At 64.8% G+C, this 907,407-nt stretch carries 823 protein-coding genes, 9 tRNA genes, 3 rRNA genes, 2 other RNA genes, 11 pseudogenes and 8 riboswitches (2 of these 856 running past the window's edge); of the genes and pseudogenes, 440 read left to right on the top strand and 408 right to left on the bottom strand.

Translation table 11 applies throughout. From position 1 onward, the window contains the following. Together meaB and scpA are read right to left on the bottom strand one after the other, a co-directional pair. Positions 1-981: the 5' portion of a methylmalonyl Co-A mutase-associated GTPase MeaB gene (gene meaB, locus B9N43_RS11230; protein WP_261379313.1), read on the bottom strand. It extends 12 nt beyond the left edge of the window; the window shows 981 of its 993 coding nt (coding positions 1-981); it begins with the start codon at positions 979-981; its stop codon lies off the left edge, out of view. Positions 982-1,006: 25 nt separating this feature from the next. After that, positions 1,007-3,163 (bottom strand): methylmalonyl-CoA mutase, encoded by a 2,157-nt coding sequence (gene scpA / locus B9N43_RS11225; protein ID WP_145842285.1) that lies wholly within the window; start codon positions 3,161-3,163, stop codon positions 1,007-1,009. Positions 3,164-3,304: 141 nt separating this feature from the next. Here scpA and B9N43_RS11220 point away from each other — a divergent pair, with 141 nt between their 5' ends. From B9N43_RS11220 to B9N43_RS11200, 5 genes are all read left to right on the top strand, one after another. Next, positions 3,305-3,994, top strand: coding sequence for a GntR family transcriptional regulator (locus B9N43_RS11220; RefSeq protein ID WP_145842284.1), 690 nt, complete (start codon positions 3,305-3,307; stop codon positions 3,992-3,994). Next, positions 3,991-4,773 (top strand): enoyl-CoA hydratase/isomerase family protein, encoded by a 783-nt coding sequence (locus B9N43_RS11215; protein ID WP_145842283.1) that lies wholly within the window; start codon positions 3,991-3,993, stop codon positions 4,771-4,773. The genes B9N43_RS11220 and B9N43_RS11215 overlap by 4 nt, the downstream gene beginning before the upstream one ends. Before the next feature lie 204 nt (positions 4,774-4,977). Then, complete coding sequence (locus B9N43_RS11210; RefSeq protein WP_145842282.1) at positions 4,978-5,733, top strand: SDR family NAD(P)-dependent oxidoreductase; 756 nt, start codon at positions 4,978-4,980, stop codon at positions 5,731-5,733. Between the two features lie 195 nt (positions 5,734-5,928). Continuing rightward, a complete protein-coding gene (locus B9N43_RS11205; RefSeq protein ID WP_145842281.1) occupies positions 5,929-7,314 on the top strand; it encodes a DHA2 family efflux MFS transporter permease subunit in 1,386 nt (461 codons plus the stop codon). A gap of 266 nt (positions 7,315-7,580) precedes the next feature. Beyond that, complete coding sequence (locus tag B9N43_RS11200) at positions 7,581-8,129, top strand: NADPH-dependent FMN reductase (protein ID WP_145842280.1); 549 nt, start codon at positions 7,581-7,583, stop codon at positions 8,127-8,129. A 65-nt stretch (positions 8,130-8,194) separates the two neighbouring features. Here the strand turns inward: B9N43_RS11200 and B9N43_RS11195 are convergent, their stop codons facing one another. The 3 genes from B9N43_RS11195 to B9N43_RS11185 form a co-directional block, all read right to left on the bottom strand. Continuing rightward, the gene (locus B9N43_RS11195) at positions 8,195-8,359 is read right to left on the bottom strand and encodes a rubredoxin (RefSeq protein WP_145842279.1); all 165 of its coding nucleotides are present in this window, start codon (positions 8,357-8,359) and stop codon (positions 8,195-8,197) included. Between the two features lie 19 nt (positions 8,360-8,378). Next, the gene (locus B9N43_RS11190) at positions 8,379-9,632 is read right to left on the bottom strand and encodes a cytochrome P450 (protein WP_222428714.1); all 1,254 of its coding nucleotides are present in this window, start codon (positions 9,630-9,632) and stop codon (positions 8,379-8,381) included. A gap of 140 nt (positions 9,633-9,772) precedes the next feature. Beyond that, the gene (locus B9N43_RS11185) at positions 9,773-10,429 is read right to left on the bottom strand and encodes a TetR/AcrR family transcriptional regulator (protein ID WP_145842278.1); all 657 of its coding nucleotides are present in this window, start codon (positions 10,427-10,429) and stop codon (positions 9,773-9,775) included. A gap of 201 nt (positions 10,430-10,630) precedes the next feature. On the opposite strand from B9N43_RS11185, the gene B9N43_RS17205 reads away from it, so the two are divergent. Continuing rightward, a complete protein-coding gene (locus B9N43_RS17205) occupies positions 10,631-10,786 on the top strand; it encodes a hypothetical protein (RefSeq protein WP_186454059.1) in 156 nt (51 codons plus the stop codon). 55 nt (positions 10,787-10,841) lie between these two features. After that, positions 10,842-10,933, top strand: a riboswitch (S-adenosyl-L-homocysteine riboswitch). Positions 10,934-11,111: 178 nt separating this feature from the next. Then, positions 11,112-14,738, top strand: coding sequence for a methionine synthase (gene metH, locus B9N43_RS11175; RefSeq protein WP_409994734.1), 3,627 nt, complete (start codon positions 11,112-11,114; stop codon positions 14,736-14,738). 35 nt (positions 14,739-14,773) lie between these two features. On the opposite strand, the gene B9N43_RS11170 is transcribed toward metH (B9N43_RS11175), so the two are convergent. The 11 genes from B9N43_RS11170 to B9N43_RS11120 all read right to left on the bottom strand — a co-directional run bounded on the left by B9N43_RS11170 (position 14,774) and on the right by B9N43_RS11120 (position 25,046). Next, on the bottom strand, positions 14,774-15,409 hold the full coding sequence (locus tag B9N43_RS11170) for a molecular chaperone TorD family protein (protein WP_186453792.1): 636 nt from the start codon (positions 15,407-15,409) through the stop codon (positions 14,774-14,776). Beyond that, the gene (locus B9N43_RS11165; protein WP_145842274.1) at positions 15,406-18,369 is read right to left on the bottom strand and encodes a molybdopterin-dependent oxidoreductase; all 2,964 of its coding nucleotides are present in this window, start codon (positions 18,367-18,369) and stop codon (positions 15,406-15,408) included. Before B9N43_RS11165 ends, B9N43_RS11170 begins: the two co-directional genes overlap by 4 nt. Then, entirely contained in the window at positions 18,366-19,397 is a 1,032-nt protein-coding gene (locus tag B9N43_RS11160; RefSeq protein ID WP_222428713.1) for a 4Fe-4S dicluster domain-containing protein, read from the bottom strand. Before B9N43_RS11160 ends, B9N43_RS11165 begins: the two co-directional genes overlap by 4 nt. Positions 19,398-19,417: 20 nt before the next feature. Beyond that, positions 19,418-20,068 carry an ethylbenzene dehydrogenase-related protein gene (locus tag B9N43_RS11155; protein ID WP_145842273.1) on the bottom strand — a complete coding sequence of 217 codons (651 nt, stop codon included), beginning with the start codon at positions 20,066-20,068 and terminating at the stop codon, positions 19,418-19,420. Positions 20,069-20,208: 140 nt separating this feature from the next. Then, on the bottom strand, positions 20,209-20,694 hold the full coding sequence (locus tag B9N43_RS11150) for a helix-turn-helix domain-containing protein (protein ID WP_145842272.1): 486 nt from the start codon (positions 20,692-20,694) through the stop codon (positions 20,209-20,211). Next, the gene (locus tag B9N43_RS11145; RefSeq protein WP_145842271.1) at positions 20,691-21,026 is read right to left on the bottom strand and encodes a glucosamine--fructose-6-phosphate aminotransferase; all 336 of its coding nucleotides are present in this window, start codon (positions 21,024-21,026) and stop codon (positions 20,691-20,693) included. The genes B9N43_RS11150 and B9N43_RS11145 overlap by 4 nt, the downstream gene beginning before the upstream one ends. 7 nt (positions 21,027-21,033) lie before the next feature. Further along, positions 21,034-21,984, bottom strand: coding sequence for a lipoyl synthase (gene lipA, locus B9N43_RS11140; RefSeq protein ID WP_145842270.1), 951 nt, complete (start codon positions 21,982-21,984; stop codon positions 21,034-21,036). Continuing rightward, positions 21,977-22,606 carry a lipoyl(octanoyl) transferase LipB gene (gene lipB / locus B9N43_RS11135; protein ID WP_145842269.1) on the bottom strand — a complete coding sequence of 210 codons (630 nt, stop codon included), beginning with the start codon at positions 22,604-22,606 and terminating at the stop codon, positions 21,977-21,979. Before lipB ends, lipA (B9N43_RS11140) begins: the two co-directional genes overlap by 8 nt. Next, entirely contained in the window at positions 22,585-22,848 is a 264-nt protein-coding gene (locus B9N43_RS11130; protein ID WP_145842268.1) for a YbeD family protein, read from the bottom strand. The genes lipB and B9N43_RS11130 overlap by 22 nt, the downstream gene beginning before the upstream one ends. Beyond that, entirely contained in the window at positions 22,838-23,692 is an 855-nt protein-coding gene (locus B9N43_RS11125; RefSeq protein ID WP_145843536.1) for a D-amino acid aminotransferase, read from the bottom strand. Before B9N43_RS11125 ends, B9N43_RS11130 begins: the two co-directional genes overlap by 11 nt. A gap of 217 nt (positions 23,693-23,909) precedes the next feature. Further along, positions 23,910-25,046 carry a D-alanyl-D-alanine carboxypeptidase family protein gene (locus B9N43_RS11120; RefSeq protein ID WP_145842267.1) on the bottom strand — a complete coding sequence of 379 codons (1,137 nt, stop codon included), beginning with the start codon at positions 25,044-25,046 and terminating at the stop codon, positions 23,910-23,912. A gap of 363 nt (positions 25,047-25,409) precedes the next feature. On the opposite strand from B9N43_RS11120, the gene B9N43_RS11115 reads away from it, so the two are divergent. After that, positions 25,410-25,598, top strand: coding sequence for a P-II family nitrogen regulator (locus B9N43_RS11115; RefSeq protein ID WP_145842266.1), 189 nt, complete (start codon positions 25,410-25,412; stop codon positions 25,596-25,598). Positions 25,599-25,638: 40 nt separating this feature from the next. Here the strand turns inward: B9N43_RS11115 and B9N43_RS11110 are convergent, their stop codons facing one another. Next, positions 25,639-26,637 carry a septal ring lytic transglycosylase RlpA family protein gene (locus tag B9N43_RS11110; protein WP_145842265.1) on the bottom strand — a complete coding sequence of 333 codons (999 nt, stop codon included), beginning with the start codon at positions 26,635-26,637 and terminating at the stop codon, positions 25,639-25,641. 19 nt (positions 26,638-26,656) lie between these two features. Then, a riboswitch (cobalamin riboswitch) is annotated at positions 26,657-26,862 on the top strand. A 107-nt stretch (positions 26,863-26,969) separates the two neighbouring features. Here B9N43_RS11110 and btuB point away from each other — a divergent pair. The 11 genes from btuB to B9N43_RS11055 all read left to right on the top strand — a co-directional run bounded on the left by btuB (position 26,970) and on the right by B9N43_RS11055 (position 42,687). Further along, positions 26,970-28,796, top strand: coding sequence for a TonB-dependent vitamin B12 receptor (btuB, locus tag B9N43_RS11105; protein WP_145842264.1), 1,827 nt, complete (start codon positions 26,970-26,972; stop codon positions 28,794-28,796). Positions 28,797-28,819: 23 nt separating this feature from the next. Next, the gene (locus B9N43_RS11100) at positions 28,820-29,404 is read left to right on the top strand and encodes a hypothetical protein (RefSeq protein WP_145842263.1); all 585 of its coding nucleotides are present in this window, start codon (positions 28,820-28,822) and stop codon (positions 29,402-29,404) included. Continuing rightward, entirely contained in the window at positions 29,404-30,006 is a 603-nt protein-coding gene (gene cobO, locus B9N43_RS11095; protein WP_145842262.1) for a cob(I)yrinic acid a,c-diamide adenosyltransferase, read from the top strand. Before B9N43_RS11100 ends, cobO (B9N43_RS11095) begins: the two co-directional genes overlap by 1 nt. Continuing rightward, on the top strand, positions 30,003-31,301 hold the full coding sequence (locus tag B9N43_RS11090; RefSeq protein ID WP_261379312.1) for a cobyrinate a,c-diamide synthase: 1,299 nt from the start codon (positions 30,003-30,005) through the stop codon (positions 31,299-31,301). Before cobO (B9N43_RS11095) ends, B9N43_RS11090 begins: the two co-directional genes overlap by 4 nt. A gap of 76 nt (positions 31,302-31,377) precedes the next feature. Continuing rightward, a complete protein-coding gene (cbiB, locus tag B9N43_RS11085) occupies positions 31,378-32,304 on the top strand; it encodes an adenosylcobinamide-phosphate synthase CbiB (RefSeq protein ID WP_145842261.1) in 927 nt (308 codons plus the stop codon). Next, on the top strand, positions 32,297-33,322 hold the full coding sequence (gene cobD / locus B9N43_RS11080) for a threonine-phosphate decarboxylase CobD (protein ID WP_145842260.1): 1,026 nt from the start codon (positions 32,297-32,299) through the stop codon (positions 33,320-33,322). The genes cbiB (B9N43_RS11085) and cobD (B9N43_RS11080) overlap by 8 nt, the downstream gene beginning before the upstream one ends. Before the next feature lie 129 nt (positions 33,323-33,451). Then, positions 33,452-34,558 (top strand): methyl-accepting chemotaxis protein, encoded by a 1,107-nt coding sequence (locus B9N43_RS11075; protein WP_145842259.1) that lies wholly within the window; start codon positions 33,452-33,454, stop codon positions 34,556-34,558. 206 nt (positions 34,559-34,764) lie between these two features. Further along, on the top strand, positions 34,765-35,655 hold the full coding sequence (locus B9N43_RS11070; RefSeq protein WP_145842258.1) for an alpha/beta fold hydrolase: 891 nt from the start codon (positions 34,765-34,767) through the stop codon (positions 35,653-35,655). A gap of 293 nt (positions 35,656-35,948) precedes the next feature. Then, on the top strand, positions 35,949-40,364 hold the full coding sequence (locus B9N43_RS11065; RefSeq protein ID WP_145842257.1) for an ATP-binding protein: 4,416 nt from the start codon (positions 35,949-35,951) through the stop codon (positions 40,362-40,364). Positions 40,365-40,370: 6 nt separating this feature from the next. Further along, positions 40,371-41,525: a two-component system response regulator gene (locus tag B9N43_RS11060; RefSeq protein WP_145842256.1), complete on the top strand. Its 1,155-nt coding sequence runs from the start codon at positions 40,371-40,373 to the stop codon at positions 41,523-41,525. A gap of 13 nt (positions 41,526-41,538) precedes the next feature. Then, a complete protein-coding gene (locus B9N43_RS11055) occupies positions 41,539-42,687 on the top strand; it encodes a PleD family two-component system response regulator (protein ID WP_145842255.1) in 1,149 nt (382 codons plus the stop codon). Positions 42,688-42,766: 79 nt separating this feature from the next. Here B9N43_RS11055 and rodA read toward each other — a convergent pair whose 3' ends face one another. The 5 genes from rodA to B9N43_RS11030 all read right to left on the bottom strand — a co-directional run bounded on the left by rodA (position 42,767) and on the right by B9N43_RS11030 (position 48,495). Continuing rightward, the gene (gene rodA / locus B9N43_RS11050) at positions 42,767-43,858 is read right to left on the bottom strand and encodes a rod shape-determining protein RodA (RefSeq protein ID WP_145842254.1); all 1,092 of its coding nucleotides are present in this window, start codon (positions 43,856-43,858) and stop codon (positions 42,767-42,769) included. Further along, positions 43,858-45,744 (bottom strand): penicillin-binding protein 2, encoded by a 1,887-nt coding sequence (gene mrdA, locus B9N43_RS11045; RefSeq protein WP_145842253.1) that lies wholly within the window; start codon positions 45,742-45,744, stop codon positions 43,858-43,860. The genes rodA and mrdA overlap by 1 nt, the downstream gene beginning before the upstream one ends. 190 nt (positions 45,745-45,934) lie before the next feature. Beyond that, on the bottom strand, positions 45,935-46,456 hold the full coding sequence (mreD, locus tag B9N43_RS11040; protein ID WP_145842252.1) for a rod shape-determining protein MreD: 522 nt from the start codon (positions 46,454-46,456) through the stop codon (positions 45,935-45,937). Positions 46,457-46,460: 4 nt separating this feature from the next. Then, positions 46,461-47,366 (bottom strand): rod shape-determining protein MreC, encoded by a 906-nt coding sequence (mreC, locus tag B9N43_RS11035; RefSeq protein ID WP_145842251.1) that lies wholly within the window; start codon positions 47,364-47,366, stop codon positions 46,461-46,463. Between the two features lie 85 nt (positions 47,367-47,451). Next, positions 47,452-48,495: a rod shape-determining protein gene (locus B9N43_RS11030; RefSeq protein WP_145842250.1), complete on the bottom strand. Its 1,044-nt coding sequence runs from the start codon at positions 48,493-48,495 to the stop codon at positions 47,452-47,454. Between the two features lie 104 nt (positions 48,496-48,599). Between B9N43_RS11030 and gatC the strand changes: the two genes are divergently transcribed. The 3 genes from gatC to gatB are packed head-to-tail and all read left to right on the top strand — an operon-like array spanning position 48,600 to position 51,813. Further along, positions 48,600-48,887 (top strand): Asp-tRNA(Asn)/Glu-tRNA(Gln) amidotransferase subunit GatC, encoded by a 288-nt coding sequence (gene gatC, locus B9N43_RS11025; protein WP_145842249.1) that lies wholly within the window; start codon positions 48,600-48,602, stop codon positions 48,885-48,887. A gap of 8 nt (positions 48,888-48,895) precedes the next feature. Continuing rightward, positions 48,896-50,350 carry an Asp-tRNA(Asn)/Glu-tRNA(Gln) amidotransferase subunit GatA gene (gatA, locus tag B9N43_RS11020; protein WP_145842248.1) on the top strand — a complete coding sequence of 485 codons (1,455 nt, stop codon included), beginning with the start codon at positions 48,896-48,898 and terminating at the stop codon, positions 50,348-50,350. A 2-nt stretch (positions 50,351-50,352) separates the two neighbouring features. Further along, positions 50,353-51,813, top strand: a complete 1,461-nt coding sequence (gatB, locus tag B9N43_RS11015; RefSeq protein WP_145842247.1) for an Asp-tRNA(Asn)/Glu-tRNA(Gln) amidotransferase subunit GatB — start codon at positions 50,353-50,355, stop codon at positions 51,811-51,813. A 72-nt stretch (positions 51,814-51,885) separates the two neighbouring features. Here the strand turns inward: gatB and B9N43_RS11010 are convergent, their stop codons facing one another. Together B9N43_RS11010 and pyrE are read right to left on the bottom strand one after the other, a co-directional pair. Beyond that, entirely contained in the window at positions 51,886-52,503 is a 618-nt protein-coding gene (locus B9N43_RS11010) for a hypothetical protein (RefSeq protein ID WP_145842246.1), read from the bottom strand. A 4-nt stretch (positions 52,504-52,507) separates the two neighbouring features. After that, on the bottom strand, positions 52,508-53,161 hold the full coding sequence (gene pyrE / locus B9N43_RS11005) for an orotate phosphoribosyltransferase (protein WP_145842245.1): 654 nt from the start codon (positions 53,159-53,161) through the stop codon (positions 52,508-52,510). A 170-nt stretch (positions 53,162-53,331) separates the two neighbouring features. On the opposite strand from pyrE, the gene B9N43_RS11000 reads away from it, so the two are divergent. Continuing rightward, on the top strand, positions 53,332-54,111 hold the full coding sequence (locus B9N43_RS11000) for an exodeoxyribonuclease III (protein WP_145842244.1): 780 nt from the start codon (positions 53,332-53,334) through the stop codon (positions 54,109-54,111). Between the two features lie 28 nt (positions 54,112-54,139). Here B9N43_RS11000 and B9N43_RS10995 read toward each other — a convergent pair whose 3' ends face one another. The 10 genes from B9N43_RS10995 to B9N43_RS10950 form a co-directional block, all read right to left on the bottom strand. After that, positions 54,140-55,489 (bottom strand): type II toxin-antitoxin system HipA family toxin, encoded by a 1,350-nt coding sequence (locus tag B9N43_RS10995; RefSeq protein ID WP_186453791.1) that lies wholly within the window; start codon positions 55,487-55,489, stop codon positions 54,140-54,142. Between the two features lie 2 nt (positions 55,490-55,491). Next, entirely contained in the window at positions 55,492-55,764 is a 273-nt protein-coding gene (locus tag B9N43_RS10990; protein ID WP_145842243.1) for a helix-turn-helix domain-containing protein, read from the bottom strand. A gap of 169 nt (positions 55,765-55,933) precedes the next feature. Further along, on the bottom strand, positions 55,934-56,590 hold the full coding sequence (locus tag B9N43_RS10985; protein WP_145842242.1) for a DUF47 domain-containing protein: 657 nt from the start codon (positions 56,588-56,590) through the stop codon (positions 55,934-55,936). Next, the gene (locus B9N43_RS10980) at positions 56,587-57,639 is read right to left on the bottom strand and encodes an inorganic phosphate transporter (protein ID WP_145842241.1); all 1,053 of its coding nucleotides are present in this window, start codon (positions 57,637-57,639) and stop codon (positions 56,587-56,589) included. Before B9N43_RS10980 ends, B9N43_RS10985 begins: the two co-directional genes overlap by 4 nt. 9 nt (positions 57,640-57,648) lie before the next feature. After that, positions 57,649-59,082 (bottom strand): D-alanyl-D-alanine carboxypeptidase/D-alanyl-D-alanine-endopeptidase, encoded by a 1,434-nt coding sequence (gene dacB / locus B9N43_RS10975; RefSeq protein WP_145842240.1) that lies wholly within the window; start codon positions 59,080-59,082, stop codon positions 57,649-57,651. 8 nt (positions 59,083-59,090) lie between these two features. Continuing rightward, the gene (locus B9N43_RS10970) at positions 59,091-62,153 is read right to left on the bottom strand and encodes a diguanylate cyclase (protein ID WP_145842239.1); all 3,063 of its coding nucleotides are present in this window, start codon (positions 62,151-62,153) and stop codon (positions 59,091-59,093) included. A 222-nt stretch (positions 62,154-62,375) separates the two neighbouring features. After that, the gene (locus tag B9N43_RS10965; protein ID WP_145842238.1) at positions 62,376-63,230 is read right to left on the bottom strand and encodes an SDR family NAD(P)-dependent oxidoreductase; all 855 of its coding nucleotides are present in this window, start codon (positions 63,228-63,230) and stop codon (positions 62,376-62,378) included. Between the two features lie 15 nt (positions 63,231-63,245). Continuing rightward, the gene (locus B9N43_RS10960; protein WP_186453790.1) at positions 63,246-64,655 is read right to left on the bottom strand and encodes a DUF1214 domain-containing protein; all 1,410 of its coding nucleotides are present in this window, start codon (positions 64,653-64,655) and stop codon (positions 63,246-63,248) included. Continuing rightward, complete coding sequence (locus B9N43_RS10955; RefSeq protein ID WP_145842236.1) at positions 64,648-65,820, bottom strand: sulfotransferase family protein; 1,173 nt, start codon at positions 65,818-65,820, stop codon at positions 64,648-64,650. Before B9N43_RS10955 ends, B9N43_RS10960 begins: the two co-directional genes overlap by 8 nt. Next, positions 65,817-66,494, bottom strand: a complete 678-nt coding sequence (locus tag B9N43_RS10950) for a TetR/AcrR family transcriptional regulator (protein WP_145842235.1) — start codon at positions 66,492-66,494, stop codon at positions 65,817-65,819. Before B9N43_RS10950 ends, B9N43_RS10955 begins: the two co-directional genes overlap by 4 nt. A gap of 293 nt (positions 66,495-66,787) precedes the next feature. Between B9N43_RS10950 and B9N43_RS10945 the strand changes: the two genes are divergently transcribed. From B9N43_RS10945 to B9N43_RS10935, 3 genes are read left to right on the top strand one after another with little or no spacing between them, the layout of a single operon-like run. Beyond that, the gene (locus B9N43_RS10945) at positions 66,788-67,948 is read left to right on the top strand and encodes a hypothetical protein (RefSeq protein WP_145842234.1); all 1,161 of its coding nucleotides are present in this window, start codon (positions 66,788-66,790) and stop codon (positions 67,946-67,948) included. Positions 67,949-67,977: 29 nt separating this feature from the next. Then, positions 67,978-69,054, top strand: a complete 1,077-nt coding sequence (locus B9N43_RS10940; RefSeq protein WP_145842233.1) for a phosphotransferase family protein — start codon at positions 67,978-67,980, stop codon at positions 69,052-69,054. Positions 69,055-69,094: 40 nt separating this feature from the next. After that, on the top strand, positions 69,095-69,883 hold the full coding sequence (locus B9N43_RS10935) for a tyrosine-protein phosphatase (protein ID WP_145842232.1): 789 nt from the start codon (positions 69,095-69,097) through the stop codon (positions 69,881-69,883). 180 nt (positions 69,884-70,063) lie between these two features. On the opposite strand, the gene B9N43_RS10930 is transcribed toward B9N43_RS10935, so the two are convergent. From B9N43_RS10930 to gpmA, 5 genes are all read right to left on the bottom strand, one after another. Continuing rightward, the gene (locus B9N43_RS10930) at positions 70,064-70,813 is read right to left on the bottom strand and encodes a HesA/MoeB/ThiF family protein (protein ID WP_145842231.1); all 750 of its coding nucleotides are present in this window, start codon (positions 70,811-70,813) and stop codon (positions 70,064-70,066) included. Between the two features lie 98 nt (positions 70,814-70,911). Further along, positions 70,912-71,394, bottom strand: a complete 483-nt coding sequence (locus B9N43_RS10925) for a hypothetical protein (protein ID WP_261379311.1) — start codon at positions 71,392-71,394, stop codon at positions 70,912-70,914. Positions 71,395-71,401: 7 nt separating this feature from the next. Next, positions 71,402-72,829 (bottom strand): S41 family peptidase, encoded by a 1,428-nt coding sequence (locus B9N43_RS10920; protein WP_145842230.1) that lies wholly within the window; start codon positions 72,827-72,829, stop codon positions 71,402-71,404. 48 nt (positions 72,830-72,877) lie between these two features. Beyond that, positions 72,878-74,092 (bottom strand): murein hydrolase activator EnvC family protein, encoded by a 1,215-nt coding sequence (locus B9N43_RS10915; RefSeq protein ID WP_145842229.1) that lies wholly within the window; start codon positions 74,090-74,092, stop codon positions 72,878-72,880. A gap of 221 nt (positions 74,093-74,313) precedes the next feature. Beyond that, a complete protein-coding gene (gpmA, locus tag B9N43_RS10910) occupies positions 74,314-75,060 on the bottom strand; it encodes a 2,3-diphosphoglycerate-dependent phosphoglycerate mutase (RefSeq protein WP_145842228.1) in 747 nt (248 codons plus the stop codon). A 118-nt stretch (positions 75,061-75,178) separates the two neighbouring features. Here gpmA and B9N43_RS10905 point away from each other — a divergent pair, with 118 nt between their 5' ends. The 6 genes from B9N43_RS10905 to B9N43_RS10880 all read left to right on the top strand — a co-directional run bounded on the left by B9N43_RS10905 (position 75,179) and on the right by B9N43_RS10880 (position 78,441). Continuing rightward, on the top strand, positions 75,179-75,517 hold the full coding sequence (locus B9N43_RS10905) for an ArsR/SmtB family transcription factor (protein WP_145842227.1): 339 nt from the start codon (positions 75,179-75,181) through the stop codon (positions 75,515-75,517). Between the two features lie 6 nt (positions 75,518-75,523). Then, entirely contained in the window at positions 75,524-75,937 is a 414-nt protein-coding gene (locus B9N43_RS10900) for a rhodanese-like domain-containing protein (RefSeq protein ID WP_315904543.1), read from the top strand. Between the two features lie 64 nt (positions 75,938-76,001). Beyond that, complete coding sequence (gene grxC / locus B9N43_RS10895; protein WP_186453789.1) at positions 76,002-76,262, top strand: glutaredoxin 3; 261 nt, start codon at positions 76,002-76,004, stop codon at positions 76,260-76,262. Between the two features lie 58 nt (positions 76,263-76,320). Continuing rightward, the gene (gene secB, locus B9N43_RS10890) at positions 76,321-76,785 is read left to right on the top strand and encodes a protein-export chaperone SecB (protein ID WP_145842226.1); all 465 of its coding nucleotides are present in this window, start codon (positions 76,321-76,323) and stop codon (positions 76,783-76,785) included. 4 nt (positions 76,786-76,789) lie between these two features. After that, entirely contained in the window at positions 76,790-77,239 is a 450-nt protein-coding gene (locus tag B9N43_RS10885; protein WP_145842225.1) for an SH3 domain-containing protein, read from the top strand. Positions 77,240-77,463: 224 nt separating this feature from the next. Beyond that, positions 77,464-78,441 carry an NAD(P)H-dependent glycerol-3-phosphate dehydrogenase gene (locus B9N43_RS10880; protein ID WP_145842224.1) on the top strand — a complete coding sequence of 326 codons (978 nt, stop codon included), beginning with the start codon at positions 77,464-77,466 and terminating at the stop codon, positions 78,439-78,441. A gap of 50 nt (positions 78,442-78,491) precedes the next feature. Here the strand turns inward: B9N43_RS10880 and B9N43_RS10875 are convergent, their stop codons facing one another. After that, positions 78,492-78,956 carry a tRNA (cytidine(34)-2'-O)-methyltransferase gene (locus tag B9N43_RS10875; protein ID WP_145842223.1) on the bottom strand — a complete coding sequence of 155 codons (465 nt, stop codon included), beginning with the start codon at positions 78,954-78,956 and terminating at the stop codon, positions 78,492-78,494. A gap of 66 nt (positions 78,957-79,022) precedes the next feature. On the opposite strand from B9N43_RS10875, the gene B9N43_RS10870 reads away from it, so the two are divergent. The 18 genes from B9N43_RS10870 (at position 79,023) to B9N43_RS10785 (ending at position 100,106) form a co-directional block, all read left to right on the top strand. Beyond that, positions 79,023-80,729, top strand: coding sequence for a GspE/PulE family protein (locus B9N43_RS10870; protein ID WP_145842222.1), 1,707 nt, complete (start codon positions 79,023-79,025; stop codon positions 80,727-80,729). Between the two features lies 1 nt (position 80,730). Next, positions 80,731-81,960, top strand: a complete 1,230-nt coding sequence (locus tag B9N43_RS10865; protein ID WP_145842221.1) for a type II secretion system F family protein — start codon at positions 80,731-80,733, stop codon at positions 81,958-81,960. Beyond that, complete coding sequence (locus B9N43_RS10860; RefSeq protein ID WP_145842220.1) at positions 81,957-82,415, top strand: hypothetical protein; 459 nt, start codon at positions 81,957-81,959, stop codon at positions 82,413-82,415. Before B9N43_RS10865 ends, B9N43_RS10860 begins: the two co-directional genes overlap by 4 nt. A 70-nt stretch (positions 82,416-82,485) precedes the next feature. Beyond that, positions 82,486-83,004, top strand: a complete 519-nt coding sequence (locus B9N43_RS17705; protein ID WP_186453788.1) for a type IV pilin protein — start codon at positions 82,486-82,488, stop codon at positions 83,002-83,004. Between the two features lie 40 nt (positions 83,005-83,044). Next, positions 83,045-83,479 carry a prepilin-type N-terminal cleavage/methylation domain-containing protein gene (locus B9N43_RS17700; protein ID WP_145842218.1) on the top strand — a complete coding sequence of 145 codons (435 nt, stop codon included), beginning with the start codon at positions 83,045-83,047 and terminating at the stop codon, positions 83,477-83,479. A gap of 29 nt (positions 83,480-83,508) precedes the next feature. Then, positions 83,509-85,575: a hypothetical protein gene (locus B9N43_RS10845; protein WP_145842217.1), complete on the top strand. Its 2,067-nt coding sequence runs from the start codon at positions 83,509-83,511 to the stop codon at positions 85,573-85,575. A 20-nt stretch (positions 85,576-85,595) separates the two neighbouring features. Further along, positions 85,596-86,168, top strand: coding sequence for a prepilin-type N-terminal cleavage/methylation domain-containing protein (locus B9N43_RS17785; protein WP_145842216.1), 573 nt, complete (start codon positions 85,596-85,598; stop codon positions 86,166-86,168). Continuing rightward, entirely contained in the window at positions 86,152-86,766 is a 615-nt protein-coding gene (locus tag B9N43_RS10835) for a prepilin-type N-terminal cleavage/methylation domain-containing protein (protein ID WP_145842215.1), read from the top strand. Before B9N43_RS17785 ends, B9N43_RS10835 begins: the two co-directional genes overlap by 17 nt. Beyond that, positions 86,763-87,638, top strand: coding sequence for a Tfp pilus assembly protein FimT/FimU (locus B9N43_RS10830; RefSeq protein WP_145842214.1), 876 nt, complete (start codon positions 86,763-86,765; stop codon positions 87,636-87,638). The genes B9N43_RS10835 and B9N43_RS10830 overlap by 4 nt, the downstream gene beginning before the upstream one ends. Continuing rightward, positions 87,635-88,108 carry a hypothetical protein gene (locus tag B9N43_RS10825; protein ID WP_145842213.1) on the top strand — a complete coding sequence of 158 codons (474 nt, stop codon included), beginning with the start codon at positions 87,635-87,637 and terminating at the stop codon, positions 88,106-88,108. Before B9N43_RS10830 ends, B9N43_RS10825 begins: the two co-directional genes overlap by 4 nt. A gap of 61 nt (positions 88,109-88,169) precedes the next feature. Continuing rightward, complete coding sequence (locus B9N43_RS10820; protein WP_145842212.1) at positions 88,170-93,470, top strand: DUF6701 domain-containing protein; 5,301 nt, start codon at positions 88,170-88,172, stop codon at positions 93,468-93,470. 114 nt (positions 93,471-93,584) lie between these two features. Beyond that, a complete protein-coding gene (pilM, locus tag B9N43_RS10815) occupies positions 93,585-94,529 on the top strand; it encodes a type IV pilus biogenesis protein PilM (RefSeq protein ID WP_145842211.1) in 945 nt (314 codons plus the stop codon). Further along, positions 94,526-95,257 (top strand): PilN domain-containing protein, encoded by a 732-nt coding sequence (locus tag B9N43_RS10810; RefSeq protein ID WP_145842210.1) that lies wholly within the window; start codon positions 94,526-94,528, stop codon positions 95,255-95,257. The genes pilM and B9N43_RS10810 overlap by 4 nt, the downstream gene beginning before the upstream one ends. Then, complete coding sequence (gspM, locus tag B9N43_RS10805; protein ID WP_145842209.1) at positions 95,254-95,991, top strand: type II secretion system protein GspM; 738 nt, start codon at positions 95,254-95,256, stop codon at positions 95,989-95,991. Before B9N43_RS10810 ends, gspM begins: the two co-directional genes overlap by 4 nt. After that, complete coding sequence (locus tag B9N43_RS10800; protein WP_186453786.1) at positions 95,991-96,407, top strand: hypothetical protein; 417 nt, start codon at positions 95,991-95,993, stop codon at positions 96,405-96,407. The genes gspM and B9N43_RS10800 overlap by 1 nt, the downstream gene beginning before the upstream one ends. Next, on the top strand, positions 96,404-98,170 hold the full coding sequence (locus tag B9N43_RS10795; RefSeq protein WP_261379310.1) for a secretin N-terminal domain-containing protein: 1,767 nt from the start codon (positions 96,404-96,406) through the stop codon (positions 98,168-98,170). Before B9N43_RS10800 ends, B9N43_RS10795 begins: the two co-directional genes overlap by 4 nt. 18 nt (positions 98,171-98,188) lie before the next feature. Continuing rightward, on the top strand, positions 98,189-99,028 hold the full coding sequence (locus B9N43_RS10790) for an ExeA family protein (protein WP_261379309.1): 840 nt from the start codon (positions 98,189-98,191) through the stop codon (positions 99,026-99,028). 4 nt (positions 99,029-99,032) lie between these two features. Then, entirely contained in the window at positions 99,033-100,106 is a 1,074-nt protein-coding gene (locus B9N43_RS10785; protein WP_145842207.1) for a tetratricopeptide repeat protein, read from the top strand. 127 nt (positions 100,107-100,233) lie between these two features. Here the strand turns inward: B9N43_RS10785 and B9N43_RS10780 are convergent, their stop codons facing one another. Next, complete coding sequence (locus tag B9N43_RS10780) at positions 100,234-100,986, bottom strand: ComF family protein (RefSeq protein WP_145842206.1); 753 nt, start codon at positions 100,984-100,986, stop codon at positions 100,234-100,236. 58 nt (positions 100,987-101,044) lie between these two features. Between B9N43_RS10780 and bioB the strand changes: the two genes are divergently transcribed. Further along, complete coding sequence (gene bioB, locus B9N43_RS10775) at positions 101,045-102,034, top strand: biotin synthase BioB (RefSeq protein WP_145842205.1); 990 nt, start codon at positions 101,045-101,047, stop codon at positions 102,032-102,034. A gap of 21 nt (positions 102,035-102,055) precedes the next feature. Continuing rightward, the gene (locus B9N43_RS10770) at positions 102,056-102,931 is read left to right on the top strand and encodes a methyltransferase domain-containing protein (RefSeq protein ID WP_261379308.1); all 876 of its coding nucleotides are present in this window, start codon (positions 102,056-102,058) and stop codon (positions 102,929-102,931) included. A 387-nt stretch (positions 102,932-103,318) separates the two neighbouring features. Here the strand turns inward: B9N43_RS10770 and B9N43_RS10765 are convergent, their stop codons facing one another. From B9N43_RS10765 to glp, 3 genes are all read right to left on the bottom strand, one after another. Beyond that, entirely contained in the window at positions 103,319-104,017 is a 699-nt protein-coding gene (locus B9N43_RS10765; RefSeq protein ID WP_145842204.1) for a sulfite oxidase heme-binding subunit YedZ, read from the bottom strand. Positions 104,018-104,019: 2 nt separating this feature from the next. After that, positions 104,020-104,952, bottom strand: coding sequence for a protein-methionine-sulfoxide reductase catalytic subunit MsrP (gene msrP / locus B9N43_RS10760; protein ID WP_145842203.1), 933 nt, complete (start codon positions 104,950-104,952; stop codon positions 104,020-104,022). Positions 104,953-105,082: 130 nt separating this feature from the next. After that, positions 105,083-106,276 carry a gephyrin-like molybdotransferase Glp gene (gene glp, locus B9N43_RS10755; RefSeq protein WP_186453785.1) on the bottom strand — a complete coding sequence of 398 codons (1,194 nt, stop codon included), beginning with the start codon at positions 106,274-106,276 and terminating at the stop codon, positions 105,083-105,085. 93 nt (positions 106,277-106,369) lie between these two features. Here glp and hemA point away from each other — a divergent pair, with 93 nt between their 5' ends. The 4 genes from hemA (at position 106,370) to grxD (ending at position 110,175) form a co-directional block, all read left to right on the top strand. After that, positions 106,370-107,620 (top strand): glutamyl-tRNA reductase, encoded by a 1,251-nt coding sequence (gene hemA / locus B9N43_RS10750; RefSeq protein WP_145842202.1) that lies wholly within the window; start codon positions 106,370-106,372, stop codon positions 107,618-107,620. Positions 107,621-107,671: 51 nt separating this feature from the next. Then, positions 107,672-108,754, top strand: coding sequence for a peptide chain release factor 1 (prfA, locus tag B9N43_RS10745; RefSeq protein ID WP_145842201.1), 1,083 nt, complete (start codon positions 107,672-107,674; stop codon positions 108,752-108,754). A gap of 173 nt (positions 108,755-108,927) precedes the next feature. Continuing rightward, positions 108,928-109,785: a peptide chain release factor N(5)-glutamine methyltransferase gene (gene prmC, locus B9N43_RS10740; RefSeq protein WP_222428711.1), complete on the top strand. Its 858-nt coding sequence runs from the start codon at positions 108,928-108,930 to the stop codon at positions 109,783-109,785. A gap of 66 nt (positions 109,786-109,851) precedes the next feature. Then, on the top strand, positions 109,852-110,175 hold the full coding sequence (gene grxD, locus B9N43_RS10735) for a Grx4 family monothiol glutaredoxin (protein WP_145842199.1): 324 nt from the start codon (positions 109,852-109,854) through the stop codon (positions 110,173-110,175). A gap of 326 nt (positions 110,176-110,501) precedes the next feature. On the opposite strand, the gene B9N43_RS10730 is transcribed toward grxD, so the two are convergent. From B9N43_RS10730 to rplU, 5 genes are all read right to left on the bottom strand, one after another. Continuing rightward, positions 110,502-111,725, bottom strand: a complete 1,224-nt coding sequence (locus B9N43_RS10730; RefSeq protein WP_145842198.1) for an alpha/beta hydrolase family protein — start codon at positions 111,723-111,725, stop codon at positions 110,502-110,504. A 162-nt stretch (positions 111,726-111,887) separates the two neighbouring features. Further along, a complete protein-coding gene (gene proB / locus B9N43_RS10725; protein WP_145842197.1) occupies positions 111,888-113,003 on the bottom strand; it encodes a glutamate 5-kinase in 1,116 nt (371 codons plus the stop codon). Next, the gene (gene cgtA, locus B9N43_RS10720) at positions 112,978-114,063 is read right to left on the bottom strand and encodes an Obg family GTPase CgtA (protein ID WP_145842196.1); all 1,086 of its coding nucleotides are present in this window, start codon (positions 114,061-114,063) and stop codon (positions 112,978-112,980) included. Before cgtA ends, proB begins: the two co-directional genes overlap by 26 nt. Before the next feature lie 76 nt (positions 114,064-114,139). Next, positions 114,140-114,409 carry a 50S ribosomal protein L27 gene (rpmA, locus tag B9N43_RS10715; protein WP_145842195.1) on the bottom strand — a complete coding sequence of 90 codons (270 nt, stop codon included), beginning with the start codon at positions 114,407-114,409 and terminating at the stop codon, positions 114,140-114,142. 24 nt (positions 114,410-114,433) lie between these two features. Next, positions 114,434-114,745 carry a 50S ribosomal protein L21 gene (gene rplU / locus B9N43_RS10710; protein WP_145842194.1) on the bottom strand — a complete coding sequence of 104 codons (312 nt, stop codon included), beginning with the start codon at positions 114,743-114,745 and terminating at the stop codon, positions 114,434-114,436. Positions 114,746-114,915: 170 nt separating this feature from the next. Between rplU and rpsF the strand changes: the two genes are divergently transcribed. From rpsF to rplI, 4 genes are read left to right on the top strand one after another with little or no spacing between them, the layout of a single operon-like run. Beyond that, positions 114,916-115,290 (top strand): 30S ribosomal protein S6, encoded by a 375-nt coding sequence (gene rpsF / locus B9N43_RS10705; RefSeq protein ID WP_145842193.1) that lies wholly within the window; start codon positions 114,916-114,918, stop codon positions 115,288-115,290. Between the two features lies 1 nt (position 115,291). Then, positions 115,292-115,636: a primosomal replication protein N gene (gene priB, locus B9N43_RS10700; RefSeq protein ID WP_145842192.1), complete on the top strand. Its 345-nt coding sequence runs from the start codon at positions 115,292-115,294 to the stop codon at positions 115,634-115,636. Continuing rightward, the gene (rpsR, locus tag B9N43_RS10695) at positions 115,614-115,898 is read left to right on the top strand and encodes a 30S ribosomal protein S18 (RefSeq protein ID WP_145842191.1); all 285 of its coding nucleotides are present in this window, start codon (positions 115,614-115,616) and stop codon (positions 115,896-115,898) included. Before priB ends, rpsR begins: the two co-directional genes overlap by 23 nt. Before the next feature lie 14 nt (positions 115,899-115,912). Next, the gene (gene rplI / locus B9N43_RS10690) at positions 115,913-116,362 is read left to right on the top strand and encodes a 50S ribosomal protein L9 (RefSeq protein WP_145842190.1); all 450 of its coding nucleotides are present in this window, start codon (positions 115,913-115,915) and stop codon (positions 116,360-116,362) included. Between the two features lie 93 nt (positions 116,363-116,455). Here rplI and B9N43_RS10685 read toward each other — a convergent pair whose 3' ends face one another. Continuing rightward, positions 116,456-116,806 (bottom strand): MarR family transcriptional regulator, encoded by a 351-nt coding sequence (locus tag B9N43_RS10685; protein ID WP_145842189.1) that lies wholly within the window; start codon positions 116,804-116,806, stop codon positions 116,456-116,458. Between the two features lie 3 nt (positions 116,807-116,809). After that, positions 116,810-117,088: a DUF6516 family protein gene (locus B9N43_RS10680; RefSeq protein ID WP_186453784.1), complete on the bottom strand. Its 279-nt coding sequence runs from the start codon at positions 117,086-117,088 to the stop codon at positions 116,810-116,812. Between the two features lie 150 nt (positions 117,089-117,238). On the opposite strand from B9N43_RS10680, the gene B9N43_RS10675 reads away from it, so the two are divergent. After that, a complete protein-coding gene (locus B9N43_RS10675; RefSeq protein WP_145842187.1) occupies positions 117,239-118,696 on the top strand; it encodes an NAD-dependent succinate-semialdehyde dehydrogenase in 1,458 nt (485 codons plus the stop codon). A gap of 8 nt (positions 118,697-118,704) precedes the next feature. Here B9N43_RS10675 and B9N43_RS10670 read toward each other — a convergent pair whose 3' ends face one another. The 6 genes from B9N43_RS10670 to B9N43_RS10645 are packed head-to-tail and all read right to left on the bottom strand — an operon-like array spanning position 118,705 to position 126,495. Next, positions 118,705-120,258: a DHA2 family efflux MFS transporter permease subunit gene (locus B9N43_RS10670; RefSeq protein WP_145842186.1), complete on the bottom strand. Its 1,554-nt coding sequence runs from the start codon at positions 120,256-120,258 to the stop codon at positions 118,705-118,707. 1 nt (position 120,259) lies between these two features. Continuing rightward, positions 120,260-121,813, bottom strand: a complete 1,554-nt coding sequence (locus B9N43_RS10665) for a DHA2 family efflux MFS transporter permease subunit (RefSeq protein ID WP_145842185.1) — start codon at positions 121,811-121,813, stop codon at positions 120,260-120,262. Between the two features lie 3 nt (positions 121,814-121,816). Next, entirely contained in the window at positions 121,817-123,364 is a 1,548-nt protein-coding gene (locus tag B9N43_RS10660) for a DHA2 family efflux MFS transporter permease subunit (protein ID WP_145842184.1), read from the bottom strand. A 21-nt stretch (positions 123,365-123,385) separates the two neighbouring features. Then, the gene (locus tag B9N43_RS10655; RefSeq protein ID WP_145842183.1) at positions 123,386-124,558 is read right to left on the bottom strand and encodes an efflux RND transporter periplasmic adaptor subunit; all 1,173 of its coding nucleotides are present in this window, start codon (positions 124,556-124,558) and stop codon (positions 123,386-123,388) included. Positions 124,559-124,580: 22 nt separating this feature from the next. After that, on the bottom strand, positions 124,581-126,002 hold the full coding sequence (locus tag B9N43_RS10650) for an efflux transporter outer membrane subunit (protein ID WP_186453783.1): 1,422 nt from the start codon (positions 126,000-126,002) through the stop codon (positions 124,581-124,583). Positions 126,003-126,027: 25 nt separating this feature from the next. Beyond that, the gene (locus tag B9N43_RS10645) at positions 126,028-126,495 is read right to left on the bottom strand and encodes a MarR family winged helix-turn-helix transcriptional regulator (RefSeq protein ID WP_186453782.1); all 468 of its coding nucleotides are present in this window, start codon (positions 126,493-126,495) and stop codon (positions 126,028-126,030) included. A gap of 211 nt (positions 126,496-126,706) precedes the next feature. Between B9N43_RS10645 and B9N43_RS10640 the strand changes: the two genes are divergently transcribed. Further along, entirely contained in the window at positions 126,707-128,179 is a 1,473-nt protein-coding gene (locus tag B9N43_RS10640) for an FAD-dependent oxidoreductase (RefSeq protein ID WP_145842180.1), read from the top strand. Between the two features lie 42 nt (positions 128,180-128,221). Beyond that, positions 128,222-128,935 carry an EthD domain-containing protein gene (locus B9N43_RS10635; protein ID WP_145842179.1) on the top strand — a complete coding sequence of 238 codons (714 nt, stop codon included), beginning with the start codon at positions 128,222-128,224 and terminating at the stop codon, positions 128,933-128,935. A 47-nt stretch (positions 128,936-128,982) separates the two neighbouring features. On the opposite strand, the gene B9N43_RS10630 is transcribed toward B9N43_RS10635, so the two are convergent. From B9N43_RS10630 to B9N43_RS10575, 12 genes are all read right to left on the bottom strand, one after another. Next, complete coding sequence (locus B9N43_RS10630; RefSeq protein ID WP_145842178.1) at positions 128,983-129,432, bottom strand: nuclear transport factor 2 family protein; 450 nt, start codon at positions 129,430-129,432, stop codon at positions 128,983-128,985. 23 nt (positions 129,433-129,455) lie between these two features. Beyond that, positions 129,456-131,597: an FAD-dependent oxidoreductase gene (locus tag B9N43_RS10625; RefSeq protein ID WP_145842177.1), complete on the bottom strand. Its 2,142-nt coding sequence runs from the start codon at positions 131,595-131,597 to the stop codon at positions 129,456-129,458. Positions 131,598-131,722: 125 nt separating this feature from the next. Beyond that, entirely contained in the window at positions 131,723-133,807 is a 2,085-nt protein-coding gene (locus B9N43_RS10620; protein WP_186453781.1) for a PQQ-dependent dehydrogenase, methanol/ethanol family, read from the bottom strand. A gap of 45 nt (positions 133,808-133,852) precedes the next feature. Continuing rightward, positions 133,853-134,818 carry a nuclear transport factor 2 family protein gene (locus B9N43_RS10615; protein WP_145842176.1) on the bottom strand — a complete coding sequence of 322 codons (966 nt, stop codon included), beginning with the start codon at positions 134,816-134,818 and terminating at the stop codon, positions 133,853-133,855. A gap of 32 nt (positions 134,819-134,850) precedes the next feature. Further along, the gene (locus B9N43_RS10610) at positions 134,851-135,639 is read right to left on the bottom strand and encodes an SDR family oxidoreductase (protein WP_145842175.1); all 789 of its coding nucleotides are present in this window, start codon (positions 135,637-135,639) and stop codon (positions 134,851-134,853) included. Positions 135,640-135,681: 42 nt separating this feature from the next. After that, complete coding sequence (locus B9N43_RS10605) at positions 135,682-136,206, bottom strand: VOC family protein (protein WP_145842174.1); 525 nt, start codon at positions 136,204-136,206, stop codon at positions 135,682-135,684. A 14-nt stretch (positions 136,207-136,220) separates the two neighbouring features. Further along, the gene (locus B9N43_RS10600) at positions 136,221-137,198 is read right to left on the bottom strand and encodes an LLM class flavin-dependent oxidoreductase (protein ID WP_145842173.1); all 978 of its coding nucleotides are present in this window, start codon (positions 137,196-137,198) and stop codon (positions 136,221-136,223) included. A gap of 175 nt (positions 137,199-137,373) precedes the next feature. Then, positions 137,374-138,129 (bottom strand): SDR family NAD(P)-dependent oxidoreductase, encoded by a 756-nt coding sequence (locus B9N43_RS10595; RefSeq protein WP_145842172.1) that lies wholly within the window; start codon positions 138,127-138,129, stop codon positions 137,374-137,376. Positions 138,130-138,305: 176 nt separating this feature from the next. After that, positions 138,306-139,331, bottom strand: coding sequence for a zinc-dependent alcohol dehydrogenase (locus B9N43_RS10590; RefSeq protein WP_145842171.1), 1,026 nt, complete (start codon positions 139,329-139,331; stop codon positions 138,306-138,308). 29 nt (positions 139,332-139,360) lie between these two features. After that, positions 139,361-140,530 carry a sulfotransferase family protein gene (locus tag B9N43_RS10585; protein ID WP_145842170.1) on the bottom strand — a complete coding sequence of 390 codons (1,170 nt, stop codon included), beginning with the start codon at positions 140,528-140,530 and terminating at the stop codon, positions 139,361-139,363. 10 nt (positions 140,531-140,540) lie between these two features. Then, on the bottom strand, positions 140,541-141,713 hold the full coding sequence (locus B9N43_RS10580) for a DUF1214 domain-containing protein (protein ID WP_145842169.1): 1,173 nt from the start codon (positions 141,711-141,713) through the stop codon (positions 140,541-140,543). A 149-nt stretch (positions 141,714-141,862) separates the two neighbouring features. Then, a complete protein-coding gene (locus B9N43_RS10575; protein WP_145842168.1) occupies positions 141,863-142,633 on the bottom strand; it encodes a helix-turn-helix domain-containing protein in 771 nt (256 codons plus the stop codon). A gap of 282 nt (positions 142,634-142,915) precedes the next feature. Here B9N43_RS10575 and B9N43_RS10570 point away from each other — a divergent pair, with 282 nt between their 5' ends. After that, positions 142,916-143,515 (top strand): methyltransferase, encoded by a 600-nt coding sequence (locus B9N43_RS10570; protein ID WP_186453780.1) that lies wholly within the window; start codon positions 142,916-142,918, stop codon positions 143,513-143,515. A 38-nt stretch (positions 143,516-143,553) separates the two neighbouring features. Here the strand turns inward: B9N43_RS10570 and B9N43_RS10565 are convergent, their stop codons facing one another. Beyond that, positions 143,554-144,150, bottom strand: coding sequence for a Tudor-knot domain-containing protein (locus B9N43_RS10565; protein ID WP_145842166.1), 597 nt, complete (start codon positions 144,148-144,150; stop codon positions 143,554-143,556). A gap of 358 nt (positions 144,151-144,508) precedes the next feature. Here B9N43_RS10565 and B9N43_RS10560 point away from each other — a divergent pair, with 358 nt between their 5' ends. From B9N43_RS10560 to B9N43_RS10550, 3 genes are read left to right on the top strand one after another with little or no spacing between them, the layout of a single operon-like run. Continuing rightward, positions 144,509-145,648 carry a two-component system response regulator gene (locus tag B9N43_RS10560; protein WP_145842165.1) on the top strand — a complete coding sequence of 380 codons (1,140 nt, stop codon included), beginning with the start codon at positions 144,509-144,511 and terminating at the stop codon, positions 145,646-145,648. A gap of 23 nt (positions 145,649-145,671) precedes the next feature. Next, the gene (locus tag B9N43_RS10555; RefSeq protein WP_186453779.1) at positions 145,672-146,427 is read left to right on the top strand and encodes a substrate-binding periplasmic protein; all 756 of its coding nucleotides are present in this window, start codon (positions 145,672-145,674) and stop codon (positions 146,425-146,427) included. Between the two features lie 10 nt (positions 146,428-146,437). Continuing rightward, the gene (locus tag B9N43_RS10550; RefSeq protein WP_186453778.1) at positions 146,438-150,670 is read left to right on the top strand and encodes a response regulator; all 4,233 of its coding nucleotides are present in this window, start codon (positions 146,438-146,440) and stop codon (positions 150,668-150,670) included. A 155-nt stretch (positions 150,671-150,825) separates the two neighbouring features. Here the strand turns inward: B9N43_RS10550 and B9N43_RS10545 are convergent, their stop codons facing one another. Further along, a complete protein-coding gene (locus B9N43_RS10545) occupies positions 150,826-151,923 on the bottom strand; it encodes a sensor histidine kinase (RefSeq protein WP_261379307.1) in 1,098 nt (365 codons plus the stop codon). Beyond that, positions 151,924-152,643: a response regulator transcription factor gene (locus B9N43_RS10540; protein ID WP_145842162.1), complete on the bottom strand. Its 720-nt coding sequence runs from the start codon at positions 152,641-152,643 to the stop codon at positions 151,924-151,926. Between the two features lie 180 nt (positions 152,644-152,823). Between B9N43_RS10540 and B9N43_RS10535 the strand changes: the two genes are divergently transcribed. The 3 genes from B9N43_RS10535 to B9N43_RS10525 all read left to right on the top strand — a co-directional run bounded on the left by B9N43_RS10535 (position 152,824) and on the right by B9N43_RS10525 (position 155,013). Then, positions 152,824-153,225: a response regulator transcription factor gene (locus B9N43_RS10535; protein WP_145842161.1), complete on the top strand. Its 402-nt coding sequence runs from the start codon at positions 152,824-152,826 to the stop codon at positions 153,223-153,225. Between the two features lie 703 nt (positions 153,226-153,928). After that, entirely contained in the window at positions 153,929-154,432 is a 504-nt protein-coding gene (locus B9N43_RS10530; protein ID WP_145842160.1) for a mobile mystery protein A, read from the top strand. Next, positions 154,429-155,013, top strand: coding sequence for a mobile mystery protein B (locus B9N43_RS10525; protein WP_145842159.1), 585 nt, complete (start codon positions 154,429-154,431; stop codon positions 155,011-155,013). Before B9N43_RS10530 ends, B9N43_RS10525 begins: the two co-directional genes overlap by 4 nt. Positions 155,014-155,329: 316 nt before the next feature. Here the strand turns inward: B9N43_RS10525 and B9N43_RS10520 are convergent, their stop codons facing one another. Beyond that, positions 155,330-155,938, bottom strand: coding sequence for a WYL domain-containing protein (locus tag B9N43_RS10520; protein WP_145842158.1), 609 nt, complete (start codon positions 155,936-155,938; stop codon positions 155,330-155,332). Between the two features lie 403 nt (positions 155,939-156,341). Here B9N43_RS10520 and B9N43_RS17200 point away from each other — a divergent pair, with 403 nt between their 5' ends. The 9 genes from B9N43_RS17200 (at position 156,342) to B9N43_RS10485 (ending at position 169,745) form a co-directional block, all read left to right on the top strand. Next, positions 156,342-156,632: a hypothetical protein gene (locus tag B9N43_RS17200; RefSeq protein ID WP_186453777.1), complete on the top strand. Its 291-nt coding sequence runs from the start codon at positions 156,342-156,344 to the stop codon at positions 156,630-156,632. Between the two features lies 1 nt (position 156,633). After that, positions 156,634-157,023 (top strand): E2/UBC family protein, encoded by a 390-nt coding sequence (locus B9N43_RS10515; RefSeq protein ID WP_186453776.1) that lies wholly within the window; start codon positions 156,634-156,636, stop codon positions 157,021-157,023. Next, positions 157,020-158,363: a HesA/MoeB/ThiF family protein gene (locus tag B9N43_RS10510; RefSeq protein ID WP_145842156.1), complete on the top strand. Its 1,344-nt coding sequence runs from the start codon at positions 157,020-157,022 to the stop codon at positions 158,361-158,363. Before B9N43_RS10515 ends, B9N43_RS10510 begins: the two co-directional genes overlap by 4 nt. Next, positions 158,350-158,892: a DUF6527 family protein gene (locus B9N43_RS17780; RefSeq protein WP_222428710.1), complete on the top strand. Its 543-nt coding sequence runs from the start codon at positions 158,350-158,352 to the stop codon at positions 158,890-158,892. The genes B9N43_RS10510 and B9N43_RS17780 overlap by 14 nt, the downstream gene beginning before the upstream one ends. A gap of 349 nt (positions 158,893-159,241) precedes the next feature. Then, on the top strand, positions 159,242-160,078 hold the full coding sequence (locus B9N43_RS10505) for a DNA adenine methylase (RefSeq protein ID WP_145842155.1): 837 nt from the start codon (positions 159,242-159,244) through the stop codon (positions 160,076-160,078). A 10-nt stretch (positions 160,079-160,088) separates the two neighbouring features. Beyond that, the gene (locus B9N43_RS10500) at positions 160,089-161,282 is read left to right on the top strand and encodes a metallophosphoesterase family protein (RefSeq protein WP_145842154.1); all 1,194 of its coding nucleotides are present in this window, start codon (positions 160,089-160,091) and stop codon (positions 161,280-161,282) included. Then, positions 161,279-163,165 (top strand): hypothetical protein, encoded by a 1,887-nt coding sequence (locus tag B9N43_RS10495; protein WP_145842153.1) that lies wholly within the window; start codon positions 161,279-161,281, stop codon positions 163,163-163,165. Before B9N43_RS10500 ends, B9N43_RS10495 begins: the two co-directional genes overlap by 4 nt. Then, a complete protein-coding gene (locus B9N43_RS10490; RefSeq protein WP_145842152.1) occupies positions 163,158-164,135 on the top strand; it encodes a hypothetical protein in 978 nt (325 codons plus the stop codon). Before B9N43_RS10495 ends, B9N43_RS10490 begins: the two co-directional genes overlap by 8 nt. Before the next feature lie 738 nt (positions 164,136-164,873). Further along, a complete protein-coding gene (locus tag B9N43_RS10485; RefSeq protein ID WP_145842151.1) occupies positions 164,874-169,745 on the top strand; it encodes a hypothetical protein in 4,872 nt (1,623 codons plus the stop codon). Between the two features lie 6 nt (positions 169,746-169,751). Here B9N43_RS10485 and B9N43_RS10480 read toward each other — a convergent pair whose 3' ends face one another. Next, positions 169,752-170,924, bottom strand: a complete 1,173-nt coding sequence (locus B9N43_RS10480; RefSeq protein ID WP_145842150.1) for a hypothetical protein — start codon at positions 170,922-170,924, stop codon at positions 169,752-169,754. 323 nt (positions 170,925-171,247) lie between these two features. Between B9N43_RS10480 and B9N43_RS10475 the strand changes: the two genes are divergently transcribed. Together B9N43_RS10475 and tnpA are read left to right on the top strand one after the other, a co-directional pair. Further along, the gene (locus B9N43_RS10475) at positions 171,248-171,688 is read left to right on the top strand and encodes a helix-turn-helix domain-containing protein (RefSeq protein ID WP_186453775.1); all 441 of its coding nucleotides are present in this window, start codon (positions 171,248-171,250) and stop codon (positions 171,686-171,688) included. A gap of 148 nt (positions 171,689-171,836) precedes the next feature. Continuing rightward, positions 171,837-172,300 (top strand): annotated as a pseudogene (gene tnpA, locus B9N43_RS10470) (IS200/IS605 family transposase). Positions 172,301-172,480: 180 nt separating this feature from the next. Here tnpA and lipA (B9N43_RS10465) read toward each other — a convergent pair. From lipA (B9N43_RS10465) to B9N43_RS10445, 5 genes are read right to left on the bottom strand one after another with little or no spacing between them, the layout of a single operon-like run. Then, a complete protein-coding gene (lipA, locus tag B9N43_RS10465; protein ID WP_145842148.1) occupies positions 172,481-173,443 on the bottom strand; it encodes a lipoyl synthase in 963 nt (320 codons plus the stop codon). A 35-nt stretch (positions 173,444-173,478) separates the two neighbouring features. Further along, positions 173,479-174,912, bottom strand: a complete 1,434-nt coding sequence (locus tag B9N43_RS10460; protein WP_186454051.1) for a cobyric acid synthase — start codon at positions 174,910-174,912, stop codon at positions 173,479-173,481. Positions 174,913-174,926: 14 nt separating this feature from the next. Further along, positions 174,927-175,700 (bottom strand): ABC transporter ATP-binding protein, encoded by a 774-nt coding sequence (locus tag B9N43_RS10455; protein ID WP_145842146.1) that lies wholly within the window; start codon positions 175,698-175,700, stop codon positions 174,927-174,929. Continuing rightward, positions 175,697-176,686: a FecCD family ABC transporter permease gene (locus B9N43_RS10450; RefSeq protein WP_145842145.1), complete on the bottom strand. Its 990-nt coding sequence runs from the start codon at positions 176,684-176,686 to the stop codon at positions 175,697-175,699. The genes B9N43_RS10455 and B9N43_RS10450 overlap by 4 nt, the downstream gene beginning before the upstream one ends. Positions 176,687-176,689: 3 nt before the next feature. After that, a complete protein-coding gene (locus B9N43_RS10445; protein WP_145842144.1) occupies positions 176,690-178,567 on the bottom strand; it encodes a TonB-dependent receptor domain-containing protein in 1,878 nt (625 codons plus the stop codon). 110 nt (positions 178,568-178,677) lie between these two features. Then, positions 178,678-178,872: riboswitch (cobalamin riboswitch) on the bottom strand. Positions 178,873-179,004: 132 nt separating this feature from the next. Further along, positions 179,005-179,201: riboswitch (cobalamin riboswitch) on the top strand. Positions 179,202-179,340: 139 nt separating this feature from the next. Here B9N43_RS10445 and B9N43_RS10440 point away from each other — a divergent pair. The 8 genes from B9N43_RS10440 to B9N43_RS10405 all read left to right on the top strand — a co-directional run bounded on the left by B9N43_RS10440 (position 179,341) and on the right by B9N43_RS10405 (position 190,689). After that, positions 179,341-180,702 (top strand): DUF1329 domain-containing protein, encoded by a 1,362-nt coding sequence (locus tag B9N43_RS10440; protein WP_222428709.1) that lies wholly within the window; start codon positions 179,341-179,343, stop codon positions 180,700-180,702. A 27-nt stretch (positions 180,703-180,729) separates the two neighbouring features. Continuing rightward, positions 180,730-182,529 (top strand): DUF1302 domain-containing protein, encoded by a 1,800-nt coding sequence (locus B9N43_RS10435; RefSeq protein WP_186453774.1) that lies wholly within the window; start codon positions 180,730-180,732, stop codon positions 182,527-182,529. 56 nt (positions 182,530-182,585) lie between these two features. After that, positions 182,586-184,958 (top strand): efflux RND transporter permease subunit, encoded by a 2,373-nt coding sequence (locus B9N43_RS10430; RefSeq protein ID WP_145842142.1) that lies wholly within the window; start codon positions 182,586-182,588, stop codon positions 184,956-184,958. Between the two features lie 3 nt (positions 184,959-184,961). Beyond that, on the top strand, positions 184,962-185,906 hold the full coding sequence (locus tag B9N43_RS10425; protein ID WP_145842141.1) for a WD40/YVTN/BNR-like repeat-containing protein: 945 nt from the start codon (positions 184,962-184,964) through the stop codon (positions 185,904-185,906). Positions 185,907-186,004: 98 nt separating this feature from the next. Continuing rightward, positions 186,005-186,198: riboswitch (cobalamin riboswitch) on the top strand. Positions 186,199-186,304: 106 nt separating this feature from the next. Beyond that, positions 186,305-188,113, top strand: a complete 1,809-nt coding sequence (locus tag B9N43_RS10420) for a TonB-dependent receptor domain-containing protein (protein WP_145842140.1) — start codon at positions 186,305-186,307, stop codon at positions 188,111-188,113. Between the two features lie 137 nt (positions 188,114-188,250). Continuing rightward, complete coding sequence (locus B9N43_RS10415) at positions 188,251-188,763, top strand: hypothetical protein (protein WP_145842139.1); 513 nt, start codon at positions 188,251-188,253, stop codon at positions 188,761-188,763. A gap of 10 nt (positions 188,764-188,773) precedes the next feature. Then, the gene (gene cobO, locus B9N43_RS10410) at positions 188,774-189,391 is read left to right on the top strand and encodes a cob(I)yrinic acid a,c-diamide adenosyltransferase (RefSeq protein ID WP_145842138.1); all 618 of its coding nucleotides are present in this window, start codon (positions 188,774-188,776) and stop codon (positions 189,389-189,391) included. Next, positions 189,391-190,689 carry a cobyrinate a,c-diamide synthase gene (locus B9N43_RS10405; protein ID WP_145842137.1) on the top strand — a complete coding sequence of 433 codons (1,299 nt, stop codon included), beginning with the start codon at positions 189,391-189,393 and terminating at the stop codon, positions 190,687-190,689. Before cobO (B9N43_RS10410) ends, B9N43_RS10405 begins: the two co-directional genes overlap by 1 nt. A gap of 337 nt (positions 190,690-191,026) precedes the next feature. On the opposite strand, the gene B9N43_RS10400 is transcribed toward B9N43_RS10405, so the two are convergent. After that, the gene (locus B9N43_RS10400) at positions 191,027-191,659 is read right to left on the bottom strand and encodes a TetR/AcrR family transcriptional regulator (RefSeq protein WP_186453773.1); all 633 of its coding nucleotides are present in this window, start codon (positions 191,657-191,659) and stop codon (positions 191,027-191,029) included. Between the two features lie 436 nt (positions 191,660-192,095). On the opposite strand from B9N43_RS10400, the gene metK (B9N43_RS10395) reads away from it, so the two are divergent. The 5 genes from metK (B9N43_RS10395) (at position 192,096) to cofH (ending at position 199,111) form a co-directional block, all read left to right on the top strand. Beyond that, complete coding sequence (gene metK / locus B9N43_RS10395; RefSeq protein WP_145842135.1) at positions 192,096-193,262, top strand: methionine adenosyltransferase; 1,167 nt, start codon at positions 192,096-192,098, stop codon at positions 193,260-193,262. A gap of 20 nt (positions 193,263-193,282) precedes the next feature. Further along, positions 193,283-193,372: riboswitch (S-adenosyl-L-homocysteine riboswitch) on the top strand. A gap of 21 nt (positions 193,373-193,393) precedes the next feature. Next, a complete protein-coding gene (gene ahcY, locus B9N43_RS10390; RefSeq protein ID WP_145842134.1) occupies positions 193,394-194,812 on the top strand; it encodes an adenosylhomocysteinase in 1,419 nt (472 codons plus the stop codon). Between the two features lie 22 nt (positions 194,813-194,834). Then, positions 194,835-195,665, top strand: a complete 831-nt coding sequence (gene metF / locus B9N43_RS10385; RefSeq protein ID WP_145842133.1) for a methylenetetrahydrofolate reductase [NAD(P)H] — start codon at positions 194,835-194,837, stop codon at positions 195,663-195,665. A 115-nt stretch (positions 195,666-195,780) separates the two neighbouring features. Next, positions 195,781-196,488 (top strand): TetR family transcriptional regulator, encoded by a 708-nt coding sequence (locus B9N43_RS17695; protein WP_145842132.1) that lies wholly within the window; start codon positions 195,781-195,783, stop codon positions 196,486-196,488. Between the two features lie 217 nt (positions 196,489-196,705). Further along, positions 196,706-199,111 (top strand): 5-amino-6-(D-ribitylamino)uracil--L-tyrosine 4-hydroxyphenyl transferase CofH, encoded by a 2,406-nt coding sequence (gene cofH / locus B9N43_RS10375; protein WP_222428708.1) that lies wholly within the window; start codon positions 196,706-196,708, stop codon positions 199,109-199,111. 118 nt (positions 199,112-199,229) lie between these two features. Here cofH and B9N43_RS10370 read toward each other — a convergent pair whose 3' ends face one another. From B9N43_RS10370 to B9N43_RS10290, 17 genes are all read right to left on the bottom strand, one after another. Further along, complete coding sequence (locus B9N43_RS10370; protein ID WP_145842130.1) at positions 199,230-200,204, bottom strand: aldo/keto reductase; 975 nt, start codon at positions 200,202-200,204, stop codon at positions 199,230-199,232. Positions 200,205-200,422: 218 nt separating this feature from the next. Continuing rightward, positions 200,423-200,680, bottom strand: a complete 258-nt coding sequence (locus B9N43_RS10365) for a YfhL family 4Fe-4S dicluster ferredoxin (protein ID WP_145842129.1) — start codon at positions 200,678-200,680, stop codon at positions 200,423-200,425. 47 nt (positions 200,681-200,727) lie between these two features. Beyond that, positions 200,728-203,319: a molybdopterin-dependent oxidoreductase gene (locus B9N43_RS10360; protein WP_145842128.1), complete on the bottom strand. Its 2,592-nt coding sequence runs from the start codon at positions 203,317-203,319 to the stop codon at positions 200,728-200,730. A gap of 24 nt (positions 203,320-203,343) precedes the next feature. Continuing rightward, positions 203,344-203,661 (bottom strand): hypothetical protein, encoded by a 318-nt coding sequence (locus B9N43_RS10355; protein WP_145842127.1) that lies wholly within the window; start codon positions 203,659-203,661, stop codon positions 203,344-203,346. Between the two features lie 19 nt (positions 203,662-203,680). Continuing rightward, positions 203,681-204,583 carry a dimethyl sulfoxide reductase anchor subunit gene (locus B9N43_RS10350; protein ID WP_145842126.1) on the bottom strand — a complete coding sequence of 301 codons (903 nt, stop codon included), beginning with the start codon at positions 204,581-204,583 and terminating at the stop codon, positions 203,681-203,683. Between the two features lie 41 nt (positions 204,584-204,624). Further along, positions 204,625-205,287, bottom strand: coding sequence for a 4Fe-4S dicluster domain-containing protein (locus tag B9N43_RS10345; RefSeq protein ID WP_222428707.1), 663 nt, complete (start codon positions 205,285-205,287; stop codon positions 204,625-204,627). Between the two features lie 50 nt (positions 205,288-205,337). Next, positions 205,338-207,578 carry a molybdopterin-dependent oxidoreductase gene (locus B9N43_RS10340; RefSeq protein ID WP_186453772.1) on the bottom strand — a complete coding sequence of 747 codons (2,241 nt, stop codon included), beginning with the start codon at positions 207,576-207,578 and terminating at the stop codon, positions 205,338-205,340. 175 nt (positions 207,579-207,753) lie between these two features. Further along, positions 207,754-208,854, bottom strand: a complete 1,101-nt coding sequence (locus B9N43_RS10335; RefSeq protein ID WP_222428706.1) for an AraC family transcriptional regulator — start codon at positions 208,852-208,854, stop codon at positions 207,754-207,756. Positions 208,855-208,992: 138 nt separating this feature from the next. Continuing rightward, positions 208,993-209,445, bottom strand: coding sequence for a hypothetical protein (locus B9N43_RS10330; protein WP_145842122.1), 453 nt, complete (start codon positions 209,443-209,445; stop codon positions 208,993-208,995). 7 nt (positions 209,446-209,452) lie between these two features. After that, entirely contained in the window at positions 209,453-210,391 is a 939-nt protein-coding gene (locus B9N43_RS10325) for a TIGR03619 family F420-dependent LLM class oxidoreductase (protein ID WP_186453771.1), read from the bottom strand. 98 nt (positions 210,392-210,489) lie between these two features. Next, positions 210,490-212,961 (bottom strand): TonB-dependent receptor, encoded by a 2,472-nt coding sequence (locus B9N43_RS10320; protein ID WP_145842120.1) that lies wholly within the window; start codon positions 212,959-212,961, stop codon positions 210,490-210,492. Positions 212,962-213,109: 148 nt separating this feature from the next. Next, positions 213,110-216,814, bottom strand: a complete 3,705-nt coding sequence (gene metH, locus B9N43_RS10315; RefSeq protein ID WP_145842119.1) for a methionine synthase — start codon at positions 216,812-216,814, stop codon at positions 213,110-213,112. A gap of 11 nt (positions 216,815-216,825) precedes the next feature. Next, positions 216,826-218,100 (bottom strand): serine hydroxymethyltransferase, encoded by a 1,275-nt coding sequence (gene glyA, locus B9N43_RS10310; RefSeq protein WP_145842118.1) that lies wholly within the window; start codon positions 218,098-218,100, stop codon positions 216,826-216,828. Positions 218,101-218,227: 127 nt separating this feature from the next. Further along, complete coding sequence (locus B9N43_RS10305; protein WP_145842117.1) at positions 218,228-219,574, bottom strand: monomethylamine:corrinoid methyltransferase; 1,347 nt, start codon at positions 219,572-219,574, stop codon at positions 218,228-218,230. Positions 219,575-219,610: 36 nt separating this feature from the next. Further along, entirely contained in the window at positions 219,611-220,321 is a 711-nt protein-coding gene (locus tag B9N43_RS10300) for a B12-binding domain-containing protein (protein WP_145842116.1), read from the bottom strand. Between the two features lie 62 nt (positions 220,322-220,383). Beyond that, a complete protein-coding gene (locus B9N43_RS10295; protein ID WP_145842115.1) occupies positions 220,384-220,692 on the bottom strand; it encodes a hypothetical protein in 309 nt (102 codons plus the stop codon). 30 nt (positions 220,693-220,722) lie between these two features. Further along, positions 220,723-221,595, bottom strand: a complete 873-nt coding sequence (locus tag B9N43_RS10290; protein ID WP_186453770.1) for a TIGR03619 family F420-dependent LLM class oxidoreductase — start codon at positions 221,593-221,595, stop codon at positions 220,723-220,725. 324 nt (positions 221,596-221,919) lie between these two features. Here B9N43_RS10290 and B9N43_RS10285 point away from each other — a divergent pair, with 324 nt between their 5' ends. The 5 genes from B9N43_RS10285 (at position 221,920) to B9N43_RS10265 (ending at position 226,338) form a co-directional block, all read left to right on the top strand. Next, positions 221,920-222,396, top strand: coding sequence for a TetR/AcrR family transcriptional regulator (locus B9N43_RS10285; protein ID WP_186453769.1), 477 nt, complete (start codon positions 221,920-221,922; stop codon positions 222,394-222,396). Next, positions 222,366-222,629 carry a TetR-like C-terminal domain-containing protein gene (locus B9N43_RS17775; protein WP_186453768.1) on the top strand — a complete coding sequence of 88 codons (264 nt, stop codon included), beginning with the start codon at positions 222,366-222,368 and terminating at the stop codon, positions 222,627-222,629. The genes B9N43_RS10285 and B9N43_RS17775 overlap by 31 nt, the downstream gene beginning before the upstream one ends. Beyond that, positions 222,617-223,552 (top strand): carbohydrate kinase family protein, encoded by a 936-nt coding sequence (locus B9N43_RS10275; RefSeq protein WP_145842112.1) that lies wholly within the window; start codon positions 222,617-222,619, stop codon positions 223,550-223,552. Before B9N43_RS17775 ends, B9N43_RS10275 begins: the two co-directional genes overlap by 13 nt. Positions 223,553-223,630: 78 nt before the next feature. After that, positions 223,631-225,628 carry an ASKHA domain-containing protein gene (locus B9N43_RS10270; RefSeq protein ID WP_145842111.1) on the top strand — a complete coding sequence of 666 codons (1,998 nt, stop codon included), beginning with the start codon at positions 223,631-223,633 and terminating at the stop codon, positions 225,626-225,628. Further along, positions 225,625-226,338, top strand: coding sequence for a hypothetical protein (locus B9N43_RS10265; protein ID WP_145842110.1), 714 nt, complete (start codon positions 225,625-225,627; stop codon positions 226,336-226,338). The genes B9N43_RS10270 and B9N43_RS10265 overlap by 4 nt, the downstream gene beginning before the upstream one ends. Position 226,339: 1 nt before the next feature. Here B9N43_RS10265 and cbiB (B9N43_RS10260) read toward each other — a convergent pair whose 3' ends face one another. Further along, a complete protein-coding gene (cbiB, locus tag B9N43_RS10260) occupies positions 226,340-227,275 on the bottom strand; it encodes an adenosylcobinamide-phosphate synthase CbiB (protein WP_145842109.1) in 936 nt (311 codons plus the stop codon). A gap of 84 nt (positions 227,276-227,359) precedes the next feature. Next, a riboswitch (cobalamin riboswitch) is annotated at positions 227,360-227,564 on the top strand. Positions 227,565-227,626: 62 nt separating this feature from the next. On the opposite strand from cbiB (B9N43_RS10260), the gene cobT reads away from it, so the two are divergent. From cobT to B9N43_RS10240, 4 genes are all read left to right on the top strand, one after another. Next, positions 227,627-228,682: a nicotinate-nucleotide--dimethylbenzimidazole phosphoribosyltransferase gene (gene cobT, locus B9N43_RS10255; protein ID WP_145842108.1), complete on the top strand. Its 1,056-nt coding sequence runs from the start codon at positions 227,627-227,629 to the stop codon at positions 228,680-228,682. 28 nt (positions 228,683-228,710) lie between these two features. After that, on the top strand, positions 228,711-229,766 hold the full coding sequence (gene cobD / locus B9N43_RS10250) for a threonine-phosphate decarboxylase CobD (protein WP_145842107.1): 1,056 nt from the start codon (positions 228,711-228,713) through the stop codon (positions 229,764-229,766). After that, positions 229,763-230,659, top strand: coding sequence for a cobalamin-binding protein (locus B9N43_RS10245; RefSeq protein WP_145842106.1), 897 nt, complete (start codon positions 229,763-229,765; stop codon positions 230,657-230,659). The genes cobD (B9N43_RS10250) and B9N43_RS10245 overlap by 4 nt, the downstream gene beginning before the upstream one ends. 214 nt (positions 230,660-230,873) lie before the next feature. After that, positions 230,874-231,308 carry an HU family DNA-binding protein gene (locus B9N43_RS10240; protein ID WP_145842105.1) on the top strand — a complete coding sequence of 145 codons (435 nt, stop codon included), beginning with the start codon at positions 230,874-230,876 and terminating at the stop codon, positions 231,306-231,308. A gap of 366 nt (positions 231,309-231,674) precedes the next feature. Here the strand turns inward: B9N43_RS10240 and B9N43_RS10235 are convergent, their stop codons facing one another. The 8 genes from B9N43_RS10235 to B9N43_RS10200 all read right to left on the bottom strand — a co-directional run bounded on the left by B9N43_RS10235 (position 231,675) and on the right by B9N43_RS10200 (position 238,321). Continuing rightward, positions 231,675-232,328 (bottom strand): hypothetical protein, encoded by a 654-nt coding sequence (locus tag B9N43_RS10235; RefSeq protein ID WP_145842104.1) that lies wholly within the window; start codon positions 232,326-232,328, stop codon positions 231,675-231,677. Next, on the bottom strand, positions 232,325-232,651 hold the full coding sequence (locus B9N43_RS10230; protein WP_145842103.1) for a hypothetical protein: 327 nt from the start codon (positions 232,649-232,651) through the stop codon (positions 232,325-232,327). Before B9N43_RS10230 ends, B9N43_RS10235 begins: the two co-directional genes overlap by 4 nt. Then, a complete protein-coding gene (locus B9N43_RS10225) occupies positions 232,648-232,911 on the bottom strand; it encodes a hypothetical protein (RefSeq protein ID WP_145842102.1) in 264 nt (87 codons plus the stop codon). The genes B9N43_RS10230 and B9N43_RS10225 overlap by 4 nt, the downstream gene beginning before the upstream one ends. Beyond that, positions 232,908-235,097 carry an ATP-binding protein gene (locus B9N43_RS10220; protein WP_145842101.1) on the bottom strand — a complete coding sequence of 730 codons (2,190 nt, stop codon included), beginning with the start codon at positions 235,095-235,097 and terminating at the stop codon, positions 232,908-232,910. Before B9N43_RS10220 ends, B9N43_RS10225 begins: the two co-directional genes overlap by 4 nt. Further along, positions 235,094-235,582: a hypothetical protein gene (locus B9N43_RS10215; RefSeq protein WP_145842100.1), complete on the bottom strand. Its 489-nt coding sequence runs from the start codon at positions 235,580-235,582 to the stop codon at positions 235,094-235,096. Before B9N43_RS10215 ends, B9N43_RS10220 begins: the two co-directional genes overlap by 4 nt. A gap of 307 nt (positions 235,583-235,889) precedes the next feature. Beyond that, positions 235,890-236,849 carry an HD domain-containing protein gene (locus tag B9N43_RS10210; RefSeq protein ID WP_186453767.1) on the bottom strand — a complete coding sequence of 320 codons (960 nt, stop codon included), beginning with the start codon at positions 236,847-236,849 and terminating at the stop codon, positions 235,890-235,892. After that, positions 236,836-238,092, bottom strand: a complete 1,257-nt coding sequence (locus B9N43_RS10205) for an Arm DNA-binding domain-containing protein (RefSeq protein ID WP_145842098.1) — start codon at positions 238,090-238,092, stop codon at positions 236,836-236,838. Before B9N43_RS10205 ends, B9N43_RS10210 begins: the two co-directional genes overlap by 14 nt. Then, positions 238,085-238,321: a hypothetical protein gene (locus B9N43_RS10200; protein ID WP_145842097.1), complete on the bottom strand. Its 237-nt coding sequence runs from the start codon at positions 238,319-238,321 to the stop codon at positions 238,085-238,087. The genes B9N43_RS10205 and B9N43_RS10200 overlap by 8 nt, the downstream gene beginning before the upstream one ends. 135 nt (positions 238,322-238,456) lie before the next feature. Here B9N43_RS10200 and B9N43_RS10195 point away from each other — a divergent pair, with 135 nt between their 5' ends. Then, a complete protein-coding gene (locus B9N43_RS10195) occupies positions 238,457-238,702 on the top strand; it encodes a helix-turn-helix domain-containing protein (RefSeq protein ID WP_145842096.1) in 246 nt (81 codons plus the stop codon). A 150-nt stretch (positions 238,703-238,852) separates the two neighbouring features. Here the strand turns inward: B9N43_RS10195 and B9N43_RS10190 are convergent. Further along, positions 238,853-238,929 (bottom strand) — tRNA-Met (locus tag B9N43_RS10190). Between the two features lie 88 nt (positions 238,930-239,017). On the opposite strand from B9N43_RS10190, the gene rfaQ reads away from it, so the two are divergent. From rfaQ to B9N43_RS17765, 14 genes and pseudogenes are all read left to right on the top strand, one after another. Continuing rightward, positions 239,018-240,094, top strand: coding sequence for a putative lipopolysaccharide heptosyltransferase III (rfaQ, locus tag B9N43_RS17195; RefSeq protein WP_186453766.1), 1,077 nt, complete (start codon positions 239,018-239,020; stop codon positions 240,092-240,094). Further along, a complete protein-coding gene (locus B9N43_RS17190) occupies positions 240,091-241,236 on the top strand; it encodes a glycosyltransferase family 4 protein (RefSeq protein WP_186453765.1) in 1,146 nt (381 codons plus the stop codon). The genes rfaQ and B9N43_RS17190 overlap by 4 nt, the downstream gene beginning before the upstream one ends. A gap of 53 nt (positions 241,237-241,289) precedes the next feature. Further along, a complete protein-coding gene (locus B9N43_RS10180) occupies positions 241,290-242,615 on the top strand; it encodes a nucleotide sugar dehydrogenase (protein ID WP_145842095.1) in 1,326 nt (441 codons plus the stop codon). A 192-nt stretch (positions 242,616-242,807) separates the two neighbouring features. After that, positions 242,808-244,562, top strand: a complete 1,755-nt coding sequence (gene msbA, locus B9N43_RS10175) for a lipid A export permease/ATP-binding protein MsbA (RefSeq protein ID WP_145842094.1) — start codon at positions 242,808-242,810, stop codon at positions 244,560-244,562. Further along, positions 244,559-245,707, top strand: a complete 1,149-nt coding sequence (locus tag B9N43_RS10170) for a glycosyltransferase family 4 protein (protein WP_222428705.1) — start codon at positions 244,559-244,561, stop codon at positions 245,705-245,707. Before msbA ends, B9N43_RS10170 begins: the two co-directional genes overlap by 4 nt. A 10-nt stretch (positions 245,708-245,717) precedes the next feature. Next, complete coding sequence (locus tag B9N43_RS10165; RefSeq protein ID WP_145842093.1) at positions 245,718-246,512, top strand: polysaccharide deacetylase family protein; 795 nt, start codon at positions 245,718-245,720, stop codon at positions 246,510-246,512. Positions 246,513-246,525: 13 nt separating this feature from the next. Then, on the top strand, positions 246,526-247,440 hold the full coding sequence (locus B9N43_RS10160) for a class I SAM-dependent methyltransferase (protein WP_145842092.1): 915 nt from the start codon (positions 246,526-246,528) through the stop codon (positions 247,438-247,440). Positions 247,441-247,445: 5 nt separating this feature from the next. Continuing rightward, on the top strand, positions 247,446-248,570 hold the full coding sequence (locus B9N43_RS10155; RefSeq protein ID WP_145842091.1) for a glycosyltransferase family 9 protein: 1,125 nt from the start codon (positions 247,446-247,448) through the stop codon (positions 248,568-248,570). Next, positions 248,567-249,778 carry a glycosyltransferase gene (locus B9N43_RS10150; protein ID WP_145842090.1) on the top strand — a complete coding sequence of 404 codons (1,212 nt, stop codon included), beginning with the start codon at positions 248,567-248,569 and terminating at the stop codon, positions 249,776-249,778. The genes B9N43_RS10155 and B9N43_RS10150 overlap by 4 nt, the downstream gene beginning before the upstream one ends. Continuing rightward, positions 249,775-250,941, top strand: coding sequence for a glycosyltransferase family 9 protein (locus B9N43_RS10145; protein ID WP_145842089.1), 1,167 nt, complete (start codon positions 249,775-249,777; stop codon positions 250,939-250,941). Before B9N43_RS10150 ends, B9N43_RS10145 begins: the two co-directional genes overlap by 4 nt. A 5-nt stretch (positions 250,942-250,946) precedes the next feature. Further along, entirely contained in the window at positions 250,947-252,314 is a 1,368-nt protein-coding gene (locus B9N43_RS10140) for an O-antigen ligase family protein (RefSeq protein ID WP_145842088.1), read from the top strand. 164 nt (positions 252,315-252,478) lie between these two features. After that, the gene (locus B9N43_RS10135) at positions 252,479-253,726 is read left to right on the top strand and encodes an HD-GYP domain-containing protein (protein WP_145842087.1); all 1,248 of its coding nucleotides are present in this window, start codon (positions 252,479-252,481) and stop codon (positions 253,724-253,726) included. Positions 253,727-254,183: 457 nt separating this feature from the next. After that, positions 254,184-254,507: pseudogene (locus B9N43_RS17770) on the top strand (methyl-accepting chemotaxis protein); the annotation flags it as partial. A gap of 21 nt (positions 254,508-254,528) precedes the next feature. Then, a complete protein-coding gene (locus B9N43_RS17765) occupies positions 254,529-254,885 on the top strand; it encodes a CZB domain-containing protein (RefSeq protein ID WP_261379443.1) in 357 nt (118 codons plus the stop codon). 44 nt (positions 254,886-254,929) lie between these two features. Here the strand turns inward: B9N43_RS17765 and polA are convergent, their stop codons facing one another. Continuing rightward, complete coding sequence (gene polA / locus B9N43_RS10125; RefSeq protein ID WP_145842085.1) at positions 254,930-257,677, bottom strand: DNA polymerase I; 2,748 nt, start codon at positions 257,675-257,677, stop codon at positions 254,930-254,932. An 87-nt stretch (positions 257,678-257,764) separates the two neighbouring features. On the opposite strand from polA, the gene B9N43_RS10120 reads away from it, so the two are divergent. From B9N43_RS10120 to rng, 9 genes are all read left to right on the top strand, one after another. Then, positions 257,765-258,493 (top strand): TIGR00730 family Rossman fold protein, encoded by a 729-nt coding sequence (locus tag B9N43_RS10120; protein ID WP_145842084.1) that lies wholly within the window; start codon positions 257,765-257,767, stop codon positions 258,491-258,493. Between the two features lie 47 nt (positions 258,494-258,540). Then, the gene (locus tag B9N43_RS10115) at positions 258,541-258,888 is read left to right on the top strand and encodes a DUF2782 domain-containing protein (protein WP_145842083.1); all 348 of its coding nucleotides are present in this window, start codon (positions 258,541-258,543) and stop codon (positions 258,886-258,888) included. 162 nt (positions 258,889-259,050) lie between these two features. Continuing rightward, complete coding sequence (locus tag B9N43_RS10110) at positions 259,051-259,800, top strand: BPSS1780 family membrane protein (protein WP_145842082.1); 750 nt, start codon at positions 259,051-259,053, stop codon at positions 259,798-259,800. A 15-nt stretch (positions 259,801-259,815) separates the two neighbouring features. Continuing rightward, positions 259,816-260,553: a BPSS1780 family membrane protein gene (locus B9N43_RS10105; protein ID WP_145842081.1), complete on the top strand. Its 738-nt coding sequence runs from the start codon at positions 259,816-259,818 to the stop codon at positions 260,551-260,553. Further along, entirely contained in the window at positions 260,546-261,211 is a 666-nt protein-coding gene (gene nadD, locus B9N43_RS10100; RefSeq protein WP_222428704.1) for a nicotinate-nucleotide adenylyltransferase, read from the top strand. Before B9N43_RS10105 ends, nadD begins: the two co-directional genes overlap by 8 nt. Then, positions 261,212-261,679, top strand: a complete 468-nt coding sequence (rsfS, locus tag B9N43_RS10095) for a ribosome silencing factor (RefSeq protein WP_145842079.1) — start codon at positions 261,212-261,214, stop codon at positions 261,677-261,679. It begins immediately after the preceding gene. Continuing rightward, positions 261,676-262,146, top strand: a complete 471-nt coding sequence (gene rlmH / locus B9N43_RS10090) for a 23S rRNA (pseudouridine(1915)-N(3))-methyltransferase RlmH (protein WP_145842078.1) — start codon at positions 261,676-261,678, stop codon at positions 262,144-262,146. The genes rsfS and rlmH overlap by 4 nt, the downstream gene beginning before the upstream one ends. Before the next feature lie 239 nt (positions 262,147-262,385). After that, a complete protein-coding gene (locus B9N43_RS10085; RefSeq protein WP_145842077.1) occupies positions 262,386-263,006 on the top strand; it encodes a Maf family protein in 621 nt (206 codons plus the stop codon). Between the two features lie 45 nt (positions 263,007-263,051). Next, a complete protein-coding gene (rng, locus tag B9N43_RS10080; RefSeq protein WP_145842076.1) occupies positions 263,052-264,509 on the top strand; it encodes a ribonuclease G in 1,458 nt (485 codons plus the stop codon). Between the two features lie 100 nt (positions 264,510-264,609). Here rng and B9N43_RS10075 read toward each other — a convergent pair whose 3' ends face one another. The 3 genes from B9N43_RS10075 to B9N43_RS10065 all read right to left on the bottom strand — a co-directional run bounded on the left by B9N43_RS10075 (position 264,610) and on the right by B9N43_RS10065 (position 270,026). Beyond that, on the bottom strand, positions 264,610-265,374 hold the full coding sequence (locus tag B9N43_RS10075) for a class II glutamine amidotransferase (protein ID WP_145842075.1): 765 nt from the start codon (positions 265,372-265,374) through the stop codon (positions 264,610-264,612). An 83-nt stretch (positions 265,375-265,457) separates the two neighbouring features. Further along, positions 265,458-266,057 carry a hypothetical protein gene (locus B9N43_RS10070; RefSeq protein WP_145842074.1) on the bottom strand — a complete coding sequence of 200 codons (600 nt, stop codon included), beginning with the start codon at positions 266,055-266,057 and terminating at the stop codon, positions 265,458-265,460. Between the two features lie 102 nt (positions 266,058-266,159). After that, complete coding sequence (locus B9N43_RS10065; protein ID WP_145842073.1) at positions 266,160-270,026, bottom strand: DUF3683 domain-containing protein; 3,867 nt, start codon at positions 270,024-270,026, stop codon at positions 266,160-266,162. 230 nt (positions 270,027-270,256) lie between these two features. Here B9N43_RS10065 and B9N43_RS10060 point away from each other — a divergent pair, with 230 nt between their 5' ends. The 7 genes from B9N43_RS10060 (at position 270,257) to B9N43_RS10030 (ending at position 276,620) form a co-directional block, all read left to right on the top strand. Further along, a complete protein-coding gene (locus tag B9N43_RS10060) occupies positions 270,257-270,526 on the top strand; it encodes an HPr family phosphocarrier protein (RefSeq protein WP_145843518.1) in 270 nt (89 codons plus the stop codon). A 21-nt stretch (positions 270,527-270,547) separates the two neighbouring features. Beyond that, the gene (gene ptsP, locus B9N43_RS10055; RefSeq protein ID WP_145842072.1) at positions 270,548-272,284 is read left to right on the top strand and encodes a phosphoenolpyruvate--protein phosphotransferase; all 1,737 of its coding nucleotides are present in this window, start codon (positions 270,548-270,550) and stop codon (positions 272,282-272,284) included. Between the two features lie 200 nt (positions 272,285-272,484). Next, complete coding sequence (locus B9N43_RS10050) at positions 272,485-273,615, top strand: homoserine O-acetyltransferase (protein WP_145842071.1); 1,131 nt, start codon at positions 272,485-272,487, stop codon at positions 273,613-273,615. Further along, the gene (gene metW, locus B9N43_RS10045; protein ID WP_145842070.1) at positions 273,612-274,211 is read left to right on the top strand and encodes a methionine biosynthesis protein MetW; all 600 of its coding nucleotides are present in this window, start codon (positions 273,612-273,614) and stop codon (positions 274,209-274,211) included. Before B9N43_RS10050 ends, metW begins: the two co-directional genes overlap by 4 nt. Beyond that, positions 274,208-275,467, top strand: a complete 1,260-nt coding sequence (locus B9N43_RS10040; RefSeq protein ID WP_145842069.1) for an AmpG family muropeptide MFS transporter — start codon at positions 274,208-274,210, stop codon at positions 275,465-275,467. The genes metW and B9N43_RS10040 overlap by 4 nt, the downstream gene beginning before the upstream one ends. 112 nt (positions 275,468-275,579) lie before the next feature. Beyond that, positions 275,580-275,780 (top strand): hypothetical protein, encoded by a 201-nt coding sequence (locus B9N43_RS10035; protein ID WP_145842068.1) that lies wholly within the window; start codon positions 275,580-275,582, stop codon positions 275,778-275,780. Positions 275,781-275,972: 192 nt separating this feature from the next. After that, positions 275,973-276,620, top strand: a complete 648-nt coding sequence (locus B9N43_RS10030; RefSeq protein WP_222428703.1) for a putative metalloprotease CJM1_0395 family protein — start codon at positions 275,973-275,975, stop codon at positions 276,618-276,620. A gap of 5 nt (positions 276,621-276,625) precedes the next feature. Here B9N43_RS10030 and B9N43_RS10025 read toward each other — a convergent pair whose 3' ends face one another. After that, positions 276,626-277,120, bottom strand: a complete 495-nt coding sequence (locus B9N43_RS10025; RefSeq protein WP_145842067.1) for a C40 family peptidase — start codon at positions 277,118-277,120, stop codon at positions 276,626-276,628. A gap of 219 nt (positions 277,121-277,339) precedes the next feature. On the opposite strand from B9N43_RS10025, the gene B9N43_RS10020 reads away from it, so the two are divergent. Continuing rightward, entirely contained in the window at positions 277,340-278,182 is an 843-nt protein-coding gene (locus tag B9N43_RS10020; RefSeq protein ID WP_145842066.1) for a cobalamin-binding protein, read from the top strand. An 8-nt stretch (positions 278,183-278,190) separates the two neighbouring features. On the opposite strand, the gene B9N43_RS10015 is transcribed toward B9N43_RS10020, so the two are convergent. From B9N43_RS10015 to B9N43_RS10000, 4 genes are all read right to left on the bottom strand, one after another. Continuing rightward, entirely contained in the window at positions 278,191-279,651 is a 1,461-nt protein-coding gene (locus tag B9N43_RS10015; protein ID WP_145842065.1) for a cobyric acid synthase, read from the bottom strand. 611 nt (positions 279,652-280,262) lie between these two features. Continuing rightward, positions 280,263-281,036: an ABC transporter ATP-binding protein gene (locus B9N43_RS10010; RefSeq protein ID WP_145842064.1), complete on the bottom strand. Its 774-nt coding sequence runs from the start codon at positions 281,034-281,036 to the stop codon at positions 280,263-280,265. Next, positions 281,033-282,022, bottom strand: a complete 990-nt coding sequence (locus tag B9N43_RS10005) for a FecCD family ABC transporter permease (RefSeq protein ID WP_145842063.1) — start codon at positions 282,020-282,022, stop codon at positions 281,033-281,035. The genes B9N43_RS10010 and B9N43_RS10005 overlap by 4 nt, the downstream gene beginning before the upstream one ends. A gap of 6 nt (positions 282,023-282,028) precedes the next feature. Continuing rightward, positions 282,029-284,029: a TonB-dependent receptor gene (locus tag B9N43_RS10000; protein WP_145842062.1), complete on the bottom strand. Its 2,001-nt coding sequence runs from the start codon at positions 284,027-284,029 to the stop codon at positions 282,029-282,031. Positions 284,030-284,139: 110 nt separating this feature from the next. Beyond that, positions 284,140-284,336: riboswitch (cobalamin riboswitch) on the bottom strand. 122 nt (positions 284,337-284,458) lie between these two features. On the opposite strand from B9N43_RS10000, the gene B9N43_RS09995 reads away from it, so the two are divergent. From B9N43_RS09995 to B9N43_RS09980, 4 genes are all read left to right on the top strand, one after another. Beyond that, positions 284,459-284,653 carry a hypothetical protein gene (locus B9N43_RS09995; protein ID WP_222428702.1) on the top strand — a complete coding sequence of 65 codons (195 nt, stop codon included), beginning with the start codon at positions 284,459-284,461 and terminating at the stop codon, positions 284,651-284,653. Continuing rightward, complete coding sequence (locus tag B9N43_RS09990) at positions 284,650-284,988, top strand: cell division protein ZapA (protein ID WP_145842060.1); 339 nt, start codon at positions 284,650-284,652, stop codon at positions 284,986-284,988. The genes B9N43_RS09995 and B9N43_RS09990 overlap by 4 nt, the downstream gene beginning before the upstream one ends. Positions 284,989-285,245: 257 nt before the next feature. Next, positions 285,246-285,710: an EVE domain-containing protein gene (locus B9N43_RS09985; RefSeq protein WP_145842059.1), complete on the top strand. Its 465-nt coding sequence runs from the start codon at positions 285,246-285,248 to the stop codon at positions 285,708-285,710. Next, positions 285,707-286,510 (top strand): sulfite exporter TauE/SafE family protein, encoded by an 804-nt coding sequence (locus B9N43_RS09980; protein ID WP_145842058.1) that lies wholly within the window; start codon positions 285,707-285,709, stop codon positions 286,508-286,510. The genes B9N43_RS09985 and B9N43_RS09980 overlap by 4 nt, the downstream gene beginning before the upstream one ends. A 22-nt stretch (positions 286,511-286,532) precedes the next feature. Here the strand turns inward: B9N43_RS09980 and B9N43_RS09975 are convergent, their stop codons facing one another. The 3 genes from B9N43_RS09975 to B9N43_RS09965 are packed head-to-tail and all read right to left on the bottom strand — an operon-like array spanning position 286,533 to position 288,933. Further along, complete coding sequence (locus B9N43_RS09975; RefSeq protein WP_145842057.1) at positions 286,533-288,029, bottom strand: YifB family Mg chelatase-like AAA ATPase; 1,497 nt, start codon at positions 288,027-288,029, stop codon at positions 286,533-286,535. A 48-nt stretch (positions 288,030-288,077) separates the two neighbouring features. Next, entirely contained in the window at positions 288,078-288,677 is a 600-nt protein-coding gene (locus B9N43_RS09970) for a YceI family protein (RefSeq protein ID WP_145842056.1), read from the bottom strand. A gap of 13 nt (positions 288,678-288,690) precedes the next feature. Continuing rightward, positions 288,691-288,933, bottom strand: coding sequence for an accessory factor UbiK family protein (locus B9N43_RS09965; protein ID WP_145842055.1), 243 nt, complete (start codon positions 288,931-288,933; stop codon positions 288,691-288,693). A gap of 216 nt (positions 288,934-289,149) precedes the next feature. Between B9N43_RS09965 and B9N43_RS09960 the strand changes: the two genes are divergently transcribed. The 3 genes from B9N43_RS09960 to B9N43_RS09950 are packed head-to-tail and all read left to right on the top strand — an operon-like array spanning position 289,150 to position 291,805. Further along, positions 289,150-289,953, top strand: a complete 804-nt coding sequence (locus B9N43_RS09960) for a TorF family putative porin (protein ID WP_145842054.1) — start codon at positions 289,150-289,152, stop codon at positions 289,951-289,953. Positions 289,954-289,980: 27 nt separating this feature from the next. After that, positions 289,981-290,319, top strand: a complete 339-nt coding sequence (glnK, locus tag B9N43_RS09955; RefSeq protein WP_145842053.1) for a P-II family nitrogen regulator — start codon at positions 289,981-289,983, stop codon at positions 290,317-290,319. A gap of 10 nt (positions 290,320-290,329) precedes the next feature. After that, on the top strand, positions 290,330-291,805 hold the full coding sequence (locus B9N43_RS09950) for an ammonium transporter (RefSeq protein WP_145842052.1): 1,476 nt from the start codon (positions 290,330-290,332) through the stop codon (positions 291,803-291,805). A 55-nt stretch (positions 291,806-291,860) separates the two neighbouring features. Here the strand turns inward: B9N43_RS09950 and B9N43_RS09945 are convergent, their stop codons facing one another. From B9N43_RS09945 to thiC, 7 genes are all read right to left on the bottom strand, one after another. Next, a complete protein-coding gene (locus B9N43_RS09945; protein ID WP_145842051.1) occupies positions 291,861-292,295 on the bottom strand; it encodes a hypothetical protein in 435 nt (144 codons plus the stop codon). Then, complete coding sequence (purU, locus tag B9N43_RS09940) at positions 292,292-293,152, bottom strand: formyltetrahydrofolate deformylase (protein WP_145842050.1); 861 nt, start codon at positions 293,150-293,152, stop codon at positions 292,292-292,294. The genes B9N43_RS09945 and purU overlap by 4 nt, the downstream gene beginning before the upstream one ends. Before the next feature lies 1 nt (position 293,153). Continuing rightward, positions 293,154-293,762, bottom strand: coding sequence for a bifunctional phosphoserine phosphatase/homoserine phosphotransferase ThrH (gene thrH, locus B9N43_RS09935; protein WP_145842049.1), 609 nt, complete (start codon positions 293,760-293,762; stop codon positions 293,154-293,156). 36 nt (positions 293,763-293,798) lie between these two features. Then, positions 293,799-294,059 carry a YkgJ family cysteine cluster protein gene (locus B9N43_RS09930; protein ID WP_145842048.1) on the bottom strand — a complete coding sequence of 87 codons (261 nt, stop codon included), beginning with the start codon at positions 294,057-294,059 and terminating at the stop codon, positions 293,799-293,801. Positions 294,060-294,065: 6 nt separating this feature from the next. After that, the gene (locus B9N43_RS09925; protein ID WP_261379306.1) at positions 294,066-294,572 is read right to left on the bottom strand and encodes a YbhB/YbcL family Raf kinase inhibitor-like protein; all 507 of its coding nucleotides are present in this window, start codon (positions 294,570-294,572) and stop codon (positions 294,066-294,068) included. A gap of 204 nt (positions 294,573-294,776) precedes the next feature. Continuing rightward, a complete protein-coding gene (locus tag B9N43_RS09920; protein ID WP_145842046.1) occupies positions 294,777-295,535 on the bottom strand; it encodes a crotonase/enoyl-CoA hydratase family protein in 759 nt (252 codons plus the stop codon). Positions 295,536-295,604: 69 nt separating this feature from the next. Next, on the bottom strand, positions 295,605-297,521 hold the full coding sequence (gene thiC, locus B9N43_RS09915) for a phosphomethylpyrimidine synthase ThiC (protein ID WP_145842045.1): 1,917 nt from the start codon (positions 297,519-297,521) through the stop codon (positions 295,605-295,607). 331 nt (positions 297,522-297,852) lie between these two features. Here thiC and B9N43_RS09910 point away from each other — a divergent pair, with 331 nt between their 5' ends. Both B9N43_RS09910 and B9N43_RS09905 read left to right on the top strand, forming a co-directional pair. After that, entirely contained in the window at positions 297,853-299,340 is a 1,488-nt protein-coding gene (locus B9N43_RS09910; protein ID WP_145842044.1) for a carbonic anhydrase, read from the top strand. Between the two features lie 416 nt (positions 299,341-299,756). Next, positions 299,757-301,025 (top strand): tyrosine-type recombinase/integrase, encoded by a 1,269-nt coding sequence (locus B9N43_RS09905; RefSeq protein ID WP_012584714.1) that lies wholly within the window; start codon positions 299,757-299,759, stop codon positions 301,023-301,025. A 16-nt stretch (positions 301,026-301,041) separates the two neighbouring features. Here B9N43_RS09905 and B9N43_RS09900 read toward each other — a convergent pair whose 3' ends face one another. Next, complete coding sequence (locus B9N43_RS09900) at positions 301,042-301,362, bottom strand: hypothetical protein (RefSeq protein ID WP_261379305.1); 321 nt, start codon at positions 301,360-301,362, stop codon at positions 301,042-301,044. Positions 301,363-301,803: 441 nt separating this feature from the next. Here B9N43_RS09900 and B9N43_RS09895 point away from each other — a divergent pair, with 441 nt between their 5' ends. Next, positions 301,804-302,952 carry a cytochrome P450 gene (locus B9N43_RS09895; protein ID WP_012584715.1) on the top strand — a complete coding sequence of 383 codons (1,149 nt, stop codon included), beginning with the start codon at positions 301,804-301,806 and terminating at the stop codon, positions 302,950-302,952. A gap of 97 nt (positions 302,953-303,049) precedes the next feature. Here B9N43_RS09895 and B9N43_RS09890 read toward each other — a convergent pair whose 3' ends face one another. After that, on the bottom strand, positions 303,050-303,676 hold the full coding sequence (locus B9N43_RS09890; RefSeq protein WP_012584716.1) for a LysR substrate-binding domain-containing protein: 627 nt from the start codon (positions 303,674-303,676) through the stop codon (positions 303,050-303,052). A 105-nt stretch (positions 303,677-303,781) separates the two neighbouring features. On the opposite strand from B9N43_RS09890, the gene B9N43_RS09885 reads away from it, so the two are divergent. Then, positions 303,782-304,081: a helix-turn-helix domain-containing protein gene (locus B9N43_RS09885; RefSeq protein ID WP_012584717.1), complete on the top strand. Its 300-nt coding sequence runs from the start codon at positions 303,782-303,784 to the stop codon at positions 304,079-304,081. A gap of 26 nt (positions 304,082-304,107) precedes the next feature. Here the strand turns inward: B9N43_RS09885 and mobH are convergent, their stop codons facing one another. The 3 genes from mobH to B9N43_RS09870 form a co-directional block, all read right to left on the bottom strand. After that, positions 304,108-305,958 carry a MobH family relaxase gene (mobH, locus tag B9N43_RS09880; RefSeq protein ID WP_145842043.1) on the bottom strand — a complete coding sequence of 617 codons (1,851 nt, stop codon included), beginning with the start codon at positions 305,956-305,958 and terminating at the stop codon, positions 304,108-304,110. Positions 305,959-306,162: 204 nt separating this feature from the next. Then, positions 306,163-307,017, bottom strand: coding sequence for a nucleotidyl transferase AbiEii/AbiGii toxin family protein (locus B9N43_RS09875; RefSeq protein WP_145842042.1), 855 nt, complete (start codon positions 307,015-307,017; stop codon positions 306,163-306,165). Next, positions 307,010-307,768, bottom strand: a complete 759-nt coding sequence (locus B9N43_RS09870; RefSeq protein ID WP_012584720.1) for a type IV toxin-antitoxin system AbiEi family antitoxin domain-containing protein — start codon at positions 307,766-307,768, stop codon at positions 307,010-307,012. The genes B9N43_RS09875 and B9N43_RS09870 overlap by 8 nt, the downstream gene beginning before the upstream one ends. Positions 307,769-307,993: 225 nt before the next feature. Between B9N43_RS09870 and B9N43_RS09865 the strand changes: the two genes are divergently transcribed. From B9N43_RS09865 to B9N43_RS09840, 6 genes are read left to right on the top strand one after another with little or no spacing between them, the layout of a single operon-like run. After that, a complete protein-coding gene (locus tag B9N43_RS09865; RefSeq protein ID WP_012584721.1) occupies positions 307,994-308,602 on the top strand; it encodes a poly-gamma-glutamate hydrolase family protein in 609 nt (202 codons plus the stop codon). Then, the gene (gene qatA / locus B9N43_RS09860) at positions 308,599-310,542 is read left to right on the top strand and encodes a Qat anti-phage system ATPase QatA (RefSeq protein WP_145842041.1); all 1,944 of its coding nucleotides are present in this window, start codon (positions 308,599-308,601) and stop codon (positions 310,540-310,542) included. The genes B9N43_RS09865 and qatA overlap by 4 nt, the downstream gene beginning before the upstream one ends. Beyond that, entirely contained in the window at positions 310,542-311,426 is an 885-nt protein-coding gene (qatB, locus tag B9N43_RS17685; RefSeq protein ID WP_012584723.1) for a Qat anti-phage system associated protein QatB, read from the top strand. Before qatA ends, qatB begins: the two co-directional genes overlap by 1 nt. Continuing rightward, positions 311,423-312,790, top strand: a complete 1,368-nt coding sequence (gene qatC / locus B9N43_RS09850) for a Qat anti-phage system QueC-like protein QatC (RefSeq protein ID WP_012584724.1) — start codon at positions 311,423-311,425, stop codon at positions 312,788-312,790. Before qatB ends, qatC begins: the two co-directional genes overlap by 4 nt. A 13-nt stretch (positions 312,791-312,803) precedes the next feature. Then, positions 312,804-313,553 carry a Qat anti-phage system TatD family nuclease QatD gene (gene qatD, locus B9N43_RS09845; protein WP_012584725.1) on the top strand — a complete coding sequence of 250 codons (750 nt, stop codon included), beginning with the start codon at positions 312,804-312,806 and terminating at the stop codon, positions 313,551-313,553. Between the two features lie 15 nt (positions 313,554-313,568). Further along, positions 313,569-313,943, top strand: a complete 375-nt coding sequence (locus tag B9N43_RS09840) for a DUF3742 family protein (protein WP_145842040.1) — start codon at positions 313,569-313,571, stop codon at positions 313,941-313,943. A gap of 11 nt (positions 313,944-313,954) precedes the next feature. Here the strand turns inward: B9N43_RS09840 and B9N43_RS09835 are convergent, their stop codons facing one another. The 16 genes from B9N43_RS09835 to B9N43_RS09760 form a co-directional block, all read right to left on the bottom strand. Continuing rightward, positions 313,955-315,475 carry a conjugal transfer protein TraG N-terminal domain-containing protein gene (locus B9N43_RS09835; protein WP_145842039.1) on the bottom strand — a complete coding sequence of 507 codons (1,521 nt, stop codon included), beginning with the start codon at positions 315,473-315,475 and terminating at the stop codon, positions 313,955-313,957. A 15-nt stretch (positions 315,476-315,490) separates the two neighbouring features. Then, positions 315,491-315,844, bottom strand: coding sequence for a hypothetical protein (locus tag B9N43_RS09830; RefSeq protein ID WP_145842038.1), 354 nt, complete (start codon positions 315,842-315,844; stop codon positions 315,491-315,493). Further along, positions 315,841-317,247: an integrating conjugative element protein gene (locus B9N43_RS09825; protein ID WP_145842037.1), complete on the bottom strand. Its 1,407-nt coding sequence runs from the start codon at positions 317,245-317,247 to the stop codon at positions 315,841-315,843. The genes B9N43_RS09830 and B9N43_RS09825 overlap by 4 nt, the downstream gene beginning before the upstream one ends. Before the next feature lie 10 nt (positions 317,248-317,257). Beyond that, positions 317,258-318,202: a TIGR03756 family integrating conjugative element protein gene (locus B9N43_RS09820; RefSeq protein WP_145842036.1), complete on the bottom strand. Its 945-nt coding sequence runs from the start codon at positions 318,200-318,202 to the stop codon at positions 317,258-317,260. Beyond that, positions 318,199-318,648 carry a TIGR03757 family integrating conjugative element protein gene (locus B9N43_RS09815; protein ID WP_145842035.1) on the bottom strand — a complete coding sequence of 150 codons (450 nt, stop codon included), beginning with the start codon at positions 318,646-318,648 and terminating at the stop codon, positions 318,199-318,201. Before B9N43_RS09815 ends, B9N43_RS09820 begins: the two co-directional genes overlap by 4 nt. A gap of 152 nt (positions 318,649-318,800) precedes the next feature. After that, positions 318,801-319,295, bottom strand: coding sequence for a RadC family protein (gene radC / locus B9N43_RS09810; protein WP_012584731.1), 495 nt, complete (start codon positions 319,293-319,295; stop codon positions 318,801-318,803). A 195-nt stretch (positions 319,296-319,490) separates the two neighbouring features. Then, positions 319,491-320,234 carry a thioredoxin domain-containing protein gene (locus B9N43_RS09805; RefSeq protein ID WP_004254897.1) on the bottom strand — a complete coding sequence of 248 codons (744 nt, stop codon included), beginning with the start codon at positions 320,232-320,234 and terminating at the stop codon, positions 319,491-319,493. A 13-nt stretch (positions 320,235-320,247) separates the two neighbouring features. After that, entirely contained in the window at positions 320,248-323,136 is a 2,889-nt protein-coding gene (locus tag B9N43_RS09800) for a conjugative transfer ATPase (protein ID WP_145842034.1), read from the bottom strand. Beyond that, entirely contained in the window at positions 323,136-323,570 is a 435-nt protein-coding gene (locus tag B9N43_RS09795; RefSeq protein WP_024537172.1) for a TIGR03751 family conjugal transfer lipoprotein, read from the bottom strand. Before B9N43_RS09795 ends, B9N43_RS09800 begins: the two co-directional genes overlap by 1 nt. Next, entirely contained in the window at positions 323,551-325,002 is a 1,452-nt protein-coding gene (locus B9N43_RS09790) for a TIGR03752 family integrating conjugative element protein (RefSeq protein WP_145842033.1), read from the bottom strand. Before B9N43_RS09790 ends, B9N43_RS09795 begins: the two co-directional genes overlap by 20 nt. Next, the gene (locus B9N43_RS09785) at positions 324,992-325,906 is read right to left on the bottom strand and encodes a TIGR03749 family integrating conjugative element protein (protein ID WP_145842032.1); all 915 of its coding nucleotides are present in this window, start codon (positions 325,904-325,906) and stop codon (positions 324,992-324,994) included. The genes B9N43_RS09790 and B9N43_RS09785 overlap by 11 nt, the downstream gene beginning before the upstream one ends. Further along, positions 325,903-326,595, bottom strand: coding sequence for a PFL_4703 family integrating conjugative element protein (locus B9N43_RS09780; RefSeq protein ID WP_023085008.1), 693 nt, complete (start codon positions 326,593-326,595; stop codon positions 325,903-325,905). Before B9N43_RS09780 ends, B9N43_RS09785 begins: the two co-directional genes overlap by 4 nt. Continuing rightward, positions 326,592-327,002, bottom strand: a complete 411-nt coding sequence (locus B9N43_RS09775; protein ID WP_145842031.1) for a TIGR03750 family conjugal transfer protein — start codon at positions 327,000-327,002, stop codon at positions 326,592-326,594. The genes B9N43_RS09780 and B9N43_RS09775 overlap by 4 nt, the downstream gene beginning before the upstream one ends. A 12-nt stretch (positions 327,003-327,014) precedes the next feature. Continuing rightward, positions 327,015-327,383, bottom strand: coding sequence for a TIGR03745 family integrating conjugative element membrane protein (locus B9N43_RS09770; protein WP_031754986.1), 369 nt, complete (start codon positions 327,381-327,383; stop codon positions 327,015-327,017). A gap of 22 nt (positions 327,384-327,405) precedes the next feature. Continuing rightward, complete coding sequence (locus B9N43_RS09765) at positions 327,406-327,645, bottom strand: TIGR03758 family integrating conjugative element protein (RefSeq protein ID WP_145842030.1); 240 nt, start codon at positions 327,643-327,645, stop codon at positions 327,406-327,408. Next, on the bottom strand, positions 327,642-328,007 hold the full coding sequence (locus B9N43_RS09760) for an RAQPRD family integrative conjugative element protein (protein ID WP_145842029.1): 366 nt from the start codon (positions 328,005-328,007) through the stop codon (positions 327,642-327,644). Before B9N43_RS09760 ends, B9N43_RS09765 begins: the two co-directional genes overlap by 4 nt. Positions 328,008-328,231: 224 nt before the next feature. Here B9N43_RS09760 and mads1 point away from each other — a divergent pair, with 224 nt between their 5' ends. The 12 genes from mads1 to drmC all read left to right on the top strand — a co-directional run bounded on the left by mads1 (position 328,232) and on the right by drmC (position 351,710). Next, positions 328,232-328,429 (top strand): methylation-associated defense system helix-turn-helix domain-containing protein MAD1, encoded by a 198-nt coding sequence (mads1, locus tag B9N43_RS09755; protein WP_023093119.1) that lies wholly within the window; start codon positions 328,232-328,234, stop codon positions 328,427-328,429. 162 nt (positions 328,430-328,591) lie between these two features. Then, positions 328,592-329,635, top strand: a complete 1,044-nt coding sequence (locus B9N43_RS09750) for a DNA cytosine methyltransferase (RefSeq protein ID WP_222428700.1) — start codon at positions 328,592-328,594, stop codon at positions 329,633-329,635. A 21-nt stretch (positions 329,636-329,656) separates the two neighbouring features. Further along, positions 329,657-330,115, top strand: coding sequence for a very short patch repair endonuclease (locus B9N43_RS09745; protein WP_145842027.1), 459 nt, complete (start codon positions 329,657-329,659; stop codon positions 330,113-330,115). Between the two features lie 21 nt (positions 330,116-330,136). After that, a complete protein-coding gene (gene drmD, locus B9N43_RS09740; RefSeq protein ID WP_145842026.1) occupies positions 330,137-333,268 on the top strand; it encodes a DISARM system SNF2-like helicase DrmD in 3,132 nt (1,043 codons plus the stop codon). Then, a complete protein-coding gene (locus B9N43_RS09735; protein WP_145842025.1) occupies positions 333,265-333,903 on the top strand; it encodes a restriction endonuclease in 639 nt (212 codons plus the stop codon). The genes drmD (B9N43_RS09740) and B9N43_RS09735 overlap by 4 nt, the downstream gene beginning before the upstream one ends. After that, complete coding sequence (locus B9N43_RS09730; RefSeq protein ID WP_145842024.1) at positions 333,897-338,291, top strand: Eco57I restriction-modification methylase domain-containing protein; 4,395 nt, start codon at positions 333,897-333,899, stop codon at positions 338,289-338,291. Before B9N43_RS09735 ends, B9N43_RS09730 begins: the two co-directional genes overlap by 7 nt. Beyond that, positions 338,288-340,165 carry an ATP-binding protein gene (locus tag B9N43_RS09725; protein WP_145842023.1) on the top strand — a complete coding sequence of 626 codons (1,878 nt, stop codon included), beginning with the start codon at positions 338,288-338,290 and terminating at the stop codon, positions 340,163-340,165. Before B9N43_RS09730 ends, B9N43_RS09725 begins: the two co-directional genes overlap by 4 nt. An 11-nt stretch (positions 340,166-340,176) precedes the next feature. After that, a complete protein-coding gene (drmD, locus tag B9N43_RS09720; protein WP_145842022.1) occupies positions 340,177-343,308 on the top strand; it encodes a DISARM system SNF2-like helicase DrmD in 3,132 nt (1,043 codons plus the stop codon). Then, on the top strand, positions 343,305-345,017 hold the full coding sequence (locus B9N43_RS09715; protein ID WP_145842021.1) for a hypothetical protein: 1,713 nt from the start codon (positions 343,305-343,307) through the stop codon (positions 345,015-345,017). The genes drmD (B9N43_RS09720) and B9N43_RS09715 overlap by 4 nt, the downstream gene beginning before the upstream one ends. 66 nt (positions 345,018-345,083) lie before the next feature. Further along, entirely contained in the window at positions 345,084-349,091 is a 4,008-nt protein-coding gene (gene drmA, locus B9N43_RS09710; RefSeq protein ID WP_145842020.1) for a DISARM system helicase DrmA, read from the top strand. Positions 349,092-349,093: 2 nt separating this feature from the next. After that, positions 349,094-350,947: a DUF1998 domain-containing protein gene (drmB, locus tag B9N43_RS09705; protein WP_145842019.1), complete on the top strand. Its 1,854-nt coding sequence runs from the start codon at positions 349,094-349,096 to the stop codon at positions 350,945-350,947. 1 nt (position 350,948) lies between these two features. Beyond that, positions 350,949-351,710 (top strand): DISARM system phospholipase D-like protein DrmC, encoded by a 762-nt coding sequence (gene drmC, locus B9N43_RS09700; protein ID WP_145842018.1) that lies wholly within the window; start codon positions 350,949-350,951, stop codon positions 351,708-351,710. A 126-nt stretch (positions 351,711-351,836) separates the two neighbouring features. Here drmC and B9N43_RS09695 read toward each other — a convergent pair whose 3' ends face one another. The 7 genes from B9N43_RS09695 to B9N43_RS09665 are packed head-to-tail and all read right to left on the bottom strand — an operon-like array spanning position 351,837 to position 357,828. Next, positions 351,837-352,586, bottom strand: a complete 750-nt coding sequence (locus B9N43_RS09695) for a TIGR03747 family integrating conjugative element membrane protein (RefSeq protein WP_145842017.1) — start codon at positions 352,584-352,586, stop codon at positions 351,837-351,839. Beyond that, positions 352,583-354,739 carry a type IV conjugative transfer system coupling protein TraD gene (traD, locus tag B9N43_RS09690; RefSeq protein WP_145842016.1) on the bottom strand — a complete coding sequence of 719 codons (2,157 nt, stop codon included), beginning with the start codon at positions 354,737-354,739 and terminating at the stop codon, positions 352,583-352,585. The genes B9N43_RS09695 and traD overlap by 4 nt, the downstream gene beginning before the upstream one ends. An 8-nt stretch (positions 354,740-354,747) precedes the next feature. Continuing rightward, on the bottom strand, positions 354,748-355,281 hold the full coding sequence (locus tag B9N43_RS09685) for an integrating conjugative element protein (protein WP_145842015.1): 534 nt from the start codon (positions 355,279-355,281) through the stop codon (positions 354,748-354,750). Further along, positions 355,278-355,898, bottom strand: a complete 621-nt coding sequence (locus B9N43_RS09680) for a lytic transglycosylase domain-containing protein (protein ID WP_145842014.1) — start codon at positions 355,896-355,898, stop codon at positions 355,278-355,280. The genes B9N43_RS09685 and B9N43_RS09680 overlap by 4 nt, the downstream gene beginning before the upstream one ends. Continuing rightward, positions 355,883-356,602: a TIGR03759 family integrating conjugative element protein gene (locus B9N43_RS09675; RefSeq protein WP_062798475.1), complete on the bottom strand. Its 720-nt coding sequence runs from the start codon at positions 356,600-356,602 to the stop codon at positions 355,883-355,885. The genes B9N43_RS09680 and B9N43_RS09675 overlap by 16 nt, the downstream gene beginning before the upstream one ends. Before the next feature lie 9 nt (positions 356,603-356,611). Next, positions 356,612-357,259 carry a hypothetical protein gene (locus B9N43_RS09670; RefSeq protein WP_062798477.1) on the bottom strand — a complete coding sequence of 216 codons (648 nt, stop codon included), beginning with the start codon at positions 357,257-357,259 and terminating at the stop codon, positions 356,612-356,614. Next, on the bottom strand, positions 357,256-357,828 hold the full coding sequence (locus B9N43_RS09665; protein WP_145842013.1) for a PilL N-terminal domain-containing protein: 573 nt from the start codon (positions 357,826-357,828) through the stop codon (positions 357,256-357,258). The genes B9N43_RS09670 and B9N43_RS09665 overlap by 4 nt, the downstream gene beginning before the upstream one ends. 219 nt (positions 357,829-358,047) lie before the next feature. Here B9N43_RS09665 and B9N43_RS09660 point away from each other — a divergent pair, with 219 nt between their 5' ends. Further along, complete coding sequence (locus B9N43_RS09660; RefSeq protein ID WP_012584753.1) at positions 358,048-358,863, top strand: type IV toxin-antitoxin system AbiEi family antitoxin; 816 nt, start codon at positions 358,048-358,050, stop codon at positions 358,861-358,863. Continuing rightward, positions 358,860-359,645, top strand: a complete 786-nt coding sequence (locus B9N43_RS09655) for a nucleotidyl transferase AbiEii/AbiGii toxin family protein (protein WP_145842012.1) — start codon at positions 358,860-358,862, stop codon at positions 359,643-359,645. Before B9N43_RS09660 ends, B9N43_RS09655 begins: the two co-directional genes overlap by 4 nt. Before the next feature lie 135 nt (positions 359,646-359,780). Here the strand turns inward: B9N43_RS09655 and istB are convergent, their stop codons facing one another. The 16 genes from istB to B9N43_RS09575 form a co-directional block, all read right to left on the bottom strand. Beyond that, positions 359,781-360,578: an IS21-like element helper ATPase IstB gene (gene istB, locus B9N43_RS09650; protein ID WP_145842011.1), complete on the bottom strand. Its 798-nt coding sequence runs from the start codon at positions 360,576-360,578 to the stop codon at positions 359,781-359,783. Continuing rightward, positions 360,571-362,061, bottom strand: coding sequence for an IS21 family transposase (istA, locus tag B9N43_RS09645; protein WP_145843515.1), 1,491 nt, complete (start codon positions 362,059-362,061; stop codon positions 360,571-360,573). Before istA ends, istB begins: the two co-directional genes overlap by 8 nt. A gap of 255 nt (positions 362,062-362,316) precedes the next feature. Then, entirely contained in the window at positions 362,317-364,587 is a 2,271-nt protein-coding gene (locus B9N43_RS09640) for a helicase-related protein (protein ID WP_186453764.1), read from the bottom strand. Between the two features lie 110 nt (positions 364,588-364,697). Continuing rightward, positions 364,698-365,003 (bottom strand): hypothetical protein, encoded by a 306-nt coding sequence (locus tag B9N43_RS09635; protein ID WP_012584757.1) that lies wholly within the window; start codon positions 365,001-365,003, stop codon positions 364,698-364,700. A 101-nt stretch (positions 365,004-365,104) separates the two neighbouring features. Then, positions 365,105-366,214: a DUF6094 domain-containing protein gene (locus tag B9N43_RS09630; protein ID WP_145842009.1), complete on the bottom strand. Its 1,110-nt coding sequence runs from the start codon at positions 366,212-366,214 to the stop codon at positions 365,105-365,107. Between the two features lie 65 nt (positions 366,215-366,279). Beyond that, a complete protein-coding gene (locus B9N43_RS09625; RefSeq protein ID WP_012584759.1) occupies positions 366,280-366,930 on the bottom strand; it encodes a hypothetical protein in 651 nt (216 codons plus the stop codon). 84 nt (positions 366,931-367,014) lie between these two features. Then, positions 367,015-367,380: a hypothetical protein gene (locus tag B9N43_RS09620; protein WP_012584760.1), complete on the bottom strand. Its 366-nt coding sequence runs from the start codon at positions 367,378-367,380 to the stop codon at positions 367,015-367,017. Positions 367,381-367,469: 89 nt separating this feature from the next. Next, on the bottom strand, positions 367,470-368,081 hold the full coding sequence (locus tag B9N43_RS09615) for a DUF3275 family protein (protein WP_012584761.1): 612 nt from the start codon (positions 368,079-368,081) through the stop codon (positions 367,470-367,472). A 54-nt stretch (positions 368,082-368,135) separates the two neighbouring features. Continuing rightward, entirely contained in the window at positions 368,136-368,690 is a 555-nt protein-coding gene (locus tag B9N43_RS09610; RefSeq protein WP_012584762.1) for an STY4534 family ICE replication protein, read from the bottom strand. Between the two features lie 342 nt (positions 368,691-369,032). Continuing rightward, entirely contained in the window at positions 369,033-369,398 is a 366-nt protein-coding gene (locus B9N43_RS09605; protein ID WP_145842008.1) for a DUF3085 domain-containing protein, read from the bottom strand. 65 nt (positions 369,399-369,463) lie between these two features. Continuing rightward, positions 369,464-370,261, bottom strand: a complete 798-nt coding sequence (locus B9N43_RS09600) for a hypothetical protein (protein WP_012584764.1) — start codon at positions 370,259-370,261, stop codon at positions 369,464-369,466. Positions 370,262-370,552: 291 nt separating this feature from the next. Continuing rightward, positions 370,553-371,818 (bottom strand): serine hydroxymethyltransferase, encoded by a 1,266-nt coding sequence (gene glyA / locus B9N43_RS09595; protein ID WP_012584765.1) that lies wholly within the window; start codon positions 371,816-371,818, stop codon positions 370,553-370,555. 65 nt (positions 371,819-371,883) lie between these two features. Beyond that, a complete protein-coding gene (locus B9N43_RS09590; protein WP_012584766.1) occupies positions 371,884-373,116 on the bottom strand; it encodes an aspartate aminotransferase family protein in 1,233 nt (410 codons plus the stop codon). An 85-nt stretch (positions 373,117-373,201) separates the two neighbouring features. Then, complete coding sequence (locus B9N43_RS09585; protein WP_012584767.1) at positions 373,202-373,921, bottom strand: glutamine amidotransferase; 720 nt, start codon at positions 373,919-373,921, stop codon at positions 373,202-373,204. Further along, on the bottom strand, positions 373,918-374,733 hold the full coding sequence (locus B9N43_RS09580) for a YggS family pyridoxal phosphate-dependent enzyme (protein ID WP_145842007.1): 816 nt from the start codon (positions 374,731-374,733) through the stop codon (positions 373,918-373,920). The genes B9N43_RS09585 and B9N43_RS09580 overlap by 4 nt, the downstream gene beginning before the upstream one ends. Then, positions 374,733-375,974 (bottom strand): benzoate/H(+) symporter BenE family transporter, encoded by a 1,242-nt coding sequence (locus B9N43_RS09575; protein ID WP_012584769.1) that lies wholly within the window; start codon positions 375,972-375,974, stop codon positions 374,733-374,735. Before B9N43_RS09575 ends, B9N43_RS09580 begins: the two co-directional genes overlap by 1 nt. A 111-nt stretch (positions 375,975-376,085) precedes the next feature. Between B9N43_RS09575 and B9N43_RS09570 the strand changes: the two genes are divergently transcribed. Then, a complete protein-coding gene (locus tag B9N43_RS09570) occupies positions 376,086-377,573 on the top strand; it encodes a PLP-dependent aminotransferase family protein (RefSeq protein WP_012584770.1) in 1,488 nt (495 codons plus the stop codon). Between the two features lie 90 nt (positions 377,574-377,663). Here the strand turns inward: B9N43_RS09570 and B9N43_RS09565 are convergent, their stop codons facing one another. The 16 genes from B9N43_RS09565 to B9N43_RS09485 all read right to left on the bottom strand — a co-directional run bounded on the left by B9N43_RS09565 (position 377,664) and on the right by B9N43_RS09485 (position 392,385). Further along, the gene (locus tag B9N43_RS09565) at positions 377,664-378,380 is read right to left on the bottom strand and encodes a hypothetical protein (protein WP_012584771.1); all 717 of its coding nucleotides are present in this window, start codon (positions 378,378-378,380) and stop codon (positions 377,664-377,666) included. 250 nt (positions 378,381-378,630) lie between these two features. Beyond that, positions 378,631-379,023: a hypothetical protein gene (locus B9N43_RS09560; RefSeq protein ID WP_011829941.1), complete on the bottom strand. Its 393-nt coding sequence runs from the start codon at positions 379,021-379,023 to the stop codon at positions 378,631-378,633. A 26-nt stretch (positions 379,024-379,049) separates the two neighbouring features. Further along, the gene (locus B9N43_RS09555) at positions 379,050-379,286 is read right to left on the bottom strand and encodes a hypothetical protein (RefSeq protein WP_135350802.1); all 237 of its coding nucleotides are present in this window, start codon (positions 379,284-379,286) and stop codon (positions 379,050-379,052) included. A 779-nt stretch (positions 379,287-380,065) separates the two neighbouring features. After that, positions 380,066-382,081 carry a DNA topoisomerase III gene (locus tag B9N43_RS09545; protein ID WP_145842006.1) on the bottom strand — a complete coding sequence of 672 codons (2,016 nt, stop codon included), beginning with the start codon at positions 382,079-382,081 and terminating at the stop codon, positions 380,066-380,068. 294 nt (positions 382,082-382,375) lie between these two features. Further along, positions 382,376-382,759, bottom strand: coding sequence for a single-stranded DNA-binding protein (locus B9N43_RS09540; RefSeq protein WP_062798511.1), 384 nt, complete (start codon positions 382,757-382,759; stop codon positions 382,376-382,378). Then, positions 382,756-383,304, bottom strand: coding sequence for a DUF3158 family protein (locus tag B9N43_RS09535; RefSeq protein WP_062798512.1), 549 nt, complete (start codon positions 383,302-383,304; stop codon positions 382,756-382,758). Before B9N43_RS09535 ends, B9N43_RS09540 begins: the two co-directional genes overlap by 4 nt. Next, a complete protein-coding gene (locus tag B9N43_RS09530) occupies positions 383,301-384,089 on the bottom strand; it encodes a PFL_4669 family integrating conjugative element protein (RefSeq protein WP_004362271.1) in 789 nt (262 codons plus the stop codon). Before B9N43_RS09530 ends, B9N43_RS09535 begins: the two co-directional genes overlap by 4 nt. Before the next feature lie 188 nt (positions 384,090-384,277). Further along, entirely contained in the window at positions 384,278-385,030 is a 753-nt protein-coding gene (locus tag B9N43_RS09525; RefSeq protein ID WP_023101518.1) for an OST-HTH/LOTUS domain-containing protein, read from the bottom strand. A gap of 238 nt (positions 385,031-385,268) precedes the next feature. After that, the gene (locus tag B9N43_RS09520) at positions 385,269-386,462 is read right to left on the bottom strand and encodes an STY4528 family pathogenicity island replication protein (protein WP_145842005.1); all 1,194 of its coding nucleotides are present in this window, start codon (positions 386,460-386,462) and stop codon (positions 385,269-385,271) included. A gap of 2 nt (positions 386,463-386,464) precedes the next feature. Then, positions 386,465-387,025 carry a DUF2857 domain-containing protein gene (locus B9N43_RS09515; RefSeq protein WP_004255086.1) on the bottom strand — a complete coding sequence of 187 codons (561 nt, stop codon included), beginning with the start codon at positions 387,023-387,025 and terminating at the stop codon, positions 386,465-386,467. Positions 387,026-387,042: 17 nt separating this feature from the next. Beyond that, positions 387,043-388,701: a ParB family protein gene (locus B9N43_RS09510; RefSeq protein WP_145842004.1), complete on the bottom strand. Its 1,659-nt coding sequence runs from the start codon at positions 388,699-388,701 to the stop codon at positions 387,043-387,045. Then, positions 388,694-388,930: a hypothetical protein gene (locus tag B9N43_RS09505; RefSeq protein ID WP_062798518.1), complete on the bottom strand. Its 237-nt coding sequence runs from the start codon at positions 388,928-388,930 to the stop codon at positions 388,694-388,696. Before B9N43_RS09505 ends, B9N43_RS09510 begins: the two co-directional genes overlap by 8 nt. Then, positions 388,914-389,780 carry a ParA family protein gene (locus B9N43_RS09500; protein WP_062798520.1) on the bottom strand — a complete coding sequence of 289 codons (867 nt, stop codon included), beginning with the start codon at positions 389,778-389,780 and terminating at the stop codon, positions 388,914-388,916. The genes B9N43_RS09505 and B9N43_RS09500 overlap by 17 nt, the downstream gene beginning before the upstream one ends. 40 nt (positions 389,781-389,820) lie before the next feature. Then, positions 389,821-390,039, bottom strand: coding sequence for an AlpA family transcriptional regulator (locus B9N43_RS09495; protein WP_004255100.1), 219 nt, complete (start codon positions 390,037-390,039; stop codon positions 389,821-389,823). Between the two features lie 124 nt (positions 390,040-390,163). Further along, complete coding sequence (locus tag B9N43_RS09490; protein WP_062798522.1) at positions 390,164-390,919, bottom strand: hypothetical protein; 756 nt, start codon at positions 390,917-390,919, stop codon at positions 390,164-390,166. Positions 390,920-391,473: 554 nt separating this feature from the next. Continuing rightward, entirely contained in the window at positions 391,474-392,385 is a 912-nt protein-coding gene (locus B9N43_RS09485; RefSeq protein WP_145842003.1) for a LysR family transcriptional regulator, read from the bottom strand. Between the two features lie 414 nt (positions 392,386-392,799). Between B9N43_RS09485 and B9N43_RS09480 the strand changes: the two are divergent. Continuing rightward, positions 392,800-393,322, top strand: a pseudogene (locus B9N43_RS09480) (LysR substrate-binding domain-containing protein); the annotation flags it as partial. Positions 393,323-393,398: 76 nt separating this feature from the next. Here B9N43_RS09480 and B9N43_RS09475 read toward each other — a convergent pair. The 15 genes and pseudogenes from B9N43_RS09475 to B9N43_RS09405 form a co-directional block, all read right to left on the bottom strand. Further along, entirely contained in the window at positions 393,399-393,872 is a 474-nt protein-coding gene (locus B9N43_RS09475) for a cytochrome c (RefSeq protein ID WP_062798526.1), read from the bottom strand. Between the two features lie 48 nt (positions 393,873-393,920). Beyond that, a complete protein-coding gene (locus B9N43_RS09470; RefSeq protein ID WP_043743378.1) occupies positions 393,921-395,117 on the bottom strand; it encodes a lipid A deacylase LpxR family protein in 1,197 nt (398 codons plus the stop codon). Further along, a pseudogene (locus tag B9N43_RS09465) lies at positions 395,114-395,548 on the bottom strand (LOG family protein); the annotation flags it as partial. The gene B9N43_RS09470 and the pseudogene B9N43_RS09465, both read right to left, overlap by 4 nt. A 5-nt stretch (positions 395,549-395,553) precedes the next feature. After that, positions 395,554-395,961 carry a hypothetical protein gene (locus tag B9N43_RS09460; protein WP_043743379.1) on the bottom strand — a complete coding sequence of 136 codons (408 nt, stop codon included), beginning with the start codon at positions 395,959-395,961 and terminating at the stop codon, positions 395,554-395,556. Then, entirely contained in the window at positions 395,958-396,377 is a 420-nt protein-coding gene (locus B9N43_RS09455; protein ID WP_004255135.1) for a hypothetical protein, read from the bottom strand. The genes B9N43_RS09460 and B9N43_RS09455 overlap by 4 nt, the downstream gene beginning before the upstream one ends. Positions 396,378-396,425: 48 nt before the next feature. Further along, positions 396,426-397,010: a hypothetical protein gene (locus tag B9N43_RS09450; protein ID WP_062798529.1), complete on the bottom strand. Its 585-nt coding sequence runs from the start codon at positions 397,008-397,010 to the stop codon at positions 396,426-396,428. A gap of 25 nt (positions 397,011-397,035) precedes the next feature. Beyond that, a pseudogene (locus tag B9N43_RS09445) lies at positions 397,036-397,398 on the bottom strand (ATP-binding cassette domain-containing protein); the annotation flags it as partial. Between the two features lie 160 nt (positions 397,399-397,558). Continuing rightward, a complete protein-coding gene (locus B9N43_RS09440) occupies positions 397,559-397,768 on the bottom strand; it encodes a DUF2892 domain-containing protein (protein WP_004255140.1) in 210 nt (69 codons plus the stop codon). Positions 397,769-397,788: 20 nt separating this feature from the next. Beyond that, positions 397,789-399,327, bottom strand: a complete 1,539-nt coding sequence (locus B9N43_RS09435) for an efflux transporter outer membrane subunit (RefSeq protein WP_004255142.1) — start codon at positions 399,325-399,327, stop codon at positions 397,789-397,791. Continuing rightward, positions 399,324-400,442, bottom strand: coding sequence for an ABC transporter permease (locus B9N43_RS09430; RefSeq protein ID WP_004255143.1), 1,119 nt, complete (start codon positions 400,440-400,442; stop codon positions 399,324-399,326). The genes B9N43_RS09435 and B9N43_RS09430 overlap by 4 nt, the downstream gene beginning before the upstream one ends. 4 nt (positions 400,443-400,446) lie before the next feature. Continuing rightward, positions 400,447-401,616: an ABC transporter permease gene (locus B9N43_RS09425; protein WP_004255145.1), complete on the bottom strand. Its 1,170-nt coding sequence runs from the start codon at positions 401,614-401,616 to the stop codon at positions 400,447-400,449. Beyond that, the gene (locus B9N43_RS09420; protein WP_004255148.1) at positions 401,613-403,385 is read right to left on the bottom strand and encodes an ATP-binding cassette domain-containing protein; all 1,773 of its coding nucleotides are present in this window, start codon (positions 403,383-403,385) and stop codon (positions 401,613-401,615) included. The genes B9N43_RS09425 and B9N43_RS09420 overlap by 4 nt, the downstream gene beginning before the upstream one ends. Position 403,386: 1 nt before the next feature. Continuing rightward, positions 403,387-404,424, bottom strand: a complete 1,038-nt coding sequence (hlyD, locus tag B9N43_RS09415) for a secretion protein HlyD (protein ID WP_012584794.1) — start codon at positions 404,422-404,424, stop codon at positions 403,387-403,389. Positions 404,425-404,451: 27 nt separating this feature from the next. Then, on the bottom strand, positions 404,452-404,877 hold the full coding sequence (locus B9N43_RS09410) for a hypothetical protein (protein WP_083768689.1): 426 nt from the start codon (positions 404,875-404,877) through the stop codon (positions 404,452-404,454). A 187-nt stretch (positions 404,878-405,064) separates the two neighbouring features. Beyond that, positions 405,065-405,673: a TetR/AcrR family transcriptional regulator gene (locus B9N43_RS09405; protein WP_004255154.1), complete on the bottom strand. Its 609-nt coding sequence runs from the start codon at positions 405,671-405,673 to the stop codon at positions 405,065-405,067. A 335-nt stretch (positions 405,674-406,008) separates the two neighbouring features. Between B9N43_RS09405 and B9N43_RS09400 the strand changes: the two genes are divergently transcribed. The 8 genes from B9N43_RS09400 (at position 406,009) to B9N43_RS09360 (ending at position 414,192) form a co-directional block, all read left to right on the top strand. Further along, positions 406,009-407,763: a PHA/PHB synthase family protein gene (locus B9N43_RS09400; RefSeq protein WP_145842001.1), complete on the top strand. Its 1,755-nt coding sequence runs from the start codon at positions 406,009-406,011 to the stop codon at positions 407,761-407,763. Positions 407,764-407,887: 124 nt separating this feature from the next. After that, entirely contained in the window at positions 407,888-408,331 is a 444-nt protein-coding gene (locus B9N43_RS09395) for a phasin family protein (RefSeq protein ID WP_004255160.1), read from the top strand. A gap of 10 nt (positions 408,332-408,341) precedes the next feature. Next, positions 408,342-409,088 (top strand): acetoacetyl-CoA reductase, encoded by a 747-nt coding sequence (gene phbB, locus B9N43_RS09390; protein ID WP_004255163.1) that lies wholly within the window; start codon positions 408,342-408,344, stop codon positions 409,086-409,088. Positions 409,089-409,352: 264 nt separating this feature from the next. Continuing rightward, entirely contained in the window at positions 409,353-410,306 is a 954-nt protein-coding gene (locus B9N43_RS09380; RefSeq protein ID WP_012584798.1) for a LysR family transcriptional regulator, read from the top strand. Between the two features lie 572 nt (positions 410,307-410,878). Beyond that, complete coding sequence (locus tag B9N43_RS09375) at positions 410,879-411,463, top strand: anthranilate synthase component II (protein ID WP_145842000.1); 585 nt, start codon at positions 410,879-410,881, stop codon at positions 411,461-411,463. Between the two features lie 10 nt (positions 411,464-411,473). Further along, on the top strand, positions 411,474-412,499 hold the full coding sequence (gene trpD, locus B9N43_RS09370; RefSeq protein ID WP_145841999.1) for an anthranilate phosphoribosyltransferase: 1,026 nt from the start codon (positions 411,474-411,476) through the stop codon (positions 412,497-412,499). After that, entirely contained in the window at positions 412,499-413,287 is a 789-nt protein-coding gene (trpC, locus tag B9N43_RS09365; protein WP_145841998.1) for an indole-3-glycerol phosphate synthase TrpC, read from the top strand. The genes trpD and trpC overlap by 1 nt, the downstream gene beginning before the upstream one ends. Positions 413,288-413,310: 23 nt before the next feature. After that, positions 413,311-414,192, top strand: a complete 882-nt coding sequence (locus B9N43_RS09360; RefSeq protein WP_145841997.1) for an alpha/beta fold hydrolase — start codon at positions 413,311-413,313, stop codon at positions 414,190-414,192. Between the two features lie 73 nt (positions 414,193-414,265). On the opposite strand, the gene secA is transcribed toward B9N43_RS09360, so the two are convergent. Continuing rightward, positions 414,266-416,989, bottom strand: coding sequence for a preprotein translocase subunit SecA (secA, locus tag B9N43_RS09355; protein ID WP_145841996.1), 2,724 nt, complete (start codon positions 416,987-416,989; stop codon positions 414,266-414,268). 69 nt (positions 416,990-417,058) lie between these two features. Next, positions 417,059-417,970 carry a M23 family metallopeptidase gene (locus B9N43_RS09350; RefSeq protein WP_145841995.1) on the bottom strand — a complete coding sequence of 304 codons (912 nt, stop codon included), beginning with the start codon at positions 417,968-417,970 and terminating at the stop codon, positions 417,059-417,061. On the opposite strand from B9N43_RS09350, the gene B9N43_RS09345 reads away from it, so the two are divergent. Next, on the top strand, positions 417,965-418,465 hold the full coding sequence (locus B9N43_RS09345) for a DciA family protein (protein ID WP_145841994.1): 501 nt from the start codon (positions 417,965-417,967) through the stop codon (positions 418,463-418,465). The genes B9N43_RS09350 and B9N43_RS09345 overlap by 6 nt on opposite strands. Before the next feature lie 8 nt (positions 418,466-418,473). On the opposite strand, the gene lpxC is transcribed toward B9N43_RS09345, so the two are convergent. The 17 genes from lpxC to mraZ form a co-directional block, all read right to left on the bottom strand. Continuing rightward, on the bottom strand, positions 418,474-419,388 hold the full coding sequence (lpxC, locus tag B9N43_RS09340) for a UDP-3-O-acyl-N-acetylglucosamine deacetylase (RefSeq protein ID WP_145841993.1): 915 nt from the start codon (positions 419,386-419,388) through the stop codon (positions 418,474-418,476). Between the two features lie 98 nt (positions 419,389-419,486). Further along, positions 419,487-420,668: a cell division protein FtsZ gene (gene ftsZ, locus B9N43_RS09335; RefSeq protein ID WP_145841992.1), complete on the bottom strand. Its 1,182-nt coding sequence runs from the start codon at positions 420,666-420,668 to the stop codon at positions 419,487-419,489. Between the two features lie 113 nt (positions 420,669-420,781). Beyond that, positions 420,782-422,011, bottom strand: coding sequence for a cell division protein FtsA (gene ftsA / locus B9N43_RS09330; protein ID WP_145841991.1), 1,230 nt, complete (start codon positions 422,009-422,011; stop codon positions 420,782-420,784). Further along, positions 422,008-422,808 (bottom strand): cell division protein FtsQ/DivIB, encoded by an 801-nt coding sequence (locus tag B9N43_RS09325; RefSeq protein WP_222428699.1) that lies wholly within the window; start codon positions 422,806-422,808, stop codon positions 422,008-422,010. The genes ftsA and B9N43_RS09325 overlap by 4 nt, the downstream gene beginning before the upstream one ends. Further along, positions 422,801-423,718, bottom strand: a complete 918-nt coding sequence (locus B9N43_RS09320) for a D-alanine--D-alanine ligase (RefSeq protein ID WP_145841990.1) — start codon at positions 423,716-423,718, stop codon at positions 422,801-422,803. Before B9N43_RS09320 ends, B9N43_RS09325 begins: the two co-directional genes overlap by 8 nt. After that, a complete protein-coding gene (murB, locus tag B9N43_RS09315) occupies positions 423,715-424,623 on the bottom strand; it encodes a UDP-N-acetylmuramate dehydrogenase (protein WP_145841989.1) in 909 nt (302 codons plus the stop codon). Before murB ends, B9N43_RS09320 begins: the two co-directional genes overlap by 4 nt. After that, positions 424,616-426,004, bottom strand: a complete 1,389-nt coding sequence (murC, locus tag B9N43_RS09310) for a UDP-N-acetylmuramate--L-alanine ligase (RefSeq protein ID WP_145841988.1) — start codon at positions 426,002-426,004, stop codon at positions 424,616-424,618. Before murC ends, murB begins: the two co-directional genes overlap by 8 nt. 115 nt (positions 426,005-426,119) lie before the next feature. Further along, entirely contained in the window at positions 426,120-427,199 is a 1,080-nt protein-coding gene (murG, locus tag B9N43_RS09305) for an undecaprenyldiphospho-muramoylpentapeptide beta-N-acetylglucosaminyltransferase (RefSeq protein ID WP_145841987.1), read from the bottom strand. Further along, entirely contained in the window at positions 427,196-428,374 is a 1,179-nt protein-coding gene (gene ftsW, locus B9N43_RS09300) for a putative lipid II flippase FtsW (protein WP_145841986.1), read from the bottom strand. The genes murG and ftsW overlap by 4 nt, the downstream gene beginning before the upstream one ends. Beyond that, a complete protein-coding gene (murD, locus tag B9N43_RS09295) occupies positions 428,371-429,876 on the bottom strand; it encodes a UDP-N-acetylmuramoyl-L-alanine--D-glutamate ligase (protein WP_145841985.1) in 1,506 nt (501 codons plus the stop codon). Before murD ends, ftsW begins: the two co-directional genes overlap by 4 nt. Positions 429,877-429,928: 52 nt before the next feature. Then, on the bottom strand, positions 429,929-431,098 hold the full coding sequence (mraY, locus tag B9N43_RS09290; protein ID WP_145841984.1) for a phospho-N-acetylmuramoyl-pentapeptide-transferase: 1,170 nt from the start codon (positions 431,096-431,098) through the stop codon (positions 429,929-429,931). 122 nt (positions 431,099-431,220) lie between these two features. Next, a complete protein-coding gene (gene murF / locus B9N43_RS09285; protein WP_145841983.1) occupies positions 431,221-432,615 on the bottom strand; it encodes a UDP-N-acetylmuramoyl-tripeptide--D-alanyl-D-alanine ligase in 1,395 nt (464 codons plus the stop codon). Continuing rightward, positions 432,612-434,075, bottom strand: a complete 1,464-nt coding sequence (locus B9N43_RS09280; protein WP_145841982.1) for a UDP-N-acetylmuramoyl-L-alanyl-D-glutamate--2,6-diaminopimelate ligase — start codon at positions 434,073-434,075, stop codon at positions 432,612-432,614. The genes murF and B9N43_RS09280 overlap by 4 nt, the downstream gene beginning before the upstream one ends. Then, positions 434,075-435,805, bottom strand: coding sequence for a peptidoglycan D,D-transpeptidase FtsI family protein (locus tag B9N43_RS09275; protein WP_222428698.1), 1,731 nt, complete (start codon positions 435,803-435,805; stop codon positions 434,075-434,077). Before B9N43_RS09275 ends, B9N43_RS09280 begins: the two co-directional genes overlap by 1 nt. Next, on the bottom strand, positions 435,802-436,071 hold the full coding sequence (ftsL, locus tag B9N43_RS09270) for a cell division protein FtsL (protein WP_145841981.1): 270 nt from the start codon (positions 436,069-436,071) through the stop codon (positions 435,802-435,804). The genes B9N43_RS09275 and ftsL overlap by 4 nt, the downstream gene beginning before the upstream one ends. Beyond that, entirely contained in the window at positions 436,071-437,015 is a 945-nt protein-coding gene (rsmH, locus tag B9N43_RS09265; protein ID WP_145841980.1) for a 16S rRNA (cytosine(1402)-N(4))-methyltransferase RsmH, read from the bottom strand. The genes ftsL and rsmH overlap by 1 nt, the downstream gene beginning before the upstream one ends. Next, positions 437,012-437,458: a division/cell wall cluster transcriptional repressor MraZ gene (gene mraZ, locus B9N43_RS09260; protein WP_145841979.1), complete on the bottom strand. Its 447-nt coding sequence runs from the start codon at positions 437,456-437,458 to the stop codon at positions 437,012-437,014. The genes rsmH and mraZ overlap by 4 nt, the downstream gene beginning before the upstream one ends. Positions 437,459-437,840: 382 nt before the next feature. Between mraZ and B9N43_RS09255 the strand changes: the two genes are divergently transcribed. Together B9N43_RS09255 and B9N43_RS09250 are read left to right on the top strand one after the other, a co-directional pair. Further along, positions 437,841-438,767 carry a phosphate/phosphite/phosphonate ABC transporter substrate-binding protein gene (locus tag B9N43_RS09255; protein ID WP_222428697.1) on the top strand — a complete coding sequence of 309 codons (927 nt, stop codon included), beginning with the start codon at positions 437,841-437,843 and terminating at the stop codon, positions 438,765-438,767. Further along, positions 438,764-441,640 carry an EAL domain-containing protein gene (locus B9N43_RS09250; protein WP_145841978.1) on the top strand — a complete coding sequence of 959 codons (2,877 nt, stop codon included), beginning with the start codon at positions 438,764-438,766 and terminating at the stop codon, positions 441,638-441,640. The genes B9N43_RS09255 and B9N43_RS09250 overlap by 4 nt, the downstream gene beginning before the upstream one ends. A 289-nt stretch (positions 441,641-441,929) precedes the next feature. Here B9N43_RS09250 and rnpB read toward each other — a convergent pair. From rnpB to rsmI, 5 genes are all read right to left on the bottom strand, one after another. Beyond that, an RNA gene (gene rnpB / locus B9N43_RS09245) (RNase P RNA component class A) lies at positions 441,930-442,300 on the bottom strand. A gap of 37 nt (positions 442,301-442,337) precedes the next feature. Continuing rightward, the gene (locus B9N43_RS09240; RefSeq protein ID WP_145841977.1) at positions 442,338-442,964 is read right to left on the bottom strand and encodes a PaaI family thioesterase; all 627 of its coding nucleotides are present in this window, start codon (positions 442,962-442,964) and stop codon (positions 442,338-442,340) included. 65 nt (positions 442,965-443,029) lie between these two features. After that, on the bottom strand, positions 443,030-443,458 hold the full coding sequence (locus B9N43_RS09235; RefSeq protein ID WP_145841976.1) for a hypothetical protein: 429 nt from the start codon (positions 443,456-443,458) through the stop codon (positions 443,030-443,032). Continuing rightward, entirely contained in the window at positions 443,455-444,498 is a 1,044-nt protein-coding gene (pyrC, locus tag B9N43_RS09230; RefSeq protein ID WP_145841975.1) for a dihydroorotase, read from the bottom strand. Before pyrC ends, B9N43_RS09235 begins: the two co-directional genes overlap by 4 nt. A gap of 9 nt (positions 444,499-444,507) precedes the next feature. Then, entirely contained in the window at positions 444,508-445,320 is an 813-nt protein-coding gene (rsmI, locus tag B9N43_RS09225) for a 16S rRNA (cytidine(1402)-2'-O)-methyltransferase (RefSeq protein ID WP_409994717.1), read from the bottom strand. A 40-nt stretch (positions 445,321-445,360) separates the two neighbouring features. Between rsmI and B9N43_RS09220 the strand changes: the two genes are divergently transcribed. From B9N43_RS09220 to B9N43_RS09195, 6 genes are all read left to right on the top strand, one after another. Next, entirely contained in the window at positions 445,361-445,744 is a 384-nt protein-coding gene (locus B9N43_RS09220) for a YraN family protein (protein ID WP_145841973.1), read from the top strand. Next, a complete protein-coding gene (locus B9N43_RS09215) occupies positions 445,725-446,096 on the top strand; it encodes an HIRAN domain-containing protein (RefSeq protein ID WP_145841972.1) in 372 nt (123 codons plus the stop codon). Before B9N43_RS09220 ends, B9N43_RS09215 begins: the two co-directional genes overlap by 20 nt. 69 nt (positions 446,097-446,165) lie before the next feature. Beyond that, positions 446,166-446,759, top strand: a complete 594-nt coding sequence (locus tag B9N43_RS09210; protein ID WP_145841971.1) for a phosphoheptose isomerase — start codon at positions 446,166-446,168, stop codon at positions 446,757-446,759. Continuing rightward, entirely contained in the window at positions 446,756-447,430 is a 675-nt protein-coding gene (locus tag B9N43_RS09205; RefSeq protein WP_145841970.1) for a BON domain-containing protein, read from the top strand. The genes B9N43_RS09210 and B9N43_RS09205 overlap by 4 nt, the downstream gene beginning before the upstream one ends. Before the next feature lie 19 nt (positions 447,431-447,449). Continuing rightward, complete coding sequence (gene rfaE2 / locus B9N43_RS09200; RefSeq protein WP_145841969.1) at positions 447,450-447,938, top strand: D-glycero-beta-D-manno-heptose 1-phosphate adenylyltransferase; 489 nt, start codon at positions 447,450-447,452, stop codon at positions 447,936-447,938. Between the two features lie 19 nt (positions 447,939-447,957). Next, positions 447,958-448,932 (top strand): flavin reductase, encoded by a 975-nt coding sequence (locus B9N43_RS09195; protein ID WP_145841968.1) that lies wholly within the window; start codon positions 447,958-447,960, stop codon positions 448,930-448,932. Between the two features lie 49 nt (positions 448,933-448,981). On the opposite strand, the gene B9N43_RS09190 is transcribed toward B9N43_RS09195, so the two are convergent. Both B9N43_RS09190 and B9N43_RS09185 read right to left on the bottom strand, forming a co-directional pair. Next, complete coding sequence (locus B9N43_RS09190; RefSeq protein WP_145841967.1) at positions 448,982-449,755, bottom strand: glucose 1-dehydrogenase; 774 nt, start codon at positions 449,753-449,755, stop codon at positions 448,982-448,984. A 36-nt stretch (positions 449,756-449,791) separates the two neighbouring features. Further along, positions 449,792-450,643, bottom strand: coding sequence for an SDR family NAD(P)-dependent oxidoreductase (locus B9N43_RS09185; protein WP_145841966.1), 852 nt, complete (start codon positions 450,641-450,643; stop codon positions 449,792-449,794). A gap of 149 nt (positions 450,644-450,792) precedes the next feature. On the opposite strand from B9N43_RS09185, the gene B9N43_RS09180 reads away from it, so the two are divergent. Further along, complete coding sequence (locus B9N43_RS09180) at positions 450,793-451,200, top strand: cupin domain-containing protein (protein ID WP_145841965.1); 408 nt, start codon at positions 450,793-450,795, stop codon at positions 451,198-451,200. 104 nt (positions 451,201-451,304) lie between these two features. Further along, on the top strand, positions 451,305-452,411 hold the full coding sequence (locus B9N43_RS09175; RefSeq protein ID WP_145841964.1) for a Zn-dependent alcohol dehydrogenase: 1,107 nt from the start codon (positions 451,305-451,307) through the stop codon (positions 452,409-452,411). Between the two features lie 106 nt (positions 452,412-452,517). On the opposite strand, the gene trpE is transcribed toward B9N43_RS09175, so the two are convergent. The 3 genes from trpE to rpe all read right to left on the bottom strand — a co-directional run bounded on the left by trpE (position 452,518) and on the right by rpe (position 455,562). Further along, positions 452,518-453,993 (bottom strand): anthranilate synthase component I, encoded by a 1,476-nt coding sequence (trpE, locus tag B9N43_RS09170; protein WP_145841963.1) that lies wholly within the window; start codon positions 453,991-453,993, stop codon positions 452,518-452,520. Between the two features lie 175 nt (positions 453,994-454,168). Next, complete coding sequence (locus tag B9N43_RS09165) at positions 454,169-454,843, bottom strand: phosphoglycolate phosphatase (RefSeq protein WP_145841962.1); 675 nt, start codon at positions 454,841-454,843, stop codon at positions 454,169-454,171. A 29-nt stretch (positions 454,844-454,872) separates the two neighbouring features. Further along, entirely contained in the window at positions 454,873-455,562 is a 690-nt protein-coding gene (rpe, locus tag B9N43_RS09160; protein ID WP_145841961.1) for a ribulose-phosphate 3-epimerase, read from the bottom strand. A gap of 84 nt (positions 455,563-455,646) precedes the next feature. Between rpe and apaG the strand changes: the two genes are divergently transcribed. After that, positions 455,647-456,030, top strand: coding sequence for a Co2+/Mg2+ efflux protein ApaG (gene apaG / locus B9N43_RS09155; protein WP_145841960.1), 384 nt, complete (start codon positions 455,647-455,649; stop codon positions 456,028-456,030). Positions 456,031-456,065: 35 nt separating this feature from the next. On the opposite strand, the gene B9N43_RS09150 is transcribed toward apaG, so the two are convergent. Next, positions 456,066-456,905: an SDR family NAD(P)-dependent oxidoreductase gene (locus B9N43_RS09150; RefSeq protein ID WP_145841959.1), complete on the bottom strand. Its 840-nt coding sequence runs from the start codon at positions 456,903-456,905 to the stop codon at positions 456,066-456,068. A gap of 357 nt (positions 456,906-457,262) precedes the next feature. Between B9N43_RS09150 and B9N43_RS09145 the strand changes: the two genes are divergently transcribed. Next, a complete protein-coding gene (locus tag B9N43_RS09145; RefSeq protein ID WP_222428880.1) occupies positions 457,263-458,837 on the top strand; it encodes a nitrite reductase in 1,575 nt (524 codons plus the stop codon). A 207-nt stretch (positions 458,838-459,044) separates the two neighbouring features. On the opposite strand, the gene argJ is transcribed toward B9N43_RS09145, so the two are convergent. Both argJ and glnE read right to left on the bottom strand, forming a co-directional pair. Then, the gene (gene argJ, locus B9N43_RS09140) at positions 459,045-460,283 is read right to left on the bottom strand and encodes a bifunctional glutamate N-acetyltransferase/amino-acid acetyltransferase ArgJ (protein ID WP_145841957.1); all 1,239 of its coding nucleotides are present in this window, start codon (positions 460,281-460,283) and stop codon (positions 459,045-459,047) included. A 137-nt stretch (positions 460,284-460,420) separates the two neighbouring features. Next, on the bottom strand, positions 460,421-463,084 hold the full coding sequence (gene glnE / locus B9N43_RS09135; RefSeq protein ID WP_145841956.1) for a bifunctional [glutamate--ammonia ligase]-adenylyl-L-tyrosine phosphorylase/[glutamate--ammonia-ligase] adenylyltransferase: 2,664 nt from the start codon (positions 463,082-463,084) through the stop codon (positions 460,421-460,423). A 136-nt stretch (positions 463,085-463,220) separates the two neighbouring features. Here glnE and B9N43_RS09130 point away from each other — a divergent pair, with 136 nt between their 5' ends. The 3 genes from B9N43_RS09130 (at position 463,221) to tldD (ending at position 469,408) form a co-directional block, all read left to right on the top strand. Then, positions 463,221-466,997: a YhdP family protein gene (locus tag B9N43_RS09130; RefSeq protein WP_186453763.1), complete on the top strand. Its 3,777-nt coding sequence runs from the start codon at positions 463,221-463,223 to the stop codon at positions 466,995-466,997. Positions 466,998-467,126: 129 nt separating this feature from the next. Next, complete coding sequence (locus B9N43_RS09125) at positions 467,127-467,960, top strand: carbon-nitrogen hydrolase family protein (protein ID WP_145841954.1); 834 nt, start codon at positions 467,127-467,129, stop codon at positions 467,958-467,960. Positions 467,961-467,968: 8 nt separating this feature from the next. Beyond that, positions 467,969-469,408: a metalloprotease TldD gene (gene tldD, locus B9N43_RS09120; protein WP_145841953.1), complete on the top strand. Its 1,440-nt coding sequence runs from the start codon at positions 467,969-467,971 to the stop codon at positions 469,406-469,408. A gap of 260 nt (positions 469,409-469,668) precedes the next feature. Here tldD and B9N43_RS09115 read toward each other — a convergent pair whose 3' ends face one another. The 3 genes from B9N43_RS09115 to B9N43_RS09105 all read right to left on the bottom strand — a co-directional run bounded on the left by B9N43_RS09115 (position 469,669) and on the right by B9N43_RS09105 (position 473,510). Continuing rightward, a complete protein-coding gene (locus B9N43_RS09115; protein WP_145841952.1) occupies positions 469,669-470,097 on the bottom strand; it encodes a ProQ/FINO family protein in 429 nt (142 codons plus the stop codon). 90 nt (positions 470,098-470,187) lie between these two features. Further along, positions 470,188-471,354: a methionine adenosyltransferase gene (gene metK / locus B9N43_RS09110; protein WP_145841951.1), complete on the bottom strand. Its 1,167-nt coding sequence runs from the start codon at positions 471,352-471,354 to the stop codon at positions 470,188-470,190. Between the two features lie 179 nt (positions 471,355-471,533). Further along, on the bottom strand, positions 471,534-473,510 hold the full coding sequence (locus B9N43_RS09105) for a flagellar assembly protein A (protein WP_145841950.1): 1,977 nt from the start codon (positions 473,508-473,510) through the stop codon (positions 471,534-471,536). 248 nt (positions 473,511-473,758) lie between these two features. Between B9N43_RS09105 and motA the strand changes: the two genes are divergently transcribed. From motA to motD, 19 genes and pseudogenes are all read left to right on the top strand, one after another. Further along, positions 473,759-474,619, top strand: a complete 861-nt coding sequence (gene motA / locus B9N43_RS09100) for a flagellar motor stator protein MotA (protein WP_145841949.1) — start codon at positions 473,759-473,761, stop codon at positions 474,617-474,619. A gap of 28 nt (positions 474,620-474,647) precedes the next feature. Further along, complete coding sequence (motB, locus tag B9N43_RS09095) at positions 474,648-475,586, top strand: flagellar motor protein MotB (protein ID WP_145841948.1); 939 nt, start codon at positions 474,648-474,650, stop codon at positions 475,584-475,586. Between the two features lie 57 nt (positions 475,587-475,643). Next, complete coding sequence (locus B9N43_RS09090; RefSeq protein ID WP_145841947.1) at positions 475,644-476,009, top strand: response regulator; 366 nt, start codon at positions 475,644-475,646, stop codon at positions 476,007-476,009. A gap of 35 nt (positions 476,010-476,044) precedes the next feature. After that, positions 476,045-476,290, top strand: a pseudogene (locus B9N43_RS17760) (Hpt domain-containing protein); the annotation flags it as partial. Between the two features lie 333 nt (positions 476,291-476,623). After that, positions 476,624-477,769, top strand: a complete 1,146-nt coding sequence (locus B9N43_RS09085) for a chemotaxis protein CheA (protein WP_315904565.1) — start codon at positions 476,624-476,626, stop codon at positions 477,767-477,769. Positions 477,770-477,782: 13 nt separating this feature from the next. Next, the gene (locus tag B9N43_RS09080) at positions 477,783-478,289 is read left to right on the top strand and encodes a chemotaxis protein CheW (protein ID WP_145841945.1); all 507 of its coding nucleotides are present in this window, start codon (positions 477,783-477,785) and stop codon (positions 478,287-478,289) included. Between the two features lie 14 nt (positions 478,290-478,303). Next, positions 478,304-479,224, top strand: coding sequence for a CheR family methyltransferase (locus B9N43_RS09075; RefSeq protein WP_145841944.1), 921 nt, complete (start codon positions 478,304-478,306; stop codon positions 479,222-479,224). Between the two features lie 464 nt (positions 479,225-479,688). Then, positions 479,689-480,654, top strand: coding sequence for a chemotaxis protein (locus B9N43_RS09070; protein WP_145841943.1), 966 nt, complete (start codon positions 479,689-479,691; stop codon positions 480,652-480,654). A gap of 11 nt (positions 480,655-480,665) precedes the next feature. Further along, positions 480,666-481,622, top strand: coding sequence for a chemotaxis protein (locus B9N43_RS09065; RefSeq protein ID WP_145841942.1), 957 nt, complete (start codon positions 480,666-480,668; stop codon positions 481,620-481,622). Between the two features lie 15 nt (positions 481,623-481,637). Then, positions 481,638-482,033, top strand: a complete 396-nt coding sequence (gene cheY / locus B9N43_RS09060; RefSeq protein WP_145841941.1) for a chemotaxis response regulator CheY — start codon at positions 481,638-481,640, stop codon at positions 482,031-482,033. A 1-nt stretch (position 482,034) separates the two neighbouring features. After that, on the top strand, positions 482,035-482,871 hold the full coding sequence (cheZ, locus tag B9N43_RS09055; protein WP_145841940.1) for a protein phosphatase CheZ: 837 nt from the start codon (positions 482,035-482,037) through the stop codon (positions 482,869-482,871). Between the two features lie 39 nt (positions 482,872-482,910). Continuing rightward, positions 482,911-484,815: a chemotaxis protein CheA gene (locus tag B9N43_RS09050; RefSeq protein ID WP_261379303.1), complete on the top strand. Its 1,905-nt coding sequence runs from the start codon at positions 482,911-482,913 to the stop codon at positions 484,813-484,815. Positions 484,816-484,913: 98 nt separating this feature from the next. Continuing rightward, entirely contained in the window at positions 484,914-486,065 is a 1,152-nt protein-coding gene (gene flhB, locus B9N43_RS09045; RefSeq protein WP_145841939.1) for a flagellar biosynthesis protein FlhB, read from the top strand. A gap of 14 nt (positions 486,066-486,079) precedes the next feature. Beyond that, the gene (gene flhA, locus B9N43_RS09040) at positions 486,080-488,161 is read left to right on the top strand and encodes a flagellar biosynthesis protein FlhA (protein WP_145843510.1); all 2,082 of its coding nucleotides are present in this window, start codon (positions 486,080-486,082) and stop codon (positions 488,159-488,161) included. Continuing rightward, positions 488,158-489,633 (top strand): flagellar biosynthesis protein FlhF, encoded by a 1,476-nt coding sequence (flhF, locus tag B9N43_RS09035; protein ID WP_145841938.1) that lies wholly within the window; start codon positions 488,158-488,160, stop codon positions 489,631-489,633. The genes flhA and flhF overlap by 4 nt, the downstream gene beginning before the upstream one ends. After that, positions 489,626-490,432 (top strand): MinD/ParA family protein, encoded by an 807-nt coding sequence (locus tag B9N43_RS09030; RefSeq protein ID WP_145841937.1) that lies wholly within the window; start codon positions 489,626-489,628, stop codon positions 490,430-490,432. The genes flhF and B9N43_RS09030 overlap by 8 nt, the downstream gene beginning before the upstream one ends. Positions 490,433-490,465: 33 nt before the next feature. Then, on the top strand, positions 490,466-491,233 hold the full coding sequence (locus B9N43_RS09025) for an RNA polymerase sigma factor FliA (RefSeq protein ID WP_145841936.1): 768 nt from the start codon (positions 490,466-490,468) through the stop codon (positions 491,231-491,233). Positions 491,234-491,260: 27 nt separating this feature from the next. Then, entirely contained in the window at positions 491,261-492,001 is a 741-nt protein-coding gene (locus B9N43_RS09020) for a flagellar motor protein (RefSeq protein WP_145841935.1), read from the top strand. A gap of 7 nt (positions 492,002-492,008) precedes the next feature. Beyond that, positions 492,009-492,791, top strand: a complete 783-nt coding sequence (gene motD, locus B9N43_RS09015; protein WP_145841934.1) for a flagellar motor protein MotD — start codon at positions 492,009-492,011, stop codon at positions 492,789-492,791. Between the two features lie 40 nt (positions 492,792-492,831). Here the strand turns inward: motD and B9N43_RS09010 are convergent, their stop codons facing one another. The 3 genes from B9N43_RS09010 to flgA form a co-directional block, all read right to left on the bottom strand. Further along, positions 492,832-493,314: a flagella synthesis protein FlgN gene (locus B9N43_RS09010; RefSeq protein ID WP_145841933.1), complete on the bottom strand. Its 483-nt coding sequence runs from the start codon at positions 493,312-493,314 to the stop codon at positions 492,832-492,834. Further along, positions 493,311-493,625 carry a flagellar biosynthesis anti-sigma factor FlgM gene (flgM, locus tag B9N43_RS09005; protein WP_145841932.1) on the bottom strand — a complete coding sequence of 105 codons (315 nt, stop codon included), beginning with the start codon at positions 493,623-493,625 and terminating at the stop codon, positions 493,311-493,313. The genes B9N43_RS09010 and flgM overlap by 4 nt, the downstream gene beginning before the upstream one ends. A gap of 156 nt (positions 493,626-493,781) precedes the next feature. Next, complete coding sequence (gene flgA / locus B9N43_RS09000) at positions 493,782-494,480, bottom strand: flagellar basal body P-ring formation chaperone FlgA (RefSeq protein WP_145841931.1); 699 nt, start codon at positions 494,478-494,480, stop codon at positions 493,782-493,784. A 234-nt stretch (positions 494,481-494,714) separates the two neighbouring features. On the opposite strand from flgA, the gene flgB reads away from it, so the two are divergent. The 12 genes from flgB (at position 494,715) to B9N43_RS08940 (ending at position 508,666) form a co-directional block, all read left to right on the top strand. Further along, a complete protein-coding gene (gene flgB, locus B9N43_RS08995; protein WP_145841930.1) occupies positions 494,715-495,122 on the top strand; it encodes a flagellar basal body rod protein FlgB in 408 nt (135 codons plus the stop codon). 11 nt (positions 495,123-495,133) lie between these two features. Next, the gene (gene flgC, locus B9N43_RS08990; RefSeq protein ID WP_145841929.1) at positions 495,134-495,526 is read left to right on the top strand and encodes a flagellar basal body rod protein FlgC; all 393 of its coding nucleotides are present in this window, start codon (positions 495,134-495,136) and stop codon (positions 495,524-495,526) included. Positions 495,527-495,537: 11 nt separating this feature from the next. Beyond that, complete coding sequence (gene flgD / locus B9N43_RS08985; protein WP_145841928.1) at positions 495,538-496,215, top strand: flagellar hook assembly protein FlgD; 678 nt, start codon at positions 495,538-495,540, stop codon at positions 496,213-496,215. Positions 496,216-496,241: 26 nt separating this feature from the next. Then, positions 496,242-498,173, top strand: coding sequence for a flagellar hook protein FlgE (locus tag B9N43_RS08980; RefSeq protein ID WP_145841927.1), 1,932 nt, complete (start codon positions 496,242-496,244; stop codon positions 498,171-498,173). A gap of 26 nt (positions 498,174-498,199) precedes the next feature. Then, positions 498,200-498,952 carry a flagellar basal-body rod protein FlgF gene (gene flgF, locus B9N43_RS08975; protein ID WP_145841926.1) on the top strand — a complete coding sequence of 251 codons (753 nt, stop codon included), beginning with the start codon at positions 498,200-498,202 and terminating at the stop codon, positions 498,950-498,952. An 18-nt stretch (positions 498,953-498,970) separates the two neighbouring features. Further along, complete coding sequence (gene flgG / locus B9N43_RS08970) at positions 498,971-499,753, top strand: flagellar basal-body rod protein FlgG (protein WP_145841925.1); 783 nt, start codon at positions 498,971-498,973, stop codon at positions 499,751-499,753. A gap of 17 nt (positions 499,754-499,770) precedes the next feature. After that, complete coding sequence (locus tag B9N43_RS08965; RefSeq protein WP_145841924.1) at positions 499,771-500,436, top strand: flagellar basal body L-ring protein FlgH; 666 nt, start codon at positions 499,771-499,773, stop codon at positions 500,434-500,436. A 183-nt stretch (positions 500,437-500,619) separates the two neighbouring features. After that, positions 500,620-501,732 carry a flagellar basal body P-ring protein FlgI gene (locus B9N43_RS08960; RefSeq protein ID WP_222428695.1) on the top strand — a complete coding sequence of 371 codons (1,113 nt, stop codon included), beginning with the start codon at positions 500,620-500,622 and terminating at the stop codon, positions 501,730-501,732. Positions 501,733-501,953: 221 nt separating this feature from the next. Then, the gene (gene flgJ, locus B9N43_RS08955; RefSeq protein WP_145841923.1) at positions 501,954-502,862 is read left to right on the top strand and encodes a flagellar assembly peptidoglycan hydrolase FlgJ; all 909 of its coding nucleotides are present in this window, start codon (positions 501,954-501,956) and stop codon (positions 502,860-502,862) included. Between the two features lie 289 nt (positions 502,863-503,151). Beyond that, positions 503,152-506,076, top strand: coding sequence for a flagellar hook-associated protein FlgK (gene flgK, locus B9N43_RS08950; RefSeq protein WP_145841922.1), 2,925 nt, complete (start codon positions 503,152-503,154; stop codon positions 506,074-506,076). A gap of 17 nt (positions 506,077-506,093) precedes the next feature. Beyond that, positions 506,094-508,202, top strand: coding sequence for a flagellar hook-associated protein FlgL (gene flgL, locus B9N43_RS08945; RefSeq protein WP_145841921.1), 2,109 nt, complete (start codon positions 506,094-506,096; stop codon positions 508,200-508,202). Positions 508,203-508,267: 65 nt separating this feature from the next. Continuing rightward, positions 508,268-508,666 (top strand): hypothetical protein, encoded by a 399-nt coding sequence (locus B9N43_RS08940; protein ID WP_145841920.1) that lies wholly within the window; start codon positions 508,268-508,270, stop codon positions 508,664-508,666. 199 nt (positions 508,667-508,865) lie between these two features. Here B9N43_RS08940 and fliR read toward each other — a convergent pair whose 3' ends face one another. The 13 genes from fliR to fliF form a co-directional block, all read right to left on the bottom strand. Continuing rightward, complete coding sequence (gene fliR / locus B9N43_RS08935; RefSeq protein WP_145841919.1) at positions 508,866-509,648, bottom strand: flagellar biosynthetic protein FliR; 783 nt, start codon at positions 509,646-509,648, stop codon at positions 508,866-508,868. A gap of 204 nt (positions 509,649-509,852) precedes the next feature. Next, on the bottom strand, positions 509,853-510,122 hold the full coding sequence (fliQ, locus tag B9N43_RS08930; protein WP_145841918.1) for a flagellar biosynthesis protein FliQ: 270 nt from the start codon (positions 510,120-510,122) through the stop codon (positions 509,853-509,855). A 32-nt stretch (positions 510,123-510,154) separates the two neighbouring features. Further along, positions 510,155-510,886: a flagellar type III secretion system pore protein FliP gene (gene fliP / locus B9N43_RS08925; RefSeq protein ID WP_145841917.1), complete on the bottom strand. Its 732-nt coding sequence runs from the start codon at positions 510,884-510,886 to the stop codon at positions 510,155-510,157. After that, positions 510,876-511,238, bottom strand: coding sequence for a flagellar biosynthetic protein FliO (gene fliO, locus B9N43_RS08920; protein ID WP_186453762.1), 363 nt, complete (start codon positions 511,236-511,238; stop codon positions 510,876-510,878). Before fliO ends, fliP begins: the two co-directional genes overlap by 11 nt. A gap of 140 nt (positions 511,239-511,378) precedes the next feature. Beyond that, positions 511,379-511,798: a flagellar motor switch protein FliN gene (fliN, locus tag B9N43_RS08915; RefSeq protein WP_145841915.1), complete on the bottom strand. Its 420-nt coding sequence runs from the start codon at positions 511,796-511,798 to the stop codon at positions 511,379-511,381. A 13-nt stretch (positions 511,799-511,811) separates the two neighbouring features. After that, positions 511,812-512,795 (bottom strand): flagellar motor switch protein FliM, encoded by a 984-nt coding sequence (gene fliM, locus B9N43_RS08910; protein ID WP_145841914.1) that lies wholly within the window; start codon positions 512,793-512,795, stop codon positions 511,812-511,814. Next, positions 512,792-513,352 (bottom strand): flagellar basal body-associated FliL family protein, encoded by a 561-nt coding sequence (locus B9N43_RS08905; RefSeq protein WP_145841913.1) that lies wholly within the window; start codon positions 513,350-513,352, stop codon positions 512,792-512,794. The genes fliM and B9N43_RS08905 overlap by 4 nt, the downstream gene beginning before the upstream one ends. Positions 513,353-513,385: 33 nt before the next feature. Further along, positions 513,386-514,447, bottom strand: a complete 1,062-nt coding sequence (locus B9N43_RS08900) for a flagellar hook-length control protein FliK (protein ID WP_186453761.1) — start codon at positions 514,445-514,447, stop codon at positions 513,386-513,388. 142 nt (positions 514,448-514,589) lie between these two features. Next, entirely contained in the window at positions 514,590-515,045 is a 456-nt protein-coding gene (fliJ, locus tag B9N43_RS08895) for a flagellar export protein FliJ (protein ID WP_145841911.1), read from the bottom strand. A 41-nt stretch (positions 515,046-515,086) separates the two neighbouring features. Next, complete coding sequence (fliI, locus tag B9N43_RS08890) at positions 515,087-516,475, bottom strand: flagellar protein export ATPase FliI (protein WP_145841910.1); 1,389 nt, start codon at positions 516,473-516,475, stop codon at positions 515,087-515,089. Next, positions 516,472-517,164: a flagellar assembly protein FliH gene (locus tag B9N43_RS08885; protein ID WP_145841909.1), complete on the bottom strand. Its 693-nt coding sequence runs from the start codon at positions 517,162-517,164 to the stop codon at positions 516,472-516,474. Before B9N43_RS08885 ends, fliI begins: the two co-directional genes overlap by 4 nt. 12 nt (positions 517,165-517,176) lie before the next feature. After that, on the bottom strand, positions 517,177-518,181 hold the full coding sequence (gene fliG, locus B9N43_RS08880; protein WP_145841908.1) for a flagellar motor switch protein FliG: 1,005 nt from the start codon (positions 518,179-518,181) through the stop codon (positions 517,177-517,179). Next, entirely contained in the window at positions 518,162-519,793 is a 1,632-nt protein-coding gene (gene fliF / locus B9N43_RS08875; protein ID WP_145841907.1) for a flagellar basal-body MS-ring/collar protein FliF, read from the bottom strand. The genes fliG and fliF overlap by 20 nt, the downstream gene beginning before the upstream one ends. Positions 519,794-519,954: 161 nt before the next feature. Here fliF and B9N43_RS08870 point away from each other — a divergent pair, with 161 nt between their 5' ends. From B9N43_RS08870 to B9N43_RS08855, 4 genes are all read left to right on the top strand, one after another. Then, positions 519,955-521,100, top strand: a complete 1,146-nt coding sequence (locus B9N43_RS08870) for a sensor histidine kinase (protein WP_145841906.1) — start codon at positions 519,955-519,957, stop codon at positions 521,098-521,100. 103 nt (positions 521,101-521,203) lie between these two features. Further along, the gene (locus B9N43_RS08865; protein ID WP_145841905.1) at positions 521,204-522,565 is read left to right on the top strand and encodes a sigma-54-dependent transcriptional regulator; all 1,362 of its coding nucleotides are present in this window, start codon (positions 521,204-521,206) and stop codon (positions 522,563-522,565) included. Between the two features lie 56 nt (positions 522,566-522,621). Then, complete coding sequence (fliE, locus tag B9N43_RS08860; RefSeq protein ID WP_222428694.1) at positions 522,622-522,948, top strand: flagellar hook-basal body complex protein FliE; 327 nt, start codon at positions 522,622-522,624, stop codon at positions 522,946-522,948. A gap of 108 nt (positions 522,949-523,056) precedes the next feature. Continuing rightward, entirely contained in the window at positions 523,057-524,349 is a 1,293-nt protein-coding gene (locus tag B9N43_RS08855) for a bacteriohemerythrin (RefSeq protein WP_145841904.1), read from the top strand. 279 nt (positions 524,350-524,628) lie between these two features. Here the strand turns inward: B9N43_RS08855 and B9N43_RS08850 are convergent, their stop codons facing one another. The 12 genes from B9N43_RS08850 to B9N43_RS17675 form a co-directional block, all read right to left on the bottom strand. Further along, complete coding sequence (locus B9N43_RS08850) at positions 524,629-525,669, bottom strand: virulence RhuM family protein (RefSeq protein WP_145841903.1); 1,041 nt, start codon at positions 525,667-525,669, stop codon at positions 524,629-524,631. A gap of 142 nt (positions 525,670-525,811) precedes the next feature. Continuing rightward, positions 525,812-528,142 (bottom strand): DNA topoisomerase IV subunit A, encoded by a 2,331-nt coding sequence (gene parC / locus B9N43_RS08845; RefSeq protein WP_145841902.1) that lies wholly within the window; start codon positions 528,140-528,142, stop codon positions 525,812-525,814. 71 nt (positions 528,143-528,213) lie between these two features. Further along, the gene (locus B9N43_RS08840; RefSeq protein WP_145841901.1) at positions 528,214-528,588 is read right to left on the bottom strand and encodes a type II toxin-antitoxin system VapC family toxin; all 375 of its coding nucleotides are present in this window, start codon (positions 528,586-528,588) and stop codon (positions 528,214-528,216) included. A 20-nt stretch (positions 528,589-528,608) separates the two neighbouring features. Next, on the bottom strand, positions 528,609-528,857 hold the full coding sequence (locus tag B9N43_RS08835; RefSeq protein ID WP_145841900.1) for a type II toxin-antitoxin system Phd/YefM family antitoxin: 249 nt from the start codon (positions 528,855-528,857) through the stop codon (positions 528,609-528,611). A 67-nt stretch (positions 528,858-528,924) separates the two neighbouring features. Further along, complete coding sequence (locus tag B9N43_RS08830) at positions 528,925-530,892, bottom strand: DNA topoisomerase IV subunit B (RefSeq protein ID WP_145841899.1); 1,968 nt, start codon at positions 530,890-530,892, stop codon at positions 528,925-528,927. Positions 530,893-530,988: 96 nt separating this feature from the next. Then, positions 530,989-531,774, bottom strand: a complete 786-nt coding sequence (locus B9N43_RS08825; RefSeq protein ID WP_145841898.1) for a flagellar brake protein — start codon at positions 531,772-531,774, stop codon at positions 530,989-530,991. 177 nt (positions 531,775-531,951) lie between these two features. Further along, on the bottom strand, positions 531,952-532,248 hold the full coding sequence (locus B9N43_RS08820) for an EscU/YscU/HrcU family type III secretion system export apparatus switch protein (protein ID WP_145841897.1): 297 nt from the start codon (positions 532,246-532,248) through the stop codon (positions 531,952-531,954). Then, positions 532,238-533,470, bottom strand: a complete 1,233-nt coding sequence (locus B9N43_RS08815; protein ID WP_145841896.1) for a flagellar hook-length control protein FliK — start codon at positions 533,468-533,470, stop codon at positions 532,238-532,240. The genes B9N43_RS08820 and B9N43_RS08815 overlap by 11 nt, the downstream gene beginning before the upstream one ends. A gap of 163 nt (positions 533,471-533,633) precedes the next feature. Then, complete coding sequence (locus tag B9N43_RS08810) at positions 533,634-533,972, bottom strand: flagellar protein FliT (protein WP_261379301.1); 339 nt, start codon at positions 533,970-533,972, stop codon at positions 533,634-533,636. Further along, a complete protein-coding gene (fliS, locus tag B9N43_RS08805; protein ID WP_186453760.1) occupies positions 533,969-534,385 on the bottom strand; it encodes a flagellar export chaperone FliS in 417 nt (138 codons plus the stop codon). Before fliS ends, B9N43_RS08810 begins: the two co-directional genes overlap by 4 nt. 30 nt (positions 534,386-534,415) lie before the next feature. After that, on the bottom strand, positions 534,416-536,428 hold the full coding sequence (gene fliD, locus B9N43_RS08800) for a flagellar filament capping protein FliD (protein WP_145841894.1): 2,013 nt from the start codon (positions 536,426-536,428) through the stop codon (positions 534,416-534,418). 175 nt (positions 536,429-536,603) lie between these two features. Next, positions 536,604-539,348: a flagellin gene (locus tag B9N43_RS17675; protein WP_145841893.1), complete on the bottom strand. Its 2,745-nt coding sequence runs from the start codon at positions 539,346-539,348 to the stop codon at positions 536,604-536,606. A gap of 473 nt (positions 539,349-539,821) precedes the next feature. On the opposite strand from B9N43_RS17675, the gene B9N43_RS17670 reads away from it, so the two are divergent. The 4 genes from B9N43_RS17670 to B9N43_RS08775 all read left to right on the top strand — a co-directional run bounded on the left by B9N43_RS17670 (position 539,822) and on the right by B9N43_RS08775 (position 543,998). Next, a complete protein-coding gene (locus B9N43_RS17670) occupies positions 539,822-542,491 on the top strand; it encodes a flagellin (protein WP_145841892.1) in 2,670 nt (889 codons plus the stop codon). Between the two features lie 80 nt (positions 542,492-542,571). Beyond that, on the top strand, positions 542,572-542,940 hold the full coding sequence (locus tag B9N43_RS08785; protein WP_145841891.1) for a flagellar protein FlaG: 369 nt from the start codon (positions 542,572-542,574) through the stop codon (positions 542,938-542,940). Between the two features lie 165 nt (positions 542,941-543,105). Beyond that, positions 543,106-543,522 carry a hypothetical protein gene (locus B9N43_RS08780; protein ID WP_145841890.1) on the top strand — a complete coding sequence of 139 codons (417 nt, stop codon included), beginning with the start codon at positions 543,106-543,108 and terminating at the stop codon, positions 543,520-543,522. A gap of 233 nt (positions 543,523-543,755) precedes the next feature. Beyond that, positions 543,756-543,998, top strand: coding sequence for a DUF1640 domain-containing protein (locus B9N43_RS08775; protein ID WP_145841889.1), 243 nt, complete (start codon positions 543,756-543,758; stop codon positions 543,996-543,998). A 326-nt stretch (positions 543,999-544,324) separates the two neighbouring features. Here B9N43_RS08775 and B9N43_RS08770 read toward each other — a convergent pair whose 3' ends face one another. From B9N43_RS08770 to prfB, 5 genes are all read right to left on the bottom strand, one after another. Continuing rightward, positions 544,325-544,813: a hypothetical protein gene (locus B9N43_RS08770; RefSeq protein ID WP_145841888.1), complete on the bottom strand. Its 489-nt coding sequence runs from the start codon at positions 544,811-544,813 to the stop codon at positions 544,325-544,327. Then, positions 544,813-545,040: a hypothetical protein gene (locus tag B9N43_RS08765; protein WP_145841887.1), complete on the bottom strand. Its 228-nt coding sequence runs from the start codon at positions 545,038-545,040 to the stop codon at positions 544,813-544,815. Before B9N43_RS08765 ends, B9N43_RS08770 begins: the two co-directional genes overlap by 1 nt. Before the next feature lie 13 nt (positions 545,041-545,053). Beyond that, entirely contained in the window at positions 545,054-545,245 is a 192-nt protein-coding gene (locus B9N43_RS08760; protein WP_145841886.1) for a YjfB family protein, read from the bottom strand. Between the two features lie 30 nt (positions 545,246-545,275). Beyond that, positions 545,276-545,524, bottom strand: a complete 249-nt coding sequence (locus B9N43_RS08755) for a DUF1640 domain-containing protein (RefSeq protein ID WP_145841885.1) — start codon at positions 545,522-545,524, stop codon at positions 545,276-545,278. 60 nt (positions 545,525-545,584) lie between these two features. Next, positions 545,585-546,689, bottom strand: a protein-coding gene (gene prfB / locus B9N43_RS08750; protein ID WP_145841884.1) for a peptide chain release factor 2 whose coding sequence is annotated in 2 segments (ribosomal slippage) — positions 545,585-546,607 and positions 546,609-546,689 — 1,104 coding nt in all. Because the reading frame shifts where the segments join, the coding sequence is not laid out codon by codon here. Between the two features lie 252 nt (positions 546,690-546,941). On the opposite strand from prfB, the gene B9N43_RS08745 reads away from it, so the two are divergent. The 5 genes from B9N43_RS08745 (at position 546,942) to B9N43_RS08725 (ending at position 549,695) form a co-directional block, all read left to right on the top strand. After that, positions 546,942-547,184, top strand: coding sequence for a type II toxin-antitoxin system Phd/YefM family antitoxin (locus tag B9N43_RS08745; RefSeq protein WP_145841883.1), 243 nt, complete (start codon positions 546,942-546,944; stop codon positions 547,182-547,184). Positions 547,185-547,189: 5 nt separating this feature from the next. After that, the gene (locus B9N43_RS08740) at positions 547,190-547,603 is read left to right on the top strand and encodes a type II toxin-antitoxin system VapC family toxin (protein WP_186453759.1); all 414 of its coding nucleotides are present in this window, start codon (positions 547,190-547,192) and stop codon (positions 547,601-547,603) included. A gap of 90 nt (positions 547,604-547,693) precedes the next feature. Next, the gene (locus B9N43_RS08735; protein WP_145841881.1) at positions 547,694-548,296 is read left to right on the top strand and encodes a LemA family protein; all 603 of its coding nucleotides are present in this window, start codon (positions 547,694-547,696) and stop codon (positions 548,294-548,296) included. Between the two features lie 6 nt (positions 548,297-548,302). Continuing rightward, the gene (locus B9N43_RS08730; protein WP_186453758.1) at positions 548,303-549,196 is read left to right on the top strand and encodes a TPM domain-containing protein; all 894 of its coding nucleotides are present in this window, start codon (positions 548,303-548,305) and stop codon (positions 549,194-549,196) included. A gap of 1 nt (position 549,197) precedes the next feature. After that, entirely contained in the window at positions 549,198-549,695 is a 498-nt protein-coding gene (locus B9N43_RS08725; RefSeq protein ID WP_145841880.1) for a TPM domain-containing protein, read from the top strand. A gap of 41 nt (positions 549,696-549,736) precedes the next feature. Here the strand turns inward: B9N43_RS08725 and B9N43_RS08720 are convergent, their stop codons facing one another. Together B9N43_RS08720 and lplT are read right to left on the bottom strand one after the other, a co-directional pair. Continuing rightward, positions 549,737-550,144 (bottom strand): bacteriohemerythrin, encoded by a 408-nt coding sequence (locus tag B9N43_RS08720; RefSeq protein ID WP_145841879.1) that lies wholly within the window; start codon positions 550,142-550,144, stop codon positions 549,737-549,739. A gap of 62 nt (positions 550,145-550,206) precedes the next feature. Further along, complete coding sequence (lplT, locus tag B9N43_RS08715) at positions 550,207-551,472, bottom strand: lysophospholipid transporter LplT (protein ID WP_145841878.1); 1,266 nt, start codon at positions 551,470-551,472, stop codon at positions 550,207-550,209. Between the two features lie 134 nt (positions 551,473-551,606). Between lplT and alr the strand changes: the two genes are divergently transcribed. From alr to B9N43_RS08690, 5 genes are all read left to right on the top strand, one after another. Next, a complete protein-coding gene (alr, locus tag B9N43_RS08710) occupies positions 551,607-552,740 on the top strand; it encodes an alanine racemase (RefSeq protein WP_145841877.1) in 1,134 nt (377 codons plus the stop codon). 1 nt (position 552,741) lies between these two features. Then, positions 552,742-554,109 (top strand): DNA repair protein RadA, encoded by a 1,368-nt coding sequence (gene radA, locus B9N43_RS08705; RefSeq protein ID WP_145841876.1) that lies wholly within the window; start codon positions 552,742-552,744, stop codon positions 554,107-554,109. A gap of 714 nt (positions 554,110-554,823) precedes the next feature. Then, positions 554,824-557,307, top strand: coding sequence for an ABC transporter permease (locus tag B9N43_RS08700; RefSeq protein ID WP_145843504.1), 2,484 nt, complete (start codon positions 554,824-554,826; stop codon positions 557,305-557,307). Positions 557,308-557,659: 352 nt separating this feature from the next. Further along, entirely contained in the window at positions 557,660-558,319 is a 660-nt protein-coding gene (locus tag B9N43_RS08695; protein WP_145841875.1) for a response regulator, read from the top strand. A 352-nt stretch (positions 558,320-558,671) separates the two neighbouring features. Further along, a complete protein-coding gene (locus tag B9N43_RS08690; protein WP_145841874.1) occupies positions 558,672-560,015 on the top strand; it encodes an ATP-binding protein in 1,344 nt (447 codons plus the stop codon). Positions 560,016-560,145: 130 nt separating this feature from the next. On the opposite strand, the gene B9N43_RS08685 is transcribed toward B9N43_RS08690, so the two are convergent. The 5 genes from B9N43_RS08685 to B9N43_RS08665 all read right to left on the bottom strand — a co-directional run bounded on the left by B9N43_RS08685 (position 560,146) and on the right by B9N43_RS08665 (position 565,602). Beyond that, on the bottom strand, positions 560,146-560,643 hold the full coding sequence (locus B9N43_RS08685; RefSeq protein WP_145841873.1) for a hypothetical protein: 498 nt from the start codon (positions 560,641-560,643) through the stop codon (positions 560,146-560,148). A 422-nt stretch (positions 560,644-561,065) separates the two neighbouring features. Beyond that, positions 561,066-561,641, bottom strand: coding sequence for a DUF2946 family protein (locus tag B9N43_RS08680; protein ID WP_145841872.1), 576 nt, complete (start codon positions 561,639-561,641; stop codon positions 561,066-561,068). Then, positions 561,634-562,959, bottom strand: a complete 1,326-nt coding sequence (gene yegQ, locus B9N43_RS08675) for a tRNA 5-hydroxyuridine modification protein YegQ (protein WP_145841871.1) — start codon at positions 562,957-562,959, stop codon at positions 561,634-561,636. The genes B9N43_RS08680 and yegQ overlap by 8 nt, the downstream gene beginning before the upstream one ends. An 18-nt stretch (positions 562,960-562,977) precedes the next feature. Further along, positions 562,978-564,348, bottom strand: coding sequence for a cytochrome P450 (locus B9N43_RS08670; protein ID WP_145841870.1), 1,371 nt, complete (start codon positions 564,346-564,348; stop codon positions 562,978-562,980). A gap of 78 nt (positions 564,349-564,426) precedes the next feature. Continuing rightward, positions 564,427-565,602: a radical SAM/SPASM domain-containing protein gene (locus B9N43_RS08665; protein ID WP_145841869.1), complete on the bottom strand. Its 1,176-nt coding sequence runs from the start codon at positions 565,600-565,602 to the stop codon at positions 564,427-564,429. 340 nt (positions 565,603-565,942) lie between these two features. On the opposite strand from B9N43_RS08665, the gene fusA reads away from it, so the two are divergent. The 3 genes from fusA (at position 565,943) to ssrA (ending at position 569,216) form a co-directional block, all read left to right on the top strand. Then, positions 565,943-567,994: an elongation factor G gene (gene fusA, locus B9N43_RS08660; protein ID WP_145841868.1), complete on the top strand. Its 2,052-nt coding sequence runs from the start codon at positions 565,943-565,945 to the stop codon at positions 567,992-567,994. Positions 567,995-568,091: 97 nt separating this feature from the next. Further along, positions 568,092-568,847: an MgtC/SapB family protein gene (locus tag B9N43_RS08655; RefSeq protein WP_145841867.1), complete on the top strand. Its 756-nt coding sequence runs from the start codon at positions 568,092-568,094 to the stop codon at positions 568,845-568,847. A gap of 36 nt (positions 568,848-568,883) precedes the next feature. Then, positions 568,884-569,216, top strand: a transfer-messenger RNA (tmRNA) gene (gene ssrA / locus B9N43_RS08650). Here ssrA and gph read toward each other — a convergent pair. From gph to B9N43_RS08630, 4 genes are all read right to left on the bottom strand, one after another. Next, a complete protein-coding gene (gene gph, locus B9N43_RS08645) occupies positions 569,214-569,885 on the bottom strand; it encodes a phosphoglycolate phosphatase (RefSeq protein ID WP_186453757.1) in 672 nt (223 codons plus the stop codon). The genes ssrA and gph overlap by 3 nt on opposite strands. Before the next feature lie 59 nt (positions 569,886-569,944). Then, positions 569,945-570,649: a bifunctional 2-polyprenyl-6-hydroxyphenol methylase/3-demethylubiquinol 3-O-methyltransferase UbiG gene (gene ubiG / locus B9N43_RS08640; protein WP_145841866.1), complete on the bottom strand. Its 705-nt coding sequence runs from the start codon at positions 570,647-570,649 to the stop codon at positions 569,945-569,947. Between the two features lie 60 nt (positions 570,650-570,709). Beyond that, on the bottom strand, positions 570,710-571,363 hold the full coding sequence (locus tag B9N43_RS08635) for an OmpA family protein (protein ID WP_145841865.1): 654 nt from the start codon (positions 571,361-571,363) through the stop codon (positions 570,710-570,712). A 102-nt stretch (positions 571,364-571,465) separates the two neighbouring features. After that, a complete protein-coding gene (locus B9N43_RS08630) occupies positions 571,466-572,785 on the bottom strand; it encodes an amidohydrolase family protein (RefSeq protein ID WP_145841864.1) in 1,320 nt (439 codons plus the stop codon). A 152-nt stretch (positions 572,786-572,937) separates the two neighbouring features. Between B9N43_RS08630 and gyrA the strand changes: the two genes are divergently transcribed. Genes gyrA through B9N43_RS08600 form a run of 6 tightly spaced genes read left to right on the top strand, consistent with a single transcriptional unit; the run spans position 572,938 to position 580,882 of the window. Then, the gene (gene gyrA / locus B9N43_RS08625) at positions 572,938-575,523 is read left to right on the top strand and encodes a DNA gyrase subunit A (protein ID WP_145841863.1); all 2,586 of its coding nucleotides are present in this window, start codon (positions 572,938-572,940) and stop codon (positions 575,521-575,523) included. 8 nt (positions 575,524-575,531) lie between these two features. Beyond that, positions 575,532-576,614 carry a 3-phosphoserine/phosphohydroxythreonine transaminase gene (gene serC, locus B9N43_RS08620; protein WP_145841862.1) on the top strand — a complete coding sequence of 361 codons (1,083 nt, stop codon included), beginning with the start codon at positions 575,532-575,534 and terminating at the stop codon, positions 576,612-576,614. A 4-nt stretch (positions 576,615-576,618) separates the two neighbouring features. Further along, positions 576,619-577,803: a phosphoglycerate dehydrogenase gene (locus B9N43_RS08615; RefSeq protein ID WP_145841861.1), complete on the top strand. Its 1,185-nt coding sequence runs from the start codon at positions 576,619-576,621 to the stop codon at positions 577,801-577,803. 3 nt (positions 577,804-577,806) lie between these two features. After that, positions 577,807-578,889: a prephenate dehydratase gene (gene pheA, locus B9N43_RS08610; RefSeq protein ID WP_145841860.1), complete on the top strand. Its 1,083-nt coding sequence runs from the start codon at positions 577,807-577,809 to the stop codon at positions 578,887-578,889. Between the two features lie 13 nt (positions 578,890-578,902). Further along, complete coding sequence (hisC, locus tag B9N43_RS08605; RefSeq protein ID WP_145841859.1) at positions 578,903-579,997, top strand: histidinol-phosphate transaminase; 1,095 nt, start codon at positions 578,903-578,905, stop codon at positions 579,995-579,997. A 12-nt stretch (positions 579,998-580,009) separates the two neighbouring features. After that, positions 580,010-580,882, top strand: a complete 873-nt coding sequence (locus tag B9N43_RS08600) for a prephenate dehydrogenase (protein WP_145841858.1) — start codon at positions 580,010-580,012, stop codon at positions 580,880-580,882. A 336-nt stretch (positions 580,883-581,218) separates the two neighbouring features. Here the strand turns inward: B9N43_RS08600 and B9N43_RS08595 are convergent, their stop codons facing one another. After that, entirely contained in the window at positions 581,219-582,505 is a 1,287-nt protein-coding gene (locus tag B9N43_RS08595; RefSeq protein WP_145841857.1) for a serine/threonine protein kinase, read from the bottom strand. A gap of 52 nt (positions 582,506-582,557) precedes the next feature. Then, positions 582,558-583,955: an argininosuccinate lyase gene (gene argH, locus B9N43_RS08590; protein WP_145841856.1), complete on the bottom strand. Its 1,398-nt coding sequence runs from the start codon at positions 583,953-583,955 to the stop codon at positions 582,558-582,560. Between the two features lie 44 nt (positions 583,956-583,999). Between argH and B9N43_RS08585 the strand changes: the two genes are divergently transcribed. The 6 genes from B9N43_RS08585 to B9N43_RS08560 all read left to right on the top strand — a co-directional run bounded on the left by B9N43_RS08585 (position 584,000) and on the right by B9N43_RS08560 (position 590,122). After that, positions 584,000-584,869, top strand: a complete 870-nt coding sequence (locus B9N43_RS08585) for a sensor histidine kinase (protein WP_222428693.1) — start codon at positions 584,000-584,002, stop codon at positions 584,867-584,869. Further along, positions 584,866-585,681 carry a LytTR family DNA-binding domain-containing protein gene (locus B9N43_RS08580; RefSeq protein WP_315904542.1) on the top strand — a complete coding sequence of 272 codons (816 nt, stop codon included), beginning with the start codon at positions 584,866-584,868 and terminating at the stop codon, positions 585,679-585,681. The genes B9N43_RS08585 and B9N43_RS08580 overlap by 4 nt, the downstream gene beginning before the upstream one ends. A gap of 301 nt (positions 585,682-585,982) precedes the next feature. After that, positions 585,983-586,963, top strand: coding sequence for a hydroxymethylbilane synthase (gene hemC, locus B9N43_RS08575; RefSeq protein WP_145841855.1), 981 nt, complete (start codon positions 585,983-585,985; stop codon positions 586,961-586,963). A gap of 3 nt (positions 586,964-586,966) precedes the next feature. Then, a complete protein-coding gene (locus B9N43_RS08570) occupies positions 586,967-587,764 on the top strand; it encodes a uroporphyrinogen-III synthase (RefSeq protein ID WP_145841854.1) in 798 nt (265 codons plus the stop codon). Next, complete coding sequence (locus B9N43_RS08565; protein WP_222428692.1) at positions 587,748-588,923, top strand: uroporphyrinogen-III C-methyltransferase; 1,176 nt, start codon at positions 587,748-587,750, stop codon at positions 588,921-588,923. Before B9N43_RS08570 ends, B9N43_RS08565 begins: the two co-directional genes overlap by 17 nt. Next, positions 588,923-590,122, top strand: a complete 1,200-nt coding sequence (locus B9N43_RS08560; RefSeq protein ID WP_145841852.1) for a heme biosynthesis HemY N-terminal domain-containing protein — start codon at positions 588,923-588,925, stop codon at positions 590,120-590,122. Before B9N43_RS08565 ends, B9N43_RS08560 begins: the two co-directional genes overlap by 1 nt. 132 nt (positions 590,123-590,254) lie before the next feature. On the opposite strand, the gene hemF is transcribed toward B9N43_RS08560, so the two are convergent. The 6 genes from hemF to dusB form a co-directional block, all read right to left on the bottom strand. Further along, positions 590,255-591,163, bottom strand: a complete 909-nt coding sequence (gene hemF / locus B9N43_RS08555; RefSeq protein WP_145841851.1) for an oxygen-dependent coproporphyrinogen oxidase — start codon at positions 591,161-591,163, stop codon at positions 590,255-590,257. Between the two features lie 7 nt (positions 591,164-591,170). Further along, entirely contained in the window at positions 591,171-592,760 is a 1,590-nt protein-coding gene (locus B9N43_RS08550) for a diguanylate cyclase domain-containing protein (RefSeq protein WP_222428691.1), read from the bottom strand. A gap of 47 nt (positions 592,761-592,807) precedes the next feature. After that, positions 592,808-594,079: a phosphoribosylamine--glycine ligase gene (gene purD, locus B9N43_RS08545; protein ID WP_145841849.1), complete on the bottom strand. Its 1,272-nt coding sequence runs from the start codon at positions 594,077-594,079 to the stop codon at positions 592,808-592,810. Positions 594,080-594,184: 105 nt separating this feature from the next. Next, complete coding sequence (gene purH / locus B9N43_RS08540) at positions 594,185-595,774, bottom strand: bifunctional phosphoribosylaminoimidazolecarboxamide formyltransferase/IMP cyclohydrolase (RefSeq protein WP_145841848.1); 1,590 nt, start codon at positions 595,772-595,774, stop codon at positions 594,185-594,187. A 93-nt stretch (positions 595,775-595,867) separates the two neighbouring features. Continuing rightward, positions 595,868-596,098, bottom strand: coding sequence for a Fis family transcriptional regulator (locus tag B9N43_RS08535; RefSeq protein WP_145841847.1), 231 nt, complete (start codon positions 596,096-596,098; stop codon positions 595,868-595,870). A gap of 231 nt (positions 596,099-596,329) precedes the next feature. Further along, the gene (gene dusB, locus B9N43_RS08530) at positions 596,330-597,340 is read right to left on the bottom strand and encodes a tRNA dihydrouridine synthase DusB (RefSeq protein WP_145841846.1); all 1,011 of its coding nucleotides are present in this window, start codon (positions 597,338-597,340) and stop codon (positions 596,330-596,332) included. Positions 597,341-597,518: 178 nt separating this feature from the next. Between dusB and B9N43_RS08525 the strand changes: the two genes are divergently transcribed. Together B9N43_RS08525 and B9N43_RS08520 are read left to right on the top strand one after the other, a co-directional pair. After that, positions 597,519-597,731, top strand: a complete 213-nt coding sequence (locus tag B9N43_RS08525; RefSeq protein ID WP_145841845.1) for a FitA-like ribbon-helix-helix domain-containing protein — start codon at positions 597,519-597,521, stop codon at positions 597,729-597,731. After that, positions 597,731-598,141 carry a type II toxin-antitoxin system VapC family toxin gene (locus tag B9N43_RS08520; protein ID WP_145841844.1) on the top strand — a complete coding sequence of 137 codons (411 nt, stop codon included), beginning with the start codon at positions 597,731-597,733 and terminating at the stop codon, positions 598,139-598,141. Before B9N43_RS08525 ends, B9N43_RS08520 begins: the two co-directional genes overlap by 1 nt. 49 nt (positions 598,142-598,190) lie before the next feature. On the opposite strand, the gene B9N43_RS08515 is transcribed toward B9N43_RS08520, so the two are convergent. From B9N43_RS08515 to B9N43_RS08490, 6 genes are all read right to left on the bottom strand, one after another. After that, a complete protein-coding gene (locus B9N43_RS08515) occupies positions 598,191-598,436 on the bottom strand; it encodes a DUF2442 domain-containing protein (protein WP_261379300.1) in 246 nt (81 codons plus the stop codon). Positions 598,437-598,471: 35 nt separating this feature from the next. Next, positions 598,472-598,732 (bottom strand): DUF4160 domain-containing protein, encoded by a 261-nt coding sequence (locus B9N43_RS08510; RefSeq protein ID WP_145841842.1) that lies wholly within the window; start codon positions 598,730-598,732, stop codon positions 598,472-598,474. A gap of 44 nt (positions 598,733-598,776) precedes the next feature. Further along, positions 598,777-599,931, bottom strand: a complete 1,155-nt coding sequence (locus B9N43_RS08505) for an FAD-dependent monooxygenase (RefSeq protein ID WP_145841841.1) — start codon at positions 599,929-599,931, stop codon at positions 598,777-598,779. Positions 599,932-599,933: 2 nt separating this feature from the next. Continuing rightward, on the bottom strand, positions 599,934-601,244 hold the full coding sequence (pepP, locus tag B9N43_RS08500) for a Xaa-Pro aminopeptidase (RefSeq protein WP_145841840.1): 1,311 nt from the start codon (positions 601,242-601,244) through the stop codon (positions 599,934-599,936). Between the two features lie 166 nt (positions 601,245-601,410). Continuing rightward, a complete protein-coding gene (gene murU, locus B9N43_RS08495) occupies positions 601,411-602,085 on the bottom strand; it encodes an N-acetylmuramate alpha-1-phosphate uridylyltransferase MurU (protein ID WP_315904564.1) in 675 nt (224 codons plus the stop codon). A gap of 48 nt (positions 602,086-602,133) precedes the next feature. Then, positions 602,134-603,192 (bottom strand): aminoglycoside phosphotransferase family protein, encoded by a 1,059-nt coding sequence (locus tag B9N43_RS08490; protein WP_145841838.1) that lies wholly within the window; start codon positions 603,190-603,192, stop codon positions 602,134-602,136. Between the two features lie 103 nt (positions 603,193-603,295). Here B9N43_RS08490 and B9N43_RS08485 point away from each other — a divergent pair, with 103 nt between their 5' ends. The 8 genes from B9N43_RS08485 to B9N43_RS08450 all read left to right on the top strand — a co-directional run bounded on the left by B9N43_RS08485 (position 603,296) and on the right by B9N43_RS08450 (position 613,355). After that, positions 603,296-605,731, top strand: coding sequence for an LPS-assembly protein LptD (locus tag B9N43_RS08485; protein WP_145841837.1), 2,436 nt, complete (start codon positions 603,296-603,298; stop codon positions 605,729-605,731). A 61-nt stretch (positions 605,732-605,792) separates the two neighbouring features. Beyond that, entirely contained in the window at positions 605,793-607,100 is a 1,308-nt protein-coding gene (locus B9N43_RS08480; RefSeq protein WP_145841836.1) for a peptidylprolyl isomerase, read from the top strand. Next, positions 607,097-608,050 (top strand): 4-hydroxythreonine-4-phosphate dehydrogenase PdxA, encoded by a 954-nt coding sequence (gene pdxA / locus B9N43_RS08475; protein ID WP_145841835.1) that lies wholly within the window; start codon positions 607,097-607,099, stop codon positions 608,048-608,050. The genes B9N43_RS08480 and pdxA overlap by 4 nt, the downstream gene beginning before the upstream one ends. Before the next feature lie 127 nt (positions 608,051-608,177). Continuing rightward, positions 608,178-608,963, top strand: a complete 786-nt coding sequence (rsmA, locus tag B9N43_RS08470; protein ID WP_145841834.1) for a 16S rRNA (adenine(1518)-N(6)/adenine(1519)-N(6))-dimethyltransferase RsmA — start codon at positions 608,178-608,180, stop codon at positions 608,961-608,963. A 34-nt stretch (positions 608,964-608,997) separates the two neighbouring features. Next, on the top strand, positions 608,998-609,780 hold the full coding sequence (locus B9N43_RS08465) for an enoyl-CoA hydratase/isomerase family protein (protein ID WP_145841833.1): 783 nt from the start codon (positions 608,998-609,000) through the stop codon (positions 609,778-609,780). Positions 609,781-609,859: 79 nt separating this feature from the next. After that, positions 609,860-610,927, top strand: coding sequence for a 3-deoxy-7-phosphoheptulonate synthase AroG (gene aroG / locus B9N43_RS08460; protein WP_145841832.1), 1,068 nt, complete (start codon positions 609,860-609,862; stop codon positions 610,925-610,927). A gap of 2 nt (positions 610,928-610,929) precedes the next feature. Next, positions 610,930-612,471: an ArnT family glycosyltransferase gene (locus B9N43_RS08455; protein ID WP_145841831.1), complete on the top strand. Its 1,542-nt coding sequence runs from the start codon at positions 610,930-610,932 to the stop codon at positions 612,469-612,471. Next, positions 612,459-613,355 (top strand): decaprenyl-phosphate phosphoribosyltransferase, encoded by an 897-nt coding sequence (locus B9N43_RS08450; protein WP_145841830.1) that lies wholly within the window; start codon positions 612,459-612,461, stop codon positions 613,353-613,355. The genes B9N43_RS08455 and B9N43_RS08450 overlap by 13 nt, the downstream gene beginning before the upstream one ends. A 206-nt stretch (positions 613,356-613,561) precedes the next feature. Here the strand turns inward: B9N43_RS08450 and B9N43_RS08445 are convergent, their stop codons facing one another. The 6 genes from B9N43_RS08445 to ahpC all read right to left on the bottom strand — a co-directional run bounded on the left by B9N43_RS08445 (position 613,562) and on the right by ahpC (position 619,733). Then, positions 613,562-614,113, bottom strand: a complete 552-nt coding sequence (locus tag B9N43_RS08445; RefSeq protein WP_145841829.1) for a cob(I)yrinic acid a,c-diamide adenosyltransferase — start codon at positions 614,111-614,113, stop codon at positions 613,562-613,564. A gap of 98 nt (positions 614,114-614,211) precedes the next feature. Next, a complete protein-coding gene (locus tag B9N43_RS08440; protein WP_145841828.1) occupies positions 614,212-614,706 on the bottom strand; it encodes a Dps family protein in 495 nt (164 codons plus the stop codon). A gap of 46 nt (positions 614,707-614,752) precedes the next feature. Further along, positions 614,753-615,697 (bottom strand): ZIP family metal transporter, encoded by a 945-nt coding sequence (locus B9N43_RS08435; RefSeq protein WP_145841827.1) that lies wholly within the window; start codon positions 615,695-615,697, stop codon positions 614,753-614,755. A gap of 160 nt (positions 615,698-615,857) precedes the next feature. Continuing rightward, complete coding sequence (locus B9N43_RS08430; RefSeq protein WP_145841826.1) at positions 615,858-617,303, bottom strand: catalase; 1,446 nt, start codon at positions 617,301-617,303, stop codon at positions 615,858-615,860. A 179-nt stretch (positions 617,304-617,482) separates the two neighbouring features. Continuing rightward, positions 617,483-619,093, bottom strand: coding sequence for an alkyl hydroperoxide reductase subunit F (gene ahpF / locus B9N43_RS08425; protein WP_145841825.1), 1,611 nt, complete (start codon positions 619,091-619,093; stop codon positions 617,483-617,485). Between the two features lie 70 nt (positions 619,094-619,163). Continuing rightward, positions 619,164-619,733 carry an alkyl hydroperoxide reductase subunit C gene (gene ahpC, locus B9N43_RS08420; protein WP_145841824.1) on the bottom strand — a complete coding sequence of 190 codons (570 nt, stop codon included), beginning with the start codon at positions 619,731-619,733 and terminating at the stop codon, positions 619,164-619,166. Between the two features lie 162 nt (positions 619,734-619,895). Here ahpC and B9N43_RS08415 point away from each other — a divergent pair, with 162 nt between their 5' ends. The 4 genes from B9N43_RS08415 to B9N43_RS08400 all read left to right on the top strand — a co-directional run bounded on the left by B9N43_RS08415 (position 619,896) and on the right by B9N43_RS08400 (position 622,366). After that, positions 619,896-620,324: a hypothetical protein gene (locus tag B9N43_RS08415; RefSeq protein WP_145841823.1), complete on the top strand. Its 429-nt coding sequence runs from the start codon at positions 619,896-619,898 to the stop codon at positions 620,322-620,324. Between the two features lie 107 nt (positions 620,325-620,431). Beyond that, positions 620,432-621,277: an HDOD domain-containing protein gene (locus tag B9N43_RS08410; protein ID WP_261379425.1), complete on the top strand. Its 846-nt coding sequence runs from the start codon at positions 620,432-620,434 to the stop codon at positions 621,275-621,277. A 35-nt stretch (positions 621,278-621,312) separates the two neighbouring features. Next, positions 621,313-621,567, top strand: coding sequence for a hypothetical protein (locus B9N43_RS08405; protein WP_145841821.1), 255 nt, complete (start codon positions 621,313-621,315; stop codon positions 621,565-621,567). A gap of 1 nt (position 621,568) precedes the next feature. Continuing rightward, positions 621,569-622,366: a PP2C family protein-serine/threonine phosphatase gene (locus B9N43_RS08400; protein ID WP_145841820.1), complete on the top strand. Its 798-nt coding sequence runs from the start codon at positions 621,569-621,571 to the stop codon at positions 622,364-622,366. Positions 622,367-622,388: 22 nt separating this feature from the next. On the opposite strand, the gene corA is transcribed toward B9N43_RS08400, so the two are convergent. Beyond that, a complete protein-coding gene (corA, locus tag B9N43_RS08395) occupies positions 622,389-623,453 on the bottom strand; it encodes a magnesium/cobalt transporter CorA (RefSeq protein ID WP_145841819.1) in 1,065 nt (354 codons plus the stop codon). Positions 623,454-623,595: 142 nt separating this feature from the next. Here corA and B9N43_RS08390 point away from each other — a divergent pair, with 142 nt between their 5' ends. The 3 genes from B9N43_RS08390 (at position 623,596) to B9N43_RS08380 (ending at position 628,569) form a co-directional block, all read left to right on the top strand. Beyond that, positions 623,596-625,191, top strand: coding sequence for a Re/Si-specific NAD(P)(+) transhydrogenase subunit alpha (locus B9N43_RS08390; protein ID WP_145841818.1), 1,596 nt, complete (start codon positions 623,596-623,598; stop codon positions 625,189-625,191). A gap of 15 nt (positions 625,192-625,206) precedes the next feature. Then, entirely contained in the window at positions 625,207-626,619 is a 1,413-nt protein-coding gene (pntB, locus tag B9N43_RS08385) for a Re/Si-specific NAD(P)(+) transhydrogenase subunit beta (protein WP_145841817.1), read from the top strand. A 282-nt stretch (positions 626,620-626,901) separates the two neighbouring features. Beyond that, on the top strand, positions 626,902-628,569 hold the full coding sequence (locus B9N43_RS08380) for a methyl-accepting chemotaxis protein (RefSeq protein ID WP_145841816.1): 1,668 nt from the start codon (positions 626,902-626,904) through the stop codon (positions 628,567-628,569). Between the two features lie 12 nt (positions 628,570-628,581). Here B9N43_RS08380 and B9N43_RS08375 read toward each other — a convergent pair whose 3' ends face one another. Both B9N43_RS08375 and B9N43_RS17185 read right to left on the bottom strand, forming a co-directional pair. Then, positions 628,582-629,997 (bottom strand): DEAD/DEAH box helicase, encoded by a 1,416-nt coding sequence (locus B9N43_RS08375; protein WP_145841815.1) that lies wholly within the window; start codon positions 629,995-629,997, stop codon positions 628,582-628,584. Positions 629,998-630,189: 192 nt separating this feature from the next. Beyond that, complete coding sequence (locus tag B9N43_RS17185) at positions 630,190-630,684, bottom strand: hypothetical protein (RefSeq protein WP_186454039.1); 495 nt, start codon at positions 630,682-630,684, stop codon at positions 630,190-630,192. A 155-nt stretch (positions 630,685-630,839) separates the two neighbouring features. Here B9N43_RS17185 and B9N43_RS08365 point away from each other — a divergent pair, with 155 nt between their 5' ends. The 4 genes from B9N43_RS08365 to B9N43_RS08350 all read left to right on the top strand — a co-directional run bounded on the left by B9N43_RS08365 (position 630,840) and on the right by B9N43_RS08350 (position 635,741). Further along, the gene (locus B9N43_RS08365; protein ID WP_186454038.1) at positions 630,840-632,081 is read left to right on the top strand and encodes an extracellular solute-binding protein; all 1,242 of its coding nucleotides are present in this window, start codon (positions 630,840-630,842) and stop codon (positions 632,079-632,081) included. Positions 632,082-632,191: 110 nt separating this feature from the next. Then, complete coding sequence (alaS, locus tag B9N43_RS08360; RefSeq protein ID WP_145841813.1) at positions 632,192-634,813, top strand: alanine--tRNA ligase; 2,622 nt, start codon at positions 632,192-632,194, stop codon at positions 634,811-634,813. Continuing rightward, positions 634,810-635,241, top strand: a complete 432-nt coding sequence (locus B9N43_RS08355; protein ID WP_222428842.1) for a hypothetical protein — start codon at positions 634,810-634,812, stop codon at positions 635,239-635,241. The genes alaS and B9N43_RS08355 overlap by 4 nt, the downstream gene beginning before the upstream one ends. Continuing rightward, positions 635,238-635,741 (top strand): NUDIX domain-containing protein, encoded by a 504-nt coding sequence (locus B9N43_RS08350; protein WP_145841812.1) that lies wholly within the window; start codon positions 635,238-635,240, stop codon positions 635,739-635,741. Before B9N43_RS08355 ends, B9N43_RS08350 begins: the two co-directional genes overlap by 4 nt. A gap of 180 nt (positions 635,742-635,921) precedes the next feature. Here the strand turns inward: B9N43_RS08350 and B9N43_RS08345 are convergent, their stop codons facing one another. From B9N43_RS08345 to B9N43_RS08320, 6 genes are all read right to left on the bottom strand, one after another. Further along, positions 635,922-637,172, bottom strand: coding sequence for an EAL and HDOD domain-containing protein (locus B9N43_RS08345; RefSeq protein WP_145841811.1), 1,251 nt, complete (start codon positions 637,170-637,172; stop codon positions 635,922-635,924). Beyond that, a complete protein-coding gene (locus tag B9N43_RS08340; protein ID WP_145841810.1) occupies positions 637,156-638,559 on the bottom strand; it encodes a phosphomannomutase/phosphoglucomutase in 1,404 nt (467 codons plus the stop codon). Before B9N43_RS08340 ends, B9N43_RS08345 begins: the two co-directional genes overlap by 17 nt. Positions 638,560-638,654: 95 nt before the next feature. Beyond that, on the bottom strand, positions 638,655-639,083 hold the full coding sequence (locus B9N43_RS08335) for a YybH family protein (protein WP_145841809.1): 429 nt from the start codon (positions 639,081-639,083) through the stop codon (positions 638,655-638,657). Then, positions 639,070-640,092 carry a lipopolysaccharide heptosyltransferase II gene (waaF, locus tag B9N43_RS08330; protein ID WP_145841808.1) on the bottom strand — a complete coding sequence of 341 codons (1,023 nt, stop codon included), beginning with the start codon at positions 640,090-640,092 and terminating at the stop codon, positions 639,070-639,072. Before waaF ends, B9N43_RS08335 begins: the two co-directional genes overlap by 14 nt. Before the next feature lie 4 nt (positions 640,093-640,096). After that, complete coding sequence (locus B9N43_RS08325) at positions 640,097-640,306, bottom strand: zinc-finger domain-containing protein (RefSeq protein WP_145841807.1); 210 nt, start codon at positions 640,304-640,306, stop codon at positions 640,097-640,099. A gap of 17 nt (positions 640,307-640,323) precedes the next feature. Beyond that, complete coding sequence (locus B9N43_RS08320) at positions 640,324-641,244, bottom strand: branched-chain amino acid transaminase (RefSeq protein ID WP_145841806.1); 921 nt, start codon at positions 641,242-641,244, stop codon at positions 640,324-640,326. 153 nt (positions 641,245-641,397) lie between these two features. On the opposite strand from B9N43_RS08320, the gene B9N43_RS17180 reads away from it, so the two are divergent. Together B9N43_RS17180 and B9N43_RS08315 are read left to right on the top strand one after the other, a co-directional pair. Continuing rightward, positions 641,398-641,541 (top strand): hypothetical protein, encoded by a 144-nt coding sequence (locus tag B9N43_RS17180; RefSeq protein ID WP_186454037.1) that lies wholly within the window; start codon positions 641,398-641,400, stop codon positions 641,539-641,541. Next, on the top strand, positions 641,538-642,560 hold the full coding sequence (locus B9N43_RS08315; protein WP_145841805.1) for an AraC family transcriptional regulator: 1,023 nt from the start codon (positions 641,538-641,540) through the stop codon (positions 642,558-642,560). The genes B9N43_RS17180 and B9N43_RS08315 overlap by 4 nt, the downstream gene beginning before the upstream one ends. 32 nt (positions 642,561-642,592) lie before the next feature. On the opposite strand, the gene B9N43_RS08310 is transcribed toward B9N43_RS08315, so the two are convergent. From B9N43_RS08310 to B9N43_RS08270, 9 genes are all read right to left on the bottom strand, one after another. Beyond that, positions 642,593-643,711: an acyl-CoA dehydrogenase family protein gene (locus B9N43_RS08310; RefSeq protein WP_145841804.1), complete on the bottom strand. Its 1,119-nt coding sequence runs from the start codon at positions 643,709-643,711 to the stop codon at positions 642,593-642,595. Between the two features lie 191 nt (positions 643,712-643,902). Further along, positions 643,903-645,072 (bottom strand): acyl-CoA dehydrogenase family protein, encoded by a 1,170-nt coding sequence (locus B9N43_RS08305; RefSeq protein ID WP_186454036.1) that lies wholly within the window; start codon positions 645,070-645,072, stop codon positions 643,903-643,905. A 2-nt stretch (positions 645,073-645,074) separates the two neighbouring features. Beyond that, positions 645,075-646,742 carry an AMP-binding protein gene (locus B9N43_RS08300; protein ID WP_145841802.1) on the bottom strand — a complete coding sequence of 556 codons (1,668 nt, stop codon included), beginning with the start codon at positions 646,740-646,742 and terminating at the stop codon, positions 645,075-645,077. A gap of 18 nt (positions 646,743-646,760) precedes the next feature. After that, positions 646,761-647,204 (bottom strand): MaoC/PaaZ C-terminal domain-containing protein, encoded by a 444-nt coding sequence (locus B9N43_RS08295; RefSeq protein WP_145841801.1) that lies wholly within the window; start codon positions 647,202-647,204, stop codon positions 646,761-646,763. A 197-nt stretch (positions 647,205-647,401) separates the two neighbouring features. Next, complete coding sequence (locus B9N43_RS08290) at positions 647,402-648,337, bottom strand: OB-fold domain-containing protein (protein ID WP_145841800.1); 936 nt, start codon at positions 648,335-648,337, stop codon at positions 647,402-647,404. Position 648,338: 1 nt separating this feature from the next. Beyond that, positions 648,339-649,532 (bottom strand): thiolase family protein, encoded by a 1,194-nt coding sequence (locus B9N43_RS08285; protein ID WP_145841799.1) that lies wholly within the window; start codon positions 649,530-649,532, stop codon positions 648,339-648,341. A 178-nt stretch (positions 649,533-649,710) separates the two neighbouring features. Beyond that, on the bottom strand, positions 649,711-650,604 hold the full coding sequence (locus B9N43_RS08280; protein WP_145841798.1) for a Bro-N domain-containing protein: 894 nt from the start codon (positions 650,602-650,604) through the stop codon (positions 649,711-649,713). Next, positions 650,601-650,855 (bottom strand): type IIL restriction-modification enzyme MmeI, encoded by a 255-nt coding sequence (locus tag B9N43_RS17360; protein ID WP_315904561.1) that lies wholly within the window; start codon positions 650,853-650,855, stop codon positions 650,601-650,603. Before B9N43_RS17360 ends, B9N43_RS08280 begins: the two co-directional genes overlap by 4 nt. After that, positions 650,774-653,461: a DNA methyltransferase gene (locus B9N43_RS08270; protein WP_145841796.1), complete on the bottom strand. Its 2,688-nt coding sequence runs from the start codon at positions 653,459-653,461 to the stop codon at positions 650,774-650,776. Before B9N43_RS08270 ends, B9N43_RS17360 begins: the two co-directional genes overlap by 82 nt. Positions 653,462-653,682: 221 nt before the next feature. Here B9N43_RS08270 and B9N43_RS08265 point away from each other — a divergent pair, with 221 nt between their 5' ends. Genes B9N43_RS08265 through mnmA form a run of 5 tightly spaced genes read left to right on the top strand, consistent with a single transcriptional unit; the run spans position 653,683 to position 657,739 of the window. Further along, positions 653,683-654,459 carry an SDR family NAD(P)-dependent oxidoreductase gene (locus tag B9N43_RS08265; protein ID WP_145841795.1) on the top strand — a complete coding sequence of 259 codons (777 nt, stop codon included), beginning with the start codon at positions 653,683-653,685 and terminating at the stop codon, positions 654,457-654,459. Between the two features lie 10 nt (positions 654,460-654,469). Next, positions 654,470-655,609, top strand: coding sequence for an epoxide hydrolase family protein (locus B9N43_RS08260; RefSeq protein ID WP_145841794.1), 1,140 nt, complete (start codon positions 654,470-654,472; stop codon positions 655,607-655,609). Between the two features lie 9 nt (positions 655,610-655,618). Next, positions 655,619-656,071, top strand: coding sequence for an NUDIX hydrolase (locus tag B9N43_RS08255; RefSeq protein WP_145841793.1), 453 nt, complete (start codon positions 655,619-655,621; stop codon positions 656,069-656,071). Next, positions 656,071-656,619, top strand: coding sequence for a hypothetical protein (locus B9N43_RS08250; protein ID WP_145841792.1), 549 nt, complete (start codon positions 656,071-656,073; stop codon positions 656,617-656,619). The genes B9N43_RS08255 and B9N43_RS08250 overlap by 1 nt, the downstream gene beginning before the upstream one ends. Further along, positions 656,612-657,739: a tRNA 2-thiouridine(34) synthase MnmA gene (gene mnmA, locus B9N43_RS08245; RefSeq protein ID WP_145841791.1), complete on the top strand. Its 1,128-nt coding sequence runs from the start codon at positions 656,612-656,614 to the stop codon at positions 657,737-657,739. The genes B9N43_RS08250 and mnmA overlap by 8 nt, the downstream gene beginning before the upstream one ends. A gap of 84 nt (positions 657,740-657,823) precedes the next feature. Here mnmA and B9N43_RS08240 read toward each other — a convergent pair whose 3' ends face one another. Then, complete coding sequence (locus tag B9N43_RS08240; RefSeq protein ID WP_145841790.1) at positions 657,824-658,435, bottom strand: glutathione S-transferase N-terminal domain-containing protein; 612 nt, start codon at positions 658,433-658,435, stop codon at positions 657,824-657,826. A 135-nt stretch (positions 658,436-658,570) separates the two neighbouring features. Between B9N43_RS08240 and purB the strand changes: the two genes are divergently transcribed. Both purB and B9N43_RS08230 read left to right on the top strand, forming a co-directional pair. Continuing rightward, positions 658,571-659,932: an adenylosuccinate lyase gene (gene purB / locus B9N43_RS08235; RefSeq protein WP_145843500.1), complete on the top strand. Its 1,362-nt coding sequence runs from the start codon at positions 658,571-658,573 to the stop codon at positions 659,930-659,932. Between the two features lie 2 nt (positions 659,933-659,934). Next, a complete protein-coding gene (locus B9N43_RS08230; protein WP_145841789.1) occupies positions 659,935-660,255 on the top strand; it encodes a DUF2322 family protein in 321 nt (106 codons plus the stop codon). 95 nt (positions 660,256-660,350) lie between these two features. On the opposite strand, the gene B9N43_RS08225 is transcribed toward B9N43_RS08230, so the two are convergent. Genes B9N43_RS08225 through B9N43_RS17175 form a run of 8 tightly spaced genes read right to left on the bottom strand, consistent with a single transcriptional unit; the run spans position 660,351 to position 668,591 of the window. Next, positions 660,351-662,282, bottom strand: coding sequence for a 2Fe-2S iron-sulfur cluster-binding protein (locus B9N43_RS08225; RefSeq protein ID WP_145841788.1), 1,932 nt, complete (start codon positions 662,280-662,282; stop codon positions 660,351-660,353). Between the two features lie 23 nt (positions 662,283-662,305). Then, positions 662,306-662,800: a hypothetical protein gene (locus B9N43_RS08220; protein ID WP_145841787.1), complete on the bottom strand. Its 495-nt coding sequence runs from the start codon at positions 662,798-662,800 to the stop codon at positions 662,306-662,308. Beyond that, positions 662,797-664,341, bottom strand: coding sequence for a cytochrome b N-terminal domain-containing protein (locus B9N43_RS08215; protein ID WP_145841786.1), 1,545 nt, complete (start codon positions 664,339-664,341; stop codon positions 662,797-662,799). Before B9N43_RS08215 ends, B9N43_RS08220 begins: the two co-directional genes overlap by 4 nt. Before the next feature lie 3 nt (positions 664,342-664,344). Beyond that, complete coding sequence (locus B9N43_RS08210; protein WP_222428841.1) at positions 664,345-665,163, bottom strand: SCO family protein; 819 nt, start codon at positions 665,161-665,163, stop codon at positions 664,345-664,347. Between the two features lie 44 nt (positions 665,164-665,207). Continuing rightward, positions 665,208-666,107, bottom strand: a complete 900-nt coding sequence (cyoE, locus tag B9N43_RS08205; protein WP_222428840.1) for a heme o synthase — start codon at positions 666,105-666,107, stop codon at positions 665,208-665,210. Positions 666,108-666,157: 50 nt separating this feature from the next. Further along, entirely contained in the window at positions 666,158-667,855 is a 1,698-nt protein-coding gene (locus tag B9N43_RS08200; protein WP_145841785.1) for a cbb3-type cytochrome c oxidase subunit I, read from the bottom strand. Positions 667,856-667,868: 13 nt separating this feature from the next. After that, positions 667,869-668,408, bottom strand: a complete 540-nt coding sequence (locus B9N43_RS08195; RefSeq protein ID WP_145841784.1) for a cytochrome C oxidase subunit II — start codon at positions 668,406-668,408, stop codon at positions 667,869-667,871. Positions 668,409-668,435: 27 nt separating this feature from the next. Continuing rightward, positions 668,436-668,591, bottom strand: a complete 156-nt coding sequence (locus B9N43_RS17175; protein ID WP_186454035.1) for a hypothetical protein — start codon at positions 668,589-668,591, stop codon at positions 668,436-668,438. 264 nt (positions 668,592-668,855) lie between these two features. On the opposite strand from B9N43_RS17175, the gene B9N43_RS08190 reads away from it, so the two are divergent. The 62 genes from B9N43_RS08190 (at position 668,856) to B9N43_RS07885 (ending at position 730,880) form a co-directional block, all read left to right on the top strand. Further along, positions 668,856-669,905: a COX15/CtaA family protein gene (locus B9N43_RS08190; RefSeq protein WP_145841783.1), complete on the top strand. Its 1,050-nt coding sequence runs from the start codon at positions 668,856-668,858 to the stop codon at positions 669,903-669,905. A gap of 184 nt (positions 669,906-670,089) precedes the next feature. Beyond that, positions 670,090-671,997 carry a threonine--tRNA ligase gene (thrS, locus tag B9N43_RS08185; protein WP_145841782.1) on the top strand — a complete coding sequence of 636 codons (1,908 nt, stop codon included), beginning with the start codon at positions 670,090-670,092 and terminating at the stop codon, positions 671,995-671,997. Positions 671,998-672,032: 35 nt separating this feature from the next. Next, positions 672,033-672,560, top strand: coding sequence for a translation initiation factor IF-3 (gene infC, locus B9N43_RS08180; RefSeq protein ID WP_145841781.1), 528 nt, complete (start codon positions 672,033-672,035; stop codon positions 672,558-672,560). A gap of 115 nt (positions 672,561-672,675) precedes the next feature. Beyond that, positions 672,676-672,873, top strand: coding sequence for a 50S ribosomal protein L35 (gene rpmI / locus B9N43_RS08175; protein WP_145841780.1), 198 nt, complete (start codon positions 672,676-672,678; stop codon positions 672,871-672,873). A 12-nt stretch (positions 672,874-672,885) separates the two neighbouring features. Then, positions 672,886-673,245, top strand: coding sequence for a 50S ribosomal protein L20 (gene rplT, locus B9N43_RS08170; protein ID WP_145841779.1), 360 nt, complete (start codon positions 672,886-672,888; stop codon positions 673,243-673,245). Between the two features lie 63 nt (positions 673,246-673,308). Then, positions 673,309-674,355 carry a phenylalanine--tRNA ligase subunit alpha gene (pheS, locus tag B9N43_RS08165; RefSeq protein ID WP_145841778.1) on the top strand — a complete coding sequence of 349 codons (1,047 nt, stop codon included), beginning with the start codon at positions 673,309-673,311 and terminating at the stop codon, positions 674,353-674,355. A 2-nt stretch (positions 674,356-674,357) separates the two neighbouring features. Then, complete coding sequence (gene pheT / locus B9N43_RS08160; protein WP_145841777.1) at positions 674,358-676,736, top strand: phenylalanine--tRNA ligase subunit beta; 2,379 nt, start codon at positions 674,358-674,360, stop codon at positions 676,734-676,736. Positions 676,737-676,757: 21 nt separating this feature from the next. Continuing rightward, positions 676,758-677,060, top strand: a complete 303-nt coding sequence (locus B9N43_RS08155) for an integration host factor subunit alpha (protein WP_145841776.1) — start codon at positions 676,758-676,760, stop codon at positions 677,058-677,060. Then, positions 677,044-677,400 (top strand): MerR family transcriptional regulator, encoded by a 357-nt coding sequence (locus B9N43_RS08150; protein WP_145841775.1) that lies wholly within the window; start codon positions 677,044-677,046, stop codon positions 677,398-677,400. Before B9N43_RS08155 ends, B9N43_RS08150 begins: the two co-directional genes overlap by 17 nt. 51 nt (positions 677,401-677,451) lie before the next feature. Next, positions 677,452-677,528, top strand: a tRNA-Pro gene (locus B9N43_RS08145). A 363-nt stretch (positions 677,529-677,891) separates the two neighbouring features. After that, positions 677,892-679,085: a CaiB/BaiF CoA transferase family protein gene (locus tag B9N43_RS08140; RefSeq protein WP_145840653.1), complete on the top strand. Its 1,194-nt coding sequence runs from the start codon at positions 677,892-677,894 to the stop codon at positions 679,083-679,085. A gap of 19 nt (positions 679,086-679,104) precedes the next feature. Next, positions 679,105-680,316, top strand: coding sequence for a CaiB/BaiF CoA transferase family protein (locus B9N43_RS08135; protein ID WP_145840652.1), 1,212 nt, complete (start codon positions 679,105-679,107; stop codon positions 680,314-680,316). A gap of 128 nt (positions 680,317-680,444) precedes the next feature. Then, positions 680,445-681,344 (top strand): enoyl-CoA hydratase-related protein, encoded by a 900-nt coding sequence (locus B9N43_RS08130; protein ID WP_145841774.1) that lies wholly within the window; start codon positions 680,445-680,447, stop codon positions 681,342-681,344. Between the two features lie 43 nt (positions 681,345-681,387). After that, on the top strand, positions 681,388-682,551 hold the full coding sequence (locus B9N43_RS08125; protein WP_145841773.1) for a thiolase C-terminal domain-containing protein: 1,164 nt from the start codon (positions 681,388-681,390) through the stop codon (positions 682,549-682,551). Positions 682,552-682,563: 12 nt separating this feature from the next. Next, complete coding sequence (locus B9N43_RS08120) at positions 682,564-682,977, top strand: Zn-ribbon domain-containing OB-fold protein (protein WP_186454034.1); 414 nt, start codon at positions 682,564-682,566, stop codon at positions 682,975-682,977. A gap of 33 nt (positions 682,978-683,010) precedes the next feature. Next, positions 683,011-683,790: an enoyl-CoA hydratase-related protein gene (locus tag B9N43_RS08115; protein WP_145841771.1), complete on the top strand. Its 780-nt coding sequence runs from the start codon at positions 683,011-683,013 to the stop codon at positions 683,788-683,790. A gap of 36 nt (positions 683,791-683,826) precedes the next feature. After that, entirely contained in the window at positions 683,827-684,510 is a 684-nt protein-coding gene (npdG, locus tag B9N43_RS08110; protein WP_145841770.1) for an NADPH-dependent F420 reductase, read from the top strand. Between the two features lie 104 nt (positions 684,511-684,614). Further along, positions 684,615-685,589: an amidohydrolase family protein gene (locus tag B9N43_RS08105; RefSeq protein ID WP_145841769.1), complete on the top strand. Its 975-nt coding sequence runs from the start codon at positions 684,615-684,617 to the stop codon at positions 685,587-685,589. 265 nt (positions 685,590-685,854) lie between these two features. Next, complete coding sequence (locus B9N43_RS08100; protein WP_145841768.1) at positions 685,855-687,087, top strand: CaiB/BaiF CoA transferase family protein; 1,233 nt, start codon at positions 685,855-685,857, stop codon at positions 687,085-687,087. Between the two features lie 204 nt (positions 687,088-687,291). After that, on the top strand, positions 687,292-688,473 hold the full coding sequence (locus B9N43_RS08095; RefSeq protein ID WP_145841767.1) for an acyl-CoA dehydrogenase family protein: 1,182 nt from the start codon (positions 687,292-687,294) through the stop codon (positions 688,471-688,473). Positions 688,474-688,486: 13 nt separating this feature from the next. After that, positions 688,487-689,647 (top strand): CaiB/BaiF CoA transferase family protein, encoded by a 1,161-nt coding sequence (locus B9N43_RS08090; RefSeq protein WP_145841766.1) that lies wholly within the window; start codon positions 688,487-688,489, stop codon positions 689,645-689,647. A 60-nt stretch (positions 689,648-689,707) separates the two neighbouring features. Further along, positions 689,708-690,229 (top strand): MaoC family dehydratase N-terminal domain-containing protein, encoded by a 522-nt coding sequence (locus B9N43_RS08085; protein WP_145841765.1) that lies wholly within the window; start codon positions 689,708-689,710, stop codon positions 690,227-690,229. Further along, complete coding sequence (locus B9N43_RS08080; RefSeq protein WP_145841764.1) at positions 690,226-690,711, top strand: MaoC/PaaZ C-terminal domain-containing protein; 486 nt, start codon at positions 690,226-690,228, stop codon at positions 690,709-690,711. Before B9N43_RS08085 ends, B9N43_RS08080 begins: the two co-directional genes overlap by 4 nt. 69 nt (positions 690,712-690,780) lie before the next feature. Continuing rightward, positions 690,781-691,944 carry an acyl-CoA dehydrogenase family protein gene (locus B9N43_RS08075; protein WP_145841763.1) on the top strand — a complete coding sequence of 388 codons (1,164 nt, stop codon included), beginning with the start codon at positions 690,781-690,783 and terminating at the stop codon, positions 691,942-691,944. Between the two features lie 94 nt (positions 691,945-692,038). Continuing rightward, the gene (locus B9N43_RS08070) at positions 692,039-694,060 is read left to right on the top strand and encodes a CoA transferase (protein ID WP_145841762.1); all 2,022 of its coding nucleotides are present in this window, start codon (positions 692,039-692,041) and stop codon (positions 694,058-694,060) included. A 31-nt stretch (positions 694,061-694,091) separates the two neighbouring features. Continuing rightward, positions 694,092-695,312, top strand: coding sequence for a CaiB/BaiF CoA transferase family protein (locus B9N43_RS08065; protein ID WP_186454033.1), 1,221 nt, complete (start codon positions 694,092-694,094; stop codon positions 695,310-695,312). Positions 695,313-695,390: 78 nt separating this feature from the next. After that, positions 695,391-696,311 carry a TIGR03619 family F420-dependent LLM class oxidoreductase gene (locus tag B9N43_RS08060; RefSeq protein WP_145841760.1) on the top strand — a complete coding sequence of 307 codons (921 nt, stop codon included), beginning with the start codon at positions 695,391-695,393 and terminating at the stop codon, positions 696,309-696,311. A gap of 105 nt (positions 696,312-696,416) precedes the next feature. Next, positions 696,417-697,247: an enoyl-CoA hydratase/isomerase family protein gene (locus B9N43_RS08055; RefSeq protein ID WP_145841759.1), complete on the top strand. Its 831-nt coding sequence runs from the start codon at positions 696,417-696,419 to the stop codon at positions 697,245-697,247. A gap of 244 nt (positions 697,248-697,491) precedes the next feature. Continuing rightward, positions 697,492-699,174 carry a cytochrome D1 domain-containing protein gene (locus B9N43_RS08050; RefSeq protein WP_186454032.1) on the top strand — a complete coding sequence of 561 codons (1,683 nt, stop codon included), beginning with the start codon at positions 697,492-697,494 and terminating at the stop codon, positions 699,172-699,174. 156 nt (positions 699,175-699,330) lie between these two features. Beyond that, the gene (locus B9N43_RS08045) at positions 699,331-699,924 is read left to right on the top strand and encodes a NapC/NirT family cytochrome c (protein ID WP_145841757.1); all 594 of its coding nucleotides are present in this window, start codon (positions 699,331-699,333) and stop codon (positions 699,922-699,924) included. A 91-nt stretch (positions 699,925-700,015) separates the two neighbouring features. Continuing rightward, complete coding sequence (locus B9N43_RS08040) at positions 700,016-700,882, top strand: ethylbenzene dehydrogenase-related protein (RefSeq protein WP_145841756.1); 867 nt, start codon at positions 700,016-700,018, stop codon at positions 700,880-700,882. A 146-nt stretch (positions 700,883-701,028) separates the two neighbouring features. Continuing rightward, positions 701,029-701,349, top strand: coding sequence for a c-type cytochrome (locus B9N43_RS08035; RefSeq protein WP_186454031.1), 321 nt, complete (start codon positions 701,029-701,031; stop codon positions 701,347-701,349). Positions 701,350-701,351: 2 nt separating this feature from the next. Then, complete coding sequence (locus B9N43_RS08030) at positions 701,352-702,524, top strand: cytochrome D1 domain-containing protein (RefSeq protein WP_222428839.1); 1,173 nt, start codon at positions 701,352-701,354, stop codon at positions 702,522-702,524. Position 702,525: 1 nt separating this feature from the next. Further along, positions 702,526-703,521 carry an Lrp/AsnC family transcriptional regulator gene (locus B9N43_RS08025; RefSeq protein ID WP_145841753.1) on the top strand — a complete coding sequence of 332 codons (996 nt, stop codon included), beginning with the start codon at positions 702,526-702,528 and terminating at the stop codon, positions 703,519-703,521. After that, positions 703,514-703,984: an Lrp/AsnC family transcriptional regulator gene (locus B9N43_RS08020; RefSeq protein ID WP_261379424.1), complete on the top strand. Its 471-nt coding sequence runs from the start codon at positions 703,514-703,516 to the stop codon at positions 703,982-703,984. The genes B9N43_RS08025 and B9N43_RS08020 overlap by 8 nt, the downstream gene beginning before the upstream one ends. Then, a complete protein-coding gene (locus B9N43_RS08015; protein WP_145841752.1) occupies positions 703,981-704,505 on the top strand; it encodes an Lrp/AsnC family transcriptional regulator in 525 nt (174 codons plus the stop codon). Before B9N43_RS08020 ends, B9N43_RS08015 begins: the two co-directional genes overlap by 4 nt. A gap of 23 nt (positions 704,506-704,528) precedes the next feature. Next, entirely contained in the window at positions 704,529-705,686 is a 1,158-nt protein-coding gene (gene nirJ, locus B9N43_RS08010) for a heme d1 biosynthesis radical SAM protein NirJ (protein ID WP_145841751.1), read from the top strand. Between the two features lie 7 nt (positions 705,687-705,693). After that, positions 705,694-707,253, top strand: coding sequence for a nitrite reductase (locus B9N43_RS08005; protein ID WP_145841750.1), 1,560 nt, complete (start codon positions 705,694-705,696; stop codon positions 707,251-707,253). Positions 707,254-707,690: 437 nt separating this feature from the next. Next, positions 707,691-709,230, top strand: a 16S ribosomal RNA gene (locus B9N43_RS08000). 59 nt (positions 709,231-709,289) lie between these two features. Beyond that, positions 709,290-709,366: transfer RNA gene (locus B9N43_RS07995), tRNA-Ile, on the top strand. Between the two features lie 11 nt (positions 709,367-709,377). Beyond that, positions 709,378-709,453 (top strand) — tRNA-Ala (locus B9N43_RS07990). Positions 709,454-709,729: 276 nt separating this feature from the next. Further along, a 23S ribosomal RNA gene (locus B9N43_RS07985) occupies positions 709,730-712,618 on the top strand. Between the two features lie 133 nt (positions 712,619-712,751). Further along, a 5S ribosomal RNA gene (rrf, locus tag B9N43_RS07980) occupies positions 712,752-712,864 on the top strand. Together the 16S, 23S and 5S rRNA genes with 2 tRNA genes alongside form the textbook arrangement of a ribosomal RNA operon. Before the next feature lie 102 nt (positions 712,865-712,966). Next, entirely contained in the window at positions 712,967-713,935 is a 969-nt protein-coding gene (locus B9N43_RS07975; protein WP_145841749.1) for an acetyl-CoA carboxylase carboxyltransferase subunit alpha, read from the top strand. 16 nt (positions 713,936-713,951) lie between these two features. Then, positions 713,952-715,226 (top strand): tRNA lysidine(34) synthetase TilS, encoded by a 1,275-nt coding sequence (gene tilS, locus B9N43_RS07970; protein WP_186454030.1) that lies wholly within the window; start codon positions 713,952-713,954, stop codon positions 715,224-715,226. A 39-nt stretch (positions 715,227-715,265) separates the two neighbouring features. Then, positions 715,266-715,691: a nucleoside-diphosphate kinase gene (gene ndk, locus B9N43_RS07965; protein ID WP_145841747.1), complete on the top strand. Its 426-nt coding sequence runs from the start codon at positions 715,266-715,268 to the stop codon at positions 715,689-715,691. Continuing rightward, a complete protein-coding gene (gene rlmN / locus B9N43_RS07960; RefSeq protein ID WP_145841746.1) occupies positions 715,691-716,791 on the top strand; it encodes a 23S rRNA (adenine(2503)-C(2))-methyltransferase RlmN in 1,101 nt (366 codons plus the stop codon). The genes ndk and rlmN overlap by 1 nt, the downstream gene beginning before the upstream one ends. A gap of 5 nt (positions 716,792-716,796) precedes the next feature. Then, positions 716,797-717,582 (top strand): type IV pilus biogenesis/stability protein PilW, encoded by a 786-nt coding sequence (gene pilW / locus B9N43_RS07955; protein ID WP_261379441.1) that lies wholly within the window; start codon positions 716,797-716,799, stop codon positions 717,580-717,582. Further along, positions 717,579-718,481 carry a RodZ domain-containing protein gene (locus B9N43_RS07950; RefSeq protein WP_145841744.1) on the top strand — a complete coding sequence of 301 codons (903 nt, stop codon included), beginning with the start codon at positions 717,579-717,581 and terminating at the stop codon, positions 718,479-718,481. Before pilW ends, B9N43_RS07950 begins: the two co-directional genes overlap by 4 nt. Before the next feature lie 5 nt (positions 718,482-718,486). After that, positions 718,487-719,728, top strand: a complete 1,242-nt coding sequence (gene ispG / locus B9N43_RS07945; protein ID WP_145841743.1) for a flavodoxin-dependent (E)-4-hydroxy-3-methylbut-2-enyl-diphosphate synthase — start codon at positions 718,487-718,489, stop codon at positions 719,726-719,728. A 20-nt stretch (positions 719,729-719,748) separates the two neighbouring features. Further along, complete coding sequence (gene hisS / locus B9N43_RS07940; RefSeq protein WP_145841742.1) at positions 719,749-721,029, top strand: histidine--tRNA ligase; 1,281 nt, start codon at positions 719,749-719,751, stop codon at positions 721,027-721,029. An 11-nt stretch (positions 721,030-721,040) separates the two neighbouring features. Then, positions 721,041-721,712, top strand: a complete 672-nt coding sequence (locus B9N43_RS07935; RefSeq protein ID WP_145841741.1) for a YfgM family protein — start codon at positions 721,041-721,043, stop codon at positions 721,710-721,712. Then, positions 721,709-722,860 carry an outer membrane protein assembly factor BamB gene (gene bamB, locus B9N43_RS07930; protein ID WP_145841740.1) on the top strand — a complete coding sequence of 384 codons (1,152 nt, stop codon included), beginning with the start codon at positions 721,709-721,711 and terminating at the stop codon, positions 722,858-722,860. The genes B9N43_RS07935 and bamB overlap by 4 nt, the downstream gene beginning before the upstream one ends. 5 nt (positions 722,861-722,865) lie before the next feature. Beyond that, entirely contained in the window at positions 722,866-724,188 is a 1,323-nt protein-coding gene (der, locus tag B9N43_RS07925; protein ID WP_145841739.1) for a ribosome biogenesis GTPase Der, read from the top strand. Positions 724,189-724,272: 84 nt separating this feature from the next. Further along, entirely contained in the window at positions 724,273-724,506 is a 234-nt protein-coding gene (gene hfq, locus B9N43_RS07920) for an RNA chaperone Hfq (RefSeq protein ID WP_145843495.1), read from the top strand. Positions 724,507-724,551: 45 nt separating this feature from the next. Continuing rightward, positions 724,552-725,691, top strand: coding sequence for a GTPase HflX (hflX, locus tag B9N43_RS07915; protein ID WP_145841738.1), 1,140 nt, complete (start codon positions 724,552-724,554; stop codon positions 725,689-725,691). A gap of 67 nt (positions 725,692-725,758) precedes the next feature. After that, entirely contained in the window at positions 725,759-727,039 is a 1,281-nt protein-coding gene (hflK, locus tag B9N43_RS07910; RefSeq protein WP_145841737.1) for an FtsH protease activity modulator HflK, read from the top strand. Continuing rightward, on the top strand, positions 727,039-727,917 hold the full coding sequence (hflC, locus tag B9N43_RS07905; protein WP_145841736.1) for a protease modulator HflC: 879 nt from the start codon (positions 727,039-727,041) through the stop codon (positions 727,915-727,917). The genes hflK and hflC overlap by 1 nt, the downstream gene beginning before the upstream one ends. A gap of 10 nt (positions 727,918-727,927) precedes the next feature. Then, positions 727,928-728,113: a DUF2065 domain-containing protein gene (locus tag B9N43_RS07900; RefSeq protein WP_145841735.1), complete on the top strand. Its 186-nt coding sequence runs from the start codon at positions 727,928-727,930 to the stop codon at positions 728,111-728,113. Then, positions 728,113-729,276, top strand: a complete 1,164-nt coding sequence (locus B9N43_RS07895) for an ATP phosphoribosyltransferase regulatory subunit (protein ID WP_145841734.1) — start codon at positions 728,113-728,115, stop codon at positions 729,274-729,276. The genes B9N43_RS07900 and B9N43_RS07895 overlap by 1 nt, the downstream gene beginning before the upstream one ends. 2 nt (positions 729,277-729,278) lie before the next feature. Continuing rightward, positions 729,279-730,589: an adenylosuccinate synthase gene (locus B9N43_RS07890; protein ID WP_145841733.1), complete on the top strand. Its 1,311-nt coding sequence runs from the start codon at positions 729,279-729,281 to the stop codon at positions 730,587-730,589. Positions 730,590-730,803: 214 nt separating this feature from the next. Continuing rightward, positions 730,804-730,880: transfer RNA gene (locus B9N43_RS07885), tRNA-Val, on the top strand. Positions 730,881-731,068: 188 nt separating this feature from the next. Here B9N43_RS07885 and B9N43_RS07880 read toward each other — a convergent pair. From B9N43_RS07880 to mshL, 10 genes are read right to left on the bottom strand one after another with little or no spacing between them, the layout of a single operon-like run. Then, the gene (locus B9N43_RS07880; protein WP_145841732.1) at positions 731,069-731,752 is read right to left on the bottom strand and encodes a prepilin-type N-terminal cleavage/methylation domain-containing protein; all 684 of its coding nucleotides are present in this window, start codon (positions 731,750-731,752) and stop codon (positions 731,069-731,071) included. Positions 731,753-731,789: 37 nt separating this feature from the next. Further along, positions 731,790-732,659, bottom strand: coding sequence for a type II secretion system protein (locus B9N43_RS07875; protein WP_145841731.1), 870 nt, complete (start codon positions 732,657-732,659; stop codon positions 731,790-731,792). Further along, the gene (locus B9N43_RS07870) at positions 732,656-734,884 is read right to left on the bottom strand and encodes a hypothetical protein (protein ID WP_145841730.1); all 2,229 of its coding nucleotides are present in this window, start codon (positions 734,882-734,884) and stop codon (positions 732,656-732,658) included. The genes B9N43_RS07875 and B9N43_RS07870 overlap by 4 nt, the downstream gene beginning before the upstream one ends. Continuing rightward, positions 734,881-735,318, bottom strand: a complete 438-nt coding sequence (locus tag B9N43_RS07865) for a hypothetical protein (RefSeq protein ID WP_145841729.1) — start codon at positions 735,316-735,318, stop codon at positions 734,881-734,883. The genes B9N43_RS07870 and B9N43_RS07865 overlap by 4 nt, the downstream gene beginning before the upstream one ends. Next, a complete protein-coding gene (locus tag B9N43_RS07860) occupies positions 735,315-735,935 on the bottom strand; it encodes a hypothetical protein (protein ID WP_145841728.1) in 621 nt (206 codons plus the stop codon). Before B9N43_RS07860 ends, B9N43_RS07865 begins: the two co-directional genes overlap by 4 nt. Then, positions 735,932-737,485: a hypothetical protein gene (locus tag B9N43_RS07855; protein WP_145841727.1), complete on the bottom strand. Its 1,554-nt coding sequence runs from the start codon at positions 737,483-737,485 to the stop codon at positions 735,932-735,934. Before B9N43_RS07855 ends, B9N43_RS07860 begins: the two co-directional genes overlap by 4 nt. After that, positions 737,485-738,687: a type II secretion system F family protein gene (locus B9N43_RS07850; protein ID WP_145841726.1), complete on the bottom strand. Its 1,203-nt coding sequence runs from the start codon at positions 738,685-738,687 to the stop codon at positions 737,485-737,487. The genes B9N43_RS07855 and B9N43_RS07850 overlap by 1 nt, the downstream gene beginning before the upstream one ends. Beyond that, positions 738,687-740,393, bottom strand: coding sequence for a GspE/PulE family protein (locus B9N43_RS07845; RefSeq protein ID WP_145841725.1), 1,707 nt, complete (start codon positions 740,391-740,393; stop codon positions 738,687-738,689). Before B9N43_RS07845 ends, B9N43_RS07850 begins: the two co-directional genes overlap by 1 nt. Positions 740,394-740,403: 10 nt before the next feature. Continuing rightward, the gene (locus tag B9N43_RS07840) at positions 740,404-741,168 is read right to left on the bottom strand and encodes a tetratricopeptide repeat protein (RefSeq protein WP_145841724.1); all 765 of its coding nucleotides are present in this window, start codon (positions 741,166-741,168) and stop codon (positions 740,404-740,406) included. Next, positions 741,153-742,892: a pilus (MSHA type) biogenesis protein MshL gene (mshL, locus tag B9N43_RS07835; protein WP_145841723.1), complete on the bottom strand. Its 1,740-nt coding sequence runs from the start codon at positions 742,890-742,892 to the stop codon at positions 741,153-741,155. The genes B9N43_RS07840 and mshL overlap by 16 nt, the downstream gene beginning before the upstream one ends. 348 nt (positions 742,893-743,240) lie before the next feature. Here mshL and B9N43_RS07830 point away from each other — a divergent pair, with 348 nt between their 5' ends. The 26 genes from B9N43_RS07830 (at position 743,241) to B9N43_RS07705 (ending at position 763,981) form a co-directional block, all read left to right on the top strand. Further along, positions 743,241-744,056, top strand: coding sequence for an ABC transporter ATP-binding protein (locus B9N43_RS07830; RefSeq protein WP_222428838.1), 816 nt, complete (start codon positions 743,241-743,243; stop codon positions 744,054-744,056). A gap of 25 nt (positions 744,057-744,081) precedes the next feature. Beyond that, on the top strand, positions 744,082-744,843 hold the full coding sequence (gene mlaE, locus B9N43_RS07825; RefSeq protein ID WP_409994733.1) for a lipid asymmetry maintenance ABC transporter permease subunit MlaE: 762 nt from the start codon (positions 744,082-744,084) through the stop codon (positions 744,841-744,843). Continuing rightward, complete coding sequence (gene mlaD, locus B9N43_RS07820; RefSeq protein ID WP_145841721.1) at positions 744,844-745,311, top strand: outer membrane lipid asymmetry maintenance protein MlaD; 468 nt, start codon at positions 744,844-744,846, stop codon at positions 745,309-745,311. It begins immediately after the preceding gene. A 20-nt stretch (positions 745,312-745,331) separates the two neighbouring features. Next, positions 745,332-746,039 (top strand): VacJ family lipoprotein, encoded by a 708-nt coding sequence (locus B9N43_RS07815; protein ID WP_261379423.1) that lies wholly within the window; start codon positions 745,332-745,334, stop codon positions 746,037-746,039. 17 nt (positions 746,040-746,056) lie between these two features. Continuing rightward, positions 746,057-746,674, top strand: coding sequence for a phospholipid-binding protein MlaC (locus B9N43_RS07810; protein ID WP_222428837.1), 618 nt, complete (start codon positions 746,057-746,059; stop codon positions 746,672-746,674). Beyond that, positions 746,671-746,952: a lipid asymmetry maintenance protein MlaB gene (locus tag B9N43_RS07805; protein WP_145841719.1), complete on the top strand. Its 282-nt coding sequence runs from the start codon at positions 746,671-746,673 to the stop codon at positions 746,950-746,952. The genes B9N43_RS07810 and B9N43_RS07805 overlap by 4 nt, the downstream gene beginning before the upstream one ends. A 40-nt stretch (positions 746,953-746,992) precedes the next feature. Next, positions 746,993-747,904, top strand: coding sequence for an ABC transporter ATP-binding protein (locus tag B9N43_RS07800; RefSeq protein WP_145841718.1), 912 nt, complete (start codon positions 746,993-746,995; stop codon positions 747,902-747,904). After that, the gene (locus B9N43_RS07795; RefSeq protein ID WP_145841717.1) at positions 747,901-748,656 is read left to right on the top strand and encodes an ABC transporter permease; all 756 of its coding nucleotides are present in this window, start codon (positions 747,901-747,903) and stop codon (positions 748,654-748,656) included. The genes B9N43_RS07800 and B9N43_RS07795 overlap by 4 nt, the downstream gene beginning before the upstream one ends. A gap of 3 nt (positions 748,657-748,659) precedes the next feature. Next, complete coding sequence (locus B9N43_RS07790) at positions 748,660-748,905, top strand: BolA family protein (RefSeq protein WP_145841716.1); 246 nt, start codon at positions 748,660-748,662, stop codon at positions 748,903-748,905. Beyond that, positions 748,898-750,148 (top strand): UDP-N-acetylglucosamine 1-carboxyvinyltransferase, encoded by a 1,251-nt coding sequence (gene murA, locus B9N43_RS07785; protein WP_145841715.1) that lies wholly within the window; start codon positions 748,898-748,900, stop codon positions 750,146-750,148. The genes B9N43_RS07790 and murA overlap by 8 nt, the downstream gene beginning before the upstream one ends. Before the next feature lie 105 nt (positions 750,149-750,253). After that, positions 750,254-750,898: an ATP phosphoribosyltransferase gene (hisG, locus tag B9N43_RS07780; protein ID WP_145841714.1), complete on the top strand. Its 645-nt coding sequence runs from the start codon at positions 750,254-750,256 to the stop codon at positions 750,896-750,898. Next, the gene (gene hisD / locus B9N43_RS07775; protein WP_145841713.1) at positions 750,895-752,205 is read left to right on the top strand and encodes a histidinol dehydrogenase; all 1,311 of its coding nucleotides are present in this window, start codon (positions 750,895-750,897) and stop codon (positions 752,203-752,205) included. Before hisG ends, hisD begins: the two co-directional genes overlap by 4 nt. 11 nt (positions 752,206-752,216) lie before the next feature. Next, positions 752,217-753,467, top strand: coding sequence for a sensor histidine kinase (locus B9N43_RS07770; protein WP_145841712.1), 1,251 nt, complete (start codon positions 752,217-752,219; stop codon positions 753,465-753,467). A gap of 9 nt (positions 753,468-753,476) precedes the next feature. Then, positions 753,477-754,118 (top strand): response regulator transcription factor, encoded by a 642-nt coding sequence (locus B9N43_RS07765; RefSeq protein ID WP_145841711.1) that lies wholly within the window; start codon positions 753,477-753,479, stop codon positions 754,116-754,118. A gap of 37 nt (positions 754,119-754,155) precedes the next feature. Further along, complete coding sequence (locus B9N43_RS07760; protein ID WP_145841710.1) at positions 754,156-755,946, top strand: GGDEF domain-containing protein; 1,791 nt, start codon at positions 754,156-754,158, stop codon at positions 755,944-755,946. Between the two features lie 30 nt (positions 755,947-755,976). Continuing rightward, on the top strand, positions 755,977-757,047 hold the full coding sequence (gene rfbB, locus B9N43_RS07755; RefSeq protein ID WP_145841709.1) for a dTDP-glucose 4,6-dehydratase: 1,071 nt from the start codon (positions 755,977-755,979) through the stop codon (positions 757,045-757,047). Next, the gene (rfbA, locus tag B9N43_RS07750) at positions 757,044-757,952 is read left to right on the top strand and encodes a glucose-1-phosphate thymidylyltransferase RfbA (RefSeq protein ID WP_261379422.1); all 909 of its coding nucleotides are present in this window, start codon (positions 757,044-757,046) and stop codon (positions 757,950-757,952) included. Before rfbB ends, rfbA begins: the two co-directional genes overlap by 4 nt. Beyond that, positions 757,952-758,494 carry a dTDP-4-dehydrorhamnose 3,5-epimerase gene (gene rfbC, locus B9N43_RS07745; protein WP_145841708.1) on the top strand — a complete coding sequence of 181 codons (543 nt, stop codon included), beginning with the start codon at positions 757,952-757,954 and terminating at the stop codon, positions 758,492-758,494. Before rfbA ends, rfbC begins: the two co-directional genes overlap by 1 nt. After that, the gene (rfbD, locus tag B9N43_RS07740; protein WP_261379421.1) at positions 758,491-759,372 is read left to right on the top strand and encodes a dTDP-4-dehydrorhamnose reductase; all 882 of its coding nucleotides are present in this window, start codon (positions 758,491-758,493) and stop codon (positions 759,370-759,372) included. Before rfbC ends, rfbD begins: the two co-directional genes overlap by 4 nt. A 12-nt stretch (positions 759,373-759,384) precedes the next feature. Beyond that, positions 759,385-759,460: transfer RNA gene (locus B9N43_RS07735), tRNA-Thr, on the top strand. An 87-nt stretch (positions 759,461-759,547) separates the two neighbouring features. Then, a complete protein-coding gene (locus B9N43_RS07730) occupies positions 759,548-760,720 on the top strand; it encodes an aspartate aminotransferase family protein (RefSeq protein WP_145843490.1) in 1,173 nt (390 codons plus the stop codon). 2 nt (positions 760,721-760,722) lie between these two features. Continuing rightward, positions 760,723-761,640, top strand: a complete 918-nt coding sequence (gene argF / locus B9N43_RS07725) for an ornithine carbamoyltransferase (protein ID WP_145841707.1) — start codon at positions 760,723-760,725, stop codon at positions 761,638-761,640. Positions 761,641-761,665: 25 nt separating this feature from the next. Next, positions 761,666-762,895, top strand: a complete 1,230-nt coding sequence (locus tag B9N43_RS07720) for an argininosuccinate synthase (RefSeq protein ID WP_145841706.1) — start codon at positions 761,666-761,668, stop codon at positions 762,893-762,895. Between the two features lie 41 nt (positions 762,896-762,936). Beyond that, positions 762,937-763,146 (top strand): DUF2788 domain-containing protein, encoded by a 210-nt coding sequence (locus B9N43_RS07715; RefSeq protein ID WP_145841705.1) that lies wholly within the window; start codon positions 762,937-762,939, stop codon positions 763,144-763,146. 1 nt (position 763,147) lies between these two features. Beyond that, positions 763,148-763,462 carry a pyrimidine/purine nucleoside phosphorylase gene (locus B9N43_RS07710; RefSeq protein WP_145841704.1) on the top strand — a complete coding sequence of 105 codons (315 nt, stop codon included), beginning with the start codon at positions 763,148-763,150 and terminating at the stop codon, positions 763,460-763,462. 24 nt (positions 763,463-763,486) lie between these two features. Further along, entirely contained in the window at positions 763,487-763,981 is a 495-nt protein-coding gene (locus B9N43_RS07705) for a YajQ family cyclic di-GMP-binding protein (RefSeq protein WP_145841703.1), read from the top strand. 13 nt (positions 763,982-763,994) lie between these two features. Here the strand turns inward: B9N43_RS07705 and B9N43_RS07700 are convergent, their stop codons facing one another. After that, entirely contained in the window at positions 763,995-764,699 is a 705-nt protein-coding gene (locus tag B9N43_RS07700) for a type 1 glutamine amidotransferase (protein WP_145841702.1), read from the bottom strand. 76 nt (positions 764,700-764,775) lie between these two features. Between B9N43_RS07700 and B9N43_RS07695 the strand changes: the two genes are divergently transcribed. The 3 genes from B9N43_RS07695 (at position 764,776) to B9N43_RS07685 (ending at position 767,581) form a co-directional block, all read left to right on the top strand. Further along, positions 764,776-765,375, top strand: a complete 600-nt coding sequence (locus B9N43_RS07695) for a CoA pyrophosphatase (protein ID WP_186454029.1) — start codon at positions 764,776-764,778, stop codon at positions 765,373-765,375. Further along, positions 765,372-766,304, top strand: coding sequence for a CobD/CbiB family protein (locus B9N43_RS07690; protein WP_261379420.1), 933 nt, complete (start codon positions 765,372-765,374; stop codon positions 766,302-766,304). Before B9N43_RS07695 ends, B9N43_RS07690 begins: the two co-directional genes overlap by 4 nt. A gap of 89 nt (positions 766,305-766,393) precedes the next feature. After that, positions 766,394-767,581: an acetyl-CoA C-acyltransferase family protein gene (locus tag B9N43_RS07685; RefSeq protein WP_145841701.1), complete on the top strand. Its 1,188-nt coding sequence runs from the start codon at positions 766,394-766,396 to the stop codon at positions 767,579-767,581. Positions 767,582-767,760: 179 nt separating this feature from the next. On the opposite strand, the gene rsgA is transcribed toward B9N43_RS07685, so the two are convergent. Then, positions 767,761-768,618 carry a ribosome small subunit-dependent GTPase A gene (gene rsgA, locus B9N43_RS07680; protein WP_145841700.1) on the bottom strand — a complete coding sequence of 286 codons (858 nt, stop codon included), beginning with the start codon at positions 768,616-768,618 and terminating at the stop codon, positions 767,761-767,763. Then, positions 768,619-769,869, bottom strand: coding sequence for a M48 family metallopeptidase (locus B9N43_RS07675; protein ID WP_145841699.1), 1,251 nt, complete (start codon positions 769,867-769,869; stop codon positions 768,619-768,621). It lies immediately after the preceding gene. A 44-nt stretch (positions 769,870-769,913) separates the two neighbouring features. Between B9N43_RS07675 and orn the strand changes: the two genes are divergently transcribed. Beyond that, complete coding sequence (orn, locus tag B9N43_RS07670) at positions 769,914-770,459, top strand: oligoribonuclease (protein ID WP_145841698.1); 546 nt, start codon at positions 769,914-769,916, stop codon at positions 770,457-770,459. 13 nt (positions 770,460-770,472) lie between these two features. Here the strand turns inward: orn and B9N43_RS07665 are convergent, their stop codons facing one another. The 4 genes from B9N43_RS07665 to trxA all read right to left on the bottom strand — a co-directional run bounded on the left by B9N43_RS07665 (position 770,473) and on the right by trxA (position 774,230). Continuing rightward, on the bottom strand, positions 770,473-772,062 hold the full coding sequence (locus B9N43_RS07665) for a hypothetical protein (protein WP_145841697.1): 1,590 nt from the start codon (positions 772,060-772,062) through the stop codon (positions 770,473-770,475). 94 nt (positions 772,063-772,156) lie between these two features. Further along, entirely contained in the window at positions 772,157-772,369 is a 213-nt protein-coding gene (gene rpmE / locus B9N43_RS07660; RefSeq protein ID WP_145841696.1) for a 50S ribosomal protein L31, read from the bottom strand. A gap of 106 nt (positions 772,370-772,475) precedes the next feature. Continuing rightward, on the bottom strand, positions 772,476-773,735 hold the full coding sequence (gene rho, locus B9N43_RS07655; RefSeq protein WP_145841695.1) for a transcription termination factor Rho: 1,260 nt from the start codon (positions 773,733-773,735) through the stop codon (positions 772,476-772,478). 168 nt (positions 773,736-773,903) lie between these two features. Further along, entirely contained in the window at positions 773,904-774,230 is a 327-nt protein-coding gene (gene trxA, locus B9N43_RS07650) for a thioredoxin TrxA (RefSeq protein ID WP_145841694.1), read from the bottom strand. Positions 774,231-774,437: 207 nt separating this feature from the next. On the opposite strand from trxA, the gene fdxA reads away from it, so the two are divergent. From fdxA to B9N43_RS07530, 24 genes are all read left to right on the top strand, one after another. Then, positions 774,438-774,761 carry a ferredoxin FdxA gene (gene fdxA / locus B9N43_RS07645; RefSeq protein WP_145841693.1) on the top strand — a complete coding sequence of 108 codons (324 nt, stop codon included), beginning with the start codon at positions 774,438-774,440 and terminating at the stop codon, positions 774,759-774,761. Positions 774,762-774,849: 88 nt separating this feature from the next. Then, positions 774,850-775,308 (top strand): CBS domain-containing protein, encoded by a 459-nt coding sequence (locus B9N43_RS07640; protein ID WP_145841692.1) that lies wholly within the window; start codon positions 774,850-774,852, stop codon positions 775,306-775,308. 14 nt (positions 775,309-775,322) lie between these two features. Next, a complete protein-coding gene (locus B9N43_RS07635) occupies positions 775,323-776,996 on the top strand; it encodes an AMP-binding protein (RefSeq protein WP_145841691.1) in 1,674 nt (557 codons plus the stop codon). Positions 776,997-777,083: 87 nt separating this feature from the next. Next, positions 777,084-778,181, top strand: coding sequence for a chorismate synthase (aroC, locus tag B9N43_RS07630; protein WP_145841690.1), 1,098 nt, complete (start codon positions 777,084-777,086; stop codon positions 778,179-778,181). Between the two features lie 22 nt (positions 778,182-778,203). After that, positions 778,204-778,452: a YdcH family protein gene (locus B9N43_RS07625; RefSeq protein WP_145841689.1), complete on the top strand. Its 249-nt coding sequence runs from the start codon at positions 778,204-778,206 to the stop codon at positions 778,450-778,452. Positions 778,453-778,546: 94 nt separating this feature from the next. Continuing rightward, positions 778,547-779,683: an MFS transporter gene (locus B9N43_RS07620; RefSeq protein ID WP_261379419.1), complete on the top strand. Its 1,137-nt coding sequence runs from the start codon at positions 778,547-778,549 to the stop codon at positions 779,681-779,683. Between the two features lie 65 nt (positions 779,684-779,748). Then, positions 779,749-781,155, top strand: a complete 1,407-nt coding sequence (gene leuC, locus B9N43_RS07615; RefSeq protein ID WP_145841687.1) for a 3-isopropylmalate dehydratase large subunit — start codon at positions 779,749-779,751, stop codon at positions 781,153-781,155. Between the two features lie 14 nt (positions 781,156-781,169). Then, positions 781,170-781,292 (top strand): entericidin A/B family lipoprotein, encoded by a 123-nt coding sequence (locus B9N43_RS07610; RefSeq protein ID WP_145841686.1) that lies wholly within the window; start codon positions 781,170-781,172, stop codon positions 781,290-781,292. Continuing rightward, positions 781,292-781,930 carry a 3-isopropylmalate dehydratase small subunit gene (gene leuD, locus B9N43_RS07605; protein ID WP_145841685.1) on the top strand — a complete coding sequence of 213 codons (639 nt, stop codon included), beginning with the start codon at positions 781,292-781,294 and terminating at the stop codon, positions 781,928-781,930. The genes B9N43_RS07610 and leuD overlap by 1 nt, the downstream gene beginning before the upstream one ends. Positions 781,931-782,029: 99 nt before the next feature. Further along, positions 782,030-783,094 carry a 3-isopropylmalate dehydrogenase gene (gene leuB, locus B9N43_RS07600; RefSeq protein ID WP_145841684.1) on the top strand — a complete coding sequence of 355 codons (1,065 nt, stop codon included), beginning with the start codon at positions 782,030-782,032 and terminating at the stop codon, positions 783,092-783,094. Positions 783,095-783,116: 22 nt separating this feature from the next. Next, positions 783,117-784,223, top strand: coding sequence for an aspartate-semialdehyde dehydrogenase (asd, locus tag B9N43_RS07595; protein ID WP_145841683.1), 1,107 nt, complete (start codon positions 783,117-783,119; stop codon positions 784,221-784,223). A gap of 106 nt (positions 784,224-784,329) precedes the next feature. Further along, a complete protein-coding gene (locus tag B9N43_RS07590) occupies positions 784,330-787,266 on the top strand; it encodes a FimV/HubP family polar landmark protein (protein WP_186454028.1) in 2,937 nt (978 codons plus the stop codon). Between the two features lie 52 nt (positions 787,267-787,318). After that, positions 787,319-787,918 (top strand): CbiQ family ECF transporter T component, encoded by a 600-nt coding sequence (locus B9N43_RS07585; RefSeq protein WP_145841681.1) that lies wholly within the window; start codon positions 787,319-787,321, stop codon positions 787,916-787,918. Beyond that, positions 787,915-788,709 (top strand): tRNA pseudouridine(38-40) synthase TruA, encoded by a 795-nt coding sequence (truA, locus tag B9N43_RS07580; protein WP_145841680.1) that lies wholly within the window; start codon positions 787,915-787,917, stop codon positions 788,707-788,709. The genes B9N43_RS07585 and truA overlap by 4 nt, the downstream gene beginning before the upstream one ends. A gap of 2 nt (positions 788,710-788,711) precedes the next feature. Then, on the top strand, positions 788,712-789,335 hold the full coding sequence (locus B9N43_RS07575; protein WP_145841679.1) for a phosphoribosylanthranilate isomerase: 624 nt from the start codon (positions 788,712-788,714) through the stop codon (positions 789,333-789,335). Beyond that, positions 789,328-790,533 carry a tryptophan synthase subunit beta gene (trpB, locus tag B9N43_RS07570; RefSeq protein WP_409994728.1) on the top strand — a complete coding sequence of 402 codons (1,206 nt, stop codon included), beginning with the start codon at positions 789,328-789,330 and terminating at the stop codon, positions 790,531-790,533. Before B9N43_RS07575 ends, trpB begins: the two co-directional genes overlap by 8 nt. Positions 790,534-790,615: 82 nt before the next feature. Next, complete coding sequence (trpA, locus tag B9N43_RS07565) at positions 790,616-791,428, top strand: tryptophan synthase subunit alpha (protein ID WP_145841677.1); 813 nt, start codon at positions 790,616-790,618, stop codon at positions 791,426-791,428. Continuing rightward, positions 791,425-792,291, top strand: coding sequence for an acetyl-CoA carboxylase, carboxyltransferase subunit beta (accD, locus tag B9N43_RS07560; protein WP_145841676.1), 867 nt, complete (start codon positions 791,425-791,427; stop codon positions 792,289-792,291). Before trpA ends, accD begins: the two co-directional genes overlap by 4 nt. Beyond that, positions 792,291-793,559, top strand: a complete 1,269-nt coding sequence (gene folC / locus B9N43_RS07555) for a bifunctional tetrahydrofolate synthase/dihydrofolate synthase (RefSeq protein WP_145841675.1) — start codon at positions 792,291-792,293, stop codon at positions 793,557-793,559. Before accD ends, folC begins: the two co-directional genes overlap by 1 nt. Before the next feature lie 3 nt (positions 793,560-793,562). Further along, positions 793,563-794,282, top strand: a complete 720-nt coding sequence (locus tag B9N43_RS07550) for an SPOR domain-containing protein (RefSeq protein WP_145841674.1) — start codon at positions 793,563-793,565, stop codon at positions 794,280-794,282. Further along, positions 794,282-794,770, top strand: a complete 489-nt coding sequence (locus tag B9N43_RS07545) for a CvpA family protein (protein ID WP_145841673.1) — start codon at positions 794,282-794,284, stop codon at positions 794,768-794,770. Before B9N43_RS07550 ends, B9N43_RS07545 begins: the two co-directional genes overlap by 1 nt. A gap of 14 nt (positions 794,771-794,784) precedes the next feature. After that, a complete protein-coding gene (purF, locus tag B9N43_RS07540) occupies positions 794,785-796,308 on the top strand; it encodes an amidophosphoribosyltransferase (protein WP_145841672.1) in 1,524 nt (507 codons plus the stop codon). A gap of 7 nt (positions 796,309-796,315) precedes the next feature. Beyond that, complete coding sequence (locus B9N43_RS07535) at positions 796,316-797,485, top strand: O-succinylhomoserine sulfhydrylase (protein ID WP_186454027.1); 1,170 nt, start codon at positions 796,316-796,318, stop codon at positions 797,483-797,485. 12 nt (positions 797,486-797,497) lie between these two features. Then, positions 797,498-798,475, top strand: coding sequence for a helix-turn-helix transcriptional regulator (locus B9N43_RS07530; RefSeq protein WP_145841670.1), 978 nt, complete (start codon positions 797,498-797,500; stop codon positions 798,473-798,475). Between the two features lie 72 nt (positions 798,476-798,547). On the opposite strand, the gene B9N43_RS07525 is transcribed toward B9N43_RS07530, so the two are convergent. From B9N43_RS07525 to fnr, 9 genes are all read right to left on the bottom strand, one after another. Then, a tRNA-Arg gene (locus tag B9N43_RS07525) sits at positions 798,548-798,624 on the bottom strand. Positions 798,625-798,655: 31 nt separating this feature from the next. Beyond that, positions 798,656-798,732: transfer RNA gene (locus B9N43_RS07520), tRNA-Pro, on the bottom strand. A 69-nt stretch (positions 798,733-798,801) separates the two neighbouring features. Beyond that, the gene (locus B9N43_RS07515) at positions 798,802-799,584 is read right to left on the bottom strand and encodes an SDR family oxidoreductase (RefSeq protein WP_145841669.1); all 783 of its coding nucleotides are present in this window, start codon (positions 799,582-799,584) and stop codon (positions 798,802-798,804) included. 64 nt (positions 799,585-799,648) lie between these two features. Then, positions 799,649-800,776, bottom strand: a complete 1,128-nt coding sequence (locus tag B9N43_RS07510) for a tetratricopeptide repeat protein (protein WP_145841668.1) — start codon at positions 800,774-800,776, stop codon at positions 799,649-799,651. Positions 800,777-801,069: 293 nt separating this feature from the next. Next, positions 801,070-801,489 carry an ExbD/TolR family protein gene (locus B9N43_RS07505; RefSeq protein WP_222428836.1) on the bottom strand — a complete coding sequence of 140 codons (420 nt, stop codon included), beginning with the start codon at positions 801,487-801,489 and terminating at the stop codon, positions 801,070-801,072. Positions 801,490-801,521: 32 nt separating this feature from the next. Next, the gene (locus B9N43_RS07500; RefSeq protein WP_261379418.1) at positions 801,522-801,947 is read right to left on the bottom strand and encodes an ExbD/TolR family protein; all 426 of its coding nucleotides are present in this window, start codon (positions 801,945-801,947) and stop codon (positions 801,522-801,524) included. A gap of 8 nt (positions 801,948-801,955) precedes the next feature. Next, the gene (locus B9N43_RS07495; RefSeq protein ID WP_145841665.1) at positions 801,956-802,810 is read right to left on the bottom strand and encodes a MotA/TolQ/ExbB proton channel family protein; all 855 of its coding nucleotides are present in this window, start codon (positions 802,808-802,810) and stop codon (positions 801,956-801,958) included. Positions 802,811-802,873: 63 nt separating this feature from the next. Then, on the bottom strand, positions 802,874-803,455 hold the full coding sequence (locus B9N43_RS07490; protein WP_222428835.1) for an energy transducer TonB: 582 nt from the start codon (positions 803,453-803,455) through the stop codon (positions 802,874-802,876). A 533-nt stretch (positions 803,456-803,988) separates the two neighbouring features. Then, the gene (gene fnr / locus B9N43_RS07485; protein ID WP_145841663.1) at positions 803,989-804,738 is read right to left on the bottom strand and encodes a fumarate/nitrate reduction transcriptional regulator Fnr; all 750 of its coding nucleotides are present in this window, start codon (positions 804,736-804,738) and stop codon (positions 803,989-803,991) included. 77 nt (positions 804,739-804,815) lie between these two features. Here fnr and hemN point away from each other — a divergent pair, with 77 nt between their 5' ends. From hemN to B9N43_RS07470, 3 genes are all read left to right on the top strand, one after another. Further along, complete coding sequence (gene hemN, locus B9N43_RS07480; protein ID WP_145841662.1) at positions 804,816-806,204, top strand: oxygen-independent coproporphyrinogen III oxidase; 1,389 nt, start codon at positions 804,816-804,818, stop codon at positions 806,202-806,204. A 72-nt stretch (positions 806,205-806,276) separates the two neighbouring features. Then, on the top strand, positions 806,277-806,981 hold the full coding sequence (locus B9N43_RS07475) for a sulfite exporter TauE/SafE family protein (protein WP_145843486.1): 705 nt from the start codon (positions 806,277-806,279) through the stop codon (positions 806,979-806,981). Next, positions 806,978-809,209 (top strand): heavy metal translocating P-type ATPase, encoded by a 2,232-nt coding sequence (locus B9N43_RS07470; protein WP_145841661.1) that lies wholly within the window; start codon positions 806,978-806,980, stop codon positions 809,207-809,209. The genes B9N43_RS07475 and B9N43_RS07470 overlap by 4 nt, the downstream gene beginning before the upstream one ends. Positions 809,210-809,219: 10 nt before the next feature. On the opposite strand, the gene B9N43_RS07465 is transcribed toward B9N43_RS07470, so the two are convergent. From B9N43_RS07465 to B9N43_RS07385, 17 genes are all read right to left on the bottom strand, one after another. Next, the gene (locus B9N43_RS07465; protein WP_145841660.1) at positions 809,220-809,594 is read right to left on the bottom strand and encodes a hypothetical protein; all 375 of its coding nucleotides are present in this window, start codon (positions 809,592-809,594) and stop codon (positions 809,220-809,222) included. 22 nt (positions 809,595-809,616) lie between these two features. Further along, a complete protein-coding gene (locus B9N43_RS07460; RefSeq protein ID WP_145841659.1) occupies positions 809,617-809,808 on the bottom strand; it encodes a hypothetical protein in 192 nt (63 codons plus the stop codon). Between the two features lie 147 nt (positions 809,809-809,955). After that, positions 809,956-810,645, bottom strand: a complete 690-nt coding sequence (locus B9N43_RS07455; RefSeq protein ID WP_145841658.1) for a response regulator — start codon at positions 810,643-810,645, stop codon at positions 809,956-809,958. Between the two features lie 11 nt (positions 810,646-810,656). Continuing rightward, a complete protein-coding gene (locus B9N43_RS07450) occupies positions 810,657-812,600 on the bottom strand; it encodes an ATP-binding protein (protein WP_186454026.1) in 1,944 nt (647 codons plus the stop codon). Positions 812,601-812,648: 48 nt separating this feature from the next. Beyond that, on the bottom strand, positions 812,649-813,338 hold the full coding sequence (gene narI / locus B9N43_RS07445; RefSeq protein WP_145841656.1) for a respiratory nitrate reductase subunit gamma: 690 nt from the start codon (positions 813,336-813,338) through the stop codon (positions 812,649-812,651). A 24-nt stretch (positions 813,339-813,362) separates the two neighbouring features. Beyond that, complete coding sequence (gene narJ, locus B9N43_RS07440) at positions 813,363-813,917, bottom strand: nitrate reductase molybdenum cofactor assembly chaperone (protein ID WP_145841655.1); 555 nt, start codon at positions 813,915-813,917, stop codon at positions 813,363-813,365. A 10-nt stretch (positions 813,918-813,927) separates the two neighbouring features. Further along, positions 813,928-815,478, bottom strand: coding sequence for a nitrate reductase subunit beta (narH, locus tag B9N43_RS07435; RefSeq protein ID WP_145841654.1), 1,551 nt, complete (start codon positions 815,476-815,478; stop codon positions 813,928-813,930). 32 nt (positions 815,479-815,510) lie between these two features. After that, the gene (locus B9N43_RS07430; RefSeq protein WP_145841653.1) at positions 815,511-819,266 is read right to left on the bottom strand and encodes a nitrate reductase subunit alpha; all 3,756 of its coding nucleotides are present in this window, start codon (positions 819,264-819,266) and stop codon (positions 815,511-815,513) included. A 55-nt stretch (positions 819,267-819,321) separates the two neighbouring features. Beyond that, positions 819,322-820,992: an MFS transporter gene (locus tag B9N43_RS07425; RefSeq protein ID WP_145841652.1), complete on the bottom strand. Its 1,671-nt coding sequence runs from the start codon at positions 820,990-820,992 to the stop codon at positions 819,322-819,324. A 29-nt stretch (positions 820,993-821,021) separates the two neighbouring features. Beyond that, positions 821,022-822,278, bottom strand: a complete 1,257-nt coding sequence (locus B9N43_RS07420; RefSeq protein ID WP_145841651.1) for an MFS transporter — start codon at positions 822,276-822,278, stop codon at positions 821,022-821,024. Positions 822,279-822,578: 300 nt separating this feature from the next. Then, a complete protein-coding gene (gene panD, locus B9N43_RS07415; protein WP_145841650.1) occupies positions 822,579-822,962 on the bottom strand; it encodes an aspartate 1-decarboxylase in 384 nt (127 codons plus the stop codon). Between the two features lie 120 nt (positions 822,963-823,082). Further along, on the bottom strand, positions 823,083-823,919 hold the full coding sequence (panC, locus tag B9N43_RS07410) for a pantoate--beta-alanine ligase (RefSeq protein ID WP_145841649.1): 837 nt from the start codon (positions 823,917-823,919) through the stop codon (positions 823,083-823,085). A gap of 11 nt (positions 823,920-823,930) precedes the next feature. After that, positions 823,931-824,746: a 3-methyl-2-oxobutanoate hydroxymethyltransferase gene (panB, locus tag B9N43_RS07405; RefSeq protein ID WP_145841648.1), complete on the bottom strand. Its 816-nt coding sequence runs from the start codon at positions 824,744-824,746 to the stop codon at positions 823,931-823,933. A gap of 18 nt (positions 824,747-824,764) precedes the next feature. Beyond that, positions 824,765-825,124, bottom strand: a complete 360-nt coding sequence (locus B9N43_RS07400) for a DMT family protein (protein ID WP_222428834.1) — start codon at positions 825,122-825,124, stop codon at positions 824,765-824,767. Then, entirely contained in the window at positions 825,121-825,642 is a 522-nt protein-coding gene (gene folK, locus B9N43_RS07395) for a 2-amino-4-hydroxy-6-hydroxymethyldihydropteridine diphosphokinase (RefSeq protein WP_261379416.1), read from the bottom strand. The genes B9N43_RS07400 and folK overlap by 4 nt, the downstream gene beginning before the upstream one ends. Further along, entirely contained in the window at positions 825,639-826,979 is a 1,341-nt protein-coding gene (pcnB, locus tag B9N43_RS07390) for a polynucleotide adenylyltransferase PcnB (protein WP_145841647.1), read from the bottom strand. Before pcnB ends, folK begins: the two co-directional genes overlap by 4 nt. Positions 826,980-827,182: 203 nt before the next feature. Then, positions 827,183-827,267: transfer RNA gene (locus B9N43_RS07385), tRNA-Leu, on the bottom strand. A 120-nt stretch (positions 827,268-827,387) separates the two neighbouring features. Between B9N43_RS07385 and rnr the strand changes: the two genes are divergently transcribed. Next, positions 827,388-829,577, top strand: coding sequence for a ribonuclease R (gene rnr, locus B9N43_RS07380; RefSeq protein ID WP_145843483.1), 2,190 nt, complete (start codon positions 827,388-827,390; stop codon positions 829,575-829,577). Positions 829,578-829,718: 141 nt separating this feature from the next. Here rnr and amrS read toward each other — a convergent pair whose 3' ends face one another. From amrS to B9N43_RS07360, 4 genes are all read right to left on the bottom strand, one after another. After that, on the bottom strand, positions 829,719-830,819 hold the full coding sequence (gene amrS / locus B9N43_RS07375; RefSeq protein ID WP_145841646.1) for an AmmeMemoRadiSam system radical SAM enzyme: 1,101 nt from the start codon (positions 830,817-830,819) through the stop codon (positions 829,719-829,721). Beyond that, entirely contained in the window at positions 830,795-831,355 is a 561-nt protein-coding gene (gene amrA, locus B9N43_RS07370; protein ID WP_145841645.1) for an AmmeMemoRadiSam system protein A, read from the bottom strand. The genes amrS and amrA overlap by 25 nt, the downstream gene beginning before the upstream one ends. A gap of 100 nt (positions 831,356-831,455) precedes the next feature. Continuing rightward, positions 831,456-832,286, bottom strand: coding sequence for an AmmeMemoRadiSam system protein B (amrB, locus tag B9N43_RS07365; RefSeq protein WP_145841644.1), 831 nt, complete (start codon positions 832,284-832,286; stop codon positions 831,456-831,458). A 21-nt stretch (positions 832,287-832,307) separates the two neighbouring features. Continuing rightward, a complete protein-coding gene (locus B9N43_RS07360) occupies positions 832,308-833,555 on the bottom strand; it encodes an MgtC/SapB family protein (protein ID WP_145841643.1) in 1,248 nt (415 codons plus the stop codon). Between the two features lie 52 nt (positions 833,556-833,607). On the opposite strand from B9N43_RS07360, the gene ispD reads away from it, so the two are divergent. Genes ispD through thpR form a run of 3 tightly spaced genes read left to right on the top strand, consistent with a single transcriptional unit; the run spans position 833,608 to position 835,364 of the window. Next, positions 833,608-834,315 (top strand): 2-C-methyl-D-erythritol 4-phosphate cytidylyltransferase, encoded by a 708-nt coding sequence (gene ispD / locus B9N43_RS07355; protein ID WP_145841642.1) that lies wholly within the window; start codon positions 833,608-833,610, stop codon positions 834,313-834,315. After that, positions 834,312-834,803, top strand: a complete 492-nt coding sequence (ispF, locus tag B9N43_RS07350) for a 2-C-methyl-D-erythritol 2,4-cyclodiphosphate synthase (RefSeq protein WP_145841641.1) — start codon at positions 834,312-834,314, stop codon at positions 834,801-834,803. Before ispD ends, ispF begins: the two co-directional genes overlap by 4 nt. A 9-nt stretch (positions 834,804-834,812) precedes the next feature. Further along, positions 834,813-835,364: an RNA 2',3'-cyclic phosphodiesterase gene (thpR, locus tag B9N43_RS07345; protein WP_145841640.1), complete on the top strand. Its 552-nt coding sequence runs from the start codon at positions 834,813-834,815 to the stop codon at positions 835,362-835,364. 172 nt (positions 835,365-835,536) lie between these two features. Here the strand turns inward: thpR and epsL are convergent, their stop codons facing one another. Next, positions 835,537-836,832, bottom strand: coding sequence for an XrtB/PEP-CTERM-associated polysaccharide biosynthesis outer membrane protein EpsL (gene epsL / locus B9N43_RS07340; protein ID WP_145841639.1), 1,296 nt, complete (start codon positions 836,830-836,832; stop codon positions 835,537-835,539). Positions 836,833-836,898: 66 nt separating this feature from the next. After that, positions 836,899-837,738 carry an XrtB/PEP-CTERM-associated transcriptional regulator EpsA gene (epsA, locus tag B9N43_RS07335; protein WP_145841638.1) on the bottom strand — a complete coding sequence of 280 codons (840 nt, stop codon included), beginning with the start codon at positions 837,736-837,738 and terminating at the stop codon, positions 836,899-836,901. A 336-nt stretch (positions 837,739-838,074) separates the two neighbouring features. Between epsA and epsE the strand changes: the two genes are divergently transcribed. The 8 genes and pseudogenes from epsE to B9N43_RS17565 form a co-directional block, all read left to right on the top strand. Beyond that, positions 838,075-838,872: a polysaccharide export protein EpsE gene (epsE, locus tag B9N43_RS07330; RefSeq protein ID WP_186454025.1), complete on the top strand. Its 798-nt coding sequence runs from the start codon at positions 838,075-838,077 to the stop codon at positions 838,870-838,872. 33 nt (positions 838,873-838,905) lie between these two features. Next, positions 838,906-840,231, top strand: a complete 1,326-nt coding sequence (locus B9N43_RS07325) for a GNVR domain-containing protein (protein ID WP_145841636.1) — start codon at positions 838,906-838,908, stop codon at positions 840,229-840,231. 17 nt (positions 840,232-840,248) lie between these two features. Then, positions 840,249-841,142, top strand: coding sequence for a polysaccharide biosynthesis tyrosine autokinase (locus B9N43_RS07320; RefSeq protein WP_145841635.1), 894 nt, complete (start codon positions 840,249-840,251; stop codon positions 841,140-841,142). Between the two features lie 57 nt (positions 841,143-841,199). Next, positions 841,200-842,636, top strand: a complete 1,437-nt coding sequence (locus B9N43_RS07315; RefSeq protein WP_186454024.1) for an O-antigen ligase family protein — start codon at positions 841,200-841,202, stop codon at positions 842,634-842,636. Next, positions 842,637-843,890 (top strand): glycosyltransferase family 4 protein, encoded by a 1,254-nt coding sequence (locus B9N43_RS07310; protein ID WP_145841633.1) that lies wholly within the window; start codon positions 842,637-842,639, stop codon positions 843,888-843,890. It begins immediately after the preceding gene. A 5-nt stretch (positions 843,891-843,895) separates the two neighbouring features. Beyond that, the gene (locus B9N43_RS07305; protein WP_186454023.1) at positions 843,896-845,329 is read left to right on the top strand and encodes a lipopolysaccharide biosynthesis protein; all 1,434 of its coding nucleotides are present in this window, start codon (positions 843,896-843,898) and stop codon (positions 845,327-845,329) included. A gap of 27 nt (positions 845,330-845,356) precedes the next feature. Further along, positions 845,357-846,499: a glycosyltransferase gene (locus B9N43_RS07300; protein WP_145841631.1), complete on the top strand. Its 1,143-nt coding sequence runs from the start codon at positions 845,357-845,359 to the stop codon at positions 846,497-846,499. Then, positions 846,496-846,708: pseudogene (locus tag B9N43_RS17565) on the top strand (NAD-dependent epimerase/dehydratase family protein); the annotation flags it as partial. The gene B9N43_RS07300 and the pseudogene B9N43_RS17565, both read left to right, overlap by 4 nt. 111 nt (positions 846,709-846,819) lie before the next feature. Here B9N43_RS17565 and B9N43_RS17560 read toward each other — a convergent pair. From B9N43_RS17560 to B9N43_RS07260, 8 genes and pseudogenes are all read right to left on the bottom strand, one after another. After that, positions 846,820-847,989 (bottom strand): annotated as a pseudogene (locus B9N43_RS17560) (mannose-1-phosphate guanylyltransferase/mannose-6-phosphate isomerase); the annotation flags it as partial. Between the two features lie 35 nt (positions 847,990-848,024). After that, a complete protein-coding gene (locus B9N43_RS07290) occupies positions 848,025-849,434 on the bottom strand; it encodes an undecaprenyl-phosphate glucose phosphotransferase (protein WP_261379415.1) in 1,410 nt (469 codons plus the stop codon). Positions 849,435-849,864: 430 nt separating this feature from the next. After that, positions 849,865-850,566: a sensor histidine kinase gene (locus B9N43_RS07285; RefSeq protein WP_145841630.1), complete on the bottom strand. Its 702-nt coding sequence runs from the start codon at positions 850,564-850,566 to the stop codon at positions 849,865-849,867. Further along, complete coding sequence (locus B9N43_RS07280; protein WP_261379414.1) at positions 850,544-852,862, bottom strand: EAL domain-containing protein; 2,319 nt, start codon at positions 852,860-852,862, stop codon at positions 850,544-850,546. Before B9N43_RS07280 ends, B9N43_RS07285 begins: the two co-directional genes overlap by 23 nt. Before the next feature lie 311 nt (positions 852,863-853,173). Further along, positions 853,174-853,824 (bottom strand): response regulator, encoded by a 651-nt coding sequence (locus B9N43_RS07275; RefSeq protein WP_145841628.1) that lies wholly within the window; start codon positions 853,822-853,824, stop codon positions 853,174-853,176. Between the two features lie 182 nt (positions 853,825-854,006). Continuing rightward, a complete protein-coding gene (locus tag B9N43_RS07270) occupies positions 854,007-854,636 on the bottom strand; it encodes a response regulator transcription factor (protein ID WP_145841627.1) in 630 nt (209 codons plus the stop codon). A 221-nt stretch (positions 854,637-854,857) separates the two neighbouring features. After that, the gene (locus B9N43_RS07265; protein ID WP_145841626.1) at positions 854,858-856,327 is read right to left on the bottom strand and encodes a PAS domain S-box protein; all 1,470 of its coding nucleotides are present in this window, start codon (positions 856,325-856,327) and stop codon (positions 854,858-854,860) included. 129 nt (positions 856,328-856,456) lie between these two features. Then, on the bottom strand, positions 856,457-856,900 hold the full coding sequence (locus B9N43_RS07260) for a universal stress protein (protein WP_145841625.1): 444 nt from the start codon (positions 856,898-856,900) through the stop codon (positions 856,457-856,459). A 120-nt stretch (positions 856,901-857,020) separates the two neighbouring features. Between B9N43_RS07260 and B9N43_RS07255 the strand changes: the two genes are divergently transcribed. From B9N43_RS07255 to B9N43_RS07235, 5 genes are all read left to right on the top strand, one after another. Beyond that, complete coding sequence (locus B9N43_RS07255) at positions 857,021-858,757, top strand: PHA/PHB synthase family protein (protein WP_145841624.1); 1,737 nt, start codon at positions 857,021-857,023, stop codon at positions 858,755-858,757. A gap of 140 nt (positions 858,758-858,897) precedes the next feature. Continuing rightward, positions 858,898-860,142: a nitronate monooxygenase gene (locus B9N43_RS07250; RefSeq protein WP_145841623.1), complete on the top strand. Its 1,245-nt coding sequence runs from the start codon at positions 858,898-858,900 to the stop codon at positions 860,140-860,142. A 109-nt stretch (positions 860,143-860,251) separates the two neighbouring features. Continuing rightward, positions 860,252-860,692, top strand: a complete 441-nt coding sequence (locus tag B9N43_RS07245) for a hemerythrin domain-containing protein (protein WP_145841622.1) — start codon at positions 860,252-860,254, stop codon at positions 860,690-860,692. A gap of 47 nt (positions 860,693-860,739) precedes the next feature. Continuing rightward, on the top strand, positions 860,740-860,958 hold the full coding sequence (locus tag B9N43_RS07240) for a DUF2249 domain-containing protein (protein ID WP_145841621.1): 219 nt from the start codon (positions 860,740-860,742) through the stop codon (positions 860,956-860,958). Continuing rightward, positions 860,958-862,265, top strand: coding sequence for a hypothetical protein (locus B9N43_RS07235; RefSeq protein ID WP_145841620.1), 1,308 nt, complete (start codon positions 860,958-860,960; stop codon positions 862,263-862,265). Before B9N43_RS07240 ends, B9N43_RS07235 begins: the two co-directional genes overlap by 1 nt. Here the strand turns inward: B9N43_RS07235 and B9N43_RS07230 are convergent. Continuing rightward, on the bottom strand, positions 862,222-862,911 hold the full coding sequence (locus B9N43_RS07230) for a Crp/Fnr family transcriptional regulator (RefSeq protein WP_186454022.1): 690 nt from the start codon (positions 862,909-862,911) through the stop codon (positions 862,222-862,224). The genes B9N43_RS07235 and B9N43_RS07230 overlap by 44 nt on opposite strands. A 171-nt stretch (positions 862,912-863,082) precedes the next feature. Next, positions 863,083-865,356, bottom strand: coding sequence for a nitric-oxide reductase large subunit (locus B9N43_RS07225; RefSeq protein ID WP_145841619.1), 2,274 nt, complete (start codon positions 865,354-865,356; stop codon positions 863,083-863,085). A gap of 159 nt (positions 865,357-865,515) precedes the next feature. Between B9N43_RS07225 and B9N43_RS07220 the strand changes: the two genes are divergently transcribed. Genes B9N43_RS07220 through B9N43_RS07210 form a run of 3 tightly spaced genes read left to right on the top strand, consistent with a single transcriptional unit; the run spans position 865,516 to position 866,949 of the window. Beyond that, positions 865,516-865,977 carry an RrF2 family transcriptional regulator gene (locus B9N43_RS07220; RefSeq protein WP_145841618.1) on the top strand — a complete coding sequence of 154 codons (462 nt, stop codon included), beginning with the start codon at positions 865,516-865,518 and terminating at the stop codon, positions 865,975-865,977. A 43-nt stretch (positions 865,978-866,020) separates the two neighbouring features. Then, positions 866,021-866,416 carry a SirB2 family protein gene (locus tag B9N43_RS07215; RefSeq protein ID WP_145841617.1) on the top strand — a complete coding sequence of 132 codons (396 nt, stop codon included), beginning with the start codon at positions 866,021-866,023 and terminating at the stop codon, positions 866,414-866,416. Then, positions 866,416-866,949, top strand: coding sequence for a hemerythrin domain-containing protein (locus B9N43_RS07210; protein ID WP_145841616.1), 534 nt, complete (start codon positions 866,416-866,418; stop codon positions 866,947-866,949). The genes B9N43_RS07215 and B9N43_RS07210 overlap by 1 nt, the downstream gene beginning before the upstream one ends. A gap of 594 nt (positions 866,950-867,543) precedes the next feature. On the opposite strand, the gene B9N43_RS07205 is transcribed toward B9N43_RS07210, so the two are convergent. The 4 genes and pseudogenes from B9N43_RS07205 to B9N43_RS07190 all read right to left on the bottom strand — a co-directional run. Beyond that, positions 867,544-867,795 (bottom strand): DUF2274 domain-containing protein, encoded by a 252-nt coding sequence (locus B9N43_RS07205; RefSeq protein WP_145841615.1) that lies wholly within the window; start codon positions 867,793-867,795, stop codon positions 867,544-867,546. After that, positions 867,792-869,081, bottom strand: a complete 1,290-nt coding sequence (locus B9N43_RS07200; RefSeq protein WP_145841614.1) for a TrbI/VirB10 family protein — start codon at positions 869,079-869,081, stop codon at positions 867,792-867,794. The genes B9N43_RS07205 and B9N43_RS07200 overlap by 4 nt, the downstream gene beginning before the upstream one ends. A 2-nt stretch (positions 869,082-869,083) precedes the next feature. Further along, complete coding sequence (gene trbG, locus B9N43_RS07195) at positions 869,084-870,100, bottom strand: P-type conjugative transfer protein TrbG (RefSeq protein ID WP_145841613.1); 1,017 nt, start codon at positions 870,098-870,100, stop codon at positions 869,084-869,086. Further along, positions 870,097-870,177, bottom strand: a pseudogene (locus B9N43_RS07190) (conjugal transfer protein TrbF); the annotation flags it as partial. The pseudogene B9N43_RS07190 and the gene trbG, both read right to left, overlap by 4 nt. A gap of 149 nt (positions 870,178-870,326) precedes the next feature. On the opposite strand from B9N43_RS07190, the gene B9N43_RS07185 reads away from it, so the two are divergent. From B9N43_RS07185 to B9N43_RS07165, 5 genes and pseudogenes are all read left to right on the top strand, one after another. Then, on the top strand, positions 870,327-871,577 hold the full coding sequence (locus B9N43_RS07185) for a tyrosine-type recombinase/integrase (RefSeq protein ID WP_145841612.1): 1,251 nt from the start codon (positions 870,327-870,329) through the stop codon (positions 871,575-871,577). Continuing rightward, positions 871,574-872,515, top strand: a complete 942-nt coding sequence (locus tag B9N43_RS07180; RefSeq protein ID WP_145841611.1) for a tyrosine-type recombinase/integrase — start codon at positions 871,574-871,576, stop codon at positions 872,513-872,515. The genes B9N43_RS07185 and B9N43_RS07180 overlap by 4 nt, the downstream gene beginning before the upstream one ends. Continuing rightward, positions 872,512-872,997: a site-specific integrase gene (locus tag B9N43_RS07175; protein WP_261379413.1), complete on the top strand. Its 486-nt coding sequence runs from the start codon at positions 872,512-872,514 to the stop codon at positions 872,995-872,997. The genes B9N43_RS07180 and B9N43_RS07175 overlap by 4 nt, the downstream gene beginning before the upstream one ends. Beyond that, positions 872,903-873,657, top strand: a pseudogene (locus B9N43_RS07170) (IS5 family transposase). The gene B9N43_RS07175 and the pseudogene B9N43_RS07170 overlap by 95 nt, the downstream one beginning before the upstream one ends. Further along, positions 873,614-874,330 carry a tyrosine-type recombinase/integrase gene (locus B9N43_RS07165; RefSeq protein WP_261379412.1) on the top strand — a complete coding sequence of 239 codons (717 nt, stop codon included), beginning with the start codon at positions 873,614-873,616 and terminating at the stop codon, positions 874,328-874,330. The pseudogene B9N43_RS07170 and the gene B9N43_RS07165 overlap by 44 nt, the downstream one beginning before the upstream one ends. A 3-nt stretch (positions 874,331-874,333) precedes the next feature. Here B9N43_RS07165 and B9N43_RS07160 read toward each other — a convergent pair whose 3' ends face one another. From B9N43_RS07160 to B9N43_RS07135, 4 genes and pseudogenes are all read right to left on the bottom strand, one after another. Further along, positions 874,334-874,729, bottom strand: a complete 396-nt coding sequence (locus tag B9N43_RS07160) for a hypothetical protein (RefSeq protein ID WP_145841610.1) — start codon at positions 874,727-874,729, stop codon at positions 874,334-874,336. Positions 874,730-874,898: 169 nt separating this feature from the next. Further along, positions 874,899-875,261: pseudogene (locus tag B9N43_RS07155) on the bottom strand (DUF932 domain-containing protein); the annotation flags it as partial. 789 nt (positions 875,262-876,050) lie between these two features. Then, positions 876,051-876,440 carry an ATPase gene (locus tag B9N43_RS07140; protein WP_145841608.1) on the bottom strand — a complete coding sequence of 130 codons (390 nt, stop codon included), beginning with the start codon at positions 876,438-876,440 and terminating at the stop codon, positions 876,051-876,053. Between the two features lie 276 nt (positions 876,441-876,716). Beyond that, the gene (locus B9N43_RS07135; RefSeq protein WP_145841607.1) at positions 876,717-877,223 is read right to left on the bottom strand and encodes a RadC family protein; all 507 of its coding nucleotides are present in this window, start codon (positions 877,221-877,223) and stop codon (positions 876,717-876,719) included. Positions 877,224-877,759: 536 nt separating this feature from the next. Between B9N43_RS07135 and B9N43_RS07130 the strand changes: the two genes are divergently transcribed. Genes B9N43_RS07130 through B9N43_RS07115 form a run of 4 tightly spaced genes read left to right on the top strand, consistent with a single transcriptional unit; the run spans position 877,760 to position 884,607 of the window. Further along, a complete protein-coding gene (locus B9N43_RS07130) occupies positions 877,760-878,983 on the top strand; it encodes an ABC-three component system protein (protein ID WP_145841606.1) in 1,224 nt (407 codons plus the stop codon). Further along, on the top strand, positions 878,980-879,468 hold the full coding sequence (locus B9N43_RS07125; protein WP_145841605.1) for a three component ABC system middle component: 489 nt from the start codon (positions 878,980-878,982) through the stop codon (positions 879,466-879,468). Before B9N43_RS07130 ends, B9N43_RS07125 begins: the two co-directional genes overlap by 4 nt. Beyond that, positions 879,465-881,426: a DUF3732 domain-containing protein gene (locus B9N43_RS07120; protein ID WP_145841604.1), complete on the top strand. Its 1,962-nt coding sequence runs from the start codon at positions 879,465-879,467 to the stop codon at positions 881,424-881,426. The genes B9N43_RS07125 and B9N43_RS07120 overlap by 4 nt, the downstream gene beginning before the upstream one ends. Positions 881,427-881,448: 22 nt before the next feature. Next, positions 881,449-884,607: a TrlF family AAA-like ATPase gene (locus B9N43_RS07115; RefSeq protein WP_222428833.1), complete on the top strand. Its 3,159-nt coding sequence runs from the start codon at positions 881,449-881,451 to the stop codon at positions 884,605-884,607. A gap of 97 nt (positions 884,608-884,704) precedes the next feature. Here the strand turns inward: B9N43_RS07115 and B9N43_RS07110 are convergent, their stop codons facing one another. The 7 genes from B9N43_RS07110 to B9N43_RS07080 all read right to left on the bottom strand — a co-directional run bounded on the left by B9N43_RS07110 (position 884,705) and on the right by B9N43_RS07080 (position 895,298). Further along, positions 884,705-885,892 (bottom strand): TIGR02679 family protein, encoded by a 1,188-nt coding sequence (locus B9N43_RS07110; RefSeq protein ID WP_145843478.1) that lies wholly within the window; start codon positions 885,890-885,892, stop codon positions 884,705-884,707. An 83-nt stretch (positions 885,893-885,975) separates the two neighbouring features. Beyond that, positions 885,976-890,145 (bottom strand): TIGR02680 family protein, encoded by a 4,170-nt coding sequence (locus B9N43_RS07105; protein WP_145841603.1) that lies wholly within the window; start codon positions 890,143-890,145, stop codon positions 885,976-885,978. Beyond that, complete coding sequence (locus B9N43_RS07100; RefSeq protein ID WP_222428832.1) at positions 890,142-891,413, bottom strand: TIGR02678 family protein; 1,272 nt, start codon at positions 891,411-891,413, stop codon at positions 890,142-890,144. Before B9N43_RS07100 ends, B9N43_RS07105 begins: the two co-directional genes overlap by 4 nt. Further along, positions 891,410-892,942, bottom strand: coding sequence for a TIGR02677 family protein (locus B9N43_RS07095; RefSeq protein WP_145841602.1), 1,533 nt, complete (start codon positions 892,940-892,942; stop codon positions 891,410-891,412). Before B9N43_RS07095 ends, B9N43_RS07100 begins: the two co-directional genes overlap by 4 nt. A 344-nt stretch (positions 892,943-893,286) precedes the next feature. Next, positions 893,287-893,589 (bottom strand): helix-turn-helix domain-containing protein, encoded by a 303-nt coding sequence (locus B9N43_RS07090; protein ID WP_145841601.1) that lies wholly within the window; start codon positions 893,587-893,589, stop codon positions 893,287-893,289. Next, complete coding sequence (locus B9N43_RS07085) at positions 893,573-893,956, bottom strand: type II toxin-antitoxin system RelE/ParE family toxin (RefSeq protein WP_145841600.1); 384 nt, start codon at positions 893,954-893,956, stop codon at positions 893,573-893,575. Before B9N43_RS07085 ends, B9N43_RS07090 begins: the two co-directional genes overlap by 17 nt. A gap of 139 nt (positions 893,957-894,095) precedes the next feature. Continuing rightward, positions 894,096-895,298 (bottom strand): tyrosine-type recombinase/integrase, encoded by a 1,203-nt coding sequence (locus B9N43_RS07080; RefSeq protein ID WP_145841599.1) that lies wholly within the window; start codon positions 895,296-895,298, stop codon positions 894,096-894,098. 398 nt (positions 895,299-895,696) lie between these two features. On the opposite strand from B9N43_RS07080, the gene B9N43_RS07075 reads away from it, so the two are divergent. After that, positions 895,697-896,107: a DUF1178 family protein gene (locus B9N43_RS07075; protein ID WP_145841598.1), complete on the top strand. Its 411-nt coding sequence runs from the start codon at positions 895,697-895,699 to the stop codon at positions 896,105-896,107. Between the two features lie 51 nt (positions 896,108-896,158). On the opposite strand, the gene B9N43_RS07070 is transcribed toward B9N43_RS07075, so the two are convergent. Together B9N43_RS07070 and B9N43_RS07065 are read right to left on the bottom strand one after the other, a co-directional pair. After that, complete coding sequence (locus B9N43_RS07070; protein WP_145841597.1) at positions 896,159-897,784, bottom strand: methyl-accepting chemotaxis protein; 1,626 nt, start codon at positions 897,782-897,784, stop codon at positions 896,159-896,161. 147 nt (positions 897,785-897,931) lie between these two features. Continuing rightward, entirely contained in the window at positions 897,932-898,786 is an 855-nt protein-coding gene (locus B9N43_RS07065; protein WP_145841596.1) for an NYN domain-containing protein, read from the bottom strand. 144 nt (positions 898,787-898,930) lie between these two features. Between B9N43_RS07065 and B9N43_RS07060 the strand changes: the two genes are divergently transcribed. Continuing rightward, positions 898,931-900,994: an ATP-dependent DNA helicase gene (locus B9N43_RS07060; RefSeq protein WP_261379411.1), complete on the top strand. Its 2,064-nt coding sequence runs from the start codon at positions 898,931-898,933 to the stop codon at positions 900,992-900,994. Between the two features lie 2 nt (positions 900,995-900,996). Here the strand turns inward: B9N43_RS07060 and B9N43_RS07055 are convergent, their stop codons facing one another. From B9N43_RS07055 to B9N43_RS07040, 4 genes are read right to left on the bottom strand one after another with little or no spacing between them, the layout of a single operon-like run. Then, positions 900,997-901,701, bottom strand: a complete 705-nt coding sequence (locus tag B9N43_RS07055; RefSeq protein ID WP_145841595.1) for an ABC transporter ATP-binding protein — start codon at positions 901,699-901,701, stop codon at positions 900,997-900,999. Position 901,702: 1 nt separating this feature from the next. Beyond that, positions 901,703-902,905 carry an ABC transporter permease gene (locus B9N43_RS07050; RefSeq protein WP_145841594.1) on the bottom strand — a complete coding sequence of 401 codons (1,203 nt, stop codon included), beginning with the start codon at positions 902,903-902,905 and terminating at the stop codon, positions 901,703-901,705. After that, positions 902,902-904,053: an efflux RND transporter periplasmic adaptor subunit gene (locus tag B9N43_RS07045; RefSeq protein ID WP_145841593.1), complete on the bottom strand. Its 1,152-nt coding sequence runs from the start codon at positions 904,051-904,053 to the stop codon at positions 902,902-902,904. The genes B9N43_RS07050 and B9N43_RS07045 overlap by 4 nt, the downstream gene beginning before the upstream one ends. Next, positions 904,050-904,658, bottom strand: coding sequence for a TetR/AcrR family transcriptional regulator (locus B9N43_RS07040; RefSeq protein ID WP_145841592.1), 609 nt, complete (start codon positions 904,656-904,658; stop codon positions 904,050-904,052). Before B9N43_RS07040 ends, B9N43_RS07045 begins: the two co-directional genes overlap by 4 nt. A gap of 144 nt (positions 904,659-904,802) precedes the next feature. Here B9N43_RS07040 and B9N43_RS07035 point away from each other — a divergent pair, with 144 nt between their 5' ends. From B9N43_RS07035 to moaE, 4 genes are read left to right on the top strand one after another with little or no spacing between them, the layout of a single operon-like run. Then, entirely contained in the window at positions 904,803-905,975 is a 1,173-nt protein-coding gene (locus B9N43_RS07035) for a hypothetical protein (RefSeq protein ID WP_145841591.1), read from the top strand. After that, positions 905,972-906,466 (top strand): molybdopterin-guanine dinucleotide biosynthesis protein B, encoded by a 495-nt coding sequence (mobB, locus tag B9N43_RS07030; protein WP_145841590.1) that lies wholly within the window; start codon positions 905,972-905,974, stop codon positions 906,464-906,466. Before B9N43_RS07035 ends, mobB begins: the two co-directional genes overlap by 4 nt. Beyond that, positions 906,463-906,714, top strand: coding sequence for a molybdopterin converting factor subunit 1 (moaD, locus tag B9N43_RS07025; protein ID WP_145841589.1), 252 nt, complete (start codon positions 906,463-906,465; stop codon positions 906,712-906,714). The genes mobB and moaD overlap by 4 nt, the downstream gene beginning before the upstream one ends. 15 nt (positions 906,715-906,729) lie before the next feature. Then, complete coding sequence (moaE, locus tag B9N43_RS07020; protein ID WP_145841588.1) at positions 906,730-907,212, top strand: molybdopterin synthase catalytic subunit MoaE; 483 nt, start codon at positions 906,730-906,732, stop codon at positions 907,210-907,212. 61 nt (positions 907,213-907,273) lie between these two features. On the opposite strand, the gene B9N43_RS07015 is transcribed toward moaE, so the two are convergent. Beyond that, positions 907,274-907,407, bottom strand: the 3' end of a protein-coding gene (locus B9N43_RS07015; RefSeq protein ID WP_145841587.1) for a phasin family protein. 370 nt of this gene lie beyond the right edge of the window; 134 of the gene's 504 nt are visible here — the last part of the coding sequence; its start codon lies off the right edge, out of view; the stop codon is at positions 907,274-907,276.

Here is a 907,407-nt window from a genome sequence, read left to right as displayed (position 1 = left end):
GTAGTCGAGCAGGGTGCGCGCCGCCGTTGCCGGCGTGGTCAGGCCTTCCTCGACGGAACGGATGAAGGCGGGCAGGTTTTCCTGCACGCGCGGATGATGGCGGAAATGCTGGCGCAGGCCGGAGTCGATCAGCTGCCACATCCAGGACAGCGACTGGTGCTGGCGCCTGGCCTGGAATTCGCCGGTGGGCCTCAGGGCGGCCTGGTACTTCTCCACCTGATCCCAGAAGTCGGCGATGCCTTCCTTGTGCAGCGCCGACAGCGCGATCACCGGCGGCGCCCAGTTGGGCGAGGCCGGCCGCAGCATGTGCAGCGCATTGCGCCACTGCGCGCGCGCCACGGCGGTGGCCCGGGGGTCGATGTCGGCCTTGTTGATCACCACCATGTCGGCGATCTCGACGATGCCCTTCTTGATCGCCTGCAGGTCGTCGCCGGCGTTGGGCAGCTGCAGCAGGCAGAACATGTCCACCATGCCGGCCACCGTCGTTTCCGATTGGCCGACGCCCACCGTCTCGATGATGATCACGTCGTAGCCGGCGGCTTCGCAGAGCAGCATCGCCTCCCGCGTCTTCTCGGCGACGCCGCCCAGGGAGCCGGCCGAGGGGCTGGGGCGGATGAAGGCCTCCTCGCGCTGGGAGAGCAGCTCCATGCGCGTCTTGTCGCCGAGGATGGAGCCGCCGGAAACCGAGGACGAGGGGTCCACCGCCAGTACCGCCAGTTTCTTGCCCTGCCCGATCAACCAGACGCCCAGCGCCTCGATGAAGGTCGATTTGCCCGCCCCCGGCACCCCGGAAATGCCCAGGCGCATCGCGTTGCCGGTGGCCGGCAACAGCGCGCTCAATACCTGCTGGGCGCGCTGCTGGTGGTCGGCGCGGGTGGACTCGATCAGCGTGATGGCCTTGGCCAGCGCCCGGCGCTGACCGGCCAGCACGCCGGCCACCAGCGCCTGGTCGGCTTCGGAGAGCGGGTTGGCATGAACCACTGCGGCGCTCCGGTCGCGGCTCGGATCAGGCGCGGGCCTTCTTGATTTCTTCCAGCACCTTGCGCGCGGAATCCTCGATCCGGGTGCCCGGTCCGAACACGGCCTTGGCGCCGGCGGCGAACAGCGCATCGTAGTCCTGGGCGGGAATCACGCCGCCGGCGAAGACGATGATGTCGTCGGCGCCCTGGGCCTTCAGGGCCTGGATCAGCTGGGGCACCAGGGTCTTGTGGCCGGCGGCGAGCGACGAGCAGCCCACGGCGTGCACGTCGTTCTCGATCGCCTGGCGCGCGGCTTCCTCCGGGGTCTGGAACAGCGGCCCCATGTCGATGTCGAAGCCCAGGTCGGCGTAGGCGGTGGCCACCACCTTGGCGCCGCGATCGTGGCCGTCCTGGCCCAGCTTGGCGATCATGATGCGGGGGCGGCGACCCTCCTCCTCGGCGAACCCGGCCACGGCGGCCTTGATCTGTTCCCAACTTTCCTGACCTTCCACGACGCCTCCGTAAACTCCCGAAATGGTCTGGTTGTTGGCGCGGAAGCGGCCGAAGACCTTTTCCAGCGCATCGGACACCTCGCCCACCGTGGCGCGCAGGCGGATGGCCTTGACGGTCAGGTCGAGCAGGTTGCCTTCGCCGCCTTCCGCGCACCGGGTCAGCGCGTCGAGGGCGGCCTGGACGGCGGCGCCATCGCGGCTGGCGCGGATGCTCTTCAGACGGGCGATCTGCGCCTCGCGCACCGCGTGGTTGTCGATGTCGAGGATCTCGATCGGATCTTCCTTGGCCAGCTTGTACTTGTTCACGCCGACGATCACGTCCTTGCCGGAGTCGATGCGCGCCTGCTTGTCGGCGGCGCAGGTTTCCACCTGCATCTTGGCCCAGCCGGATTCCACGGCCTTGGTCATGCCGCCCATGGCCTCGATCTCCTCGATGATGGCCCAGGCCTTGTCGGCCATCTCCTGCGTGAGCTTCTCCATCATGTAGGAGCCGGCCCAGGGATCGACGACGTTACAGATGTGAGTCTCTTCCTGGATGATCAGCTGGGTGTTGCGCGCGATGCGGGCGGAGAACTCGGTGGGCAGCGCGATCGCCTCGTCCAGTGCGTTGGTGTGCAGCGACTGGGTGCCGCCGAACACGGCCGCCATGGCTTCGATGGTGGTGCGCACCACGTTGTTGTACGGGTCCTGCTCGGTCAGCGACCAGCCCGAGGTCTGGCTGTGGGTGCGCAGCATCATCGACTTGGCGTTCTTGGCGCCGAAGCCCTGCATGATGCGCCACCAGAGCTGGCGCGCGGCGCGCATCTTGGCGATTTCGAGGTAGAAGTTCATCCCCACCGCCCAGAAGAAGGACAGGCGGCCGGCGAAGACATCCACGTCCATGCCCGCGGCCATGCCGGTGCGTACGTACTCCATGCCGTCGGCCAGGGTGAAGGCCAGCTCGATCGCCTGGTTGGCCCCGGCTTCCTGGATGTGATAACCGGAAATCGAGATGGAGTTGAACTTGGGCATGTTCTGCGCCGTGAACGCGAAGATGTCCGCGATGATCTTCATCGAGGGCTTGGGCGGATAGATGTAGGTGTTCCGCACCATGAACTCTTTGAGAATGTCGTTCTGGATCGTGCCGGCGAGCTGCTCCGGTTTCACGCCCTGCTCCTCGGCGGCGACGATGTAGCCGGCCAGGATCGGCAGCACGGCGCCGTTCATGGTCATCGAGACCGAGACCTTGTCCAGCGGGATGCCGTCGAACAGGATCTTCATGTCCTCGACGGAATCGATCGCCACGCCGGCCTTGCCCACATCGCCGACGACGCGGGGATTGTCCGAGTCGTAGCCGCGGTGGGTGGCCAGGTCGAAGGCCACCGAGACGCCCTGGCCGCCGGCCGCCAGCGCCTTGCGGTAGAAGGCGTTGGAGGCTTCCGCGGTGGAAAAGCCGGCGTACTGGCGGATGGTCCAGGGCTTCACCGCGTACATGGTGGCCTGGGGGCCGCGCTGGTAGGGGGCGAAGCCGGGCAGGGTGTCGGCGTAGGGCAGTTCCTTGACGTCCTCGGCCGTATACAGCGGCTTGACGGTGAGCCCTTCCGGGGTGACCCAGTTCAGGTTGTTGACGTCGCCGCCGGGGGCGGACTTGGCGGCGGACTTGGTCCAGGTTTCCAGGGAGGGAACGTTCGCCTCGGGATACTTGCTGCTCATCTAGCTTCTCCTGCGCGATGCCCCGGCGAGGGGGACGCGTCGACAGACTTGGACATGGGGGAGGGCGGAAGAATAAACCCTGAGGTCATCTTGGGTGGCCCTTGACACCGGATGGGGTTGCATAATACGTTATCCATAATTATGGATGCAATAGACAGCAAAGCCGCCGCGGCCCCCGGCCAGGTCATCGCCCGCACCGCCCTCTACCAGGAAGTGGCGGAGCGGCTGCGCGCCCGCATTTTCGCCCACGATCTGGCGCCCGGCAGCTGGGTGGACGAGCAGGTGCTGGCCGACGAGTTCGGCATCTCCCGCACGCCGATGCGGGAAGCGCTGAAGGTGCTGGCCGCCGAGGGCCTGGTGGTGCTGAAGCCGCGCCGCGGCTGTTACGTGGCCGAACTCTCGGAGCAGGATCTGGACGAAGTGTTCCCGGTGATGGCGCTGCTGGAGGGACGTGCCGCGCTGGAGGCCGCCGGTAAGGCCAGCGATGCCGACCTGGCCGAGCTGCGCGCGCTTCACGCGCAACTGGAGCGCCATGCCGCCGCCGGCGACGCCGATGCCTTCTTCGCCGTCAATGACGCCTTTCACGCCGCCTTGCAGCGGATCGCCGGCAACCGCTGGCTGCAGCACCTGATCGACGACACCCGCAAGATGATCAAGCTCACCCGCCGCCATTCGTTGCAGGTGGAGGGGCGCCTGGAGCAGTCGCTGCGGGAGCACGCCCGGATCATGGACGCCCTGGCGGCGCGCGACCCGGAACGGGCGGCGCGGGCCATGCACGACCATCTGCTGTCCGGCCGTGAGGCCCTGGCCAAGCTGGGCGGTGCCGGATGACGCCCGACGTCCTGTGGCAGCGGTCCGACGATATCGCCACCGTCACCCTGTTCAATCCCGACAAGCTGAATGCCGTCAATGCCGCCATGTGGCGGCGCCTGAAGGCGGTGATGGAAGAACTCCATGCCGACGAGACGCTGCGCTGCGTGGTGATCCGCGGCGAGGGCAAGGCTTTCGCCGCCGGCGGCGACCTGGAGGAATTCCTCACCCAGCGCGACACCTTCGAGCGCGCCCAGGTCTATCACGGCGAATGGGTGGCCGGGGCGCTTGCGGCCATCGTCGCCTGCCGCCATCCGGTGGTGGCCCTGATCGAGGGCGTCTGCATCGGCGGCGGGCTGGAGATCGCCAGTTGCTGCGATCTGCGCATCGCTGGCGAGGGCGCCCGCTTCGGCGCGCCGATCATGAAGCTGGGCTTCGCCATGGCCCATTCGGAACTGGTCGGCCTCGTGGCCCTGGCCGGTCCCGCCGTGGCGCTGGAGATTCTGCTGGAAGGCCGTATCCTGAGCGCCCGCGAAGCCTATGGGAAAGGGCTGCTGACCCGCGTGGTGGCCGACGCCGAGGTCGAGGCCGAGGCCCATGCCACGGCGCGCCGCATCGCCGCCGGCGCCCCCCTGGCGGCCCGGGCCCACAAGCAACTGGTGCGGCGGCTGATGGCCCAGGCCCGCGCCCTGGAGGCGGAGGAGGTCCGGGAGAACTTCGCCTTCCTGGAAAGCGAGGATTACCGCGAAGGGCTGGCCGCCTTCCTGGACAAGCGCCCGCCGGTCTTCCGCGGCCGGTGAAAAGATTCTTAAAACCTTGGTTGGCCACAGAGGGCACAGAGATCACAGAGAAAACCATGGATTGCCAACGCTTGATCGCTCATCCGCATGGCGATGTGGCGGACCTCGGCACATCCGCTCCAACTCTGTGTTCTCTGCGCCCTCTGTGGCTTGAAGTGCGTTTTTCAGGCAGATTCCAACAACGACATCGACAGGAGTGACACCATGGAACGTTTCGAAGGCAAGGCAGTACTGATCACCGGCGCCGCCTCCGGCATCGCGCTGGCCACCACCAAGCGCCTGGCAGGCGAAGGCGCGCGCGTCCTGGCCTGCGACATCAACGCCGAGCTGTTGCAGAAGGAAGTCCAGGCGCTGGCCGACCAGGGGCTGGACGTGACGGCGCGGGTGCTCAACGTCACCGACAGCGCCGACTGCAACGGCGCCGTGGCCGACGCGGTGGCCCGCTTCGGCAAGCTCGACGTGCTGTGCAACATCGCCGGCACCTTGATGTTCAAGCACTTCACCGACATCACCGACGCGGAGTGGGCCAAGGTCTTCGCCATCAACGTCAATGGCGTCTTCGCCATGTGCCGGGCGGCGATTCCCCATCTGCTGGAGACCCGCGGCAACATCGTCAACATCTCTTCGGCGGCGGGCATCGTCGGCACGCCCTACAACTCGCCCTACAGCGCCAGCAAGGGCGCGGTGCTGATGCTCTCCAAGGCCCTGGCGGTGGAATACGCCTCGCGCGGGCTGCGGGTGAATGCGGTCTGTCCGGGCCACGTGCATACGCCGATGACCAGCGGCGTGGTGCCCCCGGAAGGCGCCGACTTCGCCCTCTTCGGCCGCCTCGCGCCGCTGGTGCTGCCGGGCGCCGACCCGGCGGAAATCGCCGGCATCATCGCCTACCTGGCATCCGACGAGGCCCGCTTCGTCACCGGCTCCCACTTCGTCATCGACGGCGGCCAGACTGCTATCTGACGCAAATCGGCCAAACCGGAACCAACGAGGAGAGACTGCGATGAGGGACGGTGCCGGTTGGCCGGGGAAGCAGCAAAAAGACCCGCCCCCTCCCACCCTCCCCCTCTCCGGGGGAGGTGACGGTATCGGCTCGCTGCGCTCGACTGTTTGGCTTGCCGCTTTCACGCTGACGCCGGGTGTGCCGCCGCATCGACGATGAGCAACGTCCCTTCGCCTGCCGTCGAAAGCCCGGACCCGCGCCGCAGGTGGTGGGTGATGCTGGTCATGTCGCTGGGCGTGGTCGCCTCGATCCTGCCCAGCGGCAGCTTCAACGTGGCCATCCCGGCCCTGATGCGGGATTTCGGTCTGGGCCACGACAGCGTGCAGTTCGTGGTCACCACCTTCATGGTGGCCAGCACCGTCGGGATGCTGGCGGCGCCCTGGCTGATCCAGCGCTTCGGCCTGCGCCGCTGCTTCGAGGGCACGATGGCCGTGCTGCTGGTGAGCAGTTTCCTGGGCAGCCTGAGCCCCAGTTTCGGCCTGCTGCTGGCCGCCCGCCTGATCCAGGGCTGCACCGCGGCGATGATGGCGCCGATGGGGGCGATCGTGGTGATGCGCCTGTTTCCGCCGGACCGCCAGGGCCGCGCCTTCGGCGTGAATTCCCTGTCCGTCACGCTGGCGCTGGCGCTGGCGCCGGCGGTGGGCGGTGTGCTGGTGGATCTCTGGGGCTGGCGCGCCGTGTCGTTGCTGCCGGTGCCGGTGAGCCTCCTGGCCTGGTGGGGCGCCCGTCGTCTGCTGCGGCATGAGGCGCCGGGCGGCAATGCGCCCTTCGACTGGCTGGGGATGAGCCTGCTGACGCTTTTGACGTTGGCCTGGCTGGCCTCGTTCACCAGCCCGACGGGCAAGCCGAGCCTGAGCTGGACCGGCGCCTGCATGGGCGTGACGCTGGCGGCCCTGGGTTGTTTCATCGTCCATCTGCGCCGGGCGCCGGCGCCGATCCTGGGCACGGAGCTGTTCCGGCTGCGCCATCTGACGCTGGGTTCGGGCGTGAATTTCCTGATGGGCTTCGGCATGTACGGCTCCGCCTACCTGATGCCGGTATTCCTTCAAAACGTGCTCGGCTTTTCCGCCGCCCACGCCGGCGCGGCGCAGATGCCGGGTACCCTGGCCCTGTCGCTGACCTTCCCCCTGGCCGGGATACTGGCCGACCGCCTGATGCCGCGTCCCCTGATCGTCGCCGGCCTGGCGGTGTTCGCCATGTCCTTCGTCGCGCTGTGGCATTACGGTGCCGCCGTGACCTACCTGGGCTTCATCCTGGTCACCGTGGTCGGCCGAGTCGGCCAGAGCTTCGCTCTCACACCGATCAACAAGGCTTCCCTCTCCGACCTCCACGGCCGCGTGCTCAGCGAGGCCTCGATGCTGCTCAACTATCTGCGCCAGCTGGGCGGCGTGCTGGGCGTGGCCAGCGCCGCGGCCTACGTCGAGTGGCGCGCCGGCGTCCTGGGCGGCGATGCCCAGGCCCTGGCCACGGCGTTCAGCGAGGGCTATCTGCTGATCGCGGTGGCGTTGGGACTGGCGATCGTGGCGGCGAGCCGGAGGTAGAAAGGCTCGCCCCCCTTCGCCCCCCTCCGGGGGGTTCGATACGGCTCGCTGCGCTCGGGTGTTTGGGGGAACGTTGTGGGGGCACCGATGCGTTGCGGCTTCGCCGCGTGCCGTTTTTCCTTGCGGCGGCGCGGCGGAAAAGCTCGTTTTTCACGCTGCGCTATAAAGGGAATCTTCACCAAACCGTTTCCGCCGCGCCCGGAGTCCGAATTTTCCAGCCGTGGCGGCATTTCACGATGTTCGACTCCGGAAGGGAGGAACGCACCATGGCATCCAAGAAAATCGCGGTACTCGTCGGCAGCCTGCGCAAGCAGTCCTTCAATCGCAAGATGGCCAAGGCGTTGATCGCCTGCGCGCCCGCCGCGCTCGATCTGGAGATCGTCGAGATCGGCCAGCTGCCGCTCTACAACCAGGACGGCGACGACGAGGGCCTGCCGGCGCCGGAATGGACGGCATTCCGCGAACGGATGCGGCCGTTCGACGGCGTGCTGTTCGTCACGCCCGAGTACAACCGCTCGGTGCCGGCGGCGCTCAAGAACGCGCTCGACGTCGGCTCCCGTCCGTATGGCCAGAGCATCTGGAGCGGCAAGCCCGGCGCGGTGATTAGCGTGTCGCCGGGCGCGATCGGCGGTTTCGGCGCCAATCATCATCTGCGCCAGTCGCTGGTTTCCCTGGCTGTGCCGGTGATGGCGCAGCCGGAGGCCTATATCGGCGGCGCCGCGAGTCTGTTCGACGCGGCCGGCAACCTGGCCAACGACGGTACGCGCACCTTCATCCAGGAATTCATGAACAGTTTCGCCGCCTGGGTTGAGTGAGGCTCGCCCCCTTCGCCCTGAGCCCTTCGACGGGCTCAGGGCGAACGGACTTGATCCGCGTTTCCTTAGAACTCCTCCATCACGAAGTCGCTCTTGGGAGTGCCGCAGTCGGGGCAGATCCAGTCCGCCGGCACGTCTTCCCAGCGGGTACCGGGGGCAATGCCGTGATTGGGAAGGCCCAGGGCCTCGTCGTAGACGAAGCCGCAGGTCATGCACATCCAGCGTTTCATTTGTCGCTCCAGGGTGGGGTTAGTTGAATTCGTAGCGTACGGGCAGGCTGCGGAAGCCGCCAACCAGATTGGAGGCGATCATCTTGGGTTCGCCCGCCAGTTCGATGCGCTTCAACTGCGGGATCAGCCGGCTGAAAAAAGCGTCCAGTTCGAACAGCGCCAGCTGGCGGCCGACGCAGGCGTGCACGCCGTAGCCGAAGGCGACGTGGCCCGAGGTGTCGCGGTCGATACGGAACGCGTCGGCATTCTCGAACAGCGTCTCGTCGCGGTTGCCCGAGGGATAGAAGAGGACGACGGCGTCGCCGGCGCGGATGGTCGTGTCGCGCAGGACGAAGTCCTCGGTGGCGGTGCGGACGAAATGACGCACCGGCGAGACCCAGCGGCAGATCTCGTTGCTGGCGTTGCGCATCAGCTGCGGATCGGCGCGCAGCTTGTCCATCTCCTGCGGGTGGGTGATGAAGCCGTACATGCCGCCGGCGAGCGCGGCCGAGGTCGTGTCGTGGCCCGCGGTGATCGTCACCATCATGTAGGAGAGCGCCTCGATCATGCCGATGGGGTTGTCGTCGATCCGGGCGTTGGCGATCGCGCTGGTGAGGTCGTCGGTCGGGTTGGCCTGGCGGTCGGCCAGCAGCTTGCCCAGGTAGCCCATGAATTCACCGTAGGCGGCCATGCCGTAGTCGCCTTCCTTTTGCAGGTCGGGATCGCCGGCGGCGAGCAGGGCCTGGGTCATGCGCAGGATGTAGGGGCCGTCCTCGCTCGGCGCGCCGAGAATCGAGGTGATCGCTTCGAGGGGATACCAGACCGCGATGTCGCTGGCGAAATCGCAGCGGCCGTCCATCGACTTCATTTTCTCGATGAAGCTGTCGGCGATGGCCTCGATCCGCGGGGTGAGCTTGCGCAGCCCGCTGCCGATGAACCAGCGCGCCGAAACGTCGCGGTACTTGGCGTGGTCGGGCTCGTCCATGTCGAGGATGGTGCGCGACCCGCCGGTGCGGGAGCCGAACATCTGCAGGGTGGCTTCTTCGATGGCCTTGGGAATCAGGGTCAGGCGCGGCGCGCTGACGAAGATGTCGTGGTTCTTCTCGACCAGCTTGATGTCCTCGTTGCATACCACGGTCCAGAACGGTCGGTAGGGCTCCCGGTCCACCCAGGCGACGGGCATGTCGCGGCGCAGACGGGTGAAATCGGCATGGAGCCGGGCTTCATCGCCGTAGGCGGCGGGACTGAAAATGTCGATGCCGTCGGGCAGACGGGGGTTGGGGGTTGCTGTCACGGGTCGTCTCCTTGTTGGATGCGCGGGGGAACGCGCCTTGTTATGGAGTCGGCAAGCTAACAACTATTAGTCTGTAGTGTCAATGGGCACGGTGGGTGCGATGTGCCTCGATGGTCGTTGCCGGTTCGGCGGGGCGGCGTTCAGGCGGCGGAGGCGAACGGGGATTCGGGACGCGTCAGGGCGGAGTTCACCATTTCCAGCACCATCTCCAGATGGCGCTGCCGGGCTTCCGCCGAGAACGGGTCCTGGTTGATCAGGTTGCGGTACAGCGGCGCCATGGTGATGTAGGACACCAGCACGTTGTGGAAGGCCATGGTGGCCCAGGGCAGCAAGGGGGGCGACAAGGTGACGCCGCCGCCGGCGGACGGCGCGAACAGGGGGCGGAAGAACCGGGTCAGCATCTCCGTCGTACCCGGCGCCTCGGCCAGGGCGGCATGTTGCAGCAGACGGGCGAAGTTGGGATGGCGGAAGTGCAGTTCCACCATCTGGCGAGTCCAGGCCAGGACCGCGTTCTTGTCGTGCGGGGAGAAGGTCGCGGCCTCGGCGATCAGCGGTTGGAAGTGGCCCAGCAGTCGTTCCAGCACGGCTTTGTAGAGCGACTCCTTGTTGCGGAAATGGTTGTAGAGGCTGGGCGGGCGAATGCCCACCTGCTCGGCCAGCTCGATCAGCGACGCGGCCTTGTAGCCCTTGGCGGCGAACAGGTTTTCCGCGACGTCGAGGATGCGGTCGGCGGTCGATGAGGTCTCCGCGGGGCTTTCCATGAGGTGACAGGACGGGCAGGTCGGAAAGGTCATCATTCTATCGAGGGTATTCGCCAGCGGTGGCGTTTGCCGCTGGGGGCGCCATAAGGATGATGTAAGTCTTTGCCCTCGGCCTTGCGCTCCTGTCCTTCAAAGGCAAAGGAGGAAGTGCGATGGAACGGATCGATCGACTATCCAGGGTGGTCAGCCCGTCGTCATGGACTGGTGTGCGGCACGGCGCTTCTCGCCGTCGGTTTGATGGGAAGCTACGCCGGCACCGGGCGCCACACGCTGCCGTTCCTGATCCAGACCTACCGCCGCGATACCGGCGAGGTGATGCACGACATCTCGGCGCCGGTCTATGTCAAGGGACGCCACTGGGGCGGCGTCCGCATCGGCTATCGCACCGAATAGGGGGTGCCCGCGTCAGCGGCGACCCATGTCGCCTGCCCGACGCTATAATGCGCGCGTTTCCGAGGAGCGCTGCAAGGTAGCGGGCCGGACCGAAGATCGTCCAGCCCCGGCCCTAGGCTCGGAATTCTCCAACGGCGCTCACCGAACCTGGAATATTGACCGGGATACAGGTGAGCCGCATCGGCGCTCCGGTTCCGGTCATGGATTGGAGATTGCCGTGACCACCCCCCACACCCCCACTGTCCTCGACGCCGCCCCGCAGCCCGACCGCAGCGCCGAACTGCGCGCCCTGGCCGCGCGGCGCCTGCTGATCCTCGACGGCGCGATGGGCACCATGATCCAGCGCCACGGCCTGGCCGAGGCCGATTACCGCGGCGAGCGTTTCCGCGACCACGGCAAGGAACTGAAGGGCAACAACGACCTCCTGCTGCTGACCCGGCCCGAGGTGATCGCCGGCATCCACGAAGCCTACCTGGCGGCCGGCGCCGACATCCTGGAGACCAACACTTTCAATTCGACGCGCATCTCCCAGGCCGAGTACGGACTGGGAGACCTGGCCCACGAACTGAACCTGGCCGGCGCCCGCCTGGCGCGGCAGGCGGCGGACAAGTATTCGACGCCCGACAAGCCGCGCTTCGTCGCCGGCGTGATCGGCCCCACCAGCCGCACCGCCTCGCTCTCGCCCGACGTCAACGACACCAGCTTCCGCAGCGTCACCTTCGACGAACTGGTGGCCGACTACCTCGAAGCCGCGCGCGGCCTCACCGACGGCGGTGCCGACATCCTGCTGATCGAGACCGTGTTCGACACCTTGAACGCCAAGGCCGCGGTGTTCGCCGTCGAGCGTTTCTTCGACGAAGCGGGGCGGCGCTGGCCGGTGATGATCTCCGGCACCATCACCGACGCCGCCGGGCGCACGCTGTCGGGCCAGACCCCCGAGGCTTTCTGGAACTCCCTGCGCCACGCGCAGCCCCTGGCCTTCGGCTTCAACTGCGCGCTGGGGGCGAAGGAGTTGCGCCAGCACGTCGAGGAGATCTCGCGCCTGTGCGACTGCCTGGTCTCCGCCCACCCCAACGCCGGCCTGCCCAACGCCTTCGGCGGCTACGACGAGACGCCCGCGATGCTGGCCGAGGAGATCGGCGACTGGGCCCGCTCGGGGCTGGTGAACATCGTCGGCGGCTGCTGCGGCACCACGCCCGAGCACATCCGCGCCATCGCCGAGCGGGTCGCCGGACTCGCGCCGCGCGCCCCGGCCGCGCCCGAGCCGCGCCTGCGCCTGTCGGGCCTGGAGCCGTTCAACGTCGGCGCCGACTCGCTGTTCGTCAATGTCGGCGAACGCACCAACGTCACCGGCTCCAAGGCTTTCGCCCGCATGATCCTGGAGGGCCGCTTCGAGGACGCCCTGGTCGTGGCCCGCCAGCAGGTCGAGAACGGCGCCCAGGTGGTGGACGTGAACATGGACGAGGCGATGCTGGATTCGCGGGCGGCGATGGTGCAGTTCCTCAACCGCGTCGCCTGCGAGCCGGACATCGCCCGCGTGCCGCTGATGCTGGACTCCTCCAAGTGGGAAGTGATCGAGGCCGGCCTCAAGTGCGTGCAGGGCAAGGGCATCGTCAATTCCATCTCGATGAAGGAGGGCGAGGCGCAATTCCTCGAACAGGCGCGCCTGGCGAAGCGTTACGGCGCCGCCGTGATCGTGATGGCCTTCGACGAGCAGGGCCAGGCCGACACCTTCGCCCGCAAGACCGGGATCTGCAAGCGCGCCTATGATCTGCTGGTGGCCGACGGCTTCCCCGCCGAGGACATCATCTTCGACCCCAACGTCTTCGCCATCGCCACCGGCATCCCCGAGCACGACAACTACGCCGTGGACTTCATCGAGGCGGTGCGCTGGATCGGCGCCAATCTGCCCCACGCCAGGACCAGCGGCGGGGTCTCCAACGTCAGCTTCTCCTTCCGCGGCAACGAGCCGGTGCGCGAGGCGATCCACACCGTGTTCCTCTACCACGCGGTGCGGGCCGGGCTCACCATGGGCATCGTCAACGCCGGCCAGCTCGGCGTCTATGACGACCTGGACCCGGTGCTGCGGGAAAAGGCGGAGGACGTGGTGCTCAACCGCAAGCCGGGGGCCGGGGACGCCCTGGTGGAATTCGCCCAGACGGTGAAGGGCCAGGCGAAGGAACAGGTCCAGGACCTGGCCTGGCGCCAGTGGTCTGTGGAAAAGCGCCTGGAGCACGCGCTGGTGAAGGGCATCACCGAGTTCGTGGTGGCCGATGCCGAGGAGTGCCGCGCCGCCCTGGAAGCCGCGGGCAGGCCGCCGCTGGCGGTGATCGAAGGGCCCTTGATGGCCGGCATGAACGTGGTCGGCGACCTGTTCGGCGCCGGCAAGATGTTCCTGCCCCAGGTGGTGAAGTCGGCCCGCGTGATGAAGCAGGCCGTGGCCCACCTGGTGCCCTTCATCGAGGAGGAGAAGCGCAGGAGCGGCGCCGCCAGCAAGGGCCGGATCGTGGTCGCCACGGTCAAGGGCGACGTGCATGACATCGGCAAGAACATCGTCGGCGTGGTGCTGGGCTGCAACGGCTACGAAGTCGTGGACCTGGGCGTGATGGTGCCCTGCGAGAAGATCCTGCACGCCGCCAGGGAGCACGGTGCGCAGGTGATCGGCCTGTCGGGCCTGATCACGCCCTCGCTGGAGGAGATGAGCCACGTCGCCGCCGAGATGGAGCGCCAGGGCTTCGGCGCCGGCGACGCGGAGGGCGGGGCGATCCCGCTGCTGATCGGCGGCGCCACCACCAGCCGGGCGCACACGGCGGTGAAGATCGCCCCCGGCTATCGCGGTCCGGTGATCTACGTGCCCGACGCTTCGCGCGCCGTCGGCGTGGTGACCAGGCTGCTGTCGGCGGAGCAGTCCGCCGCCTACAAGGCGGAGATCGCCGCCGACTACGATCGGGTGCGCCAGCAGCACGCGCAGAAGAAGGGCGTGACCCTGCTGCCCCTGGCGGCGGCGCGGGCCAACGCGACGCGCCTGGACTACGCGCCGGTGAAGCCGCGCACGCCGGGCATCACCGTGCTGGCCGACATCGACCTGGCGACGCTGGCGCGCTACATCGACTGGGGCCCCTTCTTCCAGACCTGGGATCTGGCCGGCAGCTACCCCAAGATACTGGACGACGCCACCGTGGGCGAGGCGGCGCGCGGCGTGCTGAAGGATGGCCAGGCGATGCTGGCGCGCATCGTCGCCGAGAAGTGGCTGACCGCGCGCGCGGTGTTCGGCCTGTTCCCGGCCAACGCCCGCGGCGACGACATCGAGTTCTACGCCGACGAGGCGCGAGGCGCGCCGCTGATGACCTGGCACGGCCTGCGCCAGCAGCACCAGCGGCCCGAGGGCAAGGCCAACGAATGCCTGGCCGATTTCGTCGCCCCGCGTGCGGATGCCGGTGGAGTGGCCGACTATGCCGGCGCCTTCGCCTGCACCGCCGGCATCGGCATCGAGAAGAAGCTCGCCGAGTTCGAGGCGGACCACGACGACTATCACGCGATCATGCTCAAGTCGCTCGCCGACCGGCTCGCCGAAGCCTGCGCGGAATGGCTGCACGAGCGCGTGCGCAAGGAATACTGGGGCTACGCGGCGGACGAGGCGCTGGGCAACGACGCGCTGATCGCGGAAGCCTACCAGGGCATCCGCCCCGCGCCGGGTTATCCGGCCTGCCCCGACCATACCGCCAAGGGCGGACTGTTCCGGCTGCTCGACGTCGAGGCGCGGATCGGCATGAGGCTCACCGAGAGCTACGCGATGACCCCGGCGGCGGCGGTGTCGGGCTTCTACCTGGCCCATCCGCGGGCGCATTACTTCGCGGTCAGCAAGATCGGCCGCGACCAGGCCGAGGACTGGGCCGGCCGCAACGGCATGTCGGTGGGCGAGGCGGAACGCTGGCTGGCGCCGCTCCTGTAGCCAGGGCTGGCCAGGGATCGGAGCGCGGCAGGCGCTCAGGAGAGCGCCGGCGCTTCCGTTTCCAGACGGATGAAGCGCGCCAGCAGCTCCCCCAGGGTCCGGTAGAAGGGCAGCGCCTGGTGCTGCGCCAGACGCCGGGCGAGTTGCGGCAGCCAGGGGGCCAGGTGGCGTTCGAGGAAGTCGCGGCGCGCCCGGCGGCAGTCGTCGGCGTCGGTGTCGTGCGCCAGGCAGTCGCTCTCCAGCCGGCTCAGGTAGTGCAGGAATTCGAGCTGGGTCGCCAGATGGTCGGGCAGTTCCCGTGCCGGCGCGGCTTCGGTGGTCAGCCCGAAGTGGTTGTAGAAGCGCACCAGTTCCCGCAGCAGCTGCATCCGCGAATCGGGGCGGTAGCCGCCGCCGTGGAGCGGGCAAAGGGGGCCGCCGCTGCCGGCGACGTCGAACAGGCGGGTGTATTCCACCGCCAGGGCGTCCGCGCCGTCGCCCGCGTCGGCGAGGTCCGGCCAGGCGACGCACGCTTCCAGGGCGGGGTGGAGTGCGCCCAGCACCTGCCGGCACTGCCGCATCGCCCGGCCGTCGGCGACCAGGGGCGGGAAGGCGTCGTCCGGATAGTCGATGAGCGCCGCCAGCAGGCCGTAGGCGTGGCAGCGCAGGTGGCTGCGGGCTTGCGCGTTCATGCTTTCTCCACCTCGACCGGCGCGCCGCGCGGCGCGTGGCTGGGGCCGCCGTAGAACATCCGGTAGTGCAGGTGGCTGTAGCCGCCGGCCAGGTGCAGGGCCTTCCAGGGCGCTTCCACCGGCTCCTGCTGGCCTTGCCAGCCCTTGAACTGGTACGCCTCCCAGGCGTGGTAGATGATCACCTCGCCGGGCGCGGTGGCGGCGGCGACCTTCACCATGCATTCGAAACGCCCGTGGTCGTTGAACACCCGCACCATGTCGCCGTCGCCGATGCCGCGGGCGGCGGTGTCGGCCGGATTCATGAAGCACACCGGCTGCCCCCGCTCCAGCCGCAGCATCAGCGGCAGGTCGCGCCAGATGGCATGGATGCTCCAGCGGGTGTGGCCGCCGTTGATGCGCAGCGGATACTTGCTCCTGGCGTGGGGCGGGTCCTTGTGCACCGGCAGGGCCTCGCCGCCTTCGAGGAACCAGGGGTGGTCCAGATAGAACTGCTGGCGGCCGGTGAGGGTGGGCCAGGCGACCCGCTTTTCGACGAAGTCGCGGTGCGGCCAGTGGGTGTCGCCCTGGGCGAAGTCGCTGTAGTTCTGGTAGATGGGCGAGGGCCGGGCGTGGGCGGTGACCGGCACCGCGCCCAGGCGCAGCGCCTCGCGCCCGCTCTTGGCGGCGACGTTGGGGCTGTTGGCGAAGATCAGGTCCATCAGCTTGATCGGGTCTTCCGGATCGGTGGGATCGAACTTGCCGTCGGAGGTGTGCCGCGCGTAGGTCCGGCTCAGATCCAGCGGCTGGTCGCGGAAGCCGCGCACCGGGCCGATGCCGCGCGCCTTGGCCCGTTCGGCCACGTGCTTGCTGAGCAGGCCGAACACCTCCCAGTCGGACTTGGCCTCGCCCAGGGGCTCGGTGGCCTTGTCGGCGCAGATGATGTAGGGCACGTAGCTCTGCCCGTACTTGATGCCGTACTTCTCGTAGTAGCCGGCCACCGGCAGGATGTAGTCGGCGAACATGCCGCTGGTGCTCATGCGGAAATTCACCGACACCACCAGGTCGAGCTTGGGCCACAGCTTCTCGCGGGCGATCTGGGGCGAGGGCCAGCGTCGCAGCGGGTTGCAGCCGGTGAAGAGGTAGGCCCGCGGCGCGCGGTGCTCCGGGGGATGGACGCGCATCCAGCCGCGGTCCAGCGATTCGCGCAGGTATTGGCTGAGCGGGCGGGGCAGGGCCGGGTCCTGCAAATGGGCCTGGTCCCACATCTCCTTGTAGCCGCCGTGCACGTAGAGGAAAACCATCAGCGGAGTGATCGGCGACTTGTCGCTGATCTCGGTGAAGATCTGCTCGTAGTCGCGCGGCGTGAAGCCGCGCAGGGCCTTGGGGATCAGGCGCAGCTTGTCCATCAGCGACAGCGGCGCCTCGGTCATCGCGTCCAGCCCGTCCATGCCCCACCAGGAGGCGATGCGCATGCCGCCGCCGGGCTTGCCCTGGTTGCCGGTGAGGTTCATCAGCAGCAGCATCGCGCGCTGGAACAGGTCGCTGTGGTAATGCTTGCAGGCGCCCCAGGAGGCGAAGATCATCGCCGCGGGCGCCGCCGCCATTTCGCGGGCGAAGCGGCGGATCAGCCGTGGGTTGAGGCCGGTGACGGCGGCCGCCTGCTCGGGGCGGTATTCGCGGTCCAGCATCGCCCGCAGGCGGTCGAAGACGGTGCGCACCTCGACGCGGGCGCCGTCGGCCAGGGTCACGCTGAAGCTGCCGGAGAGGGCCGGGCGCAGGGCGCCCAGGCGCAGGCTGCGGCCGCCGCTGCCGTCGCCCTCGCAGCCGGGGGCCACCACCGGCTGCCCCGTGGCCTCGTCCCAGAGATACAGGGCGTTGTCGGCGCCGCCCCGGACCAGATCGCTCTGGCGCAGGAAGCGGCCGTCGTCCTGGCGCACCAGGAACGGCAGGTCGGTCTGTTCCAGCACGTAGTCGCGCTTGAACAGCCCCTCCTCGATCATCACCTGGGCGCAGGCCAGGCCCAGGGCGGCATCGGTCTCCGGCTTGATGTTGAGCCAGAGATCGGCATGCACGGTGCTCGGATTCAGGTCCGGCGCCACCACCACCAGCTTGGCGCCCCGATAGCGGGCCTCGTGCATGAAATGCACTTCGGGAATGCGCGTATAGACCGGGTTGCCGACCCAGATCACGATGTAGTCGGAGCGGAACCAGTCGTCGGAGGTGCCCTCGCAGTTGTAGAGACCCCAGGTTTGCAGCGCGCCCATCGGCATGTCGCTGACGCCGGCCCAGGAGTCGATGCGGGTGGCCTGGATCGCCTCGGCGAAGCGCATGTCGCCGGCGGACTCGGGACCGTAGCCGGCATTGGTGGTGCCGTCGTCGAAAACGATGGATTCGGTGCCTTCGGCGATCGCGGCATCGATCAGCTTGTCGGCGATCTCGTCCAGCGCCTGGGTCCAACTGATGCGCTTCCATTTGCCCTCGCCGCGCGCGCCGGCCCGCTTCAGGGGGTGGGTGATGCGGGAGTCGGCCGTCTGCAGGTGGGAATAGCAGGCGCCTTTCTGGCAGCCGCGCGGATTGAAGTCGGGCACGTCGGGCCGCGACGGTTCGTAGAGCGCGGCCTGCTCCTCGCGCCACGCGATGCCGTCCTTCACATAGACGTCCCAGGAACAGGCGGAGATGCAGTTGGCGCGGGTGTGGGTGCCTTTCACCACCTTGTCCCACTTCCACTTGTCGCGCCAGATGTCCGAGTAATCCTGGTAGCGGATCGTCTTGGGCGTCTGGCGCGGGTCGGGCGGCGGCGTGCCGCTCTCGGCCCGCGCCGGCAGCGGACGCAGGTTGCACAGGCCCAGCCCGGCGGCGGCCAGGCCCGACGTGGTGCCGAGGATGAAGCGGCGGCGCTCCGCCAGGTTCGGCAGGTTCGCCAGGTCAGGCGCGGAGCGTTCCTCCGCGCCTGGGGCGGGGACAGCGGCATGGGGTTTCATCGGGCGTCGCTCCAGTCGAGGGTCTGGGGGTTCTTGTCGAAGCCGCCGAACATTTCCTTCCAGCGGTAGCCGATCAGCAGGTCCATCAGTTCCGAGCGCTCGCCGCGGCGCGCCTTTTCCCGCTCGGCCTTCAGCACCGCCAGGGCGTCCAGCACGCGGGGGCCGAAGAGCGAGACCAGATAGGCGTCGGGGATGCGGGGCCGGCTCTCGTCGACGTCGCCCTCGGCATCGAAGCGCGCCGGGCCGGCCGGCGGCACGTAGAAGACGTTGGGCTCGGTGCCGAACTCCGGATGCAGCGGCAGCGCCACCCGCCACTTGTCCACCAGTTTCCAGATCGGCGCCGCCGGGTCGTCGCGGTAGCCGACGAAGCGCACCCGCCCCGGGCACTGGCGTGCGCAGGCCGGCGCCACGCCCTGCTCCAGGCGCGGATAGCAGAAGATGCACTTCTGGCTGACTTGGCTGACGTGGTTGAAATAGATCTTCTTGTAGGGGCAGGCTTCCATGCAGTGCCGATAGCCGCGGCAGCGGGTCTCGTCGATCACCACCACGCCGTCCTCGGGCCGCTTCACCACCGCCTGGCGCGGACAGGCCTCGACGCAGGCCGGATGGGTGCAGTGGTTGCAGATGCGCGGCAGGTAGAAGAAGAAGCTGTTGGGAAACTCGCCGCCGCCCTGGTCCTCGTCCCAGTTGGGCCCCCACGCGGGCTGCTCGCCCTGGACCTGGAGGTGGATCTTCTGTCCCTGGCCACCGTGGAAGACTTCGCCGTGGTTGAAGCGCCAGGCTTCGCCGAAGCCGGTGGTGGTGGGCATCGCCCCCAGCGTCGCCTCGCCGCCGGGGAAGCCGCCGCCCAGGGTTTCCCAGTCGCGCGGCGTGCCGGCCCCGGGCTGGGTGTTGACGCTGTTGAAGAGCATCGCCTCCATGCCCGGATCACTGGTCCACAGCGTCTTGCAGGCCACGGTGCAGGTCTGGCAGCCGATGCACTTGTTGAGGTCCATCACCATCGCCATTTGCCGCTCGATCTTGCTCATCGTCGTTCTCCCGCCGTCGCTCAGGCGCCGGCCAGCCGCAGGGGCCGCCAGTCGCCGGAAAAGGCTTTCAGGCCGCCGCGCTCGCCGTGGGAGCCTTCCCACACGGCGACGCCGAAGCGGAGTTCCTGGCCGGGGGCGAGGTCGATGGTGTCGGCCGTGCCGCCATTCCCCAGGCGTCGCGCGATCACCACCTGCCAGCGGCCATCCGCCCAGCCGGCGCCGACCCGCACCGCGCGATCGACGATGCGGGTGCTGCCGGGGCCCCGCGCCAGCACCTGGAAACCCTGTTCCCGGCTGTCGGCGCGCCAGTACCAGGCGGTCAGCGGGGCCTCGGGCGCACCCATGGTTTGCAGCGGCGCGTCGGCGTGCAGCGGCAGGGCGATCGCGGCGGCATCGGGAAAGCGGCTGTTGTCGCCATGGTCGAAGGTGGCGGCGGCATCCGCCCAGCGCAGATGGAAGGCCAGCGCATCGTCGGTGCACAGGGCGCGCACTTCGACGCTGGCGACGGCGCCGATGGTTTTTTTCTGCCAATGGTTGCGGACGGCGGCGGTGGGCTGCATGGCGGCCGGCGTGCCTTGCAGCGGCAGGCGGGTGGCATCGGCCTGTTGCCAGGCGGCGTCGGCGGGGTCGAGCAGGCGCGCCAGGGAAAGGGGGGTGCGGTTCGCTTTCACGAGGACTCCCGATGAAGGCGCCTGCGGCGGCCGGCGCCAGACCGTGATGCGCTTGGAATCCTAGGCCGGCCGTTGCGGATGCGGCGGGCCGAATCTCCCAAAATGGGAAGCGATGCTGCGACGCGGGGGATGCCTGGCCGTCAGTCCTCGTCGTGACGCGCGGCGGCGCCGGGCGCCAGCATCCGCGCCAGCGCCTGGGCGGCGGGAAGCAGGGATTCCAGCGTGTCGAACATGAAGCGTTCGAAACGCTCCGCCGATTTCTGGGTGACGAAGAGATGGCCTTTTTCGTCCTGCGCCACCCAGCCCCGTTCGATCAGCGCATTGACCTTGCGCCGCACCGTCTCCCGCGGAATGCCGGTGGCCTCGCTGACCGAGTTGGCGTTGCACGGCCGCAGCAGGCGGCGCTGCTCGGCCAGGTCGTTGAGCACGGTTTCCGGCAGCGGCCCGGCCGGCTGCTCGAAGAACTGCCCGACATTGCGCGTGGCGATCTCGCCCAGGACCAGGGTCAGGACCATGTCCCCTTCGAATTCCCGGTAGATGTTGCGCATGTAGGGCACCGTGAAGCGGGCGAAGAGATACGACGCCCGGTAGTAGTGCTGGGTGAATTCCCGATCGTCGATGCTCATGGCGCGGATTCCGGCAGGGTTTCGAAATGCGCCGCGCCGCCGGCCCGGTCGATGGTCACCCGGATTTCCCGGTAGGCGGCGGCGGTCTGCGGCTCGTCGCCGCAGGCGCAGCCGGCGAGGATTTCCTCGTAGAAGACGCCGACCTTGGCGACGATCGCGGCGGCGGTTGCCTCGGCCTCCAGGAGCGAGACCGTGACCGGATTGTCGGCGACCGTCAGGCCGCCGCCTCCGCCCAGCGGCAACTCATGCACGGGCAGCCGTTCCAGCGCCGCTTTCAGGGCGGCGGCGAAACCCTCTCCCGGCCACCGCCGAAGCGCATCGACGAGGTTCATCGCGGGGCTATGCGCCCACGACGCCCGCGTCATGCGCCTGCATGTCGGCGTGATACGAGCTGCGCACCAGCGGGCCGCAGGCGGCATTGACGAAGCCCATCCTGCCCGCCTCGGCCTCGTACATCCTGAAGACGTCGGGATGCACGTAGCGCAGCACCGGCAGGTGGTGGCCGGAGGGGGCCAGGTACTGGCCGATGGTCAGCATGTCCACGGCGTGGGCGCGCAGGTCGCGCATCACGGCGAGGATTTCCGCGTCCTCCTCGCCGATGCCCACCATCAGGCCCGACTTGGTGGTGACCTCGGGATGGCGGGCCTTGAAATCCTTCAGCAGTTGCAATGAGTGGGCGTAGTCGGCGCCGGGCCGGGCCTGCCTGTAGAGGCGCGGCACGGTCTCCAGGTTGTGGTTCATCACGTCGGGCAGCGCCTGGTCGAAGATTTCCAGCGCGATCTCCAGCCGGCCGCGGAAGTCGGGCACCAGCACTTCGATCCGGGTGCCGGGGGAGTGCCGGCGCACGGCCCGGATGCAGTCGACGAAATGCTGGGCGCCGCCGTCGCGCAGGTCGTCGCGGTCCACGCTGGTGATCACCACGTACTTGAGTTTCATCGCGGCGATGGTGCGCGCCAGTTTCTCCGGCTCCTCGGGGTCCGGCGCCAGGGGCTTGCCGTGACCCACGTCGCAGAAGGGGCAGCGGCGGGTGCAGATGTCGCCCAGGATCATGAAGGTGGCGGTGCCCTTGCCGAAGCATTCACCGATGTTGGGGCAGGTGGCCTCCTCGCACACCGTGTGCAGCGCGTGGTCGCGCAGCGCCTTCTTGACCTCGTCGAAGCGGCCGCTGCCGCTGCCGATCTTGACCCGGATCCAGTCGGGCTTCTTGAGCGGCTGCGCCGCCGGCACGACCTTGATCGGAATGCGGGCGGTCTTGGCTTCGCCCTTCTGTTTGACGCCGCGTTCAGCCATGGGAGGCCCCCAGTTGTGCTTGCAGGTGGGCGACCAGCTTGTCGCCCACGGTGGAAAGATCGTCGGTCACGCCCAGGTCCCTCAATTGGGTGACGGCCAGCCCGGCGTAGCCGCAGGGATTGATGGCGGCGAAGGGGGCCAGGTCCATGTCGATGTTCAGGGCCAGGCCGTGATAGCTGCAACCGTTCTTCACCCGCAGCCCCAGGGCCGAGACCTTGGCGGCGCCGACATACACGCCGGGGGCGCCGCTCCTGCGCTCGGCCGCGATGCCGTGGTCCGCCAGCAGATCGATGACCGCCTGTTCCATGCGTTGCACCATCTCCCTCACCTTGTAGGGCTTGCGCCGCAGGTCCACCAGCAGGTAGACCACGAGCTGGCCGGGGCCATGGTAGGTGATCTGGCCGCCGCGGTCGATGGGCACCACGGGAATGCCGATGTCACGCAGCAGGTGCTCGGCGCGGCCGGCCTGTCCCTGCGTGTAGACCGGCGGGTGTTCCAGCAGCCAGCACTCGTCGGGCGTGTCCTCCCGGCGCGACAGGGTGAAGTCCTGCATGGCGCGCCAGGTGGGCACGTAATCCAGGCGGCCCAGGCGGCGGACGATCAGAGCACCACTTTCACCCATGGATGGCCGGTCAGGTCCTGGTAGAGGGCGTCGAGCTGGGCCTTCGAGGTGGCGCGCACGGTGCAGGTCAGGGAGAGGTACTTGCCGCTGGAGGAGGGGCGCATCTCGATCGTGGCGCCGTCGAAGTCGGGGGCGTGGACCCGCACCACTTCCAGCACCGCCTGGGCGAAGCCGTTGCGGGTTTCCCCCATGATCTTGAGGGGAAAGTCGCAAGGAAATGCGAGCAGGGTTTCATCCGCCATTGCGCATCACCTTCTGCTTGAATTCCTGGTAGCTGCGGTACATCGCGGCATAGACCGGGCCGGGGCTGCCGGCGCCGATGGGCCGGTCGTCGAGGCGGACGATGGGCAGGATCTCCTTGGTGGAGGAGCTCAACCAGAGCTCGTCGGCGCCGCGCACCTCGGTTTCGAGGATGTCGCGCACCTCGTGCGGCAGGCCGGTCGCGGCCGCCAGTTCCAGCACCACGTCGTAGGTGATGCCCGGCAGCATCAGATGGTTTTTCTGGGGGGCCAGCAGCACGCCGTCCTTCACCGCGAAGATGTTGGCGGCGGCGCCCTCGGTGAGGATGCCGTCGCGGAACAGCACCGTCTCGGCGCAGCCGGCCTCCACGGCCTCCTGGCGCAATAGGCAGTTGGCCAGGAGCGAGATGGCCTTGATGTCGCAGCGGTGCCAGCGGTTGTCGGCGGCGGAGACGGCGGTGACGCCGGTCTGGCGCAGTTCGGCGGGGGGCACCGGCAGAGGCTCCGTCATCAGGAAGACCGTGGGCGTGGCCGCCTTGGGAAAGGCATGGTTGCGCACCGGCGCGGCGCCCCGGGTGACCTGGAGATAGACGGACTGGTCGTCCCATTCGGCGCTCTCCACCACTTCCCGCACCAGCGTCTCCCAGACTTCGGGGCCGTGGGGATTGGCGATGCGCACGGCGGCCAGGCTGCGGTCGAGCCGGCGCAGGTGCTCCGCCAGGCGGAAGGGGCGGCGCGAATAGACGGGGATCACCTCATACACGCCGTCGCCGAAGAGGAAGCCCCGGTCCATGACCGAGATCCGAGCTTCGCCGGGAGGCAGCCATTCGCCGTTGAGATAGACCATCATGCTGGATGCCTCTGTGGGTTGCGGAGAACGATCGGCAAACGCTCCGCGCCCCCCTGAAACAGCAGCTTTCCCGTCGTGCCGCCGCAAGGGAAAGCGGCCCGCGCCGGAGGCGCAGATGGTACACTACCGCCACGGAGTTCCCCGTGACTTCGAGCGCAGCGAGCTTGCAAGCTCCCCCGCCCTGGGGCGGGGGCCGGGGGGTGGGGGGGCATATCTATTCGAACCAGAGTTTCACGGTGCCCCAGGCGCGGCCGAGCAGGCCGGCGACCGGCACCGTCTCCAGGGCCTGCACCGGGTAATCGCCCCAGGGCGTGCCGTCGACCGAGACGCGCAAGGTGGCGACGGTGGCGCCGGCGGCGATCGGCGCGATCAACGGCTGGCGCGACAGCAGTTGCACCTTGATCCGGTCGGGCGGGGTGCCGCGCGGCAGCGACAGCACGAAGTCGCTGGCGAAGCCGGCCTTCACCGTGCCCTGCGCGCCCTTGAAGACCTTGAGCCGGGAGAGGGCCTGGTCCTTGGCGTAGAGCTGCACGCCATCGAAATACTGGAAGCCGAAGTTGAGCAGCTTGAGGGATTCCTGGGCGCGCGCCGAGTCGGAGTCGGTGCCCAGCACCACCGAGATCAGGCGCCGCGGCCCGCGCTGGGCCGAAGCGATCAGGCAGTAGCCGGCCGCCTCGGTGTGGCCGGTCTTGACCCCGTCGACCGTGGGATCGAGCCAGAGCAGGCGGTTGCGGTTGGGCTGGGTGATCTTGTTGTAGGTGTACTGCTTGGTGGAATAGATCGAGTAGTACTCGGGAAAGTCGCGGATCAGCGCCCGCACCAGCCGGCCCAGGTCGCGCGCGGTGGTGTAGTGCTGGGGATCGGGCAGGCCCGTGGCGTTGACGAAATGGGTGCCGGCGAGGCCCAGGCGCCGCGCCTCGCGGTTCATGCGTTCGGCGAAGGCCGCCTCGCTGCCGGCGATCGCCTCGGCCAGGGCGACGCAGGCGTCGTTGCCCGACTGCACGATCATGCCGCGGATCAGCTCGTCCACCGTGACCGGCAGGCGCGGCTCGATGAACATCCGCGAACCCGGCACCTGCCTGATGTTTTCCGAGACCGGCACCGTCTGTTCGGGCTTGAGCACGCCCTGCTTCAAGGCGGCGAAGCTCAGGTAGGCGGTCATCAGCTTGGTCAGGGAGGCCGGCTCGATCCGCTCGTCGGCCTTCGCCGACGCCAGTTCCTGGCCGGAGGCGTGGTCGAGCAGCAGCCAGGCGTTGGCGGCGAGCGGGGGGGCGGGGGGAATCGTTTGGGCCAGGGCGATGCCGGAGAACAGAGTCAACACCAGGCCGAGGAGTCGCAGTGAATGTTTCATGGCGGCGAAAAGTATACCCTTTACGATTCCCCCCCGCAGACGCGCTCCCCGGTCGTCGCCGCAGAAAAACCCCGGAACTTTTGCCGCTGCGCGCAGCCTCCCTCGCCCTCATGATCCGCCTGCCGCCCATCCTTCTCGCCGCCCTCTTTGCCAAACTGGCGCAGACAGCCCCTGTCCGGGCTGGAGATGTGCCGTTGCCGGCGGTCGCCTCGTCGTTCGAGGCCGTGCAACGTCTGAAATTGTATCGATAGGGGAAACAATCGCAGTCTCTGTAAAAATGACCGAGATCGACCTTCAGGTACCATGCGGATGTTTTCTTTGGGCTACAAGGCGCGCCCTTTGATTGTATATCCGTGGGAAACAATGAGGGAAATCAAGGCCGTCATCCGCCCCGGCAAGCTGGACGCGCTACGCCAGGTGCCGGGCTTTCCCGGCATGACCGTCAGCAAGGCCGAGGGCGTTTCCGCGCCCGAGCGCATGGGCGACGGCCTGGTCTGGGTGACCGACGTGGTCCGGGCGGCGTTCGTGCACAATCCGCCGTCCGCAGCGTAGGCGGCGCGGCACCACGCCGCGCGGGCGCGGATGGGAAAGGTCAGCGGACGATGATCGTCGGCCGCACGCCCAGGGCGTTGGCGATGCGCGAGACCGCGGCCTCGGCTTCGGCGCGGCTGGCGAAGGGGCCGATCTGCACCCGGTGCAGCTTGCCCGCCACTTCGGTGCGGAAACGGTCCGAGAGCCAGTCCAGTTCGCGGGTCATGTGGGTGCGGAAGCTGTCGGCGTTGTCGGGGTTGCCGAAGGCGCCCAACTGGATGAAGGTGCCGCGCGCCTCGGCCACGGCCGGTGCGGCGGGCGCCGGCTCGCTGGCCAGGCGGGCGATGGGATCGTCCTCCGGCGGCGGCGGGTTGCGCAACGCCAGGGTCGGCGACAGACCCGGCAAGGGGAGCGGGGTTTCGCCCGGACGCAGGCTTTCCACCTCCACCAGGCCGCTGCCGTTGCCGGTGAGTCCCAGCTTCCAGGCGGCGGTGTAGGAAAGATCGATGATGCGGTCGCCGTGGAATGGGCCGCGGTCGTTCACCCGCAGCACCACGGCGCGGCCGTTGGCCGGGTTGCTCACCCGCACGTAGGAGGGGATCGGCAGCGTGGTGTGGGCGGCGGTCATGCCATACATGTCGTAGGGCTCGCCGGAGGAGGTCTTCTGGCCGTGGAACTTGCGGCCGTACCAGCTGGCGATGCCGCGCACCTTGTAGGACGCGGCGTCCTTCATGGGCACGTAGTCCTTGCCCAGCACCGAGTAGGGATTGTTGGCGAAACGGTGCAACGGCTCCCATTGCGGCACGGCGTCGGGAATGGCCTCCATGTCCTCGGGCGGATTGTCGCCGGGGCCGTCGTCCTTGTAGAAACCGCCGCCCTTTTTCAAGACGTAGGCGGCCGCCTTGGGCGGCGCCTTCCTGGTGGTCGCGGGCGCGGGCGTCGCGGCCTCGCCCTGCTCGGCCGCGGGCCGCGGCGGCACGCTGCCGCAGGCGGCCAGGAGCAGGGGAACGACGAGGGGGAACAGGCGCGTCGCGCGCCGGCGGGACAAGGCGATTGACATGGCGCGAATCATACCTGCTAAGATGCGCCCCGCTTCAGGTGTCCCCATTCGGGGATGAAACGGGAAGCCGGTGCGCCCGCAAGGGCAATTCCGGCGCTGCCCCCGCAACGGTAAGCGAGTCAAGGAATCGGCCAGAGCCACTGTGCATCCGCATGGGAAGGCGCCGGTTCCCGGGAAACCTCCCGCTCGCCAGCCCGGAGACCGGCCTGGAGTCGAATGTCGGCGTTGCGGAGGGCGATGCACCGAGAAGGGTGCACGCCCTTCTTTCTGAATCTCCTCTGCAGGCCGTTTGGCCAACCTGGCGCGCGGGTGTGCGCAGATGAGGAGCTTTCATGAAGTCCCGCTTTCTTCCGGCAGCCTTGCTGCTCGGTTCCCCTTTTGTCCTTGCCGCCGAGTCGGCGGCGGTTGTCGATGCCGGCGCCGTGGTGGTGACGGCGACCCGCACGGCCCGGCCGGCCGAGACCGAGCTGCTGCCCGTCACCGTGATCGACCGGGCGGAGATCGAGCGCAGCCAGGCGGTTTCCGTACAGGATCTGCTGCGCTTTCAGCCCGGCATCGCCATCGCCAACGCCGGCGGCCAGGGCAAGGTGACCAGCCTGTTCCTGCGCGGCGCCAATGCCGACCATGTGCTGGTGTTGCTGGACGGCGTCAAGCTCGGCTCCGCCAGCACCGGCACCGCCGCCTTGCAGGACCTGCCGCTGGAAATGATCGAGCGGATCGAGATCGTGCGCGGCGCCCGCTCCAGCCTCTACGGTTCCGAGGCGCTGGGCGGGGTGATCCAGATCTTTACCCGCAAGGGCGGCCGGGACGCGCGGCCGGCGCTCTCTCTCGGCGCCGGGAGTCACGGAACTTGGCAAGGCGCCGCGTCCCTGGCCGGCAACTTCGGCGCCGCCGGTTGGTACAGCCTGGGCGCGGCGACTTTCGAGACCGCCGGCCTCAACGCCTGCAAGGGCAGCCGCAGCGCGGGCTGCTTCGTGGCGGAGCCGGATCGCGACGGCTATCGCAACCAATCGGGCCGCCTGCGCTTCGGCTGGCGCTTCGACAACGGCGCCGAAGCCGAGGTGAACTGGCTGCGCGCCGAGAGCCGCAACAAGTACGACGGCAGCAGCGTCAATGCCGCGCAGTCCGTGCAGCAGGCGCTGGGCGCCAGCCTGGGCGTCGCGCCGCTCGCCGGCTGGCGCGCCACGCTGCGCCTCGGCCAGAGCCGGGACGCCGCCGACAACTTCAAGGATGCGCTGTTCAAGAGCCGCTTCAATACCCGGCGCGACACGGTGAACTGGCAGAACGAAATCGCCCTGGCTCCGGGCCAGCAACTGGTGGCCGGGGTGGACTGGCAGCGCGACCGGCTGGAAAGCACCACCCGCTACGCCGTCGGCAGCCGCGACAATGCCGGCGTCTTCGCCCAATATCTGGCCGAGGCGGGCGGCCACGACTGGCAGCTCTCCGCGCGGCGCGACGACAGCGAGCAGTTCGGCGCCAAGACCACCGGCGCCCTGGCCTGGGGCCATGCCCTGACGCGGGACCTGCGCCTCACTGCCAGCCATGGCACGGCCTTCAAGGCGCCGACCTTCAATCAGCTCTACTACCCTGGTTTCGGCAATCCGCAGCTGCGGCCCGAGGAAGCGCGCAGTCTCGGCCTGGGCCTCGCCGGCACGCTGCCCGCCGGCCGCTGGTCGGTGAATGCCTTCGAGACGCGGATCGACCGGCTGATCGGTTTCGACAGCCGCTTCACGCCGGTCAACATCGATGCCGCGCGCTTGCGCGGCGGCGAGGCGACGGCATCGTGGCGCGGCCGTGACTGGGAACTGCGCGGCACCCTGAGCCTGCTCGACCCGGAAAACCTCGGCGCCGGCGCCAACCATGGCAAGACATTGCCGCGCCGGGCACGCCAATCGTTCCTGCTCAGCGCCGATCGCGAGGCCGGCGCCTGGCGCTGGGGCGCGGACCTGCGGGGCGAGGGCCATCGCTACGACGACCTCGCCAACACCGTGCGCCTGGGCGGCTACGCCACCGTCGACCTGCGCGCGGAATACCGCATCGACCCCGTCTGGCGCCTGCAAGCCAGGATCGAGAACCTTCTCGACCGCGGCTATGAAACCGCCTACCTCTACAACCAGCCCGGCCGCGGGCTGTATCTCACCCTGCGTTACCAACCCTGATCTTCCAACGAAAGGAGCATGACATGATGAACGCAACCACCCTGCGCAATCCTCGGGTACTGATCCTCGCCCTGACCCTGCTCATGGCGCTGACCCGCAGCCACCACTGGGCCGGCCTCCATACGCTGCCCGACGCCTCCTGGGCGGTGTTCTTCCTTGGCGGCGCCGTGCTCGGCTCGCTGCGCGCCTTCGCCGGCCTCTGTGCGCTGGCGGCGGCCATCGACTGGGCGGCGATCGTCCTCGGCGGCGTCTCCGGTTTCTGCGTGACGCCCGCCTACGCCATGCTGCTGCCGGCCTACGCCGCACTCTGGCTCGGCGGACGCTGGTATGCGCGTCAACGCCGGGGCGTCTCGGAGCCCTGGGCCGCGCTGGTCCTGGCCGTGCTCCTTTCCGCCCTGGTGGCGGAGCTGTGCTCCAGCGGCGGTTTCTATTTCTTCGGCGGACGTTACGCCGATCCCACGCTGGCCGGCTTCCTGCCGCGCCTGGTGCGCTACTTCCCGCCCATGCTGGGGACGATGGCCTGCTACGTGGGCCTGGCGGTCGCCGCCTGGGCCGCGCTGTCGGCCATGCTGCCGCGCCAGGCGGCCGCTCGCCGGGAGGATCGTTGATGAGTGCGGAACGCGACCAGCGCCATGCCGATCGCATGGCGCGGAAGAAGGCCGTGGTGGATGCCGCCATCGCCCGCGCCACGGTGTCCAAAGGACTGATCCTGGTGCTCACCGGCAACGGCAAGGGCAAGTCCAGCTCCGCCTTCGGCATGGTGGCCCGCGCCCTGGGCCACGGCATGCGGGTGGCGGTGTTCCAGTTCATCAAGGGCAGCGGCGCCACCGGCGAGCAGGCCTATTTGCAGCGGGACCCCCTGGTGCGCTGGGAGGAGTGCGGCGAAGGCTTCACCTGGGAGACCCAGAGCCGGGAGCGCGACATCGCCGCCGCCCGCGCCGGCTGGGAGAAGGCGCGCGCCGCCCTGGCCGACCCGGCCGTGGGTCTGGTGGTGCTGGACGAGATGACCTACCTGTTCAAGTTCGGCTACCTGGAACTGGAGGAGGTGCTGGCGGCGCTGGCCGCCCGGCCGCCCGCCCAGCACGTGGTGGTGACCGGGCGCGGCGCGCCGCCGGCGCTGGTGGCGGCGGCCGACACGGTGAGCGAGATCGCCGACGTGAAGCACGCCTTCCGCGCCGGCGTGGCGGCCCAGCCCGGGATCGACCAGTGAGCGCCTCGGCATCCCGTCGCTGTCCCGCGCTGTTGATTTCCGCGCCGGCCTCGGGCCAGGGCAAGACCCTCGTCACCGCCGCCCTGGCCCGGCGCCATCGGGCCCTGGGACGGCGGGTGCGGGTGTTCAAGACCGGCCCGGACTTTCTCGATCCCATGGTGCTGGAGCGGGCGTCCGGCGCGCCGGTGTATCAGCTCGACCTCCACATGGGCGGCGCGGCCCATTGCCGCCGGCTGCTGTTCGAGGCCGCCGCCGAGGCCGACCTGATTTTGATCGAAGGGGTGATGGGCCTCTATGACGGTGCGCCGTCCAGCGCCGATCTGGCGCTGCTGTTCGACGTGCCGGTGCTGGTGGTGATCGACGGCGCGGCGATGGCCCAGACTTTCGGCGCCGTCGCCCTGGGGCTCGCCCGCTACCGGCCGGGGCTGCGCGTCCACGGTGTGCTCGCCAACCGGGTGGGTGGTTCGCGTCACGCCGAGATGCTGCGTGAGAGCCTCGACCCCGCCCCCGCCTGGTTCGGCGCCCTGCCGTGCGAGCAGGACTGGGCCTTGCCGGAGCGCCATCTGGGGCTGTTCCAGGCCGCCGAAATCGCCGATCTCGATCTACGCCTCGAGCGGGCCGCCCAGGCCCTGGGGCCGGCGGCCGAGCGGCTGCCGCCGCCGGTCGATTTCGCGGCGCCGGCGCCAGGCGCGGCGCCGCCTCGACTGCTCGATGGCGTGCGCATCGCCGTGGCCCGCGACGCGGCCTTTGCCTTCATCTATCGCGCCAACGAGGATCTGCTGCAAGTCATGGGGGCGACGCTGCAATATTTCTCGCCCCTGGCCGACGCCGTCTTGCCCGCGTGCGACGCGCTGTGGTTGCCCGGCGGCTACCCGGAACTGCATCACCCGCCCCTGGCCGCCAACGGCACGATGGCCGCCTCGGTCCGCGCCCACCACGCGGCGGGCAAGCCGATCCTGGCCGAGTGCGGCGGCATGCTGGCGCTGTGCGAAACCCTGACCGACGCGGCCGGCGGCAGTTCGTCATTGTGGGGTCTGCTGCCGGGCCGGGCGGTGATGGGCGAGCGCCTCGCCGCCCTGGGTCTGCAAAGCCTGCGCCTACCCGAAGGCGAGTTGCGCGGCCACACCTTCCATTTCTCGCGCCTGGAAACCGCGCTGGTTCCCTGGGCGCGGGCCGTCGATCCGGATGGCCGGCCGGGCGAGGCCGCCTATCGCCTGGGCCGGCTGACCGCCTCCTACATGCATTGCTACTTTCCTTCCGCGCCCCGGCTCGCCGCCGGGCTGTTCCTGCCATGAACCAGGACCATCGCTACAGCGACGCCGAGATCGTCGGCCATGGGCGCAGGCGGCTCGCCGCCGGCCCCTTGAGGTGGTGGACTTATTGACGACGGCGGCCTTGGCCGCCGGTGCGGTATTGCTGGACGCCGGATTGGGCGAGCCGCGCCGACGCCATCCCCTGGTGGGCTTCGGCCGGCTGGCGCAATGGATCGAGGGCCGTGGCCACCGCCCTTCCCGCCGGACCGGCGCGTGCGCGCTGTTGCTGGCGGTGGCGCCCTGGGGACTGCTCGCCGCCTGGCTTGCGGCCCTGCCTGACCCGTGGGGCGCCGCTTTCTCCCTCTGGGCCCTGTATTTCGCCCTCGGCCTGCGCAGCCTCCACGACCATGTGCGGCCCATCGTCGCGGGGCTGGCGCATGGCGATGAGGGTGCGGCGCGGGCGGCCGTGGCGCGCATCGTCAGCCGCGACGCGGAGACCCTGGAGATCGCCGCCTCGGCCTGCGAAACCGTGCTGGAGAACGGCAACGACGGAGTCTTCGGCGCCTTGTTCTGGTTCTGCTGCGCCGGTGCGCCGGGCGTCATCGTCTATCGCCTGGTGAACACCCTCGATGCCATGTGGGGCTATCGCAACGACCGCTATCTGCATTTCGGCTGGGCGGCGGCGCGGCTGGACGACGTGCTCAACTGGCTGCCGGCGCGGCTCACGGCGCTGACCTACGCGCTGTCGGGCCGCACGCGCCAGGCCCTGGCGTGCTGGCGCAGCCAGGCGCCCGCCTGGGACAGCCCCAACGCCGGGCCGGTGATGGCGTCCGGCGCCGGCGCGCTGGGCATCCGCCTGGGCGGGCCGGCCCGTTACGGCGGCGCGTGGCACGAGCGGCCGCCGCTCGGCGCGGGGGCGCCGCCCACGGCCGCCGACATCGACCGCGCCCTGGGCCTGGTGCGCCACGGCGTGGCGCTGTGGCTGGCAGCGTTGCTCGTGTCGGGCATGGGGGCGCTCGTGTTCCAGCGCGGCTGGCATGCTTGAGCACGGCGGGCGCCTGCGCGCGGCGGCGCGGCAATACGGCATTGCGCTGTCGGACTGGCTCGACCTGTCCACGGGCATCAATCCCCTGGGCTGGCCGGTGCCCTCGATGCCCGCCGAATGCTGGCAGCGCCTGCCCGAGCCCGACGACGGCCTGGCGGAAGCGGCCTGCCGCTGCTACGAGGCGGATTCGGTTCTGCCCGTGGCCGGGAGCCAGGCGGCGATCCAGGCCCTGCCTGCGCTGCGGCCTCCCGGCCGGGTGGGGATGGCGCGGCCGGCCTACGCGGAGCATGCCCAGGCCTGGCGACGGGCCGGACACGCCGTGGTGCCGTGGTCGGCGGGCGATTCCCTGGACTCTCTGGACGGACTCGATGTGCTGTTGCTGGTGCATCCCAACAATCCCACCGGGACGCGCTACGACGTGGCGCGCCTGCTCCAGTGGCGGCAGCGGCTGGCCGCGCGGGGGGGCTGGCTGGTGGTGGACGAGGCTTTCATGGATGCGACGCCGGCGGCCAGCCTGGCGCGGTATTGCGCGCTGCCGGGACTGATCGTGCTGCGCAGCCTGGGGAAGTTCTTCGGCCTGGCGGGGGCGCGAGTGGGCTTCGTGCTGGCGCAGGATGCACTCGTGCGGCGATTGGACGCCGCGCTGGGACCCTGGACAGTGGCCGGGCCATCGCGCTGGTTGGCCCGGCATGCGCTGGCGGATACGGCCTGGCAGGCGCAGGCGCGCATCCGCCTCGCGGCGGCCAGTGCGCGCCTGGCCGCGCTGCTGGCTCGCCACGGACTGGCGCCCCGCGGCGGGACGGCCCTGTTTCAATGGGTGCGGACGCCGCAGGCGTCGGTGATCCAGCAGGCATTGGCGATGCGGGGCATCCTCATTCGCCGTTTCGCCGAGCCGGCCAGCCTGCGCTTCGGTCTGCCCGCTGGCGAAGCCGCCTGGGCGCGACTCGATGCCGGACTGGGGGCGGCATCGAAAGAAGCGACGGTGCGTTCGCGAGCGCGATTTCGGATTTCGCGTTGACCCGCGGTAGCGGCAACGCTTGGTGGATGTGGTCCATTGCCCGTCTGGCGCCGGGGGGATGCGTCAATTCATCATGTTATGATGTTTTTCGATGAGGAATGCATCGGCGGCGGAGAAAGGGAAAAGCGCATGTTTGGACGCAAGGCGAAACAGGAACTGACGGCGGCCTTGGCCGAGAACTCGCGGCTGCAATCGCGCAACGCGGCATTGCAAACGGAGCTGGCCGCCGCTCAGGCGCGTCTCGTCCAGCTTGAAGCGCGACAGCAGGAGCTCGTCACCCGGCAGACGCTGCTGGAAGGAGTGGCGGCCAACATTCCCCGCTTCGGCGAGTCGCTGTCCAGCATCCGCCAATCCTTTTCCGGCCTCTCGGGCCAACTGAACGAGGATTCGGCAAAGGCGGTCACCGCCGCCGCCGAGTCGGACAGCAACCGGGCCGCGTTCGAAAAGATCGCGGCCAGCCTGGGCACCATGGTCGAACGCATCTGCACGGCCGGCAGCAGTGTCGAAAGCCTGTCCCTGCGGGCCGGGGAGATCGGCGGCTTCGTGCAGTTGATCCAGGAGATCGCCGAACAGACCAATCTCCTGGCGCTCAACGCCGCCATCGAGGCGGCCCGGGCCGGCGAATCGGGCCGCGGCTTCGCGGTGGTGGCGGACGAGGTCAGGAAACTGGCGGAGCGGACCGCCAAGGCGACGACGGAAATCGGCGGCCTGGTCGCCGTGATCCAGGAGGAAACCGGCCAGGCCAAGGCGATCATCGACATCGGCGCCGGCAACGCCGCCAGCCACAGCGCCGAAAGCGAGGAGGCGATGCTCAGCATGCAGCGCCTGCTGGGGCTTTCGCGGCAGATGCAGGAGACCATTTCCTCCTCCTCGCGCCTGGCCAACGCCGAACTCGCCAACATCGAGGAGCTGACGCTGAAGCTCGAGGTCTACAAGGTGCTGCTCGGACTTTCCGACCTCGGCCCGGACGACCTGCCGGACGAAACCTCGTGCCGTCTCGGCCGCTGGTATTACGAAGGGGAAGGCAAGGCGGAATTCTCGCGGCTGCCCGGCTACCGCGAAATGGAGACGCCCCACAAGGCGGTCCATGACCATGCGCGGCGGGCGGTGGAGCGCTATCGCGCGCACGACTTCGCCGCCGCCCTGGATGCGCTGGCCCGGATGGAGGCGGCCAATCTGGCCGTGATGGAAGGCATGCAGCACATCCTGGCTTCCGGCGCGGTCCGCGCCGCCTGAGAGGAACCGGCGCCGGCGTGCAGGTGCTGGCGGTGTTGAGGGAACAGGCCCGCTCCCCAAGTCGCGCAACTGGCCCTGCCGGCATTGCGTATCGTTGGCCTGAGGCTGGCGATGCAGCGAGAGTCGTCTTCCCGCAAGTCCAGTTAAACTGCGGACGCCACGGCTCGTCGTGGCGCGTGCGTCCCAACTTTTCCTGTCGGTACCCCATGCTTCGTCGCTGGTCGCATCCCCTGCCGGACCTCGATCTGACCCTGCGCGGTTGGCTGACGCCGCCCACCGGCAAGCCGGTGATCCATTTCCTGCACGGCAACGGCTTCTGCGGCCGGACCTACGAGCCGATGCTCAGGCGCCTCGCCGAGGACTTCGACCTGTGGCTGTCGGACGTCCAGGGCCATGGCGACAGCGATTCCGGAGTCCGCTTCCTGGGCTGGAATCGCAACGCCGGGCTGGCGCTGGAAGCGTTTACCGCCCATCGGCAGGCGTTCGGCGAGGTGCCGATGTTCGCGGTCGGCCACAGTTTCGGCGGCGTCCTCACGGCGCTGCTGCTCGCGCGGCAGGGACAGCCGTTCCAACGCGCCGTGCTGCTCGACCCGGTGTTGTTCTCGCGCGGCATGGCGCTGTCCATGGTGCTGGTGAATCTGCTGAGAATCGGCGAATTCGTGCCGCTGGCGCGGGCGACGCTGCGCCGCCGCCGCCATTGGCCGGACCGCGCCGCGGCGTTCCAATCCCTGCGGGGGCGCGGTGCGTACCGGGGGTGGCGGGATGAGGCGTTGAGGGCCTTCGTCGATCATGCGCTGCGGGAAAGCGACGGCGGCGGCGTCGAACTCAAATGCCGTCCGGAGACCGAGGCCCGCATTTTCAGTTCGGGGCCACGCCGCCTCTGGCGCTCCCTCGGGCAGATTCGGATCCCGACCTTGATCGCCTTCGGAACCGACACCATGCCCTTCGTGAAACAGTCGGCGCTCAGGGCCGCCGCTGCGAATGCGCGGATACAGATCCGCCAGGTCGCCGGCGGGCATTGCTTCATGCAGGAAGACCCCGAATGCGCGGCCACGCTGATCAAGGATTTCCTGCTCGACCGGGGTGCGGCGGGCTGAGTGCACCAGTGCGCGGCCATGGGAAAAGACCACGAGTGTCGGAAGTGCAGATACCTGCGGACTACGAACATCCTGTTGGCATCCTGGTATATTCGGCGCATGGCCCGATGCCGACGATGGATGCGTCGGGGGCGTGACGCGCGGCAAGGAACGCGGCAGCTTAGCGGGCATGCGGAAAGATGATCACAAGGGGAAACCCGCCATGAATCGGTGGAATCTTTCGACAGCGTACGACGCACCGGCAACCGGCGGCTTGCGCGCCGGTATGGGCGTGGCTTGACCGGGAGCACGGCATGTCGCTGCCACCATCTCCCCCGCTGGATTATCGTGCGTTGCTGGAAGGGGCGCCCGACCTCTATCTGATCCTCAACCCGCAATTGGTCATTGTCGGCGTGAGCGACGCTTATGCGCGCGCCACCTTGACGCGTCGGGAGGAAATCGTCGGCAGAGGAATGTTCGACGTCTTTCCCGACAATCCCGACGATCCCGCCGCCGAGGGAGTCCACAACCTTCATGCTTCGTTGCAGCGCGTCCTGAACACGGGGAAGCCCGACGCGATGCCGGTGCAGAAGTACGACATCCGGAAACCGGAAGCCGAGGGCGGCGGGTTCGAGGCGCGTTTCTGGAGTCCGCTGAATACGCCGGTGGCCGGCAACGACGGGACGGTCGCCTACATCATCCACAAGGTCGAGGACGTTACCGAGTTCGTTCGCCTGAAGCAGCAGGGCGTGGAGCAGAGCAGACTCAACGACGTCCTGCGCCAACAGGCGGTGCGGATGGAGGCGGAGGTCTTCGCGCGATCGCGCGAAGTGGCCGCGGCAAGCGCCCAGCTGAAGGGCGCCAACGCGGAACTGGAAGCGCTTTACGCCAAGACGCTCGAACTCGAGAAACTGAAGAGCCAGTTCTTTGCCAACGTCAGCCATGAACTGCGCACCCCCCTGACCCTGATCATGGGTCCTCTGGAAAATCGTTTGCGGCGTGCGCAGGAGGATGGCCTGTCCACCGCGGAGCGCCGCGAAACGGAAACCATGCTGCGCAACGCGCGGCTGCTCTACCGGCATGTCACGGACCTGCTCGACGCCGCGAAGCTCGAATCCGGCCGCATGACTCTCGAATGGACGCGGGTGGACTTCGCCCGGACGGCCAGGCTGATTTCGGCGCACTTCGAATCCCTGGCCAGGGAAAACGGCGTCGAATTCACCGTCAGTGCGCCGCGGGTGCTGGTCGGCGAGGCCGACGAGGAGAAGCTGCAACGCATCCTGCTGAATCTGCTTTCCAACGCGTTCAAGTTCACGCCGCGGGGCGGCCATGTCCAGCTTCGCGTCCTAGCGCACGAATCGGTTGTTCAGATCGAGGTTGAAGACGACGGACCGGGCGTTCCCGTGGAACAGCGGGCGGCGATATTCCAGCGTTTCCGCCAGGTGGAGGGCGGCAGCCGGCGCCGTCACGGCGGTACCGGGCTGGGGCTTGCCATCGTCAAGGATTTTGTCGAACTCCATGGCGGCACGGTCGATGCTGGCGAGCCGCCGGCGGGCGGTGCCTTGTTCCGCGTCGTTCTGCCGCTCGCCGCGCCGGCCGGCACCGCGCTGGTGGAGAGCGCGAATCTGAGCGCGGTGCTCGAACGGCAGGCCGTCGAGGAACTGGCCGCGCATCGCCCCGCGGCGGCGCCGCCACTTGCGGAGGGCGGCGAGGCGCCGCTCGTGCTGGTGGTGGAGGACAACGCCGACATGAACGAGTACATTTCCGACCACCTGCGCCCGCGCTATCGGGTGGTCAGCGCCCGCGACGGACGGGAAGGGCTGGATCTTGCGCACAGCCTGCATCCGGATCTCATCCTCACCGACATCATGATGCCCAGCATGAGCGGAGACGACCTGGCCATCGCGCTGCGCCGTGAACCCGAGATGGCCGATGTTCCCATCCTGATGCTCACGGCCAAGGCCGACGAGGAACTCCGCGTCAAGCTGCTGCAGATTGGCGTGCAGGGCTACCTCAGCAAGCCATTCAACGTCGATGAACTACTGGCCAGGGTCGGCGGGCTGTTGAAGGAGCGCAAGCGGACCGGCGACCGGTTGCGGGCGAGCGAGCTGCGGTTCGAGGCGACGTTCGAGCAAGCGGCGGTGGGGATGGCCCAGTTGGCACTGGATGGTCGCTTCCTGCGCGTGAATCGGAAGCTGTGCGAGATGCTTTGCTACTCACCATCCGAGCTACTGGGCAAGTCCTTGGCGGACGTCACCCACGCCGACGACCGTGCCGGCGGCATCGGGGATCTCGCACGCCTGATGCATGGCGAGTCGGGCAGCGTCTCGGCGGAGCGGCGGTATCTGCGCCAGGATGGGGCGATCGTTTGGGGAGGCGTATCGGTTTCCGCCGTGTTCGGGGCGGGCGGAATCCCCGATTACATGATCGCGGTCCTGGACGACATCACTGCCCGCAAGCGGAGCGAGAGCCGCCTGCGTGAATTGTCGCAGGCCGTGGAACAGAGCCCGGAAAGCATCGTCATCACCGACATCGACGCCGTCATCCAATATGTGAATGATGCGTTCGTGAGCAACACGGGCTACCGCCGCGAGGAGGTGATCGGCAGCAACCCGCGCATTCTCCATTCGGGAAGGACGCCCGAGGAAACCTTCCGCTCGCTGTGGGCCGCCCTCACTGCGGGACGGAACTGGAAAGGCGAGCTTTACAACCGCCGCAAGGACGGCAGCGAGTATGTCGAGTCGGCCATCATCTCGCCCATCAAGGACGCGGAAGGCAAGGTGACGCGCTACGTCGCGGTCAAGGAGGACATCACCGAGAAGAAGCGCATGGCGGAGGAACTCGAACACCACCGCCAGCATCTGGAGGAGCTGGTGGCGCAGCGCACCGAGGAACTGCGCGAGGCCAAGGTGGCCGCCGAGTCGGCGACGCGCGCCAAGGGTGCGTTCCTCGCCAATATGAGCCATGAGATCCGGACGCCGATGAACGCCATCATCGGCATGGCCCATCTGCTGCGGCGAAGCGGCGTCACGCCGGGCCAGGGCGAACAGCTCGACCGGATAGACCGTGCGGCGCGGCACTTGCTGAACCTGATCAACGACATCCTCGATCTCTCCAAGATCGACGCCGGAAAGCTGGCGCTGGAGTCGATCGCCTTCGCGCCGGCAACCCTCCCGACCAACGTCGCGTCGATGGTCTCCGAGCAGCTCGAGGCCAAGGGGCTCGAGTTCCATCTGGAAACCGGTCCAATGCCCGATGCGCTACGCGGCGATCCGACGCGGCTGATGCAAATCCTGGTCAACCTCGTCGGCAATGCGATCAAGTTCACCGAGCGCGGCGCCATTACGCTCGGTACGCGCCAGATCGACGCGGACGATCGTGGCGTGCTGCTGCGCTTCGAGGTTCGGGACACCGGTATCGGCATTCCCGCCGAGAACCTGGACCGGCTCTTCGGCGCCTTCGAACAGGCGGACGCATCGACCACGCGCAAGCACGGCGGCACCGGACTGGGTCTGTCGATCACCAAGCGGCTCGCGGAAATGATGGGCGGCACCGTCGGTGTCGAGAGCCGGGTCGGCATCGGCAGCACATTCTGGTTTACGGCGCGTTTGGCCAGGATGGATGGCGCGGTGCCCGCCGCGATCGCAGACCCGTTGCCCACGGAAGGGGCCGAGGAGGCCCTGTCCTCCGGCTACCGGGGGACGCGGCTGTTGCTGGCCGAGGACGACCCGACCAATCAGGAGGTTTCCCTCGGCCTGCTGCGTTCGGTCGGACTCGAGGTCGATCTGGCCGAAACAGGCGCCCAGGCGGTCTCGAAGGTCGCGGCCGGCGAACGATACGCTTTGATCCTGATGGACATGCAGATGCCGGAACTGGACGGCGTGGACGCGATGCGCCAGATACGGGCGCTGCCCTCGGGGGGCCAGGTGCCGATTCTTGCCATGACGGCCAACGCGTTCGAGGAGGATCGCGAGCGGTGCCTCGCCGCGGGCATGAACGACTTCATTGCCAAGCCGGTCGACCCGGCAATCCTGTTCGCAACGTTGCTCAAGTGGCTGAAAGCCCGATCGCCCGGCGCGCTGCCGGTCCGCTCATCCGAGGCGCGGATTCCGGGTGCGGATTCCGATGGCCGGTACGAGCGCCTCCGCGCCATCGAAGGCTTCGACCTGGAGATGGGATTGCGCAGCATGCGCGGCAATCTCGACACCCTGTTGCGGTTGCTGGGCGAATTCTCGATTCGATGTCGCGACGACATGACGAAGGTGGCCGCGGCGCTGGCCGGCGGCGACCGGATGGGCGCGGTGCGCGTGGCTCACACCCTCAAGGGGTCGGCGGGCGTGCTGGGACTCACCCGCCTGCAGGCGGCGGCGGCCAAACTGGAGGCCGCGCTGCGCGATGGGCAGGACCGCGACGAGGCGAGGCCGCTGCTCGACTTGGTGGCCGCCGAGCAGGTCCGTGTCGATCGGCTGTTCAAGACGGAGTCGCCGGCGGCTGTTGGCGCGGCGGCGCGGGACGCCGAAGGAGCGAGGAGCGTCCTGGCCCGGTTGGACGGGCTCCTGGCGGCGGGGGATTTCATGGCGGGGCTGGTACTCCGCGAAAGCCTGCCGCTGCTGACGGCGAACCTGGAGCGGGAGATGCTTGCCCGCCTGAAGCGGGAGGTCGACGAGTTCGATTACGCCTCCGCGCTGGTGACGGTGCGCGCTGCGCTGGCGCAGCTTCGACGGGAGTAGCCGGCGATGGGCGCCGCGGCGAATGAGACGATCAGGGATGACGGCAATGAAGCGCCCGTCATTCTCATCGTCGACGACAGCCCGGACAATCTGAACGTCCTGGGTGACGTGCTGTGTCCGCATTACCGGGTGAGGGTGGCCGATTCCGGCGTGCGCGCGCTGGAGATGGCGGCGCGGAAACCGTTGCCCGACCTGATCCTGCTCGACGTGATGATGCCCGGGATGGATGGTTATGCCGTTCTCGGTCGGCTCAAGGCCGATCCGGCGACCCGCGACATTCCGGTCATCTTCCTGACCGCGATGGACTCCACCAAGGACGAGGAGCGGGGTCTCGAACTCGGCGCGATTGACTACGTCACCAAGCCGATCCGCCCGACCGTCGTCCTGGCGCGCGTGCGCATTCACCTGGAGCTGAAGCGCGCGCGCGACTGGCTGACCGATCAGAACGCCTACCTGGAGGCCGAGGTATCGCGGCGCATGGCGGAGAACCAACTGGTCCAGGATGTCAGCATCCATGCGCTCGCCCGTCTGGCAGAAATACGCGATCCGGAGACCGGCAACCATTTGCGCCGCACCCAGGCCTACGTGGAGACGCTGGCGCGGAAACTGAGGCATCACGAGCGCTTCGCCGCCTTCCTTTCGGAACGCACGATCCGGTTGCTGGTCAAGTCCGCACCGCTGCACGACATCGGCAAGGTCGGCATCCCGGACCACATTCTGCTCAAGCCGGGGAAACTCACCGCCGAGGAATGGGAGATCATGAAGACGCATTCGCGCCTGGGCGCCGACGCCATCGATCAGGCCGAGCGCGATGCCGCCAAACCCGTGGAGTTCCTGGCCATCGCCAAGGAGATCGCGCATTGGCACCACGAACGATGGGACGGCAGCGGCTATCCCGATGGTCTGCGGTGGAACGACATACCGATTTCGGCGCGCCTGATGGCGCTGGCGGACGTCTTCGATGCACTGATCTCGCGGCGGGTCTACAAACCGGGCATGTCGGCCGAGCAGGCACGCGTCATCATTGCCGACGGCCGAGGCAGTCAATTCGATCCGGACGTGGTTGACGCATTCGAGGCAAGCTTCGACGAATTTGCGCATATCGCGATACGCTATCGGGACGACGAGGATCAGCGCGCCGCGCCGGGCGCAACTGAATAGGGGAGACGGGAAGATGGCGACGACGGCAACGAGACCCCGCATATTGATCGCGGACGACGATTTCGTCGTCCGCGGCGCGCTGGCGGCGACGTTCGGCGGCGATTTCGAAATAGACGAAGCGGCGAGTGGCGAGGAATGCCTACGCCGCATCGAAGCACGCCCGCCGGCGCTGGTGGTCCTCGACATCGAGATGCCCGGCATGGACGGCTATGCGGCATGCCGCCAGATCAGGACGCGCCACAGCATGCCGGTGATCTTCCTCTCGGCCCACGATACGCTCGATGAACGCCTGGAGGCGTTCGCCAGCGGCGGCGACGATTTCGTCTCCAAGCCGTTCGATGGCGAAGAATTCAGGCACAAGGTTTCGCGTCTCATCGACAGACATCTGCAACTGGCCGAGATCCGCCGTGAGCAGGAGAGCCTGCAGGAATTCACCGCCCAGTTGCTGCAGGACATCGGACGCAAGGACGTGCTGTTCTCGTTCATGCGCCAGAACATGCATTGCACGGACTATGAGGTGCTTGCCGACAGCTTGCTGCGCGCAACGGATGAATACGCGATCAGATGCCACGTCCAGGTGCGTTACGGAGGAGGCGCGGTCACCCAGACGCCTTCCGGTCCGGCCTCGCCGCTGGAAACCTCGGTATTCGAGCAATGTGCGTCGCTCGGTCCGGAGTTTCGCTTCGGGCGCCGGATGATCCTCAATTGTGGCGACGTGTCCGTGATCGTTCTGCAACTGCCGGAGGACGCGTCAACGGCCGAGCGCCTGCAGGAACGGTTGTCGGTCCTCACCGAATCGGCTGCCGCGATCGCCGAAACGATCCACATCCGCAAGGAATCGGCAAGCCGCGCGGAAGCCTTGCAGGCTGCTTCCGCGTTCAGTTCGGCGGCGGTCGAGGAATTGCGTGACAAGTACCGCGCTCAGCAGGCGGACACGCACGTCTTCCTGCAAAGGCTCATTGACGATGTCGAGTCCCAATACGTGCATCTGGGCATGACGGAGCGACAGGAGGAAGTCATGAGCGCGACGGTCCGTCATCGCGCGGAGGAGATACTCAAGCTGTTCGAGGCCAATGAGGGCTTCGAGGCACAGTTCGCGGCGATCCTGACCTCGCTGCAGCCGCGATCGAGCGCGAGCGGTAATACCGTTTGGCTCTTTTAGCGCGATGATGGCAGCCATATGCGTGGCGCCGGCGCCATGACCGGAATGCCTTCAGGCACGCGTACCCAACCGGCGCTGCCTATTTCTGCACCAGCATCCGGTTCTTGTGGATGCTCATCAGGATGCCGACGCCCAGGAACAGCGTCACCAGGGCGGTGCCGCCGTAGCTGATGAAGGGCAGCGGCACGCCGACGACGGGCAGGATGCCGCTCACCATGCCCATGTTGACGAAGGCGTAGGTGAAGAAGATCAGGGTGATGGCGCCGGCCATCAGGCGGGTGAACAGGGTCGGCGCGTTGGCGGCGATCAGCAGGCCGCGGCCGACCAGCAGCGCGTAGATGACCAGCAGCACCAGGTTGCCGAGGAGGCCGAACTCCTCGGAGACGACGGCGAAGATGAAATCGGTGTGGCGCTCGGGAAGGAACTCCAGTTGAGCCTGGGTGCCCTGGCCCCAGCCCTTGCCGAAGAACCCGCCGGAGCCGATGGCGATGGTGGACTGGATGATGTGGAAGCCCTTGCCGAGCGGATCGGATTCCGGGTCGAACAGGGTCAGGATGCGGTGGCGCTGGTAGTCGTGGAGATGGGTCCAGGCGAAGGGTGCGGCGGCGGCGGCGACGGCGACCAGGCCGAGGATGATCTTGTAGGGCAGGCCGGCGAAGAAGATCACGTAAAAGCCGGCGGCCAACACCAGGATCGCGGTGCCGAGGTCGGGTTGCCGGGCGATCAGCACCACGGGCAGCAGCAGCAACAGCACCGCCACGACGTGGTCGCGCAGGCGGACCGTGATTTCGCGCTTCTGGAAATACCAGGCCAGCATCAGCGGCATGGCGATCTTCATCAGTTCCGAGGGCTGGATGCGCATCACGCCGAGATTCAGCCAGCGCCGGGCGCCCTTGGAGACATCGCCGACCAGGGCCACCGCCACCAGCAGCAGCAGGCCCAGGACGTAGATCGGCACCGCCAGGTGCATCAGGCGCTGGGGCTGCATCTGGGCGACCGTGCGCATCACCAGCAGCGCGACGAAAATGTTGAGGCACTGCGCCGCCAGGCGCTCCGGCGAGGCGCTGCCCAGCGCCAGCAGCGCCAGCGCCGCGAGCAGGCCGCAGATCGCCATCAGCGGCGGGTCCAGCGGTTCGATCAGGCGCTGCCAGAGCGTGCGCAGATAGTTCATCAGTCGCCTCCGTTCTCGCTCTCGTCGGCCGGTGCCGGTTCCTTGGGCAATTTCCCGAGCAGGTAGTAGTCGATCACCTGGCGCGCGATGGGGGCCGCCGCCTGGGCGCCGAAGCCGCCGTTCTCCACCAGGACCGCCAGGGCGATGGTGGGCTTGTCGGCGGGGGCGAAGGCGATGTACAGCGCATGGTCGCGCAGATTGGCCTGCATGTGCTCGGTCTTGTGCTCGACTCCCTTGTATGAAAACACCTGCGCGGTGCCGGTCTTGCCGGCCGCCACGTATTCGGCGCCGGCGAAGGCGCGGGCGCCGGTGCCTTCCTTGTTGACGCCCACCATGGCGTTCTTGATCACGGCGACGTGCTCCGGCTTGAGGGGGATGGTCTTGATGGGCTTCGGCTCGATCGGGGTCTGCTTGCCGCTCTTGGTGTCGGTGATGTATTTCACCAGGTGGGGCCGGAACATCACGCCGTCGTTGGCCAGGGTGGCCACGGCCTGGGCCAGCTGGATCGGCGTGTAGGCGTTGTAGCCCTGGCCGATACCGATGGAGATGGTCTCGCCCGCGTACCACTTCTGCTGTTCGGGCCGCTTGAAGCGCTTTTTCTTCCACTCCTGCGAGGGCAGCACGCCTTCCGATTCGCCTTCGACGTCCACGCCGCTCTTCTGGCCGAAGCCGAACTGGCGCATGAAGGCGGAGATGTTGTCGATGCCCAGGTCGTTGGCCAGCAGATAGTAGTAGGTGTCGCAGGACTGGACGATGGAAGCGTACATGTCCACGTAGCCGTGGCCACCCTTTTTGTCGTCGCGGAACTGGTGGCCGCCGAAGTTGAAGAAGCCCGGGTCGTGGATTGCGCTCTCGGGCCTGCGTTTGCCCAGTTCCAGGGCGGCCAGGGCCATGAAGGGCTTGAAGGTGGAACCGGGCGGATAGGCGCCGTTCAGTGCCCGGTTGACCATTGGCTTGTCCGGGGAGTTGTTGAGTGCTTCCCAGTTCTGATAGTCGATGCCGTCCACGAACAGGTTGGGGTCGTAGTTGGGTACCGAGACCAGGGCCAGGATGCCGCCGGTGGTGGGTTCGATCGCCACCAGCGCGCCGCGCCGCGCGCCGAAGGCCTTCTCCGCCACCTGCTGCAGCTTGGCATCCACCGTCAGGGTCAGATTGTTGCCGGCCACCGGCGCGGTGCGGGCCAGGGTACGCACCGCGTGGCCGCCGGCGTCGACTTCCATCTGTTCGAAGCCAGTGACGCCGTGCAGCTCGAATTCATAATGCTGCTCCAGACCGGTCTTGCCGAAGTGCTCGGTGCCGCGGTAGTTGTCTTCCTGGTTGCGGTCCTCGATCTTGCCCAGGTCGCGGTCATTGACCCGGCCGATGTAGCCCAGCAGGTGCGAGCCGAAATCCCCCAGCGGATACTGGCGGAACAGGCGGGCCTTGATGTCGACGCCGGGGAAGCGGTAGCGGTGGGCGATGAACTTCGCCACTTCGGTGTCGGTCAGGCGGTTGCGGATCGGCAGGGATTCGAAGTTCTTCGATTCCTCCAGCAGGCGCTTGAAGCGCTTGCGGTCGCGCGGCTGGATGTCGATGATGGTCGACAGCTCGTCGATCACCGTTTCCAGATGGGAGACGCGGGAGGGCGTGATCTCCAGGGTGTAGGCCGAATAGTTGCGCGCCAGCACGACGCCGTTGCGGTCCACGATCAGGCCCCGGTTGGGCACGATCGGCACCAGGGAAATCCGGTTCTCCTCGGCGCGGGTCTTGTAGTAGCTGTACTGCACCACCTGGAGCCAGACGAAGCGCATCAGCAGGAGGCTGAAGCAGAGCAGCACGAACCCGCCGGCGATGCCCAGCCGGCTGCGGAACAACTCCAGTTCGTCGCTCGGGTTCTTGAACTCCACCGCGTCCCCGCCTCAACAACCCCGCGCCGGTAGCACCGGCGCACTGATCAGTTGCCCCCGCCCTCGGGGCGGGGGTAGGGGGTGGGCAGTTCCTTCCCCAAGGGGTTGCGCTGGCGCAACTCCCACCCTCCTCGGGGCGGGGGACAGGGAGTGGGCAGTGTTCTGGGCAACAGGCCCATATGAGCTTCGCTCATATGGGCCTGTTGTCGTCCCGCTCCACCGGCTGATACTGGGGCAGCAGCAGCAGGTAGGTCAGCGGATACCAGAGCGCGGCGCCCACCACGCTGGCGAGGAACCAGGCCAGGCCGGGAAAGGCGCCGCCGGCCAACATGCGCGCCACCAGCATGATCAGTTGCGCGCCGAGCAGCATCGGCAGGATCTGCAGCGCCTGTTCCATCAGGGGGAACCAGAGGATGCGCCGGGACAGGCCGCCGGCCACGTAGGCGATCGGCACGTAGGCCAGGGCGTGCTGCCCCATCACGCTGCCATCGACCACGTCCATCGCGATGCCCAGCAGGAAGGCGGCGCCCATCCCGATCTTGAACGGCTGGTGGATGCACCAGAAGATCAGCACCAGGATCACCCAGTCGGGGATGCCCGGCAGCTGGCCGAAGGGAACCATGTTGAGGAACAGCGCGAGCGCCAGCGACAGCCAGATGAACCAGGGGCGGACCGGCAGCAGGATGCGGTTGGAGGTGTGGGAAGGCTGCATCGCGCTACCTTTTCCGGCCCTTGACGGGAATCTCGTGCTGCGCTGCCGGTTCTTCCGGGCGCGGCGGCAGGGCTTCGCGGTGGTCGAGCACCAGCACCAGGCCGTGGCGCTCCACGCCGGCCAGGGGGACGCAGAAGATGCGGGCGAAGGAGAAGGACTGGTCGCGGTCGATGCGGGTCACCCTGGCCACCGGCAGTCCGGGCAGATAGACGCCGTCCAGGCCCGAGGTGACCAGGATGTCGCCCACCTGCACGTCGTCGTTGGCGGCCAGGAAGCGCAGTTCCATGGCGCCGGCGCCGGCGCCGGTCAATACGGCGCGCAGGGCGTTGCGCTGCACCTGGATCGGGATCGCCTGTTCCTTGTCGGTGAGCAGCGTCACCTCGGCGGTGAGCGGAAACACTCGGGTCACCTGGCCGATCACGCCGATGTCGTCGATCACCGCCTGGCCGGCCTTGATGTCGGCCTGCAGGCCCTTGTCGATGATGACGCGGCGGGCGAAGGGGTCGCGCGCCGCGTAGAGGATGTCCGCCACCTGGCCGCCGACCGGCTGGCGGCCGCGCATGTCCAGCAGCGCGCGCAACTGCTTGTTCTCGTCTTCCAGATGGCGCTGGCGCAGCAGCAGATTGGCGGTGCTGAGCTGGCGGCTGTGCAGGTCCTGGTTTTCCGCCTGCAGCGCGGACATGCGCCGCAGGTGCTGGCCGATGTCGCCGCCCGCCTCCAGCGGCAGGTAGGCCAGGCGCTGCAGCGGCCAGGCCAGCGCGTTGAGACCGGTGCGCAGCCATTCCAGGGTGTGGAAGCGCAGGTCCGCCACCATCACCATGACGGCGAGGACGAGGTAGAAGGTCAGCCGGGCAAGGGGCGCCGGTCCGCGTTTGAAAAACGGAGGAGGCGAATGACCGACGACGTTCATCAAGGTTTGAATACTCCCGTCCGCGCGCTGGAAACGAAAAGGCGGCGCGTCGCTGGCGCCGCCTCACAAGCTAACGGGGAAAGGCTCACTCGTTGGCGAAAATACTGCCCAATTTGTCCATCTTTTCCAGGGCCATGCCGGAGCCGCGCACCACGCAGGTCAGGGGATCGTCCGCCACCAGCACCGGCAGGCCGGTCTCTTCCATCAGCAGCCGGTCGAGGTCGCGCAGCAGGGCGCCGCCGCCGGTGAGCACCATGCCCTTCTCGGCGATGTCCGCGCCCAGCTCGGGCGGGGTCTGCTCCAGGGCCACCTTCACCGCGCCGACGATCTGGTTCAGCGGATCGGTCAGGGCTTCGAGGATCTCGTTGGAGGAGATGGTGAAGGAACGGGGGATGCCCTCGGCCAGGTTGCGGCCCTTGACTTCGAGTTCCTTGACCTCGGAGCCGGGGAAGGCGGAGCCGATCTCCTTCTTGATCTGCTCGGCGGTGGTCTCGCCGATCAGCATGCCGTAGTTGCGGCGGATGTAGGCGATGATGGCCTCGTCGAACTTGTCGCCGCCGACCCGCACCGAGCCGGCATAGACCATGCCGCCCAGGGAGATCACGCCCACCTCGGTGGTGCCGCCGCCGATGTCCACCACCATCGAGCCGGTGGCGTCCGACACCGGCAGGCCGGCGCCGATGGCCGCGGCCATCGGCTCCTCGATCAGGTACACCTGGCTGGCGCCGGCGCCCAGCGCCGATTCGCGGATCGCCCGGCGCTCCACCTGGGTCGAGCCGCAGGGCACGCAGATGATGATGCGCGGGCTGGGGGAGAACAGGCGCGAGTCATGCACCTTCTTGATGAACTGCTTCAACATCTGCTCGGTGACGGTGAAGTCGGCGATCACCCCGTCCTTCATCGGACGGATGGCGGTGATGTTGCCCGGCGTCTTGCCCAGCATCTGTTTGGCGGAAGCGCCCACGGCCTGGATGGTCTTCTTGGCATTGGGGCCGCCCTCGGTGCGGATCGCCACCACGGAGGGCTCGTCCAGGACGATGCCGCTGCCGCGGACGTAGATCAGGGTGTTGGCGGTGCCCAGGTCGATGGCCAGGTCGTTGGAAAAATAGGAACGGAGGAATCCGAACATCGTGTTCTCTTGGGGAAGTTGATGCAGCGAACTGGGGGAAAGCTGCGACGGAAACGGCGCTTATGATACCCTAACGCGCTCGCAATCCACGCCCAATTTCCCGCATGTCCCTGACCCTTGATGAGGTCGGCCGGATCGCCCGGCTGGCCCGTATCGAACTGTCTCCGGCGCAGCTCGAGACCACCCGCGACCAGCTCAACGGCATTTTTTCCTTCATCGAACAGCTCCAGGCCGTCGACACGGCGGGCATCGAGCCCATGGCCCACGCGCTCGACGTGGTGCAGCGCCTGCGCCCCGACGTCGTGACCGAAACCGACCGCCGCGACGCCTTCCAGGCCGTGGCCCCGGAAACCGAGGCCGGCCTGTATCTCGTGCCCAAGGTCATCGAGTGAGCGCGGCCATGATCAACGCTTCCCTGAAACAACTCTCCGCCGCCCTGGCGGCGAAGCAGGTGTCCGCCGTCGAACTGGCGACCCTGTTCCTCGACCGCATCGAAAAACTCAACCCCGTCTACAACGCCTTCGTCACCGTGGACCGGGAGCGGACCCTGGTCCAGGCGGCGGCGGCGGACGCCCGCCGCGCCGCTGGTGAAGCGGGTCCGCTGCTGGGCATCCCCCTGGCCCACAAGGACATCTTCTGCACCGAAGGCTGGCTCTCCAGCTGCGGCTCGAAGATGCTGTCCAACTTCGTCAGCCCCTACGACGCCACCGTGGTCGCCAGGCTCAAGGCGGCCGGGATGGTGACCCTGGGCAAGGTGAACATGGACGAGTTCGCCATGGGCTCCTCCAACGAGACCTCCCACTACGGTCCGGTGAAGAACCCCTGGGACGTGAATCGCGTACCCGGCGGCTCCTCGGGTGGCTCCGCAGCCACCATTGCCGCCCGCCTTGCCCCCGTAGTGACCGGCACCGACACCGGCGGCTCGATCCGCCAGCCCGCCAGCCTGTGCGGCCTCACGGGCTTGAAGCCGACCTACGGCGTCTGTTCCCGCTACGGCATGATCGCCTTCGCATCGAGCCTGGACCAGGCCGGTCCCATGGCCAAGTCCGCCGAGGACTGCGCCTGGCTGCTCTCCGCCATGGCCGGCTTCGATGAGCGCGATTCCACCTCCCTGGAGCGCCCCGCCGAGGACTACGGCCGCGACCTGGAAAAGCCGCTTTCCGGCCTGCGCATCGGTCTGCCCAAGGAATTCTTCGGCCCCGGCATGGACGACGACGTGCGCGCCGCCGTCGAGGCGGCCCTCGACCAGTACCGCAAGCTGGGCGCCACCACCGTGGAGGTCAGCCTGCCCAACTCCGGCCTCTCGGTGCCCGCCTACTACGTGATCGCCCCGGCCGAGGCCAGCTCCAACCTCTCCCGCTTCGACGGCGTGCGCTACGGCCACCGCGCCGCCGAGTACGCCGACCTGGCGGACATGTACAGCAAGACCCGCGCCGAGGGCTTCGGCGCCGAGGTCCAGCGCCGCATCCTGATCGGCACCTACGTGCTGTCCCACGGCTACTACGACGCCTACTACCTGAAGGCGCAGAAGATCCGCCGCCTGATCGCCAACGATTTCACCGAAGCCTTCAAGGTCTGCGACGTGATCGCCAGCCCCGCTTCGCCCTCGGTGGCCTTCAGGTTCGGCGAGAAGAGCGCCGATCCGGTGCAGATGTACCTGTCCGACATCTACACCATTTCCACCAATCTCGCCGGCCTGCCCGGCATGTCCCTGCCCTGCGGCTTCGGCCAGGGCAACATGCCCGTCGGCCTGCAACTGATCGGCCCCTGGTTCGGCGAAGCGAAGATGTTGAACGCCGCCCACCAGTACCAACAGCACACCGACTGGCATCTGCGCATGCCTCAAGGAATCTGACCATGCAGTGGGAAGCTCAGTGGGAAGTAGTGATCGGGCTGGAAACCCATGCCCAGCTCCAGACCCAATCGAAAATCTTTTCCGGCGCCGCCACCGCCTTCGGCGCCGCGCCCAACGCCCAGGCCTGCGCGGTGGACATCGCCCTGCCCGGCGTGCTGCCGGTGCTGAACCGCGAAGCCGTGGTCTGCGCCATCAAGTTCGGTCTGGCCGTCGGTGCCGAGATCGCGCCCCGCTCCATCTTCGCCCGCAAGAACTACTTCTACCCCGACCTGCCCAAGGGCTACCAGATCAGCCAGTTCGAGATCCCCGTGGTCTCCGGCGGCGGCCTCGCCATCCGCGTCGGCCAGGGAGAAAACGCGACGGACAAATTCGTTCATCTGACCCGCGCCCACCTCGAGGAGGATGCCGGCAAGTCGCTGCATGAGGATTTTCACGGCAAGACCGGGATCGACCTCAACCGCGCCGGCACGCCGTTGCTGGAGATCGTCTCCGAGCCCGACATGCGCTCCGCCGCCGAGGCCGTGGCCTACGCCAAGGCGCTGCACGGCCTGGTCACCTGGATCGGCATCTGCGACGGCAACATGCAGGAAGGCAGCTTCCGCTGCGACGCCAACGTCTCCGTGCGCCGCCCCGGCGCGCCCCTGGGCACCCGGCGCGAGATCAAGAACCTCAACTCCTTCCGCTTCCTCGAACAGGCGATCAACTACGAGATCCAGTGGCAGATCAACGAGATCGAGGAAGGCCGCAGGATCCAGCAGGCCACCGTGCTGTTCGACCCCGACACGGGCGAGACCCGCGCCATGCGCAGCAAGGAGGACGCCCAGGACTACCGCTACTTCCCCGATCCCGACCTGCTGCCGCTGGAGATCAAGGCCGACTGGATCGCCGAGGTGAAGGCGGGCCTGCCCGAACTGCCCGGCGCCATGCAGCAGCGCTTCGAGGCCGACTACGGCCTCTCCGCCTACGATGCGGCGACGCTGACCGCGACGCGCGATACCGCCCGCTATTTCGAGGAGGCCGTCTCCGCCGCCGGCAAGGCCAATGCCAAGCTCTGCGCCAACTGGGTGATGGGCGAGATCGCCGCGCGCCTCAACAAGGTCGACCTGGAAATCGCCGCCGCCCCCGTCACTGCCGCCCAACTGGCCGGGGTGATCCTGCGCATCGCCGACAACACCGTCTCCAACAAGATCGCCCGGGAGGTCTTCGACGCCCTGTGGAACGGCGAAGGCCAGTCTGCCGATGCGGTGATCGAGGCCAAGGGCCTCAAGCAGATCACCGACAGCGGCGCCATCGAGGCCATCATCGACGAAGTGCTGGCCGCCAACCAGAAATCCGTCGAGGAGTTCCGCGCCGGCAAGGAGAAGGCCTTCAACGCCCTGGTGGGCCAGGCCATGAAGGCCACCAAGGGCAAGGCCAATCCCCAGCAGGTGAACGAACTGCTGCGCGCCAAGCTGGCCGGCTGATCCGGCGCGAACCCGGCGCAACGAAAAGGCCGCTCATCGGAGCGGCCTTTTCGTTCGGCAGGAAATCCGTGGCTAGTCCTGCTTCGGCGTGCGCAGTTCGCGCAGGCGCTTGCGGTCGGCCTCGAAGCGGGCGGCGACCTGCTCGATTTCCTTCTTCTTGTTCTCGATACTGTTCCGTTCCGCTTCCAGTGCCTGCTGGTTGCGGCGCTGGGCGACCTTGAGGTCCGCCGGCAGCGGCTTGTTCCTGTAGAACTCCGCATCCTTGGCCAGCTTGGTCTGTTCCTTGATGGCGTCGTCGAGCTTGCCCTTGGAGTCCTGGATGCCGCGTTCCAGTTCGGTGACCAGGCGGTCGCGGGCCTGGTCCAGTTCCTTCTCCGTGGCATAGGTGGCGAGCAGGGCGCTGTCGCGCCGCTTCTGCTCCAGGGCCTGCTGCTCGGCCTCGCGCTGCTTTTTCAGTTGAACGTCGCGCGCCGCCTGCTGGGCCGGGGTCAGCGGCGCCTCGACGTTGCGCACCTTGTTGCCTTGCTCGTTGAATTCCGTGTAGGACCGGCTGCGGCAGGCTTCCGGCAGGATGTCGCCGCAGGCGCGCGTGCCGTTGTCCAGGGTGCAGCAGAAGCTGCGCGCCGCCTGGGCCGGCGCCGCCAGGGCCAGCCCGAGAGCCAGCAACGACAGGGGGGTACGCGGCATCATGGGTTCAGGTCTCCTGGATTCCGTACTGTTTGCGATAGCGGACCACTGCGTCCAGATTGCGTTCCAGCTCGGGGTTGCCCTGCAGATAGGCGATCAGGTCCCGCAGGGCCGCCACGGCGACCACCGGCATCTGGTAGTTCTGCTCCACTTCCTGCACCGCGGAGAGACTGCCGCTGCCGCGCTCCTGGCGGTCCAGGGCGATCACCACGCCGGCCGGCAGGGCGCCGGCGGCGCGGATCAGCTCCACCGATTCCCGCACCGAGGTGCCGGCGGAGATTACGTCGTCGACGATCAGCACGCGGCCCGTCAGCGGCGCGCCGACCAGGGTGCCGCCTTCGCCGTGATCCTTGGCTTCCTTGCGGTTGTAGGCGTAGGGTACGTTGCGGCCCAGGCGCGAGAGGCTGATGGCGATGCCGGTGGCCAGGGGGATGCCCTTGTAGGCCGGGCCGAACAGGACGTCGAACTGGACGCCGGAAGCGACGATGGCGCGGGCGTAGAAGTCGCACAGGCGAGCCATGGAGTCGCCGTCGTTGAACAGGCCGGCGTTGAAGAAGTAGGGCGAGAGCCGCCCGGCCTTGGTGGTGAATTCGCCGAAACGCAGCACCCCCTTGGCGCAGGCGAAGGCGAGAAAGTCGTGGCTAAGATCCTGATTCGTCATGGGGCGCCATTCTACCCGCGCCGTCCGCCGCTGACGTTTGGGAATTTCGGCGGCAATATGTACGAATGCCCCGGACTCCGGCCTGCCGCCGAACCGGGTGGTGGAACCGGGGGGCCAAGTAGTGCTATAACGCCCGGCCCGGACAACACAGAGCAGGCCAGGGCCGACCCATGCGCATCGTCACCGCCAATTTGAACGGCATCCGTTCCGCCGCCACCAAGGGTTTCTTCGACTGGATGGCCGTCCACGGGGCCGACGTGATCTGCCTGCAGGAGCTCAAGGCCCAGGCCGCCGACCTGGATCAGCGGATGCGCGCGCCGGCCGGCTACCACGGCCATTTCCATTACGCCGAGAAGAAGGGCTACAGCGGCGTCGGCATCTACAGCCGGCGCGCGCCGGACCGGGTGATCGAGGGCATCGGCCACGCCGCCTTCGACGCCGAGGGGCGCTATCTGCGCGCCGACTGGGGCAATCTGTCGGTGATTTCGCTCTACGTGCCGTCCGGCTCCAGCTCGCCGGAGCGGCAGGAGGTCAAGTTCGAGTTCATGGACGAGTTCTTCCCGGTACTCGCCGGCCTCAGGGCCGAGGGCCGCGAGATCGTGATCTGCGGCGACTGGAACATCGCCCACCGGGAAATCGATCTCAAGAACTGGAAGGGCAACCTGAAGAACTCCGGCTTCCTGCCCGAGGAGCGCGCCTGGCTGTCGCGGGTGTTCGACGAGCAGGGCTGGGTCGATGTCTATCGGCGCCTCCATCCCGAGGCCACCGGCGAGGCTTACACTTGGTGGTCCAACCGCGGCCAGGCGCGGGCCAAGAACGTCGGCTGGCGCATCGACTACCAGATCGCCACGCCGGGCCTCGCCACCGCCGCGCAGGCCGCCGGGGTCTACAAGGAGCAACGCTTTTCCGACCACGCGCCGCTGACGGTCGATTACGACTTCCCCTGGTGAGATCCAGTAACGCCGTAATGCTTGGACGCTAGCCCTTGAGCGTGTCGGCAGCGTTTTGCAGGCCGTTCAGGATGCTGTCGGCGACCGACATCGGGAAGTTCGGCGGAAGTCGGGCGTGCACGGCGGCGACGACCCGTGGTGTTCGCTCGATCATTTCATCGATCAGAAAGTCGACCTGGCGCCCGTCTTCGGTCAAGACCCCATGGCGCTGCCCCACCACCCGCCAATGTCGACGCAGGATGTCCCGCATTTTCCAGTGCGCATTCCTTGAACGCACCGCCATGGCCATCCTGACCTTGAAGGGCGAAATTTTTCCAACCCCTTCACCCAGGATCGGGTAGGCCGACAGCACATCGTAAAGCGGCGTCAACTGGTAGCGCCCTCCTGGCCGAAGGAAGAGGCTGAAGTTTTTTGCATGGCCATCGGTTGCGCACAGCATCCAGAACAGCAATTGGGCCTGGAAGAAGGTGCGGCGGTCTTGCGCGCGCGTGATCGAGCCGTCCAGCACGCTCATGATGCGATCCATGCCCGGCCCGCCGTCCGCTTCGTACTTGAGGCTCGGCGACACCCCGATGGCTTGGCACATGTCTTCCTGAGGCAGGCGAATGAGCCGTTGGTCGCCAGCCGGACTCGTCCACCAGGCACGGTCGAAGCGTTCCACCACCAGGGCCTTCACGTCCTCGAACTGTCGCGGCTGACAGGCCGCCACGGGCAAACCGAACTCCCTGAGGATCAGTGCGCACAACCACTCGTTTTCGACCGAGTCGCGCATGTCGAGCTGCATGCCGCCAATCAGCCCCAATGGCAGCTTGAAAATATGCGTGGTGGGCGTGCCGCCTTGCGGCAGGCACCACTGGCCGTCTTGATGGAGCAGCGCCGTCTTCTCCTGCGCGCCCGCGATCGAGATGCGGAGGTCTTGATCGTGGTCCGGCAGGCCCAGCGTGTTGACGCTTGTCGTTTCTCGCAGCGCCTGTGCGACTTGGACCTCGTTCAGAGGCTCTGCCTGTACCGGCCCGAGCCCTGCGCTGATCTGATCCGGTGGCAGGATTTCCAGTGCGCCAACACAGTCCCGGCCAATTTCCGCCAACAGCGAGAACGCGTCGGTCGCGCCTGTCTTGTAGCGGCGGGCCAGGCGCTCGCGGATGTCCTTGCTGTCGGGCAGCAGATTCTCGAAGTAGGCGCGGACCTTGTCGCCGCGATGAGGCTCGTTGCCCGGCATGAAAGGCAGTGACAGGGACAGGGGCCGTCCTTGCTCCGACTGTGTCCAGGCAAGGTCGTACCGCAATGTGTCCGGACCGTGCGCGCCCAGGTTCCATGTGCCGACAAAGGCCCCGTTCATCCAGAGCCCGAGCGAACGAGCGTGCGAGCGGCGCCCCATGGTCACCAGGCCGGGGTGTGGGGAGATGTTTGAGTCGCTGGGGGCTTCCGGTCGGCGGCGGGTTTGCTCAATACGAGTTCCACCCCCAGGATGCCGAGCAACTTCAACAGCCGTGCCGCGCCGACCTTTTCGGCATTGCGCTCCAGTGCGGAATACGTCTGCTGCGTGACGCCCAGGCGCAATGCCGCTTCGCTTTGCGTGAGGCCGGCATCCTTGCGAAACGCCTGGAGCAGGGTCGGCAACTGTGCTGCCGTACGTACGGTGAACTGATTCATACAGATTCCACGCTGTAATTTCAGAATACGCATCATAGACTGTTATTTTGAAATACACAATATAAGCTGTATTTTAAGATAACAAATCAAAAACTGTTTTCTGGAACGCTGCAATCGATTTGAAACCGTTTGTCCCGAGCCCTTCAGTCCTTCGACAGGCCCGCCCGATTCACACCATCTTCACCACGATGTCGTGCAGGGTATTGGCGCAGTGGGCCATGCGCTCGGCGGCGTTGGTGAGGTGGCGGTAGATTTCGCGCCGCTTGAACATGTGGATGTAGTCGTCGCCCTGGAACAGCTGCGCCAGTGCCTTGCGGTAGAGCTTTTCCACCTTGCGTTCGGCGCGCCGCGCCAGGTCGGCGTCGGTGGCCGATTCGGCGGGGTTCTTGCCCAGTTTCTCGAAACCGGCGCGCAATGCCGCGGTGCCCTCCTGCAGATGCTGCGCCATCTGCAGGGTGAAGGCGTCCGGCTTGACGCCCAGGGCGTCCATTTCCGACACCGTGTCCTTGCAGTAATTGACGATCTCGTCGAGGTGCACGATCGCCCGGTACAGGTCTTCCCGGTCGATGGGCGTGGAGAAGGCTTCGTTCAGGGTGTGGATGTTGTGCACCTTCACCTTGTCGGCGGCGTGCTCGTCCTGGCGGATCTGCTGCCCCACCTCGGCGCAGTCGTCTCCGCTTTCCATGTAGCGCACCAGCAGATTGACGGTGTGCTCCACCTGCCGGCTCTGCTCGTGGAGCAGGACGAAGAAGTCCGGCATCCTGGGGAAGAAGCGTTCGAAGAGACGGGTCAGCAGGCTCTTCTCACCGGGGATCGGATCGTTCATTGGATGCTCCCGAAGGGCGCCATGGCGGCGCGCAGAATGGCGTGAAACAGGATTGCGGTGAGGGCCGCGCCGGGAACGGTGACGACCCAGGTGACGGCGATTTCGCCGGCTTTGGCCCAGCGCACCGCGCGCGGCCGCTCCGAGGCGCCGATGCCCATGATCGAGGTGGCCACCACGTGGGTGGTGGAGACCGGGGCGCCGATCATCGAAGCGGAGAGGATCACCGCGGTCGAGGCGAGCTGGGAATCCAGCGCGTGGAGCGGCCGCACCTTGTAGATGGCGAAGCCCAGGGTGCGGACGATGCGCCAGCCGCCGGAGAGGATGCCCAGGGTGAGCGAGGCGGCGCTGGCGACCATGACCCACGGCGGCACTTCGAAGCGATCGATGAAGCCGCCCAGCAGCAGCACCAGGGTGAGGATGCCCATGCTCTTCTGGGCGTCGTTGGCGCCGTGGGCAAAACCCAGCCCGGCGGCGGTGAGGAACTGGGCGTTGCGCAGGCCCTGGTTGAGCGAGGGCCGGGCCCGGCTCAAAAGCAGGCGCATCGCGCGGTGGATGCCGTAGCCGGCCCAGAAGCCGATCAGCGGCGAGAGCAGCAGGGCGAGGATCACCTTGGCCACGCCCGTGACATGGCCCCGGGCCAGTTCGGCGAAGCCCCAGACGACGTGGTCCATGCCCACCGCGACCGCCACCGTGCCGGCCAGGCCGCCGACCAGGGCGTGCGAGGACGAGGAGGGGAGGCCGCGCCACCAGGTGAACAGATTCCAGGCGGTGGCGCCGAACAGTCCGCACAGCAGGATCAGCAGCGAATCCAGGTGCGGCACGTCGGCGAGGTCGACGAAGGTGCCGATGGTGTTGGCCACCGCCGTGCCGCCCAGCAGGGGACCGAGGAATTCGCAGCAGCCGACCACCAGCACCGCCTGGACCGGCGTCATGGCGCGCGAGGCGATCACGCTGGCGATGATGTTGGCGGCGTCGTGGAAGCCGTTGGTGTAATCGAAGATCAGCACGGCGACGATCAGCACCACCGCCAGGACGAATACGGGGTCCATGACGCGGGATTACTCCGCGTCGCCCATGTAAACCCAGTGCAGCAGCGCGTCCTGCGCCGCCTGCGCGGCCTCGGCGCGCGGGTGGTTGACCAGGAACACCACGATGCGCTCCCGGCCGCGCCGGTCCTGCACGTAGCCGGCGATGGCCTTCACGTCGTCCAGGCTGCCGGTCTTGAGATGGGCGTGGCCGGCGATGTCGTGGCCGTTCATGCGTTTCTTCAGGGTGCCGTCGATCCCCACCAGCGGCAGGGAGGCGACGAATTCGGGCATCAGCGGGCTGGCGTGGGCCGCTTGCAGCAGACGCGCCAGATGGGCGGCGGAAATGCGTTCCCGGCGCGACAGGCCGGCGCCGTTCTCCAGCACCAGTTCCGGGAAGTCCAGGCCCTTCCGCGCCAGCCAGGCGCGTACGGCGAGGTCGGCATCGCCTGCCCGCAGCGGCCTGCCCGCGGCGCTGCCGGTGCCGTTTTCCGTGGCCAGACCGAGGAACAGCTGGCGCGCCATCACGTTGTTGCTGTACTTGTTGATGTCGCGCACCACTTCGGCCAGGCTCGGCGATTCCAGGCTCGCGGCGCGCCAGGCGTCGGCCGGCGCCGGCCCCGCCCTCAGGCCGCCGTCCAGGCGACCGCCCATTTCCGTCCACAACTGGCGGAACAGTCCCAGCAGGTAGCCGTCCGCCGGCAGCGGCGCCAACAGCCAGTCGCGCTCGCCGCAAGCGGCCGGATAGGCGCCGCTCAGGGTCAGGCGATAGCGGCCCCGGGCGGCGGCGAGTTCGCCGCGCAGACCTTCCTTCCAGTCGCCGCAGCCGTTGCGGCCCCGCCCCAGGGTCAGCGCGTTGACGATCTCCAGGCCATCGATGCCGGGCTCGGGCAGGACCGCCACGGTGCCCGCCGTAATGTCCGGTACCAGGGTCAGCTGCACGGCCTTGAAATTCACCAGCAGGGCATCGGGCGCCACGTTGTAGGGACGCAGCGGCTTGTCGTCGAGCGGGCCGGTGTCGTAGCCGGCGAGGTCGAACATGCCGCGGTCCACCACCAGATCGCCCTCGATGGCGCGCACGCCGCGCGCCTTCAATTGCCGCAGCAGGCGCCAGAACCGCTCCAGGGTCAGTTTCGGGTCGCCGCCCCCCTTCAGATAGAGATTGCCGATCGCGCCGTCCCGGGGCGGCGCGTCGGCGTACAGCTCGGTCTTCCAGACGTGGGCCGGCCCCAGCAGGTCGAGGGCGGCATAGGTGGTCACCAGCTTCATCGTCGAGGCCGGATTCATCGGCCGTTCGGCATTCACGCTCAGCCGCGCCTTGCCGTCGCCGACCTCCTCCACCTGGAGCGCGACCGCGGACGGAGGAATGCCGGCTTGCTGCAACGCCCGCGCCACCGGCGGCGGCAGCGACCCGGCGCGGACGGAGAGGGCGAGCAGCAGTCCGCCCAGCAGGAGCAGCGACCGCATGGCGTGGCTCAGGGCGCTTCTCCTTCGAATAGCACGATCCGGTCCCGCCCTCCCGCCTTCGCGGCGTACAACGCGGTGTCGGCGGCCCGCAGCAGCCCGGCGGCATCCTGGCCATGGCCGGGCGCTTCGACGAGGCCCGCCGAGACCGTGACGGCGGGCAGGGTCTGGCCATGGAATTCGATCGCCATGCCGCGGATCAGGTCGCATATGGTTTCCAGGCGCTTGTGGGCATCCGCGGCGCTGGAGTCGGGCATGAGCACGCAGAGTTCCTCGCCGCCGTAGCGGCAGGCGACGTCGCTGCGACGCAGGTTCTCCCGCAGCACGCGGCCGATCTCCCGCAGCACCTGATCGCCGGCCTCATGGCCGAAGGAGTCGTTGAATTTCTTGAAGTGGTCGATGTCCAGCATCGCCACCGCCAGGGTCTGCTGCCCGCGCAGGGCGCGGTGCAGTTCGCGGGGCAGGGTTTCGTCCAGGTAGCGGCGGTTGAAGAGGCCGGTCAGCGGATCGTGGGTGACCTGTTCGCGCATGGCCTCGCGCATCCGCAGATTGGACAGGGAGAGCTTGATGGTTTCGCCGGCCGAGCGCAGCAGCTCCCGCAGGTTGTCCCGCTCCTGCCGGGCCGCATGCGGCGGATACGCCAGATGCAGCAGTCCGATCATGTCGCCATGGACCATCAGCGGCAGGCACAGGTAGCCGTACGCGGGAACGGCCTCGAAATGCCGGCAGACCAGCTCGTTGGCCGGGTCGGTCACCTCGACCATCCTGCCCTGGCGCAGCGCCCAGCAGTCGTCGGTCTGGAACAGGGATGACAGCCGCCCGTCCTCTCCCCAACGGACGACGGGCTCCAGGCCGAGAGGCTGCGGCAGGACGAGCGCGCCGGCGACGCCGGGGAACAGTTCGCTCAGGGTGACGCGGATGATGGTGTACGCCTCGGCCTCGTCCCGGCAGCTCTGGATCAGGTCGTTCAGGCGGTGCAGCTGCGTGTTCTGCTGGTGGTGGGCTTCCAGTTCCGCCACCATCTGCGACATGCGTTCGAGAGTCCGCTGCTGGGCGGCTTCGGCGGACATGCGCTCGGTGAAGTCGCGGCCGAAGACGGTGACGCCGGTGATGCGGCCGTTGGCGCCGCGGATCGGGAAGAAGGCGAAATCCAGCCAGCGCTGCTGACCCGAGGAACTCTGCAACTGCGTCTCGATGACGAATCGGTCTCCGGCCAGCGCGCGCTCGTAATGCCCGCGCCAGTCGGCGCCGTTCCCGTCGACCGCGCTGTCGCCGGGCGCCAGCTCGTGACCGAAGAGGTCGATCGACAGGTCGGCGAAGGCGCTGTTGCGGATCACCAGGCGCAGATCGGTGTCCACCGACCAGACGATGCGGTCGGTATTCTCGATCAGGGCGGAAAGGTCGGCCTCGCTGCGGCGCAGGGTCTCCATCTCCTGGTGTTCGGTGATGTCCTGCACCGTGCCGATGACCAGTTCAGTCACGCCGTGCGGCGACGACAGGGTCTGTCCGCGCACCTGGATCTGGCGCGATTCGCCGCTGGGCAGGACGATCCGCAGCTGGAAGGTGCGAATCCCGGCCTGGCCGATCGCCTCCACTTGGGCGAGCAGCTCCTCCTGGTGCTCAGGAGCGACCAGGGGGAGCACGTTCGCCAGGTCCGGGTGGAACGTGGCGGGGTCCTGGCCGCAGATGCGGAACACTTCCTCGGACCATTCGAAGCGCTTGCTGATCGGGTCGAGCGCCCAGCTCCCGACCCCGGACATCTGCTGGGCTTCCTTCAGCAGCCGTTCGCTGGCCCGCAGCCTGGACTCCGAGCGCTTGCGCTGGACCAGTTTCCAGATGTCGACCGCGTGCAGCTGAAGCAGCCGCACGTCGTCGTCGTCGTAGGGCGCCTGCTTGTTGCCGACGCCGGCCATGGCCCGGATCAGCCCGCCCTCCAGCACCGGCACCCCGAGGTGGCGCTGGATCGGTACGTGGCCGTCGGGCAGTCCGTGCCGGCCCGTGGCGTGCGCATACTCGTTGTGCAGCACCGACTGCCGCAGGCGCACGCAGTCGGCCCAGATGCCGGCCTGCTCGATCGGGTAGTGGCTCGCTTCGACCGCCGCGCAGTTCGCCAGGGTGGAACGCGACCACGCCACCAGTTCGATGCCGCGCTGGTCCTCGTTGATGAAATGGAAATAGGCGATCTGGCTGTTGGTCAGATGCTGCGCTTCCTCGATGCCTTCCTGGATGATTTCGCGCTCGCTCAGTTCGTCGATGCGTTCGCTGAGGGCAAGGGTGGCGGCAATCCGCCGCTCGTTGCGCAACTGCGCGTCGTCGATGCGGTTCTGCCTGCGGCGGCGTTGCGTGTCGCGGCGCGACAGCGCGCCGATGGCGAAGACGCCCAGCAGCCAGATGCCGCCATGCGTCAGGAGAATGGACCGCATGTGCTCGTCCCGCTCGTGGCGGAACGGCGCCAGCGGAACCTGGATGCTGATGCCGCCGCGCACGCCGCCGACCGGGATGCCCAGATCCCCGTGGCAGCGCATGCAGCTCTTCTCCATATACACCGCGCGGATCAGGCGCAGGGTCTCGCCGCCGCCGACGACGGTCAGGTCGATGACCTTCTGGTCGCCCTGCTCGAAGCGCAGCAGCGCCCGACGTTCCCACTCGTCCGGGGCATTGCCCGGATTCTTCAGCTTGAGGCTGGTCAGGTGGCCCTTGAAACCGTACTGGGCGGCGAAATCCTCCATCAACTGACGCGTGGCGTAGGCCGGATTCATCAGGGTCAGGGCCTTGCCCGAGGTGGTCGTCACGTCCCGCTCGGGGAGCGTCAGATAGGGATTGGGCGGCGTGCGCTCGTCCGGCCGGACATAGACGCCGCCATGGCTGGAGAGCCAGCTTCGCACCGCCAAGTCCTTGTCCAGATAGGCGTTGGCGACCAGGGTCGCGTGCTCGACGCTCTTGTCGCGGAGGACATTGATGCTGAACAGCATGAAGGCGCCGGCCAGCGCCGTCCAGATCAGGAGGGCCACCCAGAGGATGGAACGGGGGGGAATGCCGGGGCTGGGGTCGGTAATCGGCTGGAGCGGAGGCATCGGGTTCCGGGCGCGGGCGCATGTGGGGCGATCCGGCTCAGTCTACTATCAAGCCCGGGTTCTGCCCTGAGTTCGCCATTGTCCATTTTGCCCGCGGGGCCTGCCGGATTTGATCCGTCGGCAAACGTTCGTTGCCGTTTCCCGCGAATGGAAAATGGGCGCCCCGAGCGGTTGAAGGACGTCTTTTGAGGCAGCTTCCAGGGGCGGCTCCAGGGTGGCTGTTCAAAAGGAATAATCGGGCAGCGTCCGGGCGCCATCCAGGGTCTTGACCGTATGGATGCCCAGTTCCCGCAGCAGGTCCAGGCTCAGCACGCAGCGGCCGGAGAGCTGCGACTGCGGGCGCGAGCAGAGTTGCAGCGCGGCTTCGGCCATGGCTTCCACCGGCTCCATGTGGGCGACGGCATCGATGGCGCCGGTGGCCAGGGCGCCTTCGCTGGCCACGGCTTCCACCGGCGCCAGGGTATTCACCGCGATCCGGTCCGCCGCCAGTTCCGCCGCCATGCCGGCGGACAGGCGCTCCAGCGCCGATTTGCTGGCGGCATAGAGGGTGGGGCCGACGTGCACGTGGAATTGCAGGTAGCGGTTCTGGGGATCGTAGGGGGCGGGGTCCGGGGCCCGCGAGGTGGCGCTGGAAATGTTGAGTATCCAGCCGCCACCCCGCTGCGCCATGCTCGGAATCGCCTGCTGGGAGAGTTCCAGCGGAGCGAAGAAGTTGATCTCGAAGCCCAGGTGCGTATGGCGCGGCTTCTGCTCGCGGGTGGGCCGGTAGTGGGCGGCGGCGGCGTTGTTCACCAGGATGTCCACGCCGCCGAAGCGTTCGATGGCGGCGGGCACGATGCGCGCGCGATCCTCGGGGTCGGCCAGATTCGCCTGGACGCAGAGGCATTCGCCGCCCAGTGCGCGGATGCGTGCGGCGGTCTCGTTCAGGGAGCCGGGCAGCTTGCCGTCGGCCTCCAGGGTGCGGGCGGTGATCACCACCTTGGCGCCCTCGGCGGCGAGGCGCAGGGCGATGCCGGCACCGATACCGCGGCTGGCGCCGGTGACGATGGCGACTTTATCCTTCAGGATATCGGGCATGGCGTTTCCTGTCGATCAATGATGACGGTAGCGGCGCTGCACGTGTTCCTGGCGCATGGCGATCACGGCGCGGCGTTCCTCCGGCGTGACGCGGCGGGTGTGGGCGGGCAGGTGGCGGTCCAGGTCGGCGAACTTCACCACCTGGGCCGTGGCCCAGGGCCAGTTGTCCTTGGGCCGCTCCGGATAGGCCCAGCGTACCGACATGTAGCCTTCGGGGTGGCCGGTGGTGTCGATCCAGTTGGCGATGCCGGGGTCCTGGTGGGCGATCACGTAACGCAGGGTGCCGTCCGGCTCGCGGTCGGCCTGGAAGGCGTTGAGGCTGCTCTGGGCGCCGCCGAATTCGAGGGATTCGCCCCACATGTTGCCCAGGTGGAAGCCGATGTAATAGGGCTCGATGGGCTGGCGCAGCTCCATGATCAGCGCCTCGTCGGGGGCCAGTTCGAAGATGCCGCCGCAGTAGATGTTGGTGCTCATGCCGCCGGCGGTGGCGAGCGACGCGGCGTTGGGCTTGTTGAAGGCGTTGCGGGGCATGAAGCATTCGCCGTCGCCGTTCATGTCGCCGTAGGCTTCGCAGGTGATGGCGTAGAACTCGTTCCAGAAATGCACCTGATTGCGCGTGATCCTGCCGATCTGGCGCATCTGCCCGGCCGCCTGGGCCGGCGTGTAGGCGGGGCCGGGCCGGCCGAGCCGGTCCACCCGGTGGATGAAGAGATCGAGCAGGTCTTCGTTGGCCCAGTCGTAGAACAGCTCCCGCAGCACCACCATCTGGGCCACGTACTCGCGGGTCTCGGTGGTGCCGTCCTTCTTGGTGCGGGTGCGGCTGGCGCGGGTGAGCATGAAGTTGCCGCTGTAACCCTCGGGCTTTTCCGGGGCGAGCAGAATCTCGAAGCTGCCGTCCGCGTTGACCTGGAGGTCGGTGCAGTCCAGCATCGAGCAGTTGATGCGGGAGCCGGCCTGCATTTCCTTGAGGCTGCCGCTGTCGCCGGAATAGCCGCTGGGGGCCTCGAAGATCACGTAGTGGGGCGCCTTGCGGCCGTTCTCGATGGGGGGCTCGCCGCGCCAGTGGCGCGTGTCGCCGGCGCGGCCGCGGATGACGTAGCTGTGGTTGCCGTCGATGGGGGCCGAGAGGTAGATGGCGTCGGCGTTGTCGATGGTGGAGCGGTTGAGCGGCTGGATCGCGCGCACGAAATAGGGATTCTCCGGCGTCGGCCCCAGGCCCCGGGCCAGGGAGCCGTAGAGGAAGCCGAGCACGTAGCGGTAGCCTTCGGCCAGGTTGCGGGGCGAGGCCGGGGGCGGCCAGAGGGCCGGGTCGTCGATGGCGTCGCGGGCGGAGGCCACCTGGGTGAGCAACTCGTCCCAGGCGGCGCGCAGTTCGTCGGCGTCGGCCTGGGTGGCGGCATCCTGGGGTTGGTTTTTGTCAGTCATGGTCGGACTCCTGGGCAGAGAGGGATGCCGTGTCCGCATCCCAGTGGAATTGTTCGAAGAGCGGCGCCAGGCGCTGGCGGATTTCCTGGTCGGAAAGGCCGAACTCGGCCAGGCTGTAGCGGTGCTCCGTCTCGTGGCGCTTGGCGCGGGCCTCCTCGGCGTCGAGGAAGGCGCGGTAGGCGGGCGTCATCTCCAGCCCGAGGTCGGCATACACCTGCTCGATCGTCGCCTTGGGCGCGGCGGTCAGCCGCCGGTAGTCGATGACGGCGCAAGGCACGTCGGGGTGGCGTTTCAAGGCTTCGATCGGGTAGAGATAGGTCTCGTAGGAGAGGTCGGTCATCACCCGGGTGGATTCCCGGATGCGCTCGGCCGACATGTTGCCCTGGAGCTTCCAGCTCACGTTGAGGAGCTTCAACAGGCTGGGGATGGTCTCGTAGGGATTGCGGTAGAGCACCACGAAGCGGGCGTCGGGGAACGCCTCGATCAGCGACTCCACGCGGCCGCACCAGGTGGGGTTCTTGCTCAGGTGGATGCGGTCGCCGCCGTTCAGGTAGAGCTGGCGGCGCACGCACTCCTTGTAGAAGCGCATCATGCGGCGGCGGCTGGCGGCGGGGCGCTGGTCGATGTGGAAGAAGTCCAGTTCGCCCATGTAGGGCAGCTTGGTCATCCAGAAGCCGGAGGCGCAGGAGGCCTGGTAGATCAGGTCGTCCTCCTCGGGGATGGTGAGCCCCATCTTGTGGATGTGCTGGGTGGGACCGAACTTGCGCTTTTCCCAGTCCTGCAGGCGCCGCTCGATGCGGCGGCCGAAAAGATGGCGGTCCAGCCAGGCCACCAGGCGCACCAGCTTTTTCTGCAGCAGCGAGGGCAGCAGCAGTTCGTAGTATTTGAAGGCGGAAAAACGCTCGTCGCCGCACAGCAGGCGGTGGGCCAGGGTGGTGCCGCTGCGGGCGTGGCCGATGACGAACACCGGCGCCTTGACCTTCACCCGCCACAGGCCGGGGAAGAGGATGCCGTCGAGGAAAAAGCACAGGGCGTGGACCGCGGCGCGCAGGGGCACGGCCCACAGCAGCAGCTTGAGCAGGCTGCGCCGGGCTCCGGAGTTGGGTTCCTGGGCCGCCAGGCGGACCAGCCTGAACCAGATGGCGAAGTCGAAGTAGTAGATCATTGCGGTGGTTGGCTTGGGGAAATCGAGGACAGGGGCGGCGGGTGCTTCAGGTAGCCCAGCACGAGGGCCAGCAGTTCCTCGCTGAATGCCGCGTTGAGGATCTGTTCCGGGTTGTGGTCCAGGGTGGCGTGGATGGTGCCTTCGATGGCGTTGACCACCATGGTCGCCGCTATGGAGAAGTCGCGGGGAGCCAGTTCCTCGCGATAGCGCCTGAGTACGATGTGCAGAAAGTCGGCGGTGGTCATCCGCTGGGGGAAATGCTCGAGCATGTAGGTTTCGAAATCGTAGCGCCAGTGGATTTCCAGATAGAAGTCCTTCAACTGCCGATACAGCTTGCGATGGCGGGCGACCTTCTCCTGGATGAAAAAAGCCAGGGTTTCGTCAAGGGACTTCTTGGCCATGAACAGGCTTTGTTCGGTGTAGCGGTCCAGTTCGCCCAGATCGGCCACCAGCAGGCTGTTGCAGATGTCGGCGGCGATCGCGTGCTTGTCGGCGTAGTACTGGTAGAGGCTGCCGATGCTGATGCCGGCGACCTCGGCGATGCGATTGGTGGTCAGGCGGTCCGGTCCCTCCTGTTCGAGAATCCTCAGGCACGCCTCCCGGATGGCCGCGAGCGTGGCTTCGGCGCGGGATTGAATCGGATTGCGGCGGCGGGGGGCTGGACTGGATTTCATCGTGGTCGGCGGAGTGGAGTGAACATTTAAGCGGAGCCCCCGTGCCTTTGGCTACTCGCTTTCGCCACCCTTTCCAGGGTGCCGGATTTCGCTGAAAATCAATATAAATCAATCTGGTGCGTTTTTATTTCGGAATGGCGGCGACTTCAATCCGAGCAGGCTCGGTTTTGTCGCACCCAAACCAGGCGCCCGGTGGGCCCGAGTTGTTTCTTGAAGCTTTACACCCGCGGAATCTGTAATTTACACTTGTAAATTGCACGGCAACCCTTTTCATTCTCACGGAGTCAATGCACATGGCCGGTGGAACCATTGGACCTCTTCTGGAGGCCGACGAATTCTTCAATCACCAGATCGTGGAGACCTTCGCCACGGTTTCCCAGACCGACCATGCCTGGACGGAAAAGGTCTGCCTGATGGCGGCGGCGCGGGATGGCTCGCTGCAGATCGACCTGGGCCTGGGCAAGTACACCAACCGCGACGTGGTGGACGCCTACGCCGGGGTCTCCCGGGGCGTCGAGCAGTGGAACGTCCGGGGGAGCCGCGAATTGAACGTCGATCCCAACACCTTGAACGTGGGGCCGATCCGCTACGAGATCCTCGAACCCCTGAAGAAGATCCGGGTGGTGCTGGAAAAGAACGACATCCAGCCCATCGCCTTCGATCTGGTGCTGGAAGGCACCGTGCCCTGCTTCACCGAGGAGCGCGAGGATCGCCGCACCATGCGCGGTTACCGCCGCACGGCGGACCAGATCCGCTACCACCAGACCGGGCGGGCCGAGGGCTGGGTCGAAGTCCAGGGCGTGCGGACCGAGGTGACGCGGGACACCTGGGTGATGACCCGCGATCATTCCTGGGGCATCCGGCCCAGCGTCGGCGCCCCGGTGATGGACGTCACGCCGGAGCCGATGGAGTCCGGCCTGATGCAGCAGGCCCTGGCGATCTGGAACCCGGTCTATTTCGAGCGTGCCGACGGCGGCAATTTCGCCTTCCATCAGTATTACCTCTACTACGGCGGTCCGGGTTTCCGCCACGAGAAGCTGCAAGGCCACTTCGAGTTCGCCGACGGCCGGCGCGAAGCCTTCATCGGCCTCACGCCGGCGATCAAATTCAACCCGGTCAACAAGCGCCTGCTCGGCGGCGAGTTCCGCATCACCATGGCCGACGGCCGCCAGCGGGTGCTGACGGCGCGGCCGGTCAGCGATACCGGCTTCCATCTGGGGGGCGGCCTGTATCATGGACTGGACGGCAAGTTCCACGGCCAGTGGCGGGGCCGGCAGCATCTGGAGGGCGAGTATTTCGCCGACTGCTCCCTGCCGGAAACGGTGGCGCGGCTCAACCAGTTCCGCGACTGCGTGATCGAGATGCGGGACAGTGAAACCGGCGCCGTCGGCTGGGGCAACTGCCAGACCTACGTTCATGGCGCCTGGCCCGAACTGGGCCTGCCCGAGGCCTGAGACCACGCCAACGCAAGAGGAGAAACGGGATGAAACAGGACGCGGCAACCGTCGCGGCGAAATTGACCCACTGGCTGGCCGGGGCGTTCCCGGATGCACGGGACATCGCCGTCAACAATCTGAAAATGCCCTCCAGCGGGTTTTCCAACGAGACCTGGCTGTTGGACCTGGACTGGCGGCGCAACGGCCAGCTCGAACGGCGGCCCCTGGTGGCGCGCCTGCAGCCCCGCGCCACGGCCGTATTCCCCGAGTACGACCTGAAGTTGCAGTATCGCTGCATGGATCTGTTGCAGGGCAGCGACGTGCCGGTGCCCGGACTGCTCGGCTTCTGCGACCAAGACAGCCCGTTCGGCGTGCCCTTCTATCTGATGGACCGGATCGAGGGCCTCGCGCCGCTGGAGAATCCGCCCTACCACGCCGCGGGCTGGCTGCACGACATGAGCCCGGCCGAGCAGGGCGAGGTCTGGCGCCAGTGCGTCGACACCATCGCCGCGATCAACCGGGTGGACTGGCGCGCCCGCGGCTTCGATTTCCTCGATCGTCCGCATCTGGGCAAGACGCCCCTGGCGCAGATGATCGCCTACTACCGCGGCTACCTGGCCTGGGTGGAAGGCCGCCGCCGTCCCTACCCGCTGTTGCGCCGGATGCTGGACTGGGTGGAAGCCAATCAGCCGCGCGACCCGGAGCCGGTGGCACTGTGCTGGGGCGACTCCAAGGTCGGCAACTGCCTCTACCGGGGCACGCAATGCGTGGCGGCGCTGGACTGGGAGATGCCGCACCTGGGCAATCCGGTATCCGACCTGTCCTGGGTGCTGATGCTGGACCGCGCGCTCTGCGACGGCATCGGCATTCCGCGTCTGCCGGGTTTCGCCGACCGCGCCGCGACGGCGGCGCGCTGGGCCGAGCAGTCCGGCCACGACGCCGGGCACCTGGCCTACTACGAAGTGTTCTCCGCGCTGAAGTTCTCCGCGATCATGGCGGCGATCACCACCGCCTACGTCACGCACGGCATGCTGCCCGAGGACACCGACATGGACCTGCGCAATCCGGGCTCCGCCGTGCTGGCGCTGTATGCGGCCGAATACGGGATCGATCTGGGGTCGTGATCCGCGCCCTTAAAATTTCCACTTCTACGGAATTTGTGTCATGAGTGAAATTTCCAGCGCGCCGCTGCTTGCGGCGGCGCCCACCTTCCGCGACCTGGGCGGCATCGCCGCCGTGGACGGCGGCCGGGTGCGTTCCGGCCTCATCTTTCGCGCCGGCATCCTGACCGACCCGTCGCCGGCGGCGGAAGCGGCGGTCCGCGCGCTGGACCTGCGCTGGGTGATGGACCTGCGCAGTTCCCGCGAGCGCAGCCACAGTCGCGGCACCTGGGCCGACTACAGCACGGCGCGAATTCTGAACTCCGACGTCAGCACCGACGTGCGGGCCGGCAACGCGGCGCTGATGCATCTGCTGGAGCACGATTGCAGCGTCACCGGCGCCCACCGCATGATGATGGCCACCTACGAGCACCTGCCGCAGGGGTTCCGCCAGCAGCTGCCGCGGCTTTTCGACCTGCTGCTGGACGAGGCCGGGCTGCCGCTGATGGTTCATTGCACCGCCGGCAAGGACCGCACCGGCTTCGCCTGCGCCCTGGTGCTGCATGCCCTGGGCGCGGCGGAAGAGCAGATCGTCGACGAATACCTGAAGTCCGGCGACCTGCTGGTCGGCTCGCCGGTGTCCGACTCCATGGGCAACCTGCTCGCGCAGGTGCTGGGCCGGTCGCTGGAGCCCGAGGCGCTGGCGGTGATCATGGGCGTGCGCCCGGAATTCATCGAGACCGCGCTGACCGCCGTGCGCATCGAATACGGCAGCCTGGACCGCTATCTGGAAGAAGTCGGCGGCCTCACCGGCGAGCGCCGCGAACGGCTACGCCAGCGTCTGCTGGCGTAGGGCCGCCGAGCGTAAAAAACGAGCTTTTCCGCCACGCCGCATTCCCCACGATGGCCACGATGGGGAAAAGCGGCACGCGGCGCCAGCCGCATCCTATCGGTGCCGCCACGAAGTCCCCCAAACAACCGAGTGCAGCGAGCAGTATCGAACCCCCCGGAGGGGGGCGAAGGGGGGCGAACCTCAGGTTCCGCCGCAGACCGTGCAGGCCGGGTCGCGCGGCACGCGGATTTCGCGCCATTCCATGGCGAGGCCGTCGAGCAGCAGCAGCCGGCCGGCCAGGCTCTCGCCGCAGCCGATCAGCAGCTTCAGTGCCTCGGCGGCCTGGACGGTGCCGACGATGCCGGTGAGCGGGGCGAAGACGCCCATCACCGCGCAGCGCACTTCCTCCACGTCCTCGGCCTCGGGAAACAGGCAGTGGTAGCAGGGGGCGTCGTCGCGGCGCCGGTCGAACACCGAGAGCTGGCCGTCGAAGCGGATCGCCGCGCCCGACACCAGGGGGCGGCCGTGGCGCACGCAGGCCCGGTTGATCGCGTGGCGGGTGGCGAAGTTGTCGGAGCAGTCGAGCACCACGTCCGCCTGCGCGACCTCTTCCTCCAGTTGTCCCGCTTCCAGGCGTCGGGCGAGGGGCACCACCCGGCATTCCGGATTGAGTTCGGTCAGGGTGCGCGCGCCGGACTCGGCCTTGGGCTGGCCCACGGCGGCCTCGCGGTGGAGGATCTGGCGTTGCAGGTTGGTGAGGTCCACCGTGTCGCCATCGGCCAGCACCAGGGTGCCGATGCCGGCGCTGGCCAGGTAGTAGGCGGCGGGCGAACCCAGGCCGCCGGCGCCGACGATCAGCACGCGTGCGTCGAGCAGGCGCTGCTGGCCCTCGATGCCGATCTCGGGCAGCAGGATGTGGCGGCTGTAGCGAAGCAGTTGCTGGTCGTTCAATTCGATGTGAAAGTCGCGTAGAGACTTCTGGAAGCTCCCCTCGCCCGCTTGCGGGAGAGGGGCTGGGGGGGGGGGGAGGGAACCGGCAGTAGTAACCGTTATTTCTCGTTGCGCAGGTCGGGCGGCGTCTCGTCGCGGTCGCCGTGCGGATGGCGCTCCCACGCCTTGGAATAGACCTCGTGGGATTTCTTCAGCAGGCGCTCGGGGTGGCTCAGGTTGCGCAACTGGGTCTCTTCGCAAAAGTAGATCACCGCCCGCGACAACTGGGCATACACCGAATGATCGAGGTGGAAGCCCTGGCGCACCAATGCCGTCTCCAGCCCTTGCAGGGTGAAGTCGACGATTTCATATTCCACCGTCAGCGAGTTGGGTCCCTGGCCTTCGCGCACCTGCAGCCGTTCCAGATCGAGCAGCAGCGCCATCGCCTCGGCCACCTGCCCGGGCCGGGCGCCGTCGAACCGTATCTCGCGCTGCTTGCGGCTACCGGGGTGCGGATCGTCCAGCGGCATGCGCGGTTGCCCGCGCTCCTCGTCGCGCAGGCGGCGCGCTTTCTCGACCGTCATCTTGCCGGTGTGGGACATGGCGGGCCTATGGTTTGCGGATGATCTGCCAGGCCTTGAGCAGATTCATGGCCTGCTTCAGTTGGTAATCGTTCCTGGAGGCGAACTCGAACGGTTTCACCGGCGCCGCCTCGTCGCCTTCCTCCTTGCCGCCCTTGCCGCCTTTGCCATTCGGCGCCGGCGCCTTGGATTTGTCGGCGGCCTTGGCCGGCGGCGCGCCCTTGTCCTTGTCGTTCTCCAGGTGGCGCTCCAGGTCGGCCTCCCGCATGTGCAGGGCCTGGGAGTCGCCGTTGGCGGATTCCTCCACCACCACGTCCGGGACGATGCCCTTGGCCTGGATCGAGCGGCCGCTGGGGGTGTAGTAGCGGGCGGTGGTCAGCTTGATCGCGGTGTTGTTGGACAGAGGCAGCACGGTCTGCACCGAACCCTTGCCGAAGGTCTGGGTGCCCATCACCACCGCCCGCTTGTGGTCCTGCAGCGCGCCGGCGACGATTTCAGAGGCCGAGGCCGAGCCGCCGTTCACCAGCACCACCAGGGGCACGCTGCGCACGCCGGCGGGCAGGTCCTTCAGCACGTCCTGCTTGTAGCCGCGCAGGTAGTCCTCGGGCGCCGCGATGTACTTGCGCTTGGCGTCCTCGGTGCGGCCGTCGGTGGAGGTCACCAGGGTCTTGGGCGGCAGGAAGGCGGCGGACACGCCGACCGCGGCGTGGAGCAGGCCGCCGGGATCGTTGCGCAGGTCCAGCACCAGGCCGCGCAGCTCCGCGCCCTTGTTTTCCTTGTCCTGGTAGAGCTTGTCCAGATGCTTCACCAGGTCGGCGATGGTTTCTTCCTGGAACTGGGTCACCCGCAGATAGCCGAACCCCGGCTCGATCAGCTTGGACTTGACGCTCTGGACCTTGATCTTGTCGCGCACGATGGTGATCACCAGCGGCTTGGACTCGCCCTTGCGGGCGATCGTCAGGGTGATCGGGGTCTTGGGCTTGCCCCGCATCCGCTTGACCGCGTCATTGAGGGTCATGCCGCGCACCGGGGTCTCGTCGAGCTTGACGATCAGGTCGCCGGCCTTGACGCCGGCGCGCCAGGCCGGCGTGTCCTCGATCGGCGCCACCACCTTGACGAAACCGTCTTCCATGCCCACTTCGATTCCCAGGCCGCCGAATTCGCCCTGGGTATTGACCTGGAGATCCTTGAAGGCGTCGGCGTCGAGATAGGCCGAGTGCGGGTCCAGGTTGGAGAGCATGCCGCTGATCGCATGGGTGATCAGCTTCTTGTCGTCGACGGGCTCGACGTAGCCTTGCTTGATGGCGTTATAGACATCGGCGAAGCTGCGCAACTCCTCCACGGGCAGTCCGCCCATGGCTTCCTTGCCGGCGTTGGCGGAAAAATTCAGGCTGGCGAGAATGCCGGCCACCATGCCGACACCGATGAAGCCGAGCTTTTGCAGCTTGCTACGCATTGGGTTTCCTTGGATTTCCTGGGAAGGGGCTTACGACATCGACGGGCATCAGCGCAAGCTGGACCATTTGAGCGGATCGAACGGCAGGCCCTGATGGCGGAGTTCAAAGTATAAACCCGATTCCACGCCGCCGCCGCTGGCGCCGGCGGTGGCGATGACGTCGCCGGTCTTCACCTCGCGGCCGCTTTCCCGCAGCAGCGACTGGTTGAAACCATAGACGGAAAGGAAACCGTCGCCGTGATCCAGGATCAGCAGGTTGCCGAAGCCCCGCAGCCAGTCGGCGAACACCACCCGGCCGGACGCCACGGCCCGCACCTCGCTGCCCTCGGCGGCGCGGATGAACAATCCCTTCCAGGTGCCGCCCTCCGGCCGCGCCGCGCCGAAGCGGCCGGCGATCTCGCCCTTCAGCGGCAGGCGCAGCTTGCCCCGCAGGCTGGCGAAGGCGCCGCCGGCCGCCGCGGGATCGGGCGCGTGCTCGTTCTTCAGCACCGGCTCCGCGGCGTTTCGCCGGGCCGGCGCTTTCACCGAGGGGGCCGGTTTCGCCGGCGCCGGCCGGGAGAGCCGCGCGATCAGTTGCGTCAGGCGCTGCTCGTTCTCCTTGAGCGTGCCGATCTCCCGGCGCTGGGCCTTGATCTGGCTGGAAATCCGCGCCAGCAGCGCCTGGCGCTCCTGCTGCCGAGAGAGCAGACTGGCGCGGCTCTCCTGCTGGCGCTTCTCGATTTCGGCCAGCTTCGTCCGCTGTTCCTCGACTTTGGCGGAAAGCCGCTGCTTCTGCCGCAGCGAATCGCGCAATTCCGCCAGCATCCGCGCCTCGGCGGCGGAGAGCAGGCGCAGGAAATGCCGATCCCGTGCCGCCTGGTTGGGGTCGGTGCCCATCAGCATCAGTTGCAGGGCGTCGGCTTCGCCATGCAGGTACTGGCGGTACAGCAGTTGGGAAAGCTGCTTTTGCTGGCGGCCGATGCTGCCCGACAACTGGCCCGACTGCTGTTTCAGTTGCGCCAGCGCCTCCTCCGTCTCGGCCCGCTCCTGGCCCAGTTCGCGCAGACGACGATTGGCCGTTGAAATGGCGGATTCGGTCGCCCGCAACTGGTCGCTGACGTTGTTGCGGGATGTCTCGCTCCTGGCCAGATCCTTTTGCAGCGCGCCGATCCGGCCGCGAATCTCCTTGAGTTCGGTCTGCTTGCTGGTTGCCGGCGCGGCCAGGGCGAGATCGGTTGAAGACAGCAGCAAGAGCATTGCCCAGGCGAGCAGGGGCGCGCGCAAGCACCACTTCCGGAATTCCCTCGCCGAGGCGGCGGGGCGGCTATTCAACGAGTGTGGCAGGGCGAATAGTCTCAATGGGAGTCGGAGAGGCAGGCTGTTCAACGCAAGGGCGTCCCGCCGCCGGGCCGCCCCAAGGCGGGGCCGCCATGACCCGGAGCGGGGGCAGCCCGCGAACCACCGTCACCCCCTTCCCAGGGAAGGGGGCTGGGGGGAAGGCCCATCTACTTCGCCTTACCTTGTGCTGCCACCGCCGCCATGGCCGCCTTGATCGCCTCCTGGTCGCCCAGATAGTAGCTCTTGATCGGTTTCAGGTCGGCGTCCAGCTCATACACCAGGGGCTGGGCGGTGGGGATGTTGAGACCGACGATGTCGTCATCGGAAACCTGGTCCAGATACTTGATCAGGGCCCGCAGGCTGTTGCCGTGGGCGGCGATGACCACCTGCTTGCCGCTCTTCACCATCGGCGCGATGGTCTCGTGCCAGTAGGGCAGGAAGCGCGCCACCGTGTCCTTCAGGCATTCGGTGCGCGGGAACTGGTCGGGCGTCAGGTTGGCATAGCGGGGATTGCCGATCTCCAGGCGCTCGTCGCCCTCTTCCAGGGGCGGCGGCGGGGTGTCGTAGGCGCGGCGCCAGACCAGCACCTGCTCGTCGCCGTACTTGGCCGCGGTCTCCGATTTGTTGAGGCCCTGCAAGGCGCCGTAATGGCGCTCGTTGAGGCGCCAGGAGTGGTGGATGGGAATCCACATCCGGTCCATTTCCTCCAGCACCGTCCACAGGGTCTTTACGGCGCGCTTCAGGACCGAGGTGTAGGCCACGTCGAAGGCGTAGCCTTCCTGCTTCAGCAACTGGCCGGCGGCGCGGGCTTCCGCCAGACCCTTTTCGGTCAGGCCGACGTCGGTCCAGCCAGTGAAACGGTTTTCCTGGTTCCAGACGGATTCGCCGTGGCGGAGGAGGACGATCTTGTACATGGTATTTTCTGCGAGTGAGGATGAAAAAGTCCGGATGCGGGAAATCCCTGATGGGGGCCCGGCCCGATGCATCGGTATTTTATAATATTCAGAGTACCCTCCCTCTTCGGGGCCCCGCATGTCCAACACCAGCATCGTTCAGGATCTCATCGTCAGGCAGGAACACATCGAGACGGCCGCTCGCGCGCTGAAGGCGATCGCGCATCCGTTGCGCCTGAAGATCATGTGCGTGGTGGGGGACCAGGAAGTCTGCGTGCAGGACATCGTCGACATGGTGGGAACCTCGCAGAGCAATATTTCCCAGCATCTGGCCATCCTGCGCGACAAGGAGGTGCTGCAGACCCGCAAGGACGCCAATCGAGTGTTCTACCGGGTGGCCGACCAGCGCACCCTGCAATTGATCGGCCTGATGCGGGAAGTTTTTTGCGGCGCACCGCCGCCCACGAAAAAAGGATAAGAAATTTTGCTTCTGGACTTCATTCAACAAAACGTCTTCCTGGTGCTGCTGGCACTGATCAGCGGCGGCATGCTGCTCTATCCCCTGCTGCGGGGCGGTCCGGGCGGCGGCGTGTCGGTCGCCGAGGCCACGCTCAAGATCAACCGCGAGGACGCCGTGGTGGTCGATGTGCGGGAGTCCGACGAGTGGGGCAAGGGCCACATCCCGGGCGCCCGCCACATCACCCTGGGGCAGTTGGAAAAGCGCCTGCACGAAATCGAGAAATTCAAGGCCCGCCCCCTGATCGTCTGCTGCGCCAGCGGCGGCCGCTCCACCAAGGCCTGCGAGGTGCTGAAGAAGGCCGGCTTTGCCCAGGTCTTCAACCTGAACGGCGGCATGGGCGCCTGGGCCGAGGCCAACCTGCCGATCACCACCAAGTAGCGCGCATGGGAACCTGTTTCCCACACCTGCGCGCAGCGGGGTATTTCATCGTAAGGAATCCGCCATGCCACGCATCCTGATGTACGCCACCGCCGTCTGTCCCTACTGCATCCGCGCCGAGCAACTGCTGCGCCGCAAGGGCGTGACCGAGATCGAAAAGGTCCGCGTCGATCTCGAACCCGAACGGCGCGAGGAAATGATGGCGCGCACCGACGGCCGTCGCACCGTGCCGCAGATATTCATCGACGACTTCCATGTCGGCGGCTGCGACGATCTCTACGAACTGGACCACCAGGGTCGGCTCGACGCCCTGCTCAAGCCCTAGCGCGTACAATGCCTTTCCTTTTTATGCAGTCCCACTTCAACCTGAGTCCGATTCCATCATGAGCGAACAGCAGCAGCCCACCTTCAGCATCGAGAAGATTTTCGTCAAGGACCTGTCCCTGGAAGTGCCCAACGCGCCCCAGATCTTCCTCGACAACCAGCCGCCCGAAATCCAGATCCAGTTGCAGACCCAGGCCGCCGACATCGGCGACGGCTATTACGAGACGGTGCTGACCGTCACCGTCACCGCCAAGCACGAGGAAAAGACCTATTTCCTGGTGGAAGCGGGCCAGGCCGGCATTTTCCAGATCCGCAACATCCCCGCCGAGGACATGGATCCGCTGCTCTCCATCGCCTGCCCCAACATCCTGTTCCCCTACGCCCGCGAGACCGTCTCCGATGCCGTGAGCCGCGCCGGTTTCCCGCCCGTGCTGCTGGCGCCGGTGAATTTCGAGGCGATGTACCAGCAGCGCCTGATGGCCCAGCAGCAGGAACAAGGCCCTCACGAAGTACCGATTCAGTAAGCCGATGAACCTGGCGCGCTGCTCGATGCTGGGACTGGGGCTGCTCTCCGCGCTGGCCGCCGTGCCGGTGCGGGCACTGGATTTCCGTTCCGTGGCGGAACCGGCGGTGCTGCAGGACGGGCCCGCCGCCAAGGGCAAGCCGCGCTATGTGATCGCCCGCGCCACTCCGGTGGAACTGGTGTTCGACGCCGAAGGCTGGAGCAAGGTGCGCGACAGCAGCGGCGACATGACCTGGATCGAAACCAGGTTCCTCTCGCCCAGGCGCACCGTGATGATCCGCGCCGAGCGGGCGCAGGTCCGGAGCCAGCCCGACGACAAGGCCGCCCTGGTGTTCGAGGCCGAGAAGGACGTGGTTCTCGACCTGCAGGAGGCCGCGTCCGCCGGCTGGGCCAAGGTCCGCCATCGCGGCGGCCAGTCGGGATATGTCCGGGCGCTCCAGGTCTGGGGATTGTGAACGCGGAAAAGCTCTGTCGGGACAGCGTTGGCCAATCACCATCCGTTCGGGCTGCGTCTGTCGAAGTCTGTCCTGAGTCCCGTCGAAGGGCACAGTACTGTAGGAGCGGGCCATGCCCGCGACAACTGTGCGACACCATGTACCGGTCGCGGGCATGGCCCGCTCCTACCAAGTCTCGTCATTCCGAAGTACAGAAGTATTACGGATTTTCACGTTAATCGATCATGAACATCGTCGTACTGGGCGCGGGCGCCTGGGGCACGGCCCTGGCGATCTCGTTGGCGGAGCGGCACCGGGTCACCCTCTGGTCGCGCGACGCCGCCCAGGTGGCGGCGATGGCCGCCGCCCGCGAAAACCGGCGCTATCTGCCCGGCTGCCCGTTGCCCGCCGATTTGCTGCTGAGCGCCGAGTTCGACGTGGCGCGTGCCGCCGACATGGCGCTGATCGTCACGCCGCTGGCCGGGCTGCGGGAAACCGTGGCGCGCCTGGCTCGCTGCGACCGTCCGCCGCCCGTGCTCTGGGCCTGCAAGGGCCTGGAGGCCGGCAGCGGCCTGCTGCCGCATCAGGTGGTGGCGGCCGAGGGGCCGGGGCTCCAGAGCGGCGTGCTGACCGGCCCCAGTTTCGCCGATGAAGTGGCGCGTGGCCTGCCCACCGCGCTCACCCTCGCCGCGGCCGACGAGTCCTTCGCGCGTGACATGGCCCACGTCCTCAACGGCCATCGGCTGCGGCTCTACGCCAACGGCGACCTGATCGGCGCGGAAGTGGGGGGCGCGGTCAAGAACGTGTTGGCCATCGCCTGCGGCATCAGCGACGGCCTCGGCCTCGGTCTCAACGCCCGCGCCGCCCTGATGACCCGGGGCCTGGTGGAGATCACCCGTTTCGGCGTCGTCCTGGGCGCGCGCCGCGAAACCTTCATGGGCCTGGCCGGGATGGGGGACCTGATCCTCACCTGTACCGGCGACCTCTCCCGCAATCGCCGGGTCGGCCTGGCGCTGGCCCGGGGGCAGGCGCTGGAGGCCATCACCCGGGAGCTGGGACATGTCGCCGAAGGCGTCTCGACGACCCGTGAAGTGATCCGCCGCGCCCGCGAACTGGGCGTGGACATGCCCATCACCGAGGCCGTCTACACCGTGCTGGATGGCCGATTGTCACCCGCCGCCGCGGTCGATGTCCTGATGGCGCGGGAACCCAGGGCCGAATAGCGTGGCCGGCCGCGCCGGCGCTTGCGCGGGGCGGCGTGTTCGGCGTTTTCTCAGCCGCCGCCGGTGAAGCCTTGCTGCCGCCAGGCTTCGAACACCAGGATGGCCACCGTGTTGGACAGGTTGATGCTGCGGTTGCCAGGCACCATCGGCAGGCGCAGGCGTCGTTCGGGCGGGATTTCGTCGAGCACGGCCTGGGGCAGGCCGCTGGTCTCCGGGCCGAAGAGGAAGGCATCGCCCGGCTGATAGCTCACCTGGTCGTAGCGTACCGTGCCGCGGGTGCTGAGCGCGAAGACGCGGCGCCGCGCGAGAGAGGCGCGGCATGCGGGCCAATTTTCATGCACCACCACTTCCGCCAGTTCCGCGTAGTCCATGCCGGCCCGCCGCACCGCAGCCTCCGAGATGCTGAAACCCAGCGGCTCGACCAGGTTCAGGCGGCTGCCGCTATTGGCGGCCAGACGCAGGATGTTGCCGGTATTGGGGGGGATTTCCGGCTGATATAGGACAATGTCGAACATTTTTCGAGAGTAGGCTGACACACGCTCCGGGACGGACCGGGGCGAATCTTAAACTGGAGTGGTGAAATGGCACGGCCGGAAAAAGTGCGTCTTGGCGACTTGCTGATTCAACAAGGGCTGCTGACCCAGGAGCAGCTGCAACTGTCGCTGGAGGAGCAAAAACGCTCCGGCCGCAAGCTGGGCCGCATTTTCGTCGATAGTGGCTACGTCACCGAAGCCAGCATCGCCAACGCCCTGGCCCGCCAGCTCAACGCGGAATTCATCGACCTGCGCAATTTCCAGATTCGGTCCGACTTGATCAAACTGCTGCCCGAGGCCCAGGCCCGGCGCTATCGCGCCCTGGTGCTCGACGAGCGTAACGGCGTATTGCGGGTGGGCCTGTCGGACCCCACCGATCTGGCCGTGTTCGACGAAATCACCCGTATCGTCCATCGTGAAATCGAACTGGCGGTGATCATCGAAAGCCAGTTGATGCCGCTCCTGGACCGGGTGTACAAACGTACCGAGGAAATCTCCGGCCTGGCCAAGGAACTGACCCAGGAGATGGGCGACGTGCCGCTGGGGTTCGGCGCGATGCTCGGCATCACGCCCGGCGCCGAGGACGCGCCGGTGGTCAAGCTGCTGCAGACGGTGTTCGAGGAGGCCCTGCGTTTCCGCGCTTCCGACATCCATATCGAGCCGCAGGAAAAGGCGGTGGTGATCCGCTTCCGCATCGACGGGGTGCTGCACGTGCAGACCGAGGCCGACAGCAAGATTTCCACCGCGCTGGTGCTGCGCCTGAAGCTGATGTCGGGCCTGGACATTTCGGAAAAGCGCCTGCCCCAGGACGGCCGCTTCAACATCAGCATCCGCGGCTTGAGCGTGGATGTGCGTATCTCAACCATGCCCACCCAGCACGGCGAGTCGGTGGTGATGCGTCTGCTGGTGCAGAACACCGGTCTCATGGAACTCGATCGGCTGTGCATGCCGCCGCGCGTGCTGGAGCGCTTCCGCCACGTGATCGGCCGCCCCTCGGGCATCGTCCTGGTCACCGGCCCCACGGGCTCGGGCAAGACGACGACCCTGTACGCGGCATTGAACGAACTCAATACGCCGGAAAAAAAGATCATCACCGTCGAGGATCCGGTGGAATACCGCCTGCCGGGCCTCAACCAGGTGCAGGTCCATGAAAAGATCGACCTCAGCTTTTCCCGCGTGTTGCGCTCCGCCCTGCGCCAGGACCCGGACATCATCCTGGTCGGCGAAATGCGCGACCAGGAAACCGCCGAGATCGGCATGCGCGCGGCGATGACCGGCCATCTCGTGCTCTCCACGCTGCACACCAACGACGCTCTGACCACGCCCATCCGCCTGCTCGACATGGGCGTGCCGCGCTACATGGTGGCGCTCTCGATCCAGATGGTGCTGGCGCAGCGGCTGGTGCGGGTGATCTGCGACAACTGCGCCGTCGACTACCGCCCCGAGCCGCACGAGCGCGAATGGCTGCGCTACGAACTGGGTGACCGGGTGGACAACTTCAAGTACCGCATCGGCACCGGCTGCGCGCATTGCGCCAGCACCGGCTTCCAGGGGCGGCAGGCGGTCTACGAGTTCATCGAAATGACCAACGCGCTGGTGGAGGCCGCCAACTACGGCGATCCCAGCGGATTCATGGCCGCGGGGCGCGAGCAGATGGGCGGCAACACCCTGCGCCGCGATGCCGTGCGTCTGGTGGTCAATGGCCGTACCACCGTCGACGAGGCGATGCGCATTTCGAACCAGCTGGAGGATTGACATGCCCGCGTTCGCCTACCGGGGACGCAATGCCGTCGGTGAAATGGTGCAGGGCGTGCTGAATGGCGCCACGGCGGCGGCGGTCGCCGACGTCTTGTTCAGCAGCGGGATCACGCCGCTGGAAATCAAGGATGCTCCCGCCAGCGCGCAGCAGAAGCAGGCATCGGTTGCCGCCAGCCTGTTCGGCGCCAAGATACGGCACGTTGACGTGCTGCTATTCACGCGCCAGATTTACACCCTGCTCAAGGCCGGGGTGCCGATCATGCGCGCGCTGACCGGTCTACAGGAATCGAGCCAGAACAAGGCCATGCAGGGCACGATCGGGCAGGTGCGGGAAAGCCTGGACAGTGGACGGGAACTCTCCGTTTCCCTGGCGCGGCATCCGCAGGTGTTCTCGTCTTTCTACCTGTCCATGGTCAGAGTGGGAGAAATGGCCGGACGCCTGGAGGAAATCTTCCTGCGCCTGTTCCACCACATGGAGTTCGAGCGCTTCATGCGCGAGCAGGTGAAGTCGGCCTTGCGCTATCCGTCGTTCGTGATCATGGCCATGGTCGTCGCCATGTTCGTGGTGAATATCTTCGTGATCCCCGCCTTCGCCAAGGTCTTCAAGGGGTTCGGCGCCGATCTGCCCCTGATGACGCGGATCCTGATCGGGCTTTCCGATTTCATGGTGGCCTGGTGGCATGTGCAGATCGCGGCCATCGCCCTGGCCGGCGCCGGCTTCAAGGCCTGGATCGGCACGCCTCGGGGGCGCTATCTGTGGGATCGGTTCAAGATGCGGATTCCCATCGCCGGCAAGATCGTGCGCAAGGCCACGCTCGCGCGCTTCGCCCGCAGCTTCGCCTTGGCCGCCCGCTCCGGGGTGCCCATCATCCAGGCGTTGACCACGGTGGCCATGACCGTGGACAACGATTTCATCGCCCGCAAGATCGAAAAGATGCGCGACAGCGTGGAGCGCGGCGAATCCGTGCTGCGGGCGGCCATGGCCTCCCAGGTGTTCACCCCCGTGGTGCTCCAGATGATCGCCGTGGGCGAGGAATCCGGCGCTCTCGACGAAATGATGGAAGAAGTGGCCAACATGTACCAGAGCGAAGTGGAATACGAGCTCAAGACCCTTTCCCAGCAGATCGAACCCATCCTGATCGTGCTGCTGGGGACCATGGTGCTGGTGTTGGCGCTGGGCATCTTCCTGCCCTTGTGGGACCTGGGGCGGGTCGCCATGAAAAAATGAGCCCGATGGCCGGCCGTCAGCGGGGCATCGGCAAATTCGAGTTTTCCGTGCTGGTGGCCATGCTGGGCATTCTCGCCCTGGCCTTGATCGTCCGCTTGCAAGGGGTGGAGGAAGAGGCCGAGCGGCTGGAGGTGGCGCTCACGGTTCGCAATATCGGGGTCGGTTTGCAGTGGGCGATCGGCGAACGCCTCATGCATGGAGAGGAGCATCGGCTGGCCGAATTGTTGGAGGCCAACCCCGTGGCGCTGTTGGGGCATGCGCCCCGGCGCTATGGCGAGGCGCCCGGAGGGGCGGGGTCCTGGTGGTTCGATCCGGAGACCCGGACTCTGGGCTACCGGCCGCGGCAGCCCCATGCCTTTGGCGGAAAAACGGTCTTGTACTGGCGCATTGGCGCACGCGGGATGCTGGGCGGGCGCGTCGTCGGCCTGAGATTGATGCCCGTGGAGGCCAATTGATGACAAAAATCCCTGTAAATGCTGGCATCGAGCTCAAGTTTCAATGGTAAGTTCCGTAATAGGAGCGGATATGATAGAAATTCCCCATCGCCCAGCCCTGGGTTTTACTTTGATCGAGCTTGTGATCGTCATCACCATCATCGGCATCCTCGCGGCCGTGGCGTTGCCGCGTTTGATCGACGCCCAGCGCGACGCTCGCATCGCCAAGGCGAATGCGATCTACGGCTCCATTCGCTCCGCCGCCGCCCTGGCCCGTTCCCGTTGCGAACTGGATATCGCGGCCGTGGCACCGAGCCTGACGGCGACCAACTGCGCTTCCAGTCCGCCCTTCGTCAATATGGACGGCAACATGGTCCGCATCGTCAATCGCTATCCGGCGGCCACGGCGGACGGCATCGAGTCGGCGGCGCAGATCAATCTGGCAGCGGATGGACTGACGGCTTCCAGTACGGGCACCGGTACGGCGACAAGGACTTTCGACGTGGCGGGCGGAACGGTGCCTGACTGCCGGATCAGCTACCAGGAGGCAACCCTGAGTGGGGCGGTGGTCGTGGCACCAGTGATGAGCGTTGCGACGAGTGGCTGCTAGTTCGATTATGATTAACCGTGGATTTTAAAGGAGTTGAAAAATGCGTAATCTCAGGAAACAGGAAGGCTTTACTTTGATCGAGTTGATCGTGGTGATCGTGATCCTTGGCATCTTGGCGGCGACAGCGCTGCCCAAATTTGTCGATTTGTCGTCTGACGCTCGCAAAGCGAAGCTTGATGCCTTGGAAGGAGCGGCGAAAGCGGCTGCTGTGATGGTTTACGGCAAAGCTGCTGCAGGAGGAGTGGATTTGACATCGACTAGTGGGGCTGCTGTGACGGTAAATGGATCTTCAGTCAGTCTGGCATATGGCTACCCGAAATCTACCGAATATGTGACGAAGCTTTTTCAGGATACGGCGGGAGCTGCGGCCTCTGGAAATGGGCTCAAAATTCAAACCGGTTGCTCAATCACCTTTAAAGACTCAACCGGTACCGGGGTAGCGCCTTCGTTTACCAAAGTGACCACTGGTTGCTGATCGCAGCTTAAAAATCGTCAGATATTCATATGCCGCCTTCCGGGAATCCGGAAGGCGGTTTGTTTTTGGGGGTCGCCAACATCGCTGACGGCAAGATTTTGGAGATGAGATTGGTGAGAAACTGCATCAAATCGAAATTTGCTAAAGCAATTGCCCGTGGGGTCTTTTCCGTGCAAGGAGGGGGGATTTTTGTACTTTTATTGTTAGTTGTAGGGATTTATCTGCCAGGGCTTACTGGTGGTTATGAGTTTGATGATTTTTCGTCGATTGTTTGGAACTCCGCTCTTGGCAAGGTAAGCGTACCAACGGTCGAAAAATGGCTCGCGATCGTACGTTCCGGCAACGCCAGTGAGTTGGGGCGCCCCTTGGCTATGTTGAGTTTCGGGCTCAATGTTTATTTTCAGGGGGCAAACCCTTACGGGTTCAAGCTTACGAATATTCTCATCCATGCGCTGAATTCGTTGCTGGTCTTTGGCACCGCAAGAGCTTTACTGACACTCGCGCCAGAATCCAAAGAAAACAAGGCCAGCCCAACCTTGTTGGCGTTTTGCATTGCGGGTTTATGGGCAATGCATCCGATACATGTCACGAGTGTTCTTTATGTCGTGCAGCGAATGACGAGTTTGGCTGCGACATTTGTTTTTGCCGCACTCTGGGCATATTTAGCACTTCGACGGGCAATGGTCCTGAAGGAAACAAAAAAAAGCTACCTGCTATCGATTGTGGTTGTACTACTAACCGTGGCCGGCACGTTGGTGAAGGAAATTGCGTTTTTGGTCCCGTTGTATCTCATTCTTGTAGAACTGATGCTGCATCCGGGACTGGGTGGTTCAGAGCGTGGGCAGCGGTTGGCATTGCGGGCACTGCAAGGAATAGGCCTGACCGCAGTTGTCTTCGTATTGTTTAAATGGTCATGGTTTGAAGGCGGCTACCAAATTCGTGGCTTTACGCTCTATGAGCGGGTACTGACTGAGTTCAGAGTGGTTTGGTATTACCTGTGGATGCTGTTTACCGCGGACATCCATGCGATGGGGTTGCATCACGATGACTTCGCAATTTCCCATAGGCTCCTGAATCCATCGACGACCCTTTTGTCCTTGGTGGGGGTCTTGGGATTGGTAGTGGGGGCTTGGTGGGGCAGGAAGAGAAGTCCATTAATAGCCGGTGGGATTCTTTTCTTTTGTGCCGCGCACTCTCTGGAATCATCGATCCTGGCACTGGATATTGCCTACGATCATCGCAACTATGTTCCAAGCCTTGGGTTGGCGCTGGCACTTGTGGTCGCACTGAGTAAGACCCCGCTTCGTTCCTCACCGATCATTGCCGGTACCGTTGCTATTGCAATAGGGACCGGTCTTTCTTTGTTGACATACGAAAGAGCCAGGGACTGGGGCGACCCGATGCGTTTGGCACAGGTAGAGGCGGGCAATCATCCCGACTCCATGCGGGCCAACCAGAATCTCGCCAGGATGTACTGGAGAATCATTGACCATCCCGATCTTGGTGCGGCTGCCTATACAAAGGCTGCCTATTACTTGGGAAAAGCGGCAAATGCTGATCCATGCAACTCCTTGCCGACAATCAGCCAGATTCTTATGGCCGGCCAAGCAAGGAAGCCAATGCCTTTGGCAGTGCTGGACAAGATAGCCTGGCAATTTGCCTCCTGCCCGGTTCGGCAAGATGCGTTGAGCACTTATTCTGCGTATGTGGGGTGTGTTGCGTTGGGGCAATGCGAGGGCGATGCAAGGAGAATGACGGTGCTATTCGATGCGCTGGCCAGTAATCCTCGGGTTATCGTGAGCCATAAGGCAGATATCGCGATGGCGATGGCCGATTTCATGCTGGTGAAACGCGATTTCAGTCAAGTGGAAAGCTATTTGCAGGCAGCTTCCCAGTGGGCGAAAGCGCAGCGCGAAGCGCAGTGTTTGATGTTGGTAGACTTCTGGGTTGGAATGGGCGCTCTTGATCAGGCAATGGAAGCAATAGGATATCTGCGGGGAAGGACCAAGGTTTGCCAGGTAAACGAGCAAGCCTTGAACATACGTTCTCACTGGGTGGAAGCTAAACTCCCCGCATCTTCGGACGGGATGCGCTGAACTTGCGCATCCCGCCATGAATGGCAAGACAAGCAGATAGTTATGGATCGGGTCAATGCATGCCTGGCAAGAAAACAGGATTTACGCTGATCGAAGCAGTGCTGACGATTGTTGTCCTCGGCATACTGACCTCTTTTGTCATGACCCGCTTCGATTTCTCGGGTTTTGACCAGCGGACTGTTCGAGACAAAGTCGTGGCTTCATTGCAGTTTGCCCGGAAATCCGCCGTGGCTCAGCGTCGATATGTGTGCGTTACCCTGAGTCCGGCAACTTCATGCACGAATGCCAATTTCCTGGAGTTTGGAATAGATACCCGTGCGCCAGAGACGGCCGGAGCCTCATTTTGTGACAGCTCATCCGCGCTTGACTTGCCTTCGCCAGATATTCGGGATTGTGGGGGGGGGGGAGGCAGTAATCGAATTTGCTGCCGGACGAGTGCGTCGATCACAAGTGCAAGTTCTGGGTTGTGTTTCGATCCTCAAGGCAGGGGGCTGAATGCGACTTGTGGAGCCCCGACTTCCACTGTCATTACGGTGACGGGACAGCCTGCCATCACTATCGAAGGGGAGTCCGGATATGTCCACTCCCCCTGAAGCCGGGCAGCGCGGATTGACGCTCATCGAGATGATTGTTTTCATCGTGATTGTCAGTGTTGGACTGGTCGGGATCATGTCCGTGCTGAATATCGCAGTTTTCCAAAGTGCCGATCCCATGATCCGTAAGCAGATGCTTTCTATTGCGGAGTCTTTATTGGAGGAAGTGGAGGCGATGCCCTTTACTTATTGCGACCCCGATGACCCGCTGGCTGCGACGGCTGCTTCTGGGGGGTGTACCGCCGGTTATTCCGAAGCGTCGGGACCTGAAACCATTGCCAGTGATACAGAGGCTCGGCCTACCGTCGCAGCTCCAAGCCCGCCGAAAACCTTCGACAATGTAAATGACTACCATGATCTGACGCTTAGTCCTGTCTCGTCTGCAGATGGGCAGACCACATTCCCGGGATATTCGGCGACAGTCATGGTTGCCAACGACGGGAATTTTGGTGCGACGGGGAGTTTGCTGCCGAGCGATGCGGTGCTGCGTGTTACTGTCACTGTGTGCCATAGTTCGACACAGCCCTGCCCCTTGGGGGCCGACAGCTTGACCCTTCATGGCTACCGAACACGCCATTCACCGAATGCCTTGCCATGAAGGCACAGCGCAAAAAACAAACCGGCTTCACGCTCATCGAGGCGATCGTGGTGATAGTGATTACCGGCATTGTCGCGTCGATGTTGGTGGTGTTTGTCAAAGGAGCGCTGGATAACTATTTCGATGCCGTACGTAGAGCAGAACTGACCGACGCGGCGGACATCAGTTTGCGGCGGTTCGCGCGGGAGATTCGTCTCGCGCTGCCCAACAGCCTGAGGGTGGATTGTGCGGCAGACTCGACCCGCTGTTTTATCGAATTCATCCCGACGATGGATGGGGGACGTTATCGAGATGCCGGGGACGGGTCTACGGGTGGCAACATTTTGGATTTTACTGACAGCACGGAAACCTCTTTTGATGCATTGGGCCCAGTCATTGCCGGGGCCGGAGATTTCATCGTGGTCTATAACCTGGGGCCGGGGTTTGCGCCGGCGGATGCTTACACCGGAGGTAATCGGGCGACTATTGCGCCGGGATATGCAGGTGGTAATCCGATACAACTGACCACAAACCCTTTCGCGGCCCAGTCTCCTCCGCTGTCATCTCCCAATAGTCGATTCCATGTGGTGCCGTCCACCGGTCCAGTTACTTATGTTTGTCAGCAACTAACACCTGGTCAGGTATTGCGCTTTTCCAACTATCGAACGACAACCCCATGGACGAGTCAGCCTATTTCTGTTGCCACTGGCGCAGTGCTACTAGGTGGAGTATCGACGGTGGTCGAGAACCAAGCGACTTGTACGGTGACTTATACGCCGGCAGTATTGCAGCGAAACGGCATCCTCTTCATTCAACTCAACATCTTCGATGGAACGAGTAGTGGAGAGCGTATTCAAGTATTCCAGCAGATCCATGTGGACAATTCTCCATGAGCTTGAGTAAACCCGTCCATCAAGCTGGGTTTACCTTGGTTTCCGCCATTTTCATTCTTGTGGTGCTGGCGGGCCTGGGGGCCGCGATTTTGATGGTTTCCTCCAATCAACAATTGGGCTCGGCCCTTGATGTTCAGGGTACTCGGGCCTATCAAGCGGCTCGGGCGGGAATCGAGTGGGGGGTCTATCAGGTCAATAGCGTTGCAGCCTATGATTTCGGGCATGCGTGCCCCGCGTCAGATACCTTCAGCATGTGTTCGAACCGACGCTCTTGTGAGAATGCCGCGGGTACATTCAAGCCATCGGCGCCATCGCTGGCGAGTTATACCGTTACCGTGACATGTACTACACCTACTCCATCAGGAGGGCTGAATGGTGGGCCGCAGGTCTTTGTGGTGGAATCGATTGCCAGTGTGGGAAACGTAGGAACCACAAGCTTTATCGAGCGGCGCCTTAGAGTGGTGTTTTGAGCCGTATTAATTACTATGGTTTCATAGGCAGATGACTTCAGATCGCCTACGGGATTGCGTTATGAATTCAGTTTTTTCAGCACATATTTCATTGAAATCTGATTCTGGTCGAGGGATTGGGTGGGTGGCATTGTGGGCCGCGCTGTTTTGTTTGGGCTTTGCAATTTCAAATGTTTGGGCGGCCATGCCGTCCTACGTGGGGGCGGGTACGGCGAGGAGCGGCACGGGGACGGCGACGCCCACCTGGCCGACCCATCAGGCCGGTGATGTCGCCCTGTTGTTCGTGGAGACCACCAGCGGCCAGGCGGCGACCCTGAGCAGCAATGCCGCCGGCTTCGTCGAGGTGGCGAATTCGCCCCAGATGACGACCGGGGGAGGCACGACGGGTACTCGCATCACCGTGTTCTGGGCCCGCGCCACCTCGTCTTCCATGGCGAGTCCCACGGTGGCCGATGCCGGCAACCACGTCAATGCGCAGATCCTGGTCTATCGTGGCGTCGTCAGCACCGGGAATCCCTGGGATGTGACGGGCGGGGGCAATAAATCCACGGCCAGCACGTCGGTGACGCTGGCCAGCGTGACGACCACGGTTCCCGATACCCGGATCGTGCAGGTGTGTGCGAAGGATCTGGATTCCTCCTCCGCCGGTTTCAGTGCCGAGACCAATGCCAACCTGAGCGGCATCGTCGAACGCACGGACATCGGGACAAGCAGCGGCAACGGCGGCGGCTTCGCCGCCTGGGATGGCGGCAAGGCCACGGCCGGGGCGATCGGCAACACCACCGCGACAGTGACCAATTCGGTCAATGCCTGTCTCACCATCGCCCTCAAGCCCAACGGCCCAGCGGTCTGCACCAGCACCAAGAGCGGCAACTGGAACGACAGCACGGTCTGGGATCACACGGGCGACGCCTGCAACGGGCCGAGCGGCATTCCCGTGGCCGGGGATACGGTGATCGTGGCCAGCGGCCATACCGTGACCCAGAATGTGGCGACGACCCCGGCAATCGGCAGCCTGACCGTATCCGGGACGTTGCAGGCAACGGCGGCGAACATCCTCACCCTGGGGGGCAATCTGGTCAACAACGGTTCGCTGGCCTTCGGCACCAGCGGCAGCATCACCTTGTCCGCCGCGTCCCAATGGAGCGGCACGGGTGCCACCTGGACCCTGAACAATCTGAGCCTCGGCAATCAGGCGCTGACCTTCAGCGGCAGCCCCGCCATCAGCATCAACGGCACGGTGACGGTGGGCTCCGGCACGATCAATGCCGGCGGCGGCAACACCACGGCGACGCTCGATTTTTCCCGCAGCGGCGCCCAGGCCGTGCCCACCACCGGCGCCACCTACCCGAACCTGACCTTGTCCGGCAGCGGCGCGAAGACGCTCTCGGGCGGCGGCACCCTGGACGTGCGCGGCGGCTTCACCCTGAACAGCGGCCCCACCTTCAACGGCGGGGCCTACAACGTCAGCCTCTATGGGGATTTCACCAACAACGGCGGGGCGAGCTTCAACAACGGCGCGACCGATACCGGAACCTGGAGCTTCGTCGGGTCTTCCATCCAGAATATCAACAGCACCGGCATCAACACGGTCTTTCCGAAACTGACACTGAACAACGGCAACGGCATCGCCCTGAATGCCAGCACGACCGTGAAGACTCTGCTGACGCTGACCAACGGTTATATCTCGACAGGCGGCAACATCCTGACGCTGTCGGCCTACTGCAATACGCCCAGCTGGGCGAGAACCAGCGGTTTCGTCAGCGGCAATCTGCGCCTCACCTTCAATACCGGCACGACGACATGCACCTATCCCATCGGCAGCGGCACGACCTATGCGCCGGTCGGGATCACCATGGTGGCTTCTTCGGCGGGCGGCACGCTGACCGCCAGAACCACGGGCAGCGAACATCCGCAGATAGCGACTTCGAGCATCGACGAGACCAATGATGCCAACCGCTATTGGACGCTTTATACCGCCGGCGACAGCACCGGGAATTTCAGCAGCTACGGGGCTACCTTCAATGCGGACAACGGGGATATCGACGCCGGCACGACGACGTCGAATTTCGTCATCGGCAAATACACCAACAGCGCCTGGAACCTGCCGACGCCGGTGAGCGGCGGGGCCTGGGCCAATGGCTGGGCGACCGGCGTCTCCAATATCTCGGTGTCCGGCGCGGGCTTCGGCGATTTCATTATTGGCCAGATTTTCAGCACGTGCTTTACCGATAACTTCAATCTGGCGAATGGAAGCCCCGGCTCGAACTGGAGTGTGGGGCGGCAAGGCGGTAGCTTCACACCTCAGATTTATGACAGCACGCCAGGGAATACCGCCACGGGAAGGTTGCGTCTGACCGATACAAGTGGGGGCGTTTCGGCCTGGGCAACGCTCGGAAGATATTTTCCCGGAGCGGGCAACAAAATCACCGTCGATTTCGATCATTATGCATACGGAGGTACCGGTGCCGATGGTATCGCAGTGATCCTGTCCGATGCTTCGATTGCTCCCGCTGCCGGAGCGTTCGGGGGATCCATGGGATATGCGCAGAAATCGAATCCCGGCTCCGATTGCACAACGCCGCCGGGTGGATGCCCGGGATTTACAGGCGGCTGGCTGGGGGTTGCGCTTGATGAATATGGCAACTTCTCCACGAATACCGAAGGGCGCGTCGGTGGCTATACCTCTCGGGTGGTCGAATCCGTTGCGGTTCGTGGTTCGGGTTCCGGAATGTCGGGCTACCGTTTCCTGACGGGTACTTCCTCCTTGTCCCCCAACGTGGATGGGAATGGTAGCGCCAATCCGCCCCATCACTACCGTATCACGGTAGACCATTCAGACAGCATCCATGCGTGGCTTGCCGTGGAACGGGCCACCAGTAAAGATGTCGGCGGCAACTATGTCTATACGACCTTGCTGGGCTGCCCTACGGGGGTGACGAGCGGATGTACGGCTTTCGATGTCAAGGATCCCGGAAACAGCCAGAACGCGGTACCCAGCAACTGGTTGTTGTCGTTTACCGGTTCGACGGGAGTATCGACCAATACCCATGAGGTCGACTCTTTGCGGGTCTGTACGGTGAGGGGTATTCAAACTCCCAGTCTGCACCACATTGAGATCGACCATACGGGCTCGGCCTGCACCGGTTCGTCGAGCCCCGCGGCGATTACCGTGAAGGCCTGCGCCAACGCAGCCTGCGATGCGCTATATCCCGGCGTGGTGACGGTAACCCTGGCCACCGCGGGCAATGGCATCTGGTCTACGAATCCCGTAACGATCAGCGGCGGCAAGGCGACCTTGACGCTGAGGGACAATACGGCGCAATCGGTGACTTTGGGGACCAGCAGCGTGAGTCCGACGGCGGCGAGTTCCGCGACCTGTTACAACGGGAGTTCCTATAGCTGCACGCTGACTTTTGCCGCCTGTGTTTTTGATGCCGTGGAACGCGGTGCCTCAGCCTTTACGCCTATTTATACAAAACTGGCAGGGACGGTCTTTCCCAACAATGGTCTGGATGTGGTTTCCTTGAGTGGAAGTAGCCAGACCGTGCGGGCGGTTGAAATTGTGGATGCGAGTTCTGGAAGCAGTTGTTCTGCGTATACCGCGCCTTCGGGGGGAGCGACGACCACGTCAGGCGGGCCGTGGACGATCGCAGCCAATGGCAGTGCCACTTTCGCCTTCAACTATGCAAATGCGTTGCGCAACGCCCGCATACGGATCCGGTATGGATCGAGCGCACCCTACCAGTATGCGTGCTCATCCGATAATTTCGCGATCCGTCCGCAGAGTTTCACGCTGGTGAGTTCGGCGAGCAATTCCGGCAATCCGCCCCTCGGTTCCGGCGACACCAATACACCGATTTTCAGGGCTGGCAGTGATACGTTTACCTTGAGTGCGACTGCGTTGTCCGGCTACGACGGAACACCGAAACTGAATCTGAACAACGCCTCGTGCGGAAGCTCTCTCAGTTCTGCCTGCATCACCTCGACGCTCGGCAGCATCGGAAATTTGGGAACGACCGTCTTTCCTCAAGCAACACTGGCAACGGGTGCGGCGACTGCCACGGGGTTCACCTATTCCGAAGTCGGTAATTTCAGCCTTGCGCAATATGCGGTCTACGACGATGGTTTTACGGCCGTCGATTCAGGAAAGGCGAACCCGGAATGTACTTCCGATTTCAGTAATACGGCCAGCAGCAGTACGGACTACAAGTATGGATGCATGTTCGGGTCGAATGCGGGGGGGGCTTATGGGCGCTTCATCCCGGATCACTTTACCGTTGTCGGCGCAGTGAGCAATGCGTGCGAGACCGGGGCCGTGCCCTTCAGCTACATGGGGCAGGCGTTCATCTTGTCGAAGTCGGGAAACCCCAGCCTTCCCCAAGTGGTCGAGGCGCGAAATGCCGCCGATAACGTGACGGCCAATTATTCCGGTGCCACCTGGGGACGCGGCGCGGTGGCCTTTGGGCTGGAGAATGCCGACGCGGGGACTAACCTGACTACGGCGACACCACTCGTCTTCTATAGCGATGGCGCCTATCGTTCCCTGGGCGGAAGTTGGGTGAACGGCGTCTATACGCTGGCGGATTCCCCGGCAGGGAATGAAACGCGGGTCGCCGTCAAGCGCCCGACAGGGAACCCCGGCGCGAGCTGGGGGGAATTCAATGCCCTTGATATCGGTGTATCGGTCACCGATGCCGATGTGAGCTCCAAAACGAGCGGCGCCATCATTGTTTCGGCAGACATGAATCCCGCGACAACAGGCGCGTGCGGTAGTACGGGCTGTCCTTATAAGATACTTCCTTATAGGACATCCTCCGGCGAAATCGGATCGATGAGCTTGCGCTACGGGCGTTTGCGACTGCTCAATGCCTATGGATCGGAGCTTCTGGATATCCGGGTTCCCGTACGGGCCGAGTATTACGACTCCGGTAGCTGGAAGATCAATACGGACGACTCGTGTACCGCGTTAACAAACCTCGGGAAGACCAATGGCTCCAATACCATCGGCTTGGCTGTCGGGGCGACTTTGCCGGGGTTCGGCGCTTCAAGCCTTAAAACGCAATCCCTCACGCTCGCAAGTGGATCTGGGATTTTGACGATGAGCACACCGGGCTCGCGTGGGAGCGTCGATATTGCCTTGAATCTTGCGGGTTCCGGTACCAGCGGAAAGGATGCGAGTTGTATTTCCTGGGGGACCCAGCCGGCATCAATCACGGTGAATTCGCCGACGAGCGGGGTGGCGGCAGAAGGTATGCCTTGGTTGCAGTATGCGTGGTGCTCTGGAAAGCTGGATCCCAATGCACGGGTCAATTTCGGGTCGGCTAAGGTTCCATTCATTTATCTACGCGAACGTTATTGAATCTTGAGCAACGTTATGCATAAATGGGGGGCGATTCCCCCATCAGTTATGTGGATTGATGAGGTGTCTGCCCCGACATAATCCCATTCGTAAAAAAGTAAAATGGATAGGATTATGGCTTTGGGCCGGCGGCGGCAGCGCGAAGTGGAAGGTTGGGAATCCGTGGTCTTCTTCCCCACGGAGGTGGAAGTGGCACGGGTGCGCCGCCGTCCCGGCGAGCGGCCGCAGTTGCTTTCCTGGGATAGCTACGGCACGGAAGGTACGGAGACCGAGACTCTCAACCGCCTGCAAAAAGCCAATCGGCTGGGGCAGGGGCGTTGCACGACCCTGCTTGCCCATGGCCAGTACCAGATGATCCAGACCGAGGCGCCCGCCGTACCCACCGAGGAGCGGCGCGATGCCTTGCGTTGGCGTATCAAGGAAATGGTGGATTTCCCGGTGGAGTCGGCGGGGATCGATGTCTTCGACATCCCGGCATCCTCCGGCGGCATCGGGGGGCGTGCGCCTCAGGTCTATGTGGTGGCGGCGCCCAATGCGGCCTTGGCGCAGCGGATACAAGCCTTCCAGGCGGCCAGGCTCCCTCTGTCGACCATCGATATCCCCGAGTTGGCGCAGCGTAATGTGGCGGCCCTGTTCGAGGAGGAAAACCGTGGCTTGGCCTTGCTGGCTTTCAGCCACCAGGGGGGATGTCTGACCTTCACCTATCAGGGGGAGTTGTTTGCCAGTCGTCATATCGACGTGACCCAGGCGGAAATGCTGGCGGCCGGCAACGGCGGCAATGCGGCGCTGTTCGAGCGTGTGCTGCTGGATGTGCAGCGCTCGATGGATAATTTCGATCGGACATACAGCTTCATCACGTTGAGCCGCTTGCTGGTCGCGCCTTTGCCGGGGGCGGAAGCGTTCATCGGTTTGCTGCGGGAAAGTCTGTTCCAACCGGTGGAAGTGCTGGATCTTTCGCTCGGACTCGACATCGCGGCGGTTCCGGTATTGGCGGAGCCTTTGCGGCAATCGGAGGCGCTATTGGCTATCGGGGCCGCCCTGAGGGACGAGTTGCCATGAGTCAGCAAATCAACCTCTACAACCCCGGGCTGCTGAAAAAACGGGAATGGTTGACGGCCGCCAATGTGGCGATGGGTGCGGCCTCGTTGCTCGTGCTGGTCGCGCTCTGGGGGGGCTGGGCGCGATTCCAGGCCGATCGGCTGGAAAGGGAGGCGGCGCCGGTGGATGCTCAGTTGAAGGCGATGCAACAGCAATTGACCGCGTTGAGCAAGGAAATGTCGGAGCGAAAGCCGAGCCCCAAGTTGGAGCAGGAGCTCAAAACCGCCCAAAACGCTTTGTTGGCCCGTCAAACGGTTGCGGGAATTCTCGAGCGGGGTTTGGGGAAGCAGGCGGTGGGTTTCGCCGAGTATCTGCGGGGGCTCGCGCGCCAGACGCCGACGGGCGTCTGGTTGACCGGATTCGTCGTGGCCGCGGATGGCTCGGGCATGGAAATTCGAGGACGAACCACGGACCCCGCGTTGTTGCCGGACTATATCCTGCGCTTGAATGACGAGAAGGTTTTTCGGGGTCGGGCTTTCGCGGCCTTGCAAATGCAGGAAGGCTCCCTGGCCGAGAAGTCGCAGAGTGCGTCGATACCCGCAGGGACCGCCGCGCCGCTCAAAGCGGCCGCGGGCTTTCACGAATTTGCGCTCGTTCCCAGTCAGCCTGGACCGGATGCGGCCGGGGGGGAGGGCGTCCCGAGCCGCTCCGCGATTGCGAGCGGTCACTCGGAGGCGCGGAAGTTATGAAGGCGCGATGGCAAGAGATTTCTGGTAAATTCGCAGCCCTGAGCCCGCGCGAAAAATGGATGGTCGTCGGCGCGGTTTTTTTCGTCGTCGGCTTCGGCGGATACACTCTGGGCGTGGAGCCTGCCTTGATCAAGTACCGGGCTCTCGAAAAACAACTGACCCAGCAACGCTCGGATTTGACGATTGCCACGACTCAATTGTCGGCCCTGAAAACCCGGTATCGGGATCCGGATGGCGTCAATCGGGCGGCCTTGGACGAAACGCTTGGCAAGCTGGCTCAGCTCGATCAGCAATTGCACCAGTATGACAGTGCATTGGTGCCGCCGGGCAGGGTGCCGCAATTGCTGAATACTTTGCTGGTCCGCCACAGGGGCCTGCAACTGGTGAGTCTGCGCACCCTTGACCCCGCGCCACTGCTGGCGCCCACGGCCAATGAGGCGGGAAAGACGACCGTGAAACGGGAGGAGACGGCGTCGCTCCCGTCACCTTCGTTGTCCGCTTCGTCGCCGCTGGCGGATCGGGAACGGGGAGCGAACAACCTGTTCAAACATGGCATCGAAATCAAGGTGGCGGGAAGTTATCCCGACTTGCTGGCCTATCTCGCGGAATTGGAGGGATCGGCCCAGAAGTTGTTGTGGGATCAAATGAAATTGTCGGTCGTCGCCTATCCCCGTAGCGAGTTGACCTTGAGGCTGTATACCTTGAGCCTGGAGTCGATATGGTTGGTGGTCTGATGCGCTTGCTGTTCTCCTCGGTGCTGGCGTGGGTCGCGGGTTCCGGAGCGGTCGCCCATGCCCAGGGGCTCGGGGATCCGACGCGCCCCGCGATCGGAGAAGGCGCGTCTGTTGCGGGGGAGACGGGAAAAACGAGGATCGATGCGCCCGCCGGCCTGCAATCGATCATCCGCCGCAAGGGCGCCCGCCCGGCTGCGATCGTGAACGGGCAGCTCGTCGAACTGGGCGGCAAGGTGGGGGAGTCGAAGCTTGTTCAGATCAACGACGGCGACATCGTGCTGCAGGGGCCTGCCGGACGGGAGGAAATGAAGCTCACACCGGCGGTCGAAAAGACGACTCCCGTATTGCCGCAAACCGAGCAAGCCGAAAAGGAATCGGGACATCAGTCCAGTCGGGGCAAGAAGACAAGAAAATGAGCCTGAAGAAAACCATTTATGCTTTGTCTGTGCTGGTCCTGCTGGCTGGGTGCGCTTCCCAGCTGCCGCCCAGGCCGGGCGTGGTGCGCGACCGGATCAGCGAGGAAATGCAGCAGGCCCTGGCGGAACGCCGCATCGTCGATTCCGCGGACAAGGCGTTGATGCCGCCCCTGGCGGTCCAGCTGCCCGGCAACGGCCAGGAGACGGGGGGGCGCTTCGATCTTTCGGTGGTCAATGCGCCGGCCACGCAGGTCTTCATGGCCATCGTCAATGGAACCCGTTACAACATGCTGGTGGGGCCCGAGGTCAGTGGGCAAATCACCGTCAACCTGAAGGACGTGACGGTGAAGGAGGCGCTGGAAGCCATCCGCGATCTTTACGGCTATGAGTTCCAGATCAAGGGCAATCGCATCAGCATTCAGCCCAACACCATCCAGACTCGCATGTTCCAGGTGAACTACCTGGCTTCCCGGCGGCAGGGCAATACGGACCTGCGGGTGACCTCATCGGCGATCGTCGGGACGGGGCCTGTCGGTGGGACCAATACGGGAATGCCAACACCGTCGACAAGCGGCACGACTACGCCGGTTCAGGGAAGCGGAAGCCCCACGTCGGCGACCGGCAATCTGACCAGCCGGGTTCAAACCAGTTCCGACAATGACTTCTGGCGCGACATCACGACGGCCATGAATACCCTGATCGGAGGCGGGGAGGGGCGCAGCGTCGTCATCAACCCGATCTCCGGCGTGATTCTGGTCAAGGCATTGCCGAGCGAATTGCGCGCCATCGAGGGCTACCTCAAGGCCACCCAAGTCGTCGTGGATAGACAGGTGATGCTGGAAGCCAAGATCATCGAGGTTTCCCTCAATCAGAATTACCAGGCGGGCATCAACTGGGCAGCTTTCGGCAATGCGTCCAACAATTCTGGAAGCGGGCGCAGCGCACTGGGGGTCTCGGCACCCGGAACGATTCTGAACACTTTGGCCGCGAACGGCAGCCCGACGGCCTTCGGCAACAGCGACGTTTCCGTACTGCCAGGCCGCTTCGGCGGTTTGTCCACGGCCTCCACCGGCGCGGGATTTTTTGGCCTGGCCCTGCAAACGGCCAGTTTTTCCGCCCTGCTGAATTTCCTGGAAGGCCAGGGGGATGTGCAGGTGCTTTCCAGTCCCCGCATCGCCACCATCAACAACCAGAAAGCCGTGTTGAAGGTCGGCACGGACGATCTGTTCGTGACCAACGTGACCACCAACACCACGAGCACGACCACGGGCAGCGTGAGCACGCCCAGCTTGACCCTGCAGTCGTACTTCTCCGGGATTTCCCTGGATGTGACGCCCCAGATCGACGAGGACAACAATGTGATCCTCCATGTCCATCCGGCGGTGACACAGGTGGTGGAAAAGGAAAAAGTCATCGATCTCGGCACCGTGCTGGGCACCTACAAATTGCCGCTTGCCTCCAGCAGCGTCAATGAGACCGACAGCATCGTCCGGGTGCAGGATGGCAACATCGTCGCGATAGGCGGCCTGATGAAGCAGAAACAGACCAGCAACAGCAGCGGCTTGCCCGGAACCACGGGTTCCGCCGCCGGGACGCTGCTTGGGCAGAGGGGCTCGTCCATGAGCAAGACGGAGCTGGTGATTCTGATCAAACCCACGATCATCGGCGACGACAAGGCGTGGGTCCAGGATCTGGAGCAGGTCAGCCAGCGCTTGCGGGGATTGGATGGCAAGGCGCCCGACCCCACCAAGATGGTGAAGTAGCCGGCGGAGATACATGACATGGTGTATCTGGCTCATTTTGGACTCGCCGAACCGCCTTTCAGCATCACGCCGGACACCGAATATCTTTACTCCGCCGCCGCCCATCGCGAGGCGATGAACACGCTGCTGCTGGCGCTGCAAAGCGGTGAGGGTTTCATCAAGATCACCGCCGAGGTCGGCATGGGCAAAACCTTGCTGTGCCGCCGGTTTCTGACCACGTTGGGCGAGGAATTCATCTGCGCCTACATCCCGAATCCGCAGATGGACGCCAAGGCGCTGCTGCAATTGGTGGCGGAGGAATTGGGGGTCGGCATCGGTCCGGGAGAGGCGGCCCATGTCATTCGTCGCATCAACCAGCGCCTGCTGGAACTGGCGGGGGAGGGGCGTTCGGTGGTGCTGTGCATCGACGAAGCCCAGACCATGCCGATGCTGACGCTGGAAAGTCTGCGCCTGCTGTCGAACCTGGAAACCGAGAAACGCAAGTTGATCCACATCGTGCTGTTCGGCCAGCCCGAATTGGACGAGATGCTGGCTCAGCCACGGGTGCGCCAATTGCGGCAACGCATCGCCTTTCATTACCGGATGAGCAATCTGGATCGCGAGGAGATGGATCTTTATCTGGCTCATCGCCTCAAGGTCGCCGGCCGGCAGGGCGACTCCCCCTTCACGCCGGCGGCGCGCCAGGCGCTGCACCGCAGTTCCGGCGGCGCCCCCCGGCTGGTGAACATCCTGGCCCACAAGGCTCTGCTGGCCGCCTTCGGCCAGGGCGCGCAGCGGGTCACCGTGGGGCACGTTCGTCTGGCGGTGGCCGATACCGACGGCGCCGGCAGCGTACCCTGGTGGCGACCGAACTGGTGAAGAGATGAGTCTGCTGAATCAAATGTTGCGGGACCTGGACCGCCGGGACGCGCCGGCGGTGGAGCGCGCCGGCTTGGCCGCCCACGTGCGGACGTTGCCGGCGCGCGCCCGGCCTTCCCGGCGCCGGGATGCGATGCTGCTGCTGGTGGGGGTCGTCGCTGGAGGCGTCGTCACCTGGGCGGTATCGCGGTATCCGGGGGACATCCACCAGGGGGCGGCCGCACCGGCTCCGGCCCCAGCCCCGACGCCGGCCCCCGCGCCGGAGCCGGCGGTGTCCATGATGCCGCCGGCTGCGTTGTCTTCTCCCCCCGCATCCCCGGCCTCCGTCCCGGCGCCACCATCTGCCCGCTCCTTGCCTTCGCTCAGAATGACTCCCGATCTGGGGGCGCGTCCGCCGCCCGGGATGAAGCCCGCGCTTCCTCCTCAAGCGGCGGCGCCGCAAAAGGCGCCGCCGCCCCCGGAAGCGAGAACGCCGGAGACGCCGCCCCAGATCGACAAGACGTCACGGACGCCCAAAGTGTCCGAGGTGGCCGATGCCGAATACCGCAAGGCCCTGAGCGCGGTGCGCCGGGGCAGCCTGGCCGAAGGCGTGGACGGCCTGCGCCACGCCCTGCAGTTGGACAGCCGCCACGCCCAGGCGCGGCAGGCGTTGCTGAGCGTGCTGGTGGACCAGAAGCAGTGGCGCGAAGCGCAGACGGTCGCCGTCGATGGCCTGGCCCTCGACCCGACGCAAAGCAGTTGGGCGATGATCGCGGCGCGCTTGCTGGTGGAGCAGGGCGAGGTGGCGCGGGCCGCCGAACTGCTGGCCGCCCACGGTGCGCCCGCGGAACGCAACGCCGACTACCAGGCGTTTCGCGGCCTGCTGCTGCACAAGCTGCAACGCTACGGCGAGTCCGCCCAGCGTTACCAGGCCGCGCTGAGCCTGCGCCCCGCCGAAGGCCGCTGGTGGTACGGCCTGGGCCTGTCTCTCGATGCCGACCACCGCGATGCCGAAGCCCAGGATGCCTATCGCAAGGCCCGTGACAGCGGCACCTTGCCTCCGGACCTGGCGGCCCAGGTGGCGCAGAAGCTGCGCTGATCCAGAGGCGCTGCGCAAAAAATCAGCTTTCCCGCAGGGCCGCCCCAAGGGAAAGCGGCACGCGCCGGAGGCGCAAACGGACGGTTCTTACCACGAGGCACCTCGTGATTCCGAGCGCAGCGCGCCTTTAAGAACCCCCCGGGAGGGGGGTGAAGGGGGGCGAATCCTTCAATGTTCGCGCCACCACCCAGTTGCCGACGCTGACGGCGCCGTGACGTTTGAGGGTGGCGGCGAATTCGTCCAGCGTGGCGCCGGTGGTCATCACGTCGTCCACCACCAGCACCCGGGCGCCGGCGAGATCGGTCAGGCATTCGAAGGCATGGTGCACGTTCTTCCGTCGCGCCCGCCAGGGCAGATGGGCCTGGGAGGTGGTGGCGCCGCGGCGCCGGCAGATCTCCGGCGCCAGTTCCAGGCCCAGTTGGCGGGCGATGGGCCGGGCGATTTCCAGCGCCTGGTTGAAGCCCCGCTGCCGTAGCCGGTCGGGCGCCAGCGGCACCGGCAGCAGCAGGTCGCCGCTCGGCCGCGGCCCCGCCAGCAACGCGGCGGCGAAGAAATCGGCGACGGCCAGCCGATGGCCATATTTGAGGGCCTGGATCAGGCGGTCTACGGGGAAGCCGTAGCGATAGGCCGCCGCCGTGGCGTCGAACCGGGGCGGCTGCTTCAGGCAGGCGCCGCAAGGGCCGTCCGGCGGCATGGGCAAGGCGCAGCGGGGGCAGCCGTCGCCGGGCAGGGCGGGCAGATCGGCGCGGCAGGCGGCGCACAGCAGGGCGTCGCTTTCCCGCGCGCCGCACAGCAGGCAGTCCGGGGCCGGCAGCAGCAGGGTACCGAGCACCGCGCCGAGGTTTTGCCCGATGCGCGGGATAAGTCCCTGGTTGGACATGGCTCCCTCCTTCCGCGATAATTCCGCCCCTTCCCCGACAGATTCAGCAGGTTTTCCCATGTCCATCGCTCCCGTCACTCTGGTCAAGCGCGCTGGCGCGCCGGCCGAGAATCCCAATCAGCGCTGGAGCACCGCCCAGGTGGAGGCGCTGTTCGAGCTGCCCTTCGCCGACCTGATGTTCCGTGCCCAGCAGGTGCATCGCGAGCATCATGATCCCAACGTCATTCAGTTGTCCACCCTGATGTCGATCAAGACCGGCGGCTGTTCCGAGGATTGCGGCTACTGCTCCCAGTCCGCGCGCCACGAGCAGGTCGAGCGCGAGCGCCTGCTCGATGTGGACAGCGTGGTGGCGGCCGCCAGCGCCGCCAAGGAAAGAGGCGCCAGCCGCTTCTGCATGGGCGCCGCCTGGCGCGGCCCGAAGGACACGGACCTGGACGTGGTGGTGGACATGGTCAAGGCCGTGAAACGCCTGGACATGGAGACCTGCGTCACCCTGGGCATGCTGAAGGACGGCCAGGCCGAGCGCCTGAAGGAAGCCGGCCTCAATTACTACAACCACAACATCGACACGGCGCCCGAGCACTACGGCAACGTGATCACCACCCACAGCCAGGCGGATCGTTTCGACACCCTGGAGAAGGCCCGCGCCGCCGGCCTCAAGCTGTGCTGCGGCGGCATCGTCGGCATGGGCGAGTCGCGCCGCGGCCGCGCCGCGATGATCGCCACGCTGGCCTGCATGGAGCCGCCGCCCGATTCCGTGCCGATCAACAACCTGGTGCGGATTCCCGGCACGCCGCTGGAAAACGTGCCGCCGATCGATCCCTTCGAATTCGCCCGCACCATCGCCGCCGCCCGCATCACCATGCCGGCCAGCATGGTGCGCCTGTCCGCCGGGCGCGAGGAGATGAGCGACGAATTGCAGGCCCTGTGCTTCATGGCCGGCGCCAATTCGATCTTCTACGGCGACAAGCTGCTCACCGCGGACAACGCCGAGGCCGCCCGGGACGAGGCGCTGTTCGCCCGCCTGGGGTTGACCGCGCTGGCTTGAGGCCGCTGAGAGCGGTGCGGCGTGCGCGCTGATTTCGCCCGGGCCGCCGCCAGCTACGACCAGGCCGCCGTGCTGGCGGCCGAAGTGGGGCGCCGCATGGACGCGCGCCTCGACGTCGTCCGCCTCCAGCCCGCGCGCCTGGCCGACATCGGCTGCGCCACCGGCGCCGGCGTGCGCGCCTTGCAGGCGCGCTACCCGGAGGCGCTGCCCGTCGCGCTGGATTACGCGCTGCCGATGCTGGCCCGAGTGACACAAATGGAGCGGACCCCGGCAGTCCGTGGCGCGTCCCTTCTTCAACGACTGGGAGAGCGGCTCCGGGGCGGCCCGGCGGCGCGCGGCGCGCGCCTGGTGAATGGCGACGTGAATTGCCTGCCGCTGGCCGACGGCAGCCTCGACCTGATCTGGTCCAACCTGATGCTGCACTGGCTGGACGATCCCCTGCCGGCCTTGCGCGAACTCCAGCGCGTGCTGGCGGTGGACGGCCTGCTGACGTTCTCCCTGCTCGGCCCCGACACCCTGAAGGAACTGCGCGCCGCCGCCCGCGCCTGCGGCATCGAGCCGCCGCTGCGCGCTTTTCACGACATGCACGACATCGGCGACATGCTGGTCGCCGCCGGCTTCGCCGACCCGGTGATGGACATGGAGCTGATCACCCTCACCTACCGCACGCCGCGCGGCCTGCTGCGCGACCAGCGCCATCTCGGGGTGCGCGACGGCCTCCTCGGGCATCTGCCCTGGCGCCAGTGGCGGCGCGTGCTGGCGGCCTGGGCGGAAAGCGGCGATCCGCTGCCGGCGACTTTCGAGGTGGTGTATGGCCACGCCTGGAAGGCGGCGCCACAGCCGCCCACCAGGACCGCCGACGGCCGCTCGGTGATCCAGTTCCAGAAACGGCCGTGAGGCCTGGTCAGCGGTCCAGATATTCTCTGGGCGAGATTACGGGTATCCGCCGGTAAGGATTGAGCGTCAGCAGATCCTCATCGCTGGAGATCACCACGTCAGCCGCGCAGGTCCCCGGCGGGTAATGGTAACGGGCTCCCGCGATTCTGAGCCGCGACCGAGGTGGCGGTACGCATTGTTTGCTCCCGCAACAATTGTTCATAGAATGATTGTATCTTTTATGGATACAATCAATGTGCTTTTCCAAAAGCCAAAAATAAAGACCCGGATTGTATCTGGGCCTACTTTTTGCCCTTACCAAATCACCGTTGGATTGTAGCGATTTTAACGACAATCCGTCGCTTGTCGATGCTCTCCGCCAGTGCGATGGAATGAACCCCTCACTCCTCATTCATGCAATCGCCCTGGCTTGACCATGATGGGAATGACCCGGCCGCGTCGGGGATGCAGGTATTTGCCGGCCAGCTGCGCCTGCCGCTCCTGGTTGCGCCAGTAGGCGCGCATGCCCAGCAGCAGCGCGACGAGGGCGAAATACAGCACGGGCAGGAACAAATCCTTTTTAACCAGCCAGCTGTAGTGCAGCACCGCCAGGATGGCGATGGCGTAGATGCTGCGATGCAGTTCCTGCCAGCGGCGGCCGCCCAGGCGGCGGATCGCCCAGGCGTTGGAGGTCAGCGCCAGGGCGGCGGTGAGCAGGAAGGCCGCCATGCCCACGGTGATGAAGGGGCGCTTGACGATGTCCTTGCCGATCGCGTGCCAGTCGAAGAACTGGTCCCACCACAGATAGCTCGTGAGGTGCAGGCAGGCGTAGAAGAAAACGAACAGCCCCAGCATCCGCCGCAGGCGCAGCAGCCAGTGCCAGCCGGAAAGCCGCCGCAGCGGTGTCACGGTGAGTGTGATCAGGAGAAAGTTCAGCGTCCAGGTGCCCAGGCCGCGGGTGACGAATTCGATCGGGTTGGCGCCCAGGTCGTCCTGCCAGGCGCCCCAGCCCAGGTGGGCCAGGGGCAGCAGGCAGACGAGGAACAGGCCGGCCTTGACGGCGGCGATGGTGGTGGCGCTGGGGTTTTTCACGCTGGCGGCTTTCATGGTCAGAAGTATTTTTTCAGGTCCATCCCGCTGTAGAGGCCGGCCACCTGCTCGCCGTAGCCGTTGAACGGCAGGGTCTCGCGCTTGAGGAATTCGCCCAGGCGGCGCTCCCGGGCCTGGCTCCAGCGCGGGTGGTCCACCGCCGGATTGACGTTGGAATAGAAACCGTATTCGTCGGGGTTGGCCTTGACCCAGCTGGTCGAGGGCTGTGTTTCCACGAGACGGATCGCGACGATCGATTTGGCGCTCTTGAAGCCGTACTTCCAGGGCACCACGATGCGCAGCGGGGCGCCGTTCTGTTTCGGCAACGCCTCGCCGTAGAGGCCGAAGACCAGGAGGGTCAGCGGATGCAGCGCCTCGTCCAGACGCAGCCCCTCGGTGTAGGGCCAGTCCAGCACGCGGCGGCGCAGCTCGGGCATGGCGTCGGGCTGGGTGGCGGAAACGAATTCCACGTACTTCGCGCTGCCCAGTGGTCCCACGGTCTTCAGCAGATGGGAGAGGGGATAGCCGATCCACGGGATCACCATGCTCCAGCCCTCGACGCAGCGCAGCCGGTAGATGCGATCCTCCAGCGGCGCGAGCTTCAGCAGTTCCTCGATGCCGAAGCTGCGCGGGCGCTGCGCCAGTCCTTCGACGCGCACCGTCCAGGGCCGGGTGCGCAGGCGCTGGGCCTCTCGTTCCGGATCGGTCTTGTCGGTGCCGAATTCATAGAAATTGTTGTAGCCGGTGACGGCCTTGTAGGGCGTCAGGGTTTCGCGCGTGGAATAGGGGCCGGGATTGGGGGCGAGATTCGGGGGGGATGTGGCCGGCAGTTTCTCCCCGGCCAGGGCCGGCGTCCCCAGTGCGCCGAACGACGCGGCGGCGGCGCGGAGGAACTCCCGACGCCGCTCGAAGATCTCGCGCGGCGTGATTTCGGAACTCGGAATGGGGTACATGGCACATATCCTACTGGAACACTAGGATATTGACAGAAAAACGCCGCGCCGGTTCGGCCTTCCTTGACAGCTCGCCGTGGCGCCGGGGGTCGTCATGGACGCCGCGCCGACGGCGCGGACGCATGGTCGTTCAGCCGGCGGGGCGGGCGATGAAGTCCACCTCGTCGCCCGGCCGTACCTCGGTCCCGGGCGGGATGACGGCGAGGCCATCGGCCCAGACGGCGGAGGACAGCACGCCCGAGCTCTGGTCCAGATAGCAGTCCAGCCCGCCTTGGGCGTTCTTGCGCACGCGCAGGAACTCCAGGCGGTTGCCTTTCACCTTCCAGGAGAAGTCGGCCCGCAGCCGCTGCGGGCTCGCGGTTTGCTCCGTCGCGCCCTGGCGGCGCGCCAGGAAGGGCTCGACCAGCAACAGCAGGCCCACCCACACCGCCACCGGGTTGCCGGGCAGGCCGATGAACGGGGTCTGCCCGACGCTGCCGAAGGCCAGGGGCTTGCCCGGCTTCATCGCGACCTTCCAGACGTCCAGCCGCCCCTCGGCGCGGACGGCGGCGGCGACGTGGTCTTCCTCGCCCTCGGACATGCCGCCGCTGGCGAGGATCACGTCGGCCGCGGCGGCGGCGCGCAGCAGCGCGTCGCGAGTGATCTGCCGATCGTCGGCGACGATGCCCAGGTCCACGACCTCCAGCCCCAGCGACTGGAGGAAGCCGCGCATCACGTAGCGGTTGGAGTTGTAGATCTGGCCCGGCCCCAGCGGCTGGCCAGGGTTGCGCAGCTCGTCGCCGGTGCTGAAGATCGCCACCCGCAGGCGCCGCCGCAGCGGCAGGCGCTCGACGCCCACCGAGGCGGCCAGGCCCAGGGCGGCGGCCGAGAGCCGCGTGCCGGCGGCGAGGATCGTCGTGCCGGCGCGGATGTCGGCGCCGGCCAGGCGCACGTGGTCGCCCGGCCTGGGCTGGTGCTGGATCGTCACCATGCCGTCGCCGGCCTCGCACAGCTCCTGCATCACCACCGTGTCGGCGCCGGCGGGCAGCGGGGCGCCGGTGAAGATGCGGGCGGCGCTGCCCGGTGCCAACGGTTCGCCGCTGGCGCCGGCGGTGATGCGCTGGCTCACCGGCAGGCGCGTGCCGGGCGCCGGCACGTCCGCCGCCCGCAGAGCGTAGCCGTCCATCGCCGAATTGTCGAAGGACGGCACGGTCAGGGGCGAGGTGAGGTCCGCGGCCAGGACGCGGCCGTAGGCTTCGGCCAGATCGGGCCATTCGATGTCGTCGATGGGGTGGGCCGAGGCCAGGAGTGCGGCGCGGGCGGCGTCGAAGGAGAGCAGGGTCATGGCGATGGGATCGGAAAATGAAGGAGCCGTCCGCCTGCGGCGCACGGCGAGGCGGTACTATAATTCATCTCCAATTCGTTTTCCGGCTTGCCCATGCAGGTCTTCGCCCTCGGTCTCAATCATCACACCGCCCCCCTCGCCGTGCGCGAACGGGTGGCTTTCGACCTGGCGCGCCTGCCACAGGCCCTGCACGATCTGCTGCGGGCCAAGCCGGTGCAGGAGGCGGCGATCCTGTCCACCTGCAACCGCACCGAGGTGTACTGCGCCACCGAGGACCCGGTGGCGGCGGCGGCGTGGCTGGCCGAGTATCACCAGTTGTCGCCCCAGCAGGTCTCGCCCTACCTGTACACCCATCCCCAGCGCGACGCGGTGCGCCACCTGTTCCGGGTCGCCAGCGGCCTGGATTCGATGGTGCTGGGCGAGCCCCAGATCCTGGGCCAGATGAAGCAGGCGGCGCGCACGGCGGAAGAGGCGGGCACCCTGGGCACCTTGCTCAACAAGCTGTTCCAGCGCACTTTCGCGGTGGCCAAGGAGGTGCGCTCCACCACCGCCATCGGCGCCAACATCGTGTCCATGGCCGCCGCCGCGGTGCACCTGTCGGGGCGGATTTTCGAGAGCCTGTCTGCCCAGCGGGTGCTGTTCATCGGCGCCGGCGAGATGGTCGAGCTCTGCGCCGCCCATTTCGCCGCCGAGAAGCCGCGCCGCCTGACGGTGGCCAACCGCACCCTGGACCGGGCCGGGGTCCTGGCCCAGCGTTTCGGCGGCGACGCCCTGCGCCTGGACGAGCTGGGCGAGCGGCTCGCCGATTATGACGTGGTGGTGTCCTGCACCGCCAGCCCGCTACCCATCGTCGGGCTGGGCATGGTGGAGCGGGCGCTGAAGGCGCGCCGCCATCGCCCGATGGTGATGGTGGATCTGGCGTTGCCGCGCGACATCGAGGCCGAGGTGGGCAAGCTCGACGACGTGTTCCTCTACACCCTGGACGACCTGGCGCAGATCGTCGAGCTGGGCCTGGAATCGCGTCAGGCGGCGGTGATCGAGGCCGAGGCCATCATCGATGGCCAGGTGACCAGTTTCCTCGACTGGGTGGACGCGCGCGAGGTGGTGCCGGTGATCCGCGCCCTGCGCGACGCGGCGGAGCGGGCGCGGCGCCACGAGATGGAGCATGCCCTGAAGCTGCTGGCGCGGGGCGACGATCCGCTGCGGGTGATCGAGGCGCTGTCCCGTGGCCTGACCAACAAGCTGATCCACGCGCCCACCCAGGCGCTCAACGAGGGCGGCGAGGAACGGGAGCAGGTGGCCCGGCTGATCTCCCGGATCTACCGCCTCCACCAGCACAATTAGCGCTCATTGCCGGAGCGCCGCCCGGCCGGGCGGCGATCGTCGTTTTTTGCCATGAAACCCAGCATCCTCGACAAGCTCGAAAACCTCACCCTCCGCAAGGAGGAGATCGACGCCCTGCTCGCCAGCGAGGAGGCGACGCGCAACATGGACGGCTTTCGCAAGCTGACCCGCGAACACGCCGAGATCGAGCCGGTGGTGGCCCTCTACGATGCCTGGCGCCGCGCCGAGGCCGATCTGGCCGGCGCTCGGGAGATGCTGGCCGATCCGGAGATGAAGGAACTGGCCGCCGCCGAGATCGAGTCGACCCAGGCCGAGCTGGCGCGGCTGGAGGACGAGCTGCAGGTGGCCCTGCTGCCCCGCGATCCCAACGACGACAAGAACCTGTTCCTGGAGATCCGCGCCGGCACCGGCGGCGACGAGTCGGCGCTGTTCGCCGGCGACCTGTTCCGCATGTATGCGCGCTATGCCGAACGCCAGCGCTGGCGGGTCGAGGTGGTGTCGAAGAACGAGTCCGACCTGGGCGGCTATCGCGAGATCATCTGCCGCATCGAGGGCCAGGGCGCCTATTCCCGGCTCAAGTTCGAATCCGGCGGCCACCGCGTCCAGCGCGTGCCGGAGACCGAGTCGCAGGGCCGCATCCACACCTCGGCCTGCACCGTGGCGGTGATGCCCGAGGCCGACGAACTGGCGGCGGTGGAGATCAACCCGGCCGACCTGCGCATCGACACCTTTCGCGCTTCCGGCGCCGGCGGCCAGCACATCAACAAGACCGACTCGGCGGTGCGCATCACCCACCTGCCCACCGGCATCGTCGTCGAATGCCAGGACGACCGCTCCCAGCACCGCAACAAGGCCCAGGCCATGAGCGTGCTCGCCGCCCGCATCCAGGCCGCGCGCGAGCAGGAGCAGCAGCGGAAGATCGCCTCCACCCGCAAGAGCCTGGTGGGCAGCGGCGACCGCTCCGAGCGCATCCGCACCTACAACTTTCCCCAGGGCCGGGTCACCGACCATCGCATCAACCTGACCCTCTACAAGATCGACGCGATCATGGACGGCGACCTGGACGAACTGGTGGCCGCGCTGACCGCCGAACACCAGGCCGAGTTGCTGGCGGCGCTGGCCGGGGAACAGTAGATGCGGTACCCCACCCCCCAGCCCCCGCCCTGGGGCGGGGGAGCCCGCTTGCTCGCTGCGCTCGGTTGTCACGGGGAACTCCGTAGAGGCGGCCGGCGGATGTTCGCTTCGCGAACGGGCCGTCTCGCCTTGGGGGCTGCCCGGCGGCGAGACTGCATGGGATGGTGGCTCCCATGATCCTCGCCGAAGCCCTGGCCTGGGCGAGGTCGCTGATTCCTGCCGCCGAGGCGCGTCTGCTGCTGGGCCACCTGCTCGGCCGCAACGGCGCCTGGCTCGAGGCCCATCGCGACGATCCGCTGCCGGCCGCTGTCGCCGCCAGTTTCGAGGCCCTGGTGGCGCGCCGTGGCGCCGGGGAGCCGGTGGCCTACCTGCTGGGGCAACGGGAGTTCTACGGGCGGGATTTCACGGTGACGCCGGACGTCCTCATTCCCCGGCCGGAAACCGAACTGCTGGTGGACCTGGCGCTGGCCAAGGTGCGTGAGGTGGGCCAGATAAGCGCGCCGCGCATCCTCGACCTGGGCACCGGCAGCGGCTGCATCGCCGTCACCCTGGCGCTGGAATGCGCCCGCGCCGCCGTCACCGCCGTGGACGCCTCTCCGGCGGCGCTGGCCGTGGCGCGCGACAACGGCGCCCGGCTCGGCGCCAAGCTGGAGTTTGTCGCCAGCAGCTGGTTCGTGGAGTTGGCCGGACGGCGTTTCGACCTGATCGTCTCCAACCCGCCCTACGTGGCGGCGGGGGATCGCCATCTGGGCGAGGGCGACCTGCGCTTCGAGCCGCTGTCCGCGCTGGCCAGCGGCGCCGACGGCCTGGACGATATCCGCCACATCGCCGCCGCCGCGCCGGCGCATCTGGCGCCGGGCGGCTGGCTGCTGCTGGAGCACGGCTACGATCAGGCCGAAGCCGTGGCGGCGATCCTGGCGCAGAGCGGCTTCGTGGAGATCGAACAGCATCGCGACCTGGCCGGCGTCATCCGGGTTTCCGGCGGCGCCGTCGGGGCGGCTGGAAACGAATTCAATACTTGTTCGGCTTGACCGGGCTTCCCGCGTACCGGTACAATTTCCCGAGTAATAAACTCAACTATTCATCAAGGAATTCCCATGGACGTCCAGCAGCAGATTCACGAAACCGTGACCAAGAACCCCGTCGTACTGTTCATGAAGGGCACGGCCCAGTTTCCCCAGTGCGGCTTTTCTTCCCGGGTGATCCAGATCCTCAAGGCCTGCGGCGTGACCGATCTGGTGACGGTGAATGTGCTGGCCGACGAGACCATCCGCCAGGGCGTCAAGGACTACGCCAACTGGCCGACCATTCCCCAGCTCTACGTCAACGGCGAATTCATCGGCGGCTGCGACATCGCCAGCGAGATGTACGCGTCGGGCGAACTGCAGAAGCTGCTGGAGCCGCTCCTCAAGTCCGAGTAAGCGGCCCCTGACGGAGCTTTTCCCGCCGGCCACCGCAAGGAAAACCACGGCGACACGGCGGGCACGGCGAAAACCCTCCGCGTCTCATAGGAGCGGGCCATGCCCGCGACCAGCGCATTGCCGCCCACCGGTTCGCGGGCATGGCCCGCTCCTACACGTACACGGTCAGAACTCCCGTGCTTCCTTGACAGAGCTTTTCCGCCGCGCCGCCAGGCGCAAATGGCAGGCTGCTGCTACGAAGCCCCCAAAACACCCGAGCGCAGCGAGCCATATCGACCCCCCCGGAGGGGGGCGAAGGGGGGCGAGCCAGGGGGCGAGCCGGAATTTTAGCGCCGCTCCAGCCGCCCCTTGTCGCCCAGCCAGCGGGGAGCGTCCTTTCGCAGCCATTCCTGCGCCGTGGCGTCCTGGCGCAGATAGGCATCGAGAAAGGCGGTGCTGACGCCCTGTACGGCGCTGGCTTCCAATGCCTGTCGGGTCAGGGAAATCCCGCCGCCCTGCGGCGGCATCCGTCCGCCGTCACCGCGCTCGCCGCCGCCCGCGGGCATGCCGCCGCCGTGTCGTCCGCCGCGTTGCCGGCCCTGGCCGCCTCCACCCCCGCCTTCGCCGCCGCGGCGGCCGGAGGTTTCGTGGCCTTCCCCATTCCTGCCATCCCTGTGCTCCGCGTTCGGCGGCGCTACCGTGCCGTTGCCGCCCAATCCCTGATGGGGCAGGCCGGAGAGAGTCAGCAGCAGCTTGTCGCCGGGCGGCATGTGTTCGAAGGGCGCGCGGCGCAGGTAGGGCGAGGTCACCAGTCCCAGGGCGTCGCCATCCTCCTCGCTGGTCACCGACAGCACGGGAACATGGACACCGTCGTAGCGGCTGGGAAAGGGCAGCCCGCCGAAATCGGCATAGGGGCTGATGGCGATGACGGCCTGGAAAGCCGGCAACGGCGGCCGGGGGTCGGCCAGTCCGCGCAGGTTCTCGCCCGCCGCCACCAGGCTGGTGTAGGCGCCCAGGTCGTAGCCGGCCAGGGCGAGACGGGAGGTATCGATGCGGTCGTAGGGCGCCTCGCCGGCGGCGGCGCGGCGCCGCACTTCCGCGATCACGTGGTCAAGGGTCGTCAATCGCTGCGTCATGACGGCGCCGGAATAGCTTTCCTTTGCCAGCGTGGTGAAGTCCCCCGCACGGGCGCGCGGAGAGGACCAGGCCTGGCTGTCCTGCGGGCGCAACTGGCAGGACAGCACCGCGAAGCCCGCCTGCGCCCAGGCGGTGCGCCAGGTGGCTCCCGCTGCTCGGCTCTCTCCCAATGCCGGTAGGTAGACGACCAGCGGTACCGGCCCTTTGCCGGTGGGGACGGCGAGGGCGACGTCCAGCGGCTGATCCTGGATCCGCCAGGTGGCGAAGGAGGTGCTGACGCCGAAGCGGTCGTCGCTCAGATAGCCGCGCCCGGCGAACTGCTTGACCAGGTCGTCGTCGATGCGCGGTACGGGCGGCGACGACGCGCAGCCCGAGAGCATGGCGAGGGCCAGGGTGGCGATGCTGAAGTGGCGCAGGCCGTTGCGGTTGTGCATGGTGTGCGGGCTCGGGAGGCAGCTGGCTGCGGGACGTCCGCCGCAAGAGGCGCGGACCCGCTGAAGTCTAGCGCCGTCGCGGCCGGCGGGGTGTTGCGGGAGGCGGGGCGAATGTAAGGCGATGTAAGGGCGCGCGGTACGCGGTTCGCCCTGGACCTTCGCTTACAGCAGCACCAGATTGTCGCGGTGGATCAGCTCTTCCTCGTCCACGTAGCCGAGCAGGGTTTCGATTTCCTGGCTGGCGTGGCGGGCGATGCGGCGCGCTTCGGAACTGGAGTAGTTGATCAGGCCGCGGGCGATTTCGCGTCCCGCGCCGTCGCGGCAGGCGACCGCGGCGCCCCGCTCGAACTCGCCCTCGACGGCGATGACGCCGATCGGCAGCAGGCTGCGGCCGGAACGCAAAGCCTGCTCGGCGCCGGCGTCCAGACTCAGGCTGCCGGCCAGTTGCAGATGGTCGGCCAGCCACTGCTTGCGCGCGGCCATCGGGCTGGATCCGGCATGCAGCAGCGTGCCCAGGGTTTCCCCCGCCAGCAGCCGCGGCAGCACGTTGTGTTCGCGGCCGCTGGCGATCAGGGTGTGCGCGCCGCTGCGCGCCGCCCGTTGCGCGGCGCGAATCTTGGTGATCATGCCGCCCTTGCTGATGGCGCTGCCGCTGCCGCCGGCCATCGCCTCGAAGCGGCGGTCGCTGGCCTCGCCTTCGTGGATCAGGCTGGCGCCCGGGTCCTTGCGCGGATCGGCGCTGTAGAGGCCCTGCTGGTCGGTGAGGATCACCAGCGCGTCGGCTTCCACCAGGTTGGCCACCAGCGCGCCCAGGGTGTCGTTGTCACCGAACTTGATTTCGTCGGTGACCACGGTGTCGTTCTCGTTGATGATCGGCACCACGCCCAGGCCCAGCAGGGTCACCAGGGTGGAGCGGGCGTTCAGGTAGCGGGTGCGGTCGGCCAGGTCGTCGTGGGTCAGCAGAATCTGGGCGGCCTTGAGGCCGTGGCCGGCGAAGCAGGTTTCGTAGGTCTGACACAGCCCCATCTGACCGACGGCCGCCGCCGCCTGCAATTCGTGGATTTCATGGGGGCGACGGGTCCAGCCCAGGCGCTGCATGCCGGCGGCGATGGCGCCGGAGGAGACCAGCACCACTTCCCGCCCCTGGGTGTGCAGGGCGGCGATCTGCCGGGCGCATTCGGCGATGAAGTCCTGCGACAGGCCGGCGCCGTCGTTGGTGACCAGGGCGCTGCCGACCTTGACGATCAGGCGCTTACTCTTCGCGATCCTCGCTCTCATCGGCATCCGTGTCCGTGTCGTCGTCCGCCGCGACCTCGCTGGTCGGGCGGGGATGTTGTTCCAGGTAGTCCATGACGGCGAAGGTCAGGGGCTTGCAGCCGTCGCCGGTGAGGCCGGAGATGACGAAGTGGCGATCCACCGCACCGTAGCCGTCGATCAGCGCGGCGATGCGGTCCGCCCTTTCATCCTCGGGCACCAGGTCGATCTTGTTGATCACCAGCCAGCGCGGCTTGGCGTGGAGGGCCTCGTCGTACTTGCGCAGTTCCTCGAGGATCGCCCGCGCGTCCCGCACCGGGTCGGCGTCGGGGTCGAAGGGGGCGATGTCGACCAGGTGCAGCAGGATGCCGGTGCGCTGCAAGTGCTTCAGGAACCGGTGGCCGAGCCCCGCGCCTTCCGCCGCGCCCTCGATCAGGCCGGGGATGTCGGCGATGACGAAACTGCGGTTCTCGTCCACCCGCACCACGCCCAGGTTGGGGTGCAGCGTGGTGAAGGGGTAGTCCGCCACCTTGGGACGGGCCGCCGAGACGGCGCGGATGAAGGTGGATTTGCCGGCGTTGGGCAGGCCCAGCAGGCCCACGTCGGCCAGCACTTTCAGTTCCAGCTTGAGCAGGCGCTGCTCGCCCGGCGTGCCCGGCGTGCATTTGCGCGGCGCCCGGTTGGTGCTGGATTTGAAATGCAGGTTGCCCAGGCCGCCGCGGCCGCCCTGGGCGATCAGTGCGCGCTTGCCGTCGCGGTCGAGGTCGGCGATCGGCTCGCCGGTCTCGAAATCGGCAATCACCGTGCCCACCGGCATGCGCAGTTCCATGTCCGCGCCGCCCTTGCCGTAGCAGTCCGAGCCCCGGCCGTTCTCGCCCTTCTGGGCGCGGAACATGCGCGTGTAGCGGTAGTCGATCAGGGTGTTGAGATTGCGGTCGGCCACCGCGTAGATGCTGCCGCCGCGACCGCCGTCGCCGCCGTCGGGGCCGCCGAAGGGGATGAACTTCTCGCGGCGGAACGAAGCGACGCCGTTCCCGCCGTCGCCGGCGACGACTTCGATTTTCGCTTCGTCGAAGAACTTCATGCGGGGAACTCCAAAAATACAAAAGCCCTATCGCAGGGATAGGGCTTTTGCCGGGCTACGGACCCTTGCTGCGTCGTCAGGCTTGCTCGGCAACGGGGACGATGTTGACCAGCTTGCGCTGCGCCGCGCCCTTGACGGTGAACTGCACCTTGCCGTCGATCTTGGCGAACAGGGTGTGGTCCTTGCCGATGCCGACGTTCAGGCCGGGGTGGAACTGGGTGCCGCGCTGACGCACGATGATGCTGCCGGCGGAAACCAGTTGGTCGCCGTAGCGCTTGACGCCCAGGCGTTTCGATTCCGAGTCGCGGCCGTTGCGGGAACTGCCGCCTGCTTTTTTGTGTGCCATGTGATGACTCCTTCGCTTACGTCATCAGGCGGCGATGCCGCTGATTTCCAGTTCGGTGTAGTTCTGGCGATGGCCCTGGTGCTTCTGGTAGTGCTTGCGCCGGCGCATCTTGAAAATCCGGATCTTGTCGTGACGACCGTGGGAGACGACCTTGGCCGTGACCTTGGCGCCGGAAACCAGGGGCGCGCCGATCTTCACCGACTCGCCCTCGCCGACCATGAGAACCTGGTCGAGAGTGATTTCAGCGCCCACGTCTGCCGGTATCTGTTCTACTTTGATCTTTTCGCCGGCAGCGACGCGATACTGCTTGCCGCCGGTTTTTATGACCGCATACATGATATGGACTCCATTGATGGATGGTACGAAAGGGGGCGGATTATACGCAGCTGTTGCCGCCAGGTCAAAGCAATGTTGAATTTGCGAGGGTTTTCCCCTACAATTCGCGGCCTTTCAACCTTGCCCCACCCGCACGCATCCGGGAGGGCTGTCAGCCATAAGGAGATTGCATGCGACACTACGAAATCGTTTTCATCGTTCATCCGGACCAGTCCGAGCAGGTTCCGGCCATGATCGAGCGCTACCAGACCCTGGTGACCGGCCGCAACGGCGCGATCCATCGCCTGGAAGACTGGGGCCGCCGTCAGATGGCCTATCCGATCCAGAAGGTGCACAAGGCCCACTACGTACTGATGAACATCGAGTGCGACGGCGAGACCCTGGCCGAGCTGGAAAACGCCTTCAAGTTCAACGACGCCGTGCTGCGCCACCTGACCATCAAGATGGACAAGGCCGTCACTGCGCCCTCGCCGATGATGAAGGAAGAGAAGTCCCGCTCCCTGACGCCCGCGGTCGAAGCCAAGGCGGAGGCGCCGGCTGCCTGACTTGACGTTCCCCGCCGCAGCCACCAATCTGATCCGGCTCTCCGGGCAGATCCTTGAGCGGGGGGCATTGCGCTACACGCCAGCCGGCGTTCCGGTCGTCGAATTCCGCTTGGTACACCAGTCCGAGCAGGAGGAGGCGGGAGCGATGCGGCGCGTGGAATGCGAAATGCCCTGTGTGGCCGTGGGGCCGACAGCGAATCTGCTGACCGGCGCACAAACGGGCGACGGGCTTCATCTCGGCGGCTTCATCGCCGCCCGGAGCCTGAAGAGCCGGACGCCGGTGCTGCATGTGAAGACAATCGAATTTTTGGAAGGAAATCCAGATGGCATTCAAACCAAAAGGTAAGGGCGCTAACAACAAGCGCAAGGACGACAAGGGCCGCAGCCTGTTCAAGCGTCGCAAGTTCTGCCGCTTCAGCGCGGAGAAGATCGAAGAGATCGACTACAAGGATGTTGAAATCCTCAAGGACTTCGTCACCGAGACCGGCAAGATCATGCCCGCCCGCATCACCGGCACCAAGACCGGCTATCAGCGTCAGCTGTCGACGGCCATCAAGCGCGCCCGCTTCCTGGCCCTGATGCCCTACACCGACCTGCACAACGCTTGAGCGAGGGACAGACCATGCAAATCATTCTGATGGAAAAAGTGGTTAACCTCGGCGGCCTCGGCGACGTGGTCAAGGTCAAGGACGGCTATGCCCGCAACTTCCTGATCCCGAAGGGCATGGCCAAGCGCGCCACGGCCGAGAACCTGAAAGTGTTCGAAGCCCGCCGCGCCGAGCTGGAAAAGGTCCAGGCCGAGAAGCTGGCCGCCGCCCAGGCGCTGGGCACCAAGCTCGACGGCATGATGGTGCAGATCACCCGCAAGGCCGGTGTCGATGGCCGCCTGTTCGGCTCCGTCGGCAATGCCGACGTCGCCGATGCGCTCAAGGCGCAGGGCATCGAGGTCGAGAAAGCCGCCGTGCGCATGCCCAACGGCCTGCTCAAGACCATCGGCGACACCCAGCTCGAAGTCGCGCCCCATCCCGACGTGGTGGTCACCATCACCGTCTCGGTGCTGGGCGAGCACTGATCGCCGGCAGCAACGCGTTTCAACAAAAAGCCGCCTTCGGGCGGCTTTTTGTTGGGTGCCGGTATGGAAGCGCTTATCTCGCGTAGTTCACGATCAGGCAGCCTTGGCCAGATCCATATGGATTTCGACGGCGTCGAATTTCACTTCCACGGTGTCCTCGTTGCGTTCCACCATGCCCAGTTCGATCAGGCGGGATATGTCGGCATGGACATTGGAGTAATTTCGGCCGGCAGCCTTTGCCAGGGCATAGATGCTCACAGGGCCCATGCCGTGCAATGTATTGATCAAATCCAGCCTGGCGGGCGTCAGTTCCGCAAACATGACCCTGGCCGATTCGAACGTCAGCCGATAGTCGGGTGCGTGGCCATCCTTTGAATCCGCCAACTGGGTGCGCACATTGCGAAAGATGGAACCCTTGGGACCGACCTCGATAATGGCTTTCATGGCTTACCTCCAGTTTGTGACATCGCGCTCGAAATCGTCCAGCAGCGCATTGATGGATGTGAATGCGTAGGCCGTTTCCTCATTGCCGAAGTGCCGATGGTCTCCCTTGCCGCGCTCATTGTCATAACGGACGTAGCATTCACCGGCACGACCAAAAAACAGACGGTATTTGTAACGGTGGGCGCAGGGTGGCAGCGGCGCATCGAGCTCCCAGGCCACGATCTCGACGATGGAACCGTCGTCCCGGATTTCTTTGGCTTGGACAATGCGGGCGGCTTTCATATATTGCATTCTAGCAATGTATTGTTCATGAGCAATATAACAATCGTTCGCCTGGTATGAACGTGTTTCACCAGATGCGCGGTGCGCTTGGGATTGTCGATGGAGGTGGGGGCCGTGCTACCTTGAAATATTCCACGACGGAGAGCGAACATGAATCTGGATGATCCCGGCCTGTTCCGTCAGCAGGCCCATGTCGATGGTCAATGGATCGATGGCGCGGGCGGCGGGTTCGATGTCCGCGATCCGGCCACGGGCGCGCTGCTGGGGACCGTGCCGGACCTGGGGCGGGCGCAGACGGAGGTGGCGATCCGCGCCGCGGCCGATGCCTGGCCGGACTGGCGGCGCCGCACCGCGCGCGAGCGGGGCGCCGTCCTGCGCCGCTGGTGCGAACTGATCCTGACCCACCAGGAAGATCTGGCCCGCCTGCTGACGGCGGAGCAGGGCAAGCCCCTGGCCGAGGCGCGGGGCGAGATCGCCTACGGCGCATCCTTCATCGAGTGGTTCGCCGAGGAGGGCAAGCGGGTCTATGGCGAAACCATCCCCGCCACCGCGCCCGACCGGCGCCTGCTGGTGCGGAAGACGCCGGTCGGCGTCTGCGCCGCGATCACGCCGTGGAACTTCCCCTCCGCAATGCTCACCCGCAAGGTCGGCGCGGCGCTCGCCGCCGGCTGCACGATGGTGGCCAAGCCGGCGGAACTGACGCCATTCTCGGCGCTGGCGCTGGCCGAACTGGGCGCGCGGGCCGGTCTGCCGCCGGGCGTGTTCAACGTGATCACCAGCGCCGATCCGCAGACCGTGGGGCAGGTGCTGTGCGCCAGCCCCACGGTGCGCAAGCTCAGCTTCACCGGCTCCACCGAGGTGGGCAAGCTGCTGCTGCGGCAGTGCGCCGACACGGTGAAGAAGGTCTCCCTGGAACTCGGCGGCAACGCGCCCTTCATCGTCTTCGACGACGCCGATCTCGACCTGGCGGTGCGCGGCGCGGTCGCCTCCAAGTACCGCAACGCCGGCCAGACCTGCGTCTGCGCCAACCGTCTGCTGATTCAGGACGGCATCTACGACGAGTTCGCGCGCCGCCTGGCCGTCGCGGTGGCGGAGCTGGCCGTCGGCGACGGGCGCGATCCGGCCAGCCGCATCGGTCCCCTGATCGAGGCGGCTGCCGTGAGCAAGGTGGAGGCCCACGTGCGGGACGCGCTGGACAAGGGCGCCCGCCTGCTGGCCGGCGGCGCCCGCCACGCGCTGGGCGGCAACTTCTTCCAGCCGACGATCCTGGCCGACGTGACGCCGGCGATGCGCATCGCCCGCGAGGAGACCTTCGGCCCGGTGGCGCCGCTGTTCCGCTTCCGCGACGAGGCCGAGGCGATCCGGCTCGCCAACGACACCGAATACGGCCTTGCCGCCTACTTCTACAGCCGCGACGTGGCGCGGGTGTTCCGCGTCGCCGAGGCGCTGGAGTACGGCATGGTCGGCATCAACGAAAGCGCGATCTCGACGGAGGTGGCGCCTTTCGGCGGCATGAAGGAATCGGGCCTGGGGCGGGAGGGTTCCCGCCACGGCATCGAGGATTACCTGGAGACCCAGTACTGGTGCCTGGGCGGCATCCACGCCTGAGCCGGCCCTCAGTGCTCCAGTACCGCCGGCGGCGTCCCCGGCGGCGCGGCGACGGGGCGCGCCAGCCAGATGAGTGCCGCGATGCCCAGAAACAGCAGTGAGGAAAGCCAGAAATAATCGTTGGCGGCGAGGGTCTGCGCCTGCGCCGTGAGCTGATGCTCGACCGCGATCAGCGCCCCCGTGAGATCCATGCCCAGCGCCGACGCGCTGTTCATGAACTGGCCGATGGCGTTGTCGTAAGGGGTGACGTGGGCCGCCAGTTCGCTGCGATGATGGTAGGTGCGGCTGTCCCAGATCGTGGCGGCGAACGACGTCCCCATGGCGGTCGCCATCAGGCGCACGAAGGATGAGAGTCCGGAGGCGCTGGCGATCTGCCACTGGCTCAGGCCGTTGAACAGCAGCAGGCTGCTGGCCAGGGAAAAGCAGGTCGAGCCGATGCCGTTGCAGATCTGCGCCGGGACGATGTGCTCCGGCGCCACGCCGCTGGTGAACCCCGCCCGCAGATAGGCGGCCAGGGCCAGCATGGCAAGGCCCACCGTGGCCAGGGAACGGATGCCGGACACGCCCAGCAGGCGATTGGCCACCGGCTGCATGATCACCGCGGCCAGGCCGCTGGGCGCCACCACCAGACCGGCCCAGGTGGCGGTGTAGCCCAGCGACTGCTGCAGCCAGAGCGGCAGCAGCAGGATGTTGCCCAGGTAGATGAAGCTCCAGAGGCTGTTGGTGGCCGTCCCCACCACGAAGTTGCGGTTGGCGAAGAGCCGCAATTCCACGATCGGATGGGCCTCGTACCATTCCCAGACCAGGAAGAAGCAGAACCCCATCAGCGCCGTGACGCCCAGGGCGAGGATTTCCCCCGACTCGAACCAGCCCAGTTCCCGCCCCTTGTCCAGCAGGATCTGCAACGCCCCGACCCAGATCGCCAGCAGGATCAGGCCCACCATATCCACCGGCTGGCGCACCCGGGGCGATTCCCGGTCCTTGAACAGCCGCCACGAGGCGATCGCCACCAGCACGCCGATCGGCACGTTGATGTAGAAGATCCAGGGCCAGGACAGATTCTCGGTGATCCAGCCGCCGATGATCGGCCCCACCACGGGCGAGAACATCATGGTGAACATCGAAATGGAGACCGCCAGCGCCGCCTGGCTCGGCGGATAGGCTTGCAGCAGCAAGGCGATCGCCACCGGCATCAGCGGCGCCACCACGGCGCCCTGCAGGCAGCGGGCGAGAATCAGCAGCGGCAGGCTGGTGGCCAGCGCGCAGAACAGGGAGGTCAGCGCGAACAGCAGCAAGGAGTAGACGAACAGCCGCACCTGGCCGACGCGGGCGGTGAGCCACCCGGAGAGGGGGGTGATGATGGCGCTGGTGACGGCGTAGGCGGTGATCACCCAGGTCGCCTGGGGCGGTGACACGCCCAGGTCGCCGGCGATGGCCGGCAGGGAGAGATTGGCCACCGCCATCTCCAGGGTGTACATGAAGCAGGCCAGGGAGACCGCCAGGGTGGCCAAGAGGCGCTTGCCGCCCTCGATGGGGGGCAATGGGGCGTGGGCCGCGTTCATCTCAGTGTTCCAGTATCGGCGCCGGCATCGCGGCGCCGGCCGGCCGGCCCGGCTTTACCAGGAGGATGAAGGCGATGCCGGCCAGCAGCAATCCGATCGCGAACACGTTGTAGTCATTCACGCCGAGGGTCTGGGCCTGCACCGTGATGAGCCGCTCCATCGTCGCCAGGGCACCCTCGTTGCCGAGGGACGCGCTCAGCCCGCCCAGCGCCTGTGTCGCGGCATCGTTGTAGGGGGTGATCTGGGCCGTCAACTGCGCGTGGTGATGGCTGGTGCGGTTGTCCCACAGGCTGGTGGCGACCGAGGTGCCGATGCCGATCGACAGCGTGCGGGTGAAGGCGTAGATGCCGTTGGCGCTGGCGATTTTTGCCGGCGGCATGTCGGAGATGTAGAGCAGCGCGATGGGCATGAAGACGGCGCCGGCGCCGATGCCCTGCAAGGCCATGGGTATGATGATGTCGACGCTGGTGAGGAGCGGGTTGAAGCCGGTGCGCAGATACACCGAGACGATCAGGATGCACAGCCCGACCACCGCCAGCCGGCGGCTGCCGAGCCGCGGCACCGCGCGGGCCACCAGGGGCTGGAAGAGGAACATGAACAGCCCGCTGAACATGGCGACCTGGCCGGCCTGGGTCGCCGAGTAGCCGAGCGAGCTTTGCAGCCAGAGCGGCGTCAGCACGATGTTGCCGAAGAAGGGCAGGCTGGTGAAGATGCCGATGGTGGCGCTGACGGAAAAGGTTGGAATCTTGAACAGCCGCAATTCCACCACCGGATGGGGCTCGTACCATTCCCAGACCAGGAAGAAGATCAGACCGGTGACGCAGGTGATGCCGAGGAAGATCACCCAGGCGGAGTCGAACCAGTTGTGTTCGCGGCCCTGCTCCATCATCACCTGGAATGCGCCGACCCAGATGGCCAGCAGGATCAGGCCCACGTAGTCCACCGGCTGCTTGACGCGTGGCGACTCGCGGTGGCGGAAGATGCGCCAGCTGACCCAGGTGGAGAACAGGCCGACGGGAATGTTGATGTAGAAGATCCAGGGCCAGGAGAAATTGTCCGTGATCCAGCCGCCCAGCACCGGTCCCAGCGCGGGCGACATCATCGCCGTCATCATCGAGGCGCCCATCGCGAACGCCGCCTTCTGCGGCGGATAGGCGGCCAACAGCAGGGCCATCGCCAGCGGATTCATCGGTCCGGCCACCGCGCCCTGCACACAGCGGAAGAACACCAGCATCTCCAGGCTGGTGGACAGGCCGCACAACGCCGAGGCCAGGGTGAACAACAGCGCGGAAGTGAGGAACAGCCGCACCTGGCCGAAGCGGGCGGTGAGCCAGCCGGTCAGCGGGATCACGATCGCGTTGGCGACGGCGTAGGAGGTGATCACCCAGGTGCCCTGGTTGAGCGAAACGCCGAGGTTGCCGGTGATGGCCGGGATCGAGACGTTGGCCACCGCCATGTCCAGGCCGTACATGAAGATGGCCAGGGACACCGCGATGGTCGCCAGCAGGCGTTCGCTGCCGGGCAGGGGCGGGTGGGGCGCGTGGGCGGCGGACATGGTTCAGTGGTCTCCGGCCGGGACCGGATGCGTGGCCGCGGCCTGGCGGCGCAGGGACCAGATCAGCACGATGCAGAGCGCGAACAGGACCAGCGCGAACACGTTGTAGTCGTTGATCGCCATGGTCTGGGCCTGGGAGGTGATCAGCCGATCGATGCTGCGCAATCCATCCTCGGCGCCGAACTGGCGGGTCAGGTCGCCGAGGGCGGCGGCCGCGTCCGCGTTGTAGGGATTGATCCGCTCGCTGAGGATCGCATGGTGATGGATGGTGCGCTGGTCCCAGAGCGAGGTCGCGATCGAGGTGCCGGTGCCGGTCGCCAGGATGCGGGCGAAGGCGTTCAGTCCGGAGGCGCTGGCCACCTTCGACTGCGGCACGCCGTTCAAGGACAGCAGCACGATGGGCATGAAAATGGCCGCCGTGCCCAGGCCCTGCAGGACTTGCGGCAGGATCAGATCGCCGGTGGTCAGATCGGGGGTGAAGCCGATGCGCAGATAGCAGGCGACGATCAGGATGACGAGCCCGAGGGTGGCGAATTCCCGGCTGCCGAGCCGGGGCACCAGCTTGCCGACGACGGGCTGGAAAAAGAACATCGCCAGGCCGCCGCCCATGACGACGAAGCCGGAGAGGGTGGCGGTGTAGCCCAGGGAACCCTGGAGCCAGAGCGGCGTCAGCACCACGTTGCCGAAATAGGGCACGTTGACGACGGCCAGGATGCAGATGCTGACGGCGAAACTGGGAATCTTGAACAGCCGCAGCTCGACCGCCGGATGGGCTTCGTACCATTCCCAGACCAGGAAAAACAGGAAGCCCGCCAGAGCCACCAGCCCCAGTGCCACCACCAGCGGCGACTCGAACCAGCTGCGTTCCCGTCCCAGGTCGAGCATGATCTGCAGGGCGCCGACCCAGGTCACCAGCAGGGCCAGCCCCACATAATCGACCGGCTGCCTGACGCGGGGCGTCTCGCGCCGGCGGAAGATGCGCCAGCTCACCGCCGCCGCGAACAGGCCCACCGGAATGTTGATGTAGAAGATCCAGGGCCAGGAAAGGTTGTCGGTGATCCAGCCGCCGAGGATGGGGCCCAGGGCGGGGGACATCATGCCGGTCATCATCGAGGCGGCCATCGCCACCGCAGCCTGCCGAGGCGGGTAGGCGGAAAGCAGCAGCGCCATGGAGAGCGGATTCATCGGTCCGGCGACGAAGCCTTGCACCCCGCGGAAGAACACCAGCATCTCCAGGCTGGTGGACAGGCCGCACAGCGCCGAGGCCAGGGTGAACAGCAACACCGAGGCGACGAACAGCCGCACCTGGCCGAAGCGGGTCGTCAGCCAGCCGGTCAGGGGAATCACGATCGCGTTGGCGACGGCGTAGGCGGTGATGACCCAGGTGCCCTGGCTCAGGGAGCCGCCCAGGTCGCCGGCGATGGCCGGGATCGAGACGTTGGCCACCGCCATGTCCAGGCCGTACATGAAGATGGCCAGCGAGACCGCCAGGGTGGCGATGAGGCGTTCCCCCGCCGGCAGGGGCGGGTGCGTGGCATCGGCGGCAGCCATGGCGGGGGAGGAGAGGGGGGGTCAGTACCTTGCCGGTTCGGCCAGGTTGGCGGCGATGATGGCTTTGAGGCGGGTCTCGGCTGTCTTCAGCGGGTCGCCATAGACTTCGCTGACCACCAGCGGCTTGTCGCGCTGGGCTTCGGTCACCGGCTTGCCGCCGCGGTCGTGCGTATCCACGTCGGCCAGCATCGAGAGGCCCACCCGCAGCGGATGTTCCGCCACCTGCTTGGGGTCGAGGGAGATGCGCACCGGCACCCGCTGCACCACCTTGATCCAGTTGCCGGTGGCGTTCTGCGCCGGCAGCAGGGCGAAGGCGGCGCCGGTGCCGGCGCCCAGGCCGACGATCCGGCCCCGGTATTCCACGCCGCCGCCGTAGAGGTCGGCATGGAGCGCGACCGGCTGGCCGATGCGCATGTGTTTGAGCTGCACTTCCTTGAAGTTGGCATCCACCCACAGCGCGTCCAGGGGCACCACCGCCATCAGCGGCGTGCCCGGCGCGATGCGCTGGCCGGCCTGCACGGCGCGCTTGGCGACGTGCCCGGTGACCGGCGCGAGGATGGTGGTGCGGGCCTGGGCCAGGAAGGCTTCCTTGAACCTGGCGGCGGCCCGCGCCACGTTGGGATGGCTTGCCACCGTGGTGCCGCTGGTCTGCGCGCGGTTGGCGGTGAACTGTTCACGGGCGGTGGTCAGCGCCGCCTCGGCCGCCTTGACGGCGGTGGCGGCGTGGTCGACTTCCTCCTTCGACACCGCGCCGCTGGCGGCCAGACCCTGGCGCCGGGCCAGGTCTTCCTTGCGGCGGGCGAGGTCGATTTCGCGCTGGACCGCCAGCGCGGCGAAACCGGCATCGTTGGCGAACAGGGCGCGCGCGTCGCGCACCGCGCGGGCCAGCTCGGCTTCCGCCTGTTCCAGGGCGAGCCGGGTGTCGGCCTGATCCAGCTTGACCAGCGGCGCGCCGGCCTGGACGAAATCGGTGTCCTCGACATAGATGGCGCTGACCGCGCCGGCGACCTGGGGCGTCACCTGCACCACGTTGCCGGCCACGTAGGCGTCATCGGTGGTTTCGTGGAAACGGCTGTGGAAGGCCCAGTAGGCGCCGTAGGCGATGCCGGCGCCGGCGAACAGCAGGGCCAGCAGTTTGAGGGCGCGGGCGCGGCGCTTGTCGTTGCCGTTCTCGATGGGGGTAGCTTCGCTCATGATGACTCCTGTGGAATTCGGTTCAGCGCCGCGCCAGGACGGTGGATTCGGCATAGCCGCCGCCCAGCGCGCGGGCGAGTTCGATGGCGGCGGCGAAACGCTGGGCGCGCAGGTCGGCGCTGCGCCGCTGTTCGGCGATGGCCTCGGTTTCGGCGCCGATCACCGCCAGCCGGTTGTCCACTCCGGCCTCGTGGCGGCGGCGGGCGGCGTCGAAGGCCCTGCCGCTTTCGTTGGTGGCGACGCGCTGGGCGGCTTCCCTTTCCTCCACCGCGCGCCAGGCGCCCACGGCGTCGGCGATTTCCCGCAGGGCGGTGGTCAGGGTGGCGTTGTACTGGGCCGCCGCGGCGTCGTATTCGGCGTAGCGGCCGGCGACCCGCGCCCGAGTGTTGCCGCCGGCGTAGATGGGCAGGCTGACCGCGGGACCGAGGCCGGCGATGCGGCTGCCCGACTTGAGCAGGGTATCGGTGCCGATGGACTGGAAGCCGAGGAAGGCGCTCAGATTGACGTTGGGATAGAAGTCGGCCTTGGTGGCCTCGGCGTAGTGCTCCGCCGCCTCGACCCGCAGCCGTTGCGCCACCACGTCGGGGCGGCGGCCCATCAACTCGGCGGGCAGCACCGAGGGCAAGGCCAGCGCGCCGGCGTTCTTCAGGTCGGGGCGGCCGATCGCCAGCCCGCGGTCGGGACCGGCGCCCAGCAGGGCGGCGAGTTGATGGCGCACGCGCAGGACCTGCTCGGCGATGGCGGCCTGTTCGTTTTCCAGGGCGGCGGCCTGGACGCGGGCCCGGTTGCGCGCCGGCTCGTTGTCGATGCCGGCGGCAAAGCGCTGGTCCACCAGGTGGGCGGCCTCCCGCGCGGCCTGGAGCTGGCGGTCCGACAGCGCCTGCAGGGACAGCAGCCGGTCCAGCTCCACGTAGCTGCGGGCGATGCCGGTGGCCAGCACCAGACGTGCCGTCTCCCGCTCCAGTTCCGCGGCGCGCGCCTCGGACTGGGCGCCTTTCATGGTCTCCCGGTGGCGTCCCCAGAAATCCAGCTCGTAGGAGAAGTCGAGCGCCAGCCGGCTCATCGTCACCGTCGAGCCGCCGAACGGCGGCGGGTAGAGGAAGTGCTCGCTCATGCGCTCCCGGTCGCCCTGGTAATTACCCATCACGCGCGGCCGCGTGGCCGAGTCGGCCACGCCCGCCTGGGCCAGGGCCTGGCGCAGGCGGGCGGCGGCCAGTTGCAGGCTGGGCGCGGATTGCAGGGCTTCGTCGATCAGGGCGTCGAGTTGCGGGTCGCCGAATTCGCGCCACCAGGCGGCGGCCGGCGCGCCCTGGGCGGCCGGCCCCGAGAGCGTTTGAGCGGTGGCCAGTCCCGCGCCGTCCACCGGGCGGATGGCGGGCGCCAGATCGCCGTGATTGGCGCACCCGGCGAGCAATAGTGCGAGAGGAAGCAGATAGGGTTTCACGGGGGATTCTCCGGGGCGGGGGCGGTCATTCCATATTGGCGATGACTTGGCGCAGGGCGTTCTTGAAAACGTCCAATTCTTCCTTGCTGAAACTGCGGACCGAGTGGTTGAGGGTCTTGACCGCGGCGGCGATGCCCTGGGCGCACAGCGCCCGGCCTTCGTCGGTGAGGTCGATGCGGACGACGCGGCGGTCTTCGCTGCTGCGCTCGCGGCGGATCAGCCCCTTCTCGTCCAGCTTGTCCAGCATCCGCGCCATCGAACCGGGGTCCATGTTGTAGCGGCGGCACAATTCGGCGGCGGTATCGTCGCTGCCGTCCTGCACCACCTTGAGGATGCCGAATTGGGCGGTGGTCAGGCCCAGTTCGGCCATGCGCGCGTCCACGGCGCTGAGGCAGCGGGCACGGGCGACGCTCATCAGGTAGAGGACGCTCTCCCCCATCTGGTAGCTGTCCGCAGTGTAGTGTTCGATGGAGGCGTCCGCTTCCCGGCTCATCGTTTTAAGTGATAGGCACATCAATAGTTGACTCGACAACATTAAAATTGACCAGGCAAGGGTTGTCAAGTCAATTTCTGTTAGCGTCCGTTTCAGCATTTAATGAAGATGTTTGCATTCGTCCGACGCCGACTCGGCCCCGTGGTACCCTCTACGATGAAAGCGGGCCATCGAGCCCGCGCTTTAATGTCACAAACTGGAGGAGGCAAGCGTGTCACAGACCTATTCCCCGTCCCGCCCCTTGCGTCTGAGCGAGGTCGAGCGCTGGGACATCGAAACCGACGTGGCCGTGATCGGTTTCGGCATTTCCGGCGCCTGCGCGGCGATCGAGGCGAAGAACGCCGGCGCGCAGGTGACGGTCTTCGAGGTGGCGGCGGCCTCCGGCGGCAGCGCCGCCCTGTCCGGCGGCGAGTTCTACCTGGGCGGCAACGGCGGCACGCCGGTGCAGAAGGCCGCCGGCTTCGAGGACAGCACCGAGGATTTCTTCAAGTACCTGATGATGGCCGGCGGACCCGGCGCCGACGAAGCCCGCGTGCGGCGCTACGCCGAGAATGCCGTGGCCCACTTCCACTGGCTGGAAGCCCAGGGGGTACCCTTCAAGGGCACCTATCTGCCGGGCAAATGGCTGGAACCCATGACCGACGATACCCTGGTCTGGTCGGGCAGCGAGGCCGCCTGGCCCTTCGCCCAGCAGGCCAAGCCCGCGCCCCGTGGCCATGCCGCCCAGATGGTGGGCATGGGGGCCGGCAGGACGATCATGGAGCGGCTGACGGCGAAGGTGGAGAGCCTGGGCATCGAGACCCATTACAGCAGCCGCGCCCTGGCCCTGGTGGCCGACGAGGAGAACCGGGTCCAGGGCGTCGTGGTGCGCATCGATGGCGAGCCCCGCCGCATCAGGGCACGGAAGGGCGTGCTGCTCTGCGCCGGCGGCTTCATCTGCAACGACGAGATGCTCAAGACCTACGCGCCGGCCGCCCGGGTGGGCGACTGGCCCGTGACCGGCGGCAATGACGACGGCTCCGGCATCCGCATGGGTATGTCGGTCGGCGGCGCCGCCATCCACATGGACCAGTTCTTCATCACGCGCCCCTTCTTTCCGCCGGAAAGCCTGGTCAAGGGCATATTCGTCAACGAACGGGGGCAGCGTTTCATCAACGAGGACGTCTATCACGGCCGCGCCACCCAGTACATCCTGCGGCAGCCCAACCAGCGTGCCTGGCTCATCGTGGACAACGCCATCTTCGACCGTCCCATGACCCGGCCCGACATCGAGGTCGCCGCAGTGGGCGAAACCTGGGAAGAACTGGAACAGGAACTGGGGCTGCCCACGGGCGAACTGGTGCACACCGTCGAGGCTTACAACCGCTATGCCGAAGCCGGCAGCGATCCGGTCTGCCACAAGGACGCCAAGTGGATGCAGCCCCTGGTGGAAGCGCCCTTCGCCGCCCTGAGCTACTGCACCACGGATTTCCCCGGCGCCGCCTTCACCCTCGGCGGCTTGTCCACGCTGCCCACGGGTCAGGTGCTGACGCCCGAAGGCGCGGTGATCCCCGGCCTCTATGCGGCCGGCCGCTGCGCCTGCGGCCTGCCCCGCTGGGGCGATGGCTACAGCTCGGGGATGTCGCTGGGCGACTCGAGCTTCTTCGGCCGGCAAGCCGGCCGACATGCCGCGATCGGCGAATAGCGCCGACGACGGAACGGAACGAACAGCGAGGAGGAGAAAACGATGGAAAAGGTGATTTACATGCTCTGGCGCGACCCCCGCGAGGAGGTCGAAACCTGGTGCAAGCGCATCCGCGGCGAAGTGGCCGATGCGCTGGCGAAACTGGGGGCCCGTTTCGTTCAGGCCAACGTGCAGGACGGCGTGGCCCTGCAAGGCGCCCAGTACATCCAGACCTCGCATCAGCCCGCGATCGAGGGCGTGCTCCAGCTCTGGCTGGACAGCGCCAACGACGAACAGCGCAAGCCCTTCGACGCGGTGATCGGCGCCGCCACCTGGCGCATGGCGGCCTATCTGGTGAGCGAATCGCAACTGCTGTTCAACGACCGCCATCCGCCCAAGGTCGGGCAGCGCACCGAGTGTTATGCCCAGATCGCCGCCTTCCAGTGCCCGCCACGCATCAGCAAGGCGCACTGGCTGGACACCTGGCGCAATTCCCACAGCCAGATCGCGATCGACACCCAGGACACCTTCCTCTACGTGCAGAACCTTGTAGTGCGCCCCCTCACCTTCGGCGCGCCGCCCTACGACGCCATCGTCGAGGAGGGCTTCCCCGAGGCCGCGCTGACCAGCGCCCACGCTTTCTACGACGCGGTGGGCGACGACGCGAAGCTGAAGCGCAACGTCGATGCGATGATGGAAAGCTGCGCCCGTTTCATCGATCTCGATAAGCTGGACGTGGTGGTCACCAGCCAGTATCTGGTCAAGCCGCTAGGCTAAGCGCCCACGTGAGCCGTCCCCGCGTGGCGGGGACGGTCGATGCCGTTTTACGGTTTCCGCTGCGGCCCCGCGCCGAGCACCGAGATGTCGCCCAGGACGGCGCGGCTGAGCTTGGCGCGGTGGCTCATGAACCAGCGGCCATCCACCTTGCGCCAGGTGTCGTGATAATCGCCCAGGGTGGAGAAGGTGAGGTGGGATTTCTCGCCCGCGCCCTTGTGCATGTCGCTCACATAGCAGCGGCTGGTTGCCGTGTCGCCCGCCACGTCGATCAGCACGTTGCCCAGCAGGTGCTGGGTCGGGCCGCAGTCGTCGAGGAAAGTGCGGATGAAGGCGACGATGGTGTCACGGCCGGCAAGCGGCCCCATGCCCAGGTTGGCCGTGGCGTCGGGCAGCAGGATGTCGTCCAGCGCCGGCCAGTCGCGCTCGTCCATGGCCCGCGCCATGCGCACGATGGCGCGCTGGATTTCCCGTTCGGCGAGCAGCGTCTCCAGATTCATGGTGCCGTCCTTGAGCGTGCGGGTCAGCGGTTGAGCGCGGCGACCGCATCGGCGCCGCCGCGGATGGCGCCCTCGATGTAGCTCACGCCGGTGCAGTCGCCGAAAGCATGGACGTTGAGGCCGGCTGCGCGCAGCTGGTCAGCGACCACCGGGTTGCCCGTGGCGCCCTTGGCGACGATCACGTGGTCGGCGGGGACCGACTGGGCGCCGCCCTCCTTGAGGGTGAAGCGCACGGCGTCCCGGTCGATGCGGATGTCCTGGGCGCCGGGGTGGAGCCCCACGCCGTGTTCCTTCAACTCCTCCAGGATGCGCATGCGGCGCACCAGCAGCAGGCCGGCGCCGAAGCGGGCGGTGTCATCCACCACCGTGACGGTGCGGCCGCGCTCCATCAGGAACTCGGCCAGCTCCAGGCCCACCAGTTCGCCGCCGATGATGACGATGCGCTTGCCCAGGGGCATCCACCAGTGGGTGGCGCGGCGCAGGAAGTCGAGGTTGGAGGTCATGCCGGTGGCGGCGGCGAGCCTGGTCGCCAGGCGCACCGGGGCGCCGACCTTCTTCGCCAGCTCCGGCGAGGACAGGCCCAGCACCAGGCGGCGCATGTCGTCGCCGCTGAACACGTGGTTCTGCTCGCTGCCGGGAATCGGCGGCATGCCGCGCAGCGCGCCGGTCGCCACCAGCACCGCGTCGGGTTTGAGGCTCGCCACCAGTTCCGGCGTGGCGCGAGTGTTCAGCCGCACATCCACCTTGGAGGACTCGATGCCCCGGCGCAGCCAGTTCAGCAGGCGCTGGTTGGGCTCGTAGGCGATGGAGGCGAATTGCAGGGTGCCGCCGAGGCGGTCGGTGCCTTCCAGCAGCGTTACCTGATGGCCCTGTTCATCCAGGCGGCGCGCCGCTTCCATGCCGCCGGGGCCGCCGCCGACCACCACATAGCGCTTGGATGCCGGCTTGCCGGTGGGGCGCTGGTACTCGAAGGCGCAGTCCGAATTGACGGCGCAGCGCACCGTGTCCTGCAGGTAGATGGCGCTGACGCAGGTGTAGCAGTAGATGCAGGGGCGGATGGTTTCGGGCTTGCCTTCGGCCAGCTTGCGCGGCAGATGAGGATCGGCCAGGAGCTTGCGGCCCATGGCGAGGAAGTCGAAGGCGCCGGCGGCGATCTTGGCTTCGCCCACCTCCGGCTCCACCCGGCCGGAGGCGATCACGGGGATGGAGACGGCCTGCTTGATGCGCTCCGCGGCGGGCAGGTTCCAACCCGGGATGTGCGGGATGTTGGACTGGGAATGGAGCTTGAGCTTGCCGGTGTCGTGGTAGGAGGTGACGGTGATCGCGTCGGCGCCGGCCTGCTCGGCCATCTGCGCGGTGCGCACCGCGTCCTCGATCTTGATGCCGGTCTCGACGCCGTATTCCTGGGCGTCCAGCTTGACGATGATGGCGAACTCGGGGCCGGTGCGCTCGCGCACCGCGCGGATGACTTCCAGCAGCAGGCGCACCCGGTTTTCCAGGGGGCCGCCGTATTCGTCGGTGCGCTTGTTGGACTTGGGCGAAATGAAGCCGGAGATCAGGTAGCCGTGGCCGCCGTGGATTTCCACGCCATCGGCGCCGGCGCGCTTGGCCCGGTCGGCGCCGTCGGCGAACTTGCCGACGACGGTCCGGATGTCCTCCAGGGTCATTTCATGGAATTCGGGTTTGGGCCGGGGCTTGGCATTGGCCATCATCTGCTGGAGCTCGGCGCTGGTGAAGGCATCGGTGACCTGTTGGGTGCCGGCGCCGGGGAAGGGGCCGGGAAGCGAGGGCACCCACACCGGCCGCCCGGCCGCCATGTCCTCGACGCTCACCACGCCGCCGTGGTGGATCTGGATGGTGAACTTGGCGCCGTGGGCGTGGACCGCGTCGGCGACGGCCTTCAGGCCGGGAATGAAGCGGTCGTCGGAAATGGCGATCTGCCCCGGCTGATTGCCGCCATGAGGCCAGGCCACGCCGGAGACGCCCATGTTCACCAGGCCCACGCCGCCCTTGGCCTGCTCCTCGTGGTAGGCCCGGAGGCGCTCGGTGCAGTGGCCGTCCTCCGCCAGGTTGACCCCCATGGCGGTCACGATCATGCGGTTGCGCAGCTCCATCTTGCCGATGCGGCCCGGGGCGAGCAGGTGGGAATAAGCGTTGGCGCTCATGTCGTCTCCTTTGATGAATTTCGGGTGCGGCGGTCTTCTGGCGAGAGCCTGTTGTGGACGCGGATTCTAGTGGTTATCCGACAGCTGTCTTGATCTGATGCGTAAAGGCGAACATTGCCCAAGCGTCACTCTTGCAGGTCGTGGCGCGCCCGCTGCCGCAGGTAATGGCGGATGGCGTCCAGGTCGTCGGCGCCGAGGTCGGCGAAGGGCGGCATGCCCCGCTGGGCCAGGGCGCCCTGGCGCACCACGCTGTCGAAGACCTCGACGGCAAGCGGAATCGGCGAGGCGCGCAGATCCGGCGCATAGCCGCCGGCGATGGCGTCCATGCCGTGGCAGGTCAGGCAATTCAGGGCGTACGCGATGAAGCCCCGTTTCGCCTTGGCGGCATCCACCACGAAGGCGGGATCGTCGATGGGCGTTGGATGGGTATGGTGCGGCGGCCGGGGCAACGCGCCCTTGCCGTCGAGGACGAAGGTCAGCAGGCGCCGCGGCTGCTCTCGTCCGACCCAGCCCATGGCCGCCGAGCGTTTGCCGTAGACGGTGCTTCCGCCCATCCAGCCGGCGAGGATGGACACGTATTGGCGGCCGCCGACCGTGTAGGTGATCGGGGGCGAGAGGGTGCCCACGCCGAGGTCGCCTGCCCAGAGCCGCGTGCCGCGCTCGGCGTCATAGGCGTTGAGCTTGCCGCCGGCGTCGGCCTGGAAGACAAGACCGCCGGCGGTGGTGAGCACGCCGCCCGAGTATTCGCCCGGAGTGGGGACGCGCCAGGCCTGTTGTTGCGTGAGCGGATTCCAGGCCAGGAGCGCCGAACTCGGTTCCATCAGGGGGCCGTCGGTGGGCGCGGCGCCGGGGGCCAGCCCCGTACTGAAAATCATGCCCGGCGGGTGCTTCCAGTGCTTGGTGTCCACGCCCTGATCGCTGTAGAAGTCCTCCGATTCCCGTACCGGAATGTAGGCCAGGCCGGTGCGCGGATTGAAGGCCATCGGATGCCAGCTGTGGGCGCCCTGGTTGGCGGGGGAGACGCGGGCGCCGCCGTTGGGGTAGCGGGCCGCGGGGTTCTCCACCGGCCGCCCGGTGGATAGGTCGATCCGCTCGGCCCAGGTGACCTTGACGATCTTCTCGGCCGAGATCGGCTTGCCGGTCGCACGGTCGATCACGTAGAAGAAGCCGTTCTTCGGCGCGTGCAGCAGCACCTTCCTCGGCTGGCCGTCGATGGGCAGCGTGGCCAGCACCATGTCCATCGCCGAGTTGTAGTCCCAGGTCTCGCCGGGATTGGTCTGGTAGTGCCAGGCGTATTCGCCGGTGTCGGCGTCGAGCGCCACGATGGAGCAGAGGAAGAGATTGTCGCCGCCGCCGGGGCTGCGGATCTTCTGGTTCCAGGGAGCGCCGTTGCCGGTGCCCAGGTAGATGCGGTTGAATTCCGGGTCGTAGGTCATGGCGTTCCAGACGGTGCCGCCGCCGCCGTGCTTCCACCACTCGCCGGTCCAGGTCTTGGCGGCCATTTCCATGGCCTTGTTCTCGAAGCCGTCGGCCGGGTTGCCGGGCACGGTGTGGAAGCGCCAGCGCTGCTTGCCGGTCTCGGCGTCGTAGGCGGTGACGTAGCCGCGCACCGGGCCGTAGTCGGCGCCGCCGTGGCCGATCACCACTAGGCCGTTGAAGACCTTGGGCGCGCCGGTGATGTAGCGGTTGTCGTCCTTGGCGATGGTCATCACGCTCCAGACGAGCTTGCCGGTCCTGGCATCGACGGCGATCAGGCGTCCGTCCTGGGTGCCGGCATAGACCCGGCCCTTCCAGAAGGCCAGGCCGCGGCTGCCCCAGGCCGTCTTCAGCTTCTGGCCGCCGACCTTGGTGACCTCGGGATCGTAGCGCCAGAGCAGCTTGCCGCTCCGCGCATCCACCGCATGGACGATGCTGTAGCCGGCGGCGAAATAGATGACGCCATCCACTTCCAGGGGCACGGTGGTGACGTTGGGCACGTCGTCCAACTCCAGGCTCCAGGCCAGGCCCAGGCGCTTGACGTTGCCGGCGTTGACTTGCCGCAGGGGGCTGAAACGCTGCTCGTCGAAGGTGCGGCCGTAGCCGGCCCAGTGGGCGCCGCTGGGTTCGCGGGTGAGCAGGGCGTTGTCGACGACGCTGGCGGCGAGGGCGCAGGTGCTGGCGAACGTCGCCAGCAGCCATGGCAGGATTCTGGAGGACTTGGAAGCGATCATTGCATCGGCTGTTTCGAGGAAGGGGAACGACAAAGGGGATTGCGTTCAGCGCAGGAAACGGAAAGCGGGGTCCGACGCGTCCCGGCGCGATTCGGCGGATTTCTGGGGGGCGGGCAGGGGAATCTCCGACTGGGTGTCGATGACGTGCTCCCGTTCGACGATGCGCCAGCGGCCGTCCTGTTTCGCCCAGCGGTCCAGGTAGCGGCCGCGACACTGGATCTCCGCGCCGCCCGACGGCCGCCGCTGCTGCAACACCACCGTGACGTAGGCTTCGCTGATGGCGCTGTCGCCATCCAGTTCGATCAGGACGTTGGTGATCTGGTGGGAGTGGGACTCCATGGCGCGGTGAGACTCCCAGACCCAGTCGATGAAGCCGTGCCCCGTGCCTTCGTAGATGCCGTAATATAGGGCGCTGGAATCGGCGGCGAAAACGTCGTAGGCCATCGCCTTGTCCATGCGGTCGAGGCTGTGGCAGTAGCGCGAGAGCGCGTCACGGATGGCGGACTTTTCCAGCAGCGCATCGATAGGCGGTCGGTTCATGGTGGGGCCTCCAGGGCCGGACGGTGCGCCGCTTCCCGTGGGAAGGGACTGGGGGATGGGTTCCATCTTGTTCCACAGAGGCCCGGCCAGCAGGCGGAACAGGGCCTCGTCCGCGTAGATGCGCTCGCCGGCCAGGGCGTTCTCGCCGAATACCAGCACGCCGAGGATGCGGTAGTCGCGCGCCTGGCCGTCGTCGCCTTCCAGCGTGACGGTGTATTCCTGATAGAGGCCGTCGGCGCCGACCGCCTCGCCGTGGAATTCGACATTGCGGATGCGCGGCTTGAAGTGGCTGACGAAGTGTTCGTAGAAACGCCGCGTATTGTCCATGCCTGTGAATTTGCGGCCCGCCGGATAGAAATGGTAGGCCGGCTCCGCCTCCAGCGTGGCCAGGGTGCCTTCCACGTCGGCGTCGCTCTCGGCCTGGGCGTGGCGATGGGCAAGGGCGATGAATTCTTCCTGGGTCAGGGGCATGACGGATTCCTCCGCGTGATGGAATGAAACGATTAGGCGCCGGCCGCCGCCGCGATCTCGGTCAGCCGGGGGTTGGTGCGCAGGGTCTGGCCGCCGCTGACCTGGATGTTCTGTCCGGTGACGAAGGCGGACTGGTCGCTCGCCAGCCAGACCGCGGCATTGACCACGTCCTCGGCGACTCCAGGGCGACCGAGGGGGATGTACTTGTTGTAGAGCGCTGCCACCGGCGGGAAGTGCAGTCCGCCGCCGGACATCGGCGTGTCGGCGATGCCGCCCGGCGACAGCGAGTTGGCGCGGATGCCCTGGTGGCCGAACTCGTGCGCGATGCAGCGGATCACGTGGTCGATGCCGGCCTTGGTGCCCATGTAGGCGGCATGATGGTCGAACATGATGGTGGCGGTGACCGAGGAAATCTGGATGATCGAGCCGCCCTGGGTCATCGCCTTGACCAGCGCCTGGAAGAAGCGGAAGGGGCCGATGAACTGGATCTGGGCCATCTGCTCCAGATCCTCCCGGCTGTGTTCGGTGAACGGCTTGAGCAGGCCCCAGCCGGTGGCGTTGAGCCCCACGTCGAGGCGACCGAAGCGCTCCAGCGCGGTGGCCACCAGGCGCTCCACCTCCGCGTCCTTGGTGATGTCGCAGGGCACGGCGAGGGCGCCGATCTCCGCCGCCACCTCGGCCAGCGGCTCCGCGCGGCGACCGCCCACAATGACGCGAGCGCCTTCGGCGACGAAGCGGCGGGCGATGGCGTGGCCCAGGTTATTCGGTGCGACGCCCAGCACCACGGCGACCTTGTCTGGTAATTGCATTGCGTTCGTCATGAATGTCGAGCCTCGGGGAGTGCGGTGGGCGGGCGGGTGAACTCAGCCCAGCAGCCGGTAGGGATTGCTGCCGTCCCAGACGGCGGCTTCCGCCGCGCAGCGCTCGTAGTCGGCGACGAAGGCGGGATCGGCCTGCATCAGCTCCACCACCAGGCCCGCGAGGGCGGGGGAGTCCAGGTAGTAGTAGCGGGAATAGGCATTGCTCAGCATGCCGCGTTCCGTCAGGCCGGCCGCCTTGCCTTGAGCCACGGCCGCGTCCAGGTCCGGCACCATGTAGGCCACCTGGTGCAGCATCTGGGCGTGGGGCGTGTCGTAGAAGGCGCGGTAGGGGGAGATGGCGTCGTTCTTCTGCTGGATCAGTTCGATCTGCACGCCGTTCTGATAGGACAGCGCCACGTCGATCACGATATCGGCGTCCACGCCCTCGAAACGGGACTTCAGGGGCACGTTGCGGTAGCCCCACCAGGGGCCGATGCCGAGTTGCTCGACCCAGCATTTCATCGCCGCGTCGATGTCGCGAACGACGAAGCCCCATTGTTTGACGGGGCCGAAGAGTTGCGTGTGCATGGACGATCCTCCTGTTATGAGTTCGATAGAGCCGGCAGCACCTGGGTCTCGAGCAGGCGCAGGGTCTCCCGGCCGATTTCGGGGTCGAGGCCCGCCAGCAGCGGGTGGATGTACATCTGGCCGGTGGGGCCCAGGCGTTGCGCCAGATCGATGCATTGCGCCGGCGTCAGCACCTGGTAGAGGCCGGAGGCGCGCAAGGCGTCGGCGCCGTCGAACGGGGTGTAGGGGCCGGGGATGTTGCCTTCCCGGTACCAACGGGCGTAGCAGTTGGTCTCGTGCAGCGCGTGGGGCGCGATGCGCCGCCAGGCGGCTTCCGGGTCCTCGCTGACGAAGATCGCCAGGGGGCCGAACACCGGCTCCGGCGCCACCGGCTTGCCCAGTTGCCGGCAGGCGGCCGCATAGATGTCGTAGAGTCCGGCGATGCCCGGCACGAAGCCGTCGCCCCGCTCGGCGGCGCGCCTGGCCGCCAGGGGCGTGGCGCCGCCCAGCAGCAGCGGCGGTCCGCCGGCCTGCCAGGGGCGCGGCGTGACCCGCACCGTTCGGCCTTGGTAGGCGAAAGGCTCGCCGCGCCAGGCCTGGCGCAGCACGGCAATGCCGTCCTCGAGCAGTTGGCCGCGCTCCGCGTGGGCACGCCCGAACATCGCGAACTCGCTGGGCAGGAAGCCGGCGACCAGCACCAGTTCCAGGCGGCCCTGGGCGATGTGGTCGAGCACCGCCGCGTCCTCGGCCAACCGCAGCGGATCGTGCAGCGGCAGGATGATGGCCGAGATGCGCAGCCGCAGCCGTTCGGTGCGCGCCGCCACGGCGCCCCCATAGACCAGGGGCGAGGGCAGATAGCCGTCCTCGGCGCCGTGGTGCTCCGACAGCATGCAATGGTCGAAGCCGAGCGCATCGGCCATGGCCGCCATCTCCAGGCCGGCGCGGTAGAGCGCCGGATTCTCGCCGGCGAAGGCCGGCGAACGCAGGTCCAGGCGCAAAATCCATTGAGCCATGATCGTCAGTGTGGAAACAGAGCTTTTCCGCCGGGGCGCCCCAAGGAAAAGCGGCACGCGGCGCTAGCCGCAAACGGAAGACTGCGGCTACGAAGTTTCCCCAAACATCCGAGCGGAGCGAGCAGATGAGAACCCCCCGCGAGGGGGGCGAAGGGGGGCGAGCATTGCTTCAGCATCAGGCAGCGACCGTGCCGCCGTCCACCGAGAGGACGGCGCCATTGACGAAGCGCGCCTCGTCCGAGGCGGCGAAGCAGATCATGTTGGCGATGTCCTCGGGCTGGGCCATGTCCGGCAGCAGTTGCATGTGGCCGATCAGGTCCATCTCGGCGCCCTCGGGGACGGCGAAGGTCTGCAGGAAGGGGGTCGCGGTGCCGCCGGGGCAGACGGCGTTGATGCGCAGGCCCTTGCGTCCGAACTCCACCGCCATGGACTTGGTGAGGCCGACGACGGCGTGCTTGGAAGCGGTATAGGCCGGCATGTAGGCCTGCCCCTGCAGGCCGGCGGTGGAGGCGACGTTGACGATGTTGCCGCGCCGCGCCAGCAGATGGGGCAGCGCCGCCTGGCTGAGATGGAAGGGGCCGTTGACGTTCACCGCGAAGGCCGCGTTCCAGCTCTCCACGGTTTCCTCGGTGAAGGCCCGGAGTCCGCCCCGGCCGGCAATGTTGCAGAGCACGTCGAGGCCGCCGAAGCGGGCCACCGCCTGATCGACCAGGGCGCGGCATTGGGCCGGATCGCCGATGTCGGCCGCCGCCGCCTGGGCCTGGCCGCCGGCGGCGCGGATGGCCGCGGCCGTGGCTTCGGCGCCTTCCGCGTTGATATCGGCGCAGAACACGCTGGCGCCCTCACGGCCCATGCGCAGCGCTGTGGCTCGGGCCATGCCGGAGGCCGCGCCGGTGATCAGGGCCACCTTGTTGTTGAAACGCTGGTTCATTTTGTTTTCTCCTCCACCGCTAACGTAAAAAAATCAGCTTTTCCGCCGGGCGGCCCCAAGGAAAAGCGGCCCGCGCCGGAGGCGCAAACGGTAAACCCGCGCTACGGAGTCCCCCGTAACATCGAGCGCAGCGAGCCATATCGAACCCCCCGGAGGGGGGCGAAGGGGGGGCATCATCAATAGTCCCAGGGGGCGACCATCACCTTGCAGTCCGGTGTGGCGCCGCGCAGGGTCTCGAATTTCTCCGGCAGGGCAGCGAGGCCCACGGTGCCGGTGATCATGGCCTTGGGACGGTGGTCGCCGCCGGCCATCACGTCCGCCGTGTATTGGAAGTCCTGCTTGTCGTAGCACATGGAGAACAGCAGCCGCAGTTCCTTGGTCAGCGCGGCCACCGGCACGAAACTGTCGGGCTCGCCGCAGAAGCCCAGGGACACCACGGTGCCCAGGGGCTTCACGTAGTCGATGGCCTGGGCGATGGCGCCGGGCAGGCCCACCGCTTCGAACACCACGTCGGGTGCGCCGCCCAGGGCTTCCTGGATCGCGGCGTTGGCGTCGGCCACTTCCTTCTGGGCGATGAAATGGCTGGCGCCCAGGGCCAGGGCGGTGTCGCGGCGGCGGCTGGATGCCGCCATCACCGCGACCTTGCCGGCGCCCAGGCGCTGGGCCCAGAAGGCGGTGGCGAGACCGATGGGGCCGGCGCCGGTGATCAGCACGCGGGCGCCGATCGGCAGCGTCGCCTTGCGCACGCCCTGCAGGCCGACCGCCAGGGGTTCGATCAGGGCGCCTTCCTCGTCGCTGACGCCGGCTGGCAGCACCACGCAGTCGCGGGCGCCGACGCGGGAATATTCGGAAAAGCCGTGCACGATGTCGAAGCGGGTCTGGGGGCAATGATGAGGGCGGCCGGCGAAGCAGGCCGGGCATTTTCCGCAGCCGACGTAGGGCATCGGGGCGACACGGTCGCCGAGCTTGATCTGGTCCACCCCGGCGCCCACCGCCACCACCTCGCCGCAGAACTCGTGGCCGATGATGCTGTCCAGGGGCAGTTGCAGGCCGTGGCCGGAAGTCAGGTGAATATCGCTGCCGCAGATGCCGGCGCGGCTCACCTTGATCAGCACTTCGCCGGCTTCCGGCAGCGGGTCGGGGCGGTTTTCGATGACCAGGGCCGGGCCGTTGCCGGCGCCCTTGAATACGGCTGCTTTCATAAGACTGTCCTCCTTCTAGGCGTTCCGGTTCAGCGCTCGAACAGATCGTGGCGCGCGATGTAATCGGCGAAGCGTGCGTGGATGCCGGCCTCGGAAAGACCGAACTGTTCCGCGTTGTATTCGTGGCGGCCGTGCTTGTGTTGGGGATTGCCGGCGATCCACTGGCGCATCCGCTGTGCGGCGTTCTCGCTCAAGGGCAGGCCGAAGTGCCGGTAGATGGCCTCGACCACGGCCATCGGATCGCGTCGGAAATCGGCGAAGCGCACGTCGAAAAAACGCTCGGGATGCGCCTGTCGCACCTTTTCCGCGCGTTCGGCGGACCAGGCCCAGAGCTCCAGTTCGCGTGGGCCGAGCAGCGTCGGGTCGGTCTGCCGCGCCTGGAAGAAGTTGCGCGCCGGCCAGATCAGGGCGCAGACGGAGGGGATGCACTTGGCCGGGTCGCGGTGGGTCTGGATGATGCATGCGTCGGGGAACACCGCCAGCAGCGCGTCGAGATGGGTGATGTGGCCCGGGTTCTTCAACAGCCAGCGCTGCTGCGGCGCATCGGCACCGATCAGACGCAGGTTGTCGGCGTAGCGTCGGTAGCTCGGCGTCTCATCCTGCCCGCGCCACCAGCGGTCGTAATGGGGCAGGCCCAGGCCGGTGGACGGATAGTGGCTGACGAAGCTCTGCGCCAGGAGGTTCAGGCATTCGTCCACCTCGTCGGCATTCACCTCGTGGGCGACGCGCAGGGCCGGCACCGCCTGCAGGAAAGCCTCCTGGTTGGCGACGGCGGTGCGGAACAGCGGATTGTCGTCCCAGGTCGCGCGCGGCGGGCGCGGCAGCGGCGTGCCGATCAGCCACTGCTCCAGGCCCTGGAACTGGGGGTCCATCGACAGCAGCTTGTGCAGCGCGGTGGTGCCGGTGCGGGGAATGCCGGTGACCACCAGGGGCGCGTGGATCGCCGTCTTCAGGCAGTCGGGCCTTTGCTTCCAGCCGGCCTCGGAATAGGCGCGGCTGATCAGCAGGCTGAGGATCTGCGACGACATCTGCTGGAGATTGCCGGCGTGGATCGGCACGTCGGCGCGGATCGCTTCCACCAGCGCGGTCAGGCCCGGTTCGAAGCCACTGCCGAAGTCCGCGGCAACGCCACTTGCGCGGCAGGCGGCCGCCGCCTGCGCCAGCAGTTGATCGACACTCGGGAAAACGGTTTGCGTCATGCCCGGCTCCTCACCAGCGGCGGCGCAACTGGGCGCCGATGCGGCGGGCGCGCAGCTGTTCCGCGCGCTCTTCCGTGTTCACTCGCGGCGTGTCCGCCGGCAGGTGCCGGCGCAGTTCGGCGAAGGGTACCGTCTTCAGGGTCGGGATCGGCAACGCGTCGGCCTGATACCAGCGGCCGATGATCATGCCCTGCAGGGTGCCCACCGGGTCCAGCCAGTTGGGCACGCCCGGATCTTCCAGACTGATCACGGCGCGGAACTTCCCGTCGCTGTCGAGCCGGGCCTGGTGACCGTTCAAACTGCTCTGGCGCTGCACGAATTCCACCGCGTTCCACAGTTCGTCGTTCAACTGCACGTTCCAGTAGCTGTGACGGGCCGGCAGCTCGGTTTCCAGGATCAGCGCCTCGTCCGGCGCGAAGCGGAAGATGCCCTGCCAGTAGGACTGGGCCGGCACCGCACCGCCGAAGTCGGCCAGCTCGATCTTGTTGATGACGCCCCGTTGCAGCACGGCGTTCTGGTAGTTGAGCCACATCTTCGACAGTCGCTGGGTGAAGCCCGAGAGCAGCTCCCGCATCTGGCGGTCGATGGTTTCCAGTGAGGGGCGCGGCTTCAGGGCCGGCGCACCGAGGCGCTCGATCGCCAGGCTCGCCTCCCGCTCCACGCCCCAGGCGTAGGAGCGCTGGCGCGACATGATGAATTCCGCATCCGGGTGCAGGGGCCACCAGTTGCCCTGGTGGCCGGCGGGGCGCTCGGCGCTGAGGATCACTTCCAGCTCGCCGTTGGGGCCGAGCGCCAGATCGTCGGCGTCGAAGTAGCCGAAGTTCCTGCCCGGCGCGTCGGCCATGCCCATCATGTTGGCACCGGTGGAGAAGGTCAGCAGCTTCACCGTGCCGCGGTTGCCGACGATGCGGTAAACGCCGTCGCCGCGCACCGGCGCCAGCTGGTAGGTGTCGTCGGGATTGGGCTGCAGCAGATAGACCGAGTTGAGGAAGGGCGCCCAGTCCGGATGGTCGGCATCGGCCTGGAAATACAGGAAATAGCCCTGGGAAAGATTCATCAGCAACTGCCGGTAGAGCTCCGCCCGCAGTTGCTGGTTGTGCGGTTCGAAAGTCAGGTCGATCAGCTTTTCCGCCGGTTTCAGCAGATCGACGTAGTCGGACCAGGGCAGCAGTGGTGAACTCATGACGGGCCGACGCTTCTCACGATGGATGACGACGGCCAGTCTAAGGGAGAAACATTCCGGCACGGGAAACGGCTCGGCGGTGATTGCGAAAGCACACATGGCGTTACCGGGCGGGTACAGCGGATGTATCCGCGAGGGTGCGCCCGGCGTTATTTGCTGCGCTGCGGCGCCAGGAAGGAGGGCTCGCGCACCTCGGAGAGATCCACCGGCTGATCGGCGAACAGCACACCATGCCACTGGCACTGGTCGGCGGGCAGCCGCCGGTCCTCCTGGGCCAGCGCATGGACGGTCCGGCTCCATTCCTCGAACAGGCCTTCCAGGCGGCTGCGTGATTTGGCGGACAACTTCACCAGGCGGTAGCGCCAGAGCACCTCGGGATCGGCGAAGTCCTTGGTGAAATGCTTTTTCAGGTGCAGGTTGAAGCTGCGCTTGAGCCGCGGATTGCGCGACCAGGGGATATGCCGGGCGCCACGCAGACGCACCCGGTTGTCGGGCAGCAGATCGATGAAGCCCAGGCGATCCAGGTAACCCAGCGTCGCCACCAGCACCGGCTCCGGGAGGCCGAACTCGGCCTGGATCTCCTGCGGCGCCCAGCCGGACTGGAGCAGATGCAGCAGCACCGCCAGGCTGAAGTGCTCGGCCAGCGCGCTTTCCTGGGCCTCGGAGAGATTCGCCTCGCGCGGCGCGGCGTGCTGGACGGCCAGTTCCGAGAGCTCGGTCAGGCTGATCCCGGCCAGCCGGCACAATTGTTCGAGTACGCCCAACCCCAGGCCTTTGCCGGACAGATAGCGCTTCACCGTCATCTGGCTGATGTCCAGGGCGGCGGCGATGTCGGCGTAGCGCAGGCCCTGGTTGCGGAAGACATCCTTCAGGGCGCTGAGCAGCAGGGGAATCTCGCTGTTGGACTGGGGCGTGGTCATGGACGAGGCGTCGGTGGTCGAAGCGTGAAAGGGGGATGCCGTCGCCGGAGGTTGCGCGGGCGCCGGCGACCGTCAATCCTAACGCCCATGGCGCCAGACTCCAACCTCCAACCATGGCCCCGGCTTCGGGCAGAATGGCGCAAAACCGAACCCAGGAATACCTCATGCTTTCCGACATCCAGGCAGGACGCCTGCCCAGCGCTGCTTTCCCCCGCCGCCGCCGATGGCCACCGGGAGCACATCCAGTCGCTGCAGCGGTCCGCCCGCTACCAGGTGTTCGATATGGAGATCCAGGTCGCGCCGGGGCTCTACCATCCGCATGAGGCATCCAGCAGCGCGTTCATCCTGCGCACGCTGCTGCGGGAAGGGCGGCCCCTGGGCGAATTGCTGGAGCTGGGCTGCGGCAGCGGCGTGCTCGGCCTGGCCCTGTTGAAGCAGGGGCTGGCCGAGTGCGCGACGATGCTGGACATCGACGCCGTCGCCGTCGCCGTCGCGGCGGGCAATGCCCTGGCCGCCGGGCTCGCGGACCGCGCCCGCATCCGCCGGTCGGACCTGTTCGCCGCGGCCGAGGGCGAGACCTTCGACAGCGTGCTGTTCAACCTGCCGCTGCAGCACAGGGCCCAGGCCGGCTCCAACCACCCCGCGCTGGACGACGCCGACGGCGATCTGGCGCGCCGCTTCTTCCAGGAGGTCGATCGGTATCTCAAGCCGGGCGGCGCCATCTATTTCTCGTATTCGAACCTCTCCGATCCCGCGCTGCTGGCGGATTTCGGCCGGCAGCGCAAGGTCGGGCTGGCCGCCGCCGAATGGGTGGCCGCTTCCGGTGTCTGGTTGCTGGTCTATCGCGCCGAGGCGGCTCCGCCCGCTGGCGCGGACAATTGAACTTTCGGAACGATCTCAGCCGTGCGCCGTGGTCGGCCTCATGTGCGCGGACACGTCATGGAGGACCTGGCATCGCCATTGAATACCAGGTCGATCTGGGGCTTGCCGCCGCTCTTGAGGGAAAACCGGCCGTGGGCGTTGGCCATCGGGCCGGTGAACCCCAGCGTTCCATTCCCGGACAGACTGTAGCTTCCCGACTTGCCGCCGACCGCATACCGATTTCCCGGTTCGATGACGATGTCGGTGTAGGCGTAATTCAACTGGCCGCTGTCGAAGGTATAGCAGGCGTATTTGCCTGGCGGCACTGTGTCGGTGGAGAAACCGGCTGACTCTGGCATGCTCTTGGCCGGTGCAGTCGCACTCTGGGTCGCCGGCCGCATCCGGTCCGCGCCGACCCATTCATCCCAGTTCGAACCGAAGCCATCGTAGGAGACCAGGCAGGTCCCCGTCTTGTCCGGTCCCCGGAGCACCTTCGCCGGATACCACGTCCCGGCATACCGCACGCTGACAGCCTTGCCCGGCTGGCAGCCGGCGGCCGAGGCGTCGCTCGCCCGCGGGAGTTTCGCCGCGTCCTGGGCCGTGGCCGTGAGCGATGAGGCCAGGCCCAGCGCGGCCATGAGAATGGTTTTTTTCATGACGTTACGGGTGGATGTTCGAATGTGTCCGTTACTCTACCTTTTATCGCCCACGAGTCGGTGATGCCGTACTGCGCACCACGGCTCACCGTTCCCCGTCTCGACGATTGAGGCGCGGCCGATTCGAGTGCCTGACGCGCGCAAGTGCTTCAAAAGCAGGCAACCACTTGACACGCCGGTCAGGCCGGGGACGACGCGGGATGCCCCCCGTTTTGCCCACAGTTTTTGTGGATAAAACACGGCCGTCGCGAGGCGGCAAATCATCTTCTCGGGTGACACGCCCAGTCTGTATTAAATTAAACTGCGCGGAATATTTTGCGGCCGATTCCAACGATGACAGGAGGCAGCGGTGGGGGCGTTGGACTTTACCGATAAGGCCACGATCCTCGTGGTCGACGACACGCCGGACAATCTTTCCCTGATGTCCGGCCTGCTCAAGGATTTGTACCGGGTCAAGCTCGCCAACAGCGGCGAGAAGGCGCTCCGCATCGTCCAGGCCGCGCCGCCGCCCGACCTGATCCTGCTCGACATCATGATGCCTGGCCTGTCCGGTCACGAGGTGATCCGCGAACTCAAGGCCAACGCCTCGACGCGCGACATTCCGGCCATCTTCCTCACGGCGATGAGCGAGGTCGAGGACGAGAGGAAGGGGCTGGAGCTCGGCGCCGTCGATTACATCACCAAGCCGATTTCGCCGCCCATCGTACTGGCGCGCGTCGCCAACCACCTGCAGATCAAGGCCGCCGCCGATTTCCTGCGCGACAAGAGCGACTTTCTGGAAGCCGAGGTGGCCAAGCGCACCAAGGAAATCTCCGCGATCCAGGACGTCACCATCCTCGCCATGGCCTCGCTGGCCGAAACGCGCGACAACGAAACCGGCAATCACATCCGCCGCACGCAGTTCTACGTCAAGGCGCTGGCCGAGAAGCTCAGGACGCATCCGCGCTTCGGCTACTTCCTGTCGGGCGACGCCATCGACACGCTGTTCAAGTCGGCGCCGTTGCACGACATCGGCAAGGTCGGCATCCCGGACCGCATCCTGCTGAAACCGGGCCGCTTCACGCCGGATGAATTCGAGATCATGAAGACCCACACCACGCTCGGGCGCGATGCCATCATTCACGCCGAAAAGCAGCTCGGCACGCAGGTCGACTTTCTCCGGATCGCCAAGGAGATCGCCTATTGCCATCAGGAGAAATGGGACGGCAGCGGCTACCCGGAGGGCATCGGCGGCGACGACATCCCGATATCCGCCCGTCTGATGGCCGTGGCCGACGTCTATGACGCGCTGATCAGCCGGCGCGTCTACAAGGATGGCGTGCCGCACGAACAGGCGGTGCGGATCATGACCGAAGGCAGGGGCAGCCATTTCGACCCGGACATCCTCGACGCCTTCCTCGACCTGCGGGACGAGTTCCAGGCCATTGCGGCGCGCTTCGCCGACAGCGACGCGGACATCGCGCAGGAGGCGGCCATGCTGCAGACCCGGACCGGATAACGAAATTCACGAAAGGCATGATCATGCGGACGACATTTTTCCGGACGCTGCTGCTCCTGTGCGGCATCGTGAGTGGCCAGGCTTTCTCGGCCGAACTGAAGATCGTGTTCAGCAAATACACCCCTCCCTACGTCTTCGAGGACGGCACCGGCATCGTCGTCGATATCGTCCGCACCGCCCTGGAGGCGGGCGGACACACGGTCAAGCCGGTTTACGTGCCGATCGACCGCGGCTTCAAGATGTTCGTCGAGCGGCAGGTCGATGGCACCACCATCATCCAGGAAAGCTCGGGCCTGAAGGCCGAGTACTCCGACGATTTCATGCAGTACCACAACCGGGCGTTCGCATTGAAGTCCCGCAACCTCGTCATTCGCGGCGTGGCCGATCTCGGCGACAAGTCCGTCGTCGCCTTCCAGAACGCCGACAAATATCTGGGCGGGGATTTCGCGCGCGCGGTCGAGAAGAACCGTCGATACAAGGAAATGGCGCAGCAGGAAGCGCAGGCGCAGATGCTGCTGCTGGGCAGGATCGAGGTCGCGGTCATGGACGAGAGCATCTTCCGCTACTACAGGCAGAAGCTCATCGCCGAGCGCAAGGTCGAGCCGGCGCAGGAGGTCGTCGACTACGACATCTTTCCACCGACGCCCTACAAGGCGGCGTTCATCGACAGGAAGGTGCGCGACGATTTCAACCAGGCGGTCGCGGCCATGCGCAAGGATGGAAGGTACGACGCCATCTACCGCAAGTACACCGAGCAATACTTCGCCGTCAGAAAATGAGGGAAAGTGCATGATCCAGTCATTGCGCGTCCGGCTGTCGCTGCTGCTCATCGTCGCGGCGTCCGCGACCCTGGCGGGTTTCGGTTTCTACGGCCATTCGCAGCTCGTCGACGAACTGAACGAGAGCTTCCGCGCGATGCAGGCGGGAGCCTTGAACCGGATCGCGCGGAGCGCGGCCACTCCATTGTGGGAGGTCAATGCCGAGGCGATGGCCAACATCCTGCGCGCGCAGTTGGAGATTCCCGACATCGCCGCGCTGGCCGTGCAGGACATGGACGATACGATGGTCGCCGCCTTCGTGCGCGATGCCTCGGGGAGCGTCGTGGCCGCCAAGGAAGTCGACTGGAAGAGTCCGCAGACGCTCGAAAAAGACATCTTCCGCCCCGACCAGCCCAATGAGCGCGTCGGACGCTTGATCATCCGTTTCACGCGTGACCAGCTCGACGCGACGATCCGGAGAAACGCCTACCAGCTGGTACTGCAAATTCTGGCCGTCGACATCGTCCTGATCCTGCTGCTGCTGGCCAGCCTGCGGATCGTCTTCCGGCCCCTGGCGGAATTGCGCGCGGCGCTGATGCAGCTCGCCGGCCAGGAAGTTGGTGCGCAGGCCACGATCACCGAGTTGCCGGAGGGCCGCGATCAGGAGATCGCGAGCGTCATCCGCGGTTTCAATCTCGCGCTGCGGCGGATTCGCGAAGCGGCGCAACGGCAGGAAACGGTCCTCGGCGGCAAGGCGAAGGCCGGGGAATTGTCGCAGCGATTGCAGAATGCCGACGATTACGCGGAATTCGGCGCGCAGTTGCTTGACTGCCTCGCGACCTGGCTGGGCGCCGAAATCGGTGCATTCTTCGTGCGCGACGAGGCCGGCGGCGTGTTTCGCTGCCATGCCGGTCATGGCGTCGACCACGCCGCCTGCAGGCCCTTCGGGCCGGGCGAAGGGCTGGCCGGCGAGGCCGCCGCCAGCGCCCGGATCGTGATGTGCCGCGATCTGCCGGACGACGCGCTGCGCATCCAGTCCGGCCTGGTGTCGATCAAGCCGCGCACGCTGGCCGTGGTGCCGGTCAGTGGCGCCGAAGGGGTCATCGCGGTCATCGAACTGGCCTATCTGCACGAACCCCGCTATCAGGAGGAGATCCTGGCCGACGCCATTCCGGTGATCGCCTTCAGCCTGGAACTGCTCATGAGCAAGCGGGCCACGCTCAAGGAGCTGCAGGAGCGTACCGCGCTCGAAGAGCGCACCCGCCTGATCCTCGAATCGGTCAACGACGGCATCGTGGGACTGGATACCGACGGCGTGGTGACCTTCGCCAACCCCGCCGCGCCGGCGATGCTCGGTTACGAATCGAACGAGTTCGTCGGCCAGCCGATGCATGCGCTGGTCCATCATCATTACCCCGATGGCCGTGATTTCCCGCACGAGGAATGCGCGATGTGCCTCACGGCGCTCGACGGCACGCCGCACACCGTGGACAGCGAGGTGCTCTGGCGCAAGGATGGAGGCTCGATTCCGGTCGAGTATTCGACCACGCCGGTGCATAAGGACGGCGCGCTGGTCGGCATGGTGATCGTCTATCGGGACATCACCGAGCGCAAACAGGCGGAACGGGCGCTGCGCCACATCAACTTCCTCAGCGACCAGGCGCTCGGGCTGACCAAGGCGGGTTATTGGCATGTGCCGCTGGACGGCTCGGGCTGGTACAACTCCTCAAAACGCGCGGTCGAAATCTTCGGCGACATCCCCAACGAGAATTATCGTTACCGGGTCAAGGAGGACTGGTTCGTCAACGTCGAGGCCGGCGATCCGGAATACGCCAAGGCCACCGGGCAGAATTTCCAGGACGCCATCGACGGCAAGATTCCGGCCTATGACTCGATCTATGCCTACAAGCGTCCCATCGACGGGAGCGTGGTCTGGATTCACGCTTTCGGAACCGTGACCAAGGACGCCGACGGGAAATCCGTGGACATGTATGGCGTGACCCAGGACATCACCGAGTACATGCATACCCAGCAGGAACTGGCTCAGGCCAAGGAGCAGGCCGAGGCGGCCACTCGGGCCAAGAGCGACTTCCTCGCCAACATGAGCCACGAGATCCGCACGCCGATGAACGCGATCATCGGCATGTCGCATCTGGCGCTGCAGACGCCGCTCGACAAGAAGCAGCGCAACTACATCGAGAAGGCCCACCGCGCCGCCGAGAATCTGCTCGGCATCATCAACGACATCCTCGACTTCTCGAAGATCGAGGCCGGCAAGATGTCGATGGAGAAGATCGACTTCCGGCTCGAGGATGTCTTCGACAACCTCGCCAACCTGGTCGGCCTGAAGACCGAGGACAAGGGCCTGGAACTGCTGTTCGACGCCGCGCAGGACGTGCCGACCGCGCTGGTCGGCGATCCGCTGCGGCTTGGCCAGGTGCTGATCAACCTCGGCAACAACGCGGTGAAGTTCACCGAGACGGGTGAGATCGTCGTCGGCGTCGAGAAGGCGGCGGAAGATGCGGGCGCGGTGGAACTGCACTTCTGGGTGCGCGACACCGGCATCGGCATGACGCCGGAGCAATGCGGCAAGGTGTTCCAGAGCTTCAGCCAGGCCGACAGTTCGACGACGCGGAAATACGGCGGTACCGGCCTCGGTCTGACGATCTCGAGGAATCTGGTCGAGATGATGGATGGCCGCATCTGGGTCGAGTCGGAATACGGCAAGGGAACCACCTTCCACTTCCAGGCGCGCTTCGGCTTGCAGGCCGAACCGATGCCGCGGCGCATGTTCCGCGCCGACGAACTGTTCGGTGTGCGTGTGCTGGTGGTGGACGACAATGCGGCGGCGCGCGAGATACTCGCCACCATGGTGAAGTCCTTTGGTCTCGAGGCCGATGTCGCCGGCGACGGCGGGCAGGCGCTCCACATGCTGGCCGCCGCCGAGCGCCAGGATCGGCCCTACGACGTGGTGCTGATGGACTGGAAGATGCCGATGATGGACGGCGTCGAAACGGTGCGGCGCCTGCAGGCCGATGCATCGCTGCGGACGCCGGCCGTGATCATGGTGACCGCCTATGGCCGGGAGGAGGCGATCGACGCCGCCGAGGCGAACAGCGTCGTACTCAAGTCGGTGCTGACCAAGCCGGTAACACCCTCGACGCTGCTCGAGGCCGTCGGCGAGGCGCTCGGCAAGGGCGTCGTCGCGGAGACCCGCGCCAGCGAAAAGGCGGACCACAATGCCGAGGCCATGGCGCGGCTGCGCGGTGCCCGCGTGTTGCTGGTGGAGGACAACGAGATGAACCAGGAGCTGGCGCTCGAACTGCTGCGCAACGCCGGCATGACGGTCGAGCTGGCGAGCAACGGTCGGGAGGCGCTCGATCTCCTGGCCCGCGACGCGGCCTTCGACGGTGTGCTGATGGACTGCCAGATGCCCGTGATGGATGGCTACGATGCGACCCGGGAAATCCGCAGGAACCCCATGTGGCGGCATATACCGGTGGTCGCGATGACCGCCAACGCGATGGCCAGCGACCGCGAGAAGGTGCTCGCCGCCGGCATGAACGACCACATCGCCAAGCCGGTCAACGTCAATGAAATGTTCGCCACCCTCGCCAGATGGGTCGTGCCGGAAAGCCCGGCGGAATCCGAAGCAAGCGCCAGCGCCGACGGGGCGGCGGCAATCCCCGAGCTGCCGGGCATCGACACGGCCGCCGGACTGGCGACGACGATGCAGAATCCGCGGCTCTACCTGAAGCTGCTGCAGAAATTCCGCGACAGCCAGGCGGATTTCGCCGAGCAGTTCGCCCAGACCCGCCGGGACGCCGACCCGCGGGCGGCAACGCGGGCGGCGCATACCTTGAAAGGCACGGCAGGCAACATCGGCGCCAAACGGTTGCAGGATGCGGCTGCGGAACTGGAGCTGGCCTGCAAGGGCGGCGCTCCGGCAGCGGAGATCGAGGCGCGGCTACAGGCCACCCTCGCGGCCCTTGCGCCGGTGATCGCGGGTTTGCGGAAAATCGGCATGAATCAGACGATAACGGCCGAAGTCCGCGCCACGGCCGATCCGGCGCGGGTGGCGGCACTGCTGGCGAAACTCGGTTCCCTGCTGGAGGACTGCGATTCGGAAGCCACCGACGTGCTGGAAACGCTCGTCCCGCTGGTGCACGGTACGCCGCTTGCTGAGCCCATCAAGAACGTCGCCCGTGCAATGGAGGCTTTCGACTTCGATGCGGCGCTGGCGGCCATGCCTGGATCGTCATGAGGACGGAACGATGGATTTCCCCTTCAAAACCGGTAGCGCGTGGCAGCGGCATCAACGGCTATCTCCCCACACCCGCCGACGACATGTCGGCGCGGGTCGCCTCATTCACTCGTGCTGTCGCAGAGCAGGCTTCATGACCGTGACGATCGGAGGCTCTATTTCGCGGCGGGCAGGTCGATGGTGACCAGCAAACCACCGTCGGGTCGGTTGGCGGCGGTAATCCTGCCGTGGTGTGTCAGTATGACGCGGCGTGCAATGGCCAGCCCGAGGCCGTAGCCAGAAGGCGTATGCGCACTGCCGCGGCAGAAGGGTTCAAACATGGCCTCGAGATCGCCCTCGGGCACGCCAGGGCCGCGATCCCCAACCGCAACAACCAGTCTTCCCCCGAGAGTGTGGGCGAAAACGTCGATATTGGAGCTGTGCGCCGTGTATTGCACGGCATTTCGCACGACGTTCTCCAGGGCGCGGTGAAGGAGTTCGCGGTTACCCCGAACAAAGAGCGGGTCGTCTGCATCCGTGGTGATGGAGCACGCTTTCGCGGCAGCTTCGAGACTGGCATCGTCAATGACGTCCGCCACGATTTCACCGAAATCGACCGATTCGTCAAGGCCATCGGTGGTGCCGGCATCCAGTCGTGCCAGCGTCAGCAACTCGCCGACCAGCGTATCAATGCGTCCGGTATCACGCTGTATCCTTTCGATGAATTCCTGAGCGCGTTCAGGTTGCTGCTGCAACAGATCGGCAGCGGCCTGCAAACGGGCCAGCGGCGATCGCAATTCGTGGGAGACATCATGCAGCAACCTGCGCTGGCTTTCGACCAGTTGTTGCAAGCGTTCTGCCATGCGGTCGAAGTCTTGCCCGAGGGCAACCAGCTCGTTCTGGCCACTTCCCATCCGCGTGCCGATCCGGGTATCCAGCTTGCCGTTGGCTTCGGCTTCAAAGGCTTCATGCAAGGTTCGGATCGGACGAGCGAAGTAGCCTGCCAGCCACCAGGCGAAGAGCAGGCTCACCACGCTGCCTACCGCAACCGGCATCAAGGGCGGAAGGATCGATCTTGGCGGCACCGGCGGCTGATGGGGAGGAGAGGCTTCCGGGCCACCAGGTGCCTCACGGAATTCATGGAGACGCGGCCGATCCTCATGGCGATGGGTCCAGATCAAGACGCCCACACCGAGCGCCGTGGCGAATTGCGCCAGCCACAGGATGATGAAGAACTTCCAGAACAAGCGGCTTGTTTTCATCATCATCATCATCTATCCCGAAAGCAGCTGGTAACCCTTGCGGATGATGGTCTGGATGCGCGACCGTCCGTCTTCCAGAGGCTGCATCTTGTTGCGGATGCTGTGGATGTGCACATCGATGCTGCGGTCGAACCGCGTCATCGGACGCCCCAGCGCCTGTAGGGAAAGTTCTTCTTTGCTGACGACCTTTCCGGCATTGCGGGCCAATACTTCCAGCACGCTGAATTCGGTACTGGTGAGTTCAAGTGGCCTGTCGTGGTCGGTCGCGAGCCGTTGCGCAGGGCAGATCGAGAAGCGGCCAAGGCTGATCGGCTGGTCTGCGTTGCTCTCGGTTTGAGAACGCATGCCGACCCGTTTCAGAATGGCGCGCAACCGGGCAGCCAGTTCGCGCGGGGAGCAGGGTTTCGGCACGTAGTCGTCGGCGCCGTGCTCAAGTCCGGCGACACGGTCGCCATCGTCGCCGCGAGCAGTCAGCATCAGGACGGGAATCGAACTGACCGCCCGAATCCTTGTCAGTGCCTGGAATCCATCGCATCCCGACATCATCACATCAAGAACAACAATGTCGTGCTTGCCCGACAAGGCCGCTTCCACACCTTGAATGCCATCGTATGCGCAGGTGACCGCAAACCCCTCACGATTGAGATAGTCGCGTATCAGGTCTACCAGCTCCCGATCATCATCGACCAGCAGGACATTCATCTGGGTGAATGGTGAGTCGTCGGGGTTCATGGTGACGGGATGTTATGGCACAAGACACCATGCCTGAGCCACTTTTACAGAGATTTACCCCAAGGGCTGGGAAAATCTGGCCGGTATGCAGGCCGTTCTCGGCGGCATTGCCACGTCTATCGAATCTGAAAGGAAATCTCTCATGGCAAGGTCCGGCGGATCAATGCCGTCCTGCGCCTGTTGCGCGAGCAAGGCTATACCGTTCCCGTCATATTCATCACCGGGTATGCCGAGGTCGGTACCGCTGTCGAGGCCATGAAGTCTGGAGCTTTCGATTACATTGAAAAGCCGTTCGCGCATCAAACCTTCCTGGACAAGGTGCTGCGGGCTATTGCTGAAAGCAAGTTGCTCTACGTGAAGGACATGCAGCGTCGCGCCACCGAGGCTCGCTTGGCTCTGCTGACAGCGACCGAACTGAAGATCTTGAAACTGGTCGCCCAGGGTAATTCAAGCCGTGAAATTGGAGAAAAGTTGGGGATATCTTCCCGCACCGTCGATAACCATCGTGGGCACATGATGGAAAAGCTGCATGTCAGCTCGGTGGTGGAGCTTGTACTTATCTATACAGGGGAAGGCAAGTAGTTACGAGGCGTGTCCATCAGTCGCCCGGCATTCATCCCTGTTTCCCTCCATGGGCGCGAGGAGGGGGCTTACAATCCCCATGTAGCCCTTTCCATTCCATGGAAGGAGTCCACCAAGGACGCATCCGCTGCGGCCGGGCGACTTTCCCGCCTGCACCCAAACGAAAACGGCCCTCCCGAGGGAGAGCCGTTTGAAGATTATGAATCCGAACAATAACTAGCACTACCGTAGTGCCAAAAGATGTTACTAATGCCTTAAAATTATCAATATCAGAGGTCTACGGCAACACCCAAGGCAATTTTGGCAGCCATTTGCCTAGCTGTTAGCGTCAATTTTGGTACCTCAAGTTCATTTGAGGATTACCTTTCTGCCCCGGCTTTTTTGACCTACGGTGTTCGTACCAGTCTCCTCAGTGCCCAGATCTGGCTCTCCCATCTGGAAGATCGGGCACCTTCTCACCGCACCTGACGGTGCTGAAGCTCAAGGCCGGATAGTTGTGAGCCGCGAAAAGAGTGCTTGGCAGTTACGGCGGCGGTCACCGAAGTTAATCATGTCACGGACAAAGTCTGTAACACCAGAAAGACCCTAACAGATCGAGTCGCTTGTGATTGTAATGATTGCTTCGTGACGCAATAAATAATTTGTATGTATTGCTCTATAATGCTATATACAAACTGTATAGTTTGCGTTATTGGGCAATGCTATGAAATTGAACTTCTCCGAACTCAAGCTTCGCCAGCTCGATGCTGCCTTGAACCGCTGGCGAGATGCCGATTTGTCGTCGCGTCCGCCGTCTGGCTGGATCAAGGCCATCCGCGAGAGCCTGGGCATGGCCGCCGCCCACCTGGCGGCAAGGCTCGGCGTCGCCACCTCCACGGTGACCCGGTTGGAAACATCCGAGGCAGATGACACCATCAGCCTGGGTACTCTGCGGCGCGTCGCCGAAGCCTTGGGCTGCGAACTGCACTACGCCCTGGTGCCGAAGCAGAGCCTCGCCGATACCCTGAAAAGCCGGGCCATGACTCTGGCGCGCCAGCAGATGGCCGCTGTCAGCCACACCATGGCACTGGAAGCACAATCGACCTCCCGGGAGGCGGTCGAGTTGCAGACTCGCGTCCTGGCCGAAGAGCTCCTCAAGGGATCGCGCCGCACCCTATGGCGAGGGGCGGGTAAAGAAGTGTCGGAAAGGGAGCGGCCGGCCAAATGACTGTCCAGCTTGCCTATCCACCTGGTGCCACCCCACTTGATGCAGACGAACTCGCCAGCCTGATCCCCAGTCACATCACCACCCAGGGCGATCTGAACGAATGGGAGCAGCTCAACATCGTCCAGGGTGAGCGCTGGGCGCGCAAGCAGCGCAAGGAAATCCTCAACGAGGGTTTCCTGCGTCAGCTGCACCAGCAGATGTTCGGCGAAACCTGGAAGTGGGCCGGCGATTTTCGCAAGTCCGACAAGAACATCGGTGTCGATTGGCTCTGCATTGGCGTTGATCTGAAAAAGTTGCTCGATGATGTGCGTTATCAGGTCGAGCACGGTATCTTCCCGGCCGACGAGATCGCCGTCCGCTTCCACCACCGGCTCGTCGCCATTCATCCGTTTCCCAACGGAAACGGACGTCATGCCCGGATGATGGCGGACCTGCTGGTTGAGCGCTTGGGCAAGCCTCGATTCAGTTGGGGCAGCAAGAGCTTGGTCGACGCCAACGACACTCGCAAGGACTACATCACCGCACTGCAAGCCGCCGACGCGCGCGACATTGCGCCTTTACTCGCCTTTGCCAGAAGCTGAAAACAGAATGAACAGGCGCACATCTGCGCCCGTTACGGACTTTCTCCGGAATATCAGTAATCGGCCTTGCTGACATTAGCCTACGGCTCGGAATCGGACAGCATGCTTCACTCGTAAGCTGCCGTAGTGCCTATTCACACAACTCGGCCAAGCCGTCGGCGGTGAGGTACGGTGACTACGTCAGCAATGAGCTAGATTGCTGCCTTTGGCAGCATCGAATTCCTGAAAGGCTGCTTTTCTCTGCAGCCCGGAACTTCCTAGACTTTCAGCGGCCTGACAATATCGAAAAATGCCCAACACCAAGTCCCTAGTCACGTCATGATCTAGCGCTAACCCGTTCCTCCCTGATCAGAACAATATGTTGTTGACCTGCCTGTTTATCTTCGTGAGCGGCTTCTGAGCTGGCGATGTTGGCAATGAGGCCAAGTCGTTTTTTCAGATACGATGACAGAGCCTCACGGACTATGAGCTTCGTCAGGCCTCCAACCATACCGTAGTCGAGTTCGATTACTCTGCGTGGCCCGCCAGCCAATGAAGGATTTGGCCCAATCGTTAGTTCGATCCAATTGTTCCAGGCCGAGTCTTCGCTGGGGTCAACTTCACTGTCCTTCGACTCCCCAATCGCCAATATTCTGCCGAAAACGAAGTCGATGAATTTATTGTTTTCGTAGCAGTAGGCTCTGATATGCCATCGAAAGCCATCGGACCCGATGGCGTGAGGCGATATCCAACGCCAAATGGGCTCCGGTCGGTTCATCGACTGGTACTCCATGTGCAGTGCCCGTCGCTCCCGAATGGCATGAAGCACGCGTTTGAGGGTTTGCGGATCCACTACCCGTTCGGGGAATGGCGCGATGTCAAAGCTTGGCGGAACGCTAACAAACGAACGATGAGAAAACGGGCTGTCTTGCTCGGCTTGGAGCATTTCAAGCTGCGCTAGGTAGTCTCTCGCGTTCGGTGTAGTAAGCACCGGTTTGAAACTACTTGTCGCAAAGTAAGCCTTCCGTCGACTGTCGTATTCGACATTGCCTGGTGCAAGTTCTAGGTAGCTTCTCAGGTCAAGGGACGATTGCGGAACCGATATGCCGAAATGGCTAATTAGGTCCGCTCGATTGATTCGCCCTTCCCAGTAAAGCCTGAACTCGATGAACTGGAGTCTAGCCTCGGCACTCCATGCCCGACTTTGTTTTTTCACAAGCCTCCGATACGTATATAAATTATGTTGACATAGAAATTATACCCATACTATCATGCGGCCAGCTGGCATGGTACGTATAGTATTTATATGTATTTTCTCGCCAGCAATATTTCTATATGGAGATGTAACGATGGAAACTGGAAAAGTTAAGGAAGGCACGCCGCACGAGAATCAGTTCTTCTTTTTCGTAGGTGAGAAGATCGACGTGACTCAGGCGGTCCTGACGGGGGCCCAAATCAAGGATGCAATTCGCGCGGCTGGAAAGACATTCGACCCCAACCATACCCTCGTGCTTGAGGGTAACGGCAACGAGGCCGATCGCACGATTGGCGACAACGACCCGATCGATGTTTCCCACGGACATGGCAATGGTGGACCGCTGCACTTCCATAGTCGTCCGAATGCCGATTTTGGAGTCTGAAATGGAACCCGGAAGTACGCTGGAACGGCATTTTTTTCGGCTGAAAGAACGTTTCTCCGATGTGGTGATTCGGCAAGACCAAGGACACCGGACCCACAGCATCTATATTCCGGCAGTAGATCTACCAGCTGGCTGGAATAAAGCTGCGACTGCAATCTGGTTCACGGTTCCGGATGGTTATCCGTCCGCTGCCCCCGACTGCTTTTGGTCGGAAGATCTGCGATTTGTCGCTGGCGGTGAGCCGAAGAACAGCCAGACTTCCAATCCACACCTTATGGCGCCGCCGGGATCCCGTTGGTTCTCCTGGCATGTGAACAATTGGAATCCTGCGACCTGCGACTTGTGTTCGTACATGAGCACGATCCGCGACCGATTGGAGCGCCTGGAATGATTGATTTGGTTTTTAAGGCTCCCGAACTTCAACGGCTAAAGCAAGCACTTCTTGATGACAAGTCGAGGGAGAGTGCCGCGATTCTATTGGCGACACCCGCCGCTCGGGCCGACGGATTCCGGCTACTAGTCAAAGAGATTCACCTGCCAGCAGAAGGTGACTACGATTGCCGGACGCCAACAAGGGTTCGTCTCTCCCCGGATTTTGCGATCCCGTTAGAACGTCGCGCCAAAGACCGAGGTTGGTCCCTGATTTACTGCCATAGCCATCCAATGCAGGATAGGCCGGAATTTTCTTCCATAGACGATGACGCCGAGCGTCAACTGGGCCCGTACATGGACTATCGCAGCCCCGGAGTTCCCCATGCATCGTTACTTGTTGGAAACACAGGTTTCGACGCGAGGATAATGACCAGCGGCGAACCAATTCGGGTGGTGGAGGTAGGAGCAGAACTGCATTTCGCCTGCAATACCGGAGAGGCTGTGCTTCTAGAGGACCAGCACAACCGCCAAATTCTCGCCTTTGGTGAGGAAGGGCAGCGGCGGTTGCACAGTCTGAGGGTAGCCATTGTCGGATTTGGCGGCACTGGTTCGGCCATTGTCTATCAGTTGTCCCGCCTCGGCATTGATCAGTACATCTTGGTGGACTGGGATGTTGTTGATAGGACCAATCTAAACCGCATCTACGGCGCCACTGAGGGAGATATTAATCGCCCGAAAATTGAAGTGGCTGAGCGCGTGATCCGAGAGGCGCGAGCCAGTCCGTCCATAGTTCCCATCCGCGCGGACGTGACAAAGAGAGGTGTTGGACGGAGACTGGTAGATGCCGACCTCATCTTCTGTTGCACGGACTCTCACGCAAGTCGCGATCAACTTAACCGGATTGCCTACAAGTACATGATTCCGGTTATCGATATGGGCGTGGTAATCCAAAAAAATGAAGGCGTCCCCCTTTTTTATGGCGCTCAGGCGACAATGTTGGCGCCGGGCCTGCCGTGTTTATGGTGTATGGATCGGCTTGACGCCAAGAGAATACGGCATGAACTCATGACCCCTGAGCAACGTCAGGCGGACCCTTATTTCTCGAATGCAAACGCCGTAAAGCAGCCGGCAGTGATATCTCTGACGTCCACTGCGGCGTCGCTCGCAGTAACGATGGCGCTATCCGCAGTTACAGGTATTCCCCACAGAGGGCGCTACGTGTACTACAACGGTGCCGATTCGCGTATGAATCCAACTCAATCGTCGTCCAAGCCGAATTGTCCTTTTTGCGGCGCCGAGGCTGTTGGAAATGGCGACTATGGTGACCCACTCCACGAGATAGACCATGAAAGTGAATAAGCTTCGGTTTTGCGGCGTTGTGCAACGCTATTCGAACGGTGTCGAATTGCTGAAGCATCCTGGCGATTGCGTGATTGTCGAACGAGGCGTTCCACGTTCCGTCTTGATTCGCTGTCCGGATGGCTGTGGTGACACGATTAGCGTCAATCTCGATGGCCGGAGCGGTCCAGCCTGGCGCAAGTACGAACGCAAGGGCAAGATCACGTTATATCCCTCTGTCTGGAAGCAGGATGGCTGTCGAGCACACTTTATTGTTTGGAACGACGAAATCCTATGGTGCGGCGCATATGGCGCTGCGCGCGTAGAACGGATATCGGAAGGTTGGATCGCTTCTGTACTCGCCTCGCTTCCTACCGAATCCACTGATCATCGGATCTTGGCCGAACGTCTGGATGCTGTACCTTGGGATGTTTATTGGGCCTGCGAGGAACTAGTTCGAAGGCACCAAGCCGCAAAGGGAAAGCAGGAGGGGCATTACTTGTGCATACTAGGGTCCAGTACTCAAGGTCGAATTAGCATAAGGGTTTAGTTGGGTTAATAATCGCCGTCGGTCTTAAATTCGGCCAGTGCTGCCGTTGCCGGATCAGTCCTTGTCGGGCGGCAGTCTGGCGGTAAGCCGCCCCTCATCAGCAATCGGGCTCGAAGGTCACGGGCACCAATACCCATTCAGACGAACGACATGTGGCGATCAGCGGCGGAAGCTCAGGACTACCATCGTCGCGATAATCGCAGCCACGACCATCAGGCTCATCCGGGCTTCTATCACAATCGATGCAGGCTGGTCATTCCCTCGGTATACTGACTGACTGGCCGCGCTGCGATATATGATCGTAGTTTTGGCTACGTCAATTATATTTTGGCGATGACCAGAAAGAGCAATGTTGGAGCCATCCGAAATCAATGTGCAGATTGCAGCAGCGCCCTTCCTGCGTTGGTCGGGAAGCAAGGCGCGGTTGGTGTCTATACTGGAAAGGTCTGCACCGAAGACTTTCCGTTCATATATCGAACCGTTTGCAGGATCGGCTTGCCTTTTCTTTCGTATGCGTCCGAATAGGGCGACGCTAGGTGACATAAATCCAGAGGTTATTGACGTCTATACGGCCGTCCGAGATAACCCATCTGAGGTTCATCGTTACCTGGCTTCGATACCAGTATCGTCCGATGCCTATTACATCTTGCGTGAGCTGGATCGCACGACACTGACGTTGGAGCAGCGCGCAGCGCAGCTCATCTACCTCATGAAGGGGTGTTTCAACGGGGTATATCGGACGAATAGGAAGGGCAGGTTCAACGTTCCGTTGGGGTCGAGAATATATGCAATCCCGACACTCCAGGAGTTGCGTGCGGCCTCGTCCCTTCTTCACGGGGCCACTCTTATCTCAGGGGATTTTCAGGCGGCGCTAGCTGATGTTCAGCCAGGTGACTTCGTGTACCTGGATCCGCCCTATCCCACGACTACGCGTTATCGAGGCGAATACGGCTACGCAGCTCGTTTTGATGATGAGGACAAGCGTCGTCTCGTTGCGGCAGCGAAACAACTGACGGAGCGAAACGTGAACGTGATGCTATCCTATGTTCATGACAAAGAGATAATAGAGGAGCTTGAAGGGTGGTCGCGTATGTACGAATCGGTCCGTCGAACGGTTGCCGGCGGAGTGAAGTTCCGGACCGACATAAATGAAATGATAATGACAAACTATCGTACGACAAGCTAGGATCAAAAATATGGCTGAGCTTAGCTTTGCGGTGATAAGCGACTTGCATGCTTTCGTAGATGCAAAGAATTCGAGCAATTCATCTTTGCAATTCGGCACGGCGGCGTTAGAGAGTAGAAACCCACTCGTCAATCTAATTGAGTATGTAAGGCGCGAGCGTGTTACCGCCGACATACTGGTCTGCGCCGGCGATATATGCAATCAAGCGGACCTGCAAGGCTTCAGTTCTGCGTGGTCAAGGCTCCAAGAACTGAACGCGGCTCTCGGCTCGCGGCAGTTGGTGTCGACCTGCGGCAATCACGATTTGAATTCGAGATATTTGAAGGACCGTAGCGAAGACGACGACCCCGATCCGAAGGGTGCTCTTTTGTGTCAAACGCCAGGGTTCCCTTTTGACGATCCAGCCATCAACAATCAGTACTGGGCACAGAACTTTGTCTTCGTCGATCTAGCTTCTGACTGCTGCACATTGGTGCTAAATACGAGCGCATACCATGGTGGCCGCGAAGAAGAAATCGAACACGGAAGAGTAAGTCAGCGTACGATTGATGCCATTCTATGCGAGTTGGCTAAGTGGAAGGACAAGCAGACATTCGTTCTTGTCTGTCACCACCATCTCATGCCTATGACGAGCCTCGCAGGCAAAACAGACTACCAGTATGTGCACAAAGGCGCGGAACTGTTGGAAAAGCTAGAACGCGCGACAAGAAAGTCCTGGCTGGTCATTCACGGGCATCGCCACCATCCACGTCTGGTGTACGGTCAAGCCTCGACGTCGTGTGCGCCCATTATTTTTGGTTCCAGTAGCCTTGGAGCAAGGCTAACCGGTATTCCGAATCAGTTTCACCTCATTGAGCTAAAGAAGTCGAATCAGTCTGATCATTCGTCGATTGTCGGCACTGTTAAGACTTGGTCGTGGACCGAGACAACCGAATGGAGCCAAGCAGGGCGTAGCAATTTGGGTATGCCAACCATTTGTGGCTTCGGATTTAAGGGTCAAGTGGGTTGCTTAGCCGATGAGCTTTCAAAGCTCGTCGGCACTGCGTACATTACATGGTCAGAAGCACTCGGGACGCTTCCCTCGCTTAACTACTTGACGCCAGAGCATTTGGAACAGTTGGAAGACGAGTTGGAATTGCGGGGAATTGCAGTCAACTACGATCGTACGGGGCTTCCCAGCCAAATTGCCCCGAGGGCAACATGATAAAGTCATCAAAGGTTTTCTTCTCGGCATTTAACGCGCGACACCTTGATGCGGAGAAAATCGCTTCGCATTTTGTTCCAAATCTAAATTTTCACCAGCTAGCGACCTTGCAGCATGCGCTGGTTGTGGGGCCGCGAGGGAGCGGTAAGACGCACCTATTAAAGATGCTTCAGCCGAAGGCGTTGGCGTGCTGGAATCATCCGAGTGCAGATCAGACCCGGGCATCAGTTGGATTCATTGGTGTCTTTATTCCGGCGGACGAGGCATGGAAGCAACAGATTACTTGTATTGCCGAAGCAATTGAGCAGCCGATAGCCCTCCGCTTTACAGATGCTATTTTCGTTACCCATTTCCAGAGGGCGCTGCTTGATACGTTTCTTCAGTTGACCCATGATCGACCGCAGCAGGATAACGGCTTCCTCCATTTTGACGTGTCGCGGGAACGAGAATCGGAGCTTTGTAGGGCTCTCGCCAACAGCTGGAACCTTTCTCCCTTGATCTATTCGCTGTTGGGTATCAAGCAATCGCTCGTCGACCGGATGGCAAGGCTTCACGAAGTCGCAACCAATAGTCCTGACCAGCTAGCGCACTTACTTTCATCTGCCCAGACTGCCCTTGTTCCATGTGCGAGCCAGGGTATTGAGGCCTTCAACGCTATGACCGGCCAATACCAAGGACGTTGGGGGCTACTTTTTGACGAACTTGAAATTGCTCCCGATAGTGTTCAGCGGATGCTCTTTTCGTGCCTTCGATCGACCGATCAACGGTTGGTATTCAAACTTGCGATTAGCCCATCTGCATCGGCAGCCGATGTCTTCCACAGCGTTCTCGGGCCATCAGCAGGCAACGACTTCGAAGAGATATCTCTGTACGCCGACCCGAAGGATGCGCAAGGCTTCTGCGAAGCGTTATGGGGTCGCCTAGCTTTGGCTGCCGATAAGACGAGCATCGTACAACCCACAGCTGTTTTGGGTCATTCAGTATTTCATGCGCCAGATGTACGAGGAACCTATCGGCGTACAGGGGCATGGCAGCGCGCATTTAGCGAACTCGCGAACAAGGATCCATCCTTTCAGGAAGTCCTTTCCAGGAAGGGTGTGAACGCAAATGATCTGGAGAAGGTACCTCCAGAATTGATGGACGCGGTAGTTCGTAAAGCAGCGCCTCTCGTTGGCTTTAGAAATCTTCTGATCGACCGAGGCCCTTCACGTAGGGGTGAAAAAAGCGTACTTAAGAAAGGTAAGAAGTCTACGGCCAAGATTTATAGCGGCTGGGAGGCCGTTTGCTTTATTTCAGAAGCGAACCCGAGATGGTTTACCGGTATTGCCAGACAACTGCTGATTGAACGGTCGCGGGGTAGTTCTGGCCGGGATATCAGCGTCGACAAGCAGTTTCGAGTTATTCAGGGAGCATCGCAAAAGTTCCAAGACTACATTACGACGATACCGAGTAAGGTGGCGGCGCCGGATAACAGTAGGAAGGGTGGCCTTCGTTACATCGTAGACGAACTCACAGGCTCCTTCCGCCGTAGCGTCCTGGAGGGTGTCTTCACAATGGATCCAGTGATGAGCTTCGAGGTTCCCGAAGATTGCGATGAGGCGGTGAGAGACGCAATTGCCGATGGACTTTACTCAGGAGCTTTTATCCCAATTGGAGGGTTAGAAGGGCGTTCCGTTTTTTCTCAGGTCGCGGGAGTTCGGCTCCGATTGACCCACCTCTTTGCTCCTCTGGCGCTACTTCCACTGCGTTCCGCGAGCAAGTCCAGATCCTTGGCGACGCTAGTAAAGAAGAGCCCTCGGATACTTGAAAGAGAGCGGCCCAAACCAACACAGTCATCAAACAAGTCCGAAGATGATCCGCAAAAGGGGTTATTTGATGAATGACTTACGGTTTGAAAGAATTGCCCTAGAGCAAGAGCGCGAAGTTGGTTACGACTTGGTTCTTGTTGCACTTGGTTATGAGTCAAGAGCTATCGCCGTTTCAACGGAACTACTTTCCTTTAAGGACCGTATCGTCGCTATCGGCTTTGACCACAACCGGGAAGCCGCGTACGCAGCTAATACGAGTTGGTATTCGTCCAATGGCATCCGACTTCTCAACGACATTTCGGATGGAGACTTTCCCCAGATTATCGCGAAAGAGCTTGAAGAGTTGGCATCACAGCGGGGCTCATCCTTGGAACCGTCTCGGGTCGCCTGCGATGTGTCTTGTTTGAATCGATTTCGTATCGCTTCAATACTGGCCGCTGCTATTCCACTAACACAGCAAGGAAAGATTACGCTCGACATCTGGTACGCGCTGGCGGAATTTCAACCTCCGGAAGGCGGCTTCGTTCAGAACGAGATCGTCGGTCCAGTACACAGTCGATTTGCCGGGTGGTTTAGGGATCCGGGAAGGCCAATTGCCCTCGTCGCGGGCCTGGGCTATGAACCGGGCAAGGTGATGGGGGCGACTGAGTATCTACAGGCATCCAAGGTTGTTGCGTTCATGCCAGTGTCGCTGATTAAGGATTATGAACCAGATCTACGCCAAGCCAACGAAAGCCTTCTGGCGGAATTGGGCGAGCGAGACGTGATTGAATACGCGGTCGAAGACCCTGTCGGTACTCTCGCGATCTTGGATTCAGCGATACGCGGCCTCGAAGAGGAGCACAACGTTGTGATTCTTCCGCTAGGACCGAAAATGTTTTCGGTCCTAGCGTTATTAGCCCAACTGTTTCACGCTGATTCGTCCGTATGGCGAGTTAGTAGCGGTCGCCATGGGTTGCCACGTGATGTCAGATCAAGCGGATATTTTTACGGCATTGGGGTCAGGCCGGAGACAATTGCGGTCGGCGTCGCAAAACAGCTCTAAACCGGCCGCTCGCCGTTTCTGACGCCAACGGCAACATGGCCGAGCACCGGACTATGACCTGAGCGATAACCCGTACCACCATAGTGAGAAAGCCGCCTCTAATATCATAGAATCATGCAGACTTAAAAGTTTACGGCAACACTCAAAACTATTCCGGCAGCTACCCGCCCATCTGTTAGCGTCAATTCCGGTACCTCAAGTTCATTTGAGGATTGTCTCCTTTCCCCGGTGTTTTTCACCTACGGTCTCGCGCGCTCGGTTGCCTGGGCAAGAAGCCACGGTGTATTGAAGGAACTCCTTCTCCTTAGCAATCTAGGGCTCGTCGCTCGCGATCGTAGAATCCTCGGTACCCTATTGGGACACCTTGCCGACGCTGATAAACACTCACTTCTCGAATCGTGGTCAATCCAGTGTGTTGCTGCGGAACCTTTGTGGGCACTCTCGAACGCACTTCACCAATATGGGCCGCCTCCTGGCATTGAGCACCTGCCTGACGACCAGCCTGCGAAGAAGGCCCTTCGAGGTGATCTGAAATCCACCTATATTGCGGCGGCACTAGCCACTTCGACCCCGCAAAAAACCCGCGCTGAATCCATCTGGTGGGCCAAGTTGTGCTGTTGGTTGCTGGTTCACGCGACCGATCGAGCGATTCACGGAATTATCCAGGACACCCATCTCCGAACCGTAGCCACCGCGATGTACCGGATCCATGAACCCGGCCGGTGGAGAACGTTTCTGATGGAGCTGGAAGTCCTCTCCGAGGATTTCCTGACAATCAACGGACACATCGAGAATACCGCTATCGCACTGCGAAGAGACTACGCACCGCTCAGTTCGACCGAAGACGGATTCTTTCGGGCAATCATCGCCGCAGCCGGATTCAGTCGCTTGGAGGATGCTGGCAGCGCAGTAACCGAACTGGTCCCCTCCCAACTCCTCACTTCACATGCACCAGACGAAACGGAGTCTGATGACGAAAAGTTTGTAGCCATCGAGTCGGTCGCCAATCTCATCGACGCCGATCCTCCCGATCGGCTGCTTAGCGGTGATGAGGACGGGGTTCTGGTACAGGACGTCCGCGAAGATCTGCCGATGAGTGAGAAGGTTCGTGTCGGACGCAGTGTTCTGCTCCTGACGGCGGAACAGCGGCAGTTTCTTCCGTGGTCCTGGACGACGCCCAATCGATGGGACCGATCGAGGATCGATGACTGGATCGCTGCGACAATAGAATCGCCCGACTCGAAGTCAGCCTTATTGGCAGCAATTACCTGGATCGCCATGACGGCTGGGCGGTCGATTAACCAAGTTTGTCGGATAGTGGTTGATGGGAGTCAAATATCCGATGACTGGACATTGAACGTCGGCAAAGGCCAATTGCAGCGACAGCCGCCGCGGCGCTACAGCTCCTGGGTACCCGACACCCCAGATCAGCGAGAATGGCTTCGTCCATTGGCAACGGCCCAAACGATCACCCTACCATCGGCAATTATCCACTGCCTTGCGCAACATATTCGCCAAAATGTCCGCACAATTGGCGATATTTGGCAGGCCATTGCTGTGGAAGAAGTCTGTGCCACAGCGTTCCGCCAAGCGATAGAGACCATCGCTCCACGGGTCACTGGTGGAATGTTGGCGCATGCCCTTACTCAATTCACCTTCGAAGCTTCCGACGACACTTCCTTTGCCCGGTTGCTGGGCTCGTCTCCCAATTCGGGACTTCCCGCCCCATGCGCCTATGCCCGCTGGACGTCGGATCAACTGCCTACCCCCTTCGGTATTAGCGAGGGCCAGAGTGCTGCCAATATCATTGCCATGGGAAGCCGGTTGGATCCGCTCGACGGGCTGCTGGCAGAAGCTTTTTCCCAGGCAAAGCAAACCCTGGATGGCCTGCGCAGTAGCAGCTCGATCCTGGAGTTTCACAACGCCTTCGTCTCCTATTGGGCGGTCGGGCTTTTGGCGGCGACAGGATGTCGCCCGGTCAGGGACATTTTCGAATCCCCTTGCCACTTTGACCTTGAAAACAGTTTTTTGTACGTCGATGACAAAGACAGCGACGAATTGCACCAGGGGCGCTTAATTCCCCTCCCCTCGGCCCTGGCCAGCGATTTCATGACCGAGTATGGTCGGCACCTCAAAATCCTGGCGGACACGCTGTATGAGGTGACACCAGATCTTTCTTTCGAAATCCGCGCTTTGATCGATCAACAGCCAACTGGGCGATTGCCGTTTCTATTCCTGTTGAGCCAAACAGGGAGCCGAATTCAGTGGGCTTCTGTTTCGGCGAAGATCATGACTGCAGACGATGGGCTATTCCACTGGCCGCTCCCGGCCAACCTGTTTCGGCATCGCCTTGCCCAACGACTTCGCGAGCTGGGGTTGAATGCGGAGATCATCGACGGCATGCTGGGGCACGCTGAAGAACACGCTGCAAGCTATGGTGACCGCTCATTCCGTTGTTGGGCGGACGATGCCAAACGGGCCCGCCCCATGCTGGCTCACGTATTTTCTGAACTCGGCTTTTCCTCGGCATCTACTTGGGCAGTCCCACCGCCCCGGCTTGTCGTAGAAGGTGCACCGGGGGAATTCCAGTCCCGGCCATTCGGCATCGACTCGCGAGCACGTGATCGACAGAAGAGACGTATCGCGGCATGGCGGCAAGCCCAGGCAGATATCACCCGATTCCTCAATTCACGTCCCTTAGACGAACTTAGCCCCGATGAAATTCTCAAACTATCGAAAAGTTTGCTCTTCGGTTGGTCGGCAAACCCGACGGACATCGGGAAGCTCAAATATGCGTACCTAATTCGCTTGCTCAGCCGGGAGGACAAAAAGTCCGTTGCTCCGATCCGACTCAACCGCCTTTTCCTCCAACATGCCCAGGAAGCGAGTCCGTTTGGATCCCTCGCCACTGAATCACTCAAGCGTTGCGAGCAGGCTCAGACTATCGCCAAAGACAGAAACGGCTTCGTGTCCTCCAAAAATACGCGTCGCCACAGTCAGGCCATGGCGGCTGCGCTCCTGCTCTGCATCGAGCATCGGTGGACTGACGTTAAGCTCCTCTGTGATGTCGCCACACTGACCAACATTCACCTTGTTATCGCCGGTGGTATCCCCTACCTGGAACACTTTGAGAGCGGACAGACGGCCGGCCCGACTACTCCAGTTCGAAGGATCCCGCTGTCGGAAAGAGCCGCTCACCTGTTGGCCAAGTGTGGCTCGACGCCCCTCAAACGGGAGATTCTCGACCTAAAGATCGATACCTTGATGCAACCGTTGGCACAAGCCATGATAGGTCAACCAGCAGACCAGACAACCAGTCGCCAACTCATCAAGAACCTGGCTGCGCTGAGGGAGCAAACCAACTTTATAGAACTCGAGGGGATCCGGGCGGGCTACTTGAGCGGTCGAGTTTTGTCCTATTCGCCCTCATGGGCTGACCTGTATTACGTCCATCACGGACAGCGGCCTCGGCTGCCCACGCAAGCAGATCAAGGCACCAACAATATCGTCGATGAGTCTTTTGGTATCGAGGGGCTGACTTCCCAATCAATCAAGGTTACCGAAAGCCATCCCGCTAGTCGTCAGACGGCAGCGCGATTACTGAAGGCCGTTCGGGACAAGCTCATCGAGACCCAGAAGCTGGGGGCCACTCCTGAAAAAAAGGTCAAGGGGACAGCTCGGCAACGCAAGGCTATCGCAATTGATCGCCTCATCAAGAATCACGAAAACGGCGCAAAATCAGCGGTCACACTGCTGGTCCGCTGGATTGCGGCGCTTCTGAGAGACGATCGTCGCAAAGTTAAGATAGAAAGTATTGATCGATATCGCAATTCCCTCTCATCTGCCTTCGAGAACCTTGGCTACCATATCGATCTGACCAATCTCGATGATGACGAACTGACGGATTTCTACGCGTCGGTTCTGGAGCATGGCAAGGCCCGCGATCGCGCCTATGTTGCTGCCCGCCTGTTTGATTTTCATCACTGGGTTCGGTCGGCGGGATATGGAATCGCTGAACCGAACTGGTCGGAGCTACCGGATGTGCGTGGTGGAATTGGCGTGCTTCCTGGCATGATCGGAGAGCGGGAATACCAAGACGCCCTTCTTCTCGTGTATTCGTCGATAAAATACCCAGAAGACGTCAGGGAAGCGGCATGCTGGCTGTTGATCTGCGCGCATCGGGCTGGCCTTAGACGAAAAGAGAGTTGGGGACTGCTTCGCCAAGACTGGATGGTGCATCCTGAATTGACGGTCGTCGTGGTCAAGGGAAACCGGCATCGGTCACTTAAGACCTTGGGTTCCCGCCGCCTGATGCCGCTCCTTTTTCAGCTGTCAGAGCTCGAGCAGAAGATCATAGACAAGTTACTTGAGCAAAACTTGGCCCTTCATGGCCGTGCGGATGCATCGCCAGTTCTTTCTGATGCCAGTAGGAATCTTCCATCACTCGAGGCGGCCTCGACGCTTTGTAACTTGGCCCTGCAACATGTGACGGGACAGGCCAAGATACGACTGCATCATCTAAGACACGCCTACGCGAACCGACTTTTCCTGGCTGCCATTCCCCAAACCCTACCCCAGGCCAAGCAACTTTATTGGGCCGGGGACAATCGGGAGGGAATACTGAGTACTCTGATGGCTAACCCTGCGTGCCGTAGGCGTACCTCCTGGGCGCTCGGCCGTGCGCTGGGACATATGGGTTCCCAAACGACGTTCCGGAGTTACATACATCTGCTCGGTGATTGGGTGGCGCTTGCTGGAAAACAACCGGCGAAGGCATTTTCGGCATCTGATGCGTTCCTTGATCTTGATAGCATTCCTGCATACAAGCCACCGGATTTAACAATCCTTGAATCGATTCGGCGCGATCCTGCCCCGATGACGGCCAAGGCTGCCCTGAAGGTCATGAGGCGCCTAGCTGATGGCAGGGAACCCGTGATGATCGCTCGGGCACTGAATCTATCAGAGGAAGCAACCATGATGTTGTGCCGGGCGGTTGATCAGATCGGTACTCGCCTCGTTGTCAGAACTCCTGCAAAAGCAGGCCAGGACTTTCCACAAAGTCGTACATTTTTGAGACACGTGACAGAAAGCGGATGGGCTCGTCTTTTTGGCATCCAACTGCCTGAACTGCTTGATGCCACGCCAGGAAAATCGACTCTCTTGTCATTCACTGAGATGATTGGCCGAACTAGGCAGTGGGTGATGTGGAAACCATCCCATGGCCAGCTTGCCAAAGGAATAATAAATTGCTTGAATCTGTCCAATGAACGGTTTGTGGTGCTTGCATCCTCCACCGCCACTGATGAAATGATTTCAGCATGTCGTGACGTAGGGTTTCAACCCATCAGTATCCGAGTTGCACGCACATTGGCTGCACCGCGTAGAGCGCAGGACCCCACCAAAATAAAGAAAGAGGCCAAACATCCTCCGCCATTGAGAACAGATAACAAGGTCCAAATTGATGCGATATACACGCCTGAAGGGTCCAGAGTTGAGAGGAAAGTAGCACTGAAGTTTAGCGAAGATGGCAGCGTGGAAATTCGGAATGCTGATGAGCTTCTTATTATGGGCATTGTTATTGCTGCCGCGATGGACTGTCAGCTAAGCTAAGCTAGACTAGCGATCATAGCCAAATAGGTCTGGATTTATACTAGAGCTGTCTTGAAAATCCTTGAGGGACAGTAAGGGATTTTTCCCATCCCCGTTAGCTTGTTCTGCGCACACGAACCTACTTGACATGGTTTCTCCCAGCCACACTCTAAGCTTCTTAAGGAATTTGTCTGGGTTGTAGTTCATTGATATAAGTGATTTGCTACCTTTGAGTCGTACATCAATCGACTGCTCGCTTGTCCGCATGTTCTCGATGAATCCGATGTGCTCAATACTGTCGCGCAGTGGTATAGGAGCTGGCTGCCTTTTTTGTGCATAACGTGGCCCACAGTTGATTACCTCACCTCCAATATGAGCCTTAAATGTCGTAGTGACATTCTCATCTCCTACTTGGTCTAGGATTTTGTATATAGCTTGATCCGCCAGGAGTCTGAGTGAATCGTCAAGATGCAGGCCATTTGCACTAACATCCTCATCTCCAACAAGCTTTCGTGGTGCAATTTGACTGCAAATATAATACAAGCCTTGGTGGATCTGAGATAAATCGGGCCCTCCGTTTTCATGTTCGACCGAGGCCATGCCCAGTACCTCAAGATGCGCTTTCCCGTCACCACTATCGACTAAATGGTATTGAATTGAAACCGCAGCTTTCCTTGCCAGGCGGAGGGCCTTTTGTATGTAACACAGCAAAGTATGCGATATGTAGTGGATGTCTTTGGTCTTTCTGCCGTTCAATCTTTCTTGTACAACATAGCGGCCTTTGGAAATCATATGGAATAATTCGGCTTCAGCCTGAACTAGCCGAAACACTACCTTCTGCCCTGGCGGACACCAGGAAAACTCTTCCTGGAAAGCTTGCGCACCCGCCACCCCTACTAGATAGGCAGAGCCATCAGATTTTTCGCTGCTGGTGTGAGGATGGACATTATTACTGGGCTCGGACATCTCGACCACACGGTGATCCACGAGATCATGTTGTGCCAGATCGGTAGTGGCTGGCCGCGGCTTATGACTTAATTGATCCTTCGATTCGAACTGGGTCTCTACATTGGAGGAGTGGAGATAGCTGCCCGTCTGGTGCGTTCGCTCATCTATCCAAAATTCATGATCTACAGCAGTTTTGCTAGTTTCAAACTTGACGCGACTTGGTGTTGCCGGAGGAGCTTCTTTTTTTGCCATGATTTCCTATCCATTTGGGTTACTGTCGTGCGGGGTATCCGCGAGACGATGGAGGAATTTTGGACAAGTTCTGAAAATAAAACGGCCAGAAAGCGCGGAAAATCGTAACATTCCGCCGGTAGTTATGATCTATTCAATTTTATTTTGGATATTTCATCAGCAGATGTCGGATTGCTAGAATCACGGCCTGAGTCATTTAGTCGAAACAGTATGAGTATTTTTCACGGCTCCTGTTGAGGATTTTCACGAACATTGCCATCATCCTCACTTGCTTTATGGACCGTTTCCGACAATCACCCTGTCGTCCTTTATCGAGTAGGTCCATGCCCAATATCGCCGCCCTCCTGAAGCAAGAAATCGTCCGTCAGGTTCGTAAAGAATTACGGGCCGAGACTCTCACTCTCAAGAAGTCTCTGGTTCAGCACCGAACCGAGATCAGGGATCTGAAACAACGGCTCGCGGTTTTGGAGCGTCAGCCCTCTAGGACCTCGGCTTCCCAGCCCCGGGCCACCCCGTTGCCCACGCAGGACGGGGCCTCACCGAAATTCCGTTTCCGTCCCGCGGGGCTCAAGAAGATGCGGGAACAGTTCGAACTGACGGCAGCGGTATTGGCGTCGATTCTCCAGGTCTCCACTCAGACGGTTTACAACTGGGAAGCTGGCAGTTCACGGCCCAGTCAGGAACAGCTCACAAAGTTCGCCATTCTTAAAAAGATGGGCAAGCGCAAGGTCCAGGCGACCCTGAAGCAACAGTCGGATCACTGAGACGGGGAGGTTCCGGAGTTTTATTGAAAGTTAAAAACCACGTCCTATGGGCGTGGTTATCGACTAACTGGCTTTGCCTGTTAGAGAGCCTGCTCGTGCAGGTACCTTTTTGAGAGTTGTCCCCACAACTTTCTGAAAGGAAACGAGCATGAGCAGGTTTGCAAGAGCATCGCATGTGATCTTCTGGCATTGTCAATATCACGTGGTCTGGGTGCCAAAATACCGTTACCGGTTGTTGCAAGGCCCGGTCGGGAATGAGGTGTACAAGTGCGTGATGGTGTTTTGTCAGCAACTTGGATGTGAGGTGGTGGAGTTGAACATTCAGGCGGACCACGTTCACTTGCTGGTGAAGGTACCGCCAAAGATGTCGATCTCTGGATTGATGGGGGTCCTGAAGGACGTACCGCGATTCGGCTCTTCACGGCCTTTCCATTCATGAGGAAGAAGCCGTATTGGGGTAATCATTTCTGGGCGAAAGGGTACTGTGTGGACACGGTCGGTTTGAACAGCGAGATGATTCAGAAGTACGTGAGGTTCCAGGAGCGAGAAGAGTTGCATCGAGAGCAACTTCAACTGGTCCCAGGCAGCGGGCCTTCTAGGAAGGGCCGCTAGGTATGCCCCCCTCTGGGGGGCTTTAGGCAAAACCACGTTCTACGAACGTGGTTGATTTACTTTCGGTTCTTCAGAGATTTCTGTGGGTCGGTAGTACGCTTTCGCGCACGGTCTGCAAGGAGGGCATATCTGAACACTCATCCAGAAAATATGTCGATACTTCAAAGGTCACTTTCGCACTTATATGGTCACAGAACGCCTTGCATTTAGGGTTCCAGCAACCTGTCGTTCTGCATCATAACTTGAGCGCACCAGGGGGGCGCAGGCGGCGTTGGTGAAGCCCATTTCCCCCGCTTCGGCCTCGTACATTCTGAAGATGTCCGGATGTACATAACGCAGCACCGGCAGGTGATGGCCCGAGGGGGCCAGGTACTGGCCGATGGTCAGCATATCCACGTCGTGGACCCGCAGGTCCCGCATCACGGCGAGGATTTCCTCGTCGGTCTCGCCGATGCCCACCATCAGGCCGGACTTGGTGGTGACCTCGGGGTGGCGGGTCTTGAAATTCTTCAGCAGTTGCAGGGAGTGGGCGTAGTCGGCGCCGGGCCGGGCCTGCTTGTAGAGGCGGGGCACGGTTTCCAGGTTGTGGTTCATCACGTCGGGCAGGGCCTGCTCGAAAATCTCCAGGGCGATCTCCAGGCGGCCGCGGAAGTCCGGTACCAGCACCTCGATCCGGGTGCTGGGGGAATGCTGACGCACGGCCCGGATGCAGTCCACGAAATGCTGGGCGCCGCCGTCCCGCAGGTCGTCCCGGTCCACGCTGGTGATCACCACGTACTTGAGCTTCATGGCGGCGATGGTCCGGGCCAGCTTTTCCGGCTCCTCGGCATCGGGGGGCAGGGGCTTGCCATGACCCACGTCGCAGAAGGGGCAGCGGCGGGTGCAGATGTCACCGAGGATCATGAAAGTGGCGGTGCCCTTGCCGAAGCATTCACCGATGTTGGGGCAGGTGGCTTCCTCGCAGACGGTGTGCAGGGCGTGGTCGCGCAAGGCCTGCTTGACCTCGTCGAAGCGTCCCGCGCTGCTGCCCACCTTGACCCGAATCCAGTCGGGCTTCTTCAGGGGCTGGGCAGCCGGCACGATCTTGATGGGGATGCGGGCCGTCTTGGCCTCGCCCTTCTGCTTGATGCCACGCTCACTCATGGAATAGCTCCAATAATCGGCATTAACCAATGCCACTAAAAGCTTGCAATCGTTGCCCAGTCAAGGGAGGCCTCCACTGCATCGGCCAACCGATCCAGATCCATCTCGCGGCGAGCAGCGAGATCCACGGGTGCGGCCTCATGCATACCGGCCCAGGCCATGATGGACGCCAAAGCATCAGCATGATCCAGAAGGCCATGGCAATAACTGCCCAGGATATTGCCCTCTGGTACCATGACACCTTCTTCGCGGCCATCATCGAGCCTGACCAGCGGATAGGCGAGTGCCGGGCCATGGGTGACACCCATGTGAATCTCGTAGCCAGCCATAGCCGCCGATAAATCCAATAGCAGCCGTCCCTTCACGTTGCGAAGTTGTTTCTCCTCCTCCAGGGTGGTTTCGCAATCCAGAAATCCCAGTCCAGGGCTGCTACCCGGCACGCCCTCCAGCCCCCTGGGGTCGTGGAGTTGCCGCCCCAGCATCTGGAAGCCACCGCAGATACCGATCACTTTTCCGCCGTAACGAAGGTGGCGTAGGAGGTAGTCCTCCCAGCCCTGATAGCGCAACCAGTCCAGATCGGCCCGCACGTTCTTGGAGCCGGGCAGGACCACCAGATCGGCGGGGGGCGGTGTCTGACCCGGCCCGACCCACTGGAAGTCCACCTCTGGATGCAGGCGCAAGGGGTCCAGATCGTTGTGATTGGAAATCCTCGGCAACACCGGGGCGATGACCCGCAGGCGCGGCGGCGCCTTGTCCATCTCCCCCTGGGCGATGGCGTCCTCGGCGTCCAGCATCAGGCCCTGAAGATAGGGCAGCACGCCCAGCACCGGCTTGCCGGTGCGCTGTTCCAGCCAGTCCAGACCCGGTTGCAGCAGGGCGATATCGCCCCGGAAACGGTTGATCACGAAACCCTTGATCCGCGCCTGCTCCGAGGGGGAGAGTAGGTCCAGGGTTCCCACCAGATGGGCGAAGACGCCGCCCCGGTCGATGTCCGCCACCAGGATCACCGGCACGTCGGCGGCCTCGGCGAAACCCATGTTGGCGATGTCCCGGTCCCGCAGATTGATCTCCGCCGGACTGCCGGCTCCTTCCACCAGTACACACTCGAATTCGCCGGTGAGGCGTTGCCAGGACGCCATCACTGCTGTCATCGCCACCCGCTTGTAGTCGTGATAGGCCTGGGCATCCAGATGGGTGACGGCCCGGCCATGGATGATCACCTGGGCCTGGCAGTCCGTGGTGGGCTTGAGCAGCACCGGATTGAAGTCGATCCGTGGCGGCAGGCCCGCCGCCTGGGCTTGCAGGGCCTGGGCGCGGCCGATCTCGCCGCCATCGATGGTGACCGCCGAATTCAGCGCCATGTTCTGGGGCTTGAAGGGCGCCACGCGCACCCCCCGACGCTTGAGGATGCGGCACAGGGCCGCCACCAGGGTGGTCTTGCCGGCGTCGGAGGTGCAGCCTTGCACCATCAGGGCGGAGAGCTTCATATAGGTACAAACCAGCGGTGCTGACCATCCCGCAGTTCCCTCAGGGGATGGCCGTAGAGCCGCGACAGATTCTCGGCGGTGATCACGTCGGCACTGGCGCCCTCCAGCCACTGGCCGTCGCCGAACAGCAGCAGGGTGCGGCTGCAATAGCGCAGGGCCAGGCCCGGCTCATGGAGCACCATCACCACGGTGGCGCCCCAGTCCCGGTCCGGGGTGGAGAAGAGGTCCAGCACGGCGATCTGGTGGTTCAGGTCGAGGTGGGCCAGGGGTTCGTCCAGCAGGAAAAGCTGGGGCTGCTGAGTGAGCAGCATGGCAATACCCAGGCGCTGGCGCTCGCCCCCCGAGAGGGTGTGGACTTCCCGTTGGGCGAATTCCGCCAGGCCCACGGCCGCCAGGGCGGTGGTGGCGAGTCGCTGATCCGTTTCGCCTTCCCATTCCCAGCGGCCCAGGTGGGGGTGGCGGCCGACCAGCACCGATTCCAGCACGGTGGAGGCGAAGGGATCGTGCTGCTGCTGGGGCAGGTAGCCCCGAATCCTGGCCAACGCGCGGGGATCGGCGTTCGCAGGAGCGAGGCCGCCGATCCGCAGCACTCCGGCCGATGCCGGGCGCAGTCCCGCCAGGGTGGCCAGCAGGGTGGATTTGCCTGCGCCATTGCGTCCCAGGATGGCCAGGGATTCCCCGCTGTTCAGTCGCAGGTCCAGGTCGTGGCAGAACAGATGCCCGGCGATCGACACATCCAGGCAGCTGGCGTCGAGTAATAGGGTACTCATGGCTTGGCCGCAGGCTGCCGCGCCAACAGGAACAAAAAAATCGGCACACCGATCAGGGCGGTCAGCACCCCCACCGGCAATTGCTGGGGTGCCACCACGGTGCGGGCCAGGGTGTCGGCCAGGACCAGCAGGGCACCGCCGGCCAGGGTGGCGGCGGGCAGCAGCAGGCGCTGGTCGTTGCCCAGGGCCAGACGCAGCAAATGGGGCACCACCAGACCGATGAAGCCGATGCTGCCGGCCGTGGTGACGGCGAAGGCGGTGAGCAGCGACGCCAGTAGATAGATCAGGCTCCGCAGTCGGGGCACCGCCACCCCCAGGGAACTGGCCAGGGTGGCGCCCCGGGCCAGCAGGTTCAGTTCCCGGGCAAAAGGCATGGCACAGGCCAGCCCCACCGCCAGGGCAGCCAGGGCTGGTTCCGGCCGGAGAATCTGCCCGGCATCCCCCATCAGCCAGAACAGCATGCCGTGCAGTTTCTGCTCCGGCGTGATGGACAGGATCAGGGCCACCACCGCGCCGCAGCCGGCGGCGATGATCACCCCGGTGAGCAGCAGCCGGGTCTGGGTCCAGCTACTGTCGCCATGGGCCAGGCCGAAGACCAGCAGCATCGCCCCCAGGGCGCCGCCGAAGGCCAGCAGGTTCAGCCCCATCAGGGAGAAACCCAGCAGCATGGCCGAAAGTGCGCCCACCGCTGCGCCTCCGGAAATGCCCAGTACGTAGGGATCGGCCAGAGGATTGCGCAGCAGCACCTGCATCAGGGCGCCGGCCAGAGCCAGCAGGCCGCCGCAGGCGAAGGCCCCCAGCACCCGGGGCAGGCGCAGGCTGCGCACCACCTCGGCCCCCATGCCGCCGCCTTCGCCGCCCACCAGGGACAGCAGATCGGCGGTGCTGACCGGCAAAGTCCCCGCCGCCAGACCCACCACCAGGCTGGCCGCTACCAGGAGCAGCAGCAACAACAGCACGGCGAGGGCGCGACGGCGGGTGGGCATGGCTTACTTTGTGAGATAGCGGAGGCCAATGAAAACCGTGCTCCCCAGACTAGAGAATGTGGCATTCGAACTACGGGCCAGCTCATAGTGTTTGTCGAACAGATTGTCCACCCGGGCGAAGGCAGACCACTCAGGGGAAAGTTGATAACTGCTATGGACATTGACCAAGCCATAACCGCCGAGGAGACGCGTATTAGCCAAATTATCGTAACGGTCGCCCGATGCCTGCAGTTCTACACCGATTAGCCATTGCTTTGTCTCATGTTCCAGGCCCAAGGTGCCAAATTTCTCGGCACGGCGCGCCAGGCGGTTACCTGTGGTGACATCGCGAGCATCCTGATCATTCCAGGTGGCCCTCAGTTTCCATCCGTCGATGATTGACCATTGATAACTCAGGCTCCAGCCATCAATCCGGACCTTGCCGACATTCGCCGGAGTGTAGAACCAGGACCCGGGGCTGGTTTCTTCCCAACTGATCAGGTTTTTAATGTCGTTGCGGAACACTGTCAGGCTGGCTTTATGGACCTCGGTCTCATAATGAACAGCCACATCCCGGTTGCGGGATGTTTCTGGCCTGAGATTGGGGTTGCCGCTGCCGACAAAAGGAATGTTAGGGTAATACAGGTCGTTGAATGATGGCGCCTTGAATGCTGTGCCAACATGGGTTGCCAGACGCCAAGCGTGGGTGAGCTGATACCCATATCCCAGGTTGTAGGTGTTCTTTGCGCCATATTGTGAATTGCGGTCCCGACGAACATTTGCCTGCCAGCGATGCTTCTCCATGCTTGCATCCCATCCCAGGGACAGGGAGTTGATATCACGTTCAGTCAGGCTGAAAGCACTCGATGTAACAATCTGTTCTTTCAGATGGTCCACCGCTATGAGCGCACGTCCGATGGGCAGGTTGATGTCGTTCTGCCAAGTGATCTGTTTTCGTTCGGTGCGAAAGTCGTCACGGAGCTCACCGATGGTTTGCGAGGGCACGGTGTCGCTTTCATCCACGCTGCGATCGAACCGTATCGAGGTAGTCCATTCCTTGGCTGGCTGAAAACGAGCATATGCACTGGACCCGCTGATCCTGCTGTATGTTTTCCAGTCGTAGCTCTTGCTCGGCCAGGAAGTATCGAACTTGTTCTGTCCCTGGCTGTAGAAATATTGGGCACCAATTTCTGCTTCAGACGAAAGCTTGTAGTCTATGCGCATAGCAGCACTGCGTTTCCAGAATCCGTCCTTATCAGGGTTGTAGGCGAAACTATCGCTATTGGTCACGTTGGACTTGCCATCTTCACCATTGGTACCGAAGCTGACCTGATAGTTCAGGTCACCGATATTGCTCTTTTTCGCGACATTGGCCGCATAGCTGCCGCGACTACCAAATCCCGCCTTGGCAGAGAAGCTGCTCTCTTTCGAACCACGAGTGAAAATATTGACCACCCCGCCAATAGCATCGCTGCCATAAAGTGCGGACTCCGGGCCACGAACCACTTCGATACGCTCCATCTGCTCAACTGGTAGAGCCGAAAGATTAGCCTGCCCCAGGGTGGCAGAACCTACGCGAATACCATCAATGAGAATTAGGGCGTGACCTGCGTTTGTGCCACGGATGAAAATATTTTCATTGGCGCCACGTCCCCCTTCTCGGGATAGCTCAATACCAGGTAGGCGTGAAAGCAGATCACCCAGCGTCGCACTCGGCCCCGCTTTATCGATATCACTACGGGTCAATACGCTGAAGTCGTTCAGCAAATCTCGCGCCGGAGTCGGCTGACGGGTGGCGGTGACGACGATGGTGCCGTGGTCCGCGAGGGGCTCGGCGGCCTGGACATTGAAAGCGGCAAGAATGGCAGCGGCGATGGCGCTGCGCGCAAGATGGCGTTGCATGAGGACTCCCTGTTCCCCGGTCGGCGTCCCCGCAGACCGGTCACGATTGATGAAGGCAACGCACAGGGAGTTCGATCGGACAAACGCCGGCCGCCACCACCCCGTGGCGTTTCCATGGTGATGTTCGTGGCCGGTCTCCGGGCTCGAAAGTCTTGAATCGTCGCCTTCCCAGACCGAAGCCCAGTGGCGTGTGTGACGATTCCGCACTTCCTTACCGTTGCGGGGGCAGCGCAGGATTTACACCAGCTTCCCGTTTCACCTGGCGTCCGGATGGACTGCCGGGTACCGCGAACAACTTTCTGCGATAAGTCTATGATCGTATAAATAACGAGTCAAGCTGTTTCGTTATTAAAACTTGACGACCTCGTACGTATTTCATACTGATCAAACCTCCAGCCTTGATTAGTATCGAATTGACAGCTGAACAGCAAATCATAAGAATCACGGCCGACTTCAGTATCCAGGAACACGGTGCAATTCCGTGGCGGGCCCGCCGCTGTAATCGGGGACGGATGCCGCAAGGCCGGAGGCAATGCATCCGGCCAGCCACTGCCGGGGCCTACCCTGGTGGGAAGGCGCGGCAAATCCGGGAGATCCGAGAGCCAGAAGACCTGCTGAACGTCGTGTTTGTGTATTTGTAGAAACCAATGGCAAGGGTTTCGTCAGCGCACTTGGCTGTGCGTTGGCGAAGCCCTTTTTTCATTGCTGCCGTGCTTTGGCGAACGGCTGGACGCCCTGGTTGCACAGGGTTGAAAAATAACCGGAGGATGGTGATGAGACGACTGGCTCAAGGGGTACTAATACTTGGCCTCAGCATGATGTGGACAACTTCGGAGGCAGCGGTCAGCACATCCGAAGCCAAACGGCTAGGCCGGGAACTGACACCAGTCGGCGCAGAACGGACTGGTAACCGGGATGGCAGCATCCCAGAATGGCAAGGAGGACTGCCCAAGGAAAAACGCAAACTCACAGATGCTCGTATTGATCCTTACGCTTCTGAAAAGCCCCTGTTTTCCATCGACGCCACAAACCTCGAAAAGTACAAAGACAAACTCTCGGCAGGGCAGATTGAATTATTAAAAACCCGCAAGGGTTATCGTATGGACGTGTATCCCAGTCATCGATCCTGCGGCTACCCCGAAACGATCACCGAGCGGACCAAACAGAATGCGACACTGGCAAAGCTTTCCAATGATGGGAGTGACAGCCTAGATAGCGCTCTGGGTGGAGCATTTCCGTTTCCGATTCCCCAGAACGGAGCAGAGGCCGTCTGGAATCATCGCCTTCGCTGGCAGGGATTAGGCCGTATCGAGGCTTACCAGACGAACTTCATCAATCCGGATGGAAGTTTCTATGGTCTGGGACAGGAGCAGCTCGCCTTAACCCCCTTTGCGTCCACCAAGGTCAATTCACCCAGGGAGGCCAACGGGGTACAGATGATGATCCTCGACATGATGACCTCCCCACCTTCACGCAACGGCGAAGTACTGCTGGTGCATTACTTCCTGGGCAACAAGGCCAACAATGGGTGGATGTATTTCCCAGGGCAACGTCGGGTACGGCGGCTTCCCGCATTGGAATATGACAACCCAGTACCGGGGTTTGAAAACCTGGAAACCGCCGATCAATATCCCATGTTCGCTGGCGCTCTAGATCGCTACGACTGGAAATTAGTGGGCAAGCAGGAAATGTACATCCCCTACAACAACTATAAATTCGTTGCCAAACGCAAGATGAGCGAGGTGTATCAGGGCCTCTACCCAAACCGAGATCTGATGCGCTATGAACTTCATCGTGTCTGGAAGATTGAGGCCACGGTAAAACCAGGCATGCGCCACATGTTTGCCCGGAGAACCTTCTATCTTGACGAGGATACCTGGATGTTGATGGAGGCAGATCAATACGACAGCCAAGGCAAGCTCTGGCGCGTCATGGAGGCCACCATCTACCCTGCCGTTGAATTGGGGGCCTGCGTCAGCCAGGAGTTCATGTCATGGGATCTCAATGCTAACCGCTACTTGGGTGAGTACGCCACACAGGAATCAAAGCCAACTGACTGGTTGGCGGGTGATGAGGGTCGTATCGATCCAAGACAATTCGAGCCCGAGGATTTGCGCCGAATTGGCGCCCGTTAACCCGGTCTAACGATGAAGAATACAAACATGAAAAACATAACACCGTATCTGATCCGCCAGATCCTAGTCCTTTGCACCCTTGGTATTGGTCTTTCAAAACCGGCTGCCGCCTTCAAGTTTGAACTTAATAATGGCTGGATTGGCAGTTTTGACTCAACACTGTCCATCGGCATGCAAAAGCGATTGGAGTCTCCGAGTACAAGCATTATTGGCAATGATTCCGGTGGCAATGTTTCCATTGCCGGCCCACTGGGGGAACTGGTCAATGGTCCAGGAATGGGATTCACCGCTCCACCCGATTTCATCTACAGCAATTCAGATGACGGTAACCTGAATTACAGGAAGGGACAGATTGTTTCTACCGTACTGAAAGGCACCCATGAGATTTTCCTCAAGTCTCCAACGGACTGGTCCGCCTTTAGCCGATTCACATGGTCCTCGGACTTCCGTGCCGACAAAACCCAACGTACTCCCTTGGAACGAGATGCAAAAAAAGCAATGCAGCAGGATGTCACGTTGCTGGACCTCTGGGTAGCAAAGGAGCTAACACTGAACGGCCAACCAGCCAAAATTAAACTCGGCAATCAGGTCATCAGTTGGGGAGAGGATATATTCATCATCGGCGGCGTGAATTCCATTAATGCCGTCGATTTGAGGAAGATTCACATCCCAGGAGCACAGTTGAAGGAGATATTCGTTCCCGCTCCCATGCTGTCGCTTTCTACCGCTCTGGGTAATGGTTTTTCCACCGAAGCCTACTATCAGTTCCGTTGGAACAAGTTCATCCTAGATCCGGCCGGCACCTACTGGTCCTATGGAGATTTCCTTGGCAAGGGGGGAAAGCGCGGCGCATTCATTCCAACCTCGATCATGGATCCCCTCTATGCAGGAGGTAAGCCTCTGGGGGTATTCGGCGACTTTGCTCCGAAATCCGGGAGAACCCTGGAATATCTAACCAACTCAGTGGCACCGGGACTAGGCACCATCGTTCCCGTTGACATCACCACTCCAAAAAACCGGGGGCAATATGGCATCAACCTCCGCTACAAACCGACAAATGGAGATACCGAGTACGCCGCTTATTACATCCGTTATCACGACAAGCTTCCCTTTGTTGGATTCAAATATGATCCCAACACGACCAACGTCATCAACGTCCGTGCAGTTGAACAATATGGCATGGACAAGGATCTGTTCGGCTTGTCCCTCAATACCACACTGGGGGACTGGGCAGTGGGCGCCGAAGTATCCTATCGTCCCAGGGATAGCGTAGCTATCGATCCAGTGGTTCCCCATGCGGGCCGCTACAGTTATTTCAATGGATTCGGCGGTGCCACTCCCTATGTAGTAAACGGGTACAAGGAAGAGCGCAAATGGCAGGCCCATCTCACCGGGTTCCTGGAGCTTCCCTCGTCACTGACACAGATGATCAATGCCGACGAGGGGTATTTCCTGTTCGAAACAGCAGTAACGCACTATCCGAACCTGACACTGGACGGAAGCATTCCCTACCTCCTGAATGACTACTCACTCCCAAGCCGGACCTCCTGGGGTTATGTAGCAGAACTGTCCCTTACCTACGCCAACATCCTGGGATCTGGCTGGACCCTGTCACCAATCGTCGATTACTACCACGACGTCAGGGGCGTCGCGCCCAATAGCCTTCCTTTTGTGCAAGGTCGCAAGGCGCTATCTGTGGGAATGAATTTCGACTACCACAACACCTGGAAAGCCACCATCGGCTACAGCAGATTCTGGGGCGGAGGAAATCTCAACATGCTGCGCGATCGCGATGTATTGAGCGCATCCATCTCTTACAGCTTCTAAATACAACAGTAACGGCGGGGGCTCCCCCGCCCCACTGCACCTAGGAGTGTGACCTGATGGTCGGCACCAATCGATTCGTCCTTGCTCTTGAAGGCTATTTATTCCGAAGGCGAGCAATCGTCCTGGCGGGACTTCTACTGTTTACGTCATTGATGGCCTTCAAGGCCATGGAATTACGCATATCGACCCACTTCGATAAACAAATCCCTATCGGGCATGAGTATTCACAGGTTTTCTTCAAATACCGGAACGAGTTGTTTGGCACCAACCGTCTCATGATTTCATTGCGCGCTCGCAACGGGGATATATGGAATCCCACCACGCTCGGGAAACTGCATCAGATCACCCAGTCAGTACTCTTTCTTCCCGGCGTAGACCGACGTTCCGTGCAATCCCTTTGGACACCCAACATCCTGCTCCATGAATTGACCGAAGAGGGATTCCATGCCGAGAACGTCATCGGTGGCAACATCACCCCCGACAACCTGGATGCCAACAAAATCGAGCAGATTCGCGACCGGGTAGTACGCGGAGGCTATCAGGGAAGCCTGGTGTCCAGAGATGGCACTGCAACGATGGTCATTGCCGATATTCTCGACGAGAACATCCATTTGGGCCAAAAATTGGACTATCTGAATCTCTCAGCCAGGCTAGAAACGGAAATACGCCAGAAATACGAAACACATGAACATTCAGTGGAGATTATCGGATTTGCCAAACAGATGGGCGCCATTGCCGATGGTGCCGGGAACGTATATCTATTCTTTGGTTTGGCCTTCCTGCTCACAGCCCTTGCAGTTTACGGGTACTGCCGCTCCATCAGGCTCACGCTACTGCCCTTGCTCTGCTCCTTGTGTTCCGTCCTGTGGCAATTTGGAACGTTGGTCATGCTCGGCCTTGGCCTTGATCCTCTTGCCATTCTGATCCCGTTTCTAATCTTTGCAATTGGCGTATCCCATGGTGTTCAACAGATCAACGCCATCTCGTCAGCAGTGGCACGGGGCAAGAATCCTTCAGAAGCAGCACGAGAAAGTTTTTCGAGTCTTTTGTTACCGGGTACGCTTGCATTGTTTTCAGCCTTGATCGGCTTCGTATCGCTCCTTCCCATACCCATTCCAATGATCCGGGAACTTGCAATCGCCGCCGCCATCGGTGTTGGCTTCAAGGTTGTAACAAATCTCGTGATGCTACCCCTAGCCGCCTCCTATCTGAGTTTTCCTCCCAGTCATGCTGTTACCCTGGCCAGAATCCAGGCACGACGCTCCAGCAAAATGCGACGAATAGCCTGGGTTGCAGATATTCGCAATGCACAATGGGTACTGGGTGCAGCCATCCTGCTGCTGATCTTTTCCGTATGGCAGAGTCTGGACAGACAGGTCGGGGCTCTCCAGGGCGGCGTACCGGAATTACGTGCCGAATCACGTTACAACCGAGATATGGAAAGTATTGCCAATCGCTTCGACATGGGCATGGATGTGCTGACTGTGGTATTCGAGACGCCAACTGACGGGTGTACCCGATTCGATGTCTTTGATTATCTGGACCAGTTCACCCAGCACCTATCCCAGGTACGCGGCATCATTTCGGTTACGTCGCTCTCGACCCTAACGAAAACCGCCAATGCTCTACTCAACGAGGGCAACCCGAAAATGCTGGCCTTGCCCAGGGACAGTCGTGCCTTGCAGGCCGCCCTGGGCTTCCTGCCCGAGTCTTCCGGTTTGCTTGACCGCACTTGTACCATGATGGCCACCAATCTCCATCTGACCGACCATCGAGCAGAAACCATCCAGACGGTGATTAATACAATCAAGTCATTTCGCAAGAACTATCCCCCTCCCGACTCCAGAATCCAGGTACTGCTTGCCTCCGGGAATGTCGGCATCATGGCTGCCATTAACGAGGAAATCGAGGCAAGGGAATTCCAGATGATGGTGCTGGTCTATACCGGCATTTCCCTTCTGGTGCTACTCGCCTATCGCGACTGGCGAGCCATTCTTGTCTGCTGCTTGCCGCTGACCCTGGCAACCTTCCTCGGCTACGTTTTCATGGAGGCATTGGGCATCGGCCTGACTGTAGCGACTCTGCCTGTCATGGTGCTCACCACCGGAATTGGCGTCGACTATGCTTTCTACCTCTACAACCGACTTCTCATCCACCTTTCGCAAAAACTACCCATGAAGCAGGCTGTGGAAGAATCCCTGAACGATGTGGGCATGGCCACGCTCTTCACTGCCATCACCCTTTCTCTCGGAGTGTCCACCTGGATTTTCTCTCCACTGAAATTCCAGGCCGACATGGGTGCCCTCCTCACTTTCATGTTCATGACAAACATGGTCTTGGTCATAACAGTGATGCCTGCCTTCGTCGCAATTCTGGAAAAAGTATCCAATCGCAACGATTTACCTTCGGCAACCTTTGCAGCCAGATAAATCATGCCTCACTTTGTTTTACTGATCCCCCTCCTCCTCGGCATCCATTTCCCCATAGCGTCCTATGCCGAACAGGTGCCTCCTCAGAGGGCTCCTCACCTCATCACTCCCGAACGTGCATCTGTAATTGCAGCCACCCTGGCGAAGGACCGGATAGTTGCCGTCGGTGATCATGGAATCATTCTGCTGTCAGATGATGGAAAGACATTTCGTCAGGCCAGATCCGTTCCCAGTCGTGCCACTCTGACCAGCGTTTATTTCATTGATGAAAAGTCAGGATGGGCAGCAGGTTACGATGACACGATTCTGATGACCACCGATGGTGGAGAATCCTGGCGCTTGCAGCGGCAAGCGCCAGGGCAGAATAAAGTGTGGCTCTCCCTCCGGTTCGACAGCCCCCGCCACGGCCTGGTAGTGGGACAGTTCGGCCTATTGCTTGAAACCCATGATGGTGGCGCTACATGGCAAGAAAGGCAGCTGGCCCAGAATGAATCAAACCCGCGTCACCTGATGCATATTTTCCCCGGAAAGGACCAACTATTCATCGCCTCTGAGGCTGGCGCCCTATACCGCTCTGAGGATGGAGGCAGAAATTGGCGTCAGATCCAGACCGAATGCCGGGGATCGTTCTGGACTGGACTGGCACTGGATGATGGTGGAATCATCGTGGCTGGCATGCGCGGCAATATTTATCGTAGCGATGACAGAGGCACAAGCTGGAAGAAGGTGCCGAGCGGCACCCAACAGTCTATTACGGCCATCACACAGCGATCGGATGGGATACTGCGACTGGTCGGTACCGGTGGGACCCATCTTTTCAGCACGGATCGGGGACGCAGTTTCTCATCTTCATCCCGCCAGGATCGTACCGACCTGACTACCTTGGTATCGACTCGGCATGGTGATGTTTTGTTCGACCACAAAGGGGTCGTCAAAAACGAACACTAGACTCGGCACCTAAACGAACACCATGAAGAAACACCGCCTATCAGGATAATTTCGAGACAGTGAGCGGTATCTCGCCTGATCATCATCTCATTATAAACTCCGCCCCCAGTGTTCGCGGTGCCTTAAGGCTATGTCTGCCAAGAGGTGAAACGGGAAACAGGTGCAAGACCTGTGCTGCCCCCGCAACGGTAAGGAAGTGAGGGACCGCCCCTCAGCCACTGGGTATTTGCCTGGGAAGGCTGCGGTTCAAGACTTCCGAGCCCGGAGACCGGCCACGGACATCACCATGGAATCGCTACGGGGAAGTAGCGTGTGGCTTATGCCTGTTTCCCCCGAGGATTCCGTTGTCCAATCCACGCCGGCTTGCGGGGACGCAGTCCGGGGAACAGGGAGTCTTCATGCATCGCAGTCATCTGCACGGCGCCCTTGCCGTCGCCATCTGGTCGGCAAGCCAGGGACATGCCGCCGATCTTTCCACCATCATCGTCACCGCCACTCGCCAGGCCCAACATGCGCCCGATGTTCTCGGCGACGTCAACATTCTTACTCGGGAATATCTGGATAAAGCGGGACAGTCCACCCTAAGCGAAGTTCTGGCACGCCAGCCTGGGCTACAAATGTCTGCCAACGGCGGCCCAGGTGCACAAACTGGCATATTCATTCGTGGCGCTGAGGCCCGGCATACGCTGGTACTGGTGGACGGCCTGCGGATCAATTCCGCCACCACCGGCCAGTCAGCACTGGAAAATATCCCCCTGGCAGATATCGAGCGGGTGGAAATCCTGAGAGGCCCCGCATCCTCCCTTTACGGAGCCGATGCATTGGGAGGCGTTATCCAGATATTCACCCGACGTGGTGAGGGCGCTCCCCGCTTCGACGCTTTTGCCGCCATAGGCAGTTTTAACACTCAACAAACCGAGGCCGGCCTGCGGGGCAGCCTCAATACCCTCTCCTACAGCCTACGGATCGGAACCTACGATACTGATGGCATTTCTTCCGCTAGCAGCGCCGTTAAGCTACCACTGAGTTACAACCGGGACCGGGATGGTTTTAGTCAGCGGCATTTCAGCGGCAGTCTCAACTACCGACTGGAAGGACACGATGAGATCGGTCTGTCTCTGCAACAAGCCGATGGTGTCACTCAGTATGACGCAGGCTCGGGCAACTTCAACGACCGGATCGACAAGACTACCGCCAGCTACCAACTGTCCCTGCGCAACCATCTCGGCAAGGATTGGACCAGCTTGATGCGGTTAGGCCGCAGTCTGGATGAAGGTAACACCATCAACGCAACCAACACTTCTCGGTTCCGCACTGTCCAGAAACATTTTCACTGGCAGAATGACGTAGTGCTGCCGCTTGGCATCGCACTCCTAGCCTACGAGCACAACGAGCAGAAGGTCAGTAGCACGACCATCTATCTGGTTAATGAGCGCAACATCGATTCCTACCTGCTGGGCTGGAGCGCCAACCTAGGAAGTCATCGCCTGCAACTCAATTCCCGCCACGACCGTAACTCCCAATTTGGCCGTCAGACTACGGGGCAGATCGGCTACGGCTATCAACTGAGCACAGCCTGGCGGATCAGGACCGCAGTGGGAACCGCTTTCAACGCCCCCACCTTCAATCAACTATATTGGCCCCAGGATCGCTTTGGTGGTGGCAACCCTCGACTGCAACCAGAAAAGGCGCGCAATGCTGAAGTGGGACTGGACTGGGAACAAGAGGGTCAGAAGCTGGGGTTGACCCTGTTTCGCAATCGGGTGCAGAACCTTATCTCAGGCTGGCCACCGGCCAATGTGAATCGAGCCAAACTGGATGGCGCCACCCTGGCTTACGCTGTCAGCTTCAATAGTTGGCAGTTGAATGCCAGCCTGGATCTGCTGGAGGCACGGGATGAGGTGACCCACAAGCGCCTGCCGCGACGCGCTGAGCAACAGCTGCAATTGAGCCTGGGCCGTGATGTCGGCCTGTGGCATCTGGGTGCTGAATGGAGCGATGTGGGGCGTCGTTATGATGACACGGTCAATCGCAGGCCGATGGCAGGCTACAGCGTGCTCAATGCCTATGCCCGTTACCGCCTTGACCCGGAGCTGAGCCTGGAGCTGCGAGCCAACAATATCACTGACCACAAGTATGAGACCGCCTATGGCTATGGCACACCTGGCGCTAATCTGTTCGTCGGCCTGCGCTATGCCATGCGCTGATCACACCACCGTCGGACGCCCGCTAATTTCAACGACTTAATCGAAAGAATCTGATGATGAATTCACTTTCCTGTACCCGTGATCATGGCATTTACCGCGCTAGGCAAGCGGCTATTGCCGCCGTACTGATCTCTCTGATGGTACTCATCCGTGGCCACCATTTCCCCCTTTTGCGCAACATCGTTCCCGGTGCTTCTTGGGCCGTGTTCTTCTTGGCAGGCATGTACCTGAATGCACCCCTGGCCCTGGCCGGCTTTCTCGGCTTGGCGGTCGGGCTGGACTACGCGGCGATCGAGTGGGGCGGTACCAGCGCTTTCTGCGTTTCCCCAGCCTACATCGCCCTACTGCCGGCCTATGCCAGCCTCTGGCTGGCAGGGCGCGGCTATCGGCTGGGGTGGGGCCTGGAACGCATTGCGCATTTCCCCCTGGCGTTTTGCGGCCTGCTCGGCACCCTGGTTTGCGACGTCATTTCCAGTGGTAGCTTCTATCTCTATTCCGGGCATTTTTCCAACCCCAACTGGAGTGAGTATCTGGCCCGCAGCACCCAGTATCTTCCCCGCTGTCTGGTGGCCATGGGCCTCTGGTTGAGCCTGGCGACCCTCATTCACAGCTTGTTGCTGGTACGCCGTCGCAACCCTGTCCATCACTGAGATTCAAGTCATGAACGAGAGTCATAACGAAGCACGCAATCAGCGTCACAGCGCCCGCATGCAGCGCAAAAAAGCGTTAGTGGATCAGCATATCGCCGAAGCCCAGACCGAGCGTGGCGTGCTGGTGGTTAACACCGGCAATGGCAAGGGCAAGTCCTCCTCCGCCTTTGGCGTGGTGGCCAGGGCACTGGGCCACGGCATGAAAGTCGCGGTGATTCAGTTCATCAAGGGCCGCTCCGACACGGGGGAGGAGGCCTTCTTCCGAGGTTTTCCCGATCTGGTGAGCTGGCATGTGATGGGAGATGGCTTCACCTGGGACACCCAAGACCGGGACAAGGACGAGGCTCGAGCCCAGGAAGCCTGGAACCTTGCCGCCCGCTATCTGGCGGATCCCGCCTATGGCCTGGTAGTGCTGGACGAATTCACCTATCCCCTCAAGTACGGCTGGCAACCTCTGGCGCCGGTGCTGGAGACACTTGCTGCACGCCCCCCCCTACAACATGTGATCATCACTGGCCGGGCGGCGCCGCCAGACTTGATCGCCGCAGCGGATACGGTAAGTGAAATCAATCAGGTGAAACATTCCTTCGCTGCTGGGGTTAAGGCCATGCCCGGACTGGAGTGGTAATGAAAACCCTGAGCCAATGCCCCGCCCTCCTCATCGCTGCCCCCTCTTCGGGTCAAGGCAAGACTTTGGTTACCGGCGCCCTGGCCCGCCATCATCGGCGGCTAGGTCGGCAAGTACGCGTCTTCAAATGCGGCCCCGACTTCCTTGATCCCCAAATACTGACTGTCGCCTGTGGTGCCCCGGTCTATAACCTGGATTTGGGCATGGGAGGCGAGGCGGATGTGGCATCGCACCTTGCCAGTGCGGCACAGGATGCTGACCTGATCCTGGTGGAAGGAGTAATGGGACTCTTCGATGGCAGGCCCTCAGCCGCTGATATTGCCTGTAGATTCAAGATTCCCGTGCTCGGCCTGATTGATGCCTCAGCCATGGCACAAACCTTTGGTGCCATGGCCCATGGACTGGCCAGCTACCGACCCGAGTTACCCTTTGCCGGTGTACTGGCAAACAGGGTCGGCAGCCCCCATCACGCCGAACTACTGCGCAATAGCTTGCCCCCCGGTATAGCGTGGTTCGGCGCACTGACAAGGGATGATGCCGTCGCCCTGCCCGAACGCCATTTGGGTTTGTGGCAGGCGGATGAGATCGACGACCTGGAAATACGTTTGGACCTACTGGCGGACCAGATCGCCAATACCACCAGCGCCGATCTACCACCCAAAGTTGAATTCCCGAGCATTCAGGGCGATGACATACCGCCTTTACTGGCCGGGCGCACCATTGCCATTGCACGGGATGCCGCCTTCAGCTTCATCTACCCGGCCAACCTGGATGCGTTACGCCGTTTGGGTGCAACCCTTTGTTTTTTTTCACCTCTAGCGGGTGATCCTTTGCCCTCTTGTGATGCCCTTTGGCTGCCCGGCGGTTATCCGGAACTTCATGCGCCGGCCTTAGCCCGTCGCCATGACCTCTGGCAGCAGCTCACCGCTCACCACGCGGAGGGGAAACCACTCCTGGCTGAATGCGGTGGCATGATGAGCTTATTTGAAAGCCTTGTAGATCAAGAAAATAACTGCCATCCACTTGCCGGATTGCTACCTGGAAGTTGTGTCATGGGTTCACGCTTAGCCGGACTGGGGCTACAACAAGTCAATCTGCCGGAGGGGACTTTGCGCGGACACACGTTCCACTACTCCCGCTGCGAAACGCCCTTGAAGCCCTATGTACAGGCACACGACCCCGATGGGAAAACAGGTGAAGCAATTTACCGACTCCGCCGCCTTACCGCATCGTATGTACACTTCTACTTCCCATCAAACCCAGTAACGACGGCGCTACTCTTCCTTCCACTTGCATAGCTGAGCATTCTCTTACGCCGCCAGGCTTTTGGGTTCCGTGACTTCCAGGTAGAGGGTGGTGCGGAGGCAGGGTAATCCCCCCATTTCTACTCTAATTGCCGGGGGGATTACCCATGTTCATGGCCTCACAGTTCAAATGCCCAAATCCTTCGAGGTTTTTATGCGCCGATGCGTCACGTACTGGGGAGCATCCCCTGTGTGACGTTTGTCTTCATCAACCAGCGTGCTACGCAGATCAAGGTCCTCAAATGGAGGGGGCAGCGGCTGGAGCAAGGACAATTCTTGTCTGACTGGTGCCAAGTGGTGACAATGGAAGTGCCATGCATACGGCAGGGGGTTACTTTCTTAGGCGATTGATTCCAAATAAGGCCGCCTCGATGAAGGGGCGAATGTGGTTCTCATCTAAATTGTTTCCCGTAAAGAAAATACGGTTAACAATAGGCCCCATAACAACATCGGCCGCTGCATCGAGATTTAAATCTGGTGGAAGTTCATTTCGGGCAACGGACCTTTCTAAGACATCCATCAATGGCTGTCTTCGTGCCTTAAAAACAGGTGCCATCCTTTTGGCAAGTGCAGCGTCATGTGCTCTCTCGCCACCGATGGCAGCGAGAACTAGAGCTAATGGAGTTGAATTCAAAGAGTGCACAAAGTCCTTGAGTAGTTCTTCAAGATCATCAATGAGGCTTCCAGTATCCGGGGATTTTAAGGTTGGCAGTTCTTCAAACGCATCCATAACCAACGGCAACTTGGAAGGCCACCGTCTGTAAATTGTGGCCTTACCAACACCGGCCTTTGTCGCAACTCCAGAGATGGTGAGCCGTTCGTAGCCGATATCTGCGAGTAACTCTAGAGTTGCACTAAGAATGGCGCGATGAGCGTCATCGCTTCTCGGACGCCCTGGGGCTGCGTGACTTTTTCGCGACTTAGCCTTATTTCGTGAATTTGATTGGAGTGTGGCCTTCAGCATGCGTTTGATCTCCATCGTGTAGATCGATTCAGTGGGCAACATAAATCCCTTTCGCTTTTATCACACATTAGGGTGACCAGATCGAGCCCACCCTTATACGATATCAACAGTATCGTAAATAGTAAATCCATGTAGAGCGCGATGCTGCTTTCATATGGTGAAAAGTGTTAAATATCATGACTGTGTTGCACATATTGTGCATGGTTGACAATCTCAATACCAGGCTTGTAGTATAACAATACGCAACGCCTCGTATTGTTTATTGTAACGCACATGATTTTCAGGTGAGCGGCCGCCGAGTTAATTGGACAACTTGCGAGGCGGATGGGCCGGGTTGTTGGCTCGAAATATCGCTAAAGCGTCGACTGCCTTTGTTCCCCGGAGACTGTCGCGCCAAACGCAAAACCCGGGGAAAACTAAACAGGAGCAGCTCGTTATGTCTCAAGAATACTTTTTCACTTCCGAATCGGTTTCCGAAGGCCACCCGGACAAGGTCGCCGACCAGATTTCGGATGCCATCCTCGACGCCATCCTGACCCAGGACCGCCATGCCCGGGTTGCGGCAGAAACCCTGACCAACACTGGTCTGGTAGTGCTGGCCGGGGAGATCACCACCCACGCCAACGTCGATTACATCCAGGTCGCCCGGGACACCATCAAGGAAATCGGCTACGACAACACCGAATCCGGCATCGACTACAAAGGCTGCGCCGTTTTGGTGGCCTACGACAAGCAGTCCCCCGACATCGCTCAGGGCGTGAATAAAGCCTACGACGACAACCTGGACCAAGGTGCCGGCGATCAGGGCCTGATGTTCGGCTATGCCTGTGACGAGACCGACACCCTGATGCCCCTCCCTATCCACCTGTCCCATCGCCTGGTGGAGCGCCAGTCCCAACTACGCAAGAACGGCCGGCTTTCCTGGCTGCGCCCGGACGCTAAATCCCAGGTTACGGTACGCTATAAGGATGGCAAGGCCGATGCCATCGACACCGTGGTGCTGTCCACCCAGCACTCTGCGGACATTAGCCTTGATGACATTCGGGAAGCGGTGATCGAGGACATCATCAAGCCAGTGCTGCCCAAGGAACTGATCAAGGGCGAGATCAAGTATCTGGTGAATCCCACCGGCCGTTTCGTGGTGGGCGGCCCCCAGGGGGATTGCGGCCTCACGGGACGCAAGATTATCGTGGACACTTACGGTGGCGCGGCCCCCCACGGCGGAGGTGCCTTCTCGGGCAAGGACCCCTCCAAGGTGGACCGTTCCGGCGCCTATGCCGGCCGTTATATCGCGAAGAACATCGTCGCCGCGGGCCTGGCCAGCCGGTGCCTGGTCCAGGTGTCCTACGCCATCGGTGTTTCCCAGCCCACCAGCGTCTGGGTCACTACCTACGGCACAGGCAAGATTTCCGACGAGAAGATCGCCGATCTGGTGAGAAGGCACTTCGACCTGCGTCCCAAAGGCATCGTCAACATGCTTGACCTGCTGCGCCCCATCTACAAGAAGACAGCGGCTTACGGCCACTTTGGTCGCGAAAATGCTGGACTACCTTGGGAACTGACAGATAAGGCTGCCGCGTTGAGGGCGGATGCGGGTTTGTAGCATTGCATTAAGAAGCTTGTTATTCCGAGAGGCGCTGCAGCAGCTATTCCTATCTGGGAAGAACTGTCAGGCTCGGAACGACAAGTTGTAAGAAACGGCGCCTGTTCAACTCAATTTGAACGGAGACCATTATGAGTGTAAGTGCTGTATTGAAATCTGCCCCTGACTACGCTATTGCCGACCTGGGCCTGGCCGACTGGGGCCACAAGGAAATCCGCATCGCGGAAACCGAGATGCCCGGCCTGATGGCCATCCGCGAGGAATTCGCCAAGAGCCAGCCCTTGAAGGGCGCTCGCATCACCGGGTCGCTGCACATGACCATTCAGACCGCGGTTCTGATCGAGACCCTGGTGGCCCTCGGCGCTCAGGTGCGCTGGGCTTCCTGCAACATTTTCTCGACCCAGGATCACGCCGCCGCAGCCATCGCCAAGGACGGCATCGCCGTCTTCGCCGTCAAGGGCGAGAGCCTCACCGACTACTGGGACTACACCCACCGCATCTTCGAGTGGTCCGATGGCGGCCATTCCAACATGATCCTCGACGACGGCGGCGACGCCACCCTGCTGCTGCACCTGGGTGCCCGGGCCGAGCAGGACATCGCGGTGCTGGCCAAGCCCGGCTCCGAAGAGGAGACCATTCTCTTCGCCAGCATCAAGGCCAAGCTGGCCAGCGACAAGGCCTGGTATTCCACCCGCCTGGCGAAGATCAAGGGCGTCACCGAGGAAACCACCACCGGCGTCCATCGCCTGTACCAGATGCATCAGCGGGGCGAGCTCAAGTTCCCCGCCATCAACGTCAACGACTCGGTGACCAAGTCCAAGTTCGACAACCTCTACGGCTGCCGCGAATCCCTGGTGGACGGCATCAAGCGCGCCACCGACGTGATGATCGCCGGCAAAATCGCCGTGGTCTGCGGCTACGGCGATGTGGGCAAGGGCTCGGCCCAGGCCCTGCGCGCCCTCTCCGCCCAGGTCTGGGTCACCGAGATCGACCCGATCTGCGCCCTCCAGGCCGCCATGGAAGGCTATCGCGTGGTCACCATGGAATACGCCGCCGACAAGGCCGACATTTTCGTCACCACCACCGGCAACTTCCACGTCATCACCCATGAGCACATGGTGAAGATGAAGAACAACGCCATCGTCTGCAACATCGGCCACTTCGACAACGAAATCGATGTCGCTTCCCTGGAAAAGTACCAGTGGGAAGAAATCAAACCCCAGGTGGACCACGTCATCTTCCCTGATGGCAAGCGCATCATCCTGCTGGCCAAGGGGCGACTGGTGAACCTCGGTTGCGGCACCGGCCATCCGTCCTATGTGATGTCCTCCAGCTTCGCCAACCAGACCATCGCCCAGATCGAGTTGTTCACCAAGACCGCCGCGTATCCGGTGGGCGTGTATACCCTGCCCAAGCATCTGGACGAAAAGGTGGCCCGCCTGCAGTTGAAGACGCTCAACGTGCAACTCACCGAGCTGACCGATCAGCAGGCAGCCTACATCGGGGTGCCCAAGGAAGGCCCCTACAAGGCCGACCACTACCGCTATTAATGCTTTTCATGAATGAATAGTCATGACTAAGCAAATTTCATTCGAGTTTTTCCCTCCACAAACTCTAGAAGGTATGGAGAAGTTGAGGAAGACGTGGGAGGCACTGGAAAGCCTGAATCCAACATATTTTTCAGTGACATTTGGTGCTGGTGGATCAACTCGTGACCGGACCCTGGAAACGGTATTGCAAATACAGCGCTCTGGATTAAGTGCGGCGCCGCATTTGTCATGCATTGGGGCAACGCGAGATAGTCTCGGAAATATGCTGGAGGACTACAGAAGTGCAGGAGTAAGTCGCATCGTTGCCTTACGAGGCGATTTGCCTTCTGGATTTGTTGCGCCAGGTGAGTTTCGCCATGCGTCAGAACTGATTCAGTTCATCCGGCATGAAACTGGTGACTTCTTCCATCTGGTAGTCGCCGGATATCCTGAGGTTCATCCAGAATCGAAGTCCAACCGAGACGATATTGAAAATTTTGTTCGAAAGGTAGAAGCTGGTGCCGACTCTGTAATAACGCAATATTTCTACAACGTAGATGCCTACATACAATTTGTTGACCAGGTTCGATCACGGGGTGTCCATATTCCTATTGTCCCCGGCATCATGCCCATATCTAACTTCGAAAAAATCGTCAGATTTTCTGATGCATGTGGCGCGGAGCTACCGCGCTGGATGCGCAAGCGCTTCGATGATTTTGAGAATGATGCAGAGTCAGTAAAAGCATATGGTTTAGACCTCGTGTCGGACTTATGTAGGCGTTTGTTGGAGAGTGGCGCTCCGGGCTTGCATTTTTACACCCTCAACCAGTCACCGTTGGTGGCAGAAATTTGCCGTCGTATTGGGGTGGCTTGATCTCCAGAAGGCGGCAACCCCGCCTTCTGGAAATTCCAAGAAAACGGCAATAGGTCATTTGTATATCTGAAATACATCTTTAGCCAGTTGTTATTGGCCATTGGAGCATATTGATATGGCACGTAGGCGGAAAGAAGAGGCAGACCAAACCCGCTCCCGAATTCTTGAGGCGGCTGAACGAGTATTTTTGGCGCGTGGCGTCAGCCTGGCAAGTATGGATGAGATAGCAAGAAACGCCGGTGTTACCCGGGGCGCGATTTACTGGCATTTCACTGGCAAGCGAGATATTTTGAATGTGCTCTGCATGGAGCTTCGCATATGGCTACTGCAGGTTAAAGATGACCTAGCCGTACAACTTGATCTGCACGAGCCGCTAAATGCTGTAGCGCTTGTATTGAAGAAGTCGGTCGCGGATCTTGAGAATCATCAGAAGATTCGGAAGGCGCTAAAAATTATCCTCACTTGCTCCGAGTATCAGGAAGATTGCGGGCCAATCTGGAATGAGCTTCAGAATACCCAAAACGAACTACACCGCATGACAGCACTTGCTTACCACCAAGCCGCTTTACAGAATGCTTTGAAAGCTGAACTAGTTCCAGAACGGGCAGCGCAAGACACCCGCATTTTTATAGAGGGGTTAGTGAGTTTGATGGTGATGACGTCATTTGTTGGAAATGCTTCACAATTGATTGACTACCACATCGATTTGAGAAGAAAGGTCCCGGCAAGTGTCTGCAATTCTGATAACACTGGGGCAACATCAAAAGAGCAGCAATCACTTCATTCCATTAGAGCCCTTGAGCATGTTGGCGAGTGGTTATAAAAATTGCGAAATTAGCTACAGCAGATGAATCTTAATTTCTGGGCAATCGTTTTAATGTCCCGTTTATTCTAATAAGACCGTTTTCATGTTTTCCGACGAAAACCACCAGGTAAAAAATACCCTTGCAGGCATAGGATTCCCGCAAGAGAGAGCCCTGTCGCAAGCAACTGCGAATGCTGCCGCTGAAGCATTAATCCGGCAAGGATTCCACCAAGTAGTGGAACATTTCACTGTCCAGAGCCTCCACCTGTCCAGCGACACCCGCAAACTGAACGCCATCATCGACACGGCCCGCCAGGGCCATCGCCTGAGCCGGGAGGAGGCCCTGGCCCTGGCCGACTGCCAGGACCTGCCCGCCCTTGCGACAGCGGCGGAAGCCCTGACCCTGGAAGGCTTCGGCCGCATCGTCACCTATTCGCGCAAGGTCTTCATTCCGCTGACCCAGTTGTGCCGGGATGTCTGCCACTACTGCACCTTCGCCCAGGCGCCCCGGGAACTGGCCAGCCCCTACCTCAGTCCCGAGGAAGTCCTGGCCATCGCCCGGGCCGGCGCCACCGCGGGCTGCAAGGAAGCCCTGTTCACCCTGGGCGACAAGCCCGAGCTGCGCTACGGTGCCGCCCGTCGTGCCCTGGACGAGATGGGCTACGCCAGCACCCTGGACTATCTGGAAGCCATGGCCCGCCTGGTATTCGAGGAGACGGGCCTCTTGCCCCACCTCAACCCGGGAATCATGAGCGCCGAGGAAATGGCCCGGCTGCGCAAGGTCTCCTTCTCCATGGGCATCATGCTGGAATCGGCCTCGCCCCGCCTGTGCGAAAAGGGCATGCCCCACCATGGCTCCCCCGACAAGGACCCGGCAGTGCGCCTGGCCTGCCTGCGCACCGCCGGGGAACTGGCGGTGCCCTTCACCAGCGGCATCCTGATCGGTATCGGCGAAACCCGGGCCGAGCGCATTGAATCCCTCTTGGCCCTGCGGGACCTGAACGACGAATTCGGCCACATCCAGGAAGTCATCATCCAGAACTTCCGGGCCAAGCCCGACACCAAGATGGCGGATGCCCCGGAGCCCTCCCTGGACGAACATCTATGGACCCTGGCCGTGGCCCGCCTGATCTTCGGTTCGGCCATGTCGCTCCAGGCGCCCCCCAACCTCCAGCGCGACGGCCTGGCAGCCCTGGTGGGTGCCGGGGTCAATGACTGGGGCGGCGTCTCCCCGGTAACTCCCGACCACGTGAATCCGGAGGCCCCCTGGCCCCACCTGGTGGAACTGGCCGCCGAGACCACGGCGGCGGGACGCCACCTGGCGGAACGCCTGGCCCTGGCGCCGGCCCACGCACTGCAGGCGGCGCGCTGGGTGGATGCCGCCCTGATGCCGGCCCTGCTGGCCCGCATCGACATTTTTGGTCGTGCCCGCACCGATAGTTGGCACGCTGGCGCCGGACACCCCATGCCGGTCCATGCCGCCGCCTGGGTGGATCCGGAGCGTCCCATTGCGCCCCATCCCGAGATCGCCGCCATCATCGACAAGGCACGGGCCGGGGCCGATCTCTCCGAGGCCGAGATCGTCGCCCTGTTCGACTCCGAAGGCGACGACTTCCGCGCCGTGCTGCGGGCCGCCGATCAGTTGCGAGCCGAAGTGGTGGGGGACGGCGTCTCCTTCGTGGTGAACCGCAATATCAACTACACCAACATCTGCTCCTACCGCTGCAATTTCTGCGCCTTCGCCAAGGGTCGGGCCACCCCGGAACTGCGGGGCCCGGCCTACCGACTGGACCCGGCCCAGGTGGCCGACATCGCCGAAGAAGCCTGGAACAAGGGCGCCACCGAGGTCTGCATGCAGGGCGGCATTCATCCCGAGTACACCGGCCACACCTACCGGGAGATCATCGAGGCGGTGAAGGCCCGGGTGCCGGACATGCATCTGCACGCCTTCTCGCCCCTGGAGATCCATCAGGGGGCCAGCACCCTGGGCATGGGCCTCCACGACTACCTGCGCATGCTGAAGGAGGCCGGCCTGTCCACCCTGCCCGGCACCGCTGCCGAGATCCTGGACGACGAGGTGCGGGCGATCATCTGCCACGACAAGCTCAGCACCCAGGAATGGCTGGAAGTGGTGCGGGCCGCCCACGAGGTGGGTATCAAGACCACCGCCACCATCATGTACGGCCATGTGGACCGGGCCGAGCACTGGGCCCGCCACCTGCTGCACATCCGCAACCTGCAGAAGGAGACCGGCGGCTTCACCGAATTCGTGCCCCTGGCCTTCGTGCATATGGAAGCGCCCATGGGCCGCCGAGGCAAGTCCCGGGCCGGCCCCACCCTCAAGGAATCCCTGCTGATGCACGCCGTGGCCCGGCTGGCCCTGCACCCGCTGATCCCCAACATCCAGACCTCCTGGGTCAAGATGGGGGGGCAGGGAGCAGCCCTGTGCCTCCAGGCCGGCGCCAACGACCTGGGCGGCGTGCTGATGTACGAATCCATCACCCGCTCCGCCGGCGGCACCCATGGTCAGGAGCTCTCGGCCCAGGCACTGGAGAAGCTGGCCCGCAGCATCGGCCGACGGCCCTGGCGAAGGACCACCCTCTACCAGAAATTCATGGAATCTATGAATCGGGTAGCATAGTCATCGGGTAAAACCCTGCCAGCCGTTTATTACGGCTGGCAGGGTTTTGTCGCGTAAGGCCTCAAATCAGCCAGTCGGCGATTTTCTCGTTCTCAGCATTACGCTTGACATCTCCATCTCAAGCCTCCCTCAATTGACGCAGCTCCTCGGCGTCGAGCCGGATTGCACAAGCCGCGATGCTTTCCCGCAGCTGGGCGAGAGAACTGCAACCGATGATGGGCACCGTCGCCAAGGGCTGGGAGGTCAGGTAGGCCAGCACGATATCATTGACCGAGGCACCGAGACGGATGGCGATGGCCTTCAGCGCGTCCACCTTGCGCAGATTGGCATCGTGGTAATAGAGGGCGGCCACATCCGGGGAAATGGCCTCCTTGGTCGTACTGGTCGCCAGCTTGCTGAAAATGCCCCGGCTCTGCCCGGAGTAGGGAACCATGGTCATGCCAGCCTGGTGAAGCACCTGGTAGCCGTCCTCGTAGTAGCCCCCTGGCGCGTAGGTCATCATGGCTGCACGGTTCGGTTCGGCCAGGCCCCACATGGGCTGGCAGGCGACAAAGCCCCCATGACCCAGGCTGGCCGCGTATTGCTGGGCCTCCAGGATGCGGTCCACGCTCCAGTTGGAGCAGCCGAAGTGGCGGATGCGGCCCGCCTGCTGGTGGCCGATCAGCGCATCGACGATGTCCTTCACCGGGCGGCTCTGGTCGTCCCGGTGCAGCCAGTAGAGATCGATGAAACCGACTCCCAGCAGTTCCAGGCTGCCCGCCAGGTCGGCCGCTAGATGATCCGGGGTCACCCGCGGCGCGTAGTCGCCCTTGCGGTAGTCGAACTCACAACCCTTGGTGGCCAGCACATAGCCGGCGCGGGGTTTTCCTTTCAGCAACTCGCCCAGGGTGCGCTCACTGGCGGCGTTGGGAATGCCGGGAATCCAGTCGCCGTAGGAATGAGCGGTGTCGATGAAATTGCCGCCGCCGGCAAGGAAGGTCTCCAGAATCTCGCCCGCCTTGTCTAGGAGCTGCGCGGTACCGAACATGTTGGTGCCCAGGCAGAGCTGGCTGACATTGAGGTCCGTATTGGCAAGAGATAGTTTCTTGAGCATGGCTGATCCTTTTGTCGGTAAAGCCTGAAAAAGCCCACAGGAATCCGAGGGCCGAAAAATATACAGCCGACCTGCTACCCGGAAACGGTCGACAAGATTCAGTCGTTACATAACAGGCGAGCCGGTTGTGTGGAAATTACTTTGCGCGTTGTTTGGTGATGAAGTCGTCGAGTGTCTTTTTCAAACACCGCCCGCGCGAATAATCGTGGTTGAGAAGCTCAGCAGGCGTTAAGCGCCACCAATTTTAAAAACTTGGACATCAATTCACTCTGCTGCTCTATGTGGACAGGATCTGGAAAGATGCAGTCGACTGGACAAACCTCTAAGCACTGCGGTTCGTCAAAGTGCCCTACACACTCTGTGCACTTGGCCGAATCAATAATGTAAATATCATTACCCTGGTAAATTGCATGATTAGGACATTCACTCTCGCAAACATCGCAGTTGATGCATTCATCATTAATCATCAAAGACATAGTAAAGCCTCGAAGTTTGGACTGGGATTGACTAATCCAACATCTCGTCACTGAGCCGGATAAATCTTTACTCGTGCGGCGCATTCCGCCTGGAGAGTAGATGGCCCCATATATTTCAGACCATGGCCTAGCAGACTGTTGAAATGGCCTGGTCCGTGCCCCTTGGCCACCGCGGCGTCGGTGATGTGGCCCCAGCAACCGATGGTACCCAGCACCTCGGGGTGGATGGTCTCGGTACATTTCAGAGTCCCCTCGATGCGGCCGTGGGGGGATTCGACGCAGACCCGCTGGCCGTCCTCCAGCTTCTTTTTCCGTGCTGTGGCGGAATTGATCAGGATGCGGGAAAAATACGGATCGCGTTCAGCAGCTTCCAACAACCAGACATTCGTGGCGGGTACAGTTCCCGCACCAACGCCTCCCATGGCAGTTCTCCAATTCATTACGTAAAGGTCGAATTCCGGCGGTTCACTCTCCAGAACGCTGGGAAACCAGAACGGTAAAGGCGCATATTCGAAAAATACCCGCTCAGGATCCAGGCCCGGCGCCTTGGCAAAGACGTCATTGCTCTCCATGTTGCGCCGCAGATCATCACCTACCTGCTTGAACCAGTTGGAATAGAGAGGAATGCGGTGGCCGCCGAAGCAGCTCGGTGCGTAGCGTTTGACCACCGGCTTAGTACGTAAATTGTGACCCTGCTGCCAGATCAGGGTTTCCTCCTTGGGTGCAACAACCCTCACAAAGGTCTCCACATATTCCTTGGCACTCCGATAGATATGTCCAATATCATTGACGTGCTCCTGTCCCTCTGGTGGTCCCCCAAGCGTTTGTAGCATGCTTAAAAACGAACTGAAGCCCAACGGGCCCGTCATGAAGCCCAGGCGACTGGCAAGTTCAATATAGATATCGGCACTATGTCGGACCCCATAGAGGGGTTCCACCACCGGTTGCTGAATCTGAACCCCTTCATCCTCCACGGACCACATGCCTTCCCAACCATAACGCTCCAAGTAGGTGACATCCGGTAAAACCAAGTCGGCAAATAACGCCGTCTCGTCCACATAGAGTGTGATGTCCACCACATAGGGTATGGCCTTCAAACCGGCTATCGCGGACTTAGGATTCTGACCGGTAAGAACAGGGTTTCCGGCCTCAAAGATCAACATTTCTATGGGGGTGCTACTGTAAAGTTCAGGATGTGCTTGAGTTTCATATGCTAAAAGTCCAGCATCGAACGCCATTGGGAAAAACTCCTGGATAGTCGTCAGCTTGGGAGGAAAGTTAAATGGTATCGGCTGAAATGGTGTAGCAATCAGGCCATCTGGTCCTGGTAGGGTAGTGGCTGGCATCTCATGCATCATGGTGCCGATCCAGGCCCGGGCGCCGCCCACGGCGCGGGTGGAGCCGATCAGTACGTTGATCAGCTCCATCGCCCAGGAGGTGTGGAGCGCGTTGGTGTGGGTGCTGAGACCACGGTAGCCGGACACCGAGGCCGGACGGTAGGGATAGGTCTTGCCGTCGATCTCGATGGTCTCGCCGATGTGCGCGGCCTGGCCCAGTTCGTTGGCCAGGCGGCGGATGGTGGCGGCTGCCACGCTGGTGATGGGCTCGGCCCACTCGGGCGTGTATTGCTTCAGGTGGTCATGGAGCAACTGGAAGCCGGGGCGGCCCTCCCCCACAAGTGTCTGGAAGACACCCAGCAGGGCCGCCTGATCCGCCTGATCACCGTTGACGGCGGGATCGTCGTATTCCAGGGCCTGGCCGGATGCCAGGTCCCAGACCAGAGGCTTGCTGCTGTCGGCATGGCGTAATGGATAGCCGTCGCCACCGATCAGATAGCCGGCATTGGTATGCACTCGCAGGTAGTGGGCGTCGTAAATCTTCGCCTCATGCAGCAACACGTGCATCATGGCCAGCAGCAGGGCGCCGTCCGTGGCCGGACGGATCGGCACCCATTCGTCGGCCATGGCGGCGGCGCGGCTCTGCTGGGGGTCCACCACCACCATCTTGAACTTCTCGCGGCCCTTGGCGTCGCCCATGATGCGACCGTAGGCCACCGCGCCCTGGTAGGCCTCGCCGATGGCGGCGCCGACGATCATCGCGTACTCGGCATATTCCAGGTCGGGGTGGGTGTTCATCGAGTTGTGGATCATCTCCCCCGCCGTGTGGGCGCCATTGCCGCACATGTGGCCCATGGCGCTGAACAGGATCTTGGATGAATTCACCGTGCCAAACGACATGCCAAAAGCGTTGTTCCAGTGCCAAGAGTGGGGGTTGAAGCCACCCATGGCTAGGAGGTTGGGATCCTTCTCGCGGATCGCCCGCAGCTTCTGCTCCAGGATGTCCACCGCCGCGTCCCAGGTGATCTCCTCCCAGCCGGGATCCACATCCAGCCCCTTCTCCGGATTGGTCCGGCGCAGCGGCACCTTCAGCCGCTTGGGATCGTAGAGCCGCATGGCCCCGGCATTGCCCTTGGGGCAGAGGCGGCCGCGGGTGGCCGGCGTGGTCGGGTTGCCCTCGATCTTGACCAGCACGCCATCCTTGACGTGGGCCAGAATCGGACAACCGTGGTAGCACATGCTGCAGTGGGAGGGTACCCATTGGTCAGCAGGTGTGGAAGTGGTGGCGTCGACGTGGGACATGAATAAAACCTCGATTGGTTTGGGTTAGCCGCTGGCGATGGCCTTCACCAGGATCAGCAGCACCCTGATCCGGCCTGTGGCATCCACATGGACGTCAAGGACCTCATCCGCGTCGTTGATGGTCTTGTCATTGACGAACAGGTGCACATTCTTCAAGCGGCAGTGCGCCTCCCGGGCCGGGCCCAGGGCCGGTTCCAGGGGGGCGCCGAAGCGTTCCAGCAGGGCCTTGAAAACTTCCCTGCCGGTCAGGATTTCGAGCGCCAGTTCCAGGTCGAGGGTCGGTTGGCCGCCGTCCAGTCCCAGATCGGGGAAGCCGTGGAGCGTGACACTAACGGTGGTCATTTCCTTTCCCCCGATTTCATCATAGACCGGAGCGATCCCGGGTCATTTGAGCTGAGAGGGAAAAGCTCTTCCGATAAAAGAATGCTGCCTGAGTAACAATGGTGTATTTCAACGACCACCCGACAGCCATGACAAGCAGACCAGCCGCAGCCGGCAGTCCATTCGGTGGGCCACCAAAGCCTAAGGTCGCAACCAACAACGCAGCCGGTATCCAATGGCCCGATACTTCGAAATCACCACTAAATCTATCCAGAACAGCAAGAGTTTCACGAGGGATTCCCGGCCCCCGCAAGCCTTGTCGATAGCTGCGCCAAGCGATGTAACGCATTACCAGAGTTATGAACAGCAGCCAGGCTAATACTGACGGAACACCCTCCAGAAAGAAGGCAGTACAGAAGGTCGCCAGGCCAGTCCCTTCCGCCAGACCGGTGGTCAGAATCAGGGGCACGATCCGGGGATCGGACCAGGCGGGAATGCCCTTGGACTCACCCAGGATGCGGGCCTGGCAATAGAGGAAGAACAGGGCGGACAGGGTGGCCACCACGGCCATGGCCCCCACCTCGGACTGGAACAGGGACAGGGCGCCGCAACCGAAAAGGGTGGGCATGGCAAAGCCCTCCCGGGTCATCCAGGAGGTCTGTACGTGGCGGAAGATGTTGAAGGCCCGGGTCGGCCGGCCCATCTTGGCCATGATGCACAGCAGCCCCAGGGCGACGATCACTAGTCCCAGGGCCGCCTGGACTCGGTAAGCCTGGATCGAGGGGGCCAGCCAGGTGGCCGACAGCAGGAGGCCAGCGCCGGTGCCTCCGCCGATGAAGTTGCCGACGGCGCGCCAATCCCATTTGGTTTGCAAATGGGCAGTGCTGGACCACTGGGTCGCCGTACCCTTGAGGAGTTCCGGTTGCGGTGTTGTAGGGGACATTTTTAAGTTCCGATACGGTGCGTCAGGAAGTCAGAACAAGCTCAGTCGCTCCCGGGGGTGGTATCCCCGGGAAGATAAAAAATGGAGGGCTTGGTACCCGCTTCCGGCAACAGGGGGAAGCCCTGACGCGCCTCGATCAACCGGCTGATCGGGCTGTTGGGGTCGTCCAGGTCGCCGAACTCCATGGCGTTGGAGGGACAGGTATTGACGCAGGCGGGTGTCACTTCCCGGTCCACACCCGGGGTCAGGCCGGTTTCCTTGGCCTTGTCCAGGCGATGCTGGCAGAAGGTGCACTTGACCACCGTGTCACGCTTGGAGTCCCAGTCGTGACCCGCCTCGCCGCCCTTGAGTTCGTGGGGGGTGAGGCCTTCGTCGAAGTGCTCCAGCTTGTCGCCGACAAAATGGCGATGCTCGTAAGGGCAGGAGGTCATGCAGTAGCCGCAGCCGATGCAGATATCCGCATCCACCAGCACCAGACCATCGGCCCGCTTGTAGGTGGCCTTGGTGGGGCAAACCGGCACGCAGGGCGGCTCGGCGCAGTGGTTGCACTGCACCGGGGCATGGATGCGCTTTGCCTTCGGATACTCGCCGACTTCCTCGAACATCATGCGTCGGAAATGAATCCCCGAGGGCGTGCTGTGTTCCTGCTTGCAGGCCATCACGCAGCCGTAACAGCCGGTGCAGCGCTGCAGGTCTATGGTCATGCCCCATCGCATGTTTGCCGTCTCCTCATAGATCTCGATGAAACCCTAACCTAGGCTCGGACGATGCGGCAGATATGTGCCCGCAAATGGTTGTCGCCGGCGAAGCTGGCAAAGTCCTTGTCGTCGGGGATGATGGAATTGATGTTCGATTCCCAGACTCCGGACAGGTTGGGTTCGTAGGCCTCCTGCTCCGGATACCACCACAGGCCATCCGCATGGACCACGCCGGGGTGCAGGGTGTCGTTGAGCTTGGCCCATTGCCGCACCCGGCCCATGGGCGTCTCCACCCATACTGCATCCCCGTCCTGGATACCCAGGCTGGCGGCCGTTTCCGGATGGATCGAGGCGAAAGCCTTGGGATGCTGGCGGCGCATCTTGTCCAGTTGTTTGTGTTGGGAACGGTAGTAGAAGGGCGATGAGGCACCCGCCGTCATCACCAGGGGAAACTCCTTGAACAACTCCGGCGTGCGGACAGGGCTCCAGCCCGGTTCCTCGCAGGGGAGGATGCCCGGGTAGCCCAGCTTCTGCATCAGGCTGGAGGAGAGCTCCACCTTGCCGGAGAAGGTGGCGAAGCCGGTCTTCTCGTAGCGCTTTTCCTGGGGCGGCTCGGGGAACAGCCAGGGCATGTCGCGGCTGGCCAGTTCCGCAAAGGTGATCTTCGACGGTTCCAACAGCTTGTCGAACCAACCCTCCAGGGTATCGGGCCATTGGCCCTGCTGGCCCAGCCGGTTGCCTAGTTCCCGCCACAGCTGGTAATCGTCACGACGCTCGAATTGCGGTTTCACCGTGGGCATGGCGGCCGAAGTGACGTTGCCGAAGCCCCACATGCCGCCCAGGTTGGCCCGTTCCAGACCGTCGGTGGCGGGCAATACGTAGTCCGCCAGTTGGGCCTGGGGCGTCATCCAGTGGTCCATCACCACGTGCAGTTCCAGGTTGGGGCTGGTCAGGGCCTGATAGACCCGGCGCGAATTGGCCAGGGCCACCATGGAGTTGGTGCCCTGGGTGATGACGGCCTTGATGGGGTAAGGGTCCTGGTCGATGATGGCGGACCAAACGGCGGAAGGCGCGGTGCACATCATGTAGAAGGCCGGACCCGGGCCCAGGGGATTCAGCTTGGACATGGCCTCGCGGAAAGTCTTCATGCCGCGCACGCCGGCCACTGGCCAGCGGTTGGCGCCGACATTGTCACGGGTGCGCAGGGGGTGGTTGAGCAGGGTGTCCCACTTCAACTCCTGCCGGTACTGAATGAATTCCGGCATGTCGTCCAGCAACTGTCCACCGATCAGGTCCAGGTTGCCGGTGATGGCGCGCAGGTAGGCCTTGCCGAAGACGGTGGCATTGGTGGCGTTGCCCAGTTCCACGGTACCCAGGCCGAAGGAGATGTTGCCCGGCTTGTTGTTGGCGTAATAGCGCGCCACTTCGACGATCTGCTCGGCGGGAATCCAGGTCAATTCAGCGACCCGCGGCGGGGTGTAATCCTTGACCGCTTCCTTCAGCTCATCGAAACCCAGGCACCACTTCTCGACGAATTCCTTGTCGTAGATGCCTTCGTTGATGATGACATTGAGGAAACCGTAGGCCAGGGCGCCGTCGGCGCCGGGCCGTATGCGCAGCCAGATGTCCGCCAGTTCGGCGGCTTCCGAACGGCGCGGATCGATCACGATGATCTTGGTGCCCGCCTTGCGCGCCGCCTTGATGGCCTTCTCCGCCGCAATGCCCCCTGGTACCGGGGGATTGCCTCCCCAGAAGATGGCGGTCTTGGTCACGCCAGCCACCGGATTGTAGCCAAGTACGCCGATGGTGCCATAGACGGACCACTCGGCCAAGAACTCGGCGGAACCGCAGTTCTTGCCCTGGTGCATCATGTTGGGGGTGCCGAACAGATTGCCCCAGCGCCAGCAGGCGGCGTCGCCCGGTCCCTTGAAGGATCCCCCTAGGGTCTGCACCGCCTCCGGCCCATGGTTGTCGCGAATCTGCCCGAGCTGGGCGGCGATCTCGTCCAGGGCCTGCTCCCAGCTGATCTGCTGCCACTTACCCTCGCCCCGCTTGCCAACCCGCTTCAACGGATGATTCAGGCGATCCGGATGATTGTGATAGGTCTTGGCCTGGCCGGCCCGGGGACAATCCGCCGGATGGGGTGAGCTGTGGTCGGCCTTGATCCGGATGGGGATGCCGTTCTCCACCTTGGCCTCGACGAAGCAGCCCATGCCACAGATGGGGCAGGTGCCCTTTTGGCTTCCCTCCTGGTGCTTGGTATTTTTCTCAAGAACTTCGGGAGTTTCGAAAAGCATGGCGGTTCCTTGTTTTGTAAAGTTAAAACCCATTATGGGGATAACGAACAGGCGCTGCTGGTTATGGAGTGAAGTTCCAAGAATTATCCGCAGGGCGCAAGAACTTTGCGATGGTCAAATCAATCAAGATGGGGACCGAATACTTCTTTCTTCACTTTCTTACCGGGGCACGCATTCAATGCCGACCAGAGGTTTGTGATTTTTTTTCCATGAAAGGTGGTCTTTGTAAATCGCTCAGATCGTTTTCAGCTGGCGCCTGAATGTGAGCTAATTTTTCTCGATACTCCCAGGGTGAAGAACCGGTCCACAAACGGAAGGCCCTTCGGAATGAGCGAACATCATTGAACGCAAGATGCGTTGCTACGTCAGAAATCCTGAGCCTGGATCCCGGGGCGAGGAGTTCCATCGCCAACTCGAATCGACAACGTTCCTTAATTTCACGCAAACTATGCTCATCTCCGAGACGACGGCGGAAGGTCGCGGTGCTGATTCTGAAAAATTTGGCAAATTGCTCCAGCGTCGGAATGCTTTCTCCTCGGGAAATTTGCGTCCTGATCAAATTTTCGACCACCTCTGCCAACTGCCCATCTTTGCCCGGATCCCGCATCAGATCAAACGGGAAAACGGCTAGCATCTCCATCATTCGCTGGTGGCTACGCACAACCGGCTTCTTTAGATACTTCACAGGAAAGCGGAAGTAATTTCCTGGTTGGCCATAGAAAATCGGATGACGAAACAAGCGCAACAGAACTCTTTCATTGCCTCGATTCTCATAAGTCACACCATAACCATCAACAGCAACAGTCTCACCAATCAGCCAACTAAACAGCCTGTGATAAAAGGACAGCCCCGTCAGATCCGCCAGAAGGCCGCTGCTGCTGTGTGGCAGACGCATGGTATTCATATGAAACACAACGTCATTACCGCATGCTTCCAGGGAAAGCTCAGCTGCCCGACCGCCAAGCATCGCGCAGAAACGGATGGCCCTTTGTATTACTTGATCTAGGGATTCACAGCTGATTACGCAATGACAGAGCATCTCCACCTCGTTCCGGCTCATCGGAGGCAGACCGCGTTCCCGATTGGCGTGGGCGGAAAGAGCATCCATGCATTCCCGGTAAATCAGGATGAACTGATTCTCCGATATCATTGGCAACCGACCATCCTTTAAATCATCGACAGAAAATGGTAGGCGCAACTGAGATAGGATGTGCGACGGATCCTCACCTGCGGCGGCAGCATCCTTTAGTAGAACCAGAGCGAGATCACTGGACACGACTAGGGGAAATCTTCTTGCCACAGGCTTTGCCGTAGTAGATTTCATATCTTGTCTATTCTCTCCGTGCCGACGTCACGTATAACTGCCCGGGCAGTTCCGCCAATAAGGCGAAGGCATTCAGACTGAATCCTTTCATCAGCCATACTTGGGAAACTCAAGATCAAATTTCTCTTCGGTATCGGCAATCGCCTGATGGCAGGCCTGTCTCAGCAATGGCATCAAGGACATCAGGGCGACCCAGCGATCGCTTCCGCTGATGATGCGAAATTTCCCTGCTGCAATCTGTCCTGCGGCCTCGCAGCTAGGGTCGCTCAGCATCCGGAATCCAAGCTCATAGCAGTCGTATTCCGCGACGGCTTCACCTTCACCGGCGATGAAATGAACCTCACCAGTCTCACTGATCCGGTAACTGAATCCTCCAGTGCCATCGGGTGCGTCCTCTACCCGCTCCGTGAAGCTGGCGCCAGCCAGTCCCGCATCCAGAAATGCCTGACGACAAGTTGCGCTGAGTATTTCACACCAGCGGCCATGCCAAAATCGATATGCGGCAACTGGCGTGGCCGCATGATGAAGGATTTTTCTAGCCACTTTTTGCTCAGTAATAGCTCGCAATCCTTTGCTGGAACTCCTTCAGCAAGGAGGGCATTTGCCCGGGATCGTCGATATATTGGGATGGCTTGATGGTGATCACATCCACCCCGGCCTCCAGCAGGGACGGCATGCTTTGCGCCAGGCTGCGCGGGATATCTGCAGGCTCATTGACACTTGGAAAACAGGGGAAGATCAAGCCGCTAGTCTTCAACTCCTCCGGCTTGCGGCCGGCGGCGACCATGCACCGACGCAGACGCTCCAGCCCTTCACGATCGGGCGTTCCCGCCAACGTATACCCTGCTCCGTAGCGAACAATCCGGTCCACCACTTTTTGCGACAAGCTGTCGCCGCCGATGATCATTTCGGGCCCTCCCGGCTGCGCCGGTTTGGGCATCACATACACATTTTCAAAACGATAGTGCTGACCGGAATAGCTAATGGGCGTCTTGCTCCAAGCCAGGCACATGATTTCCAACTGCTCATCGAGCCGCGATCCTCGTTCGGCAAAAGGAATACCCATCGCGTCGTATTCCTCGTCCTGCCAGCCACCAATCGGTGTAATGGTCAGGCGACCGCCCGACAGAAGGTCCAGGGTCGCCCACTGCTTGGCATTCAACAATGGATGCCGTAAGGGTGTCAGGGTAGCCGTCGCCATCAACCGGATGCGCGACGTCACCGCAGCAATGGCGGACATCATGACGATCTGGCTGGGCATGTGCTGGTTAGGTCGCTGATTGCCCACCCAGCGGAAGGCCCGGGGGTTGGCGGGCAGGCCGAATCTCGCGGCCCCTTTACCCATCACGATGTGATCAATGATATTGACGCCGTAGTAACCGGCATCTTCGGCCTGTCGGGCAAAGTGCAGAACAAGCCTTTCCTCGTCAGGACGGATCAGGGTATCCAGCTCACTTAAAATTACCGTCAGATCGGGTATTTTTTTCATTTCACCCTCCAATAATGGATTGGCGACCGTCAGAAAAAAAGCCGTCCTTGTGGGACGGCCAAGCAGATGCCGGGAAGGAGGAGGCAACCCCGGCAAAATCAGTAGCGATAGATCACGTCCACACCCACGGTGCGCGGCTCCCCCCAGACGGCAATCGCGTCCCCGTAGTAGTTCAAGGATTTGAATGTGGCATATCTCTTGTCCGCCAGGTTCTTGGCCCATAGCGCGATGGTCAGATCACCTTTGTCGCCAGGTCCCACCGGGATCCCGTTCCAGGCCAGCCGCATGTTCACCAGGTTGTACCCGGGCGTGGTCTGACGTTCCCGCAGAATATCCACCGGAATCGGCGTGGTGGTGCCGGTCGCCGTGGCATCCAGGGCGATCGGCGTCGAAATGCTGTCCCTGTGGCTGTAATTCAGGTTGAAGTCCAGCATTCCCGGAAGAGTGCCCAGCCTGGGGAAGCGGTAATCCAGGTTGATGGCATAGGAGTGAGTCGGCACGATCAGCTCACGCTTGTCATGCACGTCCAGGCCGCTCACCGGGTCGATCCACTTGGTGTACTCATGCTTCAGCCATGCGTAATTGAATCCTAGGCGTAGGCCCGTGGTGACTTGGGCGGTGATGTCCGCCTCCAACCCCTTGTAGGTGGACTCGCCCACATTGACGATGCGCCAGTCGGTGGGCCCCAGGGGACCGTTGACCGTCTTCTGCTCGTCCTTGAACTTGCTCTGGAACAGGGCCAGGTTGGTTCGCAAACGCCGCTCCAGGAACTCGCCCTTCATGCCCATCTCCAGGGATGTAATGGTTTCCGGCTTGTAACCCCCGGAAAAGTCCGCGGCGGAAACGGCATAGGGATCAAAGCCGCCGGTGGTGTAGCCCTTGGCCATCTTGGCATAGGCCATCTTGCCCGGCTCCCAGTGATAGTTGAGCGACAGGCTGGGGGTCGTCTTGGAGAAGGTGTTGTCACCTTGCGCGCCCGTGTAGGCCGTTGGATTTGGAATGGTGGCAAAGGCCAGGGCTGTCGCGGGTCCGGCGGGCACGACCACATGGGTGGCCCCATTGCTATAGCCCACTGCCTGGCGATGGTCGCGGCTGTAACGGATGCCGGGAACCACCTCAAGCTTGCGCTCCAACACATCAGGCCGCCAGGAAAGCTGGCCGTAAACCGCTGTGGCCGTGCTCTCGGCACTGCTGACGCCAAACTGGCTGGTGGTGACAATGTCCATCACTGTCGGGGGAAGCGTGGAAAAATCGGTCGCCAGCGCCGGCATGTAGGTGCCAATGGTGGGTCCCTGGTGCTGGTTGCCTTTTTCCTTGGAATAGTAGATCCCGGTGGTGTATTTCAAACTTTCATCGATCTGGCCGAGGAACTGAAATTCCTGGGACCAGGATTCGTTATCCAGGGTCCAGGGCATGCCACTGTTATTGAGAATCGAGGCACCGGTGAAGAAATTACTGATGGCATACGGGCCACTATCGGCACGGAACCCGCCTACCGAACCGTCCGTCGGACCATAGAGAATGTGATTGGCGGTATCCACCTTGCGATAGCCGGTGATGGACTTCAGGGTGAAGGTGGGCGATACCTCCCACTCGATGATTAGGGCATGGCCCTCGGCCAAATTACTGTTTTTCTGCAGCGCATAAGCATAGGGCAATTCCCGCTTGTAGTCATGACTGCAGCTGTCTCGATAGGCGGCTACGCGAGGATCTATGGAAGCAAAAAAATTTATGGCCGCACCGTAAATGGCATAGCTGCCGGGCAGAATGCACTGTCCCGGCGTATCGTAGGACTTGGTCAGAGATCGATCGTAGCCGTAGTCTACTGTCACCCTGTCGGTGGGCTTCCAGCGCAGATCGAGACGCCAGGCCTCCGAATCCCGCTCGCCGAACTTGATGCCGCCAGGCATGCTGTTGCGGATGCCGTCGTGGTCCTTGCTGCTGTTCAAATAGGAAATCTTGGCGGCAAGGCTTTCGCCGATGGGCATATTAACCGAGGTCTTCGACAGCACCTGCCCCCGCTGTGCCAGGGTGACCTGCTGTTTGAAGCCGAAGGCTCCCAATTCCGGTTTGACCGTCGAAAGGTTGAGCGCTCCACCGGTGGCATTGCGCCCAGCCAGCACACCTTGGGGTCCTTTCAGCACCTCTACCCGTTCCAGTTCCAGGGCCGCCACATTGAGGCCCGCCTGCTGGGATAGATAGATACCGTTGAGGTGGATCGCAATAGGCGCCGGATTGGTGACGGCGATGGTATTGGGTACGATGCCGCGAATCGCAGGCAGCATGGATTCGCTGCTGCCCGGATAGGGCGCCAGCCTCAGACCAGGAACGGACTCTTTGATATCCATCAGCGAAACCACGCTGGTCTTTTCCAGCATCTTCGCATCCAGTGCCTGGACGGAGATGGGTACCTCCTGAAGATTTTCTGCCCGTTTCTGGGCCGTGATGATGACCTCTTCCAGCGCACCTTCCGCTGCGAGCGCCGGGAGAACACTTCCTGAAAATGTCGTGGCAATCAGTACCGAGATGCTGCGTGTTACGAATTGCCTTTGTTGAGTGGTTCTATTCACTTTTTACCTCCTCGTAGAGCACAACACACAAACCAATATCCTCAAGAGCAGGCCCAACTGCTCCGGATGCCCTCCCTGACCTGGAATCGTGCAAAGCAGATGGGCGACATGATCCAGATCATTTTAAAAGCGCCTATTCGAATTCCATTTACATCACGGCGTCCAGCCAGCGCTCCGCCTCGGTGACGGCCATGCCGTTCCGTAGTGCCCAATCCTCCAGCTGATCGCGGCCGATCTTGCTGACGGCGAAATAGCGGGCCTGGGGATGGGCCAGGTAGAAACCGGAGACCGAGGCCGCCGGCGTCATCGCGTAGCTCTCGGTGAGACCCATGCCCGTATTGGCGGTGGCGTCCAGCAGGCGGAACAGGTCGCCCTTGGCGGTATGGTCCGGGCAGGCCGGGTAGCCGGGGGCCGGACGGATGCCCTGGTATTTCTCGGCGATCAGGTCCTCGTTGCTGAGGGACTCGCCGGCCCCGTAGCCCCAGTCATCCTGCCGCACCCGCTCGTGGAGCCACTCGGCGCAGGCCTCGGCGAGCCGGTCGGCCAGGGACTTGAGCATGATGGCCCGGTAGTCGTCGTGGGCCGCGGCGAACTCCGCCAGTTTTTCCTCGATGCCGATGCCGGCGGTGCATGCGAAGGCACCGGCGTAGTCGGCGGTGCCCGGCGGCGCGACGAAGTCGGACAGGCATTCGTTGGCCTTGCCCTCGGGGCGCTGGTGTTGCTGGCGCAGGCCGTGCCAGGTCATCAGCGGCGTGCCTCGCGCCTCGTCGCCGTAGAACTCGATGTCGTCGCCCCGGCGGTTGGCGGGGAACAGGCCGAACACCGCGTTGGCCCTGAGCCAGCCCTCGGCGATGATCCGGGCCAGCATTTCCTGGCCGTCGCGGAAGACGTTGCGGGCCGCTTCGCCCACGGTGGCGTCCTCCAGGATCTTCGGGTAGCTGCCCGCCAGGTCCCAGGTCTGGAAGAAGGGGCCCCAGTCGATGTAGCGGGCCAGGGTTCCCAGGTCGATGTCGCGCAATACGGTGACGCCCAGATGCTTCGGCCTCACCGGCGCGTAGTCCAGACGGGGGGCGTTGCTCCGGGCCTGCTCCAGGGTCACCATCGCCACGCCCTTCTTCTGGCCGTGCTGCTGGCGTACCCGGGCGTAATCGGCGGCGATCTCGGCCTTGTATTCCGCGGCCTGGTCGCGGGACAGCAGCTTGGTCACCACCCCCACGGCCCGGGAAGCGTCGGGCACGTAGATCACCGGCCCACTGTAGGCGGGGGCGATCTTCACCGCGGTGTGGGCCCGGCTGGTGGTGGCGCCGCCGATCAGCAGGGGAATCGCCTCCTGGCCTTGCGTGGCACCAAAACCCAGGCGCTCCATCTCCGCCGCCACATGGCTCATTTCCTCCAGGGAGGGGGTGATCAGGCCCGACAGGCCGATCACCTGGGCTTCCTGCTCCCGGGCTGCGGCGAGAATCTTGTCGCAGGACACCATCACCCCCAGGTCCACCACGTCATAGCCGTTGCAGCCCAGCACCACGCCGACGATGTTCTTGCCGATGTCGTGCACATCGCCCTTCACCGTGGCCATCACCACCCGGCCCTTGGAGGTGGCGCCGGTGCGGGCCTTCTCCTCCTCGATATAGGGCACCAGATGGGCCACGGCCTGCTTCATCACCCGGGCCGACTTGACCACCTGGGGCAGGAACATCTTGCCGGCGCCGAAGAGGTCTCCCACCACGTTCATGCCGTTCATCAGGGGACCTTCGATCACCGCCAGGGGCGGCTTGCCCGCCGCCGCCAGGGCGGCCCGGCATTCCTCGGTGTCGGCCACCACGTAGTCGGTGATGCCCTTCACCATGGCGTGCTCCAGGCGTTTTTCCACCGGCCACTGGCGCCAGGCCAGGTCCTGTACCTGTTCCTTGGCCTGGCCCTTCACCGTCTGGGCGAATTCCACCAGGGCATCCCCCGCCCCGGGCCTGCGGTTCAGCACCACGTCCTCCACCTTTTCCCGCAGTTCCGGGTCCAGGTCGTCATAGACGCCGAGCTGGCCGGCATTGACGATGCCCATCGTGAGGCCGGCCTGGACCGCGTGGTAGAGGAACACGGTGTGGATCGCCTCCCGCACCGGCTCGTTGCCCCGGAAGGAGAAACTGACATTGGAGACGCCGCCGCTGGTCTTGGCCAGGGGCAGATGTTCCTTGATCCAGGCCACGGACTGGATGAAATCCACCGCGTAGTTGTCGTGCTCGGGAATGCCGGTGGCGATGGCGAAGATGTTGGGATCGAAGATGATGTCCTCGGCCGGGAAGCCGTCCGCCACCAGCAGTTCGTAGGCCCGCTGGCAGATCTGGGTCTTGCGGGCGAAAGTATCGGCCTGGCCCTGCTCGTCGAAGGCCATGACGATCACCGCCGCGCCGTAGCGCCGGGCCAGCCGGGCCTGCTCCAGGAACTTGGCCTCCCCCTCCTTCATGGAAATGGAATTGACGATGCCCTTGCCCTGGACGCACTTCAAGCCCGCCTCGATCACCTCCCACTTGGAGGAGTCCAGCATCAGGGGCACCCGGGCGATGTCCGGCTCGCAGGCCACCCGGTTGAGGAACTGCACCATGGCGGCCTGGGAATCCAGCATGGCCTCGTCCATGTTCACGTCCACCACCTGGGCGCCGTTCTCCACCTGCTGGCGGCCCACGGCCAGGGCGTCCTCGAAGCGGCCCTCCAGGATCATGCGGGCGAAGGCTTTGGAGCCGGTGACGTTGGTGCGCTCCCCCACATTGACGAACAGGGACTCGGGGCCCACGTTGAAGGGCTCCAGGCCCGACAGGCGCAGCCGGGGTTCGATGACTGGCGGCACCCGGGGCGTGGCCGCCGCCACCTGCTGGGCGATGGCGCGGATGTGGTCCGGCGTGGTGCCGCAGCAACCGCCGACGATATTCACCAGGCCGCTACGGGCCCAGTCGGCGATCTCCGCCGCCAGCATCTCCGGGGTCTCGTCGTAGCCGCCGAAGGCGTTGGGCAGGCCGGCATTGGGATGGGCGGACACCAGACAATCGCAGATGCGGGAGAGCTCCTCCACATGCTGGCGCAGTTCCTTGGCCCCCAGGGCGCAGTTGAAACCGAAGGACAGGGGCCGGGCGTGGCGCAGGGAATTCCAGAAGGCTTCCGGGGTCTGGCCGGACAGGGTGCGGCCGGCGGCATCGGTGATGGTGCCGGAGATCATGATGGGCCAGCACCGCCCGGCCTCGTCGAAGAAGCGCTCCAGGGCGAACAGGGCGGCCTTGGCGTTCAGGCTGTCGAACACCGTCTCCACCAGCAGGATGTCGGCGCCCCCGTCGGTGAGGCCCCGGGCCGCCTCCACGTAGTTGTCCACCAGTTCGTCGAAGGTGACGCTGCGGAAGCTGGTGTCGTTCACGTCCGGGGACAGGGAGGCGGTGCGCCCGGTGGGGCCGATCACCCCGGCCACGAAGCGAGGCTTGTCCGCCGTCGAGTGCTTGTCCGCCGCCTGCCGCGCCAGCCGCGCCCCGGCCACATTCAGTTCGTAGGCCAGGGACTCCAGGCCGTACTCCCCCTGGGAAATGCGGGTGGCGTTGAAGGTGTTGGTCTCCAGGATGTCGGCCCCGGCCTCCAGGTAGGCCTCGTGGATGCCGGCGATCACTTCCGGCCGGGTCAGCAGCAACAGGTCGTTGTTGCCCTTCAGGTCCTTGTCGTGATCCCGGAAGCGCGCCCCCCGATAGTCCGCTTCGGTGAGGCCATGGCGCTGGATCATGGTGCCCATGGCGCCATCCAGGATCAGCAGGCGGCGGGCGGCCAGGGCGCGCAGCTCGGCGCTGCGGTCGGGCTGGGGGGCTGCGGGTTCAGGGACTGACATTCGATTCAGCATCATTTGGTGTCAGGTGTCACTACCCGATACACCGGATGGCGCCGGCACAGATCCAGAACATTTTCCCTGACTGCCACAGTCGTCGCATCATCTGCCGGGCGATCCAGGACATCGCAGATCCACTCCGAGAGGTCTTCCGCTTCACGGACACCGAACCCCCTCGTCGTCATCGCCGGCGTGCCAATACGTATGCCGCTAGTCACAAAGGGACTACGGGGATCATTCGGTACTGCATTCTTATTTACGGTGATACATGCACGGCCAAGGGCCGTCTCGGCATCCTTGCCGGTAATTTCCCTGCCGCTCAGATCCACCAGGAACATATGGTTGTCCGTGCCGCCTGAAACGATGCGATAGCCGCGGTTCGCCATCGTGCGCGCCATGGCCCGTGCGTTATCGATCACCTGACGCTGGTAGACCACAAAATCCGGGGCCAGGGCCTCCTTCAGAGCAACCGCCTTGGCCGCGATCACATGCATCAAGGGCCCACCCTGAATGCCAGGGAAGATGGCCGAATCTAGTTTCTTTTCTAGTTCCGCATTGGCCCGAGCCAGAATCATCCCGCCCCTGGGGCCGCGCAGGGTCTTGTGGGTTGTTGTGGTCACCACATCCGCCCAGGGAATGGGATTAGGGTATAGCCCGGTGGCCACCAGCCCCGCAACATGGGCCATATCCACCATCAGCCACGCTCCCACCTCATCCGCCACCACACGGAAGCGCTGCCAATCCACCACCCTGGAATAGGCGGAGAAACCGGCAATGATCATCCTGGGTCGATGCTCCAGCGCCAGTGCGCGCAATGACGCGTAGTCGATCACGCCCGATGCCGGGTCAAGCCCGTATTGAATGGCGTTATAAGTGCGTCCGGAGAAATTGGGTTTCGCCCCATGGGTCAAATGCCCCCCATGAGCCAGGCTCATCCCCAGGATGGTGTCCCCTGGGTTGAGCAGGGCCAGATAAACCGCGGCGTTAGCCTGGGAACCCGAGTGGGGCTGAACATTCACGTAGCCAGCCCCGAACAGTGACTTCGCTCGTTCTATGGCCAGCCGCTCAGCAATATCGACATGCTCACAGCCGCCATAGTAGCGACGCCCCGGATAGCCCTCCGCATACTTGTTGGTCAAGACGCTGCCCTGGGCCTCGAGAACCCGGGGACTTGCATAATTCTCGGAAGCGATCAGCTCGATATGATCTTCCTGGCGTTGCCGTTCCGACAAAACGGCCTGCCAAAGTTCTTCGTCGAATCCTGCAATAGTTTCACTGCCATTAAACACGTCAGAGCCCCTGCCAGTTGATGAGCAATACCGAGCATCCTGCCCCGAAGGACCACCGCGCAGGCCAGACCAGACCGACAAATCCACCAGAAATGTGTAATGGCCTCACCTACGCTGGGTGGCCGAATTAGCGATAGGGCATGCCCATACGCTGCAGTTCATCCCGCACCTTCAGCATGGAAGACTCGTATGCCGGACGGGGCTGAACGGTTTCGATGTCATAAGCTTCGACGAAGGGCAACTGCTTCGTTACCTGAGGCAGAAGCTCATCAACCTTGACCATAACCCGCTGGGCCAGTTCATTGGCTTCCTTTGCCGGCATGCCAGCGCAAACATCCATCATTTCTCCGATCAGTCGCGCCTCCAGGCCGGTATGTCCGGAAATCCAGGCATAGGACAATCCGCTGGCCACGGAGGTCAACACGACCGCCGCCGACTGCCACAGGGTCAAGGGAGTGCGCCAGGCATTGGTGATGCCCGAGATAGAGGTTCCCACAGCCAGTCCAAGGTGACGTTCAGAAGCACGGGCTGCGCCACTGAATGCCCAATGAGAAGGTCGCGTTGCCCATGTCCCATCCAGATGGCTGGGGAAGTAGCTCATGGAGCCGCCCTTGGCATAGCTGAGTTGCCCCAACGCGTTAGCCACCATTGTTACTGCGACCTCGGCGGCATCCCGACACAAACCGCCGATGCAGGACATCGAACTCATCCAGGGCTCGATCCCGGCGTTCTCGCAGTACTGGGAAAGCAGCAGCGGATTCCAGCTCATTTTCTGTTCGGGCATGATGTGAATGCCGATCTGGGTATTCAGATGGTCCCGATACCCACTGGCCATGACCGACATGGTGCCCGAGGGGGTGCTGGCGGTGCATAGCAGTCCCAGGTTCATGTTCAGACGGCCAGTGCGCTTCAGCGCCTCACGCAGGGCTTCCTGCTCCCAAAGGGCGATTTCCACTTCGGTCAGGGTACCGGCCTTCGGGTCAAGATCGCCAATGCGCGGTACGCCCGGACAAATCCCCAGGCCCTTTACATGACGCTCCTGGGCAAAGGACTGAACATAGGGAATGAACCACTCCGGTTCAGCGACTCCAGCAGGTCCACCGTAGTTTGTCGGGGCAAAGGTGTCTGTACTCTTGCGATGCCGCAGATACATCCGGTCCTCGCCTTTTCCAAAGGGAATGCAGGCTGGGTTCGCCTTGGACTCGGCCGCCAGTTGATAGAGTTCCTCCTTGGAGTACAGCATGATGCGCGAGGTCTGCTGATGAAACAGGCCGACCTCGGCCAGCAATTCGACGCCCGCATCAAAAATTGCATCTGCCGTGCGGTCATCCACCACAAGTTGGTTGGGGTCGTACTTGATGTTGTAGGTCTCCACCAGTTCCCTGACCTTGAAGGCCAGATCCAGGTCAAAGTCGTCGGTCTTGCCAACAGGTCCGGTGGTTGAGCGCCGCTGGAAATCAATGCTTGGAATCATTTCAGTTTGCCTCTTGAATGGGTGTGGGTTCGACCATCAGGTGCCATGGCGGCGGGAGTTGTACCACCAGCCGTGGTCGTAGGTTTGCGCGAGCTTGGCCTCCTCACCCACGTCCTTGCCCATCAGGCGCTTGCACAGTGGCACCGCTGAGATTGCATTGAGTGCCCAGCCATCGGCATCCATGGCGTCCGCCTTGTCGGCGGTACATTCCGTGCCGCCGATGATGACCTTGAAGCGATCCCGCAGCCCCATGTCCTTCAAATAACCCAAGACTTCTGGGCAATAGGGAATGGTCGTCACCAGGAAGGCGGACAGGCCGATGATGTCGGCGTTGTGCTCGACCGCTTTTTCGATGAAGTACTTGCTGTCCAGGTCGATGCCCAGCTTGATGACTTCGAATCCCGCCAACTCCAGTTGGGTTGTCACCAGCCCGTAGCCAATGGTGTGCAGATCGCCTTTGACTGCACCGATCACGACCGTTCCCATCTTCCCTTCCGAATTCGGCGGTAAGTGAGGCGTGATCAAGTCGATACAGGGCTCACCGACCTTGCCAGCCATCACCAGTTCTGCCAGAAAATACTCGCCGGCACCAAACTTGCGCCCGACCTCCTGCAAACCGGCAATGACCCCTTCCTTCAACATCGCAGTAGGATCAAGCCCTTCTGCAAGGCCTTCTTCCACCAGGGCAACGGCATCCTTTTTCTTCAGGCGCCAGACGGCCTCACGGATTGCCTCAATGCTGCTCATATGTCCACCTCATGTTGTTAAGTTATTGAAGGTTCGCGCTGAAAGACGCGGGTTTCTCTTTCTCACTCCTGAAGGAAGGGGACGCCGTGACGGATCGCCATCTCGGCCCGGCCCAGCTCATAGGCCAGATATGCCAAGTGATCCCGCCCCACTGCCCACCTCACCAGCATCTTGCGGATGCCCACAGAGTCACCCGTGAAGGCCACCCGCGGCAAGTCATCCACCATGACGGTAGCGCGAACACGCTTGTCCTTGATCATCGCCTCTATAACGAAGCAATATCCGGCGCCATCCTCTTCCCAGCTCTCGTCAGGACCGACCTCCTCAAATGTCAGATCCGGGAACTGCGTTTTTAATTCTTCGAGCTTCATTTTTCTCTCCATTAGGGTCGTTACGGAAATTCACCTGAATTTCGCAATGACTTCCTGGGAATAGCGCTCCAGATAGGCACGCTTTTCCTCCAAGGTCGTTCCTGGTTTGATTGTGAAAGCAAAGGGCAAGCTGACCATCCCTGTAGCCCCAGCGTCCTCCAGTCGCTTGATGTCGTCGATGCTGACATCCCCGTAGATAGGAACGATGTTGTTGAATTCCTTGTTCTGCGTTCCGTACTCGGTCCGCAACTTATTCAGGGTACTCAGGGTTTGCAGGGCCGCATCGACACTCTGTCCCGGCCCGATCCAACCATCGCCAATACGGGCAGCTCGACGCAAGGCGGGGCCGCTGATGCCGCCGATCAGGATGGGCACGGGTTTCTCTGGAACCGGCGTCATCATGATGCGTGGGAAATCGAAGAATTCGCCGTGGTGTTCGACGTACTGCCCCGTATAGAGCTTGCGCATCACCTCGATACACTCGTCATATCGCTTTCCGCGCGTGGCCCAATCCACGCCGAGCATCTCGAACTCTTCCTTCATCCAGCCGGCCCCGGCGCCCAGATGGATACGGCCATTGCTGAAATAGGCAACGCTTGACGTTGCCTTGGCCAGTTCAATCGGATTGCGTAAGGGAAGAATGAAAACGCATGTGCAGAAATGCAGATTCTTGGTCATAGCCGCCAACGTCGCAAATAGCGACCAACACTCAGGCCATACTGTGTCCTCCGTAAATGATGGAGGTTTTCCATCAGCCGAGTACAGGTAGGTGGAGTCCTGCTTCTCGGGGTGGATCAGATGATCGGGAAACAGCATCCCGTGGAAACCAAGACCATCGCATATCTTGGTCACATCAAGTATCTGGTCCCCTTCCGTCAGAAACAGTGATTGCCAGAACTGCATGAACATCTCCTTTGGTTGGCAGGCCCCATGGCTGACGCACGGTTTCCGCTTCTTGAATAGATACAGTACGATTCGTTTCGTAATTTAAAAAAATATACAGACCAGTGTCAACATTTTTTTAGCCTACAGCTAACGCATATCTCCAACATATTGATTACTAGTAGTATTATTTACATTCGATACGCCGTCGGGACATGACGAAATTGCAAGCTCATCTTACATTCGGTACTCGTGGTATCGTATTGAGAATGAGGAATGGATCTCTCACCCGGACAACAAGAACACAACCGAGCAACTGGGGATAACCCAAGACGGAGATATTCGATGAGCAAACAAAATGAAAGTGCTCACGGGGCGCAGCCGCCAGCAATAGTCGGCCGGCCTCGGTGCAGTGCTGCCGACAAGGCCATTCTGGATGCGACCTTAGCCTTGATAGGAGAGATCGGATATGACCGGCTCACCATCGCCTCAGTTGCCAGTCGCAGCCATGTCGGAAAGGCGACGATCTACCGACGGTGGTCATCAAAGCATTCCCTGGTGGCTGACGCCTTTGCGCACTTACCCCCCTTGGAACTGCCCGACACAGGGAATCTTCAGAAAGACATCGAAGGTCTGCTGCGTTCCTTTGTGACCCTCCTGACTGATTCCCCTCTGACTCTGGTATTGGCGGCACTAGGCAAGGAACGTCTTTTCGACGCTTCCCTCGGTGACCGCCTCGAACCAATATTCCAAGCCCGGCGCAACCTTTGCTTGAGCTACTGGAGCGTGCTGTGTCCAGGAAGGAGCTTTCCGATGGGATAGACATAGAGCATGCAGCCGACATCATCATCGGTCCCATCATCAATCGCTTGCTATTTACCAGACAGCCAATTCCCCACGTCGATATGGAACGCTATACCCAAGGGGCACTGCTTGGAATAAGCGGATTGAAACCGAACAAAACACAACAGGGCAAAGTATCAATCCAACCGGCTCACAGTGGGCCTAATGTTTCTACATCACATGAGAAAGGAAAAAATCAGTGCCAGCAATAATCTGCGGCTCGTTTGCCTACGACAACATCATGTCTTTCCATGATCGATTCAAGAGCCACATCCTGCCGGACAAGATTCACATGTTGAATGTGTCTTTCCTGGTTCCGGCGATGCGCCGGGAGTTTGGCGGATGCGCGGGAAACATCGCCTACAACCTCATGCTTCTCGGTGACCAGCCCCTGCCCGTGGGAACCGTCGGCAAGGACTTCGAGCCTTACCGCGAGTGGCTGCAAGACCTCGGCATCGACAGCCGCCATGTCATGACCCTGGACGACTGCTATACCGCCCAGGCCTTCATCACCACCGACATGGACGACAACCAGATCACCGCCTTTCACCCGGGTGCCATGAGCCATGCCCACCGGAACAATCTCAAGGACATCCAGCGTGGTCGCATCGGCATCGTCTCTCCCGACGGAAAGGAAGGCATGGTGGAACACGCCCGCCAATTCGCTGAACTGGGCACCCCTTTCATCTTCGACCCCGGCCAGGGCATGCCCATGTTCAATGGCGAGGAACTGCGTGACGTAATCGCCAAGTCCACCTGGGTCACGGTGAATGACTACGAATGGCAGTTGATGCAGGATCGAACCGGCTGGAAGGCTGTGGATGTTCTGCGCAACGCCGAGGCATTGATCGTGACCCTTGGCGGTCAGGGCTCCGTCATCCATACGCGGGACAAGACCTACGAGATACCGCCCGCGAAGGTCTCCGCCATCAATGACCCAACCGGATGCGGCGACGCCTACCGGGCCGGGCTGCTTCACGGTTTGCTCCATGGCATGGACTGGGAGATCACCGGTCGCATCGCCGGACTGATGGGGGCCATCAAGATCGAAAGCCCTGGTACCCAGAACCATCGCTTCACGGTTCCGGAGTTCAAGGCCCGCTTCAGGGAGACCTATCGGATTTCCAACGACTGACGCACGGCAACACGACAACCATTACCCCCAGGGAACGGCCCCACCGAGAGGGTCGTCCCTTCTACCCCAGGAGAAATCATGTCCAGTCCGAATCCCCAGGAAAATCAGGAAAAGGAATCCCACCGCGTCTGCTTCATGCCCATGGGCACCATGGCCGAAGTGGCCGCCGGCACAACCCTGAGAGATGCCGCCAAGGATCTTGGCGTCGCGATCGAGGCCGTATGCAACGGCCGGGGTTCCTGCTACAAGTGCCGAGTCCGCGTCCTTGAGGGCCACTTCGAGGATCACGATATCCGCTCCCACGGCGACAATCTTTCCAGCCATCGTCAGACGGAAAGCCGCCTGATTGAGAAAGGCAGAATGCGAGCCGACGAGCGCCTTTCCTGTCAGGCCCGAGTGCTTGGCGAACTGATGGTGTACATCCCGGACGAGTCCCGTCGTACCCATGCCGTGGTGAGGAAATCCCTGGGCCAACGGGAGATAAATGTGGATCCGATGGTGCGCAACTACCGGGTCGAACTGCCCCCCGCAACCCTGGCATCCCGGCTTGGCGACTGGGAGCGGCTGGCCGATATTCTGGAGGAACAGCAGGGCCTGGCCGCCATGAACATCGACCTCCATGCCCTGCGCACGCTGCCCCAGGCCCAACGTACCAACGGCGGCGTGCTGACCGTCACGGTCTGGAACGATTGCGAGGTGATCCGCATCGTCGGCGGCGAGCGCTTGGCCACCTATGGCATGGCGGTCGATCTGGGCACCACCACCATCGCCGCATATCTGTGCAGCCTGGAAACAGGCGAAGCCTTAGCCAGCGCTTCCGCCCTCAATCCCCAGGTGGGTCATGGCGATGACATCATGAACCGCATCGCCAGTTGCAATGGCTCCCTGAAACTGGCGGCCATGCAGAAAATGGTGGCCGATACCCTGAGCCAGCTGGCCCGGCAATTGGCTATGCAGGTATCCATCACTACCGATGACATCAGTGAGGTTGTGCTTGTTGCCAACACGGTGATGCACCACATCTTTCTAGGCATCGACCCCCATGCCCTTGGTGTGGTGCCATTCGCACCCACCGTCTGTCGCTCCGTGGACATCAAGGCTCGGGACCTGGGTATTTCCATCCTGCCCTCGGCAAACATCCATCTGATGCCGGTGGAAGCCGGTTTCGTCGGCAGCGACAATGTGGCCGTGGCCCTGGCCGAAGGCCCCCATACTGGGGAGGCCCTGCAACTGATCATTGACATAGGCACCAACGGCGAGTTGATCTTAGGAAACCAGGATCGCATGCTCTCGGCTTCCTGCCCCACGGGGCCGGCACTGGAAGGTGCCAACTTATCATTCGGTATGCGCGCCACACCAGGAGCTATCGAACGCGTGCGTATCGACCCCACCACGAGGGAGCTGCGTTTTCGCGTTATCGGCAACCCCTACTGGAGCAACAAGATCGCGGCCAATGAAATCGGCGCCCTGGGTATCTGCGGTTCTGCCGTGATCGACATTGTTGCCGAACTCCTCAACGCCGGGCTAATCGACCACAGTGGCCGTTTTGTCGAGGAAATAGGCAGCGAGCGCTTACGTCGAGATACTGACGGTAGACTGGAATTCGTCATCGCCTGGGCGACCCAGACTGGCATAGGCCGCGATATCTGCTTCACCCAAGCCGACATCCGAGCTGTGCAGTTGGCAAAAGGCGCTCTCTACGCTGGAGCTCAAGTTTTACTTCGTAAATTCGGCCGACAGCAGCCAGATAAAGTGCTTATCGCAGGCGCTTTCGGTAGTGTCATTGACTTGGGCCGCGCTTTGGCAATCGGCATGTTTCCGGACTCAGGCCTGGAAAACATCTTGTCCGTGGGTAATGCCGCAGGCGACGGCGCCCGCATCGCCCTGCTCGACGCCCGCCGCCGCGCCGAGGCTGACCAGATCGCCCGGTTGGTGGAATATATTGAGCTCACCGCTGACCCCCATTTCAACCAGGACTTCGTGGACGCAACTTTACTGCCCCATGCCGAAGACGACTTTCCATCCCTGAAGGGTAGCCTGGCAGGGCAACGGCCAAACCCGGCGGAGCATGCATGATGATCAATCGCCTGGCAGACCGAAAACTCATAGTAGACGGGAATGAACTTCATCATCTGATGGGCTATCCCCATGGTCAGCCGATAAGTCCTCCAATTCAGGAAGTCATCGATCAGCAGCTAGCCCAATTGAACGGGCTGGCACAACCTTGGGGAACTTGGTTGGAAATCCCCATCGAATGTATTGATGGGGAGCAGATTCGACTCACGGGTCAGGCCTGTCTGCGCAGCCAACGACTGAGCAAGATTTTGCGCAAATCCAGTGCTATCCGCCTCATTCTAGCTACCCTAGGGCCCCGCGTCAGCGAAAAGGTCCGGCAGTACACAGACGATGGCGACATGCTGGAGGCCTTGGCGTTAGACAGCGCGGCTACGACTGCGATCAGCTCTATGATGGAAGGGTTGCAAGCTGATTCCTACAGGGACGCTAGCAGCAGGAGTTTTGGCAGCACACTCCGCTATGGCCCAGGCTATACCGGATGGAAGATTGGCGACATCGAGGTACTTTTCGATTACCTGCCCAAGGGGCAGGTACCTGTAAGGCTCAATGATCAACACATGATGATCCCCGAGAAAAGCCTGCTCGCAATCGTTGGGCTGGTGCCTGGTGGCCGCTCCGAATCTCCTGAGGTTGATCCCTGCCGGATTTGTGATCTTAAGAACTGCGTCTTGCGCAAGCAACCCTATGGCGGATCCCGGAAGTTGGACTGAGTCATATCAGCTGACTCGCGAACCAGGCCATGATCCCCGTAGTTAGCCAAACAGTGAGGCCCTTACGGACCAATCCCAGCCCTCGATGTAGATCCCTGGCAATAGGATTCCTGCCAGCTCCTAAAAGCGGCCGTTGCTCACCAACGCCCTGATAGCTTGCAGTGCCACCGAGAATAAGCCCCAGACTTCCGGCACCTGACGCCATTACCGGTCCTGCATTAGGGCTATCCCAAGTGTGTGCCTGATGCCGCCAGCTGGTGATCGCCTGCGTGGTATTTCCCAGCAGGGCATAAGTCAAGGCCGTCAGCCGTGCGGGCAGCCAGTTCAGCGCATCGTCCAGTCGGGCTGCCGCCCAGCCAAAGTTGCGATAGCGCGGACTCTTGTAGCCCCACATGGCATCTAAGGTGTTGGCCAGGCGAAACAGCACCGCCCCCGGCCCTCCTAGCAAGGCAAACCAGAACAGGGCACCGAACACAGCGTCGTTTCCGTTCTCCAGCGTGGTTTCCAGTGCGGCCCGCGTCACTCCATCGGCATCCAGCACTGCCGTATCCCGAGAAACGATCCGCCCCAGCGAGACACGTGCGGTGGTAAGGTCGCCCGCCTCCAGCGGATGAATCACGGCGAGCACATGCTGTTCTAGGCTGCGGGCGCCCAGACTGAAATACAAGCACAGGCATGATGCCAGCCAACCCAGCCCCCACGGTAGACGGCACAAGGCTAGGGCTAGCAGGCTCAGGGGGACCACGGCGAGCAACCAAGCCGACAGGCCGAGAATCTGGCCATGGCGCGGGATGGCGTTTTCCACCCGCCAGCGCGCCTCGATCGCGCCTGCCAAGCGGCCAAACCCCACCAGGGGATGCCATTGTCGGGGTTCCCCCAGCCATCGATCTAACATCACTGCTCCGATGGCAGCCAGCAGCAACAATCCGCTATTCATAGATTTCTCCAACATCGGAGCAGATTGTATGCGCACTCATAATAGAAACTTATCGAGACACTCGTGGAACTTTGACATACCACATTTGTGGAATTGATAATCAGCGTGGTAACACACCTCGCTAGCTAAGGGAACACGGTGCGAAACCGTGGCGGGCCCGCCGCTGTGACCGGGGACGCTGCCTGCATGGTCCATGACCAACCACTGTGGTAATAATCATCCACGGGAAGGTGCGGGCAAGGCGAATGATCCGGGAGTCAGAAGACCTGCCGGCGAGTGATCCAATCAACGTCCTACTGGGCCATGGCTGGAAACCGTACCCATGTCTTGGACTGTCAACTGGAGAATCGGATGCATTCATTTAGCAAAATTGGCGCCGACTTGCGCCCGCTTCAGACTACCTTTGATGAAGCCTTGCAACGCAAAATTGATCTCAAAACCAAGCCAAAGGGAGCCTTGGGACGGTTAGAAGAACTGGCCCTACAACTCGGTCGCATCCAGAATACGCTGTCACCAGAAATTGTTGCCCCTCATCTGTTGGTTTTCGCAGGCGATCATGGCGCTGCTCAAGAAGGCATATCTGCCTATCCTCAAGAAGTCACCTGGCAAATGGTGGAAAACTTCCTGGCGGGTGGTGCTGCAATTAACGTATTCGCTCGCCAGTTGGGCTGGTCTTTGCAAGTGGTTGATGCAGGCGTCGCTCATGTCTTTGGAAAACGAACAGGCCTTATAGATGCCAAGATTGCTCCTGGAACTGCCAGTTACCTGGAAGGACCTGCCATGACCGACGCCCAATGCCATGCGGCGATCGAAATAGGAAGTGAGCTTGTTCGACAGTTGATCCAAAACGGATGCAATGTATTAGCTTGTGGAGAAATGGGAATTGGCAATACCGCTTCAGCTTCATTGATCACCCATTACCTAGCCCCTGCCCCATTGAATTCCTGTATCGGCCCCGGGACTGGACTCGACGATGTCGGCCTTATACGCAAGCAGGAATTACTCTCTGTAGCCGCATCCCGCTATCGTGGAAATTCCGATCCCTTGGCGATCCTAACCCACTTTGGCGGCTTCGAAATCGCGATGATGACAGGTGCACTACTCGCCGCTGGCGAAGCCGGTGTATTGATCATAGTAGACGGATTCATCGTCACTGCCTCCCTGCTTATAGCTGCTAGGCTTCAACCTCACCTGCTAGATTATTGTGTTTTTGCCCATGGATCAGAAGAACCCGGGCATAAGATTCAGATGGGTGCCCTAGGTAAAAGACCATTACTGAATCTTGGCATGCGTTTAGGCGAGGGGACTGGCGCAGCGTTGGCATTACCACTCATTCAAGCAGCAGCAAATTTCCTGGTGCAGATGGCCAGCTTCGAGTCTGCCGGTGTCTCCGAAACAACTATCTGACGGGTGATGATCCCTTAGTGCTTTCACCATGGCCAAATATCAGTCCCAACGCACTTTATCTTCCTTATCTTCGCTAACACCACTGCACCATGGCGGCCGATTAAGACAAGCATCCTTACAGTGGGATATACCCATCCACCAGTGGGTAGACTTATCCACTGGCATATCACCATTCTCTTATCCTGCCTCACCGCCGCCCAGCAATTGTTGGCAACGTTTACCTGAGGAAGACGATGAACTTCAGACTGTGGCACGCAAATATTACGAACTGACAGAGGATCAGTCTTTATTACCCGTGGCTGGATCTCAGGCAGCGATCCAGGCCTTACCTCGCTTGCGTACTCCTTGCCGTGTAGCCGTGCAAGCACCAAGTTACGCAGAGCATTTGAGAGCCTGGCACCGAGAAGCCCATCAAGTGCGGACTTTCTCTCCAGAATCATTAGATGATGTGGCGACGAATGCCGATGTGGTAGTTGTTATCAATCCGAATAACCCAACCGGTCATCGGCATTCCTCCGATAAGCTGTTAGCTGTCGCTCACAAGTTGAATCGACGTGGAGGCTGGCTTGTAATCGACGAAGCTTTTGCTGACGTTGATCCAACAGGAAGTTTAATATCCAATGTCGGTGCCAACTGTCCTAGCCTGATAGTGCTGCGTTCTCTCGGCAAGTTCTTTGGTTTGGCAGGGGCGAGAGTTGGTTTTGTCATCGGACCGGCGTCATTACTCACCATTCTGGGTGATCAATTGGGGCCTTGGTCCATAGCCCATCCATGCCGCCACGTTGCAGTGCAGGCACTTACCGACCAGCCCTGGCAATTCAACCAACGCCGCCGACTGGTTCAGGCCAGCCAGAGACTGGCGGCAATATTAGCCAGCTTTGGCCTCAAGGGAAACACGACCAGCAGCCTATTCCACTACATTCCAAGGAACGATGCTGCAAGGCTCCATCATGCCTTGGCGCGCCAGGGTATCCTTGCTCGTCTTTTTGATAGCCCACCAGCCCTACGTATAGGGTTGCCTGGTGATGAGGAACAATGGCAACGACTGAGTTTCGCACTTGACCATATCGACCACCATCCATGAAGACGCTTCTTGCCACGTTCCCGCTGCTAATCCTCATATTGTGCCAGACAGCTACCGGAGCCACGTCCCCTGTTACCCTAGTGGACGATGCAGGCTACACCCTAAAGTTGGACAGCCCGGCCAAGCGCATTGTTAGCTTGGCACCTCACGTAACAGAATTGGTCTATGCAGCTGGAGCCGGCAGCCGGCTTGTTGGAGCAGTACAGTACAGTACCTATCCGGAAGCGGCCAAAAAGCTGCCACTGGTTGGTGGCTATACCCGATTTGACGCAGAGACTATCCTAAGTCTGAAACCAGATCTTGTAATAGGCTGGGTCAGCGGCAATCCGAAGGAACAAGTCGAGCGTTTGCGCCAACTTGGTCTCAAGATATTCCTCACCCAGCCTGATCAAATTGACGATGTAGCGCGCAACATCGATCAAATCGGCATCTTGGCAGGCACTAGCGCTATCGCCCGAACCGAATCAGCGCGCTTCCGTAATCGTCATAAGACCATGGCTATCCGATATGCCACACAGCCACCTGTTCGGGTGTTCTATCAAGTATGGAAGAATCCATTGATGACCATTGGTGGTCAACAGATCATTAGCAATGTTCTTACACTTTGCGGCGGAAAAAATATATTCGCTCAGTTCGGCACCCTCGCCCCCATAGTCACCGAGGAAGCAGTACTGGCAGAAAATCCTGAAGTGATTATCGCATCGGGCATGGACGAATCCAGACCTGAATGGCTAGAAGATTGGCGGCGATGGGCAAGCATGACAGCCGTATCCCGGAACAATCTGTTTCATATTCCACCTGAATTGATTCAACGCCATACTCCACGACTACTAGATGGAGCAGAGAAGGTATGCCAGTATCTCGAGCAGGCGCGAAGTAACCACGGATTATAGTTTTTAGGTTAAATTTAGCCGGAGTCCACCTATGTCAAGTTAATTCAGATCTTTTATTTCGGTGACTCTCAATTCAAGCACTGGCACGCCTGCCATTCCCATGACAAATTGAACTATGCCGTCATCCAGCCCCATTTCCCCTCCATAGGCGTGAGGGGGGCTTCTTACAATCCCTTGGCAGTCTTTTCCATTCCATAGATTGAAGGAACCCACCATGGCCACCAAGAAACCCGCCGCAAAACCTGCAGCCAAGCCTGCCAAGAAACCGGCCGCCAAGGCCCCCGCCAAGAAGGTAGTCGCCAAGCCGGCCACCAAGGCCGCCCCCGCCGCGATCAAACCCATCAAGACCGCCTTCAACAAGACCACCTTGACCGCCTTCCTGGCGGAAACCTCGGGGGTCGAGGCCAAGGAGGTAAAGAAGGTCATGGCCGCCTTGGAGGCTGCCGCCCTGGCATCGGTCAGCAAGAAGGGGCTGGGCGAATTCCTGCTGCCGGGACTTCTCAAGGTCGTGGCCCAGAAGGTGCCCGCCAAGCCCAAGCGCAAGGGAATCAATCCCTTCACCAAGGAAGAGCAGTGGTTCGCCGCCAAGCCGGCCACCGTGAAGCTGCGGATTCGTCCCCTAAAGAAACTGAAGGACGCTGCCCTCTAAGCGTCTCCGCAGGGCCGCCCGATGGGCGGCCCTTTACTCTCAGCCTTTTCTTCAGCTGTTCTGGGCAAGACTCTTACGAGTCCTTCTCTTGCCGTTCTTCCCAGTGGTGAATTCCCACAATACCCAGGACGATCAGGCCCACGACTACCGCCAGGATGCCCAGTCCCATCAGGGTTTGTTGAAGATCCATTTGATTCTTCCTTTCTCAGATCCATAGATTCCTGCGTTTCACCGCCGACCAGCTTTCCCTGTATTGACGGCCGAAGAGTCCTTGAATGGGCTTCAGATCGGCTGTCCAGAGTCGCGATCTCCCCCGCCTCCGTTCCCGCTGGAATAGCGCTTCCTGGCCCGTCGCCCGGTCCGCCCTCAACTTCCCTCCAAATGATCCCAATTCGTCACATGATGGGCCGAGGGCGGATTGGCAATCCCCCAGACCCGCTGCAGGCCTGCCGTCACTAACTGGGGAACCTCCAGCATGGGCGCTTCCTGGACGATTTCCTCCCCAGTGACCCCATTGACTACCCGAACCTCAGCCAGCCCCGTCTCAAAATTCCGGCTGACCTCCACCTGGAACCGTTCCCGCTTGGGCAGTGCCCGGGGCCGTTTGAGCGGAAGTCCTGAAGCCCGGGACAGAATCTCCAGCATCAGCTTGTTGGCCAGCCCCGCAAAGGGCCGTCGCAGGAACTCACAGCCCGTCGCTTCAGCCACGTACAAGGCCACCGCTGCCGAACGAGAAATCCCCGCCCGGCAATGCACCTTGAGATCATGGGCTATGGGAGAGGCATGGAGCCGCTCGACGAACCCGATGACCTCCTGGCCCTGGGCATCGTCAAACAGGACCCAGTCGGCGTAGTCCTGGCTATCCACATCATGAAACGCCAGCCGCAGGATTTCCGGAAACACCGCCAGCGGGGCCATTCCGGATTCGGGTTCGTTAATGGAAATCACCGCCGTTGCCTCCTCCACCGTCAGGACTTCCGCCTTGCGCCGGGGAATAAAGTCCACACTCAGGATCGTCATGAGGGGTCTTCCTCCTTGTTTAGACCGGTATCCGGGTGTTTTGCTATGTGGTGGGGAAACGCCACTTGGAACATCACCCACCAGCCCCGAAGACATCCCACCGTCAGCCCCAAGGCCCCCAGCAGGATCAGGACTTCGCTCAGGCCCTGGGCCCAGGCCGGGCGATGGCCAGCATAGTCTGTCGTCCCCATCAGCAGGGCCACCCCCAGGGCCATGAGAACTGCCGCCCCCAGAAACGCCGGCAGCAAGACCCCACAGGCCGCCCGGAAGGGGCGCAAGCCGGTTTTAAGTCCTGATTGGAATTCATCCTTCAGTGTCATCACGGTTTCTCTCCTTGTTTGCCCTCGATGAATTGGCTGATAACCACCAGGCCCAGCCAGACCAGACCCATGAGGCCCGTGCCGATCCACACGCCCGTGCTTTCAGTGGCGCTGGCCAGGATCACCAGACACAGCATTACCGCGCCCCCGATGAGTCCCACCTGACCCACCAAGTTCGGAGCATGGGGTTGGGTGGTATGAGGGGCGGTAGGCTTGCCCGTGGGGGGAGCGGGCACCGTGGGGACATTACGCTGGGTCTTCATGCCGCCACCTCCCCAGCTCGATAGTCCTCACTCTGCCGCTGCTTGGCCAGGACCTCCAGTTCCAGCTGATCCAGCCATTCCTGGGGAGATAGGCTCTCACCCAACAGCAGGCACTGGCGCTTCACCGTCGCAAAATCCCCCGGGGTCAGGTTCTTCATGAGGATCAACCGCTCTTCGTAGTCCGCCTGCTGGGAGGGGCTCAGGGGCTTGTTCCTCAGGTCCGCCTCATTCAGGAACATTTCCCAGCGCTGCTCGAAATTCAGGGGCAGGAACTCCAGCTTGAAGGTAAAGCGTCGCAGGGCGGCAATGTCCAGATGGGAGTACAGATTGGTGGCACAGATGAAGATTCCCTCGAAGCACTCTATCTGCTGCAGGAGTTCATTGACGATGGAGACCTCCCACTGGTGCCGACTGCGAGTACGATCCGCCAGAAAGGAGTCCGCCTCGTCCAGCAACAGGATGGCTCCTTCCTCCTCGGCCTGATCGAAGGCCTCGCTCATCCGCTTCTCCGACTCCCCCACATACTTGTCGAAGAGCTCCGAGGCCCGCTTGGTCAGGAGGGGGTAGCCCAGTTCCTGGGCCAGGTGCTCGGCGAATTGGGTCTTGCCGGTCCCGGGCAGGCCGTACAGGCACAGACTTGCCTGGGGCCGTAGGCGCAGTGACTGGAGAATCTTGGCCGGACCGAACCTTCCCGCGGAGTTGAGATAGTCCAGGCTGTACTGGGTGACCGGCATCCGGGCTTCATCCTTGTTCTTCCGGGCCAGGGCCTTCTGGCTGCGCTGGGCTGCCAGAAGCAGATGGCGGGCGTAGGTACGCCGGGAGCGGCCAGCCGTGATCTTCGCCAGGGACTTGGCCGAGCTCACCTGCTGTTCCGAGAGGCCTTCCAGCTTGACCAGTTCCAGCTTGGTACGGGGGGCCACCGGCAGGGTCTCGATCAGGGACTCCACCATGACCTTCCGGTCTGCCCGGGTGCCCTTGAGGGCTTCGGCATGGAACAGGAAGCGACCCAGGGTCTCCGGGTGGAGACGGTTGGCCTCATGGCTCAGCCACAGGGTGGGGATGGGGTTCTCTCCCAGGAGGCGCTGATCCAGGGGCTGGGCATCCGCAGCTTCATCCAAAAAACCCATGAAACCGAAGACCTCCGGATAGACCCGGGTCAGCACGCTCTGGGCCTTCTCCACCACCAGGACCGTCCGTTCCGGACGCTGGGCCAGGAGGCGCTGGGCCATCATCACCGCAGTGGGCCGATCTCCATCGGGAATGTCGGGGTTGAGGGTATAGGGGATGGCGCCGGAGGCCAGGATCAGGCCCCGGGCCAGGCGATGCTTGTCCCGGGCGGTCTTGCCGTAGAGCAAGGCATTGATGCCCAGCAGGCCTACCTCCCGGGGAAGCAGCAGGGCTTCCAGGATTTCCCGGTCCTCAGGGGGCAGTCGGGAGGTTTCTCCCGAGGACCCCTGGGGTTCCAGGGGCTGGAGGATGCAGGTGGTGAGGGGGATGCCGGTGTTGATCAGCAGTTCTGCCCAGAACTCCGAGAGGGAGGGATGGGTCTGGGTGGTGTGGAACATCCGGGTCCCGGCCAGTCGCCCCCGGGACGAGAGGGCGGTACTGAGGGTTTTAGCGTCCATCTCCAGGGTGATCTGCCAGAACTGGTTCCGATCAACCCGCTGTTCGCAGAAAAGACGGGTGAAGAGTTGCAGGGGAGGATGGACGGTGCAGCACAGGGCGTAGCGCAGCACCTGGGTTTCCGCCGGGGAGAAGGCCATCAGGGCCGACAGGATTTCGAGTCGGCCAGTGGCGCTGTCTTCCCCGGCGTCGATTTCCTCGGCCAGGGCACGACGGTAGGCTTCCAGGAAGTTCTCGCAGGTCTGGGCGTATTTGGTGGGGTCCTGCTGAAAGCTGTCATGGAGTTCCAGGCCTTCCGCCAGACTGCGGGCCAGATCGGCGGACAGGGCCATGGGGACCTGACTGCGCAGGGTCTCGATGAGTTTCAGGACCTCGTCGTGCTGGGCATAGCGGGCATTGACGGCGCTGGTGATGCGCAAGATGGACTCGGGCCATTTCACGACCCGCTGCAGGGCCGCATAGTGGGCGGCGAACAGCAGGGGTTCCCGCTGGAGGTGGCTCAAGGTCTCGGGATCGGCGCCGATGCGCAGGGGAAAGCGGGCGACATCAGGGAGGAAGGTCATATCAGCGACTCCTGAGGATGTTGGGGGTACAGGGGACGGCGTTGGACCCGGACGACGCCGGCGGGTGGGTTCAGGCGTTGGGCGACCTTGACCTGGTAGTCGATGTAGTGCTGAAGTTCCCTGGCATCGGCCAGGATCCGGGGGGGCTGGCCGCCGTACTGGAGGACCAGATGGGGGTAGGTCTCATCCAGATATGGGTAGGACTGCCAGGACACATGGGCGCCGGTCTGGTAGTCCAGAAAACTGACATTCGGCAGCATGTGGAAGTGTGGCAGGTCGTTCATCTTTTGCAGGGCATCCCCAATGTCCTTCGAAGACAGGGGCGTTTCCAGAAACTCCAGCCAGAGGGGCATCTCGGGGGTCGCTTCGGGGAGCTGGGTGGGACGACGGTGGCGATACCAGGACAGGCCACGATTGAAGAGTGTCCGGGCGCTAAAACCCAGGGCCAGGAGACCGAGGGTGTGCAAAAGAGTCATGTCGTTCATTTTGGTATTCCTCAGGGAAGACGGTGTTCGGGGAGCGGGATGAGCACCTTGCGGGCACCCGGCGTGACTTTGCTTGTTGGGGGTGAGGACTGGGAATGCGTGGGTAATGGATTCATGGTGAGATTTCCTTTGGATCATGGGTTTTGAGACCTTGGCATCAGTGTGGTGGGGTCAGTGGCTCATGACATGCACCTGACCTGTCACATTGATTCCGCCAGAACAGCCTCTCACGGAAGCTCAGGAATGCAAGTAACTGTCGTGGCCGAAGGACGCCAAAACACTTGTTTGGCATTTTTAGAGACGTGTGTTAGAAGGCGCTCGCTCGCCAGCGGGTTTCGCGACCGATGCGTCCCCAGGATTGACCGGGAGACGACCGGGCAAAGGCCGCCTGGTCCTTGGCCTGTTCTGCCGAGAGGCGGTCTGCCAGACGGACAGCGTGGAGGAGGGCGCTCTGGGGCAAGGGGCCATGCCGGCTGTGTCCGGCGGTCCAAACATGACGGAGCAGCAATCCACCCTCGGGCCACACCATGTCCAACCAGGACAATCCCGGGGCACAGATTTCCAGGGTGAGATGGTCATGGCAGACCAGATTCCCCGCAGGAGTGCGGCGCAGGCTTCGGTCGAAGGTCCGGGTTTTACCAATGTCGTGGAACAGGGACGCGACCAGGGCGATCTCCCGCTGCGTGTCGTCTGGATAGGGCAGCCTCAGGGCAATCTCGGCGACTTCGACGCTGTGTTCCAGTAGACCGCCAAAATAGGCGTGGTGGTAAACCTGACTGGCGGGGACCACCAGAAGGTTCAGGGTGGTTTCATCCCGGGCCAGGACATGATCCACGAAGCCCCGCAAGGCAGGATTCTTAAGTCCCTGAACCAGGGAAACGAACCGGTCCAGAACCTCGGGCCGGGGACATAGGGGCCGGGGCAACAGGTCCAGCCCCTGTCTTGGTTCCATCTCGGGCAGTGGATCCAGACTACGCAGGTCGGCGACCTGTTTCTGGCCAAAGCGGCGAGTCAAGCATTCCACCTGGACTCGGGTATGACGTGGCCAGGGGTAGGCGATTTCCAGTTGTTCCGGCCAGGCATAGGTGACCAGTATCCCTGTGCGATCCGCCAGGGTGACTTCCCAGAAATTGGCGCCATCCGATCGTCTGCGCATCTGCATGCTGTGAATCCGATAGGTGCCCCGGATGCGTTCATCGGGTTCCAGGTGGGCCAGGTGGGAGTGGGCAACCTGAGGAACTGCAACGGCGGTGTTAGACCGTTCCATGGCGCACCTCCTGCGAACTGGCAATCTCCTGCCCGCCAAAGCTGCCGGCCAGGAGCCGCTCGAAGGCCGAGCCATCGCGGCGGGTCAGGTTAGGGACGTAGCGGGAGTAGACCTTGAACAGCATCTCAGTGGTCGCATGCCCCATTTGCCGAGCAATCCATTCAGGATTCTCGCCAGCAGCCAGCCATAGGGTGGCTGCGGTGTGGCGGGTCTGGTAGGGATTGCGTTGGGGAAGGTTCAAATAGCGCAACAGGGGATACCAGACCCGCTTGGTTACGTTGTTGGTATCCAGGGTCTTGCCATCCCGGTTGCAAAACACCATCTCACCAATGTTGCCGGTAGCCTCGTACTGATCCTTCAGGGCTTGCCATACCAGGGCGGACATCTGTATTTCTCGCTGAGACTGAAGGGTCTTGGTGTTGTCTTCCTGTTCTCCGGCAACGAAGGATTCCCGGATGAGGATCACGCGACGTTCGAAATCGACGTATTTCCATTTCAGCCCATCCACCTCGCCAGTGCGCATGCCGGTGAAGAATCGAACGGTGTAGTAGTTCTTGAAGTCGGCACGGACAGTGCTGATGATCCGTTTGACCTCATCCAGGCTGAAAGGCTGGACATCGGACTTCTTAACTTTGAGTGGCTTGATGCGGAGGGCTGGCGTGCTAAAGTCAAACCGGTCGGCAGCTTCGTTGAGCACCTGGCGGAGCACAAGCGTAATGGCGTTGATTCGACGGGCAGAGAGTTGAGAGTCTTCTTTCCGGCCACGGACTTTGGCGAGTTGGGACCGGAAGGAAAGAATATCTTCGCGACGAATGCTGCTGACCTCCCGTTCCCCAAAATGCGGAATCAGGTGCTTGTCCAGTATTTGCCGAACCGTTGTGACATAGGTCCGGCGCCAACCTACCGATTGCTCGTTGAACCAGGTTTGGCTGAATGACGAGAAAGTCGGAGTTTCCTTTCTTTGGGGTAGCGCTGCTGAAGAAAGATTCTTTGGGGCGGCTATTTCCTGTGGGGAATTAATACCGTCATCAAGCTTCGAGGCATTCCTGCTCCCAGGGAAAGCTTGCTGATAGTTGAACGTGCCGCTTTCAATTTCACCTTCGATTTTCTTGAGGACCTTAGCCATCTTTCGACGGTTCTCAGGTGTGTCCGGAAGCGTGCTTTGTTCACGGCAGCGTTGTCCCCTGTATCGAAAATCGAAGAAGAGTAGTCCGGTATCGGGCCGACAACGAATGCTACCCATGGCAGACCCCTCCGTTTGCCATAGGAATACTGATATCCCGTTGTGGAACGAGTTTCAGTAGATCCTGTTCAATCGTTTCCCAGATAAAGAGGAGCTTTCGCCGACCAAAGGGGCGGATGTAATGCACCCCTTCAAGCAGGACGCTATCCTTGAGTTGATTACGGATAGTACGAGCGTCGTAATGGATGAGTTGGGAGAGTTGCTCAGTGGTGAGAAATGTATTGCTCATTGCAAGCATCCTTTGTCTAGTTTAAGTTCTTGGTGACGCATTTACGCATCACCTGCGAGACAATATAACCTGCAACTGAAATATTGCAACTACATTTGATAAAATCCTGATTCCACTGTTGCTTTTAAGTTAACCATGCTCAGATTTCGCCTGAAGGAGCTAATTGCTGACAAAGAGTTCCGTGATGGGCGGGTTATCACCATGGTGGAAATCGCTGAGAGGACGGGCATTCACCGCCTTACACTTTCTAGATTGGCAAATAAGCGCGGCTACAATCCGACGGCCGATGTGTTGGATCGGCTCTGTAATTACTTTCATTGTCGAATTGAGCAATTGGTCGAGCACATTCCTGACCAAGATCTGCCTGAAGTGAAAATTTGACGGCGGATTACGGCCCACTCCGCTATAGGCCAAATTAATCTTTAGGTCAGATTTGTCGGGACTGGCCGATAACTTGGGCACAGGCTGGGCACAAGTTGGGCACGGTGCCCAAACGAAAACGGCTCTCCCGAAGGAGAGCCGCTTGAATACTGGTGGTGATGGGGGGACTTGAACCCTCGACCTACGGATTATGAATCCGTCGCTCTAACCAGCTGAGCTACATCACCACGCGAAGGGGCGTGATTATCTTGGGGCCGCCAATTCTTGTCAAGGCAGAGCGGAGGGCGGGCTCAGGCTCTGGCACAATGCTGCCCCATGTCCGATGTCGATTTCTCCAAACTGCGCCGCGCGCTGGTGATCAAGCTGCGCCACCACGGCGACGTGCTGCTGTCCTCGCCGGTGCTGTCGGTGCTCAAGGCGGCGGCGCCCGGCTGCGAGGTCGATGCGCTGGTCTATGCCGACACCGCCCCGATGCTGGCCGGGCATCCGGCCCTCTCCGCGCTGCACGTGATCGACCGGGCCTGGAAGCGTCTGGGGCCGTTGGCCCAGGCACGGGCCGAGCTGGGCCTGCTGCGCGCGCTGCGGGCGCGGAATTACGACCTGGTGATCCACCTGACCGAGCATCGGCGCGGCGCCTGGCTGGCGCGCCTGTTGGGGCCGTGCTGGAGCGTGGCGCCGCGGCAGAAGGGGCGCGGCCGTTTCTGGCGTGGCAGTTTCAGCCATTTTTATTCCCAGCCGGGCAACGCCCTGCGCCATACGGTGGAACGGAACCTCGACGCGCTGCGCGTGCTCGGCCTGCATCCCGAGCCGGCGGCGCGGCGGTTGACGATGGTGCCCGGTGCGGAGGCCGGGGCGCGGGTGGACGCGCTGCTGCGCGACGCCGGGCTGGCGGCGGGCGGCTTCATCCACTTGCATCCGGCGTCCCGCTGGCTGTTCAAGTGCTGGCCCGCCGAATCGATGGCGGCCCTGGCCGACGCCCTGCACCAGCGCGGCCATGCGCTGGTGCTGAGCGCCGCGCCCGATCCCAGGGAGCGCGAGCTGGTGGCGGCGATCCGCGCGCGCAGCCAAGCACCGCTGGTGGATTTTTCCGGCCAGCTGTCGCTGCGCGAACTGGCGGCGCTGACGGCGCGGGCGCGGCTGTTCGTCGGCGTGGATTCGGCGCCGATGCACATCGCGGCGGCCGTCGGCACGCCGGCCGTGGCCCTGTTCGGGCCTTCCGGCGACAAGGAGTGGGGCCCCTGGATGACGCCGCATCGGGTGGTGGCGAGTGCCCTGCATCCCTGCCGTCCCTGCGGCCTCGACGGCTGCGGCGGCGGCAAGGTCAGCGACTGTCTGGTGACGCTGCCGGTGGCGCGGGTGCTGGCGGCCTGCGAGGAGTTGCTGACGTCTTGAAGCTCGCCCTGGTCCGACAGAAATACAACCCCTACGGCGGCGCCGAGCGTTTCGTCGAGCGGGCGCTGGGCGCGCTGGAAGGGCAGGGCGTCGCGGTGACGCTGATTACCCGCAAGTGGAAGGATGGCGCGCAGGACCAGGCAAGCGGGCGCCAGGTGCGCGTCTGCAACCCTTTTCATCTCGGCCGCCTGTGGCGCGACGCCGGATTCGCCCGCTGCGTGCGGCGCATCGTCGCGCGCGGGGAGTTCGACCTGGTGCAGAGCCACGAGCGCATTCCTGGCTGCCACGTGTATCGGGCCGGCGACGGCGTCCATGCCACCTGGCTGGAACTGCGCGCCCGCGTGCAGTCGCCGCTGGCCCGCTGGTTCACCCGTCTGCATCCCTGGCACCGCTACACGCTGGCGGCGGAGGCGGCGATGTTCCGCGATTCCGGCCTCCGCGCGGTGATCTGCAATTCCGCGATGGTGCGCGACGACATCCTGCGCCGCTTTGGAGTGCCGGCGGAAAAGCTCCACGTGATCCACAACGGCGTCGACCTGGACTTCTTCCACCCCGGCCTGCGCGCCGAGCACCGGCTGGCGGTGCGGCGCCAATTGGGTATTCCGGACGATGCGCCGCTGCTGCTCTACGTCGGCTCCGGCTTCGAACGCAAGGGCATCCCGCAGCTGCTGGCGGCGCTGGCCAGCCTGCCCGCCGCGCTCCACCTGGTGGTGGTGGGCAAGGACAAGAAGGTGGCGGCGATGCGTACCCGCGCGGTGCGGCTGGGGCTCGGCGAGCGCGTCCATTTCCTCGGTGGTCAGGCCGACGTACGGCCCTGGTACGGCGCCGCCGACGTTTTCGTGCTGCCCACCCTCTACGACCCTTTCCCCAATGCCGCCCTGGAGGCCTTGGCCTGCGGCCTGCCGGTGCTGACCAGCCCCGGCAGCGGCGCCGCCGAACTGGTCACGCCCGAGTGCGGCGCGGTGGCGGACGCCCTCGACGCGGCGGCGCTGGGCCGGGCGGCCGAGGCGCTGCTGGCGCTGGACCCGGCCCGCGCGGCCGCCGCCGCCCGCGCGGCCGCCGCCCGCTGCGCCCTGCCCGACATGACGGCCCGCCTGCTGGCCTTGTATGCCGGTCTGGCGGGCGGGCGCCGGCCGGTATAATCCGCGCGTTATCGACCTGCAATCCGAGCCGCCGCGCGCGGCGGCCGTCCACCATGAGCCAAACGTCGCTCCCGACAATCTCGTCGCCAGACGCCAACACCGTCATCGCCGTCATCGGCCTGGGTTATGTGGGCCTGCCCCTCGCGGTGGAATTCGGCAAACACTTCCGCACCATCGGTTTCGACGTGTCCGAGGCCAAGGTGGCCTCGGTGCGCGGCCATGTCGACCCGCTCGGCGAGACCAGCGAGGCCGACCTGCGCGCCGCAGCCCGCTTGGAGCCCACCGCCGACGCGGCCCGCCTGGCCGAAGCCGACTTCATCATCGTCGCCGTGCCGACGCCGGTGAATGCGGCCCGCCAGCCCGACTTCGGGCCCCTGATCGGCGCGTCCGAGTTCGCCGGGCGCCACATGAAGCAGGGCGCGGTGGTGATCTACGAATCGACGGTGTATCCCGGCGCCACCGAGGAAATCTGCATTCCGGTGCTGGAGCGGCATTCGGGGATGCGCTGGCGGCGGGACTTCTTCGTCGGCTATTCGCCCGAGCGCATCAACCCCGGCGACCGCGAGCACACCCTGACGCGCATCCTCAAGGTGGTGTCGGGGGACGGCGCGGAGACCCTGGCGCGGGTGGCGGCGCTGTACGAGTCCATCGTCGAGCCCGGCGTCCATCGCGCATCGAGCATCGCCGTGGCGGAGGCGGCGAAGGTGATCGAGAACACCCAGCGCGACCTCAACATCGCGCTGATGAACGAGCTGTCCATCATCTTCGACCGCCTCGGCATCGACACCAGCGAAGTGCTGGAGGCGGCCGGCACCAAGTGGAACTTCCTCAAGTTCAAGCCCGGCCTGGTCGGCGGCCACTGCATCGGCGTCGATCCCTACTACCTGACCCACAAGGCCGAGATGGTCGGCTACCACCCCCAGGTGATCCTCGCCGGGCGCCGCATCAACGACGGCATGGCGGCCTTCGTCGCGCGGCAGACGGTGAAGCAGATGATCCACTGCGGCGGCAACATCAAGGGCGCCAGGATCGTGCTGCTGGGCCTCACCTTCAAGGAAAACTGCGCCGACCTGCGCAACTCCAAGGTGGCCGACCTGGTGGCCGAATTGCAGAGCTTCGGCACCGAGGTGAGCATCCACGACCCGCTCGCCGACGCCGCCGAGGCGCGTCATGAATACGGCCTGGAACTGACGCCCTGGGAGGCCCTGCCGCGGGACGCGGACGCCCTGGTGTTCGCCGTTTCCCACGCCGAGTACCTGCAACGCCCGACGGCCGAGCTGCTGACGCTGGTCAAGCCCGGCGGCGTGGTGATCGACGTCAAGGCCGCGCTCGATGCGGCGGCCGTCCAAGCCAGGGGCTGCGCCCTGTGGCGTCTGTGATGGCTCGCCCCCCTTCGCCCCCCTCCGGGGGGTTCGATACGGCTCGCTGCGCTCGGGTGTTTGGGGGAACTTCGTGGTGGCACCGAGGGGTTGCGGCTGGCGCCGCGTGCCGCTTTTCCTTGGGGCGGCCCGGCGGAAAAGCTATTTTTTGTCGATCGCGGCGTCCGCGATCCGCGCTGACCGACTGATTCGATGACTCATTATTCCAGCCGCGAGTTGTACCTGCGCCTGTTGGGCTATGTGAAGCCCTACTGGCGCATCTTCGTCTTTGCCCTGGTGACGATGTCGCTCTCGGCCGCCACCGAGCCGCTTTTCCCTGCGCTGATGAAGCCGCTGCTGGACGGCCACTTCGGCGGCGGCGACGCGGCGGACCTGTGGCGCATGCCGCTGCTGATCGTCGCCATCTTCGTCTTCCGCGGTCTGCTCGGTTTCGTCGCCGACTACTCCCTGGCCTGGGTTTCCAACAAGGTCGTGCTGGACCTGCGCAACGCCATGTTCGCGACCCTGGTGCGGCTGCCGGTGCGCTATGTGGACAACCAGTCCTCGGGCGTGCTGATGTCCAAGGTGGCCTATGACGTGACCGGCGTTACCGGCGCGGCGACCGGGGTGTTGACCACGCTGGTCAAGGACACCCTGGCGGTGGTGGGGCTGCTGGGCTGGCTGCTCTGGCTGGACTGGAAGCTGACGCTGGTGGCGCTGGCGATGATTCCGCTGATCGCCCTGGCGGTGGGCGGATTCAGCAAGCGCCTGCGCCGCACCAGCCGCGGGGTGCAGGAGGCGATGGGCCAGATCATGCGGGTGTTGCAGGAGACCATCGAGGCGCACAAGGTGGTCAAGGTCTTCGGCGGCCAGGACTACGAGAAGAACCGTTTCGCCCAGGCCAGCGGCGGCCAGCGCGCCCACGCCATGCGCCAGACCGTCGCCGCGGCGGCGCTGGGGCCGATCGTGCAGACCCTGGCGGCGGTCGCCCTGGCGGTGATCATCGCCTTCGCCCTGCGCGAATCGGCCCAGGACGGCGCCACCGTGGGCAGCTTCGTTTCCTTCATCACCGCGATGCTGATGCTGCTGGCACCGCTGAAGCGCCTCACCGACATCAACGCCCCCCTGCAGCGCGGCCTGGCCGCCGCCGAGAGCGTGTTCTCGCTGGTCGATGAAAAGCCGGAGGAGGACAACGGCACGGTGGATCTGGGGCGCGCACGCGGCGAAGTGGCGTTCGAGCGGCTGGTGTTCACCTATCCCGACGCGCCGCGCCGCGCGCTCGACGGTATCGACCTGGCGATCCAGCCAAGCGAGACCGTGGCCCTGGTGGGCGCCTCGGGCAGCGGCAAGACCACCCTGGCCAACCTCCTGCCGCGCTTCCACCCGGCCAGCGGCGGCCGGATCAGCGTCGACGGACACGACGTGGCGCAACTGACCCTGAAGAGCCTGCGCGCCAACATCGCCCTGGTCAGCCAGGACGTGGTTCTGTTCAACGACACGGTGGCCGCCAACATCGCCTACGGCGCCCTCGGCAGCGTCGATCGGGAAACGGTGCGCGCGGCGGCGCGGGCGGCCCATGCGCTGGAGTTCATCGAAGCCATGCCGCAGGGATTCGACACCCTGATCGGCGAGAACGGCGTCAAGCTTTCCGGCGGCCAGCGCCAGCGCCTGGCGATCGCCCGCGCCCTGCTCAAGGATGCGCCGATCCTGATCCTCGACGAGGCCACCTCGGCGCTCGACACGCAGTCCGAGCGGGCGGTCCAGGAGGCCCTCGAGGCGCTGATGGAGAACCGCACCACCCTGGTCATCGCGCACCGCCTGTCCACCATCGAGAACGCCGACCGGATCGTGGTGCTGCAGCAGGGTCGCATCGTCGAGTCCGGCCGCCACGACGAGCTGCTGGCGCGCGAAGGCGCCTACGCCGCCCTGTACCGGATGCAGCGCGCCGAACAGCAGGAGGCCGCATGATGTCCGCCTCGTCCACCTCCCCTCTCACCGTCCTGCACACGGAATCCTCCCTCGGCTGGGGCGGCCAGGAGAACCGCATTCTCAACGAGATGCTGGGGCTGCGCGACCTCGGCCACACCGCGCTGGTGGCCTGCCAGCCCGGCGCGCGCCTGGTCGGCCGGGCGCGCGAGGCCGGCTTCACCGCCTACGAAGTACCGATGCGCAACGCCCTGGACCTGCCCGGCATCCTGCGGCTGCGCCGCCTGATGCAGCAGCGCGGGGTCGATGTGGTCAACACCCACAGCGGCCGCGACACCCAGGTGGCGGGTTTCGCCGCGCGCAGTCTGAGTCTGGGCATGGTTGGCCTGGACCCGAACCGTCGTCCTCGGCCGCGCATCGTGCGCACGCGCCACCTGGCGCTGCCGATCACCTCGCGCCTGGGCTATGCGGTGCTGCCCGACCACGTGGTGGCGGTCAGCAACTTCGTCGGCGACTACCTGGTCAGCGCCGGCGTGCCGCGCCAGCAGGTGTCGGCGGTGCCGACCGGGATCGACCTCTCGCGCTACGTGGCCGATCCGGCCGTTCCCGGCCTGCGCGCGGAACTGGGGATTCCCGCCGACGCGCCGTTGGTCGGCACCGTCGCCATCCTGCGCCGCAAGAAAGGTCACGCGGAACTGCTGGAAGCGATCCCCGCGGTGCTGGCGTACTTTCCCCAGACCCATTTCGTCTTCGCCGGCGACGGCCCGCAAATGGAGAATCTCAAGGCCCGCATCGCCGAACTCGGCCTGGATGGACGGGTCCATCTGCTGGGCCTGCGCCGCGACGTGGTGAATGTGCTGCAAGCCCTCGACCTGTTCGTCCTGCCCACCCACCAGGAGGCCCTCGGCACGGCCTTCATGGAAGCCGGCGCGATGGGCCTGCCGACGGTGGCGACCCGCGTCGACGGCGTGCCGGAAGTGGTGGCCGACGGTGTCAGCGGCCTCCTGGTGCCGGTGAACGACAGCGCGGCGATCGCCGCCGCGATCAGCGAGCTGCTCGCCGACCCGGTACGCCGCCAGGCGATGGGTGCGGCGGCGCAAAGCCGCATCCGCGAACGCTATTCGCGGGAGGTGATGGTGGCCGGCATGGTCGAGTGCTACCGGCGCCTCCTGGACCGGGTGTCCTGAACGCATCGCCATGGCCACCGCCCGCGCCCTGCCGGTATTGATGTACCACCATGTCTCGCCGAATCCGGGGCTGGTGACGGTCTCGCCGCAGACCTTCCGCGACCAGATCGCGGGGTTGGCCGCGCGCGGTTACCGCAGCGTGGGCTGCGCCGACTTGGCGGCGTTTCTCGCTGGTCGGCCGCTGCCGGCGAAGAGCGTGGTGATCACCTTCGACGACGGCTATCTGGACAACTACCTCCACGCCCATCCGGTGCTGCGCGAATTTGGTTTCACGGCGGTGCTGTTCCTGATCACCGGTCGGCTCGGCGACGGCCCGGCGCGGACGGGAGGCGACGCACCCGATCACCGGACCTGCATGGAGCGCATCGGCGCGGGGCGGGCCGACGACGTGATGCTGCGCTGGAGCGAGGTGGAGGCGATGGCCGGCGCCGGCAGCTTCGAATTCCACTCCCACACTCACACGCATACCCGCTGGGACCGCCAGATCGCCGATCCGGCGGCGCGGCGGCTGCGGCTGGCCGAGGACCTGGCGCAGTCGCGGGACGCCCTGCGCCAGCGCCTGGGCGCCGTCTCCGGCCACCTGTGCTGGCCCCAGGGCTACTACGGCGACGACTACATCGCGGTCGCGCGCCAGGCCGGCTTCGACCATCTCTACACGGTGGAAAAGGGCACCTGCCTTGCGGGCACCGATCCGCTGCGGATTCCCCGCATCGTCACCAAGGACCGCGCCGGCCGCTGGCTGCCGTCGCGCCTGTGGCTCTACCGCCGGCCGTTGCTGGCAGCCGCTTACGCGGCGGTTTCCTGACGCACCGCCCATTATGCAGAACGAGACGTCCCAACCCGCCGCAGGTGAATGTCCGCGCGATTACCTGCGCCGCATCCTCACGTTCGAAACCCTCGATCACTGTCCGGTCTGCGGCAGCGACGCAACGGCCTTCGCCTTCTCCAAGCGCGACGATTTCCTCGAGATCGGCTTCGACATTCACCGCTGCGCGGACTGCACTGCCCATTTCGTCAATCCGCGGGTCGCCCGCAAGCACTTGCACGACCTCTACGCGGATTCCTATTACAAGGGCGAGAATTGGGACAGCGACACCAATTACCTTGCCAATTACGACAGCGCCGAGCGCCTGGCCGAACTGAAGCGCATGTACGTCAAGTACTACGAGCTGATGCGGGCGAGGATCGGCAAGCCCGCGCCGCGCATTCTGGATGCCGGCGCCGGTCTCGGCCTGTTTGCCCAGGCGGTGAGGGAGCATCACCCCGAAGCCGACATCGTCGCCCTCGACCCCTCGGCCTTCGCCGTGGAACATCTGCGTTCCCTGGGACTTCAGGCGGTGCACAGCGAGCTGGAGACCTACGAGGCCGACGCGCCGTTCGATGGCGTATTCATGCGCGAAGTGCTCGAACATCTCTACGATCCCAAACTTGCCGTGATGCAGATCGCGCGGCAACTGAAACCGGGCGGCCTGTTCTTCTATACCACCGGCAATACCGACGAGATCGCCGACCTTCACGGTTGGGGCTATGTCCGTCCGGTCGGCCACATCGTCTACTACAACCCGCGCTCCGCCGAGCGTCTGTTGCGCGACTGCGGTCTTGCGCCCTATCCCCGCGAACTGTTGCGGCTGGGCGCGCGCCGCAAGATCGGCGGGGCGTTCAAGTGGCTCGCCGGCCGCCTCGGTCTGCGCTCCCGCGAACTGCCGGTGGGGCTGCGACGCCCCGGGGCCTGACCAGCGTGCGACTCCGCCTGCGCGAATCCCTGCTCCGCGGCGTACTGCGGCTGGCCAAGCGACTGGACCGGCGCGATGCGTCGGCCGCGGCCTTCGATCCGGCCGGCGTGCGCTCGATCCTGCTGATCTCATCCACGGCCCTGGGCGACACGGTGATGTCCACGGCGGCGATGAATGCCGTGCGAGCACGCTATCCGGACGCCCGCATCGTCGCGCTGATCCATCGCGCCTACGTCAGACTGTTCGGCCACCACCCGGCGCTGGACGACGTGGTCGCCTACCAGGGCGGCTACCGGGGATTCCTTGCCACCGTGCGCAGCCTGCGCGGCTATCGCTGCGATCTGGCGCTGGTCCTCCATGGCAACGAACCCCAGGCGACGCCGCTGGCCTACCTGTCCGGCGCGCGTTTCGTCTTCAAGCTGCCGAACGCCAACGACTTCCGCTTCCTGCTCTCGAACGCCGAGCCCCTGGTCGGCCGCGACGCCTTTCGGCATGGCCTCGATCAGCGTCTCGCGGTGGCGCGTTTGGTGGGAGCGTCGTCCCCATCGTCCGCTGGTGTGCGGATGAGCCTGCCACGGCCGCCGGCGATGGAGCGGCGGGTCGCCGAATGGCTGGGGGAGGGGCGCGGTTCCGCGCCACGGATCGGCTTCCAGTCCGGCGCGTCGAGCCGGGCGCGGATGTGGCCGGAGGAACATTTCGTCGACCTCGCGCGGCGTCTACTTGTCCGCCATCCGAATGCGATGTTCGTACTCCTCGGTTCTCCCGACGAAGCGGAGCGCTGCCGCCGCATTGCCGATGCCATCGGCCCGGCGGCGCGGGTGGCCGCCGGCGCGCTGCCGATCGAGGCCCTGCCGTCGCTGGTGGCCGCCCTCGATCTGGTGGTGAGCGGCGATACCGGCACGCTGCACGTGGCGGTGGCGATGGGCGTGCCGACGGTGGGCCTGTTCGCCGTCTCGAATCCCGCGGTCTCGGGCGCCGCCCATGATCCTGAGTGCCATACCGTGATCCATCGGCCCTATGAGCGCGATGTCACTTCCAAGTCCCAGGACCAGGAGGGCATGCGCCGCATCGACGTGGACTCGGTGGAACAGGCGGTGCTGGCGCGGCTCGACGCGGGAAGCGGGGCATGAAAAACATCCTTCTCCTCGACAGCGGCAAGGAATGGGGCGGCGGCACCAACAGCATGCTGGAACTGCTGAAGCGGATCGACCGTGCGCGCTTCCGCATCACCGTGTGCTTCTACCGCGACTACCTGGGCGGCAGCGGCGAGACCATCGGCGCCCGGCTGGCGGCGCTCGGCATCCCCTTCGAGGTGATGTCGCCGCCGACGCAGCCGAAATGGGCCAAGCTGGTCAAGGAACTCGGGCGCCTGATCCTGACGCCCCTGCCGGGCTGGCGCCGCCGCTTCCTGCATCAAGTCGAAAGATGCTGGCGCATCCTGCCGCTGGCGCGGCGCATCGCCCGCCGGCTGGAGGAAGGCGGTTTCGACCTGCTGTATCTCAACAACCAGCCGTCCTCCAACCAGGAGGGCTATCTCGCCGGCGAGCTGGCGCGCGTGCCGGTGGTGCAGCACTGCCGGATCGAGGCCACCCTGCTGGCGGCGGAGGTCGCCACGGTGAATCGCATCGCCGCGCAGGTGATCTGCGTGTCGGCGGGCGTGCGCGACTCCCTGGTGCGCCAGGGGGTGCGGCCCGAGTTGTGCTCGGTGGTGCATAACGCCATCGACGGCCGCCAGCCGGCGCCGGTCCCGGTCGATCTGAGCCGTGAGGCCGGCCTGGTGCCGGGCGCGATCGTGATCGGCAGCGTCGGCTCCCTGGTGCGGCGCAAGGCCAACCACGATCTGTTGCAGGCCGCGGCCCTGGTGCGCGCGCGCGCGCGCGAGTGCGGTGCGCCGCGCTTCCATCTTCTGCTGGTGGGCGACGGCCCAGAGCGGGCGGCCCTGGAGGCGCAGGCGCGCGAGCTGAAGCTGGAGGACGCGATCACCTTCGCCGGCTTCCAGGCGGCGCCGCTCCCATGGGTGGCGGCGATGGACATCCTGGTGCTGGCCTCGGCCAAGGAGGGCCTGCCGCGCGTCATCCTCGAAGCGATGCTGCTGTCCAAGCCGGTCATCGCCAGCGACGTGGTCGGCTCGCGGGAGCTGGTGCAGGACGGGCGCACCGGCCTGCTCTACCCCTACGGCGACGTCCGTCAACTGGCGCAGCGGCTGGAGACGCTGCTGGGCGACGCCGCAGTGCGGCAGCGCATGGGCGAAGCGGGGCGGCAGGTGGTGCTGGCGGATTTCTCCATCGAGCACTACGTGGCCGGCGTCGAAGCCCACCTGGCTGGAGCCGTGGCGTGATCCAGTTGCTGCTGACCTGGCTGGCCTGGCCGCTGCTGGTGTTTCGGGCGCGGTTGTGGGCGCGGCTGCGACGTGGTCCCGTGCGTCGGGTGCTGGTGATCCAGCTGGCCAAGATCGGCGATGCGATCTGCTCGACGCCGGTGCTGCGGGCCATCGACGAGGGCCTGCGGACGGATGCGGACATTGATGGACGCGGCGTCGAAGTGCATGTGCTGGCCAGTCCGCTGACCGCGCCGCTGTTCCGCCTCAACCCGCATGTCGCCGCGGTGCGCGAGTTTCCGCCCGCCGCCTTGAAGGGCCTGGCGGGCAAGCGCCGCCTGGCGGCGACGATCGCCGCCGGCGACTACGACGCGGTGGTCTGCCTGAACGCCGGCCTGGCCTATCCGCTGGCCACCCTCTGGGCGGGGGTGCCGATCCGTCTGGCGGTGCGGCCGAATTTCATCGGCACCACCTATCGCCTCGCCTGCGGCCTGTGGACGGCCACGGCGGCGCATCGCGGCGACCGGCTGATCATGGAGACCTACCTCGACCTGGTGGCGCGGTTGGGCGTGAGCGGCGCCACCCTCGACAAGGAAGTGTTCGCCGCGTCGGACGCGCAGGCGCTGGTTGCCACGCTGGTCGCCGATCTGTCGCCGGCGGGCGGGCAGGTGCTGGGCATCGGCGTCAGCAGCGCCAACAAGCTCAAGGAGCTGGGCAGCCGCCGCATCGCCGCCGTCGCCGCGCAGTTGCTGGCGGCGCGGCCGGAGCTGGCGCTGGCGCTGATCGGCGCCACGTCCGACCACGCCCAGGGCGAGGAAATCCTGGCGCTGCTGGACGGCAGCCCGCGCGTGCGCAACCTGTGCGGTGCGCTCGCGCTGGAGCAGATGCCGGCCCTGTTGCAGCGGCTGGACGCCTATCTGGGCGTGGACTCCGGCATCACCTACATGGCCGACGCGGTGGGGACGCCGCTGGTTTCGGTCGCCGGGCCGTGCAACATGCAGGAGACCCGCCCCCTGCTGCCGGCCAGCGTCATCCTGCAAAAACCGCTGCCCTGCGCGCCCTGCGCCCACATCTTCCGCGCGCCCTACCGCTGCGCGACGGGGACGCATGACTGCATTCGGCTGATTACGGACGACGAGATCGTCGCCGCCGTCGAGCGGGTGCTGAGCCGGCCGCGTCGATGAGCCTCATGAACCCTCTGGAACGCTGGCGGTGCCGTGGCCGGGCCGCGCTGACCGCCATGCCCACCGGTGGCGGATGGCCGGAGCGGCTGGGGCGCGGTGCGCTCCAACTGCTGCTGTTCCTGCAGCCCTTCAACCAGTTGGGCGCGTTGCGCTGGCTGGCCCTGGTCGTCCTGCTGGGGGTGCTTGGCGCGCTGGCGCTGCGCGGAGTCCGGCGGCGCGCCGTCCGCCTCCCCGCCTCTCCGGCGGTCCGCATCGCCCTGCTGCTGCTGGGCTGGATGCTGCTGGTATCGGTCTGCGGCCCCTATCCGGCGGACAGCCTGGTGGCGATGCGTCAGGACTTGTTGATGCAGGGCGCGCTGTTCGTCGCGGCCCTGGTCCTGGTGCGTTCGGCGGCGGATGCCTGGCGCCTGGTGCTGGCGGCCTTGGCCGGCTTCGCGTTGCTGAGCGCGCTGTCGGTGGGCGATGCCGCGACCCTGATCTCGGCGCGCGGCCTGGGTGATCGGGAATATGCCCACGATAGCTGGTGGAGCGGCTACGGCAACAAGGGCGGCTACTATTTGCCGCTGTTGCTGGGCTGGCTGCTGACCCGCGCCCAGGGGCGCTGGTGGCGCGCCGGCGGCGCCGCGTTGCTGGTGGTCGGCATTGCGCTGGTGGCGCTATACGGCTCCCGCAGCCCGCTGCTGGCGAGTGCCGGCGGCGCCCTGGCGCTGCTGCTGTTCTGTCGCGGCCGTCGCCTCGCGCTGCGCGGCGGACTGGTCATCGGCGCGGTTTTCCTGGCGATCGTGCTCTCCCCGCTGGGAGATCGTTTCAACTACGACAGCCTGCTGTCGTCGCAGACCTATGTCACCAATGAGGGACTCAGCCTGCGCCTGAGCGTCTGGGACGGCGCCTGGCAGGTGATCCGGGAACGACCCTGGACCGGCTACGGCTACGGCTGGAAGAAGCTCGCCTGGGCCATCAATGATGGCGGTTTCGCCCAGCGCTGGCGCGCGGCCCCCGACCTGGCGGCGTACTACCTGCCGACGCAGGGCCTGGCGAGCTACGGGCGGGTCAATCCGCACAATTATTTCCTGCAGGTGCTGTTCGAGATCGGCGCCGTCGGCCTGCTGCTGGTGGCCGCGTTCTGGCTGGCCCTGATCCGGGAGGGCCTCCCGCTGCTGCGGCGTGCACGGACGCCGGGTTCGGATGCCGTCAGCGCCTTCGTGGCGACGGTCTTCGCCACCCTCTTGACCTATCTCGCAGCCAATTTCACCAACGGTTACTGGAGCGGTGGGCTGGCGAATCTGTCCCTGGCTCTAGCCGCCGCGCTGCTGAGTCTGGCCGCGACGGAACGCCGGGCGCACGCCGCCGCGTCGGGGCGGATTGAACCTTAAAACCTCGATTGGCCGCAGAGGGCACGGAGACCACAGAAGAAGAACGATCGATTGCGCAACTGGCGTCGACCTCGCTTCCGCCGGCCTTTGCTTCATTTATTCCTTTGGCATTTTGTGGTACATTGCCATACCCCGCCGGCAGGGCGATTCAGGAGACCACGAAAATGCCCAATCAGGCCACGAGGTATCGGGTAAAACTCTTCGACATGGTGCTGGGCCTGTCGCGCGCACTCGACCTGCTTCATCCCGCCATCGGCGACCATCACATGCGTGTCGCCTATATCGCCTGCTGCCTGGCCGAAGAACTGGGGCTCCCTGACGAGGACGTTCAGACCGTGCTCATTGCCGGGGCCTTGCACGATGTCGGCACGGTTTCGTCGTCGAGCCGGCTGCATCTGCTCGGCGAAGCCTTGCGGAACTATCACATCGACGAGGCCACGCTGCTTGAAAACATCCATGCGCACGGTTTCGTCGGTCGCGGCATGCTGAGGGAGTTCCTGCCTTTCGACGCGGCGGCGCGAGCGATCTGCTTCCATCATGTCGAATGGAATTTCGGACGCGGGCAGGAATTCACGGGGGAGGAAGTCCCCCTGCTGTCGGCAATTCTGCATCTGGCCGATCGCGTCGCCATCCTGCCCGACCCGGCCGGTTATGTCCTGGCGCAGGCGCGCGACATTCGGGAGCGGGTCGCCCTCGACAGCGGCAAGCGTTTCCATCCGGAAGTCGCCGCGGCCTTTCAGACGGTGTCCGGGAAGGAATCGTTCTGGCTCGACATCGTCAATAAACACAAGGAATTCACCATCCACCGCCGTTTCGGACACAGCGAGCTGGAACTCGACCTCGAAGCCCTGATCAAGCTGTCCGGCATTTTCGGCAAGATCGTCGACTTCTTCACGCCATTCACGGCGACGCACTCGCTGAGCGTGGCGCTGGTTTCCGAGGGGCTGGGGGCGCACCTCGGATTCTCGGTCGAGCAGGCCAAGCTCCTGCGCATCGCCGGCCACCTGCACGACATCGGCAAACTCGCGGTACCGCCGGCCATCCTGCACAAGCCCGACAAACTGACGCCGGAGGAATTGCTCGTCGTGAAGCAGCACCCCTACTACACGCATCAGATCCTTTCGACCGTGCCCGGCCTGGAAACGGTCAACACCTGGGCGGCCTTGCACCACGAGCGTCTCGACGGACGCGGCTACCCCTACCAGCACACGGACGTGCCGCTGGGTTCGCGCATCGTCGCCGTCGCCGATATTTTCGCCGCCATCACCGAAGAGCGGCCCTATCGCAAGGGGATGGAGCAGGCCCGCGCGATCGCCGTTCTCGACCAGATGGCCTGCGAAAATGCCATCGATGGCGATGTCGTGGCGATATTGCGCGGCAATTATGATGAAATACGGCACCTGGTGAGGTGAGAGCCGGCAGGGGAAGGCATGGAGTCACCCGTAACCACGATTCATCCAGAGGAAAACGATGTTCGACTGGAACCAGAAGAAAGAGCGTGAGCGCCTGCGGCGGGAAATCGAGCAATCGCGGGCGAGCGAGGACGCGCTGCGCGAGCGGCTTGCCCGCGAGGAACAGGAAAGCGCGGCGCTGCGCGTGGACCTGGAGCGATTGCGCGACGAGCGGCATTTCTTCACCGAAATGTTTTCCAGCCTCGACCTGTTCAACCATTCGTTGCAGGAGGTCGACGGCGGCATTTCCCGAATCGCCCACGATATGGTGCACCGGCGCGAGTCCGCAATGGAGGTGGCCAGGGAGTCCGGCGACAATCGCCAGGCCTTCGAAAAAATCGCCGGCGATCTGCGCTCGATGTTCCAGCGCATCAGCGACGCGTCGTCGAGCGTTGCCAGCCTGCACGCCCAGGCCAGCCAGATCGGCGGCATCGTTCAGCTCATCAAGGAAATCGCCGACCAGACCAATCTGCTGGCCCTGAACGCCGCCATCGAGGCGGCCCGCGCCGGTGAACACGGGCGCGGTTTCGCCGTGGTGGCCGACGAGGTGAGAAAGCTTGCCGAGCGCACCGCCAAGGCGACCACTGAAATTGCCGATCTCGTTGGCCAGATCCAGGAGGACACCAGCCAGACCAAGGGGCTGATGGAGCAGAGCGCGGAAGACGCACGGACCCTCAGCCACGACAGCGACGCCGCGACGCAAGGGATGCGGCGGCTGTTCGAATTGTCCGGCGATCTGGAGACATCCATTTCCACCGCCACGGTGATTTCACACGCCGAGCTGGCCAATCTCCAGGAGATCGGCCTGAAGTTTGCCGTCTACCAGGTGTTCATGGGCAAGGCCCAGCTCGATCCCGACGACCTGCTCGACCACACGACCTGCCGCCTCGGGCAGTGGTACTACGACGGCGACGGCAAGGAGCGTTTCTCCCGGCTGCCTGGTTACCGCGAAATGGAAGACCCCCACAAGGCGGTGCACCAGAATGCCGCCCAGGCGGTCAGGCTGTATCAGGCCGGCGACATGCCGGGCGCGCTGGCGGCGCTCGCCGCCATGGAGTCGGCCAACCTCACCGTGATGTCGCACATGAGGCGGATGCTGGAGGCGGACGGCGCGGGGTAGGCGGCGGGCCGCAGACGCAGGGGCGCTTCTCGTCCGGCGCGCCGTCAGTGCGCCGTGTCCCAGTTCGGGCCGGCACCCACTTCCACCAGCAGCGGCACCGAGAGGCGGGCGACGCCGCCCATCAGGCGCGGCAGGGCGGCCCGGACCTGGGCCAGTTCGTCGTCCGGCACCTCCAGCACCAGTTCGTCGTGGACCTGCAACACCAGCCTGGAACGCAGGCTTTCCGCGTCCAGCCAGTGCTGCACGGCGATCATCGCCCGCTTGATCAGGTCCGCCGCCGTGCCCTGCATCGGCGCGTTGATGGCGGCGCGCTCGGCGCCCTGGCGGCGGCCGACGTTGCTCGACTTGATCTCCGGCAGCCACAGGCGGCGGCCGAACACGGTCTCCACGTAGCCCCGGTCGCGGGCGGCCTGCCGCGTCTCCTCCATGTAGCGGGCGACGCCCGGATAGCGGGCGAAGTAGCGTTCCATGTAGGCGCTCGCGGCGGTCCGCTCGATGCCCAGTTCGCGCGCCAGGCCGAAGGCGCTCATGCCGTAGATCAGGCCGAAGTTGATCACCTTGGCGGCGCGGCGCTGGTCGGGGCCCACCCCCAGCGGGGTGACGCCGAAGATCTCCGCCGCCGTCGCGCGGTGCACGTCCTCGCCCTGGGCGAAGGCCTGCAACAGCCTTTCGTCGTTGGAGAGGTGGGCCATGATGCGCAGCTCGATCTGCGAGTAGTCGGCCGAGACGATCAGATGTCCGGGCGGGGCGACGAAGGCGGAGCGGATGCGCCGCCCTTCCTCGGTGCGGATCGGGATGTTCTGCAGGTTGGGGTCGGAGGAGGCGAGCCGGCCGGTGACCGCCACCGCCTGCGAGAAGCTGGTGTGCACCCGTCCGGTGGCGGGGTTGATCATCTTCGGCAGCTTGTCGGTGTAGGTGCCCTTCAGCTTGTTGAGACTGCGGTGCTCCAGCAGCAGCTTGGGCAGCGGGTAGTCCTCGGCCAGTTGGGTGAGCACTTCCTCGTCGGTGGACGGGCCGCCCGACGGCGTCTTTTTCACCACCGGCAGGCCCTGCTGATTGAACAGGATTTCCGCCAGCTGCTTGGGCGAGGCCAGGTTGAAGGGCTGGCCGGCCAGCGTGTGGGCGTCTTGCTCCAGTTGCAGCAGGCGCCGGCCCAGTTCGTCGCTCTGCCGCGCCAGGGCGCCGGCGTCGACCAGCACGCCGTTGCGTTCCATGCGGTAGAGCACTTCCGCGGTGGGCAGCTCGATCTCGCGGTAGAGGGCTGCCAGCCTGGGTTCCTCGGCCAGCAGCGGCGCGAAGTGGCGATGCACGCGCAGGGTGATGTCGGCGTCCTCGGCCGCGTATTCGGCGGCCGTGTCCACCGCCACCTGGGCGAAGGAGATGCGCGCGGCGCCCTTGCCGGTGATGTCGTCGTAGGCGATGGTGGCCAGGCCCAGGTGGCGCGAGGCCAGGGAACCCAGATCGTGGGGCTTGTCGCTTTCCAGCACGTAGGATTCGAGCAGGGTGTCCTCGGCGATGCCGGCAAGGGCGATGCCGTGGTTGGCGAAGACGTGGCGGTCGTACTTGAGGTGCTGGCCCAGCTTCTTGTGGCGCGGGGATTCCAGCCAGGGTTTGAGCCGCGCCAGCGCTTCGGCCAGCGCCAGTTGTTCCGGGGCGCCGGCGTAGGCGTGACCCAGGGGCAGGTAGGCGGCCTCGACGCGGCCCTGCTCCGTAACGGCGAAGGAGATGCCCACCAGCCGCGCCCGCATCGGATCGAGGTCGGTGGTCTCGGTGTCGAGAGAGGTGAGTTCGGCGGCCTCGATCTTCGCCAGCCAGCGCTCCAGGTCGGCCGTGGCGAGCAGGGTCTCGTAATGGTCCCGCGCGTGCTGCGCCAGTGCCGGCGCGGCAGCGGCCGATGCCCCGGCTCTGGATGCCCTGGCCGCGCCATTCGGCGGCGGCGCCATGCCGCCGTTTTGCACTTCATTGAGCCAGGTCTTGAATTCGAGGCGACCGAACAGCGCCGCCAGTTGCGCGTTGTCGTGGGCGCGGGGGAAGAGGTCGGCGGGTTTTTGCGGCAGGTCGAGGTCGCAGGCGACGGTCACCAGTTTCCTGCCCAGGGGCAGGAAATCGAGGTGGCGGCGCAGGTTGTCGCCCACGGCGCCCTTGATTTCGCCGGCATGGGCGATGATGGCGTCGAGCGAGCCGTACTGGGCGAGCCACTTGACCGCGGTCTTGGGCCCCACTTTTTCCACGCCGGGCACGTTGTCCACCGCGTCCCCCACCAGCGCCAGATAGTCGACGATGCGTCGCGGCTCCACGCCGAACTTGGCCGCCACGCCGGCTTCGTCCAGCACTTCGTTGGTCATGGTGTTCACCAGTTTGACGCGGGAATTCACCAGTTGCGCCAGGTCCTTGTCGCCGGTGGAGACGATGCACTCCATGCCTTCGGCGGCGGCCTGCCGGGTCAGCGTGCCGATCACGTCGTCGGCCTCCACGCCCTCGACCATCAGCAGCGGCCAACCCAGCGCCCGCACACAGGCGTGGAGCGGCTCGACCTGGGCCGCCAGGTCCTCCGGCATCGGCGGGCGGTGGGCCTTGTAGTCGGGGTACCAGTCGTCGCGGAAGGTCCTGCCCTTGGCGTCGAACACCACGGCCCGGTACTCCGCGCTATGATCGGCTTCGAGCCGGCGCAGCATGTTGATGACGCCGTAGATGGCGCCGGTGGGTTCCCCGGCGCGGTTGCGCAGGTCCGGCAGGGCGTGGAAAGCGCGATAGAGGTAGGAGGAACCGTCGACTAGGAGCAGCTTGGTCATGGAGAGCATTCACCGGAGGACAGGGGCGGCGCCGGGTGCGGTGCCCCGTATTCTCTTGCAGTTGTTAACCGGAAAAGGTTTTGTTTCATGAGCGCGAAAGACAAGTTGCCGTCCCCCTTCGAGCGACCTTCCGCAGCTCCGACATCCAACGCCCGCGAGGCCTGGCGCGTCTTTGGCATTATGGCAGAGTTCGTCGAGGCCACCGACCGGCTGGCGCAGGTGCGGCCGGCGGTCTCGATTTTCGGCAGCGCCCGGGTGGCGCCCGAGAGCGAGTATTACCAATTGACCGAAAAAATCGCCCGGCTGCTCTCCGACGCGGGATTCTCGGTGATCTCCGGCGGCGGCCCCGGCATCATGGAGGCCGCCAACAAAGGGGCCTTCGACGGCAAGAGCGTCAGCATCGGCCTCAACATCCAGTTGCCGATGGAGCAGAAGGAAAACCGCTACCAGGACATTTCCCAGACCTTCCGGCATTTTTTCGCCCGCAAGTACATGTTCGTCAAGCTCGCCTCGGCCTACGTGGTGATGCCCGGCGGTTTCGGCACCTTGGACGAATTGCTGGAGGCGCTGACCCTGATCCAGACCGGCAAGTCGCCCCGCATCCCGATGATCCTGGTGGGCAGCGGGTTCTGGGGCGGGCTGGTGGACTGGTTCCGCGACCGGCTGGTGGCGGAAGGCATGATCCATCCGGACGACATGAACCTGCTGCAGGTGATCGATGAACCCGAGGCGGTGGTGGAGGCGATTTTCAGCCACTACGAGCGGCGCGGCTTCGCTCATCTGCCGGCGGAGCACGAGCTTCTGCTCAATTTGTGAATCCGGTGCCTCTGCTAGAATCGGACGGCATTTCGAAAGGAAACCCCATGCGCCGCCTCACGCTTCTCATCCTGCTCGCCGCCGCGTTGCCCGCCTGGGCCGACACGGCCGCCAAGCGCCCGGACAATCTGGAACCGCTGCCCGAGGTGCCGCCGCCTCCGCCCGGCGTGGCGCTGGACCAGGAACTGGAGCCGCAGGTGACCATCACCAAGCGGGGCGAGGACAAGGTCGAGGAATACCGGATCAACGGCCGCCTCTACATGCTCAAGGTCACGCCCCGCCATGGCGTGCCCTACTATCTGGTGGATGAGGACGGCAAGGGCGCCTGGGCCCGCCGCGATGCGCTCGGCCCCAGCGTGCAGCCGCCGATGTGGGTGATCCGGACCTGGAATTGACCGCTCATGGACGCAGGATTCTCGCTCCGAAACATGAAATACGCGGAGGGCAGGCAGGCCTGTCCCCTCCCAGCCTCCCCCTCTCCGGGGGCGGTGACCGGTTTGCTCGCTGCGCTCGAATATTTGACCTACCGTTTCAATTGACTAGTTCACGCTAAGGCCATGAGCGACGAAACCACCTCCATCGTGCCAACCGCACAGTCCCCCCGTGAACCCAGGACGGTCGGCATCGAGCGCGGCACCCAGTGGCTGGCCGACGGCTGGCGCATGTTCCGGGCGGCGCCGGCGATCTGGATCGCCTTGACCGTGGTGCTGTTCGTCATTCAGGTGCTGCTGCATCTGGTGCCCTTTTTCGGCGGCATCGCCTCGGCCCTGCTGATGCCGGTCTTTCTCGGCGGCCTGATGGCGGGGTGCGCGGCGCAGGAGCGGGACGAGGACTTGCAGTTCGACACGCTGCTCGCCGGCTTTCGCGCCAACACCGGCAACCTGATCACCCTGGGCCTGCTCTCCGTGGCCGCGATGGTGGCGATCGCCCTGGCCGCCTTCCTGATCGGCGGCGGCGCCATGATGGGAGGGCTGTGGAGCGGGCAGGTGGCGCCCGTGGCCGGCGCCACCCTGGCCGTCGGCGGCATGTTGATGGCCTGGCTGCTGGTGATGGCGCTGTCGGTGCCGCTGACCATGGCGCTGTGGTTCGCCGTGCCGCTGGTGATGCTCGGCGATGCGGCGCCGCTGGCGGCCCTCAAGGGCAGCTTCTCCGCTTGCCTGAAGAACGTTCTGCCTTTCCTGGTGTATGGCGTGGTGGTTTTCGTCCTCGGCTTCATCGCCGCGATTCCCTTCGGCCTGGGACTGCTGGTCCTGGTGCCGGTGGTGGTCGGCTCCGTCTACGCTTCCTACCGCGACATTTTTCTGTGACTTCTTCATAGCTTCATGCAGGCCCACCGTCTTCCCGCCCGCCATGGCGTCCTCTGGCTCGTGGCGGGATTCCGCCTTTTCCGAGCCAATCCGCCCCTGATGACCGCCCTGACGCTGGGCTATTTCCTGGTCATCCTCCTGGTCAATCTGTTGCCCCTGATAGGACCGTTCCTGCTGACCCTGGCCCTGCCCACGATGACCCTGATCGTCGCCAACGGCTGCCGCGAGATCGACGCCTTCGGCGCACTGCGTCCGGGCACCCTGTTCCAGGGGCTGCGCGAACAGCGCAAGGCACTGTTGCAGCTGGGGGGGCTCAATCTGCTGGCGTCCCTGCTGCTGTTGCTGATGCTGACGCTGTCGGGCCTGGAAAGCGTGGATCTGGCGCAGCCCGACCCCGAACAGCTGCTGCGTCTGGCGCTGCTGATGCTGGTGCTGGCGATGCCGCTGATGCTGGCTTTCTGGTTCGCTCCCATGCTGACCGGCTGGGCGGGCGTCGCACCGGCCAAGGCGGTGTTCTTCAGCATCGTCGCCACGATACGCAATTGGCGCGCCTTTGCCGTCTACGGCCTGGTGATCGCCGCGATCGGCGTGGTGTTGCCGGGATTGCTGGTGGTGCTGGCCAGCCTGCTGTCGGGCGCCGTCGCCGGCGGCGTGGCGATGGTCCTGCGCATGCTCATGATGCTGGTGCTGGCGCCGGTGCTGATGGCGAGCGTGTACCTGAGCTATCGGGATGTCTTCGGCGCCGATGCGTGAGGAGGATCGCAAACCCATCGGCCTCCTGGGCGGGACTTTCGATCCGATCCACTACGGACACCTGCGCCTGGCCGAGGAGGCCCGCGTCCGCCTGGGGTTGCAGCGGGTCTGCCTGATCCCGGCGGGCCGGCCCGCCCATCGCTCGGCGCCGCAGGCACCCGCCGCCGATCGCCTGGCCATGGCGCGCCTGGCGGCGCAGGGCAACCCCGCGTTCGAGGTGATCGCCCTGGAGGCCGAGAGCCCGCAGCCGAGCTACACCGTACCCACCCTGGAGCGATTGCGCGAGCGCTTCGGCGCCGCGCGGCCGCTGGTGCTGCTGGTGGGCGCCGATGCGTTCCTCGGCCTGGCGTCCTGGCATCGCTGGCGCGAATTGTTCGACCTGGCCCATCTGGCGGTGGCGACGCGCCCCGGCCACGACCTCGACGCCGCGGCGCTGCCGGCGCTCCTGGCCGGGGAACTGGAGCGGCGCCAGGCTCGGGACGCCGGGGAACTGGCGGCCGTGCCGGCCGGTCGGATACTGCCCTTTTCGATCACGGCGCTCGACATTTCCGCGACCGCGATCCGCCGGATGCTGGCGCAGGGCGACAGCATCCGCTATTTGCTGCCGGACGCGGCGCTTGACTATATTGATCGCAACCATCTTTATCAGGCTTCTTGAATGGATATCCGCAAGCTACAGAAAATCGTCGTCGCCGCCCTGGAGGACATCAAGGGGGAGGACATCGAAGTCATCAACACCGCCAGGCTCACCTCGCTCTTCGAGCGCATCGTGATCGCCAGTGGCAACTCCAATCGCCAGGTCAAGGCCCTGGCCCGCAATGTCCATGACAAGGTGAAGGAAGCCGGCGGCGAGGTGATCGGGGTCGAGGGCGAGGCGGGTGGCGAATGGGTGCTGGTGGATCTGGGCGACATCGTGGTCCATGTCATGCAGCCGGCGGTCCGCAGTTTCTACAACCTGGAGGAACTGTGGCAGGCCGGCGCCCGCCGGTCGGGCGCCAGGCGCGCGGCGGCCGGCGCCGACGAGGAAGCCGGCGACGGGGATGGGGAAGCGCCCGTGCCCCGCGCCAAGCCCGCGTCCGTCCGGCGCAGCCGGAGCGGTGCCGCGAAGAGTCCGGATCAAGCGTGAAATTGCTGATCGCGGCGGTCGGCACGCGCATGCCCGACTGGGTGAGCGCCGGCTACGGCGAGTTTGCCAAGCGGATGCCGCGCGAGTTGCCTCTTGAATTGCTGGAAGTGAAGGCCGAACCGCGCGCCGAGGGCAAGCCGGTGGCGGCCATGATGGCGGCCGAAGCCGTGCGGCTGCGGTCGGCGCTGCCCGCGCGTTGCCGTCGCATCGTCCTGGACGAGCGGGGAACGGAGCTGACCACTCGCGGCTTGGCGGAACGGCTTCAGCGCTGGTTGAACGAAGGCGACGACGTGGCCTTCCTGATCGGCGGTCCCGACGGTCTGGACCCGGCGTTCAGGCAGGAAGCGGACGAGCGGGTGCGCATCTCCGGCCTGACCCTGCCCCATGCCCTGGTGCGCGTGATTCTGGCCGAGGCCCTGTATCGGGCCGTCAGCCTGATGCGCGGCCATCCCTACCACCGCGAGTGAGACGATTGCTCATGGAAACTAATTTTTCGTCCCGGAGCATGAAATACGCGGAGGGCAGGAAGGCCCTCCCTCTCCCAGCTGCCCACGGTCGGCTTTGCACAGCCGACCGGCTACGGCGGCGCAAAGCAGTGCTTCGCGAAACCCCGCCTTCGCCCCCCTCTCTGGGGGAGGTGGCAATGACGACTCGCTGCGCGCGAACATTTGACTTGCCGTTTCAATTGACTATTTCGCGGTAATCCATGAGCGCGCCCGTCGAATCCCGCATCTACCTGGCTTCCCGCAGTCCCCGGCGGCGCGAGCTGCTGACCCAGATCAACGTCCGTTTCGACCTGCTGCTGTTCCGCAGCGCAGAGCGCGCCGATCCGGAGGTTGATGAAACACCCCTGCCCGGCGAGTTGCCGGAGGATTACGTGCTGCGGGTGGCCAGCGCCAAGGCCGTTCATGGGCAGGAGCAGATCCGGAAACGGCATTTGCTGTCGCGTCCGGTGCTGGCGGCCGACACCGCCCTGGATCTGGACGGTCGCATCATCGGAAAGCCGCGCGACGAGACCGACGCCCACGCCATTCTGACGCGCCTGTCGGGCCGCAGTCACCGGGTGCTGACGGCGGTAGCGGTGGCGACGCCGGGCCGCATCGAGCATGCGTTGAGCGTCAGCGAGGTGAGTTTCCGGGAATTGGCGGCGGACGAGATCAAGCGTTACGTGGCGTGCGGCGAGCCGATGGACAAGGCGGGCGCCTACGGCCTGCAGGGGCGCGGCGCAATGTTCGTGGCGGAGATACGCGGCTCGCCGTCCGGCATCGTCGGCCTGCCCTTGTGCGAAACCGTGCTGCTGCTGCGGCGCTTCGGCTACCCGCTGTAGGCGGGTGGGTAGAATGCCGCAGCCAGCCTCTTCGTCGACGCCGCCATGAGCGAATCCTTTCTGATCAATTTCACCCCCCAGGAAACCCGCGTTGCATTGATGCAGCAGGGGGTGGTGCAGGAACTGCATATCGAGCGTACCGGCAGCCGCGGCATCGTCGGCAATGTCTATCGCGGCAAGGTGGTGCGGGTGCTGCCCGGGATGCAGTCGGCGTTCGTCGAGATCGGCCTGGAGCGCACGGCCTTCCTGCACGTGGCCGACATCTGGGAGCAGCGCAACGGCCATGGTGGCGAGGCGCGCCTGATCGAACGCATGGTGTATGAGGGGCAGCACCTGGTGGTGCAGGTGCTCAAGGACCCGATCGGCAGCAAGGGCGCCCGCCTCACCACGCAGATTTCCCTGGCCGGGCGGATGCTGGTGTACCTGCCCCAGGAAAGGCATATCGGCATCTCGCAGCGGATCGGCGACGACGCGGCGCGGGAGCTGCTCAAGCACAAGTTGCAGACCCTGGTTCCCGCCGACGAAACCGGCGGCTACATCGTCCGCACCATGGCCGAGAACGCCAGCGACGCCGAGCTGACCGCCGACATCGCCTACCTGCGCCGCCTGTGGGCCGAAATCCGCAACCGCGCCCAGTCCACCGCGCCGCCCTTCCTCCTGCACGAGGATCTGACGCTGGGCCAGCGCGTGCTGCGCGATCTGGTGACGCCGGAGACCACCCGGATCTTGATCGACTCGCGGGAGAACTTCCAGAAACTGACGCTCTTCGCCGAGGAGTACATGCCGCAGGTGCTGCCGCTGCTGGCGCACTATACGGGCGAGCGTCCGCTGTTCGACCTGTACGGCGTCGAGGACGAGATCCAGAAGGCGCTGGCGCGGCGGGTGGAACTCAAGTCCGGCGGCTACCTGATCATCGACCAGACCGAGGCGATGACCACCATCGACGTCAACACCGGCGGCTACGTGGGGCTGCGCAATTTCGACGACACCATCTTCAAGACCAATCTCGAGGCGGCGCAGACCATCGCCCGCCAGCTGCGCCTGCGCAATCTGGGCGGCATCATCGTGCTCGACTTCATCGACATGGAGTCCGGGGAGCACAAGATCGCGGTGCTGGACGAATTGAACAAGGCCCTGGCCCGCGACCACACCCGCATCACCGTCAACGGCTTCACCGCCCTGGGGCTGGTGGAAATGACCCGCAAGCGCACCCGCGAATCGCTGGCCCACATTCTCTGCGAACCCTGCTCGACCTGCGGCGGGCGGGGCGAGATCAAGACCGCCCAGACCATGTGCTACGAGATCCTGCGCGAACTGCTGCGCGAGGCGCGCCAGTTCAATGCCCGGGAATACCGGCTGCTGGCCGCGTCGGCGGTGGTCGATCTGTTCCTGGAGGAGGAGTCGCAGTCCCTGGCGATGCTGTCGGACTTCATCGGCAAGCCGATCTCGCTCCAGGCCGAGGCCAGCTACACCCAGGAGCAGTTCGACATCGTGCTGCTCTGAGGCAGCGTCCGGCGCGCCCGTTCAAGAAAACGAAGAGCCGCCCCGAGTTTTCTTGCCCCTTGAGGGGCAAGTTGAGCGCAGCGAGGCTTTCTGGGGGGACTCAGAGTACCGGCGCGCCGTCCAGGAACATCATCAGCGTGCCCGGCGCGATCGGCGTCCATTCCTCGTTGTCGGTCAACGGCGCGGTGGCGATCACGGCGACCCGGTCGGCGGGCGTGGTCACTTCGCTGAAGTCCACCGAAACGTCCTGATCCTTCAAATGGGCCATCGAAAAGGGGGCTTGGCGGACGATGTAGCAAAGATGCGTCGAGCAGTGGGCGAACAGCGCGTCGCCCTGCGACAGCAGGTAGTTGAACTCGCCGTGGGGCGCGATCTCCCGCGTCAGCTCCCGCAGCGTCTGGTGCAGCACGTCGCTGCGGGGCATCGCGGAGAAGTTCTCCGCCAGGTTCTGCAGCAGCCAGCAGAACGCCCGCTCGCTGTCGGTGTCGCCGACCGGGATGAAGCTGCCGTCCAGGGGCGGCGCGAACGCGTCGAGGTTGCCGTTGTGGGCGAAGATCCAATAATGGCCCCACAGCTCGCGCTGGAAGGGATGCGTGTTCTCCAGGCCGACCGGTCCCTGGGTGGCCTTGCGGATGTGGGCGATCACGTTCTTGGAACGGATCGGATACTGCCGCACCAGATCCGCGACCGGCGACTGGCTGGAGGGGCGCGGGTCGAGGAAGGTGCGGGCGCCGCGCCCCTCGAAGAAGGCGATGCCCCAGCCATCCGTATGAACATCGGTCAGCCCGCCCCGACTGCGGAATCCCTCGAAGGAGAAGCAGATGTCCGTCGGCGTGTTGCAGTTCATTCCAAGCAGTTGGCACATGGCGGTACGGGTGGAGTGAAGAACGCTTTGAGCATAGCGCGTCTCCGACGCGGAGGCGAGCCGGTCATCGGATCAGCCAGGGCTCAGCCGTCGCCGTCGGTCTTTTCGTTCAGCGCGCGCCGGAACTCGGCCAGGCGGTCCTGGTAGTCGGCGGCTTCACCGTAGGGCAGGAAGTGGGCATAGCGGCCATGGGCGCCCAGCACCTTGCGGGCGTGCTTGATCGGGCACCAGTACTGTTCTGTGCGGGCGGTGATCTCGGCGGCATAGGCGAGCAGGCCGTTGCCATAGCTGCAATAGGCGCAGTTGATCTTTTCGAACAGGTTGAGATAGGCCAGGTGGGAACGGTCGAAGACGAAGTAGTCCCGGCGCCGGACCCGCTTGATGCCGTAGAGGGGGAAGCAGGTCCATTGATAGAAGGTGATGCATAGATCGAACAGCACCAGCGGCAGGGCCATGCCGTAGATGATGGGGACGGAGACCAGGCTCTGGACGCGGCTCTCCAGCAGCCAGCGGACGAGCCCCATGCGCAGGCGGCGGTGGGCGGCGCGGATGTGCTCCTCGAAGTGCACGCGCCGGCCCTGGATCTTGTAGCGCAGGCGGCTTTCCTGTTCGTGCAGCGCGGTGCGCAGCTCCTCGTCGAGGGCGCTGATCTGGCTCAGTATCTGGCGGATGCGGTCGGGCATGGCGGCTCTCCGGAGTTCGTCGGGCGCAAGGCTGCTCCAGCGGCGCGCGATCGCCCGGCCGGACGCGCCCCTCCCTGTCCGGCCGGGACGGTCATTCGAACCTCAGAGCAGCACGCGCTCGATGCCGCCGCGGTTGGCCGCGGCGACGTAGTTCTGCATCCAGTCCTCGCCCAGCAGGTGGCGGGCCATCTCGATCACGATGTAGTCGGCCTCGATGCCGCCGGCGTCGTTCTCGTAGCGGGACAGCCCCTGCAGGCAGGACGGGCAGGCGGTGAGGATCTTCACGTCGCCGGTGAAGGGCGCCTGGTCGCCGCCCTGGCGCAGGCGCGCGACGCCCTGCTCGATCTCCTGCTGCTTGCGGAAGCGCACCTGGGTCGAGATGTCGGGGCGGGAGACGGCCAGGGAGCCGGACTCGCCGCAGCAGCGGTCGGAGAGTTCGACGCCGCCGCCGAGCAGGGTGTTCGCCACCTTGATCGGCGCGTGGGTCTTCATCGGCGTGTGGCAGGGGTCGTGATAGAGGTAGCGGGTGCCGCTCACGCCTTCCAGCTTGATGTTCTTTTCCAGCAGGTATTCGTGGATGTCGAGCAATCGGCAGCCGGGGAAAATCTTCTCGAATTCGTATTTCTGCAACTGGTCCATGCAGGTGCCGCAGGAGACGATCACCGTCTTGATGTCCAGGTAGTTGAGGGTGTTGGCCACACGATGGAACAGCACCCGGTTGTCGGTGGTGATCTTCTGGCCCTTGTCCTCTTCGCCGCTCGCGGTCTGCGGATAGCCGCAGCACAGATAGCCCGGCGGCAGCACCGTGATCGCGCCCAGGTCGTAGAGCATGGCCTGGGTGGCCAGGCCCACCTGGGAGAAGAGCCGCTCCGAGCCGCAGCCGGGGAAGTAGAACACGGCGTCCGATTCCTCGGTGGTCTTCTGCGGGTTGCGGATCACCGGGATCAGCGTGTCGTCCTCGATGTCGAGCAGGGCGCGGGAGGTGCGGGCCGGCACATGGCGCGGCAGCGGCTTGTTGATGAAGTGGATCACCTGCGTCTTGACGTCGGGGCGGCCCAGGGTGGCGGGCGGATGCGCGACCGCCTCCTGGGTCAGGCCCAGCGCCTTGCCGACGCGGTAGCCCAGGCGCTGCAGCTTGTAGCCGACGCCGGTGATGCCGGTCCGCATCAGCTTGATGGTGGCCGGATCGGTGGCGGTGAGGAAGGCCATGGTCAGCGCCGTGCCGGGGACGAACTTCTTCTTGCCCTGCTGACGCAGGAAATTGCGCATGGCGACGGAAACGTCGCCGAAGTCGATGTCCACCGGACAGGGATTGGCGCACTTGTGGCAGACGGTGCAGTGATCGGCCACGTCGCCGAATTCGTCGAAGTGCCGGAGCGAGATGCCGCGCCGGGTCTGCTCTTCGTAGAGGAAGGCTTCGATCAGCAGGCCGGTGCCGAGGATCTTGTTGCGCGGCGAATAGAGCAGGTTGGCCCGTGGCACGTGGGTGGAGCAGACTGGCTTGCACTTGCCGCAGCGCAGGCAGTCCTTGACCATGTTGGAAATGCGCCCGATGTCGGACTGTTCCATGATCAGCGATTCGACGCCGAGCAGGGCGAACGACGGCGTATAGGCGTTGGCGAGGTCGGCGCCGGGCATCAGCTTGCCCTTGTTGAAGCGGCCCTCCGGGTCCACCTTCTGCTTGTATTCGCGGAACGGGCGGATCTCCTCCTCGGCGAGGAATTCCAGCTTGGTGATGCCGATGCCGTGCTCGCCGGAGATCACGCCGCCCAGGCTCCTGGCCAGCGACATGATGCGCTCCACGGCCGCGTTCGCGGTCTGCAGCATGGCGTAGTGGTCGGAATTGACCGGAATGTTGGTGTGCACGTTGCCATCGCCGGCGTGCATGTGCAGGGCGACGAAAACCCTGCCGCGCAGCACTTCCTTTTGCAGCGCTTCCAGGCGCTCGACGATGGGGCGATCCGTGCTGCCGTTGAAGATGGCGTCCAGGGGTTTTTTAAGTTCCCGCTTCCAGGAGACCCGCACCGAGAAGTCCTGCAGGCGATGGAACAGCGTCGGACTGGCGGCACTGTTCACCAGCGGGCCGGCATTCACGCCGTATTCGGCGAAACGGGCTTCGGCCTCGGTCAGGGGCTGGTCCAGATGATCCAGCAGCCACTGCCAGCGGCGCCGCACCTCGGCCACCAGTTCCCGCGCCCGCTCGGGCCGGTCGCCCAGCAGCACCTCCTTGTCCAGGGCGGTATCGCCGGTCTGCACCGGCAGGTCGCCCTGCAGCAGGTCGATCAGGGCGTCGCACAGTTCGAGCTTGTTCTTGATCGACAGCTCGATGTTGATGCGCTCGATGCCGTCGCAGTAGTCCCCCATGCGTGGCAGGGGAATCACCACGTCCTCGTTGATCTTGAAGGCGTTGGTGTGCTTTGAGATGGCGGCGGTGCGTGCCCGGTCGAGCCAGAATTTCTTGCGCGTCTCGGGGCTGACGGCGATGAAGCCCTCACCACCCCGCGCATTGGCGATCTTCACCACTTCGGAGGCGGCGCTCATCACGGCCGCTTCGTCCTCGCCAACGATGTCGCCGATCAGCACCATCTTCGGCCGACCTTGGCCGCCTTTTCCACTTCGGGCCTTGGTGGTGTAGCCCACCGCCCGCACGTAACGCTCGTCCAGGTGTTCGAGGCCGGCCAGGATGGCGCCGCCGGGGCGGGTTTTCAGATATTCGGTGATCTCGACGATGGAGGGCACCGCCTCGCGTACCTGGCCGAAGTATTCGAGACAGACGGTGCGGGTCACCGGCGGCATCTTGTGCAGGATCCAGACCGCCGAGGTGATGATGCCGTCCGTACCCTCCTTCTGCACACCCGGTAGGCCGCCGAGGAATTTGTCGGTGACGTCCTTGCCCAGGCCGGTCTTGCGGAAACGGGCGCCGGGAACCGAGAGGAATTCCTCGCCCAGCAGCTTCTCGCCGCTTTCGTCGTAGCGCTTCAGGCGGAAGGTGGCGGTGTCCTGATCGTGGATCTTGGACAGGTTGTGGTTGATGCGCTCCACTTCCAGCCAGCGGCCGTCGGGGGTGACCATGCGCCAGGAGGCCAGGTTGTCCAGCGCCGTGCCCCACAGCACGGCCTTCTTGCCGCCGGCGTTCATCGCGATGTTGCCGCCGATGCAGGAGGCGTCGGCCGAGGTGGGGTCGCAGGCGAAGACCAGGCCGGCGTTTTCCGCCGCGTCCATCACGCGCCGGGTCACCAGGCCGGCGCCGGTGCGCACGGTGGCATAGGGACGGTCGACGCCGGGCAACTGCTGCTCTTCCACCGGTCCCAGGTCGGTCAGCTTCTCGGTATTGATCACCACCGACAGCGGCGTCAGCGGCACGGCGCCGCCGGTATAGCCGGTGCCGCCGCCGCGGGGGATGATGGTCAGGCCCAGTTCGATGGCGCCACGCACCAGGGGGCCGATCTCCTCTTCGGTGTCGGGCATCAGCACCACGAAGGGATACTCGACGCGCCAGTCGGTGGCGTCGGTGACGTGGGAAACGCGGCTCAAGCCGTCGAAGCGGATGTTGTCGCGGCGGGTGTGGCGCGCCAGCGTGCGCAGCACCCGCTTGCGCAGCCGGGCCGTGGTGGCGAACCAGTCCTCGAAGCGTGCCACCGCTTCCCGCGCCGCGCCCAGCAGGCCGGCCACCGCTTCGTTGCCGGCGCGCCGTTTCTCGATTTCATTGAGCCGATGGCGCAAGGCTTCCACCAGGGCCTCGCGCCGATGGCGGTTGGCCAGCAGATCGTCTTCCAGGTAGGGGGTGCGTTGCACCACCCAGATGTCGCCCAGCACCTCGTACAGCATCCGCGCCGAACGGCCGGTGACCCGCTGGCTGCGCAACTGGTCGAGTACCCGCCAGGACTCCGCGCCCAGCAGGCGGATCGCGATCTCCCGGTCGGAAAACGAGGTGTAGTTGTAGGGGATTTCTCTAAGGCGTGCGCTCATGGCGTTAGAACTGGGTCCAAAGGCTGAATTGTAGGTTATCGCGGTGCAACATGCAGACCCGCGATGCCCCTGATTCCCGCAAGGGATATGTTCGAGCCGCTGTCTTTTTTGCGGTGCACTAAACAAAATAGGACATGTACATGGCGCGCCGTCCCGGTTTGCTCCTACAATCGAGTCTCGAGACGCAGGCGGTAGCCACCGTCTGCGGTGGCTACGAGAAGGGAGGGGATGTGCCGAGAGCAGAAGCGGAAATCGTGAACAAGCTGGGGCTTCATGCCCGCGCTTCGGCCAAGCTCACGCAGCTGGCGGGCAGCTTCCCCTGCGAGGTATGGATGGAGCGCAATGGTCGTCGCATCAACGCCAAGAGCATCATGGGGGTGATGATGCTGGCGGCGGGCAAGGGTTCCACCGTGATGGTGGATTGCGAGGGGGAGCGCGCCGAGGAGGCGATGACGGCCATCCTGGCCCTGATCGCCGAGCGCTTCGGCGAATCCGAATAAACCGCGCAGCGGCAGTCTTTCATGAGTTTTTCGATTTTCGGCCTGGCGATATCGTCAGGCATCGCCATTGGCCGCGCCCATCTGGTGTCCCACGCGACCTTGGAAGTGGCCCAGTACCAGCTCCGGGAACGCGATGTGGAAGCCGAGGTGGCCCGCCTCGAGGCGGCGTTCGCCGCCGTCTCGGGAGAACTGGACGCCCTGCGCGAAGAGGCGGCCCAGCCTGGCACGCCCGCCGAGATCGAGGCCTTCGTCGATCTGCATGCGATGATCCTCGCCGACCCGATGCTGGCCGAGGAACCCAAGATCCTGATCCGCGAGCGGCGCTGCAATGCGGAGTGGGCGCTGGTGCAGCAGATGCGGCTGCTGGCGGCCCAGTTCGACGAGATCGACGACGCCTATCTGCGGGAACGCAAGCAGGACATCGTGCAGGTCGTGGAGCGGGTGGTGAAGGTGCTGATGGGCAAGCCGCGCAAGCTCGCCCGCCGCATTCGGGACGAGGACCTGATTATCGTCGCCCACGATCTCTCGCCCGCCGACACCATCCAGTTCAAGAATCTGCGCATCGGCGGGTTCATCACCGATCTGGGCGGCGCCACCTCCCATACCGCCATCGTCGCCCGCAGCCTGAAGATCCCGGCGGTGGTGGGAATGCATCATGCCCGCCCGCTGATCCAGGACGATGATCTGCTGATCGTCGACGGCAGCCGCGGCGTGCTGATCGTCGATCCGGACGAGCGGGTGCTGGCGGAATACCGGATCCGCAAGAGCGCGCTGGAGCTGGAGCGCAGCAAGCTGAAGCGCCTGACCACGGCGCGGGCCAATACCCTGGACGAGGTGGAGATTTCCCTCCAGGCCAATATCGAGCTGCCGCAGGACATTGACCAGGTGAAGACGGTGGGGGCCGACGGCGTCGGCCTGTTCCGCACCGAGTTCCTGTTCATGAACCGCGACGAACTGCCCGACGAGGACGAGCAGTTCGAGGCCTATCGCAGCGTGGCCAAGGCGCTGGCGGGCAAGCCGGTGACCATCCGCACCCTGGACATCGGCGCCGACAAGACGTCCCGCGCCCTGCGCGGCAGCGACCGGCCGACGCCCAATCCGGCCCTGGGCCTGCGCGCCATTCGCTACTGCCTGGCCGAACCGCAGACGTTCCTCGCCCAGTTGCGCGCGATCCTGCGCGCTTCCGCCTACGGCCGAGTGCGCCTGCTGATCCCGATGCTGGTTCACGTCAAGGAGATCGAGCAGACCCTGGCCCTCGTGGAATACGCCAAGGCCCAGTTGCGCCAGGCCCGGCTCAAGTTCGACGAGGGCATCGAGATCGGCGGCATGATCGAGGTGCCGGCCGCCGCCCTGTCCGTCGGCCTGTTTCTCAAGCGCCTGGATTTCCTGTCGATCGGCACCAATGACCTGATCCAGTACACCCTGGCCATCGATCGCGCCGACGAGACCGTCGCCCATCTTTATGATCCCTTGCATCCGGCGGTGTTGCGCCTGATCGCCCAGACCATTCAGGCGGGCGAGCGGGCGGGGCGGCCGGTCTCCGTGTGCGGGGAAATGGCGGGCGAGCCGGCCATGACCCGGCTGCTGCTGGGCATGGGGCTCCGCTTCTTCTCGATGCACCCCGCGCAGTTGCTGGAGGTGAAGCAGCAGGTGGTGATGGCCGACACCCAGCTCCTGGCCGTCAAGGTGAACCGGCTGCTGCGCGCCGACGATCCGGAGCGCATCCGGGAATTGCTGGCGCGCTTGAGCGAAATCTGAGGCCGGGAGGGCCTTGGCGCCGGGTTTCGGGCATCGCGCAAGGCTTCGCGATTGACAAGCGCGTCTCGTCTCGGTAGCCTTGATCCTCGTTGGCGCCGATTTGAACTCAGCTTGCGGGCGCGTAATAAATACGGCTAAAGCGAGGGCTGAGAACCCGGTCCACGCTTGAACGCCGACCGGGTTTTGCATTTCTGGCCTCCATGGAAAAACAAGGCAACAGCATCGGTGTCGTGGCGCCCCAGCGCGCCCATTTCGACGAACCCCTGACTCTGCGCAGCGGGGCCGTGCTGCCGGCCTGCGACCTGGTCTATGAGACCTATGGCACGCTGAACGCGGCCAAGAGCAACGCCATCCTGGTCTGCCACGCGCTGTCCGGCCATCACCACGTGGCGGGCCATTACGCGGACAACCCGCAGAACATCGGCTGGTGGGACAACATCATCGGCCCGGGCCGCCCGCTCGATACCGACAGGTTCTTCATCGTCGGGCTCAACAATCTGGGCGGTTGCCACGGCTCCACCGGTCCGTCGAGCCTGAATCCGGCCACCGGCAAGCCCTGGGGCGCGGATTTCCCCCTGCTGGCGGTGGTGGACTGGGTGCGTGCCCAGGCGCGGCTGGCGGACCGGCTGGGCATCGACAGCTGGGCGGCGGTGATCGGCGGCAGCCTGGGCGGGATGCAGGCGCTGCGCTGGACCATCACGTTCCCCGAGCGCGTGCGCCACGCGCTGGTGATCGCCGCGGCGCCCAAACTGACGGCGCAGAACATCGCCTTCAACGACGTGGCGCGGCAGGCGATCCTCACCGACCCGGACTTCCACGGCGGCCACTACTACGAGCACGGCGTCTATCCCAAGCGCGGCCTGCGCCTGGCCCGGATGCTGGGCCACATCACCTATCTGTCCGATGATCAGATGGATCAGAAGTTTGGCCGCGAACTGCGCAACGGCGCCTTCTCTTTCGGCTATGGCGTGGAATTCGAGGTGGAGTCCTACCTGCACTACCAGGGCGACCGTTTCGCTGGTTTCTTCGACGCCAACACCTACCTGCTGATGACACGGGCGCTGGACTACTTCGATCCGGCCCGTGAGGGCGGCGGCGATCTGGCGCGGGCGCTGGCGGTGGCGCGGGCCAGGTTCCTGGTGATCGCCTTTTCCACCGACTGGCGCTTCTCGCCGGCGCGTTCCAAGGAAATCGTCAATGCCCTGCTGAAGAACGGCCAGGACGTCTGTTACGCCGAACCGCGCTGCAATTACGGCCACGATTCCTTCCTCATGGACGACCCCCAGTACCATGCCGTGGTGCGGGCCTATCTGGAGAACGTGAAGATATGAGCGCCGCCCAGGATCGGCCCGATTTCGACGTCATCGCCGGCTGGGTGCAGTCCGGCGAGCGCGTGCTGGACCTCGGCTGCGGCGACGGTTCGCTGCTCCGGCGCCTGATCGAGACGCGCGGCGTGCGCGGCTGCGGAGTCGAGATCGACGACGAGAGCGTGCTGGCCTCGGTGCGCGCCGGCATCAACGTGATCCAGAGCAATCTGGAGGACGGCCTGGCCGGTTTCACCGACGCCGCCTTCGATCATGTCGTGCTTTCCCGCACGCTGCAGACGGTGCGCCATACCCAGGACATTCTGAACGAGATGCTGCGGGTGGGGCGGGAGGTCGTGGTGTCCTTCCCCAATTTCGCCTACTGGAAAAACCGGCTCGCGGTGCTGGACGGCCATATGCCGGTATCCGAGGACCTGCCCTACCAGTGGTATGACTCGCCCAATGTGCGTTTCTTTACCCTGGTGGATTTCGAGAACCTGTGTGAGGCAATGGGCATCGTCATTCGCGACCGCCAGGTGCTGGACGAGGCGGGCCGTCGGGTGACCGAGGAACACAACTTCCTCGGCAGCCTGGCGGTGTATCGCATCTCGCGCCGCAAATGACTCGCCCGGCCTGGGTTGGCGCGCTGCTCACCCGGCGCATGCTGATCTGCGTATTCACGGGCTTTTCCTCCGGCCTGCCGCTGTACCTGCTGCTCAATCTGCTGCCGGCCTGGCTGCGCAGCGAAGGCATCAGCCTCAAGGCCATCGGTCTGTTCGCCCTGATCCAGTTTCCCTACACCTGGAAATTCCTCTGGTCGCCGCTGCTGGACCGGTATGCCCTGCCGCTTCTGGGGCGGCGGCGGGGCTGGATGTTCGCCACCCAGCTCGGACTGCTGGCCTGCATCTGCCTGCTGGGGGTGTTCGACCCGCAGCGGGAGCTGATGGCCATCACCGTGCTGGCGGCGGTGCTGGCCTTCGTTTCCGCCACCCAGGACATCGTGCTCGATGCCTATCGGCGCGAGTTGCTGGACGACAGCGAGCTGGGACTGGGCAATTCCATCCACGTCAATGCCTACCGCATCGCCGGCCTGGTGCCGGGCTCGCTGTCCCTGATCCTGGCCGATCACCTGCCCTGGGCCGCGGTGTTCGCCGTCACCGGCCTGTTCATGCTGCCCGGCCTGGCCCTGTCCCTCCTGATCCGCGAGCCGGTGATCCGCAACGGCCGTCCGCGTACCCTGCGCGAGGCGGTGGCGGAGCCGTTCCACGAGTTCATCGGCCGGGCCGGGCTGCAGAATGCGCTGCGGGTGCTGGCCTTCATTTTTCTCTACAAGCTGGGCGACTCGATGTGCACCGCGCTCGCCACGCCCTTTTATCTCGACATGGGCTTCGCCAAGTCCGACATCGGCCTGGTGGCCAAGCACGCCGGACTCTGGCCGGCGATCGTCGGCGGCCTGGTGGGCGGTCTGTGGATGGTGCGCCTGGGCATCAACCGCGCGTTGTGGCTGTTCGGCGTGGTGCAACTGGTGTCCATCTTCGGCTTCGCCTGGCTGGCCTGGCTGGGCCGCAACGAGACCGTCGGCGCCCAGCAATTGGGCCAGCTGGCGCTGGTGATCGGCTTCGAAGCCCTCGGCGTCGGGCTCGGCACCGTGGCCTTCGTCGCCTTCATCGCCCGCGCCACCAACCCGCTCTACACCGCGACCCAGTACGCCCTGTTCTCCAGCCTGGCCGCCGTGCCGCGCACCTTCGCCAATGCCGCCACCGGCTGGCTGGTGGAAGGCATGGGCTGGTACGGCTTCTTCCTGCTCTGTGCGGCGCTGGCCGTGCCGGGCATGGCCTTGCTGCCCAGGGTCGCTCCCTGGCGCCGCGAGCCCGGCTGAGGCCGGACCGCGACATTCCGCACGAATTGAACCTTCCCCTTTCAACTTTTGCCGATCTGCGCCGTTACTCAAGCTAGATTGGTAGCAGATGGGTCGAACAAGGGGAAACGAAATGAACAAATCAGCGATCATCGAAAATGAATTCGGCTCATTCGCGGACGAGGTGCTGAATGCCGGCGGGTTGCCGCCCTGTCTGGAGCGGCCGGAAACGAGCGCTGCGAAAATGGCTGTTCGTCTACCGCAGCGCGGCATGTCTGCCGATGAGGTCGACATCGGCGCCTTCCTCAAGCTGGTGTACGCCAATCAGGAATGACAGGAGGGATTCCTCCTGGCAGACGAGAGGTCGCAGCCGGTCGTAGCAGCGCCGGATAGCGCGCCACTTGAGACGATCGCCCCTTCCCGAGAGGGGTTTTCCGCTATACACTTGAACGGCGATGGGGAAGGGGGGAACTCCACTTCCCCAAGGCGCCAGGCTCCAAGCATGCTAGCGGGACGATAGACGACCATGGCCGACCTCGGGGTTTCACTCAATTCTTCCTTGTATTCGCCGGGAATTTCCCAGGCGAAGGGCGCCGATTTGGCGATGACCCGCGATCAGTTGGCAAGTACCCTGCCCCAGGGCCAGGGGAGCGGCAAGCAGAGTCCAACCGCGAAGGAACTGAGCCCCGAACAGCAGCGTCAGGTGCGGGAGTTGCAGCAGATCGATCGCGCGGTGCGCGCTCATGAGCAGGCCCATATAACCGCCGGCCGCGGCGTGGTGACCAGCGGGGCGAATTTCAGCTATGCCTACGGTCCCGATGGCAAGCAGTATGCGGTGGGCGGCGAAGTGAGCATCGACACTTCGGCCGAGCGCAAGCCCGAGGCCAACATCGACAAGGGGCGGCGGATTCAGGTGGCGGCGCTGGCCCCGGCGGACCCCTCGCCCCAGGATCATCGTGTCGCCGCCATCGGTGCCGGTCTGGAAGAGCAGGGCTACCTGGATCTGGAGCGTCAGCGCCTTGTCGCAATGGATCAAGGCGACCCGCCGGCTCAGCCCCCATCCGCCGCAACCACCGCAGTTCAATCCGGCCAGGACGACCGGCAACGGCAGGTGGCCCGCGCATACGAAGCGGCGCCGACGGAAAGCGGCGGCGGTTTCAGCCGGTTCGCCTGAACGGTCTACTCGAAATAGCTGCGCGCTTCTTCGAAACGCCCGGCGAACCAGCCGCTACTCAATTTGTCGGTGCGTACCCTGCCATTGTTGTTGGGCGCATGGACGAAGCGGTCGCCGCCGATATAGATGCCGACATGGGAATAGGGTTGATTGCGGGTGTTGAAAAACACCAAATCTCCAGGGCGCAGACGGTCGGTCGCCACCGGGCGTCCCTTGCGGGCGATGTCGGCGGCTGAACCGGCGAGCCGCAGCCCGGCCGCCTTGTCGAACACATAGGTCACCATGCCGCTGCAATCGAGGCCCGAGTCGGGATTCTTGCCGCCGAAACGGTAGCCCGTTTCCAGCAAGCCCAGGGCGAACATCGTCACATCCACGCCCTGTGGGGACGGCGGCAGGGATGCCGCCGGCGCGGGGCGGGCGGCGACCGGGCGGCTGGGAACGGAGCCGCAGGCCGCCAGGACGAGGCAGGTGAAGAGCAGCAGAGCATATCGACACGGCATGATGCGTGATGTTACCGGTTGCCCGCCTTGCCCTGGCCGTGATCAAGGGGCGAAAGGCATGGCATTCGTCGCGGCCGCCGCCGACTAGAATGCTCCCTTCCCCTGTCGACGAATGCTTCCGTGCGGCCTGATCCTTCATTTGCCTGCGCTCTTCGCACCGCTTTGCGCGCTTTGGCGCGATGCCTATTCCTGCTCCCGCTCTGGCTTGGCCTGGCGGCCATGGCCCAGGCGGAAGTCGTCGTCACCGACGATGCCGGACAGGTGGTGCGGCTGCCGAGGAGTGCACGCCGTATCGTCAGCCTGGCGCCGCATGTGACAGAACTCGTCTATGCCGCCGGCGCCGGGGAACGGCTGGTGGGGACGGTGCAGTTCAGCAATTATCCGGAGGCGGCACGCCGCGTGCCGCAAGTGGGGAGCTATTCCCGCATCGACCTGGAGGCGCTCCTGGCCTTGCAGCCGGACTTGGTGATCGGCTGGCAGAGCGGCAATCAGGTTGAGCAACTGATGCGTTTGCGCAGTCTGGGCGTGCCCCTGTTGACCACCGAACCCGCTCGGATCGACGATGTGGCGCGCAATATCGAGCAGATCGGCATTCTGGCCGGTACCGCGGCGCATGCCCGGGAAGTCGTCGCCCGCTTTCGACAGCGGCATCGGAGTCTGGCGGCCCGTTACTCGGGGCGGCCGCCCGTACGGGTTTTCTACGAGGTCTGGAAAAATCCGCTGATGACCGTGGGGGGGCGCCAGATCATCAGCGACGTGCTGAAACTCTGCGGCGGCCGCAACGTCTTCGCCGACCTGACCGTCATGGCGCCCATCGTCGGCGAGGAAGCCGTGCTGGCGGCGGACCCGGAGGCCATCGTCGCTTCGGGCATGGACCAGTCGCGGCCGGAATGGCTGGACGACTGGCGGCGCTGGCCGCGGATGACCGCGGTGGTCCGGGACAACCTGTTCCATGTGCCGCCGGATCTGCTCCAGCGCCACACCCCGCGCCTGCTGGACGGGGCCGAGCAGGTCTGCGCGCAGTTGGAGCAGGCACGGGCTCGGCGCCTCGGCGCAAAGTAAGAGACTGGCTACGGTAGCCAGCCTTTCAGGCGGCGCCAGTCCAGGGCCGTTTCCACCGCGTCGGCAAGGCGGTCCAGGTCAGCCTCGCGCCGGGCGGCGAGGTCCACCGGCGCCGTTTCGGCCATGCCGGCCCAGGCCAGCAGCGCCGACAGGGCCTCGGGATGATCGAACAGGCCGTGACAGTAGGTGGCCAGGATCGCGTCGTCGGCGGAGATCGCGCCGTCGCGGCGGCCGTCGTCCAGGTGCACCAGGGGGCGCTCCAGTGCCGGGCCCCGGCTGACGCCCATGTGGATTTCGTAGCCGGTCAGCGGCGTGTCCTCGCCCAGCGCCAGGCGGCCGCCGACGTTGTGCAGTCGTTTTTCCCGCGCCAGCGTGGTTTCGCAGGCGAGCAGGCCCAGGCCGGGGCTGCTGCCCGCTTCGCCCTCCAGCCCCAGCGGATCGTGGACCATTTCGCCCAGCATCTGGAAGCCGCCGCAGATGCCGATCAGCTTTCCGCCGTAGCGTAGATGGCGGCGCAGATAGGCGTCCCAGCCCTGCTGCCGCAGCCAGTCCAGGTCGGCGCGCACGCTCTTGGAGCCCGGCAGGATCACCAGGTCGGCGGGAGGCGGCGTCTGGCCGGGACCGACCCAGCGGAAATCCACTTCCGGATGCAGGCGCAGCGGGTCCAGGTCGTTGTGGTTGGCGATCCGCGGCAGCACCGGTGCGATCGCCGTCAAGCGCGATGGCGCCTTGTCCAGCTCGCCGGCCGTGGCAATCGCGTCCTCCGCGTCCAGCAGCAGGCCGTGCAGGTAGGGCACCACGCCCAGCACCGGCTTGCCGGTGCGCTGCTCCAGCCAGTCCAGCCCCGGCTGCAGCAGGCCGATGTCGCCGCGGAAACGGTTGATCACGAAGCCCTTGATCCGCTCCCGCTCGGAAGCCGAGAGCAGTTCCAGGGTACCCACCAGATGGGCGAAGACGCCGCCCCGGTCGATGTCGGCCACCAGGATCACCGGCACGTCGGCGGCTTCGGCGAAGCCCATGTTGGCGATGTCGCGGTCGCGCAGGTTGATTTCGGCCGGGCTGCCGGCGCCTTCCACCAGCACGCACTCGAATTCCGCGGTCAGGCGGCGCCAGGAGTCCATCACCGCGGACAGCGCCACCCGCTTGTAGTCGTGGTAGGCCCGGGCGTCCAGGTCGGTCACCGCGCGGCCATGAACGATCACCTGGGCCTGCCGATCGGTGGTGGGCTTGAGCAGCACCGGGTTGAAGTCGATCCGCGGCGCCAGTCCCGCCGCCTGCGCCTGGAGCGCCTGGGCGCGGCCGATTTCGCCGCCGTCGACGGTGACCGCCGAATTCAGCGCCATGTTTTGCGGCTTGAAGGGCGCCACGGAGATTCCCCGGCGCTTCAGGATGCGGCACAGCGCCGCCACCAGGGTGCTTTTGCCGGCGTCGGAGGTGCAGCCTTGCACCATCAGCGTGGAAAGCGTCATGACAGGTCTCGAAGGTTGGGTGGGCAATGCTTGCAAGGGCAGCGGCCTTGTTGTGCGGATGCGATATCTTGTTAATGTGCGATGCGACAATGAGTTACTAATTTATTAACTGACCCATTGGAAAGTATTTGTAACATATTAATTTATTTGAATATAAATAGTTAATTAAGTTTTTATAGCATTTGCTGCACTGCATAAAAATAATTTGCGCAGTGCAACAATCAGTGATACAGTTCAAACCGTCGGATGAATGTCGAGTCCGGCAAACCTTGAAATTTCGGAGATGCCATCATGGAACTCGTTGCTACCAATATCACGCTGATCGTCGTCGGCCTCGTCGCGCATCTGTCTGTTGTGATCCGCAACATGGCAGTTGGTCGTTACCGCTGATCCGAGGTTTGCCAAGGCGCCGCCGGGCCGCGTCCGGCCCGTGCGCCTTTGGTTTCCGGATTGCCCGCCCTGAGTGGGCGTTCGATCGCCCGGACAGTCCGGGGGATCGACTGCATATCTCCCCTCCGCGAGGGGCCTTCGGAATGGCTTGATTCCGACTCCTCAAGAAAAGATGCCTGTCCCTGGTCGCAGTTTGCGGCGGGGATTTTGTCGCCATCGTCTCAGACGGGTACGAACCACCGTTGTCCGCCATCCTTCAGCTCCCGCAGCGCATGGCCGTAGAGGCGTGAAAGATTGTCGGCGTTGATGATCTCCGCGCTGGGGCCTTCCAGCCATTCGCCGTCGCCGAACAGCAGCAGCGCCCGGCTGCAATAGCGCAGGGCCAGTCCCGGCTCGTGCAGCACCATCGCCACGGCGGCGCCCCAGTCCCGGCCCGGCGTGGCGAACAGGTCGAGCACCGCGATCTGGTGGTTCAGATCGAGGTGCGCCAGGGGCTCGTCGAGCAGGAACAGGCGCGGCGCCTGGGTGAGCAGGGTGGCGATGCCCAGGCGCTGGCGCTCCCCGCCCGACAGGCTATGGACTTCGCGTTGTCCGTAGTCGGCCAGGCCGACGGCGGCCAGCGCGGTCTCGGCCAGGCGCCGGTCGGTCGCGCCTTCCCATTCCCAGCGCCCCAAATGGGGATGCCGTCCGACCAGCACCGTCTCCAGCACCGTCGAGGTGAAAGGATCGTGCTGCTGCTGCGGCAGATAGCCGCGCAACCGCGCCAGGGTGCGCGGATCGGCGAGACGGGGGTCGAGTCCGCCGATCTCGATGGCCCCCGTCGAGGCGGGCCGCAGCCCCGCCAAAGTGGCGAGCAAAGTCGATTTGCCGGCGCCGTTGCGGCCCAGGATGGCCAGGGACTCCCCGCCGTTCAGGCGCAACACCAGATCGCGGCAGAACACCCGGCCGCCGATCGCCACGTCCAGACCGCGCACTTCCAGCAGGGCCGCGCTCATGGCTGGTGCGCTGGCTGGCGGGCCAGGAGGATCAGGAAGATCGGCACGCCGATCAGGGCGGTGAGCACGCCCACCGGCAGTTGCTGGGGCGCCGCCACGGTGCGGGCCAGGGTGTCGGCCAGCACCAGCAGGGCGCCGCCGGCCAGGGTGGCGGCGGGCAGCAGCAGGCGCTGGTCGTTGCCCAGCACCAGCCGCACCAGATGCGGCACCACCAGACCGATGAAACCGATGCTGCCGGCGGTGGTCACCGCGAAGGCGGTGAGCAGCGAGGCCAGGAGGTAGACGATGCCGCGCAGGCGGGATACTCGAACGCCGAGAGAATTGGCCAGCACGGAACCCCGCGCCAGCAGGTTCAGTTCCCGCGCGTAAGGCATCGCGCAGGCCAGGCCCAGCGCCAGGGCGATCAGGGCCGGCGCCGGCCGCAGGATCTGCCCGGCGTCGCCCATCAGCCAGAACAACATGCCGTTGAGCTTCTGCTCCGGGGCGATGGAGAGGATCAGGGCCACCACGGCGCCGCAGCCGGCGGCGATGATCACGCCGGTCAGCAGCAGCCGGGTCTGGGTCCAGCTGCTGTCGCCGCGGGCCAGGCCGAACACCAGCAGCATCGCCGCCAGCGCGCCGACGAAGGCCAACAAGTTGAGTCCGGCCAGCGACAGCCCGAACAGCATCGCCGTCAGCGCGCCGACCGAGGCGCCGCCGGAAATGCCCAGCACGTAGGGATCGGCGAGCGGATTGCGCAGCAGTACCTGCATCAACGCGCCGGCCAGGGCCAGCAGCCCGCCGCAGGCGAAGGCGCCCGCGACTCGGGGCAGACGCAGGGTGCGCACCACTTCGGCGCCCATTCCGCCTTCCGCGCCGGTCATCGCCGCCAGCAGGTCGGTGGTGGAAATCGTCATGGTTCCCGCCGTCAGCCCGAGCGCCAGGCTCGCCGCCACCAGGAGCAGCAGCAGCAGGAGCACGGCGAGGGCGCGGCGGCGGGAGGGCATGGGCGGTTACTTGAAGTCGTAGCGGGCGCTGACGAACAGACTGCGGCCGTCGGCGGGGAAGTAATAGTAGTCGCTGCGGAAGGTGGAGTAGCCGGCATAGGGCGCGTAGCGCCGGTCGAAGACGTTGAGCAGCTTGGCGGTGATGGTCCACGTCTTCAGGTCCCAGCGGCCCTGCAGGTCCAGGGTGGTGTAGCCCGCCAGTCGCCCCAGGGTGTTGGCGAAGTCGCCGCTGTAGCGCCGGTCGCCGACGTGGCTGGCGACGGCGGAATAACTCGCGCCGCCGCCGGTCTGCCAGGTGAGCTGGAGCGCGGCCTTGTCCCGCGCCACCATCGGGATTTCCTTGTCGGCATAGACGCCTTCGCGGAACCGGGCATCGGTATGGCTGGCGGAAAAGCGCGCCAGCAGGCGCTCGCTCAGGCGCCAGTCGATCTGGGCCTCCACGCCGTCGCGGCGGGAGCGGGCGAAGTTGACGTTGGCGTAGGCCGCGCCGTCGTAGCCAATCTCGTCGGTCAGGTCCAGGCGGTAGACGCTGCCGCGCAGCTTGACCGCGCCCAGTTCGACGTCGCCGCCGAGTTCATGCACTCGACCGTGCTGGGGCTTGAGGTCGCCGGCGAACACCGGATTGCCGGTGAAGGGGTCGTAGCCGAACAGTTCGTCGGTGTTGGCGAAGCGGAAGACGGTACCGGTGCGGCCGTAGAGACGCCAGTCGGCGGCCTGGTAGTTGAGGCCCAGGTCGTAGGCGTTGCGCTCGCGCACCGCGCTGCCGTTCATGGCCGGCACGGGGAAGGGGCCGTAACCGTAATCGGCGTCGTAGGCCCGCTGCGCGGCGCGCTGCTCCATGCGCTGGCGGCGGGCGCCGGCGGTCAGCGACCAATGGCGGTCGAGGGCGGTGGTGTTCTGCACGTAGAAGGCGGAACTGGTCTGCTTGGCCGACTGAGGAATCACGCCGGTGGCGCTGGCCGAGGTGGCGCCGATCTTGCCGTCATAGTAATCCAGCCCCAGCACGGTTTCGCTGGCGCGGCCGGTCAGGCCGTGGTTCCAGCGCAGGCGCGGGGTGAAGGAGACGGTGTCGCGTTCGCGCCGGTAGGTGCTGGCGAAGGAGACGTTGTTGGCGTCGTATTTTTCGTGCTCGACGGCGAGTTCCCCTTCCACCGTCAGGTTGGGCGACACGGCCAGCTTCAGGCCCGGGCGCACCCGGTAGCCGTCCCGCTGCTGGGTGTCGTGGGGCGTGCGCGCCTGGCGCGGATCGCCGCGGTAGGCGGCGCTCAGGAGGCTGCTGGGCATGCCGGACTTGTCCGCGTAGAGGCCGTAATCGACGAAGGCTTCGCCGTTGGCCAGGTTCAGCGCACTCCGGCCGCTGACGGCCTGTTGTCGGGCCTGGCTGTTCTGGCGCCAGCCATCGGTTTCCGCGTAGTGGGCGAAGAGGTTGAAATAGCCGGCCGCGCCGCCGCCGGCGGCCTGGGCATCCACGCCGCGGTAGTCGTTGCTGCCGAGGGTGACGGCCGCATTGGCGCGGGGCTGGCCGGACTTGTCGGTGATGATGTTGATCACACCGCCGGTGGCCCGGTCGCCATAGAGCACGGTGCCGGCGCCGCGCAGGATCTCGATGCGCTGCACGCTTTCCAGCGGGATCGCCGACCAGCTCACGGCATCCATGCCGATGGAGTTGAGGCGCTGGCCGTCGAGCAGGGTCACGGTGTTGCTGCCGCCAGTGTCGCCGAAGCCGCGGATGTCGGCCACGGCATCGATGCCCATGTTGCCGTAGAGCGAGCGCACTTCGATGCCGGCCTGGGCCTTGAGGATTTCCGGCATGCCCAGGGCGGGCGACTGGCGAATGTCCTCGCTGCGGATCACGTCGACCTGCGCCGCGACGGGCAGGGCGCTGTCGGCGAAGCGGGTGGCGGTGACGATGATGGTGCCGTGGTCAGCCGGCGTTTCGGCGGCCTGGGTGGCGAAAGCGGAAAGCATGGCGGCGGCGAGGGCGCTGCGCACGAGATGGCGTTGCATGGGAACTCCCGGTTCTCCGGCCCGCGTCCCCGCAGGCCGGTCACGATTGAAACAGGCAACGCAGGGGAGTTCGAACGGAAAATCACCGGTCGCCACTTCCCCGTGGCGTCACCAAGGACGATGCTCGTGGCCGGTCTCCGGGCTCGGAAGTCTTGAATCGCCGCCTTCCCAGGTCCAGACCCAGTGGCTTTGCTGACGATTCCGCACTTCCTTACCGTTGCGGGGGCAGCGCAGGATTCACACCTGCTTCCCGTTTCACCCCTGTGGCCGGAAACGGCCGCGGGGCACCGCGAACAAGGGGCGCATTGTACAGACAATCGCCCCGAGGGGCCGGCAACCCGTCGCAGGGGCTGTCCGCGCCATTTGGCGGCCTTGCCGGCCCAATACAGCGCCTTGACCACGAGGGTTGTTTTGAAAGACACTTCGGCCATGCATAGCGACTTTGATTCTCTCGAACAAAAAATCGATCAGGTATTGGCCCTGTGCAGCAGGCTGAATGCGGAGAACGCCGCCCTGCGCGACCGGGTGGCCGGCCTGGAGAACGACAAGCGCGACCTGACCGAGCGCATCGGCTCGGCGCGGACGCGGCTTGAAACCCTGATGACGAAGCTTCCCGAAGAATGACCGCGCATTCCACTCTCGACATCCAGCTCCGGGGCAAGGACTATCGAGTCACCTGCACGCCCGACGAGCGCGAGGCGCTGTTGGCGGCGGTGGGCTTCCTGGACCGGAAAATGACCGATATCGCAGCCATCACGCACAGCAGCGGCGAGCGCCTGGCGGTGATGACGGCCCTCAACATCGCCCATGAACTGCTCGCGTTGCGTCAGTCCGGAGCCGTACCGTTCCAATCGGACTCCGTGGCGGCGGACGTTGACGACCCGGACTTGCGGCGTAGAATTCAGAACATCGAAGCGCGACTGGATGCGGCCCTGGCCGACCAGCAAGGTCTGTTCTAGCCGTCCCGTTAGCGGCTTCGCCGGTTTTCCCCTGCGGTGTTCGCCAAGGCCGTAAATTCCTTGAACCTATAAGTCCTTGCGACTTGGCCGCCGCCCATTGATGCCGCTGTTGCGATCGCCCCTTCGCGGGCGGACCTGATGCGGCCGGAACGCGGCCTCCCTGAACCCAGAGTTCAGGATGCCGGCCAAACGGCACTGGCGGGGGATCCATCATCAGAGCGCGGAGTGGTTCTCCGCGCTTTTTTCTTGGAGTGCCTATGCCACGCTACTGGCTGATGAAGAGCGAGCCATCCGAGGTCAGCATCGACGATGTCCTGGCCATGCCGAACCAGACCGTGGACTGGTGGGGGATCCGCAACTACCAGTCCCGCAATTTCATGCGGGACCAGATGGCGCCGGGCGACGGCGTGCTGTTCTACCACTCGTCCTGCGCCGAACCCGGCATCGCCGGCCTGGCCGAAGTGGTGAAGAAGGCTTATCCGGACCGCACCCAGTTCGATTCGGCGTCCAAGTATTTCGATCCCAAATCCACGCCGGAGAACCCGCGCTGGGTCAATGTCGATGTCCGTATCTTGAAAAAGATCCGGCTGGTGGGCATCGCCGAGTTGCGCCTGCACCCGGAGCTGGCCCACATGCGCGCCCTGCAGCGCGGCAACCGTCTGTCGATCACCCCGGTGGACCCGGCGGAGTGGAAATTCATCACGGAACGCCTGCTCAAGTGATCAGCGCCTGGCTGCTGGGCTATGTCGGACTGGGCCTGTTCGCCGGGTTCTTCGCCGGCCTCCTGGGCGTCGGCGGCGGCGGCATCATGGTGCCGGTGCTGACCATGCTGTTCACCGCGCAGGGCCTGCCCCACGAGCATGTGGTGCATCTGGCGCTGGGCACCTCGATGGCCACCATCGTCTTCGCCTCGGTTTCCAGCCTGCGCGCCCACCATCGCCACGGGGCGGTGCTGTGGCCCGTGGTCAAGGCCATCGCGCCCGGCATCGTGCTGGGAACCCTGCTCGGGGCGCAGCTCGCCGCCCTCCTGCCGACCAAGTCGCTGGCCATTTTCTTTTCCGTGTTCATGGCCTACGTCTCGCTGCAAATGATCGCCAACGTCAAGCCCAAGCCTTCCCGCACCCTTCCCGGCGCCGGCGGCATGTTCGCCGCGGGGGCGGGCATCGGCGGCATCTCGGCGCTGGTGGCGATCGGCGGCGGCTCTCTTTCGGTGCCCTTCCTGACCTGGTGCAACGTCAAGGTCCACCAGGCGATCGGCACATCCGCCGCGATCGGTTTTCCCATCGCCCTGGCCGGCACCGTGGGGTATCTGATCGGCGGCCACGGCAACGCCGGCATGCCGGCCGGCAGCATCGGCTTCATCCATCTGCCGGCGCTGCTCGGCACCGTGCTGCCCAGCGTGCTGATGGCGCCGGTGGGCGCCCGCCTGGCCCATCGCCTGCCAGTGGCCGTGCTGAAGAAGATCTTCGCCGGCGTGCTGATCTTTCTCTCCGCCAAGATGCTGCACAGCCTGTTCGGCTGAGCGGCCGGCAGACGTCCGAAACTCAGAAACCCGACAAATGGCGTCGGTAATGGATCGCCTCGGCGATGTGGGGTCGGGCGATGGCGTCGCTGGCGGCCAGGTCGGCGATGCTGCGCGCCACCCGCAGGATGCGGTGATAGGCCCGGGCCGAGAGCCCCAGGCGTGCTATGGCCTGTTTGAGCAGGGCCTGTCCGGCCGCGTCGGGCCGACACAGGGCTTCGGTGTCGGCCACGCCCAGCCGCGCATTGGGCTGTCCCTGGCGTTCCAGCTGTCGCTGCCGGGCCCGGACCACCCGGGCGGCGACCGGCGCCGAGGCCTCGCCGTCGGGTGCGTGCTGCAAGTCGGCTTGGGGAAGGGCGGGCACTTCGATCATCAGGTCGATGCGATCCAGCAAGGGACCGGAGAGCTTGTTCCGGTAGCGCGCCACCTGGTCCGGGGTGCAGCGGCAGCGGTTGGCGGGGTGGCCCAGGTAGCCGCAGGGGCAGGGGTTCATCGCCGCCACCAGTTGGAAGCGGGCGGGAAACTCGGCGCGGCGCGCGGCGCGGGAGACGCAGACATGGCCCGACTCCAGCGGTTCGCGCAGGGCTTCCAGCACCCGACGCTCGAACTCGGGTAGTTCGTCGAGAAACAGCACGCCTTCGTGGGCCAGGGAAATCTCTCCCGGCCGCGGCACGCTGCCGCCACCCACCAGGGCCGGCGCCGAGGCGGAATGGTGCGGCGCGCGGAACGGACGCTGCCCCCAACGCTCGACCCGAAAGCTGCCGTCGAGCGAGTGCACGGCGGCACTGGCCAGTGCCTCGGCATCGCTCATCGGCGGCAGGATGCCCGGCAGGCGGCTGGCCAGCATCGACTTGCCGGTGCCGGGCGGACCGCTCAGCAAGAGCGAATGCCCGCCCGCCGCGGCCACCTCCAGGGCGCGCCGGGCCTGGGCCTGGCCTTTCACCTCCGCCAGATCCGGATAGGCCGGTGCGTGCGGCGCCGGGCTGCCGCCGTAGGGTGCCAAGGTCTGCTGGTCGGCCAGATGGGCGCAAACCTCTCCCAGACTGCGTGCCGGCAGCACGGTGACGCTCTGCACCAGGGCCGCCTCGGCGGCGTTTTCGGCGGGAAGCACGCAGGTCCGGCCGGTGGTGCCTCCGGCGGCGCACATCGCCAATGCGCCGCGGATCGGCCGCAACTGCCCCGACAGGGAAAGCTCACCGGCGAATTCCAGCGCGTCGGTTCCTGTCGCCCGGATCTGTCCCGAGGCCAGCAGAATGCCCAATGCGATCGGCAGATCGAAGCGCCCGGACTCCTTGGGCAGGTCCGCCGGCGCCAGATTCACCGTGATGCGGCGCGCGGGAAACTCGAAGCCGCAGTTCTGGATTGCCGCGCGCACCCGGTCGCGGGCCTCCTTCACTTCGGTATCCGGCAGACCCACCAGGGTACAGGACGGCAGACCGTTGGCGATATGCACCTCCACCGTCACCGGTGGCGCGTCCATGCCACAGAGGGCCCGGCTGTGGAGGGTGGCGAGCGACATGTGAAATACCCTGGCATAAAAATGTCATTGTAATTCACTCGGCGCCTGTCATTCGCCGCGGGTCGCCTCGATCTGGATTTCGATCCTGACCTCGTCGCCCACCAGCGGCACCAGATGGGTCATGCCGAATTCGGAACGGCGCAGGATGGTGACGGCGTTGGCGCCGCAGGTCTGCTTGCGGGTGAGCGGATGCAGTCCGCAGTGGAAATGGTTGATCGCCAGGCCCAGCGGGCGGGTGACGCCGCGCAGGGTCAGTGCGCCGTCCACGCCGCTGGGAATCCCGTCGCGGAAGTAGAAGCGGTCGCCGCTGAAACGGATGGTCGGATATCGGTCTGCGTCGAGGAAGTTCGCCTCCCGCAGCACTTTCTCCAATGCCGGATCGCCCGTATTGATCGAGGCCGCGTCGATCGACACCTCGATGCGGCCCCGCCCCGCCGCGAGATCGAGGGCGATCGTGCCTTCGCTGCGGTCGAAGCGTCCGCGGTGATGGGAGAAGCCGAGATGGCTGACGGCGAAGCTCGGGAAGGTGTGGGTGGGGTCGATCCGGTAGCGGGTCTCTTCGCCCCGGCCCGGCAGGGGCGCCAGGAAGATCAGCGTGAGCAGGCCGGCCCGGAGCAAATGCCAGGGCCGGCGCGTCGGCCAGGCCATGACGGCGCCTCGGCTACTGGCCCGGCTTCGCCTGTTCCAGCTGCGCAACCCGCGCTTCCAGAGCGTCGATGCGCTCCCGGGCGTGCGCCAGCAACGCCCGTTGAATCTCGAATTCCTCACGGGTCACCAGATCCAGGCGGCTGAAAAGTCCGGTCATCAGGGCGCGGGCGTTCTTTTCCAGGTCGGCGGCCGGGCTGGTGGCCGCCAGTTGGGAAAGGCGATGGGCGACTTCATCGAACAGCTGGGTCGGGCTCATGGCGACATCTTTCGTGAGGGTGGATCGAGTCTAGCACGGCGGTTTTATGCATCGGCACTGTCTTGGTGCATCGGTCCGGGACGATGGGACAATTCGGTGCATTGCGGCGCGAGTCTGGGCGAAAAAGCCGCCATTGAGCGGTTTTCTTCGCTTGGCATGGTCTATGCGAAAGAGAACCTGTGTTGTTTTTTTATAGGTTCTTATAGGAGAAACGCCATGCAGAAATCCGTCATCGTCATCGCCCTCGCCGGACTGTTTTCGCTGCCTGTCCTGGCGGAAGAGGCCGGGCCAACCTCGCCCTTCAGTTTCAACGTCGGCGTGGTGTCCGACTACCTGTTCCGCGGCATCAGCCAGACGCATGGCGACGCGGCCCTGCAAGGCGGCGTCGACTACGCCCATCCCGGCGGCTTCTACCTGGGCGCGTGGGGCTCCACCATCTCCTGGGTGAAGGACTACACCGGCAAGGGCAACACCGAACTCGATCTCTACGGTGGCTACAAGAGCGCCTTCGCTGGCGGCGACTGGAGCTACGACGTCGGCGCGATCGCCTATATTTATTCCAACCACGGCCCCGCCAATGCCTTCGGCGCCAATCCGAACACCACCGAGATCTACGGCGCCATCGGCTACAAGACCTTCACCGTCAAGTATTCCCGCGCGATTTCCGACCACTTCATCGGTTGGTATTCCGCCAGCGGCGGCAGTACCCGCGGCAGCGGCTACCTGGAGGCCAACTACAGCCTGGATCTGGGCGACGGCTGGGGCCTGGCCGCCCACGTCGGCCACCAGAAGGTGCGTGACCTGGGGGTCGCCGACTACACCGACGTGAAACTGGGCGTGACCAAGGATGTGGGCTTCGGCGTGGTCGGCTTGTCGTATTCCGACACCAATGCCAAGGGCAAGCCGGGCGAGACCTATTCCTGGCCGAATTCGGGTTTCGTCGCCGGCGCCGGTTCCACCTCGGGTTTTTCCAACGTGGCCAAGGGCAAGGCGGTCCTGAGTTTCACCAAGACCTTCTGATGCAGACCATTTCGCGAGGACACCACCATGAAACTGATCACCGCCATCATCAAGCCGTTCAAGCTTGACGAAGTGCGCGAGGCCCTGGCCGCCGTCGGCGTGCAGGGCATCACCGTCACCGAGGTCAAGGGCTTCGGCCGGCAGAAGGGCCACACGGAGCTTTACCGCGGCGCCGAATATGTCGTCGATTTCCTGCCCAAGGTGAAGGTCGAGGCCGCCGTCAGCGACGGCATCCTCGACCTGGTCGTCGAAGCCATCGAGAAATCCGCCAGCACCGGCAAGATCGGCGACGGCAAGATCTTCGTCTTCGACCTCGAGCAAGTCATCCGCATCCGCACCGGCGAGACCGGTGAGGACGCCCTGTGAAGGAGCCATCATGAAAAAACTGCTCGCAATCCTGCTGAGCGTGGCGACGCTCGCCATCGGCAGCGGCGCCCGGGCCGACGACAAGCCGGCCGAGGCCGTGCCCGCGGTCGCCGCCATGGCGGCGCCGGCGGCTGCCACCGCCACTCCCGAGACACCGGCCGCCGTCCCCGCCCCCGTGCCCAACAAGGGCGACACGGCCTGGATGATGGTCGCCACGGCCTTCGTGATCCTGATGTCGATCCCCGGCCTGGCCTTGTTCTATGGTGGCCTGGTGCGCAGCAAGAACATGCTGTCGGTGCTGATGCAGGTGTTCGTGATCTTCTCGCTGATCAGCGTGCTGTGGGCGATCTACGGCTACAGCATCGCCTTCACCGAGGGCAACGCCTTCTTCGGCAGTCTCGACAAGCTGTTCCTGAAGGGCGTGACGGTGGACTCCCTGGCTGGCACTTTCAGCAAGGGCGTCGCGCTGCCCGAGTTGGCCTACATCCCCTTTCAGGGTGCCTTCGCGGCCATCACGGTGGGGCTGATCATCGGCGCCTTCGCCGAACGCATCCGGTTCAGCGCCGTACTGCTGTTCGCCGTGCTGTGGTTCACCTTCAGCTATCTGCCGATGGCCCACATGGTCTGGTACTGGGCCGGTCCCGACGGCTACGTCTCCGCCGAGGCGGCCGACAAGCTCAACGCCACCGCGGGCTGGCTGTTCCAGAAGGGCGCGCTCGACTTCGCCGGTGGCACCGTGGTGCACATCAACGCCGCCGTCGCCGGCCTGGTGGGCGCCTTCCTGGTCGGCAAGCGCGTGGGCTGGGGCAAGGATTCGATGGCTCCGCACTCCCTGACCATGACCATGATCGGCGCGTCGCTCCTGTGGTTCGGCTGGTTCGGCTTCAACGCCGGCTCGGCGCTCGAAGCCAACGGCGCCGCCGCCCTGGCCTTCGTCAACACCTGGCTCGCCACCGCCGTCGCGGCGCTGTCCTGGATGGGCGCGGAATGGCTGATCAAGGGCAAACCCTCGATGCTGGGCGCCGCCTCCGGCGCGGTCGCCGGCCTGGTGGCGATCACCCCCGCCTGCGGCTTCGTCGGCGTCGGCGGCGCCTTGGTGATCGGCCTTTTGGCCGGCGTGATCTGCCTGTGGGGCGTGAATGGCCTGAAGAAGATGCTGGGCATGGACGACTCGCTCGACGTGTTCGGCGTGCATGGCGTCGGCGGCATCCTCGGCGCCCTGCTCACCGGCGTCTTCGCGTCCCCCAGCCTGGGCGGCACCGGCATCTACGACTACGTGGCGGACAAGGTCGCCGACAACTACGCCATCGTCGATCAAGTGATCGTCCAGGCCACCGGCGTGGGCGTCACCATCCTCCTTTCCGGCGTGGTTTCGCTCGTGGCCTACAAGCTGGTGGATCTCGCGATCGGCCTGCGCGTGCCGGAGGAAGAGGAGCGCGAAGGACTCGACATCACCTCCCACGGCGAGTCGGCCTATCATTTCTGATCCTTAACCTTGCAAGAACAAAGGGCGCCTCCGGGCGCCCTTTGTTCTTGTCGTCTCAGCAGATCATGCGCATGTAGACGATGCCGGCGATGGCGGCGAGCAGCATGAAGAAGGCGGGGATCGCCACGGTCCGGTAGTTGGCGGGAAGGCTGCTGCGCTTGCGGTCCAGCAGGCGCATCATTTCGCCGATGGTGACGATCGCCAGCAGCATCATCACCAGGCTGTCGATGACCAGAGCCACCGCGTTGAAGTCGTCCAGCGGGCGGCAGATGCGTGGGCGCCAGGCGCCCAGGGCGCCGGTCAGGGAGTTGAGCCGGTCGAAGCCCAGGCCGGTGACGAACCACACCGCCACCATGAACATGACCGCGATCAGCAGGCACAGGGTCAGCCAGCCTTCCAGGTGGCGCAGGCCTTCGCGGATGTCGTGCAGGTCGGCGAGGTATTCCCGCGCTTCCCGCCGCAGTTGGCGACGCAGCTTTTGCCAGTTCATCGGAAAACGACGGTCTTGCTGCCGTGGACCAGCACCCGGTCTTCCAGGTGGTAGCGCAGGCCGCGCGCCAGCACGGTTTTTTCGATGTCCTTGCCGTAGCGCACCATGTCGGCCACCGAGTCGGAATGGTCGATGCGGATCACGTCCTGCTCGATGATCGGACCCTGGTCGAGTTCCTCGGTCACGTAGTGGCAGGTGGCGCCGATCAGCTTGACGCCGCGCTGGTAGGCCTGATGGTAGGGCTTGGCGCCGACGAAGCTGGGCAGGAAGCTGTGGTGGATGTTGAGGATCTGGCCCGGATAGCGGCGGCACAGTTCGGGCGAGAGGATCTGCATGTAGCGCGCCAGCACCATGGTGTCGCCGCGCACTTCCTCGAACAGGCGCATCACTTCGGCGTAGGCCTGGGCCTTGTCGTCGGCGCTCACCGGCACGTGGTGGAAGGGAATGCCGTGCCATTCGACGAAGCCGCGGAAGGTGTCGTGGTTGGAGATCACGCAGGGGATCTCGATGTCCAGTTCCTTGCTCTGCCAGCGCGCCAGCAGATCGTAGAGGCAGTGCTCCTGCCTGGAGACCAGCACCACGACGCGCTTTTTCACCGCCGAGTCGGTGATCTTCCAGTCCATCCGCAGGCTTTCCGCCAGGGGGCGGAAGCGTTCGCGGAATTCGGCGAGCAGGAAGGGCAGGGAATCGGCCCTGATCTCCAGGCGCATGAAGTAGCGCCCGTCGATGTCGTCGGCGTGGTAGCTGGACTCGAGGATCCAGCCGCCGTGCTCGGCGATGAAGCTGGCGACGCGGGCGATGATGCCGACCTGGTCCGGGCAGGAGGCCGAGAGGGTGAAAAAGCGGTTCCCGTGCATCTTAAATACGGGAAGAAGCCTTGAGTATCTCCGCCTTCAGTTCGCCGTAGCTCTTGGTGACGGGAAACTGGGGGAATTCGCGGATCACGTTCTCCGGCGGGTGGAACAGGATGCCGGCGTGGGCCTCGCCCAGCATCGCGGTGTCGTTGTAGGAGTCGCCGGCGGCGATCACCTTGAAGTTGAGTTCCTTGAAACGCTTGACCGACTCCCGCTTCTGGTCGGGCATGCGCAGGTGGTAGTTCACCAGGATGCCGGCGGCGTCGGCTTCCAGCTTGTGGCAGAACAGCGTGGGCATGCCCAGCTGCTTCATCAGGGGCATGGCGAATTCGTAGAAGGTGTCGGACAGGATGATCACCTGGAAGTCCTGGCGCAGCTCATCGAGGAAGTCCTTGGCGCCGGGCATGGGGCCCATGCTGGCGATCACCGCCTGGATGTCGGGCAGGCCCAGCTTCTTTTCCGCCAGGATGCCCAGGCGGTATTTCATCAGCTTGTCGTAGTCCGGCTCGTCGCGCGTGGTGCGGCGCAGTTCGGGGATGCCCGTGCGCTCGGCGAATTCAATCCAGATTTCGGGGACCAGCACACCTTCGAGGTCGAGGCAGACGAGTTGCACGGAATAACTCCCTGGAATTTGTTCAAACGGCGGATTTTACGCGAAGGGAGCGGTGCTTCGCTCCAGTTGTTGCAGCCAGGCCAGGGCCTGCTGTCGGTTCTCGCCGCACATCTCGGCCGATGGCCGCAGGCCGGCGCAGCAGGGCGGCCGCTCGGGACGGCCGAAAATCACGCAGCGCAGGTCGGCGGTGAGCTGGGGACTGGGCAGCCCGGCAGGCTTGCCCTGCGGCAGTCCCGGCAGGGGCGAACTGATCGAAGGCGCGATGCAGCAGGCGCCGCAGCCGGGACGACAGTCCATGCCGGCCTATTTGCGGCCGTACCTGGCGGTGAAGCTGGCCTTCGCCAGGGTGTTGAAATGCAGGTTGAAGCCGACCAGGGCCGGCGTGGCGTTCTCGGGCAGATCCAGGCGCTCCACGCCCAGCGCATGGATCGTGAACACATAACGGTGGGGCTCGTCGCCCTGGGGCGGGCAGGGACCGCCCCAGCCCGGTTCGCCGAAGTCGGTGGCAATCTCCCGGCTGCCCGCGGGGGCCAGGCCGCTGCCCGGATTGCCCGCACCCTGGGGCAGCGCCGTGGTGCCGGCGGGAATGTTAACCAGCACCCAGTGCCACCAGCCGCTGCCGGTCGGGGCGTCGGGATCATGCACGGTCAGCGCGAAACTCTTGGTGTCGGCGGGCGCCCCCCGCCATTCCAGGGCCGGAGAGACGTTCTCGCCCGTGTAGCCGAAGCCGTTGTAGACATGCTTGTTGGGAATCAGGGTATCGGCGGAAAGGTCGGGGCTGCGCAGAACGAAGGCAGAACTGGCGGTCATGGCGGGCTCCTGATCAGAGATAAAACGGCATTCTATGCCCAGCATGAAAATGAAGCTTTTCCGCTGCGCCGTCGCAAGGAAAAGCGGCACGCGGCGAAGCCGCAACCTATCGGTGCCGCTACAGCGTTCCCCGTAATATCGAGCGCAGCGAGCTGTATCGAACCCCCCGGAGGGGGGCGAAGGGGGCGAGCCTTTTCAGCCTTCTCATTTTTTGCGCTTTTGCATGAAGTCTTCCATCCGCCGCCGGGTTTCGGGGTCGCTCTGGATCAGGCCGATGGCGAGGGACTCGGCGAAAAGCCCGTCGGCGCTGGCCATGCTGTCGATGCGGGGCAGGGCGTTGGTGATGAACCAGTTGGCGGTGGTGGTGTTGGCGGCGATGGTGACGGCCAGTTCCCGCGCCTTGGCCAGGCCGGCGTCCGCCGCCACGCCATAGTGGGCGAGACCCAGGCCGACCGCTTCCCCGGCGTTGTAGATGCGGCGCGTCAACATCATTTCCGCCATGCGGTCCGGTCCCAGGATGCGTCCCAGGCGCACCGTGGAGCCGCAGCCCATGAACAGGCCGTGGGCCGCCTCGGGCAGCTGGAACCAGGCCGTGGCCTCGGCGACGCGGACATGGGCGGTCAGCGCCAGTTCCAGGCCGCCGCCGAGCACGGCGCCCTTCAGCACCGCCACCAGCGGGATGCCGCTGTATTGGATGCGGTCGAAAATGGCCTGCCGGCGCCGCGAGGTGTGCAGCACGTCGATGGGGTTCTTCTCCTGATGCTCGCCCAGATCGCCGCCGGCGCAGAAATGCTCTCCTGCCGCCGTCAGGATGGCGACCCGCACCGACGGCGGCGGCGCGGCGAAGTATTCGCCGAGGCGCTCGTACATCGCGAGGGTCAGCGCGTTGCGCTTGGCCGGGCGGTTCAGGGTGATGATGGCGATGCCATCCTGTTCTGCAATCCGGATCAGTTCGTCGGACATGGAATGCTCAAAAAAATGGCCCCGCCAAAGGGGCAGGGCCGAGAGTTGGATGGTTGGGAAAGCGCTGCGTCAGCCTTTCTTGTACAGCTCCGCGCCGCTCTTGACGAACTCCACGGCCTTGGTCTCCATGCCCTTCTGCAAGGCTTCCTGTTCCGAGACGCCCTGGCTGGCGGCGAAGTCGCGCACGTCCTGGGTGATCTTCATGGAGCAGAAATGGGGGCCGCACATGGAGCAGAAATGCGCCAGCTTGGCGCCCTGCGCGGGCAGGGTCTCGTCGTGGAATTCGCGCGCCTTGTCCGGGTCGAGGCCGAGGTTGAACTGGTCCTCCCAGCGGAACTCGAAGCGCGCCTTGGACAGCGCGTTGTCGCGGATCTGGGCGCCAGGGTGGCCCTTGGCCAAGTCCGCGGCATGGGCGGCGAGCTTGTAGGTGATGATGCCTTCCTTCACGTCCTGCTTGTTGGGCAGGCCCAGGTGCTCCTTGGGCGTGACGTAGCAGAGCATGGCCGTGCCGTACCAGCCGATCTGCGCCGCGCCGATGGCGCTGGTGATGTGGTCGTAGCCGGGGGCGATGTCAGTGGTGAGCGGCCCCAGGGTGTAGAACGGCGCCTCGTCGCACCAGTCGAGCTGGAGGTCCATGTTCTCCTTGATCAACTGCATCGGCACGTGGCCGGGGCCTTCGATCATCACCTGCACGTCGTGCTTCCAGGCCACCTGGGTGAGTTCGCCCAGGGTCTTCAGTTCGCCCAGCTGGGCGTCGTCGTTGGCGTCGTAGATGGAGCCGGGGCGCAGGCCGTCGCCGAGACTGAAGGCCACGTCGTAGGCCTTCATGATTTCGCAGATTTCCTCGAAGTGGGTGTAGAGGAAGTTCTCCTTGTGGTGGGCCAGGCACCACTTGGCCAGGATCGAGCCGCCGCGGCTGACGATGCCGGTCATGCGCTCGGCCGTCATCGGGATGTAGCGCAGCAGCACGCCGGCATGGATGGTGAAGTAGTCCACGCCCTGCTCGGCCTGTTCGATCAGGGTGTCGCGGACGATCTCCCAGGTCAGCTCCTCGGCCTTGCCGTCCACCTTCTCCAGCGCCTGGTAGATCGGCACGGTGCCGATCGGCACCGGGCTGTTGCGGATGATCCACTCGCGGGTCTCGTGGATGTTCTTGCCGGTGGACAGGTCCATCACCGTGTCGCCGCCCCAGCGGGTGGACCAGGTCATCTTGTCCACTTCCTCGCCGATGGAGGAGGTGACGGCGGAGTTGCCGATGTTGGCGTTGATCTTCACCAGGAAGTTGCGGCCGATGATCATCGGCTCGCTCTCGGGGTGGTTGATGTTGTTGGGAATGATGGCGCGGCCGCGGGCGATCTCGCTGCGGACGAATTCCGGCGTGATCTCTTCGGGAATCTGGGCGCCGAAGCGCTCGCCCCGGTGCTGGCGGCCCAGCAGGCGGGCCATTTTCTCGCCGGTGGGGCCGGCGCCGCGCAGGGATTCGAGGTACTCGCGGCGGCGCAGGTTCTCGCGGATGGCGACGAATTCCATCTCCGGGGTGACGATGCCGCGGCGGGCATAGTGCATCTGGCTGACGTTCATGCCGGCCTTGGCGCGGCGCGGCTGGCGGTGCAGGCCGGGAAAGCGCAGGGCGGCCAGTTCCGGGTCGGCCGCGCGTTCGCGGCCATAGGCCGAGGACAGGCCGGCGAGCAGCTCGCTGTCCTGGCGCTCCTCGATCCAGCCCTGGCGCAGCGCGGGCAGGCCGGAACGGATGTCGATCCGCGCCGCCGGATCGGTATACGGGCCGGAGCAGTCGTAAACGGAAATGGGCGGGTTCGGTTCCGCGCCATGGACGGCCGGGGTGTCGGCCTGGGCGATCTCGCGCATCGGTACGCGGATGTCCGGGCGGGAGCCGGTGACGTAGATCTTGCGGGAATTGGGTAGGGGCTGGATCGCCGCCGCATCCACCTGGGCGCTGGCGGCGATGAATTTATCGTTGGCGTTCATCGTGGTTTCCTGGAGGCCGGCGCGTCGGTCCGGCAGGGGGAGGCCCAAACTACCGGAAACCCCCTTGCAATGCAACACTGCGCCCGGTGCGGTTTTCGCCGGCTGCCGGCGGCGCGGACGGCCGCCCCCTTCGCCCCCCCCTCCGGGGGGTTCTCATTTGCTCGCTGCGCTCGGGTGTTTGGGGGAACGCTGTAGCGACACCGATAGGATGCGGCTGGCGCCGCGTGCCGCTTTTCCTTGGGGCGGCCCGGCGGAAAAGCTGCTTTTCACGTTAAAGAACGGACGTCCGCTGCCGTTATTCCGGGAACGTCTGAAAAGAAGGAAAAACCCCATGGGGATCAAAGGAGCCACGTTCGCTGCCGTCCTGGTGGGAATCGGGATGGCCGGGATGGTTGCTGCCGCTCAGGGGGCCGCCTGGGAAAAAGTGGTCCAGGGAAAGCGGGAGCGGGTGGACATCGATACCAGCCGCATCGCCCGTGGCGAAGACGGCCGCGTCCTGGCCTGGACCCGGCTGACCCTGTCCAAGTCCATGACGGACCCCGAGACCGGCACACCCTACAACACGGTTGAAGCCCTCAACAGCTACGACTGCGCCGGCAGCCGCTTCGCCATCGTCAAGCGGCTCTATTTGCGGGGCGAGACCCTGCTGCGCAGCGAACCGTTGCTGACGCCGCACGAGATGGCCGTCGGCGCGGGCGGCATCGATGCCGCGCTGCTGGCCGAGGCGTGCAAATCGCGGCCGCTCGCCGACGGCAAGAAAGCCGCCGGGACGGCTGCGCGCCCGGCGGCGGAAATCGCGGGCGCCAAACCGGCGCCGTCCTTTGGCGTGATGCACGCCGAAATGGTCACCGATGGCACCAACACGCTGAAAACGACCCGGGTTGCCGAGTCCGCCGCCAAGGCGGAAGGCAAGGGGGCCGAGGCGGCGGCCGACGCGGCGGCACCCAAGCGTTTCATCGAGTTGCCGAAGATCGACAAGTCGAAGCTGGAGCAGCCCACGGACGCGGCCAAGGAGTCGGCCAAGGCGGCCATCGAGGAACGCCATGTCCGCGAGCGCATGCTGGCGACTTCCGGCCCGCGCCGCCTCGTCCTTCCCCGCAAGACGAAGCCGGAGCCGGCCCCGGCGGTGGAGGTCCATCGCGACATCCAATGGAGCTATGGCGGGGAGGGCGGGCCGTCCAGCTGGGGCACGCTGCGTCCCCACTTCGCCACCTGCGCCAGCGGCAAGCGCCAGTCGCCGATCGACATCCGCGACGGCATCATCAAGGTGGATCAGGAGAAAATCCAGTTCGACTACAAGCCGACGCTGTTCCGCATCGTCGACACCGGCCGCACCATCGAGGTCGGGGTTTCCGAAGGCAACACCATCAAGGTGATGGGGCGCACTTACGAATTGCAGCAGTTCCATTTCCATCGTCCCGCGGAAGAGCGCATCGCCGGGCGCGCCTTCGACATGGTGGTGCATCTGGTGCATCAGGACTACGAGGGCCATCAGGCGGTGGTGGCGGTGCTGCTGGAAAAAGGCGGCGAACAGCCGCTGATCCAGACCCTGTGGAACAACATGCCGCTGGAAGTGGGCCAGGAACTGCTGCCGTCGACGGCTATCGACCTCAACAATCTGCTGCCCAGCGATCGCAGCTACTTCAGCTACATGGGCTCCATGACCACGCCGCCCTGCACGGAAGGCGTGCTCTGGCTGGTGTTCCGCCAGCCGTTGCAGGTGTCGCCGGAACAGATCGCCACCTTCTCCCGGCTCTATCGCAACAATGCCCGGCCGATCCAGCCCGCCAACGGGCGGCTGATCAAGGAGTCGCGTTAAACGGCGGCGGACGGCCCCGCCGCCGGCCGCTTCCCGGCCGGCGCAGTGCACGATCCGCCCGGGGTTGATAGAATCGGCCCCATGCAGCCTTTCATTTCCCCCTGCTGGCTCGTTCCCTTCCGCTGGCGGCGCTAGCCCGCCAGACGACGCCATTTCCCGCCCGCCGGCAGGACTCATGCCTGCGGCTCGCGCGATTCGAACAGCCTCTACACACTTGGGACGGACAATGACATGCTGCTGATGATCGACAACTACGATTGACGTCCATCAAGCTCCGCTGCATTCCGTGGAAGTCGCGCAAGACAATGATTTAAAGCGATTCTTATTCCTTGTTGGTCCAGTGACGGCTAGGCCAATCTGCCGCAAGTGTGTATATTTCCGTGTATATCGAACCTCCTGAGAGGTGATATACACAGATGGCCATGAACCTGCTCTCGGCCCGCAAGGTCGAGACCATCCTCCCTCAAGCAGAACCGTACTGGCTCAAGGATGGAGGCAGTCTCTTTCTGTACGTCACGCCCAACGGCAGCAAGCTGTGGCGCTATCGCTATCGGCTTGGCGGCAAGCCTGCGATCTACGCGATCGGCAAGTACCCCGCGGTGTCGCTGGAAGCCGCGCGCAACGAGCGGGATCGCGCGCGGGAACTCGTCAAGAAGGGCGTGCATCCCGTCGTGGAGAAGCGGATCAGCATCTCCACCCAGCTCGAAAAGGGCGACAATACCTATGAGGCCGTAGCGCGCAGGTGGATGGCAAGCAACGTGCAGTGGAGCGAGGGTTATGCCGCGCAGGTCAAGCGCACCATGGAGAAGGACGTCTTTCCCAAGGTGGGCAAGCTGCCGATCAGCTCGGTTCGCACCGCGCATTTGCGTCCGCTCATCCAGGGCGTTGCCGAGCGTGGTGCCGCCACTGTGGCGATCCTGATCAGGCAATGGTCTAGCCAGCTCTTTGCATACGCGGCAGGTGAGGAGCTTTGCGACAGTGATCCGACGGCGCTGCTGAAACGGTCGGTCAAGCGCCCGCGGGTTCGCCACCATCCACCGCTGGCGTGGCAGGACATTCCCAAGTTCCTGAGCCGTGTGGATGATGCGGGCTATCGCGTCACCGTCATCGCGCTGCGGTTGATGGCTCTCACCTACGTCCGTACGGCCGAACTCCGCAAGGCGCACTGGTCTGAGTTCGATCTGGACAATGCAATCTGGACAGTGCCGGCGGGTCGCATGAAGATGCGGCAACCGCATATCGTTCCGCTTTCGAGGCAGGCCACCGTGCTCTTGAAAGAGCTGCACACGCTGACAGGTGGAGGGGAGGTGCTGTTCCCCAGCTTCCGCAAGCCTGGAGAGGTGATGTCAGCCACGACGCTCAACAAGGTGCTGGAACGCATGGGCTACGGAGGCCAGTTTTCCTCGCATGGCTTCCGCGCGACAGCGACCACACTGCTTGGCTTGTTGAGCTATCCCGAGAATCGCGTCGACCTGCAACTGGCGCACTCGAAACGGAAGAAGGATTCCTCGCGCGCACCGTATGACCACACCAAGTACATCGCCTCGCGCACCATCATCATGCAGGATTGGGCGGACATCCTTGATGTGCTGGCCCGTAGCGACTCGATGAGCAAGATCATGGAAGCCTTCGGCCCGCTGTCGAAGCGGCGCAGGGCGCTGCTGAGAGTCATCGAACGAGAGTGATGCCTGCGAGATGCGTTCAGGATATTGAGCGAGCGCGCCGGACGAACCTTGCCCGCGAGCCTGCCAGGGGAACGTCAGGCCGCAGCAGATAAACCATGACGATCGTCGGCGCACCAGCCGGTGGTCGCAACGCGATGCCTCTGCGCGAGTAGCTGGTGAGTCTTGCGGTCGGCGCAATGGCGATCCCGTACCTTGCGGCAACAAGCGTCATCGCCACGTCGAAGGTCTCCACCGTTTTCTCTCGGCCCTGCAGCGCGTTCTCGAACACACGCTGAACTGTCATTCGCCGTGGCTCCCCGGCCGTGGACTGCGAGCAGATCAAGAGCTGCTTCAGCACTTCCTGGCCTGGACTGTGTGTAGGCCGGATCGCAGGCACCCGTAATGTATGACCGCTTTGTGGCCGCGCTGACGTGCGGTCGCTCCTGGCCGCTATGTGCGATCTCCATAACGGCCAAAAGCGGACGGGCGTCCTCACGCTGGTCGGCGGGCGTTAGAATGTGAGCACAAGCTATCGGCGACGTCGGCAGTCTCGGATTGTGTTATCGTCGGGAACCCGACGCTGAAGCGCGCTCCCATCAGCTGTCCAGCGCTGGTGCCGGGCCGACTCCGGTCCAAGACCGTCCGGTACCGCCACTCCAACGACGGGGCAGCGGCGCAGGTGCTGCTTGACGAATCGCCTCTTGGCGGAGCCGCTCGGGTGGCAGCGACGGCTATTTGTTCCTACGTAATGACCTGGGTATCGACCGCCGTCTGCCTGGGGCGCAAGGAGGGGGTAGGGATGACCGATCACATGCCCGACGACGTGTCTGCCGCCGGCAGGGACCTGAGGGCCTATACCGACGAGTTGCGTCCCCGGCACGGCGTGGTGCGCAACGTCCATGGCGAGTGGGTGCTGCTGAGGCACGAGCTGGTCGTGCAGGCTGCGCTGAGTGATGATCGGTTTTCCAGCGCGGTGTCGAGCCAACTCCACGTCCCGAATGGCATGGACTCAACCGAGCACACGGCATACCGGGAGGCCCTGGACCGCTTCCTTACCCCGGAGGCGCTCACCCCCTTCCGTGAGAGATTCCGTCGGGTGGCGGCCGACTTGGTCGCGTCGCTGCCCAGGGGTGTCGCCATCGACGCCGTGTCCCAAGTGGGCGTTCGGTTTGCCGTCCGGGCGCAAAGCGCGTGGCTGGGCTGGCCGGCTGATCTCGAAGATCGCCTCGTGGACTGGGTTGCCGAGAACCATGCCGCGACGCGCTCGGGCGACAGGTCCTGGACGCGGCAGGTGGCGGAGTCGTTCGACGATCTGATCCGGTCGGTGCTCGAGCCGCGCCGCGGGGCGCGCGAGGACGACACTGACGATGTCACCGTTCGGCTCATGCGGACCGAAGTGAACGGCCGGCCCCTGACCGACGCAGAGATCGTGTCGGTTCTGCGGAACTGGACGGGAGGGGACCTGGGCTCCATCGCGCAGTGTATCGGCGTGCTGGTTCATTACTTGGCGACGCACCCCGCTGTGCAGGATCAACTGCGCTCGGGCGTGCCTGACGCCGAGATCGATGCCATGATCGACGAGATCCTTCGGATCGATGATCCGTTCGTATCCAATCGGCGCGTGACGACGTGCCCCGTCACGATCGGCGGCGTTGAACTGCCGCAAGGGGCACGCGTGAAGCTGAACTGGACCTCCGCGAACCGAGACGAGACGGTCTTTGGCGACCCCGACGCCCTGGATGTGGAGCGCAACGCCGATCGAAACCTGGTGTACGGCATCGGAAGGCACGCGTGCCCCGGGCGCTCGCTGGCGACGCTGGAAATGCGCATCGCGGTACAAGAACTCCTCGCCGCAACGTCGTCGATTGCACTTGAGCCACAGCAACCGGCCGAACGGGCGGTATCTCCAGTCGGTGGGTGGGCCAAGGTGGCGGTTGTGTTGGCGTAGCCCCGGTTGCCTTGCATGGCAATCGTCGGACTGCCTGATCAGCAACAGTGGTATCCGCCGGGCACAACTTTGCCACGTAGCTGCGGCACTCGAGGCATCAGGACACGCTGCGAGCGCGTTGAATGAACCTGGCCACGGGTTCGGTCAGGCGCGCACGTGGATACAGGAGATAAGCCATCACGACGGTTGGTGCGCCAGCCAAGGGTCGCGCGGCGATGCCGCGGTTCGCGTAGCCGGCCAGCTTCACCGACGGCGCAATGGCGATCCCGTACCCGGCGGCAACCAGCGTCATCGCCACATCGAATGTCTCCACCGTTTGCTCCCGCTCCTGCAGCGCGTTCTCGAACACGCGCTGTGCGGTCATGCGCCATGGTTCATGAGCCGTGGATTGCGAGCAGATCAAGGGCTGCTTGAGCACTTCCTGGCACGGCACTTCACGGTAGGCCAGCAGGTGGGAGCGCTTGGCCACGGCGACCGCCAGCGTGTCATGCCACAGCGGTTCGCATACCCAGCCAGGCCACTGCCGGGCAACCGCAGACAAGGCGAAGTCGAAGCCGTCGCCCGGCAGCTCCGCGCCTCGACCGGGATCTGTCCACCCGGCCAGGACGGCATGGGTCTCCGGCTCTTCGGCACGCTGCAGGGCGAGCACGTCGGCGAGCTGGGGAGGCACCCATTCGCCGAGGACGGCCATGCGAATTTCGGCGGTGATGTCACTCGATTCCACGTCCAGCTCCCCCAGGCGGTGAACTCGTGGCAACTGATCTCGAAGCCGTTGGATGAGTTAAGTTTAACGTGGTTTAAATCGTGACCGTGTTCGACGCTCTTGGCAATGCCAAAGCGTTCGATCCAAAGGGGCCGCCCCACCGGCACCACTACCTACGAAGCGGAACCAGCCATCGCGTTTGGGGCTGCCGTGCGGGAAGAAAGAACCAGCCAGGGCATCGCTCAGGAAACGCTGGCCCACATGGCCGGCATCGAACGGTCGCACATGGGCAAGATCGAGCGCGGCGAGCATGTCCCCACGCTCCCTCTCATCCTCAAGATTGCCCGTGCGCTGAAATGCAGTTCCGCCCACTTGATGACGCTGACCGAAGCCAAGCTGGCGGAGTCGGCCCCATCCGCAGATTGAAGCCGGCCCGCACAGCGGTCGCATGCCTACGCCTGATCGTCGTCCTTGGTCCCAAGGGCTGAATCTTCGCGCTTTGCGGCCTCGTTGAGGAGCCGCAGGTATGGGTTGTCTGGCGGCGCTTCCCGGAACAGCGCCTCCGGGCTGGCGAGCAGGTAGCCGTGCAGCCGGCGCGACTTGCGCGGCCCCGTGACTTCGCAGGTCCAGATGTTCAGCCCGCTCGGCTGCTTGCGGTGCTGTCCCAACTTCTCGAAGCGCTTCTGCACCCACTGCCACCCCTCCAGCTTCTCCTGCTTGGCCAGCGCGGCGACTTGAAGGTACTCCTGCGCGTAGCGCTGGAACACGCCGGGGCTGACGAGGTAGGTCGTACCGGCGACGGTATGCACCAGGGCCTTGGCGTCGTTGATGATGAGCTTGCGCGTCTGGATGCTCTGACGCAGCCAGGCCATGAAGTGCGCCCCGGAGGGCTCCGCGCGATCCTGGGCAGGCGCGAGGCCCATCTGCGGCGGGGGCACGGTCGAAGGGGCCGGCTCGGGCTCGGCAACAGGGGAACTCGGGATCTCCGGTGCCGGGGGTGGAGCGGTGTCGCCCAGCAGGTCGAGCAGCGCGGCCACGCCGGTGTCCATGGCTGCGGATGCGATCGGCGTCGTGCTCGCGGATGCAGCTTCGATGCCTTCCGCGCGCGGCCCATCGGGCACCGCCGGCGCCTGCGGCGTCGGCTCCGCTTGTTCCTCTTCGACCTGCACACGGCCTGCGAACGGCGCCGGCCGGTCGGCGGCATCCCAGATTACCGCCGGCGAGAGTTTCAGGAAGGTGAAGGCGTGCGACCAGCCGGTGTCGCTGGTGACAGCAGCCTTCCAGATCGCCTTGCCATCCGGGGTCGGCTGCACGATGCCATGATCCTGCAGCACATTGAAGACCGCCGTATTGTTCGCCGGGATACCGTCGACGCCCTGCGACAGCAGATGCGCGCGCAGCTTGTCGGAGACGGTCTTGCTCACCAGCCACAGCGCGTCCTGGGTCAGCCAGCCGTCCGCCGGCCCCCCATGGTTCAACTTGAGCTCTTCCTTGAGCAGGTAGCGCAAGCCGTCGAGCAGTTTGCGTTGCAGCGCATGCCGGGGCGCCGTCAGCGCCTTGCTGGGATCGCCGCCGAGTTCCTGGGCGACCGATGCCTGGTCGGCCTGCACGACCAGTTCGCCGAGCGTGCCAGCGTGCTCGTACTGACCGGCCAGCACGTACAGCAGCGCGGCCCAGAGGTCGGGATAGCCGCTGAGCCAGTCGAAGATGTCCCGATCGAGGAGGTGTGCGTAGAGCAGCCCTGTGGCGGCGCTGTGCAGGCGGTACTCACGCTCCTTTCGGTAACGGAAGCGGTACGGCTTTCGCAACGGGCCGTGCCAGGGATGCCAGATGCTGCCGTCAGCGTGCTCGACGTGCAGATCGACTGCAATCTTGCCGATGTCGTGCAGCAGGGCCGCGTAGGCCGTGCCTGCGGTCCAGGCTTCGGCCTGGGCCGCCTGTGCCTCGGGCGTGACGCCGGCAGGCAGCAGGTACGACTGCCGCAATTTCAACGCATAGGCGACGATCTCCAGGCCATGATCCAGCATGCCGCCCGGATAGGCGTGGTGGTGGTTCTCGGAAGCCGGGAACTGCTGGACAAGCTCGGCGTAGCGCTCAAGTGGGGCGAGGTAGAGCGTGGCGAATTGTCGGCGCGAGAGCGATGTACGCTGCCAGATGTGTTCCAGCAGTTTCTGCCGACGCGGCGTGGCCAGCAGCGATGCGGCCGACTCCGGCCGCATCAACCCTTTCGGAGCTTCGATGGCGGATGTGGGCGGTGTGCCGGTGGTGGGTGGCACCCGTTTGCGCTGGAACAGCGAGAGCATCGCGAACCCCGGATGGAGGGCTGCTCGAGGGCGCCTTTTTGGCCTTTTCAGGATAGGGCCTTTCCCCTTGGGGCCCTTCCTTTGCCCCTTCCCAGCCCTTTGGCCTTTGTCGGAAGCCTTTGGGTATAGGGCCGCTGCTGCGCAGGCGCCACGATGAATGCGGCATGGGGCAATCCCGGCAAGTGGGGCGCTGCGGGACGCTCGTCAGCTCTGGCCCAAGCCGGTGTCGAGGGCGGCGGATTGCGCTGCGAAGTCGTCGGGACGGCGCTTGCGGAAGGTTTCGAGATTGGCGAGCTTCCAGCGCAGTGCCGGCAGTTGCGCGGCGTGCTGGCACTGCACCAGCGACCAGTCCGGTTCTGCGCGCGCCAGCCCGCTCAGAAACTGCTTGTGCGCAGTGCTCAGTCGCTGTGGCAACTCGCGCCGCAGCCTGGCGCGAGCATCGAGCAGCACCTCCAGGGAGCAGCCCACTTCGGTCATCCCGACAAAGGCCCGCTCGTACTCGCCGGCGATGTCCTTGTCGTTGCCGAACAGCACTTCGTGGGGCGGCCGGTTGTGGCCCGCCAGATAGATCACGAAGCACTCGACCATGCCGTCGCTGATGTCGCCCGACTCAAAGAGCTGCCACACGTCGAATAGGTCGCGCGGGTGCTGCCGATCCAGCGCGGCCACCAGCTTGCTGGCGCTCAGCGGCCGCCGCTCGACGGGCAGCACGCTGCCTCGGAACACGACGTTGACCTCGATCTTCACCTGGCTGGCGTCGTTCTCGACGATCAGCTTGGTGTCTCCCAGGTCCTTGGCGCGAACCAGGCGTGTCTGCACGCCCAGTGGTGCAACGCGCATGGCGATGGCGGCCAGCTCCTGGTTGATGGCTTGCAGCGCTTCGTCGCGCGGCGTCTGCCACGGGAGGTACACCACGTCGATGTCCACCGACAGGCGCGGCATGTCCCGCACGAAGAGGTTGATGGCCGTGCCACCCTTCATGGCGAAGATATCGTTGGCGAACACGTCGGGCGCGACGGCCAGCAGCAGGCGAACGGTGTCCGCGTAGGTCTTATCCATGGGGTTTCAGGCTCAGCAAGGTGCCGTCATCGAGCCGGCTCATCCAGCGCGCGTTGCTGCCGGTGCGAACCGGATACTGCTCGAGCAGGGCATCGACATCCACGAGGCGGGTTTCGCGCGCCCAGGTGAGGAACAGGCGCACGGCCTTCACGCTGACGCAGCAGGACAGCAGTTGCCCGAGCAAGTCCTTGCGGGGGGAGCGCAGTCCATCAAAGATGTTGCGGGCCTCTTCGAGGCTCTGCTTGACACCGGCCTCGTAAAGCAGCTCCAGAACGGCACGCTCGGAGGCTGCCACCCGCAGCTCGTCGGGGAGGCCAGGCGGCGTGGTCAGGGTCCTGCCGGCCAGCGTCGCGTCCGGCCAGTCGAACAGACGGGCGTGTACGTAGCGGGCCGGAAAGCGCGAGGTGAACCAGGCCGGCAACGCGAAACGACCGTCGCCCCACAGCACCAGCGTCTCCCGGCTACCCAGGTTGTGCCGCACGCCCTGCAGGGCCAGGGCGCTCTTGCCGCCGACGTGCAGGCCGGGCACGCGCTGCTGCAGGAACTTCAGCGCACCGTAGACCCCAAATTCATCGTTCGGGAAGGCATAGACGCCATGGGCCAGGCGCACGAGCCACCCGCCGTCGGCATAGTGGGCGGCGAGCTGGGGCGACACCCCGAACTGGCTCAGGGTGGCAAGGTCGAACGGCGCCCCGCGGGGGAGTCCCGCCTGCAGCCCCTTGATTACTTGGTGCCTAGAATTTCCATCCATGTTATAAAGATAGCACGGAATCCAATCAGCCCTAGAGTCATCGCTAGAACGCGCAGAGAAAGTAGCATAAGGTTTGATTTTCAATGAAAAATCTAATCGCCCTGCGACCCAAGCCAACCCGGCTCGGCCAGCCGTATCCTTCGAACGGTGGCCTGATGCCTGAGCCGCTGTGCCCAATCTTGCTGGCATCGCTCCAAGGACCGGCGCTCCCAGTCGAGGGGCGCGATGAGTAGCCTTGCCGATGGATATGGCGGCTATGCCGACTTAGCCAGCGCGCAAGCCGAAGGAACGGACTACAGGGTGCATGTACGCCCGTTCGCCGGATCATCCATCGCCGTCATCGCACCGCATGGCGGAGGTATTGAGCAGTTCACGTCGGACATCGCGCGAGCGGTCGCTGGCACGGACACCAATCTCTATCTGTTCGAAGGAATTCGTCAGGCTGGCAACTACGCTGCACTTCATCTGACCAGCCACAAATTTGATGAACCGCGCTGCCTGGCACTGCTATCCGCCTGCGACCACGTGGTCGCGATCCACGGCTGCGGCGGCAAGGCACAGCGCGTCCTGATGGGCGGCCTTGACGACTCATTGAAGATATCCATCGGACAAGCCATTGCTCGGCTTGGTGTGGAAGTCGATCTGAAGGGACACTCGTTCCCGGCAACGGATCCGAACAACATTTGCAATCGGGGACGGCGCGGTCTTGGTGTGCAAGTTGAATTGACCCTCGGTCTCAGGCTGCATGGGCCGCGTGATGCGGTGTCCGCAGCTATCCGCTCCGTACTCTTGAACTTGCCAAACGAACTGCCAGGGGGAGATCAACGCCGATGATTCTGACCGACAACGAAACCCGGGTCGACCTGCTGAACAACGAGGCCATCGCGACCACGATCATCGAGTTGCTTCGCGCCAGGCCCGACCATCCGGTGACGATCGGCGTGCATGGCGACTGGGGTGCGGGCAAGTCCAGCGTGCTCGAAATGATCGAGGCGGGGTTCGCCGACAAGGACGAAGTCCTGTGCCTCAAGTTCAACGGATGGCGCTTTCAAGGCTTCGAGGATGCCAAGATCGCCCTGATCGAGGGGATAGTCACGGGCTTGGTCGAGAAGCGTCCGGCCCTGAACAAGGCCGCGGCCGCGGTCAAGGATGTCTTCCGGCGCATCGACTGGCTAAAGGTGGCGAAGAGAGCCGGCGGCCTCGCCCTGACCGCGTTCACAGGCATTCCGACACCCGATCAAATCGGAGCTATCGTCGGCTCGCTCGAAGCGGTGATGGCGGATCCTGCCAAGCTCGCCACGAAAGAAAACCTCTCGACGGCGATCGACGAGGTGAAGGCCGTGCTGAAGCCGGGCGAGACAAAGAATGTGCCCGAGGAAGTGGAAGCGTTCCGCATGGCCTTCGACCAGCTCCTGAAGGACGCGGGGATCAAACAGCTCATCGTCCTGATCGATGACCTCGACCGCTGCTTGCCAGACACCGCCATCGAAACGCTCGAAGCGATCCGGTTGTTCGTGTTCACCGCCCGGACGGCGTTCGTCGTCGCGGCCGACGAGGCGATGATCGAGTATGCGGTGCGCAAGCACTTTCCCGATCTGCCGGACAGCACCGGACCGCGGGACTACGCACGCAACTACCTCGAAAAGCTCATCCAGGTCCCATTCCGTATCCCGGCGCTGGGCGAGACCGAGACACGGATTTACGTCACGCTGCTGCTGGCCGGCGCCGAAATCGGTGAAAACGACGCCGACTATGCGAACTTGATTGGCGTGGCGCGTGAGAAGCTGAAGCGTCCTTGGACCAGCGGCGGTTTGGATGCGGCGACCGTCAAGACGGCGCTCAGCAAGCAAGCCGAGAAGGCGAACAACGCACTTGCCCTCAGTGACCAGATTGGCCCCATCCTGGCGAGCGGTACGAAGGGCAACCCGCGTCAGATCAAACGCTTCCTCAACACGCTGCTGCTGCGTGAGCGTACTGCGGCCGCGCGCGGATTCGGGGACGATATCAAACTGCCCGTGCTCGCGAAGCTCATGCTCACTGAGCGCTTCATCCCGAGGCTGTTCGAGCAGATCGCGTTTGTCGCCGCGGTCCACCCGCAGGGGCTATGCGAGGACCTCGAAACACTTGAAAAGGGGCTGGCGACGGCCGACGGTAAGGAATCGCAGGGCGGCGAGCGGAAGGGACAGAGAGCCGGCGAGCCAGGGCCCGCGCTTGACAACGCCGTGTTGACTGAATGGCGGTCGTCAGAGACGGTGTGCGACTGGGCGCGCCTGTCACCCAAACTCTCGGGTCTCGATCTACGCCCCTACTTGTTCGTGACAAAGGACAAGAAGGACTACTTCGGCCCGGTGTCCGTGCTGGGTCACTTGGCCGGCGTGGTGGAGAAGCTGTTCAGCGGCAAGATGACCGTCCAGGGCTATGAGGCCGAGTTGAAGCAGCTCGTGCAGCCCGAAGCGGAGAAGGTGTTCGAGGCCGTGCGCACCAAGATCATGAGCACGGGCACCTTCGACACCAAGCCCGCGGGTGTTGATGGACTTGTCGTCCTCGTGAAGGCGCAACCTGGCTTGCAGGGCCGGTTGATGGACTTCTTGGAAGCATTGCCAAGTGGCAAGTGTGGCCCATGGGCTGTCAGCGGCTGGCAGGGTGTCATCAAAGATGCCGAATGCGCCGCTCGTCTGACAAAGCTGCTGGGCGAGTGGAGCAAGGTCGCCAATAACCCCGGCCTCAAAGCAAGCGCCGAAGCGGCCCTCAAGGACGTAAAGGGAGGACGCTGATGGGCACTTCGACAGCTTACGGTGGCCCTGGCGGCGGCACTCCGCTTGTTCCATCATGGCTCGGCGGCGCTGATGGCGGTGACGCTCCCGCTGCTCCTGCAGGCACGGGAGCTGGACCGGACGGCCAGCCACCGGCCGACGGCGGCGCGCCGCCTGTGCCGCCAAATCACCTGCCAATTCCAAGAACGGCAGACCCGCAGCGTTTCTCCGGCGCCCGCAATTGCTTCACGCGATTTGCCGGTTCCGGCGGCACTGACAGGGCCAACCTTGGCCGGGCCGTTTCAAGATACGTCTCCACATCCGCCGGCGGTGCCCGGCAGGCAGCCCAGCGAATGGGAGCCTCTCGCAGTGCCGGCGCGCGCCTTCTCGGCTTCCTGGTTGACGCGCAGGCGCGGGGGGTGCGCGAGGCCTTGCGCGCGCTCGACTTGGAGTCCCTGGCAGGTCGCCCGATCACCGAGATTTTCGTGGGCCTGGCCGACTACATCTGCCCAGGCGCAGGCACCGTCGATGAAGGCGTCGCCCGTGAGGCTTACATCGAAACCGTCGTTGAACTGGCCAGCGAAGGGTTGACTGACCTGACCACTTTCACGCCGGATCAGATGCAAACGGTCTTCGAGCTGTACGCCACGCATGCGATCGAAGCGCGGATCTGCAATGACATCGGCACCAAGGCCGTGACCATGCCGGTGGACGCCCAAGCGGCACACCGCGTCGAACAGCAGTTGCGTGACTTCATTCGGGGCGGGGTGAGCGACGCGCTGACCCGGGCCCGGGCGGAGTCACCGAATCTCACGCCCGAACGCATTCAAACCTTCGTCGACACCGTGTACGAGTCCGCGTTTGCGATCCTGCAGGCCCTGGGGGATGCGGAGGCCAACCAATGAAGCGACAACTCTTGGCGGGGCGCTTCGGCCCCGATGACCACGTTGACGTTCCGGTCGGTGTGGATGAACAGAGGACCTACTTGCAACTCGCCGCTGGCGAGAAGTCCCTGGACCATGGCATCGGTGGTGCGCTAACCAGCTTGAAGAAGATCGGCGTCTTTCCCTCGGAGATTGGCATCGACCTGCTAGTGCTGGCTGCTCACGTGCATGCCGCGGACACGCGCATCTCGCGAGCTGAGCAATCGCAAGACTCCTGGACGCGCGAGATTCGTCTGGTTGTTCCGGTCAGTGATCCGGTTCGTTGGGGAACTGCGACAGCGATGCTGAAGAAGTCGCTGGATTTCTTGACGGGAGATCGATGGACGATCGGGTTCAGGGCGCGTCCGGCTCGGTTCGCGACGATTGCTGAGGAGGCGCCCCCGAGTCTTATCTGTCCACCCTTCGACTCCCTGAGCCTCTTTTCGGGCGGGCTGGACAGCCTTATCGGCGCCATAGACCTCTTGGAGGACGGCGCGACCCCATTGCTGGTCAGTCACTTCGGTGAAGGCGCCACCAGCGACGCGCAGGGCAAGTTGCTTACGGGCTTGAAGAAGCACTACGACAGGTCATCCTTCGAGCGGCTACGCGTCGGAATGACCTTCGACGATGGCCTCGTGGAAGGAGTCGGCTCGGAGAACAGCACGCGGGGAAGATCGTTCCTGTTCCTCGCGCTCGGGGTGTTCGCTGGTACTGGACTAGGACGACGCTTCACGTTGCGGGTTCCCGAGAACGGGCTGATCGCTCTGAATGTGCCGCTGGACCCACTGCGGCTGGGCTCGAACAGTACCCGCACGACGCATCCGTACTACATGGCAAGGTGGAACGACCTGCTCGGCTCACTCGGCATAGACGGGGAGATCCTGAACCCCTATTGGGACAAAACGAAAGGGGAGATGGTCGCGGGCTGTCGCAACCCAGCACTCTTGAAGAAGTTGGCGACGGACTCTCTGTCGTGTTCCTCCCCCACCAAGGGTCGGTGGCAGGGACTCGGAATCGAGCACTGCGGGTATTGCTTGCCGTGCCTGATTCGCCGTGCGGCGCTGATGACGGCATGGGGCAACGGAAACGATGCGACTACGTACACCGTGCCGGACCTCCGCGCGCAGCCACTGGACACGCGCGAGTCGCCCGGAAAGCAGGTCAGGTCGTTTCAGTACGCAATCGAGCGCTTGAAAGGGCGACCGCAGCTTGCGAACCTCTTGATCCATAAACCCGGCTCGCTTGCTGACGAAGCCGCGCACCTCGATGAACTCGCCGATGTCTACCGGCGCGGCCTTGATGAAGTCGCCCGGCTCATCGATGGCGTCGAGGCGCGGCCGAGTTGACTAGGGCGCGCGCATGATCGCAACAACCGGTCTCGTGGACTTTCACTGCCACTTGGACCTTTATCCGGACCATGCCGTGGCTGTTCGGAACGCGGACGCGGCCGGGGTGTTCACGCTTGCGGTGACGACGACACCTCGCGCCTGGCCTCGCAATCACGAACTCGCACAGTGCACGAAGCATGTTCGAGCGGCGCTCGGGCTGCACCCCCAGTTGGTCGCAGAGCGCGAGAAAGAAATCGAGCTATGGGACCGGTATCTTTCAGAGACTCGCTATGTCGGCGAGGTCGGGTTGGACGCCGGTCCTCGGTTCTTCAAGTCGCTCGATGCCCAGAAGCGCGTGTTTCAGCACGTGTTGCAACGTTGCGCTGAGGCGGGTGGCAAGATCATCACGACCCACAGCATTAGATCGGCCAAGGCGGTGCTCGATCTTGTCGAGGCGCACCTGCCGCCGGAACGTGGCAAGATCGTTCTCCACTGGTTCACGGGAACGAAAAGCGAGGCGAAGCGAGCGTTGGAGCTGGGTTGCTACTTCTCGATCAATGCGGGAATGCTGGACAAAGAGAGGCACGTCGCGATGGTTCAGACCATCCCCTTGGATCGGATATTGACTGAGACAGATGGGCCCTTCACCCGCACCGGCAAGCGACCCTCGCAACCGGTCGATGTGGCAATCGTGGTGGAAGCTCTGAGCCGGTTGCGCGGTATACAAGCGGCCGAAATGGCGGACGTCATTCGCGGCAACCTTCGGACCCTTTTGGCATAACCCTTGGTAATCATCATGAAACCCGTTGTACATACAACTTTCGCGGAGCGCCTGGGCCGGATGTTGGGTCAGGCATGGCGAGGTTGCGTGCGTTTGGATCGGCGGGCGAATGGATGGCTGGTGGCTCAAGGATGGACGCCGAACGTTGCCAAGGTCGTTCTCGCGGTAATCAAGCTCACGGCGCTCGGGATACTGCTCTACGTCGCGTTCTGGCTGGCGTTGCTGATCGGGGGCATCTTGGCTGCGGCTTGGATCGCAAGGCAAGACAACACGGAAAGCGATTCCGATTTTCTCGGTCGCGAGGCAGAGGAGCGCGATCACCGCGAAGGTCTGTTCTATCACCCAACGATGCACAACGACGATCCAGACCCGCGGTTTGAAGACGACTGATGTACGGCAAGCTACTTTTTGGCAGCACTGATCAATAGATTCGATCCCTTGCCACCTGCTTGCCCTGCGTCCCTGGTCCCGTTTGCCAAACCTTGAAGCATGCCGCCAGCACGAACCCCTACCCAGCCCAGTGCGGTAACCCACAAGCTCGGCAGTACGAGGAACATCGTTGCCATGACGAAGTTCAGCAGCATGTCACCGAACGCATTGTTCAGGCCGATCAATGGGTCGAAGTTGGCGTGCGGCCTGTCCGCGCCAAACCCCCAGCCGTAGAGCGCGTCCAGGATCGTGCTGTCGATCCAGCGCGCGAGCTGGAACCAGAAGTCCACGAAGAACAGCGCGAACTGGACGCAGCTCACCGTCATCACCGTCTTCAGGTCGTAGGTGCCGATCAGCAGCACCAGCGGGATGCAGATGACGAGCGCCATCTTGAGCATCGTCAGCACCATCGGCAACGCCTGGCGCACCACGTCCATCGCGGGAAAGAAGGCCAGCGAGCCGACGGTCAGCCCCAGGTCGCCCGCGCCGCGCGTGACGATGTTCGGCAGCGTCTTGTCGATCTGGCCGCCGTAGTCGGTGTAGACGGCGCCCTGGTTCATCTTCTGCTGCCGCGGTGAGACCACGGCGCGGATCACCGAGTCATTGACCTCGCTCTGCGACAGGAAGCCCGCCCAGCGCCCGATGCGGGTCAGCAAGTCCGGGTCGACCTGTGCCAGCAGCCGGCTGTGCAGTCCCTGGCCGCCATCGGCCCACCACTGCCGGCAGGACGGATAGCCGCCGCCGCTGTCCACCTGTGCCAGCCCTGCATCGCGGGTCGCGTCGTAGGGCCAGGCCGTGCGTGGGGTCTTGGAGCGATAGGTGTCATAGAAGCCGGGCGTGTCGAGGAAGTAACTCGACCCGATCCAGGTGACGTCGTTCATCTGCTCGTCGGAGAGCGTCGGCCGGTTCATGAACAGCTTGGCGCGCGATGGCCCGTAGCAGTCGTGCGTGAAGTCGGCGACCTCCTGTGCCAGCACCGGATCATCGATGCGCGAGGCATCCACATCCATGCGAATCTGACGCAGGTCCGTGCCACAGGGAATCGCCGCCACGGCGGCGCCGGTGACCGCCTTCGAGATGGCGTGCATGAAGAACCACCACACCGGCACCAGCGCGCTCTGGTTGTCGAGCGTGGTGTAGACGTTGGCCCAGCCCGTGTCGTTGGGCAGCGGGACGCTGACCTGGCATTGCGCGGAGCGCGTGGTGTCGAACTTGATCGTGGCGAGATCCACCGGGATGAACGGGATGCCGGCGAACATGATGACCACGATCGCCACCCACACCCGGTTCTCGATGCGCATCGACGACAGCACGCCCTTGTTGCCTTCGTCCGCGCCTTCGCTGCGGGCCTTGAGCCATTCCTGGATCACGATGGCCACGAACGGCAGCGCGAACACGCCGCTGGCCACGAGGATGCTCCAGATGCCGTTGTTGACCACCCAAGCCACCAGGGTCAGGTAATACTCCAGGTAGTCCGTGGTGTAGAGCGTCATGCCTGCCTCCCGGTCTCAGCCGTGCCGCAACAGTTGGCTGGCTTCCAGCGCGACCACGGCGATCACGGCCGCGGTCTCCGTGCGCAGCAGGCGCTGACGCGTCTCGCGGGACGGCTCCCGCCGCAACAGGCGCCGACGCATCCACCACCAGCCGTAGGCCGTCGCTCCGTAGAGGCACAGCCGCCACACGAAGAAGTGGCCGGCGTGCGCCTGCAGCCAGTGCTGCCAGTCCTCGACGCCGCCGACCACGTGGATGCCCGCGATGTTCACCCCCGCCGCGGCGGCCACCACCAGCAAGGTCCACAGCAGCGCCACGCCGACGCGGCGGTTGAACAGCCATGGCAGTCGCAGCCAGGCCAGCCGGCTCATGGCGTACCGCTCCGCGGCTTCTGGACCTCCCGCAGACGGTCGCGCGTGGTGTCGCCCTCGAAGACGCCGCGCGAACCGGCAGCGCGGGTGCTGTGGCGCTGGATGATCGCCATCGCCGAGTTGCCGGCCAGCGTGCGCCGCAGCTCCAGCTCGGTCTTGAGGTTGTTGATCTCCTGCTCCAGCGCGCTGTTCTCCTGGTCGACCGCCCGCACGGCCAGCTCGTTGGCGGCGACGTTCGGCTCCTTCTTGCCGGTCAGCAACGTGCGTTGCAGGAGCAAGGCCTTCTCCAGCACGCTGGACAGCGCCGCCTCGGACGCCAGGCGCTTGCCCAGCACGTCCTGGTCGGGTTCGTCCCGCAGGGCCTCGATCACGCCGCGGGTGATCGGCAGCGAGCTGCTGCCGGCCGCGTCAAGATTGGTCGGCGTCGTCGGCCGGGCGCCCGTCACCAGCTCCTGCAGGACCTGCAGCCTGGTCTCGTACTCTTCCTGGATCACTGGCGTGAGCCCGACGCCAGGCGTGGTCTGGGTCTTCGTGCAGTTTTCGCAGGTGCGTTGCTCGCGTTCGCCCAGCACGCGGTTCGCAAAGGCCGCGGCCGCGCCAGGCGACGACCAGGTCTGGCAGGTCAGGCGGTTGCCGCAGGCGCTGCGCGCGATCGACGAGGTATCGGTGACGCTGCGCCCGTTGAGCAGGTTGTAGCCCGCTCGCGTCACGTCGCCGACCACCTTGATCGAACTCTGGCCAGAGCCGCCCGCGTTCCCGCCGCCGACCCAGGGCACGCCGTTGTTCCCTTTGTTGGACTCGGCCTGCTCGATGGCGGAGACGGCATCGGTGCTGCTGACCGCATCCCGCAGCGCCATCCCCTCGGCGAGCTGGTCCCAGCCGGCTTGGCCGCCGGCCATGTCCGCCATCCGATTGGCGATGGCCCGGCAGGTCATCTTCGAGCGGTCGAAGTCCAGGCGCGCCTGCAGGATGCCGTTGGTCAGCAGGTTGTAGAGCCCCGGGTCGGCGCGCTGGATGATCAGGGCCGGCAGCGAGGCCACGGCGCTGGTGGCATTCTGGATCACGTTGCTCATGATCGTCTGGAAGCCGTTGGTGATGCCGTTGAGCTGGTTCTGCAGCGTCGTGGTGATGCTCATGTCGCCGCAGATCAGGTTGCTGTTCCAGCCGACGCCGACGCCGATGCTCTGCATGTTGCCGGCACCCCCCATCGACACGGCTCTGCCGCCGCCGATGCTGTAGAGCACGTCGTCGCCGATCACGCTGCCGCTGACGTTCACGCCATTGGGGTCGATGCGGGTCTGCGCCCAGGCGACGCCGACGACCAGCGTGATGGCCGCCACGAGCAGCGTGGCCCGCAGGTGCGGCTTCGCGCGGCGCAGGAAGTCAGGGAGGGAGGCGTTCATCGTGGGTTCCTCACATGAAATCGACGCTGCCGAGGAAGACCTGACCACGGCGCCGGCAGCAGGAGTACGGCCGCCACAAGGCCCAGGCGTAGTCGCCTTGCTGGGCCTGCACGCGGGTGCGGCTGTGCGGGAAGACCACGCAACTGTTCGAGAGCGTGGGCGTCAGCTCCTGCCACTTGCCCGTCGAGGCGTCGGTCTCCATCAGCGCGCCGGCCGGCCAGTAGCCGTCGCGGGCGTTGGCCAGCAGAGGCTGGTACACGTGAATCTGGTTGCGGCGCGTCACGATGTCGCCCGCGCGCTGCGCGACCACGGCGCCGCTCTTGTGGTCGTCGGTCTGGTGTAGGAAGCCACCGCGGGGATACACGTTGCCCCAGAGGTTCAGGCCGGTGCGCGTACCGATTTCGCGCCGGCCGGGGATGAGCGCTTCGGGGTAGAGCGCTTCCGGGATGTTGTAGCGCCAGGCCAGCGTGTCGAGCGTGCTCAGCAGATACGGCATGAAGGCCGTGCCAGCGCCTTCGCAGGTGTAGCCGGAGGCGCTGGCGAACTGGCTGAACACCATCCCGGCCGGATGGCCGATGACATCGGCGTTCTTGAACTTGGCGAGGTTGTTCTCGTTGTCGTGGTTGGTCGTGCCGTCACCGCCAGCCTTGGCGCTCGGGTTGGGCATGCTCATCGCCCTGACTTCCAGCCACGGGTTTTCGCCGGTATTCGAGTAGCTCGACACCACCGCATCGGGGACGTAGTGGCGCACCTTGACGGAGGTGCGAACCGAGCAGCCGAAGGGCGTGCAGTACAGCCAGTAGCAGATTCCGACCACGCGGTATTCGAGGCAGTCGGGGGACAGCGCAGACGAGACGATGGTGACGGTGTCCAGGGCGAACGTCGACGTGGCCGCGCCCAGCAGCAGCGAGGCGACGGTGGCGCGCAGGCGCCGGGATGCCAGCAGGAGGCTCATGGTTGCGTGCTCCGGTAGGCGTTGATGCGCGCGACGGCGCCGGGCACGTCGGGCTCGCCGTAGACCACGTAGCGTCGATCGACCACCACGGCGGGAATCTTGGCGATGCCCAGCCCCCAGGCATCCGCGACGCCTTGGTAGGCATGGCCGATGCGGCGCTGCAGGGCCTCGCCGCCGTCATGCAACCGCTGCCGCACCAGGGCCGCGGCCTGTTGCGGGTCGGCCGGCAGGTGCGCGGCGAGTTCGACCTCGATGCGCGTGGCCTGGTCCAGCTTGATGACCCGCACGCCGGCCGGGGCCTGCACCGGATGACGGCTGTCGGTGACGACGAGCACATCGGCGGCCGCCGCGATGGGACCGAGCAGCGCGGCGCACAGTCCAGCGGCCAGCCGGGCGGCCAGGGGGCGCCGCGAGGCGGCAGGAAGGTTGAGGGAATGAGCCGGCATGGCGCGCCTCCGCGGAGTCGATGCAGGCTCGTAGTCGAGCGCAACGCAGATCGGGAAACGACAAAGAAACCGAAACCGGTCAGTCCCGATTTCCTGCGGACCGGCGAAAAGAAACGGGAGCCAAGGGCTCCCGTGGTGATGAAGCGAGTGCGCTACAACAAGCCGGCTTCGGCGAACGAGTACGGGCTGCCCTTGCCGACGATGAAGTGATCCAGCACCCGGACATCGACGGTGGCCAGGGCACTCTTCAGCCGCTCGGTGATCGCACGATCAGCGGCCGAGGGCTCGGTGTTCCCCGAGGGGTGCTGATGCGCCAGGATCAGGGCCGAAGCGTTGAGCGCCAGCGCACGCTGAACCACCACCCTCGGATACACCGAAGTCTGGTCGACCGTGCCCTGGAACAGCGGCTCAAAGGCGAGCACCTGGTGCTGGTTGTCGAGAAACACGACGGCGAAGATTTCGTTCGGCTCCGCGACCAGTTTCAGGCGCAGGTAGTCGCGCACGGCGGCGGGACTGCCCAGCGCCGGACCGGCCTTGAACACGCGGTTCTCCAGCAGGGTGATGGCCTGCTGGATGATCCAGTCTTCGTGCTGGGCGGCGATCAGGGTGAGCGACTCCGGGCGGGAGTCGGCGATGACGAGAGACATGGCGAACCTCCAATGGATGAGATCGGAGGGCGCCTGCCCCTGGAGGGCAAACCCTCCTGGGGACGATGGGGATGGAACAGGTGACGAGCGGGCATCCACCACCGCGGATGCGGTGGCCGTTCGCGTCAAGGGATGCGATGCGAACGGGTTTCGATCAACGCGGACAAGCCGCGCCGCAGCCTTGAAGATCGATGGCTACCTGGGCATGTCACCGGCAACGCCGGCGGGCATGTCTGGGGAATGGGCGGGTTCGGCTGCGGTCGTGCTGCCGGCAGCGAGCAGGTCGATGGCCGACAGCAAGGCATCGCCTTCGACGGGACCGTGCAGCAGGAGGGTCTTGCCGGACTCGCGGTCGCGCAGTTGCAGGGCCGGCGTGGCCGCGATGCCCTGCTGTGCGGCTTCCACCGCCTGGGCACGGATGACGGCATCGGGGCGCTCGCTGTCGAGACAACCCTGCATGGCTGGCGTGAGGTCGGGATAGCGCAGACCCTCCGGCAGGCCCTGGCCGTCGCCACGGGTGTTCGAGTAGAGCCACGCCACGGCCTGCCAGAACGTGGCATGTCCGCCAGTCTCGCCCGCGCACTCGGCCAGGCGTGCCTCGGCAGTCGCGGCCGGCTCGTGCATGGACAGCGGCAGGTGGTGCCACTGCCAGTTCACCTCGGGATGGGCGTCGATCCAGCGCTTGAGCGCGGGGAAGTAGGCCCGGCAGTACGGACACTCCAGGTCGGCGTACCCGACCACCGTGAAGCGCGCATCGGCACGGCCATACAGCCAGGGCGGGCCAGCCGGTTTCGACGCTTCGGACCCGGCGGCGGCCAGGGACATGGACTCGGTTGCCGGATGCGGCGCGCGCAGCAGCATCCACGAGGCGACCACAATCGTCACCACGATCAGCAGGCCGATCCAGGGATGACGGCGGGCGAATGAAGGCATGCGCATCGTGTTGCTCCCGTCAGGCGAACGTGCCCAGTGCCAGGGGTTCGATGCCCCGCGCACGGTCGATCTTCTCGGCCACGCGGAAGGCGGCATCCAATTCGCTGATGCCGTGCTGCTGCATCAACTGGAAGCGTTCGGCCTTCTCCTCGGGCTCGGTCATCGCCATCGCCAGGTAGAGGCTGGGCGGCACGGCGCGGAACAGCACCTCCATCGACTTGGACAGGATGACGCCCTCGCTGAACTTGCCGGCCTCCTTGCGCGCCGAGAGCATCAGCGCCTTCTGCGACGCGTTGAGTTCGCGGAAGCGCGCGATCTTCTCCACTTCATCGGGCGGCATCGACAGGCAGATCCACCACTCGATCATGTTGAGCATGGGCTCGGCCGCTTTCGGCAGGTCGTCCAGGTTCTGCGTGGCGAGCCAGAACCAGGCGCCGAGCTTGCGCCACATCTTGGTGATCTTGACCACGTAGGGCGCGAGCAGTGGGTTCTTCGTGATGATGTGGCCTTCGTCCGTCACGTTGATGATCGGGCGGCCCAGGAACTGATCGCGCTCGGCGATGTTGTTGACGGTGTTGATGAGCGAGATGTAGGCAATCGAGAGTTGGGCGTTGTAGCCCTCGCGCGCGAAGGTGGCCAGGTCCACGATGGTGATGTCCGCCTCGGGCCACGGCGTGCCGGACCGGTCGAACATCTCGCCGTCCACGCCCTGGCAGAACATATCCATGGCGTCGGCCATCTCGAGCAGCCGTGCGCGCCGCATCTCCGGCAGCGTGGCGTCGCGGGCGCGCTCGCGCAGCGCGTCGCGCACATCGCGCGTGAGCACCGTGCGTCTGTCCGCCACGCAATGCTGGGCCGCATCGAGAATGCACTGGCGGATCAGGCTGCGGTCGGCGCGCGTCATGCGCGCTTCTTCCTTGTCCTCGCCGCCGGTGATCATCAGTCGTGCAGTGATCTCCAGCTCGCCGAGCACGTCACGCTGCTCGTCGCCTTCCACGGCCATGCCGGCATCGGTCTGGTCTTCGTCGAGCGCATCGGCATCCAGCGTCTGTACCTGGCTCGGCGTATCGACCAGGCGCCAGGCGTCGGCGAACGGGGCCAGACTGACGCCCGCGCCCGGCGCGAGCTTCACCCGATGCACGGTGAGGCCCAGCCGTGCCGCGAAGTCGCCGAACAGGCCGAAGCTGTTGCCAGCCTCGACGATGAACAGGCGCGGCCGGTAGATCGCCGTCACCTGGTTCAGGATGTTGTTGAGCGTCGCGCTCTTGCCCGAACCCGTGGGGCCGAACAGGAATAGATGCGCGTTCATCTGCCGGTCGAGGCGGTTCAACGGATCGAAGGTGATCGGACCGCCGCCGCGGTTGAAGAACGTGATGCCCGGATGCCCCGTGCCCTGGCTGCGGCCCCAGACCGGCGCCAGGTTCGCCGCATGTTGCGCGAACATGAGCTGGGTGTACCACTGGCGCTTGTCGGCAGCCGGATCGAACATGCACGGCAGCCAGCGCAGATAGCTGTTCAGCGGCGCCACCTCGTCCTCTTCGCGTACCGGCTGCAGGCCGGCGTTGAGCATCACGTTGACGAGCTGAAGGCCGCGCGCATCGAGCTGGGCCAGGTCGCGGCCGCGCAGGTAGAACGCCAGCGCGCCGCGGTAGAGCTTGTGCGCGCTGCCGATCAGGCCGCGCGCCTGCTGCACGTCCTGCCGGGTCTGCTCCGAGGCCAGGGTCTCGCCGACGGCCTTCCTGGCGAGGTGGTTGAGGTGCGCCTCCAGCACGTCCTGGGGCGTGGCGACCAGCGTCAGGCACATCATCGTGTCCTCGGGCATCTGGTCGAACAGCGCGTTCATGGCATCGCCGCCTTTGCGCGTCTCGCCCGTCAGATGGCCCGTCACGGGTGGCGTGCGCAGGCGATCCATCACGATTACCCGATGCGGCATGCCGTCGAAGAACCACAGGCCGTTGGGCACGTCCGAACGGGGCTGGCCGAAGAACAGGCGCTGCGCGAAATCGGTGCCGCTGGCGAGTTCGATCTCGCCCTCCTCCCGCTCTTCCGGGTAGCGGGTCAGCGCGTAGAAGCGTTCGCGGTCTTCGGCAGTGGCGCCGAGCAGGGTCGGATTCGGGTTGAACCAGCGCAGCAGCCAGGCGTGGATGTCCGCCGCGCCGAGACGCCGAGCCTTCACGCCGGCATTCGCCAGCCCGCCGACCAAGCGGTCGCAGATCGTGGTCAGCGCCTGCTCGGGCGACTGGCCGCGCCGCGAGGTCGGGGCCGCGGACGTGCGGCGGTAGACCACCATGCGCACGCGCCGGACCTGGCCGCGCCACGGCAGGCGCGTCACCGTGGTGTCCTCGAACAGGCCACCCGGCTTGGCGATGGCCCGCAGGTGATGGGCGAAGAAGCGCAGGTAGAAGTCGCTGAACGCGCTGCCCAGCGCACGCGGCTGCAGATAGTTCGCCAGTGAACGCAGATAGTTGTCCCAGTCGGCCTCGTCCTGGGCGTAGAGCTGCACCACCCAGGGGTTGTCGTCCAACTCGTCGAAGGAGTCCTGCAGGGCGTTCTCCAGCGCATCGCGCGCCTGCCATAGCCAGGCCATCTCGCGGCCCTCGGTGCCGACCGGCGCCAGCTCGAAGAAGGCCGCCACCGACTGGCCATCTTCCAGCAACATGCACTTGGAGCCGGGCAGGTACTCGACCCAGGGCAGCAAGTCCGCGAACGACGGCGCGACGCCATAGAGCGCATCGTGGTCGGCCTGGGTGGCCGGCCTGCGCCTGCCCCGGTCGAGCGCGCTGCCCGGCCCGGCGACACCCTGTGCCGCCAGGGCCGTTAGGTGCCGCGCCCAGGCATCATCGGCCGCATCTACGGCGTCAGCAGGCGATGCGTCGGGCTTGCGTGACCACGGCAGCAACCAAGCCATCAGTAGTCCTCCACGCGCTCGCCCGGCATCGCGTACTGCACGCGCTGGTAGAGCGGGAACACCGTGCTGTAGCCGGGCACCGGCACCGGGTCGGTGCCCGCCAGGTGCGGGAACACGTACATCACCAGGTCGGGGTTCGGCAGGCGGTGGAACTGGCGGTAAATCTCGTTCTGCGCGGTACGGGTGTAGCGCGCCTGCACGCCGGGCGCCGCCTGCACATCGGCCTCGGCCAGCGGCCGGCGCAGGCCCTGGCGCGCATCGAGCAGTTGCCGCGCCGCCTGGCCGCCGCCCGCGCTGCCGCCGGTCTCCTGATGCCAGATGTCGAGCATGGTGCTGTCGCCGTGCGGCAGCAGCTTCTCCTTGCTGGTGGCGCAGCCGCCGAGCAGGGTGGCCGCCAGCAGCACGGCGGCTGCGTCAATCCAGATCCGAGGCATTGGCTTCTCCGGTGCGGTGGTGGACCCGACGCCCCTTGGCGTCGTAGTCGATGTCGAGCGGCTGCTCCAGATGCACGGCCACCTTGGCGCCGGGCTGCACGTAGACCGCCGCGAAGGCCTGTCCATAGAGCTTGTTGACCCAATCGGCCATGTCGCGCACGCCGCCCGCGAGGATGCGGCCCATCGCTTCGTTGCCGCTGATGCCGACGGTGCCCAGCGAGCCGTTGCTATTGGCGACCACGGCCACGCTGCCGTTGTCGGACTTGATGAGCGAGGCCGCGCCGGCGCCGGCCGCGGTGATGAGCGCCTGGCTGCCCAGGTACTGCTGGGCGTTGCTGCGCCGCTCGCCGCTGACGCAGGGAATGCCGTAGGGGTCGCTGATCCAGCCCAGGCCGCCTTGGATGCTGGCGCCGTTGTGACCCGAGTTGCCGCCGCTGCCGCCGCCCTTGCTACCGTCCTCCGGCACCGTGCGGATGGTGCCGTCCTGGAACACGAACGTGACCGAGCGGATTTGCCCGCGCACGCACGAGAGCGTCCAGTCGCCCGAGGCCGTGCCGCTGACCACGGCGCCGGCCACGTCGGGGATGTCGATGCCGTTGGCCGTGAGGTTGTCCGGGCCGATCAGCACCTTGAACGGGTACGGGTCGTTGACGGTTCCATCGATCGGCACGCGCCCGATCAGCGCCGTCATGGCAATCGACCCCATGAGCGTCGAGTTCGACGGCACGGTGTAGACAGCCTTCGTGGATGCGCCCACCGCGCGGCTGCCGACGTCGGCGACGGATTCCACTGCGGCCGACAGGCTTTTCTGGGCCGGCCCGAAGCTCAGGGGAAAGCTCGGCTCCTTGCTGCCGTTCTTGGCGTCGACCTTGGCATCGTCGGGCTCGACCCACTGCGTGCCACTGGTGCCGCGGTTGAAGCGCTTGCCGTCACCCTCTTCCAGCCCCAGCCCGACGGGCAGGTCGGACGGGCCACCCTTGCCGGAAAGGCCGTCCAATTGCCGCTGCAGATCCTGCAGCAGCCCCTGGGTCTGCTGCCTGTCGCTGGCCACCTGATTGCGCTCCTGCTCCAGGCGGTCGCGTTCGCCTTCCAGCGCGCTCTGGATGCGCTGGTCGATCGCGCTTTCCCGCGCGCGCAGGCGCTCGTTCTCGGCCTTGTGCTGCTTGTTGTCGCCGAGCGCGCTCTGCAGCTCGGTGCGCAACTGCTTCACCTGGGCCACCAGCGTGGCGACGGTATCGCGCGGCGTGTCGCCTGCGATGCCCAGGGCTTTCATCTCCTCGGGCGTGAGCGTACTGGCCGCGCCCTTGGGGGCGGGCTGGCCGCCGGGGCCGCCGGGGGCGCCGGGGGCGCCGGAGAACAGTTTGATGCCGACGAACACCAGCAGCAGCGCCATCGGGATCAGCAGCCACTTGAGCAGCGGATTACTTTTCATCGCGCGCTCCTCCGGCCGAGCCGGCCGCGGCGGCCGGCGGCAGGTTCACGGTGGCGTCGATCGGGCTCAGCGCCGGCAGCAGCGACTCGGCCAGGCCGTGGCCGCGCGTGACCAGGTAGAGCACCGTGGTGTCGGATGGGGTGCCGGCCGGCCCCAGGTTCGGATGCTGGAAGGTCGCCGCCACAAAGTTCCCCTGCAGGGCGCGCGGGTCGAGGTCGAGCCAACGCGCGGCGGTGTTGGTGAGTCGCACGGCCGTCACCCACTGGTCTTCCAGGCGCCACGCGGCCAGTGCCCGCGCGTGCACCGGCAGCGTCGGCAGCAAGGTGTCCAGCGCGAGGCCGCGGCGCAGGTTCACGCGCCCGATGCCGGCGACCGGCTCGACGGTGCGCAGCGGCGCGTACAGGTTCTGTGCGGCATAGCGCGTCAGCACGACCGGTACCGGCGTTTCGCGCCGGGGAACGGATTTGTCTGCGGGCGCATCGGCCTGCTCGTCCGCGCCGCCTGCTGTACCGCCGCCGTAGCGCTTCGCGGGGGCTTCCGCTTCCACGATGCGCACCGGCTCCAGCGGCGCCTGGCCGTCCTTCGCCGGCTCGGCGGCGATGTCGAGCAGGATCAGCGCGCCTGATTCCACGTCCTGCAGTTGCAGCCGCGTGGGCGGAATCGGCTCGTTCGCCCGCAGGTAGATCGCGCCGCCCGCACTCTGCACGCGCAGGTGGTCGCCGACGCCGGCCGGCACGCCGACGCGCACATTGCGGTCGATGAAGACCACGCGCTCCTGACCGACCACCAGCGGCACCGGCAGAGGCAGCCGCTCCCAGCGCAGGATTTCCACGGCCTGGCTGGCCGGCACGAAACCGAGGATCAGCAGGACGCCGGCCAGGGCCGACAAGGCAATGGGCTTCATGGGGAGTCTCCCTGCAGGTGGCCGGAGGCGTTGGCGGGCGCGCCGGCCTGGGTCGGCGTCGGCGGCGGTTCGATGCGCTGGGGCGCGCCGGCGTAGCAGTCCAGCGCCAGGCCGAAGGGGTTGCGCTCGGGGTCGATGTCCAGCCGGACGACCTTGATGGGGTAGCGCACCAGGGCGCGCTTGACCTGCTCGGAGCCGTAGTATTCGTCCGCGCTCACGTCGAGCGTGACGATCCAATCGCGGTCGGAAACCACCTTGACGCGCGTGGCCGGATCATCGCCGTAGCCGCGGCCGGGAATCTCGTAGATGCCGCGCACGCGCTGACGCAGCTCGCCACTGGCGCGCCGGTACTCGTAGTCCTGTTGCAGAAAGGCCCGGCAGCTCGGCGTCAGGTAGGCCGACAGCGCGCGCAGGTTGCGCGGGTAGTCTTCCTCGCCGTTCGTGGGCCAGCGCTGCACCTGCTGCCAGATGTAGAACGAGAAGGCATACACACTCTCGGGCGGCACGTCCCACCACTTGCGCGTGCTGCCCGAGCGCAGGTCCGGCGGCACATGGATGGTGAGACTCTTCGGCGCACTCCACCAACCGAAGCCGAGCAGCAGCGCCACCACGAACAACGCGCCGGCCCCCAGACGCAACGTCTTCACGTGCGCCTGCAGGTGCGCAACCTCGTTCTTGAAACGGCTCATGGCGCACCTCGATCGGTGTTGCGCCGGGTCGTCCAGTAGCCCGAGCGGGTGATGAGGCGCTGCCCGCTCAGGAGCGCTGCCAGCGCCGGATGCCGCAGGGCCAGCCGCCACTGGAGCTGCCGGTACAGCCAGGTGTCGGGCCGGCCACGTTTCTGTGCGCGCAGGAAGCCACCGCCGACGAAGACGCCCAGCGCGATGCCGGCGACGATCAGCGTGGGCACCATGGCGATGCTGTGCGTGAGCCACGCCAGCGGCAGGCCGAGCGCGAATCCGGCTGCGGCCGACAGGCCGGTGCAGATCCACAACTCGTCGGCGGTCAGCCCGCGCACGACCACCGGCTGGCGGTTCAGCCGGTGCGGCAGAAAGGTCACCAGCGTGTCGCGCGGGGTCTCCGAAGGGACGGCCATCGCTTGCCGCCCTTACAGCACGCCGGTGGCTTTGGTGAGCAGCCAGATACCGACCACCAGCAGGATCGCGCCCACGGCGACCGTCAGGCCGAACTGGCCCCAGGTGGCGCGGCCGGTGTGGATCTCCGAGTAGCGTGTGTAGGCGTGATAGCAAACACCGACGAACATCGAGGCGACCACGAGCAGCGCGATCAGCAGCACGATGTCGTAGCCGTAGTTCTGCAAGGTCTGCAGGATGCCGCTGCCCTGGCCGCGCGATGGGTCTTCCATGGTCGGCAGGCCCTGCGCGAAGGCCGACAGCGGCAGGCCCGCGAGCGCCAGCGGCAGCAGCGGTGCGGCGATGCGGGACGGAATGCGATGGGATGTCGGTGGCGTGTTCATGGCGTATGGCCTTTCGTGACGGTCAGGAGAGGAGGAAGAACGTCAGCACCAAGTACATCGCCACGAAGCGCACGACGACGGCGAGGAACTGACGTTCAGTGATGCGGTGCTCGGCCCAGCCGACGTAGGCGGTGCGCATGGCCCACACGCCCCACAGCAGCAACACGGCGAACACGAAAGCGAGCGCCACGGCAGAGACGGCCGAAGGCGCAAAGCCGCCGTTGGCCTGGAAGGCGGCGACCTGATCGGCAGAGGGCGTCATGGCGATGGCTCCTCGTCGTCGGCGCGGTCGCGGCGGACGTAATCGCCGGCCAGCGGGACGGGATCGCGCGGCTGGGCGCGCTGGGGCACGAAGTAGTCCTGCAGGCCGGCGCGAACGCGCTTCAGGTCTGCGCGCAGTCGGGCGTAGTCGAAGTGGTAGCGGGCGCGTTCCTGCGGCGCGGTATTGGCGGCGTGCTCGGCCAGGCGGTCGATCAGGTCGAGTTGGCGGGTGAGCGCGGCGAGCTGCTCACGCTCCATGGCGACGCCGTCGGCAGCGACGGCAGGCTGCAGCGCCGAGAACGACATAGCCAACACCACGGCAAGCGCAGGCCGTGCGGATGTGCGGCGGTTGGTCTGTCCCATCGTGCCATTCCCCGTTGATGCGGATGGCACGATGCTGTGGCGCGCTCTCGCTTTGCGCCGCAGGGAATGGGAACCACGGCATGACCGGATTTCCGGGGCGAGCTGGCGATCAACCGTGCAATGCTCCCGGGATTGCGGAGTTGGCCAGCACCTACCGCAGCTTGGTAGAATTGGCTAAACTTGGCAATCGTAATCTACGAAAGGCCAGATCGGATGGTTTCCGGATGACTGAAGTCGAGAGCGAGATCCTCACGCTTGAGGAGGTCGCGGCCTACCTCAAAGCCGGGAAACGGACGGTCTATCGCCTTGCCCAGAAAGGAGAGATTCCGGCGTTCAAGCTTGGAGGTACCTGGCGTTTTCGCCGCTCAGAGCTGGATCGCTGGATCGCGGAAAGCATCAACAAGAAGCCGGAGGCGAAGTGACCGAGTACCAAGTTCGTGCAACTGGTCATGGTCAAGGGGAGGAGCGCTGCCGATGACGCAACAGCTTCTGACGACGCATCAGAGCCTGTACTACGCATGGCTCCTGACCCTACGCCGCATGGATCGGCAAACGGAACATGCCCGCAAATGGGGAGGTTTGATGTGACAGAAATTTCTTGTGTTGATTTGTTCTGCGGTGCAGGCGGATTGACGCATGGCTTCGTTCTGGAGGGTGTGCCTGTCGTCGCCGGAATCGATATGGACCCCGCCTGCCGCTTCCCTTATGAGGCCAACAACCAGGCCCGATTCGTGGAGCGAGACATCAGTAAGGTCACCATCGCCGAGCTGAAAGCGTTGTTCGGTGACGCCGATCTGACGATTCTCGCGGGCTGCGCGCCATGCCAACCCTTCTCGACCTACGCGCAGCGCTACGAGCTGGACGGTAAAGATGGCAAGTGGGGCCTCTTGTATGAATTCGCTCGCCTCGCGAAGGGCTCCAGTCCCGATGTCATCACGATGGAAAACGTGCCGACCGTCGCCAAGCACGAGGTGTTCCACGACTTCGTGGATACGCTGAAACGGCTCGGCTACAAGGTTTGGTTCGATGTCGTCGATAGCTCTCGTTATGGCGTCCCGCAGATGCGGCGTCGGATGGTGCTGCTGGCGTCCAAGCACGGCAGCATCGAGATGATCCCGCCGACCCACGAGAAACCGAAAACCGTTCGGCAGGCCATTGCGCACTTGCGACCGCTCAGTGCCGGAGAGTCCGCGCCCAGAGACAAACTGCACGTCACCTCGACGCTGTCCGAAACGAACCTCAAGCGGATCAAGGTCTCCAAGCCCGGCGGCACGTGGCGCGACTGGCCCAAACACTTGATCGCCGAATGCCACCGCGCCGAGAGCGGGCGCACCTATCCGGGTGTCTATGGGCGCATGGAGTGGGACAAGCCTGCGCCGACCATGACGACCCAGTGCTACGGGTTCGGCAACGGTCGCTTCGGTCACCCTGAGCAGGATCGAGCCATCTCCCTGCGGGAAGCCGCGATCTTGCAGAGCTTCCCGCGCGACTATGCATTCATCCCGCCGGATGGCGAGGTGAGTTTCAAGGTGCTCGGGCGGCTCATCGGCAACGCGGTTCCCGTCGATCTCGGTCGCGCCATCGCCCGCAGCATCAACCAACACCTCGCGTCGGTCGCGGCCCGGTGATGGACTGACGGGGACCGCTCTATGCCGCAACTCCTGCCCTCGTCACCCGATACCAGTCGCCGGATGGCGAAGGTGAGGCAGAAAGGGACGGATGCGGAGGTGGCGTTGCGGAGGGAGATGTATCGAATCGGTCTGCGCTACAGGATCGATTACGAGGTTCTGAGGAGGCCCCGTCGCGTCGCGGATATCGCGTTTCCCGGGCGAAAGATCGCCATCTTCGTCGATGGCTGTTTCTGGCATGGCTGCCCCGAGCATGCCACTTGGCCGAAACGGAATGCGGAGTTCTGGCAGCAGAAGATCGAGGCGAACCGGAAGCGGGACGCGGACACGAATGAGCGGCTTCGCTCCGTCGGCTGGACGGTACTCCGATTCTGGTCGCACGAATCACCGACCGAGGCGGCAAGAGCTGTCGCGCGAGTGATCACCACGGTCGACGCACAGCGTCGCGTTTCGTCGTCCGGCGTGAATGCGAAAAACTGAAAAAGGGGAGATGGCAATCGCATGGGGGTCCAAACCGAGCAGCAAGCCCAGACGTATCGCGCGAGGCCTGAGCCAGGACAACTGGTCGAGGTGCGCCGTCGTCAGTGGGTGGTGGCCGACGTCGATGCCGCTCGGCTGGATACCGGCACTCCCCAACATTGTGTGACGCTATCGTCGATCGACGAGGATGGTCTCGGCGAGGAACTGGAAGTCGTCTGGGAAATCGAGCCGGGTGCCCAGGTCATCGAGCGCGCGGGCCTGCCCTCGGTCACGGGGCAGGACGATTCGGGCATGCTCGACGCCTTCCTCGACGCCGTGCGGTGGGGCGCCGCCACCAACGCCGACCGAGGGTTTCTCCAAGCGCCGTTCCGCAGCGGCGTCAGCATCGAGGACTTCCAACTTGACCCGCTGGTGCGAGCCATCGACATGGCTCGTGTCAATCTGCTCATTGCCGACGACGTCGGCCTCGGCAAGACCATCGAGGCCGGTCTGGTCATTCAGGAACTGCTGCTGCGGCACCGTGCCCGCACCATCCTGATCGTCTGCCCTGCGTCGCTTCAGGAGAAGTGGCGCGTCGAGATGCTGGAGAAGTTCGGCCTCGATTTCCGCGTGGTGGACACCGACTACATCAAACGGTTGCGGCGCAAGCGCGGCATCCACGCGAATCCGTGGACGTCGCATCCGCGCCTCATCACGTCGATGGATTGGGCCAAGGGCGGCGAGGGTTTGCGCGCCATGCGCGACGTGATCCCGCCGCACGTCGGCCATCCGCGCAAGTTCGACCTGCTGGTCGTGGACGAAGCACACAACGTCGCGCCCGCCGCAGGCGCGCACTACGCGCTGGAGAGCCAGCGCACACGCTTCGTCCGCGCCATCGGCCCGCACTTCCAGCATCGCCTGTTCCTGACCGCGACACCGCACAACGGCTACACCGAGTCGTTCACCTCGCTGCTGGAATTGCTCGACGACCAGCGTTTCGCGCGCAACATCCTCCCCGACGAAAAGCGCCTGAGTCAGGTGATGATCCGTCGCCTGAAAAGCGATCTGGTCGATGCGCACGGCAACCCCCTGTACGCCCGGCGCACCTTGCAGGCGCTTGAAGTCCCGTACACGGCGGAAGAGCGCGCGATTCATCACAAGCTGGACGACTACTGTGCCAGCCGCGAAAAGGACGCCGAGAAAGCGGGCAACGCTTTCGGTACGGTCTTCGTCAATCGCCTCCTCAAGAAGCGTCTGCTCTCGTCGCCAGCGGCGTTCGCGTCCACCCTGGAAAAGCACGTCGCATCGCTGTCCGAAGCACGGCCCGCGAAGTCGGACGCGATGGCGGAGCGCATCCTGCACAAGGCCATCCTAAAAGTCGACGAAGACTATGCCGACGATCAGGAGGTAGAGAACGCCCAAGCCGAAGCCATCGAGGAAGCCACGCGCCGCTCGATGCCGCTGACGCCGGAACAGCGGGCGACGCTGGACGACTTGAGGGTGTGGGCTCAGCGAGCCAGGAATCAGGCCGACTCCAAGGCCGAAGCCATCCTCGACTGGCTCACGGCCAACCTCAAGCCGGACGGTCAGTGGAACGATCGCCGGGTGATCCTGTTCACCGAATACCGCACCACACACCAGTGGATGCATCAAATCCTCGCCAGCCACGGCTTCGGCGGCGAGCGTCTCGGTCTGCTCCACGGCGGCCTCTCCCAAGAGGAACGGGAACCCATCAAGGCGGCATTCCAGGCATCGCCACAGGATTCACCCGTCCGCATCCTGCTCGCTACCGACGCGGCGTCCGAAGGCATCGACTTGCAGAACCACTGCAATCGGCTCATCCACTTGGAGATTCCCTACAACCCCAATGTGATGGAGCAGCGCAACGGGCGTATCGACCGCCACGGACAGCGCGAAAAGGAAGTGCTGATCTGGCACCCGGTCGATGGTGGCGACACGAGCGGCGCATCGGTCGGTGGCCACGGCGAGGACATCCTGCGCGCCTTGCGAAAACTGGACTCGATGCGCGCCGACATGGGCAGCGTCAATCCGGTCATCGCGCCGCAGATGTCCGGTCTGATCGAAGGCTCCTTGAAGGATTTGGACACTCGTCTCGCCGAGGCGCGGATCGCACGGGCCAAGAACTTCGTTCGTGCCGAACGTGAGTTGAAGGAGCGCGTCGCCAAACTGCACGAACGTCTCCTCACTACCAAGCAGGATTTCCACCTCACGCCCGACCACGTCCTGATGGCCGTGAAGACCGGCCTCGCGCTGGCGGGCCGTCCGCCGCTGGAACCTGTCGAACTTGCGGGCGCGCCTTCGGGCAGCGTCTTCCGGATGCCTGCGCTGTCCGGCTCGTGGGCGCGCTGTCTGGAAGGGCTGCGCCACCCGCACACCCAGAAGATTCGGCCCATCACCTTCGACCATGCCGTCGCCAGTGGCCGCGACGACGTCGTGCTCGTCCACCTGAACCATCGCTTGGTGCAGATGTGCCTGCGTCTGCTGCGCGCCGAGATCTGGGCGCAGGACGACGTGAAGAAGCTGCACCGCGTCACCGTCCGCACCGTGCCGGATGAGCTGGTCGAAGGCCCTGCCGTGATCGTCGTCTCGCGCCTGGTCGTCACGGGCGGCAACCATCATCGGCTGCACGAGGAACTGACGGTATCCGGCGGCTACCTGCGCGACCAATCCTTCCGCCGCGAAGAAGGCGTCACGCGCGTCCAGCAGTGGCTGGACGAGTCGAAGCCGATCACGGCGGCTGCCTCCCTGTTCGACGCGCTCCGCGTCCGCTTCGACCGTCAGCAGGAAGCCATCCTCAAGTCGGTCGATGCCCGCTCCAAGGAACGTCTTCGTTTCCTGACCAACACGCTCCAGACTCGCAAGCAGCAGGAAATCGACGACATCGGTACCGTGCTCGACGAACTGGAGAAGGCGATCCAGTCCGAGTTGAAGAAGGAGCAGCAACCTGAACAGCTATCGCTCTTCACCGAGGACGAGCGCACGCAGCTCCGGCGCGACATCGCCGCGCTGGAAGCGCGCCTCGCGCGCATCCCCGACGAGCGCCGGATGGAAACGCAGGCCATCGAATCCCGTTACGCCAAGCTCGACGACCGCACCTTCCCGGTCGCCGTGATCTTCGTCGTGCCCGAGTCCACGTCAGGGGTGGCGAAATGATGACCTGGCAGGAATATCAGGAGGCCGTCGCCGAGTTCTACGAGCAAATCGACGACTTCGGTAACGTCAGAAGAAACGTCATGGTTCCGGACAACATCACCGGCCAGCCACGGCAAATCGACGTGCTCATCGAAATCGAGGCGAAGGGGCATCCGCTGAAGATGATCGTCGATGCCAAGTTCCACGCCGTTCCCATCGATGTGCGAGAGGTCGAGTCAGTCCTCGCACTCGCTGATGCCGTTGGCGCAAACAAAGCGATCGTCGTCGTGGCGAATGGGTGGACGGAGCCAGCCAAGAAGAAGGCTGACCATGCTGGATGCGGCCTCGAACTTCTGTCGGTGGAAGATGCCCTTGATTTGATCGTTCCTGACAAATGGAAGATGTGCCCGTCCTGCAATGCCGACTGCATCGTGCTTGATCAAGAAGGTGCGGTCACTCTCGATGGTGGCGCATGGTTCTGGTGGTTGGCCGGTCAGTGCCGTGGATGCAAGTGCGCGCGTATCCACTGCCAAGACTGTGGGACGAAGGCATTCGTCGAACTCCATGGCTCCATCGTTTGCGGTTGCGGACATCGCTGGTCAAGCACCGATGACGGCGTCACCATCTCATTTTTCGAGGAAGAGCCTGAATGGTGACGCCGACCCAACACCAGGACTGGCTGTCGCTCGTCGAGATTTCTGGCCCTTTCCTCGCCGTTCCCGTCCTGAAGGAAGCCTTCCCGCAAGGGCTGGAAGAACTCGATGGCGGCAAGCGCAAGCGGCTGCGGCAAGCCTACGACGAATGGCGTGACGCGCTGGAAACGGACGATCCTCGCTTCGCCGATCTGCACGCGGCATGGATCGACGAAGTCTTGTCGCGCGGACTGGAACTCGACGAGGACAGTCGCGGCGACGTACTCAGACGCAAGGACTGGTGCGCCGCGCACCTGAACGTCACTCTGCCCGAGCACGCCATCAGCCTGTCGCCGGACTTCGCCGTCGTCGGTAACGGCGACACGCCGCTGATGCTCGTACACGCCTACGGGCCGGACGTTGATCTCGATGCCACCCAGAAGCTGGACGGCTGGGCCAGTACAGCGGCGGAACGCATAGTGACGCTCTGCCGTGCTATGGGCTGCCGTCTCGGGCTGGTGACCAACGGCGAACGCTGGATGCTGGTCGATGCGCCAGTCGGTGCGGTCACCACCTACGCCAGTTGGTATGCGCGCATCTGGAGTCAGGAACCCGTCACCCTTCAAGCCTTCGTCCACCTGCTGGGTATCCGGCGCTTCTTCGTCGACGAATCGGAACGGCTGCCCGCGCTCTTCGACCGCTCGCTGAAGTTCCAGGACGAAGTGACCGACGCCTTGGGCGAACAGGTGCGGCGTGCGGTCGAAGTGCTCATCCAGTCACTCGACAAGGCCGATCAAGACCGCGACCGCGAATTGCTGCGCGGTGTGAAGGAAATCGAACTCTACGAAGCCGCGCTGACGGTGATGATGCGGCTGGTCTTCCTGCTCTCCGCCGAAGAGCGTGGTCTGCTGCTCTTGGGCGACGAACGCTACGAGGCCAACTACGCGCTCTCGACCCTGCGGATGCAATTGCGCGCCGAATCCGACGAGATTCTGGAGCGGCGCTGGGATGCGTGGTCGCGCCTGCTGGCCGTTTTCCGCGCCGTGTACGGCGGCATCGAGCACGAGAACCTGCGCCTGCCTGCGCTGGGCGGCTCCCTATTCGATCCGGATCGCTTCCCCTTCCTCGAAGGTCGCGCCCGAGGCTCCGACTGGCGCACCGACGTCGCCAAGCCGCTGCCGATCGACAACCGCACCGTCCTGCTGTTGCTCGAAGCCATTCAGCAATTCCAGGGCCGCACGCTGTCCTATCGCGCGCTGGACGTCGAACAGATCGGCTACGTCTATGAGGGCCTGCTGGAGCGCACCGTCAAGCGTACCGCCGAGGTCACGCTGGAACTCGACGCCACCAAGAACGCACAGTCGCCTTGGGTCACGTTGGCCGAACTCGAATCCGCGCGGCTGGACGGTGCGGACCGCTTGGCCGAACTGCTCCAGCAGCGTTCCGGCAGTTCCGCCAGCCGGGTGCGCAACGATCTGGCTCGTGCAGTGGACGATGCGCTCGCCGATCGCGTGTTGACGGCCTGCCACGGTGACACGGCGCTGCGCGACCGCATCAAGCCTTTCGGCCATCTGGTGCGCACCGACCCTTGGGGCTACCCGCTGGTCTATCCCGCTGGCGCTTTCATCGTCACCACCGGCTCCGACCGCCGTGAGACCGGCACCCATTACACGCCGAAGTCGCTCACCGAGGCCATCGTCGCCGAGACGCTCACCCCCATCGCCTACGTCGGCCCGGCGCAGGGTACGCCCCGCGCGGACTGGGCGCTGAAATCTCCCGCCGAACTGCTCGATCTGAAGATCTGCGACCCGGCGATGGGTTCGGGCGCTTTCCTCGTGCAAGCCTGCCGGTGGCTGGCCGATCGGCTGGTTGAGGCATGGGCGCAGGCGGAGGCGCAGGGGCGCACGGTCGACATCGATGGGCGGGTGGCGGATGCCGAAACCAGCATCGAGCCGCTGCCCCGCGACACCGAGGCGCGCACCATCGTCGCCCGCCGCCTGATCGCCGAACGCTGCCTCTACGGCGTCGATCTGAACCCGCTGGCGGTCGAACTGGCCAAGCTCTCCATCTGGCTGGTGACGCTGGCCAAGGGGCGTCCCTTCGGCTTCCTCGACCACAACCTGCACTGTGGCGACAGCCTGCTCGGCATCCATCGGCTGGATCAGCTCACCCAGCTTTCGATGAATCCCACGGGCCAGGGCCAGCTACGCCTGTTCGGCCAGAACGTTGAGCAGGCCGTGCGTGAGGCCATCGAACTGCGCTCACGCTTGCGCGAGATGCCCATCCGTGACATCCGCGATGTGGAAGCCATGGCGCATCTGGACGCCGACGCGCGCCGTGGGCTCGAAGTGCCGGAATGCATCGCCGATGCCTTCATCGGGGAGGTGTTCGCATCGGTCGGCAGCACAGCGCTGGAGAACGCGCTGGCGTCACTGACCATCCAGGCCGGGCAGGCCATCGATGGCGACCGCGAAGTGCTCGCCTCGATGCGCCGGAGATCGGTTGTCGCGCTCTCGACCGATCTGTCTGCCGACAAGCCTGCGCGTCGGCCTTTCCATTGGCCGTTGGAGTTTCCGGAGGTGTTCGCGCGCGAACGCGGCGGCTTCGACGGCATCGTCGGTAATCCACCCTTCCTGGGAGGAAAGCGGATCACCGGCGTCGCCGGCACCGCCTTCCGCGATTGGCTGGTCGCGCACATCGCCGAGGGGCGTCGCGGTTCCGCGGACCTGGTCGCCTATTTCTTCCTGCGGGCTTGGAGCCTGCTGCGCGAAGGCGGCGGTTTCGGGCTGCTCGCGGTGAATACCATCGCGGAAGGCGACACGCGGCAGGTCGGACTCGAAGCGATGCTTGGCGCCGGCGCAACGATTCATGCGGCGTACCCGAACGAGCCTTGGCCTGGGAAGGCCAACGTCGTCACAAGTCGCGTTCACGTGCGCAAGGGCGATTGGAAGGGAGAACGAACCGTTCTTGGCCGGTCCGTCAAGTTCATCTCAGCGTATCTGTCCGACCGCGAGGAATGGAGTCCCAAGCGGTTGAAGGCGAGTGAGGACCGCTCCTTCATCGGCTCCATCGTGCTCGGCATGGGCTTCGTTCTCACTGACGAACAGGCCGAGCGCATGCTCAGCGACGACCAGAAGAATGCGGAAGTCGTTTTCCGTTACCTCGACGGGGATGACCTGAAATCCAGTCCCGAGCAGCGTCCGACCCGTTGGGTCATCAGCTTCTGGGATTGGCCCGAAGAAAAGGCCCAGAACTACAACGCCCCGTGGCAGTGGATTGAGGAGCGGGTGAAGCCCGAGCGGCAGCGGCGCGGGGATGATGGCCAGTACGTCTTGCGCAGACCATTGCCGGAACGATGGTGGCAGTATGCAGACAAGCGCCCGGCGCTCTACCACGCTATTGGGCGCGGGCATCACTTCGTGCATCACCCGGAAGGCTGGAGTTCGGCGTCGCGTCCGCGCAAGCAGGTTCTCGTTGCCGGCCGCGTCGGGAAGTACTTCAACCCGTCGGTCGTCGAGAACGACGTCATCTTCCACGAGAAGTGCGTCCTGTTCGCGGTGGATGAGGTCTACGCCTACGCGGCACTCTTCAACTCGTCTCTGGTCGACGCATGGGTGTGGAAGCACTCGTCACGGATGAAGCTTGATCTGAACTTCTCGCCATCCGACGCCGTCGAGACCTTTCCCTTCTTGGAGCCCACCGAGATAGCGCGCCTCGACAAGCTCGGCCGCGAGTACCTGCAAGCGCGCCACGACGTGATGACCGATCCGGCCAACCCGATCGGCCTCACGAAGCTCTACAACCGTTTCCACAACGCGGGCGACGGCGACCAGCGCATCGAACATCTGCGTGAGCTGCACCGCGAGATCGACGCGGCGGTCATGCGCGCCTACGGGTGGGATGACATCGACCTCGGGCACGGCCACCACGAGCAGCCAAATCTCGCGGAGAACGACTCCGTGCGGTTCACCATCTCCGATTCCGCGCGTGCCGAGGTTCTTCGTCGTTTCGCCGAACTAAATCGTCAACGTTACGCGGAAGAAGTCGCGCAAGGTCTGCACGACAGCAAAGCCACTGGCACGGCCACCCGCAAGTCACGCACTCAGCGCACCGAAACCACACCCGTACAGCAATCCTCATTCGGATTTGATGTAGCCCCAGCCAACGAAGGCCACTACCTCAAAGCCGCCGAACCCCGAGCCGACTACCGCGCCGGCCCTGCCCACGCCATCGTCGAATACCTGAAGGCCCGCCCCGGCTGGCACGCCAAATCCGACATCCTTGCCGCTACCCGCATCACGGACGGCCAGTGGAACGCCGCGACCGCCGACCTGATTTCGGGTGGCAAGGTGGAGCGCCAAGGTGAGCGGCGCGGCGCACGTTATCGGTTTCTTGTAGGGGAAGAAAAATGAAACAGTACCGACTGAACGTCGATCCGCGCATCCTGGAACTGCTAGGGCCAAACCTTTACACCAACATCTATTACGTCTTGGCGGAGCTGATCGCCAATGCGTATGACGCCGATGCGAAGAACGTCTACATCATCTCCAACAAGGACGACATCCGTGTCGAAGACGACGGACACGGCATGTCCTACGAGGCAGGCGACATTGCCAAGTATTTGAACGTCGCAGGTGTATCCCGAACGACTGAAACGGAATCGCTCACGAAATCCGGCACTCGCCGCAAGATGGGGCGCAAGGGTGTCGGCAAGCTGGCCGCACTCTCGGTTTCGGAGGATGTCGATGTCCTGACGATCGTCAAAGGGGAGAAATCGGGCTTCGTACTGACCCGTCATCCGGAGAATGGTCATGACCTGAAGGCCATTCCGGATGATCGGATCGTTTTCGAGCGCATCGCCGATCACGGCTCCGCCATCATCATGCGCAATCCGCAGTACCGGCTCCACAAGACCCTGGACGCAGTCAAGCGCAACCTCCTCAAGATATTCCCTCTGATAGATGCCAATTTCCGGATACACGTCATTCGTGGCAAGGAAGAGGTGACGATCGAAGACTTCGACCGCAGCATCATGGGCGAGCTATGCGCACTGGTCACGCTCGGCGACAAGTTCAAGCCGCTGTGCGATCTCGTGCCCGACAGTCATCCGGACCGGCGAGCCGATCTGGTCGCAGCGCAGGCTACGAAAGCAATACCCATCACCATGAAAGCCAACGATGGGAAAGAGTACGAATATTCGTTGGAAGTTCTAGGCTGGATCGGCGCGTACAAGAGCACACGGGGAAGAAAGGCAGAGCTGACCGATTTCCCGGACAACTTTGTCTCGCTGTTCGCCAATGAAAAGATGGGGGAGTTCAACATCCTTCCCGTCGTTGGCCAGAACAAGCTGAATGAGGTCTATGTCGTCGGGCAGTTGCACGTCGATCTGTTCGAGCTGACGGAACTGCCAGACATGGCCTTGAGCAACCGTCAAGGCTACAAGTCCGACGATCCACGCTATGAGGCCGCTCGGGAGTATGTTCGAGGTGAGTTGCTCGCCGATATTCTCAAGCGGCGCGAGACGTACACGGACATCGTCAACGCCGATAAAAAGAAGCAAAAAGAGGCAGCTCAAAGAAACGACGAGGCCAAGCTCAGGGCATCAGTAGATGCTTTCCGCAGAAAGGCCAGCGAGGAGGCGGCGAACGCACTGGCCAAATTGGGTGTGAATGTTTCTCGCGAGGCGATGGAAAAAGCTATTTCCGAGTCGATCAACGCCAATAGTCCTGACCTAGGACTGAAGGCGGCGGTGGACTCCCAGAAGAAGAAAATCCTCATCAGTCAGACTTATTCGGATAAGTCGTTCGCCGACATCATTTATCAGATGCTGGTTTTCAACAACGTTTCTCCTGACGACATCTTGTACACGAACTGCGACGACGAGGTGTGCCGTGTTCCGGAAGGGCGTGCCGTCTATGACTACCTTCGTGAGTTCTTCGTCGAAAGCTACTCGACTCAGAAGATTTTCGTACTCTTCGTGACTAGCGAAAACACGAAAGTCTCATGGGGTGCGATCACAGAGGTCGGAGCTTCGTGGATCACCAAGATCGACCACAAAATCTTCAACATCCACCCCTTCCGGCCAGAGCATCCTCTCAACGACGAAGTGCAGTGGCAGAGCACCAATCGGGATAAGCCGAACGGCGATCTCTGGATGATTCCGCTCAACGCGGACATTTTTTGCCAGAAGATCGAGGCGGTCTGTGATGCGCTGGATTACAAGAAAAAGACCCGAGCGCAAAACATGGCGCACTTGGGAACGCTCGCTTCCATCAGGAAAGCGTGAGGATTTCAGGTATGCCATGGAGTCCAGGACAGCTCGTCCGCCACATCGACGACCCAGCCAAGATCGGAACAGTCACCGATCAGACCCGGGCGCGCGCCTCTGGCCAGCAGTATCGCGTGAACTGGAACGGCCGGCTGGACTGGCACTACGAGGAGGAACTGGTTGCGGCCGATGCGGGCGGTGATGACCCCCTGGATCTGATCCGCGAAGGACGCTACGGGCGAGTGGACGACTTGCGGAGTTTGCTGACCCACGTCCACCTCGCGGGACGGCTGGCGAACGTCGTCTATGCCATGGGGCTAACCCAGACCGACTTCTACCCGCACCAGTACAAGCCGCTGCTGACCCTTCTGGATTCACCGGTCAACGGTCTGCTGATCGCGGACGAAGTGGGCCTGGGCAAGACGATCGAGGCGGGGCTGATCTGGACCGAGCTGCGCGCCCGCTACGACATGCGTCGGCTACTCGTGATTTGTCCGGCGATGCTTCGGGAAAAGTGGCGGACGGAGCTTTCGTCGCGATTCGGTCTCGACGCCTGCATCGTCGACGCGGCGGAGCTCCTGCAGGAGCTGGATTCGAACGAGAACCGGGAACGGGCATGGATCGTCAGCTACCAGGGCATCCGTGTACCGGGCGGCTGGGATCCCGCCGAGAGCGACACGCCCAGGCGCTCGGTCCGCGCCCGTCTCGCCGACCTCCTCCATCGCAATGCCGATCGGGAGCCTCTGCTCGATCTGGTGATCTTCGACGAAGCGCATTACATGCGCAACGAAGAGACTGGCGCGTGGCGAACGGGCAGCCTGTTGCGGGACGTCAGTACGCATCAATTGATGCTCTCGGCCACGCCGATCAACCTCGGCTCGGACGATCTGTTCAACGTGTTGCGTCTCCTTGACCCGGATCATTTCGAGTATCCGGAGGATTTCCGCAACGTCGTCCTGGCCAACCGTCCGGTAATCGCCGCGAGCGACGCGGTGCGTGATCCGACGAGCGATGCCGACCAAATCTTGGCGGCGATCCGCGAGATCAAGTCGTCGCGATGGTTCGAGAGATCAGAACGTGTCGATCGTCTGATTGAGGAGGTGGAGGCGGTCTCGGAATGGACGAACGAGAGGCGCATCGACATTGCAGCCAAGCTCGAACGACTCAACCTGCTCGCGCACATCGTCACTCGTACGCGCAAGCGCGAAGTGCAGGCCGAGCGGGTCGTGCGTGATGCGTCCGTGTTCGAGGCCGACATGTCACCGGTGGAGCGGGAACTCTATCGGGCGATCACCGAAGGCACCCGCGAATATGCGCTGGCCAACGGCATCGAGCACGGCTTCTTGCTCTCCACACCGCAACGGATGGTTGCGTCGAGCCCTGCGGCCTTGCTTCGAACCTGGCGTGACGACGGCCTTGATGCCGACGCGCTGGCGGTAGCAATGGACGAGACGGACGAAGACGAGGAAAGGCTGCGTGAAACGGAGTCTCGCCTCAAGGGCTGGCTGGCTCGTCGGGTGCTGCGGGACTTCGACCTCGGAGATCTGAGCCGAAACGATACGAAATTCGCCGAATTTTCCCAGGCGCTGAAGCGCTTTCTGAGCGAGGACCGTGAAGCGAAAGCCATCGTTTTCACCACATTCCGTCCTACAGCCCGCTACGTCGTCGATCGGCTGTCCGCCGAGAATGTGGAGGCCGGTCTGCTGATGGGCGGCGCGGAGTTCGACAAGGAGGCCGTGCTTACGGCTTTTCGAGAAGATCGTGATTGCCGCGTGTTGGTGTGCACCGACATCGTGGCGGAAGGCATGGATCTGCAGTTCTGCCGACTCGTCGTCAATTACGACCTGCCCTGGAATCCGATGCGCATCGAACAACGGATCGGGCGCATCGACCGCATCGGGCAACGATCCAAGCGCATCCTCGTATGGAATTTCGTTCACAAGGACACCATCGACGCGCTCATCCTCGCGAGGTTGGCGAAACGTATTGGGGTGTTCGAGAGCACCTTTGGGGAAACGGAAGAAATTCTCGGTCAGGTCAGACGACTCGAGGACATCCTGTTGTCTAGGCATTTGACCGCCGAGGAGGAGGCGCGCCTGATCGAGGAAGTGGCGCTCGCAATCGAGAACGCCAAGCGCAAGCAAGAGGAGCTGGAACGAGAGGCGATCCAACTGGTGGCTCACGGCCAGCAGTTACTGGCACAGATCGAGGCGGCTCGGGGCGATGGAAAGACCGTCACCCATCACGATCTGGTTCGATATGTCGACGGGTACCTCCGGAACGTTTCCGGTTGCCGGTTCGTCGCGGCGCGTGGCGAATCGGACACCTTCGACATCGGCTTGAGCCCCGCCGTGGCAGCAGAATTGGACGAATTCCTCCGGAGAGAGAATCTGGTCGGGAAAACCGGCCTGGGCACCGGTCAGACGAGGCGTTGTCGCTTCACCGACAGGATCACCGAAAAGTCCAAACCCGGAGAGGAGATCGTCCATCGGTTTCATCCGATCGTCCGCTTCCTGTCGCGTAAGGTCGAAGACGAGGAGGATCGCTTTCCGCTCTATGCGTCCAGAGTCGCCACCGGCGGCGTCGCGGCGGGCCGATACGCTCTGATGACCCGATTGGCGAGCTTCTCCGGCGTGAAGGATGAGGAACACCTCCTCGTCGCCGCCGCATCTCTCGATCGGGATTCGCCCCTCGACGATCGACAGGCGGAAACCCTACTCGACTTGGTCAGGAAATCGGGCGTCGACTGGCCGACGGCGGCGGTCGATGTCGCTCCGGAAGCCGGGGTGGCTGCCGCGGAGCGATGCGAGGAGCTTCTCAGGGATCGTTACAAGGCACTCAAGGACGAAAAATGGCGTGAGAACCGAGACCGCGCCGACGTGCTCTCGCATCTGTTGGACGACCACGTCCGCAAGAAGCGCGAAGGCTTCGAGAAGCGAATCGCCAGCCACGAGACCTTCGCTTCACAGTACGGGAGCAGCCCGGATGGCAAGCGACGCAAGGGTCTGGCGAACGCGGAGCGCAAGAAGCTGGAGGACTTCCTGGCGCGGATGGAAACGCGTCGGGCGACGTTGGCCAGGAAGAGCCAGTCCTTTTCGGCAGAAACGCGAGAGATCTGCGTTTTGCTCGTGGACGTGGTGCGGGGGGAGCGAAGGCCGTGAAGAGCTGGAAAGAACAACTGAAGGATGTCAAACGAGCATTGCGTGAGACAGACCTACAAGGCGAGATACGCGATGAAAAGCCGGCCAAGGTCGACTTCGAGCCACCGAAGTCCTGGTTGACCGACGACCGTTCGATATCGAAAAGGGATGGCGAATCGAAGGGGAACTCCCGCCCCGCTGCGATTCCCTCGACGGTGGCTGAGCGACAGACCGGTGTCCACCATCGGGTCGCTCCGACCGTCCGAAATCCCGTTCAGCAGCCCGCTACTCCAAGCGCCGTCAGTTCGTCTTCTGACAAGCCGTCGGCACCTTCAAACAGGGCAACGACGCCACCCGTGTTCCGACCACGCATCGATGGGGGGCACGCCCTGGTCATGCCCGAATGGAGCGAAGCCGGCAGGTCGTTGCAGCATCCCGACCACCAGGGCGGGAGAGCGGCACCCATGGTCGTCAGAATCGGGGTGGATTTCGGAACCGCATTCACGAAAGTGGCGATTCGGGCGGGTGTCGATCTGGTCCCCGTAGATTGGTTCGCGGTCACAGGTGACGAGTCGCCGACGGGGCGCTATGTGATGCCCGGTTTCGTCGTTCGTGCGCCGGATGGCGAATACTGTTGGCGGCGGCTCGCCGAATCCAATGTCCGGGGAAATCTCAAGCTCTCGGTCATCGAGATGGCCGGCTCGGACGAGTGCCCGGCGGCCACCCTGGCCTACCTCGCCTTGGTCATCCGTTACGCCAGGGCATTCCTGTACCGGCACCCGGAGGCCGGGCGAAAACTCGTGGCGCGTTCGCTTCGTTGGGAACTAAACGTCGGTTGCCCCACCGAGCCGCACGAGAAGCCGGAGGTCGTCCGGCTGTTCGGGCGCATCGCGCGGACTGCTTGGCGATTGGCAGCGGGGGGCAGTCTCCGGGAGACCGACATCGCTGCCGCGTGGGTGGCCGACGAAGCGGCCATCGGCCTGGAAACGGAACCGGGCGTCGTGCCGGAATTCGTGGCGCAGATCGCCGGTTACCTCGGTTCGCCCCAAGTGACCGGAGGATTGCACGCGCTGATCGACGTCGGCGCGGCCACGCTCGACGTGGCGACGTTCAACGTCGTCCTGGGAAACGATCTCGATTCCTCACCACGGATTCCGATCTTCTTCTCCGCCGTTCGTCCGTTCGGAACCTACTACCTGTATCAAAACCGCCATGACAAGCTCGACCTCGATCACGTGTGGGACGATGCCGCGCCGGTCGAACCGGCCGATGACTTCGCGAAACGACACGGCAAACGCCGGAGCGAGGTCGATGCCGTCGACTTGGAGTTCGTGAATCGAGTCGAGAGCTGCATCACCGGGGTGATCGACGGCACCCGTACCAACGCACGGGGAGATCCGCAAAGCTCGGCCTGGCGCGAAGGGCTACCTATATTCATCACTGGCGGTGGATCCGGTTGCGAGGTCTATCGCCGGGCCATCGAAGCGGTACAGATCGATCTGAAGCGACGACTGGATGCGTCGAGCCGCTTCCGGTTCGTCGAGTTGGATCCGCTCGGCGCGAAGTTCCCGCAGTTCGGTACCGATATCGGAGGCAGACTCTCGGTCGCGATCGGTCTGACGCAGGATGCCGAAAGCATTGCTCGCGTCGTCCCGCATCGCGATATCGAGCCGATTTCCCGGACCGCGAAGGAGCGTGTCGACCATAGCGAGATCTATGGCGACCGGTGAAACGACGCGAAGCAGCTTGAATGGACAGATATATCGACTCGGGCGAATGCCGATGAGGTGAGACTGATGAAAGAAAGAGACAAGAACGAATCGAATGTAGGGGCAGACAAGCAGCCTCATGCTTGGATCGCCGTCGATCATGGTCTCGGCACTGACCGTAGGCTTGCGCCCTACACCTTGGTCTTGAAGGGCGATCGCTCCGTGTATCAAGCCATCGCCGAGGACGATTGGGTGCTCGTGTTGACCCCCGCCGGGGACGTCGTCCGCGCCGGGCGCGTGCTTCGGGTTCGCTCCGACCTCGAAACCACCACGATCTTCTTCGACCGGGTATGCGCCGCCGAAGCGCCGATGCCGGTCGCCAGCGTCGCGCTGACCCCACCGTCTTCGGGGAACGTCGGTCGCATCCAGTGGGAAGAGTTCGTCGCAGCCTTGTCCACGGCGCTGAACCAGACCGTCGCTGGCGTGCAGGTAGTCGAAGATCGCGCCTACATTCGCGAACTGCTGCAACTAGCCGTGGTGGACGACCTGCTCGGCCCGGCGGGCGGCCCGCACGAGCGCATCGTGGACATGGGTGTGCGCGACCGCTATCTGGTTGGCAAGCTGGCACCACGCGAAGCGGCGCAGGGTGGCATCGAAGGGCTGGAAGGTCCATTGGCGGAGGACGAGGTCGAGGAACCCAGCGACCCGATCGTACCTGGCCAGCACGAACCGGGTGCCGAGTTCGGAACCGCGACCGGGAGGGTGGAACCCGAATCGGATGCATCGGACGAGATCGACGCCGCCAGCAATCAATCGTTGGTGCCCAGCAGTTTCGGCATGACCTTCTGCGTCGATGGCGACGCCGAGCGCATCGAGGTCGAGGCGCGCTGGGGCAGCTACGAGCGTGTGCCCAACGAGGAACACGAGCTGACGCGGCCCAATGGGCAGAAGGCCAAGGTCTGGCAGCGCATCCCCTGCGGCGGAAAGCTGGTGCTGCCGCTCACCGAAGGCGTGATTCCGCATCAGGCACCGGACGCGAACCGCCCGGCGGTGCGGATACAGGGTTCCGTCCGCGCCAAGAACGCCAACGGCGACCGCTTGGTGACGTTGTTCCTGATCAACGCGCAGGAAGAACCCGACACCAACCGCGACACGGCGTGGCTGTTCCAGCCGGAACTCATCGTGCGTGCGGAAGCGGAGGCATCGAACCGCGCTATTTTTCGCCGCCGTCCCGTGCTGGACGCCGACGGCATGGACACCGAGCGCGAATCGCTGGAGATGATCTACCGCAACCGCGTGGAGTTCGCGGTCGGGCATGGCGTCGCCATCCACGCCGAGACGGCGGACGACGTGACGCTGGCCACCGAGGTGTGCACCACCGTCCTGCCGCAATACGAAGTGCAGGTCACGGAGACGCCGGGCCTCGACCCCGCCGACCGTCCGGCGATGAAGGAAATGGTGGCGAGCGGCCTGCTCGACATGCAAAGACTCGCCACGCTGGGCGTCACCGAGTTGGTCGAAGCCCTGAACGTGCTGACGAAGGACTACGCGGCGTGGATCGCCGAGCAGCGCGAGCGCATCGGCGAGGACGTGGTCGGGTATGACGCGCAGGCCGCACAGGCGCTGGATCGGTGTCAGGAAATCCAGTCACGTTTGCAGCAGGGCATCGACACGCTGAAGAACGACGAGAAGGCGCTGGCTGCTTTCCGCTTCGCCAACCGGGCGATGGCGATCCAGCGCGTGCGAAGCCAGTACGCGCTCGAAGTGCGGCGTGGACGTGACGTGACGGTGGATCAATTCGACCAGCCGAAGAACCGGAGCTGGCGTCCGTTCCAGTTGGCGTTCCTGCTGCTGTCGATCCCGTCGCTGGCCGACCCCACGCATCCGGACCGCGTGCAACCGATGGAAGCCCATGCCGATCTGCTGTGGTTCCCCACCGGCGGCGGCAAGACCGAAGCCTATCTGGGCGTGGCGGCGTTCACGATGGCGATCCGCCGTCTGCAAGGCAAGCTCGGCGGCTACGACGGTTCGCGCGGTCTGGCCGTGATCATGCGCTACACCCTGCGCCTGCTGACCTTGCAGCAGTTCCAACGCGCCACCGCGCTGATCTGCGCGATGGAAAAGCTTCGGCGAGATGCTCTCGTGCAAGGTGATGAGTCGCTCGGCAAGGAGCCTTTCACCATCGGACTGTGGGTGGGCAACAAGGTGACGCCGGGCACGACCGAGGAAAGTCACTATGCCATTCAAGCTCTGCGCGATTCAGGAAAGAACAAAGCAGGACGTACTTCACCTCTTCAACTCACCAGTTGTCCTTGGTGTGGCTCTGCGATTGATCCTGGGAAAGATGTCGTTGTCGATAAGGATCGTGGCCGAACAGTGGTTTACTGCGGTGACAAGAAGAGCAGTTGCACATTCTCTCGTGGCAGGTCGAGCAATCTGCCGCATCCCGGCATCCCGGTTCTGACGGTGGACGAGGAGATCTACCACCGACCGCCGACGATGATGATCGCCACCGTGGACAAGTTCGCCATGATGGCGTGGCGCGGTCAGGTGCGCACGCTGTTCGGTCGCGTGAGTCATGAATGCGAGCGCCACGGCTTGCTGTGGCACGAAGCGGACTGCTGCACTGGCAATCACCAGGCTGGGAAAGGCATGCCCGCGGTCAAGGTCAAGAGCGTCGCGCCGATCCGACCGCCCGACCTGATCATCCAAGACGAATTCCACCTAATCAGCGGCCCCCTGGGCACGATGGTCGGCCTGTACGAATCCGCCGTCGACGAACTGTCCGGCTGGACGCTCGATGGCAAGACGGTTAAGCCCAAGATCGTCGCGTCCACGGCGACGGTGCGCAAAGCCAAGGAACAGGTGAACAACGTGTTCATGCGGCGCGTGTCGGTGTTCCCGCCGCACGGCTTGGACGTGGAGGACAACTACTTCTCGGTGCAGCGCCCGATCGAAGAGCGACCCGGACGGCGCTATCTCGGCGTGTGCTCGCCCGGTAGCTCGCGGCCCGCGATGCTGATCCGCGTCTATACCGCCTTCCTCACCGCCGCCCAAGCCCTGTTCGACCGTTTCGGCGAACCTGCCGACCCGTACATGACGATGGTCGGCTACTTCAATTCGCTGCGCGAACTGGGTGGGATGCGGCGCTTGGCCGAGGACGACGTGCAAACACGTTCCTACCGCGTGCAGATGAGCATGGTCGAGCGGCCCGCGCTCGCGCAGCGCAGCGTCAACAACATCCGCGAGCTGACCTCGCGCGTCTCCAGTCAGGACATCCCGAAGTACCTCGACGATCTGGAGGTCAAGTTCAAGGCCGCGCTCGATGCGGCCACCGGGAAGTACGTGACGAAATGGAACGAGGGCGACACCCGCGCCATCGACGTGGTGCTGGCGACCAACATGCTGTCGGTGGGCGTGGACGTGAATCGCTTGGGCCTGATGGCGGTCAACGGCCAGCCCAAGGGCACGGCGGAATACATCCAAGCCACCAGCCGCGTGGGCCGTTCCTTCCCCGGCTTGGTCTGCACGGTGCTCACGTGGGCGCGTCCGCGCGACCTCTCGCACTACGAGACCTTCGAGCATTACCACGCGACCTTCTACAAGCATGTGGAAGCGCAGTCGGTGACGCCGTTCTCGCCGCGCGCTATGGATCGCGGCCTCACCGGTGCGCTCCTCTCCCTGATGCGACTGGAGAACGATGCCTTCAGCCCGAACGTGGGCGCGAGCGAGCTGGACAAGTCCGACAAGGCCGAGATCACCGAAGCCATCGACGTGCTGGTGAGGCGGGCTTGGAACGTCAGCGAGACGACCACTATCAAGAATCTGGCCGAGCGTGAACTGAAGGAACGCGCGGACGAGTGGGCCAAAGAGGTGAGCGTTCCTGGTCGCACGTTGGCCTACGAAAAGCGCGGCGCACAGGCCGCGACGATGGTCGGGCTGGTCAAGTCGCCGGGCATCCATGCGTGGGACAACTGGACGGTTCCGATGTCGATGCGCGAGGTGGAGCCGGGCGTGCGCCTGATCATGAACACGGGACACATTTCGGACGACCACGGGTGGAAGCCCCGTCCGGTGCCGAAGGACGAGGACTGACCATGACCACCAATAAAACACCCGTCGGGGAAGTCCGCCCCAGTCAGCTGCTCTGGACATACGGGCCGGGCGCGCTGATCGATCTGCCGAGCCTCTCGGTGGTGACGCTGGGCATCGACCAGTGGGAAAAGGATCGCTGCCAGCCCATCGCCGAGCCGCGCCTGCTCGCCGCCGTCCGCAAGGTTCTCGGCTCGCAGGTGGAGAACCTGCGCGTGCCACCGTTCCAGAAGAGCGAACTCGTCGATCCGTGGTCGGCGGAGGCGAACATCGGCGTCCCCGTCCGTCCGTTCCCGCGCTGGATGCGCTGCGTGAAATGCGGCCTGCTGTCGCCCTTCGACGCGGGGCTGTTCGAGATCAAGGAAAACCGCTTCCGCCCGGAGCGAACCCGCTTCGTCCACAAGGGGTGCCGTGGCTCCAAGGGTGACCAGCCCGCGAAAGATGCCGATGCCGTTCCGGCGCGTTTCCTCTTGGCCTGCCGCGATGGCCACCTCGACGACTTCCCGTGGCACTACTTCGTCCACGGCGGCAACAGTTCGTGCAAGGGAACGCTGCGCTTCTTCGAGAGCGGAGCCTCATTGCAGACCGAGAACCTGTGGGTGAAGTGCGATGCCTGCGGCGCATCGCGCAGCATGGCGCACGCCTTCGGCAAAGCCGGGAAGGAAAATCTGCCGAGCTGCCGAGGCCGGCACCCCCATCTCGATCATTTCGACGACGAGTGCGACGAAGAGCCGCGGGCAGTCCTGCTGGGCTCGACGAACAGTTGGTTCCCGATCACCCTGTCGGCGCTCGCCATCCCGCGGGCCAAAGACCCGCTCGGTCAACTGATTCAGGACGGTTGGGAATTCTTCGAGGATCTGGATTCCGAAGCCTCGGTTGCCGTAACGGTGAAGGCGCTGAAGAAGACCGGAGCGTTGCCAGGCATCGACAAGTACCCGGCATCCGATATCTGGTCGGCCATCGAAACCCATCGCCAGGGTGGTGAGGAGGTCGTCGGCGAGGCCGACATCAAAGGGCCGGAGTGGGAAGTGCTGACGGCGGCCAACCCGCCTGCCGACTACCCGCACTTCATGAGCAAGAAGGTCGCCACGCCCACGGGCTTCGAAAAGCAGATCGGCAGAGTGCTGCTGCTGGAAAGGCTCCGCGAGGTCAATGCCTTGCTGGGCTTCACCCGCGTGGAAGCACCCGAGGAAACGAGCGATCCGAACGAGCGCCCGCAGATGGCGGGCCTCGCGCGCCGCAAGCCGGATTGGGTTCCAGCGAATCAGGTTCACGGCGAGGGCATCTTCATCCAGTTCGACGAAGAGGCGCTCCGGACGTGGGAGGCGCTCGACGGCGTCAAACACGTGGATCAGATGCTCGATGCTGGTCATCGAGGATGGCGCAATTCGCGCCACCTCGATCCCAACGAGGGCTATCCCGGCATCCGGTACGCCATGCTCCACACGCTCTCGCACCTGCTCATCCGAGAACTGGCACTCGAATGCGGCTACAACGCGGCGAGCATTCGTGAACGAATCTACGCCGACACGTCGAGCGCGAACCACCAAGCGGGCATCCTCATCTACACGGCGGCAGCCGATTCCGATGGGACGCTGGGCGGCCTCGTCGATCTGGGCAAACCGGACAACCTCGGTCGCCTGCTTCGGCAGGCGCTGAACCGTTCGAAGGTCTGCTCGTCCGATCCGCTCTGCTCGGAGCATGACCCTGGCAAAGACCGCTCGCTACACGCCGCCGCCTGCCATGCATGCAGTCTGGTCGCCGAGACTTCCTGCGAACGCGGCAATCGCTACCTGGATCGGTCATTGCTGGTTCCGACCCTGGAACGCATCGACGCGGCATTCTTCAAGAGCTTGTGACATGGAAAAGCTCTTGGACGCCGTCGCAGCCGTGGTCTGTCTGGTTTCTCAGGAAAAGGTTCAGGCCATTGCATCCCGAATTCGTCGAACCGACGCCGACAAGGCAGCCGCCGCCCTGTCTGGAGTAGTCGGCACGCCCGCGGCCGCTGGAGTCGTGGAACAACTCGTCGATGCTTGGCGGGCTGCGACCGTCAGCGCCAGTGAGCTGGCGTCGATGCTACTCGCAGCCAGCCACGTCTTCACGAAAGCTGCTTCCGAGCAATCTACCGAGCTCGTCTGGACGGGGCCGACGACGCCCTTCGTCTCGGCTCGTCGAACGGAACAGGCACTGCTGCAGGTCATCAATGCCGCTGATCAGACTCTGTTCATCACGAGTTTCGTGGCCTATGACGTTTCGACCATCGTGAAGGCCCTGAATGCGGCGAGCGACCGCGGGGTGACCATCTCTATGCTTCTTGAGTTGTCCCAGGACCACGGCGGCAGCATCAGCTTCGACGCGATAGGAAAAATGAAAGCACTGGTTCCTTCTGCTCGACTCTATGCTTGGCGCGATAAGGCCGATCCGTTCTCCGATGGACGCGTCCATGCCAAAGCCGCAGTGGCCGATGGTCATACCTGCTTCATCACTAGTGCCAACCTTACAGGCTTTGCCATGGAACGAAACATGGAAGCGGGGTTGCTCATCTCTGGGGGGCGAATCCCTCGGGCACTGGATGAGCATCTTCGAGCACTTGTCGCAATGAAAATCGTATCGCCGGTTTGACATCAAGCGAAACAGACCCGCTATAAGGTGCCATGGGGGAGAGATGACGACATTGCACGAGCTGGGGAAAGTCATTGGCTCTTGCGGAAAGCGAGTGGATGATTGTGGTTTGCGGGCCATAGAAAACTACAAGTACTTCTTGAACGTCGCCGCCGCGATGCACACGGCGACGCCGAGCAGCACGGCGCTGGGCAGCAGGATCAGCAGCGGGTTCCCGCTGACCGGCAGTGCCAGGTAAGTCACCCACGGCAGCACGGCCAACGGGATCAGGCTGGCCCTGGCGCGGTGATAGATGAACCCCGACTCGCGTCCCGCGCCAAATCGGCGGATGTCCCGGCGCACCAGCCCGTCCACGAGGCCGACGAAGGCGGCCATCAGGAACAGCGGCAGGGTCAGGCACAGCACCAGCAACCGCACGAGGAAGACCAGCGTCGTGTAGGCCGCCGCGATCAGGTAGCTCTCCACGTTCACGTAGACCAAGCCGATGTAGTAGCGGAAATCCTTGGTCGAGCGATGGCTGCCGGCGCTGGCCTGCGCCGAGGCATCGCGTATCCAGTCCAGCAAACCGCTCTTCACGAACAGCCAGTCGTAGCCCTGCTCGACCAGCCGGTGCGCGGTGCGCCCCGGCTCCTGCATCAGCGCGCTGCGCGTGAAATGCGTGGAGAGCTGATCCAGCTCGTAGTGCAGCATGCCCTGCGCGTGGCGCCAGCCCTGATCGGGCCAGAAGAAGTGCATGCCGACGCATTCGATCAGGATGCACAGCAGCAGCGCGCCGCACAGCACGCCGAAGAAGCGGAACGGCAGCGTGACCAGGCCGGCGATCAGCCCCTGCTGTCGTTGCTGCTGGCGCTGGGCCGCGACAGCCGGATCGCTCATGCTTCGGCCTCTTCAGCGGCGGCCATCTGCTTGAAGTCATCCAGCAGGTCGTCGGGCAGCGCCTTGTCCTGCAGGCCGGGGATGCCTTGGTTCTCCCACCAGTCTCCTGCCTCGACGTAGTGCTGCCGCATGTAGCCGGCCAGCTCCTGCAGATCCTTCGGCATGGCTTCGTCGGGATCTGGTGCCGGCAGCGGCATGCGGACTTTCCAGAGGTTGCCGCCCTCGATCAGCGCGAAGCATTGCCCCTTGGGCAGCGCCACGACATGCGCGGGCTCGATCAATGGCACGCTGGTCGTGCTGATACGGTCCTGGGTGCTGGACGTGAACGCGGTATTGCCGTGCGGGTCGGAGCTGTCGGTGGCGCCGCTCATCAGTGCCGTGGCGTACACCTCGACCTTGGGCAGTTGTCGCGTCAGCAGTTCGGCGGTGGCGGTCTCGCGCACGCGCAGCATGAACAGATTGTTGAAGTTGCCGACCACTTGGCCAGCCTTGGCCCTGTTGCCGATGCGCGCCTCGATGTCGCTCAAGGTCTGCGTGTAGGCCGTCACCTGCATGCCGGCACCGCCGCCCTTGTTGACCATCGGAATGAACTCGTCGCCCATGAGTTCATTGAATTCGTCGGCGTGGACGTTGATCGGAATCTTGGCGCCCGCCGCGGCGCCGGGTAGCCCGTCGTCGATGCCGAACTTGTAGATGTGGCCGGCAACCGAGACCAGATCGCTGAACATCGAGTTGCCCACCGCCGCCGCGACTTCGGCGTCGGACAGCGCATCCAGCCCCACGTAGACCACTGCGCGTTTGCGGATGACCTGCATCCAGTCGAAGATCGGCCGCGGGTCGGACAGGTCGGAATAGTTCGGTGCGAGCAGCTGCGCGATCTTGCCCGTGGTGAGCTTCTCCAGCAGCGGCAGCAGCGAGGCGACGATCTTGTCGAAGTACGTCCGGTCGTAGCGCACGGCGCTGCGCAGGCCGTCGAGCACCGGGTCATAGATGCGCACCTGCGACAGGTATTGTTCGAGGGCCACCACGCGCTTCTCGCGCCCGATCATGTTGCGCGGGATGTTCTTGTCGTTCAGCTTCGCTTCGAGCTGGACGATGACCTCCCAGGCCTTCGGCTCGTTCTTGGCGAAGTAGTGCTGGGCGTACTCGATGAACAGCGCGTCGATGTTGATGACGTGGCGCTGGATCAGCAGGTAGTCCGGGCGCTGCCCCAGCTCGACCAGGGCGCGGGCGATGATGTTGACGAAGCGCCAGGCGAATTCGCGGAAGGCGGCGCTGTTGCCTTCGCCCGAGAGCTGTCCGGCGATGCGCGTGGCCACCTCGGAGATCCGCCCGAACCGGCCCACGGCGTTGTAGCGCGCCGAGATGTCCGGCCAGCCCAGATGGAAGACGTAGAACTCGCCTTCGCGCCCGGCGCGCTTGGCCTCGACGTACATGCGCTTCAACAGGTCCGCATCGCCCTTGGGGTCGAAGACGATCACCACCTCGTGCTCGCCGCGGACCTTGCGGCGGATGTCCTGGGTGATGAACAACTCGGCCAGCCGCGTCTTGCCCACGCGCGTGGTGCCCAGCACCAGGGTGTGGCCGACGCGCTCGCCCAGCGGCAGGGTGACGTCGACCTCGTGCGGTTCGATGCCATGCAGACGCGGCAGTCCGCCGACCGGCGGCAGCGGCCGCGCCGGGTTGAGCGGGCTGTCCCAGGCCAGCGCGCGCGCCAGCGTCGAGACGGGAAACGGCGCGAACTCAAGCCGCTCCTCCAGCCGCCGGGCGGCCCGGTAGATGGTCGTCGCCTCGACATAGCGGCGGAACTCCGGCCGGTAGGTCTGCATCAGCCGGTGCGTGTGCCGCTGCTCCCAGCGAAAACCCCGGCCGACGAACAGCCGTTGCTGACTCACCGGCACGTCGCGGCTGGTCATCACGTAGCGCGGCAGGCGGCGGATGTTGCGGCGATAGCGCAGGATCGCCCAGGCATCGCGCAGGCGAATCGCACCGAAGGTCAGGAACGCCAGCGCCGAGCCCAGGCCGAGCAGCGGGTTCAGCGCGAGCGACCACGGTGCCACCAGGCACAGAATCGCGGCGCCGGTGCAGACCGCCACGGTGTAAAGCTCCACCGCTGGCCGCAGCAGCACCTCGACCGCATGCGGTTGGGCCATTTGCGCACCTACTGCTCGACACCGGTGGCCGTGATGAGCACCGGGTAGTGGCGCAGGCCCAGGCGCTGGGCCAGGTCGTCGCCGGAGGCCGGCGAGAGGGTCAGGCCGGGAGCCAGCCTGCGCAGCGCCGTCAGCGCGGCCATCGAGTCCACGTTGACCACCAGGCCCACGGCCTGCAGCTCTCGCAGCGCCGCCTGCCGCTGCCGCAGCCAGGCACGCGACCGCTCGTCATCGCCGATCAGGAACAGCGCCGTCAGGCCCGGCGCCCGGATGACGCGGCGCTGCACCTCGCCCGGCGACAGTTGCGTCGAGCGCACCGGCAGCATGGCGGCTTCGGCGTCGGCCGCGTTGCCCACGCGAGGGGCCGGCATCGGGGCCGGCGGTGTGGCCTGATCCGGCTGAGGATTCAGCGACTGGTAGTACGGCAGCGCGGAGTCGCCGCCACGGTCTTCGACGACGATCAGCGGCGCGGAGGCGGTCTGGGCGAAGACGGAAGTCGTGGACAGCAGCCCGATGGTGGCGATGAGAACGATGTGGTTCATGGCGTGGTGGCCTGGAGGGTTGGAACGGGAACGCCGGGGTCGAGCACGCGGGTCAGGTGCCGATGCACACTGCGCCGGTAGCGCGCCGCGGGTGCCCCGCCGGCGGGCCGGTGATAGCGGCCGATGGCAAGCAGCCAGTCCTCACCCGGCGTGTGCTGTTCGTGCAGGATTTCCGCTGCGATGGCGAGGTTGCGGTACGGGTCCAGCAGTTCGCAGGGCTGCGTGTAGCGATGCGTGTGGTAGCCGAGATTGACTTGGCCAAGGCCGGCGTCGATGCGATTGGCCGGCGTGTGGGCGAGCGCACGGTGCAGCCCCGCGCAGGCCTCGGCGCGGGTGGCATAGCGCTGTGGCGTGCCGGCGACGTTGAGCGTCCACGGCCAGGGGATCAGGCGCCCGCGCAGCATGGCGCCGCTCTCCTGCAAGGCCACCGCGTACAGCACCGCCGCCGGCACGTCTGCACGATGCGCCGCCAGTTGATAGGCCGGCGGCGGGACTTCCCGCGCCAGGGCGGCCAACGCCCAGCCGCCGGTGGCGAGCAGCAGCACGGCGCTGGCGCAGCGGATGGTGACGCGGGATGGCCGACGCTCCCGGCCCGGAGTACCTATTGCCGCTGCCATTGGCCGTTCACCTCGCGCACCACGGCCGGCAGCTCGCCGGGCAGGCCGAGCGACAGCCAGCGCCCCGCATCGTGGTTGAGCGTGATGGCGCGGGCGCGCACCCGGGCCGGGTCGATGCCCGCCTGGGTGGCCCACTGCCGGATGCGCGCGTCGTCCTGACGGCTGCCGACCATGTAGAGATCGAAGGCCGTACCGGCCGCCTGCAACTGCTGCACGCGCTGCGCGCACGGTGCGCAGTCGGCCTTGACGAAGACCGCCAGGCGCCCGGAGCCGGTGTTGCCGGCACCCTGCGCCTTGGCGCCGGGCAGGCTCACGCGCGGCTGGCCGGGAAACAGGCGCTGCCACGCCGCGTCGTAGGCGCGCTGGTAGGCCAGCGTCTTGCCGACGCGCCGGGCCTCGGCCTGCACCTGCAACTCTGCGTAGCGCCTGCGCTCCTCCTCGCTACGTGCCTCGATGCCCAGCGCCGTGAGCGGATCGAGCTGGGGCGAATAGACCCCGAGCGGCCCCTGCATCAGTTGCCGGTAACGCGCCCACTCCTCGGGCTGAAGCCCCCATTCCCGTGCCTGCCTCTCGTCGAGCGCGGCATCGGCGCCCGGCTGCACCTGGGCGAGCACCATGCGCGAGTTCGTCACCGGGGCCGGCTGGGCGGATGCGCCGAAAGCGGCGAACAGAACGACGGCAGCGAGCAACGGCCGCAGGTTCATGGCGACCTCCTACGGCACCGCAACGCGCTGCGTCTGGCCGTTCACCTGGAACACGCCCGCCTGCGCCTCGATGGACTGCAGTTGCCAGCCGCCCTCGGCATCGCCCTCGCGCAGCAGCCGGGCGCCCGCGAGCGAGGCCGCGGCGGTGGAGGTGATCGACAGAAAGCGCTCGCCTCCCCGCAGCTCCACGCCGAGCACACGGAACGGCGGCTCCGGCACCTTGGGCTTCGTCACAACCGGAGCGCGCGGGCGAGCGGCGGATGCCACCTGCCGGGTCTTCTCCAGGCGGGTCTCGATTCCGTTCACGCGCGCCTGCAGCGTCTGCAGGTCGACGGCCATGGCCCTCGCCTCGTCGGCCTCTTCGAGGCGCGTCATCCGTTCGTCCAGCGCCTGCCGCGCGTTGGCGAATTCGGCCTGACTGATCGGCGCCGGCCGGCGCTTGTCCGAATCGGCCCGTTGTTCGAGATCGGCCACGCGCAGGCCCAGCGCATTGAGCTGCGCATCCTGTGCGCTGCTCTGGGCTTGTTCGGCGAGCCGCGACAGGCCGACGCTGTTGATGAGTGCCACGGCACTGATGAGGACCAGCCAGAAGGCCGCGGCGACCTTGAGCCAGCGCGTGCGGGTATCGCGCTCGGATGGCGCTTGGGGAAAGGTCATGGCTGCGTCTCCTCGGGCCGGTCGGCGTCCGGCACGGGCGTGGCGGTGCCGGGCGGGTTGGCGGAAAGGAAGGTGGGAGCACCGTGCCGGCTGAAGCAGACCTGGCGGGTCAAGTCATCGACCGACAGCTCCCAGGCGGGGCCGGCAAGGGTCAGCAAGGCATCGCGCAGCATCAGCGGGCCCAGGCGCAGGTGTGCGGCAGGCAGCGGCAGCGCGTAGAGCGTGGTGGCTTCGGCCGCATCGCAAAGCCGGTAGCCGGAGCGCAGGAGCACATGGCGCATGGCATCGCCCACGCTGGCATCGAGCATGGGCGGAATCGAGACCTCCACCGCCTGCTGCAAGAGATCACGCTGCGCAGGTTCCGGCACCAGCTCGACCAGGGTGTAGCGTCCGTAGCGGGCCACGGGGATCAGCGTGGGTGCTATGGCATCGGGCGGTACCCTGACCGCCTCTTCCACGAGTGGCGGGCTCGGCGGCGCCGCGGTGGTGGCACATCCGGAGGCCAGGACGCAGACCGCCAGCAAGCCGGGCGCGACCGGGCGGCGAAGGAAACGGTTGGACAGTCGCATGTGACGGCTCCCTGGAACGTGGAACCGTCACCATCGCCGCGGCAGGTATTCGCATCAGCAAACAAAGGGAACCGCGATTCAACCGACTTCCTGGAGGGCGGATGGTCAGGTGCGGCCTCCCTGGGGATTCAGGGAAGCGGCTGGCGAAGCCGGGTGAGCAATTTGTTCGCGTTAAGTCACGAATAATGATATGTTGCGCGAAACGCTTGAGGAAACTCCATGGCCGCCCCCAGCCCCTTGTCTGCCGTACTCGACGCGGCCGAACGTTCCGGCAAGCTGAACCTGCGCACAGAGGACATTCGCGCAGAGCTGCCTGGCGTCAGCCCAGCAGCACTGCACCAGGCACTGCATCGGCAGCAGCGGCGTGGCCGGCTCGTCCGCCTGTCCCGCGGCTCGGATCACTGGCTCATCGTGCCCCTGCAGCACGCCGCCTCCGGTGCCCCACCCCCGGAAGCCTGGCTGGACCGCTACATGAGCAAGACGCTGGGTGTTCCCTATTACGTCACGCTGCTGAGTGCCGCCGAAACCTATGGAGCGTCGCCTTACGCGGTGATGGTGACGCAGGTGATGGTGCCCGAACGTCGGCGTCCCATCACGGTCGGTCGCCACGAGGTGGTGTTTCACACCCGCGCACGGATCGAAGACATGCCGACCCGCTGGCACGAGACGCCGGACGGGCGCTTCAAGGTCGGTACACCGGAACTGACTGCGCTGGAACTGGTAGAGCGCGTGGCCCTGGTCGGCGGCATGGCCCGAGTTCGAGAGGTACTGCGGGAGTTGTGGGTGTCCTGCACGCCGCAGGGGTTGATCGAGGCGCTGAATGCCCTGCAGGAAGTCCCGACCGCACAACGTCTCGGGGCCTTGCTTGCCCTGGAGGACCAGGGCGCCCTCGGGTCGCGGGTCGCCGAATGGTTGCGCGACAAGGCGCTGCGTCTCATCCCCCTGGAGCGAGGACAAGCGCCGGATACATCGTCTGAAGTCGATACCACTTTCAAGGTGCGACTGACCTTTGATGCCAGGAGCGCCAATACATGATCCAGCATGCCCACCTGACGGCCTGGCAGAGCCATGCGCCGTGGCCCAAGCGCAGTCAGATCGAGCAGGATCTGCGGCTATCCCGTGGTGTGGCGGCCATCTTCGCCGATCCTGTCCTGGGCGAACATTTGGCGATGCGCGGTGGCACGGTCCTACACAAGGCGCACCTGGCACCGGCCGCACGCTATTCGGAAGACATCGATCTGGTGCTCGTCAAGGCGATGGATACGGAAACGCTGGATCAACATCTGCGCCGCGTGCTGACGCCGGTGCTGGGACAGCCGGCCGACTCGCTGATCGCCGACGCCTGGCTGGCGATTCGCAACGTACTGCGGCCGTCGAAGATTCTGCGCACCGCCTATCGATTCGTACCAGTGGGCCTGCGGCGCGAGGAAACCATCAAGGTCGAGGTCAACCTCAACGAAAGCGCGTCGCTGTACCCGCTGGTTGGCGTCGAACTGGACACGCTGGACGAAGAAGGCGAGCGCATTCGTGCCGTCGTGCGCTCCTACGACATCAATGAAATGTTGGGCACCAAGACGCGGGCGTTGATGCAGCGCGAGCAGGGACGCGATCTCTTCGATCTTTTTCATGCCTGGCAACTCAGTGAGGCGGGTACCACCCCCTATCCGGTGGACGGCGCCATGGCGATGGAAGCCTTCGCCTGGTATCTGGACAAGGAAGGAACTCGAATGGACTGCGACGAAGCCAATGCACTGCTTGATGCCAGGCTGCGTAAGGCTGTCCGCGCGCGTCTAAAACTACCCAGCGGTGCGCGTTGAATTTTACCCAGGCACTTTAGCTGCTCGTCATGGAGCAGCCGATGTTCAGTGTAGTCGAGTTGCTGACCGCGAGTGTGCGCAGAGAAGCCCGCGAAGGGCGTAGCCCGAAGCGGGCTTCTCTGCGCGGGCGCCGGGTCAGAACGGTTCGTCCTCGGTGAGGGGGCCGCGCTTGGATTGCTCACGGTCCTTGATCCGCGACCGCGCGCTGGCCGAGCTCTGACGGAAACGATAGGACTCGTTGCCCGTCTCGACGATGTGGCAGTGATGGGTCAGCCGGTCGAGCAGTGCCGTCGTCATCTTCGCGTCGCCGAACACGCTCGCCCATTCGCCGAAGCTCAGGTTGGTCGTGATCATCACGCTGGTGTGCTCGTAAAGCTTCGAGAGCAGGTGAAACAGCAGCGCTCCGCCGCTCTGGCTGAACGGTAGGTAGCCCAGTTCATCGAGAATCACCAGGTCCATGCGCAGCAGCGAGAAGGCGAGCTTGCCGGCTTTGCCGGCCGCCTTCTCCTGCTCAAGCAGATTGACCAGATCAACGGTCGAGTAAAAGCGCACCCGCTTGCCGTGCTGGGTGATCCCGGAGACGCCCAGCGCCGTGGCCAGGTGCGACTTGCCGGTGCCGGTGCCACCGATGAAGACGACGTTGTGGGCCTGCGCAGTGAAGTCGAGCGTGGCGAGTTCCTGGATCAGTGCCCGCTCCACCTTCGACTGCTCGAAGTCGAACCCGGCCAAGTCCCGGTGCACCGGGAAGCGGGCTGCCTGCAGTTGATAGCGGATCGAGCGCAGGTGACGGTCGGTATGCTCGGCCTCGAGCAGGTGCTCGAGCAGCCAACCCGAACTCTGACACCCGAGCTCACTCGTGGACACCAGCTCCGCCCAGGCATCGGCCATCCCGTACAGGCGCAGGGCTTTCAGTTCGGCAAGCACATCACGCATGGCTCACCTCCGCACGCAGCCGGTCGTAACGCTGCGGGTCTGCCAACGGTGTTTCGCTCAGGGTCAGTACCGTGTCGACGGTCGGCGTGGCAGGAGCTGACTTCAGGCGGTTGAGCACGTTCTCGATGTGCTCGGGGCTGGGACGGCCCGCCTCGAGCGCCAACTCCACCGCCACGATCACCGCCCCCAGGCCATGCTGAGGCACGGCGGCGAGCACTTTCGCCATGACCCGATCTCCGCCTTCGCGCTTGAGCAGCAGTGCGCGCAGCGTCTGCAGTGGCGCGGGCATGTCGGCGAAGGGTGCGCCGTTCCTGAGCGCACCGGGTTTGCGCTCGATCAGCGGCAGATAGTGCTGCCAGTCGTAGCGCGCTTCGTTGCGCGTGAAGCTGCGCACGTGACGGGCCACGACGGTGTCGTGCGCGACGAGCTCGATCTGCTCGGGATACACCCGGATGCCGACCATCTGCCCCACCAACTCGCACGGCGCTGAATAGCGGCAGCGCTCGAACGTGACCAGGCAGGTGCTCGACACCTTGCCGAGGGTCTCCACGTAGCCGTCGAAGGGCGTGATCATCGGCATGAGACTTGGCTGCTCCTGCTCGAGCATCTCCGCCAGGCTGAGGTCGTACTCCGGATGCTTGAGCTGCTGCCACAGGCTGCGACACTTCGCCAGCAACCACAGGTTCAGCTCGGTGAAGGAACCAAAGCGCGTCTCGGCCGCCTCCTGCCAGATCCGCCGCCGGCTATCCTGCACGTTCTTCTCGACGACGCCTTTCTCCCAACCGCTGGCGACATTGCAGAAGTCCGGTTCGAACAGGTAGTGCGAGGCCATCGCCGCAAAGCGTGTATTGACCACCCGCGCCTTGCCTTTCTTCACCCGGTCGACGGCGGTCTTCATGTTGTCGTAGATCCCGCGCCGGGCCACGCCACCGAGCGCGGCAAACGCCCGCGCGTGCGCATCGAACAGCATCTCGTGGCTCTGCGTCGGATACGCCTGCACGACAAAGGCACGGCTGTAGCACAGCTTCAGGTGCGCCACGAGCACCTTGCGCCACACCCCACCGATGACCAGATGCTCCTCGCTCCAGTCGAACTGGTGCGCCTCTCCCGGCTCGAACTGCAGCGGAACAAAGGCCTTCGCGACCGATGCACCGCCTTCGGCCTTCCAGCGCCGAATGAACTCAGTGACGCGGCTGTAATCGCCGTCAAACCCCTCCGCCTGCAACTGCGCAAACAGCTTCAGCGCCGTGCGTCGGTCCCGTTGCGGTCGCCGTGCATCGGTCTCCAACATCTTGACCAGCTGCGCCGCGTACGGCGCGATCTTGGTGTCGCCGACCTTGCGTCGGTATTTCGGCTCAACACCTTCGGGCGCCTTCAGCCATTTGCGGATCGTCTTGCGCGTCAGCCCCGTGCGACGCTCGATCTCCGAAAGCGCGAGCCCTTCCCGGTAGTACAACCGTCTGACTTTCCCCAGCAGATTCATGGTGATCATCTCCTCTGTTCCCCGCTCCTCGACGGAAGCGGCGGAGGTTAATCACCTGGGTACTTTTCAGCGCGCAGACCCCGCGAAATCTGGGTAGTTTTCAGTGCGCGTCAACAGCCGAGCAAGAGACGCCCTCGTGGCATCAGCCTGAACGACCGCGGTGGGTCGATTGGAGTCCCTCATTCCCGGCTCCAATCGCAAGTTGAACGAGTAAAAAACAGCGGCCCCCGAAGGGGCCGCGAAAGCTCGTCGAACTCAGCGCACCAACTGCCGTGCCAACGCCACCTCCACCGAATCGCCATCCTGGTTCAAGACATCGAGCCCGGATTCAGGAACGTCGCCCGAGGTGGATTGCGACACCATGATCTTCCGGGCCATCAACCCCAGGCAGGTCATCTGCGAGGAGTTGGCGTAGCCGAGGTAGATCACGCGCACCGGCTGCTTCTGGCCGATGCGCCATGAGCGCCGGGCGGCCTGCTGCAACGAATACACGTTGTAGCCGGACTGGAGGAACACGATGGTCGGGAACTCCAGCAAGTCCAGGCCGGTTTTCACCAGCTCGGGATTGGTGATGAGCACGTCGATGCCACGGTCCAACTGCTCGGCGATCCAGTCCTCGCGGCGGGAGGCATCCACGCTCGCGCGCAGCACCGCCACCTTGAAGCCTTCCTGCTCCAGCAGCACCTTCAAACGCGACGTGGTGTCGCGGGTGCCGGTGTAGACCGAATAGACCAGGGTCTTGCGACCTTCTGCCTTCTCCTGCTTGCAGATCTCGATCAGCTCGCGTTCCTTGGGCATCACCTCCAGCCCGTTGAACTGAGCCGGAACGAACGCCAAGGTGTTGCGCGTGCGCGGATGCACCACCGTTTCCGACCGGAAGCAGCAGTCCGGCCAGGCCAGCAGCACGTTGAGGACTACACCGAGCAGCGTCGTGTCGCGCTTCGCCAGGGCCTGCTTCAGCTCCTGGGTCAGGCGACCCGCCAGATCGCGGTAGGCCGCGGCCTGCGCCGTGTCCATCGCGACTTCGCGGAACTCCTCGTCGTAGGGCGGCAGCACATTGCCGCCGATGTCCTTCAACTTGAGGAAGACCGTGAACGGCAGAACGCAACGCAGCACGCCCTTCGGACCGAAACCCGGCGCCTTGACCGTGCGCACCGATACCTTGGTGCCTTTGGCCGTCTTGTGCGCCGTGCCGGTGCTCTCGGAGTAGATGTCCTTCAAGACACCGTGATCGCGCATGAACGCCATCGCGGCCGAGGTCATGCTGCCGCTCTTCGTCGGCCGGTAGCCGTCTTCGATCATCCGCCCCGGCAGGGCGCGGAACAGCAGGTGGAACAGGTCGTCGCCGTAGCCGCCCATCAGTGTGCCGGTGAGCAGCAGCGTCTTGCGCGCCTTGGCCGCCAACACCCCCATGGCCTGGCCCTGGGCGGAGCCGCCGTTCTTGTACTCGTGCGCCTCGTCGGCGATGAGCAGGTCGAACGTACCTTGGGGAAGCTGCCTCTTGATGAACTCGGACGGCTGGTAGCCGCCCTCGCCGAAGCCGAACTCCATGTTGGCCATCGCGCGTTCCATCCGATGGGCTTGCCGGTCCGAGAAGACCAGCTCGCCGTTGCCATCCATCAGGTTGATGAACTCGTGGATGTTGTCCCCGAGCATCGACGCGAGGAAGGCGTCACCGAACTTCTGCATCAGCTTCTGCGCGGTGACTTCCCCGATGGTTGGAATACGCTTCAGTGCCTTGAGCACGCTCGAGGACTGGTCGCTGGCGGACAGACCTCTGGGACGGATCAGCGTCCACAGCGGTGAGGTGCAGTGGCTGCATTTGCGGCGAGACTCTTCCGCTTCCAGATCGATGGTGTTGACAGGCTCGCCGTCCAGGTCGGTGATGACATGCCCGCAAGCCGGGCAGGCCCCCACGTCGCCGTGAGGCGTGCGCCGCCGAACGAAGACAGGCTTCCAGTGGAACCCCATCCGCATCCGCACACGGCCCAGGACGAAGAACTCCTGGCCCTGCGCCGGCACGCCCAACTGCTCGCGCAGCTTCAACAGCTTGACCAGTGTGTCCGGGCCGTTGAGCACCCAGACCTTGGCGCCGGCCACCGTCTCCTGGATCTCGCGCCGCCACTTGTAGACCAGGTGGGGTGGCGAGAGCACCAGGGTGCGGCGGTAGCCTTCGGCGTTGAGCACGGCGGCGGTGGCAATACCCACCGTCGTCTTGCCGCAGCCCATCTCGCCGTTGACGATCGCGGCGCGTTCGCCGCGGTCGACCAGCAGCTCGGTGACGGCGTGGACCACATCGGCTTGCGCCGGGAACAGCTTGCGCTTGAGCGCGGCGAGGATCAGTTGCCGATGCACCCGCACCTGGCCGGTGTAGACCGGAGGATTGGCGCGGTTGAGCGAGTCGAGAAGCTCGTCGCCGAACTCCGATACGAAGTCCTGCAGGCTGAGCGTGAGGGGTGAAGCGGCCGTTTCGAGCAGGTCGCCCTGCACAGCGGTTTCGGGAACGGTTTCGAGATCGAGGGACATGGTGATGCTCCAAGGCAATGGGGCATGCACCTCCCCCACGGGGCGGTGACATGCCCCTGGGTGGGAAGAAAGAAGCGGCAAAGAAACGTGTAGGTGCCGCTGGATGCGGATCAGTATTCGCTGGGCAACAGCAGTGTGGTGACGCTGCGATCCCATTCGGTGATGATCCAGAGCTTCAGGTCGCGCGTGACCTGGTAGGACGAGAACAGACGATCCTCGCCGGATTGCAGCGCGGCGTCGTTCTGCCGCCGATCGCTGTCGCTCAGGTCGCCCCAGTCGCCATGAAGATGGCGGCTCAGGTACGGCGTGGGGTTGAGCCGGCCCTGTCGGACCAGCTCGTCGACGCCGGCGGTCATGACCAACTGCCCGGGCGAAAAGCGTGCTTGTGACGCGAGGTTGAGGACTGCGAGTGCCATGGTGGTATCTCCTTCTGGAAGAAGGGGCCACGGCACCCCATCGGGGCAACGTGACCCCGGTGGGTGGATGAAAGCGACGGCGAACCGTCAGGGAACAGCGATCAGCGGATGGTCAGCACTTCGCCCCACGTGGGCGAGCCCAGCGTCAAATCCCATGCGCGAATGACCGGCACGAACTTGTCGGTGAGGATGCGCGTCTCGGCCACGGAGCCGTCGTCGCGCTCGGTGTATTCCGTCTGGAGGGTCTTCTCCTTGTGGGTATCACCTTTGACGACCAGCACGCGCCCGCTCTTGGACGTCACCACGCCGGAGATCGCGCCTGCGGCCAAGGCCAGGGCGAGATGCCAGTGCGACAAGGCCCGCGCGGGCGGACGCAGCGATTGCTGCGCGGCGCCCAGGTGCGTATCGAGCGCCGGCCAGAGTCCTTGTAGCCGGCCGACTTCATCGGCGAACTGCTCGGGCTCCATCGTCACGCGATAGAAGTGCTCCGGCTCGGCCGGGCTGGCAGGTAGGGTGTACGGCAGGAACGGCCATTCGAGCGGCAGCTCCTCGGCTTCGGCGTCGCCCTGTCCGATCTGCAGCAGCAGTCCACGCAGGGCCTTGGCCGACTCCGACGCCTGGTCGCGCTGGCGAACCCGGCGGCCGAAGATCACTACCTGCTTGAACTGCGTTTCCACCGCACGGTAGATGCGCAGGTCGGCGAAGTGGCGCGTCAGCCATCCGACCAGCTCGGCGTCGAGCACGTAGGACGGCACGATGAAGATCAGCACGCCACCGTACTGCAGCAGCGGCAGCGCGCGCTGATAGAACAGCTTTTCCAGCCGCGCACGGCCCTGGCCCTGATAGCCGATGTTGCCGTTCACGTCCTTGCTCAGATCGCCATACGGCGGGTTCAGCCACAGCAGCCCGAAGGACTGGCGCGAGATCAGCGTGTCCATCAGGTCACCGTGGATGCAGCGATCGACCAGTTGCCGTGCGTGGCGGGCACGCTCGGCGTCGTACTCGACGGCGAAGGCCTGGACCTGCTCGCGCCCGAGGGCGTGGGCAGCTTCGGCGATCGCCACGCCTTCGCCGGCGCAGGGATCGAGGATGGACATGGAGCCGGGAGACGGCGCCAGTGCGGACAAGGCCCGCTCCAGCGTCGGCTCGTCGGTGGGGAAGTAGCCGTTACGGATGAAATTGCGCGCCAGGCGCGGAAACATGAGAGCCATGGATTTCTCCTGGTGATGGATGAGGGAAGGCGGGCACGCGCGGCGCGCATGCCCGTGGGGATGGCTCACGCCACACGCCGAAGCGGTGCGTTCGCGGCCAGTTCGTACTGCGTGGCGCCGAGGGTGCCGTTGCGGATCAGCTCGCCCAGCGCCTTCGTCAGCGCCGGGACATCGAGGGCCAGCCGATGGCCTTCCAGCGGCCCGAGGGCCAAGGGAAGACCGGTCAGCATCCGTCGTGTCTGCAACAGCTCCAGCACGGTGTCGCGCCAGTGGTCGAGCAGTGGCAGCGGGCAGGTGTCCTGCACCAGCGTCCACAGCCGGTCGAGCCGGTGAGCGGAATCCCTGGGCAGAAGCGCCAGCGCGCTGGCGTTGGCCTTGTCTGGCTTCACGCAGCGACGATCGAACAGCCACACATTCGTCAGCGAACCGAACAGCGTTCGCCGATAGGCGCGGGTGATGCGCCTTTCCAGGTTCTCGACGTTGCCGATGAAGACCGGGATGGATGCGCCCTGCTCGGTGATGACATGGAACTGGTCCAGCCCCTGTTCATCCCGGCCGAGGGTCAGGCGGGCGAGGAACTCCTGAACGGCGGTGTCGCGCGCCCAGATCGAGAGAAAGACGAGATTGCCCTGCTCGTCACCGACGCAACCGTCGGCCATGAGGTCGGGGCATTCGTCGATGCGGTACAGCGGTTTCGCGGAAGAAGGTGCAGGCATGGTGATGTCCTCTTGGAAATGAAGGAGCAACCACAGCCCACGGGGCCGTGCTCGCCCCGGTTGGGTGAAGGAAGATGCGTGCCGCTAGACAGCGCGTCCCGCGTGGAAGCGGTGAACCCGCTCGCGCCACTCGGGGCTTTGCACCGGCGCCATGTCGAGATAGCGCAGCGGGCACGAGTAGTAGTACGGATGCACGGACTCATCGAGGGACTTGTAGCCCCAATCGCCGCCCGAGCTTTCCAGCAGATGGCAGCCGATGTAGCAGATGGACTCACCGGCCGCGAAGCCCATGACGCCCGCCTGCCTGGCGGTGACGCGAACCACGGTCCACAGAACGTCGCCGTCCAGCGTGTGGTCGATGACTTCGCAGCAAGCGCGTTCGGACGCCTGCGGAGCGAGCAGCTCGCGGATCATCTGACCGCGCGTCTGACGAACGAAGGTCCAGCCCATGAGGGTCTCCTTGAAGAAAAGGCCGGAGCCCTCCCCGTCGGGGGAGAACCCCGGCGGGTGGCGGTATGCCGCGCAAGGCGGCGGATGGATCAGGCAGCTTTGAGGTGCCAGTCCTGGGACAGCGGAGCGAACTCGTAGCCCAGCTTGTCGAGGCGGTCGCGCTGCTGACGCAGCACACGACGATCCACGGTCGCATCGAGCTTCACGGTCTCGCCCAGGGGCCACAAGGAAGCGAACAGCGCCGCGTCGTCTGCCTCGGCCGAGGCCGCAGCGGACACGGGAGCCGGTTCGCTGCCGAACGGCGTGGTATCGACCAGGGGATCGCGCGGACTGCGCGGCTTCGCCTTCGGCTTGGCCGGGGGCGATGCCTGCACGGGCGCCTGCGCCTCCTCGTCGATCGGATCGACTTCCTGCGGACTCAGCCGGCGGGCTTCGTCGCGGCTCAGGGCGTCGATGTTGGACAGCGTCATCCCGCCCAGATGGGCGCGGATCTCGATGACCAGGCGGCCGTTGGCGTTGTACGTGGAGGGGCGAATCTCGACGATGACGAAATCACCGTCGTACTTGCCCTCGCGATACTGATCGAGTTCGGCGTTCTTCACGACGAACTCGCCGATCGAGGTCGCCAGGCGGCCGACGTTGAAGTCGCCGTTCCTGCCGTGGATGGTCTTGATGGCCAACTGGCCGGGGATGGTGATCATGAAAGTCTCCTGCTGACGAAGAGCGGACAAGGCCCCGGGAATGCACCTTGCGGATCAGAACGACTCGGCAACAGCCCATGCAGGGACGTCGGCAGCGTCGACGTCGGCAGTTTCGGTGACGGGCTCGGATGACGCCGGCGCCGGACCTTGCTGCGCGGCGGGTACGTCGGATGCCAGAGTGACCTCCGGATCCCGGTCGTCGGTCTCGGTCGGCTTGGGTTCGGCCTTGTAGACGAGCCTGCCGTCGACCTTGATCCAACTGACGAACAGCAGGCGGGCCTTGAGGCTCACACCCTGCTCGCCGGCACGCTTGCCCTTGGAGTAGGTGAAGGTGTCGGTCCACAGGTCGCCCAGGCGGAAGCCGATCATCACCTTCTTCTCGGCGTCGACCGCCTGAATGCAGCGGCGCACCAGGTGCTGCGCTTCCGAACCCGATACGCGCGTGTCGAAGCGCACATACGAGACGTCATCGCTGAGACCGTTCAGGGCCGCGATGTCGCAGGCCAGGAACGCATCGCCTTTCTTGGGCTTCACTTCGCGGATGCGATTGAGATACCCGAGGCCGGTGATGTGCAGATCGAAGTAGGATTTTTCGGTGGAAGTGGTCATGGTGAATCTCCTGGGAACAAAGAGGCGGAGACACACCCGACCCAGGCGGGGAAGGTGTGGAACCCCCGCGTGGGTTGATGAAACAGCTTGGAGGCATCGCCATCGAGAACCGATGGCCGTTCGCGCATGGATGCCGGTGCGAACTGGGGTGATCAACGCGGTCGGAACCGCGTCGCAGCCTTGAAGATCGTGGCTGCCTGGGCATGTCGCTGACGGACGTCAGCGGAACATGGCCGGAAGCGTGGCGCCGGGACGGCGCGCAGGCGAGCGGCAATCGGCACTCGCGGCTGTCCGCATTGCCGGGAAGAAAGAGCCCCCGGAGCGGGGGCCAGGGATGGGCGGTCAGTTACCGCTGGGCGTGGGAGGAACCGCCTGCAGCGACAGGTGTGTCGCGGTGGCGGACACGTCCAGGTCGTCCTCGCTCAGCAGGATGCGCGCAAACACGCCCTCCTGCGGATCGAAGAACTCGCCGAAGTCGTCGCCACCGAACTCGGCACACGCCAGTTCCCACCAGTCGTCGAAGGCATCGACATCCGGGTTGCAACCGGCGGCATAGGCGATGGTCTTCTGGCGACCATCGGGTCGGCGCTCGCCGCACTCGGCCAGGAAGTACACGCCCTGATCCTTGACCAGGATGACGCGGCATTGATTCGCCACCGCTTCGGCGAGCACGGGCCGCAGCTCCGTGCCTTTGAATCGAACAGTCATGGGTGTGATCTCCAGGGGGTAGGAAGAGAGGCTTCCCGCCGCGAGGGCGGGAAGCTGCTGAGAGGTCAGTGCCGGACAGCCTTGCGACTCGACAGGCACTGCACGCGGATGCGCCTCCAGCTCCCGTCGTCGATCAGCCGTTCCAGCGTCTCGCCGAGGGTGTCGAAGAACACCTCATCGACCCGTTCAATCAGCTCGCCGTCGCGGCGCAGCTCCACCGCGTAGAGGTCGAGGCCACGCTCATACAGCACGGTGACGCAACCCTGGAACTTCATCGTGGCGACGGTGAAGCCGATGGCCGGCGGCGTGCGGATGATGTCGGCGGGCAGCGGATCGACCCAGGTGATGTCCCGCGCACCGGCATCCACCAGCATGTGGGTGATGCGCCGGAAGCCGTCGGGAGCGGGCAACTGCTCCAGTTGGTCGATCAGTTCCTGCAGCTCGGGGCAGCGCGGCTCGGGGATCGGCAGCTTCGCCGGTGCGGAACCGAGCACGAACCGCTTCACCGTGTAGGGCTGGCCGTCGGCGGTGAACTCGGTCTGCTCCTCGGGCGTGTCCGCCCGCTGACCGTCGAAGCGGCGTCTGACATAGGGTTCGACCTGCACCTTGGCGCCCTCGTCGGGCACTTCGGTCACGAGGGTGCGATCGAGCACCGCGAACTCGGCCCGTGCCGTCTTGACGACGATGGCCTCGTCGGTGGTGGCGATGACCTTGCCCTCGAAAGGCTTCGGGTCGATGTGAAAGCCCAGCGTCGAAACCTTGGGCTGGCCGTCGAAGATGTTGAACTTGAATGTGCGGATGTTGGAAGGCACGTGGCCGCGAACGAGCGTCGGCATCTGTGCGCGGATGGCTTGGGTATCCATGGATGGACTCCTTGTGGAAACCAAGGGACGTCCGCCCTGCAAGGGAGGAAATCCCTTGAGGGTTGAGGAAGTGACGCGCCGAGGCGTCGAGCAGGACAACGACCAGCGCGACGGATCGCGCCGCAGCCTTGAAGATCTTGGCTGCCTGGGGTGCTGCCGACGTCAGTCGGCGGGGCAAGGCGTCAGCCTGCCACGGACGTGGATCGGGATTTCCGACCAATCGGGATCGGTAGCCGTCTCATTCTTTGGGGGCGCGGCTACCGCACGCGGCATTACGAAATCCAGCAGCGCCTACCGATAGACGGGATGGCGACGACACAAGGCCACCACCTGCTCCCGAATCCTCCCTGCCACCTGCTCGCTGCTGCCGGCCTCCAACGCATCAAGCACGTCGCACAGCCAGCCGGCCAGGTCCTCGCATTCCGCCGCACCGAATCCGCGCGTGGTCACGGCGGGTGTACCGATGCGCAGCCCCGAGGTCACGAAGGGCGAGCGCGGGTCGTTGGGCACCGAGTTCTTGTTGGCGGTGATGTACGCGGCGCTGAGTGCGGCGTCCGCTTCCTTGCCGGTATAGGGTTTGTTTGAGAGGTCGATCAGCATCAGATGGTTGTCGGTACCGCCGGACACGATGCGGTAGCCGCGGCGCTGGAGTACGGCGGCCATGGCGCGGGCATTGACCACCACCTGCCGCTGGTAGGACTTGAACGCCGGAGACAGGGCTTCCTTGAAGGCCACCGCCTTGGCGGCGATCACGTGCATCAGCGGGCCGCCCTGGATGCCGGGGAACACAGCGGTGTCGAGCTTCCTGTAAAAACCATCATCCTGGCCTTTGGCCAGGATGATGCCGCCGCGCGGGCCGCGCAGCGTCTTGTGGGTCGTGCTGGTCACCACGTGGGCATGCGGCAGCGGATTCGGGTATTCGCTGGCGGCGACCAGGCCGGCCACGTGCGCCATGTCCACCCAGAAGATGGCGCCCGCCTTGTCGGCGATTGAGCGCATGCGCGCCCAGTCCTTGTAACGGGAGTAGGCGGAGAAGCCGCCGATGAGCATCCTGGGCCGGGTGTCCAGCGCAATGCGCTCCATCTCGTCGTAGTCGATCAGTCCCGTTTCCGGATCGAGGCCATAGGGCACGATCTTGTAGTGCCGGCCGGAGAAGTTGGACGGATTGCCGTGGGTCAGGTGGCCACCCTGGGCCAGGTTCATACCCATCACGGTGTCGCCGGGATGGGTCAGCGCCAGGAAGACCGCGGCATTGGCCTGCGCGCCGGCATGAGGCTGGACGTTGGCGTAGTCGCAGTCGAACAGCGCCTTGGCCCGCTCGATGGCCAGGCGCTCGGCCACATCCACGTACTCGCAACCGCTGTAGTAGCGCTTGCCCGGATAGCCCTCGGCATACTTGTTGGTGAAAACGGTGTTCTGGATGGCCATCACCAGCGGACTGGCGTAGTTCTCGGAGGCGATCAGCTCCGCGTGGTCTTCCTGCCGGCGTTCCTCGCGCAGCACGGCTGCGGCCAACTCGGGATCGAACGTGGCGAGTGTCAGGGATGGTTCATACATGGGTGGGTCGTCCTGTGGTCTGGAATGCTCAGGTTCGATACGGGTGGGGGCGTCGATGCCCAGCTTCATGCCGCTGCTTCCTGCGGCGTCGTTTCGGAGGGCGCTGCAGGGCCGTCCGATGCGGTCGGCGACAGCAGGTGGGCGAGGCGCGCCACGATGTCGTCGATCTGCGCTTCGTCGCAGACCAGCGGGGGCAGCAGCCGGATGGTGTTGTCGCGGGTCACCGTGATGAGCAAGTGCTGTTCGGCCAGGGCGCGCCCAACCAGCTCATTGCAGTTCCTGTTCAGTTCGATCCCCGCCATCAAGCCCTGGCCACGGATGGCGACCACATCGGGGTGGCTGCCCAGTGCCCGCTGCAGGCCGTCGAGCAGGCGCGTACCGAGCAGGGCGGCCCGCTCGGGCAGGTTCTCGCGGGCCATGATGTCGAGCACCGAGCACGCGACCCGGCAAGCGAGCGGGTTGCCGCCAAAGGTCGAGCCGTGCTGCCCGGGTGAGAACAGGTCGGTGGCTTGCCCCCGCGCCAGGCAGGCGCCGATTGGAAAACCGTTGCCCAGCGCCTTCGCCAGCGTGACGACATCGGGCGTGATGCCCGCATGCTGGTGGCCGAACCAGGCGCCGGTCCGGCCCATGCCGGCCTGGATTTCGTCGACCATCAGCAGCCAGTCGTGTTGGTCGCACAGGGCACGCAGTCCGCGCAGGTAATCGGCTGCGGCAACCCGGATTCCCCCTTCGCCCTGCACCGGCTCGACGAGCACCGCCACGATGTCGGGCCACCGCGCGGCAGCCTGGCGCACCGCGTCGAGATCGCTGTAGGGCACGCGCACGAAGCCCGGCATCAGCGGCTCGAAGCCGCGTTGTTTCGCGGGGTTGCCGGTTGCCGAGAGCGTTGCGAGGGTGCGACCGTGAAAGCCGTTCTCCATCACGAGGATCTGGGGCTGCGCCACCTGCTTGCGATGTCCATGCAGGCGCGCCAGCTTGAGCGCCGCTTCGTTGGCTTCTGCCCCCGAGTTGCAGAAGAAAGCCTTCTGCATGCCGGTCAATGCACACAGCCGCGCGCCCAGCCGCTCCTGCCAGTCGATGCGAAAGACGTTGGAGGTGTGCAGCAGCAGCCCGGCCTGCTCGCTGATGGCGGCGGCGATCTCGGGGTGGGCGTGGCCCAGGCTGGTGACCGCGATGCCGGCAATGGCATCCAGGTACTCGACGCCTTGTGCATCCCACAGGCGTGCGCCGGAGCCGCGGACGAAGGAAACGGGTTGACGGGCATAGGCCCGCATCAGGTGCGACGCGTGGTATTGCATGATTGCTGCCTCAGGTAGCTGTCTTGGGAAACGTGGGATGGGCTGGAGCAAGTCGAACCGAAGTGGCACGGAGAGTGTTTCGCCGTCATGGCTGGCTGCAGGGCGGTTCCGATTCGACGCCGTCGAGCCAGCGGGAGAACGCCGCCCGCGCGGCCTGCGGTAGCCGTGTGTGCAGGGCGCATGCCTGGGTGCGCAGTGCACGCGGGTCGATTCCCGCCTGGGCCAGTTCGCAGGCATGTCCGACCAGCCAGCGTTCGATCTGGCGCGGGTCTGCCTCCAGGTGGCATTGCAGCCCGAGCACATGGCGCCCGACCGAAAAGGCCTGGTTGGGGCACACATCCGTCCCTGCCAGCCGCAGCGCGCCGGGTGGAATGTCGAACTGATCGCCATGCCAGTGCAGGACCGGCACGTTGCCCAGCGCCACCAGCGGCGAGGCTTGACCTTCCTGTGTCAGCGTCAGTGGCGCAAAGCCGATTTCCTTGACACCCATGGGGGCCACGCTGGCGCCGAGCGCGCGCGCGATGAGTTGCGCGCCCAGGCAGATCCCCAGCAGCGGGCGATGGCCGTCCAGCCGCCGACGCACCAAGGCCAACTCATCCACGATGAATGGATAGGCCTCGTCGTCAAAGGCGCCGATGGGGCCACCGAGCACCACCAGCAGGTCAGCAGTATCGACAGCGCGGGTGTTCAACGCATCTCGAGTCGCATCGACATACTCGATCGTGTAGCCGCGTGCTTGCAGCAGGGGTTCCAGCGTTCCCAGGTCTTCGAAATCCAGGTGGCGAATGGCGATGGCGGTCTTCACGATCGGGGCTCCTCTGTTTCGGGGTTTGCTGGCCAATAGTGGCTGTCGGGCAAGGGGCGGGCGCCGAAGAGGGCCTGGCCGACACGCACCACGGTGGCACCTTCCTCGATGGCGATCTCGAAGTCGTCGGACATGCCCATGGACAGTTCGTCCAGACCAATTCCTGTGGGTGCGCTCTGGCGCAGTCGGTCCCGCAGCGTGCGAAGCAGGATGAAGCACTGCCGTACCCGTTCGGCCTCACTGGAGAACAGCGCGAGCGTCATCAGGCCGCGCACGCGAAGGGCAGAGAAGGCCGGCAGGGCGCGCACGAAGCCTGGGACATCCTCGGGTGCCAGGCCATACTTGCTGGCCTCGCCCGAGGTGTTGACCTGCACGAACACGTCCAGTGAGCGTCCCTCGACCTGCAGGCGGCGTTCCAGTGCCTCGGCCACGCGCAGGCTGTCCAGCGCCTGGAACTCATCGGCGAAGCGCGCCACCATCCGCGCCTTGTTGGTCTGCAGGTGGCCGATGATCGACCAGCGCAGCCCGCCGAGATCCTGCGTGGCTTCCCATTTGCGATGGGCCTCCTGCACCTTGTTTTCGCCCAGCATCCGGCAACCGGCCGCGTAGGTCATGCGAACACTGGCCTCGGGCTTGGTCTTGCTCACCGGGAGCAGACGCACGTCCGCCGGATCGCGACCCGCGCGACGGCAGGCGGCGTCGATGCGTGCCCGCACGGCAGCCAGCTTGTTCCGGAAGTCCTCGACGGTGAGGGCCTCGGGATAGCGTCCATGCGGGTCGTGGTGAAGCACGGCACCGACAGAGGGGCGCATCAGCTCACCCCCTTGTTCGCGGGGGCGGGCGCCATCACCTGCCTTGGCGCTCGTTGGGGCAGGCGGCCGTTGAGCACCGCATGCGCCAGCAGCCCGATCACCAGGCCCCAGAACGCACCGCCGATGCCCACCAAGCTGATGTTGGCGGCTGCGGCCAGAAAGGTGATCAGCGAGGCCTCGCGCGCCTGTGCGTCGGCCATGGCGCCGGCCAGGCTGCCGCCGATGGCGCCCAGTAGCGCGAGGCCGGCCAGTGTGGTGATGAAGGTCGCCGGAAAGGCCATGAAGAGGGCGGCCAAGGTCACGCCGAACACCCCTACGAGGATGTAGAAGACCCCCGCCGCGATGCCGGCGATCCAGCGCCTGGACGGATCTTCGTGCGCTTCCCGGCCGGTGCAGATCGCGGCCGTGATGGCGGCGATGTTGAACGCATGGGAGCCGAACGGTGCCATGAGCAGCGAACCGAGCCCGGTGACGGTCACGATGGGGTTCGCACTGGTCTTGAAGCCGTCGTTGCGCAGCACCAGCATGCCCGGCATGTACTGGCCGGTCAGCGTGATCAGGAACAGCGGCAGTGCCACGCTCAAGGTGGCGTTGAGCGAGAACGCCGGCATGGTGAAAACCGGCGCGGCGAGTTGCAATGCCAGCCCGGACAGATCGACGCGATCCTCGATGAGCAGGAAGGCCAGCCCCAGCACCAGGATGCCCACCACGGCATAGCGTGGGGTGAGGCGCTTGAGCACCAGATACGCCATGATCAACAAGCCCGCCAGAACGGGGTCGATGCTCATGCCACCGAAGGCACCGATGCCGAACTGCAGCAGGATGCCGGCCAGCAATCCGGCGGCAATGCCCGGTGGGATCAGCCGGATGGCTTTCTCGAAGTACCCGGACAACCCCAATGCCACGAAGGCCGCCGCCGAGAGCAGGTAGGCACCGATCGCCTCGGCATAGGGCGTGGTCGCAAGTGCGGTGATGAGGAACGCGGCGGCCGGCGTGGACCACGCGGTAATGATCGGCTCGCGTGCCGTCCAGCTCAGGACTATCCCGGTGACGCCCACGCCGATCGAGATCGACCACACCCAGGAGGCTGTCAGCCCCGGGCTGAGGCCGGCCACTTTCGCGGCCTGGAAGACGAGGATGAAGGTGCCTCCGTAGTTGACGATGACCGAGACCAGCCCGGCCACCAGGGGATGGGCGAGATCGCTCGGACAGATGGGTGAAGGCGAGGTGGATGACGACATGGCGGGCTTGGGGCTCCAGGAGAGTGGGGGATCGATCTGCTCCGAAAGCAGCTTTTTAAGCCTAAAATGGCCCGTTGTTCCCCACCACTTTCGTTAAGCGCTACCGGCCAATTGTTCAAGCACGCTCAACTCGAATCGGTCAAAGCCTGGATTGGAGACCCCGCGCATGGCGCCTTGCCGCTGCATGCCCGCATTCAGCGCGCCCTCCGGCAACTGATCCTCGACGGCGCACTCGACGTCGGCAAACCGCTGCCGGCGTCGCGGGCATTGGCCCGGTCGCTCGGCGTCTCGCGCGATACGGTCGAGTCGGCATACAGCCAGTTGCATGCGGAAGGCTTCATCGAACGGCGTGTGGGGAGCGGCAGCTTCGTGTCCGAGCGGGCGCAGGCCTCGTCAAGGCGTGGCACCGCGCGGCGCCCCGGGCCCCAGCGCGAGTCGGTGCGTCTGAGTCAGCGTGGCGCGGCGATACTCCAGGGCGGCGGCGTGCGCGACTTTGTTGCGCCAAGGCCGTTCGCCCCCGGGGTGCCGGAGACGCGCAGCTTTCCGCTGCGAACCTGGGAGCGCCTGGAACGCCAGGTGTTGAAGGACTATGGCACCCAGGCCTTGCGACACAGCCCACCCCAAGGCGTGGAGCCGTTGCGCCGCGCCATCGCGGACTACGTCAATCTTGAGCGGGGGGCGCGCGCCACGCCCGAGCGTGTGCTGGTGCTGACCAGCTCGCAACAGGCGTTGGCCCTGTGCGCAACCGTATTGCTCGACGCGGGCGACCGGATCTTCATCGAAGACCCCGTCTACCACGGTGCCCGCAAGGCGTTCGATGCCGCCGGGCTAGCGTGTGTCCCCGTGCCGCTCGACGACCAAGGCATGCAGGTGGCGCGCCTGCACGATGCGGCGAGCCCGGCCAGGGCGGTCTTCCTGACGCCCTCGCATCAGTTCCCGACCGGCGCGACGCTGGCGCTGGATCGGCGGCTCGCGGTGATCGAATGGGCGCGGCAGAACCAGGCCTGGATCATCGAGGACGACTACGACAGCGAGTTCCACTACGCCGGCAAGCCCACGGCCTGCGTGCAGGGGCTCGACCCGTACGATCGCACGATCTACATCGGCACCTTCACCAAGTCGCTGTTCCCCGGCCTGCGCATCGGTTACGTGGTCTTGCCGCCCCAGCTCGTGGCGCCCATGACCGTGGCGCGGACCCTGCTGGACGGGCACAGCGCATCCATCCCGCAGCTGACGCTGGCACGCTTCATCGAAGGGGGGCATTTCGGCGCCTATGTGCGCGCGATGCGTGGAGTCTATGCCGACCGGCTCGACGTGCTGGCAGGGCTCGTGCGCGCGCATCTGGCCGACTTCGTCGAACCGAGGGTGCCGGCCGGCGGAATGCAGATGCCCTGTGTCTTGACCCGCGACATCTCCGAGCGCGCGGTCATCGATGCCGCGGCTCGGGCGGGAATCGATCTCCTGGGGCTGACGGCGCTGCATGCTTCAACCAGGCACAGGGCCGGTTTCCTGATGGGGTTCGCGGCTTACACGCCGGCTGAACAGGAGACGGCGGTCGAGCGGCTCGCCAGGGTGCTTCGGGAACTGGAACGCCGGTAGCAGCATGTGGGCGGACGCATACAAATCGTCGGATGGAAAGCCCGAATCGGCAAAAGTGGGACGAGCCCCGCGAGGGGGCTCAAGTGAGGGTCATTCGTCACCGTACACCGTCAATGCCTGCAGTATCGGCGCGTCGGCATCGAACACCAGCAGGCGAACGTCAGCGAGCGCAGCCAGGTGCAACACTTCCACAAGGGACTCCGGCACGCCCTTGGCCCGGTGCTCCTGCCGCAGCTCTTCGGCGGTGATGCCCTCGACATGCTGCAGGTTCGCATCCGTCCAGGGCGTGGCGATCAGCTTCACGCCGACCGCTGGGCTGTAGGGAATGCGGAAGGCAACGAACAGGAAACGGGTTGGCGTGGCGATGTCGGCCAGGTTGGCCAGATAGCGGCCGGCCTCCTCGGTGATGTGCGCCGAACTGATTTCCCAGGCACGGCTGTAGAACCCGGTCTCGAAGCGCAGGCGGCGTACCACCTCTCCCGCGGCTTCCTCGGAGTAGGTGTCGCCGACGTGCAGCGGCTTGCCGGCTTCTTCGGCCATGACGGCGTAGACGAGGTTTCGGGCGATGCCATGGCTGGGGCACTGCGCGTCCAGCTCGGGCGGCACGTTCTGGCCTTCCGTGATCAGCGCGAAGTCGTCGCAGAAGACGCAGGCATGGAGCTCGACCTGGCTGTCCGGCAGGTGCGACTGCGAGACGTGCAGCGGGAGGTAGCTCAGCGGGCAGTCGTCGTCGTAGGCAATCGCCAGCAGCCGTTGCACGGACAGGCTATCGTAGCCGCGGACGAAGGGATTGTTGGAATGGGACATGGGATTCCTCCAGCAGAGGATGGCCGAGGCAATCCCCTGCCGGGGATTGAACCCCAGCGAGTGGATGAAGTGGCAGCCGGTCAGCCGGCCGCGGCGTCGGACCGCCCTGGTGGCGGGCGGTGCGGGTCAGTGGAAGATGCTGATTCGGGACATGGCCGCTCCTGCGAAAAGAAGGAGGGACATGGCCCCGAACGGGGACGCATGTCCCTCGTGGGGTGGGATGAAAGGACGGTGGGTTGCCAGGCGCGGCTCACCAGCCGTTGTAGTGCAGCGTGAGGTCAGCGATGACCTGGCGCCGTTCCAGATCGAGGCCGCCGAAGTCGGACAGCCCCTCGAAGCCGCAACGCTTGAGCATCGCGCCACCCTCGCGGGCGTTGTAGAAGCTCACCATCGCGGACAGGAACATGCGTTGACCGCTGCTCAGCACGCCCAGGGCGTCGTTGAGCATCAGCATGTTGGGCCGCAGATCCCACTTGGTGGTGGCACGCTGCAGACCTTCGCGTGTGCCGTCGCCGAACCACTCGTGGCCGGCGATCTGCGCGCCGCGCTTCCAGGCCTCGAAGAAGGCCTGCGGTGCAGCGTCGAAGTGCGCCTGTTCCAGCGCCATCTGATCGAGCACGTCTTCGGGCAAAGACAGATTCATGAGAGGACTCCTTGAAGGGTGGGGAATCAGGGCTGAGCGCGCTGCGTCCAGGCATGGGTATCCAGGGCGCGCTGTGCTGCGAGGTGGGTGGGGAAATACTCGACGGACTCCCGCGATACCGGGCCTTCGTCGTCTTGCGTGCCGATGTATTGGCCGGCCGCGCTGCGCAGCACCTGTAGCGGCAGACGCTTGCCGGTCCAGGTCAGCGCCAGCGCACCACTGCGCACTGCGGTTGCAGAGGAAGATGCGGAAGGTTCAGACATGCCGTGCTCCTTGGTGGGTCGGGGAGCACGCATCCCACAGGGGATGGGGTTCCCCTCGGGTGGTTGAGAAAAGTGCATCGTCGCCAGGCCGGCGAGCGTCCGCGGTGGGCGATGCGAAGCGGACTGGATCGGTCAACGCGGCGAACCGCGTTGCAGTCTTGAAGACCGAGACTGCCAGGGCATGCCGCTGACGACTGTCAGCAACGCATGGGTGAGGATGGGCGCGAAGCATGGCTGCCGTCGCAGGGAAAACCGAATCGCGGACGGCCCGCTTTAGGGCAGGCCCGCGTCACGGGACAAGGCAAGGACCAGGGCGCCGAAGGCCACGCGGGCCTTCGGCTGGAGAGGAAGGAAAACCACCTGTGGGCTGCGTCAGCGCAGGCCGTCGTCAAAGCCGTTCGCTGCGTCAGCAATCGCACCCGGCCCGTTTCGTGGCTGGGGCCGGAAACCTCTGGCGTGCATCCACACACAAAGGGAGCCCGTTGTTCCGCCGGCGGGCACCGGCACGGAATACCCTCGGCCCAAGTGGCCTCCTCACGGCTCGCGCGGCGGCAAGGCGTCAGGAAGCCCCTCGTGGCCGAGGCAAGGCACACCGATCAAGGGAATGGCGGCGGGCGCGATTCGTGGAGCAATGACCTTCTCGCCCCGTCGCCCGATGCCGGGCAGACGGGGCGCGCACACCGTTGCAGAAGGAGACGCGCGCTTTGGAGTCCCGCGCGGTGCGGGACGTTTGCCTCGCCGCCAGTGAAGTGGCCGGCGCGGCAGGGGAAAAGCGAGGATCAGGACGCCTTGGAGGCAGCGCGCCGCTTGCGCGGTGCGCTGCGCCGGCCCGTCGGGGACTCGATCGGCAGCGTGCCCTTGCAGTCCGGGTAGCGCGAGCAGGACCAGAACGCGCCGCTCTTGCCCGTGCGCTGCTGCATCGGTGTGCCGCACTGCGGGCAGGCCGGCGCCGGCGGCAGCTTGAGCGAGAGCGTTGCGCCGCGGTACTGCTGCACGAGCTGGCCGACCCACACGGACTGCTTCTCGATGAAGGTGTCCAGCGCCATCTGGCCGGCCTCGATCATGTCGAGTGCCTGCTCCCACACCGCCGTGGTGCCGGGGTCGGCGATGGCCGAGGGCACCGCGTCGATGAGCGTGAATGCCGCGTCGGAAGCGCGGACGGCGCGGCCTTTCTTGACCAGGTAGCCGCGACCGATCAGACCGTTGATGATGTTGGCGCGTGTCGCCTCGGTGCCGATGCCGGTGGTATCTCGCAGCTTCTGTTTCAGCCGCGGGTCGGTCACGAACTTGGCGACGGTCTTCATGGCCTTGATCAGCTCGCCCTGCGTGTAGGGTTTGGGCGGCAGCGTCTTCAGCGCCTTGAGATCCACCTTTCCGACCGGGCAGGACAGGCCCGCATGCAGGGCGGGCAGCACCTGGCTGCGCTGCGCATCCTCGCCATCGGCATCGTCCGGCCCCGGCGTCGCCAGCACCTCGCGCCAGCCGGTGACGGCGATCTGCTTGCCCACGGCCGCCAGCGACTGACCGCCGCACGAGAACTGCGCCATCGTGCGGTCGAACTCATGGTGTGGGAGGAACTGCGCGAGGTAATGGGCGCGGATCAGCCGGTAGACGGCCAGCTCCTTCTCGCTCATGGCCGACAGGTTGGCGGGTTCCAGCGTCGGGATGATGCCGTGGTGAGCCGACACCTTGCCGTCGTTCCATGCACGCGAGCGCAGTTGGCGATCCAGGCGCTCGATCAGCGGCCGCAGGCTGGGGTCGGTCTTGACCAGGCTGTCGAGTACGGTCGGCACCTCAGCCAGCATGCTCTCGGGCAGGTAGCCCGAATCCGAGCGCGGATACGTTGTCGCCTTGTGCGTCTCGTACAGCGCCTGGGCAATGTCCAGCGTCTCCTGCACGTCGAGGCCCAACTGCTTGGAGCACACCTCCTGCAGCGTGCCCAGGTCGAACGGCAGCGGCGGCCCTTCGCGAACGCGCTCGGTTTCTACCGACAGCACCTGGGCGGAGCCGGCCGTGCGCAGGCGCTCGGCGGCCTGCTGCGCCACCGGCTGTTGCAGGCAGCGGCCCGCATCGTCGGTGCTGCCTTGCGGCGGCGTCCAGCTTGCGACGAAGGGCTGGCCTGCATGCGATAGCGCAACCTCGATGGCCCAGAACGGTACGCAGACGAAGCGCGCGATCTCGCGATCGCGGTCCACGACCAACTTCAGCGTCGGCGTCTGCACGCGCCCCACCGACAGCACGCCGCTATAGCCGGCCTGGCGCCCCAGCAGTGTGAACAAGCGGCTCAGGTTCATCCCGATCAGCCAGTCGGCGCGCGATCGGGCGAGTGCGGAGAAATACAGCGGCAGCGTCTCGGCGGACGGCTTGAGCGCACCCAGCGCCTTGCGGATCGACGCATCGTTGAGCGCCGACAGCCACAGGCGCTGAATCGGCCCGCGGTAGCCGCATAGGTCGATGATCTCGCGGGCGATCATCTCGCCCTCGCGGTCGGCGTCGGTCGCAATCACCAGCTTGCCCGCCTTGGCGACGAGCTGCTGCACGACTTTGAATTGCGCTGCGGTCGCCGCCTTGGGCTCGACACGCCAACGCTCAGGAAGAATGGGCAGTTGCTCGATGGCCCAGCGCTTGTATTGCTCGCCGTAGCCTTCGGGCGGAACCGCCTCCACCAGATGACCGATGCACCAGGTCACAACGACACCCGCGCCGCTGTAGCAGCCGTTGCCGCGTTGACCGGCACCCAGCACACGGGCGATGTCCTTGCCCTGGGACGGCTTCTCGCACAGGAACACGCGCATGAAGCCTCCTTGGAAATGTGCGGTTCATCGGATGGGCGTCAGCTTGGCGGGGCCAGGAGATGCCGGCAGCAAGGAAGTCGATTGATGCAGACACCGCTTTGTGATTGGCAGGCGGTTCGTTGCCGCAGCGGTGTGCATAGATCGTAGGAGCTGGCACAGCAAGAGCGTCGTTTCGGGAGGGCGGCTGGAACTCCGTGGACGACCTTGGAGCTATCCCCTGGGGATAGCTCGCTGGTGCATCGCGGGCGTATGACGGTTGCTACAGCCGCCCTCGGGGGAACGGCGATGGGCGAATTACTGTCCGCCGGCCGGCTTGGCGCTGAGCGCCACCGACTCGATGCGGTACGGCAGGATGCCCACGCGCCGCGCCTCGACCTTGAACGTCACGCGCTCGTTCTCGTCGGCGTCCTCCCATTCGTCGCGCACGGTGCGGCCCTCGACCAGCACCCGCATACCTTTCTGGTACAGCGTCTTCCAGTGCTCGGCCTCGCGATGCCACAGTTCCACCGGCGCCCAGAAGCCGCCGCGATCTTCGTACTCGCCGTCCTTCTTCGGGATCGGGTTGTCGAAGTAGACGTTCAGGCGAAGCAGCCGGCGCGGCTCGTCGTTGCCGTTCGGAAATTCGCGGTAGTCCGGCGCAGAACCGATGTTGCCCTCGCCGACGAAGTGCGTGCTCATGGTGACTCCTTGGTGGTGGGTGGAACGGACGCGGTATGCCCGTGGACGCGCCGCAGGTAAGCCGCTTCGGCCTGCGCGGCCTTGTTGGCGCATTCCAGGGCTTGGCGAGAGATGCTGTGGGTCAGACTGATCTGCATGTTCAGCACGATGCGCTGCAGTTCGATCGCGTACAGCTCGTCGATCAGCGAGGCCGGCGTCGCGGGGTTGGCCAGCAGGGCCTCCCACAACGCCACGCCCATGGAGGAACGGTCGAGGTTGCGCCAGCGCAGGAAGGTCGTCCCTGCGCCAGTGGCCTGCTGGGCCAGTTGCACGTCGAGCAGACTGAATGGATAGGCGCGCGCCTGGGGCAGCACGCGCCGCTGCGCCAGGCCAATCACGTCGTCGCGCAGCGCTGCGCACTGGCTGGCCCAGGTCTCCAGACTCCCCTTACCCTTAAAAGGCTGTAAAAGGCCTTTTAGGTAGCCTGCGTGTTCCAGCCGCTGGAAGTCCGCCTGTTCCAGCGCCACGAAGCGCGTGGAGTGGCTGATAGGGGGCGATGCTGTCATGCGCCAGCACCCTCATCGCCCGCCGCACCATCGGCTGCGCCACCCGTGGAAGCCTGCGCATCGGGCACGATGGCAGGCGCAGCAGGCGGCGTGCCGGGCTTGTTCGTCCGCCGCGCGATGGGTGGCGCGAAGCGCGAGCGGCGCGTGCCTTCCAGCACGTCCTGCGGCAACTCGCCGAACTTCTCCAGCGCCGCTCGCGCCGCCGCGTTCTTCGCCGCGAAGTCGTCGCGCGTCGTGCCCGAGTAGCGGTACTGCTGGGCCAGCGAGAACAGGCTGCGCAGCGCGTGCGCACCATCATTGAGCCAGCGCTCCAAGGTGCTGCGGTCGATCAGCGCCGTGTGGTGCGCCAGGATGAGTTTGCGTGCCAGGTCGTCGTAGTCGGCCAGCAGATACACCGCCATGAAGCCGAGCTGGGCGTTCACGAACAGCGGCAGCTTCACCGGCTGCACGTTCATGTTCTCGCCCAGCGACAGCGCCGATGGCACGTCGGCCAAGGCCTGATCCACCTGGTCGCGCAGGGTCTGCAGACGGGTCTTGGTGTCGGCGAGCTTGTCCTCGATCCGCAACATCCACCAGTCCGAGTACGGGTCGTCCTGCTCGGCGCCGCGCTTCATCTTGTTCATGGCGCCGATGAAGCCGTTGAGACCGATGATGCCTGGGCGCCCCTCGGTCGGCGCGCGGCCGTGCCAGATGCGCGAAGCGTGGTGCGTGTGCAGCGTCAGCGACATCGCGCTGCGCAGCGATCCGAGATTCAGTTGCAGGGGTTCTGTGCGTTCGTTGGCCATGGGAGCGACTCGCGGTGAATTGGCGAGTCGCCAGCATCGGCATCGGCCGGAAGGCTGTCAGTCAACAAACCGCAGCCCATGCGCGCCCGGTTTGTTCCGCGCGGAAGGCTGTGTGTGCCGGCTATCCCCTGGGGATAGCTCGGCGGATGTGTTCGCGGCTCGCGCGGAGGTGAGACCGCGTTGCGGGGCTATGCTTCGCGAGGTCTGTACCAGGCGGCCCGTTGCCCCTCCACCTCACGGTAGCGAAGCTCGAACAGGCGGCACTCATGCACCACCTGCCGCCAACTGCTGCAGCCGTACTTGGCTGGAAGCTGCTCGGGATGCCGGTCCGCGATCCAGCGGCCAGCGGCGGCGATGGGTGTCCAGCCCTCGACGGCCAACTGCGCGGCGGCCTCGCGCAGCGCGCGGACGATGCCGGCGGCCGGCCAGTCCACCGTGCCGTCCGGCGCGATGCCATTGACCACCAGGTCGTGGAACACATCCGACTGGACGAACTCCGCTGCCAGGCGCCGCGCCTGATCCATGTGCTCGGCCCAGCCGCGCAGCTGCTCGAAGTGTTGATCGATGCGCGTGTAGGCGGAACCGAGTTCGTCCTGTGCAACGCGGCACCCGTCCACGGTCCATAGATCGTGCTGATCGATGAAGTGGTGCACCAGAGTGTTGCGCAGCGATACCAGGTCTTTGAGGTCGGCCTGGGTGTTGGCGTAGTCCTGCGCAGACAGGCTCAGTTGCACGCGCGTGCGAAAGGAAATCACGTCGCCGGGAAGATCGTCGTCGCGTTCCTCGCCGCCATTTCCATCGGTGACGACATACGAACCAAACAGTTGTCCGACCAACGTGCCCAGGGTCTTGGTCGCGGCATCTTCAATCCGCGCTGCGCGAATGGCCTCCAGCGAATGCGCCGGGCCTGAAATCTCGTGGTGGGCCACGATGGCTTTCATGAGGCGCTCGTATTGTTGAAGGCGCAACAGGCATCTGCCCAGCAAGCGCTGAACGTCTTGCTGTAGTGGTTGCAGTGCGTTTGTGGCGGGGGAAGTCGTCATGTCCATCGTCGGCCGGGCTCGTGCGTGGCTGTCCTCGTCTGATTCACAGGCGACAGTTTCGCCTGTCATTCGGCGGGCGACAATCGAGCGCGGCGGAAAGATGTCTGTTCCAGCTATCCCCTGGGGATAGTCAACATCAGCGATCACGCAAGGCTTCTCGGAGCTGAGCCAGGTAGGCTCGTGCGACCTCGGGGTCAGCCGCACGGGATGCCGGCGGTGACGAGGGCGCAGGTGACGGGGGCGCTGGCGGTGCCGATGCACTTTCTCCGGCCCAGGCCTTGAACTCCCCGCGGATCGCCTTCTGGATGATGCCAAACAGGTAGCCGGCCGGGTTGCGTACCGCGCTGTTGTGGCAGCGTGCCGCCCACTCGTCGAGAACGGCCTGCCTCTGCGCCTCGTCCACCTGCTGCAGCGCCACCAGCGCGCCGGCCTGCTGCTCGTCCTTCAAGCGCAGGAAACGCTCGGGTAGCCGCAGGTTCTGCAAGGCCCTCGCGCGCGGTACTGTACGTACTTCATTTATACGATCATTACGTACTGTACGGTCCTCCTTCGGAATCCGAAGAGAGCCGTCCGGCGCGGGTTTCGGTCCTGCTTCGGATTCCGAAGACGGGCGCGCAGCATTCCGAAGAAGGGCTTCCTGGCCTTCTTCGGATTCGTGGTCCGCACCCTCCTGTGGATAACCTGGCGTCGTCCAGCCATGCAGCGCCATGCGCTGCGCCAGCACCTGCAAGCGGGTCGGCAATGTGCGGCCGCTGAGCAGCGGGTCTCCGGCAATCTCCTTGAGCGTGTTCATGCCCACGATCTGTACCGCCTTGGCGGCATGGGTCAGCGCCTGGCTGACCAGGCCGAGGTAGTCGGCATCGAGCTGCATCGCCTCGAAGGGCGACAGCGGTTCGTCGTGCAGCACGTAGAGGTTGCCTTGGATGCGGCCGGTCTTCGGGTCGCGCCGCCGCCGCGCCAGGCTGAGCCAGCGCGTCAGCCGCAGCAGCGTCAAGGCGCGCGCCACGGTCTCGTGCGAGGCTTGCGCCGCACAGGGCATGGACGCCAGATAGGGGCGGAGCTGGTCGTAGGTGGGAAAGGCGGTCACGCCGTCGTCGTTGAGCTGCAGGCGGAACACCTGCCAGGCGTTGCGCTCCAGCGGCGTCAGGCGCCGGTCGAGGAACAGCCTGCGCGGCACGCTCTCATGGCGGTTGCCGCTGTAGAGGAAACCGTCGGCGGCCGGCGCCGTGCCCTGCGCCGGTTCCTTCGGCTCAAGGTGCCGCAGCGCCTCGTCGAACAACGCCGACAGCGCAACCGGGCCATCGCGCCGTGATACGCTGCCCGTGGTCATGGCTACACCAGCCCCTGGTCGATCCAGTTCCGTATCGCCGACCAGATCACCGACATGGGCAGGGTCATGGCCTCGGCCAGGTCCATGGTCAGCGCCAGCATCGCCATGTCGTCGGTCAGGGCGATATGGCGCTCGGCGACGCCGGCCTTCCAGCGCTCCCACAAGGCCACGTCCTGCGCCTCATCAAGCACCGGATGCCGGCCCTTGCGCTTGGGCAGCCCGAGGATGTCACGGCGCAGCGCCACTTCCTGATGCGTGAGGCCGTAGAACTTGCTGACCATCTCCGTGCTCGCCCCCAGGCGCAGCATGCGGTCCACCGTGGCGATCTCCCGCTCCACGTCGTGCACCTGGCTCAGAAGCCGCTTCAATACCTCCCGGTTCACCGACACCGAACACCACGACACCGTGGCATTCACCAGCATGCTCACGAGCTCGGGGTGTTTCAGCGCATCCAGCTCCTCCTCGCCGAAGCCCATGGCCTTGCAGCGGCGCAACTGGCCGTTGCGCAGGTCATGCAGGGCCTGGGCGATCACGGCCTGGTTGAGCGGGTGCGGTGCCGACATACGGGAGCCTCCTGCGCTCAGGAATCCTGGCTCGCTACGCCGGCTTCCAGATCCAGCAGCCGGCGCGCCAGGCGCAGCAGACGGAACAGCTTCACCAGCGCAGCATCGCTCAGGCGTGTGGCCGAGCCGCCGTGGCCATGCAGCAGCGCCGCCAGCTCGTCGGCCAGCCGCGCGCGGTCCAATCCGTTCGCGGAGGGCGGAGCCGCACTCAGCACATGCAGCAGGGTCAGCACCGCCCGCGCGAACGCCGGCAGCGCCTTCGCCTGGCCCACAACCGGCGCCGCGCAGACGAAGCCGATGCCGCCGACGCTGGCCTCAATGTGGTCGGCGACCGCCGCTTCCTCGCCGATCTCGCGCGCGAACTGCGCGATGTGCACGCGCAGGCGATCCGGCACGTCCAGCCCCGGCTCGACGTACCAGACGTCCGAGATGGGATAGAGCCCGCCGACCTGCACGGGGATCGCACGCAACGCATCGGCCTCGAAGTCGGGCAGCTTGTCGCCGAGCTGGTCCGCGACCATCCGCTGGATGGACTGCAGGCGCTCGGTGGTCGGTGCCGGTGTCACGATGTGCCCCTGCAGGCGCTCTTCGCGTTCCCCGTGCTGGTCCTCCGGCGCTTCGGGCGATGCAGGCGGTGTCGCTGCTGGCGCCGAAGGCGCGACCGGCGTGGTGTCGCGCGGCACAGACGAGGCGGGTGGCTGCTGAGGCGCGGAGACCGGCGGGGGAGGATCAGCAGGCACGACAGGCGCTGCCGGTGGCGTCGGCGCCGCCGGTTCGCTGGTCAGCGCACGCTGGCGGCTTTCGCTGTCGTTGATCTCCAGCGCCAGCGTGTCGTAGTCCGCCTCCAGCAGCTCGGCCATCTGGCCGACCAGCTCGTCCTGCACCCGCTGCGGCGAGAAGTCGTCCGGCTGTGTGTCGAACTGCGTCAGCACGTCCTGAAACAAGGTGGCGAAGTCCACGGTCACGGTGCGGCCCAGCGCACGCCGCTCCCAGGTGCGCTCGCACGCCTTGCGCAGCACCGCGAGCCGGTCCACCTGATGCCGGCCCAATCCGCCGTACAACAGCGTCGGGATCGCCGGCAGCAGATAGCGCACCGCATCGTTCATGCGGCTGATGTGTGACTGCGGCACCGGATAGCCGTCGGCAGTCAGTCGCCGCGCGAGTTCGCTCTGCGACAGCGCCTGGCCGCTTTCCTGCTCGTAGAACTCGCGCGCCTTCTCGATGCCCAACGCCCGCTCGATGAAGGTCAGCCCGCCGCGCAGCTCGTTCTCGGCCAGATGCCCGGTCAGCGCCACGATTTCGCCGCGCGCCGGCCACGGGCGGAACACGCACGCAATGCGGAAGAAGCGCTCCTCCTTGGTCTCGCTCCACAACTCGCGCAAGATCGCCAGCCGCGTGTTGCCGCCGTTGCGAATGATGTAGTGCGCCTCGCCCGGCCTGCGCGTGATCGCGGGGGGAGCGTCCAGCCCGCGTTCGCGGATGGACGCCTTGATCTCCGCATAGGCCGGGTTGCGCGTCACGCGCGGGTCGTGGTCGTAGGGCCGCAACTGGTCCAGCGTCACCACCATCGGCGTGTCGGCGATGGGGTCGCTCAAGGTCGCGGCCGAAGGGCCGCTGCGCTCGAAGCCGGTGGCCAGCAGCTTGGCAGCCATGTCCTGCGGCGTCAGCTCAGCCACGGCCGTTCTCCTGCGCCGGCCGGTCGGCGCGGCGAAGTTGCGCGCGGGCATTACGGTCGGCACGGTGGTCGCTCGCCGTCGAGCTGGTGTAGATCGACGCGCAGCCTCGCTTCGTGAATTTCAGGTGCCCACCGGACGTGCGCACCACGCGCCAGCCTTCGCCCAGCGCGAACTCGATCAGCGCGCGCAGCCGTTCACGGCCGCGCGCCAGTTCATGCGCGCTCGCCATGGCCGGCCCCTCCCGCATCGGCCCGGCCGGAGACCAGCGCGAAGCGCTCCCGCCACGCGGGGAACAGCTCGCCGGCCAGCGTGCGCATGGTCTCCAGCGCCGCGGGTGCCGTGCGCCCCGCCGGCTGCCGGTATTCCACCCGATGCACCGGCAATCCTCGTGTCGCAGCGCGCGGATAGGCTTCGATGGCCGGCACGTCGGTGCCCAGCACCTGCACGCCGGCCTGTTCCTGGAACACCTGTCGCAGCGCCTGCTGGACCAGCCGCGCGTTCGACGACACCGGATGCACACGGTTGATGAGCAGACGCAGCGGCGGCGGCTCGATGCCCAGGTGCCGATACGGCGCGATGTCCTCGATCAGTTGCAGCGTGCCGCGCCGCAGCTCGCGCGCCGCGAGGATCTCCGGCGTCACCGGCGACAGCGCCAGGTCGGACGCCAGCACCGCCATCTCCAGCAGCACGCTGCGCGCGCCCTGGGTGTCGACCAGCAGCAAGTCATAGTGCGTGCGGAAGACGGGAAGCAAATGGCGCAGTCGCAGGCGCCCATCCGGTGCGTGCAGCAGCAGCGTGTTCAGTTCGCCGCGGTCGTCGTTGGAGAGCACCAGGTCCAGGCCCGCGATCGCGGTGCGCGACACCAGTTGCTCGATGCGCCGCTCGTTGAAGGCCAGCATCTCGTAGATGCCGCCGGGCGCGCGCACGTCCAGCGTGAAGTAGCTCGACAGCGTGGGCTGCACGTCCAGGTCCAGCAGCAGCACGCGCAGCCCGGCATCGGCGATGAAGCCGCCCAGGTTGGCGGCCGTCGTGGTCTTGCCCACGCCGCCTTTGGTCGAAATGATGGACACCACCTGCATGAGCTTCTCCTCGTCGAATGGCATGAACCGAGAAGAAGCGTCAGGCGCGTTCTTTGAGGCGATCGGCGATCCACTGTTCGATCTCCACCGAGTCCCAGCCCACCGCGCGCACGCCCAGGCGCAGCGCCTTGGGGAACTTGCCTTCCTTCATCAGGCTGTAGATGTGCGCGCGCTTGAAGCCGGTCTTGGCTTCGACCTCGGCGCGGCGCAGGATGCGGTGCTCGGGCGGCAAGGCCGGCGCGATGGTCTGCGAAGACATGAGAGGCACTCCTTGACGCTCGATGGCGTTGTTCAGAAAGTGCCTCGCATTCCATATGCTGCTGCTGCGAGATTCACTGCAACTGCATAACACGCAACTGCAATTGCAGTCTGCTGTTACAGGCTCAGCGCGATGCCTCCAGGTGGCGACGCGCCTGTGCCAGCTTGCTCCACAGCGTCCGCTCGCTGATGCCGGGCCGACCTTCATGGTGGGCCAGTAGTGCACTGATCACCGCATCCATGTTGCGGAAGGACGAGTAGGCAGAGCCCGCCGGGGACTTGCCCAACAGCAATGTCAGCAGGCCGCCAATGATGTTCAAGTAAGTCGATTCGCTGCGCAGGCCCGGTTCACTCGTATCGCCCTCACGAATGCTAATGGCATGCTCCTTCGCCAACGCTTCGTGCTGTGCCTTCAGCGCCGCATGTAGTTGTGCGAGTTCGGCAAGCTGCAGCTTGGCGGCCTCGCGATCGGCCAGCAACACGTTCAGCATGGCGACGCTCACCGCAGGATGCAGTTCGCGCTCGATGCCGTCGAACAGGAATGGAGGCCGCTCACCGGGGTAGTAATGCGACATCCACGCCTTCAGGGCGACGTGGCGCACGATCAACGCAGGATCGTCGAGTGCGGGGCGCTGAGATTCCTGCGCCATGCCTGCCTTGCCGTAAGAAAGTTCATCGTGTGCCAATGCGTCGAAGATGCGCTCGGAGAAAAGGCGCAGCAAGGGCCAGCGCGGAAAATCGTTCGGCTCAGGCATGGCACGTGGCCCGAGCGTTTCCAGAATCCGCGGCTCAAAGCGCAACAGTCCCGCCCAACGGACGGCCGCCTCGATCGGGCGGTAGTAGATCCTGGCGCCAAAGGCAAGGCAACTCGATTTCTCCATGTCGCGTGCGTCCCATCGTCGGATCGAACTCTGGCAGACGCGCACCGCCCAAGTGGGCGAGGCGATTGCCCAGAAATCCGGATGAAGCGCAGGGCCGGCCGGGATCGTGGAAGGAAGCGTTGCATCGGCGCTGACGGCCGGCCAAGGGCGAACTACATCTTGCTACGCTTGAAACTCCTCAACCATGATGCGGGCGCTTTGCCTTTGGACCGGCACGCGGCTTGGTGGTCGCGCTCCCCTGGAGTCAAGCATGGGTGCCGCGCTTTACCCGAAACCTGGTCAAAGTTTTCCGTAGGAATTCCAACGGCGTAAAGTGCCAATGCGTCAACGGGATGAGCCGGTTTGCAACCAGCAAAAGCTCATGCGTTCCGCGTCAGTGAAATGACCGCGGCGGCGAGCCCGCAGGCGAGTGCCGGAGTACGGAAGGGCGCAGCAATTGCGTCGAAACTGGAATCAGTACAGCGCATGAGCCATGCCGATCGGGTCAGTCGCAAGACCAAAGATGAATCGCGCAATCCGAGAAAACTAGCCGCGCACCTTCCGATAGATCCGCGTCAGATCGCGCGTGATGTGCTTGCGTCCTGATGACATATACGTTCGGCGCGTTCGATGAACCGCTGCAACGGCTCCGTCATGCCACCCTCGGTTCGTAACAGATAGGTGGTTATCGATGCGCTCTGACCGGCCAACGGGCGGACAACAACATCCGCCGGCTGGCAAGTTGCCAAGTGCGCGGCAGTGGAAAAACCTAGCCCGTACCCTGCGGCCACCAACGTCAGCATCAGCCCGTGAGAAGCGGCATACTCAGCCACAATCGGTTGGACATCGACAGAGCGGAACAGTCGTTCGCTCTGCCGACCGCAACCTTGGCATGCCCGTGGATCACAAAGTACCAGCGGATAGCTCACCACTTCCTGCAACGGCACTTCCTTGAAGGCTACAAGCGGGTGCCGTGCGGGCAGGATCACTACCAAGGGGTCGGCCCACAGCGGCTCAGCAATGATCCCGTCCTCCACTTCATTGACCATTGCAAAGCCGGCGTCGAACAGATCTGCGTTCAGCCCCTGCACGAGTTCGGTCAGCGGTACTTCGGAGAGCCGGATGTTTACCTGCGGCGACTCTTCGCGGCACAGCGCAAGCAGTGCTGATAGCCTCGCCCGTCCTATGTCTCTCGACAGCGCGATTCGCAAAATGCCCTGAGAACCGGAGGCAGCAGCCTTCGCGCTGGCCACTGCCTGCTCAACGCTCAACATGACGCGGCGGGCGTCGTCGAGGAAGACTCGCCCTGCCCAAGTCAGGGTTGCGCCCCGCGGCGTGCGACTGAGCAACGTCACGCCTAGAGTTGTCTCCAACTTGCGGATCGTGCGTGATAGGGGAGATTGTTCTATATGCAGCCGCCTAGCGGCTCGACCGAAGTGCAGTTCCTCGGCTACAGCAATGAAGCAGCGAAGATGACGTAAGTTCATGCGCAGTCCCTCGTGACGTGACCAGTCCTTATGATCGTAGGGAGCCGCATGCGTGCGGAGATGAGACCGGCATGTCTTGCAGCGGCTGCCGTCGCCGGCTCACAGCACGCGGGCAATGGTGTCCGGAGTTATTGCAACGCTGCTTGAACGCGGGCGGCGATCATGGCGGATGGCTAGCTAGAGCACTCGCGCCAGCGCGCCTCGGCTAGTCTTCTGTGGCCGCAGCGACCCGAGGAAGACAGTCGCGGCGTCTTACGTCACTCCCCGAGGGCGAGCGATTTGGTCTGTCGACACGGGCGGCGGCGCAGCGTCTGAAGTTCGCGCCAGCGGGCATCGCGCCGGATGAACTGTCGATGGGCATGTTCGGCGAATTCGAGATCGCCACCTGTAACCGCGCTGCTGAAGCACTGCGGCCGGAGCAGTCGCAGCAAGCGGCTGACGCGGGCGGACAAGCAATTCCTGCAACATGTGCCGCGCATCTTCACTGCCTTGCAGCAAGCCCGCGACAGCGTGAGGGGAGCGGCCAACGGCTTTCACGGTCAGCAACGCATTACGCTGTCCGATGGCATCACCCCGTCGCGCTTGCCGACCTTGCTGGCGCTATGCGGGCAGGAGGAGCCCGACGTCGAGTTGCGCCTGCTCGAGGTGTCACTGTCGCAGCAAATCAAGGGGCTGCATGGCGATCTGTATGACCTAGGGCCCAGTCTGGTGAAGTGGGTGACGACATCGTGGCCAAGGCGCTTTGGAGCGCCCCCCTCATGGTCGCGGCGCCGGCATGGCATCCGCTGCTCAAGCACAAACGTATCTCACTGGACGAGGTGCTGCGTTATCCGCTGGTGCTGGTGACCCACATGCATACGGGAGTCATGCACGTCAGATCCAACGAGTGCTGCCGCGGGTGAAGCAGGAACCCGTGATCGCTGCACGGGTGGCTTCCTGGGAACCTGAAACGCGTCGAGGTATATTGATTGGACAGAAGCTAGTCTTCCGTCAACAGGTGTAGCCATCCCTTGCTAGCGGCTTCCATAGAACTTTTCCACGAACGGGCGACGGTAACTCTGGTGGCAGGCTAGGCAGCTTTGCTGGGTTTTGGAGAAAGCCGCGATGACTGCTTGGCCGTCATTCCGCTGTGCAGCCTCGCCCATGGCGGTCGCGGCCTCATGCACCTGTCCATCCAGACCCCGAAACTTTCCAGCGTCTGCCCCAAGCCAGGCAAGGATGCGCATCTTTTCCGACATGGGCGGCTCGGCATGCTTGGCGATTCGTGGTGCTAGCTCGGCGACCAGTGGCCAGTCTTCTTTGGAGATCGCGCCCGTGACGGCTTGCATGTCGCGCCCGAGTCTTTCCATTATGGTACGAAGCGCCATTGGCTTTGCCGCCTCTACGGACTGCGCACCGAGTGCCGTGGCGAAGGTTGCCAAGAGCACGGACAGCGAGACGGTGAAGAACGATCTGGGTTTCAAGGGCTGGTTCACGAATTTCTCCATTGATGTTGTGACGAATGCTTTGGGTCTAACGAATGGTTGCAGGTGTCCTCAAAATTCCAGACTCAGCGCGATCGATCCGAATGCATGATGGCCCGCCTGCTGGTCGAACTCGCGGGTTCTCCAAACGCGCATCACGGCAAGCCGCACGCCACGTCCAGCAACGATCCATTGGCTGCTGATGCCGAGAGCTGCTTGCACGACCCAAGGCCGCCGGCTGACATGATGGCTATGCCGGAACATGTTTCCGTCGAGTGAGAAGTCCCAGGCGACGGCTCTACCCTCCAGGTTCAGGAAGACATGTGCCCCAGGTTTGGGCGCCAGGACCGATTGCGGCGTTGTCGTGCGCAGATCGGCAACACCAGAGGGCGGGCGGTTCTCCGCGCCAGGGCGAATCGGATAGCTGCCGAAGTCGTTCGGTATGTTCCAGCCCGCGCGAAACTCCACGCCGGTACTGGCGGCGGTTTCGATGTTTCCGACCCGCAGGGCATAGCTGCCGATCACGTCGCTGCCCCATCCAGGGCGGACCGCACCCTCCGTGTACGGCTTGAACTTGCGCTCCATGGCCATCTGAAACGCCGGCTCGTTGCGCAACTGGTTGTCCCAGCCGCGAAAGCGCTCAATGCCGCGTACCCGGTGCACAAGGTCCTGAGACTGTTCGGCCAGCGACCAGGGGCCGATCACGCCCAGGGTCAACTCACGCACGTCAAGCATTTCGTAACTGGCGGCTTGCGGATGGATGCGGCGATTCCAAGCCAAACCCAGGTAGAGCAAACCAGCGTACGGTCGGTCATCTGGAATCACATCGGTGCGCGTCTTGTTCTCGGGCGTGTACATGGCTTGGCCAAAGCGCACAACGAGGTTTTGCGATGACGAGTGGGCGCCGGCATCGTCCCAGAAGCCGGGATCGGCCCAGCCGATGAAGCGAGCGTACAAACCGATCGGCTGGGGCAGGCACTCCGGACGGAGCCCGCCTTGCAGATCGCGTGAGACTGCTGTTAGCGCGACACCGTTGGTGTAGTTGCGATCGGAGCCGGTGAACAAGTCGTTCTCCAGACGCAGGGTGCCGCCCCGCCAGCGCAGGGATTGCTCTGGCGAGCAGGAGGAAGTATTTGTAGAGAGCGAGACTTCGGAACCGAAAGCGGAAATCGGGCTGAACAATGCACCCGTAATCAACAAGGTGACGCACTGCATCGCCTGCACCTTGGTGTAGCGCAGGCTCCAGCGATACCCGTCGATGCCAATCATGTTGCCCCATCGCCTGCTGCGCTGGTGACGTAAAAGCGTTCGAGGGCACTGACGATTTCCTCTGCTTCGTCTACGCAGGTGAACAAGTCGAGATCGGATGGAGAGACATAGCCTTCGTCGAGCAGAAGGTCGAAATCAACTACGCGACGCCAAAATGCACGGCCGACCAGCACCACCGGAATACGCTGCATCTTTCCGGTCTGGATCAAGGCGAGCACCTCGAACAGCTCATCGAGCGTTCCATAGCCACCGGGGAAGGCCACCAAGCCCTTGGCGTGCAACAAGAAGTGCATCTTGCGCAGCGCAAAACAGTGGCATCGGAACGCCAAATCCGGGCACATGTAGGGGTTGGGTGCCTGTTCGTGGGGCAGCGTGATGTTGAGGCCAATCGAACGTGCGCCAACCTCGAAAGCACCGTGGTTGGCTGCTTGGCTCTTCACGGTTTTCCTACGGGGCCGTCGCCCATCCCGCGCCCTCCGCCCCTGGCCTGTATTGATGCCTGCGCGACCTCCTTGGCCTTTTCCTGCAGATCGTCGCTAGCCTTGGTGTTGAGGAGCCCGGCGCCGGAAAAATCCGGCTTGGGCGGCGATGCAGGCACACTCCGATCTCTAAGACGCTGATACAGCGCCCAGTGAGCCGCACCAGCCGACCCGCATTGCGATTCCGCGTCACTGATCGCCGGAGCCGCGGATACATTTCCATCCTCCTGTGCCTCCCCCGTGACGAAGCTCATGACGACACCGCCGTCATGATCTTGCGCTGGGGAAGGCGGCGCGGCCATGGCGCTGGCGACCAATGCCAAACCGAGCCACAGCACGGTGGCGAGATGCTTCTTCAGGTTCATTTCATATCTCTCGCCGATATGGCGGGTTGCCCGCGCGACAGGCCGTGCCAGGAAATGGCTGCGATCGCCACCCACACCAGCGTTCGGAAGCTCATCGCGATGACCGTGCGCATTTCATAGGCCCCGCCGGCATAGCCGTGCGCGCCGAATGCCGCAAGGGCAAATGCAGTCGCTGCGGCGATGACGACGGCCAGCCACACCGCCCAGCGATGCCGCAGCCACAGTCCAGCGCCAGCGATGACGTAGGCGAAGCCGGCCAGAAAGTTGAACCAGAGCACGAACGGCACGAAGTTCCCGGCAGAGGCTTGCGCCGCTTCTCCACCGAACAGGATCGCGCCGCCTTCCTTGATGGTCAGCAGACCGAACCCGACCGCGATCAGGGACATGGCCCGGATGAGAAATCCGCGCTGCTGCATGGGTCCTCGCATAGTCATTACTCCATGACTCGCTTTTGCCTTCAGCCCCTAAGAGACAGCCAGTCCCGCCCGGTATAGGGCGAAGGCCTCGACGGCCTCCCGCAAGAACCACCCCCTCCACTGCGGCGCGGTAGGGGTCCGGAGCACCAGTTCCTGGATGACACTGACAAGCGAAATTGCCTCAGCACTTGGTTGCACGTCGACCCTGACCAGGCCCTGCTGTTTGGCGCGGGCGATGATTCGGGCTAGGCGGGTGGCGTAGTTAGCGATGAGCATCCGGATGCGCCGCTGAAGGCTGGGGTCGCCATCCTGTGCCAACCACGACAACAGTCGCCGGGGAACGCCGGGGTGCCTGGCGATGAACGCGATCTGCTGCTGGAATACGCTCTCCAGTTCCCGCAGCGGGTCGTCTTTCCTCTCGCTCTTGACTGAGCGCAAGAGCCGGCCTCTCACTCTGGCAATAAACCTTTTTCGGCTACCGCGGCTGTCCGTCTGCGGAGGCGACCATCGATCCTCGGCCGCGGCGGCGGTTCCAAGCAGACTTTTCATATCCGCGAACAGGTAGTGGCGCGTGGTTTCCCACCACCGCTTGAGATGCTCCTGCTCGAAACGATTCATGCTGTCGTCCGTCATGGTGCCTCCTCCCTTATTTGCAAGGTCATTCAAACCCCCGCCCTTCACCGGCGTCTCCATGGGTCACGCCATCGCGGATGTGGTAGATGCGCTTGAATGTGGGGATGATCTTTTCGTCATGGGTGACGACGATGATGGCGGTCTCGAACTTCCGGGCCATGTCATTGAGGATGCGGATCACAGCAATGGCGCGCTCGCTGTCGAGAGGCGCGGTGCGCTCATCGGCCAGGATCACCGGCGGGCGATTGACCAATCCGCATGCGATGGCGACCCGTTGCTGCTCGCCACCGGAGAGTTGCGAGGGCATGGCGCGAGCCCGGTGTTGCACATCGAGCGCCGTAAGCAGTTCCAGCGCCTTCGCGCGCGACTCCCCATTCGCGACGGATGCCGGATCGAACTCGAATGGCTTGCGGTTACGCGTCGGTGCCTCTCGCCCGCCTTGCACCATGCCGCATTCCACCAGGAGGCGGGCGTTGGCAGCTTCCACCAGAAAACACGAGCCCGTGACTTCGCGTGCCGCACCCAGAAAACTCAGCTTCATGGGATGTTCACTCCGGCTTCTTCTCTTGCATCGGGCAGGTGCTCAGGCCGAACAGGCGGTAGCCTGGGCAGCGGCCAGCCAGCCCTGTGATGAGAGGCATGAATCCAATGAGTCCCAGCCAACGCCAGGATGAGTCCAGCCACAATGGGAGACTGAGGAGAACCAGTCCGATGACGACGCGCACAATGCGGTCGAGCCGTCCAACGTTGATTTGCATGACGGTCTCCTTGTGTTGAGTCAGCGGCTTGAAAACGCGACGGGGGCGGCAGCGCCCCGCAGCGGATGGGTTGCGGTCGATGCCGTCGTGGATACGTCCCAGCCACCGCCAAGGGCCTTGTACAGCGCCACCAATTGCACGGCGGCGTTGGTATGTGCCCGCGCGGCTGCGGTTTCGGCCTCATGCAGGCTGCGCTGGGCAGCCAGCAGTTCGACCAGCGCGATGTCGCCCGCCGCGTAGCGCGTCCTGGTGTGGCCGTAGGTTGTGCGCGCGGCATCCAGTGCCATGCCGCGGCGTTCCAGTGTGTCCAGCCCGCCGTGGTAGTCGCCCAGCGCGCGCTCGGCGTCGCCCAGCGCCGTCAGCACGGCCTGCTCATAGGCCAGCGCGGCCTGCCGCTCGGCCGCCTCGCGTGCCCGAATTTCGGCTCGCACACGGCCACCGTCGAACAGGCGCCAGGAAATCAGCGGCAGGATGGAAAAACGCGAGCTGGATGCATCGAACCAATCGCCCGTACTGAGCGCCTGAAACCCGCCGCCGACACCGATGGAGAGTTTGGGGAACAACTCGGCCGTGGCCACGCCGATGTCGGCAGAACTCGCTGCGAGGCGACGTTCCGCAGCCAGCACGTCAGGACGTCGGCGCAGCATATCTGCGCGCTCGCCCACCGGCAGTGCCCGCAGCGTGCTCGGCGTCAAGGGGCCATCAAGCAGTGCCAGCTCCCGCTCCGGCGGTGCGCCCAGCAGCACGCCCAGGCTGAGCACCGCGGTGCGCTGGCGCGCCTGGATATCCGGGATGAGCGCGTTGACTGCTGTCCATTGGGCGTACGCCGCCTCCACGTCGGCGGCCGACGCGTCGCCCAGCGCGTGCCGCAGGCGCACCAATTCAAAGGTCTGCTGCAGCGTATCCAGCGTGGCGCGTTGTGCGTGCAACTCGTAGCGGGCGCCGACGGCGGTGAACCAGGTGCGCGCGACCTCGGCCACGATACGCATGCGTACGCCCTGTGCCTCGGCTTCGGTCGCCTGCAGGCGGGCGCTGGCGCCTTCCAGGGCGCGCCGCTTGGCCCCGAACAAGTCGGCCTCCCAGGCCGCGTCGAAGCCCGCGTCGTAGATGGTCTGCGTGGCGTCAAGACCGGGGATGGAGCCTACGGGCAAGGGGCCGTTCTCGCTTTGACGGCGCCGGTTGACGCTCGCGCCTGCGGCGGCGGTGGGCAGTGCCTCGCCGGCCACACGTTCGCGCAGGGCGCGTGCCTCATCGATGCGTGCCGCAGCCTGGCGCAGATCCAGGTTCTGTGCCAGCGCTGTGGCCATCAGGCGATCGAGGACTGGATCGTCCAGTGCAGACCACCATTGGCTCAAGTCTGCGGACTGGGATTCACTTGCCAACGGCAAGGTCCAGCCGCTGCCGACGTCGACCGGCGGCGGCTCGCGGTAGTCGGGGCCCACGGTTGCGCAGGCAGTCAGCAGCACGCACGACAGGGCCAGCGCGACCGGACGCACGCGCCCAGGGGTCAGGCCGGTGACGGTTGCGCGAAGAAAGGGAGTGCGGGTCTTGGATTTCATTGCAGGCGTCCTCGGACGAATACGGTGGCCATCGTCAGCGTGGCGAGGGCGATGATCGCCAGCGGCCACAGGCTGGCGAGAATGTCACCGGGCGGCATGGCCTTGAGAAAGCTGCCTTCGACGATGATGAGGAAATGGGTCAGCGGAATGGCCTGAGCCAGCCATTGCAGAACGACGGGCATGTTTTCCACAGGCGTCGCAAAACCTGACATCAGCACCGCCGGCACGCCGACGGCGAACGCCCCCAGGATGGCCTGCTGCTGCGTCATGCTGACCGCGGAAATCATCAGACCGATGCCGACCACCGAGGCGATGAACAGCACCAGGCTGGCAAGCAGGAGTGCAAACGAGCCCGTAAATGGGATGCCGAACAGGAAGACGCCCGCGCTGATCATGAACAGGCCCAGCCCGGTGCCAATTGCGAGTGCCGGCAGCGACTTGGAGATGATGATCTCGGGCGTCGAGGTGGGCGACACCAGCAACTGGTCGAAGGTGCCCAGCTCGCGCTCGCGCGCGATCGACAACGAGGTGATCAAGAGCGAGCTGAACAGCGCCAGGATGCCCGTCAGCCCGGGCACGATGAACCAGCGGTAGACCAGATTCGGGTTGAACCAGTGGCGCACGACCACGGGCGTTGGTGCCTGAGCGTCGGGCACGACCTCGGCGCCGACATCGGCGGCGATGGTGGACAGATAGGCCACGGTGATCTGCCCGGAGTTGCTGCGCCGGCCATCGACCAGTACCTGCGCGCGGCCACTTTCGCCGGCCGCGATGGAGCGCGAGAAATCCACCGGGATGGCGAGCGCGGCGATCACCTCGCCACGGTCGATCAGCTCGTGGAGCTGCTGCTGGCTGTCGACATGCCGGACGTGGGTGATGAAGCGGGCGCTGTCCAGTCGCTGTACCAACTCGTGCGACCACCGCCCCGCATCCTGATCGTAGACGGCGATATCGACGTTGCGCACTTCCAGCGTCGCGGCAAAGGCGAACACTAGCAACTGCAGGATCGGCGGCACGAACACCACCATGCGGCTGCGCGGATCGCGCAGGACGCTGAGCACTTCCTTGATGAACTGGGCGCGCAGGCGGGTGAACGAGAATGCGGAAGTCAACATCGCGTCACTCCAAGTTCTTGCGCGTGGCGCGCTTGGCGATCACGAAGAACAGCACCCCGATCGCCGCCATGGCCGCCAGGTTGGGCAGGAACACGGCCCAGATGTCGCCGGCCAGGAACACCGTCTTCAGCGAATCGACGAAGTAGCGCGCCGGAACCACCAAGGTGATGGCGCGGATCGGTGCCGGCATGGCGTCGATCTCGTACAGAAAGCCCGACAACATGAAGGCCGGCAGGAAGCCCGTGAACAGCGCGATCTGCGCGGCCAGGAACTGGTTGCGTGCCAGCGACGAGATCAGCAGACCCTGACCCAGCGCCGGCACCATGAACACCGCCGACAAGAGCAACAGGGACAGCAAGGAGCCGCGCATCGGGACGCCGAACACGAACACCGCCAGCGCCGATGCGCCCAGCGTGGACAGCATGCCGAGCGCGAAGTACGGCAGCAGCTTGCCGATCAGGATTTCGGCCACCGAGGCCGGCGTGGACAGCACTGCCTCCATGGTGCCGCGCTCCCATTCACGCGCCACCACCAGTGCAGTCAGCATGGTGCCGATGATGGTCATGACGATGGCGATGGCGCCGGGAATCAGTGCGCGTCGGCTTTCCAGTTCGGGGTTGAACCAGTAGCGCGGCTCCAGCATGATGGACTGCGCCGGTGCTCCGACGTCCAGTCCGGCACGCCAGGACTGGACCACGCCACGGGCGTAGTTCTCGACGTAGTTGGCGGTATTGGGGTAGGAGCCATCGGTGACGATCTGCACCAGCGGCTCGCTGCCACGGAGGGCCAGACGCTGCTCGAAATCCTGCGGGATCACCACGTAGCCGCGCAGGTCGCCTGAGACCAGTTGGTCGGCTACTTCGCGCCGGTCATGGGCGAAGTGCGTATTCAGGAAGCGAGTGCCCGAAAACGCTGCGGCCAGCGACTGTGCCGATGCGCCGGGCGACTCCAGGACCACGCCGACACGGACATCCTTCGCATCCAGCGACACCGCATAGGCGAACAGCAGCAGCAACACCACCGGGAGCACGAACGCGATCAGCAGCGTCGAGGGGTCGCGCAGCGCCTGGTAGCTTTCCTTGGTCACCAGGGCGATCAAGCGCCGTAGATCAAAATGGCGCAAGTCGGTCTGCAGGGAGTCACTTCCGTCTTTGTGCATTGTGGCGCCGTTCATGTGGCGGCCTCCAGCTCGCGGTCTGACGACTCCACCAGGTGGATGAAGGCGTCCTCCATCGTCGGGTCGGGCCGTTCGGGGCTGACCGCCGAACGTTTGAGCGCGTCGGGCGTATCCAGCGCGATCAGTTGCGCACGCGAGAGCATGGCCACGCGGTCGCAGTATTCGGCCTCGTCCATGAAGTGGGTGGTGACCATGATGGTCACGCCCTTGCGGGCCAGTCCGTTGATGTGGGTCCAGAATTCGCGCCGGGTGATCGGGTCCACGCCCGAAGTGGGCTCATCCAGGAACAGCACGGGCGGCCGGTGCATCAGCGAACAAGCCAAGGCCAGGCGCTGCTTATGTCCCAGCGGCAGGGAATCGGGCGTGGCGGACAACCAGTCGCCCAGATCGAAGGTTTCGATCATCTCGGCAATGCGCTCGCGCCGGGTGTTGCCTTCCAGTCCGTAGACGCCGGCCGAGAATTCCAGGTTCTGCTGCACCGAGAGCAGGCCGTAGAGCGAAAACTTCTGCGCCATGTAGCCGAGCCGGCTCTTGGCTGCGCCGGTGGCGCGGCGCAGATCATGGCCCACCACATGCGCTTCGCCAGCAGTGGGTTTCAACAGGCCGCACAACATCTTGAAGGTGGTGGACTTGCCGGCGCCGTTGGGGCCGAGCAGGCCGAAGATTTCGCCCTTTTGCACCTCGAAGCTGACGTTGTCGGTGGCGGTGAACTCACCGAAGCGCTTGGTGAGGTTTCGGCACGACACGGCAATATCGGAACCCAGCTCAACCGGCGGCAGACGCTCGGCCAGCGTCGAAGTGCCGCCGGGGCCGCCACCGAGCAGATCGATGAAGGCGTCTTCGAAGCGCGCGGGCACCTGCGCCAGTCGCACCTGCGCCTGATCGGACAGGGCCTGGAGCTGCTCCGCTTGAGCGCCCTCGCGCAACACCACGCGCACGCCGGCGCCCTGGATCACGCCATCGCTCACGCTGGGCAGGTCGAGTGCCTGGGTCAGGACCGCTCGGCGCTCGGCACCGACGTCTTCCAGACGGAAACTGCGGCCTTCGAGCTGCGCGGTCAGCTCCTGCGGCGGGCCCTCGAACAGGAGCTGCCCTTGGTTCAGCAGCAGCACGCTCTCACAGCGCTCGGCTTCGTCGAGATAGGCGGTGGACCAGACCACGGCCATGCCTTCATCGGTCAGCGCCTGCACCATGCGCCACAAGTCCAGGCGGCTGACCGGGTCGACACCCACGCCCGGCTCGTCCAGCAGCAGCACCTTCGGCCGCGCCATGAGCGCACAGGCCAGGCCCAGCTTCTGCTTCATGCCGCCGGAGAGCTTGCCGGCCAGGCGTTTGGTGAAGGGTCCGAGCCGCGTGAAGTCCAACAGCTCGGCAAACAGATCGGCGTTGCGGTCCGCATCCATGCCGCGCAACTGCGCATACAGGCGCATGTTCTCCATCACCGACAGGTCTTCGTACAGTCCAAAGCGTTGCGGCATGTAGCCGCTGGCGACGTGAATGGCGTCGTTGTCCTTGACCACGTCATAGCCTGCCAAGGTGACGTGGCCGGCGTTCGGCACCAGGAGGCCGGTCAGAATCCGCATCAGCGTCGTCTTGCCGGCGCCGTCCGGGCCGACCAGACCGGTCAGCCGCCCATAGTGGATGCGCGCGCTCAAGCCCCGCAGAGCCTTTATGTCGCCGAAATGCTTGTCCACGCCCTCGATGACGACGGCAGCGTCTTCGCCCGCACCAGCAGGCACGGCGGCGATGGCACGGCTTGCCTGCATTTCACCGCTCCCCCGGGATACCGGTGCCGGCTTTCGCATCGACCTCGATCGTCACCGGCATGCCCTGGCGCAAGGCACTGTCGCTGTCGGCTTCGTCGATGACGATGCGCAGGCGGTACACCAGATCCGTGCGCAAATCCGTCGTCTCCACCGTCTTGGGGGTGAACTCGGCGCGCGGCGAGATGAAGCCGATCTGGCCGCGATAGACCTTCTCTGATGAATCGCTTTTGACGCGTACCACAGTACCGGGCGCGATGCGCCCCAAGTCCGACTCGCCCACGTAGGCGCGCACGTAAACCGGCTTGTCCAGGCTCAGGCTGTAGACCGCGCTCTGGCTTGCAACCATGCTGCCGGGCTCGCGCACCCGTGCGATGACGGTGCCACTACTGGGCGCCACCAATTCGGTGTCCGCCAAGGCTGTCGTGGCTTGCGCTGCGGCAGCCTGAGCGGCCGCAAGGCGAGCTTCTGCCGCGGCGATGTCTTCCTTGCGGAAGCCTTCGGATGCTTGCGACAGGGCCGCCTTCGCTGCTTCGACGCCAGCGGCTGCCTGGTCTCGCGCCGTGCGGGCGGCATCGACCGTACGCTGGCTGCTGGCACCCGATGTCAGCAGGCCACTCTGGCGCTTGAAATTCCGCTCGGTCTCGGTGGCGAGCGCCTGTGCCTGCCTGAGGGCCTCGCGCGCCTGGGTGATTTCCTGCGGTCGCAGGCCGCGGCGCAGCTTGGCCAGTTCCGCCTGCGCCACCTGCACCTGGGCCTGCGCTGCCGCAAGGGCTTCCCGATAGGGTTGCGCGTCAAGCGCCGCCAGGCGCGCGCCCACGCTGACGGCATCGCCCTCGTCGAAAGCCATTTGCATCACGCGCCCGGGCTGACGGAAGGCCAGTTGCACCTCGCGGATATCGACGTTGCCGTAGAGGCGCAATGCATCTTGTTGTCCATGGTCGCGCGACAGCCAGAACGCCAGTGCGCCGCCAAGAGCGAGCAAGACGACGGCGATCACGACCCAACGGGTTTTTCTGGAGAGGAGGTTTGGAGTTTTCATCGATGGGTTTCCGCTGGATAAAGGTGCTCAGTGCTCGCGTGCGACCGGCGCATTCGCCGCTGACCGGCGCCAGGCGATGGCCGCTATGCCAGCCCACACCAACGTGCGCAGCGTCATGGCGACCACCGTGCGTCGCTCCCAGGCGCCACCCAGAGCCACATGCACTCCGAAAGCGAGGAACACGAGTGCGGTCGCCACCGTGATGACAATCGCCAACCACGCGGCCCAGCGCCGGCGCATCCACAAGCCGACGCCGGCGACGATGTAGGCGAACCCGGCCAGAAAATTGAACCAGAGCACGAAAGGCACATAGTGGCCGGCGGCTTGGCGCGCCGCGCCGTCGACAAACAGAACGGCGCCGCCCTCCCGAAGAGTGAGCAGGCCGAAGCCGATCGCGAGCAGGGAGATCAGCCAGTTCCAGAGGCTGCGTTGTGGATGAGTGGTCATCTTCATGGCCTTTACTTGATCGCGGAAACTCCCAAGCCTTCGCCGTCGTCGCGGCGTGCGTGTGCGTTCCGCCGGGCGGTCGGGCTGAGTGTTGAATGACGCGGATTCGCGCTGGAGGCGCAACGCGATCGCATGACCGTGGTGTGCCTCTCGGCCGACCGGGCAACTGCGTGGCGGCAGGATGGAAGGCGTTTCATCGGGTGTGCGTGATGCCACGGAGATAGATGGCAAACACGGCTGGCGCATCACGACGAATGCGACTGACCTTGCCGGCCAACAGCGACTGCATGACCAGTCCCTGGATCGTGCCGATGAACAACACGGCGGCGGCATCCACGTCCAGATCCGCATCCAGGTCGCCTTGCGCCTTGCCTGCCTCCATCAGGCGGCGCAGGCGCTGTTCGTATTGACGGAGCAAGGTCTGCACCATCCGCTTGGCGAGCGTCTCGCCAGAGCGTTGCAGTTCTCCGAACAGCATGCGCGGCACGCCGGGATGCTTGGCCACGAAGTCGATGTGCGTCATGAACATGGCTTCGAGTGCTGCGGCAGGAGACGCGGCGCCCTCGGCCGCCTTGTCCACGCGCACCAGTAGACGCTCACCGACCCAGGTCATCGTTGCCTCCAGGATCGCGTCCTTGGTGGGGAAGTGGCGAAACAGCGCGCCCTGCGTCAAACCCATTCGATCGGCGATGGCCGTGGTCGTGATTTCGGCCGGGTTTTGCTCCGCGGCCAAGTCCACCACCGCTTGCACTGTGGCAGCACGCCGCTCTTCAGCGGACAGATGTTGAGGACGTTCGCTCACCGATCAGACTCCATAAAGTAAGTGACCTATTACTATCCTAACATGCAAAACATCCGCGTCGCAAGATCGGGAATACGGTTCATCGCACGGGAAAGGATGGTTCCTGCCCCATCCATGGATCGTGGCCAAGTGAGCTGACGAGACCCAGGAAGCGAACACACCCCTCAGGCGGATCATGAGTAATCGGTCGGCAAGTCGGCCACCTCAGTCAGAGCAAGAGAAGCGATTTCGTTCGAGCGAAGGCGGAAATCCCCCGGGCGTTCTTCAAGGCTTTGCATCTTTTCCCGTAGGCATTATGATAGTAATAAGTTACTTACAACATCGGAAGATCAGAGATGAACACCCTTGCCATACCTGACAAGCCCGCGCCGGCACCGTCCGTCTGTCACCCCGATGTCCTGGATACGCTTGCGAACGCGTGCCGGGCACGCGGCACTGGCGGGTTGTCGCCGGCGGCGGGTTTGCTGGCTTGGTACGACTGGGCGCTGCACCTGAGCCTTTCACCGGGCAAGCAGCGCAGCCTGATCGACAAGGGGTTGCACAAGCAGCGACGCTTGGCGCGTTACGTCGCGCACGCTGCAAGTGCCCACGGCTGCCCCACGTGCATTGAGCCGTTGGAACAGGATCGGCGCTTCGAGGCGCCGGCCTGGCAGCAATGGCCGTTCAACGTGATCCACCAGGGCTTCTTGCTGCAGCAGCAGTGGTGGCACAACGCCACGACCGGCGTGCGCGGCGTGTCGCGCCATCACGAGAACATGGTCACTTTCGCCGGGCGGCAGTGGTTGGACATGTGGTCGCCATCGAATTTCGTCTGGACCAACCCGGAAGTGCTGGAAGCCATCAAAACCAGCGGCGGCGTCAACCTGTGGCGCGGCGCGATGAACTTCCTCGACGATGCACAGCGTCTTGCGCTTGACGATGAACCGGCCGGGGTCGAAGGCTTCAAGGTCGGCCAGGACGTGGCGGTCACGCCAGGAAAGGTGGTGTTCCGAAACCACCTCATCGAACTGATCCAGTACACGCCGACGACGCCCGATGTGTATGCCGAGCCGGTGTTGATCGTGCCTTCCTGGATCATGAAGTACTACATCCTCGACCTGTCACCGCACAACTCGATGGTGAAGTACCTGGTCGACCAGGGGCATACGGTGTTCATCCTTTCATGGAAGAACCCGACCGCGGCCGATCGCGACCTCGGCCTGGAGGATTACCGGTGGCTGGGGGTCATGGATGCACTGGACGCGGTCACGGCCATCGTGCCCGAGCGCAAGGTGCAGGCGGTTGGCTATTGCCTGGGCGGCACCTTGCTGACGATCGCCGCAGCCGCGATGGCGCGCGATGGCGACGAACGGCTGCACAGTTTGACGCTGCTGGCGTCGGAGACCGACTTCCGCGAGTCGGGCGAAATTGCACTTTTCATCGACGACAGTCAACTCGCCTGGCTGGAAGCCGGGATGTGGGACAAGGGCTATCTCGACGGCAAGCAGATGGCCGCCTCTTTCCAGATGCTCAACTCGCGCGACCTGATCTGGTCGCGCCGCGTGCGCGAGTACCTGCTGGGCGAACGGCAGGAGTTCAATGACCTGATGGCCTGGAATGCCGACGTGACACGCATGCCGTATCGCATGCACAGCGAGTACCTGCGGCGTTTGTATCTGAACAACGATCTGGCCGAGGGACGCTACCAGGTCGGCGGACGGCCGGTGGCGATCGCCGACATCGAAGTGCCGATGCTCATCGTCGGCACGGTGCGCGACCACGTCGCCCCCTGGCCATCCGTGTACAAAATGCACCTGCTCAGTGATGCGGAACTGACCTTCGTACTGACCAGCGGCGGGCACAACGCCGGCGTGGTCAGCGAGCCGGGGCACCCCCGGCGCAGCTACCAGATTGCGACCCGCAGCGCCGGCGCTCGCTACATCGATCCGCAAACGTGGCGTGCCGAAACCCCGCTGAACAAGGGCTCCTGGTGGCCAGCCTGGCAGCAGTGGCTGGCGCGACGTTCGACGGAGCGGGTATCGCCACCTGCCATGGGAGGCACGCAGGCGCCGCTCGGTGATGCGCCTGGTACCTATGTGGCAATGCGGTGACAAGACGCACTGAAGCCAAGACGCACTGAAGCCGAGACAAGGCCAGACCATTTCAGCAGGGACATCACTAGGGATGGCCCACACCCGCCCCAAAGGGGGCCCACCATGACCGAAGGGCACTGCAATGAGCAACGAACTGCCAATCCATCTCTACAAAGCCAATGCCGAGCTGCAACTGCAGATCACGCGCTTGCTGCAGGAGAGCAGCCATCACTGGCTCGAAGCCATGCAACAGCTCAGCGCTGGCGGCGTGCTGGAGACCACCTCGCGCATCCAGGGCCTCCAACAGGCGGCCGACTGGCAGGCGCTCGCGACTTTGCCGTCAGAGGTGTTCTGGCGCCTGTGCCAAGGCCGCATGGGCGATGCCCAAGCGGTCGGGCAAGTAGCAGCCAAGAGCCAGGCGGCCTTTGCCAATGGTCTGCGTCAAGCACTTACGACTTGGCAGGAATCTGTCTCCGAGGCATTCGGCACCAGTGGCGACGCAGCCTCTTTCACGCAGCTTTGCCAGCGCTGGGCGCAGCCCTGGACCGCCCCAAGCGCCGTACCCCAAGGCAAGACCAAGAAATGAGGGGACGGCAATGTATACGACGCAACGGACGGCGCTGGTGACGGGAGGCAACCGGGGGTTGGGCGCTGCAATCGCCCGTACCCTGCACGACGTCGGCCACCGCGTGATCGTCACGCATACCCCCGGCAACATCACGATTGGCCAGTGGCAGCAAGCGCAAGCGACACAGGGCTACACATTTGCTGCCTACGGGGTGGATGTATCCGACTACGAATCAACGCAGGAACTGGCGCGGCGCATCCACGCCGACGGTCATCGGATCGATATCCTGGTGAACAACGCCGGCATCACCCGCGACGCAACGCTGCGCAAGCTCGACAAGGCCGGGTGGGATGCCGTACTGCGCACCAACCTAGACTCCATGTTCAACGTCACCAAGCCGTTCGTCGATCCGATGGTCGAGCGCGGCTGGGGTCGCATCGTCAACATCTCGTCGATCAACGGCAGCAAGGGCCAGTTCGGGCAGACCAATTATTCGGCGGCCAAGGCCGGGGTACATGGATTCACCAAGGCGCTCGCACAGGAGGTGGCGCACAAGGGCGTGACGGTCAACACCGTCTCGCCGGGCTATTTCGCCACCAAGATGGTGATGGCGGTGCGCGAGGATGTGCGCCAGAAGATCATCGATGCGATTCCGATTGGCCGTCTCGGTCAGCCGGCCGAGATTGCGGCACTTGTCGCCTTCATCGCCAGCGAAGCCGCCGCCTTTATGACCGGCAGCAACGTGGCGATGAACGGCGGCCAGCATATGTATTGAGTAGTCGAGGGGCCTGCGGCATGAAAGTCTGGACCATTCGCTTGGGCAGTTCACCGAAGAGCATCCTTTACACACTCGGGTGCTCGGATACGAAGCATGCGCATTGACACGAGGGTGTTTGCGTGCTGACGGATAGTGATCTGCAAGTCCTCCGGTTGACCGCACGTTTAGCAGGCGTCGTCACCCTGATCCTGATTGACATCCCCATCGCTTGGTGGCTGGCTCGTACCAAGACCTGGTGGAAAGGGCCGATGGGAGGCTGCCTTGGAGCCTAGATTGCTACGCTATTTCGTTGCAGTCGCGGAAGAGCTGCATCTCGCCCGCGCGGCCGAGCGTCTCGGGATCGAGCAATCTCCCGTATCGCGAGCAATGCGCGACCTGGAAAGCCAGCTTGGCGTGCAGTTGTTCGACCGCAGCACCCGCCTGACGCGGCTGACCTGGGCCGGCCAGGTGTTCCTAGGCGAATGCCGACGCGTGATGGCCACCGTGGAGCAGGCAGTCAAGAGTGCCAAGGCGGCGGCACAGGGCTACCAGGGCCATCTGCGCATCGCGATCTGCGACGGCCTGGCGCAGCCCCGCATCGCCACCTTGCTGGCACGCAGCCGCGAGGAGGAGCCCGAGATGGAGATTCGCGTCTTCGAGCTGCCGTTCGCGCAGCAGCTCAAGACGCTGCACGACGATCTGCTGGACATCGGCTTTGCGTTGTCAAACGCGGTACATGATGGCCTCGTCGCCGAGCCGGTGTGGACCGATCCGCTGTCGGTGATCGTGCCCGCACGCCACCCCTTGCTGGCACACGTGCAGGTGCCGCTGGCCGAAGCCCTGAAGTTCCCGCTGGTTCTGTGCCATCCCGAATCGGGATCGGGCTGCCGCCATCAGATTCAAGCGCTGCTGCAGGACGCAGGCACGCCGCTCAAGCTGGTCGATGAAGTGACCAGCCTGGGCGTGATGCTGACCCTGGTCGGTGCCGGCTACGGCATCGGCTTCGCCATCGCCTCGCAGGTGCAGACGCTACAGCGCCCGGACATCTCCATTCGTCCCTTGGCCGGCAGCCCACCGGTGCTCTCTACCTACCTGCTGCGCCGCCGGGGCGAACCCTCGGAGCCCATGAAGCGGTTCATCGAGCGGGCGAAAGGCGGGCGGGACCGCGCCGCCGGAGGAGTGACCACCCCCAGAGAAGGGTGCCAGCGTCGATGGGATGCGCGTAAGGTGGTGTGATGGTAGACGGCCGTCCAGGGATGCGTGGTAAAATCAACTCGTTATGAAGCTGCTGTAGGAAGCTTGGTTTCCGCACGCAACTTCCGGTTAGCTCAACTCGGTCTGCCCATGAACCGTACCGCTTCGATCACCGTTTCTCAGTGGTGGCGCTTCCACTAGGAAGCGGCACGTCGTCGCGGTTTCGTACCGCGCCTTGCCGCCGTATCGGTAGGCAAGGTCCAGCAGATGGCTCTCCGGCACGGCGGCTCCAAGATCTTAGGAGATTGCCCGATGCCGTCAAGACGCTCAGCCTTGCCTCACTCCCCGCCAAGTCGGTTGGCGGGTAGAGTTCCTTTCGCTTCTTCTCGTCCCCGTCACCCGCGTCGAGCCGCGGGTGTCATGGGTAGTCTGTGGGCGCTGCTGCCCCTGGGCCAGCCCGGTGTGGGCGAGGCGTCGAGCCGGCGTACCGGCCCCCATCAGGCCCTGATCGACGCATCTTCCACCGCAGTCGCCCGCCAGTGTGTATATATCTGTGTATATGAAAACGCAGTTGCGCCGCACGAGTCATTAATAATCAATATGTTGGAGCAGTCATGCTGCTGATGATCGACAACTACGACTCCTTCACCTACAACCTGGTCCAGTATTTCGGCGAACTGGGCGAGGAGGTGCGGGTGTTCCGCAACGACGCCATCGACCTGGCCGGCATCGCCGCCCAGAAACCGGACCGGCTGGTGATCTCCCCCGGTCCCTGCTCCCCGGCCGAGGCCGGGATTTCGGTGGCGGCGATCCAGGAGTTCGCCGGGCGTCTGCCCATCCTCGGCGTCTGCCTGGGCCACCAGAGCATCGGCGCGGCCTTCGGCGGCCGCATCGTCCATGCGCTGCGTCCCATGCACGGCAAGACCTCGCCGGTGACCCACGCCGACTGCGGGGTGTTCAAGGGCCTGCCCAACCCGCTGACGGTGACCCGCTACCATTCCCTGGCCATCGACCGCGCCACCCTGCCGGACTGTCTGGAGGTGACGGCCTGGACCGAGGACGGCGAAATCATGGGCGTGCGTCACCGCATTTATGCCGTGGAGGGGGTGCAGTTCCACCCCGAATCCATCCTGACCCAGGACGGCCATGCGCTGCTGCGCAACTTCCTGCATCAGACCATCCAGAACCAGGGCCGTTGAGGAACCAACGATGATCACGCCCCAGGAGGCGCTCCAGCGCACCATCGAACACCGGGAAATCTTCCACGACGAAATGCTGCATTTGATGCGGCTGATCATGCGGGGGGATATCTCGCCCCTGATGACGGCCGCGATCCTCACCGGCCTGCGGGTCAAGAAGGAGACCATCGGCGAGATCTCCGCCGCGGCGCGGGTGATGCGGGAACTGTGCACCCGGGTGGAGATTCCCCTCGACCCCCGTTTCGTGGACATCGTCGGCACCGGCGGCGACGGCGCCCATACCTTCAACATTTCCACCGCCTCGGCCTTCGTCGCCGCGGCGGCGGGGGCCATCGTGGCCAAGCACGGCAATCGCAGCGTCTCCTCCAAGTCCGGCTCCGCCGACGCACTGGAAGCATTGGGCGCGAAGATCGATCTGCAGGCGCCCCAGGTGGCCGAATGCCTGCTGGCCGTGGGCATGGGCTTCATGTTCGCGCCCAACCACCATCCGGCGATGAAGAACGTCGCCGCGGTGAGGAAGGAAATGGGGGTGCGGACGATTTTCAACATCCTCGGGCCGCTGACCAACCCCGCCGGCGCGCCCAACATCCTGATGGGCGTGTTCCATCCCGATCTGGTGGGTATCCAGGTACGGGTGATGCAGGAACTCGGCGCCAGCCATGCCCTGGTGGTGTGGAGCCGCGACGGCATGGACGAGATTTCCCTCGGCGCCGCCACCCTGGTGGGCGAACTGAAGGACGGTGCCGTCCTCGAATACGAAATCCATCCCGAGGACTTCGGCCTGCCGATGGCGTCCAGCCGCAACCTGCGGGTGCAGGATTCCGCCGAGTCCCGCGCCATGCTGCTGGGTGCGCTGGAGAACCAGCCCGGTCCGGCCCGCGACATCGTCATCCTGAACGCCGGCGCCGCGCTCTATGCGGCCAACGTCGCGCCCTCGATCGCCGAGGGGGTGGTGCTGGCGCGAGAAACCATCGCCAGCGGCGCCGCCCGTGCCAAGCTGGACGAGTTCGTCAATTTCACCCGGCGTTTCGACTGATGTCCGACATTCTCGACAAGATTCTGGCCGTCAAGGCCGAGGAAGTGGCCGCCGTCCGCGCCGTCCAGTCGTTGGCGGAGGTCCGTGCCGCCGCCGCGGCCCAGGCGCCGGCGCGGGATTTCGTCGGTGCCCTGCGCGCCAGGATAGCCGCCGGCCGGCCGGCGGTGATCGCCGAGATCAAGAAGGCCAGCCCCTCCAAGGGCGTGATCCGCGCGGACTTCCGTCCCGCCGAGATCGCCGCCAGCTATCAGCGCGGTGGTGCCGCCTGTCTCTCGGTGCTGACCGACAGCCAGTTCTTCCAGGGCGCCCCCGACTACCTGCGCCAGGCCCGCGCCGCCTGCGCACTGCCGGTGTTGCGCAAGGACTTCCTGGTCGATCCGTATCAGGTCTATGAAGCGCGGGCGATGGGCGCCGACGCCATCCTGCTGATCGTCGCCGCCCTGTCCCTGGCGCAGATGCGGGAAATGGAGGCCATCGCCTCCGATCTGGGCATGGCGGTGCTGGTGGAGTCCCACGACGGCGACGAACTGGACCGGGCGCTGCAATTGAAGACGCCGCTGATCGGCATCAACAACCGCAACCTGCGTACTTTCGAAGTTTCCCTGGAGGCGACGCTGGCCCAGCTGGCGCGGATTCCCGGCGACCGCATCGTGGTCACCGAATCCGGCATCCTCACGCCCGAGGACGTGGCCCTGATGCGCCGCCACGCCGTGCATGCCTTCCTGGTCGGCGAAGCCTTCATGCGGGCGCCGGAGCCCGGCGAGGAACTGGCGCGGCTCTTCGCGTAAGCAGCAATGGGTGGAGGGATATCATGACCCAACAAATCGTCGGCCCCACCTCCCACCATTTCTTCTCCCACCGCCTCAAGCTGCATTACGTCGATTGGGGCAACGAAGGCGCGCCGCCGCTGCTGATGATCCACGGCGGCTATGACCACTGCCGCAACTGGGACTGGATGGCCGAGGACCTGCGCCGGGACTACCACATCATCGCGCCGGACCTGCGCGGCCACGGCGATTCCGCATGGGGCGTCGGCGGCAGCTACATGCTGGCCGACTTCGTCTATGACATCGCCCAGCTGCTGCGGCATACCGGGCTGAGGCCGGTGCGCATCGTCGGTCATTCCTTCGGCGGTTTCCTCAGCCTGCTCTTCGCCGGCACCTTCCCGGAGATGGTGAGCCACCTGGTGGCGATCGATCCCTTCATCCATTCCCCGGAGCAGCTCCAGGCCCAGCGCGACAAGCCGGTGGCGCCCCAGCTGATCGGCTGGATGGACCGCCTGCACCAGCTGTCCGCCCGCCAGCCGCGCCGCTACCCGACGCTGGAGGACGCGCTGCAGCGGATGCGCGGCGAGAATCCCCACCTCTCGGTGGAGCAGGCGCGGCACCTGACGATTCATGGCGTGAACCAGAACGAGGACGGCAGCTACAGTTGGAAGTTCGACAACTACATGCGCGGCATGCAGCCCCAGTTGCTGACCGGTCCCGAGTGCATGGAGCTTTGGGCGCGCATCGCCTGTCCGGTCCTGTTCCTGCGCGGCGGCGAAAGCAAATTCTCCGATCCGGAGCATAACGGCGCGCTGGCGCACTTCCGCGATGCCCGCGCGGTGAATCTGCCCGGCGCCGGGCACTGGGTGCACCACGACAAGCTGGCGCCGGTGCTCGAACTGACCCGGACTTTTCTACGGTGTTGATGCCCTAGCAGTTATGGCCTAGAGACATCCCCGCCGCCGACGGCGGGGATGTCATATCGCCGGGGGCGGCGGTTCAGGACAGCTTGCCGTGGCAGTGCTTGTACTTCTTGCCGCTGCCGCAGGGGCAGGGGTCGTTGCGCCCCACCTTGGGCGTGGCCAGCACCGGCTGTTCTGGTTTCTCTTCGCCGGTACCGAGCGCCTCGTCGTAGTCGGCGTGGTGGTACTGGACGTTTTCCAGTTGCGGCTGATGCTGCTCGGCCTCCTCGATCTGCTCCTCGGAACGGATCTCCACCGTCGTCAGCAGCCGGGTCACGTCGGTCCGCACGGAGTCCAGCAGGCCCTCGAACAGCTCGAAGGCTTCGCGCTTGTATTCCTGCTTGGGGTTCTTCTGCGCATAGCCGCGCAGGTGGATGCCCTGGCGCAGATGGTCGAGCGCCGCCAGATGCTCGCGCCAATGGCTGTCCAGGCTTTGCAGCATGACGCTGCATTCGAAGCCGTGCCAGGCCGCCTTGTCCACCGGCGCGATCTTTTCGGCATAGGCCTCGTCGGCCTTGTCCAGAATCCGGTGCAGCAGATCGTCCTCGGAAAGCTGCGGTTCTTCGACGAGCCATTGCGCCACCGGCAGCTTCAGCATCAGCTCGGCGGCCAGGGCGGTTTCCAGGCCGCGGATGTCCCATTGTTCCTCGACGCTTTCGGCCGGCACGTAGGTGCGGAACAGGTCGTGCAGCAGGCCCTGGCGCATCGCGGTGATGGTTTCCGAAATGTTGTCGGACTCCAGCAGTTCGTTGCGCTGCTGGTAGATCACCTTGCGCTGGTCGTTGGCGACGTCGTCGTATTCCAGCAGTTGCTTGCGGATGTCGAAGTTGCGCTGCTCGACCTTGCGTTGGGCCGATTCCAGCGAACGGCTCACCAGCGGGTGCTCGATGGCTTCTCCTTCGGGCATCTTCAGCCGCACCATGATGGCGTTCAGCCGGTCGCCGGCGAAGATCTTCAGCAGCGGGTCCTCCAGCGACAGGTAGAAGCGGGAGGAACCCGGATCGCCCTGGCGGCCGGAGCGGCCGCGCAACTGGTTGTCGATGCGGCGCGACTCGTGGCGTTCGGAGCCAATGATGTGCAGGCCGCCGGCGGCCACCACCTGATCGTGCAGCTTCTGCCATTCGGCGCGCAGCGCCGCGATGCGCTGCTCCCGTGCCTCGGCGGAAAGGGTCTGGTCCTCGCGCACCAGATCGACCTGCTTCTCGACGTTGCCGCCCAGCACGATGTCGGTGCCGCGCCCCGCCATGTTGGTGGCGATGGTGATCACGCCGGGACTCCCCGCCTGGGCGACGATCTCGGCCTCGCGGGCGTGCTGTTTGGCGTTCAGCACCTGGTGGGCGAGCTTCTCCCGGGTCAGCAGATCGGAGAGCAGCTCGGAGTTCTCGATCGAGGTGGTGCCCACCAGTATCGGCTGGCCGCGCTCGGCGCAGGCGCGGATGTCGTCCAGGATCGCCTTGTATTTCTCCTTGGTGGTGCGGTAGATCTGGTCGTGGGCATCCTTGCGCTGCGGCGGCCTGTTGGTGGGGATCACCACCGTTTCCAGGCCGTAGATCTGGTGGAATTCGTAGGCCTCGGTGTCGGCGGTGCCGGTCATGCCGGCCAGCTTGCCGTACATGCGGAAGTAGTTCTGGAAAGTGATCGACGCCAGGGTCTGGTTTTCCGACTGGATCGACACGCCCTCCTTGGCCTCCACCGCCTGGTGCAAGCCGTCGGACCAGCGGCGGCCGGCCATCAGGCGCCCGGTGAATTCGTCGACGATCACCACTTCGCCGTTCTGCACCACGTACTGCTGGTCCTTGTGGAACAGGTTGTGGGCGCGCAGCGCCGCGTAGAGGTGGTGGATCAGCAGGATGTTGGCCGGCTCGTAGAGGCTGCTGCCTTCGGCCAGCAGGCCCAGTTGGGTCAGGACGCGCTCGGCCTTCTCGTGGCCGGCCTCGGTCAGCAGCACCTGGTGGGACTTGAGGTCCACCGTGTAGTCGCCGCTGTCCGACTCGCCTTCGCGCTGTCCGGCTTCGCCCTTCTCCAGCAGGGGCGGCACGGCGTTCATGCGCACGTAGAGGTCGGTGTGGTCCTCCGCCTGGCCCGAGATGATCAGCGGCGTGCGGGCCTCGTCGATCAGGATCGAGTCCACCTCGTCCACGATGGCGAAGGCCAGGCCGCGCTGCACCCGTTCGCCCGCCCGATAGACCATGTTGTCGCGCAGGTAGTCGAAGCCGAACTCGTTGTTGGTGCCGTAGGTGATGTCGGCGGCGTAGGCCTGCTGCTTCTCGTCATGCGGCATCTGGGACAGGTTGCAGCCCACGGTCAATCCCAGGAAGCGGTGCAGCCGCCCCATCCATTCCGCATCGCGGCTGGCCAGGTAGTCGTTGACCGTGATGACATGGACGCCCTTGCCGGTGATGGCGTTCAGATAGGCGGGCAGGGTCGCCACCAGGGTCTTGCCCTCGCCGGTGCGCATTTCGGCGATCTTGCCGTGGTGCAGCGCCATGCCGCCGATCAGCTGGACGTCGAAATGGCGCATTCCCAGCGACCGGCGCCCTGCCTCGCGCACCACGGCGAAGGCTTCCGGCAGCAGCTGGTCGAGGGTCTCGCCCTGGGCGTGGCGCTGGCGGAATTCCTCGGTCTTGGCGGTCAGTTGCGCGTCGCTGAGTGCCTGCAGGGCGGGCTCGAGCTCGTTGATGCGGACGACGGTGGCGCGATATTGACGCAGCAGGCGGTCGTTGCGACTGCCGAAAATTTTCTTGAGAAAGCCGGTGATCATGCGGTATCCGCCCGGTTTGGGAAAGAGGCGGATTTTACCATGGGGGGCGGAGGCCCTCCGGCGTCAGTGTTAGGGGCCGTTGTTGGCCAGCGCCTGCTGCAAAAACCGGTTGGGATTCTGGGCGCCGCCGCGATAGCGGACTTCGAAATGCAGGTGCGGACCGGTGGAGCGGCCGGTGGTCCCGACCAGGGCGATCTGCTGGCCCCGTTTGACCACGGCGCCTTGCGTCACCAGCAGCTTGGAGGCATGGGCATAGCGGGTGGAGAAATCGTTGCCGTGATCGATTTCGATCACGTTGCCATATTCGGGGTGGTATTCGGCCATCGCCACGACTCCGGCGGCCGCGGCCATGATCGGCGTGCCCACCTCGGCGGAAAAGTCCACGCCTTCGTGCATGGCGCGGGAACCGGTGAAGGGGTCGATGCGCCAGCCGAAGGTCGATGCGTTCCATTGCGCGTGGACCGGCAGCGAGGTGGGCAGGAATTTCTGCCGCATGCGCTGCTCGAAGACCCTGGCCTCGAGCTGAGACAGCGAGTCGGTCCGCAGTTCCACCTGCTGGGTCAGGGCTTCCAGATCCCGCTGCAAATCGACAGCCGAAAGCGGGGTTGCCTGGCGCAGCGGACCGCCGCGTCCGGCGGCGTCGGCCTTGTTCTCCGGCAGGCGCGCGCCGGTCAGGCGGGCCAGGCGTTCGCTGAGGAAATCCAGGCGGGTGATCTGGGCCTGCATCTCCCCCAGCTTGATGGCCATGGAGCGGAGATATTCGTAGCTGCGCTGGTTCTCCTCCACACTCACCGTGCGCAGCATGTCCTGCAGAATCGGCAGGCGCAGATTGGCCGCGTGGCGTACCGTCAGGTAGGAGAACAGCGAGGAAAGCGCCAGGATCAGGAGGGCGAACAACATGCCCGCCAGCAACAGCTTGCTCGGCGTGAGGGTTATAGTCTTGGCCGTGGCCAGACGATTTGAGACGAGAATGATATGCAACGCGATCCTCCTTCCCGACGTAGACATGCGCAGCAACTGACTCAGTACCTGGAGGCCGATCCCTCGTTGGCGCAGTTCTCGGCCCATGCGCAGAAATTGCTGAAACTGCAGTGCATCTTCGAACGCGCCATTCCCCCTGCGCTGGCGCGTTATGGCCGTGTGGCCAATCTTCGGTTGGGGAAGGTCGTTATCCACGCCGGAAGCGGTGCGGTGGCGGCCAAGATCAGGCAGTTGGGGCCTCGTCTGGCCGACGTTTTTCGTGAAGCGGGGGTGCAGGTTAACGAAATCCAGATCAAAGTGCAACCCGACCCGACCGCGCGCACCGATCAACGTCACCCCGTCGCCGCGGCCTTGGGAGAGCGCACCCGGGCGGGCCTGGGCGGGCTGCAGGCCCGCCTGCCCGCCGATTCTCCGCTCAGGAGCGCCTTGCAGCGATTCCTGGAACGGGCGCCGTTGTCCCGGCGGAGACTGCGGGAATCAATGGGATCGGAATAGGGAAGGCGTCAAGCCGGTCGGGGATAGAGGTGCGCGATCCGCGCCGGCGTCCTGGCGTCGTCCTCGAAGCTGACGAATTCCCAGGCCTCGGCGTCCGCCAGCAAGGCACGCAGCAGGCGGTTGTTCATCGCATGCCCCGACTTGTGGGCGGAGAAGGCCGCCAACAGCGGGTGGCCGGCCAGATAGAGGTCGCCCACCGCGTCCAGCACCTTGTGCTTGACGAACTCGTCGGCGTAGCGCAGGCCGTCGGTGTTGAGCACCCGGTATTCGTCCATCACGATGGCGTTGCCCAGGCTGCCGCCGAGCGCCAGCCCCTGTTCCCGCAAGGCCTCGACATCCTGGGTGAAGCCGAAGGTACGGGCGCGCGCCACTTCGCGGATATAGGAGTCCTCGGCGAAGTCGATGGTGACCGAGGTGCCGGTCTGATCCACCGCCGGATGGCTGAATACGATGGAAAATGAGAGGCGGAAGCCGTCGTAGGGTTCCAGGCGCGCCCACTTGTCGCCTTCCTTCACTTCCACCGTCCTTTTCACCCGCAGAAACTTCTTGGCGGCCGCCTGCTCCTCGATTCCCGCCGATTGCAGCAGGAAGACGAAAGGCGCCGCCGACCCGTCCATGATGGGAATCTCGGCGGCATCGACATCGACATAGACATTGTCGATACCCAGCCCGGCGAGCGCCGACATCAGGTGTTCCACCGTGCCCACCTTGGCGCCGTCCCGTTCCAGGCAGGAGGCCATGCGGGTGTCGCCGACGCCGAAGGGATCGGCGCGCAATTCCACCACCGGCTCCAGGTCCACGCGCCGGAACACGATGCCCGTGCCGGGCGCCGCGGGTCTCAGGGTCAACGCCACCTTGGCGCCGGAATGAAGGCCGACGCCGGTGGTCTTGATCAGGGATTTGAGGGTGCGCTGTTTGAGCATGATTGCCTCATTTTAACGCACACGCCGCCCCGGACGGAGGCGATCGTCCGGGGCGGCGTGGCGACACATGGCGTAGGCCATGCGCGGGCGGGGGCTGCTTAGTCGGCCTGGCGGCGCAGGAAGGCGGGAATGTCGTACTTGTCCATGCCGCTGGCTTCCATGTCCCGGACCGAGGTGTTGCGGGCCCGGCCGTGGAACACCTGGGGCATCGCCGAGCCCGCGTCGTCCATGACTTCGCCGGCCGCATCGTAGGTGCCGGTGCGCAGGCCCATCGCCAGGCTTTCCACGGGTTTCAGGATCGGCTGCTGGCGCTTGCCGGCCCCGGCCTTGACCCCGAGGCCGGTGGCGACCACCGTCACCCGCAGATTGTCTTCCATGGAATCGTCGAACACGGTACCGAAGATGACCTCGGCGTCCTCGGCGGCATAGGTGCGGATGGTGCTCATCACCTCCTTGACCTCCTTCATGCCCAGGGAGTGGTTGGCGGTGATGTTGACCAGCACCCCGCGCGCGCCGGAGAGTTCGATGCCTTCCAGCAGCGGGCTGGCCACGGCCTGTTCGGCGGCGATGCGGGCGCGGTCCACGCCGGCGGCGATGGCGGAACCCATCATCGCCTTGCCCATTTCGCCCATGACGGTCTTGACGTCCTCGAAGTCCACGTTGACCAGGCCGGGCACGTTGATGATTTCGGCGATGCCGCCGACCGCGTTCTTGAGCACGTTGTCGGCGGCCTTGAAGGCGTCCTTCATGCCCACGTCCTCGCCGAGCACTTCCATCAGCTTCTCGTTGAGCACCACGATCAGTGAATCGACGTTCTGCGCCAGTTCGGTCAGCCCTTCCTCGGCCAGGCGCAGGCGCTTGCCCTCGAAGTCGAAGGGCTTGGTCACCACGGCGACGGTCAGGATGCCCATTTCCCGCGCCACCTCGGCGACGATGGGCGCGGCGCCGGTGCCGGTGCCGCCGCCCATGCCGGCGGTGATGAAGGCCATGTGGGCGCCGTCGAGGGCGGCGGCGATCTGCGCCCGCTCGGCCTCGGCCAGCTCCTTCGCCTTGTCCGGCTTGCCGCCGGCGCCCAGACCCGGGCCCAGTTGCAACCGGGTGCCGGCGCTGGAGTGCTTCAGCGCCTGGGCGTCGGTATTGGCGCAGATGAATTCCACGCCCTGGACATTCTCGCGGATCATGTGCTCGACGGCGTTGCCGCCGGCGCCGCCGACCCCGATCACCTTGATCACGGTACGGTTCGGATCCAGCTCCGCCGTGATTTCTTGCAGTTCAAACATGCTCGCCTCCTTCAATAGCCACAAATCGATTTCAACACGCACAACTCAGGGCGCATCGGGGGAATAAAGAAGAATGTTGATTTCATTCCCCGAAATCGCCCTGGCCCCTGGACCTAAAAATTCTTCTCGAACCACGACCGCATCCGGCTCAGGACCTGGCGCAAGGAGCGGGTGTCGCGGGCTTTCAGGCCTCGCTTGCGCTGGGCCTGGCCTTCCAGCAGCAGCCCCATCGCTGTCGAGTAGCGGGGGTTACGCACCATGTCCTTCAGGTTGCCCTCGTAATGCGGCATGCCCAGCTTCACCGTGTTGTGGAAGATCTCCTCGCCCAGCGCGGTCATGCCCGGCATCTGCGACGAGCCGCCGGTGAGCACGATGCCGGCCCGCAGCAGACGCTCGTAGCCGCTGCGGATGACCTCTTCGTGCACTTTCTGGAAAATCTCCTCCACCCGCGGCTGGATGAAGCCGGCCAGGGTCTGCCGCGACAGGGTGGTGGACGGACGCTCGCCCACGCCCGGCACTTCCAGCATTTCCTCCGGATCGGCCAGCTGCTGCAGGGCCACGCCGTAGCTCAGCTTGATCTCCTCGGCGTCCTGGGTCGAGGTGCGCAGCGCGATGGCGATGTCCGAGGTGATCTGGTCGCCGGCGATCGGGATCACCGCCGTGTGGCGGATCGCCCCCTGGGTGAAGATGGCGACGTCGGTGGTGCCGCCGCCGATGTCCACCAGGCAGACCCCGACGTCCTTTTCGTCGTCGGTCAACACCGCGTAGCCTGAGGCCAACGGCTGCAGCACCAGGTCCACCACCTCCAGGCCGCAGCGATGCACGCATTTGACGATGTTCTGCACCGCCGTCACGGCGCCGGTCACCAGGTGCACCTTGACCTCGAGGCGCCGCGCGTCCATGCCGATGGGTTCCTTGACACCGTCCTGGCCGTCGACGATGAACTCCTGCACCAGGGTGTGCAGGATCTGGTCGTCGGCGGAGATCGGTGTGGCGTTGGCCGCCTCGATGGCGCGGGCCACGTCGTACTGGGCGACCTCCTTGTCCTTCACCACGGCCATGCCGTTGGAGTCCTTGCTCTTGATGTGGCTGCCGGCGATGCCGGTATAGACCTCCTTGATCTTGCAGCCGGTCATCAGTTCCACTTCCTGAATCGCGCGCGAGATGGAATTGACCGTGGCCTCGATGTTGACCACCATGCCCTTCTTCAGACCATCGGAATCCTGGCTGCCGGTGCCGAGCAGCCCGAGCCGGCCTTCGGCATCCAGCTCGGCGACGATGGCGACGATCTTGGAGGTGCCGATGTCGAGGCCGACGATCAAATCCTTGGTTTCCTTGCTCATGTCTGTGGTGCCTTGTCAGCGTGGCCGCTTCGCAGGGCGAAGCCATTGGGATAGCGCATGTCGATCATTCCGGGGGCGGAACGGGTGAGCTGCAGGGTCTCCCGATAATTGGCGGCGAAACGCTCCAGACGCTCCTTTACCGGGTGCTTGGCCTCTTCCCTGCCCAGTTCCAGCACCAGGCCGTCGTCCAGGCGCAACTGCCAGGCCTGGCGGGGGGAGAGGTGCACGGCCCGCGCCTGGTGGCCGATTTCCGTCAGCGCGGCGCTGAACTCCCGGTAGCGTTCCAGAATCTGCGCGGCGCTGCCCTCCGGGCCGGAGAAATCCGGCAGATCCTGCTCCGCCGCGGCGATGAAGACCTCGCCCAGGTGATTGACCAGCCGGTACTCGCCGTCGCTGCGGCGCCAGCGCGCCACCGCCTTCTGCTCCTCGATGGTCAGTTCCAGTGCGTCGGGCCAGACCCGGCGCACCTCGGCGCGGCGCACCCAGGGCAGCTTCTCGAAGGCGCCGCGCACGCTCTCCAGATTCACGGTGAAGAAATTGCCGCTCACCGAACCCTTCACCGCGTACTCCAACTGCATCCGGGTCACCTGCTGCAGTTCGCCCTGGATCACCACCTGGCGCAGCGGGAACAGGGGCAAACGCTGGAAGGCGTGGAGTCCCGCCCAGGCCAGGGAGGCGATGCCGGCCAGCAGCAGCAGGTCGGAAACGAGATTCATCAACGGCGGCTTGTCCCAGAAGCCGTCGGCCGCCGGCTTTTGCGGACGGGCGGGACGCGAGGGGCGGCTGGACTTAGCCAAGCGTCGCCTCCCGCAGCACCTGCAGCACCAGCTGCTCGAAGCCGATCCCGGCCGCCCGCGCCGCCATGGGCACCAGCGAATGGTCGGTCATGCCGGGCGAGGTGTTGACCTCCAGGGCATAGACGCGGCCGGCATCGTCCTGCATCAGGTCCACCCGGCCCCAGCCGCGGCCGCCCAGGATGGCGAACGCCCGCAGCGCGATCTGCTGCATCTCCTGTTCCCGTTCGGGCGGCAGGCCGCTGGGGATGCGGTACTCGGTGTCGTCGCGCAGATACTTGGCTTCGTAGTCGTAGAACTCGCCGCTGGGCACGATGCGGATCACCGGCAGCGCCCGGTCGCCCAGGATGCCGACGGTGAATTCGCCGCCGGCCAGGAAACGCTCGGCCAGCACGATCGGGTCGTGGCGGGCCGCCTCCTGGTAGGCCGCCTTCAGGCCGCCGGGCTGCTTGACCTTGCTGATGCCGATCGAGGAGCCTTCGTTGGCCGGCTTGACGAACAGCGGCAGGCCCAGGCGCCGTTCGACCGCGGCGAAGTCGCTGGCGGCGTCGAGCACGGCGTATTCCGGCACCGGAATCCCCGCCGCCTGCCACACCAGCTTGGTACGCCACTTGTCCATCGCCAGCGCCGAGGCCAGCACGCCGCTGCCGGTGTAGGGGATGCCCATCAGTTCCAGGGCGCCCTGCAGGCTGCCGTCCTCGCCGCCGCGGCCGTGCATGGCGATGAAGGCGCGCTGGAAGTGCTCCTCGCGCAGGGCGGAAAGGGGTTTCTCGCGCGGGTCGAACGCATGGGCGTCCACGCCCGCCGTGCGCAATGCCTTGAGCACGGCGGAGCCGCTTTTCAATGAAACCTCGCGCTCGGCGGAGTCGCCGCCGAACATCACCGCCACCTTGCCAAAATTGACGCCGCTCACTGCCGCTCTCCGCCTACGATCCGCACCTCGCGAATCAACTGAATCGCATACTTGCGCTGTACTTCGGCCTGGATCCGGCCAATTAACATTTCTATCTCGGAAGCTCGCGCCTTGCCGTCCGGATTAACAATGAAATTCGCGTGCTTTTCGGATACCCGCGCGCCGCCCACGCCATGGCCCTTGAGCCCGGCCGCTTCGATCAGCCTGGCCGCGTGGTCGCCCGGCGGATTGCGGAACACCGATCCGGCATTGGGCAGTTGCAGCGGCTGGCTGGCGATCCGCGCCTCCAGCAGCGCGCGGATGCGCGCGCGCGCCGCGGCGCCGTCGCCGGCGGGAAAGCGCAGCCAGGCGCCGGCGAAGATCTCGTCGGCGCTGGCCTTGAGACCGACGTGGCGATAGCCGACGGCGAAGTCCTCCGGACCGCGCTCGATCAGGCGCCCGCGCCGGTTCAGCATCAGCACGCGCTGCACGTGGTTCCAGGTCTCGCCGCCATGGCAGCCGGCGTTCATCGCCAGCGCGCCGCCCAGGGTGCCGGGAATGCCCGCCAGGAACTCGGCGCCGGCTAGGTTCCGGTTGGCGGCGAAGCGGGCCAGCTTGGGCGCGGCCACGCCGGCGCCGACATACAGCGAGCCGTCGGCTTCCTGGCGCAGCTCGTCGAGCGCGCCATGGGTGAAGATCGCCGTGCCTTCGAATCCGGCGTCCCGCACCAGCAGATTCGACCCCAGGCCGACCAGCAGCAGGGGTTCGTCGTGGCGCAGCCGGCGCAGGAAAACCGCCAGGTCGTCCAGGTCCGCCGGGAAATAGGCCTTGGCCACCGGCCCCCCGGAGCGCCAGGACACGTGGCGCGCCATGGGCTCGTCGCGACGGAACGTGCCGCGCAGCGGGGCGGACGACAATTCAGCCATGGCTCAATTTCCCCGGAACGGCGCCGATGGAGCCGGCGCCCATGGTCATCACCACGTCGCCGTCGCGCGCCGTCTCCAGGATCGCCTGGGGCAGCGCCGCGATGTCCTCGACGAATACCGGTTCCACCCGGCCGACGACGCGCACGGCCCGGGCCAGGGAGCGGCTGTCGGCGGCGATGATGGGGGGCTCGCCGGCGGCATAGACTTCGGTCAGCAGCAGGGCATCCGCCTCTGACAGGACTTTGACGAAGTCCTCGAAACAGTCGCGCGTGCGGGTGTAGCGGTGCGGCTGGAAGGCCAGCACGATGCGCCGGCCGGGGAAGGCGCCGCGGGCGGCGGCCAGCGTGGCCGCCATTTCGGCCGGATGGTGGCCGTAGTCGTCGATCAGGGTGAAGCTGCCTCCGGCCGCCAGGGGCACTTCGCCGTAGCGCTGGAAGCGCCGCCCCACGCCCTTGAACTCGGCCAGGGCGGCGACGATCACCGCGTCGGGCACGCCGACCTCGGTGGCGACGGCGATCACCGCCAGGGCGTTCTGCACGTTGTGGACGCCCGGCAGGTTCAGCACCACCGGGAAGCGCACCGTGCTGCCGTTCTCCCGCACGCAGTCGAAGCGCATCGTGCCGCCCTCGGCGACGATGTTCTCGGCGCGCACGTTGGCCTCCGGGGCCAGGCCGTAGGTGATGATCTGCTTCGACACCCGGGGCATGATCTCGCGCACGTGGGGATCGTCGATGCACAGCACCGCGACGCCGTAGAACGGCAGGCGGTGCAGGAAGTCGACGAAGGTCTGCTTGAGGCGGCCGAAATCGTGGCCGTAGGTCTCCATGTGGTCGGCGTCGATGTTGGTCACCACCGAGACCATCGGCGACAGGAAGAGGAACGAGGCGTCGGACTCGTCGGCTTCGGCCACCAGGAACTCGCCCTGACCCAGGCGGGCATTGGCGCCGGCCGAGTTGAGGCGGCCGCCGATGACGAAGGTGGGGTCCAGCGCGCCGGCCGCGAGGACGCTGGCGACCAGGCTGGTGGTGGTGGTCTTGCCGTGGGCGCCGGCGATCGCGATGCCCTGCTTGAAGCGCATCAGCTCGGCCAGCATCTGCGCCCGCGGCACCACCGGGATATGGCGTTCCCGCGCCGCCACGACCTCGGGGTTGTCCTCCTTGACGGCGGTGGACACCACCACGGCGTCGGCGTCGGTCACCCGCGCGGGGTCGTGGCCGATGCCGATGGCGACGCCGAGATCGGCCAGGCGGGCGGTGGCCGCGCTGGCCGCCAGGTCGGAGCCGCTCACCTGGAAGCCCTGGTTGGCCAGCACCTCGGCGATGCCGCTCATCCCGGAGCCGCCGATGCCGACGAAATGGATACGACGGACTTTATGTTTCATGATGTCTGGTCGCGCGACGGGTGACTGAAAGTGGCGGGCGGCATGGCGACATTCTGGATGCGGGCCGCCGATCCGATCGCCCGACGAGTACCCGAAACCTGGGCGTTTTCAGGTCTCATGCTTTGCTCCTCGCGGCGAACTTCTCCGCCTGTTCCATGCAGGCCCGCGCCACCGTGACGGTGGCTTCGGGTTTCGCCAGGTCGCGCGCGCGCGCCGCCATTTCCAGCAACTGGTCGCGCGAATAGTTGCGCAGCAGGGCGATGGTCTCGGGCCGCAACTGGTCCTGGGGCAACAGCACGGCCGCGCCAACCTGCGAGAGGAAGCGCGCATTGGCCGTCTGATGATCGTCCACGGCATGGGGAAAGGGCACCAGCACGCTGGCCACGCCCACCGTGGCCAGCTCGGCCACGGTCAGCGCGCCGGCGCGGCAGATCACCAGGTCGGCCCAGGCGTAGGCCTCGGCCATGTCGGCGATGAAAGGCGTCAGGCGGGCCTCGACGCCCGCCTGCGCATAACTGGCGCGCAGGGCCTCGATATGCCGCTCGCCGGACTGGTGCCAGACCTCCGGCCGCTCCTGGAGCGGAATCAGCGCCAGACCCGCGGGCAGGGTCTGGTTCAGCACCTGGGCGCCCAGGCTGCCGCCCAGCACCAGCAGGCGCAGCGGGCCGCCATGTTGCGGCAGGCGCTCCTGCGGCGGCGCCAGCCGGCTGATTTCGGGGCGGACCGGATTGCCGACCCACTCGCCGCGCGGCAACACGTCGGGAAAGCCGGTCAGCACCCGCGTCGCCAGCCGCGCCAGGACCCGGTTGGCCAGCCCGGCCAGCGAATTCTGCTCGTGCAGGATCAGGGGCCGGCCGCTCAATGCCGCCACCAGGCCGCCGGGAAAGGTGATGTAGCCGCCCAGGCCCAGCACCACGTCGGGCTGCACGCGGCGCATCTCACGCAAGGCCTGCCAGCAGGCGGCGATCAGGTTGAACGGCAGCAACAGCTTGCGCGCCAGCCCCTTGCCGCGCAGCGCGGAGAACTTCACCCAGGCGGTCTCGAAGCCCCGTTCCGGGATCAGCCGCCCCTCCATGCCCTCCGCATTGCCCATCCAGACCACGCGCCAGCCCAGGCTGCGCAGATGGTCCGCCACCGCCAGGCCGGGCATGATGTGGCCGCCGGTGCCGCCGGCCATGATCAGAATGGTCTTCATACCTTGACCCCCCGCATCAGTGAGCGATTCTCGTAATCCACCCGCAGCAGAATGGCCAGCGCCACGCAGTTGGCCATGATGCCGGAGCCGCCGAAGCTCATCAGCGGCAGGGTCAGGCCCTTGGTGGGCAGGAGGCCCATGTTGACCCCCATGTTGATGAGGGACTGCACCCCCAGCCAGATGCCGATGCCCTGCGCCACCAGGCCGCCGAACAGCCGATCCAGCGCCAGGGCCTGGCGGCCGATGGCGAAACAGCGCTGCACCACCAGGGCGAACAGCCCGACCACGACGACGACGCCGACGAAGCCCAGCTCCTCGGCGATCACCGCCAGCAGGAAGTCGGTGTGCGCCTCGGGCAGGTAGAACAGTTTCTCGACGCTGGCGCCCAACCCGACGCCGAACCATTCGCCGCGCCCGAACGCGATCAGGGCGTGGGAAAGCTGATAGCCCTTGCCGAACGCGTCCTGCCAGGGGTCCATGAAGCCGAACAGGCGCTCCCGCCGATAGGGCGAGGTCCAGATCAGCACCACGAAGGCGAACAGCAGCACCAGGAACAGGATGCCGAACAGGCGGGCGTTGATGCCGCCCAGGAACAGCACGCCCATCGCGATGCTGATGATCACCACGAAGGCGCCGAAATCGGGTTCGCGCAACAGCAGCGCCGCGACCAGGGTCATCACCATCGCCATCGGCACGAAGCCGCGGCGGAAGGAATCCATGTCGGCCAACTTGCGCGTGGTGTAGTCGGCGGCGTAGAGCACGGCGAACAGCTTCATCAGCTCCGAGGGCTGCAGATTCACCGGCCCCAGCGGAAGCCAGCGCTGGGCGCCGTTGACCGAGCGGCCCACGTGGGGAATCACCACCAGGGCCAGCAGCAGCACGCCGGCCAGGAACAGCAGCGGCGCCGCCTGTTGCCAGAAGCGCAGCGGGATCTGGAAGGCCACCGTGCCGGCCACCAGTCCGACCAGCAGGAAAATGCCGTGGCGGACCAGGAAGTATGTCGCGGAGTTGCCGGTGAACTTGCTGCCTTCCGCGGTGGCGATGGACGAGGAATAGACCATCACCAGGCCCAGCATCAGCAGCCCCAGCGCCGACCAGAACAGCCAGGGATCGAGTTCCGCCGGCGAGCGGTGGGCCGGCGGAGCGTAGCGGTGGGGAATGCCGGCCCGGCTCATGTCGCGCCCGCCAGGGTGCGCACCGCGGCGATGAAGACCTGGGCGCGGTGCTCGTAGTTGTGGAACATGTCGAAGCTGGCGCAGGCGGGAGAGAGCAGCACGACATCGCCGGGACGCGCGGCCGTGGCGGCCAGGCGCACGGCTTCATCCATGTCCGCCGCCTGACGGACGGGCACGCCGCCGCCGGCCAGCGCCGCGCCGATCTTCGGCCCGTCGCGGCCGATCAACAGCACCGCCCGGCAATGACGCGCGACCGCCGGGCTCAGCGGACGGAAGTCCTGTCCCTTGCCATCGCCCCCGGCAATCAACACGATCCTTGGATCGTGTTGATTGCCGGGCTGCGCCGGCGTGGAGGAGCCATTCCTCCCGGCCTCCCTTCCCGAGGAAGGGAGGTGACTGGTTTGGGCGGCCAACTGGCCGCCAAGGCCCGTGAGTGCGGCGACGGTGGCGCCGACGTTGGTGCCCTTGGAGTCGTCGTAGTAACCGACGCCGTCGATCTCGGCCACCCGTTCGACGCGATGGGGCAGGCCGCGGAAGTCGCGCAGCGCGGGCAGCAGTCTTCCCGCATCAAGGCCGATGCCGGCGCACAGCGCCAGCGCCGCCATCGCGTTGGCGGCGTTGTGCAGCCCGGCGATCGGCAGCTCGGAAACCGGCAGCAGGAAGCGGTCGCCCTGGACGATCCAGGGTTCGCCCCGGTTCCGGCGCAGGCCGAAATCCTGTTCGTTGCCCGGCGCATCGAGGCCGAAACTGATCAAGGGGCGGCCCGCCAGCGCCATGCGCTTCACCCGCGGGTCGTCGCGGTTCAGCACCTGCGCGCCGCGTCCGGCGAAAATCCGCGCCTTGGCGCTGGCGTACTCGTCCAGGTCGATGTAGCGGTCCAGATGGTCGTCGCTGACGTTCAGCACCGTCGCCGCGTCGGCGTCCAGACTGTTCAGGGTCTCCAGTTGGAAGCTGGACAGTTCCAGCACCCAGATATCCGGCAGCGTGCCCTGATCCAGGGCCGCCATCAGCGCGTGCAGCGCGGCCGGGGAAATGTTGCCGGCCACGCCCGTCGCCTTGCCCGTGCCGCGGCACAGATGGCCGGCCAGCGCGGTGGTGGTGGTCTTGCCGTTGGTGCCGGTGATCGCGATCACCCGGCTGTAGGGGCCGTGGTTGCCGCGCACGCCCAGCGCGCGCAGCGCCCAGGCGAACAATTCGATCTCGCCCACTACCGCGATGCCCTGGGCGCGGGCATGGATCACCGCCATCAGGCCGCCGGAAAGTCCGGGCGACAGCGCCAGCAGCTCGATCCCGTTCAGCAGCGACTTGTCGAAGCGCTCGTCGAGGGCGGCACAGCGGAACTCGGCCTCCGGCGCGCTGCGTCGCAGTTCGTCGAGAAAGGGCGGCGCGGCGCGGCTGTCCACCACCCGCACGCGGGCGCCCTGACGGGCGCACCACTGCGCCATCGCCAGTCCCGATTCGCCGAGGCCGAGAACGAGGACGTGCCTGCCGCCGAGATTCATGCGGCTTTCCCTTGGGAACAGCGGGTGCGGGAGATGGCGCCGAAGGTATCCATCACCGGATCTTCAGGGTGGACAGGCCGAACAGCACCAGCAGGATGGTGATGATCCAGAAACGCACCACGACCTGGGTCTCCTTCCAGCCGCTCTGCTCGAAATGGTGGTGCAGGGGCGCCATGCGCAGGATGCGGCGCCCCTCGCCGTAGCGCCGCTTGGTGTATTTGAACCAGGACACCTGCAACATCACCGACAAGGTCTCGGCGACGAAGACGCCGCCCATGATGAACAGCACGATTTCCTGGCGCACGATCACCGCCACCGTGCCCAGCGCGCCGCCCAGCGCCAGCGCGCCGACGTCGCCCATGAACACCTCCGCCGGGTAGGCGTTGAACCAGAGGAAGCCCAGGCCGGCACCGGCCAGGGCGGCGCAGAAGATCGCCAGCTCGCCGGCGCCGGGGATGTAGGGCAGCAGCAGGTACTTGGAATACACCGCGTTGCCCGCGACGTAGGCGAAGACGCCGAGCGCGGAGCCGACCATCACCGTGGGCATGATGGCCAGGCCGTCCAGGCCGTCGGTGAGGTTCACCGCATTGCTGGTGCCGACGATCACGAAATAGCTCAGCAGCATGAAGCCGATCACGCCCAGGGGATAGGACACGGACTTGAAGAAGGGCACGATCAGGTCGGCCTTGGCCGGCAGGTCCAGGGTGAAACCGCTCATCGCCCAGCGGAACAGCAGTGCGAAGCTGCGGTCGGCGTCGGGCGCGGAGATCGAGAAGGCGATGTAGATGGCGGCCAGGATGCCGATCAGCGACTGCCAGAAATACTTGGTGCTGGCCGACAGTCCCTTGGGGTTGCGGTAAACCACCTTGCGCCAGTCGTCCACCCAGCCCACCGCGCCGTAACCGAGCGTGACGATCAGCACGATCCAGATGAAGCGGTTGGCCAGATCCGCCCAGAGCAGGGTCGAGATGCCCAGCGAGATCAGGATCAGGCCGCCGCCCATGGTCGGGGTGCCGGCCTTGGTCAGATGGGTCTGCGGGCCGTCGTCGCGCACCGCCTGGCCGATCTTCTTCGCCGCCAGCCAGCGGATGAAGGCCGGTCCGGCGATGAAGGAGATGGTCAGCGCCGTCATCGTCGCCAGCACCGCACGCAGCGTGATGTAGTTGAAGACGTTGAAGGCGCGCACATCCTGCGCCAGCCAGCGGGCCAGTTCAAGCAGCATGATGGGCCTTTCCCCCGGGGGGGCGGGTGTCCGCGGGCTGTGCCCGCTCCGGGTTGTGGCTGGCCCCGTCTTGGGGCGGCGCGGCGGCGGGGTATCTTTCTGCAAAGAAGGGAAGATGCGGGTCATTTGTTTTTCCTTTCCTCGGGAAGGGGAGGGCTCGCCGCGAGGGCATCGGCCACCCGTTCCATGCGCATGAAGCGGGAGCCCTTGATCAGGACGGCGGTATCGGAGTTCAGTTCGGGCAACAGGGCGGCGATCAGGTCCTCGACGCGGCGGAAGTGCTGGCCGCCCGCGCCGAAGTTGGCGACGGCCGCGGCCGTCAGCTCACCCAGTGCGTAGAGACGGTCGATGCCCATGGTCTTGGCGTAGCCGCCGAGCTCGTCGTGGAACTGGCCGCCGGCCGCGCCGACTTCGCCCATGTCGCCGATGACCAGCAGCCGCCGCTGGGGCAGGGTTGCCAGTACGTCGATGGCGGCGCGCATGGAGTCCGGGTTGGCGTTGTAGCTGTCGTCGATCAGCAGCGCGCCGGCATGGCCGACCCGCCGTTGCAGTCGCCCCTTGACGCCTTGATAGCGGCCAAGCGCGGCGACGGCGGTCGTCAGCGGAACGCCGGCCGCCAGGGTGGCCGCGATCGCGGCCAGGGCGTTGCGGGCGTTGTGCAGGCCCGGCACGGGCAGGGTCAGTTCGGCCGTCCCGGCGGGCGTCGCCAGTTCCAGCCGGCAGGCGAAACCCTGCGGCCGGACGTGGGCCGTCACCTCGGCGGCATGGTCGAGGCCGAAGCCGAGCGTCGCGTGGCCGGCGCTGAGTTCCCGCCACAACGCGGCATGGGTGTCGTCGGCATTGATCACCGCCACGCCGCCGGCCCCCAGCCCCTCGAAAATCTCGCCCTTGGCCCGCGCCACTTCGGACAGGGAGCCCAGGCCCTCCAAGTGGGCGCGCTGGGCGTTGTTCACCAGGGCCACGGTGGGATGGGCGATCCGCGTCAGGTAGGCGATTTCGCCGCGATGGTTCATGCCCATTTCGATCACCGCCGCGCGATGCGTGGCGGTGAGCTTGAGCAGGGTCAGCGGCAGGCCGACGTCGTTGTTGAGATTGCCGGCGGTGGCCAGCACCGCCGCTTCCGCGCCGTAGTGGGCGCGCAGGATCGCGGCGCACATTTCCTTGACCGTGGTCTTGCCGTTGCTGCCGGTGATGCCGATCAGCGGAATCTCGAAACCGCCGCGCCAGGCGGCCGCCAGCCGCCCCAGGGCCAGCCGGGTGTCGTCGACCGCCACCAGCGGCAGTTGCGCGCGGCCATCGTCCGCCGCCACCCAGGTCCGGTCCACCAGGGCTGCGGCGGCGCCCCGGGCGAGCACCTCGGCGACGAAATCGTGGCCGTCGAAACGCTCGCCGCGCAGGGCCACGAACAGCTCGCCGGGCGCGATGCTGCGCGAATCGGTGGACACGGCGCCAAAGCGGACCTCGCCCCGGACGGTGCTGCCGGCGCAGGCCTGGGCCGCTTGTCGCAGGGTCATCATGTTCTTTGCTCCAGGGCGGCGCGCACCTGTTCCAGGTCGGAATAGGGGTGGCGCACGCCGCCGATTTCCTGATAAGGCTCGTGCCCCTTGCCGGCCACCAGGATCACGTCCCGGGTGTCGGCGCGGGCGACGGTGGAGTGGATTGCCCGGCCGCGATTCAGCTCCGTTTCCGGTTCGCCGGCCATCCCGGCGCGGATGGCGGCGACGATGGCGCCGGGCTCTTCGCCGCGGGGATTGTCGCTGGTGAGCACCACCCGGTCCGCCAGACGCTCCGCCACCGCTCCCATCAAGGGGCGCTTGCCGGGGTCCCGGTCGCCGCCGCAGCCGAACAGGCAGACCAGGCGGCCGCCGCGCTCCCGGGCGGTTTCCCTGAGGGTGGTCAGCGCCTGCTCCAGGGCATCCGGCGAATGCGCGTAATCCACCACCACCAGCGGCTGTCCGCTGCCGCCCTGGGCTTCCATGCGGCCCGCCGGGGGGCGCAGCCGGGGCAGCGTGGTCAGCGCCTGTTCCAGCGCGATGCCCGCCGCCTGCAGGGCGCCGAGCGCGGCCAGCAGGTTGGCGACGTTGAAGCGGCCGACCAGGGACGCGTGCGCCGGCTGGCCGTTGACCCGGAAGGCGAGGCCGGAACGCAGATCCAGATCGCTGGCGGCGAGGACTTCATCGGCGCCGCCGGCCGCGCCCAGGGTGTAGCCGATGGTCCGCATCCGTCCCCGCAGGCGCTGCGCCAGTTCCTGGCCGAACGGGTCGTCCAGGTTCAGCACCGCGGCCCCGAGACCGGGGGTTTCGAACAGCAGGCGCTTGGAGGCGGCATAGGCTTCCATGGTGCCGTGGTATTCCAGATGGTCCCGCGTCAGGTTGGTCAGCACCGCCACCGCGAAGCGGGCGCCGGCCACCCGGCCCTGCTCCAGCCCGATCGAGGACACTTCCATCGCGCAGGCCCGGGCGCCCTGGGCGAGATAGCGGGCCAGCGCGGCGTGGAGGGTGATCGCGTCCGGCGTGGTGTTGGGACTGGGGTCCAGGGCGTCGGGGAAGCCGTTGCCGAGGGTGCCGATCAGCGCGCAGGGGCGCACCAGGGCGGCCAGCGCCTGTGCGATGAAATGGGTGACCGATGTCTTGCCGTTGGTGCCGGTGACGCCGATCAGACACAGTTGCGCCGAGGGGCGCTGGTAGACGAGGTCGGCGATCTGCCCGAGCTGGCCGGCCAGTCCGGCGACCGGCAGCAGCGGCACCGCCGTGGCCGGCAGGGGCGGCGCCCCGGCGGCCTCGTAGAGCACGGCCGCGGCGCCCCGGGCCAGCGCTTCGCCGATGAAGCGGCGGCCGTCGGCCTGGGCGCCCGGCGCGGCGACGAAGACGTCGCCCGCCGTGACGCGGCGCGAATCGACGCACAGGCGCGACACCCCCACCCCCCGGCGGGCCAATTCCGCGAGCACGTCCGGCGCGAGCATGGCGGCGGCCGACATCACATCTCCTCCTTGGCGTCGGCCGCGGCGGCCAGCGTGGCGGAGGGCGGCGTCAGGGGCGCGTCCTGGGCGACGCCGAGGGTACGCAGGGCGCCGGCCATGACGCGGGAAAACACCGGCGCCGCGACGTCGCCGCCGTAATAGATGCCGTTGGAGGGTTCGTCGACCATCACCGCGATCACCAGCCGCGGATCGGAGGCCGGCGCGAAGCCGACGAAGGAAGCGACATATTTGTTGGCATAGACGCCGCCGTCCAGCTTGTGCGCGGTGCCGGTCTTGCCCGCCACCCGATAGCCGGGAACCTGGGCCTTGGTCGCGGTGCCGCCGGGCAGCACCACCATTTCCAGCATGTTGCGCACTTCCCGCGCGGTCTGGGCCGAGAAGATCGGCTTGCCCGGGGCGGGTGAATTGTCCATCCGGGTCAGGGATAGCGGCACCAGGTCGCCGTCGCGGGCGAAGGCCATGTAGGCACGGGCCAACTGGATCAGGGTCACCGAAATGCCGTGGCCGTAGGCCATGGTGGCCTGTTCGATGGGCTGCCATTTTTTCCAGGGCCGCAGGCGCCCGCCCACTTCGCCTGGGAAACCCAGCTTCAGGGGCGCGCCGAAGCCGAGGTTGTCGAACATGCTCCACATCGATTCGGCCGGCATCGACAGCGCCATCTTGGCCGAACCCACGTTGGAGGATTTCTGGATCACCTGGGCCACCGTCAGCACGCCGTGGGGGTGCGCGTCGTGGATGGTGGCGTTGCCGATCACCAGCCGTCCCGGGGCGGTCTGGATCGGCGTGTCGTAGCGGAATTTGCCTTGTTCCAGGGCCAGGGCGGCCGTGAACGGTTTCATCGTGGAGCCGGGCTCGAACGTGTCGGTGAAGGCCCGGTTGCGCAGTTGCGCCCCGACCAGCCGTTCCCGGTTGTTGGGGTTGTAGGCCGGCAGATTGGCCAGAGCCAGCACTTCGCCGGTCTTGGCGTCGAGCACCACGACGCCGCCGGCGCGGGCGCGGTACTGCTCGATGGCCTGCTTCAGATTGGAATAGGCCAGATACTGGATCTTGTCGTCCAGCGCCAGCAGGATGTCCTTGCCGTCCTGGGGCGGACGGATGGACTCCACGTCCTCGACGATGTTGCCGCGCCGGTCCTTGATCACCCGGCGGCTGCCGGGTTTGCCCGACAGCATGTCGTTGAACGCCAGTTCCACGCCCTCCTGGCCCGCGTCCTCGACGCCGGTGAAACCCAGCACATGGGCGGTGACCTCGGCGACCGGATAGTAGCGGCGGAACTCCTGCTGTTCGTGGATGCCCGGCAGTTTCATCGCCGCCACTTTTTCCGCGATCTCCGGCGAGACCTGGCGCTTGATGAAGACGAAGTCCTTTTCCGAGGCCAGGCGCCGGTTCAGCTCGCGCAGGTCCATCTCCAGCAGCTGGGCCAGAGTGCGGGCGTCGGCAGGCTGCAGGCGCGCGTCCTCGGGGATCGCCCAGATGGATTTGACCGGGGTGGAAATCGCCAGCACGTCGCCGTGGCGGTCCATGATCCGGCCGCGCGTGGCCGAGATGGACAGGGTCCGCTCGTAGCGGGCCTCACCCTTGCCCTGCAGGAATTCGTTGTGGATGCCTTGCAGATAGAGGGAGCGGCCGACCAGGGCGAGAAAGCCGGCCAGCAGCAGGCAGAGCATCAAGCGGGCGCGCCAGGGCGGCACGGCCTGGGAAAGTACCGGGCTGTAGGAAAATTTCACCGGCCCTTTCCTTCCAGCGTCAGCACCTGGTTCGGCACCGGCGTTTTCATCTGCAGCTTTTCCCGGGCGATGCGCTCGATGCGGGCGTGGTTGGCCCAGGTGCTCTGCTCCAGCTGCAATTGCCCCCACTCGACTTCCAGATCGCGCATCCGGGTCTGTTCATGCTCCAGTTCGATGAACAGTTTGCGCGCCCGGTGATTCGCATCCACGGCGAACAGGGCGCAGGCCACGACCACGAGCAGCAGGGCCAGGTTCAGACGCGCCATCAGCCACGCCCTTCGCCGGCGGCCGCCAGTTTCTCGCCGACCCGCATCACTGCGCTGCGGGCCCGGGGGTTGGCGGCGACCTCCTCGGCACCGGCATGGACCGGCTTGCCCACCAGGCGCAGGCGCGGCGGCGGCAGGTCGGCGGCCCGCACCGGCACGCCTTTGGGCGGCTGCGGCGGGCGTGCCTGGTCGCGCAGGAAGTTCTTCACGATGCGGTCTTCCAGGGAGTGGAAGCTGATCACCACCAGCCGGCCGCCGGGCTTCAGTCGAGCCAGGGCCTGGGGCAGGCTCAGCGACAGTTCCTCAAGCTCGCGATTGACGAGAATCCGTAGAGCCTGGAAGCTGCGCGTCGCCGGATGCTGGCCCGGTTCCCGCGTGCGCACGGCTTTTTCCACGAGCGCGGCAAGTTGTCCGGTGCTTGTAATACCGCATTCGCTCCGAGCAGCAACAAGCGCCTTTGCAATCGCATGAGCAAACCGTTCTTCGCCATAGTCTCTCAGCACCTCCTCTATTTCCCGTTGACTCGCCCGCGCCAGCCATTCCGCCGCGGTTTCTCCTCGGGTCGTATCCATCCGCATGTCCAGCGGCGCATCGAACCGGAAACTGAATCCCCGGCTGCCGTCATCCAGTTGTGGACTGGAAACGCCCAGATCCAGCAGCACGCCGTCCACCTGGGCGATGCCCAGTTCGTCCAGCACCTGGCCCAGGTCGCCAAACCAGGCATGAACCAGGTTCAGGCGCGGATCCTCGATTTTTTGTCCGGCGGCGATGGCCGCCGGGTCCCGATCCAGGGCGACCAGGCGGCCGGCCGGCCCCAGCCGGGCCAGGATTTCCCGGCTATGGCCGCCACGGCCGAAAGTGCCATCCAGGTAGATCCCGTCGGGTTCGATCGCCAGCGCCGCTACCGCCTCCGCCAGCAACACGCTGACGTGGCCGCCGTTCACAACGAAATACCCTCGAAGCCCGGCGGCGGCGCGCCATCCGCCAGGGCGGCGGCGGCCAGCTCGGGCAGACCCTGCCAGCCGGCGTCGCTCCAGATTTCGAAGTGGGTGCCCATGCCCACCAGCCAGATCTGCTTTTCCAGCGCCGCGTGAGCCCGCAACTCGGGGGCGATCAACAGGCGGCCGGCGCCGTCCAGTTGCTCGTCGCGGGCATTGCCCACCAAGACGCGCTTCAAGGCGGCGGAACGAGGATCGAAACTGGGCGCCGCCAGGATGCGGTCGCGAATCGGCGCCCAGGCGGGCTCCGGGTAGAGCAACAGGCAGCGATGGGGATGGGCGGTCAGCACCAGGCGACCACCCTCGGTGGCGAGGGCGTCGCGATGCCGCGCCGGGATCGCCATGCGTCCCTTTGCGTCAAGATTCAGCGCTATCGCCCCTTGAAACATCGCCACCCCTAGCCCGAGGGGAAATCATAGGATTTCCCACCTTTACCCACTTTTCACCACTTTAGGGGCAAGAATTGGCTCGGTCAAGAGGATTTATAGGTTTTTTTCTGGTGTAACAAGGACTTATGTGTGCTGGGATGTCAATGGGTGTTGGTTAAATTAATTAATTAAATCAATGGGTATTGCGCAGGTTCGAAAGTAAAGCTTGAGAAATTGGCCGGTGGGGGACGACGACTTCGCACTGATCGTGACGGAGTTGCGGCAAAATGCTGCCGGCTCATCGTGCCACCCTCGACAACGGGCGCCGCGACCAATGATAATTACCACTCTACTAAGGTGGGTAATGGAATGGGGCGATGAATAGAATGCGGAGCGAGACTCAGTGAAGGGCACTGTCGGGCGCCGCAGTTTACGCGCCGCCGTGGTTGCCTTGGCGATGGCGGTGCTGGCCGGTTGCGACCAGGCGCCACCGGTGGCGGGCCCCGTGTATGACCCACGGCCGGAACCCGGCCAGGGACCCAGCTACCGCCTGGCCGTGCACCCCTTGCACAACCCGTCGAAACTCTTCGCGGTCTATCAGCCGCTGGTCGAATATCTGAACCGGCAGATGCCCGAGGCCCACTTCCTGTTGGTGGCGTCCAGGGACTATCCCAGTTTCGAGAAAAAAATCCGCGAGCGCAGCGCCGAGTTCCTGTTGCCGAATCCCTGGCAGACCCTCGAGGCCATGAAAGCCGGGTTTCATGTTTTCGCCATGGCGGGGGATGCGGATGACTTCAAGGGCATCTTCGTCGTCCGCCGCGACAGCGGTATCCGCCGTCCCGCCGATCTGCGCGGCCGCGCGGTGAGCTATCCGGCGGCAACGGCGCTGGCGGCTTGCATCATGCCCCAGGCCTGGCTGCACAGCCAGGGCGTGGATGTGATGCGCGATATCGAGAACCGCTACGTCGGCTCCCAGGAGTCGTCGATCATGAATGCCTATCAGGGACGCACGGCCGCCGGCGTCACCTGGCCGCCACCCTGGCGCGCTTTCCAGAAGAACCACCCGCAGGAGGCGGCGGCACTGCAAGTGATCTGGGAGACTCCCCATTTGATCAACAATTCGGTGATGGCGCGGGACGATGTGCCCGTGGCGGTGCGGGAGCGGGTTGCACAACTGCTGCTGAAGCTTCATGAAACGCCCGAAGGACGAGGAATTCTGGCGGTCATGGAAACTGCCCGCATTCATGCGGCCGACGATTCCAGCTACGACGTGGTGCGGGAATATGTCGCCCGTTTCGAGCGTCAGGTCCGTCCCGTGGAGCCGAAATGAAACTGTCCGCTCCACTGCGATCCCTGCGCACATGTCTGCTCGGCTCCGTGCGCCGCAAGTTGATCCTGAGCGTGGCGCTGGTCCATGCCACGATGATGACCATCTTCGTCATCGATCTCACCCAGCGTCAGAGGGAGATGCTGTTGGCGCACCAGGTCGAAAACAGCACCACGCTGGTACGCAGCCTGGCCGTGAGCTCGGCTGACTGGCTGGGGGCCATGGATATCGCCGGTTTGCAAGATCTCATCGATGCCCAGCGGCGCTTCCCCGATCTGGCCTTCGCCATGGTTCTCGACCAGCAGGGCCGGGTGGTGGTCCATACCGATCTCGCCCGGATCGGCCAGTTCGTCCGTGATTTGCCCCGGCAGGGGACTGGCGTGAGGGTGCTGAGCCGGCGCCTGGAACTGGTGGATAGTTTTGCGCCGGTGATCCTGGCCGGCCGCACCATTGGTTGGGTGAGGGTGGGGATCGGCCAGCAGAGCACCCACGCCAAGCTCGAGGCGATCGCCAGGGAGGGCATGCTCTATGCCGTCGCGGCGATCGCCATCGGCGCCTTGCTGGCCTTGGCCCTGGGCAACGGCCTGACCCGCCGCCTGCGCGCCATGCAGACGGTGATGGATCGGGTGCGCATGGGCCAGACCGAACAGCGGGTGACCGTGCCGGGCGAGGACGAGGTCGCCAGACTGGCGACGGAGTTCAACCGCATGCTTGCCGCCCTGGATGAGCAGCGCCAGGCGCTCGCCGATTCCCAGACCGACCTGGCGCGGGGGCGCGGTTTCCTCAAGGCCCTGATTCAGAACATCCCCGACCTGGTCTGGCTGAAGGATCGCGACGGCGTCTATCTGCTCAGCAACCCTCGTTTCGAGAGCTTCTTCGGCAAGTCGGAAACGGAGATCGTCGGCAAGACCGATTACGATTTCGTCACACGAGAGTCAGCCGATTTCTTCCGCGAGCACGACGCGGCGGCTCTTGCCGCCGGCCGACCGCTGGCCAACGAGGAGGAGGTCACTTTCGCCACCGACGGCCATCGGGAGTGGCTGCTCACCACGAAGACGCCAATGGTGGACGCCGAGGGCCAGGTGATCGGCGTTCTCGGCATCGGCCGCGACATCACTGCCGCCAAGCGGGCGGACGAGCGCATCCGGGCCAGCCTCGACCGGCTCAACGAGGCGCAGCGCATCGCCATGCTGGGCAGTTGGACCCTGGATCTGCGCAGCAACCATCTCGAATGGTCGGACGAGATCTATCGCATTTTCGAGATCGATCCGGCGACCTTCTCAGCGTCCTATCAGGGATTCCTCGATGCCGTCCATCCGGAGGACCGGCAGAGGGTGGACGAGGTTTTCTCGGACTGCCTCAAGAACGGCAGCGCCTACGAAATCATTCATCGCTTGCTGCTGGCCGACGGCCGTGTGAAACACGTCCATGAGCGCGGCGAGATACGGTATGCCGCGGACGGCACGCCTTCGATGGTCCAGGGCACGGTGCAGGATGTCACCGAGCGCAAGCAGTCCGAGGAGCGGATCCATCGCCTGGCCTACTACGATGCCCTGACCGGCCTGCCCAATCGCAGCCTGTTGATGGACCGCATGACTCAGGTCATGGCCGCCGGTCGTCGCCAACACTGGCAGGAAACCCTGCTGCTGCTCGACATCGACCGTTTCAAGAACATCAATGACGCGCGTGGCATGAGCCTTGGCGACAGTCTGCTGCAGGCGCTGGCACGGCGGCTGCAAGGATTGATCCGCGACGGGGATACCCTGGCCCGCGTGGCGGCGGACGAATTCGCGTTGCTGCTGCAGGACATGGGCAGCCATCCGGCCCAGGGCTCGCGGCAGGCGCTGGCGGTGGCGGAAAAAATTCATGCCGCCCTGCGGGAACCGTTCGACATCGCCGGTGAAGCAGTGACCGTCACCGCCAGTTTCGGCGTCACCTTGTTCCCGGAGAGCGGCGAGGATACGCCGGAGGCCGTACTGCGGCGGGCGGACACCGCGCTGCACCGCGCCAAGGACGCCGGCGGCAATCAGAGCGCCTTCTTCGAGACCGCCATGGGCGAGTTCGCCCAGCAGCGATTCGCCATCGAGGCCGAACTGCGACGTGGCATTCCGGCCGGCGAACTGCGGCTCTATCTGCAACCCCAGGTCGATGCCCAGGGCCGCCTTGCCGGTGCAGAGGCTCTGGTGCGCTGGCAGCACCCGCAGCGGGGCCTGCTGCCGCCGAGTGTGTTCGTTCCCATCGCCGAGGAATCGGATCTGATCGTGGAACTGGGCGCCTGGGTGCTGAGGGAGGCCTGCCGCCTGATGGCTCGGCACGAGTCGGCCGGATTCACCCTGCGTCTTTCGGTCAATCTTTCTCCCCGCCATTTCCGTCAGGCCGGTTTCGTACCCTGGGTCAGGGAGTTGCTGACCGACACCGGCGCCGATCCCACGCGCCTGACTCTGGAAGTGACTGAGGGCCTGGTGATCGACAACGTGAGCGACGTGGTGACCAAGATGAGCGAACTGGCGGCCCTGGGCATTCATTTCTCGGTGGATGACTTCGGTACCGGCTACTCGTCGCTGGCCTATCTGAAGCGGCTGCCGATCCACGAATTGAAGATCGACAAGAGCTTCGTCCAGGACGCCCCGAACGATCCCGACGATGAGGCCCTGGTGGAAACCATTCTCGCGGTGGCCCGGCACATGCACCTCAAGGTGGTGGCCGAAGGGGTGGAGACCGAGGAGCAGGCCGCCTTCCTCAATGCCCGCGCCAGCGTGATCCATCAAGGATATTTGTACGGCAGGCCGCAGCCCGCCGAAGTCTGGGAGGCGCGCTGGCTCAACGAAGCCGCCGCTTCCGGCGACCGCGGCGGCCATCGGACGACCATCGGCTGAACCTTGAAACCTCGGCGTGCAGCGCGGTTCTTAGCGTGAAAATGGAGCTTTTCCGCCGGACGGCCCCAAGGGAAACCACGGCGGACACGGCGAAAATCCTCCTCGTTTCGGAGCAGGTCAGAACATCCGTGCTTCCTCGATGAAGCTTTTCCGCCGCGCCGCCGCAAGGAAAAGCGGCACGCGGCAAAGCCGCAATGCCATCGGTGCCGCTACGAAGCCCCCCAAACATCCGAGCGCAGCGAGCCGTATCGAACCCCCCGGAGGGGGGCGAAGGGGGGGGATTGAAAAATTGGGAAGTTCGCCGATAAGCCGGGTTCTGTCGTGGGCAGCCATTCCTCTGGGCCTGCCGTTACCGGCAGGCTCTAGCAGCCTACCCGGGAGCAGCGCGAGCCACGCTATCGCTCCCCTATTTGGCCTTGCCCCGGATGGAGGTTGCCGTGCCGTCCGTGTCGCCACGTCCGCGGTGGGCTCTTACCCCACCGGTTCGCCCTTGCCTGATCTCCTTGCGGAGCCATCGGCGGTATGTTTTCTGTTGCCCTGTTCGTCGCCTTGGGCCTCTTGCGAGGCTTGCTGCGCCCGGCCGTTAGCCGGCATCCTGCTCTATGGGGCCCGGACTTTCCTCCATGAGCTTGCGCTCACAGCGGCTGCCTAGCGAACTTCCCGGACGGATTGTACGTCAGCCCCGCCAGGGGAGGCGTCAAATCCTGAAATCCGGATCGTCGACCACGCCGGGCGCATGGATGAACAGCGCCCGCGCGGTCGTCAGCAGCTCGTCCCGTCCATTCCGGCACTCGCCCTGGATGTTGACCTTGCGTCCGGCCACTTCCTCGATCCAGCAGGCGAAGCGGACGGTCTCGTCGAGCAGCGTCGGCCGTTGAAAGTCGATGGTGAGGGAGGCCGTGAAGCCGCCGGTCTTGTTGAGCAGGTTGGCATTGGCGAACAACTGGTCATAGACCGCGGCCAGCACGCCGCCGTGGACCGTGCCCGGCGGCCCTTCGTGGATGCAGTCGAAGCGGACGTCGGCCAGGAGACGCCCCGGCTCGCGGAGGAAATGCAGGCGCGGCGCCACCGGATTGCAGGGGCCGCTGACCGGGCTGTAGGGCATCAGCCATTCGATGCCGCCGCTCAGGTCGCGCGGCTGATAGGCCGGCAGCATGGGCCGGTCGCCGCGCTGCCGCGCCATGTCCTGGTTCAGCCTGGCGATGGCGGCGGTCAGCGCCTGGACCGCCTCGGCGTCGGCATTCAGCCGGCGCAGATGCGTCAGGGTTTCGCAAAGGGACAGGGCGAGTTCGTGATAGGCCTGCTGGGCCGGGGTCAACTGCATGGAAAGCTCCGCGGAAAAACGGGGACGGACGCTGCGTGCGCACGCAGCGGATGCGGTTTGGGCGTTCAGGCCCCCGGCTTGTTCACGGCGGCCCTGAATTTCAGGCTGCCGTCCTTTTCGTCGAAAGTGCCGAGCGGCAGACCCGGCTCCGGCGGCGGCTCCTTGAATGCCTGGAACGCACACTTGCCGGTCTCCGTGACGTACCAGCGCTTGCCCTGGTGCAGGATGAAGCCGCCTTCGAGGGATTCATACAGCTCCAGCTTGAAGTTGCCGTCGGCCGGCGCATTCTTCAGGCGATGGCGGCGCATGCACTCGGGCAGCCGCGTCACCACCAGGGACACCTCCCAGTCGCTCCAGGGCCAGGGCTTGTCACGCAGCACGGACAGGGAATGGTCGCGATTGCCGTCGATCAGGTAGGAGGCCGAGTCGGCGTCGCAGCCGGTCAGGAGCAGCGCCAGCAGACAGGAGAAGACGAGGCGGGTCGGTGATTTCATTTTTCGTCCACCAGTTTCCAGGCCACGGTCTCCCCCGCCCGCAGCGGCACCAGGGGGTCATTCGTCAGCATCGGCTGGCTCGCCGCCACTGGCCAGGGTTCCGCGACGAGGGTGATGCGTTCGCGGTTGCGCGGCAGGCCGTAGAAGTCGGGGCCATGGAAGCTGGCGAAGGCTTCCAGCTTGTCCAGGGTGCCCGCCGCCTCGAAAGCCTCGGCATAGAGCTCGATGCCGGCATGGGCGGTGTAGCAGCCGGCGCAACCGCAGGATGTTTCCTTGGTGCTTCTGGCGTGGGGCGCCGAATCGGTGCCGAGGAAGAATTTCGGATTGCCCGAGGCCGCGGCCGCCACCAGCGCCTGGCGGTGGGCCTCCCGTTTCAGCACCGGCAGGCAGTAATGGTGGGGGCGGATGCCGCCGGCGAAGAGCGCATTGCGGTTGAGCAGCAGGTGGTGGGCGGTGATCGTCGCCGCCACGTTGCGCCCCGCCGCGGCGACGAACTGGACGCCTTCGCGGGTGGTGACGTGCTCCAGCACCACCTTGAGGGCGGGGAAGTCCCGCAGCAGCGGCGAGAGCACGGTGTCGATGAACACCGCCTCGCGGTCGAAGACGTCCACCGCCGGGTCGGTCGCCTCGCCATGCACCAGCAGCGGCATGCCCAGCGCTTCCATGCGGGCGAGGGCGGCGCGGCACCTGGCCAGGTCGGTCACGCCGGCGTCGGAGTTGGTGGTGGCCCCGGCCGGATAGAGCTTCACGGCATGGACGATGCCGCTGGCGCGGGCGGCATCGATCTCGGCTGGCGGCGTATTGTCGGTCAGATACAGCGTCATCAGCGGCTCGAAGACTAGGCCGGCGGGCAGCGCGGCCAGGATGCGCTCCCGGTAGGCGCCGGCCTGGGCCACGGTGGTCACCGGCGGCCTCAGGTTGGGCATGATGATGGCGCGGGCGAAGCGCCTGGCGGTGTCGGGCAGGACGGCCTGGAGGGCGTCGCCGTCGCGCAAGTGCAGATGCCAGTCGTCGGGGCGGGTGATCGTGAGGGTTTTCATGGTGTCCGATTATAGGTCTTTGAGTTCCAGCGCCCGCTGGTACAGCGCGTTCCTGCCCTGGCCGGTGATCGCCGCCGCCAGCTTGGCCGCCTGCTTCACCGGCAGTTCCGCCAGCAGCAGCTTCAGTACGCGCTCGGCTTCGTCGTCCAGTCCTGTGCGCGGCGGCGGGGCGGAAACGATCAGCACGAATTCGCCGCGGCGACGGTTGTCGTCGGCGGCGAACCAGGCCGGCGCCTCGGCCAGGGGCAGGCGTACGATCTGTTCGAAGAGCTTGGTCAGTTCCCGTGCCACCACCAGTTCCCGTCCCGGCTCCAGCAGCGCGACCAGGTCGGCGACGGTCTCCTCCACCCGGTGCGGCGCCTCGTAGAACACCAGGGCGGCGGGAACGGCGGCCAAGGCGGCGATCTGGGTGCGCCGCGGGCCGGGCTTGGGCGGCAGGAAGCCGACGAACAGGAAATGTTCATCGGCGAGGCCGGAGGCGGACAGGGCCGCGATGGCAGCGTTGGCGCCGGGCAGCGGGACGACTGGAAACCCCGCCGCCTGCACCGCCGCCACGACCCGGGCGCCGGGGTCGGAGACGGCCGGCGTGCCGGCGTCGGAAATCAGCGCCACACTCTGGCCCTGGCGCAGCCGGGCGACCAGTTTTTCGCCCGCCTCCCGTTCGTTGTGCTCATGCACGGCGAGGGTCGGCGTCCGGATGCCGTAGTGGTCGAGCAGGCGCCGGGCATGGCGCGTGTCCTCGCAGGCGATGAGGTCCGCCTGTTTCAGGATGTCCACGGCGCGCAGGGTGATGTCGCCCAGGTTTCCCAGGGGCGTCGCCACCACGTACAATGCTGTTGTCTTATTTGGCGCGGGGTTCGATATGTCGCTCATTGGCCGCATTTTCCGGCGCGAGGCCCTCACGCGCAAGCGCGGCGCGGCGGCGGAGGATCTGGCCGCCGCGTATTTGCGCGCCCGGGGCGTAGACATCCTGGCCCGCAACTACCGGATCAAGGGGGGCGAGATCGATCTGGTCGGGCAACTGGGCGAGATGCTGCTGTTCGTCGAGGTGAGACTGCGCAGCCGGGCCGACTTCGGCGGCGCCGCGGCCAGCGTCACGCGCGCCAAGCAGCGCCGCCTGCGGCTGGCGGCGAGTCATTATCTGCAGCGCCACGGCGAACGGCCCTGCCGTTTCGACTGCGTGCTGATGGACGGTCTCGATCCGGCGCGGATCGAGTGGTTGCGCGATGCGTTTTCTGCGGATTAGCGTCAGCGCCTGCTGCCTGTGGGCCCTGCCGGCGGTGGCCGACAGTATCCGCATGCTGGTGCAGAGTTCGCCCCTGGCGGGTTTCCAGTATTACGCCGGCAACGCCCGCTGGGACGAAATGCGCGAGGGCGACCGGCTGGACCTGGTGCGGGAGCCGGACAACCCCCACGATGCCTGGGCGGTGCGCGTGGAATGGCGCGGCGAGAAGCTGGGCTATCTGCCCCGGGCCGAGAACCGGGCGGTGGCGACGGAACTGGACCGCGGCGGCCGGGTCGAGGCGCGCATCGCGCGCCTGCGCCAGCATCGGAACCCCTGGCAGCGGGTGCTGGTCGAGGTATTTGTGGCGCTGTGAAAGGCTGATTCGGCTGTCCGGGGTGGGATCAGAGGCTAAAATGTACCGATTCCAATACAAGGCAGCCCCATGAGCATCGAGCAGCGCATTCGCGGCCAGTTCCAGGCCAGCATCGCCACCAAGCAGGCCGCCGAGGCTGCGATGGTCGGTCCCATCGCCCGTGCCGTCGATCTGATGGCGGCCTGCCTCCGCGCCGACGGCAAGATCATGGCCTGCGGCAACGGCGGCTCCGCCGGCGATTCCCAGCATTTCGCCGCCGAGCTGATCAACCGCTTCGAGCGCGAGCGGCCGCCGCTGTCCGCCATCGCGCTCAGCACCGACACTTCGACCCTGACATCGATCGCCAACGACTACCGCTACGAGGACGTCTTTTCCAAGCAGGTCCATGCGCTGGGGCGCAAGGGCGACGTGCTGCTGGCGATTTCCACCAGCGGGAACTCGCCCAACGTGATCGAGGCCATCAAGGTGGCGCACCATAAGGGCATCGCCGTGGTGGCGCTGACCGGCAAGCAGGGGGGGAGGATGGCCGCGTTGCTGGCGCCCGGCGACGTGCATCTGTGCGTCCCGGCCGACAAGACCGCCCGCATCCAGGAAGTGCATTTGCTGGCCCTGCACTGCCTGTGCGACGGCATCGACCAACTGCTTTTTGGAGACGCGCCATGAGACTCGACAAGACCCTTGCCACCTGGACCCTGGCCGCCGGCCTGACGGCGCCGCTGCTGGCCGGCTGTTTCGGCGCCGCCGCCGTGGGCGTCGGCGCCACCGCGCTGATACTCGCCGACCGGCGCCCTTCGGAGATCTATCTCGCCGACGAGGCCATCGAGCTGCGCGCGGTGTCGCGGATCAACGAGAAGTATGGCGACCAGGTCCATGTCAATGCCACCAGCTTCAACCATGCCCTGCTGTTGACCGGCGAGGCGCCGAGCGCCGGGGTCAAGGCCGACATCGACAGGATCGCCGCCGGCGTGCCGAACGTGAAGTCGATCGCCAACGAATTGCAGATCGCCGGGGTCAGTTCCCTGGGCTCCCGCAGCAACGACAGTTTCATCACCTCCAAGGTCAAGGGGCGTTTCGTCGATGCCGCCAAGTTCCCCGCCAACAACGTCAAGGTGGTGACCGAGGCCGGCGTGGTCTACCTGATGGGACTGGTGACGCGCCGGGAAGCCAATGACGCGGTGGATATCGCCCGCACCACGGGCGGCGTGCTGAAAGTGGTGCGCGTCATGGAGGTCATCTCCGACGAGGAGGCGCGTCGCCTGGACAACCAGGCGGCGCAAGGCAGCGGGGCGCCGGCCACCAGCGCCGGCGGCAGACAGCCGGCCCGCGCGCCCTGAGTCCTCCCCCGCCAAGCCGATGAATTACTCCGCTCCGGCCTTCGAGGCCAAATGCTGCGCGCCCGCCGATCTGGCCGCCCGCGTCGCCGCGCTGCCCCGTCCGCTGGTGTTCACCAACGGCTGTTTCGACATCCTGCATCGCGGCCACGTCACCTATCTGGCCCAGGCCCGCGCGCTCGGTGCGGCGATGGTGGTGGCGCTCAACACCGACGCCTCGGTGAAACGCCTGGGCAAGGGCGACGACCGGCCCATCAACCGCCTGGAGGATCGCATGGCGGTGATGGCCGCCCTGGAGTGCGTGTCCCTGGTCACCTGGTTCGACGAGGACACGCCGCTCCAGCGCATTCTCGATTGCCGTCCGGAGGTTCTGGTCAAGGGCGGCGACTGGCCCGTCGAGCGGATCGTCGGTTATGGCGAGGTGCGGGGCTGGGGCGGGGCGGTGCACTCGATTCCCTTCATTCATCAGCGCTCGACCACCGCGCTGGTAGACAAGATCCGTCGCCTCTGAGCGCGTTCCCGAAATCCCCATGTCCCGTCCGACCATCGACGCCCGCGACTTCCGTACCGCCCTGGGCAGCTTCGCCACCGGCGTCACCGTGATCACCACGCGTGCCGCCGACGGCACGCCGGTGGGGCTCACCGCGAACAGCTTCAATTCCGTCTCCCTGGAGCCGCCGATGGTGTTGTGGAGCCTGGCCCGGACGGCGAAGAGCATGCCGGTCTTCGAGCAGGCGCAGCATTTCGCCGTTCATGTGCTGGCCGCCGATCAGGCCGACCTCTCGGTCCGCTTCGCCCGTAGCGGCGGCGACAAGTTCGCCCACGTCGCGCTGGAGTCGGGCATCGCCGGCCTGCCGCTGCTGCCGGGCTGCGCGGCGCGCTTTCAGTGCAAGACTTCTTTCCGCCACGATGGCGGCGACCATCTGATTTTCGTCGGCGAGGTGCTGGAGTTCGATTGCAACCAGCGCGCCCCGCTGATCTACCATGCCGGCCAGTACGCGCTGTCGGCGCGCCGGGGAGAGATGGACGAGCCGCGCAGCGCGCGCATGGCGGGCAGTTTCGGCGAGGATCATCTGGGCTATCTATTGAGCCGGGCCAGCCACCATTTCTATCAGCCGGTGCGACGCCAGGTCCATGCCCTGGGTCTGTCCGACGACGCCTATTCCCTGCTCAGCCTGCTGACCCTGCGCCAGACCATGAGCCATCAGGATGCGATGGCCCTGCTGGGGCAGGGTGCCAATGCCACGGCCGCGCTGCTGGCCGACATCGGCGACATGGGGCTGGTGGCCCGCGACGAGGCTGGCGAGCCGCGCTATCGTCTCACCGACAAGGGGCGCGACGTCACCTTGCATCTGATGGCCGCTTCCAAGGCGCGGGAATCCGAAGTGTTGAGCGTGCTGGGCGAGGTGGATGCCTTCGCCCTCAAGACCCTGCTGTTGCGCCTGGTACGCGAGCACAGCGCCGATCAGCCCGATCTGTGGGCCGAGCCGGACACGGCGGAGTGAAGCAGGCGCCTCCAGGCCAAGCCCGTGAGGCGCCGATGCTGGATGCCGCTCAGTCGCCGCTGGAGAGGAAGGCGTTGTCCACCCGCAGTTCGGCGCCGTTGATGAACTGAGACTCGTCGGACGCCAGGAACAGCACCACGTTGGCGATGTTGATCGGGTCCGTCGAGCGGGGCATGTCGGGATTGCGGCTGGTCACCTGGGACAGCAGGTCCATGTGATTCACCATCGCGGCGACCATCGGCGTGTTGATGCCGTCGGGGTGGATGGTGTTGCTGCGGATGTTGTAGCCCTTGGTCTTGCAATAGGCCGCCACGCTGCGGCTCAGACCCACCACTGCGTGCTTGCTGGCACAGTAGGCGGAAAACATCGCCAGGCCCGACAAGCCCGCCAGGGAGGACATATTGACAATGGAGCCGCCGCCGGTCTGCTTCATCTCCCGAACCGCGTGCTTGCAACCGAGGAAGTAGCCTTCCACGTTGACCGTCTGGATCTTGCGCCAGAGCTCCAGCGTGGTGTCCTCCAGCGCGGAAGGCATCAGGATGCCGGCGTTATTCACCAGCACGTCCAGGCGGCCGAAGCGTTCCACCGTGGCGGCCATCACCCGCTGCCAGTCGTCCTCGCGGGTGATGTCGTGGCGCAGGAACAGGGCGTCGCCGCCGATCTCCCGGGCCAGGGCCTGGCCGGCGTCTTCGTTGACGTCGGTGATCACCACCCGGGCGCCTTCCCGGGCGAACAACAGCGCGTCCTCGCGCCCCACGCCGCTGGCGCCGCCGGTGATGATGGTTACTTTGCCGGCAACGCGGCCTTTCTTCTCCTGAGTCATTGATTCTCTCCTCCGTGAATTGTTTTGATTGACTGCCTATTCCACCACCGCCGCCGAGAACTCGGTCGGGTTGCCCAGGGCACGGCGGTAGGAAGGCGGCTGACGGCCTTCCAGATCGGTGACGCCGTAGCGCTTGCCCAGTTCCGCCGCCACCTGGATCGCGCCGGAGAGGGACTGCCGCTCCGGATCGTTGTGGAGCGCGGCGATCACGCGGCCGGGAAACTCGGGCGATTCGGCGACCTTGAAGGCGGCACCGTACTTTTCCGGCTCCGCGGCGCAGACGTTGTTGGTGCGCTCGGTCCTGACCAGGCCGAGCCAGAGGGAAATCGCCGTCACATCGAACGGTTTGAAGTCGTGGGCCATGTCGTGGGCCATCTTGTCGGTGCCGGCCTTGCCCGCGCCGTAGGCCGGGCCGTGCATGTAGCAGGTGCCGCCGAAGGATGAGGTGAACACCACGAGGCCCCTGCTCTCGACCAGCAGCGGCGCGGCATTCCAGGTGGTCACGTAGTTGGAGCGCAGGCCGACGTCGAGCAGCGACAATTCCTTCAGGGACTTCTGCCAGAAGGGCTTGACCAGGGTCAGTTCGTCGGGGAGGGCGATGGCGTTGTTGACCAGGATGTCCAGCCGTCCCGCTTCGCGCTTGACCCGTTCGAACAGGGCCGCGACGGACGCCTCGTCGCCATGGTCGCAATGGACGGCGACGCCCTTGCCGCCGCGCGCCGTGATCTCCGCTGCGGTGGCGTCCACCGTGCCGCCCAGCGGCGAGTCGGTCGGCTTGGCGCTGCGCCCCGTGACATAGACGGTTGCCCCCATGGCGCCCAGGGCCAGGGCGATGCCCTTGCCGACGCCGCGCGAGGCGCCGGTGACGACACAGACTTTTCCTTGCATGTAACTTCTCCTGATGACGGGTTCCGCGCCGCCCATGGGGATCCCCGCGTGGACGGCAAAGGGGCGGATCATCTCATGGCCGGGCCGGTGTTGACAGTCCCCTCCCATGCCGCCCATGCTGCCGACCGTGTTCGTATTTTGGTTTCGCCATGAATGACGCCATCGAGCATCGCGGCGCGCCGGCCGCCGCGGGCAATCTGTTGCAGGGACTTCCCGCCGCCGCTGGAGGACGGGAGGCTTTTGAGGAATTGCTGGCGCGGCCTGGTCTGCGTATCGAGCGCATCGTTTCCACCGGCCAGGCCAGCCCGCCCGGCTTCTGGTACGACCAGCCCGACGGCGAGTGGGTGCTGCTGCTGTCCGGCCGGGCCCGGCTGTGGCTGGAAGGGGAGGCGTCCCCGCGTTGTTTGGCGCCCGGCGACTGGATCGACCTGCCGCCCCATTGCCGCCATCGCGTCGACTGGACCGATCCCGATCAGCCGACGGTCTGGCTGGCGGTGCACTATGAGATGGGCATTGGCGCGGGCATGGACCCGGCGGGCGGCGCATGCGTCGGCTGAGCGCCCACCCAAATTGGGAACCCGCTACGGGCGGCGGTCGCCTTTGCTCCTAGAATTCCCCCGCCCTGTCGGGCGACCGACATCAACTTGCCTGGAGAAAATCGATGCGTGCAGCCGTGCTGGAACAACCGGGAGCGCCCCTGAGCGTCGTGGACGACGTGGAAATCATCGCCCCGCGGGTCGGCGAAGTGCGGGTGCGGGTGCGCTATTGCAGTCTCTGCCATTCCGATTACAGCGTGGTCAAGGGCACCTTCCCGGTGGCCGAGCCGATCATCGTCGGCCATGAGGCGGCGGGCGTGGTCGAATCGGTGGGACCGGGCGTCACCCATCTGCAGCCCGGTGACGCGGTGGTGCTGAACGCCATCTATCCCTGTGGTCAGTGCTATTTCTGCCAGCGTGGCGAGCACAGCATCTGCGCCCATGCCACCCAGGCGCTGATCACTCATGCCCTGCCCGACGGCGAGACCGGCTTGTCGCGACAGGGGCGCCGGGTGCTGCGCGGCGTCGGCGTCGGCGCCCTGGCTGAATTCGTGGTGGCGCCGGCCGCTTCGGCGGTGAAGATCGACGCCGACATCCCGCTCGACCTGGCCTGCGTGACGGGCTGCGCGGTGCGCACCGGCGTCGGCGCGGTGCTCAACACCGCCCGCGTGGTGGAGGGCGCCACGGTGCTGATCCTGGGCGCTGGCGGCGTCGGGCTGTCCACCGTGCAGGGCGCGCGCCTGGCGGCGGCATCCACCATCATCGTCTCCGACCCGGTGGCCGAGCGGCGCGAAGCCGCCCTGCGCCTGGGCGCCAGCCACGTGGTGGATCCCACGCGGGAAGATCCGCTGGCGATCGCCTATGGCCTCACCAACGGCATCGGCGTCGATTACGCGTTCGAGACGGCGGGCGCGGCGGCGCTGATCGAACTCGGCATCACGGCCACCCGGCCCGGCGGCACCACGATCTGCGTGGGAGCGCCGCCCTTCGACCAGTCGGTGACCATCCAGAATGCCGTGCTCTTCGCCTCCATGGAGAAGAAGCTGATGGGCAGCCTGCTCGGCGGCGCCCACGCCAGCTACGACATCCTGCGGCTGCTGGCCTTCTGGCGCGCCGGCCGGCTGGACCTGGCGAGCCTGATCACCCAGCGCCGGCCGCTGGCGGAGATCAACGAAGCCTTCGCCGACCTGGGCGCCGGCAAAGGCATCCGCACGGTGATCGAGATCGGGTAATGCCCATGGTCAGGATTTGACATCCTGAGGCGCAGTGTGCCCGCTGCGCTCGAAGTCAGCCGGCACCCCGGGTTTTTGCGTTAAACGGCTGCCGCTGCGGCCGGCTTCAGTCGAGGCGGGTATCCAGTCCCGCCTCGGCCACCTCGGCGGCGCGCAGCAGGGCGCGCGCCTTGTTGCGGGTCTCCTCCCATTCGGCGTCGGGGTTGGAGTCGTAGACGATGCCGGCGCCGGCCTGGACGTAGAGCGTCTGGTCCTTGACCACGGCGGTGCGGATGGCGATGGCCAGATCCATGTCGCCGTTGAAACCGACGTAGCCCACGGCGCCGGCGTAGATGCCGCGCTTGCTGGGCTCCAGTTCGTCGATGATTTCCATCGCCCGCACCTTGGGCGCGCCGGACACGGTGCCGGCGGGGAAAGTGGCTTTCAGCACCGACAGCGCGTTCTCGCCTTCGCGCAGCTCCCCTTCCACGTTGGAGACGATGTGCATCACGTGGGAGTAGCGTTCGATCACGAAACGCTCGGTGACCTTGACGGTGCCGGTCCGGGCCACCCGCCCGGCGTCGTTGCGGCCCAGGTCCAGCAGTTGCAGGTGTTCCGAGCGTTCCTTCTCGTCGGCCAGCAGGTCGGCGGCCAGGGCGGCGTCCTCCTCCGGCGTGGCGCCGCGCTTGCGGGTGCCGGCGATGGGGCGCACGGTGACCTTGCCGTCCTCCAGCCGCACCAGTATCTCCGGCGAGGCGCCGACCACGTGGAACGCGCCGAAGTTGAAATAGAACATGTAGGGCGACGGGTTCAGGGTGCGCAGCGACCGGTACAGGGCCAGCGGCGAGGCGACGAAGGGCTTGGTCATGCGCTGGGAGAGCACCACCTGCATCAGGTCGCCGTCTACGATGTACTGCTTGGCCTTCAGCACCGCCGCCTTGAAGGCCTCCTCGCCGAATTCGGAGACGGCGGGCACGCTCTCGGCCCGGGTGTCGGCGGGGATCGCCGCCGGTTCCCGCAAGCGCGCCACCAGGCCGCGCAGGCGCGCCTGCGCGCGGGCGTGGGCGCCGGATTCGCGGGGGTCGGCATAGACCACCAGGGTCAACTTGCCCGAGAGATTGTCCACCACCGCGATTTCCTCGGAGAGCAGCAGCAGGATGTCGGGGATGTCTTCGCCGTCGGGCTTGCGCCCCGGCGCCAGGCGCGGTTCGATGTAACGGATGGTGTCATAGCCGAAGGCACCCACCAGACCGCCGTAGAGACGGGGCAACTGGGGCAGGTCGGGCACCTGGTAGCGGGCCATGAACTCGCCGACGAAGTCCAGCGGATCGATGTCGGTGCGCAGCTCCGCCACGGACTCGTTCTCGATCACCGTCACCCGCCGGTCATGGACCTCGATGCGGGTACCGGCGGCCAGGCCGATGAAGGAATAGCGGCCGAAGCGCTCGCCGCCCTGCACCGATTCCAGCAGGTAGGTGTAGGGCGCGTCGGCCAGCTTCAGGTAGATGGAGAGCGGTGTGTCGAGGTCGGCGAAGGTCTCGGCGCTGACCGGGATGCGGTTGTAGCCGAGGGCGGCGAGCCGGTTGAATTCGGATTCGTTCATGATGACTCCACGGAAATTCTGCAAGGGGTGCGCGACGGGGAGCGGCGCGCGGAAAGCGAGGGGGGGATTCAGTGCCGGCGCTGGCGACGCCAGGGCCAGGCCTCCGCCCCCAGGGCATGTTTCCGAGTGATTTGCAGGTTCTGGTGGAGCACTTTGCGTGGGACTTTCTTCTTGTTCAGGCTGCGCTGATGAGTTCAGCCGCTTGGACCAGCGAGGCGACTATAGCATCGCACTCCAGCTGGCGCACATCCGCGCCCTCGGTGTAGCCGTAGGGCACCAGGAACACCGGGCAGCCGGCGGCACGCGCCGCCTGGAAGTCGTTCTGGGAGTCGCCGACGTGCAGATTCTGCGCCGGCGCCACGCCCAGGCGCTGGCAGGCGTGCTGCAGGGGCAGGGGATCGGGCTTCTTCTTCGGCAGGGTGTCGCCGGCGATGGTGAATTCCACGTAGGGCAGCAGCCCCGAGGCCGCCAACAGCGGCTCGGTGAAGGCGCCGGCCTTGTTGGTGATGATGGCCAGCTTCAGGCCCAGGGCGCGCAGCCGCTCCAGGCCCTCGACCACGCCTGGATAGGGGCGGCTCCTGCGGCCGTTGCAGACCGCGTAGTGGCGGCGGAACGCCGACTCCGCGCGGGCCAGGGCCTCGGCGTCCGGTTCCCGCTCGAAGGTGATGGAACGCTTCACCAGGTTGGGAATGCCCTTGCCGATGAAGTCGCGGATCTCGGTTTCGCTGCGCCGGGGCAGCCCCAGCTCGGCCAGCATCGCGTTGGCCGCCTCGGCCAGGTCCGGTGCGGTGTCGAGCAGGGTGCCGTCCAGGTCCAGGGTGACCGAACGAATGGGCAGGGGAAACTGCATCAGGCGTGACCGAATCGTGCTGCGGCGGTTCAGATGCTCGCCAGTTCGGCGCGCATGGCACCGATGACCGAGTCGTAGCGGTGGGGATCGCCATCCCGCGCGGCGCCGAACACGGCGGAGCCGGCGACGAAGGTGTCGGCCCCGGCGCGGGCGATCTCGGCGATGTTGTCGGCCTTCACCCCGCCGTCGATCTCCAGCAATATCTTGCGGCCGCTCTGCGCTGCGTAGGCGTCGATCCGGGCCCGGGCCTGGCGCAGCTTGTCCAGGGTGCCGGGGATGAACTTCTGGCCGCCGAAGCCGGGGTTCACGCTCATCAGCAGCACCAGGTCGAGCTTGTCCATCACGTGGTCCATGTAATGGAGCGGCGTCGCCGGGTTGAACACCAGGCCGGCCTGGCAGCCGGAATCGCGGATCAGACCAAGGGTGCGGTCGATGTGCTCGGAGGCTTCGGGATGGAAGGTGATGATGTTGGCGCCGGCCTTGGCGAAGTCCGGCACGATGCGATCCACCGGCTTCACCATCAGGTGCACGTCGATGGGCGCCTCGGTCAGCGGGCGGATGGCCTCGCACACCAACGGCCCGATGGTCAGGTTGGGGACGTAATGGTTGTCCATCACGTCGAAGTGGATCCAGTCGGCGCCGGCGGCGACGACGTTCTGCACCTCCTCGCCGAGCTTGGCGAAATTGGCGGAGAGGAGGCTGGGAGCGATGCGGTACATGGGCAGACCCTCGTTGGCGAAGCCGCGATTTTACCGGCTCGGCGCCATTGCGGCCGGCGCCGTTTTGGTGTGCAATTGCGAGCTATGGCCGAGTCCAAGAAATACGAGATCCAGGTGTCCGTCGCGACCCAGTACCTGCCGGAGCAGTCCGATCCGGAAAACGGACGTCACACCTTCGCCTACACCATCACCATCGCCAACGTCGGCAGCGTGGCGGCGCAGCTGATTTCCCGCCACTGGCTGATCGCCGATGCCACCGGCAAGGTGGAGGAAGTGCGCGGCCTGGGCGTGGTCGGTCATCAGCCGCTGCTGCAGCCGGGGCAGAGCTTCGAATACACCAGCGGCTGCGTGCTGGAGACCCCGGTGGGGACGATGCGCGGCAGCTATCAGCTGACCGCTGAGGACGGCACCCAGTTCGAGGCCCCGATCGCCGAATTCCTGCTGTCCATGCCGCGCAAGCTGCATTGAAGCCGGGCGCCGCCGGCGGCCATGTCTGCGCCGGGTCAGGCCCCCATCAGGGGCACGTTGGTATAGCCCCCGTCCACGTAGATGCTCTGACCGCTGATCCAGGCGCCCTGGTCGCTGCAGAGGAAGGCCACCATGTTCGCGATGTCCTCGCCGGTACCGGCCCGGCCGAGGGGAATGAAGCTCTTCACCAGGCCGTTCCAGGCATCGCCCCGGCCCACGTCGTCCAGCCGGCTGGTATCGATCAGGCCGGGGCAGACTCCATTCACCCGTATACCGTACTGGCCCAGTTCCCCGGAGAGGATGGTGGTCAGGCCGTTGATCGCCACCTTGGAACTGGCGTAGGCGGCGGTGCCGGCGGCCAGCAGCCGGGCGCCGAGGGTGGAGATGTTGATGATGGCGCCGCCCTGCTTGCCTTCGATCATGCGCCGGGCGAAGGCCTGGCACATGTAGAAGCTGCCATTGAGATTGGTGTCGATCACCCGCTGCCATTCGCTGACCGGCAGGGTCGCCACCGGCTGGCGGTCCTGGCCGCGGGTGGAACCGGCGTTGTTGACCACGAAATCGATCCGGCCCAGTTCCGCCACCACGCGCCGGGACAGGGCCTCCACCGCTTCGGGGTCGGCGACATCGGACACCAGCGGCAGGGCGCGGCGGCCCAGGGCGCGGATCTCGTCGGCCACCGACTCGATGTCGCGCCAGCCGGCCGCCTGCTCGTCGGCGGGGTAGAGGGACGGCGACTTGCCGGTGCCGGTCAATACCACGTCGCAACCGGCCCTGGCCAGGGTCAGGGCAATCGGCCGGCCGATGCTGCGCATGCGTCCTGCGCCGGTCACCAGGGCCACCTTGTTGTCGAATCCAGTCAATGTCAGGCTCAACTTGTGCTCCTCCAAAAAAACGAATCGATGTCTGTCATGAAAAATCGAGAGTAACGACTTTTCCTTGCCCCATGGTTCGCGTTGTTTCGTACATTTCCTCGGGGTTCGTTGATCTGGATCAAGCTGTGATATTTTGTTCTCTGCCCTTATAGCGCCTGTCGATGAATAAGTCGATTGATGGTGCATGACTAGAAAAACCAAATAGGAGGTTTACACATGAAGGTATTCGCAACTTTGGCGGCCTGTACCCTTTCGGCATTCGTTTTGCCGGCTTGGGCGCAGGACGAAGTCAAACCCGGCGTCACGGATATCGATCTCAAGTATCACGCGGGGGAGTCGCCGCTGGAAAAGGTGGAGATGCATCAGAACATCAATCCCAAGGCGCCGCCGATGACCAAGGCCGAGTTCGAGCAGGCCAAGCAGATCTACTTCGAGCGTTGTGCCGGATGCCATGGCGTGCTGCGCAAGGGGGCCACCGGCAAGCCGCTGACCACGGACAAGACACTCGCCAGCGGGACCGAATATCTCAAGGTCTTCATCAAATTCGGCTCGCCGGCGGGCATGCCCAACTGGGGCACGTCGGGCGAGTTGTCGGATGAAAAGGTGGACCTGATGGCGCGCTATGTCCAGCAGGAGCCGCCGGCACCGCCCGAATACGGCCTGAAGGAGATGAACGCATCCCACAAGGTGCTGGTCCCCGTCTCGCAGCGGCCGACCAAGAAGATGAACAACTTCGACCTGAACAACCTGTTCTCCGTCACCCTGCGGGATGCCGGCGAGATCGCCCTGATCGACGGAGCCTCGAAGAAGATCGTCAGCATCATCAAGACCGGCTATGCGGTGCATATCTCGCGCATGTCCAAGTCCGGCCGCTACCTCTACGTGATCGGGCGCGACGCCAAGATCAATCTGATCGACCTGTGGATGGCCCAGCCGGAGACGGTGGCGGAAATCAAGGTGGGCCTCGAAGCACGCTCCGTGGAGACTTCCAAGTTCAAGGGCTATGAGGACAAGTACGCCGTGGCCGGCACCTACTGGCCGCCCCAGTTCGCCATCATGGACGGCGACACCCTGAAGCCGCTCAAGGTCGAGTCCACCCGCGGCATGACGGTCGACACCCAGGAATACCACCCCGAGCCTCGCGTCGCCTCGATCGTCGGTTCCCACTATCACCCGGAGTTCATCATCAACGCCAAGGAAACGGGCAAGATCCTGGTGGTCAATTACAGTGACCTGAAAAACCTCAAGGTCACCAGCATCGACGCGGCCCGCTTCCTCCACGATGGCGGCTTCGATTCCAGCGGCCGCTACTTCCTGGTGGCCGCCAACGCCTCGAACAAGATTGCGGTGGTGGATACCAAGGAGGACAAGCTCGCCGCGCTGGTGGATGTCGGCAAGACCCCCCACCCGGGACGTGGCGCCAACTTCATCCATCCCAAGTTCGGTCCGGTATGGGCCACCAGCCACCTGGGCGACGAGTCGGTCAGCCTGATCGGCACCGACCCGGCCAAGCATTCCAAGGAGGCGTGGAAGGTGGTGGATACGCTGAAGGCCCAGGGCGGCGGCTCCCTGTTCATCAAGACCCATCCGAAGTCGCGCAATCTGTGGGTCGATACGCCGCTCAACCCGGAGAGCAACGTCAGCCAGTCGATCGCGGTGTTCGACATCAAGAACCTTGACAAGGGCTACGAGACGCTGCCGATCGGGGAGTGGGCCGGCCTGGGCGAAGGCGCCAAGCGCGTGGTGCAGCCCGAGTACAACCGGGCCGGCGACGAGGTCTGGTTCTCCGTCTGGAGCGCCAAGAACCAGCAGTCGGCGATCGTCGTGGTGGACGACAAGACGCGCAAGCTGAAGGCCGTGATCAAGGATCCGAGACTGATCACGCCCACCGGCAAGTTCAACGTCTACAACACCCAGCACGACGTCTACTGATCGGGGTGACGAAGGCCGGCCGCAGGGATCTTCCCTGCGGCCGGTTTTTTTTCGGCGCGAAAACGAGCTTTTCCGCCGAGCCGCCCCAAGGAAAAGCGGCACGCGGCGCCAGCCGCAATGCATCGGTGCTGCTCGAAGCTCCCCCCGACATTCGAGCGCAGCGAGCCATATCGAACCCCCGGAGGGGGGCGAAGGGGGCGAGCCTTTTCAGCTGCGGTAGTCGGCGTTGATCTTCACGTAGTCGTAGGACAGGTCGCAGGTCCACACCGTGGCGCGGGCGTCTCCGCGGCCCAGATGCACCCGCACCGTGATCTCGGCGGCGGCCATGATGCGGGCGCCGGTTTCCTCACCGTAGCCGGCGGCGCGGCCGCCGTGCTCGGAGACCAGCGCCTCCTCGCCGTTGGAGGCGAGCCAGATGCGGGTCCTGGCCACGTCCAGATCCTCGATGCCGGCGTAGCCGACGGCGGCCTGGATGCGGCCCAGGTTGGGATCGGAGGCGAAGAAGGCGGTCTTCACCAGCGGCGAGTGGCCGATCGCGTAGGCCACCTGGCGGCATTCCTCGACATCGCGGCCGCCTTCCACGGCAATGGTGATGAACTTGGTGGCGCCCTCGCCGTCGCGCACGATGGCCTGCGCCAGTTCCCGCGCCACGTCGATGATGGCGCCGCGCAGCACCGGCCAGCGGGCGTCGCCGGCATCGTTCACCGCCACGCCGGACTGGCCGCTGGCGATCAGGATGAAGGAGTCGTTGGTGGAGGTGTCGCCATCCACGGTGATCGCGTTGAAGGAGTGGTCGGCGGCTTCCTTCACCAGGGCGTTCAGCAGGTCTGGGGCGATGCCGGCGTCGGTGGCGACGAAACCGAGCATGGTGGCCATGTTGGGCCGGATCATGCCGGCGCCCTTGGAGATGCCGGTGATGGTGACGGTCTGGCCGCCCAGTTCGATACGGCGGGAGGCGGCCTTGGCCACGGTGTCGGTGGTCATGATGGCGTGGGCGGCATCGTGCCAGGCGTCGGCGCGAAGGTCGGCCTGGCAGGCGGACAGACCGGCGATCACGCGCTCGGCGGGCAGTAGTTCGAGGATCACGCCGGTGGAGAAGGGCAGCACTTGGCGGGCCTCGACGCCCAGGGCGGCGGCGACGGCATCACAGGTAGCGATGGCGGCGTCCATGCCCGGCTGGCCGGTGCCGGCGTTGGCGATGCCGGTGTTGATCACCAGTGCGCGGATGTCGCTGCCGACGGCCAGGTGCTGGCGGCACAGCGTCACCGGCGCGGCGCAGAAGCGGTTCTTCGTGAATACGCCGGCCACCTGGGCACCCGCGTCGAGGGCGATCAGGGTCAGGTCGCGGCGGTCCTTCTTGCGGATGCCGGCCTGGGTGACGCCGAGGCGGACACCGGCGACGGGAAACAGTTGGGAGGCGGCGGGCGTGGCGTAATTGACGGGCATGACGGGGGCCTAAAAACGTTTAAAACCTTTTAGCCACAGAGGAAACAGAGGGCACAGAGGGAAAAACAATACCGCTTGGCCTGGCCGGGTTTTCTCTGTGAACTCTGTGGCTGCTTTCCGGTTTTTCCTAAAGGAATTCAAGCGTCGAATACTACACGCCACAAGGCGCGCACCGCCTCGATCTCGGGCAGCACGCTGAGCCGTTCCACCTTGCTCTTCTGGTTGTTGAGGCGCAGCGCGTGTTGCAGGCGGCGGTATTCGCGGTAGGCATCGCGCACGGTCTCGGCCTGTTCTGCGGGAATCAGGCCGAGCTCGGCGGCGATCCGCAGCAGAGCGATGTTGCCGAGGTTGCCGCACAGTTCCGGATGGGCGTGGGCGTTGCCCAGCACCAGATACTGGACCAGGAACTCGACGTCGATCAGCCCGCCGGGGTCCTGCTTCAGGTTGAAGATTCGTTCCGCGGCCTCGCCCTTGGTGGCATGAGCGTCGTACATGCGCTGGCGCATCGCCAGCACATCCTCGCGCAGCTTGGCCGGATCGCGCTGCTGGCGCAGGATCTCGACGCGGACCTGCTCGAATTTCGCCCCCACCGCCGCATCGCCGGCGGAAAAGCGCGCCCGGGTCAGCGCCTGGTGCTCCCAGGTCCAGGCGTTTTCCAACTGGTACTGGCGGAAGGCATCGATACTCACCACGGGCAGACCGGCATCGCCGTTGGGCCGCAGCCGCAGGTCGGTCTCGAACAGTTGGCCGGCCGGGGTCTGCGCCGAGAGCCAGGTGGACAGGCGCGTCGACAGGCGCGAATAGATGCGCCCGGCATCGGCATCGTCGTCCTCGAACAGATACACCAGATCCAGGTCCGAGGCGTAGCCGAGTTCCTTGCCGCCGAGCTTGCCGTAGCTGATGACGGCGAATCCCGGTGCGTCGCGGTGGCGCGTGGCGAGCTTGTTCCAGGCGAAGCGCAAGGCCTGGTCCACGATGATGTCGGCCAGTTCGGAGAGATGGTCGGAGAGTTTTTCCAGCTGCAGCAGGCCGGAGATGTCCTGTGTCAGCAGGCGGAACACCTGGGCGTGATGGGCTTCCCGCAGCAGGTCCATCTGCCGTTCGGTGTCGGGTTCGACGTCCGCCAGGCGCTGCTCCAGTTCGGCGCGGAAACCGGCCCAGTCGTGCTTGGCTTCGAGCAGCCGGGCATCGAGCAATTCATCGAGCAGGATCGGATGGCGTTGCAGGTATTCGGCCGCCCAACTGGAACTGCTCATCACCTGCGCCACCTTGCCCAGGGCCTGCGGGTATTGCTGCAGCAGCGCCAGGTAGGCGGCCCGGCGCGAGATGGTCTCCAGCAGGTCGAGCAGCCGGGCCAGGGTCTGGTCCGGGTTGGGCCGTTCGGTGGCGGCGGCCAGGGCGCGCGGCACCAGGGCGTCGAAGCGTTCGCGGATGCCCTGCGCCATTTGCTGGTAGCGGCCGCTGCCGCGCAGCGCCGCGAGCCGCTCGGCCGCCGCCGCCGGTTCGCGGAAACCGAGGCGGCCGAGTTCTTCCGTCGCCTGCTCTTCGGCGCCGAGCCAGAGCTTGTCCAGATCGTGGCCGTCGCGGTTGGGGTCGGAAAACACCTGCTCGAAATGCTGGGAGACCGTCTCGCGATGCGCGTCCAGTTCCATCAGCAGGGCCTCGTAGCTGACGAAACCGAGGTTGCGGGCGATGGCGGCCTGGTCGGCGGGATTGTCGGGCAGGCGATGGGTCTGGGCGTCGTCCAGGTATTGCAGGCGATGCTCGAGCCGACGCAGGAAATCGTAGGCGGCGGCCAGGGCCAGGGCGTCGGCCAGGGTGAGAATGCCTCGTTCCGCCAGCAGCGGCAGGACCTGCAAGGTCGGCTTGAGCTGCAGCGACAGGTCGCGCCCGCCGCGGATCAACTGGAACACCTGGGCGATGAATTCGATCTCGCGAATGCCGCCCGGCCCCAGCTTGACGTGGGTGGCCATGTCCTTCTTCGCCACCTCGCGGCGAATCTGGGCGTGCAGGCCGCGCATGGCGTTGATGGCGCCGAAATCCAGGTATTTGCGGAACACGAAGGGACGGCGGATCGCTTCCAGCTCATCCCAGCGCCCGCCCGTCATCGGCCGGGCCTTGATCCAGGCGTAGCGCTCCCATTCCCGGCCCTGGGTGATGAAATAGTTTTCCAGCATGTCGAAGGAGCAGACCAGGGGGCCGGAATCGCCGTTGGGCCGCAAGCGCATGTCCACCCGGAACACCTGGCCGTCGGCGGTGGGCTCCGAAATGGCGGCGATCAGTTGCCGCCCGAGGCGGGTGAAGTATTCGAAATTGGAGATCGAGCGTTCGCCGTCGGTGTCGCCGTCGTCCGGATAGACGAAGATCAGGTCGATGTCGGAGGAGACGTTGAGTTCGCGTCCGCCCAGCTTGCCCATGCCGATCACGATCAGCTGCTGGCGCTCGCCGCGGGCGTTGCGCGGCGCGCCATAGCGCGCCTCGAGCGCGGCGCTCAGCACTTCCAGGGACTTGTCCACCGCCAGGTCGGCGATCAGGGTCATGGTCTCGGTCACTTCCGCCAGCGGCGCGAGTCCGGCCAGGTCGCGCAGCCCCACCCAGGCATAGGCCCATTGCTTGAAGCGGCGCAGAGCCGGCTTCAGCGTGTCCTCGTCGATGGGCGTTGCCGCCAACCGCGCCGTCAGGGCCGGCGCGTCGGGAGCGCGCTGCCAGCGTTGGCGCAGATCCTCGGCCAGCGTCGGTTGCGCTTCGAGCAGACGGGACAGATAACGGGAGCAGGACAGTGCATTGTCGAAGGCGGGCATGGCGGGTCGGTTAAAATCCGGAGGCTGTCAAACTTTCCCCATTCTACGGGCGCGTTGCCGCGCCCGGTGCCCAATGCCCATCGCCGCGCCGCGCGCCATGCTTGTTTCGCTGTGCCGTTCCCCCCGGTTGCGCCGCGTGGGCGGAGTCGTCCTGGGCCTGGCGGGCGCGGCCCTCCTGGTCTGCGCCCTGATTTACCTGCTGCTGCGCTTCCTGGTGCTGCCTCACATCGCCGACTACCGGGGCGAGGTGGAGCGCCGGCTGTCGGCCGTGCTCGGCCTGCCGGTCAGCATCGCCCGCCTGGAGGCCGGCTGGGAAGGGCTGCGTCCCCGCCTCGAGGTCGGCCAGTTGCGGATACTGGATCGGGCCGGGCGTCCGGCCCTGGGCCTGGATCACGTGGAGGCCGTGGTGGGCTGGACTTCCCTGCTGGCGCTGGAACCCCGTTTTCATCGCCTGGAGCTGGAGGCGCCCCGGCTCGACGTGCGGCGCGACGCGCAAGGCCAGTTTTTCGTCGCCGGCCTGGCGGTGTCGCCGAGCGGCGAGGACAGCCGGATCGGCGATTGGCTGCTGGCCCAGTACCGGATCGTGGTACGTCATGCCCAGCTCAACTGGGTGGATGAAAAGCGCCAGGCGCCGCTGCTGGCGCTCTCCAACGTGAATCTGGATCTGCGCCAGGCCTTCGGCCGCCATCGCTTCGGCCTGACCGCCGAAGCGCCGCGGGAGATGGCGTCGCGTCTGGACATCCGCGGCGACCTGCACGGACACCACCTGAACCGGCCGGTGGGGTGGCGCGGCCAGGTGTACGCCAATCTGGATTACACCGATTTGGCGATATGGCGGACCTGGCTCGACTACCCCCTGGAACTGCCCCGGGGCCGGGGGGCGCTGCGATTCTGGCTGGACCTGGAGGAGGGCCGGCCGCTCGGGCTCACCGCCGACATTTCCCTCGCCGACGTGAAGACGCGCTTGAAGCCGGAGCTGCCCATGCTGGAGTTGGAGCGGCTGCAAGGCCGGGTCGCGGCCCGCCGGCTGGCGGAGGGTTTCGAATTGCGCACCCAGGGGCTGACCCTGCATACCTCGGCCGGGATCGACCTGCCCGCCACGGACCTGCATTTGCGCTGGCAGGCGCGGGAGGGTGAGTTCGCCGTCAATGATTTGAGCCTGGGCGTTCTGGAACGGCTGGCGGACTATCTGCCCCTCCCGCCCCGGCTGCGCGCCTCCCTGGCGGCCTATTCGCCGCGGGGCCAGTTCCACGGGGTGCAGCTGGACTGGCACGGGCGCCATCAGGCGTTCGAGCATTTCCGCGTCAAGGGCCGCGTCGCTGGTCTTGCGCTCGGCGCCCAGGGAGAGATGCCGGGCCTGGAAGGCATCTCCGGCAGCATCGAGGGCGACGAGCAAGGCGGCCGCTTCGAACTGGCGAGCCGGGACGGTGCCGTGTTGCTGCCCGCGATCTTCGCCGAGGCGCGGATTCCGCTGGAGACGTTGGCGGCGCGCGGCGCCTGGCGGGCCGCTGGCGCGAACACGGAAATCCAGTTGCGGCAGGTGAGCCTGCGCAACCGCGACGCGGAAGGCGAGGTTTCCGGCAGCTATCTGTACCAGCCGGGGCAGTTGGGAAGCATCGATCTGGACGCCCGCTTTTCCCGCGCCGAGGGCACCGCCGTATGGCGCTACATGCCGCGGGTGGTCAGCGCCGACGTCGCGGCCTGGCTGAAGGAGGCGATCCGCGGCGGCCAGGCCAGCGACATGACCTTGAAGCTGAAAGGCGACCTGGCCCAGTTTCCCTTCCCCCGCGGCGAAGGGATTTTTCGCATCCAGGGCAATTTCCGCGGCGGCAGCCTGAAATACGCGCCGGACTGGCCGCAGATCGACGACATCGCCGGCAGGCTGCTGTTCGACGGCGTGCGGATGAGCGTCGAGGCCAGCCAGGGGCGCAGCGTGGGGGCGTTATTGGGGCCGGTGAAGGCCGAAATCGCCGACCTTTCGGCGCCGCAGGAACTGCTCACCATCGGCGGCAGGGCCGGGGGTCCCACGGCGGCGTTCTTCAAGTTCATCGAGTCCAGCCCCGTCGGCGAATGGATCGACCACGCCACGGACGGCATGACGGCGACGGGCAGCGGCGAATTGGATCTGAGCCTGCGACTGCCGTTGCGCGATCTGGCCAACAGCGAGGTGACGGGCGGCTACCGTTTCGACGCCAATCGCTTGCGACCCGATCCGGGACTGCCGGCCCTGGAGGAGGTGCGCGGCCGCGTCGAGTTCACCCAGCGCGGCGTCTCCGCCCGCGGGGTGCGCGCCCGCGTGCTGGGCGGCCCCGCGACCATCGACATCGCCACCGAAAGCGAGGGCCGGGTGGCGGTGGATGCGCGGGGCGAGATCAGCGCGGCGCAGTTGCGCCAGCAGTTCGCCGGCCAGCCCCTGTTCGACCATCTCTCCGGCGGCACCCGCTGGAACGGCACGGTGCGGGTCAAGGGGCGGGGCGCGGAACTGCGCCTGGCCTCGGACCTGAAGGGGCTGACCTCCAGTCTGCCGGACCCGTTCAACAAGCCGGCCACCGAGACCCGCCCCCTGGTCTTCGAGCGCAAGCAGCTTCCCGGCGCGCAAAACCGGGATTCGCTTGAGCTGAGCCTGGGCAAGGTCGCGTCGTTGCAGTTGCAGCGGCGCGTCGACAGCGGACGGACCACCGTGGAGCGAGGGTTGCTGCGGATCGGGGAGAGCGCCGCGCGCCTGCCCGAGCAGGGCACCTTGCTGGCCATCGGCCTGCCGCGCCTGGACCTGGATTTCTGGCGCGCCCTGGCCGCCACGAGCAAGCAGGAGCCCGCGGGCGGCGAGGGCGACCTCGCCGCGAGCCTGAACCTGGGCAGCGCGGATCTGCGGGTGGATGAGCTGGTGGCGTTCGATCGCGTGGTCCACGGCCTGCGCCTGACCGCCCAGCGCCGCGCCGGGCAATGGAACGCGGAGCTGAAAAGCGGCGAAATGCAGGGCCGCCTGGAATGGAGGGATGGCGGCGTCGGGCGGCTCTCCGGCCGCCTGACGCAGTTCAGCCTGCCTGCCGCCAGGGCTCGCGCGGAGACGGCCGATGCCGACAAGCTGAGCGACACGCTCAAGGAACTGCCGGATCTGGACCTGACCTTCGAGCGTTTCCTGCACCATGGGCGCGACCTCGGCGAAGTGCGGATCAATGCCGAGAACAAGGGCGGCGACTGGCATGCCAGCGTGGCCCTCTCCAGCGACGACGGCAGCCTCAACGGCCAGGGCCTGTGGCGCGCAAGTGCGGGCAGGCCGACGACCCGCTTCGATTTCAAGCTCAAGGCGAAGAGCGTCGAGAAGCTGCTCAACCGCATCGGCTATCCCGACGCGGTGCGCCGGGGCAGCGCCACCCTGGAGGGCAACTTGTCCTGGAACGGTCCTCCGGTGGTGATCGACTATTCCAGCCTCGCCGGCAGCCTCAAGGTGAATGCCAAGGACGGCCAGTTCAACAAGCTGGAGCCCGGCGCCGGCCGGCTGCTGGGCATTCTCAGCCTGCAATCCCTGCCGCGCCGGATCACCCTGGATTTCCGCGACGTCTTCAGCGAAGGTTTCGCCTTCGACGCGATCGAGGGTCAGGCCAGTGTCAGCCAGGGCGTGATGGAAACCAAGGATCTGGAAATCCGCGGACCGGCGGCGCGGGTCGCGATGCAGGGCCGGGTGGATCTGGCGAAGGAGACCCAGAATCTGCGGGTGCGGGTGCAACCGGCGCTGGGCGAAACCATCACCACCGGCGTGCTGCTGGCCAACCCCGCCACCGGCGCCGCCTACTGGCTGGCCAACAAGCTGTTCGGCGGTCCGCTGGACAAGGTCTTCGCCTTCGAATACGCGGTCACCGGCTCCTGGTCAGATCCCAAGGTGGACAAGGTGGGCGAGCCGAAGGCGGACTGACATGACTTTGATGAAGACACCCCGAAGCATGAAAGCCATGTCGGTTTTCCTCACCCTCCACCCCTCTCCCGGTGCGGGCGAGGGGAGCGTCGAGAAGTCGCGCTGCGACTTTCATGTCATGGAGGAACAATGAAGGCAGCGGCGATCCAGATGATTTCCGGCCCCGAGGTGGCGCCGAACCTGACGACGGCTCGCCGCCTGCTGGAGCGGGCGGCGGCGGAAGGGGCGCGGCTGGCGGTGCTGCCCGAATATTTTCCGCTGATCGGCGCCAGCGACGCCGAGCGTCTGGCGGCGCGGGAACAGCCGGGTGACGGGGCGATCCAGTCCTTCCTTGCCCGGACCGCGAGGGAACTGGGGCTGTGGCTGGTGGCCGGATCGATTCCGCTGCGGGCCGAGGATCCTTCCAAATTGCGCAACACCTGCCTGGTGTTCGACGACCAGGGGCGGCAACGGGCCCGTTACGACAAGATTCACCTGTTCGGCTTCAGGAAGGGCGACGAGCATTACGACGAAGCCGCCACCATCGAGGCCGGCGCGCAACCCGTGGCGGTGGACACGCCGGTCGGCCGCGTCGGATTGTCGATCTGCTACGACCTGAGGTTCCCCGAGCTGTACCGGACGCTGGGCGTGCTGGACCTGATCGTGGTGCCCGCCGCCTTCACCGAAACCACGGGCCGCGCCCACTGGGAACTGCTGCTGCGCGCCCGCGCCGTGGAAAACCAGTGCTATGTGCTGGCCGCGGCGCAGGGGGGGCGCCATCCCAACGGGCGTCTGACCCACGGCAACAGTATGATCGTGGACCCATGGGGCGAAGTGCTGATCCGGCTGGACAAGGGCGAAGGCGTGATCACGGCGGACCTGGATCCGGCCCGGATCGCCGAAGTGCGCACCAGCCTGCCGGCGCTGACCCATCGCAAACTCGACCAGGAACCCGCGCCGCGATTTCCGGTCGATCGACTTTGAAGACTGACATGAAAACTGACCTCTACCACACCGCCGAACGCTGCCTGCTGGCGCCCTACGACCTGACTCCCCGCAAGCTGGAACAGGTCTTCGGTCAACTCTTCGGCCACAAGATCGATTACGCCGATCTCTACTTCCAGTACGCCCGCTCCGAGGGCTGGAGCCTGGAGGAGGGCATCGTCAAGTCCGGCAGCTTCAACATCGACCAGGGCGTGGGCGTGCGCGCCGTGGCGGGGGAAAAGACCGCCTTCGCCTATTCCGACGAGATCAGCCTGCCGGCGCTCAGCGCCGCCGCCGGTGCCGCCCGCGCCATCGCCGCGGCGGGCGCGGAAAAACTGGCGCCACTGCTGAGCCGGCGGACGACGCCGGCGCTGTACCTGGCCGACGATCCGATCGCCTCGCTTTCCGACATCGACAAGGTCCGCCTGCTGGAGCGCCTGGAAGGCTTCGCCCGGGCCGAGGACCCCCGCATCAAGCAGGTGATGGCCCACCTGGCGGCGACCTGGGAGGTGATCCTGGTGGCCCGCTCCGACGGCCATCTGGCCGCCGACGTGCGGCCCCTGGTGCGGGTCTCCCTCAGCGTCATCATGGAGGACCAGGGCAAGCGCGAGCAGGGCTCCGCCGGCGGTGGCGGCCGCTTCGACTACGGCTATTTCAGCGACGAGGTACTGCGCGACTACGCCCGCCGCGCCGTGCATCAGGCCCGCATCAACCTGGAGGCCCGGCCCGCCCCGGCCGGTCCGATGACCGTGGTGCTGGGCAGCGGCTGGCCCGGCATCCTGCTCCACGAGGCCATCGGCCACGGCCTGGAGGGGGACTTCAACCGCAAGGGCAGCTCCGCTTTCGCCGGCCGGGTCGGCCAGCAGGTGGCGGCCAAGGGCGTCACCGTGGTGGATGACGGCACCCTGGCGGACCGGCGCGGCTCTCTCTCGGTGGACGACGAGGGCAACCCCACCCAGCGCACGGTGCTGATCGAGGACGGCATCCTCCGGGGCTATCTGCAGGACAGCCTGAACGCCCGCCTGATGGGCGTCGCGCCCACCGGCAACGGTCGCCGCGAATCCTTCGCCCATCTGCCCTTGCCGCGCATGACCAACACCATCATGCTGGCCGGCGACAAGACGCCGGAGGAAATCATCGCCTCGGTGAAGCACGGCCTGTACGCGGTCAATTTCGGCGGCGGGCAGGTGGACATCACCAGCGGCAAGTTCGTCTTCTCCACCGCCGAGGCCTACATGATCGAGGATGGCAAGATCAGCTATCCGGTGAAGGGGGCGACCCTGATCGGCAACGGCCCGGACGCGCTGACCCGGGTCTCGATGATCGGCAACGACCTGGCTCTCGACCCGGGCGTCGGCACCTGCGGCAAGGAGGGACAGAGCGTGCCGGTGGGGGTGGGGCAGCCCACGCTGCGCCTGGACGGGCTGACGGTGGGTGGCACGGGGTAGGGTGGCTTTGGGGCTCGCCCCCCTTCGCCCCCCTCCGGGGGGTTCTCATTTGCTTGCTGCGCTCGGGTGTTTGGGGGAACGCTGTAGCGACACCGATAGGTTGCGGCTGGTGCCACGTGCCGCTTTTCCTTGGGGCGGCCCGGCGGAAAAGCTCTGTCGGGTTCGCCCTTTTGGGTTTTCTGGGGGGGAATTCATTGCGGCGCCGAGGGGGCGTCTGATCCGTTCTCGGCCGGTGCGAGCCCTCGGGAAATCGGGGCGGTTTAGTTTCTGGTGTTGAATTTCTGCGCCAGTTGCTGGAGCTTCTCCTGGCGCAACTTTTCTTCGCGCGCGACCTGCTGTTCGATGCGGCGCTTCTCCGCACCGCGCTTGAAGCGCTCTTTCAGCATGGCGGCGGCCTGGTCGCGCTGTTCCTGGGTCACGGCACCCGATGGGTTGCCATCCAGGTCGAAGCGATCAGTCCCCTGCGCGAGGGCTTTCAGGTAGCGCGTCGAGCCTGTGTGCCGTTTGAGCGCAGCCACCAGCTGGCTGCGCTCGATCTCGGGGAGGCGCTGCCGAATCACGGTATGGATGCCTATGCTCAAGGGAACCGCCTTGCGGAACACCTCGAAACGAGTGCACAGGGACTCCAGAACCGTGCTCGGCCGTCCTTGCTGCGGGGCTGCGTCCCCGGTCGTCTGCGATTCGCTCATGGGGTGCGATTATGCCTCATGGGTTTGATAAGGACCCGCCCCGCAACCAGGGTGCGCCATCGGATCGCAGGCCGGCATCGCGATGGACGCCTACAACCCCGCCTCAGCCCGCAGCGCCGCCGCCTTGTCGGTGGCTTCCCAGGTGAATTCCGCATCCTCGCGACCGAAATGGCCGTAGGCGGCGGTTTTCTTGTAGATCGGCCGCAGCAGGTCGAGCATGTTGACGATGCCCTTGGGGCGCAGGTCGAAGTGCTTCTTCACCAGTTCGGCGATCTTCTCGTCGGAGATCTTGCCGGTGCCGTAGGTGGTGACCCAGACGCTGGTGGGATGGGCCACGCCGATGGCGTAGGAGACCTGGATCAGGCAGCGGCTGGCCAGCCCGGCGGCGACGATGTTCTTCGCCACGTAGCGGCCGGCGTAGGCGCCTGAGCGGTCCACCTTGGAGGGGTCCTTGCCGGAGAAGGCGCCGCCGCCATGGGGGGCCGAGCCGCCATAGGTGTCGACGATGATCTTGCGTCCGGTCAGGCCGCAGTCGCCCTGCGGGCCGCCGACCACGAAGCGGCCGGTCGGGTTCACCAGGTATTTGATCTCGCCCTTGAGCAGTTCCTTGGGCAGCACCGGCTTGATGATGTCCTCGATCACGGCCTCGCGGATGGCCTCCAGACCGATGTCCGGGGCGTGCTGGGTGGAGAGCACCACGGTGTCGATGGCGTCGGGCCTGCCATCCTTGTAGCGCACCGTCACCTGCGACTTGGCGTCCGGGCGCAACCAGGCCAGGCGGCCGTTCTTGCGCAGCTGGGACTGGCGCTCCACCAGACGGTGGGACAGGTGAATGGGCAGCGGCATCAGGGTGTCGGTTTCGTCGCAGGCATAGCCGAACATCAGGCCCTGGTCGCCGGCTCCCTGGTCCAGGTTGTCGTCGTAGGCCTTGTTGACGCCCTGGGCGATGTCCGGGGACTGCTTGTCGTAGGCCACCAGCACCGCGCAGCCCTTGTAGTCGATGCCGGCCTCGGTGTTGTCGTAACCGATCTCGCGGATGGTGTCGCGGGCGATCTGGATGTAATCGATGTTGGCGTGAGTGGTGATTTCGCCGGCGAGCACCACCAGGCCGGTGTTGGTCAGGGTTTCGGCGGCCACGCGGGCATGCCGGTCCTGGGCCAGGATGGCGTCGAGAATGGCGTCCGAGATCTGGTCGGCAACCTTGTCCGGGTGGCCTTCGGAAACCGATTCGGAAGTGAAGAAATGTTCCTGCGACATGATGATCTGCTCCTTGCATCCCCGAGTTCTGGCCGGTTCGACCGACTCCGGGGAGCGAGAGCAGCCGACGCTTTAGCGAGATTTGTTTTCCGGTACCGGGAAGGGGTACTTTCTCCGCCTCGCAAGTTGTCCAATTAACTCGGCGGATGGACGATTCTAGCGAGCCGTTGCCCCGCGGGTCAATCGTCCGGCAGGGGCGGCTGCTCGGGCCAGTGAAAGCTGCCCGCGCTCCCGGAAAACAAGGCCTGGTCGTCGTGCCGGTTCCCTCTCAGCTGGTTGCGAAGCAGCTTTTCATTCACCTGGCAGCCGGGGGGATCGGCATGGGTGGCGCGACGGCTGCGCACCCGCGTATCGCCGGCGATCTGGACGATGCTGCAGTGGGTCGATTGCTCGGCCTGCTGGCATTCCGTGGCGATTTGAGCCTGGCGGGTGTTGATTTCACCGATGCGCGAATCCAGTGCCTGCAATTCGTCCTGAACGGACTTCAGTTGTTTCAGCACCGGCCCCATGCGATTGATCATGGCCTGCCAGGCGGCTTGGCGGGGAGGATCCAGTTTCGCGGTGCCTGCGTTCATGGTGTCGCGCAGTTGCAGGAACCTGATCAATTGGGGATCCTGCTGCAAGGTTGCGCACTGATCGGCGGCGGCTTGGCGCCGCCGTGCCAGGGCACAGGCTTCGTCGGCCAGTTCATCGGCTTCCTTGCGCTTTGCCGACAGGTCGGGGAGCAGCAGCGTGACGATGGTCTCGGCATCGCGCCAACCGGCCGCCGACTCGAGCGCCAGGATCCGGCAGGCGATCGCGCTGCCCTTGGAGACGCCTATTTCCGCGGTATCGGCGAGAATGTTGCAGCCGACGGCCTGGGCGACAACGACGCGGGCGCCGATGATCAGACAGTTTTCCGCGGATTGCAGCCGGATGCTGCCTCCCGGCGCCGCGATCACCGCTTGGGTGGCCTGGCCCTCGATGGCGATTTCGCCGCCGGGATCGCGCACGGCCCCGCCCGCCAATCGAGCCTTGAGGAGGACGCGTCCGCCGTCGGAGCTGATCTGGCCAAAAACATCCGCGAGGAATGTCATGTGATGGCCTTTCACCTCGCGGCGTTCCTGGACCTCGCCGTGCTCCTCGAACTCGGCTCCGGATAGCGTGAGATCGCCCGTGGTGCGGAGGCTGACGCCATGCCGGTCGATGATCTTTTCCGCGACGGAGATCTGGTTCGACTTGGTGTCGATATTCAGGAAACCGGTCAGCGCGGCAGTGATGAATTCGCCCTTGCTGCTTCTTTCGACGCGGGTGCCGGCGCCGGCCAGGGAGTCCAGGTCGCAGTCCTTGGGGATCTCCGGTTCGAGCGGTTCGCCGCGGACATTCCAGCCGGTCTGACCAAGGACTCGGGGTTGCTTGCGCAGCAGGCGTGTCCCGGCGGTGACCTGGGGAAAGCGGTTATGGAAGGCGCGCAGGTCGATGCGGCCATCGGCCAGTCGCTTTGGCGTGTCGTCCCGGTACAGCGCATCGGTCTGTTCGACCAGCGTCGCGTTCTGGCCTTGCGAGGGCGGGTGCCAGCGCGCGATGTCGCGCCGGTCGGGCTTGTCCGCGGTGATGGCGGCGGCGATGGCCGGGATGTCCAGACCATAGCGCAGTCCCTTGAGCCACATGGCGGCGATGAATTCGTCGATCTGGAGCAATGCTTTTTCGGAATGACGCCTGTGCTCCTGCCTCGGAGGCGGGAGCTGTCCATCCTGGTCGGCGAGATCCTGAACCGTGATGGTTTCCTCCCGCTCGATCATCACGGGCTCGAAGATGTACTCGGCGCTGGAGCCGTCCGCCGCGATTTTGACGCTGCGATATATGTCCTGCCGGTCGGTGGGGAATGGCTTGATCCCGGCCGCCAGGCGGACCGTCGATGGGTTGGCGGTCGGCCTTGGGGGCTCGGCGCCGATGGTGCAAAGTTCTTGGAAGGCCGGATAATTCAGTTCGTCGAAGCGTAGCCCCGCATTGAAGACCTGATCGGCGAATTTGACGAAACGGTCTCCGGTACCCAGTGCCGCTGGAGTCACATGGAGGCCGTCCTCGCGCAATACGGCGAAATCGGGGAGCAGAATCTCGCCACTCTCCAGGTCTGCGATGGTTTTACGGCCGGGAACGAATTGTCGTGTGCTCATAAAAGCGGTGCCCCATGGTTCGTCGATTGTCCGTCAATTACACATGGATGCCCCACCTCAAATAGGCGATTGGCGGCGAATTCATATTGATTTTCGCCTTGCGCATGGTCCGGCAAGGCAACCCGGGCTGCGTAGCCCGGGTTGCCCGGCGCTTTCCATGGCCAGGGCGTGCCTAAGATTTCTTTTGTCGTTATCATTGCGACTTCCATTATGAGATAACCCGGTAGCACCCCGGGTCTACGTCCTATATGTTCGTAATCATCGGTTATGTTTGTGTGCTGGGGGGGGTGCTGGGGGGCTTCATCCTGGCCGGCGGGCATGTGCACTCCCTGATCCAGCCGACGGAGTTGCTGACCATTGGCGGTGCGGCCCTCGGCGCCTTCCTGGTGGCGAATCCGCCCAAGGTGGTGAAGGCGACCTTGAGTGCAATCCCCAAGGTGCTGAAGGGGTCGCATCTGAACAAGGCCCTCTACATGGATCTGTTGGCCATGTTGTATGAGATTCTGTCCAAGGTGCGCAAAGAGGGATTGATGTCGGTCGAGGGCGATATCGACAGTCCCGAGTCGAGTCCGATCTTCGCAAAATATCCGGTGCTTGTCGGCGATCACCATGTGATCGAGTTCCTGACCGATTATCTGCGCATGATGGTGGGGGGGAACCTCAATGCCTTCGAAATCGAGAACTTGATGGACAACGAGATCGAGACCCATCACCACGAAGGGGAGGTTCCGGTCCATGTCTTGTCCAAGGTGGCGGATGCCCTGCCCGCTTTCGGTATCGTGGCGGCGGTGATGGGGGTGGTTCATACCATGGAGTCGGTGGGGATTCCGCCCGCGGAATTGGGCAAGCTGATCGCGGCCGCCCTGGTCGGGACGTTCCTTGGCATTCTGCTTTCCTATGGTTTCGTCGCGCCCGTGGCCACCGCTCTTGAGCACAAGTTGCACGAGGAATCCAAGGTCTATCAGTGCATGAAGGTGGTGCTGCTGGCCAGCATGAGCGGCTACGCGCCGCAGGTGGCGGTCGAGTTCGGCCGCAAGGTGCTCTATTCTGCCGATCGTCCCAGTTTCATCGAGCTGGAGGACGATCTCAAGGCCCGCAAGGGAAAGTGATCCCGACTGACGCCCGCCGGTAAACACCGTGAACGACGAGTCCCAACAACCCATTGTCGTCAAGCGTATCAAGAAAGGCGGCGGCGGCCACCATGGCGGCGCCTGGAAGATCGCCTATGCGGATTTCGTGACGGCGATGATGGCGTTTTTCCTGCTGATGTGGCTGCTGGGGTCCACGACGCAGGGCGACTTGAAGGGGATCGCCGATTATTTCTCGACCCCCTTGAAAGTGGCAATGTCCGGCGGTTCGGGGGCGGGCGACGCCACCTCGGTGATTCAGGGCGGTGGCGAGGATCTGAGCCGTACCCATGGACAGGTGAAGCGGGGGGATCTCGATCCATCCAGCCGCCTCGCCAATCCCGAGAAACTCAGGGCCGAGTTCGAGCGCATGGAGCAGCAGCGCCTGGAGTCATTGAAGGTGGATCTTGAAAATCTGATCGAATCGACGCCGGCGTTGAAGCAGTTCAAGAATCAGATGCTGCTGGATCTCACCTCCGAAGGACTGCGCATTCAGATCGTGGACGAGAAGAACCGCCCCATGTTCGATTCCGCCAGTTCCGAGTTGAAGCCCTATACCCGTGAAATTCTGCGCGAGATGGGCAAGGCGCTGAACAAGGTCCAGAACCATGTTTCCCTCTCCGGCCATACCGATGCCACGCCCTACGCGGGGGGGGATAAGGGGTTCGGCAACTGGGAGTTGTCCACCAACCGGGCCAACGCTTCCCGCCGGGAGTTGGTGGCCGGAGGGATGGATGATCAAAAAATCATGCGGGTCGTCGGCCTGGCGTCCACAGTGCTCTACGACAAGGCAGACCCGTTCAATCCGATCAATCGGCGCATCAGCATCGTCGTGATGAACAAGCGCACCGAGGAGGCCATCTTGCGGGATGGGCAGGTCATGGAGGTCGGCGATAACCAGTCAGCCAGCCGTCTGGGGCAAGAGGGAGCGGGTGACAGCAAGCCATGAGCGGCTATGGCTGAGGGACCCGTCATTGGTGTTCTGCGTTGATTAGGAGGATATCCGATGGCCAAAACGATTCTCGCCGTTGACGATTCGGAATCCCTTCGCCAGATGGTTTCCTTCACTTTGGGAACATCGGGCTATGAAGTGGTTCAGGCCGTGGATGGTGTGGACGGCCTGGATAAGGCACAGGCGACCGCATTCGACCTGGTCCTCACCGATCAGAACATGCCGCGCATGGACGGACTGGTGCTCATCAAGAGTTTGCGCGCCTTGCCCCAGTACAGGAGAACCCCGATTCTGATGCTGACCACCGAGTCCTCGGACGCCATGAAGCAGCAGGGGCGATCTTCGGGGGCCACCGGATGGCTGGTGAAGCCTTTCGCCCCTCAGAAGCTGCTCGAAGTCGTGAAGATGGTAATCGGTTGATTGAGTGTCTGCACCGTCGATGAAGAGGGACTCTCGTGACCATCGACATTAAGCAATTCCATCGGGTCTTTTTCGACGAGGTCGCGGAGCATCTCGCGACGCTGGAGTCCCAACTGTTGGCAATGGGTGCGCGGGCTCCCGATTTCGGACAGCTCAATGCCGTTTTTCGCGAAGTCCATTCCATCAAGGGTTCCGCGGCCACGTTTGGTTTTGCCGACCTGGCGCAGCTTGCCCATCTGTTCGAAAACCTGCTGGATCAGGTGCGCAAGGGACGGTTGGCCTGGCACCACGATCTGCTCGACATCTTTCTCGGAGCCGGGGATGCCTTGAAGGGCATGCTCGCATTCCATCGGGGCGAGGGAGGTGCCGCCCCGGAGACGATGGCCGCCACCTGTCGGCAACTCGAACTGCTGTCGTCGAGCATCGAGGGGGCCGCCGTGCCGGGGTGCGTCCAGAATCAGGGCGATCCGGAGGGTGAGTATGGTTTTTTTGTCGAACCGGTACAGCCCGCCATCGCCGACTTGAACGATGCCGCCGCCGCGGCCGATTGCATGGGGCGCGATACCGCGAGGGCGGAAGCCACGATGCGTGTCGGCGTCGAGCGGGTGGATCAAATGATCGATCTGCTGGGGGAGTTGGTGATCACGCAGTCGTCGTTGCTGCAGGCGGCTGCGATATTGGATCCGATCCGGTACGAGCGCCTGCATAGTGCTCTTGCGCAGCTGGAGCGCAATACCAACGATCTGCAGGCGGCCATGCTCTCGCTGCGCATGGCGCCGGTCGCGTTGGCCTTTTCGCGTTTTCCACGCGTGGTGCGGGAATTGTCCAGGTCGCTCGGCAAGCAGGCGCAACTGAAAATCATCGGCGAGGGAACGGAGCTCGATAAACGATTGATCGAGCGTATCGTCGATCCTCTGACCCATCTTGTGCGGAACAGCCTGGACCACGGAATTGAGATGCCCGCGTCGCGCATTGCCCAGGGTAAGCCGGCGGTGGGGAGCATCACGCTCCATGCCTACCACCAGGGCGGAAATATCGTCATCGAGGTGGGCGACGATGGCGCCGGCCTGGATCGGCAACGGATTCTATCCAGGGCCGGGGAACTGGGCCTCGTGGTTCGGGAGCGGATGGATGACCAGGAGGTGTGGCAGCTGATTTTCGAGCCCGGATTTTCCACTGTGGACCATGTGACCGAAATTTCCGGGCGCGGGATCGGCATGGATGTGGCGAAGCGGAACATCGAGGAACTGGGCGGCCGGCTGGAAATCGAGACCATGGCGGGGGAGGGCACGCGGATAACGCTGCGCCTGCCCTTGACGCTGGCAATTCTCGATGGCATCTCGGTTGGCGTGGGGGATGAAACCTTCATCATTCCGATCCACGGTGTGGTGGAGTCCTTGCAGGCATCGCCAGGAATGGTCAGGCACCTGCCTGGAACGGGTCACCTGCTCCAGGTCCGCGGCGAGGATCTGCCCATCATTTCCTTGCATGAGGTTTTCGGTATTCCCTCGGCGGTTCAGGCGCTGGACCAGGGCATCGCGGTGATCGTGGATGCCGGGGGGAGTCAGGCCGCATTGTTCATCGACGCCCTGGGCGCTCAGCATCAAGTGGTGATCAAGAGCTTGACGACCAATTACCGCAGGGTACCGGGGGTCGCCGCCGCCACCATCATGGGGGATGGGCGGGTGGCGATGATTCTGGATGTGGCGGCGCTCGTGGCGATGGCGCGAGCAAGGTCGCCGCTGTCTGCCGCGGCGTGACGTGGAAAACGGTATGCGTGAAGGGACGGAGATTGCGTATGAGGACGAGGATCCGGGACCGTTGCGGGAGTTCCTGACGTTTACCCTGGGCGCCGAGGAGTATGCGGTCGATATTCTGAAGGTCAAGGAAATTCGCGCTTACGAGAAGTCGACCACGCTTGCCAATGCGCCCGCCTTCATCAAGGGGGTGATCAATCTGCGGGGCATGATCGTGCCGGTCGTGGATTTGCGCATCAGATTCAATGCGGCGGCGGACTACACGGACTTTACGGTCGTGATCGTTCTGAATATTCAAAACCGTGTCGTTGGCATGGTCGTCGATGGCGTGGTCGATGTCGTTGCATTTCATCCGCATCGGCTCCATCCGTGGGCCGGACCCGCGGCTGCCGTGGATGACCGCTATATCGACGGACTCGTCGTGTCGGGAGGGCGAACGTCGATCGTCCTCGACATCGAGCGCCTGATGCTGTCCAGCGAAATGGCGCTGCTGGACGAGCCGGCGCCTGAATTCGGCAGATAGTCATCGGGTTGCCAATGCCAGGACGAGCCGGGACATCGGAAGCGGGGGGAGGCCAGGCCCCGATCGAACAGGAGTTCTCCTTTACCGATCAGGATTTCAAGGCGATCTGCGTCCTGATCCATGACTATGCCGGTATTTCCCTGTCGTCGATCAAGCGGAACATGGTCTATAGCCGTCTCGCCCGTCGCTTGCGGACCCTGGGGCTGCGGACCTTTGCCGACTATCTGGCGTTCCTGGATGCGGGGCATGAGGACGAGCGGCAGATATTCGTGAATTCCCTGACCACCAATCTGACCTATTTTTTTCGCGAGCCGCATCATTTCGAGGTGCTGGCACGGCATTTGGCGGACCGTCGCCATCGTCAATATCGAATCTGGTGCGCCGCGGCTTCCACGGGCGAAGAAGCCTACTCGCTGGCCATCACCGCCTGCGAGGTATTTTCTTCTCTTGCGCCGCCGGTCTCGATCCTGGCCAGCGACATCGACACCCACGTGCTGGCGGTGGCGGCAAGGGGCGCATACCCCGTCCAGCGTGTCGAGCGACTCAGTGCCGAGCGCCTGCAACGCTATTTTTTCAAGGAGCCGGGGGGCGATTGCGATCAGGTGCGGGTGCGCCCCGAGCTGCAAAGACTTGTCAGTTATCGACAGATCAATTTACTGGATCGGCGTTTGCCCGTAGAGGGGAACTTCGATGCGATTTTCTGTAGGAACGTGATGATTTATTTCGATAAACCGACGCAATACACGCTATTGCAGAAATTGAAACCCTTGCTCCGGGAAGATGGGCTACTCTTTGCCGGCCACGCCGAGAGCTTCATGCATGCGGGAGATATCTTCCGTCCGCTCGGGCGCACTGTATATATGCGTGCCGACAGCCGGGCGGGTGGCGGTACCGAGTCCTTGGGGGGGCAGTCTTCGGGGTCGGTGTCGTCATGAGAATCCGGGCTTGGCTGCGCCCGGGACGCGTTACCGGATATACTTTGCCGGCCGTATTCGATCGGAATTGTGCTGCTGCGGCCGCTACGGATGGCGCGATGTCCGCTCTGCCCATGCGTGAGGTCGTGGGGGCGATGCGCGGGCGTGCACTATGGTTTCATTACATTTTTGATAATAAAAGATAAAATCGGCAACTCCAGCCGGCTTGCAGCTCATGTTCCGGCGTGCAAAAAGAGAAATGATTCGGGCGGATTGTGGAATATTTGCGACTATTCGCGAATATTGGCAGCGAAAATCCGTTTAAAGTGACGCGAAGGTGCTCTGGCGATGTATTTTCCTGGGCGAGCGCGGGAGAGACTAAGGGTAGGGGGCGGTGTTGCAAATGAACTTCCTGAACAGCAGCGTTGGACCGGACAACAGGCGTGGCGTTGCTGTCATCCGCCCCTGGTGGAAAGGTGAATACCATGTCTGATTTGTTAAAGAACATCGATGGGCGCACGCGCCTCGCCGGCACCAACAAGCTGGAAATACTGCTTTTTTCCCTGGGGACGGATCAACGTACCGGGCGGTGCGAGACCTTTGGCATCAACGTGTTCAAGGTGCGCGAAGTCATGCGTACCCCGCCGATTACCGCGGCGCCCGACATGCCGTCCTCGGTCAAGGGCATGGTGAGCCTGCGCGGCGCCCTGGTGCCCGTGGTCGATTTGGCCGAATACATCGGAATGCAGCCGACGAGTCCTCGCGACATCATGATCGTCACCGAGTACAACGGCCATACCCAGGGGTTCCTGGTCGAGGCGGTGGATACCATATTGCGTCTCGACTGGGCCCAGATGCGGGTTCCTCCCGAAATGCTGACCGCCAACCTCGGCGGCCTGGTGACCGCCGTCACGGAATTGCAGGATGGCCGGCTGGTGATGATGCTCGATGTGGAGCGGGTGCTGGCCGAAACAGCCAAGTATGACGACACTTTCCTGTTCCAGAACATCACCCCCTTGGGGCGCGACGATCTGACCGTATTGTTCGCGGACGATTCTTCGGTGGCTCGCAATCAGATCGAGCGTACCCTCACCGCCATGGGCATCCGGTTCATCGGGGCCGTCAACGGCCGCGCCGCCTGGGAGGAACTGCAAAAAGTCGCGACCCATGCACAAGCGCAGGGTAAGCAGGTACGGGATTTCGTCCAGTTGATATTGACCGATGTGGAGATGCCGGAGATGGATGGCTACATCCTGACCAAATCGATCAAATCGGATCCCCAATATGCCGGGATCCCCGTGATCATGCACTCGTCGCTGTCTTCCATGTCGAACCAGCAACTGGGGCGCTCGGTGGGGGTCGATGAATATGTTCCGAAGTTCGAGCCGCAGCGCTTGTCGGAGACCATTGGCCGACTGCTGCTGGGCCACAATCCTGAAGTCGTGGCCTAACGGAGAGCGGGATGAATCTGATCGCACAACATGGCAATAATTCATTGCTGGATTCCGTCGACGCCCGGACCAAGCTGGCCGGTTCGAACCGGATGGAAATCCTGCTGTTCGAATTGGGTACTCACGAAACCTTTGGCATCAACGTGTTCAAGGTGCGCGAGGTCAGCAAGACCCCCTCAATCACCAAGGCGCCCAATATGCCGAACGGCGTGGAAGGCTTGATCAGCCTGCGGGGCAATGTGATTCCGGTGGTGTCCTTGTCCAAGGTCATGGGCCTGACGGACGCGCCGTCGGAGCGGGGCGGCTCCATGATGGTGACCGAATACAGCAAGCGTACCCTGGGTTTCCTCGTCCATAGCGTCGATCGCATCATCCGTGTCGAGTGGGACAAGGTCCGGGCGCCGGAAGCGATTACCAGCGGCGCGCACGACTACATCACCGCCATCACGGAAGTGATGGGGCGGCTGGTGTCCATCGTCGATGTCGAGCAGATCATGGCCAATACCTTCGGCGATGCGCTGGTGGGGCAGATCGAGCCGATCAACGATGCCCACGAAATCAATGTCTTCTATGTCGACGACTCCGCCGTCGCCCGCCGGAAAATCGCCGAGGTGCTGGATAAGCTCGGCGTCAAGCACAAGCATGCGCAGAACGGCCTCGAGGCCTGGACGCGACTCTCGAGCATGGCGGGCGCGGCCCAGCAGGCGGGACGCAGTGTGCGCGACGAGTTGAGCCTGATCATGGTGGACGCCGAGATGCCGGAAATGGACGGCTATGTCCTGACCCGGAATATCAAGTCCGACAGCAGATTCGACGAAATTCCCGTCGTGATGCACTCATCCCTGTCTTCCGAGGCGAATCGGGCCATGGGCAAATCGGTCGGAGTGGATTCCTACGTCGCCAAGTTTGACGCCGACGCTTTGGCCGAGACCCTTCGCCCCCTGTTGCTGAAGTCCCTGCGGGACTGATTCTGGAGATTCTCAATGCCTGCCGATCCAAGCAAGATCAAGTTCCTCGTTGTCGATGACTTTTCGACAATGCGCCGCATCGTGCGCAACCTGCTCAAAGAACTCGGTTTTACCAATGTGGAAGAAGCCGAGGATGGCGCGGTTGCCCTGCAAAAACTGAAGGGTGGCGGATTCGATTTCGTCGTGTCCGACTGGAACATGCCGAACATGGACGGCCTGACCCTGTTGCAGATGGTCAGGGCCGATCCCCAGCTCAAACATTTGCCGCTGCTGATGATCACGGCCGAGGCCAAAAAAGAGAACATCATCGCGGCGGCCCAGGCCGGGGCCTCGGGCTATATCGTGAAGCCCTTCACCGCGGCGACGCTCAACGAAAAGCTGATCAAAATTTTCGAAAAAGCAGGGCTTTGAAATGGGCAATCCAGTCAAGTTCGACGAGTCCGGGGATTCAGAGGATCTGCAGGCATTGTTTGACAGCATTGCGGCCAGCACCGGGGTGAAGGCGCCGCCGCCCGCTCCCGAAATGTCGAGTTCAGGGGACTCGGACGAGTTGCAGGCTCTGTTCGATTCCGTGGTGGCCCATGTCGAAGCGCCTGCTGCTGGCGCACCATCCCGGGCAGCGGATGCCAGCCTTGCCGGCACGAAGGACGATATCGTCTTCAATCGGTTGGGGCACATGGCGCGCCAGCTCCACGATACGTTGCGCGAGCTCGGCTATGACAAACTGCTTGAGGACACGGCGCGCCAGGTGCCGGATGCCCGCCAGCGTCTCACCTATATCGCCCAGATGACCGAACAGGCGGCCAGCCGCGTGTTGAATGCCACCGATATCGCCAAGCCGTTGCAGGAGGGGGTTCAATCGGCGGCGACGACGCTGGGCATCCGGTGGGACAAGATGTTCGCCAACCAGTTGTCCGTGGAGGAGTTCAAGGCCCTGGCGGCGGATACCCGCGATTTTTTCTCCCAGACGCCGAACCAGATGAAGACCGTGGGGGATCAGCTCATGGAAATCATGATGGCGCAGGATTTCCAGGACCTGACCGGGCAGGTGATCAAGAAGGTGGTCGAGATGGCCCAGGGGTTGGAGACTCAGTTGCTGAGCGTCCTGGTCGAGGCCATGCCGGAAGAACGGAAAGCAACGGCACCCGACGGGTTTTTGAACGGCCCGGTGATCAGCGGGGCGAACCGGACCGACGTGGTTACCACGCAATCCCAAGTGGATGACCTTCTGGAAAGCCTGGGCTTCTAGGCGATCGCTTCGGGACTGTGGGCACAGAGAGGATAAGCGATGAGTGATTTTCAAGGCATGGAAGACCTGCTCCAGGATTTCCTGGTGGAGGCGAACGATCTGCTCTCGGGCGTGGATAACAAACTGGTCGATCTGGAGCAGAATCCTCAGGATCTGTGCTTGCTCAACGATATCTTTCGGGGCTTCCACACGATCAAGGGGGGGGCCGGATTCCTGAACGCCACGGAACTGGTGACCCTCTGCCACCTGACGGAGAATCTGTTCGACCGTCTGCGCAATGGCGAGTTGGATGTCACTGGCGAGATCATGGATGTCATTCTGGAGGCCACCGGGGCGGTGCGGGAAATGTTTCATGCCCTGGATGGCGGCGTTCAGCCGCAGTCTGCATCCCCGGCGTTGATCGCGAATCTCAGGGCCGCCATCGAAGGGCAATTGCATTCCGGCAGCGCGACTCCCGCGCCGGTTGCGGAACTGGCTCCGGCGGTGACTGGCTCGGCCAGCGCCGGCGCTCCTGACTGGAATCAGCTTTTCAGCGCCGTCACCGCGTCCTCGGCGCCGGAGCCGGCTGCCGAGGCCGTGCAACTCTCCTCTGTCCCCGCGCTGCATCACGATGTCAGCGGGGAGTCGCCGGAGCAGATCATCCAGGCAGCGATCGGGCGTCGTGCGGTGGACAAGCCGAGCCATCCCGGCGCCGTGGGGCGCCGCGAGACGGAGAAGAGTCGCGACAACTCCATCCGGGTCGATACCTCGCGCCTGGATCAGGTGCTCAATCTTTCGGGAGAAATCGGTCTCACCAAGAACCGGCTGACCTCGTTGCGTTCCGATATCCTCAACGGCCGGAGCGATACCGATACCCTGCACGCGCTCGATCAGGCGGTGAGCCAGCTCGACCTCCTGGTGTCGGACTTGCAGAATGCGGTGATGAAGACCCGGATGCAGCCGATCGGGCGGCTGTTCCAGAAGTATCCCCGGATTGCCCGGGACCTGGCCCGTTCGCTGGGCAAGGACGTCGAACTGGTGCTGGCCGGCGAAGAGACGGAGATCGACAAGACGATGATCGAGGACCTGTCCGATCCGATCATCCATTTGATCCGCAACGCCGTCGACCATGGCGTCGAATCGACCGAGGACCGGCTCGCACTGGGCAAGTCCGGAAAATCGCAAGTACGCCTGGAAGCGCGCCAGGAGGGCGATCACATCGTTCTTCTGGTGGCCGACGACGGTCGCGGCATGAATGCCGAGCGGTTGCGCGCCAAGGCGCTGGAGAGAGGCCTCATCACCGATGAGGAGGCCAATACGATGGACGAGCGGCAGAGCTTCAATCTCGTCTTCCTGCCGGGCTTCTCGACCAAGGACGTCGCTTCCGACGTTTCGGGGCGCGGCGTCGGCATGGATGTGGTCCGCACCAACATCCAGAAGCTCAATGGCTCGATCGAAATCAGGTCGCAACAGGGCAAGGGCACCACGTTCATCATCTCCCTGCCCTTGACGCTGGCCATCCTGCCCGTGCTTCTGGTGCAGCTCGGTACGCAGCCCTTCGCCGTCCCCCTGTCGATGGTGCGGGAGATCCTGCCCATCGACGTGAATCTGGTGCAGGAGGTCGGCGGCCGCGCCACCATGGTGGTACGCGGCGAGGTGATGCCGATTTATCCGCTTTCCTACATGCTGGGATGGGCGGCGGAAGAAGTGCCCGGTTACGGCGTACTGATGCAGTCCGCCGAACATACTTTCATCCTCGCCATCGACGGGTTCATGGGACGGGAGGACGCGGTCATCAAGTCCCTGGAGGATTTCCGGCCCAAGGGCGTGGCTGGCGTCACCACCCTGTCCAACGGGCAGATCGTGCTGATCCTCGATATGAAGGAACTGATCCAGGAGTTGGGTGAGGGCCGAGGCGTTCCCCGTTCCACTTTCTTCGAGATGCTCGCTGCGGTGGCGGCGTAAGCGCCGACGTAGATAGAAATAACCCTCCTAAGCCCGGCTATTCGCGGATTCCTGATTTCCCATGACGGCAATAATTGCCGTCATGGGAGTCTCCGCGCATGGCTGAGGAAAGCGACCTCGAACGAACGGAACCAGCGTCGAGTCGACGCATTGAGCAGGCTCGCGAGGAGGGGCAGGTCCCTCAGTCGCGGGAGCTCACGGCTTTCCTCGTCCTGCTGTCGGGAACCGCCGGGTTGTGGGCATTGTCCGGCTTCCTCTCCCATCATGCCGAGTCCTTGCTGCGCCATGGCTTGAGTTTCGACCGCGATGCCGTGTTTTCCGACGGTGCGATGCGGCTGCGGGCGGTCTCCCTCTCGCTGGAGGGTTTGTTGATCGTGGCGCCCATCTGTTTCCTGACGGTGGCCTCGGCACTGGCGGCACCCTTCCTGATCGGCGGCTGGGTCTTTTCCACCAAGGCCCTGACATTCAACTTCACCCGCCTGAACCCGGTTCAGGGGGCCAAGCGCATCATCTCCATGCACGGCCTGGGCGAGCTGGTCAAGGCGATTCTGAAGGCGCTGTTGATCGGCGGGACGGTATTCTGGGTGATCTGGCATGACGGCGAGGCGATGTTCTCGCTGGTGGGCGGCACCGTCGAGGTGGGCATCAACGGCTACTTCCGCCTGGTTTTTTCCGCTGCGCTGGCGCTGCTCACCGGCATGGCGGTGATCGTCCTGCTGGATGTGCCATTCCAGCTCTGGCAATACTATTCCCGGCTGCGCATGACTCGCGAGGAGCTGCGGCAGGAAATGAAGGAGATGGAAGGCGATCCCCACCTCAAGGCGCGCATCCGCTCCCAGCAGCGGGAGATGGCGCGCGGCCGCATGATGTCCGAGGTGCCCACGGCCGATGTGGTGGTCACCAACCCGACCCATTTCGCGGTCGCGTTGAAGTACGACACGGCAACCATGGACGCACCCCAGATCGTCGCCAAGGGCATCAATCACGTGGCCCAGCGCATCCGCGAACTGGCGGAGGAACACAGCGTTCCGATGCTGGAGGCTCCGCCCCTGGCGCGCGCGCTCTACAAGCACGCCGAAATCGGGGAGCAGATTCCGCAGGCCCTGTATACCGCGGTGGCCGAGGTGATGGCCTACGTCTATCAACTCAATCAGTTCATCGCCGACGGCGGCGCGACGCTGCTGCCGCCCGCGCCACCGGCCGCCCTTGCGGTGCCGGAAGGGATGGACCCGGGAGTGCCTGAGACGTGAGTGACGCCCTGGCCATGACGATGAATCAGTTGTTCGGCAAGGGCAACTTGCGCGCCCTTGCCGCGCCGATGCTGATCATCATGATTCTCGCGATGATGGTGCTGCCCCTGCCGCCTTTCGCGCTGGATCTGCTGTTTACCTTCAACATCGCGATGGCGGTGATGGTGCTGCTGGTCGCCATGTACACCATCAAGCCCCTCGACTTTTCTGTCTTCCCCACCGTTCTCCTCGTCACCACGCTGCTGCGCCTGTCGCTCAACGTCGCCTCGACACGGGTCGTGCTGATCCACGGCCATGCGGGACCGGACGCGGCCGGCAAGGTGATCGAGGCCTTCGGCCACTTCCTGGTCGGCGGCAACTACACGGTCGGCATCGTGGTGTTCGTGATCCTGACCGTGATCAACTTCGTGGTGATCACCAAGGGCGCCGGCCGCATCGCCGAGGTTTCGGCGCGCTTTACCCTGGATGCGATGCCCGGCAAGCAGATGGCGATCGACGCCGACCTCAATGCCGGCCTGATCGGCGAGGACGAGGCGCGCAAGCGCCGTTCGACCGTCGCGCAGGAGGCCGACTTCTACGGCTCCATGGACGGTGCGTCCAAGTTCGTGCGGGGCGACGCCGTCGCCGGGATTCTGATCCTGATCATCAATATCGTCGGCGGCCTGATCGTCGGCGTGTTGCAGCACGACATGGCGGCGGCGGACGCCGCGAAGGTGTATACCCTGCTGACCATCGGCGACGGCCTGGTCGCCCAGATTCCGGCGCTGATCATTTCCACCGCCGCCGGCCTGGTCGTGACCCGGGTGGGCGACGACGGGGTGGACATCGGCCAGCAATTCATCGGCCAGATTTTCGGCAATCCGTCGGCGCTGATCCTGACGGCCTCCATCCTCGGCATCATGGGGCTGATTCCGGGGATGCCGCATCTGGTGTTCCTGTTGATGGCCACCCTCATCGGCGGCCTTGCCTACTGGAAGCTCAAGCAACAGGCCAGTCCCGCGGCTGAGGCTCAGGAGGCCTCGGCCCCGGCGGCGTCGGGCGGGGAGTCGGACAACCTGGAGGCGAGCTGGAACGACGTGGCGCCGGTCGATGTACTGGGGCTGGAAGTCGGCTATCGGCTGATTCCGTTGGTGGATCAGGGACAGGAAGGCGACCTTCTCAAGCGCATCCGCGGCCTGCGCAAGAAATTTGCCCAGGAAGTGGGCTTTCTGGCCGCGCCGGTGCACATTCGCGACAATCTGGAGTTGAAACCGAATGCCTATCGCATCGCCTTGAAGGGGGTCGAGATCGGCATCGGCGAGGCGTACCCCGGCATGTATCTGGCCATCAACCCGGGGCGAGTGGGCGGTCCTCTGCCCGGTATGCAGACCCGCGACCCGGCCTTCGATCTGCCGGCGATCTGGGTCGAGGCCAATCTCCGCGACCAGGCCCACGCGCTCGGCTATACCGTGGTGGATGCCTCGACGGTGGTGGCGACCCACCTGAATCACGTCATCCTGTCCCACGCCGCCGAATTGCTGGGCCGGCAGGAAGCGCAGTCCTTGCTGGACCACATCGCGACCGACGCGCCGAAGCTGATCGAGGACCTGGTGCCGAAACAGCTGTCGCTCTCCACGGTGCAGCGGGTGTTGCAGAACCTCCTGGAAGAGGCCGTCAACATCCGCGACATGCGGACCATCATCGAGACCCTGGCGGAGTATGCGCCCCGCAGCCAGGATCCTCTGGAACTCACCAGCCAGGTGCGCATCGCCCTGGGGCGGGCCATCGTTCAGCAACTCTTCCCCGGCAACGGCGAAATGCAGGTGATGGCGATCGAGCCGGGCCTGGAGCGCGTCCTGGCGCAGGCACTGCTGAGCGGTGGCGAAGGCGCCCTGGAGCCGGGGCTGGCCGACACGCTGCTGCGGGAAACGGCCACCGCTGCGCAGCGCCAGGAGGATCTGGGTCTGCCGCCGGTACTGCTCGTGCCGGGGCAGTTGCGCTGGCTGCTGTCCCGATTCCTGCGGCGCGCCGTCCCTCAACTTAAAGTCATTGCCAACGCTGAAGTGCCCGATTCACGCACGATCAAGGTGACGGCGATCATTGGAGCCAACAAATGACGGTAAAACGCTTCTATGCCGAAACTGCCAGGGAATGCCTGCGCAGGGTCAAAGACGAACTGGGGCCGGATGCGATTGTCGTTTCCAACAAGGCGGTGGAGGGCGGCGTCGAAATCACCGCGATGTCCTCCGACAGCCTGGAGGCTCTGTCGCGTCAGGCCTCCGAAACGTCGGTACGCGCGGTCGGCAACGGCGGTCCGGTCGAATATGCCGGCACGACTGCCGCCATGCCGGCAGCGGCGGAAGACGACGATTACACCGTGAGTCTTTCTGCCCAGGTGCGCAAGCAGCCGGCCTTCCGGGCCTGGCAGGCGCCGGAGGAGCCCGCGCGTTCGCGGTTGCGGCCCCTGCCGCCGCGGGACTCGAAGGCGGAGACCGTGCCGAGCGAAGAGCAGGTGGTGGCGGCACTGACCAGCGCCGGCGCCACCACCGCGCCGTCTTCCCCGTCGCCCCGCGCCGCGCAGACGCGGCCGGCGCAACGCGAGGCGCGCCCGGAAACCGAGGGGACGGACCCGAAGGTCAGCATGCTGATGCAGGAGATGCGGGTCATCAAGGGAATGCTGGAGCAGCAATTGGCGGGCTTTGCCTGGGGCGAGCTGTCGAAGAGCGCGCCGGTGAGGGCCTTGTTGCTGTCGGAAATGCTGGAGGCCGGTTTCTCGGGGCAGCTGGCGCGTCGCCTGACCCAGGACCTGCCCGCGGACGTCAATATCGACGAAGGGCGCAAGCGCCTGATGGCGGGACTGAATCGGCGCCTGCGCACCCTGGGCAACGAAGGCGACCTGATCGACAAGGGCGGCGTCTACGCGCTGGTGGGCCCCACCGGCGTCGGCAAGACCACCTCCACGGCCAAGCTCGCCGCGCGCTGCGTGGTCCGCTACGGGGCCGACCGCGTCGCCCTCTTGACGACCGACGGCTATCGGATCGGCGCGCATGAGCAATTGCGCATCTACGGCCGCATTCTCGGAGTCCCCGTGCACATCGTGCGCGATGGCGACGACCTGCGCCACACCCTGTCCGATTTGCGCGACAAGCACATGATCCTGATCGATACGGTGGGCATGAGCCAGCGGGACCGCATGGTCGCCGACCAGGCCGCCATGTTGATGCGGGCCGGCGAAGTGAATCGCCTGCTGCTGCTCAACGCCACCTGCCGCGGCGACACGCTGGACGACGTGATCCGGGCCTACGCCGGCGAGGACCTGGCCGGCTGCCTGCTGACCAAAGTGGACGAGACCGCCTCCCTGGCGCCCGCCATCGATGCGCTGGTTCGCCATGGCTTGTTGCTGGCCTATGTCGCCAACGGACAGCGGGTCCCCGAGGACATGCACTTGCCGAATCGCAGCTATCTCCTGCATCGGGCATTCAAGCTGCCGCCGACGGAATCTCCCCACCGCTTGCAGGAGAATGAGGTGGGCATGGTGCTCAATCGCCAGGCTGGCGGCGGCTTGTCCGCGGAGCGCCGCTTTGCTTGACTGGGCACCGGGAGGACGGACCGATCAGGCGGCCGGCTTGCGGCGTCTGTTCGGCAGCCGCAGCGCGCAGGTGATCGCCTTCGCCTCGGCCGCCGGGACGCAGGGCCGTGGCGCCCTGCTGGCGCGGACGGCGATGACGCTCGCCAGCATGGGGCAGGGCGTGGCGGTGGTCGACGAAAACGGCGATGCCGATGGCCCGCTCGCCCGGCTGGGCGTCGAACCCCGCTGCGATTTGTTCCATGCGCTGGTCGGCGAATGCGCGTTCGGCCAAGCAGTCGTCGATGTGGCGCCCCTGCTGCGCGCCGTCTCGGCACGGCGGGCGGCCCATGCCATGGCTCGTGGCGAGCATGGCCTGCGCGAACGTTATGCGGCGTTTCTCGACGAGGCAAAGCGCGATGCGGCCTATGTGCTGATCGGCTGCGCCAAAAGCCGACGTGGCGCTTCGCTGTCGCCATTGGCGCTGAATGCCCGTCACATCGTGGTGGTCAGCACGGTGGATGCCGCGTCCATTACCGGCTCTTACGCCCTGATCAAGCGGATCGCCGTGGAGCGGGGCGGCAATGGACTCCACCTGGCCGTCACAGGGGCCCGGAACGAAAGTGACGCGCGGGCGGTATTCGCCAACATCCAGCAGGTGGCACAAGCCCATCTGGGTATCACCCTGGGTTATCTCGGTCATGGCCGGGAGCATTTCGCCCATGCCCTGAATGCCCGCCTCCCCCCGTCGCCAGAGCCGACGCCACCGGCCCATTTGCCGGCCACGAGGCGTGCCGCGGCAATCCAGAATTCGATGATATAGTTGGCCGCTACAACGGCTCATCCATGTTCATCGATGTACACCGCCCAAGGTGCCCTCGAACGAGAACAGCTCGTTCGCCAATATGCTCCATTGGTAAAGCGCCTCGCCTATCACCTGATGGCGAAGCTGCCGGCCAGTGTCCAGGTTGAGGACCTGGTCCAGAACGGAATGCTGGGGCTGCTGGACGCGCTTTCCCGCTTCGAGGATGGCCAGGGCGCCCAGTTCGAAACCTACGCCGTCCAGCGGATACGCGGTGCGATGCTCGACGGCCTGCGCGAAAACGACTGGCTGCCCAGGGGCGTCCGGCGCGAGATGCGCCGGGTGGAGGCGATGATCCATCAACTTGAACACCAATATGGGCGCCAGCCCTTGGAGGGGGAACTGGCCGGCGCCCTCGGCCTGTCCCTGGAGGATTACCAAACGCTCCTGTTGGAAGCGCGCGGCCACCAGCTGCTCTATCTGGAGGACATGAACGGCGATTCCGGAGAGGGCTATCTGGAACGCAATGCCATCGGCGACGGCGGCGACCCCTTGCAGATGCTCGAGGACGCCGACATGCGGTCCGCTCTGGTCCGTGCGATTGGCGCCTTGCCGGAGCGGGAACAACTGATGATGGCCCTGTATTACGAACAGGATCTCAATCTGCGGGAGATCGGCGAGGTGATGGGCGTTTCAGAATCCCGTGTCTGCCAGATACACACTCAGGCCGTGGCTCGACTGCGGGCCGCCGTAGTGGGGGGCGAACGCACGCCGGTGACCAAGGCAAAGCGCGGGCGCAGGCCCAAAGGCGTGACTGCCTGAGACATCGGATCGGGAGTAGGGGAGGTCATGGATACCATCAGCATCATCGGTTTGCTTGTCGGAGTGGGCGCCATCGTCGGTGGCCAGGTTCTCGAGGGCGGGCACGTGGGCTCCCTGCTGCAGCCGACCGCCTTCGTGATTGTGCTCGGCGGTACCCTGGGGGCCGTGTTGTTGCAAAGTCCGGTCCATATTTTCGTCACGGGCGTGAAAATGGGACGCTGGGTATTTTTTCCTCCCGTGGTGTCGCCGCGCCAGTTGATCGAGGATGTCATCCGCTGGGGGAACGTCGCCCGCAAGGAAGGATTGCTGTCCCTGGAAGGCCAGATCGCCACTCTGCAGGACCCGTTTACTGCCAAGGGTCTGCAACTGCTGGTCGACGGCGCGGAGCCGGAGCGGCTGCGCGAAGTCCTGGAGGTGGAAATAGACGCCTATGAAAAAGAAATGAAAACGGCGGCGAAAGTCTGGGAATCGGCCGGCGGTTATTCGCCCACCATCGGCATTCTCGGCGCGGTCATGGGATTGATCCACGTCATGGAGAATCTTTCCGACCCCTCCAAGCTGGGAGCTGGCATCGCCGTGGCCTTCGTGGCGACGATTTACGGCGTGGGCGTGGCCAACCTGATCTTTCTGCCGATTTCGAAGAAGCTCATGGTGAATATCGCGCGCCTGGTCAGCTATCGGGAAATGTACGTGGATGGCCTGGTCGGCATCGCCAATGGCGACAACCCCCGCCTGATCGAAAGCCGTCTGCAGGGCTACCTCTCCTGAGCCCGTCATGTCCCGTCGCCGCAGCAGCGAGGAAGAGCACGAGAACCACGAGCGGTGGCTGGTTTCCTATGCGGATTTCATCACGCTGCTGTTCGCCTTCTTCGTCGTCATGTATGCGATATCGTCGGTCAACGAAGGCAAATACCGTGTTCTGTCGGACGCCCTGACCTCGGCATTCAAGAATATTCCCGGCGACAACAGCGGCGCCGCCACGGTGATCAACCCCAACGCGCCTCTGCCGATCGCGATTCCGTTGAACAAGTCGCAACCGGGACTGAAAACCGACGAAGCCAGCCAGCAGAAGCGGGAGCAGATACGCACCATGGCGAGGGACATCAAGAGCGCGCTGGAGCCGCTGGTCCGCGACGGGCGGGTGCGGGTCACCGAAAGCGCGCGCGGGATCTCGGTGGAAATCAATGCCAGCGTCCTTTTCGCGTCAGGGGATGCAACCCTGGACCTGGTGGCGGTCAACGCCCTCCAGGCCGTTGGGAAGATATTGGCGGCGTCGGCGTTTCCCATCATCGTCGAAGGCCATACCGACAATGCGCCGATCAATACGCAGCAGTTCCCCTCGAATTGGGAGCTATCCGGAATGAGGGCTTCGGCCGTCGTGCGGCTGTTCGTGGAAAACGGCGTCGACCCGCGACGGCTCACTGCCACCGGCTACGCGGATCAACGCCCGGTGGCGGACAACGCCAGTGCCGACGGACGCCAGCGCAATCGCCGGGTGGCGATCATGATCGAGGCGCAAAACCCCGATAATCCGGTGGAGGTGCAGGTCGGCCAGTAGGATCGGCCAGTAGCGGCGGGGGCTTGAGCCGCCCGGACTCTCAGGCGCTGCCCAGCTTGCGCCCGCCGCCGCTGACGCGGGTCTGGCCATCGGGGCCATAGAGGGAGGCGCGATTGGTGGCCGTGGTCAGGATCGACAGGGCCTGCTGGTTGTGGCTGAGGCGCTCGGCGATCAGCTTGCCGTTGAGTTCGTTGAGGCGTCGGGCTTCCGCCGCCAAGGCCAGCAGCGATTCCCATGCCCCCCGGGATTCCGCGGCTGACGGCGGGTTGGGCGGGCCGGCCAGCCATGCTTCGACACCTTCCCGGCCGGCGGGGTATCCAGCGTTGCACAGGAGCCGATCGCGCGACGTGCTCAGCCCATTGAGGCGGTCCGCCGCTGCAAGCTTGGAGGCTGCCAGGGCCTCGAATCCCTCCAGCTCTCCGGCAACCAGCTTTCCTTGTTCTTCCTGGAGCAGGTCGATGAACTTGCCCAGCGTGGCAAGCTCATCGCCGATCAGACGCGAGACTTCCGCTGAATCGATCACGTCGTTCCGGCGGGGGCCCGGCCATTCAGCATCTGCCGGACGCTGTCCAGCAGGCCGTCGGCGATCTTTTCCGGGTCGATCTTGAAGCGTCCTTCGGCGATGGCCTGCTTGATTTCCGCGACCCGTTTGACGTCGACGACGGAGGCATCGGCGGCAACCGCCTCCGCGCCCTGCAGTTGGGCCGACAGGGCCGAAATCTGGACTTTCGCCCCCGTTGCCGGCTGTGACGAGGAAGGTGTCGGCGTCGAGTGCGCAGCCTTGGGGCCGGCCGGGGCCTGACCAAGCTGACTGATGGAATTGTCGACTTTCACGATGAAATCCTTTCCTCCACGGGAGCACTACCTCGGTTAACGGGCAGCGGCGAGAGAACTTGAGCCCAAAAACGATCGAATCGAGCGGTCGGAGCCAGGGGCGAATTCAGCGAATCCGATAGCCGCCGGGCAGCCGGTACTGCGCGCGGAATTGTATCAGTAAGCGACTTCAACCGTGCCATCCGCCCGGGCGACGCCATTGATCGTCTGTCCGCTCGCGGCCTTCACCCGTATCGGCTGTCCGGGGGCGGCGCCGTTCAGGGCCTGGCCCTCGCTGGACACCTGGAAACCCGATCCCCGGGAAACGATTTTGACCATCTGGCCCGCTTGAATCACCGGCGTCTGGCGCAGCAGGTCGCTGCGCAGCGGCCTGCCCGCCGCTGTCGGCATCAGCAACGTCCGTCCAAGCGCCAGCCGGGGGTCCGTGATGACGCTACCCGGCAAATCGGTCAGGTCGCCCTGTTGCGGGGCGAAGTCACTCTCGCCGAGGACGTGGCCGGCCGACAGCGCCCGTGCGGCCACCAGGTATTCGCCCTTGATCTGGACATGGGCCGACACGTATTGGCTCCAGTTGCTGTCGGCCGAGGGGCAGCGCAGCAGCACATGGGTCCGGCCCCAGGCCCGGCCGCCGGGAGGCAGCGAAACCTCGGGGATTTCGCAGGGCGGCAGACGGCTGCGCGCATCGATGGGGCCGACGACGATATTGACCCGCCCCGGCAAGTCCTTGGTTTGTCGATATAAAAAGTCCTCGACGGCCTTGCGGGCGGCGGCGGGGTCCTGTGCGGCCAGGGAAGGGGAAACGGATGCGGCGAGCGCCAGCAATGCCGCCGCCAGGGACAGGGAAAATGAATGCATGCGCCGATTGAATCATGGCCCGGGGGGCGGTGCAAGTCGGAACAGGTTTGCGGAACAGCGTCGCGGAAAGCGCCGCCGGCCGCTGCCGGCAAATGTTGCCGAGCCGCCCGCGGATTGCCGTCCAAGCCGGCGGCCGCTGGACGGCGCACCTGGCGAGGTCCGCGCCATGAGCGGTGTTTGGCTTCTGGCACGGTATCTGCATAACGGCAGGCGGAATACAAACTTGAGTCCATCATGATCGATCGTATTGATAGCGAGTTCCGGTTGCAGCAAGCGGCATTGAACCTGCGTTCCTACCGACAGGAACTGCTGGCCTCGAATATCGCCAATGCGGACACGCCTCACTACAAGGCCCGGGATTTCGACTTCAAATCGGCCCTGAGCCAGGCCCTGGGCGGGACAAGCCAGGGAGCGCTGGCGCTGGCCCGCACCGCCTCGGGGCACCTGGATTCCGCCACGGGCGGCCGGAACGGCGTCGATCTGCAATACCGTACCGAATTCCAGGGGGCGGTGGATGGCAACACGGTGGACATGGATGTCGAGCGGGCGGCGTTCATCGAGAACTCGGTGCAGGTCGAAGCGATGCTGACTTTCCTGAGCGGCAGGTTCAAAACCCTGCAAATGGCAATCCAGGGACAGTGAGGTAAAAGGCCATGTTCAACATTCTGTCCATTTCCAGTTCCGCCCTGACGGCCCAGTCGGCCCGCTTGAACGCGGTGTCGAGCAACCTGGCCAACGCCGATAGCGTGGTGGGCGCCGACGGCCAGCCCTACCGGGCCAAGCAGGTGGTGTTCAAGGCCACGCCGATGGGCGACGGCCAGGGCGTCCGGGTCAGCCAGGTGGTCGAAAGCGCGGCGCCGCTGCGCATGACCTACGACCCCGGCAGTCCGGCGGCCAATGCCGACGGGTACGTGGCCATGCCCAATGTCAATGTGGTGGAAGAAATGGTGAACATGATCTCCGCCTCCAGGGCTTATCAAACCAACACCGAAGTGATGACGACCGCCAAGTCGCTGATGCTGAAAACCCTGGCCATCGGCCAGTAAGGAGTATTGAAATGGCAACATCTTCCGTAACCGACAGTTCCAACGCCGACATCTATGCCGCCCTGAACGGCAAGAAGTCGACCGCCAGCACCTCGACCGTCAGCGATGCCCAGAATCGTTTCCTGAAGCTATTGACCACCCAGCTCAAGAACCAGGATCCGCTGAATCCGATGGACAACGCCCAGATGACCTCCCAGATGGCGCAGATCAGCACCGTGGATGGCATCGAGCGGTTGAATGCCACCTTGCAGAAACTCATCAACAACTCGACCGACAGCCAGACGATGCAGGCCGCGGCGCTGGTCGGCCATGGCGTTCTGGTCCCCGGCACCGGGATGAATCTTGCCTCTGGCAGCGCCTTCGCCGGTGTCGATCTGGCGACGGCCGCGGATCGGGTCACGGTCACGATCAAGGATGCCAATGGCCTGGTGGTGAGGACGCTGGACCTTGGGGAGGTGGAGGCCGGTTCCCACGTGTTCCAGTGGGATGGCAAGGCCAACAGCGGTGCCGATGCCGCAGATGGCGCCTATACCTTCAGCGTGGCCGCCGTCCAGGGGACGAACAAGGTCGATGTCACGGCGTTGGCCGTGGGACTGGTTTCCAGTGTGGAGCGTGCCGCGACCGGTCTGACCCTGAATGTGGGGCAGATGGGCAGCTTCACGATGTCGGACGTGCGACAAATTCTCTGACCATCTGGGTCTAACGGGAGACAGCAATGGGTTTTCAACAAGGTTTGAGCGGGCTCAACGTATCGGCCAAGGCGCTGGATGCGATCGGCAACAACGTTTCCAACGCGAATACGGTGGGTTTCAAGGCGGCGGCCGTGCGATTCGCCGATGTCTTCGCATCGTCATTGTCCGGTGTCGGCGGCGCACAGATCGGTATCGGATCGAATGTGGCGGGAATTGCCCAACAATTCACGCAAGGGAACATCACGTCCACCAACAATACCCTCGATCTGGCGATCAACGGTTCCGGCATGTACCGCATGTCCGGCGGTGGAACCATCACCTACACCCGCAGCGGGCAGTTCTCCGTCGACAAGGACGGCTACATCGTCGGTGCCGGCGGCCAGCGGCTGACCGGATATGCGGCTGACAACAACACGATCGTGCCGGGCAACTTCGTTGACCTGCGGCTGACCACCACCAACATCCCGCCGAAGGTAACCGAGAAAAGCCAGCTCCAGTTGAACCTGGATTCCCGGGCGACGGCCCCGACCCAGATGACGCAGGGGATGCTGGCCGCCGGCCAGGCATTCGGTGGCGGGACGGGCTCCGTGACGATCGCCGCAGCGACACCCAACAACCAACTGGATCTGTGGGTGGACGGCAAACCTGTTTCGGTGACCATTCCCGACGGCACGTACACCGCCACCGAAATGGCCACGACCTTGACCACGCTGATCAACACGGCGCTCGGCACGTCCGGCGCCACGGTGGAGGTGACCGCGACCAGCGGCGGTCTGTTGCAATTCACTTCGAATAGCCGCGGCACCGTCGGCAGCTTGGGGAATGGTTCGTCCATCAGCATCTCCGCTTCCAGTGCGACAGTCGACCTCGGCCTGACGACGCAAGTCGGCGGGCCGACAGTGGGAGTCGACGGTCCTCCCGCGACGGGAGGCCAATACGTCGGAATTGCGGCGATCACTTTTCCGCTGACGGTCACCAAGGGGCAGAACGACACTTTCAGCGTGGTCGTGGATGGTGCGCCGCATACGGTGACTTTGCCGCCAGGCATCTATAACGACCCTCCCACGGGAACCGGTACTCCGCCTGCTGACGACCTCGTGGGTCAGATCAACTTGCAATTGGGAACTGCGGGAACGGCCACCCTGACGGCTGGGGTGTTGGATATCGCTTCGGCGACCACGGGAGCAGGTTCCGCAGTGTTCGTCACCGGCGGCAACGCCGTCGCCGGTCTGTTCGGTGCCCACAACGGCGAGGACAAGTTCGATCCGGACAAGACGCTGAGCTATACCGCATCGACGGCTCAGACGGTGTACGACTCCCTGGGCAATCCGCACAACCTGACCCTGTATTTCGCCAAGACGTCGGAGGGCAACACCTGGCAGATGTATACGACGCTCGACAAGGGTGGGCTGATCGGACCGACCTTGCTCAAATTCAACGCCAGCGGCATTCTTGATGCCCAGACCCCGATGCCCTTGATGCAGCAATACACGCTCAACAACGGCGCGCTTCCCCTCAGTTTCGAGCTGGATCTGACTGGCACGACCCAATACGGCATCAGTTTCGGCGTCAATCAGCTTTTGCAGGACGGCTACAGCTCGGGCCAGCTTGCCGGTCTGTCGGTGGCCGCCGACGGTACCATCCAGGGAAATTATTCCAACGGGAAATCCCAGAAAATGGGACAGGTGATATTGGTGAGCTTCAATAATCCCAACGGCCTGCTTTCGCTGGGGGGCAACCAGTGGGCGGAGACCGCCGACTCCGGGCAGCCCATTCCAGGTACGCCGGGGCAAGGCCGGCTGGGGGCGATTCAATCCGCCGCCATTGAAGAGTCCAACGTCGACCTCACCAAGGAGCTGGTGGACATGATCACCCAGCAGCGGGTCTACCAGGCCAATGCCCAGACCATCAAGACCCAGGACAGCGTATTGCAAACCCTGGTGAATCTGCGCTGATGAACGAGACGAGCGAGTAGGGGGACATGGATAGGCTCATTTACACCGCCATGAGCGGGGCCAGTCAGACCATGAACCGCCAGGCGGCGGTGGCCCATAATCTGGCGAACGTGTCCTCCACCGGCTATCGGGCGGAGGAGCATCGGCTGCGCGCGGTGCAGGTGCAGACGCAGAACACGCCGGCCGCGCTGCCGACCCGCGCCTTCGCGGTGGATGCCAGCACCCATACCGACTATTCCTCCGGCGCCTTGCAATACACCGGCCGCAATCTGGACCTGGCGGTGCAGGGCAAGGGCTGGATCGCGCTGTCCATGCCCGACGGCAGCGAGGCCTACACCCGCAACGGCAATCTCGAACTGAGCGTCAATGGCGTGCTGCAAACCCGCAACGGCATTCCGGTGATGGGCGACGGCGGCCCGATCTCCATTCCGCCGGACTCGAGGATCGCCGTGGGCAAGGACGGCACCGTTTCCGTGGTGCCGGAGACTGGCGCGCAGAACACCGTCAATGCCATCGGCCGCATCAAGCTGGTGAATCCGCCGGAAGAAACCCTGGTGCGGGGCGGCGACGGCCTGTTCCGCCTGGCCGACAATGCGCCCGCGCCGCCCGATGAGCAGGTCAGCGTGGCCAATGGCTACCTGGAGAACAGCAACGTGAATCCGGTGGACCAGATGGTGAGCATGATCTCCCTGGCCCGCCAGTTCGAAATGCAGATGAAGATGTTGTCCACGGCCGATCAGAACGATCGCGCCGCCACCCAAGTGATTTCCGCCCGCTAGGGCCGATAGGACTGACCCATGATTCGTTCCCTGTGGATCGCCAAGACCGGACTGGACGCCCAGCAGACCCAGCTGGACGTCATTTCCAACAATCTGGCCAACGTCGGCACCAACGGTTTCAAGCGTTCCCGGGCCGTCTTCGAGGACTTGCTGTACCAGAACCTGCGCCAGCCCGGCGCCCAGTCGACGCAGCAGACCATGATTCCTTCGGGGCTGATGCTGGGGGTCGGCGTGCGGCCGATTTCCACCGAGCACATCTTCACCCAGGGCAGCCTGCAGAAGACCGAAAATGCGCTGGACATCGCCATCAACGGCCAGGGTTTCTTCCAGATCCAGATGCCCGACGGCACGCTGGCCTACACCCGCGACGGCGCCTTCCAGAAGGACAGCACCGGCCAGGTGGTGACCTCCAGCGGTTATCCGCTGTCGCCGGCGATCACCATTCCCTCCGATGCCGTTTCCGTGACCATCAGCCGTGACGGCGTGGTTTCCATCCTGCAGGCGGGAAATCCCGCGCCCACCCAGATCGGCTCGATCCAGCTCGCCACCTTCGTCAACGCCGGCGGCTTGCAGAGCGTGGGGGAAAACCTGTTCGTCGAGACGGCCTCCTCGGGCACGCCGACCCCCAATACGCCGGGCAACAACGGCGCCGGGGTGCTCAACCAGGGTTATGTGGAAACCTCCAACGTCAATGTGGCGGAGGAACTGGTGAACATGATCCAGACCCAGCGCGCCTACGAGATGAACTCCAAGGCCATCAGCACCTCGGACCAGATGCTGGCGCGGCTGACCCAGTTGTAATGCGCCGGAGAGCCATCATGTCCAGAATGATCCCGTTGCTCGCACTGGCCGCAATGCTCGCCGGCTGCGTGACCACCGTGCCGCCCACGGCGGTGCATCAGCCGATGACGGCCCGTCCCGAGCCGCGTTCCCTGGCCGCGCAGCCGACGGGCGCCATCTACAACGTCGCCTCCGCCAGGCCCCTGTTCGAGGACCGGCGCGCCCGCTTCGTCGGCGACATCATCACCATCAGCGTCGTGGAGAAGGTGCAGGCGTCGAAGAAATCGGGCACCACCGCGGAGCGCTCCCAGTCCCTCAGCGCTTCGGTGCCTTCACTGACGGGAACGCCCTTCAAGGGGCTGGGCGGGCTGGATGCCCAGGCATCGAGCAGCAACAAGTTCGGCGGCAAGGGCGAGAACAGCTCCACCGCGGACTTCACCTCCACCATCACCGTCACCGTGATCGAAGTGCTGCCCAACGGCAATCTGCTGGTGTCGGGCGAGAAGCAGATCGGGCTGAAGGAAGGCGAGGAGTTCGTCCGTTTCTCCGGCGTGGTCAATCCGACCACCATCACCACCGCCAATACGGTGCAGTCGACCCAGGTGGCCGATGCCCGCATCGAATACAAGGCCAACGGTTTCCTCGACGATGCGCAGGCCATGGGCTGGCTGAGCCGTTTCTTCCTCAGCTTCCTGCCGATTTGATTTTGTGAAGACTTCCGGAGAAATTGCGAGCCCAGCGAGCCAACCAGTCACCTCCCCCGGAGAGGGGGAGGCTGGGAGGGGGAGGGGCTTCTTGTCTTTTCTCGGCCAACCGGCTCCGCTCCTTAGCGAAGCCATTCCTGTTGGGTTCCAGTTTGGCCAGTTTAGGATGGAAAGGATTGCCGCATGAGTCTGACCCACAAGATATTGATCGCCCTGATGTGGCTCCTCGCCGGCCTGATGGTGGCCGACGCGGCGCGGGCCGAGCGCATCAAGGACATGGCCTCGGTGGCCGGCGTGCGCAACAACCAGCTGATCGGCTATGGGGTGGTGGTGGGCCTGGACGGCAGCGGCGACCAGACCACCCAGACGCCCTTCACCGTGCAGAGCATCGTGAACATGCTGTCCAACATGGGCGTCACCATGCCGCCCGGCACCAGCCTGCAATTGAAGAACGTGGCGGCGGTGATGGTGACGGCCAATCTGCCGCCCTTTTCGCGGACGGGGCAGCAGATCGACATTACGGTCTCCTCGATGGGCAACGCCAAGAGCCTCAAGGGCGGAACGCTGGTGCTGACGCCCCTGAAGGGCGCCGACGGCCAGATCTATGCGATGGCCCAGGGCAATGTGGTGGTGGCCGGCGCCGGCGCGGCCGCCGCCGGCTCCAAGGTCACGGTGAATCATTTGTCGGTCGGGCGCATCGCCGCCGGCGCCACGGTGGAGCGGGAAGTCCCGACCCCGATGGGCGAGGGCGAATTCGTTTACCTGGATCTCAACGGCGCCGATTTCGGCACCGCGCAGCGCATGGTGGAAGCCATCAACCGCCAGGTGCCCGGCGCCGCGACGGCGGTGGATGCCCGGCAGGTGCGGGTGCGCGCGCCGACCAGCCCGGATGCGCGGGTCGCCTTCCTGGGGGCGATCGAGAGCATCGAGTTGCAGCCGGCCCGCCTGCCGGCGAAGGTGATCATCAATGCGCGTTCCGGATCGGTGGTGATGAACCAGACCGTGACTCTGGAAACCTGCGCGGTCGCGCATGGCAATCTGACGGTTTCGGTCAGTGCCGCCAATACCGTGAGCCAGCCGCCGCCCCTGTCCGGCGGACAGACGGTCGGCGTGTCCAACGCCCAGATCGAGCTCAAGCAGGACAATGCCTCCCTGTTGAACGTCAAGGCCGGCGCCAACCTGGCCGAGGTGGTCAAGGCCCTGAATGCGATCGGCGCCAATCCTCAGGATCTGGTCGCGGTGCTCCAGGCGATGAAGGCCGCCGGCGCGTTGCGGGCCGAGCTGGAAATCATCTGAGCGCGCATGGAAGCGGATTTTCCGCCTCGGAGCATGAAATGCGCGAAGGACAAGAGGGCCTGCCCCCTCCCGCCTCCCCCTTGAGGGGGAAGTGACGAGTTTGCTTGCTGCGCCCGATACATGATCCGACTCCGTGTTGCGCAATTTCGTCGTAACAGGCAGATATTGCCGCTCTATTCCGCGGATTGCCGTCAACGGGACGATGCGATGCTCGCGACGCCATGAATTCCACCAGCGTCGAGCCGAACATCTTCGATGTCGGCCGCCTTTCCTCCCTCAAACAGCAGGTCAAGGGCAACGATCCCAAGGCCCTGAAAGAGGCCGCGCGCCAGTTCGAGGCGCTGTTCCTGCAGATGGTCCTCAAGTCGATGCGCGACGCCACGCCGCGCGAGGGCATGTTCGACAGCGAGCAGACGCGCATGTACGAATCCCTGCTGGACCAGCAACTGACCCAGGTGCTGGCCGGCAAGGGCAATACCGGCCTGGCGGCGATGATCGAGAAACAGCTGACGCGCTCGACGGCCGAGCCGCAGGTGGGCGAGGGCGGGCTGCCCCTGTCGCCGCGCTCGCCGGCGCTGCCGCTGGAGAAACTGCAACGCGCCCTCGCCCTGGAACCCCAGGCGTGGAATGAAAAAACGGCGGCCCCGAGCGGCGGCACGGCGAGCGCCGGCCAGTTCGTCGATCAAGTCTGGCCCCATGCCCAGGAGGCCGCGCGCAGCCTGGGTGTTCCGCCCCACTTCCTGGTGGCCCAGGCGGCCCTGGAAACCGGCTGGGGCAAGTCCGAACCGCGTCGCGCCGACGGCAGCCCCAGCTTCAACCTGTTCGGCATCAAGGCCGGCCGTTCCTGGAACGGCCCCGTGGCGGAGGCGGTCACCACCGAGTACGTGGATGGCGCGCCGCAACGCCAGCTGGAGCGGTTCCGCGCCTACGCGTCCTATGGCGAGGCCTTCGCCGACTACGCCCGGATGCTGGCCTCGAATCCGCGCTACGCGGCGGTTCCGGGCAGTCAGGATGGCGCGGCCTTCGCCAGCGGCCTGCAACGGGCCGGCTATGCCAGCGACCCCATGTACGCCGCCAAGCTCGAACGCATCATTTCCGGCACCACCCTGCGCCAGGCGCTGACCGGCTGAGTCGCGCATTTTCGAGGCGGGCCGCTGACAAATACGGAAATGATTGTATCTTCTATGGATACAATTCAAAGGGATTTTTCAGGGCTGAAAATGAAGACCCAGTCCCTGTCTGATTCTTGTTTTGGCTCTCTCCGAGCCTTGTTGGATTGTAGCGTTTTCAATAACAATCCATCGCTTACCGATACCCTGAACCCCCGATTTTCGACCGGCTGGCACGGGTGTTGCTGTTGCCCTGTCGTGAATCAACTTTCGGCAAGCTTTGCCGTAGTTAACGGGAAACGGAACCGTCATGGGCAACAGTCTCTTCAATATCAGCGTGTCAGGTCTGAATGCGGCTCAGATGGGCATTCTGACGACCAGCCACAACATCTCCAACGCATCGACCGCTGGTTTCAACCGTCAGCAGATTCTCCAGACGACCAATACGCCGATGCTGACCGGCTCGGGTTTTCTCGGGCAGGGGACCAGCGTCCTGACCGTGCAGCGGGTCTACAACAACCTTTTGACCACCCAGTTGCTGACCGCGCAAACCAACGCCGCCGCGCTGCAAACCTATTCGAACCAGATCGGCCAGATCGACAATCTGCTGGCCGACCCCAGTGCGGGCCTGAGCCCCGCGCTGCAAGGATTCTTCAAGGCGATCGACGAAGCGGCCGCCAATCCTGCGTCGGTCCCCGCGCGGCAGGCCATACTCTCCGCCGGGCAAGCCCTGGTGGCGCGCTTCCAGGGCCTCGACCAGCAGCTGGGGGAAATGCGCAACGGGATAAATTCCCAGATCAGCACCGAAGTCACGACCATCAATTCCTATGTCCTGCAGATCGCCGACATCAATCAGCGCATCCTCGTCGCCCAGGCGGGGGGAGGGCAGCCCGCCAACGATCTGTATGACCAGCGCGACCAGTTGGTCGCGGACCTGAATCAGGAGATCCGCGTCACCACTCACCAGGAAAGTGATGGCAGCTACAGCATTTTCTTCGGGACGGGCCAGCCTTTGGTCGTCGGCACCCAGACTTATCAATTGGCGGCAATGCCCGGACAGGAGGATCTGTCCAGCGTGCGCATCGGGCTCAAGGATCCTGCCGGCAATCTCCAGGCGATTCCCGAATCCCTGGTCAGTGGCGGCAATCTCGGCGGCCTGCTGGCTTTTCGGCGCGAGACGCTGGACCCGGCCCAGAATGCCATCGGCCGTATCGCTCTCTCGCTGGCGACCCAGTTCAACACCCAGCATGTCCTGGGTCAGGATCTGACGGGGAGTATGGGCGGAAATTTCTTCAACCCGATCCAGCTCTCGACTTTGGGCGCCCCCTCCAACGCAGGAACCGGCGTGCTCTCCGCCAACATCGTCGACAGCGATTACATGCTGCGTTACGACAAGACGCAGGGCGGGTACACCATCACCCGGCTGGCGGACGACAAGACCCTGGGCACGTTTTCCACTCTGCCCCAGGTCGTGGACGGGATTCGCTTCAGTCTGGCTTCGGGCGCGCCCCAGAATGGCGATACTTTCCTGATCCAGCCCGGCGCGGCGGCGGACAAGCGGGTGACCGCCTACGCCGGCAACGCGGGGACGGCGACGCTGGCTTCGACCGGGTCCAACATCCAGACCCTGACCGACAGCGATTACCGCCTGACCCTGGTCGGTCCCAACAGTTTCACCCTGGAACGCATCTCGGACAACCAGATATGGCGCGGTACCGGGATCGACCAGGCCTCCGCGTTGGCCGATCTGATGACCAATGCCGCGCCGCAGGGGTTCGACCTGCAATTGAGCGGAAAGATGGCCGTCGACGACAGTTTCCTGATCCGGCCCACACGCAATGCCGCGCGGGACATCTCGCTGGCGATTTCCGATCCGACGAACATCGCCCTGGCGGCTCCGATCCGGACTTCCGCAGCGCTGACGAATGCCGGTACGGCGACCATCAGCAGCGGTACGGTGGCGGATGCGTCGGTGCTGCTGCAGGCGCCGTTCTCGGTTCGCTACGAGGCATCGAGCGACAGCCTGGTCGGCTTTCCGGTCGGCGCGACGGTCAAGGTCGGCTCGACCACGTATCAGGTCACCAGCGAGAACGCCCGGATTCCCTACACCGCCGGCGCCATCATCAACGTCAATGGCGTGGGGGCGACGATCAGCGGTACGCCGGCGGATGGCGATGTGTTCACTTTCGCTGCCAACACCGCGCCACCCATCGCGCCGCCCAGCATCGGCAACACCGGATTTGCAACGCTCTTCGGCATCCCGACGAATACCGCTGCTGTTGCCGGTCCGCCGGCGGCGGCAGGGTTCGCCACCGCCGGACTGTCTTTGGCCGGCTCCACCACCATCACGACGGGAAGCAATGATCAGTTCCGCTTGTCGCTGGATGGCGGAGCGGCGGTGACGGTGAGCATTCCGCAGGGAACCTACACCCCGGCGACCCTGCGGGCGGCAGTGCAAACGGCTGTGGATACTGCATTTGGCTCCCCTCCTCTGCCCAGCCCCGCCTCGGTAACGCTGAACAGCAATAACCAGTTGGTGATTACGTCGGCCACCGTGGGCCCCGGATCGGCCGTCACACTTTCCAGTGTCGGCAACAGCGGCACAGGCATCATGACCAGTGCTCCGGTCACGGGCAACAACAGTCTGCCGACGGCGTCGATCACCTTGCGCTTCAACACCGCCCAGGCCGCCGCCGTGCCGCCGCTGCCGGACCGGCTGACCGGCTTCCCGGTGGGCAGCGTGGTCACGGTGACGCCGCCCGGCGGCCGCCCGACGTCCTATGTGATCGGCCAGACCACGGATTACGTGCCCTACATTTCGGGGGCGGAATTGAGCTTCAACGGCCTGAGCTTCTCGATCAACGGTTCGGCCGTCGACGGCGACACCTTTACCGTGGGTCCCAATCCGTCGGGAGTTTCCGACAATCGCAATGCCGGGTTGATGGCGGCCTTGCAGACGCTCAATGCCATGGCGGACGGCACATCCACCTTTCAGTCCGCTTATTCCCAAATCGTCAGCCAGATCGGCAACAAGGCGCGGGAAGTGGATGTGACCTTGACGACCCAGCAGAATCTGGTGAAGCAGGGCGAGACGGCGATCCAGTCGCAGTCCGGCGTCAACCTGGACGAAGAGGCCGCCAACCTGCTGCGTTACCAGCAGGCCTACCAGGCGGCGGCAAAGATCATCAATATCTCCAGCAAGCTCTTTGATGAGTTGCTGAATATAGGCAGATAAACGACAAGGAGTTCGTCATGCGCGTCAGCACCGGCATGATTTTCGACAGCGGCGTCAACAGCATCCAGCAACGCACCAGTTCCTTGTTGCGCACCCAGCAACAGGTGTCCAGCGGCCGGCGCATCCTGACACCCTCCGACGACCCGGTGGCGGCGGCGCGTGCGCTGGAAGTCACCCAGTCCAAGGAAATCAACGCCCAGTACGTCACAGCCCAGGGCAATGCCAAAAGCGCCCTGGGCCTCATGGACGGACAGTTGTCCTCAACCACCGATCTGCTGGTGCGGATTCGCGAACTGACCGTTCAGGCAGGGAACGCCACGCTTTCCGCCGCCGACCGCAAGAGCATCGCCACGGAATTGCGTTCCCGCTTCGATGAGCTGGTGGCGCTGGCCAACAGCACCGATGGCACCGGTCAATACGTGTTCTCCGGCTATCAGGGCAGCAACAAGCCTTTTGCCGGCAGCGTCGACAGCGGCGTGAACTATATCGGCGACGATGGACTGCGGACCTTGCGCGTGTCCGGCTCCAGGAATCTGCCGATCAGCCAGTCGGGCAATGATGTGTTCATGCGCATTTCGAACGGCAACGGCACTTTCGTCACCGGTCTGCCGACGGAGCGGCCATCGAACATCCACAGCGTCGGCATCGATGCGGGCACCATCACCAGCCCGACGGACTGGGCCACCGCGCCGAACAGCATCGAGGTGCGCTTCTGGGTGGATGCCGCGGGTTCCATCGGCGCGGCGGGGGCGACCTATTACGATCTGGTCGACGCCGGAACCGGCGACTCGTTGTTTACGGGCAGCCCGTCTGCTACCGGTGCGACTGGAAGCTACACCCATGCCTACACCAGCGGTGCGCCGATCGCGTTCTCCGGCTTGGCGGCCGCCTACAATCCGCCGAGCAACGACTTCGGCGCTTCGGTGACCGTCACCGGCAATCCCGCCGATGGCGATAAATTTTCCATCGACAATGTCAGCGGCGGCCTAAAGACATCGCCGCCCACGATCACCCATGCCAACGCGGTCATCGACCAAGGCGTGGTCACCGATCCGGTGAAATGGAGTACGGCCGGCAACAGCCAGAACCTGGAGGTGCGTTTCTGGGTGGATGCCGCGGGTTCCATCGGCGCGGCGGGGGCGACCTATTACGATCTGGTCGATACGACCACGAACAAGTCGCTATTTACCGGCGCCCCGTCCGCCACCGGTGCGACTGGAAGCTACACCCACGCCTACACCAGTGGTACGCCGATTTCCTTTTCTTCCGCTGCGCCACCAGCTTTCGATTTCGGCGCTTCGGTGACCGTCACCGGCAATCCCGCCAGCGGCGACGCCTTCACCATCAAGGCCGGCACCGACCCTCAAGGCAACGGCACCTTCGTCACCGCACCGAAGATGGTGGCGGCGGAGAACATGGGCAGCGGCATCATCGGCGCCGGGGAGGTGCTCGATGCGGCCAAATGGAACAGCCCCTACAACAGCAAACAGCTGGAGGTGCGGTTCTGGAAGGATCCGGCAGACCTCAGCCCCAATGCGCCGGTCTATTACGATCTGGTGGATACCCGGACCGAGCGCTCCCTGTTCACCGACACGGCATCGACCAGTGGCGGCAGCGGCAACACCTACACCCACGTGTTCAAGAGCGGCGATCCGGTGGCATTTTCCAATCTGGCCGCTCCCTACAAGGACTTCGGGGTTTCGGTGACGATCCAGGGCACGCCGGCCAGCGGCGATGCGTTCAGCCTGAAGAACAGCACGACGCAGAGCGTGTTCGACACGCTGGCGGATCTGATCAAGGCCATCGAGGGACCGGCGGCGCCGGCCGGCGGGACGGGCAACGCAAGTCTGCAGAACAAGCTGGGTTTTGTCCTGACCAACCTTTCCAAGATCGAGGACAACATTTCACGAGTGCGTGCCGGCATCGGTACGCAACTGGCGGAAGTCGAGGACCTGGGGAACGTGTCCGGAAGCCTCGATCTGCAATATGCAAGTACGCTGTCCAATCTGCAGGATCTGGATTACGCCAAGGCCATCACCGATCTGACGCGGATGCAGGTCGAACTGCAGGCCGCACAGCAGTCCTTCATGAAGATTTCCGGGATGTCCTTGTTCAATTACCTGTGATGAGCGGACTCATGAGAGAGAGGCGACAGGCCACGAGTTCGAGATTCGCAAGATCGTATCTGCTTGTGGCGATCCTGCTGCTGCCCGCTCTGGTCGGCTGCAAGAGCGTGATGGACAAGCAGATCGATGTCAGCTCCAAGCTGGCCTTGACCGGCGAGCAGATCGTCTACTGGGCCGGGGTGGCGGCGATCGCCTATTCGGTGGTCGATCCCGCGGCACCCAACTGGGAGATCCAGGAAGCCAAGTTCCCCGAGGACCGCTATCTCCTGTCGCTGAAAATGAAGCGCTATTACACGGGCGGCGCGGGAGAAGCCCGTGCCGTGTTCCAGCGCCGCGCCCGCGAACTGATGCAGACGGGCGGCTTTTCCGAGTTCCAGATCCTGGAGTACCGCGAGGGCCTGGACTCCAGCGCCATCGGCTCCCAACGCACCGCCGAAGGCGTGGTCGCGATGGTGAAGAAATAGTACCCCTGCAAAATTGCCCTCCCCGGAGGATCGCGAAGCAAGGGAATACCGAAAAAGCTTTTCCGCCGCGCCGCCGCAAGGAAAAGCGGCACGCGGCGAAGCCGCAATCTATCGGTACCCCCACGAAGCGCCCCCAAACACCCGAGCGCAGCGAGCCATATCGAACCCCCCGGAGGGGGGCGAAGGGGGGCGAGCCTAGCTACATGCCGGCTCGCATCACCTGACCGAGAGCGGAGAAGCTCTGGGCGTAAAGCCGCTCCAGGGCGGCGCCCATATAGGGCAGGGAAAGCGTCAGCACCGTGAAGCCGGCCATGATGGTGACCGGAAAGCCCACCGCGAACAGGTTCAACGTCGGGGCGACCCGGGAAAGCACGCCCAGGGCCAGGTTGGCGATCGTCAGTGCCGAGATCAAGGGCAGCGCCAGCAGCACGCCGGCGGCGAACAGGGTGGCCGCCCAGGTCAGCATCGCCCCCAGGCCCTTGACGGCGAAAAACTGGGTGGATACCGGAAACAGGTTGAAGCTTTCCGCCAGGGCCGAGAGCGTCAGCAAATGGCCATTCATGGCCAGGAAGATCAATGTCGCGAGCAGACTGATGAACTCGGTCACCACCGGCGTCTGGCCGGCGCTCATGGGATCGTAGAACATCGCGAAGGACAGGCCCATTTGCAGGCCGATCAGTTCGCCGGCCATGTCGATGGCGGCGAAAATCAGCCGCAGGGTAAAGCCCATGACGATGCCGATCAGGGTCTGCTGCGCGAGGACGGCCAGACCGATCCAGGAACCGACGGGAACCGCCGGCATCGGCGGCAGCGCCGAGACCAGCGCCAGGGCGATGGACAACCCCAGGATCAGCCGGATGCGCATGCTCAGCGCCCTGTTCTGGAAGACTGGCGCGGTGGCGACCAGGCCAAGGATGCGCGCCAGCGGGAACATGAACAGCGTCAGCCAGGCATCCAACTGGGTGCTGGTGACCTGGATCACGACGTTCCTGCCACGAAAAATCGGGCTTTCCCGCCACGCCCCTCCCACCCGGAGGGGGTGAAGAGGAAGAATCCGAAGAGGGGCGAACCTGGCAGAGCTTTTCCGCCGGGGCGCCTTTCCCACGAAGGGGAAAAGCGGCACGCGGCGCTAGCCGCAACGCATCGGTGCCGCCACGAAGTGCCCCCAAACATCCGAGCGTCCACCTCAGCCGATCAGCACCGGGATGGACTCGAACAGGCGCCGCATGTAGTCGGTGAGGACGGTGATCATCCAGGGGCCGGCGATCAGCAGGGTGAGGAAGATCACCAGCAGTTTGGGGACGAAGGACAGGGTCGATTCGTTGATCTGGGTGGCCGCCTGGAAAATGCTGACCAGCAGGCCGGTGGCCAGCGCGGCGATGAACAGCGGGGCGGCGATCAGCAAGGTGATCTCCATGGCCTGCCGGCCGATGGCTACGACGGTGGTGGGTGTCATGGGCGCTCCAGGGAGGTCTGCATGGAGGGAGGCTAGCCGAAGCTCTGCACCAGCGAGGCGATCAACAGGTTCCAGCCGTCCACCAGCACGAAGAGCATGATCTTGAAGGGCAGGGAGACGATGACGGGCGACATCATCATCATACCCATCGACATCAGGACCGAAGCCACGACCATGTCGATGATCAGAAAGGGAATGAAAATGATGAAGCCGATCTGGAAGGCGGTCTTCAACTCGGAGGTGACGAAGGCCGGGATCAGGACCCGCATCGGCACCTGCTCGGCGGTGGCCGGCTTGGGCTGCTTGGCGATCTTGGTGAACATCGCCAGATCGGCTTCCCGCACCTGTTTCAGCATGAAGCCGCGCAGCGGAACCGCGCCCCGGTCCAGGGCCTCGGAAAAACTGATCTTGTTTTCGGCCAGCGGCTGGTAGGCGTCCGTATAGATCTTTTCGGCGACGGGCGCCATGATGAAAAACGTGAGGAACAGCGCCAGGCCGACCAGCACCTGATTCGGCGGCGAGGTCTGGGTGCCCAGCGCGTGACGGAGCAGGGAAAAAACGATGATGATGCGGGTGAAGCTGGTCATCATCAGCAGCATGGCCGGCAGGAAGGTCAGGCCGGTCATCAACAGCAGCGTCTGGATCGACAGCGACCATTGGGTGCCGCCGCCCGGAGCCGGCGTGCTGGTGATGGCGGGCAGGGCCTGGGCAAGTCCCACGGCCGGCAGCAGCAGGAGCAGGGGTAGCAGTTTCTTAATGCGCATTGCCGCGATCGAGCAGGGATTTCAGTTTGGCGGCGAACTCCGGCAGATGCGGTTCGTTGGCCAGTTCGCGCCGGGGAAGCTCGTGCAGGACGGTGACGCGGCCGGGCGCCACGCCGAGGACCAGCCACTTTTCTTCGATTTCGACGATCACCACCCGTTCCCTCGGCCCGACGCCGATGGCGGAGACGACCTTGAGCAGCTGTCCCGCCACGCCGTGAGGCGTGGATATCCGTTTCAGCAGCCAGAGCGACCCGATCAGCAGCACCAGCACCAGTCCGAATCCGAGGGCCATTTGCAGCAACCCGCTACCCAGCTCGGGAGAGGCCGGGGCGCTCTGAGCCAGGGCGTTCATGGGAAGGACGGCAAGCAGCGGAACAGGAAGGGCGGCAAGAGAGCGCATGGGCGACAGCCTTGGGGTGACCGCGCAAGCATAGACCGCCGGCGCTCGCCCGGCAGTCCAATCAGCAGTGAAAAGGCGAGGCTTATTTCTCGTTAGCGATGCAGTTTCTTCATCCGCTCCGCCGGTGTGATCACGTCGGTCAGGCGAATGCCGAACTTGTCGTTGACGACCACGACTTCCCCCTGGGCGATCAGGGTGCCATTGACCAGCACGTCGAGGGGTTCCCCGGCCATGCCGTCGAGTTCGACGACGGAGCCGTGCGCCAGTTGCAGCAGGTTGCGGATCGGGATCTTGGTGCACCCCAGTTCCACGGTGAGCTGGACGGGAATGTCCAGAATCATGTCGAAGCCCTGCGCCACCGCGGCCTTGTCATCCCCGCCGGAGAACTGCTCGAAGGCCGCCGGCTGGACCGCGGCGGCGGCCTGCGACTCGACGGCGGACTGCTCACCCATGGCGGCGGCCCAGTCGTCATCCGACACCTGTTCCTCTTCGATCTGATCGGATTCGCTCATCATCAAACTCCTATTATTGCATTTCTGCTTCCGATCGAGCCTGGAATTCCTCGACCTTCAGCGCGTACTGTCCGTTCTGTACCCCGTAGCGGCCGGTCAGTACCGGAACGTCGTCCACCAGGGCCTGGACCCGCTCGGGGATATCGATCGGAATCACGTCACCGACCTTGAGCTTGAGTATCTCGCCCAGTGTGATCTGGGCCTTGCCGATACTCACCGTCAGTTTCACCTCCACCTGGCGCGCCTGGCGCGTGAGCATGGCGGTCCACCGCTGGTCCGAACCGGCCTGCTCGCTGTGCATGGTGCTGTAGAGCACGTCGCGGATCGGCTCGATCATCGAATAGGGCATGCAGATGTGCATTTCGGCGGAGTTCCCCGAGAACTCCAGGGTATAGGTGGTGGCGACGACGATTTCCGACGGGGTGGCGATATTGGCGAACTGGGTGTTCATCTCCGAGCGCACATACTCGAACTTGATCGGGAATACCGGTTGCCAGGCCTTGGCGTACTCGCTGAACACCACGTTCAGCAGCCCCTGGATGATGCGCTGCTCGGTGGCGGTGAAATCCCGGCCTTCCACCCGCGTGTGAAAACGGCCGTCACCGCCGAACATGTTGTCCACCACCAGGAACACCAGGTTCGGGTCGAAGATCATCAGGCCGGTTCCTCGCAACGGCTTGGCCTGGATCAGATTGAGGTTGGTCGGCACCACCAGGTTGCGGATGAATTCGCTGTATTTCTGCACCCGGATCGGGTTGACCGAAATCTCGATGCCGCGGTGCATGTAGTTGAACATGCCGATGCGCAGATTGCGGGCGAAGCGTTCGTTGATGAGTTCCAGCGTGGGCATGCGCCCGCGCACGATGCGCTCCTGGCGGCCCAGGTCATAGTTCTTGATGCCGCCTTGCGCCTCCTCGGCCGGCGCCTCGTCGACCTCGCCGGTGACGCCCTTGAGCAGGGCGTCGACTTCTTCCTGGGAAAGGAAGTCCTGGCTCATTGAATGATGAAACTGCTGAACAGGACAGCGCTCACCGGGCCTTGCGCAGCGCCACCCTTGCCTGTTTTTTTCGCGGAAGAACCGATGACGCCGTTGACGGTGGTGCGTATTTCCTCCGCCAGCGCGTCCTTGCCCTCGAGGCTGGCCAACTGCGAAGCCTTCTTGCTGGAGAGCAGGCGCAAAATGCCATTGCGTATTTCCGGCATGTACTGCTTGATGCTCTCGCCGTCGAGCGGATCGGCCACTTTCAGCTCGACCACCGTCTGCACGTATTGGCCGGATTGGTGGGTTGCCGGATCATCGCTGGCCAGGTTGGTGGTGAATGTTTCCAGCTTCACATAGGTGGGCGGCAGGTTATTGTCCGCCTTTTTCGAGCTGTGGCTGGTTTCGGCCGCCTCTTCCTCCCCGCCGTCCTCGGCCGGTTTCTTCTTCAGCACCAGAAACGCGCCCACGCCGCCAGCCAGCACCACGACCAGGGCACCGATGATGATGAACAGCAGGAGTTTCTTGCTCTTGGGGGCGGGCGCCGCGCCATCGGTATTTTTTTCTTCAGCCATCGTTGATCCTCTGCGACAAGTGCTCGTTGGACGTTAGGCGAAGGTGTTCACCAGGCCAACTCCACCCGTTTGCCAGCCGGACGCGGCGGATGCTGATGGGATCAGACCGGGCACGAAATCCCGCTCTTCCCGCCTCTGCTGGTGGCGCGGATTATCGCCTGATTCGCGGCCATCGGGTTGGTGGCCGGGGGAGTCCGACCCGACATGCGCCTGATCCAGCCTGACGCCGGCGTCGGCCAGGACTTCCCGGAGGCGCGGCAGCGCCCCTTCCAGGGCGTCCCGCACGGCCGGGTTGGCCGAGACGAAGACCGCATTGGCCTGATCGCCGTTCACCGTGATGGAGACTTCGATCCGCCCCATATGCGGCGGGTTGAGCACCAGTTCGGCGCGGCTTTCGTTTCGGTTGGACATCCAGACCAGTTTGTCTCCCAGTTCATCGTTCCAGGCGGTCGTGCCCACCGGGCTGTCGATGCGCGTCGGGGCGGCGGGCGATGGTGACGATGCCGCCTTGGTCATGCCCTGGGCGTGCTGCGCCGCGACCAGCAACTCCTGGAATTGACCGGAGCCGCTTCCCTCGGTGCCGGTTTTGCCGGCATTTCCATCCGTCTGCGCCTCGACCGCCTGAGCGTCGGCAACAATTGCCGTTGCCGCGGCGGATCGGCCATGTTCTGCCATCGTCAGCGTGCCCCGCGGCGCGGAGGCATTCGTTTGATCTCCGCGGTCCTGCAACTGGCCATCATGGGAGGGGCCGATTTGGACCGGAACCATCGCGGGTAGCGCCGTGGAGGCGGCCGACGGGTCGGCGAGCAAGGTCGTCCGGGGCTCTGTTTGGGCTTCCGTGGCCCCGTCGGTACCGGGTTTTGCTCCGCCATTCGATATGGCGTTCCCCTGTAAAAGCAGAAGACCGGCAATCATCGTGCCCGGATCGATCGGAGATTCCCGTCCGGTGGTGTCGGGCGCCGCTTTGTCGGCCAGCAAGGCCTGCAGCGTGTTCAGATCGGCTTGCGGACTGGTGGCCGACGTGGCGGAAGCCAGGCGCGCCTGGAGCAGGGCGGCGAAGGGCAGCTCCGGCGCGGCGTTGTCATTGCCGGCCATCGCGGCTGTGCCGCTATTGGGAGCGATCGTGCCGACGATGTTGGCGCTGGGCGTGGCGAGTAATTCAGGCATGGCGGGGGCCCTGAAAAGGCAAGATATCAGCGCCCTTGATGCAAGCGGCGTGCCATGTGACTCGGGAGGATCAGTTCTCGTGCGGGGATTCCGGGTTTTCCGGTCGCCGCGCCGCGTGCTCATCCTGGGCTTTCTGGTCTCGGCGCTGCTCGGCATGGCGCAGCCGATCCACATGGCGCTCGGCCAGGGTGTCGTAGGCCTTGACCTGTCCCCGCTTGTGGAGCCATTCCTTCTGTCCGGCGGCGGTTCGCTGGCGGGACAGGTCGACTCCCAGGCGGGCCTGGTCGATGGCGGCGTCGAGTCGGTCCAGGAAGGATTGATAATTGCGCCACTGGTCGCGCCCCAGCCCGTTTTGCGCCGCCGCCATGAAGCGGCTCTGATATTCCGCGCGATATTGGGCCAGTATTTCCAGGCGCTGGTTGGCTTCCTGTTCGCCGGCGATCAGTTCTCCCAACTGGCGCGTGGCATCGTCCAGCCGCATCTGGGAGAGATCCAACAGGGTTTGCAGGGGGAAGCGCGTGCTCATGGGATGTTTTTCTTGGCCGCTGGACAGCCAGCCCAGCCTGATCAGGAGAATAATCCTTGCAAGGCCGACAGGCTAGCGCGGTAATCCGCGCGCTCGCCGACCCCCTGCTGCAGGAAGGCCTCCAGCCGGGGGTAGAGCGCGATGGCCCGGTCCAGGAGCGGGTCGGAGCCGGCGGCATAGGCGCCCACCGCGAGGAGGTCGCGCGCGCGCTGGTAGCGGGAATAGAGCTGCTTGAACTGCCGCACCTGGCCCAGGTGGTTGTCGTCGATCAGGTTGGTCATGGCCCGGGAAATGGATTGCTCGATGTCGATCGCCGGATAGTGGCCCGCGTCCGCCAGGCTGCGGTTGAGCACGATGTGGCCGTCGAGGATGGCGCGCGCCGAGTCGGCGATGGGGTCCTGCTGGTCGTCCCCTTCCGCCAGCACGGTGTAGAACGCGGTCACCGAGCCGCCCCCTTCGGGGCCGTTGCCGGCCCGCTCCACCAGGGCCGGCAGGCGCGCGAAGACCGACGGCGGGTAGCCGCGGGTGACCGGCGGCTCGCCGATGGCCAGCGCGATCTCCCGCTGGGCCATGGCGTAGCGGGTGAGGGAATCCATGATCAGCAGCACCTGTCGTCCCTGGTCGCGGAAGTGCTCGGCGATGGTGGTGGCGTAGGCCGCGCCCTGCAGGCGCAGCAGGGGACTGACGTCGGCGGGGGCCGCCACCACCACGGAGCGGGCCAGGCCGTCCGCGCCCAGGTTCTGCTCGATGAATTCCTTGACCTCGCGGCCCCGCTCGCCGATCAGTCCAACCACGATCACCTCGGCCTCGGTGTAGCGGGCCATCATTCCCAGCAGCACGCTCTTGCCCACGCCGGAGCCGGCGAAGAGGCCCAGGCGCTGCCCGCGGCCGACGGTGAGCAGGGCGTTGATGGCGCGGATACCGACGTCCATGCTGTGGCGGATGGGCTCCCGTTGCAGCGGGTTCAGCGGCCGGCTGGCGAGCGACCGCGAGTCGCGGTTCTCCAGCGGGCCCAGGGCATCGAGCGGACGGCCCGCGGCATCCACCACCCGGCCCAGCAGCTTGTCGCCGACCGGAAGGTGCTTGGCACGATCGCGCATCCGGCGCTGGGGCGGCAGGGGATGCCCGATCCGGGGCGCGACGCAGGGCGGCTCCTCGGCCGTCACCAGCGCCCCCGGCGCCAGTCCGAAGACGTCCTCGGTCGGCATCATGAACAGCCGTTCGCCATTGAAGCCGACCACTTCGGCCTCCACCTTGCCCATGCCCGGCGCCTGGATGTGGCAGCTCGACCCCAGCGGCAGCCGGAGCCCGGCGGCTTCCATGACCAGTCCGTTGATCCGGGTCAGGCGACCGGCGGTGATGAAGGGCGTGCTCTGGGCCACGTGCTCCCGGCACTGGGCCAGGTACTCGCCCAGCACCTTCGGGTTCATGGTTGCTTCTCCACCCAGGGGACATCGTGTCCCAGGGTTTCGATCACCCGCCGCCAGCGGGTCGCCAGGGTGCCATCCACGTGGGCGCCGGCGGCCTCCAGGACGACGTCGCCACGCTGCAGCTTCGGGTCCTCGTGGATGCGGTGTCCGGCATGGCTGAGCTGTTCGCCCGCATAGGTACGCACCAGGGAGGCATCCTCCGGATGCAGGTAGATGTTGGCGTGTTGATGCGGCAGATGGCCCAGCGCCTCGCGCACCACCGCCACGATGGTTTCCGGGGTGATGGCGATCGTCTGGCGCAACACTTCCCGCGCGATCTCCAGCGCGAGGCCCGCCAGTTCTTCGCCGACGGCTTCGTCCAATCCCGCCAGGGCCTGGTCGAGTTTGGCCGCCACCGTCAGCAATTGCGCCGCCGCCTGGCGGCCGGCCGCCTCGCCCGCCTGTTGGCCCGCCTGCCGGCCAATCGCCATGCCCTCGGCCCGGCCCGCTTCCATGCCCTCCTTGTGTCCAGCCTGGAACGCCTCCTGGTGGATGCGTTCGATTTCCTCGGCGGTCGGCAGCTTGGGTTGCGGCGTCGCGGGCGGCGGTGGCGATACGGGCTTCGCTTTCGGGGGCGCGGAGCTGCCGCTCTCGTCGAAACTGGCGAGCTCCCAGCGTTCCCAGGCCGTCTGCGAGTTCTTGGTATTCATGACCGGTCAGCGTCAGACGAACTGATCTTCGCCGCCGCCGCTCAGGACCAACTGCCCTTCGTCCGCCAGGCGACGGGCGATCTTGAGGATTTCCTTCTGCTCGCCCTCGACCTCGGACAGGCGGACCGGCCCCTTGGACTCCAGATCCTCGCGCAGCATTTCGGCGGCCCGCTGGGACATGTTCTTGAAGATCTTTTCCCGCAATTCCGGCGATGCGCCCTTGAGGGCGATGATGAGCGAGTCGGACTGGACTTCGCGCAGCAGCAGCTGCACGCCCCGGTCGTCGAGGTCGAGCAGGTTTTCGAAGACGAACATCTCGTCGAGGATTTTCTGGGCCAGGTCCGGGTCGTACTCGCGCACATTATCGACAATGGCGGTTTCGGCCTGCTGCCCCACGAAGTTCAGGATCTCGGCGGCGTGGCGGACGCCGCCGATCGCGGCCTTTTTCACATTGGACGCCGCGCCGGCCATCAGTTTCGTCAGCGCCTCGTTGAGCTCGCGCAACGCGGCGGGCTGGACGCCGTCGAGGGTGGCGATCCTCAGCAGCACGTCGTTGCGCAGCCGTTCGGTGAAGAGCTTGAGGATCTCGCCGGCGTGGTCGAACTCCAGATGGACCAGGATGGTCGCGATGATCTGCGGGTGCTCGTTGCGGATCAGGTCGGCCACCGTCGGTGCATCCATCCATTTCAGGCTCTCGATGCCGGCGGTGTCGCCCCCCTGGAGAATGCGGGCAATCAGGTTGGCCGCCTTGTCGTCGCCCAGGGCCTTGGTCAGCATCGCGCGGATGGCGGCCTCGTCCACGGCGACCGGCGCGCCATCCAGGGTTTCGGCATGCAGATCGTCCAGCACCGCCTCGATGCGGTGCCGAGACACCTGCTTGAGCGCGGCCATGGCGTGGCCGATTTTCTGCACCTCCTTGGGTGCCAGATTCTTCAGGACGGATGCAGCCTCATCCTCGCCCAGGGACAGCAGCAGGATCGCACTTTTTTCAATCCCCTCATCGGGACTCGCCGCCACTGATCCACTCCTTGATTACGTTTGCGATAGCCTTGGGATTCTCCCGCGCCATGTTGCGCGCATGATCCATCTTGGCGTCGAATGACCGCGGCGGACCATGATGGACGCCGCCCTCGGAAGCCAGTTCCTCTTGCAGTTCCTCATAGGCTTTGGGCAGCGGAATTTCGGAAAGCTTCCTGAACAGCGGTTTCAGCAGTCTAGTCCATACCAGGTAGGCGATCACGGCGGCGGCGAGATAGCGCGCCAGATCCTTCAGCGTGGCGATGAATCCCGGATCTTTCCAAAGGGGCGTCTGGGGCAGTGCGTTGGCCTCCTCGGCGCTGAAGGGCGCATTGGCGACATTCAGCGTATCGCCCCGTTCCTTGTCGAAGCCCATGGCTTCCCGCACCAGGTCGTTGATCTGGCGCATTTCGGCGTCGCTCAGGGCGACCGCCTTCGGTTTGCCGGCTTCCTTCCTTTGATTCACCACCACGGCGACGGAGAGGCGGCGGATAACGCCCGGCACGCCCTTGACGTGGCGAATCGTCTTGTCGAGTTCGTAATTGATCGTGGCGTTGCGGGAGAAGTTGGCGTTCGCCTGGCCCTGGCTGCCAGGCGCGGCGCCACCCGGCGGCGCCGGCGTGGTGATCGGCGCGGTGGCGGGAACCGGCGGCTGATTGCTGAGGGCGCCGGGAACGCCGACCGCCGGCGGCTGGCCGGTGCCGGACTCGTTGGTTTGCTGGCTGCGGATGGCGGTTTCGGGCGTGGGGTTGGGTTTGTAGGTTTCCGCCACCTGGTCGGTGTGGGAAAAGTCGACGTCGGCCGTCACCTGGGCGCGGACGTTGCCGCTGCCGACGATGGGCGCCAGGATGGCCTCGATGCGCTTGATGTAGCCCGCCTCCACTTCCCGCACGTATTTCAGCTGGGTGGGATCGAGGCCGGAATTGCGCAGGGAATCCGGTTGCTGGGAAATCAGGTTCCCATCCTGGTCCACCACGCTGACGCTGGACGGGTTGAGGTCGGGCACGCTGGCCGACACCAGGTGCACGATGCCCGCGATCTGAATGCCGTCCAGGCTGCGCCCTGGATGCAGATTGACCAGCACCGAGGCGGTGGGGCGTTGCTCGTCGCGCAGGAAGGCCGACTGCTTGGGGATGGCCAGATGGACCCGGGCGCCCTTGACCGAGGAGATGGTGGAAATGGTGCGTGCCAGTTCGCCCTCCAGGGCGCGCTGGTAATTGATCTGCTCCAGGAACACGCTGGCGCCCAGCTTCTGGTTCTCCATGACCTCGAAGCCGACCAGCCCGCCCTTGGGAATCCCCTGCGCCGCCATGCGCAGCCGGATGTCATGAACCTGATTCGAAGGCACCAGGATGGCGCCGCCGCCCTCGGAGAACCGATAAGGCACGTTCTGCTGCTGCAGGGTGGTGACGATCTGGCCGCCATCCTGTTCGCTCAGGTTGGAAAACAGCACGGCATATTCGGGCTGGCGAGCCCAGAGCCAGGCGCCGACGACCAGGGTCACGGCGATCGCCACGCCCACCATGGCGGCAATCTTGAGGCGCGTCGGCAACCGGTTGAAGGCGGCCAGGGAGAGGGGGAATTCCGCCGAAGCGGGACTTTCGTTTGCCATTCGCTGCTTGTGGTGGTGTCCTGATGTGCGGGCATTTTTGCCCATGCCGATTGTGTCGCCGCAAAGCAAGCGGAGTTCCAGCAATTAACGGCAATTATTGCCGCCTATTTGGGGGCGCTTTCGATTGTGGCGGGAGGGTGAATCTGCCATCATCGCCGGCCATGAGCCATCCAGAGAATTTGGCCGATTTGGCGGGATCGGGAGAACTGCGCAGCGCCGAAGCCGAGCGCCTGGCGGAAGCCTTTCGCCTGTTCAATCAGGTGTCCAGCGAGCTGTCCGGCGCCTATTCGCAGCTGCAGGGCCAGGTGGCGCAGCTCACCGAGCGCATGGCGCTGCTGCAGGACGCTCTTCCGGCCGGCGTGATCGTGGTGGATGGGAATGGCCTCGCGGTCCAGGCAAACCCGGCGGCCGGACGCCTGTTGGCCGGCAATGTCGAAGGGCTGAACTGGTCCGCGGTCGAGGCGCAGCGGCTGCATGAAAGCGATCTGCCCGGCGAATACTGGGTCATGCCGGCGCGCGAGCGGCGTTTGGCGATGACCGTCAGCGCCCTGGATTCCGCCGGTGGACGGATCGTCCTGCTGCACGACATCACCGAGGCCCACCGTCTCAAGACCCAGGCCGAGCGCAATGAGCGGCTGGCCGCCATGGGGGAAATGGCCGCCCAGCTCGCCCACCAATTGCGCACGCCGCTGGCCGCGGCGCTGCTCTACGCCGGCAACCTGGAAAATCCGGATCTGCCCGAGGCGACCCGGATTCCGATCGCCCAGAAGACCGTGGCCCGCTTGCGGGCCCTGGAGCGCCTGATCCGCGACATGCTGCTGTTCGCGCGGGGCGAGATCCTGGGGCGGGAGCCCATGACGGTGGCGGAACTGGTCCAGGACACGGTGCACACCATCGAACCGTTGGCGCGGCAGAGGGGCGTGGAGTTCGTGGTCGCGGATGAGGCGGGGGGGCTGGAGTTCACCGGCAATCGCAAGGAGTTGGCCGGGGCTCTGGCCAATCTTCTGGAAAATGCGCTCCACGCGGTATGCGCCGGCGGACGGGTGGAATTGACGACGCAGGGCCACGTCGATCGCATCGATTTCATCATTCGCGATAACGGCAAGGGCATGGCGCCCGAGGTGGTGGCCCGCGTGTTCGAACCCTTCTTCACCACCCGGGCCGAGGGCACCGGACTGGGCCTGGCGATCGCACGGGGCGTGGCCCGTGTCCATGGGGGCGGCATCGAGGTCAGCTCCCAGGCCGGGCAGGGAACCGAATTCGTGTTCAGCGTGGCGCGTCAGCAAGGCATGGAGCCGCGGCCGTGATTCGGCATTCCGGCCTTCCCTTTGACGAGACAGGCGTTGAAGTTCATGCGATGGCGCTGGTCCGCCGCGCCATCCGGCACGGCCTTGTGGTTGAATCGTGCCCATGAACAAGCTCAAGATACTGGTCGTCGAGGACGACGACGCGCTGCGCGATGCGCTTTCCATCACGCTGGAGGCGGCGGGGCACGCCGTCACCGGCGCCGCCGGAGGGCAGCCGGCCCTGGCGCAGATCGAGAGCCGCGACTTCCATATGGTGGTGTCCGATCTGCGCATGGCGCCGATGGACGGCCTGCAACTGCTGGGCGAGATCCGGCGCCGCCGGCCGAACCTGCCGGTGCTGCTGATGACCGCGTTCGGCGATGTGGACAAGGCGGTGGCCGCCATGCGCGGCGGCGCCTGCGATTTCATGTTGAAGCCCTTCGAGCCGCGCGATCTGCTGGCCCAGATCGAACGCTATGCCATCGCCCCGGCCGCCGAGGGCGTGGTGGCCGAGGACCCGCTGACCCGCGAGGTCCTGCTGCTGGCGGCACGGGTTGCCCGGACCGACGCGACGGTGATGCTGACCGGCGAATCGGGCACCGGCAAGGAAGTGTTCGCCCGCTACATCCATGACCAGTCGGCCCGCGCGGCGGGGCCTTTCGTCGCCATCAACTGCGCGGCGATTCCGGACAATCTGCTGGAAGCCACCCTGTTCGGTCATGAGAAGGGCGCCTTCACCGGCGCCCAGGCCGCCCAGGCCGGCAAATTCGAACAGGCCGACGGCGGCACGCTGCTGTTGGACGAAATCTCCGAAATGCCGCTGGCGCTTCAGGCCAAGCTGCTGCGGGTGCTCCAGGAGCGGGAAGTGGAGCGGGTTGGCGGCCGCAAGCCGGTGCCGATCGACATCCGGGTGCTGGCCACGTCGAACCGGGATATGGCGGAGGAGGTGCGCCAGCACCGGTTCCGCGAGGATTTGTACTACCGGCTGAACGTCTTTCCCCTGCACATTCCATCCCTGCGCGAACGGTCCGGCGACATCCTGCCCCTGGCGCGCCATTTCCTCGGGATTTACGGCGCCCGCAATGGGCGGCATGTGGCTCTGAGCCCGGGAGCGGCGGCAAAACTTGCCGCCCATGGCTGGCCGGGCAATGTGCGCGAACTCGAAAATGTCGTTCAGCGCGCGCTGATCCTGGCGTCCGGCGATACGGTCGAGGCCGACCATCTGCTGTTGGCGCGGCACTCGACGCCCCCTCCGTCCGTCATCGTCCCCGCCCAGCCGGCGCCCTTGGCCGTGGTCGCCGAGGAACGGATGGAGAGCATTTCCTCCTCAAATATGAAGGACTTGGAGCGCCAGCACATTCTCGACACCCTGTCCAAGGTGGGCGGCTCGCGCAAGAAGGCGGTGGAACTGCTGGGCATCTCCGAACGGACTTTGCGCTACAAACTGGCGCAGTATCGTGACGAGGGGCACATCGAAAATGAATGACGGGCACGTCGTTTGCTCTTAGAATCGGGACAGTTAACCAGACGGCCATTTCCGACATGTCCATCGACACGCGCAATATCGACGCCATGCTCGCCGAACTCAGGGCGGCATCCGCCCTGGCACAGGGCAAGCCGGCGGGCACCGCCCAGGAGACCGGCGGGCCGGACTTTTCCCAGGTGCTGAAGGGCGCCCTGGAGCAGGTCAACCAGGCCCAGCAGAGCGCCAAGACGATGACCGAGGATTTCGCCAGCGGCCAGAGCAACGTGAACCTTCAGGATGTCATGGTCAATCTGCAAAAGGCCAATCTTTCCTTTCAGCAGATGGTCCAGGTGCGAAACAAACTGGTTTCCGCCTACAACGACATCATGAACATGCCGGTCTGAGCGGCCGCCCCCACCCCTTGAGCAGCCGGTGTGAGAATTTCCTGCGCCATCTGATTCCGCTCCCCGCCAAGCCCCGGTCTGCCGGGGCTTGGCATTTATACTGCGACCATGTCCGCTGATAATCCGATACCGGCCACCTCCCGGATGCCCGAGCACGAAGCCGCCTACGGCCGCTTCGTGCCCCAGCAATTCCTGCAGCTGCTCGGGCGCCCCAGCATCGTCGATGTGGAACTGGGGGACCACGTCGAAAAGGAAATGACCCTGCTGTTCTCGGACATCCGGGACTTCACCTTGCTGTCCGAATCCATCCTGCCGGCCGAGAATTTCCGTTTCATCAATTCCTATCTGTCCACCATGGAGCCCGTGGTGAGCCGCAATCGCGGCATCATCGACAAGTACATCGGCGATGGCATCATGGCCTTGTTTCCCGGTTCCGCCGACGACGGCGTGCGCGCCGGCATCGACATGCTGCGGCGCCTCGTGATCTACAACCAGGGGCGCGCCCGTGCCGGCTACACGCCGATCCGGATCGGCATCGGCATCAACACCGGCCTGGTCATGATGGGGACCGTGGGCGGCCCCAGCCGCATGGACAGCACCGTGATCGGCGACTCGGTGAACCTGGCCTCCCGCCTTGAAGGGCTGACCAAGAACTATGGCACGCCGCTGATCATCAGCGACCACACCCTGCATTCGCTGCAGGACCCGGGCGCCTATTCGATCCGCTTTCTCGATCGGCTCTCGGTGCGGGGGCGCTATCAGGCGCAGTCCGTCTATGAAGTCTTCGACGCCGATCCCGAACCCCTCTGGCTGGCCAAGCAGGAAACCAAGGCGATGTTCGAGGAGGCGGTCGCTTTTTCCCATATGGGCCGCGCGGATCGAGCCCGGCCGCTGCTGGAGGAGTGCCTGCGCAACGCGCCCGACGACAAGACCGCGCGCAGCTATCTGAACCGCTGCGCCGATGCCGGCCAGGGCTCGGTCAAGAGTCGGATGCCCGATACCGCCTGGCGCGACGAATACTCGGTGCTGATCGAGGAAGTCGATGCCCAGCACAAGGAACTGCTGGCACGGGTCGCCGCGCTCTCCGAGCATGTGGCGCGCGGAGATGGCCCCATTGCCGAGGCCCTGCAGGGATTCGCCGATTTCACCCTGGAGCATTTCAGCACCGAGGAGAACCTGATGCGGCGCTACGGCTATCCCTTCATCCACGAGCACCTGCGCCAGCATCACGCCTTCCTGGTGGCCTACGAGCAGTTGCGCGCGGAAATCCTCGCCGCCGAGCGGGACCGGCTCTACCTGCTGTTCCGCATCCAGCTCCTGCTGGTGGATTGGCAGATCAATCACACCACCAAGAACGACTTCCACCTGGGCAACTTCCTGCTTCGCGCCGGGGTTGGGTAGCTGGCTCACCCCCCTCCGGGGGGGGGCGATACGGCTCGCTGCGCTCGAAGTTACGGGGAGCGCTGTGGCGGCACCGATAGGATGCGGCTTCGCCGCGTGCCGCTTTCCCCCTCGTGGGAAAGGCGGCCCGGCGGAAAAGCGCTGTCGGGGCAGCGCGTAAATGGGGCTTCGACAAATAGTGTGTCTTGGGCTGACTTGTAACGATTCCTGCTAAACGCTCCGCGTGTGTTTTGTCTCGACCAACACTGTGGGCGTTCTCGCCCTAAATATCCAAGTAGCTCATTTGTTATTGCCCTCATTGTCGCTGCTGATTTGTAGAAGCCGGTCGAAGTCAGACACGTACTGTTGATCTTGAATCAAGCGGTATTTCTCGAATTCGCTCTCGGCATACGCCTTGGCAATTTCCATTGATACCTTGCCAGCGTCCTGCAATGTGGCTCGGTCGGTCGCTTCAATGAATCGATTCAGGCGGGTTTCCCAATCCTGCATGGTCATTGGGATTTGGCGGATTGCCATGTCCTCGGCCACGTCCAGATAGGCAGACACCAAGCGCTGCAATTGAGCCATCTCGCCTTCGGAGAGATAGTTCTTGGCAACAGTCACATCGAATTTCTGAATCTTGCCGGTGGGCGCATCCTTCCAGGTGCTCAGGCCCATATTGTCTTTGGCAGCATCGGCACGGCTGTAGATCACTTCTGCCGCCGTCTGGCCATGAATGGCCCAGTGCAGTTTGTTTTGCACCGTGGCGAAGAAACGCTGGGTGGCCTGAGCCTTGCCGTCGTAGTCAAGCGCCGTAGCGTAGATGTCTGTGATCTTCTGGTAGAACTTGCGCTCAGACAGCCGGATTTCCCGGATACGCTGCAACTGTTCTTCAAAATACTGCTTGGTGAGCACTGATCCGTCGTTCTTCAGGCGCTCATCGTCCATCGCGAAACCCTTGATGGTGAAAGACTCAAGGATGGTGGTCGCCCATTTCCGGAACTGCACGGCACGTTCGGAATTGACCTTGTAGCCAACCGCGATAATGGCTTTCAGGCTGTAATGCTTGGTGTCGTAGCTCTTGCGGTCTGCGGCAGTTATCCGAAAATTTTGGATAACTGAATTTGCGTCCAATTCACTGTCAGCAAACACCGTTTTCAGGTGGTAGTTGATGGTTCTCACATCCACGTCGTAGAGCAGGGCCATCATCTTCTGGGTGAGCCACACGTTTTCATTTGCGTAGATGGCTTCGACACTCCCTTGTCCTCTGGCGGCGACAAAGGTCAGGTACTCCGCTGCCGATGAACGGACAATGCTGTTCTGTACGGATTTCTTTGTCATGCTTGAGCATCCCTTGCGATCTCGCGCATTTAAATCACCACCCGTTCGGGCTGAGTCCGTCGAAGCCCTGCCGGCCAAGCCCTTCGACAAACTTGTTCTGAGTCTCGCCGAAGGGCTCGGGGCGAGCGCCTCGTTCAAGCCCTCAATTCAAGCCGCCGGGCCGGATCTTCACTGGCGCCAGATGGCCCTTGCGGGCGCGCTGGCCGCGGAACGGGTCCAGATTGCGGCCCTCGATCACCGCCGTGCCGGGCTTGCCGCCCCGGCCGACGCCCTCGATGGTCAGGCTGTTGCCGAAATTCACGCAGACCGCCACCAGTTCGTCGGCCGGCTCCAGGTCCATGATCTTGTTGCCGCGGCCCTTGCTCATCTCCGGCATGTCCGCCAGGGGGAACAGCAGCAGGCGGCCGACGGCCGAGATCGCGCAGAGCGTGGCGCCCTCGGTGCGGGCCGGCTTCAGGGGCTTCTCGTTCTTGTCCAGGGAGAGGAAGGCCTTGCCGGCCTTGTTGCGCCCCACCAGGTCGCCCAGGCGGGCGACGAAGCCGTAGCCGCCGCTGCCGGCGAAGAGATGTTTGCTGTCGGGATCGGCGCTGACGGCCTGAGCGACCTTGCCGCCGTCCTGCAGGTCCACCAGAGTGGCGATGGGCACGCCGTCGCCCCGGCCGCCCGGCAGATCGGAGACCTTCACGCTGTAGGCGCGGCCGTTGCCGTCGATCAGCACCAGCGGCCAGACGGTGCGGGATTCGGCGACCAGGAAGGGGAAGTCGCCGGCCTTGTAGGAAATCGACTCGGGATCGATGCCGTGACCCTGGCGGGAGCGCACCCAGCCGTTCCTGGAGAGGATCACCGTCACCGGCTCGTCGGGCACCGAAACCTCGGCGGGGCCGGTGTAGGCCACCGCCTCGATCAGGGTGCGGCGCTCGTCGCCGTATTGTTTGGCGTCGTCGCCGATTTCCTTCAGGATCAGCCGCGTCATTTCGCTGCGCGAATCGAGGAGCTTTTGCAGACCGCCCCGCTCGTCGCGTAGGTCGCCCAGCTCCTTCTCGATCTTGATGCCTTCCAGCCGCGCCAGCTGGCGCAGGCGGATTTCCAGGATGTCCTCGGCCTGCACCGCGGTCAGGCCGAAATGGGCCATCAGCTCGGCCTTCGGCTCGTCGGACTCGCGGATCACCCGGATCACTTCCTCGATGCGCAGGAAGACCGTCATCCGCCCTTCCAGGATGTGGATGCGGCGCTCCACCTCGGCCAGGCGATGACGGCTGCGCCGCTCCACCGTGACGAAGCGGAAATCGATCCACTCGTGCAGCACCTGCAGCAGGTTCTTCTGCTGCGGCCGGCCATTGCGGCCGATCATGGTGAAGTTCAGCGAGGTGCTGGCCTCCAGGCTGGTGTGTGCCAGCAGCACGGCCATGAACTCGTCCTGGCCGATGCGGGAGGAGCGGGGCTCCAGCACGATGCGCACCGGCGCCTTATCGCTGGATTCGTCGCGCACCGTGTCGAGCACGCCGAGCACCACCTGCTTGAGGTTCTTCTGTTCCTGGCTGACGTCCTTCTTGCCGGCGCGCGGCTGCGGATTGGTCAGCGCCTCGATCTCCGACAGCACCTGGGCGGTGGAGACGCCGTGCGGCAATTCGGTGACGATCACCCGCCACTGGCCCCGCGCCAGATCCTCCACCCGCCAGCGCGCCCGCAGACGCAGCGAGCCGCGACCGCTGGCGTAGGCGTCGCGGATGTCGGACGGCGCCGAGATCAACTGCCCGCCGCCGGGGAAGTCCGGTCCCGGCAACACCGCCAGCACTTCCTCCAGCACCGCCTCGGGCTTCCTGATCAGCAGCCGCGCGGCCTCCGCCACTTCCCGCAGATTGTGCGAGGGAATCTCGGTGGCCATGCCCACGGCGATGCCGGAAGCCCCGTTCAGCAGCACGAAGGGCAGCCGCGCCGGCAGCAGCGTGGGCTCCTCGAAGGCGCCGTCGTAGTTGGGCGCGAAGTCCACCGTGCCGCGATCGATCTCGGCCAGCAGCAGCTCGGCGATCGGCGTCAGGCGGCACTCGGTGTAGCGCATCGCCGCCGCGCCGTCGCCGTCGCGCGAGCCGAAGTTGCCCTGGCCGTCGACCAGCGGATAGCGCAGGCTGAAATCCTGCGCCACCCGCACCATCGCGTCATAGACGCTGGAGTCGCCGTGAGGGTGGTATTTGCCGATCACGTCGCCGACCACCCGCGCCGACTTCACGTGCTTGGCGGTGGGCGACAGGCGCATCTCGTTCATCGCGTGCAGGATGCGCCGCTGCACCGGCTTCATGCCGTCCTCCACCTGCGGCAGGGCGCGGCTCTTCACCACGCTCATGGCGTAGGCGAGATAGGCGCGCTCGGCATAGGCGTCCAGCGGCAACGCGGAGCCGTCGTCGAACACCGGCGGGGCGGGGGGGGGAGGCACGGGTGTGTCTGCCGTAAAGAGGTCGGGGGTGTTGTCGGTCATTGGGGGTGGAGTGAGGCGTGTTGGAGATGGGAGCGGTAAGGCATGGGCTTACCCCGCTGCACACTTGCTCCTCATTTTGCGACGACCCACGTATCCGGCAAATAGTCCGCGAACAAGGCATCCGTCGTGACGATTTTGCAACCCTCGGCTCTGGCTTGGGCAAGCAGCAGCCGATCGAAGGGATCGCGGTGGAGCAGGGGCAGGTCTTTGATGGCCTCGGCATGGGCTGGGGTGACATTCAGCCAGGACAGTTGGGCAGTGTCGACTTCCGCTACCAGGCTTTCCGTTTCCAGCCGCAGTTTGCCGATGCTGACCTTGATCCAGATTTCCCAGATCGACACCGGGCTGACGTAGGCGCCGTCGGTCTGGATTTGCTCGACCACCGGCTCGGGGATCGAATCGCCGGCGAGCCAGGGAATCAGGATATTGGTGTCGAGCAGCAGCATCGGAGTGTCGGAGGTGCAGCTTACAAACCGCGCAGGACCGACGCTTCAAACAGGGCAGCGACTTCGGCATTGGTTTCCGGACTGTCCCAGTCCGGCGAGAGATGGATGCGACCGCGCATGCTGCCAGGGGGAGCGACCCTGGCCATGCGCAAGGGCACGATCTTGGCTACGGGCTTGCCGTCACGGGCCAGGATGACCTCCTCGCCACGCTCGGCGGCGGCGACGAGACGCGATAGGTTGTTCTTGGCTTCCAGCATGTTGGCGAGCATGGTCGATCGGCTCCGGCGGTATTGATTGGCTAAGGTTAGCCAATGAGGGCGCCTTTGTCCATCCGTATTACACATCCGCCTCCACCAGATGCCCCTTGGCTTCCATCCAGGCGCGGCGGCCGGAGGCTTCGCCCTTGCCCATCAGCAGGTTGAAGAGCTTCAGGGTTTCGGCGCGGAATTCCGGGCGCTGCGCCACCGGCAGCACGCGGCGGGTGGCGGGGTCCATCGCGGTTTCGCGCAGTTGTTCGGGGTTCATTTCGCCCAGGCCCTTGAAGCGTCCGACCTCGATTTTGTCGGCGCCGATGCCTTCCTTCTCCAGGCGGTCGCGGATGGCGGTCAGCTCGCCCTCGTCCAGCGCGTAGAGCCGGCGCGCGGGGCGTTTCTTGCCGGAGGCCGGCACGTCGATGCGGTACAGCGGCGGCTGGGCGATATGCACGTGGCCGCCCTCGATCAGGGCCGGGAAGTGGCGGTAGAACAGGGTCAGCAGCAGGGTCTGGATATGGGCGCCGTCCACGTCGGCGTCGGACATGATCACCACCTTGCCGTAGCGCAGGTTGGAGAGGTCCGGCGTGTCCTCGGGGCCGTGGGGATCGACGCCCAGCGCCACCGCGATGTCGTGGATCTCGGCGTTGGCGAACAGGCGTCCGACCTCGATCTCCCAGGAGTTCAGCACCTTGCCGCGCAGCGGCAGGATGGCCTGGGTCTCCTTGTTGCGCGCCATCTTGGCCGAACCGCCGGCCGAATCGCCCTCCACCAGGAACAGTTCGTTCTCGGCGATGTCGGTGGATTCGCAATCCGAGAGCTTGCCCGGCAGCACCGCGACGCCGGACTGTTTCTTCTTTTCCACCTTCTGGGCGTTCTTCTGCCGCGCCAGGGCCTGCTTGATCGCCAGGTCGGCGATCGCCTTGCCGGCCTCGACGTGGATATTGAGCCAGACCTCGAAAGGATCGCGCACCTGGCTGGAGACCAGCTTCACCGCTTCCCGCGAATTGAGCTTTTCCTTCACCTGGCCCTGGAACTGCGGGTCCAGCAGACGGGCGGAGAGCACGAAGCCCATCCTGCCGCAGACATCGTCCTGTTGCAGCTTGACGCCGCGCGGCAGCAGCGCGTGATGCTCGACGAAGGTCTTCATCGCCTCGAACACTCCGGCGCGCAGCCCCGACTCGTGCATGCCGCCGGCGACGGTGGGAATCAGGTTCACATAGGACTCGGAGGACATGCCTTCAAGGAACCAGCCGATGGCCCAGGCCGCGCCCTCGCCCTCGGCGAAGTCGGCATCCTGGGCCGTGGCGTATTTCTCGCCGGCATAGACGGGGCAGACCGCCTCCTGGTCGCCGGCCAGCTCCTTCAGGTAACCGGCCAGGCCCTGCGGGTAGCTCCAGGTCTTGGTCAGGAAGCTGCCATCGGCCTGTTCGGTGTCCAGCGTGACCTTCACGCCGGACAGCAGCACCGCCTTGGAACGCAGCAGGCGCTCCAGTTCGTTCAAGGGCACGCGGGGTGAATCGAAATACTTCGGATCGGGCCAGACCCGCACCCGGGTGCCGGTCTGGCGCCCGCAACCGCCGAGTTCCTGCACCGAGCCGACCTTCTCGCCGCCCTCGGCGAACTCCACCCCCCAGACCTTGCCTTCGCGCCGCACCTCGACCGACACCTTGAGCGAAAGCGCGTTGGTGACCGAAACCCCGACCCCGTGCAGACCGCCGGAAAAGGCATAGGCCGATTTGCCGGAACGCTTGTCGAACTTGCCGCCGGCGTGGAGCCGGGTATAGGCCAGCACCACCACCGGAATGCCTTCCTCGGGGTGCAGGCCGACCGGAATGCCGCGGCCGTCGTCGGTGACGGAAATCGAGCCGTCCTGATGCAGCATCACGTGGATGTTCCTGGCGTGGCCGGCCAGGGCCTCGTCGGCGGCGTTGTCGATGACTTCCTGGATGATGTGGGCCGGCGAATCGGTGCGGGTGTACATGCCCGGCCGTTCGCGTACCGGCTCCAGTCCCTTCAGGACGCGGAAGGAGGATTCGTCGTAAGTGCTCATGGGAACCAAAGAGTGAAACGCCGGAAGGGGAAAGCGAAGGCGGAAAAGAAGGAGGATTCTCCTTCTGCGCCGGGGAATGGCTCGGTGCGGAAGGCCCTAGCCGAAGCCGGACTCCCGCGCCTTGCGCTCCCGTTCCGTCTTGATGATGTAGCGCTGGATCAATGTCTGCATCGGACCGGGCAGGTTGATGAACTGGCAGCCGGAGCGCCTGAGCCGGGCGCCGTTGCGCAGCGTGATTTCGAAAAGGGTGCGGATGTTCAGCGTCGCGGCGATCGTTCCGATCTCCGGCAGTTCGACGCTGCTGCCGGGAATCTCCATCCCCTCCTCCAGCGGCACATCGTCCGGCGGCGAGATCATCGCCAGACCGCCGCCGCTGATGTCCACCACGTCCACCTCCCGCGACCGGATGGAGCCGTCGGCCTGAGGGAGCGGTAGCAGGCACTTCAAGGGACGGGTGATCGGCATCGTCAGGCGGTAATACTCCCGCCGTTGCAGGCGCAGCAGGCTCTCCGGCAGTTCGGCGCGGAAAGCGGGGCGGCCCTGGTAGTCGATTTTGGTCATGCCGTGCAGGATGAACTGCACCTTGACCTTGTCCAGGTTGGTCACGCAGAACAGCTTTTTCGCCTCCTGCGCCTTGCGGTTCATCTCGCCGCTGGCGCCGAAATCCAGCACCATGCCTGTCTCATCGGCCTCGATCACCGAGGTCAGGATCAGGTTGTTTTCGCCGAAAAACACCGTCACCTGGCACACGCGCTCGATCAGCGATTTGAGCACGTACAGAATCTCGCTCCGGGAATGCAGCAGGTACTGCTCGTAGTCGTTGGACTCGACCAGGAGCGGCGCTTTATGCTCGGGAGAGGGTGGCGGAGGGTTTGCGTTCATGACAAATATGGGAGGCGGCCCCGGAGTTTAGCCGATCTGCCTGGCTCCTTGGGCGGGCGCCTCACCCCTCACGTTCTCCATCTGATACAGCCGCGTAGGTCGGGTTAGCGCAGCGTAACCCGACATCGGTGTCCGCAACGGCTGTCTGTCGGGTTACGCCCTGTGGGCTAACCCGACCTACGGGCTCTGCGCAGGGGGCTCCATTTGATTTTCCATCTGGTACAGCCAGGCCAGCAGTTCCGCCACGGCCACGTACAACTGCGGCGGAATCTTGCCGTCCAGGTCCACCTGCATCAGCAAGGTCACCAGCTCCGGGGACTCGTGGACGTAGATGCCATGTTCCCGTGCGCGCTGGATGATCTCGTCGGCGACCAGGCCCCGGCCCTTGGCCACCACCTTGGGGGCCGCGTCGCCGGGCGCATAGGCCAGGGCGACCGCCAGCGCCCGGCCGCTGGGGATGGTTTCATCCGCCATGGCGCACCTGGAAGGACACCATCGTCACCCCGGCCGCTTCGAGCGCGGCGTGCAGGGCCGCAGCGCCCTGGCGCAGATTTTCGGCAGCGGCGGTGTCCGCGGCGTCGATGGTGATCCGCAGCGTGTCCGCCGCCAGTTGCAGGCTGGCTTCCACGCGGCCCAGACGGGGCGTGGTCAGCGCCAGACGGGTGGACCAGGCGTCGATTTCCTGGGGTTCGCCGCCGCGCTCGGGGGCATCCCGCTGGATTTCCCATTCCATCGTCTGTTGCGGCCAGACCTCGCCGTGCCACAGCATCCGCTGGGTTGCCGCGGTGTCCAGTTGCTGCTGCACCAGAGGTTGCAAGGCGTCGGGAATCCGCTCCGCGACGAAGGGCTTTGCCGCCGCGGCGGCGGCCTCGGTCACCTTGCCGGAGGCGGCCTCCGTCTGGCCGGGAGAGGCCGTCAGGGCGAGCGACTGTTGGCCCTGCGGTTCCTTCAGCAAGGTCTCGGCAGACAGCTTGCCGGCCAGCCACTGGGATTGGTGGGCTTCGTAGAACAGGCCGCTCTCGCTCACGGCCTGGGCCAGCCTGGGCGCCAGTTCCGCCCCGCTGCCGGGCGGCGCCGACAGGATCGGCTGGCCGCCGTTGAGCGCCGCCGCCGCCGGCGTCTGGCCGTCGCCCAGCAGCAGCTTGCCGATCAACTGGGCGGCCGGACTCAGACTGGTGAAGGGATACTGTGTCGCGGCTCCCTTGGCGCCGGCCGGACCCAGCACGTGGGCTTCCACCAGACGGCTGGAGCGGTCGATCACCGTCAGTTCCAGGTGATCGCCGGCCTTCGCGGGCACGTCGAGCTTGAGCGAGACCGTCTTGTCTCCGACCAGCGCGCGGTAGGTGCTTTCCGGCAGCGCCTCCTGGATCAGCGCGGTGAATGCCACGCCCGGCTTCAGCTCCGGCGGCGTCGCCAATTGCGCGATCACCGCCTTGGGCGAGCGATCCACCACCACCAGCTCCAGGCTGTCGCCCGCCTTGGCGCTCTGGGGCAGCGACAGCGTGACCTCCTTGCCGGCCACCAGCGCGCGGTAGGTGTTGTCGGGCATCACCTGCTGAATCCGCGCCGAGAAAGTCTGCCCCTGTCGAAGATCGGGCAGATCGGGCTGGATCTCCCGCACCGGGGCCAGCGGCTGAAGCTGGGACTCGGTCTGCATCCGCATGCGGATGCCGACATCGGTGGGGATCAGTGCCATGCCAAGCCTCCCTGCTGAAGACAGGCGGCAAGTTCATCTCTCCCGCGTGCGGGAGAGATGCCAGGGGTGAGGGCAACGCTCATTCAAGAGCATCCATGCTGAATTTCCCCCCTCACCCCAGCCCTCTCCCCCGAAGGGACGAGGGATAAAGTGAGGACTTGCGCTAGCCGCCGGCGCCGTAGGCGCGCTCGACGTTCCTGCGCATCTTCTCCCCGCCGAGAAACTGGCGCACATGCTCCATCCAGGGTTCGGTATGGCGGCGGATTTCCGCGTCGTCGTCGAGAATGCGCTGGATCAGCGAACGCTTGCGCTCGACCTCGGTGCTCGACAGCGATGCGCTGTCGTCTTCCGCAAGCGTGCCGCGAAGGGTGGAGACGGACCGCTCCAGGCCGACCAGACGGTCCCAGTCCTGGCTGCGCGCCGCCTCCACCATCTGGGCGGAGAGCGCGCTCATGTCTTCGTAGATCTCGATCTGGGTTGGCATCGACAGCATGGTAGTCATCCCTTCATTTCCTTGCCGGCGGAAACAACGGCGGGATCTTTGGCTATTTCCACCCAAGCATCCTTCAATTCGCGCAACAGGCTGGAAACTTCCTCGATGATCGCCTTATCGGCCTTGATGTTGGCGAATTGCAGGCGTATGTTCATGTAGTCGTAAAGCGACGAGAGACGCCCGGCGAGCTCGCCGCCGACCTTCGTGTCGAGACTGTCGCGCAGCCCTTGGGAAATGATGTTGCTGGCGCGGACGATCTCCTCGCTCATCGCCTGCTTATCGTTGTTGTCAAGATGGGAAACCGCCAGCCCCAGGGCCAGTAATGCACCGTCGTAAAGCATGAGCACCAACTGGTGCGGATTGGCCATTTCGACCCCCATGTCGCGGCCGATCTTGGTGTAGGCCGCCGCGGGGTTGCTCATGGTCTGAAACATGGTGCGGTCTCCGTGAAATCAGTTGCTCTTGTTCATGCTGGAAAGGCTGGCGAGCTGCTGCGACAGATAGGCCGAGGTCTGCTGCATCGATGCCACCGCCTGGTCGAGGGCGTTGAACTGCGTGCGATAGCGCTTCTCGACCTGCTCGATGCGACGCTCGAGAACCTCGCGGCGGCTTTCGATATCCTTCACCGACCGATCGATGCCTGCGGTGCGGCTGCTGATCGCGCCGTCCTCGCCGAGCAGTTTGGTCAAGGTCTGGTCGATCTGCGCCGCCATGCCCGTCGAAAAACCGATGGTGCCGCGTGCGCCGATATTGCCGCCCTCCACCAGCAATTGCAAGCCGCTCATCGCGCCGTTGCCAGTGAGCACCTGGCCCTTTCCCGTGGCGAGCTGACCGCCTATCGTGCCGGCGACGTCCATACCATTCACGCTGCTGGCGGTGCCGAACAGCGCCGCCGCGGCGGAACCGCCGGTCACCTGCACCCTCGAAGTGGCGCCGTAAAGCGTCGAGGTCAGCTTCAGGACGCCGTTTTCCTGGCTGACCGAAACCGTGTGGCCGCCGGCCTTGAGGGTGGCGTCACTGTTGATTCTCGACTGTAGCTCGGCCACCAGTTGGGTGCGGCTGTAGCTGCCCTCGGTGAGCGTCACGCTGGTGGCAACGCCGTTCAGATTCAGCGTCAGCGTCTTGTTCGACGCGTCGATGGTGGTGCCGATGTCGTCGATATTCAGCGTGACGCCGGCGGTCGCCGTGCCGCGCGTGGCGACCTGGCTGATATCGATGCCATAGCGCCCTGGCTGCGTCGCGGCCGAGGCGCCCACGTAGCTGATCAGGCTGTCGCTGGGCACGCCCATGGTGGCGAAAAGGCTTGCCACATTCTTGGACGGATCGGCCAGCACCTTGTCGAGCCTCGCGCTGTCGAGCGACAGCGTGCCGTCACGCTGGAAACTCACGCCGATATCCGACAGCGCATTCAGCCCTCCGTCGGCGAATTCGAGCCGCTGCGACAACAGGTTGCGCATTTGCGACTGCACGCCACGCAGGGTGGCGTCACCCTGCAGGATTCCGCCCTTCTGGGTCTTGAAATCGTAGCCGCCCAGCCCCTGGACGGTGCCGGCCAGATCGTTGTAGGCCTTGACGAAACCCTCCACCGCGCTTTTCACGCCTGCCGTGTCGCGGGCGACGGTGAGCGTGGTCGGCTTGTTCGACTCGGTGGTCTTCAGCAGGTTCAGTGTCACGCCGGGCAGCGCGTCGCCGACGACATTCGTGCTCTTGCTGATGAAAATCCCGTCGATCTTGAATTCGGCGTTCTGTGCCGGCTGGCTCTGTTGCAGATTCTTGCCGGCGCCGCCGGCCGTGGGGTCGTAGGCCAGCCGCGAAAGCCCGTTCAGATCGGTATTGTTGCCGTCGCCGTCGCTCACCAGGATGCGCATCGAGTTTGCCTTCCCGGCATCGTCGCTCGACAGTGTCAGCCGATACCCCTCGCCATCGTTGATGAGGCTGGCGCTGACCCCGATCTTCGCCTGGTTGATGGCATCGCGGATGCCCGCCAGCGAATTGTTGCTGCTGTCGATGGTGATCGATTTCGAAGTCTTGTCGCCATTGACCGTGAATTCGTTCGCATCGCCGTCGTAGCTGCCGAAATCGATGGTCAGGGTGCCCGAACCGAGGGTCGCCGCCGGATCGGCGAAAGCCGCCGATGCCAGCTTGTGCTGCTGGGCCAGGAAGCTGACCTCGATCGAATGGGTGCCCGGCTTGGCGATGCTGTTCGTCGTGGCCGAAAGCACCGAGGTATCGGCCACCGTGGCCTTGGTGGTGTTGAAGCGCGTGGTCGAATTCAGCGTCTTCACCGCCGTCTGCAAGCTCGAGAACGCTCCCTTGAGCGTGCCATAGGCGGTGATCTTGGCCTGGTAGTCGGCCTCCTGCTTGTCCAGTTTGGCGAGCGGGAGACGCTCGACCTCCATCAGCCTGCTGACCAGGCTGTTGATGTCGAGCCCCGAGCCGACGCCGGGAGAAGAAAGTCCTGCCATGATTCGAGTCCTTTACTGATAGACCAACTAACGACCGCTGCCGTCAAAACTGTAGAGCAGGTTGCATTCCATGTTAAGCGTGAAACATCAAATTGTCCGCATCGGAGCACCATGGGCCCGACTTTCAAAAACAAACCCGCGCCGGAGCGCGGGTTCGTCTTGAGCGGGGAAGTGCTTACCGCTGCAGCAGCTGCAGCACCTGCTGCGGCAGCTGGTTGGCCTGCGCCAGCATCGCCACGCCCGCCTGCTGCAGAATCTGGGCACGGGTCAGCGCTGCGGTTTCCGCCGCGAAATCCGCATCCTGGATGCGCGAACGGGCGGCGGTAATGTTTTCCGCCGAAGTCGTCAGGTTGGAAATGGTCGAGCCGAACCGGTTCTGTACCGCGCCGAGGTCGGCGCGGATGCTGTTGATGCGCGCCAGCGCTCCGTCGGCGATGTCGATGGCGCGGGTCGCCCCGGCCACGGTGCCGATATCGATCGTCGCCACGGCATCCTTGGTGCTGGCCTGCAGTTGTTCGGCCGTGCCGGTAAACAGCCCGCCTTGTGCTTCGGAAAGCGAGCTTTTGACGCTGAAATAACCCCCGACCGACTTGAGATCGACCGCGCCGCCGATGACGGTGGAGTCGGTGGCGATACCGACGCCTTCCGAAAGTGTCACGTACTGGGATCCCTCCAGGCCCGCAACGCGGATCGAGGCCGTGGCGGTAGCCGAGTGGGTGAAGTTGAGAATCTTGATGTCCTCGCCACTGTCGTTGAGCAGGCTGACCTTGGTCTTGGTGATGTCGAGCGTGGCGACAATGCCGGTCTTGCCGGTCTGGCTATTGATGGCTTGGGCGAGTTCGGTCAGGTCGGTTGTCTTCACGTTGGCGGAGATGTCCTGGCCAACCGTCGTATTGGAACCGAACAGCGTCAAGGAAACGACACCATCGGCCGAAAGATCCGAAATTGTCGCGGTGGTGCGGGCCGTGGCCTGAACGCCGGTGGTGTCCGCAACCGCATTGACCAGCGCGGCGATCTGTTTGGCGGTGGCGCTCTCGGGGATATCGACGCTGCGTGAGACCGTGCCGTTGATCGTCAGCGCCTGCGCGGCGACATAGTTGCCGTTCGAAACGTCGGCCAACCCCGACCCCGGCGTCAGCCCGGCGTTGGTGCCGGCGGCGGCGTCGAGCATGCCGCCGGCACTATTGGCGATATCCGACTGGATGTTGTAGCTCGGGTCGAGCAGCACGGTGAGCGCGCCGGTCTGAACGGCTGAGTCGTTGGCGAGTTCGGTAACGGTTTTTCCCGCGAAACCCAGCGTTGCGCCGGTGTTGTTGGCATTCGGGGAAAGGGTCTGTGCTGCGCCACCCGATGTGATCGTGCCGCCGCCAGAGGATGCTGTGTCGGCTCCGGCTGTGAAGGTAACGGTTTCATCACCACCAGTGGCTGCGAAACCGTTGATAGCAAAGTTGGCGCCGCCGGATGTCGTGATAGTGAAGCCAACATCACCCGCGCTGGCACGTGCGACCGTTACGCCATAACTTTGGCCGGCATTGGTGTAGGTGAATGTAACGCTGCCAACGCCGGAAGCATCAAATGATCCGGTTGCCGTAACTCCTGTATTCAAATTATTGGTGGAAACGGCGGTATCGATTGCGTCGGCAATGGCAATTTGCGCGTTTGTATCTGTACCTCCTGCAATGGCTGCCGTTGTTATCGTTCCGCCACCACCGAACAGACTCACTCCCGCGCCGCCGAGTGGGCCGATCTGCATTCCAAATGTGGCCGTGTCAGTTCCGCCTGCGGCCAAGTTGGTGAAAGTTGCTCCGAATACGCCGGTTACGTTGTCATACACCTGAAAATCCTGGATGCCGATATTGACACCCGAGGTGCTGGTGATGGTCTTGGTGGTGGCGTCGTACTTCAGGTCATTGGCGAGCGGGCTGGTGCTTGCGTAGGTGCCATTGATCGTGGCGACCGCGTTCGCGACGGCGGTATTGAAATCGTTCAGGAAGGTGGTGCTATTGACCACGAAACTGACATTCGCCGTTGGACCGCCGTCGCCGGTGGCGAGGGTGAACGTGTAACGATCGCCGTTGGCCGCCGTGCCATCCGGCGCGCTGACGGCAAATGCCGCGCTGTTGGTCGCGGAGGCGGAAACCCCGACCAAGGCATTGAGCTTGGTCGCGATGTCGTAGGCGTCGCGTGTGGCATTCGCCCCCGTGGCGGCGATATCGAGGGTTTGTGTCGCGCCGGTCGATGAGTTGATGACGGTGAGCGTCTGGTCGGCGACCAGGGTGCCGATGGCGGTGGTCACATCGGTGTTGGCCGCCGAGGCCGCGCCGAGGGCGGAACCGTTCATGGCGACCGCCGCGCCGCTCGTGGCCACCTGGATGCCCTGGGTGGCGTTGTTGGCCGTCAGCTTGTTGATGCCGAGCGTCTGCGCGTCGGCACCGGACATCGAGACCGAGATCGTCTGGTTCGCCTCGGCGCCCACCTGGAAATTCTGTGCCACGAAGTTGCCGTCGAGCAGCTTGAGGCCGTTGAACGAGGTGGTGCTGGCGATACGGTCGAGTTCGGAGATCAGCTGATTGACTTCGGATTGCAGGGCCAGGCGGTCGGACGCGGAGTTGGTGGCGTTGGCGGACTGGATCGCCAGTTCGCGGATGCGTTGCAGGATGTTGTTGGTCTCGCTCAGCGCGCCCTCGGCCACCTGCGCCAGCGAGATGCCGTCGTTGGCATTGCGCGTCGCCTGGTTCAGGCCGCGCACCATCGAGGACATGCGGTCCGAAATCGCCATGCCGGCGGCGTCGTCCTTCGCGCTGTTGATGCGCAGGCCCGAGGACAGGCGCTGCAGCGAGGTCGCCAGCGCACCCTGGGAAGTATTCAGATTGCGCTGCGAATTCAGCGACGCCATATTGGTGTTGATGACTTGCGGCATGAGGCTCTCCTTGTCGTCCTGCTGCTGTGTATCGATCAATCCCGCGCACCGAAACGAAAGCGGGCTCAAGTTTTCTTCTCGAGTGTCGATTAGCAGCTACCGTGCCAGCGGGTCTTGGTGGGGAAAAGAAGGGGGAAATACCCGCTATTCCATTCCATTTGCCGCCGCTCCGGCAAGTATTCGCCGCGGATCGGCAAGGCTTGCCGGGGGCGAGCCGGCTCGCTGCGCTCGGATGTCGGGGGCGGCTTCGTGGCGCCGCCAAGGGCTTGCGGCCGGCGTCGCGCGCCGCTTTTCCCCGATCGTGGGAATCGTGGGACAGGCGACCCGGCGGAAAAGCTTGTCTTTCACACTAAAGTTTTCCCGTGCAGCTCCGATAAAGCATCTGAGCGCGGCAACCGCCGCAACCAAACCGGCGCCGGCGTCAGCATCTTGCGAAGCGTCCGACGGGGAAAACCCTCTCTAAGGAGAATGTCATGGCACAAGTCATCAATACCAACATCACTTCGCTGAATGCGCAACGCAACCTGACGACCTCGCAGTCCACGCTGTCGCAGTCGCTGCAGCGCCTGTCCTCGGGCCTGCGCATCAACAGCGCGAAGGACGACGCCGCCGGCATGGCCATCGCCGACCGCATGACCTCGCAGATCCGCGGCCTCAACCAGGCCGTGCGCAACGCCAACGACGGCATCTCGCTGGCGCAGACCGCCGAAGGCGCACTGCAGGAAACCGGCAACATCCTGCAACGGATGCGCGAACTGTCCATCCAGTCCGCCAACGCCACCAACTCCGCGTCCGACCGCCTGGCCCTGCAATCCGAAGTCAATCAGCTGGTTTCCGAGTTGGACCGCATCTCCAGCACCACCTCGTTCAACGGCCTCAAGCTGCTCGACGGCAGCTTCAGCGCCCAGACTTTCCAGGTTGGCGCCAACGCCCGTGAGACCATCAGCGCCTCCATCACCGGCGCGTCCAGCCAGACGCTTGGCGCGAACCAGATCACCACCGCCACTTCCGCCGCCAAGAGCGCCAAGACCACCACCCTGGACGGCAACAAGCTCGGTATTTCCGCGGCGGCTACCACAGATGCTGCGACGGCTCGCACCGCCAACGCCTCCACGGGCACTACCGCCCGCATCACCGATCCAACTGGCGCCACCAAGGATGTCACCATCGCCACTACCGCGACCGCGGCGGATATCGCCAGCGCGCTCAATGCCGAAGCGGGCATCGAGGCCAGCGGTTATAACGTGATGAAGCTCGACTTTAGCGACATTTTGAACCACGCCACGAAAAACACCGTGGATGCTGGCGATGTCGTCAGTTTTGATCTCTCAGTCGATGCCGATACCGCCGTTACTGTCAGTTACACAGTGGGTGCAGATGACGCCGCTACGCGTACCAACATCCAGACCGCCCTGGCAGAGAAAATTGCCTCCATCAATACCGCCAACGGCGACAGCGACCTGAGCCTGGAAGGTTTGGACAACTTTGCCAGCACCAATAAGCTGCAAATCGCCAGCGCCTCCGGCAAGGACATCAATATTGAAACCTTTGCGCTCGCCAACAACACGGTCAACTATGCGCTGAACGCAACCGCCGTTAATGCGGCAGATCAGGGTCAAACTGTTACCGCCACATTCACCGGAGCCGCTGCGGTCAGTTTCACATTCGGCGCTGATGCCGCAACGACCAATAACGCCATGTTTGCGGCGTTTTCAGCGGATGCTGGTCTGGCCGAGGCCGGTTACACCTTTACCCAAACGGGAGGTGACGGCTCGGCCATTCAAGTAAAACGAACTGCAGGTACAACAGACACGTCGGGTAACTCCACAGTGGCGATCAGTGCCATTGCTAATGCTGGCACGACAATCGGGGTCGCCACCAACAGCGGTGCCAGCACCGCGGTAGCGACCGCCACACTGACTAATGGCACTTTGTCATCGGCGGTGACTGCGGCGACCGGTGCCATTACTGCCACCAACATGGTTTCTGGTCTCGATGGGACGACTCAGAGTCTAGTTGAGGCGGGCAACGATTCCACATCCGTTCGCGGTCAGGTGAGGATGGCTGCCGACAGCGGCTACCAGCTTCAGTTCGTCACCAACGCCGCCGAATTCAAGTCGGGTGCGGCGAATGCCACCGATCTGATGCTGGATGTCGGCACCGCCTCCACCGGCATCTCGGAAGGTAATGGCGTGAATGCCCAGAAGATGACCCTCACCGGCAGCACCACGCAAACGCTCGATGTCGCCGCCAACGCGACCGCCAAGGATATCGCCGGCTTGGTGAATGCGGCTTCCGCCACCACCGGCATCACCGCCACGGCGCGCTCGGAGGCCAGTTTGGCCGGTCTTTCCACCGATGGCACGGTGTCCTTCAACCTTTATGGCAAGAATGGCGATGCCGTGGCGATCAACGCTTCGGTGACCACCACCAGCCTCGCCAGCCTGGCCACGGCGATCAATCAACGCACCAACAGCACCGGCATCTCCGCCGAAGTCACCGGCGCGGGCAGCCTGAAGCTGGTCAGCAGCGAAGGCTACGACATCAAGATCGAGGATTTCCGGCATTCCGCCGCGGTCACCGATCTGGGCGCCGGCTCGACGGCCAAGGTGCAGAGCATGACCGTCACCGGCATGAGCGGCTCGGCGATCACGCTGAGAGACGGCGGCACGGTGACCAAGAGCGCCCAGCTCGACTCCACCGTGGTGTCCGGCAAGGTGACGCTGGAAATGGGCTCCGGCGCCTTCGCGGTGAGCTCCAACATGTCCAGCAGCATCGGCGGCATTTTCAATGCTTCCGCCAACCAGGCGACCACCAGCAGCCTGACCAAGCTTTCCAGCGTGGATATCAGCACCGCTACGGGCGCGCAGGACGCGGTCAGCGTGATCGATTCGGCGCTGGCGCAGGTGAACACCATTCGTGCCGACCTGGGCGCCATCCAGAACCGCTTCGCCTCGACGGTGGCCAACCTGACGACCTCGGCCGAAAACATTTCCGCCGCCCGTTCGCGGATTCAGGATGCCGACTTCGCCCAGGAAACCGCCAACATGACCCGCGCCCAGATTCTGCAGCAGGCCGGCGTGGCGATGCTGGCCCAGGCCAACGCCCTGCCCAATCAGGTGCTGACGCTGCTGCGCGGTTGATGGTCGTAGCCAAAGGTAAGCGCAGGGCGACGGGTTCCGCAGCAGGGGGCCCGTCGCCCGTTCAGGCAAGGAGATAAGCCATGGCACTCAACACGATCAGCAGCCCCGGCGGCGCCAATGTCGCGTCGTTGCCGGCCGCCCCCGTTGCACCGGGCGGCGCGCCGGCCGCGGCCGTCAAGGCGCCGGCGGTCGTGTCCGAGTCTCAGCCGCAGCAGCAGTCCAAGCCCGAGCAGTTGCAAAAAGCCCTGGCGGCGATGAAGCAACTGGTCGAGGCCAAGGCGCCCAACAGCCTGTCGTTCTCGATCGACGATGAAAGCGGCAAGACCATCGTCAAGGTCTCGGACGCGCAGACCGGCGAGATGATCCGCCAGATTCCTTCCGAGGAAATGCTGGAACTCGCCCGTTCGCTCGACAAGCTGCAAGGCGCGCTGTTACGGCAAGAAGCCTAGGACACCGTACCTTCACGCAAGCGCCTGCCCACCCCTTCGCCGGGGCGGGTGGGCTTTTTGCGTTGGGGAAAAGGGGCGTCTGGTGTTATGGGGCAATGTCTCCCGTTTTTCCTCCTGGCACGATTATCGCAGGGCAGAGGCATCGACTCATGAATGGAGAAAAACATGCCCACCCTGCCCAGCGGACGTCGCATCGAATTTTCGCTCGATCGTTTCCATGGTTATCTCGATCGTCTCGATGTCCGTGTCGCGCGTGAGATCATCGCCGGCTTGAACGGGCCGGACGATCTGCTGTACGTGCTGGATGCGGTGCATTTCCGCCAGGACGACGGCAGCCCGTATTTCGCCGGTTATGTGGCGGCGGATTGGACAACCTATGCGGCCGACTGGAACACGGCCGACCGGCAGGTTTTGCAGGCCTGGCTGTTTTCGCCGGCGGTGCGGCAAATCCGCGCCGAGGTGATCGACTATGTCCGCACCTTGTTTCTGGGGGCGTCTGATGCTTCCCTGGTCTATCCCTATGTGGTCCGCGGCGACCTGACCGCCGGCAGCATCTTTCCTGCAACGCAGTTGCGGCAGTGAGCTGGGCCCCTTTTCCCTCGGTGGCGGCAGTGAAATAAATCCACAGACGGAACCCCCCCTTTCGCCGGTGTGGCGGGTTCGCCGGACGCCGACCCCGGACCATGCCCGGGGAGACGGTCCTTCGCTGGTGTGGCGGACTTGATGGCTGCCAGCGTGCAGAACCTGGCTATCGAACATAGCCAGTGGTTGTCGCGGTTTGCCTTTGCGTCGAGGTTCGGCTATGCTCGCAAGCCATGAGCGCCGTAACCTTCGACACCCTCAAGTTTGCCGAACGGCTTGAAAAAGCCGGGCTGACGCGTGAGCAGGCTGGCGCCATTGCCGAAGCGCAAAAAGACGCGCTGGCTGAAGCCTTGGATACGACGCTGGCGACGAAATCCGACATTGCCGAACTCAAGGCCGAACTTGCTGTTCTCAAGTGGATGATGGGGGTGCTCATCGCATTGGCTATCACCAACTTCGCCAAACAGTTTTTGTAGGCTGCGAGTCAATCACAACTTCCCCCGGTTCGTTGGGACTGTTAAGCGGGGGCAGCTATTGATCCGGCCCCAATATATATTGAGTTGTCACCCCGGACCTGATCCGGGGTCCAGTGGTTCAGTCCGCAACGACCCTGGATTCCGGGTTCAGGCCTAACTTCCCGCCCCGGAATAATGACGTGGTTTCTTTATTGGGCTGAATCAACAAGGCCCCTGTCCTCATTAAGGCTTCCGATATTTCGTCCATCGCTTGCTTGCCATGGCCGTCAGGCAAAGACATCGATGCCGTTGCCGAGGTGGGGCGGGTTGCCGGGGCTTGCTTGTGTCTATGACCGCCTGAGATGCTGGATCGCTTCTAGTGCCCGTTCCAAGACGATGCGGTCTGCCACATCCTTGTCCCGCATGGTTTGTTTTGTCCGCAGCAAACCTTCCAAATTGACGGTGCGGACTGGGAGACCGTCCAGGTCAATGGTTTCAGCGAACTGGCTCAGGGTCTCGTAGGTTTCTCCGCAGGCATTGAGCATGAGGTCGACCACAAAGGCATCTGCCACCCGGATATTTTCACCTTCCTCGAACCAGGTCGGATCGATATCTTTCGCCGCTTGGTCAGGAAGCACCATCAGCGCTTGCCGGATTTTTAGTCCTGCTGCCTGGGTTGGGGGTACCAGAATATCAATATCAGTGGTCGCCCTGTGATAGCCGTGGGCGAATAAAGCGTAGCCGCCAATCAGCAGATAATCCGCATGTTCCTGATTGAGTGATCGAACCAACGCCTTCAGGTCTTCCAGGGTGGCCGGCCGACTGTACTCTTCCATCAGGGGCGTTCTAGCGCTTTTGTTGCCATGCCCTTGGCCAGGCAATCTGCTTGGTGATGGTTGGCATCCTTGAGGGTCATGAATCGATAAACCCCCTTGGGAATGAAAGTCGTACCACCTGTGGGCAGCCGATGAATTTCATCATTGAAGCGCGCCCCTTCCAATAGCAGGCTCGCAGATGCCGAGAAAGTGATGGGCCGTTGTTTACGATGACCGACGATGCGCACGGGGGCCTGCCTTTCAGGCAAAGACGTCGACGCTGTTGCCCAGGTTGGGCGGGTTGTTGTAGCTCTGGGTCGCTGCGGTCAGCAACTGGATGGCACCCTGGCCCTGCATTTCCATGGCTTTCTTGAGCACCGCGATCTGCGCGGCCTGCTCGGTGCGGGTGGTCGCCATTTCGGTGGCGAGGGAAGCGATTGCCGATACGTCCATGATGGGTACCTCTCAGAGAGAAGGGCTGGTTTATGCAGGGAAAAATGTCTTCATGATCAGGGCAATGATTCCGCCCAAGACGATGCCGGTCATCCATTTGAGTACGACCAATTCCCGCTCGACACGGTAAATGTCGGTCTTGGTCGCCAACTGAGCCTCCATGGCTTCGGAGAAAGCGCCGGCCAGGGCTTTGGCTTTCGCCTTAGCCTGATTCTCCGTGGTACCGGCTGCTTTCAGTCGCTCCGCGTATTTGAGGGTGTCGAATGTAATGCTTGCCATGGACGAATCTCCTCTCGGCTCAGTCTATCAAGTAAACGCATCCCTTGTTTCCTGTGATTCTCAAACGCCCTGCTTCAGGCTGGCCTCGATGAAGGGGTCCAGGTCACCGTCCAGCACTTTCTGGGTGTTGGAGATTTCGACGTTGGTGCGCAGGTCCTTGATGCGGCTCTGGTCCAGCACGTAGCTTCTGATCTGGTGGCCCCAGCCCACGTCGGTCTTGCTGGCTTCCAGCTTGTCGGCCTCGGCCTGGCGCTTGCGCAGTTCCAGTTCGTACAGGCGCGACTTCAGCATGGCCATGGCCTCGGCCTTGTTGCGGTGCTGCGAGCGGTCGTTCTGGCACTGCACGACGATGCCGGTCGGGGCGTGGGTGATGCGGATCGCCGAGTCGGTCTTGTTGATGTGCTGGCCGCCGGCGCCGGAGGCGCGGAAAGTGTCGATACGCAGGTCGGCCGGGTTGATCTCCACCTCGATCGAGTCGTCGATCTCGGGGTACACGTAGAGGCTGGCGAAGCTGGTGTGGCGGCCGCCCGAGGAGTCGAAGGGGCTCTTCCTGACCAGGCGGTGGACGCCGGTCTCGGTGCGCAAGAGGCCGTAGGCGTATTCGCCTTCCACCTTCAGCGAGGCGCTGCGGATGCCGGCCACGTCGCCGTCGGTCTGTTCCAGCAGTTCGGCCTTGAAACCCTTCTTCTCGCAGTATTTCAGGTACTGGCGCAGCAGCATGCTGGCCCAGTCGCAGGCTTCGGTGCCGCCGGCGCCGGCCTGGATGTCGATGAAGCAGTTGTTGGGGTCCGCCGGGTTGTTGAACATGCGGCGGAATTCGAGGCCGGCGACTTCCTTCTCCACCGCGTCGAGATCGGCTTCCACGGCGGCGACGGTGTCCTCGTCGCCTTCCTCGCGCGCCATCGCGAACAGTTCGTCGCCGTCCTTCAGCCGCTGGGCCACGGATTCGAGCGCCAGCACCACGTTTTCCAGGGATTTCTTCTCCCGTCCGAGCGCCTGGGCCCGGTCGGCGTCGTTCCAGATCGCCGGGTCTTCCAGTTCCCGGTTCAGTTCGGCGAGTTTTTCGGCTTTGACGTCGAAGTCAAAGATACCTCCGAAGTTCATTGTCCCGCTGGCTGAGGTCGGCAATGCGGTTGGCGATCTGGTTCAGGCGTTCGGCTTCCATGGCGGTGTTTCCGGCTGTGGCTAAAAAGGAGCGCAATTATACGCGGGGCGGTTTCGGGTTCTCCCCCTTCGAGGGGTTCGATATGGCTCGCTATGCTCGGATGTTTGGGGATGCTTCGTTGCGGCACCGATAGGTTGCGGCTGGTGCCGCGTGCCGCTTTTTCCCATCGTGGCCATCGTGGGAAAGGCGGCCCGGCGGAGAAACTCGATTTTCACGCTAAACTTACGATACTGTTCAACAGGACTGTTCATTATGATCACGATCGGATTATTCGAAGCCAAAGCCAGTCTCGGCCAGTTGGCGCAGGCGGCGGCCGAAGGCGAGGTGGTGGTGCTGACCCGGCGTGGCAAGCCGCTGGCCGAGATTCGGCCTCCACAAGGCGATGCTGCCCGTGCCGATGTGCGGCAGGCGATCGACGCCTTGCGCGAATTTCGGCACGTCAATCGGGTGGAGAGTTTCGATATCGCCCAACTCGTTGCCGAGGGGCGGCGTTGATGGCCATGAGGAATATTTACGTGGTCGATTGCTCTGTCAGCATCGCCTGGTTGTTTGATGATCAGGCCGATGCCTACACGGAAGCGGCGCTGGATGCCCTGGTCGACAATTTTGCCGTGGTGCCCGGCTGGTGGCACGTCGAGATGCTCAACGTTCTGCTGTCACTGGAACGACACGGGCGGATCGCTTCCGACAAGACGGTCCAACTGCTCCGTCATTTGCAGCGCCTGCCGGTGCGGCGGCGGGAATCCCAGATGTCGGTTTTTGAATTGCACGCCCTGGCGTTGCGCTATCACCTGACCAGCTACGACGCGCTTTACCTCGACTCGGCATTGGCGACCGGTTTGCCGTTGGCCACTCGGGACAAGTCCTTGCAGCGTGCTGCCGCTGAGAGCGGCATCGGCGTATGGTCGGCGTGATTCGATGTCCAATAAGTGTCTATGCTTGTGTTACCGTGACCGCCCCCCCATATCGACGACATTCATAGACCCATTCCGGAGGACCCTTCCATGCGCTTTCGTCTCTTCGCCGTGATTGCCCTGGCTGCGGCCCTGTTGTCGGGCTGCGGCTACAACCAGATCCAGATCAACGACGAGGGGGTGAGTGCCGCCTGGTCGGAGGTGCTGAACCAGTACAAGCGCCGCGCCGATCTGATTCCCAACCTGGTGTCGGTGGTGCAGGGCTACGCCTCGCACGAGAAGGAAGTGCTGACCCGCGTCACCGAGGCTCGCGCCAATGTCGCCGGCCTCAAGGCGACGCCGGAACTGGTCAACGATCCCGCCGCCTTCGCCAAGTTCCAGCAGGCCCAGGGCGAGCTGGGCGGCGCCCTGGCGCGGCTGCTGGTGGTGGCGGAGAACTATCCCCAACTGAAGGCCGACGCCAATTTCCGCGACCTGCAGGCCCAGGTGGAGGGCACCGAGAATCGCATCACCGTGGCCCGCAACCGCTACATCGCGGCGGTCAAGACCTACAACATTTCGGTGCGGACCTTCCCCAACAACCTGACGGCGACGGTGATGGGCTGGAAGCCCAAGGCCAATTTCGCCGTGGAGGACGAAAAGGCGATTTCCGCGCCGCCCGCGATCAAGTTCGACGCCGCGCCGGCGAAGTAAGCGCCCATGCCGTTGCGCCTGCTCGCCCTGTGCTGGCTGTTGCTGGCGGTTCTTGGCTGGAACGTCGCGGCGGCCGAGAGCGGCGCCGAGGCCGGACTCCAGCCGCTGCCGCCGCTCCAGGCGCGGGTGACGGACCTGACCGGCACCCTGGCGGCCGAGCAGAAGGCCAGCCTCGAAGCGGCGCTGGCGGCGATCGAGCAGGCCAAGGGTGCCCAGGTGGGCATTCTGCTGTTGCCCAGCACCCGGCCCGAGGCCATCGAGCAGTTCGGCATCCGCCTGGCCGAGGCCTGGAAACTGGGACGCAAGGGCATCGACGACGGGGTGATCCTGATCGTCGCCAAGGACGACCGTCGCGTGCGCCTGGAGGTCGGCTACGGCCTGGAAGGCGCGCTCAACGACGCCACCGCCAAGCGCATCGTCAGCGAGACCATCGTGCCCCGTTTCAAGGCGGACGATTACTACGGCGGCCTCGCGGCCGGCGTGGCCGCGGTCGGCGCGGTGATCGACGGCGAGGCGCTGCCGCCGCCCGCGGGCGGCGCTGCGGGTGGCGATGGGGGCGGTGATATGGGTGGCCTTGGCGACATCGGCGAAGGCACGTTCTTGTTTCTGCTGGCCGCCGCCGCGCTCGGTGGCGCCCTGCTGCGGACGCTGCTCGGCAACCTGGTCGGTTCCTCGCTGGTGGCCGCCGGCGGTGGCGTGGTCGGCTGGCTGCTTTCCGCTTCCGTGATGGGCGCGCTGATCGGCGCCGGCGTCGGTCTCTTTCTGGCGCTGTTCGGCCTCAACATCGCCTTGGGCGCCCTGACCGGGGGCGGAGGCCGGGGCGGCATCGGCGGCGGGGGCGGTGGTTTCAGCGGCGGCGGTGGCGGCTTCGGCGGCGGCGGCGCCTCGGGGAGTTGGTGAGATGAAATTGCGACGCCTGCTGAAACATCTGCTGGTGCCCGCCTGGTGGGCGCGTCGGTCCTTCGACCGGGCCACGCTGGACGCCATCGAGGCCGCGATCGGCGCGGCGGAAACCGGCCATCGCGGCGAATTGCGTTTCGTCGTCGAGGGGCCCTTGCCGCTGGCCGTGCTCTGGCGCGGCGAATCGGTGCGGCAGCGGGCGGCCGAGCTGTTCTCCCGCTTGCGGGTGTGGGACACCGAGGAAAACAGCGGCATCCTGCTCTATGTGCAACTGGTGGACCGGCGGGTGGAAATCCTCGCCGACCGCGGCATCGACGCCCGGGTGTCGCAGGAGGCGTGGGACCTCATCTGCCGCGGCATGGAGCTGGCCTTCAGGGACGGCGATTTCCGGCGTGGCGCGCTGGAGGCCGTGGACCAGGCGGCGCAATTGCTGATCCGGCATTTCCCGGTGGCCGGGCCCGACCACAACGAGCTGCCGGATCGGCCCGTGGTGCTCTGAGGGCGCGCTCCGAGGCGCGGGCCGATCCTGGCCCGGCGCGGTCAGCGTGCGGCGACGAACTCGCCGAACCGCCGGTCTTCGGTCTGGATGTGCTTGACCATCCAGTGGTAGATGAGACGGTTCAGCTCCCCCGGCACATAGGGGTCGCCGGATTCGACCCGAAGCGCCATGTCGCGGGCCTGGGACAGCAGTTGCTCATGCAGTTGCCGATGCGCCGCCAGTTCGGGATAGCCCGCCGCCGCCATCAACGCCTCTTCGCTGGCGAAATGGGTGGCGGCGTAGTCGAGCAGTTCGACGATGGCGGCACGGGCGGCGGCGACGGCGTCGGCGCCGTTCGCGGCGAGGCTGTCATACACTTGGCCGGCGATTTCGATCAGCCGCTGATGCTCCTGGTCGACCTGTTCGATGCCCACCCGCAGGACCGGGAGGAATTGCGGCCGGTTTTCCATGGTGCATTCCCTTGCGCTTGTGAAGATGTGAACAATCTCGATTCCCGAGGCTCGTCCCTTGATCAGTGGCCTGCTTCGCGCTCCAGGAGCGCCAGGTCGTCGTGCTGGTGCTGGTGGGCGAGGTGGCGCTGGCGTACCAGCAGCATGGCGCCGCTGACGAACAGGCCGAACAGGGCGATGATCCAGTAGATCGACAGACCCGCCCCCAGCAGGGCCGAGTAGACGCCGGTCATGACCAGGATGGACAGGTTCTCGTTGAAATTCTGGATCGCGATGGAGTGGCCGGCGCCCATCAGCACGTGGCCGCGATGCTGGAGCAGGGCGTTCATCGGCACCACGAACAATCCGGAAAGGACGCCGATCAGCACCAGCAGGCCGATGGCCAGGTGGTAATCGCGGACGAAGATCATGCCCAGCACCACCGCGCCCATGGCGGCGCCCAGGGGAATCACCTGCACCGAGCGGCGCAGGGTGATCAGCTTGGCGGCGAGCACCGCGCCCAGGGCCACGCCGACGGCGACGACCCCCTGCAACATGCTGGCACGGGGAAGATCCATGTTCATCGCCGTCTTGGCCCATTCGATCACGATGAATTGCAGCGTGGCGCCGGCGCCCCAGAACAGGGTGGTCACCGCCAGCGAGATCTGTCCCAGCCGGTCGCGCCAGAGCAGGCGCAGGCAGTGGTTGAATTCGTGGAACAGGTAGACCGGGTTCTTCTTCAGCGGCTTGTGGTCCACCCCGGTGTCGGGGATGTAGAGATTGAACAGGGCCGCCAGCAGATAGAGGATGCCGATCACGGCCAGGTTCATTTCGCTCACCGTGTCGATGCCGGTGTCGATCAGCGGCAGGTCGAAGGCGAGCAGGGCCTGGGCGATGTCCGGCTTGATCAGGGCGCCGCCCAGCATGATTCCGAGGATGATGGCGATCACCGTCAGACCCTCGATCCAGCCGTTGGCCACCACCAGCAGGCGGTGCGGCAGGTATTCGGTGAGGATGCCGTACTTGGCCGGCGAATAGGCCGCCGCTCCCAGGCCCACCACGCTGTAGGCGAGCAAGGGGTGGACATCGAAGAACATCAGGCCGCAGCCGAGGACCTTGATGCCGTTGCTGATGAACATCACCCGCCACTTGGGCATCGAATCGGCGAAGGCGCCGACGAAGGCGGCCAGGACCACGTACGAAACAGTGAAGAAGGTTTTCAGCAGTGGTTCGTATTCCGCCGGGGCATGCATATCCCGCAGGATGGCGATGGCGGCGATCAACAGGGCGTTGTCGGCGAGCGCGGAAAGAAACTGCGCCGCCATGATGATGTAGAAGCCGGGAGTCATGGGCAAGCTCGAAGAGCCGCGTTTATAACATGAAAGCAGAGCCATCACCTTGACGCGGGCAGGGGAACCCTGGCCTGCCGCCGTATGTGAGAAACTGCGGGCTTGCCAATCGTTTCCCGCCTTCGCTTCCCAGCATGACCCGTCCCTTACGCGCCCGCATCGACCTGGCGGCCCTGCGCCACAATCATTCCGTCGCCCGGCGCCACGCCGGCGCCACCGCCCTCTGGTGCGTGGTCAAGGCCAACGGCTACGGCCATGGCCAAGTGCGGGTGGCGGAGGCGCTGGCCGGGGTCGCCGACGGCTTCGCGCTCCTGGAACTGGATGGCGCCGAGACGCTGCGGGCGGCCGGCATCCGCCAGCCCCTGCTGATGATGGAAGGCTTCTACAGCGAGGATGAGCTGCCGCAGTTTGCCCGCCTGCGGCTGATCCCTGTGCTGCACAGCCCGGCCCAGGTGCGCTGGCTGGTGGATTCGCCCCTGCTGGCGGATCTGAACGAGCCCCTGCCGGTCTATCTCAAGCTCAACACCGGCATGAACCGCCTGGGCTTCGACGCGGCCGACTTCCGCCAGGCCCTGACCCTGCTGCGGGCCTCGCCGCGGGTCGCCGGCATCACCCTGATGACCCACTTCGCCGACGCCGACGAGCCGGCCGGCATCGCCCGGCAGATGGCGCGCTTCGATGCGCTGCGGGGCGGCATCGCCGACATGGCTGACGGCTTGCCGCTCTGCCTGGCCAATTCCGCCGCGCTGCTGCGCTTCCCCGAGGCGCTGGGCGGCGCCGGCGACTGGGCCCGGCCGGGCATCATGCTCTACGGCTGTTCGCCCTGCCCCGAGCTGCACAGCGCCGCCGACCTGGGCCTGAAACCGGTGATGAACCTGGAGAGCGAGGTGCTCGCGGTGCGGCAACTGGCGACCGGCGACGCCGTCGGTTACGGCAGCGCCTTCGTCGCGCCGGGGCCGATGCGGATCGGCATCGCCGCCGGCGGCTACGGCGACGGCTATCCGCGCCACGCGCCCAGCGGCACGCCGGTGATGGTGGCCGGGCGGCGCAGCCGGCTGGTGGGGCGGGTGTCGATGGACAAGGTGTGCGTGGACCTCACCGACCTGCCCGATGCCGGCGTGGGCGCCCCGGTCACGCTCTGGGGCGACGGCGCCGCTGGCCATCTGCCGCTGGAGGAAGTGGCCGCCGCCGCCGGCACCATCAGCTACGAGCCGTTGTGCGCCCTGACCGCGCGGGTGCCGGTGGTGGTAGTGGAGCGCGCGAGCTGAGATGGCCAAGGCGAAAACCCTCTATTCCTGCACCGAGTGCGGCGCCACCAACCCCAAGTGGCAGGGCCAGTGCCCCGGCTGCGCACAGTGGAACACCCTGGTGGAGACCGTCGCCGAGCCGGTGGCGGGCGGCGCCAACCGCTTCGCCGCCATCGCCGGCAGCAGCCGGCTGCAGAAGCTGGCCGAGATCGATCCGAAGGAGGAGCCGCGCCAGCCCACCGGTATCGACGAGTTCGACCGGGTGCTGGGCGGCGGGCTGGTCCAGGGCGGCGTGGTGCTGATCGGCGGCGATCCGGGCATCGGCAAGAGCACGCTGCTGTTGCAGGCCCTCTCGCGGCTGTCCGAGGCGGGACGGCCGGTGCTCTACGTGTCCGGCGAGGAGTCGGGCGAGCAGGTGGCGCTGCGCGCGCGGCGCCTGCAACTGGGGGCGGGGCACCTGCAACTGCTGGCCGAGATCAGCCTGGAGAAGATCCTCGCCACCCTGCAACGGGAAAAACCCGAGGTGGCGGTGATCGACTCGATCCAGACCCTGTATTCCGAGGCCCTGCAATCGGCGCCCGGCTCGGTGGCCCAGGTGCGCGAATGCTCGGCCCAGCTCACGCGCCTGGCCAAGCAAAGCGGCACCTGCGTGATCCTGGTCGGGCACGTCACCAAGGACGGCGCCCTGGCCGGCCCCCGCGTGCTGGAGCACATCGTCGACACCGTGCTGTATTTCGAGGGCGACACCCATTCCAGCTTTCGCCTGGTGCGGGCCTTCAAGAACCGCTTCGGCGCGGTCAATGAACTGGGCGTGTTCGCCATGACCGACCGCGGCCTGCGCGGCGTCTCCAATCCCTCCGCGCTGTTCCTGTCGCAGCATGCCCAGGAGGTGGCCGGCTCCTGCGTGCTGGTGACGCAGGAAGGCACGCGCCCGCTGCTGGTGGAAATCCAGGCGCTGGTGGACACCGCCCACAGCCCCAACCCGCGGCGCCTGACCGTGGGCCTGGAGGCGCAGCGTCTGGCGATGCTGCTGGCGGTGCTGCACCGGCACGGCGGCATCGTCTGCTTCGACCAGGACGTGTTCGTCAACGCCGTCGGCGGCGTGCGCATCCAGGAGCCGGCGGCCGACCTGGCGGTGATGCTGGCGATCGTCTCCAGCCTGCGCAACAAACCGCTGCCGCCCAAGCTGGTGGCCTTCGGCGAAGTCGGCCTGGCCGGCGAGATTCGCCCCGCCCCGCGCGGCCAGGAGCGGCTCAAGGAAGCGGCCAAACTGGGCTTCACCCATGCCCTGATCCCGCGCGCCAACGCCCCGAAACAGGCCGTCCATGGCATCGAGGTGGTGGCGGTGGACCGGGTGGAACAGGCCGTGGATTATCTGCGGGCGTTGTAGCGTGAAAAACCAGCGCCTCCGCCGGGCCGCCTTTCCCACGAGGGCCACGATGGGAAAACGCGCCATGCGGCACCAGCCGCAAACCACGGCGACACGGCGGACACGGCGAAAACCCTCCTCGCCCTGTAGGAGCGGGCCATGCCCGCGATCAGCGCATTGCCGCCCACCAGTTCGCGGGCATGGCCCGCTCCTACAAGGTCAGAACGTCCGTGCCTCCTTGACAGAGCTTTTCCGCCGGAGGATTGCGAAGGGAGGAAATGCCGACAGAGCTTTCCCGCCGGGCCGCCCCAAGGGAAAGCGGCACGCGGCGCCAGCCGTAACCTATCGGTGTCGCTACAGCGCTCCCCGTGATATCGAGCGCAGCGAGCCGACGCGTCCCCCGCGGAGGATTGCGAAGGGAGGAAATGCCGACAGAGCTTTCCCGCCGGGCCGCCCCAAGGGAAAGCGGCACGCGGCGCCAGCCGTAACCTATCGGTGTCGCTACAGCGCTCCCCGTGATATCGAGCGCAGCGAGCCGACTCGAACCCCGCGGAGGATTGCGAAGGGAGGAAATGCCGACAGAGCTTTCCCGCCGGGCCGCCCCAAGGGAAAGCGGCACGCGGCGCCAGCCGCAACCTATCGGTGTCGCTACAGCGCTCCCCGTGATATCGAGCGCAGCGAGCCGACTCGAACCCCCCGGAGGGGGGCGAAGGGGGGAGAACCCAATTGTTGCTGATGCTGCGAATGCTGATCCGGGACGCCCGGGCCGGGGAGTTGAACGTGCTGGGCTTCGCCCTGGCGCTGGCGGTGGCGGCGCTCACCAGCGTCTCCTTCCTCACCGACCGGGTGGAGCAGGCGCTGGTGCTGCAATCCCACGAACTGCTGGGCGGCGACCTGTTGTTGTCGGCCGACCATCCCTGGCCGGCGGCGGTGGCGCGCGAAGCGCAGGCGCGGGGCCTGGCCGTCGCAGAGAGCGCCAGCTTTCCCAGCATGGTGATCGCCGGCGGGCACAGCCATCTGGCCGACATCAAGGCGGTCTCTCCCAACTATCCGCTGCGCGGCACGCTGCGCGTCGCGTCCGCGCCGGGGCGGGCGGACGCGCCCGTGGCCGGGGTGCCGGCGTCCGGCAGCGTCTGGGTGGATGAGCGTCTGCTCTCCGCCCTCGGCCTGGCCGTGGGCGACACGCTGCGGGTGGGAACGCGGGAGCTGCGCATCGCCGCGCTGTTGACCCTGGAGCCGGAGCGCGGCCTGAACCTGCTGGCCCTCGGTCCCCGCGTGCTGATGAATCAGGCGGACCTGTCCGCCACCGGCCTGGTCCAGCCGGGCAGCCGCATCGCCTGGCACCTGCATCTGGCGGCGGGCAAGGCGCCGACGGGAATGGCGGCGGTGGCGGCGTTCCACCAGTGGATGGAGCCGCGTCTGGAGCGCGGCGAGAAACTCGAAACCATGGACAACGCCCGTCCCGAAGTGCGCCAGGTGCTGGAGCGGGCACAGCGCTTCCTGCGCCTGGCGGCGCTGCTGGCCGTGGTGCTGGCCGCCGTCGCCGTGGGGCTGGCGGCGCGCCGCTACATGCGCCGCCACCTCGACGGCTGCGCGGTGCTGCGCTGCCTGGGGGCCAGCAGCCGGCAGGTGCTGCTGATCCATGGCGGCGCCTTCGTCGCCTTCGGTCTCGTCCTGGCGCTGGCCGGCACCGTCGCCGGCTATGGCGTGCAGGCCCTGCTGCAACGCCTACTGGCGGGTCTGGTGGCGGAGGCCCTGCCGCCGCCCTCCTGGACGCCGTGGGCGCAGGGCCTGGCGATCGGTCTGACCCTGGTCGTCGGTTTCGCCCTGCCGCCGCTGCTGCGATTGCGCCGGGTGTCCACCCTGCGCGTGCTGCGGCGGGAGACCGCCGGGCCGGAGCCGGTCTCGCTGGCGGTCTGGTTCCTGGGCGCCGCCGCCCTGGCCGGCCTGATGTTCTGGGTGGCGGGCGACGTGACGCTGGGCAGCATCGTGCTGGGCGGCTTCGCCGCCGCCTTCCTGCTCTACGGCGCGCTGGCCCGGCTGCTGCTGGCGCTGCTCGGGCCGCTGCGCCACGGCGGCGGCATCGGCTGGCGCTACGGCCTGGCCAGCCTGCGCCGGCGCCTGGCGGGCAGCCTGATCCAGGCCCTGGCGCTGGGGCTGGGATTGACCACGCTGCTCTTGATCACCGTCGCCCGCGACGACCTGTTGGCGGCGTGGAAAAGTCGGGTGCCGGCGGACGCGCCCAACCGCTTCGCGATCAACATCCAGCCCGAGCAGCGCGAGTCGCTGAACGCCCGCTTCCGCGCCGCCGGCCTGGCGCCGCCGTTCCTGGAGCCGATGGTGCGTGGCCGGCTGGTGGCCATCAACGGCCGGCCGACGGGGCCGGCGGATTACGCCGACGAACGGGCGCAGCGCCTGATGGATCGGGAATTCAACCTCTCCTGGGGCGACCGGCTGCCGGACGGCAACCGGCTCCAGGCCGGGCATTGGCACGGCGCCGGCGGCAGCCCGGCGTTCTCGGTGGAGCTGGGGCTGGCCGAGACCCTGGGCCTCAAGCTGGGCGACGTGCTGACCTACGACATCGCCGGCAACACCATCGCCGCGCCGATCACCTCCCTGCGCAAGCTCGACTGGGACTCGATGCGGGTGAATTTCTTCGTCATCGCCGCGCCGGGGATGCTGGAGGGTTTTCCGGTCAGCTACATCACCAGCTTCCATCTGCCGGCGCAACAGGGCGGCTTCGTCGACGCGCTGGTGCGGGCGCTGCCCAACCTGACGGTGATCGACGTGGCCAGCGTGGTGCGCCAGTTGCAGGACACCCTGGACCAGGTGGCCCGCGCCGTGCAGGCGGTGTTCGGTTTTTCGCTGCTGGCCGGGCTGGCGGTGCTGTATGCCGCGCTCCAGTCCAGTGCCGACGAGCGCGCGCAGGAACTGGCGGTGCTGCGCGCCCTGGGTGCGCGCGGGCCGCAACTGCGTCAGGCGCTCGCCGCCGAGTTCGCCGCGCTGGGCCTGACCGCCGGCCTCCTGGCGGGCATCGGCGCCAGCCTGATCAGCATGCTCCTGGCGCGGCTGGTGTTCCATCTGCCCTATGCGCCGGACGCCCGGCTGCTCTTCGCCGGCGTGCTGCTGGGCCTCGTCCTGGTGCTGGCCGCCGGCCTGCTGGGCAGCCGCAAGGCGCTGTCGGGCAGCCCGTTGCAAGTGTTGCGGGAGGCACTGTGAGTCTATTGCCAAGGAAACGCGGATCAAGTCCGTTCGCACTGAGCCCCTCGGCGAGACTCAGGACAGGCCCTTCGTCAAGCTCAGGACAGGCCCTTCGTCTTGGCTCAGGACAGGCTTCGACAGGCTCAGCCCGAGCGGGTAGTGATTCAATCCGCGTTTCATTGACAGAGCTTTTCCGCCGCGCCGTCGCAAGGAAAAGCGGCACGCGGCGCCAGCCGCAACCTATCGGTGCCGCGACAGCGCTCCCCGTGATATCGAGCATAGCGAGCCGACTCGAACCCCCCGGAGGGGGGCGAAGGGGGGTGAGCCAAATTCTTCCCCCCCCGGCGGGGGCGAAGGGGAGCGAGCCCAAATGCGGATTCTGATCGTCGAGGACGATTCTTTGTTGGGCGAAGGCATCGCGGCCGGCCTGCGCCAGGCCGGCTTCCAGGTCGAATGGGTGAAGGACGGCGTGGCCGGTCTGGCGGCCTTGCAGGCCGAACCGTTCTCGGCGCTGGTGCTGGACCTGGGGCTGCCGCGGCTGGGCGGCCTGGACCTGCTGCGCCGCCTGCGCGAGAGCGGTTCGGTATTGCCGGTGTTGATCCTGACCGCCCGCGACACCCCGGCGGACGTGATCGCCGGCCTCGACGGCGGCGCCGACGATTACATGATCAAGCCCTTCGATCTGGGCGAGCTGGCGGCCCGCCTGCGTGCCCTGGTGCGCCGCGCCGCCGGCGCCGCGGCGCCGTGTCTGGTGCATGGCGCCCTGGAGCTGGACCCGGCGGCGCGTTCCGTCACCTGGGAAGGCCGGCCGGTGGAACTCTCGCCGCGCGAGTTCTCCCTGCTGCACGAGCTGCTGCTCAACGCCGGCACGGTGCTGACCCGCGCCCAGTTGGAGGCCAAGCTCTATCCCTGGGGCGAGGAAGTGGGCTCCAACACCCTGGAGGTCCATGTCCATCATCTGCGCCGCAAGCTGGCGCCGGACCTGATCCGCACCGTGCGCGGGGTTGGGTATCTGGTGCCCAGGCCATGAGAAGGCTTGGGGTCTGGCTCGCCCCCCTTCGCCCCCCTCCGGGGGGTTCGAGTCGGCTCGCTACGCTCGATATCACGGGAAGCGCTGTCGCGGCTACCGATAGGTTGCGGCTGGCGCCGCGTGCCGCTTTTCCTTGCGACGGCGCGGCGGAAAAGCTCTGTCGGGGCAGCGCTGGACAATTACCACCCGTTCGGGCTGAGCTTGTCGAAGCCCTGCATGTAGGAGCGGGCCATGCCCGCGACCCGGTGGTCGACGATGCGCTGGTCGCGGGCATGGCCCGCTCCTACACGACGCGGAAGATTTCGCCGTGCCCGGCGTGTCGCCGTGGTTTGCTTTGACGGCCCGCTGAACCATGAAGAACACGCTGCGCTTGCGGCTTCTGCTCGGTACTCTGGCGATCGTGCTGGTGATCTGGGTCGCCCTGAGCGCATTGGCCTGGCGCAAGGCGATCCACGAGGCCGACGAGTTGTTCGACGCCCATCTGGCGCAGACGGCGGCCCTGCTCGCGGCCTTCGTCGGCGACGGCGGGGCGGCGGGGGTGGAGCATCTGCCCACCCATCACTATGCGCGCAAGGTGGCGTTCCAGGTCTGGGAGGATGGGCATTTGCGGGTCCACTCCAGGGCGGCGCCCGATGCGCCGCTGTCGCCGGTGGCCGAGGGGTTTTCCGACGCGCGGATCGGGGGCGCCGCGTGGCGGGTGTACAGCCTGCGCGGGGTGGCGCCGCGGCAACTGATCCAGGTGGGCGAGGCGCATGATGCGCGCCATGCGGTGGCCAGCGAACTGGCGCGCCAGTTGTTGAAGCCGCTGGCCCTGGCCCTGCCGCTCCTGGTCCTGGCGTTGACTCTGCTGATCCGCAGCAGCCTGGCGCCGCTGTCGCGGCTGGCGGATTCGATCGGCCAGCGTTCCCCCGACCGGCTCGACGCGATCCCCCTGGCCGGGACGCCGGGCGAGCTGCGGCCGATCCTGGAACGGCTCAACGGCCTGCTGGGACGCATCGCCCGCTCCATGGAGCAGGAGCGCCGCTTCACCGCCGATGCCGCCCACGAACTGCGCACGCCGCTGGCGGCGATGCGCACCCATGCCCAGGTGGCGCAGGCCAGCCGGGACGAGGACGAGCGGCGGCGGGCGCTGGCCAATGTGGTCGCCGCGACGGATCGGGCCACCCACCTGGTCGAGCAGTTGCTGACCCTGGCCCGGCTCGACAGCGGCAGCCGCGGCGCCGGCCTGATCGACTGCGAGCTGCGCGCCTGCGCGGCCGAGGCGGTGGCGCGCAGCGCGCCCCAGGCGCTGGCGAGGGGCATCGAGTTGGTCCTGGAGGAGGGGCCGCCGCTGCCGATCCTCGGGCAGCCGGTCCTGTTGTCCGTGCTGCTGCGCAATCTGCTCGACAACGCGGTGCGCTACAGCCCGCCGGGCAGTCAGGTGCGGGTCGTGCTGGAGCGCGGCGCCGATGGCGTCGCGGCGCTCGCCGTCGTCGATCAGGGGCCCGGCATCCCGGCCGAAGAGCGGGCGCAGGTGCTGGACCGTTTTTATCGCATCGCCGGCAGCGGCGAAAGCGGCTCCGGCCTGGGCCTGTCCATCGTCGCCCGCATCGCCGAACTGCACGGCGCACGGCTGGCGCTGGCCGACGGCCCCGCCGGGCGGGGGCTGGCGGTACGGGTGAGTTTCGCCGGCGCCGGTCAGGGTCGGGGGTCGTAATCCGGGAATTCGGCCGGCGCGAGTGAAAACCGTACTGCAAGCCACAGAGGACACAGAACGCAAGAAGCATGGTTCCACGCCCACAATGGAAAAGAGCCTCCGCGGTGCGGAGGCTCTTTGAGGTCACGGCCTATTCCTTGGATCGTTCTTTGAACAGTTTCAGTGCTCGCTCCAGAATGTGCCTGTCTGCCACATCCTTGTCGCGCATGGTTTGCTTTGTCCGCAAAAGCCCTTCAAGGCTTACCGTTCGAACGGGAGTGCCCTCCAGGTCTACGGTCACGGCATATTGCTTGAGCGTGTCGTACGTTTCGCCGCACGCATTCAGCATGACATCGACCAGGAAGGCATCGGCAATCCGAATGTTTTCACCTTCCGTGAACCACTCCGGCTCCAAGTCCTTTGCGGCCTGATCAGGTAACACCATCAACGCCGCCTTGACTCTGACCCCCGATTCCACTGTTGCCGGAACCAGTACGTCAATGTCCGTCGTGGCCCGATGGTAGCCATGCACAAACAAGGCATACCCACCAATGAGCAGGTAATCGACTTGCTGTCGATTCAATGACTCAATCAGCGCCTTCAGGTCTTCCAAGGACGCCGGACGACAATATTCATCCGTTTCGTCCATGTACTCGCTCCAATGCAACTTTTGCCATTCCCTTGGCCACACAGTCAAGCTGATGCCGGTAGGCGTCTTCGTGTGTCTTGAAGCGATACACGCCTTTGGGAATGAATGTCGTGTCGCCCGTAGGCAACCGATGCATCTCATCGTTGAATCGAGCGCCCTCGGCCAGGAGGGTGCCAGACGCAAGAAGGCTAATGGGGCGCTCTTTGCGCTGACCTACAGTTCTCATGTCATCCTCCTTTCCTGGGACGCTCAGAGGATACACCGACCTTGGAACCGTACAGGCATACGGCTCGCTGCACTCGATATCACGGCGAACGCTGTAGCGGCATTGATAGGTTGCGACTGGCGCCGCGTGCCGCTTTTCCTTGGGATTATTGCCCGGCGGAAAAGCTTGTTTCTCACGCTAGCTCCGAAGAGCCGTTTTAAGGTTCATGGCCGCTCAGCCGCTGAATCTCCGCCGTGCTGGCGAACGTCACCGGCAGCGGAGCGCCGAAGCCTTGCAGGCGCAGTTCGACGCCGGGTGGAATACTTCCTTGCGCCAGAATGCGTTCCAGCGTTTCGGTGTCCGCCGCGCTGCCGTCGGCGAGCGTCAGGCCCTCGATCAACGCCGCCAGGTCGCGGTCGCAGACCAGACCCATGCCGCCTGGTCCCAGGTCATTGCCGATGTCGATCAGCAGGTTGCCCTCTTCATCCAGCCAGGCGCGGCGCGGATGCTCCACGGGCAGGCCGGTATGGGTTTCGAGCCGGCCGGGCGCGGCGAGACGCAGAATCCAGGGCGTGTATTCCAGGGCGACGAAGACCCGTTGCGGACCGTTCTGAAAATACCAGCAACCGCGCGCGTCCACGTCGTAGTTGCGGCCGATGAACGCCGCCAGCGCCGCGTTGCTCACCACTTCGCCCTTGATGCGCCAGCGGCCGCGCCGGTCCAGCGACAGCCAGCCGTAGACATCGGGAACATTGGGCCAGCGGGCGAGCGCGGCCCGCACCGCGTCATCCACGGTCCGGTTCCAGGAAGCGGGCGACGAAGGCGCCCTCCAGCCCCGGCGGCAGCGCCAGGTGCACGCGATGGCCGCTGCCCGGCGCCACCTCGATGGCCGCGCCTTCCGCGTTGTGGAGCGCGGAGACCGTCACTTCCCGGTTGCCGGCGGGATGGATCAGTTCCAGCCGGTCGCCGCGGGCGAAGCGGTTCTTGACCTCGATCTCGGCCAGGCCGTCGGCACCGTAGCCCAGCAGGTCGCCGACGTACAGGCTGCGCCCGGATTCGGAATGGCCGCGCAGATAGTTCTGGTGCTCCCGGTCCGGATGCCGCTCGTAGAAGCCGCCGGTGTAGCCCCGGCTGGCCAGGCCGTCCAATTCCCCCAGCAGGCGCGGATCCAGGGGCCGGCCGGCGACGGCGGCGTCGATCGCCCGGCGGTAGGCTTGGCAGGTGCGTGCCACGTAGTAGGGCGATTTGGTGCGGCCCTCGATCTTCAGCGAATCGACGCCGATCTCCACCAGCCGCTGCACATGCTCGATCGCCCGCAGGTCCTTGGAATTGAGGATGTAGGTGCCGTGCTCGTCCTCCTCGATCGGCATCAGCTGGCCGGGGCGGGTACCCTCCTCCAGAAGCCAGACCTTGTCCTGGGGCGCGTTGCCCAGCGCAGTGCCGCCGCAGGACTGGACATCGCCGCTGTCTTCGACGCTGGCCGGGTTCAATTTGTAATCCCAGCGACAGGAATTGGTACAGGTTCCCTGGTTCGGATCGCGGTGGTTGAAGTAGCCGGAGAGCAGGCAGCGCCCCGAGTAGGCCACGCACAGGGCGCCGTGGACGAAGACTTCCAGTTCGGTGTCGGGGCATTCCTGGCGGATCTCGGCGATCTCGTCGAGGGACAGTTCACGCGACAGGATCACCCGCGAGACGCCGGCCTGGCGCCAGAAGCGCACCGCCGCGTGGTTGACGGTGTTGGCCTGGACCGAGAGATGGATCGGCATCTCGGGCCAGGCTTCGCGGATCATCAGCATCAGGCCGGGGTCGGCCATGATCAGCGCGTCGGGCTTGAGGGCGATCACCGGCGCCATGTCGGCCAGGTAGGTCTTGAGCTTGGCGTTGTGCGGATAGATGTTGCTGACGACGTAGAGCTTGCGGCCCAGGGCGTGGGTGCGTTCGATGCCTTGGGCCAGGGCGTCGAGCTTGCCGAAGTCGTTGTTGCGGGCGCGCAGGCTGTAGCGCGGCTGGCCGGCGTAGATCGCGCCGGCGCCGAAGGCCAGGGCGGTGTCTAGCATGGCCAGCGAGCCGGCGGGCGCCAGCAGTTCGGGGCCGGTAATGGAATCAGGCATTGTGTTTCTTGGTTGCTTTCAACTCAGGGGCGTCAGGCGCAGGGGCAGGTCGTCCTTCAGCTTGGAAAAGGGGAAGTGCATGATCGCCGGACTGGCCGGATAGCCCGCGGGCAGCGACCAGCGGTAGCGGCGCAGCATGTCGTGCAGCACGCACTTGAACAGGAGGTCGGCGAAGTGCATGCCGATGCACTTGTGGGCGCCGCCGCCGAAAGGCACCCAGAGATAGGGGTGGGCCTTGTGTTCCTGACGTTCGGGGCCGAAGCGGTCGGGATCGAACCGGTCCGCGTCGCGCCAGTATTCCGCCATCCGGTGGCTGAAGGCGGGAGAGATCGCCACCAGGGTGTCGGCCGGAATCTCGTAGCCGCCCAGTTCCGTGTCGCGCACCGTGCGCCGCATCAACTGGGGCACGGGGGGATGCAGGCGCAGGATTTCGTGGAAGGTCTGCTCGGTGAGCGGCAGGCCGCTCTTGATGGTCTCGTAGTCGGGCGCCGCGAGATTCGTACCGAGGGCTTCGGCGCGCAGCCGCTCCTGCCATTCCGGATGCCGCGCCAGGTAGTAGGCCGCCATGGTCAGGGCGCTGGTGGTGGTGTCGTGGGCCGCCAGCAGCAGGAACAGGATATGGTCGCGCACCACCTGGTCCGGGTAGGGCTGGCCGGTCTCGTCGAGCGCGCGGGCGAAGTGGCCCATCATGTCGTTGCCGTCGGAGACCCGCTTGGCCGGCATCAGTTCGAGGAAGAAACGCTCCAGTTCGCGGCGGCCGTTCATCGCGCGATGGTAGAGCAGGCCCGGCCAGTCGCGGCGGACGATGGAGAGCACGCCCTCCATCATGTCGAGGAAGGCCTGGTTCAGGCGCTGGGCCTCGCCGCCCATCTCCAGGCCGACGAAGACGCGGGCGCCGATGTCCAGCAGCAGGGCCTTGATCGCCGGGTAGAAATGGAAGTCCGGGCGGGTGCTCCAGTCCGGCAGGTCGTGGGCGACGCGCTCGTTGATCTGCAGCAGATGCTGTTTCAGCGAGTCGATCTTGAAGGCGGTCTGCATGATGCGGCGATGGAAGTGATGCTCGCCGAAATCCTTCATCAGCAGCCCGCCGGCGAAAAAGTCGCGCAGCATGCCGTCGTAGCCCATGCGGGCCGAGTAGATCTGCTCCGGGTCGACGGTGATGTCGCGGTTGTAGTCCGGCCCCAGCGCCCAGACTATTTTCTGGCCGGTGGCCTGGGTGCGGCAGACCGGCCCGTAGCGCTCGTAGTAGCGGCGGATCAGGGCCGAGGGGTTGTTGATGAGCGGGATCATGCAGCCCAGGAAGGGCAGCCCGTAGTCACCCGGAATATGGCGCAGGCGGGTGTTGTCGGGGCGGGCGAGATAGTCGTTGTCCGGTTGTGCGGTCTGCATGATCTGCTCCTGACTGGGGTTGGTGTGGAACAGCAAATTGAAACGGCAAGACAAACACGCGAGCGTGGCGAGCCAGGTTCAGGGCATGATCTCGCAGTACTCGTAGACTTCGGCGCCGGTGACCTGCTGGCGCACCGGCAGGCTGGCCTGGGCGAACCAGGCGGCCGGATCGTGGCGGTCGATCTCCCGGCCCATGAAACGGATCAGCTCGCAGATCGGCTCCACCACGTTGTTGCGGTAGCGCAGGTCGTTCTTCACATAGCCCAGATAGAGGTTCTTCATGCAGTTGCGGCGGCACCAGGAAAAGGCTTCGCAGTCCTCGCAGGGCATGTCCGGATGGGGTTGCAGGGGGCTGCGCCGGAGCCAGTTGCCGATCACGTCGCCCTGCTGCATCTCCGGCACGTACATCATGTCGGGGCAAGGGAAGATCTTGCCGTCGGGCATCACGTTGATGATGTGGGTGGAGACCCGGCACTGGGTCAGGCCGGCGTAGAGTTCCTTGGCACGGGAGGGGAACAGCTTGTTGCGCACCATGCCCATCAGCGGGATCAGCGGGTAGAGCTTGTCGGTGCGGCGGAAGAACTTGTCGATCAGCTGCACCAGCACCGCCTGGCGCTTGGCCACGGAATCGTCGAAGTAATGCTCGTCGGCGACGAACTGCCAGTACAGGTAGTCGAAGGATTCGGCCAGGTCGTCCAGTTCCTCGAACGTGGTGTCCGGCCGCCCCCAGGTGACGCGGGCGGTGATGGTGCCGCCGACCCGGTCGCGCACGTGGCCGACGTTCTTGATCACCTGGCGCCAGATGCCCCGGCCCCGGTAGCCGTCGGTGGTCTCCTCGCCGCCGTCGATGGAGACGAGGATGTTGGACAGCTTGTGCAGCACCCAGTCCGGCAGGTTGTCGAGCAGGGTGCCGTTGGTCTGGAGCTGGTAGCGGAACAGCGGGAAGCGCTGCATCACCTCCTGCATCATGTTGGTGTTGAGCAGCGGCTCGCCGCCGTAGAAGGTGACGTAGACCTCCTTTTCCTTGAGGTGCTTGTCCACGAAGGCGGCGAGATGGTCGATGTCGTAGGCCACCTGAGTCTGGGAGCCGAGCACGTCGCCGACACCCAGCGAGCAGTAGGTGCATTTGAGGTTGCACTTGAGGGTGGTCAGGAGTTGCAGTTCGACGCGGCCGCCGACGATGGCGTCGGCGTCGGAGGCCGGACAGGGGCGAGGCGCCCCGGATTTGAGAATTTCGATGGTGTGCTGATTCATGGGTTTCTCCGAACGGACGGGGACAAGGCCGCTCCGGGGACGAGCGCCGGCAGCGTGCCGGGCGGAGGATGGAGGCATGACGTCATGGCGTGATTATATGGCGGGCGGATCGCGGGAAGCATCCGCACCGCCGCACTGGATGCGGAACGAAGGCGGAACGAAGGCGGAACCATTGGCCGCGGCCGGCGTAGAATGAGCCGGGCTCGATAACGTGACCGGCGCATGCGCCGCGAAACTCCGCCTACGTCCCCCGCTCCGGGGGAGATGACGATATCGGCTCGCTGCGCTCGTATGTTTGACTTGCCGTTTCAATGGTGTATTTCACGTTAAGGGGAACGAGATGGCGCTGCAGTCAACCGAATCGATCCGCACCGTTGCCCTGGTGGGGCACGGCGGGGCGGGCAAGACCAGTCTGGCCGAGATGCTGCTCTACAGTGCCGGAGCCGTCACCGGTTGCGGCGCGGTGGCCAAGGGCAGCAGCGTCTGCGATTTCGACCCCGAGGAGAAGGAGGCCGGGCATTCCCTGCAGTCCGCCGTCGTCGGCTTCGATTGGGATTCGCGCCGAATCCATCTGATCGACACACCGGGGTATCCCGACTTCGCCGGTCAGGCGCTGCCGGCGTTGGCGGCGGTGGATACGGCGCTGGTGGTGATCAACGCCCAGACCGGCGTCGAACTGATGACCGAGCGCATGATGCGCTGGGCCGGCGAGCGCGGCCTGTGCCGCATGATCGTGATCAACAAGATCGATGCCGAGAACGTCGATCTGCCGGGCCTGGTGGCGGACGTCCGCAATCGTTTCGGCCGCGGGTGCCTGCTCCTGGACCTGCCGGCGCGGCACGCCAGCGGCGTGGTGGAGGTGCTGGAGCACGAGGCCGGGGACTCGGATTTCGAGTCGGTGGCCGCCGCCCATCGCGCCCTGATCGACCAGCTGGTGGAGGAGGACGAGGAACTGCTCGCCCGCTATCTGGAGGACGGCGCCGACCCCGCGCCGGCGGCGCTGCACGCGCCGTTCGAGAAGGCGCTGCGGACGGGGCATCTGATTCCGATCCTGTTCGTCTCCGCCAAGACCGGCGCCGGCGTCCGCGAACTGCTGCACGTGCTGGCGACGCTGGCGCCCAATCCGGCCGAGGGCAATCCGCCGCTGTTCTACAAGGGCGAGGCGGCATCGGCGCGGCAACCTTTCGTCGCGGCGCCCGATGCCGCACGGCACGTGCTGGCCCACGTGTTCAAGGTGGTGTCCGATCCCTACATGGGCAAGGTCGGCATCTTCCGCGTCCATCAGGGCACGGTGCGCAAGGACATGCAGCTCTTCGCCGGCTCCGGCAAGCGCGCCTTCAAGGTGGCGCATCTGTATCGGCTGCAGGGCAAGACCTACAACGAGGTGCCGGTCCTGGTCCCCGGCGACATCGGCGCCGTCGCCAAGGTGGATGAGCTGGAATTCGACTGCGTGCTGCACGATTCGCACGACGAGGACCACATCCACCTGGCTCCCCTCGAATTTCCCCGCCCGATGGCGGGGCTGGCGGTGGAGACGCGGCGCAAGGGCGACGAGCAGCGGCTGTTCGAGGTGCTGGGCAAGCTGGCGCTGGAGGATCCCACCTTCGTCATCGAGCGCCATCCGGCCAGCAATGAGACGGTGGTCCGCGGGCTGGGCGAGATGCACCTGAAGGCCAAGCTGGCCAAGATGGCCGGACAGTACAAGCTGGAGGTGGATACTTCGCCGCCCCGCATTCCCTACCGGGAAACCATCAGCAGCGGGGCCGAGGGCCACTACCGGCACAAGAAGCAATCCGGCGGCGCCGGCCAGTTCGGCGAGGTGTTCTTGCGCATCGAGCCGCGGGCGCGTGGCGCCGGATTCGAGTTCGTCGACGCGGTGAAGGGCGGCGCGATTCCCGGCGTGTTCATGCCGGCGGTGGAGAAGGGCGTGCGCCAGGCGCTGGCCGACGGCGTGGTGGCCGGCTATCCGGTGGAGGACGTGCGGGTGACGGTGTTCGACGGCAAGACCCATCCGGTGGACGGCAAGGAGGTGGCGTTCGTCACCGCCGGCCGCAAGGCGGCGGTGGCGGCGATCCGCGCCGCCAGCCCCACCGTGCTGGAGCCGATCGTCAGCATGGAGGTGATCGCCCCCGAATCCGCCATCGGCGATCTCACCGGCGACCTGTCCTCGCGCCGCGGCCACATCACCGGCACCGACCGGCGCGGCGGCGACATGGTCTCCATCACCGGCGAGGCGCCCCTGGCCGAGCTCGACGACTACCCGTCGCAACTCAAGTCCAGGACCGGCGGCCGCGGCAGCTACACCCTGGAGTTTTCCCGTTATGCGACCGTACCGCCTCAGCTGCAATCGCAGCTGGCCGCCCGCTTCCGATTGAAGGAGGAGGACGACTGATCGTTGTCGGCGCCGCGCTTGCTGCTTTTCGCGATTCCCCGCTGCGGCGGGCTTTGCCCGCCGTTCTATGTGCCGCATCCATTTTCTTCTGGTTTTCATGAGCCCAATTTCACTGGAATCCCTCGCCCGCTACTGGTCTCCCCAGGAAGTGGCCATCAATGTGATCATCCTGTTCAACCTGGCTGGCGCCCTGCTGCTGGGCCTTCTGGTGGGGTACGAGCGCTCCTACCATGGCCGTGCCGCCGGCATGCGCACCTACGGCCTGGTCTGCATGGCGTCCTGCGCAATTACCGTGGTGACCGGTTATCCCGAGTACTGGTATGCGGGGGCGGGAAACCTGTTCGGCCATTTGCCGCCGGACCCGACCCGGGTGATCCAGGGCATCGTCACCGGCATCGGCTTCCTCGGCGCCGGCGTCATCATGAAGGAAGGGCTGAACATCAGCGGCCTGACCACCGCCGCTTCGATCTGGGCCGCTTCGGCGATCGGGGTCCTGGTCGGATTGGGTTTCTATGCGGCGGCCATTCTGCTGGCGCTGCTTTCGGCGGCCCTGATGATGTGGGCCGCTCGCCTGGAACAATGGCTGCCTTCGCGGCCGGCGATCGCCATGATGCTGCGCTTTCGTCCCGGTTTCTCGCCCAACGAGGAGGTGCTGAAACGCGAGGCGCGGCTGCGGGGCTATGAAATCGCGCCCGGTTCCTTCCGCATCCAGTTCACCGATGGCCGCCAGGAGTGGCGTTACATCGCCATCGCCCTCGACAAGAACAACGTGACCTCCATCTCCCGGCTTTCCGAGGAATTGACGCATTTCGACGGGGTCGATGAATTCGAGCTGTCCCATGCCCGCAACTGACGGCCGGGACCGATTCCGGCCGCTGGATTGCGCACGAATTGCACGCGCTCTTGAAACTTGCGCCCGGTGCCCCCATAATCCGTCTCATGGTTGTAACTCCGGCGAACTGGAGGCGTTCTGGACAGGGGTTCGATTCCCCTCACCTCCACCTAAGCGCAGGGCTCGGGCAGTGCTCTTAGGTGGGGGTGCCATGGCTTCGACAGGGCGAGTGAAGGTAAGCAGGCAACCCGTCAGGCGATCGACGTTAATGAAGCAAATCTCCAAACGCCAACGATGAGCGTTTCGCACTGGCCGCTTAAGGCCTATGCCGAGGCTGCTTGAGCCTTGTTACCAAAGAAAAGCCGGCGGGGACTTCGGTCCCCGTCGTTATTTGCGGATCGCGATCCGTTCCAGCAATTCCGGCAGTTCCGCGGGATGCTGGATCACTCCGTCGCCGCCCCATTCCCCGTACGGGGGGCCATCTCCCAGATAGCCGTAGGCGGCCACCACCGCGAGCATGCCGGCGGCGTGGCCGGCCTGGATGTCGCGCAGATCGTCGCCCAGGTAGAGGCTGCGTTCGGGGGCCACCGCGGCCCGGGCACAGGCCAGCAGCAGCGGGTCGGGGTGGGGCTTGGCGCGGGCGGCGCTGTCGCCGGAGATCACGCAGGCGGCGCGCTCGGCGAGGCCCAGTCGGCGCACCAGGGGTTCGGTGAAGCGCCGTCCCTTGTTGGTGACGATGCCCCAGCGGGTGCCGCCGCGCTCCAGGGTTTCCAGGAGTTCAGGGATTCCGGGGAAGAGCCGGCTTGCGTCGCAGACGTGGCGCTCGTAGAAGCCCAGAAAGCGCTCGGCCAGCGCCGCATAGGCCGGCTCTGCCGGCGTCAGGCCGAAGCCCTGGCCGATCAGGGCCCGGGTGCCGCCGGAGACATGGCGGCGCAGGGCGGCGGCGGGCAGCGGCGCGCGGCCTTCCTCCGTCAGCAGGCGGTTGAGGGCGCCGATCAGGTCCGGCGCCGTATCCACCAGGGTGCCGTCGAGGTCGAAGAGAACGACCTCGATGCTCATGGCACCAACCTTGCCGCCATGCTCGACCGTTCAATTTGCCGTTTCAATTCGTTTTCACGCTAATCATTGCGCACCGTGCGCATCAGGTAATTGACGCTGGTGTCCCGGCCCAGCGTGTAGGTCCGGGTTAACGGGTTGTAGCTCATGCCGATGATTTCGCCGATGTTGAGGCCGGCTTCCCGGCAGAAGCCGGAAAGTTCGGCCGGCCGCAGGAATTTGGCATAGTCGTGGGTGCCCCGCGGCAACAGTTTCAGCAGGTATTCGGCGCCGAGCACGGCGAAGGCATAGGCCTTGGGGTTGCGGTTGATGGTGGAGAAGAACACCGGACCGCCGGGCTTGACCAGCTTTGCGCAGGCCCGCACCACGCTGGCCGGGTCGGGCACATGCTCCAGCATTTCCAGACAGGTGACGGCGTCGTAGCTGGCGGGCCGTTCCGCCGCCAGCGCTTCGACGGCGATCTTCCGGTAGTCGACCTGCAGGTTGCTCTCGAACAGGTGCAGGCGGGCCACGCCCAGCGCCTGGTCGGACAGGTCGATGCCCGTCACCTGGGCGCCGCGGGCCGCCATGCCCTCGGAAAGCAGGCCGCCGCCGCAGCCCACGTCCAGTACCTGCTTGCCCGCGAGGCCGGCGGCATGGTCGATCCAGTCCAGGCGCAGGGGGTTGATGTCGTGCAGGGGCTTGAATTCGGAGTTGGGGTCCCACCAGCGGTGGGCGAGTTCGCCGAACTTGGCGAGTTCCTGCGGGTCGGCGTTGATTGTGCTCATGGCGATGTTCCCTAAAAAAAAAGCCCTGCCAGGCAGGGCTTTTCCCGATCGGCGAAAGGATTACTTGGTGCCGATCACTTCGATGGCGACGCGGCGATCGGGTTGCAGGCACTCGATCAGCTTCTTGCTCTTGACGACGCTCTTGCCGCACTTGTCGCCGGTCACGGGCTGGGTCTCGCCCCGGCCTTCGGCGAAGACGCGGTTGTCCTCGATGCCCTTGCTGACCAGGTAGGACTTGACGGAGGCGGCGCGGCGCTCGGACAGTTTCTGGTTGTAGGCATCCTTGCCGATGCGGTCGGCGTGGCCGACGGCGGTGATCACTTCGAGCTTGATGTCCTTGATCTTGGTGGTCAGGTCGTCCAGCGCTTCCTTGCCGGCGGGACGCAGATCGGCCTTGTCGAAATCGAACAGGGTGTCGGCGGCCAGCGTGATCTTCTCGGCGGCGGGCTTGGGCGGCGGCACCACGGCGGGAGCGGCAACCTTGACCGGCTCGGGCTTCTTCACCAGGTCGGGATCGCATTCCTCGATCGCCATGGCCGGCGTCCAGTAGCCGGTGCGCCAGCACAGGCCGGTGCTGTTCTTGGCGACGTAGCCGCGCTGGTCGATGACATAGCCGACGGTGCCCTTCAGATCGACGCCCGGCGTCTGGGCAAAGGCGGAAGCGCTGAGGCCGAGCAGGACGGCCAATAGTGCGGATATCTGGGCATTCTTCATTTGGTTACCCCTTTGTTGGTATTGATGATGATCCTGTTCCCGGTCCTCTCTGTTGTCGACCGGCGGCCCGGCAACCTCATTCCCTGGGCCTCTACTTCTTTATTACATAGCTCTATTCTGCCATAAAGCGCAAATATCAAGCAATTCGCCGGCACGAATGTCATGAAGTTGACTGTGACATAATTTTTCAACGCCATCGATCCAGACGTGGCTGACCTGATCCCGGCTGGCGCCATGCAGCAAATGGGCGGCGGGGTCGGCGCAGGGCGACGGCAGCCAGTCATCCAGGCGCACGGCGCACAGATCGGCGCACTTGCCGGGGCGCAGCGAGCCGATGCGATCATCCAGACCGAGGGCGGCCGCGCCGTTCAGGGTGGCCATGCGCAGCATGGTGTGAACGTCGAAAGCCTCCGGGTCGCCGGTGGCGGCCCGCCCCAGCAGGGCGCCATGGCGCATTTCCCGGAACATGTCGTTGCGTCCGTTGGCGGGGGCCGCGTCGGTGCCCAGGCCTACCCGTACTCCCCTGGCCGAGGCATCGGCAATCGGCGCGATGCCGCTGGCGAGGTTCATGTTGGCGGTGGGGCAGTGGGCGATGCTGCAGCCGTGGTCGGCCAGCAGCGCGATGTCCTGGTCGTCGAGATGCACGGCATGGGCGGCGATCAGGCCGGGGCCCAGCAGTCCCAGGCGCCGCAGCCGTTCCAGCGGGCGCAGCCCGTGGCGGCGCTGGCTTTCGGCATCTTCATGGGCGGTCTCGTTGATGCGGACGTGGACCGGCAGGTCCAGTTGCGCCGCCAGGGTGGCGATGCGTTCCAGCGTCCGGTCGGAGACGGCGTAGGGCGCGTAGGGGGCGAGGCTGAACTGGAGCCGCTCGGTTCCGGCCAGCTGGTCGCGGGCGGCCAGGCCCTTGGCGAGGTAGTCGGCGGCATCGCTGGCGTAGGCGCAAGGGGATTCGAGGACCAGCAGTCCCAGGGTGGCGCGCATCCCCAGGCGCAGGACCGCCTGGGCCGCCGCTGCGGGAAACGCATGCACGTCGTTGAGGCAGGTGACGCCCCCCCGGAGCATCTCGGCGGCGCCCAGGAGGGTGCCATCGCGGACCAGGTCGGCATTGAGGGGGCGACTCCGCGTCGGCCAGACGCGGCCGCCGTCGCCATGGTTTCCCGGCAACAGTCGCGTGGCGCACTGGCTGTGCAGATTGACCAGGCCGGGAATCAGCACATGCTGGTCGAGAACCACCCGCTGCCGCGCCCGATAGGCGGTGTCGGCTTGCGCGCTGGGCAGCAGGTCGAGGATGCGGCCGTCGCAAATGGCGACGGAGTGGTTTTCGAGCAGGGCGCGAAAAGGTTCTACCGGGATGATCCACCGGGCATCGATCAACAGGTCGATGACATGGCCGGCGGGGTGTTGCGGCGTGGAAGCTGTCATCGTTCGATTTAACCAGAGTATTCAGTGGGATACAACATCGGGGCGACGCTGGCGGAAGGGGCCGGCCGGGGCCGTCGGGGCAGGCCCCCCATGCTAGAATCGCCGACTTCCCGCAAGGCCGACAGCGCGCTTCCGGCGCCCCATAGAACACGATGACCGCCACCTTCGCCAAAGAAACCCTTCCGATCAGTCTTGAGGAGGAAATGCGCCACTCCTACCTGGATTACGCGATGAGCGTGATCGTGGGGCGGGCGCTGCCCGATGCGCGGGACGGCCTGAAGCCGGTGCATCGGCGGGTGCTGTACGCGATGCACGAACTCTCCAACGACTGGAACAAGGCGTACAAGAAGTCGGCCCGCATCGTCGGCGACGTGATCGGCAAGTACCACCCCCACGGCGATTTGGCGGTCTACGACACCATCGTGCGCATGGCGCAGGACTTCTCCCTGCGCTACATGCTGGTCGATGGCCAGGGCAACTTCGGCTCGGTGGATGGCGACAACGCGGCGGCGATGCGTTACACTGAAATCCGCATGGCGCGCATCGGCCACGAGCTGCTGGCCGACATCGAGAAGGAGACCGTCGATTTCGGTCCCAACTACGACGGTTCCGAACGGGAGCCCCTGATCCTGCCCTCGCGGGTGCCCAATCTGCTGATCAACGGCAGTTCCGGCATCGCCGTGGGCATGGCGACCAACATTCCCCCGCACAACCTCTCCGAGGTGATCGACGCCTGCCAGGCCCTGCTGGCCAATCCCGAGGCGGACATCGAGGAACTGATCCAGATCGTCCAGTCCCCGGACTTCCCCACCGCCGGCCTGATCTACGGACTCTCCGGCGTCCACGAGGGCTACCGCACCGGCCGCGGCCGGGTGGTGATGCGGGCCCGCACCCATGTCGAGGACCTGCCGTCCGGCAAGCAGGCGATCATCGTCGACGAGCTGCCCTACCAGGTGAACAAGCGCACCCTGCTGGAGAAGATCGCCGAACTGGTCAACGAGAAGAAGATCGAGGGCATCTCCCATCTCCAGGACGAGTCGGACAAGTCCGGGATGCGGGTGGTGATCGAGCTGAAGCGCGGCGAAGTGCCCGAGGTGGTCTTGAACCACCTCTACAAGCAGACCCAGCTCCAGGACACCTTCGGCATGAACATGGTGGCGCTGGTGGACGGCCGGCCGCGCCTCCTGAACCTGAAGGAGATGCTCGATTGCTTCCTGTCGCATCGGCGCGAGGTGGTCACCCGGCGCACGGTGTTCGAGCTGCGCAAGGCTAGGGAACGTGGCCATATCCTGGAAGGCCTGGCGGTGGCGCTGTCCAACGTGGACGAGATCATCGCCCTGATCAAGGCGGCGCCGGCGCCGGCCGACGCCAAGCGCGAACTGATGGCGCGCCTGTGGCGCTCCCCGCTGGTGGAGGAGATGCTGGCCCGCGCCACCGATGCCGGCGCATCCCGTCCCGAGGGCGTCGGCGCGGAATTCGGGCTGTCGGTCCAGGGCTACCGGCTCACCGACACCCAGGCCCAGGCGATCCTGGAGTTGCGCCTGCAGCGCCTGACCGGCCTGGAACAGGACAAGATCGTCGCCGAATACCGCGAAGTGATGGCCCAGATCGCCGACCTGCTGGACATCCTGGCGCGGCCCGAGCGCATCACCGCGATCATCGGCGAGGAGCTGGCGGCGATCAAATTGCAGTTCGGCGACCATCGCCGTTCCGAGATCGTGGCCAGCACCGCCGACATCAACATCGAGGATCTGATCGCGCGCGAGGACATGGTGGTGACCCTGTCCCACGGCGGCTACTTCAAGCGCCAGCCGCTGGCCGACTACCGCGCGCAGAAGCGCGGCGGCCGCGGCAAGCAGGCGGCGGCGATGAAGGAGGACGATTTCGTCGACCGGCTGTTCATCGCCAACACCCACGACTACATCCTCTGCTTCTCCAACAAGGGGCGGGTGTATTGGCTCAAGGTCTATGAAGTGCCGGAAGGCACCCGCAACTCGCGCGGCAAGCCCATCGTCAATCTGTTCCCCCTGGTGGAGGGCGAGAAGATCACCGCCGTGCTGCCGGTGAAGGAATTCGACGAGCAGCACTACATCTTCATGGCGACGGCCCTGGGCACGGTGAAGAAGACCGCCCTCACGGCCTTCGCCAACCCGCGCAAGGCCGGCATCATTGCCGTCGGCCTGGACGAGGGCGACCATCTGATCGGCGTCGCCATCACCGACGGCCGCTGCGACGTGATGCTGTTCTCCGACGCCGGCAAGGCGGTGCGCTTCGACGAGGAGGACGTGCGGCCGATGGGCCGCGAGGCGCGCGGCGTGCGCGGCATGATGCTGGAGGAGGGACAGCGGGTGATCTCCATGCTGGTCGCCGACAGCGAGAACTACTCGGTGCTGACCGCCACCGAGAACGGCTACGGCAAGCGTACCCCGATCGCCGAATACACCCGCCACGGCCGCGGCACCAAGGGCATGATCGCGATCCAGACCTCCGAGCGCAACGGCAAGGTCGTCGCCGCGGTCCTGGTCCAGTCCGGCGAGACGCGCGAGGAGATCATGCTGATCTCCACCGGCGGCGTGCTGATCCGCACCCGCATCACCGACATCCGCGAACTGGGCCGGGCGACCCAGGGCGTGACCCTGATCAACCTCGACGACGGCACCTTCCTGGCAGGCGTCGAGAAGGTCATCGAGACCGACGAAGAATCCGACGAATCCACCCAAATCGACGAAGAGGAGTGATATCCACCATGGCACGCGTATTCAATTTCAGCGCCGGTCCCGCCACCCTGCCCGAGGCCGTGCTGCAGCAGGCCGCCGCGGAGATGCTGGACTGGAACGGTTCCGGTCAGTCGGTGATGGAGATGAGCCATCGTGGCAAGGAATACATGGCGATCCACGCCCAGGCCGAGGCCGACCTGCGCGAGCTGATGGGCATTCCCGCCAACTACAAGGTGCTGTTCCTGCAAGGCGGCGCCACCCTGCAGTTCTCGATGATCCCGATGAACCTGATGCGCGGCAAGACCGGCGCCGACTACGTGAACACCGGCGAGTGGGCGAAGAAGGCGATCAAGGAAGCCAAGGCCTTCGGCCAGGTGAATGTGGTGGCCACCGCCGAGGACGCCAACTTCAGCTACGCCCCGGCCCAGTCCGGCTGGAAGCTGGATCCGAACGCCGCCTACGTGCACTACACCGCCAACGAGACCATCGGCGGCGTCGAGTTCCACTGGATCCCCGAGACCGGCGCCGTGCCCTTGGTCTGCGACATGTCCTCCAACATCCTGTCCAAGCCCGTCGACGTCGCCAGGTACGGCCTGATCTACGCCGGCGCGCAGAAGAACATCGGCCCCGCCGGCCTCACCATCGTCATCGTGCGCGACGACCTGATCGGGCAGGCCCAGCCCAAGCCCATCACCATGCTGGACTACAAGACCCATGCCGACAACGACTCGATGTACAACACCCCGCCCACCTATTCGATCTACATCGCCGGGCTGGTGTTCCAGTGGCTGAAGAAGCAGGGCGGCCTGGCGGCCATGGAGCAAAAGAACATCGAGAAGGCCGCGCTGCTCTACGACTTCCTCGACAACAGCAAGTTCTTCAAGAACCCGGTGAAGAAGGAAGACCGTTCCCGCATGAACGTGCCCTTCACCCTCAAGGACGAGTCCTTCGACGAGGCCTTCCTCAAGGGCGCCAAGGAGCGCGGCATGATCCAGCTGAAGGGGCACCGTTCGGTCGGCGGCATGCGCGCCTCGATCTACAACGCGATGCCGGTCGAAGGCGTCAAGGCGCTGGTCGAATACATGAAAGAATTCGAAGCCAAGCACGGGTGATCTCATGGCCAACCAATTCCAGATCCTGATCCTGAACCAGATTTCCGCCCTCGGACTGAAGCGCCTGCCCGCCGAGCGTTACGCGACCGGCAAGGACATCGCGGCGCCCGACGCCGTGATGGTGCGCTCCGCCGACATGCACGCGATGGACATCGCGCACAGCGTGCGCGCCATCGGCCGCGCCGGCGCGGGCACCAACAACATCCCGGTGAAGGCGATGAGCCAGCGCGGCGTGCCGGTGTTCAACGCCCCCGGCGCCAACGCCAACGCGGTGAAGGAGCTGGTGATCGCCGGCATGCTGCTGGCGGCCCGCAACATCGCCGGCGCCCTGGACTTCGTCTCCCGGCTGGACGCGGCCGACCCCGAGATGGACAAGAAGGTGGAGGATGGCAAGAAGACCTTCGCCGGCTACGAACTGTCGGGCCAGACCCTGGGCATCATCGGCCTGGGCAAGATCGGCTGCCTGGTGGCCGACGCGGCGATCAAGCTGGGCATGAACGTCTACGGCTACGACCCCGAGATCACCGTGGATGCGGCCTGGAGCCTGCCTTCCCAGGTGAGGAAGGCCCACAGCGTGGCCGAGGTGCTGAAGCATTCCCAGTTCGTCAGCCTGCACGTGCCGCTGGTGGAGGCCACCCGCAACCTGATCAACGCCGACAACATCGGCGCGATGCGGCACGGCGCGGTGCTGCTCAACTTCTCCCGCGAGGGCGTGGTGAGCGAGGAGGCGGTGCTGGCCGCCCTGGCGGAAAAGAAGCTGGGGCGCTACGTCTGCGACTTCCCCAGCGCCGCGATCAACGGCAAGCCGGGCATCATCGCCCTGCCGCACCTGGGCGCTTCCACCCAGGAGGCGGAGGAGAACTGCGCCGTGATGGTCGCCGACCAACTGGTGGACTACCTGGAACACGGCAACATCCAGAACGCGGTGAACTTCCCCAACGTCTCGATGCCGCGCGAATCCGCCTACCGCCTGGCGATCGCCAACGCCAACGTGCCCAACATGGTGGGGCAGATCTCCACCGCCCTGGCCCAGGCCGGACTCAACATCCACAACATGGTGAACAAGTCCCGCGGCGAGATGGCCTATACCCTGGTGGATGTGGACAGCCAGGTCGGCCAGGCCGTGATCGACGGCATCGCCGGGATCGAGGGCGTGCTGGTCGTGCGCTACCTGCCACTGGACGCCTGAGCCGTGGCGGATGAGCAGGAGGAACTGGGACGCCTTCGGGACGGCATCGACCGCATCGATGCCGAGGTGCTCCGGCTGATCAGCGAACGGGCGCGGCTGGCGCACCGCATCGGCGAGATCAAGCAGGGCGTGATCTACCGGCCGGAACGCGAGGCCCAGATACTGCGCGGCATCGCCGAGCGCAATCCGGGCCCCTTGTCGGGCGCGACGGTCCAGTACCTGTTCCGCGAGATCATGTCCGCCTGCCTGGCGCTGGAGCAGCCGCTCGCCATCGCCTATCTGGGGCCGGCCGGCACCTACTCGGAGAGCGCGGCGAAGAAGCATTTCGGCGCCGCGCCCGGGTTCTCCCCCTGCGCCGCCATCGATGACGTCTTCCGCGCCGTGGAGGCGGGCAACGCCGATTACGGCGTGGTGCCGGTGGAAAACTCCAGCGAAGGCGCCGTGGGCCGCAGCCTGGACCTGCTGCTGCTGTCGCCGCTGCGGATCTGCGGCGAAGTGCTGCTGCCGATCCACCACAATCTGATGTCGCGAGCCACCGCCGTGGCCGCCGTCAAGACGATCTATTCCCATGCCCAGTCCCTGGGCCAGTGCCACGAGTGGCTGAACCGCAACCTGCCGCAGGTGCCGCGCGTGGCCGTGGCCAGCAATGCCGAAGCCGCCCGTCTGGCGGCCGCGGAGCCGGATTCCGCCGCCATCGCCGGCGAGGCCGCGGCCTCGCTCTACGATCTGCCGATACTGGCGGCCAACATCGAGGACGATCCCAACAACACCACCCGCTTCGTGGTGGTCGCCCATCATGACGCCGGGCCCTCCGGCCATGACCGCACCTCCCTGGTCTGCTCGGCGCAGAACCGCCCCGGCGCGGTCCATGAGCTGCTGGGCGCCTTTGCCCGGCACGGCGTGTCGATGAGCCGCTTCGAGTCGCGTCCCGCCCGGGGCCTGGGGGGAAGCCCCTGGGAGTACGTGTTCTACGTGGATCTGGAGGGGCATCGCCTCGATGCGCCGCTGGCCGCCGCGCTGGCGGAGTTGCGGGCCTGCGCCGGTTTCGTCAAGGAATTGGGGTCCTATCCCCGCGCCGCTTTCTGAGGTTCAACCGATCATGAGCATCGCCTCCCAGGCTCCCGACTACGTTCGCGCCATTTCCCCCTATGTGCCGGGCAAGCCGATCACCGAGCTGGCGCGGCAGATGGGGCTGCCGGTGGAGCGCATCGTCAAGCTCGCCTCCAACGAGAATCCGCTCGGCATGAGCCCGAAGGCGCGGGCCGCGGTGGCGCAGGCGATCGACGGCATCGAGCGCTATCCGGACCAGTTCGAATTGATCGCCCTGCTGGCCGGGCGCCTGGGGCTGGCGCCCGGCCAGGTGGTGCTGGGCAACGGCTCCAACGACGTGCTGGACCTGGTCGCCCGCGCCTTCCTGGCGCCGGGCCGCTCCGCCGTGTTCTCGCGCCACGCCTTCGCCGTCTACCCGCTGGCGACGCTGACCACGGGCGCCGAATGCATCGAGGTGCCGGCCCGCCAGTTCGGCCACGACCTGGAGGCGATGGCCGCCGCGATCCGACCCGACACCCGCGTGGTCTGGATCGCCAACCCCAACAATCCGACCGGCACCTTCCTGCCCTACCCCGAACTGCGCGCCTTCCTCGGCCGCGTGCCGGCCGAGGTGGTGGTGGTGCTGGACGAGGCCTACAATGAATACCTGCCGCCCGCCCTGCGCGAGGACGCCACGGCCTGGCTGGGCGAGTTCCCCAACCTGGTGGTGACCCGCACCTTTTCCAAGATCTACGGCCTGGCCGGCCTGCGCGTCGGCTTCGCCGCCGCATCCGCCGCCGTGGCCGATCTGCTGAACCGCGTGCGCCAGCCCTTCAACGTCAACAACCTGGCCCTGGCCGCCGCCCAGGCCGCGCTGGACGACCACCTGTTCCTGGCCGAGAGCTTCGAACTCAATCGCGTGGGCATGGAGCAGATCGTCGCCGGCCTGAAGCGCCTGGGCCTGGAGCACATTCCTTCCCACGGCAACTTCGTCACCTTCCGCGCCGGCGACGCCGCCGGCGTCAACCAGCGCCTGCTGCGGGAGGGCGTGATCGTGCGGCCGATCGCCGGCTACGGCATGCCCGAGCACTTGCGCGTCACCATCGGCCTGGAGCGGGAGAACGCCCGCTTCCTGGAGGCGCTGGGCGTTGCCCTGGCGGCTTGAGGCGGACGGCGCATGGCACGGCTTGGCAAAGTCCTGGTGGCCGGCGTCGGCCTGATCGGCGGCTCCTTCGCCCTGGCCCTCAAGGCGGCCGGCGTGGTGGATGAGGTCGTCGGTCTCGGGCGCCGGCGCGAAACCCTGGAAGCGGCCCAGGCGCTGGGCATCCTGGATCGCATCGCCGAGGACTGGAGCGACGGGCTTGAGCACGCCGATCTGGTGCTCCTGGGCATGCCCGTCGGACAGATGTCCGCGGCCTTCGCCGCCATGGCGCCCCACCTCGCCTCCGGTACGGTGGTGACCGACGGCGGCAGCACCAAGTCCGACGTGGTGGCCGCCGCCCGCGCCGCGCTGGGCGGCAGGATCGATCAGTTCGTGCCGGGGCATCCGATTGCCGGGGCGGAAAAAAGCGGGCCGGCCGCCGCCGTGGCGGAGTTGTATCGCGACAAGCGCGTGGTGCTGACGCCGCTGCCGGAGAACCCCGCGGCCGCCGTGGCGCGGGTGCGCGCCGCCTGGGAAGCCTGCGGCGCCCGCGTCAGCGAGCTGACGCCGGAAGGGCACGACCGCACCTTCGCCGCCGTCAGCCACCTCCCCCATCTGCTGGCCTACGCCCTGGTGCATGAGATCGCCGATCGGGAAAACGCCGAGCAGCTGTTCAGCTTCGCCGCCAGCGGCTTCCGCGATTTCACCCGGATCGCCAGCAGCCATCCGGAAATGTGGCGCGACATCAGCATCGCCAACCGCCACGCCCTGCTGCAGGAACTCGATGCCTACATGGCCCAGCTGCTGCGTCTGCGCGTCCTGCTCGCCAGCGCCGACGGTCCCGGACTGGAGGCCCTGTTCGACGCCGCGCGCCGGGCGCGCGAGGCTTGGCTGAATGGGGGTGGGTAGGCTCGCCCCCCTTCGCCCCCTCCGGGGGATTCGATATGGCTCGCTGCGCTCGGGTGTTTGGGGGCGCTTCGTGGCGGCACCGATAGGTTGCGGCTGACGCCGCGTTCCGCTTTTCCTTGCGGCGGCGCGGCGGAAAAGCGCTGTCAAGGAAGCACGGGCGTTCTGACCTTGTAGGAGCGGGCCATGCCCGCGAACCGGTGGGCGGCAATGCGCCGGTCGCGGGCATGGCCCGCTCCTACTCGACGAGGAAGATTTTCGCCGTGCCCGCCGTGTCACCGTGGTTTGAACCGAGGTTTTGGTTAAGCGCGGAGGGCGGCCAAAGGCCGCCAAGTTCGCTCAGAGCGCCGCGAGGCGGGCGTTGGCCATCGACAGGCGGCGGGCGAGAACCTCCAGGAAGCCCTGGTAGAAGTGCATGCGGCAGGTGTCGGAGGCGTGGCGCAGCGCCTCGGCGCGGATGGTGATGATGCGCGAATCGGTCTGCGCCGTCACGTCGGCGCCGCGCGCCCGGACGTTGCGCGCGACCACGGCCATTTCGCCGAAGCAGTCGCCGGGCGTCAGCAGGCCCAGCGTGCGGCCGCGCTTGGCGACCCGGGCTTCGCCGCCGACCACGAAGCAGAAGTAGTCGCCGGCCTCGCCGTCCCTCATCAGCAGCGTGCCGGCGCTGACGTCGCTCCAGGTGGCGAGCCGCATCACCTCCCACAGCTCGGCATCGGAAAACTCGCGGAAGAAGGGCAGTTCGCGCAGGGTCTCGAACTTCTCGCTGTCCGCCACGTTGTCGTGCCGGGTGGGCAGCTTCTGATTGCGGAATGACTGCGCCAGGTCGTGGGAAAACTCGTCCCAGTCGCGGTAGCGCGCCTCGGGGGATTTCTGCATCGCCCGGGTGACGATGGCGTCCAGCTCCGGCGGGATTTCGGCGCGGAAGGTCGACGGCGGGGGCGGTTCGGCATTGACGATCTGGTACACCATCCCGTAGTTGCTGCTGGCATGGAAGGGCAGGCGCCCGGAAAGCAGTTGGTACATCAACACGCCGAGGGAGTAGATGTCGGTCTGATGGCTGAGGGGCTGGTCCTGCACCTGTTCCGGCGACATGTAGGCCGGAGAGCCGACGCCCGTCACCAGGGTGCGGCTCTGATTGCTGTCGTTGAGCAGGGCCGCGCCGAAGTCCGAGATCTTGATGTCGCCGTCGCCCTGCGGCGCCAGCAGGATGTTGGCGGGCTTGATGTCGCGGTGGGTGATCCCCAGGCGATGGGCGTAGTCCAGCGCGCGGGTGCATTTGAAAACGATCTCGACCACCCGTTCCAGCGGCAGCAGGCGCTCCGGGGCGCAGAACGATTCCAGCGTGCCGCCCGGCACGTACTCCATCACGATGTAGCTGAGGTCGTCGCCGAGCACCGCGTCGTAGATCTGCGCGATGTGCGGGTGGTTCAGCTTGCCGGCCAGCGAGGCTTCGTTGATCAGCAGATGGCGGTAGAGCCGGCCCTTCTCGCGGTCCTGCAGGGCCTCCTGGGCGATCACCTTGACCGCCACTTCGCGCCGGGCGAAGTCGTCGTGGCCCAGATACACGGTGGACGTGGCGCCCTGGCCGAGCTGGCGCAGGATGGCGTATTTGCCGATGCGCTCCATGGCCGGTACGTACCCCGCCTAGTGCCGGGACGCGGGGCGGGGAGGTTGCAACTCAGAGCCCCTGGCGGATGCGCTGGATCGCGGCGCGCACCTGCTCGGGCGCGGTGCCGCCGACGTGGTTGCGGGCGGCGAGCGAGCCGGCCACGGTGAGCACGGCGAAGACGTCCTCGCCGATCAGGGGCGAGAACGCCTGCAACTCGGCCAGGCTGAAATCCGGCAGGTCGCAGCCCTTCTGCTCGGCGGCGCGCACCGCGCGGGCCACGGCTTCGTGGGCATCGCGGAAGGGCAGGCCCTTTTTCACCAGATAGTCGGCGAGATCCGTCGCCGTGGCGTAGCCCTGCTTCAGCGCGGCGGCCATGGCTTCCGGCTTGACGCTGATGCCGGGCACCATGTCGGCGAAGATGCGCAGGGTGTCGACCAACGTGTCGGCGGTGTCGAACAAGGGCTCCTTGTCCTCCTGGTTGTCCTTGTTGTAAGCCAGCGGCTGACCCTTCATCAGGGTCAGGAGGCCCATCAGATGGCCGAACACGCGCCCGCTCTTGCCCCGCGCCAGTTCCGGCACGTCCGGGTTCTTCTTCTGCGGCATGATGGAGGAGCCGGTGCAGAAGCGGTCGGCGATGTCGATGAAGCCCACGCGCGGGCTCATCCAGAGGATCAGCTCCTCGGAGAAGCGCGAGACATGGACCATCACCAGGGACGCGGCGGCGAGGAATTCGATGGCGAAATCCCGGTCCGACACGGCGTCCAGCGAATTCTCGCAGACGCCTTCGAAACCCAGTTCGCGGGCGACGAATTCGCGGTCGATGGGAAAGGTGGTGCCGGCCAGCGCGGCGCTGCCCAGCGGCAGGCGGTTGACGCGCTTGCGGGCGTCGATCATGCGTTCGCGGTCGCGGCGGGCCATCTCCACATAGGCCAGCAGATGGTGGCCGAAGGTGACCGGCTGCGCCACCTGCAAATGGGTGAATCCGGGCAGGGGCGTCGCCGCGTGCGCCTCGGCCAGCGCCAGCAGGGCGCGGATGTAGGCGGCCAGCAGGCCATCCACCGTATCGATGGTGTCGCGCAGCCAGAGGCGGATGTCGGTGGCCACCTGGTCGTTGCGCGAGCGGCCGGTATGCAGGCGCTTGCCGGCATCGCCGACCAGTGCGGTGAGGCGCTTCTCGATGTTGAGATGGACGTCCTCGTCGTCCAGGTTCCACTGGAAGCCGCCGGACTCGATCTCGCCTTGCACCTGGGCCATGCCGCGCTCGATGGCGGCCAGGTCCTCGGCGGAAATGATCCGTTGCCTGGCCAGCATCCTGGCGTGGGCCAGCGAGCCGCGGATGTCCTGCAACGCCATGCGCCGGTCGAAAAACACCGAGGCGGTGTAACGCTTCACCAGATCGGAAACCGGTTCGGAAAAACGTCCCGACCAGGCCTTGCCGGCGTCTGCCGCGCCGAGTTGTTCTGTCATAATCGAAATGCCGCCGAATCAATGAGAGTCAATGGGATTGGCCAATGGCCGAAGAGGACGAAAGTATACGGCAATTCCCCGATGCCGCCGCCATGTCCGCCGCGCCGTGCGGGGGCTGGCGCGAATGGCTGGAGCGGCCCCTGGCGCGGGGGCTGGCGGTGTTCGCCGCCAGCGAGGCGCTGGTCGGGTTGCTCGCGCTGATGCTGCGTTGGGGCGGGCTGGAGCCCGGCCTGGCGGCGGCCCTGGGGTGGGGCGGAGCGGGGGCCGCGCTGGCCCTGGCGCTGTCCCTGGCATTGGGCGCGCGCCGGCCGCCGAGCGAGGCGCTGACCGAGGCCCGCTTGATGGCCCTGACCGCCCGCATCCGCCCTCATTTCCTGTTCAACAGCCTGAACGCGGTGCTGGGCACGATCCGCGGCGATCCACGACGGGCGGAGGCGGCGCTGGAGGAACTGGCCGAGCTGTTCCGCGCCCAGATGCAGGACCCGCGGGAGCTGGTGTCGCTGTCGGAGGAGATCGCCCTCTGTCGCCAGTACCTCGACCTGGAGCGCCTGCGCCTGGGCGAGCGGCTGCAGGTGCAGTGGGACGTCGCCAACTGCCCGCCGGACGCCACCATGCCGCGCCTGATCCTCCAGCCCCTGCTGGAAAACGCGGTCTACCACGGCATCGAGCCGCTGCCGGCGCCGGGGCCGATCGCCATCCGCCTGGCCAGCGCCGGCCCGATGGTGCTGATCGAGTTGTCCAATCCATTCCGACCGGGGCATGTCCATGCCCAGGGCAACCGCATGGCGCTGGCCAACATCCGCGAGCGCCTGCAACTGTTCTACGGCCAGGCCGCCAGCCTCAACGTCGAGGTCAAGGGCGACCGCTACCAGTTGCGCATCGTGCTGCCCCATCGGCGGGAGACGGCGTTGTGAGCGCCTTGCCGCTGCGCCTGATGCTGGTCGATGACGAAGCACCGGCGCGGGCCCGGTTGCGGCAACTGCTGGAGGACGTCGCCGACGCGGTGCCGACCCAGGTACTGGCCGAGGCCGCGGACGGCGTCGAGGCGCTGGAGCGCGCCGAGCATCTGCTCCTCGACGCGGTGCTGGTGGATATCCGCATGCCGCGCATGGACGGTCTGCAACTGGCGCTCCATCTGGCGCGGCGGGCGCCGGCGCCGGCGCTGATCTTCGTCACCGCCTACGATCGGTACGCGGTCAAGGCTTTCGAGCTGTGCGCGCTGGATTACCTGCTGAAGCCGGTGCGCGCCCAGCGCCTGCAGGAGGCGCTGATCCGGGTCGGCCGCCAGGGCGGCGCGGCGCGAGGACTCGACGCCGCGGCGTTGCAGACGCTGGCGCCGGAAGGCCGCCGCCACTTGCGTTCGAGCGAGCGCGGGCGGGTGCGCCTGATCCCCGTCGAGGACGTGCTGTACCTGAAGGCGGACCAGCGCTATGTCACGGCCCGGACCGCGTCCGGCGAATATCTGCTGGAGGATTCCCTGGCCCAGCTGGAGGCCGAGTTCGGCGCCCGCTTCATCCGCGCGCATCGCAACTGCCTGGTGGCGCGCGCCGCCATCGCCGGCTACGAGCGCGGCGGGGAGGGCGAGGGGAGCGAAGGGGAGGCCGGCGGCGCCGAGGCCGCGAACGAGGCGGAACCGCGCTGGCAGTTGATCCTGCGCGGCATCCCCGACCGGGTGGCGGCCAGCCGCCGCCAGTGGCCGCAGTTGCGGGCGCTGTTGAAAGGCTGAGTGGGGCTCGCCCCCCTTCGCCCCCGGAGGGGGTTCTTTCTGGCTCGCTGCGCTCGGATGTTTGGGGGAGCTTCGTGGCGGCACCGATAGGACGCGGCTGGCGCCGCGTGCCGCTTTTCCTTGGGGCGGCCCGGCGGAAAAGCTTTTTCGGTATTCCATCCCTTCGCCATCCTCCGGGGTGGCGCGGCGGCAAAGCTCGTTTTTCACGCTGAAGCGCCGGCCGGCGGAGCCCGCACAGCGCCGGCGGCATCGGCGGACATGCTAGAATCCACGCGGTTTTCGACCGTTTTCAAGGCATGCCGTGAATTCCTCCGACACCATCGCCGCGCCGCAGCGCATCGTCATCGCCACCCGCGAATCCCGCCTTGCCCTGTGGCAGGCGGAACATGTGCGCGATTTGCTGCGCGTCCGCTATCCCGGTTGCAGCGTCGAGCTGCTGGGCATGACCACCCGGGGCGACCAGATTCTCGATCGTCCGCTGGCCAAGGTGGGCGGCAAGGGCCTGTTCGTCAAGGAACTGGAAACCGCGCTGCTCGACCGCCGCGCCGACATCGCCGTGCATTCGATGAAGGACGTGCCGATGGAAATGGGCGCGGATTTCACCCTGGCGGCGATCGGTCCGCGCGAAGTGCCGCTGGACGCCTTCGTCTCCAACAAGTACGCGACGCTGGACGACCTGCCGCCCGGCGCCGTGGTCGGCACCTCCAGCCTGCGCCGGGAATCCCAGCTCCACGCCCGCTATCCCTACCTGGCGGTGACCAGCCTGCGCGGCAACCTCGACACCCGGCTGCGCAAGCTCGATGCCGGCGAATACGACGCGATCATCCTGGCGGCGGCCGGCCTCACCCGCCTGGGGTTGAAGGATCGGATCCGCTCGGTGCTGCCGGCCGCGGCCTCGCTGCCCGCGGCCGGCCAGGGCGCCCTGGGCATCGAGGCCCTGGCCGGGCGGCCGGAGGTCGCCGGCTGGCTGGCCTTCCTCAACGATCCCGCCACCGCCGCCTGCGTGCGCGCCGAACGCGCGGTGTCGCGGGCGCTGGCCGGCAGTTGCGAAGTGCCCCTGGGCGCCTATGCCGAATTGCGCGGGCAGCGCCTGTGGCTGCGCGGCTTCGTCGCCCTGCCGGACGGCAGCCGCATCGCGCGCGCCGAACTGGAAGGCGACAGCGCCGAGCCGGAAACGCTCGGCCTGGCCCTGGCCGCCGAGCTGCGGGCGCAGGGGGCGGACCGGATTCTCGCCGCCCTGGGGGACGCCCCGCCGCAGGCGCCGGCGGCCGCCAAGTCATAAACGATGGCCGCGGTCTGCTGCCCGGACGACGTGCTGGCGGGACGCCGGATCGTGATCACGCGGCCGGCCGGACAGGCCGCGCATCTCGCCCAGGCCCTGGCGGAACGGGGCGCGCACCCGGTGCTGTTCCCGGTGCTGGCGATCGCGCCGATCGACGATGTGACGCCCTTGCTGGAAGTCGCGCGGCGCCTGGAGCAGTTCGATCTGGCGGTGTTCGTCAGCCCCAACGCCGTGCATCACGCCCTCTCGGTGATCCTCTCGCGCCGCGCCTGGCCGGCCGGCCTGCCGGCGGCGACGGTGGGCAAGAGCAGCGAGGCGGAACTGGCGCGCTACGGCATTGGGCGGGTGATCGCCCCCGCCGACCGCTTCGATTCCGAGGCGCTGCTGGAATTGCCTCCGCTGCGGGCCATGGCCGGCAGGCGGGTGATCATTTTCCGCGGCGACGGCGGCCGCGAGCTGCTGGGCGAGACCCTGGCCGCGCGCGGCGCCCAGGTCGAGTACCTGAGCTGCTACCGGCGCAGCCGGCCGGCGCTGGACCCGGCGCCGCTCTTGAAACTCTGGTCCGACGGCACGCTCGACGCGATGACGGTGACCAGCAGCGAGGGCCTGCGCAACCTCCATGCCATGGTCGGCAAGCTGGGCCAGGCCTGGCTGAAGAAGACCCCCACCTTCGCGCCCCACGCCCGCATCGCCGAGCAGGCGGCGGCACTGGGGCTGCAATCGGTGATTCTGACCGGCCCCGGCGACGCGGGCCTGCTCGATGGACTCATGCAATACTTCGCCCGTGAACAACACCAATAACTCCGTTCCTTCCGCCGACCCCGCGCCCGCGCTGACCAGCCGCGGCCCCGAGGGCGGCGCGGCTTCCCGCGCGCGGGCGCCGTTGCGCCGTCCCGCCGTGCTGATCGCCTTCGCCGCCCTGGGCCTGCTCGGCTGGCAGTGGCTGGAGACCCGCGTCCGGCTGTCCGATCTGCAAACCGAAGTGGCCAGGCGCCTGGCCGAGGGCGACAGCGTCGCCCGGGAGAGCCGCGTCCTGTCGCGGCAGAACCAGGAGGCGGTGGCGGCGCTCCAGGCCAAGCTCGGCGTGCTGGAAGCCCAGTTGGTCGAGTCGCAAAGCCAGCAACTGGCGCTGGACGCGATGTACCAGGAACTCTCGCGCGGCCGCGACGAGCGTCTGCTGGCCGAGATCGAACAGACCCTGACGATCGCCGCCCAGCAGTTGCAACTGGCCGGCAACGTCGAGGCGGCGCTGATCGCCCTGGAGGGCGCCGACGCCCGCCTGGCCCGCGCCAACCAGCCGCAGTGGCTGGCCCTGCGCAAGCTGATCAGCCGCGACATCGAGCGGCTCAAGGCGCAGCCCGGAGCCGACATCTCGGGCATGGCGATGAAGCTGGAAAGCCTGATCGCGGCGGTCGACGGCCTGCCCTTCGCCTTCGAGCAACGGCCGCAGCCGGCGGCGCGGGCCGCCAAGGGGAGCAAAGACAAAGGGGGAGGGGGGCTGCCCGCCACGGAGGCCGCCGCGCCCGCGTGGTGGCGCACCCTGTTCGGCGACCTGTGGGCCGAGGCGCGTCAGCTGGTGCGCATCGAACGGGTGGACCAGGTCGATCCGGGCCTGCTCGCGCCCAGCCAGACCTTCTTCCTGCGCGAGAACCTCAAGCTGCGCCTGGTCAATGCCCGGCTTTCCCTGTTGTCGCGCGATGCGCGTTCCTTCCGCGAGGACATGCGCCAGTCCGGCATCTGGCTCAATCACTATTTCGACGGCCGCGCCCGCCCGGTGCAGCACGCGCTGGACACGGTCAGGAGCCTGGGCGAGATGGATATCGCCAAGGACCTGCCGAGCCTGAACGAGACGCTCGACGCGGTGCGCAATTTCAAGTTGAGCCGCAGCCGCGAAGCGCTGCCGTCGGCCCCCCGCGCCACGGCGGCCAAGGGCGCCGCCGCGACGCAGGAAAGCCGCTGATGCGCGTCCTGCTCTGGTTGATCGCTTTGGCGGCCCTGGCGGTGGGCCTGTCGCTGGCGGCCCGCTACAACGCGGGCTATGTGCTGTTCGTGCTGCCGCCCTGGCGCGTCGAACTGTCCCTCAACCTGCTGGTGCTGCTGACGCTGGGCGGTTTCTTCCTGCTTCATCTGCTGCTGCGCGGCGCCGCCGCCGTGCTGGCGATGCCCGCCCAGGTGGCGGCCTTCCGCGCCGACCGGCTGCACGCCAAGAGTCAGATGGCGATCCAGGACGCCGGCCGCCTGCTGCTGGAGGGCCGTTTCGGCCACGCCCTGAAACGGGCCGAGATGGCCTATCGCGCCGGCCAGTCGTCGGCGATGGCCACGCTGATCGCCCAGGTCGCGGCCCACAACATGGGCGACAGGCAAAAGAGCGAACACTGGCGGGAACTGGGCGGCGACCGTGCCGACGATCCGCTGCGCATGGCCCGGCTGATGGTGGATGCCACCGTGGCCGCCGAATCCCGCGACTTCCTCCGCGCCCGCGCCGCGCTGCAGGCCCTGGAGCGCGAGAAGGGACGCCATATCGCGGCCCTGCGCCTGTCGCTCAAGGTCGAGCAGGGCCTGGGCAATTGGCGCGAGGTGCTGCATCTGCTGCGCCAGTTGGAAAAGCATCATGCGATGACGCCGACCCAGGCCGCCGCGCTGCGCCTGCGCGCGCATCGCGGCAACCTGCGCGCCCTGGGCGATGACCGGGACGGCCTGGGGCAATACCTGGCCCGGATGCCCGAGGAGGAACGCCGCGATCCGCGCCTGGCGCTGGACGCCGCCCGCCGCCTGATCGCCATCGGCGATTGCAGCGAAGCGGCGCGCCTGATCGAGGACGCCCTGGCCGAGCAATGGGACTCGGCGCTGGTCAGCGCCTATGGCGAATGCGAGGGCGGCGACGTGCTGCGGCGCATTTCCCACGCGGAGAAGTGGCTGCCCTCGCAGCCCCGCGATGCGCAGCTGCTGCTGACCCTGGGCCGGCTCTGCCGCCGCCAGCAACTCTGGGGCAAGGCGCAGAGCTATCTGGAAGCCTCGCTGTCGGTGCGGCCGTTGCTGGAGACCCATCTGGAGCTGGCGCAACTGCTGGACTACCTGGAGCGGCCCGAGGAAGCCAACTCGCACTACCGGGCGGCCGCCGCGCTCAAGGTCGCTGAAAATCAAATCGCCATTCAGTAGGGTTGATTGTTTCTTTTTGGGAAACAATCAAAGCCCTGGCTTCGAGGGTTGAATTTCTCTTCCGCTCCCTGCCTGGGCTTGGTCTTTCCCTTCTTTTTAGCGATGTTTCATTGTTGATCCGGAGGAATCAATTCAGACCCAGTCGCGTGGCGGCAGGAATTCCGTGTACAGCCGTTCCTCGGCGCTGCCCGGCTGCGGGTGCCAGTCGTAGCGCCACTTCACCAGCGGCGGCAGGGACATCAGGATGGACTCGGTGCGCCCGCCCGATTGCAGGCCGAACAGGGTGCCCCGGTCCCAGACCAGGTTGAATTCGACGTAGCGGCCGCGCCGGTAGGCCTGGAAGTCGCGCTCCCGCTCGCCGTAGGGCAGGTCGCGGCGCCGTTCCAGGATCGGCAGATAGGCGTCGAGGAAATTGTCGCCCACCGCCCGGGCCAGCGCGAAGCAGCGCTCGAACGGCGAGTTGGCGTCCGGGCCGCCGGGGCCGCCTTCGTTCAGGTCGTCGAAGAACACGCCGCCGATGCCGCGCGCCTCGTTGCGGTGCTTGAGGAAGAAATACTCGTCGCACCATTTCTTGTAGCGCGGATGGACGTCGGCGCCGAAGGGGGCGAGCGCGTCGCGGCAGGTGCGGTGGAAATGCACCGCGTCCTCCTCGAAACCGTAGTAGGGCGTCAGGTCCATGCCGCCGCCGAACCACCAGACCGGTTCCTGGCCCGCCGCGGTGGCGATGAAGCAGCGCACGTTGGCATGGCTGGTGGGGCAGTAGGGGTTGCGCGGATGCAGCACCAGGGAGAGGCCCATCGCCTCGAAGCGCCGTCCCGCCAGTTCCGGACGGTGGGCGGTGGCCGAGGCGGGCATCCGGTCGCCGGTGACGTGGGAGAAATTCACTCCGCCCCGCTCGAAGAAGTCGCCTTCCTCGATCAGGATCGACGTGCCGCGACCCCAGGCGTCGCGTGTGAACTTCCGGCCGTCGAAGGTTTCCAGGGCGCCGACGATGCGTTCCTGCAGGCCGGTGAAATAGTCTCTGAGGCGTTGGGTATCCATGGCGGTCCTACGTGTTTTCGGGCAAGGGAGCGAGGCGGCAGCTGTTGCGTCCGCTGCGCTTGGCGTCGTACATGGCGGCGTCGGCGCAGGCCAGCAGGCTGCTGGCGTTGTCGGCATGGTCGGGGTAGAGGGCGATGCCGATGCTGGCGCCGATCGTCAGTTGCAGCTTGTCCACGGCCACCGGCGGCGCCAGCGCGGCGAGGCACTTGTCCGCGATCCGCTCGGCGCTGGCGGCGTCGCCGATGTCGGTGAGCAGGATGACGAACTCGTCGCCGCCGAAGCGGGCGACCATGTCGGCCTTGCGCACGGTGCCGCGCAGGCGCTGGGCGACGGCGTGGAGCAGGCGGTCGCCGGCGTCGTGGCCGTGATCGTCGTTGACCGACTTGAAACCGTCCAGATCGAGGAACAGCAACGCCAGCCGGCTGTGCCGCCGTTGGGCCAGGGCGATGCTCTGGTTCAGGCGATCGAGGAGGGTGGAGCGGTTGGGCAGCGCCGTGAGCGGGTCGTGGTGGGCGATGCGGGCCAGGATGGCCTCGCGATCGCGCAGCTTGCCCAGGAGCAGGTTGAAGCCCGCGGCGAGGTCGCCCACCTCGTCGTTTCTGACCACCGGCAGCGCCCGCAGGCCGATCCGTCCCGCGGCCATCGCATTCACTTGTTGCGCGGCGTGGGTCAGGGGCCGGAACAGCCAGCTGAGGACGATCAGCGCGCTCAGGACGACGACGATGCCGATGAGCAGCGTATTGCGCAGCAGGACGCCGTACAGGCGGTCGATGGGCGCGAAGGCTTCCCGGGCCGGGGTGCTGGCGACCAGGAACCAGTTGGCGGCGGGAATGCTGGCGATGGCGGAGATTTCCCCTTTCCCCTGGGCATTGACGGTGAGGCCGCCGCCCCGGTAGCCGGCCATGGCGCGATCATGGAGCGGATTGGCGCCGGGCGCCGGCAAGGGGCGGAGCGTCAGCTCCGGGTTGGAGGCGGTGACGAAAATCCTGTCCTGGGGGGAGACGACCAGGAAGCCGCCGCTTTGGCCCACCTTGTGTTCCTGCACCAGGTCGAGGAAGCCCGGCGCCGCGAGGGCCGTGGTGCCGGCCAGGACGGCGAACAGGTTCCCGTACCCGTCCTTGATCGGCGCCGCCATGACGATGCTGGGCTGGCGGCTGATCCGACCCAGCAGGGGCGGGCTCATGACGCTCTTGCCGCTGTTGCGCACCGCCTTGAACCAGTCGCGGTCGGCATAGGAGGCGCCGCGCCGCCCTTCCAGCGGCGAGGCGTCGGCCAGCGCGATGCCGGCGAGGTCGATCACGGTCAGGCCGTTGGAAAACAGCGGATACAGATCCTGCCGTTCGACCAGCCAGGCTTGCAGGGCGTCGGGCCGCCGCAGCAGATCCACCGGCAGATGGTCGGCCAGCTGCCGCACCAGATCCTGGCGCGCCCGGATCTTGGCGTCGATGTCCTGCGCCACGTAGTCGGCCTGGGAAATCTGCTGCGCGGTGATCAACTGCTCGATTTCTTCGCGCAGGAAACCGCTCAGAAGCAGGATGCGGACGAGCAGACCGAGCAGGACCAGCGCCAGGGCGAAGGCGATCAGGCGCGTTTTCATCAACCGGAAAACGCGCCAGCGGGTCGCCATGGGAAGGGCTTTCGCGCTCAGCGCCGGATGGCGCGGTGACCGATGTCGTGACGCATCTGCATGGCGTCGAAGCGGATCTGTTCGGCCGTTTCGTAGGCCCGGTTCTGGGCCAGCTTCACGGTGTCGCCCAGCGCGGTGACGCAGAGCACCCGGCCGCCGGCGGTGACGACGTGGCCGTCGGCCAGGGCGGTGCCGGCATGGAACACGTGGGCGTCCTCGGCGGACCGCTCGGGCAGGCCGTGGATCACGTCGCCCTTCTTCGGGTTGTCCGGATAGCCGCCGGCCGCCAGCACCACGCCCAGCGCCACGCGGCGGTCCCATTCGGCCTCCACCTGGTCGAGCCGGCCATCGATGCCGGCGTCGATCAGGTCGACGAAATCGCTCTTCAACCGCATCATGATCGGCTGGGTTTCAGGGTCGCCGAAGCGGCAGTTGAATTCCAGCACCTTCAGCGAGCCGTCGGCCTTGATCATCAGGCCGGCGTAGAGGAAGCCGGTGTAGAGGATGCCGTCGCTCTCCATGCCGCGGATGGTGGGCATGATCACCTCGCGCATCACCCTGGCGTGGACGTCGGGCGTGACCACCGGCGCCGGCGAATAGGCGCCCATGCCGCCGGTGTTGGGACCGAGGTCGCCGTCCAGCAGGCGCTTGTGGTCCTGGCTGGTGGCCATCGCCAGGGCGTGCCGGCCGTCGGCCATGACGATGAAGCTGGCCTCCTCGCCATCGAGGAACTCCTCGATCACGACGCGGGCGCCGGCATCCCCGAGCTTGTTGCCGGAGAGCATGTCGTCGATGGCCTGGTGGGCCTCGTCCGCGCTCATCGCCACCACCACGCCCTTGCCGGCGGCGAGGCCGTCGGCCTTGACGACGATCGGCGCGCCCTCGGCGTCGACGTAGCGATGGGCGGCCTCGGCGTTGCCGAAGGTCTGGAAGCGGGCGGTGGGAATGCCGTGGCGGGCCATGAACTGCTTGGCGAAGTCCTTCGACGATTCCAGCTGGGCCGCCAGCCGGGTGGGGCCGAAGATGCGCAGGTCGACGGCGCGGAAGGCATCCACCACGCCGGCCGCCAGCGGCGCCTCGGGGCCCACCACGGTGGCGTGGATGTCCTCCCGGCGCGCGAATTCGACCAGCTCGGGAATCGCGGACAGCGGCAGGTTCTCGATTCCCGCCTCGCGCGCCGTGCCGGCGTTGCCGGGCGCCACGTAGACCTTCTGCACCTTGGGGGATTGGGCCAGGCGCCAGGCCAGGGCATGTTCGCGGCCACCGGAGCCGATGACGAGTAGTTTCATGAAAACCTCTTAGCCACAGAGATCACAGAGGACACAGAGTCGAAAACGGAAAAACCGATGCGACAGGAATCTCCGTGTGCTCCGCGCCCTCCGTGGCAAATGAGTTTAGTGACGGAAGTGCCGGAAGCCGGTGAACACCATGGCGACGCCCTGCTCGTCGGCGGCGGCGATCACTTCCGCGTCGCGCACCGAGCCGCCGGGCTGGATCACCGCGGTGGCGCCGGCCTGGGCCAGCACGTCGAGACCGTCGCGGAAGGGGAAGAAGGCGTCGGAAGCGACCACCGAGCCCTTCACCGTCAGCTTGGCGTTCTCGGCCTTGATCGCGGCGATGCGCGCCGAGTCCACCCGGCTCATCTGGCCGGCGCCGACGCCGACGGTCATGCCGTCCTTGCAATAGACGATGGCGTTGGACTTGACGTACTTGGCGACGCGCCAGGCGAACAGCAGGTCGCCCATCTCCCGCTCGTTCGGCGCGCGCTTGGTCACCACCTTGATGTCGTTGAGCGCCACCCGCGCCTCGTCGGCGCTTTGCACCAGCAGGCCGCCGCCGACGCGCTTGTAGTCGAAGGCGCCGCTGATCTGGCCATGGGGCACCAGCAGCACGCGCAGGTTCTGCTTGGCGGCGAAGACGGCGCGCGCCTCGGCGGTGATCTCGGGGGCGATGATCACTTCGGCGAACTGGCCGGCGACGGCTTCCGCCGCCGCCTTGTCGATGGCGTGGTTGAAGGCGATGATGCCGCCGAAGGCCGAGGTGGGGTCGGTGGAGAACGCCTTGCGATAGGCTTCCTCCGCCGTCGCGCCCAGGGCCACGCCGCAGGGGTTGGCGTGCTTGACGATGACGCAGGCGATGGCGGCGTGGGCGCCCAGACTATCGAACGCCTTGACGCATTCCCAGGCCGCGTCGGCGTCGGCGATGTTGTTGTAGGACAGCTCCTTGCCCTGGAGCTGGCGGTAGCTGGCGATGGTGCCGGGCACCGGGTCGGTCTCGCGGTAGAAGGCGGCCTGCTGGTGGGGGTTCTCGCCGTAGCGCAGCACTTCCACCCGGTCGAAGGCCAGTTGCAACTGCTCGGGGAAGACGCCGGGCTTGTCGTCGGCATCCAGGCTGGTGAGCCAGTTGGAAATGGCCGAATCGTAGCGGGCGGTATGGGTGAAGGCCTTCTTCGCCAGTTCGAAACGGGTCCGGTAGGTCAGCACCCGGTCGTTCTGCTCCAGCTCCTCGACGATCAGGCCATAGTCCTCCGGATCGGTGACGATGCCGACGCCGCCCGCTTCGTTGCCGTGGTTCTTGGCGGCGGCGCGGACCATGGCGGGGCCGCCGATGTCGATGTTCTCGATCGCGTCCTCCAGGGTGCAGCCGGGCTTGGCCACGGTCTCGCGGAAGGGATAGAGATTCACCACCACCAGGTCGATGGCGGGGATGTCGTGCTGCGCCATGGTCTGGCGGTGCTCGGCCAAGTCGCGCCGCCCCAGGATGCCGCCGTGGACCTTGGGATGCAGGGTCTTGACGCGGCCGTCGAGCATTTCCGGGAAACCGGTGTAGTCCGAGACGTCGGTGACCGGCAGGCCGGCCTCGCGCAGCAGCTTGGCGGTGCCGCCGGTGGACAACAGCTTGACGCCGAGTTGGTCGAGCGCGCGGGCGAAATCGACGACGCCGTGCTTGTCGGAAACGCTGATCAGGGCTTGAGTGACTTTCATGGTCGGATGGACTTAACGTGAAATCGCGAATTGAACCGGCAGGTCGGATGTGCGAGCAAAGCGAGCCGGCGCCATGTGGGCTTCAGAGGGGCTTCAGAGCAAATCGTGTTCGGTGAGCTTGCGGCGCAGGGTGTTGCGGTTGATGCCGAGAATCTCGGCGGCCGCGCTCTGGTTGCCGTTGGCCTGTTTCATCACCACTTCCAGCATCGGCCGCTCCACGGTGCGGATCACCATGTCGTAGATGGCGTGCGGCTCCTGACCGTCGAGGTCGCGGAAGTAGCGGTTGAGGGACCTGCGGACGCAGTCGGCTAGTTCGGCGCTCATGGACGACCTTCCCCCCAACCCCCTGCCCGAGGCAGGGAGTGACAAGTGTTCGGCCGCGCCTGGCGCGACCTCCGTGTTGTTGACTGGCGCCCGCTAGGGGCGGCCCGGCGCTGGGCACTCACTGGATTACCCTCCCCCCGACCCCCTCCTCAAGGGAGGGGGTGACGACGGTTCGCCGCACTGCGGCTCCGGTCTGTGTAATGCGCCCCTTCGGGCGGCCGTGCGGGGCGCTCATGCGGCGATCGCCTCCTCGTAGCAAAGTTGGTCGTTGGCGGCGGCCTGGGCGAGGAAGAATTCGTCCGTGGCCGCCAGTTGCCGTTCCACCGTGGCGAGCTGGTTCATCGCGTGGCGGAAGTGGGAGGAGCCCACCAGGCCCTTGGTGTACCAGCCGATGTGCTTGCGCGCGATGCGTACGCCGGTCTCCTCGCCGTAGAAGGCGTAGAGGTCGGCCAGGTGCGACTTGAGGATGCGATGGATCTCGGCCACCCGCGGCGGCGGCAGCAGCTCGCCGGTCCTCAGGTAATGCTCGATCTCGCGGAACAGCCAGGGCCGGCCCTGGGCGGCGCGGCCGATCATCAGGCCGTCGGCGCCGGTGGCCTCCAGCACGGCCTTGGCTTTCTGCGGCGTGGTGATGTCGCCGTTGGCGATCACCGGAATCCGCACCAGGGTCTTCACCAGGGCGATGGTGTCGTATTCGGCCGAACCGGTGTACTGGTCGGCGCGGGTGCGGCCGTGGATGGCGACGGCGCGCACCCCGGCGGACTCGGCGATGCGGGCGATGGTCGGGGCGTTCTTGTGCTCGCGGTTCCAGCCGGTGCGGAACTTCAGGGTCACCGGGGTGCTGCCGGCGGCGGCCACCACCGCGTCGAGGATGCGCCCCACCAGGGCCTCGTCCTGCATCAGCGCCGAGCCGGCCATCACGTTGCAGACCTTCTTGGCCGGGCAGCCCATGTTGATGTCGATGATCTGGGCGCCATTGTCCACGTTGTAGCGGGCGGCCTCTGCCATCATTTTCGGGTCGGCGCCGGCGATCTGCACCGAGATCGGCTCCACCTCGCCATCGTGGTTGGCGCGGCGCCGGGTCTTGGCGCTGCCGTAGAGCAGGGAGTTGGACGTCACCATCTCGGACACCGCCAGCCCCGCGCCCAACTGCTTGCACAACTGGCGGAACGGGCGATCCGTCACCCCGGCCATGGGCGCGACGAACAGATTGTTGCGCAGCGTGAAACCGAGAAAGTCCATGGCGACGTGAATGGGCAAATCCGGGGGAAGGGGGCGGATTCTACCCGCGTGATTAATTTTTGTGCAATGGCGGAGATGGGGGGGGGCGTGCCGCAGGAAGGGAAGACAACGTGGCGCCTCTGTCGTGAGTGCGAATTTTCTATAATGCAATCACTGCAATCATTCTGTGGAGCACGTCATGGCCACCAATCTAGTCGTTCGCAACATCGACCCCGCGGTGACGCAGGCATTGAAACGGGCGGCGGCTGCGCACGGACGCAGCGCCGAGGCGGAGCACCGGGAAATTCTGCGCGCGGCGCTTGTCCGCCCGTTGCGTCGCACCTTCAAGGAGGTACTGGCCGACATGCCTGATGTCGGCACCGACGAAGACTTCGATTCCCGTCGGGCCTGATGTACCTGCTGGATACCAACGTCGTCAGCGAGCTGCGCAAGGGGGATCGGGCCAATTCCGGCGTACGGCGGTTTTTCGCCGCGCTTGCGGCGGAAGAAATCTACCTGGCCGTGCAAACCGTCGGCGAAATTCGTCGTGGGCTGGAAAATGTGCGCGGCCGTGGCGACATGGCGCAGGCGAAGCGGCTTGAGGATTGGCTCGATGCCCTTGTCGCGGATTACGCCGACAGGATTCTCGGTTTCGATATCGACTGTGCGCAAGTGTGGGGCAGGCTCATGTCGCCGAATCCGCACCATCCCATCGACAAACAGATCGCCGCGATCGGGCTCATCTACGATCTGACCATCGTCACACGCAACACGGAAGACTTCAGGGGCGCGGGTGCTCGCGTCATCAACCCGTTTGACTGAACATCCCGGTCCGCCGGGACTCGGACGGGCCATTCCCCTTGCCACGCGGTTAAAAGGGGACGGACCACAGTTTCCTGTTGCGTGTTTCCTCATAGATCCAGGCAGGGTCCAGATCTGCGCCATTGGGCCAAGTGATCACGCCGAGTTCCAGGGTGGCCTGTTCAAAGAACTCCGGGTCGGCCAGGGCGGTATAGATGCCGGCATCTTTTGCCTCCAGAACCGAGGACAGGTCCAGGGTGCCGCTGCTGCCATCCTTGAATGTAACGGCGAGCCTGTGGCCGGGCAACACTGACACTGCGGCCACTCTCCACGGGGCGATGGGCGACGGGTTTATTCCAGCGGCGGAATCTTGCGGGGTATTTGCTTGGATTGGCATAGATTCCAGTCCTCCATCAATTCTGCGCGATGCTCAATGGCCCACTCGACAGTCAGACCGAGAGCCCTCTTGGGCAATTCCCCTGCAATGATTTCCAGGGTCCTGATATCGATCAGGGCCTCATGCTCGCCGTAGAGCGCATGAAAATGGGGCGGCGCATGTTCGCGCCAGAACATCTGGATCACGATTCCGAAAAAGCTGCTGATCGTCGGCATTGCGTGTCTCCGGACAGTCCGCGGATAGCATAGCAGATGCCCCCTCACCAGGCCCTTGCGCCCCAGATCATGCGCCGGGCGACGAAGTGGCGGAGCGGCGGCAGCAGGTCCAGCGCCAGCAGGCCGGCGCCGCGCAGGTGGTGCAGCAGCGGGTTGTCGTTGCTGAACAGCCGCACCAGCGAGTCGGTGAAGCCGATGGTGCCGCTGCGGTCGGCCTGGCGGCGGGCGGCGTAGGCGGCCAGCAGGGCGGCGTCTCCCGGATCGGCGGCGGGGCCCAGGCTGCGGGCCAGGTCGCGGATGTCGCGCAGGGCCAGGTTGAAGCCCTGGCCGGCCACCGGATGCAGGGTCTGGGCGGCATTGCCGAGCCAGACCTGGCGCGGGGCGACGACGGTCCTGCGATAGCGCAGGCCGAGCGGAAACACGTGGCGCGGCCCCAGCGCGGTGAAGTACAGCCGGTTGCCGAAATGCGCTTGAAGGCGGGTGAGGAAGGCGGTGTCGTCCAGCGCGGTGAATTGCCGCGCCTGTTCCGGATCGCAGGTATACACCACCGCCAGGTCGCGGCCGCCGTTGCCGGCGAGTGGCAGCAGGGCCAGCGGGCCGTCGGGCGTGAAGCGCTCCCAGGCCCGGCCGCCGTGGGGCTGGCTGGCGGTGGCGGTGAAGATCAGCGCGTGCTGGCCGTAGTCGCGGCGGCCGGCGTCCACTTCCTCGCCGATCGCGCCTTCCGCGTAGGCCAGCAGGGCGGCGCGGTGGCGCACGCCGGCGATGTTGAAGTCGACCGCGTCCGCAACGCTCGATGCCGCGCCGACGACGTCGACCTTGCTGTGCTCGCGATAGGGAATCCGCGCCCGCCGCAGGGCGCCGTCGAGGGCGGCGATCAGGCTGGCGGCGGTGAGCACGTAGCCCAGAGCCGGCACGCCGACTTCCTCGGCGCGGATCAGGGTGCGCCCCAGGCCGCCGCGCTGGGAGACGTGAATGGCGCGGATCGGCGTGGACTCGATCGCCTCCCAGGCATCCAGCCACTCCAGGGTCTGCCGGGAGCCGTGCGAGAGGGCCAGGATGCGCTGGTCGGCGCGGCCGGCGTCGCGGGCGCGGGCGTCGAAGATTTCGGCGGCCTGGCCGTGGCGATGCAGGGCCAGGGCCAATGCCATTCCAGCCGGTCCTCCGCCGATCACGGCGATATCGACGTTCTCATGCGCCACGCTCAATCCTTTCGCATCAGTGCTTCGATTTCGTCGATGGCGACCGGCACGCCGCGGGTGATCAGTTCGCAGCCGTCGGTGCCGACCAGGGCGTCGTCCTCGATGCGCACGCCGATGTTCCAGAAGGCCGCCGGCACGTCGTCGGCGGGACGGATGTAGCAGCCGGGCTCCACGGTCAGCACCATGCCGGGGGCGAGCACGCGCCAGTCGTCGCCCTCCTTGTATTCGCCCACGTCATGGACGTCGAGGCCCAGCCAGTGGCTGGTGCGGTGCATGTAGAAGCGCTTGTAGGTTTCCTTCGTCAGCACTTCGTCCAGTGTTCCGGCGAGCAGCCCGAGGTCGAGCAGTCCCTGCGCCAGGACCCCGACGGCCGCGTCGTGGGGGTGGTGGAAGCGGGCGCCGGGGCGGATGGCGGCGACGGCGGCGTCCTGGGCGGCCAGCACCAGTTGGTAGATGTCCCGCTGGGGGCCGGAGAAGCGGCCGTTGGCGGGAAAGGTGCGGGTGATGTCGGCGGCGTAGCCGTCGAGTTCGCAGCCGGCGTCGATCAGGATCAGGTCGCCGTCCTGGATCTGCCGGTCGTTGCTGACGTAGTGCAGCACGCAGGCATTGGCGCCGGCGGCGACGATGGAACCGTAGGCTGGCGCCTGGCTGCCGCGCCGGCGGAACTCGTGCAGCAGTTCGGCCTCGATCTCGTATTCGTGGCGGCCCGGCGCGGCGCAACGCATCGCGCGCCGATGGGCGTCGGCGCTGATGGCGGCGGCCTGCTTCATCAGGGCGGTCTCCTGGCCGTCCTTGATCAGGCGCATCTCGTCCAGGGGCACGCGCACGTCGTGGATCGCGGCCGGTGCGCGCTTGCCGGCGCGGGTCTGGGCGCGCACCGAATTCAGGGCGGCGGTGACGCGGGCGTCCCATTCGGCGTCGTGGCCCAGCGAGTACCAGAGGGTCGGCTGGTCGGCCAGCAGTTCGGGCAGTTTCTTCTCCAGTTCGGCGACGGAGAAGGTCTCGTCGAAGCCGAATTGCGTCCGCGCCGCCTCGGGGCCGTAGCGGAAGCCGTCCCATATTTCCTTGTCCACGTCCTTGTCGCGGCAGAACAGGATGCTGCGCGGCGCATTGCATTCCTGGCCGCCGATCAGCACCAGTACCGCTTCCGGTTCGGGAAAGCCGGAGAGGTAATGGAAGTAGCTGTCGGCGCGATAGGGGTAGTGGGCGTCCCGGTTGCGGATCTTTTCCGCGGCGGTCGGGATCACGGCGACGCCGGCGCCGATGCGGGCGAGCAGGCGGTCGCGGCGGTCTTTGAAGGGAGCGATGTCCATGGGGTCAGCTTAGCGTGAAACAGCGAATTGAAACGGCAGATCAAATTTTCGAGCGTAACGAGCCGGCACCGTCACCTCCCCCGGAGAGGGGGAGGCCGGGAGGGGGTGGGCCTTCCTGTCTTTCGCGTATTTCATGGACTGGAGCGGGAATTGGTTTCCATGAGCGTTACTTCAGTTCCCGGTCCAGGTCGGCCAGCCGCTGCGGCGTGCCGACGTCTTCCCAGCGGCCGTCGTGGCGTTCGCCCGAGACCCGGGCCTGGGCCATCGCCGCGCGCAGCAGCGGCGCCAGCTTCGCCGGGCGGTCGGGCGCCAGGCCGGCGAACAGCGCGGGGCGGTAAAGGCCGATGCCGGAAAAGGTGAGGCGCGGGCCTGGGGCCGCAGGCGCGTCGGCGACGCGGCCACCCTCGTCCAGCACGAAATCGCCGTCGGGATGCTGGGGCGGGTTGGGCACCAGCACCAGATGGGCGAGATCGCCGGGGGCGAGTTGCGGCAGCCGGGCGAAATCGTAGTCGCACCAGATGTCGCCATTCACCACCAGGAAACTCTCGCTCTCGCCGGCCAGAAGAGGCAGCGCACGGGCGATGCCGCCGGCCGTCTCGAGGGCGCCGGGCGGTTCCGGCGAATAGGCGATGGACAGGCCGAAGGCGCGGCCGTCGCCCAGGGCGTGCTCGATCTGCGCGCCCAGATGGGCATGGTTGATCACCACCTCGCGCAAACCCGCGGCGGCCAGACGTTCCAGATGCCAGACGATCAGCGGCTTGCCGCCGACGGCGAGCAGCGGCTTGGGGGTGGCGTCGGTCAATGGCCGCATGCGTTCGCCGCGGCCGGCGGCCAGGATCATGGCTTTCACGATCGGACTCCGGCGCGGGGTGTGGCGCGGACTGAGGATTCAGGCTTCACCCTGCGCCTGTTTGCGGTCCAGTGCCGCTTTGTCCATGGTGTGGCCGAGCACGGTGATCTTGTCTTCCAGTTGGTCGAGCAGGCGGCGCAGCGGGGTGAGCTCGTCGTAGCGCTCCACCGCGCGGCGCAGGTATTTGGCCACCAGGGGCATGTCCTTCAGGTAGCCGTCCTTGCCGTCGCGGTGATGGAGGCGGGCGAAGATGCCCAGCACCTTGAGGTGGCGCTGCATGCCCATCCATTCGTAGTCGCGGTGGAATTCGGCGAAGTCGGGGCGCACCGGCAGGCCGGCCTTCTTCGCCCGTTCCCAGTAGCGCGCCAGCCAGTCCAGGGCGATCTCCTCGTCCCAGTCCACGTAGGCGTCCTTCAGCAGGGAGACCAGGTCGTAGCTGATGGGGCCATGGACGGCGTCCTGGAAGTCGATGATGCCGGGATTGGCACCCTCGTTCTCGGCGACCAGCATCAGGTTGCGCGAGTGGTAGTCGCGATGGACGAAGACCCGGGGCTCGGCCAGATTCACGGCCAGGATCCGGTCGAACATGCGGGAGAGGGTCTGGCGCTGGGCGTCGTCCAGGGTCAGGTTCAATTGGCGGCCGATGTACCAGTCGGGGAACAGCTCCAGTTCGCGTAGCAGCAGCGCCCGGTCGTAGGGCGGCAGCACGTCCGGGCGGCTGGCGGCCTGGATCCTGATCAGGGCATCGAGCGCCGCCAGGTAGTCGCCGGGGATGTCCGCCACGCGCTCGGCGGTGAGCGCCGCCAGATAGGTGGTGCTGCCCAGGTCGGAGAGCAGCAGGAAGCCCTGCTCCAGGTCGGTGGCGAGGACTTCCGGCACATGCACGCCGGCGTCGTGGAACAGGCGCTGCACCTTCAGCCAGGGGCGCACGTCCTCGTGGCCGGGCGGGGCGTCCATGACGATCAGGCTCTCGCCGCCGCTCCGGCTGACGCGGAAATAGCGGCGGAAACTGGCGTCCGCCGAGGCCGGGGCGAGGGTGAAGGAAACGCCCGGCCAGAGGCCGGACAACCAGGTTTCGATGCGCTGAATCCGCTCCATGGGGATGCCGGGGGCTGGTGTTAGAATCGGCCGATTCTAACATTCGACCGTAATGGCCCCGCCTTGCAGAGCGCGGCGGCGCCTGCGGATTCACAGCGACGGCATGTCTCGTTTCCCGCGCCGAAAACTTGGTCTTTCCATCGCGCTTGCCTTGGCGGGCGGCGCTCATGGGGGCGAAAGCCTGCCCCCCCTGCGGATCGATCCCGCGCTGCTCGGCAGCGCGCCGGTCCGCGCGACGCCCCCGGTCCCCACGGTGCCGGCGCCCGCGTCATCGCCCGCGGCCACGGTGACGCCGGTCCAGCCGCCGCCGATGCCCACCAGGGTCATCGAATCCACCCGGCCGACCGCTCAGCCGGCCGCCGCTGCCCGGCCCGCGCCGCCGCCCGCCCCCGGCGTGGTCCATGTCGAGGCGGACCGCATCGAGGGCAAGAGCGAGGTGCAGACTGTGGCCGACGGCGCGGTGGTGCTGAGGAAGCAGAACAACACCCTGACGGCCGACCATCTGGTCTACCGGGAGGCGGAGGACGAGGTCGATGCGACCGGCAATGTCCGGCTGTTGCGCGACAAGGACGAAATGACCGGCCCCCATCTGAAGATGCAGGTGGACAAGAGCGTCGGCTATTTCGAGTCCCCCACCTATACGATCAATCGCCAGCCGCAGCACAAGCCGGGCGAACCGCCGCGCGAGGCGATCAACGGCCGTGGCAAGGCGTCCCGGCTCGATTTCGAGGGCGAGGACCGCTATCGCTTCAGCGACGTCACCTACAGCACCTGCCGCGCGGACCCGCTGGCCGATCAGCCGGACTGGTATGCCAAATCCAAGACCCTGGCGCTGGACTACCAGAAGGAGGAGGGCGAGGGCGACGAGATGTCGGTGGTGTTCAAGGGCGTGCCCATCCTGTACGCCCCCTCGCTGTCCTTCTCCCTCAACAACCAGCGCAAGTCCGGCTTCCTGGTGCCCACCATCGGCGGCACCAGCCAGAGCGGCATGGAGGCGACGGTACCCTACTACTGGAACATCGCCCCCGACATGGACGCCACCATCGCCCCGCGCCTGCTGACCAAGCGCGGCCTCCAGGCGACCGGGCAGTTCCGCTATCTGGGGCAGCGCTATCGCGGCGAGGTCTCCGGCGAATACCTGCCGACGGACAGGGTGTTCGGCGGCGACCGCAGCGCCTTCGCGATGCTGCATCAGCAGGATTTCGGCCGCGGCTTCGGCGGCAGCCTGAACCTGAACCGGGTCTCGGACGACACCTACTTCAGGGATCTGTCCACGCGCCTGACCAACATCGCCCAGACCAACCTGCTGCGCGAGGGGCGTCTGTTCTACAACGGCGGCTGGTGGTCGACCCAGTTGATGGCCCAGCGCTACCAGGTGCTGCAGGACCCCTCGCAGCCGCCGGTGGGGATACCCTACGACCGGCTGCCGCAACTGACGCTGAATGTGTCGCGTCCCGACCTGCCGGCGGGCGTGGCGCTGAACATGAACGGCGAGTTCGTCAAGTTCAGCCATCCCGACCTGGCCCAGCCCGAGGGGCGCCGCGTCACCCTCTATCCCCAGTTCTCGCTGCCCTTGCAGACCGCGGCGTTCTACATCACGCCCAAGATCGGGCTGCACGCGACCCGCTACGAGCTGGAGCGGCAGACGCCGGGGTTCGATACCTCCATTTCGCGCAACGTGCCGATCTTCAGCGTGGATAGCGGCGTCACCTTCGAGCGCGACGTGCGGCTGCTCGGCCGCGACCTGCTCAACACCCTGGAGCCCCGGCTCTACTACCTGCGGGTGCCGTATCGCGACCAGAGTCAGATCCCGCTGTTCGACACGGGCCTGTCGGACTTCAATTTCGCCCAGATCTTTTCCGAGAACGTCTATTCCGGCGGCGATCGCCTGGCGGACGCCAATCAGCTCACCGCCGCCGTCACCAGCCGGCTGATCGATCCGGCCTCGGGCAACGAACTGGTGCGGGTGGCGCTGGGGCAGCGCTACTACTTCTCCGATCAGAACGCGACCCTGCCCGGCCAGGCGCCGCGCACCAACCGCATGGCGGACTATCTGGCGGGCCTGACCGCCAATCTGGGCGAACATTACATGCTCGACAGCGCCTTGCAGTACAACCCCCGCGACAAGCAGGTCGAACGCTTCAACTTCTCCGGCCGCTATCAGCCCGAGATGACCAAGCTGATCAACGCCGGCTACCGCTATACCCGCGAGCTGCTGAGCCAGATCGATGTCTCCGGCCAATGGCCGGTGCGCGCCGGCTGGTCGGCGGTGGGCCGCTACAACTATTCGGTGAAGGAAAAGCGCGTCATCGAGAGCATCGCCGGGATGGAATACAACTCCGGCTGCTGGAGCACGCGTTTCATCGTGCATCGGCTGGCCACCGCGGTGGGCCGCGCCTCGACCGCCTTCTTCGTGCAACTGGAACTGAACGGTTTCTCCCGCCTCGGCTCCAACCCCCTGGACATGCTCAAGCGCAATGTCCCCGGTTACGGGCGCTGGGTGCAGCCGGCGGCCGACCCCGTGTTCGGCGCCGAGTGACGGCTGACGCCCTCTGCGCCATCTTTTTTGACCCTTGTTCCATTTTCAGCTGAGACGCCCCATGAAACGTGTGCTGCCGCTGTCGCTTCTGTTGATCGCCTTCGCCGCCCCGGCCCAGACCAAACCGCCCGTTCCGCCCCGCACGCTCGAAGTGGACCGCATGGTGGCGGTGGTCAACGACGAGGTCATCACCGCATCGGAATTGCGCGCCCGCCTGACGACGGTGGAGCGCCAGCTGAAGGCCCGCAATACGGAGATGCCGCCGGCGGAGGTGCTGGAGCGGCAACTGCTGGAGCGGATGATCGTCGATCGGGTGCAGATGCAGATGGCGCGCGAGGGCGGCATGGACGTTTCCGATCCGGAACTGGAGGCCACCCTGCGCCGCGTCGCCGAGGGCAACAAAATGACGGTGCCCGATTTCAAGGCCGCCCTGGAAAAGGACGGCGTCAGCTGGTCCGCCTTCCGCGAGGAAATCCGCCAGGAGATCATGCTCTCCCGGCTGCGCGATCGGGAGGTGGATAGCCGGGTCACCGTCTCCGACGGCGAGGTGGACAACTACCTGGCCAACGCGGCGAATGCCGGCGAGGCCGGGGTCGTGGTGGACCTGGCGCACATCGTGATCCGGGTGCCGGAACAGGCCAGCCCGGAACAGCTGCTGCGCCTGCGCACCAAGGCCGAGCAGGCGCGGATGCAGCTCAACCAGGGGGATGACTTCGCCAAGGTGGCGGCGGCCGTCTCCGACGCTCCCGACGCGCTGAGCGGCGGCCAGGTGGGGCAGCGCAGCCTGGACCGCCTGCCGGCCCTGTATGCCGAGGCCCTGCAGAAGATGCAGCCGGGGGAGATCAGCACCGTGCTGCGCAGTCCGGCGGGTTTCCACATCATCAAGCTGATCAACCGCCAGGGCGGATTGCAGTCCCTGCCGGCGATCCGGCAGACCCATGCGCGGCACATCCTGATCAAGGTGAATGAACTGGTGTCCGAGGCCGAGGCCAAGCGCAAGCTGGAGACGGTGAAGGAACGCCTCGACCACGGCGGCGATTTCGCCGAACTGGCTCGGCTCTACTCCAACGATCTGTCCGCCGCCAAGGGGGGCGACCTGGGCTGGCTCAACCAGGGCGACACCGTGCCCGAGTTCGAGCGGGCGATGGACGCCCTGCCCCTCAACCAGGTCAGCGACCTGGTGCAGTCGCCCTTCGGCTGGCATCTGATCCAGGTCCTCGAACGGCGCACCGACGAAGGCTCGGAGGAGCGCAAGCGCCTGCTGGCGCGTCAGGCGCTGCGCGAGCGCAAGGCCGAGGAAGCCTACCAGGACTGGGTGCGGCAACTGCGCGACCGCGCCTACGTCGAGTATCGCCTGGAGGACAAGTGAGCCACGCCGGCCGGCCGGTGATCGCCGTCACCAGCGGCGAGCCGGCGGGCATCGGCCCGGACGTCTGCCTGGCGCTGGCCGACGGCGCAGCGTCGCTGCCGGTGCGGGTGGTGGTGCTGGGCGACCGGAACCTGATCGAGGAACGGGCGCGGCAACTGGGGCGCTCCGCCGCCGGGCTGGAGATCGTCCACATCCCCCTGCGCGTGCCGGCGCGGGCCGGGCGCGTCGATCCGGCCAATGCGCCCTACGTGCTGGAACTGCTGGACCGCGCGCTGGCCGGCTGCCAGTCGGGCGAGTTCGCCGCGATGGTCACCGCGCCGGTGCATAAGGGCGTGATCAACGATGCCGGCATTCCCTTCACCGGCCATACCGAATACCTGGCGGAGAAGACCGGCACGCCCCGGGTGGTGATGATGCTCTCCGGCGGCGGCCTCAACGTGGCCCTGGCCACCACCCACCTGCCGCTGAAGGAGGTGCCCGCCGCGATCACCCGCGCGGAACTGACCGCCACCCTGCGCATCGTCGATGCCGACCTGCGCGGCAAGTTCGGCATTGCCCGGCCGCGCATCCTGGTCGCCGGGCTCAATCCCCATGCCGGCGAGGGCGGCCACATGGGGCGGGAGGAGATCGACGTCATCGCGCCGGTGATCGAGGCGCTGCGCGCCGAGGGCCTCGACCTGGCGGGGCCGCTGCCGGCCGACACGCTGTTCACCCGGCGCGTGCTGGCGGGCTCCCACGCCCAGGTCGCGATGTACCACGACCAGGGCCTGGCGGTGCTGAAATACGTGGCCTTCGAGGACGGCGTCAACATCACCCTGGGCCTGCCGGTGCTGCGCACCTCGGTGGACCACGGCACCGCCCTGGACCTGGCGGGCACCGGCCAGGCCGACGCCGGCAGCCTGTTCGCGGCGGTGACCATGGCCGCCGGAATCGTCGCGCGGCAACCCTAGGGATTGTTTCTCTTTTGGATACAATTGCCTCACTCTTCAGGGGCTTGAAAATGGACCTCCGCTTCCTGTCTGATACCGCATTTGTGGTGTTTCGTGTTTTCTTGAGATTGTAGATATACAGGAAACAATGAAGTCTCATATTCCCCGCAAGCGCTTCGGCCAGAATTTCCTCAATTCGCCCGGTGTGATCCGCAAGATCGTCGCTGCCATCGCGCCGCGCCCGCAGGACCGGATGGTGGAGATCGGCCCGGGCCTGGCGGCGCTGACCGAGCCCCTGCTGGAAGCCCTGGACCATCTGCACGTGGTGGAAATCGACCGCGACCTGATCGCCGGGCTGAAGCAGCGCTTTGCGCCGGAAAAGCTCACCATCCACGAGGGCGACGCGCTGGCCTTCGATTTCGGCACGCTGGTGCGCGAATCACAGGAAAAGCTGCGCGTGGTCGGCAACCTGCCCTACAACATCTCCACGCCCTTGCTGTTCCATCTGGCGGACTTCGCCGACCAGGTGCGGGACATGCACTTCATGCTGCAAAAGGAAGTGGTGGACCGCATGGTGGCCGCGCCCGGCGGCGCCGAGTACGGGCGGCTGTCGGTGATGCTGCAATACCGTTTCCACCTGGAGCGGCTGTTCATCGTGCCGCCCGGCGCGTTCACGCCGCCGCCCAAGGTCGATTCGGCGATCGTGCGCCTGGTTCCCAAGAGCGCCGCGGAGCTGGAGCCCTGCGATGGGGAACTGCTGGCCAAAGTGGTCACCGCCGCCTTTTCCCAGCGCCGCAAGATGCTGCGCAACACCCTGCGCGAACTGATCGACGAGGAGTCCCTGGCGGCGCTGGGCATCGCGCCCACCGCGCGCGCCGAAACCCTCTCCGGCAGCGACTACGTGCGCATCGTCCGGGCGCTGTCGGCCGGCTGAGGCGGCGCGACCGGATCCGACGAGGAGAAGAACCATGGTCCATGAGCAGATCATCGTCGAGCGGCGCGGCCGGGTCGGCGTCATCACGCTGAATCGCCCGGAGCGGCTCAATGCCCTCACCTTGCAACTGATCGACGAGCTGTACGCGGCCTTCGACGACTTCAATGCCGATCCCGGCATCGGGGCCATCGTCCTCACGGGCGCGGGCCGCGCTTTTTGCGCGGGCCTGGATGTCGCGGACTGGGAGAGCGCGCCAGCCGATGCCAAGGCGAAGGCGCCGGACGGCAGCAACCAGTTGCGCTGGATGCGCACCATGCAGACCTCCAAACCCGTCGTGGTGGCCGTCAACGGCCTGGCGGTCGGCGGCGGGCTGACCATGATCCTGTCCTGCGACATCCGCATCGCCTCCGACCAGGCGCAATTCCAGGAGCGCCACGTGCGCATGGGCCTGGCGCCGGATCTGGGCAGCAGCCGGCTGCTGGCGCAGATCGTCGGCCTGTCCCACGCCCTGCGCCTGCAACTGACCGCGCGCCGCATCGAGGCGCGGGAGGCCGAACGCATCGGCCTGGTCACCGAGGTGGTGCCCCATGCGCAGTTGCTGGATGCCGCCCTGGCGCTGGCCGGAGAGATCGCCGCGCATCCGCCCTCGGCGCTGCGGGCCTGCAAACAGTTGGTCTGGGACAATCTGTGCGAAACGGATGGCGCGGCCGTGGTCCGGCGCGAGTGCGAAGTGGAGGAACGACTGCTGCGCGGCCCCGATTTCCGCGAAGCCACCCAGGCCTTTCTCGAAAAACGCCCGCCGCGCTTCGATGCCTGACGGCGCGGTGGAGCGCCGCCGGGCCGGCGTCGGGTAGAATTGCACGCTTTGCAGCCGGCTTGTCTCACGTTAATTCGCCATGAAATACTCCATCGACGACGTCCGCATCAAGGAAATCAAGGAACTCTCTCCTCCCGCCCATGTGCTGCGGGAGTTTCCGGAAACCGAACAGGCCGCCGCCACCACCTATGCGGGGCGCCAGGCGATCCATCGGGCGCTCCACGGCGCCGACGACCGGCTGCTGGTGATCATCGGCCCCTGCTCGATCCACGATCCGCAGGCGGCGCTGGAATACGCCCGCCGCCTCAAGGTCGAGCGCGACCGGCTTTCCGCCGACCTGGAGGTGGTGATGCGGGTGTATTTCGAGAAGCCGCGCACCACTGTGGGCTGGAAGGGGCTGATCAACGATCCGTACCTGGACAACAGCTTCAAGATCAACGACGGCCTGCGCCTGGCCCGCAAGCTGCTGTGGGAAATCAACGAACTGGGCCTGCCGGCCGCCACCGAGTTCCTCGACGTGATCACGCCGCAATACACCGCGGACCTGATCGCCTGGGGCGCGATCGGCGCCCGCACCACCGAATCCCAGATCCACCGCGAACTGGCCTCCGGCCTTTCCTGCCCGGTGGGCTTCAAGAACGGCACCGACGGCAACCTGCGCATCGCGGTGGACGCGATCAAGGCCGCCGCCAGCCCCCACCATTTCCTCTCGGTGACCAAGGCCGGCCATTCGGCCATCGTCTCCACCGCCGGCAACGAGGACTGCCACGTGATCCTGCGCGGCGGCAAGAACGCCAACTACGACGCCGCCAGCGTCGAGGCCGCCTGCCAGGAACTGGGCAAGTCGGGGCTCGCCGCCAAGGTGATGATCGATTTTTCCCACGCCAACAGCAACAAGCAGTTCCAGCGCCAGATGGACGTGGCGCGCGACGTGGCCGGACAGATGGCCGCCGGCGATGATCGCATCTTCGGCGTGATGATCGAGTCCCACCTCAGGGAAGGCCGCCAGGACCTGATGCCCGGCAAGCCCCTGGAGCACGGTCAGAGCATCACCGACGCCTGCATCGGCTGGGAGGACAGCGTGGCCGCCCTGGACCTCCTCGCCGAGGCGGTGCGCAAGCGGCGCCTGGCGCTGGAAGACAAGTAGGCATGGCCCTGGGCGGCAGCCCTCTGCTGCGTAACGAAATCGACGGCGCGTGTTCCACGCGCCGTCTTTTCTTGTACCTGCTGGCGCCGCTGCTCGCGTTCCGGCTCTGGCTGGCCGGGGCCTTGCCCATCACCGGCGACGAAGCCTATTTCATCTGGTGGGGCAAGATTCCCGACTGGGGCTTCTACGACCACCCGCCGATGATCGGCTGGTGGCTGGCGGCCCAGTTGGCACTGGGTGACGGCGCGGCCTGGCTGCGCCTGACCTCGGTGGTACAGCCCATGCTGCTGGCCGGCGCCGTCGCCTGGTTCGTACCGCGCATCTGGTCCGGCGCCGAGGAATGGCGGCGCTGGAGCGCGGCGCTGCTGGTGCTGCTGGCGCCGACCAGCGTCTGGAACGTGCTGATCACCACCGACACGCCGCTGGCCTACGGTTCGGTGCTCTCGGGGCTGGCCTGGCTGCGGGCGCGGCGCGACGGCCATCTCGGCTGGTATCTGGCCAGCGGCCTGGCGCTGGCGCTGGCGGTGCTGTCCAAGTATTTCGTCGCCTTCCTGGGCTTCGCCTACCTGGTCGATGCGCTGCGCCGTCCGGATCGCAGAAGCCTCGCCGGCCTGGCCATCGTCTATGCCTGCTGCCTGCCGGCGCTGGGATTGATGGCCTGGTGGAACATGGGGCACTGCTGGCCCAACTACATGTTCAATTTCGTCAATCGGCACGGCAAGTCGGCGTTCTCCTGGCAGACGCCGCTGCTCTACGCGGTCACGCTGATCTATCTGTTGACGCCGCCCCTCGTCTGGCGACTTGGGAAACTGCGGCGCCGACCGGAGTTGACCAGCGTGGCGCTGCTGGCCGGCGTGCCCCTGCTGCTGTTCGGCCTGCTGTCGCTGAAAAAGACCGTCGGCCTGCACTGGATGCTGTCCTTCCTGCCGTTTGTTTTCGTGCTGGCCGCCCTTGCCCTGGATGAGCGGGCGCTGGCGCGGCTGCGCGCCTTCTTCCTGGGCTTCGCCGCGCTGCACGTCGTCCTGCTGGGCGCCGTCGGCCTGACCTCGCTGGAGCGCTGGCAGGGCACCAAGTGGTACGACAGCGTGGTGCTGGCGTTCGAGGCGCCGCAGATCGCCGCGCGGCTGAAGCCCTACGCGGCGGAGTACGCCTTCGCCAGCGACGGCTACGCCGACGCGGTGACCCTGGGCTACAACGCGCGGCGCTATTTCCTGGTGTTCGGCGAGGCATCCAGCCATGCGCGCCATGACGACATCCTGACCGACTTCAGCGCCCTGGACGGGCGCAACATCCTGATCCTGAGGAAGAGCGCGCCGCCGCCCGGCGCCTACGAGCCGTATTTCCGCGAACTGCGCACGGCGACCTTCACGCTGCACGGCGTCACCTTCCACCAGATCATGGGGCGCGGCTTCGACTACCCGCGCTACCGCGACACGGTGCTGGCCACGGTGCGCGACAAGTATTACCGTGTCCCGGCGTGGCTGCCGACCACCGCCTGCTATTTCTGCGACCGCTACTGGCCGGGGCAGCCATGTCCGCGCTGAGGTTTCCGCCGCTCGCCCCGCTGTTTGCGCTGCTGCGTCCGCATCAGTGGATCAAGAACGGCTTCGTGCTGGTCGGGCTGCTGTTCGGCCACGCCTGGCACGACGCCGCGCGCCTGCAGCAGGGTCTGTGGGCCTTCCTGGCCTTCTGCCTGCTGTCGTCCTCGGTCTATGTCTTCAACGACCTGCGCGACCGCGAACAGGACCGGCAGCACCCCAGGAAGCGGCGCCGCCCGCTGGCGGCCGGCACGGTCGGCGTTCCCGCCGCCGTGCTGCTGCTGATGGTGTGCCTCGCGGGCGGCCTGGCCCTGGCCTTCAGCGTGGCGGGGCGGGCACCCTGGGTGTTCGTCGCCTATCTGGTGCTGAACGTCGGCTACAGCCTGGGCCTGAAGCACGTGGTGGTGCTCGACGTGTTCCTGATCGCCGCCGGCTTCATGCTGCGCCTGCTGGCGGGCACCCTGGGCCTGGACATCGCGCCCTCCCTGTGGCTGCTGCTGTGCGGCCTGATGCTGACCCTGTTCCTCGGCTTCGCCAAGCGCCGCGCCGAACTGGCGGCGCTGGCCGCGGCCTCGGGCGGCCACCGGCGGGTGCTGGAGGATTATTCCGAAGCCCTGCTGGATCAGTTCATCACCATCGCCGCGGCGTGCACGGTGGTCACCTACAGTCTCTACACGGTCAGTGCCGAAACCGTCGCCCTGCACGGCAGCAGTCGCTTGATGCTGACCGTGCCCTTCGTGCTCTACGGCATGCTGCGCTACCTGTTCCTGCTGCATCGGCGCCAGGGCGGCGGCGACGTGGCCCGGGAAGTCCTGACCGACCCGCACCTGATCCTGGCGGTGCTGGCCTGGCTGGCGACGGTGCTGGCGGTGCTGACCGGGCGGCTGTAGCGTTCCGGAGATGAGATGCTGGGGAAGATGTTTGCCGTGAAATAGTCCATTGAAACGGCAAGTCCAATGTTCGAGCGCAGCGAGCCGACATTGTCACCTCCCCCAGAGGGGGGAGGCCGGGAGGGGGAGGGCCTTCTTGCGCTTTTCCGGCCCAGCGGTGTCGCCCTGCAGCGAAGTCTCCCCGGTTGGGTTCCGGCTTGGCCGGGTCAAGCGTTCTTGCCTTTCTGCCACAGCACGTCGCCGCCGCCGGCGCTCTTGTTGAGCCAGCGGGCGAGGACGAACAGCAGGTCGGAGAGCCGGTTCAGGTACTGGCGCGCGGTGTCGGACACCGTTTCCGCCGCCGCCAGGGTCACCAGGCTGCGCTCGGCGCGGCGGCAGACGGTGCGCGCCAGGTGCAGTTGGGCCGCGGCGCGGGTGCCGCCGGGCAGGATGAACTCCTTCAGCGGCGACAATTCGCCGTTGTAGCGATCCACCGCCTGCTCCAGCCGCCCCGGCTGGGTCGCGGCCACAAAGCTGGCGCCCGGCACGCAGAGCTCCCCGCCCAGGTCGAACAGGTCGTGCTGGATGCCGAGCAGCAGTTCCCGCACGTCGTCGGCCATGGCCTCGCACAGCGCGACGCCGATCAGGGAGTTGAGTTCGTCCACCTCGCCCATGGCCGTGATGCGCGCCGAGTCCTTGGCCGTGCGCGAACCGTCGCCGAGTCCGGTGGTGCCGGCATCGCCGGTGCGGGTGTAGATTTTCGAGAGTCGGTGTCCCATGGTGTTCCATCGTCCTGTGCGCCCTGCGGGATGGGCGCCGGTTGCAAAAAAATCCCCCGGCCGGACCGGGGGAGAATCGGATCGGAGGGGTGCCGGATTCAGTCTTCGAGCAGGCTGCGCAGCATCCAGGCGGTCTTTTCATGCACCTCCAGGCGCTGGGTCAGGAGGTCCGCGGTCGGCTGATCGTTGGCGCTGTCCACCAGCGGGAACAGCTTGCGCGCGGTGCGCGCGGTGGCCTCCTGGGCGGCGACCAGGTGGCGGATCATGTCGGTGGCCTTGGGCACGCCTTCCACTTCCTTGATCGAGGCCAGCTTGACGAACTCCTTGTAGGTGCCGGGCGCGGGATGGCCCAGCGCGCGGATGCGCTCGGCGATCAGGTCGAGCGCGTTCCATTGCTCGGTGTATTGGCCCATGAACATCAGGTGCAGGCTGTTGAATTGCGGGCCGGTGACGTTCCAGTGGAAATTGTGGGTCATCAGATACAGCGTGTAGCTGTCCGCGAGCAGCGCGGACAGGCCGCGCGCGATCTTCTCCCGATCGCCGCTGCTCATGCCGATGTCGATGGTCGGGGTCTTGGTCTTCTTGGTGCTCATGATCGATTGCTCCTTGTCGCGTTGTTGAAAAACCGGACCGATGGATTCAGCCCAGGGTGGTGTCCAGAACCATCATCAGGGCGAACCCGCCCATGAGGCCGAGCGTCGCCGGCGTCTGGTGGCCGTTGCGGTGGGTTTCAGGAATGACCTCGTGGGACACGACGAAAATCATCGCGCCCGCGGCCAGCCCGAGGCCGATTGGGTAGGCCAGGGCCAGGCCGCTGGAGAGGCCGACGCCGAGCAAGGCGCCCAGCGGTTCGAGCAGGCCGCTCAGGGCCGCCACCAGGACGGCGAAGGGCGCGGTGAAGCCGGCCCCGCGCATCGCCAGGGCCACTGCCAGGCCTTCGGGAATGTCCTGCAGGGCGATGGCCGTCGTCAGGGGCAGGCCCACCGTCATGTCGCTCCGGGAAAAGGCGACGCCGATGGCCATGCCTTCGGGCAGGTTGTGCAGGGCGATGGCGCAGACGAACAGCCATGCCCGGCTGCAACGCTCGTGGCCCGCTCCGCAAGGCCCGGTCTCGACATGCTCGTGGGGCGTGAATTCATCCAGGCCCAGCATCAGCAGCACGCCGAGGGCCATGCCCGCCACCACCACGGCGGCGCCCAGGGGCTTGCCGCCCAGCAGGGCGGCGCCCGCTTCCAGGCCCGGCAGCAGCAGGGAAAAGGCACTGGCGGCGAGCATCATGCCCGCGGCGAGGCCGAGCAGGCTGTCCTCCAGGCGTTGCGGCAGGCTGCGCAGCATCAGGGCGGGCAGGGCGCCAAGGGCCGTGGTGGCGAAACCCGCTCCGCCGCCCAGCAGCGCATAACGGGTTCCGGTCGTCACCTCCCCGGCCAGAATCTGAACCACGCTCTGGATCAGCAGCGCCAGAACGGCGACAAGACCGACACCCAATCCCAAAGTCGCCAGCCCGTGGCTGCGGGCATGCTCTTGAAATACCCGGGACCAGCCCGCGACGGGCAGACGGGACGCTTCGACGAGTTCGGAATTCATGGCGCCAAGCCTAGCAGGGAATGGTTGGGCAAGGAAGTCTTGGTTGCCGGAATTCCCGGCGGCGTCGGTACGATCCGTCCCCGCCGGGGATTGAGCGGATATTGATGGGACACCGCCGGGACGCGGCCTGGGGAGGCGCATCGTCCCGGCGGTGCGACGATCAGGACGCGGACATGCCCAGGGCCTTGGCGACCCCTTCGCCATAGGCCGGATCGCACTTCGTGCAGTTGGCGATGTGACGGCGCTTGATCTCTTCCGGCGCATCACCCATGCCCCGTGCCGTATTGTCGAACAGGGTCTGTTGCTGCGCCGGAGTCATCAGGCGGAACAGCGCGCGGGGCTGGGAATAGTAATCGTCGTCCGCGCGATGGTTCCAATGGTCGGCCGCGCCTTCCACGGACAGCGGCGGCTCGCGGTAGTCGGGCTGCTCGCGCCATTCGCCGTAGCTGTTGGGCTCGTAGCCGAGCGTGCCGCCGTGGTTGCCGTCGGTGCGCATCTGGCCGTCGCGGTGGTAGCTATGCACGGGGCAGCGCGGCGCGTTCACCGGAATCTGGTGATGGTTCACGCCGAGCCGGTAACGCTGGGCGTCGCCGTAGGAGAACAGCCGCGCCTGCAGCATCTTGTCGGGCGAGAAGCCGATGCCGGGCACCACGGCCGCCGGGTTGAAGGCCGATTGTTCCACTTCGGCGAAGAAGTTCTCCGGGTTGCGGTTCAACTCCATGACGCCGACGTCGATCAGCGGGTAGTCCTTGTGCGGCCAGACCTTGGTGAGATCGAAGGGATGGTAGGGCACCTTGGAGGCGTCCTTCTCCGGCATGATCTGCACCTTGAGCGTCCACTTCGGGAAGTCGCCGCGCTCGACGGCTTCATACAGGTCGCGCTGGTGGCTTTCACGGTCCTTGCCGACGATCGACTCGGCCTCGGCGTCGCTCAGGTTCTTGATGCCCTGCTGGCTCTTGAGGTGGAACTTGACCCAGAAGCGCTCGTTCTGCGCGTTGATGAAGCTGAAGGTGTGCGAGCCGAAACCGTGCATGGTGCGGTAGCTGGCCGGGATGCCGCGGTCGGACATGACGATGGTGATCTGGTGCAGGGCCTCGGGCAGCGAGGTCCAGAAGTCCCAGTTGTTGCGCGCGCTGCGCATGTTGGTGCGCGGGTCGCGCTTGACCGCGTGGTTGAGGTCCGGGAACTTGAGCGGGTCGCGCAGGAAGAATACCGGCGTGTTGTTGCCGACCAGATCCCAGTTGCCTTCCTCGGTGTAGAACTTGACCGCGAAGCCACGGATGTCGCGCTCGGCGTCGGCCGCGCCGCGCTCGCCGGCGACGGTGGTGAAGCGGGCGAACAGCTCGGTCTTCTTGCCGATCTGGGAGAAGATCTTGGCCCGCGTGTATTTCGTGATGTCATGGGTCACGGTGAAAGTGCCGTAGGCGCCCGAACCCTTGGCGTGCATGCGGCGCTCGGGAATCACTTCGCGGTCGAAGTGGGCGAGCTTCTCCAGCAGCCAGACGTCCTGCAGCAGTGCCGGGCCGCGCGGCCCGGCGGTCATGGTGTTCTGGTTGTCGACCACCGGGCAGCCGGCGGCGGTGGTGAGTTTCTGCTTGTCGCTCATGGTGAATCTCCTTTTCCTGGTTTAGCGTGAAACAGCAAATTGAAACAGCAGATCAAACATACGAGCGCAGCGAGCCGATACCGTCACCTCCCCCGGAGAGGGGGAGGTTGGGAGGGGGAGGGCCTTCCTGCCCTTTGCGTATTTCATGGACCGGCGCGGAAATCTCCTTTCCATGAGCGTTAAGCGGGTACTGCGCTATTGACGGCCGAGGCCGGCACTGAACTGCGAATCAGGTGGTCGAAGGCGCCGAGACTGGCCTTGGCGCCGTCGCCCATGGCGATGATGATCTGTTTGTAGGGCGAGGTCGTCGCGTCGCCGGCGGCGAAGACGCCGGGCACCGAAGTCTGGCCGCGGGCATCCACTTCGATCTCGCCGCGCGGCGAGAGCGCGAGCGTGCCTTGCAGCCAGTGGGTGTTGGGCAGCAAGCCGATCTGGACGAAGATGCCTTCGAGCTCGATACGGTGGCTGTCGCCGCCGCTGCGGTCTTTATAGACGATGCCGTTCACCTTTTCGCCGTCGCCGGTGACTTCGGTGGTCTGCGCGTTGGTGATGACGCTGACGTTGGGCAGGCTGGTGAGCTTGGCCTGCAACACGGCATCGGCGCGCAGCCGGGTGTCGAATTCGAGCAGCGTGACGTGGCTGACGACGCCGGCCAGGTCGATCGCCGCCTCGACGCCCGAGTTGCCGCCGCCGATCACCGCGACGCGCTTGCCGCGGAACAAGGGGCCGTCGCAGTGGGGGCAGAAGCACACGCCGCGGGCCTTGTATTGCTGTTCGCCGGGAACGTCCATTTCGCGCCAGCGCGCGCCGGTGGCGAGGACCACGCTTCTGGCCTGGAGCGTCGCGCCGCTGTCGAGGCGCACCCGGTGCAGGCCGTCGGCCTCGGCCGGAATCAGCGCCGCCGCGCGCTGCAGGTTCATGATGTCGACCTCGTATTCCTTGACGTGCTGTTCCAGCGCCGCCGCCAGTTTGGGACCCTCGGTATGGGGCACGGAAATCAGGTTCTCGATGGCCAGGGTATCCAGCACCTGGCCGCCGAAGCGTTCGGCCACGAGGCCGGTGCGGATGCCCTTGCGCGCCGCGTAAATCGCGGCCGCCGCGCCGGCGGGACCGCCGCCGACCACCAGCACGTCGAAGGCTTCCTTGGCGTCGATCCGTTCGGCGGCGCGCTCGGCGGCGCCGCTGTCGGTCATGGCGACCAGCTTGGCCACGATCTCCTCCAGCGTCATGCGGCCCTGGCCGAAGTCCTCGCCGTTCAACAGCACGGCGGGCACCGCCATGATCCGGCGCGTCTCCACTTCTTCCTGGAACAGCGCGCCGTCGATCATCACGTTTTCGATGCCGGGGTTGAGCACGGCCATCAGGTTCAGCGCCTGCACCACGTCCGGGCAGTTGTGGCAGGAGAGCGAGATGTAGGTCTCGAAGCGGTGGTTCCCCGGAATGGACTGGATCTGCTCGATGGTCGCGGCATCGACCTTGGGCGGATGGCCGCCGCTTTGCAGCAGCGCCAGCACCAGGGAGGTGAATTCGTGGCCCAGCGGCATGCCGGCGAAGCGGATGCGGGCGGGCTTGCCGCCGTTGTGCGCGGGACCGACGGAGAAGGAGGGACGGCGCGCGTCGGCGCCGTCCTCGCGGACGGTGATCAACGCCGACAGCTCGCCGATCTCGCGCAGCAGTTCCCGGACCTCGGCGGACTTGGGGCCGTCGTCGAGCGAGGCGACGAGTTCGATGGGTTGCTGCAGGCGTTCGAGGTAGGTCTTGAGCTGGGTCTTGAGTGCGGCGTCGAGCATGGTCTTCTCCTGCGGATGCTGTGGGTGCTTGGGGACCGGTCGCCGGCTTTTGCCGGCGACCGTGGAAGCGTCAGATCTTGCCGACCAGATCCAACGAGGGGGCAAGGGTGGCTTCGCCTTCCTTCCACTTGGCCGGGCAGACTTCACCGGGGTGGGCGGCGACGTACTGGGCGGCCTTGATCTTGCGCAGCAACTCTTCCGCGTTGCGGCCGACGCCACCGGCGTTGACCTCGATGATCTGGATCTTGCCGCTCGGATCGGCGACGAAGGTGCCGCGCTCGGCCAGGCCCGCGGCCTCGATCATCACGCCGAAGTTGCGGGTGAGGGTGCCGGTGGGGTCGCCGATCATCGGGAACTGGATCTTGCCGATGGTCTCGGAGGTGTCGTGCCACGCCTTGTGGGTGAAATGGGTGTCGGTGGATACGCCGTAAATCTCGACTCCCAGCTTCTGGAATTCGGCGTAGTTGTCGGCCAGGTCGCCCAGCTCCGTCGGGCAGACGAAGGTGAAGTCGGCGGGGTAGAAGAAGACCACCGACCACTTGCTCTTCAGGGTCGCCTCGGTGACTTCGACGAACTTGCCGTTGTGGTAGGCGGTGGCCTTGAAGGGAAGAATCTCGGTATTGATCAAAGAGGTGTTCATGGCGGGTTTCCTTCCTGGGTTGTTGAAATGAATACTACGAAGTGAATGTTAAGCGAGGTACCCTGATTAATCCAATTGAATTGATTTAGCAGTCCAATAGGTGTTGACTATTGATTTCGCGGCTCCCGGAAAGCGGACCGGATTTGGCTATCATGGGTAGCCATGAGTTCCCGTTCCCTGCCGCGCGACCGCGAGGCAAACCGCCTGCCTTGTGTGTTTCCCCTGGCCCTGCTCGGGCGGGTGGCCGTTTGTGAACTGGCGACCACCCCGCCGGCGGATGCTCCTCTCGCGTGTCCGTCCCCGCTGGCGCGGGCCGCCTGCGCCGGTCTGCATGGGTTGCTGCGCAACCAGGCGGCTTTTGCCCTCGGGTTGCGGCCGGGGCGCCCCTGCGCCTTGCCCAGGGCGACGGCGCTCAAGGTCCAATGTGGCGGCCTCCTGGGCCTGCAGGAGATGCTCGATCCGGAGGCGCTGGCGCCGGACGTGCATCGTCTCGCCCGCCTGGCGCAGCAACACGAGGGAGGTTTGGGCGCGCTGCCGACGCTTTCCTTGATCAGGAAAATCGCCGCCTGGCGGGATTCCCGCGTTGAGTGATAATTACGCCCTGGACGGGGCGTGTTCCGGGGGCAATCAGATGGCTAGATCGATTCGCCCCTTGAGTCGGTGGTCCCGGAAGGCAATGGGTCGGGAAGAGGATGGTTATGCTCAAAGAAGAAAAAACCCTGCAGGAATTGGTCGAGCGTGGAATAAAGCTTCCGCCCCAGCCTCGGGTGCTGGTCGAGCTCGAGACTCGATTGGGCAAGGGGGATCCGGATGTGCGCGAACTGGCCCGGATCATTTCCCAGGACCCCGGGCTCACCGCCATGCTGTTCAAGGCCGCCCGCTCCCCCCTGTTCAATCCGCGCGGCCGGGATCTGGACAAGCTGGACCAGGTGTTGATGGTGATCGGCATCAAGCAGTGCCTCAATCTGGTGCGGGCCATTGCCCTGTCGGCGTCGGTCCCCGAAAGCAATCGCCGCGCCTTCGAGTCCTTCTGGAGCCGATCCCGGGAAATCGCGCGCCTGGCGGCGTTGATCGCCGATGACCGGATCACCGTGTGCAATGTGTTTCCCGACCAGGCCTATCTGGCCGGCATTTTCTACGAATGTGGCGTGCCGGTGCTGATGCAGCGCTTTCCCGAGTATTGCAAGAGCATCCAGCTCGGAACGGTGAATTGCTGGCCCAGCCTGGCCGAGGAGGACACCCGCTTCAATGTGGACCACGGCAGCATCGGCTATCTGGTGGCGCGGCACTGGAAGCTGCCGGACTTCATCGCCGCGGCGATTCATTATCACCGGGAACTGCCGCCGGTCGAACAGGGGACGACGCGCAGCCTGGCGGCGATCCTGCAACTGGCGGTACACTTTTTCTTCCGGCTGAATCGCCTTTCCGATCCCCACTGGACCGATCTGGCCGACGAGGTGCTGGGGGAGTTGTGCATCGCCACCGACGACCTGTCGGATTTCTTCGATCAGATCAGCGAACGCTTCGTCTCGGGAGAGGGATGAGGATCGCGTCGAACGACCTTCCACCGGGAATGACCATGACTGAAGAGTCCAGCCAGGAGGGGCGCCGGGAGCGCCGGAGCGACCCGCAAGTGCGGCAGATTTTTGTCGATGCCTACGATCTCCTGGAGCCTTTTTTCGATCCGGCCAACAACTGGGCGGGCCACGGCCATGAGCATCTGGCGCTGCGCGCCATGCACGAACGCTTTCCTGCGCTTTCCCCGGACCAGGTGTTCACCATCGTGACCGCCGCCAAGCGGGTATTCGCGTCCGGCCAACGGCCGATCCCCTGACATGCCGCTGACCGTCGACGTCTGTTCCGCACAGCATATCGGCGATCGCGAGGAACAGCAGGATCGGGTCGCGATCCTCCCGCACCGGGAGTACAAGGGCTCGCTGCTGGCCGTGCTGGCCGACGGCATGGGCGGCCTCTCCGGCGGGGCGCTGGCGGCGGAGCAGGTGATCCACTCCGCGCGCAACAGCTACGAGCGTTTCGGCCCGGGCGGCGACCCGCGCGAGATGCTGGTCGCCGCCATCAACGACGCGCACCAGGGCATTCGCCTGACGGCCTTGACCAGCGAGCAGGAGCCCCACAGCACGGCCTGTGTGCTGGTGATGCAGCCGGGGCGGATGGATTGGGCCCATTGCGGCGACTCGCGGATCTACCATTTCCGCAACGGCGAACTGATCTCCCGTACTGTGGACCACTCGATGGTGATGCGCAAAATGGTGCTGCCGGGTTACCTGACCGAGGAGCAGGCGGAAAAGCACCCCAACAAGAACCTGCTGACGGCCTGCCTCGGCGACGAGGCGATGCCGGAGATCGATTTCGGCGAGGCGGCCCCCCTGACGAGCGGCGATTGTTTCCTGCTCTGTTCCGACGGCATCTGGGCCTGCTTCACGAGCGAGGAGCTGGGGCGGGTACTGCATACCCTGCCGCCGCGCCAGGCGGCCGAGGCGCTGATCGACGGGGCGCGGGAGCGCGCCGCCGGCCGTGGCGACAATTGCGCCCTGGCCATCGTGCGGGTCCGGGAGGCGGAGACGGAGCGCAAGGCGCCGCCGCGGGTGGGGCGGCAGCGCGCCGCGATGTAGATTCCCGGCGCGGCGCGCGCCGTCATTCCAGCCAGCGCCGCCGCCAGAACGCCACGCCCAGGACGGCGGCGATCATGACCATCATGCCCAGGGCGAGGAGAAAGCCCGCCGGATTGTCCAGCAGCGGCATGATGTGGAAGTTCATCCCGAAGATGCCCGAGATCAGCGTGGCCGGCATGAAGATGACGGCCACCACGGTGAGCGCCCGCACCTCCTGATTGAGCCGGTTGCTGACGCTCGACAGATAGAGGTCGAGCATCCCGGCGAGCAGGTCGCGGATCGCCTCCAGGGATTCGATCACATGCACCGTGTGGTCGTAGATGTCGCGCAGGTAGGGTTGGGTGGCGGGCTGGAAAAAGGGCTCGCCGGCCCGGATCAGCTGGTTCACCACTTCCCGCAGGGGCCACACCGTCCGGCGCAGGGTCAGGGTCTCCCGTTTCAGTTGATGCAGGGTCTGCAGCATATGGGCGCCGGGATGGTGCATCAACTGGTCTTCCAGGCTTTCGGTGCGGTCGGCGATCTGTTCCAGCACGGTGAAATACCGGTCCACCATGACGTCGAGCAGGGCGTAGGCCAGGTAATCGGCGCCCAGCTTGCGGATCTGGCTGCCGCTCTGCCGCAGGTGTTCGCGCACCGGGTCGAAGTTGCCGGTGGGCCGTTCCTGGAAACTGAGCACGAAGCCGCGGCCGATGATCAGGCTCACCTGTTCGGAGCCGACGCCGAGGCACTGGCTGTCATAGGTGAAGAAGCGGGCGACGAGGTAGAGATAGTCGCCATAGTCGTCGATCTTGGGGCGCTGCTCGGTGTTGAGGATGTCCTCCAGCACCAGGGGGTGCAGATTGAAGCGGCGCCCGATCTCGGCCAGCACCGCGGGTTCGTGCAGGCCGTAGACGTTGAGCCAGAGCACCGGCTGCGTCGGGGTATGGTCGCGCGATGCCGCCACCGAGTCGAAACGGATCTCGACCAGTTGCTCCGGCCCGTATTCGACCAGGGTGACGTAGGGCTGGTCGGTCTTGCGTTCGCCGACATGAATCAGTGCACCGGGCGGCAGGCCCGTTTTGGCGGACCGTGGTTTCCTCTTGGTCATGGGGTTTGCCTCGGTGGTGGGGTCGTATCGGAAAAGTCGGTAACTTTGGGTATGATTCCGGATTTGCTTGGCAAACGGGCGCTTTCCAGCGCAATTCAGCGCCAATTATGTCCTCAACACGTCATCGTTAAAAGTGAAAACAATGTCCCAGTCAATTGGTATCCCGAAAGAGATATTTCCGGGGGAGCGGCGCGTCGCGACCGTTCCCGAGGTGGTTGAAAAACTGATCAAGCTGGGGTTCTCGGTGCTTGTGGAGTCCGGTGCCGGCGCCGCCGCGAATTGCGACGACGACGCCTATCGGGCGGCCGGAGCCGAGGTCGTGCCGGGCGCCGCCGAGCTCTGGACCCGGTCCGACATCGTCTTCAAGGTGCGCGGACCGAGTCCCGATGAAGTTGGGCTGATGCGCGAGGGCGGCACGCTGGTGAGTTTCGTCTGGCCGGCCCAGAATCCCGAACTGATGCAGCAGTTGGCCGCGAAGAAGGCCACCGCGCTGGCCATCGACTCGCTGCCGCGCACGCTGAGTCGCGCGCAGAAGATGGATGCCCTGACCTCGCAGGCCGGCGTTGCCGGCTATCGCGCCGTGATCGAGGCCGCCAACGCCTTCGGCCGTTTCTTCAACGGCCAGATCACCGCCGCCGGCAAGGTGCCGCCGGCCAAGGTCTTCATCGCCGGCGCCGGCGTCGCCGGCCTGGCCGCGATCGGCACCGCCGCCGGCCTGGGCGCGATCGTGCGCGCCAACGACACCCGCGCCGAGGTGGCCGACCAGGTCGTGTCGCTGGGCGGCGAATTCGTCAAGGTCGATTACGAGGAGGAAGGCTCCGGCGGCGGCGGTTACGCCAAGGTGATGTCCGAGGGCTTCCAGCAGGCCCAGCGCGAGATGTACGCCAAGCAGGCCAGGGAAGTGGACATCATCATCACCACCGCGCTGATCCCCGGCAAGCCCGCGCCCCGGCTGATCACCGCCGAGATGGTGCAGAGCATGAAGCCCGGCAGCGTCATCGTCGACATGGCGGCCGAGCAGGGCGGCAACTGCGAACTGACCGAGCCCGGCCAGGCGGTGGTGAAGCACGGCGTGACCATCGTCGGCTACACCGATCTGCCCAGCCGTCTGTCGAAGCAGGCCAGCACGCTCTACGCCACCAACCTGTTCCGGCTGGCCGAGGAACTGTGCAAGACCAAAGACGGCGTCATCGACGTCAATATGGACGACGACGCCATCCGCGGCCTGACGGTGGTCAAGGAAGGCGGCATCACCTGGCCGCCTCTACCGCCCAAGCTTCCCGCCGCCCCCGCCGCGGCCAAGCCGGCGGCGGCAGTGGCGCCGGCGCCAGCCAAGAAGGGCCACGGCCATGGCGCCGGCGAGCTGATGGCGGGCTCCACCCTGGCCATCATGTTCGGCGTCGCGGCAGCCCTGTTCTGGCTGATCGGCGCCTACGCGCCGGCCACCTTCCTGTCCCACTTCACGGTCTTCGTGCTGGCCTGCTTCATCGGCTACATGGTGATCTGGAACGTCACGCCTTCCCTGCACACGCCGCTGATGAGCGTCACCAACGCGATCTCCAGCATCATCGCGATCGGTGCACTGGTTCAGGTGGCGCCGCCGCTCCTGGGCGGCGCGGAGGGCCGGCCCGACGACTGGATCCGCTGGCTGGCGGTGTTCGGCATCGCGCTCACCACCATCAACATGTTCGGCGGTTTCGCCGTGACCCGCCGCATGCTGGCGATGTTCCGCAAATAAGAGGAAAGACGAGCAATGTCCGAAAGCTTGACGACCGTCGCCTACATCGGCGCGACCATTCTTTTCATTCTCAGCCTGGGCGGGCTGTCCAATCCTGAAACCTCCCGCCGCGGCAACCTCTACGGCATCATCGGCATGACCATCGCGGTGCTCGCCACGGTCCTCGGCCCCCGCGTCAGCGCGGCCGGCATCCCCTGGATCGTCGGCGCCATGGTGGTGGGCGGCGGCATCGGCCTCTACGCCGCGCGCGTGGTGCAGATGACCCAGATGCCGGAACTGGTGGCCCTGATGCACAGCCTGGTGGGCCTGGCCGCCTGCCTGGTGGGCTTCGCCAGCTACATCGACACGTCGATCCAGTTCGTCGGCGCCGAGAAGGCGATCCACGAAGTCGAGATCTACATCGGCATCCTGATCGGCGCGGTGACTTTCTCCGGTTCGATCATCGCCTTCGGCAAGCTGTCCGGCAAGATCGGCGGCAAGCCCCTGCTGCTGCCGGCGCGCCACTGGCTTAACCTGACCGGCCTGCTGGTGGTGATCTGGTACGGGCGCGAGTTCCTCCATGCCGAATCGATCGACGCCGGCATGACGCCGCTGATCGTGATGACGGTGATCGCGCTCCTGTTCGGCATCCACATGGTGATGGCGATCGGCGGCGCCGACATGCCGGTGGTGGTGTCGATGCTGAACAGCTATTCGGGCTGGGCGGCCGCGGCCACCGGCTTCATGCTGTCGAACGACCTGCTGATCGTCACCGGCGCGCTGGTGGGCTCCTCCGGCGCGATCCTGTCCTACATCATGTGCCGCGCGATGAACCGCAATTTCATCAGCGTGATCGCCGGCGGCTTCGGTACCGGTGGCGGCGCCCCCGCGGCCAGCGGCGGCGGCGCGCAGCCGGCCGGCGAGGTGGTGGCGGTTTCCGCGACCGAGACCGCCGAGCTGTTGCGCGAGGCCAGGAACGTCATCATCGTTCCCGGCTACGGCATGGCGGTGGCGCAGGCGCAGCACACGGTCTTCGAGATCACTCGGCATCTGCGCGAAAAGGGCGTCAATGTGCGCTTCGGCATCCACCCGGTGGCCGGCCGCATGCCCGGCCACATGAACGTGCTGCTGGCCGAGGCCAAGGTGCCCTACGACATCGTGCTGGAGATGGACGAGATCAACGAGGACTTCCCCGAGACCGACGTGGCGATGGTGATCGGCGCCAACGACATCGTGAATCCGGCGGCCCAGGAAGACCCCAGCAGCCCCATCGCCGGCATGCCGGTGCTGGAAGTGTGGAAGGCCAAGACCTCGGTGGTGATGAAGCGCAGCATGGCCTCGGGCTATGCGGGCGTGGATAACCCGCTCTTCTACAAGGACAACAACCGCATGCTCTTCGGCGACGCCAAGAAGATGCTGGACGAGGTGCTGGTCGCCCTGTCCGTCTGAGCGGAAACCGCTTCGCAGCCGCGGCCTCGCCGCGGTCCGCCGCCGAGAACCGCCTCCCTGAGGCGGTTTTTTTCTGCCCGCTTGCGTAGCCGGATGCGGGTATTTTCCTCGATCTGCCAAATAGATCACCCGAAATGGCGGGCGTCATGATGGTGGAGCGCCCTTGCCGGCCCCCGACCCTATAATCGCCGCCGCGCGCTCCGCATCGGGTCGGACGCGTTCGCCGACAACGGCGGCCGGGAGCGATCCCTAACGACAACGAAAAATCGGGAACACAACACAATGAGCATCAAGATAAAGCTGATGGCCATGATCGCGGCGGCCATCGTCGGTCTCGTCCTGGTGGCGCTGGCCGGCATGTTTGCCGGCCGTGCGGGGGTGGCGGCGCTCACCGAGGTGGGCGGCAACCGGATGCCCTCCCTGCAGGGGCTTGGCATCCTGAACGAGGCGCGCACCGACATCTCGCGGCGGACCATGGAAGTGGGGATGTGGCACGACGAACTGGGCACCGCCAAGGGCCAGGAGGCCGTGACGTTGATTCTGATGCTGAAGCAGCAGGCGCTGGACCGCGCTGAAATGGGTGCCAAGACCTATGAGGCCGTGCCCAAGACGGCGAAGGAAATGGAGACCTGGAAGGCCTTCATGGACCAGTGGGAAACCTGGAAGAAAAGCGATGCCGATCTGACCGCGATGCTGGAGAAGATCGGTGCCAGTCAGGACCGCGGCCAGGCCAATGCCCTGTATGGCGAGTTCCGGCAGAAGTTCGATGCCCAGCTGCCGGCCTTCCGCGCGATGGAGGAGACCCTGGACAAGGTGGTCGAGCTCAACATCGCGCTCGGCGACAAGGCGATGAGGGAGGGACAGGGCAGCCTGACCCGCGCCAATATCGTCAATATCGGCGTCGGTCTGGCGGCGGTGTGCATCGTGGTGGTGCTCGGCTTGCTGGTCTCGCGCTCGGTGATCGGTCCCCTGGAGGCGATGCGCAAGGTGATCGTCGAGGTGGAGCGCAGCCACGACTTCACCCAGCGCGCCAAGGTCGGCAGCCGCGACGAAGTGGGGCAGGCGGTGGTGGCGTTCAATGGCCTGCTGGGCAAAATCCAGGAGTCGCTGCTGGACGTGCAGGATCGGATGGCGCGGATGCGCGACGAAATCGGCAGCATGGCGGTGGCCGCCGCCCAGATGGTCGAGGGCGCGGCCGGCCAGAGCTCTTCCGCCGCCCAGATGGCCGCCGCCGTGGAGCAGATCACCGCGTCCATCGCCCATGTCTCGGACAACGCCGACGGCGCCCAGGTCGTGACCCGTCGTTCCAGCGAGGTCTCCGAGGAGGGGCGCCAGGTGATCGCCGATACCGGCGAAGGCATGGGCGTCGTGGTGGATACGGTGACCCAGGCCGCGCAGGTGATCCAGGCCCTGGGCAACGAGACCGATCGCATTTCCGAGGTGGTCCAGGTGATCAAGGAAGTGGCCGACCAGACCAACCTGCTGGCCTTGAACGCGGCGATCGAGGCGGCGCGTGCCGGTGAGCAGGGCCGCGGCTTTGCCGTGGTCGCCGACGAGGTGCGGAAACTGGCGGAGCGCACCACCCAGTCCACGACCGACATCGCCACGATGATCGAACAGGTGCAACAGCAAAGCCAACAGGCGGTCTCGGAAATGCAGGCGGTGGTGGACAAGGTGCATCATGGCCGGCAGCTGGCCTTCGGCGCCGGCGAGCAGATGAGCACCATCCAGACCCTGGCGCAGCAGGTGTCGGCGGCCGTGGATGAGATTTCGACGGCGCTGCGGGAACAGTCCGCCGCCAGCCTGGAAATCGGCCGCAACGTGGAAGGCGTCGCCCAGGCGGCGGAACAGAACCATTGCGCCGCCGACCAGTTGGCCGATGGCGCGCGCCGCCTGGAGAGCCTGTCCGACGAAGTCGGCCAGGCAATGGCCCGCTACCGGGTGGTCTGACGCGCCGGGCGGCTACTGCGACTTCTTGCTGCCCATGCCGCCCAACAGGGCGGCCACCGGCCGCAGCGGCCGGCGCGGGGGGGCGGCCTCTTTCTCGGACTCGCCGTCCGCTCCCGCCGCCTTCGGCGTATAGGGCTTGCTGAAGTCGAAGCCGTCGGCGGCAACGGCCGGGAGGCGGGCGCTGGCCGACGGCAGGCGGGTCGAGGTGCGTGGGCCATGGACGCCGCGGCTGTCCCGCTCCCGCAAGTGGCCGTGGCGGCCGCGTTCCTCGTGGTCACGGACGGCGCCGAGATCGAAATCGGGCACCGCCACCTGATCGATCTTGAACTTGATCAGTTTCTCGATGTCCGCCAGGCGGGGTTTTTCCTCCGGCGCCACCAGCGAAGTGGCGTCGCCCTTCTTGCCCGCCCGGCCGGTGCGGCCGATGCGGTGCACATAATCCTCGGCGGTATGGGGCAGTTCGTAATTGATCACGTGGGGCAGGTCGTCGATGTCCAGGCCCCGCGCCGCCACGTCGGTGGCCACCAGCACCTGGGCGGTGCCGCTCTTGAAGGCCTCGAGGGCCTCGGTGCGCTGCTGCTGGCTCTTGTCGCCATGGATGGCCTCGGCCTTCACGCCCTGGCGTTCCAGCCAGCTGGCGAGACGGCTGGCGCCGAACTTGGTGCCGACGAAGACCAGCACCTGCGACAGGTTCGACGCCTGCAGCAGATGCAGCAGCAGATGGCGCTTGTGATCGCTGTTCACCAGGTGCACCCGATGGGTGATGGTTTCATTCACCGCGTTGCGCCGGGCGACCTCGATCAGCTGCGGATTCTTCAGCATCGCGTCGGCCAGCTTCTTGATCTCGTCGGAGAAGGTGGCCGAGAACAGCAGACTCTGGCGCGTCTTCGGCAGCAGCGCGAGGATGCGCTTGATGTCCGGAATGAAGCCCATGTCCAGCATCCGGTCGGCCTCGTCGAGCACCAGCACTTCGACCTGGGCGAAGCTGACGCTCTTCTGCTCGACGTGGTCGAGCAGCCGGCCCGGCGTGGCGACGATGATCTCCCGACCCTCGCGCAGTTCGGCGATCTGCGGCTTGATGTCCACGCCGCCGTAGATGCAGACCGAGCGCAGGGGCACGTACTTGCTGTAGGTCTTGACGCTGTCGTGCACCTGCATCGCCAGCTCCCGGGTCGGCGCCAGGATCAGCGCCCGCACTGGATGCCGGGCCGGCGAGGGCGAGGTGGTGGCATGGCGGGCCAGGCGTTGCAGCAGCGGCAGGGTGAAGCCCGCGGTCTTGCCGGTGCCGGTCTGGGCGCCGCCCATGACGTCCAGCCCCTGCAATACGATGGGAATGGCCTGGGCCTGAATCGGCGTGGGGGTGCTGTAGCCTGCCTCATGCACGGCACGCAGCAGTTCGGGCGACAGCCCGAGGTCTTCGAATTTCATCAATACTCCTGAACAGGCCTGCCCCTCGCGGGGTACCGGTTCAGGCAGCGACGGGATGTTGGAATGCGAGCGGAGATGCTCGCGCACGCTAACCGGCAAGGCGTGGAAAACGCCGCGATTCTACTGGAAAGCCTCGGCCTTCACACGGAATCACGGAATCGGGGAAACCGGGAGTGCCGGCGGGGCGGACTTTCAGGTGCGCGTGGGGCCCGTGGCCGCCGCGGCATTCTTGGCGGCGGGCTTGGGCGCCGGTTTTTCCGTGGGCCTGGCGCCGCCCCCGCTCCCGCCCTTTTCGTCTGCCTGGGCGCCGGCCGCGCCGGGTTTGGCTGCGCTGCCGGCATCCGCAGCGGCGGCGCCCGGCGTTTCCGCCGGCGCGGCCTCCGATGGCGTGTTGGCGCTTGCCGGAGCCGCGGCTTCCCCGCTGGGGACGACCACGGCGATGCCGTTTTCCCGCATGTAGGCGTCCATCTCGCGCCAGCCGGCATACACCGCCGCCTTGGAGGCGCGCCGATTCAGTTCGTAGCAGTCTTCCAGCGCGCGGCCGGCGTGGCGGCAGGCGCCGCCGACGGCCTTGCCGTCCGCCTCGACGCGGGCGTTGGCCTGGGCCGGGGTTTCGAGTCCCAACTGGTCGCATGCCGTCAGGGCGAGCGCAGTCAGCGGCAGAATGATGATGGCGCGGATCAGCATGATCCCCGGATTGTACGGCAGCCGGAGGGATTTCTTTAAGCCGTGGTCGTACGACATGACGGGCGGACTGGGCAGCAAGCGGTCCGGCAGGCTGCTAGACTGCGCGGCGGGAAATTGCAGTGGAGCAGGTGATGTTGCGGATTGTGTCAAAACGAATGTTCCTGGCCCTGGCCGCCGGCCTGGTGCTGATGGCGTCGGCCCAGGCTCAGGAAGTGGTGTTGCGCCACGCCCTGGAAGGCAAGGCGCTGGACGCCCTGACCGCCCTGACCCTGCGCTTCAACGACGCGCGGAAAGACAAGGCCCGGGTCGTCCTGCAGGGGCTGGCGGGTGTGGAGGACAAGCGGCATCTGCCGCAGATGGCGTTCCTGGACCCGGACGACAGCCTGGCTTTTTTCGATACCCGCCCCCGTTTTCGCCCGCTGTACGAGGTGATGAAGGAAGCCGGCGAGAAACTCGATACGCGGCGCTTCTATCCGCAGATCGCCGACGCCGAGGATGACCCGGCGGGCCGCCTCCAGTCCTTGCCGCTGGGGCTGTCGGTACCGGTGCTGTTCTGGAACAAGGCGGCATTCAGCAAGGCCGGCCTCAACCCCGAGACTCCGCCCCGGACCTGGTGGGAGGTGCAGAAGGCCGCCGGCGCCCTGTTCGACGCGGGGAGCGGCTGCCCACTGACGACTTCCAGTTTCGCCTGGGTGCATATGGAAAACCTCTTGTCCCAGCACAATGAGGCGATGCTGGTGAAACCCAACCGGATCGCCTTCAACAGCCTGATCAGCGTCAAGCACCTGGCGCTGCTCTCCAGCTGGTACAAGAGCCGCTACTTCAAGTACTACGGTCCGCGCCGGGAAGGCGACGCGCACTTCCTTTCCGGCGAATGCGGCATGCTGACCAGCCAGTCCAGCCTGTACGCCGACATCGCCCGGGAAGGCAATCTCCAGGTGGGGGTGGCGATGCTGCCCCATTACGACGATCAGTACGGCGTGCTGCCGCGCAACGTGCTGCCCGACGGTGCCGGGCTCTGGCTGCTGGCCGGCTTCAAGAAGCCGGAATACAAGGTGGCGGCGAGCTTCATCGCCTTTCTGATGCAGCCGGACAACCAGCGGACCTGGGTGCGCGCCACCGGCTATCTGCCGATGATGCCCGAGGCCATGAAGGCGCTGCGGGAGGCCGGCGTGCCGGCGGCCGTGACCGACCTGGCGGAGCGCCGCCTGTCGGCGCCCAAGATTCCTCGGGTGCGCAATGGCGGCGGCCTGGAGCGGCTGCGGGAGATCCTCGGCGAGGAAACGGAGTTCGTCTGGCGCAACGAGAAGCCCGCCAAGGAGGCGCTCGACACCGCGATGCGCCGGGCCGACGGCCTGGTGGCGGTGGAGTCCTGGTCGTCGCCGAAACGGCGCTGACGCCGCTTTTCCCCGTCGTCGCCAAGACCCGCCCGGTGCGGGTCTTTTTGCTTCTTCGGGACTATGGCTTCGCGTAAAATCGGCGTTTCACGAAATTCCCTTCCTTCGCCATGAAAAGCGCCGAGATCCGCCAGAAATTCCTCGACTTCTTCGCCTCCAAGGGCCACCAGATCGTCGCCTCCAGTTCCCTGGTTCCCCACGAGGATCCGACGCTGCTGTTCACCAACGCCGGGATGAACCAGTTCAAGGACGTCTTCCTCGGCTTCGACAAGCGCCCCTACAGCCGCGCCACCACCGCCCAGAAGTGCGTGCGCGCCGGCGGCAAGCACAACGACCTGGAGAACGTCGGCTACACGGCGCGCCACCACACCTTCTTCGAGATGCTGGGCAACTTCAGTTTCGGCGACTACTTCAAGCGCGACGCCATCGCCTACGCCTGGGAGCTCCTCACCGACGTCTTCAAGCTGCCCAAGGACCGGCTCTGGGTCACCGTCTATGCCGAGGACGACGAGGCCTACGAGCTCTGGACCCGGACGGTCGGCGTGCCGGCCGAGCGGGTGATCCGCATCGGCGACAACAAGGGCGCCCGCTACGCTTCCGACAACTTCTGGATGATGGGCGATACCGGCCCCTGCGGCCCTTGCACCGAGATCTTCTACGACCACGGCGAAGGCATTCCCGGCGGCCCCCCGGGCAGCCCGGACGAGGACGGCGACCGCTACATCGAAATCTGGAACAACGTCTTCATGCAGTTCAACCGCGACGAGGCGGGCGTCATGCACCCGCTGCCCAAGCCCTCGGTGGACACCGGCATGGGCCTGGAGCGCATCGCCGCCGTGCTGCAGCACGTGCATGCCAACTACGAGATCGACCTGTTCCAGCGCCTGATCGCCGCCGCCGCGCGGGAAACCTCGGGCGCCGACATGAACAGTCCGTCCCTCAAGGTGCTGGCCGACCATATCCGCGCCTGTTCCTTCCTGATCGCCGACGGCGTCATCCCTGGCAACGAAGGGCGCGGCTACGTCCTGCGCCGCATCATCCGCCGCGCCATCCGCCACGGCTGGAAGCTGGGCGCGCGCGCCGCCTTCTTTCATCGCATGGTGCCGGACCTGGTGGCCGAGATGGGGGCCGCCTATCCCGAACTGGCCGAGAACCAGGCGCGCGTGACGGACGTGCTGAAGCAGGAGGAGGACCGTTTCTTCGCCACCATCGAGCATGGCATGGCGATCCTGGAAGCCGAACTGGCCGACATGGAAAAGGCCGGCGCCAACCTGTTCGACGGCGAGACCGCCTTCAAGCTGCACGACACCTACGGTTTTCCGCTCGACCTGACCGCCGACATCTGCCGCGAGCGCGGCGTCAATGTCGACGGCGCCGCCTTCGACGCGGCGATGGCGCGGCAGAAGGAGCAGGCGCGGGCCGCCGGCAAGTTCAAGATGGCCGCCAACCTGGAGTACGCGGGACCGGCCACCGCCTTCCACGGCTACGAATCCCTGGAGACGCGGGGCAACGTGCTGGCCCTCTACAAGGACGGGGTGGCGGTCAATGAGCTGCGCGAGGGCGACCTGGGCGTGGTGGTGCTCGACGACACGCCCTTCTACGCCGAGTCCGGCGGCCAGGTGGGGGACCGCGGCGAGCTGCGCTCCGCGCACGGCATCTTCGCCGTCGAGGACACCCAGAAGATACAGGCCAGTGTCTTCGGCCATCACGGCGTGGTCACGACCGGCATGCTGACCGTGGGCAACGGCGTCAGCGCGCGGGTGGATGCGCAGGCGCGCGGCCGCACGATACGCAATCACTCCGCCACCCACCTGATGCACAAGGCGCTGCGCGAAGTGCTGGGCGGCCACGTGCAGCAGAAGGGCTCGCAGGTGGATCCCGACAAGACCCGCTTCGACTTCGCCCACAATGCGCCCCTCACCGACGCCGAGCTGCGCCGGGTGGAGACGCTGGTGAATGCCGAGATCCTGGCCAATGCCGCCACCCGCGCCGAGGTGATGGCGCTGGACGACGCCCAGAAGAGCGGCGCGATGATGCTGTTCGGCGAGAAGTACGGCGACGAGGTGCGGGTGCTGACCATCGGTTCCTCCAAGGAATTGTGCGGCGGCACCCACGTGGCCCGCACCGGCGACATCGGCCTGTTCAAGATCGTCGCCGAGGGCGGCGTGGCCGCCGGCGTGCGGCGGATCGAGGCGGTGACCGGCGAGGGCGCGCTGGCCCAGGTGCAGCAGCAGGCGGCGCAGTTGCAGGAGATCGTCGCCCAGGTCAAGGCCCAGCCCGGCGAGGCGGTGCAGCGCGTGGCGCAGATCCTGGAGCAGGTGAGGGGCCTGGAGAAGGAACTGGCCCGGCTCAAGTCCAAGCTGGCCGCCAGCCAGGGCGACGACCTCGCGGACCAGGCGGCGACGGTGAAGGGCGCCAGGGTGCTGGCGGCGCAGCTGGAGGGCGCCGACGTGGGCGCACTGCGCGAGACCATGGACAAGCTCAAGGACAAGCTGAAGAGCGCGGCGATCGTGCTCTCCTCGGTCGGCGACGGCAAGGTCACGCTGATCGCCGGCGTCACCGCCGACCTCACCGCCAAGGTGAAGGCCGGCGAACTGGTGAACATGGTGGCGCAGCAGGTGGGCGGCAAGGGCGGCGGCCGGCCCGACATGGCGCAGGCCGGCGGCACCCAGCCGGAGAACCTGGCGTCGGCCCTGGCTTCCGTCCAGGGCTGGGTCGAGGAACGGCTGTGACGCCACCCTGGGCGAAGCGCCTGGGCATCGCGCTGGCGGCATTGCTGCTGGCCGTGGCGGTCTATTTCGCCCTGGCCCTGAACTGGAGCTACTCCAGCGGCGAACGGGCGGGCTGGGTGCAGAAACTGTCACACAAGGGGTGGATCTGCAAGACCTGGGAAGGCGAGCTGGCGATGGTGTCGATGCCCGGCTCCGCGCCGGAGAAATTCCATTTCACCGTCCGCGCGGCGGAAGTCGTCGAGGCGATCAACCGGTCGATGGGCAAGCGGGTGGCGCTGCATTACGAGGAGAGGGTCGGTCTGCCGACTTCCTGCTTCGGCGATACCCGTCATTTCGTCATCGCCGTCACGCCGGTGGAGGAAATCCCCCTGGCGCCCGGCGTGGTGGTGCCTGCGGCGCAGCCGACCGTCCAGGAGCCGGTGCGATGAAATACTGTCCTCGCTGCGCCACGCCGTTGGCGGCGCGCGATCTGGGCGCGCGCGCGCGGCTGGCCTGTCCGGCGGCCGGATGCGGCTTCGTCCATTGGGACAACCCGCTGCCGGTGGTGGCGGCGATCATCGAATATCTGGATGGCACGGATGGCGATGGCCGCATCCTGCTCGCCCGCAACGCGGCCTGGACGATGGAGTTCTATGCCGTGATCACCGGTTTCCTGGAGCGCGACGAGTCGCCGGAAGAGGCGGTGGCGCGCGAAGTGAAGGAGGAGACCAACCTCGACACCGAGGCGGTGGCGCTGATCGGCCTCTATCCCTTCCCGCGCAAGAACGAACTGATCATCGCCTACCATGTGCGGGCCCGCGGCGAGATCGCGCTCAACGCGGAACTGGCCGCCTACAAGCTGGTGCCGCCGGCGGAACTGGTGCCCTGGGACGGCGGCACCGGCCTGGCGCTGCGCGACTGGATGAAGGGACGCGGGCTGCCCGTCTGAGCCTGCCGCCGGTCGAGCATAAAACCGGAATATCTGGCGACTTCGAGCGCAGCGAGCAAATTCAATCACCTCCCCCGGAGAGGGGGAGGCCGGGAGGGGGTGGGCCTTCCTGCTGCTTTTCCAGCCAGCCGGCACCGCTTCTCACCACGGCTTTCCCGGTCAGGTTCCGGTTTGGCCGGATTAATCCGACGGGTTTTCCTGGCCGATGCTGCTGGCCCAGGCCAGGGCCTCGGAGAGGCAGGCGTTGATGATGGCGTGGTCCAGCCCCGGCAGTTGCTCGGTCAGGTCGTGGCAGATACCGCCGTCGCCGGTTTCGAGCGCCTGCACCAGTTGCAGCATGGTGCCCAGCTCGCCCTCCTGGGTCTCCAGGGCGATCTGCACGTCGCCGGCGATGCTGATGCCTTTGAGGATGTCGGCCATGGGCACCCCCATCAACGTCGGCATCAGGGACATGATGCCGGTCATGAAGGCGCGATCCTCGAAGTCGTGTTTGCCCCGGTACATCCGGGTGGCCAGCAGCTCCATCAGCCGGCCCCGCGCCGCCGCCATTTGCAGCAACGGGCTGGCCACGTTGCCGCCGGCCGGATTGGTGTACAGCAGCAGTTGCAGCCAACGCTGCAGTTGGCGCCGGCCCAGCACGGTGATGGCGTGGCGCAGGGAGGTGACGCGGGTGATGACGCCGGTGGCCACCGAGTTGGTGAGACGCATCAGGTTCATGGTGAGGCCGGCTTCGCGCTTGAATACCGCTTCCAGGTCGCGGGTTTCGGCGTCGTCCATCACCAGCCCGAGCAGCTGCATCAGGGCCAGCTGCGACTGGCTGAGCTTCTTGCCGGCCAGGATCGCCGGTTTGGCGAAGTAATAGCCCTGGAACAGACTGTAGCCCAGTTGCTGGCACTGGTCGGCCAGTTCGCGGGAATCCACCTTCTCCGCCAGCAACGTCACGGGCCAGCGGCGCAGGGCCTGGGTGGTGGCGATGAGCGCGGCGGTGTCGAGGGGCATGATGTCCACCTTGACGATTTCCACCAGGTCCAGCAGGGGGCTCCACTTGTCCTCGAAATTGACGAAGTCGTCCAGGGCCAGGGTGAACCCGCGGGTCTTCAGTTCCCGACAGCGCTCGACGATCTCGGATGTGGGTTCGACCGTTTCCAGGACCTCCAGCACCATCTTCTCGGCGGGCAGGATTTCCAGCATGTCCGACAGCAGCAGCGACGCGTCGCAGTTGATGAAACCCTTGTAGGGTCCCAGGGCCCGCTCGATGCCCAGTTCGGCGAAGGCGTGGCTGATCACGCTGGCGCTGGCGGCCAGGTTGTCTGAGATGTTGGCGACGTTGGTCTTGCCGCTGCGGAACAGCAGCTCGTAGGCATAGAGCTGATGGTCGCGGTCGAGGATGGGCTGGCGCCCGATGAATATTTCTTCAGTGCTCGGATTCATCGAAATCCACCTTGAGCCCCGGCCAGACGGTGATCAGGGCAGTCTTGAATTCGGCCTGGATCCGCGCCAGGGCGGCGGCGCTGTCGGCTTCGAAACGCAGCACCACGACCGGCGTGGTGTTGGATGCACGGGCCAGCCCGAAGCCGTCCGGATATTCGGCGCGCACGCCGTCGATGGTGATCAGTTCCCGGGCGCCGGGGAAGCGGCCTTCCCGTTGCAGCTTGGCGATCAGCCGGTGGGGCTCGCCTTCCTGCATCTTCAGGTTCAGTTCCGGCGTGGAGATGGCGTTCGGCAGATGCTTCAGGGGCCAGTTGGCCCCGCCTTGCTCCGGTGTCCAGCGCGAGACGATCTCCAAGAGGCGGGCGCCGGCGTAGAGGCCGTCGTCGAAGCCGTACCAGCGTTCCTTGAAGAACACGTGGCCGCTCATCTCGCCGGCCAGCGGCGCCCCGGTTTCCTTGAGCTTGGCCTTGATCAGCGCGTGGCCGGTGTTCCACATCAGCGGCACGCCGCCCTGGTGGCGGATCGACTGCGCCACCCAGCGCGAGCACTTCACGTCGTAGATGATCTGGGCGCCCGGATTGCGCGCCAGCACGTCGGCGGCGAACAGCATCAGCTGGCGGTCGGGGTAGATGATCTCGCCGTCCTTGGTCACCACGCCGAGCCGATCGCCGTCGCCGTCGAAGGCCAGGCCCAGTTCGGCGTCGGTCTCCTTGAGGGCGCGGATCACGTCCTGGAGGTTCTCCGGCTTGGAGGGGTCCGGATGGTGATTGGGAAAGTTGCCGTCGACCTTGCAGAACAGCTCCACCACCTCGCAACCCATGCGGCGGAACAGTTCCGGGGCGAAATCGCCGGCCACGCCGTTGCCGCAATCGACCACGATCTTCATCGGCCGGGCGAGCTTCACGTCGCCGACGATGCGGTTCAGATAGGCTTCCCTGACGTCGGCGTGGCGCACGTGGCCCTGGCCTTCGGTCAGGTGGCCGTGTCCGATGCGCCGGCGCAGGTCCTGGATCAGTTCGCCGTAGAGCGTCTGGCCGCCCAGCACCATCTTGAGGCCGTTGTAATTGGGTGGGTTGTGGCTGCCGGTGACGGAAACACAACTCTCGGTGCCCAGCTCGAAGGCGGCGAAATAGGTGACCGGCGTCGGCACCCGGCCGATGTCGATCACGTCGACGCCGGCGTGGTTCAGGCCGTCGGCCAGGGCCGTGGACAGTTCGGGGCCGGAGAGCCGGCCGTCGCGGCCGATCACGACGGCGGCGACGCCGCGCGCCAGGGCTTCGCTGCCCAGCGCCTGGCCGATGGCGCGCACCGCCTCCGCCGTCAGGGTCTCGCCGACGATGCCGCGAACGTCATAGGCCTTGAAGATTTCCTGGGCGGGCAGTGTCATGATCGGTTCCGGAGTCGGGTCGCTGAGTCGGGGGAGCGGCCGGAATTATTGCATGAGATGCGCGGCCGCTGCCCACCGCACGGCGGTCGGGCCGGTCAGTGCAGGATCTTTGGAATGTCGCCTGCGATTTCCGGCGGCGCCGGCGAAGTGTGGCGCATCACCAGGCGCCAGCCCAGGGCGCCGCGGATGAAGATGTTGGTGGCGACGATCGGTGCGAAATGGGCGTTGTCGCCATCGATGGTCACGTGCTCGATCCGGCTGTGGATCGCGGTGAAGGGATTCACCACCTGGCTCAGGCTGGTGATCTGCAACCTGATCCGGTAGCCGCTTTCGAAAATCCGCCGCCACGCCTCGCGGACCATGCCGTAGCCAGCCAGGCGGGGGCCGCCGGGCAGCACGCAGACGACTTCCTCGTCCTCCGCCCAGATGGCCATCATGGCTTCCAGGTCGGCGCGCTCCAGCGCCTCGTAGAACGCGGCTTCGGCATCGTCGGGAGAGGCGAAGAAGGACTTACGGCTGGGCATGGGCAAGATCGCCGAGGGTGATGAGAACCTGCTCGGGCGCCAGGTCTTCCAGGCACTTCAGATGCCCCAGCGGACATTCCCGCTGGAAGCAGGGGCTGCAGGGCAGGTCCAGCGACAGGATGCGCGCCCGGGGCGACAGCGGGGGCGTGTAGGTCGGGCTGGACGAGCCGTAGAGGGCCACCAGCGGCCGGTCGAGGGCGGCGGTGACGTGCATCAGTCCGGAATCGTTGCTGACCACCTGGCGCGCGCAGGCGATCAGGTCGATCGCCTGCTCCAGGGTGGTCCGGCCGCACAGATTGCGCGCGGCGCCGCCCGACAGGGCGGCGATCTCGTCGCCGACGGTGGTGTCCTTTGCGGTACCCAGCAGCCAGATCGGGCCGCCGTCGGCCGCCAGGCGGCGCGCCAGCTCGGCGAAGTGCCGCGCTGGCCAGCGCTTGGCGGGGCCGTATTCGGCGCCGGGGCAGAAGATGGTGGGTTCGGCCGCCGGGTCCAGGCCGAGGGCGGCCTTGCTTGCCTGCTGCTGCGCCGGCGACGACAGCAGGCGGGGCCGCGGCAGGGATTGCGGCGGCAGCGCTCCCGGTGCGTCGGCGAGTTGGGCGTAGCGCTGCGCCAGCTGGGGCCGGGCGGCCTTGTCGAGGCGGTGGCGATTGTTGAGCAGGCCGATCCGGGCCTCGCCGGTGAAGCCGGTGCGTTTCGGGATGCGGGCGAAAAACGGCACCAGGGCCGACTTCCAGGAGTTGGGCAGCACCACGGCCTCGTCGTAGCCCGCGCCGGCCAGATCGCGGCCCAGCGCGCGGCGCGCGGCAAAGGCGAAGTCGCCATGGCGGAAGGGACTGGCGATGACCCGGCGCACTTCCGCCATGCGACCCAGCAACGGCGCGCACCAGTCCGGCGCCAGCACGTCGATCTCCGCCCCGCGGGCCGCCAGTCGGGTCAGCAGGGGTTGGGCCATCAGCATGTCGCCGATCCAGGACGGCGCGACGACCAGGATGCGCGCGGGGCGCCCCACGCTGTTAATGGTGGCCTTTCGGCCGTTCGCCGGTGAAGGTGTATTCGGTGCCGCAGTAGGGGCAGACCGCCTTGCCCTCGCGGTTCCTCAGCACGTCGAGGAACACCCGGGGATGGCGCGCCCAGAGCGGTGCGCCGGGGCGGGGGCAGTGGAGCGGCAGGTCGTGGGCGGTGACATCCACCTGGCGGGCGGTGTCGGCGGTGGCTTGGGACATGATGGTTCCTCTGATTCTCAGACAGCGGTGAGCCAGTCGGCGTGGGCCGGCACCTTGCCGTTGACCACGTCGAAGAACAGGGCCTGCAACCGGGCGGTCACGGGGCCGCGCTTGCCGGCGCCGATGGTGCGGTTGTCCAGTTCGCGGATCGGGGTGACCTCGGCGGCGGTGCCGGTGAAGAAGGCCTCGTCGGCGATGTAGATGTCGTCGCGGGTGAGGCGGCGGCTCTTCACTTCATAGCCGAGCTCGGCCGCCAGGGCGATGATCGAGGCGCGGGTGATGCCGGTCAGGGCCGAGGCGATCTCGGGCTCGTAGATCACGCCGTCCTTGATGACGAACAGGTTCTCGCCGGCGCCCTCGGCGACGAAGCCCTCGGTGTCCAGCAGCAGGGCCTCGTCGTAGCCGTCCTGGGTGGCTTCCAGGTTCGCCAGGATGGAGTTGGCGTAGGTGGCGGCCAGCTTGGCGCGGGGCATGATCGAATTCACATGGGCGCGGGCAAAGCTGGAGGTCTTGATGCGGATGCCCTGCTCCAGCGCCTCCTCGCCCAGATAGGCGCCCCAGGGCCAAGCGGCGACGGCCACGTGGACCGTGGCGCCGCGGGTGGAGATGCCCATCTTCTCCGAACCGTAGAAGGCGATCGGCCGCAGGTAGCAGGATTCGAGCTTGTTGGCGCGTACCACTTCCTTCTGCGCCTCCATGATCTGCTCCCGGCTGTAGGGGATCTTCATCATGTAGATGTGGGCCGAGTTGAACAGGCGGTCGGTGTGTTCCTTGAGGCGGAAGATCGCGGTGCCGGAGACGGTGTTGTAGGCGCGGACTCCTTCGAACACGGACAGACCGTAGTGCAGGGAGTGGGTCAGCACGTGGGTGGTGGCTTCGCGCCAGGGCACGAGTTTGCCGTCGTACCAGATGAAACCATCGCGGTCGGCCATGGACATGGGAATTCTCCAGCAGGGGTTGGCTAAAGAGGACAATTTTAGCCGATTTGATCCGCCCGACGGCGGGCCCGTATCGCCCGCCGTGGCCGCCAGTCATGGGCGGCGCTGCACACCGGACGCGGAAGGTCGTCGTCGGGGCAGGCTCCCGGTATCATGGCGTCTCCTCTTGTCTGCATGGAATACGGCCTGGACCGGATTCCGGCCGGTAAGGGGCGCATCGTTCCCGTCAATGGTCTCTTGCTGCGTCACCGATCTCTGAGCGATAAGCGTCGGCAGAACGTCCTCCAGGAGGAATGATCTTGGTTTCCATGAACTACGTGGCCTGGTTGGCCGATTTCATGCTCGCCCATGACGTCTCCCCCGCCCAGTTGTTGGCGGGGACGGGCATCGAGGAGCGGAACCTGGCGGAACCGGCCGCGGAAATCAGCGACGAGCAGCATGTCGCCTTGCTGCGCAATGCCAGGCGGCTGAGCCGGGACCCCGCCCTCGGCCTGGAACTCGGGATCCACCGGCATATCTCCACCCTGGACCGGTTCGGCTTCGCGATGATGTGCTGCGAGACTTTCCGCGAGGCCCTGCGGGTGGGGAACGAATATCAGCGGGTGATCGGCCGCTTTTCGGGGCGGCTGCTGTTCCTTTCCCTGCATGAGGAGGCGCGGAATGCGACCTTCCAGATCGAGGTGGCGCCGGAACTGGGAGACCTGGCCCAGTTCGCCGTGGAGGAGATTCTCGGCAGCATTCTCAGCAACACCCGCAGCGTCACCGGCCGCGATCTGCCCGTCAGGGAACTCTGCTGCGCCTATCCGCAGCCGGCCCATGCCGCCAGTTACCGCAAGTATTTCTCCTGCCCGATCCGTTTCGACGCTCCACGCAATCAGATCCGCTTCGACGCCGCCTTTCTCGACACGCGCCTGCCCCTGGCCAGCAGCCACGCGGCACTCATGTATCGGACCCATTGCGAGCGCCTGGTCGGCCGGGACAGCGGTGATCCGGAGGGTCTCGTCGCCGGAATCCGCGCCCGGCTGTTGGCCGGCGCGGATTGCGCCCTGCCGCTGGAGGCCTGCGCCGAGGCGCTGTCGATCAGCGCCCGCACCTTGCGCCGCAAGCTGCATGAAGGCGGGCATTCCTACCAGGACATCGTCGACGACGTCCGCGCCAGCCTGGCGCGCAGTTATCTGGAGTCCTCCCGGCTGACGGTGGAGGCCATCGCCGAACGGCTCGGCTTCAGCGAACCCACCAGTTTCTCGCGCGCCTTCAGGCGCTGGACCGGCATGTCGCCGCGCACGTTCCGCAACCGTCCTTCCGAGGAACACTGAACCGGAGGCGCCAGGCGCCTCCGGCAGATGGTTCAAAGGCTCGCCGCCAGTCGCCGCCGGTAGGGATAGATGCCGCCGCAGGCCATTTCGATTTCCTTGGCCTTGCGCGTCCACAGGTGCAGGTCGGTCTCCCACATGTAACCCATGCCGCCGAACACCTGATGGGCGCTGAAGCAGGTGCGGACGAAGGTTTCGTTGCTGGCGCACTTGGCGACCGCCACCTTGTCCGCCGCGCCCGGCAGGTCGGCCTCCAGATGGGTGATGGCTTCGTAGGCGGCGAGCCAGGCGGTCTCCACTTCGGACCAGGCGTTGGCCAGCAGATGCTGCACCGCCTGGAAGCTGCCGATGGGCTTGCCGAACTGCTGCCGTTCCTTGGCGTAGTCGAGCGCCATTTCCAGCACCCGGCGCGCGCCGCCGGCCGCGGCGGCGGACTGGAACGCCGCCGTGCGGTCCAGCGCCGCCGTCAGGCGTGCCGGCAGATCGGGGCCGCGGGCGAGCAACTGGTCCGGCGCGAGGGCGACATCGCGGAACCCGACCTCGTAGAGATTGGGATGGGCGAGGGAATGCAGGGCGATGAGTTCGACGCCTTCTGCGCGGGGCGCGACCATCACCAGGCATGGTTCGCCCGTGCCGTCCATCACCGCGCTGACCAGGAGGAAGTCGGCGTCGGCGGCGTTCTCGACGAAGCCTTTCCGGCCGGAAAGACGCAGCCCGCCGTCGCCTTTCCGTAGCGTCGTCGGCGGTTCGCCCGCGTCACGCAGGGCCTGTTCCTCATGGCTGGCCAGGCTCAGCATCAACTCGCCCTCGATCAGGGGCGGCAGCCAGCGCTGCTTCTGCGCTTCGCTGCCCAGATCCTGGAGCAGCCAGCCGCAGGTGAGGACGCAGTCGGCGAAGGGCGTGGGATCGCAGGCCCGGCCCAGTTCCTCGACCAGCGCCGCCAGGGTGACCCAGTCGCCGCCCGAGCCGCCGTAGCTTTCGTCGAAGGGCAGGCCCAGCCAGCCCAACTCGGCCATGCGCCGCCAGATGTCGCGGGGCAGGGCGATCCGCTCCTCGCGCATCCTGCGCACCAGGCTGGGCGGGCATTCCCGGGAAAGGAAGCGGCGCACCGCGTCCTTGATCTGTTGTTGTTCGGGGGTGAAGTCCAGTTCCATGGTCCTGTCATCCGTAACGTGAAATGGCAAATTCAAACGGCAAGTCAAACAGCCGAGCGTAGCGAGCCAATACCGTCAGCTTCCCCGGAGAGGGGGAGGCCGGGAGGGGGTGGGTCTTCCTGCCCTTGGCCGGCCAACCGGCACCGTTCCTCATCGCAGCTTTCCCTGTTGGGTTCCGGCTTGGCTGTTTTTCAGCCTCGCGGCAGGCCCAGGCCGCGCTGGGCGATGATGTCGCGCTGGATTTCATTGGTGCCGCCGCCGAATTTCATCATCGGCGCCAGCAGCCAGGATTGCGCCAGGTAGCCCTGCATCGGCACATGGGGGGAGCCATATTCGAGCAGGGCGCGTGGGCCGAGGATCCGCATGCCCTCGTCGGCCAGCCGCTGCTCCAGCTCGGAAGCCAGCACCTTCTGGGCCGAGGCCTCGGCGTTGGGCACCTTGCCCTGGTCGATCAGCCAGGCGGTCTTGGTGCATAGGAGGCGCAGGCGTTCGACATCGATATGCAGCCGTACCAACTGGTCCTGCACCACCGGGTCGTCGTAGAGGGACCTGCCATCGTCGCCGGGCTCCTTGCAGCAGCGCACCAGGGCCTCGAAATTGCGCCGGATCTTGGTGTACTTGCCGATGAACACCCGCTCGAAATCCAGGGCGACGGCGATGGTGTAGAAGCCGGTGTTGGGTGCGCCGATCATGGCGCTGGCGGGAATCCGCACCTGGTCGAGGAACACCTCGTTGGTGCGGATGCCTTCCATGGTGTAGATGGGGCGCACGGTGACGCCGGGCGTGTCGAGCGGGAAGATGAACACCGACAGCCCCTTGTGCCGCGGCGCCGTTGGATCGGTGCGGGCCAGCAGCCAGATGTGGCTGGCATAGTGGGCGCCGGTGGTGAACACCTTCTGCCCGGTGACGACGTACCCGTCGCCTTCCTTCACCGCGCGGGTGGCGACGCTGGCCAGGTCCGAACCGGCGCCGGGCTCGGTATAGCCCAGGCAGATCTCCAGCTCGCCCTTGAGGATGCGCGGCAGGTATTCCCGCTTCTGCGCCTCCGAGGCCAGCTTGATCAGGGTCATCGCCAGGGAGGTGATGGTGAGGTTGCCGTAGTGGATGTCCTGCAGATCCAGCTCGTGATAGAAGATCGACTGTTCGATCATCGAGCGGCCCTGGCCACCGTACTCCCTGGGCCAGCCGATGCCCAGCCAGCCCTTCTCGCCCAGCAGGCGCAGGAACGCCTTGCCCAGGGGGCCGGGGGAATGCCCCGAGACGGCGATCTCCTCGCGCAGGGCATCGGTCACGTTGTCCGCCAGGAACTGGCGTATCTCCTGCCGGAACTGTTCCTGCTCCGGCGAAAAGCAGAAGTCCATGGTCATTCTCCCTGCGGAAGCAAATGGCCGCGCCCCCGGCTCACGAAGAGGCGCTGCAATTCGTCGGTGTCGGCGCTGGTCAGCGGCTGGTAGGGGCCGCCGCGCAGCGGCCGCCACCAGACGGCATCGGCGCAGTTCCAGGCTTCCCGCTTGAGGTCACGCTTCAGCACCTTGTTGGTCTGGGTGGTGGGCAATCGCTCGCTGATCCGGACGAAGGCGGGCATCCACTTGCTGCCGAAGTCCTCCTGGCTTTCCAGGAAGACCTTGAACTCCGCCATGTCGAGCCGGCTACCGGGTTTGAGTTCCAGACCCGCCATCACCCGGTCGCCGACGAGCGGGTCGGGCACGCCATAGACCGCCGCCACGGCGATGCCGGGATGCCGCGCCAGCACCTGCTCGATCTGGATGGCGGACAGATTCTCGCCGTCCACGCGCAGCCATTCGCTGCTGCGGCCGGCGAAATAGAAAAAGCCGGCGGCGTCCCGGTAGGCCAGGTCGCCGCTCCAGTAGGCGCCGTCGCGGATGCGCTGCTCGCGGGCGGCCGGATTGTTCCAGTAGCCTTCGAAGATCGCCCCGCCGTCGAGATTGACCAGTTCGCCGATGGCCGCGTTGCCGTTCTGCAGCACCCCATGCGCGTCGAACACGGCACGCGGGCATTCCGCGCCGGTCTCCGGGTCCATCACCCGGATCTGCTCCGAGACGCCACGGCCGATGGAGCCCGGCGGCGTGCCCTCGCCGCGCAGGATGGTGATGCAACCTTCGGACGAGCCGTAGTTGTCGATCGCCGGGCAGCCGAAGCGGCGTTTGAAATTGGCGATATCGATGTCGGTGGCTTCACTGCCGAACACCACGCGCAGTGGATTGTCGCGGTCGTCGGGCTTCTCCTCGGTGGCGAGGATGTAGGCCAGGGGCTTGCCCACGTAGCAGAAACTGGTGGCGCCGAATTTGCGGACGTCGGGCAGGAATCCGGAGGCGGAGAACTTGCGGCGCAGGACCACCGCCCCGCCCGCCGCCAGCAACGCCAGCAGGCCCATGATCAACCCCGTGGAGTGGAACAGCGGCATCGGCACGTAGGATACGTCCCGGGCGGTCAGCTGTTGGCTCTGCACCAGCATCATGCAGTTGCGCATTACCCGGACATTGGAGTAGATCACTGCCTTGGGCGCGCCGCTGGTGCCCGAGGTGAAGATCAGGCAGGCGGTGTCGCGCGGCGAGACGCCGGCCTGCGGCGGGGGCAGGCCGCGGTGAGCGGCGAGGGTCGCCGCGTAGTCCGGTGCATCCACCACCAGGAGACCGTTGCCGAGACTGTTACCGAGTGCGGCGGCCGTATCGTCCGGCACCTGTTCCCGGTAGCGGGATTCGATCAGCACGAACTGGCATTCGGTATGGCCGATGTCCCGCGCCAGATCGGCGCCCTTGCGGGTCGAGTTGAGGGCGACGAAGGTCGCGCCGGCCAGGGCGCAGGCCCCGACCCAGAACGCGTACTCCGGGACGTTGTCCAACAGCAGCCCGACATGGAAGGGACCCGGTGCCCGATGGGCGAGCAGGTAATGGGCGCGGGCCGCGCATTCCGCCACCAGTTCGGCTCCGCTCCAACTGCGGTCTTCGAAATACAGGGCGGGCCGGCTGTCGTTGCGCCGGGCGAGGAAGATTTCCGCGACGGTTTCCATGGCCTCGCACCTCCCCGCTTATGCGTTGGTGCGGGAGGGCAGCAGCACCGTGGCACTGGCCGGCACCAGGAGGTCGCCGGCGGCGTTTTCCTCCCACAGTTCCAGATCCACGGCGGCGCGGTCGTCCACCTGGTACTTCCGCGTCACCTTGCCGCGCAGGGTGAGCGGTTGTCCGGGCAGCGCCATGCCGCGATTGGAATAGGAGAACTTCTTCAGGAACCCTCCCGACCCCATCCAGTCGGTGACGTAGGCGGACAATTGGGCGCCCTGGAGCGGACCCTGCACGAGGACCGTCGGCAGTCCCTCGCTGTGGGCGAATTTCTCGTCGTAGTGGATGCGGTGCGGATTGCGGGTGATGGCGCTGTAGAGAAACATCTGGGTGGTGGTGACGGTCTTGGTCACCGGCGGCAACTCCATGCCTTCCTGTACGTCTTCGTAGTAGCGGGTTTGCGGTGCATTCATTTTTCGTGCTCCCGTTGCGTGAAATGGCGAATTGAAACGGCAGGTCGAATATCCGAGCGTAGCGAGCGAACTTCGTCACCTCCCCCGGAGAGGGGGAGGAAGGGAGGGGGAGGGCCTTCCTGCTGCTTTTTCGGCCAAATGACAAAGGTCTCCATCGAAGCGTCTTCTCCCCGGTCCCGGCGTGGCCGGCTTGACTGCTAGCGGTTGATGATCGTGTTGATGTCGACGGCCACCTTCTCGCCGCGCTGGTTGGTATAGGTGGCTTCGATCACCACGAATACCGAACTGCCGCTGCCGCCGCTGCGCTCGTAGATGTCGAGGATCTTGCGCTGGCGCGTGAGCACGTCGCCCGGCCGGATCTCCTGGAAGTACTCCACTTGATAGCCGCCGAACAGCTTGCGCTTGGCCTTGAGCGGCGGGTAGGGCAGTCCGTCGTTCTGCTGCGGCGTGCCGTCGGCGGGCAGATCGCCCATCGGCACTTCCCAGTCGAAGGGGATGGACAGGAACATCGGCGGTGCGACGCTGCCGGCGGGATCGGAGCCGGCGTCCAGGAAGCGCGGATTCATGTCCTCCGTGGCGTAGCAGAAGCGCCGGATCTCCTCGGCGGAGACGGGATAGCCGCTGATCTTGTCGCTCTGCCGGCCGATGTAGGCCAGCACTTCCGGCGTCAGCGGGCTGCCGCCCGCTGGCTTGCTCTCCGCGGCCGGCGCCTGGGCGCCGCGCAGGGCGGCGTCGGCCGGCTGGAAGCGCAGCAAGGTGGCCCCTTGCTTCTCGTGGCGCTCGAAGACCGGCGCCAGTTCCATGCCGATCTTGATCTTGTCCTCGGGCACGTTGACCAGGGTGCTGGTGACGCGCGGGCCTTCCTCGAGTTCGACCACCGCCAGGTACTGAGGCACCTCGTCGGCGAACAGCGGATGGGTGGGGCGGCGCGAGATGGTGTAGGTGTAGAGCGTGCCCCGGCCGGAAGATTGCCTCCATTCGAGATCGGAGGACAGGCAGTGGGGGCAGGTGATGCGCGGATAGTGGAACAGGTGGTCGCACTGGCGGCAGTGCTTGAGCAGGATCTTCCGCTCGGCCAGACCGTTCCAGAAGGGACGGCTGTCGGGCGTCGGGATGGGGAGTGGTTTTTTCATGTCATGCGCCCTCCAGAATCAGCACGACCTGTTCGCTCATGATGCCGCCGTTGCCGGTGACGAAGGCCCGGTTGCAGTGCTTCACCTGATTGCCGCCGGCCCGGCCCATGATCTGGCGGGCGCCGTCGATGACATGGTGCATACCGCCCGCCATGCCGGTCTGGCCGAAGGAGAGCTGGCCGCCGTGGGGGTTGCAGGGGAAGTCGCCGCGGTAGCTGAGGTCGTGGGAGTGAATGAATTCCGCGGCCTTGCCCTTCGGGCAGAAGCCCGCGTCCTCCAGGGTCATCAGCACGGTGATGGTGTAGCAGTCGTAGATCGACGCCATGTCGATGTCGGCATGGGAGACGCCCGCCATGGCGAAGGCCTGAGCGGACGCGGCGGCGATCGGCGTGTGCAGGAGATCGGGGGCGTAGGTCGGCGTCTTGAAGGCGAGCCGCTCGCCGCAGCCGGTGATGCGGACCGGGCGATGCCTGGCGCGGGCCGCCCGCTCCTTGCTCGTCACCACCACCGCGGCGCCGCCGGCGACCGGCATGACGATCTCCAGCAGGTGGATCGGGTCGGCGATCATCGGGCTGTTCAGCACGTCGTCGATGCTGAGCGGTTGGCCGTAGAAAATCGCATCCGGGTTGGCGCAGGCGCTGGCGCGCTGGTCCGCGGCGATCTTGGCCAGGGCGCGCGGGTCGTAGCCGTAGCGCGCGGCGTAGAGGTTCGCGATCTGAGCGTAGCCGCAGTTCTGCGCCAGGTTGCCGTAGGGGATGTCGAACTGGGCCTGGGGCGAGCCGTACTCGTTGCTCGAGGCGCCGAAGGGGAAGGGGTGCGGCTTGAGCTCCGGCGGCATCGGCATGGGGCCGGCCGGGAAGGCGCAGACCACCACCTCGGCGATGCCCAATTCGATCGCCGCGGCGGCCCGCCAGATGGCACCGGCGGAACTGGCGCCGCCCAGATCCACGTGCTCGGCGAAATTGACTTCCAGCCCCAGGTATTCCGCCAGGGTCGCCGGCGCGAACATCGCGGACTCGGCGATCGCCGACGTCACCAGGCCGTCGACCTCGTGCTTCTCGATGCCCGCGTCCTGCAGCGCCAGTTGCGCCAGCCGCGCCCACTGCTCAATGCAGAACAGCGGCTCGCCCTGCGGCTTCTTTTCCGGTTTCAGTTCGACGTAGCCGGCGATCGCGGCGTCTCCTCGAAGTCCCATCGTGGTTGTCCTCCTCCTTGTTCCATCGGGGGCATGATGCGGTTTATGCGCCAGCGGGAACAGAACACGACAGGCCAATACCTGTCAGATCAGGCCAGACGCAAGGTACAACTCGGTGTGACGACGATGGTGGCGCGGGCGGATTTCCGCGATGGAGAATTCGCCGGTGAAACGCCCGCTACGACTTGAGGCGCTTGGTCGACGATTTTGTTTCGGGGCGGCCTGCCGCGCCTTCCAGGGACAGGTGGTTTGTCCGGCTCACCACCGATTTGCCGGTTTTTGCTTCCAGTTCCTTGCGCGCGTTGCCCGCCACGCTGCCGCCCTCCTTGGCCGCGTCGCGATTTTTGACAAACCCCTGGGCATCCTTGCGGCGGGCGATCTCCGTGGTGCTGGCTTCGCCGAGCATGGTAAAGATCAGTTCCAGATCGGTCATGTGGTCGCGCAGCTTGTTGCCAGTCTTCACTTTGTCCAGGCCCTTCAGCCGACTGTGGGCGCCGGGCGTTACACCGAAGGTGGCACGGGCGATCTCGGCTGTCAGGATCGCGTATTCCCTGCCTTCCTTTACACCGCGTGCCTTCCATTCGTCGGTCAGTTCGCCGCGCACGGCGATGGAACGCAGCCGCTTCTCGATCCAAGCCTGCGGGTAGCCCTTGGCCTGATACAGCTCGCGGGCGCGGGCGCTGGCGAGTTCAGGGTTTTCGATTTCCTTCACACGTTCGTAGCCCACCTGCGCCAGCCAGCGCTTGAAAGGTTCGGCTTTGGGCGAGGGGATGGACTGGATGATGCGGAACAGCCCCTCAGTATTGGCACAATCCGTCGCACGTTGCTTGCCGTCCGGTGCTTCGAGTTTCAACCCGTGACAAAATGTCACGACTTCACTGCCCTCGGCCGCCAACCGTTGCTTCAGCTTGCGCCAGTAAGCACCTGGGTCGGCACTTTCGGTCAGAACCGCACAAACATCAATGACAGAAAACCACCACTCTTCGTTGTGCCAGGTGCGCCGGATGCTGCGTTCCTGAAATACGATCAGATGGTTTTCGGGGCTATCCGGTGATGTGATCTTCTTGTTCATACTTTCTCCTTCGAAAGCCCGCGCCGGCGGGACGGCAGCTTTTCCATCGGCAACAGACTGGTGAGTTCCTGATAGAGACCGAACAGAAACGCCACGCGCGCCGCGTCGGTGGCGGCGCCCTTGTAGCCGTAGGCGGCATCGACGGCAGCGTCCAGCTTCTGGTGGGCCTTCACCAGATCGGGCGGCATGGAGAGCGGGTCGTAAAGATCGGCAAGACTCGCCCCCGGATGGGCGGCACGGGCGTCGAGCACGGTTTGTGCAGCGATTTCGATATTTTTATGGAACTTTTCATCCAGCGAGGCATCCGCTTGCTTGCTTGCTTGCTTGCTTGCTTGCTTGCTTGCTTGCTTGCTTGCTTGCTTGCTTGCTTGCTTGCTTGCTTGCTTGCTTGCTTGGTGAACTGCTGCGGCCAGGGAAAGTTGTTGTAGACGGAAGGGGTATAGCGGTAACGGCTTTCAAGACGCCCTGCTACCGTCCGCATCCAAGCGTTATGCATGGTGCTGGAGAGGATGCCGAGGTGAAACAAGTTCGCACCCTGGATGACCTGAACCGTGTTGGCGGGAACAATAGCCGGGAGGAAGAACGCTATCGGAATGAAATGACGGTTCTCCGACGAAACCTCCGATAAAGCAAGGAAAGGGGTTTCCGGTTGTCGATCCTGGGTGAAGAGCGTCGGCTTGTCGGCGAACTCCTGCACGCTCCTGGTCGGGCTCTTGCGGCGGGACTCGGCGACGGCGGCAACGCGCTTCATGACCAGCGGCATGGCGCGCAGCACGTTGGGCGAGATGCCTTTCAACCACAGGCACCAGCGCTGTCCACCGTTGATCAGCTCTTCGCCGCCGATGAATGGGCGCAACCATTCGGCGGCCTGCGGCTCGGCTGCGATCAGTTCAGCTTTCTCGGCTTCGGTAAGCAACAGGTGCCCGCCGTCCGTGGGCTGGCTACCCTTGATGAGCTGCGGTAATCCTTCGGGCGTCAATGTCCGTGAAGGCAGGATGACATCGGGCGCATCCACAAGATACGGGTTGATGTTCGCCGCCTTCACCGTATGGGCTGGGCCTTTGATGTCCTCGTATTCGAAGATGGTTCTTTCGGTCACGTCGCCGAAGCCGAAGCCGACGATCACGCAATGCACCGCGGCCTTGCCACGCGCCTCGTTGCTCCATGAGAACGTGCGGTGGGCGAAGTGAATCTTGATCCCCTGCGCCAGCATCCAGCCCCAAAGCGTGCCCACCTGCTCGCCCTGACAAATGCTGTTCGTGGACACCAAGGCCGCAGCGATGGCCGGATTCTGACGCATGTAATCGGCAGTTTTCCGATGCCAGCAGGTCACGTAATCGAGGCGGCCGAAACGGCCGTCGTCGCCCCACACCTGCGACATGTCGGCCATCTGTTCGGCATTGCGCCATTGATGGCCGACGAAGGGGGGATTCCCCAGCACATAGCTGCACCGTTCGGCGGGCAGTACTTCGTTCCAGTTCAGTCGCAGGGCGTTGCCGTGCACGATGGTGGGGCTGTGCGTCAACGGGATACGCACGAAGTAGGCACCGAATTCCTCGCTGACCTTGATGTTCATCTGGTGGTCGGTGAGCCACAGGGCCACCTGGGCGATCTGCGTCGGGAAGTCCTCGATCTCGATGCCGTAGAACTGGTCCACGTCCACGGCGATCAACTGATGCACGTCCAGGGCCATCTGGCCGTTGGAGTAGGCGGCGCGCAGCACTTCCAGTTCCAAGAGGCGCAATTCCCGGTAGGTGATGACCAGGAAATTGCCGCAGCCGCAGGCCGGATCGAAAAAGTGCAGGCCCCGCAGTTTCTTGTGGAATTCGAACAGCTTGTTGCGGTTCTTCCTGATCTTCTCGAACTCGGCCCACAGCCCGTCGAGGAACAGGGGCTTGATGAGCTTGAGGATGTTTTCCTCGCTGGTGTAGTGGGTGCCCAGGTTGCGCCGCGCCTTGTCGTCCATGATGCTTTGGAACAGGCTGCCGAAGATGGCCGGCGAGATCAGGCTCCAGTCCAGGCCGCAGAGGTCGAGCAGGCTTTCACGCATGGCGGTGTCGAAGCTGGCCGGCGGCAGCGCGGCCTCGAACAGCTTGCCGTTGATATAGGGAAAGGCGGCCAGCTGCTCGTCGAGGTTCTTCAGCCGCTTGTCCCTCGGCGTGTTGAGGAGGTGGAACAACGTGGCGAGGTGGTGGGCCAGGTCGGAACCGTCGGCGCTGATGCGCTGTTCGATGTAATCCTGAAACTGGCGTTTTTCGAAGATGCTGGTGTCTTCGGCAAAGAGGCAGAACAAGAGGCGTACCAGATACAGCGCCAGGGGCCGGTCCTCGTAGCCGATGGCTTTGAGCTGGTCATGCAGCCGCCCCATGCGCTCGGCGGCCTTGATGTTGATGGGGTCCTGGGGCTTGATGACCTGGGGCTGGTAGCCGGCGATGAAGCCGAACAGGCGCACGTTCTTGTGCAGTTCGGCCAGGGTGAATTCATGGGTGAGGTTTTCGCTCAGGTCGAACAGGCGGAAGAGGGCGAAATCGCAGACCAGCACGTAGCGGGGTAGGTCGCGCTCGGCGATGCCGGGGAAATAGTCCATAGCCTGGGTGTAGGCCCGGTCGAGATTCCTGCCCAGGGATTTCATTTCCACCAGCAGGATGCCGGGCCAGAAGAGGTCGACAAAACCCGCACTACCACCGTATTTCTTCACCGCGTGCTCGAAGTTGGCGATGCGCTTGTCGGTGATACCGAATATCTCGAAAAAGGCGATGAGAAAAGGCTTGGCTTCGGCGTCTTCGTTGCCGGCATCGGCCCAATGCTTGGAAAACGCCAGGGCGCGGGATTTGATTTCGTTCCAGGAGAGGGGCATAGGGGGCGGCTGCGCAGTCAATGGTCTGTCAATGTCCCGAGTTTTCCACAGGAACGCCTTTTTCAACAAGCCATTGTCGTATTTATTGAGGCTTGCCATGTTCTGGGTTTCCAGAATCGGAGGCCGGCGTGCCCAAGACGGCGCGGGCAGCGTGTGGCAATATCCGCCGCAGGAGGAGGCCGCGGCCGCCGTATTCAATGGAATAGCAACAGGAAGTGCCCATGGCAAAACAACGAGAGAACTTTCCCCAGGGGGTCGCCCTGGTGATCGGCGGCAGCGGCGGCATGGGGCGGGCGATCTGCGAGCGCCTGGCGGAGGCGGGGAGCGATGTGGCGCTCACCTACCAGAACAATGCCGCCCGGGCCGCCGAAGCTGCCGCCGCCGTCGAAGCCCTGGGGCGGAGCGCGCTGACGGTGCAGCTTTCCCTGGAGGACGAGGCCGGCATCCGGGCGGCAGTGGATGAATTGGCCGCCCATCGGCGCATCCACACCGTGGTGGTGGCGTCCGGCACCGACATCGCCCAGCCCAAGATCCGCGACATGACGACGGCGCAGTGGCGCCAGGTGATGGATGCCGATCTGAATGGCTTCTTCAATCTGATCCATGCCACCTTGCCGCATCTCAAGGCGGGCGGCGGCGGCTCTTACGTGCATATCAGTTCCGCCGGCCTGCACCGCTGGCCCGAGGGCGACGTGCTCTCGGTGGCGCCCAAGGCGGCGATCGAGTCGCTGATCCAGGGCATCGCCAGGGAAGAGGGGCGCTACGGCATCCGCGCCAACAGCGTGGCTCTGGGCGTGATCGAGTCCGGCATCTTCCTGCGCCGCCTGGCCGATGGCACCTTCACCGACAAGTGGCAAAAGGCCGCCATGTCCAAGCTGTGCCTGAAGCGCTGGGGGAGCGCCGACGAGGTGGCCGACGCGGTGGTGTTCCTGGCCTCCAACCGGGCGGCCTACACCACGGGGCAGATCCTCTCGGTGGATGGCGGTTACCGGGTCTGAGGTGGCGCGTATGGACATCCGGCCTTTCCGAATCGATGTTCCCCAACCCCGCCTGGATTATCTGCGCGGACGTCTCGCCGATGCCCGTTGGCCCGACGAGCCCCAGGCACCGCCCTGGGCCCTGGGCACTCTGCCCGTCGTGCTGCGGGATCTGGTCGCCTACTGGCTGCGCGACTACGATTGGCGCCGCGCCGAGGCGGACCTCAACCGCTGGCCCCAGTTCGTGGCGGAGGTCGATGGGCAGGCCATCCATTTCCTGCATGTGTGCGGCTCCGGTGCGAACCCCAAACCCGTGCTGCTGATCCACGGCTGGCCGGGCGGCTTCAACGAGTTCCTGCCGGTGATCGAACGGTTGACCCGGCCCGAACGCTTCGGCGGCGATGCCGAGGACGGTGTGACTCTGGTGATTCCCTCACTGCCCGGCTACGGTTTCTCTGGCAAGCCGTCCGCCCCCGTGAGCCCCAGGACCATCGCCCGCTGGTTCGATCGGCTGATGATCGAGGGCCTGGGCTATGCGGATTACCTCGCCCAGGGTGGCGACTGGGGCTCGATGGTGGCATTCTGGCTCGGCAGCGAAGGAAAAGGCTGCGCGGCGGTGCACACCAACTTCATTGCCGGCTGGGGCGCCCTCGGCGGTGCATCCTTGTCGTCGCTGTTGCAAAAGTCCATGGCGCAGTTCCAGCGTTTCGCGGCCAGCCACGGCGGCTACCAGTCGATCCAGTCCACCCGCCCGCTGACCCTCGCCTACGGCCTGCAGGACAGCCCCCTGGGAACGGCGGCCTGGATCCTGGAAAAATTCCATGCCTGGTCCGACCTCAAGGACGGCGATCTGTGGTTGGTCTATACCCGGGAACAACTCGTCACCCACCTGATGATCTATCTGGTCACCGACACCATCGGTACCTCCACCTGGATCTACACGACGCCCAGCCAGGACGGCGAGCCGGCGGGACCTCTGATCAAACCCGTCGCCGTCGCCCATTTTCCCCGGGAACTGGTGATGCTGAGCCGGCCCGACTACGAAGCCTGTTTCCCGATCCGGCGCTGGACCGACCATCCGGTGGGCGGACACTTCGCCGCCATGGAGCAGCCGGTGCTGTTCGCCGAGGATGTGCTCGCCTTTGTCCGGCAATTGCGTGGGGCGCAGTAAAATCCGTCCATGAGCACGATCTGGAAACCCAATGTCACGGTGGCCGCCCTGATCGAACGGGACGGCCGTTTTCTGTTGGTGGAAGAGGAAACCGAGCAGGGCCGGCGCTTCAATCAGCCCGCCGGACACCTGGAGCCGGGCGAGTCGCTGGCGGCCGCCTGCGCCCGCGAAGCCCTGGAGGAAACCGCCTGGACCTTTACGCCGACGGCCCTGGTGGGGGTCTATCAGTGGCCGCGGCCCCAGGGGGACGTTACCTACTTGCGTTTTGCTTTTTCAGGCTCGCTGGGCGAGCATGACCCGGCGCGCGCGCTCGACACCGGCATCCTGCGCGCCGTATGGATGACGCCGGCGGAGATCGAAGCCAGCCGGGAGCGGCACCGCAGCCCGCTGATCCTGCAATGCGTGCAGGACTACCTGGCGGGACGGCGCTTTCCCCTGGATCTGATCCGGCATTACGACTGATGCATCGCTGGCTGGGGCTGCTCCTGCTGGCGCTTTTGGGCGGCGCCCGCGCCGACGAGCAGGTGATGGTCTGCTACGGTTACGGCTGCGCCCATCAGGCGCCGGCGCTGTTCGCCGACAGCCAGTTGGACCCGCTGCTGGCGCGGCTCGGCACGGCCCATGACGGAGTGGATGAGCGGCGGCTGCTGGCCGAGGCGGTGGGGCAGCTCTACGGCTGGGCCGGGCAGCAGACGCCGATCCATGCCGACCGGGGCGGCAACTACGCCGACGAGGGCCGGCGCGGTTCCATGGACTGCATCGACCACTCGTTGACCACGACCCGCCTCCTGACGATGCTGGCGAATCGGGGCGGGCTGCATTTCCATCATGTGATCGCCCGGGTGCTGCGCACCCGTGGCATGATTTTCGAGCACTATTCGGCCGCCATCGCGGAGTCGGGCGAGGGTGCCCGGCGCTACGCGGTGGACAGCTGGTTCGTGGATAACGGCAAGCCGGCGGTGATCCTGCCGCTGGATGAATGGATGGACGGGGGAGGACCCGATGTCTGAAGCAAACAATGAACTGAACGCAGCGGCCGGCATCGAGCCGGGCGCGGGCAGGACGGTGGTCGTCGGCATGTCCGGCGGCGTCGATTCCTCGGTGGCGGCACTGCTGCTGAAGCGCGCCGGCTGGAAGGTGGTCGGCCTGTTCATGAAGAACTGGGAGGACGATGACGACGAGGAGTACTGCTCCTCGCGCCAGGATCTGATCGACGCGGTCGCCGCGGCCGACGTGATCGGCATCGACCTGGAGGTGGTGAATTTCTCCGCCGAGTACAAGGAGCGGGTGTTCGCCGAGTTCCTGCGCGAATACCAGGCCGGGCGCACGCCGAATCCGGACGTGCTGTGCAACGCCGAGATCAAGTTCAGGGCCTTCCTCGACCACGCTCTGCAACTGGGCGCGGAGAAGATCGCCACCGGCCACTATGCCGGGGTGCGCGAGTTCCTCGGCGAGTTCCAGCTGCTGAAAGCCGAGGACGGCACCAAGGACCAGAGCTATTTCCTGCACCGCCTGAACCAGGCGCAGCTGTCGAAGACCCTGTTCCCCCTGGCCCAGGTCTATAAGCGCGAGGTGCGCAAGATCGCCGCCGCGGCGGGGCTCGCCAACCACGCCAAGAAGGACTCCACCGGCATCTGTTTCATCGGCGAGCGCGACTTCCGCGAATTCCTGCAGCGCTATCTGCCGCGCCAGCCGGGCGAGATCCGCAATCTCGACAGTGGCCAGGTGATGGGCCGCCACGAGGGCCTGATGTACCACACCCTGGGGCAGCGCGACGGCCTGGGCATCGGCGGCGTCAAGGGCGCGCCGGAACTGCCCTGGTACGTCGCGGCCAAGGACATGGAGAAGAACGTGCTCTACGTGGTGCAGGGCCACGACCACCCGGCCCTGCTGCGCGACCGCCTCACCGCCGCCAACCTGAGCTGGGTGTCGGGCCGCGCGCCGCACACCCACTGGGTATATACCGCCAAGACCCGCTATCGCCAGCCCGACGCGCCGTGTGAGGTGGAGCGCGTGGATGCCGACAGTTGCGAGATCGACTTCGCCGCGCCGCAATGGGCGGTGACGCCGGGGCAGAGCGTGGTGCTCTACGAATCACGGGTCTGCCTCGGCGGCGGCATCATCCAGTAGCGCGGCCAGGAAATGAAAACGCCCGCGGCGAGGCGGGCGCGAGGTTGCGGTTGTGAGTACGCCGCGTCGAGGAAGCGCGGCGGCTCAGGTCGCCAGCGGCACGGTTTCCTGGAACGAGGGGCGCTGCATCAGCTTGTCGAACAGCTTGTGCAGGACGGGGTGGCTGGCGCGCCAGTCGATCTGCGGGAAGCGGAAGTCCAGGTAGCCCAGGGCGCAGCCGACGGCGACGTCGGCCATGCCGAAATGGGTGCCCATGCACCATGACTTGTCGCTCAGTTCCCGGGCGATGAAATCCAGGCTGCGCAGGATCACGGCCTCGTTGCGGGCGACGTTGGCCCGGTTCTGCAGGGACGGGTCGAGCAGCGAGGCGTGACGGTTTTCCACGGCGGCGTCGAGTACGCCGTCGGCAACGGCTTCCCAGCGTTTCACTTCCATCCGCTCGCGATTGGGCTGGGGCATCAGCTTGTTGTTGGGGGCGGAGTTGTCCAGGTATTCGACGATCACCGGCGAATCGAACACCGGCGTTTCGTCGTCCAGGATCAGCACCGGAATGCGGGCCAGGGGGTTGAAGTCGGCGACGGTACTGCTCGGGGAGCTCGGCGATTCGATCACGAAGTCGTATTCGATTTTCTTCTCGGCCAGGACGATGCGGGCCTTGCGGACGTAGGGGCTGGTCAGTGAACCGATGAGCTTCATGGGGCGTGCTGCGGGGAAAATATATGGATCGGAGTATAGCATCGGCCCCGAACCGCGCCCGGCCGGGCTTGGCGGGGCCGCATGATAAAATTGCGGCTGTTCGGAATCTCTCCTTTGCTTTCTTTTTCCCCTGCCATGCTGACCCTGACCGCCCTTTCCCCCCTCGACGGCCGTTATGCCGACAAGCTCGAACCCTTGCGTGCCCATTTTTCGGAATTCGGCCTGATCCGGAACCGGGTGCGGGTGGAGGTGGAGTGGCTCAAGGCCCTGGCCGCCGCGCCGGAACTGGCGGAAGTGCAGGCGTTCTCGGAGATCACCATCGCCGAGCTGGATCTGATCGTGTCCGGCTTTTCGGTCGGTGACGGCGAGGCGATCAAGGCGATCGAGAAGCGCACCAACCACGACGTGAAGGCCATGGAATACTGGCTCAAGGAGCGCCTGGCGAACAACGCGGAAGTGATGCGGGTCACCGAGTTCATCCACTTCGGCTGCACCTCGGAGGACATCAACAACCTGTCCCATGCCCTGATGCTGAAGGACGGCCGCGCGCAGAACCTGCTGCCCAGCCTGGACGCTCTCATCGTCCGCTTGCGCGGCCTGGCCCACGATCTGGCCGAGCTGCCGATGCTGTCCCGCACCCACGGCCAGCCCGCCAGCCCCACCACCCTGGGCAAGGAGATGGCCAACATCGCAGCGCGCCTGATCAAGGCCCGCGCCCGCATCGCCGAGGTCAGCCTGACCGCCAAGTTCAACGGCGCCGTCGGCAACTACAACGCCCACCTCTCGGCCTATCCCGACTTCGACTGGGAGGGCTTCAACCGCCGCTTCATCGAGTCCTTCGGCCTGGAGTTCAACCCCTACACCATCCAGATCGAGCCCCACGACGCGATGGCTGAACTCTACGACGCCATCGCCCGGGCCAACACCATTCTCATCGACGCCAACCGCGACATCTGGCAGTACATCTCCCTGGGCTACTTCAAGCAGAAGCTCAAGGCCGGCGAGATCGGCTCCTCCACCATGCCGCACAAGGTCAATCCGATCGATTTCGAGAATGCCGAGGGCAACCTGGGCCTGGCCAACGCCGTGTTGCGCCACCTGGCGGAGAAGCTGCCGATCTCCCGCCTGCAACGGGACCTGACCGACTCCACCGTGCTACGCAACATGGGAGTGGGTTTCGGCTATACGGTGCTGGCCTACGATTCCTGTCTGCGCGGCATCTCCAAGCTGGAAGCCAACCCCGAGCAACTGGCAGCCGATCTGGACGCCTGTTGGGAGGTGCTGGCCGAGCCGGTGCAGACCGTGATGCGGCGCTACGGCGTGGAGAATCCCTACGAGCAGCTGAAGGAACTGACCCGCGGCAAGGGCATCGACCGCGAGGGCCTGCACGCCTTCATCCGTACCCTGGCGATTCCGGAGGCCGAGAAGCTGCGCCTCCTGGCGATGACGCCGGCCAACTACATCGGCAAGGCCGTGGCGCTCGCCAAGGGGATATGAGCATGGCATTTGCAGAAAATCTCAAGCAGCTGCCCAAGGTTTCCCATCTGGCGGCCATTCGTCTGCTCGACGCGGATGGCAACGAAGTGGCGGTCATCGAGAACAAGCCCGGCCAGGCCGGCTCGCTCGCGGTGTACAACCACCTGGCCCAGACCTTCGGCGCGATCACGCCCGATGCGGCCCGGAAGGGCCTGGAAATCTATGCCGAGCACACCGTCGATGCCCAGGCCAACCCGGGCAAGCACCCCAATATCGACCGCCTCGCGGCACTGGTCGTCGAGGGCGGCACCCTGCGCGTAAAGCACATGTTCGCCGTCGACTGACCCGAATCCGGTGTCATGAAAAGGCCGTGTCCTTTCGGAACACGGCCTTTTTCGTTGGTGCGCCCGGCAGGGCGCGCTTTGGGGGGCTCGGCGCCTTACGGATCCTTGGGTTCCGCGGGCGGTTGCAGGGCCATGGAACTGGCGGCGAAGGTGAAGGCATCGGAGAAGCACATGCCATCCTCGGCGCCCTGGGACTTGAAGTGCGGGAATACCGCCTCGACCATCCGGACCGAACCGCAGGCATAGATCTCATGCCCCTGGAGACTGGGGAAGTCATGCAGGATCGCGGTATGGACCAGGCCGGTGCGCCCGCTCCAGGCGTCTTCAGGCTGCGGGTCGGAGAGCACCGGGATGAACTTGAAGTTGTCGTGTTCCCGCGCCCATTGTTCGGCAAGCTGTCCCATGTAGAGGTCCTGCGGACGACGCACGCCCCAGTAGAGGTGGATTGGGCGCTTCAAGCCGCGCGTGAAGGCATCCTCGACCATGCTCTTGACCGGGGCGAAGCCGGTGGCGCCGGCTACGAAAACGATCGGGCGCTCCGATTCGCGCAGCACGAAATCGCCCAGCGGGCCCTCGATCCGCAGTTCATCGCCGACCTTCATGCTCTCGAACACCCGTGGCGTGAAGCGGCCGCCCGGCACCAGACGGATGTGCAGTTCGATCAGGTCGGACTGGCCGGGCTGGCTGGCGAAGGAGAAGGAGCGCCGCTCGCCGTCCTCCAGCAGCATGTTGAGGTACTGGCCGGCCTTGAACGGGAGCGTCTCCCCTTCCGGCAGCGCGAGCTTGAGCTGCATCACGTCGGCAGCCAGCAACTGCATCTGGGCGACGCGGACCGTGAAGGTGCGCACCGGCGCGTTGCGTCTGGTGCTGGCGGCATACTCGATCTCCACGTCGCTCAGGGCGGTGGCGCAGCACATCAGGACCTTGCCCTGGGCCCGCTCTTCCGCGCTCAGTGCGTTGGGTTGATACAGGCCGGGGTCCACTTCGCCGTTCAGCACGGTGCATTTGCAGACGCCGCAACCGCCGTTGCGGCAATCGAACGGCAGGTCGATGTCCTGGCGCAAGCCGGCATCCAGCAATGTCTCGCCGAAGCGGGCGGTGACGCTCTTGTCGTCCGGATGCACGGTGACGGTCATCTCGGCCTGGCGGCTGCCGCGCCGCTTGGGGGGGAGCCAGGGGGTGAGGAACATGATGGCGGTGATGGCCCACAGCAGCAGCCAGACCTTGAGCGGTCCCCAGCTATAGATCAGGGCCAGTGCCGGCAACTGGAACCAGTCGTATTCCAGGTTGTTGGGCACGACGCCCAGATTGGCCTCGCCGCCCTGGCTGAATACGGGCTTGACCAGCGCCAGCACCAGGAACATCAAGGTGATGGCGAGCGCCACCGGGCGCGGCGGATTGATGTGGGCGCGCGGCACCCGCTGGACGTGGATCCACATGATGAAGCCGACGATCAGCGGCGCGCCGATATGGATGAAGGCGATCAGGGTGAACAGCCGGCTGTTGACCGCACCTTCATAGATGAAGTTGCGGATCAGCGTACCGTTGAAGATGGGCAGCGCATCGAACCATTCCGCGACGGCGACGACGACGAACTGGGCCAGTTTGTCCCAGACCAGCATGAAGCCGTTGATTCCGGAGATGTACACCAGCCAGATCAGCACCACGCCGGAGACCCAGGAGAACCAGCGGAAGCCGCGGTAGCGATCGTAGGCGAAATGGCGCGTCAGATGCAGCGCCATGGTGAGAAGCATGCCGTCGGTGGCGTAGCGGTGGATGCTGCGCAGGATGCCGCCGGCCCACCATTGATGGTGGGTGATGGCCTCGACCGAGTTGTAGGCGTCGTGGACGCCGGTTTCGGAGAAAATGTAAAGATAGAGGCCGCTCGCCACCAACAGCCAGAATTGCCAGAAGGTGATGGTGCCGAGGTGGTAGAAGGGGTTGAGTTTTTCGCCGAAGGCCAGATTGAACAGGTTTTCGGCGCGCATGAAGAACCAGCGCAATATGGATTGCAGTAGCTTGACCATGATAAGAATGTCCTGGCGATGGCTTATTGGAAGAACAACCCACCCCTGTCGGGATTGAAGTCGACGACCAGTATTTGCGCCGGTTTCAGGGTGACTTGCGCTTCCTTGCTGTAGGGGAACCCGCTTTGGCGCAGGTTGTCGTTCAGGCGCACGGCCAGGGTGTGCTCACCGGCGGGAACCTCGAAGCGACGATAGATGGTGGCGATGCCGTCCTTGGCGACGCCGGTGGGCTGCATCTGCCCTTTGAACAGGGACTGGCCGTCCATGTCCAGTTCCAGCGCGATGGGTGAGCGCTCCCGGGGGCAGTCCAGCGGAGCACGCATGTTCTGCGGCAGCTTGGCAAGTTCCTCGGGGGTGCGCTTGCGGCATTCCCGTCCGCCCAGATGGCTGATGGAAAGTTTGACCACGGCCTTGTCCGGCGGCAGGTGTTGATAACGGGGGGCGGTGGCGAAATAACCGATGAACGCCGCAAACGCGCCATAGAGAATGGTTTGCCCGATGATGGCGATGGGTTTCATTGCATAGCCTCGTTCCTGGATGGGGTGGGTGAAGGCCGGGAGCCGGCCGTGGCTGCCAAGTGCTGGCGGAAGTCCGCCACTGCGGTGGCGAGTTGTTGTTGTTGGGGAGGCTCTAGCCAGAGGATGCGCAATTGCGCTGTTTCCTGGGCGATGCGCAGATGGGGTTCCCGCTGCTGGGCCAGTCGCTCGGCGGTCCAGCGCGTACCCAGCCGGAATTCGCAGGAGCGGCAGCCACACACCACCACGCCCGTCGAGCGGCGCCGGAGCGCGTATTCGATCAGGGCCGGGGGCAGCATGCCGATGCAGGGCAGGGACACGATGGCCGTATCCGCGTCGGCCAGGCGCTGGGCATCGGCACTGTGTTCGCAGCCGAACACGATCAGGCTTTGTGGCGCGTGCAGCCGCGCCAGGGCCGCATCCACCTGGCCACGCAGATGGGCGATGGAAAGCCTGGGCAGTTCGATGCCGCTGACCAGTTCGGGCGTGCGGCGGAAAGGCGTGGAGGAGGGACAGGCGCCGACGCAGATTCCGCAACTGGCGCACAGGTCTGCGTCGACCTGGGCGAGCAGGTCGCGCCGCTTGCCGGAAATGGGCACCATCTGGATCGCCCCGTAGGGACAGTCGGCGTAACACAGACCGCAGCCGCTGCATTCCTTGGGAACCACCACCGCCGGCGCCGGGCGGCGGAAAGGCAACGCGGGGAAGAGGCCGAACAACAGGGTGAGGCCGAACAGCGTGGCCCAAACCGCCCAGGCGGAACTGAGTTCGGTGGCCGGGTGCAGCAGCAGGAAGAACCAGTCCAGTCCGATTTGTACCGGCTCCTGGGCCAGATTGGCCGGGGCGCCGCTGACCACGGGAAACAACAACGCGAGCAGGATGAGCGCGCCGCTCAATCCCAGGGCCAGGTGTCGCCTGGGCAGGTGCACCACGTTGCTGATGCGGTGGACGTGAGCCCAGATGGCCAGCAGCAACAACAGCGGGAGGCCGATGTGCATGAAAACCAGCAGGGAGAAGAAGCGATCGTTCATCATCTGCGGCGTAATGAAATTGCGGGCCATCGGGTCGGCGAAGATGGGCAGGACATCCAGCAGTTCAGCCGTGGCAACGGCCGAGTACTGGCCCCGCTGATCCCAGACCAGCCAGCCACCCACCAGGCCGGAGGCATAGGCCAACCACAGCAGCGGGATGCCGGTGAGCCAGGTGTACAGGCGATGACCGTGAAAGTGGCCCATGATCCATTCGCGCAGCAGATGCAGCATCATGATCACGACAAAGCCGTCGGACGCGTAGCGATGAAGGCTGCGAATCAGTCCGCCCCAATACCACTGCTGCCGGCTCATGATGTCGATGGATCGATGCACTCCGTCGATGCCGGTGTCAAGTACGATGTAGAGGTAGATACCCGTGCCGGCGACGATCCAGAACAGGAACAGGGCCAGGGCGCCCAGTTGTCGCAAGGGGTTGTCGGCAAGCGGAAAAACGGCGTCGAACAGGCATTCCACCCGCTGCCAGGCATGCCGGGTGAGGTTCGCGATCGCCATGGCTCAGAGCGCCGGCTTGCGCCGCCGTTCACGCCAGAACGCGTAACCCAGTCCGACCAGGAAGGTCAGGAACCCGCCGATTTCCATGAACAAAGTGTAGTCGATGCGGTATTGGCCGCTCTTGGGATCATATACGGAGCAGAGAATGCGCACCCGATCCACCAATTCGGCGACCGTGCTGCGCTCCGCCGGCAGGGCGTTGCCGATCACCAGTGACTTCAGGGGCTCCACCAGCATGTTGGTGGTGAAGTTTTCGCCGTAGATCTGACGGACGATGCGGCCTTCGCTGTCCAGCAGGGTGACCTGGTTCAGATGGTCGAAGCCGGCAGGGTTTTGCACATAGCTGAAACCGAAGGCGGCGGTGAGGGATTCGACATCCTTGGTTTCGGGGCTGAGGAACAGCCAGTTGGGCAAGCGCACGCCTTGCTGCAGGGCGTAGGAGTTCATGGCCTGCGGTGAGTCGAACGGCTGGTTGAAGCCGATGCTGACGATGGTGAAGCGATCCGCTCCCAGCGTATTCACCGTGCCCTCCACCGCTTTTTGCAGATTGCGGGTGATGGTGGGACAGACCTCGAAGCAGCCGGTGTAGATGAAATTGACCAGCAACGGCTTGCCGCGCAGGCTGGGCAGGTCGAGTGCCTGACCGGTACGGTCGCGCAGAACCACGGGGGGCAGCGAACGCCCCACGGCGGCCTGGGATTTTGCCAGGGCCGCCTCCCGGTCGAGGGTGGTCAGCGTGATGTTGGTGACGGAATTGATGGGTTGGGCGGTCGCCTTGGTTGCGTCAGCGACCGCGCCGATCGGGGACAGCGCGAGAGCCACCAAGACACCACACCATGCAGCCCACATTCCCATGCACCAACCGACTACAGCCAAGCTTCGATCATTGTGGCGGCCAGCAGCAGCGACAATTGAATCAGGGAAGCAAAAAAACACGACATGGCGGTCGTCCGGCTGGGGGCCTTGGCCAGTTTCCAGGCCTTATGGACAAACCAGCCTCCACCCAGCGCCGCAGCGGCCAAATACAGCATGCCGAGTCCCAGCAGGGCCGGCAGAAAGGATGCGGCGACCAGCATCAATGCGGCCTCGAACACCATGCGCGCGGCCCGCGATTCGCCGACCACGACAGGCAGCATGGGGATCTGGGCGGCGGCGTAATCATCCTTGCAGGCGATGGCCAGGCTCCAGAAATGGGGCGGGGTCCACAGGAACAGGATGAAGGCCAGGGCCAGGGGTACGGCACCCAGGTCGGGGTTGACCGCCGCCGCGCCGGCCAGCACCGCCCAACTGCCGGCCAGGCCGCCAATCACGATGTTGAGCCACGTCCGGCGCTTGAGCCAGACGGTGTAAACCACGGCGTAGAAGAACGCACCGAGAAATACGTAGAGAGCCACCCAGGCGTTCAGCATCCAGCCGGCTGCCGCCACGGAGAGGGCGAGCAGTCCGCCGATGGCCAGCAGCCATTTGGGGCCGCGCCGCATCGAGCCGCTGGCAAAGACGCGACTCTTGGTGCGCCGCATCAGCGGATCGATATCGTATTCGTAATATTGATTGAAAGCGCCGGCGCTGGCGGAGGAGAGCAGCACGGCCAAAAAAAGTACGACAGTTTGTCCAGCACTCAGGCTGGGGCCTGAACTGACAGCCATCCCGGCGAGAGCGGTGATAGCGATGACCAATCCGATACGTGGCTTGAAGACGCCAAGCACGCTACGCATCGTCTGGTAAGCGGTCGCGGATTGGGAAGTTGTAGTGTGCATTTCCGACATGGACTTTGAAAGCCTCGCGACCCGGGGGTCGGGTCGCGAGGACTCCATTATTAACCGAGTTGCCAGACCTCGGACAAGTACTTCCAGTTGACAAAGTAGTAGAGGACGAAGGCCGTCAGAAGCAGGCCGGCCAGAGCCATGGTACCGGGCACTGCCACATGATCGGCGTTGCCCGTGGAGGAGACGCTGCTGGCGACGGTATCGGGCGCAAAGGGCGTGCGCTTGGCGCTGACGGTGCCTTCCTCCAGCTTCTTGCCGAACAGCAGGGAGCCGACCACGATCAGGATCCACAGGGCGCCGCCGATGACGGTGATCAGGCCGAAGACGCCGGTCAGACCCATCATCAGGTAGGCGGAACCCGGCCACTCATACTGGAACGGCGCGCCGGAGAAGGCCATGTCCCAGTGCCGCCGGGAGACGCCCAGGGTGCCGGCACCCATCATGACCAGGGAGGTGGCCGCCATGCCGATACCGAACAGGTAGGGTTGAATCTTGGCGGCACCCGGCATGATGATTTCACGCTTGAACAACACGGGAACCAGGAGGTAGGTCAGGGCCATGAAGGCCAGGGTGGTACCGCCCGCCACGGTGGAGTGGAAGTGGCCCGGCACGTAGAAGGTGTTGTGCATCAGCATGTTGATCTGCTCGGTCCCCAGCACCACGCCGGAGATGCCGCCGATGAAGCCGAACACCACCAGGGAGATGAACATGCCGGAGAAGACCGGGTTGCCCCAGGGCGCCTTGCGCAGCCATTCGAACATGCCCTTGGTGAAGCCCTTCTTGCGCTGGGCGGCTTCGATGGCGCCCGGCACGGTGAAGCCGTGGATCATGGAAGCCATCACCGCGAAGTACATGAAGTAGGAGGTGTTCAGCACTTTCCATTCGCTGCCCAGGCCCGGATCGGACAGCAGGTGGTGGGCGGAGGCCAGTTGCAGGAACAGGATGTAGAGGAAGTAGGCGGAACGGCTCACCTTTTCCGACAGGGGCTTGGCGCCGAATACCACGGCCGCGATCAGGTACCAGATCGCCACGTGGGCGGAGACGTTGATCTGCTGCGAGCTGTGGCCCATGCCCCACCAGAGAATCCGATACATCTGGGGATCGATTTCCTTGATGTAGCCGACGGACCAGAGGAAGGTCGGGATCAGGATGATGGCGCCGGAAGCGATGGTGAAGATGGCGATGATGCAGGCGGTCAGGGCGCCGAAGGTGACCAGCGGAATCGAGCCGTCATAGGTCTTCTCGGCCTTGGCCACGACCAGGGTACCCAGGAAGATGAAGCAGCTGACCAGGGCGCCGACGGCGAACAGGATCAGACCCAGGTAGAAATGGGGCTTGGCCTGCATCGGTGCGTAGGAGGTCATCATCACGCTGGATTCGCCGCCGAAGATGGCGACGTTGGCGACGATCGCACCCACCACCATCAGCCAGAATGCGACCCAACCCAATGTTGGTGTCGCAAGTCGACAGCGTAGCAAGGTTGACGAGGCGAAGTAGAGCACCGCGACCTCGAAGAAAATGATCCAGACGATCAGCATGTCGACGCCGTGGGCGGTCAGGATCATGTAGAACTGATCCGCCGGCAGCAGTTTGACCGCAGGCCAGCGGGTGAGGATCACCAGCAATGCGGTGATGCCGCCGACCAGCAGCGCCAGAACGCCGGCCACGGCGTTCCAGCGCATGAGCTTCTCGGCCTTGGTGTCGAACTGCAACCCGGTGCGGGGGCAGATCCGGTAAGTGGTAGCCATATTTTCTCGCTCCCTATTTCACATAAATACGGCCAAGCATCGTGTGGTGCCCGATGCCGCAGTACTCGTTACAGACGATGGAATACACGCCCTCCTTGTTCGGAGTGATCTTCACTACGTGGTCATACCCCGGCAATACCTGGATGTTGATGTTCACCGGTTGCAGCGAGAAGCCGTGTTGATAGTCCATCGCGGAGAGATGCAGGCGATAAGTCTTGCCCTTTTCCAACTCGAGAATGGGCCACCATTGCCAGAGACGGGCGATCAGGTAGGCGTCACCACCTTCGGGAACCTTGACGACCGGGATGTTTTGCTCAGTCTCGGTGCGAATCTGATATTCGCTGACCATTTTCTCGGCCTTTGCGGCATACATCTCCCGTGTCGTCTTGTAGACCTCGGTGGAAAGGTTCTGTTTGCCGTTGATATGCCAGTACACCATCATCCCGAACATAAACAACGACCACGTCAGTGCAATCAGAATCCAGGTCCATTCGATCTTGTCGATTGGCTGTTTCCACCAGATCCGTTGCGCTGGGGGCAGAATTGCGCTCATTGTGGACTCCCTAGTTGTGTGCGCCCGTCATTTGACAACGGGTATGGTTGCGACTTCCATGACTCCCCACAGGATGTAGAGCACTGTGGGTACTGTGATGCCAAGGAACAGCAACAGGAATGGATTGTCGAGTATCTGTTGCATCACCGGGATGGGTTCTTCGTTGTTGTCGGTTTCAGCCATTTCGGCCCTCCGTCGGTTGAAGGTGGAAGTGCGTGCCATGTTTCAGGATGAAAACCTAGTCGACGTCAGGGTTTTCCTCGTCCGGCAATTAGGTGGTCATCATGTGGCAACATGACGCAGCGGAACCTGCGCCGGGGATGCTACGCGTTTGTGCTGGGGGAGTAACTTGATGTAGATTAAGTTTTCCTATCGTACTCGAGTATCCAAAAAGTTAGGAGTCTTGGGATCGTTATAATCGACCCGACATCCTTTAGCTACGCTCCCATGAGTCATACCGTCCGTCGTCAGATTGCTGTTTGGCTTTTTTTGTGCGCCGCAATGGTTTTTCTCACCGTGATTGTGGGCGGTGCAACACGACTGACCCATTCGGGTCTTTCCATCGTCGAATGGCAGCCGCTGGTGGGGACGCTACCTCCGCTTGATCAGGCGCAGTGGGAAGCGACGTTCGATAAATACAAGCAGACCCCGGAGTTCAAGCAGGTCAATCACCAGATGAACCTTGATGAGTTCAAGGGAATTTTCTGGTGGGAGTATTGGCATCGGGTGCTGGGGCGCACCATTGGCATGGTCTTTCTGTTTCCCTTTCTGTGGTTCTTGATGAAAGGGGGGATTGCCCGGCCTTTGGGCTGGAAACTGGCCGGCATTTTCGTTCTGGGGGGGCTCCAGGGGGCCATGGGCTGGTACATGGTCAAAAGCGGCCTGGTGGACGATCCCCGGGTCAGTCAGTATCGCCTCACGGCGCATCTCTCCCTGGCTTTCTTGATTTTTACCTCAATGGTCTGGGTGGCCCTCGACCTCATCCGGCCGCGCCAAGTTGCCCCGGGGAGCTCATCGCTGAACGGTTTGCGGCGTGCCGGTGCCTGGTTGCAGTTGCTGGTGTTCTATATGGTGGCGACCGGCGGTTTTGTGGCCGGGATCCACGCCGGCAAGGCCTACAACACCTTTCCCCTGATGGGGGAATATGTGGTGCCGCCCGATATGTGGTTGATTGATCCTTGGTATCTGAATTTCTTCAACAATATTGCGACGGTTCAGTTCGATCATCGCCTGGGGGCTTGGCTACTGGCCTTCCTTCTGCCTTGGTTCTGGTGGCGGTTGCAGCAGTCGGCCGCCTCATCCCGCGCCAAGCGGGTCGGCCACCTGCTTTTGGCCGTCCTGGCGGCGCAGATCACCTTGGGGATCACGACCTTGCTGCTGGCGGTGCCAGTCGCCTTGGGGACCGCTCATCAGGGCGGGGCGATGGTGGTCTTCGGTGTGCTGCTGTGGCTGAATCACGAAATCAGGACGCAGGAGTCGCTGCAAGCGACCGACTAGCGGCGAGTGTCGCTGCACGCCATCATGGCGCCTGGACGGTGGGTGGTTAGCCTGTGATAAAATTTTCCTCCCCCGACGGGTAGTCGGTCGCTGAGCAACGAGCGGTATCGGGTTGCTTGTTATTTGATTGGATTCCCTGCAACAGGGCGCATCGCGCCCTGTTGGTGTTTCTGGAGTGGCAAACATGCCGGTGATCACCCTTCCTGATGGTTCTCAGCGTAATTTTTCTGGTCCGGTGACCGTGGCTGCCGTGGCCGCCTCCATCGGAACGGGCCTTGCCAAGGCGGCTCTGGCTGGGCGGCTCGATGGGCGGTTGGTGGATACTTCCCGTTTGATCGAGGCCGATGCGCAGTTGGCCATTGTGACCGACAAGGATGCCGAAGGCCTGGAGGTGATCCGCCACTCCACCGCCCACCTGCTGGCTTATGCGGTGAAGGAACTCTTCCCTGACGCTCAGGTGACCATCGGGCCGGTGATCGAAAACGGCTTCTACTACGATTTCGCCTACAAGCGTCCATTTACGCCGGAGGATCTGGAGAGGATCGAGCGCCACATGGCGGAACTGGCCAAACGTGACATTCCGGTTTCGCGGGAAGTCATGCCTCGGGAAAAGGCGATCGAGTTTTTCCAGTCGCTGGGCGAGTATTACAAGGCGGAGTTGATCGAGGCGATCCCCGTCGGCGAGGAGGTGTCCCTGTACCGGGAGGGGGATTTCGTCGATCTCTGTCGTGGCCCCCATGTGCCGTCCACCGGCAAACTCAAGGCATTCAAGCTGATGAAGGTCGCGGGCGCCTACTGGCGTGGCGACTCGAAGAACGAACAGTTGCAGCGCATCTACGGCACGGCCTGGGCGTCAAAGCAGGAGCTCGACGCCTATCTCCACATGCTCGAAGAAGCCGAGAAGCGCGACCATCGCCGGCTCGGCAAGCAGCTCGATCTGTTCCACATGCAGGAAGAGGCGCCGGGATTGGTGTTCTGGCACCCCCACGGCTGGACGGTCTGGCAGGAGATCGAGCAGTACATGCGCGCGGTCTATCGCGACAATGGCTACCAGGAGGTGCGCTGCCCGCAGATCCTCGACCGTACCCTGTGGGAGAAGTCCGGTCACTGGGAGCATTACAAGGACAACATGTTTACGACGGCCTCGGAGAATCGCGACTATGCGGTGAAACCGATGAACTGTCCGGGCCACGTGCAGATATTCAATGCCGGTCTGCGCTCCTATCGCGACCTGCCGCTGCGCTACGGCGAATTCGGCTCCTGCCACCGCAACGAGCCTTCGGGCGCGCTTCATGGCGTGATGCGCGTGCGCGGCTTCACCCAGGATGACGGCCATGTCTTCTGCACCGAGGATCAGATCGAGGCCGAAGTGATCGCTTTCAACCGGCTCGTACTCAAGGTCTATCGCGACTTCGGTTTCACCGAGGTGGCGGTGAAGATCGCGCTGCGGCCGGAAAGCCGCGTCGGTTCCGACGAGGTCTGGGACAAGGCCGAGGAGGCGCTGCGCAGCGGCCTGCGCGCCTCGGGGCTGGAGTGGGTCGAATTGCCGGGCGAGGGGGCCTTCTATGGTCCGAAGATCGAGTTCCACATCAAGGATGCCATCGGCCGCTCCTGGCAATGCGGCACCATGCAGGTCGATTTCTCGATGCCGGGCCGCCTCGGTTCTGAATACGTCGGCGAAGACAACGCCCGTCACACGCCGGTCATGCTGCATCGGGCCATTCTCGGTTCGCTCGAACGCTTCATCGGCATCCTGATCGAAAACCATGCGGGAGCGCTGCCGTTCTGGCTGTCGCCCGTTCAGGCGGTGGTGATGAGCATCTCCGAAGGTCAGGCGGATTATGCGCGGAGTGTTGCGGAAAAGCTGCGCGAAGCAGGGCTGCGGGTCGAGTGCGATTTGCGCAGCGAGAAGATTAACTATAAAATCCGCGAGCACAGCATGTTGAAGCGGCCTTATCTCGTCGTCGTCGGCGACAAGGAGAAGGCTGCGGAGTTGGTCGCCGTCCGCGCCCGGGGCAACCAGGATCTCGGGCAAATGTCTCCCGAAGCTTTGGTGGAGCGCCTGCTGCAGGAAAAATGCAGCCGGGCGTAGCGGCTTGATTTTTAAAATTTTTGGAGATCTGAACCATCGCCCAGGATAAGACGCAACGCGTCAACGATGAAATCACTGCCCCCGAAGTGCGTCTGGTTGGGGATGGCGGTGAGCAGCTTGGTATCGTCCCTATTCGTCAGGCACTGGCAATGGCCGACGAGGCGGAGTTGGATCTGGTGGAGATTGCTCCCCTGGCCCAGCCACCGGTATGCCGGATCATGGATTTCGGGAAGTTCAAGTACCAGGAATCCAAGCGTGCCCATGAGGCCAAGCTGAAGCAGAAGCAGGTTCAGGTCAAGGAAGTGAAGTTTCGTCCAGGGACCGACGAGAACGACTACCAGATCAAGCTGCGCAACGTGACGAAATTTCTGCAGGAAGGCGACAAGGCGAAAATTACCTTGCGCTTCCGGGGGCGCGAAATGGCGCACCAGGAAATCGGCATGCGGATGCTGGAGCGGATCAAGGCCGATATCGATGCGATTGGGGTGGTTGAGCAGTTCCCCAAGATGGAAGGCCGTCAGCTGATCATGGTGCTGGCGCCCCACAAGAAGCAGGCCAAGTAGTCACAGGATTTCCCTGTCGCCCTTTGTTCGGGCGGTAGGGAGTACAAGCGGTTGCAGGTCATCAAGCGCCTCCGAGGTGGGGGACACCTGGTACCGTGTCAAAAGGAGATCTTCGATGCCGAAGATGAAAACCAAGAGCGGCGCAGCCAAGCGGTTCAAAATCCGCGCCAGCGGCAGCGTCAAGCGCTCGCAGGCGTTCAAGCGCCACATCCTGACCAAGAAAACCACCAAGGCCAAGCGCCAGCTGCGCGGAATGACGGAAGTTCACGCTTCCGACGTGAAGCTGGTCCGCGCCATGATGCCCTACGCCTAAGGAGAAATCGTCATGTCACGAGTCAAGCGTGGTGTAACGGCGCGCGCGCGCCACAAGAAGATCCTGGCCCAGGCCAAGGGGTATCGCGGTCGCCGCAGCACGGTTTACCGGATCGCCAAGGAAGCGGTGATGAAGGCGGGGCAGTATGCCTACCGCGACCGTCGTCAGCGCAAGCGTCAGTTCCGCGCCCTGTGGATCGTCCGGATCAACGCCGGCGCACGGGAACTGGGCCTGAAGTACAGTACCCTGATGAACGGACTGAGGAAGGCCAAGATCGAGGTGGACCGCAAGGTGCTCGCCGATCTGGCCGTGTTCGACAAGCCGGCGTTTGCCGCCCTGGCGAATCAGGCCAAGGCCCAACTCGGCGCATAAGCGTAATCGTTGCGAAGAAGAGGGAGGCCGAGTGCCTCCCTTCTTTTTTGATTGCGGGAACCCATGGACAATCTGGAACAACTGGTCGCCGCCGCGGTGGCCGATTTCTCCCAGGCGAACGAGCCGGCCCGGCTTGAGGAAGCCAAGGCGCGCTACCTGGGCAAGGATGGATCGTTGACGGCTCTGCTCAAGGGTCTGGGCAAACTGCCGGCCGAAGAGCGCAAGAGCGCGGGCGCCGCCATCAATGTCGCCAAGGATCGGGTGGAAGCCGCGCTGACGGCCCGTCGCGACGCCTTGCGCGAAGCCGCGCTGCAACTGCAGCTGGCTGCCGAGGCCCTGGATGTGACCCTGCCCGGCCGTGGTCAGGCGCCTGGTGGCCTGCATCCGGTGATCCGCACCCTGGAGCGGGTCGAGCATCTGTTCCGCTCGATCGGTTTCGACGTGGCCGAAGGGCCCGAGATCGAGAGCGACTGGCACAACTTCACCGCCCTCAATACCCCGGAGAAGCACCCCGCCCGCTCGATGCACGACACCTTCTACCTGCAGGACGGCGCCGGCCGGGTGGAGACCGATGTATTGCTGCGCACCCACACCAGTCCCGTGCAGATCCGTACCATGCTGGCGCATGTGGAAAAGTACAAGCACCTGGATACGATGCCCGAGATTCGGGTGATCTGCCCCGGGCGCGTCTATCGCGTCGATTCGGACGCCACCCATTCGCCGATGTTCCATCAAGTGGAAGGTCTCTGGGTGGGCGAGGATGTGAGCTTCGCCGATCTGAAGGGCGTGGTGGCCGATTTCCTGCGCCGCTTTTTCGAGAGCGACGACCTCAAGGTGCGCTTCCGTCCCTCCTTCTTTCCCTTCACCGAGCCCTCGGCCGAGATCGACGTCGCCTTCATGAGCGGCCCGCTGGAAGGGCGCTGGCTGGAGATCGCCGGCTGCGGCATGGTTCATCCCAATGTGCTGCGATTCGGCGGCATCGATCCGGAGCGCTATACCGGTTTTGCGTTCGGCATGGGGCCGGACCGGCTGACGATGCTGCGTTACGGCATCAATGATTTACGTTTGTTCTTCGAAGGCGATCTGCGCTTTCTCAACCAGTTCAACTGATCATGCAATTCTCGGAATCCTGGCTGCGCAGCCTCTGCAATCCCCCGCTCGACAGCGAGCAACTGGCGCACACCCTGACCATGGCCGGTCTCGAAGTCGAGGAAATGCACCCGGTGGCACCGGCTTTCGACCATGTGGTGGTGGCCCGCATCGTTTCCTGCGAGAAGCATCCGGATGCCGACCGGTTGCAGGTGTGCCAGGTGGATACGGGCGAGCACGGCGTGCTGCGCATCGTCTGCGGCGCGCCCAATGCGGCGCCTGGTCTGGTGGTGCCTTGCGCCCTGGTCGGCGCGCGCCTGCCCGGCATCGAGATCAGGAAAGCCAAGGTGCGCGGTATCGAAAGCAGCGGGATGCTCTGCTCGGCCAAGGAACTCGGAATCGCCGAAGATGCCTCCGGATTGCTGGTGCTGCCGCAGGATGCACCCGTCGGGACCAGCATCCGCAAGTACCTGACGTTGGATGATCAACTGATCACCTTGAAGCTGACCCCCAACCGGGCGGACTGTCTTTCCCTGTTGGGTATTGCCCGCGAGGTCGCCGCCCTCACCGGGGCGCCGCTGTACGCACCGGACGAAGTCACGGTCAGTCCCGCCATCGATGCCGTGCGCGAAGTGATCATCGAGGCACCTGCCGCCTGTCCGCGCTATTGCGGACGACTGGTGCGCGGCGTGAACGCCGCGGCTCCGACGCCGGACTGGATGCGGCAGCGCCTGGAGCGCTGCGGGATCCGCTCCATCTCGGCGGTCGTCGATGTCACCAATTACGTGATGCTGGAACTGGGGCAGCCCCTGCACGCTTTCGACGACGCCAAGCTGGAAGGGGCGATTCGCGTGCGCCTGCCGGCCGCGGGAGAGCAGCTGCAACTACTGAACGGCCAGACCATCACGCCGCCCGCCGATGCCGTGCTGATCGCCGACCAGGCTGCCGCGCTGGCGCTGGGCGGCATCATGGGCGGCGAACTTTCCGGCGTGACCGCAGCGACCCGAGACATCTTCCTCGAATCCGCCTTTTTCGCGCCTGATGCGATCGCCGGCAAGGCGCGGGCGCTGGGGTTTTCTTCCGACTCTTCCTTCCGCTTCGAGCGGGGCGTCGATTCCCAGTTGCAGCGCCGCGCACTGGAGCGGGCCTCGCAACTGATCATCGAGATCTGCTGCGGGCAAGCCGGACCCGTCGTCGAAGCCGTCGACGTCAGCCACTTGCCCGAGTGCCGGCCGGTGCGCCTGCGGGCCGCCCGTGCCAGCAAGGTGCTGGGCGTGCCGTTCAGCGCACCGCAGATCGCACAACTGCTCGGCGGGCTCGGGTTCGATTTCCAGCAGCAGGGTGACGAGTTTCTCGTTACGCCGCCTCCGCATCGTTTCGACATGACGATCGAGGAGGATCTGATCGAGGAGTTGGCCCGGCTGCATGGATACGACAACATTCCGGCGTATCCGCCCACCGGGTTGGTGACCATGATGCCGTTGCCGGAGGATCGCCGCACGCCGATGCAACTGCGTCGCCTGCTGGCCGCGCGCGGATATCAGGAAACGGTCAACTTCAGTTTCGTCGAAGCTGCCTGGGAGGCCGATTTCTGCGCCAATCAAGCGCCGATCGCCCTGGCCAATCCGATCGCCAGCCAGATGAGCGTGATGCGCAGCAGTCTGATCGGCAGCCTGATCAATGTGCTTGCCACCAACTTGAAGCGCCAGCAACCGCGAGTCAGGGTGTTCGAACTGGGGCGCTGTTTCATGCGCGACGCCGGCGGGGCGCCGGTCTCCGGTTTCCGCCAGCCGCTGCGGCTGGCGGCGCTGGCCTCCGGCTCGGCATTGGTGGAACAGTGGGGCGTGGCGGCACGGCCGGTCGATTTCTTCGACCTGAAGGCCGACGTGGAATCCCTGTATCCGGGCCGCGCCTTGCGCTTTGAAAGGATTCTCCATCCGGCATTGCATCCAGGACGAGCGGCAGCCGTCTGCCTCGAGGACCGTCAGGTCGGCATCCTGGGCGAGATCCATCCCAGCTGGGTGCAGAAATACGAATTGGGAACCGCACCGGTGGTGTTCGAACTGGAACTCGACGATCTGCTTGCGCAGCCGTTGCCGGCCTATGCCGAAGTGTCGCGTTATCCCGCCGTCGTTCGCGATCTGGCGCTGATCGTCGATCAGCATCAATCGTGGCAGGGGCTGCTCGAAGCTCTGCGGACGGAGGCGAATCCCCTGGTTCGGGACATCCAGCTATTCGATGTGTATCAAGGCAAGGGGGTCGCCGAAGACAGGAAAAGCCTTGCGTTCCGGATAGTTATGCAAGATACTCAACGGACGCTTGAAGATCTGGAAGTTGAAAAAATCGTCGCGGCCCTGGTGCTGACGGCGGAACGGCATTGTGGCGCCGAACTGCGGCGCTGATCGGAATCACAGGGGATGGGAATGACGTTAACGAAGGCGGAGTTGGCCGATCTGCTGTTCGAAAAAGTGGGCCTCAACAAGCGCGAGGCCAAGGATATGGTCGAGGCATTTTTTGAGGAAGTGCGGAATGCGCTGGAGGTCGGGGACGGCGTCAAGTTGTCCGGCTTCGGCAACTTCCAGCTGCGGGACAAACCGCAGCGCCCGGGGCGCAACCCCAAGACCGGCGAGGAGATTCCCATCACCGCACGCCGCGTCGTGACCTTCCATGCCAGCCAGAAGCTCAAGAGCGCGGTGGAGTCCGACAAGAATGGCAACGCCGCCTGAACGGGTGGAGCTTCCACCCATCCCTGCCAAACGTTACTTCACCATCGGTGAAGTGAGCGAGCTGTGCGGCGTCAAGCCCCATGTGCTGCGCTACTGGGAGCAGGAATTCACCCAGTTGAAACCGGTGAAGCGGCGCGGCAACCGGCGCTATTACCAGCACCACGAAGTTCTGCTGGTGCGCCGTATCCGGCAGTTGCTGTACGAAGAGGGATTCACCATCAGCGGTGCACGCAACCGCCTGGGCGAGGCGGAGGCATCGCGGGCCGAATCGAAGCCTGCCGTTGATGCGCTGTCCCTGCGCAATGAGCTGGAGCAGATCATCGAGTTGTTGCGCGTTTAGCTTCTGCAGCTGCGCTATTTTCCGGAAGCTCTGATATAATGCGCAGCCTGTCGGGGCGTAGCGCAGCCTGGTAGCGCACTTGCATGGGGTGCAAGGGGTCGCGAGTTCGAATCCCGCCGCCCCGACCAATTAGTTTCAAGCAAAAAGGCCACTCTTCGGAGTGGCCTTTTTGCTTTTGCGCTGCTTTCGTGTCGCACGAGGAGCACCCCCTCGGCAGCACGGGTTTCGGAGCAACTTGTCCTGCGCCGGTATGCTGAGCCAGGATGCAAACACGTCATGGTTGTTCGTCCCTAAAAGAGACCGAGGTGTCCGGAAATGCATCGTGTAGGGGAGTGTGGGTTGATTGTGATGGAGGGGAGGTGGGTTTATTCTTTGGAGCTGTTTTGGAGCATGAAACCGAGTCGACCGGAGAGGCCCCCCGAGTCGGCCCCTGAGTTGACCTGAGAGCAGAGGCTAGGGCATACGCGGCACCGCCTCTGAGAGGAGAGCCCATGAGCCGTGCGCTAGAAGACGTCATCGTCCTGGACCTGACCCGGCAATTCTGCAGCGCCCTGTCGTCCGCCTTCCTGGCGGATTTTGGCGCGCGGGTGATACGCCTGGACCTGTTGCCATTTGCTGCCCCGCCGCAAACCGAAACGCCGCCGGGCTGGAACCACGAAGCCGACCTGATCCACCGCAACAAGGAGAGCCTGGCGCTCGAGCCGAGGAGCGAGCGGGGCCAGGCCCTGCTGCGGGAACTGCTGGCCAAGGCCGACGTCATCGTCACCGACTGGCAGCGGGACGAACTGGCCGCCCTGGGACTGGACTACGCCAAAGTCGCCGCGCAGCGCGGCGACATCATCTACGGCCGGCTCTCCGGCTTCGGCCCCGTCGGGCCGGACGCCGACCTGCCGGCCATCGACGAGTTGGCGGCGGCGCGCACCGGCATGATGCCCATCCTGCAACAGCCCGGCCAGCCGCCCGTGTATACCGGCGCCGGCGCCATGCACGCCGCCGTCATGCTCGCCTTCGGCGTCGTCACCGCGCTCACCCACCGCCTCGACAGCGGCGAAGGCCAGGAAGTCGACGTCTCCCTGTTCGGCGCCAACATGTACGGCGCCGCCCTCGACCTCCAGGCCTTCCTCGCCATCGGCAAGGGCGAGCGCCTCCTGAACCCCATCTCGCGCCTGGACGTCTCCAACCCCATGTCCGGCGCCATGTACCCCAGCGCCGACGGCCGCTGGGTGACCCTGACCATGCCCGACACCGACCGCTGGTGGCCGGTGTTCTCCGCCATGATGGGCATCGCATCGGACGACCCGCGCTTCGACACCCACGACAAGCGCACCGAGATCAACCGCCTGGCCCTGATCCAGGAACTGGAGCGGGCCTTCCAGAAGCAAAGCGGCGCCTACTGGCGCCAGGCCTTCATGGACAACCAGATGTCGGCCGACGTCATCGAACAGTTCGACTACCCGGCCAACGACCCGCAGGTGAAAGCCAACCGCTACATCCTCGAACTGGAGCACCCCAGCCACGGCAAAATCAAAACCCTGGGCTTCCCCATCTTCATGAGCGCAAGCCCGGCGCGGCTGGAGAAACTGGCGCCGGCCCTCGGCCAGCACAGCGCCCAGGTGCTGAGCGAAGTCCTGGGCTACAGCGAAGACGCCATCTACCAACTGACGTCCGCCGGCGTCGTCGCCTGAGTCGGGAGGAACACAGCACATGGCAAAGAAAGCATTGGACGGCATCCGCGTCATCGACCTGACCGTCTGGTTCCAGGGCCCCGTCTCGGCCCAATACCTGGCCGACTTCGGCGCCGACGTGATCAAGGTCGAACGGCCCCAGGGCGGCGACCAGGGGCGCGGCGTGCGCAGCATCAAATCCCTGGAAGTGGGCGACTGGAACCAATACTTCCTGGTGATCAACCGTAACAAGAAAAGCATCGCCATCGACCTGAAGAAACCCGAAGGCCAGGAAATCCTCTACCGGCTGGTGGAGAAATCCGACGTCTTCCTCTCCAACCTGGCGCCGGAAATGCTGAACGGCTGGGGCCTGTCCTACGAGAAACTGTCGTCGATCAACCCCAGCCTGATCTACGCCACCAACACCGGCTACGGCCGCTTCGGCGGCGTCTCCAAGCCCTCCTTCGACATGACCGTGCAGGCCCTGACCGGCGCCATGGCGCGGCTGGGCGAACCGGGCCAGCCCCCCATCTACCTGGGCATGGGCTCGGGCGACGCCTACGGCGGCATCATGTCCGCCCTGGGCATCCTGCTGGCGCTGTACCAGCGGAAGCGCACCGGCCAGGGCCAGAGCCTGGACGCGTCGCTGTACGGCGCGCAACTGTACCTGGCGGCGCCCTACCTGCAATCCTTCCTCGCCGGCCACCCGGAGGCCGCCCTGCAGCACTCGCGCAAGGAAGTGGAGAACCCCCTGTGGAACCTCTACCCCACCGCCGGCAAATGGGTGTACCTGTGCGAGAAGAACGAAGACGTGCGCTTCGCCGCCCTGTGCCGGGCGCTGAAGGCGGACGACCTGGGCAAGGACAGCCGCTTCGCCACGGCGGAGGGCCGGCGCCGGCACAACGAGGCGCTGATCGAAGTGATCGAGGCCCACACCCTCAAATTCGACCATGGATCCCTGATGGCGGCCCTGCAGGCCGAAGACCTGATCGCCAGCCCGATCAACAACCTGGCCGACGTGATCAAGGACGAACAGGCGTGGCAGAACCGGTACTTCATGAAAGCCTACTGCGAGGAAGTGCAGCGCGAAGTGGAGGTGCGCGGCCTGCCGGTGACCCTGTCGAAGACGCCGGGCGAGATCAACAGCCTGGGGCCGCAACTGGGCCAGGACACCGAAATCCTGATGATGGAACTGCTGGGCTACGAATGGGAGGAAATCGAGGCCCTGAAGGCCAAGGGCGCCATCCCCTGAGTGTGTTCCTGAGCGCCGCGCCGCGGCGCACGAAGTTCCCCTTTCCCGCCCGCGGGAGAGGGGCTAGGGGTGAGGGTGATTGCATGCTTACCCAACCCGATTCAAAGAAAAACCGATAGAGGAAGAACATGAGCTGGACAGTGTGGAGCGGAGTGACGGGCGAGGGCCTGGACAACTTCAAGGAGATCATTTACGAGAAGAAGCACCACCAGGGCCTGGGCGGCGGGGTGGCGCGGATCAGCCTGAACAAGCCGGAGAAGATGAACACCCTGACCTTGTCCACGGTGGATGAGATGTTCCGGGCGTTCTACGACGCGAACCACGACCCCTCGATCGGGGTGATCGTGGTGGCGGCCAAGGGCAAGCACTTCGGCGCCGGCGGCGACGTGGACTGGGAGCGCTGGGGCCTGCGGGAAGCCTTCTACAACCGCTATCCGCACAACCGGCTGATGCGCATGTCGAGGAAGCCGATCATCGCCCAGGTGCAGGGCTACTGCATCGCCGGGCACAACCACATGGCGTACTGCTGCGACTTCACGATCGCGGCGGACAACGCGATCTTCGGCCAGGCGGGCCCGCGGGTGTCGTCGCCGGCGGACGGTTTCTTCGTGCCCTACCTGACCAAGGTGGTGGGGGCGAAGAAGGCGCGCGAGATGTGGATGCTGTGCCGCAAGTACAAGGCGCCGGAGGCGCTGGCGATGGGGCTGATCAACACCGTGGTGCCGCTGGAGCAGCTGGAGCAGGAAGTCGACCAGTGGTGCGAGGAGATGCTGTCGGTGAGCCCGGGCTGCCTGGAGGTGCTGAAGGCGGCGTTCGACCAGGAGATGGACGGCTACAAGGAATCGTGCGTGACGTCGGCGGCGCTGTATCCGGACTGGTTCGACATGCCCGAGGGCAAGGAAGGCGGCGCGGCCTTCGTCGAGAAGCGCAAGGCCGAGTTCTGGTCCATCCGCCAGAAGGAGGCCGACATGCGCCAGCAGTTGCTCGCCGAGTATGAGCAGTTGCAGGCCGAGCGCAAGAAGGACTGATGCGGAGATTACCGCAGGACGAGAACTGAATAACGGAGCGAGTATGTTGAAAGACAAGGCCTGTATCGTCGGCATCGGGGACACTCCGGTCTGCCGCAAACCCGGTTCCGGGCTTTCCGAGATGGGTATCCAGCTCAAGGCGGCGGTGGCCGCCCTGGCGGATGCCGGACTCAAGGCATCCCAGATCGACGGCATCATGCCCTTTCCCAACCTTGGCAAGGCCGAGGCCTTCGCCGCCAACCTGGGTTGCACCAATCTGCGCTTCGCCGCCACCCTGAACATGGGCGGCGCCGCCCCCACAGCCTCGATCCGCGCCGCGGCGATGGCGGTAGCGACCGGCGTGGCCGATTACGTGATGGTGCCGGCGGGTTGGAACGGCTTCTCCGGGGCGCGGGTGCGGGAGACCTCGGTCAACGATCCCGACGCCATTCCCGGCGCCCGGATCGCCCGCGATTACTACATGCCCTTCGGCCTCACCGCGCCGCCCCAGTGGTACGCCCTGATGGCGCGGCGCCACATGCATGAATACGGTACCACCCATGAGCAGTTGGGTGCGGTGGCGCTGGCGATGCGCAAGCACGCCCAGTTGAATCCGACCGCGCTGATGCATGGCAAGCCGTTGACCATGGCCGACTATCTGGCCTCGCCGATGATCGCCGACCCCTACCGGCTTCTCGACTGCTGCGTCGAGACGGACGGCGCGGCGGCCTTCATCGTCACCAGCGTCGAACGCGCGCGGGACCTGAAGCAGAAACCCATCTACATCATGGGCGCGGCCGCGGGCCAGCCCTATCCGGCGGACGAGATCACCAACCGTCCCGAATTCCATCGCACCGGCCTCACCAATGCGGCGCCCGAGGCGTTCCGCATGGCGGGCATCACCCCGGTCGACGCGGACTTCGCGCAGATCTACGACTGCTTCACCTTCGAGGTGATCCAGCAGCTGGAGGAAGCCGGTTTCTGCAAGCGCGGCGAGGGCGGCGCCTTCGTCGAGAACGGCGGCATCGAGCTGGGCGGGCGCCTGCCGGTGAACACCCACGGCGGCCTCCTGTCGCACGCCCATACCCTGGGCATCGGCCATGTGGTGGAAGCCGTGCGCCAGTTGCGCGGCGAGGCCGGCGAGCGGCAAGTGAAGGGCGCCGAGATCGGCGTCGTCACCGGTTGGGGCGACTTCGGCGATGGCAGCATCGCCATCCTGCGGCGCTGAGGAGGAATGGAAATGACAGAGATGAGCTACGACAAGCCCCTGCCGGCGATGGAAGGCCTGAGCAAGGAGTTCTACGACTGGTGCCGCCAGGGCGAACTGCGCTTCCAGCGCTGCAAGTGCTGCGGCACTTTCCGCCACGTGCCGCGGGAGATCTGCGCTCAATGCACCTCCTTCGACTGGGAGTGGGTGCGTTCCAGCGGCAAGGGCACGATCTTCACCTGGACCGTGGTGGCGCGCGCGCTGCATCCGGCCTTCGGCGATGCGGCGCCCTATGCGCCGGTGGTGGTGGAGATGGAAGAGGGTGTTCGCGTTTTGACCCAGATGGTCGATTGCCCGCCCGAGGAACTGAAAATCGGCATGCCGGTCCAGGTAAACTTCAAGGCCGTGACCGCAGACGTGACCCTGCCTTATTTCCGCCGGGCCTGATTCGAAGACAAACAACGAGAGAGGACGAAAGCCATGGCACTGACCCTGCCGCCCACCTTTACCTACGAGAAGCGGGGCCGTATCGCCCTGATGACCATCAACCGCCCCGAGGCGATGAACTCCTTCACCAAGGAGATGCTGATCGGCATGGATGCGGCGTTCGACGACTTCAACGCCGATCCCGATCTGTGGGTGGCGGTGATCACCGGCGCCGGCCAGAAGGCATTCTGCGCCGGCATGGACCTGAAGGACGCCCTGCCGGCCATCGCCGGGGGCGATTCGATGGGCTACGAGGATCCGGCCAAGCGCCCGTTCCAGAACATCTACAAGCCCATCATCGCCGCGGTCAATGGCGTCTGCATCGCCGGCGGCCTGGAGTTTCTGCAGGGCATGGACATCCGCATCGCCGCCGAGAACGCCATCTTCGGCCTGGGTGAAGTGCGCTGGGGCGTGGTGCCGGCGGGCGGCACCCACATCCGCCTGCCGCAGCAGATTCCCTGGGCGGTGGCGATGGAGCTGCTGCTGACGGGCAACAACATCGATGCCAAGCGCGCCTACGACATCGGCCTGATCAACAAGATCGTGCCCGCCGACAAGCTTTTGGACGAGGCCTTGGCCTGGGCCGAGAAGATCTGCCAGAACGGCCCCTTGGCGGTGCGCACCGCCAAGGAGATCGCGGTGCGTGCGCTCAACAACGAGCCCAAGTTCGTGCTGGAGAAGACCATGTCGGCGCGCGTCTTCCAGTCCGAGGACGCCAAGGAAGGGCCCCGCGCCTTCGCCGAGAAGCGCAAGCCCAACTACACCGGCCGCTGATTCCGCCGCCGTGTTCCAATCCATAAAGGAAATTCCATGAGTGAAGACAAGAAGCCCGTCATCGCGATTCTCGGCGGCACGGGCGATCTGGGCACCGGTCTGGCACGGCGCTGGGCCCAGGCCGGCTACGAGGTGATCATCGGCTCGCGCACCCAGGACAAGGCCGAAGCCGCCGCCGCCGACCTGAAGAAGACCATGGCCGAGCGCGGCGTTGCCGCCGTGCAGGTCAAGGCCATGGACAATCTGGCCGCTGCCCGGGCCGCCGACATCGTGGCGATGACGGTGCCTTTCAGTCACCAGACCGGCACGCTGGAGTCGGTGAAGGAAGCGCTGCAAGGCAAGATTCTGATCGACGTGACGGTGCCTCTGGTGCCGCCCAAGGTGGCCCGGGTGCAACTGCCGCTCCAGGGTTCCGCCGGCCAGATCGCCCAGGAACTGCTGGGCGACAATGTGCGCGTGGTGTCGGCCTTCCAGAACGTGGCGGCCCATCACTTGCAGGAAGGCCAGGGCCTCGAGTGCGACGTGCTGGTCTGCGGCGATTCCAAGGAGGCGCGGGCCGAGGTGATCAAGCTGGTGGAAGCGGCCGGCATGCGCGGATTTCATGCCGGAAGCATCGCCAACGCGGCCGCCGTCGAAGCCATGACCTCGGTGCTGATTTTCGTCAATAAGCAGTACAACTGCCACGCCGGCATCCGCGTGACGGGGCTGGAGGCGCATTGAGTGGCATGAGAAGGGGCCGCTGACCGGCCCCTGGAAATTGCAGCAACACCCCGACGGAAGCGGATTTGAAGCCGTGACCACAAACCAAGAAGAGAGGAGCAAAGATGAGTCGTCCCGATTATTTCATTGCAATGACCGAGTTCCACTTCATGAATCTTCAGACCATGAGCGAGATCGGTTACTACCCTGGCATGGCCCACTGGCACAGCAGCGTCAACGGTGTGCTGAAGGCGTGGGCCAACGTGGACCTGGACAGCGATTGGCCCGAGCCCCTGGCCGCTCCCTTGATGAAGTACATGGACATGTACGACGTGGACGTGGCCTTCTGCCTGCGCGAGCCGATGATGGACATCACCGGTGGCGTGGTCTCCATGTCCACCAACGGCTTCATGATGCAGCAGATCGAGCCCTATCCCGATCGGATGTACCTGGAAGCCAACGTGGGCCCGGTCATGCGTCGCGGCATCGAGCACGCCAACTGGGAACTGGAATACCTGGTGAAGGAACGGGGCGCCAAGCTGTGCAAGGTGTACGCGCCCGAGGACATCGGTCCCCTGAACGACCGCCGCATGTGGCCGTTCTATGAGAAGGCCTGCGAACTGGGCGTGCCCCTGACCATGCACACCGGCGCCGCCTACGTCTGTCCCCAGCCGGGCTCCCACTGCGAAGTGCGCCAGCTGGACGACATCATGCTGGCCTTCCCCGAATTGAAGGTGATCGCCTATCACGCCGGCTGGCCGAATTCGGAGGAACTGATCGGTCTGTGCGGCAAGCACAAGAACCTCTACATGAGCCTGTCGGGCGTGATCGGCTGGTACCAGCGGGCGCCGTACCGGGGCTACCACACCATTGGCACGGCCTTGCAGTGGATGGACTCCGAGAAGATCGTGCTGGGCTTCGACCTGCCGTTCGATCACCTGGGCCGGGTGGTGGATTACATCGCCGACCTGGAAATGCCCGAGGAACTGCAGAAGAACTGGGGCTACCAGCAACTGACGGAAAAGGACAAGGCCAACATCCTGGGCTTGAACCTGGCCCGCCTGACCGGCATCGAACCCGTCAAGCGTACCAAGAAGTAGGCCTGCGTCTGGGCTGCAATGACCGAGGGGAGCGCTTGCGCTCCCCTTGTTTTTGTCCGGTCCGGTGCGCCGCGAACAGCCGGGAGGCGCCCAAGGCTGACCTGATTTGACTCATAAACGTCCGATTCAGAAGTGGGGTCCACCTCGGACGGCTGGCTTACACTGACGGTTCCGGGAGACGCCGCATGGACCCTGCGGACGCCGTCCCGCAGCGGGGAAATGACGGACCGCCCGCCCCATCAACCCAACCACGAAGATCGCCGACATGAGTAATCAACGCCCACCGCTTGCTGGCCTGCGCATCATCGAAAGCTCCATCCTGGGGCCGGCCGCCATCACAACCGCCTTCGCCGATCTGGGGGCGGACATCATCAAGGTGGAGACGCCCTCCGGAGACTACATCCGCGAAATGACCTGGCCCATCATCGAGGGCGTGTCCTTGATGCACTACCACCTCAACCGGGGCAAGAAGAGCCTCACCCTCGACCTGAAGAAGCCCGAGGCCCAGCAGATCTACAAGGATCTGGTGAAGGACGCCGACGTGGTGATCGAGGCTTCCAAGCCGGGCGCCCTGGCCAAGTACGGGCTGGGCTACGAGGAACTGAAGAAGGTTAATCCCAAGCTCGTCTTCATCACCGTTTCCGGCTACGGCATGACCGGCCCCTACCGCGACATGCCCTCCCACGGCATCGCCTACGACACCTGGTCCGGCGCCGTGATGCCGGCCTATGACGAAGAGGGCTTCTGCTACATCCCCGAACACGTCGGGATCGGCATCAACGCCGCGCCCCTGTTCGGCGGCCTGGCGGTGCTGGCGGCGGTGATCCGCGCCCGCGAAAGCGGCGAGGGCTGCTTCATGGAACTGGCCCAATCCGATGCCGCTGCCGCCTTCGACTGGTACCGCAGCGAGAGCTACATGGCCTATGCCCGTCCCGAGGACGTGGTGACCGGCAACAAGGCCGACGGCTGGAAGCGCCGTCCCGTCGCCACCGCCGGCATGAAGGAAGGCGTGCGCTACCAGCTCTACGAATCCGCCGACGGTCACGTGCTGTTCATGGCCTCGGAGCAGGCCTTCTGGAAGAACTTCTGCGAGGGCGTCGGCCGCATGGACCTGTTCGAGAAGTGGCCCGGTTCCAAGTATGCCGACCACGCCCGCGGCAACCGGGAACTCCAGGCCGTGCTGCGGGACATCTTCAAGACCAGAACCACCAAGGAGTGGCTGGACTTCAGCGTCAAGATCAACACGCCGATCGCACCGGTGAACACGCCCAGGAACATCGTGGACGACCCTCAGTTCCAGGACCGTTTCAAGATCATGCATCACGAGGCGCACGGCGCCGACATGCTGGGCTTCCCGGTGAAGTTCGTCGGCGAGGAACTGCCCGAGCCGGCCAAGGCGCCGACCGTCGGGCAGCATAGCGATGAAGTGCTGAAGAAGACCCTCGGCTACGACGATGCCAAGATCGCCGAGGTGCGCCAGAAGGGCGTGCTGGGTTGATCGGGCGAGGGCCGGGGTGGTGTCCAATCTGGCCCTTTCAGATATTTAATAGGCCGATTCAGATGTCGCGGTTGTGCTTGTGGCCCGAAATCCCCTCGCTACAATCGAGACGAATCGGTCCGGCGCGGAAGCTTTCCGCGTTGCGGGCAGGGCGTCGATGCCGGCCTGGATTGTCATGCAACATTCACCAGATGGGGGCGAATCATGGATTTTGAATTCTCTGAAAAAGAAAAGCAGTTTCTGCGGGAAGTGGATGAATTCCTGAAGGCGAACTACGACCCGAATGTAATGGATGTCACGCGGGAGAACATGGCCCAGGTGTGCGACACCCCCGAGCGCCGCGCCTTCATGAAGAAGATCGCCGAGCGCGGCTGGCTGGGCATCACCTGGCCCAAGGAGTACGGCGGCCAGGACGGTGAAGGTTTCTACGAGTACCTGCTGAACGAGAAATTGTCCTCCGTGGGCGCCCCCCAGATCGGCAAGGGCGTGGGCATCATCGGCAAGACCCTGATCAAGGTGGGTTCCGAGAAGCTGAAAAAGGAATTCCTGCCCCAGATCCTGGACGCCAAGATCGAATTCGCCGTGGGCTATTCCGAGCCCAGCGCCGGCTCCGATTCCGCCGCGATGCGCCTGAAGGCCGAGAAAAAGGAAGGCGGCTGGTTGCTGAACGGTCAGAAGGTGTTCACCACCTCGGCCCACTTCGCCGACTGGTACTGGGTCGGCGCGCGCACCGACCCCGACGCGCCCAAGCACCACGGCATCTCCCTGTTCCTGATCCGCATGGACGACCCCGGCCTGACCATCCAGCCGATGTACACCATGGGTGGCGAGCGGACCAACGCGGTGTTCTTCGACAACGTCTTCGTCCCCGACGATTACGTGGTCGGCCAGCTCAACAAGGGCTTCCAGTACATCGCCGAGGCGCTGGACATCGAGCGCTTCACGCTGTTCACCTTCTCCCCGATCCGCGGCCGTACCGAACTGCTGTGCGATTTCGTCAAGAACGGCAAGAAGGACGGCAAGCCCTTGAAGGACGACAAGGTGATCCGGCAGAAGGTCGCCCAACTGGCTACCGAGTGCGAAGTGGCTCGCCTCCTGGGTGTGCGTTTCGTCGATACCGCGATCAACAGCGACAAGGCGCCGACGGTGGCGGCTTCCCACTACAAGCTCTACGCGACGGAACTGTCGCGCCGCGTCGCCGACGCAACCATGGATATCGTCGGCCCCGGTGCCCAGTTGGCGCTGCGCACCGAGGATGCGCCGTTGAAGGGCCGTCCCGAGAGCTGCTACACCTACTGCGTGATCGACACCGTCGGCGGCGGTTCTTCCGAAGTGCAGAAGAACATCATCGCCACCCGCGGCCTGGGCCTGCCCCGCAACTTCTGATCCGGTGACGGGCATGGCATTCCTTTCAGGCTTTACCGTTCTCGACCTCGCCAGCGTCGGCCCGGCGGCCCGGGCTTCGCGCATCCTGGCCGACTACGGCATGAACATCGTCAAGGTCGCGCCGGTTGCCGCCAAGAGCGGCAAGCAGGTCGATCCGGTGTTCCACGCCTACGGCGCGGGGCGTGGCTGCCAGAAGATCCGGGTGGATCTGAAGACCGACGAGGGGCGCGGCGTCATCCAGCGCCTGGCCAAGAGCGTCGATGTGGTCATCGAGAGCTACCGCCCCGGCGTGGCGGCGCGTCTGGGAGTCAGTTACGAGGATCTGAAGGCGATCAATCCCAAGCTGATCTACTGCTCCACCAGCGGCTACGGCCAGGATGGCCCCTACGCCCAGTGGGTGGGTCATGACATCAACTACCTGGCGGTGGGCGGCTTTCTTGGTTGCAGCGGCCGCGATGGGCAGGGGCGTCCCGCGATTCCCGGCGCCACGGCGGCGGACAGCGCCGGCGGCGGCATGCAGGCGGCGATGGGCATCATGGCTGCCCTGGTGAGTCGCACCAAGACCGGGACGGGCACCTACCTGGACGTTTCCATCACCGATGGCGTACTGAACCTGATGTCGCTGTATCTGGACCAGTATCTGGCCGTGGGGGAGGAAACCAAGCCCAACAACGGCGTGCTGACCGGCAAATATGCCTGGTACGGCGTCTATGCCACGGGCGACGGCAAGCACATTTCGGTCGGCGCCATCGAAGGCCATTTCTACAAGAACCTCTGCCGCCTGATGGGGTTGGAACAGTACAGCGACAGCCAGTACGACAGCGGCAAGCAGGACGAGATGAAGCAGGCGTTCCAGGATCGCTTCCTCACCAAGAGCCGCGACGAGTGGGTGGATATCCTGGCCGGCAGCGATACCTGCGTGGCGCCGGTGCTGAGCATTGCCGAAGTGACGGCCGATGCCCATCTGCGTTCCCGCCACTGCTTCATGCGGGCCAATCACCCCGAGCGGGGCGGCTTCGAGCAATTGGGGCCGGTGCTGGCCGGCGGCGAGCGCGATCAGCCGGTTCATCAGGTCAGCCCCGCGGGGGCCACCGATACCGACGAGGTGCTCTCCGCCGGTGGTTTTTCCGCCGAGGAAATCGCGGCGCTGCGTCAGTCGGGCAGTGTCGAGTGATCGATGGAGGCTTGTGGCGTTCCCCGGGAGCCCGCAAGCCGTCTTGATAAGGATCGATACATGGTAGAGATCAAGGAAATTCCGCCGGAGGTCTCGGCGCTGATCGGCAAAGTCCAGTACGAGGAAAAGACGACCTTCCCCATCGAGATGGGCTATGTCTACACTTCCTGCGCCTCGGTGCAGAACGGCAATCCCTTGTACTGGGAACCCGCGGTGGCCGAAGAGCTCACCGGTGGCCCCATCACTCCGCCGACCTTGCTGTCGGCCTGGTTCCGGCCCCATTACTGGCGGCCGGGCACCACGGGCGAGCAACTGGCGCTGCAGGCCCACTTCGACCTGAAGCGCCTGCTGGACCTGCCCGAGGCGATCATCGCGGGCAGCGAGAGCGTATTCGGCGAGCCGGTGCGTCCGGGCGATGTGCTCACCACCTACCAGGTGGTCCGTTCCATCAGCGAACCCAAGACCACCAAGGTCGGGCACGGGCGCTTCTGGGTCATCGACGTCACGGTCGTCAACCAGCGTGGCGAATGGGTGGGTACCGATACCTACGACTGCTTTGGTTACCGGAGGCCGCAACAATGAGCGTGAATACCGCAAGCCGCCTGGCCACCGAGGTCAATGAGGGCGACGCGCTGCCCGTGCTGGAGCACGACGTGACCGCGACCACCGTGGTGCTGGGCGCCCTGGCGACCCGCGACTGGCGCCCCATGCACCATGACCGCGACTTCGCCATCAAGCGCAACGGCGTCAGGGACATCTTCATCAACACCCCCAACAACTCCGCCTGGTTCGAGCGCTACATCACCGACTGGACGGGACCGAAAGGACGCCTGGGGCGGATGAAGTTCAAGATGCGCAGCTCCGTCTTCCCGGGCGATCACATGGTGATGTCGGGCAAGGTGACCAAGGTGTCCACGGATGATGCCGGCTGCCAATGGGTCGAGCTGGATCTGGCCGTATCCGTGGAAGGCAAGGTGTGTACGGAATGCAAGGCGCGGGTGGCGTTGCCCGGCGATGCCGGCGACAACCCGTGGAGCCGCAAGGGGGAGCGCTGGAAACCCTGAGCGTGAAGCCGGGGTGGAGAGCGATCCGAAGTTCCGAAAACGATTTCAAATATTTTAGAGACGAGTGCCATGGACCTGAAATTTTCCGAAGAGCAGAACATCCTGCGCGACATGACCCGCAACCTGTGCGCCGACTACAGCACGGTGGCCGTGGTGCGCAAGCTGGAGAACGATCCGATCGGCGTGCCCGATGATCTGTGGAAGCACATGGCCGAAACCGGCCTCCTCAGCATCCTGTTGCCCGAATCCCTGGGCGGCGCGGGCTTCAACATGCTCGACTGCGCCGTGATCTACGAGGAGCTGGGCCGCGCCATCGCCCCCGGACCCTACTTCGCCAGCTCCGTGATGAGCGTCCTGGCGCTGCGCAACGCCGGCAGCGAAGCTCAGCAGCAGGCGCTGCTGCCCGGCATCGGCAGCGGCGAGACCATCGTCTCCATCGCCTGGCTCGAACCCGACAACGGCTTCGGCCCCGAAGGCGTGCAGATGAAGGCCGAGAAGACCGCCGACGGCTACCGTCTGAACGGCGTCAAGCGCCATGTCTTCCACGCCAAGGCCTCCCGGAAGCTGATCGTCCTGGCCCGCACCGGGGACGCCACCGAGGCCGTCGATCTCTTCCTGGTGGACACCAACGCCGCCGGCGTCACCCTGCACCAGCACAAGACCATGGCCTCCGACACCCAGTACCGGGTCAGCTTCGACAACGTCGCCGTGAGCGAGGCCGACCGCATCGGCGCGGCCGGCAGCGGCTGGAAGACCTGGGAGGCCGCCATGTACGACGGCATCATCCTGCAGGCCGCCTGGGCGGCCGGCGGCGCCGAGCGCGCCCTGGAGATCACCGTGCAGTACTCCAAGGACCGCGAACAGTTCAACAAGCCCATCGGCGCCTTCCAGTCCCTGGCCCACTACATGGCCGACGCCAGCGCCGTGGTCGATGGCGCCAAGGTGCTGGTGTATGAAGCCGCCTGGGCGCGTGCCACGGGCAAGTCGACCCAGCGTCTGGCGCCCATGGCCAAGCTCTTCGCCTGCAAGGCATTCAAGGACGTGACCCACATGGCGCAGCAGGTGCATGGCGGCATCGGCTTCACCCTGGACTACGACATCCAGCTGTTCTACCGCCGCGCCAAGCAGCATCAGATGAACTGGTGGGATGCCCGCTATCTGGAGGATCTGATCGCCGCCGACATCCTCGACAGCGATGCGCCCCGCACCATCGACGATCCTTTCACCGTCTGATCGGGCTTTTGTGCAGCGACCGGGCGGCCATGGCCGCCCGTTGCGCTATTAGGGACCGGTTCGCCGCGCCGCCTTCGGAGACGCTGGATTCATCATGCCCAACCCCAATCCGCACTATGGCTCAGGCGTGTTCCGCCGCCGCCTGCGCCTCGACGCCGGCTCGGACCAGGTCCGGGTCGAGCTGGAGGATTGCAACCATGCCTTCCGCCTGACCCTGCGCCATGACGGCGAGCGGGTGACGGCGGTGGAACCGGAGGCGGTGCGCCATCCCTTCACCACCTGTCCCGAGGCGCTGGCGGTGATCGGCCGTGTCGTCGGCCATCGCTTGACCGACGGTGCCCAGAGTCTGCGTCAGCGTCTGGTGCCGGGCGACAACTGCACCCACCTGTTCGACATGACGGTGTTGGCCCTGGCGCACGTCGACGATGCCGGACTGACTCGGCTGTACGAGATCGCCGTCGATGACGAGCGGGACGGCGTGACTGCGGCCCGGATTGATTGCGATGGCCGGACGGTCCATGAATGGCGGGTGCGCGCCCACGTCATCGAGCAGCCCGAGGCGCTGGCCGGCCGCCCTTTCATGCGCGGGTTTTTCGCCTGGGCCTCGCAGACTTTCGCCGGCATGGCGCTGGAAGCCGCCACCGCCTTGCAGCGCGGCTATTTCGTCGCCCAGGCGCGGCGCTCCGTGAGCCTGCCGGTGGAACAGCATCCCGCCACGGCGGACGGCATGCCCGATGGCGTCTGTTACTCGTACAATTCCGGTATCGTTCAGCGGGCCCTGCGGATCACCGGCTCGGTTCGCGATTACAGCGCAGGCCCCGAGGGGCTGCTGGATTTCACCCCCGTTACCCAAAACAATTCCGTTTCCCGCGGGAAACCCGGAGGAGCAATGACCGACAAGACAGGCAGGCCCGGCGCCCTGGCCGGCATCAAGGTGGTGGATTTCGGCCAGATGGTGTCAGCGCCCTATTGCGCCAAGCTGTTTTCCGACTACGGCGCCGACGTGATCAAGGTGGAGCCGCCTGGCGGCGACATGGCGCGCCGCATGGGACCGTTCCCCGGCGACGTTCCCCACCCCGAGAAGAGCGGGCTGTATTTCTTCCATAACACCAACAAGCGCGGCATCACCTGCGACGTGGCGAGCGAGGAGGGGCGGACCCTGTTCCTGCGCCTGCTGCAATGGGCCGACGTGCTGATCGAGAACCACCTGCCGCGGCAGATGAAGGAATGGGGCCTCGACTACGAGCGCCTGGTCACGATCAATCCGAAGCTGGTGGTGATCTCCATCACGCCGTTCGGTCAGACCGGTCCCTACGCCGGCTGGAACGGCTACGACCTCAACGCCTACCACCTGACCGGCGCCAGTTCACGCTATTGCGGCCGGCCCGGGGGAATGCCCCTGGAGCACGGCACCTTCTCCGCCGACTACTTCGGCGCCATCAGCGCCGCCACCTGGGGTATGGCGGCGGTCTACGGCCGCGAGCTGGTGGGCGGCGGCCAGCAGGTGGATGTTTCCTGCGCCGAGGCCATCGCCGCCACCTTCGTCGGCGGCCAGAACATCGGCGGCCTGGCCCAGGACGGCATCTTCGACAAGCGTACCGGCGTCGGCATGCCCCAGGGCGCGCCCGCCACGATCATGCCCTGCAAGGACGGCCACGTCTGGATGCTGGCCCTGGAGCCGGGGCAGTGGAACGGCCTGCGCAAGGTGATGGGCGATCCGGAATGGGCCGACCTGGACATCTTCCAGAACATGAAGACGCGCGCCGAGAACGCCGATGTGATCTATTCCTTCCTCCAGGAATGGACCATGGAACACACCAAGATGGAAATCCAGGAAAAATGCCAGGCGGCCGGCTGCCCGATCACCGCGGTGTATACCGTGGCGGAGGCGGCCGAGGAGCCCCACCTCAAGGCGCGGGATTATTTCGTCGACATGGAGCACCCGGAATTGGGCAAGCTGAAGAACCTGGGCGCGCCCTTCAAGCTGCCGGCCTGTCCCGGCGGACCCGAGCGGCCGGCGCCGCTCCTGGGCCAGCACAACGACGAGGTCTACGGCGGCGTCCTGGGGCTGGGCGCGGACGAGATACGCGGCCTGCGGGCGCGGGCGGTCATTTGATTCCCGGTAGGTACGGACAAGGAGCATGCACATGGCTAAGAATCTGCCCCTCAAGGGTATCCGGGTGGTGAATTTCGGCTGGGTCTGGGCGGGCCCCGTGGTCGGCCAGACGCTGGCCTTCCTCGGCGCCGAGGTCTTCAAGATCGAATCCAAGGCGCGGGTGGACATGACCCGCAATCTGCCGCCCTTCGCCGAAGGCAAACCCGACCCCAACCGCAGCCTGTCCAACAACGCCTGCTGGGCCGGCAACGGCTCGGTTTCCCTGAACCTGAAGGAACCCGAGGCCCAGGCCCTGGCGATGGAACTGGTCGTCCAGTCCGACGTGGTGGTGGAGAACTTCGGTCCTGGCGTGATGGAGCGGCTGGGTTTCGGCTACGAGGATCTGCGCCGCGTGAAGGAGGACATCATCCTTTTCTCGATGCCCGGCGCCGGCCTTTATGGCCCGAAGAAGGATCTGCGCTCCTATGGTCTGAGCCTCACCTCGACCACCGGGCTGGACAGCCTGGTGGGCTACAAGGGCGGCGGCCCGATCCCGGTGGAGAACGCCTATTCCGACCCTTACGCCGGCATCTTCGGCGCCTTCGCCGTCCTCGCCGCCCTGAACCACCGGCGCAATACCGGACAGGGGCAGCACATCGACTTCTCCCAGCAGGAGGCGGTGATGCAGATGGTGGGGCCGGCCTACATGGACTACGTGCTCAACGGCCGCAACGGCGGCCCCAAGAGCAACGAGCACCCGGTCGGCGGCGCCGCGCCGCATGGCGTGTTTCCCTGCAAGGGCGACGACCGCTGGATCAGCATCGCCGTCGTCACCGACGCGGAATGGCAGGCGCTGATGCAGGCCCTGGGCCATCCCGAGTGGTTGAAGGTGAATGAGTTCGCCACCCTCGAGCACCGCCTGACCCACATCGACGCGCTGCATGCGCTGCTGGCCGAGTGGACCGTCAAGTACGACGACCGTGAACTGGCCGAGTTGCTGCAAAGCCACGGCGTGGCCGCGGCACCGGTGCTGAACATCGGCGATCTGCTGCAGGATCCCCATTACCGGGCGCGCAAAACCTACATCGAGGTGACTCATCCGCTGGGCTACAAGGAGACCATCTACGGCGCCTATGTGAAGACCAGCGAGACCGAGGTCGAGGTGCGCCCCGGTCCGGTGATCGGCCAGGACAACGAGCGGGTGTTCAAGGAAATCCTGGGGATGCCGGAGGCGCGCTACCAGGAGCTGGTGGAGCGGAAAATCATCTATTGAGAATGGCAGCCTGAGATAATGCAGCAACGGCCGGCTCCGCCGGCAAATCCATAAATATTCAAAACGCAGGAGACCAAAATGAAATTCGCATTGGCAGCATCCGGGATGGACAACTATCCGCCGGCAATGGCGCCTTGGGAACCGAAATCCGGCAGCGCCGAGATTTTGCGTTTTGCCCAGAAGGCCGACAGCCTGACCTGGGACTGGCTGACCATCCCCGAGCATGTGATGATGCCCAACGACATGGTGCAGCACATGGGCACCCGCTTCGTCGAGGGGATTTCGGCGGCGGCCGTGCTGATGGGTGCGACCCAGCGCATCCACATGATGACCTACATCCTGGCGCTGCCCTATCGCCATCCCCTGTTGCTGGCCAAGCAGATCGCTACCATGGAATTCATTGCCGGCGGCCGTTTCACCCTCGGCACCGCGGTGGGCCACCTGGAGAAGGAATTCGAGGCCCTCAACGTGCCCTTCGAGCAGCGCGGCAAGATCACCGACGAATACATCCAGGTGCTGAAGCAGGCCTGGACTTCGGATACGCCGTCCTTTGACGGCGAGTTCGTCAAGTTCAAGGATGTGGTGATCGAGCCCAAACCGGTGCAGAAGCCCCATCCCCCGATCTTCATCGGCGGCAATTCCAAGCCGGCGATGCGCCGTGCCGCGCAACTGGGCGACGGCTGGATTCCCTGGCTGGTGACGGCGGAGAACCTGCCCGACTGCATCGCCTACATGAAGAGCCTGCCCGAGTACCAGGAGAAGGCGGACCGCTTCGAGATCCTGGTGACCACCACGGCCTATGCCCAGGACGATCATCACGTCGCCTACGGCGAGACCAACATCTCTGCCGACCGCGACGGCGTGCTGCGTGAAATCGAGGGCCTGCAGAAGGCGGGCGCCACCTCGGTCCAGGTGCGCCCGCCCAAGGTGGAGACCTTCGAGCAGTGCCTGGAGTGGATCGAGTGGTACGACAAGGAGATCATTCCTCAATTCCGTTGACGAGGAAGGCGGCCGTACCCGGCGGCCGCTGTCGGAGACTGTGGCCGGCTCCGCGAAGTAGCGGGGCCGGTTGTTTCACCAGAGCGACAAAAGGAGAGAACGGCCATGGCCGAGGAATTCAAGTACATCCAGTTCCGCGTTGAAGACAACGTCGGCGTCATCACCCTGAACCGCCCCGACAAGCTGAACGCGATCAGCTGGGAACTGGCGGAGGAACTCTCCGGCCTGCTCCACAAGCTGCGCTTCCGCGACGAAGTGCGCACCATCCTGTTGCACGGCGCCGGCCGTTCCTTCTGCGCCGGCGGCGACGTGGACTTCATCTCCGGCGAGAGCGACCGGCCGATGCCCGGCACCTCGGATTCTTCCCGCCCGATTCCCCGTTCCCAGCGCAAGACGCCGGGCGGTCCGTTCTTCGAGGTGACCCGTCAGCTGGTGCTGGTGGACAAGCCCGTGATCGTCGCGATCCAGGGCCATGCGGTGGGTGCCGGCCTGGCCTATTCCATCGCTTGCGACCGTCGCTTCGGCGACACCACGACCAAGATGGCGGCCATTTTCACCAACATCGGCGTGGCCCCGGATTGCGGCGCTTCCTATTTCCTGCCCCGCATCGTCGGTTTCTCCAACGCCCTGATGATGGTCGAGACGGCCAAGGTGTTCAAGGCCGAGGAATGCAAGGCCCTGGGCCTGATCGACGAGCTGGTGCCCGAGGGCCAGGCCTATGCCGCCGCCTTCGAGTACGCCAGGATGCTGGCGCAGCGCGCCTCGGTGGCGGTGGATATGGCGCGGCGCATGATCCACATGTCCCAGGTCAGCACCCTGGAGGAAATTCTCGACTACGAGGGACTGGCCGGCGTGGCCGTGGCCTCCACCCTGGACGCCAAGGAAGGTACCATGTCCTTCCTGGAAAAACGCAAGCCGGTGTATCGCGGCGTCTGAACGGAGGCTGTCAGCCCCTGTTTTGCATTCCATTAGATTGCGCCGCCTGACGAGCAGGTGGCAAGTATGAGCGAGGATTTGCGTGTTAATTCCTGAGTGATTTCCTTGGGTTTGACCTTGATGAAAGTAATGTTGCTTCGAAAAGCATGATCATTATCAAGGTTTCTATCATGCGCTGCGGCATAAACTGTTCGCTGATGCAGGTTTCAGTTAGTTCTGTTCTCTCAACGCAAGGAGATCGATGATGTCGAAAAAGTTGTTCAAATACGCACTTCCCGCCCTACTGCCCCTGGCCATGGCCTCGGCATTCGCCCAGCAGACCGCCGAGGTGCCGGCCATGAGCGCGGACGAGAAGGCCCAGGCCAAGAAGATTTATTTCGAGCGTTGCGCAGGCTGCCATGGCGTGCTGCGCAAGGGGGCCACCGGCAAGAACCTGGAGCCCCACTGGACCAAGAAACTCAAGGACGGCACCACCCAGGAAGGTGGCACGCTCAGGCTGGGGCAGAACCGCCTTGAGAAGATCATCGGCTATGGCACCGAAGGCGGCATGGTGAACTTCGATGACATTCTGACCAAGGATGAAATCAGCCTGATGGCCAAGTACATCCAGAACACCCCGGATGTGCCGCCCGAGTACAGCTTCAAGGACACGATGGATTCCTGGAAGGTCATCGTGCCGGTCGACAAGCGTCCGACCAAGCAGATGAACAACTTCAATCTGAAGAACATGTTCTCTGTCACCCTCCGCGATACTGGCGAGGTGGCCCTGATCGATGGCGACACCAAGGATATCCGCAGCATCGTCAAGACCGGCTACGCCGTGCATATCTCGCGTCTGTCGAAGTCCGGTCGCTATGTTTATGTCATCGGCCGCGACGGCCGCCTGTCCCTGATCGACCTGTGGATGGAGAAGCCCGCCGTAGTCGCCGAGGTCAAGGTCGGCTTTGATGCCCGTTCCGTCGATACCTCCAAGTTCAAGGGCTACGACGACAAATACGCCATTGCGGGTTCCTACTGGCCGCCCCAGTACGTGATCATGGATGGCGACACCCTGAAGCCGCTCAAGGTCGTCAGCACGCGTGGCATGACGGTCGACGGCGAGTACCACCCCGAGCCGCGCGTGGCCTCGATCGTTTCTTCCGAGATCAAGCCGGAGTGGGTGGTCAACATCAAGGAAACCGGCCAGATCCTGCTGGTCGATTATTCCGACATCAAGAACCTGAAGACCACCACCATCGAATCCGCCAAGTTCCTGCATGACGGCGGTTGGGATGCGTCCAAGCGCTACTTCCTGGTCGCCGCCAACGCCTCCAACAAGATTGCCGCGGTGGATACCAAGACCGGCAAGCTGGCTGCCCTGATCGATACCGCCAAGATCCCCCATCCGGGGCGCGGCGCCAACTTCGTTCATCCGAAGTTCGGCCCGGTCTGGGCCACCGGCCATCTGGGTGCCGACGTGGTGACCCTGATCAGCACACCCTCGGACGACAAGAAGTTTGCCAAGTACAAGGAGTACAACTGGAAGGTCGTCCAGGAGATGAAGCACGTGCCGGGCAACCTTTTCGTCAAGACCCATCCCAAGTCCAGGCACTTCTGGGCTGATTCCCCGCAGAATCCGGAAAAGGAATTGGCGGAATCCGTGGCGGTCTGGGACATGGCGGACTTGTCCAAGCCGAAGAAGATCATCAACGTCGCCAAGGATTCCGGTCTGCCGGAAACCAAGGCCACCAAGCGTGCGGTCCATCCGGAATACAGCGCCGATGGCAAGGAAGTCTGGATCTCCTTGTGGGGTGGCAAGACCGACCAGTCCGCGATCGTGGTGTATGACGATGCGACGCTGAAGGTGAAGAAGGTGATCACCGATCCGAAGATGATCACTCCGACCGGCAAGTTCAACGTCTACAACACTCAGCACGACATTTATTGATCGACTGATGCACGGCGACCGGAAGGTGTGACCTTCCGGTCGTTTTAAAAGAATGAATGCGTTGCAGGGGAATGACGGCTGAGCAACACGGCCGTGATCGATAGGGATTCAAATGCAAAGGCTCTTGCAAGGAACTGATAGTCGAAGGGGACGTAGATGAGCAACAACTCCGAAGCACGCGGGCGTTTCTGGTCGGTACTGCGCAAGCCGTCCCGCTATTCACTGGGCGCCTTGCTGGCCATTGGCTTCACATTGGGCATCATTTTCTGGGGTGGCTTCAACACGGCGATGGAAGCCACCAACACACTCGATTTCTGTATTTCGTGCCATGAAATGCACGATACCGTCTATCAGGAATACAAGCAGACCATCCATTACTCGAATCGCACGGGGGTGCGGGCTACTTGTCCCGATTGTCACGTGCCCAAGGACTGGATGCACAAGATCGCCCGCAAGATTCAGGCCTCACAGGAAGTGTATGGCAAGATCATGGGAACGATCGACACCCCCGAGAAGTTCGAGGCCAAGCGCCTGACGCTGGCTGAACATGAGTGGAAGCGGATGAAGGCGTCCGATTCCCGGGAGTGCCGCAATTGCCATAGTTTCGATGGCATGAATGCCGACAGTCAGAAGCAGCGGGCGCGCAAGCAACATGAATTGGCGCAGCGCGACAAATCCACCTGTATCGACTGCCACAAGGGTATTGCGCATCACAAGCCCAAGGGCATGAAGGAAGAGGACGACGAATAAACACCTGGTTTCGGCACGATTCCCGGGTTTGTGGGCGAAGCACCAATGCGATTCGAATTTCATCGTTTTAAGTCAAGTTGAGGAGTATTTCATGCGGCAAATCATGATTGCATCCATCCTCTCGACGGGGATGCTCTTTGGTTCCGGTTCCGCCTTGGCGGCGGCGCCTGACTGGAGCAAGGTTCCGGCCAAGAAAATCACGTTGTTCTATCCCGGCGTGTCGCCGATGGAGTGGATTCTGAAGGGCACTGAGCACGGTGGCGCCAAGGCCTTCAAGAAGGGCGAAACCTGCGCCTCCTGCCACGACACTGAAACCGCCGACATGGGCAAGAAGATGGCCAGCGGCGAAAAGCTCGAGCCGAAACCGATCAAGGGCAAGGCGCCATCCATCCCGGTGGGCGTTCAGGCGGCCAACGACGGCACCAATCTTTACCTGCGCTTTACCTGGAAGCAGCCCCCGGGTGGTGGCCCCAAGATGGATGCCGCCAATCCGGTGAAACTGGCGTTCATGCTGGACGACAACAAGGTCGAGCGTTCCAGCCAGGCGGGCTGCTGGGAGACCTGTCACCAGGATATCCGCACCATGCCTGACGCCAAGGACGACAAGAAGACCAAGTACGTGGTCGGCGGCAACGCCAGCAGCAAGTTCTACGACCTGATCCAGTGGCGGAGCAAGGAAAAGGCTGTGGACGGCTACGTTGCCGACAAGCGGGTGATGGAAGGCGGCAAAGGGCTGGTGGAAGCCAAGGGTGAGAAGAAGGGTGACGAGTGGATCGTGACCTTCACCCGCAAGCTTGGCGGCGGAGGCGAGGGCGATGTGAATCTGGTGGCCGGCAAGGTCTACAGTTTCGGTTTCGCCATCCATGATGATTACGCCAATGGCCGTTTCCATCATGTTTCTCTGGGTTACACCCTGGGCATCGATGCCCAGGCGGACATCAACGCCACAAAACGTTGATGTTCGGCACCCATCGGACGGGTCGGCCGGATGCTGCGCCGCCGGTCCGATGGGAAGCGGGAGATGAGTCAAGTGCAGTATTCAGCGCAGTCGATGAGCGGGATCATCTCATGGCCTTCCTGAGGCGCCCCGATCGTCCGCGCCCGATGTCGACAATCTTGCTGTCCGCTTTCGGGGCGCTGTGCTTGACGGTTCCCGTCTTCGCCTGGGCGGTCGGTGGCGAGGAAGAACTGATCCGCCTGGTGCGGCAGGACTGCGGTTCATGCCATGGCATGACGCTCAAGGGAGGACTGGGTTCCCCATTGACTCCCACCGCGCTGCGGGACAAACCCGTGGACAGCCTGGCGGCCACCATCCTCCATGGCCGGCCGGGCACCGCCATGCCGGCCTGGAAATCCATTCTCAGCGAAAGCGACGCGCTGTGGATTGCACGTAAACTGGTGGAAGGTTTTCCGGAGGAAAGATAATGATGTCGTTGGTACGTCGCTGCGCCCCTTTCATCCTCTGCCTACTGACCGCCTGTGCCCAGAATCCTCTGCGGGGGACGGGCGATCTGGGATTGGTCATCGAGCGGGCCGATGGCCGTGTGGCCCTGGTGGACCAGACGCGGCGCGAGATATTGTCCAGGGTGGAGGGGTTGGGCGACCTGTCCCACGCCTCGACGGTGTTCTCCCCTGATGGCCGTTATGCCTATGTGTTTGGCCGCGATGGCGGCTTGTCCAAGGTGGATCTGCTGGCCGGCCGTCTGGCGCGTCGCGTGATCCAGGCCGGCAATAGCATCGGCGGCGCCATATCGCAGGATGGCCGGTTGGTGGTGGCGCAGAACTACGAGCCGGGCGGCATCAAGGCCTTCGATGCGGACACGTTGGAATTGCTGGCGGATGTGCCGGCGGTCTATGGCAGCGAGGGCAAACGCTCCAAAGTGGTTGGCCTGGCGGATCTGTCGGGCAACCGTTTCGGCTACGCGCTGTTCGAGGCGGGAGAAATCCGCATCACCGATTTTTCCGATCCCAGGAATCCACGCACCGAGCGTTACGCTGCTGGCCGCCAGCCTTACGACGGGCTGGTGACGCCGGACGGACGCTATTACATCGCCGGCCTGTTCGGCGAGGACGGGCTGGCGCTGCTCGACACCTGGCGTCCGGAGCAGGGCGTACGGCGCATTCTGGATGGTTACGGCAAGGGCGAGGCGCCGCTGCCGGTATTCAAGATGCCGCACTTGCGGGGCTGGGCGATCGCCGGGGGCTACGCCTACCTGCCGGCGATCGGCCGCCACGAGGTGCTTGTGGTGGATACCCGGGACTGGCGCGAGGTAGGACGGATTCCGCTCAAGGGGCAGCCGGTGTTCGTCATGGCCCGGCCGGACGGCCGCCAGATATGGGTGAATTTTGCATTCCCCGACAATGGTTATGTGCAGGTGATCGACACCCTGGAACGGCGGGTGGTGGATACTCTGCAACCGGGCAAGGCGGTCTTGCACATGGAGTTCATGCCCCGTGGCGGCGCGGTCTGGGTTTCGGCTCGGGACGACAATCGGGTGGTGATCTACGATACCGCGACCCGCAAGATATTGAAGACACTTCCCCTCCAAAGTCCGAGCGGCATTTTCTTCACCGCGCGGGCCGCCCGCACGGGGTTCTGATATGAACGCCTCCGCCGACCCGGCCTTTCGCCTGCTCAACGACTACCAGCGGAATTTCCCTCTGTTGCCGCGACCTTTCCGCGCCATCGGCGAGCAGGTGGGCCTGGCGGAGGCGGCGGTGATCGACAGCTATCGCGATTTCCTGGCCCGCGGCGTGGTGAGCCGCATCGGCGCCGTACTGCCGCCGCAGCGGGTGGGCGTATCCACTCTGGCGGCCCTGGCCGTGCCGGCCGACGCTCTGGAACGGGTGGCGGCGCTGGTTACAGCGCGCGCTCAGGTCAATCACAACTACCAGCGCGAACATCGCTTCAATCTCTGGTTCGTCCTCGCCGCACGCGATGAGGCGGCCCTGGAGGCTCAGTTGCGGGCGATCGCCGAGGAGAGCGGCTGTCCCTTGATTTCGCTGCCGCTGCGGGAATCTTTCCACATCGATCTGGGGTTCGACCTCGCGGGCGGCTGCAAGCATGTCCAGCCTGATGCGGCTGTTCCGGGCGAGCGCGCTTGCGCCTTGCCTGAGCTTGAGCGCGGCCTGTTGGCGGCATTGGAGCCCGGTCTGCCGGTGGAGCCTCGGCCCTTCAAGGTGCTGGGCGAGCGCGCCGGACTCAGCGAGGCATTCACCCTGGAGTTGTTGGAGCGGTGGCTCGACGAGGGACTGGTCAAGCGTCTGGGCGTGGTGGTACGGCACCATGAGCTGGGGTACATCGCCAACGCGATGTGTGTCTGGGATGTGCCGGATGCCGTCGTCTCGGAGTTGGGCCGCAGGCTGGCCGGCGCGCCCGGCATCACGCTGTGCTACCGACGCCAGCGCGCGCTGCCCGACTGGCCCTACAACCTGTTCTGCATGATCCACGGCAAGGCGCGCGAGGAGGTGCTCGCGCTGCGCGACGACCTGGCACGGCGCCATGAGCTGGATCAATATCCCCATGCGGTCTTGTTCTCGACGCGGCGTTTCAAGCAGCAAGGTGCCCGCTACCTCACGGGAGAATGTTGTGCTTGAGCGGCCCCAGCCGGCTGTTCTGGATGAGGGCGATCGGGCGTTGATCAATGCCTTGCAAGGTGAGTTCCCCATCAGCGAGCGTCCCTATGCCGAAGCCGCGGCCGCGCTGGGCATGAGCGAGGACGAGGTCTTGGCTCGTTTGCAGCACCTGCGGGCATCGGGGGTGCTGACCCGCTTCGGCCCCATGTTCCAGATCGAGCGCATGGGCGGGGCTTTCTGTCTGGCGGCGCTGGCGGTGCCGGAGGATGACTTCGAGCGCATCGCCGAACGGGTCAATGCGTTGCCCCAGGTGGCCCACAACTACCGGCGCGAGCATGTGCTCAACATGTGGTTCGTCCTCGCCACCGAAACACGGGAAGGGATCGGCCAGGCCATCGCGGCCATTGAGATCGCGACCGGTTTGGCTGTGCACGCCTTTCCCAAGGAGCGGGAGTATTTCGTCGAAATGAGGCTCCGGGCATGAATCGTCCCGCGGATACTCCGTCGCTCGACGCCGCGATCGACGACATCGAGCGTCGCCTGGTGCTGGCGACCCAGTCTGGCCTGCCGCTGGTGGCGCGTCCCTACCATCTGCTGGCGGAGCAACTGGGGGTCAGCGCCGAGGAAGTCATGGCGCGGCTGCAGGCGATGTTGGCGCGCGGCGCCATCCGGCGCATCGGCGCCGTACCCAACCACTATGCCTTGGGCTACACCGCCAATGGCATGAGTGTCTGGAACATCGTCGATGAGCAAGCCGACGCCGTGGGCGAGCGCCTGGGCGCCCTGGCGGCCATTACCCATTGCTATCGCCGTCCGCGGCGTTTGCCGCATTGGTCCTACAATATTTTCGCCATGGTCCATGGCAAGAGCCGGGAGGCGGTGCTGGCACAGGTGTCGGAGATTGCCGCCCTGATCGCCGCAGAGTTTCCCGACGCCTGTGTGGGGCGGGATGTTTTATTCTCCAGCCGCATCCTCAAGAAGACCGGCCTGCGCCTGGTCGCCTGAGTTCGGCCAACGCGGAGTCGCCCATGTTTCGGATCGCCCAGTTCATCAGCGAGATCTTTGAGTCCACCCCGGTGCTGCCGCGCCGCCCGGCACCGGGCCCGGTAGTGATCTGGAACCTGGTGCGCCGCTGCAATCTCACCTGCAAGCACTGCTACTCGATTTCCGCCGACAAGGATTTTCCCGGCGAGTTGAGCACCGACGAGGTGTTCGCTGTAATGGACGATCTGCGGGCTTTTCGCGTGCCGGCCCTGATTCTCTCCGGCGGAGAACCGCTGCTGCGACCGGACATTTTCGACATCTCGCGGCGGGCCAAGTCGCTGGGCTTCCACGTCAGCCTGTCCTCGAACGGCACGCTGATCGATGCCGCCAACATCGACGCCATTGCGGCTGTCGGCTACGACTATGTGGGGGTCAGTCTGGATGGCCTGGGGGCGACCCATGATCGCTTCCGCCGCAAGGAGGGGGCCTTCGATGCCTCCTTGGCCGGCATCCGCCTTTGTCTGGCGCGCGGCCTCAAGGTCGGACTGCGCTACACCATGACCGAGGACAACGCCCATGACCTGCCGGGGTTGCTGGCCTTGATGGATGAGGAAGGCATCGACAAGTTCTATTTTTCCCACCTCAACTACGCCGGCCGGGGCAACAAGAACCGCAAGGATGACGCGCGTCATCGAACCACCCGCGAGGCGATGGACCTGCTGTTCGAGACTGCCCTGGAGTGCCATCAGCGAGGCCTGCGGCGGGAATTCAATACGGGCAACAACGATGCCGACGGCGTGTATTTCCTGCACTGGGTGGAGCGGCGCTTTCCTCATCGCGCTGAACACATCCGCGCCAAGCTGGCGCAGTGGGGGGGCAATGCCTCCGGGGTGAATGTCGCCAATATCGACAATCTGGGAAATGTGCATCCGGACACCATGTGGTGGCACCACAACCTGGGCAATGTGAAGACGCGGCCCTTTTCGGCGATCTGGCAGGACATCTCCGATCCCGTGATGGCTGGCCTCAAGCGCCACCCGCGTCCGGTCGGCGGCCGCTGCGCCGATTGCGGATATCTGGATATCTGCAACGGCAACACCCGGGTGCGTGCGCTGAAACTCACCAATGACCCCTGGTCGGAAGATCCGGGTTGCTATCTGGACGACGTCGAAATCGGCCTGGTCGCTTCCGCAACTGCCTGACATCATCATGCTGCGCAAAACTCTCATGTTCGTGGCGGCCCTCGTCGCCAACCTGGCTCTGGCCGAGGAGCCCGCACATCTCTATCAACAGCATTGCGCCAGTTGCCATGGCGCCGACCGACTGGGCGGCATGGGGCCGGCCCTGCTGCCGGAAAGCCTGGAGCGCTTGAAAAAACCGGAGGCGCTGCGGGTCGTTCGCGAGGGACGCGCCGCTACTCAGATGCAGCCCTTTGCCGATCGCATCGGTAGCGCGGAGATCGGCGCCCTGGTGGATTGGCTCTACACGCCCGGTCTCATCAAGCCGAGTTGGAGCGAACAGGACATTCGCGCTTCCCGCATCGTCCAGCATGCGCCGGGTAGCCTGCCCGACCGTCCCGCCACCATTTTCAAGGGCGTGGACATGATGAACCTGTTCATCGTGGTGGAAGGCGGCGACCATCATGTTTCGGTGGTGGATGGGGACCGGCTGGAAGTGCTGCATCGTTTTCCCAGCCGCTATGCGCTGCATGGCGGCCCCAAATTCACCTCCGACGGGCGCTATGTGTTCTTTGCCTCCCGCGACGGTTGGATCAGCAAGTTCGACTTGTGGAATCTTCAGGTGGTGGCGGAGATTCGCGCTGGCATCAATACCCGCAATGTCGCGGTTTCCGACGATGGCCGCTATGTCGCCGTCGCCAACTATCTGCCCAACACGCTGGTACTGTTGGATGGCGATCTCAATCTGTTGCGCATCCACGAGGTCAAGGACAAGGAGGGCAAGCGGTCCTCCCGCGTCTCCGCCGTCTACGATGCCGCTCCCCGCAAGAGTTTCGTCGCAGCCTTGAAGGATGTGCCCGAGGTCTGGGAACTCAGCTACGACCCCAAGGCCGAGGACATCCCCGTCGGCGTCATCCACGACTTTCAGTACAAGGAGGGCGCCTTCATTCAGGGTTTCCTCAATCCGCGCCGTACTTTCCTTTCAGAGATCCTCGACGACTTTTTCTTCACCCAGGATTACAGTGAATTGATGGGAGCCAGTCGCGAGGCGGGGCGGGGCCAAGTGGTCAATCTGGACGTGCGCCAAAAAGTCGGCGACCTTAGCCTTCCCGGCATGCCGCATCTGGGCTCGGGCATCACCTGGCAGTTCCAGGGCCATGCCGTGATGGCCACGCCCAACCTGAAGGAAGGAGTCATCAGCGTCATCGACATGAAGGATTGGCGTGTCCTGAAGCAGATTCCCACACCCGGTCCCGGTTTTTTCATGCGTGGCCACGAGAGCTCGCGTTATGTCTGGACCGATTCGATGATGAGCAAGGCCAAGGACACCATGACCGTCATCGATCGGGAAACCCTGGAGAAGGTCGCCGAGGTGCGCACCGACCCAGGCAAGACCTTGGCGCATACGGAGTTCACCCGGGACGGTCGGTACGTCCTGACCAGCCTGTGGGAGCGCAAGGCCGATGGCGGCGCCATCATCGTCTTTGACGCCAAGAGCTTCAAGGAAGTGAAGCGCCTACCTATGGACAAGCCCGTGGGCAAATACAACGTCTGGAACAAGGTCACCCGTTCGGCGGGAACTTCCCACTGAGCCTTGCGTCGAACTCCGCGTGTCCGGTGCGGATTTCCGTCGATTCGAAATTTTTTGTGAAGGGAGTTGACGGGGAGGAGGTGGTCCGTATAATGCGCACCTCTTCGACGCGCAACGCAGCGAGAAGGCGGCAAAAAGTTGGTTAATTTGCAGAGCTGGAGCGGCGTTGCGGGGTAGGCGAAGTTTGCTGAAGTTTGAGCGTGTTCTTTAAAAAGTTGGACAATCGATAGGTGTAGGTGCTTGCGAGGCTGAGGAGTCTTGGCGGGTGGATATCCGAGATCGAAGGGTATTCATGCGGTGCAGAGGGAGACCGAGGTACTGCGGCGGAAGCCACGCTGGATTTCAAGCGAATGAAAAAAGTAGCAAGCACTTACACGAAGAAGAAAGGTTTAACGAAAGTTGAGCCTGTGAATTTCGTTGAGTGAGTTAAAGAGATTGAACTGAAGAGTTTGATCCTGGCTCAGATTGAACGCTGGCGGAATGCTTTACACATGCAAGTCGAACGGCAGCACGGGTGCTTGCACCTGGTGGCGAGTGGCGAACGGGTGAGTAATACATCGGAACGTGCCCAGTAGAGGGGGATAACCGTCCGAAAGGATGGCTAATACCGCATACGCCCTGAGGGGGAAAGCGGGGGACCGCAAGGCCTCGCGTTATTGGAGCGGCCGATGTCGGATTAGCTAGTTGGTGGGGTAAAGGCCTACCAAGGCGACGATCCGTAGCTGGTCTGAGAGGATGATCAGCCACACTGGGACTGAGACACGGCCCAGACTCCTACGGGAGGCAGCAGTGGGGAATTTTGGACAATGGGGGCAACCCTGATCCAGCCATTCCGCGTGAGTGAAGAAGGCCTTCGGGTTGTAAAGCTCTTTCGGCAGGAACGAAAAGGTGGTCACTAATACTGGCTACTGATGACGGTACCTGAAGAAGAAGCACCGGCTAACTACGTGCCAGCAGCCGCGGTAATACGTAGGGTGCGAGCGTTAATCGGAATTACTGGGCGTAAAGCGTGCGCAGGCGGTTTTGTAAGACAGCTGTGAAATCCCCGGGCTTAACCTGGGAACTGCGGTTGTGACTGCAAGACTGGAGTGTGGCAGAGGGGGGTGGAATTCCACGTGTAGCAGTGAAATGCGTAGAGATGTGGAGGAACACCGATGGCGAAGGCAGCCCCCTGGGTTAACACTGACGCTCATGCACGAAAGCGTGGGGAGCAAACAGGATTAGATACCCTGGTAGTCCACGCCCTAAACGATGCCAACTAGGTGTTGGGGAAGGAGACTTCCTTAGTACCGTAGCTAACGCGTGAAGTTGGCCGCCTGGGGAGTACGGTCGCAAGATTAAAACTCAAAGGAATTGACGGGGACCCGCACAAGCGGTGGATGATGTGGATTAATTCGATGCAACGCGAAAAACCTTACCTACCCTTGACATGCCAGGAACTTTCCAGAGATGGATTGGTGCCCGAAAGGGAGCCTGGACACAGGTGCTGCATGGCTGTCGTCAGCTCGTGTCGTGAGATGTTGGGTTAAGTCCCGCAACGAGCGCAACCCTTGTCATTAGTTGCCATCATTTAGTTGGGCACTCTAATGAGACTGCCGGTGACAAACCGGAGGAAGGTGGGGATGACGTCAAGTCCTCATGGCCCTTATGGGTAGGGCTTCACACGTCATACAATGGTCGGTACAGAGGGTTGCCAAGCCGCGAGGTGGAGCCAATCCCAGAAAGCCGATCGTAGTCCGGATTGGAGTCTGCAACTCGACTCCATGAAGTCGGAATCGCTAGTAATCGCGGATCAGCATGTCGCGGTGAATACGTTCCCGGGTCTTGTACACACCGCCCGTCACACCATGGGAGTGGGTTTCACCAGAAGTAGGTAGTCTAACCGCAAGGAGGGCGCTTACCACGGTGGGGTTCATGACTGGGGTGAAGTCGTAACAAGGTAGCCGTATCGGAAGGTGCGGCTGGATCACCTCCTTTCTAGAGCAAAGGCTTGGCGAGCACCTACAGCCTATCGGTTGTTCAGCGGTACAGACAGTGGGTCTGTAGCTCAGCTGGTTAGAGCACCGTCTTGATAAGGCGGGGGTCGTTGGTTCGAACCCAACCAGACCCACCACCGGAAATAGAGGGGGCATAGCTCAGCTGGGAGAGCACCTGCTTTGCAAGCAGGGGGTCGTCGGTTCGATCCCGTCTGCCTCCACCATGAATTGAAGGGCTATCTGAGCGCGGCATGTGGGTCGTGGCGTGTTGAGATAGCGACTCAAAGAGTGGCGGGCCGATAGTAGAAGTGAATCGGTTGTCTGATCTTTAACAAAATGGAGAAGTAAAGTCATACGAAGATCCAGGAATGGATCGGCGTATGGGTTGTGTGATTGCATTCTCTCCATACCTGGCTTTGAACCAGCCCGGGTGTGGAAAAAACAAGCGCGAGTTGCGCCATATGATGAGGGGTCCGGGGAACCGGAGCTCAGCGTTATAGGGTCAAGCGACTAAGTGCATGTGGTGGATGCCTTGGCGATCACAGGCGATGAAGGACGTTGTAGTCTGCGAAAAGCTTCGGGGAGCTGACAAACAAGCATTGATCCGGAGATGTCCGAATGGGGAAACCCACCGCGCAAGCGGTATCCCTGACTGAATACATAGGTCAGTGGAGGCGAACCGAGCGAACTGAAACATCTAAGTAGCTCGAGGAAAAGAAATCAACCGAGATTCCCCAAGTAGTGGCGAGCGAACGGGGAGTAGCCTGTACGATTTAGCAGTTGCGTTAGTAGAACAGTCTGGAAAGGCTGGCCAGAGCGGGTGATAGCCCCGTATATGAAAACCCGATTGTGGAACTGAGCGTACGAAAAGTAGGGCGGGACACGTGAAATCCTGTCTGAAGATGGGGGGACCATCCTCCAAGGCTAAATACTCGTGATCGACCGATAGTGAACTAGTACCGTGAGGGAAAGGCGAAAAGAACCCCGGGAGGGGAGTGAAATAGATCCTGAAACCGCATGCATACAAACAGTGGGAGCCTCGAAAGGGGTGACTGCGTACCTTTTGTATAATGGGTCAGCGACTTACGTTCAGTAGCGAGCTTAACCGAATAGGGGAGGCGTAGGGAAACCGAGTCTGAATAGGGCGATTGAGTTGCTGGGCGTAGACCCGAAACCAGATGATCTATCCATGGCCAGGATGAAGGTGCCGTAACAGGTACTGGAGGTCCGAACCCACTAGTGTTGAAAAACTAGGGGATGAGCTGTGGATAGGGGTGAAAGGCTAAACAAATCTGGAAATAGCTGGTTCTCCCCGAAAACTATTTAGGTAGTGCCTCGTGTGGACACTTCCGGGGGTAGAGCACTGTAATCGTTGGGGGGGTCATTGCGATCTACCCCGCGATAGCAAACTCCGAATACCGGAAAGTGATGCACGGGAGACAGACGGTGGGTGCTAACGTCCATCGTCAAGAGGGAAACAACCCAGACCGCCAGCTAAGGTCCCCAATGATTGGCTAAGTGGAAAACGAGGTGGGAAGGCATAGACAGTCAGGAGGTTGGCTTAGAAGCAGCCACCCTTTAAAGAAAGCGTAATAGCTCACTGATCGAGTCGTCCTGCGCGGAAGATGTAACGGGGCTCAAGCCAATAACCGAAGCTGCGGATGCGTACTTTGTACGCGTGGTAGGGGAGCGTTCTGTAGGCCTGCGAAGGTGTCTCGAGAGGGATGCTGGAGGTATCAGAAGTGCGAATGCTGACATGAGTAGCGATAAAGCGTGTGAAAAGCACGCTCGCCGAAAGCCCAAGGTTTCCTGCGCAACGTTCATCGGCGCAGGGTGAGTCGGCCCCTAAGGCGAGGCCGAAAGGCGTAGTCGATGGGAAACGGGTCAATATTCCCGTACCGATCACAGATGCGATGGGGGGACGGAGAAGGTTAGCTCAGCCGGGTGTTGGATGTCCTGGTTTAAGCGTGTAGGCGTGCTGCATAGGCAAATCCGTGCGGCTTAGCCAAGGCGTGATGACGAGGTCTCATTGAGACCGAAGTGAGTGATACCCTGCTTCCAGGAAAAGCCTCTAAGCTTCAGTCTGTGATTGACCGTACCGCAAACCGACACAGGTGGGCAGGATGAAAATTCTAAGGCGCTTGAGAGAACTCAGGAGAAGGAACTCGGCAAATTGATACCGTAACTTCGGGAGAAGGTATGCCCCGGTAGCGTGTAGTGGCTTGCCCACGAAGCGCGATGGGGCCGCAGAGAATCGGTGGCTGCAACTGTTTAATAAAAACACAGCACTCTGCCAAGTCGAAAGACGACGTATAGGGTGTGACGCCTGCCCGGTGCCGGAAGGTTAAGTGATGGGGTGCAAGCTCTTGATCGAAGCCCCGGTAAACGGCGGCCGTAACTATAACGGTCCTAAGGTAGCGAAATTCCTTGTCGGGTAAGTTCCGACCTGCACGAATGGCGTAATGATGGCCACACTGTCTCCTCCTGAGACTCAGCGAAGTTGAAGTGTTTGTGAAGATGCAATCTCCCCGCGGCTAGACGGAAAGACCCCATGAACCTTTACTGTAGCTTTGCATTGGACTTTGACGGGACTTGTGTAGGATAGGTGGGAGGCTGTGAGACGTGGTCGCCAGATCACGAGGAGCCACCCTTGAAATACCACCCTGGTGTCGTTGAGGTTCTAACCTTGAACCGTGAATCCGGTTCGGGGACCGTGCATGGTAGGCAGTTTGACTGGGGCGGTCTCCTCCTAAAGGGTAACGGAGGAGTACGAAGGTCTTCTAGGTACGGTCGGACATCGTACTGATAGTGCAATGGCAAAAGAAGGCTTGACTGCGAGTCCAACAAGACGAGCAGGTGCGAAAGCAGGTCATAGTGATCCGGTGGTTCTGTATGGAAGGGCCATCGCTCAACGGATAAAAGGTACTCTGGGGATAACAGGCTGATTCCGCCCAAGAGTTCATATCGACGGCGGAGTTTGGCACCTCGATGTCGGCTCATCACATCCTGGGGCTGTAGCCGGTCCCAAGGGTATGGCTGTTCGCCATTTAAAGTGGTACGTGAGCTGGGTTTAAAACGTCGTGAGACAGTTTGGTCCCTATCTGCCGTGGGCGCTGGAAGTTTGAGAGAGCCTGCTCCTAGTACGAGAGGACCGGAGTGGACGGATCTCTGGTGTACCGGTTGTGACGCCAGTCGCATCGCCGGGTAGCTAAATCCGGAAGAGATAACCGCTGAAAGCATCTAAGCGGGAAACTCGTCTCAAGATAAGACTTCCCGGGGCCTCGAGCCCCCTGAAGGGTCGTTGAAGACCACAACGTTGATAGGCTGGGTGTGGAAGCGCAGTAATGCGTTAAGCTAACCAGTACTAATTGCCCGTGCGGCTTGACCCTATAACCCTGAGCTCATCTCTCATCGGCTGCGCTCGCCCTTGTCACAAGCAATCACCAACCCCCACCCTTTACTTCTCCTCCTCTGTGCCCGTTAAGCAAACCACCCCCGCTTAACCCCGCACAGCCAGTTTCGTCTGGTGCCCATAGCGTCTTGGAACCACCCCTTCCCTTCCCGAACAGGACCGTGAAACAGGACCGCGCCAATGATAGTGGGCCTCCGCCCGCGAAAGTAGGTCAGCGCCAGACTCCTCACCCCCCAAAAACCCCAGCCTAAAAAATAGACTGGGGTTTTTGTTTTTCAGGCATCTGAACATCGAATCGCCATGGGTGAAGGTAAAATGCGCCCCTATGAAAACGACTTTTCTTGAATTCGAGCAGCCGATTGCTGAACTTGAAGCGAAGATTGAACAACTGCGCTTCGTTCAGGACGATTCCGCCGTTGATATTTCCGAGGAAATCAGTCGCCTCGAGGCAAAGAGCCAATCCTTGACGCGGGATATCTATACCAAGCTCACGCCATGGCAGATCGCCCAAGTGGCCCGCCATCCGCAGCGTCCCTACACGCTGGATTACATCGAGCATATCTTCACCAATTTCGAAGAGCTTCATGGTGATCGCAGCTTTGCCGACGACTCTGCGATTGTCGGCGGCCTGGCCCGATTCAACGGTCAACCCTGCATGGTGATCGGTCACCAGAAGGGGCGCGATACCAAGGAGAAGATTTCCAGAAATTTCGGCATGCCGCGTCCGGAGGGGTATCGTAAGGCGCTGCGCCTGATGAAACTTGCCGAGCGCTTTGAGTTGCCGATTTTCACTTTCGTCGATACGCCGGGTGCGTATCCAGGGATCGATGCGGAAGAGCGTGGCCAGTCGGAGGCGATCGGGCACAACCTTTATGCGATGGCCGAGCTTCGTGTGCCCCTGATCACGACGGTCATCGGCGAAGGTGGCTCCGGTGGTGCGCTGGCGATTGCAATGGGCGATGTCGTGCTGATGCTCCAATATTCCACCTATGCCGTCATTTCTCCCGAGGGTTGCGCGTCGATTCTCTGGAAAAGCTCCGAAATGGCACCCGTGGCGGCGGAAACCATGGGTATCACCGCGACTCGGCTGAAATCCCTGGGGTTGGTGGATCGGATTGTGAATGAGCCTTGCGGTGGCGCCCATCGGGATCACGTCGCCATGGCCGGCGCCCTGAAGAAGATCCTGCAGGACTCGCTCAAGCAGTTATCCGGGATGCAAGCCACGGAGCTCGTCGCACGTCGTTTCGAACGGCTGATGAGCTATGGCAAGTTCAAGGAACAAGCACTCCATTGATGCCCTTCCCCAGGTGGTGAGCCAATGCCTGGCTCGTCACCTGAATCCCGGCCAACATTTGGTCGTGGCGCTGTCGGGCGGATTGGATTCCGTCGTTCTGACCCATCTGCTCGACATGTCGCGTCGGACGCCGCATGCGTTGCGTCTGTCCGCGGTGTATATCAATCATGGCCTCAGTCCCGATGCGGATGCTTGGCGTCGTCATTGCGAACAATGTTGCGCCGACTGGGATATTCCGTTTCAGTCCATTCCGGTGCAGGTGGTGCGAGATGGCGGCGATGGCCTGGAGGGGGCAGCACGACGAGCCCGCTATGAGGCGCTAAGCCGGATCGCCGCCGACTGGGTGGCTCTGGCGCATCATCGTGACGATCAGGCTGAAACCCTGCTGCTCAATCTGTTGCGAGGCACTGGTCCGGTTGGCGCGGGGGCGATGGTCGAGTGTACGGGGAAGTTTTTGCGGCCTCTGCTTTCGGTGCCGCGCGAGCAACTGCGGCAGTATGCCGAGCACCATGGCTTGCGCTGGGTGGAGGACGGCAGCAATCGAGACAATGCGCTGCGCCGGAATTACCTGCGCAACGAGATTCTTCCACGGCTCGATCGCCATTTCTCCGCCGCATCGGAGAACCTGGCTCGGGCCGCCACAAGATTTCGCGTCTCGGCGACGCTGTTGGCGGAGTTGGCAGAGCAGGACCTCGGTGATGAAAAACGTCTGCCAGTTGCTACCTTGCGCCGATTGAGTTCCGATCGGGCCGCGAACCTGTTGTTCTGGTATCTGCGCTGGCATGGGGTCCGGGTGCGCAAAAGCGAAGAGTTGTCGCAGTTTCTGCGACAACTCTCAGTTGCCGCACCGGATGCCGAACCTTGCATGATGATCGGAGATGTTCAGGTCAGACGCTATCGGGACGCTGTCTGGGTGGTTCCTCCGCTGTCGGCGGCAGACAGTGTCCTGCTGTGGCAAGGCGAAGGTCGACTGCCCTGGATGGGAGGGGAAATTTCCATCCGCCAAGGCGCCGGCGGCCTGGTCAGCGGGGAACTCATCGGTCGTGGTCAGGTCAGTTTCCGATTGCGTCGCGGGGGAGAGCGGTTTCAGCCGTGGGCGGGGCGGCCGAGCCGCCCGCTCAAGGACTGGCTCCGGGAACGGGGAATCCCTCCCTGGATCAGGAGCCGCCTGCCGCTGATGTACTGCGATGAAGAACTGATCTGGGTGCCCGGCGTCGGGGTGGCTGCCAAGTATCGCAATATCGCTGGCGACAGTGGGATTGAATTAGAGTTCAGCGGGCTAACTTGGTAGAATGCTCTGTTTTAAAACGGAAAGCCGAAGGAGAAGCAGATGGCGATCGAACGCACCCTGTCCATTATCAAACCCGATGCCGTGGCCAAGAATGTCATCGGTAAAATCTACAGCCGTTTCGAAATGGCTGGCCTGAAGATCGCTGCCGCCAAGCTGGTTCAGCTGTCCCGTGCCGAGGCCGAAGGTTTCTATGCCGTCCACCGCGAGCGCCCCTTCTTCAAGGATCTGGTGGACTTCATGATTTCCGGTCCGGTCATGGTGCAAGTGCTGGAAGGCGAGAACGCAATCGCCAAGAACCGCGAACTGATGGGCGCGACCGACCCGAAGAAGGCCGATCCGGGCACGATCCGCGCGGATTTCGCCGAATCCATCGATGCCAACGCCGTCCATGGTTCCGACGCTCCCGAAACCGCTGCGGTGGAAATTGCATACTTCTTCCCCGCCCTGAACGTCTATAGCCGTTAATGCCCGTCAATCTGCTCGATCTCGATGCCGCAGGTCTGACGGCGTTTTTCGCTCATCTGGGCGAGAGACCGTTCCGCGCGACGCAGGTGTTGCGCTGGATGCATCGGTTCGGGCAGGATGACTTCGATTGCATGACCGACATCGCCAAGAGTTTGCGCGACAAGCTCGAGGCGGTGGCGGTCATTCAGCCGCCATCCGTGGTATCGGACAAGCTGTCCGACGACGGTACGCGCAAGTTCCTGCTGGATGTCGGAAATCATAATGCCGTCGAGACGGTGTTCATTCCCGAAGTCTCGCGCGGCACGCTCTGCGTTTCCTCCCAGGCCGGCTGCGCGCTGGACTGCGCTTTTTGTTCCACCGGCAAGCAAGGCTTCAACCGCAATCTGACGGTGGCTGAAATCATCGGCCAGCTTTGGCGGGCCAACCACGCGCTTGGGCGCGACCCGAAGGGGGAACGGATCATCAGCAATGTGGTGATGATGGGGATGGGCGAGCCGCTGGCCAATTTTGACAATGTGGTCACCGCATTGCGCCTGATGCTCGACGATAACGCCTATGGCTTGTCGCGCCGGCGCGTCACCGTGTCCACGTCGGGTATCGTGCCGGGCATCGACCGGTTGCGGGAGGAGTGCCCGGTGGCCCTGGCGGTTTCGCTGCATGCTCCGAACGATCGCTTGCGCGACGAGTTGGTGCCGATCAATCGCAAATACCCCCTGGCCGAGTTGATGGCCGCCTGCCGGCGCTACCTGGTCTCGGCACCTCGCGACTTCATTACCTTCGAATATGTGATGCTCGATGGAGTGAATGACCGCGAAAGCGATGCCCGTCAGTTGATCGAGCTGACCCGCGACGTGCCGTGCAAGTTCAACCTGATTCCATTCAATCCCTTTCCCAAATCGCCATATCGGCGCAGCCCCATTGATCGGGTGCGCCGCTTTGGCGACGTACTGTTGCAGCAAGGGATCGTCACCACGATCCGCAAGACCCGCGGCGATGACATCGACGCCGCCTGCGGGCAACTGGCCGGCCAGGTGAAGGACAAGTCCCGGCGTACTGCCCGTAATCCGGCGGTGATTCCCCTGATGGAGGTGGCTTCGTGAGAACGATGCTGTGGCTGTGCCTGCTTCCCTTGCTGGTGTCGTGCGCGGCGACTGGCGGCGACCCGATCGCCTCGGTTTCCCGCAGCCAGCCGGTCGCGGCGCAGTCCTCCGGCACTGGCAGTCCGCTGGCGCGGGCGAAGAGCCACACCGAACTCGGTGCCGCCTACTATGAAACGCGTCAGTTCGCCACGGCGTTGGATGAAGCTCGGGTCGCCATCGCGGCCGATGCCTCCTATGCGCCCGCACACAATTTGCTGGCTCTCGTCTATGTCGAATTGAAGGAAAACCGCGCCGCCGGAGAGGCTTTCGAGAAAGCGTTGCGGTTGGCTCCCGGAGATCCGGAAATCGGCAACAACTACGGCTGGTTCCTGTGTCAAATCGGCGAGCAGCGGAAAGGCATGCAATATCTGCAAATGGCGGCAGGCAATCCCTTGTATGGCGCTCCCGCCGTGGCCCTGGCCAATGCGGCGGTCTGCGCCCAGAGCCTGCAGGATTTCGATGGGGCGAGCGAGCTCCTGGCGCGTGCGCTGCGCTACGATCCGAACAACCCGCGCGCCTTGTTTTTGCTGGCCGATCTGAATTACCAGCGCGGGCGCTACGGCGAAGCCCAACTGCGCATCGCGGATTTTCATCGACGCATCGAGCCTACGGCCGAATCCGCCTGGTTGGCCTTGCGCATCGCCCGCAGCTTGGGGAATCGCGCCGATGAAGCCCGTTTCGGCGCGCTGTTGCGGCAGCGGTTTGTCGACAGCAGCGAATCTCAGAAATTGACCCGGGGACAATACGAATGAGCGAGCATGGCCTCGATCCCATGTCCGAACTCAGCGCAGTTCCGCCGACGGCGCAGGAGCCGCCGGGTGCCCAGTTGCGCCAAGCCCGCGAGGCCGCGGGCTTGGCGCTCGGCGATGTGGCGCAGATACTCAAATTCAGTTCGCGCCAGATCGATGCCCTGGAGCGGGATGATTATCAGGTTCTGCCGGGGGCGACTTTCGTGCGCGGCTTTGTGCGCGCCTACGCCAAGCTGCTGAAGCTGGATGCGGCGGCCTTGCTGTCCCTGCTTGACGATGCGGCGCCGGCGACCGAGGCGGAGATCATCCCGCCGAGCAATATGGGCGAGGCCGATTCGCCTCCGTTCATCGAACGCAATCAGCGCTGGTTGATTTCCGCCCTGTTGCTGGTGATGGTGGCGGTGGTCGCCGGCTATCTCTATACCCGGATGGATATCCCTGGTGGCGGGAAGAATGCATCGGTGGCCGCCGCGTCGACGCCGCTTGCGCTTTCTGACCCGCCGATGGCGCCGGAGCCGCCTGCGGCCACGGCGACAAGCGGGGCCGAGGGGCAGCCGGCTCCGACAAATGCTACGCCTGCAATTCAGGCGCCTGCGGTTCCGGCATCCATCGCTCCTGTGCCGACCAATTCGATGCCCGCCGGAGCGGCCACACCTGCGACCGATGCGCATACCCTGGTGTTCGATTTCGACGGCGTATCCTGGCTGGAAGTGAAGGATGCTTCCCAGCGCGTCGTCCTCACCGGTGAATTCCCCAAGGGCACGCGCCAGGTGGTGAACGGACGCCCGCCGTACCAGCTCTGGATCGGCAAGGCTTCCGGCGTTCGCGTGACCTATGGCGAACGGAAAGTGGATTTGCAGCCCTACACCCGCGACGCCGTCGCACGGCTGACTCTGGACTGACCTTCATGGATGCTCTCTTGCCGGACGGGCCGTTGCCCCGCCGCATTACCCGTGCCGTTCGCGTCGGCTCCGTGTTGATGGGCGGTGGCGCGCCGGTGGTCGTGCAGTCGATGACCAACACCGATACCGTGGACGACTTCGCCACGGCGATGCAGGTGGCCCAATTGGCGCGGGCCGGTTCCGAGGTGGTGCGGATCACCGTCAACACCCGCGAAGCGGCGATGGCGGTGCCGAAGATCCGCGAGCGTCTGATCGCCATGGGGCAGGACGTGCCCCTGGTAGGCGATTTCCATTTCAACGGCCACAAACTGCTCGCCGAAGTGCCGGCATGTGCCGAGGCGCTGGCCAAGTTGCGCATCAATCCCGGCAACGTCGGCAAGGGCGTGCGTCGCGACGAACAGTTCGCGCAGCTGATCGAAATCGCTTGCCGCTACGACAAGCCGATCCGCATCGGCGTCAACTGGGGCAGCCTGGATCAGGACCTGCTGGCCCGGGTCATGGACGAGAACGCCCGCCGTGCCGCGCCCTGGGATGCGGTGCGGATCATGCGCGAGGCGATGGTCGCCTCCGCCATCGAGTCGGCGGAGAAAGCGGTCGAACTGGGGTTGTCCGCCGATCACATCGTGCTGTCCTGCAAGGTTTCCGGCGTGCAGGATCTGATCGCCGTCTATCGCGAATTGGCCCGTCGCTGCGATTACGCCCTGCACCTGGGATTGACCGAGGCCGGCATGGGCAGCAAGGGCATCGTCGCTTCCACCGCGGCGATCGGCGTGTTGCTGCAAGAAGGCATCGGCGACACCATCCGTGTCTCCCTGACGCCCGAACCCGGCGGCGATCGCACCCGCGAGGTGATCGTGGCCCAGGAGATTCTCCAGACCATGGGGCTGCGCGCCTTCACGCCCCTGGTGGCGGCCTGTCCTGGTTGCGGTCGCACCACCAGCACCTATTTCCAGGAACTGGCGCAGGACATTCAGGACTACGTGCGCGAGCGGATGCCGCAATGGCGTATGGAGAGGCTCGGTGTCGAGAACATGAACCTGGCGGTGATGGGCTGCGTGGTCAATGGGCCCGGGGAAAGCAAGCACGCCAACATCGGCATTTCCCTGCCCGGCACCGGCGAGGAACCCGTGGCGCCGGTCTATGTGGACGGCGAACGGGTCACGACCTTGCGCGGCGACAACATCGCCGCCGAGTTCCGCCAGATCATCGACGACTACGTGGCGCGCAAATATCCGGCGCGCCTCTGAAACGCACCTTCCCACATTCCATGAGCCAAACTCTGCAAGCCATCCGCGGGATGAACGACATCCTGCCCGACGAAGCCGAACTCTGGGAACAGTTCGAGGAACTGGTCCGCGACTGGCTGCGCGCCTATGGATACCGGCCGATCCGCATGCCCCTGGTGGAAGCGACGCCCCTGTTCTGCCGCGCGATCGGCGAGGTGACCGACATCGTCGAAAAGGAAATGTATTCCTTCGAGGACAGCCTGAACGGCGAGAAGCTGACGTTGCGACCCGAGGGCACCGCCTCCTGCGTGCGCGCCGTGCTCCAGCACAACATGCTCTACGAGGGACCCAAGCGACTTTGGTACATGGGCCCCATGTTCCGTCACGAGCGGCCGCAGAAGGGCCGCTACCGCCAGTTCCACCAGGTGGGCGTGGAAGCCCTGGGTTTCACCGGCCCCGACGTGGATGCGGAGCAGATCCTGATGGGCGCGCGGTTGTGGAACGATCTCGGCCTGGAGGGCATCCGTCTCGAACTCAATACGCTGGGCCAGGCCGACGAACGGGCGCGTCACCGCGCCGACCTGATCGAATACCTGAGCCGCCACGAGGCGCGGCTCGACGGCGATGCCCGGCGCCGCCTGCACACCAACCCGTTGCGCATCCTCGACACCAAGAATCCGGAAATGCAGGATCTGGTGGAAGGCGCGCCCAAGTTGATCGACTACCTGGGCGAGGAGTCGCTCAAGCATTTCGAGGGCGTGCAGGCCATCCTCAAGGATGCCGGCATTCCTTACAAACTCAATCCGCGCCTGGTACGGGGCCTGGACTACTACAATCTGACGGTGTTCGAATGGATCACCGACCAGCTCGGTGCGCAAGGCACCGTCTGCGCCGGCGGCCGCTACGACGGCCTGGTGCAGCAATTGGGCGGCAAGCCCGCACCGGCCTGCGGTTTCGCGATGGGTGTGGAGCGGCTGCTGTCGCTTTGGCTGGACCAGGGGCACGAGCCGGTCAGACCGGCGCCCGATGTCTATCTGGTGCATCAGGGCGAGGCGGCCGGCCGCCATGCATTCCTGGTGGCCGAGCAGTTGCGCGATGCCGGTTTCGACGTGCACTTCCATTGCGGGGGTGGCAGTTTCAAGTCGCAGATGAAACGGGCCGACGGCTCCGGCGCGCAATTGGCGGCCATCATCGGCGATGAGGAGGCGGTGGCCGGGGAAGTTACTTTGAAGCCCTTGCGGGCGCAGGCCGATCAGCGGCGCGTGGCCCTGGCCGAGGTGGCCGCGGCGGCGGGCGAGTGGATTTACGGTAGCGAGGAATAGGAGAACGAACGATGGCTGTCTACGACCTCGAGGAACAGGAACAACTCGACGAACTGAAAACCTGGTGGAAGCAGCATGGCAACCGGGTGACCACATTGGCCGTGGTGGTGGCGCTGGCCGCCGTCGGCTGGCAGGGCTGGAACTGGTGGCAGCGCAACCAGTCGGCCCAGGCCTCGGCCCTTTACATGGGGCTGGAAAAAGCCGCCGGCGAGCGGGATGCCAAGCGCGCCCGGGAACTGGCCGGTGAATTGATCGACAAGTTCCCGCGCACCGCTTATGCGGGGATGGGCGCTTTGCTGTCGGCGCGGGTGCAGATGGACGGCAGCGATGCCAAGAACGCCAAGCTGCAATTGCAGTGGGCGGCGGAGAACAGCAGGGACGAGGCCTTGCGCGACCTGGCCCGGCTGCGTCTGGTCGCCCTGCTGATCGACGAGAAGGCCTACGATGAGGCATTGAAACAGCTGGCGGTGGAACCGAGCCCTGCTTTCGCACCCCGCTACGCCGAACTGAAAGGCGATGCGCTGGCCGCCCAGGGTAAGCCCGTCGAGGCCCGTGCCGCCTACGATGCGGCATTGTCGCCGTTGGAGAAACAGCCCAGACGCCAGGGCGAGGCCGCTGCGCTGCAGGAGGCTTATCGCGAGATGCTTCAGACCAAGCGCGATTCCCTGGGAGGTGCCAAGTGAAGCCCCTGCGCCTGACGTTGTTGCTGGCCCCGCTGCTGCTGGGAGCGTGCTCGACCATCGAGAAGTACAACCCCTTTTCTTCCGTCGATGCCCGTACCCGGCCGGCGGAGCTGGTCGCCATCGACCCGGTCACGGCAAAACTGGTGCCGCTGTGGCGCGCCTCGGTCGGCAGCGCCCGGGACTATGTGCTGAGCCCGGCGGTGGTGGGCACCAGCGTTTACGCCGCCGCGCAGGACGGCACCCTGGCCCGCTTCGACCAGGGCAAGGAACGCTGGCGGATTTCCCTCAAACAGACGCTCTCCGGCGGCGTCGGCGCCGACGGCAAGCTGGTGGCGGTGGGCACGCCCAAGGGCGAAGTGCTGACCTTCGACGCCGACACCGGCGCCGCCAAGTGGCAGGCCCGGGTCAGTTCCGAAGTGCTGGCCGCGCCCGTGGTGACCGAGGGCGCCGTGGTCGTGCGCAGCGGCGACTCCCACATCACCGCTCTGGAGGCGGCCGACGGCAAGCGGCGCTGGGTCTATCAGCGCGCCACGCCTTCGCTCAGCCTGCGCTCCGGCGTCGGCGTGCTGGCGGTGCCGGGCGGCGTCCTGGCCGGCTTTCCCGGCGGCAAGGTGGCGGCCATCGCCCTCAACAACGGCGCCGTGGCCTGGGAGACCGTGGTCACCACGCCCAAGGGCTCCACCGAACTGGAACGCATGGCCGACATCACCAGCCTGCCCCAGATCAACGACCGCGAGGCCTGCGCGGCGGCCTTCCAGGGGCGGGTGGCGTGCTTCGATACGGCCGGCGGCAATACCGTCTGGTCGCGCGACATTTCCTCCCTCAACGGCCTGGACATGGACGGCCGGGCCGTCTATGTCAGCGACGAGAAGGGCGCGGTGCAGGCCTATGACCGCAACAGCGGCTCCAGTCTATGGCGCCAGGCCAAGCTGACCAATCGTCAGCCATCGCGGCCCCTGGTGGTCGGCGGCTACGTGGCGGTGGGCGACGTGCAGGGATGGGTGCATCTGTTGCGGCGCGACGACGGCGCCTTCGCCAATCGCATCGCCACCGACGGCAGCGCCATCGCGGCGGCGCCGATGGCGCTGGGCAGCGGTCTGCTGGTACAGACGCGGGATGGCGGGCTGTTCGCGTTCGGAGTCGAGTAAACAAAATGGATCCCATCCTGGTGCTGGTCGGCCGGCCCAATGTCGGCAAGAGCACTCTGTTCAACCGCCTCACCCGTTCCCGCGATGCCCTGGTGGCGGACCTGCCGGGTCTGACCCGGGACCGTCATTACGGCCACGGCCGGGTCGGCGCGCGATCCTTCCTGGTGGTCGATACCGGCGGTTTCGAGCCGCAGGCCAAGGAGGGGATCGTCCAGGAAATGGCCCGCCAGGCCGAGGCGGCGATCGCGGAAGCGGACGCGCTGCTGTTCATCGTCGATGGTCGCGCGGGCCTCACGCCGCAGGACAAGGTGATCGCCGATCGGCTGCGGCGCAGCGGTCGCCCGCTGCACTTGGTGGTGAACAAGGCCGAGGGCATGAACCGGGCCATCGTTGCCGCCGAGTTCCATGAACTGGGCTTCGGCGATCCGCTGGTGATTTCCGCCGCCCATGGCGACGGGGTCAAGGAACTGGTGGATTTGGCCCTGGAGCCGTTCCCGCCCGACGAGGCCGCCGAGGACCGGCTGGAGGGGCCGCGGGTCGCCATCGCCGGCCGCCCCAATGTCGGCAAGAGCACGCTGATCAACACCCTGCTGGGCGAGGACCGGGTGATCGCCTTCGACATGCCCGGCACCACCCGGGACGCGATCGAGGTTCCGTTCGAACGCAACGGCCGCCATTACACCTTGATCGACACCGCCGGCCTGCGCCGCAAGGGGCGGGTATTCGAGGCGGTGGAGAAGTTCTCGGTGATCAAGACCCTGAAGGCCGTCGAGGAGTCCAACGTGGTGGTGTTGATGCTCGACGCCAGCCAGGATGTCTCCGACCAGGACGCCCATATCGCCGGTTTCTGCATCGAGGCGGGCCGCGCCCTGGTGCTGGCGATCAACAAATGGGACGCGGTGGACCATTACCGGCGCGAACGCATCAAGCAGGACGTGGCGCGCAAGCTGAACTTCCTGGGGTTTGCCCGGGTACATTACATCTCCGCCTTGGAGGGGCAAGGCATCGGCGGCGTGCTGTCGTCGGTGGACAAGGCTTACGCCGCCGCTATGATCAAACTGCCGACGCCAAAATTGAGCCGGGCGCTGATCGCGGCGGTGGAAAAGCAGGCGCCGCCCCGTCACGGCGTGTTTCGTCCCAAGTTGCGCTATGCCCACCAAGGCGGCAGCAATCCGCCCATCATCGTGATCCATGGCAACGCTTTGGAGCATGTGCCGGACTCCTATACCCGCTATCTGGAGCGCGCATTCATGGAAACCTTCAAGCTCCAGGGCACGCCGTTGCGGATCCAGTACAAGACCACGAGCAACCCCTACGCCGAAAAGTGAGGGAAAGCCGCTCTCCATGCAGGCTGGCACGCCATGGGGAAATCGATTAAAGTGCCGATTCAAAAATTAGAACAGGGGTTCCCCATGAGCAATAAAGGGCAAATGTTACAAGACCCGTTCCTGAATACGCTGCGTCGCGAGCATATTCCGGTGTCCATCTACCTTGTCAATGGCATCAAGCTGCAGGGTCAGGTCGAGTCCTTCGACCAGTACGTGGTGCTGCTCAAAAACACCGTGACCCAGATGGTGTACAAGCACGCCATTTCCACCGTGGTGCCGGCGCGCCCCGTCAATTTCAGCCAAGACGCCGGCGATTGATGCGCGACTCGCCCGGTAGGGCGCGGCCCTTCCCATCCTTGGCTGATGTTTGACCGTCCCGCTGCCACTGCCGCTTCCGCGGCGGGGGCGATCCTGGTCCAGCTCGATTTCGGCGCCGGCGATTATGGCGAGCGCCTCGATGAGCTGGAGTTGTTGGTCACCAGCGCCGGCGCCACGCCGCTGGCCGTGGTGGGCGGGAAGCGGGACAGCCCCGATCCCGCGACTTTCGCCGGCAAGGGCAAAGTGGTGGAAATCGGCGAGACGGCCCGGCTCCATGGCGCCGACCTCGTCATCTTCAATCACGAGCTGTCGCCGGGACAGCAGCGCAACCTGGAAAAAAACCTGCAACTCCGGGTGGTGGACCGCACCAGCCTGATCCTGGACATTTTCGCACTGCGCGCGAAGAGCCATGAAGGCAAGCTGCAGGTGGAACTGGCCCAGCTCCAGCATTTGGCGACCCGTCTGGTCCGGGGCTGGACCCACCTGGAGCGGCAGAAGGGCGGCATCGGCCTGCGCGGTCCCGGCGAGAAGCAGCTGGAAACCGACCGCCGCCTGCTGGGCAAGCGGGTGGCCCTGCTCAAGGAGCGTTTGCGCCTGCATGAGCGTCAGCGCGCGGTGCGCCGCCGCGCTCGCAACCGCAACGAGGTGTTGTCGATATCCCTGGTGGGTTACACCAATGCCGGCAAGAGCACTCTGTTCAATGCCTTGACCAAGGCCGGCGCCTACGCCGCGGACCAGCTGTTCGCCACCCTGGACACCACTTCGCGCCGTCTGTATGTGGAAGGGGCGGGGCAGATCGTCATTTCCGATACGGTCGGCTTCATCCGCGACCTGCCGCACTCGCTGGTCGCGGCATTCCATGCGACGCTCGAAGAAACGGCGATGGCCGACCTGCTGCTGCACGTGGTGGACTCCGCCAGCCCCGACCGGGACCAGCAGATGGCGGCGGTCGCCGCCGTGCTGGAGGAAATCGGCGCCGGCGATGTGCCGCAGATCGTGATCTGGAACAAGATCGATCTGACCGCCGCCGAGCCGGGCATCGATCGGGGCGACGGTGATGACCATGGTAAAATCATCCGCATTCGTTGCAGCGCCAGGACCGGCCTCGGCCTGGAGTTGGTGCGCGAGGCTTTGGCCGAAATAGCGCGGGAGCGCATTGAACTGGCTAAAGTAGAGATTGTCTGATCGATTTCACTGATTCCCCTCCTGATATCAATTAACCCGGAAGCTTATCGTGATTGCCGGAATACTCATGTCTTTGAACGACCACGGCTGGGGTAACAAGCCCGATGGCGACAGCAAGGGGAAGCGGGACCAGCAGGGCCCTCCCGACCTCGAGGAGTTGTGGCGCGACTTCAATCGTCGCCTTTCCGGAATGCTGGGTGGAAAAGGGGGCAATGGCGGCGGCGGTTTCAGCGGCGGCGAAATGCCGTCATTGACGCCGCGCCAGTTCGGCGGCGGCATCGGCCTGCTGCTCGGGCTGGTCGTGATCTTGTGGATCGCCAGCGGCTTCTACATCGTCGATGCCAGCCAGCGCGGCGTGGTGCTGCAATTCGGCCGCTATCAGGAAACCACCGATCCCGGCCTGCGCTGGCGCCTGCCCTGGCCCATCCAGAGCCATGAGGTGGTGAACCTGTCCGGCGTGCGCACCGTGGAGGTGGGCTACCGTGGCTCGGAGAAGAACAAGGTGCTGAAGGAGGCCCTGATGCTGACCGATGACGAGAACATCGTCAGCGTCCAGTTCGCCGTGCAGTATCTGTTGAAGAATCCGAAAGACTACCTTTTCAAGAATCGCTTTCCGGACGAGGCCGTGACCCAGGCGGCGGAGACGGCGATCCGCGAGGTGGTGGGCAAGAGTCGGATGGACTTCGTGCTCTACGAAGGACGCGACGTGATCGCCGCCAACACCACCAAACTGATGCAGGAAATCCTCGATCGCTACGAGACCGGCGTTCAGATCCGGACTGTGACGATGCAGAGCACCCAGCCGCCGGAACAGGTGCAGGCCGCCTTCGATGACGCGGTGAAGGCCGGACAGGATCGCGAGCGGCAGAAGAACGAGGGCCAGGCCTACGCCAACGACGTGATCCCCCGCGCCCAGGGCTCCGCCGCCCGCCTGATCGAGGAGGCCAACGGCTACAAGGGGCGGATCGTCGCCACCGCCGAGGGCGATGCTTCCCGCTTCAAGCAGATCCTCGGCGAATACGCCAAATACCCGGAGGTCACGCGTCAGCGCATGTACCTGGAAACGCTGCAACAGATCTACAGCAACACCAGCAAGGTGATGGTCGATGCCAAGGGGCAGGGCAACCTGCTCTACCTGCCGCTGGACAAGCTGATGCAGGCGGCTGGAGCGGGCGTTGCCGCGGCTTCGCCGACGGCGGCCACCGAAGCGCCCGCCGCGTCCCATGCGCCGACGGCGCCCATCTCCAACGAGGTGCCGCCGCAACTGGAAAAGACGCCGCCCATGGGGCGGGGGGGAGATTATCGTTCGCGGGACTCCCTGAGTTCGCGTGAGAGGGGGAGCCGCTGATGCAGCGCCAATTGTCATTGATCGCGGCTGGCGTGGTCGCCCTGCTGCTGCTGTTCGCCACCACGGTATTCACCGTGGATCAGCGCCAGTACGCCCTGGTGTTCCAGCTGGGGGAAGTCAAGGATGTGATCACCGAGCCGGGGCTGACCTTCAAGTGGCCCCTGGTGCAGAACGTACGTTTCTTCGACAAGCGCATTCTGACCCTCGATACGGTGGAGCCGGAGCGATTCCTGACGGCGGAGAAAAAGCCGGTGCTGGTGGACTCCTACGTCAAGTGGCGCATCCACGACGTGAAGCAGTACTACGTCTCCGTCGGCGGCGACGAGCAGGTGGCGCGCACGCGCCTTTCGCAGACGGTGAATTCCGGGCTGCGCGAGGAATTCGGTCGTCGCACCGTGCATGACGTGGTCTCCGGCGAGCGCGAAAAGATCATGGCGGAGGTACAGCGCAAGGCCGACGCCGACGCCCGCACCATCGGCGTGCAGATCGTCGACGTGCGCCTGAAGCGGGTGGATTTCCCGCCCGAGGTTTCCGAATCGGTCTATCGCCGCATGGAGACCGAGCGCAAGCGCGTGGCCAACGAACTGCGCTCCCAGGGCGGCGCCGAGGCCGAGAAGATCAAGGCCGATGCCGACCGGCAGCGGGAAGTCATCGTCGCCGAGGCCTACCGGGATGCGCAGAAGGTCAAGGGCGAGGGCGACGCCAAGGCGGCGGCCATCTATGGCGAGGCCATGGGCCGCAATCCCGAGTTCTATGCCTTCTACCGCAGCATGGAAGCCTACCGGGCCAGCTTCCGCAACAAGAGCGACGTGCTGGTGGTGGAACCCAATTCCGACTTTTTCAAATACCTGAAAAACGCCGGCCGGGGCGGCAAGTAAAGCGATCGCGATGGGGTCCTCTCTGCTGCTGGCCTTTGCGCTGATGTTGGTGATCGAGGGACTGATGCCCTTTCTCGCACCCCGCGTGTGGCGGGAGACCTTTCGGCGGGTGACTGAGTTCAGCGATGGACAGATTCGTTTTATCGGCTTGTCGTCGATGCTGGTGGGCCTGGTTCTGATGATGGTGGTGAAGTAATGCGTTGGTTATTGCCCGAAGCGATCGAAGACATCCTGCCGCAGGAAGCCGCCCGGGTCGAATCGTTGCGTCGTCGTCTGCTGGACGCGTTCGGCCGCCATGGCTATCAGTTCGTGATGCCGCCGATGCTGGAGTATGTGGAGTCGCTGCTGACCGGCAGCGGCCGCGACCTGGATCTGCGCACGTTCAAACTGGTGGATCAGGCCTCCGGCCGGACCATGGGCGTCCGCGCCGACATCACGCCGCAGGTGGCGCGGATCGACGCCCACCTGCTCAACCGGCGCGGTGTCACCCGCCTGTGCTACAGCGGCAGCGTGCTCCATACCCTGCCGGCCGGCTTCCACGCCACGCGAGAACCGCTGCAGATCGGCGCCGAACTGTACGGTCACGCCGGGCTGGAGGCCGATATTGAAGTCATCCGCCTGCTGGCCGACACCTTGCGCCTGGCCGGTCTGTCCACTTCCCGCATCGACCTCGGGCATGTGGGCCTGTTCCGGGTCCTGGCTGCGGAAGCGCAGCTGCGGGACGATCAGGAAGAGGATGTCTTTGCCGCGCTCCAGGCCAAGGATCTGCCCACCCTGCGCGAGATTCTGGCCGCCGTGCCGGAACCGGCGCGGCAAGCGCTGCTGGCGCTGCCCGACCTGTATGGCGGGCCGGCAGTGTTGGCGCGCGCGCGCCAGGTGCTGCCGTCCAGCGTCGCGCCGCAACTGGACGAATTGCAGCGGTTGAGCGATGCCCTGGCCGACCTGCCGGTGAGTTTCGACCTGGCCGACCTGCGCGGTTACCACTATCACAACGGCGTGGTGTTCGCCGCCTACTGCGAAGGCAGCCCCGTGGCATTGGCGCTGGGTGGGCGCTACGACAAGGCCGGCGCCGCCTACGGGCGGGCACGGCCGGCGACCGGATTCTCGATGGACTTGCGCGAACTGGTCCGGCTCGGCCCCAAGCCAGCCGCAAAGGGGGCGATCCTCGCACCCTGGCGCCGGGCGACGGATGCGGCCGATTCCGGCTTGAGCGCCAGGATCGACAGCCTGCGGGCCGCGGGCGAAACCGTAGTGGTCGCGCTGCCCGGTCATGAGGGGAGTTGGACCGAAGCGGGTTGCGATCGCCGGTTGGTGGAGCAGAGCGGTCAATGGATCATCGAAGCACTGAAGGAAGCTTGAAAATGGCGAAGAATGTAGTCGTGGTCGGTACCCAGTGGGGCGACGAAGGCAAAGGCAAGATCGTCGACTGGCTCACGGACCACGCGCAGGGTGTGGTGCGTTTTCAGGGGGGGCACAATGCCGGCCACACCCTGGTGATCGGCGGCAAGAAAACGGTACTGCATCTGGTGCCTTCGGGCATCCTGCGGGATGGCGTGGTGTGCTACATCGGCAACGGCGTGGTGCTTTCCCCCGACGCCCTGGTCAAGGAACTGGACGAACTGAAAGCCGTCGGCATCGACGCCGAGGCGCGCATCCGCATCTCCGAGGCCTGCCCCCTGATCCTGCCCTATCACCAGGCGATCGACCTTGCCCGCGAGGCGGCCAAGGGCGCCGGCAAGATCGGCACCACCGGGCGCGGCATCGGCCCGGCCTACGAGGACAAGGTGGCGCGGCGCGCGATCCGTCTGCAGGACTTGGCCAAGCCCAAGCGGTTCGCCGAACTGCTGGCGGAACTGCTGGACTACCACAACTTCATGCTGAAGAACTTCCACGGCGCCGCGACCGTGGATTTCCAGAAGACCCTGGACGATGCGCTGGCCCTGGCGCCGCGCCTGACGGCGATGATCGCCGACGTGCCGCGCGCGCTCTACGACGCCCACAATGCCGGCAGCAACCTGCTGTTCGAGGGCGCCCAGGGCACGCTGCTGGACATCGACCACGGCACCTATCCCTTCGTCACCTCCAGCAACTGCGTCGCCGGCGCGGCCGCGGCGGGCGCCGGTGTCGGGCCGGGGATGCTGCACTACGTACTGGGCATCACCAAGGCCTACACCACGCGGGTCGGCAGCGGCCCTTTCCCGACCGAACTCTACGACGCGGTGGACAAGCTCGACCCGGTGGGCAAGCACCTGGCCACCAAGGGCCACGAATTCGGCGCCACCACCGGCCGCGCGCGGCGTTGCGGCTGGTTCGACGCCGCCGCCCTGAAACGCTCGATCCAGATCAACGGCGTGTCGGGCCTGTGCGTGACCAAGCTGGACGTGCTCGACGGCGTCGAGGAACTGAAGATCTGCACCGGCTACCGCATCAATGGCGCGATGTCCGATATCCTGCCGGTGGGTGCGGACGATCTGGCGAGCTGCGAGCCCATCTACGAAATCTTGCCGGGCTGGAAGGAAAGCACCGTCGGCGTGAAGATTCTGGAAGAGCTGCCCGCCAATGCCAGGGCTTACATCCGGCGCATGGAAGAAATCTGCGCCGTGCCGGTGGACATGATCTCCACCGGGCCGGATCGGGAAGAGACCATCGTTCTGCGACACCCGTTCAAGTGAGCCGACGCGGCGCGTCCTCGGGACAGGGCGCGCCGTTCGAACCAGAAAAACTCGACGCTGCTGGTCCGGTGCTGCAACGGCCCGGACAAGCGGGCATCACGATATCCGCGGGGTCACGCGGATTCATTCGACGCCTGCAAACCGCCCGCGCTAAGAATCAAAGAATTCTTTGACAGTATCGGCATTTCAAGTACAATTCGCGCCTTGATTTTGCAGGCGCGTAGCTCAGCTGGTTAGAGCACCACCTTGACATGGTGGGGGTCGTTGGTTCGAGTCCAATCGCGCCTACCAATTTTCTGCAGAACTCAGATAGTTGCAGCATCCGAAAAAGCCGCCGAGTGCGGCTTTTTCTCTTTTTCTTTTGGTGAGCCCGGCAGGGCGCACTTCGCATGAACCGCTGGCTGATCGACTGGCCGAGCCGGACTTTCTATGACGGCGCGGTCGATCCGCGCCGCGTCACGCTTGCCCGACAGCGGATGTCAAAGGCTCTTGCATAACAGATACTGGTTGTTGCCGGTCTCGGCATAGGCATCGTTCGCCGCCGGTGCCGCGTTGGCGGCGCTGTCCTCGGCGGGGTTGGGGGCGGTTTGGAGTTTGGCCCGCACCTGTCCGGTCAGTGCGTTGCCGTCGTCCATGGCGTTGTCCACCGCGATGGCGATCTTGTCGGGCAGGTTGGAAACGCAGACGATATTGCCGTTGAACCCCATGCCGCGGGTCTGTACGCCGATCACTCCGTCGGCGGCGTTGGCGGGCGGGGTGCCGCTGCCCGCGCCGGCGGTCGCTCCGGGAATGAATCCGGCCAAGCGCAGATGCTGCCAGAACAGCAAGGTTTCCTGAGCCGCGGCGGGTGCGCCCGCCGCGAGGTCGGCGTAGCTGCCGTCGAGCTGGCCGTCGCCGGGGTTGGTCGCCACCAGGGTCAACGCGGTACCTGCCTCGTCTCGCCAGCGTGCCGCGGCGCCGGGATCGTCGCCGGGCAGCGCGCGATAGCGGTCCCGGTAGCTCTGGATTGCCGCGGTGACGCCATTGAGGTCGTTGATCACGTTCCTGATCCTGGCCTGGGTGACCAGCTCCTGCCCCTTCAGCACGCCTCCCAGAAGAAGGCCGATGATGACCAGGACGATGGCGATTTCGACCAAGGTGAATCCGTTGGACTTGTGCGACATGTCGAGTCTCCTCTGTGGCAATGGATGAAAGGTGGAATCAAGGCAGACGGCCGGCGGCGAGCATGCGGTTGAACAGCACATGGGGCGACAGCCAGGCGACGATGTCATCGAATTCGCAGGCGGGGCGGGCCTCGTCATCGTCGTCGCAGCCGCTGGCCGTGGCGGCCGGGACGGTGCGGGCGATCTTGATGGCGCCCGTGACGGCATTGACGGCTTCGTCGCGGTTTTGCGGCGGTGGCGCGGGCATCGCGAGGATACCGTCGGCGCCGATGCCGCCATGACGGTTCTTGCCGTGGGATACGATCACGGCGGGGAGATTGGTGGCCAGGTTGATCAATGCCTTCGATTCCCTTGTACTGCCGGTGGCCGGGTCGTCGCCACGGGTCTTGACGGTAATGTCGCCGTTGGCCGACAGACCGATGCCGCTGCTGCTGACGACCGACCCCGAGCCGCAGGCGCCGCTGTACACGACGGTGCTGGTGGCCAGGAAGTCGGAGCTGACGCGGTAGCGGAAACGGCTGCCCCAACTGTCGGCGGCCTTCAGACCCAGCGTGGCGAAGGGAAAGCCGCCTTCGCAGGCCGTGCCGGTGCAGCTTCCCGCGGTGCGGGTGCATAGACCGCTGGTGGGAAAGTTGGCGGCATCGGTGACCGTGGCGGCGCAGTTTTCCAGACCGTCCAGATCGGTGTCGGGGCAGGGCAGTCGGCCATGGACCAGGGCAAAGCCGATCAGGCTTTCGATCATGGTGTCCATCGTGGTCGCGGTTTCACGCGTGGCGCGGAGATCCTGCTGGAGGCTCAACGGCAGCAGCAGACCGCCGAGCAGCAGGCCGACGATGGTCAGCGCCACCGCCAGTTCGACGAGGGTAAAGCCGCGGCGAGGATCGGAGTGGCTGGGCGGCGGGTTCATTGGCTGTACAGCAGAAAATCGGAAATGACGACGGATTGCTTGCCGCTGTCGTTGGCGGCATTCTGTGCGTTGGTGAAGCCGACGATCACTTGCGCCAGGGCTTCGCCGATGGTTGGAATGTCATCCACCGGGATGTCGATCTGTTCGATGCTCTTTCGTTGCCAGCAGAGGTCGTCGAGATCCAGTGCCAGATTGCGGAAGTCGCCGGTGCCGCAGGTGGGGGTGTAGCTGGCGGTGGCGGCGGACATGCCGAACACCGTCGCCACGTAGCCGCGCAGGGTCAGGCGGCTGTGTGCGGGTTCGGCGGTGTGTTGTTTGATGACGTCCAGTCGGACATGGATGTCGGTGTTGAGCGGCAGCGTGCCGCCGTAGGGCAGATGGGTGTCGGAGCTTTTGACGGTGGCGATGCCCGGTGGCTTGGCATTCAGGTCGCGAGGGTTCAAGGGTTCGGCGCCGCTGCCCGCACTGCCGGCGTTGTGCGTGTTGTCGTCGTCGTTGTCGGCCGCGCCGCCCCAGTACACGAAGGCCATGTGCTGGCTCGATGGATCGTTGTTGGCGGAGCTGGAGCGGGTGTCGATTTCGAGCCCGAGCTTGGGCGGGGCGATGCCTGGTCCGGCATAGCCCAGATGGGCGCCGTTGGCGTCTCCGCAAAGCGCGCCGGCAAGGTTGTTTCTGGCGGCATCCGCCACGGCGAGCACGAAGCCCTCGCCGGCATCCAGGATGCGAAAGCGGAAATAGACGCGCAGCGTGCTGCGAAAGGGCAATGCCGCCGGATACCAGATGCAGCCGCTGCCGTTCGCGGTGGCGGCTGCGTTGCCCAGGGTGATCGTCGCGGCCGCGACCTGGATCGCGGCTTCCGGTCGGATGCTGGACGTCGTCCGGGCGGTGAAGTTGCCGATGTCCTTGGCGAAGGACACGAAGCTGCCGGGCACGAGACAGCGCCCGACGTCGGCGGCGGGGGTCGTCGTCGAGTAGCGGCTGGCGCCGGCGTAGCGGTTGGTCGCCGCCGACAGCAGCGGCAGCGCGCCCTCGGTTTCAAAGTAATTGGCCAGGTAGGCGCTGCGGCCGGTGGATGCGGCCGGCGGCTTCTGGCGGCTGGTGCGCGGTGCGCCGTCCGGGGCGCGGCCGGCGAAGAGCAGCGCGCCACGGCAATCCTCGCCAGCGACATGCAGGCAAGGCGTCGTCAGCCGCAGGTCGCCGCATACGGCGTAGCGGAACTGGTCGCGCCAATTGTCCCAATAGGCGGCATAGCCGGCGTCCGGCATCTCCGCCGATGCAGGCGGGTCGCCGATCCATTTTCCGGGAAACTGCGCATAGTCCTCGAGACGGGCGGGGAGCGCGCTCGTGGGGACGCCGTTGGTTCCGGTGACGCTGCCCAGGTCGGCGCCGATCCGCGCCTCGGCGGCCTTCTGTGCCATGTCGATCAGGACGTTGAGCTGGCCGGGCGGCGCGGCGTCCAGGGGATTGCCGAAATCCCGGCGGCGCGTGACGGAGGTGAAGATTTCGCGCGGACTGAGCGGCAGGAGCCGGAGCGGACGGGGCGGACTTTCATCGGTTTCCTGCCGCAGGCGCAGGGTACTGCCCTCGACGGCGCAGATGTCGTGGAAGGCGGCGAGGTTGCCGCAGGCGCTGGCATTGCCGGCCGCCGGCGTGGGCGGCAGCCGTTCCCCCGTCGCCAGGATCACGGCCGCTGCACCGCCGTCGCTGTCATCCGGCGTGGCGATGATGTTGGGCGAGGACGTGGCCGGGAAGGCGGCGGCGGGACCGGTGACGGCGATTGCGCCCTGGGTGTCCCAGTTCATCGGCGCAGCCGGTGGATTGTTCTTGAAGCTGCCGGACACGATGTACCACAGGCGGCCACCGGCCTCGTCTACCGGCTCCGGCAGGCGCAGGGTCTTGTAGGGCAGGAGGCCGGCGACCGTTTCGTTCTGCTTGCCGCAGCTGCCTTCGGCATAGCCATCGTCGTTCAGGTCCGGACAGGGCAGGTAGCCGAAGACCTGCTCCGGGTGCTGATCCCGATAGGTGGCCGCGTAGCCGATCAATGCCGTTTTGGCCATGGACAGGGCGCGCTGGACGCTGTCGCCCTGCGCCAGGCGCAGGCGGACGAGGGGCACGGTCTCGACCGCGAGATAGAGCGCCGCCAGGGAGAGCAGCGTCAAGAGCAGGATCAGGGCGAAGCCCCGTGTGGCGGGCGCTTTCCCGGCAGCTCGAGGCATCCGTTTCATGGCATGTTCCGGGAGTGGATGCGTAGCGACCGTTCCGGGATCAGGGGCTGTCTTTCGCCGCTGGCGCTGTCGATGGATTCGCCCACCCTGACCATGACCGGCGTCCTGGTGTCGTCCTTGATCAGCGCGGCCGCATGGGAACGGTCGGGAAAGCGGATCTCGACGCCCGGCGGCGCGGCTTCGTCATGCCGCAGGCGGCCGTTGATCCAGAAACTCTTGCGGCCGCTACTGCGTCGAACGATGCCTTCCAGCCTCAGCCTGTCCTCCATCGCCGGGCCGTCGCCTGGTCGTTCCAGCGCGATCCGCTGGTGGGGCGTGAAAAACAGGCGTCCCAGCGCTTCGGGTTCCGCTTCGTGTGCGTTGGTCCGACCGCTCTCGCCGCCAGCGGCGGCCAGAGGCAAGGCCAGAAACAGCGCCAGGACCGGTGTTTTCATGAGTCGGCCGGCCCCCGCAGGGTGATCCAGTCCACATCGCAGTCCGCTTGCAGCGAAGGCGCGGCCGCCGTTTCCGCGTCAACCGGGTCGGCACGCTCGACGCGGCAACGGCGAATCCGCACCAGGGCCGAATCGATGCTCATCAGGTCGTCGAGGAACGCCAGGAGTTCGCCTTCGTGCAAGAGCCGCAAGCGCAGCTTCATGGCGCTGATCGAGGTCTGAACGCCGTCGACGCCCGGCGGGGCTCCTGTTTCCTGGAGCAGGCGCGGTGGGGACAGGTGGTATTCGAGACTGATCGGCTGGCGCCGCTGCTGGATACGGGATACCTGCTCGGTCCATTCCAGGCGATGCTCCTGGCCCAGAACACCACGGTCCGACAGGAGGTGGAAGCGGGCGAGATCCTGGCGCCAGCGTCCTGCGCCTTCCCTCAGTCGCGCGACGGCACCGGCGATCCGCTGCAAGGACTGCGTCTGCGTCTGCGCGGCTTGTGCCGCCTGTCTGCTTTCGCGCACCATGAACCCCGCCAATGCCGCGCCGAGTCCGGTGAGCAGCAGGCAGAGCAGAATGTCGCCGCGCAGGGGCCGGAAATCGTCGAATGCGGCGGCGATCCGTTTCATTGCAATCTCCGGCTGATCTCGAAGGTGAGCGGCAGCGCTGTCGCGGCGGGGATGCCGGCACTGGCGGCGTCGCTCCGGAGCGTGCCGCCGGAGTCCGGATCGACAGGCAAGGGCAGGATGCGGATGCCCAATCGAGCATCCCGGCTCACCAGGGTTTTCAAGGCTTCCAGGAGTTGCGTCCGGGCTCGATGGTCGGTCGCCAGTGAAGGTGGCAAGCGGGCTTCCACTCGGACAATCGCGAAAGACGGCGTGGCATTGGCGGGCAGCGGGTCCGTGCCGGGCTCCAGCGTGTCGCTCAGCAGCCAGTCGATCCGTTGCGGCGCGATCTGCGGCAGCCGGTCCAGCACGTGGCTGAGCGGAAGATAAAGATCGCCGGGAGAAGGGGCGCGGTTCGCCAGTGCCTCGTGGCGGTCGATCAAGGCGCGGAGCGCATCGGCCCCGATGGGCAAGGGCGGCAGCGACTCGATCAGCGCCGCATGGTCCTGCCGGGCCGTTTGCAACTGGCGCTGCCGCAGTTCGGCATGCCGGCGCAGATCGTGGATCGCCGATGCCTGCGACAGGGAAAACCCGATCACGCCCGCCGCCAGGGCCGCTTGCCCCAGCCGCAGGCCGCACCGGATCCGGCTCAGCCGGAAGAAGCGCCGTTCCCGCCGCGGTGCGAATTGGGGGCGTTGCCTCTTCGTGGCGAGCAGATGCAGGAACAGCGGCGTACTGTCGGCATCGGCGAGTGTTCCTGTAAATGTTCCCGCAAGTGTTCCATCGAGTCCCGCGTTTCGTGCCGCGGTCGGCAGATCGGCGAGGTTGAGGCGCAATTCCTCCGAGTCCCGGCAGTGGGTGCGGAACGCCTCGACCTGATCCGCGGGGACGAGAATCGTGACCTGCAATGGCGCTTGCCAGTCGAGCATCTCCTGACCGACCAGGTACTGGCGGATTTTGCCGGCCTCGGTCGTGCAGAGGGCCGCCGCCGTCCGCGGTGCCTGGTCGGACAGGAGGGTGAGGCGGGAGAACTGGAACTGTCCGTCGCGGTAGACGCTCTGCCGCAAATCGCTCCGGCCGAACGTCAGCAGCAGGACCGGACCGTCGGGTGGGAGTAGCGTTTCCGCCAGGCGGCGGGTCAGCAGCGCCGTGGAGTGAATGCCGGCGAGCCGGGTCTGCCGCCCGCGCATGGCCGTCAGCCACGGTTCGAACTCGTCCGGGCGGGTGCAGGCCGAGAACAGCATGATCTCGTCGCGTCGCCCCGCTGGCCGCCGTCCCAGCGAAATGACGTTCGTCAGTGCGGTGCCCGGAAAGTAGTGGCTCAGCCGGCGCTCGATCAACGCCTGGCGTTCCCTGCCGCGGAGCGGCGGAATGTCGTCGATCCGGTGGCTTTCCTCCGCCAGATTGACCAGCAATCTGAATGCGGAACGGGTATGGCGGCCCAGATATGACTCGAAAGCCGCGATCCCGGCCGCGTCGCCGGGAAACGCCTGTTCCAACCTTGGCGCGCCTTGACGCCAGCGGTAGGCGCGCATTCCCAATGCATCGAGGTGGAGCAGATGATGACGGAGCATCACATCCGGATCCCGGCGATGGTGTCGTAGATGGGGCCGAGGACGGCCAGCATCACCCATCCCAGCAACAGGCCGATCGCCAGGGTCATCGTCGGCTCGATCATGGCCTGGAACCGTTCGATGGATTCCTTGGCGTCGCGGCTGTAGAAATCGCTGACATGAGCCAGGGCCTTGTCCAGTTCGCCGGTGCTCTCGCCCACCTGCGTCATGCGGATGACCAGCGACGGGAACAGGCCGCTGCTCCGGAAGGCGCTGGTGACGCTGTGGCCTTCGGCGATCATTCCGCCGGCGCGCGCCAGGCCGTCGCGGATGAAGGCATTGCCGACGATGTGCTCCATGGCCCGGATGGCGTCGAGGATCGGGATTCCCGCGGCGTACAGCATGGCGAAGACGCTGGTGAAACGCGCCAGGATGATTTTGCGCAGCACGTCTCCGAACATCGGCAGCGCCAGCTTGAGCCGGTCGACGCGGCGCCTCAGCCGGAGCGCGCGGCGCAGGACGACGGCCGAGGCGAGGGCGCCGCCGAAGGGCAGGCCCAGCAGCAGCGGCCAGTGGTCCATCACCAGGGTCGAGGTGGCGATCAGCAGGCGGGTACTCAGCGGCGGCTGATGTCCCATGCTCTGGATGAAGCCCATCATCCGCGGCACCAGGTAGAGCATCATGAACAGAAAAACGGCGCCGACCACGATGCCGAGAAAGGCGGGATACAGAGTGAGCCGACGCGTCTGCGCGGCCAGTTCGTCCTGCCACTTGAGAGATTCGTGGAGTTTCCTCAGGACGCCCGGCAGGTTGCCCGACATTTCACCGGCCCGGATCAAGCTGACGAATACCGCATCGAAGATGCCGGGGTGCGGCGCCATCGCCTGGGAGAGCGTCTGGCCGCCCTGGATGCTCTCGATCATGCCGGCCACGCTTTCCCGAAGGCGGGCATGCTCCAGGCTGTCGCGCAGCTCCGTCAGGCTCTCGATGAGGGGGATGCCGGCCTGGGTCAGATGTTCCAGGTGAAAGCAGAACTGCGCCAATTCGCGGCGCGAGAGCCGCCTTGCGATGAGCGGCATGGCGTCGTCGAGCGGGTGTCCGCCGAGGAAGTCGAGTCCCAGTTTTCCGATTCTCGTCTCCAGGTCGGCCAGGTTGCCGGCCTCCAGCCTGCCACGCACGATGCGTCCGGCGGCGTCCATGGCGCGGTAGGCGTGAAGCGTCATCAGAGGCGTTCCGTGAGATTGACGGCGCGCCCGACCTCCTCGACGCTGGTGGTGCCGTCGAGCACCCGCCGCCGTCCTTCGTCCGCGAGGGGGCGGAATCCCTTGTCCAGAGCCGCGCCGAGGATGTGCCGTACGGTTGCGCGCTGCGCGATCAGTTCGTCGAGGTCGCCGTCCAGGCGCAGCAGTTCCATGATGGCGACGCGGCCCCGGTAGCCCTGGAGGTCGCAGTGTTCGCACCCCGTCGGGCGGTGGATGAGCACGCCGCGATCGTGCGGGTCGAGTCCCAGAAGCCGCAGTTCCAGGGGCGTTGCGGCATGGGCCTGGCGACAGTGGCGACAGAGGCGGCGCACCAGGCGCTGGCCGATGACGCCGATGATGTTGCCGGCCATGATGTCCGGCAGGATGCCGATGTCCAGCAGGCGCGGGACGGCGCCGATGGCCGAATTGGTGTGCAGCGTGGAATAGACCTGATGGCCGGTCATGGCCGCGCGGAACGCCATTTCCGCGGTGTCCCGGTCGCGGATCTCGCCCACCAGGATGACGTCCGGGTCCTGACGCATCATGGAACGGATGCCGTTGGCGAAGTCCAGGCGGACGGCCTCGGCAATCGAGGTCTGCCGGATCATCGCGGTCGGGTACTCGACCGGATCCTCCAGCGTCATGATGTTGATCCCGCCGTGATTGATGTGGTGGAGCATCGAGTAGAGGGTGGTGGTCTTGCCGCTGCCGGTGGGGCCGGTGACCAGGATCAGCCCTTCGGGGCGGGCGATCATCAGCTTGAGCAGGTCGAGCTGGGGCGGCGCCAGGTCGAGCTGCTCCAGGGCGACGATGCGCTTCTGGCGGTCGAGAACCCGCAGCACGAGGTTTTCGCCATGGATCGTGGGCTGGCTCGCGACGCGGAAGTCGACCGCGTGCCCGCTGACGTTGAGGGCGATGCGTCCGTCCTGCGGCGCGCGGCTCTCCGCGATGTTCATTCCGGCGATCACTTTCAGGCGGACCGCCATCGCGGGCCAGTAGGACTTGTGCAGGACGCGGATCTGCCGCAGGAGGCCGTCGATCCGGTAGCGGATGCGCAGAAATCCCGCTTCGGGCTCGAAATGGATGTCCGACGCCTCCTGTTTCACCGCGTCGGTGAGCAGGGCGTCGATCAGCCGGACGACCGGCTGGCTGTATTCGTCGAGCGAGGCCGCGGCGGGCGAACGGCAGTCGGACTCGCCGGTTTCGAGCTCGTGGAGAATGCCGTCGATGGAGAGTTCATGACCGTAGTAGAGATCGATCGCCTGGAGGATTTCCTGTTCTCCGGCCAGGCGGGCGTCGATCTGCAGCTCGTGATCGACCAGCGCCTTCAGGCTGTCCATGGCCAGGATGTCGTTGGGGTTGGCCATGGCCACGGTGAGCCGCCCCGCAGCGGCGTCCACATCCAGGGGAATCAGATTGCAGCGCTTGGCCAGGGCGCGAGGCACCAGCGCCAGGGCGTCGGCCGAAACGATGGTGCGGGACAGGTCCACGGCTTCCTGTCCGAGAGATCTGCCGATGGCGTCCCGCAGCGTCGCTTCGGAGATGAATCCCAGACGGACCAGGAGCCTTGCAACGGGCTGTCCGCACTGCGCCTGCTCGACCAATGCGATGCGCAGCTGGTCTTCGCTGATCAGCCCCAGGGAGATCAGCATCCGGTCGATGGGTTGGTGGAGGACGGGCGCGTTCATGTTGTGCGGATCACGGTTGTAGTTGCTTGAGTCGCGCGCCCGCCCGGTCCCGGTCAAAGGCCACGGGGCCGCGATCGGCGGCGGCCAGGGCCTGTTGGTAATGCCGGGCGGCCATGTCGGACAAGTGCAGGTGATCCAGGCTGACGGCGAGGTTGTAGAGATAGTCGGGGTTGTCCGGCGCCTGGGCCACGGCCTTGAAATAGGCGTGCTGCGCTTCTTTCCAGCGCGCCTGGGCGGCCAGCAGGTTGCCCAGGCTGAAGAGCAGGGCGGGCGCCGCCTGCACCCGCGTCAGCAGGGCATTGATGCGCCGCTCGGCTTCCGCGGGGTCGGCCGGGCTTTGCAGGCCGGCCAGCATGCCGAGGGCGAAGGCGTCGCGCGGGTCTGCGTCCAATGCCCGCTGGAAAAACGTCTCGGCGACACCGGGCCGCCCCAGGCGCAGATTGAGCACCGCCATGCCGTGCAGGGCGTCCTCGTTCCAAGGGTCGTTGTCCAGCACTTTTTCGTAGGCGGCCTGGGCGGCGGCAAGGTCGCCGCGTTGGAATGCCGCATGCGCCTCGGCCTGCGCCGGGTCGATGGCGGGCCGGAGCGGCTTGACCTGGATCGATCGGTCCGGTGCCGGCCGTCGCTGCGGCCCCGGCGCCGCCGAGAGAAAGCCGGAGGGCTGCGCCGTCTCTTCGGCGATTTCTGCGCCCGAGGTGGATGGGGCGCTGCCCATGGCGAGCAGCAGCGGTAGCGGTAGCAGCGAAAATCGCCGGCGGGTCATCGTTGTGCCCATGGGGAGACCCGCCTGTCGGCGTTGCCGACCGGATCGCCCAGAAAGTCCGGTCCCGGCAGGCTCGGGCGGTAGTCGCGGAAATCCCCCGCCAGGCTGGGGACGCGCAGCACGATGGGACGCAGAAAGATCACCAGCTCCGTCTTGGCGCGGGATTCGTTGCGTTGCCTGAACAGGGCGCCCAGCAGCGGAGTCTCGCTCAAACCCGGGACGGTGTCGGTCGAGTTGTCGATGACATCCTGCATCAGTCCGCCCATCACGGCGATCTCCCCATCGCGCAGGCGCAGGATGGACTCCATTTCCCGGGTTTCGATTTCCGGCACGACATTGGGGATGCCGGCCGGGAGATTCGGGTTGGGATCCCGTTTCCCCGGCCCCTTCTGGCGCGAGATGCTGGGGTGGACATTCAGTAGCACGTCGCCGCTGGCGCCGATTTGCGGCGTGATGGACAGCACCAGGCCGACGGAGACGGATTTGGGGGTCGTGGTGAAGGTGGTCTGGGCCGGACCGTTGTTGCTGGTGGTCGTGTCCGCCTTCACTTCGAAATAGACGATGTTGTTGACCACCTTGAGCAGGGCGGTCTGGTTGTTGAGGACGCTGAGCTTGGGCGAGGACAGCACCCGGACGTCGCCGAATGCCTCCAGCAGGGACAGCGTGGCGGAGATGCCCAGTCCGGGGGCCACGTAGTCGAGGACGAAGGAGCGGCCGTCGCTTTGGGCCGGATTGTTAAGCAGACTGCCCGTGGCGCCGTCGTTGCGCTGCGCCTGCCCGAGGGAGAAACCCGCGGTGTGCGTCCCGTTCCGGGCGCTGCGCAGGCTCTGCCAGTTGATGCCCTGCTGGTGCCGATGGTCGAGCTGAACCTCGGCGATGGTCATTTCGATCAGCACCTGGCGCTGGGCGCGGGCCATCACCTGATCCAGGAAGTCCTGGATGACTTCGTGCTGGCGGGACGTGGCCCGCACCGCGACGACCCCGCTTTCCGGGTTCGCGATGACCGATGCGGCTTCGCGGAAGGTGGCGCGCCTGACCACGGTCGAGGCGGATTCCTCCATGCTGGCCGCGTTTGGACTGGCGGCCAGCGAGGCGGTACCGCCGTTGCCCCCGGCGTGGCTGCCAGCATGACCTTTGCGGCCGGCGGCCGCCGACGGGGTGCCGGTACCGGTGGTGGATTGCTGGTCGGAGCGCTCGATGGTCGTTTCGTGGGAGCCTTCGGGCAGCAATTTGTCGGTCTCCCGCAGGATGTCCTTGATGTTTCTTTCCAGGGAGGACCAGAAGTGGTTCTTCGCCGTGTGTTCCACCCGGGTGATCGAGGCGTTGCCGGGCGCGGGGGGCGTCGCGCCGATCTGGGGGCCGGCCGAGGCGATCTGCGTGCTGACGCCGGTGGTGCCGGACGCCTCCCGGGACATGTTGACGTAATCGACCTTGTAGATCTTCAGGTGGGGCGTGTCGGGCATGATCGTCAGGTTCGGCCCGGCCAGCTCCCAGCGCATGTCGACCTGCCGGGCGATGCGGGCCAGCAATTGCGGCAGGGTCTGGTCGATGGCGTTGAGGGTCACCGTGCCGTTGATGCCCGGATGGATATCCACGTTGAGCCGTGCATCCCGTGCCAGGGCGAAGAGCAGGTCGTGGGCCTTGACGTCGTGGACGACCACGCCGTAGGTCTCCCGCCTTGCGGTGGGGCGTGGATCGGGCAGACTGGCGCTGTAATTCACCGTGGGCGGGATCATGGCAACGTCGGAGGCCGGGGGCGCTTCCTCGTGCAGGTGAGTCGCTGGCGATGGCCGTGTCGGAGCATTGCCGCAAGCGGCTGCAAGCAATGCGCCCATGGCCGTGACAATGATCCGAAACAGGCGGTTGTTCATGAATGCCGATTCATGTTGATTGAATATTACGGATACTATAATGCGACGTTGGCATATTTCAAAGGCATTTTTTCGGGTCGACCGGGACGCTGTTCGGCAATGGCCGGCTTCCTTCTCGCAAGGCGCATTGCCGGATGGCCGGGATCGTCGCGGAGACTCTGATAAAATCCCCCGACTTCAAAAGAGAGCCCCAAGCAGAGAGCCCCCAAAGCCGTGTCTTCCGCCCCCCTGGTCAGTCTGCGCAACGTCAACTTCGCCTACGGTCGCCGCCCCATCCTCACGGGAATCAACATGGAGATTCCCCGAGGCCGGGTCGTGGCCATCATGGGCATCAGCGGCGGCGGCAAAACCACCACGCTGCGTCTGATCGGCGGCCAGGTGCGGGCCACCAGCGGCGAGGTTCTGGTGGCCGGGAATCGGATGAACGATCTCGACGACCGGCAGCTCTACGCACTGCGCCGGCGCATGGGGATGCTGTTCCAGTTCGGCGCGCTGTTCACCGACATGTCCGTGTATGACAACGTGGCTTTCCCGATGCGGGAGCACACCGACCTGCCCGAAAGCGCGATCCGCGACCTGGTGATGCTCAAGCTCAATGCCGTGGGACTGCGCGGCGTGCATCGCATGACGCCGTCCGAGCTGTCGGGCGGCATGGCGCGGCGGGTGGCGTTGGCGCGGGCCATCGCGCTGGACCCGATGCTGATCATGTACGACGAGCCGTTCGCCGGTCTCGATCCGATCTCCCTGTCCATCGTCGGTCAACTGATCCGCACCTTGAACGACGCCCTGGGCGCCAGTTCCATCGTGGTCACCCACGACGTGCAGGAGTCTTTGAAGATCGTCGATTACGTCTACTTCGTTGCGGAAGGCAAAGTCGTGGCCGAGGGGACGCCGGACGAGATCCGGAATTCCACCGCGCCCTACGTGCATCAGTTCATCTGGGGCGAGACGGACGGACCGGTGCCGTTCCACTACCCGTCCCGTTCCTATCGGGAGCAGATATTGCGGGAGACTGCGCGTGTTCAATGACAAGTTCGGCGACAAGGTTCGCTGGCTGGGCAGTACGCTGACCAATCGCCTGTGGCGCCTGGGCTTCGCCAGTCGCTTCCTGCTCGCGACCCTGATGCATTCCGGAACCGCGGTGCGGCGTTTCGGGCTGACCATCCGGGAAATCTATTTCACCGGCGTGCTGTCCCTGATCATCATCCTGGTGTCCGGGCTGTTCGTCGGCATGGTGCTGGGGCTGCAAGGCTACGATACCTTGCAGCGCTTCGGTTCGGCTTCCGCCCTGGGCACCCTGGTGGCCCTGACCCTGGTGCGGGAACTGGGGCCGGTGGTGGGGGCGCTGTTGTTCGCCAGTCGGGCGGGGTCCGCGATCACGGCCGAGATCGGCCTGATGAAGGCGACGGAGCAACTGTCGGCGATGGAAATGATGGCGGTCGATCCCATCGCCCGGGTCGTGGCGCCGCGCTTCTGGGCCGGCGTGATCTCGATGCCGCTGCTGGCGGCGCTGTTCTCGGCGATGGGCATCTTCGGCGGCTACCTGATCGGCGTGCAGATGATCGGCGTGGACGAGGGGATCTTCTGGTCGCAGATGCAGGCCTCGGTGGATTTCCGCGAGGACATCGTCAATGGCGTCATCAAGAGCGTGGTGTTCGGCGTCATCGTGACCTGGATCGCCGTGTTCGAGGGCTACGACGCCGAGCCGACCGCCGAAGGGGTTTCCGGTGCCACCACGCGCACCGTCGTCACATCGTCGCTGGCCATTCTCGCCGCCGACTTCATCCTTACCGCATTCATGTTCCGGGGTGCCTAAATGAATAAAACCGTGCTCGACCTGTGGGTCGGATTCTTCGTCGCCATCGGCCTGGTGGCCCTGGTGTTCCTGGCGCTCAAGGTGGGGAACCTGAGCTCGGCGGAGTCGGGGGAAACCTATCTGCTCCAGGCCAAGTTTGATAACATCGGCGCCCTGAAGGTCCGGGCCCCGGTGAAAAGCGCCGGCGTCGTGGTGGGGCGGGTTTCCGACATCAAGTTCGACCCGGAGAACTACGTGGCCGTGGTGTCCCTGCAAGTGGATCGCCGTTACATGTTCCCCCGCGACACCTTCGCCACCATCAATACGCAGGGCCTGTTGGGCGAGCAGTACGTCGGCTTCGATGTCGGGGACGATCCCGAGATGCTCAAGGCCGGCGACACGATCAAGAAAACGCAGTCCGCGGTGGTGCTGGAAAAACTGATCAGCCAGTTCCTGTTCAGCAAGGCGGCGGAAGAACCCGCCAAGTAGCGACGAGGAAAGAGTTCGACGTGAATAACCAAATCTGGATGCGGCTCTCGGCCGCCCTGACCCTGGCCTTCGTCCTGGGCGGTTGCGCCACGTCGGGCAATCCCAAGGACCCGATCGAGGGCTTCAATCGCGCCATGTTCGCTTTCAACGATGGACTGGACAAGGCGGTGATCAAGCCCGTGGCCCAGGGCTACGAGGCGGCGTTGCCGCAGACCGCGCGCAACGGAGTCGCCAATTTCTTCGGCAACATCGCCGACGCCTTCATCGGCGTGAACAACGTGCTCCAGGGCAAGATGCCCGAGGCGATCAACGACTTCGGCCGGGTCATGGTCAATACCACCATCGGCGTGCTGGGCTTCATGGACATCGCCACCGATCTGGGCGTGGAAAAGCATGACGAGGACTTCGGTCAGACCTTCGGCCGCTGGGGCGTGGGCAGCGGCGCCTACGTGGTGTTGCCCGTGTTCGGGCCGCGCACGGTGCGCGACACGGTGGGCCTGGTGGCCGACATCCATGTCGATCCGGTGGGCAACGTCGGTGACGTACCGGCGCGCAATACCCTGCTGGCGACGCGCCTGATCAGCGACCGGACGGCGCTGCTGCCGGCCGACAAGGTGATCGAGGAAGCCGCGCTGGACAAATACTCTTACATTCGGGACGGCTATCTGCAGCGCCGGCGCAGCCTAATATATGACGGTGCGCCGCCCCGGATCGACGATGAAGAATGACTGAAAAGGGAAAAATCATGAAGTGGCTGTTGGGTTTGTTTGCAGGGATGTTGATCGCCGGTTCGGTGCTGGCCGATGAGGTGGCCCCGGATGCGCTGGTGCGTGACGTCACCACCGAGGTGCTCGATATCCTGCGCAAGGACAAGGATATCCAGAGCGGCAACACCAGGAAGGCCATCGAGCTGGTCGAGAACAAGGTGCTGCCCTACTTCAATTTCCAGCGCATGACCGCCCAGGCGGTGGGCAAGTCCTGGCGTCAGGCCACGCCGGCGCAGCAGAAGGCCCTGACCGATGAATTCAAGACCCTGCTGGTGCGCACCTATTCCAATGCGCTGACGGCCTACAAGACCCAGACGGTGGACTTCAAGCCGCTGAGGGCGGCGCCGGCGGACACCGAGGTGACCGTGCGCACCGAGATCAAGCAGGCGGGCAGCAAACCGATCACCCTCAACTACGTGCTGGAAAAGACCGGCGGCAACTGGATGGTGGTGGATATGGTGATCGCCGACATCAGCCAGGTGATCAGCTATCGCGACCAGTTCCGGCAGGAGGTGGCGACGGGCGGCCTGGACGGCCTGATCAAGTCCCTGGAAGCCAAGAACAAGTCCGCCGAGGCGTCGGTCGCGAAAAAATGATACGCGAGGCAGGTGACCGTCTGGCGGTCGAAGGCGCCATGACCCTGCCCCAGGCTTCCGCGCTGCTGGCGGCGGGGGCCGGGGCGATGGCGAAGGATCCGGCGGTGTTCGATCTGGCGGCGGTGTCGGAGGTGGACTCCTCGGCGATCGCCGTGGTGTTCGCCTGGATGCGCGAGGCCGAGCGGCAGGGAAAGCGTTTCCAGATCGTCAATCCGCCCCGGGACATGCTGAGCCTCGCCGCCGTCTATGGCGTGAGCGATCTGCTGCCGCTGGCCTGAGCGGCGGCGGTTTCCATTCCTGGCGCCCCCTGGCGATCCAATGGCCTCCGCGATCCTGATCCGTGGACTGACCAAGCGCTACGGGTCCCTCCAGGCGCTGGACGGCGTTGACCTGGAGGTCGCCGAAGGCGAGTTCTTCGGCCTGCTGGGTCCCAACGGCGCCGGCAAGACCACCCTGATCTCGGCCTTGGCGGGCCTGGTGCGTCCCGATGCCGGCCGGCTCGAAGTGCTGGGCAAGGATGTCCAGACCCGGTATCGCGAAGCGCGCCGCCTGCTCGGCGTGGTGCCGCAGGAACTGGTGTTCGATCCGTTTTTCACGGTGCGCGAGACCTTGCGCATCCAGTCCGGCTATTTCGGCATCCGCCACAACGACGACTGGATCGACGAGATCCTGTTCAGCCTCGACCTCGCCGGCAAGGCCGACGTTTCGACCCGGGCGCTGTCCGGCGGCATGAAACGTCGCGTGCTGGTGGCACAGGCCCTGGTGCACCGGCCGCCGGTGATCGTCCTCGACGAACCCACGGCGGGCGTCGACGTGGAATTGCGGCAGACCCTGTGGCGTTTCATCCAGCGCCTCAACCGGGAAGGCCACACCATCGTGCTGACCACCCATTACCTGGAAGAGGCCGAGAGCTTCTGTGGCCGCATCGCCATGCTCAAGGCCGGACGGGTGGTGGCGCTGGACACCACGGCCAATCTGCTGCGCCGCTTTTCCCAGCACAGCCTGCGCCTGCGTCTGCGCGAGGGCGACGAATTGCCGGCACAGATCGCCGCCGGCGCCACCGCGCGCGGCGGGCAGTGGGTGCTGTCCTTCGAGCGCTTCGACGAGGTCGAGGCGGTGATGGCGGCGGTGCGCGCCGCCGGCTGCGTGATCGAGGACATGGAAATGGGCAAGCCGGACCTGGAGGAAGTCTTCGTCAGACTGATGGGCCAGGAGGCGATGAGCCTGTGACCGCCTTTCTCACCCTGCTCAAAAAGGAGCTGCTGCGCTTCTGGAAGGTGGGCTTCCAGACGCTGGGCGCGCCGGTGATCACGGCGATGCTCTATCTGCTGATCTTCTCCCACGTCCTGGAAGCGCACGTGCGGGTCTACGGCAGCCTGCGCTACACCGCCTTCCTGGTGCCCGGCCTGGTGATGATGTCGATCCTGCAGAACGCCTTCGCCAATGCCTCGTCGTCGCTGATCCAGTCCAAGGTGATGGGCAGCATCGTCTTCATCCTGCTGCCGCCGATTTCCTATGGCGCCTTCTTCGCCGCCTATGTCATCGCCGCCACCCTGCGCGGGATGATGGTCGGCGTCGGCGTGCTGCTGGTGACCCTCTGGTTCACTCCGTTGCAGTTCGCCAACCCGCTCTGGATCATCGCCTTCGCCCTGCTGGGGGGCGCGCTGCTCGGTACCCTGGGTCTCCTGGCGGGCCTGTGGGCCGACAAGTTCGACCAGTTGGCGGCCTTCCAGAATTTTCTGATCATGCCGCTCACCTTCCTCTCGGGCGTGTTCTATTCCATCCATTCCCTGCCGCCTTTCTGGCAGGCCATCTCCCATTACAATCCGGTGTTCTACCTGATCGACGGCTTTCGCCACGGCTTCTTCGGGCTTTCCGACGTCTCGCCCTGGCAAAGCCTGGCCGTGGCCTTGGCCAGCCTGGCGCTGACGACGGCCATTTCCCTGGAACTGCTGCGACGCGGCTACAAACTGAGAAACTGAACCATGCTCGACCCCAAGCAAATCGAAACCTGGATCGCTGCCGGCCTGCCTTGCCAGCACCTGCGTGTGGATGGCGACGGCTTTCATTTCGAGGCCGTCATCGTCAGCGCCGAATTCGCCGGAATGAATCGAATCAAACGCCAGCAGCACGTCTATCGGACCATCAAGGACCGCCTCGACTCGGGCGAGCTTCATGCCTTGTCCATGCAGACCCTGACGCCGGAAGAGTGGGAGTCGCTGGGTGGATAAGCTGCTGATCGAGGGGGGCGTCGCCCTCTCCGGCGAGGTGGCGATGTCCGGCGCCAAGAACGCCGCGCTGCCGCTGCTGTGCGCCGCCCTGCTGACGAAGGAGCCGGTGACCTTCACCAACGTGCCGGCGCTGAACGACATCGACACCATGCTGCGTCTCCTGGCCCAGATGGGCGTGGCCGTGGAGCGGGACGCGGACCGGGTCATCCTGGACGCCGGCGGTCTCTCCAATCCGGTGGCGCCCTACGAGCTGGTGAAGACCATGCGCGCCTCGATCCTGGTGCTGGGGCCCCTGGTGGCGCGCCTGGGAGAGGCACGGGTGTCGCTGCCCGGCGGCTGCGCGATCGGCGCCCGGCCGGTGGATCAGCACATCAAGGGGCTCCAGACGATGGGCGCGGAAGTCGGCGTCGAGCACGGCTACGTCCATGCCCGCGGCACCCGGCTCAAGGGTGCCCGCCTGTTCACCGACATGGTGACGGTGACCGGCACCGAGAACCTGATGATGGCGGCCTGCCTGGCCGCCGGCGAGACGGTGATCGAAAACGCCGCGCGCGAGCCGGAAGTGGTGGACCTGGCCAATTGCCTGGTGGCGATGGGGGCCCGCATTTCCGGCGCCGGCACCGACGTGATCCGCATCCAGGGCGTGGAGCGCCTGCAGGGGGTGACCCACCGCATCATGCCGGACCGGATCGAGACCGGCACCTATCTCTGCGCGGCCGCCGCCACCGGCGGCGAGGTGCGGCTGACCGGCACCTCCGGCGCCTATCTCGATGCCGTGATCGACAAGCTGATGGACGCCGGCTGCGAGATCGCCTGCCAGCGCGACGCGATCCATCTCAAGGCGCCGCGGCGCCTGTCCGCGGTATCCATCCGCACCGCGCCCTATCCGGCCTTTCCCACCGACATGCAGGCCCAGTTCATGGCCATCAACACCGTGGCCCAGGGTACGGCGGTGATCCGCGAGACCATTTTCGAGAACCGCTTCATGCACGCGGTGGAACTGATCCGTCTCGGCGCCGACATCCGCATCGACGGCAATACCGCGGTGGTGACCGGCATGGAGGCGCTGGAGGGCGCCACCGTGATGGCCACCGACCTGCGCGCCTCGGCGGGCCTGGTGATCGCCGGCCTGGTGGCGCGCGGCGAAACCCTGATCGAGCGCATCTACCATCTGGACCGGGGCTACGAAGGGCTGGAGCAGAAGCTCGCGGCCCTGGGCGCCCGGGTGCGGCGGGTACGCTAAGCAAGTAGAATCAAAACCCGTCGGTCGCTGAGAGCACAGGGGAAAGCCGCTGCCTTGTCCCCGGCTTCCTCCGCGCTTTCCCTGTTCCGTGGCTAAAGGTTATTCATGACCGGAATCACCATCGCCCTTTCCAAGGGCCGCATCTTCGACGAGACCCTGCCCCTGCTGGCGGCGGCGGGCATTGTCCCGGCCGAGAATCCCGAGAAATCCCGCAAGCTGATCATCGGCACCAACCGGCCCGACGTGCGCGTGGTGATCGTGCGGGCTTCCGACGTGCCGACCTATGTCCAGTACGGCGCCGCCGACTTGGGCATCGCCGGCAAGGACGTGCTGATCGAGCACGGCGGCGCCGGCCTGTACCAGCCGCTGGACCTGAACATCGCCAAGTGCCGGATGTGCGTGGCGGTGCCCGCCGGTTTCGACTATGCCTCGGCGGTGCGGCAGGGCGCGCGCCTGAAGGTGGCGACCAAGTATCTTGAAACGGCGCGGGTCCATTTCGCCGCCAAGGGCGTCCATGTGGACCTGATCAAGCTCTACGGCTCGATGGAGCTGGCGCCCCTGGTGGGCCTGGCCGACGCCATCGTGGACCTGGTGTCCAGCGGCAGCACCCTCAAGGCCAACAACTTGGCGGAAGTGGAGGAGATCATGGCCATTTCCTCGCGTCTGGTGGTCAACCAGGCCGCGCTCAAGGTCAAGCGCGAACTCTTGCAGCCGGTGATCGAGAGTTTCGCACAAGCGATTCCGACATGAGCGCCGTGGCGAAACCGCGGCGCCTGAGCAGCCGCGATCCCGAATTCCTCTCGACGCTGGACGGCCTCCTGGCCTTCGACGATTCCACCGACGAGGCCATCGAGCGCACGGTGGCGGAGATCCTGATGCAGGTGCGTACCCTGGGCGACGGGGCGGTGCTGGAGTACACCCGCCGGTTCGACCGTCTGCCGGCGACCGCCATGGTGGAGCTGGAATTGCGGCCGGCCGAGCTTGCCGCCGCGTTCGCCGCCCTGGCTTCGGCGCAACAGCAGGCGCTGGAGACCGCCGCCTACCGGATCCGCGTCTATCACGAGCGGCAGAAGGCCGATTCCTGGGAGTACACCGAGGCCGACGGCACCCGCCTGGGGCAGAAGGTGACGCCGCTGGACCGGGTCGGGCTGTACGTGCCGGGAGGCAAGGCGTCCTATCCCTCCTCGGTGCTGATGAACGCGATTCCGGCCAAGGTGGCCGGCGTCGGCGAGCTGATCATGGTGGTGCCGACGCCGGGTGGGGAACGCAACCCGCTGGTGCTCGCGGCCGCCCATCTGGCCGGCGTGGACCGGGTGTTCACCATCGGCGGCGCCCAGGCCGTGGCCGCGCTGGCCTACGGTACCCAGACCATTCCCCAGGTGGACAAGATCGTCGGCCCCGGCAACGCCTACGTGGCCGCCGCCAAGCGCCGCGTCTTCGGCACGGTGGGCATCGACATGGTGGCCGGCCCCTCCGAAGTGCTGATCATCGCCGATGGCAGCAGCGACCCGGACTGGGTCGCGATGGATCTGTTCGCTCAGGCCGAGCACGACGAGATGGCCCAGTCGATCCTGCTCTGCCCCGATGCCGCCTACATCGAGCGGGTCGTGGCCAGCATCGACCGGTTGCTGCCGGAGATGCCGCGCCGGGAAGTGATCGCCGCCTCCCTCTCCGGGCGCGGCGCGCTGATCCAGGTGACCGACCTGGACGAGGCCTGCGTGATCGCCAACCGCATCGCGCCGGAACACCTGGAACTGGCGGTGGCCGACCCGCGCCCGCTGGTGGCTCGGATACGCCATGCCGGCGCGATCTTCATCGGCCCCTACACCTCCGAGTCCCTCGGCGACTACTGCGCCGGGCCCGACCATGTGCTGCCCACCTCACGCAGCGCACGCTTTTCCAGCCCGCTTGGGGTCTATGACTTCCAGAAGCGCACCAGCCTGATCGAGGTCTCGGCCGCCGGCGCCCGCGGCCTGGGGCCCGTCGCCTCGGTGATGGCGCGCGGCGAGGGGCTGATCGCCCATGCCCGGGCGGCCGAACTGCGGATGGAGAAGTAAGCCTTCCGCCCATGGCCATCCTCCCCTCGGTTTCGGGCGCGAGCCCGCAGCGGTCGCGGCCGGCGCGCGAAGAGGGAGGACCGCGACATCTCCCCGGGCATCAGGAAGGACTCCTGGATGCCTCCGGCCTGGATCACCAGGCCGCCCTGGAGATGCTCAGGGAGAGCGAGGACCGCTTTCGCGTCCTGGCCGGCAATCTGCCCGGGATGGTGTTCCAGTTGGCGCGCGCCGCGGATGGCGCCCTGCGCTTCCTCTATGTCAGCGAGGGCGGGCAGAAGCTCCTGGGGGTGAAACCCCACGAGGTGCTCGGCTCCTTCCTGAATTTCCTCGACGCCATCGACTCCGCCGAGCGCTCCTCGCTGCTGCAGGCGATCGACGCCTCGGCGCGGGGGCTGACGCTGCTCAACTGGGAGGGGCGCACCAGGGGCCGCGGCCAGCCGCGCCAGAAGTGGATCAACCTGCGCTCCTCGCCGCGCCTGCAGGACGACGGCAGCATCCACTGGCACGGCATCGCCACGGACATTTCCCGCAGCAAGGAGGCCGAGGCGGCGCTGCGGCGCTCCCGCGAGCAATTGGCCGAATTGTCTTCCTACCTCGAGGCCGCCAAGGAGGACGAGCGGGAGCGCATCGCCCGCGACATCCACGATGAACTGGGCAGTCTGCTGGTGGCGATCAAGATCGAGGTTGCCTTGCTGTCGGCCAAGCTGCCGGCCGTGTCGCAGCCGCTGAAGAGCAAGGCGCAGGCCATCGAGGGGCTGCTGGACCAGGCGATGGGAACCGCGAGCCGCGTGGCGCGGGAGCTGCGGCCCGGCATTCTCAAGGAATTCGGCCTCCAGGCGGCGATCGAGTGCCAGGCCGAGGATTTCACGCAACGCACCGGCATCGCCTGTCGCGTGCAGTGCCTCGGCGATGTCGTGGAACTGGGGGAGGCCGTTTCCCTGGCGCTGTTTCGCGTGTCGCAGGAAGCGTTGACCAATGTCGCCAAGCACGCCCATGCCTCCCTGGTGGCGGTGCGCCTGGAGCGGGAGGGCGACCACATCCTGCTGGAAGTGCGCGACAATGGCAGAGGGATTTCCGAGGATGACATGGGGAAGCCGCGATCCTTCGGCCTGCGCGGCATCCGCGAGCGGTGCCGGAGCCTGGCCGGGGAGTTGCGCATCGAGGCGGGCGAGCAGGGCGGCACCCATCTCTTCCTGCGGCTGCCCCTGAATGGACAGGCGCCGCTTCCGGCCGAGGAAGAGCGCCAGAAGAACCTTTTTTGAATTGCTCCGATGGCCGACAAAATCCATGTGCTGATCGCCGACGACCATGCCATTGTGCGGCAGGGCCTGCGGCAGATTCTTTCCGAGACCGAGGACATGGTGGTGGCCGGCGAGGCCGCCGACGGCGCCGATGCGCTGCGCCTGGCCCGGCAACAGAGCTGGGACGTCTTCCTGCTGGACGTGACGATGCCCAACCGCAACGGCATCGATACCCTGAAGCAACTGAAAAAGGAGTTCCCCCGCCTGCCGGTGCTGATCCTCAGCATGCACCCGGAGGAGCAATACGCGGTGCGGGCGATCAAGTCCGGCGCGGCGGGCTATCTGACCAAGCAGAGCGCGCCGGAGCTGCTGGTCACCGCGATTCGCCAGGTGGCGGCCGGCAAGCGTTTCATCAGTCCCAGCCTGGCGGAGCAGTTGGCCAATGCGTTGGCCGACGACGGCGACAAGCTGCCCCACGAGCGGATTTCGGATCGGGAGTATCAGGTGCTGTCCCGCATCGCGGCGGGCAAGACCCTGACCCAGATCGCCGAGGAGTTGAATCTGAGCGTCAAGACCGTCAGCGAATACCGTAAGCGCCTGCTGGAAAAAATGCGCCTGGAAACCACGGCGGAGCTGATCCGCTATGGGCTTGAGCACGGGCTAGTACAATGAAACGGATGTAGTCAGGACTCGCTATCCCAGGTCAAAGATGCCCGAATTCACCCAACCGTCGGAAATCGCGCGCGAAGTGCTGCGGCGCCTCGCGCAGCGGCGCATCCCGCCCACACCCGACAACTACCTCACGCTCTATCACGAAATCGCCGGTGTCCAGGCTGACGATGCCTTCCCCGAGCGCTCCTTGAAGACGCTGGTGGCGGGGTTGCCGCGCAACACGCCGGAGCAGCTGAAAACGGTGCGGCAACTGGAAGGCGCGGTTGCCGGCCGTCAGTGGAGCGCCCTGTCGGCCGCGCTGAAGGAATTGCTGTCCAAGTCGGAGGCGCCCCTGCCCGATTGGGCGGGAATGATCCGCGACCTCCTGCTCCAGATGGAAACGCCATCGGCCGGGCTCACGGTCGCCAAGAAGCGGGAGGCCCTGGAGCACGTGCTGTCCTCCTCCGGAACGCCTGAACTTCTGTCACAGCGCCTGGGCTCCCTGCTCCGCAACTGGTCCCAGAGCCTGGCGGCCGAGGGGCTGCGGATGGTCGATGGTGTGGCGCCGGCACCGTCTTCGACGGCGGTCGTTGCGCCGTCGGCCGCTCCGGCCGCGGCCGCCGCGGGGGCGAAGCGACCGCCGGGTCCGCTGAACCCGGAGTTGCGCGAGCTGGTCGGCCAGTTGCTGGAGAACGGCGTCGCCACCCTGGTATCGGATGATCCCGATCTCGGCGCCGAGGCCCTGGGGCTGGCCGCCGCGGTGCGGGCGGCGGCGAGTGTGGATGATCTGGGCGTCGTGAACGGCCGGCTGAAGAAATTCACGTACCGTTTGCAGTTCGTCGCCGAGGATCAGACGGAAATGCGCGGCGCCTTGCTGCATGTGCTGCAGTTGCTGGTGGAGAACATTTCCGAATTGGTGATGGATGACCAGTGGCTCCAGGGCCAGATCGCCCTGGTGGCGGAACTGGTGCGCGAGCCTCCCAGCCTGCGACGCTTGGACGACGTGGAGCGCAAGCTCAAGGACCTGATCTTCAAGCAGGGCGCGCTGAAAAAGAGTCTGAGCGATGCCCAGGACCGGCTCAAGTCGATGCTGGCCAGTTTCGTCGACCATCTGGCCGATTTCAGCAACAGCACCGGCGACTATCACGACAAGATCGAGCGCTGCGCGGAAAAGATCAGCCGCGCCGGGGGCATCGCCGAATTGACCGACGTACTGGGCGAGGTCATGCGCGAGACCCGGGAGATCCAGTATTCGACCCTGCGTTCCCGCACCGAGTTGTCGGAAATGCGCCAGCGCGTCCAGGAGGCGGAAAGGGAAATCTCCCGTCTTCAGGAGGAACTGGCCGAGACCAGCGAGATGGTGCGCCACGACGCGCTGACGGGGGCGCTCAACCGGCGCGGCATGGACGAGGCGCTGGAGCGCGAAGTGGCGCGCGTGCGGCGTCACAGGGGGTTGCTGTGCATCGCCTTGCTGGACGTGGACAACTTCAAGCGCATCAACGACAGCCTCGGGCACGAGGTGGGCGATGCCGCCCTGGTGCATCTGGCCCATGTGGTCAAGGAGGCCATCCGTCCCCAGGACACGCTGGCCCGCTATGGCGGCGAGGAATTCGTGATTCTTCTGCCGGATACCTCGCTGGAGGACAGCGTCAGCGCGATGACACGGGTGCAGCGGGAACTGACCCGGAAATTCTTCCTCCACAAGAACGAGAAGCTCCTGATCACGTTCAGTTGCGGCGTCGCCGAACTGGAGGCTGACGAGGCGCCCGCCGACAGCATGCAACGTGCCGACGCCGCGATGTACCTGGCCAAGCGCAGCGGCAAGAATCGGGTGGTGGCCGCCAATTAGGAACGCAAGTCGTCAATCGGTCAGGAAATCATGCGAACACTGTTCATCACCGGCGGCGCCGGATTCATCGGCTCCGCCCTGGTCCGGCTGTTGCTGGCGGAGAGCGACTGGCGCGTCGTCAATATCGACAAGCTGACCTATGCCGGGAACCTGGAGTCCCTCGCCGCCGTGGCGGACAGCGAGCGCCACCTGTTCGTGCAGGCGGACGTCGCCGACCGGGCGGCGATGGACGAACTGTTCGCCCGGCACCGGCCGCAGGGCGTGATCCACCTGGCGGCCGAGTCCCATGTGGATCGCTCCATCCTGGGGCCGGCGGAGTTCGTCCAGACCAACATCGTCGGCACCTATGTGCTGCTGGAGGCGGTGCGGGCCTACTGGTCGGGGTTGGCGGAGGATGAACGCAGCCGCTTCCGCTTTCATCACGTATCCACCGACGAGGTGTTCGGCAGTCTGGGACCGCAAGGGCTGTTCTCGGAAACCACGGCCTACGATCCCCGCTCGCCGTACTCTTCGTCCAAGGCGGCTGCCGACCACTTGGTGCGCGCCTGGTACCACACCTACGGCCTGCCGGTGGTGGTGACCAACTGTTCCAACAATTACGGTCCCTATCAATTTCCGGAGAAACTGATCCCGTTGATGGTGCTCAATGCCCTGGCCGGCAAGCCCCTGCCGATCTACGGCCGGGGCGACAACGTGCGCGACTGGCTCTACGTGGACGACCATGCCCGGGCCCTGCGTCTGGCCTTCGAGCGCGGGCAGGCCGGCGCCACCTATTGCATCGGCGGCAACGCCGAGCGTACCAACCTGGAAGTGGTGGACCGGCTCTGCGCGCTGCTCGACGAATTGCGCCCGCGGGGCGAGGGGCGCCGCTATGGCGAACTGAAGACTTTCGTGACCGACCGGCCGGGGCACGACCGGCGCTATGCGATCGACGCCGGCCACATCCGCCGCGAACTGGGTTGGGCGCCGCAGGAAAGCTTCGACAGCGGGCTGCGCAAGACCGTGGCCTGGTATCTGGAAAATTCCCAGTGGGTGGCGCACGTCCAGAGCGGCGAATACCGCCAGTGGGTACGGCAGAACTATTCCGAAAGACGAGCATGACTTCACGCATGAAGCCGCCGCCGACGCCACGCAAAGGCATCATCCTGGCGGGCGGCGCGGGCACGCGCCTGCATCCGGCGACCCTGTCGATTTCCAAGCAGTTGTTGCCGGTCTATGACAAGCCGATGATCTACTATCCGCTGAGCACCCTGATGCTGGCGGGGATACGGGACATCCTGCTGATCTCCACGCCGCAGGACACGCCGCGCTTTTCCCAGTTGCTGGGCGACGGCGGCCAATGGGGGCTGAACCTGAGCTATGCCGTGCAGCCGGCCCCCGAGGGGCTGGCCCAGGCCTTCATCATCGGCCGGGAGTTCCTCGCCGGCGGCCCGTCCGCCCTGGTGCTGGGGGACAACATCTTCTACGGCCACGAATTCGCGCATCAGTTGCGCATTGCCCACGATCGCGAGCAGGGCGCCACGGTATTCGCCTACCCGGTGCATGATCCGGAACGCTACGGCGTGGTCGAGTTCGACGCCCAGCGCCACGCGGTGAGCATCGAGGAAAAGCCGGCCCGGCCCAAGTCGCGCTACGCGGTGACCGGGCTGTACTTCTACGACGGCCAGGTGGTGGATGTCGCCGCCGCCCTGAAGCCCTCGCCGCGCGGGGAGCTGGAGATCACCGACGTCAACCGCTGGTATCTGGAGCAGTCCCGGCTCCATGTGGAGATCATGGGGCGCGGCCTGGCCTGGCTGGACACCGGCACCCACGATTCCCTGCTGGAGGCGGCGCATTACATCGCCACGCTGGAAAAGCGCCAGGGCCTGAAGGTGGCCAGCCCCGAGGAGATCGCCTGGCGGCAGGGCTGGATCGACGACGCGGGCCTGGAAGCCCTGGCGCAGCCGCTGGCCAAGAGCGGCTACGGCGATTATCTGCTGGGCCTTTTGCGCGACAGGGTGTTCTGATGCGCTTGATCGAAACCGATCTGCCCGGCGTCGTGCTGATCGAGCCCAAGGTGTTCGGCGACGACCGCGGCTTCTTCTTCGAAAGCTGGAACCGGCGCACCCTGGCCGTGCTGGGGCTGGACCTGGAATTCGTCCAGGACAACCATTCGCGTTCCGCCCGCAACGTGCTGCGCGGCCTGCATTACCAGCTCCAGCATGCCCAGGGCAAGCTGGTGCGGGTGGTGCAGGGCGAGGTGTTCGACGTCGCCGTGGACCTGCGCCGCTCCTCGCCCCACTTCGGCCGCTGGACCGGTTTCACCCTCTCGGCGCAAAACAAGCGCATGGCCTGGATTCCGCCCGGTTTCGCCCACGGCTTCTGCGTCACTTCCGAGTACGCCGAGTTCCTCTACAAGACCACCGACTACTGGCATCCGGAGCACGAGCGCAGCCTGCGCTGGGACGACCCGCAACTGGCGATTCCCTGGCCGCTGACCGGGGCGCCGGTCCTGGCCGCCAAGGATCAGGCGGGAGTGCTCCTGGCCGACGCCGAGGCGTATCCGTGACCACTCCGCTGTCCAGGGCACAAAAAATCCTGCTGACCGGCGCCAACGGCCAGGTCGGCTGGGAACTGGCGCGGACCCTGGCGCCGCTGGGCGAGGTGCATGTCTTGGGGCGCAGCCAACTCGACCTGTTGCGGCCGGACGGCATCCGTGACGTCATGGCGCGCCTGCGGCCGGACATCGTGGTCAATGCCGCCGCCTACACGGCGGTGGACCAGGCCGAAGCCGAGCCCGCGCTGGCGTTCGCCGTCAATGCGGAGGCGCCCGGCGTCCTCGCCGACGAGGCCCGCCGCCTGGGCGCGCTGCTGGTGCACTATTCCACCGACTACGTGTTCGACGGCAGCAAGGCCGAGCCCTACCGCGAGGATGACGTTCCCAATCCGCAGAACGTCTATGGCCGCAGCAAGCTGGCCGGCGAAGCGGCGATCCGGGGCAGCGGCTGCCGCCACCTGATTTTTCGGATCAGCTGGATCTACGGCCTGCGCGGCGGCAACTTCCTTCTGACCATGCTGCGCCTGGCCCGGGAGCGGACGGAACTGAAGGTGGTGATGGACCAGATCGGCGCACCCACCTGGTGCCGCCTGGTGGCCGAGACCACCGCCGCCGCGCTGGCGCGGGAGCAGCCGCCCGAGGGCCTCTACCACATGGCCGGCGCCGAGACCGTCTCCTGGGCCGGCTTCGCCCGCGAGATCTTCCGCCTGACCGGGGCCGCTGTCGCCGTCCGCGACATCCCCTCCAGCGAGTATCCGCTGTCGGCGCCGCGGCCGCTGAACTCCCGTCTTTGCAGCGGGCGCCTGCTGGCCGACACGGGCCTGGCCTTGCCCTCCTGGCGGCACGGACTGGCGCTCTGCCTGGCAGACCGGATGGCGGATGTCGTGTAAAATCTCGCGCTTGCCCTTGTAGCTCAGCTGGTAGAGCAACGGTTTTGTAAACCGAAGGTCGGCGGTTCGAGTCCGTCCGGGGGCACCAGTGAGCACGGCGGCACAGGCCGCCGTGTGCTTTTGGAGTTGCCGCTTTTGCGGTAAGCGCATGCCCCGCAAGGGCGTGGAGATTTCCATGTCGCACCTGATGAATACCTATGCCCGCCTGCCTGTGGCCTTCACCCACGGTCAGGGTTGCCGCCTGTTCGACGAGCAGGGCAAGTCCTACCTCGACGCCCTGTCGGGGATCGCCGTGAATACGCTGGGGCACAACCATCCGCGCCTGGTGAAGGCCTTGAGCGAGCAGGTGGGGCGCTTGATCCACACCTCCAACCTCTACCGCGTGCGGGAGCAGGAAGCGCTGTCCGACCGTCTGGCGGCGATCTCCGGCATGGACGAGGTGTTCTTCTGCAATTCCGGCTGCGAGGCCAACGAGGCGGCGATCAAGCTGGCCCGGCTCTACGGCCACCAGCAGGGAGTCGACGCGCCCGCCATCGTGGTGATGGAGCAGGCCTTTCACGGCCGCACCCTGGCGACCCTGTCGGCCACCGGCAGCCGCAAGGTCCAGGCCGGGTTCGAGCCGCTGGTGTCCGGTTTCGTGCGGGTACCGTTCGACGATCTGGCCGCCATCGAGCAGGTGGCGGCGCACAATCCCAACGTGGTGGCGGTGCTGTTCGAGCCGATCCAGGGCGAGGGCGGCATCAACGTCGCCCATGTCGAATACATGCAGGCATTGCGCCGCGTCTGCGACCAGAGAAACTGGCTGCTGATGATGGACGAGGTGCAGTGCGGCATCGGCCGCACCGGCGTCTGGTTCGCCCACCAGCGCGCCGGGATCAAACCCGACGTGATGACCCTGGCCAAGGGGCTGGGCGGCGGCGTGCCCATCGGCGCCTGCCTGGCCGCCGGCCGGGCGGCCGGCGTGTTCAAGCCGGGCAACCACGGCTCCACCTTCGGCGGCAATCCGCTGGCGTGCACGGCCGCCCTGACCACCCTGGCGGTGATCGAGGAGGACGACCTGATGGCCCGTGCCGGCCACTTGGGGGCGCTCATCCGCGGTGGACTGCAAAGCGCTCTGGCGGGCGTCGAGGGCGTCGTCGAGGTACGCGGCGACGGCCTGATGATCGGCGTCGGGCTGGACCGTCCCTGCGGCGCCCTGGTGCAGCAGGCGCTGGATGCCGGCCTGGTGATCAACGTGACCGCCGACAAGGTGGTGCGTTTGCTGCCGGCGCTGGTATTTACCGACGAGGAGGCCGCCGAGCTGGTGAGCCGCCTGTCGGCCCTGATCCGCGATTTCCTGGAGGTCTGACCATGACGGCGCCCCGGCACTTTCTCCAGTTCAAGGATTTCAGTCGGGAAGAGTTCGACTACCTGTTCGAACGCACCCGCTGGATCAAGCAGCAGTTCAAGTCCTATCACCAGTACTGGCCCTTGATCGATCGCACGCTGGTGATGATCTTCGAGAAGGCCAGCACCCGCACCCGGCTGTCCTTCGAGGCGGGAATGCAGCAGCTGGGCGGCTCGGCGATCTACCTCAACACCCGCGACTCCCAACTGGGGCGCGGCGAGCCGGTGGAGGACGCGGCCCAGGTGATCTCCCGCATGAGCGACATCGTGATGATCCGCACCTTCGAGCAGGACATCATCGAGCGTTTTGCCGGCCACTCCCGCGTGCCGGTGATCAACGGCCTGACCAACGAATACCACCCCTGCCAGATCCTGGCCGACATCTACACCTTCATCGAGCACCGTGGCCCGATCCAGGGCAAGACCGTGGCCTGGATCGGCGATTCCAACAATGTCTGCAACACCTGGCTGCAAGCGGCCGAGGTCTTCGACTTCAACGTGCATGTCTCCACGCCGCCGGGCTACGAGGTCGAGGCCGAACGCGCCGGGCTCTACGGCACCAGCCACTTCGAGCAGTTCGCCGACCCGATGGACGCGGCGCAGGGCGCCGATCTGGTGACCACCGACGTGTGGACCTCGATGGGTTTCGAGGCCGAGAACGAGGAGCGGCTGCGCGATTTCGCCGACTGGCAGGTGGATGTCGACATGATGCGCGTGGCGCGGCCCGATGCGGTGTTCATGCATTGCCTGCCCGCCCATCGCGGCGAGGAAGTGTCGGCCGAGGTGATCGACGGGCCGCAGAGCGTGGTATGGGACGAGGCCGAGAACCGCCTGCACACGCAGAAGGCCCTGATGGAATTCCTGCTCCTGGGCAGGGTGTGAGACTGATATCGATAACGGATACAACATGAGCGACGTCAAGAAAGCAGTGCTCGCCTATTCGGGCGGCCTGGATACCTCGGTGATCCTGAAGTGGCTGCAGGACACCTATCAGTGCGAAGTGGTGACCTTCACCGCCGACCTGGGCCAGGGCGAGGAACTGGAACCGGCCCGCACCAAGGCGCTGAAGTTCGGCATCAAGCCGGAGAACATCTTCATCGACGATCTGCGCGAGGAGTTCGTGCGCGACTTCGTCTTCCCCATGTTCCGCGCCAACACCATCTATGAAGGCGAATACCTGCTGGGCACCTCCATCGCCCGGCCGCTGATCGCCAAACGCCTGATCGAGATCACCAACCTGACCGGCGCCGACGCGATTTCCCACGGCGCCACCGGCAAGGGCAACGACCAGGTGCGCTTCGAGCTGGGCGCCTATGCGCTGAAACCCGGCATCAAGATCATCGCGCCGTGGCGCGAATGGGACTTGCTGTCCCGCGAGAAGCTGCTCGCCTATGCCGAAGCCCACGGCATCCCCGTGGAGATGAAGCACAAGCAGGGCGGCTCGCCCTACTCGATGGACGCCAACCTGCTGCACATCTCCTACGAGGGCCGTCACCTGGAAAACCCCGCCGCCGAGGCCGAAGAGGACATGTGGCGCTGGACCGTCTCACCCGAGAAGGCGCCGGACGCGGCCGAGTATCTCGACCTGGAATTCGAACAGGGCAACCTGGTCGCCATCAACGGCCAGCGCATGGCCGCCCATGAACTGCTGGCGACCCTGAACCAGTTGGGCGGCAAGCACGGCATCGGCCGCCTGGACCTGGTGGAGAACCGCTACGTCGGCATGAAATCGCGCGGCTGCTACGAAACCCCGGGCGGCACCATCCTCCTGCGCGCCCACCGCGCGATCGAGTCCATCACCCTGGACCGCGAAGTCGCGCACCTGAAAGACGACCTGATGCCCCGCTACGCCAGCCTGATCTACAACGGCTACTGGTGGAGCCCCGAGCGCCGCGCCCTGCAGGTGCTGATCGACCATACCCAGCAGACCGTCAACGGCTGGGTGCGCCTGAAGCTCTACAAGGGCAACGTGATCGTGGTCGGCCGCGACTCCAGGACCGATTCCCTGTTCGACCCCACCATCGCCACCTTCGAGGACGACGCCGGGGCCTACGACCAGAAGGACGCCGGCGGTTTCATCAAGCTCAACGCGTTGCGCATGCGCATCGCCGCCAACCTGGCGGGTCGCAAGAAGTAAGCGGCGCGCAATCCTGCAATCCAAGAGAGCGACGGACAACGATGTTCGGCTTCACCGAGGAACAGGTCAGCCAGTTCGGCATGACGGTCGTCCTGGGCGGCTTCATGCTCTACATGCTGTTCATCATCGGCGAGCTGGCCTACAAGTCCAAGGCGGGCAAGACCGGCACCTTCGTACTGTTCTTCGTTCTCGCCTTCGGCATGGTCGGCTTCGTCGCCAAGTTCATCATCGAAAAAATGTGGGGGATCTGATATGTCTCAGTTCGACAACGTTTCCGTGGTCAAGCAGGCCAATGTGTATTTCGACGGCAAGTGCGTCAGCCACACCGTCCAGTTCGCCGACGGCACCAGGAAGAGCGTCGGCGTGGTGCTGCCCTCGGCCCTGACCTTCAACACCGGGGCGCCCGAGATCATGGAAACCGTGGCCGGTTCGGTGCGCTATCGCCTCAAGGGCGAGACCGAATGGAAGGTCTGCCCCGCCGGCGAGCGTTTTTCCATCCCCGGCAATTCCAGTTTCGACATCGAGGTGGCGGGCGAGCCCTACCACTACGTCTGCCACTTCGGCTGATCGCGCGTTCCCGGAGAACAGGACATGCCTTCCTTCGACATCACCTCCGAAGCCGACATGGTGGCCCTGAAGAACGCCGTGGACGTGGCGGGGCGGCAGATCGGCAATCGCTACGACTTCAAGGGTACTTCGGCCAAGGCGGAACTGAACGAGAAGGACAAGACGATCACCCTCCACGGCGATTCCGAATTCCAGCTCGGCCAGATCAAGGACATCCTGTTTCCCGAGATGGAGAAGAAGGAGCGCGAAAGCACCAAGCGCCTGGACGTGGGGCCGGTGCAGTCCGTCTCCGGCAACAAGGCCAAGCAGGAGCTGAAGATCAAGGTGGGCATCGAGACCGAGCTGGCGAAGCAGATCGTCAAGCTGATCAAGGACAGCAAGCTCAAGGTCCAGGCCAGCATCCAGGGCGACGCGGTGCGGGTCAGCGGCGCCAAGCGCGACCTCCTGCAGGAGACCATCGCCCTGGTGCGCAAGTCGATCACCGACTTCCCGCTCCAGTACGGCAACTTCCGCGACTGAGACGGAGCGCCGCTCAGGCCTTCAAACCGGCGATCCAGCGGCCGTAGAGCCGGTCGGCCGCGTCCCGCATGGCGGCGATGCGGGCGCCCGCTTCACGGCACATTTCCTCGGGCGTTTGCACCGAAGGGCCGGGCGCCGCGTTTTCCGCTTTCCAGAACCGGCTCCAGGCGTGGATCATGGCTTCGGTCATTTCCACGTGGCACTGCATGCCCAGATGCGGGCCGATGACGAAGGCCTGGTTGACGCAATGGGCGTTGCCCAGCAACCGGGTGGCGCCGGGTGGGAGGCTGAAGGTCTCGCCGTGCCAATGGAAGGCCTCGAAGGCCGTCATGTCGCCCAGCCACTCCGCCGCCAGGGGGCCGCTCGCGTCGACGCGGCCCCAACCCAGTTCCTTCACCGGATTGCGGCCGACGCTGCCGCCCAGCGCCTTGGCCAGCAACTGTCCGCCCAGGCAGTGGCCGATCACCGGAATGTCCCGCGCGGCGGCGGCGCGGATCAGGTCGAAGGCCGGCGGCAGCCAGGGCAGATCGTCATTGACGCTCATCGGGCCGCCCATGAAGCACAGGCCGGAAAAGTCATCGGTCCGCGTCGGGATGGCCGACCCGGCGTCGATGGCGATCAGCGTATGGGGAATCCGGTGGGCATCGAGGAATGTGGCAAAATAGCCAGCCCCTTCCGCCGGGTGGTGACGGAAGATCGCAACAGGCTTGGTTTTCATTTCAGTATTGCCTTTCCCCATGCAGCGACAAAGCTCCGATTCTAGCGTCCGCGAATTCTGCGGGGTGCAATAGGCCATGGCCGACAAGTGGTCGTCCGCCTGGCTGCGCGAACGCATGGCGCGGGCCTGGGACAACGCCATGCCGCCCGAGTCGGACGGTTTCCGCGCCGAGCGGCCACAGCCGACTCCGGCCTCGGTGCTGGTGCCGCTGGTGCTGCGGGAAAGCGGAATCACCGTGCTGCTGACCCAGCGCACCGCCCACCTGAACGACCACGCCGGCCAGGTGAGCTTCCCCGGCGGCCGTGCCGAGCCGGAAGACCAGGATGCCGCGGCCACCGCCTTGCGCGAGGCGGAGGAGGAAGTCGGCCTGAAGCCCGGCCAGGTCGAGGTGATCGGCACCTTGCCGGAGTTTTTCACCGGCACCGGCTTTCGCGTGACGCCGGTGGTGGGTCTGGTGACGCCGCCGCTGAATCTGCGGCTGGATGATTTCGAGGTGGCGGAAGTGTTCGAGCCGCCCCTGCGGGTGCTGCTCGCCAAGGACAACTGGCGGCGTCAGCAGATCGAGCATCAGGGGCGGACTTTCGATTTCTGGGCCATGCCCTGGGAAGGTTATTTCATCTGGGGGGCGACGGCCGGCATGCTGGTCAATCTGCGGCGCCACCTGCTGGGAGAATGAATATCGTGACCCTGCTTTCCGTCGTCATCGCGCTGTTGATCGAGCAATTCCGCCCCTTGGCGGTGGGGCGCTGGGTGAGCGCGCCGCTGGGCGCCTGGGCCGAATTCCTGGAAAGCAAGTTGAACGCCGGGCAATACCGCCAGGGCGTCATCGCCTGGGTGATCGCGGTGGCGCTGCCGGTGGCCGTGTTGGAAACCGCCTATCTGCTGGCCCTCTGGCTCGCCCCCCTGGGAGCGTTGCTGCTCTCGGTGCTGGTGCTGTATCTGACCATGGGCATCCGCCAGTTCAGCCATTTCTTCACCGACATTCATCTGGCCCTGCGCATGGGAGAACTGGACCGGGCCCGCCGTCTGCTGGCCGAATGGCGCCAGTGCAGCGGCGATCGGCTCAGTTCGGAAGAGGTGACCCGGCTCGCGATCGAGCAGGCGCTGCTTTCGTCGCATCGCCACGTGTATGCGCCGCTGCTCGGGTTCGTGCTGCTCGGCCCGGCGGGAGCCCTGCTCTATCGTCTGTCCCAGTTTTTTGCCGAACGATGGGGGGGGGGTGACGAAATCCGCTACGGCCGCTTCGGGGAATTCGCCCGCCGCGTCTTCGCCGCGCTGGACTGGCTGCCGGTGCGGGTTTCCGCCGCCGGTTTCGCGGTGGTGGGCGATTTCGAGGACGCGCTGTATTGCTGGCGCACCCAGGCTGGGCGCTGGCCGGATCCCCGCGCCGGCATCCTCCTGGCGAGCGGCGCCGGCGCGCTCGGCGTGCGTCTGGGCCTGCCGGTGGCGGGAGAGATCGAGACCGAGGATCGGCCCGAACTGGGTCTGGGCGAAGAGGCCGATGTGGATTTCTTGCAAAGCACCATCGGCCTGGTCTGGCGTACCCTGGTGCTGTACGTCCTGCTCCTGACCCTGTTTAGCGTGGCGGGTTGGGTAAACGGATAGCGCGCGAAACGAATCGGTTTGTGCGTGGCAACAAACCGATGCTACTATTCCCCGGTTATTGGTCGTCACTTATTTTGGAGTCTGTTTCCATGTCGGAAAAGAGAGAAGTCGTTGTCGTCGGCGGCGCCCGCACCGCCATTGGCTCCTTCGGGGGCTCGCTGAAGGACATCGCGCCCTGCGAACTGGGCAGCCTCGTGGTCAAGGAAGCCATCGCCCGCGCCAAGATCGATCCGGCGCGGATCGGCCATCTGGTGATGGGCAACGTGGTGCATACCGAGCGCCGCGACATGTACGTTTCCCGCGTGGCAGCGATCAATGCCGGCCTGTCCAATGAGTCCTGCGCCCTGACGGTGAATCGCCTGTGCGGCTCCGGCTTCCAGGCCATCGTCAGCGCGGCCCAGTCGATCCTGCTGGGCGACACCGATGCGGCGGTCGGCAGCGGCGTCGAATCCATGAGCCGCGGCGGCTACCTGATGCCCAACGCCCGCTGGGGCGCGCGCATGGGCGACACCCAACTGGTGGACATGATGGTGGGCGCGCTCACCGATCCCTTCAGCCCCAACCACATGGGCATCACCGCCGAGAACGTCGCCAGCAAGTGGAACATCAGCCGCGAGGAGCAGGACCAGTTCGCGCTGGAGAGCCAGCGCAAGGCGGTGGCCGCGATCGCCGCCGGGCATTTCAAGTCTCAGATCGTTCCCGTGGAACTCAAGAGCCGCAAGGGGCCGGTGCTGTTCGACACCGACGAATATCCCAAGGCCGACGCCTCGCTGGAGAGCATGACCAAGCTCAAGCCCGCCTTCAAGAAGGACGGCTCGGTCACCGCCGGCAACGCCTCCGGCATCAATGACGGCGCCGCCGCCGTGGTGCTGATGGAAGCCCGGGCCGCCGCCGCCGCCGGCTTGAAGCCGCTGGCCAGGATGGTCTCCTACGCCGTCGCCGGGGTGGACCCGAACTACATGGGCGAAGGCCCGATTCCCGCCGTCAAGCTGGCCTTGCAGCGGGCGGGCCTGAATGTGGACGAGATCGACGTGATCGAGTCCAACGAGGCCTTCGCGGTCCAGGCCATCAGCGTCGCCAGGGGCCTGGGCTTCGACCCCGCCAAGGTGAATCCCAATGGCGGCGCCGTGGCGCTGGGCCACCCGATCGGCGCCACCGGCGTCATCCTCACCGTCAAGTGCATCCATGAACTCCAGCGCACCGGCAAACGCTACGGCTTGGTGACCATGTGCATCGGCGGCGGCCAGGGCATCGCCGGCATCTTCGAACGGCTCTGATCGAAATCCAGCCCCCGCCGAGGGGGGCGAAGTCAAAGCGAAAGCGCGGGCGACCCCCGCGTTTTTTGCATGAAAAGCGGCACGCGGCGCCAGCCGCAAACGGAAGACTGCGGCTACGAAGTCCCCCCCAAACATCCGAGCGCAGCGAGCAGTATCGAATCCCCCGGAGGGGGGAACCATCATCCGCAGATGCGAAGGAAGCTGCCCAGTCGGCGCGTCGATATCTGTGCCGACGCCACGGCGTTCTTCAGCGCGCAATCCGGCTCGGCGCGGTGGTGGCAGTCGCGGAAGCGGCACTGGCCCAGGTGTGGGCGAAATTCGCGGAAGCCGGACTCGATGCCATGCCGATCCAGGTGGGCGAGGCCGAATTCCTGGAGCCCGGGACTGTCGATGATGCGGCTGTCGTCGTCGATGCGGTAGAGCCGGGCGTGGGTGGTGGTGTGCTTGCCCGAATCCAGCGCCGCCGAGATTTCGCGCGTGGCGGCCGCCGCATCCGGTACCAGGGTGTTGATCAGGGTGGACTTGCCCATGCCCGACTGCCCCACCAGCACGCTCAACTGGCCCGCCAGAAAGGGCCGCAGGGGACCGACGTCGTTCCGCGCGCACAGTTCCACCACCGGATAGCCCAGGGCCTGATAGGGTGCCAGGACGGCCCGGGCGGCCGACAGTTTGTCCGTCAGGTCGCATTTGTTGAGCACGATCACCACCCCAAGGTCGTCGTGCTCGGCGGCGACGAGCGCCCGGTCCAGCAGTTCCTCGGAGAAGTTCGGCTCCGTCGCCACCACCAGCACCAACTGGGTGGCGTTGGCGGCGATCAGCTTCTGACGGTATTCGTCGCTGCGGTAGAGCAGGGACGTGCGGGGCAGGTGGGCGGTGATCCGGGCCTGGTCGGCGCCGCTCGAGGTCAGTTCGACGCGGTCGCCGCAGGCGTAGGGGCTCTTCTTGCCGCGCGGGAAGCCGGTCAGGCGGCCGCCCTGGTCCAGTTCGATTTCGTAATGCCGGCCGAAGGCGGCGACGACGGTGCCGACCGCCTTCACTCAGACGCTCTCCAGCCGTGCGATGCGCAGGCTCGCCGGCGGATGGGAGTCGTAGAACATCGAGTGGATGGGGTCCGGGGTAAGGGTGGAGGCATTGTCGCGATACAGCTTGGCCAGCGCGGCGGCAAGGTCGGCGCCGCTGGCATGGGCTACCGCGTAGGCGTCGGCCTGGTATTCGTGGCGCCTGGACAGCGCGGAAAACAGGGGCGACAAGGGGAAGGTGAAGACCGGCAGGACCATCGAAAACAGCAGCAGGGCGATCGCCGTTCCCGGCTGGTTCACCCCCAGGCCGGCAAAGAACCAGGTCTGGTCGATCAATTGCCCCAGCAGCCAAAGCAAGCCCAGCCCCGTCACGGCCATCATGCCCAGACGCTGCCAGAGATGGCGATGCTTGAAGTGGCCCAGTTCATGGGCCAGCACGGCTTCCACTTCCTGCGGCGCGAGGTGCTCGAGCAGCGTGTCGAAGAAAACGATGCGCTTGGCGGCGCCAAAACCGGTGAAGTAGGCGTTGCCGTGGGCGCTGCGCTTCGAGCCGTCCATCACGAACAGGCCGCTGCTGCGGAAGCCGCAACGCTGCAGCAACGCCTCGATGCGGGTCTTGAGGCCCTCGTCGGCGAGCGGGGTGAATCGATTGAAGAGTGGCGCGATCAGGGTCGGATAGAGGGCCAGCATCAGGAGGTTGAAGCCCAGCCAGAACAGCCAGACCCAGAACCACCAGGCGCTGCCCATGCGCGCCATCAGCCAGAGCACCGCCAGCAGCAGCGGCCCGCCCAGCAGCACGGCCAGCAGCAGCTGCTTGGTCAGGTCGGAGACGAACAGCCTGGGCGTCGTCTTGTTGAAGCCGAAGCGAGCCTCGATGACGAAGGTGCGGTAGAGGGAGAAGGGCAAGTCCACCGCCAGGCCGATCAGACCGTAAAGGGCGAACAGGCTCAGGTCGCGGGCGTAGGGGCTGCCGGGAAACAGGTGCCGGGCCAGATCGGCGCAATCCTGGAGCAGTCCGCCCTGAGTGAAGATCAGCACCAATGCCGCGCCGACCAGGGTTTCCAGCAGCCCCAGGCGGGTCTTGGTCGATGTGTAGTCGGCGGCCTTGCGATGTTGGTCGAGGCCGATGCGCTCGCTGAAGCGCGTCGGCACCTGCTCGCGATGGCCGTTCACATGGCGGATCTGGCGCAGGCCGAGCCACAGGCGCAGAAGGGTGCTGACGAGGAGCGCGGAGAGGAAAATCAGGGAGAACAGGGCGGCGGCGGACATGTAAGGTATGACAGAATTACTACTTTGATCGCAATGGAAAAATTATGGCACAAGATCAGAACGCCCTCGTCTGGCTGGATATGGAAATGACGGGGCTGAACCCTGATGGCGACCGGATTCTGGAACTCGCGCTGGTCATCACCAACAACAATCTGGAGACCATTGCCGAGAGCGCGGTCTGGGTGGTGCACCAGTCCGATGCAACCCTGCAGGCGATGGACGAGTGGAACCAGAAGACCCATGGCCGCTCGGGCCTGATCGACAAGGTGAAGAACTCGGCGCTGTCGGAGGCGGACGTCGAGACCCAGGCGCTGGATTTTCTCAAGCGCCATGTGCCGCAAGGCAAGTCACCCATGTGCGGCAATTCGATCTGCCAGGACCGACGCTTCATGGCGCGCTACATGCCGAAGCTGGAGGCCCATTTCCACTATCGGAACCTGGACGTGTCGACGCTCAAGGAACTGTGCAAGCGCTGGAAGCCCGAAATCGCCAAGGGGCTCACCAAACATGGCAAGCACGAGGCCTTGGCCGACATCCACGAGTCCATCGAGGAACTCAAGTACTACCGGGAGCACTTCATCAAGCTGTGAGGGCGAAACGCCCTCAGCCACGCCGGTAGAGGCGCAATTTTTCCAGCTTGTCGCCGGGGCGATGGCCGGTCCAGACCAGGCGCCAGCCTTCCGGCGCGGCTTCCTTGCGTTCGGTGCTCTGGGTCAGCAGCCACGGGCAGTCGGGCTTCTGGCTCGGGGCCAGGCCGATGAAGTAGCGCAGGGAGGCTTTCTGGCCGTCGCCCAGGTTGCGGGCGCCGACGCACTCCGTGCTGCCGTCCAGCGCCCTGGCGAGCGAGAGGGCGACCGGGCGATAGGTTTTGCCGTAGTCGATCCAGGGCATCCAGAGGCAGGCGAGCAGACCCCAGGTCAGGGTCATGCCGGCCACCCAGTGGGTGACGGAGCGCCAGGGGGATCTGGGCAGGCGCAGCAGCGACCAGAGCCAGAGCCCCGTCAGGGCCGCCGCCGCCAGCAGCGGCAGCAGGCGGAACTGGCCGACGAAGCCGGGTTCGGCCTTGAGGAAGTTGCGCGCCACCCGCGCCGGTTCCCCGGTGACCATGGAAATCCCGCCCAGCCAGATGAGGCCGCCGACCAGGGTGAACGTCATCATGCCGAACCAGTCGAAGGCGTTCGCCGCGCCGCGCCGCAGGCGGGCAATGCCGGATACGGCGAGCAGTGTCAGGGGCACGTAGATCGGGAGGTGCTGCAGGGGCCGGGGGGCTTCCCACAGGACCACGCTGACCAGGGCGGCGCCGGTGCCGACGAGCGGCAGCAGCAGGCCCGGCGTAGCGAGTTGGCGACGGTTGACCCACAGGCTCCAGCCGGCCAGGGGCAGCAGCGGCCAGGAGGCCCAGCCCAGCAGCTCCAAATGGTCGAGGGCCGCATCGCCGTTGAGGCGCGGGGTCAGGCGGAGCTGTTCGGCCTTCCACAGCAGCGGCAGCAGATCGGGTGCCTGGCGGGCCAGCAGGAGCGGCCAGAAGGCGGCCAGGACCAGGCCGGCAACCAGACCCAGGAACAGGAACGGCAGACAGGCGCGGCTGCGCCAGGCGGGCAAAAACAGGCACGTCGCGGCGAGGGGCAGCATCAGGCACAGGGCCAGCGTGCCGGCGCTCAACAGCGCGGCCGCCAGGCCTAGGGCCAGGACCAGTGCGGCGCGCGCGCGGGCAGCCGGCAGGCGGAGCAGTCCGAGGATGAATAAGGCCTGCGCCGCCAGCAGCAATATCGCCGGCTGGGCGTCGTGGATGGGCGTGAGCAGACCCAGCGTGCCGAGCAACAGCAAGGGCGCGCCCCAGCGGCTGTCGGCTTCGTCCTGGAGCGCTCGCGCGGCCCGGCCGATGCCCCAGAGCAGCAGGGCGGCGCATAGCGCGGTGGCCAGCCGGGCCGCGTCGGCAAAGGCCAGCCAGCCCGAGCCCAGCCGGCCCAGCAGGGCGGCGAGCCAATGGTAAAGCGGCGGGGTGGCGAACCAGGGGTCGTGGCCGATGCGGGGCCGCAGCCAGTCGCCGTGAACGGCGAATTCGTAGGCCACGCCGAGGTGTGTCGCGTCGTCGAGTTTCCACGGGTCGTGGCCGACCAGCCCGGAGAGCAGGAACACGCCGCAGAGCAGCAGCAGGGGCCAGCCGGAGGGCGGAAGTCGGAGTGTGGTCACGGCAAGTGGGCGAGGGAACCGGAGACGGGGAAAGCGGAAACAAAAAAGGCAGCCGCGGCTGCCTTTTGCATTCTCAGAACGCCGAAGGACGCTATCAGGCGCCGGCGCGCTTGCCGTACTTCTGGCGGAAGCGCTCGACGCGACCGGCCGTATCCACGATCTTCTGCTTGCCGGTCCAGAAGGGATGGCAGGAGGAGCAGACTTCGATATGCAGGGGCTTGGCGCTGGTCGACCGGGTCTTGAATTGGCTGCCGCAACTGCAAGTGACGTCGATCTCGACGTAGTTCGGGTGGATGCCTTCTTTCATGGTGGTGTCCTTTGTATGTCAGCGGCCCGTGAATTTGGCGGACCAGGAAAGGGCGCGATTATCCAGCAAACCCGTTGCCAGATCAAGCGCCGGGGATGCGGCCGGATCAGCCACGGCGCATGGCGTCGAAGAACTCGCCGTTGTTCTTGGTGGCCTTGATCTTGTCCAGCAGGAATTCCATCGCCTCGAGATCGTCCATGTTGTAGAGCAGCTTGCGCAGGACCCACATCTTTTGCAGCACCGAGGGCTCGAGCAGGAGCTCCTCGCGGCGGGTACCGGAACGATTGACGTTGATGGCCGGATAGACGCGCTTCTCCGCCATGCGTCGGTCCAGATGGATTTCCATGTTGCCGGTGCCCTTGAATTCCTCGTAGATCACTTCGTCCATGCGCGAGCCGGTATCGATCAGGGCGGTGGCGATGATTGTCAGGGAGCCGCCTTCCTCGATGTTGCGGGCGGCGCCGAAGAAACGTTTGGGTTTCTGCAGGGCGTTGGCGTCCACGCCACCGGTGAGCACCTTGCCGGAGGCGGGCTGCACGGTGTTGTAGGCGCGCGCCAGGCGGGTGATGGAATCGAGCAGGATCACCACGTCCTTCTTGTGCTCGGTCAGGCGCTTGGCCTTCTCGATCACCATTTCCGCGACTTGCACATGGCGGGTGGCCGGTTCGTCGAAGGTGGAGGCGACCACCTCGCCCCGTACGGTGCGGGTCATTTCCGTCACTTCCTCGGGGCGCTCGTCGATCAGCAGCACGATCAGGCAGACGTCGGGATGGTTGGCCGTGATGGAGTGGGCGATGTGCTGCATCATCACCGTCTTGCCGCTCTTGGGCGAGGCCACCAGCAGGCCGCGCTGGCCCTTGCCGATGGGGGCGATCATGTCGATGACACGGCTGGTGATGTTCTCCTCGGCCTTGATGTCCCGTTCCAGCTTGAGGTGCTCGGTGGGGTGGAGCGGCGTCAGGTTCTCGAACAGGATCTTGTTCTTGCACGCCTCGGGGGATTGGCCGTTGATGGTGTCCAGCTTGACCATGGCGAAGTAGCGTTCGCCATCCTTCGGGGTGCGGATCTCGCCTTCGATGGTGTCGCCGGTGTGCAGGTTGAAGCGACGGATCTGGGAGGGCGAGACGTAGATATCGTCGGTATTGGCCAGATAGGACGTGTCGGGGGAGCGCAGAAAGCCGAAGCCGTCGGGCAGCACCTCGAGGACACCGTCGCCATGGATGCATTCGCCGTTCTTGGCCTGGTTCTTGAGGATGGCGAAAATCAGTTCGTGTTTGCGCAGACGGTTGGCAGCCTCGATCTGGTTGGCGTTCGCCATCTCCAGCAATTGGCTGACGTGGAGGGCTTTGAGCTCCGAAAGGTGCATGATGGGTAAACCTGTGGCAAGGGGGCGGCCGCGAATGCGGTCGTGAATGGCGCGGTGTGGGGTGGATCTGGGGAAAACGGCTGTCTTGGGAAAGACAGGCCCGGAAACGTGGAACGGCTTTGGAGGTGGGGCTAGGTGCCGTACGTGACCGGGCGGACTGTAGCGATATTACAGATTGCTGTCAATGAAGGCGGTCAGTTGGGATTTGGACAGTGCGCCGACCTTGGTCGCCTCGGCATTGCCGTTCTTGAACAGGATCAAGGTGGGGATTCCGCGGATGCCGAATTCGCCCGGGGTCTTGGGGTTGTCATCTATATTGAGCTTGGCGACCTTGAGGCGGCCGGCGTATTCCTGAGCCACCTCGTCGAGGATCGGCGCGATCATCTTGCAGGGGCCGCACCATTCGGCCCAGTAATCCACCAGGACGGGAGTCGTGGCATCAAGAACTTCGCTCTTGAAAGTGGCGTCGGTGACGTGCTGGATGTGTTCGCTCATGAAGTCCTCTTGTCTTATTAGTCTGCGGAAGTGGCGCCGACCATCTCGGCCAACCATCGGCCGACCATCGCGGCTGGTTTTTGAATGGGATTTCGCCGCACGGCCACTGCTGACGGTCGTAGCTTAACAAAAAACCGGCGGGCGGTGGCAAGGCTTGATGGGGCGGCAGTAAAATCGCCCTTCGAACCGAACAGGAGATGATTCATCATGGCCTATGTGGTGACCGAGTCCTGCATCCGCTGCAAGTACACGGATTGTGTGGATGTTTGCCCCGTGGACTGCTTCCGGGAGGGGCCCAACTTCCTGGTGATCGATCCCGACGAGTGCATCGACTGCACGCTTTGCGTGGCGGAATGTCCGGTCGAGGCGATTTTTGCCGAGGACGACGTGGTGGAGAGCCAGCGTCATTTCATCGCGCTGAACGCGGAACTCGCCAAGCAGTGGCAGCCGATCATCGAGAGCAAGGCGCCGCTGCCCGATGCGGAGGAATGGCGCGAGGTCAAGGACAAGCTCGATCATCTGGAGCGTTGATGCGCCATCCCGTGGGCTATGGGCTTATCATGGGTCACGCCTTTGGTTGACATGGGGTTGCCAAGGGCCATCACAAGGAGGGACGGACATGCAAGTCAGGGAAATTCTGGCCATCAAGGGTACGGTGCTCTATACCATTTCTCCCGACAAGATCCTTGCCGAGGCGGTGGCGGTCATGACCGATCAGGACGTCGGCTCGCTGGTGTGCTTCGAAGGCGGCCGGATGGTCGGCATGCTGACTTTCCGCGAGGTGCTGAAGGCGGTGCGGACAAAGGGGGCCAGCTGGGAAAAAATAGGTATTTCCGAAGTGATGGTGCGCGATCCGCTGGTGGCCGATCCGGATGTCGAAGTGGATGAGTTGCGCCGTTTGATGGTGGATCACCACATGCGCTATCTGCCGGTGATGGAAGGCAATACCTTGATGGGGGTGATCTCCTTTCACGACGTGGCGAAGGCGGTGCTCGAGGAGCAGAGCTTCGAGAATCGAATGCTGAAGGCATATATCCGCGATTGGCCGGAGGAAGAGCAGGCTCCCGCCGGCCGCTAGAAGGAGCTTCTCCAATGGAGAAGATCTGGCTGCGGAGCTATCCGCCGGGTATCGGCGCCGAGGTGGATGTCGCGGCATTCTCCTCGCTGGTTGATCTCTTCGCCGCCAGCATTGCGCGTTTTTCCGGGCGGACCGCCTTCATCAGCATGGGGCGGTCCATGAGCTACGGCGAACTGGATCGCCGCTCGGCGGAATTCGCCACTTATCTGCAAAACGTGGCCCGGGTCGGCAAAGGCGCGCGGGTCGCGCTGATGATGCCCAATCTGCTGCAATACCCGGTCTGCCTGTTCGGCGCCTTGCGCGCCGGCTGCGTGGTGGTGAATTGCAATCCCCTCTACACCCCGCCCGAGCTGGAACACCAGTTGGCCGACTCGGGGGCCGAGGTGATCGTCGTGTTGGACAATTTCGCCCATGTGCTGCAGCAGGTACTGGGAAAAACCGCGATCCGGCATGTGGTGGTGACCCGCATGGGGGATTTTCTCGGCCCCATCAAGGGTGGCCTGGTGAATTTTGTCGTCCGCCATCTCAAGCGGATGGTCCCCGCCTGGTCGCTGCCGCATACCCCGCTGAGGAGTGTGCTGGCGGCGGGGGCGCGCATCGCGGCGGCGGACGTGGAGGCCGTGGAATTGACCGCGGACGACCTGGCCTTCCTCCAATACACGGGGGGAACGACGGGCGTTTCGAAGGGTGCCATGTTGAGTCATGGCAACATGGTGGCGAATCTGCAGCAGGCGCACGCCTGGATCGCGCCCTTTCTGCGGGAGGGGGAAGAGCTGGTGGTCACCGCCCTGCCGCTCTACCACGTGTTTGCCCTGACCGCGAACTGCCTGACCTTTCTCAAGATTGGCGCCACCAATCTGCTGATCGCCAATCCTCGTGACATTCCGGCATTCGTCAAGGAGTTGAGGCGCCATCGGTTCACCGCCATCACCGGCGTCAATACGTTGTTCAATGCCCTGTTGGCGGCACCCGAACTCAAGCGGGTCGACTTCGGCGCTCTGACCATCACCCTCGGCGGGGGGATGGCGGTCCAGAAATCCGTGGCGGAGCGCTGGAAAGCGGTGACGGGGAAGCCCCTGATCGAGGCTTATGGTTTGACCGAGGCATCCCCTGCGGTAGCCATCAACCCCCTCGACTTGGAGACGTTCAATGGCGCGATCGGGTTGCCGATCCCTTCCACCGAGGTCTCCATTCGCGATGAGCGGGGCCTGGAGCTGCCGCTGGGAGAGGCGGGCGAGCTTTGCGTCAGAGGGCCGCAGGTGATGAAGGGCTATTGGAATTGTCCCGAGGAAACGGCCGCGGTCATGACGCCCGATGGTTTCCTGCGTACCGGGGACCTGGTGGTGATGGACGACAAGGGCTTTCTCCGCCTGGTGGATCGGCTGAAGGACGTGATCCTGGTCTCCGGTTTCAAGGTTTTTCCCAACGAGGTGGAGGCGGTCGTCGCTTCGCACCCCGAGGTGCGGGAAGTGGCTGCGCTCGGGGTTCCCGACGAGCATTCCGGCGAGGCCGTGAAAATCTTTGTGGTGCGCCGCTCCCCGGGTCTCACCGCCGAGGACTTGATCGCCCATTGCCGCGCCAGCCTGACCGGCTATAAGGTTCCCCATCAGGTGGAATTCCGCGAAGAGTTGCCCAAAACCAATGTGGGCAAGATTTTGCGGCGGGCATTGAGGGCTGGCGCCGCCTGAGCGTCGCCAAGCGCATCGATCCGGCCGGGAGGGCGGGCGTGACGCTAGTGTAGAATTCTCCATTTCTCCGCTTCCTTTTTCGACAGCATGGCCGGCAGCAGTTTCGGTACGCTTTTTCGCGTGTCCTCTTTTGGTGAATCCCACGGGCCGGCCATCGGTTGCGTGGTGGATGGCTGTCCGCCGGGGCTGGAGCTGGGCGAGGAGGACATCCAGGCCGAGCTGGATCGACGCAAACCCGGCACTTCCCGCCACGTCACCCAGCGCCGCGAGCCGGATACGGTGGAGATTCTGTCCGGCGTCTTCGAGGGGCGGACGACCGGAACGCCGATTGCCCTGTTGATTCGCAACCAGGACCAGCGCAGCAAGGACTACGGCAATATCGCCCAGTCCTTCCGGCCGGGACATGCCGACTACACCTACTGGCAGAAATACGGCATCCGCGATTATCGCGGCGGCGGCCGTTCCAGCGCCCGCGAGACCGCGGTGCGGGTGGCGGCCGGCGCCGTCGCCAAGAAATGGCTGCGGCAGCGCTACGGCGTGGTGGTGCGCGGCTACATGAGCCAGCTGGGGCCGATCGAGATTCCCTTCGTGAGCTGGGATGCGGTGGAGGACAAGACCAATCCCTTCTTCGCACCCAATCTGGAAATCCTGCCGCAACTGGAGTCCTTCATGGACCAGTTGCGCAAGTCCGGGGATTCGATCGGCGCCCGCATCAATGTGGTGGCCGAGCATGTGCCGGCGGGTTGGGGCGACCCGGTCTTCGATCGGCTCGATGCCGAGATCGCCTACGCCATGATGGGCATCAACGCGGTCAAGGGGGTGGAGATCGGCGCCGGCTTCGCTTCGGTCGTCCAGCGCGGTTCGGAGCATGGGGATGAGTTGACGCCCGAGGGGTTCCTCGGCAATCACGCCGGGGGCGTGCTGGGCGGGATTTCCTCCGGCCAGGACGTTACGGTCAGCATCGCCATCAAGCCCACTTCCAGCATTCGTTTGCCGCGCCGTTCGATCGACCTGCAAGGACGTCCCCAACTGGTGGAAACCCATGGGCGCCACGATCCCTGCGTGGGCATCCGCGCCACGCCGATCGCCGAGGCCATGCTGGCCCTGGTGCTGATCGATGCCGCCTTGCGCCACCGCGCCCAGTGCGGCGACGTGGTGTGCGCCACGCCAAAGATTTCAAGCTGACTTTTGACATAAGGAGCATCGCATGACCATCGAGCATCACGATCTGCACCACGAATTCCCCGAATTCAAGGACAGCATTCATCGACTCAAAGTCGACAACCATCACTTCGCCCGTCTTTTCGACGAGTACCATCTGGCCACGTCCGAGGTGGAGCGGCTCGAGGGACTGGGGGTGCCGGTGGATGATCTCTCCATCGAGGATATGAAAAAGAAGCGACTGAAGCTCAAGGATGAGTTGTACGCCATGCTGCGCGAGCATCGAGTGTCCTGAGCGGATTTCCCGCTGTGCGGGCGGCATGGGCGCTTGCATCCATGCCGCTTCCCGACGATTTTCCCCTTCCTTCCCGCCCTCCGCGGCTCGTGTCTTGAACACTCGTTTCTGGCCGCTTTCCGCTTGGTATTTCTGCTACTTCGCGTTCCTGGGCGCCTTTAATACCTACTTCGGCCTGTATCTCAAATCCGTCGGGATATCGGCCTGGCACATCGGCGTGCTGCTTTCCCTGTATCCCGTGATGCGCTTGGTCGCGCCCAATTTCTGGGGCTGGCTGGCGGATCGCTGGGGCACCCGGGCACGGGTGGTCAGGTACGCGATGGGCGCGACCCTGGTCGCCTTCGCCGGAATTCTGGGAGCCTCCGATTTCTGGAGCTTCCTTGCCGTCATCGTGGTCTTCGCCTTTTTCGGCAGCGCCTCCCTGCCCCTGGTCGAGGCGCTGACCCTGGCCCATCTCCAGCACCGGATCGAGCGTTACGGGCGCATCCGTCTGTGGGGCTCGATCGGTTTCATCCTGACGGTACAGGGTGTGGGCCTGGCGCTGGACTGGATGCCCATCTCCTCCCTGATCTGGATCTGCCTGGGAATCCTGGGAACCGCCGCGGTCAGTTCGCTGCAACTCGCCGAGGCCCCGGCGGGAGCCGCCCATCCAGCGGGTGAAGCGCTGGCGGGCGGATTTCGCAACCCGGAAATGCTGGCGCTGCTTGCCGCCTGCTTCATGATGTCGGCGGCCCATTCGCCGCTGTACGTGTTCTATTCGATCCACCTGGTGGATCACGGCTACGCCAAGACCGCCGTGGGCGCGCTCTGGGCGCTGGGCGTGGTGGCGGAGATCCTGGTCTTTCTGGCGATGCCGCGCTTGATGCGCCGGCTTGCGGTGCGGACCATCCTGGCGGCCAGCTTCGCCATCGCGGTGCTGCGCTTCCTGCTGATCGGCTGGGCCATCGACTTTCCCTTGGCGGTGGCATTGGCCCAGGTGATGCATGGCGCCACCTTCGGCGCCTGTCACGCGGCGGCCGTGGCCGCCCTCAATCGCTGGTATCCGGCCCGGCAGCAGGCCCGGGCGCAGGCGCTCTACAGCAGCGCTTCCTTCGGCGCCGGCGGCCTGATCGGCGGGCTGTTTTCCGGCTATGCCTGGGAAGCGCTCGGCGCGGGCCCCACCTACACCATCGCGGCGACGTTCGCGGCGGGCGGGCTGTGGATGGTGCTGCGGGGTTTGCGTCCGCAGTGAGCATGCTGCGCCGCAATGGCGAGCTGTGACATAATCGGAACTTCCCCTGATTCGAGCGCATTCCTATGTCGAAGACGCTATACGACAAGCTTTGGGAGAACCATGTCGTCCATACCGAAGAGGACGGCACGGCGCTCCTTTACATCGATCGGCACCTGATCCACGAGGTCACCAGTCCCCAGGCCTTCGAGGGGCTCAAGCTGGCCGGCCGCAAGCCCTGGCGAGTGTCGTCGATCGTCGCCACGGCCGACCACAACACGCCCACCAAGGATTGGGAGAAGGGGATCGAAGATCCTGTTTCCCGCCAGCAGGTGGAGACCCTGGAAGCCAATATCCGCGAAGTGGGGGCGCTGGTCTTTTTCCCCTTCCGCGATCTCCGGCAGGGCATCGTGCACGTGGTCGGGCCCGAGAATGGCGCCACCCTGCCGGGCATGACGGTGGTCTGCGGCGACTCGCATACCAGCACCCATGGCGCTTTCGCCTGCCTGGCCCATGGCATCGGCACCTCCGAGGTGGAGCACGTGCTGGCCACCCAGTGCCTGCTGCAAAAGAAATCCAAGACCATGCTGGTGCGGGTGGACGGCGCGCTGGGCGCAGGGGTGACGGCCAAGGACGTCGTTCTGGCCCTGATCGGCAAGATCGGCACCGCCGGCGGTACCGGCTATGCGATCGAGTTCGCCGGCTCGGCGATTCGCGGCCTGTCGATGGAAGGGCGCATGACCGTCTGCAACATGGCGATCGAAGCCGGCGCACGGGTGGGTTTCGTCGCCGTGGACCAGACCACCATCGACTACCTGAAGGATAAGCCGCTCTCGCCCAAGGGCGATGTCTGGGACAAGGCGGTGACCTATTGGCGTACCCTGGTGTCCGATCCGGACGCCCGTTTCGATGCCGTGGTGGAACTCGACGCGTCCCGGATCAAACCCCAGGTGACGTGGGGAACCTCACCCGAAATGGTGACGGACATCGACGGCGCGGTGCCGGCGCCCGAGGATTTCGCCGATCCGGTCAAGCGCGAAGGCGTGGCGCGCGCCCTGCAGTACATGGGCCTGGAGCCCCGTACGCCGATCCGCCAGATCGCCATCGACAAGGTTTTCATCGGTTCCTGCACCAACTCGCGGATCGAGGATCTGCGGGAGGCGGCGGCGGTGGCGCGGGGACGGCATGTGGCGGCCAATGTGAAGCAGGCGCTGGTGGTGCCCGGCTCCGGCGTGGTGAAGCGCCAGGCCGAAGCGGAGGGTCTCGACAAGGTATTTACCGCCGCCGGCTTCGAATGGCGCGAGCCGGGGTGCTCCATGTGCCTGGCCATGAACGCGGACCGGCTGGAGCCCGGTGAGCGTTGCGCCTCCACTTCCAATCGCAACTTCGAAGGGCGGCAGGGCAATAACGGCCGCACCCATCTGGTGAGCCCGGCGATGGCGGCGGCGGCGGCGATTGCCGGCCATTTCGCCGCGGTGCGGGACTTGGCTTGAGTGAGGAAAATGCCATGAAGCGTCTGTCTTTCGTGCTGCTTGTCCTGGCGCTGGGGTTGGTCGGTTGCAATACCGTGCAAGGGATCGGCCGGGATATCGAAAAAGGTGGCGAGGCCATCCAGAAAGCGGTGAAGTAATGCGTGCGTTCAATGTGCATCAGGGATTGGTCGCCCCCCTGGACCGGGCCAACGTGGATACCGACGCGATCATCCCCAAGCAGTTCCTCAAGTCCATCAAGCGCAGCGGCTTCGGTCCCAACGCGTTCGACGAGTGGCGCTACCTGGATCACGGCGAGCCGGGCATGGACAATGCCGGCCGTCCCTTGAATCCGGAATTCGTGCTCAACCAGCCGCGCTACCAGGGCGCCTCGGTGCTGCTGACGCGCGAAAACTTCGGCTGCGGTTCCTCTCGCGAGCACGCGCCCTGGGCGCTGGAAGATTACGGTTTTCGCGCCCTGGTCGGCCCCAGTTTCGCCGATATTTTCTTCAACAACTGCTTCAAGAACGGCCTGCTTCCCGTGCGCCTGCCGGCGGCCGAAGTGGATGAGCTGTTCGCCCAGGTGGAGGCCACGCCCGGCTACCAGCTGACGATCGATCTGCCCGCCCAGCGGGTGATCCGTCCCGATGGCCGGACCATCGGCTTCGACATCGATCCGTTCCGCAAGGAATGCCTGCTGAACGGCTGGGACGACATCGGTCTGACCTTGCGCCGGGCCGACCAGATCCGTGAATTCGAAGCCCGGCGCCGCATCGAGCAGCCCTGGCTGTTCGCCTGACATCATTGAACGCCCACCCCGAATCGCCGCGTTGCGGCGATCTCCCCTCAAGGGGCTGGAAAACTCGGGGCGGCCCATCGTTTTCCTGAGAGGACGACCATGAAGATTGCTGTATTGCCCGGTGACGGCATCGGTCCCGAAATCACCGCCGAAGCGGTGCGCGTGCTGACGGCCATGGCCAGCGACGGCCTGAAGTTCGAGCTGGAGGAGGCGCCCGTGGGCGGCGCCGGCTATCGAGCCGCCGGCCACCCACTCCCCGAGTCGACGCTGAAACTGGTCAAGGGCGCCGATGCCATCCTGTTCGGCGCCGTCGGCGACTTCACGCTGGACGCCCTGCCGCGGGAACTGCGCCCGGAGCAGGCGATCCTGGGGCTGCGCAAGGAACTGAACCTGTTCGCCAATTTCCGGCCGGCCCTGGTCTATCCGGAACTGGTCCATGCCTCGACGCTGAAGCCCGAGGTGGTCGCGGGACTGGACATCATGATCGTCCGCGAACTGACCGGCGACATCTATTTCGGCAAGCCGCGCGGCATCCACACGCTGCCGAGCGGCGAGCGGGAGGGCTTCGACACCATGCGCTATTCGGAATCCGAGATCCGTCGCGTGGCGCACGTGGCCTTCGACGCCGCGCGCAAGCGCAACCGCCGGCTGTGTTCGGTGGACAAGGCCAATGTGCTCGACACCATGCAGCTGTGGCGCGAAGTGGTGGTCGATATGGCCAAGGACTACCCGGACGTGGAGCTGTCGCATCAATATGTGGACAATGCCGCCATGCAGTTGCTGAAGAATCCCAAGCAGTTCGATGTGATCGTCACCGGCAACATGTTCGGCGACATCCTCTCCGATGAAGCCTCGATGCTGACCGGCTCGATCGGCATGCTGCCGTCGGCCTCCCTCAACGAGAACAATTTCGGGCTGTACGAGCCGATCCACGGCTCGGCGCCGGACATCGCCGGCAAGGGCGTCGCCAATCCGCTGGCGACGATCCTTTCCGCCGCGATGATGTTGCGCTATTCGTTCAATCAGGGCGAGGCGGCCGATCGTATCGAGACCGCCGTGAAGAAGGTTCTCGCCCAGGGGTTCCGTACCGGCGACATCGCCGAGGCGGGCATGCGTACCGTGGGTACTCGCGAAATGGGCGACGCCGTGCTGGCGGCCCTTTGATTTTTCGAAAAGAGAGTTGATCATGAAAAAAGTGGGTCTGGTGGGATGGCGCGGCATGGTGGGTTCGGTCCTCATGCAGCGCATGCGCGAGGAAGGTGACTTTCCCCTGATCGAGCCGGTGTTCTTCACCACCTCCAACGTCGGCGGCAAAGGGCCCGAGGAAGCCGGCGGCGCGCCGCTCAAGGATGCGCACAGCATCGACGATTTGCGGGCGATGGACATCGTCATCACCTGCCAGGGCGGCGACTACACTACCGAGGTGTTTCCCAAGCTGCGGCAGACCGGCTGGAACGGGCACTGGATCGATGCCGCATCCACCCTGCGCATGAAGGACGACGCCGTGATCATTCTCGATCCGGTGAATCAGCACGTGATCAAGGATGCCCTGGGCAAGGGCGGGCGCAACTGGATCGGCGGCAACTGCACCGTCAGCCTGATGCTGATGGGCCTGGGCGGTCTGTTCCAGGCCGGTCTGATCGACTGGATGACCTCCATGACCTACCAGGCGGCTTCCGGCGCGGGCGCCCAGAACATGCGCGAACTGCTGCAACAGATGGGCGAGGCCCATCGGGTGGCGCAGTCCCTGCTGAACGACCCGGCTTCCGCGATTCTCGAGATCGACCGGGAAGTGGCCGGCATCCTGCGCGACGAGAAATTCCCGACCGCCAATTTCGGCGTGCCCCTGGCGGGCTCGCTGATCCCCTGGGTCGACAAGGATCTTGGCAACGGCCAGAGCCGCGAGGAATGGAAGGGCAGCGCGGAAACCAACAAGATCCTCGGACTGGGGAGCAATCCGATCCCGGTCGATGGCCTGTGCGTGCGCATCGGCGCCATGCGTTGTCATTCACAGGCACTGACCATCAAGCTGAAAAAGGATGTGCCGCTGGACGAGATCGAGGGCATGCTGGCGAACCACAGCGCCTGGGCCAAGGTGGTGCCCAATCAGCGCGAGGTCACCATGAAGGAGCTGACGCCCACCGCCATCACCGGCACGCTCTCCGTGCCGGTCGGCCGGCTGCGCAAACTGTCCATGGGTCCGGAGTATCTGTCCGCCTTCACGGTGGGCGACCAGTTGCTGTGGGGCGCCGCTGAACCCTTGCGCCGGATGCTGCGTATTTTGTTGGACTGACGCCACCGCCCCTCATACGGCATGCTAAGGAGTCAGATGAGCTTGCATCGCTAACATCATGATGTTATTTTGAATGCCGCCAAAAGTATCCCCATGGGGGGGCGCCGTGCCAAAAAAACAAACGAGCCTGAAACAGTCGATTCTCGCCGCGGCCGTCATGGCCATGCCTTTGGCCGCTCAGGCGGCGGGGCTGGGAAAATTGACGGTGCTTTCTTCCCTGGGGCAGCCGCTGCGTGCCGAACTCGAGGTGAGCGCGGAGGCGGACGAATTGAGTTCGCTTCATGCCCGTGTGGCGCCCCCGGAGGCTTTTCGGCAGGCAAGCATCGAGTACAACTCCGTTTTGAGCGGCTTGTATTTCACCCTCGAAAAGCGCGCCGGCGGCCAGCCTTATTTTCGCATCAGCAGTGACCGTCCGATCGGCGATCCATTCCTCGACTTTCTCGTCGAGCTGAACTGGTCGGCGGGGCGCTTGGTGCGCGAATACACTTTCCTGCTGGATCCGCCGGAATTGAAGTCCGGCCCCCAGGAAGCCGCGGCGGCGCCCGTGGCGGTGCCGGAAGCGCGGCGCGAGGAACCCGCCAGAAGTTCGGCGCCGGCCATGGAGCGGCCCGTGCCCAGTGCCGTCGCGCCAAGCCGCAAAGTCCGGGAGGAGTCCCGGACTCAGCCGGCGCCGGCCGCGGCCGGCGAGGAGCGGCTGGTGAAACGCGGCGATACACTGGGGCGGATCGCCATCGAGAGCAAGCCGGAGGGTGTGAGCCTGGACCAGATGCTGGTGGCGCTGTTCCGTGGCAATCCGGATGCTTTCGATGGCGGCAACATGAACCGCCTGAAGGCCGGCAAAATCCTCACCCTGCCCAGCGCCGACGACATCGCGGCGACCTCGGCAACCGAGGCCCGCGGCATCGTGGTCGCCCAGTCGGTGGATTTCGATGCGTATCGCAAGAAATTGGCGGCCGCGGCCGCCGCTGGTCCAGCGGCCAGGGAAGAGGCTCCGCGGCAGGCCGTGGCCGGAAAGATCACCCCCAAGGTCGAGGACAGGGCGCCGACGCCCGCCGGCAAGGACAGGCTGCAGGTGTCGCGCACCGAGTCCGCCAAGGCCGGCGGAACCGCCAAGGCTGGAAGCGAGGAAGGCGCCGCCGTTCGCGATAAAGCACTGAAGGATGCGCAGAGCCGCGTTGCGGAGTTGGAAAAGAATCTGGCCGACCTGAAAAAGCTGGCCGAAATGAAAAGCCAGGCCGCCGCCGGCGCGCAGCAGCAGGCCCAGGCCGGGAAGCACACGCCGGCCGAGCCCAGGAAGGCTGCGCCGGTCAAAGCGCCCGAGCCGGCCCAGCCCACCGCTGCGCAGACGAAGGCGCCCGCGGTCGAAAAACCGGCGCCCGCTCCAGGCAGCAGCGGACCCCAGACGGCCAAATCCCAGCCGCCGGCCAAGAAACCAGCGCCGCCCGCGATTCATGAACCCAGCTTCATCGAGGAGAATCAGCCGCTGGTTTTGGGCGGCGGCGGCCTGATCGCCCTGCTGGCCGGTTATTTCGGATTCCGTGGCTGGCAGCGCAAGCGTGCGCAGGCGGCCGCGCCGTCATCCGTGGCCGGCAGTTCCGTCTATGCCAGTTCGGTATTCAGCGCCAGTGGTGGAGCCAGCATCGATACCGGCGCCGCCGGCGCAGTCACCGACTTTGGCCTGGAGGCCGCCGCTGGCGCCGATGCCCACGACGCCATCGATCCGGTGCAGGAAGCCGACGTGTATCTGGCCTATGGTCGGGATACCCAGGCCGAGGAAATCCTGCTGGATGCCTTGAAGCAGGATCCTTCCCGGCTCGCGGTCCATCTCAAGCTGCTGGACGTCTACGCCAGCCGCATGGCCGTTGCCCAGTTCAATACCGTGGCTTCCGACCTGCATGCCCAGACCGGCGGCGTGGGGGACGAGTGGGCCAAGGCCGTCGCTCTCGGCCGCACCATCGACCCATCGAATCCGTTGTATGGCGAGCCGGCATCGGTTCCGGAATCCGAGGAAAGTGCGGCGCCCGAGGCAGCGCAGACCATGCCGGCGCAGGAGTCCGCGCAGCAGGAGGAGTTGCCGCAGGCACTTGATTTCGATCTTGACCTGGGCGCGCCGCAGGCCGAACCCGCCGTAGCGTTGGATGAGGTTCGGGTGTCGCCGGCGGAGGAAGCGGCTGATACCGCCGAGGCCGCCGAGACCGATGCGGTCGATGTGGCCATTCCTTCATCCGCGGACGAGATTGCCAGTCTCGATTTCGATCTTGGCCTGGGGGCCGCGGAAGAGGCGGCAATTCCGTCTCCCGCACCGTTGGATGCGGTGGCGGGGCATGTGGGCGACGAGGTGGAAAGCCTCGATTTCGATCTGGGCGGACCGGATAGCGCCGTTCCGCGGGCTCCCGAGCCCGAGGCGCCCGCCGCCGCCGTGGTGGAGTCGAACGCGCTCGACTTCGATTTCGATCTGGGGTCGCCGGCGGAAGCGGCGGCGCCTGAGCCCGCACCCGAACCCACGCCCGAACCTGCGGTGAGTCCGGAGGTCCCGGTCGGCGAGGCGGCGGCCGAGGCGCAATCCATCGACTTCGACTTGGATCCCGGCACGGAAGCGGCGGAGCCCCTGGTTTTCCCCGCTGCGGAATCGCCCCCGGCCGCTCAGGCCGCAGGTGAGGCCGAACCGCCAGCGCTGGATTTCGACTTCGACCTGGAGTTGGACAATTTCGAGCCGGAAAGTACTTCGGCCTCCGCTCCCGCCCTGGCGCGCGAGACCGAGCCGGCGGCGCCGCTGCCGGATTTGTCCGACATCGACCTTGATCTCGGCCTTGACGGACCCGCGGCATCTCTTGCGGAGGAGCCGGCTCCTCCGTTGCCCGATCTCGCTGGCGGCGAGACGACGCCGGACAATCCCGAAGCGGCCACCAAGCTGGAATTGGCCCAGGCCTACGAGGAGATGGGCGACACGGATGGCGCGCGGGAGCTGTTCCAGGAAGTGATCCACGAAGGCAGCCCGTCGCAACAGGCGCTTGCCCGCGACAAGCTCGCCCGGCTTGGCTGATCCGGCAGGCGGGGCGCTTTCTGCGCTTTCGCCCCGCCTTTGCGGCATTCCCATGTTTCATCCGTCCAGCCTGCTGCTCGCCTGGGGAGCCGGGATTTTCGCGCTGCAGCGACTCGATCCCGCCGGCATCGCGCTGATGGCCGTTCTGGCGTCGATCGTGGCGCTGTGGGCGGATGCCGCCATGCTGCGCGTCATGCTGCGGCGCATACGCTGGCTGCTGGTCTCGGTGGCCGTGCTGTTTCTCTGGATGACGCCCGGCGTCTTTCTGCCGGGAATCGGCGGGCGCCTGGGCATCACGCAGGAAGGCGCCGCAATGGCCGTCGAGCATGTCGCGCGCCTGCTGGCCATCATCGCCTTGCTGGCGCTGCTGTTGTCGAGACTGTCCCATGGCCGGATCGTGGCCGGGCTGTATACCCTCCTGGCCCCCTTGGGATGGCTCGGCATACAGCGCCGCGCCATGGCGGTACGCTTGATGCTGACACTGGAGTATGTGGCGGAAAAGCGCCATCCAGGCTGGCGGGCGTTATTGCGGCCGGATGACGATTCGCGCGGCCGCGGCTCGGTGCATCTGGCGACAGGTCCTTGGCGCTGGACCGATGGATTGTTTCTGGGCGGGCTGCTGGCCTGCCTGCTCTACCAGGGGTGGAGATGAGATTCGCGCTCTGTGTCGAATATGACGGTATGGCGTTCCATGGCTGGCAGTCCCAGCCGCACGGACGGACCGTGCAGGACCATCTGCAGCGGGCCTTGAGCACCATCGCCGGCGAGCCGGTCGGTGTGCATGCCGCGGGACGGACCGACACCGGGGTGCACGCGCTGGCCCAGATTGCGCATTTCGATACCCGGGCCGAGCGCCCGCTGCAGGCCTGGGTGCGCGGCGTCAATACCCATCTGCCGCCGGCGATCGCCGTGCGCTGGGCGCAGCCGGTCGCCGAGGACTTCCATGCCCGTTTTTCCGCCCAGGCCAGAAGCTACGCCTATGTGCTGCACAATCATCCGGTGCGCCCGGCATTGCAGCACGGGCGCGTCGGCTGGTATCACCGGCCACTGAATGCCGAGGCCATGGCGGAGGCTGCCGGCCTGCTGCTGGGCGAGCACGATTTCAGTTCCTTCCGGGCCTCGGAGTGCCAGGCCCGTTCCCCGGTCAAGGTCCTGCATCAGGCCCGGGTGCACCGCCAGGGTGAATACCTGTTGTTCGAGTTGCGCGCCAGCGGCTTCCTGCATCACATGGTGCGCAATATCGTCGGTTCCCTGCTCTGGGTGGGCTACGCCAAGGAACCTCCAGACTGGATCGGCGAACTGCTGGCGTGTCGCGACCGAACCCGCGCAGCCCCGACCTTCATGCCGGACGGGCTCTACTTCACCGGCGTGGACTACGCGCCCGATTGGAATCTGCCCAACGGGGGGCGTATCATCGCGTCCCCGCCATCATTCCTGGCCTGAGCGTGTCGAGAACCCGGATCAAAATTTGCGGCCTGACGCGGCCCGTCGATATGGATGCCGCCGTGGCGGCGGGTGCCGACGCCGTCGGACTGGTGTTCTATCCGCCCAGCCCGCGCGCCGTGGCCCCGGCAGCGGCGCAGGCGCTGGCCCGCCGGGTGCCGCCGTTCGTCACCCGGGTCGGCCTGTTCGTGAATGAGGATCCCGCCCGGGTCCGCTCGATCCTGGAAGAAGTCGACCTGGATCTGCTGCAATTCCATGGCGACGAGGACGACGACTACTGCCGCCAGTTCGGCCGCCCCTTCGTCAAGGTGGCGCGGGTGAGGCCGGAACTCGATCTGGTAGAATTCGCCCGGTCGTTTCCCTCCGCCCGAGCCTTGCTGCTCGATGCCTATGTCGAAGGCTATGGAGGGGGGGGCAAAACCTTCGACTGGACGCTGATTCCCCGGGAACTGCCCTTGCCCCTGATTCTTTCCGGGGGGCTGCAGCCGGAGAACGTCGCCGCCGCGGTCCGCGGTTCGAGACCCTGGGCGGTGGATGTGAGCAGCGGCGTCGAGTCGGCCAAGGGCATCAAGGATGCCGCCAGGATCGCCGCCTTCGTCGCGGCCGTGAAAGATGCAGATGCCTGAAAACTCGTACCAATTTCCCGACGCGCGCGGCCATTTCGGTCCTTACGGCGGCGTCTTCGTCGCCGAGACGCTGATTCCCGCCCTGGCCGAGTTGCGCGACGCCTATGCCGCCGCCCAGGCCGATCCGACCTTCCGCGCCGAGTTCGAATACGAACTCAAGCACTACGTCGGCCGCCCCAGCCCGATCTACCACGCCAAACGCTGGTCCGAGCTGCTGGGGGGCGCCCAGATCTACCTGAAGCGCGAGGACCTCAACCATACCGGCGCCCACAAGGTGAACAACTGCATCGGCCAGGCGCTGCTGGCACGGCGCATGGGCAAGCCGCGGGTGATCGCCGAGACCGGCGCCGGCCAGCACGGCGTGGCCACCGCCACGGTGGCGGCCCGCTACGGCATGGAATGCGTGGTGTACATGGGCAGCGAGGACGTCAAGCGCCAGGCCGCCAACGTCTATCGCATGAAGCTCCTGGGCGCCACGGTGGTGCCGGTGGAGTCCGGCTCCAAGACGCTCAAGGACGCCTTGAACGAGGCGATGCGCGACTGGGTGACCAACGTCGCCAACACCTTCTACATCATCGGCACCGTCGCCGGCCCCCATCCCTATCCGATGATGGTGCGCGACTTCCAGGCGGTGATCGGCGACGAATGCAGGCAGCAGATGCCGGAACTGGCCGGGCGCCAGCCCGATGCGGTGATCGCCTGCGTCGGCGGCGGCTCCAACGCGATGGGCATCTTCCATCCCTACATTCCGCTGGCGGACGTGCGCCTGATCGGCGTCGAGGCAGCCGGCCTCGGCCTGGCAAGCGGCAAGCATTCGGCCTCCCTGACCGCCGGCCGGCCCGGCGTGCTGCATGGCAACCGCACCTACCTGTTGCAGGACAAGAACGGCCAGATCATCGAGACGCACTCGGTCTCGGCCGGTCTCGACTATCCGGGCGTCGGCCCCGAGCACGCCTGGCTGAAGGACAGCGGCCGCGCCGAATACGCAACCATCACCGACGACGAGGCGCTCCAGGCCTTCCATGACCTGTGCCGGATCGAGGGCATCATCCCGGCCCTGGAGTCCTCCCATGCCATCGCCCATGCCGCCAGGCTGGCGCCGACCCTGCCCCGCGACAAGGTATTGCTGGTCAATCTTTCCGGCCGTGGCGACAAGGACATGCATACCGTCGCCGAGAAGTCCGGCATCCAATTTTGAAATGAAATCCCCACGCTCACTTCGTTCGCTGTCCTCCGAGGGGGCTCAGGCTCCCCTTGGGATGGCCCGGCGGGAGGCCTGAATGTCCCGAATCCAAGCCACTTTTGAACGCCTCGACGGCGCGGGCCGCAAGGCTCTGATCCCCTTCATCACCGCCGGATTCCCCGAGCCCGGCCGGACCCTGCCGCTGATGCAGGCACTGGTCGCGGGGGGCGCCGACATCATCGAACTGGGCGTGCCGTTCTCCGATCCCATGGCGGACGGTCCCACCGTTCAGCGCGCCTCCGAAGTGGCGCTCTCCTACGGGGTGTCGCTGCGTGTCGTGCTGGGCATGGTGCGGGAGTTCCGCAAGGGCGACGAGCGCACGCCGGTGGTGTTGATGGGCTATGCCAATCCGATCGAGGCCTACGGCGCCGATGCCTTCGTCGAGGACGCGCGGGAGGCGGGAGTCGACGGCGTGCTGGTGGTGGACTATCCGCCGGAGGAATGCGGCGAATTCACGCAGCGCCTGAAGGCCGCCGGGCTGGATCCGATCTTCCTCCTGGCGCCCACTTCCTCCGACGCGCGCTGCGCCGAGGTGGCCGTGGCGGGAAGCGGCTACATCTATTACGTCTCCATCAAGGGCGTCACCGGCGCCGGTCATCTCGACCTGGACGCCGTGGCGGCGCGGATCCCCGAAATCCGCCGGCACGTGGGTATGCCCGTCGGCGTGGGCTTCGGCATCCGCGACGGCGCCAGCGCGGCGCGCATCGCCACCGTGGCCGACGCCGTGGTGATCGGCAGCCGCATCATCGAGGAAATCGAACAAGCGCCCCGCGACCAGGCACCGGCCCGTGTCGAGGCATTTCTACAAGGCATCCGGGATGCCATGGACAAGAAGGAAGCAACCTCATGAGCTGGCTTCAGAAGCTGCTGCCGCCGAAAATCAAGCGCAATTCGGAAAGCTCGCGCAAGGCCATCCCAGAGGGTCTGTGGTGCAAGTGTCCGGCGTGCGAGGCGGTGCTCTACAGCACCGATCTCGAAAGCAACCAGAGCGTCTGCCCCAAGTGCGGCTTCCATCACCGGGTGCGGGCTCGTGCCCGGCTGGATCAGTTGCTGGACCCGGAGGGCCGCTTCGAGATCGGCAGCGAGGTGCTGCCGGTGGATTCCCTCAAATTCAAGGACAGCAAGCGCTATCCCGACCGGCTGGCGGCGGCGGTGGATGACACCGGCGAGACCGACTCCATGGTCGTGATGCAGGGCGCGATCAAGAGCCTGCCGGTGGTGGTGGCCTGCTTCGAGTTCGAGTTCCTCGGCGGTTCCATGGGGTCGGTGCTGGGCGAGCGTTTCGTGCGCGGCGTCAAGGCCGCGATCGAGCAGCAGGCGGCCTTCGTCTGCATCACCGCCTCGGGCGGCGCGCGGATGCAGGAGGGGCTGTTCTCCCTGATGCAGATGGCCAAGACCACGGCGGCCGTGACCCAGCTGGCCCATCACCAGTTGCCTTTCATCACCGTGCTGACCGATCCCACCATGGGCGGCGTCTCCGCCTCCTTCGCCTTCATGGGGGACGTGGTGATCGCCGAGCCGGGCGCCCTGATCGGCTTCGCCGGTCCGCGGGTGATCGAACAGACGGTGCGGCAGATCCTGCCCGAGGGATTCCAGCGCGCCGAGTTCCTGCTGGAAAAAGGCGCCCTCGACATGATCGTCGATCGCCGCGAATTGCGCGACCGCCTGGTTTCGCTGATCAGCCTGCTCCAGCGCCAGCCCGCCGCCGCCTGATGCATCGGACGCTGGACGACTGGCTGGCACATATCGAGCGCCAGCACGGTCAGACCATCGCCCTCGGTCTCGACCGCGTGCGGTCGGTGAAGGCGGCCCTGGGGCAGTCCCAGTCCTGTCCGGTGATCCTGGTCGGGGGAACCAACGGCAAGGGCTCCACCTGCGCCATGCTGGAACGCATCCTGTTGTGCGCCGGCTATCGGGTCGGCCTTTACACGTCCCCCCACTTCCTGCGCTACAACGAGCGGGTGCGCATCGATGCCCGGCCCGTGGCCGACGCACCGCTGTGCGAGGCTTTCGCGCGGGTGGACGCGGCGCGGGGCGACACGCCGCTGACCTATTTCGAATTCGGCACCCTGGCGGCCTGGGAAGTGTTCGCCGCCGCCCGGCTGGATGCGGTGATCCTGGAAGTGGGCCTGGGCGGACGCCTCGACGCGGTCAATATCTACGAACCGGACTGCGCGATCGTCACCACCGTCGATCTCGATCACATGGTGTATCTGGGCGACACCCGGGAAGCCATCGGTTTCGAGAAGGCCGGCATTTTTCGGCCGGGCCGGGCGGCGGTCTGTGGCGACCCCGAGCCGCCGCGGTCGCTGCTGGAGCATGGCGCCGCACTGGGGGCGGATCTACAACTGATCGGCCGGGATTTCGGCTATCGGCGCCAGGAACAGCAATGGCAATACTGGGGCCGCGCCGGCAAGCGCAGCGGCCTGGCCCACCCAGCCCTGCGCGGCGCCAATCAGCTGGGTAACGCCAGCGTGGCGCTGGCCTGCCTGGATGCCTTGCGCGAAGCACTGCCGGTGGCGATGCAGGACATCCGGCGCGGCCTGGCCGAGGTGGAATTGACCGGGCGCTTCCAGGTGTTGCCGGGCCGGCCCACCATCGTCCTCGACGTGGCGCACAATCCGCAGGCGGCCCGGGTGCTGGCGGGAAATCTGGGCGACATGGCTTTCCACCCGGAAACCTGGGGCGTTTTCGGCATGCTGCACGACAAGGACATCGCGGCGGTCATCGAGCCGTTGCGGAATCGCATCACGCGCTGGCTGCCCTGCTCCCTGGAGGGGCCGCGCGCCGCCAGCGCCGAGGAGTTGATCCAGGCCTTGACGGCAGCCGGCGTGGCCGGGCCGCTGCCGGCCTTCCCGACGCCCGGCGCCGCCATGTCTCATGCGCTCGAGCAGGCAGGTGAAAATGATAGAATCGTCGCCTTCGGATCGTTCCTTACCGTAGCGGACGTGCTGCGTACCCTCAAACGCGATGTTCTCTGAGTCATGGCCAATAACGACGCATCTGCCGACGCCGACATCGACTTGAAGAAGCGTGCCCGCCGCCGCCTGGTGGGGGCCGCCGCGCTCGCCCTGTTCGGAGTGGTGGTGCTGTCCCTGACCATGGAGCAGAGCCCCGGAGTCCGCTCCGGAGCAGGGACGCAGGACACTCCTGAAATCCTGATTCCCTCTCAGAGCGGCCGCGCCGCGCTGGCCGCCCGGCCGGCGCCCGCGGCCCCGGCTGCGTCGCCGCACATATCTGCCGGCAACGCAGAGACGGCAAGCGATGAGCCCCCGGTCGCGGCGCCTCGCGCCGATGGGACCGCAGCGAACGTCAAGGACATGCCGGCTGCGTCGCCGCCCCTTAAACCCGTGGAAAAAATCACTGAATCCGCGCCAGTCAAAGCGGGCAAGTCTTTAGACAAACCCACCGAGAAAGCCGTCGACAGGAAGGTCGAGGAGGCGAAGGCGACTGCCGCCCTGGAAGGCAAGTCGAGCGGTCAGTGGGTGGTGCAACTGGGCGCTTATCAGTCGGCGGGCAACGTCAAGCTGCTGCTCTCCAAGCTGAAGGAAGTGGGCGTTCCGGCCTATACGGAGAAGTTCGAATCGCCCCAGGGGGTGCGCACCCGGGTCCGCGCGGGGCCGTTCAATTCCCGCGAGGCCGCCGAGAAATCGCTGCGCAAGATTCGCATTGTCGGTGTCGATGGTCCGATCGCGCAGAAATAGTGACCGCTTTTGATTATGTCGTTCTGGTCGTCGTCGCGGCCTCGGTATTGTTGGGACTGTGGCGCGGCGTCGTCAGCGAATTGCTGTCGCTGGTTGCATGGGTCGTGGCTTTTTTTGCGGCACGGGCCGGAGCCGGCGCGGTTGCGGACGTTCTGACCAGCTACGTTGCCGATCCGAGTCTGCGCTATGTCGCGGGGTTTGCCGTCGTGTTCGTGTCGGTGCTGCTGGTGCTGGCGATGCTGCGCTTGGCCTTGCGTGAGCTGTTGCATGCCGTGGGCCTGGGTTTCGCGGATCGAATCCTGGGCGCGGCATTCGGCGTCGCCCGGGGCGTGTTGGTGGTGCTGGTCGGTGTCCTGCTGGGAGGGCTGACCGCCATGCCCCGGCAACCATGGTGGCGGCAGGCCGTCTTGGCGCCGCCGCTGGAGGTCGCCGTGCTGGCATCCAGGCCCTGGCTGCCGCTTGAGTTGGCAAAACGAATTCATTACTGAGAGTAGAGGACGGTATGTGCGGCATTATTGGGGTGGTGGCAACCATGCCGGTCAATCAGTTGCTGTACGATGGCCTGCAGGTCTTGCAGCATCGCGGCCAGGACGCGGCGGGCATCGCCACCGCCGAAGGCGGGCGTTTCCACATGCACAAGGGACCGGGCCTGGTGCGCGACGTGTTCCGCACCCGCAACATGCGCAATCTGATCGGCAACTGGGGCATCGGCCACTGCCGCTACCCGACCGCCGGTTCCGCCTACAGCGCCGCGGAATCACAGCCCTTCTACGTCAATTCACCCTTTGGGCTGATGCTGGCCCATAACGGCAACCTGACCAATGCCGAGCAGCTGAAGCAGGACATGTTCCTCCAGGACCTGCGCCACATGAACACCAACTCCGATTCGGAGGTGCTGCTCAATGTGCTGGCGCACGAGTTGCAGGTGGCGTCGCAGAACCGCTACCAAGTCGATCCGGAAACCATTTTCCAGGCCGTGAAAGGGGTCCAGCGGCGCATCAAGGGCGCCTATGCGGTCGTCGCCATGATCGCCGGCTACGGGCTGCTGGCCTTCCGCGATCCCTACGGTATTCGTCCCCTGATCATCGGTCGCAACGATACCGCGCATGGCCCCGAGTATCTGGTGGCTTCGGAGAGCGTGGCGATCGACACGCTGGGTTTCAGGGTGCTGCGCGACGTGGAGCCGGGAGAGGCGATCCTGATCGACACCCAGGGCCATTTCGTCAGCCGGCAGTGCGCGGAAAAGACCGTCCATGCGCCGTGCATGTTCGAGTACGTCTATCTGGCGCGCCCTGATTCGCTGATGGACGGCGTTTCGGTCTACGAAACCCGGGTCAAGATGGGGGAGTTCCTGGCCGACAAGATCCGCCACACCATGCCCCATCTGGAAATCGACGCGGTGATCCCGATCCCCGATTCTTCCCGTCCGGCAGCCATGGAACTGGCCCGCCGCCTGGATCTCCCCTATCGCGAGGGCTTCGTCAAGAACCGCTATATCGGCCGCACCTTCATCATGCCCGGCCAGGCTGGCCGCAAGAAATCCGTGCGGCAGAAGCTCAACGCCATCGCCCAGGAGTTCCGCGGCAAGAGCGTGATGCTGGTGGACGATTCCATCGTGCGCGGCACCACCAGCAAGGAGATCATCCAGATGGCCCGCGATGCCGGCGCCAGGCGGGTGTATTTCGCCTCGGCCTCGCCGCCGGTGCGCTACGCCAACGTCTATGGCATCGACATGCCGACCCGGAGCGAGTTGATCGCCTCCTTCCGCAGCGACGAGGAAATCTGCCGCGAAATCGGCGCCGACGGCCTGATCTACCAGGACATCGATGCACTGAAGGCCGCGGTGCGGGAGCTCAATCCGGCCCTGGCCCATTTCGAGACCTCCTGCTTCGATGGCCAGTACGTGACGGGCGACATCTCCGATGCCTATCTGGAGGGTATCGAGGCGGCCCGGGAAAAAATCGGCAAGAGCGACGATGACGGCGAAGGCAATCAACTCGACCTGAATCTCGTGCAATCGGACTGATACCACCGTGAAAGACGCATACGATCTCGAGACCCTGGCGATCCGGGCGGGCCAGGAGCGCAGCCAGTTCAACGAACACACCGAGGCGCTGTATCTGACCTCCAGCTTCGTCTTCGACAGCGCGGCACAGGCCGCGGCGCGCTTTTCCGGCGCGGAGGAGGGCTATGTCTATGGCCGCTTTTCCAACCCCACCGTGACGATGTTCCAGGACCGCCTGGCCGCTCTGGAGGGGGCCGAGGCCTGCATCGCCACCGCCAGCGGCATGGCCGCGATCATGGCCACCACGATGGGGCTGCTCAAGGCCGGCGACCATATCGTTTCCTCCCAGGGCATATTCGGCGCGACCCGTCAGCTGTTCGACAACATCCTCGCCCGTTTCGGCGTCGAGACCCGCTATGTGCCGGCCACCGACATCGAGGCCTACCGGGCCGCGATTCGTCCGAATACCCGCCTGATCTTTGCCGAGACCCCCTCCAATCCCCTGACCGAGGTGGTCGATATCGCTGCCCTGGCCGCGGTGGCGCACGACAAGGGGGTGCTGCTGGCGGTCGACAACTGCTTCTGCACGCCGGCATTGCAACGTCCGCTGGATTTGGGCGCCGATATCGTGATCCATTCCGCCACCAAGTACCTGGACGGCCAGGGGCGGGTGATCGGCGGCGCGGTCTGCGGCCGCAAGGCCGAAATGGAGGAGGTGTTCAAGTTCCTGCGCACCGCCGGCCCCTCGCTTTCACCCTTCAACGCCTGGGTCATCCTCAAGGGTCTGGAAACGCTGAACCTGCGGATGAAGGCCCAGTCGGCCAGCGCGCTGGAACTTGCGCGCCGCCTGGAGGCCCATCCCGGTGTGGCACGGGTGTTCTACCCGGGGCTCGCGTCGCATCCCCAGCATGAGTTGGCGATGCGCCAGCAGAAGGCCGGCGGCGCGATCGTGTCGTTCGAAGTGAAGGGTGCGCGGGCCGAGGCCTGGCGCGTGGTGGACGGCTGCCGGATGCTGTCGGTGACCGCCAACCTGGGCGACGTGAAGACCACGATCACCCATCCGGCCTCGACCACCCATGGCCGCATTTCGCCGGAGGCCCGAGCGGCGGCGGGCATCGGCGAAGGACTGATCCGCATCGCGGTGGGCCTGGAGTCGGTAGACGACATCTATTCGGACCTGGTGGCCGGTCTCTCCTGACTGAGCGGCGCCATGGATCGAACCGAGCGCTTCTACAAGATCGATCAACTGCTTACCGAGCGCCGGGTCGTCTCCTTTTCGGTCCTCGAGGAGACGCTGGGGGTTTCCCGCGCCACCATCAAGCGCGATCTGGAGTATCTGCGCAATCGCCTGCACGCGCCCATCGTCTGGGACCGGGAATTGCGCGGCTATCGTTTCGAGACGGCGCCCGCCTCGGGCAATGCCCAGTACGAGCTGCCGGGCCTGTGGTTCAACGCCTCGGAGATCCACGCGCTGTTGACCATGCAGCACCTCCTCTCCGGCATCGACAGCGGCGGCCTGCTGGCGCCCCATATCGAACCTCTGAAAACCCGCTTGCGGGCGTTGCTGGACACCGAGGAAGGGGCCAGCGATGAAATCCAGAAGCGCATCAAGGTCATCGGTATGGCGTCCCGTCCTCCCGGCCTGGAGCATTTCGCGGTGGTGGGTTCCGCCCTGTTGCGCCGCAAGCGCCTGCTGATGAGCTACTACACGCGGGGCCGCGGACAGACGACGGAGCGGGAAGTCTCGCCCCAGCGCCTGGTCCATTATCGGGAGAACTGGTACCTGGACGCCTGGTGCCATTTGCGCAACGAATTGCGCAGTTTTGCCGTGGACGCCATCCAGCGCGTGGAACTGGTGGATGTGCCGGCCAAGGCCATCAGTGAAAAGACGCTGGACGCCGTGCTGGGCGCCGGCTATGGAATTTTCTCCGGCCGGCGGGTGGCCTGGGCTCGTCTGCGCTTCACTCCCGAGCGGGCCCGCTGGGTCGCGGCGGAGCGGTGGCATCCGCGACAGAAAGGCCGGTTTCTGGACGACGGCAGCTACCTGCTGGACCTTCCGTACAGTGACATGCGGGAACTCGCCGCCGACATTCTCCGCTACGGTGCCGATGTCGCTGTGGAAGGGCCCGAGGAGCTGCGCGAGGCGGTGCGCTCGAAACTGGAAAGCGCCTTGCAGCGTTATTGCTGAGCGGTAGTATTTGTCCCGCCGGGCGACATTGCTCGGGCGGGACCGACAATGATGGCGGCCCGCGAGGCATGTTGGCCCGCCCGAAGGGACTCGAACCCCTAACCCCCGGCTTAGAAGGCCGGTGCTCTATCCGGTTGAGCTACGGGCGGCCTGAAGTCGATGTGGAAAAGCGCGGCATCGTGGTCGGGGTGGAGGGATTCGAACCCCCGACATCTTGCTCCCAAAGCAAGCGCGCTACCGGACTGCGCTACACCCCGAAGGCGGCGGATTCTATAGGTCCTCCGTCCGCCGGTCAAATCCGTGATTGCCTTGTTCCTCAATGGGGGTCAGGCTTTTTCCGCTCCCCAGGCTTCGAGATAGGCCGGCTTTTCGCCGCCGCCATGGATCAGCAGATCGACGCCGCTGATGTACTGCGCCATGGGGGATGCGACGAACAGGCAGGCGTTGGCAATGTCCTCGGGATTGGCCATGCGTCCCATCGGAATCGTCGCGTTCACCGCCGCGACACCGGCTTCGTCGCCACTGTAGAGCCGATCCGTCTCCTCGGTGCGAACCAGGCCGGGGCTGATCGATACCGGGCGCACCTTGGGCGCCCATTCGAAGGCCAGGGTTCGGACCAGATGGACAACGCCCGCCTTGGCCGCGCTGTAGGCCGCCACGCCGGGAGATGGACGGTGGGCGGCGATGCTGCCGATGAAGACGATGACGCCGCCGCTGTCCTGCGCCTGCATGATTGCATTGGCCTTCTGCGCAATGTGCAACGGGGCGATCAGGTTGAGACGGATGATGCTCTCGTGGAAACGCGGTGAAGCGGTGGCGGCATCGGTGGGGGGCGCGCCGCCGGCGTTGTTGACGACCACGTCGAGCCGGCCGTGGCGGGCCATGATCTGAGCGAAGAAATCATTCACCGCATCGGCGTCGCGGACATCGAGCGGCAGGAATTCGGCGACATTGCCGCCGTGGGTGGGAAGGGTCTCCGGTGCGTTGCGGCCGCACACCACCACGGTGGCGCCGGCCTCGAGGAAGCTTTCGGCGAAGGTGCGGCCGATGCCCTTGGTGCCGCCGGTGACGAGCACCACCTTGCCGGTGTAGTCGAATTTGCTGTTCATGTTCGGTTGTGAGGTTGAAGCATCGCTGCCCCTCCTTGAAGGGGCAGCGATGGGATGATGCTGCTTATTTCTGGGTCTGCCGGATGTGGTAAGTCCACAGGCGAGCCAAGTCGGCGCTGCCGTCGTTGCCCTTGACGGACTCGAAGGCGGCGATGGCCTTGTCCTTCTGGCCGGCCTGGAGATAGGCGATGCCGAGATGGAGCTTGGCATGGTCGGGGGCTTTGACGCCACCCAATTGGATACCCTGTTCCATCAGCGCGATGCCCTTGTCGGTGGCGCCATGGGTGACATAGTTGAAACCGATGGTGACCAGGATGTTGCCATCCTTGGTTTTCGCGGCTTTCTTCTCGTCGGAAGCCAGCGCCTTCTGGTCGGCGACCGTGGCCTTGTTGGTCTTGTCGCGCAACGCCAGATGGTTCTTGGCGTCGGGACCGGTACCGAGCACATTCTGGGTGAAGCCTTCCTCGACGATCTTGCGGGCCTCGGCCGGGAAGTAGTCCAGGGCGGCCTGGGCCAGGTTGATGTAATCGCCAGGGCCGCGCACGTTGCCGGTGACCAGACGCAACCGACCGGCATCCAGGCTCAGATTGCTGGAGAAAGTGGGCTTGCTGGAGATTTGGTTGATCAGGTCGGCCCAGCGCTCCTTGGTCGGGTAATGGACGACCAGCTTCTCCAGGGTCGAGGCATAGCCGACGAAATCCTTCTGCTTCAGGTAGGCGTTGGCCAGGACGTTGAGCTGGTTCTCCACGGGCGGCTGGCCGGCCGCCTCGCTGGCGGCGATCACGGACTGCATCGTGGCGATGCAGGCGGCGTAATCGCCGGCCAGGAACAGCGCCTGGCCGTGGATCGTGTGCAGTTCCTGGTCGGTGCCGCCTTCCTTGTAATAGGCATCGAACCACTTGGCAGAGGCGGGGTAGTCCTTCGCCTTGTAATAGAAAATCGCCGTCTGCTGGATGAACTTGGGCCGTTCGGCCGGCGCGATGCGTCCGGATTTGAGTACGGCCTCGAAGGATTTCGCAGCGATCGCGTAATCTCCCGCGCCGCCGGCGGCGACACCGCGCAACTGAGCCAGGAGGAAGCTCTCGTAGTCGTTCGGTTCGGGAATGGCTTCGGCCTCCTTGAGCTTGGACAGCGCTTCCTCGTATTTTTGCGCCTTGATCAGCTCCTGGGCCGCAAGCAGAGGTTTTTGCATTTCACTGCGCAAGGAGTCGGCGGCCTGGCCCGGCATACCGAATCCCAAAGCCGCGCAAAGTAGAAGAGTATGAAGGAGACGGGAGATTTTCATTGCGTGCGTCCTGTAAAACGTTGAAATAGCCAGCATCCAGGAGATTGAACGCGATGGCGGGACAAAGGTTGCAGCGCCGCCATTCATCGCCTGGCACCTGGCGTGCCGATACGTTCAACTATTGTGTCTCAAGAAACAACGGCCCGGCGGCGCTGTAACGCCGACGGGCCGTTGAGAGTTGCCTATCGTAGAAGCGATTCCTACATGAACTGTTCGCCGCCGACGATACCGATCTTGGTGACGCCGAGGCGCTGAGCGGTGGCCATGATCATGGCGACGACCTTGTACTTTGCCCCGCGGTCTGGCCGCAAATGGACCTCCGGCACATCGGGTTCGGTGAGCATCTGCTTGAAGGTGGTCTCCAGGGTGGCACGATCGGGGATCACCGTATCGTTCCAATGGATCGTACCGTCCGCATCCACATTCAGTTTCACGATCACCGGCGGCTTATCCGACTTCGGTGGCGAATTGACGGGCATGTTGATCTTCACCGCATGCGTCTGAATCGGGATCGTGATGATCAGCATGATGAGAAGCACCAGCATCACATCGATGAGCGGCGTCGTGTTGATATCCACCACCACATCCAGATCCTTCGAACTGCTGGAACCGACGTTCATTCCCATAGTCTGCGAAATCCTTTCGGGAAAAATCAGCCGCCCTGATTGACCGGCTCGGTAATGAAGCCGATCTTCACAATGGCGGCGCGCTGGCAGGCGACAACCACTCGGCCGACACCCTCGTAGTTGCCGTTCTGATCCCCGCGGATATGGACCTCGGGCTGAGGCACCATCACGGAGACCTCCTTGAGCCGGGTGAGCAGTTCATCGGGGCTGACAGGGGTGGTGTTCCAGTAAATGTTGGCCTTGCTGTCGACTGCGATCACGACATTCTCAGGCTTGGTCTGCGTCGCGATATTGCGTTCGTTCGGCAGTTGCACCGGGACGGTTTGCGTCACGACCGGGATCGTGATCAAGAAAATGATCAGCAACACCAACATCACATCGACCAACGGGGTGGTGTTGATCGTCGACACCACCTCGTCTTCGTCACTCCCCTCGGCGGGACCGACGTTCATGGCCATTATCAGGCACCCTTCTTGGACTTGTTGCCGCCGCTGATCAGCACCATGTGCAGATCGGCGCCAAAGGTCTTGATCAAGTCCATGGTGATCTTGTTGCGGCGGACCAGCCAGTTGTAACCGAGCACCGCGGGCACCGCCACGGCCAGACCGATGGCGGTCATGATCAGCGCCTCACCCACGGGGCCGGCGACCTTGTCGATCGAAGCCTGGCCGGCGATACCGATGGCGGTCAGCGCGTGATAGATCCCCCACACCGTACCGAACAGGCCGACGAACGGCGCCGTGGAGCCGACCGTTGCCAGGAAGGCCAGGCCACCTTGCATCCGGTTGGCCACGCCCTCGACCGCGCGCTGGATGGACATCGTCACCCACTCGTTGAGGTCGATTTGATCCACCATCGTACCTTCGTGGTGAGAGGCGGCCTTGACGCCATTTTCCGCGATGAAGCGGAAAGCGGAATCTTCCGCCAGCTCATTCGTACCGGCTTGCACCGACGAGGCGCGCCAGAAGCCTTCATTGGCGGCCTTGGCCTGCCTCAGGATCTTGGCTTGCTCGAAGTACTTGGCGACGCCGATGTACCAGGTGCCCATGGACATGATCACCAGCGTGATCAGCACGGTCTTGGACACGAAGTCACCCTGGGCCCACAGCGCCTCGAGGCCATAGGGGTTGTCGACCGTCGCCTTCTCGGTGACGGTGGCGGGCGGCGCGATGGGCGCCGGCGCAGCATCGGTGGCGGCAGGGGCGGCCGCCGCCGGCGTTTCTTCGGCGTGGGCGGATTGGGAAATCAACAGGGGGACGGCAGAGGTGCTGGCGATCAGCACGGCTGCGATGAATGCAGTAAACCGGTTAGTCATGGACAAGTCTCCTCCGACTGAATAAACAAAAATATCTAGAAACCTAGATGGAACTCCGCCCCGTTAATTCTGGAGCCTGAAGGTGTATTTCATTTTTGCCCAGGCCTGTTCGGCCTTGCCGTCCACAGTACCGGGCTTGAATTGACAACGGCCGAGAGCGTCAAGGGCTGCTTTGTCGAGGCGCTCGAAGCCACTGGTTCCCTCCACCTTGCCTTGAATGACGCGACCATCCACGTCGATCAGGAAATTGAGCACGACCGTACCTTCTTCTTCCAGGCGCTTGGATGCGGCAGGGTACTCGGGCTTGGTACAGGAACTGGCGCTGACGACCGGCGGCACGCGCACGCTGGCCACCGGCGGTGGCGGAGGTGCCTCCGGCTTGGTCGCCACGGTGATGGTGGGGCCGGTCGAGACGGTGGCGGGCGGCAGGGCGACTTCGGGCATCGGCACCTGCGGCGGGGGCGGCGGGGGCGGAAGGTTCTTCGGCGGCGGGGGGGGCGGCTTGTCGGGAGGCGGCTTCTTCGCATCCTCGATGATGTTGACATCGAAGGGGTCGCGAATCACATCAACCACTGTCCGGTGCAGGCCCGTCACCAGTGCATATCCCACGCCGGCATGAAGCGCCACCACTACGGCAATGCTCACTGTCCTTCTCGATGCGTTCTTCTGGGGCTGAAAATACATCCCTTCTCCTCGGAAATTTTTTCGGGCGCTTGTTTGGGGTTCAGCGTGGCGTCTTGTGATCCCGTGGTTGCTGCTTACTTGGGTAGCGCCTTTACTGACACCGGCTCTATCGAGTCGATGCAAGATGTCCGATTACCAACATTCGTTGGCAATTATATGATGGAACCGTCAATCTATTGTTGCGCGATGTTTCGTTTTGTCGTCTCACTCATTTGGGGGCTGTCTGTAGATACAGCAATGTTTTGGATCGAATCTGCACTGAATCAAAACGTTAATCGACAGTCCTCAATATCCATGCATTCGCTGCGACAACTGAATTATCGAGGCTCTCTGCGAAGTCTAAAGGCTAGCGTCAAGTGTACTTTGTTTGGTGGCGAATCATATCCGGCCGATTGGGTCTCATTTTTGGACTTGGAGCAAGAGGGTAAAATCGTTCCCAATCTATACAACCTTATGTCGAGCCGGTCTACGTCGATCAGATCATCGGGGGGTGATCAGGGGACTTGCTTGTTCAGCATGGCGCGCAGTCGCTGGACGTTGGCGATGGCGATGTGTTTATGCTGAACATTGATCAAGCCCAGATCCTGGAAATGGGAAAAGGTTCGGCTGACGGTCTCGAGTTTGAGGCCTAGATAGGAACCGATCTCTTCCCGTGTCATGCGTAGATGGAATTCGGTCGAGGAATAGCCGCGAACCAGGAAACGCTGGGAAAGATTCAGCAGGAACGCTGCTAGCCGTTCTTCGGCGCGCATGGTGCCCAGCAGCAGCATCACGCCATGATCGCGTACGATTTCCCGACTCATCACTTTGTGCAAATGCCGTTGCAGGGTGGGGATTTCAGCCGTGAGCTGCTCCAGTTGCGTGAATGGCAGGGCGCAGACCTCGCTGTCTTCCAGGGCCACCGAGTTGCAGGTATGTATCTCGCTGCCAATACCGTCGAGACCGAGCAATTCGCCGGGCATCTGGAAACCGGTTACCTGGTACCGGCCATCCTCCAGCAGCGCGTCTGTCTTGAAAAAGCCGGTCTTGATCGCATATATGGTGCTGAAGGGCGTCCCTGCGCGGTAGAGATGTTGTCCTCGTTTGATTTTGCGCCGGGTGTCGATCAAGGCATCTAGGCGCAAGGTCTCGCTTTCCGTCAATCCGACCGGCAGGCACAACTCCCGCAGATTGCATTGGGCACAAGCCGTCTTGAGCGCATAAATCTCACTCGGGGCGGTTCTTACAGGAACACTTGCGGGCATAGCGATTAGGAGTTGATTTGCGTCAATATGATTATCGCTATTTCACGGCATCCTGAGCCATTCGTTGGACTCCGATCATGCAATTCCAAGAATTTGTCTTTGACCCGCAGCTTATCAAACGGTTTGACGTCAACGGCCCCCGCTACACCTCCTATCCCACTGCAGACCGTTTCGTCGAGGCATTCGACGCGACAACCTACAAATCCTGGCTGGGACGGAGGACGGTGGAGGGAGCTTGTCGACCGCTGTCATTATACGTACACCTCCCTTTCTGCAATACCATTTGCTACTACTGCGCCTGCAACAAGATCATCACCAAGGATCACGGCCGTTCGGCCAAGTACATAAAGTACTTGGGGCGCGAGCTGGCGATGCAGGCCGAGGCCCTGGAGGGGGGGCGGGACGTGGTGCAGCTGCACTGGGGCGGCGGTACGCCCACCTTCCTGTCCCATGAGGAAATGACCCGGCTGATGGATCTGATCCGCAGCCATTTCCGCCTGCTGCCCAATGGGGAATATTCGATCGAGGTCGATCCGCGCAAGGTGGACCGGGCGACGGTCAAGCTGCTGGCGGAACTGGGCTTCAACCGCATGAGTATCGGAGTGCAGGATTTCGAGCCCGCGGTGCAGAAGGCCGTCAACCGCATTCAGTCCCTGGAGGAAACCAAGCTGGTGATGGATTCGGCGCGCGAATTCGGTTTCCAGTCGATCTCCATGGACCTGATCTACGGCCTGCCCAAGCAGAACGTGATCAGTTTCAACCACACCCTGGACGAGGCACTCAAGCTCTCGCCGGACCGTCTTTCCATTTACAACTATGCCCACCTGCCCGGTTTGATGAAGCCCCAGCGGCGCATCCTGGAGTCGGATCTGCCTTCGCCGGACGCCAAGCTGCAGATCCTGCAACTGGCGATCCGCCGTTTGACCGAGGCGGGCTACGTCTTCATCGGCATGGATCACTTCGCCAAACCCGAGGACGAACTGGCGGTGGCCCAGCGCGGCGGTCGTCTGCATCGCAACTTTCAGGGCTATTCGACGCATGCCGAGGCCGATTTGCTGGCCTTCGGGGTGTCCGCCATCGGCAAGGTCGGCCCGACCTACAGCCAGAACGTGCGTACCCTGGACGAGTATTACGATTCCCTGGACCGTGGCGTGCTGCCGGTGATGCGCGGCATCGAGCTGACGGCGGACGACCTTCTGCGCCGTTCCATCATCCAGGCCCTGATGTGCCAGTTCCAGATTTCGATCGAATCCATCGAGATCGCCCATCTGATCGACTTCAAGTCCTACTTCGCCGACGAACTCGCCGACCTGCGGGAAATGGAGGAGGCCGAACTGCTGGAGGTGGGCGAACAATGGATCACCGTGCTGCCCAAGGGCCGCATGTTGGCGCGCAACATCGCCATGGTGTTCGATCGCTATCTGCGCTTGGGCCGGGAAAAGGCGCGCTACTCCAAGGTGATCTGAGCGCGGCCGGCAGCGGTGCCGGCGCCGCTGCTGTTATGCTTGCCGTTTTCCACCTTTGGATGAGAATTCGTGGTGCCTGATTCGGGCCATCTGGCAGTCTTCCTGATCGGTCTCTTGGGCGGCGTCCACTGCGCGGGCATGTGCGGCGGCATCGTCTCCGCCTTGACGATCCAGTTGCCCGGCCAGCGTCCCGCCTGGCCCCTGCATCTGGCCTACAATCTGGGCCGGATCACCAGCTACTGCGTGGCCGGGGCGCTGATGGGCGCCCTGGGCAGCGTCGGCCTGCTGCTCAACGACCTGCTGCCGGTCCAGATGGGACTGTACGTCGCGGCCAATCTGATGCTGATCGCGATGGGGCTCTACCTCAGCGGCATGACCGGCGTGCTGGCCTTCGTGGAGCGAGCCGGGCAGCACCTCTGGCGCCGCGTGCAGCCCCTGACCCGCCGCTTTCTGCCGGTCCGCTCCGTGGCCCGGGCCTATCCCCTCGGCCTGCTCTGGGGCTGGCTGCCGTGCGGCATGGTGTATAGCGTCCTCACCGCGGCCCTGCTGTCGGGGGCTCCCCTGCGGGGCGCCACCATCATGCTGGCGTTCGGACTTGGCACTCTGCCCAATCTGTTGCTGGCGGGTCTGCTGCTGGCCCGCTTCCGTCGCCTGACCCAGGTGCGCGCGGTGCGCCTGGGCGCCGGTCTGCTGGTCCTGGGATTCGGTGTCTTCGGGCTGTTCAACGCTTCGACACTCGGGGGGCGATTGTGGCAAGGAATCGTCTGTCACGTATGAAAACAGAATCCGGAATACCGGCCGCTACCGTCGAACTGGCGCTCACCGGCATGACCTGCGCCAACTGTGCGGCACGGGTGGAAAAGGCCTTGAACGATCTGACCGGAGTCGAGGCCGTGGTCAATTTCGCCAGCGAGCGGGCCCATGTGCGGTATCGGCCCGACCTTGCGACACCGATGGATCTGGTCGCCGCGGTGAATGGTCTGGGACGCTATCGGGCCACCCTCTCCAGCGCCGATAGCCGGGAGGCCGAGAAAGCCCAACGTCTCGCCCTGTATCGGGAGGAGTTGCGGCGGTTCTGGTTCTCCGCCCTGTTGACCCTGCCGCTGGTCGCGCAGATGTTCCTGATGTTCGGCGGCGACGGCCACGAGGAGTGGCTGCCGCGCTGGCTGCAACTGCTGCTGGCCACGCCGGTGCAGTTCTGGATCGGTGGCCGCTTCTACCTGGGGGCCTACCATGCGCTGCGCGGCGGGGGCGGCAACATGGACGTGCTGGTGGCCCTGGGGACGTCGATGGCCTGGTGCTACGGCGCCGTGGTGACCCTGGCCGGTCTGACGCAGCAGCATGTCTATTTCGAGGCCTCCGCCGTCATCATCACCCTGGTGCTGCTCGGCAAGATTCTCGAGGCCCGCGCCAAGGCACGCAGTTCGGCGGCGATCGAGGCCCTGATCCGGCTCCAGCCGCAGACCGCGCGGGTCGAGCGCGATGGGCAATGGGAGGAGATCGCGGTGGCGCGGATGATCCCCGGCGACATCTTCCTGGTGCGCCCCGGCGACAGCTTCCCCGTGGATGGCGAGATCGTGGCCGGCGATTCGCATCTGGACGAGGCGATGCTGACCGGCGAGAGCCGCCCCGTGGCCAAGGGACCGGGAGCCCCGGTGTATGCGGCCACCGTCAACGGCGCCGGCATGCTGCGCTGCCGGGCCACCGGCGTCGGTGCCCACACCCTGCTGGCCGGCATCATCCGCCTGGTGGAAGCGGCGCAGGGCTCGAAAGCGCCGATCCAGCGCCTGGCCGATCGAGTGGCGGGCGTGTTCGTGCCCGCCGTCTGCCTCATCGCCCTCGCCACCTTCGGCGGCTGGTGGTTGTTCGCCGGCGATTTTTCCGCCGCCCTGATCAATGCCGTCGCCGTACTGGTGATCGCCTGTCCCTGCGCCCTGGGGCTGGCGACACCGACGGCGATCATGGTCGGCACCGGGCTCGGCGCCCAGGCCGGCATCCTGATCCGCAACGCCGAGGCGCTCGAGTTGGCCGGCCGCCTGAAGACACTGGCGGTGGACAAGACCGGCACGCTGACCCTCGGGCAGCCGACGGTGACCCGGGTGCTGCCGCTGGCCGGGACTGACGCCGAAACGGTGCTGCGTCTGTGCGCCAGCCTCGAACAGGGATCGAGCCATCCCCTGGCCGCGGCCATCGTCAGTCATGCCCAGGCAGCCGCCCTGGCGCCGAGCCTGCCGCGAGAAGTCGAAAACCTGCCGGGACGCGGCTTGCGCGGCACGCTGGAGGCGGCTGACGCGGCTACGGTGGGGCAGGGCGGCCTGCAAGTCCTGGCCGGGTCGCCGGCCTGGCTGGAAGAGCAGGGGATCGCGGTGGACCGGGATGGCGTCGCGGCACTGGCGGCCGCCGGCAATTCGGTGGTCGCCGTGGCACGGGACGGCATCGCGATCGGCCTGATCGGTATTGCCGACCCGTTGCGGCCCGGATCGGCGCGCGCCGTCGAGCGCCTGAACGCGATGGGCGTCGATGTTGTGATGCTGACGGGCGACAACGCGGCGACGGCGGCGGCGGTGGCGGGTGCCGCCGGCATCGCGGACTACCGGGCCGGCATCCTGCCGGCGGACAAGGCGGCCGTCGTGACCCGGCTCAAGGAGGGCGGCACCGTCGGCATGGTCGGAGATGGCATCAACGATGCGCCGGCGCTGGCCACGGCCGACGTCAGCTTCGCCATGGGCGCCGGTGCCGACGTGGCCCTGGAGGCGGCGGACGTGACCCTGATGCGCGACGACCTGAACAGCGTGGCGGACGCCATCGCGCTGTCGCGGGCGACGCTGGCCAAGATTCGCCAGAATCTGTTCTTCGCCTTCATCTACAACATCCTCGGCCTGCCGCTGGCCGCCTTCGGAATGCTCAACCCGGTGATCGCCGGCGCGGCAATGGCGATGAGCTCGGTTTCCGTGGTCAGCAATTCCCTCTTGCTGCGCCGCTGGCGGCCGGGTGGCCGCCAGTAGGCCGCACCCGTCACCCTCCGCCCAGCCGGCGTGCCGCCCGCGCGGCGGCCAGGGCCGACCGCGCCGGCTTGTGGAGGCCGAGGCTGCGCAGGATCCGGGAAATCTTGTCCCAGCCATCCGCCAGCGCGGTCCCCGGTTTCGTCGCTTCCCGGTAGCTGATCGCCGCCGCAGGCTCGATCGTGGTCGCGGCCGGGGCCGCGGCATTGACGGCGCCCCGCCTGAACGCGCGATATGCGCTCTCCTTTCGCCCCATCAGGTAGAGGGAGAGACCGAGAAACTGGAGGGCGACGATGTCGTCGGGGATGGCGACGAGGAGGCTGCGCGCGATCGTCTCCATCTGAACGAAATTCCCGGACTGGTAGAAATCGGCGAGCAGATCGATCATGACGGGAATCATGATCGCGTGCCTAGTTGGTCATGCGCCGGACGCATCCCGCAAGTTGCCGCTCGCGGTCCTGGGCGGCGCTCCTTTCCCGCTCCGCCAGTTCGAACTTGTCCTCCTCCGCCTGGATCACGGTTCTGGTCGCCCTGGCGCGGACGGGGTCATCGGGGAAATGTTGGGGATTCAGGATTTCAATCAGAGTCGGATACCGATTCATGCCATGGCCCTCGCTACGCTACACATGAGTAATCCGGTAGATGGGGGCGGGCCATGGGAGTTCAATCGGGTTTTGCAACGGCATGTTTCCCGCGCCATCGTCCGCCGTGGGGCGGTCGCTCAAGCGCGCCGGACCGGCGGTCCGGGCTCAGCCGTTGTCCGCCGGCACGATCCCGTGTTCCACGGCATAGACCGCCGCCTGAACCCGGCTGGTCAGGTTGAGCTTGCGCAGAATGCTCTGCACGTGGATCTTGACGGTGCTTTCCGCCACGTCGAGCAGGCGGGCGATTTCCTTGTTGCTTTCCCCGCGGGCCAGACAACCGAGGATTTCCTTTTCGCGCGGCGACAGTCGCTCGACTTCCGGCTTGGCGGCAGGTTCGCCGCCCTGCTCGTGGGCCGTCTGCGAGGGCGACCCGCGCACGCCATGGATCAGCTTGCTCATCATCTGCTGGGCCACCACCGACTCGCCTCCGGCGGCGCGGCGGATGGCGTCGATCAGGAACTCGGTTTCGACGTTCTTCAGCAGATAGCCGGCGGCGCCTGAACGCAGGGTCTGCAGCAGGTCCTCCTCGTCCTCGGAGACGGTCAGCATCAGCACCCGCGCGTCGGGCACGTCCTCGCTGATGATGCGCACCGCCTCCAGTCCCGACATGCCCGGCATGTGCAGATCCAGCAGCACGACCTCGGGCTTGAGGGATTTTGCCCGTTTGACCCCCTCCAGTCCGTCCCCGGCCTCGCCGACGATTTCGAACTCCTCATGGCGCTGGAGCAGCGACTTGATACCGCTGCGGAACAGGGTGTGATCGTCGACGATCAGGACACGGATCGGCTGGGGCATGGCGCTCGGATTCAAAGGGGCCTGGCGGTGATGGGCGGCAAGGTTAGCATCACCGTGGTTCCCTTGCCGGGGACCGAGTGTACCTGGCAGACGCCGCCGATGCGCTGCGCCCGCTCCTGCATGATCTTCAGGCCGACATGCTGATGCTCCGTCAGCGGGTCGGTTTCCCTCTCCGGCGAGAAACCGCGGCCGTCATCGGTGATGGTGACGGTCAGTTTTTCCGGCTGGCGTTCGAGGCGGACCTCCAGGGACTTGGCGCCGGAGTGTTTGCGGGCGTTGGACAGGGCTTCCTGGATGATGTGCAGGGCCTGGGACTCTTCGTCGTGGGGCAGGGACAGCCCCTTGCCGCTGACCACCAGGGTGGTGGCGATGCCGCTTTGCGCCTCCAGTTTCTTCAGGACCTTGGCGACGGCCGTATCCAGCCCCTCGGGCTCCACCCGGGTGCGGAAGTGCACCAGCAGCTCCCGCACGTCGTCGTAGCTTTCCTGCACGCCCTCGCGGATGCGCGCCAGGGTCTCGCGCGCCTCCTCCTGCTTGCCCTGCCGGAGCGATTCGCTCATCAACTGGATCTGGATGTTGAGAAAGGCCAGCCCCTGGGCGATGGAGTCGTGCAACTCCTGGGCCATCAGGTTGCGCTCTCCCGCGACCGCCAGTTCCTTTTCGCTGGCCTGGAGGCGCTGGTTCTCCACGGTCACCGCGAGGTTCTGACCCAGGGTCTCCAGCAGATGCCGCTCGGAAGGCGTCAGCTTGCGGGGCAGGCGGAACATCAAGGTGTAGACGCCGATGACCCGACGATCATAGACGATGGGGAAGGCCGCCACCGTGCGGATACCCTCCTGCTTGCAATAGGCCAGGGGCAGCCTGGCCGCCGCCTCGCGGACGTCGGTCTCGATGCTGCCGTCGATGCTGACCGCCTCGCCGCAGACGCACTCGCCGCACTGCAGGCTGGCTTCGCGCTGGGCGAATTCGTTGGAAACGCCCTCGTGGGCGAGGAGGTACAGTTCCTGGTCCTTCTCGGCGTAAAGCCGCAGCGTGCCGCCGTCGGCGCCGATGGCGCGCAGGGTGCGGTGCAGGAAGCCGTTGCAGAGGGCCTCGGTGGACATGGGCTCGTTGAGGAAGGCGGTGATCTCGTAGAGCGTCGCCAGTTCCTGGTTCTTTTCCTCCAGGCTCTGGGTTTTGCTCTCGACCCGCTGCTCCAGGGTCTGGTACAGGTCCTGCAAGTGGTTGGCCATCAGGTTGAAGCCGTTGGCGAGTTCACCGAACTCGTCGTTGGACTCGACCCGGAGGCGGACGGAGAAATCGTCCGCGGTCATGCGTTGGATGCCCTCCTGCAGCGCCCGCATCGGGCGGACGATGAGAATCAGCGAATAGAGGGTCAGGATGCTGGTGCCGATCACGGCAAGCAGCACCAGCATGACCTGATAGGCGCGCAGCAGATTGGTGCTGTCGGCATAGTTGCGCTCCATCAGGTCGATCAGCTGGTTGATCTCCCGGATGAAACTGTCCGCCCGCAGCGCGTATTCCTGGACGATGGCGTGGCGTCGATCGGCATCCGAGGTGGACAGGAACTCCGCCAGCAGGGGGCGGACGTGGCGGCGCCAGCGGTCATGGAGATCGGAGGCGGCGCGATGGATGCCCAGCTGTTCCGGCAGGAACATGGGGCGGCGCGAGTCGCCGGTTTCGAGGGCTTTCTGCACCCGCTCCAGCCGGTCGATTTCAGCGGCGGCCGCGACCTCGGTGATGGCCGGCAGGCGTTGGTCGATGGCGGAAAGCAAAAAGGCCAGGCGTTCGGTGCGCATGCGCTGGCTGCCCATGTCGTTGATCGCGGCGGCAACACCTTCCAGGCGCCAGGAGGCATGAAGCGTGAGGCCGATCGCAATCAGCGCAACCAGGAAAAAAATTCCGAGAATGCCGAAAATCTTGGTCGAGAGGCTCAGCTTATTCGCCATCATCATTTTCAGCCCCGGGAGGGGCCACATCCGGAGAACGTGGCCCCGGAAAGGTTAGAGACTGCGCTTGGTACGGACGATCTGATAGGCGCGGCCCAGGTAGTTGAAGGGCGCGGTCCAGATATGCACCAGACGGGAGACCGGGAAGATCAGGAACACGGTCATGCCGAACACCAAGTGTATCCGATACACCGTATTCACGGACTCCAGCAATTCCGGCTGTGCGTTCAGCGTCAGCACGCTCTGCACCCAGGCGGTCAGCTGCAGCATCACGGCGGGGTCGCCATGGCTGGCGTGGCCGATCGAGGTGGGGATGGTGGACAGCCCCAGCAGCAACGTGGCCAGCAGCCAGAACAGCACGAAGATGTCCATGAAGCGCGAGGCGGCACGGACCCGGCGGTTGAACACCCGGCGCAGGGCCAGGATGCCGCCGCCGATCAGGCACATCAGGCCGAACACCGAACCGGCGACGATGGCGATCCACTGGTGCTGGAGGTCGCTGATGCCGAGACCCGTCCAAAGGGCATGGGGCAGCACCATGCCGGCGAAGTGGCCGAGAAAGATCGACAGGATGCCGATGTGGAACAGGTTGTTGGCCAGCAGGGTCCAGGCCTTGGAGAGCAACATCGAGGAGTCCGTCTTCCAGGTGTATTGCTCGTGGTCGTAGCGGATCCAGCTGCCGACCAGGAACACGGTCAGCACGATGTAGGGATAGATGCCGAAGAAGAACTTGTGCAGATTCATGATTGGTTTCTCCTAACCGTGGTCTCAGGCGGCAAGCCGAGCCAGGGAACCGTGAGCCTCGACGATCCGGATCAGGGATGCGTAGGGGCTGCCGGCTTGTTCAAGATGGGTGGCCAGGACGCCGAGGACCTTGCCCATGTCGGCCAGGAACACGCGGCCTTCCTCCGCCTCCAGGCCGGAGACGAACTCCAGGATCAGGGGCAGGAAGTCGGGCAGTTCCTTGGGGTCGTGGGCCAGGCCGTAGCTGCGGTAGATCTCGCCCAGGTCGATCAGCGCCGGGCCGCGGGTCTTTTCCTCACCGAAGATGTGGTGGGTCAGATGCAGGCTGTGTTCCGGCGTCATGTCGAAGGTCTGGACGTAGTCGGCGCGCAGTTGGGTCGGATCGGTTGCCAGCAGGTGGTCGATGAAGTGGGCCACCGCGGCGACCTCCTCGTCGCCAAGCCGGCCTTCGTCGTCCAGGCGCGCGACCAGGGTGCGGGTCGAGCCCGCTCCCTCGTCCCGCACCGCCTCGGTCAGCGCCGCCAGATCCTCGTCGCTGGGGTAGTTCAGCAGCAGTGCGATCAGTTTGAAGATTTGCATGATGTTCTCCTCAGTCGCGCGGATCGGCCAGCGGAGCCGGCTCACGGGACTCGACGGTTTCCTTGCGGCGCTCGGGGAACAGCGAGTTGGGCGACACGCCGGCCGAGGAATCGTTGCCGAAGGTGAAGCCGTTCTGGCCCTGGAAGCCGTAGTAGTCGTCGAGACGGATCTCCTCGTGGGAGGTCGGAATCACGAAACGGTCCTCGTAGTTGGCGATGGCCAGGTAGCGGTACATCTCCTTGGCCATGTCCTCGGTCATGCCCACGGTTTCCAGGGCGCGGGTGTCGGCCTTGCCCTCGACGTGGATCGAGCGCTGGTAGGAGCGCATCGCGATCATGCGGTTCAGGGCGTCGACGATGGGCTGCTCCTTGCCGGCGGTCAGCAGGTTGGCCAGATACTGCACCGGCAGGCGCATGGCGGAAGCCTTGGGGATCACGCCGTCGGACTCGGTGGGCAGGTTCTTCTGGTCGATCTGCGACTGCACCGGGGAGAGCGGCGGCACGTACCAGATCATCGGCAGGGTGCGGAACTCGGGATGCAGCGGGAAGGCGATCTTCCACTGCACCGCCATCTTGTAGATGGGCGACTTCTGCGCGGCGATGATCCAGTCCATGCTGATGCCGTCCTTCTTGGCCTGCTCGATGATCGCCGGGTCGAAGGGATCCACGAACAGGTCCAGATGAGCCTGGTAGAGATCCTGGCTGTTGTCGGTGCTGGCGGCATCGAGCAGCTTGTCGGCATCGTAGAGGATGATGCCGTTGTAGCGGATGCGGCCGACGCAGGATTCCGAACAGACCGTGGGCAGGCCGCTCTCGACGCGGGGATAGCAGCCGATGCATTTCTCGGCCTTGGACGATTCCCAGTTGAAGAACACCTTCTTGTAGGGGCAGCCCGAGATGCACATGCGCCAGCCGCGGCAGCGGTCCTGGTCGGCCAGCACGATGCCGTCCTCTTCACGCTTGTAGAGGGCGCCGGAGGGGCAGGAGGCGACGCAGGCCGGATTGATGCAGTGGTTGCAGATCCGGGGCAGGTACATGTGGAAGGTGTTCTCGAACTGCTTGTACATCTCCTTCTGCATGTCCTTGAAGTTCGCGTCCCGCGAGCGGGAGGCGAATTCGCCGGCCAGGTCGTCTTCCCAGTTGGGACCCCAGGTGATCTTGTCCATCTGTTCGCCGGTGATCTGGGACACGGGACGGGCCGTCGGGGTCGCCTCGGACAGCGGCGCGTTCTGCAGGCGCGCGTAGTTGTAGCTGAACGGTTCGTAGTAGTCGTCGATCTCGGGCAGGTTGGGGTTGGCGAAGATCTGGATCATCTTCTTCACCCGGCCGCCGGCCTTCAGTTCCAGCTTGCCGTTGACCTTCTCCCAGCCGCCCTTCCACTTCTCCTGGTTCTCCCACTGCTTGGGATAACCGATGCCGGGCTTGGACTCGACGTTGTTGAACCAGGCGTACTCCACCCCCTTGCGGTTGGTCCAGACGTTCTTACACGTCACGGAACAGGTGTGGCAGCCGATGCACTTATCGAGGTTGAACACCATTGCGAATTGTGCGCGGATTTTCATAACAATCTCCTAAATGTTCCTGTCGACTCTGATCAGCGCTTGCCGATCCCCGGGGGGTTCGGGGCCGCTTCACGCTCGGCCGTGAGAGGCCGCTCCAGCCAGTCGATGTTCTGGTCCTCGATCTTGTGGATCACCACCACTTCGTCGCGGTTGCAGCCGACGGTGCCGTAGTAGTTGAAGCTGTAGGCGAGCTGGGCGTAGCCGCCGACCATGTTGGTCGGCTTGACCACCACCCGCGTCAGCGAGTTGAGGATGCCGCCACGCTTGCCGGTGCTGTTGGAGCCGGGCATGTTCACGTTCTTCTCCTGGGCGTGGTACATGATCGCCATGCCCTTGGGTACCCGCTGCGAGACTACGGCGCGGACCACGGTGGCGCCGTTGGCGTTGATCACCTCGACCCAGTCGTTATCGCGGATGCCGATGCCTGCAGCCTCTTCCTCAGACAGCCAGACGTAGGGGCCGCCGCGGAACAGGTTCAACATGCGCAGGTTGTCCTGGTAGGAGGAGTGGATGCCCCACTTGGAGTGCGGGGTGATCCAGCTCAGCACCAGGTGCGGCTTCTGCTTCACGTTGTCCGGCACGATCTCGTGGGCCTTGGTGTCGACGGGCGGCTTGAAGGTGCAGAAGCCCTCGCCGAAGTCGAGGAACCACTCGTGATCCTGGTAGAAGTGGGCGCGGCCGGTGAGCGTGCGGAACGGGATGTGCTCATGGATGTTGGTGTAGCCGGCGGTGTAGGACACCTTCTCCGACTCGATGCCGGACCAGGTCGGCGCAGTGATGATCTTGCGCGGCTGGGCGGTGATGTCGCGGAAGGTGATCTTGTCCTCGTGGCGGCCGGCGTACAGGTGGTGGTGATCGATGCCGGTCTTCTTGGACAGGGCGCTCCACGACTTGTGCGCCACTTCACCGTTGGTTTCCGGCGCCATGCGCATGATCGCGTCGCAGACGTAGATGTCTTCCTCGAGCGAGGGCATGCCCTTGGAGACGCCTTCCTCCTTCACCGTGTAGTTGCACTTCTTCAGCTCTTCGTACTCTTCCTCGGTGTTCCAGTCGATGCCCTTGACGTTGTTGCCGAGCTTGACCATCAGGGGGCCCAGCGCGATGTACTTGTTGTAGGTGCTGCCGTAATCGCGCTCCACCACCTTCAGGATCGGCATGGTCTTGCCCGGCACCGGCTCGCACTCGCCCAGCTTCCAGTCCTTGACCTGGCCGAAGGGCTGGGCCAGTTCCATGGCGGAGTCGTGCTGCATGGGGAGGGCCACCAGATCCTTTTTCACGCCCAGATGCTTGGCGGCGAGGCCGGAGAAGGTCTTGGCCAGGGTCTTGAAGATTTGCCAGTCGGACTTGGATTCCCAGCCCGGCGTGACCGCTTCGCCCAGGGGATGGATGAAGGGGTGCATGTCCGTGGTGTTGAGGTCGTTCTTCTCGTACCAGGTGGCGGTGGGCAGGATGATGTCGGAGTAGGCGCCGGTGGAGTTGAGGCGGAAGTTGATGTCCACCATCAGGTCGAGCTTGCCGGTGGGGCCTTCCTCGTGCCACTTCACTTCCGTGCAGCCCTTGCCGGCGCCGCCTTCCTGCATCACACCGTTCTGCGCGCCCAGGAGGTGCTTGAGGAAATATTCGTGGCCCTTGGCCGAGGTACCGATCAGGTTGGCGCGCCAGACGAAGAGGTTGCGCGGCCAGTTCACCGGGTTGTCGACGTCGGCGTAGGCCATGTCCAGCTCGCCCGACTTCAGCTGCTCGACCACGTACTTGGCGACGCCCGTTTCATCGCTGGCGCCGGCCTTCTCGGCAGCAGCCACCAGTTCCAGCGGGTTGCGGTTGAAGTGGGGTGCCGAGGGCAGCCAGCCCAGGCGGGTGGCCTTGACGTTGTAGTCGGCCAGCTTCATGCCCTTGTTGCGGTTCCTGCCGGCGGGCGAGAGCATGGCGTCGGCGTCCAGGGTCTCGTAGCGCCACTGGTCGGTGTGGAAGTACCAGTAGGAGGTGGAGTTCTGGTGCCGGGGCGGACGCTGCCAGTCGAGGGCGAAGGCGATCGGCGCCCAGCCGGCCTGCGGCCGCAGCTTTTCCTGGCCCACGTAGTGCGCCCAGCCGCCGCCGCTCTGGCCGACGCAGCCGCAGATGTGCAGCAGGTTCATGATGGCGCGGTAGGACAGGTCGTTGTGGTACCAGTGGTTGATCGCGGCGCCCATGATGACCATCGACTTGCCGTGGGTCTTGGCGGCGTTGTCGGCGAACTCGCGGCCGGTGCGCTCCAGGTCGGCGGCCTTGACGCCGGTGACCTTGGCGGCCCAGGCGGGAGTGTAGGCCACGTTGGCGTCGTCGTAGGTGGAGGCGACGTTGCCGCCGCCGAGGCCGCGGTCGATGCCGTAGTTGGCCACCTGCAGGTCGAACACGCTGGCGACCAGCACTTCCTCGCCGGAGGCGAGTTTCAGCTTCTTCACCGGCACGTTGCGGTAGAGCAGTTCCTTCTCGCCCGGCGTGAAGTGGGGGAAGCCCACGGAGACCACGTCGTCGCGGTTGTCGATGCAGGAGAGTTCGGCCTGGGTTTCCTGTTGGTCGTTGCCGGCCTTCTCCAGCAGGTTCCACTTGCCGTCCTCGCCCCAGCGGAAGCCGATGGAGCCGTTGGGCGCCACGTAGCTCTTGCTCTTCTGGTCATAGACCACGGTCTTCCACTCGGGATTGTTGGCCTCGCCCAGGTTGCCGTCGAAGTCGGAGGCGCGCAGGTTGCGGTCGGTGACGTAGCCGTCGCCGAACTTGCGCAGCATCACCAGCATCGGCAGGTCGGTGTATTTGCGGGCGTATTCCTGGAAGTAGGGGTCCTGCTTCTCGATGTAGAACTCCTTCAGCGCGACATGCGCCATGGCCAGGAAGGCGGCGGAGTCGGTACCCTGCTTGACCGGCATCCAGAGGTCGGCGAACTTCACGTACTCGGCGTAGTCCGGCGCCATGGAGACGATCTTGGTGCCCTTGTAGCGCACTTCGGTGGCGAAGTGGGCATCCGGCGTACGGGTCATCGGCAGGTTGGCGCCGGTGATGATCAGGTAGGTCGAGTTGTACCAGTCGGCAGCCTCGGGCACGTCGGTCTGTTCGCCCCAGGTCTGGGGGGAGGCGGCGGGAAGGTCGCAGTACCAGTCGTAGAAGGAACCGCAGGCGCCGCCGATCAGGGACAGGTAGCGGGAGCCGGCGGCGTAGGAAATCATCGACATGGCAGGGATCGGCGAGAAACCGTAGATCCGGTCCGGGCCCCACTTCTTGATGGTGTAGACGTTGGCGGCGGCGATGATCTCGTTGACTTCGTTCCAGTCGGTGCGGACGAAGCCGCCCAGGCCGCGCACGCGCACGTATTTGTCGCGCTTCTTGGGGTCGGCCTGGATGGCTTCCCAGGCTTCCACCGGGTCCTTGCCGGACTTGCGCTCGGCGCGATAGAGGTCCAGCAGCCGGCCGCGGATCAGCGGGTACTTGATGCGATGGGGGCTATACAGGTACCAGGAGAAGGAGGCACCGCGCTGGCAGCCGCGGGGCTCGTGGTTGGGCAGGTCCTCGCGGGTGCGGGGATAGTCGGTCTGCTGCATCTCGAAGGACACCAGGCCGTTCTTGACGAAGATCTTCCAGGAACAGCCGCCGGTGCAGTTCACGCCGTGGGTGGAGCGGACCACCTTGTCGTGGCGCCAGCGGTTGCGGTAGGCGTCTTCCCATTTGCGGTCTTCGTTGGTGACGATGCCGTGGTCACCGGAAAAGGTGTCCTTGATCTTGTCGAAAAACTTCAGTCGGTCGAGTAAATGGCTCATTACAGTCTCCTTGGGGTGGCGACGGGTTTGGAGCCCGCCGCCTGGTTAGTTCGAATTAGGGGTTCTGGATGTAGGCGTTCTTGCGCAGGTAGAACCACCAGTTGATGACGACGCAGACGGCGTAGAACACCGCGAAGCCATACATCGCCACTTCCGGCGTACCAGCCTTGATCTGGTCGCCGATCACCACCGGGGCGACGAAGGACCCGTAGGCGGCCACGGCGGAGGTCCAGCCCAGCACCGGACCGGCCTGCTCGCGATCGAAGATCACGCCGACGCTGCGGAAGGTGGAGCCGTTGCCGATGCCGGATGCGGCGAAGAGGACGATGAACAGCAACATGAAGATGAAGAAGTACTGCTCCGGGGTCTGCGACTGGTAGGCCATCATCATCACGTAGCCGGCGGCGGCGGAGGCCACCACCATGACCAGGGAGATCACCTGGGTGACGATCGCGCCGCCGACCTTGTCGGAGATCCAGCCGCCGACGGGGCGGATCAGGGCGCCGACGAAGGGGCCGATCCAGGCGTAGGTGAGTGCCGAGGGGGCGTTGGGATTCTTCAGGGCGTGGCTCCAGACGCCGGTGGCCGGATCCATCACGTGCTGGAAGCCGAAGATCACCGTGATCGACAGGGGCAGCGCCATCGAGAAGCCGATGAAGGAGCCGAAGGTGACGATGTACAGCGCGGTCATCGACCAGGTGTGCTTGTTGCTGAAGATCTTGAACTGCTTGGCTAGGTTGGGGCGCATGTCACCGAAGGCGGTGAGCTTCATCACTACCAGCATGCCGATGATGATGGCCGGCATGGCGGCCCACATGTTGAGGGCACCCAGGCCGAAGGGCTTGGGCAGGTAGAGGTAGAGGCCGACGGCGGAGATCACCAGGCCCAGCAGGTAGAGCCAGGTCACCTTGATGAAGGCGCCGATGGTGGAGCCGACGTTGGGCGACACGCTCTTCAGGTTGTTCATGCCGAAGAAACCGAAGAAGGCGAGCGGTACCAGCAGCAGCATCCAGACGAAACCGGCGTTCTGGACGAAGGTGGGGGTGCCCGCCTTGATCTTGCCGAACAGCCAGCCGGAGTCCTTCACCAGCATCATGGAGTCGCCGCCCATGGTGCCGAACAGGCCTATGGTCATCACCAGGGGGATCAGGATCTGGCTGGTGGTGACGCCGAAGTTGCCGAGGCCGGCATTAAGGCCGAGGCCCGTGCCCTGCAGGCGCTTGGGGAAGAAGCCGCTGATGTTGGACATCGAGCAGGCGAAGTTGCCGCCGCCGAAGCCGGAGAGCAGGGCGCAGAGCTGGAACATCCAGAGCGGGGTGTCCTTGCTCTGCAGCGCGATGCCGGTGAGCATGGCCGGGATCATCAGGAAGGCCGTGGTCAGGAACACCGTGTTGCGGCCGCCGGCGATGCGGATCATGAAGGAGGCCGGAATCCGCAGGGTGGCGCCGGAAAGGCCGGCGATGGCGGTGAGCGTGAACAGCTGCTTCTGCTCGAAGGGATAGCCCAGGTTCAGCATCTGCACCGTGATGATGCCCCACATCAGCCAGACGGCGAAGCCGCAGAGCAGGCTGGGGATGGAAATCCAGAGGTTGCGGTTGGCGATGCGCTTGCCGGTCGATTCCCAGAAGGTGCTGTCTTCCGGGCGCCAGTCGTCGATATCGACGCCGCGGCTGCGCGGGGCGTCTATGCCGACGCTGCTGCTGCGCTGCGATGCGTTAGCGGTCATGATGGATTACCTTTCAAGTGGCGGGAACGTTATTCGAGGGTGTCGACGGCGACGCGGCGGTGCAGGATGGTGGTGGCGCGGACCTCGGTCCAGTACATCCAGATCAGGGAAACCCAGACCACGCCGTACATCAGCATGAAGCAGCTGGAGCGCACGCCGGTCAGGTCGACCAGCGCGCCGAACATGATCGGCAGCAGGAAGCCGCCCAGGCCGCCGGCCAGGCCGACGATGCCGGAGACGACGCCGATGTTGTGCGGGTAGTCGTCGGAGATGTACTTGAAGACCGAAGCCTTGCCGACCGCCCAGGCGATGCCCATGGCGAACATCAGGATGGTGAATACGGTGGGCGTCAGGCCGATGTCGTAGGTCTGGGGGCCGCTGACGGTCTTGATGGTGAATTCGGTCTGGGGATAGGAGAGGACGAACAGGCAGATCCAGGACAGCCACAGCACCCACCAGGTCACCTTGTGGGCGCCCCACTTGTCGGACATCCAGCCGCCCATGGCGCGCAGCACGCCGCCGGGCAGAGAGAAGCAGGCGGCCAGGAGCGCCGCGGTCTTCAGGTCGAAGCCGTATTCCGAGACGTAGTACTTGGTCATCCAGAGGGACAGGCCGACATAGCCGCCGAAGACGATGGAATAGTACTGGCAGTACTTCCAGACCTTGGGGTCCTTCAGGGCCGCCAGTTGCTCCTTCACGGAAACGGCGGCTCCGCTCTTGTGGCTGGGGTCGTCGAAGCTGAAGAACCAGAACACGAGGGCCGTGACCAGCATCGCGACGGCATAGACCTGGGGCACCATGTTCCAGCCGTAGGCAATGACGATGGAGGGCGCCACCAGCTTGGTGACGGCTGCGCCGGAATTGCCGGCGCCGAAAATCCCCATCGCGAAGCCTTGGTTCTTCTTTTCGAACCAGCGGGCGCAATAGGCGATGCCCACCGAGAACGAACCGCCGGCCACGCCGACGAACAGGCCCGCCACCAGGAACTGCCAGTATTGAGTGGCCTGGGAGATCAGGTAGATCGGCACCACGGTGGACAGCATCAGCACGAAGAACACGATGCGTCCGCCGAAGCGGTCGGTCAGCATGCCCAGCGGCAGACGGATCAGGGAGCCGGTGAGCACCGGCATGGCGGTGAGCAGGCCGAACTGGGTCTCGTTGAGTTGCAGCAGGGTCTTGATCGGAATGCCGATCACCGCGAACATCATCCAGACCATGAAGCACACGGTGAAGGAGAGTGTGCTCATGGTGAGGACGGATAGCTGCTTGGTCTTGTGCGTTGCCATTTCCGTTCTCCCAAAACTTGCGCTCGAGTTGCTTGTCCGGGTGGCATGGAATGGGCGCCTGGCGCTGTGACGCGGACCTTTGCCACCGTGCGCGCAGCATAGGGAACGGCGGCGGCGGCGACCATTCTCCTGAAGCAGGAGGGGTCACTCCGGCGGACTGGCCGGAAGAACTAGTTCTCTTGGACGGATGGCGGGCCAGGGCGGACGTGACGATGCCGCGCCGTCAACGGAAAAGGCCCGCCATTGGCGGGCCTTCGGGAGCGAGCCGGAGACGATCCGGCGGTCCGGTGACTCAGCCGCTCAGGCGACGGCCTGGGCGGGAATCTTGTGCTTCTGGTTGGTGATGCGGTTCTTGGCGTCCACGTAGATCAGATCGGGTTCGTACTTCTGCAGCTCGATCTCGTTGTAGGTGGCGTAGGTGGCGATGATCAGCAGATCGCCCGGGGCCGCCAGGCGGGCCGCCGCGCCGTTGACCGAAATGGCGCCGCTGCCGCGCTCGGCGCGGATGGCGTAGGTGGTGAAGCGCTCGCCGTTGTTGACGTTGTAGATGTCGATCTGCTGGTATTCCTTGATGTCGGCGGCATCCAGCAGGTTTTCATCGATGGCGCAGGAACCCTCGTAATGGAGTTCGGATTGGGTCACGGTGACCCGGTGCAGCTTGGACTTCAACATGGTACGTTGCATGTTCGTTCCTTCTCAGGCAAAGGATGCGACCAATGATCCGGGCGCCCATCGCGATTGCGGGATGGATGCCCCTCCGTTTTCGCTGCTGGTCCACCGCCGGCCTGAGCGCATCGCGGTGTCCTAAACTTCCAGGTTGTCGATGAGGCGCGTGCTACCCAGACGCGCCGCGGCCAACACCACCAACCCGGATTCGTGAGCGGACGGGAATTGTAAATCAAATTTTTTGCGTACTGCAACATAGTCGGGCAACCAATTGTTCGCTTTTAGCTGACTGACGGTGTTCCGCTCCAGTTGCGGGAAGTCGTGGTTTCCCGCACGGATTTCGGCTACTACTTTGGTCAGTAGTTCGAATAACCGGGGCGCTTCCTTGCGTTCCGCTTCGGTCAGATAGCCGTTGCGCGAGGAAAGCGCCAGGCCGTCGGTTGCGCGGACGGTCTCGCCGCCGACGATCTCGATGGGCAGGTTCAGGTCCCGCACCATGTTGCGGATGATCATCAACTGCTGGTAGTCCTTCTTGCCGAACAGCGCCACCTGGGGCTGGGCGATCTGGAACAGCTTCATCACCACCGTGGCCATGCCGCGGAAATGGCCGGGGCGGAACTCGCCGTCGAGAATGCCGGCTTGTTCGGCCGGCGGGTCGATGTGATAGCCCTGGGGCTGGGGGTACATTTCCGCTTCGTCGGGTGCGAACAGGTGATCCACGCCGGCTTCGGCCAGCCGCTGACGGTCGGCCTCGAAGGTGCGGGGATATTTTTCGAAATCCTCGCCGGGACGGAATTGCAGGCGGTTGACGAAGATGGTCGCGACCACGCTGTCGCCGTGCTCCCGCGCCTGGCGCATCAGGGCGATATGACCGTCATGGAGGTTGCCCATGGTGGGCACCAGGGCCACGCGCTGGCCGGAACCGGCGTCACGCAGGGCGGCGCGCAGGCCTGCGATGGTGGTGTGGATCTGCATGGTCGGGCGAATCAGTAGCTGTGTTCGGGAGCGGGGAAGCTGCCGTCCTTGACGGCGCTGACGTAGGCCTTGACGGCGCCTTCGATGCTTTGCGCCTCGGTCATGAAGTCCTTGACGAAGCGCCCCTTCTTGCCGGGATAGATGCCCAGCATGTCGTGCAGCACCAGCACCTGGCCGTCGCACTCCTTGCCGGCGCCGATGCCGATGGTGGCGCAGGCGGTCAGGGACTTCGAAATCTCGCCGGCCAGCGCCGCGGGCACCATTTCCAGCACCATCAGGGTGGCGCCGGCCTGTTCCAGTGCGTGGGCATCGGCCTTCATGCGGACGGCGCCATCGTCGCCGCGGCCCTGGACCCGGTAGCCGCTGAGGGCGTGCACCGACTGGGGCGTCAGGCCGATGTGGGCGCAGACCGGGATGCCGCGCGCGGTGAGGAAGTGGACGGTGTCGGCCATCACCTCGCCGCCTTCCAGCTTCACCATCTCGGCGCCGGCGGCCATCAGGCGCGCGGCGTTGCGCATGGCCTGTTCGCGCGATTCGTAGTAGCTGCCGAAGGGCATGTCGGCCACCACCATGGCCCGTTCGACGATGTGGCCGACGCATTCGGTGTGATAGACCATGTGCTCCATGGTGACCGGCAGGGTCGAGGTCTTGCCCTGGAGCACGTTGCCCAGGGAGTCGCCGACCAGGATCGTGTCCACCCCGCAGCGGTCCTCCAGGGCGGCGAAGCTGGCGTCGTAGCCGGTGAGCATGGCGATCCTCTCGCCGTCCCGCTTCATGCGGGCCAGTTCCAGGAGGGTCACGGTCTTGTTGCTGGCGAGATAGGTCATGGCGGTCTTTCCTAGGATTCAGCGGAAGATGAAATATATCGCTCCCAGCAGGCAAAGGCCCGCCCACAGGTAGTCCAGCTTCAGCGGCTGCTGCATGTAGAGCACCACGAAGGGCACGAAGACCGCCAGGGTGACGACCTCCTGGACGATCTTGAGCTGAGCCAGGGACAACTCGGTGTTGCCGATGCGGTTGGCCGGCACCTGCACCAGATATTCGAAGAGGGCGATGCCCCAGGAGAGCAGCGCCGCGACCCACCATGGGCGCTCGTTGAGGTGCTTGAGATGGGCGTACCAGGCGAAGGTCATGAAGACGTTGGAAATCGCCAGCAGCAGGGTGGTCTGCAGGATCACCGGCAGCCCGGAGAAGGACGGGCTCATGCGGCGGCGGTGTGGACGGTGACGCGTTCGATGCGCTGGTCGGCGCAGGCCCCCAGCAATCCGGCGACCGGCCCGCGCCCCGGAATCTCGAGTTGCGGCGCGATCTCCGCCAGCGGCGCCAGAACGAAGGCCCGCTCGTGCATGCGGGGATGGGGCAGGGTCAGCCGACCGTCGTCGCAGCGCGTCGCGCCATGCAGCAGCAGATCCAGGTCGAGGGTACGCGGCGCGTTGCGGATGCTGCGCTGGCGGCCGAACCGGGCCTCGATGGCGAACAGCTCATTCAGCAGGACGCTCGGCGGCAGGGCTGTTTCCAGGGCGGCGACGGCGTTGATGAAGTCGGGTTGCCCCAGCAGGCCCACCGGTGCCGTGCGGTACAGGCTGGAGACGGCGGTCAGGCGGCTGTCGGGCAGGCCGGCGAGGGCCAGGGCGGCGGCGCGCACGGTGGCGACCGGGTCCCCCAGATTGGCGCCGAGGGCGACATAGGCCACGGCCGGCGCAGCCGGCACACCTTCCCTCACTGCGCCGCTTCTCCCGTGGACTCCGCTTCCTTGCGGCTCTGGGTCCGGCGGCGGCGCGGCTTCTTCGGCGAGGTGTCGGCCACCTGCATGGCCTCGCGCCGTTCCGGGTCGGCGTCCTGGAATTCGGTCCACCAGTCGGCCAGCTCCTGGGACGTTTCGCCACTGGCGGCGCGCAGCAGCAGGAAATCGTAGGCGGCGCGGAAGCGCGGCTGTTCCAGCAGGCGGTAGGGAAACTTGCCGGAGCGTTTTTCGAAGCGGGGTTGCAGCGCCCAGATTTCCTTGATGTCGCCGGCGATGCGCCGGGTGATGGCGAGCTTTTCCCCCTGGATGTCGAGCACTTCATCCATTGCCGAGTAGAGCGCCGGAGTGGCCAGTTCCTTCTTGGCCTTGCGGGCTTCCCAGTTGGCGAGCACCTCGTGCCAGAGCAAGGTGGCGAACAGGAATCCGGGGGAGGTGGGCTTGCCGGCCCGCACCCGGGCGTCGGTGTTGGCCAGGGCCAGCAGCACGAACTTCTCGCCCATGGGCTGCTCCAGGATCACGTCCAGCAGGGGTAGGAGGCCATGGTGCAGGCCCTCGTCGCGCAGACGCTTCAGGCATTCCACCGCGTGACCGGAAAACAGGAGCTTCAACATTTCGTCGAAGAGCCGGGCCGCCGGGACGTTCTCCATCAGCTCCGCCATTTCCCGGATCGGATTCTTCACCGCCGGATCGAGCGCCAGGCCCAGCTTGGCCGAGAGACGCACCGCCCGCAGCATCCGCACCGGGTCTTCGCGGTAGCGGGTGCGCGGTTCGCCGATCATGCGCAGCACCTTCTGCTGCAGGTCTGCCACACCGTGGTGGTAGTCGAGCACGGTCTGTGTTGCCGGATCGTAATACAGGGCGTTGACCGTGAAGTCCCGCCGCGCCGCGTCCTCCTCGATGCTGCCCCAGACGTTGTCGCGCAGCACCCGCCCATGCTCGTCCTTGACCGTGTCCTCGTTGTGGGCGGCGCGAAAGGTGGAGACCTCGATGGTTTCCGGACCGAACATCACATGGACGATCTGGAAGCGGCGGCCGATGATGCGCGAGCGGCGGAACAAGGCCCGCACCTGCTCCGGCGTGGCGTCGGTGGCGACGTCGAAATCCTTGGGTACGATGCCGGCGATCAGGTCGCGCACCGCGCCGCCGACGACATAAGCCCGGTGGCCGGCCTGCTGCAGCGTGTCGCAGACGCGCAAGGCGGCGCGGGAGACGTGTTCCCGGTGGATGCGGTGGCGCTCCGCCGGCACGACGGCCGGTGCCACGGCGGACGGAGTACCGTTGCGCCGGAACACGCGCCGCAGCAGTTTTCGGATCATGAAAGTCTTGCCAATGTGTGGGAGGAACAAGCCGTCAATCATACCGGACGCGTCGAATTCGCTGAAAGAATCCCACGCTCCGGGCGTAGAATGCCATCAATGAGTCTGTCCGCAAGCCGCGTCGGCCGATGCCATCTTGAGCAGCGGTCGGCAGAAAAGAAAATGGCCCTGATGAGAGTCAGGGCCATTCCATGTCTTTGTCGTGGTGCCCAGGAGAGGACTCGAACCTCCACGCCTCGCAGCGCTAGTACCTGAAACTAGTGCGTCTACCAATTCCGCCACCTGGGCACGGGGCGAATCAAAGAGGCGCGAATTCTATAGGAAAAAAAACAATTGTCAAACAAGAAACCCCAGAAATTTCCCAAGCTCTCCGCTGTGCGCCGGGCCGATCCCGAGCTTGCCCGCGAGATGGGCAAGTACGACTATCCCTTGCCGAGCCGGGAGTACATCCTGCAGTTGCTGGGCGAGCAGGCGGGGGTGCCGATGCCCTTCGAGGACCTCTGTGATCGACTGGATGTGAAGCCGTTCGAGGTGACGGATTTCCAGCGCCGCCTCGGCGCGATGGCCCGCGACGGGCAGTTGATGCAGAACCGCCGCGGCGACTGGTTGATCCCCGACAAGGCGGATCTGATCGGCGGACGCGTGCAGGGGCATCGGGATGGCTACGGTTTCCTGATCCCGGACGACAAGGAAAAGGGCGGCGACATCTTTCTTTCGGCCAAGGAAATGGCCAAGGTGCTCCACGGCGACCGCGCCATCGTGCGCCTGGTGGGTGTCGACCGCCGCGGCCGGCCCGAAGGCAAGATCGTCGAGGTGACCGACCGGGCCAACACCCGGGTGGTGGGCCGGGTGATCAACGAGCACGGCGTCTGCTTCGTGGCGGCCGAGAACCGCCGCATCAGCCAGGACATCCTGCTGCCGCCGCCGCCGAAAAGCGACAAGAAGGCGCTGCGCCCCAAGGCGGGGCAGGTGGTGATGGTGGAGATCATCGAACAGCCCACGGTCCGTTCCCAGCCCATCGGCCGGGTGATCGAAATCCTCGGCAACTACGCCGATCCGGGGATGGAGATCGAGATCGCCCTGCGCAAGCACGACCTGCCTTTCGAGTTCTCCAAGGAGGCGCTGAAGCAGACCAAGAAGCTGCCCGACGAGGTGCGCAAGTCCGACTGGAAGGGGCGCGAGGACCTGACCGGCCTGCCGTTGGTCACCATCGACGGCGAGACGGCGCGCGATTTCGACGATGCCGTGTATTGCGAGCGCCAGGGCAAGGGCTTCCGCCTGGTGGTGGCGATCGCCGATGTCTCCCATTACGTGGACGCCAGTTCGGTGCTGGACCAGGAGGCCTACGACCGGGGCAACTCGGTGTATTTCCCGCGGCGGGTGATCTCGATGCTGCCGGAAAAGCTCTCCAACGGCCTGTGTTCGCTGAATCCCCAGGTGGAGCGGCTGTGCATGGTCTGCGACATGTCGCTTTCCGCCGCCGGCGCGATCAAGCGCTATCGTTTCTATCCGGCGGTGATGTTCTCCCACGCGCGGCTCACCTACACCGAGGTGGCGGCCGCACTTTATGATCAGGACCCCGCGGCGCGGCGCAAGCTGGAACCGCTGCTGCCGAACCTGGAGGCGCTCGACGCCGTCTTCCGGCTGCTCGCCAAGGCGCGCGAGAAACGCGGCGCCATCGATTTCGACACCGTCGAGACGCGGATGATCTTCGACGACAACGGCAAGATCGCCCGCATCGAACCCTATGCCCGCAACGACGCCCACCGCCTGATCGAGGAATGCATGCTGGCCGCCAACGTCTGCGCCTCGGAATTCCTGCATGAGCAGGAACATGCCACGCTCTACCGGATCCACGAAGGGCCGCCGGAGGAAAAGCTCACCAAGCTGCGCGAATTCCTCGCCACCTTCGGCATGCAGCTGGGCGGCGGCGACAGTCCCGGCGCCAAGGACTACGCCAGGCTGCTGACGAAGATCGAGGGACGGACCGACAAGGTGCTGCTCCAGACGGTGATGCTGCGCTCCCTCAGTCAGGCCATCTACAGCCCGGACAACGTCGGCCACTTCGGCCTGGCCTACGAGAGCTACACCCACTTCACCTCGCCGATCCGCCGCTATCCGGATCTGCTGGTGCATCGGGCGATCAAGGCGGCGCTGGCCGGAGAGAAGTACCGCCCGGGCAACTGGGAGGAGATCGGCCTGCACTGCTCGGCCACCGAGCGCCGCGCCGACGAGGCCACCCGCGACGTCGAGTCCTGGCTCAAGTGCTTCTACATGAAGGACCGCATCGGCGAGGAATACAGCGGCAGCATTTCCGCGGTGGTGCCGTTCGGCATTTTCGTCGCCCTGGACGAGGTCTTCGTCGAGGGCCTGGTGCATGTCTCCGAACTGGGACGGGACTATTTCCACTTCGACGAGGCCGCCCACGCCATGGTCGGCGAGCGCAGCGGCGCGCGCTACCGGCTCTCCGACCGGGTGCGGGTCCAGGTGGTGCGAGTGGACATGGAACAGAACAAGATTGATTTCAGGCTTGTGGAGGCGCCGCCGGCGACGCAGCCGGAAACCGGAGCGAAACCGAAAGGACGCCGGCGTGGCTGAGGGTTTCGGGTTGCCGTGAAAATGGAGTTTTCCGCCGCGCCGCCAGCCGCAACCTATCGGTGTCGCTACAGCGTTCCCTGTGATATCGAGCGTAGCGAGCCGTATCGCCCCCCCCGGAGGGGGGCGAGCCTTCTCCCTGCATCATGAAAGTTCGCCGTGCAGCCGCACCGGGATGCGGCGCGAACCGAAGGGCGTGCCCAGCGGGCCGAAGCGGCCGGCGATGAGCGTACCGCAGTGGCGGCAGTGGCCGTCGTCGGTCAGGTCGTAGCCGAGGATTTCGTACCAGTCGCGGCGGATCACCGCCGCGCCGCAGCCCGGACAGTAGGTGGCGTCCCCCGCCGGGTTGTGCACATTGCCGGTGTAGACGTAGCGCAGGCCGGCCTCCAGCGCGATGCGACGAGCTTCCAGCAGCGTCGCCGGCGGCGTCGGCGGCCGGTCGGTCATTTTCCAGTCCGGGTGGAAGGCGGAAAAGTGCAGCGGCACGTCGGGCCCCAGTTCCCTGGCCACCCACTGGGACAGGGCCGTCAGTTCGGCGGCGCTGTCGTTCTCGCCGGGAATCAGCAGGGTGGTGATCTCCAGCCAGCAGTCCGTGTGATGGGCGATGTAGCTCAGCGTGTCCAGCACCGGCTGCAGATGGCCGCCGCAGAGCTTGACGTAGAACGCGTCGGTGAAGGCTTTCAGGTCCACGTTGGCGGCGTCCATCTTGGCGTAGAACTCGCGCGCCGGCTCCGCGTGGATGTAGCCGGCGGTGACGGCCACCGCCTTGATGCCCAGGGCGTGACAGGCATCGGCGGTGTCCATCGCGTATTCGGCGAAGATCACCGGGTCGTTGTAGGTGAAGGCCACGCTTTTCGCCTGGTAGCGGGCGGCGGCGCGGGCGATGGCCTCCGGCGTCGCGTCGTCCATCAGGGTATCCATTTCGCGGGACTTGGAAATGTCCCAGTTCTGGCAGAACTTGCAGGCCAGGTTGCAGCCGGCGGTACCGAAGGAGAGGATGCTGGAGCCCGGGTAGAAATGGTTCAGCGGCTTTTTCTCCACCGGGTCGATGCAAAAGCCGGAGCTGCGGCCGTAGGTGGTCAGAATGATCCGGTCCTGGTGGCGGGCGCGGACGAAACACGCGCCGCGCTGCCCCTCGTGGAGCCTGCAATCCCGTGGGCAGAGGTCGCACTGGATGCGTCCGTCGGCGAGTTTGTGCCACCAGCGTGCGGGCGGGCCGCTCAACTGCTCGTGTCTTCCTTCCATTTCCGTACCTCGTAGCGATGGAGCCGGATGTCCGGCGACCAGAAATCCGCCGGCAGGCCCGCCTTGCGCTTCAGGTGGGCGAGGAAGTCGGCGGGACTGGGCAGGTCTTCCCATACTTGTGGCAGGAAAGTGGCGCGATGGTTCCCATATTCGAGGATCACGCCATCGATGCCCGGACGCAGGCGGGCACACGCATCGGCCTCGTCGTGAAAGACGATGGCGCTGGGCGGCGACAGCAGCGACACCTCGACGCGGGTGGACGGCAACTCGGCACTGCCCAGCGGCGGGAAGCGGGGATCGCGAAATGCCGCGGCCCGCGCGTTGGCCGCCACATCCTCCGCCAGGGAACGATGGGCTTCGAGCGAGCCGATGCAGCCGCGCAGCCGTCCCGCCTGGGTCAACGTGACGAAGGTGGCGCCCGGCGCGGCGAGCGCGGTCGGCGCGGACTCATCCGCCGCCGGGGCGGCCTCCGCACCGAGTTCCGCGGCAATCGCGTTCCTGGCGCGGCGCAGGAGGGCGAGGCCAAGGGCGTCCATCAACGTGAAATACACCGTTGAAACGGCAGCTCGAACCTACGCGCGCCGCGCGACGATTTTTTCATCGAAGCTTTTCCTCCTGGGTTCCGGCCTGACCGGCTTACGCCGCCTCGAAGGCGAAGGCCCCGTAGCCGACGACGCGGGACTTGTCGCCCGCCGTGTCGCCGGAATTGCGCAGATCGAGAAGCGTCGGACGCAGATGCCGGCGGCGCGCCACTTCGAGCAGGCCGTTGATCGGCGTGGCGCCGCAGGCCTGCTCATGGTCGCCGAGCAGGCGCAGATGCAGGATGTCGTCGGCGGTGTGGCGGTCCCGTTGCCGGGCCTCCTGGTAAGGCTGATAGTGCGACAGGTCGGAACTCACCACGATCAGGGTTTCCTCGCCGCCCCAGAGCAGGTCGAGCACTTCGGCGACCTCGCTGGCCGAGGCCATGCCCACCGCGAAGGGCACCAGGCTGAATTCATCGAGCACGGTCTGCAAGAAGGGCAGATGCACCTCCAGGGAATGCTCCGCGCCGTGGGCCTGGTCGTAGATGGCGACCTGCGGCAGGCGGCAGGCTTCCCGCACGGCCGCGCCATCGATCGGCACGTCGCCCAGGGGCGTGCGGAAATGGCTGGCGCCGGTCGTGGCCAGACCGCGCACCGGCACCCGATGCACCGGTCCCAGCAGCAACACCCGCCGCACGACGGGACGCAGGGGTTCCAGGAGGGCATAGGCCTGGGCGGCCACCGGTCCCGAGTAGATGTAGCCGGCATGGGGGGCGATCAGCGCTTTGGGACGCAGGCGGGGTGGATGGCATTCGGCCAGCAGTGCCGAGACCTCCACAGCCAGCTGCTGGCCGTCGCCGGGGTAGAACAGGCCGGCGACGGCGGGGGGGCGCAAGTAGCCGGAGGCGGAAGAGGTGGGGGTGGTGGCGGTGGGGGAGGCGGCCATGATCGACTCCTCAAAAACACACTATAGAGCGAACGTCAGCGCGGCACCAATGCCAACGGCAATCGCGGCCAGGCCGGGCACGGTGCGGCTGGCCAGGCGCCTGCCGCCGATGCTGACGACCAGGCCGGTCTTGAAGGCCAGGTTGGCCAGGGTCGCCAGCGCGACGGCGACCACGGCCTGCTCCGCCGCCAGCTTTTCGAGGTTGAACAGCTTGAGGCTCGACAGCACGATGGCATCCACGTCGGTGAGTCCGGAAGCCAGGCTGACCGCATAGAGGCCGCGGTGGCCGGCGCTTTCCTGGATCCATGCCGCAATCATCAGCATCACGGCATAGAGGGCGCCGAAGGTGAGGGCGCTGCGCAATTCGGCAGGGTTGGCGATTTCCGGCGTGGGCATTTGCGTGCGCTGCCCCAGGCGCAGCCAGACCCACAGGGTGAACAGCAGGCCGGCGCCGAATCCGGCGCCGAATATGATGGCCAAGGGATGGAACAGGGGCGGCGCCACCACCAGGGCGACCAGGGCCAGCCGGACCAGCACCGTCAGATTGGCCAGCAGCACCACCAGGGCGGCCATCGCGGTCAGTCCGCTGTCTCGCCGGGCATGGCGGGAATAGATCATGGTGGTGGCGGTGCTGGAGGCCAGGCCGCCGAAAATCCCGATCATGGCGGCGCCGTGGCGGGTGCCGATCAGGCGCAACGCGACATAGCCGGCCAGGGACAGCCCGGAAATCAGCACCACCAGCCACCAGATCTGGCGCGGGTTGAAGGCGTTGAACGGGCCGAAATCGCTGTTGGGCAGGATCGGCAGCACGATGAACGAGAGGACGCCGAACTGCAGCACCGAGATCAGGTCGCGGGCGGTGATGCGGCTGCTGAAGCCGTGCAATTCGCTCTTGAAATAGAGCAGGACCGTGGTGGCGATGGCCAGCATCACGGCCAGCGTGTCATGTCCCAGCCAGATCGCGGCCCCCAGGCCGTAGGCGATCATCAGCGCGACGACCGAAGTGGTGCCCGGATCGCCGTCGTCGTGGGGGTCCTGGGCGGTGGCCAGCATCATCATGCCGCCCACCGCGATCAGCCCCAGCGCCACGACCCAGCCGCTGTCCACATCCTTGGCCAGCAGGGCGCTCAAGCTGCCCAGCAGGGACGTGAGCGCGTAGGTGCGAACTCCGGCCTTGGCGTCGGGCTTGCGTTCCCGCTCCAAACCGATGAGCAGGCCGACGGCCAGGCTGGTGGCGAAGAGCTGCACTTGTTGCGCGGTATTTTCCATGGCTGCTGCAAGGCGATTGGTCGGATTCGATTGTAGTCCTTACAATCCGCCCATGACCCGTTATGCACTCGTTCCCGCCGCCGGCAGCGGCTCCCGCATGGGTGGGGAAAAACCCAAGCAATACCTTCCCCTGCTGGGGCGGCCCCTGATCCATCACACGCTCGCCAGCCTCTGCGCGGTGCCGGCGATCGCCAAGATATTCGTGGTGCTGGCGGCGGACGACGCCGACTGGGCGCGCCACGACTGGTCCCTCCTGGCCGGGCGCCTGGAGGTGCTGCGCTGTGGCGGAGCGACCCGCGCCGAGAGCGTGACCAATGGCCTGCGAGCGATGGCGGCCATGGCCGTGGCCGCCGACGACTGGGTCCTGGTCCATGACGCGGCGCGCGCCTGCCTGGCGCCCGCCCAGGTGGAAGCCCTGATCCGGACGGTGGGCGACGACCCGGTGGGCGGCATCCTGGCGGTGCCGGTGGCCGATACGCTGAAGCGCGCCGGCGCGGACCAGCGCGTCCAGGCCACGGTGCCGCGGGACGGGCTGTGGCAGGCGCAGACGCCGCAGATGTTCCGCCATCGTCAACTGCTGCAAGCGCTGGAATGCTGCCCCGACGTCACCGACGAGGCCGGCGCGATCGAGGCGCTGGGCCTGGCGCCGCGCCTGGTGGCCGCCGACGCCACTAATTTCAAGGTCACCTATCCCGCCGATCTGCGCCTGGCCGAATGGATCCTGCGCAGCCGCCAACTTTCGTCCGCTGAACAATCATGACTCTCGATATCCGCATCGGCCAAGGCTTCGACGTCCATGCCTTCGCCGCAGGCCGCCCCTTGATCATCGGCGGCGTGACCATTCCCTTCGAACGGGGACTGCTGGGCCATTCCGATGCCGACGTGCTGCTGCACGCCATCACCGACGCCGTGCTGGGGGCGGCCGGCCTGGGCGACATCGGGCGCCATTTCCCCGATACCGATCCGCGCTGGAGCGGGGCCGACAGCCGGATGCTGCTGCGCGGCGCGGTCGAGCGGGTGCGGCTGGCGGGCTGGCGGGTGGGCAACGTCGATTGCACCGTGATCTGCCAGGCGCCGAGAATCCTGCCCCATGCGCCGGCCATGGCGGCCAACATCGCCGCCGATCTGGGCATCGAGCCCGGCGCGGTGAATATCAAGGGCAAGACCACCGAGCAACTGGGCTTCACCGGCCGCGGCGAGGGCATCGCGGCGCAGGCGGTGGCCCTGTTGCTGCGCGATGGCGCCTGATCGAGCCTGATGGAGTCCGGGGACGGGAGCGGATCGCGCCGCCTGTTCTTCGCGCTCTGGCCGCCCGCCGAGCAGGCCGATGCCTTGCACCGGCTGGCGGTCGATGCTGAAAAACTTTGCGGTGGCCGGGCGATGGCGCGGCATACGCTGCATTTGACGCTGGCCTTCCTCGGCCGGGTCGAGGAAGCGCGCCTGCCGGAACTGCGCGCGATGGTCGACGACATGGCCGGCGCCATCAAGGCCGCCGCCTTCGACCTGGTGCTGGACCGGCTCGACTACTGGCGTCACAACCGAATTCTCTGGGCCGGCTGCGAGACCATGCCACCCGGACTGGAAGTCCTGGCCGAGCGCCTGCAAGAGACCTTGCGCGGCGCCGGCTACGCACTGGAGCGGCGGCGCTTTGCCGCCCACGTGACGCTGCTGCGCAATGCCCGCTGTCCGGCGCCGCCGCCGCTGACGTTCTCCCTGACCTGGCCGGTGACCGGGTTCGTGCTGGTCGAGTCGCGCTCCTCGACGGCCGGCGCCGACTACCAGGTGCTGGAGCGCTGGCCGCTGAGCTGATGCCCGGCGTTTCCAGCTTGAAACAGCAAATTGAAACGGCTGGCCAAGTAATACGAGCATAGCGAGCTCATATCGTCACCTCCCCCGGAGAGGGGGAGGCCGGGAGGGGGTGGGCCTTCCTGCTTTCCGCGTATTTCATGCACAGGGACGGAAAAATCGTTTCCAGGTACGGTTAAAAAGCGTAGTTCACGCTGAGATAGACCAGGTTGTCCTCGTAATCCGCGAGGACGATGTTGGACGAGCGCTTCTCCCGCTGCACCGAGAAACGCAGGGTCAGCTTGGGGATGGGCGCATAGGACAGGGTTGCCCCCACGGTGTGTACGGTGTCGCTGCGCATCGGAGCGCCCAGGACGGTGGCGGCGTCGCCCAGATAGTCCCTGACGCTGCGCTCCAGGGTCGCCGAAATCTGGGTCTTGGGGCTCAACTGCAGGGTGGGGCGCAGGCTGACGCCCTTGGTCAGGACGAAGTAGGTCTGGATGTCCTCGGTCGGGCTGATGTCGCGTTGCGCGCGGGCGGTCAGGGTGAAGGTCTCGGAGACCTTCCAGTCGTAATTCACCTGGGCCAGGGTGCCGCTCCAGTTGCGCTGACTGAGGTCGTCGTAGTTTCGGCGCGCATGGTCCAGGCGCGCCGTGAGGCGCGACTTGGCGCTGATCGTCCAATCGGTCACCAGGCCGACGCTGTGCTGGCGATAGTCGTTGCTGTAGAGGCTGCCGAAAACCCGCTGGTCGTTGGGCAGGCGGCCGTCGGTCTGGCGCAGGCTGAGGCCGATCTTGCTGGTGGTCGGGGAAATGTAGTTGACGCCGAACTCCAGATCGCGCAGTTCGGAGTCGTTCACCCGCTGGGCGAGGTTGTCGTTCTTCCGGTTTGTTTGCGTCACCCCGGCCTGGAGCTGCCAGCGCGGCGTGATCAGATAATTGGCGCTGGCGAAGGCGCGCTGGGTGAGCAAGGGGTTGACGATGCGGCTCTGGATATCGCTGAACGATGCCAGGGTCTTGGTCTCGCCGTAGCCCAGCTCGCCGTTCAGTTGATCGCCCGCTTCCCAGAGCCAGGCGCCGCGCGCGGCGCGTCCGGTGAAATCGAGATCCGAGTAGTGCGCGTAGTGGGTGCGGTTGGCGCTGAGGCTGGCGACGAGACGCTGGCGGCTGACCGGGACGTTGAGACTGACGCCGAACTCGGTACGGGTGATGTCGTCGCCCTTCTGCGATGAGCCGATGGCGGCGTTGGCGTTGGCGGCATCCGAGATGCGGAAGACGTTGCTGTCGTGGGTGACGGTTTCCGCCACGTAGAGATCGACCTTGTCGTTGAGCAGCGCGCAGGCGTCGCCGGCGAGCAGGGCCAGCGACGCGGCGAGGACGCCGCGTCTCAGGTCGGGAGGCAGGCGGTGGGGAAGCGGAAAGCGGATTTTCGAGTTGCTCGAATCGTTCGAGTTGCGCAGCGGATCGATCAGGACGTTGTAATTGTTTTGCATGATTTGAGATCGGAGTCTGGCGGAGCCGCGATGATCGAACTTATCCCATACCGCGTCAAGCAAGGATCAGGTTGTTGAGATCAGATGCAGCGACAACGCCTTGCCGACCGCCTGTGCCCGGTTCAGCACGTTCAACCGGCGCAGGATCTCCTGGACGTGGTTCTTCACCGTGAGTGGGCTGATCCCCAGGATCAGGCCGATTTCGATGTTGCTTTTCCCCAGATAGATCCACTTCAGGACTTCCTGTTCGCGCTGGGTGAGCTGGCTGCGATCCTGGGACAGGCTGGCGCCGCCCTCCTGGGCGGGCTCGACCCGGGTGCGCACCCAGGCGGCATGGAGGAAGGGCAGCAGCAGCTCGGCGATGTACGCCCGCCGCGGCGTGAGTTCTTCCTCGTTGCAGGCGAAGATGTAGAAGGCGGCGAGATTGCTGTCCGTACCGAAGGCGCCGAGGCAGAGAATCGTCGTCGAACCGATGCGCTTCAGTTCCCGCGCCAGGGCGCTGCTGGTGAACGGCGCGTCGTTCGCGACGTGGTGAATGGCCGGCTCGTGGTGATTCATCCGCCATTTCTGGATCAGGTTCTGAATCAGCAGTATGTCCTGATGGCAGAGCTGACGGACGAATTCCTGATCCAGCGTGGAGGTCGAGAAACTTTCCACGCGCGCCAGCGCATGCTCGCCGCTGGCGGCGATGCAGATCAGCATTTCATGGTTGATCAGGCTCTGCAGCAGGCCCTGGGTCCAGCTGAAGAACTGGTAGCCCTTGTGGATGCGGGCCGCGGCCTGCAAGTTGATGGCGATGGCCTCCATCTCCATGGCGTCGAGCGGCCCCGACTGGCTGGAAGCGCGCATCGCCGGCGTGGGCGTCAAGGCCGCTTGGGAAGACTCTGCTGGCGGGTTGCTGAGCATTGTGTTTCCTCCTCCGCATGTCAGGTGGTGTCCGGGCACCGTTCATTGCAGGGTGTCTCGGCCCGCCGGGAACCACGCGCCGATCGTGATCGTGCGGGACCAGGTCGACGGCGCCGAATCTAGCCGGGCCGGACTCCTTTGCACATACGTTTCCGCACCTACGTGGAAACCGGTATCGGTATTCGCGCGTTCATCGTCCTGGCGGCGGCCCGTCGCCACGCCCTCCGTTCCCTCTAGTCCGATCGGCGCAGACGGCTCCGTATCTGGCCGCCTATAGGCGACGTAATGTTCGCTCATGTTTTTTTGCGTCGTGCCGCCATCGACAAGGAGGCCATCATGTTTTCCCGTCTGCGCATCACCCTGCTTTGCCTGCTCCTCGGCGTCTGGTCTTCCGCTCTCCGGGCCGGGGAGGAGGAGACGCTCGGCCCCGGCGACAGCGTCCGGGTCGCCGTCTCCCAGAATCCGAATCTGACCACGGAAACCCGTATTTCCGCGCGGGGCAATATCTGGTTCCCGCTGATCGGCGACGTCGAGATCGGGGGCCTGACCCAGGGCGAGGCGGTGACGAAAATCGCCGACCTGCTGAAGCAGGGGCGGTACCTGAACGACCCCATCGTCACCATCACCGTGTTGCAGATCCGCAGCCGGCAGGTTTCGGTCCTGGGGCAGGTCGCCCGGCCCGGCCGCTACGTGCTCGACGACGCCGGCACGCGCCTGACCGATGTGCTGGCGCTGGCCGGGGGCATCGCGCCCGACGGCGACAGCCGGGTGACGATCGTCAGCGCCTCCGAGGGCGGCGCCGTCAAGCGCGAGGTGGATATCACGCGCATCTATCGCAACAGCGACTCCAGCGCCAACGTCGAACTCAGGAACGGCGACACGGTGGTGGTCGAACGGGCCCCCGTGTTCTACATCAATGGCGAGGTGTTCCGGGCCGGCGCCTATCGCCTGGCCGAGAACCTGAACGTGATGCAGGCCGTTTCCCTGGCGGGCGGCGTCACTCCCCGCGGGACGGAGCGCGGCATCCGGATCCATCGTCGCGGCGCCGACGGCAGCCTGCGCGACATCGGCGCGGGCATGTCCGACAGCGTGCTCGCCAACGATGTGATCGATATCCCCGAGAGACTGTTCTAGGCATCCGACATATTCACCGGATCAGGAGGTGTCATGAATACCGATCTGTTGTTCGCCGCCCTGCGCGCCCGTTATCGCGTGTTCCTGCTGGTCGTCGCGGCCACCGTGCTCGCCGCGACGGTGGTCAGCCTGGTCATGCCCAAGACCTATGTCGCGACCGCTTCGATACTGGTCGACGGGCGCGACGAGCAGTCGATGGCCAATCGGAGCGCGCCGCTGGAACGGGAACGCATCGGCTATCTGCAGACCCAGGTGGATATCCTGACCGGGATGCAGGTGGCGCGGCAGGTGGTTGCCGATCTGCGGCTGGGCGACGACGCCGAGTTGCGCGAGAAGTTCGAGTCCGACACCGGCGCCGCCGGTGGCACCGGTGACATGGGCAGCTTCGAAGAGTGGCTGGGCCAGGCGCTGCGCAAGGAAGTCAAGGTCGACACCACCCAGAGCAGCGTCATCCGCCTGAGTTTCCCCGCCCGGCAGCCGAAGTTCGCCGCCGCCGTCGCCAACGGCTTCGCCAAGGCCTACGTGGATGCGATGCTGAAGCTGCGAACCGAGCCGACGCGCGTGGCTTCCGTGTGGTTCGACGAGCAGGCCGTCGGTCTGCGGGCGGACCTGGAGCGGGCGCGGCAGCGGCTGGCGGAATACCAGCGGCAAAAGGGCATCGTCGTCAGCGACGAGCGATTCGATGTCGAGAATGCCCGCTTCGTCGAGCTGGCGAACCAGGTGGCGCGCGCCGGCAACCGCCACGCCGACGCGCTGGCCGGAAACCTGGCGCAGGCCGAGGCGCGCCTGCGGGAGATGGCGGTCGAATTCGGGCCACGGCACCCCCAATATCTGCAACAGCAGGCCCTGGTCGATGAACTGCGTACGAACCTGATGGACCGAGCGCAGAACGACGGCGCGGCCTCCTACGGCCGTCAGCGCCGGGCCGGCCTGGTCGCCGCGATGGAGGCGCAGCGCGAGCGGGTGCTGCAACTCAAGATCGCCCGCGGCGAACTGGCGGTGCTCGAACATGACGTCGCGCTGGCGCAGCAGACCTACGACCAGGCGATGCAGCGGCTGATGGCCAACCGGATCGACAGCCGGGCCAGCCAGACCAACGTCAGCATCATCGATCCGGCCGTGCCGCCCGGCAAGCCGTCCCGTCCCCGGATCCTGCTCAACATCGGGCTGTCCCTGGCGCTGGGGATCATGCTCGCGCTCACCGTGGTCTATCTGATGGAAACCGCCGATCGGCGCGTGCGCCGGGCCGTCGATCTGGAGGGCGATCCGGAGGTGCCGATGCTGGCCGTCCTGAATCGTTGGGAGCCGCTGGAACGGGGGCTGCCCGGCCCGCGCCTGGCCCGGCATCTGTTGCGTTGAGGCCCGGGAGGACGATCATGAAAGTCGAAACCTACGAAACCGTGTCGCCCCTTGGCGCCTATCGCCCCATGATGACGGGCCACGGCAACAGCATCGGCGCCATTCTGGTCACGCAGGGAAAACTGAGCGTCGAGAACGTCGACCAGGTGATGGCGCTCCAGCATCGCGAGGGATGGCGCTTCGGCGAAGCGGCGATGCGCCTGAGCCTGATCGATCACGCCGACCTGCTGGATGCGTTGCACAAGCAATACGACCTGCCGATGCGTTCGGCGGGCGCCAACATGTCCAGCGAACTGGTGGCGGTGCACAGCCCGGACCACGGCTGCAACGAGGAGTTGCGGGCCTTGCGCACCCGGTTGTTGTTGCGCTGGCGCCAGGCCGGCGCCACGCGGCGGGTGCTGGCCGTGATCAGCCCGTGCGGTGGCGAGGGGCGCAGCTACGTGGCGGCCAATCTGGCGGTGCTGTTCTCCCAGCTCGGCGAGCGCACCTTGCTGATCGACGGCGACTTTCGCCGGCCGCGCCAGCACCGGATCTTCGGCCTCCCGGATCGCGTCGGCCTTTCCGCCGTGCTGTCCGGGCGGGCCGATCGTCATGTCGTCCAGGCCATTCCGGGATTTCACCATCTGGCGGTGCTGCCGGCCGGCGCTCCGCCGCCGAAGCCGCTGGAACTGCTTTCCCGCCCGGCATTGGTGGACCTGCTCGACGCCTATGCCGCCGAGTTCGACGTGATCCTGATCGACACCGCTCCCGCCAACCTGTTCTCCGACGCCCAGGTGGTCGCTTATCACGCCGGCAGCGCCCTGGTGGTGACCCGGCTCGGCCATACCCGGCTGGCCGAGACCCATCGGGTCGTCAAGCACCTCGGCGACGGCGGCGTCGCCATCCTGGGCGCGCTGCTCAACGCCTGCTAGCGACGGGAGTGCTTGCGGCAGGGCGCTTTCAGGATGGGACGAACCGTGGAGACGCGCATGAAATCAGCACTGTCCGATCCGTCGGCATGGCGGATGGAGACTCCGGAACGGCGGAACTGGCTGCCGCTGGCGGTGGTGAGCGGCGCCCTGGTCGCGGGTGGCCTGGTCGCCCTCGGCGGCGCCAATGCCCTGCTGATCGGCCTGTCGCTGCTGGTCTTCGCTTTCGTTCTGCTCGATTTCCGCATCGGTGTGGTCCTGCTGGTGATTCTGACGCCGATTTCGACCAGCACCTTGCTGCCTCACAGCATCGGCGGCATCACCGGGCTCAATCCGTTCAACCTGCTGCTGCTGGAAACGCTTGCCGCGGCGCTGCTGCGCGGCGTCTCCGGCCGGCGCATGATGCCCCGCCCCCTGGTCTGGCTGTATCTGGCGCCCATGATCCTGGCCGCCGCCGTCGGCGCGCAGCATGTGCATGAGATACCCGCGGAACTGATCGGCGACGAACTGCTGTCCTTCGACAATGCGCCAGGCTATCTGCGCGACGTGCTGGTCAAGCCGCTGCTGACCGTCGTCGTGGCGCTGCTGGCCGGCGCCGCCGCCGCCCGCTCCAAGGCGCCGGAGCGCATGTTGTTCCCGGTGTTGATTTCGATCTTCACGATGTGCATGCTCGCCATCGTCTTCGTTCTGTACTCCGGCGTCAGCCTGGAAAAGCTGGCCGGCAGCGAGTCGCGGGAATTCTTCCAACCGCTTGGAATTCACGCCAACGACCTGGGGCGGCTCTACACCTTCGCCTATGCCCTGTTGCTGTTCGCCTGGACCGGGAGCCGGGGCGGCGCGATGAAAATCGCATTGGGCCTGGGGGCGCTGCTGGCGGTGGTGGCCCTGGTATGCACTTTTTCCCGCAGCGCGTTCCTGGGTTTCGTCGTGGTGAATGGCCTGTTCCTGCTGTCGCGCGGCATGGGCGCCGGCCTGTTCTTCGGCGCGGCGGCGCTCGCGGTGCTCGTGCTGCTGCTGCCGGGCGCCGTCTTCGACCGCGTCACCATGGGCTGGGGGCTGGGCCTGAACGCCATCAGCGCCGGGCGCATGGAAGAGATCTGGCTGCCCTTGCTGCCCGAACTGTGGCGCCATCCGCTGATCGGCAACGGCCTGGGTTCGATCGCCTGGTCCGATGCCATGCGGAGCGGCCGAGTCATCCTGGTGACTCATCCGCATAACGCCTATCTGCAGACGTTCCTGGACATGGGGGTGGTCGGCCTGGCCATGCTGGGCGCCTATTTCGTCCATGTCTGGCGGGAGTTCCGGCGTCTGAGCCGCGACCCCGACACCAGCCCGACGCTGCGGGGGTTCTTCGCCGGCGCCGCGGCCGGCCTGGTGAGTCTGATGCTTTCCGGCATATCCGGCGGCGGCCTGACGCCCGGCCTGGAACAAAGCTTCCTCTGGCTGGCGATCGGCATGATGTACGGCCGGCGACATGCCAATGCCAAGGAGGCATGAATGTCGCACGCCGCCCGATCCGGTCTCAGGCTCGTGGAGGCGCCGCCGGTCGCCGGCGCCGCGCCGATTGCCGCCGCCGCGGGGTCGATGCCGCCGGACACCGCCGGACGACCCCGTGTCTGTTTCGTCGCGCCCCAGGCCTGGCCGGTGCTCTCGGGTGATGCTTCCGTCGCCGTGGTGGGCGGGGCCGAGGTGCAGCAGAGCACCCTGGCCCGCTTGCTGGCCGGCGCCGGATACCAGGTATCGATGATCTGCCTCGATTACGGGCAGCCGGACGGGGCGGTGATCCACGGCGTGAGGACTTATCGGGCCTATCGGCCGGCGGCCGGCGTTGCCGGGGTGCGTTTCCTGCATCCGCGCCTCACTTCGATGTGGCGCGCCATGCGCCGGGCGGACGCGGACATCTACTATCAGCGCTCGGCGGGCATGCTGACGGCGCTGGTGGCGGCGTTCTGCCGTCGCCATGGCAGGCGCTCCATCTATGCCGGGGCCTCCGACAGCGATTTCATGCCTGGCCGGCAGTTGATCCAGTGGCGCCGCGACCGCTGGCTGTTCGAGCGCGGGCTGGCGATGGTCGATGCCGTGGTGGTGCAGAACCAGGGGCAGCGGGACAACTGCCTGCGGCACTATGGCCGTGCCGCCACCTGGGTGCCCAGCTGTTACGAATTGCCGGCGGATGCGCGTCCCGGGCCCGGCGACACCGTGTTGTGGGCGGGCAATCTGTGGCCGGGAAAACGGCCGGATCTGTTCCTTGAACTGGCGCGCAGGCTGCCCCGGTACCGTTTCGTTCTGATCGGGGGCATCGGCGTCGCTGCGACCGCGGAGGAGGTCGAGTACGCGGAATCGTTTCGCCGCGCCGCCGCGTCGGTGGACAATCTGGAACTCACCGGCTTCCTGCCCCTGGCCGAGGCCGAGCGCCACTTCGACCGGGCCAAGGTGGTGGTCAATACCTCGGTGCTCGAGGGAATGCCCAACACCTTTCTTCAGGCATGGGCGCGGGGTGTGCCCACGGTCGCCTTCATCGACGTCAACGCCCGGCTGGCCGGATCGTCGATATACCGCGTCGTGGCCGGGGTCGAAGAGGCCGCCGCGGAAATCGAGCGCCTGTTCCGCGATGAGCTCTACTACATGCATGCCTCGCTCCGCTGCCGCGAATATTTCTCCGGGACCCATGGCGCTGCAGCCGTCCTGGAGCGGTTTGCGCGGGTGCTGGCGTCCTTGTGCGAATCCCCGCGCGATGGGGCCGCGGAATGAGCGCGGTGAGCAGTCACGCGCTGGCGCCGGCCCATCTGCTCAGGCGGGCGCTGTCCCTCGGCGGCGCCAATGCGCTCGATTATGCGATGCAGTTCCTGCTGCCGGTGATCCTGGTGCGCTTCCTGACGCCCGAGGCCTTCGGCCAGTACCGCATGCTCTGGCTGGCGATCATGACCATGATGGTGATCGTGCCCCTGTCGATGGCCGAAAGCCTGTATTTCTTCCTGCCCCGGGGCGACGCGGCGGCGCGGCGCACCCACGTCCGGGTGACCCTGCTCTATCTGGCCGGCGCGGGCCTGCTGGGCAGCCTGGTCATCAGTCCGTGGAATCCCTGGCTGCCGGCGGGAATGGGCTCCCTGGCCGGGTTCGGCATGCTGGTGCCGGCCATCGCCATCCTCTTCTCGGTGACCACGCTGCTGGACATCCTGCCGACGGTGGAGGAGCAGGTGTCATGGCAAATCGGCATCGTCGTCGGGCTGTCCCTGCTGCGGACCCTGATGCTGGGAAGCGCGGCGTTCCTGACCGGCGAGCTGGCGCCGGTGATCTGGCTGCTGCTGCTGCTGCTGCTCAAATTGGCGGTGCTGCTGGGGTATATCGCCTGGCGCCAGGGATTGGGCGGCCGCTGGTTCGATCGGCGGGCCTTCATGGTCCAGTTTCGCCATGCATCGCCCCTGGGCCTGTCCGGCGCGCTCTACGGGCTGCGGGCGCAGGCGGACCAATGGGTCGCCGCCAGTTTCTTCGCCTTGGGAAGCTTCGCCGCGTTTTCCGTCGCCAGCGTGCTCGGCCCCCTGGTCAATCTTTTCCGCCAGTCGATCAATCATGTCTTTCTCCCCAGCATGAGCCGGCTCCAGGCCGCCGGCGATCTGACCGGCATGATCGAGCTCAACAGCCGCGCCAACGTGATGGTGGCGACCCTGGTCTATCCGCTGCTGGCGCTGGCCTTCGCGTTCGCCGAGGAGATCGTGACGCTGATCTACACCTCCGCCTACGTGAGCGCCGCGTCGGTGATGCGGGTCTATGTCGTCGGCCTGCTGCCTTTCGTGGTGGAGCTGTCCAGCCTCATGCTGCTGCTGCGCGAAGGCCGCTTCGCCCTGCGCATGAGCGGCGCCCTGCTGCTGGTATCCGTGGCGGCAAGCGCCTGGGGCGCGACGGAGTTCGGCCTGGCCGGGGCGGCGCTGGGCAGCACCGCGGCGATCTATGCCGACCGGCTGGCGACCCTGCGCCGGCTGTCGCGCCGCTTGGGCGTTGCCTGGCGAAAGCTCCAGGACTGGCGGACCCTGGGCCTGCTGCTGTCGCTGGCACTGCTGGCCGCCCTGCTGGGGCGGGCGGCGGCCAACCTGTTCTACGGCGAGGCGCATCCGGCAACCCGCCTTGCCGTCGGCGGCGGGGTGCTGGTCCTCATTTACGGCGGCCTCTGGCTGCGCCGGCCGGCGCCGTGAGATGGGAGCGCCATCGTGATACGGGCCATGTTCATCACCGGATCCCTGGGCCACGGCGGCGCCGAGCGGCATTCGATCACGGTCATGAACCGGCTCGTCGCCCGCGGGCACGAATGCCACGGCACCTACGTCAAGAACGACTCCAGCCAGCTGGGGCGCCTTCAGCTCGGCGACGGCGGTTCGGTGTGCTGTCTCGGCGCGGAGCATTTTCTGGATCTCGCCGCGCTGGGCGCCCTGACGCGACGGATCGAGCGCCTGCGGCCGCGGGTGATCGTGGCGGCGAACGCCTATGCGCTGATGTATGCGTCGCTGGCCCTGTGGCGTTCCCGCCTGCCCGCCTCGCTCATGGTGACCTTCCATTCGACGCGCCTGCTGGGGTTCAAGGAGCACCTCAAGATGCTTTTCGACCGGCTGTTCTTCGCCAGCGCCGATTGCCTGGTCTTCGTCTCCGACAACCAGCGCCGCTACTGGCAGCGCCGCGGCCTCCAGGCCCGGGTGAACGAGGTGATCGTCAATGGCGTCGACATCGACCACTTCCGCGCGCCGCCGTTCGTCGAGGCGGCACGGGGCGTGCGCCGGGCGTACGGCTTCGACGACGACGACTATGTGATTGGAATATCCGCGGTGCTGCGGCCGGAAAAGAATCACGTGATGCTGGTGGATGCCGTCGCCGCGTTGCGCGCCAGAGGCATTCCGGCCAAGGCGCTGATGATCGGCGACGGCGAATTGCGCGCCGCCGTCGAGGCCCGCGCCCGATCGCTCGGGGTGGGGGAACAGGTGCGGATCACCGGTTTCCGCGGCGAAGTGCGCCCCGAGCTCGCCGCTTGCGACGTGCTGACCCTGTGCAGTTTCACCGAGGCGCTGTCCCTCGCGGCCCTGGAGGCCATGGCCATGGAACGTCCGGTGGTGCATTCCGACGTGGGCGGCGCCTCGGAAATCGTCATCCCGGGCGTCAACGGCTTTCTGTTCCCGGTCGGGGAGCTGGCCGAGTTCGTCCGGAAGCTGGTCCTGCTCGCGGACCGGCGGCTCTCCCGCAGGCTTGGCCGGCGTGCCCGCCGGGTGGTGGAAGAGTGCTTTTCCGAAAGCGCCATGATCGACCGTTATGAAAAGACGCTGCTTTCGCTCAGCGACGGCGGCCCGCAGCCGAGGCCGGCGGGGCTGCTCGCATGAACCTTGACTCGAAGAGGAGTATCGCCATGAATCACTACCAGGAAGTCCTGCATCAACTCACCCGGCAACCGCGCCGCTGGCTGGTGACCGGCGCCGCGGGTTTCATCGGCTCCCACTTGATGGAGGCGCTGCTCAACCTGGACCAGGACGTGGTCGCCCTCGACAACTTCGCCACCGGCAAGCGGGAGAATCTCGAACAGGTGCGGCAGAGCGTCGGCGCCCAGCGCTGGCAACGGCTCGAATTCATCGAGGGGGACATCCGTTCCCCTCACGACCACCCAGTGCTCCGCCCGGTGGTGGTGGAGTTGCAGGGACAGCTTGGCGCCCGGATTCACGGTGATGCGCTTGACCCGGAAGCGCTCGCCGCCGTCGATGTCCTCGTAGCAGCCCCAGGGGCGATGGACGCAGCGCGGCGTCCGGCACTCGTCGCGGTCCTGGGCCCGCAACTGTTCGACCACCTCCTTCACCCGCTGCGATTCCTCCCGCGCCGCCACCAGCAGGGCATCGCCGGTTTCGACGATGACCAGATCCCTGAGACCGATGCCGACCACCATGCGATGGGAGGCATGGACGTAGCAGTCCGCCACCGAATGCAGATGCACGTCGCCGTGGCCGATGTTGCCGGCGTCGTCCTTGTCGGCCGCTTCCCACAGCGCCTGCCAGGAGCCGATGTCGCTCCAGGCGAAGGTGGCCGCGACCATCGCCGCCGCGCCGGTGCGCTCCAGCACCGCGTGATCGACGGAGGCCGGGCGGCAGCGGGAGAAGCGCTCGCCGTCGATGCGGCGGCAATGCGGCGGGCCGTCCAGCGTCGCGGCGACCTCGCCCGTGACGCCGGCCAGTTCGGGTTCCAGGCGCTCCAGCTCGGCCAGGAAATGCGCCGCGCCGAACAGAAAGATGCCGCTGTTCCAGTGGTGGCGGCCGCTGGCGAGGAAGCGGTGGGCGATTTCCAGTTCCGGCTTCTCGACGAAGCGCGCCACGTCGAAGCAGGCGTCGGCGGCGTCCAGGGGCGGCCCCTGCTCGATGTAGCCGAAGCCGGTTTCGGCGCGGTCCGGACGCAGGCCGAAAACCACCAGGCGGCCGCGCTCCAGCGCCGCCATGCCGCGCAGCAGGTCGGCGCGGAAGGCGTCGACGTCGGGGATGTCGTGGTCCGCCGGCAGCACCAGCAGCGCCGCGTCCCGGTCGGCCGCCAGCAGATGATGGGCGGCGACCGCGATCGCCGGCGCGGTGCCGCGCCCGAAGGGCTCGACGATCAGCCCGTGCCGGTCGGCGCCGGCGCTCTTCGCCTGCGCCGATACCGTGGCCTGGTGCTCCTGGTTGGTGACGATCCAGGGCTGCCGGACGTCGGGCATGGCGCAGGCCCGGCGCAGGGTTTCCTGGAACGGGCTGCGTCCGCGCAGCAGGGGCAGGAACTGCTTGGGTTCGACCTCCCGGGACATGGGCCACAGCCGTGTTCCCGAGCCGCCGCAGAGAATGACCGGATGGATGTTCATCGTCAAAACCTCGGTTTGCCACGCGGGCGGGGGCCTCAATAGGCATTCTCTTTTTTCAGGACCACGAACAGCGTCTTGAAGATGATCTGTAAATCCAGCGGCAGCGACCAGTGGCGCAGGTAGGCGAGGTCGTATTCGATGCGCGCCTTCATGCGCTCCACCGTTTCGGTTTCGCCGCGCAGGCCATTCACCTGCGCCCAGCCGGTGATGCCGGGGCGCACCTTGTGGCGGATCATGTAGCCGTTGATCAGCTTGCGGTAGAGCTCGTTGTGGGCGACGGCATGGGGACGCGGCCCGACGACGCTCATCCGCCCCTGCAGTACGTTGATGAACTGGGGCAGTTCGTCCAGGGAGGTGGCGCGCAGGAAGGCCCCCAGCCTGGTGACGCGGCTGTCGTTGCGGGTCGCCTGGCGGATCTGGTCCCCGTCCTCCTGCACCGTCATGCTGCGGAATTTGTAGATGACGATCTCGCGGCCGTCCAGGCCGTAGCGGCGCTGCTTGAACAGGATCGGGCCGGGGGAGCTGCGCTTCACGGCGATGGCGATGGCCAGCATCAGCGGCGCGATCAGGATCAGGATCAGGGTGGCCAGGACCAGATCGCTGCCGCGCTTGATCAGCGCGTTGACGCCGTAGTAGGGGGTTTCGCACACCGCCACCATCGGCAGGCCGCAGACGGTGTCCATGCGCGCCTGGATCAGGTCGAACAGGAAGATGTCCGGCACGAAGTAGATCGATGCCGTGGTGTCGCGCAGCTCGTCCGCCAGCCGCAGGATCCGCGCCTGGGAGGTCATGGGCAGGGTGATGTAGATCAGGTCCACGTGATGCTTCTTGGCGTAGCTCGCCAGATTGCCCAGGTCGCCCAGGATGTCGCGCCGCAGCCCCGGGTGAAGCCGGTCCGATTCCCGATCGTCGAAGATTCCGGCGACATGGACGCCCAACTGCGGAGACTGCCGGATGCCGGTGACCAGCCGGTGCGCCAGTTCGCAGCCGCCGGCGACGATGGCCACGCGCTGCATTCCGGTCGCCGACATCAGGCGCGGCAGCCAGCGGGGCAGCACCCCATGCACGAGCGACAGGGCCACGGGCGTCGCCACCAGCCAGGCGCCGATCACCCGCAGGTCGAAAACGTCCAGCGTCCGGGTGGCCCAGCCGAGCATCAGCAGCAGGCTGGCGACGACCAGCCAGCTTCCCACCGCTTCGGCGGTGATCGAGCGGCGGATGCCGGGCATCGGAACGTAGCTGTGGAAAGTCAGCGTGAAGGCCAGCAAGGCGAGAATCAGGTAGGGGCCGCTGAAGGGCTCGGCAAACACCGTGCAACTGACGACCAGAACGAGGGTGGCGACCACCGGCATGCTCAACAGTTGGAACAGCGCCGGGGCGCTCAGCGGGCCGCGCGGCAGCGGACTCACCTGGAGTCCGGAGGTTGATGAGGACAGGCTCGGCACGACGTCGCTCCTCAACGACTCGGGCTCTCGGCCTGGCGTGATGGGTGGATCATGGCCGGCTCCTTTCCGCGCGATGTTCGTGAGGAAAGGTTAGGTCGGCTTGACGGTCCGTCGATGAACCGGAACCGCCTTCTCCTAGTTCATTCGGAGCGGCCCCCGAGTTCGCCCTGAGCGCTGCCCGCTCCTACACGCCCAGAACAACCGCACTTCCTTGACAGCGCTTTCCCGCCGGGCCGCCCCGGAGGATGGCGAAGGGATGGAATGCCGAAAAAGCTTTTCCGCCGCGCCGCCGCAAGGAAAAGCGCCACGCGGCGCCAGCCGCAGCCTATCGCTAGCCGCCACAGCGCTCCCCGTGACATCGAGCGCAGCGAGCCGTATCGACCCCCCCGGAGGGGGGCGAAGGGGGGCGAGCCCAAACGGGGGGCGAGCCTTACAGGGGAACCCGCAGGCTGACGCTGGTGCCCCGGCCCGGTGCGCTGTCCACCGTCAGGCTGCCGCCGATCAGGCGCAGCCGCTGGCGGATGCCGGCGAGGCCGCTGCCGCCGTGGGCCGCGGGATATGCGCCGGCGCGGTCCGGTACGAATCCCCGGCCGCGGTCGGCGACCGTGATGAGCAGGGTGTCGGCGCCGTCGAGCGCCACATCGATTTCGACCCGGCTCACCCCGGCATGCTTGACCGCGTTCAACAACAATTCGCGCACGGCCTTGAAGCACAACAGGCGGATCTCGAGGTTGGCGGGTTCCGCCGCGGGGTCGCAGGTCACGCCGACCCTGATGCCGTGGGTTCTGGCCATCCGCCGGCCGTGCCACCGCAACGCGGCGCAGAGTCCGCGCTCCTGCACCAGGGGCGGGTTCAATTCCACGCTCAGGGTGCGGGTGGTGTCGATGGCCGCTTGCAGGTATTGGTTGATCTTGCCGCTCATCCGCCGCCAGGTTCTCGCGTCGGGCGCCTCCCGGCCGTTGCCGGCCAGCGTCAGTTGCGCGGCGATCAGCAGCGGCTGGAGATGGTCGTGCAGAATTTCGGCCAGGGCTCCACGCTCGCTCTGTTCGGCCGGCCGCGCCGGGAACGGTGGGGCCGCGGCCGGGTCCGGAAAGCGATTCCGGCCGGCCTCAATGCAGGGTGGCGTGGCCATTGAAATCGAGATGGCCCTTGGATTGGGCCAGCAATTCAACCAGGTCGGCGCGGGACAGGGGCCGGCTGAACAGGAACCCTTGTCCTTCGGTGCAGCCCATGCGATACAGGAACAGCGCCTGTTCGGCGCGCTCCACGCCTTCGCCGACGATGCTCATTTTCATCGCGTTGCTCAATGCCACCATGGCCTGGACGATGCTCTCGTCCCTGGCCTCCTGCGGCAGCCCGACGATGAACGAGGGATCGATCTTGATGCGCTTGATGGGCTGGCGGCGCAGGGTGCCGAGGGACGAATAGCCGGCGCCGAAGTGGTCCAGGCTGAGGGTGACGCCGAGCTTCGCCAGGGAGTTCAGGATGTCGTTGCCCTGTTCGATGACCTGCAGGGTGCTTTCGGTGATCTCGAGGTCCAGGGCATCGGGAGGAAAGTTCTCCTCGGTCAGCACGATGCGCAGCGTCTCGAGAAAGTCGTGATGCAGGAACTGGCCCACCGATACGTTCACGGACAGCCGCAACTGGCGGTTTCGCGCATTCCGGATGTCCTTGATTTCCTGGCAGGCCCGGCGCAGCACCCAGAGGCCGAGACGGTCGATGACGCCGCTGTCCTCGGCCACCGGAATGAATCGGGTCGGCTCGATGACGCCCAGTTCGGGGTGGCGCCAGCGCACCAGCGCCTCGACGCCGGTGATGCCGCCGTCGTCGAGCGAAATTTGAGGCTGGTAATGCACCACCAGGGTGCCGTAGTCGATGGCCTGGCGCAGCCCCTGTTCGATGCTCAGTCGCTCGCCCGCGCGTTCGGTCAGGCTGGCCGAGAAGAAACGGAAACCGTTGCGTCCGTGCTGCTTGACCGCGTACATCACCATGTCCGCCGCGTATTCCGGCTTCGAGTCGCCGGTGACGATGATGAATTCGTCGCCGCCCAGGCGGCCTATGGTGTCGCTCTGGCGCAGCACCCGCGTCAGGCGGACCGCCACCGTCTTCAGCAATTCGTCGCCGGCGGCATGGCCGAGCGTGTCGTTGACCGCCTTGAAGCCGTCGAGGTCGAGAAACAGCAATACGCAGCGTTCGCAGTCGCGCTGGGCCTGCGCGATCGCGTGCTCGACGCGGTCGTTGATCAGCAGCCGGTTCGGCAGGCCGGTGAGGGGATCGTGATGGGCCATGTGCTCCAGCCGATCGGTCACCCGGTGCAGTTTGGAGACGTCGGAGAAGGCGTTGATGACGTGGGTCACCCGGCCGTCGGCGTCGCGCGTGACGCTCAGGCTTTGCCAGGCCGGGAACAGTTCGTCGTCGCGCCTGCGATAGAAGACCTCCCCCTGCCAGTCGTCGCTGTTGCTGCTGGTGAGCTTCTCCATGAAACGATCCGAGGATCGTTCGACGCGCAACAGGACATCCGGGTCCGCGCCGATCGCCTCCTGTTCGGAAAAGCCGGTGATTCTGGAAAACGCGGCGTTGACGGTGACGATCCGGCCATGTTCGTTGGTGACGACGATCGCTTCCGGGGTGGTCCGGAACATGGCGCTGGAATGACGCAGGAAATCGTCGTCATGGTTGCGGTTGGTGATGTCCCGCACGATGCTGATGATCCGGTCGTTGCCTTGCTGGGTGCGGTAGATCTTGGCGTATGCCTCCAGAATCCGTTCGCCGCCGAAGGCTGCCGACGTGCGGAATTCCACGCGCACGGTCTCGCCGTTGGTCAAGGTTTCCCGGAGACTGCGCGCCACCGATTCCCGCTGTTCGGCATCGATGCGGACGAGGAATTCTTCCGCCGACTGGTCGATCGGCATGAAGTCGCGATTGAACAGACGTGAAAGCCGGCCGTTTTCCATCAATTGGTTGGAGGGGTGGCCCCATTCGAGCATCGCCAGGTCGGCCGCCTCGATGGCCTGTTGCAGGCGCAATTCGCTGTGCTCGACGGCAAGTTCCACCAGGCGCCTGGCCAGGGCCATCTGGATCATGGCATGGAGTTCCCGCATTTCGTAGGGCTTGACCAGGTAGCCGTAGGGACGGCTGTCCAGCGCCCGCAGCAGGACCGAGTCCTCCGCCATGGAGCCCATCAGGATGACCGGGGTTTGATACCTGGACTGAATTTCGATGGCCGAAGCGATGCCATCCATCTCGTTGGGCAGGTGAATCGACATCAGCACCAGATCCGGCATCAGGTCGGCCACGCACTGCACCGCCTGTTTACCGTCGGTCACCACTGCGCCGATCCGATAGCCCAGTTCCCGGAGCTGGGCTTTCAGTCCGGCGGCCACGGCTCGCTCGTTCTCCACCACGATCAGGCGCGTTTTCTTGATCATGCTCATGATCCGGCCCAGGCGGCCGGCGACCTGCCCGGGCCATCCGGGTGCCGCGTCGAATCCCGGCCATCGGCGGGAGGACGAAACGGTGCGCTGAAGGTGGGCGTGGCGTCCATGGTCTGGGCCGGAAGGAAGCGTATGGTTGGAATCTAGCAGTGGCCATGTGAATTCTCATGAAGTCCGAATATGCCCTTCGGGGGCGTGACCGCTCGTTGGGTGATCCATCAGAACAATAGAGGCCCTCGGGGGGCCGTGCCCGCCGTGTCGCCGTGGTCAACTACTTTTCCATGGACGAATCGGATTTCGTCCGCTCAGGCGGACACCAGGCCGGAGCGGATGGCAAAGCGGGTCAGGTCCGCCACATTGTGCAGATCGAGCTTGCGCATCATGTTGCGCCGGTGGACGTCCACGGTGGCCGGCGCGATGTGCAGCCGGTCGGCGATTTGCGTGGTGTGGCAGCCTTCGGCCACCAGTTGCAGCACTTGCCGTTCGCGCGGCCCCAGGTGGCTGGGGGGGCGGGGGCCGTCGCCGCTGTCGCGCGCCGAGTGCAGGGCGTCGGACAGGGCGTCCATCACGTCGGGACAGAAGTAGGTGCGGTTCCGGGCCAGGGCGCGGATCGCCCGCAGCAATTCGTTGCTGGCTTCCGCCTTGGTGATGTAGCCGGCGGCGCCGGCCTTGATCATGTCCAGCACGTAGCGGTGGTCGGGATGCGCCGACAGGGCGATCACCTTGATGCTGGGGCAGGTCGCGACCAGGCGACGGGTGGCTTCCATGCCGTTCATTCCCGGCATGCTGATATCCATGCAGACGATGTCGACGGCGTGCTCCCGCGCCAGACGGGAAATCTCGATGCCGTCGCCGGTTTCGGCCACCACCTCCAGGTCCGGCTCTCGGTCCAGCAGCGCCCGCAGGGCTTCGCGAAAAATCTGATGATCGTCGGCCAGAAGAATGCGTTGATTCACGATTCGGCTCCCGCTCCATGCCGACACCCGCCGGTACGCGGTGTCGAAGTCCATTAAATGGCAGGGGATGGTGAATTCCAATACTGCTGAGCGCGTAAGTGACAGCACGTAGTGAGCGCGCCGATGGCGGCTTGCGGCGCATCCCGGCCCAGCACCCGCCGCCCTGGCGCTGAAACAGACGGTCAGTACAGTGCTCCGCTTTGAGGGCTGCGCGAGTTGGCGGCGGCGATGCGTGCCAATTCCAGGAGGGAGCGGGCTCCCGTCTTGAGCAGGATGTGGGAGCGATGGGTCTCCACGGTCCGGTAGCTGATTGCCAGATGACGGCCGATTTCCTTGTTGGATTTGCCGACGATGGCCAGGGAGAGCACTTCCTGTTCTCGTTCGGTGAGCGTCGCCAGGATTTTTGCGCATTCCCGCCGCTCCGCTTCCGCCTGCTTTTCCTGCCGGCAGTGCTCCAGGGCCATCTGGACCCGCTCGAGCAATACCTTGCCGTCGATGGGCTTGACCAGGAAATCGTCGGCGCCGGCCTTGATGACTCGCACCGCCGTGGAGATGTCGCCCTGACCGGACAGAAAGATGATCGGCAGATGGATGTCGCGCCTGGACAGTTCCTCTTGCAGGGCCGGACCATTCATGCCGGGAATGCAGACGTCCAGGACCAGACATCCGCTCCAGTCCGGTCGCCACGCGGAAAGAAAGGTGTCGGCGCGATCGAAGCCCAGGCAGCTGAACCCCGCCGTCGCGAACAACATGAGAAGGCCGTCGCGCACCGCACTGTCGTCGTCAACCACGAATACGGTAGGGAGTGTCATGGCGGTCGGGGCGGAGTGTGGGTATGCGTCAGGTGGCCGGCGCCTGTCGAGGGCGCGGGTCGCTGCCGGGATTCATTGGGAAAACTGGGGCGACGATCATGGGCATCGTGAATCACCATTCTTTCCGCATAACGGAAAAATTGTAGCTGTCATGATTTGAAATAGCGAAGATTTTTACAACTACGTGTTTGCACGTATGCGGCTGCGCGGCATTGGATCGGTCACGTGGCGATGGGCACCGTCAGGTGGAAAGTGGTGCCGGGCCCCGTCGCGGGATCGATCCAGATCTGTCCGCCGTTCGATTCGATCAGAAAGCGACTGATCGAGAGCCCCATGCCGAAGCTGTTGGCCTTGGTGGTGAAGAACGGGGTGAACAGATGGGGCCGATCCTGGGGGGCGATGCCGGGACCGTTGTCCTGGATGGTGGCCTCCGCGACGCCATTGCCTTGGCAGGTGCTGACGATCAGCGCGGGGCACGGACTCGCGGCGGTTTGCAGGGCTTCGATGCCGTTGCTCAGCAGGTTGATCAACACTTTTCGCAGGCGAATCCGATTGCACAGCACCAAGGGCAGATCCGCCGCCAGGTTCAGGATGGTGTCGAATGGAAAGTCGTATTCCACCCTGATCGCAGCCATGGCATTGTGGATTTCCCGGTTGAGGTCGATCGGCTCGGCGGAAAGCTCATGGTCATTGAGTGTCTCGAGGAAGTTGCGGATCGAATATCCGGCCCGCCGGGCTTGCTGTTCGCTGGTTTCGATGGCGTGGCGGAGTTTTTCCGGATTCGGATTGCCGGCCTGCATCATTCTCAATGCCGCCTCGTTGTAGGCGGTGATGGCCTGCAACGGCTGATTCAATTTGTCGGCGATGACGGAGGTCGTCTGGCTGGCGATCAGTCGATTGAGCAGTTCCCGCTGTTCCCGACGTTGCTTGCGGATTTCCCTTTCGAGCCTCTTGCGCTTGGTGATATCCAGTACCAGCGCGAAGCCGCCGGTCTGTCGTCCGTTGGCGTCGAATAGCGGCGAGACCGAGTTGTTGACCCAGATTTCCGCGCCGCTCTTGCTCAGATAGCGTTTCTCGATCATGAACGGGATGTTCGCTTCCCGCATGCGCTCGAAGAGTTCGATGTTGCGCGGCAGATCGTCGGGGTGGGTGATGTCGTGCATCCGCTTGCCCAGCAGTTCCTCCCGTGGGTAGCCGGTGATCTCGCAGTAGCGGTCATTGACGGTCGTCAGGCGGCCGGCGGAGTCGGTTTCGGCGATGCCGACCAGGGTTTGGTTGTAGGTGGCGCCAAAGCGCTGTTCCCCGTGGGCGCGGGCCGCCAGGGTTTGCAGATGCATAAAACGTTGGTGGTAAAGGCTGAACGCAACGCCCGCGACTACGAACATCAGGGCGGAGGCGAGGCCGCTGCGGTGCTCGAATCCCCACGTGAGTTGCGGCGGGACGAACAGATACCAGCCACAGAGGGCCGAAATGAACGTTGCTCCCAGTCCGCCCCTGCGGCCTCCGAGCAGCGGCGCAAAACAGATGACCGGATAAAACAGCAGCCATGCCAGGGGTTGGATGTACTGCCACAACAGCCATTGTGTCGCGGCGGCGGCGAAAGGCAGCAATAGGGCGATGGTCAACCCGAAGGGTTGCTGGATGGGAAGGGGGCCGGCAGGCGGCCCCTGGATGAGGTGGGACGAGGACATGGCCCCCTCCTCTGTCTATGCTGGATCCGTCGTGGCGGACAGGGTTTGTGGTTGTTTTCTTCCCTCGATCAGCGCTATCGGTCGGCGGCAGTCAGGATTCGGTACCCGCCGGCAAGGATGGTGGGGCGGTCAGCGGTACACCAGCACCGGAATCCGGGTATGGGTCAGCACCTTCTGCGTTTCCGAGCCCAGCAGCAGGCCGGCCAGGCCGCGGCGGCCATGCGAAGCCATGAAAATCAGATCGCAATCGGCATTCTGCGCGGCATCGATGATCGCTTCCCAGGGCACGTTGCTGACCGTGCTGACGGAGTTGCAGGATACGTCGGATGCCTTGGCGATGGACTCGGCGGCGTTGAGAATCTCAGCGGCCTGCTGGTCGGCCATTTCGGCGAATTTCTCCGGTGTGGTCGGGTCGATCAGCGCGCCTTCGCCATACAGGGCGACCGGATAGTCCGGTTTGGCGAAGAAGAACGTCACGTGGGCGCCCGCTTCCTGCGCGAAGCTGACGGCGCGTTGCACGGTCTCGGTGGAAAACTCCGAGCCGTCCGTGGGGACGAGGATATGCTTGAACATTGTCGAGTCTCCTTGAGGCGATCACTACTACCTGTATTCCCTGTGTTCGATGTCCCGAGAATCCATTCTGGCAGGATATCATGGACGCAAACCGATGAATTCAGGAAGCCGGCCCCGAGCATGTCCAATCAGAAGAACGTTCCCGCCGCCCCCATGACTCCGCAGGCGGCCCTGCGCGCCATCGGCCAGACGCTGGCGACCAATTTCGATCCGGTCGGCATGGCGACGCCCTTGCTGCATGCCCAGCTGGCCTGGTTGGCGCACCCGATGGAACTCGGCGATGCGATGACGCAGTTTTCCAGCAAGATCTGGGCGTTGCAATGGCACTCCTGGTCGCGGATGCTGGGACTGGCCAGCGAGGACGTGGAGAAACCCCACCCCGGCGACGACCGTTTCGTCGATCCGGTGTGGACCGAGTCCGCCACCTGGGACATCGCGAAGGAGTGGTACCTGAGTTTCACCCATCAGATCCAGGACATGCTTTACGAAACCCCTGGATTGTCCGGCAAGGAAAGGCGGCGCGCGGCCTTCTGGTGGCGGAAGTGGCTCAACGCGGTGGCGCCGACCAATTTCCTGGCGACCAATCCGGTCGCGCAGCGCAAGGCCGCGGAAACCAATGGCGAAAGCCTGGTGCGGGGTTTCCGGAATTTTCTCGAGGATGTCCGCCTGGGCAATATCCGGATGACCAACCCGGACGACTTCAAGGTGGGCGAATCGCTGGCAACGACACCGGGCAAGGTGGTCTTCCGCAACTATCTGCTGGAAGTGATCCATTACGCGCCGATCGCCAAGCGGGTGCACCAGACGCCGCTGGTCATCGTGATGCCCTGGATCAACAAGTTCTATCTGCTTGATCTGGTGCCCAGGAAGAGCATGGTTCGCTATCTGCTCGAGCAGGGTTTCGACGTCTATATCACCAGTTGGAAGAATCCCACGGCGGAAATGCGCGAGGTGACCTTCGACGACTACCTGATGGACGGGATCGCCCAGGCCATCGAGGTGGCGCGCTCGATATCCGGGGCCAGGCAGGTGAATGCGGTGGGTTATTGCATCGGCGGCGCCGCATTGTCGGCCTATATGGCCTGGGCCAACAAGCATTTCCCGGCCGACCAGGTGCCGGTCAAGTCGATGACCCTATTCACGACCCTGGTGGATTACAAGAAGCCCGGCGACATCGAGGTTTTCGTGGACGAGGGCAGCGTGGATTGGCTGACCAGGTTCATGGCGCAGAAAGGGTATCTGGACGGCAAACAGATGGCAGCGACTTTCCGCCTGCTGCGCTCCAACAGCTTGATCTGGCACTACGTGGTGCATGGTTATCTGTATGGGGAGGCGCCGCAGCCGCTGGACGTCCTCTACTGGAACATGGACGCCACCCGGATGCCGGCGGCGATGCACGCCTGGTATCTGCGGGAGTTCTATCTGGAAAACAATCTGATCAAGCCCGATGCGCTGGAACTGGCGGGGGAGCCGATCGATCTGCAGCGGATCACCCAGCCCGTGTATGCGGTGGCCGCGGCCGACGACCATATCGCGCCGTGGCGCCAGGCGTTCCGGATCAACAACTTCGTTTCCGGGCCGCGCCGCTTCGTGCTGTCCTCGTCCGGCCACATCCTGGGCATCGTCAATCCGGTGGTGGTGCCGCCCAAGCGCGAGTTCTGGGTGGGGGAGGCGGAGCGGCACGATACCTGCGAGAGCTGGCAAGCGCGCTCCCAGCATTCCGCCGGGAGCTGGTGGGAGGACTGGCTGGCGTGGCTGAAACCCATGTCGGGCAAGCTGGCGGCGGCGCCCGCCGTGAGCAGCGAAGCCTATCCGGCCCTCGGCGATGCTCCCGGGCAATACGTGCTGGAAACCTGAAACGGCGCCCGAAGCCGACCAGATCGCCGGCAACCCTGGCGGCCTCTTGGATTCGGCGGCCGGGGGTCGGATGCATTATCATTACGCCTTTTCGGCTGGCGACAGCCCACCGTCGGTCGTCGGCGGGTGAGAGGATTGTAATGAATTGCGTGGATGATTTTCGCCTGCGCTTCGGCAAGCGGGAGCTGGTGCCGATCGTGCTGGGCGGAATGGGGGTGGACATTTCCAATGCCGATCTGGCGCTGGAGGTCGCCCGTCTTGGCGGTGTGGGGCACATTTCCGATGCCATGGTGCCGACGATTTCCGATCGTCGCTTCAACACCCGCTACGTCAAGGAAAAGCTGAAACTCTACAAGTTCAACGTGGAGAACTCCGACAAGTCCGTGGTCAAGTTCGACCTCGGCCAGTTGGCGGAAGCGACACGCATGCACGTCAGCCGCGCCATGGAGGCAAAGCGCGGTGACGGGATGATCTTCATCAACTGCATGGAAAAGCTGACCATGAATGCGCCCCGGGAGACCTTGCGCGTTCGCTTGAGTTCGGCGCTGGACGCGGGAATCGACGGCATCACCTTGTCCGCCGGCCTGCACCTGGGGTCCTTCGCACTGATCGAGGACCATCCGCGCTTCCGTGACGCCAAGCTCGGCATCATCGTCTCCTCGCTGCGCGCCCTGCAGCTTTTCCTGCGCAAGAACGCCAGGCTGAACCGACCGCCGGATTTTGTCGTGGTGGAAGGTCCGCTGGCCGGAGGGCATCTGGGCTTTGGCGCGGACGACTGGCAGAAATACGATCTGCACACCATCGTGGACGAAATACAGGCCTATTTGCGGGCCGAGCAGTTGAATATCCCCCTGATCCCCGCCGGTGGGATTTTCACCGGTTCGGACGCGGCCGCCTTCCTCGACAAGGGCGCCGCGGCCGTGCAAGTGGCGACGCGATTCACCATCGTGGCTGAATGCGGCCTGCCCGACAAGGTGAAGCAGGAGTACCTGAAGGCGGAGGAGGCCGATATCGAGGTCAATACGATCTCGCCCACCGGCTATCCGATGCGCATGTTGAAGAGCAGTCCGGCGATCGGCAGCGGCATCAGGCCGAATTGCGAGGCCTTCGGCTACCTGCTGGATGGTTCCGGCCACTGCTCCTATATCGATGCCTACAATCGGCAGGTGCTCGCGCATCCCGACGCCAAGCGGGTCTCGGTGATGGAAAAGACCTGCTTGTGCACCCACATGCGCAACTTCGATTGCTGGACCTGCGGTCACTATACTTACCGTCTGAAAGACACGACTCATCGTCTGGCCGATGGCAGCTATCAGTTGCCGACGGCGGAGCAGGTGTTCCGCGACTATCAGTTCAGCAAGGATCAGCGGATCGCCCTGCCCTGAAACACCCCGTTGCAAAAAACGCGCTCGATCTTGACGATCGTCAAGGACGCTGTGCGGAGGTGCTGCGCAGAATCGCCGCCACCCCACTATTTGTCTGATCAATACCGCCATGTCACTTACCGAGCCCTTACGGAACCATCACCGGCACTGCGACGAGTTGTTCGCCGAGGCTGAAGAGGCCGCCAGTTCGAATGACTGGCCGCGCTGCGAGCGCGCCTTCGAAGGCTTCAGATCGGAACTCGAGAATCACTTCTCCACCGAGGAGCAGACGCTGTTCCCGGCATTCGAGTCGGCCACGGGCATGACCAGCGGCCCTACCCAGGTGATGCGTCAGGAGCATGGGCAAATGCGCGCGCTGGTCGAACAAATGGCCGCGGCCTTGCAATCGCGCCAGGCGGAGCCGTTCGGCGGCGCCTGCGAGACCTTGCTGATCCTGATGCAACAGCATAACTTCAAAGAGGAAAACATCCTCTATTCCATGTGCGACCAACGCCTTGCCGCGATGGATGACTTGCCCCAACGCCTGGCGCAGGGCATCGCCAACGCATAGTTGGCCCATCGGACACGAGGTCGATTGACGTACTCTTGAGGAAGATCATGGCCGTGCAGGTTATCGATGGACGCAACCTGGAAGCGCCGGAGCCGTTGGAACTGACGTTGAATGCACTGGACGCGATGCCGGACGGCGACGAGGTGGTCGTCCTGCTGAATTGCCAGCCCAGGCCGCTGTACCAGATATTGCAGCGCAATGGCTATGTCTGGACGGAAAACTGGCGGCCGGACGGCAGCAATGAAGTTCACATTCGGCGGGCCTGATGGCGAGTCTGCTGTCGTTTGATCAGGCACCCCCTTTTTCGGTCCCGGCAAGATTCTTTCTGACCGCCTGCCTGTTCGGCGTGGCGGCGGGCGTGATGCTGGCGGTTCTGGGGGGGCAGGTATTTGCGTCGCGCTGGGCGCCGGGGCTGCTTGCCCTGACCCATCTGGTGGGCACCGGCGTTCTGTTGCAGGTGATGGTGGGGGCCTGCTTTCAGTTCATTCCGGTGGTCACCGGCGCCAACATCGCCCATCCGCGAGTGGTCGCGAGCATCGTCCATCCGCTCCTGACCCTGGCCACCGTGGTGCTGGCGACGGCGTTTCTGGAGTCGGTCCCCGCTCTGTTCCTGATCGCCGCGGGCGCGTTCATCGTGGCCCTGAGTTGCTTCATCGCCACCATTCTGCTCGCCTTGAAGCGGGCGCCGACCAGGAGCACGCTTCATTCGGCCTTCGCCTGGCCGCTGTTCGCCCTGGGGGTGACCGTCGCGCTGGGCGCCCTGCTGGCCAGCGCGATTGCCAGCGGCAGCCCGTTTCCCTACACGCGGGTCACCAACACGCATTTGACCTGGGCGCTGGGTGCCTGGTGCATGGCCTTGCTGGGGAGTGTGGCGACAGTCGTGGTGCCGATGTTCCAGATGACGCCGGCGTACCCGCGATGGTTTGAAAGAGGCTTCGCTCCGGCAATGTTCCTGGTGGCCGGACTGTGGTCCACCAGGATCATGGGCTGGAGCCTGGTTCCCGCCATCGCGGCGCTGGCCGGATTCGCGCTGGTCGCCGCGTTCGCCTTCCTCACCCTGAGTCTGCAGGCCAAGCGTCGGCGCAAGTTGACCGATACGACCTTTGCCTTTTTCCGTTTGGCGGCGCTGGCGATATTGGCCGAAGTGCTGCTCTGGTCGGCGCGCGAATACTTCGGCTGGTGGCAGGCGGAGACGAGAATCGATCTGCTGCTGGGGCTTTGGATGCTGATCGGTGTCTTGCTATCCACCGTGAGCGGCATGCTCTACAAGATCGTTCCCTTTCTGTGCTGGGTACATATCCAGCGTCGCGGGCCGTTCGCCACCACTCCGCCCAACATGAAGGAGATATTGCCGGATGGCCGCGCCAGGAAACAATTCTTCGCCCATCTGACGGCGCTTGGCCTGCTGACGATCGCGCTCTGGCTGCCGTCGCTGGCCAGGTTGGCGGGCCTCGTCTTCGCCCTGTCTTCCGCCTGGCTGGGATGGAATCTGCTGGGGGCGCTGCGGATCTATCGGGCGACCATGGAGACTATAGGTCGAACGCGCGCAGACGCTGAGCGCAATGGACTGTGATCTTCTTGCCCTGCACCGAAATGATGCCCGAAGAGGACAGGTCGTGAAAAATGCGCGACAGGGTTTCGGGTGTCAGGTTGAGGCGTGAAGCGATCACCTGTTTCGAGGTGGGTAGTTCGATTTCGATTTTCTGGCCGTCGCCGCAGTCGTCCGGGCACTTCTGCAGCAAGTGGCCGATGACCCGCTGAGTGCTGGAGCGCAACGAATACGACTCCACGTCGGCGATCAGGGAATGGAGACGCTGCGACATGCCGGCCAGCATCTTCCGTGAGAAGGTCGGGTCCCGTTCCAGCAGATCCTCCACGGTCTGCTTCGAGATGTGCAGCAGCAGCATGTCGCCCAGGGCTTCCGCGTGCACCGGATAGGGTTTGTCTAGGAACATCACCGCTTCGCCGAAACTCTGGTTCGGCCCCAGGATTTCAACCACTTTCTCCGCGCCTTGGGCGGAGGGTAGTGCAAGCTTTATCTGGCCGTAGATGACGACAAAGAAACCTTTCGTCGAATCGCCTTTCTGAAACAGCAACTCCCCTTTCGCGAGACGGGTCTCGCGGGTACCTTCGGTGAGCGCTGACAGCTGCTCCGGCGACAGTGCCTGAAATAGCGGCAGATGGGAGAGAATCCCTGAAATATCCAGCTTCTCTTTCATGCACATCTCGTTTTTTTTGATCTGCGACAATATAGCGCACTGGGTCGCTTTTAGGGGAGATGGGTGCATTTTGTCGTCGGTGTCAGCGTGGGAAGGGCAATCAGAAGATACGACGACGAATGGGAGACCGTGAAGAAAAAGGGCTCCGCTGTTGCGGAGCCCCTGGCGCGGTCAGGCCTTTTCGGCGACCGGGATCGGCACCGGCCCGGTTCTGGCGTTGCCTCGCCGCAGCTTGAGCGCGAAGCCGGCGAGATACAGACAGCCGACCGCGAACACGATGTCACCCGGCACCCGCATCCAGACCAGCGATTCCATGACCCAGGAGTGGACCACCTCCGGCGAGCGCGCGTACCACAGGCCGTGAGCCACGCTGGCCCAGGCCTGGTACAGGCCGGCCGGCACCAGCGAGAGGAACACCATCATCGCCAGCCCGATGTTGAGCATCCAGAAGGCGGGCTTGAGCAGGTTGTCCGCCCATACGCCGTGTGGCGACAATCCGCGCAGGCAGAACAGCATCAGACCGATGCCGAGCATCCCATACACCCCGAACAGCGCGGCGTGGCCGTGGGCCGCCGTCATGTTGAGGCCCTGCACGTAGTACAGCGAGATCGGCGGATTGATCGAGAAGCCCAGGAGGCCGGCGCCGACCGTGTTCCACAGGCCGACGGAAACGAAGCACAGGATCGGCCACTTGTAGGCGGCCACCCAGGGCGCCGCCTTCATGTGCCGGAAGTTGCGGTAGCCTTCGAGGCCGATGAGGGCGAGCGGTACCACTTCCAGGGCCGAGAACATCGCGCCGACCGCGATCACCGAGGTCGGCGTGCCGGTGAAATAAAGGTGGTGCAGCGTGCCGAGGATGCCGCCGAAGAGGAAAACGATGGTCTCCAGCACGATCGCGCTGTTCGCGGTTGCGGCGCGGATCAGGCCCAGGCGCGTGAACAGCAGGGCGACCACGGCGGTGGCGAAAACCTCGAAGAAGCCCTCCACCCACAGATGCACCAGCCACCAGCGCCAGTACTCGATCATCGAATAGTGGGTGCGCTGCCCCCATACGAGCGAAGTCGCATAGAACAGGCCGATGCACGAGGCCGAGAGGAACACCATGGCGATGAGCCCGCGGCTTTCCGAGGGGCGCTTCAGCGCCGGCATCAGGGCGCGCCCCATCAGCAGCAGCCAGAACATCAGGCCGACGAACAGCAGGATCTGCCACAGGCGTCCCATGCTGGTGAATTCGAGCCCCTGATTGCCCAGCCAGAAGGCGAAGTCGACGCCATTGCGCTGCAGCGTTCCCAGCCAGCCGAAAGCGGTCGAGCCGACGACGATCAGGATCAGCGCCCAGAACAGCGCATCGACGCCCAGTTTCTGGAGCTTCGGCTCGTGGCCCGACAGCACCGGCGAGATATAGAGGCCGGTGGCGAGCCAGGCGGTGGCGATCCAGAGCACGCCGAATTGGGTGTGGATCGTGCGGCTCACCGAGAACGGCAGGATGTCGCCGAGCGGAATGCCGAAGAAGCTCTGTCCCTCGACAGCATAGTGGGCCGAAATGACGCCCATGCCGACCTGGGCCAGAATCAGGCCGATCACGACGTAGAAGTATTTGCGCGTCGCCCGCATCGAGGGTGTCGTCTGGAGACTGAACAGCGGATCGGCCTTGGGCGGCGTCGGCTCGGCCTCCTCCCTCTGCGCGCTGTGGAACCAGACCATCAGCGCGACACCGGCGATCAGCAGCACGACGCTGGCGATCGACCAGATGCCGTTGCCGGTGGTCGGCCGGTTGTCGATCAGGGGCTCGTGGGGCCAGTTGCTGGTGTAGGAAAGATCCGTCTCGCCCGGACGGTCGGTGGCCGCGGACCAGGCCGACCAGAAGAAGAACGCCGGCAGCGCGCTCAGATCCTGCGCATCCCGCAGCGACGCGGTCATCATCGCGTATTGCTTGCGCAGCGAGTCGAGCGCCGGATCGTCGCCGAAAAGGCCGCTGTAGTGGGCCGCGGTGTCGCGGATCGCCTGGGCGCGCTCGGCGGAGACGGCGATCGTTCCGGTCGTCGGGTCATAGGTATTGCGCCGCATCTCGGCCTTCAGCGTCGCGCCGATTTCCGCTTGCTGGCCGATGGAAAGCTGCGCGAACGGCTGCCCGTAGCGCTTCTGCGCCAGCAGTTCCCGCAGCGTGGTGGCTTCGCGGTGCAGCCAGTCGGCGGACCAGTCGGGAGCGATATAGCTGCCGTGACCCCAGACGCTGCCCACTTGTTGCCCACCGGCGGAAAGCCAGGCTTCCTGGCCGCGCTGGACCTGGCCGGCGGAGAAGAGCACGTCGCCGCTTTGGCTGACGACTTGTTGCGGGATGGGGGGGGCCGCGAGATAAATCTCCCGGCCTATCCAGCCCAGGGCGGCAAATGACAGCAGGCAGACGATGGCCAGCCAGCGCCATAAACGGTGCGTTCGATGCATGTTTCCGATCTCCAATTAACGCGGTTGTCGATTAAGGTCCGAGAGCGCTCTTGAACATGCATCTTATATGACTCTTTTATAACATTCAACAGAAATGAATGTTATGGGCGTTTGATTTATACTGCGGCAAGTCGTCGCAGTTCCCATGGAATCCTGCTCATGCAACTCACCCGCTTCACCGATTACGCGCTGCGCGTCCTCACCTACCTCGCCTATCGCGGCGACGAGCTGGCGACCATCGGCGAGATATCCGCCAGCTATGACATTTCCCACAGTCACCTGATGAAGATCGTCCAGCACCTGGGGCGGCTGGGCTATGTGACGACGCTGCGCGGCAAAGGTGGGGGCTTGAAGCTCGCCCGCGCCCCGCAGGACATCAACCTGGGCGATGTCGTGCGCCACACCGAGGAAACGCTGGACGTGATGGAATGCCTGGCGGACGACTACGTCGAGGATTGCCAGCTGTTCAAGGTGTGCAAGCTCAAGATGGTGCTGCAGGAAGCGCAGCAGGCTTTCCTGGCGTGCCTGGACGAGCGCACCCTCCAGGATCTGCTGACCACGCGGTCCCCTTTCTCCAGCATCGAGTTCCATCCCCGTCCGACCGCCTCGCCCCGGGCTTGATGCCCGCTTGGCGCCGGCTGCTGCCTTCCATCGATCACCGGCAATGAACAGCTACCTACTCCTCAAGCAAGTACATTCGATCTGCGCCGTACTCAGCATCAGCGGCTTCTTCACGCGCGGCGTGTTGATGTTCCGCGCCTCGCCCTGGTTCAAGAGCCGGACGTTGCGGCGCGCGGTCGACCTCAACGACACGGTGTTGCTGTCGGCGGCGGTGGCGATGGTGGTGCTGTCGGGGCAGTATCCCTTCGTGGTCGGCTGGGTGACGGCAAAGGTCGTCGGCTTGCTCGCCTACATCGGCCTCGGCCTGGTGGCGTTCCGCTTCGGCCGCACGCCACCGGTTCGCCTCGCGGGCTGGATCGCGGCGCTGGCGACGGCGGGCTACATCGTCTCGGTCGCGATCCTCAAGGATCCGCGCGGTTTTCTGATTGGAGTGTTGTGATGAGTGATTCCTTGTTGCCGACGGCGCCGGCGTTGGACGAGCCGCTGGAAATGCTGGAGGCCTGCCATGGCCGCATCGAGGCCCAGTTGAAAACGCTGGAACGGTTGCTGGCCCATCTTCCCGTTCATGGCGCCGACCGGCAGGCCAGCCAGGCCGCCCGCGCCATCATCCGCTATTTCGACACCGCCGGTCAGCATCACCACGAGGACGAGGAATCTGATCTTTTCCCCATGCTGCAACGCGCCGCCGGGGCGGAGAGCGCCATGGTGTCCGCCCTGGTGGAGGGGCTGCTGGCCGACCATGCCGCCATGTTCGAGGCCTGGAGCGCCGTCCGCGAGCAGTTGCTGCCGATTGCCGAGGGCACCGGCGCGGCGCTGGACGGTGCCTCGGTAGCGTGCCTGGCATCCCGCTATCGCACCCACATCGAACGGGAGAACCGGGAACTGCTGAGCGTTTCCCGCCGCCTGTTGCACGCGCAGGACATCGAGACGCTCAGCCGGGCGATGACCGCCCGGCGTAGTCAGAAGCGCTGAACTCCTGCGTCGGCGCCGCTACACCGTTACAATTCGCCCCTACGCGCGAGCGCCCGGGTGGTGAAATTGGTAAACACAGCGGACTTAAAATCTGTTTTGTCAAGCCATTTCTATTTGTACCATCAGGGCGGAAGGTCAATAGTGACAACGGGTTGCGAGCATTCAAGGCGTAGCTTCACGGCTCGGCTTGATGCTCAGGAGCCAAGCAGGAGCCAGCAGAAAGAGTTGTAGGCTCCAGAGCATAGTGCAATGCCCGAGTGGTGAAATCGGTAGACACAAGGGACTTAAACAATTTGAGCCTTCGGGGGGAAACGTCCGAAGTGAAGCCCGTCAAAGTCGGCGAAAGCCCTGGATGCCCCGGCATCCGAGCCAACGCCGAGCCAAGCCCAGGCCCAACGCCTGGGAAGGTGTAGAGAGCAGACGGCGGGCACCTACGGCCGCAAGGCTATGGTGAAGGCGTGCTCCAGCCCACGAACAGCGCATGTGCGCTGGCGGCGAAAGCCGAAGTGGGAAGAAAATCCCTCGCCGCAAGGCGTGCCGGTTCGATTCCGGCCTCGGGCACCAATTCAAGCCGCTTCCTTCGGGGAGCGGCTTTCAGTTCGCTGCAGGCTCTTTGTGCTTTAGCCGGATAGTCGTGGGTTTCTTGAATCCTCGATCTCCTGCCATGAATACCTCTAGCATGTGCGGGATCAGCGCCGCTGCATCGACCGTCTCGCCATAGGTCTGTGCGTGCAACGCAGCATAGCGGTCGAGGTCGGCCTTGAGGTTGGTCGGGCACGTGAAGGTCAGCTTGACGCTCTCGGTCTTGGGCAGCGGCCCCAGCCGCAGCTTGCGCGTGGTACTCATCGTGAAATCCCCCGGTTGAAAAACAGCGGCTGATAGGGCCGAAGCACCAGATCCCGATTGACGATGATGCGGACCGGCAGGCCAGGCCGCTCCGTCAATGTGGGCTGGATGTTGAGGTTGCGTCGGGTCATCTCTTGGCCGACCTGGTTCACGCTGTCTTGCAAGCTGTTGCGCCCGGCATTGATGACGCGGTCGCCGTTCTGGCGGTTCTCCGGTGCAGCCAGCTCTGCACCGACACCCAGCAGCGTCGTCAGCGCAGCACCCGCGAAGATGCGATCCCAATGCCAATCGACACCATCCTCCAGACCAGAGTTGCCAGCCGGGTCGGCACCCGCCAGGTTGTCCAGCATCAGCGAAGACGTGTCGGGCAGGATGATCCGGTTCCATACCACCTGTACTCGGCTCTGCCCATAGCTCACCTGGCTGTTGTAGCGGCCGAGGATGCGCGAACCCTGCGGAATCAGTACAAACTTGCCGGTGGCCATGTCATAGACCGGCTCTGTCACGGTGGCGATCACGTCGCCGGGCAGATCGGATTTGATGCCCGTAACCAGCGCGCCCGCGATTACCGTGCCGGCCATGACCTGGTACGGCGAAGCTGGCATTTTCAGATTCCCGGAATTACGGGTTTCCGTGGAACCGGCTTTCAGGAACGCCTCTTTCTGGTCCTGCCGGTTCTGCACGGCGGTCGGATCGGCCGGCTGCGCTGCTGTTGAAGTTGGCCCGGCAGCCATGGGATCGAAGCCCGCAAGGCCGGGCGCCGGACTGGCTGTGGCCCCCTGCGTCGGCGCGGCAGCGGCGCGCTGGTTGCTCGAACGGAAGAACACCGATGCGCCCGCTGCGGCCTCCGCTTCCTTGCGCTGTGCGTCGTGCTCGGCATTTGCTGGAACGTGGCCGGGCGGCGTGTAGGTGGGTGCTACAGGCTGCTGCGACTTCACGATGGCTGGCCCCAAGTCGCCCGGCAACGGCGGCCCCAGCGCGGGTACTTGGGGAGGCAAGACCCGCGGCAGCTTGGAGTAATCGGTCGGAAGCTGGTCCAGACCTTCCGAGCGCGACACGCGATCCACGTTGTAAAGCTCAGCCTGTTCGCTTGCACTGCGCTTGCGCGGTTGCAGCGACCACATGGTTGCGCCCAACACCGCGACGGCGAGGCCGCCGGCCAAGACCGCCAACGTGCGCCTATTCAAGCGCGTCACCGGGCGCGGCTGGGCGCGTAGCGCCACCGCCTCAGGGGCTACCTTGCCCGCCTGTGGCGTGGCAAGGTCGGGAGTGTCGTCCTGGCTCATGTTCAGTTCCCCCGCGCCACGCCATCCGTGCGCTCGATGCGCACCACTTCGCCCCCCTCGCTTCCCTTTCCACCGCCCAGGCGCAGCTCGGCCGCGCCGAACAGCCGATCAACGATGTAGTACGGTGCGCGGAAACGGTAGTTCACCAGTTGCCCGTCGCCCTGCGCGCCGATCACGAACAGCGGCGGCAGCTCGCCTTGGGCGATGCCCGGTGGGAACTGGATATACACCTTCTCACCGTCATCGAAGGCGCGTAGCGGTTTCCACGGCGGCGTGCTGCCGCTGATGGCATAGCGGAAGCGAATCTTCTCCAACGACAGGCCGGTATCAACTGGGGCGGTCGCCTGCGCGGCCTGTGCCTGGCGTTGCAGGGCCAGCATCCGATCCTTCGGGTATTCCCACGACACCGATGCCATCCAGGCGCGTTCGGTCGAGGTCAGCTCGATCAGGTAGGTGCGCCGACTGGTGGTGACGACCAGATTGGTCTTGAGACCCGAGCGGATCGGCTTGACCAGCACGCTGACGTGCAGCGCATCACCGGCGCCGCTGGAGGTGTCGCCAACGATCCAGCGCACCGTGTCGCCGGCGGCAACCGTGACCAGCTCCTCGCCGGGTTGGAGAGAGATCACCGTCACCCGCCCCGGCGCCGCATAGACCTGATACAGCGCGCCATCGGTGAACGGCCAGACCTGGATGGCGTTGACGTAGCCCTCGCGCGTGGGCGCAATGCGCGCCTCGGCGTTGGCACGCGAGACCCGCAGCTTTTCATTGGCGGGTTCAGGTGCCGTCTTGGCCTCAATGCTCTCGGGCAGAGGTTTCATCTGCGCCGGCATAGGGAGCACCTTCGGCACCTCGACCACTTCGACCGGCTTGGGCGGTTCGGGCAGCGGTAGGGCCTGCACCGGCTCATCGAGCGAGATGGTCGGCGGCGGCGTGCCCTTCGTAGCGCAGCCCTGCAACGACAGTACAGAGGCTGCAAGCATCAACACGAAAGCGTAAAAGCGAAAAGACGGGTTCATGGTTTGGCTCCTTCGGCGGCATCGAGTTCGCGGCTCCACGACAGTCCGTTGACGTAGATGCCCAATGGGTTCTTCCGCCTATGTCCAGCTCAACATAAGCGGAACTATGTCCAGAGCCGAGCTATGTCCAGCGTGACTCCATCACACAAACGTGATCTGTGCGTTGGTCAAATCTGCTGGACATAGCAATCTCCTTACTGGGCATTCCGCTCACAAGGAGATCAACATGGAACCAACCTGCGAAGGTGCGATTGAGCTCGCCCGGAGTGCAACCGGACCACTGTCGCCGTACCTCGAAGCATTTGTCACTTCACTGGTCGACCAGCAATACACGGCCATCAGTTTGCGAGTGAAGTCTTGGCATGCCGTAGCGTTCGATGCCTGGCTTGCTAAACATGACATTGCCCTGGTAGGCGTCAGCGATACGCATATCGACCAATTCCATCGCAGAAGCTACCAACCGCGTAGTGACTGCAAAGCAGAGCCTCGGATCCATGAGACTTCTGCACTTCGCCATTTGCTTCGCTACCTGCGCGAGCAAGGCCTTTGTACTCCTCCACCGACCGCAACCACCTCGGCTGACGATCTTGTAGCTAGCTTTGAGCGATTCCTGCTGCACGACAAAGGACTCGCCACAACCACGGTCGACTACTACCGTTCAAGGACTCGAGATTTCCTCATTCATCGCTTCGGTACAGGCGAAGTAGATCTCGGGAACTTGAGCGCTGCCAACGTCATTGACTTCATTCGCAACCAATCGCGCCAATTGCGTCCGAAATCCCTGAAGTCGGTCATCACGGCACTACGCGCCTTCCTTCGCTATGCCCAGTATCGCGGCGAGACCAGCGCAGCATTGGTCAACGCGGTACCCGCTGTAGCTGCATGGAGCACCACACCACCACTGCCCAGGGCCATTTCCCCGGAGCATGCGCGTAGCGTTATCGACAGTTGCGACACCAGTACGTCTATGGGTCTTCGCGATCGCGCCGTCTTATTGCTGCTGAGCCGATTGGGCCTGCGTGGCGGCGAGGTTCTCGCTTTGCTTCTGGAAGACATTGACTGGGACACGAGCCGCCTGAGCATTCGCGGCAAGAACGGTCGAGTGTGCTTGATGCCAATGCCTGCAGATGTGGGAGAAGCCATCGCCATGTATTTGCAGCGTGGTCGGCCACAAAGCGATGACCGGCATGTATTCCTGCGCACCCGCGCTCCAATCAAGGGGTTTCGGCATGGCTCGGACAGCATTGGGTCGCTTGTGTGCAACGCTTTGAGACGAGCCGGTATTAATGCGCCTCACAAGGGGTCGCACCAGTTCCGCTATGCACTGGCTGTGCGCATGCTCAAACGCGGTGCCTCGTTGCCGGAAATTGGCGAAGTACTGCGTCACCGAAGCCCGATGGCTACGTCGATTTACGCCAAAGTCGATATCGATGTCTTGCGTGGCCTCGCATTGCCGTGGCCCGGAGGTGCATCATGAACACCCTGCGTGAGGCATTGGCCGAATATCTACAACTCCGGCGAAGCCTGGGCTTCAAGCTTGAAGACGCTGGCCGGCAACTCCCACGCTTCGTTGCCTACCTGGAGGAACAAGGCAGCGCGTGCATTACAACTGAACTGGCGCTGACATGGGCGCAACATGCCACATCGGGACGGCCCGCCGAATGGGCCAAGCGACTTGGCTTTGTTCGTGGCTTTGCACGCTATCGCCGAGCCGCGGATACGCGCACAGAGATTCCAGCGTCAGGGTTACTTCCCCATCGTTCTACTCGGGCACACCCATACCTGTATTCAGAACAAGAAATATCCCGGCTGATGGACGCCGCATTGAAACTGCCCACGAACCGGCATTCGACGCCAGTGCGCCCCTGGGTGTTTTACTGTCTGATTGGCCTGCTGAGCACAACCGGCCTGCGAATTTCAGAAGCGTTGAACCTGCATGTCGCCGATGTGGATCTCGACCAAGCTTTGTTGACGATCCGAGGGGCCAAGAGGGATCAAACACGAATCGTGCCGCTGCATGCATCCACCGTCAAGGTTCTGGCTGACTACCTGCGTCGACGTGAGGCGTTCTTCGGGCCGGCGATTTCCGCGCATGTTTTCGTCAACGGCGTGGGCAAGCGACTCGACCGAGGCCATTTGTATCGGACCTTCTACGCGCTGTCGCGTCAGGTCGGCTTGCGTGGCGCTCATGCCAGCCAAGGACCACGCTTCCATGATTTACGGCATCGCTTTGCAGTCATCACGCTCACTCGGTGGTATCAGGCAGGACAGGACGCTGCGCGCCTGCTGCCGGTGCTGTCTACCTATCTCGGTCACGTTCGCGTGCAGGATACATACTGGTATCTGAGTGCATGGCCAGAGTTGATGGACCAAGCCATGTCACGGATGGAGCGGCGCTGGAAGGATGCAGCATGAAGCCCTCAACCCACTTTGCTGCATTGCTGGAGCGATTTTTCACACAACGCCTTATGCAACAGCGTCAGGCCAGCGCTCATACGATTGCTTCGTACCGTGATACCTTCAAAATGCTGCTGCAGTACGCCCACAAGCAACTGCACAAGCCGCCATCGTCGATTGCGCTGGCAGACATGGATGCCCCGCTGATCGCAGCCTTTCTCGATGACCTGGAGTCAACCCGGGGCGTCACGGCGCGAACGCGCAACCTTCGGTTGACAGCAGTGCATTCCTTCTTCCGCTTCGCCTCCTATGAAGCGCCAGATCATGCAGCACAGATTGAGCGTGTACTAGGGTCTGTTCACAGTATCGGATTTGTGTTTACATCCTGGAATTTGGACGTAAGCAATGGATCGGGACATGTTGAGCGATGCACAGTGGGCGCGGATTTCGGAGTTGTTGCCAGGGAAGCCCACGGACAAGGGAGGGCGTGCCGTGGATAACCGTTTATTTGTTGAGGCGGTGCTATACACCGCCCGGGTAGGCAACCCCTGGCGTGATTTGCCGCCGAAGTTTGGCAACTGGCACTCTGTGTATGTGCGCTTTGCACGATGGGAAGCCAATGGGGTTTGGTCGCGAGTGGCCGAGGCCCTCCGAGGAGAAGCAGACCTGGAAGAGCTCTTCATCGACTCGACAGTGGTACGTGCGCACCAGCACTCAGCGGGCGCATCAAAAAAAACGGTGGCGATCAGGCGATCGGTCGGTCGCGTGGCGGACTGACCACCAAGATCCATGCGTGCGTGGATGCCCTGGGTAATCCGCTGCGCCTGATCCTCACCGGTGGTCAGGTGGCCGACATTACGCAAGGCCCCGCACTGGTCGATGCCTTGGTTACCGACGCAGTGGTCGCCGACAAGGGATACGACAGCAACGCGTTTGTCGACACCATCGCCCGCATGGGCGCTGAGGCCGTCATTCCACCCCGCAGCAATCGCCCCACGCCGCGTGAGTTCGACCGAGAGCGCTACAAGGCGCGTAACCTGGTCGAGCGATTCTTCAATCGGCTCAAGCAATTTCGCCGACTCGCCACACGTTACGACAAGCTCGCCAACCGCTTCAATGCATTCTTGCATCTGGCATGCACCTATATCTGGCTACTGTGAACACGCTCTAGCCATACCTGCGAAGAAATTCGATCGTGCACTGGTTCCCTTCCTGAATCGCTCGGAAGTCGATGCTCTGCTGGCCGCCCCAGATCAGCAGCACTGGTCTGGCCGCCGTGATCACGCGCTGATGCTGCTGGCAGTGCAAACTGGTCTGCGATTGTCGGAGTTGACGGGGCTTCTACGAGATGATGTGCACCTTGGCACAGGGTCTCATGTGCGGGTAATCGGCAAGGGACGTAAGGAACGCTGCACGCCGCTGAGCAAAGCGACCCGTGCGGTGATGGCGGCATGGCTGCGCGAGCCCGTCCTCTCGGTGGATCAGCCGGTGTTCCCCAATGCTCACGGAGGAGCATTGAGTGCTCACGGTGTGCATTACCTGCTGACCAAGAATGTGGCGACCGCCGTGCAGAGTTGTCCATCACTCAAGCACAAGCGAGTGTCTCCACATGTTCTGCGACACACGACGGCGATGGATTTACTGCAAGCCGGTGTAGAACAGTCGGTGATCGCGCTTTGGCTTGGGCACGCGTCGATCGAGACGACCCAAATCTACCTCGATGCCGACTTGGAGTTGAAGGAGCGGATGCTTGCCATGACGGCACCACCTGGCGGAAAGCCGGGGCGCTATCGGCCAGATGACTCGCTGCTGGCATTCCTCAAGGGGCTGTGACCATCACCCGGCAGGTTGGCCCTTGAAGTACTCCTTGAACGATTGCCTTGCTTCGCCGATGAGTGCTTCAAGGGCCGCCTCCGGAACATGCTCGATCCTGACGCCATGGAGTTCCGCCTCTTTCAGCAGGTTGCCGGCGACCAGGGTCGTAGGAACGATAAGCCGCAGAGGCCATTGGGTCGCGCGCGATTGCCCATCCTTTAGCAGGTGCTTGGCATCCAACTGTGATGGCTCGCCAACGCTTGCGGAAATAGATGCAGTACCAAGAATGAAGCAACTCGCCGCATCCATGAGGGCAATCAGGTTGAAGTCGCCGTCTGACTGCGTCGAGATTGGCTGGTCGTTCAGTTGGAAAGCGATCCAGGTGCTATGGAGCCCGAATTGGCTGGGGTGGAGCATGGTCGTGTGCAGTAAGAAGGATGGAATCCTAGAAATGATGCCATGCGTCGACCGGCCGCTGAGTCCCCTGCTATGTCCACTGGCTCTCTTCAGTACTCGCCTGAACCTGGAGACGTCGGGACATAGTTCGGTGCCGGACATAGTTTCGCTTATGTTGAGCTGGACATAGGCGGAACATGCCGGCCAGCATCTGATAGCTGCTGGTGCCGTCATGCGAGTTCAGCAGCACGATTTCATTGGCCTCCGCGCCGTTGATCTGGCTGGCATGGCGCAGGCGCAGCATGTGTTTCGTGTGCTCGCGCTTGCCTTCATCGCGCACGCGGGTCTGCGTCACCATGAAAGGCTGGAAGCCTTCTTTGCGAAGCTCGGTCAGCACGGCAGCGGTGGGGATGTAGCTGTACCGTTCGGAACGGCTCTCATGCGGGGCGTCCGCGAAGATGGACGGGGCCACGCGGCGAATCTGGTCATCGGACAGCGGGTAATCGCTGCGCAGCGACGGGGAACGGGAAGCGAAACGGGATGCTAGTTGCATGGTCTTTCTCCTGACGAAAAGGGTTTGCTGTTCACACGGCACACCGGATTCCAAGATTCGGAGCCCAGCCTTTCGGCTGTTCGGTGCGGTCGGCACGAAGAACCCGGTTGGCCTCGTTGCCACTGTCTTTCCTGAGTTCATCGCCCGCGACGGTCAGGAGCGCGCGGACGGGGGCCGTCAAGGAGACAAGCGCAGGGTTGGTGCGGCCCGCAGGCGCAGCCGAGGACACGGCCCTGCGCGCCTTGACGGCACACGGACGCGGGCTACAGTCGCGGACAAGGTGATGGAGTCAGGAAAGACGGCTGAACAAGGCAACGGCCATCCCTGTGTGCCGACCGCACGGCAAGCGAAGCGCGCAGGCCCGGATCTGGAAGCCGGGCCGGAGGCGTCAGCCGAGCGGAGCGAGGGAACGATGGAAGCCCGAATGGGGCGAGAGGCCGCAGGCGGCTCGATGCAAAGCACGACAGCGCGACCGGCCATGTTGCTTGGCCGGGGACGCCCTGACTTCGATGCTTGATGAACACCACGCCCGGGACAGCCCTCATGCACAAGGCATTGATGGGTTGGTTCTGCTGCTGGAACTGAGATTGGTTTCTGGCCGATCCGGCGTAGCCGGTTCGGCGGCCTTTGAGGGGCGCCAAGCACCGCGCGGCGGGGATAGGCCGCAGGGCTTTCCCCTGGAGGCAAGCGCAGCGCGCAGCGCCGCAGGCGCGAAGGCATCGGCATCGGGCGCAGCAAAAGAAAAGGCGCGTCGCCGAGAGGACGACGCGCCAGGTTGTCAGCGCGCGATCAGCTCGCCACCGGCGACACCATCGCCTCAAGCTGTTCGATGACGCCCGGCTCGACGAAGACGCAAGGCTGGTTGGCCTCGATCGGCACGTTGAACATCTTGGCGAACACATGGCGCTTCAGGTGCGCCAAGCGGCCCGTGCGATATGTGTGCTCGGGCTTCAGACTGCCACCCGGCGAGCCGCTGCGCTGCGGGTCGCATTCGACCAGCGCGACGAAACCATCGTCGGCCAGCTTCTGGTGCTCGGCGCACAGGCCCCAGCCCGTCGTCGTGTGGCGCTCCATGCTCGCGCGAAGGCGCTTGTCGAGCAGGATGGCGCCGGTATCGAAAGCCAGGCCGCAGACCAGGCAGACGTGTTGTTCCATCGAAACGTGTGATTTGTCGTTCATGACGATCTCCGGTTGCTCGGGCGGAATTGCCCGGAACCGTCGCCAGCACGGCGCAGCGCAAGCAGTCAGGGGTCAAGGACGGCCAGGGGCCGCAAGCGTGCTGGCACGCGCAGCCCTTGACGGCGCGAACGCCGTGATACCGTGAAGGGAACAGCAAGACCGCCTCATTCCACCACTTACGTACACCAGCCTTTGGCAAGTGCGCAGCACGCGCAGGCCCGGGATGGCCGGAGCTCCGCCGCCGGGCGCAGCAAAAAAGGGGCCGAAGCCCCTGGGTCAGAGCAGGCCACGCTCTGCGAATGACGTGGTGGCCTCGCCGGCGACGACGATGTGATCCAGCGTGCGCACGTCCACCAGCGCCAGGGCTTCCTTGAGGCGCTGGGTCAGCAGCTTGTCCGCCTGACTTGGTTCGGAATTTCCGCTCGGATGATTGTGCGAAAAGATCACAGCCGCTGCGTTGTGTTGCAGTGCCGTTTTCACGACTTCGCGCGGATACACCGATGCTTGGTCGATGATGCCGCGAAACATCTCCACGTATTCGATCAGACGGTTCTGGCTGTCGAGGAACAGCGCAGCGAAGACCTCGTGCTCGAAGCTGGCCAGCTTGGTGCGCAGGTAGTCTTTGACCAGCGCCGGCGAAGTGAACAGCGTCCCACGCGGAATCTTCTGGTCGATGACGTACCGGGCTGCTTCCAGAATCTGGTCGGCTGTCGCCGGCAAATAGCGCCCCTGGTCGTCACGCACCAGCAGCGAGGAATCGAGAGACAGAGAAAGTTGCGACATGATCGTGCTCCGGTTGTTCGGGCGGAATTGCCCGGAACCGGCTTCAGCACGGCGCAGCGCAAGCAGTCAGGGGGTCGGCGACGGCCGCCAGGACGCAAGCGCGCAAGGCGCGTGCAGCCCTTGACGGCGAGAACGCCGTGATACGGTGAAGGGAACAGCAAGACCGCCCACACTCCACCACCCGCAGAGACGACGGATGGGCAAGCGCAGCGCGCAGGCCTGCAGGGCCGGAGGCGTCAGGGATCAAAGCCGGATGGCCATGACTCGGTACGAGGCATGGGGCGTAGCCCAAGAGCCCGACTGCGGAACGCCGGGACGTCATATGCAACAATTTGTCCGAAGAGTCCTCTCCTGACTACCTCATTAGCTCCCAATACAGGGTTCGATTTGTTACCATTGATGAAAAGTGAGTAGAAATGAAGTTGGCATCAGGAGGATGCGACCGACGCAGGCCAATCAAAATTGGTACAAGCTCATATTCCTTCATGTCACGTCCGACTACTCAGTCGCATAACGATGGACATGGGGACTAGGGCATGGGAGAGGCTTCCACCGATCAGTATTCCGCCGGCGAGCAAGGTCTTGGATACATCTATCAGCCTCGCTTTGCACTGCTGAGGCTCTTGCAGTTGCCAGAGAGCACGTCGGTTTTAATTGAAAAAGACGACGACCTTGACTTCCTTGACAAGGATGGCGTCAAAACACTTGCCTCGCTCAAGCACAAGGGAGTTGGTGATCGTCTGACAGACCTGTCTACGGACTTCTGGAAGTCTGTCCGAATCTGGCTGGCTCGCTATAACCGTGACGGGCGAAGCGAAGCAAGTCTCCGCTTCTTCCTATTTTCGACCGGCACTGTTTCAGATACTTCGTTTTTACGGCACTTCCTGCTTGAACCGCCGGCAGAAAATGATGAGGCTGTGTCCCTGTCACAGATTGCTGCCGATGTCCTTGCCAAGTCGCAATCGAAGCTCGTCGGTGAAATCTCCACCGAATTCCATAAACTCAACGATGACGAGAAGGATGATTTTCTTTCGCGCATCGTGATATTTGATGGCGGACCGCGCATCGACGATGTGCCTTCAATCATCAAAGACCAGCACATGCGCAGCATCCGGCGTGACAACCGCGATGCCATCTTCGAGCGCCTCGAAGGTTGGTGGAATGACACCATCGTCAATCTGTTGGTCGGAAAGCGTACAGACGCAATCTTCGGCTACGAAATCTCGGACAAGCTTTCAGCATTTGCCGAGGAGTACAAATCGGACAACCTCCCAATCACATTCAGAGGGAAGGTGCCCGCAGGGGAAATCGACGCAGACAATGATCCGCGCCTGTTTGTTGTCCAACTGCGAGAAATTGGTATTGCCTCCAACCGCATTCGCAATGCCATATTGGATTACTACCGAGCTTTCGAGCAGCGGTCTTCCTGGGCTCGCCAAAACCTTCTTGTTTCGGGAGAAATGGAAGAATACGAAGACCGTCTTGTTGACGAATGGAGTCGCTACCGGGATGTGGTCTTCGAGGAACTTGATGAGGACAGTGCGGATTCAGTTCTCTTGGAAGCCGGCAAGGCGCTGTATCGATGGGCTGATTTAGAAAGTGGTGACAGCAGCGCACTTCGCATTCGGGAGCGTGTGACCGAGCCTTATGTTGTGCGCGGCGGATTTCATATTCTTGCCAACAGCCGACCGCTTCCAAGAGTCTATTGGCACCCACGGTTCCTTGACCGTGTCGGCCAGTTGTTGGGGGCCGCAGAATGAAAAGATGGGACCAACGACCATTTGAAGTCAAGAATCTTTTCAATCCCGCGTTCTGCGGCTTGGTTCTATTCAGGGCATTGCAAGGCTACGAGGAGGAGAACCCGGATGGCATGCCGTTCTCTCTTGCGCTTTTGGTGTTACCGCTGTGTTTGCAGAAAGACTCTCGCGAAGTGATCGCGGGCAGTTCTCGCAGCTATCTTCTGAAAATCGTCGAAAAAAATCCTCAGTTGCTGGTTGGCTTCGCCGACCGCGCCCGCGATCTGCTGCCGTTTGCGCTCGAAGCTTTTGGCGTGCTGATGGAGCGAGGATGTTTCGTCGTGTCGCAAGATGGCCGGTTGAAGACTGTGCCGAAACGCGTGAGGAAATCCGTGACGGGGACCGATGAGTCCATCTCCTGCCAGCGCGTCGCACGCATTGTTGGAAGAGAATTCGCGCGCATCGCAGACCGCGTGACGGTGTACACAACATTTGGAATACGCCCATGAAAATCAAATCGATTCATATCTACAGTCACGACGGGCAGCGCCGAGATCTTCAATTCAAAGTGGATGGTCTGAACGTCATCACCGGTCGTTCCTCCACCGGAAAATCAGCGCTCTCCGAGATCATCGAATACTGCATGGGGCGTTCAACCTTCAATGTCCCGGAAGGCATCATTCGGGACAAGGTGGCGTGGTTCGCTGTGATCTATCAGTTCCCCCAGGAACAGGTGCTAATCGCAAAGCCCACACCAAACGCTGGTGGTACAAGCTGCAGTACCGCCATGCAGCGAAGGGGAAATCAACTGGCAGTCCCTGACTTTAAGGAATTGGCGGTCAACACCGATGACGATGCGGTGGTCGCGCTGCTGTCGCGGCTGTTGGGCATCCCAGAGAACCGTACCGATGTTGCGATAGAACACAGCCGGGAAAGCTATGACGCGAACGTCAAGCACACGTACTACTACTTATTCCAGAAGCAGGGCATTGTCGCCAACAAAGATCAACTTTTTTATCGTCAAAATGAAGCATTTCAGCCACAGGCGATCCGCGACACATTGCCGATCCTTCTTAGCATTTCTTCCAATGACCGGTACGAGTTGGAAGCCAAGCTGCGCGCGGCGCAGCGAGAGCTGAAGCTCAACGCAAAGCTCCTCGAACAGGCTCGGGATGCCATCGATACATCCCAGCAGAAAGGAATCAGCCTTTTCTCGGAGGCCAAGGTGGTTGGCATCATCACACCGGAGAATCAACAGGCTGGACCGGATGGCGTGATCGACGCCCTGCGTACAGCCCTGCAATGGAAGCCGGCCTCGGTTCCCGACGACGACGGTCAAAGAATATCTCGGCTCGAAGAGGAGATTAGCCAGTTGCGCAAGGACCGGCGAGAGGCCCAATCTAAGGTCGATGCCGCTCGCCAGTTTTCTAAGCGAGCTGGTGGCTTTGAAAGTGAGGCGCTGGAGCAAAAAGATCGACTCGCGTCCATCAAGGCCCTCCCCAAGAACCCTGATACCGGTGAATGGCAGTGGCCATTCTGCGAAGCGAACCTGGCTCTGGAGTCCCCTGTTGCACAAGTGCTCCTCAAAGAACTGGCATCACTCGACAAAGAAATGAGCATTGTCGCGGGCCAACGCCCCAAATTAGAGGCGTACCTTGCCGAGCAGGATGACAAGGTACGCGAGGTCGTGGATGCGATAAAGAATAAGGAAGCGGAATTGTCTGCCGCGATCGCGGCCAACGAAGTGATTGCGCAAATGGGGACGCGCAACAATGCGGCGGCACGGGTTGTCGGTCGCATCAGCTTGTTCTTGGAAAATTTTGTTCCCAATGCGGAGTTGATTGCGCGCGAGGCAGAGCACCGTCGCCTGAAGTTCAAGGTCGAAGAACTTGAGAAAAAAGTCGGTGCCGACGACAGCCACGAACGATTAACTTCAGTTCTGAACAACATCTCTGCGCAGGTGTCTCGGTACATCCAGATTTTCGAGGCGGAGTTCAGCGCCTTCCCTGCACGCTTCGACCTAAATCATCTCACCATCGTTTTCGACCGCCCAGATCGTCCGGTTCCTATGAGCCGAACCGGCGGTGGTGAGAACCATCTAGCCTATCACCTCTCGGCATTGCTGGCACTGCACCTTTTCGCCTCGAAGAATAACTGCCCGATTCCTCAGTTTCTGCTTATCGACCAGCCAACCCAAGTCTATTTCCCTTCGGAGAAGGTCTACCAAGAAGCGGATGGAACTGTTCAGAAAACGGAGGCAGATGCCGATCTGGCAGCAGTCCGTCGCTTGTTCGAGCTATTGCTGAATTTCACACAGAAGGATGTCCCTGGCTTCCAACTCATCGTGACCGAACATGCCAATCTTCGAGACCAATGGTTCCAAGATTCTCTGGTTGAACAGCCATGGACCAAACCGCCTGCACTGGTACCGGAAGACTGGCCCTTGATGTCTCAACCAACTTCTTGATCTGAAAACTGGATGAAGAACCATGACTGACAGTATTCCGAATTCCGTCATTGGCGCCGTATCTTCCGTTCAACGAGAAGATGGAGGAGGAATGAAAAATGAACCGGTCGGCTCAACCTGGAAAAAGTGGGACTTGCATGTCCACACACCATCGTCGATTGTTCACAACTACCCTGGGGCGAACGAAGAGGCTTGGGATGCTTTCCTGCTCGACCTTGAGGCCCTGCCGACGGAATTCAAAGTAATTGGCATCAATGATTACATCTTCATTGACGGCTACGAGCGCGTGCGCAAGGCCAAGCTAGAGCAGGGCCGGCTGAAAAACATCGACCTCGTGCTGCCAGTAATCGAGCTGCGCCTGGACAAGTTTGCCGGGGTGGTCAAGAAGGACAAAGATGGAACTTACTCCCAATCCGGCTGGAACCGCATCAACCTGCACGTCGTCTTCGACGCGCTGGACCCCGAGGTCATTCGGCAGCAATTTCTGGGCTCCCTGGCCCCCAGCTATCAGCTAATTCCCGATTCCACTAATTGGAATGGAAAATGGAAGGGAGTCATAACCCGAGACAGCTTGGCCGAGCTCGGGCAAATGATCATCGACTCGGCGCCACCCGAGAAGAAAGCCGACTACGCACCTCCTCTACAGGAGGGATTCAACAACCTGTGCGTGAGCTTGGAGAAGGTTGTCGAAGCACTTGACCGGCACTATCTCGCAGGAAAATACTTGATCGCAATTGGCAAGACCGAGTGGGACAACCTGAAATGGGACGACCAGTCCATCGCCGAAAAGCGCAACATCATCAACCAAGCCAACTTGGTTTTCACCGCTGCGGCCAACCCCGCCGCCTATGATGCGGCGAGAAAGAAACTTTCGGACTCCAACGTCAAGGCCACGCTGCTCGACTGCTCTGACGCCCACGCCCTGAGCAGCTCTACGGACAAGGATCGCGTCGGCAACTGCTTCACCTGGATCAAAGCCGATCCAACCTTTGACGGACTGGTGCAGGCCATCACCGAATTCGAAGACCGGGTGTTCATCGGAGACACGCCGCCCAAGCGGCTGCTTGTCGAGGCCAATCGCACGAAATACGTGTCCAAAATTCGGGTCAACCGCAAGCCTGGTTCCTCGCTCGCAGACACTTGGTTTGATATTGACATGCCGCTGAGTCACGACTTGGTTGCCATCATCGGTAACAAGGGCAGCGGGAAGAGCGCCATGGCCGACATTGCAGCGCTGGCGGGCGACACCAAAAACTTCAAGAGCTTCTCATTTCTGAACGATAAGCGCTTCAGAAACCCACGAAACAAGCTCGCCCCTCACTTCGTCGGCGCGCTTGGCTGGCACGACGGCACAGAGTCAGAGCGGCATCTCGACCAAGACCCACCCGACACTAGCGTGGAGCGGGTCAAATATCTGCCGCAAAGCTACCTTGAGACGCTGTGCAACGAGCTTGGCGATGGCGGCTCAGCGACGTTTGACACCGAACTGCGCAAGATCATTTACACGCACGTCCCGGAAGAGGCCCGCTTGGGCTACAGCTCCATGGACGAGCTGCTCAATTTCAAAGTCGCCGAGATCGACAGTGCTCGCGAGCAAGTACTCAAAGAAATATCGAAGGCCAACGCCGACATATTGCAAACCGAGCGCCGCCTTACGAATGAGTTCAAGCAGTCCCTTCAAGAGCAGCTCGACGCCAAGGTCGCCGAGTTGACTGCCCTAGAAGGAGCAAAGCCCGCGCAGGTCGAGGATCCCACAGCATCGGACGCAGCCAAGGAAGAGTCCAAGGTTGCGACAGAGAAGATTCAAGCCCTGGAAGACGAACTCAAAAAACTGCGCGACGAGGAAAAGCAGCTCCGAGACAAGAAGGCCACGGAAGCAAAGCGACAAGCCGTCCTGAGCCGGATCACCCAAACCATCGCCAACCACAAAAAAGCCCACGACCAGTTCGCTGCCGAGTTGACCCCGATGCTGGCGGAGGTTGGCGGGGACTTGAAAGCGGACGAGCTGGTGGATTTAAAGATCGACACCACGAAAATTGAAGCGCTCAGCAGGGCGGCGAAAGATTCGATCACGAGCGTCGACGTGGCGCTTACCAACCAAGACCCATTTAGCCTCAACAAGAGGCGCGAAGTGGCCGAGGCTGCCGTTGCCGACATCAAGAGCAAGCTCGGCGAAAAACAGCGCTTGTTCGTCCTCTTCAAAGAGCAGGTTGCGAAGTGGGAGCGAGCCAAGGAAGAACTCGTGGGCAACAAGGAAAAGGCCCAATCAATCGAATGGTTCAAGGCAGAAATCGAGTCGCTGGGCGCCCTTCCAGCCAAGCTCGCGGGGTTGAGGGCCAGCCGTATGGAGCTGGCCAAAAAAGTACACGAGCAGATTGTCAAAACGGTTGAGGAATACCGCCGGCTGTATGAGCCTGTGCAGGAATTCGTCAAGTCAGCTGCCCAGATGGACATGCATCTACCCCTGGATTTCGATGTGCGCATCGAAGAGTCCAACTTCCAAGAGCAGTTTTTCCCGCGAATCAACCGCCAATCTCGTGGCAGCTTTTCTGGTGTGGACGAAAGCAACCAGCTCATGCGCGGGTTGTTGAAGGAGGTCAGTTTTGGGGGCGTGGATTCCACCTTGGAATTTCTCGACACCATCGATGACATGCTCCACTTCGACCGTCGCGAATCAGGCGGTGGCCGCGAAACGAAGATCGCAGACCAGCTCCGGCGTGGCGGCGATCCCCTGGACATCTTCGACTACCTATTCGGTATGAGCTACCTCGCGCCGAGATATTCGCTAACGTTCGACCAGCAGGAAATCAGCCAGCTTTCGCCTGGCGAGCGCGGACTGCTTCTGCTTGTCTTTTACCTCCTGGTGGACAAGGACGACATCCCTATCATCATCGACCAACCGGAAGAGAACCTCGACAACCAGACGATCTTCAAGGTGCTCGTGAAATGCATCAAAGCGGCCAAGCAACGTCGCCAGGTCATCATGGTGACCCACAACCCCAACCTCGCCGTCGTGTGCGACGCCGAGCAGATCATCTGCGCCACATGCGACAAGGCGACGAACACCTTCAACTACATCTCTGGCGGCATCGAGTCGCCAGTGATTAAGGCCAGGGTCGTCGAAATCCTCGAAGGTACCGAACCGGCTTTCAAGAACAGGAAATGGAAGTATGGCTTGTGAGGAGTTCGTCTATGCGGAACGCCTGTTTGAGTGCTTGCCGTCTTTGCCTTCTTCGGCGCCTCGAAAAAGGGCGGCAAAGCAAACACAGCGGCATAGATCATCGTAGATCGTTGACCAGCAGGGATGCCACAGCCTCCTCAGCGATGGCCATCCCACGTGATTGCATCGCCTCAATCAAATCCGGATCCCAAGAAGCAGCAACACCGGTCTCTTCCAAGTCTCGATCTTTAGGCGGCGCTGACTCGATCGCCTGTAAGTAGTCCGCGGCCCCAAAGCGCCAGGGGCTGCATTCGTAGAGCTTCATGACGTTATTAGCGATGTGGATCCCGGCCCAATCAAAGTCGCCGTGATATAGCAGCTTAGCCCCTGAGTCGACCAGCTGTTTTAACAACACCCGCTGAGCGGCGGCAGGCATGCCGTCGGTGCAAACGAGTGGGGCACAGGCTGTGCCTAGTCGATCCGCTGCAATCGAGACGATGTTGGGGTTCTCACAGACATAGATTATCTGATCCGCAACGTCCCAGACAGGCGGGGTTCTCAAGAGCAGACGCAGGGAAAGGTAGCCTGGTTCTCCTTGTGCGGCTAGTGAAGCTGATGGTGTGCGGACTGGCAAATTCAGGAATAGGGCAGGGCGGGCCAACTCGTTGACGAGTACGCCTGATCGAGCCCAGATATCTCGCACCCGCTCAGTTGGTCGAGGAGTGCCATCTGCTTCCTCCGAAGGGGGCTGCTCCTGTTTATCGTTGTTGGCACCATATTGCAATGCTGCCAGCACAACTGTTGCCACTGCTTGTCCATTGTCGAGTGCATGCGCGTTGCCGAGCGTATCGGCAGCGAGTTGGGCGCGTGTCAGACCTTGGGCCGGCAGGCGGCCCATGATCATGTGTGCTTGCCGCAGGAGTTGATGGGCAGTTTGAGGGGATTGTTTGGACACCCGCTTGAGCAGGCCGACGGTTGATGCTCCCTGCAACCACGCGCACAGCGTGGGATGTAGCCCTTGATCGTCCGTGACACGGGACCAACGTGACTGCAGCTCGGCCTTGGCTTCCGCTCGGTTCACGATGGGGCCATCCAGTTTTTCTAAGGCTTCATGAAGCGAGCTGGCCAGACCGGCATCACGCAGTACTGCGTCGAGTCTTGCAATGTCGATTCGGACAGATCGTGTGGAACGGGAAGAGAGACCGATGAGCAGAGCCAAGGCCTCGTGTTCAACAGCGTTTAGGTTGATTAGATGGAGAACAGGTTTTTCCGGGTTGAGTCCATAGCGCTCGAAATGCCGCCTCATCCGCTGCCGCAAGCCAGCAAGCTCAGTGCCCCCTAGCCGTCGGATCAGCCTTGGATCAATACCAGGATCGTTCGCCATATGGGTCATTGCGTAGGAAAGCGGCGGTCCGGGTCGTCTTCTCGCCGCTTGGCTCGACCATCCCAAGCCCAACGGGAGACAAATACCGCATCCACGCCTTCACGACGTTGGAGTTGGCAGATCGATACGCCAGGCAGCTCCGCGTAGCAGGCCCACTCGCGTTCACTGGTGATCACGAAATCCAGGTCGAACTCGCGTATCAGTCCCATGCAATGCGCACGGGCCGCGTCGTCGATGCCTGCAAACGCCTCATCGAGCAGCATCAGGCGAGGCGCGTGCGGACTACCTCCTCGCCCATAGAAGCTGGAAATGGCCGCAAATAGGGGGACGGTCAGACCGAGTGCGCGTTCCCCGCTGGAGGCGGGACCGGAGAGCTTGCGCCATTGGCCGTCCTGATGCCTTTGTACGCTGAATCGATGCCAGCGGCGATAATCCAGCGCCATTGCCAATTGTTCGACCAGGCTTGAACCAGTTATGTCGGAATCTGCACGTGCGCGCTCCGCGGCGATTTGCTGCTGGAGCATCGCACCCACCGCGCTCCGATCTTCTGCCGACCACATGTCAGCACTTCTGTTGAGCAGGCGTTCGCGAGCAACATCAAGACCGGTTGGCGCCCCCTGTTCTGGTGTCAGAGGGAGCCACTGCAGACGGTAGCGTACTCCCGTGGACGTGGGGCGTTTTCGGAGCTCTTCGTTGATTGCTTCCACCTGTTTATCGGCCGCGCGCATCAAGCGCTGAATCTCGGCAGCGATCTCCGCCTGCAAGTGGTTTTCCAGAACTTCCCGCTCTTTGGCGGTAAGCAGTTCACTTCGTTGCGTGATCTCGTCGGCCAGTCGATTGGCGAGGGCATCGGGTCGCTCAGGCCTGTTCAGGTAGGTGACATGGACGGAGAACCCCCAGTCGTTGGGTTCCGAGGTCGCCTGATGCCCCAGCGAGCTGAGTGATCGCTGCAACTCAGTCAGGTCTTCAGCAATTTGCCGTTGAATACGGCTCCATGCAGCCTCGTCGTCAGCAATGTGGGCGAGGGCCTGCTCCGCCCGGCGAGCGAGATTCAGGGCTGGATCAATGGTCCAGGGGATATTCCCGTCCGGAAGCGGAAAATCCGGAAGAGCGGACGCCAGCAAGCTGCTCTCAGTGAATCGCTGCAGACGTTCTATGGCGTGTGCGCGGGTGGCTGTTCGCTCAGTCAGCACTGCATCGGCGCTATCTGCTTGGCTTGCCGCCACCGCACGCTTTTCGCTTGCCGTGGTCAATGCTGACTGGGCGGCTTCCCACGCACCATTAGCAACCGAGACTTCTGCGGACGCAGCTTGCAGCTGCTGACGCAGTGTTTCAACCTTTGCGCCAATCAAGTTCTTTAGTACTTCGTACCGAGCAGCTGATTGCGCTGCGCGCTCGCTGGCAGTGAGGAACGATGCCTCCCGTTCGCTCAAGGTTTCAATAGCCTCTTTCTCGCGCTCCTGTTGCACCTGATAGTCAGGCCAGGCACTGCACCATTCCCGTGTTGCCAGGGCTAGCTGCTGATGCGCGTCGCCGAATCGATCCAGTGCGCCATTGATAGGCAACAAGTCTGCAAGCACCGAGGGCAGTTGAAGGTCAGCGGCATCGCGCTCCAATGTCTCTCGGGCGGACTGAAGTTCCGCTTCAGCGACTCGACATTGGGCATCAGCGGCGTCAAGACGCTGGCGAGCCTGGAGAACCTCCCGCTCTGCACTGGCTGCGGCGAGAATCGCCGCGCGCAGCGGATGTTCGGACGGGGCTCCCTTCCATTCGCGCTCCGCTTCTTGTCTGTCCTGCACAAGGTTCTGGAATTTTTGCTGTAACTCCTCCTGCATGGCTTCGATCTTACCCAGGGAGTCGGCAATTTCGTTGAGACGGCATTGTCGCGCGTTCGCGCGGGCTGTGTGACCGATGAAGACGGCTTGTGGCTTCTGCCAAGCGCCGGCGAGGGCACCCAAGCGGTAACCGCCTTGCTCGCTGATCCACGATTCACTCTCGCCCTGGTCTACCGTCCCGAACGCCACGGTAGTGAGCAAGGACGTAACAAGTGCCGAGGTCACTGCGCTGTCATGAGGTACGACGGGATACAGCGCACTCGCGAGGCTGTTACCAAGGACCGGGGGGCGACGTGCCCATGAGCTGTCAAGCAGTAGTGCACCGTGTTCGTCGGTCAATGCGCCATCGGGAGCCAGCCAGGCGTCCAGCAGGCCTGAGGCTTCGAGTGCAGCCTCCAACCCTGCACGCTGCTTTGCGTCGAGCTCAGATTGAAAGTCAACCAGTCGCCACAATGGAGCCCCAGGGCGTCCATCGCGGACACCTGCTGCCCGCATGGCTGGCGGCGTGGGAACCGCATCGTGGCCGGCAAGCAATCGGTCCCTTTCGGTGCTGAGCTCTGCTCGTTCAGACTGGAGGGTGTTCTGTTGGGTGGTCAACGTCGAGTGCTGACTGGCGTGGTGTTGGGTCGATAGCCGATATGCCTCGTTCAAGGCCTCTTGAATGGGGTTGGCACCTTCCGGGCGAGCAATCCAGTCAACAAGCTGTTCCAGTGGGGCAACAGGGTCAAGGTGCAAACGAGTCAGGCTGGAACAATGGGCGTGCCACGCATCGATCAGTTCGTTGCCAGCACTTTCGGTACTCAGATCGGCCTCAGCGCGGCGTTCTGCCGCATCTTCCAGCTCTGCCTGGCGATCTCGTTGAGAGGCCTGCAGATTGACCAGCGCCTGTTGCTTGACATTTACCGCAGTATGTCGCAGCTCCAGATGACGAATCTCCTCCCTGCGTTTGCTGGTGGCATCGCGTAGCAAAGTTGCCGCTCGTGCGATTTCTGCTGGCGCCAATCGGGGCAGCTCTTCCGGCGCAAGGGCGATTAGTAGGTTGTCCGATAGTGCGGAGCCCGTGGTCGCCATTTCAGCTACTTCGGCGCAGCGAGCGCGTGCTGTCAGGAGCTCAGTCTTGGCCTCCGTGGAGCGTTGGTTTGATCGGCGGCTGCGCTCTTCCTCACGGGTCAGGTGCTGCCGGGCCTGATTACGGAGTGCTTCTGCGGCGTCAGCTTCAGTCTTCCGTTCCTTGGTATCGGTTTCAGCATGACTCAAACGGTTGGCATCTTGATTGGCCGGATCGCTTTGAAGCGTTTCTAGACGAGTCCGGGCAGTGGCCAGAAGTTGTTTTGTCTCTGTGTGATCGTTTTTGGCCTGATCCTCTACGTACTGGGCATCCTTCAAGTCTGCGTGTGCTTTGTTGCGTCCTTCACTTGCGTTGTCGAACCCCGTCTGGGCCTGTCTGAGTTCTCGCGTTTGACGTCGCGTGACCGTGCCTGCGTACGTGCGATAGCGCTGTTCGAAATGTTTGATAGCCCGCTCCAGTGATCGGATCTCTTCCAGCTGAATGCGATCTTCTTCCAGCTGGTTGAGGGCCTCTGCCACATCGCTGAGCAGTTCGGTCGGCATGGGCGGTAGCGCTTCGGTCAGCGCATGCGACAGACCTGCTTCATCCGGCTTCTTTGACAACTGGGGCTGACGTAGCTGGATCAAGGTGTCCATCAGCGCTTCATAGCGCTTAATTCCGAGCTGGAACAGGCGTTCATCGACCGCACGACGGTAGCTGTGAGCGTTCTCGAAAACCTTGCCGCGACCTTGCCCTTCAAGCGCTTCGCGCAACCGCTCCCGGGTGAGAACCATCCTCTGCTCATTGGTAAGCCAGATATCCTGGCCAATGCGGGGACCAGAGTCACTGGGCTCACCCTCAAGGAGGAAGAACCAACTGTCCACCTGTGTTTTTCCTACTGCAGCCGACAGGCCGGCGCCCAGTGTGAGGTAGTGCGTATCACCATCTGCGGTACGGCGACCAAATTCGATCCAGGTGTAGCCGATACGTCGCTGATAGGAACTCATCAGAAGGTTCCAGGCCATCCTTTTGCCGTTGTCACCATCGGGCTCAATGCGGGAAGGCCGCAGTTGGGCATCGAACAGGAAAGGCAAGGTCAGCGAGAGCACCTTGGACTTGCCTGTCCCGTTGTTGCCGCGCAGGAGCAAATGGCCGTCCCTGAACCAGAATTCCTCGCTGTCATAGTGAAAGAGTTCGACCAGGCCTAGCCTCAGCGGCTGCCAGCGCTCCCGCTGGGGTTCGGGGAGGGCTGGGCGATGCGGCAGCTGTGGGTTGAAGAGAGTGTCGGTCATTCGTCAAACAGCGTATCTAGTTGGCCGGGGCGGGATGCCGGTGGGCGTACCTGGGTTTCTCCGAGCGCAAATCTTGCGATGGCAGGGAGGGGGTGAATCCAACCGTCCTCGCGATGGACCAATTGCAGCTTGTAAAGCCTGTCCAGTGCGATGTCGGCCAGTTCCCGTTCCGCCCCGGGCTCTCGCACCGACTTGCGCCAATAGCGGCCATACCGCTCGACGGCTCCACGCAAAAAAGCTGCAATCGCCTCGTCCGTGGTTCCTGCGGATCCGGAATCGAGACGTAGGCGTTGTGCAAGATGTTCGGCCACCAGCAGCGTGGCATGCGCTTCGGTGCCTTCTGCAGGCATCGAGACATCAGTCAACTGACCGGATTCGTCGGTCAGTGCCAGCCCCTCGGCGCGTTGCTCAGCGGTCAAGGCAGCGGCTTCGCATAGACGGCTGGCCATAGTGCCTCGCTGATTGATGAAATACGCTTGCGCATCCGGATCGAGCGAGGCGGTGTAGATCACGGGATCGTCCAGTAGACGTCGAGCAAGGTGGTGGCGCAAGGCGTCACGTCGCCCCTGTTCGCTCTCGACCTGGTGTTCGACGACCAGAGACTGCAGACGATCCTCGAACTCAATGGGCGCATCCTCGGAGCGCCAGGTAGAGGGACCACGCACAGCGGCCAGCATACCGGCCAGCATTCGCCTTTGCACATCGTAAAGAGCGTCGTGCTGTGCTCCATTGCCATCGTGAATGAAGCCCTCTTCCTCTCCTGCTACGCGTTGCAAAACGCCTTGCTCAAGCAAGGTTCTGCAGACAGCGACAAGGTCACGCCGATCTGCGGCAGTGCGAAGCGTGAACTCAAAGCCTCGCGATTGCAGCGTGGTTTCTGAAGCCCACTGCATCACGCGTTCGCCAAGCAGTTGAAGGGTTATCTGCGGGTCAGCGCGTTCCAGCACGGCGCAGGCCAGGCAGAGCAATACATAGCGCCGTTTGTCGTAAGAGGGAATCCCTCGCGTATCGTCGCTGAGGTTGGCAGGGCGTTTGAACAGTCGCGCTCCTTCACGATCCACGTGCAAAGGCCAGCCCGTTTCCCTGGCGAACCAGTCTCTCAACCGTTCGGCTTGGCGCCGTACTGCAGAAAAGTCCTCGTGTCCCGCGGCCATCAAGGGGCGCATCAAAAGGGCACGCAAGCCTCTGCTGAACTCGTCTTGCTGTTGCGCCTTTTGGAGATCCCCAATGCGCTGGCTATCTTTTCCTGGCGCAACGCGAATGTTCACATCGACTCCTGGGTCAGGGAGATTGTGAGCAGGTGGTCGCGACCCGAGAATACGCCGCTTGATGTGGTGATGTGGGCATGACTGTCCACCTCCAAGGGCTTCATCCGTATGTGAAGCAGGCCATCACCTGTCTGGCGCTCCACCATCTGGTCCGGGTGCGCCTGCTCGGCCAGCGCTTCTCCCAGCAGGCTGAGGAACAAGCCAAATGCGTGCGTGTCCAGATCCCCCAGATCAGAGAGCTTGATCGGTTGACCGGTGGCCAGGCGCTGCCGTGCCGCCTCCACCTGGCGCGATTCTTCCGAGAGCTGTTGCGCCATCAACGCCCGATCAGCGCTGCGGTCACGCACCCGGGCCAGCGGGCCACGGGGCGCTGCTTCGCCGTATTCACGCAGGCGCGGGCTGATCTGCAAAGGCGGCGCATCCATCCAGGAGGTGCTCGCTGGAAGATCGTCTTCTGGCTGCGTGTTCAGTGAAAAATGTCGGGCAGGCTGGAGCGCAAAAGCTGCACGCGCAAGGCGGTGCGCTTCGCTCTCGGTTTCGCAGGCCGCAAACCATTGGGCGAGCATCCGAAAGTCCGCCGAACGGTCGCTGCGCCCGCTGCGCCGTTCGTTCATGGCCGCGATGGCGCCCAATAGCTGGGGGATCGCTGCCCGTGCCCGGGCGCGCAGCAGTTCCGCCTGAGGCGGTTCCGCTCCCGTTGACAGGAACCAGCCTTGAAGTCCTTTCCATCGCTCTCGCCATCCTTGCCAGCGACGCATTTTTTCGTCTATCAGGTCTTGGGTATCACCCGGTGCCGCGTCGGTTGCCTCGCGCTCAGCAATCTGCAGAAAAATGTGATCGATGCGGGAGGATAGGTATTGAATGAGCTGGGCAATGGCCTCTGAACGGCGGACCAAATCGCCCATGAACCGCTCAAGGTAGTCGATCAGGCGTCGTTTGTAGGTGATGACCGCATTCGCATCAGCCTGCTGCAGCTCTAGGCTGCGAGCCACGCCGGCCATGAAGGCTTGTGCGTTTTCGGCCAGATCTTCAAAAACGCGGACCAGATCGCGCAACACTTCATGCACCTTGGCAACGTCAGGGCCATTGGGCGACGTGGTGTCGTCAATCAATTGACGCAGAGCAAGAAGGCGGCTGGTAATGTCTTCCAGGGCGACGGTCTGTAGCTCGGCACGACGGTACAAGGTCTGGAAAAAGACCGTCAAACCTGCTTCCACCGCTTCGCCTCCGTGGGAGAGGCGATAGAGAAACCGGGCACGGTAGAAGTCATTCAGCGACGACACGCGCGCAGTGTCGGGCTGGGATTCAAGGTTGCCCCACTCGGCCAGTTGGGCCAGAGCACTGCTAATTTCTTCGAGACGTGGTGGAGAACCGGACCAGTTGGCTTCAGCGAGCACCTCATCAGGCCGCAATTGGAGGCGGTACTGCCGCTTGGCCGCAGCGAATACATCCATGATGCAGCGATAGAGCACGGCTTTCTCCGCGCTCAGGTGCCGAAAAAGTTCTGCTGCCGTATTTGTTGTCAGCACTGGATGTGCTCTCCCTTTGTCCCTCTGGCTATCCAAATCAAATAGTAACCGGAGTAAAGGGATGTCGCCAGGATCGCTCGGCGGGCTCTGGTCGGCCCCTAGCGATTACATGGTGCGAGACGCGAAGGGTCCGGTCTTGCCTCGTGGAGTCGGAGGCGATCTACCTCCGTGAGTGGCTCCCGGTTGGCTTCGCAAACCGCGTGATGTTCTTCAAAAAACCGGACAGTTCTGAACTATAGGTGGGCCACTCAGGCCGCGTCCGGCCTTAGCGAGCATGAAGCGTCAGCGTGCTGCAGGGCTGGAGGGGTAGGTCGCGTCGTCAATGACTTCTCGCTCGTCAGACATCAGATGATGGCCTGCAGGCCCTTGTCGGCGATGACGTTGAGCAGCTTTAGCGCTGGCCCCGTGGGATGGGTTTCGCCTTGTTCCCACTTGCGCACGGTCGAGGCCGACGTGTGTAGATGAAGAGCGAACACCGGCTGGCTAAACTTCAAGGCTTCACGCAGCCGCTTGATATCGAAAGCACTGAACTCCCGCACCGGCGGCGGGCAGATCGTGTCGAACTCGCGCATCGTTACCTTGCCGATCGCTCCCGCTTCGTGGAGCGCGGCCAGATCGCCACGCAGGGATTCAATGATCTTGCTCACAATGCACCTCCAATAACACGCCTGACTGCAACGCCTTCGACAATGCTTCGGCGGACAGTTCCAGGAACACCTTGCCGGCGAATTGCAGTGCCTTCTTCTCGTCCTGCGTGATGTTCGCCTTGTCGCTCTTGGGGAACCCATGCAGGAACACATAGCGTCTGCCGATCCGGGCCGACAATAACGTGCGGTAGCCGCCACTCTTGCCACCACCAGGGCGGGCAACCCGCTTCTTGTAAAGGAAGCCGCCCAAGTCTGCGTCAATCAGACCGTTTTCCATCTCCTGAACCGCCTTGCATAAGGCGGCGTCGGGCAGCTTTTCGCCTGCCTGCCACCGTGCAAAGTCTTTTCGCTTGAGGATGCGTTTCATCTTGACCTCCAAACTATACCCGAAACGGGCATGGTTTTCAAACCTCCGCCGCGATGGTCGGGCAGGGAAGGGCGCCACCCCCATTGTCGTGACGCCAATACGGCAATCGGGGCCTGCATAGCGGGTCGTTGTCCATTGGTCATGCGGTCTCCTCCATCGGTGTTTGGCGCGTGCTGATGACCGACTTGCGCCGACTCGCCACCAATTCGGCTGCCTGGCGTACCGGGTCGTCCTCGGTGTGGACATAGCGCATGAACATCGCCACGGTCTTGTGCGCGGTCAGCGCCATGCCGACCTTAACGGGGATGCCAGAATTGGCAATGTCGGTCGCCGAGCGATGGCGAATGCCGTGGGTGCCAATTCTCGGCACACCGGCGCGATCGAGGATGCGCCGCCAAGCGCTGTAATAGGCGTGGGGGCTGAGCGGCTTTTCGTGGTTGCGGGTCGCTGGGCAGACGTAGGGCGACTTGCCATAACGAGGTGCGTTCTCCAACAAGCGGCGAGCTTCAGCGCTCAACGGCTTGGACATATCGCCGGTCTTACTGTCCGGCCAGACGACCCGGCTGTTGGGTAGGTCGAGCCAGTCCCACTGCAACAGCAGGATCTCCGACATGCGGGCTGCGAACTCAAACTGCAGGCGAATGGCCAGCAGGTAGGTCGGATGTTCCAGTTCTTCGGCCTCCGCTTTGTCCAGATAGGCGAACAGTTTGACCATCTGTTCGTCGGTGATGAGGCGGGTTGAACCTTTCTCCGGGTACTTCGATACATGACGGCATGGATTCGAGCCGTCGGGCCGATAGCCCCAAAGCTCGGCCAGATTGAACATCTTGTGCACGCAGGCCAGCACGCGATTGGCCTGTGTGGGGGACTTCTCCATACGCTTCATCAGCGCGGTGATGTCGTGGCGCGTGACCTCGTGGGCTTTCTTGCAGCCAAAGGCCGGGACGATGTATTTGTCGATCTGGTACTGGTAGCTGTCCTGGGTGCTCGGCTTGTTGCGCACCTTTGAGTGATCCTCCATGAAACGGCCGCACAGCTCCTTGACTGTCGGCGCCTTGCGGGCTTCGGCCTTGTCGTGTCCGGGGTCGCCGCCACGCCGGACTTCAGCCAACCAGTCCTGCGCCAGCGACCTTGCCTGCTCGACGGTCAGCTCGCCAAACTGGCCCAGCGCCGGCTTACGGCGCACGCCGGAGTTCGTGCGGTACTGAAGCATGAATACCTTTCGGCCACTTGGTGTAATCTTGCACAAGAAGCCCGGAACAATCGTGTCCCGAAGTTCAACGTCGCAGGTCTGCGCCTGTGCAGCGTCAACAGCGCTTTTGGTTAGCTTGATTTTCGCCATAAGATGCTCCCGATAGGCCCCGATTCCAGGAGCCTGCTAGGAGTCAGGCGAAAGAGAACCGGGGCGGTTTAAGTCGCGCACCGGCATATGATCCAAGGTGTTGGCTCTACGGAAAACCTGCTACAGCAAGCTGTATCCAAGCCGAGAGAATGCCCGGTGCGGAAGTGATGCTGTCGCTTAAAATCCGCCGCCGCAAGGCTTGTCGGTTCGAGTCCGATTCCGGGCACCAGTTTGGCTCGCCCCCCTTCGCCCCCCTCCGGGGGGGGCGATATGGCTCGCTGCGCTCGATATCACGGGGGACGCTGTGGCGGTACCGATAGGATGCGGCTGGCGCCGCGTGCCGCTTTTCCTTGCGGCGGCGCAGCGGAAAAGCTCCATTTCACGCTAATTGAGACCCTATGATCGTTTTGAATCTCCAATGCACCGCCGAGCATCGCTTCGAGGGGTGGTTCGCGTCGACCGATGCCTTCGAGGATCAGGTCCGGCGGCATCTGGTGACTTGTCCGGTCTGCGCGAGCGCCGATGTCTCCCGGCTGCCGTCGGCGCCGCGCGTGCTGCGCAATGGGAGTGGCGATGCCGCTCCTGGGTCCGGGCGCCAGCCTTTGGAGCAGTTGGCGCGGGCCTGGATGGAACTGGTCGCCGGCAGCGAGAACGTGGCTGGGCGTTTCGTCGAGGAGGCGCGCCGGATCCATTATGGCGAGGCGCCGGCGCGCAACATCCGCGGTGAAGCTTCACTGGTCGAGGTGAGCGAGCTGCTGGACGAAGGAATCGCGGTGCTGCCGCTGCCCGTCAAAGAGGGGCTTCACTGACTGGAAAGGCTCGCCCCCTCCGGGGGCGCTTTCCTGACTGCGGCCGCGCGGTCAGGCCTTGAACTGGCTCAGGGCCTGCTGCTGGGTCCGCGCCAGCAGTTCCATGCGCTCCGCGGAGCCGGCGATTTCGGCGGTCTCGGCGGAGTTGCGGTCGGCCATCAGGACGATGCGCTCGACGTTCTCCACCACCAGTTGGGTCGCGGTTTCCTGTTCCATCAGCGCGTGGGCGATGTCGCTCACCGCGTGAATCACCTGGTTGGCGCCTTCCCTGATCTGCGCCATGGACGTCCCCGCATCCTGCGCCAGGGTGACGCCTTCCTCGACCCGGGCGCTGCCTTCGCTCATGCTGCGCACCGCCTCGACGGTACTGCTCTGGATGCTGTCGATCATGCGGCCGATCTCCAGGGTGGACTGGGTGGTGCGCTCCGCCAGCTTGCGCACTTCGTCCGCGACCACGGCGAATCCTCGCCCCTGCTCGCCGGCCCGGGCCGCCTCGATCGCGGCGTTCAGCGCCAGCAGATTGGTCTGGTCGGCGATTTCCTTGATGACGTTGATGATGGATGAAATCTGGTCGGACATGTCGCCCAGGGCCTGGATCTTTTCCGCGGAGTCCTGAACCGCCCCGGCGATCTTGGTCATTTCGTCGGCGGCGTTGCGCACGATCCGCTCTCCCTCGGCGGAAAGGCTTCCGGCGGATTCGGCGATTTCCCGGGCGTCGGCGGAGTTGCCCGCCACCTGGGTGATGCTGGCCTTTGTTTCCTCCAGAGCCGTGGCCATGGTGGTCGAGGCATCGTTCTGTTCCGCCGAGCCGACGGCCACCTTGTGGGCGGCCCCGGAAAGCCGGGAAGCCAGCTCCATGACCTCATGGGAGTTGTCGATGGCCTGGCGGATGATTTCCTGGAAGCTGCCCACCATGCGGTTGAACACCTGCGTCATCTGGGTGAGTTCGCTCTTGCCGTGCACGGCCACGCGGCAGGAGAGATCCTTGGATCGCTCGATGGAACTCATCGCCTGGTTGATCGCGTCGATGGAGCCGGTGATGTTGCGGATCAGGAAGTACAGCAGTCCGCCGATCAAGGCCAGCGCCGCCAGCGCTATTCCGGTCAGGATCAGCGCCCGCTCCCGGAATATGCGCTGCACGTCGTCGATATAGATGCCGGACCCCAGGACCCAGCCCCAGGGCTGGAAACCGGACACATAGGAAATCTTCGGTACCGGCTTGGTGAAGCCGGGCTTGGGCCATTCGTACGGGACGAATCCGGCGCCGTCCTTGCGCACCGCGTTGACGAATTCGACGAACAGCAGTGTCCCGTGCGGATCCTTGAAGTTCGACAAGTCCTGATTGTCCAGTTCGGGCTTGATCGGATGCATCACCATCCGCGGGGCCATGTCGTTGACCCAGAAATATTCGTCCTTCTCGTAGCGCAGGTCTTTGAGGACGGCCAGCGCCGCGGCCTTGGCCTCCTCCTCGGTCATCCGCCCGGCGGCTTGCTGCGCATGGAAATGGTTCAGAACGCCGGTCGCCGACTCCACCAGGTGCCGCGTCTTGACCTTGCGATCCTCCATCAGTGTCGAGTGCTCGGCAAACAGCGCGCTGATCGTGATCAGGACCAGGCCGAAAATGGACAAAATCAGCGCGAGGAGCAGCTTGCCCCGGATGGTGGACGGCAGAATCATGGGTCGCAGGTCTAGGTTGAATGATGGACGCCGGGCTTCAGCCCGGTCTTTTCGACGGGTAATTATATCATCAGGATGATAAATTCCCCGGACGCGGCAAATCGCTCAGGCGTGCGCCATTTCCCGCTCGGCGGCTCGCAGCGACGGTCAGTCTTCCACGGTCGGCAGCCGGAGCAGATAGCCGCCGGACTTCTCGTCGCGAGCCAGCGATATCAGCTTGCGCTTGCCGGCCTCCTCCAGCAATTCGCCGAAGGAGCGGTAGCCGTAGTAGGACTCGTTGAAGCCCGGCTTGCGGCGTTTCAGGGTCTGCTTGACCATGGAACCCCAGATCTTCTCGTCTTCGCCCCGTTCCGCCATCAGGGCCTCGATGGTCTCCACCGCCAGGTCCAGCGCTTCCTGGCGGCGGTCCTCCTCGGTCTTGGTCTTGCGGCCGGTCCTGGCTTTGTCGCCATCGGCATTCCTGGCCGTGTCGGCGGCCGGTTTGGAGGGGGTCTTCTTGGCGTTGCGTTTTTTCTTGGCTTCCTGTTCGCGCACCAGATCGTCGTAATAGATGAACTCGTCGCAATTGGCCGCCAGCAGGTCGGAGGTGGAATCCTTCACGCCGACGCCGATCACGTGCTTATTGTTCTCGCGCAGCTTGGAGACCAGGGGTGAGAAATCCGAATCGCCGCTGATGATGACGAAACAATCGACGTGGGATTTGGTGTAGCAGAGATCGAGGGCATCGACCACCATGCGGATGTCGGCGGAATTCTTGCCGGTCTGGCGCACGTGGGGAATCTCGATCAGCTCGAACGCCGCCTCGTGCATCGGCGCCTTGAAATCCTTGTAGCGCTCCCAGTCGCAATAGGCCTTCTTGACCACGATGCTGCCCTTCAGCAGCAGGCGCTCCAGCACCTTCTTGATGTCGAACTGGGAATAGCGGGCGTCCCGCACTCCCAGCGCGACGTTCTCGAAATCGCAGAAAAGCGCCATGTTGACGATTTCGTGCTGTCCGGCCATGAGGTGACTCCTGAATGTGATGGGTACGATGCGCCACGATACCAGCAGCCCGCCGTCGCGACGCGGGGAATAGCGCGGCCGTGATACCCTTGCGCCGGTGTTTGCCTCGATGCCGACGCCCAAGCGCCGGCTTGTCCCCTCCCCGTGCCCGACCTACTCGACGTATTTTCCGCTGACGGCCCCCTGGCGCGGGCCATCCCCGGCTATCGGGTGCGCAGCCAGCAGCAGGAAATGGCGGCCCGGATCGGCGCCGCGCTGGCCGGCAACCAGGTGTTCGTGGCCGAGGCCGGCACCGGCACCGGCAAGACCTTCGCCTACCTGGCGCCGGCGCTGCTCTCCGGCGGCAAGACCATCATTTCCACGGGAACCAAGACGCTCCAGGACCAGTTGTTCCAGCGCGATCTGCCGATGGTGCGGGACGCTCTCGGCGTCGGCGCCAGCATCGCCCTGCTGAAGGGACGGGCCAACTACGTCTGTCCCTATCACCTGGCCCGCGGCCTGGGCGAGGGGCGCCTGACCAGCCGCGAGGACGCGGCGCACCTGCGCACCATCGCCCGCTTCGCCAAGACCACCCGGAGCGGCGACAAGGCCGAGCTGGGCGCGGTGCCCGAGGACTCGGGCGCCTGGGCGCTGGCCACGTCCACCCGCGACAACTGCCTGGGCCAGGAGTGTCCCGACGTCAAGCAATGCTTCGTCCTCAACGCCCGGCGCGAAGCCCTGGCGGCCGACGTGGTGGTGGTGAACCACCACCTGTTCTTCGCCGACGTGATGCTGAAGGACGACGGCCTGGGGGAACTGCTGCCGGCCTGCAACGCGGTGATTTTCGACGAGGCCCACCAGTTGCCCGAAGTGGCCGGGCTGTTCTTCGGCGAGAGCCTGGGCACCGCGCAGCTGTTGGAACTGGCCCGGGACGCCCGCAACGAGGGCCTGGCCCTGGCCAAGGACTACGCGCCCTTGCAGGAGGCGGCGCGGAGCCTGGACAAGGCGGCGCGCGACCTGCGCCTGGCGGTGAAGGCCGAGAACGCCCGCCTGCCCTACGAGCGCCTGGCCGGGGACAAGGCGTTCGGCCAGGGTGTCGAGACGGTGGCGGCGGCCCTGGCGGAATTGGCGCGGCACCTGGAAACCCAGGCGGAGCGTGGCGAGGGACTGGAAAACTGCCTGCGGCGGGCGGCGGAACTGGGGCTGAAGCTGCGCGCCTGGCAGGTGACGCCGACAGGGACGCCATCGCCTCGGGTACTCGCCCAGGAGCCCGATGGCAGCACCGATCCTGTTTCCCCAATTCCCCCGAGCACGATATCTCCTTCTCCCCTTGCGGGAGAGGGCCGGGGTGAGGGGACGGAGATGGTGCGCTGGGTCGAAGTCTTCAATCATGCCTTGTCGTTGAACATGACGCCCCTGTCGGTGGCGGAGATCTTCCAGCGCCAGATGCAGGGCCACCCCCGGGCCTGGATCTTCACTTCGGCGACGCTGGCCGTGGGGCGCGACTTCGGCCATTACTGCGGCGAACTGGGGCTTGCCGAAGCGGAAACCGGCCAGTGGGGCAGCCCCTTCGACTACGCCGCCCACGGCCTGCTGTATTGCCCGCGCGGGATGCCGGCGCCCAACACGCCGGACTACAACGACGGCGTCGTGGCGGCGGCCTGGCCGGCGATCCAGGCCGCCGGCGGCCGCGCCTTCGTGCTGTGCACCTCGCTCAAGGCCATGCGCCACATCCACCAGGCGCTGGCGGATCGGATCGAGGCGGCCGGCCTGGAGATGCCGCTGCTGTTGCAGGGCGAGGGTTCGCGCAGCGAACTGCTGGAGCGTTTCCGCCGCCTGGGCAACGCGGTGCTGGTGGCCAGCCAGAGTTTCTGGGAAGGGGTGGACGTGCGGGGCGACGCGCTGTCCCTGGTGGTGATCGACAAGCTGCCCTTCGCGCCGCCGGACGACCCGGTGCTCTCGGCGCGCATCGAGCACCTGCGCAAACAGGGACGCAATCCGTTCTACGACCATCAGCTGCCCCGCGCCGTGATCAGCATGAAGCAGGGCGCCGGGCGCCTGATCCGCGACGAGAAGGACCGGGGCGTGCTGATGGTCTGCGATCCGCGCCTGGTGGAAAAAACCTACGGCAAGGCCATCTGGCGCTCCCTGCCGCCCATGCGGCGCACGCGCGAGATCGACGAGGTGGATGCGTTTTTCGCGGCGCTACCCGTGTCGGACGTGCCCTGACCTCAGTCGAGGGCTTTTCCCTCGCCAGTCTCCTCGTGGGTCACGCCGTCGCGGATGTGGTAGATGCGGCGGAAGGTGGGGATGATCTTCTCGTCGTGGGTGACGACGATGATGGCGGTCTCGAAGCGGCGCGCCATATCGTTCAAGGTGCGGATCACGGCGAGCGCGCGGGTGCTGTCGAGCGGGGCGGTCGGCTCGTCGGCCAGGATCACCGGCGGACGGTTGACCAGGCCGCGGGCGATCGCCACCCGCTGTTGCTCCCCTCCCGAGAGTTGGGACGGCATGGCCCTGGCCCGATGTCCCACGTCGAGCGTGCGAAGCAGCTCCCGCGCCCGCTGGCGGGCATCGCCGTCGGGCACGCCGGCCAGCATCGAGGGCAGGGCGACGTTGTCGGTGACGTCGAGAAAGGGAATCAGGTAGGGCGCCTGGAAGACGAAGCCGATGTGGTCGCGGCGCAGTTCGCGCAGGTCGTCAATGCGCCAGCCGTCGTCGTAGATCACCTTGCCGCCCAGAGTCATGCGTCCGGCGCTGGGATCGATCACCGCGCCCAGGCATTTGAGCAGGGTGCTCTTGCCGGAGCCCGAGGGGCCGATCAGTCCGACCACCTCGCCCGGTGCGACCCGCATGTCCACACCCTTGAGCGCGTCGACCGCGGTGTCGCCGGCGCCGTAGCGTTTGCGCAGCCCCTCGATATGGATGCCCCCCATCTCAGCCTCCGATGGCCTCGGCCGGATCGACCTTGAGCGCGGCGCGGATGGCGATGACGCTGGCGATCGCACAGATCGCCAGCACCGCGACGAAACCCGTGACGGCGTCCTGCGGTTCAAGCAACACGTACTTGGGAAAGATCGGCGCCCAGAAGGTGGCGGCGATCTTGCCGACGACGAAACCGATCGCGCCCAGGCCCAGCGCCTGTTGCAGGATCATCCCGGCGATGGTCCGGTTCCTCGTGCCGATCAGCTTGAGCACGGCGATCTCGCGGATCTTGCCCAGCGTCAGGGTATAGATGATGAAGGCGACGATGGCCGCGCTGACCACGGCCAGGATCGCCAGGAACATGCCGATCTGGCGCGCCGAGGTGGCGATCAGCTTGCCGACCAGGATGCCCTCCATCTGCGTCCGGGTGTAGGCGGTGTAACGTTTCCAGCGGCTGATGGTCGCCGCCGTCGCGGCGGCGTCATGGGCGGGCTTGATCCGCACCAGCACGGCATTGACGTAGGGATTGCCGCTCTGCGCGGCGATCGCCGCATCCAGCAGGCCGGGCACGCCGGGGCGGTTGAAGGCCGGGTTCAGTCCGGTGCGGCGGCGATTCTGCACGATGGCGTCGTTGTCCTTGAGGAACTGCGCCTCCTGCGCGTCCTTCAACGGGATGAACACCATCGGGTCGCCGCTGGCGGACACCATGCGGCGGGTCAGCCCCACGACCCGGTAGCGGTTGCGGCGGATCTGGACGACCTCGTCCAGGCGCAAGCCCGTGGCGAGGTCGGCCACCGCTTCGTAGTGGCCGCGGGTGATCTGCCGGCCGGCCACCAGGTGCGGCGGCCAGCCGGGCGTGCCGGGCGGACCGGCGGCGATGCCGACCACCATGGCGCGTACGTCGCGTTCCCCCGTTTTCACCTGCATGGTCAGATAGGTCACGTTGGCGGCCTGGGCAACCGCCGGCAGGGCGAGCAGGACGCGGTAGACGTCGTCGTGGAGGCTGGAGGATTCGGCATAGGGGCCGAGGGTGTTCTGCTGCACCACCCACAGGTCGGCGCCGCTGTTGTCGAGCAGCGCGCGGCCGTCGTCGACCATGCCCCGATACACGCCGGCCATGGTCAGCGTGACGCCGATCAGCAAGCCCAGGCCGATGCCGGTGAAGACGAACTTGCCCCAGGCATGCAGGATGTCGCGGCCGGCCAGGTTGATCATCGGCGGGTTCCCGGAATGTGTTCAACCACGCGGATGCGGCTGCGGCTGGAAAGGGGTTTTTCGCTATGCAGCACCACCCGGTCGCCGTCCTTGAGGCCGGCGCGCACCTGCACCCGGCCGTCGAGGTCCGCGCTGCCAAGCTCGACCGGCGTGAAGCGCGGATCGCCATCCTGGAGCCGCCAGACGCCCAGGCGGCCGTCCACGCGCTGCAAGGCGGCATTGGAAACCACCGGCGCAGCCGGCAAGGACGGCAGGGCGACGGTGACTTCGGCCAGCTCGCCCACCGGCGGCAAGGGCGCAGGCAAGGGGTCGAGCGTCACCTTGGCCAGGATTTCCTCGGTGACCGCGTCGGCCCGTGGCTCCACCCGCAGCACGCGTCCGCTCAGCGGCCGGTCGGGCCGGGAGCGCAATTCGATGCGTGCCGGCAGCCCCACCGCCAGGCCGGCGGCGCCGGCCTGGTCGAAGCGCGCGTTGATCCACAGACTGGCCGGGTCGATGACCTCCACCACCGCCTGTCCGGCCACCACCGTCGTCCCGGGGTCGGCATCGCGCACCGTCACCAGGCCATCCACCGGGGCGACGAGGCGCAGGTTACCCCGCTGCGCGATCAGCGCCGCGCGGTCGGCGCCGGCGCGGGTGGCCTCCTCCCGCGCGGCGGCCAGCGCCGCGTCGGCGACCTGGAGTTCCTGCCGCTTGACGGTGATCGCCTCGTCGCTGACCGCGCGCGCGGCGAACAGGCGCTCATAGCGGCCGGCCTGCGTCGTCGCCTGGACCTGCCGCGCCTCCGCCTCGCGCAGCAGCGCGCGGCTGCGGCTCTGCGCGGCGTCCAGGGCGCGGATGCGCTCATCGAGATCCACCGGATCGATCTCGCCGAGCACCTGCCCGGCCGTGACGCGATCGCCCACATGCACGTCCAGGCGCTTGACGCGCCCGGCGAAGGTCGGGCCGATGCGGAAGACGTAGCGCGCCTCGACAGTGCCGATGCCGAACAGGGCGGGGGCGATGGCGCGGGTCTCGACTCGTGCCACGGTGGCGGCCACGGGCGCCAGCGGCCCCGAGCGCAGTGCGACATAGATGAACAGCGCCAGAAGCGGCGCAATCGCCGCGAGCAGCCCGAGGGTGCGTTTTTGCAGGGGCGGCCGTTTCATGGCGCGCTCGCGATGCCGCGCCGGTAGATGGCGAAAACCCTTGGCGCCTCGCGGCGCATGAGCGCCACGTCGCCGGCCAGCAGCGATTGCATGACCAGGCCCTGGACGGTGCCGATGAACAGGGTCGCCGCCGCCTCGGTATCGAGCGTCGTGGACAGTTCGCCGCACGCCTTGCCTTCCTCGATGAGCCGATGGAGCCTTTCCCCGTAGCGGCGGATCAGCGTCCGCGCCATGTCCTTGGCGCCGGTGGCTTCGGCCCGTTGCAGTTCGCCGAACAGCATGCGCGGCACGCCGGGATGTTCGGCGATGAACCCGACGTGGCTCATGAACATCGCCTGCATGGCCGCCAGCGGCGAACCGGCGCCGCTCGCCGCCTGCTCGATGCGCGCCAGCAGGCGTTCCGCCACCCATTCCATGACCGCCTGCCAGATGGCGTCCTTGCTCGGAAAGTGGCGAAACAGCGCGCCCTGCGTCAGATTCATGTGCTTGGCGATGGCCGCCGTCGTGATTTCGCTGGGATTCTGCGCGCCGGCCAGTTCGACGACCGCCTCGACCGTGCTGGCGCGCCGTTCTTCGGCCGGCAGATACCTCGCTGAGGTGTCCATGACATCTTCCTGAATATAAGTAATCAGTTACTATCTTAAGGGGTGGAGGAGAAAAATGCCATGGCTCGTTCCTTCTCGCCCCCTCCTGCGGCACAAACGGCGCTCAGGTCCGGCGTCGCCGGCCCGGCAGGGTAAACTCGGGGCATGAACACCATCGAACGCGTCCTGAATCTGAATGCCGCGGCACAGTCCGGCTGTCTCGACCGGAGCCGGGCGGCTCCCCTGATGGCGGGGCGCCCCTGCCTTTTCGCCGATGCACGGGTGTATCTCGCCGCCGACCACATGGCGGCGATGGCGCGATTGGTGGCCGCGATGGAGCGCATCGTGGCCCTGTCCGGCTGGCGGGAGAGGGCGCTGGCGCAGGGGCCGGAGACGGCGCGGCACGATCCGGGCAATCCCGGCGTGCTGTTCGGCTACGACTTCCACATCACGCCGGAAGGCCCCCGCCTGATCGAGATCAACACCAACGCCGGCGGGCTGTTCCTCAATGCCCGCGCCCAGGGCGACCCGGCCCTGGAGCGGCGCGGCGTCGAGATGTTCCTGGCCGAATGGACGCTGGCGGGCCGCGCCGGGCGGCCCGCGACGGCCGCCATCGTCGATGAGAACCCGTCGGGCCAGTACCTGGCGCCGGAGTTCGACCTCTGCCGGGAACTGCTGCGCGGCGCGGGCATCGATGCCTTCGTCTGCGATCCGGCCGAACTGTCCATGGTCGATGGCCGGCTGCGGCATGCGGGGCGCGGGATCGACATGATCTACAATCGCCTCACCGATTTCGCCCTGGAAACCCCCGCCAGCGCCGCGCTGCGCCAGGCCTGGCTGAGCGATGCGGCGGTGCTGACGCCCCATCCGCGAGCCCATGCGCTGTACGCTGACAAACGCAATCTGACCTGGTTCTCCGATCCCGCCTGGCTGGCCGCCATCGGCGTCGATGCGGCGGACCGGGAACTGCTGGCCCAGGTGGTGCCGCGCACCGAGCGGGTGCGCGATGTCGCCGCGGACGAACTCTGGGCCCGGCGGCGCGGTCTGTTCTTTAAGCCGGCGGCCGGCTTCGGCTCCCGCGCCGCCTACCGCGGCGACAAGCTGACCCGGCGGGTGTTCGATGAAATCCTGGCCGGGGACTACGTGGCGCAGGAACTTGCAGTGCCGGGGGAACGGCTGCTGCTGGTGGATGGCGCGGCGCAGCCGCTCAAGTACGATCTGCGCTGCTATGCGTACCGGGGCGAAGTGTTATCGACGGTGGCGCGCCTGTGGCAGGGGCAGACCACCAATTTCCGCACACCGGGCGGAGGCTTTGCGCAAGTGGAGGTAGTGAGTTGAAGGTTTTCGGCATTTGCGGTTACTCGGGTTCCGGCAAGACCACCTTGCTGGAGGCGGTGATCGCCCTGATGACGAACCGGGGGCTGAAGGTCTCCCTGGTCAAGCATGCCCATCACGGTTTCGACATCGACCGGCCGGGCAAGGATTCCTGGCGCCACCGCGAGGCGGGCGCGGGCGAGATCGCCCTGATCACCGACAAGCGCTGGGTGCTGATGCACGAAGCGCGCAACGAGGAGCCGCCCCGGCTGGACGACATCCTGCGGCGCATGTCGCCGTGCGATCTGGTGCTGCTGGAAGGCTTCAAGCGGGCGGCCCACCCCAAGATCGAAGTCCATCGGCCGATCCTGGGCAAGCCCCCGGTGTGGACCGAGGACTGCGACATCGTCGCGGTGGCCAGCGACGCGGCGATCGACTGTCCGCTGCCCCGGTTGGACCTGAACGATCCGGAACAGGTGGCCGGTTTCATACTCGAACACGTGGGGTTGAAATGATCCAGATTCTGTTTTTCGCCGGCATCCGGGAAACCCTGGGCACCTCCCGGGAAAAGCTGGAGCTGCCGGCCGGCGTGGCCACGGTGGCGGCGCTGCGGGACCACCTGGTGGCGCGGGGCGGGGCCTGGGCCGCGCTGGGCGAGCACCGCAATCTGCGGGTGGCGGTGAATCAGGCGATGGTCGGGCTGGACAGCGCGGTCGCCGACGGCGACGAGGTGGCCTTCTTCCCGCCGGTGACCGGCGGCTGAAATGAGGAGACCGAGATGAGCATCTCCGTTCAAACCGAGGACTTCGACGTCGGCGCCGAGATCGCCGCCCTCTCCGCCGGGGATGCCGGCGCCGGCGCGGTGGCGAGTTTCGTCGGCCTGATGCGGGATCGCAACGACGGCGGCGACGGCAGCGATGGCGGCGGCGTCGCGGCGATGACCCTGGAGCACTATCCGGGCATGACCGAGCGCGCCCTCGATGAGATCGTCGCCGAGGCCCGGTGCCGCTGGGAACTGCGGGCGGTGCGGGTGATCCACCGCGTCGGCCGGCTGCTGCCGGGGGAGCGCATCGTGCTGGTGGCGGTCTCCTCCGCCCATCGCGGCGAAGCCTTCGCCGCCTGCGAATTCATCATGGACTATCTGAAGACCCGGGCGCCGCTCTGGAAGAAGGAGGAAACCGACGCCGGCGGCCGCTGGGTGGACGCCCGGGAATCGGACGAGGACGCCCGCCGGCGCTGGGTGGACGACGCGGGGGCCTGAGCCCGAGTCCTTGGACGCCGCAGGCGCCGCCTGCGGCGTCCAAGGAGATCGGAGATCGCGCCTACTTCTTGCGGTTGGCGGCGCCGGTCAGCGTGCCCATCAGCGTCTGACTGACCTGCGTCATCTGCGCCAGGGCGCTCTGGGCGTTGGTCATCGCGGTTTTCATCACCTCGGCCATCGGCCCGGCGCCGCCCG

This window comes from Denitratisoma sp. DHT3, assembly GCF_007833355.1.
Classification (GTDB): Bacteria; Pseudomonadota; Gammaproteobacteria; order Burkholderiales; family Rhodocyclaceae; genus Denitratisoma.
This window is presented reverse-complemented; position numbering and strand designations above follow the sequence as displayed.

Excerpts from the sequence above, each read along its gene's own strand:
- scpA (WP_145842285.1), bottom strand. The coding sequence starts at position 3,163 with ATGAGCAGCAAGTATCCCGAGGCGAACGTTCCCTCCCTGGAAACCTGG.
- B9N43_RS11220 (WP_145842284.1), top strand. The coding sequence starts at position 3,305 with ATGGATGCAATAGACAGCAAAGCCGCCGCGGCCCCCGGCCAGGTCATC.
- B9N43_RS11215 (WP_145842283.1), top strand. The coding sequence starts at position 3,991 with ATGACGCCCGACGTCCTGTGGCAGCGGTCCGACGATATCGCCACCGTC.
- B9N43_RS11210 (WP_145842282.1), top strand. The coding sequence starts at position 4,978 with ATGGAACGTTTCGAAGGCAAGGCAGTACTGATCACCGGCGCCGCCTCC.
- B9N43_RS11205 (WP_145842281.1), top strand. The coding sequence starts at position 5,929 with ATGAGCAACGTCCCTTCGCCTGCCGTCGAAAGCCCGGACCCGCGCCGC.
- B9N43_RS11200 (WP_145842280.1), top strand. The coding sequence starts at position 7,581 with ATGGCATCCAAGAAAATCGCGGTACTCGTCGGCAGCCTGCGCAAGCAG.
- B9N43_RS11195 (WP_145842279.1), bottom strand. The coding sequence starts at position 8,359 with ATGAAACGCTGGATGTGCATGACCTGCGGCTTCGTCTACGACGAGGCC.
- B9N43_RS11185 (WP_145842278.1), bottom strand. The coding sequence starts at position 10,429 with ATGATGACCTTTCCGACCTGCCCGTCCTGTCACCTCATGGAAAGCCCC.
- B9N43_RS17205 (WP_186454059.1), top strand. The coding sequence starts at position 10,631 with ATGGGAAGCTACGCCGGCACCGGGCGCCACACGCTGCCGTTCCTGATC.
- metH (WP_409994734.1), top strand. The coding sequence starts at position 11,112 with ATGGGCACCATGATCCAGCGCCACGGCCTGGCCGAGGCCGATTACCGC.
- B9N43_RS11170 (WP_186453792.1), bottom strand. The coding sequence starts at position 15,409 with ATGAACGCGCAAGCCCGCAGCCACCTGCGCTGCCACGCCTACGGCCTG.
- B9N43_RS11165 (WP_145842274.1), bottom strand. The coding sequence starts at position 18,369 with ATGAAACCCCATGCCGCTGTCCCCGCCCCAGGCGCGGAGGAACGCTCC.
- B9N43_RS11160 (WP_222428713.1), bottom strand. The coding sequence starts at position 19,397 with ATGAGCAAGATCGAGCGGCAAATGGCGATGGTGATGGACCTCAACAAG.
- B9N43_RS11150 (WP_145842272.1), bottom strand. The coding sequence starts at position 20,694 with ATGAGCATCGACGATCGGGAATTCACCCAGCACTACTACCGGGCGTCG.
- B9N43_RS11145 (WP_145842271.1), bottom strand. The coding sequence starts at position 21,026 with ATGAACCTCGTCGATGCGCTTCGGCGGTGGCCGGGAGAGGGTTTCGCC.
- lipA (WP_145842270.1), bottom strand. The coding sequence starts at position 21,984 with ATGGCTGAACGCGGCGTCAAACAGAAGGGCGAAGCCAAGACCGCCCGC.
- lipB (WP_145842269.1), bottom strand. The coding sequence starts at position 22,606 with ATGGGTGAAAGTGGTGCTCTGATCGTCCGCCGCCTGGGCCGCCTGGAT.
- B9N43_RS11130 (WP_145842268.1), bottom strand. The coding sequence starts at position 22,848 with ATGGCGGATGAAACCCTGCTCGCATTTCCTTGCGACTTTCCCCTCAAG.
- B9N43_RS11125 (WP_145843536.1), bottom strand. The coding sequence starts at position 23,692 with ATGGTCTATCTCAACGGCGAATGGCTGCCTCCCGGCGAAGCTCGGATC.
- B9N43_RS11120 (WP_145842267.1), bottom strand. The coding sequence starts at position 25,046 with ATGAAACATTCACTGCGACTCCTCGGCCTGGTGTTGACTCTGTTCTCC.
- B9N43_RS11115 (WP_145842266.1), top strand. The coding sequence starts at position 25,410 with ATGAGGGAAATCAAGGCCGTCATCCGCCCCGGCAAGCTGGACGCGCTA.
- B9N43_RS11110 (WP_145842265.1), bottom strand. The coding sequence starts at position 26,637 with ATGTCAATCGCCTTGTCCCGCCGGCGCGCGACGCGCCTGTTCCCCCTC.
- btuB (WP_145842264.1), top strand. The coding sequence starts at position 26,970 with ATGAAGTCCCGCTTTCTTCCGGCAGCCTTGCTGCTCGGTTCCCCTTTT.
- B9N43_RS11100 (WP_145842263.1), top strand. The coding sequence starts at position 28,820 with ATGATGAACGCAACCACCCTGCGCAATCCTCGGGTACTGATCCTCGCC.
- cobO (WP_145842262.1), top strand. The coding sequence starts at position 29,404 with ATGAGTGCGGAACGCGACCAGCGCCATGCCGATCGCATGGCGCGGAAG.
- cobD (WP_145842260.1), top strand. The coding sequence starts at position 32,297 with ATGCTTGAGCACGGCGGGCGCCTGCGCGCGGCGGCGCGGCAATACGGC.
- B9N43_RS11075 (WP_145842259.1), top strand. The coding sequence starts at position 33,452 with ATGTTTGGACGCAAGGCGAAACAGGAACTGACGGCGGCCTTGGCCGAG.
- B9N43_RS11070 (WP_145842258.1), top strand. The coding sequence starts at position 34,765 with ATGCTTCGTCGCTGGTCGCATCCCCTGCCGGACCTCGATCTGACCCTG.
- B9N43_RS11065 (WP_145842257.1), top strand. The coding sequence starts at position 35,949 with ATGTCGCTGCCACCATCTCCCCCGCTGGATTATCGTGCGTTGCTGGAA.
- B9N43_RS11060 (WP_145842256.1), top strand. The coding sequence starts at position 40,371 with ATGGGCGCCGCGGCGAATGAGACGATCAGGGATGACGGCAATGAAGCG.
- B9N43_RS11055 (WP_145842255.1), top strand. The coding sequence starts at position 41,539 with ATGGCGACGACGGCAACGAGACCCCGCATATTGATCGCGGACGACGAT.
- rodA (WP_145842254.1), bottom strand. The coding sequence starts at position 43,858 with ATGAACTATCTGCGCACGCTCTGGCAGCGCCTGATCGAACCGCTGGAC.
- mreD (WP_145842252.1), bottom strand. The coding sequence starts at position 46,456 with ATGCAGCCTTCCCACACCTCCAACCGCATCCTGCTGCCGGTCCGCCCC.
- mreC (WP_145842251.1), bottom strand. The coding sequence starts at position 47,366 with ATGAACGTCGTCGGTCATTCGCCTCCTCCGTTTTTCAAACGCGGACCG.
- B9N43_RS11030 (WP_145842250.1), bottom strand. The coding sequence starts at position 48,495 with ATGTTCGGATTCCTCCGTTCCTATTTTTCCAACGACCTGGCCATCGAC.
- gatC (WP_145842249.1), top strand. The coding sequence starts at position 48,600 with ATGTCCCTGACCCTTGATGAGGTCGGCCGGATCGCCCGGCTGGCCCGT.
- gatA (WP_145842248.1), top strand. The coding sequence starts at position 48,896 with ATGATCAACGCTTCCCTGAAACAACTCTCCGCCGCCCTGGCGGCGAAG.
- gatB (WP_145842247.1), top strand. The coding sequence starts at position 50,353 with ATGCAGTGGGAAGCTCAGTGGGAAGTAGTGATCGGGCTGGAAACCCAT.
- B9N43_RS11010 (WP_145842246.1), bottom strand. The coding sequence starts at position 52,503 with ATGATGCCGCGTACCCCCCTGTCGTTGCTGGCTCTCGGGCTGGCCCTG.
- pyrE (WP_145842245.1), bottom strand. The coding sequence starts at position 53,161 with ATGACGAATCAGGATCTTAGCCACGACTTTCTCGCCTTCGCCTGCGCC.
- B9N43_RS11000 (WP_145842244.1), top strand. The coding sequence starts at position 53,332 with ATGCGCATCGTCACCGCCAATTTGAACGGCATCCGTTCCGCCGCCACC.
- B9N43_RS10995 (WP_186453791.1), bottom strand. The coding sequence starts at position 55,489 with ATGGGGCGCCGCTCGCACGCTCGTTCGCTCGGGCTCTGGATGAACGGG.
- B9N43_RS10990 (WP_145842243.1), bottom strand. The coding sequence starts at position 55,764 with ATGAATCAGTTCACCGTACGTACGGCAGCACAGTTGCCGACCCTGCTC.
- B9N43_RS10985 (WP_145842242.1), bottom strand. The coding sequence starts at position 56,590 with ATGAACGATCCGATCCCCGGTGAGAAGAGCCTGCTGACCCGTCTCTTC.
- B9N43_RS10980 (WP_145842241.1), bottom strand. The coding sequence starts at position 57,639 with ATGGACCCCGTATTCGTCCTGGCGGTGGTGCTGATCGTCGCCGTGCTG.
- dacB (WP_145842240.1), bottom strand. The coding sequence starts at position 59,082 with ATGCGGTCGCTGCTCCTGCTGGGCGGACTGCTGCTCGCCCTCTCCGTC.
- B9N43_RS10970 (WP_145842239.1), bottom strand. The coding sequence starts at position 62,153 with ATGCCTCCGCTCCAGCCGATTACCGACCCCAGCCCCGGCATTCCCCCC.
- B9N43_RS10965 (WP_145842238.1), bottom strand. The coding sequence starts at position 63,230 with ATGCCCGATATCCTGAAGGATAAAGTCGCCATCGTCACCGGCGCCAGC.
- B9N43_RS10960 (WP_186453790.1), bottom strand. The coding sequence starts at position 64,655 with ATGACTGACAAAAACCAACCCCAGGATGCCGCCACCCAGGCCGACGCC.
- B9N43_RS10955 (WP_145842236.1), bottom strand. The coding sequence starts at position 65,820 with ATGATCTACTACTTCGACTTCGCCATCTGGTTCAGGCTGGTCCGCCTG.
- B9N43_RS10950 (WP_145842235.1), bottom strand. The coding sequence starts at position 66,494 with ATGAAATCCAGTCCAGCCCCCCGCCGCCGCAATCCGATTCAATCCCGC.
- B9N43_RS10945 (WP_145842234.1), top strand. The coding sequence starts at position 66,788 with ATGGCCGGTGGAACCATTGGACCTCTTCTGGAGGCCGACGAATTCTTC.
- B9N43_RS10940 (WP_145842233.1), top strand. The coding sequence starts at position 67,978 with ATGAAACAGGACGCGGCAACCGTCGCGGCGAAATTGACCCACTGGCTG.
- B9N43_RS10935 (WP_145842232.1), top strand. The coding sequence starts at position 69,095 with ATGAGTGAAATTTCCAGCGCGCCGCTGCTTGCGGCGGCGCCCACCTTC.
- B9N43_RS10925 (WP_261379311.1), bottom strand. The coding sequence starts at position 71,394 with ATGTCCCACACCGGCAAGATGACGGTCGAGAAAGCGCGCCGCCTGCGC.
- B9N43_RS10920 (WP_145842230.1), bottom strand. The coding sequence starts at position 72,829 with ATGCGTAGCAAGCTGCAAAAGCTCGGCTTCATCGGTGTCGGCATGGTG.
- gpmA (WP_145842228.1), bottom strand. The coding sequence starts at position 75,060 with ATGTACAAGATCGTCCTCCTCCGCCACGGCGAATCCGTCTGGAACCAG.
- B9N43_RS10905 (WP_145842227.1), top strand. The coding sequence starts at position 75,179 with ATGTCCAACACCAGCATCGTTCAGGATCTCATCGTCAGGCAGGAACAC.
- grxC (WP_186453789.1), top strand. The coding sequence starts at position 76,002 with ATGCCACGCATCCTGATGTACGCCACCGCCGTCTGTCCCTACTGCATC.
- secB (WP_145842226.1), top strand. The coding sequence starts at position 76,321 with ATGAGCGAACAGCAGCAGCCCACCTTCAGCATCGAGAAGATTTTCGTC.
- B9N43_RS10885 (WP_145842225.1), top strand. The coding sequence starts at position 76,790 with ATGAACCTGGCGCGCTGCTCGATGCTGGGACTGGGGCTGCTCTCCGCG.
- B9N43_RS10880 (WP_145842224.1), top strand. The coding sequence starts at position 77,464 with ATGAACATCGTCGTACTGGGCGCGGGCGCCTGGGGCACGGCCCTGGCG.
- B9N43_RS10875 (WP_145842223.1), bottom strand. The coding sequence starts at position 78,956 with ATGTTCGACATTGTCCTATATCAGCCGGAAATCCCCCCCAATACCGGC.
- B9N43_RS10870 (WP_145842222.1), top strand. The coding sequence starts at position 79,023 with ATGGCACGGCCGGAAAAAGTGCGTCTTGGCGACTTGCTGATTCAACAA.
- B9N43_RS10865 (WP_145842221.1), top strand. The coding sequence starts at position 80,731 with ATGCCCGCGTTCGCCTACCGGGGACGCAATGCCGTCGGTGAAATGGTG.
- B9N43_RS10860 (WP_145842220.1), top strand. The coding sequence starts at position 81,957 with ATGAGCCCGATGGCCGGCCGTCAGCGGGGCATCGGCAAATTCGAGTTT.
- B9N43_RS17705 (WP_186453788.1), top strand. The coding sequence starts at position 82,486 with ATGATAGAAATTCCCCATCGCCCAGCCCTGGGTTTTACTTTGATCGAG.
- B9N43_RS17700 (WP_145842218.1), top strand. The coding sequence starts at position 83,045 with ATGCGTAATCTCAGGAAACAGGAAGGCTTTACTTTGATCGAGTTGATC.
- B9N43_RS10845 (WP_145842217.1), top strand. The coding sequence starts at position 83,509 with ATGCCGCCTTCCGGGAATCCGGAAGGCGGTTTGTTTTTGGGGGTCGCC.
- B9N43_RS17785 (WP_145842216.1), top strand. The coding sequence starts at position 85,596 with ATGGCAAGACAAGCAGATAGTTATGGATCGGGTCAATGCATGCCTGGC.
- B9N43_RS10835 (WP_145842215.1), top strand. The coding sequence starts at position 86,152 with ATGTCCACTCCCCCTGAAGCCGGGCAGCGCGGATTGACGCTCATCGAG.
- B9N43_RS10830 (WP_145842214.1), top strand. The coding sequence starts at position 86,763 with ATGAAGGCACAGCGCAAAAAACAAACCGGCTTCACGCTCATCGAGGCG.
- B9N43_RS10825 (WP_145842213.1), top strand. The coding sequence starts at position 87,635 with ATGAGCTTGAGTAAACCCGTCCATCAAGCTGGGTTTACCTTGGTTTCC.
- B9N43_RS10820 (WP_145842212.1), top strand. The coding sequence starts at position 88,170 with ATGAATTCAGTTTTTTCAGCACATATTTCATTGAAATCTGATTCTGGT.
- pilM (WP_145842211.1), top strand. The coding sequence starts at position 93,585 with ATGGCTTTGGGCCGGCGGCGGCAGCGCGAAGTGGAAGGTTGGGAATCC.
- B9N43_RS10810 (WP_145842210.1), top strand. The coding sequence starts at position 94,526 with ATGAGTCAGCAAATCAACCTCTACAACCCCGGGCTGCTGAAAAAACGG.
- gspM (WP_145842209.1), top strand. The coding sequence starts at position 95,254 with ATGAAGGCGCGATGGCAAGAGATTTCTGGTAAATTCGCAGCCCTGAGC.
- B9N43_RS10800 (WP_186453786.1), top strand. The coding sequence starts at position 95,991 with ATGCGCTTGCTGTTCTCCTCGGTGCTGGCGTGGGTCGCGGGTTCCGGA.
- B9N43_RS10795 (WP_261379310.1), top strand. The coding sequence starts at position 96,404 with ATGAGCCTGAAGAAAACCATTTATGCTTTGTCTGTGCTGGTCCTGCTG.
- B9N43_RS10790 (WP_261379309.1), top strand. The coding sequence starts at position 98,189 with ATGGTGTATCTGGCTCATTTTGGACTCGCCGAACCGCCTTTCAGCATC.
- B9N43_RS10785 (WP_145842207.1), top strand. The coding sequence starts at position 99,033 with ATGAGTCTGCTGAATCAAATGTTGCGGGACCTGGACCGCCGGGACGCG.
- B9N43_RS10780 (WP_145842206.1), bottom strand. The coding sequence starts at position 100,986 with ATGTCCAACCAGGGACTTATCCCGCGCATCGGGCAAAACCTCGGCGCG.
- bioB (WP_145842205.1), top strand. The coding sequence starts at position 101,045 with ATGTCCATCGCTCCCGTCACTCTGGTCAAGCGCGCTGGCGCGCCGGCC.
- B9N43_RS10765 (WP_145842204.1), bottom strand. The coding sequence starts at position 104,017 with ATGAAAGCCGCCAGCGTGAAAAACCCCAGCGCCACCACCATCGCCGCC.
- msrP (WP_145842203.1), bottom strand. The coding sequence starts at position 104,952 with ATGTACCCCATTCCGAGTTCCGAAATCACGCCGCGCGAGATCTTCGAG.
- glp (WP_186453785.1), bottom strand. The coding sequence starts at position 106,276 with ATGACCCTGCTCTCCTTCGACGCCGCCCGCGCCGCACTCCTGGCCTCG.
- hemA (WP_145842202.1), top strand. The coding sequence starts at position 106,370 with ATGCAGGTCTTCGCCCTCGGTCTCAATCATCACACCGCCCCCCTCGCC.
- prfA (WP_145842201.1), top strand. The coding sequence starts at position 107,672 with ATGAAACCCAGCATCCTCGACAAGCTCGAAAACCTCACCCTCCGCAAG.
- prmC (WP_222428711.1), top strand. The coding sequence starts at position 108,928 with ATGATCCTCGCCGAAGCCCTGGCCTGGGCGAGGTCGCTGATTCCTGCC.
- grxD (WP_145842199.1), top strand. The coding sequence starts at position 109,852 with ATGGACGTCCAGCAGCAGATTCACGAAACCGTGACCAAGAACCCCGTC.
- B9N43_RS10730 (WP_145842198.1), bottom strand. The coding sequence starts at position 111,725 with ATGCACAACCGCAACGGCCTGCGCCACTTCAGCATCGCCACCCTGGCC.
- proB (WP_145842197.1), bottom strand. The coding sequence starts at position 113,003 with ATGAGAGCGAGGATCGCGAAGAGTAAGCGCCTGATCGTCAAGGTCGGC.
- cgtA (WP_145842196.1), bottom strand. The coding sequence starts at position 114,063 with ATGAAGTTCTTCGACGAAGCGAAAATCGAAGTCGTCGCCGGCGACGGC.
- rpmA (WP_145842195.1), bottom strand. The coding sequence starts at position 114,409 with ATGGCACACAAAAAAGCAGGCGGCAGTTCCCGCAACGGCCGCGACTCG.
- rplU (WP_145842194.1), bottom strand. The coding sequence starts at position 114,745 with ATGTATGCGGTCATAAAAACCGGCGGCAAGCAGTATCGCGTCGCTGCC.
- rpsF (WP_145842193.1), top strand. The coding sequence starts at position 114,916 with ATGCGACACTACGAAATCGTTTTCATCGTTCATCCGGACCAGTCCGAG.
- rpsR (WP_145842191.1), top strand. The coding sequence starts at position 115,614 with ATGGCATTCAAACCAAAAGGTAAGGGCGCTAACAACAAGCGCAAGGAC.
- rplI (WP_145842190.1), top strand. The coding sequence starts at position 115,913 with ATGCAAATCATTCTGATGGAAAAAGTGGTTAACCTCGGCGGCCTCGGC.
- B9N43_RS10685 (WP_145842189.1), bottom strand. The coding sequence starts at position 116,806 with ATGAAAGCCATTATCGAGGTCGGTCCCAAGGGTTCCATCTTTCGCAAT.
- B9N43_RS10680 (WP_186453784.1), bottom strand. The coding sequence starts at position 117,088 with ATGAAAGCCGCCCGCATTGTCCAAGCCAAAGAAATCCGGGACGACGGT.
- B9N43_RS10675 (WP_145842187.1), top strand. The coding sequence starts at position 117,239 with ATGAATCTGGATGATCCCGGCCTGTTCCGTCAGCAGGCCCATGTCGAT.
- B9N43_RS10670 (WP_145842186.1), bottom strand. The coding sequence starts at position 120,258 with ATGAACGCGGCCCACGCCCCATTGCCCCCCATCGAGGGCGGCAAGCGC.
- B9N43_RS10665 (WP_145842185.1), bottom strand. The coding sequence starts at position 121,813 with ATGTCCGCCGCCCACGCGCCCCACCCGCCCCTGCCCGGCAGCGAACGC.
- B9N43_RS10660 (WP_145842184.1), bottom strand. The coding sequence starts at position 123,364 with ATGGCTGCCGCCGATGCCACGCACCCGCCCCTGCCGGCGGGGGAACGC.
- B9N43_RS10655 (WP_145842183.1), bottom strand. The coding sequence starts at position 124,558 with ATGAGCGAAGCTACCCCCATCGAGAACGGCAACGACAAGCGCCGCGCC.
- B9N43_RS10645 (WP_186453782.1), bottom strand. The coding sequence starts at position 126,495 with ATGAGCCGGGAAGCGGACGCCTCCATCGAACACTACACTGCGGACAGC.
- B9N43_RS10635 (WP_145842179.1), top strand. The coding sequence starts at position 128,222 with ATGGAAAAGGTGATTTACATGCTCTGGCGCGACCCCCGCGAGGAGGTC.
- B9N43_RS10630 (WP_145842178.1), bottom strand. The coding sequence starts at position 129,432 with ATGAATCTGGAGACGCTGCTCGCCGAACGGGAAATCCAGCGCGCCATC.
- B9N43_RS10625 (WP_145842177.1), bottom strand. The coding sequence starts at position 131,597 with ATGAGCGCCAACGCTTATTCCCACCTGCTCGCCCCGGGCCGCATCGGC.
- B9N43_RS10620 (WP_186453781.1), bottom strand. The coding sequence starts at position 133,807 with ATGATCGCTTCCAAGTCCTCCAGAATCCTGCCATGGCTGCTGGCGACG.
- B9N43_RS10615 (WP_145842176.1), bottom strand. The coding sequence starts at position 134,818 with ATGCCCCTGACCCAGGAAGAATTCATCGCCCTTGCCCATCGCCACGCC.
- B9N43_RS10610 (WP_145842175.1), bottom strand. The coding sequence starts at position 135,639 with ATGACGAACGCAATGCAATTACCAGACAAGGTCGCCGTGGTGCTGGGC.
- B9N43_RS10605 (WP_145842174.1), bottom strand. The coding sequence starts at position 136,206 with ATGCACACGCAACTCTTCGGCCCCGTCAAACAATGGGGCTTCGTCGTT.
- B9N43_RS10600 (WP_145842173.1), bottom strand. The coding sequence starts at position 137,198 with ATGGCTCAATGGATTTTGCGCCTGGACCTGCGTTCGCCGGCCTTCGCC.
- B9N43_RS10595 (WP_145842172.1), bottom strand. The coding sequence starts at position 138,129 with ATGAACCAGCGTTTCAACAACAAGGTGGCCCTGATCACCGGCGCGGCC.
- B9N43_RS10590 (WP_145842171.1), bottom strand. The coding sequence starts at position 139,331 with ATGAAAGCAGCCGTATTCAAGGGCGCCGGCAACGGCCCGGCCCTGGTC.
- B9N43_RS10585 (WP_145842170.1), bottom strand. The coding sequence starts at position 140,530 with ATGACGCAAACCGTTTTCCCGAGTGTCGATCAACTGCTGGCGCAGGCG.
- B9N43_RS10580 (WP_145842169.1), bottom strand. The coding sequence starts at position 141,713 with ATGAGTTCACCACTGCTGCCCTGGTCCGACTACGTCGATCTGCTGAAA.
- B9N43_RS10575 (WP_145842168.1), bottom strand. The coding sequence starts at position 142,633 with ATGACCACGCCCCAGTCCAACAGCGAGATTCCCCTGCTGCTCAGCGCC.
- B9N43_RS10570 (WP_186453780.1), top strand. The coding sequence starts at position 142,916 with ATGGAGATCCAGGTCGCGCCGGGGCTCTACCATCCGCATGAGGCATCC.
- B9N43_RS10565 (WP_145842166.1), bottom strand. The coding sequence starts at position 144,150 with ATGAAAAAAACCATTCTCATGGCCGCGCTGGGCCTGGCCTCATCGCTC.
- B9N43_RS10555 (WP_186453779.1), top strand. The coding sequence starts at position 145,672 with ATGCGGACGACATTTTTCCGGACGCTGCTGCTCCTGTGCGGCATCGTG.
- B9N43_RS10550 (WP_186453778.1), top strand. The coding sequence starts at position 146,438 with ATGATCCAGTCATTGCGCGTCCGGCTGTCGCTGCTGCTCATCGTCGCG.
- B9N43_RS10545 (WP_261379307.1), bottom strand. The coding sequence starts at position 151,923 with ATGATGATGATGATGAAAACAAGCCGCTTGTTCTGGAAGTTCTTCATC.
- B9N43_RS10540 (WP_145842162.1), bottom strand. The coding sequence starts at position 152,643 with ATGAACCCCGACGACTCACCATTCACCCAGATGAATGTCCTGCTGGTC.
- B9N43_RS10530 (WP_145842160.1), top strand. The coding sequence starts at position 153,929 with ATGAAATTGAACTTCTCCGAACTCAAGCTTCGCCAGCTCGATGCTGCC.
- B9N43_RS10525 (WP_145842159.1), top strand. The coding sequence starts at position 154,429 with ATGACTGTCCAGCTTGCCTATCCACCTGGTGCCACCCCACTTGATGCA.
- B9N43_RS10520 (WP_145842158.1), bottom strand. The coding sequence starts at position 155,938 with ATGCTCCAAGCCGAGCAAGACAGCCCGTTTTCTCATCGTTCGTTTGTT.
- B9N43_RS17200 (WP_186453777.1), top strand. The coding sequence starts at position 156,342 with ATGGAAACTGGAAAAGTTAAGGAAGGCACGCCGCACGAGAATCAGTTC.
- B9N43_RS10515 (WP_186453776.1), top strand. The coding sequence starts at position 156,634 with ATGGAACCCGGAAGTACGCTGGAACGGCATTTTTTTCGGCTGAAAGAA.
- B9N43_RS10510 (WP_145842156.1), top strand. The coding sequence starts at position 157,020 with ATGATTGATTTGGTTTTTAAGGCTCCCGAACTTCAACGGCTAAAGCAA.
- B9N43_RS17780 (WP_222428710.1), top strand. The coding sequence starts at position 158,350 with ATGAAAGTGAATAAGCTTCGGTTTTGCGGCGTTGTGCAACGCTATTCG.
- B9N43_RS10505 (WP_145842155.1), top strand. The coding sequence starts at position 159,242 with ATGTTGGAGCCATCCGAAATCAATGTGCAGATTGCAGCAGCGCCCTTC.
- B9N43_RS10500 (WP_145842154.1), top strand. The coding sequence starts at position 160,089 with ATGGCTGAGCTTAGCTTTGCGGTGATAAGCGACTTGCATGCTTTCGTA.
- B9N43_RS10495 (WP_145842153.1), top strand. The coding sequence starts at position 161,279 with ATGATAAAGTCATCAAAGGTTTTCTTCTCGGCATTTAACGCGCGACAC.
- B9N43_RS10490 (WP_145842152.1), top strand. The coding sequence starts at position 163,158 with ATGAATGACTTACGGTTTGAAAGAATTGCCCTAGAGCAAGAGCGCGAA.
- B9N43_RS10485 (WP_145842151.1), top strand. The coding sequence starts at position 164,874 with ATGGAGCTGGAAGTCCTCTCCGAGGATTTCCTGACAATCAACGGACAC.
- B9N43_RS10480 (WP_145842150.1), bottom strand. The coding sequence starts at position 170,924 with ATGGCAAAAAAAGAAGCTCCTCCGGCAACACCAAGTCGCGTCAAGTTT.
- B9N43_RS10475 (WP_186453775.1), top strand. The coding sequence starts at position 171,248 with ATGCCCAATATCGCCGCCCTCCTGAAGCAAGAAATCGTCCGTCAGGTT.
- lipA (WP_145842148.1), bottom strand. The coding sequence starts at position 173,443 with ATGAGTGAGCGTGGCATCAAGCAGAAGGGCGAGGCCAAGACGGCCCGC.
- B9N43_RS10460 (WP_186454051.1), bottom strand. The coding sequence starts at position 174,912 with ATGGTGCAAGGCTGCACCTCCGACGCCGGCAAGACCACCCTGGTGGCG.
- B9N43_RS10455 (WP_145842146.1), bottom strand. The coding sequence starts at position 175,700 with ATGAGTACCCTATTACTCGACGCCAGCTGCCTGGATGTGTCGATCGCC.
- B9N43_RS10450 (WP_145842145.1), bottom strand. The coding sequence starts at position 176,686 with ATGCCCACCCGCCGTCGCGCCCTCGCCGTGCTGTTGTTGCTGCTGCTC.
- B9N43_RS10445 (WP_145842144.1), bottom strand. The coding sequence starts at position 178,567 with ATGCAACGCCATCTTGCGCGCAGCGCCATCGCCGCTGCCATTCTTGCC.
- B9N43_RS10440 (WP_222428709.1), top strand. The coding sequence starts at position 179,341 with ATGAGACGACTGGCTCAAGGGGTACTAATACTTGGCCTCAGCATGATG.
- B9N43_RS10435 (WP_186453774.1), top strand. The coding sequence starts at position 180,730 with ATGAAAAACATAACACCGTATCTGATCCGCCAGATCCTAGTCCTTTGC.
- B9N43_RS10430 (WP_145842142.1), top strand. The coding sequence starts at position 182,586 with ATGGTCGGCACCAATCGATTCGTCCTTGCTCTTGAAGGCTATTTATTC.
- B9N43_RS10425 (WP_145842141.1), top strand. The coding sequence starts at position 184,962 with ATGCCTCACTTTGTTTTACTGATCCCCCTCCTCCTCGGCATCCATTTC.
- B9N43_RS10420 (WP_145842140.1), top strand. The coding sequence starts at position 186,305 with ATGCATCGCAGTCATCTGCACGGCGCCCTTGCCGTCGCCATCTGGTCG.
- B9N43_RS10415 (WP_145842139.1), top strand. The coding sequence starts at position 188,251 with ATGGTACTCATCCGTGGCCACCATTTCCCCCTTTTGCGCAACATCGTT.
- cobO (WP_145842138.1), top strand. The coding sequence starts at position 188,774 with ATGAACGAGAGTCATAACGAAGCACGCAATCAGCGTCACAGCGCCCGC.
- B9N43_RS10405 (WP_145842137.1), top strand. The coding sequence starts at position 189,391 with ATGAAAACCCTGAGCCAATGCCCCGCCCTCCTCATCGCTGCCCCCTCT.
- B9N43_RS10400 (WP_186453773.1), bottom strand. The coding sequence starts at position 191,659 with ATGCTGAAGGCCACACTCCAATCAAATTCACGAAATAAGGCTAAGTCG.
- metK (WP_145842135.1), top strand. The coding sequence starts at position 192,096 with ATGTCTCAAGAATACTTTTTCACTTCCGAATCGGTTTCCGAAGGCCAC.
- ahcY (WP_145842134.1), top strand. The coding sequence starts at position 193,394 with ATGAGTGTAAGTGCTGTATTGAAATCTGCCCCTGACTACGCTATTGCC.
- metF (WP_145842133.1), top strand. The coding sequence starts at position 194,835 with ATGACTAAGCAAATTTCATTCGAGTTTTTCCCTCCACAAACTCTAGAA.
- B9N43_RS17695 (WP_145842132.1), top strand. The coding sequence starts at position 195,781 with ATGGCACGTAGGCGGAAAGAAGAGGCAGACCAAACCCGCTCCCGAATT.
- B9N43_RS10370 (WP_145842130.1), bottom strand. The coding sequence starts at position 200,204 with ATGCTCAAGAAACTATCTCTTGCCAATACGGACCTCAATGTCAGCCAG.
- B9N43_RS10365 (WP_145842129.1), bottom strand. The coding sequence starts at position 200,680 with ATGTCTTTGATGATTAATGATGAATGCATCAACTGCGATGTTTGCGAG.
- B9N43_RS10360 (WP_145842128.1), bottom strand. The coding sequence starts at position 203,319 with ATGTCCCACGTCGACGCCACCACTTCCACACCTGCTGACCAATGGGTA.
- B9N43_RS10355 (WP_145842127.1), bottom strand. The coding sequence starts at position 203,661 with ATGACCACCGTTAGTGTCACGCTCCACGGCTTCCCCGATCTGGGACTG.
- B9N43_RS10350 (WP_145842126.1), bottom strand. The coding sequence starts at position 204,583 with ATGTCCCCTACAACACCGCAACCGGAACTCCTCAAGGGTACGGCGACC.
- B9N43_RS10345 (WP_222428707.1), bottom strand. The coding sequence starts at position 205,287 with ATGACCATAGACCTGCAGCGCTGCACCGGCTGTTACGGCTGCGTGATG.
- B9N43_RS10340 (WP_186453772.1), bottom strand. The coding sequence starts at position 207,578 with ATGCTTTTCGAAACTCCCGAAGTTCTTGAGAAAAATACCAAGCACCAG.
- B9N43_RS10325 (WP_186453771.1), bottom strand. The coding sequence starts at position 210,391 with ATGAAAAAAATACCCGATCTGACGGTAATTTTAAGTGAGCTGGATACC.
- metH (WP_145842119.1), bottom strand. The coding sequence starts at position 216,814 with ATGTCAGTCCCTGAACCCGCAGCCCCCCAGCCCGACCGCAGCGCCGAG.
- B9N43_RS10305 (WP_145842117.1), bottom strand. The coding sequence starts at position 219,574 with ATGATTCCAAGCATTGATTTCCAGCGGCGCTCAACCACCGGACCTGTT.
- B9N43_RS10300 (WP_145842116.1), bottom strand. The coding sequence starts at position 220,321 with ATGAGCAGCATTGAGGCAATCCGTGAGGCCGTCTGGCGCCTGAAGAAA.
- B9N43_RS10295 (WP_145842115.1), bottom strand. The coding sequence starts at position 220,692 with ATGAAGCTCGAAGAATTAAAAACGCAGTTCCCGGATCTGACATTTGAG.
- B9N43_RS10290 (WP_186453770.1), bottom strand. The coding sequence starts at position 221,595 with ATGCAGTTCTGGCAATCACTGTTTCTGACGGAAGGGGACCAGATACTT.
- B9N43_RS10285 (WP_186453769.1), top strand. The coding sequence starts at position 221,920 with ATGAGCAAACAAAATGAAAGTGCTCACGGGGCGCAGCCGCCAGCAATA.
- B9N43_RS10270 (WP_145842111.1), top strand. The coding sequence starts at position 223,631 with ATGTCCAGTCCGAATCCCCAGGAAAATCAGGAAAAGGAATCCCACCGC.
- B9N43_RS10265 (WP_145842110.1), top strand. The coding sequence starts at position 225,625 with ATGATGATCAATCGCCTGGCAGACCGAAAACTCATAGTAGACGGGAAT.
- cbiB (WP_145842109.1), bottom strand. The coding sequence starts at position 227,275 with ATGAATAGCGGATTGTTGCTGCTGGCTGCCATCGGAGCAGTGATGTTA.
- cobT (WP_145842108.1), top strand. The coding sequence starts at position 227,627 with ATGCATTCATTTAGCAAAATTGGCGCCGACTTGCGCCCGCTTCAGACT.
- cobD (WP_145842107.1), top strand. The coding sequence starts at position 228,711 with ATGGCCAAATATCAGTCCCAACGCACTTTATCTTCCTTATCTTCGCTA.
- B9N43_RS10245 (WP_145842106.1), top strand. The coding sequence starts at position 229,763 with ATGAAGACGCTTCTTGCCACGTTCCCGCTGCTAATCCTCATATTGTGC.
- B9N43_RS10240 (WP_145842105.1), top strand. The coding sequence starts at position 230,874 with ATGGCCACCAAGAAACCCGCCGCAAAACCTGCAGCCAAGCCTGCCAAG.
- B9N43_RS10235 (WP_145842104.1), bottom strand. The coding sequence starts at position 232,328 with ATGACGATCCTGAGTGTGGACTTTATTCCCCGGCGCAAGGCGGAAGTC.
- B9N43_RS10225 (WP_145842102.1), bottom strand. The coding sequence starts at position 232,911 with ATGAAGACCCAGCGTAATGTCCCCACGGTGCCCGCTCCCCCCACGGGC.
- B9N43_RS10220 (WP_145842101.1), bottom strand. The coding sequence starts at position 235,097 with ATGACCTTCCTCCCTGATGTCGCCCGCTTTCCCCTGCGCATCGGCGCC.
- B9N43_RS10215 (WP_145842100.1), bottom strand. The coding sequence starts at position 235,582 with ATGAACGACATGACTCTTTTGCACACCCTCGGTCTCCTGGCCCTGGGT.
- B9N43_RS10210 (WP_186453767.1), bottom strand. The coding sequence starts at position 236,849 with ATGGAACGGTCTAACACCGCCGTTGCAGTTCCTCAGGTTGCCCACTCC.
- B9N43_RS10205 (WP_145842098.1), bottom strand. The coding sequence starts at position 238,092 with ATGGGTAGCATTCGTTGTCGGCCCGATACCGGACTACTCTTCTTCGAT.
- B9N43_RS10200 (WP_145842097.1), bottom strand. The coding sequence starts at position 238,321 with ATGAGCAATACATTTCTCACCACTGAGCAACTCTCCCAACTCATCCAT.
- B9N43_RS10195 (WP_145842096.1), top strand. The coding sequence starts at position 238,457 with ATGCTCAGATTTCGCCTGAAGGAGCTAATTGCTGACAAAGAGTTCCGT.
- rfaQ (WP_186453766.1), top strand. The coding sequence starts at position 239,018 with ATGTCCGATGTCGATTTCTCCAAACTGCGCCGCGCGCTGGTGATCAAG.
- B9N43_RS10180 (WP_145842095.1), top strand. The coding sequence starts at position 241,290 with ATGAGCCAAACGTCGCTCCCGACAATCTCGTCGCCAGACGCCAACACC.
- msbA (WP_145842094.1), top strand. The coding sequence starts at position 242,808 with ATGACTCATTATTCCAGCCGCGAGTTGTACCTGCGCCTGTTGGGCTAT.
- B9N43_RS10170 (WP_222428705.1), top strand. The coding sequence starts at position 244,559 with ATGATGTCCGCCTCGTCCACCTCCCCTCTCACCGTCCTGCACACGGAA.
- B9N43_RS10165 (WP_145842093.1), top strand. The coding sequence starts at position 245,718 with ATGGCCACCGCCCGCGCCCTGCCGGTATTGATGTACCACCATGTCTCG.
- B9N43_RS10160 (WP_145842092.1), top strand. The coding sequence starts at position 246,526 with ATGCAGAACGAGACGTCCCAACCCGCCGCAGGTGAATGTCCGCGCGAT.
- B9N43_RS10150 (WP_145842090.1), top strand. The coding sequence starts at position 248,567 with ATGAAAAACATCCTTCTCCTCGACAGCGGCAAGGAATGGGGCGGCGGC.
- B9N43_RS10140 (WP_145842088.1), top strand. The coding sequence starts at position 250,947 with ATGAACCCTCTGGAACGCTGGCGGTGCCGTGGCCGGGCCGCGCTGACC.
- B9N43_RS10135 (WP_145842087.1), top strand. The coding sequence starts at position 252,479 with ATGCCCAATCAGGCCACGAGGTATCGGGTAAAACTCTTCGACATGGTG.
- polA (WP_145842085.1), bottom strand. The coding sequence starts at position 257,677 with ATGACCAAGCTGCTCCTAGTCGACGGTTCCTCCTACCTCTATCGCGCT.
- B9N43_RS10120 (WP_145842084.1), top strand. The coding sequence starts at position 257,765 with ATGAGCGCGAAAGACAAGTTGCCGTCCCCCTTCGAGCGACCTTCCGCA.
- B9N43_RS10115 (WP_145842083.1), top strand. The coding sequence starts at position 258,541 with ATGCGCCGCCTCACGCTTCTCATCCTGCTCGCCGCCGCGTTGCCCGCC.
- B9N43_RS10110 (WP_145842082.1), top strand. The coding sequence starts at position 259,051 with ATGAGCGACGAAACCACCTCCATCGTGCCAACCGCACAGTCCCCCCGT.
- B9N43_RS10105 (WP_145842081.1), top strand. The coding sequence starts at position 259,816 with ATGCAGGCCCACCGTCTTCCCGCCCGCCATGGCGTCCTCTGGCTCGTG.
- nadD (WP_222428704.1), top strand. The coding sequence starts at position 260,546 with ATGCGTGAGGAGGATCGCAAACCCATCGGCCTCCTGGGCGGGACTTTC.
- rsfS (WP_145842079.1), top strand. The coding sequence starts at position 261,212 with ATGGATATCCGCAAGCTACAGAAAATCGTCGTCGCCGCCCTGGAGGAC.
- B9N43_RS10085 (WP_145842077.1), top strand. The coding sequence starts at position 262,386 with ATGAGCGCGCCCGTCGAATCCCGCATCTACCTGGCTTCCCGCAGTCCC.
- rng (WP_145842076.1), top strand. The coding sequence starts at position 263,052 with ATGAGCGAATCCTTTCTGATCAATTTCACCCCCCAGGAAACCCGCGTT.
- B9N43_RS10075 (WP_145842075.1), bottom strand. The coding sequence starts at position 265,374 with ATGTGCCAACTGCTTGGAATGAACTGCAACACGCCGACGGACATCTGC.
- B9N43_RS10070 (WP_145842074.1), bottom strand. The coding sequence starts at position 266,057 with ATGCCCGACCGCATCCGCCAGATACTGAGCCAGATCAGCGCCCTCGAC.
- B9N43_RS10065 (WP_145842073.1), bottom strand. The coding sequence starts at position 270,026 with ATGAGCGCACGCCTTAGAGAAATCCCCTACAACTACACCTCGTTTTCC.
- ptsP (WP_145842072.1), top strand. The coding sequence starts at position 270,548 with ATGAGTTTTTCGATTTTCGGCCTGGCGATATCGTCAGGCATCGCCATT.
- B9N43_RS10050 (WP_145842071.1), top strand. The coding sequence starts at position 272,485 with ATGGAAAAACAAGGCAACAGCATCGGTGTCGTGGCGCCCCAGCGCGCC.
- metW (WP_145842070.1), top strand. The coding sequence starts at position 273,612 with ATGAGCGCCGCCCAGGATCGGCCCGATTTCGACGTCATCGCCGGCTGG.
- B9N43_RS10040 (WP_145842069.1), top strand. The coding sequence starts at position 274,208 with ATGACTCGCCCGGCCTGGGTTGGCGCGCTGCTCACCCGGCGCATGCTG.
- B9N43_RS10035 (WP_145842068.1), top strand. The coding sequence starts at position 275,580 with ATGAACAAATCAGCGATCATCGAAAATGAATTCGGCTCATTCGCGGAC.
- B9N43_RS10030 (WP_222428703.1), top strand. The coding sequence starts at position 275,973 with ATGGCCGACCTCGGGGTTTCACTCAATTCTTCCTTGTATTCGCCGGGA.
- B9N43_RS10025 (WP_145842067.1), bottom strand. The coding sequence starts at position 277,120 with ATGCCGTGTCGATATGCTCTGCTGCTCTTCACCTGCCTCGTCCTGGCG.
- B9N43_RS10020 (WP_145842066.1), top strand. The coding sequence starts at position 277,340 with ATGGCCCAGGCGGAAGTCGTCGTCACCGACGATGCCGGACAGGTGGTG.
- B9N43_RS10015 (WP_145842065.1), bottom strand. The coding sequence starts at position 279,651 with ATGACGCTTTCCACGCTGATGGTGCAAGGCTGCACCTCCGACGCCGGC.
- B9N43_RS10010 (WP_145842064.1), bottom strand. The coding sequence starts at position 281,036 with ATGAGCGCGGCCCTGCTGGAAGTGCGCGGTCTGGACGTGGCGATCGGC.
- B9N43_RS10005 (WP_145842063.1), bottom strand. The coding sequence starts at position 282,022 with ATGCCCTCCCGCCGCCGCGCCCTCGCCGTGCTCCTGCTGCTGCTGCTC.
- B9N43_RS10000 (WP_145842062.1), bottom strand. The coding sequence starts at position 284,029 with ATGCAACGCCATCTCGTGCGCAGCGCCCTCGCCGCCGCCATGCTTTCC.
- B9N43_RS09995 (WP_222428702.1), top strand. The coding sequence starts at position 284,459 with ATGCATAGCGACTTTGATTCTCTCGAACAAAAAATCGATCAGGTATTG.
- B9N43_RS09990 (WP_145842060.1), top strand. The coding sequence starts at position 284,650 with ATGACCGCGCATTCCACTCTCGACATCCAGCTCCGGGGCAAGGACTAT.
- B9N43_RS09985 (WP_145842059.1), top strand. The coding sequence starts at position 285,246 with ATGCCACGCTACTGGCTGATGAAGAGCGAGCCATCCGAGGTCAGCATC.
- B9N43_RS09975 (WP_145842057.1), bottom strand. The coding sequence starts at position 288,029 with ATGTCGCTCGCCACCCTCCACAGCCGGGCCCTCTGTGGCATGGACGCG.
- B9N43_RS09970 (WP_145842056.1), bottom strand. The coding sequence starts at position 288,677 with ATGGCCTGGCCGACGCGCCGGCCCTGGCATTTGCTCCGGGCCGGCCTG.
- B9N43_RS09965 (WP_145842055.1), bottom strand. The coding sequence starts at position 288,933 with ATGAGCCCGACCCAGCTGTTCGATGAAGTCGCCCATCGCCTTTCCCAA.
- B9N43_RS09960 (WP_145842054.1), top strand. The coding sequence starts at position 289,150 with ATGCAGAAATCCGTCATCGTCATCGCCCTCGCCGGACTGTTTTCGCTG.
- glnK (WP_145842053.1), top strand. The coding sequence starts at position 289,981 with ATGAAACTGATCACCGCCATCATCAAGCCGTTCAAGCTTGACGAAGTG.
- B9N43_RS09950 (WP_145842052.1), top strand. The coding sequence starts at position 290,330 with ATGAAAAAACTGCTCGCAATCCTGCTGAGCGTGGCGACGCTCGCCATC.
- B9N43_RS09945 (WP_145842051.1), bottom strand. The coding sequence starts at position 292,295 with ATGAACTGGCAAAAGCTGCGTCGCCAACTGCGGCGGGAAGCGCGGGAA.
- purU (WP_145842050.1), bottom strand. The coding sequence starts at position 293,152 with ATGCACGGGAACCGCTTTTTCACCCTCTCGGCCTCCTGCCCGGACCAG.
- B9N43_RS09930 (WP_145842048.1), bottom strand. The coding sequence starts at position 294,059 with ATGGACTGTCGTCCCGGCTGCGGCGCCTGCTGCATCGCGCCTTCGATC.
- B9N43_RS09925 (WP_261379306.1), bottom strand. The coding sequence starts at position 294,572 with ATGACCGCCAGTTCTGCCTTCGTTCTGCGCAGCCCCGACCTTTCCGCC.
- B9N43_RS09920 (WP_145842046.1), bottom strand. The coding sequence starts at position 295,535 with ATGTCCGACGAACTGATCCGGATTGCAGAACAGGATGGCATCGCCATC.
- thiC (WP_145842045.1), bottom strand. The coding sequence starts at position 297,521 with ATGAACGCCAACGATAAATTCATCGCCGCCAGCGCCCAGGTGGATGCG.
- B9N43_RS09910 (WP_145842044.1), top strand. The coding sequence starts at position 297,853 with ATGGGGATCAAAGGAGCCACGTTCGCTGCCGTCCTGGTGGGAATCGGG.
- B9N43_RS09905 (WP_012584714.1), top strand. The coding sequence starts at position 299,757 with ATGGCCATGAACCTGCTCTCGGCCCGCAAGGTCGAGACCATCCTCCCT.
- B9N43_RS09895 (WP_012584715.1), top strand. The coding sequence starts at position 301,804 with ATGACCGATCACATGCCCGACGACGTGTCTGCCGCCGGCAGGGACCTG.
- B9N43_RS09885 (WP_012584717.1), top strand. The coding sequence starts at position 303,782 with ATGCCAAAGCGTTCGATCCAAAGGGGCCGCCCCACCGGCACCACTACC.
- mobH (WP_145842043.1), bottom strand. The coding sequence starts at position 305,958 with ATGCTCTCGCTGTTCCAGCGCAAACGGGTGCCACCCACCACCGGCACA.
- B9N43_RS09875 (WP_145842042.1), bottom strand. The coding sequence starts at position 307,017 with ATGGATAAGACCTACGCGGACACCGTTCGCCTGCTGCTGGCCGTCGCG.
- B9N43_RS09870 (WP_012584720.1), bottom strand. The coding sequence starts at position 307,768 with ATGGATGGAAATTCTAGGCACCAAGTAATCAAGGGGCTGCAGGCGGGA.
- B9N43_RS09865 (WP_012584721.1), top strand. The coding sequence starts at position 307,994 with ATGAGTAGCCTTGCCGATGGATATGGCGGCTATGCCGACTTAGCCAGC.
- qatA (WP_145842041.1), top strand. The coding sequence starts at position 308,599 with ATGATTCTGACCGACAACGAAACCCGGGTCGACCTGCTGAACAACGAG.
- qatB (WP_012584723.1), top strand. The coding sequence starts at position 310,542 with ATGGGCACTTCGACAGCTTACGGTGGCCCTGGCGGCGGCACTCCGCTT.
- qatC (WP_012584724.1), top strand. The coding sequence starts at position 311,423 with ATGAAGCGACAACTCTTGGCGGGGCGCTTCGGCCCCGATGACCACGTT.
- qatD (WP_012584725.1), top strand. The coding sequence starts at position 312,804 with ATGATCGCAACAACCGGTCTCGTGGACTTTCACTGCCACTTGGACCTT.
- B9N43_RS09840 (WP_145842040.1), top strand. The coding sequence starts at position 313,569 with ATGAAACCCGTTGTACATACAACTTTCGCGGAGCGCCTGGGCCGGATG.
- B9N43_RS09835 (WP_145842039.1), bottom strand. The coding sequence starts at position 315,475 with ATGACGCTCTACACCACGGACTACCTGGAGTATTACCTGACCCTGGTG.
- B9N43_RS09830 (WP_145842038.1), bottom strand. The coding sequence starts at position 315,844 with ATGAGCCGGCTGGCCTGGCTGCGACTGCCATGGCTGTTCAACCGCCGC.
- B9N43_RS09825 (WP_145842037.1), bottom strand. The coding sequence starts at position 317,247 with ATGAACGCCTCCCTCCCTGACTTCCTGCGCCGCGCGAAGCCGCACCTG.
- B9N43_RS09820 (WP_145842036.1), bottom strand. The coding sequence starts at position 318,202 with ATGAGCCTCCTGCTGGCATCCCGGCGCCTGCGCGCCACCGTCGCCTCG.
- B9N43_RS09815 (WP_145842035.1), bottom strand. The coding sequence starts at position 318,648 with ATGCCGGCTCATTCCCTCAACCTTCCTGCCGCCTCGCGGCGCCCCCTG.
- radC (WP_012584731.1), bottom strand. The coding sequence starts at position 319,295 with ATGTCTCTCGTCATCGCCGACTCCCGCCCGGAGTCGCTCACCCTGATC.
- B9N43_RS09805 (WP_004254897.1), bottom strand. The coding sequence starts at position 320,234 with ATGCGCATGCCTTCATTCGCCCGCCGTCATCCCTGGATCGGCCTGCTG.
- B9N43_RS09800 (WP_145842034.1), bottom strand. The coding sequence starts at position 323,136 with ATGGCTTGGTTGCTGCCGTGGTCACGCAAGCCCGACGCATCGCCTGCT.
- B9N43_RS09795 (WP_024537172.1), bottom strand. The coding sequence starts at position 323,570 with ATGCCTCGGATCTGGATTGACGCAGCCGCCGTGCTGCTGGCGGCCACC.
- B9N43_RS09790 (WP_145842033.1), bottom strand. The coding sequence starts at position 325,002 with ATGAAAAGTAATCCGCTGCTCAAGTGGCTGCTGATCCCGATGGCGCTG.
- B9N43_RS09785 (WP_145842032.1), bottom strand. The coding sequence starts at position 325,906 with ATGAAGCCCATTGCCTTGTCGGCCCTGGCCGGCGTCCTGCTGATCCTC.
- B9N43_RS09780 (WP_023085008.1), bottom strand. The coding sequence starts at position 326,595 with ATGAGCCGTTTCAAGAACGAGGTTGCGCACCTGCAGGCGCACGTGAAG.
- B9N43_RS09775 (WP_145842031.1), bottom strand. The coding sequence starts at position 327,002 with ATGGCCGTCCCTTCGGAGACCCCGCGCGACACGCTGGTGACCTTTCTG.
- B9N43_RS09770 (WP_031754986.1), bottom strand. The coding sequence starts at position 327,383 with ATGAACACGCCACCGACATCCCATCGCATTCCGTCCCGCATCGCCGCA.
- B9N43_RS09765 (WP_145842030.1), bottom strand. The coding sequence starts at position 327,645 with ATGACGCCCTCTGCCGATCAGGTCGCCGCCTTCCAGGCCAACGGCGGC.
- B9N43_RS09760 (WP_145842029.1), bottom strand. The coding sequence starts at position 328,007 with ATGGGACAGACCAACCGCCGCACATCCGCACGGCCTGCGCTTGCCGTG.
- mads1 (WP_023093119.1), top strand. The coding sequence starts at position 328,232 with ATGACTGAAGTCGAGAGCGAGATCCTCACGCTTGAGGAGGTCGCGGCC.
- B9N43_RS09745 (WP_145842027.1), top strand. The coding sequence starts at position 329,657 with ATGCCGCAACTCCTGCCCTCGTCACCCGATACCAGTCGCCGGATGGCG.
- drmD (WP_145842026.1), top strand. The coding sequence starts at position 330,137 with ATGGGGGTCCAAACCGAGCAGCAAGCCCAGACGTATCGCGCGAGGCCT.
- B9N43_RS09735 (WP_145842025.1), top strand. The coding sequence starts at position 333,265 with ATGATGACCTGGCAGGAATATCAGGAGGCCGTCGCCGAGTTCTACGAG.
- B9N43_RS09730 (WP_145842024.1), top strand. The coding sequence starts at position 333,897 with ATGGTGACGCCGACCCAACACCAGGACTGGCTGTCGCTCGTCGAGATT.
- B9N43_RS09725 (WP_145842023.1), top strand. The coding sequence starts at position 338,288 with ATGAAACAGTACCGACTGAACGTCGATCCGCGCATCCTGGAACTGCTA.
- drmD (WP_145842022.1), top strand. The coding sequence starts at position 340,177 with ATGCCATGGAGTCCAGGACAGCTCGTCCGCCACATCGACGACCCAGCC.
- drmA (WP_145842020.1), top strand. The coding sequence starts at position 345,084 with ATGAAAGAAAGAGACAAGAACGAATCGAATGTAGGGGCAGACAAGCAG.
- drmB (WP_145842019.1), top strand. The coding sequence starts at position 349,094 with ATGACCACCAATAAAACACCCGTCGGGGAAGTCCGCCCCAGTCAGCTG.
- drmC (WP_145842018.1), top strand. The coding sequence starts at position 350,949 with ATGGAAAAGCTCTTGGACGCCGTCGCAGCCGTGGTCTGTCTGGTTTCT.
- B9N43_RS09695 (WP_145842017.1), bottom strand. The coding sequence starts at position 352,586 with ATGAGCGATCCGGCTGTCGCGGCCCAGCGCCAGCAGCAACGACAGCAG.
- traD (WP_145842016.1), bottom strand. The coding sequence starts at position 354,739 with ATGGCCCAACCGCATGCGGTCGAGGTGCTGCTGCGGCCAGCGGTGGAG.
- B9N43_RS09685 (WP_145842015.1), bottom strand. The coding sequence starts at position 355,281 with ATGAACCACATCGTTCTCATCGCCACCATCGGGCTGCTGTCCACGACT.
- B9N43_RS09680 (WP_145842014.1), bottom strand. The coding sequence starts at position 355,898 with ATGGCAGCGGCAATAGGTACTCCGGGCCGGGAGCGTCGGCCATCCCGC.
- B9N43_RS09675 (WP_062798475.1), bottom strand. The coding sequence starts at position 356,602 with ATGAACCTGCGGCCGTTGCTCGCTGCCGTCGTTCTGTTCGCCGCTTTC.
- B9N43_RS09670 (WP_062798477.1), bottom strand. The coding sequence starts at position 357,259 with ATGACCTTTCCCCAAGCGCCATCCGAGCGCGATACCCGCACGCGCTGG.
- B9N43_RS09665 (WP_145842013.1), bottom strand. The coding sequence starts at position 357,828 with ATGCGACTGTCCAACCGTTTCCTTCGCCGCCCGGTCGCGCCCGGCTTG.
- B9N43_RS09660 (WP_012584753.1), top strand. The coding sequence starts at position 358,048 with ATGGCCGCCCCCAGCCCCTTGTCTGCCGTACTCGACGCGGCCGAACGT.
- B9N43_RS09655 (WP_145842012.1), top strand. The coding sequence starts at position 358,860 with ATGATCCAGCATGCCCACCTGACGGCCTGGCAGAGCCATGCGCCGTGG.
- istB (WP_145842011.1), bottom strand. The coding sequence starts at position 360,578 with ATGCGTGATGTGCTTGCCGAACTGAAAGCCCTGCGCCTGTACGGGATG.
- istA (WP_145843515.1), bottom strand. The coding sequence starts at position 362,061 with ATGAATCTGCTGGGGAAAGTCAGACGGTTGTACTACCGGGAAGGGCTC.
- B9N43_RS09640 (WP_186453764.1), bottom strand. The coding sequence starts at position 364,587 with ATGTCCCTCGATCTCGAAACCGTTCCCGAAACCGCTGTGCAGGGCGAC.
- B9N43_RS09635 (WP_012584757.1), bottom strand. The coding sequence starts at position 365,003 with ATGGCACTCGCAGTCCTCAACCTCGCGTCACAAGCACGCTTTTCGCCC.
- B9N43_RS09630 (WP_145842009.1), bottom strand. The coding sequence starts at position 366,214 with ATGGCTCTCATGTTTCCGCGCCTGGCGCGCAATTTCATCCGTAACGGC.
- B9N43_RS09625 (WP_012584759.1), bottom strand. The coding sequence starts at position 366,930 with ATGCCTGCACCTTCTTCCGCGAAACCGCTGTACCGCATCGACGAATGC.
- B9N43_RS09620 (WP_012584760.1), bottom strand. The coding sequence starts at position 367,380 with ATGGGCTGGACCTTCGTTCGTCAGACGCGCGGTCAGATGATCCGCGAG.
- B9N43_RS09615 (WP_012584761.1), bottom strand. The coding sequence starts at position 368,081 with ATGATCACCATCCCCGGCCAGTTGGCCATCAAGACCATCCACGGCAGG.
- B9N43_RS09610 (WP_012584762.1), bottom strand. The coding sequence starts at position 368,690 with ATGACCACTTCCACCGAAAAATCCTACTTCGATCTGCACATCACCGGC.
- B9N43_RS09605 (WP_145842008.1), bottom strand. The coding sequence starts at position 369,398 with ATGACTGTTCGATTCAAAGGCACGGAGCTGCGGCCCGTGCTCGCCGAA.
- B9N43_RS09600 (WP_012584764.1), bottom strand. The coding sequence starts at position 370,261 with ATGGATACCCAAGCCATCCGCGCACAGATGCCGACGCTCGTTCGCGGC.
- glyA (WP_012584765.1), bottom strand. The coding sequence starts at position 371,818 with ATGTATGAACCATCCCTGACACTCGCCACGTTCGATCCCGAGTTGGCC.
- B9N43_RS09590 (WP_012584766.1), bottom strand. The coding sequence starts at position 373,116 with ATGCAATACCACGCGTCGCACCTGATGCGGGCCTATGCCCGTCAACCC.
- B9N43_RS09580 (WP_145842007.1), bottom strand. The coding sequence starts at position 374,733 with ATGCGCCCCTCTGTCGGTGCCGTGCTTCACCACGACCCGCATGGACGC.
- B9N43_RS09575 (WP_012584769.1), bottom strand. The coding sequence starts at position 375,974 with ATGTCGTCATCCACCTCGCCTTCACCCATCTGTCCGAGCGATCTCGCC.
- B9N43_RS09565 (WP_012584771.1), bottom strand. The coding sequence starts at position 378,380 with ATGTCCCATTCCAACAATCCCTTCGTCCGCGGCTACGATAGCCTGTCC.
- B9N43_RS09560 (WP_011829941.1), bottom strand. The coding sequence starts at position 379,023 with ATGAATCTGTCTTTGCCCGAAGACGTGCTCGATCAGATGGCGCTGGAA.
- B9N43_RS09555 (WP_135350802.1), bottom strand. The coding sequence starts at position 379,286 with ATGTCTGAACCTTCCGCATCTTCCTCTGCAACCGCAGTGCGCAGTGGT.
- B9N43_RS09545 (WP_145842006.1), bottom strand. The coding sequence starts at position 382,081 with ATGCGCGTGTTCCTGTGCGAGAAGCCGTCCCAGGGCAAGGACATCGCC.
- B9N43_RS09540 (WP_062798511.1), bottom strand. The coding sequence starts at position 382,759 with ATGAGCACGCACTTCGTCGGCGAGGGCAACATCGGTTCTGCGCCGGAC.
- B9N43_RS09535 (WP_062798512.1), bottom strand. The coding sequence starts at position 383,304 with ATGACAGCATCGCCCCCTATCAGCCACTCCACGCGCTTCGTGGCGCTG.
- B9N43_RS09530 (WP_004362271.1), bottom strand. The coding sequence starts at position 384,089 with ATGGCCAACGAACGCACAGAACCCCTGCAACTGAATCTCGGATCGCTG.
- B9N43_RS09525 (WP_023101518.1), bottom strand. The coding sequence starts at position 385,030 with ATGAAAGCCATCGTGGCCCACCACGAGATTTCAGGCCCGGCGCATTCG.
- B9N43_RS09520 (WP_145842005.1), bottom strand. The coding sequence starts at position 386,462 with ATGACCACGGGCAGCGTATCACGGCGCGATGGCCCGGTTGCGCTGTCG.
- B9N43_RS09515 (WP_004255086.1), bottom strand. The coding sequence starts at position 387,025 with ATGTCGGCACCGCACCCGCTCAACCAGGCCGTGATCGCCCAGGCCCTG.
- B9N43_RS09505 (WP_062798518.1), bottom strand. The coding sequence starts at position 388,930 with ATGGCGAGCGCGCATGAACTGGCGCGCGGCCGTGAACGGCTGCGCGCG.
- B9N43_RS09500 (WP_062798520.1), bottom strand. The coding sequence starts at position 389,780 with ATGCAGGTGGTGTCCATCATTTCGACCAAAGGCGGCGTGGGCAAGACC.
- B9N43_RS09495 (WP_004255100.1), bottom strand. The coding sequence starts at position 390,039 with ATGTCTTCGCAGACCATCGCGCCGGCCTTGCCGCCCGAGCACCGCATC.
- B9N43_RS09490 (WP_062798522.1), bottom strand. The coding sequence starts at position 390,919 with ATGGAGAAATCGAGTTGCCTTGCCTTTGGCGCCAGGATCTACTACCGC.
- B9N43_RS09485 (WP_145842003.1), bottom strand. The coding sequence starts at position 392,385 with ATGAACTTACGTCATCTTCGCTGCTTCATTGCTGTAGCCGAGGAACTG.
- B9N43_RS09475 (WP_062798526.1), bottom strand. The coding sequence starts at position 393,872 with ATGGAGAAATTCGTGAACCAGCCCTTGAAACCCAGATCGTTCTTCACC.
- B9N43_RS09470 (WP_043743378.1), bottom strand. The coding sequence starts at position 395,117 with ATGATTGGCATCGACGGGTATCGCTGGAGCCTGCGCTACACCAAGGTG.
- B9N43_RS09460 (WP_043743379.1), bottom strand. The coding sequence starts at position 395,961 with ATGAACCTGAAGAAGCATCTCGCCACCGTGCTGTGGCTCGGTTTGGCA.
- B9N43_RS09455 (WP_004255135.1), bottom strand. The coding sequence starts at position 396,377 with ATGCAGCAGCGCGGATTTCTCATCCGGGCCATGTCCCTGATCGCGGTC.
- B9N43_RS09450 (WP_062798529.1), bottom strand. The coding sequence starts at position 397,010 with ATGACGGACGACAGCATGAATCGTTTCGAGCAGGAGCATCTCAAGCGG.
- B9N43_RS09440 (WP_004255140.1), bottom strand. The coding sequence starts at position 397,768 with ATGCAAATCAACGTTGGACGGCTCGACCGCATTGTGCGCGTCGTCATC.
- B9N43_RS09435 (WP_004255142.1), bottom strand. The coding sequence starts at position 399,327 with ATGAAATCCAAGACCCGCACTCCCTTTCTTCGCGCAACCGTCACCGGC.
- B9N43_RS09430 (WP_004255143.1), bottom strand. The coding sequence starts at position 400,442 with ATGTTGACTTCCGCATTCTCGTTCACCCGCCTGCGCGCCCAGTTCATC.
- B9N43_RS09425 (WP_004255145.1), bottom strand. The coding sequence starts at position 401,616 with ATGAACGGCGCCACAATGCACAAAGACGGAAGTGACTCCCTGCAGACC.
- B9N43_RS09420 (WP_004255148.1), bottom strand. The coding sequence starts at position 403,385 with ATGCAGGCAAGCCGTGCCATCGCCGCCGTGCCTGCTGGTGCGGGCGAA.
- hlyD (WP_012584794.1), bottom strand. The coding sequence starts at position 404,424 with ATGAAAACTCCAAACCTCCTCTCCAGAAAAACCCGTTGGGTCGTGATC.
- B9N43_RS09410 (WP_083768689.1), bottom strand. The coding sequence starts at position 404,877 with ATGAAGATGACCACTCATCCACAACGCAGCCTCTGGAACTGGCTGATC.
- B9N43_RS09400 (WP_145842001.1), top strand. The coding sequence starts at position 406,009 with ATGAACACCCTTGCCATACCTGACAAGCCCGCGCCGGCACCGTCCGTC.
- B9N43_RS09395 (WP_004255160.1), top strand. The coding sequence starts at position 407,888 with ATGAGCAACGAACTGCCAATCCATCTCTACAAAGCCAATGCCGAGCTG.
- phbB (WP_004255163.1), top strand. The coding sequence starts at position 408,342 with ATGTATACGACGCAACGGACGGCGCTGGTGACGGGAGGCAACCGGGGG.
- B9N43_RS09375 (WP_145842000.1), top strand. The coding sequence starts at position 410,879 with ATGCTGCTGATGATCGACAACTACGACTCCTTCACCTACAACCTGGTC.
- trpD (WP_145841999.1), top strand. The coding sequence starts at position 411,474 with ATGATCACGCCCCAGGAGGCGCTCCAGCGCACCATCGAACACCGGGAA.
- trpC (WP_145841998.1), top strand. The coding sequence starts at position 412,499 with ATGTCCGACATTCTCGACAAGATTCTGGCCGTCAAGGCCGAGGAAGTG.
- B9N43_RS09360 (WP_145841997.1), top strand. The coding sequence starts at position 413,311 with ATGACCCAACAAATCGTCGGCCCCACCTCCCACCATTTCTTCTCCCAC.
- secA (WP_145841996.1), bottom strand. The coding sequence starts at position 416,989 with ATGATCACCGGCTTTCTCAAGAAAATTTTCGGCAGTCGCAACGACCGC.
- B9N43_RS09345 (WP_145841994.1), top strand. The coding sequence starts at position 417,965 with ATGCAACGCGATCCTCCTTCCCGACGTAGACATGCGCAGCAACTGACT.
- lpxC (WP_145841993.1), bottom strand. The coding sequence starts at position 419,388 with ATGCTCAAACAGCGCACCCTCAAATCCCTGATCAAGACCACCGGCGTC.
- ftsZ (WP_145841992.1), bottom strand. The coding sequence starts at position 420,668 with ATGTTTGAACTGCAAGAAATCACGGCGGAGCTGGATCCGAACCGTACC.
- ftsA (WP_145841991.1), bottom strand. The coding sequence starts at position 422,011 with ATGAGCAAGGAAACCAAGGATTTGATCGTCGGCCTCGACATCGGCACC.
- murB (WP_145841989.1), bottom strand. The coding sequence starts at position 424,623 with ATGGCTGAATTGTCGTCCGCCCCGCTGCGCGGCACGTTCCGTCGCGAC.
- murC (WP_145841988.1), bottom strand. The coding sequence starts at position 426,004 with ATGAAACATAAAGTCCGTCGTATCCATTTCGTCGGCATCGGCGGCTCC.
- murG (WP_145841987.1), bottom strand. The coding sequence starts at position 427,199 with ATGAAGACCATTCTGATCATGGCCGGCGGCACCGGCGGCCACATCATG.
- ftsW (WP_145841986.1), bottom strand. The coding sequence starts at position 428,374 with ATGAGCCGGGCCGGCATTCCCCACCGCTACGCTCCGCCGGCCCACCGC.
- murD (WP_145841985.1), bottom strand. The coding sequence starts at position 429,876 with ATGAATCTCGGCGGCAGGCACGTCCTCGTTCTCGGCCTCGGCGAATCG.
- mraY (WP_145841984.1), bottom strand. The coding sequence starts at position 431,098 with ATGCTGCTTGAACTGGCCCGCTGGCTGGCGCAGGATGTGCGCGCCTTC.
- murF (WP_145841983.1), bottom strand. The coding sequence starts at position 432,615 with ATGATGACCCTGCGACAAGCGGCCCAGGCCTGCGCCGGCAGCACCGTC.
- B9N43_RS09280 (WP_145841982.1), bottom strand. The coding sequence starts at position 434,075 with ATGTCGGCCGCCGCCATGCTCGCGCCGGACGTGCTCGCGGAATTGGCC.
- ftsL (WP_145841981.1), bottom strand. The coding sequence starts at position 436,071 with ATGGCGCGTCTGAACCTGGCCCTGCTGCTCGTGGTCGTGGCCTGCGCC.
- mraZ (WP_145841979.1), bottom strand. The coding sequence starts at position 437,458 with ATGTTTCAAGGGGCGATAGCGCTGAATCTTGACGCAAAGGGACGCATG.
- B9N43_RS09250 (WP_145841978.1), top strand. The coding sequence starts at position 438,764 with ATGAAACTGTCCGCTCCACTGCGATCCCTGCGCACATGTCTGCTCGGC.
- B9N43_RS09240 (WP_145841977.1), bottom strand. The coding sequence starts at position 442,964 with ATGCAGTTGACCCCGGCCCAGCAGGCCTATCACGAACTCGCCCTGTCC.
- B9N43_RS09235 (WP_145841976.1), bottom strand. The coding sequence starts at position 443,458 with ATGAAATCACCGACCCGCCTCGTCTTCTCCTGTCTGCTGGCGCTGCTC.
- pyrC (WP_145841975.1), bottom strand. The coding sequence starts at position 444,498 with ATGAAAACCCTCACGATCACCCGCCCCGACGACTGGCATCTGCACTTG.
- B9N43_RS09220 (WP_145841973.1), top strand. The coding sequence starts at position 445,361 with ATGTCGCTCATTGGCCGCATTTTCCGGCGCGAGGCCCTCACGCGCAAG.
- B9N43_RS09215 (WP_145841972.1), top strand. The coding sequence starts at position 445,725 with ATGCGTTTTCTGCGGATTAGCGTCAGCGCCTGCTGCCTGTGGGCCCTG.
- B9N43_RS09210 (WP_145841971.1), top strand. The coding sequence starts at position 446,166 with ATGAGCATCGAGCAGCGCATTCGCGGCCAGTTCCAGGCCAGCATCGCC.
- B9N43_RS09205 (WP_145841970.1), top strand. The coding sequence starts at position 446,756 with ATGAGACTCGACAAGACCCTTGCCACCTGGACCCTGGCCGCCGGCCTG.
- rfaE2 (WP_145841969.1), top strand. The coding sequence starts at position 447,450 with ATGAATTACTCCGCTCCGGCCTTCGAGGCCAAATGCTGCGCGCCCGCC.
- B9N43_RS09195 (WP_145841968.1), top strand. The coding sequence starts at position 447,958 with ATGTCCCGTCCGACCATCGACGCCCGCGACTTCCGTACCGCCCTGGGC.
- B9N43_RS09190 (WP_145841967.1), bottom strand. The coding sequence starts at position 449,755 with ATGACTCAGGAGAAGAAAGGCCGCGTTGCCGGCAAAGTAACCATCATC.
- B9N43_RS09185 (WP_145841966.1), bottom strand. The coding sequence starts at position 450,643 with ATGCAAGGAAAAGTCTGTGTCGTCACCGGCGCCTCGCGCGGCGTCGGC.
- B9N43_RS09180 (WP_145841965.1), top strand. The coding sequence starts at position 450,793 with ATGAATGACGCCATCGAGCATCGCGGCGCGCCGGCCGCCGCGGGCAAT.
- B9N43_RS09175 (WP_145841964.1), top strand. The coding sequence starts at position 451,305 with ATGCGTGCAGCCGTGCTGGAACAACCGGGAGCGCCCCTGAGCGTCGTG.
- trpE (WP_145841963.1), bottom strand. The coding sequence starts at position 453,993 with ATGAACGAATCCGAATTCAACCGGCTCGCCGCCCTCGGCTACAACCGC.
- B9N43_RS09165 (WP_145841962.1), bottom strand. The coding sequence starts at position 454,843 with ATGCAGTTTCCCCTGCCCATTCGTTCGGTCACCCTGGACCTGGACGGC.
- rpe (WP_145841961.1), bottom strand. The coding sequence starts at position 455,562 with ATGTACCGCATCGCTCCCAGCCTCCTCTCCGCCAATTTCGCCAAGCTC.
- apaG (WP_145841960.1), top strand. The coding sequence starts at position 455,647 with ATGGCCGAGTCCAAGAAATACGAGATCCAGGTGTCCGTCGCGACCCAG.
- B9N43_RS09145 (WP_222428880.1), top strand. The coding sequence starts at position 457,263 with ATGCATCAGAACATCAATCCCAAGGCGCCGCCGATGACCAAGGCCGAG.
- argJ (WP_145841957.1), bottom strand. The coding sequence starts at position 460,283 with ATGCCCGTCAATTACGCCACGCCCGCCGCCTCCCAACTGTTTCCCGTC.
- glnE (WP_145841956.1), bottom strand. The coding sequence starts at position 463,084 with ATGCCCGCCTTCGACAATGCACTGTCCTGCTCCCGTTATCTGTCCCGT.
- B9N43_RS09125 (WP_145841954.1), top strand. The coding sequence starts at position 467,127 with ATGAAGGCAGCGGCGATCCAGATGATTTCCGGCCCCGAGGTGGCGCCG.
- tldD (WP_145841953.1), top strand. The coding sequence starts at position 467,969 with ATGAAAACTGACCTCTACCACACCGCCGAACGCTGCCTGCTGGCGCCC.
- B9N43_RS09115 (WP_145841952.1), bottom strand. The coding sequence starts at position 470,097 with ATGAGCGAATCGCAGACGACCGGGGACGCAGCCCCGCAGCAAGGACGG.
- metK (WP_145841951.1), bottom strand. The coding sequence starts at position 471,354 with ATGTCGCAGGAACATTTCTTCACTTCCGAATCGGTTTCCGAAGGCCAC.
- B9N43_RS09105 (WP_145841950.1), bottom strand. The coding sequence starts at position 473,510 with ATGAGCACACGACAATTCGTTCCCGGCCGTAAAACCATCGCAGACCTG.
- motA (WP_145841949.1), top strand. The coding sequence starts at position 473,759 with ATGTTCGTAATCATCGGTTATGTTTGTGTGCTGGGGGGGGTGCTGGGG.
- B9N43_RS09090 (WP_145841947.1), top strand. The coding sequence starts at position 475,644 with ATGGCCAAAACGATTCTCGCCGTTGACGATTCGGAATCCCTTCGCCAG.
- B9N43_RS09085 (WP_315904565.1), top strand. The coding sequence starts at position 476,624 with ATGATCGATCTGCTGGGGGAGTTGGTGATCACGCAGTCGTCGTTGCTG.
- B9N43_RS09080 (WP_145841945.1), top strand. The coding sequence starts at position 477,783 with ATGCGTGAAGGGACGGAGATTGCGTATGAGGACGAGGATCCGGGACCG.
- B9N43_RS09075 (WP_145841944.1), top strand. The coding sequence starts at position 478,304 with ATGCCAGGACGAGCCGGGACATCGGAAGCGGGGGGAGGCCAGGCCCCG.
- B9N43_RS09070 (WP_145841943.1), top strand. The coding sequence starts at position 479,689 with ATGTCTGATTTGTTAAAGAACATCGATGGGCGCACGCGCCTCGCCGGC.
- B9N43_RS09065 (WP_145841942.1), top strand. The coding sequence starts at position 480,666 with ATGAATCTGATCGCACAACATGGCAATAATTCATTGCTGGATTCCGTC.
- cheY (WP_145841941.1), top strand. The coding sequence starts at position 481,638 with ATGCCTGCCGATCCAAGCAAGATCAAGTTCCTCGTTGTCGATGACTTT.
- cheZ (WP_145841940.1), top strand. The coding sequence starts at position 482,035 with ATGGGCAATCCAGTCAAGTTCGACGAGTCCGGGGATTCAGAGGATCTG.
- B9N43_RS09050 (WP_261379303.1), top strand. The coding sequence starts at position 482,911 with ATGAGTGATTTTCAAGGCATGGAAGACCTGCTCCAGGATTTCCTGGTG.
- flhB (WP_145841939.1), top strand. The coding sequence starts at position 484,914 with ATGGCTGAGGAAAGCGACCTCGAACGAACGGAACCAGCGTCGAGTCGA.
- flhA (WP_145843510.1), top strand. The coding sequence starts at position 486,080 with ATGACGATGAATCAGTTGTTCGGCAAGGGCAACTTGCGCGCCCTTGCC.
- flhF (WP_145841938.1), top strand. The coding sequence starts at position 488,158 with ATGACGGTAAAACGCTTCTATGCCGAAACTGCCAGGGAATGCCTGCGC.
- B9N43_RS09025 (WP_145841936.1), top strand. The coding sequence starts at position 490,466 with ATGTACACCGCCCAAGGTGCCCTCGAACGAGAACAGCTCGTTCGCCAA.
- B9N43_RS09020 (WP_145841935.1), top strand. The coding sequence starts at position 491,261 with ATGGATACCATCAGCATCATCGGTTTGCTTGTCGGAGTGGGCGCCATC.
- motD (WP_145841934.1), top strand. The coding sequence starts at position 492,009 with ATGTCCCGTCGCCGCAGCAGCGAGGAAGAGCACGAGAACCACGAGCGG.
- flgA (WP_145841931.1), bottom strand. The coding sequence starts at position 494,480 with ATGCATTCATTTTCCCTGTCCCTGGCGGCGGCATTGCTGGCGCTCGCC.
- flgB (WP_145841930.1), top strand. The coding sequence starts at position 494,715 with ATGATCGATCGTATTGATAGCGAGTTCCGGTTGCAGCAAGCGGCATTG.
- flgC (WP_145841929.1), top strand. The coding sequence starts at position 495,134 with ATGTTCAACATTCTGTCCATTTCCAGTTCCGCCCTGACGGCCCAGTCG.
- flgD (WP_145841928.1), top strand. The coding sequence starts at position 495,538 with ATGGCAACATCTTCCGTAACCGACAGTTCCAACGCCGACATCTATGCC.
- B9N43_RS08980 (WP_145841927.1), top strand. The coding sequence starts at position 496,242 with ATGGGTTTTCAACAAGGTTTGAGCGGGCTCAACGTATCGGCCAAGGCG.
- flgF (WP_145841926.1), top strand. The coding sequence starts at position 498,200 with ATGGATAGGCTCATTTACACCGCCATGAGCGGGGCCAGTCAGACCATG.
- flgG (WP_145841925.1), top strand. The coding sequence starts at position 498,971 with ATGATTCGTTCCCTGTGGATCGCCAAGACCGGACTGGACGCCCAGCAG.
- B9N43_RS08965 (WP_145841924.1), top strand. The coding sequence starts at position 499,771 with ATGTCCAGAATGATCCCGTTGCTCGCACTGGCCGCAATGCTCGCCGGC.
- B9N43_RS08960 (WP_222428695.1), top strand. The coding sequence starts at position 500,620 with ATGAGTCTGACCCACAAGATATTGATCGCCCTGATGTGGCTCCTCGCC.
- flgJ (WP_145841923.1), top strand. The coding sequence starts at position 501,954 with ATGAATTCCACCAGCGTCGAGCCGAACATCTTCGATGTCGGCCGCCTT.
- flgK (WP_145841922.1), top strand. The coding sequence starts at position 503,152 with ATGGGCAACAGTCTCTTCAATATCAGCGTGTCAGGTCTGAATGCGGCT.
- flgL (WP_145841921.1), top strand. The coding sequence starts at position 506,094 with ATGCGCGTCAGCACCGGCATGATTTTCGACAGCGGCGTCAACAGCATC.
- fliQ (WP_145841918.1), bottom strand. The coding sequence starts at position 510,122 with ATGACACCCACCACCGTCGTAGCCATCGGCCGGCAGGCCATGGAGATC.
- fliP (WP_145841917.1), bottom strand. The coding sequence starts at position 510,886 with ATGCGCATTAAGAAACTGCTACCCCTGCTCCTGCTGCTGCCGGCCGTG.
- fliO (WP_186453762.1), bottom strand. The coding sequence starts at position 511,238 with ATGAACGCCCTGGCTCAGAGCGCCCCGGCCTCTCCCGAGCTGGGTAGC.
- fliN (WP_145841915.1), bottom strand. The coding sequence starts at position 511,798 with ATGAGCGAATCCGATCAGATCGAAGAGGAACAGGTGTCGGATGACGAC.
- fliM (WP_145841914.1), bottom strand. The coding sequence starts at position 512,795 with ATGAGCCAGGACTTCCTTTCCCAGGAAGAAGTCGACGCCCTGCTCAAG.
- B9N43_RS08905 (WP_145841913.1), bottom strand. The coding sequence starts at position 513,352 with ATGGCTGAAGAAAAAAATACCGATGGCGCGGCGCCCGCCCCCAAGAGC.
- B9N43_RS08900 (WP_186453761.1), bottom strand. The coding sequence starts at position 514,447 with ATGGCCGGCAATGACAACGCCGCGCCGGAGCTGCCCTTCGCCGCCCTG.
- fliJ (WP_145841911.1), bottom strand. The coding sequence starts at position 515,045 with ATGAGCACGCGCTTCCCCCTGCAAACCCTGTTGGATCTCTCCCAGATG.
- fliI (WP_145841910.1), bottom strand. The coding sequence starts at position 516,475 with ATGAACCCGAAGGTGCTGGGCGAGTACCTGGCCCAGTGCCGGGAGCAC.
- B9N43_RS08885 (WP_145841909.1), bottom strand. The coding sequence starts at position 517,164 with ATGAATACCAAGAACTCGCAGACGGCCTGGGAACGCTGGGAGCTCGCC.
- fliF (WP_145841907.1), bottom strand. The coding sequence starts at position 519,793 with ATGGCAAACGAAAGTCCCGCTTCGGCGGAATTCCCCCTCTCCCTGGCC.
- B9N43_RS08870 (WP_145841906.1), top strand. The coding sequence starts at position 519,955 with ATGAGCCATCCAGAGAATTTGGCCGATTTGGCGGGATCGGGAGAACTG.
- B9N43_RS08865 (WP_145841905.1), top strand. The coding sequence starts at position 521,204 with ATGAACAAGCTCAAGATACTGGTCGTCGAGGACGACGACGCGCTGCGC.
- fliE (WP_222428694.1), top strand. The coding sequence starts at position 522,622 with ATGTCCATCGACACGCGCAATATCGACGCCATGCTCGCCGAACTCAGG.
- B9N43_RS08855 (WP_145841904.1), top strand. The coding sequence starts at position 523,057 with ATGTCCGCTGATAATCCGATACCGGCCACCTCCCGGATGCCCGAGCAC.
- B9N43_RS08850 (WP_145841903.1), bottom strand. The coding sequence starts at position 525,669 with ATGACAAAGAAATCCGTACAGAACAGCATTGTCCGTTCATCGGCAGCG.
- parC (WP_145841902.1), bottom strand. The coding sequence starts at position 528,142 with ATGACCGACAACACCCCCGACCTCTTTACGGCAGACACACCCGTGCCT.
- B9N43_RS08840 (WP_145841901.1), bottom strand. The coding sequence starts at position 528,588 with ATGCTGCTGCTCGACACCAATATCCTGATTCCCTGGCTCGCCGGCGAT.
- B9N43_RS08835 (WP_145841900.1), bottom strand. The coding sequence starts at position 528,857 with ATGCTCGCCAACATGCTGGAAGCCAAGAACAACCTATCGCGTCTCGTC.
- B9N43_RS08830 (WP_145841899.1), bottom strand. The coding sequence starts at position 530,892 with ATGAGCACTTACGACGAATCCTCCTTCCGCGTCCTGAAGGGACTGGAG.
- B9N43_RS08825 (WP_145841898.1), bottom strand. The coding sequence starts at position 531,774 with ATGAACGCAAACCCTCCGCCACCCTCTCCCGAGCATAAAGCGCCGCTC.
- B9N43_RS08820 (WP_145841897.1), bottom strand. The coding sequence starts at position 532,248 with ATGGCGGATGAAACCATCCCCAGCGGCCGGGCGCTGGCGGTCGCCCTG.
- B9N43_RS08815 (WP_145841896.1), bottom strand. The coding sequence starts at position 533,470 with ATGGCACTGATCCCCACCGATGTCGGCATCCGCATGCGGATGCAGACC.
- B9N43_RS08810 (WP_261379301.1), bottom strand. The coding sequence starts at position 533,972 with ATGACTACCATGCTGTCGATGCCAACCCAGATCGAGATCTACGAAGAC.
- fliS (WP_186453760.1), bottom strand. The coding sequence starts at position 534,385 with ATGAGCAACCCCGCGGCGGCCTACACCAAGATCGGCCGCGACATGGGG.
- fliD (WP_145841894.1), bottom strand. The coding sequence starts at position 536,428 with ATGGCAGGACTTTCTTCTCCCGGCGTCGGCTCGGGGCTCGACATCAAC.
- B9N43_RS17675 (WP_145841893.1), bottom strand. The coding sequence starts at position 539,348 with ATGCCGCAAGTCATCAACACCAATATGGCGTCGCTGAATTCGCAGCGC.
- B9N43_RS17670 (WP_145841892.1), top strand. The coding sequence starts at position 539,822 with ATGGCACAAGTCATCAATACCAACATCACTTCGCTGAATGCGCAACGC.
- B9N43_RS08785 (WP_145841891.1), top strand. The coding sequence starts at position 542,572 with ATGGCACTCAACACGATCAGCAGCCCCGGCGGCGCCAATGTCGCGTCG.
- B9N43_RS08780 (WP_145841890.1), top strand. The coding sequence starts at position 543,106 with ATGCCCACCCTGCCCAGCGGACGTCGCATCGAATTTTCGCTCGATCGT.
- B9N43_RS08775 (WP_145841889.1), top strand. The coding sequence starts at position 543,756 with ATGAGCGCCGTAACCTTCGACACCCTCAAGTTTGCCGAACGGCTTGAA.
- B9N43_RS08770 (WP_145841888.1), bottom strand. The coding sequence starts at position 544,813 with ATGGAAGAGTACAGTCGGCCGGCCACCCTGGAAGACCTGAAGGCGTTG.
- B9N43_RS08760 (WP_145841886.1), bottom strand. The coding sequence starts at position 545,245 with ATGGACGTATCGGCAATCGCTTCCCTCGCCACCGAAATGGCGACCACC.
- B9N43_RS08755 (WP_145841885.1), bottom strand. The coding sequence starts at position 545,524 with ATGGCAAGCATTACATTCGACACCCTCAAATACGCGGAGCGACTGAAA.
- B9N43_RS08745 (WP_145841883.1), top strand. The coding sequence starts at position 546,942 with ATGATCACGATCGGATTATTCGAAGCCAAAGCCAGTCTCGGCCAGTTG.
- B9N43_RS08740 (WP_186453759.1), top strand. The coding sequence starts at position 547,190 with ATGAGGAATATTTACGTGGTCGATTGCTCTGTCAGCATCGCCTGGTTG.
- B9N43_RS08735 (WP_145841881.1), top strand. The coding sequence starts at position 547,694 with ATGCGCTTTCGTCTCTTCGCCGTGATTGCCCTGGCTGCGGCCCTGTTG.
- B9N43_RS08730 (WP_186453758.1), top strand. The coding sequence starts at position 548,303 with ATGCCGTTGCGCCTGCTCGCCCTGTGCTGGCTGTTGCTGGCGGTTCTT.
- B9N43_RS08725 (WP_145841880.1), top strand. The coding sequence starts at position 549,198 with ATGAAATTGCGACGCCTGCTGAAACATCTGCTGGTGCCCGCCTGGTGG.
- B9N43_RS08720 (WP_145841879.1), bottom strand. The coding sequence starts at position 550,144 with ATGGAAAACCGGCCGCAATTCCTCCCGGTCCTGCGGGTGGGCATCGAA.
- lplT (WP_145841878.1), bottom strand. The coding sequence starts at position 551,472 with ATGACTCCCGGCTTCTACATCATCATGGCGGCGCAGTTTCTTTCCGCG.
- alr (WP_145841877.1), top strand. The coding sequence starts at position 551,607 with ATGACCCGTCCCTTACGCGCCCGCATCGACCTGGCGGCCCTGCGCCAC.
- radA (WP_145841876.1), top strand. The coding sequence starts at position 552,742 with ATGGCCAAGGCGAAAACCCTCTATTCCTGCACCGAGTGCGGCGCCACC.
- B9N43_RS08700 (WP_145843504.1), top strand. The coding sequence starts at position 554,824 with ATGCTGCGAATGCTGATCCGGGACGCCCGGGCCGGGGAGTTGAACGTG.
- B9N43_RS08695 (WP_145841875.1), top strand. The coding sequence starts at position 557,660 with ATGCGGATTCTGATCGTCGAGGACGATTCTTTGTTGGGCGAAGGCATC.
- B9N43_RS08690 (WP_145841874.1), top strand. The coding sequence starts at position 558,672 with ATGAAGAACACGCTGCGCTTGCGGCTTCTGCTCGGTACTCTGGCGATC.
- B9N43_RS08685 (WP_145841873.1), bottom strand. The coding sequence starts at position 560,643 with ATGGACGAAACGGATGAATATTGTCGTCCGGCGTCCTTGGAAGACCTG.
- yegQ (WP_145841871.1), bottom strand. The coding sequence starts at position 562,959 with ATGCCTGATTCCATTACCGGCCCCGAACTGCTGGCGCCCGCCGGCTCG.
- B9N43_RS08670 (WP_145841870.1), bottom strand. The coding sequence starts at position 564,348 with ATGCAGACCGCACAACCGGACAACGACTATCTCGCCCGCCCCGACAAC.
- B9N43_RS08665 (WP_145841869.1), bottom strand. The coding sequence starts at position 565,602 with ATGAATCAGCACACCATCGAAATTCTCAAATCCGGGGCGCCTCGCCCC.
- fusA (WP_145841868.1), top strand. The coding sequence starts at position 565,943 with ATGGCGCTGCAGTCAACCGAATCGATCCGCACCGTTGCCCTGGTGGGG.
- B9N43_RS08655 (WP_145841867.1), top strand. The coding sequence starts at position 568,092 with ATGAGCCCAATTTCACTGGAATCCCTCGCCCGCTACTGGTCTCCCCAG.
- gph (WP_186453757.1), bottom strand. The coding sequence starts at position 569,885 with ATGAGCATCGAGGTCGTTCTCTTCGACCTCGACGGCACCCTGGTGGAT.
- ubiG (WP_145841866.1), bottom strand. The coding sequence starts at position 570,649 with ATGAGCACAATCAACGCCGACCCGCAGGAACTCGCCAAGTTCGGCGAA.
- B9N43_RS08635 (WP_145841865.1), bottom strand. The coding sequence starts at position 571,363 with ATGAAGAATGCCCAGATATCCGCACTATTGGCCGTCCTGCTCGGCCTC.
- B9N43_RS08630 (WP_145841864.1), bottom strand. The coding sequence starts at position 572,785 with ATGACAGCTTCCACGCCGCAACACCCCGCCGGCCATGTCATCGACCTG.
- gyrA (WP_145841863.1), top strand. The coding sequence starts at position 572,938 with ATGACCGCCACCTTCGCCAAAGAAACCCTTCCGATCAGTCTTGAGGAG.
- serC (WP_145841862.1), top strand. The coding sequence starts at position 575,532 with ATGGCACGCGTATTCAATTTCAGCGCCGGTCCCGCCACCCTGCCCGAG.
- B9N43_RS08615 (WP_145841861.1), top strand. The coding sequence starts at position 576,619 with ATGGCCAACCAATTCCAGATCCTGATCCTGAACCAGATTTCCGCCCTC.
- hisC (WP_145841859.1), top strand. The coding sequence starts at position 578,903 with ATGAGCATCGCCTCCCAGGCTCCCGACTACGTTCGCGCCATTTCCCCC.
- B9N43_RS08600 (WP_145841858.1), top strand. The coding sequence starts at position 580,010 with ATGGCACGGCTTGGCAAAGTCCTGGTGGCCGGCGTCGGCCTGATCGGC.
- B9N43_RS08595 (WP_145841857.1), bottom strand. The coding sequence starts at position 582,505 with ATGGAGCGCATCGGCAAATACGCCATCCTGCGCCAGCTCGGCCAGGGC.
- argH (WP_145841856.1), bottom strand. The coding sequence starts at position 583,955 with ATGACAGAACAACTCGGCGCGGCAGACGCCGGCAAGGCCTGGTCGGGA.
- B9N43_RS08585 (WP_222428693.1), top strand. The coding sequence starts at position 584,000 with ATGGCCGAAGAGGACGAAAGTATACGGCAATTCCCCGATGCCGCCGCC.
- B9N43_RS08570 (WP_145841854.1), top strand. The coding sequence starts at position 586,967 with ATGGCCGCGGTCTGCTGCCCGGACGACGTGCTGGCGGGACGCCGGATC.
- B9N43_RS08560 (WP_145841852.1), top strand. The coding sequence starts at position 588,923 with ATGCGCGTCCTGCTCTGGTTGATCGCTTTGGCGGCCCTGGCGGTGGGC.
- hemF (WP_145841851.1), bottom strand. The coding sequence starts at position 591,163 with ATGGATACCCAACGCCTCAGAGACTATTTCACCGGCCTGCAGGAACGC.
- B9N43_RS08550 (WP_222428691.1), bottom strand. The coding sequence starts at position 592,760 with ATGAAAACGCGCCTGATCGCCTTCGCCCTGGCGCTGGTCCTGCTCGGT.
- purD (WP_145841849.1), bottom strand. The coding sequence starts at position 594,079 with ATGAAACTACTCGTCATCGGCTCCGGTGGCCGCGAACATGCCCTGGCC.
- purH (WP_145841848.1), bottom strand. The coding sequence starts at position 595,774 with ATGAAAGTCACTCAAGCCCTGATCAGCGTTTCCGACAAGCACGGCGTC.
- B9N43_RS08535 (WP_145841847.1), bottom strand. The coding sequence starts at position 596,098 with ATGAGCGCCGAACTAGCCGACTGCGTCCGCAGGTCCCTCAACCGCTAC.
- dusB (WP_145841846.1), bottom strand. The coding sequence starts at position 597,340 with ATGGACTTTCTCGGTTTCACGCTGCGCAACAATCTGTTCGTCGCGCCC.
- B9N43_RS08525 (WP_145841845.1), top strand. The coding sequence starts at position 597,519 with ATGGCCACCAATCTAGTCGTTCGCAACATCGACCCCGCGGTGACGCAG.
- B9N43_RS08520 (WP_145841844.1), top strand. The coding sequence starts at position 597,731 with ATGTACCTGCTGGATACCAACGTCGTCAGCGAGCTGCGCAAGGGGGAT.
- B9N43_RS08510 (WP_145841842.1), bottom strand. The coding sequence starts at position 598,732 with ATGCCGACGATCAGCAGCTTTTTCGGAATCGTGATCCAGATGTTCTGG.
- pepP (WP_145841840.1), bottom strand. The coding sequence starts at position 601,244 with ATGGACATCGCTCCCTTCAAAGACCGCCGCGACCGCCTGCTCGCCCGC.
- murU (WP_315904564.1), bottom strand. The coding sequence starts at position 602,085 with ATGATCCTGGCCGCCGGCCGCGGCGAACGCATGCGGCCATTGACCGAC.
- B9N43_RS08490 (WP_145841838.1), bottom strand. The coding sequence starts at position 603,192 with ATGGAGCGGATTCAGCGCATCGAAACCTGGTTGTCCGGCCTCTGGCCG.
- B9N43_RS08485 (WP_145841837.1), top strand. The coding sequence starts at position 603,296 with ATGTCTCGTTTCCCGCGCCGAAAACTTGGTCTTTCCATCGCGCTTGCC.
- B9N43_RS08480 (WP_145841836.1), top strand. The coding sequence starts at position 605,793 with ATGAAACGTGTGCTGCCGCTGTCGCTTCTGTTGATCGCCTTCGCCGCC.
- rsmA (WP_145841834.1), top strand. The coding sequence starts at position 608,178 with ATGAAGTCTCATATTCCCCGCAAGCGCTTCGGCCAGAATTTCCTCAAT.
- B9N43_RS08465 (WP_145841833.1), top strand. The coding sequence starts at position 608,998 with ATGGTCCATGAGCAGATCATCGTCGAGCGGCGCGGCCGGGTCGGCGTC.
- aroG (WP_145841832.1), top strand. The coding sequence starts at position 609,860 with ATGAAATACTCCATCGACGACGTCCGCATCAAGGAAATCAAGGAACTC.
- B9N43_RS08455 (WP_145841831.1), top strand. The coding sequence starts at position 610,930 with ATGGCCCTGGGCGGCAGCCCTCTGCTGCGTAACGAAATCGACGGCGCG.
- B9N43_RS08450 (WP_145841830.1), top strand. The coding sequence starts at position 612,459 with ATGTCCGCGCTGAGGTTTCCGCCGCTCGCCCCGCTGTTTGCGCTGCTG.
- B9N43_RS08445 (WP_145841829.1), bottom strand. The coding sequence starts at position 614,113 with ATGGGACACCGACTCTCGAAAATCTACACCCGCACCGGCGATGCCGGC.
- B9N43_RS08440 (WP_145841828.1), bottom strand. The coding sequence starts at position 614,706 with ATGAGCACCAAGAAGACCAAGACCCCGACCATCGACATCGGCATGAGC.
- B9N43_RS08435 (WP_145841827.1), bottom strand. The coding sequence starts at position 615,697 with ATGAATTCCGAACTCGTCGAAGCGTCCCGTCTGCCCGTCGCGGGCTGG.
- B9N43_RS08430 (WP_145841826.1), bottom strand. The coding sequence starts at position 617,303 with ATGAGCGACAAGCAGAAACTCACCACCGCCGCCGGCTGCCCGGTGGTC.
- ahpF (WP_145841825.1), bottom strand. The coding sequence starts at position 619,093 with ATGCTCGACGCCGCACTCAAGACCCAGCTCAAGACCTACCTCGAACGC.
- ahpC (WP_145841824.1), bottom strand. The coding sequence starts at position 619,733 with ATGAACACCTCTTTGATCAATACCGAGATTCTTCCCTTCAAGGCCACC.
- B9N43_RS08415 (WP_145841823.1), top strand. The coding sequence starts at position 619,896 with ATGAGTTCCCGTTCCCTGCCGCGCGACCGCGAGGCAAACCGCCTGCCT.
- B9N43_RS08410 (WP_261379425.1), top strand. The coding sequence starts at position 620,432 with ATGCTCAAAGAAGAAAAAACCCTGCAGGAATTGGTCGAGCGTGGAATA.
- B9N43_RS08405 (WP_145841821.1), top strand. The coding sequence starts at position 621,313 with ATGACTGAAGAGTCCAGCCAGGAGGGGCGCCGGGAGCGCCGGAGCGAC.
- B9N43_RS08400 (WP_145841820.1), top strand. The coding sequence starts at position 621,569 with ATGCCGCTGACCGTCGACGTCTGTTCCGCACAGCATATCGGCGATCGC.
- corA (WP_145841819.1), bottom strand. The coding sequence starts at position 623,453 with ATGACCAAGAGGAAACCACGGTCCGCCAAAACGGGCCTGCCGCCCGGT.
- B9N43_RS08390 (WP_145841818.1), top strand. The coding sequence starts at position 623,596 with ATGTCCCAGTCAATTGGTATCCCGAAAGAGATATTTCCGGGGGAGCGG.
- pntB (WP_145841817.1), top strand. The coding sequence starts at position 625,207 with ATGTCCGAAAGCTTGACGACCGTCGCCTACATCGGCGCGACCATTCTT.
- B9N43_RS08380 (WP_145841816.1), top strand. The coding sequence starts at position 626,902 with ATGAGCATCAAGATAAAGCTGATGGCCATGATCGCGGCGGCCATCGTC.
- B9N43_RS08375 (WP_145841815.1), bottom strand. The coding sequence starts at position 629,997 with ATGAAATTCGAAGACCTCGGGCTGTCGCCCGAACTGCTGCGTGCCGTG.
- B9N43_RS17185 (WP_186454039.1), bottom strand. The coding sequence starts at position 630,684 with ATGCTGATCCGCGCCATCATCATTCTGCCGCTGACTGCGCTCGCCCTG.
- B9N43_RS08365 (WP_186454038.1), top strand. The coding sequence starts at position 630,840 with ATGTTCCTGGCCCTGGCCGCCGGCCTGGTGCTGATGGCGTCGGCCCAG.
- alaS (WP_145841813.1), top strand. The coding sequence starts at position 632,192 with ATGAAAAGCGCCGAGATCCGCCAGAAATTCCTCGACTTCTTCGCCTCC.
- B9N43_RS08350 (WP_145841812.1), top strand. The coding sequence starts at position 635,238 with ATGAAATACTGTCCTCGCTGCGCCACGCCGTTGGCGGCGCGCGATCTG.
- B9N43_RS08345 (WP_145841811.1), bottom strand. The coding sequence starts at position 637,172 with ATGAATCCGAGCACTGAAGAAATATTCATCGGGCGCCAGCCCATCCTC.
- B9N43_RS08340 (WP_145841810.1), bottom strand. The coding sequence starts at position 638,559 with ATGACACTGCCCGCCCAGGAAATCTTCAAGGCCTATGACGTTCGCGGC.
- B9N43_RS08335 (WP_145841809.1), bottom strand. The coding sequence starts at position 639,083 with ATGCCCAGCCGTAAGTCCTTCTTCGCCTCTCCCGACGATGCCGAAGCC.
- B9N43_RS08325 (WP_145841807.1), bottom strand. The coding sequence starts at position 640,306 with ATGTCCCAAGCCACCGCCGACACCGCCCGCCAGGTGGATGTCACCGCC.
- B9N43_RS08320 (WP_145841806.1), bottom strand. The coding sequence starts at position 641,244 with ATGTCCATGGCCGACCGCGATGGTTTCATCTGGTACGACGGCAAACTC.
- B9N43_RS17180 (WP_186454037.1), top strand. The coding sequence starts at position 641,398 with ATGGCGTCTCCTCTTGTCTGCATGGAATACGGCCTGGACCGGATTCCG.
- B9N43_RS08315 (WP_145841805.1), top strand. The coding sequence starts at position 641,538 with ATGATCTTGGTTTCCATGAACTACGTGGCCTGGTTGGCCGATTTCATG.
- B9N43_RS08310 (WP_145841804.1), bottom strand. The coding sequence starts at position 643,711 with ATGGAACTGGACTTCACCCCCGAACAACAACAGATCAAGGACGCGGTG.
- B9N43_RS08305 (WP_186454036.1), bottom strand. The coding sequence starts at position 645,072 with ATGGACTTCTGCTTTTCGCCGGAGCAGGAACAGTTCCGGCAGGAGATA.
- B9N43_RS08300 (WP_145841802.1), bottom strand. The coding sequence starts at position 646,742 with ATGGAAACCGTCGCGGAAATCTTCCTCGCCCGGCGCAACGACAGCCGG.
- B9N43_RS08295 (WP_145841801.1), bottom strand. The coding sequence starts at position 647,204 with ATGAATGCACCGCAAACCCGCTACTACGAAGACGTACAGGAAGGCATG.
- B9N43_RS08290 (WP_145841800.1), bottom strand. The coding sequence starts at position 648,337 with ATGAAAAAACCACTCCCCATCCCGACGCCCGACAGCCGTCCCTTCTGG.
- B9N43_RS08285 (WP_145841799.1), bottom strand. The coding sequence starts at position 649,532 with ATGGGACTTCGAGGAGACGCCGCGATCGCCGGCTACGTCGAACTGAAA.
- B9N43_RS08280 (WP_145841798.1), bottom strand. The coding sequence starts at position 650,604 with ATGAACAAGAAGATCACATCACCGGATAGCCCCGAAAACCATCTGATC.
- B9N43_RS08270 (WP_145841796.1), bottom strand. The coding sequence starts at position 653,461 with ATGCCCCTCTCCTGGAACGAAATCAAATCCCGCGCCCTGGCGTTTTCC.
- B9N43_RS08265 (WP_145841795.1), top strand. The coding sequence starts at position 653,683 with ATGGCAAAACAACGAGAGAACTTTCCCCAGGGGGTCGCCCTGGTGATC.
- B9N43_RS08260 (WP_145841794.1), top strand. The coding sequence starts at position 654,470 with ATGGACATCCGGCCTTTCCGAATCGATGTTCCCCAACCCCGCCTGGAT.
- B9N43_RS08255 (WP_145841793.1), top strand. The coding sequence starts at position 655,619 with ATGAGCACGATCTGGAAACCCAATGTCACGGTGGCCGCCCTGATCGAA.
- B9N43_RS08250 (WP_145841792.1), top strand. The coding sequence starts at position 656,071 with ATGCATCGCTGGCTGGGGCTGCTCCTGCTGGCGCTTTTGGGCGGCGCC.
- mnmA (WP_145841791.1), top strand. The coding sequence starts at position 656,612 with ATGTCTGAAGCAAACAATGAACTGAACGCAGCGGCCGGCATCGAGCCG.
- B9N43_RS08240 (WP_145841790.1), bottom strand. The coding sequence starts at position 658,435 with ATGAAGCTCATCGGTTCACTGACCAGCCCCTACGTCCGCAAGGCCCGC.
- purB (WP_145843500.1), top strand. The coding sequence starts at position 658,571 with ATGCTGACCCTGACCGCCCTTTCCCCCCTCGACGGCCGTTATGCCGAC.
- B9N43_RS08230 (WP_145841789.1), top strand. The coding sequence starts at position 659,935 with ATGGCATTTGCAGAAAATCTCAAGCAGCTGCCCAAGGTTTCCCATCTG.
- B9N43_RS08225 (WP_145841788.1), bottom strand. The coding sequence starts at position 662,282 with ATGGTCAAGCTACTGCAATCCATATTGCGCTGGTTCTTCATGCGCGCC.
- B9N43_RS08220 (WP_145841787.1), bottom strand. The coding sequence starts at position 662,800 with ATGAAACCCATCGCCATCATCGGGCAAACCATTCTCTATGGCGCGTTT.
- B9N43_RS08215 (WP_145841786.1), bottom strand. The coding sequence starts at position 664,341 with ATGGCGATCGCGAACCTCACCCGGCATGCCTGGCAGCGGGTGGAATGC.
- cyoE (WP_222428840.1), bottom strand. The coding sequence starts at position 666,107 with ATGTCGGAAATGCACACTACAACTTCCCAATCCGCGACCGCTTACCAG.
- B9N43_RS08200 (WP_145841785.1), bottom strand. The coding sequence starts at position 667,855 with ATGGCTACCACTTACCGGATCTGCCCCCGCACCGGGTTGCAGTTCGAC.
- B9N43_RS08195 (WP_145841784.1), bottom strand. The coding sequence starts at position 668,408 with ATGAGCGCAATTCTGCCCCCAGCGCAACGGATCTGGTGGAAACAGCCA.
- B9N43_RS17175 (WP_186454035.1), bottom strand. The coding sequence starts at position 668,591 with ATGGCTGAAACCGACAACAACGAAGAACCCATCCCGGTGATGCAACAG.
- B9N43_RS08190 (WP_145841783.1), top strand. The coding sequence starts at position 668,856 with ATGAGTCATACCGTCCGTCGTCAGATTGCTGTTTGGCTTTTTTTGTGC.
- thrS (WP_145841782.1), top strand. The coding sequence starts at position 670,090 with ATGCCGGTGATCACCCTTCCTGATGGTTCTCAGCGTAATTTTTCTGGT.
- rpmI (WP_145841780.1), top strand. The coding sequence starts at position 672,676 with ATGCCGAAGATGAAAACCAAGAGCGGCGCAGCCAAGCGGTTCAAAATC.
- rplT (WP_145841779.1), top strand. The coding sequence starts at position 672,886 with ATGTCACGAGTCAAGCGTGGTGTAACGGCGCGCGCGCGCCACAAGAAG.
- pheS (WP_145841778.1), top strand. The coding sequence starts at position 673,309 with ATGGACAATCTGGAACAACTGGTCGCCGCCGCGGTGGCCGATTTCTCC.
- pheT (WP_145841777.1), top strand. The coding sequence starts at position 674,358 with ATGCAATTCTCGGAATCCTGGCTGCGCAGCCTCTGCAATCCCCCGCTC.
- B9N43_RS08155 (WP_145841776.1), top strand. The coding sequence starts at position 676,758 with ATGACGTTAACGAAGGCGGAGTTGGCCGATCTGCTGTTCGAAAAAGTG.
- B9N43_RS08150 (WP_145841775.1), top strand. The coding sequence starts at position 677,044 with ATGGCAACGCCGCCTGAACGGGTGGAGCTTCCACCCATCCCTGCCAAA.
- B9N43_RS08140 (WP_145840653.1), top strand. The coding sequence starts at position 677,892 with ATGAGCCGTGCGCTAGAAGACGTCATCGTCCTGGACCTGACCCGGCAA.
- B9N43_RS08135 (WP_145840652.1), top strand. The coding sequence starts at position 679,105 with ATGGCAAAGAAAGCATTGGACGGCATCCGCGTCATCGACCTGACCGTC.
- B9N43_RS08130 (WP_145841774.1), top strand. The coding sequence starts at position 680,445 with ATGAGCTGGACAGTGTGGAGCGGAGTGACGGGCGAGGGCCTGGACAAC.
- B9N43_RS08125 (WP_145841773.1), top strand. The coding sequence starts at position 681,388 with ATGTTGAAAGACAAGGCCTGTATCGTCGGCATCGGGGACACTCCGGTC.
- B9N43_RS08120 (WP_186454034.1), top strand. The coding sequence starts at position 682,564 with ATGACAGAGATGAGCTACGACAAGCCCCTGCCGGCGATGGAAGGCCTG.
- B9N43_RS08115 (WP_145841771.1), top strand. The coding sequence starts at position 683,011 with ATGGCACTGACCCTGCCGCCCACCTTTACCTACGAGAAGCGGGGCCGT.
- npdG (WP_145841770.1), top strand. The coding sequence starts at position 683,827 with ATGAGTGAAGACAAGAAGCCCGTCATCGCGATTCTCGGCGGCACGGGC.
- B9N43_RS08105 (WP_145841769.1), top strand. The coding sequence starts at position 684,615 with ATGAGTCGTCCCGATTATTTCATTGCAATGACCGAGTTCCACTTCATG.
- B9N43_RS08100 (WP_145841768.1), top strand. The coding sequence starts at position 685,855 with ATGAGTAATCAACGCCCACCGCTTGCTGGCCTGCGCATCATCGAAAGC.
- B9N43_RS08095 (WP_145841767.1), top strand. The coding sequence starts at position 687,292 with ATGGATTTTGAATTCTCTGAAAAAGAAAAGCAGTTTCTGCGGGAAGTG.
- B9N43_RS08090 (WP_145841766.1), top strand. The coding sequence starts at position 688,487 with ATGGCATTCCTTTCAGGCTTTACCGTTCTCGACCTCGCCAGCGTCGGC.
- B9N43_RS08085 (WP_145841765.1), top strand. The coding sequence starts at position 689,708 with ATGGTAGAGATCAAGGAAATTCCGCCGGAGGTCTCGGCGCTGATCGGC.
- B9N43_RS08080 (WP_145841764.1), top strand. The coding sequence starts at position 690,226 with ATGAGCGTGAATACCGCAAGCCGCCTGGCCACCGAGGTCAATGAGGGC.
- B9N43_RS08075 (WP_145841763.1), top strand. The coding sequence starts at position 690,781 with ATGGACCTGAAATTTTCCGAAGAGCAGAACATCCTGCGCGACATGACC.
- B9N43_RS08070 (WP_145841762.1), top strand. The coding sequence starts at position 692,039 with ATGCCCAACCCCAATCCGCACTATGGCTCAGGCGTGTTCCGCCGCCGC.
- B9N43_RS08065 (WP_186454033.1), top strand. The coding sequence starts at position 694,092 with ATGGCTAAGAATCTGCCCCTCAAGGGTATCCGGGTGGTGAATTTCGGC.
- B9N43_RS08060 (WP_145841760.1), top strand. The coding sequence starts at position 695,391 with ATGAAATTCGCATTGGCAGCATCCGGGATGGACAACTATCCGCCGGCA.
- B9N43_RS08055 (WP_145841759.1), top strand. The coding sequence starts at position 696,417 with ATGGCCGAGGAATTCAAGTACATCCAGTTCCGCGTTGAAGACAACGTC.
- B9N43_RS08050 (WP_186454032.1), top strand. The coding sequence starts at position 697,492 with ATGTCGAAAAAGTTGTTCAAATACGCACTTCCCGCCCTACTGCCCCTG.
- B9N43_RS08045 (WP_145841757.1), top strand. The coding sequence starts at position 699,331 with ATGAGCAACAACTCCGAAGCACGCGGGCGTTTCTGGTCGGTACTGCGC.
- B9N43_RS08040 (WP_145841756.1), top strand. The coding sequence starts at position 700,016 with ATGCGGCAAATCATGATTGCATCCATCCTCTCGACGGGGATGCTCTTT.
- B9N43_RS08035 (WP_186454031.1), top strand. The coding sequence starts at position 701,029 with ATGTCGACAATCTTGCTGTCCGCTTTCGGGGCGCTGTGCTTGACGGTT.
- B9N43_RS08030 (WP_222428839.1), top strand. The coding sequence starts at position 701,352 with ATGTCGTTGGTACGTCGCTGCGCCCCTTTCATCCTCTGCCTACTGACC.
- B9N43_RS08025 (WP_145841753.1), top strand. The coding sequence starts at position 702,526 with ATGAACGCCTCCGCCGACCCGGCCTTTCGCCTGCTCAACGACTACCAG.
- B9N43_RS08015 (WP_145841752.1), top strand. The coding sequence starts at position 703,981 with ATGAATCGTCCCGCGGATACTCCGTCGCTCGACGCCGCGATCGACGAC.
- nirJ (WP_145841751.1), top strand. The coding sequence starts at position 704,529 with ATGTTTCGGATCGCCCAGTTCATCAGCGAGATCTTTGAGTCCACCCCG.
- B9N43_RS08005 (WP_145841750.1), top strand. The coding sequence starts at position 705,694 with ATGCTGCGCAAAACTCTCATGTTCGTGGCGGCCCTCGTCGCCAACCTG.
- B9N43_RS07975 (WP_145841749.1), top strand. The coding sequence starts at position 712,967 with ATGAAAACGACTTTTCTTGAATTCGAGCAGCCGATTGCTGAACTTGAA.
- ndk (WP_145841747.1), top strand. The coding sequence starts at position 715,266 with ATGGCGATCGAACGCACCCTGTCCATTATCAAACCCGATGCCGTGGCC.
- rlmN (WP_145841746.1), top strand. The coding sequence starts at position 715,691 with ATGCCCGTCAATCTGCTCGATCTCGATGCCGCAGGTCTGACGGCGTTT.
- pilW (WP_261379441.1), top strand. The coding sequence starts at position 716,797 with ATGCTGTGGCTGTGCCTGCTTCCCTTGCTGGTGTCGTGCGCGGCGACT.
- B9N43_RS07950 (WP_145841744.1), top strand. The coding sequence starts at position 717,579 with ATGAGCGAGCATGGCCTCGATCCCATGTCCGAACTCAGCGCAGTTCCG.
- ispG (WP_145841743.1), top strand. The coding sequence starts at position 718,487 with ATGGATGCTCTCTTGCCGGACGGGCCGTTGCCCCGCCGCATTACCCGT.
- hisS (WP_145841742.1), top strand. The coding sequence starts at position 719,749 with ATGAGCCAAACTCTGCAAGCCATCCGCGGGATGAACGACATCCTGCCC.
- B9N43_RS07935 (WP_145841741.1), top strand. The coding sequence starts at position 721,041 with ATGGCTGTCTACGACCTCGAGGAACAGGAACAACTCGACGAACTGAAA.
- der (WP_145841739.1), top strand. The coding sequence starts at position 722,866 with ATGGATCCCATCCTGGTGCTGGTCGGCCGGCCCAATGTCGGCAAGAGC.
- hfq (WP_145843495.1), top strand. The coding sequence starts at position 724,273 with ATGAGCAATAAAGGGCAAATGTTACAAGACCCGTTCCTGAATACGCTG.
- hflX (WP_145841738.1), top strand. The coding sequence starts at position 724,552 with ATGTTTGACCGTCCCGCTGCCACTGCCGCTTCCGCGGCGGGGGCGATC.
- hflK (WP_145841737.1), top strand. The coding sequence starts at position 725,759 with ATGTCTTTGAACGACCACGGCTGGGGTAACAAGCCCGATGGCGACAGC.
- hflC (WP_145841736.1), top strand. The coding sequence starts at position 727,039 with ATGCAGCGCCAATTGTCATTGATCGCGGCTGGCGTGGTCGCCCTGCTG.
- B9N43_RS07900 (WP_145841735.1), top strand. The coding sequence starts at position 727,928 with ATGGGGTCCTCTCTGCTGCTGGCCTTTGCGCTGATGTTGGTGATCGAG.
- B9N43_RS07895 (WP_145841734.1), top strand. The coding sequence starts at position 728,113 with ATGCGTTGGTTATTGCCCGAAGCGATCGAAGACATCCTGCCGCAGGAA.
- B9N43_RS07890 (WP_145841733.1), top strand. The coding sequence starts at position 729,279 with ATGGCGAAGAATGTAGTCGTGGTCGGTACCCAGTGGGGCGACGAAGGC.
- B9N43_RS07880 (WP_145841732.1), bottom strand. The coding sequence starts at position 731,752 with ATGTCGCACAAGTCCAACGGATTCACCTTGGTCGAAATCGCCATCGTC.
- B9N43_RS07875 (WP_145841731.1), bottom strand. The coding sequence starts at position 732,659 with ATGAACCCGCCGCCCAGCCACTCCGATCCTCGCCGCGGCTTTACCCTC.
- B9N43_RS07870 (WP_145841730.1), bottom strand. The coding sequence starts at position 734,884 with ATGAAACGGATGCCTCGAGCTGCCGGGAAAGCGCCCGCCACACGGGGC.
- B9N43_RS07865 (WP_145841729.1), bottom strand. The coding sequence starts at position 735,318 with ATGAAAACACCGGTCCTGGCGCTGTTTCTGGCCTTGCCTCTGGCCGCC.
- B9N43_RS07860 (WP_145841728.1), bottom strand. The coding sequence starts at position 735,935 with ATGAAACGGATCGCCGCCGCATTCGACGATTTCCGGCCCCTGCGCGGC.
- B9N43_RS07855 (WP_145841727.1), bottom strand. The coding sequence starts at position 737,485 with ATGCTCCGTCATCATCTGCTCCACCTCGATGCATTGGGAATGCGCGCC.
- B9N43_RS07850 (WP_145841726.1), bottom strand. The coding sequence starts at position 738,687 with ATGACGCTTCACGCCTACCGCGCCATGGACGCCGCCGGACGCATCGTG.
- B9N43_RS07845 (WP_145841725.1), bottom strand. The coding sequence starts at position 740,393 with ATGAACGCGCCCGTCCTCCACCAACCCATCGACCGGATGCTGATCTCC.
- B9N43_RS07840 (WP_145841724.1), bottom strand. The coding sequence starts at position 741,168 with ATGGGCACAACGATGACCCGCCGGCGATTTTCGCTGCTACCGCTACCG.
- mshL (WP_145841723.1), bottom strand. The coding sequence starts at position 742,892 with ATGATCCCGCCCACGGTGAATTACAGCGCCAGTCTGCCCGATCCACGC.
- mlaD (WP_145841721.1), top strand. The coding sequence starts at position 744,844 with ATGAATAAAACCGTGCTCGACCTGTGGGTCGGATTCTTCGTCGCCATC.
- B9N43_RS07810 (WP_222428837.1), top strand. The coding sequence starts at position 746,057 with ATGAAGTGGCTGTTGGGTTTGTTTGCAGGGATGTTGATCGCCGGTTCG.
- B9N43_RS07805 (WP_145841719.1), top strand. The coding sequence starts at position 746,671 with ATGATACGCGAGGCAGGTGACCGTCTGGCGGTCGAAGGCGCCATGACC.
- B9N43_RS07800 (WP_145841718.1), top strand. The coding sequence starts at position 746,993 with ATGGCCTCCGCGATCCTGATCCGTGGACTGACCAAGCGCTACGGGTCC.
- B9N43_RS07790 (WP_145841716.1), top strand. The coding sequence starts at position 748,660 with ATGCTCGACCCCAAGCAAATCGAAACCTGGATCGCTGCCGGCCTGCCT.
- hisG (WP_145841714.1), top strand. The coding sequence starts at position 750,254 with ATGACCGGAATCACCATCGCCCTTTCCAAGGGCCGCATCTTCGACGAG.
- hisD (WP_145841713.1), top strand. The coding sequence starts at position 750,895 with ATGAGCGCCGTGGCGAAACCGCGGCGCCTGAGCAGCCGCGATCCCGAA.
- B9N43_RS07770 (WP_145841712.1), top strand. The coding sequence starts at position 752,217 with ATGGCCATCCTCCCCTCGGTTTCGGGCGCGAGCCCGCAGCGGTCGCGG.
- B9N43_RS07765 (WP_145841711.1), top strand. The coding sequence starts at position 753,477 with ATGGCCGACAAAATCCATGTGCTGATCGCCGACGACCATGCCATTGTG.
- B9N43_RS07760 (WP_145841710.1), top strand. The coding sequence starts at position 754,156 with ATGCCCGAATTCACCCAACCGTCGGAAATCGCGCGCGAAGTGCTGCGG.
- rfbB (WP_145841709.1), top strand. The coding sequence starts at position 755,977 with ATGCGAACACTGTTCATCACCGGCGGCGCCGGATTCATCGGCTCCGCC.
- rfbA (WP_261379422.1), top strand. The coding sequence starts at position 757,044 with ATGACTTCACGCATGAAGCCGCCGCCGACGCCACGCAAAGGCATCATC.
- rfbC (WP_145841708.1), top strand. The coding sequence starts at position 757,952 with ATGCGCTTGATCGAAACCGATCTGCCCGGCGTCGTGCTGATCGAGCCC.
- B9N43_RS07730 (WP_145843490.1), top strand. The coding sequence starts at position 759,548 with ATGTCGCACCTGATGAATACCTATGCCCGCCTGCCTGTGGCCTTCACC.
- argF (WP_145841707.1), top strand. The coding sequence starts at position 760,723 with ATGACGGCGCCCCGGCACTTTCTCCAGTTCAAGGATTTCAGTCGGGAA.
- B9N43_RS07720 (WP_145841706.1), top strand. The coding sequence starts at position 761,666 with ATGAGCGACGTCAAGAAAGCAGTGCTCGCCTATTCGGGCGGCCTGGAT.
- B9N43_RS07715 (WP_145841705.1), top strand. The coding sequence starts at position 762,937 with ATGTTCGGCTTCACCGAGGAACAGGTCAGCCAGTTCGGCATGACGGTC.
- B9N43_RS07710 (WP_145841704.1), top strand. The coding sequence starts at position 763,148 with ATGTCTCAGTTCGACAACGTTTCCGTGGTCAAGCAGGCCAATGTGTAT.
- B9N43_RS07705 (WP_145841703.1), top strand. The coding sequence starts at position 763,487 with ATGCCTTCCTTCGACATCACCTCCGAAGCCGACATGGTGGCCCTGAAG.
- B9N43_RS07700 (WP_145841702.1), bottom strand. The coding sequence starts at position 764,699 with ATGAAAACCAAGCCTGTTGCGATCTTCCGTCACCACCCGGCGGAAGGG.
- B9N43_RS07695 (WP_186454029.1), top strand. The coding sequence starts at position 764,776 with ATGGCCGACAAGTGGTCGTCCGCCTGGCTGCGCGAACGCATGGCGCGG.
- B9N43_RS07690 (WP_261379420.1), top strand. The coding sequence starts at position 765,372 with ATGAATATCGTGACCCTGCTTTCCGTCGTCATCGCGCTGTTGATCGAG.
- B9N43_RS07685 (WP_145841701.1), top strand. The coding sequence starts at position 766,394 with ATGTCGGAAAAGAGAGAAGTCGTTGTCGTCGGCGGCGCCCGCACCGCC.
- B9N43_RS07675 (WP_145841699.1), bottom strand. The coding sequence starts at position 769,869 with ATGTCCGCCGCCGCCCTGTTCTCCCTGATTTTCCTCTCCGCGCTCCTC.
- orn (WP_145841698.1), top strand. The coding sequence starts at position 769,914 with ATGGCACAAGATCAGAACGCCCTCGTCTGGCTGGATATGGAAATGACG.
- rpmE (WP_145841696.1), bottom strand. The coding sequence starts at position 772,369 with ATGAAAGAAGGCATCCACCCGAACTACGTCGAGATCGACGTCACTTGC.
- rho (WP_145841695.1), bottom strand. The coding sequence starts at position 773,735 with ATGCACCTTTCGGAGCTCAAAGCCCTCCACGTCAGCCAATTGCTGGAG.
- trxA (WP_145841694.1), bottom strand. The coding sequence starts at position 774,230 with ATGAGCGAACACATCCAGCACGTCACCGACGCCACTTTCAAGAGCGAA.
- fdxA (WP_145841693.1), top strand. The coding sequence starts at position 774,438 with ATGGCCTATGTGGTGACCGAGTCCTGCATCCGCTGCAAGTACACGGAT.
- B9N43_RS07640 (WP_145841692.1), top strand. The coding sequence starts at position 774,850 with ATGCAAGTCAGGGAAATTCTGGCCATCAAGGGTACGGTGCTCTATACC.
- B9N43_RS07635 (WP_145841691.1), top strand. The coding sequence starts at position 775,323 with ATGGAGAAGATCTGGCTGCGGAGCTATCCGCCGGGTATCGGCGCCGAG.
- aroC (WP_145841690.1), top strand. The coding sequence starts at position 777,084 with ATGGCCGGCAGCAGTTTCGGTACGCTTTTTCGCGTGTCCTCTTTTGGT.
- B9N43_RS07625 (WP_145841689.1), top strand. The coding sequence starts at position 778,204 with ATGACCATCGAGCATCACGATCTGCACCACGAATTCCCCGAATTCAAG.
- leuC (WP_145841687.1), top strand. The coding sequence starts at position 779,749 with ATGTCGAAGACGCTATACGACAAGCTTTGGGAGAACCATGTCGTCCAT.
- B9N43_RS07610 (WP_145841686.1), top strand. The coding sequence starts at position 781,170 with ATGAAGCGTCTGTCTTTCGTGCTGCTTGTCCTGGCGCTGGGGTTGGTC.
- leuD (WP_145841685.1), top strand. The coding sequence starts at position 781,292 with ATGCGTGCGTTCAATGTGCATCAGGGATTGGTCGCCCCCCTGGACCGG.
- leuB (WP_145841684.1), top strand. The coding sequence starts at position 782,030 with ATGAAGATTGCTGTATTGCCCGGTGACGGCATCGGTCCCGAAATCACC.
- asd (WP_145841683.1), top strand. The coding sequence starts at position 783,117 with ATGAAAAAAGTGGGTCTGGTGGGATGGCGCGGCATGGTGGGTTCGGTC.
- B9N43_RS07585 (WP_145841681.1), top strand. The coding sequence starts at position 787,319 with ATGTTTCATCCGTCCAGCCTGCTGCTCGCCTGGGGAGCCGGGATTTTC.
- truA (WP_145841680.1), top strand. The coding sequence starts at position 787,915 with ATGAGATTCGCGCTCTGTGTCGAATATGACGGTATGGCGTTCCATGGC.
- trpB (WP_409994728.1), top strand. The coding sequence starts at position 789,328 with ATGCCTGAAAACTCGTACCAATTTCCCGACGCGCGCGGCCATTTCGGT.
- trpA (WP_145841677.1), top strand. The coding sequence starts at position 790,616 with ATGTCCCGAATCCAAGCCACTTTTGAACGCCTCGACGGCGCGGGCCGC.
- accD (WP_145841676.1), top strand. The coding sequence starts at position 791,425 with ATGAGCTGGCTTCAGAAGCTGCTGCCGCCGAAAATCAAGCGCAATTCG.
- folC (WP_145841675.1), top strand. The coding sequence starts at position 792,291 with ATGCATCGGACGCTGGACGACTGGCTGGCACATATCGAGCGCCAGCAC.
- B9N43_RS07550 (WP_145841674.1), top strand. The coding sequence starts at position 793,563 with ATGGCCAATAACGACGCATCTGCCGACGCCGACATCGACTTGAAGAAG.
- purF (WP_145841672.1), top strand. The coding sequence starts at position 794,785 with ATGTGCGGCATTATTGGGGTGGTGGCAACCATGCCGGTCAATCAGTTG.
- B9N43_RS07530 (WP_145841670.1), top strand. The coding sequence starts at position 797,498 with ATGGATCGAACCGAGCGCTTCTACAAGATCGATCAACTGCTTACCGAG.
- B9N43_RS07515 (WP_145841669.1), bottom strand. The coding sequence starts at position 799,584 with ATGAACAGCAAATTCGACTACACCGGCAAGGTGGTGCTCGTCACCGGC.
- B9N43_RS07510 (WP_145841668.1), bottom strand. The coding sequence starts at position 800,776 with ATGCAAAAACCTCTGCTTGCGGCCCAGGAGCTGATCAAGGCGCAAAAA.
- B9N43_RS07505 (WP_222428836.1), bottom strand. The coding sequence starts at position 801,489 with ATGAACGTCGGTTCCAGCAGTTCGAAGGATCTGGATGTGGTGGTGGAT.
- B9N43_RS07500 (WP_261379418.1), bottom strand. The coding sequence starts at position 801,947 with ATGAACGTCGGTCCCGCCGAGGGGAGTGACGAAGACGAGGTGGTGTCG.
- B9N43_RS07495 (WP_145841665.1), bottom strand. The coding sequence starts at position 802,810 with ATGACTAACCGGTTTACTGCATTCATCGCAGCCGTGCTGATCGCCAGC.
- fnr (WP_145841663.1), bottom strand. The coding sequence starts at position 804,738 with ATGCCCGCAAGTGTTCCTGTAAGAACCGCCCCGAGTGAGATTTATGCG.
- hemN (WP_145841662.1), top strand. The coding sequence starts at position 804,816 with ATGCAATTCCAAGAATTTGTCTTTGACCCGCAGCTTATCAAACGGTTT.
- B9N43_RS07470 (WP_145841661.1), top strand. The coding sequence starts at position 806,978 with ATGAAAACAGAATCCGGAATACCGGCCGCTACCGTCGAACTGGCGCTC.
- B9N43_RS07465 (WP_145841660.1), bottom strand. The coding sequence starts at position 809,594 with ATGATCGATCTGCTCGCCGATTTCTACCAGTCCGGGAATTTCGTTCAG.
- B9N43_RS07460 (WP_145841659.1), bottom strand. The coding sequence starts at position 809,808 with ATGAATCGGTATCCGACTCTGATTGAAATCCTGAATCCCCAACATTTC.
- B9N43_RS07455 (WP_145841658.1), bottom strand. The coding sequence starts at position 810,645 with ATGCCCCAGCCGATCCGTGTCCTGATCGTCGACGATCACACCCTGTTC.
- B9N43_RS07450 (WP_186454026.1), bottom strand. The coding sequence starts at position 812,600 with ATGATGATGGCGAATAAGCTGAGCCTCTCGACCAAGATTTTCGGCATT.
- narI (WP_145841656.1), bottom strand. The coding sequence starts at position 813,338 with ATGAATCTGCACAAGTTCTTCTTCGGCATCTATCCCTACATCGTGCTG.
- narJ (WP_145841655.1), bottom strand. The coding sequence starts at position 813,917 with ATGCAAATCTTCAAACTGATCGCACTGCTGCTGAACTACCCCAGCGAC.
- narH (WP_145841654.1), bottom strand. The coding sequence starts at position 815,478 with ATGAAAATCCGCGCACAATTCGCAATGGTGTTCAACCTCGATAAGTGC.
- B9N43_RS07430 (WP_145841653.1), bottom strand. The coding sequence starts at position 819,266 with ATGAGCCATTTACTCGACCGACTGAAGTTTTTCGACAAGATCAAGGAC.
- B9N43_RS07425 (WP_145841652.1), bottom strand. The coding sequence starts at position 820,992 with ATGACCGCTAACGCATCGCAGCGCAGCAGCAGCGTCGGCATAGACGCC.
- B9N43_RS07420 (WP_145841651.1), bottom strand. The coding sequence starts at position 822,278 with ATGGCAACGCACAAGACCAAGCAGCTATCCGTCCTCACCATGAGCACA.
- panD (WP_145841650.1), bottom strand. The coding sequence starts at position 822,962 with ATGCAACGTACCATGTTGAAGTCCAAGCTGCACCGGGTCACCGTGACC.
- panC (WP_145841649.1), bottom strand. The coding sequence starts at position 823,919 with ATGCAGATCCACACCACCATCGCAGGCCTGCGCGCCGCCCTGCGTGAC.
- panB (WP_145841648.1), bottom strand. The coding sequence starts at position 824,746 with ATGACCTATCTCGCCAGCAACAAGACCGTGACCCTCCTGGAACTGGCC.
- B9N43_RS07400 (WP_222428834.1), bottom strand. The coding sequence starts at position 825,124 with ATGAGCCCGTCCTTCTCCGGGCTGCCGGTGATCCTGCAGACCACCCTG.
- pcnB (WP_145841647.1), bottom strand. The coding sequence starts at position 826,979 with ATGATCCGAAAACTGCTGCGGCGCGTGTTCCGGCGCAACGGTACTCCG.
- rnr (WP_145843483.1), top strand. The coding sequence starts at position 827,388 with ATGGGCAAGTACGACTATCCCTTGCCGAGCCGGGAGTACATCCTGCAG.
- amrS (WP_145841646.1), bottom strand. The coding sequence starts at position 830,819 with ATGGAAGGAAGACACGAGCAGTTGAGCGGCCCGCCCGCACGCTGGTGG.
- amrA (WP_145841645.1), bottom strand. The coding sequence starts at position 831,355 with ATGGACGCCCTTGGCCTCGCCCTCCTGCGCCGCGCCAGGAACGCGATT.
- amrB (WP_145841644.1), bottom strand. The coding sequence starts at position 832,286 with ATGGCCGCCTCCCCCACCGCCACCACCCCCACCTCTTCCGCCTCCGGC.
- B9N43_RS07360 (WP_145841643.1), bottom strand. The coding sequence starts at position 833,555 with ATGGAAAATACCGCGCAACAAGTGCAGCTCTTCGCCACCAGCCTGGCC.
- ispD (WP_145841642.1), top strand. The coding sequence starts at position 833,608 with ATGACCCGTTATGCACTCGTTCCCGCCGCCGGCAGCGGCTCCCGCATG.
- ispF (WP_145841641.1), top strand. The coding sequence starts at position 834,312 with ATGACTCTCGATATCCGCATCGGCCAAGGCTTCGACGTCCATGCCTTC.
- thpR (WP_145841640.1), top strand. The coding sequence starts at position 834,813 with ATGGAGTCCGGGGACGGGAGCGGATCGCGCCGCCTGTTCTTCGCGCTC.
- epsL (WP_145841639.1), bottom strand. The coding sequence starts at position 836,832 with ATGCAAAACAATTACAACGTCCTGATCGATCCGCTGCGCAACTCGAAC.
- epsA (WP_145841638.1), bottom strand. The coding sequence starts at position 837,738 with ATGCTCAGCAACCCGCCAGCAGAGTCTTCCCAAGCGGCCTTGACGCCC.
- epsE (WP_186454025.1), top strand. The coding sequence starts at position 838,075 with ATGTTTTCCCGTCTGCGCATCACCCTGCTTTGCCTGCTCCTCGGCGTC.
- B9N43_RS07325 (WP_145841636.1), top strand. The coding sequence starts at position 838,906 with ATGAATACCGATCTGTTGTTCGCCGCCCTGCGCGCCCGTTATCGCGTG.
- B9N43_RS07320 (WP_145841635.1), top strand. The coding sequence starts at position 840,249 with ATGAAAGTCGAAACCTACGAAACCGTGTCGCCCCTTGGCGCCTATCGC.
- B9N43_RS07315 (WP_186454024.1), top strand. The coding sequence starts at position 841,200 with ATGAAATCAGCACTGTCCGATCCGTCGGCATGGCGGATGGAGACTCCG.
- B9N43_RS07310 (WP_145841633.1), top strand. The coding sequence starts at position 842,637 with ATGTCGCACGCCGCCCGATCCGGTCTCAGGCTCGTGGAGGCGCCGCCG.
- B9N43_RS07300 (WP_145841631.1), top strand. The coding sequence starts at position 845,357 with ATGTTCATCACCGGATCCCTGGGCCACGGCGGCGCCGAGCGGCATTCG.
- B9N43_RS07285 (WP_145841630.1), bottom strand. The coding sequence starts at position 850,566 with ATGGCCACGCCACCCTGCATTGAGGCCGGCCGGAATCGCTTTCCGGAC.
- B9N43_RS07280 (WP_261379414.1), bottom strand. The coding sequence starts at position 852,862 with ATGATCAAGAAAACGCGCCTGATCGTGGTGGAGAACGAGCGAGCCGTG.
- B9N43_RS07270 (WP_145841627.1), bottom strand. The coding sequence starts at position 854,636 with ATGACACTCCCTACCGTATTCGTGGTTGACGACGACAGTGCGGTGCGC.
- B9N43_RS07265 (WP_145841626.1), bottom strand. The coding sequence starts at position 856,327 with ATGTCCTCGTCCCACCTCATCCAGGGGCCGCCTGCCGGCCCCCTTCCC.
- B9N43_RS07260 (WP_145841625.1), bottom strand. The coding sequence starts at position 856,900 with ATGTTCAAGCATATCCTCGTCCCCACGGACGGCTCGGAGTTTTCCACC.
- B9N43_RS07255 (WP_145841624.1), top strand. The coding sequence starts at position 857,021 with ATGTCCAATCAGAAGAACGTTCCCGCCGCCCCCATGACTCCGCAGGCG.
- B9N43_RS07250 (WP_145841623.1), top strand. The coding sequence starts at position 858,898 with ATGAATTGCGTGGATGATTTTCGCCTGCGCTTCGGCAAGCGGGAGCTG.
- B9N43_RS07245 (WP_145841622.1), top strand. The coding sequence starts at position 860,252 with ATGTCACTTACCGAGCCCTTACGGAACCATCACCGGCACTGCGACGAG.
- B9N43_RS07240 (WP_145841621.1), top strand. The coding sequence starts at position 860,740 with ATGGCCGTGCAGGTTATCGATGGACGCAACCTGGAAGCGCCGGAGCCG.
- B9N43_RS07235 (WP_145841620.1), top strand. The coding sequence starts at position 860,958 with ATGGCGAGTCTGCTGTCGTTTGATCAGGCACCCCCTTTTTCGGTCCCG.
- B9N43_RS07230 (WP_186454022.1), bottom strand. The coding sequence starts at position 862,911 with ATGAAAGAGAAGCTGGATATTTCAGGGATTCTCTCCCATCTGCCGCTA.
- B9N43_RS07225 (WP_145841619.1), bottom strand. The coding sequence starts at position 865,356 with ATGCATCGAACGCACCGTTTATGGCGCTGGCTGGCCATCGTCTGCCTG.
- B9N43_RS07220 (WP_145841618.1), top strand. The coding sequence starts at position 865,516 with ATGCAACTCACCCGCTTCACCGATTACGCGCTGCGCGTCCTCACCTAC.
- B9N43_RS07215 (WP_145841617.1), top strand. The coding sequence starts at position 866,021 with ATGAACAGCTACCTACTCCTCAAGCAAGTACATTCGATCTGCGCCGTA.
- B9N43_RS07210 (WP_145841616.1), top strand. The coding sequence starts at position 866,416 with ATGAGTGATTCCTTGTTGCCGACGGCGCCGGCGTTGGACGAGCCGCTG.
- B9N43_RS07205 (WP_145841615.1), bottom strand. The coding sequence starts at position 867,795 with ATGAGTACCACGCGCAAGCTGCGGCTGGGGCCGCTGCCCAAGACCGAG.
- B9N43_RS07200 (WP_145841614.1), bottom strand. The coding sequence starts at position 869,081 with ATGAGCCAGGACGACACTCCCGACCTTGCCACGCCACAGGCGGGCAAG.
- trbG (WP_145841613.1), bottom strand. The coding sequence starts at position 870,100 with ATGAACCCGTCTTTTCGCTTTTACGCTTTCGTGTTGATGCTTGCAGCC.
- B9N43_RS07185 (WP_145841612.1), top strand. The coding sequence starts at position 870,327 with ATGGAACCAACCTGCGAAGGTGCGATTGAGCTCGCCCGGAGTGCAACC.
- B9N43_RS07180 (WP_145841611.1), top strand. The coding sequence starts at position 871,574 with ATGAACACCCTGCGTGAGGCATTGGCCGAATATCTACAACTCCGGCGA.
- B9N43_RS07175 (WP_261379413.1), top strand. The coding sequence starts at position 872,512 with ATGAAGCCCTCAACCCACTTTGCTGCATTGCTGGAGCGATTTTTCACA.
- B9N43_RS07165 (WP_261379412.1), top strand. The coding sequence starts at position 873,614 with ATGCATTCTTGCATCTGGCATGCACCTATATCTGGCTACTGTGAACAC.
- B9N43_RS07160 (WP_145841610.1), bottom strand. The coding sequence starts at position 874,729 with ATGCTCCACCCCAGCCAATTCGGGCTCCATAGCACCTGGATCGCTTTC.
- B9N43_RS07140 (WP_145841608.1), bottom strand. The coding sequence starts at position 876,440 with ATGAACGACAAATCACACGTTTCGATGGAACAACACGTCTGCCTGGTC.
- B9N43_RS07135 (WP_145841607.1), bottom strand. The coding sequence starts at position 877,223 with ATGTCGCAACTTTCTCTGTCTCTCGATTCCTCGCTGCTGGTGCGTGAC.
- B9N43_RS07130 (WP_145841606.1), top strand. The coding sequence starts at position 877,760 with ATGGGAGAGGCTTCCACCGATCAGTATTCCGCCGGCGAGCAAGGTCTT.
- B9N43_RS07125 (WP_145841605.1), top strand. The coding sequence starts at position 878,980 with ATGAAAAGATGGGACCAACGACCATTTGAAGTCAAGAATCTTTTCAAT.
- B9N43_RS07120 (WP_145841604.1), top strand. The coding sequence starts at position 879,465 with ATGAAAATCAAATCGATTCATATCTACAGTCACGACGGGCAGCGCCGA.
- B9N43_RS07115 (WP_222428833.1), top strand. The coding sequence starts at position 881,449 with ATGACTGACAGTATTCCGAATTCCGTCATTGGCGCCGTATCTTCCGTT.
- B9N43_RS07110 (WP_145843478.1), bottom strand. The coding sequence starts at position 885,892 with ATGAGGCGGCATTTCGAGCGCTATGGACTCAACCCGGAAAAACCTGTT.
- B9N43_RS07105 (WP_145841603.1), bottom strand. The coding sequence starts at position 890,145 with ATGACCGACACTCTCTTCAACCCACAGCTGCCGCATCGCCCAGCCCTC.
- B9N43_RS07085 (WP_145841600.1), bottom strand. The coding sequence starts at position 893,956 with ATGAAACGCATCCTCAAGCGAAAAGACTTTGCACGGTGGCAGGCAGGC.
- B9N43_RS07080 (WP_145841599.1), bottom strand. The coding sequence starts at position 895,298 with ATGGCGAAAATCAAGCTAACCAAAAGCGCTGTTGACGCTGCACAGGCG.
- B9N43_RS07075 (WP_145841598.1), top strand. The coding sequence starts at position 895,697 with ATGATCGTTTTGAATCTCCAATGCACCGCCGAGCATCGCTTCGAGGGG.
- B9N43_RS07070 (WP_145841597.1), bottom strand. The coding sequence starts at position 897,784 with ATGATTCTGCCGTCCACCATCCGGGGCAAGCTGCTCCTCGCGCTGATT.
- B9N43_RS07065 (WP_145841596.1), bottom strand. The coding sequence starts at position 898,786 with ATGGCCGGACAGCACGAAATCGTCAACATGGCGCTTTTCTGCGATTTC.
- B9N43_RS07055 (WP_145841595.1), bottom strand. The coding sequence starts at position 901,701 with ATGGGGGGCATCCATATCGAGGGGCTGCGCAAACGCTACGGCGCCGGC.
- B9N43_RS07050 (WP_145841594.1), bottom strand. The coding sequence starts at position 902,905 with ATGATCAACCTGGCCGGCCGCGACATCCTGCATGCCTGGGGCAAGTTC.
- B9N43_RS07045 (WP_145841593.1), bottom strand. The coding sequence starts at position 904,053 with ATGAAACGGCCGCCCCTGCAAAAACGCACCCTCGGGCTGCTCGCGGCG.
- B9N43_RS07040 (WP_145841592.1), bottom strand. The coding sequence starts at position 904,658 with ATGGACACCTCAGCGAGGTATCTGCCGGCCGAAGAACGGCGCGCCAGC.
- B9N43_RS07035 (WP_145841591.1), top strand. The coding sequence starts at position 904,803 with ATGAACACCATCGAACGCGTCCTGAATCTGAATGCCGCGGCACAGTCC.
- moaD (WP_145841589.1), top strand. The coding sequence starts at position 906,463 with ATGATCCAGATTCTGTTTTTCGCCGGCATCCGGGAAACCCTGGGCACC.
- moaE (WP_145841588.1), top strand. The coding sequence starts at position 906,730 with ATGAGCATCTCCGTTCAAACCGAGGACTTCGACGTCGGCGCCGAGATC.